This window comes from Helicobacter canadensis MIT 98-5491, from assembly GCF_000162575.1.
In the GTDB taxonomy this organism is placed as follows: Bacteria; Campylobacterota; Campylobacteria; order Campylobacterales; family Helicobacteraceae; genus Helicobacter_D; species Helicobacter_D canadensis.
In genome coordinates this window covers 528,321-1,269,106 of the sequence record NZ_CM000776.2, presented here as the reverse complement: position 1 = coordinate 1,269,106, position 740,786 = coordinate 528,321, and the positions used below count along the sequence as shown (strand labels likewise).

General features: G+C 33.3%; 705 protein-coding genes, 8 tRNA genes, 3 rRNA genes, 2 other RNA genes and 7 pseudogenes (1 of these 725 only partly in view). 282 read left to right on the top strand and 443 right to left on the bottom strand.

The window, feature by feature from the left end:
• A partial coding sequence (locus HCAN_RS08305; RefSeq protein ID WP_034556398.1) for a hypothetical protein occupies positions 1–315 on the top strand: 315 nt, incomplete at its 5' end.
• A 466-nt stretch (positions 316–781) separates the two neighbouring features.
• Here the strand turns inward: HCAN_RS08305 and HCAN_RS06255 are convergent.
• Both HCAN_RS06255 and abiEi read right to left on the bottom strand, forming a co-directional pair.
• Positions 782–1,660 (bottom strand): nucleotidyl transferase AbiEii/AbiGii toxin family protein, encoded by an 879-nt coding sequence (locus tag HCAN_RS06255; RefSeq protein WP_006656257.1) that lies wholly within the window; start codon positions 1,658–1,660, stop codon positions 782–784.
• A gap of 13 nt (positions 1,661–1,673) precedes the next feature.
• The gene (abiEi, locus tag HCAN_RS06250; protein WP_006656920.1) at positions 1,674–2,198 is read right to left on the bottom strand and encodes a type IV toxin-antitoxin system AbiEi family antitoxin; all 525 of its coding nucleotides are present in this window, start codon (positions 2,196–2,198) and stop codon (positions 1,674–1,676) included.
• 399 nt (positions 2,199–2,597) lie between these two features.
• Between abiEi and HCAN_RS06245 the strand changes: the two genes are divergently transcribed.
• A complete protein-coding gene (locus HCAN_RS06245) occupies positions 2,598–3,002 on the top strand; it encodes a hypothetical protein (RefSeq protein WP_006656256.1) in 405 nt (134 codons plus the stop codon).
• Positions 3,003–3,403: 401 nt separating this feature from the next.
• Here the strand turns inward: HCAN_RS06245 and HCAN_RS06240 are convergent, their stop codons facing one another.
• From HCAN_RS06240 to HCAN_RS06180, 13 genes and pseudogenes are all read right to left on the bottom strand, one after another.
• Positions 3,404–4,120, bottom strand: a complete 717-nt coding sequence (locus tag HCAN_RS06240) for a nucleotidyl transferase AbiEii/AbiGii toxin family protein (protein WP_006656252.1) — start codon at positions 4,118–4,120, stop codon at positions 3,404–3,406.
• 347 nt (positions 4,121–4,467) lie between these two features.
• On the bottom strand, positions 4,468–5,718 hold the full coding sequence (locus tag HCAN_RS06235; RefSeq protein ID WP_006656251.1) for an RNA-guided endonuclease InsQ/TnpB family protein: 1,251 nt from the start codon (positions 5,716–5,718) through the stop codon (positions 4,468–4,470).
• Positions 5,702–6,337, bottom strand: a pseudogene (locus tag HCAN_RS06230) (IS607 family transposase). The gene HCAN_RS06235 and the pseudogene HCAN_RS06230 overlap by 17 nt, the downstream one beginning before the upstream one ends.
• Positions 6,337–6,969 (bottom strand): ATPase, encoded by a 633-nt coding sequence (locus tag HCAN_RS06225; RefSeq protein ID WP_006656249.1) that lies wholly within the window; start codon positions 6,967–6,969, stop codon positions 6,337–6,339. The pseudogene HCAN_RS06230 and the gene HCAN_RS06225 overlap by 1 nt, the downstream one beginning before the upstream one ends.
• A gap of 79 nt (positions 6,970–7,048) precedes the next feature.
• Positions 7,049–7,285 carry a hypothetical protein gene (locus tag HCAN_RS06220; RefSeq protein WP_006656248.1) on the bottom strand — a complete coding sequence of 79 codons (237 nt, stop codon included), beginning with the start codon at positions 7,283–7,285 and terminating at the stop codon, positions 7,049–7,051.
• 26 nt (positions 7,286–7,311) lie between these two features.
• Positions 7,312–7,509, bottom strand: a complete 198-nt coding sequence (locus HCAN_RS06215; RefSeq protein WP_006656247.1) for a hypothetical protein — start codon at positions 7,507–7,509, stop codon at positions 7,312–7,314.
• 116 nt (positions 7,510–7,625) lie between these two features.
• Positions 7,626–8,054, bottom strand: a complete 429-nt coding sequence (locus tag HCAN_RS06210; protein ID WP_006656917.1) for a GtrA family protein — start codon at positions 8,052–8,054, stop codon at positions 7,626–7,628.
• Positions 8,051–9,553: a DUF6056 family protein gene (locus HCAN_RS06205; protein WP_006656245.1), complete on the bottom strand. Its 1,503-nt coding sequence runs from the start codon at positions 9,551–9,553 to the stop codon at positions 8,051–8,053. The genes HCAN_RS06210 and HCAN_RS06205 overlap by 4 nt, the downstream gene beginning before the upstream one ends.
• Positions 9,543–10,640, bottom strand: coding sequence for an FAD-dependent oxidoreductase (locus HCAN_RS06200; RefSeq protein ID WP_006656244.1), 1,098 nt, complete (start codon positions 10,638–10,640; stop codon positions 9,543–9,545). The genes HCAN_RS06205 and HCAN_RS06200 overlap by 11 nt, the downstream gene beginning before the upstream one ends.
• Complete coding sequence (locus HCAN_RS06195) at positions 10,637–11,458, bottom strand: Gfo/Idh/MocA family protein (RefSeq protein WP_006656243.1); 822 nt, start codon at positions 11,456–11,458, stop codon at positions 10,637–10,639. The genes HCAN_RS06200 and HCAN_RS06195 overlap by 4 nt, the downstream gene beginning before the upstream one ends.
• Entirely contained in the window at positions 11,455–12,177 is a 723-nt protein-coding gene (locus tag HCAN_RS06190; protein ID WP_006656242.1) for a glycosyltransferase, read from the bottom strand. The genes HCAN_RS06195 and HCAN_RS06190 overlap by 4 nt, the downstream gene beginning before the upstream one ends.
• Positions 12,177–13,133, bottom strand: a complete 957-nt coding sequence (locus tag HCAN_RS06185) for a glycosyltransferase family protein (protein WP_006656241.1) — start codon at positions 13,131–13,133, stop codon at positions 12,177–12,179. The genes HCAN_RS06190 and HCAN_RS06185 overlap by 1 nt, the downstream gene beginning before the upstream one ends.
• Before the next feature lie 182 nt (positions 13,134–13,315).
• Complete coding sequence (locus HCAN_RS06180; RefSeq protein WP_006656240.1) at positions 13,316–14,464, bottom strand: sugar transporter; 1,149 nt, start codon at positions 14,462–14,464, stop codon at positions 13,316–13,318.
• 351 nt (positions 14,465–14,815) lie between these two features.
• Here HCAN_RS06180 and HCAN_RS06175 point away from each other — a divergent pair.
• Positions 14,816–15,352: pseudogene (locus tag HCAN_RS06175) on the top strand (chemotaxis protein); the annotation flags it as partial.
• A gap of 5 nt (positions 15,353–15,357) precedes the next feature.
• Complete coding sequence (locus HCAN_RS06170; protein WP_006656238.1) at positions 15,358–16,632, top strand: peptidase U32 family protein; 1,275 nt, start codon at positions 15,358–15,360, stop codon at positions 16,630–16,632.
• Between the two features lie 66 nt (positions 16,633–16,698).
• Here HCAN_RS06170 and HCAN_RS06165 read toward each other — a convergent pair whose 3' ends face one another.
• The 3 genes from HCAN_RS06165 to gltX are packed head-to-tail and all read right to left on the bottom strand — an operon-like array spanning position 16,699 to position 19,945.
• Positions 16,699–18,324 (bottom strand): lytic transglycosylase domain-containing protein, encoded by a 1,626-nt coding sequence (locus HCAN_RS06165; RefSeq protein ID WP_006656915.1) that lies wholly within the window; start codon positions 18,322–18,324, stop codon positions 16,699–16,701.
• A 9-nt stretch (positions 18,325–18,333) separates the two neighbouring features.
• The gene (locus HCAN_RS06160) at positions 18,334–18,627 is read right to left on the bottom strand and encodes a YggT family protein (protein ID WP_006656914.1); all 294 of its coding nucleotides are present in this window, start codon (positions 18,625–18,627) and stop codon (positions 18,334–18,336) included.
• Position 18,628: 1 nt separating this feature from the next.
• Complete coding sequence (gltX, locus tag HCAN_RS06155) at positions 18,629–19,945, bottom strand: glutamate--tRNA ligase (RefSeq protein ID WP_006656235.1); 1,317 nt, start codon at positions 19,943–19,945, stop codon at positions 18,629–18,631.
• 103 nt (positions 19,946–20,048) lie between these two features.
• Here gltX and dapF point away from each other — a divergent pair, with 103 nt between their 5' ends.
• The gene (dapF, locus tag HCAN_RS06150) at positions 20,049–20,795 is read left to right on the top strand and encodes a diaminopimelate epimerase (protein WP_006656234.1); all 747 of its coding nucleotides are present in this window, start codon (positions 20,049–20,051) and stop codon (positions 20,793–20,795) included.
• A gap of 3 nt (positions 20,796–20,798) precedes the next feature.
• Here the strand turns inward: dapF and HCAN_RS06145 are convergent, their stop codons facing one another.
• The 3 genes from HCAN_RS06145 to HCAN_RS06135 are packed head-to-tail and all read right to left on the bottom strand — an operon-like array spanning position 20,799 to position 23,162.
• Positions 20,799–21,425: a protein-L-isoaspartate(D-aspartate) O-methyltransferase gene (locus tag HCAN_RS06145; RefSeq protein WP_006656913.1), complete on the bottom strand. Its 627-nt coding sequence runs from the start codon at positions 21,423–21,425 to the stop codon at positions 20,799–20,801.
• A complete protein-coding gene (locus HCAN_RS06140) occupies positions 21,425–22,147 on the bottom strand; it encodes a nitrilase-related carbon-nitrogen hydrolase (RefSeq protein WP_006656912.1) in 723 nt (240 codons plus the stop codon). The genes HCAN_RS06145 and HCAN_RS06140 overlap by 1 nt, the downstream gene beginning before the upstream one ends.
• Complete coding sequence (locus HCAN_RS06135) at positions 22,137–23,162, bottom strand: ribonucleotide-diphosphate reductase subunit beta (protein ID WP_006656231.1); 1,026 nt, start codon at positions 23,160–23,162, stop codon at positions 22,137–22,139. The genes HCAN_RS06140 and HCAN_RS06135 overlap by 11 nt, the downstream gene beginning before the upstream one ends.
• A 187-nt stretch (positions 23,163–23,349) precedes the next feature.
• Here HCAN_RS06135 and HCAN_RS06130 point away from each other — a divergent pair, with 187 nt between their 5' ends.
• From HCAN_RS06130 to HCAN_RS06090, 10 genes are all read left to right on the top strand, one after another.
• Positions 23,350–25,500, top strand: coding sequence for a heavy metal translocating P-type ATPase (locus tag HCAN_RS06130; RefSeq protein ID WP_006656230.1), 2,151 nt, complete (start codon positions 23,350–23,352; stop codon positions 25,498–25,500).
• Positions 25,501–26,397: a flagellar basal body P-ring formation chaperone FlgA gene (flgA, locus tag HCAN_RS06125; protein WP_006656229.1), complete on the top strand. Its 897-nt coding sequence runs from the start codon at positions 25,501–25,503 to the stop codon at positions 26,395–26,397.
• Positions 26,394–26,963 (top strand): UbiX family flavin prenyltransferase, encoded by a 570-nt coding sequence (locus HCAN_RS06120; protein ID WP_034556397.1) that lies wholly within the window; start codon positions 26,394–26,396, stop codon positions 26,961–26,963. The genes flgA and HCAN_RS06120 overlap by 4 nt, the downstream gene beginning before the upstream one ends.
• Positions 26,963–27,136 carry an HFCD family protein gene (locus HCAN_RS08175; protein WP_332057422.1) on the top strand — a complete coding sequence of 58 codons (174 nt, stop codon included), beginning with the start codon at positions 26,963–26,965 and terminating at the stop codon, positions 27,134–27,136. Before HCAN_RS06120 ends, HCAN_RS08175 begins: the two co-directional genes overlap by 1 nt.
• Before the next feature lie 338 nt (positions 27,137–27,474).
• A 16S ribosomal RNA gene (locus HCAN_RS06115) occupies positions 27,475–28,971 on the top strand.
• 92 nt (positions 28,972–29,063) lie between these two features.
• Positions 29,064–29,140: transfer RNA gene (locus HCAN_RS06110), tRNA-Ile, on the top strand.
• A 2-nt stretch (positions 29,141–29,142) separates the two neighbouring features.
• A tRNA-Ala gene (locus HCAN_RS06105) sits at positions 29,143–29,218 on the top strand.
• Positions 29,219–29,418: 200 nt separating this feature from the next.
• A 23S ribosomal RNA gene (locus HCAN_RS06100) occupies positions 29,419–32,301 on the top strand.
• A 90-nt stretch (positions 32,302–32,391) separates the two neighbouring features.
• Positions 32,392–32,507, top strand: a 5S ribosomal RNA gene (rrf, locus tag HCAN_RS06095).
• Together the 16S, 23S and 5S rRNA genes with 2 tRNA genes alongside form the textbook arrangement of a ribosomal RNA operon.
• 1,438 nt (positions 32,508–33,945) lie before the next feature.
• On the top strand, positions 33,946–35,385 hold the full coding sequence (locus HCAN_RS06090) for a major outer membrane protein (protein WP_006656911.1): 1,440 nt from the start codon (positions 33,946–33,948) through the stop codon (positions 35,383–35,385).
• 182 nt (positions 35,386–35,567) lie between these two features.
• On the opposite strand, the gene HCAN_RS08140 is transcribed toward HCAN_RS06090, so the two are convergent.
• From HCAN_RS08140 to gdhA, 4 genes are all read right to left on the bottom strand, one after another.
• Positions 35,568–36,326, bottom strand: a complete 759-nt coding sequence (locus HCAN_RS08140; protein WP_232049097.1) for a ferritin-like domain-containing protein — start codon at positions 36,324–36,326, stop codon at positions 35,568–35,570.
• 87 nt (positions 36,327–36,413) lie between these two features.
• Positions 36,414–37,052 (bottom strand): MarC family protein, encoded by a 639-nt coding sequence (locus tag HCAN_RS06080; protein WP_006655883.1) that lies wholly within the window; start codon positions 37,050–37,052, stop codon positions 36,414–36,416.
• Positions 37,053–37,099: 47 nt separating this feature from the next.
• The gene (locus HCAN_RS06075) at positions 37,100–37,942 is read right to left on the bottom strand and encodes a DNA ligase (protein WP_006655882.1); all 843 of its coding nucleotides are present in this window, start codon (positions 37,940–37,942) and stop codon (positions 37,100–37,102) included.
• Complete coding sequence (gene gdhA, locus HCAN_RS06070; RefSeq protein ID WP_006655881.1) at positions 37,936–39,291, bottom strand: NADP-specific glutamate dehydrogenase; 1,356 nt, start codon at positions 39,289–39,291, stop codon at positions 37,936–37,938. The genes HCAN_RS06075 and gdhA overlap by 7 nt, the downstream gene beginning before the upstream one ends.
• A 274-nt stretch (positions 39,292–39,565) precedes the next feature.
• Between gdhA and HCAN_RS06065 the strand changes: the two genes are divergently transcribed.
• On the top strand, positions 39,566–41,053 hold the full coding sequence (locus HCAN_RS06065) for a hypothetical protein (RefSeq protein ID WP_006656909.1): 1,488 nt from the start codon (positions 39,566–39,568) through the stop codon (positions 41,051–41,053).
• 77 nt (positions 41,054–41,130) lie between these two features.
• Here HCAN_RS06065 and hypE read toward each other — a convergent pair whose 3' ends face one another.
• The gene (hypE, locus tag HCAN_RS06060) at positions 41,131–42,153 is read right to left on the bottom strand and encodes a hydrogenase expression/formation protein HypE (protein WP_006655879.1); all 1,023 of its coding nucleotides are present in this window, start codon (positions 42,151–42,153) and stop codon (positions 41,131–41,133) included.
• Between the two features lie 23 nt (positions 42,154–42,176).
• An RNA gene (rnpB, locus tag HCAN_RS08095) (RNase P RNA component class A) lies at positions 42,177–42,501 on the bottom strand.
• A gap of 296 nt (positions 42,502–42,797) precedes the next feature.
• Here rnpB and HCAN_RS06055 point away from each other — a divergent pair.
• The 14 genes from HCAN_RS06055 (at position 42,798) to HCAN_RS05990 (ending at position 55,706) form a co-directional block, all read left to right on the top strand.
• The gene (locus HCAN_RS06055) at positions 42,798–43,997 is read left to right on the top strand and encodes an HD domain-containing protein (protein WP_006656908.1); all 1,200 of its coding nucleotides are present in this window, start codon (positions 42,798–42,800) and stop codon (positions 43,995–43,997) included.
• A gap of 1 nt (position 43,998) precedes the next feature.
• A complete protein-coding gene (locus tag HCAN_RS06050; protein WP_006655875.1) occupies positions 43,999–44,628 on the top strand; it encodes a trimeric intracellular cation channel family protein in 630 nt (209 codons plus the stop codon).
• Between the two features lie 161 nt (positions 44,629–44,789).
• Entirely contained in the window at positions 44,790–45,263 is a 474-nt protein-coding gene (nrfH, locus tag HCAN_RS06045) for a cytochrome c nitrite reductase small subunit (RefSeq protein WP_172617274.1), read from the top strand.
• A gap of 19 nt (positions 45,264–45,282) precedes the next feature.
• A complete protein-coding gene (locus tag HCAN_RS06040) occupies positions 45,283–47,127 on the top strand; it encodes an ammonia-forming cytochrome c nitrite reductase subunit c552 (protein ID WP_006656907.1) in 1,845 nt (614 codons plus the stop codon).
• Between the two features lie 186 nt (positions 47,128–47,313).
• Entirely contained in the window at positions 47,314–48,129 is an 816-nt protein-coding gene (locus tag HCAN_RS06035) for a foldase protein PrsA (RefSeq protein ID WP_006655872.1), read from the top strand.
• Between the two features lie 8 nt (positions 48,130–48,137).
• Entirely contained in the window at positions 48,138–49,061 is a 924-nt protein-coding gene (locus HCAN_RS06030; protein ID WP_006655871.1) for a class II fructose-bisphosphate aldolase, read from the top strand.
• Positions 49,062–49,077: 16 nt separating this feature from the next.
• Positions 49,078–49,641 (top strand): elongation factor P, encoded by a 564-nt coding sequence (gene efp / locus HCAN_RS06025; RefSeq protein ID WP_006655870.1) that lies wholly within the window; start codon positions 49,078–49,080, stop codon positions 49,639–49,641.
• 9 nt (positions 49,642–49,650) lie between these two features.
• Positions 49,651–50,202 carry a DJ-1 family glyoxalase III gene (locus HCAN_RS06020; protein ID WP_006655869.1) on the top strand — a complete coding sequence of 184 codons (552 nt, stop codon included), beginning with the start codon at positions 49,651–49,653 and terminating at the stop codon, positions 50,200–50,202.
• A 56-nt stretch (positions 50,203–50,258) separates the two neighbouring features.
• Entirely contained in the window at positions 50,259–51,494 is a 1,236-nt protein-coding gene (locus HCAN_RS06015) for a murein transglycosylase domain-containing protein (protein WP_006655868.1), read from the top strand.
• Positions 51,494–52,207 (top strand): arginyltransferase, encoded by a 714-nt coding sequence (locus HCAN_RS06010; RefSeq protein WP_006655867.1) that lies wholly within the window; start codon positions 51,494–51,496, stop codon positions 52,205–52,207. Before HCAN_RS06015 ends, HCAN_RS06010 begins: the two co-directional genes overlap by 1 nt.
• 2 nt (positions 52,208–52,209) lie before the next feature.
• Positions 52,210–52,992 (top strand): phosphatidylserine decarboxylase, encoded by a 783-nt coding sequence (locus HCAN_RS06005; RefSeq protein WP_006656905.1) that lies wholly within the window; start codon positions 52,210–52,212, stop codon positions 52,990–52,992.
• 2 nt (positions 52,993–52,994) lie between these two features.
• Complete coding sequence (gene nadA / locus HCAN_RS06000) at positions 52,995–53,990, top strand: quinolinate synthase NadA (RefSeq protein ID WP_006655865.1); 996 nt, start codon at positions 52,995–52,997, stop codon at positions 53,988–53,990.
• A gap of 9 nt (positions 53,991–53,999) precedes the next feature.
• Positions 54,000–54,827, top strand: a complete 828-nt coding sequence (nadC, locus tag HCAN_RS05995) for a carboxylating nicotinate-nucleotide diphosphorylase (protein WP_006655864.1) — start codon at positions 54,000–54,002, stop codon at positions 54,825–54,827.
• Positions 54,828–54,845: 18 nt separating this feature from the next.
• Positions 54,846–55,706, top strand: a complete 861-nt coding sequence (locus HCAN_RS05990; protein WP_006655863.1) for a thiamine-phosphate kinase — start codon at positions 54,846–54,848, stop codon at positions 55,704–55,706.
• Positions 55,707–55,758: 52 nt separating this feature from the next.
• On the opposite strand, the gene HCAN_RS05985 is transcribed toward HCAN_RS05990, so the two are convergent.
• The 3 genes from HCAN_RS05985 to HCAN_RS05975 form a co-directional block, all read right to left on the bottom strand.
• On the bottom strand, positions 55,759–56,874 hold the full coding sequence (locus HCAN_RS05985) for an Mrp/NBP35 family ATP-binding protein (RefSeq protein WP_006655862.1): 1,116 nt from the start codon (positions 56,872–56,874) through the stop codon (positions 55,759–55,761).
• A 14-nt stretch (positions 56,875–56,888) separates the two neighbouring features.
• Positions 56,889–58,220, bottom strand: a complete 1,332-nt coding sequence (gene thiC, locus HCAN_RS05980) for a phosphomethylpyrimidine synthase ThiC (protein ID WP_006655861.1) — start codon at positions 58,218–58,220, stop codon at positions 56,889–56,891.
• 206 nt (positions 58,221–58,426) lie between these two features.
• Positions 58,427–59,830, bottom strand: a complete 1,404-nt coding sequence (locus tag HCAN_RS05975; protein WP_006655860.1) for a major outer membrane protein — start codon at positions 59,828–59,830, stop codon at positions 58,427–58,429.
• A 249-nt stretch (positions 59,831–60,079) separates the two neighbouring features.
• Here HCAN_RS05975 and HCAN_RS05970 point away from each other — a divergent pair, with 249 nt between their 5' ends.
• Genes HCAN_RS05970 through HCAN_RS05950 form a run of 5 tightly spaced genes read left to right on the top strand, consistent with a single transcriptional unit; the run spans position 60,080 to position 64,029 of the window.
• Positions 60,080–60,712, top strand: a complete 633-nt coding sequence (locus tag HCAN_RS05970; RefSeq protein WP_006655859.1) for a UPF0323 family lipoprotein — start codon at positions 60,080–60,082, stop codon at positions 60,710–60,712.
• Positions 60,713–60,714: 2 nt separating this feature from the next.
• Positions 60,715–61,887: a glutathionylspermidine synthase family protein gene (locus HCAN_RS05965; protein WP_006655858.1), complete on the top strand. Its 1,173-nt coding sequence runs from the start codon at positions 60,715–60,717 to the stop codon at positions 61,885–61,887.
• A 10-nt stretch (positions 61,888–61,897) separates the two neighbouring features.
• Complete coding sequence (gene hemL, locus HCAN_RS05960; protein WP_006655857.1) at positions 61,898–63,217, top strand: glutamate-1-semialdehyde 2,1-aminomutase; 1,320 nt, start codon at positions 61,898–61,900, stop codon at positions 63,215–63,217.
• Positions 63,207–63,503, top strand: a complete 297-nt coding sequence (locus HCAN_RS05955) for an AtpZ/AtpI family protein (RefSeq protein WP_006655856.1) — start codon at positions 63,207–63,209, stop codon at positions 63,501–63,503. The genes hemL and HCAN_RS05955 overlap by 11 nt, the downstream gene beginning before the upstream one ends.
• Positions 63,493–64,029: a hypothetical protein gene (locus tag HCAN_RS05950; protein ID WP_006656904.1), complete on the top strand. Its 537-nt coding sequence runs from the start codon at positions 63,493–63,495 to the stop codon at positions 64,027–64,029. The genes HCAN_RS05955 and HCAN_RS05950 overlap by 11 nt, the downstream gene beginning before the upstream one ends.
• A 25-nt stretch (positions 64,030–64,054) precedes the next feature.
• On the opposite strand, the gene mnmE is transcribed toward HCAN_RS05950, so the two are convergent.
• The 8 genes from mnmE to cfrA all read right to left on the bottom strand — a co-directional run bounded on the left by mnmE (position 64,055) and on the right by cfrA (position 72,475).
• Positions 64,055–65,440: a tRNA uridine-5-carboxymethylaminomethyl(34) synthesis GTPase MnmE gene (gene mnmE / locus HCAN_RS05945; protein ID WP_006655854.1), complete on the bottom strand. Its 1,386-nt coding sequence runs from the start codon at positions 65,438–65,440 to the stop codon at positions 64,055–64,057.
• A complete protein-coding gene (locus tag HCAN_RS05940; RefSeq protein ID WP_006655853.1) occupies positions 65,424–66,119 on the bottom strand; it encodes a Jag N-terminal domain-containing protein in 696 nt (231 codons plus the stop codon). Before HCAN_RS05940 ends, mnmE begins: the two co-directional genes overlap by 17 nt.
• Positions 66,116–67,726: a membrane protein insertase YidC gene (yidC, locus tag HCAN_RS05935; RefSeq protein ID WP_006655852.1), complete on the bottom strand. Its 1,611-nt coding sequence runs from the start codon at positions 67,724–67,726 to the stop codon at positions 66,116–66,118. The genes HCAN_RS05940 and yidC overlap by 4 nt, the downstream gene beginning before the upstream one ends.
• Positions 67,716–68,096: a membrane protein insertion efficiency factor YidD gene (gene yidD / locus HCAN_RS05930; protein WP_006656903.1), complete on the bottom strand. Its 381-nt coding sequence runs from the start codon at positions 68,094–68,096 to the stop codon at positions 67,716–67,718. Before yidD ends, yidC begins: the two co-directional genes overlap by 11 nt.
• Before the next feature lie 8 nt (positions 68,097–68,104).
• The gene (gene rnpA, locus HCAN_RS05925; RefSeq protein WP_006655850.1) at positions 68,105–68,431 is read right to left on the bottom strand and encodes a ribonuclease P protein component; all 327 of its coding nucleotides are present in this window, start codon (positions 68,429–68,431) and stop codon (positions 68,105–68,107) included.
• Between the two features lie 21 nt (positions 68,432–68,452).
• On the bottom strand, positions 68,453–68,587 hold the full coding sequence (rpmH, locus tag HCAN_RS05920) for a 50S ribosomal protein L34 (protein WP_005020743.1): 135 nt from the start codon (positions 68,585–68,587) through the stop codon (positions 68,453–68,455).
• Between the two features lie 77 nt (positions 68,588–68,664).
• The gene (locus HCAN_RS05915; protein ID WP_006655849.1) at positions 68,665–70,086 is read right to left on the bottom strand and encodes an acetyl-CoA carboxylase subunit A; all 1,422 of its coding nucleotides are present in this window, start codon (positions 70,084–70,086) and stop codon (positions 68,665–68,667) included.
• 292 nt (positions 70,087–70,378) lie between these two features.
• Entirely contained in the window at positions 70,379–72,475 is a 2,097-nt protein-coding gene (cfrA, locus tag HCAN_RS05910) for a TonB-dependent ferric enterobactin receptor CfrA (protein ID WP_006655848.1), read from the bottom strand.
• Between the two features lie 337 nt (positions 72,476–72,812).
• Here cfrA and HCAN_RS05905 point away from each other — a divergent pair, with 337 nt between their 5' ends.
• On the top strand, positions 72,813–73,586 hold the full coding sequence (locus HCAN_RS05905) for an undecaprenyl-diphosphate phosphatase (RefSeq protein WP_006655847.1): 774 nt from the start codon (positions 72,813–72,815) through the stop codon (positions 73,584–73,586).
• A gap of 1 nt (position 73,587) precedes the next feature.
• Here the strand turns inward: HCAN_RS05905 and HCAN_RS05900 are convergent, their stop codons facing one another.
• A complete protein-coding gene (locus HCAN_RS05900; RefSeq protein ID WP_006655846.1) occupies positions 73,588–75,696 on the bottom strand; it encodes an ATP-dependent helicase in 2,109 nt (702 codons plus the stop codon).
• A 148-nt stretch (positions 75,697–75,844) separates the two neighbouring features.
• On the opposite strand from HCAN_RS05900, the gene HCAN_RS05895 reads away from it, so the two are divergent.
• Positions 75,845–76,759, top strand: a complete 915-nt coding sequence (locus HCAN_RS05895) for a LysR family transcriptional regulator (RefSeq protein ID WP_006655845.1) — start codon at positions 75,845–75,847, stop codon at positions 76,757–76,759.
• Here HCAN_RS05895 and HCAN_RS05890 read toward each other — a convergent pair.
• From HCAN_RS05890 to HCAN_RS05880, 3 genes are read right to left on the bottom strand one after another with little or no spacing between them, the layout of a single operon-like run.
• Positions 76,756–77,427, bottom strand: a complete 672-nt coding sequence (locus tag HCAN_RS05890) for a M48 family metallopeptidase (RefSeq protein ID WP_006655844.1) — start codon at positions 77,425–77,427, stop codon at positions 76,756–76,758. The genes HCAN_RS05895 and HCAN_RS05890 overlap by 4 nt on opposite strands.
• The gene (locus HCAN_RS05885; protein ID WP_006655843.1) at positions 77,414–78,643 is read right to left on the bottom strand and encodes a hypothetical protein; all 1,230 of its coding nucleotides are present in this window, start codon (positions 78,641–78,643) and stop codon (positions 77,414–77,416) included. The genes HCAN_RS05890 and HCAN_RS05885 overlap by 14 nt, the downstream gene beginning before the upstream one ends.
• Positions 78,627–79,277, bottom strand: coding sequence for a uracil-DNA glycosylase family protein (locus HCAN_RS05880; protein ID WP_006655842.1), 651 nt, complete (start codon positions 79,275–79,277; stop codon positions 78,627–78,629). Before HCAN_RS05880 ends, HCAN_RS05885 begins: the two co-directional genes overlap by 17 nt.
• A 152-nt stretch (positions 79,278–79,429) precedes the next feature.
• Here HCAN_RS05880 and HCAN_RS05875 point away from each other — a divergent pair, with 152 nt between their 5' ends.
• The gene (locus HCAN_RS05875; protein WP_006656901.1) at positions 79,430–80,749 is read left to right on the top strand and encodes a hypothetical protein; all 1,320 of its coding nucleotides are present in this window, start codon (positions 79,430–79,432) and stop codon (positions 80,747–80,749) included.
• 119 nt (positions 80,750–80,868) lie between these two features.
• Here HCAN_RS05875 and HCAN_RS05870 read toward each other — a convergent pair whose 3' ends face one another.
• The 3 genes from HCAN_RS05870 to HCAN_RS05860 form a co-directional block, all read right to left on the bottom strand.
• Entirely contained in the window at positions 80,869–81,438 is a 570-nt protein-coding gene (locus HCAN_RS05870) for a peptidylprolyl isomerase (protein ID WP_006656900.1), read from the bottom strand.
• Positions 81,410–82,339, bottom strand: coding sequence for a ribose-phosphate pyrophosphokinase (locus HCAN_RS05865; protein ID WP_006655839.1), 930 nt, complete (start codon positions 82,337–82,339; stop codon positions 81,410–81,412). Before HCAN_RS05865 ends, HCAN_RS05870 begins: the two co-directional genes overlap by 29 nt.
• A gap of 68 nt (positions 82,340–82,407) precedes the next feature.
• The gene (locus tag HCAN_RS05860) at positions 82,408–82,962 is read right to left on the bottom strand and encodes a class I SAM-dependent methyltransferase (RefSeq protein ID WP_006655838.1); all 555 of its coding nucleotides are present in this window, start codon (positions 82,960–82,962) and stop codon (positions 82,408–82,410) included.
• Between the two features lie 133 nt (positions 82,963–83,095).
• Between HCAN_RS05860 and HCAN_RS05855 the strand changes: the two genes are divergently transcribed.
• The 7 genes from HCAN_RS05855 to HCAN_RS05825 all read left to right on the top strand — a co-directional run bounded on the left by HCAN_RS05855 (position 83,096) and on the right by HCAN_RS05825 (position 89,210).
• The gene (locus HCAN_RS05855) at positions 83,096–85,012 is read left to right on the top strand and encodes a motility associated factor glycosyltransferase family protein (RefSeq protein WP_006655837.1); all 1,917 of its coding nucleotides are present in this window, start codon (positions 83,096–83,098) and stop codon (positions 85,010–85,012) included.
• Positions 85,013–85,073: 61 nt separating this feature from the next.
• A complete protein-coding gene (locus HCAN_RS05850) occupies positions 85,074–85,628 on the top strand; it encodes an LPP20 family lipoprotein (protein ID WP_006656899.1) in 555 nt (184 codons plus the stop codon).
• Positions 85,595–86,095 carry a hypothetical protein gene (locus HCAN_RS05845; protein ID WP_006655834.1) on the top strand — a complete coding sequence of 167 codons (501 nt, stop codon included), beginning with the start codon at positions 85,595–85,597 and terminating at the stop codon, positions 86,093–86,095. Before HCAN_RS05850 ends, HCAN_RS05845 begins: the two co-directional genes overlap by 34 nt.
• Positions 86,096–86,788, top strand: coding sequence for a tRNA1(Val) (adenine(37)-N6)-methyltransferase (locus tag HCAN_RS05840; RefSeq protein WP_006655833.1), 693 nt, complete (start codon positions 86,096–86,098; stop codon positions 86,786–86,788). It begins immediately after the preceding gene.
• Complete coding sequence (locus tag HCAN_RS05835; protein ID WP_006656898.1) at positions 86,782–87,159, top strand: YkgJ family cysteine cluster protein; 378 nt, start codon at positions 86,782–86,784, stop codon at positions 87,157–87,159. The genes HCAN_RS05840 and HCAN_RS05835 overlap by 7 nt, the downstream gene beginning before the upstream one ends.
• A complete protein-coding gene (locus HCAN_RS05830) occupies positions 87,143–88,441 on the top strand; it encodes a tetratricopeptide repeat protein (protein ID WP_006656897.1) in 1,299 nt (432 codons plus the stop codon). The genes HCAN_RS05835 and HCAN_RS05830 overlap by 17 nt, the downstream gene beginning before the upstream one ends.
• Positions 88,442–88,457: 16 nt before the next feature.
• Entirely contained in the window at positions 88,458–89,210 is a 753-nt protein-coding gene (locus HCAN_RS05825; protein ID WP_006655830.1) for an SDR family NAD(P)-dependent oxidoreductase, read from the top strand.
• A 67-nt stretch (positions 89,211–89,277) separates the two neighbouring features.
• Here HCAN_RS05825 and rsfS read toward each other — a convergent pair whose 3' ends face one another.
• Together rsfS and nadD are read right to left on the bottom strand one after the other, a co-directional pair.
• The gene (gene rsfS / locus HCAN_RS05820) at positions 89,278–89,619 is read right to left on the bottom strand and encodes a ribosome silencing factor (protein WP_006655829.1); all 342 of its coding nucleotides are present in this window, start codon (positions 89,617–89,619) and stop codon (positions 89,278–89,280) included.
• On the bottom strand, positions 89,571–90,173 hold the full coding sequence (nadD, locus tag HCAN_RS05815) for a nicotinate (nicotinamide) nucleotide adenylyltransferase (RefSeq protein WP_006655828.1): 603 nt from the start codon (positions 90,171–90,173) through the stop codon (positions 89,571–89,573). The genes rsfS and nadD overlap by 49 nt, the downstream gene beginning before the upstream one ends.
• A 51-nt stretch (positions 90,174–90,224) precedes the next feature.
• On the opposite strand from nadD, the gene HCAN_RS05810 reads away from it, so the two are divergent.
• From HCAN_RS05810 to ychF, 9 genes and pseudogenes are all read left to right on the top strand, one after another.
• Positions 90,225–90,947 carry a prepilin peptidase gene (locus HCAN_RS05810; RefSeq protein WP_006655827.1) on the top strand — a complete coding sequence of 241 codons (723 nt, stop codon included), beginning with the start codon at positions 90,225–90,227 and terminating at the stop codon, positions 90,945–90,947.
• 76 nt (positions 90,948–91,023) lie between these two features.
• Entirely contained in the window at positions 91,024–92,049 is a 1,026-nt protein-coding gene (locus HCAN_RS05805; RefSeq protein ID WP_006655826.1) for an LptF/LptG family permease, read from the top strand.
• A complete protein-coding gene (gene truA / locus HCAN_RS05800) occupies positions 92,050–92,772 on the top strand; it encodes a tRNA pseudouridine(38-40) synthase TruA (protein WP_006655825.1) in 723 nt (240 codons plus the stop codon).
• A gap of 87 nt (positions 92,773–92,859) precedes the next feature.
• A complete protein-coding gene (locus tag HCAN_RS05795; RefSeq protein ID WP_006655824.1) occupies positions 92,860–93,420 on the top strand; it encodes a DedA family protein in 561 nt (186 codons plus the stop codon).
• A gap of 9 nt (positions 93,421–93,429) precedes the next feature.
• Positions 93,430–96,869, top strand: a pseudogene (metH, locus tag HCAN_RS08385) (methionine synthase).
• 9 nt (positions 96,870–96,878) lie between these two features.
• Complete coding sequence (locus HCAN_RS05785; RefSeq protein ID WP_006655822.1) at positions 96,879–97,235, top strand: methionine-R-sulfoxide reductase; 357 nt, start codon at positions 96,879–96,881, stop codon at positions 97,233–97,235.
• 79 nt (positions 97,236–97,314) lie between these two features.
• Positions 97,315–97,905 carry a DedA family protein gene (locus tag HCAN_RS05780; RefSeq protein WP_006655821.1) on the top strand — a complete coding sequence of 197 codons (591 nt, stop codon included), beginning with the start codon at positions 97,315–97,317 and terminating at the stop codon, positions 97,903–97,905.
• Positions 97,902–99,326, top strand: coding sequence for a leucyl aminopeptidase (locus tag HCAN_RS05775; RefSeq protein WP_006656895.1), 1,425 nt, complete (start codon positions 97,902–97,904; stop codon positions 99,324–99,326). Before HCAN_RS05780 ends, HCAN_RS05775 begins: the two co-directional genes overlap by 4 nt.
• A gap of 9 nt (positions 99,327–99,335) precedes the next feature.
• Positions 99,336–100,439 carry a redox-regulated ATPase YchF gene (gene ychF / locus HCAN_RS05770; protein ID WP_006655819.1) on the top strand — a complete coding sequence of 368 codons (1,104 nt, stop codon included), beginning with the start codon at positions 99,336–99,338 and terminating at the stop codon, positions 100,437–100,439.
• A 34-nt stretch (positions 100,440–100,473) separates the two neighbouring features.
• On the opposite strand, the gene HCAN_RS05765 is transcribed toward ychF, so the two are convergent.
• Complete coding sequence (locus tag HCAN_RS05765) at positions 100,474–100,956, bottom strand: hypothetical protein (protein WP_006655818.1); 483 nt, start codon at positions 100,954–100,956, stop codon at positions 100,474–100,476.
• 168 nt (positions 100,957–101,124) lie between these two features.
• Complete coding sequence (rpsU, locus tag HCAN_RS05760; protein ID WP_005020782.1) at positions 101,125–101,337, bottom strand: 30S ribosomal protein S21; 213 nt, start codon at positions 101,335–101,337, stop codon at positions 101,125–101,127.
• 176 nt (positions 101,338–101,513) lie between these two features.
• Between rpsU and ccoG the strand changes: the two genes are divergently transcribed.
• Together ccoG and HCAN_RS05750 are read left to right on the top strand one after the other, a co-directional pair.
• Positions 101,514–102,896, top strand: a complete 1,383-nt coding sequence (gene ccoG / locus HCAN_RS05755; RefSeq protein WP_006655817.1) for a cytochrome c oxidase accessory protein CcoG — start codon at positions 101,514–101,516, stop codon at positions 102,894–102,896.
• A complete protein-coding gene (locus HCAN_RS05750) occupies positions 102,896–103,960 on the top strand; it encodes an AI-2E family transporter (protein ID WP_006655816.1) in 1,065 nt (354 codons plus the stop codon). The genes ccoG and HCAN_RS05750 overlap by 1 nt, the downstream gene beginning before the upstream one ends.
• On the opposite strand, the gene HCAN_RS05745 is transcribed toward HCAN_RS05750, so the two are convergent.
• Positions 103,957–106,596, bottom strand: coding sequence for a valine--tRNA ligase (locus HCAN_RS05745; RefSeq protein ID WP_006655815.1), 2,640 nt, complete (start codon positions 106,594–106,596; stop codon positions 103,957–103,959). The two genes, HCAN_RS05750 and HCAN_RS05745, sit on opposite strands and share 4 nt — an antisense overlap.
• Positions 106,597–106,758: 162 nt before the next feature.
• On the opposite strand from HCAN_RS05745, the gene fliW reads away from it, so the two are divergent.
• Both fliW and HCAN_RS05735 read left to right on the top strand, forming a co-directional pair.
• On the top strand, positions 106,759–107,151 hold the full coding sequence (gene fliW / locus HCAN_RS05740) for a flagellar assembly protein FliW (protein ID WP_006655814.1): 393 nt from the start codon (positions 106,759–106,761) through the stop codon (positions 107,149–107,151).
• Between the two features lie 6 nt (positions 107,152–107,157).
• Positions 107,158–109,182: an ATP-dependent helicase gene (locus tag HCAN_RS05735; protein ID WP_006655813.1), complete on the top strand. Its 2,025-nt coding sequence runs from the start codon at positions 107,158–107,160 to the stop codon at positions 109,180–109,182.
• 2 nt (positions 109,183–109,184) lie between these two features.
• Here the strand turns inward: HCAN_RS05735 and HCAN_RS05730 are convergent, their stop codons facing one another.
• Together HCAN_RS05730 and HCAN_RS05725 are read right to left on the bottom strand one after the other, a co-directional pair.
• On the bottom strand, positions 109,185–110,558 hold the full coding sequence (locus tag HCAN_RS05730; protein WP_006656893.1) for a methyl-accepting chemotaxis protein: 1,374 nt from the start codon (positions 110,556–110,558) through the stop codon (positions 109,185–109,187).
• Positions 110,555–111,073: a PAS domain-containing protein gene (locus tag HCAN_RS05725; RefSeq protein WP_006655810.1), complete on the bottom strand. Its 519-nt coding sequence runs from the start codon at positions 111,071–111,073 to the stop codon at positions 110,555–110,557. The genes HCAN_RS05730 and HCAN_RS05725 overlap by 4 nt, the downstream gene beginning before the upstream one ends.
• 254 nt (positions 111,074–111,327) lie before the next feature.
• Here HCAN_RS05725 and mqnE point away from each other — a divergent pair, with 254 nt between their 5' ends.
• Together mqnE and HCAN_RS05715 are read left to right on the top strand one after the other, a co-directional pair.
• Positions 111,328–112,383: an aminofutalosine synthase MqnE gene (gene mqnE / locus HCAN_RS05720; protein ID WP_006655809.1), complete on the top strand. Its 1,056-nt coding sequence runs from the start codon at positions 111,328–111,330 to the stop codon at positions 112,381–112,383.
• A gap of 9 nt (positions 112,384–112,392) precedes the next feature.
• Positions 112,393–112,851 carry a phosphoribosyltransferase gene (locus HCAN_RS05715; RefSeq protein ID WP_006655808.1) on the top strand — a complete coding sequence of 153 codons (459 nt, stop codon included), beginning with the start codon at positions 112,393–112,395 and terminating at the stop codon, positions 112,849–112,851.
• Between the two features lie 21 nt (positions 112,852–112,872).
• On the opposite strand, the gene fur is transcribed toward HCAN_RS05715, so the two are convergent.
• Positions 112,873–113,322: a ferric iron uptake transcriptional regulator gene (fur, locus tag HCAN_RS05710; protein ID WP_006655807.1), complete on the bottom strand. Its 450-nt coding sequence runs from the start codon at positions 113,320–113,322 to the stop codon at positions 112,873–112,875.
• A gap of 188 nt (positions 113,323–113,510) precedes the next feature.
• Between fur and HCAN_RS05705 the strand changes: the two genes are divergently transcribed.
• The 14 genes from HCAN_RS05705 to HCAN_RS05645 all read left to right on the top strand — a co-directional run bounded on the left by HCAN_RS05705 (position 113,511) and on the right by HCAN_RS05645 (position 127,527).
• Entirely contained in the window at positions 113,511–113,810 is a 300-nt protein-coding gene (locus HCAN_RS05705; protein WP_006655806.1) for a DUF2325 domain-containing protein, read from the top strand.
• A 79-nt stretch (positions 113,811–113,889) separates the two neighbouring features.
• Complete coding sequence (locus HCAN_RS05700; protein WP_006655805.1) at positions 113,890–114,582, top strand: response regulator transcription factor; 693 nt, start codon at positions 113,890–113,892, stop codon at positions 114,580–114,582.
• A 109-nt stretch (positions 114,583–114,691) separates the two neighbouring features.
• The gene (locus HCAN_RS05695) at positions 114,692–116,626 is read left to right on the top strand and encodes a transglycosylase domain-containing protein (RefSeq protein ID WP_006655804.1); all 1,935 of its coding nucleotides are present in this window, start codon (positions 114,692–114,694) and stop codon (positions 116,624–116,626) included.
• Complete coding sequence (locus HCAN_RS05690) at positions 116,626–118,329, top strand: ABC transporter ATP-binding protein (RefSeq protein WP_006655803.1); 1,704 nt, start codon at positions 116,626–116,628, stop codon at positions 118,327–118,329. The genes HCAN_RS05695 and HCAN_RS05690 overlap by 1 nt, the downstream gene beginning before the upstream one ends.
• A 55-nt stretch (positions 118,330–118,384) precedes the next feature.
• Positions 118,385–119,344 (top strand): chemotaxis protein, encoded by a 960-nt coding sequence (locus HCAN_RS05685; protein WP_006655802.1) that lies wholly within the window; start codon positions 118,385–118,387, stop codon positions 119,342–119,344.
• Positions 119,345–119,485: 141 nt separating this feature from the next.
• Positions 119,486–122,272, top strand: coding sequence for a nitrate reductase catalytic subunit NapA (napA, locus tag HCAN_RS05680; RefSeq protein WP_006655801.1), 2,787 nt, complete (start codon positions 119,486–119,488; stop codon positions 122,270–122,272).
• A 5-nt stretch (positions 122,273–122,277) separates the two neighbouring features.
• Positions 122,278–123,057, top strand: coding sequence for a ferredoxin-type protein NapG (gene napG / locus HCAN_RS05675; RefSeq protein ID WP_006655800.1), 780 nt, complete (start codon positions 122,278–122,280; stop codon positions 123,055–123,057).
• A complete protein-coding gene (napH, locus tag HCAN_RS05670; RefSeq protein WP_006655799.1) occupies positions 123,054–123,854 on the top strand; it encodes a quinol dehydrogenase ferredoxin subunit NapH in 801 nt (266 codons plus the stop codon). Before napG ends, napH begins: the two co-directional genes overlap by 4 nt.
• Before the next feature lies 1 nt (position 123,855).
• Positions 123,856–124,380 carry a nitrate reductase cytochrome c-type subunit gene (locus HCAN_RS05665; RefSeq protein ID WP_006655798.1) on the top strand — a complete coding sequence of 175 codons (525 nt, stop codon included), beginning with the start codon at positions 123,856–123,858 and terminating at the stop codon, positions 124,378–124,380.
• Positions 124,377–124,895, top strand: coding sequence for a 4Fe-4S binding protein (locus HCAN_RS05660; RefSeq protein ID WP_006655797.1), 519 nt, complete (start codon positions 124,377–124,379; stop codon positions 124,893–124,895). The genes HCAN_RS05665 and HCAN_RS05660 overlap by 4 nt, the downstream gene beginning before the upstream one ends.
• Entirely contained in the window at positions 124,889–125,842 is a 954-nt protein-coding gene (locus HCAN_RS05655; protein ID WP_006655796.1) for a WD40 repeat domain-containing protein, read from the top strand. Before HCAN_RS05660 ends, HCAN_RS05655 begins: the two co-directional genes overlap by 7 nt.
• A gap of 9 nt (positions 125,843–125,851) precedes the next feature.
• Entirely contained in the window at positions 125,852–126,259 is a 408-nt protein-coding gene (locus HCAN_RS05650) for a chaperone NapD (RefSeq protein WP_006655795.1), read from the top strand.
• Positions 126,260–126,598: 339 nt separating this feature from the next.
• Positions 126,599–126,700 carry an NADH-ubiquinone oxidoreductase subunit E family protein gene (locus HCAN_RS08170; RefSeq protein WP_114975733.1) on the top strand — a complete coding sequence of 34 codons (102 nt, stop codon included), beginning with the start codon at positions 126,599–126,601 and terminating at the stop codon, positions 126,698–126,700.
• Positions 126,700–127,527, top strand: a complete 828-nt coding sequence (locus HCAN_RS05645) for a hypothetical protein (protein WP_006655792.1) — start codon at positions 126,700–126,702, stop codon at positions 127,525–127,527. The genes HCAN_RS08170 and HCAN_RS05645 overlap by 1 nt, the downstream gene beginning before the upstream one ends.
• A 141-nt stretch (positions 127,528–127,668) precedes the next feature.
• On the opposite strand, the gene HCAN_RS05640 is transcribed toward HCAN_RS05645, so the two are convergent.
• The 6 genes from HCAN_RS05640 to HCAN_RS05615 all read right to left on the bottom strand — a co-directional run bounded on the left by HCAN_RS05640 (position 127,669) and on the right by HCAN_RS05615 (position 133,222).
• The gene (locus tag HCAN_RS05640; RefSeq protein ID WP_006655791.1) at positions 127,669–129,039 is read right to left on the bottom strand and encodes a sodium-dependent transporter; all 1,371 of its coding nucleotides are present in this window, start codon (positions 129,037–129,039) and stop codon (positions 127,669–127,671) included.
• 66 nt (positions 129,040–129,105) lie between these two features.
• Positions 129,106–130,020, bottom strand: a complete 915-nt coding sequence (locus HCAN_RS05635; RefSeq protein ID WP_006655790.1) for a hypothetical protein — start codon at positions 130,018–130,020, stop codon at positions 129,106–129,108.
• Positions 130,020–131,090 (bottom strand): chorismate synthase, encoded by a 1,071-nt coding sequence (gene aroC / locus HCAN_RS05630; protein WP_006655789.1) that lies wholly within the window; start codon positions 131,088–131,090, stop codon positions 130,020–130,022. The genes HCAN_RS05635 and aroC overlap by 1 nt, the downstream gene beginning before the upstream one ends.
• The gene (gene rnc / locus HCAN_RS05625) at positions 131,087–131,761 is read right to left on the bottom strand and encodes a ribonuclease III (protein WP_006655788.1); all 675 of its coding nucleotides are present in this window, start codon (positions 131,759–131,761) and stop codon (positions 131,087–131,089) included. Before rnc ends, aroC begins: the two co-directional genes overlap by 4 nt.
• 2 nt (positions 131,762–131,763) lie before the next feature.
• Positions 131,764–132,195: a ribonuclease HI gene (rnhA, locus tag HCAN_RS05620; protein ID WP_006655787.1), complete on the bottom strand. Its 432-nt coding sequence runs from the start codon at positions 132,193–132,195 to the stop codon at positions 131,764–131,766.
• Positions 132,170–133,222, bottom strand: coding sequence for a tetratricopeptide repeat protein (locus HCAN_RS05615; RefSeq protein WP_006655786.1), 1,053 nt, complete (start codon positions 133,220–133,222; stop codon positions 132,170–132,172). Before HCAN_RS05615 ends, rnhA begins: the two co-directional genes overlap by 26 nt.
• Positions 133,223–133,335: 113 nt before the next feature.
• Between HCAN_RS05615 and dnaG the strand changes: the two genes are divergently transcribed.
• From dnaG to HCAN_RS08340, 4 genes are read left to right on the top strand one after another with little or no spacing between them, the layout of a single operon-like run.
• Positions 133,336–135,009: a DNA primase gene (gene dnaG / locus HCAN_RS05610; protein WP_006655785.1), complete on the top strand. Its 1,674-nt coding sequence runs from the start codon at positions 133,336–133,338 to the stop codon at positions 135,007–135,009.
• On the top strand, positions 134,987–135,964 hold the full coding sequence (locus HCAN_RS05605; protein ID WP_006655784.1) for a 7-cyano-7-deazaguanine synthase: 978 nt from the start codon (positions 134,987–134,989) through the stop codon (positions 135,962–135,964). Before dnaG ends, HCAN_RS05605 begins: the two co-directional genes overlap by 23 nt.
• A gap of 16 nt (positions 135,965–135,980) precedes the next feature.
• The gene (locus tag HCAN_RS05600; protein WP_006655783.1) at positions 135,981–136,595 is read left to right on the top strand and encodes a nitroreductase family protein; all 615 of its coding nucleotides are present in this window, start codon (positions 135,981–135,983) and stop codon (positions 136,593–136,595) included.
• Between the two features lie 47 nt (positions 136,596–136,642).
• Positions 136,643–137,752: a methyl-accepting chemotaxis protein gene (locus HCAN_RS08340; protein WP_006656891.1), complete on the top strand. Its 1,110-nt coding sequence runs from the start codon at positions 136,643–136,645 to the stop codon at positions 137,750–137,752.
• 34 nt (positions 137,753–137,786) lie between these two features.
• On the opposite strand, the gene HCAN_RS05590 is transcribed toward HCAN_RS08340, so the two are convergent.
• Genes HCAN_RS05590 through HCAN_RS05550 form a run of 9 tightly spaced genes read right to left on the bottom strand, consistent with a single transcriptional unit; the run spans position 137,787 to position 144,197 of the window.
• A complete protein-coding gene (locus HCAN_RS05590) occupies positions 137,787–138,350 on the bottom strand; it encodes a flagellar FLiS export co-chaperone (RefSeq protein WP_006656890.1) in 564 nt (187 codons plus the stop codon).
• Between the two features lie 55 nt (positions 138,351–138,405).
• On the bottom strand, positions 138,406–138,618 hold the full coding sequence (locus HCAN_RS05585; protein ID WP_006655782.1) for a DUF5408 family protein: 213 nt from the start codon (positions 138,616–138,618) through the stop codon (positions 138,406–138,408).
• Positions 138,618–139,445 (bottom strand): metal ABC transporter permease, encoded by an 828-nt coding sequence (locus HCAN_RS05580; protein ID WP_006655781.1) that lies wholly within the window; start codon positions 139,443–139,445, stop codon positions 138,618–138,620. The genes HCAN_RS05585 and HCAN_RS05580 overlap by 1 nt, the downstream gene beginning before the upstream one ends.
• Positions 139,438–140,793, bottom strand: a complete 1,356-nt coding sequence (locus tag HCAN_RS05575) for an FAD-dependent oxidoreductase (RefSeq protein WP_006655780.1) — start codon at positions 140,791–140,793, stop codon at positions 139,438–139,440. Before HCAN_RS05575 ends, HCAN_RS05580 begins: the two co-directional genes overlap by 8 nt.
• Before the next feature lie 11 nt (positions 140,794–140,804).
• Positions 140,805–141,542 carry a metal ABC transporter ATP-binding protein gene (locus HCAN_RS05570; RefSeq protein ID WP_006655779.1) on the bottom strand — a complete coding sequence of 246 codons (738 nt, stop codon included), beginning with the start codon at positions 141,540–141,542 and terminating at the stop codon, positions 140,805–140,807.
• Positions 141,532–142,857, bottom strand: coding sequence for an SH3 domain-containing C40 family peptidase (locus HCAN_RS05565; protein ID WP_006655778.1), 1,326 nt, complete (start codon positions 142,855–142,857; stop codon positions 141,532–141,534). The genes HCAN_RS05570 and HCAN_RS05565 overlap by 11 nt, the downstream gene beginning before the upstream one ends.
• On the bottom strand, positions 142,851–143,192 hold the full coding sequence (locus tag HCAN_RS05560) for an arsenate reductase family protein (protein WP_006655777.1): 342 nt from the start codon (positions 143,190–143,192) through the stop codon (positions 142,851–142,853). Before HCAN_RS05560 ends, HCAN_RS05565 begins: the two co-directional genes overlap by 7 nt.
• On the bottom strand, positions 143,192–143,521 hold the full coding sequence (locus HCAN_RS05555; RefSeq protein ID WP_006655776.1) for a branched-chain amino acid transporter permease: 330 nt from the start codon (positions 143,519–143,521) through the stop codon (positions 143,192–143,194). The genes HCAN_RS05560 and HCAN_RS05555 overlap by 1 nt, the downstream gene beginning before the upstream one ends.
• Entirely contained in the window at positions 143,505–144,197 is a 693-nt protein-coding gene (locus HCAN_RS05550) for an AzlC family ABC transporter permease (protein WP_006656888.1), read from the bottom strand. Before HCAN_RS05550 ends, HCAN_RS05555 begins: the two co-directional genes overlap by 17 nt.
• A gap of 137 nt (positions 144,198–144,334) precedes the next feature.
• Here HCAN_RS05550 and HCAN_RS05545 point away from each other — a divergent pair, with 137 nt between their 5' ends.
• Positions 144,335–145,552, top strand: a complete 1,218-nt coding sequence (locus HCAN_RS05545; protein WP_006655773.1) for a glycosyltransferase — start codon at positions 144,335–144,337, stop codon at positions 145,550–145,552.
• Between the two features lie 5 nt (positions 145,553–145,557).
• Here the strand turns inward: HCAN_RS05545 and HCAN_RS05540 are convergent, their stop codons facing one another.
• Both HCAN_RS05540 and purL read right to left on the bottom strand, forming a co-directional pair.
• A complete protein-coding gene (locus HCAN_RS05540) occupies positions 145,558–145,989 on the bottom strand; it encodes a hypothetical protein (protein WP_231232551.1) in 432 nt (143 codons plus the stop codon).
• Entirely contained in the window at positions 145,955–148,165 is a 2,211-nt protein-coding gene (gene purL / locus HCAN_RS05535; RefSeq protein ID WP_006655771.1) for a phosphoribosylformylglycinamidine synthase subunit PurL, read from the bottom strand. Before purL ends, HCAN_RS05540 begins: the two co-directional genes overlap by 35 nt.
• A 187-nt stretch (positions 148,166–148,352) precedes the next feature.
• Here purL and ppsA point away from each other — a divergent pair, with 187 nt between their 5' ends.
• From ppsA to purH, 7 genes are all read left to right on the top strand, one after another.
• On the top strand, positions 148,353–150,776 hold the full coding sequence (ppsA, locus tag HCAN_RS05530) for a pyruvate, water dikinase (RefSeq protein WP_006655770.1): 2,424 nt from the start codon (positions 148,353–148,355) through the stop codon (positions 150,774–150,776).
• 429 nt (positions 150,777–151,205) lie between these two features.
• On the top strand, positions 151,206–151,826 hold the full coding sequence (gene serB / locus HCAN_RS05525) for a phosphoserine phosphatase SerB (RefSeq protein WP_006655769.1): 621 nt from the start codon (positions 151,206–151,208) through the stop codon (positions 151,824–151,826).
• An 11-nt stretch (positions 151,827–151,837) separates the two neighbouring features.
• The gene (locus tag HCAN_RS05520; RefSeq protein WP_006655768.1) at positions 151,838–152,842 is read left to right on the top strand and encodes a transaldolase; all 1,005 of its coding nucleotides are present in this window, start codon (positions 151,838–151,840) and stop codon (positions 152,840–152,842) included.
• A 66-nt stretch (positions 152,843–152,908) separates the two neighbouring features.
• Positions 152,909–153,445, top strand: a complete 537-nt coding sequence (locus tag HCAN_RS05515) for a 50S ribosomal protein L25/general stress protein Ctc (protein ID WP_006655767.1) — start codon at positions 152,909–152,911, stop codon at positions 153,443–153,445.
• Between the two features lie 3 nt (positions 153,446–153,448).
• A complete protein-coding gene (pth, locus tag HCAN_RS05510) occupies positions 153,449–154,021 on the top strand; it encodes an aminoacyl-tRNA hydrolase (RefSeq protein WP_006655766.1) in 573 nt (190 codons plus the stop codon).
• Positions 154,022–155,089, top strand: coding sequence for an LptF/LptG family permease (locus HCAN_RS05505; protein WP_006655765.1), 1,068 nt, complete (start codon positions 154,022–154,024; stop codon positions 155,087–155,089).
• Positions 155,090–155,103: 14 nt separating this feature from the next.
• On the top strand, positions 155,104–156,636 hold the full coding sequence (purH, locus tag HCAN_RS05500; protein ID WP_006655764.1) for a bifunctional phosphoribosylaminoimidazolecarboxamide formyltransferase/IMP cyclohydrolase: 1,533 nt from the start codon (positions 155,104–155,106) through the stop codon (positions 156,634–156,636).
• Here purH and HCAN_RS05495 read toward each other — a convergent pair.
• Genes HCAN_RS05495 through secA form a run of 3 tightly spaced genes read right to left on the bottom strand, consistent with a single transcriptional unit; the run spans position 156,617 to position 161,261 of the window.
• Positions 156,617–157,486: a radical SAM/SPASM domain-containing protein gene (locus tag HCAN_RS05495; RefSeq protein WP_006655763.1), complete on the bottom strand. Its 870-nt coding sequence runs from the start codon at positions 157,484–157,486 to the stop codon at positions 156,617–156,619. The genes purH and HCAN_RS05495 overlap by 20 nt on opposite strands.
• A complete protein-coding gene (locus tag HCAN_RS05490) occupies positions 157,486–158,706 on the bottom strand; it encodes an ABC transporter permease (RefSeq protein WP_006655762.1) in 1,221 nt (406 codons plus the stop codon). Before HCAN_RS05490 ends, HCAN_RS05495 begins: the two co-directional genes overlap by 1 nt.
• A complete protein-coding gene (gene secA / locus HCAN_RS05485) occupies positions 158,703–161,261 on the bottom strand; it encodes a preprotein translocase subunit SecA (protein ID WP_006655761.1) in 2,559 nt (852 codons plus the stop codon). The genes HCAN_RS05490 and secA overlap by 4 nt, the downstream gene beginning before the upstream one ends.
• A 126-nt stretch (positions 161,262–161,387) precedes the next feature.
• On the opposite strand from secA, the gene hemE reads away from it, so the two are divergent.
• The 9 genes from hemE to HCAN_RS05445 all read left to right on the top strand — a co-directional run bounded on the left by hemE (position 161,388) and on the right by HCAN_RS05445 (position 169,399).
• On the top strand, positions 161,388–162,404 hold the full coding sequence (hemE, locus tag HCAN_RS05480; protein WP_006655760.1) for a uroporphyrinogen decarboxylase: 1,017 nt from the start codon (positions 161,388–161,390) through the stop codon (positions 162,402–162,404).
• A gap of 82 nt (positions 162,405–162,486) precedes the next feature.
• Positions 162,487–163,002, top strand: a complete 516-nt coding sequence (locus HCAN_RS05475; protein ID WP_006655759.1) for a YqhA family protein — start codon at positions 162,487–162,489, stop codon at positions 163,000–163,002.
• Between the two features lies 1 nt (position 163,003).
• Complete coding sequence (lolA, locus tag HCAN_RS05470) at positions 163,004–163,525, top strand: LolA-like outer membrane lipoprotein chaperone (RefSeq protein ID WP_006655758.1); 522 nt, start codon at positions 163,004–163,006, stop codon at positions 163,523–163,525.
• 130 nt (positions 163,526–163,655) lie between these two features.
• Positions 163,656–164,939, top strand: a complete 1,284-nt coding sequence (locus HCAN_RS05465) for a citrate synthase (RefSeq protein ID WP_006655757.1) — start codon at positions 163,656–163,658, stop codon at positions 164,937–164,939.
• A gap of 81 nt (positions 164,940–165,020) precedes the next feature.
• The gene (locus HCAN_RS05460) at positions 165,021–166,373 is read left to right on the top strand and encodes a class II 3-deoxy-7-phosphoheptulonate synthase (protein ID WP_006655756.1); all 1,353 of its coding nucleotides are present in this window, start codon (positions 165,021–165,023) and stop codon (positions 166,371–166,373) included.
• Positions 166,374–166,681: 308 nt separating this feature from the next.
• Positions 166,682–167,353, top strand: a complete 672-nt coding sequence (gene hsrA, locus HCAN_RS05455) for a homeostatic response regulator transcription factor HsrA (RefSeq protein WP_006655755.1) — start codon at positions 166,682–166,684, stop codon at positions 167,351–167,353.
• Positions 167,332–167,811, top strand: coding sequence for a hypothetical protein (locus tag HCAN_RS08285; RefSeq protein ID WP_232049087.1), 480 nt, complete (start codon positions 167,332–167,334; stop codon positions 167,809–167,811). Before hsrA ends, HCAN_RS08285 begins: the two co-directional genes overlap by 22 nt.
• A complete protein-coding gene (locus HCAN_RS05450) occupies positions 167,762–168,634 on the top strand; it encodes a sensor histidine kinase (protein ID WP_232049086.1) in 873 nt (290 codons plus the stop codon). Before HCAN_RS08285 ends, HCAN_RS05450 begins: the two co-directional genes overlap by 50 nt.
• A 27-nt stretch (positions 168,635–168,661) precedes the next feature.
• Positions 168,662–169,399, top strand: coding sequence for a hypothetical protein (locus tag HCAN_RS05445; protein ID WP_006655753.1), 738 nt, complete (start codon positions 168,662–168,664; stop codon positions 169,397–169,399).
• Between the two features lie 21 nt (positions 169,400–169,420).
• Here the strand turns inward: HCAN_RS05445 and murI are convergent, their stop codons facing one another.
• The 4 genes from murI to HCAN_RS05425 all read right to left on the bottom strand — a co-directional run bounded on the left by murI (position 169,421) and on the right by HCAN_RS05425 (position 173,245).
• Positions 169,421–170,200 carry a glutamate racemase gene (murI, locus tag HCAN_RS05440; protein WP_006655752.1) on the bottom strand — a complete coding sequence of 260 codons (780 nt, stop codon included), beginning with the start codon at positions 170,198–170,200 and terminating at the stop codon, positions 169,421–169,423.
• Between the two features lies 1 nt (position 170,201).
• Entirely contained in the window at positions 170,202–171,518 is a 1,317-nt protein-coding gene (gene rho, locus HCAN_RS05435; protein ID WP_006655751.1) for a transcription termination factor Rho, read from the bottom strand.
• 195 nt (positions 171,519–171,713) lie between these two features.
• On the bottom strand, positions 171,714–172,316 hold the full coding sequence (locus tag HCAN_RS05430; RefSeq protein WP_006655749.1) for a LysE family translocator: 603 nt from the start codon (positions 172,314–172,316) through the stop codon (positions 171,714–171,716).
• Between the two features lie 17 nt (positions 172,317–172,333).
• On the bottom strand, positions 172,334–173,245 hold the full coding sequence (locus tag HCAN_RS05425; protein WP_006655748.1) for an aspartate carbamoyltransferase catalytic subunit: 912 nt from the start codon (positions 173,243–173,245) through the stop codon (positions 172,334–172,336).
• Positions 173,246–173,398: 153 nt separating this feature from the next.
• On the opposite strand from HCAN_RS05425, the gene HCAN_RS05420 reads away from it, so the two are divergent.
• From HCAN_RS05420 to xseA, 11 genes are all read left to right on the top strand, one after another.
• Positions 173,399–174,730, top strand: coding sequence for a UDP-glucose dehydrogenase family protein (locus tag HCAN_RS05420; RefSeq protein ID WP_006655747.1), 1,332 nt, complete (start codon positions 173,399–173,401; stop codon positions 174,728–174,730).
• Positions 174,724–175,221 carry a hypothetical protein gene (locus HCAN_RS05415; RefSeq protein WP_006655746.1) on the top strand — a complete coding sequence of 166 codons (498 nt, stop codon included), beginning with the start codon at positions 174,724–174,726 and terminating at the stop codon, positions 175,219–175,221. Before HCAN_RS05420 ends, HCAN_RS05415 begins: the two co-directional genes overlap by 7 nt.
• A 2-nt stretch (positions 175,222–175,223) precedes the next feature.
• Complete coding sequence (gene tlyA, locus HCAN_RS05410; RefSeq protein WP_006655745.1) at positions 175,224–175,952, top strand: 23S rRNA (cytidine-2'-O)-methyltransferase TlyA; 729 nt, start codon at positions 175,224–175,226, stop codon at positions 175,950–175,952.
• Positions 175,912–176,796, top strand: coding sequence for a bifunctional riboflavin kinase/FAD synthetase (locus HCAN_RS05405; RefSeq protein WP_006655744.1), 885 nt, complete (start codon positions 175,912–175,914; stop codon positions 176,794–176,796). Before tlyA ends, HCAN_RS05405 begins: the two co-directional genes overlap by 41 nt.
• Positions 176,789–177,493 carry a carboxy-S-adenosyl-L-methionine synthase CmoA gene (gene cmoA, locus HCAN_RS05400; RefSeq protein WP_006655743.1) on the top strand — a complete coding sequence of 235 codons (705 nt, stop codon included), beginning with the start codon at positions 176,789–176,791 and terminating at the stop codon, positions 177,491–177,493. Before HCAN_RS05405 ends, cmoA begins: the two co-directional genes overlap by 8 nt.
• 55 nt (positions 177,494–177,548) lie before the next feature.
• The gene (dapE, locus tag HCAN_RS05395) at positions 177,549–178,667 is read left to right on the top strand and encodes a succinyl-diaminopimelate desuccinylase (protein ID WP_006655742.1); all 1,119 of its coding nucleotides are present in this window, start codon (positions 177,549–177,551) and stop codon (positions 178,665–178,667) included.
• A 2-nt stretch (positions 178,668–178,669) separates the two neighbouring features.
• The gene (locus tag HCAN_RS05390) at positions 178,670–181,507 is read left to right on the top strand and encodes an FAD-binding and (Fe-S)-binding domain-containing protein (protein ID WP_006655741.1); all 2,838 of its coding nucleotides are present in this window, start codon (positions 178,670–178,672) and stop codon (positions 181,505–181,507) included.
• 77 nt (positions 181,508–181,584) lie between these two features.
• On the top strand, positions 181,585–184,146 hold the full coding sequence (gene alaS / locus HCAN_RS05385) for an alanine--tRNA ligase (RefSeq protein WP_006655740.1): 2,562 nt from the start codon (positions 181,585–181,587) through the stop codon (positions 184,144–184,146).
• A 20-nt stretch (positions 184,147–184,166) separates the two neighbouring features.
• Positions 184,167–184,847, top strand: a complete 681-nt coding sequence (locus tag HCAN_RS05380; RefSeq protein WP_006655739.1) for a putative metalloprotease CJM1_0395 family protein — start codon at positions 184,167–184,169, stop codon at positions 184,845–184,847.
• Between the two features lie 154 nt (positions 184,848–185,001).
• Positions 185,002–186,792, top strand: coding sequence for a sodium-extruding oxaloacetate decarboxylase subunit alpha (oadA, locus tag HCAN_RS05375; RefSeq protein WP_006655738.1), 1,791 nt, complete (start codon positions 185,002–185,004; stop codon positions 186,790–186,792).
• A complete protein-coding gene (gene xseA, locus HCAN_RS05370; RefSeq protein WP_006655737.1) occupies positions 186,792–188,042 on the top strand; it encodes an exodeoxyribonuclease VII large subunit in 1,251 nt (416 codons plus the stop codon). The genes oadA and xseA overlap by 1 nt, the downstream gene beginning before the upstream one ends.
• Here xseA and HCAN_RS05365 read toward each other — a convergent pair.
• The 3 genes from HCAN_RS05365 to typA are packed head-to-tail and all read right to left on the bottom strand — an operon-like array spanning position 188,035 to position 193,624.
• Positions 188,035–189,426 carry a PhoH family protein gene (locus HCAN_RS05365; protein ID WP_006656884.1) on the bottom strand — a complete coding sequence of 464 codons (1,392 nt, stop codon included), beginning with the start codon at positions 189,424–189,426 and terminating at the stop codon, positions 188,035–188,037. The two genes, xseA and HCAN_RS05365, sit on opposite strands and share 8 nt — an antisense overlap.
• Positions 189,427–191,799, bottom strand: a complete 2,373-nt coding sequence (locus HCAN_RS05360) for a ribonucleoside-diphosphate reductase subunit alpha (protein ID WP_006655735.1) — start codon at positions 191,797–191,799, stop codon at positions 189,427–189,429.
• A gap of 25 nt (positions 191,800–191,824) precedes the next feature.
• The gene (typA, locus tag HCAN_RS05355; RefSeq protein ID WP_006655734.1) at positions 191,825–193,624 is read right to left on the bottom strand and encodes a translational GTPase TypA; all 1,800 of its coding nucleotides are present in this window, start codon (positions 193,622–193,624) and stop codon (positions 191,825–191,827) included.
• A 169-nt stretch (positions 193,625–193,793) separates the two neighbouring features.
• Here typA and fliK point away from each other — a divergent pair, with 169 nt between their 5' ends.
• The 5 genes from fliK to HCAN_RS08135 all read left to right on the top strand — a co-directional run bounded on the left by fliK (position 193,794) and on the right by HCAN_RS08135 (position 201,196).
• Positions 193,794–195,713, top strand: coding sequence for a flagellar hook-length control protein FliK (gene fliK, locus HCAN_RS05350; RefSeq protein ID WP_006655733.1), 1,920 nt, complete (start codon positions 193,794–193,796; stop codon positions 195,711–195,713).
• 12 nt (positions 195,714–195,725) lie between these two features.
• Entirely contained in the window at positions 195,726–196,796 is a 1,071-nt protein-coding gene (gene flgD / locus HCAN_RS05345; protein WP_006655732.1) for a flagellar hook assembly protein FlgD, read from the top strand.
• Positions 196,797–196,806: 10 nt separating this feature from the next.
• On the top strand, positions 196,807–199,104 hold the full coding sequence (locus tag HCAN_RS05340; RefSeq protein WP_006656883.1) for a flagellar hook-basal body complex protein: 2,298 nt from the start codon (positions 196,807–196,809) through the stop codon (positions 199,102–199,104).
• A 167-nt stretch (positions 199,105–199,271) separates the two neighbouring features.
• Entirely contained in the window at positions 199,272–200,072 is an 801-nt protein-coding gene (locus tag HCAN_RS05335) for a DnaJ domain-containing protein (RefSeq protein WP_172617273.1), read from the top strand.
• Positions 200,072–201,196 (top strand): WG repeat-containing protein, encoded by a 1,125-nt coding sequence (locus HCAN_RS08135; protein WP_006656882.1) that lies wholly within the window; start codon positions 200,072–200,074, stop codon positions 201,194–201,196. The genes HCAN_RS05335 and HCAN_RS08135 overlap by 1 nt, the downstream gene beginning before the upstream one ends.
• A gap of 29 nt (positions 201,197–201,225) precedes the next feature.
• Here the strand turns inward: HCAN_RS08135 and HCAN_RS05320 are convergent, their stop codons facing one another.
• On the bottom strand, positions 201,226–202,287 hold the full coding sequence (locus tag HCAN_RS05320; RefSeq protein ID WP_006655727.1) for a tyrosine-type recombinase/integrase: 1,062 nt from the start codon (positions 202,285–202,287) through the stop codon (positions 201,226–201,228).
• Positions 202,288–202,567: 280 nt separating this feature from the next.
• Between HCAN_RS05320 and HCAN_RS05315 the strand changes: the two genes are divergently transcribed.
• Positions 202,568–203,026 carry a DUF411 domain-containing protein gene (locus tag HCAN_RS05315; RefSeq protein ID WP_006655726.1) on the top strand — a complete coding sequence of 153 codons (459 nt, stop codon included), beginning with the start codon at positions 202,568–202,570 and terminating at the stop codon, positions 203,024–203,026.
• A gap of 14 nt (positions 203,027–203,040) precedes the next feature.
• On the opposite strand, the gene HCAN_RS05310 is transcribed toward HCAN_RS05315, so the two are convergent.
• The 3 genes from HCAN_RS05310 to sppA are packed head-to-tail and all read right to left on the bottom strand — an operon-like array spanning position 203,041 to position 205,657.
• Positions 203,041–203,928, bottom strand: coding sequence for a DMT family transporter (locus HCAN_RS05310; protein WP_006655725.1), 888 nt, complete (start codon positions 203,926–203,928; stop codon positions 203,041–203,043).
• 20 nt (positions 203,929–203,948) lie between these two features.
• Positions 203,949–204,782, bottom strand: a complete 834-nt coding sequence (gene purU, locus HCAN_RS05305; RefSeq protein WP_006655724.1) for a formyltetrahydrofolate deformylase — start codon at positions 204,780–204,782, stop codon at positions 203,949–203,951.
• The gene (gene sppA, locus HCAN_RS05300; protein ID WP_006655723.1) at positions 204,782–205,657 is read right to left on the bottom strand and encodes a signal peptide peptidase SppA; all 876 of its coding nucleotides are present in this window, start codon (positions 205,655–205,657) and stop codon (positions 204,782–204,784) included. The genes purU and sppA overlap by 1 nt, the downstream gene beginning before the upstream one ends.
• 130 nt (positions 205,658–205,787) lie before the next feature.
• Between sppA and lepA the strand changes: the two genes are divergently transcribed.
• Both lepA and HCAN_RS05290 read left to right on the top strand, forming a co-directional pair.
• On the top strand, positions 205,788–207,590 hold the full coding sequence (gene lepA / locus HCAN_RS05295; RefSeq protein ID WP_006655722.1) for a translation elongation factor 4: 1,803 nt from the start codon (positions 205,788–205,790) through the stop codon (positions 207,588–207,590).
• A 20-nt stretch (positions 207,591–207,610) separates the two neighbouring features.
• Complete coding sequence (locus HCAN_RS05290) at positions 207,611–208,351, top strand: M48 family metallopeptidase (RefSeq protein WP_006655721.1); 741 nt, start codon at positions 207,611–207,613, stop codon at positions 208,349–208,351.
• 43 nt (positions 208,352–208,394) lie between these two features.
• Here HCAN_RS05290 and HCAN_RS05285 read toward each other — a convergent pair whose 3' ends face one another.
• The 4 genes from HCAN_RS05285 to HCAN_RS05270 all read right to left on the bottom strand — a co-directional run bounded on the left by HCAN_RS05285 (position 208,395) and on the right by HCAN_RS05270 (position 213,333).
• Positions 208,395–209,741 carry an anaerobic C4-dicarboxylate transporter gene (locus HCAN_RS05285; RefSeq protein WP_006656879.1) on the bottom strand — a complete coding sequence of 449 codons (1,347 nt, stop codon included), beginning with the start codon at positions 209,739–209,741 and terminating at the stop codon, positions 208,395–208,397.
• Positions 209,742–209,750: 9 nt separating this feature from the next.
• Positions 209,751–211,157: an aspartate ammonia-lyase gene (locus tag HCAN_RS05280; RefSeq protein ID WP_006655719.1), complete on the bottom strand. Its 1,407-nt coding sequence runs from the start codon at positions 211,155–211,157 to the stop codon at positions 209,751–209,753.
• A 135-nt stretch (positions 211,158–211,292) separates the two neighbouring features.
• Positions 211,293–212,645: an MATE family efflux transporter gene (locus HCAN_RS05275; RefSeq protein WP_006656878.1), complete on the bottom strand. Its 1,353-nt coding sequence runs from the start codon at positions 212,643–212,645 to the stop codon at positions 211,293–211,295.
• Positions 212,638–213,333, bottom strand: a complete 696-nt coding sequence (locus HCAN_RS05270; RefSeq protein WP_006655717.1) for a uroporphyrinogen-III synthase — start codon at positions 213,331–213,333, stop codon at positions 212,638–212,640. Before HCAN_RS05270 ends, HCAN_RS05275 begins: the two co-directional genes overlap by 8 nt.
• A gap of 36 nt (positions 213,334–213,369) precedes the next feature.
• Here HCAN_RS05270 and HCAN_RS05265 point away from each other — a divergent pair, with 36 nt between their 5' ends.
• Positions 213,370–213,696 (top strand): rhodanese-like domain-containing protein, encoded by a 327-nt coding sequence (locus HCAN_RS05265; RefSeq protein ID WP_006655716.1) that lies wholly within the window; start codon positions 213,370–213,372, stop codon positions 213,694–213,696.
• A 3-nt stretch (positions 213,697–213,699) separates the two neighbouring features.
• Here the strand turns inward: HCAN_RS05265 and HCAN_RS05260 are convergent, their stop codons facing one another.
• The 6 genes from HCAN_RS05260 to HCAN_RS05235 all read right to left on the bottom strand — a co-directional run bounded on the left by HCAN_RS05260 (position 213,700) and on the right by HCAN_RS05235 (position 220,177).
• Entirely contained in the window at positions 213,700–214,158 is a 459-nt protein-coding gene (locus tag HCAN_RS05260; RefSeq protein WP_006655715.1) for a low molecular weight protein-tyrosine-phosphatase, read from the bottom strand.
• Positions 214,159–214,171: 13 nt separating this feature from the next.
• Entirely contained in the window at positions 214,172–215,197 is a 1,026-nt protein-coding gene (locus tag HCAN_RS05255) for an aspartate-semialdehyde dehydrogenase (RefSeq protein WP_006655714.1), read from the bottom strand.
• 10 nt (positions 215,198–215,207) lie between these two features.
• Positions 215,208–216,506, bottom strand: coding sequence for a sigma-54-dependent transcriptional regulator (locus tag HCAN_RS05250; protein WP_006656877.1), 1,299 nt, complete (start codon positions 216,504–216,506; stop codon positions 215,208–215,210).
• Positions 216,506–216,916: a hypothetical protein gene (locus HCAN_RS05245; RefSeq protein WP_006655712.1), complete on the bottom strand. Its 411-nt coding sequence runs from the start codon at positions 216,914–216,916 to the stop codon at positions 216,506–216,508. Before HCAN_RS05245 ends, HCAN_RS05250 begins: the two co-directional genes overlap by 1 nt.
• On the bottom strand, positions 216,916–219,411 hold the full coding sequence (gene gyrA / locus HCAN_RS05240) for a DNA topoisomerase (ATP-hydrolyzing) subunit A (RefSeq protein ID WP_006655711.1): 2,496 nt from the start codon (positions 219,409–219,411) through the stop codon (positions 216,916–216,918). The genes HCAN_RS05245 and gyrA overlap by 1 nt, the downstream gene beginning before the upstream one ends.
• An 82-nt stretch (positions 219,412–219,493) precedes the next feature.
• Entirely contained in the window at positions 219,494–220,177 is a 684-nt protein-coding gene (locus HCAN_RS05235; RefSeq protein ID WP_006655710.1) for a hypothetical protein, read from the bottom strand.
• Positions 220,178–220,270: 93 nt separating this feature from the next.
• On the opposite strand from HCAN_RS05235, the gene HCAN_RS05230 reads away from it, so the two are divergent.
• Positions 220,271–220,750 carry a peptidylprolyl isomerase gene (locus HCAN_RS05230; protein WP_006655709.1) on the top strand — a complete coding sequence of 160 codons (480 nt, stop codon included), beginning with the start codon at positions 220,271–220,273 and terminating at the stop codon, positions 220,748–220,750.
• Positions 220,751–220,776: 26 nt separating this feature from the next.
• Here HCAN_RS05230 and HCAN_RS05225 read toward each other — a convergent pair whose 3' ends face one another.
• Together HCAN_RS05225 and acnB are read right to left on the bottom strand one after the other, a co-directional pair.
• Positions 220,777–221,808, bottom strand: a complete 1,032-nt coding sequence (locus tag HCAN_RS05225) for a cytochrome-c peroxidase (RefSeq protein ID WP_006655708.1) — start codon at positions 221,806–221,808, stop codon at positions 220,777–220,779.
• 310 nt (positions 221,809–222,118) lie between these two features.
• On the bottom strand, positions 222,119–224,668 hold the full coding sequence (acnB, locus tag HCAN_RS05220; protein ID WP_006655707.1) for a bifunctional aconitate hydratase 2/2-methylisocitrate dehydratase: 2,550 nt from the start codon (positions 224,666–224,668) through the stop codon (positions 222,119–222,121).
• Positions 224,669–224,893: 225 nt separating this feature from the next.
• Here acnB and cysK point away from each other — a divergent pair, with 225 nt between their 5' ends.
• Complete coding sequence (cysK, locus tag HCAN_RS05215; protein WP_006656876.1) at positions 224,894–225,811, top strand: cysteine synthase A; 918 nt, start codon at positions 224,894–224,896, stop codon at positions 225,809–225,811.
• A 74-nt stretch (positions 225,812–225,885) separates the two neighbouring features.
• Here the strand turns inward: cysK and HCAN_RS05210 are convergent, their stop codons facing one another.
• The 16 genes from HCAN_RS05210 to mltG all read right to left on the bottom strand — a co-directional run bounded on the left by HCAN_RS05210 (position 225,886) and on the right by mltG (position 241,604).
• On the bottom strand, positions 225,886–226,995 hold the full coding sequence (locus HCAN_RS05210; RefSeq protein ID WP_006655704.1) for a Cj0069 family protein: 1,110 nt from the start codon (positions 226,993–226,995) through the stop codon (positions 225,886–225,888).
• A gap of 136 nt (positions 226,996–227,131) precedes the next feature.
• Positions 227,132–227,971, bottom strand: coding sequence for a CvfB family protein (locus HCAN_RS05205; protein ID WP_006655703.1), 840 nt, complete (start codon positions 227,969–227,971; stop codon positions 227,132–227,134).
• Positions 227,971–228,522: a hypothetical protein gene (locus tag HCAN_RS05200; protein WP_232049083.1), complete on the bottom strand. Its 552-nt coding sequence runs from the start codon at positions 228,520–228,522 to the stop codon at positions 227,971–227,973. The genes HCAN_RS05205 and HCAN_RS05200 overlap by 1 nt, the downstream gene beginning before the upstream one ends.
• 217 nt (positions 228,523–228,739) lie before the next feature.
• Positions 228,740–229,522 carry a formate dehydrogenase accessory sulfurtransferase FdhD gene (gene fdhD, locus HCAN_RS05195; RefSeq protein ID WP_006655701.1) on the bottom strand — a complete coding sequence of 261 codons (783 nt, stop codon included), beginning with the start codon at positions 229,520–229,522 and terminating at the stop codon, positions 228,740–228,742.
• Position 229,523: 1 nt separating this feature from the next.
• Positions 229,524–230,471 (bottom strand): formate dehydrogenase subunit gamma, encoded by a 948-nt coding sequence (locus HCAN_RS05190; RefSeq protein WP_006655700.1) that lies wholly within the window; start codon positions 230,469–230,471, stop codon positions 229,524–229,526.
• 9 nt (positions 230,472–230,480) lie between these two features.
• On the bottom strand, positions 230,481–231,110 hold the full coding sequence (fdh3B, locus tag HCAN_RS05185; protein ID WP_006655699.1) for a formate dehydrogenase FDH3 subunit beta: 630 nt from the start codon (positions 231,108–231,110) through the stop codon (positions 230,481–230,483).
• A 9-nt stretch (positions 231,111–231,119) separates the two neighbouring features.
• Positions 231,120–233,945, bottom strand: coding sequence for a molybdopterin-dependent oxidoreductase (locus HCAN_RS05180; protein ID WP_104761862.1), 2,826 nt, complete (start codon positions 233,943–233,945; stop codon positions 231,120–231,122).
• A 13-nt stretch (positions 233,946–233,958) separates the two neighbouring features.
• Positions 233,959–234,153 (bottom strand): twin-arginine translocation signal domain-containing protein, encoded by a 195-nt coding sequence (locus tag HCAN_RS05170; RefSeq protein ID WP_005022838.1) that lies wholly within the window; start codon positions 234,151–234,153, stop codon positions 233,959–233,961.
• An 82-nt stretch (positions 234,154–234,235) separates the two neighbouring features.
• On the bottom strand, positions 234,236–234,838 hold the full coding sequence (locus HCAN_RS05165; RefSeq protein WP_006655697.1) for a TorD/DmsD family molecular chaperone: 603 nt from the start codon (positions 234,836–234,838) through the stop codon (positions 234,236–234,238).
• 9 nt (positions 234,839–234,847) lie between these two features.
• Entirely contained in the window at positions 234,848–236,386 is a 1,539-nt protein-coding gene (locus HCAN_RS05160; RefSeq protein ID WP_006655696.1) for a 4Fe-4S binding protein, read from the bottom strand.
• A gap of 258 nt (positions 236,387–236,644) precedes the next feature.
• Entirely contained in the window at positions 236,645–237,208 is a 564-nt protein-coding gene (locus HCAN_RS05155; RefSeq protein ID WP_006655695.1) for a 2-oxoacid:acceptor oxidoreductase family protein, read from the bottom strand.
• A complete protein-coding gene (locus HCAN_RS05150; protein ID WP_006655694.1) occupies positions 237,205–238,038 on the bottom strand; it encodes a 2-oxoglutarate ferredoxin oxidoreductase subunit beta in 834 nt (277 codons plus the stop codon). The genes HCAN_RS05155 and HCAN_RS05150 overlap by 4 nt, the downstream gene beginning before the upstream one ends.
• A gap of 1 nt (position 238,039) precedes the next feature.
• Complete coding sequence (locus HCAN_RS05145) at positions 238,040–239,167, bottom strand: 2-oxoglutarate synthase subunit alpha (RefSeq protein WP_006655693.1); 1,128 nt, start codon at positions 239,165–239,167, stop codon at positions 238,040–238,042.
• Between the two features lie 10 nt (positions 239,168–239,177).
• A complete protein-coding gene (locus HCAN_RS05140; RefSeq protein WP_006655692.1) occupies positions 239,178–239,489 on the bottom strand; it encodes a 4Fe-4S binding protein in 312 nt (103 codons plus the stop codon).
• Between the two features lie 72 nt (positions 239,490–239,561).
• Positions 239,562–240,509: a malate dehydrogenase gene (locus HCAN_RS05135; RefSeq protein WP_006655691.1), complete on the bottom strand. Its 948-nt coding sequence runs from the start codon at positions 240,507–240,509 to the stop codon at positions 239,562–239,564.
• Between the two features lie 144 nt (positions 240,510–240,653).
• Complete coding sequence (gene mltG, locus HCAN_RS05130; protein ID WP_006655690.1) at positions 240,654–241,604, bottom strand: endolytic transglycosylase MltG; 951 nt, start codon at positions 241,602–241,604, stop codon at positions 240,654–240,656.
• A gap of 1 nt (position 241,605) precedes the next feature.
• On the opposite strand from mltG, the gene HCAN_RS05125 reads away from it, so the two are divergent.
• Positions 241,606–244,119, top strand: a complete 2,514-nt coding sequence (locus tag HCAN_RS05125) for a YhdP family protein (protein ID WP_104761867.1) — start codon at positions 241,606–241,608, stop codon at positions 244,117–244,119.
• A gap of 11 nt (positions 244,120–244,130) precedes the next feature.
• Complete coding sequence (gene nth, locus HCAN_RS05120; RefSeq protein ID WP_006655688.1) at positions 244,131–244,787, top strand: endonuclease III; 657 nt, start codon at positions 244,131–244,133, stop codon at positions 244,785–244,787.
• Here nth and HCAN_RS05115 read toward each other — a convergent pair whose 3' ends face one another.
• The 5 genes from HCAN_RS05115 to HCAN_RS05095 form a co-directional block, all read right to left on the bottom strand.
• Complete coding sequence (locus HCAN_RS05115; RefSeq protein ID WP_006656874.1) at positions 244,788–245,609, bottom strand: cysteine ABC transporter substrate-binding protein; 822 nt, start codon at positions 245,607–245,609, stop codon at positions 244,788–244,790.
• A 126-nt stretch (positions 245,610–245,735) separates the two neighbouring features.
• Complete coding sequence (gene trmA / locus HCAN_RS05110) at positions 245,736–246,848, bottom strand: tRNA (uridine(54)-C5)-methyltransferase TrmA (protein ID WP_006656873.1); 1,113 nt, start codon at positions 246,846–246,848, stop codon at positions 245,736–245,738.
• The gene (fliP, locus tag HCAN_RS05105) at positions 246,848–247,579 is read right to left on the bottom strand and encodes a flagellar type III secretion system pore protein FliP (protein ID WP_373973611.1); all 732 of its coding nucleotides are present in this window, start codon (positions 247,577–247,579) and stop codon (positions 246,848–246,850) included. Before fliP ends, trmA begins: the two co-directional genes overlap by 1 nt.
• Positions 247,580–247,609: 30 nt before the next feature.
• Positions 247,610–248,440: a flagellar motor protein MotB gene (locus HCAN_RS05100; RefSeq protein WP_006656872.1), complete on the bottom strand. Its 831-nt coding sequence runs from the start codon at positions 248,438–248,440 to the stop codon at positions 247,610–247,612.
• An 18-nt stretch (positions 248,441–248,458) separates the two neighbouring features.
• A complete protein-coding gene (locus HCAN_RS05095; protein ID WP_006655684.1) occupies positions 248,459–249,223 on the bottom strand; it encodes a motility protein A in 765 nt (254 codons plus the stop codon).
• Between the two features lie 121 nt (positions 249,224–249,344).
• Between HCAN_RS05095 and glmU the strand changes: the two genes are divergently transcribed.
• The 7 genes from glmU (at position 249,345) to HCAN_RS05060 (ending at position 256,588) form a co-directional block, all read left to right on the top strand.
• Positions 249,345–250,652 carry a bifunctional UDP-N-acetylglucosamine diphosphorylase/glucosamine-1-phosphate N-acetyltransferase GlmU gene (gene glmU, locus HCAN_RS05090; protein WP_006655683.1) on the top strand — a complete coding sequence of 436 codons (1,308 nt, stop codon included), beginning with the start codon at positions 249,345–249,347 and terminating at the stop codon, positions 250,650–250,652.
• A gap of 44 nt (positions 250,653–250,696) precedes the next feature.
• Entirely contained in the window at positions 250,697–250,894 is a 198-nt protein-coding gene (gene thiS / locus HCAN_RS05085) for a sulfur carrier protein ThiS (protein ID WP_006655682.1), read from the top strand.
• Between the two features lie 70 nt (positions 250,895–250,964).
• Positions 250,965–251,975, top strand: coding sequence for an N-acetyl-gamma-glutamyl-phosphate reductase (argC, locus tag HCAN_RS05080; protein WP_006655681.1), 1,011 nt, complete (start codon positions 250,965–250,967; stop codon positions 251,973–251,975).
• Complete coding sequence (locus HCAN_RS05075; protein WP_006656871.1) at positions 251,976–252,704, top strand: metallophosphoesterase family protein; 729 nt, start codon at positions 251,976–251,978, stop codon at positions 252,702–252,704.
• On the top strand, positions 252,704–253,669 hold the full coding sequence (locus tag HCAN_RS05070; protein ID WP_006655679.1) for a chemotaxis protein: 966 nt from the start codon (positions 252,704–252,706) through the stop codon (positions 253,667–253,669). Before HCAN_RS05075 ends, HCAN_RS05070 begins: the two co-directional genes overlap by 1 nt.
• A gap of 31 nt (positions 253,670–253,700) precedes the next feature.
• Positions 253,701–256,097 (top strand): hybrid sensor histidine kinase/response regulator, encoded by a 2,397-nt coding sequence (locus HCAN_RS05065; RefSeq protein WP_006655678.1) that lies wholly within the window; start codon positions 253,701–253,703, stop codon positions 256,095–256,097.
• Complete coding sequence (locus HCAN_RS05060; RefSeq protein ID WP_006655677.1) at positions 256,097–256,588, top strand: chemotaxis protein CheW; 492 nt, start codon at positions 256,097–256,099, stop codon at positions 256,586–256,588. The genes HCAN_RS05065 and HCAN_RS05060 overlap by 1 nt, the downstream gene beginning before the upstream one ends.
• 300 nt (positions 256,589–256,888) lie before the next feature.
• Here HCAN_RS05060 and HCAN_RS05055 read toward each other — a convergent pair whose 3' ends face one another.
• Positions 256,889–257,971, bottom strand: a complete 1,083-nt coding sequence (locus HCAN_RS05055) for a UDP-N-acetylglucosamine--N-acetylmuramyl-(pentapeptide) pyrophosphoryl-undecaprenol N-acetylglucosamine transferase (RefSeq protein ID WP_006655676.1) — start codon at positions 257,969–257,971, stop codon at positions 256,889–256,891.
• Positions 257,972–258,146: 175 nt separating this feature from the next.
• Here HCAN_RS05055 and HCAN_RS05050 point away from each other — a divergent pair, with 175 nt between their 5' ends.
• The 3 genes from HCAN_RS05050 to HCAN_RS05040 are packed head-to-tail and all read left to right on the top strand — an operon-like array spanning position 258,147 to position 259,449.
• Positions 258,147–258,623 carry an acyl-CoA thioesterase gene (locus HCAN_RS05050; RefSeq protein WP_006655675.1) on the top strand — a complete coding sequence of 159 codons (477 nt, stop codon included), beginning with the start codon at positions 258,147–258,149 and terminating at the stop codon, positions 258,621–258,623.
• Between the two features lie 33 nt (positions 258,624–258,656).
• Positions 258,657–258,953 (top strand): hypothetical protein, encoded by a 297-nt coding sequence (locus HCAN_RS05045; RefSeq protein ID WP_006655674.1) that lies wholly within the window; start codon positions 258,657–258,659, stop codon positions 258,951–258,953.
• A gap of 22 nt (positions 258,954–258,975) precedes the next feature.
• A complete protein-coding gene (locus tag HCAN_RS05040) occupies positions 258,976–259,449 on the top strand; it encodes a tRNA (cytidine(34)-2'-O)-methyltransferase (protein WP_006655673.1) in 474 nt (157 codons plus the stop codon).
• Here HCAN_RS05040 and hypA read toward each other — a convergent pair.
• Positions 259,427–259,771, bottom strand: a complete 345-nt coding sequence (hypA, locus tag HCAN_RS05035; protein ID WP_006655672.1) for a hydrogenase maturation nickel metallochaperone HypA — start codon at positions 259,769–259,771, stop codon at positions 259,427–259,429. The genes HCAN_RS05040 and hypA overlap by 23 nt on opposite strands.
• Before the next feature lie 103 nt (positions 259,772–259,874).
• Between hypA and argF the strand changes: the two genes are divergently transcribed.
• The 9 genes from argF (at position 259,875) to HCAN_RS04990 (ending at position 269,419) form a co-directional block, all read left to right on the top strand.
• A complete protein-coding gene (gene argF / locus HCAN_RS05030; RefSeq protein ID WP_006656869.1) occupies positions 259,875–260,795 on the top strand; it encodes an ornithine carbamoyltransferase in 921 nt (306 codons plus the stop codon).
• A complete protein-coding gene (locus tag HCAN_RS05025; RefSeq protein ID WP_006655669.1) occupies positions 260,774–261,202 on the top strand; it encodes a DUF2603 domain-containing protein in 429 nt (142 codons plus the stop codon). The genes argF and HCAN_RS05025 overlap by 22 nt, the downstream gene beginning before the upstream one ends.
• Before the next feature lie 11 nt (positions 261,203–261,213).
• On the top strand, positions 261,214–262,584 hold the full coding sequence (hemN, locus tag HCAN_RS05020) for an oxygen-independent coproporphyrinogen III oxidase (RefSeq protein WP_006655668.1): 1,371 nt from the start codon (positions 261,214–261,216) through the stop codon (positions 262,582–262,584).
• Positions 262,585–262,592: 8 nt separating this feature from the next.
• Positions 262,593–263,882, top strand: a complete 1,290-nt coding sequence (locus HCAN_RS05015; RefSeq protein WP_006655667.1) for a (Fe-S)-binding protein — start codon at positions 262,593–262,595, stop codon at positions 263,880–263,882.
• Positions 263,883–263,936: 54 nt separating this feature from the next.
• Entirely contained in the window at positions 263,937–265,580 is a 1,644-nt protein-coding gene (locus HCAN_RS05010) for a methyl-accepting chemotaxis protein (RefSeq protein WP_006656866.1), read from the top strand.
• A gap of 85 nt (positions 265,581–265,665) precedes the next feature.
• Positions 265,666–266,814: a bifunctional 2-C-methyl-D-erythritol 4-phosphate cytidylyltransferase/2-C-methyl-D-erythritol 2,4-cyclodiphosphate synthase gene (locus HCAN_RS05005; protein WP_006655666.1), complete on the top strand. Its 1,149-nt coding sequence runs from the start codon at positions 265,666–265,668 to the stop codon at positions 266,812–266,814.
• Positions 266,815–266,823: 9 nt separating this feature from the next.
• Positions 266,824–267,714 carry a response regulator gene (locus HCAN_RS05000; RefSeq protein ID WP_006655665.1) on the top strand — a complete coding sequence of 297 codons (891 nt, stop codon included), beginning with the start codon at positions 266,824–266,826 and terminating at the stop codon, positions 267,712–267,714.
• Positions 267,692–268,876, top strand: a complete 1,185-nt coding sequence (locus HCAN_RS04995; RefSeq protein ID WP_006655664.1) for a hypothetical protein — start codon at positions 267,692–267,694, stop codon at positions 268,874–268,876. Before HCAN_RS05000 ends, HCAN_RS04995 begins: the two co-directional genes overlap by 23 nt.
• Before the next feature lie 9 nt (positions 268,877–268,885).
• Positions 268,886–269,419, top strand: coding sequence for a phosphatidylglycerophosphatase A family protein (locus tag HCAN_RS04990; RefSeq protein WP_006655663.1), 534 nt, complete (start codon positions 268,886–268,888; stop codon positions 269,417–269,419).
• Here HCAN_RS04990 and HCAN_RS04985 read toward each other — a convergent pair.
• Positions 269,409–270,041 (bottom strand): type IV pili methyl-accepting chemotaxis transducer N-terminal domain-containing protein, encoded by a 633-nt coding sequence (locus HCAN_RS04985; protein WP_006655662.1) that lies wholly within the window; start codon positions 270,039–270,041, stop codon positions 269,409–269,411. The two genes, HCAN_RS04990 and HCAN_RS04985, sit on opposite strands and share 11 nt — an antisense overlap.
• A gap of 106 nt (positions 270,042–270,147) precedes the next feature.
• Between HCAN_RS04985 and HCAN_RS04980 the strand changes: the two genes are divergently transcribed.
• Positions 270,148–270,690, top strand: a complete 543-nt coding sequence (locus HCAN_RS04980) for a hypothetical protein (RefSeq protein WP_006655661.1) — start codon at positions 270,148–270,150, stop codon at positions 270,688–270,690.
• Positions 270,691–270,756: 66 nt separating this feature from the next.
• On the opposite strand, the gene HCAN_RS04975 is transcribed toward HCAN_RS04980, so the two are convergent.
• The 15 genes from HCAN_RS04975 to HCAN_RS04905 form a co-directional block, all read right to left on the bottom strand.
• Positions 270,757–272,613, bottom strand: a complete 1,857-nt coding sequence (locus tag HCAN_RS04975) for a menaquinone biosynthesis decarboxylase (protein ID WP_006655660.1) — start codon at positions 272,611–272,613, stop codon at positions 270,757–270,759.
• Between the two features lie 26 nt (positions 272,614–272,639).
• On the bottom strand, positions 272,640–273,455 hold the full coding sequence (locus HCAN_RS04970; RefSeq protein WP_006655659.1) for a TIGR00282 family metallophosphoesterase: 816 nt from the start codon (positions 273,453–273,455) through the stop codon (positions 272,640–272,642).
• Positions 273,456–273,471: 16 nt separating this feature from the next.
• The gene (gene mfd, locus HCAN_RS04965) at positions 273,472–276,486 is read right to left on the bottom strand and encodes a transcription-repair coupling factor (RefSeq protein ID WP_006655658.1); all 3,015 of its coding nucleotides are present in this window, start codon (positions 276,484–276,486) and stop codon (positions 273,472–273,474) included.
• A complete protein-coding gene (locus HCAN_RS04960; protein ID WP_006655657.1) occupies positions 276,473–276,913 on the bottom strand; it encodes a bactofilin family protein in 441 nt (146 codons plus the stop codon). Before HCAN_RS04960 ends, mfd begins: the two co-directional genes overlap by 14 nt.
• A complete protein-coding gene (locus HCAN_RS04955; protein WP_006655656.1) occupies positions 276,832–277,761 on the bottom strand; it encodes a M23 family metallopeptidase in 930 nt (309 codons plus the stop codon). The genes HCAN_RS04960 and HCAN_RS04955 overlap by 82 nt, the downstream gene beginning before the upstream one ends.
• The gene (locus tag HCAN_RS04950) at positions 277,758–278,897 is read right to left on the bottom strand and encodes a Mur ligase family protein (RefSeq protein ID WP_006655655.1); all 1,140 of its coding nucleotides are present in this window, start codon (positions 278,895–278,897) and stop codon (positions 277,758–277,760) included. The genes HCAN_RS04955 and HCAN_RS04950 overlap by 4 nt, the downstream gene beginning before the upstream one ends.
• Entirely contained in the window at positions 278,890–280,065 is a 1,176-nt protein-coding gene (locus tag HCAN_RS04945) for a diguanylate cyclase domain-containing protein (protein ID WP_006655654.1), read from the bottom strand. Before HCAN_RS04945 ends, HCAN_RS04950 begins: the two co-directional genes overlap by 8 nt.
• Positions 280,065–280,565, bottom strand: a complete 501-nt coding sequence (lptE, locus tag HCAN_RS04940; RefSeq protein WP_006655653.1) for an LPS assembly lipoprotein LptE — start codon at positions 280,563–280,565, stop codon at positions 280,065–280,067. The genes HCAN_RS04945 and lptE overlap by 1 nt, the downstream gene beginning before the upstream one ends.
• Position 280,566: 1 nt before the next feature.
• Complete coding sequence (gene leuS / locus HCAN_RS04935) at positions 280,567–283,005, bottom strand: leucine--tRNA ligase (RefSeq protein WP_006656862.1); 2,439 nt, start codon at positions 283,003–283,005, stop codon at positions 280,567–280,569.
• Positions 283,006–283,014: 9 nt separating this feature from the next.
• Positions 283,015–283,356: a DUF6394 family protein gene (locus tag HCAN_RS04930; protein WP_006655651.1), complete on the bottom strand. Its 342-nt coding sequence runs from the start codon at positions 283,354–283,356 to the stop codon at positions 283,015–283,017.
• Between the two features lie 9 nt (positions 283,357–283,365).
• The gene (gene secF / locus HCAN_RS04925) at positions 283,366–284,337 is read right to left on the bottom strand and encodes a protein translocase subunit SecF (RefSeq protein WP_006656861.1); all 972 of its coding nucleotides are present in this window, start codon (positions 284,335–284,337) and stop codon (positions 283,366–283,368) included.
• Entirely contained in the window at positions 284,337–285,914 is a 1,578-nt protein-coding gene (secD, locus tag HCAN_RS04920) for a protein translocase subunit SecD (RefSeq protein ID WP_006655649.1), read from the bottom strand. Before secD ends, secF begins: the two co-directional genes overlap by 1 nt.
• Before the next feature lie 5 nt (positions 285,915–285,919).
• Complete coding sequence (gene yajC, locus HCAN_RS04915; RefSeq protein ID WP_006655648.1) at positions 285,920–286,189, bottom strand: preprotein translocase subunit YajC; 270 nt, start codon at positions 286,187–286,189, stop codon at positions 285,920–285,922.
• A gap of 171 nt (positions 286,190–286,360) precedes the next feature.
• On the bottom strand, positions 286,361–287,686 hold the full coding sequence (nhaA, locus tag HCAN_RS04910; protein ID WP_006655647.1) for a Na+/H+ antiporter NhaA: 1,326 nt from the start codon (positions 287,684–287,686) through the stop codon (positions 286,361–286,363).
• Entirely contained in the window at positions 287,687–290,446 is a 2,760-nt protein-coding gene (locus HCAN_RS04905) for a RecB-like helicase (RefSeq protein ID WP_006656860.1), read from the bottom strand.
• A 133-nt stretch (positions 290,447–290,579) separates the two neighbouring features.
• Between HCAN_RS04905 and HCAN_RS04900 the strand changes: the two genes are divergently transcribed.
• From HCAN_RS04900 to HCAN_RS08210, 6 genes are all read left to right on the top strand, one after another.
• Positions 290,580–291,461 (top strand): DnaJ family protein, encoded by an 882-nt coding sequence (locus tag HCAN_RS04900; protein ID WP_006655645.1) that lies wholly within the window; start codon positions 290,580–290,582, stop codon positions 291,459–291,461.
• Between the two features lie 9 nt (positions 291,462–291,470).
• The gene (locus tag HCAN_RS04895) at positions 291,471–291,836 is read left to right on the top strand and encodes a heat shock protein transcriptional repressor HspR (protein WP_006656859.1); all 366 of its coding nucleotides are present in this window, start codon (positions 291,471–291,473) and stop codon (positions 291,834–291,836) included.
• 100 nt (positions 291,837–291,936) lie between these two features.
• Positions 291,937–295,845, top strand: coding sequence for a type IIG restriction enzyme/methyltransferase (locus HCAN_RS04890; protein WP_006655642.1), 3,909 nt, complete (start codon positions 291,937–291,939; stop codon positions 295,843–295,845).
• Complete coding sequence (locus HCAN_RS04885; RefSeq protein WP_006655641.1) at positions 295,845–297,506, top strand: P-loop NTPase fold protein; 1,662 nt, start codon at positions 295,845–295,847, stop codon at positions 297,504–297,506. Before HCAN_RS04890 ends, HCAN_RS04885 begins: the two co-directional genes overlap by 1 nt.
• 34 nt (positions 297,507–297,540) lie before the next feature.
• Positions 297,541–299,349 (top strand): pentapeptide repeat-containing protein, encoded by a 1,809-nt coding sequence (locus HCAN_RS04880; RefSeq protein WP_006655640.1) that lies wholly within the window; start codon positions 297,541–297,543, stop codon positions 299,347–299,349.
• A 13-nt stretch (positions 299,350–299,362) separates the two neighbouring features.
• On the top strand, positions 299,363–299,527 hold the full coding sequence (locus HCAN_RS08210; protein ID WP_006655639.1) for a hypothetical protein: 165 nt from the start codon (positions 299,363–299,365) through the stop codon (positions 299,525–299,527).
• 8 nt (positions 299,528–299,535) lie between these two features.
• Here the strand turns inward: HCAN_RS08210 and HCAN_RS04875 are convergent, their stop codons facing one another.
• Complete coding sequence (locus tag HCAN_RS04875; protein ID WP_006655638.1) at positions 299,536–300,138, bottom strand: hypothetical protein; 603 nt, start codon at positions 300,136–300,138, stop codon at positions 299,536–299,538.
• Positions 300,139–300,160: 22 nt separating this feature from the next.
• Positions 300,161–301,393, bottom strand: coding sequence for an HNH endonuclease signature motif containing protein (locus tag HCAN_RS04870; protein ID WP_006656858.1), 1,233 nt, complete (start codon positions 301,391–301,393; stop codon positions 300,161–300,163).
• A gap of 99 nt (positions 301,394–301,492) precedes the next feature.
• Between HCAN_RS04870 and HCAN_RS08280 the strand changes: the two are divergent.
• Positions 301,493–302,563 (top strand): annotated as a pseudogene (locus HCAN_RS08280) (DNA cytosine methyltransferase); the annotation flags it as partial.
• Between the two features lie 33 nt (positions 302,564–302,596).
• Complete coding sequence (locus HCAN_RS08275) at positions 302,597–303,262, top strand: DNA-methyltransferase (RefSeq protein WP_034556450.1); 666 nt, start codon at positions 302,597–302,599, stop codon at positions 303,260–303,262.
• Positions 303,263–303,437: 175 nt separating this feature from the next.
• On the opposite strand, the gene HCAN_RS04855 is transcribed toward HCAN_RS08275, so the two are convergent.
• The 4 genes from HCAN_RS04855 to HCAN_RS04840 all read right to left on the bottom strand — a co-directional run bounded on the left by HCAN_RS04855 (position 303,438) and on the right by HCAN_RS04840 (position 307,792).
• Positions 303,438–303,911: a GlcG/HbpS family heme-binding protein gene (locus HCAN_RS04855; protein WP_006655635.1), complete on the bottom strand. Its 474-nt coding sequence runs from the start codon at positions 303,909–303,911 to the stop codon at positions 303,438–303,440.
• A gap of 171 nt (positions 303,912–304,082) precedes the next feature.
• Positions 304,083–305,225: a methyl-accepting chemotaxis protein gene (locus HCAN_RS04850; protein WP_006655634.1), complete on the bottom strand. Its 1,143-nt coding sequence runs from the start codon at positions 305,223–305,225 to the stop codon at positions 304,083–304,085.
• A 91-nt stretch (positions 305,226–305,316) separates the two neighbouring features.
• Complete coding sequence (gene moaC, locus HCAN_RS04845) at positions 305,317–305,790, bottom strand: cyclic pyranopterin monophosphate synthase MoaC (RefSeq protein WP_006655633.1); 474 nt, start codon at positions 305,788–305,790, stop codon at positions 305,317–305,319.
• A 10-nt stretch (positions 305,791–305,800) separates the two neighbouring features.
• On the bottom strand, positions 305,801–307,792 hold the full coding sequence (locus HCAN_RS04840; protein WP_231232548.1) for an STT3 domain-containing protein: 1,992 nt from the start codon (positions 307,790–307,792) through the stop codon (positions 305,801–305,803).
• A gap of 112 nt (positions 307,793–307,904) precedes the next feature.
• Between HCAN_RS04840 and HCAN_RS04835 the strand changes: the two genes are divergently transcribed.
• The 12 genes from HCAN_RS04835 to HCAN_RS04780 all read left to right on the top strand — a co-directional run bounded on the left by HCAN_RS04835 (position 307,905) and on the right by HCAN_RS04780 (position 325,220).
• Entirely contained in the window at positions 307,905–308,933 is a 1,029-nt protein-coding gene (locus tag HCAN_RS04835; RefSeq protein ID WP_006655631.1) for an efflux RND transporter periplasmic adaptor subunit, read from the top strand.
• Between the two features lie 9 nt (positions 308,934–308,942).
• A complete protein-coding gene (locus HCAN_RS04830; RefSeq protein ID WP_006655630.1) occupies positions 308,943–312,062 on the top strand; it encodes an efflux RND transporter permease subunit in 3,120 nt (1,039 codons plus the stop codon).
• Positions 312,052–313,311, top strand: coding sequence for a TolC family protein (locus HCAN_RS04825; protein WP_006655629.1), 1,260 nt, complete (start codon positions 312,052–312,054; stop codon positions 313,309–313,311). The genes HCAN_RS04830 and HCAN_RS04825 overlap by 11 nt, the downstream gene beginning before the upstream one ends.
• A 100-nt stretch (positions 313,312–313,411) precedes the next feature.
• Complete coding sequence (locus HCAN_RS04820; protein ID WP_006655628.1) at positions 313,412–314,839, top strand: hypothetical protein; 1,428 nt, start codon at positions 313,412–313,414, stop codon at positions 314,837–314,839.
• A gap of 76 nt (positions 314,840–314,915) precedes the next feature.
• Positions 314,916–316,016 carry a histidinol-phosphate transaminase gene (gene hisC, locus HCAN_RS04815; RefSeq protein ID WP_006655627.1) on the top strand — a complete coding sequence of 367 codons (1,101 nt, stop codon included), beginning with the start codon at positions 314,916–314,918 and terminating at the stop codon, positions 316,014–316,016.
• Between the two features lie 7 nt (positions 316,017–316,023).
• Positions 316,024–317,754: a flagellar basal-body MS-ring/collar protein FliF gene (gene fliF, locus HCAN_RS04810; RefSeq protein ID WP_006655626.1), complete on the top strand. Its 1,731-nt coding sequence runs from the start codon at positions 316,024–316,026 to the stop codon at positions 317,752–317,754.
• Between the two features lie 2 nt (positions 317,755–317,756).
• A complete protein-coding gene (fliG, locus tag HCAN_RS04805; protein ID WP_006655625.1) occupies positions 317,757–318,791 on the top strand; it encodes a flagellar motor switch protein FliG in 1,035 nt (344 codons plus the stop codon).
• Positions 318,784–319,653 carry a flagellar assembly protein FliH gene (fliH, locus tag HCAN_RS04800; RefSeq protein WP_006655624.1) on the top strand — a complete coding sequence of 290 codons (870 nt, stop codon included), beginning with the start codon at positions 318,784–318,786 and terminating at the stop codon, positions 319,651–319,653. The genes fliG and fliH overlap by 8 nt, the downstream gene beginning before the upstream one ends.
• Positions 319,653–321,530, top strand: coding sequence for a 1-deoxy-D-xylulose-5-phosphate synthase (gene dxs / locus HCAN_RS04795; RefSeq protein ID WP_006656856.1), 1,878 nt, complete (start codon positions 319,653–319,655; stop codon positions 321,528–321,530). Before fliH ends, dxs begins: the two co-directional genes overlap by 1 nt.
• Positions 321,523–322,221 (top strand): MlaA family lipoprotein, encoded by a 699-nt coding sequence (locus HCAN_RS04790; RefSeq protein ID WP_006655622.1) that lies wholly within the window; start codon positions 321,523–321,525, stop codon positions 322,219–322,221. The genes dxs and HCAN_RS04790 overlap by 8 nt, the downstream gene beginning before the upstream one ends.
• Positions 322,222–322,224: 3 nt before the next feature.
• On the top strand, positions 322,225–322,800 hold the full coding sequence (locus HCAN_RS04785; RefSeq protein WP_006655621.1) for a Tgt2/MlaC family protein: 576 nt from the start codon (positions 322,225–322,227) through the stop codon (positions 322,798–322,800).
• A complete protein-coding gene (locus HCAN_RS04780) occupies positions 322,800–325,220 on the top strand; it encodes an efflux RND transporter permease subunit (protein ID WP_006655620.1) in 2,421 nt (806 codons plus the stop codon). The genes HCAN_RS04785 and HCAN_RS04780 overlap by 1 nt, the downstream gene beginning before the upstream one ends.
• Here HCAN_RS04780 and recJ read toward each other — a convergent pair.
• The 11 genes from recJ to aspS all read right to left on the bottom strand — a co-directional run bounded on the left by recJ (position 325,205) and on the right by aspS (position 336,417).
• Positions 325,205–326,785, bottom strand: coding sequence for a single-stranded-DNA-specific exonuclease RecJ (gene recJ / locus HCAN_RS04775; protein WP_006655619.1), 1,581 nt, complete (start codon positions 326,783–326,785; stop codon positions 325,205–325,207). The genes HCAN_RS04780 and recJ overlap by 16 nt on opposite strands.
• Entirely contained in the window at positions 326,775–328,415 is a 1,641-nt protein-coding gene (locus HCAN_RS04770) for a CTP synthase (protein WP_006655618.1), read from the bottom strand. The genes recJ and HCAN_RS04770 overlap by 11 nt, the downstream gene beginning before the upstream one ends.
• Positions 328,416–328,535: 120 nt before the next feature.
• Complete coding sequence (locus tag HCAN_RS04765) at positions 328,536–329,168, bottom strand: formyltransferase family protein (protein WP_006655617.1); 633 nt, start codon at positions 329,166–329,168, stop codon at positions 328,536–328,538.
• A gap of 42 nt (positions 329,169–329,210) precedes the next feature.
• Positions 329,211–329,678, bottom strand: a complete 468-nt coding sequence (pseH, locus tag HCAN_RS04760; RefSeq protein WP_006655616.1) for a UDP-4-amino-4,6-dideoxy-N-acetyl-beta-L-altrosamine N-acetyltransferase — start codon at positions 329,676–329,678, stop codon at positions 329,211–329,213.
• Positions 329,679–330,428 carry a cytochrome c biogenesis protein CcdA gene (locus HCAN_RS04755; protein ID WP_006655615.1) on the bottom strand — a complete coding sequence of 250 codons (750 nt, stop codon included), beginning with the start codon at positions 330,426–330,428 and terminating at the stop codon, positions 329,679–329,681.
• 22 nt (positions 330,429–330,450) lie between these two features.
• On the bottom strand, positions 330,451–331,728 hold the full coding sequence (locus HCAN_RS04750; RefSeq protein WP_006655614.1) for a TRAP transporter large permease: 1,278 nt from the start codon (positions 331,726–331,728) through the stop codon (positions 330,451–330,453).
• A 9-nt stretch (positions 331,729–331,737) separates the two neighbouring features.
• The gene (locus tag HCAN_RS04745) at positions 331,738–332,340 is read right to left on the bottom strand and encodes a TRAP transporter small permease (RefSeq protein WP_006656855.1); all 603 of its coding nucleotides are present in this window, start codon (positions 332,338–332,340) and stop codon (positions 331,738–331,740) included.
• Between the two features lie 29 nt (positions 332,341–332,369).
• Positions 332,370–333,389 carry a DctP family TRAP transporter solute-binding subunit gene (locus HCAN_RS04740; protein ID WP_006655612.1) on the bottom strand — a complete coding sequence of 340 codons (1,020 nt, stop codon included), beginning with the start codon at positions 333,387–333,389 and terminating at the stop codon, positions 332,370–332,372.
• 162 nt (positions 333,390–333,551) lie between these two features.
• Complete coding sequence (gene ppa / locus HCAN_RS04735; RefSeq protein WP_006655611.1) at positions 333,552–334,073, bottom strand: inorganic diphosphatase; 522 nt, start codon at positions 334,071–334,073, stop codon at positions 333,552–333,554.
• 10 nt (positions 334,074–334,083) lie between these two features.
• The gene (locus HCAN_RS04730) at positions 334,084–334,656 is read right to left on the bottom strand and encodes an adenylate kinase (protein ID WP_006655610.1); all 573 of its coding nucleotides are present in this window, start codon (positions 334,654–334,656) and stop codon (positions 334,084–334,086) included.
• 9 nt (positions 334,657–334,665) lie between these two features.
• Positions 334,666–336,417 (bottom strand): aspartate--tRNA ligase, encoded by a 1,752-nt coding sequence (gene aspS, locus HCAN_RS04725; RefSeq protein ID WP_006655609.1) that lies wholly within the window; start codon positions 336,415–336,417, stop codon positions 334,666–334,668.
• Positions 336,418–336,606: 189 nt separating this feature from the next.
• On the opposite strand from aspS, the gene flgL reads away from it, so the two are divergent.
• A complete protein-coding gene (gene flgL / locus HCAN_RS04720; RefSeq protein WP_006655608.1) occupies positions 336,607–339,231 on the top strand; it encodes a flagellar hook-associated protein FlgL in 2,625 nt (874 codons plus the stop codon).
• Positions 339,232–339,306: 75 nt separating this feature from the next.
• Here flgL and ruvB read toward each other — a convergent pair whose 3' ends face one another.
• Together ruvB and panB are read right to left on the bottom strand one after the other, a co-directional pair.
• Positions 339,307–340,308, bottom strand: a complete 1,002-nt coding sequence (gene ruvB, locus HCAN_RS04715) for a Holliday junction branch migration DNA helicase RuvB (protein WP_006655607.1) — start codon at positions 340,306–340,308, stop codon at positions 339,307–339,309.
• Positions 340,309–340,317: 9 nt separating this feature from the next.
• Positions 340,318–341,124: a 3-methyl-2-oxobutanoate hydroxymethyltransferase gene (panB, locus tag HCAN_RS04710; protein WP_006655606.1), complete on the bottom strand. Its 807-nt coding sequence runs from the start codon at positions 341,122–341,124 to the stop codon at positions 340,318–340,320.
• Between the two features lie 109 nt (positions 341,125–341,233).
• On the opposite strand from panB, the gene ssrA reads away from it, so the two are divergent.
• Positions 341,234–341,606: a transfer-messenger RNA gene (gene ssrA, locus HCAN_RS08125) on the top strand.
• Between the two features lie 59 nt (positions 341,607–341,665).
• On the opposite strand, the gene HCAN_RS04705 is transcribed toward ssrA, so the two are convergent.
• The 9 genes from HCAN_RS04705 to HCAN_RS08120 form a co-directional block, all read right to left on the bottom strand.
• Entirely contained in the window at positions 341,666–342,397 is a 732-nt protein-coding gene (locus HCAN_RS04705; protein WP_006656853.1) for a hypothetical protein, read from the bottom strand.
• The gene (locus HCAN_RS04700) at positions 342,397–342,984 is read right to left on the bottom strand and encodes a YigZ family protein (protein ID WP_006655604.1); all 588 of its coding nucleotides are present in this window, start codon (positions 342,982–342,984) and stop codon (positions 342,397–342,399) included. Before HCAN_RS04700 ends, HCAN_RS04705 begins: the two co-directional genes overlap by 1 nt.
• Positions 342,984–343,637, bottom strand: coding sequence for a CheB methylesterase domain-containing protein (locus tag HCAN_RS04695; RefSeq protein ID WP_006655603.1), 654 nt, complete (start codon positions 343,635–343,637; stop codon positions 342,984–342,986). The genes HCAN_RS04700 and HCAN_RS04695 overlap by 1 nt, the downstream gene beginning before the upstream one ends.
• A gap of 1 nt (position 343,638) precedes the next feature.
• Positions 343,639–344,466, bottom strand: a complete 828-nt coding sequence (locus tag HCAN_RS04690) for a CheR family methyltransferase (protein ID WP_006656852.1) — start codon at positions 344,464–344,466, stop codon at positions 343,639–343,641.
• Positions 344,453–346,366 (bottom strand): invasion protein CiaB, encoded by a 1,914-nt coding sequence (gene ciaB / locus HCAN_RS04685; RefSeq protein WP_006656851.1) that lies wholly within the window; start codon positions 346,364–346,366, stop codon positions 344,453–344,455. The genes HCAN_RS04690 and ciaB overlap by 14 nt, the downstream gene beginning before the upstream one ends.
• Complete coding sequence (locus tag HCAN_RS04680; RefSeq protein WP_006655600.1) at positions 346,356–347,183, bottom strand: DnaJ domain-containing protein; 828 nt, start codon at positions 347,181–347,183, stop codon at positions 346,356–346,358. Before HCAN_RS04680 ends, ciaB begins: the two co-directional genes overlap by 11 nt.
• 15 nt (positions 347,184–347,198) lie before the next feature.
• Entirely contained in the window at positions 347,199–347,420 is a 222-nt protein-coding gene (locus HCAN_RS04675) for a cation transporter (protein ID WP_006655599.1), read from the bottom strand.
• Positions 347,421–347,451: 31 nt separating this feature from the next.
• Positions 347,452–347,528, bottom strand: a tRNA-Ile gene (locus HCAN_RS04670).
• Positions 347,519–348,637, bottom strand: a complete 1,119-nt coding sequence (locus HCAN_RS08120) for an FtsW/RodA/SpoVE family cell cycle protein (protein ID WP_006655598.1) — start codon at positions 348,635–348,637, stop codon at positions 347,519–347,521. The genes HCAN_RS04670 and HCAN_RS08120 overlap by 10 nt, the downstream gene beginning before the upstream one ends.
• 87 nt (positions 348,638–348,724) lie before the next feature.
• On the opposite strand from HCAN_RS08120, the gene HCAN_RS04665 reads away from it, so the two are divergent.
• The 11 genes from HCAN_RS04665 (at position 348,725) to HCAN_RS04615 (ending at position 359,136) form a co-directional block, all read left to right on the top strand.
• On the top strand, positions 348,725–349,747 hold the full coding sequence (locus HCAN_RS04665) for an RluA family pseudouridine synthase (protein ID WP_231232547.1): 1,023 nt from the start codon (positions 348,725–348,727) through the stop codon (positions 349,745–349,747).
• A 93-nt stretch (positions 349,748–349,840) separates the two neighbouring features.
• A complete protein-coding gene (locus tag HCAN_RS04660; protein ID WP_006656850.1) occupies positions 349,841–351,106 on the top strand; it encodes a fibronectin type III domain-containing protein in 1,266 nt (421 codons plus the stop codon).
• A complete protein-coding gene (gene trmB, locus HCAN_RS04655) occupies positions 351,106–352,335 on the top strand; it encodes a tRNA (guanosine(46)-N7)-methyltransferase TrmB (protein WP_006655595.1) in 1,230 nt (409 codons plus the stop codon). Before HCAN_RS04660 ends, trmB begins: the two co-directional genes overlap by 1 nt.
• Positions 352,336–352,337: 2 nt before the next feature.
• Positions 352,338–353,006: a cell division ATP-binding protein FtsE gene (locus tag HCAN_RS04650; RefSeq protein WP_006655594.1), complete on the top strand. Its 669-nt coding sequence runs from the start codon at positions 352,338–352,340 to the stop codon at positions 353,004–353,006.
• Entirely contained in the window at positions 352,993–353,799 is an 807-nt protein-coding gene (locus tag HCAN_RS04645) for an FtsX-like permease family protein (protein WP_006655593.1), read from the top strand. The genes HCAN_RS04650 and HCAN_RS04645 overlap by 14 nt, the downstream gene beginning before the upstream one ends.
• Position 353,800: 1 nt before the next feature.
• Positions 353,801–355,030: a murein hydrolase activator EnvC family protein gene (locus HCAN_RS04640; protein WP_006655592.1), complete on the top strand. Its 1,230-nt coding sequence runs from the start codon at positions 353,801–353,803 to the stop codon at positions 355,028–355,030.
• Between the two features lie 74 nt (positions 355,031–355,104).
• Complete coding sequence (locus HCAN_RS04635) at positions 355,105–355,473, top strand: FlaG family protein (RefSeq protein ID WP_006655591.1); 369 nt, start codon at positions 355,105–355,107, stop codon at positions 355,471–355,473.
• Positions 355,474–355,485: 12 nt separating this feature from the next.
• Positions 355,486–357,555: a flagellar filament capping protein FliD gene (gene fliD / locus HCAN_RS04630; protein WP_006655590.1), complete on the top strand. Its 2,070-nt coding sequence runs from the start codon at positions 355,486–355,488 to the stop codon at positions 357,553–357,555.
• Positions 357,556–357,575: 20 nt separating this feature from the next.
• Complete coding sequence (gene fliS / locus HCAN_RS04625) at positions 357,576–357,956, top strand: flagellar export chaperone FliS (RefSeq protein ID WP_006655589.1); 381 nt, start codon at positions 357,576–357,578, stop codon at positions 357,954–357,956.
• Complete coding sequence (locus tag HCAN_RS04620) at positions 357,943–358,194, top strand: hypothetical protein (RefSeq protein WP_006655588.1); 252 nt, start codon at positions 357,943–357,945, stop codon at positions 358,192–358,194. The genes fliS and HCAN_RS04620 overlap by 14 nt, the downstream gene beginning before the upstream one ends.
• Positions 358,195–358,236: 42 nt before the next feature.
• Entirely contained in the window at positions 358,237–359,136 is a 900-nt protein-coding gene (locus tag HCAN_RS04615) for a DUF2156 domain-containing protein (protein WP_006655587.1), read from the top strand.
• A 15-nt stretch (positions 359,137–359,151) separates the two neighbouring features.
• On the opposite strand, the gene folE is transcribed toward HCAN_RS04615, so the two are convergent.
• From folE to HCAN_RS04485, 26 genes are all read right to left on the bottom strand, one after another.
• Positions 359,152–359,694, bottom strand: a complete 543-nt coding sequence (gene folE / locus HCAN_RS04610; protein ID WP_006655586.1) for a GTP cyclohydrolase I FolE — start codon at positions 359,692–359,694, stop codon at positions 359,152–359,154.
• 9 nt (positions 359,695–359,703) lie between these two features.
• Complete coding sequence (gene htpX, locus HCAN_RS04605; RefSeq protein ID WP_006655585.1) at positions 359,704–360,627, bottom strand: zinc metalloprotease HtpX; 924 nt, start codon at positions 360,625–360,627, stop codon at positions 359,704–359,706.
• Entirely contained in the window at positions 360,627–361,760 is a 1,134-nt protein-coding gene (gene truD, locus HCAN_RS04600) for a tRNA pseudouridine(13) synthase TruD (RefSeq protein ID WP_006656849.1), read from the bottom strand. Before truD ends, htpX begins: the two co-directional genes overlap by 1 nt.
• Before the next feature lie 32 nt (positions 361,761–361,792).
• Positions 361,793–362,308 carry an FKBP-type peptidyl-prolyl cis-trans isomerase gene (locus tag HCAN_RS04595; protein ID WP_006655583.1) on the bottom strand — a complete coding sequence of 172 codons (516 nt, stop codon included), beginning with the start codon at positions 362,306–362,308 and terminating at the stop codon, positions 361,793–361,795.
• A gap of 15 nt (positions 362,309–362,323) precedes the next feature.
• On the bottom strand, positions 362,324–363,208 hold the full coding sequence (locus HCAN_RS04590; RefSeq protein WP_006655582.1) for a tetratricopeptide repeat protein: 885 nt from the start codon (positions 363,206–363,208) through the stop codon (positions 362,324–362,326).
• A gap of 15 nt (positions 363,209–363,223) precedes the next feature.
• Positions 363,224–363,748 carry an OmpA family protein gene (locus HCAN_RS04585; protein ID WP_006655581.1) on the bottom strand — a complete coding sequence of 175 codons (525 nt, stop codon included), beginning with the start codon at positions 363,746–363,748 and terminating at the stop codon, positions 363,224–363,226.
• Positions 363,749–363,824: 76 nt separating this feature from the next.
• Positions 363,825–365,105, bottom strand: a complete 1,281-nt coding sequence (gene tolB / locus HCAN_RS04580; protein WP_006656848.1) for a Tol-Pal system protein TolB — start codon at positions 365,103–365,105, stop codon at positions 363,825–363,827.
• On the bottom strand, positions 365,106–365,858 hold the full coding sequence (locus tag HCAN_RS04575; RefSeq protein WP_006655579.1) for an energy transducer TonB: 753 nt from the start codon (positions 365,856–365,858) through the stop codon (positions 365,106–365,108).
• Positions 365,851–366,186 carry a biopolymer transporter ExbD gene (locus HCAN_RS04570; protein ID WP_420167054.1) on the bottom strand — a complete coding sequence of 112 codons (336 nt, stop codon included), beginning with the start codon at positions 366,184–366,186 and terminating at the stop codon, positions 365,851–365,853. Before HCAN_RS04570 ends, HCAN_RS04575 begins: the two co-directional genes overlap by 8 nt.
• Before the next feature lie 69 nt (positions 366,187–366,255).
• Entirely contained in the window at positions 366,256–366,822 is a 567-nt protein-coding gene (locus HCAN_RS04565) for a MotA/TolQ/ExbB proton channel family protein (RefSeq protein WP_006655577.1), read from the bottom strand.
• Positions 366,819–367,211 (bottom strand): ATP synthase F1 subunit epsilon, encoded by a 393-nt coding sequence (gene atpC / locus HCAN_RS04560; RefSeq protein ID WP_006655576.1) that lies wholly within the window; start codon positions 367,209–367,211, stop codon positions 366,819–366,821. The genes HCAN_RS04565 and atpC overlap by 4 nt, the downstream gene beginning before the upstream one ends.
• A 9-nt stretch (positions 367,212–367,220) precedes the next feature.
• Complete coding sequence (gene atpD, locus HCAN_RS04555) at positions 367,221–368,624, bottom strand: F0F1 ATP synthase subunit beta (RefSeq protein WP_006655575.1); 1,404 nt, start codon at positions 368,622–368,624, stop codon at positions 367,221–367,223.
• 24 nt (positions 368,625–368,648) lie between these two features.
• The gene (atpG, locus tag HCAN_RS04550; RefSeq protein ID WP_006655574.1) at positions 368,649–369,533 is read right to left on the bottom strand and encodes an ATP synthase F1 subunit gamma; all 885 of its coding nucleotides are present in this window, start codon (positions 369,531–369,533) and stop codon (positions 368,649–368,651) included.
• Positions 369,534–369,546: 13 nt separating this feature from the next.
• The gene (gene atpA / locus HCAN_RS04545) at positions 369,547–371,061 is read right to left on the bottom strand and encodes a F0F1 ATP synthase subunit alpha (RefSeq protein ID WP_006655573.1); all 1,515 of its coding nucleotides are present in this window, start codon (positions 371,059–371,061) and stop codon (positions 369,547–369,549) included.
• Positions 371,062–371,081: 20 nt separating this feature from the next.
• Entirely contained in the window at positions 371,082–371,618 is a 537-nt protein-coding gene (locus tag HCAN_RS04540) for a F0F1 ATP synthase subunit delta (protein ID WP_006655572.1), read from the bottom strand.
• Between the two features lies 1 nt (position 371,619).
• Entirely contained in the window at positions 371,620–372,135 is a 516-nt protein-coding gene (locus HCAN_RS04535; protein WP_006655571.1) for a F0F1 ATP synthase subunit B, read from the bottom strand.
• 8 nt (positions 372,136–372,143) lie between these two features.
• The gene (locus HCAN_RS04530; protein WP_006655570.1) at positions 372,144–372,569 is read right to left on the bottom strand and encodes a FoF1 ATP synthase subunit B'; all 426 of its coding nucleotides are present in this window, start codon (positions 372,567–372,569) and stop codon (positions 372,144–372,146) included.
• Between the two features lie 64 nt (positions 372,570–372,633).
• Positions 372,634–373,527, bottom strand: coding sequence for a ParB/RepB/Spo0J family partition protein (locus HCAN_RS04525; protein WP_006655569.1), 894 nt, complete (start codon positions 373,525–373,527; stop codon positions 372,634–372,636).
• Positions 373,527–374,312, bottom strand: coding sequence for a ParA family protein (locus tag HCAN_RS04520; protein ID WP_006655568.1), 786 nt, complete (start codon positions 374,310–374,312; stop codon positions 373,527–373,529). Before HCAN_RS04520 ends, HCAN_RS04525 begins: the two co-directional genes overlap by 1 nt.
• Before the next feature lie 18 nt (positions 374,313–374,330).
• Positions 374,331–374,963 (bottom strand): biotin--[acetyl-CoA-carboxylase] ligase, encoded by a 633-nt coding sequence (locus HCAN_RS04515; protein ID WP_006655567.1) that lies wholly within the window; start codon positions 374,961–374,963, stop codon positions 374,331–374,333.
• Entirely contained in the window at positions 374,963–375,865 is a 903-nt protein-coding gene (locus HCAN_RS04510; RefSeq protein WP_006656846.1) for a methionyl-tRNA formyltransferase, read from the bottom strand. Before HCAN_RS04510 ends, HCAN_RS04515 begins: the two co-directional genes overlap by 1 nt.
• A gap of 21 nt (positions 375,866–375,886) precedes the next feature.
• Positions 375,887–376,663 (bottom strand): glutamate 5-kinase, encoded by a 777-nt coding sequence (proB, locus tag HCAN_RS04505; RefSeq protein WP_006656845.1) that lies wholly within the window; start codon positions 376,661–376,663, stop codon positions 375,887–375,889.
• Positions 376,650–377,750: a GTPase ObgE gene (gene obgE / locus HCAN_RS04500; RefSeq protein WP_006655564.1), complete on the bottom strand. Its 1,101-nt coding sequence runs from the start codon at positions 377,748–377,750 to the stop codon at positions 376,650–376,652. Before obgE ends, proB begins: the two co-directional genes overlap by 14 nt.
• A 53-nt stretch (positions 377,751–377,803) precedes the next feature.
• Positions 377,804–378,061, bottom strand: a complete 258-nt coding sequence (gene rpmA / locus HCAN_RS04495) for a 50S ribosomal protein L27 (RefSeq protein WP_006655563.1) — start codon at positions 378,059–378,061, stop codon at positions 377,804–377,806.
• A gap of 21 nt (positions 378,062–378,082) precedes the next feature.
• On the bottom strand, positions 378,083–378,397 hold the full coding sequence (gene rplU, locus HCAN_RS04490; RefSeq protein ID WP_172617271.1) for a 50S ribosomal protein L21: 315 nt from the start codon (positions 378,395–378,397) through the stop codon (positions 378,083–378,085).
• 91 nt (positions 378,398–378,488) lie between these two features.
• Positions 378,489–378,863: a RidA family protein gene (locus HCAN_RS04485; protein ID WP_006655561.1), complete on the bottom strand. Its 375-nt coding sequence runs from the start codon at positions 378,861–378,863 to the stop codon at positions 378,489–378,491.
• A gap of 80 nt (positions 378,864–378,943) precedes the next feature.
• Between HCAN_RS04485 and HCAN_RS04480 the strand changes: the two genes are divergently transcribed.
• From HCAN_RS04480 to mog, 5 genes are read left to right on the top strand one after another with little or no spacing between them, the layout of a single operon-like run.
• The gene (locus HCAN_RS04480) at positions 378,944–379,267 is read left to right on the top strand and encodes a hypothetical protein (RefSeq protein ID WP_006655560.1); all 324 of its coding nucleotides are present in this window, start codon (positions 378,944–378,946) and stop codon (positions 379,265–379,267) included.
• An 11-nt stretch (positions 379,268–379,278) separates the two neighbouring features.
• On the top strand, positions 379,279–379,500 hold the full coding sequence (locus HCAN_RS04475) for a MoaD/ThiS family protein (RefSeq protein WP_006655559.1): 222 nt from the start codon (positions 379,279–379,281) through the stop codon (positions 379,498–379,500).
• A complete protein-coding gene (locus tag HCAN_RS04470; protein ID WP_006656844.1) occupies positions 379,500–379,955 on the top strand; it encodes a molybdenum cofactor biosynthesis protein MoaE in 456 nt (151 codons plus the stop codon). Before HCAN_RS04475 ends, HCAN_RS04470 begins: the two co-directional genes overlap by 1 nt.
• On the top strand, positions 379,952–380,437 hold the full coding sequence (mobB, locus tag HCAN_RS04465) for a molybdopterin-guanine dinucleotide biosynthesis protein B (protein ID WP_006655557.1): 486 nt from the start codon (positions 379,952–379,954) through the stop codon (positions 380,435–380,437). Before HCAN_RS04470 ends, mobB begins: the two co-directional genes overlap by 4 nt.
• Complete coding sequence (mog, locus tag HCAN_RS04460) at positions 380,434–380,964, top strand: molybdopterin adenylyltransferase (protein ID WP_006656843.1); 531 nt, start codon at positions 380,434–380,436, stop codon at positions 380,962–380,964. The genes mobB and mog overlap by 4 nt, the downstream gene beginning before the upstream one ends.
• On the opposite strand, the gene HCAN_RS04455 is transcribed toward mog, so the two are convergent.
• From HCAN_RS04455 to HCAN_RS04390, 14 genes are all read right to left on the bottom strand, one after another.
• Entirely contained in the window at positions 380,961–381,713 is a 753-nt protein-coding gene (locus HCAN_RS04455; RefSeq protein ID WP_006655555.1) for a pseudouridine synthase, read from the bottom strand. The two genes, mog and HCAN_RS04455, sit on opposite strands and share 4 nt — an antisense overlap.
• Positions 381,714–381,717: 4 nt before the next feature.
• Positions 381,718–382,089, bottom strand: a complete 372-nt coding sequence (locus HCAN_RS04450) for an SUI1 family translation initiation factor (protein ID WP_006655554.1) — start codon at positions 382,087–382,089, stop codon at positions 381,718–381,720.
• Positions 382,077–385,592, bottom strand: coding sequence for a DNA polymerase III subunit alpha (gene dnaE, locus HCAN_RS04445; RefSeq protein ID WP_006655553.1), 3,516 nt, complete (start codon positions 385,590–385,592; stop codon positions 382,077–382,079). Before dnaE ends, HCAN_RS04450 begins: the two co-directional genes overlap by 13 nt.
• A gap of 74 nt (positions 385,593–385,666) precedes the next feature.
• Entirely contained in the window at positions 385,667–387,517 is a 1,851-nt protein-coding gene (gene rpoD, locus HCAN_RS04440; protein WP_006655552.1) for an RNA polymerase sigma factor RpoD, read from the bottom strand.
• Between the two features lie 84 nt (positions 387,518–387,601).
• A complete protein-coding gene (locus HCAN_RS04435) occupies positions 387,602–388,378 on the bottom strand; it encodes a carbon-nitrogen hydrolase family protein (RefSeq protein WP_006655551.1) in 777 nt (258 codons plus the stop codon).
• Entirely contained in the window at positions 388,375–388,599 is a 225-nt protein-coding gene (xseB, locus tag HCAN_RS04430) for an exodeoxyribonuclease VII small subunit (RefSeq protein WP_006656842.1), read from the bottom strand. The genes HCAN_RS04435 and xseB overlap by 4 nt, the downstream gene beginning before the upstream one ends.
• Positions 388,589–390,982 carry a tetratricopeptide repeat protein gene (locus HCAN_RS04425; RefSeq protein ID WP_006656841.1) on the bottom strand — a complete coding sequence of 798 codons (2,394 nt, stop codon included), beginning with the start codon at positions 390,980–390,982 and terminating at the stop codon, positions 388,589–388,591. Before HCAN_RS04425 ends, xseB begins: the two co-directional genes overlap by 11 nt.
• 64 nt (positions 390,983–391,046) lie before the next feature.
• Positions 391,047–392,159: a metallophosphoesterase gene (locus tag HCAN_RS04420; protein ID WP_006656840.1), complete on the bottom strand. Its 1,113-nt coding sequence runs from the start codon at positions 392,157–392,159 to the stop codon at positions 391,047–391,049.
• A gap of 8 nt (positions 392,160–392,167) precedes the next feature.
• Complete coding sequence (locus HCAN_RS04415; protein ID WP_006655547.1) at positions 392,168–393,148, bottom strand: hypothetical protein; 981 nt, start codon at positions 393,146–393,148, stop codon at positions 392,168–392,170.
• Positions 393,148–394,278, bottom strand: a complete 1,131-nt coding sequence (gene folP / locus HCAN_RS04410; RefSeq protein WP_006655546.1) for a dihydropteroate synthase — start codon at positions 394,276–394,278, stop codon at positions 393,148–393,150. Before folP ends, HCAN_RS04415 begins: the two co-directional genes overlap by 1 nt.
• Positions 394,279–394,302: 24 nt before the next feature.
• The gene (locus HCAN_RS04405; protein ID WP_006655545.1) at positions 394,303–394,938 is read right to left on the bottom strand and encodes a DNA polymerase III subunit delta'; all 636 of its coding nucleotides are present in this window, start codon (positions 394,936–394,938) and stop codon (positions 394,303–394,305) included.
• A 1-nt stretch (position 394,939) separates the two neighbouring features.
• Positions 394,940–395,485 (bottom strand): HobA family DNA replication regulator, encoded by a 546-nt coding sequence (locus HCAN_RS04400; protein ID WP_006655544.1) that lies wholly within the window; start codon positions 395,483–395,485, stop codon positions 394,940–394,942.
• Positions 395,485–396,690 carry an aspartate kinase gene (locus tag HCAN_RS04395; RefSeq protein ID WP_006655543.1) on the bottom strand — a complete coding sequence of 402 codons (1,206 nt, stop codon included), beginning with the start codon at positions 396,688–396,690 and terminating at the stop codon, positions 395,485–395,487. The genes HCAN_RS04400 and HCAN_RS04395 overlap by 1 nt, the downstream gene beginning before the upstream one ends.
• Positions 396,690–397,163 (bottom strand): RNA pyrophosphohydrolase, encoded by a 474-nt coding sequence (locus HCAN_RS04390; RefSeq protein WP_006656839.1) that lies wholly within the window; start codon positions 397,161–397,163, stop codon positions 396,690–396,692. Before HCAN_RS04390 ends, HCAN_RS04395 begins: the two co-directional genes overlap by 1 nt.
• 164 nt (positions 397,164–397,327) lie before the next feature.
• Between HCAN_RS04390 and HCAN_RS04385 the strand changes: the two genes are divergently transcribed.
• The 3 genes from HCAN_RS04385 to ung are packed head-to-tail and all read left to right on the top strand — an operon-like array spanning position 397,328 to position 398,957.
• The gene (locus HCAN_RS04385) at positions 397,328–397,975 is read left to right on the top strand and encodes a TetR/AcrR family transcriptional regulator (RefSeq protein ID WP_006655541.1); all 648 of its coding nucleotides are present in this window, start codon (positions 397,328–397,330) and stop codon (positions 397,973–397,975) included.
• The gene (gene gatC, locus HCAN_RS04380) at positions 397,972–398,265 is read left to right on the top strand and encodes an Asp-tRNA(Asn)/Glu-tRNA(Gln) amidotransferase subunit GatC (protein WP_006655540.1); all 294 of its coding nucleotides are present in this window, start codon (positions 397,972–397,974) and stop codon (positions 398,263–398,265) included. The genes HCAN_RS04385 and gatC overlap by 4 nt, the downstream gene beginning before the upstream one ends.
• A complete protein-coding gene (gene ung / locus HCAN_RS04375) occupies positions 398,265–398,957 on the top strand; it encodes a uracil-DNA glycosylase (protein ID WP_006655539.1) in 693 nt (230 codons plus the stop codon). Before gatC ends, ung begins: the two co-directional genes overlap by 1 nt.
• Positions 398,958–398,963: 6 nt before the next feature.
• Here the strand turns inward: ung and HCAN_RS04370 are convergent, their stop codons facing one another.
• From HCAN_RS04370 to truB, 9 genes are read right to left on the bottom strand one after another with little or no spacing between them, the layout of a single operon-like run.
• Positions 398,964–399,755, bottom strand: coding sequence for an OmpA/MotB family protein (locus HCAN_RS04370; RefSeq protein WP_006656838.1), 792 nt, complete (start codon positions 399,753–399,755; stop codon positions 398,964–398,966).
• Entirely contained in the window at positions 399,755–402,376 is a 2,622-nt protein-coding gene (locus HCAN_RS04365) for a hypothetical protein (protein WP_006655537.1), read from the bottom strand. The genes HCAN_RS04370 and HCAN_RS04365 overlap by 1 nt, the downstream gene beginning before the upstream one ends.
• Positions 402,377–402,559 (bottom strand): hypothetical protein, encoded by a 183-nt coding sequence (locus tag HCAN_RS04360; protein WP_006655536.1) that lies wholly within the window; start codon positions 402,557–402,559, stop codon positions 402,377–402,379.
• A complete protein-coding gene (locus tag HCAN_RS04355; RefSeq protein ID WP_006655535.1) occupies positions 402,559–402,948 on the bottom strand; it encodes a biopolymer transporter ExbD in 390 nt (129 codons plus the stop codon). The genes HCAN_RS04360 and HCAN_RS04355 overlap by 1 nt, the downstream gene beginning before the upstream one ends.
• A gap of 9 nt (positions 402,949–402,957) precedes the next feature.
• Positions 402,958–403,431, bottom strand: a complete 474-nt coding sequence (gene exbB / locus HCAN_RS04350; protein ID WP_006655534.1) for a TonB-system energizer ExbB — start codon at positions 403,429–403,431, stop codon at positions 402,958–402,960.
• A gap of 10 nt (positions 403,432–403,441) precedes the next feature.
• The gene (gene smpB / locus HCAN_RS04345; protein WP_006655533.1) at positions 403,442–403,900 is read right to left on the bottom strand and encodes an SsrA-binding protein SmpB; all 459 of its coding nucleotides are present in this window, start codon (positions 403,898–403,900) and stop codon (positions 403,442–403,444) included.
• A gap of 2 nt (positions 403,901–403,902) precedes the next feature.
• Complete coding sequence (locus HCAN_RS04340; RefSeq protein WP_006655532.1) at positions 403,903–404,658, bottom strand: 4-(cytidine 5'-diphospho)-2-C-methyl-D-erythritol kinase; 756 nt, start codon at positions 404,656–404,658, stop codon at positions 403,903–403,905.
• Positions 404,659–404,889 carry a carbon storage regulator CsrA gene (gene csrA / locus HCAN_RS04335; protein WP_006655531.1) on the bottom strand — a complete coding sequence of 77 codons (231 nt, stop codon included), beginning with the start codon at positions 404,887–404,889 and terminating at the stop codon, positions 404,659–404,661.
• Positions 404,883–405,719, bottom strand: a complete 837-nt coding sequence (gene truB, locus HCAN_RS04330) for a tRNA pseudouridine(55) synthase TruB (protein WP_006655530.1) — start codon at positions 405,717–405,719, stop codon at positions 404,883–404,885. Before truB ends, csrA begins: the two co-directional genes overlap by 7 nt.
• 68 nt (positions 405,720–405,787) lie before the next feature.
• Here truB and HCAN_RS04325 point away from each other — a divergent pair, with 68 nt between their 5' ends.
• Both HCAN_RS04325 and hypD read left to right on the top strand, forming a co-directional pair.
• Positions 405,788–406,240 (top strand): hypothetical protein, encoded by a 453-nt coding sequence (locus HCAN_RS04325; RefSeq protein ID WP_006655529.1) that lies wholly within the window; start codon positions 405,788–405,790, stop codon positions 406,238–406,240.
• 61 nt (positions 406,241–406,301) lie between these two features.
• On the top strand, positions 406,302–407,417 hold the full coding sequence (hypD, locus tag HCAN_RS04320; RefSeq protein ID WP_006655528.1) for a hydrogenase formation protein HypD: 1,116 nt from the start codon (positions 406,302–406,304) through the stop codon (positions 407,415–407,417).
• A gap of 198 nt (positions 407,418–407,615) precedes the next feature.
• Here hypD and groL read toward each other — a convergent pair whose 3' ends face one another.
• Positions 407,616–409,256, bottom strand: coding sequence for a chaperonin GroEL (groL, locus tag HCAN_RS04315; RefSeq protein ID WP_006655527.1), 1,641 nt, complete (start codon positions 409,254–409,256; stop codon positions 407,616–407,618).
• A gap of 32 nt (positions 409,257–409,288) precedes the next feature.
• Positions 409,289–409,546: pseudogene (gene groES / locus HCAN_RS04310) on the bottom strand (co-chaperone GroES); the annotation flags it as partial.
• 287 nt (positions 409,547–409,833) lie between these two features.
• On the opposite strand from groES, the gene HCAN_RS04305 reads away from it, so the two are divergent.
• Positions 409,834–411,000, top strand: a complete 1,167-nt coding sequence (locus tag HCAN_RS04305; protein ID WP_006655525.1) for a pyridoxal phosphate-dependent aminotransferase — start codon at positions 409,834–409,836, stop codon at positions 410,998–411,000.
• Positions 411,001–411,128: 128 nt separating this feature from the next.
• On the opposite strand, the gene HCAN_RS04300 is transcribed toward HCAN_RS04305, so the two are convergent.
• A complete protein-coding gene (locus HCAN_RS04300) occupies positions 411,129–411,452 on the bottom strand; it encodes an SMR family transporter (RefSeq protein ID WP_006655524.1) in 324 nt (107 codons plus the stop codon).
• On the bottom strand, positions 411,452–411,805 hold the full coding sequence (locus tag HCAN_RS04295) for a DMT family transporter (RefSeq protein WP_006655523.1): 354 nt from the start codon (positions 411,803–411,805) through the stop codon (positions 411,452–411,454). The genes HCAN_RS04300 and HCAN_RS04295 overlap by 1 nt, the downstream gene beginning before the upstream one ends.
• A 195-nt stretch (positions 411,806–412,000) precedes the next feature.
• On the opposite strand from HCAN_RS04295, the gene aroB reads away from it, so the two are divergent.
• Genes aroB through HCAN_RS04270 form a run of 5 tightly spaced genes read left to right on the top strand, consistent with a single transcriptional unit; the run spans position 412,001 to position 417,929 of the window.
• Positions 412,001–413,023 (top strand): 3-dehydroquinate synthase, encoded by a 1,023-nt coding sequence (aroB, locus tag HCAN_RS04290; protein WP_006655522.1) that lies wholly within the window; start codon positions 412,001–412,003, stop codon positions 413,021–413,023.
• Positions 413,020–414,681: a mechanosensitive ion channel family protein gene (locus tag HCAN_RS04285; RefSeq protein ID WP_006656837.1), complete on the top strand. Its 1,662-nt coding sequence runs from the start codon at positions 413,020–413,022 to the stop codon at positions 414,679–414,681. The genes aroB and HCAN_RS04285 overlap by 4 nt, the downstream gene beginning before the upstream one ends.
• A gap of 9 nt (positions 414,682–414,690) precedes the next feature.
• Positions 414,691–415,962 (top strand): tRNA (N(6)-L-threonylcarbamoyladenosine(37)-C(2))-methylthiotransferase MtaB, encoded by a 1,272-nt coding sequence (gene mtaB, locus HCAN_RS04280; RefSeq protein ID WP_006655520.1) that lies wholly within the window; start codon positions 414,691–414,693, stop codon positions 415,960–415,962.
• Positions 415,949–417,616 carry an AAA family ATPase gene (locus HCAN_RS04275; RefSeq protein WP_006655519.1) on the top strand — a complete coding sequence of 556 codons (1,668 nt, stop codon included), beginning with the start codon at positions 415,949–415,951 and terminating at the stop codon, positions 417,614–417,616. The genes mtaB and HCAN_RS04275 overlap by 14 nt, the downstream gene beginning before the upstream one ends.
• Positions 417,603–417,929, top strand: a complete 327-nt coding sequence (locus HCAN_RS04270) for a hypothetical protein (protein WP_006655518.1) — start codon at positions 417,603–417,605, stop codon at positions 417,927–417,929. Before HCAN_RS04275 ends, HCAN_RS04270 begins: the two co-directional genes overlap by 14 nt.
• A gap of 1 nt (position 417,930) precedes the next feature.
• Here HCAN_RS04270 and HCAN_RS04265 read toward each other — a convergent pair whose 3' ends face one another.
• Complete coding sequence (locus HCAN_RS04265) at positions 417,931–418,266, bottom strand: DUF5666 domain-containing protein (RefSeq protein WP_006655517.1); 336 nt, start codon at positions 418,264–418,266, stop codon at positions 417,931–417,933.
• Positions 418,267–418,397: 131 nt separating this feature from the next.
• Between HCAN_RS04265 and HCAN_RS04260 the strand changes: the two genes are divergently transcribed.
• A complete protein-coding gene (locus HCAN_RS04260) occupies positions 418,398–419,384 on the top strand; it encodes a tRNA dihydrouridine synthase (RefSeq protein WP_006655516.1) in 987 nt (328 codons plus the stop codon).
• Here the strand turns inward: HCAN_RS04260 and HCAN_RS08335 are convergent.
• Together HCAN_RS08335 and HCAN_RS04250 are read right to left on the bottom strand one after the other, a co-directional pair.
• Positions 419,381–421,000, bottom strand: coding sequence for a methyl-accepting chemotaxis protein (locus tag HCAN_RS08335; protein ID WP_006655515.1), 1,620 nt, complete (start codon positions 420,998–421,000; stop codon positions 419,381–419,383). The two genes, HCAN_RS04260 and HCAN_RS08335, sit on opposite strands and share 4 nt — an antisense overlap.
• A 115-nt stretch (positions 421,001–421,115) precedes the next feature.
• Positions 421,116–422,429, bottom strand: coding sequence for a sensor histidine kinase (locus HCAN_RS04250; RefSeq protein WP_006655514.1), 1,314 nt, complete (start codon positions 422,427–422,429; stop codon positions 421,116–421,118).
• A gap of 137 nt (positions 422,430–422,566) precedes the next feature.
• Between HCAN_RS04250 and glyS the strand changes: the two genes are divergently transcribed.
• The 14 genes from glyS (at position 422,567) to HCAN_RS04175 (ending at position 436,918) form a co-directional block, all read left to right on the top strand.
• Complete coding sequence (glyS, locus tag HCAN_RS04245; RefSeq protein WP_006655513.1) at positions 422,567–424,609, top strand: glycine--tRNA ligase subunit beta; 2,043 nt, start codon at positions 422,567–422,569, stop codon at positions 424,607–424,609.
• A 258-nt stretch (positions 424,610–424,867) separates the two neighbouring features.
• The gene (locus HCAN_RS04235; RefSeq protein WP_006655511.1) at positions 424,868–425,119 is read left to right on the top strand and encodes a YfhL family 4Fe-4S dicluster ferredoxin; all 252 of its coding nucleotides are present in this window, start codon (positions 424,868–424,870) and stop codon (positions 425,117–425,119) included.
• The gene (locus HCAN_RS04230; protein ID WP_006655510.1) at positions 425,119–426,576 is read left to right on the top strand and encodes a Ppx/GppA phosphatase family protein; all 1,458 of its coding nucleotides are present in this window, start codon (positions 425,119–425,121) and stop codon (positions 426,574–426,576) included. The genes HCAN_RS04235 and HCAN_RS04230 overlap by 1 nt, the downstream gene beginning before the upstream one ends.
• On the top strand, positions 426,570–427,571 hold the full coding sequence (waaC, locus tag HCAN_RS04225; protein ID WP_006655509.1) for a lipopolysaccharide heptosyltransferase I: 1,002 nt from the start codon (positions 426,570–426,572) through the stop codon (positions 427,569–427,571). Before HCAN_RS04230 ends, waaC begins: the two co-directional genes overlap by 7 nt.
• The gene (locus HCAN_RS04220) at positions 427,568–428,476 is read left to right on the top strand and encodes a lipid A biosynthesis lauroyl acyltransferase (protein ID WP_006655508.1); all 909 of its coding nucleotides are present in this window, start codon (positions 427,568–427,570) and stop codon (positions 428,474–428,476) included. The genes waaC and HCAN_RS04220 overlap by 4 nt, the downstream gene beginning before the upstream one ends.
• The gene (locus HCAN_RS04215) at positions 428,473–429,549 is read left to right on the top strand and encodes a glycosyltransferase family 9 protein (protein ID WP_006655507.1); all 1,077 of its coding nucleotides are present in this window, start codon (positions 428,473–428,475) and stop codon (positions 429,547–429,549) included. Before HCAN_RS04220 ends, HCAN_RS04215 begins: the two co-directional genes overlap by 4 nt.
• Positions 429,550–429,616: 67 nt before the next feature.
• Positions 429,617–430,819: an amidohydrolase family protein gene (locus HCAN_RS04210; protein ID WP_006656835.1), complete on the top strand. Its 1,203-nt coding sequence runs from the start codon at positions 429,617–429,619 to the stop codon at positions 430,817–430,819.
• Between the two features lie 9 nt (positions 430,820–430,828).
• The gene (locus HCAN_RS04205; RefSeq protein ID WP_006656834.1) at positions 430,829–431,686 is read left to right on the top strand and encodes a mechanosensitive ion channel family protein; all 858 of its coding nucleotides are present in this window, start codon (positions 430,829–430,831) and stop codon (positions 431,684–431,686) included.
• Positions 431,686–432,909 (top strand): aminofutalosine deaminase family hydrolase, encoded by a 1,224-nt coding sequence (mqnF, locus tag HCAN_RS04200; protein ID WP_006655504.1) that lies wholly within the window; start codon positions 431,686–431,688, stop codon positions 432,907–432,909. The genes HCAN_RS04205 and mqnF overlap by 1 nt, the downstream gene beginning before the upstream one ends.
• Positions 432,910–432,917: 8 nt before the next feature.
• Positions 432,918–434,285 carry a phosphomannomutase/phosphoglucomutase gene (locus HCAN_RS04195; RefSeq protein WP_006655503.1) on the top strand — a complete coding sequence of 456 codons (1,368 nt, stop codon included), beginning with the start codon at positions 432,918–432,920 and terminating at the stop codon, positions 434,283–434,285.
• The gene (pyrC, locus tag HCAN_RS04190) at positions 434,285–435,289 is read left to right on the top strand and encodes a dihydroorotase (protein ID WP_006655502.1); all 1,005 of its coding nucleotides are present in this window, start codon (positions 434,285–434,287) and stop codon (positions 435,287–435,289) included. Before HCAN_RS04195 ends, pyrC begins: the two co-directional genes overlap by 1 nt.
• Positions 435,290–435,790 (top strand): pantetheine-phosphate adenylyltransferase, encoded by a 501-nt coding sequence (gene coaD / locus HCAN_RS04185; RefSeq protein WP_006655501.1) that lies wholly within the window; start codon positions 435,290–435,292, stop codon positions 435,788–435,790.
• Positions 435,774–436,358 carry a dTMP kinase gene (gene tmk / locus HCAN_RS04180; protein WP_006655500.1) on the top strand — a complete coding sequence of 195 codons (585 nt, stop codon included), beginning with the start codon at positions 435,774–435,776 and terminating at the stop codon, positions 436,356–436,358. Before coaD ends, tmk begins: the two co-directional genes overlap by 17 nt.
• Positions 436,346–436,918: a ComF family protein gene (locus HCAN_RS04175; RefSeq protein WP_006655499.1), complete on the top strand. Its 573-nt coding sequence runs from the start codon at positions 436,346–436,348 to the stop codon at positions 436,916–436,918. Before tmk ends, HCAN_RS04175 begins: the two co-directional genes overlap by 13 nt.
• Here HCAN_RS04175 and HCAN_RS04170 read toward each other — a convergent pair.
• From HCAN_RS04170 to HCAN_RS04160, 3 genes are all read right to left on the bottom strand, one after another.
• On the bottom strand, positions 436,915–437,619 hold the full coding sequence (locus HCAN_RS04170; RefSeq protein ID WP_006655498.1) for an SIMPL domain-containing protein: 705 nt from the start codon (positions 437,617–437,619) through the stop codon (positions 436,915–436,917). The two genes, HCAN_RS04175 and HCAN_RS04170, sit on opposite strands and share 4 nt — an antisense overlap.
• Positions 437,620–437,653: 34 nt before the next feature.
• A tRNA-Arg gene (locus tag HCAN_RS04165) sits at positions 437,654–437,730 on the bottom strand.
• Between the two features lie 49 nt (positions 437,731–437,779).
• On the bottom strand, positions 437,780–438,070 hold the full coding sequence (locus tag HCAN_RS04160; RefSeq protein ID WP_006655497.1) for an HU family DNA-binding protein: 291 nt from the start codon (positions 438,068–438,070) through the stop codon (positions 437,780–437,782).
• A 233-nt stretch (positions 438,071–438,303) separates the two neighbouring features.
• Between HCAN_RS04160 and gap (HCAN_RS04155) the strand changes: the two genes are divergently transcribed.
• The 4 genes from gap (HCAN_RS04155) (at position 438,304) to HCAN_RS04140 (ending at position 442,871) form a co-directional block, all read left to right on the top strand.
• Positions 438,304–439,299: a type I glyceraldehyde-3-phosphate dehydrogenase gene (gene gap / locus HCAN_RS04155; RefSeq protein WP_006655496.1), complete on the top strand. Its 996-nt coding sequence runs from the start codon at positions 438,304–438,306 to the stop codon at positions 439,297–439,299.
• Positions 439,296–440,564 carry a glucose-6-phosphate isomerase gene (locus HCAN_RS04150; RefSeq protein ID WP_006655495.1) on the top strand — a complete coding sequence of 423 codons (1,269 nt, stop codon included), beginning with the start codon at positions 439,296–439,298 and terminating at the stop codon, positions 440,562–440,564. The genes gap (HCAN_RS04155) and HCAN_RS04150 overlap by 4 nt, the downstream gene beginning before the upstream one ends.
• 90 nt (positions 440,565–440,654) lie before the next feature.
• Positions 440,655–441,656: a phosphate acetyltransferase gene (gene pta / locus HCAN_RS04145; RefSeq protein ID WP_006655494.1), complete on the top strand. Its 1,002-nt coding sequence runs from the start codon at positions 440,655–440,657 to the stop codon at positions 441,654–441,656.
• 9 nt (positions 441,657–441,665) lie between these two features.
• Positions 441,666–442,871: an acetate kinase gene (locus HCAN_RS04140; RefSeq protein ID WP_006655493.1), complete on the top strand. Its 1,206-nt coding sequence runs from the start codon at positions 441,666–441,668 to the stop codon at positions 442,869–442,871.
• A 31-nt stretch (positions 442,872–442,902) separates the two neighbouring features.
• Here HCAN_RS04140 and HCAN_RS04135 read toward each other — a convergent pair whose 3' ends face one another.
• Together HCAN_RS04135 and HCAN_RS04130 are read right to left on the bottom strand one after the other, a co-directional pair.
• Positions 442,903–443,676 carry a tRNA 2-thiocytidine biosynthesis TtcA family protein gene (locus tag HCAN_RS04135; RefSeq protein ID WP_006655492.1) on the bottom strand — a complete coding sequence of 258 codons (774 nt, stop codon included), beginning with the start codon at positions 443,674–443,676 and terminating at the stop codon, positions 442,903–442,905.
• An 8-nt stretch (positions 443,677–443,684) separates the two neighbouring features.
• The gene (locus tag HCAN_RS04130; RefSeq protein ID WP_006655491.1) at positions 443,685–445,046 is read right to left on the bottom strand and encodes an MFS transporter; all 1,362 of its coding nucleotides are present in this window, start codon (positions 445,044–445,046) and stop codon (positions 443,685–443,687) included.
• Between the two features lie 75 nt (positions 445,047–445,121).
• Between HCAN_RS04130 and rdgB the strand changes: the two genes are divergently transcribed.
• Positions 445,122–445,739 (top strand): RdgB/HAM1 family non-canonical purine NTP pyrophosphatase, encoded by a 618-nt coding sequence (rdgB, locus tag HCAN_RS04125; protein WP_006655490.1) that lies wholly within the window; start codon positions 445,122–445,124, stop codon positions 445,737–445,739.
• On the opposite strand, the gene HCAN_RS04120 is transcribed toward rdgB, so the two are convergent.
• The 5 genes from HCAN_RS04120 to rplI are packed head-to-tail and all read right to left on the bottom strand — an operon-like array spanning position 445,725 to position 449,972.
• Complete coding sequence (locus tag HCAN_RS04120) at positions 445,725–446,720, bottom strand: L,D-transpeptidase Cds6 family protein (protein ID WP_006656833.1); 996 nt, start codon at positions 446,718–446,720, stop codon at positions 445,725–445,727. The genes rdgB and HCAN_RS04120 overlap by 15 nt on opposite strands.
• A 12-nt stretch (positions 446,721–446,732) precedes the next feature.
• Complete coding sequence (gene era, locus HCAN_RS04115; RefSeq protein ID WP_006655488.1) at positions 446,733–447,617, bottom strand: GTPase Era; 885 nt, start codon at positions 447,615–447,617, stop codon at positions 446,733–446,735.
• Positions 447,618–447,625: 8 nt separating this feature from the next.
• Positions 447,626–448,948 carry an HslU--HslV peptidase ATPase subunit gene (hslU, locus tag HCAN_RS04110; protein ID WP_006655487.1) on the bottom strand — a complete coding sequence of 441 codons (1,323 nt, stop codon included), beginning with the start codon at positions 448,946–448,948 and terminating at the stop codon, positions 447,626–447,628.
• 41 nt (positions 448,949–448,989) lie between these two features.
• Entirely contained in the window at positions 448,990–449,526 is a 537-nt protein-coding gene (gene hslV / locus HCAN_RS04105) for an ATP-dependent protease subunit HslV (RefSeq protein WP_006655486.1), read from the bottom strand.
• Positions 449,526–449,972 (bottom strand): 50S ribosomal protein L9, encoded by a 447-nt coding sequence (rplI, locus tag HCAN_RS04100; RefSeq protein WP_006655485.1) that lies wholly within the window; start codon positions 449,970–449,972, stop codon positions 449,526–449,528. Before rplI ends, hslV begins: the two co-directional genes overlap by 1 nt.
• Positions 449,973–450,164: 192 nt before the next feature.
• Here rplI and HCAN_RS04095 point away from each other — a divergent pair, with 192 nt between their 5' ends.
• The 11 genes from HCAN_RS04095 to HCAN_RS04045 all read left to right on the top strand — a co-directional run bounded on the left by HCAN_RS04095 (position 450,165) and on the right by HCAN_RS04045 (position 464,830).
• On the top strand, positions 450,165–451,310 hold the full coding sequence (locus tag HCAN_RS04095) for an MFS transporter (protein ID WP_006655484.1): 1,146 nt from the start codon (positions 450,165–450,167) through the stop codon (positions 451,308–451,310).
• A 4-nt stretch (positions 451,311–451,314) separates the two neighbouring features.
• Complete coding sequence (locus tag HCAN_RS04090; protein WP_006655483.1) at positions 451,315–453,591, top strand: dynamin family protein; 2,277 nt, start codon at positions 451,315–451,317, stop codon at positions 453,589–453,591.
• Positions 453,584–455,629 carry a dynamin family protein gene (locus tag HCAN_RS04085; RefSeq protein ID WP_006655482.1) on the top strand — a complete coding sequence of 682 codons (2,046 nt, stop codon included), beginning with the start codon at positions 453,584–453,586 and terminating at the stop codon, positions 455,627–455,629. The genes HCAN_RS04090 and HCAN_RS04085 overlap by 8 nt, the downstream gene beginning before the upstream one ends.
• Positions 455,629–456,444, top strand: a complete 816-nt coding sequence (locus tag HCAN_RS04080; protein WP_006655481.1) for a J domain-containing protein — start codon at positions 455,629–455,631, stop codon at positions 456,442–456,444. The genes HCAN_RS04085 and HCAN_RS04080 overlap by 1 nt, the downstream gene beginning before the upstream one ends.
• A gap of 1 nt (position 456,445) precedes the next feature.
• Positions 456,446–457,126 carry a hypothetical protein gene (locus tag HCAN_RS04075; protein WP_006655480.1) on the top strand — a complete coding sequence of 227 codons (681 nt, stop codon included), beginning with the start codon at positions 456,446–456,448 and terminating at the stop codon, positions 457,124–457,126.
• Entirely contained in the window at positions 457,123–457,971 is an 849-nt protein-coding gene (locus tag HCAN_RS04070) for an NAD(+)/NADH kinase (protein WP_006655479.1), read from the top strand. The genes HCAN_RS04075 and HCAN_RS04070 overlap by 4 nt, the downstream gene beginning before the upstream one ends.
• Positions 457,971–459,521 (top strand): DNA repair protein RecN, encoded by a 1,551-nt coding sequence (locus HCAN_RS04065; protein WP_006655478.1) that lies wholly within the window; start codon positions 457,971–457,973, stop codon positions 459,519–459,521. Before HCAN_RS04070 ends, HCAN_RS04065 begins: the two co-directional genes overlap by 1 nt.
• Before the next feature lie 9 nt (positions 459,522–459,530).
• The gene (locus tag HCAN_RS04060) at positions 459,531–460,850 is read left to right on the top strand and encodes an NFACT family protein (RefSeq protein ID WP_006656831.1); all 1,320 of its coding nucleotides are present in this window, start codon (positions 459,531–459,533) and stop codon (positions 460,848–460,850) included.
• Positions 460,851–460,860: 10 nt separating this feature from the next.
• Positions 460,861–461,181, top strand: coding sequence for a hypothetical protein (locus tag HCAN_RS04055; protein ID WP_231232542.1), 321 nt, complete (start codon positions 460,861–460,863; stop codon positions 461,179–461,181).
• Positions 461,182–461,257: 76 nt separating this feature from the next.
• Entirely contained in the window at positions 461,258–461,884 is a 627-nt protein-coding gene (locus tag HCAN_RS04050) for a superoxide dismutase (RefSeq protein ID WP_006655475.1), read from the top strand.
• A gap of 267 nt (positions 461,885–462,151) precedes the next feature.
• Positions 462,152–464,830 carry a calcium-translocating P-type ATPase, PMCA-type gene (locus tag HCAN_RS04045; RefSeq protein WP_006655474.1) on the top strand — a complete coding sequence of 893 codons (2,679 nt, stop codon included), beginning with the start codon at positions 462,152–462,154 and terminating at the stop codon, positions 464,828–464,830.
• 13 nt (positions 464,831–464,843) lie between these two features.
• Here HCAN_RS04045 and HCAN_RS04040 read toward each other — a convergent pair whose 3' ends face one another.
• The 10 genes from HCAN_RS04040 to rpmE form a co-directional block, all read right to left on the bottom strand.
• Positions 464,844–465,281: a c-type cytochrome gene (locus tag HCAN_RS04040; RefSeq protein WP_006656830.1), complete on the bottom strand. Its 438-nt coding sequence runs from the start codon at positions 465,279–465,281 to the stop codon at positions 464,844–464,846.
• A complete protein-coding gene (locus HCAN_RS04035; protein ID WP_006655472.1) occupies positions 465,278–466,948 on the bottom strand; it encodes an FAD-binding oxidoreductase in 1,671 nt (556 codons plus the stop codon). The genes HCAN_RS04040 and HCAN_RS04035 overlap by 4 nt, the downstream gene beginning before the upstream one ends.
• Positions 466,945–467,325, bottom strand: a complete 381-nt coding sequence (locus tag HCAN_RS04030) for a twin-arginine translocation signal domain-containing protein (RefSeq protein WP_006655471.1) — start codon at positions 467,323–467,325, stop codon at positions 466,945–466,947. Before HCAN_RS04030 ends, HCAN_RS04035 begins: the two co-directional genes overlap by 4 nt.
• A gap of 81 nt (positions 467,326–467,406) precedes the next feature.
• On the bottom strand, positions 467,407–469,809 hold the full coding sequence (locus HCAN_RS04025; RefSeq protein WP_006655470.1) for a heavy metal translocating P-type ATPase: 2,403 nt from the start codon (positions 469,807–469,809) through the stop codon (positions 467,407–467,409).
• A 7-nt stretch (positions 469,810–469,816) separates the two neighbouring features.
• Entirely contained in the window at positions 469,817–471,028 is a 1,212-nt protein-coding gene (locus HCAN_RS04020; RefSeq protein WP_006655469.1) for an LL-diaminopimelate aminotransferase, read from the bottom strand.
• A gap of 10 nt (positions 471,029–471,038) precedes the next feature.
• Complete coding sequence (locus HCAN_RS04015) at positions 471,039–471,866, bottom strand: hypothetical protein (protein WP_006656829.1); 828 nt, start codon at positions 471,864–471,866, stop codon at positions 471,039–471,041.
• Positions 471,860–472,783, bottom strand: a complete 924-nt coding sequence (locus tag HCAN_RS04010) for a hypothetical protein (RefSeq protein ID WP_006655467.1) — start codon at positions 472,781–472,783, stop codon at positions 471,860–471,862. Before HCAN_RS04010 ends, HCAN_RS04015 begins: the two co-directional genes overlap by 7 nt.
• On the bottom strand, positions 472,770–473,456 hold the full coding sequence (gene rlmB, locus HCAN_RS04005; RefSeq protein ID WP_006656828.1) for a 23S rRNA (guanosine(2251)-2'-O)-methyltransferase RlmB: 687 nt from the start codon (positions 473,454–473,456) through the stop codon (positions 472,770–472,772). Before rlmB ends, HCAN_RS04010 begins: the two co-directional genes overlap by 14 nt.
• A 35-nt stretch (positions 473,457–473,491) precedes the next feature.
• A complete protein-coding gene (rsmI, locus tag HCAN_RS04000) occupies positions 473,492–474,310 on the bottom strand; it encodes a 16S rRNA (cytidine(1402)-2'-O)-methyltransferase (RefSeq protein WP_006655465.1) in 819 nt (272 codons plus the stop codon).
• Positions 474,311–474,320: 10 nt separating this feature from the next.
• Positions 474,321–474,524 (bottom strand): 50S ribosomal protein L31, encoded by a 204-nt coding sequence (gene rpmE, locus HCAN_RS03995; RefSeq protein WP_005020629.1) that lies wholly within the window; start codon positions 474,522–474,524, stop codon positions 474,321–474,323.
• 159 nt (positions 474,525–474,683) lie between these two features.
• Here rpmE and hisS point away from each other — a divergent pair, with 159 nt between their 5' ends.
• Complete coding sequence (gene hisS, locus HCAN_RS03990; RefSeq protein ID WP_006656827.1) at positions 474,684–475,985, top strand: histidine--tRNA ligase; 1,302 nt, start codon at positions 474,684–474,686, stop codon at positions 475,983–475,985.
• Between the two features lie 30 nt (positions 475,986–476,015).
• Here hisS and tsaD read toward each other — a convergent pair whose 3' ends face one another.
• Positions 476,016–477,017, bottom strand: a complete 1,002-nt coding sequence (tsaD, locus tag HCAN_RS03985; protein ID WP_006655463.1) for a tRNA (adenosine(37)-N6)-threonylcarbamoyltransferase complex transferase subunit TsaD — start codon at positions 477,015–477,017, stop codon at positions 476,016–476,018.
• A 31-nt stretch (positions 477,018–477,048) separates the two neighbouring features.
• On the bottom strand, positions 477,049–477,666 hold the full coding sequence (locus HCAN_RS03980) for an MspA family porin (protein WP_006655462.1): 618 nt from the start codon (positions 477,664–477,666) through the stop codon (positions 477,049–477,051).
• 67 nt (positions 477,667–477,733) lie between these two features.
• Here HCAN_RS03980 and HCAN_RS03975 point away from each other — a divergent pair, with 67 nt between their 5' ends.
• The 9 genes from HCAN_RS03975 (at position 477,734) to HCAN_RS03935 (ending at position 487,427) form a co-directional block, all read left to right on the top strand.
• On the top strand, positions 477,734–478,792 hold the full coding sequence (locus HCAN_RS03975; RefSeq protein WP_006655461.1) for an agmatine deiminase family protein: 1,059 nt from the start codon (positions 477,734–477,736) through the stop codon (positions 478,790–478,792).
• Between the two features lie 58 nt (positions 478,793–478,850).
• Positions 478,851–478,935: transfer RNA gene (locus HCAN_RS03970), tRNA-Leu, on the top strand.
• 136 nt (positions 478,936–479,071) lie between these two features.
• A complete protein-coding gene (locus HCAN_RS03965; protein ID WP_006655460.1) occupies positions 479,072–479,485 on the top strand; it encodes a YbgC/FadM family acyl-CoA thioesterase in 414 nt (137 codons plus the stop codon).
• 8 nt (positions 479,486–479,493) lie between these two features.
• Positions 479,494–479,742, top strand: coding sequence for an HP0495 family protein (locus tag HCAN_RS03960; protein WP_006656825.1), 249 nt, complete (start codon positions 479,494–479,496; stop codon positions 479,740–479,742).
• Positions 479,743–479,781: 39 nt separating this feature from the next.
• Positions 479,782–483,750, top strand: coding sequence for a restriction endonuclease subunit S (locus HCAN_RS03955; protein WP_006655458.1), 3,969 nt, complete (start codon positions 479,782–479,784; stop codon positions 483,748–483,750).
• Positions 483,751–484,016: 266 nt separating this feature from the next.
• On the top strand, positions 484,017–485,177 hold the full coding sequence (locus HCAN_RS03950) for a trans-sulfuration enzyme family protein (RefSeq protein WP_006655457.1): 1,161 nt from the start codon (positions 484,017–484,019) through the stop codon (positions 485,175–485,177).
• A 9-nt stretch (positions 485,178–485,186) separates the two neighbouring features.
• Positions 485,187–485,960, top strand: coding sequence for a transporter substrate-binding domain-containing protein (locus tag HCAN_RS03945; RefSeq protein ID WP_006655456.1), 774 nt, complete (start codon positions 485,187–485,189; stop codon positions 485,958–485,960).
• Position 485,961: 1 nt separating this feature from the next.
• Positions 485,962–486,678: an amino acid ABC transporter permease gene (locus HCAN_RS03940; RefSeq protein WP_006656824.1), complete on the top strand. Its 717-nt coding sequence runs from the start codon at positions 485,962–485,964 to the stop codon at positions 486,676–486,678.
• Positions 486,675–487,427, top strand: coding sequence for an amino acid ABC transporter ATP-binding protein (locus tag HCAN_RS03935; protein WP_006655454.1), 753 nt, complete (start codon positions 486,675–486,677; stop codon positions 487,425–487,427). The genes HCAN_RS03940 and HCAN_RS03935 overlap by 4 nt, the downstream gene beginning before the upstream one ends.
• A gap of 22 nt (positions 487,428–487,449) precedes the next feature.
• On the opposite strand, the gene HCAN_RS03930 is transcribed toward HCAN_RS03935, so the two are convergent.
• The 5 genes from HCAN_RS03930 to purD are packed head-to-tail and all read right to left on the bottom strand — an operon-like array spanning position 487,450 to position 494,168.
• The gene (locus HCAN_RS03930; RefSeq protein ID WP_006655453.1) at positions 487,450–489,597 is read right to left on the bottom strand and encodes a polyribonucleotide nucleotidyltransferase; all 2,148 of its coding nucleotides are present in this window, start codon (positions 489,595–489,597) and stop codon (positions 487,450–487,452) included.
• A 16-nt stretch (positions 489,598–489,613) separates the two neighbouring features.
• Positions 489,614–490,291: a phosphoribosyltransferase gene (locus HCAN_RS03925; RefSeq protein WP_006655452.1), complete on the bottom strand. Its 678-nt coding sequence runs from the start codon at positions 490,289–490,291 to the stop codon at positions 489,614–489,616.
• Between the two features lie 17 nt (positions 490,292–490,308).
• Positions 490,309–492,441: an LPS-assembly protein LptD gene (locus tag HCAN_RS03920; protein WP_034556449.1), complete on the bottom strand. Its 2,133-nt coding sequence runs from the start codon at positions 492,439–492,441 to the stop codon at positions 490,309–490,311.
• Positions 492,442–492,453: 12 nt separating this feature from the next.
• On the bottom strand, positions 492,454–492,909 hold the full coding sequence (locus HCAN_RS03915) for an RDD family protein (RefSeq protein ID WP_006655450.1): 456 nt from the start codon (positions 492,907–492,909) through the stop codon (positions 492,454–492,456).
• Positions 492,909–494,168, bottom strand: coding sequence for a phosphoribosylamine--glycine ligase (gene purD, locus HCAN_RS03910; RefSeq protein ID WP_006656822.1), 1,260 nt, complete (start codon positions 494,166–494,168; stop codon positions 492,909–492,911). The genes HCAN_RS03915 and purD overlap by 1 nt, the downstream gene beginning before the upstream one ends.
• A 370-nt stretch (positions 494,169–494,538) precedes the next feature.
• Between purD and HCAN_RS03905 the strand changes: the two genes are divergently transcribed.
• Positions 494,539–495,036, top strand: coding sequence for a c-type cytochrome (locus HCAN_RS03905; protein WP_006655448.1), 498 nt, complete (start codon positions 494,539–494,541; stop codon positions 495,034–495,036).
• 137 nt (positions 495,037–495,173) lie between these two features.
• Here the strand turns inward: HCAN_RS03905 and HCAN_RS03900 are convergent, their stop codons facing one another.
• The 5 genes from HCAN_RS03900 to uvrB form a co-directional block, all read right to left on the bottom strand.
• Positions 495,174–496,769 carry an ABC-F family ATP-binding cassette domain-containing protein gene (locus tag HCAN_RS03900; protein ID WP_006655447.1) on the bottom strand — a complete coding sequence of 532 codons (1,596 nt, stop codon included), beginning with the start codon at positions 496,767–496,769 and terminating at the stop codon, positions 495,174–495,176.
• Positions 496,770–496,804: 35 nt separating this feature from the next.
• Positions 496,805–497,623 (bottom strand): MetQ/NlpA family ABC transporter substrate-binding protein, encoded by an 819-nt coding sequence (locus HCAN_RS03895; RefSeq protein ID WP_006655446.1) that lies wholly within the window; start codon positions 497,621–497,623, stop codon positions 496,805–496,807.
• Between the two features lie 9 nt (positions 497,624–497,632).
• The gene (locus HCAN_RS03890) at positions 497,633–498,232 is read right to left on the bottom strand and encodes a methionine ABC transporter permease (RefSeq protein ID WP_172617270.1); all 600 of its coding nucleotides are present in this window, start codon (positions 498,230–498,232) and stop codon (positions 497,633–497,635) included.
• A gap of 110 nt (positions 498,233–498,342) precedes the next feature.
• On the bottom strand, positions 498,343–499,374 hold the full coding sequence (locus HCAN_RS03885) for a methionine ABC transporter ATP-binding protein (protein WP_034556446.1): 1,032 nt from the start codon (positions 499,372–499,374) through the stop codon (positions 498,343–498,345).
• A gap of 110 nt (positions 499,375–499,484) precedes the next feature.
• Positions 499,485–501,461, bottom strand: a complete 1,977-nt coding sequence (uvrB, locus tag HCAN_RS03880) for an excinuclease ABC subunit UvrB (protein WP_006655443.1) — start codon at positions 501,459–501,461, stop codon at positions 499,485–499,487.
• Positions 501,462–501,638: 177 nt separating this feature from the next.
• Between uvrB and HCAN_RS03875 the strand changes: the two genes are divergently transcribed.
• The 4 genes from HCAN_RS03875 to HCAN_RS03860 all read left to right on the top strand — a co-directional run bounded on the left by HCAN_RS03875 (position 501,639) and on the right by HCAN_RS03860 (position 504,864).
• The gene (locus HCAN_RS03875) at positions 501,639–502,391 is read left to right on the top strand and encodes a hypothetical protein (RefSeq protein WP_006655442.1); all 753 of its coding nucleotides are present in this window, start codon (positions 501,639–501,641) and stop codon (positions 502,389–502,391) included.
• A gap of 155 nt (positions 502,392–502,546) precedes the next feature.
• Positions 502,547–502,780: a hypothetical protein gene (locus HCAN_RS03870; RefSeq protein ID WP_006655440.1), complete on the top strand. Its 234-nt coding sequence runs from the start codon at positions 502,547–502,549 to the stop codon at positions 502,778–502,780.
• Positions 502,780–503,007, top strand: a complete 228-nt coding sequence (locus HCAN_RS03865; RefSeq protein ID WP_006655439.1) for a hypothetical protein — start codon at positions 502,780–502,782, stop codon at positions 503,005–503,007. Before HCAN_RS03870 ends, HCAN_RS03865 begins: the two co-directional genes overlap by 1 nt.
• Positions 503,008–503,052: 45 nt before the next feature.
• Complete coding sequence (locus HCAN_RS03860; RefSeq protein ID WP_232049079.1) at positions 503,053–504,864, top strand: primosomal protein N'; 1,812 nt, start codon at positions 503,053–503,055, stop codon at positions 504,862–504,864.
• A 23-nt stretch (positions 504,865–504,887) separates the two neighbouring features.
• Here HCAN_RS03860 and HCAN_RS03855 read toward each other — a convergent pair whose 3' ends face one another.
• The 13 genes from HCAN_RS03855 to HCAN_RS03795 form a co-directional block, all read right to left on the bottom strand.
• Positions 504,888–505,919 carry an SLAC1 anion channel family protein gene (locus HCAN_RS03855; RefSeq protein ID WP_006656818.1) on the bottom strand — a complete coding sequence of 344 codons (1,032 nt, stop codon included), beginning with the start codon at positions 505,917–505,919 and terminating at the stop codon, positions 504,888–504,890.
• A 169-nt stretch (positions 505,920–506,088) separates the two neighbouring features.
• Positions 506,089–507,705: a cation acetate symporter gene (locus tag HCAN_RS03850; RefSeq protein ID WP_258554447.1), complete on the bottom strand. Its 1,617-nt coding sequence runs from the start codon at positions 507,703–507,705 to the stop codon at positions 506,089–506,091.
• Positions 507,706–507,740: 35 nt separating this feature from the next.
• Positions 507,741–508,082, bottom strand: a complete 342-nt coding sequence (locus HCAN_RS03845; RefSeq protein ID WP_006655435.1) for a DUF485 domain-containing protein — start codon at positions 508,080–508,082, stop codon at positions 507,741–507,743.
• 293 nt (positions 508,083–508,375) lie between these two features.
• Complete coding sequence (locus HCAN_RS03840) at positions 508,376–508,792, bottom strand: universal stress protein (protein ID WP_006655434.1); 417 nt, start codon at positions 508,790–508,792, stop codon at positions 508,376–508,378.
• 151 nt (positions 508,793–508,943) lie between these two features.
• Positions 508,944–510,767 (bottom strand): asparagine synthase (glutamine-hydrolyzing), encoded by a 1,824-nt coding sequence (gene asnB, locus HCAN_RS03835; RefSeq protein WP_006655433.1) that lies wholly within the window; start codon positions 510,765–510,767, stop codon positions 508,944–508,946.
• Position 510,768: 1 nt separating this feature from the next.
• Positions 510,769–512,871, bottom strand: a complete 2,103-nt coding sequence (locus HCAN_RS03830; RefSeq protein WP_034556393.1) for an STT3 domain-containing protein — start codon at positions 512,869–512,871, stop codon at positions 510,769–510,771.
• Entirely contained in the window at positions 512,825–513,214 is a 390-nt protein-coding gene (gene rpsI / locus HCAN_RS03825) for a 30S ribosomal protein S9 (protein WP_006655431.1), read from the bottom strand. Before rpsI ends, HCAN_RS03830 begins: the two co-directional genes overlap by 47 nt.
• Positions 513,215–513,223: 9 nt before the next feature.
• On the bottom strand, positions 513,224–513,643 hold the full coding sequence (gene rplM, locus HCAN_RS03820; RefSeq protein WP_006655430.1) for a 50S ribosomal protein L13: 420 nt from the start codon (positions 513,641–513,643) through the stop codon (positions 513,224–513,226).
• Positions 513,644–513,753: 110 nt separating this feature from the next.
• Entirely contained in the window at positions 513,754–514,449 is a 696-nt protein-coding gene (locus tag HCAN_RS03815) for an ABC transporter ATP-binding protein (protein WP_006655429.1), read from the bottom strand.
• Positions 514,436–515,209 (bottom strand): ABC transporter ATP-binding protein, encoded by a 774-nt coding sequence (locus HCAN_RS03810; protein WP_006656816.1) that lies wholly within the window; start codon positions 515,207–515,209, stop codon positions 514,436–514,438. Before HCAN_RS03810 ends, HCAN_RS03815 begins: the two co-directional genes overlap by 14 nt.
• Complete coding sequence (locus HCAN_RS03805) at positions 515,209–516,408, bottom strand: branched-chain amino acid ABC transporter permease (RefSeq protein ID WP_006655427.1); 1,200 nt, start codon at positions 516,406–516,408, stop codon at positions 515,209–515,211. Before HCAN_RS03805 ends, HCAN_RS03810 begins: the two co-directional genes overlap by 1 nt.
• A gap of 16 nt (positions 516,409–516,424) precedes the next feature.
• Positions 516,425–517,324, bottom strand: a complete 900-nt coding sequence (locus tag HCAN_RS03800; protein WP_006655426.1) for a branched-chain amino acid ABC transporter permease — start codon at positions 517,322–517,324, stop codon at positions 516,425–516,427.
• Between the two features lie 9 nt (positions 517,325–517,333).
• On the bottom strand, positions 517,334–518,437 hold the full coding sequence (locus tag HCAN_RS03795) for an ABC transporter substrate-binding protein (RefSeq protein ID WP_006655425.1): 1,104 nt from the start codon (positions 518,435–518,437) through the stop codon (positions 517,334–517,336).
• Between the two features lie 260 nt (positions 518,438–518,697).
• On the opposite strand from HCAN_RS03795, the gene HCAN_RS03790 reads away from it, so the two are divergent.
• Together HCAN_RS03790 and HCAN_RS03785 are read left to right on the top strand one after the other, a co-directional pair.
• Positions 518,698–519,816 (top strand): pyridoxal-phosphate-dependent aminotransferase family protein, encoded by a 1,119-nt coding sequence (locus tag HCAN_RS03790; RefSeq protein WP_006655424.1) that lies wholly within the window; start codon positions 518,698–518,700, stop codon positions 519,814–519,816.
• 3 nt (positions 519,817–519,819) lie between these two features.
• Positions 519,820–520,872 carry an NAD-dependent epimerase gene (locus tag HCAN_RS03785; RefSeq protein ID WP_006655423.1) on the top strand — a complete coding sequence of 351 codons (1,053 nt, stop codon included), beginning with the start codon at positions 519,820–519,822 and terminating at the stop codon, positions 520,870–520,872.
• A 44-nt stretch (positions 520,873–520,916) separates the two neighbouring features.
• Here HCAN_RS03785 and HCAN_RS08330 read toward each other — a convergent pair whose 3' ends face one another.
• Positions 520,917–522,011, bottom strand: a complete 1,095-nt coding sequence (locus tag HCAN_RS08330; protein WP_006656814.1) for a methyl-accepting chemotaxis protein — start codon at positions 522,009–522,011, stop codon at positions 520,917–520,919.
• 228 nt (positions 522,012–522,239) lie between these two features.
• On the opposite strand from HCAN_RS08330, the gene fumC reads away from it, so the two are divergent.
• Positions 522,240–523,631 carry a class II fumarate hydratase gene (gene fumC / locus HCAN_RS03775; protein ID WP_006655421.1) on the top strand — a complete coding sequence of 464 codons (1,392 nt, stop codon included), beginning with the start codon at positions 522,240–522,242 and terminating at the stop codon, positions 523,629–523,631.
• 24 nt (positions 523,632–523,655) lie between these two features.
• Here fumC and HCAN_RS03770 read toward each other — a convergent pair whose 3' ends face one another.
• Both HCAN_RS03770 and hypB read right to left on the bottom strand, forming a co-directional pair.
• Positions 523,656–523,922, bottom strand: coding sequence for a HypC/HybG/HupF family hydrogenase formation chaperone (locus tag HCAN_RS03770; RefSeq protein WP_006655420.1), 267 nt, complete (start codon positions 523,920–523,922; stop codon positions 523,656–523,658).
• Complete coding sequence (gene hypB / locus HCAN_RS03765; protein ID WP_006655419.1) at positions 523,900–524,589, bottom strand: hydrogenase nickel incorporation protein HypB; 690 nt, start codon at positions 524,587–524,589, stop codon at positions 523,900–523,902. The genes HCAN_RS03770 and hypB overlap by 23 nt, the downstream gene beginning before the upstream one ends.
• A gap of 131 nt (positions 524,590–524,720) precedes the next feature.
• Between hypB and ribA the strand changes: the two genes are divergently transcribed.
• From ribA to ligA, 8 genes are all read left to right on the top strand, one after another.
• Positions 524,721–525,311 carry a GTP cyclohydrolase II gene (gene ribA, locus HCAN_RS03760; protein ID WP_172617268.1) on the top strand — a complete coding sequence of 197 codons (591 nt, stop codon included), beginning with the start codon at positions 524,721–524,723 and terminating at the stop codon, positions 525,309–525,311.
• A gap of 9 nt (positions 525,312–525,320) precedes the next feature.
• Positions 525,321–526,541, top strand: coding sequence for a molybdopterin molybdotransferase MoeA (locus tag HCAN_RS03755; RefSeq protein WP_006655417.1), 1,221 nt, complete (start codon positions 525,321–525,323; stop codon positions 526,539–526,541).
• Between the two features lie 306 nt (positions 526,542–526,847).
• Complete coding sequence (locus tag HCAN_RS03745; RefSeq protein ID WP_006656813.1) at positions 526,848–529,613, top strand: autotransporter family protein; 2,766 nt, start codon at positions 526,848–526,850, stop codon at positions 529,611–529,613.
• Positions 529,614–530,069: 456 nt separating this feature from the next.
• Positions 530,070–531,167, top strand: a complete 1,098-nt coding sequence (locus tag HCAN_RS03740) for an NAD(P)-dependent alcohol dehydrogenase (RefSeq protein WP_006655415.1) — start codon at positions 530,070–530,072, stop codon at positions 531,165–531,167.
• A 130-nt stretch (positions 531,168–531,297) separates the two neighbouring features.
• On the top strand, positions 531,298–532,296 hold the full coding sequence (locus HCAN_RS03735; RefSeq protein WP_006655414.1) for an LLM class flavin-dependent oxidoreductase: 999 nt from the start codon (positions 531,298–531,300) through the stop codon (positions 532,294–532,296).
• A gap of 6 nt (positions 532,297–532,302) precedes the next feature.
• On the top strand, positions 532,303–533,301 hold the full coding sequence (mutY, locus tag HCAN_RS03730; protein ID WP_006655413.1) for an A/G-specific adenine glycosylase: 999 nt from the start codon (positions 532,303–532,305) through the stop codon (positions 533,299–533,301).
• A 61-nt stretch (positions 533,302–533,362) separates the two neighbouring features.
• Positions 533,363–533,845 carry an S-ribosylhomocysteine lyase gene (gene luxS / locus HCAN_RS03725; protein WP_006655412.1) on the top strand — a complete coding sequence of 161 codons (483 nt, stop codon included), beginning with the start codon at positions 533,363–533,365 and terminating at the stop codon, positions 533,843–533,845.
• The gene (gene ligA, locus HCAN_RS03720; protein ID WP_006655411.1) at positions 533,842–535,794 is read left to right on the top strand and encodes an NAD-dependent DNA ligase LigA; all 1,953 of its coding nucleotides are present in this window, start codon (positions 533,842–533,844) and stop codon (positions 535,792–535,794) included. The genes luxS and ligA overlap by 4 nt, the downstream gene beginning before the upstream one ends.
• A 57-nt stretch (positions 535,795–535,851) precedes the next feature.
• On the opposite strand, the gene HCAN_RS03715 is transcribed toward ligA, so the two are convergent.
• The 81 genes and pseudogenes from HCAN_RS03715 to HCAN_RS03315 form a co-directional block, all read right to left on the bottom strand.
• A complete protein-coding gene (locus HCAN_RS03715; RefSeq protein WP_006656812.1) occupies positions 535,852–536,580 on the bottom strand; it encodes an amino acid ABC transporter ATP-binding protein in 729 nt (242 codons plus the stop codon).
• On the bottom strand, positions 536,573–537,250 hold the full coding sequence (locus HCAN_RS03710; protein WP_006655409.1) for an amino acid ABC transporter permease: 678 nt from the start codon (positions 537,248–537,250) through the stop codon (positions 536,573–536,575). The genes HCAN_RS03715 and HCAN_RS03710 overlap by 8 nt, the downstream gene beginning before the upstream one ends.
• A 15-nt stretch (positions 537,251–537,265) precedes the next feature.
• On the bottom strand, positions 537,266–537,997 hold the full coding sequence (locus HCAN_RS03705) for a basic amino acid ABC transporter substrate-binding protein (RefSeq protein WP_006655408.1): 732 nt from the start codon (positions 537,995–537,997) through the stop codon (positions 537,266–537,268).
• Between the two features lie 89 nt (positions 537,998–538,086).
• The gene (locus HCAN_RS03700; protein WP_006656811.1) at positions 538,087–538,740 is read right to left on the bottom strand and encodes an RBBP9/YdeN family alpha/beta hydrolase; all 654 of its coding nucleotides are present in this window, start codon (positions 538,738–538,740) and stop codon (positions 538,087–538,089) included.
• A 72-nt stretch (positions 538,741–538,812) separates the two neighbouring features.
• The gene (locus tag HCAN_RS03695; protein ID WP_006656810.1) at positions 538,813–541,695 is read right to left on the bottom strand and encodes a DEAD/DEAH box helicase family protein; all 2,883 of its coding nucleotides are present in this window, start codon (positions 541,693–541,695) and stop codon (positions 538,813–538,815) included.
• Complete coding sequence (locus HCAN_RS03690; protein WP_006655406.1) at positions 541,695–542,690, bottom strand: virulence RhuM family protein; 996 nt, start codon at positions 542,688–542,690, stop codon at positions 541,695–541,697. The genes HCAN_RS03695 and HCAN_RS03690 overlap by 1 nt, the downstream gene beginning before the upstream one ends.
• A gap of 6 nt (positions 542,691–542,696) precedes the next feature.
• Complete coding sequence (locus tag HCAN_RS03685; protein WP_006655404.1) at positions 542,697–544,220, bottom strand: caspase family protein; 1,524 nt, start codon at positions 544,218–544,220, stop codon at positions 542,697–542,699.
• Between the two features lies 1 nt (position 544,221).
• On the bottom strand, positions 544,222–546,801 hold the full coding sequence (locus HCAN_RS03680; RefSeq protein WP_006655403.1) for a site-specific DNA-methyltransferase: 2,580 nt from the start codon (positions 546,799–546,801) through the stop codon (positions 544,222–544,224).
• A gap of 79 nt (positions 546,802–546,880) precedes the next feature.
• A complete protein-coding gene (locus tag HCAN_RS03675) occupies positions 546,881–548,320 on the bottom strand; it encodes a saccharopine dehydrogenase family protein (protein WP_006655402.1) in 1,440 nt (479 codons plus the stop codon).
• Positions 548,321–548,382: 62 nt separating this feature from the next.
• Positions 548,383–549,378, bottom strand: a complete 996-nt coding sequence (locus tag HCAN_RS03670) for a YhdH/YhfP family quinone oxidoreductase (RefSeq protein WP_006655400.1) — start codon at positions 549,376–549,378, stop codon at positions 548,383–548,385.
• 34 nt (positions 549,379–549,412) lie between these two features.
• Positions 549,413–549,943 carry an HdeD family acid-resistance protein gene (locus tag HCAN_RS03665; protein WP_006655398.1) on the bottom strand — a complete coding sequence of 177 codons (531 nt, stop codon included), beginning with the start codon at positions 549,941–549,943 and terminating at the stop codon, positions 549,413–549,415.
• 42 nt (positions 549,944–549,985) lie between these two features.
• Positions 549,986–550,471 (bottom strand): FixH family protein, encoded by a 486-nt coding sequence (locus tag HCAN_RS03660; RefSeq protein WP_006655396.1) that lies wholly within the window; start codon positions 550,469–550,471, stop codon positions 549,986–549,988.
• Complete coding sequence (locus tag HCAN_RS03655) at positions 550,471–551,052, bottom strand: TPM domain-containing protein (RefSeq protein ID WP_006656809.1); 582 nt, start codon at positions 551,050–551,052, stop codon at positions 550,471–550,473. Before HCAN_RS03655 ends, HCAN_RS03660 begins: the two co-directional genes overlap by 1 nt.
• Positions 551,053–551,167: 115 nt before the next feature.
• Complete coding sequence (locus tag HCAN_RS03650; RefSeq protein WP_006655393.1) at positions 551,168–551,371, bottom strand: DUF4006 family protein; 204 nt, start codon at positions 551,369–551,371, stop codon at positions 551,168–551,170.
• A gap of 9 nt (positions 551,372–551,380) precedes the next feature.
• Positions 551,381–552,262, bottom strand: a complete 882-nt coding sequence (locus HCAN_RS03645; RefSeq protein WP_006656808.1) for a c-type cytochrome — start codon at positions 552,260–552,262, stop codon at positions 551,381–551,383.
• A complete protein-coding gene (locus HCAN_RS03640) occupies positions 552,263–552,481 on the bottom strand; it encodes a cytochrome c oxidase, cbb3-type, CcoQ subunit (RefSeq protein ID WP_006655391.1) in 219 nt (72 codons plus the stop codon).
• A 2-nt stretch (positions 552,482–552,483) separates the two neighbouring features.
• Positions 552,484–553,167: a cytochrome-c oxidase, cbb3-type subunit II gene (gene ccoO / locus HCAN_RS03635; RefSeq protein ID WP_006655389.1), complete on the bottom strand. Its 684-nt coding sequence runs from the start codon at positions 553,165–553,167 to the stop codon at positions 552,484–552,486.
• 11 nt (positions 553,168–553,178) lie between these two features.
• Positions 553,179–554,645: a cytochrome-c oxidase, cbb3-type subunit I gene (gene ccoN / locus HCAN_RS03630; RefSeq protein WP_006655388.1), complete on the bottom strand. Its 1,467-nt coding sequence runs from the start codon at positions 554,643–554,645 to the stop codon at positions 553,179–553,181.
• Between the two features lie 140 nt (positions 554,646–554,785).
• A complete protein-coding gene (locus HCAN_RS03625) occupies positions 554,786–555,727 on the bottom strand; it encodes a KpsF/GutQ family sugar-phosphate isomerase (RefSeq protein WP_006655387.1) in 942 nt (313 codons plus the stop codon).
• Between the two features lie 16 nt (positions 555,728–555,743).
• The gene (locus HCAN_RS03620; RefSeq protein WP_006655386.1) at positions 555,744–557,045 is read right to left on the bottom strand and encodes a Na+/H+ antiporter family protein; all 1,302 of its coding nucleotides are present in this window, start codon (positions 557,043–557,045) and stop codon (positions 555,744–555,746) included.
• Positions 557,039–557,956 (bottom strand): damage-control phosphatase ARMT1 family protein, encoded by a 918-nt coding sequence (locus tag HCAN_RS03615; protein ID WP_081444030.1) that lies wholly within the window; start codon positions 557,954–557,956, stop codon positions 557,039–557,041. The genes HCAN_RS03620 and HCAN_RS03615 overlap by 7 nt, the downstream gene beginning before the upstream one ends.
• A 25-nt stretch (positions 557,957–557,981) precedes the next feature.
• Positions 557,982–558,467: a DUF3972 domain-containing protein gene (locus HCAN_RS03610; protein WP_006655384.1), complete on the bottom strand. Its 486-nt coding sequence runs from the start codon at positions 558,465–558,467 to the stop codon at positions 557,982–557,984.
• A 10-nt stretch (positions 558,468–558,477) separates the two neighbouring features.
• Positions 558,478–558,972: a 5-(carboxyamino)imidazole ribonucleotide mutase gene (gene purE, locus HCAN_RS03605; RefSeq protein WP_006655383.1), complete on the bottom strand. Its 495-nt coding sequence runs from the start codon at positions 558,970–558,972 to the stop codon at positions 558,478–558,480.
• An 11-nt stretch (positions 558,973–558,983) separates the two neighbouring features.
• Positions 558,984–559,169: a hypothetical protein gene (locus tag HCAN_RS03600; RefSeq protein WP_006655382.1), complete on the bottom strand. Its 186-nt coding sequence runs from the start codon at positions 559,167–559,169 to the stop codon at positions 558,984–558,986.
• Entirely contained in the window at positions 559,170–560,495 is a 1,326-nt protein-coding gene (locus HCAN_RS03595) for a hemolysin family protein (RefSeq protein WP_172617262.1), read from the bottom strand.
• Between the two features lie 54 nt (positions 560,496–560,549).
• Complete coding sequence (locus HCAN_RS03590) at positions 560,550–561,392, bottom strand: YihY family inner membrane protein (protein WP_006656807.1); 843 nt, start codon at positions 561,390–561,392, stop codon at positions 560,550–560,552.
• 5 nt (positions 561,393–561,397) lie between these two features.
• Positions 561,398–562,237 carry a biotin synthase gene (locus tag HCAN_RS03585; RefSeq protein WP_006655379.1) on the bottom strand — a complete coding sequence of 280 codons (840 nt, stop codon included), beginning with the start codon at positions 562,235–562,237 and terminating at the stop codon, positions 561,398–561,400.
• 15 nt (positions 562,238–562,252) lie between these two features.
• Positions 562,253–562,657, bottom strand: a complete 405-nt coding sequence (locus tag HCAN_RS03580; protein WP_006655378.1) for a pyridoxamine 5'-phosphate oxidase family protein — start codon at positions 562,655–562,657, stop codon at positions 562,253–562,255.
• A 1-nt stretch (position 562,658) separates the two neighbouring features.
• On the bottom strand, positions 562,659–564,881 hold the full coding sequence (topA, locus tag HCAN_RS03575) for a type I DNA topoisomerase (protein WP_006655377.1): 2,223 nt from the start codon (positions 564,879–564,881) through the stop codon (positions 562,659–562,661).
• A 66-nt stretch (positions 564,882–564,947) separates the two neighbouring features.
• A complete protein-coding gene (locus tag HCAN_RS03570; RefSeq protein ID WP_006656805.1) occupies positions 564,948–565,793 on the bottom strand; it encodes a 3'(2'),5'-bisphosphate nucleotidase CysQ family protein in 846 nt (281 codons plus the stop codon).
• Positions 565,794–566,552, bottom strand: a complete 759-nt coding sequence (locus HCAN_RS03565) for a phosphocholine cytidylyltransferase family protein (RefSeq protein WP_006655375.1) — start codon at positions 566,550–566,552, stop codon at positions 565,794–565,796.
• The gene (locus HCAN_RS03560; protein ID WP_006655374.1) at positions 566,549–567,655 is read right to left on the bottom strand and encodes a CDP-glycerol glycerophosphotransferase family protein; all 1,107 of its coding nucleotides are present in this window, start codon (positions 567,653–567,655) and stop codon (positions 566,549–566,551) included. The genes HCAN_RS03565 and HCAN_RS03560 overlap by 4 nt, the downstream gene beginning before the upstream one ends.
• Positions 567,652–568,131, bottom strand: coding sequence for a hypothetical protein (locus tag HCAN_RS03555; protein WP_231232540.1), 480 nt, complete (start codon positions 568,129–568,131; stop codon positions 567,652–567,654). The genes HCAN_RS03560 and HCAN_RS03555 overlap by 4 nt, the downstream gene beginning before the upstream one ends.
• Positions 568,131–568,751, bottom strand: coding sequence for a gamma-glutamyl-CDP-amidate hydrolase (locus HCAN_RS03550; protein ID WP_006655372.1), 621 nt, complete (start codon positions 568,749–568,751; stop codon positions 568,131–568,133). Before HCAN_RS03550 ends, HCAN_RS03555 begins: the two co-directional genes overlap by 1 nt.
• Complete coding sequence (locus tag HCAN_RS03545; protein ID WP_006655371.1) at positions 568,742–571,063, bottom strand: PEP-utilizing enzyme; 2,322 nt, start codon at positions 571,061–571,063, stop codon at positions 568,742–568,744. The genes HCAN_RS03550 and HCAN_RS03545 overlap by 10 nt, the downstream gene beginning before the upstream one ends.
• A gap of 3 nt (positions 571,064–571,066) precedes the next feature.
• Positions 571,067–572,611, bottom strand: coding sequence for a hypothetical protein (locus HCAN_RS03540; protein ID WP_006656803.1), 1,545 nt, complete (start codon positions 572,609–572,611; stop codon positions 571,067–571,069).
• Positions 572,595–573,368 (bottom strand): class I SAM-dependent methyltransferase, encoded by a 774-nt coding sequence (locus HCAN_RS03535; RefSeq protein WP_006655369.1) that lies wholly within the window; start codon positions 573,366–573,368, stop codon positions 572,595–572,597. Before HCAN_RS03535 ends, HCAN_RS03540 begins: the two co-directional genes overlap by 17 nt.
• Before the next feature lie 44 nt (positions 573,369–573,412).
• Positions 573,413–574,193: pseudogene (locus HCAN_RS03530) on the bottom strand (class I SAM-dependent methyltransferase).
• Between the two features lie 118 nt (positions 574,194–574,311).
• The gene (locus HCAN_RS03525; protein ID WP_006655367.1) at positions 574,312–575,526 is read right to left on the bottom strand and encodes a hypothetical protein; all 1,215 of its coding nucleotides are present in this window, start codon (positions 575,524–575,526) and stop codon (positions 574,312–574,314) included.
• Entirely contained in the window at positions 575,465–575,605 is a 141-nt protein-coding gene (locus HCAN_RS08165) for a hypothetical protein (protein WP_006655366.1), read from the bottom strand. Before HCAN_RS08165 ends, HCAN_RS03525 begins: the two co-directional genes overlap by 62 nt.
• Position 575,606: 1 nt before the next feature.
• On the bottom strand, positions 575,607–576,131 hold the full coding sequence (locus tag HCAN_RS03520) for an adenylyl-sulfate kinase (protein ID WP_006655365.1): 525 nt from the start codon (positions 576,129–576,131) through the stop codon (positions 575,607–575,609).
• Positions 576,115–577,233: a DegT/DnrJ/EryC1/StrS family aminotransferase gene (locus HCAN_RS03515; RefSeq protein WP_231232538.1), complete on the bottom strand. Its 1,119-nt coding sequence runs from the start codon at positions 577,231–577,233 to the stop codon at positions 576,115–576,117. The genes HCAN_RS03520 and HCAN_RS03515 overlap by 17 nt, the downstream gene beginning before the upstream one ends.
• Positions 577,206–577,874, bottom strand: coding sequence for an O-methyltransferase (locus HCAN_RS03510; protein ID WP_006655363.1), 669 nt, complete (start codon positions 577,872–577,874; stop codon positions 577,206–577,208). Before HCAN_RS03510 ends, HCAN_RS03515 begins: the two co-directional genes overlap by 28 nt.
• A complete protein-coding gene (locus HCAN_RS03505) occupies positions 577,875–578,291 on the bottom strand; it encodes an acyltransferase (RefSeq protein ID WP_006656802.1) in 417 nt (138 codons plus the stop codon).
• A 7-nt stretch (positions 578,292–578,298) separates the two neighbouring features.
• On the bottom strand, positions 578,299–579,030 hold the full coding sequence (locus HCAN_RS03500) for a formyltransferase family protein (protein ID WP_006656801.1): 732 nt from the start codon (positions 579,028–579,030) through the stop codon (positions 578,299–578,301).
• Positions 579,027–580,091 (bottom strand): Gfo/Idh/MocA family protein, encoded by a 1,065-nt coding sequence (locus tag HCAN_RS03495; protein ID WP_006655360.1) that lies wholly within the window; start codon positions 580,089–580,091, stop codon positions 579,027–579,029. The genes HCAN_RS03500 and HCAN_RS03495 overlap by 4 nt, the downstream gene beginning before the upstream one ends.
• Positions 580,085–581,164, bottom strand: coding sequence for a DUF354 domain-containing protein (locus HCAN_RS03490; protein WP_006655359.1), 1,080 nt, complete (start codon positions 581,162–581,164; stop codon positions 580,085–580,087). The genes HCAN_RS03495 and HCAN_RS03490 overlap by 7 nt, the downstream gene beginning before the upstream one ends.
• Complete coding sequence (gene asnB / locus HCAN_RS03485) at positions 581,161–582,852, bottom strand: asparagine synthase (glutamine-hydrolyzing) (protein WP_006656800.1); 1,692 nt, start codon at positions 582,850–582,852, stop codon at positions 581,161–581,163. The genes HCAN_RS03490 and asnB (HCAN_RS03485) overlap by 4 nt, the downstream gene beginning before the upstream one ends.
• 18 nt (positions 582,853–582,870) lie before the next feature.
• On the bottom strand, positions 582,871–583,119 hold the full coding sequence (locus HCAN_RS03480; protein WP_006655357.1) for a hypothetical protein: 249 nt from the start codon (positions 583,117–583,119) through the stop codon (positions 582,871–582,873).
• Positions 583,120–583,142: 23 nt separating this feature from the next.
• A complete protein-coding gene (locus HCAN_RS03475; protein ID WP_006656799.1) occupies positions 583,143–584,291 on the bottom strand; it encodes an SGNH/GDSL hydrolase family protein in 1,149 nt (382 codons plus the stop codon).
• Positions 584,288–585,301: a methyltransferase domain-containing protein gene (locus HCAN_RS03470; RefSeq protein WP_006656798.1), complete on the bottom strand. Its 1,014-nt coding sequence runs from the start codon at positions 585,299–585,301 to the stop codon at positions 584,288–584,290. The genes HCAN_RS03475 and HCAN_RS03470 overlap by 4 nt, the downstream gene beginning before the upstream one ends.
• Positions 585,294–586,403: a glycosyltransferase gene (locus tag HCAN_RS03465; RefSeq protein ID WP_006655354.1), complete on the bottom strand. Its 1,110-nt coding sequence runs from the start codon at positions 586,401–586,403 to the stop codon at positions 585,294–585,296. The genes HCAN_RS03470 and HCAN_RS03465 overlap by 8 nt, the downstream gene beginning before the upstream one ends.
• Before the next feature lie 3 nt (positions 586,404–586,406).
• Positions 586,407–588,152 carry an asparagine synthase (glutamine-hydrolyzing) gene (asnB, locus tag HCAN_RS03460; RefSeq protein ID WP_006655353.1) on the bottom strand — a complete coding sequence of 582 codons (1,746 nt, stop codon included), beginning with the start codon at positions 588,150–588,152 and terminating at the stop codon, positions 586,407–586,409.
• A gap of 80 nt (positions 588,153–588,232) precedes the next feature.
• Positions 588,233–589,339 (bottom strand): glycosyltransferase, encoded by a 1,107-nt coding sequence (locus tag HCAN_RS03455; RefSeq protein ID WP_006655352.1) that lies wholly within the window; start codon positions 589,337–589,339, stop codon positions 588,233–588,235.
• Positions 589,340–589,395: 56 nt separating this feature from the next.
• Positions 589,396–590,970: a hypothetical protein gene (locus tag HCAN_RS03450; RefSeq protein ID WP_006655351.1), complete on the bottom strand. Its 1,575-nt coding sequence runs from the start codon at positions 590,968–590,970 to the stop codon at positions 589,396–589,398.
• Positions 590,958–592,835: an asparagine synthase (glutamine-hydrolyzing) gene (asnB, locus tag HCAN_RS03445; RefSeq protein WP_006655350.1), complete on the bottom strand. Its 1,878-nt coding sequence runs from the start codon at positions 592,833–592,835 to the stop codon at positions 590,958–590,960. The genes HCAN_RS03450 and asnB (HCAN_RS03445) overlap by 13 nt, the downstream gene beginning before the upstream one ends.
• A complete protein-coding gene (locus HCAN_RS03440) occupies positions 592,835–594,124 on the bottom strand; it encodes a 3'-5' exonuclease family protein (RefSeq protein ID WP_006656797.1) in 1,290 nt (429 codons plus the stop codon). Before HCAN_RS03440 ends, asnB (HCAN_RS03445) begins: the two co-directional genes overlap by 1 nt.
• Positions 594,125–594,280: 156 nt before the next feature.
• Positions 594,281–595,708, bottom strand: a complete 1,428-nt coding sequence (locus HCAN_RS03435) for an SGNH/GDSL hydrolase family protein (protein ID WP_006655348.1) — start codon at positions 595,706–595,708, stop codon at positions 594,281–594,283.
• Positions 595,705–597,048 carry a radical SAM/SPASM domain-containing protein gene (locus tag HCAN_RS03430; RefSeq protein ID WP_231232535.1) on the bottom strand — a complete coding sequence of 448 codons (1,344 nt, stop codon included), beginning with the start codon at positions 597,046–597,048 and terminating at the stop codon, positions 595,705–595,707. The genes HCAN_RS03435 and HCAN_RS03430 overlap by 4 nt, the downstream gene beginning before the upstream one ends.
• Before the next feature lie 7 nt (positions 597,049–597,055).
• On the bottom strand, positions 597,056–597,256 hold the full coding sequence (locus HCAN_RS03425; protein ID WP_006655346.1) for a hypothetical protein: 201 nt from the start codon (positions 597,254–597,256) through the stop codon (positions 597,056–597,058).
• A gap of 25 nt (positions 597,257–597,281) precedes the next feature.
• Positions 597,282–598,724 (bottom strand): hypothetical protein, encoded by a 1,443-nt coding sequence (locus HCAN_RS03420; protein ID WP_006656796.1) that lies wholly within the window; start codon positions 598,722–598,724, stop codon positions 597,282–597,284.
• A gap of 2 nt (positions 598,725–598,726) precedes the next feature.
• A complete protein-coding gene (locus HCAN_RS03415; RefSeq protein ID WP_034556391.1) occupies positions 598,727–600,040 on the bottom strand; it encodes a hypothetical protein in 1,314 nt (437 codons plus the stop codon).
• Between the two features lie 141 nt (positions 600,041–600,181).
• On the bottom strand, positions 600,182–601,051 hold the full coding sequence (locus HCAN_RS03410; RefSeq protein ID WP_006655343.1) for a class I SAM-dependent methyltransferase: 870 nt from the start codon (positions 601,049–601,051) through the stop codon (positions 600,182–600,184).
• Positions 601,052–601,063: 12 nt separating this feature from the next.
• A complete protein-coding gene (locus HCAN_RS03405; protein ID WP_006655342.1) occupies positions 601,064–602,329 on the bottom strand; it encodes a glycosyltransferase family 2 protein in 1,266 nt (421 codons plus the stop codon).
• Positions 602,330–602,343: 14 nt separating this feature from the next.
• The gene (locus HCAN_RS03400; RefSeq protein ID WP_006655341.1) at positions 602,344–603,288 is read right to left on the bottom strand and encodes a glycosyltransferase family 9 protein; all 945 of its coding nucleotides are present in this window, start codon (positions 603,286–603,288) and stop codon (positions 602,344–602,346) included.
• 510 nt (positions 603,289–603,798) lie between these two features.
• Positions 603,799–604,377 (bottom strand): acyltransferase, encoded by a 579-nt coding sequence (locus HCAN_RS03395; RefSeq protein WP_006655339.1) that lies wholly within the window; start codon positions 604,375–604,377, stop codon positions 603,799–603,801.
• Between the two features lies 1 nt (position 604,378).
• Positions 604,379–605,332, bottom strand: coding sequence for a formyltransferase family protein (locus tag HCAN_RS03390; RefSeq protein WP_006655338.1), 954 nt, complete (start codon positions 605,330–605,332; stop codon positions 604,379–604,381).
• Positions 605,332–606,408, bottom strand: a complete 1,077-nt coding sequence (locus tag HCAN_RS03385; protein ID WP_006655337.1) for a DegT/DnrJ/EryC1/StrS family aminotransferase — start codon at positions 606,406–606,408, stop codon at positions 605,332–605,334. Before HCAN_RS03385 ends, HCAN_RS03390 begins: the two co-directional genes overlap by 1 nt.
• Before the next feature lie 46 nt (positions 606,409–606,454).
• Positions 606,455–607,258 (bottom strand): SDR family NAD(P)-dependent oxidoreductase, encoded by an 804-nt coding sequence (locus HCAN_RS03380; protein ID WP_006656795.1) that lies wholly within the window; start codon positions 607,256–607,258, stop codon positions 606,455–606,457.
• Complete coding sequence (locus HCAN_RS03375) at positions 607,251–608,945, bottom strand: class I SAM-dependent methyltransferase (protein ID WP_231232534.1); 1,695 nt, start codon at positions 608,943–608,945, stop codon at positions 607,251–607,253. Before HCAN_RS03375 ends, HCAN_RS03380 begins: the two co-directional genes overlap by 8 nt.
• Positions 608,854–609,783, bottom strand: coding sequence for a radical SAM/SPASM domain-containing protein (locus HCAN_RS03370; protein WP_006656794.1), 930 nt, complete (start codon positions 609,781–609,783; stop codon positions 608,854–608,856). The genes HCAN_RS03375 and HCAN_RS03370 overlap by 92 nt, the downstream gene beginning before the upstream one ends.
• A complete protein-coding gene (locus tag HCAN_RS03365; protein ID WP_006655333.1) occupies positions 609,783–610,508 on the bottom strand; it encodes an SDR family oxidoreductase in 726 nt (241 codons plus the stop codon). The genes HCAN_RS03370 and HCAN_RS03365 overlap by 1 nt, the downstream gene beginning before the upstream one ends.
• A gap of 457 nt (positions 610,509–610,965) precedes the next feature.
• Positions 610,966–612,132 (bottom strand): class I SAM-dependent methyltransferase, encoded by a 1,167-nt coding sequence (locus HCAN_RS03360; RefSeq protein ID WP_006655332.1) that lies wholly within the window; start codon positions 612,130–612,132, stop codon positions 610,966–610,968.
• Between the two features lie 10 nt (positions 612,133–612,142).
• Complete coding sequence (locus HCAN_RS03355; protein WP_006655331.1) at positions 612,143–613,207, bottom strand: radical SAM/SPASM domain-containing protein; 1,065 nt, start codon at positions 613,205–613,207, stop codon at positions 612,143–612,145.
• A gap of 8 nt (positions 613,208–613,215) precedes the next feature.
• Positions 613,216–613,878, bottom strand: a complete 663-nt coding sequence (locus HCAN_RS03350) for a class I SAM-dependent methyltransferase (RefSeq protein WP_006655330.1) — start codon at positions 613,876–613,878, stop codon at positions 613,216–613,218.
• Positions 613,878–614,753, bottom strand: a complete 876-nt coding sequence (locus tag HCAN_RS03345) for a transketolase family protein (protein WP_006655329.1) — start codon at positions 614,751–614,753, stop codon at positions 613,878–613,880. The genes HCAN_RS03350 and HCAN_RS03345 overlap by 1 nt, the downstream gene beginning before the upstream one ends.
• Positions 614,750–615,529, bottom strand: a complete 780-nt coding sequence (locus tag HCAN_RS03340; protein ID WP_006656793.1) for a transketolase — start codon at positions 615,527–615,529, stop codon at positions 614,750–614,752. Before HCAN_RS03340 ends, HCAN_RS03345 begins: the two co-directional genes overlap by 4 nt.
• 25 nt (positions 615,530–615,554) lie before the next feature.
• The gene (locus HCAN_RS08115; RefSeq protein WP_006656792.1) at positions 615,555–616,670 is read right to left on the bottom strand and encodes a radical SAM protein; all 1,116 of its coding nucleotides are present in this window, start codon (positions 616,668–616,670) and stop codon (positions 615,555–615,557) included.
• Positions 616,671–616,680: 10 nt separating this feature from the next.
• On the bottom strand, positions 616,681–617,775 hold the full coding sequence (locus tag HCAN_RS03325) for a radical SAM protein (RefSeq protein ID WP_006655325.1): 1,095 nt from the start codon (positions 617,773–617,775) through the stop codon (positions 616,681–616,683).
• Positions 617,772–618,710, bottom strand: coding sequence for a radical SAM protein (locus HCAN_RS03320; protein WP_006655324.1), 939 nt, complete (start codon positions 618,708–618,710; stop codon positions 617,772–617,774). The genes HCAN_RS03325 and HCAN_RS03320 overlap by 4 nt, the downstream gene beginning before the upstream one ends.
• Positions 618,697–621,030: a glycosyltransferase family protein gene (locus HCAN_RS03315; protein WP_006656791.1), complete on the bottom strand. Its 2,334-nt coding sequence runs from the start codon at positions 621,028–621,030 to the stop codon at positions 618,697–618,699. The genes HCAN_RS03320 and HCAN_RS03315 overlap by 14 nt, the downstream gene beginning before the upstream one ends.
• Before the next feature lie 146 nt (positions 621,031–621,176).
• Here HCAN_RS03315 and HCAN_RS03310 point away from each other — a divergent pair, with 146 nt between their 5' ends.
• Together HCAN_RS03310 and HCAN_RS03305 are read left to right on the top strand one after the other, a co-directional pair.
• Positions 621,177–622,727: a flagellin B gene (locus HCAN_RS03310; RefSeq protein ID WP_006655322.1), complete on the top strand. Its 1,551-nt coding sequence runs from the start codon at positions 621,177–621,179 to the stop codon at positions 622,725–622,727.
• A gap of 54 nt (positions 622,728–622,781) precedes the next feature.
• The gene (locus HCAN_RS03305; RefSeq protein ID WP_006655321.1) at positions 622,782–624,710 is read left to right on the top strand and encodes a motility associated factor glycosyltransferase family protein; all 1,929 of its coding nucleotides are present in this window, start codon (positions 622,782–622,784) and stop codon (positions 624,708–624,710) included.
• A gap of 27 nt (positions 624,711–624,737) precedes the next feature.
• On the opposite strand, the gene HCAN_RS03300 is transcribed toward HCAN_RS03305, so the two are convergent.
• Positions 624,738–624,938 carry a hypothetical protein gene (locus tag HCAN_RS03300; protein ID WP_231232532.1) on the bottom strand — a complete coding sequence of 67 codons (201 nt, stop codon included), beginning with the start codon at positions 624,936–624,938 and terminating at the stop codon, positions 624,738–624,740.
• 132 nt (positions 624,939–625,070) lie between these two features.
• On the opposite strand from HCAN_RS03300, the gene HCAN_RS03295 reads away from it, so the two are divergent.
• Positions 625,071–625,328, top strand: a complete 258-nt coding sequence (locus HCAN_RS03295) for a helix-turn-helix domain-containing protein (RefSeq protein WP_006655319.1) — start codon at positions 625,071–625,073, stop codon at positions 625,326–625,328.
• A 258-nt stretch (positions 625,329–625,586) separates the two neighbouring features.
• Here the strand turns inward: HCAN_RS03295 and HCAN_RS03290 are convergent, their stop codons facing one another.
• From HCAN_RS03290 to pheS, 9 genes are all read right to left on the bottom strand, one after another.
• Positions 625,587–627,701 (bottom strand): carbon starvation CstA family protein, encoded by a 2,115-nt coding sequence (locus tag HCAN_RS03290; RefSeq protein WP_006655318.1) that lies wholly within the window; start codon positions 627,699–627,701, stop codon positions 625,587–625,589.
• A gap of 274 nt (positions 627,702–627,975) precedes the next feature.
• A tRNA-Leu gene (locus tag HCAN_RS03285) sits at positions 627,976–628,062 on the bottom strand.
• A 71-nt stretch (positions 628,063–628,133) separates the two neighbouring features.
• A complete protein-coding gene (gene serA / locus HCAN_RS03280) occupies positions 628,134–629,717 on the bottom strand; it encodes a phosphoglycerate dehydrogenase (protein WP_006655317.1) in 1,584 nt (527 codons plus the stop codon).
• A 12-nt stretch (positions 629,718–629,729) separates the two neighbouring features.
• Positions 629,730–630,218, bottom strand: a complete 489-nt coding sequence (locus tag HCAN_RS03275) for a hypothetical protein (protein ID WP_006655316.1) — start codon at positions 630,216–630,218, stop codon at positions 629,730–629,732.
• Positions 630,219–630,229: 11 nt separating this feature from the next.
• Positions 630,230–631,906 carry a 30S ribosomal protein S1 gene (locus tag HCAN_RS03270; protein WP_006656790.1) on the bottom strand — a complete coding sequence of 559 codons (1,677 nt, stop codon included), beginning with the start codon at positions 631,904–631,906 and terminating at the stop codon, positions 630,230–630,232.
• Positions 631,907–631,974: 68 nt separating this feature from the next.
• Positions 631,975–632,799: a 4-hydroxy-3-methylbut-2-enyl diphosphate reductase gene (locus HCAN_RS03265; protein WP_006655313.1), complete on the bottom strand. Its 825-nt coding sequence runs from the start codon at positions 632,797–632,799 to the stop codon at positions 631,975–631,977.
• Positions 632,790–634,100 carry a 3-phosphoshikimate 1-carboxyvinyltransferase gene (gene aroA / locus HCAN_RS03260; protein ID WP_006655312.1) on the bottom strand — a complete coding sequence of 437 codons (1,311 nt, stop codon included), beginning with the start codon at positions 634,098–634,100 and terminating at the stop codon, positions 632,790–632,792. Before aroA ends, HCAN_RS03265 begins: the two co-directional genes overlap by 10 nt.
• Positions 634,097–636,472, bottom strand: coding sequence for a phenylalanine--tRNA ligase subunit beta (gene pheT / locus HCAN_RS03255; protein WP_006655311.1), 2,376 nt, complete (start codon positions 636,470–636,472; stop codon positions 634,097–634,099). The genes aroA and pheT overlap by 4 nt, the downstream gene beginning before the upstream one ends.
• Positions 636,469–637,464, bottom strand: coding sequence for a phenylalanine--tRNA ligase subunit alpha (gene pheS, locus HCAN_RS03250; RefSeq protein WP_006655310.1), 996 nt, complete (start codon positions 637,462–637,464; stop codon positions 636,469–636,471). Before pheS ends, pheT begins: the two co-directional genes overlap by 4 nt.
• A 137-nt stretch (positions 637,465–637,601) precedes the next feature.
• Here pheS and HCAN_RS03245 point away from each other — a divergent pair, with 137 nt between their 5' ends.
• On the top strand, positions 637,602–637,982 hold the full coding sequence (locus HCAN_RS03245) for a histidine triad nucleotide-binding protein (protein ID WP_006655309.1): 381 nt from the start codon (positions 637,602–637,604) through the stop codon (positions 637,980–637,982).
• 11 nt (positions 637,983–637,993) lie between these two features.
• On the opposite strand, the gene HCAN_RS03240 is transcribed toward HCAN_RS03245, so the two are convergent.
• Genes HCAN_RS03240 through tatB form a run of 8 tightly spaced genes read right to left on the bottom strand, consistent with a single transcriptional unit; the run spans position 637,994 to position 643,383 of the window.
• Positions 637,994–639,361, bottom strand: coding sequence for a type IV pili methyl-accepting chemotaxis transducer N-terminal domain-containing protein (locus tag HCAN_RS03240; RefSeq protein WP_006655308.1), 1,368 nt, complete (start codon positions 639,359–639,361; stop codon positions 637,994–637,996).
• Positions 639,358–640,008 (bottom strand): Crp/Fnr family transcriptional regulator, encoded by a 651-nt coding sequence (locus HCAN_RS03235; RefSeq protein ID WP_006655307.1) that lies wholly within the window; start codon positions 640,006–640,008, stop codon positions 639,358–639,360. Before HCAN_RS03235 ends, HCAN_RS03240 begins: the two co-directional genes overlap by 4 nt.
• Positions 639,996–640,364, bottom strand: a complete 369-nt coding sequence (locus HCAN_RS03230; RefSeq protein WP_006655306.1) for a hypothetical protein — start codon at positions 640,362–640,364, stop codon at positions 639,996–639,998. Before HCAN_RS03230 ends, HCAN_RS03235 begins: the two co-directional genes overlap by 13 nt.
• Positions 640,365–640,583 carry a PP0621 family protein gene (locus HCAN_RS03225; RefSeq protein ID WP_006655305.1) on the bottom strand — a complete coding sequence of 73 codons (219 nt, stop codon included), beginning with the start codon at positions 640,581–640,583 and terminating at the stop codon, positions 640,365–640,367.
• A complete protein-coding gene (rsmG, locus tag HCAN_RS03220; protein ID WP_006655304.1) occupies positions 640,577–641,149 on the bottom strand; it encodes a 16S rRNA (guanine(527)-N(7))-methyltransferase RsmG in 573 nt (190 codons plus the stop codon). Before rsmG ends, HCAN_RS03225 begins: the two co-directional genes overlap by 7 nt.
• Positions 641,146–642,186: a tRNA preQ1(34) S-adenosylmethionine ribosyltransferase-isomerase QueA gene (queA, locus tag HCAN_RS03215; RefSeq protein WP_034556430.1), complete on the bottom strand. Its 1,041-nt coding sequence runs from the start codon at positions 642,184–642,186 to the stop codon at positions 641,146–641,148. Before queA ends, rsmG begins: the two co-directional genes overlap by 4 nt.
• Positions 642,179–642,913 carry a twin-arginine translocase subunit TatC gene (gene tatC / locus HCAN_RS03210; protein WP_006655302.1) on the bottom strand — a complete coding sequence of 245 codons (735 nt, stop codon included), beginning with the start codon at positions 642,911–642,913 and terminating at the stop codon, positions 642,179–642,181. The genes queA and tatC overlap by 8 nt, the downstream gene beginning before the upstream one ends.
• A 26-nt stretch (positions 642,914–642,939) precedes the next feature.
• Positions 642,940–643,383 (bottom strand): Sec-independent protein translocase protein TatB, encoded by a 444-nt coding sequence (tatB, locus tag HCAN_RS03205; RefSeq protein ID WP_006656788.1) that lies wholly within the window; start codon positions 643,381–643,383, stop codon positions 642,940–642,942.
• 120 nt (positions 643,384–643,503) lie between these two features.
• Between tatB and HCAN_RS03200 the strand changes: the two genes are divergently transcribed.
• On the top strand, positions 643,504–643,803 hold the full coding sequence (locus tag HCAN_RS03200) for a hypothetical protein (protein ID WP_006655300.1): 300 nt from the start codon (positions 643,504–643,506) through the stop codon (positions 643,801–643,803).
• Here HCAN_RS03200 and HCAN_RS03195 read toward each other — a convergent pair.
• Together HCAN_RS03195 and HCAN_RS03190 are read right to left on the bottom strand one after the other, a co-directional pair.
• Positions 643,800–644,096: a YciI family protein gene (locus tag HCAN_RS03195; RefSeq protein ID WP_006655299.1), complete on the bottom strand. Its 297-nt coding sequence runs from the start codon at positions 644,094–644,096 to the stop codon at positions 643,800–643,802. The genes HCAN_RS03200 and HCAN_RS03195 overlap by 4 nt on opposite strands.
• Before the next feature lie 43 nt (positions 644,097–644,139).
• Positions 644,140–644,757, bottom strand: a complete 618-nt coding sequence (locus HCAN_RS03190) for a thiamine phosphate synthase (protein ID WP_006656787.1) — start codon at positions 644,755–644,757, stop codon at positions 644,140–644,142.
• 86 nt (positions 644,758–644,843) lie between these two features.
• On the opposite strand from HCAN_RS03190, the gene hypF reads away from it, so the two are divergent.
• Entirely contained in the window at positions 644,844–647,156 is a 2,313-nt protein-coding gene (hypF, locus tag HCAN_RS03185) for a carbamoyltransferase HypF (protein WP_006655297.1), read from the top strand.
• Positions 647,157–647,179: 23 nt separating this feature from the next.
• Here hypF and HCAN_RS03180 read toward each other — a convergent pair whose 3' ends face one another.
• The 32 genes from HCAN_RS03180 to rpsJ all read right to left on the bottom strand — a co-directional run bounded on the left by HCAN_RS03180 (position 647,180) and on the right by rpsJ (position 663,703).
• Positions 647,180–648,022, bottom strand: a complete 843-nt coding sequence (locus tag HCAN_RS03180) for a c-type cytochrome (protein ID WP_006655296.1) — start codon at positions 648,020–648,022, stop codon at positions 647,180–647,182.
• A 9-nt stretch (positions 648,023–648,031) separates the two neighbouring features.
• A complete protein-coding gene (locus tag HCAN_RS03175) occupies positions 648,032–649,261 on the bottom strand; it encodes a cytochrome b (RefSeq protein WP_006655295.1) in 1,230 nt (409 codons plus the stop codon).
• A gap of 9 nt (positions 649,262–649,270) precedes the next feature.
• The gene (gene petA / locus HCAN_RS03170) at positions 649,271–649,774 is read right to left on the bottom strand and encodes a ubiquinol-cytochrome c reductase iron-sulfur subunit (RefSeq protein ID WP_006655294.1); all 504 of its coding nucleotides are present in this window, start codon (positions 649,772–649,774) and stop codon (positions 649,271–649,273) included.
• 183 nt (positions 649,775–649,957) lie between these two features.
• On the bottom strand, positions 649,958–650,308 hold the full coding sequence (rplQ, locus tag HCAN_RS03165; RefSeq protein ID WP_006655293.1) for a 50S ribosomal protein L17: 351 nt from the start codon (positions 650,306–650,308) through the stop codon (positions 649,958–649,960).
• A gap of 17 nt (positions 650,309–650,325) precedes the next feature.
• The gene (locus HCAN_RS03160) at positions 650,326–651,315 is read right to left on the bottom strand and encodes a DNA-directed RNA polymerase subunit alpha (RefSeq protein WP_006655292.1); all 990 of its coding nucleotides are present in this window, start codon (positions 651,313–651,315) and stop codon (positions 650,326–650,328) included.
• Between the two features lie 17 nt (positions 651,316–651,332).
• Positions 651,333–651,959: a 30S ribosomal protein S4 gene (gene rpsD, locus HCAN_RS03155; protein ID WP_006655291.1), complete on the bottom strand. Its 627-nt coding sequence runs from the start codon at positions 651,957–651,959 to the stop codon at positions 651,333–651,335.
• Between the two features lie 9 nt (positions 651,960–651,968).
• Complete coding sequence (rpsK, locus tag HCAN_RS03150) at positions 651,969–652,361, bottom strand: 30S ribosomal protein S11 (RefSeq protein WP_005022301.1); 393 nt, start codon at positions 652,359–652,361, stop codon at positions 651,969–651,971.
• Between the two features lie 10 nt (positions 652,362–652,371).
• The gene (gene rpsM / locus HCAN_RS03145; protein ID WP_005022300.1) at positions 652,372–652,740 is read right to left on the bottom strand and encodes a 30S ribosomal protein S13; all 369 of its coding nucleotides are present in this window, start codon (positions 652,738–652,740) and stop codon (positions 652,372–652,374) included.
• Between the two features lie 12 nt (positions 652,741–652,752).
• Positions 652,753–652,866 (bottom strand): 50S ribosomal protein L36, encoded by a 114-nt coding sequence (gene rpmJ, locus HCAN_RS03140; protein WP_005022299.1) that lies wholly within the window; start codon positions 652,864–652,866, stop codon positions 652,753–652,755.
• A 236-nt stretch (positions 652,867–653,102) separates the two neighbouring features.
• Entirely contained in the window at positions 653,103–653,321 is a 219-nt protein-coding gene (gene infA / locus HCAN_RS03135) for a translation initiation factor IF-1 (RefSeq protein ID WP_006655290.1), read from the bottom strand.
• Positions 653,322–653,330: 9 nt separating this feature from the next.
• Entirely contained in the window at positions 653,331–654,089 is a 759-nt protein-coding gene (map, locus tag HCAN_RS03130) for a type I methionyl aminopeptidase (RefSeq protein WP_006655289.1), read from the bottom strand.
• Complete coding sequence (gene secY, locus HCAN_RS03125) at positions 654,090–655,349, bottom strand: preprotein translocase subunit SecY (RefSeq protein WP_006655288.1); 1,260 nt, start codon at positions 655,347–655,349, stop codon at positions 654,090–654,092. It lies immediately after the preceding gene.
• Complete coding sequence (rplO, locus tag HCAN_RS03120) at positions 655,349–655,750, bottom strand: 50S ribosomal protein L15 (RefSeq protein ID WP_006655287.1); 402 nt, start codon at positions 655,748–655,750, stop codon at positions 655,349–655,351. Before rplO ends, secY begins: the two co-directional genes overlap by 1 nt.
• 9 nt (positions 655,751–655,759) lie before the next feature.
• Positions 655,760–656,200, bottom strand: a complete 441-nt coding sequence (gene rpsE, locus HCAN_RS03115; RefSeq protein ID WP_006655286.1) for a 30S ribosomal protein S5 — start codon at positions 656,198–656,200, stop codon at positions 655,760–655,762.
• 8 nt (positions 656,201–656,208) lie between these two features.
• A complete protein-coding gene (gene rplR / locus HCAN_RS03110) occupies positions 656,209–656,565 on the bottom strand; it encodes a 50S ribosomal protein L18 (RefSeq protein WP_006655285.1) in 357 nt (118 codons plus the stop codon).
• Between the two features lie 10 nt (positions 656,566–656,575).
• The gene (rplF, locus tag HCAN_RS03105; RefSeq protein WP_006655284.1) at positions 656,576–657,112 is read right to left on the bottom strand and encodes a 50S ribosomal protein L6; all 537 of its coding nucleotides are present in this window, start codon (positions 657,110–657,112) and stop codon (positions 656,576–656,578) included.
• Between the two features lie 9 nt (positions 657,113–657,121).
• Positions 657,122–657,517: a 30S ribosomal protein S8 gene (gene rpsH, locus HCAN_RS03100; RefSeq protein ID WP_006655283.1), complete on the bottom strand. Its 396-nt coding sequence runs from the start codon at positions 657,515–657,517 to the stop codon at positions 657,122–657,124.
• A 9-nt stretch (positions 657,518–657,526) separates the two neighbouring features.
• The gene (locus HCAN_RS03095) at positions 657,527–657,712 is read right to left on the bottom strand and encodes a type Z 30S ribosomal protein S14 (protein WP_006655282.1); all 186 of its coding nucleotides are present in this window, start codon (positions 657,710–657,712) and stop codon (positions 657,527–657,529) included.
• Positions 657,705–658,259, bottom strand: a complete 555-nt coding sequence (gene rplE / locus HCAN_RS03090; RefSeq protein WP_006655281.1) for a 50S ribosomal protein L5 — start codon at positions 658,257–658,259, stop codon at positions 657,705–657,707. The genes HCAN_RS03095 and rplE overlap by 8 nt, the downstream gene beginning before the upstream one ends.
• 3 nt (positions 658,260–658,262) lie before the next feature.
• A complete protein-coding gene (gene rplX / locus HCAN_RS03085) occupies positions 658,263–658,493 on the bottom strand; it encodes a 50S ribosomal protein L24 (RefSeq protein ID WP_006655280.1) in 231 nt (76 codons plus the stop codon).
• The gene (rplN, locus tag HCAN_RS03080; RefSeq protein ID WP_006655279.1) at positions 658,493–658,861 is read right to left on the bottom strand and encodes a 50S ribosomal protein L14; all 369 of its coding nucleotides are present in this window, start codon (positions 658,859–658,861) and stop codon (positions 658,493–658,495) included. The genes rplX and rplN overlap by 1 nt, the downstream gene beginning before the upstream one ends.
• The gene (rpsQ, locus tag HCAN_RS03075; protein ID WP_006655278.1) at positions 658,858–659,124 is read right to left on the bottom strand and encodes a 30S ribosomal protein S17; all 267 of its coding nucleotides are present in this window, start codon (positions 659,122–659,124) and stop codon (positions 658,858–658,860) included. The genes rplN and rpsQ overlap by 4 nt, the downstream gene beginning before the upstream one ends.
• The gene (gene rpmC, locus HCAN_RS03070) at positions 659,124–659,318 is read right to left on the bottom strand and encodes a 50S ribosomal protein L29 (RefSeq protein WP_006655277.1); all 195 of its coding nucleotides are present in this window, start codon (positions 659,316–659,318) and stop codon (positions 659,124–659,126) included. Before rpmC ends, rpsQ begins: the two co-directional genes overlap by 1 nt.
• Positions 659,305–659,730 (bottom strand): 50S ribosomal protein L16, encoded by a 426-nt coding sequence (gene rplP / locus HCAN_RS03065; protein WP_006655276.1) that lies wholly within the window; start codon positions 659,728–659,730, stop codon positions 659,305–659,307. The genes rpmC and rplP overlap by 14 nt, the downstream gene beginning before the upstream one ends.
• A 2-nt stretch (positions 659,731–659,732) precedes the next feature.
• Positions 659,733–660,440 (bottom strand): 30S ribosomal protein S3, encoded by a 708-nt coding sequence (gene rpsC / locus HCAN_RS03060; RefSeq protein WP_006655275.1) that lies wholly within the window; start codon positions 660,438–660,440, stop codon positions 659,733–659,735.
• Complete coding sequence (rplV, locus tag HCAN_RS03055; RefSeq protein ID WP_005022273.1) at positions 660,440–660,769, bottom strand: 50S ribosomal protein L22; 330 nt, start codon at positions 660,767–660,769, stop codon at positions 660,440–660,442. Before rplV ends, rpsC begins: the two co-directional genes overlap by 1 nt.
• Before the next feature lie 10 nt (positions 660,770–660,779).
• Positions 660,780–661,061, bottom strand: coding sequence for a 30S ribosomal protein S19 (gene rpsS / locus HCAN_RS03050; RefSeq protein ID WP_006655274.1), 282 nt, complete (start codon positions 661,059–661,061; stop codon positions 660,780–660,782).
• Between the two features lie 9 nt (positions 661,062–661,070).
• Entirely contained in the window at positions 661,071–661,898 is an 828-nt protein-coding gene (gene rplB / locus HCAN_RS03045; RefSeq protein WP_006655273.1) for a 50S ribosomal protein L2, read from the bottom strand.
• 10 nt (positions 661,899–661,908) lie between these two features.
• Positions 661,909–662,190 (bottom strand): 50S ribosomal protein L23, encoded by a 282-nt coding sequence (locus HCAN_RS03040; protein ID WP_006655272.1) that lies wholly within the window; start codon positions 662,188–662,190, stop codon positions 661,909–661,911.
• Positions 662,191–662,192: 2 nt separating this feature from the next.
• The gene (rplD, locus tag HCAN_RS03035; protein ID WP_006655271.1) at positions 662,193–662,807 is read right to left on the bottom strand and encodes a 50S ribosomal protein L4; all 615 of its coding nucleotides are present in this window, start codon (positions 662,805–662,807) and stop codon (positions 662,193–662,195) included.
• Entirely contained in the window at positions 662,804–663,382 is a 579-nt protein-coding gene (gene rplC, locus HCAN_RS03030) for a 50S ribosomal protein L3 (RefSeq protein ID WP_006655270.1), read from the bottom strand. The genes rplD and rplC overlap by 4 nt, the downstream gene beginning before the upstream one ends.
• A 9-nt stretch (positions 663,383–663,391) precedes the next feature.
• Complete coding sequence (rpsJ, locus tag HCAN_RS03025) at positions 663,392–663,703, bottom strand: 30S ribosomal protein S10 (protein WP_006656785.1); 312 nt, start codon at positions 663,701–663,703, stop codon at positions 663,392–663,394.
• A 173-nt stretch (positions 663,704–663,876) separates the two neighbouring features.
• Between rpsJ and HCAN_RS03020 the strand changes: the two genes are divergently transcribed.
• Positions 663,877–664,935 (top strand): ATP-binding protein, encoded by a 1,059-nt coding sequence (locus HCAN_RS03020; RefSeq protein ID WP_006655268.1) that lies wholly within the window; start codon positions 663,877–663,879, stop codon positions 664,933–664,935.
• Positions 664,936–664,967: 32 nt separating this feature from the next.
• Here HCAN_RS03020 and leuC read toward each other — a convergent pair whose 3' ends face one another.
• The 11 genes from leuC to HCAN_RS02965 all read right to left on the bottom strand — a co-directional run bounded on the left by leuC (position 664,968) and on the right by HCAN_RS02965 (position 673,660).
• Positions 664,968–666,233: a 3-isopropylmalate dehydratase large subunit gene (gene leuC, locus HCAN_RS03015; protein WP_006655267.1), complete on the bottom strand. Its 1,266-nt coding sequence runs from the start codon at positions 666,231–666,233 to the stop codon at positions 664,968–664,970.
• A gap of 2 nt (positions 666,234–666,235) precedes the next feature.
• Positions 666,236–666,853 carry an ATP phosphoribosyltransferase gene (gene hisG, locus HCAN_RS03010; RefSeq protein ID WP_006655266.1) on the bottom strand — a complete coding sequence of 206 codons (618 nt, stop codon included), beginning with the start codon at positions 666,851–666,853 and terminating at the stop codon, positions 666,236–666,238.
• A complete protein-coding gene (locus HCAN_RS03005; protein ID WP_006655265.1) occupies positions 666,850–667,488 on the bottom strand; it encodes a type III pantothenate kinase in 639 nt (212 codons plus the stop codon). Before HCAN_RS03005 ends, hisG begins: the two co-directional genes overlap by 4 nt.
• Position 667,489: 1 nt before the next feature.
• Positions 667,490–668,503, bottom strand: coding sequence for a hypothetical protein (locus HCAN_RS03000; protein ID WP_006655263.1), 1,014 nt, complete (start codon positions 668,501–668,503; stop codon positions 667,490–667,492).
• Positions 668,493–669,083, bottom strand: a complete 591-nt coding sequence (locus tag HCAN_RS02995) for a hypothetical protein (protein WP_034556390.1) — start codon at positions 669,081–669,083, stop codon at positions 668,493–668,495. The genes HCAN_RS03000 and HCAN_RS02995 overlap by 11 nt, the downstream gene beginning before the upstream one ends.
• Before the next feature lie 15 nt (positions 669,084–669,098).
• A complete protein-coding gene (gene dut, locus HCAN_RS02990) occupies positions 669,099–669,533 on the bottom strand; it encodes a dUTP diphosphatase (RefSeq protein WP_006655261.1) in 435 nt (144 codons plus the stop codon).
• Between the two features lie 10 nt (positions 669,534–669,543).
• Entirely contained in the window at positions 669,544–670,014 is a 471-nt protein-coding gene (gene greA, locus HCAN_RS02985) for a transcription elongation factor GreA (protein ID WP_006656783.1), read from the bottom strand.
• Positions 670,015–670,085: 71 nt separating this feature from the next.
• A complete protein-coding gene (gene lpxB / locus HCAN_RS02980; protein ID WP_006655258.1) occupies positions 670,086–671,213 on the bottom strand; it encodes a lipid-A-disaccharide synthase in 1,128 nt (375 codons plus the stop codon).
• Positions 671,214–671,234: 21 nt separating this feature from the next.
• Positions 671,235–671,852 (bottom strand): hypothetical protein, encoded by a 618-nt coding sequence (locus tag HCAN_RS02975; RefSeq protein ID WP_006655257.1) that lies wholly within the window; start codon positions 671,850–671,852, stop codon positions 671,235–671,237.
• Entirely contained in the window at positions 671,842–672,456 is a 615-nt protein-coding gene (locus HCAN_RS02970; RefSeq protein WP_006655256.1) for an NUDIX hydrolase, read from the bottom strand. The genes HCAN_RS02975 and HCAN_RS02970 overlap by 11 nt, the downstream gene beginning before the upstream one ends.
• On the bottom strand, positions 672,431–673,660 hold the full coding sequence (locus HCAN_RS02965) for a peptidoglycan DD-metalloendopeptidase family protein (RefSeq protein ID WP_006656782.1): 1,230 nt from the start codon (positions 673,658–673,660) through the stop codon (positions 672,431–672,433). The genes HCAN_RS02970 and HCAN_RS02965 overlap by 26 nt, the downstream gene beginning before the upstream one ends.
• 145 nt (positions 673,661–673,805) lie before the next feature.
• Here HCAN_RS02965 and HCAN_RS02960 point away from each other — a divergent pair, with 145 nt between their 5' ends.
• From HCAN_RS02960 to flgK, 4 genes are read left to right on the top strand one after another with little or no spacing between them, the layout of a single operon-like run.
• Positions 673,806–674,000, top strand: a complete 195-nt coding sequence (locus HCAN_RS02960) for a hypothetical protein (protein ID WP_006655254.1) — start codon at positions 673,806–673,808, stop codon at positions 673,998–674,000.
• Between the two features lie 59 nt (positions 674,001–674,059).
• Positions 674,060–674,299: a flagellar biosynthesis anti-sigma factor FlgM gene (locus tag HCAN_RS02955; RefSeq protein ID WP_006656781.1), complete on the top strand. Its 240-nt coding sequence runs from the start codon at positions 674,060–674,062 to the stop codon at positions 674,297–674,299.
• 29 nt (positions 674,300–674,328) lie between these two features.
• Positions 674,329–674,784 (top strand): NAD(P)H-binding domain containing protein, encoded by a 456-nt coding sequence (locus HCAN_RS02950; protein ID WP_006656780.1) that lies wholly within the window; start codon positions 674,329–674,331, stop codon positions 674,782–674,784.
• 10 nt (positions 674,785–674,794) lie between these two features.
• Positions 674,795–676,624, top strand: a complete 1,830-nt coding sequence (gene flgK, locus HCAN_RS02945; RefSeq protein ID WP_006655251.1) for a flagellar hook-associated protein FlgK — start codon at positions 674,795–674,797, stop codon at positions 676,622–676,624.
• Here the strand turns inward: flgK and HCAN_RS02940 are convergent.
• The 4 genes from HCAN_RS02940 to recR are packed head-to-tail and all read right to left on the bottom strand — an operon-like array spanning position 676,621 to position 679,911.
• On the bottom strand, positions 676,621–677,394 hold the full coding sequence (locus HCAN_RS02940; RefSeq protein WP_006655250.1) for a TIGR02757 family protein: 774 nt from the start codon (positions 677,392–677,394) through the stop codon (positions 676,621–676,623). The two genes, flgK and HCAN_RS02940, sit on opposite strands and share 4 nt — an antisense overlap.
• Positions 677,395–677,403: 9 nt before the next feature.
• Positions 677,404–678,072: a hypothetical protein gene (locus HCAN_RS02935; protein WP_006655249.1), complete on the bottom strand. Its 669-nt coding sequence runs from the start codon at positions 678,070–678,072 to the stop codon at positions 677,404–677,406.
• Positions 678,073–678,127: 55 nt separating this feature from the next.
• Positions 678,128–679,327, bottom strand: a complete 1,200-nt coding sequence (locus HCAN_RS02930) for a potassium/proton antiporter (RefSeq protein ID WP_006655248.1) — start codon at positions 679,325–679,327, stop codon at positions 678,128–678,130.
• 11 nt (positions 679,328–679,338) lie between these two features.
• A complete protein-coding gene (recR, locus tag HCAN_RS02925; protein WP_006655247.1) occupies positions 679,339–679,911 on the bottom strand; it encodes a recombination mediator RecR in 573 nt (190 codons plus the stop codon).
• Between the two features lie 183 nt (positions 679,912–680,094).
• Here recR and dnaJ point away from each other — a divergent pair, with 183 nt between their 5' ends.
• On the top strand, positions 680,095–681,213 hold the full coding sequence (gene dnaJ, locus HCAN_RS02920; protein WP_006655246.1) for a molecular chaperone DnaJ: 1,119 nt from the start codon (positions 680,095–680,097) through the stop codon (positions 681,211–681,213).
• A 39-nt stretch (positions 681,214–681,252) separates the two neighbouring features.
• On the opposite strand, the gene HCAN_RS02915 is transcribed toward dnaJ, so the two are convergent.
• A complete protein-coding gene (locus tag HCAN_RS02915; RefSeq protein WP_006655245.1) occupies positions 681,253–681,801 on the bottom strand; it encodes a hypothetical protein in 549 nt (182 codons plus the stop codon).
• 126 nt (positions 681,802–681,927) lie between these two features.
• Here HCAN_RS02915 and HCAN_RS02910 point away from each other — a divergent pair, with 126 nt between their 5' ends.
• From HCAN_RS02910 to HCAN_RS02890, 5 genes are read left to right on the top strand one after another with little or no spacing between them, the layout of a single operon-like run.
• Entirely contained in the window at positions 681,928–683,739 is a 1,812-nt protein-coding gene (locus tag HCAN_RS02910; protein WP_006655244.1) for an extracellular solute-binding protein, read from the top strand.
• Positions 683,740–683,749: 10 nt separating this feature from the next.
• Entirely contained in the window at positions 683,750–684,787 is a 1,038-nt protein-coding gene (locus HCAN_RS02905; RefSeq protein WP_006655243.1) for a microcin C ABC transporter permease YejB, read from the top strand.
• Between the two features lies 1 nt (position 684,788).
• Positions 684,789–685,814 carry an ABC transporter permease gene (locus tag HCAN_RS02900; protein WP_006655242.1) on the top strand — a complete coding sequence of 342 codons (1,026 nt, stop codon included), beginning with the start codon at positions 684,789–684,791 and terminating at the stop codon, positions 685,812–685,814.
• On the top strand, positions 685,795–687,348 hold the full coding sequence (locus tag HCAN_RS02895; protein ID WP_006655241.1) for a dipeptide ABC transporter ATP-binding protein: 1,554 nt from the start codon (positions 685,795–685,797) through the stop codon (positions 687,346–687,348). The genes HCAN_RS02900 and HCAN_RS02895 overlap by 20 nt, the downstream gene beginning before the upstream one ends.
• Positions 687,345–687,887, top strand: coding sequence for a thermonuclease family protein (locus HCAN_RS02890; RefSeq protein ID WP_006655240.1), 543 nt, complete (start codon positions 687,345–687,347; stop codon positions 687,885–687,887). Before HCAN_RS02895 ends, HCAN_RS02890 begins: the two co-directional genes overlap by 4 nt.
• Positions 687,888–687,895: 8 nt before the next feature.
• Here the strand turns inward: HCAN_RS02890 and polA are convergent, their stop codons facing one another.
• From polA to rpsT, 11 genes are all read right to left on the bottom strand, one after another.
• Complete coding sequence (gene polA / locus HCAN_RS02885) at positions 687,896–690,586, bottom strand: DNA polymerase I (protein WP_006655239.1); 2,691 nt, start codon at positions 690,584–690,586, stop codon at positions 687,896–687,898.
• Between the two features lie 3 nt (positions 690,587–690,589).
• Positions 690,590–691,330 (bottom strand): TerC family protein, encoded by a 741-nt coding sequence (locus HCAN_RS02880; protein ID WP_006655238.1) that lies wholly within the window; start codon positions 691,328–691,330, stop codon positions 690,590–690,592.
• 41 nt (positions 691,331–691,371) lie between these two features.
• Positions 691,372–693,351 (bottom strand): ribonuclease J, encoded by a 1,980-nt coding sequence (locus HCAN_RS02875; RefSeq protein ID WP_006655237.1) that lies wholly within the window; start codon positions 693,349–693,351, stop codon positions 691,372–691,374.
• A 13-nt stretch (positions 693,352–693,364) separates the two neighbouring features.
• Complete coding sequence (rsmA, locus tag HCAN_RS02870) at positions 693,365–694,081, bottom strand: 16S rRNA (adenine(1518)-N(6)/adenine(1519)-N(6))-dimethyltransferase RsmA (RefSeq protein ID WP_231232560.1); 717 nt, start codon at positions 694,079–694,081, stop codon at positions 693,365–693,367.
• Between the two features lie 132 nt (positions 694,082–694,213).
• Positions 694,214–694,888, bottom strand: a complete 675-nt coding sequence (locus HCAN_RS02865) for a prepilin-type N-terminal cleavage/methylation domain-containing protein (protein ID WP_231232531.1) — start codon at positions 694,886–694,888, stop codon at positions 694,214–694,216.
• Positions 694,878–696,056 carry a hypothetical protein gene (locus tag HCAN_RS02860; RefSeq protein WP_006655233.1) on the bottom strand — a complete coding sequence of 393 codons (1,179 nt, stop codon included), beginning with the start codon at positions 696,054–696,056 and terminating at the stop codon, positions 694,878–694,880. Before HCAN_RS02860 ends, HCAN_RS02865 begins: the two co-directional genes overlap by 11 nt.
• A 7-nt stretch (positions 696,057–696,063) precedes the next feature.
• On the bottom strand, positions 696,064–697,272 hold the full coding sequence (ilvA, locus tag HCAN_RS02855) for a threonine ammonia-lyase (protein ID WP_006655232.1): 1,209 nt from the start codon (positions 697,270–697,272) through the stop codon (positions 696,064–696,066).
• A complete protein-coding gene (locus HCAN_RS02850; protein WP_006655231.1) occupies positions 697,269–697,700 on the bottom strand; it encodes a CoA-binding protein in 432 nt (143 codons plus the stop codon). Before HCAN_RS02850 ends, ilvA begins: the two co-directional genes overlap by 4 nt.
• Positions 697,701–697,931: 231 nt before the next feature.
• A tRNA-Ser gene (locus tag HCAN_RS02845) sits at positions 697,932–698,022 on the bottom strand.
• 58 nt (positions 698,023–698,080) lie between these two features.
• Positions 698,081–699,151, bottom strand: coding sequence for a peptide chain release factor 1 (gene prfA, locus HCAN_RS02840; protein ID WP_006655230.1), 1,071 nt, complete (start codon positions 699,149–699,151; stop codon positions 698,081–698,083).
• A 26-nt stretch (positions 699,152–699,177) separates the two neighbouring features.
• A complete protein-coding gene (rpsT, locus tag HCAN_RS02835) occupies positions 699,178–699,453 on the bottom strand; it encodes a 30S ribosomal protein S20 (protein WP_006655229.1) in 276 nt (91 codons plus the stop codon).
• 107 nt (positions 699,454–699,560) lie between these two features.
• Between rpsT and glmM the strand changes: the two genes are divergently transcribed.
• From glmM to HCAN_RS02820, 3 genes are all read left to right on the top strand, one after another.
• Positions 699,561–700,898 carry a phosphoglucosamine mutase gene (gene glmM, locus HCAN_RS02830; RefSeq protein ID WP_006655228.1) on the top strand — a complete coding sequence of 446 codons (1,338 nt, stop codon included), beginning with the start codon at positions 699,561–699,563 and terminating at the stop codon, positions 700,896–700,898.
• Positions 700,898–701,344 (top strand): signal peptidase II, encoded by a 447-nt coding sequence (gene lspA, locus HCAN_RS02825; protein WP_006655227.1) that lies wholly within the window; start codon positions 700,898–700,900, stop codon positions 701,342–701,344. Before glmM ends, lspA begins: the two co-directional genes overlap by 1 nt.
• A gap of 56 nt (positions 701,345–701,400) precedes the next feature.
• Positions 701,401–701,476 (top strand) — tRNA-Val (locus HCAN_RS02820).
• A 308-nt stretch (positions 701,477–701,784) separates the two neighbouring features.
• Here the strand turns inward: HCAN_RS02820 and HCAN_RS02815 are convergent.
• The 7 genes and pseudogenes from HCAN_RS02815 to der form a co-directional block, all read right to left on the bottom strand.
• Complete coding sequence (locus HCAN_RS02815; protein WP_006655226.1) at positions 701,785–702,078, bottom strand: hypothetical protein; 294 nt, start codon at positions 702,076–702,078, stop codon at positions 701,785–701,787.
• Positions 702,079–702,236: 158 nt separating this feature from the next.
• A pseudogene (locus tag HCAN_RS02810) lies at positions 702,237–702,671 on the bottom strand (hypothetical protein); the annotation flags it as partial.
• Between the two features lie 586 nt (positions 702,672–703,257).
• On the bottom strand, positions 703,258–705,048 hold the full coding sequence (locus HCAN_RS02805; protein ID WP_006655224.1) for a type I restriction-modification system subunit M: 1,791 nt from the start codon (positions 705,046–705,048) through the stop codon (positions 703,258–703,260).
• Positions 705,048–706,355, bottom strand: a complete 1,308-nt coding sequence (locus tag HCAN_RS02800) for an AAA family ATPase (RefSeq protein WP_006656777.1) — start codon at positions 706,353–706,355, stop codon at positions 705,048–705,050. The genes HCAN_RS02805 and HCAN_RS02800 overlap by 1 nt, the downstream gene beginning before the upstream one ends.
• The gene (locus HCAN_RS02795) at positions 706,352–707,599 is read right to left on the bottom strand and encodes a restriction endonuclease subunit S (protein WP_006656776.1); all 1,248 of its coding nucleotides are present in this window, start codon (positions 707,597–707,599) and stop codon (positions 706,352–706,354) included. Before HCAN_RS02795 ends, HCAN_RS02800 begins: the two co-directional genes overlap by 4 nt.
• A complete protein-coding gene (locus HCAN_RS02790) occupies positions 707,592–710,597 on the bottom strand; it encodes a type I restriction endonuclease subunit R (RefSeq protein WP_006655221.1) in 3,006 nt (1,001 codons plus the stop codon). Before HCAN_RS02790 ends, HCAN_RS02795 begins: the two co-directional genes overlap by 8 nt.
• A gap of 395 nt (positions 710,598–710,992) precedes the next feature.
• Positions 710,993–712,393 carry a ribosome biogenesis GTPase Der gene (gene der / locus HCAN_RS02785; RefSeq protein WP_006655219.1) on the bottom strand — a complete coding sequence of 467 codons (1,401 nt, stop codon included), beginning with the start codon at positions 712,391–712,393 and terminating at the stop codon, positions 710,993–710,995.
• A 108-nt stretch (positions 712,394–712,501) separates the two neighbouring features.
• On the opposite strand from der, the gene HCAN_RS02780 reads away from it, so the two are divergent.
• A complete protein-coding gene (locus tag HCAN_RS02780) occupies positions 712,502–713,398 on the top strand; it encodes a DMT family transporter (protein ID WP_006656775.1) in 897 nt (298 codons plus the stop codon).
• Here HCAN_RS02780 and HCAN_RS02775 read toward each other — a convergent pair.
• Both HCAN_RS02775 and HCAN_RS02770 read right to left on the bottom strand, forming a co-directional pair.
• A complete protein-coding gene (locus HCAN_RS02775) occupies positions 713,388–713,798 on the bottom strand; it encodes a hypothetical protein (RefSeq protein ID WP_006655217.1) in 411 nt (136 codons plus the stop codon). The genes HCAN_RS02780 and HCAN_RS02775 overlap by 11 nt on opposite strands.
• 5 nt (positions 713,799–713,803) lie before the next feature.
• The gene (locus HCAN_RS02770; RefSeq protein WP_006656774.1) at positions 713,804–714,511 is read right to left on the bottom strand and encodes a Bax inhibitor-1/YccA family protein; all 708 of its coding nucleotides are present in this window, start codon (positions 714,509–714,511) and stop codon (positions 713,804–713,806) included.
• 127 nt (positions 714,512–714,638) lie between these two features.
• On the opposite strand from HCAN_RS02770, the gene gap (HCAN_RS02765) reads away from it, so the two are divergent.
• The 10 genes from gap (HCAN_RS02765) (at position 714,639) to HCAN_RS02720 (ending at position 725,381) form a co-directional block, all read left to right on the top strand.
• Complete coding sequence (gap, locus tag HCAN_RS02765; RefSeq protein WP_006655215.1) at positions 714,639–715,646, top strand: type I glyceraldehyde-3-phosphate dehydrogenase; 1,008 nt, start codon at positions 714,639–714,641, stop codon at positions 715,644–715,646.
• Positions 715,647–715,662: 16 nt separating this feature from the next.
• A complete protein-coding gene (locus HCAN_RS02760; RefSeq protein WP_006655214.1) occupies positions 715,663–716,970 on the top strand; it encodes a M99 family carboxypeptidase catalytic domain-containing protein in 1,308 nt (435 codons plus the stop codon).
• Positions 716,970–717,935: a ferrochelatase gene (gene hemH, locus HCAN_RS02755; protein ID WP_006655213.1), complete on the top strand. Its 966-nt coding sequence runs from the start codon at positions 716,970–716,972 to the stop codon at positions 717,933–717,935. Before HCAN_RS02760 ends, hemH begins: the two co-directional genes overlap by 1 nt.
• A 99-nt stretch (positions 717,936–718,034) precedes the next feature.
• Positions 718,035–718,631, top strand: coding sequence for a SoxW family protein (locus HCAN_RS02750; RefSeq protein WP_006655212.1), 597 nt, complete (start codon positions 718,035–718,037; stop codon positions 718,629–718,631).
• 63 nt (positions 718,632–718,694) lie between these two features.
• On the top strand, positions 718,695–721,487 hold the full coding sequence (locus tag HCAN_RS02745) for a cytochrome c biogenesis protein CcsA (RefSeq protein WP_006655211.1): 2,793 nt from the start codon (positions 718,695–718,697) through the stop codon (positions 721,485–721,487).
• 101 nt (positions 721,488–721,588) lie between these two features.
• Entirely contained in the window at positions 721,589–723,409 is a 1,821-nt protein-coding gene (gene thrS / locus HCAN_RS02740; protein ID WP_172617267.1) for a threonine--tRNA ligase, read from the top strand.
• Positions 723,406–723,921, top strand: coding sequence for a translation initiation factor IF-3 (gene infC / locus HCAN_RS02735; RefSeq protein WP_006656773.1), 516 nt, complete (start codon positions 723,406–723,408; stop codon positions 723,919–723,921). Before thrS ends, infC begins: the two co-directional genes overlap by 4 nt.
• Positions 723,922–723,946: 25 nt before the next feature.
• Positions 723,947–724,141 carry a 50S ribosomal protein L35 gene (gene rpmI / locus HCAN_RS02730; RefSeq protein WP_006655208.1) on the top strand — a complete coding sequence of 65 codons (195 nt, stop codon included), beginning with the start codon at positions 723,947–723,949 and terminating at the stop codon, positions 724,139–724,141.
• A 92-nt stretch (positions 724,142–724,233) separates the two neighbouring features.
• Positions 724,234–724,587 carry a 50S ribosomal protein L20 gene (gene rplT / locus HCAN_RS02725; RefSeq protein ID WP_006655207.1) on the top strand — a complete coding sequence of 118 codons (354 nt, stop codon included), beginning with the start codon at positions 724,234–724,236 and terminating at the stop codon, positions 724,585–724,587.
• A gap of 71 nt (positions 724,588–724,658) precedes the next feature.
• On the top strand, positions 724,659–725,381 hold the full coding sequence (locus tag HCAN_RS02720; protein WP_006655206.1) for a hypothetical protein: 723 nt from the start codon (positions 724,659–724,661) through the stop codon (positions 725,379–725,381).
• 25 nt (positions 725,382–725,406) lie between these two features.
• Here the strand turns inward: HCAN_RS02720 and HCAN_RS02715 are convergent, their stop codons facing one another.
• From HCAN_RS02715 to HCAN_RS02695, 5 genes are all read right to left on the bottom strand, one after another.
• Positions 725,407–726,807, bottom strand: a complete 1,401-nt coding sequence (locus HCAN_RS02715) for an efflux transporter outer membrane subunit (RefSeq protein ID WP_006655205.1) — start codon at positions 726,805–726,807, stop codon at positions 725,407–725,409.
• Positions 726,800–729,925, bottom strand: coding sequence for an efflux RND transporter permease subunit (locus HCAN_RS02710; protein ID WP_006656772.1), 3,126 nt, complete (start codon positions 729,923–729,925; stop codon positions 726,800–726,802). Before HCAN_RS02710 ends, HCAN_RS02715 begins: the two co-directional genes overlap by 8 nt.
• Positions 729,926–729,938: 13 nt before the next feature.
• Positions 729,939–731,051, bottom strand: coding sequence for an efflux RND transporter periplasmic adaptor subunit (locus tag HCAN_RS02705; RefSeq protein ID WP_006656771.1), 1,113 nt, complete (start codon positions 731,049–731,051; stop codon positions 729,939–729,941).
• Between the two features lie 171 nt (positions 731,052–731,222).
• Complete coding sequence (gene nspC / locus HCAN_RS02700; RefSeq protein WP_006655202.1) at positions 731,223–732,434, bottom strand: carboxynorspermidine decarboxylase; 1,212 nt, start codon at positions 732,432–732,434, stop codon at positions 731,223–731,225.
• A 15-nt stretch (positions 732,435–732,449) separates the two neighbouring features.
• A complete protein-coding gene (locus tag HCAN_RS02695; RefSeq protein WP_006655201.1) occupies positions 732,450–733,193 on the bottom strand; it encodes a 3'-5' exonuclease in 744 nt (247 codons plus the stop codon).
• 118 nt (positions 733,194–733,311) lie between these two features.
• Here HCAN_RS02695 and HCAN_RS02690 point away from each other — a divergent pair, with 118 nt between their 5' ends.
• From HCAN_RS02690 to glmS, 6 genes are all read left to right on the top strand, one after another.
• Positions 733,312–733,959: an HAD family hydrolase gene (locus HCAN_RS02690; RefSeq protein ID WP_006655200.1), complete on the top strand. Its 648-nt coding sequence runs from the start codon at positions 733,312–733,314 to the stop codon at positions 733,957–733,959.
• A 159-nt stretch (positions 733,960–734,118) separates the two neighbouring features.
• On the top strand, positions 734,119–734,679 hold the full coding sequence (locus HCAN_RS02685; RefSeq protein ID WP_006655199.1) for a pyruvate flavodoxin oxidoreductase subunit gamma: 561 nt from the start codon (positions 734,119–734,121) through the stop codon (positions 734,677–734,679).
• A 10-nt stretch (positions 734,680–734,689) separates the two neighbouring features.
• On the top strand, positions 734,690–735,088 hold the full coding sequence (locus tag HCAN_RS02680) for a 4Fe-4S dicluster-binding protein (RefSeq protein WP_006655198.1): 399 nt from the start codon (positions 734,690–734,692) through the stop codon (positions 735,086–735,088).
• A gap of 2 nt (positions 735,089–735,090) precedes the next feature.
• Positions 735,091–736,308 (top strand): 2-oxoacid:ferredoxin oxidoreductase subunit alpha, encoded by a 1,218-nt coding sequence (locus tag HCAN_RS02675; RefSeq protein WP_006655197.1) that lies wholly within the window; start codon positions 735,091–735,093, stop codon positions 736,306–736,308.
• A gap of 10 nt (positions 736,309–736,318) precedes the next feature.
• Positions 736,319–737,263 (top strand): thiamine pyrophosphate-dependent enzyme, encoded by a 945-nt coding sequence (locus HCAN_RS02670; RefSeq protein WP_006655196.1) that lies wholly within the window; start codon positions 736,319–736,321, stop codon positions 737,261–737,263.
• A 91-nt stretch (positions 737,264–737,354) separates the two neighbouring features.
• On the top strand, positions 737,355–739,145 hold the full coding sequence (glmS, locus tag HCAN_RS02665) for a glutamine--fructose-6-phosphate transaminase (isomerizing) (protein ID WP_006655195.1): 1,791 nt from the start codon (positions 737,355–737,357) through the stop codon (positions 739,143–739,145).
• A 19-nt stretch (positions 739,146–739,164) separates the two neighbouring features.
• Here glmS and ftsZ read toward each other — a convergent pair whose 3' ends face one another.
• Both ftsZ and ftsA read right to left on the bottom strand, forming a co-directional pair.
• Complete coding sequence (ftsZ, locus tag HCAN_RS02660) at positions 739,165–740,325, bottom strand: cell division protein FtsZ (protein WP_006655194.1); 1,161 nt, start codon at positions 740,323–740,325, stop codon at positions 739,165–739,167.
• 22 nt (positions 740,326–740,347) lie between these two features.
• Positions 740,348–740,786, bottom strand: partial view of a cell division protein FtsA gene (gene ftsA / locus HCAN_RS02655; RefSeq protein WP_034556426.1) — the 3' portion only. The gene runs 968 nt beyond the window's last position; only the last 439 of its 1,407 coding nucleotides appear in the window; the start codon falls outside the window, past its right edge — the gene reads right to left on this strand; it ends in the stop codon at positions 740,348–740,350.

Below are 740,786 nucleotides of genomic sequence, written 5' to 3'. Positions count from 1 at the left end.
ACTGTTGCAGGTGGCATTGTTTGTTTTTTTATTCTTAGTCTTGGGCTTTTGAAGGCTTTACTACCATTGCAAATCCCATTAAGCTTGTATTTAGGCAGAAACTATCGTGAAACTTTTGATATAGATATGATAAATTTTATATTCTACTTTGCTATTCCAATTATTGCACTCCTTTTTGATATTCTATTTAGCAGATGGCATTTGTTAAAAACTGATTATTGTATATCTGTTAAGGGAACAATCATTGCAAATATTATATATTATGGCTTCTTTTCTCTTGTTGCTTATTCTTATTGCCACAAATATCTTGTTTGATAGTTTTTTGTCTTTTATCGCCTATATTCATTATTTAAGACTTCCCTAGCGTAGCAGTGGAATTTATTCCACTATAGCTTCTATTTCAATTAGCTTTCCAAGCAATTTTTTTTCTTGCTCCAATAAGTTCTCAGTGAATATTTTTTATAGTATAATTTGTGCGGTGAAGTTAGATTCCTTAGTGAATTGCGACTTCACTAAGGGAAATTTGCTTCTCCGAAAGGAGAAACATCGTATGTATTACTTTGTAATTATAGCATTAATTTGCTTAATTGCAACTCCTGCATTTTAGCAGAAGTTAGCTAAAGGCTAGGACGCACCTAGCCCAAGCTTAGTGATACTTTCCCCTTTTACTAAAAGCAAATCACTTCACTACAGCCTCTATTTCAATTTAAAATAGTGGCTGTAGGTTGATTTGCCATAAAAAGCCTTTGTGTGAAATTGAGCAATATCGTGAAACACCTTATTAACTTTTTCGCAGATATTTTGTATATTCTTGCTCTTTTAGCAATTCTAAAACATTCTCTCCATTTTCTAAAACTTCATCAATTGTTTCTGCGAAAAAATCAAGCTTCTTGTATTTTTCAAACAAAACAGGTTTCACAAACCTACTCATCTCATTAATGAAGCCATTATTGTGTGCTTCTTTATTTTCTTGGAGTTCTTCTAATTTTTGAGCAAGTTTTATAGGAAAATTAGAAGCGTGATAATCGCATATTTTATTATTAATCCATTCAAGATTAATTGAAGTATTTTTGTCTAAAATCCACTTAATGTCCCAAATATCTCTATATTTGATATATTTTCTGCACCCTAAAGCTAAGATTTTATCGGCTAATATTTCTTCCAAGCTTTTAACTCTAATTATCAAATCATCATTATTTTTCAAAGAGTAGTGATTGATGACATTCATCACTTTATTATCATAGCTTGGAACATCACAAATTTCTATATTAATTTTTGCTTTCCTATGAGAAATTGGCAAAAACACTTTTGCAGTCCATTTTTTTACAAAATCTTCATTTTCTTTGGAATATGATAATTCTGCTTCTAAATTATATTTATTTCTTATTGTGCTAACAAAAATCTTTTCAAACTCTTTAAGCAAAGCTTCATCAAAATCAACTTTTTCATCTTTTAATGCAAAATCTAAATCTTCTGAATGTCTATTATTACCATAACAAAGCCTCAAAGAAGTTCCGCCTTGAAATACTATATCATTGGCTATATCTGATTGACTCAAAGATTGCAAAATATCATAATGCAAAATTTCCTTAATCACTGCGTCTTTTGTGTTTCCTAGTTCAAAAGCATAAGAATCTGCGATATTTTCTAAATCACTCATTATCTCTTCTCCATTATTCTTCTAGCAAATCAATACTTCTCCTATGCTTATAGGCATCTTTAATAGCTCTCTCTACACTCGCCTCAAAAATTCCCCTATTTTCATTATAGACAATTCCATTCTTTTCATCAAAAAACTCTTTTTTTGAAGTTTTTACAAATTCAATAATCCCATAAGGAGTATGGAATATTTGGCTTCTAGAAGAAGAAATGAAAGTTAAGCGATTAGGAATTTGCGAAATTAGCCCATTCTCACTCAAAACACTTTCTAAACTAAGATAAAATGTCTCTTTAGCTCTAATTTTAGTTGCGACATATTCCAAAAAATTTGGGGGAATATGGCGACTTCTTTTGTTGAAGTATAGTCCATTGCAAAGCTTGACAAGTAAGCCATTTTTGACTTGTCTGTTTAATCCTACAGAAAAAACGCTCTTACTTTCATTGGGAAAAAATAATCTTAGCTGTTTAGCACTCAAAACAGAGATTCTAAGATTCTTGTCGATTTCATCAAGAACTTTTAATAATTGTATGCTTGTCATAGTAACTAATCATTTTTTTAACAAAAGAATTAATTTTATGAATAAGTGTAGCATAATTTGAATAAGATTTCTATCACTAAAAGCAAATCACTTCACTATAGCTTCTATTTCAATTAGCTTTCCAAGCAATTTTTTTCTTGTTCCAATAAGTTCTTATTAATATTTTTGCGATAGAATTGCACCCATAAAACCTTAAAAACTTCATAGACTTTAGGGCAATCCCTAAGCATTTTAGAGAGTCATAGGCTTAACAAAAGCTAGAAGAATTATATCGCATCTTTTTTATGATTGCAAACCTTTAACCAAAAAAACTCATTATCCACTTTCTAAAAAATCTTTAGATTGCTTAAAATGGCTAAGGAGGCAAAATGAAATTTATTAAAAATAGAAGGAAGCAAGATGAAAGAAAAACTTAGAATGTTCTTTTCAGAACAAGATAGATATGGAGTGTATTTTTTAGAGAAAACTGCTTTGTTTATGATTTTTGTAGGAGGTATTTTTACATTAATTATCACTTCAATTGTTTCTCATTTTGTAGATTTAGGTGAGTTTTCAAGAGATAGGTCTGGAGGTTTTATTTCAATTATGAGATTTACTTTTGCGTGTATTGCTGGTCAATTAATTGTTCTGCTTTTTTATGTTCCTTTTTGCAGAGACAATTTTATTTTAAGGAATTTTTTCTTAATACTTCTCAATATTATATCGATTTTTATTTTGGTGTGTTCTGTTATTCCTGGAGAAAATGCAGAGCCTGAAGAAATAGTGAAACTTGTAAAAGAAATGTTTTCGAAAGAATCTAAGTGAGATTTTTTCTTTCTTTGAAATAGAGATTGGTCAGCTCGTATTTGATGAAATTTTCTATATGCTCTTTTTTGGGTAATAGCTTCAAGTATTCAAAAAGTTCTTGAGCTTCCATAGAGTCCAAAAAATCATCTACACAATTTTTCAATCCTTGTGTTTTTCCAAGATACACAAGGTCTGCGATAGCTCTTGCATAATCTGCGACATAATATTCTTTTTTTAGAATCTCTATATATCTTTTTTTTTGATACCTTTCTCTTTGAGGACAGAATCTTTACTTGAGTAAAATTGCAATGGATTATTTTTGTAATACAACAAATAAGGATGCCAATCAGCTATTTGATTTTTTTCATTAGGAATGTTTAACGCCTCCCAACCCGAGATGTAAAGCACTTCTCTACTCATCACTTGATTCTTATATTGTCTTGATTATATTCTTGCTTATCATATTCTAGTGAAAGTTGCGTAATAAGAGTATTGATTTGCTCTAATATTCTATTAGCGTAATTATCTGTCTTTATTGCTTTGTTTGTAACGAGTTTATGTTTTTCTATTTCTTCTAACAAAAGCAAATCTAGTTCTTCTTCTCCTGCATAGGTTATTTTTTGATGAATTGACAAGAGATTGTCTTTGCTAAAATGTTGTGGGTATTCTTTTAGTAAAAATCCTAAATCATAAAAATCTCTGATTTTATCTCTACCAGAAAAGGCAGTGGTTTTCATATTAATAAGTTCTTTAATGCTATAGACATTGATGCCATTTATTTCTTTATAATTCAAAAGATTATTTTGCAACAACGATTTATTGCGACTACTAACTTCTATTTTTAGAGGGTAAGCACCCAAATGAGAATAAGCACCATAATCCAACATTGCTCTAAAAACAACTGCTGTATCTTTTTTCACAGAAATATTCCACTCTCTGAAATTTTGATGATTTTTGAGGCGTTTAATGAAATTCATATTATTGCTTTTCGCATCAAAGTCTAAATACTCAGAATACCTATCAAGTCCATAGAACAAACTCAATGCTGTTCCGCCTTTCAAAACAAAGTTACCACCAAAAAGTGGTAGTATCTCTTTTAGTAAAGCGATTCTTGCTTTTTGATATGCTTCAAACATTTTTACTCCATTACCTAAATCTTGCTTCTTGTATCATTTTTTCAATTTCTTCTTCTAATTCTTTTTGGGAATCCTCTAGGGACTTTGAAAAATTGTTTATTAATTCCTCAGGTTCTTGTATCTCTAATGTTTTATTTTCTTTTTTCTCTATTTTTTAAATTGTTTCTTTGAATATTCTGTCTGCTTCATCATTATAGAATTTTGCCTCATCGTGAAAAATATTCAAAAAACGATTTTGAATTTCATCTATTTCATTTAGAATATCTTCAATCTCTTTATGCTCTTCCGTTCATTTAAACCTATAAAATCCTATAAATAGATATAAAAATCTAGCAATAAGACTTCTGTTAAATTCCTGTCTCAACCTTGCTGGTTGCAATATTATTTATTGCTAAATCTACTTGCAGAGCCGTCAAGTCCTCAGGCGTAGATTTGGGTAGAACTTGCCCTATCTCTTGTGTAATGTGATTGTAGAGATTTAAACTTGCATTATAATCTCTATCTATTTTCATTCCACAATTCTCACACTCATAGATTCTATCCTTAAGCGTGAGATTCTCTTTTATGCTTCCACATTGTGAGCATTGTTTAGAGCTAGGATAGAATCGATTAACCTCCAAGACTTCTCTTTTATAATAAAGGCTTTTATATTGTAATTGCCTTTTAAACTCATAAAAACTTACATCACTTATTGCCTTAGCTAGTCTATGATTCTTTACCATTGCTTTAATGTTTAAATTCTCAAGCCCAAAGTAAGCATAATGTCTTACTAGACTTGAAGTAAGTTTATGTAAAAAATCACTTCTTATATTGGCAATTTTTGCGTGGAGTTTATTAAGCTTCAAGCTTTGCTTAATATAGTTGTTAGACTTCTTAGTTGCATCACCTTTGGTTTTTGGGTGTTGCTTTTTACTAAGTTGTCTGCTAACTCTTTTAAGCTTTCTTGTAAGCTTATATAATGGCTTAGGTGCTTGTATGCTTAAACCATTAGATAAACTCACAAAGGATTTTAATCCCACATCGATACCTAAGCCTTGCTTAGTCTGTAATGCTTGTTTATGTGTGGCATTAAATTCATTCTCATCGATATTCACACTAAAAGAGGCATAGAATCTATTAGCCTTTTGGCTTATGGTTACTGAATGTATTTTTCCTTTAAATTTTAAATTTTCTCTTAGTTTAATATATCCTAGATTGGGAATGTTAAGATAATAAGCTTTTTCTTTTTGGATAATCTTAACTGTATCACCACCTAAATAAAATGAGTCTTGATTATCTTTTTTCTTTTTAAATCTTGGATAACTTAGCTTTCCTTTCTTTAAATCTCTAAAGAAAGCTTGAAATGCAAGATTTAGATAAATAAAAGGTTGTTGGGTAGCGTATTTACTAATCTCATACACAAAGGGAAACTGCTCTTTTTTGATGGAATTAAATTCTTTTTTTAAATCTAAATGGCTTTTCTTGATTCCTTGTTTATAGTATTCCTGCCATTTAGCTAATCCCCAATTATATGCTAACCTAGAACAACCAAAGGCTTTTTTAAAATAAGTCTTTGCTTTGTTGTTTGGGATTAGCTCTATTTTATGAGAGATTGTCATTAATAACCTCTTGCATAGAATCTAAGAGTTTTTTATTTTTCTTGCTTCTACTGCCATAAAGCCTTGCAGAAAACACTGTGATAATCTCTAAAACATCTTTGGCAAGTTCTTCTTCAAACTTAATATTTTCATCGCCTTTATTGATAATAATCACTTCAACCTCTTTGGCTTCACAGATTGCAAAGACAAGCTCTGCTCCAAATCTAAGCAATCTATCTTTATGGGTTAGAACAAGTCTTTTTACTTGTCCTTCTAAGATAAGGTTTAAAAGCTTGGTTAAGCCTTTTTTATAATAATTCATTCCACTGCCTAAGTCTTGAATCACCTCATAATTAAATCCAGCCTTAGCACAATATAGTTCTAAAACTTGAACTTGTCTTATAAGGTCATCTTTTTGGTCGTGACTACTAACTCTTGGATAAGCAATAGTTTTTAAATTATCAGTGTTAAATTTTATATTTTTATTTATATTTTTAAGAGTTTCTAATTTATATCTACGCTGTCCTCCTTTAGTAATATCATCAGGTTTTAATAAACCTTGTTTATCTCAGTTACGAATTGTTTGGATAGTAACACCGAGTAGTTGTGAAGCTTGCCCTATAGGAATTAACTTATTCATTATAATTTAATCCTACTAGAATAATTATATTCATTATCATAAGAATAGTTTTGAGATTTTATTTTTTCTGAAATTAAATTATTAAACCATTCAACATTTTTTAATATATCTATTTTTTCATTTGTTATTTTTGCAATTAATTCATAATTCTTAGTGTTATCATAAACTAAAATCTCATTACACAATGGTATAACTTTTAAAAGATTTTGCATACTTTCGTAGTATCTTTTATCTATTAAATGCGGTTCTATATCGTGTCCGCCTTTGCTAACTCGTATTTTTACACGCTCTTTTGCTGTTTGCGGACTATCAAGTCCTACAAAGTGTAAATTTATTTTATAATTATTCTCTTTTAATTCATCAAATAGATTTAATATAGATTTTCCGCAAAGCGTAGTTTCTTGATTGAAATTAAGTTTATCGTCCATATGAACTTTACGCATTTTTATAGCTATTCTTGAGGCACGAACTTGAGTTTGTCTATCTCTATGGTCTCCGATGCTTTGAGCTATTTCATCTACATTTACACGATAACCTAAATTTATTCCTTTTTCTTGTGCTAAAAAATATAAAGTGGTCTTTCCTGCACCATTTACACCAGCAAAAATAGTAACTGTAGGCTGATTTACCATAAGCTTTCCTTATATAAATTTTAAGCAATTATAGTAAATTAAATATTTTTGTCAATCTAAAACTAAAAATATTTTATATTTATTTATAGTTTTTTATATGTTTGTAGGAACGGCTAATAAGTCTTTTCGTGTCGCTAGGAATTTGCTCCAAGATTAATCCTACCGCTAAACTTTTGCCTCCACCATAACGCAATGGGCTTTTTGTGTAGCGTTTGTAGGTTAAATTTTTTCCTCTAAGCTTATGAAGAAAGAGCTCTTTTTTTGTGGTTTCATACTCGGTAAATAGACTATTATAATGTTTTAATGTGTGTGTCAAATTTGCCCTTTTGTTTGGTAAATATATTAAATAAAAAGATTTTTCTGTGCATTAAAACTCACGCAAAAATCAACACGCCCTAAAATCTGTGTAGAATTTAGATTTTTTAGAATCTCTTTTGCTTGTTTATCAAGCTTTATACTCCGACTCTGTGGGTTTGGGCTAAAAAAGTCGGTAGCGACTTTGTTTTTTAGTTCCTCTTCGGGTAAATTTATAGGATACATTTGCGACCTTTTTTAGAAAAACTATTTAATATAACTTAAAAAAGCTTAAAATAATGAATGATTTGTAAAGTTTGTGCTAAGGAGTGGTATTGTGTGCTTTTGGGAGTTCTTGATTTTCATTTAAAAGTTTCTGTTTGTGTGCATTGCTCTTTAAAAACAAAATATTTGCTAAATAAAAATCCACTTCCTGTATAAATGATTCCAGCAAATATTTGAGATAAATAGGGATTAAGCAAAAGAATTCTATAGCAAAACATTAGAGTTAATAAATTTAGCAAATACGAAACTCCCATAGCCAAACAAAAGCGCAAAAATGCATAGTTATGTTTGGCTTTAAAAGTGAATTGGCTATTAAGCATAAAACTTATAATAATTCCCATGCAATACCCAATAAAATTAGCCATTTCAGCAAAAACTCCAAAAGCCATTAAAAAAAAGATAATCCCAAATCCTATGATTGTATTAATACTGCCGATAATGCAGTAACGCAAAAATTGCCAATTACAATATTTTTTTATGTTAAAAATCTTGCTTAGCAGCTTCATTTTTCTATATATAAGCTTTTTACATTGTAATACTTAGCAATTACCTGATTTACCCAATTTTGCGGATCATTAGTAATAAGAGAATAATCCAAAAAATATTTTTCTATGATTTTGTTAAATCTAATATCCTTAGGTAGCACCACTTCGCTTTGCATTCCTTCTTTTGACGATGCATTTTCTATATAATTTGATTGTTTCCATACGCTATAGCTCCCAAGACTTGCAAATAAAATTCCAATGATAAATTGTCCAATTATTAATTTTCCAATAAACCTAGGATGGTTTGCATAGAGTTCTCTAAACATAAATACACTCATTGCAATTAATGTTAAATCTTTTCCAAGTTCTGCTCTTGGAGCGATATGTCCATGAAGCTGAAAAAGCGATAAATCCATCAGTAGCCATGCTATAAATAGCCCCAAAAAAATAAAGTATTTATTATCTATTTGTATAAGTTTTATAATGCAAAACAATAAAGCTATATATAATAAAAATGCGCAGATATGTTTTGAAAATGCTAATAGTATCAAGCAAAAGAGTAAAAACAAGAAAATAACAATTGCTTTATTAATATAAGAATATTTGTTGAAGTTCTTAATATAACCCATTTTGACTATAAAAAATGCAACAAAAATTATCAAAAATATCCTAAAAATCATTGAGGTAGCAGGGGAATTAAAGGTTTGATTAATTAGTAATATCATATCTAAAAATGGCAAGTCAAAAAAATCGGAGAGTGGTATAAAGGCATTTGTTTCTGCTAATACTTCCGATCTTTTTCTGCTTCCTGGGGATAGAAATAAAGCTAACCAACCAATGCTGATACTCAAAAAACCTAAATATTGCCAAATGGGTAACTTCCATTTTTTTATTGTAGCAACAAAAAACAATAAAAACAAAAAGGCTATTATTGCAATTCCAATAAACTCGCTAGACATTCCTGCTAAAAATCCAAAAATTAATGCAGACAAAGAGAGAAATATTGAAACTTTTAGAGAAGGGGTTTTTTTTGTGCCGTTATTTTCCCAATAAAGTCTAAAAGGAAGTAGAAAACATAGAATAAAACCCACTCCCCATAAGTAATTTGAAGCTCCAGCGCCCCATAAAAATATAGCACCAAAATGACCAAAAATACATATGAAGCCAAATATAAATGCAAAAGACATAAAATCTTCTTTGCTATATGGCAATTTTCCAAAGCATAATACAAAAAATGCACAAAGATAGATTACGCCAACTCCAGCATTTAGGAAATCAAAAACCCATGAATAATCCGAAAAGTAGATTTTTCCAAAAAAAGTGGTGCTTAGTAGTTCGCCAAATCGTCCATTCCAATCAAAATAGCTTGATAAAAAATTTTTATTATCATCTATTGCACTGAAGTAATGAGCAAAATCATCAGATTGTGGCAAAAATAGTAAATTCCATATAAAAAGAATTAGAAATAATCCTAAAATAAACAAAAACTGATTGTTTTTAGTATTTGCTTCAAGTTTCATTTTTTAACACTCCTAAAATATCATAAATATTGTCAATTTTTCCACCAAGAATATTGGAGAAATTTTTTATTCCATAATCCTTAGTGAAAACAATAGGGCGACCATCATCATTTTCATTATTTATGCTCACAACTTTTATTTCAAATAGCGAGTTAATATAATTGCTTTTTTCAATTAGAGGTATGAAGCGCATTGCACTTTTTAGCATATAAATAAAATTTGATTCTTTTGTGTTTTTTAGTACAGAATAACCATCGTGAAAATGCTTTGTATCTAGCCAAGATGAGTGTGGTGTGTAGCGAACATGGCTTAGTGTGCTTAAACACCCATTTGAATGCTTATAGGCTGGATATGGCATAATTGAAAAAAATTCCCCATCCATAATTGTAAAGCTTAAATTTCTTATTTCTTCTGGAATCTCAATTAAAGCCATTTCTGTAACTTCTGATTTTAAATTTAATAATGGCAAATTGGAATTTTTAAGAATTTTGTTTAAACCTGCATAGGTGCAATTAAAAACATGATCTGCAAAAAAGGATTGTTTTTGTGTTGCGACCTCTATTTCATTATTGCGATGATTCACACTTTTGACTTCCAAATCAAGCAAAATTTCACAATTTAACTTTTTTAATTGATGTGATAAAATTTCTCTTAAAATATTGGCGTTAAAAGCATATTCTCTAACACAAAATATCTCTTCAATCATATCTCTATTGAAAAAATTATAAATATGATTGGGAGCTTTTGAGATGGGAGCATTCATTTTTTGAAAAATTTGATAAAATTGCCTTGCATTTGTTTTGGAACCAATGCGAGAAATCACATAATATTTTTCAAAGTCCTTTTTTATGGCTTCAGAAAAATCTTTGCAAAATCTATCAAAATTTTTTAAACTCCTAGCTGCCGTAACCAAACTTCTTGGATAATGATAACCACCATGAACCCTAGCTTGATTTATTAAACTAGCTCGCCTTAGGATGTCTTCTTCTTTTTCAATTATTAAGACTTTTTTGAATCGTTTTTTAAGCTCTATTCCAAGCATACAGCCATAAAAGCCAGCTCCAATGATAATGCAATCGTATTTCACGAATTACACTCATCTAAAATTTTCATCACATTAGAGCTTAAGCGTATATGCTCCATGTATTTGTTTTTATTGTGCAATATGTCATAAAATTTACGAAGAGAATTGACTAAGTTGTTTTTTTCATCAAAACTGAAAGTCATATCTTTATTATTGATTGTCATTTTCACGGTATCAGCGGACAACATATCAAAGGCTATTGTGCCATTTTCTGCAGTAATATTCATTGTCCTTTCTTTGATTTTAGAGATTAAAGAGCTTTCAAGCTTTATTGTAATTCCTTTGGAATTAAATAAGAAATCGTTGTCATGTGGATTAAGATTATTTTTTTCTATTAATTCCAAGCTGCCAAATAAAAACACAAAAACACTCAAAAAATGCACCCCTAAAACCTCTAAAGCACTTTCTCCATCGTAAAATTTGCCATATTGTTTAATTGTCGCTTTGACACTGGTGATATTATTGAGACTAGATAGATTTTCGCGAATTTTTATTATTGAGGGAGAAGTTAGGTAAATATAATCTGTGTAGATTCGCACTCCGTTTTCTTCAGCTACAGACTGCAAAATGTCAAATTCCTTAGAACTTTTGCAGGTTGGTTTCTCTACAAAAACATGAATTCCTAATTTTAGACATTCAAGAGCGAGTTTAAAATGTGATTGAAGGGGTGTTGCGATAAAAGCTGCTTGTGTAGTTTTTGGGATTTTTAAAGGAGAAAAATCTCTCCCAAAGATCTCCAAAATGCTAAAATTACAATCTTGTTCTATGTATTTTTTTAAGATATTTCCCCAATGTCCATTTCCAATAATAATGCTTTTCATATTGCCCTCTTTATCTTTTTGTATAGTAATTTAAAAATCTCTTTTAGATAAATTTGGGATAAAGATAGGATTTTTACTTTTGAATTTGGATCATCTTGCCATACAACTGGAATTTCAGATATTTTAAGACCCTTTGCTTCTGCTACAATTAACATTTGGGCACAATAAAACCAACTATCATCAATACCACAATTATTGACTAAAAATTCAGCTGTTTTTGTATCATAAAATTTAAATCCACACATTGCATCGCTAAATTTTACACCTAGCAATATTTTTAATATCAAGTTTAATGCTCTTGAAGTTATTTCCCTTTTAATGCTTCTTCCAGACACTTTTGAATTTTTTAATAATCTAGACCCAACGACTATCTTATCGCCCTTTTTTAAAAGAGAATACACTTCTTTTAAATGTTTTAAATCTGTTGCTAAATCAATGTCCATGTAACCAATATAAGGGCATTTTAAATGTTGAGTGTTGTATTTTATGGATTCTCTAAAAGCTAAACCAACACCTTTTCTTTTGAGTTTTAGATAATAAATATTTTTATTTTTAGCAGAAATTTCTTGTGCAATACTTTGGGTTTTATCGGTAGATCCATTATCGGCAATTGTGATGGAATATGGAATATTATTGCTATTTAAAAAGGATATAGTCTCAGCAATCCCTTTTTCTAGGCTGTCTTCCTCATTTAGAACCGGAAAAACAATATTTAACATTAACTATTCCTTATATTTTTTTCTTCAATGTATAGTTGAAAATTGCTTTCTTCTTCAACTAATTCGTGCAGATTGTTATGTTTTGTTCGCATTAAAATGATCCTTAAATATTCTCCAAAAATTGCCAAAACCAAAAATAAACAAAAGTTTATAATTGAAGAATATGCTGAAGTCGATGTCCAACCCCCCATTACATTAATATTAAAAAAATAAGATCCCATTGCATAAATAAAATATAAAAAATTAAAAAAGGAAGCGCAAAGGGATAGAATTGTTGCTAATCTTAAAGTTCTATATGAGTTTTGTATAACAATATCAATTCCAAGACCTACAGAATCGAAGAAATTAACTTTTTCACCGACTCCTATTGGAATAAAATAATATTCATATTTGCTAAAACAAGTATCAAATTGAATTAATCTTAAAAGATAAATATTTGTTTTTTCTTTTAAAAGATAGTGAATTACTTTTCGATTTAAAATATAAAAGTCGCTATAATCCTGCCTAACATCATAATGGTAAAATAATCTAATGAATTGATAAAACATATAAGAAATAATTTTTTGAAATAAATTTTGATTTTTTTTCTTTCTAACGCCAATAACAATATCATATTTATTGGCTATGCCAAGCATTTCTAAAAGATCCTGAAAACTATTTTTCTCTAAATCAAAAAATGCTATACAATCGCCTATGCAATTTCTTAAAAAAATTTGATAGTATAGATTTTTGTCGATGTTATTAGAAGTTTTTAAAATTCTTAAATTGGGTGAATTTTTGATAATGTCATCATTTTCTACTTCTTTTGCAGAAGTGGTAAATTTTGGATTAATTAGCAAGATTTCAAAATATGAAAACTTCGCTTTGAGTACATCTTGAAACTCCTGGAGTTTTTTAAAGTCAATATTGCGATTTAGAATTGCAACAGATATTAATCTTGAATCTAAAACATTCATAATATAAACCTTACTTTAATTCCTAACTAAATAGATATGGCTATTGCAATTAAGTGTTCTCAATTTCTTTTATTTTTGGAACTTATCGAGCACAAATAGCTTTAAATATTTTCAAGAGGATTTTTTTATGATTTATTATATCTAAAATCATAATTTTTTGGAATTCAGGATACCTTTTTGGATTAAACCTTTTTAATTAAAAGATAATAAACGCAACCAAGTAATGCAATAAATCCGCCTACATATCCAATATAGCCTACTTCAAGCTTATCTACGACGATTCCACCAATGAATGCTCCACCACCAATTCCTATATTATAAATCCCAGAAAACATTGACATTGCAATGGAGGTGGCTTTGGGGACTAAGTGAATGATTTTGGATTGAAAAGTTAGGTTAAAAATCGTGATACACAATCCCCAAAAAATACAAATAAACACTATGCTAAAGCCACTATAGGCAAAAATTTGCAATACAAAAAGACTAGCCATAATTCCAAAGAGAGCAAAATAAGTGAATCCTAAAATGTGATTGTCGTGATATTTTGTAAATAAAAAGCTACCTAAAAATCCAATGGCTCCAAAGGCGACTAAAAGGAGTGTGATTTCTGTTTTATCAAAGTGTGCAATTTGGGCTAAAAAAGGCTCGATATAGCTATATCCGGTAAAATGTGCAGTGGTTAAAAGAATCGTCAAAAGATAAACGCTTAATAAATGTGGGGTTCTAAGGATTTGTGGAAGTTCTCGGATAGAAATCCCTCCAGTGCTTGGCATAGTTGGGAAAACTCTCCAAATGACAAGTAAAACTAAAAAAGCAACAATCCCTATAACTAAAAAAGTGGTTCTCCAGCCTAGATATAAGCCTATCACACGCCCCAATGGCAATCCAGCAATAAAGGCAATAGCGGTTCCTGTTACAACAAAACTAAGTGCGAGTGATTGTTTGCCCTCTGGAGCAGCACGCACTGCCATAGGAGTAGCAATCGACCAAAAAAGGGCGTGAGAAAAAGCTACTCCGATTCTTGAAATTACCAAAGTAATGTAATCATTTGCTAAGCTAGATAAAATATGACTTGCAACAAACAAAGTCATCACACAAAGCAAAAGCTTCTTTAACTCAACCTTAGAAAAGAGAAGCATTAAAGGCAAAGAAGTTAAAGCGACTACCCAAGCATACATTGTAATAAGAAAGCCAACTTTGGCTTCACTCATATTAAAATCTTGTGCTATGAGACTTAAAAGTCCAATAGGCACGAATTCTGAAGTGTTTAAAATAAAAGCACCAAGGCTAATAGCTAAAACGCCTAGCCAAATTTTGATTTTATCTTGCATTATTATCCCTTGAAAAGAAAAAAGCGGAATTGTATCAAAAAATAATTTGGAATACTTTAAGAATTGAAAAATTAAAAATAAAAGTATGCTTAGTTTTAAATAAAAAGTTTTGGAAGTTTTAAAGTAAAATACAAAATTTTAATCGTATAATTGCATATTAAATTACTATGATTTAAGGTTAGATTAATGACACAAGAAGAATTAGATGCGTTATTAAATGAAAATGTGTTAGACGCAGTGGAAGATAAAGCTACTAATGAAGAAAAAGAAGCTGAAACTAAAGAAGATAAGACAGAAAGCGAATCAACACAGGGAATAAAAACAGAAGATTTTCGTATTGATTCAGAGGCAAGTTGGCCACCACCACCACCGACAACAGAACATAAAGTCGTGCATCAACTTGATGATGTAACGAGAGATTCGGAGGTTAAAGCCACAGAAACATTTGATAAATTAGAGTTGATTAATAATGCAGGAATGGATATTGAAGAAGGGCTTGCTAAGATTGATAAATTTATAAAATCTCAAGAAGCAATGCTTCAAAAACTACACCAAAAATTCCCAGATTTTCACACTTTTTCGCAACAATTAGAAGAAGTGGCGGAAGTAAAAAGCGTTATGGAAACGCTCTCAAATGCTTCTCAAGATATTAGCAATGCATCTTTGGAAGCAATGGATATTATGCAATATCAAGATATTCATCGTCAAAAAATTGAGCGGGTTATTAATGTTATGCGTGCGCTTTCTCGCTATATGAGTTCGCTTTTTGAAGGAAAAGTAGATGATGCTAAGCGTGTAAGCTCTGCTGTGCATATTCAAGGTGATAATACAGAAAATGTTGTCAATGAAGAAGACATTGAGGCATTGATTGCAAATTTTGGTAAATAGTAACAATGGATAAGAATCTAAAAAAGCCTGAATTGCTGTCTCCTGCAGGCAATCTTAGGAAATTAAAAATTGCTTTGGAATATGGTGCGGATGCTGTTTATGGGGGAGTTAGCCATTTCTCTTTGCGGAATCGAGCAGGTAAAGAATTTGATTATGAGAGTTTTGCTAAGGGCGTAGAATATACGCACAAAAAGGGCAAGAGAATTTATGTTACGATTAATGGATTTCCCTTTAATTCACAAATTAAACTTTTGGAAGCCCATATCCGCAAAATGGCAGAATTAAACCCTGATGCTTTTATCGTTGCAGCACCTGGAGTGGTAAGACTTGCTAAAGAAATCGCTCCGCAAATACCTATTCATCTATCCACACAAGCAAATGTGCTTAATGTGCTAGATGCAAAGGTGTTTTATGAAATGGGAGTAAAGCGAATCGTCGCTGCAAGAGAGCTAAGCTTAAAAGATGCAATTGAAATCAAAAAAGCTTTGCCGGATTTAGAAATTGAGATTTTTGTGCATGGTAGTATGTGTTTTGCTTTTTCTGGTCGTTGTCTTATCTCAGCCCTTCAAAGCGGACGCGTTCCAAATCGTGGAAGTTGTGCCAATGATTGCCGATTTGATTATGAATATTATGTTAGAAATCCTGATAATGGCGTAATGATGAGACTTGTAGAAGAAGAGGGGGTAGGGACGCATATTTTTAATTCCAAAGATTTAAAACTTATGGAGCATATGCCTTTGATTTTAGAAAGTGGTGTGATTGATTCGCTAAAGATTGAGGGAAGAACAAAATCGAGTTATTATGCAGGAATCACAGCTTTAGCTTATAGGGAAGCTATTGATGGATATTTTAATGGAAACTTTGAGTTAGAAAAATATGAAAAAGAGCTAGAAACGCTTAAAAATCGAGGTTTTAGCGATGGATATTTGATTCATCGTCCTTATGAAAAAAACAATATGCAAAATCATCTAACTGCAATTAGCGAGGGGAGTTATCAAGTCAATGCCGAAGTAAGTGAAGATGGCAAATTTGCCCTTTGTCGTCATACTATTAGAGTGGGAGAGGCAAAGGAGATTGTAAGCCCCAATGAAGCAAGTATTTGTGAAGGTAAAAATGAGTTGGGTGAGATTTATACGCAAGATGATAAAAAGTTTATGAGATTCTTTAAGATTGTCTTAGAAAATGGCAAAGAGGTTGATTCTATTCATAGTGGAAATGAAAATAGAATCGCACTTCCATTGCCACTTCCTCCTTTTAGCTTTTTACGCCAAAAACTTTAATTCTTTAAAACGGAGTTGTAAAGCTCAAGTAAATCTTTAAAAAGCAAACAAAGATTTGCTTTTTAATTAATAAATAAGAGTGTCTTGAAGTGTATTTTGTAGGTCAATTTCCTTGCCAAAACTTTTTTGATAAATAATGTAGTTTGCAAGAACTTTTTTGCCATATTTTCTTGTCTCTTCATAAGGAATCATTTCCATACTATACCAAGGATCAAGTGGATTATCCTTTCTGAAGAGTTGCTTGGTTTGTAAGAGTCTGCGTGTAAATCCTGGACCGCCATTGTAAGCATAAGAGACAAACAAAGGATGTTTAAATTCCTTGAGTAAAGGGCGAGTAAAATATTCTGCATAGGGAATATTAATCGCAGGATCAAACATATCTTGGTAAGTGATTTTTTCTGATTCGCCCATTTGTTTGGCAATAGCTGTTACATTAAAGGGCATTAGCTGCATTACTCCAAGGGCATAGGAAGTGGAAATTGCAGTAGGGATAAAAAGACTTTCTTGTCTTCCTAACGCATAAAGAAGTGCTTGTGTGTCATTATTGAAGCGATTCATAATTGTTGGAAAAGGCTTGAGAAAATATTCTTTATTGGGTTCTTTGTTGAGCCAAAAGAAATGGGGTTTGGTATTAAGATGATTGACTTTTTGTAAGAGTGCTTCTTTGTTTTTTGGAGTTTGATTCTTATAAGAATCGCGGATTTTTTCCCATTCAAAAGGATCTTTAATATCCCATTTTGCAAAAGTATCAGCAGTTTGAATATCATAGAGAATTTCAAATTGCGGCTTGTTGTTTGTGAATTCCAAACTTGCTAAGGTGTAGAGATCCATTGATTTAGATTGAGAGAGCTTTTGAAGGTAAGTAGAATCCTTGGAAGCAAGGTAAGCCCAAAAAAGCCCACGATTTTTTTCAAATGAATATTTTGCAATTTCTGAAGAATGAATAAAAAAGTCTAAAGAATCAGAAGTATTCTTATTTTTAATAGCATTTAACCCTAAATAAAAGGCACTTTCATCATCTAAAAAAGAAAGTATTTCTTGAGGGGATACTTGCAATAAAGAATGACTAAAAACTTGCATATCTGTATTAAGAATAGCCTGTCGTAAAACTTTCATAAAAGGTGGATGTTTTTGGGAAATATAATTTAGTAAAGTTTGTTTGGGAAGTGGAGCATTAAGGAATTGTTTTCTGTAATTGCTAGAAACTCCAAAATAAAAGTCGCTAAAGATTTTAGCATCGGTTTTGATAAGCTCATTAAAAGGTTTTTTTGAGGCAAGAATCTTTAGTTGAGTAGCAAGAATTAAGTCTGTATTTTGGAGTTTTTTGGAGAGTTGGATTAAGGTTTTTGGTTCTAGCGTTTCAGCTTTTTTAAGTGTTAATCCATAAGCAATACATTGCGAATCTTGTTTGATTAATTTTTGAAGTTTCATTTGTTGGCAAATGGTTCTTTTTGAGAGAGTTTTATTGTTGCCTTTTTTGTAATAAAGCCCAAAGAGTTTAGCATTTTTTCTTAAAGCAAGATTATAGGCTTCTGTGGCTTCTTTGGGGTTAATATCTTGTTGTAAAAAAAGCCAAATATAAAAATCGCGTGAGATTCCTTTGGGTTGATCTTTTAGGTAATCTAAAGTAAGATTTTGGGAGTTGGCAGAAGCACAAAGTAAAAGAGAAAATAACAAAAAAAGCACTTTCATGGCATTTCCTTAGAGAGTGTTTGCAAAGCTATAGAGTAACTTTACAAAAAAGAGATTAATAAATTGCAAAGCAAGAATTACAATAATGGGAGTAATATCGATTCCGCCAATGATAGTTGGGATAAAGCGACGAATTTTTGCATACACTGGTTCTGTGAGTTTGTAGAGAATTTGCACAATAGGATTGTAAGGATCTGGACGCACCCAAGAGATAAGCGCAGCGATAATTACAATCCAAATATAAATATTAATTGCCATACTTAGAATTTGTGCAACCGCTTGAATAAAAGTGCTTAAAACCATTTTAACTCCTAATGATATCTTGCAAATAAAGTCTTAAAATAGGGAATAAATCGCTAAGTTCTGGTCCGTGTTCATAGCCTGTAAGTAAGAATCTTAAAGGCTTAAAGAATTTTTTGCCCTTGAGATTAGAATGATTCATAGCTTGACTTTTGAAATTTTCATAATCTTCTTTGGTAAAATCTTGTGTTTTTAGCATTGTTTGTAGAGTATTTTGCAAAGTTTTAATCTCTTCTTGAAATTCCATCGTTGATTCTAAAAGCAAAGATTTTTTCATAAAGATTCTATCAACTTTCTCACGCAACTCATTAAGGGTGCTTGATTCTTGTAAATAAAGCTTTGCTAAAGCACCAATACTAGAATCTTTATAGCCCAAAAGCACTGCTAAATCTTGCTCACTAAGGAGCTTAAAGTGTTCGCGATTTAAAAAGCGAAGTTTATTAATATCAAATTTTGCAGGAGCTTTGGCGATATTTTGAATATCAAACCATTTTATCGAATCTTTAAGGGTGAAAATTTCGCAAGGCGTTTTATTACCAATTAAAATTAAATAATTAGCAATAGCTTGGGGTAAATAGCCCTCATTAAGTAGCCATTGCACACTTGAAGCATTATCGCGTTTGCTCATTTTCTTGCCTTCTTCATTGAGTAAAATAGGCAAATGCGCAAACTCGATATTTTTTTGATAATTTAATGCTTGGTGAATGAGCATTTGTTTAGGAGTGTTGCTTACATGATCTTCTCCACGCACGATAAAGTCAATATCATAAAGCATATCATCTACTGCACAGGCGAAATTATAAGTTGGAATCCCATTCTCTTTAAGAATGACAAAGCTGTCTAATTCATTGGGTGAAAATTCTATTTTTCCTTTGATTTTATCAGTAAATTCCATTGCTACTTTGGAGCCTCTTAAGCGAATAACTGGGTGCGGATTAGAATCTTTTTGAAGTGTTGCCCAAGAATCATCATATCGAAAAGCTTCGTGTTTTGCTTTTGATTCTTCTCGTTTTTGATCTAAAAATTCTTTAGTGCAATAGCAGTAAAATGCCTTATCTTGTGAGATGAGATAATCTGCAAGTTGGCGATGGCGTGGGAAATTATCACTTTGATAAATAAGCATATCCCATTTAATTCCAAAAAGGGTGAGCAAAAACATAATGTCTTTGTCTTTTCCTTCAATATTTCTTGCAGTGTCGGTATCTTCAATCCGTAAAAGAAATTTTTCATTGCGTTGCATACAAAGAATATAATTAAAAATAGCAGCACGCAGATTTCCTATGTGCATATCACCTGTTGGGCTTGGTGCAAATCTAAGCATAAAAACCTCTAATATTATAGATATAATTTTGTGATTTTATCATATGGAATCTTGAAATACTCTATATAATGTTATAATTTTAAAAATAAAAGGGGTTAAAGCAATGTTTTTTAGTAAATATTCTGCAAGTGGAAATGATTTTATATTAATGCATACTTTTAGATATAAAGAGAATTCTTATAGTGAATTAGCTAAGAAAATCTGTCATCGTCAAGAGGGAATCGGAGCTGATGGATTGATTATTTTAAAGCCGCATTTGGAATATGATTTTGAATGGGAATTTTATAATGCCGATGGTAGTGTGGCTGAAATGTGTGGAAATGGGAGTAGGGCAGCTGCAATGTATGCAAGAGATTTGGGGTTAGCAGGAGAGAGACAAAAATTTTTAAGCAAGGCAGGAGTGATAGGGGTTAGTATAGAGGGAAATTGGGCGGAGAGTGCTTTAAGCAAGGCGGATATTTTACAAAAAGAGATTAGTGAATTTGGTGTAAAATGGTGGTTGCTTAATACAGGAGTGCCGCATTTAGTGTGTGAAAATGCAAATCTTGCATTTTTAAATAAAGAGGATTTAAGATTTTTGCGACATAAATATAATGCCAATATCAATATTGCTTCATTGCAAGACAATAGAGTTTTGGCAAGAACTTTTGAGCGTGGGGTAGAAGATGAAACTCTTGCTTGTGGGACAGGAATGGCAGCAATGTTTTATTATTTGTTCTTATTGGGTAAAGTTTCTAATCCTTGCCTTTTTAATCCAGCAAGTGGAGAAGATTTATATTTAAGAGAAGACAAAGGGACATTGTATTTAAAAGGAGAGGTAAGAAAGATTTGCGATTTTGTAAAAGATTAAGCACTATTCAATGCCATTTTGAATAGGCACAAAAATGCAAGAATCAAGTTCTTCTGAAGTGATAGAATGATTATGTTTATAAAAGCGTGTGATAATTTGGAGATTACCTTTTTGGATGGGTGCTACAAGAATCCCACCTATTTGGAGTTGTTCAAAAATTTCTTGAGGGATTGTTGTGGCTACTGCTGAAAAGAGTATTCTATCATAGGGCGCATACGCACTCCAACCTTTTTGCCCATCATCAAGCTTTGTGTTAATATTGCTAAGATTGCAAGTTTTGATTCTTAAGCGTGCTTCATTGAGAAGCTTTTCAATTCTTTCAATACTAAAAACTCTACGCACAAGACAGCTAAGAATAGCTGCTTGATAACCGCTTCCGCAGCCTATTTCTAAGACATTATCTGCACCCTCACATTGAAGATATTCTGTCATTTTTGCCACAGTAAGTGGAGAACTAATCCATTGACTAGCGCCCATAGGAAGTGCATCAAGGGAATAGGCTAAATGCCTAAAGCCCTCAGGCACAAAAATTTCTCGGTTGATTTTTAAAAGGGCATTTTGGACATTTTGGCTTAAAGGAAATTGTCGTGTAATTTCACGAACCATTTGTGCAGTTTTGATAGATTGCATCAAAGTCCTATGTCAATAAATTTTCGCACTTTTGCAACATCATTGAAATTTGCTTTTAGGTTTATAATCTCTTGTGAATCATCTTGGGTTGCATAGCCAAAAGGAGTAATGATTGCACTGCCTCCCCCCATAGAATCATTGGCACTATTACTTGCCATAACAAAACTTTGAGTAGTGATTGCAAGGGCTTTGGTCAGAGTTTGGAAGTGATCTTTTCGCTCTTTTGCCCATTGTGCTGGGACAAAAATAAGATCACAGCCTTTGAGTTTTTGCCAAAGCTCAATGAATCTTAATTCAAAGCAATTAATAGCACCGCATTTGATTCCATCAATCATAAAAGGAGAAATCTCTTCAATGTTTCCTGCTTGAAAATGCAAATGTTCATTGCCTAATGGAAAAAGTTTATGTTTGCTTTGCTTGTGTAGAAGTTCGCCCTTATGAAAAACTTTAAGATTATTATAAAAACCATTTTTATATTTTTCTATCATTGTGGTTATAATTGTTTTTTCGCTTGAAAGCTTGAGTAGAGTTTCGGTTGCTTCTTTGGCAAATTCACTCGCTTCTTCCATTCTTTGGTAGCAAAAATTGGTTAAAGCAACTTCAGGAGCAAGAATAACAGAATCGCTCTCACATTCTAAAATAAGATTTTTAAAGTGTGCAAGATTTTCTTCAAAATTTTGTTTGGTTTTAAATTGTAAAGTATAGAGTTGTTTAGAAATCATCAAAGTTAATACTCCCTTTTGCGTAATTTGTTACATTTCCCTCAAAGAAATTGGTTTTTTGCTCATTAAAAGAGCTAAAAGAATCAACCCATTTGATAGGGTGTTTGGCATTATAAAGTGTAGGTAGCCCAATGCGTCTTAATCGCTCATCGGCTAGATATTTAATGTATTCTTGAATAATTTCACTAGTTAATCCAAGAATCTGTCCTTGTGTGATATATTCTCCCCACGCAGTTTCTACCTTAACAGCTTCTCTAAACATTTCAATAACTTCTTCTTCTAAATCTTTAGTAAAAAGTTCTGGAGATTCTTTTTTAACAGAGTTAATCATATTTTGAAATAAAATCAAATGAGTTACTTCATCGCGTTGGATAAAGCGAATCATTTGAGCGCTTCCGAGCATTTTTCCACTTCTTGCTAAAGTGTAAAAAAAGGCAAAACCGCTATAAAAGTAGATCCCTTCTAAAATTTGATTGGCAAACATTGCTTTGATGATATTGCGTTCTATTGGATTTGTTGCAAGCTGCTCATAAACTTCTGCAATATAATCATTCTTAGCCTTTAGCTGCATATCACTCCGCCACATATCATAAATTTCATCGGTATTAGCCGAGATTGATTCTACCATTACTGCATAGCTTTGTGAATGAAGTGCTTCTTCAAAGGCTTGACGCACCAAGATAAGATTAATTTCTGGGCTTGTGATATAGGGATTGACATTATCAATTAGATTATTGGTTTGTAAAGAATCCATAAAAATAAGTTGCGCTAAAGCTCTATCATAGCCAATTTTTTCTTCAGGAGTAAGCCCATCTGCGTAATCGCGTTTATCTTGTGTCATATTTACTTCTTCTGGAAACCAAGAGTTCGCAAGCATTACTTTCCAAAGGTTATAAGCCCATTGGTATTTGATTTTATTAAGTTCAAAGATGCTTGTTGGGTTGCCGCCAAAAATTCTCCGCTCATTAACGCTTTCGTTAGAACTAGGATTGTAAATTTTTTTGCGATGCAACATAGGTTTTCCTTGAAGTCATTTAGTTTTAAATGTTTTATTTTTGTAATTATAATAAGTTTTTTATTTAAAATAGCTTGATTTTAAATGTAACTAAAAAAGGAATTCGTTAGAATCTTAATAAAATTAACTTTAAAGCCATATTTTCTTAGAGATAAATATTTAATACACCTAGGATTTAAGGGATAAAATGACAGAAGTTGTGAAATTAAATATTAGCGGAATGCATTGTAGTGCTTGTTCTGCAACGATTGAAAATAACTTAAAAAAAGTATCAGGCATTACAAATATTAAGATTAATGCAATTAGCGGTAGGGCAAAAATCGCTTTTGATTCCACAAAAGTGAGTGAGCAAGAAATTGTTGAATTAATTACTTCTTATGGATTTCCTGCTTCAAAGGATAATGCTAAGGAATTAGAAATTTTATATATTCATAGTCTAAAAAAGCGTTTGTGGATTGGAATCCCTTTGTTTTTATTGATTTTTATATTACATATGAGTGGATTTCATAACGCTTGGAATTCCACTATTCAGCTCATTTTGGCAACGATAGTGCAGGTGTATTGTGGTTATCCTTTCTATGTAGGTGCTAAAAGTTTTTTTAAGACTAAAAGTGCAGATATGAATGTGTTGATTGCACTTGGAACGAGTGTGGCGTATTTGTATTCATTATATTTATTTGTTATTGGTGAGAGTAATGGGTATTATTTTGAAGGTTCTAGTGCGGTGATTTGCTTTGTTTTACTGGGGGAATTTTTGAAAAGTAAAGCCAAAAAAAAGGCAGGTGATGAGCTTGAATCTTTGGTTAAGATTCTGCCAAGTCAAGCTAGAATCTTAAAAAATGGAAAAGCAGAGTGGATTGCTATTAATCAAATTAAAAAAGGTGATGAATGTCTTGTGGTAAGTGGAGAGAAGATTCCGCTAGATGGAATTGTAATAAAGGGGAACGCAGAAGTTAGTAGCGCGCATATCAATGGCGAAGAAATGCCTAGAGTGCTAGAAGTAGGCAGTGAAGTTATTGGAGGAAGTTTGGTATTAAATGGCGAAATCACCATTCAATCTAGTAAAGATTCTAATGAGTTTTTTGTCTATGAAATGCTAGATCTTTTGGAGCTTTCACAAACTCAAAAACCGCCTATTGGCAAAATGGCAGATAAGATTGCTTCTATTTTTGTGCCAAGTATTGTGATTTTAAGTCTTGTAGCCTTTGTGTTTTGGTGGATGATGGGTATGGGATTTGCCTTTAGTTTATCCATTGCAGCAGCTATTTTGGTAGTCTCTTGTCCTTGTGCTTTGGGGCTTGCTGTGCCATTAGCGATTGTGTGTGCGAGTATGCGTGCAAAAAAAAGTGAGATTTTAATTAAGTCTCCAGAGATTTATGAGAGAGCAAGGCAGATTAAAACGATTGTATTTGATAAAACAGGAACGCTTACAAAGGGTGAAATTACGCTAAAGAATGTTGAGCTAGTTGAAAAAAATGCGGAGTTTAATTTAAACTTTCTTGCGAGTTTGGTTTATGCGATGCAAGAGAACAATCCTCATCCTATTGCAAAGGCATTTTTGGAGTATTTTAAAGCAGATAAACAGGCAATTAAATTGCAAGAAAAAGAATATCTTATTGCTAAGGGAGTGAGGGCAAAATATCAGAAAAAAGAATATTTTTTGGGATCATTAGGGTGGATTGAAGAGATTTTAGGTAGGATAGAAAAGATAAAAAGCAGGGAAAATGTGATTGCCCTATGTGATAATGAAAAGCTTTTGGCTTTGTTTTATTTGCAAGATTCAATTAAAAATGGCGCAAAAGAAGTGGTAGAATCTCTTAAGATTAAAGGAATACAATCTGTTATTTTAAGTGGAGATAATATAGAGAGCGTGGAGAGAGTGGCTAAGAGCGTGGGGATTTCAAGATTTTATGCAGGGGTAAATCCCACACAAAAAGCCGAAGTGGTGGCAAAACTTGCACAAGAGGGTGGAGTGTGCTTTGTGGGAGATGGAATTAATGATGCTTTAGCGCTTAAACAAGCTAATTTTGGTATTTCTTTTGTTAATGCTACAGAGTTAGCTCAAGAAATAGGAGATGTCTTGCTTTTAAAGGATGATTTAAAGGGGATTATTAAGGTGTTTGAAATTTCCTTTGCAACTTTAAGCAACATCAAGCAGAATCTATTTTTTGCATACATATATAATATAGTTTTGATTCCTATTGCTGCTGGAGTCTTGTATCCTGCATTTGGAATTATTTTGCAACCAGCATTTGCAGGAATGGCAATGGCGCTTAGTTCAGTGAGTGTAGTGAGCAATGCGTTGCGTATCACAAAGCTAAAGTTAAAGGGAGAATAAATGCTCCAAAGGATTCTTGGAATTTTTCTCTTTTTTGGAATTACTTTGTATGGATTAGAATATTTTGTATTAGAAGAAGAATATTCTTTTAGTGAGAATAAAATCTATGCTAAAACATTATTTCCGCAATTAGATCACAATTTTTTGCTTTTAGAGATTCCTACAAATTCTAGTAATTTTCAAATCAAAAGCTCACAACTTATTGCTTTATTTGAAAAAGAAGGCATACAAATGGGTGCAAAATCTTCAGTTGTTACCTTTAAAAAAGGCATTAAAGGTGATATTGAAGGCATTAAGAATTATATTGCAGGTTTATTTTTGCAAGAATACAAAAAAAATAATATTAAGATTCGATCGATTGAATTAGAACAAATTACACCAACAGATTTTAACTCTAATGCAATAAGAGAGATTGATTTTCATTCTAAGCTTTTAAAACGCAAGGAAGGTACTTTTGATGTGGTAATAGAAGAAAATGGGCGTAATAAAAAAGTGTTTTTTAAATACAATCTTGATGCCACTTTAGAGGGAATGGTAACAATAGATGAAATCAGCGGAGGGCAGACAATTACCTATCAAAATATTCGTGTAGTTGAGATTCCTTTTGATAAAATTGGTAGTGAATTAATGAGAAGTGATGAGATTGGCAAAGTAGCAGTGCGTTCTTATACCCCAAAAGAAGTCTTGGTAACACACGATCGATTAGTAGCTAAACGAGTTGTCAAAAAGGGTGATAAAATTGTGGTGAGTGTGCAAGAAGAAGGAGTGGTGCTAGAGTTTGTGCTAGAAGCACTTAAAAATGGAGCCATTGGCGATGTGATAAGAGCTAAAGCACTTGAGGGTAAAAAGACTTATCAAGTTAAAGTCATTGATGAAGGAAGAGGAATTTTGCAATGAAGCGAATTATTATTGGGATAAGTGGAGCAAGTGGAGCAGGGCTTGGATTGCGATTCTTAAAAGCTTTACCTAAGGAGTTAGAAAAATATTGCGTAATTTCAAATGGAGCTAAGCAGGTTTTGTTTTCAGAAGAAGGGCAAAATGAATACTTAGAATTTGAAGCAATACAAGCTAAAGATAATAAGATTTTTATGTTAGAAGATAGCGATATGGGAGCTTGCATTGCTAGTGGTTCTTTTGTTTGTGAGGCGATGGCAGTGATTCCCTGCTCTCAAAATACTTTGGCAAAAATTGCTTGTGGGATTAGTGATACCTTGATTACTCGTGCTGCAAGTGTTATGATAAAAGAACAAAGAAAGCTTTTGCTTTCTCCACGAGAAATGCCCCTAAGTCCGATTGTTTTAGAAAATATGCTAAAACTCTCAAGACTTGGAGTGATTATAGCACCGCCTATAATGGGCTATTATGCTGGAGATAATCTTAAAAGTATTGAAGAGATGTTGATAGGTAAATGGTGTGATAGTCTAGGAATTTTCTATAAATATAATCGCTGGGGAGAAAAATAATGATTGTTTTAGAAAATATGCTAAAACTCTCAAGACTTGGAGTGATTATAGCACCGCCTATAATGGGCTATTATGCTGGAGATAATCTTAAAAGTATTGAAGAGATGTTGATAGGTAAATGGTGTGATAGTCTAGGAATTTTCTATAAATATAATCGCTGGGGAGAAAAATAATAAAATCTCCCCCTTTAATCTCCCCTTAAGCTTAAGCTGCTATAATTCCACTTCCTTTTTTGCATAAAAAAAGTGTTCTTTTGGCTTTATATACATAAACATTGATTTAAAGTTAAAATGATCTTTGACAACTAAGCAGGAATATAAAAAAGACAACCTAGAAATTATTTCTATTCTTTTTATATTTCTAAAATCATACAACATAAACTCATTTATGACTTTGTAGTTTTATAACCACAAATCTATAAAACAGAGATTTTGAGATTTTAGGACAAACAATCCAATTTATTTTTATGGAGAGTTTAAGTCTTTTTATTAAGATTTTTAACTCCCCATTTTCTATGGAGAGTTTGATCCTGGCTCAGAGTGAACGCTGGCGGCGTGCCTAATACATGCAAGTCGAACGATGAAGCTTCTAGCTTGCTAGAAGTGGATTAGTGGCGCACGGGTGAGTAATGCATAGGTTATGTGCCCTTTAGTCTGGGATAGCCACTGGAAACGGTGATTAATACTAGATACTCCCTACGGGGGAAAGTTTTTCGCTAAAGGATCAGCCTATGTCCTATCAGCTTGTTGGTGAGGTAATGGCTCACCAAGGCTATGACGGGTATCCGGCCTGAGAGGGTGATCGGACACACTGGAACTGAGACACGGTCCAGACTCCTACGGGAGGCAGCAGTAGGGAATATTGCTCAATGGGGGAAACCCTGAAGCAGCAACGCCGCGTGGAGGATGAAGGTTTTCGGATTGTAAACTCCTTTTGTTAGAGAAGATTATGACGGTATCTAACGAATAAGCACCGGCTAACTCCGTGCCAGCAGCCGCGGTAATACGGAGGGTGCAAGCGTTACTCGGAATCACTGGGCGTAAAGAGCGCGTAGGCGGGGTAGCAAGTCAGATGTGAAATCCTATGGCTTAACCATAGAACTGCATTTGAAACTGTTACTCTAGAGTATGGGAGAGGTAGGTGGAATTCTTGGTGTAGGGGTAAAATCCGTAGAGATCAAGAGGAATACTCATTGCGAAGGCGACCTGCTGGAACATTACTGACGCTGATGCGCGAAAGCGTGGGGAGCAAACAGGATTAGATACCCTGGTAGTCCACGCCCTAAACGATGAATGCTAGTTGTTGTGAGGCTTGTCCTTGCAGTAATGCAGCTAACGCATTAAGCATTCCGCCTGGGGAGTACGGTCGCAAGATTAAAACTCAAAGGAATAGACGGGGACCCGCACAAGCGGTGGAGCATGTGGTTTAATTCGAAGATACGCGAAGAACCTTACCTAGGCTTGACATTGATAGAATCTACTAGAGATAGTGGAGTGCCCTTTTAGGGAGCTTGAAAACAGGTGCTGCACGGCTGTCGTCAGCTCGTGTCGTGAGATGTTGGGTTAAGTCCCGCAACGAGCGCAACCCTCGTCCTTAGTTGCTAGCAGTTTGGCTGAGCACTCTAAGGAGACTGCCTTCGTAAGGAGGAGGAAGGTGAGGATGACGTCAAGTCATCATGGCCCTTACGCCTAGGGCTACACACGTGCTACAATGGGGTGCACAAAGAGAAGCAATACTGCGAAGTGGAGCCAATCTCTAAAACATCTCTCAGTTCGGATTGTAGTCTGCAACTCGACTACATGAAGCTGGAATCGCTAGTAATCGTGAATCAGCCATGTCACGGTGAATACGTTCCCGGGTCTTGTACTCACCGCCCGTCACACCATGGGAGTTGTATTCGCCTTAAGTCGGAATACTAAACTAGTTACCGCCCACGGCGGATGCAGCGACTGGGGTGAAGTCGTAACAAGGTAACCGTAGGTGAACCTGCGGTTGGATCACCTCCTTTCAAGAGACATCACTAAATATTCATTTATTTAGTTGAATAAGGAAGTCTTTTTTCCTGCTTAGTTTTCAGAGATCATCCAAGCTTTAGAGTAGGGGCTTATAGCTCAGGTGGTTAGAGCGCACCCCTGATAAGGGTGAGGTCGGAGGTTCAAGTCCTCCTAAGCCCACCATTGGGGAATTAGCTCAGCTGGGAGAGCGCCTGCTTTGCACGCAGGAGGTCAGCGGTTCGATCCCGCTATTCTCCACCATTAAAAGGTTTAATGTGAGTTTTTTTAATCTTAAGATTCACATTAGACTTTTTAAGTCTAAAAGTTATTTAAAAACTCATTGTTAAAGCCTATATAAGTAAATAACTACAATCACGCAAACAAATAACTAAAGATTTGCCTAAAGATTGTTAATCTTAGAGATTTACATTCTTTAAGGCAGTGGCGTTAGAATAAAGTCAGTTAAGCTTGTGAAGGGCAAATGGTGGATGCCTTGGGTAGTAGAGGCGATGAAGGACGTACTAGACTGCGATAAGCTAGGGGGAGTTGTCAAGAAACTTTGATCCCTAGATTTCCGAATGGGGCAACCCAATATGTAGCAATACATATTACCTTAAATGGAGCGAACCTAGTGAAGTGAAACATCTCAGTAACTAGAGGAAAAGAAATCAAACGAGATTCTCTTAGTAGCGGCGAGCGAAAGGGGAATAGGGCAAACCGAATGCTTGCATTCGGGGTTGAGGACTGCAATATCCACTAAAATACTCTAATAGAACATTCTGGAAAGGATAGCCATAGAGGGTGATAGTCCCGTATATGAAAGAGTATTTTTAGGTAGCAGGATCCAGAGTAGGTCAGGACACGTGAAATCCGGGCTGAAGCTGGGGGGACCACCCTCCAACCCTAAATACTACTACTACACCGATAGCGAACCAGTACCGTGAGGGAAAGGTGAAAAGAACCGCAGTGAGCGGAGTGAAATAGAACCTGAAACCATTTGCCTACAATCATTCAGAGCCCTATGATTTATCAGGGTGATGGACTGCCTTTTGCATAATGATCCTGCGAGTTGTGGTATCTGGCAAGGTTAAACTAATGTGAAGCCGTAGCGAAAGCGAGTCTGAAAGGGCGCTTAAGTCAGATGCTGCAGACCCGAAGCTGAGTGATCTATCCATGGCCAAGTTGAAAGTGGGGTAACACCCACCGGAGGACTGAACTCGTACCCATTGAAACGGGTTGGGATGAGCTGTGGATAGGGGTGAAAGGCCAATCAAACTCAGTGATAGCTGGTTCTCTTCGAAATATATTTAGGTATAGCCTCAAGTGATAGTAATAGGGGGTAGAGCTCTGATTGGGCTAGGGCTGCTCACCGCGGTACCAACCCCTGTCAAACTACGAATACCTATTACCGTATCTTGGGAGTCAGGCGGTGGGTGATAAAATCAATCGTCTAAAGGGGAACAACCCAGACTACCAACTAAGGTCCCAAAGTTCTATTCTAAGTGGAAAAAGATGTGAAGTTACTTAGACAACCAGGAGGTTGGCTTAGAAGCAGCCATCCTTTAAAGATAGCGTAACAGCTCACTGGTCTAGTGATTTTGCGCTGAAAATATAACGGGGCTAAGATAGACACCGAAGTTGTAGATTGTGCTGATGCACAGTGGTAGAAGAGCGTTCACATCAGCGTTGAAGCCATACCGGTAAGGAGTGGTGGAGCGGTGTGAAGTGAGCATGCAGGAATGAGTAGCGATAAAAGTGGTGAGAATCCACTTCGCCGTAAATCTAAGGTTTCCTACGCTATGCTCGTCATCGTAGGGTTAGTCGGGTCCTAAGACAAGTCCGAAAGGGGTAGTCGATGGAAAATTGGTTAATATTCCAATACCAACATTAGTGTGCGATGGAGGGACGCATAGGGTCAAGACAAGCTAGCCGATAGAAATGCTAGCCGAAGGGTGCAAGTTAGGAGATTGGCAAATCCGCTCCCGTATCCCAAACCCAACAGGCTTTCTGAAGTCTTCGGATGGATGAGAGAATTGTTAAGATCGTCGTGCCAAGAAAAGCTTCTAAGTTTAGCTAATGTTGCCCGTACCGCAAACCGACACAGGTAGATGAGATGAGTATTCTAAGGCGCGTGAAAGAACTCTCTTTAAGGAACTCTGCAAACTAACACCGTAAGTTCGCGATAAGGTGTGCCTAAGCAATTAGGTCTCAGCAAAGAGTCCCTCCCGACTGTTTACCAAAAACACAGCACTTTGCCAACTCGTAAGAGGAAGTATAAGGTGTGACGCCTGCCCGGTGCTCGAAGGTTAAGAGGATTAGTCAGCCGCAAGGCGAAGCTTTGAATTGAAGCCCGAGTAAACGGCGGCCGTAACTATAACGGTCCTAAGGTAGCGAAATTCCTTGTCGGTTAAATACCGACCTGCATGAATGGCGTAACGAGATGGGAGCTGTCTCAAAGAGTGATTCAGTGAAATTGTAGTGGAGGTGAAAATTCCTCCTACCCGCGGCAAGACGGAAAGACCCCGTGGACCTTTACTACAGCTTGGCACTGCCGATGGGAGCATTATGCGCAGCATAGGTGGGAGGCTATGAAATCTTTACTCTGGTAGAGATGGAGCCATCGTTGAGATACCACCCTTAATGTTTCTGTCTGCTAACTAGCTAGAGTTATCCTCTAGTAGGACAATGCCTGGTGGGTAGTTTGACTGGGGCGGTCGCCTCCTAAAAAGTAACGGAGGCTTGCAAAGGTTGGCTCAAAATGGTTGGAAATCATTTGTAGAGTGTAATGGCATAAGCCAGCCTGACTGTAAGACAAACAAGTCAAGCAGAGACGAAAGTCGGTCATAGTGATCCGGTGATTCTGTGTGGAAGGGTCATCGCTCAAAGGATAAAAGGTACCCCGGGGATAACAGGCTGATCTCCCCCAAGAGCTCACATCGACGGGGAGGTTTGGCACCTCGATGTCGGCTCATCGCATCCTGGGGCTGGAGCAGGTCCCAAGGGTATGGCTGTTCGCCATTTAAAGCGGTACGCGAGCTGGGTTCAGAACGTCGTGAGACAGTTCGGTCCCTATCTGCCGTGGGCGTAGGATTGTTGAGGAGATCTGTCCCTAGTACGAGAGGACCGGGATGGACATACCACTGGTGTAGCTGTTGTCCTGCTATGGGCATCGCAGCGTAGCTACGTATGGATGTGATAAACGCTGAAAGCATCTAAGCGTGAAGCCAACTCCAAGATGAACAATCCCTGAAGGTCGCAGGAAGACTACCTGCTTGATAGGGTAGGGGTGTAAGCATAGTAATATGTTTAGCTGACTACTACTAATAGACCGATTGGCTTAATATAAAGACTTTAAGCCACTGCCTTAATGAGTGTAAAGCACTCTTAAATCTTAGTTAGTGATTGATACTAATAGGCTTTTTTTACATTGTCATCTTCGTGCTAATAGAGAAGAGGTTCCACCTAGCTCCATTCCGAACCTAGAAGTTAAGCTCTTCTTCGCTGATGATACTGCAACTTTCAGATGTGGTAAAGTAGGACGGTGCGGAGATGAGAGTGTAAAAGAAAATGAGTTAAACTGCTTTTTATTTCTCCCTTGTAAAACTTATATTAACTAAATCATTGAATAGATAGAAAAGAATTATAAGATAATATAGATAATAAGTGTGTGAATGGATATAAGAAATATAAGATTTAGATAATAAAAATAAAAATACTTGAAAACTATTAAAGAAAAAAGTTATTTTAATATAAGAGATATTGCTTATTGTTAGCGGTAAATTTGTCTTAAAAAAGAGAAATAGTATTTGGTTTAAAGATAATAATATTATTTTATATTTTTAAATAGTCTTATTATATGCAAATAGGTTGCTTAATCAATAATGTGTGAGTTGTGTATTGGAAGGTAATAGAATAAAATATAAATATTTTAAAATGGTAAATTTAAGGTTTGTATAGGTTTTTGTATAGGTTTGTGGGTGTTTGATGATGAGCTTTGTAATTTTTAACATTAGGATTGTTGGGGAGAAACTGAAAAAATAAAAGATAGAAATTCTAGTGTAAAAGGGAAAGGGTGGGATAATAAAGAGTTGCTAGAGTAAGTAAATTTGGTGTATTTTATTTATAAAGAGTATTATATAGTTTTTTGTAATCTTTGTTTGTTGGTTTTTATACTTTGTTACTTGGTTTAAATTTTTTTAATTTATTCTATTTTTTAATATTTTAGAGATTTAAAGTAGTTGATTGTGTTTATTGTAGAGTATTTTTGGTGTTTTAGAAATGGTTTTCTATTGTAAAGATAATCTATTTATATCTATTTATGTGGATGATTCTATGTAATTTGAGTGAAAGGATATATTTTATCATTAGTATTTTTGGTGTTTTAGAAATGGTTTTCTATTGTAAAGATAATCTATTTATATCTATTTATGTGGATGATTCTATGTAATTTGAGTGAAAGGATATATTTTATCATTATGGTATTAGAGAGATTAAAAGTAGAAATTTTATTTTATAGAGTAAATGAAGGTTTATTGCTATTTTATATTTAAGTATTGCTTAGGAAATAGATGTTGTTGAGTGCTATTTTTCAAAAATAAGAGTATATTTTTCGGATATGATAGAGTTTAAAGATTTTTTGGTAATGTTTATGGAGATAGGAGCTTTATTAAAATAAAATAGGTTAGAAAGCTTTATGATACTTGATGGAAAAGAAAAATGAAGAAAGTTTGGTGAATAAATGGTTATTAAATTGAAACTTAATTTTTTTTAAAAAATTATCAATTTTATGTTTAATTTCTGTTAAAACTCTTGCATTTATAAAAACAATGTGTTAAAATCGCAATTAAGCTTATGAGTTTAGATTCTAAGCTTTAAGCGAGAAATCTATTATGCAAACTCTGACTTGAAACAAATTTGTTTTGTTTTTTGTGTGCGAAATTTTGTATAATCAGATTGTAATTTCGAAATTCAATCTTAAGGAGATTAAAATGAAATTTATCAAATTAAGTCTTGCAGCTAGCGTTGCACTAGGTGCATTATCTACAGCAAGTTTCGCTCAACCACTTGAAGAAGCGATCAAAGGAATCGATGTAAGCGGATATTTAAGATACCGATACAATGATGATAGATATAACGATTCAACAGGAAATGCTGCACATCAATGGAGAGCAGTAGCAGACTTCAAAACTCCTGTTGTTAATAATGTTGCTTTGAATTTTGGTGTATGGTATCAAAATGAAAACAATGTAAATCATGGTAAAGGAACAGGAAATGAAACTCCTGGAACAGCTCAGGCATTCACAGGTAGTGGCTTAGGTTCAGGTTCTGATGGTCAATTTGGTGTAAGAGAGTTTTATGCTACTATTACTCCAGATAGCACAGCTACAACAATCAAAATCGGTAAGCAACTTCTTGATACACCTGTAACAAATGCTTATGATGGTGATAGAGGAACAGGTATTTTAGCACTTAATAGCGATATTCCAAACCTTACTTTAGCAGCCGCAGCATTTGATTCTTGGTCTATTAATGAAGTGAATGCACAAAATCAGATTAATAATGCAGGTGGTGTTGTTACTAATAATGGTGGAGGTTCCCTTATTAATAATGGATTATCAAATGATTACTCTATTGATAAACCTCTTTATGCTTTAGCTGGTATTTATGGTATTGATACTAACTATGGTCGATTTGGCGGACAACTTTGGGGATTCTATATCGATGATACGGTAGATGCTTTAGTGTTTGGTGAGCTTTCATGGCAAGGTAGTTTGCTTAGAGCAAAATTACAATACTCTTTTGCAGCATTAAATAATGATTCTGATTCTATATTTGCTGGATTATATGGTTATGGAACAGCAAATAGAAATAAAGCAAATATTTCAGAAGCTAATGATGCTTTTGTAGTTGAAGTAGGTGCAGATTTTAGAAATGATTTCCAACTTCCATTGAATGTAGCTTTAGGATATATTACAAACTTCGCAGATGGAACAGCAGTAGCTCTTGAAGATGAAGGAAGCAATGTATCAAGAAAAGGTAAAATTTGGTGGCAAAATGCTGGAACAGGTATCTCTACTTCAGTGCTTAGAGGTTATGGTGTTCAAGGATTTGGCACTGAGCAAGATATTGATGTATTCTATGCTGGTGTAGATTATAGCTTCCTTGATGAGAGATTAAATGTAGGTTTAGAGTTTGCTTGGGGTGAAAATGATATTTCTTACAATAGAGTAGCAGCAGCAAATAATAATATTATTAAAAAAGTTGAATTTACTGAAATTACTCCAACAATTACTTGGAAACACAGCAAACAACTTACTCTATCAACTTACTATGCATTCTTGAAAAATGATTACACTTATGTAACGCCTGTTGCTGGTCAAGATCAAGATAGAGATAGATTCAGAGTAGAAGCAAAATACAGCTTCTAATTCTTCTTAACAAAGCCTTTTTGGGCTTTGTTATTTTTTAAAACTTCTTTTTACTTCATAAATATTAAAACTCATATAATTAAAATATTCATAACTTTAAAAGTGTTTATGGTTTATTAATCTTTTGTTGTCTTTTTAAAATAGAATTAGAGATAGGAAAATAATTGGAGATAAAGTGGTGATTATTTTGGATTTTTGGAGAGAAATGTTGAATCTCTTAGCATTGTAAGTTCTTCTTGTGTGAAACCAGCTTGAATCCTTGCTTGAGTGTTGAAAGCAGTGTTGGCTTTGGGGAATGAAAAATGGTATTTTTTAAGAATTTCTAAATAGACTTCTGCGCGTTTTTGCTTAGGGATGCTTTGTTTATCGCATATATAATGAAACCAAATATTACCTTTTGAGACATGTAAAATTTCTTCTTGAAAAATTATTTCTAAAACTTTTAAAAAATCTTTTTTGATAGGGTGATTGCTTGCTTGGACTTTAGCGCACAAAAAGGGATTAACATCTAAGCCTACGGCTTCCATTCCCCTTGGAACAAGGGCGATTCTATCTAAAAGGATATTACAATTTTTCATTGAATCAAAAAGTAAAGTATGCACTCCAAAATCGCCATATTTGAATCCTATGCTTTGAAGCAATTGATTGAGTTTAAGAAAATGATGCACTTCTTGGAATGCGACTTCCACCCAAGCTTGATAATACTCTAGGGGTAAGTTTCTAAAACGATAAGCACAATCTAGTGCTAAATCAATGGCAGAAAATTCAATATGTGCGATAGAGTGTAGCAGATGAGCTGCATTAAGATCATTTTTGAGATATTTGCCTTGTGGGACTTTTTTGGGTGGGACAATTTGGCAAAAATGAGAAAAAGTTGGAGTGGATAGGGGAAGAATTTCTTCATCGTGATTTATTTTAAAAAGTTGAAAATTTTTAAAAATTTCTTGGGTTAGGGTGCATTTTTCTTCCGCTGTTTTAGCGTTTAAAGCATTTTTGAGTGCGTTAAAAAGTTCTATAGAATCCTCCTTTTAAGCAAAAGTTGCTTTGAGACCTGTTATCATCATCTTTGCCCCCATTGCCATAATAAAGACTAGTGCGATTCTAGATAGCACATGCAAAACAAGCTTACCTAAAACGCGTTCAATGGTTGCTGAGAAATGAAATAAAATAAGCATAAAAGCAAAGGCAGTTACTACGGCACTAAGAGCTATAAAAGTTCCGTTTTCTTCGGAGATGACAATACCTGTTGAGAGTGTTCCTGGACCAACTAGCATAGGAAATGCCATAGGCACGATACTTTGACTTAATAATTCGTTCTTGTCGGTCGTTTCATAATGGTGGGTATTTTTGTGTGGAGCAAAAAGTAGGTTTTTTAGGCTAACTAATATTAAAAGCAAACCTCCGGCGATTCGCAAGTCATTTAAATCCACATTAAATAAATAACGCATAATAAAGGGTCCAACTAATAAAAAAAGGATAACAATGATAAAGGAAGTGTAGAGGATATTACGAAAAAGACTTTGGCGTAATGAGGTTTCTAGTTCTTCTGTCATTGAAATAAATTGTGGGAGATTCCCAAAAGGATTTAAAACAGCTAGAATCGTAACAGCGGCTAGTAAAATACTATAAAGTTGAGCTAAAATCCAAGGTTGTAGTTCTTCAAACATTTTAAATCCTAGATGATAAATTTCTTTGGGATTTTAGCATAAAAGCATTAAAAATCTGTATTCCTAATGCGAAGAAAAATAGGAAATCTAGGGAGATTATTTTTAGTAAAACCATTGTATTTGTAAGTGATGATAGAATTAATTGGTGGTGGATTTTCTCGTTCTTTTTGGGTGAATCCTGAACCGATTTTAAAGGTTTTTAGCTCACCTTTGAGATTGGCTTGGCATATAATGGCTCCAAGCATTCCTTTAAATTTACCTTTTCCTTGTGTATAGCCAATCACTTTGCATTCGCTATCCATATAGGGTTTGTATTTATAGGAATGATTAGAATCGCTATAAGAAGAATCGTTTTGGCGAATGATGATTCCCTCTCCCTTTTTATCAAGAATGCTTTGAAAATAGCTTTGTAAATGGTTTTTGTCTTGTATTTTGATTTGTGGGATTATTTTGATATAGGGAGCGGGATTTTTATCAAGGTATTCTTGGAGTTTGGTAAGTCTTTCTAGAAGGGTGCAATTTTTGCAAATATTTGGTGCATCAAAAATATAATAGATTATTTTTTGCCATTCTTTTGGATTGGGAGTTGAAGTGTGTATAATGCTGGAGATTTGCTCAAAGGATTCATAATCTAGCCATAACTCTCCATCTAAATTAAAGGAAGGGAAGTTTTTAAGCCAAAATTTTGGGGGATTTAAGGGATTGTTGTTGCGAGTGCTTAGTGTCTTTCCATTCCAAATACCGCGGATTCCATCAAGTTTTTCGCTCATTAGATAAGAAGTGGTTTTAAAATTTAAGGAAGATTTAGGAGAATATTCTTTAAATTTTAAAATTTCGCCTCCAAAAAGGAGGCTAGCAGCAAGTAATAAGAATAATGAAAGTCTTAACACAAACCTTGCTCAATCATTGCGTTAGCAACTTTACGGAATCCTGCGATATTAGCACCTAATACAAGGTTTGTAGGATCGCCAAATTCTTTTGCAGTTTCGCTTGCATTAGCATAGATATTTTGCATAATATTGTGAAGTTTTTTATCTACTTCTTCAAAGCTCCAAGAAGTCATAGAAGCATTTTGACTCATTTCTAAACCGCTTGTTGCTACACCACCAGCATTTGCAGCTTTTCCTGGTCCATAGCAGATTTTTGCATTAAGGAATTTATGCACTGCTTCGATTGTTGAAGGCATATTAGCTCCCTCACTTACGCATTTGCAGCCATTTTTAAGGAGATTGTCGGCATCTTTTGCGTTAATTTCATTTTGTGTTGCACTTGGGAAAGCAGCAAAAGCAGGAATGCTCCAAAGTGGATTGTGATCGCTTGGATAGTCTTTTGCGCTTGTGTATTTTGCGTTTGGTCTTTCTTTTGCATAAGATTCAAGGCTTTCGCGTCTAACTTCTTTGATTTCTTTTAAGAGTGCTAGATCAATTCCTGCTTCATCATAAATCATACCTTTAGAATCGCTGATTGTTACTGGTTTTGCACCTAGTTGTTGAAGTTTTTCGATAGTGTAGATTGCAACATTTCCGCTACCTGAAACTAAACAAGTTTTGCCCTCTAGTGATCCAAAGTCGCTGTGTTTTAACATTTCTTGTGCGAAATATACGCTACCATAACCTGTTGCTTCTGTTCTTACTAGGCTTCCACCCCAAAGTAAAGATTTTCCTGTAAGCACACCATCATAGCGATTTGTGAGTTTTTTGTATTGACCAAAGAGATAACCAATTTCTCTTCCACCTACACCAATATCTCCTGCTGGAACATCAGTGTGTGCGCCGATATGGCGATATAATTCATTCATAAATGCTTGACAGAATCGCATAACTTCTCTGTCGCTTTTACCTTTAGGATCAAAGTCGCTTCCACCTTTTCCACCGCCCATTGCAAGTCCTGTTAGGGAGTTTTTGAAGATTTGCTCAAAACCTAAGAATTTAATAATACCTTCTGTAACACTTGGGTGGAAACGCAATCCGCCTTTGTAAGGTCCAAGAAGTGAGCTAAATTCGATTCTGTAACCACGATTAACTTGGATTTCTCCTCTGTCATCTTCCCAAGTTACACGGAAATTGATTTGCCTTTCTGGAATTACGATTCGCTCTAAAACTTTGAATTTTTCATATCTTTTATCTTTTTGCAAAGCAGGTTCAATTGATTCTAAAACTTCTTTAACTGCTTGGTGAAACTCTACTTGATCTGGATAAAGTCTTTGGACTTTTGCGATAACATCTTGTGTGTAAGACATCGATACTCCTTTTAAATAATGAATTTATGAGTGAAATTTTATTTATACTTTAATTAATCTAAGCTTATAAGATTAAATATTTTTTTTAAGTTATTATATAGAATATAAATCTTTTTTAAAGGTTGAATAGTTTAAAAGTATCGATTTGTAGGGATTTTTGCTTGAAAAATAAAGTGAAATTTTGATTTAAGAATAATTTATTTATTTTTTTATTAAGTTTTTTTTGAAATAGCCGATATTGAATGTGCTATTTTATTTTTACAAAGGAGAAATAATGCAAGCAAGTATGAATTTCTCTTCTCTACAAGCCTCATATACCACCACGCATTGGAGTGCTCTTGGAGAAGAGATTGCAAACAATCAAGCAAATAGTGTTCCACAAATTAATAATGAAGGGGAGAATAGCCAAAAAGCTTCTAATATTCTTTCTTCAACGGAGCTTTTAAATAGTAAATTAGGAGATTTTCATAAGCAAGTTATTAATCAAGCTTTAGGTAAAATTGCCGAAATTCAAAATGAAATGATTAAGGTTTGGGAAGAAGTTTTTGGAGTTTCTAGTGGGAAATCAACAAATTCTTCTGATACAAGTATTTCTTTAGAATCGCTATTAAATGGAAATTTTTCACGCCCTAATTATAATCTTGGAAGTGGAATTAGCATCACTCAAGGCTTTTCGCAATCTTTGGAATTATCTATTCAAGGCACCATTGTAGGCAAAGATGGAGTAACAAAGAAGCTGGATTTGAGTATTAGCGTGTCTCAAAGCTTCGTGCAGAATTTGCAAATTAATTCACAAAACACAACTAATAGCAATACTAATTCTAACAATTCTAATAAGGTGATTGATCCGCTTGTGATTGATTATGCGGGGAATGGGACAGAGCTTAGTGATACAAAGATGAGCTTTGACCTTGATAGCGATGGAACAAAAGATCAAATTTCTACATTAAAAGAAGGTTCTGGATTTTTGGCATTAGATAAAAATAATGATGGCAAAATTAATGATGGAAATGAACTTTTTGGAACAAAAAGCGGCAATGGATTTAAAGATTTAAGTGCTTATGATTCTAATCAAGATGGCAAGATTGATAAAAATGATCCTATCTATGATAAGCTAAGAATCTGGACGCCAAACCAAAAGGGTGAAGGTGAATTAGTGGGGCTTGGAGAAAAAGGGATTGGTGTGATTTATCTTGATGCTAAAGAGAGCCAAGAAATGATGAGGGGAGAAGAAGGAGATTTATTGGGAATTAAGCAACAAACTTCCAATTTTATGAGAGAAGATGGAAGTCTTGGAGCGATTCATCATATTGATTTTGTAGCAGAAAATCCAACAAATAATACGCAAAATACTTCTAATATTAATTCGCAACAAGGATTGCAGGTTGCAGCAAGTCGTGCTTATTTGCAAAATTTGAATATTAATTTTAGTTTTTCTCAAGGCAGCGGAAATATTTTAAATGGAAATCAAACTTCGTTGAGTGCTTTTAGCTTTAGTGCTACACAATATTCCTTTAGTCTTAGTTCATTAGAGAGTGCTAATAATGGCGTTAGTCAAGAGTTATCTACTTTATGGAAAGGATTGCAAGAAGCGTTTTTGGGTTTTGAGGGTAAGGAAGAATCATCTCATATATTTGGAGATCTTTTGAAGCAATTTGATGAGACTTTTGCGGATTTGAATCGTTTTGTGTTTGATGGTATGGAAGAGAATTTATTTAAAGAAAGTCTTGTTGGTAATCTACATAAACTCTTAGCTGCTTAAAAATTGCAAGAATCAAATGGATTTTAAGCCTTTGATTCTTGAAAACAAAATACTTTATAAATAGAATCTTTGTAGTTTTAGCAGATTCTAGGAAGTAATTCTCCACTTGGATAATCTAAGAATCGTTTCGCGCCATAGGCGGTTTTTAAGACAACTTTATTAAGATTTGTGGAAGTGGTATAGCCGATTATAGTAGCATTTTTTCCTGCTGGAGTTCGTTTTAAGATTTCTAGGGCTTTTTTAGAATCTTCTTTTGCAATAGCTAATACGCACATTCCCTCATTAGCAAGATTCCACGCTTCAAAACCTAAAAGCTCACAGATTCCACGCACTTCATCTTTGATAGGCAAAGTTTCTTCTTCTATTTCAATTCCGATATGTGAAGCATTTGCCCATTCATTTAGGACACTTGCAATTCCGCCCCTTGTCGCATCGCGTAAAGCATAGATTGAAAGATTATTTTTAAAAAGCTCTTCTAGGCTTGGATAGAGTAATTGACAATCGCTTTCTAAATTACTTTGCAAGGAAATTTCTTCGCGTTTAGAATACACTACTGCTCCGTGATTTCCAATCTCTCCACTTACTAAAATGCAACAATCTTGCGGAATATTAAAAGCACTAATCTGTAAATGTGGATAGAGAAATTCTCCAAAAGCAGTGGTGGTGATAAAAATCTTATCTAGCGTTCCTTTTGGTAAGACTTTGGTATCTCCTGAAAGGAGTTTTGCTCCACTTGCTTTGAGAGTTTTTCCAAAAGAATCGAGAATCTTTTTTAAATCATCTATTAAAAACCCTTCTTCAATCATAAAACTAGCACTTAAATATTTAGGTTTTGCACCCATCATTGCTACATCATTGCAACTTCCACAAATGCTTAATTTTCCAATATCTCCACCGGGAAAAAATAGTGGAGAGATTGTATAACCATCAGTGCTAATAGCAAACTTTCCTTGAGAGATAGAATCTAACTCACCAATGCCTGCATCTTCTCCATTGCCTATTACACAACCTTCCAAAAAAGGATAAAAAAGCTCTGAAATAAGTTTTTGAGATTCTACGCCTCCGCTTCCGTGACTTAGAGTAATGATGGATTGTTTCATTTGGATTCCTTAAGAAGAAAGATGATTTAGGTGTAGCTATAAGCCGAGTTCTGTTTATGTGGTTATTTATCTTGCTTTTGCCTTACGGCAAAAATCTAGCGAAAGGTTAAAATTTTGGGATACTAACCATACCTTTCTTGCTGCGGATTGGGCTTGCAATGACAGAATGTATTGCTACACTCTCGGTAGGCTCTTACCCCACCTTTTCACCCTTGCCTTATAAAAGTTAAAGGCGGTTTGTTTTCTGTTGCGCTTTCCCTTAGATTACTCTAGCCATTAGTTAAATGGAATCCTATCCCAAAGCAGCTCGGACTTTCCTCTTTAAAAAGCAACCACTTGCTACACCTAAGCTTGAAATTTTAGCAAAAAGAGATAAAAATAATTTTTAATTCTTGAAACTTACTATTAATCTTGCAATGATTTATAATTTAGTGGGTAAAATATTAAGGGATATTGGGTGATTCTTAAGAGAATTCCATTTTAGCATTTTTGAATTAATGTTATAATTTTGCTTTTAGTTGGATAAAATGATAAAGGCTTGATTTGGAATTTTATGAAAAAGTGGCTATTAGCATTGTTACGCTTATGTATTTGGCATTTTTGATTTATCAAAATAGAAATTTATTTAAGAAAAGGTAATGGAAATGAAAAAACCTACACTTAGTATCGCCTTATTGCAAAAAATTTTTGTAGCCGCTAATATAAGGCGTTGGAATGATCAAGCCACCCCTGTAGAATTCTATGAATTAGATAAACAAGCCCATAAAATTGTAATAGCTTATCTTTTGGCACATTTTGAAGAAATTGAAAATGGCAAAAAGATTGATTGGGAGCGGTTAATTTTGCAGTTTTGTTATGAATTTTTTGAACGCATTATTCTTACAGATATTAAACCTCCCGTATTTCATAAACTTACACAAACACATAATAAAGAACTTGTAGATTTTGTATGCAAAGAATTGGAAGAAGATTTAAGTGGGTTTGCCTTTTTTGAATCAATGCGGAAATATTTGTATGGAGAGGTTGAGAATCTTGAGAAAGAGATTCTTAAAGCCTCGCATTATTATGCTTCAAAATGGGAATTTGATATTATTTATCATTTTAATCCTAAAATGTATGATGTGCAAAATATTAAAAATATCATCGATAAGCAAGTAGAAGAGCATTATCATTTAGCTGGGATTAGGCAGATTGTGCTGTATGAGGATATGAGAGAGCTTGTAGCGATGTTTGGGCAGCTTAGGTTTCAGAAGCGTTGGAGTCAGACTCCAAGGGTTCCGCCTACTTCAGTTTTGGGACATACTTTAATTGTGGCACTTTGTGCGTATTTGCTAGGCTATGATTTGGGATTTTGTCGGCAAATGCAGATTAATCACTTTTTGTGTGGATTATTCCACGATTTACCAGAGATTTTAACGCGAGATATTATTTCTCCTATTAAACGCAGTGTGGAAGGTTTAGACGAATTTATAAAGCAAATTGAAGAAGAAGAGGTGAGAGAAAAGATACTCTCAAAAGTTCCAGAAGCTATTAAAAAAGATATTTTGTATTTTACACAAAATGAATTTGCAAATCGTTATAAAACGACTAAAGGAGTTGTGTATTTACCTAAAGGTGAAGAATTTTTAGAAAAATACAATCAAGATTCTTGTTGTGCTATTTATGGAGAATTTTTAAAATTTTGTGATCATTTGAGTGCATTCTTAGAAGCTAGAATCTCTATGCGACACGGGATTTCAAGCAGGGAATTAGAAGAAGGTGCAAGAAATTTGGAATATTTATATAATGCAAAGACAATAAGCGGAGTGGATTTAGGCTATTTATTTAGGGAATTTAAGGCTTAAAATGCTTTTGACTATTTTATATATTATTGGAATCACAGCAGAGGGGATGACAGGCGCACTTGCAGCAGGGCGGCATAATATGGATTGGTTTGGGGTGATTTTTATTGCTTGTGTTACAGCCATTGGCGGAGGATCGATTCGGGATATTTTGTTTGGACATTATCCGCTTACTTGGGTAGCACATCCGCAATATCTAGCTATTGTTTGTGTAGCAGCATTGCTAACCACTAAAATCCCTTATTTCGTAGAGCGTTTTGAAAAAGCCTTTTTGATTTTGGACGCATTAGGTTTGGCGGTATTTAGCGTGATTGGTGCTAGAATTGGAATGGATTTTCATCCAAGTGGTGCAATGGCGGTTGCTGGAGCAGTAATTACAGGAGTTTTTGGAGGAATTTTGCGGGATATTTTTTGTGCGAGGATTCCGCTTGTTTTTCAAAAGGAGCTTTATGCAAGTATTGCTTTGTTTGTAGGTAGTTTGTATGTGTTTTTAGAGTGGATTAGTCAGAGTTATTTTGTGTTGGATGAAAATTTTATTGTGATTTTTGCTTTGATTGTAGGATTTGTAGCAAGGATTATTGCTATTCGATACCATTTGGGGCTTCCAACTTTTAAATATACGCCTAAAAATTAGTTTTCATTTACCAATTATTTACTTTTTGATTTAAATCAAGGTAAAAATAATCAAAAATGATTAAAATTTCAAAATTGGATTTAAAGTTATCTTTTTAAATTCAAAAATTTTTTAAGGAGCGTAAATTGGAAGGTAATAAACCTAAAAAGCCGCTCTCATTTATGGCAGGATTACTTGGATTTTTATGTGTTGTTATCGTTGTAGTAGGGCTTTATACCTTTTATAATGCAAAGGGTTTGTCTTATTTTAGCAATGATAGTGAAGCCTGTAATAATTGCCACATTATGAATGATGTTTATAATGATTGGTCAAGGGGGGCACATTCACAAAAAATAGCTGGTAAGCCACGCGCAACTTGTAATGATTGTCATTTACCGCATAGTTTTGTGGAAAAATGGGTTGCAAAAGCAGAAAGTGGGATAGGGCATGCCTATGCTTTTACTTTTAAATTAGATGTCTTACCAACAAACTTGACTGCAACGCAAAAATCCAAAGATATGATTCAAGAGAATTGTGTGCGTTGCCATAGTGAAATGGTTAGCAATGTTGTGAATCCAACAACAAATCCACACGGAAATGGGTCGCTTAGCTGTGTATCTTGCCACGCAAGTGCGGGACACAAAAGAGGTTTTTAAATTATTTTAGGAGGTTAAAATGCAAAAGAAATCACCTGTATTGCCAATTTTAGTTGTTATTGCAGTGATTATTATTGCAGGATTGTTATGGTTAAATAGCGATATTACTAAAAAACAATCCGAAGGAACGGGAGGAATTAGCTCAAAAGGCTTTGTAGAAATGAGTGATGATAATCCAACTTTTGATCATTGGGGTAAAAATTTCCCAGATTATTTGGATATGTATTTGACTGTGGAGACAGAGAAGCCTATTTCAACAGAATTTGGTGGAAATCTAGCTTATTCAAAACTCATTCGTTATCCACAGCTTACAATTCTTTGGGCGGGATATCCATTTAGCCTTGATGCTAATGAAGAAAGAGGGCATTTTTGGATTCAAGTTGATCAAATGGATACAGCAAGAAACAATAAAGATTTTCTAAATGCCCATGGTTTTGCAGCTTTTGGGGGACAACCTACAGCTTGTATGAATTGCCATAGCGGTTGGAGTCCATGGTTGCTTAAAAATGTAGGAATCGGAGATACTCCAGAAGAAAAATGGATTTCTTTTAACTCTACAAAATATTGGACAATGATTAAAAATGTTCCAGAAGTAGAGGGTGTTGCTGATCATAGCGGACCACACGGAGGAACAAGAATGGGGGTAACTTGTGCAGATTGCCATAATCCAAATGATATGCAATTGCGTCTTACAAGACAAGCAGCCATTAATGCATTGGTGAATTTTAGGGGTTATGAGCCAGATCCAGTAACAGGTGTAAAGGCTTCAAGAGAAGAAATGAGAACACTTGTTTGTTCACAATGTCATGTGGAGTATTATTTTAAACCAACAGGAACAAAAGTAAAAGTTATGGGTGAATCAATTGCTAATGATCCAAGTAAAAAATGGTGGAATGGCACACAAAAAACTTATGATGAAATTGATGTTTGGAGAGATGGAAACAAACCTACAGAAATCGAAGTAGATGGGTTGGAACTTGTATTCCCTTGGAGTGAATGGAAGAAAAATGAACCTTTTAGAATTGAAATGTTTGATGCACATTATGAAAAAGTAAGAGATGTGTTTGATAAAGATTGGGCACATAAATTTACTAAAGCGCCAATGCTTAAGATTCAACACCCAGAATCAGAGCTTTATAGCGGTGGTGTGCATGCAGCTAATGGTGTGAGTTGTGCAGATTGCCATATGCCTTATATTAGAAAAGGTTCTAAGAAAATGACACAACACAATATTACTTCACCATTGCAAGATATTAATGCAGCTTGTAAGTCTTGCCATACTCAAAGTGAAGAATATCTTAGACAACAAGTAGCAGATATTCAAAAATCTGTGGCTTATGATTTAAGAAGTGCAGAATATGCAATGGTAAGTTTGATTGAAGATATTAAAGTGTTACGCGAGAAACTTGGTGCAATGCCTAGTTATCAAACTAATGGCAAACCCGATGATACAAAAATTTCTGCAGCATTAAAAGAGCCTTTGGAATTGCATAGAAAAGGTCAAATGAGAGGTGATTTTGTGGGTGCTGAAAATTCAACTGGTTTCCATAATCCAAGAGAAGCAAGTCGAATGCTGCTTCAAGCTGTTGAAATGGCTAGAATGGGGCAAACTAAACTTGTAGAAATCGCTAATGCAAATGGAATTAAAGATTTCAAAACTTCTAATTTAGGTTTTGAAGATATGCAAAAATATAATCCTGGAGAGATTCGCTATAAAGTGGATTTAAATGGACATAAAGCAGGTGAGCGATACTATAAACATGAAGAAATTAATGGTCCTGCTCCAAAAGAACTTTTGGAATTAGATAAGAACAATAAGCCTTATAATTACAAGGTGATTGATTCTAAAACTTCCTCTTATTAATTTTCTTTAGAGATTCTAGGTAAAACTTAGAATCTCTAAAATTTAAAAATTTTTTACCTTCTTTTTTACATTTTTTACTTTCTTTGCAGTTTTTATTAATAAAATTTAAAATCTTTAGGTTAGTTAATCGAATATTTAAAAAAATAAGGGTAGAATTATAAAAAATTTCTTAATAAGGTTTTAAATATGAAAAAAATACTTTTGAGTTCAGTTGTAGCATTTTCTTTATTGCAAGGCGTGAGTTTTGCAGAGACTTTTGCAAAAGTTAATGGAGATGAGATTACAGAAAAAGATATCGCAGCACTTATGAGAGCAATGCCAGGGGTTTCTTTTGCACAATTACCACAAGAAGCAAAAGATCAAGTGGTAAATCAAGCTGTCGAAAGAAAACTTTTGATTGCACAAGCCAAAAAAGAAGGTGTTGAAAAATCAAAAGAATTTAAAGAAGCCCTAGAAAGTGTCAAAGAAGATTTAGCGTTAGAAGTTTGGATGCGTCAAGAAATGGGAAAAGTAAAAGTTTCTAGCTCTGAAATTGAGAAATTCTATAATCAAAATAAAACAAAATTTGTTCAACCAGAAACTGCTAAAGTTAAGCATATTTTAGTTAGCAGTGAGGCTGATGCTAAAAATATTATTGCTGATCTTAAAAAAGCAGGTAAAAATGTTGCAAGTAAGTTTGAGGAGTTTGCCAAAGCAAAATCTAAAGATGGAAGCGCACAAAATGGTGGTGAGTTGGGTTGGATTGCAAAAGGTCAAGTTGTTCCAGAGTTTGCGGATGCAGCTTTTAAACTCAATAAAGGTCAATACACTCAAACTCCAGTAAAAACACAATTTGGATACCATGTGATTTATGTTGATGATAAACGCCCTACCACAACTTTAGCACTTAAAGATGTCAGCGGACAAATTGAACAAAATTTGAAATTAACAAAATTCCAAGAAAATGTTAGAAAAGAAGGTCAAGATTTGCGTTCTAAAGCTAAAGTGGAAATTATTAAATAAGGGCTTATATGTTAGTTTGCGGAAATACAATTTTACAAAAGGCTAATCAAGAAAACTATGGAGTGGGGGCATTTAATTTTGTAAATTATGAAATGCTTAGTGCTATTTTTGAAGCAGCAAATCTCAAAAATTCACCCATTATTGTGCAGGCTAGTGAGGGGGCTATTAAATATATGGGGATTGATATGGCAGTGGGAATGGTAAAGATTCTTGCTAGTCGTTATCCGTATATTCCTGTTGCATTACATTTGGATCATGGGACTAGTTTTGAATCTTGTGTTCGTGCAATTAGAGCGGGATTTACTTCGGTAATGATTGATGCTAGTCATCATCCTTTTGAAGAAAACTTAGCAGAGACAAAAAAAGTGGTTGAAGTTGCCCATATTGCAGGTGTAAGTGTGGAAGCAGAACTTGGAAGATTAATGGGAATTGAGGATAATATTTCAGTAGATGAAAAAGATGCTTGTTTAGTAAATCCACAAGAAGCAGAAGAATTTGTTAGAGAATCTAAGGTGGATTTTTTAGCTCCTGCTATTGGGACAAGTCATGGAGCCTTTAAATTTAAAGGAGAGCCAAAGCTTGATTTTGAGCGACTTCAAGAAGTGAAACGCAGGACTAAGATCCCTCTTGTTCTTCATGGTGCTAGTGCGATTCCTGACTATGTAAGAGCGAGTTTTTTAAACACAGGCGGAGATTTAAAAGGAAGTAAAGGTGTGCCTTTTGATTTCTTAAAAGAAGCAATTAAGGGTGGAATTAATAAGGTTAATACGGACACTGATTTGCGAATAGCTTTTATGGCAGAAGTTAGACGCGTTGCTAATGAAGATAAAACACAATTTGATTTGCGTAAATTCTTTGCTCCTGCTAAGGAAGCAATGGTTAAGGTTATGGCAGAGAGAATGGATATTTTAGGAAGTTCAAATAAAATTTAATAAAAAAAGGAAAAAAATGGCTTATTCAATGGGAGATTTAAAAAAAGGCTTAAAGATTGAGTTAGAGGGTGTCCCCTATAGAATCACAGAATATCAACATGTAAAGCCTGGTAAAGGGGCAGCATTCGTGCGAGTAAAAATGAAATCTTTTTTAGATGGTCGAGTGCTAGAAAAAACTTTTCATGCTGGTGATAAATGTGAAGAACCAAATTTGCAAGAAAAGTCAATGCAGTTTCTTTACCACGATGGAGATTTCTTTCAATTTATGGACAATGAAACTTATGAGCAAATTGGCTTAAGCGAAGATCAAGTTGGCGATGTTGCAAAATGGATGATAGAATCAATGGTGGTGAATATTTTATTCCATAATGGTAAAGCAATATCGGTTGATGTGCCACAGACGGTTGAATTAAAAGTAGTGGAAACTCCACCAAATTTCAAAGGTGATACGACAAGTGCAAGCAAAAAACCAGCTACTTTAGAAACAGGTGCAGTTGTGCAGGTGCCTTATCATGTCCTAGAGGGTGATGTGATTCGTGTTAATACTGAAACAGGCGAATATCTCGATAAAGTTAAATAAGGTATTTTAATGGCAAAAGTTTTGATTCCACTTGGCAAGGGTTTTGAAGAATTAGAAGCAATTTCTATTATTGATGTTTTAAGAAGAGTAGGATGTGAAGTTGTTGTTGCTAGTTTAAATGATTCTTTGGAAGTTATTTCCCAAGGTGGTGTAAAAGTTATTGCAGATGCTTCTCTTAGAGAAATTGATGAGTCTAGTTTGGATGCGGTTGTTTTTCCAGGAGGTTGGGAAGGGACACAGAATCTTATCGCTTCTAGCGAATTGAAAGAAATTGTTTTGAAATTACACTCTAATCATAAAATCATTGCGGCTATTTGTGCTGCTCCATTAGCACTTTTTAAAATGGGGATGTTAGAAAATTGTGATTTTACTTGCTATCCAGGCATTGAAAAAAATATAAAAAATCCAAATTATAAAATTTCTAAAAATGTGATTCAAAGCGAGAATATTATCACTTCAAAAGGTCCTGCAACTGCACTAGAATTTGCGTTTTACTTGGCTGAAATTTTAGTTTCAAAACAAAAAGCTCAAGAAATCAAAGAGGGAATGTTAGTTTCTTGAAATCTTTGAAAACTATAATTCCATTAGCCTTTTTAGCCCTTTTTTTGGGCGGTTGTTTGCTAGGTTATAGAGATTTAATCTATAATTCCCAAAACCTTTCTACACAGCAAATTGTTAAGAAAGTTGTTAATAAAACTTTAGATACAACTCTAGAAGCAACGCAATCCAATACTGCTCCTACTTTAGATTCTGCTATTAATGCAGTTTTAGAAGAAGTTTTAGATTCTGAGCAATTAGAGAATATCATCAAAAATCTTCAAGCAAATTTTAAAAAAATTGTCGCACAGCTAACTCAAAAAGTTATTCAAAATTGGGGTAAAGATGATGCACAAACCGCTTCTCAAGAAGTGTATGTAAAATATACCGATTCTTATCTTTCTCGTGCGGAAGTGGATTTTGCCAAAGGGATTATTTCAGTTTCAACTCTAGATACTAAAAATCCTAAAGAAGCTTTGCATAAAGCGATTGTGGCAACTTTGCTTACTCCAGATGATCCAGAAAAAGTAGATTTGTATTCAGATAAGGAAGTGGTTTATTCGGGAACTCCTTATTTGGCGAATTTAGTTAAGGATAATGAAGGGAAAGTGGTTTTGTATCCTTGGAGAGCAAATCGCTATGCAACTTATTTGATTGATAATGATTTAAAAACAAGAGAAATAGAAGAAGCGGGTAAAAAAAAGATTGTTTATTATGTGCAATTTGATATGGTGGCAGATAGAGAGATTCAAAGTGAGCATAAATATGGTGAATATGTGGCATTGTATGCTAAAGAATATGGCATAGAACAAGCTTTGATTTTTGCTATTATTAAAACAGAAAGTAGTTTTAATCCTTATGCAGTTAGTCATATTCCTGCTTATGGACTTATGCAAGTTGTTCCTGCAAGTGCTGGGAGAGATGTTTATAAGGCATTAAACAATAAAGATGGTATTCCAACCAAAGAAATGCTTTTTACTCCCAAAATCAATATTCAATATGGCTCGACTTATTTAGATATTCTTTTTACGCGTTATTTAACAGGCATTAAAAATAATCTTTCTCATGAATATTGTGTGATTGCTGCCTATAATACAGGAAGTGGAAATGTGCTTTCGGTTTTTCATAGTGATAGAAAAAAAGCAGTTGAAGTGATTAATTCTATGACTTCAGCAGAAGTGTATCGTAAGCTTAGGACTTCATTGAAATATGAAGAAGCACGCAATTATTTATTAAAAGTTACAAATGCTAAGAAAGAATTTCAAACCGCTGCTAGAAACACAAATGCTTCTCCCATTTTGCTTAGTGTAAAATAATGGAAATTTTTGAGATTCTCCAAAGCCCAAAACCTTGTAGCTATTTAGAGGGAATAGAATCTAAGTTTCGTTATTTTTATATTAAACAATGCAGTAAAGAATTTTATGATTTATTGTTACAGAGGGGCTGGAGGCGTTTTGGTTATTATTTTTTTGTGCCTATTTGTCAAGGCTGTGAAGAGTGTATTTCTATACGCCAAGATTGTGAAAATTTTGTTTTTTCAAAGTCCCAACAGAGAATCTTAAAGAATCCATTAAAGCTTAAAATTACAAGACCAAAAGTAAGTTTAGAACATTTGGAGCTTTATGAGAAATATCATAGGATAATGCAAGGTAAAAAGGGTTGGCAATACCAAAAGAGCACTTTAGAAATCTATTATGAAACTTTTGTGCAAGGCTATCAAGATTTTGGTTATGAATTTGATTATTACTATGAAGAAAAGCTAGTTGGAGTGGCGTTAGTTGATATTTTGGATAATGCAATTTCAGCAGTTTATTGTTATTATGATCATGATTTCAAGAAATTTTCTATCGGAAGCTATTCTATTCTCAAGCAAATTGCCTTTGCAAAAGAGTATAATATCAAATATCTTTATCCTGGGTATTGGATAAAAGATCATCATTCTATGGGATATAAGGAAAAATTTAAACCTTTTGAAGTGCTTCAAAATCGCCCTAATTTAAATGAAGATTCTATTTGGATAAAGGAGTAATCTTGCATTACACGAATTTAATTTCACGAATTTTTGAAAAATTGTCTCATTTTGCCTTTTGTCCTAAGATACAATTTTTAATCAATAAGGCATATGTTAAATTATTCAAAATTGATTTAGAAGAATTTGATACCTTGCAGAGTTATCCCACACTTGATGCCCTTTTTACACGATCATTAGTTAAAATGCGAAGTTTTGATAAAAATCAAAATGTGTTAATATCTCCTTGTGATGGAGTGGTAATGGAGAGTGGAGTTTGTAAAAATAATATGGCAATGCAAATTAAAGGAAAAAATTATGGTTTGAGGGATTTTATTCATCAAGACTTGGATGAACATTATTGTTTTGTGAATTTTTATCTCTCTCCAAGAGATTATCATCGGTTTCACGCACCAATTAATTTGGAGGTCAAAAAAATTGAATTAATTGAAGGAATGCTTTTGCCGGTTAATGAAAGATCACTTTTAAAAAATGAGAATCTTTTTAATAAAAATAAAAGGGTGGTTTTGGAATGTCAAGATGATTTTGGTAATGCTTTTTATTATGTGGCAATTGGTGCTTTAAATGTGGGGAAAATTCAAATTAATGTAGAATCAGAAATTGTTAATCTTAAAATGAATAAAATTTATGAATATAAAAAGCCTATAAAAATTAAAAAAGGTGAAGAGATAGGTTGTTTTCATATGGGCTCAACGATTGTAATACTTTCCAAGAATTGGGAATATGATTTAAAGCCTAGAGAAAAAGTGTTTTTTGGACAACAAATTGCTAAATACAAGGAGTGAAAATGAAAGCAAGAATCAAAGAATTGCAAAAGAAGCTTGATGTATTGTTAGTGGCACATTTCTATCAACGCGATGAGATTGTAGAAATTGCAGATTTGATTGGGGATAGTTTGGAGTTGGCTAGAAAATCCTCCCAAAGCAAGAATCAAAATGTGGTGTTTTGTGGAGTTGGTTTTATGGGGCAGAGTGTGAAAATTCTAGCACCAAAAAAGCGTGTTTTTATGCCTAAAATTGCTTGTTGTTCAATGGCTAGAATGATTGATGATACTTATTTTGATAAATCTATTGAAAAATTAAAAGAATATGGCATTGAAACTATTTTTCCAGTAACTTATATTAATTCCAATGCAGAGGTTAAGGCAAAAGTGGCAGAGCTTGATGGAGTGGTTTGCACAAGTGCTAATGCAGCTAAAATTATGGATTATGCCCTCAAGCATAATAAAAAAATCTTTTTTTTGCCAGATAGGTGCTTGGGGCAGAATCTAGCTTCCCAAAATGGTTTAAAGAGTGCGGTTTTAGGGTTGGATTCAAAAGAGAAAATTTTAGATGCGGACATTATTTGTTATGATGGATTTTGTTCGGTTCATCAGCTTTTTACAGCAGAAGATGTGGATTTTTATCGGCAGAAATATCCTGATATTTTAGTAGCAGTGCATCCAGAATGCACTCCTGAGGTTGTGCAAAAGGCAGATTTTGTTGGTTCTACTAGTCAAATTATTCAATATGTGCAAAATTTAGATCCAGCACAAAGGGTTGTAGTAGGAACAGAATTTAATCTTGTAAATCGTTTAAGAAAACCCTATAATGGAATCCAAAATACCTTTGTGCTTTCTTCTACTAAGCCTGAATGTCCTACGATGAATGAAACAACTTTGCAAGATGTTTTGAATGTTTTAGAAGCTTTAGATAAGGGAGAAGCATACAATGAAATCTTGCTTAAAGAAGAGGTGGCAATCAAGGCTAAACGCGCTTTAGAAAAAATGTTGGAGCTTTCATAAGGATAGATAATGCATAAGATTTTATTAGATGATTTTTTAAAAGCAACCCTAAAAGAGGATATGGGAAAGGGAGATTTGTATGCGAGAATTGAAAATAATATTGAAGTAGAAAGCTATATTTTAGCCAAAGAAGATGGAATTTTATCAGGTAGAATTTATGTGGAGCGTTTGTGCGAGTTATTGGGTATTGAAGTAGAATTTTCTTTAAAGGATGCAGAAGCCTTTTATAAAGGAGCTAAAATTGCAACTTTCAAAGGCAAGATGAGTGCGATTTTGGGGGCAGAGCGAACCATTTTGAATCTTTTGCAGCATTCTAGCGGAATTGCTACACTTACAAACAAATATGTAAAGGCTTTAGAAGGAACGCAGTGTGTGCTGTTGGATACAAGGAAAACGCGACCTTTACTTCGGGATTTTGAGAAATATTCCACACGAAATGGTGGGGCTATTAATCATCGTTTTGGATTGGATGATTGCTTGATGTTAAAAGATACTCATTTATCAAGAATTTTATCTCTAAGTAAATTTATTCAAGAAATTAAGGAAAAAATCCCCTTTACTACTAAAATAGAAGTAGAATGCGAAAATGTTTTGCAAGCCAAAGAGGCTTTAGAATCAAAAATTGATATTTTGATGTGCGATAATATGGAGGCTACAACAATAAAAGAAATCGTTAAAATGCGTGATTTAATCGCACCTAATGTATTGTTGGAGGCAAGTGGTAATATTACTTTAGCCAATATAAGAGAATATGCCAAAAGTGGAATAGATGCGATTTCTAGTGGAGCAATCATTCATCAAGCAACTTGGCTTGATATGAGTATGAAAATTGATTAAAGTAAATTAACCAAAGTAATGCGAGATAGAGAAAAGGTTTTTATTGAAGAATTAAGTCAAAGCAGGGCAGGTTTTGGTATAGGCGATGATGGAGTCGTGCTAGGTGATTTTGTTGTTGCAAATGATGCCTTTTTTGAAGGGATTCATTTTAAGCAAGAATGGGGAAGTTTAGATAGGCTTATCAAAAAGGCTTTTTTGGTTAATCTTTCTGATATTTATGCGATGAATGCCATTCCAAGATATGTTTTATTGACACTTTGTATTCCAAAGGATTTTAAAGAAGCAAAGAAGTTAGCAAGAATCTTTAACCTAATGGCAGAAAATTTTGGCGTTAAGATTGTGGGTGGTGATACTATTGTAGGGGAGAAGCTACACTTTTCTCTTACGATTCTTGGACAAAAAGGCAAAAAAACACTTTTTAGAAAACCAATTCAAAAGGGTGATTTTCTAGCTTATCTTAGCCCAAGAAGTCCATTAAATTTGTCCAATAAACAAGCCTTTGGAAAAAACCTTAAGAATCTAAAAGGTGCTTTGCGTTTTAATCAAGTTATAAAAAATACTCGCTTTGATTCTCCAATTTTGTATCCTAAAATGATTTTAGCTTTAAATAAAGTTGCCAAAGCAGGAATGGATATTTCTGATGGAATCTTTGCTGAGTTAGCTAGACTTGCAAAGCTTAATAATGTAGATTTTAAATTTTTTCAACCCAAAGGAGAGTGGTTTTATTCTCCAGAGGAATATCAAATGCTCTATGCGCTAAGTGCAAAAAAGCTAAAAAAAGCACAGAATTTAGCAGGAAAATTTCGTCACAATCTTGTTGTTTTTGCTAGAGCAAAGAGAGGAAAATATAAGAAGCTAAAGAAAAATTGGCATTCATAATTTGGTAAGATAGAATCTTAAGCAAACCCTTAAAGGAATTTGCTTAATAAACTTAAGAAGAACAAGCAGATTTGCCGGTATCCACAGGTTGGATTGCGCTATTATCTGCTAATTTTTTTGCATTCACTTCTTCCATAAAATCCCATAATTCCTTGGCGGCTTTTAGATATTCCTTAGCAGATTTTGAATCAGGATGGAAATAGACAATAGGCTTTCCATTGTCCCCAGCTTCTCTCACGCTTGGTTCAATTGGGATTTGTGCTAAAGTTTTTGTTCCATAGGCTTTAGCGACTTCTTCAGTGGTGCCTTTGCCAAAAATGTCATATTCTTTGCCGCAATCAGGACAAATAAAACCGCTCATATTTTCAATAATTCCAGCAACAGGAATTTTGAGTTTTGCAAACATATCTAAGGCTCTTGCTCCATCATCTAAAGCCACTTTTTGTGGAGTAGAGACAGCAATGCCAGCTGTAACAGGGACGCTTTGAGCTAAAGTTAGTTGTGCATCTCCCGTTCCTGGTGGCATATCAATAACCATTACATCTAGATTATCCCATAAAACATCGCTAAGCATTTGTTCAATAGCACGAATAATCATTGGACCACGCCAAATGAGACTTTGTCCCTCATCATAAAGCACTCCCATTGAAATCATCTCAATTCCATAAGCTTGGAGTGGAATGAGTTTTTTGAGTTTTTGATCCACTTCGGGTTTATCATTTTGCAAACCTAGCATACGCGGTATATTTGGACCATAAATATCTGCATCAAGTAAGGCTACTTTTTTACCTTGTTGAGCCAATGCAATTGCAAGATTAACGCTAGTGGTTGATTTTCCAACTCCACCTTTACCGCTGCTTACCATCACGAAGTTTTTGATTTGTGGAGCAAGATTTTTTGTGCCTTGTGGTTTTTGGTTTTGAGCTTGGGGTTTGGGTTGTTTGATATCAAGATTGATTTTAGTAATTCCTTGTGCATTAAGCTTTTGAGTAATTTGTGTGCGGAGTGTTTCTGCTACTTCTGGTGAGGCTGAGGGGATTTCAATGCGAAGTGATACCGCATTTTCGTGAATTAACATTTCTTTAACAAACCCAAAGGTTACAATATCCTTTTCGAAATTAGGATAAATGATTTCTTTTAATAAGCTAACTAATTGTTCTTGATTCATTATTTTTCCTTTTGTTAATTGTTTTGTTGGATAATTTCTTGTGAAATTTTGTAACTACAGAATTTTGGACCACACATTGAACAAAATTTTGCTTCTTTGAAAACTTCTTGTGGCAAACTTTCATCGTGATATTCTTTTGCTCTTTCTGGATCAAGTGCAAGTTCAAATTGCTTATTCCAATCAAAATTATAGCGTGCATTGCTCATTGCATCATCTCTTACTCTTGCATTAATGCGTCCTCTAGCAATATCTGCAGCGTGTGCGGCGATTTTGTAGGCAATGATTCCCTCACGAACATCCTTGGCATTAGGTAAGCCCAAATGTTCTTTTGGGGTAACATAGCAGAGCATTGCGACACCTTTCCAAGCAGCAATGGCTGCTCCAATAGCCGAAGCAATATGATCATATCCTGCGGCAATATCTGTAACAAGCGGACCTAAAACATAAAAAGGTGCTTCAAAGCAAAGTTCTTTTTGAAGCTCTACATTGCGTTCAATTTCATTCATTGGAACATGCCCTGGACCTTCAATCATTACTTGAACATCTTTTTCCCAAGCTCTTTTGGTTAATTCCCCTAAGACTTTTAATTCACTAAGTTGAGCTGCATCACTTGAATCAGCTAAACAACCTGGACGCAAAGAATCTCCAAGACTTAAAGAAACATCATATTTTTGACAAATATCTAAAATATCATCAAAGGCTTCATAGAAAGGATTTTGCTTGTGATAATGCATCATCCAAGAAGCCATTAGGCTACCTCCACGGCTAACGATTCCCATTTTGCGTTTGGCAAGAAGAGGCATATGTTCTAGTAAGAATCCGCAATGAATTGTGAAATAGCTAACGCCTTGTTTGGCTTGTCTTTCCATAACTTCTAGCATTTTATCAATGGTTAAGGCATTAATATCATTTTTAACATCGTGTAAAATTTGATAGATTGGCACAGTTCCAATTGGGACGCTAGAATTTTTAATCACCGCTTCACGAATAGAATCTAAATCTCCACCTGTGCTTAAATCCATAATAGTATCTGCACCATATTTAATAGAGATGATTGTTTTTTGAACTTCTTCTTCTATGGAGCTTGCAAGGGCAGAGCTTCCGATATTGGAATTAATTTTTGTTCTTACAGAAATCCCAATACCCATAGGTTCTAGATTAGTATGATTGACATTGGAGGGTAATATCAAACGCCCTTTGGCGATTTCTTTTCTAATCGTTTCGGCTTCTAAGTGCTCGATATTAGCCACATATTCCATTTCTTGAGTAATAATTCCTTTTTTTGCATAATGGAGTTGAGTTTTAATTTTGTCATTTTTTCGGGCTTCTACCCATTTTGTTCGCATAGATTCTCCTTAAAATAGAATAATAATAATTTTTTAGAATATGCAACATTAAGGTAGCAAAATAAAAATAAATTTTAGCTTTTCTTTTTATGAGAAATGAAAAAAGTTTTAAAAAAAATAGAATTTGTAGCAAACTTTCAATGGAGTTTTATAAAAAAGTAAAAAGAGAATAAAGGGGGTTAAATGGGAAAAATTCCCATTTATACTTAGAAAGTGTATTTAACTTCCACTCTTAGGCGATTTCTATCTTCAGAATCACTAATTTGCTCTGCAGGAAGAGTGTTATTCATAGCAGTAGCAATTTGTCTTGTTGCGTCTGTTGTTAAAATAGAGTAGTGAGCAAAGATTCTAAGGGATTTAGAGTATTGCCAAGTAATGTTTGGGTTAATTTCTGTAAAGTCAATATCGCCACTATAGTGTGCTGCACCTTGACCTCTTGAGATTTTATTAGTCCCAGTTACGAAGTCTATTCCAACATTTAGGTTTTCTAAAATGTCATAGTTGATATTGGCATAAAATAGACTTAATTCATTGGATTCAAAGCCTCGTGGCATATTTTGTCCTTCTGCAGGCAACATAGAAATGCTAACACCTGTTGCGGCATTTTCAAACCAAATTTGTCCTACTTTTTGGAATGATCCTTCATTATCTAGCGAAACTGCATAACCATCTTGTGTGTTACCCCAATATCCTATTTTTGCAGCAAGTGGAATATTAAGATCGTGGAATTTTACACCTGCTTCAAGTGTGTAAAGATCGTTCCCTTCTTTTACTTTATTTCCTTTATATACACTCGTCCAAGGAGAATTGGCATCGCTATTAAGTTTGCTAAAAGCATATTGCCCTCTTAAATGAAACATTGAATCTTGCCAAGCAAGTTCGCCAAAACCTGCAAAATCAATCATATCTGTAGCATTAAAAAGCCAAAGTTGAGTGCTGAAATTTCCAATATTTGTATCATAATTGCTTAAAGCAGCAGCGGTATAAAGAGGTTTATCAAAGGATTTATTGTCAGGTGTTAGTGCATATCCTGTTTGGTAGTCATCAATGCTCCAAGAATCAAATGCTCCAAGGTTAAAGGTCCAATGATTTAAATCTGAATTTGTTACAAAAATACCTGTTGCTCTATCATCAAGTGTATCACTAATTGGGGTTTGCATAATCATTTTACCCGCTTTAATAGTGGTGTTAGTTGAATCAGGAGTAATTACCATATTAAATTCTCTTACACCAAACCAGCTATCTGATCCAGAACCAAGTCCATTACCAGTGAATGCACCCGCATTTGGCGCTATAGAAGTGCCATCTCCTTTTCCATGATTGACATTTTGTTGTGCGTTGTGGTAGCCAATCCCTAGATTCATTGAAATATTGTTGATTACAGGAGTCTTAAAGAGTGCTTCTGCACGCCATTGGTGATTGGCATTTCCTTTTGTAGTTCCATTTTTGTTAAAATTTTGATCTTTGTAGCGATTATCAGTGTAGCGATAACGCAACATTCCGCTTACATCAATGCCTTTAATGGCTTCTTCAAGTGGTTGTGCAAAACTTGCAGTTGAAAGACTTCCAAGTGCAATGCAAGTCGCAAGGGATAATTTAGTTATTTTCATTATGTTTCCTTAAAATAAAATTTTTAAATAAACGCTAAATATTATTTAATTGAAACTTAAACTTTTATAAAAAAGTTAGTTACATAATGTATGGTATTTTTTAAATTTTTAAGATTTTGTTAGGAAGTTATGGCTAAGTGTGTAAAGTTAAATCTAAAGAGAAATAGCACAATTTTTCAAGGGCATTTTTATTTTCTTATGTGTATAATCTCTTTTAAAATTTGTGAAAATTAAGGAGTTTTTAGAATAATGAAAAAGTTTTTAAAAAAAATATCAGATCCCAAAATTGTAGGTGTTTTTAGTAAAAGTGGCTTGGGGTTGGTAGCGATTTTAGCATTGGTAGGCTGTGATAGTGGATCGCAAAATTCTAATAACGCTGGAGGTTTGGAACAAGCGACTAAAAATGGGGCGACAGTAACCATTGAGCAACAAAGCGATGGAACTTATAAAATTTTAGAAGAAACTCCAAGTAATACAACGCGTGTGATTTTGAGAGAAGCTGATGGAAATGAGCGGATTTTAAGTCAAGAAGAAATTGATAAAATCATAGCAGAAGAATCAAAAAAAATCGATGCAGGCACTTCGCAGCTTACAAACCCAACAGGAGCTGGATTATCCCTTGGTGAAACGATTTTAGCAAGTGCAGCAGGGGCTATTTTGGGGAGTTGGATTGGAAGTAAGCTTTTTAATAATCAAAACTATCAAGCTCAACAAAGAACAAGTTACAAAACTCCACAAGCTTATGAGCGTTCGCAAAATTCTTTTAATCGTAGTGCTACAAGTGCTACAAGTAGTGCAGGTCGTAGTGGATTTTATTCTCCAAATAACACTAGCACAACTCAGAATCGCTCTAGCAGCTCTTCAAGTGCATTTGGAGGATAAAAATGGAAATTATCAAAGCAACGCCACTAAGCAATGAGGATTTGGAGGATTTAGGTCTTAATTGGCATACCGATGTTGATGAGACGCCTTATGTGAGCGATGAAATTGTTGTGTTAAGTGAGCAAGAAGCACAAAATTATTATGATGCTGTCAATGAGCTATATGATATGTATGTAGAAGCAGGTCAATATGTGATTGATAATGATTTATTTTTTGAGCTTGGAATTCCCTTTAATTTAGTAGAAGCGATTCAAATGAGTTGGGAAGAGGAAGTGCATTGGCATTTATATGGGCGGTTTGATTTAGCAGGTGGGCTTGATGGAACACCTATTAAGTTACTAGAATTCAATGCAGATACTCCAACTATGGTTTATGAAAGTGCGATTATTCAGTGGGCTTTACTTAAGAAAAATGGCTTTAAAGAATCTTTGCAATTTAATAGTTTATATGAATCATTGGGTGATAATTTTAAGCGAATGATTACTTTGGGTGATGATATTTCAAATTTTAATAAAGTTTATGAGGGGTGGAAGATACTTTTTTCTAGCATACAAGGAAGTGATGAAGAAGAGAGAACGACACGATTGCTTGAAGTTATTGCTAAAGAAGCTGGGTTTGGGACAAATTTTTGTTATGCACATGAAGCACATTTAGATGAAAATGCCGGTTTAAGTTTTAATGGTGAAAATTATGAATTTTGGTTTAAATTGATTCCTTGGGAAAGTATTGCCATTGATGAGCCTGATTTGGCTAATCTTATTACAGCAATGATACGCAATAAAAATACTATTTTTTTAAATCCTGCTTACACATTAATGTTTCAAAGTAAAAGAATGCTTAAGATTTTGTGGGATTTATTCCCTAACCATCCTTTATTGTTAGAGACTTCTTATGAACCTTTGGTTGGCAAAAAACAAGTAAAAAAACACGCTTTTGGTAGGGAAGGTGAGAGCGTGAGTATTCTTGATTCAAAGGGTAATGCTTTGGTGCAAAATAGTGGAAATTATGGAAATTATCCTGAGATTTATCAAGAATATGCTTTGCTAAATCAGCACAATGGAAGTTTTTATCAAGCCAATGTTTTTTATGCGTATGAAGCTTGTGCATTAGGATTTAGAAAAGGTGGAGAGATTTTGGATAATATGTCAAAATTTGTCTCCCATAAAATAAAATAAAGGGCAGTTTATGGAAATTTTAAATCATTTAAATAGTATTAATGACTTTAATGAAGCAAAACAGGTGATTCCAGGTGGAGTGAATTCTCCTGTTAGAGCATTTAAAAGTGTGGGTGGCACACCTCCTTTTATTAAAAGAGGAGAAGGTCCTTATTTGATTGATGAGGATAATAACACTTACATTGATTTTGTCCAAAGTTGGGGACCTTTGATTTTTGGGCATTGTGATAAAGAGATTGAGGCTGTTGTGATAGAAACAATCAAAAAAGGCTTATCCTTTGGGGCTCCAACGACTTTGGAAACAGCTTTAGCTAAAGAAGTGATTTCAATTTATGAAGGAATTGATAAGATTCGTTTTGTTTCAAGTGGCACTGAAGCGACAATGAGTGCTATTAGACTAGCTAGGGCTTATACAAAAAGAGATGATATTATTAAGTTTGAGGGTTGCTATCATGGGCATAGCGATTCTTTGCTTGTGAGTGCGGGAAGTGGATTGGCAACTTTTGGTTCGCCAAGTTCTCCTGGTGTGCCTGAGGATTTTACTAAGCATACTTTAGTTGCGCGATATAATGATATTCAAAGTGTAGAATCTTGTATTCAAATTAGCAAACAAAAGGGCAAAGGTATAGCGTGTGTAATTTTAGAGCCTATTGCAGGAAATATGGGGTTAGTTCCTGCTAAAAAAGAATTTTTAGAATCTTTGGAGAGGCTTTGTAAGCAAGAGGGGATTGTTTTAATCTTAGATGAAGTGATGAGTGGATTTAGGGCTTCATTAAATGGTTCTCAAAATTTTTATGGAGTGAATGGGGATTTAGTAACTTTTGGAAAAGTGATTGGAGGGGGAATGCCAGTTGGAGCTTTTGGTGGAAGATCGGAGATTATGAATCTTCTTTCGCCTCAAGGTAGCGTGTATCAAGCAGGCACATTAAGTGGGAATCCAGTAGCAATGAGTGCAGGGCTTGTGGCTTTAAAAAAGCTAAAAAATAATCCAGAAATTTATAATGAGTTAGAATTACTTGCTTTGCGATTAACTGAAGGATTAAAGAATATTGCAGCTAAATTTGGAATCACTCTTCAAACTTGTGTAAGGGGAAGTATGTTTGGATTTTTCTTTAACCAAAATCCAGTAGAAAACTTTGAAGATGCGCTAAAGAGCGATACGGAATTGTTTGGAAAGTTTCATCAAGGAATGTTGGAAAAGGGAGTGTATTTTGCTGCTTCGCAGTTTGAGACAGGCTTTATTTGTGTGGGAATGAATGAAGTAATGATTGATGAAGTTTTAAGTAAAGCCAAAGAGGTGTTTTTAGAGATAGGTGCATATGGAAAATAAAGATTCTACTCAAAAACCAAAGTATAATGATGCGATACTAGCGTATTCTAACGCTACTCTTGGAATCTCAATGGTGGTGGCGGTGCTTATTGGGGTTGGGATTGGTTATGGATTGGAGGCTTTATTTGGCTATCGGTGGCTTTTTTGGCTTGGGGTTATTTGGGGTGTTTTGGCGGCTATTTTAAATGTATATAAAGCTTATAAAAGACAAAAAAGGGAGCTAGATGAGCTAAGTAAAGATCCAAAATATGCTTATCAAAGTAAATGGGATGATGATGAGGATTAGGACACAAGTTTTTGTGCTTGTTGGAGTCTTGATAGTGAGTGGAAGTTTGGCTGCTATTTTTTGGGGTAGGCTTTTTGCACTTAGTTTTATTTTTGCTTTTCTTTCTTTTCTTGTGATTGTGGGTTTTACTTGTCTAGCTCAAAAAAATAAAATTTCTCGACTTATTAGAGGATCATCTAAAGAAGAATTAGAAGCATTGGCAAATCTCTATCAAAGTAAAGAAGACAAGGAAGAAGAGTTTTGGGATGAAAATGCGCCTCAAATCTCTGAAGAAGAGTTTGTAAAAGAATGCAAACAAAAGGGGCGAAAATTTTGGCGTGGGTTTAGTAAAGATGCTAGTAAGGTTGGATTTAAAATGTTTTTTTTGCCTTTGAGATTATTAGCGTATGCACTCTTTGTTGTTTTGTTTTTAATCTTTTTAAAAAAAGGCTGGTTAGATTTTGTTGGATTCTTTAGTGGATTGATTCTAGCAAATATTGTAGTGGTTTTGGTGTTGCAATTTGGATTTTTAAAAACTAAAAGCTAGGATTAGTTGGATTATAGCTAAAGCCTTATTTGCCAAGGCAAAAATCGCTAAACATCACATCAAGCATTTGAGAATATTCATAGGGCTTTGTGATGGAGGCTAAAGCTTTTAGAGCTTCGTTAATATGAAAGCTAAAAAGTTCTAGTTCGCCATTTTCTAATGGAAGTTTTGAATCATAGAGAGCTTGAATGCAAGCTTGAATAGCTTGGAATTGATATTGTGAGACTAGAAGTAGCATTTGTGAGCTTTCTTGAGAATTAAGCAGTGAGATAAGATGGTTTTTAAAATGAGATAATAAGGAATTGTTAGAAGCTAAATTATCGTCTTTAAGGCATAAATTAAGGGGATTAAAGGGGGCTAGGATTTGGGTATCAAAGCTTCCCTTTAAATCTGTTTTGTTTAATAAAACGATGATTTTTTTGGAATCTTGGTAGGTTTTTAGGATTTCTATTATTTTTAAATCTTCTTCTTCTAGGGGGCGACTACTATCAAAAAGGGCGATTAAAATATCGCTTTGTTCTGCTTTTTGCAAACTTCGTTCAATGCCTTTGGTTTCAATTATGTCTTGGCTTTGTCGGATTCCTGCTGTGTCAATGAGACGCAATAAATGCCCTTCTAAAAGAAAATTTTCTTCAATGCTATCGCGTGTTGTTCCTGCAATATCACTAACAATAGCACGATCTTCGTGCAAAAGTGCGTTAAGTAGAGAACTCTTGCCTACATTGGGTTTTCCGATAATACAAAGTCTATAACCTTCAAAAAGGGATTTTTTTTGTATGGATTGCTCTAAAAGATTTTGAAGAGTTTGTAGCGTGGAATCAAGCCTATTTAGGAGATTTTCCATTAAATCTTGTGGTAATGCTTCATCGGCATAATCAATAAAAACTTCGCTATGAGCTAAGAGTGTAAGGAGATTTTTGCGTAAATTTTCACAAAAACTATACATCTCGCCATTTAAATGACGCATTAACATTTTGTGTGCGTTGGCATTTGAAGATTCAATGAGCTTGGCGATAGCTTGAGCTTGACTTAGATCGATTCTGCCACCTAAAAAGGCGCGTTTGGTGAATTCTCCAGGTTTAGCTAATCTCGCACCAAGCTTGATGCATTCTTCTAAAATACTTTGGGCAATAAAGGTGCCGCCGTGGCATTGGAATTCAATCACATCTTCAGTGGTGTAGCTATGAGGTGCTTTGAAATAAATTAAAATACATTCATCAAGTAATTCACCATTTTGAAAATAAATTTTAGTAAGCTTGGCATAGCGAACTTTAAAATGATTTGGATTTACTTTTGCAAGTTTGGAGGCAATAAGAAGAGAATCTTGTCCGCTTAGTCTAATGACATTGAGAGAGGACTTTCCATAAGTGGTGGCTGGAGCAACTATGGTTTGATTAATGTTGGAATTCATTGATGATGATATACTTTTGCCCTTCTTGATTAATTCTAAAAGAAATATACTTGTCTGGGAATTGTTCTCTTAATTGTTTGAGTGCAATGTGTGCTAAAACACCATCTAATGGTTTTGTTTGAGCCTTTCCATAGGTTTTAATATTTTCAATAACGGGTATGAGATGATTAGCAATCATTTCTTCTTGGTTTTTAAGAAATTCGGCGATTTCTAATCTTACCATTAAACCATAGATATGATTAATCCAATTAAAGATAAGATAGGAGAAAGCTTTGTAGCGGTAACCTTCTTTGCCAATTAATAAGGCAGAATCTTCTCCATCAATTTTGATATACAAGGTATTCTCATCATAGGGTTTTACGATAACTTCATTGATGCTATAAGGAAGGAGTTGGAGTAATTCTTGTAATTCTTTTTGAACTTGTATGGAGATTTGATTTAAGTCTTTTGGGGATTCTTTTTGTGAGATTGCTTGGGTTTTTGGTGTTGGAGTTTGCTCAATTGGAGTTTGTTTTGTTTTGGGTTGAGCACAGATAATGGCGTTTTTTTTGCCAAAACCTAAGAATCCTTTTTGGGGATTTTGGATGATTTCATATTCTAAATCCACAATAGAGCAATTAAAAAGCTTAGAAGCTTCAATTAAAGCATCTTCAAGGGTAGCTGCTTCTATTTTTTTCATTTTTCAACCTTGTGCTTTTTGTGTTCGGCAATTTCTCTTGCTTTCTTTCGTTCAAGGGCTTTGTTGATAAGTAATTGTTGTAAGATTGAGAAGATATTATTAACAAACCAATAAAGCACTAATCCAGAAGGGAAAGTCACAAAGAAAATGGTAAAGATAAGTGGTAAGAATTTAAAGATTTTTTCTTGTATGGGATCATTAAAAGTTGTTGGGGTTAAATGTTGTTGTAGATACATAGTAATACCCATAAGAATTGGTAAAACAAAATAAGGATCCATAACGGATAAATCTTGAATCCAAAGCAACCAAGCAGCTCCTTTTAGTTCAATTGCATTGTATAAAACGCGGTAAATTGCAAAAAATACAGGCATTTGTAGAAGAAGTGGTAGGCATCCTCCCATTGGATTGGCTCCGTGTTTTTTGTAAAGTTCCATCATATGGACTTGGAGTTTTTGTGGCTCACCTTTGTATTTTTGCTGAATCTCTTTCATTTTTGGAGCAAGCTCTTTGAGTTTTTGCATAGAAACCATTCCTTTGTAAGTCAAAGGATAAAGCACTACACGAACAATAAGTGTTAATAAGATAATTGCCCATCCCCAATTTCCACACCAATCATAAAGGGTTTCTAAAAGCAAAAAGAGTGGTTTTGCAAAAAAAGTAATGATTCCATACTCAACCACTTCGGTAAGATTTGGATTAATGCTTTCTAAGAGCCGATAATCTTTAGGTCCAATGTAGCCAGATAGCTCAATATTTCCATTAGCACTTAAAAAAGGCATTGGATTTTCTTCGGCGTTGCTTAAAACTATTGCATTAAGATTGTTAGATTGACTAAAGAATAAAGTGGTGTAATATCTATCTACAGCAGCTAGGATACTTGAATTAGTAAAGTTGCTTTGTCCGCTAGAATCGCCATCTTCAATAGTAGTAATGGTTCCATCTTGCTCTTTGATGATAACGCCTTTAAAAACATAAGAATCATTTTCAGCACTTGGACGCATACCAGGAGAGATAAAGTAAGTGTAATTTTGTGGAATTTCTACTTTGACTTCATAGAGTCCATTGGGGTGAAATGTGATGGTTTTTGTAAGTGTAAAATTTTCTAGTTTTTGCGTGAGTGTGAGAGATTGCGGCTTGTCTTTTAGCTCAATATTTGTAGCGCTTGTTTGATAAGGGGTGTTAAAGGCTTGTTGATTAAGCATTGAATCAGCAAAACGAATTTCTAAGATTTTTGGATTATTTTGATTGGCAATATCGTTACTAAATAACTCGAGATTTTTTGCGTCCTTGTGATACTTTTCTTCTTTAAGAGTAACTTGCGTAATTCTTCCTAAGCGATCGATTTGGTATTCAAAATTCTCTCCATTAATGGTCGTGATAATTTCTTGTGTGGTAGAGAGTTGTGCTGATTCTTGAGTGGGGTTGGGTTTGGCTTCTTGGGTTATGGGGAGATTTTGCGTGGTTTGGATAGATGATGTAGCAGTGGCGTTATTTTCTTGTGGTTTTGGTGCATAAAAATAACTATAAGGCACAAAGAAAGCTAATGCTAAAACAACAGCTATGATGATACGAGTTTGCGAATTTAAATTATCAAGTTTATTGAGCACGGGAAACCTTTGAGAAATTTTTTATAATATAAACATTTTGTATAGAATCTCTGGTTACACAAGGAAGATTCTTAAAAGTAAAATTTTTAACTTTTGTAGGAATTAACCAATATTTTGGTGTTTTGGGTGGCATAAAGCTATAGCGGAGAACCTTGCGAATTTTTGGATAAGAAATGCCCCCTTGAAAGAATTGGTTGCAGCTTAAAACTCTTAAAAAAGTTTTTAGAAAAGCAATAATAGGATTTTGAAATTCAAAAACTTGTTTAGAGTATTCCGAGCAAGAAGGATAATAACGGCATTTAGGACCAAACAAAGTTGAAATATAACGCTGATAAAAAGAAATAAGAAACAAAAAGAAGCGTTTTAGCATTTTTGGATTCACCCAGTTTGGAGTAATTTTAATCGCATCAATGCGTGGTTGTAGCTACTTTGTAAAGTAGAATAGGGGGCTTTGTCTAGCCCACTTTTTGCCAATAAAACCATATCGCCACTGATGAGATTTGACATTGAGTTGCGATATAAATTTCTTAAGCGTCTTTTGACAAAATTTCTACAAACCGCATTACCCACTTTTTTGGAAACACAAAAGCCAATCCGACTTGATTTGAGATTTTCTTTAAAAAAAAGAATAAAATAAGGATTATGCCATTTTTTGGGGCTTTTATAGACAATGTCAAAGTCTTTTTTGCTTTTTAAAGTGATCAAAACTAAAAATCCAAGTAGAGATTAAACAGCTAATCTTTTTCTACCTTTTGCTCTTCGTGCATTGATAACTTTTCTACCATTCTTAGTTTGCATTCTTACGCGAAAACCATGTGTTCTTTTTCTTGGTGTGTTGTGTGGTTGATATGTTCTTTTCATAAGTTATTGCCTTTTTGTAAAAATAAGGGTTAATTTTACTATAAAATTACTTAAAATTACTTTTATTAAAAGAGCTTTTACTCTTCAAATTGACTAGTTAATGCCACTGCAATAGCTGCTACTAAATCACTTTCATCGCTTGTTTCTTGTGGCATTAGTGATGGTAGTTTGTTCTCCAAATAAGAAGTGTCAAAAATCCCGCGTTTGAAATCTTTGTCATTGCAAATGTTAATTAAAAATGGGATTGTGGTTTTAACGCCACGGATTTTAAATTCGCTTAAAGCACGTTTGAGTTTATTAACAGCTAAATCATAGCTTGTAGCACGCACGATGAGCTTGGCAATCATTGAATCATAAAAAGGAGGAATCACAAAGTCTTTATAAATATAGCTATCTACCCTCACAAAAGGTCCAAGTGCTGGGTAATAAGCAGTGATAGTTCCAGGGTTTGGTATGAAATCATTATGCACATCTTCAGCATTAATTCTAGCTTCAATAGCAAATCCTTGTGCGGTAATGTCATTTTGACTTAAATCAAGAATTTCTCCATAAGCGATTCGAATTTGCCTTCCGATGAGATCTAAGCCTGTGATTTCTTCTGTTACGCCGTGTTCAACTTGGATTCTAGTATTCATTTCCATAAAATAAAAATTATTCGAATCATCAATTAAAAATTCGATTGTCCCCGCATTGGTATAGTTTGCAGCCTTAGCCGCAGCAACAGCAACCACTCCCATTCGGCGTCGTAAATCAGCACTCATAGTAGGGCAGGGGGCAATTTCTATGAGTTTTTGGTGACGCCTTTGAATAGAGCAGTCGCGTTCTAATAAGTGAATGACATTGCCATAATTATCTGCTAGAATCTGGAATTCAATGTGTTTTGGATTTTGGATATATTTTTCCATAAAAACATCATCATTTTTAAAAAAGGTTAAAGCCTCTCTTTTGCAGGCATTAAAAGCATTTTCTAATTCGCTTTCTTCTTGCACGACACGAATTCCCCTGCCACCCCCTCCGCTACTTGCTTTAAGTATGACAGGATAGCCAATTTTTCTTGCAATTTTTTGTATTTCATAAAGGCTTAGTTTGTTAAGTGGCTCTGTGCCTGGGACAACAGGGATTCCATTTTGTATCATTAGATTTCTTGCAGCATTCTTATCCCCCATTTTGGCAATAACTTCACTCTCTGGACCAATCCATACTAATCCTGCTTCTTTGACTTTTTTTGCAAAAAGGGCATTTTCACTCAAAAAACCATAACCTGGGTGAATAGCTTCTGATTCGGTTGCTTTTGCTGCTTCGATGATTCTATCAGGATCTAAATAGCCTTTAATAGGATCTTCACTAATAGCATAGGTGTGAGTTGCCATTTTGACATGTAAGCTATCTCTATCGGCGTGAGAATAGATTGCTACAGATTCGATATTTAAGTCATTACAAGCGCGAATAATACGAATAGCAATTTCGCCACGATTGGCAATAAGGATTCGTCTAAACATAAAAGCCCCCAAATTTTGGCATAGATTTAAAAAGTAATGATTTTATTTTATATTGAATCTTTTTAATTTTTTCTTTAGGAGTTAATATAAGACTTTATTAAAAAAGTAAATTACACTAAAATCGTTCTATTTTTACACATAGATTTTTGTAGTTTTGCGCGAAATTCAAAATGGCTGCCGTGATTGAGTGAGCCATTTTGAATGATAAAGAGATTGTAAATTCGATGTTTTAAGGAGAGCTAGACTTAAAAGAAAGCCTAGCAAAATGAAATTTAGTGTCTGTAAAATGTGATTAAAAATTACCTGTTAAAGAAACCCAAAAGCGTCTCCCTTCTTCGATTCTATTGTATTGAGAGACATAGCCATCGACTGGATTACCCACAAAATTATCGGTAAATTTCTTGTCTAAAAGATTGTGAATTGCTACATTAAGCTTCCAAGAATCATTAAAAGCATAAGTTCCACCCGTAGTCATTAAGAATATGTTTTTGTAATATTCGCCTATTACAGGATCACCGCCTGTGTAGCGATTACCTTGCCATTGTCCTTTAAGATAAGGTGTGAATTTGTTAAAGGGAATGCTAATTTTAGTGATAAAATTGTGTTTTAAAGAATCGCTCTCTGGCTTTCCAATAGTGCTTTTAGTAGAAGATTCACGCACTTCAGAATCTAAATAGGTATAGGAAGTGTCAATGTTGATTTTCTCTAAGATTTTAAATCCTACGGCTAATTCCACTCCCATATATCGCACTTCTCCGTGATTGATGGCTTGTGAGCATCTCTCATAGGTGCAGATTCCAACTCCTGAAATATTTTCTCCATTATTTATAGTCATGCTTGAGATTTTGTCTTTAAAGTCTGTCAAAAATCCTGTAAGACTTATGTAGTGAGAATCTTGATTGTAAATTGCGCTTAATTCGTAATTAATTGAAGTCTCTTCGGAGAGATTTGGATTCCCATAGCTAGGAAATCTTCCTTGACCGCTAAAATTATAATATCCTGCAATAAGGCGATTTGGCGTTGGCGCTTTAAATCCAGTTGCAACACCACCTTTTAGCGTTAGAGAATCAGTTGGATTATAAACAAGGTAGCCTCTAGGTGAAAGGTTGTCGCCAAAGATTTCGTGGTGATTGTATCTTGCCCCTAGTGTAAAGTTTAGATTGTCTAAAATTGAGAGTTCATCTTCTGCAAAAACACCAAGCAAATATTGATCAAATTTGGTTGGATTTGCGATTTTATCTTGCATTTTTTCTACACGATATTCAGCGCCCACGCTCAAGAGATTTCTCTCTCCTAATGGAACAACAGCTTTGGTATCTAAAATAATATCTTCTGCTAGAATATCTCTATTTTCTCCCAAATAAGGCTGTGTTGCAAGTCCGACAACTTCCCTGCCATCATTGCTTACGCGATTGTATTGGATTCCAGAATCTAATACAAAATTCTCATAAGTTCCCTTATGTGTTAAATAGGTTACCAATTTATCAACTTGCATTGTTTTAGTATAACCCCCCGTTAATGCACCTGTGTCATTAAGTGGTTTTGTTAGTGTCCCTAGTTGTCCATTAGCATTATCAAAAACACTTTGTGAATAATCTACATCTAAAGTCAAAAGATTTTGGGGATTAGCAAGATAATCTAGTTTGAATCCAAAATTGTGATTATTGGCTCTTGTTGGGCTTTGTGCTTGAGAGGCATCAATTATTGTCCCATTAGGCTCTGAATAACTTACACTAGAACTCTCTCTATAAAATTCTCTTGCACGTAGAGTAAGGGAGAGTTTGTCTTTAATAAGTGGTCCGCTACCATAAACGCTCGTTCCATAGAGATTTCCCCATTGCGAATCTGCTTGAAACAAGGCTTCTGTTTGGACGCTTAAGCCCCATTTTTCGGGAGATTTTTTTGTAATAATATTAACCACACCACCTAATGCATCAGAACCATAAAGGGTGCTCATTGGACCTTTGATGATTTCAATGCGTTCAATTGCAGAAATAGGGGGCAAGAAAGATGAAGTGATTTCAGTAAAGCCATTAGGACCCACATCGCCCCCAACGCTTTGTCTTCTGCCATCTATCAAGATAAGGGTATAGCCTGTGATTCCACGCATAGTTATTTGATAAGTCCCTGTTTTTCCCTTACTAGCAAATAAATCTACTCCGGGAATATCCGCAATCGCTTCTGCTATATCTCGATAAGCCTTGTTTTCTAAATCTTCCTTTTTGATAATCGAAATACTAGCGGGGGCTTCTTTTATATCTTGAGAGAATCCACTAGCACTTACGACTGAAGTATCTAAACGATATTCTTCAGTAGCATTTACACCAATTGTGCTAAGTATTAAAGATAACACAACAGATGAATATCTAACCTTGTTTAGTATAAACATTTTTACTCCTCTTAAAAATAATAATAATATTCAAAATTATATTTATTATTAAATTAAATAAAAATAAACAATTATAATAATCACTACTATAATTTAAAAATTTAAATAATTAAAAGCTTTTATTTTTTGGCTTGGTAAAAGATAATTGTAATCTTAAAAATGCCATTATGGGAGAGAGCTATCAAGACAAAGAGTGTAAAAGGGTAGAGTATTTTTGGAATGGATAATTTTATTTTGTATTTATTTTAAAATTTTCTTTTAGGGATATTATAAAACTTTATAAAAAAAGCAAATTATGTTAGAATCGCTTTATTTTTTATGTAAAACAAGGCTTTTTATGGATTTGATTTATGCGATAATTTTAGGAATTGTTGAGGGTTTGACGGAATTTTTGCCCGTTTCTTCAACAGGGCATTTGATTCTTACTTCAAAATTGCTTGGAATTCAACAAGATACATTTCACAAAACATTTGAAGTTATGATTCAATTAGGATCAATTTTGGCAGTTATTTTTGTCTTTTGGGAAAGGTTGTTTAAGAATAGTTTGGAGCTTTGGGTTAAGCTTGCCATTGGATTTTTACCCGCGGGTATTTTGGGTTTTTTACTTTATGATTTGATTAAAATGCTTTTTGCGCCCATTACGACTTCTATTATGCTAATTGTGGGTGGAATCGCCTTTATTGTTATAGAGATATTTTATAAAGAAAAAGAGCATCACACCAAAGAAATAGCAGAAATTTCTTATAAACAATCCTTTTTGATTGGGATTTTTCAAGCTTTGGCGATGATTCCAGGCACTTCTAGGAGTGGGGCGACTATTATTGGTGGATTGCTTTTGGGCTGCAATCGTAAAGTAGCAACAGAATTTTCTTTTCTCCTAGCTTTACCTACGATGATTATTGCAAGTGGATATAGTGCTTATAAAAACTATGCCGTGTTTAATGCTGATAATCTCCTTGTTTTGGGAGTAGGGTTTGTTGTAGCATTTTTAAGTGCTTTGATAGCGATTAAATTATTCTTAGGTTTTGTTTCAAGATTTAATTTTATCCCCTTTGGAATCTATCGCATTATTCTTGGAATTGCATTTTTGTTTTATTTGGAGGTTTTTTAGGTTAAACTTTTGTAACATAGCCACTTAAAATTTCCCTTAAAAGTCCGCCAAAATTAATTTTTAATTTAATTTCTTGTCCGCTTTTTGTGATTTCAGTGATTCTTCCTGCTCCAAAAATTTTGTGCATTACACAATCTCCCCTTTGAAAACCTATCTCATAGGCGGTTTTTGAAATATCGGTGGTGTTTTGATTTAAAAAATTCTCTTTAGCAAGAATCTTGCTTTCTGCCAAGAATCTTGAGGGATACAAACTAGTGCGATTTCCTCTGTAAAATCTTGAATCAACATAGCTTAAATAAAGCTCCTTTTTTGCCCTAGTAAAGGCAACATAGCCTAGTCGTCTTTCTTCTTGGAGATTAGTATCTTCCCTTGCCATAGGAAAAAAACCTTCTTCAAGTCCGATGATAAAAACATAATCAAATTCCAAACCTTTGCTAGAATGAACGCTCATACACGAAACGCCTTCAACCCCTTTTTGCTCATTTCTTAATTCGGTATCTTCTTGATCGCTTCTTAGTGCAAGTTCATTTAGAAAATCTTCTAATTCCATAAGTGGATTTTGTTTAACATATTCGCGGTATAATCCATAAAATTCTTCAATATTGCTTACCCTATCAACTTCCTCGCTATTTTGCGATAAAGCTTTGCAGAGTCCAATTTTTTCTTCAAAATCATCAAGGAATTTGAGGCTAGATTGTGCTTGTAAATCTTGGAGTTCTTTAATAGTTTTAAAAAACTCCCAAATTGTATTGTAGGTTTTTTTGCTAATTTCTTGTTGTAATAATTGTGGAGATTGATTTGAAAAAAGCTCATAAATGCTACAATGATGGATTTGACTAAGTGATTTTAGTTTTTCAAGGGTGGTTTTTCCTATGCCTCTTTTGGGTTTATTGATAATTCTAAGGAGTGAGAAGTCATCATTAATGTTTGTTAAAACTCTAAAATAACTAATCACATCTTTAATTTCGCTACGCTCATAAAAGCGAATGGTTCCCACTAAAACATAAGGGATTCTTTCACGATTGAAGCCTTCTTCTAGAGATCGAGAGAGTGCATTTAAACGAAATAAAATAGCAATATCTTTTGGATTTATCCCATTTTGGAGTAGTTTTTTGATGATTTTTGAGAGATTTTTTGCTTCTTCTTGTTCGTCATAAGAATGCAAAACTTCAATGGGCTTTCCTTCATCTAAAGTGCTTTTTAATGTCTTTCCTAGCCGTTCTTTATTATTGGAAATAAGATGATTGGCAGCATTTAAAATGGATTTACTGGAGCGATAGTTTTCTTCTAGTTTAATAGTTTTTGCGCCTTTGAAATGTTGAGAGAAATTAAGAATATTTTGGATATTAGCACCCCTCCAACTATAAATACTTTGATCATCATCGCCCACTACACAGATATTATTGTGTGTGGTGCAGAGATATTTTAAAAGTTGGTATTGCAAATCATTGGTGTCTTGATATTCATCAACCATAATGTATTGGTATTTTTGACTAATTTCTGTGGCGACATTTGGATTGGATTTTAAAATCTCAATAGGGAGTAAGAGCAAATCATCAAAATCTACCATATTGTTTTGTAAAAGCGTTTCTTGGTAGTTTAAATAAACTTTTGCTATGTGTTTGTAGAGTTCATTGTGGGCATTTTTAAGGGCTTCTTGTGGGGTAATTTGAGAATTTTTATAACGGGAAATTTCGCTAATAATTAAAGGAAGTGGTGCAAGATCGCAATTAAGCTCTTTGAGAATTTTTTTAGTATCATCACTATCGGCTAAAATAAAGTTTATTTTTCGCCCTAAAAGTGAGATATAAAATTTTAAAAACAATAGTCCAAATTTATGAAAAGTGCAAAGCAATGGGGGATGAGAAGTTGATTTTTTCAACATATTTAAGGCTCGTTTTTGCATTTCATTGGCTGCCTTGTTGGTAAAAGTGAGAGTTAAGGTATTACTTGGCGGAATCCCTACTTCATCAATCAAATATGCAAGTCGAGTTGTGATGGTTTTGGTTTTTCCACTTCCTGCACCTGCCAAAATCAATAAAGCCCCTTCAATTGTAGTGACTGCTTGTTTTTGTGAAGTGTTGAGTTGATTTAAAAATTTCTCTTGCATAAAAGACCTTGATAAACTTTTTTTGGAATTATACCAATTTATTGCAAGGGCAATTAAATTGATATTTTATTTGAAATGAAATATAATTTTTTAGAAATATTAAAAATAATTTAACTTTTATTTTATGAATTGTATTAAGGAAGCTAAAATGTTATATGACCTCACTAAATTAAAAACTTTTATTATTGTAGTTAGAGAGAAAAGTTTCTCTAAAGCTTCAATGAAGTTAGGAATTTCTCAACCTGCCATTACTCAGCAAATTAAATACCTTGAATCTTATTTTAATACAAAGCTTATTGTGAGAAAGAAAAGTGGAGTTAGCCTTACTAAAGAGGGTGAGAAGATTTTTAATATCGCTTTAAAAATTGAAAGAAATTTGTGTGCCTATCGTAGAGAATTTGTGCATAATATACGATATAACAATACCATTGAAATAGTTTGTTCTCCAGTGATTGAGAAATTTATTTTGCCTAAGATTTTTCCAAAATTAACTCGAGAGATTTATCCAAAGATTCATTATTATGCCGCAGATTCTTTACGCGCTATTGAGGATTTGCAAGATTCTTGTAAAGAAAACACAAAGATTGCATTAGTGGAATCCCCAATTTTTAAAGAAAATATTATTTATAGAGAGTGGCTAGAAGATGAGATTGTTCTTGTTTCTACGAAGCCTTTGCCTAGAATCATTAAAGTAGAAAATTTATTTTCTTATGAATGGGTTGATTTGATTTTGGGAGATGGAGAATTTACTGCTATTAAAAACTATTTGAGTAAATTGGATATTAATACAAATAATTTTAATGTTGTTGCACAATTTGAAACTTATGAAAAAATTAAGGAATTTTTATTTCAAGAATCTAAAGAGAAAAATTATATGACATTTTTACCTTATTTGCACATTAAAGAAGAATTGCAAAATAAAACCTTTTATTACACTAAAATTCGTGGGCTTAATCTAAAGAGAAAAATTTATTTAGCTGTTTTAAAAGAGGATAGAAGCCATTCCATGATAGAAAATATTTGTGATTTTTTAATGTTTGATACCAAAATATCTTTATATTAGGCTTTAAAAATTTTATGATGTAAAAGAAGTAGTAAGTCTTGATATTCTCTAAGCCAAATGTGGATTTTTTGTGGATTTTGATCATAGGTGTTTATGAGATTCCAGAAATCTTTTTGATGATTAGGGTAGCGAATATGTGCTAATTCGTGAATAATAATAGAATTAATAAGCCATCTTGGCATAAGTGCTAACCTTAAACTAAAGCGAAGATTTTTGGTTTTATGGTAGCAACAAGCAAGCTGTTTATAACTTTTACCATACAAAATTTTATTAGGAAAAAGCTTCATTTGTGTAGAAAAAAATGGTATTTGCACTTGAAGATAAGAATCAAGTTTATTTTGAAAGAATTGAATTAAAGCCTTTTTGGTTTTTGGTGTAGGGTTGGAATGAATACATTCTTCCCAATGAGTTTGGATTGCATTATCTTGAATATCCTGCCATTCCCCAAAAAGAAATATTTGATGATTGGGCAGCTTGAGATTTAGTCTTTGATTCCAAAGTTGCTGTTGTTCTTCTATCCAGTTTTGATTCTGCTCCAAAAACTCCAAGCATTTCTTTTTACTAAAATGTTTAGGGGCACTAATTAGCAAGGTAGAAGAATCTCTAAAAGACATTCTTAGATTCTTATAATTACGCTTTTGAATAATCTTAAGATTAAAAGGAAGCATCAGATTCTACAAAGCGGTTGTTAATAGGTGATAAAATCTCAATTTCATATTGAACTTGGTTGTCTTTAATGGTCTCTTTAAAATAGCGTTTTGCACTAGGAACATTTTTGCGATAAAAATATTCAATCCCAAAAGCAGTGGCATAGTTTATCCAATCATATTTCAAATCCGCATTAAGCATTTGAGTTTCTTCGCTTAGCAAACTATCTAGAGTTTGAATTGAGTTTGCAATATACATATTTTTTCTATCTTTGGGCTGTGTGATAGATAAAAGCGTTGGGCTATAGTTAATTTGTGTAGAGTAGATACCCTCAATGGCAATATCATAGTAAGTAAGTTGAGAAAGAATGATGCTTGAATTAATCACTGGTGTATTGAGAAAAATGCGTGAATGTTTTAATAATGATTTGAGTTTCCCTGCAGTTTTGGTAAAGTTAGAATTGTCTTTGAGATTAAAGGCTGTTGAGTAAGCAATATCGGGATTATATTTTAAGACACTTTGGTGGATTTGATCGCCTATGTAGCTAGAATCATAAAAGCTAACGGCTTTAATTTGGGAATTGTGTTTGGAGAGTTTTTGAATTTGTTTTTCATAGCTAATGCCACCATAGATAATATTAGGAAGGGGGTTGGTTGTGATTTGGGAAGAATGCACACTGGGTATAAAAATAGGAGTTTGAATATTAAGCGTGTTAAGATTATTAGCACCATTGTAGGTTAAAATGGCAATGATTTGTCGGTAACCTTTAGAATGGATTGTATTAATAGCTTCTTGAAGATCTTGTGCAGATTCACTTTTGCTATCAAAAATTTCAAAGTTAAAAAGTTTATTTTGATGCAATAAGTAACTTAAAATCACATTGGTAGTTGAGGCTGAATAAGCACCAATATCTTTGCGAGAAAACAGAAGTGCAATGTTAAAAAATGATTTTTGAGAATCTGTAAAATAAGGAATTTGGGAAATTTCTAAAGTGCTCATTAGGGTATTAAGTGATTCAAGTAGGGTTTGATTTTGATTATTTTGTGTGAAATTTGCAATAAAAGAAAAAACTTGTCCTTGTTCTAATAGTTCTTCTAAGCAACTCGTGTTGCATTTTTGAGTTTCAATGTTTAGAACTTCTGCACTAGGAGTAGGAAGGGGTGAGGGATATTTTCCACTAGCAAAAATAAGGCTCGGTAAAAGCCATAATAAAAAGATTTTATTGATTAGTTTCATAGAGATCCTTTTTTAGGGTTAAAAATTCTTTATGGGCTTGTATTTTAAGTTCAGGTTGCCTTAAGAGTTGGGCGAGTGAGAAAGTTGGAAAAAGCTTTAAATGATTCCATTTAAATAATTTGCCCTGTATGTTTTTATAAGGAGTTTTGTCTTGAGTGAGGGCGTTATATACTTCTTCTCCTAAAATCACAATGGTTTTACTTTGTGAAAATTCCAATTGTTTAAGAAAGTAGCCCATACAATTTTTAGTGCATTCTTCTTGCGTGTTTTTAGGAATCTCGCATTTAAGGAGTGAGAGAATGGAGACTTGTTGCAATGGGAGTGCAAAGACATTTTCAATAATTTTTTTTAACATTAACGCACCTTTAGAGACAAAACGCGTTTGCAAATCCAAAAGAGGCGTTATGGTTAAAAAAAGAAGTTTAGAATGCGGATTGCAAAGTCCTATATGGGGTTGAGAAAGTTTTTGTGGGCAGAGTTGGCATTCCTTTATAGCTTGGTTAAGATTCTTTTGGTTTTGGCTTGGAAATTGTGTTTGTAAGGGTTTTTGAAATTGCAAATCATAATAATCAAAACCAATGGATTTTAGTAAATAGAGTTTTTGTAAAAGTAATGCTTGATGAAGTGTTTGCACTGAAATCCTGTCTTTTGAAATAAAAAATGGAATTATAAAATTTAAAAAATTAAAGGTAGATAATTTTTGAAATAGGAATAAAAATTGCTTATAAAAATGCAATAGGAGCTAAATTTCTTTCTCAAGGATGGAGATAATTTGGGAGAAAGTTTATGAATAATATGTCTATAAAAGAAAATTATGCTTCTTATGCAAGCAGTATCGCTTTTTTAAAAGAGATTCAAAAAAATTGGACACCACAAAATGATAAAAATGAGACATTTGAAGCTGCTTTAAATCAAGCAGAATCGCTAGAAAAACAAGAAGAATTTCAAACTATAATTACGCAGTTTCAAGAAAATGAAAATCCTTTGCCAATAGATACTCAAACCTCAAAAGATAATTTAGAGTATTTACAAGAAAGTGAAGCAAGTGAATTTTTAGTATCAGATGAAAAGAAGCCCAAAAACAGTCTTTTTGATTTTGAAAATAAGGCATCTAAGTTTTTGACTTTGCAAGATGAAATATCAAATCAAGAAACTACCTTACCCAAAAATCAAGAAAAAGAAGAGTTGATATTAAATAATCAAAGAAATTCTTTTATGGGAGATTTTTTTGAAAAAACGCTTGTTCAAACAAGCCCTAAAGCTCCACAAAATATAAGCGAAGAAATCAAAAATGCATATAATCCCCTAGAAGTTGATGCAGAGCAGGGTGTAGGGGAGAATATGATAAGCTTTATTGATGAGGTGAGCGGAAAAAAGGTTGCCATTCCTTTAAATGAAGCAAATGCTAAAAAGCTAAATGAAAAATTTGGGAGTTTAGAAGCTGCAAGCGATTATGTAAAGGGTTGGTATTATGATGCCGCTTATGGTATGGGTTATTTAAAGGGCGATGTAGATGGCGATGGAAAGATTAGCTTAGAAGAGGGAATTCACCTAAATAGCCTTGTTTCTTTAAAAGATGGACAATACCATTCCATATCTGAGCAGATTCCAGGTAGCACAGATGAGCAGATGAAATTTTTAGAGCAAGTTGGTTTTATTGATAATTTGGGTGATTATATTAACCATTCTATTTCTCAAGATAGCAATTTAGATGGTGCTTTGAATCTTAATGAAATTATGGGGGATAAAAATGAAATTATGCTTTTTCAAACCAATGGAGATTCTCAAAGTTTAGATATTTTTGTGATACAAAAATTTAATCTTGAAGTTGAAAATATCGAAGAATCGCTTAATAATATTTTGCTGAATTTGGGTGTTAAAGAAGAAGAAACAAAAGAGCCAAAGCAAGAAGAAAGAGAAGAAGAAAAAGATGAAGTCAAAGAAACACAGGCAAAAATCGCAACTAACGATGAAGAAATTCAAGAATGGCTAGAAGTCGCTAGAAATTTGCAAGATGAAAATTATTTGAATTCTTTGGATTTATTTGAAAGAGAGAATTGGCTTAAAAGTGATACAATTTTACAAAATCTTTTATTGAATGTTTAAAATGGAAAATTATCAAAATCTCTTAATAGAAATTGTGTTTTTTGCTGCGGTAATGGGAATTTTATTGCTCTATAAAAGAAAGCTTAAATGAAAGAAACATTTAAGCAATCTTTTGTGGATTATTGAATGATATAAGCTTTAATAATTTTTTGTTCCTTAAGGGGCTTGTCTTGAGAATTAGTGGGAGAATATTCAATTTTTCTTAGAGTTTGAAAGCTTTCTTCTTGGTTATCTTTGCTAATTTCTCCAAAGATTGTGTGTAGTCCATTGAGATGAGGTGTTCTTGTTGTGGTAATGAAAAATTGACTTCCATTAGTATTGGGTCCTGAATTTGCCATAGCTAAAATTCCCGCTCTATTAAAGGCATAGCCTTTAGCAATTTCATCTTCAAAATCTTTTCCCCAAATGGATTTTCCACCACTTCCTGTTCCTGTTGGATCACCGCCTTGAATCATAAATTTACGAATCGTGCGATGAAAAATTGTGCCATTATAATATCCATTATTAATGTGTGTTACAAAGTTTTCTACAGCTTTTGGAGCGGCTTCTGGAAATAAATCTAGAGTGATTTTCCCAGAAGTTGTTTCTAAAATGGCTTGAATCTTTTTAGATTCTGCTGCATTGAGTGAAGCTCCAAAAATAAAGCAACAAAGAAAAAATTTAAGCAAAAAGGGAATTAACGCTTTCATTGTGATTGATCCTTCTAATAACTTCAGCAAACAAAGGTGCTACGCTTACGACTTTAATTTTTTCAATTTTCTCTTTAAGTGGAATGGTGTCAGTAACGATAACTTCATCAAGGGAGCTTTCTTGGATTCTTTGATAGGCAGGACCGCTAAAAACTGCGTGCGTTCCTAATGCAATCACACTGCTTGCTCCATTTTTCTTAAAAGCTTCTGCAGCCTTGACGATAGTTCCTGCAGTGTCAATCATATCGTCAATTAAAATAACATTTTTACCTTCTACATTTCCAATAACATTCATGACTTCACTCTCATTTGCCTTTTCGCGTCTTTTATCTACAATAACAATTTCTAATCCTAAAAGTTTAGCAAAATATCTTGCTCGGGCAACTCCACCAATGTCGGGACTAGCAATGATTGGATTGGGGAAATTCTTGGAAGTTACATAGTTTTTTAATACGATAGAACCATAAAGATTATCCACGGGAATATCAAAGAAACCTTGGATTTGTCCTGCGTGTAAATCCATTGTAATAAGGCGTGTGATTCCAGCACATTGGAGTAAATCTGCAACTAGTTTTGCACTAATTGGCACTCTTGGAGCCGCCTTTCTGTCTTGCCTTGCATAGCCAAAATAAGGCATAATGACATTAATAGAATCTGCAGAGCTTCTTTTGAGTGCATCAATCATAATAAGAAGCTCCATTAAGTTATCATTAGTGGGTGCGCAAGTGGGTTGAATCACAAAGACTTCTTTTCCTCTTACACTCTCACAAAGTCGAATATTGATTTCTCCATCACTAAAACGCGTAATTTCAGCATTAGACAATTCCACATCAAGACTTTTTGCGACTTTCTCGGAAAACTCACGATGTGCATTCCCACTAAAAATTTTAAAATTCTGCATTAGATACCTTTAAGAAAGATTTAAAAGTGTAATTATAGTCTTTTAAAATTTTAAAAAGCTAAGAAAAATTATTTTTTGCAATAATAAACAAAGGCAGGTGGTAGATTATTCCAAATAATAGGGGAAGTTTTGACTTGAGAAAAGTATTTGTGAAGCTTTTTTTTAAAACTTAAAGTTTTAGGGGTAGGAAGCACATAAGCAAAGGTAGAAAAACTGCCTCCTTTTTTTAAAGCTTGATGGATATTTTTTAAGAGTAAATCTTGTTCTTTTGATTTAAGCAAACTCCAAGGGATGCCTGAGATAACGGCATCAAGATGTTGAATATCTTTGCTACGCATAATTGAGAGAATCCGATTAGCATTTTTGTGTTCTATTTCAATATTGGGAAATTTTTCTTGGAGTTTTTTGACAAAGTGAGGATTGATTTCAATTGCAAAATAACGCGATTCTTTTGGTTTGAGATTAAGAATTTTTTGAGTAAAAGCACCCAATCCTGGACCAATTTCTGCAATGTAATGAGCATTTTGAAGATCTATGTTATTTATCATTGCTTGACTTAGAGCTTGTGAGCTAGAATAAAGAGAGCCGGTGTGTTTTGGATGTTTTAAGAATTCTAAAAGCATTGATTGCCTTAATATTTATAATGTAAAATCGTATTTTTTAGAAATTATATTGTATTATAACAAAAATATTGTTACTAATTTGTCAAGAAAATATGAAGTTTTTAAAGTAGAATAATTTTAAGATGAGTAAAAAATGGGAATTATAGAATTTTTAGAAAAGAGTAGTTGTGAAGAGATTGAAGCATTTTGCGCTCAAAGATTTGAGGAGAATTTGAAATTTTTTCAAGTCAATTATCCTAGTCTTTTTACTGCTTTGCAAGAGCCATCTAAAGAATATCAACTTTATATTGGTAAAGAGGGTTTAAATATTATTAACACGCTTAATAACTCTTTAATGTTTCCTTTGGATAAGGGTTATTCAACAATGCTTTTGGTGCATAAAAATTGCACATTCAATCCACCAATTAACGAAAAATGGAATCGTGTTTATGGTAATGATATAGCTATAATGAATGAAGATTTTCCTTATAGCTCAATTTTAGTCAATGGAATTTTAGATTTTGTAGCCCAAAAGGGGGCTGTTGATTCTTATCACTTGCCTTCAGATTTTTTACCTAATCTTAGTCTTTTTGGGCTTGGAGGTGGAATCTTTTTGCAAGCATTAGTGGAGAAATACAATAAATTTAATAATTTTTTTATTTTTGAAGAATCGCTAGATTTGTTTCGGATTGCTTGTTTTTTTGTGGATTTTGCAACTTTATTTTACAAGACAGAAAATAAGGGTGGATATATTTTTATTGAAAGTCTAATGAAAAAAGATTATGCGCTAAGCTTTTTTTTAATGCGAAGAATCAGCACTTCTGTGATGCGTTTAGAATTAATGATGTATCAGACGCCGCTTAATATAAGTGTGCGTTCCATTGTGTATGAGTTGCATTTGCAATCCCTTAGGGGTTGGGGAACTTATGAGGATGAAATGAAAGGAATTGTAAATAAAAAGAGCTTTCCGCTTTCGCCTATGTTGGTAGAACCAAAACGCATTAATGCCCCTATTTGTGTGATTGCTAATGGACCAAGTTTAGATTTTTTGCTCCCCTTTATTAAAGCTAATCAAAACAAAATGATTCTCTTTAGTTGTGGAACGGCACTAAAGCCGCTTTTGGCTGCTGGAATCAAACCGGATTTTCAAATTGAAATTGAAAGACATCATTATTTAGTGGATGTTTTAAGAGAAGCTCCACTTGATGATATTCCCTTGCTTTGTGCGACAGTGTTGAGTAAGGAGGCTAAGGAGCTAGCGAAAGAAGTTTATTTGTTTGAAAGAGATGGTTCTAGTGCAGCAAACTTAAATGAACCTAAGTTTAAAGTCAAATTTACCGCACCGCTAGTGGGAAATGCTGGAGCATCTTTAGCAAGTTATTTGGGTAGCGATGTGATTTTGTGCGGACTTGATTGTGGGTACAAGAAAGGTGCTAAGAAGCATGCTAAAAATTCTTATTATGGAGAAGAAACAGAAGAGATTCCACAAGGCGCTTATCAAGTAAGGGGGAATTTTAGTGAGGATATTTATTCAGATGCCCTTTATTCTCTCTCAAGAAATGCACTAGAAGAAGCCTTTAGGTCTCTTAAGCCTTTTAATATTTTAAACTTAAATGATGGTGCTTACATTCAAGGAGCTACGCCTATACATTGTGAAGATTTTGAATTAAAAGAAATTAATAAAAAGGAAGCTTTGGAGCAACTAAAATCACTTTTTAAAGATTCCAAAGAAGAGAAATTTTATACTAAAGATTCTCAGCTTTATATTTTTGAGATTCTTGCCTTTAAAAATACGATTGGAGATTTATTTAAAGTAAAAGTAAGTAATAAAAAAAGCCTTTTTAGTGCAGTGGATAAAATTTTTGAAGCAATTGCTCAAACTTCTCAAAAAAATGCTTTTATAGGAATTTTATTTGGGGGAACTTTAAGCCATTTTCTTTATCACTTAGTGCTAGGGAGTTTGCATTTGCCTTATGATAATATGGAAGAGCTTTGGAAAAAAGCAGGAGAATTGTATAATAAGGCAATGGAAAAGATGGTAGAAAATTTAAGAGAAACAATTTTATCATAAATTGGAACACGGATTGCTTTATAGAGTAATGTGTTTTTAAACAAAATATCAAAGGATTGAAATGGCAACAAAAAAAACAATTTCATTGGTTTTGGCAGGAATGCTTTTTGGAACAAGTTTGTTTGCTGCACAAGTTAATACAGCGACAACAACGAGTGAAGTTAGCCCTATTGGCAATGTAAGCTTACAAGCAAACAGAAACTCTAATGTGCCAACTAATTTACAAGGTATAGAAGTTGGGGGAGATGATATTGTGATTCCAAATGCGCCTATCATTACGCCTTCTAGCATTATTGAGATTAGTGCTATTGGTATGGGTGTCGCTCCAGAATCAACGGTTTCTCCAGCACAAGCTTTGGCGTTAGCTAAAAGAGCTGCAATTGTTGATGCGTATAGACAAATTGGTGAGAAAATGTATGGAATTAGAGTAAATGCACAAGATACTGTTAGAGATATGGTGCTAAAAAATTCCACAGTTAAAACTAAAGTAATGGCGGTAATTAGAAATGCTGAAATTATCGAAACTATTTACAAAGATGGTTTATGCCAAGTTAATATGGAATTAAAACTTGATGGAAAAAGATGGTATCGTATCTTAACAGGCGAAAATTTTTAATTTTCTTATTTCTTGTTGCATTTGGAGGGTGTGCTAAGCCCTCCTTAAGCTTAGAGAAAACAACTCCTAAAATTATCTTTTTTTCTACAAAAGATTTTCGATTCTATGACACAGGATTGATAAAATCTTATTCCAATGGTGACATTTCCTTAGAAATCTTTAATGCAGGGCATTTACTTTTAGAATTTTATGTTTCTAAGAATCGCATTTGTTTAAATCAACAATGCTATGCAACAGCTTCGTTAATTAGAAAGCTTTTTGGTAATGATGGGCTATTGGAATTAGATTTTAAGGCTATTTTAGAAGGTAGGGAAATCTTTATGGGAAAAAACAAAAAGATTCTAAAAGAGGGTTATGAGCAAAGAATAAATGATGCAAATAATCAAGTCGTTTATAAAGTTACAACAGGCACGATTTCTTTTAAAGAGCTTAAAAGTGGCTTTAGCCTTATTATTTCAGGAATTTAAATGCAAATTTATCAGCCTAAAGATGGATATTGTTATAATAGCGATACTTTGTTTTTGTATGATTTTGCATTAAAATATTTTAAGCCTAAAAAACAGGTTTTAGAAGTGGGTTCTGGTAGTGGTGTGCTTGGACTTCTTTGTGCAAAAGAAGTGGAAATGGATTTAACTATGATTGAGAAAAATCCCAAAATGCTTGAATTATGCCAACATAATCTTAGGATTAATGGCGTTGAGGCAAAATTAATGGGTGGAGATTTTTTGGAATATAATTTTTTAGATTTAAAATTTGATTACATTCTTAGCAATCCCCCTTTTTATCATAATGGTGTGATTCGCAGTAAAAATAAAGATATTTGCCTTGCAAGATATGAAGAAAATTTACCTTTTAGTTCTATGGTTAAAAAAATAAATGCTTTGTTAAAACCGCAAGGAGAATTTATTTTTTGCTATGATAGTAGGGAAAGTTTTAAGGTTTTTGGTATATTATTTGAATTTAAAATAAGACCTATTATAGTGCGTTATGTGCATCCTAGAGAGAATGAGGAAGCAACATTGTTGCTCTGTAGAGCAAAAAAGAATTCTAAAAGCCAAATGCAAATCTTGTCTCCTCTTTTGACACATCAAGACAATGAATTTTCAAAAGAAGTGCAAGAAATTTATAAACGGGCTAATACTTGGAGTATCAAATGCTAAAAGAAGAGGGATTTTTGTTTGATTTTGATTTTACAAAATGCCAAGAATGTGGTGGAAAATGCTGCAAGGGAGAAAGTGGCTATATTTTTGTAACTCCAAATGAAATTCAAAAAATTGCTCAATCTTTGCAAATGGATTTTGAGAAATTTTGCTTAAAATATGTCAAAAAGGTTGGTTATCGTTATTCTTTGATTGAAAAGAAAGAAGAAAAGGGAGAGGGTTATGCCTGTGTATTTTTTGATGAAGTAAAAGGGCAATGTCAAATCTATGAAAATCGCCCAAAACAATGCGTAAAATTTCCATTTTGGGATTGTTATAAAGAGAATTTTGAAACTTTGATAGAGGAATGTATCGGTGTTATTAAAAAATAAAATTTTGATTATTTTAGTGAGCGGAGTTTGTTTGTTTTTGGTATTGGTAGGTTGTTTGCCTAGAATAAAGATTGATTTTTCTAATAATACTTATAAGGAAATTGAGAATTTAGAAGATATTTATATTGTTCAAGCCTATGCGGCTTTAGATTCACAAGACTATAAAGTAGCACAAGAAAATCTAACTAAGGCTTATGAATTAACAAAAAATGAAGCTTATCTAAAAGAAATCATCGGGATTTTGATACTTAAAAAAGAATGGGCAGAAGCTAAAAAAATAGTGCTAGAGTATCAGAGAAAATACCCTAAAGATAGAGAAATGCAACAGATGCTAATTGAAATTTTAGGAAATATGGGAGATTTTAAAGCTGCCAATCAAGAGGTTCAAAAATTGCTCAAACAAGATAGAAATGCTCAAAATTTGGAAATTGCTTCTTCTATTTATTTTTTGCAAAATGATTATCAAAAAGCTATTGCTTATTTAAGAGAATCTTATTTGCTAAGTGGAAATGAACAGATTGCCAATAAGCTTGCTTCAATTTATTTGCTTTTTTTGAAAGATAGAAATAAAGCAATTGGGGTTTATGAAGAACATATTAAAAAATATGGTATTTCACAAAATATTGGTGAGAGACTAGCTTTAGTTTATTTAGAAGATAAAAAAGTTCTTGATGCAGCAAGAATCTATCAAAATCTCTATAAAGCAACTCACGATTCAAAATACGCTCGTTTTGCTTTAGAGATTTATTTTAAGGGTAATTATTTTAGCCAAGCAAGGAAATTTTTGGAGCAAAATCCAAATATTCAATCAAGAGATGAGTTTTTATTGGAAATTTATCGCCTTACAAAAGAACATAAAAAGGCTATCGCATTACTACAAAAGCTTTATGTAGAAAATGGCAATGTGGATTATCTTGCTTTAGAGGCGATGTTGATTTATGAAAATGCGCAGAATCGCAATAATATAATACTTTTAAGGCAAGTAACTAATAAATTTGAAGAAGTGGTAAAAAAATCCAATAATGCTTTATATTGGAATTATTATGGATATTTATTGATTGATCATAATTTGGATATAAAAAAAGGAGTTCAATGTGTGCAAGAAGCTTTAAAACAAGAGCCAAATAATCCTTATTTTTTAGATTCTTTAGCATGGGGTTATTATAAACTTAGTGATTGTAAAAACGCTCAAACAATTATGCAAAAAATTACTCAAGAAGATTTACAAAAAGAAAAAGAAATTTATGAGCATTTTAGATTAATACAGCAATGTAAGATTTAATAAAAAGGAGTGTAAAATGGTTGTTTTAGTAACAGGTGCTTCAGTGGGTTTTGGGAGAGAGATTGCAAGAATTTTTGCAAAAAATGGGCATAAGGTGATTGCTCTAGCAAGACGCAAAGAAAAATTAGAATCATTGCAAAAAGAAATTGGGAATTGTGCGATAATAGCTTGTGATATTTGTGATAGGGAGGCAGTGAAACTAGGCTTAAAGTCACTACCCAAAGAATATCAAGAAATTGATGTTTTAGTGAATAATGCGGGGTTGGCATTAGGGCTTGAGAGAGCAAGTGAATGCAATATTGAAGATTGGGATCAGATGATTGAAGTGAATATCAAGGCTTTGACATATATAACACGCCTTATATTGCCTCAAATGGTGGAGAGAAAAAGCGGTCATATTATTACAATAGGTTCAATTGCAGGAAGATATCCTTATCCTGGGGGTAATGTTTATGGAGCAAGTAAGGCTTTTGTGAGACAATTTGCGCTTAATTTGAGAGCGGATTTGGCAGGAACAAATGTAAGAGTAAGCGATATTGAGCCTGGGCTTGCTAGTGATAGTGAATTTTCTTTGGTGCGATTTAAGGGAGATATGAAGCAAGTGGAAGCGCTTTATAGAGATTCTAATGCACTAAAACCGCAAGATGTTGCAGAAGCGGTTTATTGGGTGGCAACTTTGCCAAAACATGTAAATATTAATACTTTAGAAATGATGCCAACTTCACAGAGTTTTGCAGCATTAAATGTTTATAAAGGCGACAAAGCTTAATTAACTTAAAATTAAAAAGATTGCAAGAATCTAGAATTTTAAATTATTGGTTATTTTTTTAAGATTCTTAATTCTTTTGTGCCGCCATTTTAGAGAGAAATTCCTCTAGGTTGAATTTTTTGCGTTGATTTTCTGTAAAGATATGCACAATAATATCACCTAAATCTGCAACAATCCATTCGGGATTTTCTTCATCAATATGAAAGAAAGTTTCATTCTTTTGTTTTAATTCCTTTTTTAAAGAATCAAGCAAGGCAAGGGCGTGTTTATCTACAAAAGCAGTTGTAATAATAACATAATCTACAAAATAATCAGTATTTTTTAAGTCAAATACTTCAATATTTTCACCTTTTTTATCTTCTAGGATTTGTATGATGAATTTGATAATGGGTTGTCTATTTTCTTGCAATTGAATTCCTTTAAAATATCTTGAGTAATAGCTTTTGGAATAGATTCTAAAATCTTAAAATCTCGCTTTTGCAAAGAATCTCTTATTTGTGTTGAGCTAATGGAAATAGGTTGCATAGGCAAAGTTTTAAAATCAGAATCAATTTTATAATGTAATCTTGGAATTATAACAAATTCTACTTGATTTTTTAGTTTTTCGTAATGATGCCATTTGGGAAGATTCTCTAGATTGTCTGCACCAATGATGAGGTAGATTTTTTTGGGTTTATAAGTTTGTTGGATAAAATTGATTGTTTCATAAGTTGGAGTTGGTTTGTTTTGTTGGATTTCAAAATCTAAAAGGGTAATGGGTGAAGCTAAATCTTGGGTTAGAATCTTAATCCACTCTAGGCGTTTCTGTGGGGAAAAAAGAGAGTGGCTTTTAAAGGGATTTAAAAAAGTAGGGACAATAAAAAGTCTCTCCACTTCTAAGGAATTAAAAATGGTTTGAATGATTTTTAAATGCCCTAAATGTGGTGGATCAAAAGAACCTCCAAAAACTGCAATTTTTTGCATAGAAACCTCAAAAATTAATGTAAAATTGTAGCATATTTTGAGGTTGGTTGTATGGAGATTGTTTTTATTTTTATCATAGGTGCTATTTTTGGGTCTTTTGCCAATGTGTTGATTTTTAGGATTCCACAAAATATGAGCATTATTTTACCTTTTTCTTTTTGCCCTAGATGCAAGAAAAGTCTTGGTTTTATGGATAAAATCCCTATGGTTTCTTATTTGATTTTAGGAGGGAAATGTCGCTATTGTGGCGAGAAGATTCCTAAGTGGTATTTGCTTGGTGAAGTTTTAGGTGGAATTTTTGGAGTTTTTAGTTTTTATTGTTTTGGAAACTTAGGCATAGTTGGATTTTTTTTATTTTTATTTTTTTATGTTTTAAGTGTGATAGATTGGCGATTTTTAGAAATACCAGATTGTCTAAATTTTTTAAATCTCGCATTAGCGGTTTGTTTTGGTGGATTTTTAGGGGAGTCTTTTTTTATTGAGAATCTTTTGATTGAATCTTGCTTGAATGCACTTTTGTTTATGGGTATAGCAAGTTTTTTACGATTATTTGTGGGAAGTTTGCTGCAAAAAGAGGTGATGGGAGAAGGAGATATTATTGTTTTTGGAACACTTGGGGCGAGTTTGGGTGTTGTTTTTGGGGGATTGTCTATTGTAATTGGGAGTTGTTATGCACTTGTATGGATTTTGTTGAGTAAAAAATCAATGTTGCCCTTTGTGCCATTTTTATTTTTGGGATTTTGTAGTGCGGTTTTGTTGAGATATGTATTATAATCTTTGGCACTTTTTGTAAAATTTTAGCGTATTTTGTGTAAAATATGGACTTTTAAAACTTAAATTAGGATATTTTTTGCGAATTAAAAATTATTTATTCCACAGCTTTGCACAAATTTTCTTTCCTATTTTTTTTGTATTATTTTTTATTGCTTCTGTGGTGATTTTTATTCGCATTGCAGGTGTAACTTTTGTTGTGCAAATTAGCTTTTTTGAGCTACTTTCTTTGTATTTTTATACCTTGCCTTTGATGATTTTTTTTGTGATACCTTTGAGTTTTTTCGTAGCTTGCACTCTTTCTCTCTCAAGGCTTTCTTTTGATTATGAATTACCAGTTTTATTTGCTTTGGGAATGAATCCAAGCAAAATTATTAAGATATTCTTTCCTATTGCTGCTTTAGTGAGTTTTTCACTTTTTATTCTTTCTTTGGTTTTAACTCCTCTAAGTGATACGGCTTATAGGCAGTTTTTGGAGGAGCGTAAAAATAGTATTAATATTAATCTCCAAGCAGGGGAATTTGGGCAGAAACTTGGGGATTGGCTTGTTTATGTGCAAAAAAGCAAGGAAGATTCAAGTTATGAAAATATTGTTTTGCTATCTTTTGCTAAAGAGGGTGGAATGATTTTTTCAGACAATGCAAAAATTGTTAATCAAATGGGGGTTATGGAAGCAATTTTGGAAAAAGGATCGATTTATCGTCCTAAAGAGGATTTTGTTGAGAAGATTTTGTTTGATACTTTGATAATTCGTAGTAGCATTACTGCCATTGATGAAGTGGATTTGGGAGTGATTGGTTATTGGAAAAGAGCTTTTTATGAAAACGATCGTCAAAAAAAGACTTTAAGAAATTTAAGTATGTATGTTATGATGTCGTGTTTTCCGCTAGTTAGTTTATTTTTCTTTCCGCTTTTGGGAGTAAAAAATCCGCGTTATCAAAAAAATTATACTATTTTGCAAGCCATGGGAGTGATTGGGATTTTTTATGCATTGATGTATTTGTTTGCAAGTTATTTACCTCTTTTGGGAATGTTTATATTTCCTATAATATGGCTTTTGTTGGGCTATTTACTTTTTGAAAGAGTGATTAAAAAGTATTATTAAATGATAAAAGTTGCAATGCGGATTGCTTATTATGGCGGAGAGTTTTTTGGGTTTCAACGCCAAAAAGATAAGATTACAATTTGTGGAGTTTTAGAAGAAGTTTTTAGAAGTGTTGGAATTTTTGATGTCTGCATGGGGAGTGGGCGAACCGATAAGGGGGTGCATGCTAGTGCGCAAGTTATCTCTGTTAGTATTCCAGAGTTTCATAGGGATTTGCAAAGATTAAAGCAGCTTTTAAATGTAAAGCTTTATCCTTGGATTAAAATTAAGCAAATTTGGCAAGTAGAGAATGAGTTTCATGTGCGATTTAGTGTAAAAAGAAGAGGGTATTGCTATGTGCTTTCTCAAAAGTATTCGCCTTTTTTGGCTTTGTTTTCGCATTTTTATCCTTTAAAAAATCCATTTTTAGTGCAAGAATCTTTGGATATTTTTAGAGGAGTTTATGATTTTAGTGCTTTTATGAAAAATGGCGGCAGTGGGTGTGAAGGAAGTGTGCGAGAAATTTTTCATACAAAGCTTTTAAAAAGAGGCGAATTTTATTTGATTTCTTTTTGGGGAAATGGGTTTTTGCGCTCACAAATTAGACTTATGGTGGGATTCTTGCTTGAAATTGATCGGGGAAATTTAGGGATAGAGGATCTCAAAAAGCAACTTCTTGGGGAGAAAATTTTTAGTATCCCAGCACCTCCTAATGGATTATTCTTAAGTCGCGTAGATTACTAAAATGATAAGAGTTATGTTTATTATTTGCTAAAAAATATAACTAGGATTTGTTATAATTTAAAATTGATTTAAAAAGCAGAGGGAAAAATGCAAGAAACGATTGATTTGATTGTGAAATATGGTTATGTGATTTTGTTTTTGTATTCTTTAGGCGGTGGATTTGTAGCACTTGTTGGAGCTGCGGTATTGAGTTATGCAGGTAAAATGGATTTGATGGCAAGTATTGCAGTGGCGGTTGTAGCAAATTTTTTGGGAGATTTATTGCTTTTTTATTTGGCTCGTTATCAAAAGCAAGGAATGATGCCTTATCTCTCTAAGCATAGGAGAAAACTTGCTTACATTCATTTATTAATGCGGAAATATGGTTCAATCATTTTGATAGTTAAAAAATATATTTATGGCTTAAAAACGCTTGTGCCTTTTGCGGTGGCACTAACAAATTATGGCTTTATGAAATTTAGCCTTTATAATGCTTTGGGTGCGATATTATGGGGTATTAGCATTGGGCTTTTTGGGTATTTTTTAGGAGAAGTTATTCTTCAAGGAATGGATTTGTTAGGGCAATATCCGTATTTAGCACCTATCTTTATTTTGATTTTATTTGGTGGAATTTGGATTTGGCTAAAAAAAGTAAGTACAAAAAAATAAGGAAAAATAATGAAAACAAGATTGCAAGAAATTATTAAAAAACAAGTTTTAATTATTGATGGAGCAATGGGGACAGAGATTCAGAAAAAAGAGAATGTAGAATGGGGTAAAAATGCCAAAGGGGAAAGCTTGGCAGGTTGCACAGAAGCCTTGAATCTCTTTAGTCATGAAGTGGTTAAAGAAGTTTATACAAGCTATCTTCAAGCAGGTGCTAATATTATTACGAGTAATACTTTTGGGGTTATGGAATGGGTGTTGGCTGAATATGAAATGCAAGAGCACTCTAGGGAGATTGCAAGAATTGGTGTGCAATTAGCAAAGGATTGTATTAAGGCACACACGCCGCTAGAGAATCAAAAAGATGCCTTATTTGTGGCAGGTTCTTTGGGACCTGGGACAAAGTTGCCAAGTTTGGGGCATATTGATTATGATTCTATGTTTTTGGGTTATTGCGAAGCGGTGAGAGGTTTCAAAGAAGCTAATGTGGATTTGGTGCTTTTAGAAACTGCCCAAGATCCTTTACAGATTAAAGCAGCCCTGCACGCTGTGAGGGAGATTGATGAGAATTTGCCTATTATGGTTTCAGCTACAATTGAAACAACTGGAACTATGCTTATTGGAACAGACATTGCAACACTTTTTTATATTTTAGAGCCTTTTGAAATTTTTTCTTTAGGGATTAATTGTGGTTTAGGTCCAGATTTAGCAAAAAAATATCTAACAGAATTAAGTAAGGTAAGTAAATTTCCTATTTCTATTCACGCGAATGCAGGATTGCCACAAAATAAAGGTGGAATAACTTATTATCCTATGGAAGCAGAAGAGTTTAGTGAGATTGAGAGTGATTTTTTGAATATCGCAGGAGTTGCTTTGCTTGGAGGTTGTTGTGGGACAACTCCCCATCATATTTCAGCACTTGTAGCTAAAACAAAGGGGAAGATCCCGATTCCTTCACAAGGCAAGTATCAGCCAAGTATAGCTTCTTTGTTTGGAGCTTGTGAGTTGGTTCAAGAACCTGCACCATTGCTTATAGGTGAGAGATCTAATGCAACAGGTTCTAAAGCCTTTAGAGAATTACTTTTAAAAGAAGATTATGAGGGAGCTTTGGGTGTTGGGAATGAGCAGGTTAAGCAGGGTGCGCATGTGCTTGATGTGAGTGTAGCATTTGCCGGTAGAGATGAAAGCAAAGATATGCACGAGCTTATTACAAGATATGCCACAAAAATCCCTTTACCTTTGATGCCTGATTCTACGCAAGTGAATGCTTTAGAGATTGCCTTAAAATTAATTGGTGGGCGTTGCATTATTAATTCGGCAAATTTGGAAGATGGTATTGAAAAATTTGATAAAGTGGCTAGTTTAGCTAAAAAGTTTGGTTGTGTGCTTGTGTGCTTAACCATTGATGAGCAAGGAATGTGTAAAACCAAAGAGAGAAAAGTGGAATGTGCTAAAAGAATGATGCAAAGAGCTATAGAGATTCATCATTTAAGAGAAGAAGACATTATTTTTGATCCACTTACCTTTACTATTGGTAGTGGGGATGAGGAATATTTTACTGCGGGGATTGAAACGCTAGAGGCTATTGCAGAGATTAGAGAGCTTTTTCCTAAAGCAGGAAGCACTTTGGGGCTTTCTAATATTTCTTTTGGATTAAGTAAAGAGGGCAGAGTTTGTCTTAATTCTGTTTTCTTGCATCATGCGATTAAAAAAGGCTTAAGCACTGCTATTGTAAATGTTGCCCATATTATTCCTTATGCAAGATTAGAGAGTGAAGATATAAAGGTTTGTGAAGATTTAATCTTTAATGTTCAAAAAAGTCCGCAAGTTTTATATGATTTTATTAGTCATTTTGAAAAAAAATCGGGATTAGGTTTTGAGAAAAAAGAGGAAGATCTTTCTTTAAGCACACAAGAAAGAATTCAAAATATCTCATTGAAGGGGATTTAAATGCAATGCAAAAGATTCTACCAAGTGCAAAAGATGAAATTGATCCTGAAGTGATTGTTAATGAAATATTGATTGATGCAATGAAAGTGGTGGGCGAGAAGTTTGGAAATGGTGAGATGCAATTGCCTTTTGTTTTGCAGAGTGCAGAAGTGATGAAAAAAAGCGTGGATTATCTTAATGAATTTTTACCTAAAAAAACTAATACACATAAAACAACCATAGTTATTGGAACGGTGAAAGGCGATGTGCATGATGTTGGTAAGAATCTTGTGGATATTATTTTAAGTAATAATGGATTCCATGTGATTAATATTGGCATCAAAGCAGAATTAGAGAAGTTTTTGGAAGTTATTAAGAAAGAAAAAGTGGATTGTATTGGTATGAGTGGGTTGCTTGTAAAATCTACTTTAGTGATGAAAGAAAACTTAGAAGAATTAAAAAGGCTTGGAGTTACGATTCCTATTATGCTTGGTGGGGCAGCCTTGAATCGAAATTTTGTCGATGAATATTGTCGCCCTAATTATGATGGAATTATTTTTTATTGCAAGGATGCTTTTGATAGCGTAGCAGCAATGCAAATTATTCAAAGTGGAGATTTTAGCGATATTACACTGCCTTCTCAAAAGGGAAAAAGTGAAGATTCTAGGCTAGAGCAGAGAATGGCAAAAAAACTAGAGAAATTGGAAGAAGAAAAAGAGATTTTTCGTCCTACAGAGTGTGAATTAACCTTTTCTTATCAAAGCTACAAGCCACCATTTTTTGGAAGAAAAGCTTTAAAGTTAAGCAATGATGAAATTCAAAGTGTTTTTGAATTTATTGATAAAGATTTGCTTTTTAAACACCGATGGGGTTATAGTAAGTTAAAAAAAGAGGAATATTTAAAACTTAAAGAAAAAGAATTAGAGCCACTTTTTCAGTCTCTAAAAAATGAATTCATTGAGAAAAATATTTTTGATCCTGTGGTGCTTTATGGTTATTATCATACGCGCACTAGGATTCCTGATGACAAAAGAGAGGGTTTGATTTTGGAATTAAGCGATTGTGCAGATTTTAGTAATGCAGAATCTTTTTTATTCCCCAGAAGCACCAAAAAGCCTTATTTGTGTTTGGGGGATTATTTTAATAAAGAAGGTGATATTTGTGCCTTGCATTTGGTTTCAAGTGGATTAAACTTAGCACCTTTTGAAGAAAAACTCTATAAAGATAATCAATATCATAAATACTATCTCACACACGCCTTAGGTGTAGAGTTAGCAGAAGCTTTGGCAGATTTTGTGCATCAAAGAGTAAGGCGTGAGCTTGGGTTAGGAGAGAAAGAGGGAGAGAGATATTCCTTTGGCTATCCAGCATGTCCTGATTTAGCCTTAAATGAGGGGTTGTTTAATCTATTAAAACCTCAAGAATTTGGCATTATACTTAGTGAAACTTATCAAATGAGTCCAGAAGCAACAACTTCGGCTTTGATTGTTCCGCACAAAGAAGCAAAATATTTTGCAATTTAAGGATAAAAAATGTATAAAAAATTAAATGAAGAAGAGCAAAGGGTGATTCTCCATAAAGGCACTGAAGCACCTTTTAGTGGCAAATATGAGAATTTTTTTGATGAGGGAATTTATTGTTGCAAACAATGTGGCAGTGCTTTGTATGAATCTAAAGATAAATTTCATTCGGGTTGCGGTTGGCCTAGCTTTGATTCTTGTATTGAAGGAGCAATTAGAGAGCAACTAGATAAGGATGGTAGAAGGATAGAGATTGTTTGTGCAAAATGCGGTGGGCATTTGGGGCATATTTTTAGAGGAGAAGGCTTTACTCCCAAAAACACTAGACATTGTGTCAATTCTATTGCTTTAGAGTTTCAAGGTAATTAAAACTTCTAGTTAGCATAAAGAAGTTTGTTAAGCAAAGTTTTGATAAAATTAAAAATATTTTTACCTAAAGATTTTTAAAATGGAAGCATTATTTACGCAGTGGATTCAAGAATATGGCTATATTATTTTATTTCTCTGGAGTATTTTAGAAGGAGAGCTTGGGCTTATTATGGCTGGAATTATGTGTCATACTGGGCATATGACGATTCCTATTGCAATTTTAGTAGCTGGATTTGGTGGATTTGTGGGGGATCAAATTTATTTTTATATCGGACGATATAATAAGCAATTTATTTATAAACAACTTAAAACTCAACGCAGAAAATTTGCTTTTGCACATTTGCTTTTACAGCGTTATGGTTGGCCTATTATTTTTGTGCAAAGATATTTGTATGGAATGCGAACAATTATTCCTATGAGTATTGGAGTAACACGCTATAGTGCTAAAACTTTTGCTTTTATTAATCTTATTAGTGCGATGGTGTGGGCTGCTATTACGATACTATTAGCTTACTTTTTTGGAGAACAGCTGTTGGCTTTAGTGAATTATGGCAAAGAACATTATTATATCGCCATTCCTTTTGCGATTCTGCTTGGAGGCGGTATTTATTATTATTTGCATAAAGTTACACAAAAAGTGGAGCGAAAAATTACAGGAGAGAAAAAATGAAAATCATAGCAAGTCAAAAACAAGGTGATATAAAGATTATACTTCTAAAAGACAAAAAAATTCCTAAAGATCTTAATAAAGATGAAAAAGAAGTATTGGAATTTTATGGTTTTGAGGGTGAAGGAAGTTGCTTAGTTAGTCAAAGTAAAAAATTTTTTGTAGGTTTAGAAAAGTATGATTATGAATTTCCTAATGCCTTAAGTGATGCGATTGCAAATGCGATTTGCAGTTTAAAAAAATTAAAAATTAAATCGATTTCTATAGAAGTAGAAAAAGAAGAAGAAATACAAAAGATATGTTTTGGAATCTTGCTTGGAGCTTATAGCTATGAAGAATTTAAAGGCAAAAAAACCAAAACAACTCTTAAAGAGATTTATTTAAATTCCAATAAATTAGATGAAAAAATTTTACAACAACGGATTTTAGAATCAGAAATCTTAGCTACAAGTGTGAATTATACTCGAGATTTAGTAAATACTCCGCCCAAGCAAGCCACTCCAGAGTATGTAGCAAAATATGCAGAAGATCGTGCAAAAGCTGTGGGATTTGAATGTCAAATTTATGATGAAAAATTTTTAAAAAAAGAAAAAATGGAAGCTTTTTTGGCGGTTGCAAGAGCAAGTGTGCATAAGCCTTATTTGGTGCATTTAAGTTATAAGCCAAAATGTGCCAAGGAGGAAAAATTACCTAAATTTGTTTTTGTTGGTAAGGGATTGACATATGATAGTGGTGGGCTTAGTTTGAAGCCTGGTGATTATATGACAACAATGAAAGCAGATAAAAGTGGTGCGTGTGCAGTTATTGGAATCTTAGAAGCTATAGCAAAACTTGGAATCAAAGCAGAAGTGCATGGAATTTTAGGGTTGGCTGAAAATATGATTGGCGGTGATGCCTACAAGCCTGATGATATTTTAAGGGCAAGGAATCAAAAAACAATTGAAGTGCGTAATACAGATGCAGAAGGAAGATTGGTTTTAGCAGATTGCTTGAGTTTTGCAGGTGATTTAAAGCCGGATTTTCTCATTGATTTGGCAACTCTAACAGGGGCTTGTGTTGTAGGATTAGGGGATTACACAACTGGAATTATGGGATACAATAAAAAACTTAAAGAGGAATTTGCTAAAGTGGCTTTTGAGGTTGGAGAATTAACGGGAATCTTGCCTTTTAATCCTTATTTAAAAAAGCTTTTAAAATCTGAAATTGCAGATTTGTGTAACATTCCATCAAGTCGTTATGGAGGTGCAATCACTGCAGGAATGTTTTTAGGAGAATTTGTCGAAGAATCACTTAAAGATAAATGGCTACATTTAGATATCGCAGGTCCTGCATATGTAGAAAAAGCTTGGGGGATGAATCCTTTTGGGGCAAGTGGAATTGGAGTGTGTGCGTGTGTAGAATTTGTCAAAAGTAAAGCAAAATAAAGGATAAAAATGGGATTATCAATTGGAATTGTGGGATTACCCAATGTTGGTAAATCAACAACTTTTAACGCATTAACTAAAACACAAAACGCTCAAGCTGCAAATTATCCTTTTTGCACCATTGAGCCAAATAAAGCGATTGTGCCAGTTCCTGATAAAAGATTGCAGGAGTTAGCTAAAATTGTAAATCCTGAGCGGATTCAACATTCTGTAGTTGAATTTGTAGATATTGCAGGTTTAGTAAAGGGTGCAAGCAAGGGAGAGGGGCTTGGGAATCAGTTTTTAGCAAATATTAGAGAAACGGAGGTAATTTTACATATTGTGCGATGTTTTGAGGATTCTAATATTACACATGTAGAAGGTAGTATCAATCCTTTACGCGATATTGAGATTATTGAAACAGAGCTTTTAATTGCAGATATGCAGACTTTAGAGAAGCGTATTGAAAGATTAACAAGAATGGCTAAGAGTGGGACTGATAAGGAAGCAAAGGCGATGTTAGAAATCTCACAAATGCTTTTAGAACATATTGAACAAGGAAATCCTGTAAGAAGCTTTCAAAATAAAGATGAAAGATTTTTTGCTTTAGATAAAGAATTGCGATTTTTAACTAATAAAGAAATTATCTATGGTGCTAATGTTGATGAGAGTGGTTTAAGCGAAGATAATAAAATGGTAGAGAGTTTGCGTGAATATGCCAAAAAAAATGGTTCTGAGGTTATTAAGCTTTGTTCTAAAATTGAAGAAGAATTAGTGGGGTTAAGTGATGAAGAGCAAGAGGAATTTTTAAATGAACTAGGGATTAAAGAGAGTGGTTTAGATTCTGTGATTCATTTGGGATTTTCTAAGCTTGGACTCATTAGTTATTTTACTGCGGGAGTAAAAGAAGTGCGAGCTTGGACGATTCATAGGGGGGATAAAGCACCTGTGGCTGCTGGTGTTATTCATAACGATTTTGAAAAAGGTTTCATTAGGGCTGAAGTGATTGCTTATGAAGATTTTATCAAATATGGTGGTGAAGCTAAAGCAAAAGAAGCTGGTGCTATGCGAGTTGAAGGGAAAGATTATATTGTTAATGATGGGGATGTGATGCATTTTAGATTTAATGTGTAAAGTTTAAAATAGTTTAATAAGGTATTGGAGGTAACTAAAATCCTCCAAAATACCTAACAGCATTAATTTTTTTATCTACATTGGCAAGTAAATTGCGATTTTCATCACTTAGGTTGGAGTTATTTAATAGATTTTGGGTGGTTTTGGAATCAAGACTTGGGTTAAGCTTAGAGAGAATATCAAATCCCATTTTTTCTTCCTTATTGAGCAGTCCATTTTCATACATTGATTCACCAAGCTCTTTTAAATCCCCTGAAAAATTTGTGGCAAAGTTTTGAATGGTGGATAATTCTTGACTAATTTCTAGTGTGTCTTGAATTTGGCTTGGTGTATAAAAGCTATTTTCTTGACTAAAGAGATTGGAATCTGTTTTAGAGATTTCTTGAGCACCAAAGACAGAATCGTTTTTTAAAGGACTAGAATAACCTGAAATATTATTATTTGCATTATTGTTTTGTGCATCGTAAGATTGGCTTAAGAGATTCCACATTGAGCTATTTTTATCGGTTACATTCATTTTATTTCCTTGAAGTGAGAAATTTATATAAAGTATAAAGCAAATAGTATTCCATAAAATATTTTTAGCAATTAGCGAGTATTAGAATTTAAAAAAGTTTTGTAAAAGGAATAATGGAGATTGATTGGAAATTAACTTTTGGGGAAATCCCAAAAGTTAAAAATTGTATTAGAGCCTTGATTCATAGCGTCTAAGCATATAGAGGCGTTTTAGCATTTTTTTACGCGCACTAATTTTTTGCTTTTTACGCTTTTCAGTCATCGGTTCAAAGAATCTTCTAGCACGGCTTTCAGTTACAACAAGATTTCTATCTGCTTGTTTTTTAAATTTTCTGTAAGCATCATCAAAAGATTCGTTTTCCCTTACTTTTATTCCTGGCATCTAAATCACCACCTTACATATAAAATTTTGTAGGAATGTATTCTACCTAAAAATGATTTGATTTGCAAGTTTTATAGGAGTTATTAATAAGAAGTTGTAATATTAATTGAGGATATTTTTAGCGTTTTTTGCGATGAAATTGTAGTATAATTCCCAAAAAAATATGGAGTTCTTAAATGGAGATGCAATCAAGAATTAAAGCGCATTTTTATCATAAAAAACGCTATTGGACATATTTTATTACTACTATAATTGTTCTTTGTATTCCTTTTATTAAAATTGATGGGAATCAGATTTTTCTTCTTTCTTTTGATCATAAGCAATTACATCTTTTTGGCGTTGCTTTTGATATGCAAGAATTGTATTTAATGCCATTTTTATTGATCTTGTTATTTTTATTAATCTTTTTTTTGACTACTCTTGCTGGTCGTGTATGGTGTGGTTGGGCTTGTCCGCAAACTATCTTTAGGGTTTTGTATCGGGATTTACTTGAAACAAAGATTTTAAAGTTACGAAAGAGGATGGAGAATCGCCAAATAGAACCGGATATGTCTTTGGGAGTAAATAAGTTTAAAAAAGCAATCGCATTTATTGTTTGGGTGGTTTTGGCGCTTATCATAGCGGCTAATTTTATGTGGTATTTTGTCCCACCTAGTGATTTTTTTGCTTATATTCAAAATCCATTAGAGCATAAATATCTTTATATTTTTTGGTTAGGGATTGCAATTTTTTTAATTGCGGATATTATTTTTATTAAAGAAAATTTTTGTATCTATATGTGTCCTTATAGTCGTGTGCAAAGTGTTTTGTATGACAATGATACGATTATGACAGTTTATGATTATAAACGCGGTGGAGTGGTATTTGATCCTAAAGGAATTAAATTGTGGAAAAAGCCAGAGGTTCCAAATGCTGAATGCACAGGCTGTGAAGCCTGTGTAAAAATTTGCCCAACACATATTGATATTAGAAAAGGTATGCAACTAGAATGTATTAATTGTTTAGAATGTTCGGATGCTTGCACCAAGGTTATGGCAAAATTAGGAAAACCTAGTTTAATTTCTTGGACAAGCCCACAAGCTATTGAGAAACAACAAAAAGTTAGATATATGCGATTTAAAACTATTGCGTATCTTGGAGCATTAGTGATTGTGTTGGCGGGACTTTTATATATGAGTTCAACTAAAGAAAGTATGCTTTTAAATATTAATCGCAGTGAGCTTTATACAATTAGGGAAAATTATAGGGTAGAGAATTCTTATGTATTTTTATTTCAAAATACTAATCACAATGGCTATGAGTTTTATTTTGAAATAGAAGGCAATGAGATGATAAAAATTAAACGCCCATCTAAGCCATTTTATATTAAACCAGGTGAGAAACTTAAGCAGGTTGTAGTGCTTTATACGGATGCAAATCTTGCTAAAGATTCTCAAAAAGATACTCATATACCACTAAAAATTAGGGCTTATGCTCTTGATTCTGATGAAAAAATTGAGATTGTTAGAAAGAGTGTCTTTATTTATCCTCCAAAAGATGTAATGAACAAAGAGAAATAATGAGGGAAGCTTCCAAAGGGATTTACTTTTTTTCTGCAGCTTTTATTTTAACGCTTATTGCGTTACTTAAGCTGTATTCTCCCTTTTTGATGAATATTTTAATAGCATTTTTGCTATTTATTGCAACGCATAGTATTTTTCAAGTTATCTTAAAAAAAATAAAATCTACTTTTCTAACTTCGCTTTTAATGACATTACTCTTGCTTGTTTTATGTTTTGTTCCTATCTTTTATGTTGCAATTAATTTGGCTTCTTTTGCGGGAAATATTGACTTAGCTAGTTTGCAAAAATTTTTCACAGATATGCAAGTAAAAATATTAATTACAGGAAAGGATTTTTTGGAGTATTTACCTGTAGCCTTGCAACAACAAATTAATGATTTATTATTGAGTGTTAATAGCATTAATTGGGCAGAGATTCTTAAAAAAGCATTGAGTGTTGTTGCAAAAATCTCCACAAATAGTGCTTATTTTTTAAGTGATGCAGTTTTTATTGTGATCTTTTTGTTTTTCTTTTATTATTATGGTAATGCTTTGGGGAGATATTGTTTGGAGATTATTCCTATTGAAAAACAACAGATTAAAACTCTTTATGATGAAGTGAGTGCAGTTATTAGCGTCGTGTTTTATTCTTCAATTGTATCGATGGTTTTACAAGGTGTGCTTTTTGGAATCTTAATGGCTTTTTATCGTTATGATTCGATTCTTTTGGGTGTTTTTTATGGATTTGCTTCACTTATCCCTGTAGTAGGTGGGACTTTGGTTTGGCTTCCAGTTGTGTGCTATGAATTGTATTTGGGAAATGTAACAAATGCCATAGTTATTGCTTTGTATTCAATCATTATTATCGCTACTCTTGCAGACAATGGAGTGAAGCCTTTTGTGATTGCTTTTATTAATCGGATTTTAATAGAAACTCCAGTTAAAATTAATGAAATGTTGATTTTCTTTGCCATTATTGCAGGATTATCTAGTTTTGGATTTTGGGGTATTGTGCTTGGACCTGCTATTACTGCACTTTTTATTGCAATGCTAAGAATCTATCAAAATCTCTACAAACATTAGTTTTGTAGAGAATTTAATTCTAATTGGATTTTTTGTAATTTTTCTTGTTGTTCAGCAAGGGCTTTTTGATTGCCATCAAGCACTTGTTGTGGTGCATTAGCGAGGAATTTTTCATTATTTAACATGGATTGCAATTTAGTTATTTCTTTTTGAGTTTTCTCTAATTGTTTTTGCAATTTTGTGATAATGGGTGTTAAATCAATATCTTTTGTAGGGAGATAGGATTCAAGGTTTTGTGTAATATCCACAACACAATGAGGCATTTTTTTTGTTGTGATTTCTAATTCTTCGACTTTAGCAAGTTTGCAAACATAATTTTTAAAGGTTTGAATAAAATCTTGCGGTAGAATAAAGTTTCCTTTGATATAAGCTTTTGGAATCTTTTGGTTTGCTAGATCAATCGTAGTTTTAGCACGGCGAATAGAAACAATAGAATCCAAAATCAACTCAAAAGTTTTGAAATTTTGTGTGTTTTGATAATGAAAGTTTGGATAATTTTTAATCATAATAGAGCCGCTTTCTTCTAGAGTGCTGCCATCAAGCTTGTGCCATAAATAATCGCTAATAAAAGGCATATAAGGGTGTAATAAAAGCATTGATTCTTTAAAAATCGCACCCAATTCTACAATAGAATCTTTATCGGCTTTGCCAAGCTCAATACCCCAATCGCAAAATTCTCCCCATAAGAAACGATAGAGTGCGTTTGCTCCATCATTAAAGCGATAAGAATCAAGGTAACCTCGCATCTCTTTTATGGTATGACTTAGAAGCTCTGCCATATATTTACCTAGTGGAGTTTTTGGCTCTCCTATTTCAGAGAGATTAGGGAAGTTTTGCGTATTGAGAAGTAAAAAGTTAGAAGCGTTATAAAGTTTATTAGTAAAATTTTTGCTAATTTCAAGTTGATTGTTTGAGAGTTTTACATCTCTGCCTTGAGCACAAAGAATTGCTAGGGTAAATCGCAAAACATCAGCGCTGTATTTTTCAATTAATTCTAAAGGATCAATGACATTTCCCTTACTTTTACTCATTTTTTGCCCATTTTCATCGCGAACTAGGGCGTGGAGGTAAATATCTGGGAAAGGTAGTTTAGAGAGAAAATGTTCTCCCATCATTAGCATTCTAGCTACCCAAAAAAATAAAATATCAAAACCTGTAATCAAAAGAGAATTGGGATAAAATTCTTTTAAGTCATCTTTTTGCCATAATGTGCCTTCTCCCCATTCTCCATTCCCAAATCCAAGCGTAGAAAAGGGCCATAAAGCGGAACTAAACCAAGTATCAAGCACATCTGGATCTTGATGAATTTGTGCGCTTTGGCATTGCGGACATTTGGTTTGTAGTTTTGTGCTTGCCCATTGATGATTGCAAGAATCACAATAAAACACAGGAATCTGATGACCCCACCAAAGTTGCCTTGAAATGCACCAATCGCGTAATTCTCTCATCCAAGCATTGTAATTATTTTTCCATTGTGGAGGGAAAAAGTTGCTGACATTGGCATTAATTTTTTCAATAGCTTTTGTCGCTACTTCCTTTTTTAAAAACCATTGCTTAGAAATATAAGGTTCTACAACATTTCCGCAACGATAACAATGTCCCACTTGATTCTTATAATCTTCAATTTTTTCAATAAAGCCTGATTCTTGGAGTTTGGCGATAATTTTTTCACGCGCTTCTAGTCTCTCTAATCCTGCAAATTCACCGGCAAATTCATTTAAGATTCCATTTTTATCAAAAATAGTAATTTGCTCTAAATGATGTCTTTTTCCAACTTCATAATCGTTTGGATCGTGCGCAGGAGTTACTTTAACTGCACCACTTCCAAATTCCATATCAACATGAGAATCGGCAATAATAGGAATGGCTTTGTTAAGGAGTGGAAGTATTACTTTTTTGCCAATGAGATTTTGGTAGCGTGAATCTTGTGGATTTACCATAACAGCAGTATCTCCAAAATAGGTTTCTGGACGCGTTGTAGCAACAACAATATAATCTTTAGAATCTTCTAAAAAATAGCGTAAATGATAGAGTTTTCCATTATTTTCTTTATATTCCACTTCAATATCTGATAAAGCACCATCGTGTGTGCACCAATTTACAAGATATTTTCCTTGCACAATAAAGCCTTCGTTATAAAGCTTTACAAAAGCTTCTTTAACAGCATTTTGCAAACCTTCATCCATAGTAAAACGAGTTCTACTCCATGCAGGTGAGCTTCCAAGTTTTCGCATTTGTTTTAAAATTGCTCCACCGCTTTGTTCTTTCCATTCCCATACTTTTTGGATAAATTTTTCTCTTCCTAGTGTTTCTTTTTTAATGCCTTGGGCTAAGAGTTGTTTTTCTACGACATTTTGAGTTGCGATTCCGGCATGATCAAGCCCTGCTTGCCAAAGTGTTTTGTATCCATCCATTCGTTTGTAACGAACTATAATATCTATAAGCGTGTGATTGAGTGCGTGTCCAATATGAAGACTCCCTGTAACATTAGGGGGTGGGAGCATAATACAAAAATTTTGATTTTTTTGTATGGCTGCGTTACCATTAATTTCAAAGTAACCGGATTTTTCACAAAAATTATAATATTGTTCTTCAATTTCTTTGGGATTATAAGTAGTATTTGTTTTATCTTGCATAAAAGCCCTTTTTGTTAGTGATATAAAGTTGGAATAGTTTTTGCTAATGAAAAATAAATTTTGAATTTTACCAAAAAACTAAAACTTTATAAATGAAATTTGAGTTTTTAAAGTTAAAAAAGTGGCAAAATGATAAAATAATTCTATAAAAAGGAGTTTGTTATGAAAGGTGAAAAATTTATTGTTAAATCTCATATTTTAGGATTTGAAGATGTAAGTGAAGTGGAGTTGGCTGAGATTGATGATGGGGCTTTAGCATTTTTATCAATGGTGGGGAGAGATGCCGAATTACTTTTGATTAATCCTTATAAAGTGCGAGAATATTCTTTTGAAGTGCCTGCTGGTATTCAAGCTTTGCTTGATATGAAAGCGGATTCTAAAGTGAAAGTTTTTTGCGTATTTGTGCGAGAAAAACAAACCGAAATTCGTATTAATTTCTTAGCACCAATTATTTTAAATTACGACAATCACACTTTGGCTCAAGTAATTCTAACAGCAAAAGATTATCCAAACTTTGGTGTAGCTGAATCAATTAAAGATTATATTAAAGAATAATCTAGATTGCCTCTTTCTAAGCTTAATGATCAACAAAGGGAAGCCTCTTTAGCGCCTAGTGGTTATAATCTTATTATTGCCTCAGCAGGAACTGGCAAAACCTCTACAATTGTAGGCAGAATCTCCTATCTTTTAGAAAGTGGGATTTTGCCTAATGAAATTTTATTGCTTACTTTTACCAATAAGGCTGCACAAGAAATGTTGAAGCGGCTAGAATTGAGATTTGATTCTAGAATCGTTAAACAAATTGAAGCAGGCACTTTTCACGCAGTAGCATATCGTTATCTAAAGAATAAAAATTCAATTATCTTAAAACAGCCAAGAGAGCTTAAAGTGCTTTTTAAAAGCCTCTATGATAAAAGGATATTTACGCATATTTCCCAAACTCCACCTTATGGGGCAAATTACTTATATGATACTTTTTCTTTGTTTCAAAATGCGACCACAAGCGATGATTTTTTGACTTGGCTTCAAAATAGAAATTCTGAACAAGCGCCTTATGCGGAGATTTATTTAGATGTTTGGGAAGAATTTAAGGGGCTAAAAAAAGAATATCATTATGCAGATTACAATGATTTATTGCTTTTTTATAAGGAAGAAATTCTAAAAGATAAGCTTCAATTTAAAGAGATTTTGGTGGATGAATATCAAGATACCAATCCTTTGCAAGATTCAATTTTGCAAACTCTTAATCCCCCTTCTATTTTTTGTGTGGGAGATTATGATCAAAGTATTTATGCTTTTAATGGTGCAGATATTAGTATTATTGGGAGTTTCAAAGATCGATATCCCAATGGAAATATTTATAGTTTAACCAAGAATTATCGTTCTACAGCTCCAATTTTAAATCTAGCTAATCGGGTGATTGAAAAAAATCCTAGAATCTATCCTAAAACTTTGGAGGTGGTTAAAACGCAGAATTTTGGAATGCCAACTTTACTTGTTTATGATGAATTGTTTTTACAATATCAAGGTATTGCCAATAAAATTAAATTATCTAATCGTCCTTTTAGGGATGTGGCAGTTATTTTTAGAAATAATTCTAGCGCAGATGGGATTGAAGCGAGTTTGAGAGAAATTGGGATTCCAACGCGGAGGAAAGGTGGAATTAGTTTTTTTGATTCTAAAGAAGTAGCATATATTTTAAATCTTTGTTCATTGCTCTATAATCCCAAAGATATGATGTCTTTTATTCATGTTTTAAGTCATGCTAAGGGGATTGGAAATGCTATGGCAAAGGATATTTATGAAGCTTTGTTGGTTTTGGGTGAGGGTAATGCTATAAAGGGACTTTTAAAACCTGATCAAATGATTAAAGAACCTTATAAAAAAATAGTGCAAAATACACAATTGGGGCTTTTTGATGAATTTTTTGCAATGGGGAACATTGAAAGATTTAGCTATTTGGAGAGTGATTTTAAGCATAATTCAATTTTAAGTCACCCTAAGCTTACTAAGGAAGGGGCTGAATTTCTTGATTCACTTTATTTATTTTTTGGTAGTTTTGGCGTAAATGATAAACCTGCTTTTTTGATTAGCCAAATTATTCGATTGCCAATTTTTAAAAAAGTAGCACAAAAATTAGCAAAAGAGCGATCAATTACTAAAGATGGCAGAATTAATGAGGAAAAATATCAAGAATCCTTAGAAAGGATTGAGAGAAAAATATTTTTACTAAGGGATTTGGCAAGTCATTATCAAGAAATTGGAAGATTCTTGAATGCTATGATGCTTGGTTCTAGTGAAATGAGTGAAGGGGAGGGCGTGAATTTATTAAGTATTCACGCAAGTAAGGGGTTAGAGTTTAGCGAAGTGTATATTGTGGATTTAATGGAAGGGAGATTCCCTAATAAAAAGTTAATGAGTCAAAGCGGAAGTCTAGAAGAAGAAAGAAGACTTTTTTATGTAGCAGTAACACGTGCAAAAGAAAATTTATATCTTAGTTATGCTAGAAAAGATGTAATGAAAAACATTGCTTATGAGGGTTCAATTTTTCTTTATGAAGCTGGATTGCTTCATAAAGGTAATTAGTCTTAGTTTTCTTGTAAAAGGTTAATTACTTTTTTGGAATCATCCTCTATTTCATGGAAAGTGTGGATGATTGTATCAACGCTTTCTTTGGTGAGTGGTTTTTTCAATTCTTCTAATGCAATGTTTGTATTTTGAATTAATTTTTCTTTTGCATTGTTGAGAGATGGCATATCTAGGTGGATTTCCTGAATTTTCTCTTGATCATCAAGATGTTTGGAGATAGGGTTGATTTCATTGAAATTGCAAGTTTGTTTTTTGAGATTAAAACTTAAGTAAAGATTAGATTTATAAACAATGTGTTCTAATTTTGAAACACTTAAAATGAATTTATTGGAAAGGTTTTCAAAAACCTCTTTAAGTGTTTTTGTGGTTTGTTCCATATAGCTAAAGATAGAGTTAAAATGCATAATATGATTATGTGTTGAGTTTGCAAATTCTGAAACTTGTTTAAAATTATCTTGAATACTAGCGATTTCTTGCTGCATAGTTTGCACCACGATAGAAATATCATTAGTGGCTTTATGTGTCTTTTCTGCGAGTTGTCTGACTTCATCGGCTACTACCGCAAATCCTCTTCCATGTTCTCCAGCTCTTGCCGCTTCAATACTAGCATTAAGTGCTAAAAGATTAGTTTGATTTGCAATATCACTAATGATTTCAACTACAGAATCAATATCTTTTGATTTTTGGGCAAAACTTTCGATAGTGATAGAATTGTCATTGATAATTTCCATAAGTTCATCAATGGATTTGGTGATAGAAACAACATCCTCTTGCGAATTTTTTGCTGAAGTTGTGATACTTGTCACATTTTCATCTACAATGCTCATATTTTGTATATCATTGTCCAAATCTAAAGAAATTTTTGTTAAATTTTCATTTTGACTGCCTAAACTCATATCCATTAAAGATTTGGCAAGAAAATTAGAAAGATTATCTTTGGCATTTTCTTCAATTTTCATTAAGGCTTTATTGATATTTTCAATATTTGCAGCAAACGCACTATTTAATCCTTGTGGAAAGGCTAAGCGATAATATTTGCCTTCTTGTGAACATCGAATGGCTGTAGAAATTTCACGCATAAAGGCTTCAAGATTATCAATGACGCTATTAATATTATTAGCAAAAGTGCATAAGTCATTGTCTCCTTTGATATGTATGATTCTTGCTTCAAATTTTCCTTGTTGCCAAAGTGCTGATATTTTAAGAATCCTTTGAAGGAAATCTAATCTTTTTGCAGATTTGAAATAGATAAATATTAGAAGAATAATTAGAATACCAAAAGTGATAAGATTGATGGATAAGCCAACAAAAATAGCTTCTAAAGCTAACCCCACAATGCCTAAAATAATCGCAATAATTAAAAGATTTTTCATCTGTATCCTCCTGTTTTTCCCTTATTCTGCAGATCAATAATGAATTTATCCCAAGTTATGTTATTTTCTTTTAGAAAGTCTAAAGTGAATTGAATAGCTTGATTAACCCCTTGTGTTTTTTCTATTTCAAGAAGTTTGCTATAAATTTTGCTTATAGTTTCTACACCTTCTTTGCTTGGGCGTCTTCGCACGGAATAATAGCCTACTACTTGACCTTTGTCATCATAGGAAGGTGTAACATTGGCAAAGACCCAATAGGTTTTTCCTGTTTTGGAGAGATTGCACACAAAAGCAAAAAATTCCTTTTTTTCTTTAAGAGAGTCCCACAAAAGTTTGAATGCCGTTTTTGGCATTTGTGGATGACGGACAAGGCTATGGGGTTTGTTTAAAAAATCCTCTTCTTTATATTCCCCATAGTGAATAAAATCTTCGTTGCCATAGGTTATTTTACCTTTTAAGTCCGTTTTGGAGGTAATGAGTGTATTGTCCTTTAAAAAAAGTTCATTGGTGGGCATATAGATATTCCTTAGAGTTTTTTTATATTAAAATATAGACATTTTATAGAATAAAGAGTTAAAAGATGATTAAAAATAGGTTTTAATTTTTGGAGTTTCTTTTATGGATGTTAAGTTATAGAATTATTAAATTAAAATCTTTAAAGTATATCTATTAAAATTAATTTTAGATTATTGTTTTAAATAAAGCAAGAAACTTTGTGTATAATTCTATATAAAATTTTAGTTTTTGGTAACTCTGATAAAGGAAAAAAATGAGTAAAAATGAAATATTAAAGTCATTTTTGGATCCAAAAGAAGCATTAAAGCTGTATGATTTAGACATTTTTACTTTGGGGAAAATGGCAGGAGCTATTCGAGAGGAATATTTTGGCAAAAAGACTTTTTTTAATTCTAATCGCCATTTAAATCCCACCAATGAATGTTCAGATATTTGTAAATTTTGTGGTTTTTCGGCACATAGAAAGAATCCAAATCCTTATACTTTAAATAAAGAAGAAGCTTTAGAGCAAGTTGAAATAGCTATTAATAATGGAGCATTAGAGATACATATTGTAGGGGCACATAATCCTAAATTGAATCTACAATGGTATTTAGATCTCTTTAAATCCATTAAAGAAAAATATCCGCACATTCATATTAAGGCGCTTACCGGTGCTGAAGTTAATTTTTTATCTAAAATTTCCAATAAGTCTTACCAAGAGGTTTTGGAACTTATGGCTGAAAATGGTGTGGATTCAATGCCTGGAGGTGGGGCGGAGATTTTTGATGAGACAATTAGAGAGTATATTTGTAAGGGCAAGGTGGATTCAACAAGATGGCTTGAAATTCATGGATATTGGCATTCTTTGGGTAAAAAATCAAATGCGACAATGCTTTTTGGGCATATTGAAAGTAGAGAACATCGAATTGATCACTTATTGCGTCTTTATCATCAACAAGAAAAATCGCAAGGCTTCAATGCTTTTATTCCACTTGTGTATCAAAAAGAAAATAATTTTTTGAAAGTTAAAAATTTCCCTAGTGGGCAGGAGATTTTAAAGACAATTGCGATTAGTCGGATTTTACTTCCTAATATCCCTCATATTAAAGCTTATTGGGCGACTTTAGGGTTAAATCTTGCATTGGTGGCACAAGAGTTTGGGGCTGATGATATTGATGGAACAATCCAAAAAGAAGCTATACAGAGTGCAGCAGGAAGTAAAAGTGCTAATGGGATTTTAAAAGATGAATTAATTACGCAGATTAAAGATGCAGGTTTTACTCCAGTTGAACGCGATAGTTTATATAATGAAATTAAAATTTATTAAGGAGGGAAAATGCAATATTATAGCTATGAGATGTTTAAAGAGGATATGAAAGAATTGATTTTAAAAATTGATTTTAATCCTGATGGAATTGTTGCAATTTCAAGGGGTGGTTTAACAATGGCTCATTTTTTGGGAATTGCATTGGATTTGCGAATGGTGTATAGTATCAATGCCGCTTCATTTTTTAACAAAGTGCAGCAAGAAGTGAGAATTTCAAATATTCCAGAACTTTATGGGAATCAAAGGGTTTTGATAGTGGATGAAATTATTGATAGTGGCACAAGCATAACAAAAGTTAAAAATATTCTACAAGAAATTAATTCTAATATTGACTTTAAAACTGCATCTATTTTTTATAAGCCAACAGCGACTTTTAAACCAGATTTCTTTTTGCGCGAAACAAAAGATTGGGTGGATTTCTTTTGGGAAGTAGATATTGTAAAAGAGATTAGGGAGCGTAATCTCTAAAACACAAAAATCTCTGCAAAATTATTTTTTTAGGCAAGATTCGCATACGACATACAAAAGCATATCGTGCCCTACAAGCTTTGCTTTGTAGGATTGTGCGACTTCAATTTGTAATTTCTCAATTTCTTCATTGCAAAATTCTTCAATTTTTCCACATTCTACACAGATGATATGGTCGTGATGCAAACCACTTGCAATTTCATAGCGTTTGCCACTTTTATCTACTTCGATAGAATGCACAAAGCCTTCTTTTTCTAAAAATGATAAAATGCGATAGATTGATGAAATGCTGGCATTTTTGCAGGTTTTTTTGATGGCAATAAAAATATCTTCAGGACTTAAGTGTCCCCCATCTTCATAGATTACTTTTAGAATGTATTCTCTTTGTTTAGAGTTTTTAAGGTTATTTTTTTTGATAGAAAGGTGTAATCTATCTAGAATTGTTTTCAGAGATTCTTTGTATTTTTTCATATTAATTCCTTTTGAATGCTTTTAACAAAATTTTAAGGATTATAGCAGAATCAAGCCATTAAATCAAAAATAAAATAATAATTATTTTTATTAATAATTAAGATAATAATAATTATCATTTTATTTTTTAAACTGAATGTAGTAAATATAAAATTTACTGATAAATTTTTATTTGATGAGGATTTTTTATGTCAATTTTAGTTATTGGTGGAGATGAGATTGCTTCTATTAGGGCTGTTTTGAGTAATTTTGGTTGTAAAAAAGTTACGCATTGGGATGCTAGGAAAGAAAGTATTAATCACAAGGATATTCCTCAAAATACGGATTGCTTAGTGATGCTAACTAATTTTTTAAACCATAACACAATGAGAAAATTTCGCAATGAAGCAAAGAAGAAAGAAATTCCTATTATCTGCACAAAAAGAAGTGTGAGTTGTCTTTATTGTGAATTTATGAAAACTTTTGGAAAAAATTGTTGTAATTGTTAAGATAGATGTTGATATTTTAAGCCTTTTTTAGTATTATTTTTCGAGCTTAATTTTATTTATTTTTTAGGAGAAAGAGATTATGTCTCCGGATTTATTAGAACCGCTTGGTAGTCTTACGATTTTGATTGTTGAAGATGATGTAATTGCTCTTGATTTGTTGAAGGCACCATTGGAGCGTAGATGTCGTAAGATTCTCACTGCAAATAATGGAGAGGAAGCCTTAAAGCTTTTTAAAAATAATGTTGTGGATATAGTCATAACTGATATTAATTTAGAGGGTAAAATTGATGGTATTACAATGGTAGAATCAATGCGAAAAATTAATTCAACATTTCCTGTTGTTTTTATGACTGCTTATAGTGATGAAGAAAAGATTTCTAGAATTGTTGAGTTAAATTCTGCCTATTTTATTAAAAAAGCGGTAGATTTAGAGGAATTATTTGTTTTGCTGCTTTCCATTAATAAACAACTTTGTAAAGAACAAATGATTGATTTAGGGCAAGGCGTATTTTATCGCAAAAGGGATAAATCTATCGTAAAGGGTTATGCAATCTTTGAGCTAACTGAAAGGGAATGTCGAATTTTGGAATTGTTAATCAAAGCAGAAAATTTTCCTGTGACTTATGATGAATTCCGCAAAAAAGTTTGGAAAGGACAACAAATGACAATGGATTCCTTGCGTATGCATATTAATAATTTACGCAGGAAAACTTATTATGATTTAATTAAAAATCACTCTAGGATGGGTTATAAGATTGTAAGAACTCTCTAAGATAAATAAAATGGGATTTTTACTGCTCAAAATATGCAAACTTTTCTTAAAAAAATATATGCTAGAATCTTGCTAAGAATATTTATTTTTTAGTTAAATTGGAATATTGATGAAATTTTTTTTGAGAATTTTTTTTACTCTTTGTATTATTGCTTTTATCGCCATCATTATTTTTGTCTCACAATTTTATTATGAAATCTATAAAGACACCGATAAGATTGTGGAGTATAATCCACCTATTACAACGCAGATTTTTGATAGAAAAGGACGCTTGATTGCAAATTTATTTGACAAGGAATTTCGTTTTTATGCTAAATTTGAGGAGATTCCTCCTCGTCTTATTGAAGCACTTTTAGCTATAGAAGACACTTTATTTTTCGAACATCCCGGAGTGAATTTAGATGCTATTATGCGTGCAATGCTAAAAAATATTAAAAGTGGGGGTTATGTAGAAGGTGGTAGCACTATTACTCAACAACTGATTAAAAATGTTGCATTAACTCGAGATAAGACTATTGAGCGCAAACTTAAAGAAGTGCTTTTAGCTTTTCAATTAGAAACAATTTTAAGCAAAGAACAAATTTTAGAACGCTATTTAAATCATACTTATTTTGGGCACGGATTTTATGGGATTAAGACTGCTTCACAAGGATATTTTCGTAAAGAAATGAATGAATTAACGCTAAAGGAAATTGCAATTCTTGTGTCTTTGCCTAGAGCGCCTAGTTTTTATGATCCTACAAAGAATTATGATTTTTCTTTAGCAAGAGCAAATAATGTTTTACAGAGAATGGAGGAGCTAGGTTGGATTAGCAAAGAGCAATTAGATGAAGGTATTGCAGAATCTCCCAAAGTGTATGATGATACTTTAACGCAAAATGTTTCTCCCTATGTGGTTGATGAAGTGCAGCGACAGCTAAAAGATATTACTAATTTAAAAAGTGGGGGTTATAAAATCTATCTCAATATTGATTTAGATTATCAGGAAATTGCACAAGAATCTTTACTTTTTGGATATGAGCAGATTCTCTCTCGGCACAAAGATGATAAAAAAATGCAAGAAAAACTTAATGGAGCTTTTGTGGTGCTTGAAAGTAAGACGGGTAAGATTCTTGCATTAGTTGGTGGAGTTGATTATCAAAAAAGCCATTTCAATCGAGCAACACAAAGCAAAAGGCAAATTGGCAGTAGTATCAAGCCTTTTTTATATCTTAGTGCCTTAAATTCAGGGTTAGGGCAAAACTATAGAATTCCAGATATTACAAGAACTTATGAATATAGAAATGAAGGAAAAAATAAGAGATGGCAACCTAAAAACTATACTCCTAATATCAATGGTTATGTTACTTTAAAGGAGGCATTAAGAAGATCATTAAATCTTGCAACTATTAATTTAGTTGAGGAAGTCGGATTTGATAAAATTTATAGAGAAATTTTGAATTATGGTTTTAGTAATGTTCCAAAAGATTTGACAATTTCACTAGGAAGTTTTGGTTCATCTCCTTTGGAAATGGCAAGAAATTTTATGGTTTTTTCTAATTATGGCAAAGTAATTGAGCCTAGATTAATCGATCGAATTATTGATAATGAAGGAAATATTGCTTATTCTCAAGAAGAATCAAGCGATTTAAGCACCCCACAACAAAGTTTTTTGATGGTAGATATGTTAAGAGATGCGGTGCAAAATGGAACAGGGAAACGAGCTAGGGTTAATGGAATTGAGCTTGCTGGTAAAACAGGAACAACAAATGAAAATATTGATGCTTGGTTTTGTGGGTTTTCACCTAGTATTGAAGCAGTAGTTTGGTATGGCAAAGATGACAATACTGCAATGGGTAGTGGAGAATCTGGGGGAATTGCACCGGCATCAGCTTTTTCGTATTTTTTTGAAAGGATTTTAACAATTGATCCTGGGTTGGATCGGAAATTTAAAATACCAGAAGGTGTGCGAAGTCAAGTGATAGAAGGTGAAGTGATTTATTATACCGATAAATCTCCTTTGCGATACAATCCAAATAAAAATCAAAATGGGATTATTTTTTAATGAAAGTTTTTTTAAAGAGATTTTATCCTTATATCAGAGAATACAAGCTTTATTTTTTTTATGCTATTATAGGGACGATTATGGTGGCAGTTGCAAGTAGTGCAAGTGCCTATTTAGTTAAACCTGTTTTGGATGATATCTTTATTAAAAAAGATATAACTATGTTGCAAGTTTTACCTTTTTTAGTGGTTTTAGCCTATTTTTCTAAAGGACTTGGAGCCTACATTCAAACTTATTATATGAATTTTGTGGGACAAGATATTGTAAGACGACTTAAAGATATTTTGTTAGACAAAATGCTAACTTTTGAAATGGAATTTTTCAATCGCTATCGCAATGGAGAGTTGATCTCTAGAATCACCGGTGATATTGGTGCGGTGCAGGGTGCAGTGTCAAATTATTTTATTGAAGGTATTAGGGAGAGCTTGACTATATTAGGACTTGTTGGAGTGGTGATTTATCAAAGTCCTGAGTTGGCTTTTTATGGGCTTGTAGTAATGCCTTTAGCGCTTTATCCTATCACGCTTATTGCAAGAAAAATGCGCCACGCTTCTGCAAAAATGCAGCAAAAGAATGCGGATTTGTCTGCGAAATTGATAGAAATTTTTAATAACATTGAATTAATTAAGGCAAGTTCTGGAGAAACTATAGAAAAAGAAGAATTTGCAAAACACAACAAGGATCTTTTTAAGCTTTCTATGAAAACGGTGCGTGTTTCGGAATTAACTTCGCCATTAATGGAAACTCTAGGGGCAATTGCGATTGCTGTGGTGATTTTTATTGGGGGGCATAAAGTTATCAATAACGAGATTTCCACAGGGGCGTTTTTTTCTTTTGTAACAGCACTTTTTATGCTTTATACGCCCTTTAAACGCGTAAGTGGTCTTTATGCTAAAATACAAGTTGCTTTTGCTGCTGGGGATAGAATCTTTGAAATGCTAGATAGAAAAGCTAAAATTAAAGATGGAAGTGAAGTTTTAAAGAATGAAGTAAAAGAGATTGCTTTTAGGGATGTGGATTTATTTTATGGAGAAAAACAGGCTTTAAGTAAAATTAATCTTACAATTCACAAGGGTGAAAGTATAGCGTTAGTAGGAAGTAGTGGAGGAGGTAAAAGCTCACTTGTAAATTTATTGTTGCGTTTGTATGAGCCAAATAACGGAAGTGTAGAGATAAATGGTTGTAATATTCAAGATTTTACTCAAGCTAGTTTGAGGTCAAAAGTGGCGATTGTTACGCAGCGAATATTTATTTTTAATGATAGTATCGCAAAGAATATTGCTTATGGAGGCGTAATAGATGAAATAAAAGTTAAAGAAGCGCTTCATAGAGCAAGAATCTTGGATTATGTTGAATCGCTTCCTAATGGAATTCATACAATTTTAGAAGAGTTTGGGGCAAATTTAAGTGGAGGGCAAAGGCAGAGAATTGCTATTGCAAGAGCACTTTATAAGAATCCTGAGATTTTAATTTTAGATGAAGCTACAAGTGCATTGGATAATAAAACAGAAGAAGAATTTAGAGATGCACTTAATGAAGTCATCAAGGATAGAATTGTTATTATTATTGCCCATAGGTTTTCTACGGTTTCTTTAGCCAATAGAATTTATTTCTTTCAACACGGAAGAATTATTGCTAATGGCACACAAAAGGAGTTGTTAGAAAAATGTGAAGCTTTTAAGGAATATTATAAAAATCTTTAATTTTCTTATTTTAAATTATGATATAATTAAATAAAATTTTAAGTAAGGCGCTAAAATGTCAAATCTATCAAATGTTGATCAAATAACCAATCTCCATAGAAATAATGAATTGCAACTTCTTTGTTTTAGGTTAGAGAAAGATAAAGATTTATATGCAGTGAATGTTTTTAAGATTCGTGAGGTAGTGAAATATCGAGGAGAAATCACAATTGTTTCTCATGGGGGAAGTTCATTGGTGGAAGGGTTAATCACAATTAGAGAATTAACTATTCCACTCATTGATTTAAAAAAGTGGTTTTATTATGATTCAAGAGATAAATCAAGAAACCTTGAGCCTTATGGAATTAAGCGAGAAGATGGCGATGATGAAGTTATTATGATCTGCGAGTTTTCTAAATGGACGGTTGGTGTTAGGATTTATGAAGCTGATCGAATCTTGAATAAAAAATGGACAGAGATAGAACAAAGTGCTGGAATTGGAAATTCAGGATTAAATAGTAAATTAGTGAGCCGAACGCGTTATTTTGATGGACGCTTGGTTCAAGTTGTAGATATTGAAAAAATGTTGGTTGATGTATTTCCTTGGATTGAAGATGAAAAAAATGATGAAATTGACAAAATTAAACAAATTGTAACAAGCAATGAAGTTTTATTGGCAGATGATTCTCCAAGTGTTATTAAGACAATGCAAAATATTCTCAATAAACTTGGAGTAAGCTATAAGACTTTTTCCAATGGACAAAAATTGCTTGATTATATTTTTGCTAAAGATACAGATATTTCTAAAATAGGGATTATTATTACTGACTTAGAAATGCCAGAAGCAAGTGGATTTGAGGTTATTAAGCAGGTCAAAAATAATCCTTTAACAGCTCATATTCCTGTTGTTGTTAATTCTTCGATGAGTGGAAGTAGTAATGAAGATATGGCTCGTTCTTTAAAAGCTAATGAGTTTATTTCAAAATCTAATCCAATAGAAGTGGAAGACGCATTAAGACGCTTTATGATTAAATAATTTTTTTGCTCCAAAAGGGCTTTTAGCCCCAGAAATACGAAATATACAAATATATATATTGACTTAAATCAAATCTTTTATCCTCCTTAAGTGCTATAATTTTCTCGCATTAAAAATGCTAGTGAAATTAAGGAGGCATATATGGCACAAACAAGACGTGAGTTTTTGAAGACAGCAGCGGCTGTTAGTGCAGCAAGTGTTGCAGGTATCGCAGTCCCAGCACCTCAAGCTTTAATGGCAAAAGAAGCTGAAGGGGGTTGGAAATGGGATAAGGCAGTTTGTCGATTCTGTGGAACGGGTTGTGGGATTATGGTTGCCACTAAAGATGAACAGATTGTAGCTGTCAAAGGTGATCCAGCAGCACCTGTGAATCGGGGTTTGAATTGCATTAAAGGTTATTTTAATGCTAAAATTATGTATGGACAAGATAGATTAACTCAACCTCTTTTGCGTGTAAATGCACAAGGTGAATTTGATAAAAATGGTCGATTCCAGCCAGTGAGTTGGCAAAAAGCTTTTGATGTTATGGAGCAAAAGTTTAAAGAGGCTTATAATGAGCTTGGACCAACAGGAATTGGCGTTTTTGGTTCAGGACAATATACAATTCAAGAAGGTTATGCAGCGGCAAAACTTATCAAAGGTGGTTTTAGAAGTAATAATCTTGATCCTAATGCTCGACATTGTATGGCAAGTGCGGTTGTGGGATTTATGGAGACTTTTGGAATTGATGAACCAGCTGGTTGCTATGATGATATTGAATTGACAGATACCATTGTAACTTGGGGAGCAAATATGTCTGAAATGCACCCAATCCTTTGGGCTAGAGTTACAGATAGAAAGTTATCTGCACCAGATAAAGTGCGTGTTGTTAATCTCACTCCTTATTCTAATCGCACTTCGGATTTAGCCGATACAGAGATTATTTTTACTCCACACACTGATTTGGCAATTTGGAATTATATTGCAAGAGAGATTGTTTATAATCACCCAGAATCTATCGATTGGGACTTTGTGAAGAAAAATTGTATTTTCACAACAGGATTTGTTGATATTGGTTATGGTATGAGAATGGATATTAAACATGCTAAATATAACCCAAAAGAACTTGATACTGCTGCAAAAGAAAAATCTAAAGTTCTAAGTGAGAATGAAGGGATTACTTTACGCTATTTAGGTATGAAAGCAGGCGAAGTAATGGAGAATAAACACATTGCTGATGCTGGAAATCATTGGGAAATTTCTTTTGAAGATTTTAAAACAGCTCTAGAACCTTATACGCTTGACTTTGTTGCTAAAATTGCAAAAGGTGATTCACAAGAAAGCCTAGAATCCTTCAAAGAAAAATTAAAAACATTGGCAAGTTATTATGTGGATAAAAACAGAAAAATTGTTAGTTTTTGGACAATGGGTATGAATCAACACACAAGAGGAACTTGGGTGAATGAACAAAGCTATATGGTTCATATGTTGCTAGGAAAACAAGCCAAACCTGGAAGTGGTGCTTTCTCTCTTACAGGGCAACCTAGTGCTTGTGGAACAGCAAGAGAAGTTGGGACATTCTCACATAGATTACCTGCAGATATGGTAGTGGGAAATAAAAAGCATAGAGAGATTACAGAAAAAATTTGGAAGCTTCCAAGTGGAACTATCAATCCTCAAATTGGGGCGCATTTTATGCAAATTATGCGTGATTTAGAAGATGGTAAAATTAAATGGGCTTGGGTGCAAGTGAATAATCCTTGGCAAAATACCGCTAATGCAAACCATTGGATTAAGGCAGCTAGGGAAATGGATAATTTTATTGTAGTTTCAGATGCTTATCCAGGAATTAGTGCAAAAGTAGCAGACTTGATTTTGCCAGTTGCAATGATTTATGAAAAATGGGGTGCATATGGAAATGCTGAGCGTCGCACACAGCATTGGAAACAACAAGTTTTACCTCAAGGAAATGCAATGAGTGATACTTGGCAGATGATGGAATTTTCAAAACGCTTCACTTTAAAAGAAGTATGGGGTGAAAAGAAAATTAATGCTAAACTTACTCTTCCAAGTGTGCTAGAACAAGCTAAAGCAATGGGATATAGTGAGGATACTACGCTTTTTGAAGTGCTTTATGCTAATCAAGAGGCAAAAAGCTATAAAACCGATGATAAAATGTTAGAAAATGAATTGAATTCTGAGGTGTTTGGCGATAAAAGACAAGTGGTTGGCAGTGATGGAAAGGTTTTTGAAGGTTATGGATTCTTTGTGCAAAAATACCTTTGGGAAGAATATCGTAAATTTGGTATCGGACATGGGCACGATTTAGCAGACTTTGATACTTATCATAGAGTTAGAGGTTTAAGGTGGCCTGTGGTTGATGGCAAAGAAACGCAATGGAGGTTTAATAGTAAATATGACTATTATGCAAGAAAAGCTAATAATGGCGAGTTTGCTTTTTATGGAACTTCAGGCAAAGAACTGCCAAGAGGGGATCTAAAATCGCCTAAAACAAGTGAAAAATATTCACTTAAAAATAAAGCAAAAATATTTTTCCGCCCTTATATGGATCCACCAGAAATGCCAAATGCAGAGTATCCATTTTGGTTAAGCACTGGTCGTGTGTTAGAGCATTGGCATAGTGGAACAATGACAATGAGAGTGCCAGAGCTTTATCGTGCAGTCCCAGAAGCATTGTGTTATATGAATCCGAAAGATGGAGAAAAATTGGGTGTGCAACAAAATGATGCAGTTTGGGTTGAATCAAGACGAGGAAAAGTCAAAGCAAGAGTGGATATGAGAGGTAGAAATCGTCCTCCAATGGGCTTAGTTTATGTGCCTTGGTTTGATGAAAAGGTATATATTAATAAAGTTTGTCTTGATGCGACTTGCCCAATTTCTAAACAAACTGATTTTAAAAAGTGTGCAGTGAAAATTTATAAGGCATAAAACCAATGGACAACAAAAATCCAAGAAGACAATTTTTTATCCAAGCAGCACAAGCAATCGCAATGACAATGATGGGTGGATTGGTTTGGAGTGCTTTTTTAAAGGAAAGCAGAGCTAATCCTCTTATCTTGCGACCACCGGGTGCTTTAGAAGAAAAAGAATTTTTAAAACATTGTATCAAATGTGGCTTATGTGTTGAAGCTTGCCCTTTTGATACTTTAAAGCTTGCAAGTGCAGGGAGTGGGAAGCCAATTGGGACTCCTTATTTTATACCCCGCGAGATTCCTTGTGAGATGTGTCCTGATATTCCTTGTGTAGCTATTTGTCCTACAAAAGCTTTGGAGCCGAAGTTGGTGCAGAGTGATGGAATATGGGAGATTAATAAAGCAAGAATGGGTGTGGCTATTGTGGATAAAGAGCATTGCGTGGCTTATTGGGGGATTCAGTGTGATGCGTGTTATCGTGCTTGTCCTTTGATGGGTGAAGCAATTAAATTGGAATTAAAGCGTAATGAACGAACAGGCAAACATTCTTATTTGCTCCCAGTTGTAGAAAGTGAGGTTTGCACTGGTTGTGGCAAATGTGAAAAAGCTTGTGTAACACAAGAAGCAGCTATTATTGTAATGCCTAGGGAAGTCGCTTTAGGGGCAGTAGGGACAAATTATATTAAAGGTTGGGAAAGTCAAGATGAAGAGAGATTAGAAGATGCCACATTGCATCAACTAAGAAATAGCAACAAAAATCTACAAGAAGTGCAAGATTACCTCAATAATGGAGAGCTATGATGAAAAGATTTCGTTTTTTAGCACTTAGACGCATTATACAAATAGGTTTATTGTGTTTGTATTTTTTAGGTAATTATGCCGGCATCAAGATTTTGCAAGGCAATCTTAGCAGCTCTTTGCTTTTTGGGACGATTCCATTAAGTGATCCTTTTGCCATCTTGCAGCTTTTTTTTAGTGGCGCGTTACTTGGAGTAAATGCTTTAATAGGTGGATTAATTATTCTGGCTTTTTATGCCTTATTGGCAGGAAGAGCTTTTTGTTCTTATGTTTGTCCAATGAATCTCATTACGGATTTAGCTAACTATTTGCGACGTGTTTTGCGAGTTAATTATGCACCTTTTTATTTAAGTAAAAAGATACGATATTTCGCTTTGGTTCTTGCTTTGATTCTGTCAAGTTTATTTGGAATGGCAGCTTTTGAGGCTATTAGCCCTATTGCAATGATTCATCGTGGAATTGTTTTTGGTATGGGCTTTGGAGCTTTTGCTGTGCTTTTAGTATTTTTATTGGATTTATTTATTGTTCCTCATGGTTTTTGTGGTCATTTATGTCCGCTTGGAGCCTTTTATTCCATAGTAAGTAAATTTGCTTTTTTAAAAGTGAAATACGATTTGGATTCTTGCACGCATTGTATGGAATGCAAAAAGATTTGTCCAGAAAAGCAAGTGCTTGGATTGATTGGAAAAGAGAGTGGAAAGGTTATTAGTGGGGAATGCACACGATGTGGAAGGTGTATTGAAGTTTGTGGGGATAATGCCCTTAAATTTAATCTTTTAGATTTTGCAAAAAGGAAATAAGATGAATTTTAAAACAATAATGATTGCAGGAGCGAGCACACTTGCTTTGATTTTTATTGGTTGTAAAAGTATGCAGGGTTATTCTGCTGAAGAAATAGGTTTAAGAAAAACAACACTTTTTAGCGAAGAAGCACAAATCCAAGCTTATGATTATAGCGGTAAAGCAGCGGGCGAATCAGAATTGATTGAACGCGCTTTTGAAAATGCACCACCTATGATTCCACATAATCTTGATGGAATGTTACCTATTACAAGAGATAATAATTCTTGCACAGGTTGCCATTTACCTGGGATTGCAGAAGCAGTGGGAGCAACAGCTATGCCTAAATCTCATTTCTATGATTTAAGAAATAATAAAGATTTGCATGAAGAAATGGATGAAAATCGCTTTAATTGCGTAATTTGCCATACTACGCAAGTAAATGCAGCTCCTTTAGTTGAAAATAACTTCAAAGCAGATTTTCGTCAAGATGATGGTAATACAAGATCTAATTTGCTTGATATTTTAAATGAAGGTGTGAAGTGAAAGAGAATCGCAGAGATTTCTTTAATTTCTTTTTAAAAAGGGGGAAGCAAAAGGAGAGTAATTCTTGGCTCCCACTTCCTCCTTATAATCAAGATAAATCTCTTTTTGAAAAATTTTGCAAAGATTGTGAAAAGCCGTGTGTGAAAGTTTGTGAAACAATTTGTCAAAAAGGGATTTTAAAGATATTTGATGGAATTCCTTATGTAGATTTTAGTTTGGAGGGTTGTAAGCTTTGTGGTGAATGTGCAAAGGCTTGTCCTAATGGAGTTTTAGAAGAAGAGAGTGAGAGCCATTGGAATTTTGAGGTATGTATTGATGAACTTCAATGTTTAGGTTATCATAAAACAATGTGTTATACTTGCAAAGAAGCTTGTCAGAGTGTGCTTGGAAGCCAAAAAGCTATTGATTTTATTGGAATGTTTTATCCCGTGATTAATAAAAATTGCATTGGTTGTGGGTTTTGTGTTGGTGTTTGTCCAACACAAGCTATTGTTTTAAAGGAAAGAAAATGCTAAAAATAATCTTTGTATTTTTGTGTTTTTTGGAGAGTGTTTTTGCTATAAGTCCATTTTATCAATTGAGTTTAAAAAATAATATTATTGATATGAATTATATTGATAATAAAATTTTAGTGGGAACAGACTTTGGTGAAGTGGTGGAGATTAACTTTGATTCTGAATTTCAAAATATTTCCCAAAAAACTCTTGTGGAGTTGCCACATATTAGTAATTTTTTTGGTGATTCTTATCTGCCTAAGGTGTTTTCTGTAGATTTTTTTGATCAGCGATTTTTGATTGATAGTGAGGGAAGTGATGGAAAAAAGAATCTTTTTATTTTTGGGGAAAAATTAGAAAAACTTCCTTTGACTTTAAATGTTAAAAAAGCAGCTTTTGTAGATAAAGATAAGATTTTTTTGGGATTAGTAAGCAATGAAATTGTATTGTATGATTTAAAAAATAATAAAGTGCTTTATCAAAAACAACTTTCAGAGGCAACTTTTTCGGATTTTATTTTAAGTGAAGATCGCACAAGATTTCTTGTTTCTTGTGAATCAGGAATTTTGTATTATGGAGAGGTTTTAAGCGGAGAGATTTTAGAAGAATTAAGTGGATTAAACAAAGATAATGTTTATGAAGCTAAAATGGCATTGGGTCAAAATGGATTAGTTGTGATTACAGCAGGGCAAGATAGAAAAGCAGGGGTGTATTTAAAAGATTCTCGAAGTTATACTAAAGAGGCAGAATTTTTAGTTTATAGCGTAGGATTAAGTCCTAGTGGGGAGATTGGGGCTTATATGAAAAATGAAATGAGTGATATTGCAGTCTTTAAGATTGTAAATAAGGAAGATATTGCTATTTTGCAGGGACATAAGAGTTTATTAAATAGCATTATTTTTGTGGATGACAAAAGAATTATAAGTGCTGAAGATGGGAAAAATATTTTGTTTTGGAAATTACCTTAAAGGATAAGTATGCAAAATGAAAATGAGAAAAGCCAAGATTTTAATGTTTCAAGTTTGGTGGTGATGTGCAAGGGGGAGGATATCCAAAGGCTTTGGGAAGAGATTGAGAAGATTCCTCAGACACAATGTCATTACAAAGATGAGAGCGGTAAGATTATTGTTACTATTGAATCAAGCAATGTTGATGAAGAAATACGAATATTAAAAAAGATTGAAAGATTAAAAGGTGTAATATCTGCACAAATGATTTATACTTATCATAATTCTGAATTAGAAGTCTTGCAAGAGAATATTCAAAGACAAGATGCGGTGCCTGAAATTCTTAAAAATGATAATTTAAAGGCAGAGGAAATAGGCTATAGTGGAGATGTCCAAGATAAAATTGATAACATTTTAAATAAAAAAAGAACCAAATAAAAATGGATTGCTCCTAGTAAGTCGCCCAATTTAAACTTATTGAAATTTTATTGATGACTTGTTTGCAGGTTTTATGATGAATTAGCGTTTAATATTCTATGAGTTATGGTAAGCATAGTTTGAGTGTTGCTAATTGAGAAATAGAAGGATAAACTTTTTATTGATACATAAAGATGGGCGTTATTTTTTTGTATCGTTTTTGAATGGATTAGTTGATGAGGCATTTTTTGATTTAAGGTATTTGAAAAATGTCTTTGTGGAGGCAATATAAAAGAGATTAAAATATAATTAAATTGGAGAAGTAGAGATTTTTTGTCTGAGGTTTTGGAATTTAGCAATATGCAAAAAAGTGTGGATATTGTAAAAAGCGAAAATGAATTATTGAATTCTTTGTGTTTTAATGAAGTAGATTGTAAAATTATAGTAAAAAGGATTTGCTAATGTTAAGAGAGTTTTTTGAAATTTATTGTCAAAATGGCGGAAAAATTACTTCCCTTAATCAGTATTTAAAAGAAAACCAGAAAGGTGCAGTGGTTTTATTAGGTGGATTTATTTTGGATTTTTTAGAGAAAATCCCTTCTTTAGTAAAACAGGAGAGTGTTTTTTTATTAAGCCCTTTGAATTTTAATCCCGCTTCTAATATTAAGCAGTTTTTGTATGAAGTTGGTTGTGAAGAATTGGTTTTGGCACTTTTAGCAGAATCTTTATTGCAGGATGAAGTGGTTAAAAATCAAACTTTCATTCAAGATCTTGATATTGGATATTTAGCTTCAGAAATTAACTTAGCAGAAGAGGAAATTTTTGAGATACAGCAGAGCTTTAAAAAGAATTCTAAAAATGCTTTGATTATTGGAGAGGATATTTTTACTCACAAAAATGCTAAAAATATTGCAAAGATTCTTGCGTTATTTTCTCAAAATCATACTTTGGAAGTAGTTTTTTTAGAAGAGCAGATGGTATCTATTATGCCCCATTTTGAAGAGATTACTAAGGTAGAAGAAGTTGGAGATTTTGATGGCTTGGTAGCGTATTTGCACTATGATGATTCTATTAAATCTCCAATCTTAAAGGCTTCAAGGCAATTTGGATTAGTAGGGAAGGTGAGTGATAAGGAGAGAGTTGAAGTGGTTTTTGAGGATTCAGAGGTATTGGAAGTAGAATTTTACGAAAATAAAGAAATTAAAGGAATGGTGGGAATTTTATTGTTACCTACAAAGGAGGATTCTTCTTTTTGTTATCAAAAAATCAGACTTAATAAGATAATGTAATGATAAAAAATGCCAATCAAAATAGAAGATCGTGAAATATTTTACAAAGAAAGTGAGATTGTTTTGAATGAGTATGGGCATTAATAATATTTTTATTTTCTAAGTGAAATTTTTGGATTTATAAGGTTTTTTTGATAAAAATTAAATTTTTATCAAAAAGCCGCCAATGAAAATTGCAAGAATAATAGCCGGTATGATGTATTTAATATAATAAAACCAAATAAGGCTAAAAAGCGAGGGTTTGGAGGAATAATTGTTGATTTCTTTAATCGCATTTTTATCCAAAACCCAGCCAACATATATAACAGAACCCAAAGCAGTAAGCACAAAGAATATATTTCCACTAATAAAATCAAAATTATCAAAGATATTTCTACCAAAAATGATAATATCACTCCAAGGTCCATAAGCAAGAATACAAGGAAGATTCCCCAAAATAAAAACCGCTATCAATGTAAAGCTAACTGCTTTATTATGAGAGAATTTAAATTTTTCTTCTAAAATACTAATGATAACTTGATAAATGGTTAATGAAGTTGTAAGAGCAGCAATTAGCAACAAAACAAAAAATACAATTGCAAAGAAACCACCAAAAACCATATGTGAAAAGGCAATAGGAAGACTTTTGAATACTAATGAGGGTCCAGAATCAGGAGCTAACCCAACGCTAAAGAGCGAAGGGAAGATAATAAAACCAGCTAGAATTGCCACAAGTGTATTGATGATTCCTGTAATACAAGCGGTTTTGACAAGTTTTTCATCTTTTCTAAGGTGAGAAGAAAGTGTAATCATAACCCCAAATCCAAGAGAAAGTGCAAAGAAAACTTGCCCTAAAACATACAAAAAGAGTTTTGGGGTAATGGCAGAAAAATCAGGAATAAGATAGAATTTAATCCCCTCCATAGCATTATCTAGTGTGATATTGCGTGCTATCATTCCTAAAAGACATAATAATAAAAGTGGCATAAGCCATTTAACCGATCTTTCAATCCCATCAATAATGCCTTTTTTAAGGATAATGTAGTTTATAGCAACAAAGAGTAAAGTGTAAAATCCAATCAGCCAAGGTGAATTTTCTATATTTTGGGAATAGAATTCTGAAGTGATTTCTTTTGTGATAGGGCTTGATAGATTAAGCCCAATATCTCCAAAAAAGGAAGTAAAAATATTGGCAATATAAGCAATAACCCAACCCCCAAGCACCATATAATAAGCTAAGATTCCAAAAGCACCTATGGCTCCCATATAGCCTATGATTTTCCAAGCACCTTTGTCTGTATTTTCTCCAAAGGCATCAATAGAGTTTTTGTGTGCCATTCTACCAATCACATTTTCAACTAAAATAATAGGGATTCCAACTAAAATCATCGCAAGAATAAAGATAAGCACATAAGCACCACCACCATTTTCTCCCACAAGATAGGGGAATCTCCAAGTCGCTCCAAAACCAATGGTAGCACCTGCAATCGTTAGAATATAAGTGATATGATTAGTCCAAGTTTGTCTTTGCATTTTTGTAACTTTAGGGGTAAAATTTAATTAAAACTATGATTATATAGGATTTTATCTTGATAAAGTCTAAAGGTTTTTTAAATTTTGTAAAAATGAATCCCATTTTGTGGATTGGTTTAAAATCGCGATTCCTTGCGAGATTTGTTGGGTTCGTAAGTTTGGATTTTCAATGGCTTTTAAATAGGAAAGAAGTTGTGATTTAAGGGAATCTTGATCTAGTTTCCATACTTCTTGTATGGATAAAATCGCTTTGGTATAGCTTTTGAGATTGGCATTTTGGTTGGGGGCAATTTCTAGAGCGATTCTTGGAGTTTGAGAAGCAATGATTTCCATTAAAGTTTGCCCACAAGCACAAATGCAAAGATCCATTTTGTAAAATAAATCTGCCATTTCTTCTTGTGTTAATCCATAATATCCTTTTGCTTTGTTGGTGAGTTTGGTGTTTTTGTGGATATAGTGGATTTCATAATTGGGATTATATGTTGCTAGTGCATCTATAATAAAACTAGTAAGATTTAAAATATCTTCACCGCCTAGTGTAATTAGAATCTTTTTTATTTTGGGGCGTGGAGATTTAATGGGTGTAGTGTTGAGCTTTTGTAAAAAGGGCTTTTGAAGAAGTCGATAATCTCCACCTAAAAGAAGTGTGTGGTTTGGATAATGAGATTGATAAAGTGTTTTTTGAGCATTGGGAGCATTGTTTAGTAAAAATGCATTAGGATAGGGCAAACGCAAGGTGTCATCAAAAAATAAGCAATGTGGAGCAAAGGCGGTTGCTTTTTGGTAAGATTCTAACCCTAAAACATAAGAATCAATAACAATTAAGTCGCATTTTTGTAACTCCAAATCCAAAAGACTAGTATCAAACAAATAAGCTTCATATCCATTGCTTTTTAGAATCTCTAAAAGTGCATTGCAACGACTAAAATGCCCTAGCCCAACCCCAAATTTTTTATCCACAAAAAGAAGCGCTTTTGACATTAGTAGATTTTTTTAAGGTTTTCTAGCTTGGAAGTGGCGTTTAAAAGCAGCATATCTGCTAAAATTAAAGCTAACATTGATTCACATACAACGCTACCACGAATAGCAATGCAAGGATCGTGTCGTCCTTTGATTGCACAAGTGTGTTTTTCATTTTGGATATTAATGGTTTCTTGAGGTATAAAAATGCTTGGTGTGGGTTTAAAATGCACTTTAAAGTAGATTTCCTCACCATTGCTTATTCCACCCAAGATTCCACCACTATGATTGCTAGAAAAACCACTTGGCGTGATAGAATCATTATGGAGTGAGCCTTTCATTTTGGGTGCCATTGTTCCGCTACCGATCTCTACAGCTTTAACTCCATTTAAGCCAAGCATTAAAGCTCCAATGACTGAATCAAGTTTGTAATAAAGCGGTTCTCCAAGTCCAATAGGGACATTAATAGCACTAACTAATGCTACTCCTCCAATGCTATCGTGCGAGTTTCTAGCCTTTAAGATAGCTTCTTTTTGGGCTTCTTCTGTATTTTTATCTAGAGAGAAAATTTCACTTTCTTTAGCAAAATTAAAATCAATTGTTTGACACGCTATTTCCCCTATGCTAAAAATCCCACTTCTTAGCGTAATTCCAAACTCATTTAAAAGGCATTTAGCAATCGCTCCTGCAGCCACTCTAGCAGAAGTTTCTCTCGCACTTGATCTTCCACCACCTCGGTAATCTCTGATTCCATATTTATGGAAATAAGTAAAATCTGCATGTCCTGGGCGAAAAATGTCTTTTATATTAGTGTAATCACTGCTTTTACTAGCACTATTGTGAATGAAAAAACCAAGGGGAGTGCCTGTTGTTTTGCCTTCAAAAACTCCACTTAGAATCTCAACTTTATCAGCTTCTTTTCTTTGAGTGGAAAATAAATTTCTTCCTCCTTGACGCCTTTGCATTTCTTGAGCAATAAAGTCTTCATCAATGGCTAAACCTGCAGGGATTCCATCAAGCACACCCCCGATTCCTACTCCGTGGCTTTCGCCAAAAGTGGTTAATCTAAGGGTTTCTCCAAAAGTATTCATTGTCTATCCTTTAAAATTTTGAGTGCAATTTTGGCACAATTTTGTTGAGCTTCTTTTTTGCTTTTTCCTTTAGCTTGTGCGTATTCTTTGTTTTGAATAAAGACGCCCATAAGAAATTCTTTATTATGATCAGGTCCTTTAGAATCTAACACTACATATTCTGGAGTGATTCCAAATAAGGCTTGGGTAAGCTCTTGTAGGCTTGTTTTGTAATCATAAAAAAGATTTTCTAAATCAATCTTTGGATATAAAATATCTAAAATTTTCAAAACTATCGTTTGCACTTTTTCTAAGCCACTTTCTAGATAAATTGCTCCAACAATTGCCTCAAAGGCATTAGAGAGAATTGAATCTTTTTCTCTGCCATTGTTTTGTTCTTCAGAATGTGAGATATAAAGGTATTCTCCAATATTTAAATATCTAGCAATTTTTGCAAATGCCTTTTCATTAACCATTGAAGCACGCATTTTGGAGAGTTCTCCTTCAGGAGAATGGGGGAACTTTTTGTATAAAAATTCTCCAATAATCAAATCTAAAACAGCATCACCTAAAAATTCCAATCGCTCATTATGAGTAGATTTTTTGGCACTTTTATGGGTTAGAGCCTCTTGGAGTAAGTTTTGATTGGAGAAGTGATAGCCTAGATATTGTTGAAAATCTTTTAAATCCACTTTTATTCCTTTTGATTTTTAAGTTTTAATGCTTCTTCTTTAGCAATTTTATCACAAAGTTCATTTTCTTTGTGTCCATTGTGTCCTTTAACCCATTTAACTTCAATTTTGTGATTTTTTGAAACTTCTAGATATTGTTTCCAAAGTTCTGGATTTTTAATATTTTTAAAATCTTTAATAATCCAGTTAGGAAGCCATTTAGAAAGTCCATCTAAGACATATTTTGAATCGCTTATCACTAAAATTTCGCAAGGTTCTTTGAGAGCTTTTAGGCTAAAGATAAGGGCAGATAATTCCATTTGATTGTTAGTAACATTTTTTGCACTGCCTTTTAGAATCTTTTCTTTATCTTGATAACGCAAGATTCCACACCAACCACCATAACCTGGATTTCCCAAGGAAGATCCATCACAAAAGAGAGTAACGCGTTTCATCTTGTTTTTGCTTTAAGGTAATAATGGTTTTAATGCTTAATAATGTGCCACAATGTGGGCAGGTTTCAAAGGGCAGTGGCATATTAGCTTTGCAATCTGTGCAGTGATAGGTAAATTTTAAATCCCCTGCATAATTTTTTTCTTTATTTAAAAGAGAAAGTGCCTCTAGCTCAAAAGTTTCTTTTTTGGTATTGGTAGTTGGATAGAATCCTTTAGCTTCTAAAATGTCTTGGAGTAGTTTATTTTTAATTGTAATAGTTGGAAGCTCATTTGAATTGCAATTCCATAAAATATCTAGTATCTCTAAAAGATTTGTTGAATCAAGTTTTTGAATATTTTCCCAAAATAGGGAAGGGTGAAAATCCTTTAAAAAGGAAAGTATGATTCGTGAGAGTTTGGGTTCTTTTTGGAAAAGTGCTAGAATCTTTTTGATTTTATCTTGATTATCATCTTTTTGAAAGATGAGAATTTTTGCTTCTAAATAATGCCAATGCAAGGTGGTGCCACCTTCAATTTCTTCCAAGCAATCAAGGGCTTCTAAGGCTTCTTTATAGAGATTTAAATCTTCATAGATTTTAATAAGAGATTTAAGAATCTTTTGGGAGCGAGGATAATGATGTAAAATCTCTAAATAAATTTCTTTAGCTCTTAGGGGAAATCCGGCTTTATAATAAATATTTCCAAGTGATTCTAAAATAGGAATTTTATCAATGGGGTTTTTAATGTAGTCTAGCAAAGTTGTATAAAGTCGAATGGCTTTTTCATAATTAGCGCCTTTTTGATACATATTTGCCATAAAAAGAATAGAAGGAATTGGATTTTGACTAAGAGCTAGGAATTCTTTGATTTCTTTATCAAAGCCGATATAATCAAAACTTTCCATAAATTTAGCAAGGGATTCGTGTTGTTTTTTACTCATTATGTAATTCCAATAATAAGCAAAAAGACTAATAATTCCAATACAAAAAATTAAAATTACAATCCCAAATAATGGATCTTGATAATCAATATTTTCTAAAAATTCCAAACCAAACCTTATAGATGAAAAATAACCTTGCGTTAATTATAGCAAAACTTATAAGAGGAATTTATAAGAAAGTTTAGTAAAATTTGATACTCTTATAAGGACTAGGAAAAATTGTGATTGCAGAACAAAGTATTGAGGCGTTAAAAAATCAGCTTGATATTATTGAAGTGGTTTCACATTACATTGAATTAAAAAAAATAGGGGCTACTTTTAAAGCTTGTTGTCCTTTTCATCAAGAAAAAACTCCTAGTTTTGTTGTGAATCAAAATAAAGGCTTTTATCATTGTTTTGGCTGTGGGGCAAGTGGAGATAGCATTGCTTTTGTAATGCAGTATGAAAAGCTTAATTACAAAGAAGCCATAGAAAAACTAGCACAACTTTACAACTTTACACTAACCTATGAGAAAGATAAAAACTCTTTTCAAGAAGATTCTTATAGAATTATGGAATTTATGAGAGAATATTATCAAAATTCCCTTACAAAAGAAGTGGAATCTTACATTCAATCGCGTGGAATCACATTATCCACGCAACAGAAATTTGAGCTTGGATATGCGGGTCAAAATTATGAGATTATGGCTACTCTTCAGAAGCACTCTATTAATCTGCAAGAAGCTTTAAATTTGGGTATTTTGGGTGTGGATAATGAAAATGGAGCGAAGCGGTATTATGCAAGGCTTACGCAAAGATTGATTTTTCCTATTCGTTCGCCGCAAAATAAGATTGTGGGCTTTGGTGGGCGAACTTTAGGGAATCATCCAGCAAAATATATTAACTCCCCACAAACTAAACTTTTTAATAAATCACAGATTCTTTATGGATATCCACAAGCAAAAGAAACGATTTATAAAAAAGAAGAGGTGATTGTAACAGAAGGGTATTTGGATGTTATTATGTTGCATCAAGCAGGTTTTACAAATGCAGTCGCTACACTTGGAACTGCTTTAACTAAAGAGCATTTGCCATTGCTTTCTAAAGGAAATCCAAAAGTGATTCTTGCTTATGATGGAGATAATGCGGGAATGAATGCGGCTTTTAAAGCAGCTTCTTTATTATCTTTGGCTAATAAAGAAGGTGGCGTTGTGCTATTTGATGGTGGTTTGGATCCTGCTGATATGGTAAAAAATGGAGATATTGCAAGATTAAAAGAGCTTTTTTTAACTTCGATTCCTTTTATTGATTTTGTGCTTGAATGGATTATAAAGAAATATGATTTGGATAATCCACTTCAAAAAGATAAATGTCTGCAAGAAGCTTTAGAGTATTTGCAACATTTTTCTTTAGTGATTCAAGAAGATTATAAAGGATTTTTAGCACAAAGATTAAAACTGCCTAGCCATCTAATAAGAATCAAAAAAAATAATCAAAAAGAGCAAATAAAAGAGCCAATTCAAAGTGAGGGGAGTTTTGATTTAGCAGAAAAGGCAATTATTAAAAGTGTGCTAGAGGATATGAATCTTTTAGAATTTGTGATGGACTTTTTAGAGCCTACAATGTTTTTTAGCCAAAAGGAAGCTTATTTGAAACTTTTAAAAGGGGAGTTAGAAGATCCTAGTTTGATACGAATTTTGTTGGATAATAAAGTTAAGGCACAAGACAAAGAAAAATTAAAGCAACAGATGATTATGATTCTATACCAATATTATGAAGAACAAAAACAAAAAGTCATTAATGAAAAACAACTCTCTTTAAGAGAAAAATCGTTTTTGATACGAAAATATCAAAAATATTTAGATAACTTAAAAAAAGGAGATTTAATCGTCTATGAAGGCTTTAGCACTTTTTAGTGGTGGTTTAGATAGTTTATTAGCTATTAAAATTATTAAAGATATGGGTATTGAAGTTTTAGCATTGCATTTTGATATAGGTTTTATTGGAAAAAATGATAAAAGTGAGGCTTTAAAGGCAATCTTAAGCCAAATTGATGTGCCTTTAAAGGTTGTGGATATTAAAAGGCAATTTTTCAATGAAGTTTTATTTGAACCAAAATATGGCTATGGCAAATATTTTAATCCTTGTATTGATTGTCATGGCAATATGTTCTCACACGCGTTTTCTATGTTAGAGAGTGAGGGAGCGAGTTTTGTTATTAGTGGAGAAGTTTTAGGACAACGCCCAAAAAGTCAGAGAGCTGAAGCACTTTTGCAAGTAGAAAAGCTTTGTAATGCTCAAGGATTAGTGGTGCGTCCTATGAGTGCCAAGTTATTACCTATTACTATTCCAGAACAAAAAGGTTGGATTGATAGAGAGAAGTTACTTGATATTCACGGCAGAGGTAGAGAGAGACAGCTTAAAATGGTAGAAGAATATGGGATTAAAAACTTTGCGAAACCTGGTGGTGGTTGTCTTTTGACTGAAATTTCAATTGCCAATAAAATCAAAGATTTAAAATCTCATAGAGAAATTGTGTTTGAAGATATGGAAATGGTAAAATATGGACGCTATTTTATTTTGCCTAATGGAGCGCGTTGTATTGTGGCTAGAAATGAGGAAGAGAATCGCAAACTTTCTTTTCAACACCCTAAAATGAGTAAGATTGAATTACTAGATTGTGTTGGTCCTTTAGCATTAGTAGAAAAAGATTCAACAAAGGAGGATAAAGAAATGGCGATTGCCTTAGCTTTGGTGTATGGCAAGACTGAAGCAGATCGCTCCTATAAAGTCCGCTTTGAGGGAGAGGAAAGAGAAGCCAAACCTTTTGTTTCTAAAGAAAAAGCACAGGAATTTTTATTGCAATCTTAAAATTAAAGGAGTAAATATGCAAAAAGAAGCTTTTAGTGAAATTATCCATCAAAGATACTCTTGTAGAGATCTTAAGGAGAGTCTTTTAAAGAGAGAAGATTTAGAGTATATTTTAGAAGCTGGGAGGTTATCGCCTAGTTCTTTAGGGTTGGAGCCTTGGAGATTTTTGGTGGTGCAGGATTCTAATAAAAAAGCAGAAATTTCAAAGATAGCTAATCATCAAGAGCATGTTAAAAAGTGTGGAGCTATTATTATTATCTTGGCACGATTGGATTTTGGAGAATATTTTATTCCTAAACTTCAAGCAAGAGGAATGAAAGAAGAAGAATTGCAAAAGCGTATTGCTATTTATAAGCCTTTTATTGATGGTATGAACGAAAATGAAAAATTACATTATGCAAGAGAACAAACTTATTTGGCTTTAGGGAATATTGCTAATGCAGCTTGTGCTATTGGACTTGGATCGTGCATTATTGGTGGTTTTGATTCCAAGGCTTTGGATCAATATTTGAAGCTTGATATTGCAAAAGAGAGAAGTTCTATAATGTTAGTTGTGGGAGAATATGCAAACAAGATGATTCCGCAAAAAGCACGCTTTAGTAAAGAGGAAGTGATCGCTTTTCTTGATTGATAGATATTTTTAAATGATTAAAATTTTAATAAAAAGATGGGGGATGTATGATGTTTGGAAATTCTAAAAGGGAACAAGAATTAATAGATGAAAACAAGGAGCTTAAAAATAAAATAGAGCAATTAGAGAAAGCATTGCGTCATTGTAGTTTAAAGAATGAGGAATACCAAAAATCCTTAGATCAAACACAAAAGACTGACAACAAGGCAGAAGTTTTTAATGAGATGTTTGGAATGATGACGCAATCGTGTGCAAAAAATCTTAAAATTTTGCAAGATGATTTTTCAAACTCTGTAGATATGTTACAAGAATCAGAAAAAATATCACTTCAAAATTATGAACAAACGCAATTACTTGAAACTTCAATTGGCGGGACTATATCAGGTGTAGCAGAGAAGCTTAATAGTTTTCAGATGATGATTACTCAAGTTTATCAAGATTTAGATTCAATCACTAATGTGATTAATTTAATTACAGATGTTAGCGATCAAACTAATCTTTTGGCGCTTAATGCTGCCATTGAAGCAGCAAGAGCTGGAGAGCATGGAAGAGGATTTGCAGTTGTGGCTGATGAGGTGCGAAAGCTTGCAGAAAGGGCACAAAAGGCAACAAAAGAGATTGAAATGAATATCCAAGTTTTACGCCAAAATTTCTCAGAAGTGCAGAGTTCTACAGAAGAGATTGTAAGTGATATGGATAGCGTAAATGGAGAAGTTTTAAAATTTGTTGAAATAGGAAAAACTTCAATGGCGGTTCGAGAAGATGCCGCTAATGTTTTGGATACGACTTTTATTGCATTGGTAAAGTTAGATCATTTGCTTTTTAAAATTAATAGTTACAAAGCTATTATTGAGAATAATAAAGAGATAAAATTAGCCACTCATCATGAATGCCGTTTAGGGAAATGGTATGATACAGGAATTGGAAAAGAGTATTTTAGTCAATTAGGTAGCTATGCAAGTTTAGAAGCTCCGCATTCTGGTGTGCATGATTCTTTTAGATCAGCTTTAGATGTTTTTAAAGAATCAGGAATGCAAAAAGGTAATGAGATAATTGATTTTATCAAAGAAGGAGAAGTGGCATCTGATAATGTTATTTCTGTATTGGATAATCTTTTAAAAGAAAAAATGACAGAAAGAAAAAATGAGCATAAATAAGTTTAGAATATAAGGATTAGATTTCCTCATATTGCTATCTAAAAAGATTCTTAAAAGAATTAGAATCAAAGTTTTCAAAATCGTAATTTTGTGTAGCACCACCAAGTGGAAGACTTGCTTTTTCAATAAGTGAACTAATTTTTGTCATTTTTTCATTGATTTCATTGTGTTTTTGTGAAAAATTTTCTACCAATGAATTTTCATTGCTAATTTGGCTTGGCAAAGGAAGCGAGAGTGAAACATTTTCTCCTGCTAGATTAAGTGTTAATTCTTTTCCAAAGAGTGATTCGTTTTTGAATTGTGCAGTTTTGGCTATAGAATCAAGTGAATTAAGATTGTCTGCATTGATTTCCATATCTTTAGCTTGTGTGCTTAAAGCATTGAGGGTAATATCAGCAATTTGCATTGCACCAATCATTTCGTTAGCACCTTTGATTCCATCGCTAAATTTACGAATTTCTAGAGCTTCTTTAGAGAGATTGGGTAATTCTTGTAGTTCTTGCGTTGTTTGTGCTTGGGATTCTACTTCTTTTGAGAGTGAAGTTGGCTTTTGTGGGTAAATATTTCCTATTCCATAGGGATTGACAGATGATAACATTGAAACTCCTTTAAAATTTTAAAGGATTAAAGCATTTTGCGTTCCAAATTTAATTTTATTGTTTTTGTTGTTTTTCTAGTATAAGTATTTTTTGCTCAAGTATTTTTTGATTTTTGCTTAGATTGGCAGTAGCAGTGATTTGATTAAGTAAAACCCATAAACTAAGTGTCGCAAAAATAATCGTTATCACACAGCACACAAGAGCAATTTTAATAGCCCTTGTTGCAGTGTTGTTGGAATGATTGATTTTTTTATCCAAATTTTCCATTAAAGCACCTTTTTAGAAGAAAATTTATTTAAAAGAGAATGGATGAGTGCCAAAACAAAAGAAAAAAGAGAGAGTAAAATAACAATACTAGCACCTGCTTGGAGATCACAAAAATAAGAAATACTAATACCGCCAAGTATGCAAGCAAAAGAAATAAGACTTGAAACAAACATCATCTTAGCTAGAGAGTTGGTTAGAATTTCACTGCAATAAGCTGGAATACTTAAAAGTGCAATGATTAAAATAATTCCTACAGAACGCATAGTAATCACAATTCCAATAGCAATGAGTATCATTAAGATTATGCTAAAAAAGTGGGTATTGATTCCTTGAAGTTGTGTAAATTCACTATCATAAGAGATTCCTAAAATGATACGATAGTTTAATATAATAAAAAGTATAAGAAAACAAGTGAAAATAATCATATATTGAATATCATTTTGAGTGATACTTAAAATACTCCCAAATAAATATCCCATAAAATCTTTGTTGTAACCAGGTGTTAATTCTACAAGAATAATCCCCAATGCCATTCCAAAAGCCCAAAGTGATCCTACGAGTGCATCTAATCTTTCTTTGGCATAAAGCAACATATAGGCAAGAATAATTGCACAAAAGACACTAAAAAGTGTTGCACCCAATAAAATTGGCAATCCAAAAAAAGCTGCGATTCCTACGCCACCATAAACACTATGAGCGATTCCCCCAGAGATAAAAACCATTCTATTGGTTACTGAAAGTGTGCCTATAATACCGCAAATAATGCTTGTAAAAAAGGCACCAATGATTGCATTTTGAATGAAGCTATATTCTAGAATATTAGTCAATTAACCATCCTAAATCTTCTTCATTTAATTCCTCTTTAATTTTGTCCATTTTAATTTCTGCTTTAAGATATTCTGTGATTTCTAGCATATCTATCAAAGCGTTTCTTAAGCAACTCGTAGCTCCTGGGCTTGGTGTCATATTAAAGGTAATACCTTGATTGCTTTTGATTTTTTTCTCGCCTAAGACAAGTTTTTTTTGTGTTTTGTCTAAAACTTGAGGGCGGATTCCACCAAATCCATAAGCATACGATAATTCATTGAGTTGAATAGAAGGAATGATTTTTCTAGCTTCTTCCCAAAAGTATTTTTTTCCAATACTTGGAATCTCATAGATGAAATTTCTAAAAATATAGTTTCGGATTTCATTATCAGAAAGTAAATCCCACATAATTTTTGTAGTAGCACTTCCAAAGCCAAAAGATTTTAGAAAATCTATAAAAGTACCACTTTTAAAGCGTTCTAATTTGGGTAATACAAGAGCAGTTGGTCCTAATCTAGTTTTTCCTTGTGCAACAACATCGGGATCTCCATGGATAGCTGCAAAAGGGAGTTTTGGATTTTGGACAGTATAAACTTTACCTTGAAGTTTGCTTCCAGGGATAAAATAAAAACTTCCAGATACAGGCAAACAACCCAAATCTAAGCCATAGCCCATATTTTGAGCTAAAAGTAAAGAATGTGCACCTGCATTTACTAGCACAAAAGAGGCTGTAATAGGAGATTGTCCTTGTGATTGTATTGTATAAGCACCATCGCCTTGTTGGATAATTTGAGTTACTTTATGGTTGAAAAGTGCTTTGTGTTCCCCAAAAACACTTTGCTCTATCATATGAGTGGCAGTAGCACAGAAATTCATCGCACAAAAGCTTTTTCTTACTCCCGAACCAACAATAGGTTCAGGTCTATCACTACCATCAGGCATTTTAATAACATTGGGTTCAATTTGTTTGAGCGTTTCTTTATCGAAAAATTCTAATTCAGGATAGATTTCTTTAAACTCTTCATGTCGTTTTGTCATAAATTCTACTTCTTTTTCACCCACACCGATAGCCATTTTTTGATATTCAAAAATGCTTTTATTTTGTAATTGATGATGAAAAGCATAAGAAACAAGTAATTTTGCTCCTCTTGAGACTTTTTTTGCTTTTTCAAAAGTGTAGTTTGTTTCAATATCCCCAGCGTGAATAGTTTGTGAGTTATTATTTCCACTTGAACTTAATGTTGCGGGTTGAGAATATTTTTCTAGTAAAACAACTTTTTTGAGATTTGTATAATGTGTGAGTGCATAAAAAAGTGCACTACCTGAAATACCAGCCCCAATAATGGCAACATCATAAGATTGATTCATAAAATGACCTCCTAATTAAGATTTTGAGAATATTGAGATTGCAATAACATTTCTACTTCACAAAAATGATCTTCAATGCTTTGGTTGCTTATTTTTGGAAGTTCGTGTTCTGTAACCTCTTGATTAACATATAAAACTTTTTTTGCATAGCCTAATAAAACTGAAATATCATGACTAATTATAATTATAGTCTTTTCTTTATTGATTTTTTGTAATAAATCATAAATTTCTTTCTGATTTTTTTGATCTACACTGGCTGTTGGCTCATCTAAGACCAAAAAATTTGGATTTCCACATAATGCTCTTGCAATCAAAACTCTCTGCCTTTGTCCTCCAGAGAGTTCGCCAATTTTCTTGTAAGCAAAAGCTTCTAAGTGGAATTGCTCTAAAAGCTCCAATGCAATTTCTTTTGCGTTCTTGGGCAAGAATCCACCTAAAAATCCTGATTTTAAAAATCCCATCATAACAACTTCTAGGGTTGATATGGGAAAATGACGATTTAAGAAAGTGTTTTGTGGGACATAGCCAATGCGTAATGCTGGATTTTTAAGAATCTTGCCTTCTGTTGGCTTTAACAATCCCGTTAAAAGGCGTGCTAATGTGCTTTTTCCACCTCCATTTGGTCCAATAATAGCCCAAAAATCACCTTCATAAATTATCCAATCCACATTATACAAAATTCGTTCTTTGGTAAAAGAAAAATTAACATTTTTGCATTCAATTATTTTTTGGGAGTTACTATTTTGCATAAAGATCCTCTTTGTTAAAAAGATTTCTCATTCCATAAATGCGTTTAATCAATAAAGTATCTTGATTAATTCCCTTGATATTTTCGCCAATATTAAGCGGAGTAATGGCGATTTTCCCAATGATACTTCTACCTTCTATGCCATTTTGAAGCGTTTTTAATCCCCAAATATCATGCAAAACAAAAATTTCTTCTCCAAAGCTTCCAGTATAAAGCATAATATGCCCTTTCATTCCAAGTAAAGTAGCAAAAGGAATGGCATTATTTTGGATAAAAAGCTTTTTTTGATGAGAATTCATTTGGCTTAAATCAAAATAGCGTGATTTGTCTAAATTATTTGGGAGTATTTGAGCTTGGGAGTTTCTTTGGAGATAGAATCCAAAATTACCAAGAGTATCCCTTAGAAACATTGAGCAATCACGATTTCCAAACATTCCTCCCCAACCATATTTTTCTCCCAAAAGGTTTTGAGCAAGAGAAGTATAATTTTTTGGGGAAAAGGGCATAGGAAATTTGGTGAAACCTTTAGTTTGGAGATGAATTTTTACTTTTTTAGCATAACCTCTTTGTGTGCGTGTAAAAATGAAACTCTCATAAGCTTTTTTTGTGCTTCCAAGTGAAGGAAGTAGCATACCAATACGAGCTGATTCTAGAAATTCGTGATGAGTATTATAAAGAGGAATATTATCTCGTTTTGCTACTAAAAAATCTTGAGTTTGTTTGAGTTCTTGGACTTGTTTGTGATCTAAAATAGCGATATTAAGCACTTCTATCCATCCGCTAACAAAGCCACTCTCAACAAAAGCCCATTTTTTAGATTGAGAATAATGCGTAATAAGAATGGGTGTTCCTAGATAAATATAAGAATTTTGCCAATAATCAAAAGGGAATCCTTCTCCTGCTGTTTTAGGATTAAAGAAGCGAGGTTTATTGGTAGGCAAAACCCTAATATTGCTAGATTTAGTTACAATGGCAGGTTGTTTTAAACTTGGAAAGTTTTTATAATTTGCTTCTTTGGCTAATTTTTGGATTTCTTCTAGGGAATAGGGTAATAGATTCTCTCCATAACCTAAATTTGTTAAGGCTTGTTGCAATCCCCATTGGGCTTGAATAGAATCATTTTTTGGAATTTTATCAAAAGGTGAGAAAAATTGTTGCAAATACTCTTTTTTGAGAGTTTTTGTGGAGTGAGTTTTAAATGATTCATTAGAAATGTATGATTGCAAATCCTGCTTAGGTAATTCAAGTTTAGGTGGTTTTGAAGCACAGCCATAAAGTAGAGCTAGAAAAAAAAGAAAAGTGAGGAATCTCACCATTTAAACTCCTTATATTCTTCTTCTTGAAAGCCAACAATAATTTGATGAGAAGCTTCAATAACTGGACGCTTAATTAAATTGGGTTCTTTAATGAGATATTCTTTGATGTCTTCTTCGCTAAGATTTTTATCTTTTAAAGCAAGTTTTCTATAAGTGGTGCCCTTGGTGTTAAAAAGTATTTTAAGTGGGACACTTTGGAGCCATTTTTCAAGGGTTTCTTTATTGGGTGGTGTTTTTTTAAAATCAATAAATTCATAAGGAATCTTATTTTGTTCTAGGAAATTTAAAGCTTTTTTTACGCTACCACAATTTTTGATTCCATAAATTCTAACCATTAAAAAATCCTTGTAAGAAAAATATAAAAAATAATTCCTGTAAATATACTAAAAACTGAATTTTTAAACCATAAAAAACATAAAATTGCAGAAAAAATTCCACCAAGCTCATAGAGACCATAAGTTTTACTCCAAGGAGTATTAAGGAGACTAAAAAAAATTAGAAGCGTCATAATAAGAAGTGGCATTGTTTCTTGAAGGTATTTTAAGAGTTTATTGTTGGTGATATTTTTAAACACAAAAAAAGGCAATAATCTTGTGAGTGCTGTTCCAATAGAAGAGGCTAAAATAGCACTGATGAGATAAAAAGTATCAAAATGATCTTGCATTTTCTATCCATTTTCTACCAAAGAGTAAAATTAAGATTCCACAAAAAAGACTAAGCAATAAAAAGTATTGATTAGGAAAAATAATTAAACCTATAATGCCTAATAATAAACCAATATAAAAAGGTTTTTTATTGGGAGAGTTTTGCAGAAGTGAAAGGGTTAAAACGCTAAAAAGTGCTGTTAAGGCAAATTCTACTCCATCTGGTTTAAATCCTAAAGCATTTCCTAGGAATATTCCAATTCCACTACCTAAAACCCAATAGCAATGATTTAAAAAAGTAATGTAAAAATAACTTCTTTCTAGTTCTTTTGAAGAAAGATTAAGCACGGCTTTATTAGCTTTTAAAACTGCAAAAGTTTCATCGGTTAAACCAAAAAGAATATAATATTTAGCAATTCCAAATTTTTTGATTTCATCAGTGATAGCAAGGGAATAAAAAAGATGACGGATATTAAGCAAAAAGGAAGCAATGGCGATTTCTAAAAATCCCGTATAAGAAGCAATAAGAGAAACAAGCAAAAATTGTCCAGCACCCGTAAAAACTAAAATAGAAATTAAGATTCCATAATACCAATCAAGTTGCAATTCTTTGGAAAATAAAATTCCAAAGGCAATTCCAAGAGGTAAATATCCCATTAAGACTGGCAATGATTGGATCAAGCTTCTGTAAAACACCTAAAACCTCAAAATTTATAAAAAATGGGAATTATAGCAGAATTTATTTTTTTATAAGCATTAGATAAAGCTTTAATGAAAACTTTAAAATTGAAAAATGCTTGAAAATATAGTAAAATCAAGCTTTTGGAGAAAGAATGAAAAAGCATAAATTTGGGATTTTATTAGCAGCTACAAAAGATTCTAGTTTTACTTTGGGTGTGATGATTGCTAACATTAAAGATAAAATGGGTAGTTTTGTGGATGTTTTTTATATTATTCACGATGGATTTAGCCTAAAAGATAAAGAAGTAATGCAAAAATTAGCTCAAAATAGCAAGGTAGTTTTTTGTGAATTTACACAACAAACCTTTATGGATAATTTTAAAAGATTTAATCCAGATAATTTGAGAATTAATTTTGCCCAATCCAAAGGTTTTTTAGGTCGTTGGACACATATGGTGTATGCGTGTTTTGAAATTTTTAGGTATTTAGAAGAGTGCGAAAATATTTTATATTTAGATTTTGATATTTTGCTTTTAAAGGGATTGGAACATTTACTTAAGCTTAAAGAATTAGGAATTACAATAGCAGCAGAAAGGGGTAAAAAGCAGCTCAAAGAGGTGTATCCTAATTATTATGGAAAATTTAAAGATTTTAGAATCTATCGCTCACCCATTATTTTTGTAAATGATTCCTTGGTTAATCCTGCAGAGTGTTATGCTTTTGTTTATCAAAAAAGCATTGAATTGGGGCTTAATGATCAAGGTGTTTTGTCTTTATTGATATTTGAAAAAGGAATTAAAGCTAAAGATTTGGGCAAAGATTATGTGGGGAGTGTGTTGTGGTTAGCTAATGATGATTCTTATTTTATTCATTCTTATGGAAGAGAAAATCGGTTTTGGAATAATCGGCTTTGTCATCAAATATGGAGAGAGTGGGGCGAATATTATAGGATTTGGTTAAATAATGGTGGTTCGCCTTATTTAAGAGGATTTGTGGCTAAGACAACTTATGGGTATGAGAGAGTGCGATTTTGCCTAGCTTATAAGGTGGGTTATGCGATTGTGGAGTGCTATTATCAAACAAGTAAAATAAAATATCTAAAATTGCCTTTTAAGATAGCACAAGTGATTTTAAAGCATAAAAGGAAACTAAGGGAATATCGTAGAATCTGTAAAAAATCTCCCCATTTAAGATTGCCTATGTTTTGTCAATATGATGATTACCAAAGTGCTTTAAAAGAAAAACAAAGCATTCCTTATAGGCTAGGAGAAGCGGTTTTGGAGTTTTGCAAGGAATGGTGGAAGTGCAATTTTATAAAGCTATACCGCAAGATTTATCTTATTAAAAAACAGGCTTTGAAAAAATCCTAGCTTTTTTAAAAGGATTCATATCCCAATAAAATACATTTGTCAAAAAAAGGCAAAACACACATTGCATAAAACTCTCCACCAATGCCAATGTCTTTGAGTGTTTCATAATATTTAATATCAAATTGTAGATGAGAATTTCTTTGCGTGGAAATTCCAATGCCGCTTAATTTATTAAAATAAATAAAAGAAGCAATTTTTTCATGGATTAAAACCAAAGAATATCCTAGCGCCATTTTTTCTTTTTGATTTAAAAGATGATAAGAATCAATGCTTACAAGATTTCTACCACGGAATTTTACATAGTTTTTTTGCAAACTTTGTTTATGGACTTGTTGATAAAAATTAGCTAAATCCAGACAAAAAGCAGGATAAAATAAAATTGCCCCCAAAAGAGCAATTTTTCTAAAGGGTTTGAAGAGTGGTCCCAAAGCTTTCAAAATAAATTCTTTTAGCTTCACTAAGAGGGATTGAAATATCGCTAATTTCAATAGTTTCACCCCCTAATGTCGCAATTTTTTCTAAATGCAAATTGGAGTTTTCAAGTAAATTTTGTAAAGTTGAAACATTTTTAGAATCTAGAGCAATTAAAACTTGCGTAGGAGATTCACCAAAAAGTGCTTGATTATCAAGAGTTTGAACACTTTTGCAACCAATGTTGCCTTTAATACAAGCCTTAGCTAGAGCAATGGCTAATCCACCTTGATAAATATCAACAGCTGCTTTTAAGATTTTGTGTTCTTTTGCACTAGCTAATACACTCCATAAAAACAATTCATCATTAAGATTGATAGATGAAATTTCACCTTTAATGCTGTTAGCAAAATATTTCGCAAAAAGACTCCCGCCAAATTGTGGGGTAGCATTTTTGGATTTAAGCAAATAAACTTCAGTGTCTTCTTGGTTAAAATCACTACGCAAAAGATGATAAATATCATCAATAACTCCAACTCCTGCAATGCTTGGAGTGGGGTAAATATCGCTATTATTGGTTTGATTATAAAGACTTACATTTCCGCTAACTACAGGGGTATTGAGAGCTTTGCAAGCTTCTTTGATTCCTTCGCAAGATTCCTTGAATTGCCACATTACTTCAGGATTTTCTGGATTTCCAAAGTTTAGACAATCTGTAATAGCTAGAGCCCTTCCACCCCTTAGAGCAATATCTCGACCAACTTTTGCAACAGCTTGTTTAGCACCTTCTTTGGGATTAAGGTAACATAATCGGACAGGACAAGCTACACTCATTGCTATTCCTTTACCATTTTCTTTAACTCTAATTGCACTTGCACCACCACTGCCAATTTTAGTGAGAGTATTAGTTTGAACTGTGCTATCATATTGTTCATAAACCCAAGCTTTATCACTCACATCAGGGCTTTGAAGAAGAGTTTTAAAAACTTCATTAGAATCTAATTTTTGAAGTGTTTCTTGCTTGAGTGATTCTATATGGTTAAGGTAAGTTGGATTTTCGCTCACAGGTCTTTTAAGAATTGGCGATTTTTCACTCAAAGGAGCGATTGGGATTTCAGCACATTTTTCATTATACCAATATAACTCCATTTTTCCACTATTGGTAACTTCACCTACAATGGCACAATCTAATTCCCATTTTGTAAAAATCTCTAAAATTTCTTTTTCGCAACCTTTTTTAGCGCAAATCAACATCCTCTCTTGCGATTCACTTAACATTAATTCATAAGGTGTCATATTGGCTTCACGAGTAGGAACTTTATCAAGATGCATAATCATACCGCTTCCACTACGCCCAGCCATTTCAAAGCTAGAGCTTGTAAGTCCTGCTGCACCCATATCTTGAATCCCAACAATTAAATCTTTTTTAAATAATTCTAAACACGCTTCTAAAAGCAGTTTTTCGGTAAATGGATCGCCCACTTGCACGGTAGGACGCAAGGATTTAGAATCTTCATTAAAGCTATCAGAGCTCATCACCGCACCACCTAAACCATCGCGTCCGGTTTTGGAGCCTACATAAATAACAGGATTTCCAATTCCCTCAGCTTTACCATAAAAAATTTCATCATTTTTAACAATTCCTAAAGTGAAAGCATTAACCAAAATATTGCCCTCATAGCAATCTTCAAAACTCATTTCTCCACCAATGGTTGGCACTCCCATACAATTTCCATAGCCTCCGATTCCTGCGACAACCCCGCGTAATAAATAGCGGTGTTTTGCTCCTATAGAATCTGTTTTAGTAATATTACCAAAGCGGATAGAATTAAGACTTGCAACGGGTCTAGCTCCCATAGTAAAAATATCACGCATGATTCCACCAACGCCTGTTGCCGCACCAGCATAAGGCTCAATAAAGCTAGGATGATTATGGGATTCCATTTTAAAAACTGCCCCATAACCCCCACCAATATCAATGATTCCAGCATTTTCTCCAGGACCTTGGATTACCCAAGGTGCGCGTGTAGGAAAGCCATTAAGATAAATTTTACTAGATTTATAACTACAATGTTCGCTCCACATAGCAGAAAAAATTCCAATTTCTACCAAATTAGGCTCTCTTTTTAAAATATTGAGAATGTTTTGATAATCTTCTTGAGTGAGTTTATGTTGCTTTAGAATCTTTTCTAAATTTTCCATACCTTTTCCTTGTTGTTTTGAAATGAGTTTTTGAGTAATTTTTACAAAAAATAACTTTTATAATTAAAAGTTTATCAAATTGACCTTTAAAGTATGAATAAACTAAGATTGAGATAAAGTTATTTTTAGTAGAATAGTGAGTATTTTTTTAAAATTGGTCTAAAAGGAATTAAGGAGAAAAAGCAAAATGAAATACATCAAGTTTTTCAAGGAATTAAATAATAAAGATGTGCCTGTAGTGGGCGGTAAGAATGCAAGTATTGGAGAAATGTTCCAAGAGCTTGTCCCTATGGGAATTAAAGTGCCTAATGGTTTTGCAATCACAAGTGAGGCATATTGGTATTTATTGGAGAGTGGTGGAATCCGAGAAAAAATTAAAGAATTACTTGAGGGAATTGATGTAACAGAGATTGATGTTTTAAATGTGCGTTCTAAAAAGATTCGAGATATGATTTTTGGAACTCCATTGCCTATAGACTTAAGAGAAGAGATTTTAGAAGCTTATAGAATTTTAAGTCAAGAATATAATATGGAAGAAGCTGATGTGGCTGTGAGAAGTTCAGCTACGGCAGAGGATTTGCCTGATGCATCTTTTGCAGGGCAACAAGATACTTATTTGAGCGTTCAAGGACAAACCGAGCTTATCCATTATATTAAATCTTGTATGGCTTCACTTTTCACTGATAGAGCGGTGAGTTATCGTGCTTCGCGTGGATTTGATCACTTTAAAGTTGCCCTTTCTGTGGGAGTTCAAAAAATGGTGCGTTCAGATAAAGGAAGTTCTGGGGTTATGTTTAGCATTGATACAGAAACCGGTTTTAAGGATGCAGTTTTTATTACTTCAGCGTGGGGTCTTGGAGAAAATGTTGTAGGTGGGACTGTGAATCCTGATGAATTCTATGTTTTTAAGCCTGCTTTAGAGTTGGGCAAACGACCAATTTTAAAGAGACAATTGGGGTATAAAAATATCAAGATGGTCTATGCTGCACCTGGAGCCAAGCATCCTACTAAAAATATTGAAACCACAGAAGAAGAACTTAAAAGTTTTTCTTTGAGTGATGAAGAAGTTTTAACTCTAGCGCGTTATGCAATTTTGATTGAAAAGCATTACACTAAAGAAGCAGGAGAGTATCGCCCTATGGATATGGAGTGGGCAAAAGATGGCAATAGTGGAGAGATTTTCATTGTTCAAGCACGACCTGAAACGGTGCAAAGCCAAAAAATGAAGAAACAAAATAATACTTTAGAGAAATATTTCTTTAAAGATAAAAGCGAAAAAGAGATTTTATTGAGCGGAAAAGCGGTAGGTGGAAAAATCGGAACAGGAAAAATTCGCGTTATAGATAATATTGCTAATATGGGTGAGTTAAAAAGAGGTGAAATTCTTGTAACGGACAATACTGATCCAGATTGGGAACCAGCTATGAAAAAAGCAGCAGCAGTGATTACAAATCGTGGGGGTAGGACTTGTCATGCGGCTATTGTAGCAAGAGAGATTGGTGTGCCAGCGATTGTTGGGGCAGTTGGAGCGACAGAAAAGCTAGAAACCGGTATGGAAGTAACGGTTTCTTGTGCAGAAGGGGAAGATGGATTTGTTTATAATGGAATCTATGAATATGAAGTAGAAAAAGTTGATTTAAGTTCATTAGAGCAACCCAAAACTAAGATTTATATGAATATTGGAAATCCCGAGAAAGCCTTTGCCTTTTCTATGATTCCAAATAATGGTGTTGGACTTGCAAGAATGGAATTTATTATTAATAATTATATTAAAGCTCACCCACTTGCTTTGATGGATTTGCACAATGGAAATAAGGAATTTGATGGTGTTGAGGGCGTAAAAGAGATTATGTCTGGCTATGCTAATCCTAAAGATTTCTTTGTTAAAAAAATTGCTGAAGGTGTGGGGATGATCGCAGCAGCATTTTATCCTAAACCTGTCATTGTTAGGACAAGCGATTTTAAATCTAATGAATATTGTCGTATGGTGGGTGGAAAAGACTATGAACCACACGAAGAGAATCCTATGCTTGGCTATCGTGGTGCTAGTCGATATTACTCTGATCAATACAGACAAGCCTTTGAGTGGGAATGCCAAGCTTTAGCAATGGCGCGTAATGAAATGGGATTTTCTAATATGAAAATTATGATTCCATTTCTTAGGACTCCAGAAGAAGGTAGAAGAGTTTTGGAGATTATGCGTAAAAATGGATTAGTGCAAGGTGAAAATGGATTGGAAATTTATGTTATGTGTGAATTGCCGGTGAATGTGATTTTAGCTGATGAGTTTTTGCAACTTTTTGATGGTTATTCAATTGGCTCTAATGACCTTACGCAATTGACTTTAGGGGTTGATAGAGATGGAGAACTTGTTAGCCATGTGTTTGATGAAAGAAATCCAGCACTTCTTAAAATGTTTAAAATGGCAATTGATGCTTGTAAAAAACATAATAAATATTGTGGAATCTGTGGACAAGCACCTAGTGATTATCCAGAAATTGCAGAATTTTTAGTGGAAAATGGAATTACTTCAATTTCATTAAATCCTGATTCTGTGATTGAAACTTGGGATCGAATTGTTAAGCTTGAAAAAAGACTTGGAATCTCTTAATTTACTTTTATAAAATGCACAAAATGTGCATTTTATAATAAAATTTTTCTTATTTATCTTCTTGTGAATTCTTCTTTATTTTAAAAATTAACTTTTGGGTTGCATAGTTTCATTGAAAAATAATTTTTGTGCATTAAAAAGTGTAAAGAATAAAAAATATTTATTAATATAAAAAGCGTTAGATTTTGTTTTTGAAGTTATTTTTTTTTGGATGTAAAAGTGCTTTTTAAGAGCTTACAAAGCTTATGATTTTAGTATCAAGCACAAGTTTAAGTAAAATATTTCATCATTTCTTTTATATTGTATTGTTTCTATAGTTCATAAAAGCTAAAGAAAATGTTTTGCAAACAAATTACTTTTTTCTATTAGATTGCTTTTATAATAAAAATGTATAATGTTTATTTTTAAAATTTGAGCTAAAGGATATTTTTGAAACTTGCAGTGTTTGATTTTGATTCTACATTAATGGATGGTGAGACGATTAACTTACTTGCAAAGGCTTATGGTAGCGAACAAGAGGTGAGCGAGATTACCAAAGAAGCTATGGCAGGGAAATTGGATTTTTATCATAGCTTGAGAAAACGCGTAAAAACTTTAAAGGGAATGCCGCTAAAGCAGGTCTGTGAGGTTTGTGAAAATCTTACTTACAACCCAGGTGCTAAGGAGATTATTGGTATTTTAAAAGACAGAGGTTATAAAGTAGTGGTATTTAGTGGAGGTTTTGATGAGGGTGTGAGTGCGGGACAAAAAGTGCTTGGCTATGATATTCATTTTAGTAACACTTTGCATCATAAAGATGGGCTTTTAACAGGAAAAGTTGGTGGAGAGATGATGTTTTCTTATTCTAAAGGTAGAATGCTTGAGAAAATTCAAATTTTACTTGGTGTGGATTGTTCTAATACTCTTGTTGTGGGAGATGGCGCTAATGATCTTTCAATGTTTCAATATGCACAAAAAAAAGTGGCATTTTGTGCCAAAGAAGTTTTAAGAGAGGCTGCAAACATTATAATAGATACAAAAGATTTATCATTGATAAAAAATTATTTATAAAGGGAACAATAATGCAAAATAATATTTCTTTTTCGTTGTGGTGTGATTTTATTGAAAGAGAGTTTTTAGAAAATGATTTTACTAAAATGATTGAAGGCGGAATCATTGAAGGAGCAACAAGCAATCCTGCTATTTTTCAAAAATCTTTTTTAGAAGAGAGTTATAGAGAACAAAAAGAATCATTAAAAGGTAAAAATCCAAAAGAGATTTATGAAGCTTTGGCAAAAAGCGATATTCAAAGAGCAGCAGAACTCCTTATGCCAATTTACACTAATAATCCAAATGATGGCTATGTGAGTATTGAAGTAGATCCTAATTTGTGTCAAGATTCTAAAGGAACTATTGAAGAGGGTGTAAGATTGTTTAAAGAAATTGGCTATCCTAATGTAATGATTAAGATTCCTGCTACTAAAGCGGGATTTGTCGCAATGGAGGAATTAATTTCTCAAGGAATTTCGGTTAATGCTACTTTGGTTTTTACAAAAGAGCAAACGATTGAGTGTATGGAAGCTTTTAATAGAGGTTATGAGAATCTCAAAAAAACAACCAAAAAAGAATCAAAGGATTTTCCAAGAGCGGTAGTGAGTATTTTTGTATCAAGATTTGATAGAAAATGTGATTCTATTTTAAAAGAAAATGGTATTCCCGTAGCCACTTTAGGCGTTAAAAATGCGCAACACTTATACCATATTATTAATGATTATTCTTTGCCTTGCGTGAGGGCACTTTTTGCAAGCACAGGGGTAAAAGATGATAGTTTGGATCCTATCTATTATATTAAAGAGCTTTATCACCAATACGCTATTAATACCGCTCCATTAGCAACTATTGAAGCTTTTATGAAAGTTGAAGCCTTGCAAGAAACTTATTTGCCAAGCTATGAAGAGTTGGATGAATATTTTAAGGTGGTGGCAAATGCTGGTGTGGATTTACAAAAGGTTTCTAGTGAGTTATTGGAACAAGGATTGGAAGATTTTAAAAATGCTTTTGCAAAAATTTTAGAGAGTTTGGCTTAGTTTAAAAGAAGTTTTAAGAATTTTAGCTATAATTGCAAGTTTTATTTTATTTTTAAGGATTTTTAAATGTTAAGTGGAATAATTAGAGAGAGTATTTCAAAAGCAGATACAAAGGCTTTAAGAAAAAATGGTTATCTAATTGCCAATATTTATGGTAAGGGCAGAGAAAATATTCATTGTGCTTTCAAGCGTAATGACTTTATTAGAGAAGTTAAAAACAAAACCGATCTAATTTTTGAAGTGGAAGTAGGCACACAAAAATATCCAGTTGTTATCCAAGAGTATCAAAAAGATCCAATTACTAGCGAAATTACCCATGTGGATTTAATGCTTGCACAAAAAGGTGTAGAAGCAAAATATTCTGTTAAAGTAAGAATTGTAGGGATTGCAAAAGGACTTAAGAATAAGGGTGTTTTGATGGTTTCTAAAAAACGCATTAAAGTTAAAGCTGCTCCTGAAAATTTACCTAAAGATTATGAAATTAATGTAACAGATTTGGATGTGGGTGATGTTGTATTAGTGCGTGATTTACCACAAAACAATGGTGTGAAAATTGTAGAAAGAGATGATGTTGCAATCGTTGGTGTGATTAAATCTCGCTAAGAAATGTTTTTAATTGTAGGGTTAGGTAATATTGGCGAAAAATATAAAAACAATCGCCATAATATCGGCTTTTGCATTGTTGATTCTTTGATTGCTTTTTTAAATGCTACAAAGCAATCTAGTAAAGATTTCTATGGGGAGCTTTATAAGGCTTCCCAAATTCTTCTTTTAAAGCCTTCAACTTTTATGAATCTTTCTGGAAAATCAGTTTTAAGTGTTAAAAACTTTTACAAAATAGACAAAATGCTTGTTATTCACGATGATCTTGATTTGCCTTTTGGGACAGTGCGATTTAAATTTGGTGGAGGCAGTGGCGGACATAATGGATTAAAATCCATTGATGAATTGTGTGGCAAAGAGTATTATCGTTTGCGTTATGGGATTGGAAAACCTCCTTTAAAAAATCAAGTGATTGATTGGGTTTTGGGAGATTTTAGCAAAGAAGAATCAATAGAAAATGAAGAAATCATAAAACATTGCATTAAACCAGCATTGGAAATAGTAAAATTAGAAAATCCTAGTGAATTGGCAAGCAAAATTTCTAGTCTCTATACTTTAAATCCAAAAGACAAATAAATGACTTTATTTTCACGCTACATTATTTCTTTATATTTGAAGTATTTTTTTATTCTTTTTGTATCACTAGAATGCTTTTTTGTTTTAATAGATTTAGTAAAATATCTTGATGAATTACCTCAATCTGCAAATTTGATAGTTTTGCTCATTTTTTATGATTTTGTGTATGCAAGTAATTTTATTTTACCACTTTCCTTGGTGTTAGCTCAAATTGTTTTATCAATTTCTATGTTGAGAAATTCACAATTTACAGCTTTTTTGGCACTTGGATATTCAAAAGCAAGAATCTTCTTGCCTATTTTTATAGTATCATTTTTAATCACCCTTTTGTTTGTTTTGCTTAATGCAACTCCTTTTGCTTATGCTAAGGAACGAGTGGATTTGATTATTGAGCGAGGATATTTGGGGAGTTATAAAAATGATTTATTTATAAAATACAATGAAAATTATATTTATTTTGAAAAAATATTCCCTCTTTTAAAGATGGCAGAGAATGTTAAAGTTTATGAAGTTTTTAACAAGCAAGTTATTAAAATTATTGAAGCCCCAAAAGCAACTTTTATTGAAGATAAATGGAAATTAGAAGACGCTAGAATCACCACTCTTGATTCCAATCTTGAAGTGGGTAAAAATCCCCTTAAAATTGAGGAACAAAAAACTTATGAAACACTAGAAGGTTTTAAACCTAAAATTTTAGATAATATTTATGAAAAGCAGGGTAGTGTTTCTATTGTTGATGCATTAGAAGCAATATGGCTTCTCAAAAAACAAGGAGTTAATACTCAAAAACTTCGCAGCTCTCTTTATGCTTTGATATTTTTTCCATTTTTTGCTCCTTTGGTGATGGTGTGTTTGGCTAGATTTACTCCAAATTCTAATCGTTATGCTAATATTGGCGGAATTACTTTGGGAATGATTCTTGGAGTTTTGATTGTATGGGGTGTATTTTTTAGTTTTTCTAGGCTCTCTATGAGTGGTTTTTTGCCGCCAGAAGTAAGTATCATTTTACCTATTGGAATCTTAGGTTTAGTGAGCTTATGGCTATTTTTAAGGTTATTTAAAGAATAATAAAAGGAGAAAATATGACAGCATTATTAAGCGTAAGCGATAAAAAAGGCATTGTTGAATTTGCAAAAGGGCTTGTGAGTTTAGGTTATGAGATCTTATCTACAGGCGGAACTTTGAAGATTTTAAGGGAAAATGCAATCAAAGCATTAGAAGTGAGTGAATACACACAAAGCCCAGAAATGTTTGATGGTCGTGTTAAGACATTGCATCCTAAGATTCATGGTGGGATATTGCATAGGCGTAACAATCAAGATGATAGGCAAAAAGCATCTGAATTTGGGATAAAAGATATTAGCTTAGTTTGTGTAAATCTCTATCCCTTTAAAGAAACGATTGAAAAAACAGAGGATTTTGGAGAGATTATAGAAAATATTGATATTGGTGGTCCCTCAATGGTTAGGGCAGCAGCCAAGAATTTTGAATCGGTGCTGATTGTAACGGATTGTAATGATTATAAAAGAGTGCTTGAAAAACTTGAAAATGGGCAAAATACTTTTGAATTTCGTCAAGAATTAATGATTAAAGCATTTGAACACACAGCTGCTTATGATTGTATGATTGCAAATTATATGAATAAGCGTTTCAATAGCGGTTTTGGAAAGAATCACTTTATTGCTGGGAAGCTTGTAAATCCTACAAGATACGGAGAAAATCCTCACCAAAAAGGAGCGTATTATGAATTTGGTGATTTTTATTCCAAACACTTTAAAGCGCTTAAAGGTGAAATTAGCTTCAATAATTTAACAGATATTAATAGTGCGGTTAAAATTGCTTCAAGTTTTGAGGATAAACCTTGTGTGTGTATTGTTAAACACGGAAATCCTTGTGGTTTTGCAATAAAAGAGAATGTCTTAGAATCATACATTGCGGCTTTAAAATGCGATAATATTTCTGCTTATGGTGGAGTTGTTGCGGTTAATGGCGAAGTGGGTGTGGATTTGGCTAATGAAATCAATAAGATTTTTATTGAAGTATTGGTAGCGCCAAGCATTACAGAGGAAGCTTTGAGAGTTTTTGAGAGCAAGAAAAAGATTAAAATTTTCGTTTGTGGTGGAGAGAAACTTTGTTTTCCAAAAGATGGACAAGATTTTAAACATATTGAAGGGGGATTTGTTTTGCAAGAAGCAGATAGTGTAGCACCTAGTGAAGTGAAAAATGCAAAATGTGTTAGCCAAAAACAAGCCACAAAAGAACAAATGAAAGATTTAGAGATTGCCTATAAAGTGGCGAGTTTAGTGAAATCAAATTGTGTAGTGTATGTTAAAGATTCTGCTATGGTAGCTGTTGGAATGGGAATGACAAGCCGCGTTGATGCAGCAAAGGCTGCAATTAGAAAAGCAGAAGAAATGGGAATTGATTTAAGGGGTTGTGTTTTGGCAAGTGAAGCGTTTTTTCCTTTTAAGGATAGCATAGAAGAGGCTTATAAGGTTGGTGTGAGTGCGGTGATTGAACCTGGAGGAAGTATCCGCGATGAAGAGGTGATTGAATGTGCTAATCAAAAAGGTATGGCGCTTTACTTTAGTGGTTTTAGACATTTTCTACATTAAGTTTAATAAGATAATCGGGGTAATTGCAGTGCCAACAAAGCTCTTCAATCCTTACCCCATTTTTAAAGTTCTCAACTAGTCTTTTTAGACGAGGATTTTCTAAGATTTTTGGCATTGAATCTTTTAGTAAATTACCAAAATTCATCACTCCTTTAGTATCAAAACAACAAGGCACTACATCTCCATTGCATAAAATACCAAGTTGTTTGCTACCTCCATAGCAAAATCCTTTTTGTGAAATTATTTGAGATTCTAGATTGACCCATTCAAAAAAAGGTTGTTCAAGTAAATGGATTTTGTAGGCTAAACGCGTTTTTGGTGTTGTAATAGGGACTTGAAAAAAATCCTGCAAAGCTTGATAAATAGGGGAATTTTTTAGTGGTGAAGTAAAATCTTTTTGAAGATTCCAAAGTCTTAAATTAATGAATTTTTCACTTTGTATTACTTGATGCTTAGAGAGTAGGGTAAAAATAGAATCAAAATAAGTTTTTAGATTAGTCGGTTTTTTTTGATAAAGGGAGCTTGTGAGTGAAATATTGATTTGATGAACGCAGGGGCTTTGTAAAAGGAGATTAATTTTTTCATTATTCCAATAAAAACCACTTGTAGTAATATCAATTTTAAGTTGGTGCATTGTTGCAATTTTAAGATAAGATTCAAGATTATCAAGCGTTAGCGGATCTCCTAAGATATGCAAAGCACATAAATGAGTGAAAGGTGCAATTTCTTTGCATATTTTATTAAAATCATTTAAATCCATAGAATCTTTAGCTTTTTTGGGGGTGCAAAAGGAGCAAGAAAGCCCACAAAAATTTGTAATCTCAATAAAAATTTTTTGAAAGGGCTTCACTATTCGTTACGCAAAACTTCTAAAGGATTAATTTGAGTAGCTTTTTTGGCTGGATAATAAGAAGAAAAGAAAACGATTGCAAAAGAGCCACACAAAATTGAAAATAAATCAAGCAAAGAAAGTTCTAAGGGTAATTTTGAGCTACCATAAACATCTGCGGGCAGTGAGATAATAGGAAAACTTGAAAGCAAGAAAAGAATAATAAAAGCTAAAATGCTTCCACAGATAATTCCACTGATGCCTATAAAATTCCCCAAATAAAGAAAAGTTTTTTGAATCTCTTTAGTGCTTGTCCCCATAGTGAGTAATAGGGCAATTTCTCGTCTTCTATTCATCACAGTCATTAAAAGGGAACTAATAATATTAAGAGAAGCAACTAGAATAATAAGCATCAAAACGATAAATAATGCGCGTTTTTCTAGTGCTAAGGCTGCAAAGAAATTTCCATTTTGCTCCCACCAACCAACAATTCGCATTTGCGGATATGCTTCTTGGAGAGACACAATGTCCTTTTGTGGATTGTTAGAGTGAATGTGAATGCCATCATAGGTATCTTTAGGGAGATTTTTGATGATTTGCATTGCTTCAAGACTGGTATAAATATAGCCCTTATCATAAGCGATTAAACCTGATTGAAAGAAGCCCTCTACTACAAAACGCTTCATAGTAGGGCTTAGTTGTATTGCATTGGGAGTAAAGTCTGTAAAAATAAGGAGTAAATTTGATTGATAGTTTAATCTATAAGAATCTTTGAGACTTTTGCCAACAATCACGCTAAAGATTTCTTTTGTTTGATTTTGATTTTGTTGGGATTGAAGATAAGCTTCTTTAAAGATGGGATTAATTTTACTCTCAAATTCAAAATCTATACCAAAAACCATCGCTCCTTCCATATGATTCCCTATTTTTGAAATTGCTTGAGTTTGAATAAAAGGGCTAAATTGCAATTGTGGAAAGTTTTTTTGTAAATCTTCTAGAGTTTCTTTGGTGATTTTTTCTGGACTTCCTTGAATCATAGTGAGGGGATAATTCATAATAAAGAGTTTGCGTTCAAATTCTTTGTCAAATCCATTCATTAACGCCATTGCAACAATTAAAACCATAACCCCAATGCAAACCCCTAAAAATGCTAAAATGGCAGCAATGGAAATAAAAGGTTGGTGTTTATTGAATCGCAGATAGCGAAATAACAAAAAAGAAATAATTCCTTTTTGCGTCATTTTGCTAAAATCCCTTTTTTTGGACCACTCATACCGCAACAATTTTTATATTTTTTACCACTTCCGCAAGGACAAGGTTCATTTCTAACGGGTTTCTTTTTAAATACAGGGGGATTCTCGTGATTAGTTTTTGCATTTTGATTGCTATTATTAAGTTTTTGGAGAGCGATTTTAGCTTCTTCTTCGCTTTCTTGATTGGTTTTTAGTTGCACTTTATAAAGCATTTTAATGGTAGTGTATTTGATTTGACTAACTAATTCTAAAAAGAGATTGTAACTTTCTTTTTTATATTCCACTAAAGGATCTTTTTGGTTATATCCACGCAATCCTATACCGGTCTTGAGTGTATCCATAATATATAAATGATCGCGCCATAAATTATCTAAAGTTTGCAAATAGACGAGTTTTTCAATTTCGATCCGAGTTTGATTATCAAGGATTGACATTTTATCTTCATAGATTTGTTTCATTTTTTCATCAATCCAAGTTTCAAAATTATTATTTTTTTGATAAGAATCTTTTAATTCTTGGATATTAAGCACTATATTGAAATCTTCTAAAGCCATAGCACAAAGCGATTCTAAATTATCAGTATCGTTAAATACTTCAGCTTTTTGTAAAAGCATTGCAATGGCTTCATGACGATTTTCAATAATCTTATGGGAAATGTCTTGTTTTGGGTTAAGTAATTCATCCCTTAAACGATAAATAGCTTTCCTTTGTTCATTTGCAACATCATCGTATTCCAATAAATGCTTTCTTGCTTCAAAATGCATACTTTCCACTTTTTTTTGCGCATTTTCCACAGATCGTGTTACAAGTTTTGATTCAATGTGTTCTCCATCATCAAGCCCTAACTTATCCATAATGTTTTTAATCTTATCGCTACCAAAAATGCGTAATAAAGGATCTTCTAAGCTCAAATAAAATTGGCTTGTTCCAGGATCGCCTTGTCTTCCGCTTCTACCGCGTAATTGATTGTCTATTCTTCGTGATTCGTGTCTTTCTGTTCCAATAATATAAAGTCCGCCAAGCTCTCTTACTTCATCATTGATTTTTATATCCACACCGCGCCCTGCCATATTTGTAGCAATTGTTACAGCTCCTTTATTTCCAGCATCTTTGATGATTTCGGCTTCTTGGGCGTGATTTTTGGCATTTAATACAGAATGCGGAATCCTTTTAGATTTGAGTAGATCGTGAATCTTTTCACTTTTTTCAATGGAGGCTGTTCCAACTAAAATAGGTTGCCCCTTTTTATTTAATTCAATAATTTTTTCTACAAGTGCATTAAATTTTTCTCTTTCGGTTTTGTAAATTAAATCATTTAAATCTTTTCTTTTGATAGGCAAGTTTGTTGGGATTGAGACAACTTCAAGATTATAAATTTGCAAAAATTCACTTGCTTCAGTTTGTGCAGTCCCTGTCATACCGGCAAGTTTTTGATAAAGTCTAAAATAATTTTGATAAGTAATGTCTGCAAGCGTTTGAGATTCTTCTTTGATTTTAACGCCTTCTTTGGCTTCTAGGGCTTGATGTAATCCCTCACTAAAGCGTCTTCCCTCACTAAGTCTTCCTGTGAATTCATCTACTATAACAACTTCTCCATCGCGTAAAACATAATCTTTGTCTTTTTTAAAGAGTTTATTAGCTTTAAGGGCTTGATCTAAATGGTGTGCAAGAATCGCATTATCAACACTATAAAGATTATCAATTCCAAAAAGTTTTTCTGCGTGGTTGATTCCACTTTCTGTGAGCAGAATCACTCTGTTTTTTTCATCGATAGTGTAATCCTCATTTTCTTTGAGTTTTAAAGCGACATTATTAGCAATTTCATAGTTTTTTAGGACGCGGTTTGCTGGTCCAGAAATGATAAGTGGTGTTCTTGCTTCATCAATAAGAATGGAATCCACTTCATCAACAATGGCAAAATAATGCTCTTTTTGGACTTTTTGATTAAAATCATATTTCATATTATCACGCAAATAGTCAAATCCAAATTCATTATTCGTTCCATAAGTAATATCGCAAGAATATTGAGCCAAGCGGTGTGAATCATCATAAATTCCACCGACAATTACGCCCACACTATACCCCAAAAATTCATAAAGTGGTCGCATTGTTTCTGCATCTCGTTGTGCAAGATAATCATTTACCGTTACGATATGCACACCTTTTCCTAGCATAGCATTAAGGCAAACGGGCAAAGTTGCAACCAATGTTTTTCCCTCTCCCGTTTTCATTTCGGCAATTTTACCTTCGTGTAAAACCATTCCCCCAATGAGCTGAACATCAAAATGACGCATATTTAAAACTCTTTTACTGGCTTCGCGCGTGATTGCAAAGGATTGAAAAAGGACTTTGTTTAATTCTTCTTGAGGGTTTTTTGAAGTTTGAACTTGATTTTTGAGCTCTTGAAAGGAATTTTTAAGCTCCTCATCGCTTAAAGCAGCATACTTTGATTCAAGCTCATTAATTTTTTTAATTTGTTTTTTATAATGCCCTACCAATCGGTCATTTTTACTATTTAAAATTTTTTTTATTAGTGAAAACATTTACTCCAACCTTAGCTTCAGTATTGATTTGAAGCTCTATAAAATTAAAAAGAATTTTAAAAATTTTAGCATAAATGGTATTTTACTTAGATAAAATGCGAAAAATATTTTAGGCAAAGGAAAAATATGATTTTTATTGATGCGTGTTTTGGTAAAGAAACCCCTTATACTCCTGTTTGGTTTATGCGACAAGCAGGGAGATATTTAAGTGAGTATAGAGAAACAAGAAAACAAGCAGGAGATTTTTTATCGCTTTGTAAGAATCCTAAGCTTGCCTCAGAGGTTACTTTACAGCCCATAGATATTTTGGGAGTTGATGCAGCCATTCTTTTTAGTGATATTTTAGTGGTGCCAATGGAAATGGGAATGGAGCTCGGATTTTTTACAGGAGAAGGTCCAAAATTTACACAAACTATTCAAAGCGATAAAGATTTAAAGCAACTTAGGCAAGATTCACATTTATCACTAAATTATGTTTATGATACGATTACAATGACGCGTCAAAAACTTGCTAAAGATAAGGCATTAATTGGTTTTTGTGGAGCACCTTGGACTTTAGCAACTTACATGATAGAAGGGCAGGGAAGTAAGACTTACAATCAAACTAAAAAAATACTTTATTCTAATGCCCAATTTTTGCATAACTTATTAGAGCTTATTACACATAATTTGAAAAATTATCTTGAATCGCAAATTAAAGCAGGAGTGAATGCAGTGATGATTTTTGATTCTTGGGCGGCAGCCTTAGAAGAATCAGCGTATTTGGAATTTGGATTTGAATATTGCAAACAAATCGCTTCTTTTATTAAGCAAAAATACCCAGAAATACCAGTTATTTTATTTCCTAAAGGAATTTCAGGCTATTTAGATAAGATTGATGGAGAGTTTGATGTCTTTGGAGTAGATTGGAGCACTCCATTAAAAATAGCTAAAGAAAAATTAGGAGATAAGTATGTTTTACAAGGTAATTTAGAGCCTTGTAGAATCTATGATGAAAAATCAATGCTTGAGGGTGCTAAAGATATTTTAGATTTAATGCAAGGCAAAAGACATATTTTTAATTTGGGACATGGAATGTTGCCAGATTTGCCACGAGAAAATGCTATTAAATTAGTAGATTTTATTCATCAATATCGTTTCTAAAAATAAAATTTATTTTATTAAAAGGTGGCTTTTAAGCGGATTCTCGCTATAATACAATTAATTAAGCAAAAAGGATTTGTGTTTGGAATCATTGCGTATTGTCTTTGAAAAATTAATGTGGAATGCCCGTTTGTTTATTGTATTGGCGGTCATTTTGTCTTTAATCGGAGCTATTTTGCTTTTTATTGTAGCAAGTGTGGATATTATCAAAGCAGCTAAAGATACCTTTTTGTATTATATGCATCTTTTACCAGCAGGATCTGATATTCACAATATTTTGCTTAATACAATCATTATGGCAATTGATTTGTATTTGATTGCAGTGGTGCTATTAATCTTTGCCTTTGGTTTATATGAGCTTTTTATTTGCAAGATTCAAATCAAAGATGAAAGTAGTTCTAAAGTTTTAGAAATTCATACACTTGATCAGCTCAAAGATAAATTAGCTAAAGTGATTGTAATGGCGCTAATTGTAGCCTTTTTTTCCAAAGTTCTTAATATGGGAATGAAAAATACACAAGATATGTTGTATTTTGCTATTTCTATTTTAGCTTTAGCAATTGGTTTGTATTTTTTACATAAAGATTCAAAGCATTAAAATGTTATTAAAAATTTTGTTAATCTTTTTGCTATTTTTAAGCTTCTTAAATGCACAAGAAATTAGGACATTGCAATCAATGCAGGCTAATTTTACTCAAAAGCTCATTAGTCAAAATAGCACCATTCTTTATAAAGGTGAATTCTTTGCTCTTGCGCCACATTTTGTGCTTTGGAAATATGAAAGTCCGATCCCTAAAGAAGTTTATATCAATAAAGATTCAATGATTATCTATGAGCCAAAGTTAGAACAAGCTATTTATAGCACTTTAAAAGAAAATCTTGATATTTTAACTTTAATTAAAGAAGCAAAACTTGTTAAAGAAAATTATTATACAGCAGAGATTCTAGGACAAACTTATCATTTGTTTTTTGACAAAGGTATTTTAAAGCAAATTACTTTTATGGATGCAGTGGGTAATTCTGTTGAGATTCTTTTTGAAAATATACAAACTAATCACAAGCTTAATCTGCAAATTTTTGAATTTAAACCAACAAGCAATCTTGATATTCTCTACAATTAATTTTAAAATATAAATGTGTAAAAAAATAGCAATAATCTATTTTTTCTTGTAAAAATTAATTTTTTTTTGACTTTTATCAAAAAGTGCATTACAATACTTAATGATTAAGAAAATGATTTAAGGAGTTAATATGGCAACAATCACACTAATTAATAATGAAACTGGCGAAAAATTTGATTTTGATTTGATAGAATGCACAAGAGGACCTAAGGCGGTTGATTTTAGTAAATTGTTTGAAAGAACTAATATTTTTTCTTATGATCCAGGATATGGTTCTACCGCAGGTTGCGAATCGACTATTAGTTATGTAGATGGCAAAAATGGTAAATTGCTTTATAAAGGCATACCCATTGAAGAAATTGTTAAAAAATATAAATTTACTGATGTTGCAAAATTGCTTATCACAGGAGAAGCTCCAAAAGATGAAAAAGAATCAAAAGAATTTGATTTGGAGTTACGACACCGATCATTTTTACATGAAGGGCTCATTAATATTTTTAGTGCCTTTCCTGATAATGCTCACCCAATGGCAAATCTAAGCTCTGCAGTGGCAGCATTATCAACTTTTCACTTTGATCATAGAGATATGGATGATGAAGATGATTACCAAACTATGGCACGCAGAATCATTGCAAAAATTACTACTTTAGTAGCTTTTTCTTATCGCAATTCTATTGGAGCGCCTTTAATTTATCCAGATATTCAAAGGAATTATGTAGAGAATTTTCTATATATGTTGCGTGCTTATCCAGGTGGAAAACTCAAACAAACCTTAAATGGAAGCGAAGAGATTTCCCCTTTGGAAGTTGAAGCACTTGATAAAATCTTCACACTGCATGCTGATCATGGACAAAATGCTTCAACAACAACTGTTCGCAATGTTGCTTCTACAGGAGTGCATCCTTATGCTGCAATTTCTGCTGGAATTAATGCGCTTTGGGGTCCTGCTCATGGTGGTGCAAACGAAAAAGTTTTGGTGCAGCTCAAAGAAATTGGAGATGTAAAAAATGTGGATAAATTTATTGCTCGAGTTAAAGATAAAAGTGATCCTTTTAGATTAATGGGCTTTGGGCATCGTGTTTATAAAAGTTATGATCCGCGTGCAAAAGCAATTAAAGCTCTTAAAGATGAACTCAATCAAAAGGGAATCAAAATGGATGCGAGATTGAGTGAAATTGCTGAAAAACTAGAAGAAGTGGCTTTGAATGATGATTATTTCAAAGAAAGAAATTTGTATCCTAATGTAGATTTTTATAGTGGAATTATTTTAACAGCGCTTAAGATTCCAGTTACATTATTTACGCCAATTTTTGTTATAGGAAGAATGCCGGGTTGGTGTGCGCAAGTAATGGAGCACATTAAAAATCCACACGCTAGAATTACACGACCAAGACAAGTTTATTTAGGAAAATAATTTAAAAACGCTTTTTAGGTAAGGGCAATTTTATTTTGGGTTTGTTAAGATACGGAAATATTTTAAATTTAGGAAATATGAATGTCAAATAAAGAATGGAATCCACAAAGTTGGAGACAAAAGGTAGCTCTCCAACAGCCCATTTACAATGATTTAGAGTTTTTAAAAAGTGTTGAAGTGCAGTTAAGTAAATATCCTCCACTTGTTTTTGCTGGGGAGGCGCAATGTTTAAAAAATCATTTAGCCAAAGTCTCAAGAGGAGATGCGTTCTTGTTACAAGGTGGAGATTGTGCGGAGAGCTTTTCAGATTTTAATGCCATAAGAATCAGAGATTTATTTAAAGTGATTCTGCAAATGGCAGTTGTTTTAACCTATGCGGGAGCTTGTCCCATTGTTAAGGTAGGTCGATTAGCAGGGCAATTTGCAAAACCAAGATCGAGTGATACAGAGACAATTGATGGAATCACATTGCCAAGTTATCGCGGTGATATTATTAACGATATTCAATTTACAAAAGAAGCAAGGGAGGCTGATCCAAGTCGAATCTTGCAGGCTTATAATCAATCTGCGGCAACTTTGAATCTCATTCGTGCTTTTGCACAAGGTGGATTGGCAGATTTAAATCAAGTGCAAAAATGGAATTTAGATTTTGTTAGTGGAGCTTCAAGTGATCGCTATAAGGAAATGGCAGATAAAATCACTCAAGCGTTAGCTTTTATGGAGGCGTGTGGAATTAATTCAAGCAATACTCCAATTCTTCACGAAACTGAATTTTTTACTTCTCATGAAGCATTGTTATTGAATTACGAAGAAGCTTTGACACGCAAAGATCATTTGAGTGGCAAGTGGTATGATTGTTCGGCTCATATGCTTTGGATTGGAGAGAGAACAAGGAATCTAGAAGGTGCTCATTTGGAATTTTTACGAGGGGTTGAAAATCCTGTTGGAGTGAAAATTGGACCTAATGCCACAAAAGAGGATATTTTAGGAATTTGCGATATTTTAAATCCAAAAAATGAAGCTGGAAGGTTAAACTTTATTATTAGAATGGGAGCTAACACTATCAAAGATAAACTCCCTAAATTACTTCAATCCATTAAAGAAGAGGGCAGGGAGATTGTTTGGAGTATTGATCCGATGCATGGAAATACAATTAAGGCTAGTAGCGGTTACAAAACGCGCACTTTTGATAGTATTTTAGAGGAAGTTAAAAGCTTTTTTGAGATTCACAAAAGCGTAGGAACTTATGCGGGTGGAGTGCATTTAGAGATGACAGGTGAAGATGTGACAGAATGTATCGGCGGTATGCAAGCCATTACTGAAGAAAATCTAGGCTGTAATTATAACACACAATGCGATCCTCGTCTAAATGCTAGTCAAGCCATAGAAATGTCTTTTTTAATCGCAGATGTTTTGAAAAATCGTAAAATTTAGCATCAATGTTTATGGAAAAATAAAAAATTGAAAGTTTGATTTGAAAGAATGACTCAAAAGAGCTTATAAAAAAGCTTTGCTGGGTTATTTTGATATTCTTTTTAATTACTGAAAGATTAAAAACTCTTAAAAACTTCTATTTTTTCAAAGTATTTTTTAAATATCAAATAATACAAAAAACAAAAAAAGAATTTAAAATTTTCAAAATATTTTTATTAAATTTTTATAAAAGTTTTTTTAAAAATAACTAAATATTATGTTATAATGTTTGAAAAGTTTTAAAAATCTATTAGGGATAAGGATATTAAATGCGTATCTTGATTATTGAGGATGAAATTAGTCTTAATAAAACAATGACAGAAGGATTAAATGAATTTAATTATCAAACAGATGTAGCAGAGAATTTAAAAGATGGAGAATATTTTATTAGTATTCGAAATTATGATTTGGTTTTGGTGGATTGGATGTTACCTGATGGTAGCGGTTTGGAAATTATCAATCAAGTTAAGAGTAAATCTCCCCGCACTGCAGTTGTCATTATTTCTGCTAGAGATGATGCTGAAAGTGAAGTTGAAGCATTAAGATCGGGTGCAGATGATTTTTTGGCAAAACCTTTTGATTTTAATGTTTTGGTAGCAAGAATTGAAGCAAGATTAAGATTTGGTGGCACGAATTTAATTGAAATTGAAGACTTAATTATCAATCCCGATGAAGAGAAAATTACTTATAAAGGACAAGAAATTGAACTAAAAGGGAAACCTTTTGAAGTTTTGACGCATCTTGCAAGACATAGAGACCAAATTGTCTCCAAAGAACAATTATTAGACGCAATTTGGGAAGAACCAGAGTTGGTAACTCCAAATGTTATTGAAGTTGCAATTAATCAAATTAGACAAAAAATGGATAAACCTCTAGATATTGCCACGATTGAAACAGTTAGACGAAGAGGCTACAGATTTTGTTATCCCAAAGGAGCATAAGGGGTGATTATACACGACAAATCACCATTTCTTTTGTCGTGCTTTTAATTATTTTTTCATCTGCACTTTATAATTATCTCTATTTTAGTGTTTATAATAATATTAAAAATGAATTACAAACTCAAATACAACATATTCTCACAAATAACATTAATTATTCCCCAAATCAAACTTTTTACATTCAAAGCTCAAATATTTTAGAAGATTCTACTTTGCAAATATCGATTCTTTCAGAAGAAATTCCCAATACGCAATACATAGAGCAAAAGGAATTAAAACGAACTTATTTTACTATTTTAAAGCCTTATAAAAACAATAAAACTATTAAAATCACCAAAGATATTACTAAAGAAAAAATATTTTTAAACTATCTTTTTAAAGGAATTATTCTTTTGAATTTTTTTTGCTTTGATTTTAATTTTACTTTTTGCTTTGGCTTTTTCAAGTATTCTTTATAAGCCCATACAAAAACTTTCTTTTACTTTGCAAAGAATCAAGGAAAATGATCTTGAGATACTTGATGATAAAGAACTTCCTATAGAATTTCACCCATTAGTGCTTTCTGTAAATAATCTCTTAGAAAGAATTAAGAATTATCTTGGGAGTCAAAAACAGCTTTTTATAGGTATTGCCCACGAATTAAAAACCCCTTTGGCGGTTATGAAAACAAAATGTGAAGTTACCTTGATTAAAGAGAGGGAAAAAAATATTTATATTGAAGCTTTAAAAGAGAATATTCATAGCATCAATGAAGCCAATACAATCATTAAAATGCTTTTAGATTTAGGAAGGCAAGAGAGTGCGCAGTTTGAAAAATCTAGTCTTGTGAATGTTAATAAAATACTTAAAAATATTGCCAATAATTTTCAAATTTTAAGTAAAAAAGAGGGTAAAAAATTTTTAGTAGAAATTCCACAAGAAGAAACAATGATTACCTTAAAGCCGACTCTTTTAACGCAGATTGTGCAAAACTTTTTACAGAATGCTTTTAAATTTACACCTAGAGGGAAGAGTGTGTTACTAAAAAGCAGTCTTGAAAATGATGTTTTAAAAATCATTGTGATTGATGAGGGATGCGGTATTGATTCAGAGCTAGATGATATTTATGCACCTTTTAGGAGAGCAGGTAATAAAAGTGGTGCTGGACTTGGATTATTTTTGGCTAAGAATGCAGCTAATACATTAGGTGGAAGTATCTCTTTGCAGAATCGAATTGATAGGCAAGGTAGTATTGCTATCTTTGAGCTAAAAATTAATAAAACTTGGAACAGAAATTGCTAAATTTTCTTGTGAAAACAAGGAGTGTTTATGCGATGGATTATTTTATGTTTGTTTGCTACTCTAGCTTTTGGGGTGCCAAAGGTTGAATTTAAAAATTCCTGTGTCCCTCTTTCTCAATTTTCTAATACACAAAAGGAAATATTATTCCGTGCTTATTTGGCGGGTAAAAATGATGGTTTTGGCTATACATTAGCGGCAATTGCTTGGCAAGAATCTTGCGCTGGAGAATATAGAATGAATTTTCAAGATCCAAGTGCAGGAATATTTCATGCCTATATTCCCGGAGTTATTAATCGTTATCCTAAATTAAAGCAAAATGGTTTTACTCAAAATATGGTTGGTGCAATGTTGGTTGAAGATGATGAATTTGCGACACAAATTGCTATTTCTGAATTAAAATTTTGGGAAAAACAACATAAAGGGAATTGGCGTAATATTATTAAATCTTATAATAAAGGTTATAGTTGGCAAAAGAATGAACGCGCTAATTTTCAAGCAGAAAAGTATTATCTAGATATTACAACTAAGGTAAAACAACTCCAAAAGCATTTTCATTTTGACTTTGTTTATGAAGCTACTACTTCTAAAAAGCAAAATTTAGAATACTCTAATAAAGATGAAAAATTTAGCGAATATTATGCTAATGCTTCCAAAGAAAATGATTTTATGCTTTTGCCTATTTATCAAAATGGCAATGAATTTGCAAGTCCTTTAAGACAGAAAAAAACTATTATTCAAGATTTTGAATTAATGGAAAATTATTAATTAAAAATTATTGTATAACTTTTAATTAATTTCTTTAAGCCATAAATCTGCTGTTTTTTTGAGTTTTTCTAAATTATCACTAGCATAGAAAGTAACTTTTGAAGCTATACTTGGTTTTTGTAAAGTATATTTTGCTTTGAGATATTCCATAATTGCAATTCCTGAGTGAATCAAGATGGGTTTGTTTGGTGTGGGGAATTTATTTTGAAAATAATGAGCAATTGTCTTAGAGATTAACGGAAAATGTGTGCAACCAAGAATGATTGCATCAGGCTTTTCTGTGTAGTCTTGAAAATAATACTCCATAACCGATTCCAAGATTTTTCCCCCAAAAATTCCTTCTTCTACAAGCGGAACAAAAAGGCTTGTTGCAAGCGAATTGATACAAGAATATCCTTGATTTTCAAGGAGTGTTTGGTAAAGTTGGCTTTGAATTGTAGCCTTTGTGCCAAGCACAAGAATCTTGCTATCTTTATTTTGTAGATTATTGGTTAATGCTAAAACTCCTGGTTCAATAACGCCAATGATAGGGTAATTTGTAGCTTTTTGCATTGCTTCTAAACCATAAGCACTAATAGTGTTGCAAGCCACCACGAGTAAATCTAATTTAAATTGTTTAAAAAAATCTAGAGCTTCTAGAGAATATTGTATGATTGTCTCTTTGCTTCTTGTTCCATAAGGAACTCTAGCAGTGTCTCCATAGTAGATAATTTCTTCAAAAGTCTTAGAATTAATGAGATTCCCAAGCACACTGATGCCACCCACTCCACTATCAAAAAGTCCAATTTTTTTAGGAATCATTTTATTCCTTAGCACTATCATTCATCATATTTAAAAATTCCTCATTATCTTTAGACTTTTGCATTTGTGAATAAAGGAAAGTTAAAGCATCGATTTCATTATTCATCTGATGAATAGCATTGCGTAAAACCCATACTTTTTGAAGTTTATCGTGTCCTAGTAATAACTCTTCTTTTCTTGTGCCACTTTTTAAGATATCCATAGCAGGATAGATTCTGCGTTCTGCTATATGTCTAGCAAGAACAATTTCACTATTTCCTGTTCCTTTAAACTCTTCAAAAATAACTTCATCCATTCTTGATCCTGTCTCAATTAATGCAGTTGCAATAATAGTGAGGGATCCACCTTGCTCAATATTTCTTGCAGCGCCAAAGAAGCGTTTGGGTTTATGCAATGCGTTGGCATCTACTCCACCACTTAATACCTTTCCACTGCTTGGTGTTGCAGTATTGTAGGCTCTTGCAAGGCGTGTAATTGAATCAAGTAAGATTACGACATCCTTTCCCATTTCCACCATTCTTTTTGCTTTTTCTACGACAAGTTCAGCTGCTCGAGTATGATTATTAGCGGGCATATCAAAAGTGGAGCTATACACTTCACCTTTTACACTTCTTTCCATATCTGTAACTTCTTCTGGTCTTTCATCAACAAGCAAAACAATGAGTTCTATTTCGGGATGATTTTTTGTAATTCCATAAGCCAATTCTTTCATAAGTTCTGTTTTACCTGTTCTTGGAGGAGCAACAATCAAAGCGCGTTGCCCTTTTCCAATAGGTGCAAAGAGATCTAGCATTCTTCCTGTAATCTTAAAGCTATTGTATTCAAGTTTGATTTGTTCTGTAGGAAAAAGTGGAGTAAGATTGTCAAACAAAGGACGATTTTTCATTTCTTCTGGCGATTGATAATTAATAGCTTCTACTTTTAAAAGTGCATAATACCTTTCTTGATCTTTTGGAGATCGCACTTGTCCTGTTACAATATCTCCATTTCTCAACGCAAATCGCCGAATTTGGGTGCTACTTACATAAGCATCATTTTGAGAACCAGAGAAATTCTCATCAATAGCACGCAAAAATCCATAGCCTTCACCCGTGATCTCTAAAATCCCAGTAAAGAGAATAAAACCGCCTTGACTAACTTGGGTTTTTAGAATCTCAAAAATCAAATCTTGTCGTAAAAACTCTTGGGGATTTTCAATTCCAAGTGATTTTGCAATTTCTGCAAGTTTATTGATAGGCTTAGCTCTCAAGTCCTCAATGGTATAACCTTCAACAGGAGTGTGAGTTCTTATTTTTTGATCTTTTTTGTTTTGAGACATTTAAAACCTTTTTTAAAAGCAAAAACTTTGCAAATTTTAGTTATTTTAAAGATAAAGTGGGGATTAAAATATTTCTTAGGTTTCCCTTTAAATGTAGTTTTCAAAGTTTTGCGGAAATTTTTTTAGATAGAGAATTTTATTCTAAAAGCTAAGAGTTGTCAAGATAAAATTTTACCATTTGAAGTTAGATTTGACTTAAAAAAGTAAGAATATTGTTTGAAAGCTTGAATAAAGCAACCAAACCCCAAAACAGACAAAAATAATACTGCAAATTTTATCGATTTTATCAAAAAGGGCATTAGTAATAAATCGTCTAAAAAATGTCCCTACAAAAATTACACTTAGAAAGGCTAAGGAGAGAGCAGATAAAAGCACAATAAAGCTAATTTCTAAGCTACCTTGAATAAAAGGTGAAATAATAGTGGCAAAAAATAAAATGGCTTTGGGATTAGAAAGGTTAATCAATAAGCCTTTAAAATAAAGTGAAAAGTTTTTTTGTTGGTTTTGGGAAAAATTAATATGATTGTTACTCTTTTTAAACAAAAGATAAGCAAGATAAAGCAAATAGATTCCACCAATACCGCTGAGTGTAGCTTGAATAAGTTGGCTATTAAAATAGCTCGTAAATCCCAAATAAATTAAGCCTAAAAAAATCAACCACCCACTAAAGATTCCTAATAAACTAATTACTCCCTGCTTGAAACCTAAGGTAAGTGTGTTTCGCAAAACAAATAAAATATCAGGTCCTGGGATTAATGCAGCGGTGAAACCAAGAATAAAAAGTAGGGTTAATTCCATAGAATCTCCAAATATAATTAAAAATAAGGAAAATTTTGAATTTTAGATGCGTTACTTTGTGTGATAAGTGTTTCTAGCACCGCCATTCTTATTGCCACTCCATGAGTAACTTGTTCTAGCACCTTGCAACGCGGATCTTTTAACATTTCATCACTAATATCAATATTGCGATGAACTGGTCCTGGATGAAGCAGAATAATATCGCGATCTCCTAATATTTCCTTAGTAATACAATAGTCGTTTGCATAGTCTTTTAAGCTAGAATAAACAGGTAAATTGTGTCGTTCTGTTTGTGTTCTTAGGCTCATAACTGCATCAACTTCATCAATGACTTCTTTTAAATACAAATGGTGTCTTAATCGATTTTTAGGAATAAAATGGGGTGGTCCTATTAAAATTACCTCCATACCAAAGCGGCTTAAAAGTTCAATATTGCTATTAGCAACGCGGGAACTTTTAATGTCTCCTACAATGGCAATTTTTTTTCCTTCTAAATTCCCTAAATGTTTTTTAAGCGTCAATAAATCTAAAAGGGCTTGAGTAGGATGAGCGTGTGCGCCATCACCTCCATTAACAATACTGCAAGAAACATAGCGTGAAAGAATATTTGGAACTCCAGCACTTTTGTGTCGGACAATAATGGCACTAGGACTCATTGCATTAAGATTAGCAGCAGTATCAAAAAGTGTTTCCCCTTTTGAAGTAGAGCTTCTTGAGACATCAAGCCTAACAACACTTCCGCCTAGTCTCTTTGTAGCAACTTCAAAGCTAGAGAGTGTGCGAGTGGAGTTTTCAAAAAAAATCGTGATGATAATATGATCTTTTAGGGTATTTCTCATTTTACCATCTAAAAATTGTTCAGCTAAATCCAAAATTCTTTGTATTTCTTGTTTGCTAAAATCAGTAGTTTCAATCAAATGTCGCGGCATTTTTATATCCTTGAAAAAGAATTGGATTGTAGCTTTCTTAAACTTAAAAATATAAACTAAATTCTAACTTTAATTTCCTTTAAACTTCCTTTGTTTTATGGGCTATTTTATGATAGAATCCGCTTAAAATATTTGACTTTAGGGTTTATTTGGATGAATATTGCAGTAATTGGGGTAGGTTATGTTGGGCTTGTGAGTGGGACTTGCTTTGCAGAAATGGGAAATAAAGTGTATTGTGTTGATAACTTAGAATCAAAAATTGAAAGCTTAAAAAAGGGCGAAATTCCCATTTATGAGCCAGGATTAGAAGAACTTGTCATAAAAAATTATAAAAGTGGAAATCTACATTTTACTACTTCTGTGTGTGATGCTTTAAAAAATGCTGAAATTGTCTTTATTGCTGTTGGGACACCTATGGGTGAGGATGGCAGTGCAGATTTGCAATTTGTTATGGAAGTGGCAAGAGAAATTGGGCAAACTATGCAAAAGCCATTAATTATAGTTAATAAATCAACCGTGCCTATAGGGACAGCACAAAGAGTGAAAAGCGTAATTTCAAAAGCACTTCAAGAGAGAAATTTAGAAATAAAATTTAGTATAGCTAGTAATCCTGAATTCCTTAAAGAAGGTGATGCTATTAATGATTTTTTAAAGCCTGATAGGGTGGTGATTGGAGTAGAAGATTCTTGGAGCAAAGAAGCATTAAAAGAGCTTTATGCTCCCTTTAGCAGAAATCACGATCGATTGATTATTATGGATATTAGAAGTGCTGAAATGACAAAATATGCAGCCAATGCCATGTTAGCTACTAAAATTAGTTTTATGAATGAAATTGCCAATATTTGTGAAGCGGTGGGTGCTAATGTCAATGATGTGCGAGTAGGAATTGGGAGCGATAAACGCATTGGATATAGTTTTATTTACCCTGGTTGTGGCTATGGTGGAAGTTGTTTCCCTAAAGATGTAAAAGCCTTAAGCAAGATTGCCTATGATGCAGGAATAAATCCAAGAATCATTAATGCTGTAGAGCAGGTTAATTTAAAGCAAAAAAAGATATTAGGTGATAAAATTATTAAGCGTTTTGGTGAAGACTTAAGCGATAGAAGTTTTGGAATCTGGGGGCTTAGTTTCAAGCCTGAAACCGATGATATGCGAGAAGCCACTTCTATTGTGTTGATTAATGAATTAATTGCGCGTGGAGCGATTGTTAAAGTATATGATCCAAAAGCTATGGAGGAAGCAAAGAATTTTTATTTTAAAGACACGCCAAATCTTTTGTATGCTAAAAATAAATATGATGCTTTAGATTCTTGTGATGCACTGGTATTAATCACAGAATGGAAAGAGTTTAGGAGTCCTGATTTTTGGGAAATTAAACAGCGATTAAGAGAGGCAATTATTTTTGATGGCAGGAATCAATATAATGCTACAAGACTTAAAGAAATGGGGTTTATTTATTATCAAATTGGAGTAGGGCAATGCTAAAGGGGGTTTTGTTTTTTATGGTTTTATTCTTTTTTGGGTGCGAAGCTCAAAAAAGCGACTTAATGCCTAAAAAATTAGAAGAATCTTATATCCAAGCCACAAGAAAAACAGAATTAATCGCCAAGGGTAATACCCAAGTAGTGGTTATTGCAACGCATTTAAATGAATTTGATTCTAAAAAATACCCAAGAGATGCGGGGGAAGTTTTCTTTTTAGATATTTATGAGGCTAATGGTAAAAAAAATATTTTGAAAAATGGTTATGAATTGACATTGAATAACGGCGTAAAACCCACAAGAATCATTCAATTAAAAAAAGAGGACTTAGAGGGATTGATATTGCAAAATGCAACCCAATGGGGTGAATATTATTGGGTAGAATTTCCAAAGCAAGATAAACGCACACAAGATAGGTTAATGCTTATTTTATCGCACAAAGATTTTGGAGAAAACACATTAAAGTTTGGTTTTAAAAAGATTACAAGACCATAGAAATGCGTTTGGATTTATTTTGTGTTCAACAAGGTTGGTTTTATTCGAGAAATAAAGCACAAGAAGCGATTCAAAAAGGTATTGTTTTAGTTGATGATTGTGCGGTTTTAAAAAGTTCTTTTGAAGTTTTAGAGAACACTAAGGTTAAGTTAAAACAAGAAAAATGTTTTGTTAGCAGGGCAGGTGAGAAACTTTGGAATTTTTTAGAAAACAATCCTATAGAGATTACAAATAGTGTTGTGCTTGATATTGGTTCTAGCACGGGCGGATTTACGCAAGTAATGCTCCAAAAAGGTGCAAAGGAAGTTTATTGTGTTGATGTTGGCAAGAATCAACTTCATAAAGACTTAAGAGAAGATTCTAGAATTCATCTTTTTGAAGAAATGGATATTAGACAATTCACCCCTAAAGAAAAGGACAAGATTTTTGATATTATCGTGTGTGATGTCTCTTTCATCCCCATTCAAAAAATTTTTTATTCTTTTGAAAATAGGATTGGGGATTGGCTTATTTTGCTTTTTAAACCACAATTTGAAGTAGGGAAAGAAGCCAAACGCAATAAAAAAGGAGTGGTGCTTGATGAAAAAAAGATACAAGAAGCACTTTGGCAAACTATCATTTTTTTAGAAAAACAGGAATTAAAGGTTATAAAATATGAAGAATCTTCAGTTAGAGGAAAAGAAGGAAATATTGAATTTTTTATCGCTTGTCAAAGAGAGAGAAAAAGCTAATACTTTTACAAGCATTGCCTTAGGAAAATTTGATGGTATGCATATTGCTCATCAAGAAATTTTTAAGGCTTTGGATCATCAAGGGGTAATTTTGTGTATTGAAACAAATAGGGGCGAATTGTTACCTAAGCCTTATAGGGATTTTTATACACATTTTCCTATTTATCATCTTGATTTGAATATTGTCAAAGAAAAAAATGATATTGAGTTTGTAAAATTCCTTATGGAGATTCTGCCCAATCTCAAACGAATTGTGGTGGGATATGATTTCCGTTTTGGTAAAGATAGAAATTACTACACTTTTGATTTAAAAAAACACTTCAAAGGTGAAGTAATTGTGATTGATGAAGTATTTTATAAGAAACTTTCGGTTCATAGTGGTTTAATCAAAGAATTATTAATTAATGGCAATTTAAAGTTAGCCAATAAGCTTTTAGGACGTGAATTTGAGATACAAGGAAAGATTATTAAAGGGCAAGGCATAGGCAGAAAGCAACTTTATGCGACGATTAATTTAGAAAATGATGGATTTTTGCTTCCCCAAGAAGGTGTTTATGCGGGGTTTATTCAATTAGGCAAACAAAGCCATATAACCCCCAAATATCCTGCAGTTATTTTTATTGGAAATCGCGTTAGCACTGACAAAAGCTTTGCAATTGAGGGACATTTATTAGGCATTGAATTAGAAGTTCAAACAACAAAGGCGGGTTTTTATTTTTATAGAAAAATTCGTGAAAATGAATATTTTGATACTTTAGAAGCATTAAAAGAGCAAATCAAACAGGATATTAATCAAGCCTATAAACTCTTAAAAATTCAACCAAAGGAAACTCCAAATGGATAAGATTTTTATGGAATCTCCTCAAAAACAATTTGAATTTGATGAGAAAGTCGCTGGGGTTTTTGATGATATGTTAAGTCGTTCTATCCCGCATTACAAAGAAGTCTTATCCCTAAGTGCTGACTTTGCTTTAAAGTTTATTAAAGAAGATTCTAATCTTTTAGATCTAGGGACTTCTACAGGTGCAATGCTAATAGAAATTGCCTCTAAAGCAGATTTTAAAGTCAATCTTTTTGGGATTGATAATTCTAGCTTTATGCTAAAACACGCTAGAAATAAATTAGAAGCTTATGGAATGCAAGCAGAGCTTATTTGTGGGGATATTTTAGAAGAAGCCTTTCCTAAATGCGATTGCATTATTGCAAATTATACTCTGCAATTCATTCGCCCACTGCAACGAGAAAAGCTAGTTCAAAAAATCTTTGATTCGCTTAATGATGAGGGGGTTTTTATCTTGTCTGAAAAAGTGATTTGTGAAAATAAGCGGCTTGATTTTGAGATGATTGATTATTATCTTAAAGCTAAAAAAAAGCAAGGCTATAGCGAGTTTGAAATTGCAAAAAAACGGGAAGCTTTGGAGAATGTGTTGATTCCTTATAGCGAAAATGAGAATAAAAAAATGCTGCAAAACTGCGGTTTTAAACATATTGAAACCTTTTTTAAATGGGTGAATTTTGCGAGTTTGATTGCAATGAAATAAAAGAAGAAGTAAAATTTGCAAAATAAGCTATAATCTAGATTTTAAAGGGTTAAAAATGCAAAGTGTTGAAATGCTAAAAAAGCTTGTGAGTTATCCGACTATCACTCCAAAGGAATGTGGAATCTATGAATATATTAAAGATTTTCTTTCTGATTTTAAAGCTTTGGAATTTGAAAAAGAGGGGATAAAAAATTTATTTTTATATAAGGAATTTGGGGATTGTAAAACGCATTTGTGTTTTGGGGGACATATTGATGTAGTCCCAACTGGAGAGGGTTGGGAGAGTGATCCATTTATCCCCACACAAAAAGGCGAGTATCTCTTTGGTCGTGGAGTGCAAGATATGAAAGGCGGAGTGGCTGCCTTTTTGTGCGCGATAAGGGAGTTTATAGATTCAAAGGGTTGCTTTAATGGAATCCTTTCTGTTTTGCTAACAAGCGATGAAGAAGGGGAGGCGATTTTTGGAACAAAATATGTTTTAGAAGAATTGCAAAAGTTAGATTTACTTCCAAAATATGCGATTGTTGCAGAGCCAACTAGTGTCAATAGATTTGGAGATATGATTAAGATTGGTCGGCGTGGATCTATTAATGGTAAGCTCACGATTCTTGGCAAGCAAGGTCATGTAGCTTACCCCAGTAAATGCATTAATCCAGTGGAGCTTATTGCGCCCATTTTATCTAAAATTGCAGGTTTTAATATGGATGGTGGGAGTGAGGAATTTGAATCAAGTAAAATAGTTATTACCGATATACGCGGGGGAATGGAAGTGGTTAATGTAACCCCTAATGACTTAAAAATAATGTTTAATATTCGGAATTCTCCCCAAACAAGTTTGCAGGATATAGAGGATTACTTAGAGAATCTTTTGCGTGATATACCGCATCATTTGGAATTAAAGCAAAGCTCAAAGCCTTTTTTGACAAATTCTAGTAACTTTATTGTGAAAAAACTTCTAGAATCTTTGCAAAATACATTAAAAATAACACCCACTCTAAGCACAAGTGGTGGAACAAGTGATGCAAGATATTTTGCAGAATATGGTGTGAAAGTTGTAGAATGTGGTGTATGTAATGATACAATTCATTCGGTTAATGAAAGAGTGAAAATCAGTGAAATAGAAGAGTTAAAAGCGGTTTTTGTTGAGCTATTGCAAATATTTAACAAGGAATAAAGATGAAAAATTTTGAAGTATTTTTGGAAGTTGCAAAGGAATTTTTTAAAGAAAGGATTTTTACAGATTATTTAAGACGCTTTGCCTATGGGATTGATGCTTCTTGTTATCGTTATATCCCTAAAGCAGTGATATGGGCTAATAATGAAGAGGAAGTTTCATCGCTTATTAAAATAGCAGGAAAATTTGAGATTCCACTTACCTTTAGAGCAGCAGGCACTTCACTAAGCGGACAAGCTTGTAGTGATAGTGTATTGGTGGTTTGTTTTTGGAAACAAATTAAGATAGCCAAGAATCACGAGAGTATTTGGTGTGATTGTGGCGTGATTGGCATTAATGCCAATGAAGCTTTAATGCCCTTTGGCAAAAAAATTGGTCCTGATCCTGCTACGATTGCCAATGCACAAATTGGGGGAATCTTTTCAAACAATTCTAGTGGAATGTGTTGTGGGGTTAAACAAAATAGTTATCACACTATCAAATCTGTGCGTATGATTTTAGAAGATGGAAGTATTTTAGATACTTCAAGTGATGAATCTTTTAATGAGTTTTGTCAATCTCATACAAAATTAATTGAAGATTTAATGGCACTTCATAAAGAAATTAATAGCGATTTTGAACTAAAAGCTTTGATTAATAAAAAATTCACCATTAAAAACACAACTGGATATAGCCTAAATGCTTTTGTGGATTTTGATAATCCAAAAGATATTTTGAATCATATTTTTATTGGAGCAGAAGGGACTTTAGGATTTGTTAGTCGCGTAGAATATGAAACCATTGAAGATATGCCATATAAGGCTTGTGCTTTGTTATTTTTTAAAGATATTTATTCAGCTAGTGAAGCAATTTTGCTTTTTGCAAAAAATCAAGCCATTATTAGTGCAGCTGAGATTATGGATTATGCCTGTTTGCAGAGTGTGAAGCATTTAAAAGGATTACCCAAAGAAATCTTAGAATTACAAGAAGGAAATTGTGCTATTTTAATTCAACTAGAATCGCAGACTAAAAAGGAATTAGAAAAAAATATTGCTTATTTAACTCCCAAAATAGAACAACTCCAAACGCTTTTTAAAGTTCATTTTAGTTTTGATAAAAAAGAACAAGATTCGTGGTGGTTAATACGCAAAGGGCTTTTGCCTATTACTGCTGGAAAACGCCCTAAAGGAAGCACTGTTATCACAGAGGACATTTGTTTTTTTATTGAAGATTTTACTCAAGGGATTGCAGAAGTTATTAAGCTTTTTGAAAAATATCAGTTTAAGGGAATTATTTTTGGACACGCATTGAGTGGTAATGTGCATTTTATCATTACGCCTAATTTAAATGATTCTGGAGAAGCCAAGCGATTTGGTGATTTTATGGAAGAATTAGCTCAAATGGTAACAAGGTATCAAGGCAGTATCAAAGCAGAACATGGAACAGGTAGAATGGTTGCTCCTTTTGTGGAATTAGAATGGGGAGAAAAGGCTTATCAGCTTAATAAAAAAATTAAAAAACTCTTTGATGGTAAAAATATTTTTAATCCCGATGTAATTTTAAGTGAAGATAAGGAGATTCATATTAAAAACCTTAAGCCCTCATTAGATCATTATAATTCAGTGAGTGAGTTTATTGGAAAATGTATGGAATGTGGATTTTGTGAGAAGTTTTGCCCCACACTTGGTTTTACTCTCACTCCAAGACAACGCATTAGCGTTTATCAAGAAATTTGTCGCCTAGAAGCAAAAGAAAATTTAAGCTTACAAGAACAAACAGAATTGCAAGAGCTAAAAAATGGATATAGTTATTATGGAATCGAAACTTGTGCGACTTGTTCTGCTTGTGCCAATCTTTGCCCATTACAAATTGACACGGCTAATATTGCAAAACTAACAAAAGTGGGCAATTTCCCTAAAATTGCAAAATTTGTAGCTAAAGAATTTCATTTAATGATTCCACTACTTAAAGGCACTATAGCTTTTTCAAATTTCACAGAATCCCTTGCAAAGCCCCTTTCTAAAAAAATAAACACGATCTTAAAAACTCCTGCAATGCTTGATTATTTTCCACAAGCTAATTCAAAAAAAGAATTTGAAAATTGTTTTAGCCCTAACTCGCTAGAAGTGGTATATTTTTCTTCCTGCCTTAATCGCCTTTTTGCACCACCCAAAGAAGCAAAGGATCAACGCAATATTCAAGAAGTTTTTGAAAGTTTGTGTCAAAAAAGCAAAGTTAATGTGATTTATCCTAAGAATCTTAAAGGCTTGTGTTGTTCTAAGGCTTTTAAAGATTATAAGGAGACTGCAAAAGATATGGCATTAAAAACCTTTGAAGCTTTAGTTGAAGCAAGCAAAAATGGAAGCATTCCTATTGTGTGTGATCATAGTGCTTGTTCTTTGGAGCTATTAGAGAGAGCTTATGAATTTGAAGAACTTAAAAAAGTGCAATTAAAAATCCAAGATATGCCTAGCTTTGTTTTAGAGACTTTGATTCCAAGACTTGAAATTACTCCTAGAGATTCTACTATTGGAGTGTATGCACCTTGTGCAACTAGACATTATAAGCAAAAAGAAGATAATCAAAGTGCTTTACTTCAAATCGCTAAACTTTGCTCCAAAGATGTCTTTATGGATAAAGACACAAAATGCTGTGGATTTGCTGGAAATAAAGGCTTTTTAAATCCTGCGATGAATCAATCAGCCTTAAGAAATTTTGTGAGATTTTATGATGAAAATCCAATCATTGAAGGGTATTCTAGCTCTAGCACTTGCGAGATAGGCTTAAGCGCTAATACAAAAAGAGTTTGGCAGCATATTATTTATTTGCTTGATTCTTGTGCTAAGGAAGCAAAAAACTAAAAAATTAAAGAAAGATTTTAATACAAAAAAAGTAGAATTGTAAAAATAATTCTTTATATATTTCTTAAAGGTTTCTTATGAAAAAAGATGTTCGTGCTTTATTCTTAGAGTTCTTTCAAAGTAAAGGACATAAAATCTATGAATCAATGCCTTTGGTGCCTGATGATCCCACCTTGCTTTTTACTAATGCAGGAATGGTGCAATTTAAAGATATTTTTACAGGCAAAGTGCCCACTCCAAGTCCAAATATTGCTACAAGCGCTCAACTCTGTATTCGTGCAGGTGGAAAGCATAACGATTTAGAAAATGTTGGCTACACTTCAAGGCATCACACGCTTTTTGAAATGTTAGGAAATTTTAGTTTTGGTGCTTATTTTAAGAAAGAAGCTATTGCGTATGCGTGGGAATTTGTAACGGAAGTTTTAGGTTTTAGCAAAGAAGTGCTTTATGTTACGATTCATGAAAGCGATGATGAAGCGTTTGAATTATGGAAAGAACATATCGATTCTAATCGTATTAAAAGAATGGGAGATAAAGATAATTTTTGGCAAATGGGTGATACAGGACCTTGTGGTCCTTGTAGCGAAATTTTTGTAGATCAAGGTGCAGAAAAATTCAATGGTCCAGAAGATTATTTTGGGGGCGATGGCGATCGATTCTTAGAGATTTGGAATCTTGTTTTTATGCAATACGAAAGGGATATTGAAGGGAATTTGAAGCCTCTTCCAAAGCCAAGCATTGATACAGGAATGGGTTTAGAACGAGTTATGGCATTATTAGAGGGCAAGAGTAGCAATTTTGATTCTTCTCTTTTTATGCCTTTGATTGCCAAAGTTGAAGAAATTGTTGGACAAAAATATTTTTATGAAAGTGGTGCGAGTTTTCGTGTTATAGCCGATCACGCTAGGGCGGTTGCATTTTTACTTGCACAAGGTGTGAATTTTGATAAAGAGGGCAGGGGCTATGTGCTAAGAAGAATCTTGCGTCGTGCTGTTAGACACGGGTATTTACTAGGAATGAGAAAGCCATTTGTCTATGAAGTTTTAGAAAGCGTGTGCGAGAATATGGGTAGCCACTATCACTACTTAAAAGAAAAAAAAGAAATTATCAAAACACAATGTAAAGCTGAAGAAGAGAGATTCTTTGAGACTTTAGAAAATGGTATGAATCTTTTTAATAAAGAACTTGAGGTGCTTAAAAAAGAAAAATCAAAAGCTCTCTTTAGTGGAGAAATTGCCTTTAAACTCTATGATACTTATGGCTTTCCACTTGATTTAACGCAAGATATGCTAAGAGAAAATGGTTTTGGTGTGGATATTGATAGCTTTGAAGTGTGTATGCAAAAACAAAAAGAGCAAGCAAAGGCAAATTGGAAAGGAAGTGGGGATAGTATTCAAGAAGGCGATTTTAAAACATTGCTTTCAAAATTTGGAGAAAATGTTTTTATTGGTTATGAATGTGCGGAATCTAAATCTAAAATTTTAGCTTTGCTTGATGAGAATTTTAAAGAAGTGAAAACCTTGCAAGGTAAGGGCTATGTGATGTTTGATAAAACACCGCTTTATCCACAATCTGGAGGTCCTATTGGCGATAAAGGAAGAATCTTACAGCAAAATGAAATTGTAGCGACTATCACAGATACCAAAAAATATTTTGGCTTAAATATTTCAACCCTAGAAACTCTAAAACCTCTAGAAATAGGGCAAGAAGTTTGGATAGAAGTGAGCAAAGACAGGTTAGAGATTGCCAAACACCATAGTGCAACACATTTATTACATAAAGCTTTAAGGGAAGTTTTAGGAGATCATATCACACAGGCAGGAAGCTTAGTTGAATCTAATCGTTTGCGTTTTGATTTCTCTCATCCTAAGGCGTTAAGTTATGAAGAATTAAATAAAGTTGAATTGCTAGTAAATGAAAAAATTTTAAAAGCTAATCCGCAAATTTGTGAAGTTATGGGTATTGAAGCTGCTAAATCCAAAGGAGCTATGGCGCTTTTTGGTGAAAAATATGGCGAAAATGTAAGGGTTATTAGCTTTGGTGATTCAATTGAATTATGCGGCGGTATCCATGTAGAAAATACTGCAAATATCGGAAGTTTTTATATTGTCAAAGAAAGTGGAGTGAGTAGCGGAGTTAGAAGAATCGAAGCGGTGTGCGGTAAAGCAGCGTATTATTATGGAAAAGAAGCTTTGAGTGAAATAGCTTCTGCAAAAGAGATGCTAAAAACACAAAATTTATTAGAAGGCATTAAAAAACAAAAAGAACAGATTAAAGCTCTAAAATCTCAAGGCGGTAACTCTAAAAATGAAATCAATAATCTAAAAATTCAAGAGATTAATGGAATTTCTATGGTGATTCAAGGTTTTAGCGGTAGCGACATTAAAGAAATCATTGATGAAATCAAAAACAAATATGAAAAAGTAGTTATTTTGCTCATTGATGAGAGTGGAAGAATTGCTGCTGGGGTTAAAAATGCTCCTATTAAAGCAGGGATTTGGGTTAAAGAGGTGGCTAAAGTTATGGGTGGAAATGGTGGCGGTAGAGATGATTTTGCTACAGCTGGAGGCAAGGCACTAGATAAAATAGAAGAAGCTCTAAAAAAAGCAAAAGAATTTGTATTGCAATCTTTATTATAAAAAGTTATTAAAGGAAAAAAATGCAAATAGGGAATTTTAGCTTTTACTCACAAGATAATTTCAATGCTTGGAAAGAAAAAACTCATATTTCCCAAGATTTAGAGACTAATTCATTTTCTCAAGATGATTCTAGCATCCAAACCACAGAGGATAATCAAGAAAAACAAGAAGAAGATAAAAATACACAAATTGTTAATGGCAAAGAGCTTGAAACTGATGAAGTGCAATATGTGCGTGAATTAGAAAGTATTGATAGAAATGTTAAAGCCCACGAAGCAGCACATATTGCAGCAGGAGCAGGTGTTGTAAGTGGTGGTGCAAGCTATGGATACACAAGAGGACCTGATGGCAAAATGTATGCTACTTCTGGAGAAGTGCCTATTTCAATGAAAAAGGGCAAAACTCCTGAAGAAACCATTCAAAATGCAAGACAAATTGTAGCAGCAGCTATGGCACCTGCTGATCCAAGTCCGCAAGATTATAAAGTTGCTGCAAGTGCTATGCAGATGGAAAGTCAAGCACGAACAGAACAAGCTCAAGAACAAGCCCAAAAAAATGAAGAAACTTTTAAAAAACAAGAGGAACAAGAACAACAAGATCAAGAAAAGCCATTCTTTGATGATTCTAAAAGACAATATGCTTTACAAACTTACACTCAAAATCAAACTTCCTATCAACCTAAAATTGAAATTGCCGGATAACTAAAACTTAATAACAAGCCTTTATTTATATTTCAAATAAAAGTTACATTTTAGCCTTTTATTTGAAGTGTTTTTTAACTATATTTTATGCTAAGCTAAATACAAAGAAAGAACATATATAATCTATGAAATTTTAAATTTTAGGGGTAGTTAGATGATAAAAATTACTGAAAATAGCCTAAGAGATGGACACCAATCTTTACTTGCAACAAGAATGCGAACTGAAGATATGATAGAAGCTGCGAAGATTTTTGAGCAAATAGGATTTTATAGTGTAGAAGTATGGGGAGGAGCGACTTATGATACTTGTTTGCGTTATCTTAAAGAAGATCCTTTTGAGAGACTTGCAACTTTTAAAGAAATTTTCAAAACCACTCCTATTCAAATGCTTTTAAGGGGGCAGAATCTCATTGGTTATCGCCATTATGCAGATGATGTCGTTTGTGAGTTTATTAAGCTTAGTGTGCAAAATGGCGTAGATATTTTTAGAATCTTTGATGCACTAAACGATATAAGAAATCTTAAAACTTCCATAGAGGAAGTTAAAAAGCAAGGCAAACACGCACAAGGTGCAATTTGCTACACCACTTCTCCTGTGCATACCATTGCAAATTTTGTAGAATTCGGCAAAGAGCTTGCAAAAATGGGGTGTGATTCTTTGGCTATTAAAGATATGGCAGGATTGCTTACTCCAAATATGGCTTATGAACTCACTAAATCCCTAAAAGAAGAAATAGGATTGCCCTTAGCACTTCACACTCACTCTACAGCTGGTTTTGCATTTGGCTCTCATCTCAAAGCAATAGAAGCAGGGATTGATATTGTGGATTTATCTAATTCTGCACTTGCTGAGGGCACAAGTCATCCTTGCACACAATCAATGGTTGCTACTCTCAAAGACACTCAATGGGATAGCAATTTGGATTTATCTTTGATGGAAAAGGCAGCTGAAATCCTAAAGAAAAACCGCAAAAAATACAAAAAATTTGAATCGCCTTACAATCAAATTGATACGCGTGTGCTAGTTAATCAAATCCCTGGTGGAATGATTTCTAATATGGCAAATCAACTAAAAGAGCAAAATGCTTTGGATAAAATGGATGAAGTTTTATCTGAGATTCCAAATGTGAGAAAAGATTTTGGTTATCCTCCGCTTGTTACACCCTCTAGTCAAATTGTAGGAACCCAAGCGGTTTTAAATGTTCTCACACAAACACGCTACAAAACACTCACCACAGAATCAAAAAATATTATCAAGGGGTATTATGGTAAAACTCCTGCCCCAATTTCACAAGAATTGATTCAAAAAATTAAAGCCGAGGGTGAAGAAATTATCACGCAGCGTCCAGCTGATAAGTTACTTCCAGAAATGACAAAAGCCATAGAAGAATCTAAAGGATTTGCAAAAAGTCCGACAGATATTATTTCTTATGCGATTTTTGGAAGTATTGCCAAAACTTTTTTAGAAGAAAGAAATCAAGGATGTTTAGCACCAGAAGCTTTAAGCACTTTTGAAAATGAGAATAGTCCTATGCCAAAAGATTTTATGATTAATTTACATGGAGAGAGTTATCATATTAAGGTAGAAGGAAGTGGCTCCAAAGATGAAGAAGTGCGACCTTTCTTTGTTCGTGTTAATGGAGATTTAAGAGAAGTCTTTGTAACTTCTAATGAAATCAATACAGAAAGAAAAATTAATAAAAATACAGATTCTTTGCCACAAGCAAGTTTGCCTGGACACATCATTTCTCCAATGCCTGGAAATCTCACAAAATTAAAAGTAAAAGTGGGGGATATCATTAAAGAGGGTGATATAGTAGCCATCGTAGAAGCAATGAAAATGGAAAATCAAGTTCTTGCTACAAAAGGTGGAAAAATCAAAGAAATCTACGCTAAAGAAGGGCAACAAATTGATGCCAATTTAGCTATTATGCTTGTTGAATAATGCAAACTTTAAGTGTCAGTGAATTAAATTCACAGATTAAAGGCTTACTAGAAGCAACTTTTTTGCAAGTGAGTGTGTGTGGAGAGGTGAGCAATTGCACTTATCATTCTAGTGGGCATATTTATTTTTCACTCAAAGATAAAGATTCTACACTTAAATGCGTGATGTTTAGGGGAAATGCGCGTTATTTGAAATTTAAAATTGAAGATGGTATGGATTTGATTTTAAATGGGGGCATTACTCTTTTTATTCCGCGTGGAGAATACCAACTGAATTGCTTGAGTGCGATTCCAAGCGGTGTGGGTGAGCTGACACTAGCCTATGAGCAACTTAAAAAAGAATATGAGAAAAAAGGCTATTTTTTAAACAAAAAGCCCCTTCCAAAATTTCCCAAAAGAGTAGGGCTAATCACTTCAAAAAGTGGTGCGGTTTTGCACGATATGCTAAGAGTTGCACAAAAACGATGGAATCTTGTGGAATTTATTTTGTTTGATACTTTGGTGCAAGGAGAGGGTGCTAAAGAAAACATTGCTAAAAATATTCAAATGGCTGATTCTTTAAATCTTGATTGTCTCATTTTAGCTAGGGGTGGAGGGAGTTTAGAGGATTTATGGGCTTTTAATGAGCCTTTAGTGATTGAAGCAATTTTTTTAGCAAAAACTCCTATTGTTTCTGCTATTGGACATGAGCCAGATGTAGTTTTAAGTGATTTTGTCGCTGATTTGCGCGCGCCAACGCCTAGTGCTGCTATGGAAATCTTATTGCCCGATAAGATAGAATGGCTTATGCGACTTGATTCTATGCAAAAAACTATGGAAAATAAAATCCAAAACCTTTTAGAGAAAAAAAATAAAAAATTAGAATATTTGGAAGTTTTATTGCAAAAAAATTCTTTTTTTGAGAAAATCAAAAATCATAAACAACAACTTTTAACTTTGCAAAAATTCCTTACACAAGCTATTGAATCAAAAATAATTCCGCATCGTTATACTCTAGAATCAACCCCTTTAATTTTAGAGCAAAAAATAACCAAGATTCTAGCAAACAAGATTAATCAAATCGCACTCCTAAAGGCAAAGTTAGAATCTAAAAATCCACAAAACAATCAAAAAACGGGCTATGTTTATGCAAGTTTTCAAGGCAAACCTGTTTTGAAACTTAGCGAAATCACGCCAAATTGCCTATTAACCCTAGAAGATTTAAGCGCAAGTGTGCAAGTTCAAGTTTTAGATAAAAAACTTATTACTTAAAATTATCTTCAAACCAAGCGGCAATTTCACTTCGAATCGTTTGCTTAAGGATGATTCCAGCTAAGAAATCAGAATGTTTGGCTTTATTAAGTAGGCTAACTAAGCCATTACGATATTTACTTAAATAAGGATGATCAATCTGTGCAGGATCGCCTAAAAAAACAATTCTAGAATCCTCTCCCATTCTTGTTCCAACAAGCTTAATTGTTGCATTAGAAGCATTTTGTGTTTCATCAAAAATTACAAATTTTTTAGCAATGCTTGTTCCACGCAAATGTGCAATATCCATAACTTCAATGTTATGCTTTTGGATAAAATATTCTGTTGCTTCTTTATTTAATATGCTATTAGCATTGCCTTTGTATTCAATTCTTTTAGCCAAAGATTCTTTTTGCATTTTGGTAATCATAAAATTAATAGCACTAAAAAGAGGATACATAAAATAATTTAATTTTTGCCCTTCATCGCCTTTGCGAAATCCAAGCTCTGCTTCTTTGTCATTGGCTGTAATAGTATTTCGCATATAAACAATCCCATTAACTTCCCCTTTTTTAAGTAAATGTAATCCTGCTTGAAGTGCAATGAGTGTTTTCCCACTCCCTGTAGCACCACTACAAATGGTTACTTTATTTTTGGGATGAGTTAAAAGAGAATAAAGAAATTTTTGTTCCAAATTAATAGGGTTAATATAAAGCTTATCTTCTAAAATTTTATCAAAATTCAATTCAACAAATTCATTATTAAGCTTTACTCCATAATGTCTCTTACCAGTTTCATAAAGAGAACTATCAGTATTATCTTCTTCAGTGATTTCAAATAAGCTCCAGTTTTTAAGCATTGCAAAATTAGAATCTTTTTCTAGGGAATCTTTAATGGAATTTTTATGAGCCTTAAAAGAATGTAAAAAGTTAATGGCTTGAGGGTTTTCAATCCTATCACGCATAAGAGATTGAGAAATAAGATTATTAGAAATCGCATAAACTTTAAGAGAAATATCATTAGTCAATAAAATAAGATTATAATCCCTAGCTATTTCTAGAATCCTAGCATCATTAAGACCATAATCTAGAGCGTAAGTTTTGTATTTTGGACGATGAATGATATGCAGAGGGATTTTAATGTTATTAGACAAAAAAGAAATGCAATGAATTTTGTCTTGATTAATGGCTAAAAGTTCAGAATCTTTTGATTCATCACTTAAAACATTTCTAAAAAATTCTCTTGCAAAAAAACCGCTTTGGTTATTTAAATCTTTCTTTTTATCCAATTCACTTAAGGTAACATCACAAATTGCGATATGATTTTCACCATTTTGATAAAGAAAGAAAAGGTTTTCTATATCATCTAAAATAATGGAAGTGTCAATAAGATAAGTTTTACTCACTTATTGGCAGCCTTCACATTCAATACTTCTATCAATTGCACTAGTAGTGTTTTCTGCTTCAACGCTTTGAGATCGTAGATAATAAGTTGATTTTAATCCTAATCTCCAAGCTAAGCTATAAATATCATTGAGATATCGACCACTTGCTTTATCTAAAGAAATAAAGATATTTGTGCTTTGCCCCTGATCAATCCATTTTTGGCGGATTGCCGCAGCTTTAATAATAAGGGTTTGATCAATTTCATAAGCAGAAGTATAATAATTCCAATTTTCCAAACTTAAATTAGGAGCGACCACTGGAATTAATCCACTTAGATTTTCTTCAAACCATTTGCGTTTATAAATTGGCTCAATAGTTTGGGTTGTTCCTACTAAAATAGAAATAGAGCTTGTAGGTGCGATTGCCATAAGGTAGCCATTACGGATTCCTTTTGTTTTGACTTCTTCTCTTAATGAATCCCAATCATAAACAAAACCAAAAAGACCGCCTCTATCTACTAATGCTTTTGCTTCAGAATTGGCTTTATCTATTGGAAAAATACCTTTTGACCACGAAGAATTTGCAAAATCATTATAGACGCCCTTTTCTTGTGCGAGTTTGCAACTTGCACTAATTGCATTATAGCTAATCATTTCCATAATCTCATCAATTTTTTCTAGATGCTTTTGGCTACCCCATTGAATTTTATTTTCAGCTAACATTTGAGCTTCACCCATCACTCCAAGTCCAATTGCCCTAGTGTCAAGATTGGTAACTTTCACTTTGCGATTAGGATAAAAGTTTAAGTCAATCACATTATCAAGCATTCTAATGGCAACTGGGACAACGCGTTCAATATCTTCTTTAGTGTTGATTTTAGAAAGATTAATAGAAGCAAGGTTACATACAGCAGTTTTGCCATCTATGGATTCTCTTTGAGCGATGAAGACTTTTTTACCATTGATGCTATCTGTGGAGGTAATTTTATTAGATGATTTAATAATGCCACAATCTGTCTTAACTTCTTGATATTCTTCATAATCCTCAATAGTGCCATCTTCAAATTCAACTCGAATAAAACATTTATTGGGTTCAGTGTTTTGAAAAATTTCTGTGCAAAGGTTAGAACTTCTAATAATTCCAGTGTGTGAATTAGGATTTGCCCTATTGGCATTATCTTTAAAACATAAAAAGGGAGAACCCACTTCAAAATAGCTTGTTAAGATTCTCTTCCACAAATCTTTTGCTTTAATAGTTTCTTTAGGAATATCTGGATTATTTTCATATTCTTTGTAGCGTTTTTCAAAAGCTTCACCATAAAGATTGGTTAAATCTGCACAAGTTAAGGCATCAAAAAGATTCCACAAACCATCTTCCGCAACACGCTTCATAAATAAATCTGGAATCCACAAAGCAGGGAATAAATCGTGAGCTCTGCGTCGTTCTTCTCCACTATTTTTCTTAATATCTACAAAATCAAAAATATCACTATGCCAAGGCTCTAAATACACGGCAATAGCACCTTTTCTAGTGCCTAACTGATCCACTGCAATAGCAATGTCATTGGTAATTTTCAAAAAAGGTATCACTCCACCTGCAGCGTTTTTATGTCCATCAATAAAGCTTCCCAAACCTCGAATTTTAGAGAAATCCCAACCAATTCCTCCGCCATATTTACTTAAAAGTGCCATTTCTTTATAAGAATCAAAAATACCTTCAATATTATCTGGTGTGCTTCCAATATAACAAGAACTTAGCTGATGGCGTGGTGTTCGTGCATTGGATAGAGTAGGGGTAGCAGCCATCACTTCAAATTTTGAAAGTAAATCATAAAATTGCTCTGCCCAATAAGTTGGATCTTTTTCATTTTGAGCTAAAAACATTGCTATTGCCATAAACATATGTTGTGGTAATTCAATAGGTTGCCCTTTTTTATCTTTAAGCAAGTATCTATCATAGAGGGTTTTAATACCAAGGTAAGTGAATTGTAAATCTCTTTTAGGATCAATTTTTAAATTAAGTTTTTCAAGGTTAAATTTCTCTTTCATACCCTTGATGATTCGATTTTCTTTTTCCCCAATCTCTAAGTATTCTTTTAAACTTTTATAGCCATTAAATCCATTAACTCTATGATAAAGATCATACAAAAATAATCTAGCCGCAACAAAAGTCCAATTAGGGCAATCAATATCAATTTTATCTACAGCAGTTTTAATAAGCGTTTGCTGAATTTCTTCTGTGGTAATTTTATCACGAAAATGCAATTTAGCATCAACTTCTAATTCACTTTGAGAGACCCCTTCTAATCCCACCACTGAATCACGAGTATATTTTTGGATTTTAGTAACATCAAGCGGCTCGATTCTTCCATCTCTTTTAATAACTGTTAGCATACTATCCCCTCTATTGTCTTTGCTTTTATTTGTTTTTTCTTTTTCTTTGTGTTGGATCAAGCACTTTTTTGCGGATTCGGATATTTTTTGGAGTAACCTCTAAGATTTCATCTTCTTCAATCCACTCTAAAGCTCTCTCTAAATTTAAATCTCTTGGAGGAGTGAGTTTGATAGCATCATCACTTCCACTAGCACGCATATTAGTTAAATGTTTCGCTTTCACAGGATTAACATCTAGATCATTTTCTCTTGAGTGTTCCCCAATAATCATTCCCACATACACTTTAGTTTGTGGTGGGATAAACAAAACTCCTCTTTCTTGAATATTTCCCAAAGAAAATGGAGTAGCTTCTCCATTTTCCATAGAGATTAAAGCACCATTATTTCGGGTTTCAACATTGCCACTAAAGGGGCGAAACTCTAAAAAGCTATTATTCATTACCCCTTCTCCTTTAGTATCTGTTAAAAACTCACTTCTATAGCCTATTAATCCCCTTGCAGGAATTTCAAATTCTAATCTTGTATAGCCTTCTCCCATTGGATTCATCGCTTTAAGTTCAGCTTTTCTGCGTCCTAGTTTTTCAATCACGCTTCCAGAATAATCTTGAGGCGTATCAATCACTAAAGATTCAAAAGGTTCGCATTTTTGCCCATCAATTTCTTTGATGATAACCTCAGGGCGTGAAATACTAAATTCAAAATCTTCGCGTCTTAAATTTTCTGCTAGAATCGTGATTTGCAACTCACCCCTACCACTTACTTTAAATTTCCCTTCACCCAATTCTTCAACTTTCATAGCAATATTAGTTTGCATTTCTTTTTCTAAGCGTTCTTTGAGTTTATTAGCTGTAACATGTTTGCCTTCTAATCCTGCAAAAGGTGAATCATTAACCGCAAAATTAACACTCATTGTTGGTTCTTCTAAGTGCATAGGATCAAGTGGAATAGGGTTATTAGGATCAACAATAGAATCACCCACATTGACAGAATGAAAACCTGCTAAAGCAACAATATCACCTGCTTGTGCTTCATCAATTTCGGTTCTTGCTAAACCATAAAAACCAATGAGTTTGGTAATTTTTCCTGTGATTTTCTCTCCATTGCTTTTTGCAAGCATTACATTTTCGCCTTTTTTAACTTTACCATTAAAGATTCTAGCAATCCCAATCTTACCTACATAATTATCATAATCTAAAGTAAAAATTTGAATTTGCAAAGGATTTTCTTTGTTTCCGCTGGGAAGCGGCACATGCTCTAAAATCGCATCAAAAAGTGGTCCTAAGTCTTTTTTTTCATCTTCTAGATTCTTTATTGCATAACCATCTCTTGCAGCAGCATAAACCACCGGAAAATCTAGCTGTTTTTCATTAGCTCCCATAGCAGCAAATAAATCAAAAACTTCATCAATCACTCTATCTGGTTGTGCTGCTGGTTTGTCAATTTTATTCACTACAACAATAGGGCAAATCCCTAGTGCAAGTGCTTTTTTAACAACAAACTTAGTTTGTGGCATTACTCCTTCTTGAGCATCCACTAGCAATAAAACACCATCAACCATTTTTAAAACACGCTCAACTTCTCCCCCAAAATCGGCGTGTCCGGGAGTATCTATAATATTAATCTTGGTATCTTTATATCTAATGGCGGTATTTTTAGAAAGAATGGTGATTCCTCTTTCTTTTTCTATATCATTGCTATCCATTACACGCTCATCGATTTGTTCATGACTTGCAAAAGTCCCTGATTGTCTAAGCAATCCATCAACTAAAGTGGTTTTTCCGTGATCAACATGCGCGATAACTGCGATATTTCTTATTTCCTGCATACATTTCCTTTGATTCTAAAAAAGATTTGGAATTCTAAACCAGTATTGCTTAATTAAAAATATTACAAATTCTTGTGTTTTGTCAAATTTTGTTAGTCTCTAAAAATGGAATATAAATTGCTTATTTAAGTGAAATTAAATCTATTTTATGAGTGGTTAGAATTTAGCAATGATACCTATAATTGAGACAGAAAAAAACAATCAAACAAACCTTTTATCAAAGCATTCCAAAGGCGAGGAGGGCAAAGGAGATTTTGCAGAACTTTTCGGTTTATTAACGCAAAATACTCAAGAAATAGAATCGCCTCATAATAAAATCTCTAAAACAACCAACAAAAAAGAAAGCAAAGAGAGTTTAAATCTTGAAAGCAAAGAGAATCTTGATTTAAAAACTGATTTAAAAATGAATAAAAAAAATGATAAAAATGGAGATTTTAGTTTTAATATTAATCAAGAATCTAATCTTAAAAATGAAGAGAAAAAATCACTCAAAACTACACAAATTCTTAACCCTAAAAACCCAAAGGAATTATTGGAATTTACCAAAGCGCAAAATATTCAATCTAGCACAAAAACCCTAAAAGACATTACCCAAATAGCCAATAAACTTCAACTTAATTTGCAAAAAATAAGCATAATAAAAGATGAAGCTCAAAAAGAAATTTCTATCAAAAATATTACCAATCAACAAGAAACACAAATTTTACAAAAATCCACAAAAACCCTTTCAAATAAACAAGCAGATAATCTTTTAAATATGATTTTACAAGATAAAGAATTGTTATCAAAAGCCTCTAAAAAATCCGAATCAAATCAAAATCTTAAAAATAAAGAAATACTAGAATCAAAAGATATTCCTTTAACAAAAATCCAAAATTCAAAAATAGCAAAGATGGGTGATGAAATTTTAGAAAAAGAAATATCATCAAAAACTTCAAAAAAGCTAGAAACCAAAGAGACTAATCAAGCTTTAAATACAAAAGAAACACTTAAAAAAGATAATATTAAACCAGAAATAAAAAATTCCCATAAATTTAAAGAAAATGAAATACCAGTTAGTTCCAATAAAACAGATAATCCTAGTAAAACATTGGAAACTAAAGAAATGCCAATAAAGGATAACATTAAACAGGAAAATATTATAAACATTAAAAAAGAAAATCTCAAGGAAGAAATGAAAGATAAAAATCAAATAAAAAATTTCTCTCAAAAAACAATAACAGAAGAGAAGCAAACACAAGAAATTCGAAGTGAAATAAAAAAAGAAAATTCTTCCGCACAAGATAAACAAACTAAAAACAAAAAAGATCCATTTTCTAAAAAAACAACAAAAGAATCTTTAGAGACTATTTCTATCAAACAACAAAAAAAGACTACTCAAGATTTAAACAATAAAGATATTCTAATGAAGGAAGAAGTCAAACAGGAGAATGTCTCAAGTTTGAATGCTAACCTTACAAATATCTCCAATGAAGAATCGCAAAAATCTCAAAATTTCTTAGAGAATTTATTAAAAATAGAAATTCCACAAAAAACAAAAAATATTAAATATGAAGATCTAGAAAAAGAGACAAAAGAGAAAAAAACAAACAAAACACATCAAGAAATTTATCAAAGTAGTGTGCAAAATCAAAATAATTTATTATTAAGCCCTAGAGAAACTTTTGCACATTTTAGCGATAAATTAAGAGAAGCACTACAAAATTACAAACCTCCTATTACCAAAATCTCTTTGGAGTTAAACCCAGAATCATTAGGTAGTGTAGAGCTCACTATTACTAAAATTGGCGATAAAATTAATGTGCAAATTGGATCCAACCAAAATGCCCTACAGCTTTTTATGCAAAATATGCAGGATTTTAAAAATCAACTTAATAATGTTGGTTTTAGCGAAGTTACAATGGATTTCAAAGATACCGGAGGTAATAGTTTCTCACAAAATAATGGGGGAAATTTTAGTGATTCTAGACAACAAAATTCACATCAACAGCAAAAAAGGAACGAAAATGGCTTACAAATTTATCAACAAGCCGAGGAAACCAATCGGGAAATTTCTCATTTGGATTTGAGCTTTTCATATTATGCTTAAAAGGAGTGCAAAATGACAATTTCAAGCAGCAATAATTATTTAAATTATACCTCAGATGCAACTGCAAGAACTGCACAAACAAAAACAGGGGAAAATGATACTATAGAGAACAACACAAGCTCTAATACTTCAACAGATACTTCTACAGACAATAGCACAAGCACTGATAATTCTACTAATAATAGCACCGGAAGCACTAATAATAGTAGCGGTAGCACTGATAGCAATAATTCAAATACTTCTAGTAATTCTGGGACAGGTAGCACAGGCGGAGTATTTCCCGGTGATACTCCTATCGCAGAAGAAGAGGATGATAACAATGGATTAGGCACAGAAGCCTTTATGAAATTATTTTTAGAGCAACTTAAAAATCAAGATCCAACTGCACCAATGGAAACTCAAGAAATACTTACACAAACCGCACAATTAACACAAGTAGAAGCACAAACTCAAATGAAAAATGCTATGGAGCAAATGACAACAACTATGCAATCTATGCAAGAAACCAACGAAAAAACAATTGAAGCACAAGAAAAACTAATTGAAACACAAGAAAAAATGTTAGAAACGATGGGTGTTTTAGCAGGAAGCATTCAAGATAGCAGTATTCTTGGTGGATACAATACTGTTGGTATGATAGGCAATATCGCTGAAACCCCTTACACTGCCCTTAATGTAGAAAAAAATGAAGCCATTAAATTTGAACTTTATTTTGATGAGCCTATTGATCCAACCAAAGGACAACCAAAGATTACAATTACTGATAAAGATAATAATGTGATTCGAGAGATTGACTTAGCACAAAAAGATGAAAATGGAAATTACATTTACCTTAACAAAGAAGGTTATGTAGAATTTGAATGGGATACTAGAGATAGCAAGGGTGCTTATGTAGGTAAGGGAGACTATGTGGTCAAAGCAGAATACAACCTAGATCCCAACACTAATCAATACAAAGAAACTCAACTTGGGAGAGGTGAAGTGCAAAGTATCTTGTTTGATTCTGGAGTGCCTTATGTGAAGTTAGGAGATCACTTAACAGTGCCAATTATTTATGTAACTTCTTATTATAAAAAAGACTAAGGGGGAAGCAATGGTAGGATCACTTTATAGCGGAATCAGCGGAATTAAAACTCATCAAACTGGTATTGATGTAACTTCTAATAATATCGCCAATGTTAATACTACGGGTTTTAGAGCAAATTCTCCGGAATTTAAAAGTCTTTTTTCAACACATTTAAATTATGTTAATTCCAATTCCCCTGTGGCTAATGATTATAATTATGGTGTTACAATTGGATCTAATGCCATTAATACTAATGATGGAACTTATGTTAATGCCGATGGGGATTTTAATGTTGCTTATAGTGGAAAAGGTTGGTTTGTAGTAGGCTTAAATAAAAATGGTGCATTTGATATTACTAATCCTGATTACACTGGAGCACAACAAAATTACTTTACTCGTGATGGATCTTTTAGCTTAGATGGAGAAGGCTATTTGGTTAATTCAAGTGGCTATTATATGTATGGGATTAATTTAGGAAAAATAGCTGCTGATGGCACTCTCACTGGAGCTAATAATTTGGAACAAGATTATGATAATTTAGGAGGATCGGTATTAGAACCCATTCAAATTCCAAAAGAAATGCATTATCAACCAACACTAACAACACAAGTTAATCTTGCAGTGAATTTAAATCGCACTCAAAATGCCCAAGGAATTACAGCTTTGCAAGATGAAAATGGCAATTTTAGTATGGAAAAATTCCTTGCACTTGATATGAATTCGTTAATGGATTCAAGTGGAAAACTCATTGATGCTAAAAATTATAAAGATATTACTTTTAGTGTTGAGCAAAATGGGGAAACAAAAAACTACACTTTTACCTATGGGGCAGAAGGAGAAAATGGATTTAAAACAACTGGAGAATTAATAACATTAATCAAAGAAAGAACCGGACTTGACTTGGCTTTAAAGTTAGATAGCTTAGGAAATCCAAGTGATTGTTCTTTGTATCTTAGTAATAATACTATGCAAGAAATGACTTTAAGCATTAGTGGAAGATTGGCTCAAAAACTTGGATTAAGCACCAATAATGAAACCTTAGAATCCGCCTTTCAATCTCAAGTGGAAACTTTTACAGAAAACACAAATTATCCTAATGGTGCTTATGTTAATTATGGAGGAATCATTTTCCAAAAAAATGGAGAAGGGCAAGATGCAGGGAATCCTATTGATAATCCAGAATCTTGGACATTAGTTGATTCAACTAAAGTAGCTAATTATAAAGAAAATTCCGAATACAATGAGGGAGACTTTATTGTCTATGAAGGTAAAATCTACCAAAGAAGTAATGAGCCAATTACTATGGTAGAAGATCCAGAAACCGGAGAACTTATCGCCCAAAATCCAGCAGAAGACACAATAGGGTGGAAAGAAATTGGAGAGAATTCAAGAGGAATGATTACAGAATATGAAGCAGGAACTACTTATGAAGAAAATGCAATGGTTACTCTCAATGGAATTCTCTATCAAAAAACAAATGGAGCAGGTGATACAAATCCTTTAGAAGATGCAAGTGGTTGGAGAATCTTAATGACTGACTCCCTAGATAGCACACAGCTTAATGTCGCTACTTATGAGACTAACACAGAAGTGTATAGTGATTCAGGAGAAAAATTTATACTCAAAAGCCAATATATCTTGCTAGAGCAGGGCGATCAGACAGCAACTCCACCTATTAATGAAAGATGGGAAGTAAAAAGTGCAATTTATGATAACACTGGAAAAACAATGATAAGCGAGAATCCAGTTTTTAGCGAAATCTCTTTCAATGCAGATGGCACTCCTAATGCCGAACCTTTTGAAGTTGCTTTTCAAAATGGTAGTATTCAAGTCAATCTAGCTCAAAGTGATGATGGAAAATTTTCTAGTAATTTTGCCTATACAGATTCTGCGCTTAAATCTGCTACACAAGATGGAACATCTTCAGGAATTATGAATGATATTGTTATTAATGAAGATGGAATTATTTTGGTAAATTTCACAAATGGAAAAGTTGAACCTATTGGCAGAATAGGAATTGCTGCTTTTGTAAATGATCAAGGCTTAAGCAAAGTAGGGGGGAATCTCTTCAAAATGAATGCAATGACAATTAATGGAGAAACTTCCGTAGTGAGCGGACCGCCTTTATTAGCGTGGGAAGAAACAGGTAATGCGAGTTTAAAATACGGACAAGTGCTTGATCATATGCTTGAAACAAGCAATGTAGATACAGGAACAGCCCTTACTGATTTAATTGTCTATCAAAGAGGCTATCAAATGAGTGCAAAATCAATTACAACAGCCGATCAATTAATGCAAGAAGCTATCCAGCTCAAACGCAGTTAATCCCCAAGGCAATGAAATAACTCATAATCTTGGCTTTTAGCCAAGATAGGGTGGCAATGGGATTTGGTATTCACACTTTTTTAGACTTTGATTTATATTTTATTTTCTCTCAAATATTAATGCAAATTTATGCTAGAATCATTTTTATAAGATTAAACTAAAGGCTTATTTTGTTTTTCAAATTCAAACTCCAAAATTACAAGCGTTGTGAAAATTGCTCAAGAGAAAGCCCAGAAGATGACGCGAAATTTTGCATATTTTGTGGAAAAGAGCTAAATCACCCAGCCAAACAAAAGCTACTTTATATTTATGATAAAAATCCAGCAATCATAGCGGCATTTCTAGCCAAAATGGCAAAGCTTGATAACGCTTCAATCTCACGCGATTTATCTAGATTCATCTCTTCCTTGCTTGATAAGATTGATTTGTTTTATTCCAAAGATTATGGCGATTTTAGAAGCTCCTATGCAGAAGTTTTTGCACTTGAAAAAAGCGGTGGTAGAAGCATTAGCAAACTTTGTTCTTGTATGCGTATTTCAAGTCAGCAAGAAGTGGATTTTTTGATATGTATTTTGCTTGATCTTGCCTATTTTGATAAACAAATGAGCGATAGTGAAAACACCCTAATAGAGAGTATTATCATAGGGCTTGGACTAAATCTCATAGTTTTTAGAGAGCTAAAGATAAAATACGAGCAAATCTATCATTTTACTTCAAAAGAGCAGAATCGCCAAAAGCAAGAAAATGATTCTAAAATGACTTTAAAACAAGCCTATGAGATTCTAAAATCACGCGAATATGATGACTTTGAAACAATCAAGAAAAACTATAGAAAACTCGCTAGAGAATATCACTATGACAATCTCTATTCCAAAGAACTTCCACCCGAGCTTTTAAAAATAGCCCAAGAAATGATGAAAAAGATTAATCTAGCCTATGAAATCATAAAAGAAGCAAGGGGGGTGTGATGCTTATTTGTAGTCGCTGTCATACCAGAAATTTGGACATAGCTAATTTTTGCAAAGAATGCGGAAGTAATGATTTATACGATCCACAAGCAGAAGAAAAACGCGAAAAAGAAAGGCAAAGACAAGAAGAACTAAAAAGAGCAGAAGAAGAAAGACAAAGAATACAAGAAGCAAAAAGGCAAAAGGCTAGGGAAGAAAGAGAAAGAAGAATCAAACAAACCAAAAAATTTTTCAAACAAAATAAATATAAATTCTTAATTAGCGGCTTTGTTTTAGTTTTAGCGATTCTAGTGAGTTTGTATCAGTATTACTATGGCGGAAAATACAGCAGGGTTTATATGAGTAACCTTGAGAAACAATGCTACACTAATGATGAGAAAAGCTGTGAAATGCTCCGCAATATCTACAAAGAAAAATGCGATGGGGGCGACAAAGGAGCTTGTCTCAATGCCTTTATACACAACCACAAAGATTTAAAAGCTATCAAAGTCAATGATAATTGGAATCTTATCAATGAAAACAACGAAACCATAGCTAATATTACAGATTTAATGCAAAGTTATGCTAAGATTAAACTCAATGGAAAATATGGCTTTATAGATAAAAGCGGAAAAATTGTCATCAAACCAAGATTTTGGGCTTTTCATGGACAACTTATCGCAGTTGAACTTAATAAAAAATGGGGTGTTATAAGTAAAAATGGGAAATTTGCCATCAAACCACAATTTGATTCGGCTCAGAGTTTTGACGAAGGACTTGCTAAAGTTGAACTCAATGGAAAATGGGGCTTGATAGATAAAAATGGAAAATTTATTATAGAACCAAAATTTGATTGGATTGAGGATTTTAGTGAAGGACTTGCTAAAGTTGAACTCAATGGAAAATATGGCTTAATAGATAAAAGCGGAAAAATTGTCATCAAACCACAATTTGATGATGTTTGGGATTTTAGCGAAGGACTTGCTAGAGTTGAACTCAATGGAAAATATGGCTTAATAGATAAAAATGGAAAAATTATCCTAGAACCACAATTTGATGAGATTGGCGATTTCACACCCATTGGAATCCAAATCAATGGAAAATGGGGCACAATAGATGAAAATGGTAAATTCATCGTTGAATAAGGCTCTGTAAGCCTTATTTTATGCCACTATTACATTATTTCAGTGGTGGCTTTGAGCTTTTGTTTATCAAAGTGCGTATAGATTCTTGAAGTCTCTACACTTGCGTGTCCTAGGGCTTCTTGGACTAGCACCAAATCTTGGCTTTTTTGATAGAGTAGGGTAGCAAAGGAATGTCTTAGCATATGTGCGCCATTTTTCTCTTTACGGATTCCATTAGTTAGCAAAACCTGCTCAACAATGCGACTAACATAGGCTTGTGTGAGTTTTTTGCCTTTGTGATTACAAAAGAGCAAATCATTTTCAACTTCATTGGGGCGCGAATTAATCCACAAAGAAAAATCGTTGCTAATGTTTTTTGCCTTTATCATCACAACGCGCGGTTTATTGCCTTTGCCACGCACTTGAATCACATAAAAATCGCCATCTAGCGTAATGTCTTTGATTTTGAGATTTAATGATTCTCCTACGCGAATGCCGGTGTAAATAATCACTTTTAGCAACAAGCGATTTCTAGCCCCTAAATCTTGGTGTTTAAAGGGATAAGTATCAATGCCTTTTAAAAATCTCTGCACTTCCTCTTCTATCATATAAGAGGGGAGTTTTTGTCCGCTTTTTCCGCGTAGTCCTCCCCAGTTTTTTAACTCAATCCTAAAGATATAAGAAGTGCCATCATCATCTTCATTTTGCTTATCAATAAAGCCAAAAAAGTTAATGAGCGCGACACGATAGTTTTTTTTAGTAGCATCTGATAGTGAGCTTGTATTGATAGTCAAAAACTCTTTAAGCATTTCTTCATCTACTTCTTTTAGTGAAGCCAAACCCAAATAATTCAAATATTCATACAGCTTTAATAGCGGAATAATATAAGTGTTGATTCCGATTAATCCTGCATTGCGACATTGTTTGCAGATTTCTTGGATTTCTTGAATGCTTTTAACGCCTTTGCGTAAAAAATTAAGCGGCATAATAATATCTTTTTTGTTTTGCACTTGATGATTTGAGAGACTATTGAGTTTGCTATACACAAAGCGTTCAATCCAAAATAACAAGTTTTCTGCAAAATCATCTTTAAAGTCAATGGGATAACGCATATCTTTTCCTTAAGAATATTTTAAATCCTGATTTGAATCTGATTTGAATTTGTTTCAATCCGATTCAAGCTGAATCTTAATCAAGATTAAGATTCATAGACAAGATTTTACCAAGCTATAAAATAATAGATAGAATTATATCAAAAGATTCTAATATTTTGTATTGAAAACTATAATTTTCAAACTTTTATTTTTAACCGCTCCCCAAAGTGTCTTTTTGCACTCTTTACTATTATTTCCGAAAAATGCTAGAATCCGCAAAAAACTTTAAAGGCACAAAATGAAAAACAAAAAACTCTTATTTCTAGCGTTATTAACACCGCTTTATTTGCTAAGTAAAGAAGTTGAAATCTATAGCAGTCCATTTTGTGGGTGCTGTATTAAATGGGGAGATTATTTACAAAACAATGGCTATCAAGTAACGCACCACAAAAATGGAGATTTTATGGCAGTCAAAGAAAAATACAAAATCGCACCACAAAATCAAAGTTGTCATACAGGTATTATTGAAGGATATGCTATAGAAGGACATGTGCCATTAGATGCGATTAATTGGCTTTTAGAAAACAAACCTGAAAATGTCGTTGGTATCTCAACACCAGGAATGCCAATAGGAAGCCCCGGAATGGAACAAGGTAATATGCAAGAGGAATATCCAGTTGTGCTACTTTATAAAAATGGCGATTCAAAGGTTTTTGGAATCTATAAGGGCGAAACGCTTATTAAAAAGCAGCTTTAGTCTAGTTTCTAGACCTACCCTATTTCTTTTGGTTTGTAGATATTGATTAAATAAGTAGCAAAAATAGCCAAGATACCGCCAAAAATCGTTAAAAGGCTTGGTATTTCTCCCAAAATCAAATAACTACTTCCTAAAGCCATTGCAGGAACTAAAAGCTGATAAGAACTTGCCTTAGTCGCACCAAGCTTGGCAATCCCCATATAATAAATGCTTGTCCCAATAGCTGTTGAAAGCACGGCAACCACAAAAATCATAACCCAAAATTGCATATCATAATGAAAAACTTCAATAATTTGAGGTTTAAACAAGAACAAAGGCGAATAAAAAAGCAAACTTAAAAAGGTAATATAAAAATTAATCGCCAAAGGATGAATGCGAATCTTTTGACATACTAGAGTTAAAATTGCCCAATTCAAAGCACAAAGCAAAAAGAATGTGTTAAACTTGCCAAATAACTCTTGAAAGCTTCCAAGATCAAGCAGACAAATCCCAGAAATAATGCCGATTCCAAGACCTAAAATTTCATTTGCTTTAATACTTTTGTTTTCCTTGTGAGAAAAAAAGTAAGCCAATAAATACGCAAAAATAGGAATCAAGGTAGTAACAAGCACACCGCCCTTCCCTGCGCTACCATAATTCAAGCCCATAAAAAATAAAATAGAATATATTCCATTTAGACAAGCTGCTATTAATAAAAACTTGAAATTTTCTGTGTTAATCCGCATAGGGACTTTTAATAAGATAATCAAAGGAATTGAAGCAACAAGGGCAAAAAAGAATCTCCAAAAAGCTACAATATCTGCACTTGCATATTGCACCAAAATTTTTCCACAAGCCCAAGAGCTTCCCCAAAAAGCCATTGCTATGACAATCAAAATAGAAAAGATAAGATTCTTTTGCACTTAGTTTCTCTTGTATCTCTTTAAAACACAATCGTTTTATTATGATAAACAAAAATTTTTTCTTCCAAGGCAAGATTTAACGCCTTAGAAAGCACGATTTTTTCCACATCTCTGCCGTGTTTTTGCATTTCTTTCCAATCCATTGTGTGATTGACTTTTGTAATATCTTGATAAATAATTGGACCCTCATCAAGCTCATTATTAACAAAATGCGCGGTAGCACCAATAATTTTTACGCCTCTTTCATAGGCTTGTTTATAGGGATTTGCTCCCACAAAAGCCGGTAAAAAACTATGATGAATATTAATCAATTGCCCTTCAAACTCTTGAACAAAATTGGGGCTTAAAATCCGCATATATTTTGCCAAAATAATATAATCGCTTGGATATTGCTTTAAAACTTCAATAATTTGTTTTTCGTGATCTTCCCTACTCTTCCCTTCGTGGCTAATACAGATAAAAGGCAATCTAAACTTTTGGCACAAAGGCTTTAAAACTTCATAATTAGAAATCACTGCTAAAATATCCGCATTTAGCTCATTACTATCATAACGAATTAGCAAATCACCTAAACAATGACTCTCTTTAGTGCAAAGAATCACAATTTTCTTTTTTTGGCAAGGGAGAATCTCTACTTGACTAGATTCATCATTAATTATAGCTTTTATCTTTTGCTTTAAAATCGCGATTTCACACTCCCCCTCAATCTCGCTACGCATAAAAAAAAGATTATTTTCTTTATCAACAAATTCATCATTTTTTAAAATATTTAAATTGAATTGAAAAATAATCTGTGTAATTTGAGTAATCAAGCCTTTTTTATCTGGAGTTTGTATCTTTAAAACAAAACGCATTAATGCCCCTTTAACCACTCTAGAGATATTCCATAAATACCTTTTTGAATACCAAGTGCAATATTCTCACCTATAATTTTTTCTAAATACATCTCCATTTCACTTTTTTGAAGCCAAATAGGATTTTGAATCTTAGCTAGTTCAAAGAGTGTTTTTTGTGCTTCATAAATACTGCTAATGCTATCTACTAACCCTAGCTTTAAAGCATTACTAGCACTAAACACTCTACCCTGTGCAAACTCACCTTCTTTTGTGATTTCCAAATTTCTCGCAGCCACAACCTCACTTACAAACATTTCATATTGCTCTTTAATTAATCCCTTTAGCATTTCCTCTTCTGCCTGATTCCAAGGACGCATAAAAGTTCCTGCTTCTTTGTAGATTCCAGCCTTTAGAATTTGTGTCTTGATACCTAGTTTTTCTGCTAACTCACTTACATCCACTCCATTTAAAATCACACCAATAGAACCTACTAACGCACCTTTATTAGCAATGATTCTATCAGCCCATACTCCTGCTAGATAACTACCACTTGCCATAGAACCTTGCGCATAAGCAACAATAGGTTTTTTACTTCGCATCCGCTTAACCGCTTCTGAGATTTCAACACTTGGCGGAATCGTGCCACCAGGAGAATCAATAACAAGCAAAACTCCTTTAATATTGGGATTGTTTTCTAGCTTTGAGAGTTCTTCTAAAAAACTATCACTTTGGATTATCATTCCCTTTAAATCAATCCTAGCTACATTTGCTAAGCTAGAATTCTCACTAGAGCTTGGCATAAAAATCAAAACAACAATCAATAAAAACACTAAGGCTTTAAAATATTTCATAATAAAATCTAAAGGTGCTAACAAGATTTTAGTGATTTTCAAATTTGCTTCCTTATCAAAAAATAAAGCAAAATTATAGCACCATTCTCAAATAAAATTTGATAAGATTCTAAGCCTTTTTAGCAAACTTTTGATAGAATCTTGCCTAAAACTTTATTTTTAAAGGTATGTTGTGAAAGATTCACTCTCTAAGATTCGTAACTTTTCTATTATTGCACATATTGATCATGGTAAATCCACTCTTGCAGACTGCTTGATTCAAGCTTGTGGAGCGATTTCTGAGCGAGAAATGAGTGCGCAAGTAATGGACACAATGGATATTGAAAAAGAACGAGGAATCACCATAAAAGCCCAAAGCGTAAGGCTAAAATATTTCTACAAAGGCGAACCCTATATTTTAAATCTCATTGACACCCCAGGGCATGTGGATTTTAGCTATGAAGTTTCACGCTCTCTTGCTTCTTGTGAGGGTGCTTTATTGGTGGTTGATGCCTCTCAAGGAGTGGAGGCTCAAACCATTGCAAATGTTTATATTGCACTAGAAAATAATCTTGAAATTATCCCCATTTTAAACAAAATTGATCTTCCAGCAGCCGCACCAGAGCGCGTAAAATCAGAAATAGAGCAAACTATTGGGCTTGATTGCAGCCACGCTTTAGAAGTTAGCGCTAAAGCAAATATTGGAATCACCGAATTGCTAGATAAAATCATCGAATTAATCCCACCGCCACAAGGAGATTTAGAAGCTCCTACTAAAGCTTTAATTTATGATTCTTGGTTTGACAACTACTTAGGTGCTTTAGCTTTAGTGCGTGTTTTTGATGGTTCTATTAAAGTTGGACAAAATATTTATATTATGGGGAGTGGTAAAAATCACGAAGTTTTAGGGTTATTTTATCCGCACCCAATCAAACAAGAAAAAACCAAAAGTATCCAATGTGGTGAAGTTGGAATTGTTGTTTTGGGATTAAAAAATGTTACAGATATAGCCGTTGGCGATACCATAACAGATTTTAAAAATAAAACCAAAGAGCCTATTGCAGGATTTGAACCAGCTAAGCCCTTTGTTTTTGCAGGAATTTATCCTATTGACACAGACAAATTTGAAGATTTACGCGATGCACTAGAAAAACTTAAACTCAACGATTCAAGTCTTAATTTTGAACCTGAAACCTCTGTGGCTTTGGGCTTTGGATTCCGCGTTGGATTTTTGGGACTTTTGCATATGGAAGTTATCAAAGAGAGGCTAGAGCGAGAATTTGGACTAGATTTGATTGCCACTGCCCCAACGGTTGTTTATGAAGTTACCCAAACCGATGGCGAAGTCATTATGATTCAAAATCCAAGTGAATTACCACCTGAACAAAAAATTGCGAGCATTAAAGAGCCTTATGTTAAAGCGACTATTATTGTCCCAAGTGAATTTTTAGGGAATATCATCACGCTAGTAAGCAAAAGGCGTGGAATCCAAAAGAAAATGGAATATTTACAAGAAACAAGAGTATTGTTAGAATATCATATTCCTACTAATGAAATCGTAATGGATTTTTATGATAAATTAAAATCTTGCACAAAGGGTTATGCGAGTTTTGATTATGAGCCAATTGGGTATCAAGAGGGAGATTTAGTCAAGCTTGATATTCGCGTAGCAGGAGAAATTGTAGATGCGCTTAGCATTATTGTGCCAAAAAGCAAAGCTTATGAAAAAGGCAAAGAACTTGTAGAAGCAATGAAAGAAATTATCCCAAGGCAACTTTTTGAAGTAGCGATTCAAGCGAGTGTAGGTAATAAAATCATCGCTAGAGAAACCGTTAAATCAATGGGCAAAAATGTAACTGCAAAATGCTATGGCGGAGACATTACAAGAAAGCGAAAACTGCTTGAAAAACAAAAGGAAGGAAAAAAGCGTATGAAAGCCATTGGTAAAGTCAATTTACCACAAGAAGCATTTTTAGCAGTTTTAAAAATTGATTAGTCTATTTTAAAAGTGCTTCAATGTCTATTTTTAAAAAAATTTATTTTGCTATTTTAGCACTAATGCTTTGTGCTTGTTCTTCTACAATCTACACTAATCGCACTCAACTTATGCTCCTTAATGAAGAGCAAGAAAAAGTCTTAGGAGAACAAAGTGCTCTTGCGGTTTTAAAAGAATCAAAACTAAGTCAAAACGCCAAACAAGCGGCTATGGTAAAACGCGTAGGACAAAAAATCGCTTCTGTTGCCAATCGCCCTGATTTTGAATGGGAATTTTATCTAATAGAAAACAAAACTCAAAACGCCTTTTGTCTCCCAGGTGGTAAAGTCTTTGTTTATACAGGTTTAATGGAATTAGTCAGCAGTGATGATGAACTTGCCGTGGTGATTTCACACGAAATTGGGCATACAATTTTAAGACACGGCGCTGAACGAATGAGTATGCAAACCTTGCAACAATTAGGTAGCAGTCTTCTTGAAATCTTTGTTAGCACACAAAACCCTGAATACAACAATCTTTTTAATAAAGCCTATAATATCGGCAGTAATGTTGGGATTATGTTACCCTTTAGCCGCCATCACGAGCTTGAAGCTGATAAAGTCGGAATCATACTAATGCAAAAGGCAGGTTACAATCCACAAGCGGCTTTAAGTTTTTGGCAAAAAATGTCTCAAGGAAATAAGGAAACTTCAGATTTTTTCTCCACACATCCAAGTGATTCAAAAAGAATACAAGAAATAGAAAAGATTCTAGCAGAATAAAGAAATAAAAAGATTCTATCCCAAAAAGGAGGGATAGAAAAGTTTAGAAAAGCGAAACCGCTAAAAATCCAAGAACAACGCTAAAGGCAATTGCCAAAACTCCCGGAATTAAAAAGGCATGATTGAAAATATACTTTCCAATTCTTGTAGAACCCGTATCATCCATTTGCACCGCACCTAGTAAAGTATGATAAGTTGGAAGCACAAAAAGAGCTGAAACCGCCGCAAATGAAGCAACAAGCATATAAGAATCTCCTGGATTTGCCACTGTGATTCCAAGTGCTGCAACCACCACAGGAGTAATAGCTTTGGCAGTAGCGGCTTGAGAATATAAAAGCATACTAGCAAAAAAGTAAGCAACTGCTAAAAGTGCTGGAATTTTAGAAACTAACTCTGTAGATAAATCTCCAATTTCCTTTGTATAGCCACCCACAAAAGTATTTCCAAGCCAAGCAACGCCCAAAACACATACACACGCTACCATACCGGACTTAAATACGCTAGTATCGGAGATTTTATCTGGCTTAACTTTGCAAAAGATAACAATCAAAGTTGCAATACCAAGCATAAAGCTCATGATCGCTGCATCTCGACTTACAATAACATTTTCAATTAAAACAGGTTGTCCTCCGATTTTTGAAATGGCAGTGGCATAAAGCACCACACAAAGCACTCCAATAATAAAGATTCCAACAGAAAGCTTTGCACCTTCTTTTAATTGTATATTTTGCGATCCAATAGGTGCTTGAACTAATCCTTGTGCTAGTCTTTCTTGATAAACAGGATCTTTACTTAAATCAAGATTGTAGAACATTGTCATAATAAAAGCCGTGAGCATACAACCAATAAAAGTGGTAGGAATCCAAATTCCAAGCAACACAGGATAACTCCAACCAAGTGGTTCTAACACGCCAGTCATATACACCACAGCCGCACTAACAGGACTTGCAGTGATCGCAATTTGACTAGAAACCACCGCAATAGAGAGCGGTGCTGATGGCTTAATGTTTTGTTCTTTTGCAACTTCAACAATAACAGGAATCATAGAAAAAGCAGTGTGTCCTGTCCCTGCAAGAATTGTTAAAAAGTAAGTTACCGATGGTGCTAGATAGTTAATATATTTTGGATTAGAACGCAAAATCTTCTCCGCAATTTGAACCAAATAATCCAAACCACCCGCAAGTTGCATTGCAGAAATAGCTGCAATCACCGACATAATAATCAAAATAACATCCCACGGAATAGAACCAGGAGTCATTCCAAGCCCTAATCCCAAAATAACAACACCAATACCCCCAGCATAACCAATACCAATCCCACCAAGTCTAATACCAACAAATATTGCACCCAATAAGACAATAATTTGTAAAATCAACATTATTGTTTCCATAATTAAGCCTTATTTTTTTGCTTTCATTTGCGGATTAAGCATATTTTTTGGATCTAATATTTTATCAATTTCCTCTTTAGGTAAATATCCTCTCTCTAGGCAAATATCCCCTACTGATTTTCCAGTTTGTAAGGCTTCTTTTGCGATACTTGCGGATTTTTCATATCCTAAAATTGGATTAAAGGCTGTTACAATTCCAATAGAATTAAGCACTGATTGTTTGCAAGCTTCAGGATTTGCACTTAAATGTTTAATGGCCTTTTGTGCTAAAGTTCGCATTGCATTTTCTAGCACAACTAAAGAATTAAAAAGCGCATAGGCAATTCCAGGTTCAAATGCATTAAGCTCAAACTCTCCCCTTTCACTACAAAGCATAATCGTAACATCATTGCCAATAACTTCATAACAAGCCTCACCAACAGCCTCGCAAATAACAGGATTTACTTTTCCAGGCATAATAGAACTTCCAGGTTGCATCTTAGGTAAATTAATTTCTCCTAATCCGCATCGAGGTCCAGAATTCATCAATCTCAAGTCATTAGCAATTTTAGAAAGTCTTACTGCCGCAGTTTTTAAACAACCACTTACATAAACAAAATCAGCAGTGTCTTGAGTAGCTGCAATTAAATCTTCTGCGGGTCTAAAATTTACTCCTGTAATTTCTTTTAATCTTTTCTCAACAACATTTTTATAATCTGGATGGCAATTAATTCCTGTCCCAATTGCTGTTGCACCAAGATTTAAAACTTCCATAACTTCTCTTGCGGCTTTAAGTTTTGCAATATCACTTTTAATATAACTCGCAAAGGCATTAAAAGTATTTCCCAAAGTAGTTGGCACAGCATCTTCAAGCTCTGTTCTTCCCATTTTGATATAATCTTTATATTCCTCAGCTTTTTTAAGAAGTTCTTCTTTTAATTCTTCCATTGCTTCAAGCAAATCTCCTAGCTTCTTATGTGTTGCTACTTTAATAGAGCTTGGATAAGTATCATTGGTGGATTGCCCTAAATTAGTGTGATCATTTGGATGAAGGTATTGATATTCACCTTTTTTATGCCCCATACTCTCTAGCGCAATGTTAGTTAGCACTTCATTAACATTCATATTAGTAGAAGTCCCAGCACCTCCTTGAATCATATCCACAACAAATTGTTCAATAAACTCTCCTGCAATCAACCTATCACAAGCAGCCGCCAAAGCATCTGCTTTATCTGCATCTAAAACCCCCACTTCTTTATTGGCTAAAGCAGCTGCTTTTTTAACTTGCGCAAAAGCTTTAATAAAAAATGGATAATCCCTTAATTTGCGTTGTGTCATATGAAAATTATCTACTGCACGATAAGTTTGCACTCCATAATAAACATCTTCTGGTATTTCAAGCTCCCCTATAAAATCGTGTTCTTTTCTAGTTGCCATAACTTACCCCCCTTAAAAAAATAAAATCTTGAGCAAATCTTTAAAACAAATCTTTAACTCATACAAACAATACTACCTTTACTTATATAAGCTTTCTATTAAAAATTTAAATTAATATAAAACTTAAATTATTTATTAATTTTTAATTGTTAAAACCCCAGATCTTTGCTCATAAAATATAACTGCCAAAGAAACAAAACTTGCACACAAAATCCCAAGTGGATAGGAAATAATTACCCCCATAAATCCATAAAATTTTGGCAAAATTAATACAAAAAACAAAGCAAATAATAAAGTGTAAGAAAAAGTAATTATAAAAGAGCTTGCTGTCCTTTGAATCGATTGAAAGAAAATTGCACTCACAATATTGATTCCCAAAAGAATATAACCTAAAAAATAAATATCCATAGCCCATTTAATATCATTTATTAAATTAGAATCACGCAAGACAATATCATCTTGCAAAAACCAAGGAATAATCAAGGGAGATAAATAATAAAAACCAATATAAAGTGCAACCCCTCCTAATAAACTAAAACCTAAACCAAAGTAAAAAATCCCTTTCACTCTTCCTAAAAGCTTTGCTCCATAATTAAAACTCGCAATAGGCTGAACTCCTTGAGCCATTGACAATAAAATCGTAAAAGGTATAATTCCCACATACATTAAAACACTATAAATCGCCAATCCCCTATCCCCAGCAATTCCAACAATCGTGTGATTAAAAATTAGCATCATCATACTCACGCTAATTTCAGAACTGCTTTGGGGAATGCCATTTTTAGTTGCCATTAAAATTGCATAAATATCAAAAGTTTTAATTAAAAATAAATCTCCTTTTTTGCGCAAAAAATGTTGCAATAAGATACACATTCCAATCCCATGCCCCAAAATTGTAGCCAAAGCACTTGAATGAATCCCTAACTCTAAAATAAACAAAAAAAGATAATTTAAAACAATATTCATTAACGATCCAATAATCATTGCTATCATTGCCAAAATGGGCTGTTTGTCATTGATTGCAAAAATATCAAGCATTGGATGCAAAACAATTATAAAAGCCCCCAAATAAATAATCTCTGTATAATCTCTCACTAAAGGCAATAAAGTCTCACTAGCTCCAAGATATAGGGCGATTGCATCACTAAAACAATAAAGTATGATTCCACCAACCAAAGAAGTAAAAAGTGCAAAATAAAAAACTGAACTAAAAATTATTCTAGCCCTAAAAGGCTTTCCTTTGCCCAAAAAATAAGAACTCATTGCCGCAGCACCCACACTAAAAAGCAATTCAAATGCAATGAGAATAGGAAAAATGGGCCACGCAACCCCAATAGCAGCAAGAGCATTTTCACCTAACTTTTTACCCACAAAGATTCCATCAATCGTAGAATAAGTTGATAAAGCAAGCATTGCTACTAATGAAGGTAGAAAATAAGTGAAAAATAATCTTGGAATTGCAGCTGTTTTTAAGTCAATTTTACTCATTATTATTTTCCCTAGCAAGTTGTTTGGCAAATTCTAATGAATCTTTTATATTAATTTTAGGAGAAAGCGATATTTTTGCATTTTTTCCTAAAAGCTCCTCTGCTACTTTAGCAGTGCTTTTACCAATGCAAAGTGCTAAATAACTTTCTCTCCACGCATAATTTTGCAAAAAAGCCCTAAGGCTTGAGGGGGCGCTAAAAAAGAAAATAGAATCTTCTTTGAAACTCTGCTTTTTATCTTCAGAAATATTCAAAATCTTAGTTTCATACAAAATTGATTCTAACACCACAATCCCCCCTTTTTTTAAAATTTCCACAAGATTAGAAGCAACTTTTTTTGCACGCACAAAAAGCACCTTTTTGCCCCTTAAAATTTCCACTAATTCTCTTCCAAATAAATCTCCATAAGCAGCAGAAGCAACAAATTCTACCTTGCCACCAAGACTCTCTAAAGCCTTTTTGCTTCCCTCTCCAATCACATAACAAGGTAGATTCTGCCATTCTTTTGGCATAAAATGTTCTAGGGCAAAAACAGCATTTTTAGAAGTAAAAAGCAAACATTCCACTTCTTTAATCTTTTGTTTGAGCATAGAATCTTCTACAAAGCAAATCTCTAAAAGCTCTAAATACTCCACTTCTTTTATTAGTCTATTTGTATTTTTTTTTGTGATATAATAAACTTTTCTCATTTTTTGATTCTAGCTAAAATTTCATAAAGGGCGCAAATGTATATTAAACACAAAAGCTTAGCTACGCCAATTGATTTACAAAACGACAAACTTGATAATTGCATTATTATTGACTTGCGATCTAGAGGATATTTTCTCATTAGCCACATTCCTAATGCGCTCAATCTTGATTCTCTTTCTCGTATTAGCTTTATTGCACAAGAAAATCCCGATAAAAGAATCGTGCTTTACTGCCACAGCGGGGCAAGTGCCGCAGATTTTGGAAATAAACTTGTTGAAATGGGATATAAAAATATTTTTTACTTGGATGAAAATTTCTTCAATCTCCCAAAAATGGGCATTACTATCCAATACAATACTTAAAGGCTAATCTTTAATCGTGCTATAAAGCGCTTTAATCGCCACTTCAAGCATAGAAAAAATTTTTTCAAATCCTTCTAAATTTTTATAATAATAAGGATCAGGTATTTCTTGTCCCTCTAATCCAAAATCTCCCATAAGCTTGACTTTTTCTTTTTCAAACCCCATTGTAAGTAAATCTTGATAGTTTTGCCTATCCATTGCTACAATATAATCAAAAGAATCATCCTTATAAACATTAACTTTTCGCCCTTTTAGTTGTGAAATATCAATTCCATATTTTTTGGCAATAGCAATAGAATAGGCACAAGGTGGCTCATCAATATGCCAACCACTTGTTCCAGCCGAATCAATCTTAAGATTCAAGCCCTCTTTTTGTGCTAGATGCCTTGCGATTCCCTCTGCTAAAGGAGAACGACAAATATTTCCCAAACAAACAAAAAGGATTGAATGGACTTTTTGCATTTATTTTCCTTATTTATTTTTGCATTTCTGCCCATTTTTGTGCAATTCTTACAGCATTAGTGGCTGCACCAACACGAATTTGATCTGCCACACACCAAAGATGCAAGATTTTTTTATCATAATTATCAACGCGGATTCTGCCTACATAAGTCTCATCAGTATCTGTCGCTAAAGAAGGCATAGGGTAAGATTTTTCCTTAGGATTATCAATGACAACCACCGATTCTGCCTTACTTAAAACTTCTCTAGCTTCCTCTGCACTCACTTCTTGCTCAAAGGCAATGGTAATGGATTCACTATGACTTCTTAAAACAGGCACACGCACACAAGTTGCACTCACTGCAAAATCACTATGCATAATTTTATTGGTTTCATTAACCATTTTCATTTCTTCTTTAGTGTAATCATTATCTAAAAACACATCAATATGTGGGATAAGATTAAGCGCGATTCGGTGAGGAAAAGCTTTTGGTTCCACTAAATCCATATTGAATTCAAAAAATTTCTGCATTTGCAAAACTAACTCTTCCATTCCTTTTTTACCTGCACCCGAAACAGCTTGATAAGTGCTAACATCTACTCTTTTTATTTTAAAAGCATTATGCAAAGGCGCTAAAACTTGCACCATTTGAATGGTAGAGCAATTGGGATTTGCAATAATTCCAGTTTTTTCCCATAATGCAATATCTTGCGGATTCACTTCAGGCACAACCAAAGGAACATCTTTTTGCATTCTAAAATGACTAGTATTATCAATCACAACAGCCCCTGCCTTAGCCGCACTTGGCGCAAATTCTGCACTCACGCTTCCGCCTGCTGAGAAAAAAGCAATCTCAATTTCTTCTTCCTCAAAAACACTATGAGTGAGCTCCTTAACCTTATAGACTTCATCTTTGTAAGTGATTTCTCTTCCCACACTTCTTGCACTCGCCAAAGGCACAAGCTTATTAATAGGAAAATTTCTTTCTTCTAAAATCTTAAAAATCTCTTCACCAACAGCCCCAGTAGCTCCAACAACAGCAACATTAAACTTTTTCATAAACAACTCCTTAAAAATTAATATGGTAATGTTTCATTTTTTCTAATAACACTTGTTTTTGCATTCCCAAAAGCTCAGCAGCACTATCCACATCCGAATCAGATGCTTTTAATGCTTCATAAATTAACTCTTCCTCTAAATTAGCAATTTTTTTAGCTCCACCACTTTCTCTAGAGCTTAGGAACAAATCTTCGGGCATAATAGTATCATCCTCACACAAGATTGCTGCCCGCTCCACAACTGATAAAAGCTCCCTAATATTTCCAGGCCACTTATAGGAGAGCAATTGCTCCTTTGCTCCTTTTCCCCATTTTTTCTTACCAACTCCATATTGTTTATCCACTTCTTCTAATTTCCATTCACAAAGTGGGATAATCTCTTCTGTCCTTTCTCGCAATGGCGGAATATGAATAGGGATTGTTTGTAGCCTAAAAAATAAATCTTCTCTAAATTCGCCCTTTTTAATTTTTTTTTGAATATCCGCATTGGTGGCTGCAATAAAGCGTATATCCACCTTAATAGGCTTACTGCTTCCAAGTCTAACAATCTCTTTTTCTTGCAAGACGCGTAAAAGTTTAGCTTGAAGACTAGCAGGCATTTCTCCAATTTCATCTAAAAACACGCTTCCGCCATTAGCACTTTCAAACTTCCCTGCTCTTCCCTCTGTTGCATCCGTAAAAGCACCTTTTTCATAACCAAAGAGTTCTGATTCAAGAAGATTATCTGGAATTGCTGCCATATTAATGGCAATAAAAGGGGCTTTTGCTCTAAGGGAATGGTTATGAATATAATTAGCAAACACTTCTTTTCCAACTCCACTCTCCCCCAATAACAAAATCGCTGCATCTGTTTTAGCTGCTTTATTAGCAAGCATCAAAGCTTTTTGTAATGCTGGAGAAGTAGAGATAAAGCTTTGCTCTTTGGTTTCTTCGCTTTTTTTAGGGGTTTTAGCGATCACTTCTTTGGCTTTTTTAGCTCGATGAATCGCCGCTACTAGAGTTTCAATATCAAAGGGCTTAGTCAAAAAATCTTTTACTCCAAGCCTAATTGAATCAATTGCTTTATTTAAAGTTGCATTACCGGTGATAATTAAAGCCTCATAACGCCCATTTAACTCCCTCAAAAACTCTATTCCATCCATCTGTGGCATATTAATATCAGTGATGATTAAATCAATGCTATCATCTAGTTTTTTGAGTGCATCCTTAGCATTTTTAAAGCTCACCACTTCAAATTCCTCATATTCACCAAGGGCAATCTCTAAAGACTTTCTCATATTAATATCATCTTCAACAATGGCTAGTTTCATCACTTCTCCTTTTTGTTTGCTACAAGATGATAAATTGTAGCAATCCCCCTTTCATATTCTATTTTAATACGCGTTGCAGGAATCGACAAAAAACTTACAAACTCACCTTGATAATTAGAAGCCTTGCTTCTGTCCTCCAACTTCACACCCCATTTAAAAAAGCATTCTAAAATCTCTTCTTTTGAAGAATCTAAAAATTCCTTTTCGCTTTTACTATTATGCACAATTTCACATTTTTTATAAGGATTTTTAACCTTATCCAATAAATTAGCACTCAACATTGCAGGAGAAAAGTAATATTTTTCATTCAAAATTATTCCATTTTTAATAGCTACTCTATAAGAAAACAAATACTCTGTGGCTCCTACAAAGATACTGCAAATCATAATCCCAAAGAATACTTTATACATTATTCCTCATTATTAAATTCCAATAATCCATTATCTTCTTCTGGCAAATCTTCTTCTATCTCTTTTTCTTCTTTAGGGCATCTTGCAATAGAAACAACCTTATCATCATCAACATTAACAATAATCACACCACTTGTAGCACGACCTGCTTTGCGGATTGTCTGCATATCAACACGAATCATTTTTCCACTAGAAGTTAAAACCATTAAATCCATATTTTCATCTACATTAACTACACCCACAAGTTTTCCTGTCTTGCTAGTAAGTTTCATTGCAATGACACCCTTACCACCGCGATTTGTAATGCGATATTCATTAACTTCTGTGCGTTTTCCTATCCCTTTTTCACTAACACTTAAGATTTCTTCATTTTCACTAGAAACCACGGTTGCACCAATCACATAATCCTTTGGAATCTTAAATTTAATAGCCGTAACCCCTCGTGCTACCCGTCCAATCTCACGCACATTATCCACGCCAAAACGCACACACATTCCCTCATAGGTAACCACAAGTATCTGTTGAATCTCTGGATGAATGATTTTTGCTGTTACAAGCTCATCATCACCATCAAGATTGATAGCCTTTACCCCAACACTGCGAATGTTTTTAAATTCACTTAAATTGGTGCGTTTAATGATTCCATTTTTTGTGAAAAATGCGATAGATTTATCTTCATTAAAATCTTTTGTTGTAATAGTCGCCATAATCTTTTCATCAGGCGCAAGGCTAATTAAATTCACCACTGCTTTACCAATAGCAGTGCGACTTGCTTCTGGAATCTTATAAACTTTTAGCCAATACAACTGCCCTTTGTTAGTAATAAACATAATCGTATCGTGCGTATCAGACACAAAAAAGCTTTCTATAAAATCATCATCGTGTGTATTGGCAGAAATTTTGCCCTTACCTCCACGATTTTGTTTTTCATAAGTTCTAACTGGCACTCTTTTAACATATCCGCGATGACTCATTGTAACCACCACCGCTTCATTAGGGATTAAATCTTCTACATCAATGCTTTCATAATCCTCTTCAATAGCTGTCAAACGCTTTGTGCTAAATTTTTCTTTAACTTCAAGCAATTCTTCTTTGATGATTTTATTTAACAATTCCTCACTTCTTAAAATTGAGCTTAAATATTCAATCTCTTTGATTAATTCTTGATATTCATTTTCAATCTTATCTCTCTCCAAACCTGTTAAGCGTTGCAAACGCATATCCAAAATTGCTTGTGCTTGTATCTCGCTAAGATTAAACTTCTCAATCAAGCCTTCTTTTGCAACCTTTGGATCGCTACTAGAACGAATCAAAGCAACAATTTCATCAATATTTTCTAAAGCTATTCTCAAACCCTCTAAAATATGTGCTCTAGCCTTTGCCTTTTCAAGTTCAAAAATTGTGCGTCTTATAACTACGCTTTTGCGATGAGAAATAAATAGAGCCAACAATTCTAAGAGTGTAAAAATCTTAGGTTCTTTATTATAAATAGCAAGCAAAATAATTCCAAAAGTGCTTTCCATTGGTGTAGACTTAAAAAGGTGATTAAGAACAATTTCACTCATTGCTTCCCTTTTTAATTCTACAACCACCCTTATTCCATCTCTATCAGATTCATCTCTTACTTCGGCAATACCTTCAATCACTTTCTCTTTTGCTAATTCGGCAATTTGCTCTACCAATCTTGCTTTATTGACTTGATAAGGTATCTCATCAATCACAATAATGTCTTTTGTTTTAGTTTTTTCAATATGGGTTTTAGCACGAATCTTGATTCGACCACGCCCAGTTTCATAGGCTTCTTTAATGCCATTTTTACCATAGATGATTCCACCTGTGGGGAAATCTGGTCCTTCAATAAATTGCAAAATTTCATTTAATTCTGCTTTTGGGTGATCAATTAAATACACCAAAGCATCAATAATCTCATCGATTCTATGTGGAGGAATATTAGTAGCCATACCCACAGCAATCCCATTTGATCCATTAATAAGCAAATTGGGCAAACGACTAGGGAGTATATCAGGTTCTTTTAAAGTGTCATCATAGTTTGGAAGGAAATCTACCGTGTCTTTATCAATATCCCTCAAAACTTCTTCGGCTGCTTGAGTCATCTTTGCTTCAGTGTAACGCATAGCTGCTGCACTATCACCATCAATACTTCCAAAGTTTCCTTGCCCATCAACCAATTCTAAGCGCATAGAAAAATCTTGTGCCATTCTAACTAAAGCATCATAAACCGCTATATCCCCATGTGGATGATATTTACCAATTACATCCCCAACGATTCTTGCAGATTTTTTATATTTAGCTTTTGAAGTTACTCCAAGCTCATACATTGCATACAAAATTCTTCTATGGACTGGCTTTAATCCATCTCGTGCATCAGGCAAAGCACGCCCTACAATTACACTCATTGAATAATCAAGATAGCTTTCTTTAATAGAATCTTCAATATTGACATTTTGTATATCTTGGTTTAACAAATCAGACATTTATTCCCTTTGCTTTAAAAAGTTTTATATTATATCCCTATTTAACTTTAATTCCGCTAATATGAAGCATTAGAACGCTTGCTTATTGGCAATATTCTTGAGAGATAAAATAAGAATCTAAAATTGAAGTTGTTTGATGAATTTTGCAAATAAATTTTAAAATTTCTTGCCCCTTTAAAATATCACCCTCATTTCGTAAAATTCCCACAAATTTATTTTCAACAAATAAAGGCATTCCTATCATTTTTTGTTTTTGATCCCAAGGAAGATTTTCAATTGCTTCTAATGTGGTTTGCTCGGAGGCAAAATTAGACCATTCTTGCTCAAAAAAATATTCTACTTTTAATTGATAATCTAAAATATTCAAATAAGAATCATTAAAAATATCAAAAGATTTTTCTTTAAAGTTCAAAGCTCTTAAATTAGGCTCTGGAAGAATATTGCAATAAATATCAGTAAATTTTTGTGGTTTTAAAATTGCCAAATCTAAATTTGCATCTAATGCTAAAATTTCTGCATAACTAAGGCAAGAAACTACATGACTAGGCGATTGACTGTCATAAAGCAAAATATCTTTTGCTCTAGCATCCCTATAAACCAAACTTGCACTTGTTATAATTAATCCCTCATTGATAATCAATCCATAACCTTCTTTATAATCTTGCAAACCAAAGGAAGAAACAATTTTTAATCCACTATCTAACCATTTTGGCGATTGTGCATACAAACTTAATGCCCACAATAAACTCAACAATATCTTAAACATGCAAAAAAACAAACTCCAAAATTATTTCTCTTTAATTGATAAAATACTACAATAAAACCCTTTAAAATTAAAAATATAATTCAAGGAATTAAAATGGAATTAAAAGAATTTAATCTTTCAAAAGAAGAATTAGAATCGCTTCAAAACGCTATTATCCATACAGAAAAAGGTGATATAAAAGTTAAACTTTTCCCTAATGAAGCACCCAATACCACAGCCAATTTTGCTACTTTAGCTAAAAGTGGATTTTACAATGGATTAAATTTTCATCGCGTTATTGCAGGTTTTGTTGCACAAGGCGGTTGCCCAAATGGCGATGGTAGAGGCGGTCCGGGATATGCTATTAAATGTGAATTGCAAAACAATCCTCACAAGCACCTAAAAGGAACTCTCTCAATGGCACATGCTGGACGCAACACAGGAGGCAGTCAATTTTTTATTTGTTTTGCTCCACAGCCTCACTTAGATGGAGAACACACGGTATTTGGGCAAATAGAAGATGAAGAAAGCTTGAAAGTCCTTGATTCAATTAAGCAAGGAGACAAAATCTTAAAAATTGAAATTAACCAATAAGCCAAAAAAGCTTATTGGTGATTTATTTAAAGCTCTGGTTTTGGAGTTTTATCTGTAGAAATAGGAAGCTGTGGATAAATAACCTCCGGCTTTTCTCCAGTGAGCGATCTTAAAAATGTAGCAATTTTTTCTGCTTCTGCTTGAGAAATCTCAATTCCAAGTTGCACACTCCCCATTTCTTGAATCGCATCATTAAGCGACCAAATTGCTCCATTATGAAAATAAGGTGCTGTTTCAGCAACATTTCTTAAGGTAGGAGTTTTAACCATTCCATTAGAATCTCCTTTAAAATCCCCTAAATTTGCAAATTTATATTGCCCAGCTACTTGGAAAGCTTGCATAGTTCCACCTAGATTCACTCCATTATGACAAGCCGCACAACCTTTATCTAAAAACACTTGCAATCCTTCTTGCTCTGCTTTAGTAAGTGCTTTTGAATCACCCTCTAAAAATTTATCAAACCGAGAAGGAGTAATGAGAGTTCGCTCAAAATTTGCAATTGCATCAGCGATATTATCAAAAGTTACTCCATCCTTACCATATATCTTTTTAAATTCATTAACATATTCTGGCAATGAAGCGATTTTTTCAACAGCTAGTTTTGCAGGTGTTGCCATTTCTGGTTCTGCTTCAATTGGTCCTTTTGCTTGATCAGCAAGTGTCCCCGCTCTCCCATCCCAAAATTGAGAAGCATTTAAAACCGAATTATAAACCGTTGGAGAATTTAAATGATGCGGATTTTCTGTCCATCTATGTCCTACGGCTGCTGAGATTCCATCTGTTCCACCCAATCCTAAATTATGACAAGTATTACAAGAAATAATTCCGCTTTTAGACAAGCGTGGTTCAAAATATAATTTTTTACCAAGCTCAGCTTTAGCTTCAGTAAAAGGACTAAATTTCACTCCCATTTCTTGTAATACCTTATCTACCTCTTTTTGGTTTTTTGGCAAAGGTGCTAATCCATTATCTTTTGCACTTTGAATCAGAGGATTAGCATTCAAAGTAAGACTACAAGCCACCAATACCGAAGATAATGATAAAAACCACTTCTCCATTCAACACTCCTTTAAGATAAAATATGATTGTTTCTACAATCACAAAAATTATATCTACTTTTCATTAAATAAAAATTAATAAAAAATAAAAATTATCCTTTAAATTTTATGGACTAACCCCAATGAAACAATAAAATCATTTTAGAAAAATAATAATTCTTAAAAAGAAAAAAATAAAAAATTTAAAAATATTTGAGAATAATTGTAACATTTAAATAAGAATAAATTTTGATTGAGAATGGTAGATTATTTTTTCTAAAATGATTTTAAAGACAAGATAGCAATTTGATGCAATCTTGTCTAAAATTTATCAATCTAATTCCCAATTTTCTAAAAGATTAAAATTCAAATAACGATAAATTTGATTTTCTTTTCCTTGAATCTTTTTGGGAATCAAATCCAAATATTCTTGTTTTGTTGGGATTCTGCCAAGTAATGCACAAAGTGCCGCTAACTCTGCACTTCCTAAATAAACTTTAGCATCTTTTCCCATTCGGTTATCAAAGTTTCTTGTAGAAGTTGAAAATACCACAGCATTATCCCTTACACGCGCTTGATTCCCCATACATAAGCTACAACCAGGAAGCTCGATTCTTGCTCCAGCAGCCCCAAAGATTGAATAATACCCCTCTTCAGTAAGCTCTCTTGCATCCATTTTTGTTGGCGGTGCGATCCAAAGTGTTGTAGGAACCATTCCCTCACCCTTTAAGACTTCCCCTAAAGCACGATAATGTCCGATATTTGTCATACAGCTTCCAACAAAAACTTCATCAATATTATGTGGGCGATTTGGATTATTCAAAATCTCACTTAATGTTGCTACATCATCAGGATCATTAGGACACGCCAAAATTGGCTCTGTAATCTCATTAAGATCAATTTCAATAACAGCAGCATATTGTGCATTAGAATCAGCTTTCAAAAGCACAGGATTATCAATCCAATCTTGCATTTTTTTCGCCCTTCTTTCTAGAGTTGTGCTATCTTGATAACCGGCTTTAATCATAGCATTAATCAATGCAATATTGGATTTTAAATATTCAATAATAGGCTCTTTGTTTAAAGCAACTGTGCAAGCTGCTGCACTTCTTTCTGCACTTGCATCACTTAGTTCAAAAGCTTGTTCAACTTTCAAATCTGGTAAGCCCTCAATCTCCAAGATCTTACCGCTAAAAATATTTTTCTTTCCTTTTTTCTCTACAGTTAATAATCCTTGTTTAATTGCATAATAAGGAATCGCATTTACCAAATCTCTTAGTGTGATTCCAGGTTGCATTTTGCCGCTAAATCGCACAAGCACTGATTCTGGCATATCAAGTGGCATAGAACCTGTTACAGCTGCAAACGCTACAAGTCCACTTCCCGCAGGAAAACTAATTCCAATAGGAAAACGCGTATGTGAATCCCCACCTGTCCCAACACTATCTGGTAATACCATACGATTAAGCCAAGAATGAATAACACCATCACCTGGTCTTAAAGCTACCCCACCACGGCTACTCATAAATTGTGGTAAAGTTGCGTGAAGCTTAACATCAGCAGGTTTAGGATAAGCTGCAGTATGACAAAAACTCTGCAATACAAAATCCGCACTAAATCCCAAAGAAGCAAGTTCCTTAATCTCATCTCGCGTCATCGCACCTGTAGTATCTTGGCTACCAACAGTGCTTACTCGAGGCTCACAATAAGTCCCCGGCAAAACACCTTCAACTCCACAGGCTTTCCCTACCATTTTTTGTGCAAGCGTAAATCCTTGTCCGCTTCCTTTTGGAGTTTGAGGTTTTGCAAAGATTTCTTCTTTTGGCATTCCTAAAAATTCTCTTGCCTTAGCGGTTAATCCCCTACCAATAATAAGATTGATTCTACCTCCAGCACGAATCTCATCAGCAAGTGTATTAGGTCTTAAATCAAATTTTGAAACTACTGCACCATTTTTACAAATTTCTCCTTTAAAAGGATAAATTTCAATAACATCACCTTCATTAAGCTCACTTACAGGTGCTACAATAGGCAAACAACCGCTATCTTCACAAGTGTTAAAGAAAATTGGTGCAATTACACTACCAATTACTAAACCACCTGCCTTTTTATTTGGAATGTAAGGAATTTCTCGCCCCATATGCCATACTAGCGAGTTACAAGCTGATTTTCTAGAGCTTCCTGTCCCCACAACATCACCTACATAAACAAGTGGGTATCCTTTTTTCTTAAGTTCTTCGATTCTACCAAAGGCATTTTGAGTGCGACTTTTTAGCATGGCTTGTGCATGCAAAGGAATATCACTTCGCGTAAAAGCATCACTTGCAGGACTTAGATCATCAGTATTTGTTTCACCATCAACCTTAAAAACAACAGCCGTGATTTTTTCTGCTAAAGGCTCTTTGGAGAGAAACCATTCTGCATTAGCCCAAGATTCTAACACTTCTTTAGCGTAAGCATTGCTTTTGCTTAGTGTGGCAATTTCATTAAAAGAATCATAAACAAGCAAAGTATGCTTTAAGGCTTCTGATGCTGCTTTTGCCACTTCTGTATCTTTAGAATCTAAGGCTGCCACTAAAGGAGCAATATTATAACCCCCAAGCATAGTTCCAAGCAATTTTACAGCTAAGACTTTTGAAATTCCATTAATAGTAATTTCACCTTGCACAATCTGATTTAAAAATTCCGCTTTAACCTTAGCCGCTTCATCAACACCTGGTGAAACACGATTGGATAATAAATCAATTAATTCATCTTGCCTTTCTCCCTTTTTTAATAATTCAACAACTTGAATAACCTGCTCCTTGGTTAGGGGAAGTGGTGGGATATTTTGCTCTGCTCTTTGTTTGACTTGCTCTTGATACTCTATAAAAAAACTCATTGATTGCTCCTTAAAAACTATATAATACTCCAAAATCATACAAAAAAATTTCTTAAAAAAATAGATAAAAAAAAATTAAACTTTTCTTTTTTTATTTCTAATGTTAGCTTTTGAAACAACTAAACTTTAAAAACATAAAACTATATTGACAAAAAAAAATTTTTTTTGTATAAATCACACCATAAAATTAATTTTTTTATTTTATTATATTTTAAGGAGTTTTCAATGAAAGCCATTCATTCCATTAGTGAAGCTATAGGCAATACCCCTCTTTTGTTTATCAAATCACTTTCCAAAGAAAGTGGGGCTAATATTTATGGTAAGTGTGAGTTTTTTAACCCAAGTGGATCGGTTAAAGATCGGATTGCACTTAATATGATTGAAAGTGCGATACGCGAGGGTAAGATCGATGAAGACACAATTCTAATCGAGCCAACAAGCGGGAACACAGGTATAGGTTTAGCCTCTGTGTGTGCAGCTAAGGGTATTAAGCTTATTCTTACAATGCCAGAATCTATGAGTATTGAGCGACGCAAGTTGCTTAGTGCATTTGGTGCAAAATTAGAGCTTACTCCAGCACCACAAGGTATGAAAGGTGCTGTGTCTCGCGCTTTGGAATTGCAAAAAGAGATTCCAAATTCTCTTGTATTGCAGCAATTCCAAAATCAAGCAAATCCTGAAGTGCATCGCAAAACTACCGCGCTAGAGATTTTGGAGGCAATGGATGGCAAGATTGATGTATTTGTGAGTGCAGTTGGGACAGGTGGGACTTTAAGCGGTGTAGGATCTGTCTTAAAGCAAAAAAATCCCAATGTAAAGATTATTGCCGTTGAGCCAATAAATTCGCCTGTTATTAGCGGTGGCGCCCCCGGACCTCACAAGATTCAAGGTATTGGAGCAGGGTTTATTCCTGAAACTTTGGATACAAGTTTGATTGATGAGGTTTTGCAAGTTGATGCAGAATGGGCGGCACAAGAAGCAAGAAAAATTGCAAAAAATGAAGGTGTGTTGGTAGGGATTTCAAGTGGTGCAAATCTATGGGGCGCAAAAGAAATTGCTAAAAAATATCCTAATGCCAATATCGTAACGATTTTATGCGATACAGGTGAAAGATACCTTAGCACGGATTTATTTGAAGTATAATGCAGATTCTAAGATAGAGCAATCTATCTTAGAATCTAACCCCATTCTCCTAATAATGCCAAAATTTCTAGAATCTAAGCTTTTTGCTTACTTACAATATCAACGATAGTATCACCCACCATAAGAGCGATTTTTTCCATAAATTCTGCTGGAGAAGTAAAGCCTACGCATGAGCAATTAATTTCACCCAAGACATATTTATACTTGCCTTGTGAATCTGTATCAAGAATAAAATCCGCTGTCCAAATGAGTGGTAAATCATAATTTCCTAGCTTGGATCGAATCTCTGGAAGTTGGGCTAAAAACCAATCAATAAGCGTTTGCCAATCTTTGGGTTCATCATAGCGATATTTTGCTCCACTAAAGAGTGTTGCAGAAAAGGCATCGCCACCTTCAGCTGGTTTTTTATGTACGACATATACAGGGGTTTTGTATAGCATAAGGATTCTAATCTCCCCTTCTTTGATACGCGGTAAAAATGTCATATCCACAAGCATACCATTATCGCCTACCAAATAATGCTCACAAAAATCCATAAATTCTCCCAATTTTCGCTCTTCTGTGTGGTTATCTTTGGCTTCTGTGCAGATTATTTTTGTATCAAGCGGTAGCGAATCAACCTTGCCATAATCATTTGGAGATTCTAAACGCACACGCCAAATTCCCTCGCCTGTAGATCCACGATTTTGCTTTAAGACACGCTCACCCTTAGCTAGAGTTTTTGGAAATGTTTTTTTGAAATCATGTATATCACTCCACGTTACCCCAATGCGTTTGGCTTCTGCTGGATCATAATACGCATAGGTATCGCTAGGCACAAGTTGTGTATCTGCAAGTTTTGTGAGTGCATCTTTGGCTCCATAGCCTATCATTGCATCAGGATGAGGCATACCTACAAGCCTATCATCACAAAGCTTACGCAACACATCAAAATATAATTTTTCTTCCTTGAGATTCCCTGGATTGACGCGTGAGACATAGCCATCAGCAGTATTTTTGACATGCTCATAGATTTTGTTGCGCTCTGTTTGGTCTCGCAAAATATCATCAGTAAAAAAAATAACTTCCGCATTCCAACCCTTGGCTTTGAGTGCATTAACCATAGGCATAGTATCTTTTCTATAGCCATCAGGTCCTTTATCGCTTCCACCTCTTGCTTCAAAAAACACAATGTTCTTTTTCATACCCTCTCCTTATTTTAATTTATAATAAAGGATAACAAAAAAACTCTAAAATTTCTCTCAAATGGATAGAAATTTTATTTTAATTATTTTTTATGGGATTATTTAGCCAACTTATCCAATTTCCATTTCAATATATTTAAACTTTTAACCAAATCCCCTCTTTAGCTTTAAATATAATTTTATCTTGTTCTATGAGAGAAGTTAAAGCTCTCTTAAATGATTTTTTACTCATCTTAAAAATCTTTGTAATCTCTTTTGGATCACTATCATAATGCATTTTCAAATGCCCTCCACTCTCCTTTAACCTCTCTAGCACTTCTTGTGCTTCACTTATAGAATCTTTCTTAGCTAAAGGTGGTTTTAAAGATAAATCGCATTTTCCATTAGGATAGATTTTTTTGATAAATCCTTCTCTTTTCTTAAAAAACTTAATTTTTTCAAAAATTTCACTTCGATACAAAAGCCCAAGATATTCTCCATTTATGACACATTCATATCCCAAATTACTTTCTCTAAAGGGGATAATTTCCACTTTAGAGAAAATACCTAACTCTTGCTTATTGATATTTTTTAAGCTCTTTAAATAGGGTTTGATATTTACTTTAGCAATCAAACGCCCTTGCTTATCTGTGGTGATAAACACTAGCACTTGCGAATTTATGCTAAATTTTTGTGGATTTTGAGTAGGCATAAACAAATCCTTAGCAATTCCCAAATCCAAAAAACAACCCAAATGATTCCTATCCACTATCTCTAAGACTACAATTTCTCCTCTTTGTGCTTTAGGCTTCAAAGTTGTAGCAATCACTCTACCCTCTGAATCGTGATATAAAAAAACTTCAATCATATCGCCTATCTTAGAATCTTTTGGTAAATATTTATTGGGCAATAAAACCTCTTCTCCTTTATTTTGTAAGTAGGCTCCAAATTCTACAAATCTACCAAGCCTTAACTTACTAACAACACCAATTTCCATTAATCAACAATCTCCATAAAAGTTTCAAATAAACTTCTCCCCAAAGGCATTCCATAAAATTCAGAAATTTGCCACCCTACGACAAATACCATAACCATAAAAATAATAAAACCCAAACAAGCCAAAACAAGCAAGGCTCTAAGTAACTTAAGATAAAAATTTTCATTCAAAGAATCATTTAGGATTTTATGATACACTAGCCAATCCATAAAAAGCCCAAACCAAAAACTAAAAATCATAAACAAAAGCACACACACTACGCCAAAAATCAGCATTGAAACATAAGGAGACCACAAAGAATCATTATAAGCATAGAGATTTGCTTCCCACAACAAAATTGTATAACCAATATGGATTCCAAGTAAAACAAAACCAATCAACAAAACTATAAAAATTATTTGTATTATTTTTTCTAGCGTTGTAGAATACCTAGTAAATTCCCCTCGAATCTGTTTTTTGATTTCTTTATCACTTTTTCCTGCACTCTGCAAATCCATAATCTGGCTTTTTAAATTCTTTATCCATTCTTTACGCCCAAATACTCTTTCCATATCAAATACCTTTTGCAAAATTTCACATAAAATCTTGCCTAAAAAATGCCAAGAATATCTTGACAATTCTAAAATTACTACCATTTGTTAAAAATTTTTTAAATTATTAAAAAATATCTATAAAAATAACTCTATTATTTGATTTTTATGTTATTACAACTAAATATTCTAATTAAGCAAAAATCAAATCATTAAATTTGATTACCTTTACAATTCTTTATCCAATAATTCTTCCACTATGCGTATAAACATTTGCCTTTTCTCCCCTAGCAAAACCAATGAGCGTTACTCCTGTTTCTTGAGCTGCTTTGATTCCCATAAAAGTAGCTGCGGCTTTAGAAACTACAATAGGAATATTATGCATAACTGCTTTAACAACCATCTCCAAAGACAACCGCCCACTTACAAATAATATAGAATCTTGTGTGTTAAAACCTAACATTCTTGCTTTACCCATCACCTTATCAATCGCATTATGCCGACCAATATCCTCTGAAATAAATATTTTATCATTCAAAACCAACATCGCCTTATGCACACAACCTGTTTTAGAGAAAAGCTCTGTATTAGTCTCAAAAAATTTTAAATGCTCAAAAATCTTTTTGGTTGTTATCTTATAGGGGCTTTCAATAAATTTTGTAACAATATTGCCTTCTAAATTACCCGCAACACCAACACAACAGCCCGAAGTTAAAGTTTTTTCTCTAAAAAGATTTTTAAGCATTTTTTCTTCTATTTTTGCTTTTAACGATACAGATTTTCCATCTTCTGCAATCTTAATAGAATCAATACATGAAAGATCACTAATCACACCTTCACTCATTAAAAAACCAACAAAATGATAATCTTGTTCATAAGGGATACTCATTACAGAGAGTAATTTTTGATCATTAAGATAAAAAGCAATACGCTCTTCTTTGATAACAGAATCTTCTCTAGTGGAAAGAAATCCACTAGGAGAAATTTGTTCTATCTGTAAATTTTGATAAAACTGATCCATCTTAGGCTTTATTGATTTCTTGATAATAATAGCTATGCAAAATAGCTATTTCTTCTTCGCCCATATTTCCATCAATAATAGAGCTCAATGCACCTTCAATCGCAAAAACAGCCATATAAATATGAGTAATCAAAAGCGCTATAATAAAAAATCCTATGACATTATGCACCAAAGCCATAACTCTTAGCGTTTCAATATCGCTAAATTGAAAGAACATAAAAGCACCAGAAATAATCATCATAAACCCGCCAACCGTGCAAACCCAAAACCACATTTTTTGTCCAGCATTGAATTTACCAGCAGGAATAGGATGCTTTTCTTTGCTTAAATAGCCTCCCATAATCATTAACCATTTAATATCATAAAGCTTAAAAAGTGCAGGTTTTATCCACATTAAAAACATTAAAACACCAAAAATTGCAAATAAAATTGTTACAATCCCATGCACATCTCTAGCAAATCTAACAAAGCTACCTCCACCAAGTTTATCACCAAAAACCATAATTAACCCAGTTAGACATAAAAGCACAAAAGGGATTGCTGCACACCAATGCACGATAATATTATAACGCGAGAAAACTTTAATTTTTCGACCATGCGAAAATTTTTTCTGCCCTACAACAATAAAATGCGTTAAAAAAGCCAACGGAACTAACACAATAATAATTGCAAAGATAGTTGCAAAATAATGCCCTTGCAAAAGAGTGAAAATCTCACCCCAACCTACAGCATTGGGAGAATTCACTCCCCAAGCTTTAATCGCTTCTACTTCAGGACCACCATAAAGTTTTGTATTCATTGGATTATGCATTAAAGCGTTATTACCCTCAACCACTTCTGCATATTGTTTGCCTCCCTCTTGTGGAACACTTGGATCTGCCGCCCATAAAGTTAAGGCAAATCCCATTAAAATTACAAAGATTCTAAAGAAATTTTTATAAGTTTTCATAGAATCCTCCTAATTTCCATAAGCGGTTTTCCACACATTTGGCACAGCATTTGGCATATTTTCGCCTCTCACGGTTGCGCGATGCGTAATAATGTTAGACACTTCTTCACTACTTCCCGCTAAGAGTGCTTTAGTAGAACACATACTCGCACACATTGGCACTTTACCTTCAGCGATTCTATTTTGTCCATAAAGTCTGTATTCTTCTTCACTATTAGTTTCTTCTGGACCACCTGCACAGAAAGTGCATTTATCCATTGCTCCACGACTTTCAAATACTCCATTTTTAGGGAATTGTGGAGCACCAAAAGGACAAGCATACAAACAATAACCACAGCCGATACATGTCTTTTTATCGTGCAAAACGATTCCATCTGCACGAATATAAAAACAATCCACTGGGCAAACTTGTGCACAAGGCGCATCAGCACAATGCATACAAGCTACTGACACGGCACTTTCTTTGCCTACTTGTCCTTCATTAAGCACAACAACTCTGCGGCGATTAACACCAACAGGCAAATGATGCGCCTCTTTACAAGCCACATCACACCCATGACATTCTATGCATCGATTAGTATCACAATAAAACTTGATTCTTGAGAAATTTGCAAGTATTTCTTGATTAGTATTACTCATTTTCACTCCTTATTGTGCTTTTTCAATTCGACATAGACCACATTTTGTCTCTGGACAAGCAGAATTATAATCAAATCCATAACTTGAAATCATATTAGCCGATTCACCAATAACATAAGGCTTTGTTCCTTCTGGATAGTTTTCAAGTCTTGATTCACCTTGATCTAACCCAGAGAAGTTTTGAGGCAACCAAATGCTATTATAATCTACTCTCGTAGAGATTTTTGCAGGCACTAAGATTCTAGCACCATTGGTTCCATAAATCCAAAGCTTATCGCCATTTCTAATATTCATCTCTGCAGCTTTATCTGGATGAATCTCTACAAACATTTCACCTTCAACTTCAGCTAAATATTTCGCACTTCTTGTTTCTGCACCTGTTCCCATATGTGCCACAAGTCGCCCACTAAGCATATTAACTGGATATTCTTTTACCCAATCTTTTTCTGTTTGGCGAGAAATATATTGTATATTAGCCCTAAAATGATTTTTCTTATCAGGGAAACTTGGATATTTGCTCACTAAATCTCCACGCACAGAATGCAATGGTTCTCTATGCAATGGAATTTGATCATACCAATTCCATACTTTTGCTCTTGCTTTACCATTACCATAAGGGCAAAGTCCTGCTTCAAGCGCCTTTTCTACTAGAATATTATTTCCAATTCCCATAGCAAAAGTCGTCCCTGCCACCGCTTGCTTTTCTTCTTCAGTCAGTTTAATACCTAAAGATTCAGCATTTGCAGCACTTACAGGTGCATGCCCACCTTGATGTTTAGCATTTGGCAAAGTTCTCTCAGTTAGCATACTTTGTCCATCTGGACTTGTAACTCCCCAATTTACGCGGAATCCCATACCTCCACGCATAACTGGAATACTATCATTATACATTACAGGAGTTCCAGGGTGCTTATCGCTCCAACAAGGCCATGGCAATCCATAATAATCACCTTTAAATGGACCAGTTCCTTCTAGAGTTACTTTGTCAAACATATGCCAATTTTCTTGGTGTGCTTTTAATCGCTCTGGGCTCATTCCTTGTAAACCAATACTTCTAATGCTTTGAGTTAATTCTGTTGTTGCATCATCAGGCCAAATAAATTGATCTCTTCCTTTAGATTTTGCAATGTCATACAATCTCCATTGATATTCTTTTAAGAATCCTAGTCGATCGGCTAAACCAAACAAGAACTCTTCATCAGGGCGACATTCAAAAAGTGGTTCCATAACCTTGCTTCGCCATTGATAACTTCTATTTGTTGCTGCTACAGAACCTGCTGTTTCCATTTGAGATGCTGCAGGTAGCATAAATAAATTATCGGTTCTATCACTATAAATAGCCAAATCATTCACATAAGGATCAACAAAAACAACCAAATCAAGCTGATCCATTGCTTTCTTTTGAAGATCAAGCAAAGAAACCGTTGTCATACCAGAACCAATTACAACCAATGCTCTAAGCTTTGTGCCACCATTGTTTGCCATATTTTCTTCATCTAAAACGCCAAATTTCCAAGTTGAATGCGCAAAACCAGTTGCACCCATCATTTCTTTATTTTTAAAGCGCCCTAGCATCCACTCATAATCAACACCCCAATGTTTGCAGAAATGTCTCCAAGCAGGCTCACCTAAACCATAATAGCCTGGCAAAGAATCAGAAAGATTATTCATATCTGATGCACCTTGCACATTATCATGTCCTCTAAGGATATTCACACCCCCACCATTTTTACCAATATTGCCTAAAAACATTTGTAAAATAGGCATAATTCTTGTATTGGAAGTTCCTACTGTGTGTTGTGTAAGACCTTGATTCCAAATCAAACTTGCAGGTTTAGCTGCCGCCATTTCTTCGGCAATGTGTCTAATTTCATCTGCAGGTATTCCACAAATATCTGCTGCTACCTCTGGAGAAAATTTTTGTGCTTCTTTGATGATTTCTTCATACCCATAAACGCGTTCTTTTAAGAATTTCTCATCATAAAGATTGTTGGCAATAATATGATTGAGTAATCCATATGCAAAGGCTATATCTGTCCCACTTCGTATTCGATGAAATTCATCACATTTCGCCGCGGTTTTTGTGAATCTAGGATCAATACAAACAAGCTTAGCACCTTTTTCTTTAGCTCTTAAAATATGCACCATTGATACAGGGTGATTAACAGCTGGATTTGCACCAATAATTAAAATGTATTTTGAGAACATCATATCGCCAAGATGGTTTGTCATTCCACCATACCCAAATGTATTTGCCACACCGGCAACTGTAGGGGAGTGTCAAACTCTTGCGCAATGATCTATATTATTTGTCCCAAAAAAAGCTGCAAATTTTCTAATATAATAGCTTTGCTCATTTGAACACTTTGCACTACCTAAAAACATAACTGCATCAGGTCCGCTTTCCTCGCGAATCTGCTTAAGTTGTGCTGCAATTTTATCCATTGCTTCATCATATTTTAATCGTGCCCATTTTCCATCTTTTTTCTCAAGTGGATAACGCAATCTTGTTTCACTTCTTGCTCTATCAATCAAATCAGCACCTTTACAGCAATGCCCACCTTGAGAAACAGGGTGATCTTGTGCAACTTCTTGACGAACCCACACGCCATCAACCACTTCAGCAACGATTCCACAACCTACCGAACAATGGGTGCAGATTGTTTTAATTTTTTGAGAGTTTGGGTATTTTTCCTGTAACTCTTGAGTAGTTGCAGGACGCATAGTTTTTTGACTATCAGCACCTAAGGCTACACTAGCCCCAGCCAAACTTCCAAGTGCCGTCATTTTTAAAAATGCACGCCTTGTTTGGCGTCTTTTTAATGCCTCACTCATAGCTTAACCTCCTTTATTTTGCAACAGAATAATACATATCCCATTGTTTTGTTTTTTGATAAAGAATCTCTGTCTTGGGAGACTTCCCACGAACTAGATTCTCACTGCTTCCCTTTTTGCTACAACCCGCCAATGCAACACTCACACCAGCGACAGCTATTGAAGTTTTAGTAGCGTTTTTTAGGAATTCGCGCCTACTTTTCTCCATTTAAGCTCCTTAAATTTGAGATTTGGGATAATCCCAAAAAGACCTTTTTAAAATAAAAAGTCTTTGTGAGATTACCACCTTTTTATGTGTAAATTTCTTGTTCAAATTTTAAAAAACTCTCCAATATTCTAGCCAATGCTAAATAATATTTTGAATCTTCCCTTTCATTAATTTCTTTAACTAACTGAAAAAATGCTTGATTAGCATATAAAAACACTTCTTTTGCTAAAGCTTCATCATCTTTTTCTATAAGATATCTCATAAAACCAAATAAAAAACCTAAATGCTCTTCTGTTTCTTTAAAATCTTTGGAATTCACACGAATATCACTTTTTTTAACAATTCCTCTCATTTTCAATAGACTATCTCCACCCACACAACTTTCATAATAATGTGATAAATGCATTCCAACTTGCTTTCCTCCAAAAGGCAAAGCAAAAAGTCTAGAAAATTCTTCTTTGATATTTTCCATTTCATTTTGATTAATCTCATTTTCTAGAAGCAAAAAATCTGCTTCTATAGCTTCATTCAAAGGAGATTGCTTAAGAATATCAAGCTGCTTTTTGGCAACTTCAGCTCTCTCTCCAAGTGCTTCAAATACAAAAAACCCATAAAAAAAGTCATAATATAAGATTCTTGCATTTTTTACACTTATTTGTTCTTCTTTGGATAATCTATCTAGCATTTCTCACCCCTATTTTTCAGCAAAATGTTGTGCTACTTGATCTTGAAACATAACTTTCACTTTGCAATCTGCACAACATTCAATGGTTCGCAATTTCTTAGGATCAGAGCTAAAAGAAGCACTAAGCATTGTTTTGATTTTTTCAATGGATTTCTTTGTAGAAAAAGGCTTCCCACATTCTACGCATAAAAATGGTGTATCTTTAGCGAGTTCCCTACTTTTAAAATAACTAGATTCTAATCTCATTCCCTCACGACTTACTTCCATAATTTTCTCAGGACAAGAATCTACGCAATACCCACAAGTAGTGCAAAGCGATGGATTAAATCGTAAAGAAAAATCATCACTCTTAGCAAAAATAGCATTTACATTACAAGCTCCAACGCAAGATAAACACAAAGTGCATTTATCAGCATCTATTTTCAAATCCCCATAAAATACTGGTGCAACACTCTTGGCAATCCCAAAATTATGGTCTTTTATCATATATTGGATTCTTTGAGCAAACGATTCACGATGCGATCTTGAATAACGATTTTTGTATAAATATGTTTCAAATGTTTGTAATTCTTTAGCGTAGGTATGAATTTTTTCTGGAGAATCAATCACAACAATACATTCTCTTTGATAAATTTGTTGTGTAATATTATTAACAAAGCGGATTGCTTCACTGCTTTCTCCAAAGACTATCACTTCATTTTGAGTAGTCTGGAGCAACATTAACAAATCGTTTTCATTTAAAATTTTCAAAGTAGGTAAAATAAGCGGAGTAAGATTAAAATCTAATAAGATTCCTTGATTAGCTAATTCTTCGTAATGTGCCATATTGCATAAAAAAACTTTATGCCCTTGATATAATTCTACAATCTCTTCTAAGCCTTCTTTAGGTAATTCTTCATATTCTAAAGAACTTGTAGGGCATACCCCCACACAAGCCCCACAAGCAATACAATCCACCGGAGAAAACACAAGCTCCATTAAGTTATCATTAGCCCCCACGCCAAAAGTAGGACACGCATCAACGCATTTCGTGCAATGCTTTTCTCGTCTGTGATGATACTGACAAAAATCATCTTTATAGCTAATGATTTCCTTATAAGAATATTCTCCTAGATTCTGTTTTAAAGCATTCATTAACGAATGGGGATTGTCAAAATCAGCAACACTAAAAAAGCCATTGAAACGCAAAAGATTCTCATCATAGACAAACATAACTGCTTGAGAAAAGCGGCATATCTCTCCATTTTCCAATTCGGCTTGAAAATTTCCTAAATACCCATTAACTCTATTGATGCTACTAATCTCAAATAAAGAAACTTCAAACTCTTGACTTGCTTGTTTTTCAAAGCCTAAAACCGATGCTGGAATCCCATCTTCTCCATCATAAAAAATAGCAAGTTGATTACTAATGTCTAAATTTTTGCTAGAATCCAATCTGAAATCTTCTAAAATTTCTTGTGCTTGATTGAGAATCTCCATTTTTTGTTCATAATTAATATCTGCTTTATCCAAAAGCAAATTTCCAAAAGGTAATCTTTCAATATGCATTACAAAAATCCTAAAATTTTATTTTTTAAAAGCACAAAAAGTAAAGTTTTACCCTACTCTAATTGATTAATTTTACACCGATATAATCGCTAAAGTCAATATTTTTTTAACATTTTACTTATATATTTAATTATATATTAACTTTATGAAACTATTTTCTTACTTTTGTAGCCTAGAAATACGATATTTTAGAGTAGAAATATGTAGAAATATAATTATTTTCCCCCTGTTTTAACAGGGGAAACATTAGAGAAAGAATTACAAAGAGCCCTTTTCTACAGCTTCTTTAGCATATTTTTCACCTAATTCGAAAGCTTTTTTATTAAGTTCCACCACTTTTGCTGGAACTTTGCTAATCATTGTCTCATAAACCAAATCCCTATCTACGCATTTTGTCAATGTAATAGTGATTGCTAATGCTACTACAGATTGTGTAACAACATTCCCAACTTCCTCTTTAGCAATTGTAATAATAGGAATAGGATAAATCTTATACTTTTTCTTATCTTCATCGCTTGGAGTTACAAGATTTGGCTCTATCACAATAGTTGCCCCCTCCTTCAAGCCACCTTTAAATTGATCATAGCTTATTTGAGCTGTTGAGAGCATAAACTCCACTTCTCCATCATTAGCATAAGGATACAAAATCTCCTCATTATCTAACAAAATATCTACTTTTGTTGGTCCCCCACGCACTTGAGAAGTATAAGTTGCTGCCTTAACCCCATAACCACCATTGCGAATTTGTGCTTCTGCTAGAATCTCTCCTGCAAGCAATACACCTTGCCCACCTACACCTGTAAAACGAAGTTGCTTTCTCATTTAGCACCTCCTTTTTTGGCTTGAGCTTTTTCCTGCACTTGTTTGTAAGCTTTGCAATATTCTACTTTATTTGTATCGTGTAGTAAAATTCCAGTCGCAAATTTTCCAGATCTTTCTTCCTCACTCAATTCGTCATATTTTTTCTTAGAAACAATCATGCTCTCAATCCATTTAAGCGTATCAACCGCTTCACCCATTTTATTTTTTCTACCAAGATTAACATGACAATTACTAAAAATATCAAAAAAGCTAAACCCCTCATGTTGAAATCCTTCTACTAGAACTTTTTCAATTTTCTTAGGATCCAATACTGATTCTCTAGCCACAAAACTTGCACCAGCTGCACTTGCTAAGCTACATGCATCAAAATTCGGATCAATGTTTCCATATTGTGCAGTAACTGTCCACATCCCTTTTGGAGTAGTAGGTGAAGTTTGCGAATTAGTCAATCCATAAATAAAATTATTAATTAGAACATAATTGATATCAATATTTCTTCTACAAGCATGAATAGTATGATTCCCACCAATTGCCAAACCATCACCATCGCCACCAACTACAATTACTTTTTTAGTCGGATTTGCAAGTTTAATACCAGTAGCATATGCAAGGGTTCTACCATGAGTAGTATGAACTGTGTTGCAATTCACATAGGAAGAAATACGCCCACTACAGCCAATCCCACTAACTAAGCACACATCATCCATATTCCAACCCAATTTATCAATGGCTCTAACAATCGCTTTTAAAATTACACCATCTCCACATCCCCAACACCATAGTGTCGGCATTTTATCTACACGCAAATATTCATCATAATTAAATGCCATATTACAACTCCTTTATTTTATTTGCAATTTCAATTGGTGAAAGCGGTCGCCCATTTGCTTTGGCTAAAAGTTGCACTTCTTTTTTCATTGAATGCTCAACTTCAACAACATACTGCCCTTTATTAAGCTCTGCAACCAAAATCTTATCAAATCGCTTACCTAACTTTTCTAATTCTTTTCTAGGTGAAGGCCATAAGGTAATAGGACGGAATAATCCAACTTTAACACCTTCTTTTCTTAGTCTATCAATAGCTTCTTTTGCACTTCTTGCAGTTGAACCATATGCAATCAATAAAATCTCAGCATCTTCCAAGCAATATTCTTCATAAGTTACAATTTCATCTCTTTTGCTTAGAATTTTATTAAACAGCCTATCAATGAGATTTTGAGAAAGTGTTGCATCTTCTGTTGGGAATCCTGTTGGACCATGATGAAGTCCAGTAATATGATATCGATATCCTTGAAAAAATGGATTCAAAATAGCTGGTTCATCTTGTGAAACATTATAAGGCTTATAATCATTCTTATCGCCATTAAAAACTCTACGATTTATAATAGTTTTTTGCACTTCAGCTAAATCAGGAACAATCGCTTTACCATGCATATGACCCAAAGTTTCATCTAATAATAAAAATACCGGGGTCATAAATTTTTCTGCCAAATTGAAAGCTCGAATTGTTTCTGTATAAGCTTCTTCTAAGCTACCTGGGCAAAGGGCAATAGATTGAAAATCGCCATGAGTAGGATGAGCCGCTTGTGCAACATCTCCTTGTGCAACGCGTGTAGGCAATCCAGTAGAGGGACCTCCACGCATAACATCAACAACAACCAAAGGAATTTCTGCCATAAAACCATATCCAATTTGCTCTGATTTCAATGAAATACCTGGTCCAGAAGTTGCAGTCATTGCTTTTGTGCCGCTCATAGATGCTCCAAGCGCTACAGAGATTCCCCCAATTTCATCTTCCATTTGAATAAATGCCCCATTTTCTCTTGGTAAAAAAACACTCATTTCATGTGCTATTTCACTTGAAGGCGTAATAGGATAACCACCAAAAAACCTACAACCTGCATCAATTGCTGCATGGGCAACCAATTCATTTCCATTTGAAATAAATTCTCTACTCACTTTATTCTCCTTATAATGCCATAAAGCCATTTGCTTTAATTGCTTCAGCTCTTTGTCTTGATTCATCTGTTAATTTTGCAAATTTAAATTCTTTTCTATCAGCAACTGCAATCGCGAAATCAGGACAATGCAACTCACATTCACAACAACCAATACAATTTTCTGGGCTAATAACTTCTACCATTTTACCTAAAACTTTATGTTCATCCAAACGCATAGCAAGTGTGCCACTAGGGCAAACACTTACACATAAATCACAAGCTTTACAGCGACTCTCATTAACCCAAACTGGTGTATTTTCGGGTGCTTTTAATAATCCCATACTTAACTCCTTAAAAATTTTATTAAAAATTGGCATTTACAAAATTTATTATATCGTATTATTGCCTCCTTGTTAGGAATTAAAATAATCTGTTTTGAGTGCATCAATCAAACCTTGGACAGATTGAATTGATTTATCAAATTGTTGTTTTTCTTCTGGTAATAATTTTAACTCTACTACCCTTTCAATTCCATGAATTCCAAGTTCCACTGGAACTCCTCCAACCACATCGTGATATCCATATTCACCTTGCAACAAAACAGAGCAAGGTAAAATCTTATGACTATCGCTCATAATAGCACAAACCATTTCTGCCGTTGCTCTAGCAGGTGCAAAATAAGCTGATCCCTTTTTAAGACAAGATACAATCTCTGCTCCAGCATTTCTTGTGCGTTGAACTACTTCCTCAATTTGACTTTCTTCTAAAAGCTCATTTAAAGGAACTCCATTTACCATACAAAAACGAGGCAATGGCACCATATCATCACCATGACCACCCATCACAGGTGCTACAATCTGCCCTGGAGCACATTGTAATTTTTCATAAATAAAACTAGCCATTCTTGCACTATCTAAGATTCCTGCCATTCCTAGAATCTGCCTTGGATTAAATCCCGTTTCTCTCAACATAGTATAAACCATAGCATCAAGTGGATTTGTTACTAATATTACAATAGCTTCAGGTGAATTTTCTTTAATATCTTTTGCAATCTCACCAATGACTTTTGCATTGGCAAATAATAAATCATTTCTACTCATTCCCGGTAATCTAGGAGAACCTGCAGCCACAACAATCACATCACAACCACCCAAATCCTTAGGAGAAGCAATCACATCTAATTTTGCAAATTTTTCTCCTACGCAAGAAGCTTGAAACATATCTAACAACATACCTCTTGCCCTATCTTTATCTTTATCACGCAAAACAATTTGATAGGGCGTTGTAGCTGATAAAATATAAGCCAAAGTTGAACCTACATTTCCAGCTCCGATAATTCCTACTCTTTTTACTCTTTCCATTCTTTTTCCTTGCGATAATATTCTTCTAACATCGCTCAATCATACAAAACTAAAAAGCAAAAATTTATTTAACTTTTTATTCTGTATTTTTGATTATTTTCTCTTAAAGAAATCTTATTTTAAAAATTTTTCCTTTCAATTTTACTATTGTGAGAAATTATTTAAATGTTCCTTGTAAGTTTTTGAGAAAGAGTGCGTTCCATTTTTATTTCTCACAAAATACAAATAATCGACATTAGCAGGAAAAATTGCCGCTTGTATCGCCTTAAAGCTAACACTTCCAACTGGAGCATTTGGTATTCCATTATAGCGATAGGTATTATAAGAAGTTGTATCATTTCGTATCATTTCAGGGGTAACTTTGGTATGAGAAAATCTACCATAATTCAATGCACCATCCATTTGCAAACGCATTTTTAACTTCAATCGATTATGAATCACTGCTGCAACCAAGGGCATTTCTTCTACATTAGCCGATTCTTTTTGGATAATAGAAGCAATGGTTACATACCTAAACCATTGCTTTTGATCATACTCGCCTAAAAACTTTATTGCCCATTTTTTATGCTCTTTAAGTGAAGTATTAACCAAATAATACATTAAATGTTTTTCGCTAATACCTTTGGGGATTTTATAGGTATTAGCCAAAATTACTCCCTCTTCATAAGGAGCATATTGCTTGTAAAATAATTCTAATTTTTTAGGATCAAGATTAAGTTGTTTTGCAATCCCCTCAATAAAAAAATATAAAGTTTCACCTGGAATCAAAGTAATATCTTCTAATGCTGCCTTTGAATTCATTAAACCATACAAAAAATCTCCTTTTGAGAGTTTTGTCTTGCCAATGTCAAGCCAACCACTTTGTAAATAACCAAAAAAATGTAGCATATATCCATCAAATGGATTAACATCGAAATTATTTTGATCTAAATATGCTATAATTTCATTTGTCCCACCCTGCGGAATATAAACGATTCTGCTTGAATTAATAGGGAGTTGCAAATAAAAACATAAGACTATCACTACAATGAAAAAAGCATCAACTAGATTACTAAAAATTACCTTCTTCTTAACTTTTATATTAGGAGCATTCATTTTGCTCTATACCTTTCTTTATAACGGAATCAAAATCCAACAATTAAAGATTGCTGGGGTTGAAATTGAAGAATTTTATCTAAGATTAGATAAAAAACTCATTTTAGAAATACAAACTTTAAATCTATCACACCTTCAAACTTCAAAATCTACTTCAAATGACATTAAACAACAAATTCAATATGTCAAAAACATTCATTTACTTTTACAATATTTTCAAAAAATTGAAATTAGAAATATTATCTTCAATAATTACCAAGCCAATTTATCCTATGATGGCAAACATTTTCTTGTTAATCTTCCGCAAATCTATGCCAAATTAAATATGGCCCAAAAAGCTTCTCAAATCACAATAGATTTTGAGGATATTTATTTAAAAGAATATGGGATTTACTACCGCGGTAGCAGTCAATATAATCTCATCAAACAAACTTTCAATTCTAATGGGAAGCTAAATTTTTTAAACCGACAATCTTATAAAATTCTTGCAAGCCTTGATTTAAACCTTAAAGGAGATTTTAAAAAAGTCATTATTAATGGCTCTAGCGATACTTTTAAAAATATTAATTTCTTACTACCATTATTACCACCTTTTAAAAATCAACTCCTTAAAGAATGGATTTTTAACAACTACCAAATTACTTCGGCACAAATCAAAGAATTTTCTCTCACACTTCCATTGGATTCCAAAAATCTCATCAAGGATTCCTTAGATTCCCTTTATGTTGTAGGAGAGATTCGAGACGCTAAAGTAACCTTTCAAAAAGGATTATCCCCCATTCTCTCTCCCAATGTCAAACTCATTTTTCAAAACAACACACTAGAATTTCATCCCAATCAACCAACTTATGAACACATAAATTTACAAGGTAGTCAAGTCGCTATCACTAACATTTTTCAAATTCCTACACTAGAAATTTTTATCCAGACTAGATCTACTTTGGATGACACTATTTCTAATCTCTTAAAATCTTACCACATCTCGCTCCCCATAAAAGCCCCAAAAACACAAATTGATGCAAATTTAGCCCTAAAATTCAATCTCAAAAATGATACTATTGTTTATAATAAAGGCATCTTTAAAGCTCAAGATGCTCAAATACTTTTCAATGCATTAGAGTTTGATTCTAAAAATTTACTTGTCAATATGGAAAATCATCTTATTGAGATTTCCACACAAAATACATCCTACAAAGATCTTTTACTTGCAGACTTCAATTTTATTCTTGATACAAATAATAAAACTATCAATGGAGATCTACTTGCACATTCTCTTATATTGGATCATAATTCTCCTGAAATTCTTACAATTCAAAATCAATTGCTTCCTTTTGAAGTAAATTTTAGCAATGTTTCACAAATCTCTTTTGATTTCCCCACCATCAATCTTGAAGGAAACTTGCAAGAAAATTCATCATTCAAGATTAAAAATCTCTCTTCTTTGCTTCCCTTCTCCAAAATTCTTCAAGATTATCAAATTTCAAATGGGGAGATTCAAATTACGACTAAAGATTTTAAAGAGTTTTTAGGAGATTTTCTTCTTTATAGTAACCAGCAGATTCTACACGATAAAAATCACAAACCCATAGAATCTATGCAGCTAAATTTTCATTATACACCCAATGAAATATCTCTAAGCAGCAATGATTCAACCTTTAAATTCCACAAAAACAACGAAACACGCCAACTTGAATTAACCAATCTTATCATTGCGTTAGATAATATTCAAACCAACACCAATTCTAATGTCAATTCGCCACTTCTAATTATTGGAAAAAATAGCCCCTTAGAATTCAAAAACCATACAATTCTTAGTGATTCCTTTTCGTTCTCTTTTGTAAATGATGAACTCAAAGCCACACTTAAACACAAAAATGGACAAGCTCAAATCTATAAAAAAGGAGATTATATCACTCTTGATGCCAAAGAATTTGGTGATACCTTTGTGAATGCTTTAGCCAATAAAAATATTGTTACGCAAGGCAGATTTTCTATTAATGCCAACACCAATCCAAAAGGTGCTTTAATCGGAAAGCTTGGAATTCTTAATACCAATATTAATCAACTAAGTATTCTACAAAATCTTATGGCTTTTATTGATACAATCCCTTCCTTGCTTACCTTTAAGACTCCAGGATTCAATAATCAAGGTTATTATCTTGAAGAAGGCAATATTATTTTTGGTTACAATCAAGATTTTTTGGCAATTGAAAATTTAGATTTTAAAGGTTCATCCATTGATATTCAAGGTAAGGGAATTATTTCATTAAAAAATCAAAACATTGATTTTTACGCCCAACTCATTACTGCAAAATCCCTTAGCGGAATCATCAATAAAATTCCTCTAGTCAATTATATTTTACTAGGCAAGGAAGGGAAAATATCAACAGGTTTTTCAATTACGGGCGATCTTAAAAATCCAACTATCACAACCAAAACTGCTCAAGATATTCTCCTCTCTCCTTTTAACATTTTAAAACGCGTCATCACCTCTCCATTTGAAATTTTTAATTAATAGGAATCGCTATGCAAAATAAAAAAATAAAAAAAGCTACAAAAAAGGAAATTCAAACCATTAAAGCTCTTTTTTTAGAGCACTACAAGAATGCCAAAACAGAATTAATTTATCGCAATGATTATGAATTGCTCATTGCCGTGATGCTTTCAGCACAATGCACTGATAAGCGTGTCAATCTCATTACTCCAGCACTTTTTGATCAATACCCAACTCCACAAGATCTAAAAGATGCCCCTTTAGAAGATATTAAAAACTTAATTAAAAGTTGCTCATTTTTTAACAATAAGGCTACTAATCTCAAAGCAATGGCAAAAGAAGTTTGCGAAAAATTTGATGGGGTAATTCCACTTGATAGAGAAGCACTCAAAAGTCTTCCAGGCGTGGGACAAAAGACTGCTAATGTAGTCTTAATTGAATCTAAAGAGGCTAATTTTATCGCTGTTGATACGCATGTTTTTAGAGTTTCTCATCGCTTAGGATTAAGCAATGCTAACACACCTTTAAAAACAGAAGAAGATTTAACGAAAATTTTTGCGGATAATCTTGCTACTTTGCACCAAGCCATGGTGCTTTTTGGAAGATATATTTGCAAAGCACTTAATCCGCAGTGCCAAAACTGCTTCTTAAGTCATCTTTGCAAAAGTAAAATGTCTTACAAATGTTAATTACTCTACAAATAAAACAGAATTAAGATTGTCTTCTCCATAAATAGGAGCTAAAGTCTCTTGATAAGCTTCTTTCATAAAACCATTTTTATTGAGCGTATCAATTTCTTTATTAAGCCATTCTAACAATTCCTTATCTCCTTTTTTCACTGCAGGAGCAATCACATCCTCATTACCAAGCTTTGTGATTCCAACCTCAAATCCAGGATTTTCTTTTGCCCATGCAAAAACTAAAAGATTATCATGTGCCAAAGCATCTCCTCTGCCATCTTTTAAAGCTAGAAAAGTTTCTGTATTTTGATCATATTTTAAAAGCTCAATTTCAGGATGATTCTTGCTGAAATAAAAATCCGCAGTTGTTCCTTTATTGACGATAAGTTTTTTACCTTTTAAATCTTCAATACTTTTAATTGCTCCATCTTTAGAAACCACACCTAACGCCACTTTCATATAAGGTAAAGCAAAATCTACCACTGCTTCTCTCTCAGGAGTTTTTGTGAAATTCGCCATAATGACATCAACTTTCCCGCTTTTTAGAAATTCAACACGACTAGCTGCCTCGACAAGCTCAAATTTCACTTTACTAGAATCACCTAATAAATCTTTTGCTATTTGTCTAGAAACTTGCACATCAAATCCATCATTTCCACCTTCTTTATTAATAAAACCAAAAGGCGGTTTATCACTAAAGACTCCTATTGTAATCACACCTTTTTGCTTGATAGCTTCTAGGCTATTACTTGCATTTTGTTGTGCTTCTCCGCAACCAACTAATCCAAGACCTAAAAATCCAAGCATTACAATCAAAAATATTTTTTTCATTTTTTTCCTTACAAATTGAATTTTGAAAAAGATATTTTCTTTAAAAAATACTTTAATCTTTATTAATAATTAATATTTTTATTTAATTTTAAAATTAAGTATATATACTCTTCACATTCTGTGTATTTATGAATTAGAATCTACTTTTTGCAATAAAATGCCTGTCTCCAAGTGAGAAGTATGGGGAAATTGATCAAAAAAAGCCGCTTTAACAATCCTATGTGTCTGACTTAGAATCTTTAAGTCTTTAGCAAGACTTAAAGGATTGCAAGAAATATAAAGTATCGATGAAAAATTCTGCAAGAATCGACACACTTCTTCTCCCAATCCCCCTCTTGGAGGATCAACTAAAATCATAGAAAAGTCATATTCTTCTAGATTAATCTGCTCTAAACGATTAAATTTTCTTATCCCTTCTATTGCTTCTATACACTCTTGACCACTCAAACGAACAAAAGTAATATTATTACACCCATTTCGTTGGCAAGCAAATTTTGCTGCCCGTATAGAAACTTTAGAAATTTCTGTGGCAAGAACTTTTCTAAATTTTTGAGAAAGTGGAATTGTAAAATTACCACAACCACAATACATTTCAAGCAAATCCCCCTTGCTCTGTGAAATATTTTGTAACACCCATTCAATCATCTTTTCATTGATTTTTGGATTAGGTTGAGTAAAAGCCCCTTCATCGTAACGATAATAATACTTTTTTCCATCAATTTCTAATTTCTCGACAACATAATCCTTCTCTACAATCAACTTAACACCCTTGCTACGCCCTATAATTTCCACTCGAAATTCTTGCAAAGCTTTTTTTAACTCTTTAGCATTTTCTAACCAAGTTTCATTAAGCTTTTTATGGTAGATAAGTGTAAGTAAAATTTCATCATTTTGAGTGCTAAGCACTTCTATGGCAAAAAGTTTCTGTCTAAAATCTTTAAAAAACTCTTGATTTAATTTCTTTTTCAAAACAGGCAAAAATTTCTGCAAAGATTCTAATAAATTACAACAATTCTCAATGCAAACAAATTGCTTACCTTTACGCATCGCATAATTTATTTTATCATCTTTAAAAAAGATTCCAAGCTCACAACGAGCCCTAAAAGAATCTTGCCTTAAACTGACAATATCGCATTGATTGATTCCTAAAAGCTGCTTTGCATAATCAACTTTAGATTCTAAGCTACATTCTTCTAAAATACTGCAACCACCGCAAACCCCAAGATATACACAGACCACTAGCGAAAACTCTCTACTAGATTCATTGTAAGTAAATTAAACCCATCAACCAAAATAAAAATTAGAATCTTAAAAGGTAATGAAATCATTGTGGGAGGCAACATCATCATACCCATTGCCATAAGAATCGAACTAATTACCATATCTATTACCAAAAAGGGCAAATAAAGCAAAAAGCCTATTTGAAAAGCCGTCTTCATTTCGCTAATAATAAAAGCCGGTAATGCAATAGTAAAAGGCACATCTTGTGCAGTTTGCGGATTCTCCATTCCTCTAATTCGATAAAATAACGCTAAATCTTTGGGGCGAGTATTGCGTATCATAAAATCTTTAAAAGGTTGAGAAGCTCGCACAAAAGCTTCTTGATAAGAAATTTCTTTTGCCACATAAGGTTTTACACCTTGCTCATATCCCTCTTTAAATACTGGCTCCATAATAAACATAGTCAAAATCAAAGCAAAAGAAACAAGTAATTGCGTGGGGGGAGATTGTTGTGTTCCTAATGCTGTGCGTAAAAATGAAAAAACAATCAATAGCCTAGCAAAACTTGTTGCCATTAAAATCAATGAAGGCGCTAAAACAAGCAAAGTTAAAACAACAACAATATTTAAAATAGCAACCAAATCTGCTGGTTCGTTAGGACCACTAAGCGTTAAATCAATTGTTGGGATAGTTGGACTTTGCGGTAATTCTGGCGGAGCTGAAAACGCCACAACAATAAAACAAGCCATCCACAATAAAATACGCAGCATTAAAAGCCTTTAATTTTCATTATTTTGCAATGCTGTTGGGGCATTTTTTTGAGATTGCTCATAAAGCTTTTGCTCTTTTGTTTTATCTAATACATTTTGCACTCGATGCAAATGCCTATCTTGTGGATAAAAATGAAATTCTACCCGACGATTTTGTGCACGATTCTCTGCATTGGTGTTAGGCAATAAAAAATTAGTTGCTCCTCCACCTAGTGAAGTTATTTTTTGTGGATTAACTTGATTTTCAATAAGAATTTTAGCGACATTTGAAGCCCTCAAAGCACTTAATCCTAAACTATCTTGATATTTTAAATTAGGCTTTCCCTCTACATTATCAGCATATCCAATAATATCTAAATGCATTGTTTGGGGCATTTTCTGCAAAATTAAAGCTAATCGCTTTAAAAATAAAATCTCATCAGCATTCTCAATAGCTGTCTTTTCTTCATCAAAAAGCAATCGACCATGGAAACGCAAAATAAATCCCTCTTTTCCATCATCTTCAACTACAGAAGGTCCTAAAGATACTCTCGCATCTTCTTTGAACTCTAGAATTTCACTTTGCACTTTTATTATTTGTTCTGCAGTTTCTGGATCAGTGGTAATATCTGCTTGCTGCAAGATTCGATTCCTGCTCTCTTCAATTTTAATCCCTCCAGATAGCACACTTAAACTACCGCGAATACTCCCCTCTGCCTCTGTTAGTTTTTTAGCATCAAAAGTAACCATAGTTAATAAAAGAATAAAAAAAGTTAGGATAAGTGTAACCATATCCCCATAAGTCCCAAGCCATAAAGGCATTACTTGAGGACAATCACAGGAAGGACAACGTTTTGCCATATAACAAACCCAAAAAAATTATTCAAATTGACTAACGCGTTGATTTGGAGGTAAAAAAGTTAAAAGTTTTGCCTCTAACGCGCGTGGATTATCCCCTGCTTGAATAGACATAATCCCCTCAATAATCATCAATTTTACTAAAGCCTCATCATTGGCTCTTATATTTAAAATATTTGCTATAGGAGAACCAACAATATTCCCAACCATCGAACCATAAAGAGTTGTAATCAAAGCAACCGCCATCGCAGGACCAATAGAGCTAGGATCCGACATATTAAGCAACATTGCCACCAAACCAATCAATGTTCCAAGCATCCCATAAGCTCCAGCATATGCCGCCCAAGTATCAAAAATTCCCGCATTTGCCTTATGTCTCTCCAAAGTTCGATCCAAATCCATTTCTAATAAACTTCGAATGCTATCTGGCTCTGCACCATCAATTGCCATATTCAAACCGCGTTTTAAAAAATCATTTTCTTCTTGATTGGATTGTTGCTCTAAAGACAAAATACCATCGCGTCTTGCCTGAGTAGAATAATCAACTAATTTTTTAACCAATCCTAGAACATCAAAAGTTTGTGGTTTAAACGCAACAAGAAAGTAAGTGAAAATCTTCTTTACATTCTCCATCTTGTAGCCGATAAACAAACTTGTAATCGAACCTCCAATGGTAATTAGTGCTGATGGAATATCAATATAAGGACCAATTCCCACCCCAAGCATCATCGCTGTTCCAATCAAAATAAAAGACAAAGACATACCAATAACAGTTGCTAAATCCATAACTCTGTTTGTTCCTTATTATAAACTTCAAGTTTTTTGTCAAGTTTTTAAAAAATATTTTAAATTCTAAACTTTATTGTGTTAAAATTTAATTAAAATCTTAAAATATACGGATATTTTTATGGAAACCTCTCAATTATCAATTGTTATTTTAGCTGCAGGCAAAGGAACGCGTATGAAATCGCAAACTCCAAAAGTTTTGCATCAAATTTGCGGCAAAGAAATGCTTTATTACACTATTAAAGAATCGCTGAAACTTAGCAATGATGTAAGTGTTGTGTTAGGCTATGAAGCAAACAAAATTAAAGAAACTATGGAAAAATATTTTTCAGATAAAATCAGTTTTATCTTTCAAGACACAGAAACCTACCCTGGGACAGGAGGAGCACTCAAAAACTACCAACCAAAATATCAAAAAATTCTTGTTTTAAATGGTGATATGCCTCTCATTCAAGCCAATGAATTACAACAATTTATTAACGCTAAAGGTGATATTATTATGAGCGTTATAGATTTGCCAAACACTAATGGTTATGGTCGCGTTGTAATACAAGACAATCAAGTTCAAGCCATTATTGAAGAAAAAGATGCTAATCCAGAAATTCTAGCCTTAAGCACTCTAAATGCTGGAGTATATTGCTTTAAAAGCGAAATTTTACAAACTTATCTGCCTAAACTTCAAAACAATAATGCACAAAAAGAGTATTATCTCACCGATATTATCACTTTAGCTAAACAAGATTCCAAAATCATCACTCCTTTATTTGTAGAATTAGAAAATTTTAAAGGCGTAAATGATAAGGCGGATTTAGCTGATGCTGAAATAATTCTAGGTAACCAAATCAAAAAAACACTAATGAAACAAGGCGTAATAATGCGACTACCACACACAATTTATATCGAAGAAGGGGTTAAATTTAAAGGGGAATGCATTATTGAAAATGGAGTTAGCCTCTGTGGAGATACAGAAATTATTAACTCCCATATCAAATCCCATAGCATCATTGAATCAAGCTATATTGAAAATAGCGATGTTGGTCCTATGGCACATTTACGTCCACAAAGCGTTTTAAAAAACACTCACATCGGAAATTTTGTCGAAGTCAAAAAATCCACACTCAATGGAATCAAAGCAGGTCATTTAAGTTATCTTGGGGATTGCGAGATTGATGAGGGGACAAATATTGGAGCTGGCTTTATTACTTGCAATTATAATGGAAAGGCAAAATTTCAAACCAAAATCGGAAAAAATGTATTTATTGGTAGTGATTCCCAAGCTGTTGCACCTATCATTATTGAAGATAATTGCATTATTGGTGCAGGAAGCACAATAAGAGAAAATATCAAGCAAGGCGAGTTATTCTTAACTAAAGGAGAAAAAATCAGAAAAGAAGGTTTCTTTTATAAATTTTTCAGCAAAAAAACATAAAAATTGCACTACTTATTTTTCAATAAATCTAAAGGTTAAAATCTATGGAATTAAAGCTTAATGGTCAATTCATCGCCACTCATTCTAAGAATCTTTTGGAATTATTAAAAGAATATAAAATTGAACAAAAAAGCGTTGCTATTGCAGTTAATCTCGAAGTTATCAAACAAGATCAATGGAAAAATTACACACTTAAAAATGGAGATGTTATTGAATGCTTTACCTTTTTGGGTGGAGGTTGATTAAAACTAAACCCTTGAATTACTTAATTTAAAAAATTAAAAATTTTATTTTTATCAATGAAGGCTATCAATGAAAATTAAAGTTGGAATAGTTGGTGTTAGTGGATATACCGGCTTAGAACTTGTTAAGATTTTAATTAATCATCCTATTTTTGATCTCCATACGCTCTGTGCTACAGAAAGTTGCAGCGATATTACATTATTGCACCCTTCTTTAAAAAATACTCTTAGTATGCCAATTTTAGAAGCCAGAATCGAGCAAATCGCAAAAGAGTGCGAATTAGTTTTTTTGGCTCTCCCGCACCAAAAGGCAATGGAATATGTCAAGGCACTCTCTGTGAAAAATATTAAAATTGTAGATTTATCTGCAGATTATCGTTTATCGGCTGAAAAATATGAAGAATCTTACTGCCCTCATTTAGATAAAGAAAATCTCAAAAATGCAGTGTATGGATTACCCGAATACAATCGCAACTTAATTAAAAACACTAATCTCGTAGCTAATCCAGGGTGCTATCCAACTGCCTCATTGTTAGCTATTTTACCTTTCATTTCTCATTTAGATTCTTCACAAACGCTTTATATTGATGCTAAAAGTGGCGTAAGTGGAGCTGGAAAAAAACTTACTCAAACTTCACATTTTGTTACCATCAATGAGAATCTCTTTGCTTACTCCCCCATTACTCATCGCCATTGCCCTGAAATTAGCGAACAAATTAAAAAAATTGGCAAAATTGATTTCAAAACTCTTTTTGTTCCTCATCTTATCCCTATCACACGAGGCATGTTAGTTTCTATTTATGCAAAACTCAAAGAAGAAATTGATCCTCTAGAGATTCTCCAACAACACTATAAAGATGAGTTCTTTGTTCGTATTAGTAAAAATTGTGTGCAAATTAAAAATGTCGCTGGAACGCATTTTTGCGATATTTATGCTAAAAATGATGGAAAAGACTTATTTATTAACTCTAGCATTGATAATCTTTTGCGTGGTGCTAGTTCTCAAGCTGTCGCAAATGCAAATTTAATGTTTGACTTAGATGAAAAACTAGGTTTACCGCAAATCGCCTATATTCCATAAATGCAACCTATTTCTATTCAAAAAAATGCTATTTTTATAGCCGATTCTCATCATCACTCCCTTTATAATAATGTTTTAGATGATTTCTTAACTTCTCTTTTACAAGTATCAAAAAGGCAGATTTTTTTGATGGGGGATATTTTTGACTTCCTAGTAGGAGAAATACCAAAAAGCATTATTGATAATCAAAAAACTCTAGAAATTCTCAAAAAACTCTCTTTAAAGCACGAAATACATTATTTTGAAGGGAATCATGACTTTTCACTTCAAAATCTCTCTTTTTTTCAAAACATTTATTATTATCCACTAACTATGCAACCTATCTGCTTTTTATTTAACCAACAAAAAGCCTATCTTGCACACGGAGATATTTTTTTAAATTGGCGTTATCATTTTTATACCCACTTAATTAGAAACCACTTTGTTCTTGCTTTTCTTAATAATTTTAGCTCTATTTTATACCCAAAACTTCTCTTCTATCTACAAAATAAAAAAAAGATAAAATATAATTATCCTAAAGATTTTATTGACAACAGAATACATAAATATAAAGAAAATCTCGACATTCCAAGCAATTCTTATATTATAGAGGGGCATTTCCATTTAGGAAAAATAAAAAGGCTACATTCAATTAACTATATAGGATTACCCCTTTTTACTTGTAAAAAAACATATTTTATTGTAGAATTTGATAATTATTCTTTATCCTTCAAAACAAAGGAGTTTTAGTGTCAAATCTTGAAAAAAATGATACTTTAAAAATTGGCACCAATGAAATGGAATTGGTCGATTTTAGAATCTATAAAGTCGAAAAAGGTAAGATTTATGAAGGAGTTTATGGTATTAATGTTGCTAAAGTCAATGAAATCATACGCTTACCAGAGCTTACCGAACTCCCAGGAGTACCGGAATATATTGAGGGAATTTTTGACTTACGGGGTGTAGTAATACCTGTAATTAATCTTGCAAAATGGATGAATGTTGAAACCCCTAAAAATAAAAAAATCAAACCACGCGTTATTATTGCAGAATTTAATAATATTATGATTGGTTTTATTGTGCATGAAGCTAAGAGAATTCGTCGTATTAGCTGGAAAGATATCGAACCTGCACATTTTAGTTCTTCTGCTCACGATAATTTAGATAAAAGCAGAGTAACAGGTGTTACAAGGATTGAAGGTGATCAAGTTTTACTCATTCTTGATTTAGAAAGTATTGTGCAAGATTTAGGTTTTTATCACCCAGAAATCAGCTCAGATCACACTTATAATAAATTTGATGGATTAGCACTCATCTTGGATGATAGCTCTATAGCAAGAAAGATCATAAAAGATTTTTTAGAAAAAATGGGTTTTAGCGTTATTGAAGCAAATGATGGAGCAGATGGATTACAAAAATTAGAAAAATTATATGAAAATTATAAAGAAAATCTCACCAAACAACTAAAAATTATCATCTCTGATATTGAGATGCCGCAAATGGATGGTTTTCACTTTGCTGCTAAAGTCAAAGAAGATCCAAGATTCTCAAAAATTCCTATTATTTTTAGTTCTTCAATTAGCGATCAATTTAGTGAAAGTCGCGGAAAAGAAGCGGGTGCAGAATCGTATCTTGTTAAATTTGATGGAAATAAATTCCATGAAGAAGTCTCTCGAATTGTTAGCAAATACAATCAAGAATTAGAAAATGCTTAAAATTTCAAATCTATCAAAAAAGGAAAAATAAATGGATGAAATGCAAGAAATATTAGAAGACTTTTTAATCGAAGCTTTTGAAATGATAGAACAACTAGACCAAGATTTGGTGGAATTAGAAAATAGACCGGAAGATTTAGAATTATTAAATCGTATCTTTAGGGTAGCTCATACCATTAAAGGTTCAGGATCATTTTTGAATTTCTCAGTCCTAACGCATCTAACACACCATATGGAAGATGTCTTAAATAAGGCAAGACATGGAGAATTAATCATTACTCCAGATATTATGGATGTTGTTTTAGAGTCAATTGATTTTATGAAAAAACTACTCAATGCGATTCGTGATACAGGAACTGATGCAAATACAGGATTAGATGCAGACATTGCTAATGTTGTAGCGCGTCTTGATGCAATTTCCAAAGGCGAAACTCCACAAGAAACTGCAGCCGCAGCACCAGCTCAGCAAGAGGCAGCTCAAACCCAAGAAGCAGAATCTCAAACAAAACCAGAAGAAGAGGAAAAAGAGTTAGATTATTCTAATATGTCTCCCGAAGAAATTGAAAAAGAAATTGAAAGACTACTCAACAAACGCCAAGAAGAAGATAAGAAAAAGCGTGAAGACAAAAAGGCTAGAGGTGAAGTTAATGATATTCAAGCCCCAAAAGAAATTACAGAAACTCCAGCAGCAGCCACACAAGCTCCAAAACCATCTCCAAAACCTGCTGATCCAAAACCACAAGCAAAACCAACACCACGACAAGATGATAATAAAACACTTGCAACTTCTGTGGAGCAAACCATTCGTGTTGATGTTAAACGATTAGATAGCTTAATGAATTTAATTGGTGAATTAGTTTTAGGTAAAAACCGCTTAATTAAAATCTACAATGATGTTGAAGAACGCTATGAAGGAGAAAAATTCTTAGAAGAACTTAATCAAGTCGTTGCTTCTGTATCTATGGTAACAACAGATATTCAATTAGCAGTTATGAAAACAAGAATGTTACCTATTGGAAGAGTCTTTAATAAATTCCCAAGAATGGTGCGCGATCTCTCAAGAGAACTCGGAAAAAATATTGAATTAATCATTAGTGGTGAAGAAACAGAGCTTGATAAATCTATCGTAGAGGAGATTGGAGATCCACTTGTGCATCTAATTCGAAATGCTTGTGATCACGGAATTGAATCTAAAGAAGAAAGAATTGCAGCAGGTAAAAAAGAACAAGGAACCGTTGAATTAAAAGCTTATAACGAAGGTAATCATATTGTTGTTGAGATTACTGATGATGGAAAAGGTATGGATCCAGTGATCCTTAAAAGCAAAGCCGTTGAGAAAGGAATAATTAGCGAAAGAGAAGCAGATAGCATGACAGATAGAGAAGCTTATTCTCTTATTTTTAAAGCTGGTTTTTCTACTGCAAAAGTTGTAACCAATGTTAGTGGTCGTGGTGTAGGAATGGATGTTGTAAAAACCAACATTGAAAAACTTAATGGGATTATTGATGTTGATAGCACCTATGGAGAAGGAACTACTTTAAAACTAAAAATCCCTCTAACGCTTGCCATTATCCAATCTTTACTTGTTGGCGTTCAAGAAGAATATTATGCTATTCCACTTGCTTCTGTTATTGAAACTGTTAGAATCTCTCAAGATGAGATCTATACTGTAGAAAATAAAAGCGTATTACGCCTAAGAAACGAAGTTTTACCTTTGGTTCGTTTAGCGGATATTTTTGGAGTTGATTCGGTATTTGACAATGCAGAGCAAGCCTATGTTGTTGTTATTGGATTAGCAGAAAATAAAATTGGTGTTATTGTAGATTTTCTCATCGGACAAGAAGAAGTCGTTATCAAATCGCTTGGCTCTTACCTAAAAGGAACAGAGGGTATTGCAGGTGCTACAATCCGTGGAGATGGTAGAGTAACACTCATTGTAGATATTGCTGCAATGATGCAAATGGCAAAACAAGTCAAAGTTAGCATCAATAAACTTGCCCAGGAAAGCGAAACTAAAAAAGAAAAAAATTCACCTAGCGACTATAATGTCTTAATTGTTGATGATTCAATGACAGATAGAGCAATTATGAAAAAATCTCTTAAGCCTTTAGGAATTAGTATTACTGAAGCAACAAATGGTATGGAAGCCCTTGAAATCGTAAAAAATGGCGATAAATTCTTTGATGCCATTTTAATTGATATTGAAATGCCAAAAATGGATGGCTACACACTAGCAGGGGAAATTAGAAAATATGCTAAATTTAAAAATCTTCCCCTCATTGCTGTTACAAGTAGAACAAGCAAAACCGATAGAATGCGTGGAGTTGAATCAGGAATGACTGAATACATTACAAAACCTTATTCACCAGAATATTTAATGAATGTTGTTAAGAGAAATATTAATTTAACTATGGAGGTAACTGAATAATGAGCAATCAATTACGCGATGTTCTACAAAAACAACAAGAACAAAAAAAACCAACTTCTGAAGCTGAAAATATCATTCAGCTTGTTGCCTTTGTGGTTGGATCAGAAGAATTTGCTGTACCAATCCTAAGTATTCAAGAGATTATTAAACCACTAGAATACACAAGAGTTCCTGGAGTTCCAAATTATGTTTTAGGAGTTTTTAATATGCGTGGATGGGTTGTGCCACTTATTAATTTGCGTCTAAAATTCGGATTACCTTATGAAAAACCAACTGAAGACACGCGTTATATTGTTATTCGCAATCAAGAAGAAAGAGCAGGTTTTGTAATAGATCGCCTTACAGAAGCAGTAAGAATCAAAGAATCCGATATAGATCCAACTCCAGAAACAATCACCCAAGATGAAAATCTTATTTATGGAGTAGGAAAGCGAGACGATAGATTAATCACCATTCTTCGCCCAGAAGAACTTCTTAAACGCACTTTTTAATGTAGGATATTCTTTTTCCTGCATTATTTCTTTATTTCTTTTAAGCCCTATTTAACCACTTTTATCGAGCAAAAAAAATAGTTTGTAAAGTAATTTCTATAATACTATTATTAAATTTCTATTTCACTATAAAATAACTTCTTATTAAGTATCATTTAAACTTACAAGATTCAATACTTCACTATTTTATCAAGATAAAATGATTTATTTTCTCATTTTTAAAGACTAAAAAATAAGAAAATCATTGATTATACATAATCACAAATACTTTTTGAAATTCTATTAATTTTTGAGAAAAAATCATTTTTGACTTCTTAAAGTTACCTCCACACAATCAGCCATTTCCTTTACTGCATTGGCATTGCATTCTTTCTGTAAAGCTTGACTAATTTGCTTTATGTCTTGTTGAGATAGAGACAAAATATCCCACAAAACTTCACAAGATAAATCTTTCTCTTCACATAAAAATCCTAATTTTCTATCTTTCAAAAATTTTGCATTAAAATATTGATGATTTGCAGCCGCATAAGGATAAGGAACAAAAAGAGTCATCAATCCATTGGCACACAATTCCCACAATGAGCTAGCCCCTGCCCTAGAAATTGCAAAATCACAAGCCATAAAAACCTGTGGCATAAACTTACAAAAATCAAAGATAGCTACATCAAAGTTACCTTGTAAATCTTCTATATTGCTTATATGCGTAACTTTTAGCGGCATTTTTTCATACTCACTTAATACTCTTTTAAAATCACCTTTTCCACATTGATGATAAACCCTAATTCCTCTCTTTTTTAACTCCAAAACAACTTTTAGGGCAAAATTATTGATTGCCTGTGCTCCTTGCGATCCACCCATAAATAAGATATTTTGTATTTGTTCTCTTGTTCTAGAATATTGAAAAAAATCTTTTTGCACAGGATAAAATTTAATCAAAGAATCTTCCAAATAAGAGGAGAAAAAAAGCTTCGCATAAGGCTTTAAAATTTTATTTAGGCGACCTATTTTAGCATTTTGCTCATGAATAATTAAAGGGATTCTTAAAAATACCGCCCCAAAAGCTGCGGGTGCCGCAGAATATCCCCCAACAGAAAAAACAAAATCAATTTTTTCAGATTTTAAAATTTTTCTTGCTAACAGAAAAGCTCTAAAATGTGAAAATAAGGCAAAAATTTTCTTAAAACCTTTTTGATTAACAACACCACCTGTATGCAAAAAATATTTTTTAAAAAGTCTTGAATCTTCTTCAAAATAAGCCCTATCTTGACCCCCAATAGAACCCATAAAAAAACAAGTATAACCTCGCTGATAAAATTCCTCCAAAAATGCTTTAGCAACACTTAAATGACCACCAGTTCCACCACCTGTAATCATAACTTTCATAATAACAACCTAATATTTTCTTGTAATTCTAACACAGCTCTAATTAAAGATTTTATAGAAATAGTGTATCATTTTATTTGATTTTTCTAAAAAGTTTAAATTTTTAAATACTTTTATAGCAATAATTCTCTCAAAAAATGCTATGATAGGATATTTTAATTTTAAGGAATAAACAATGGATAACTTAGAAAATGTCTTTGATATAAAATCTCTTACAATGTCTGTCTTAATGACACCTGCAATGGCAAATTTCAAAGGAAGAGTTCATGGCGGTGATTTACTAAAATTGCTCGATCAAGTTGCCTATGCTTGTGCTTCAAGATATTGCGGTGAATATGTCGTTACACTTTCTGTTGATAGTGTTACCTTTAAATACCCTATTGAAGTGGGAAATCTTGTTACTTTTCTTGCTTCAGTAAATTATACCGGCACTAGTTCTCTTGAAGTGGGAATCAAAGTCATTGCCGAAGACATCCATAAAAGAATCGTGACACACACCAATAGTGCTTATCTCACAATGGTTTGTGTAGATAAAAATGGAAAACCATTCCCTGCTCCCAAACTCGAACCCAAAACACCAACTGAAATCCGTCGCTACAACAATGCAATGAAACGAAAACAGGCCAGAATTGAACTCTCTAAGAAAAAATAATATGCTATAATTTCCCTTTTTTAAGGGAAATTAATGCCAAAACCAAACAAACAGCAACAAATTAAAAATATCCAACTTGATATTATTAAACACCAATTTAGCAATTTTTGCAAACATAATTCTAAGGCATTAGCATTAATCTTTAAAGTACTCATTAAAGGTGAAAACGCTGCACAAAGCAATCCAAAACTAAATACTCAAAACAAATCCATAAATTCAATAGAATCCTCAAAAACAAATCACAAAACTAACCAAGAATCAACTATTCACCTTAAAGAGCTAGAGCTAGACATACCCCTACCAAAACCACCTTTAAATATTGAGGGCTAATTTTATGCACCAAGGAAATAAAATGCAGTTTCATATTGTTTTACACCAACCAAGGATTCCACAAAATACTGGAAACATTGGGCGACTTTGTTTTGCTAGTGATAGTGTTTTACATTTAATTCATCCACTAGGCTTTAGCATCACACAAAAAGAACTCAAACGCGCTGGAATGGATTATTGGAATCATCTTGAAGTCTATGAATGGGAGAATCTCTCAAGCTTTATGGAATCAAGCCTTTTAGAGATTCCACATTGCTATCTTACAACAAAAAGCCAAACACCTTATTATAATGCTCCCTTAAAAAAAGGGGCTTATTTGCATTTTGGGCGCGAAGATGCAGGATTAGATTCTACCCTACTTTCACACTACAAAGACTATTGTTACACCATACCTATGCAAAATAATGCAAGAAGTCTAAATCTAGCAACAAGCGTTGGAATTGTGCTTTATGAAGGGATTCGCCAAAGAGATTTTATTCCATCACCAATCGCTTAATAAGCATTTCAGTTCCTTTAACAATTTTTACTCCCTCGTTTTGACATAGCGGACATTTAGTGTAGCAAATCTCCACAACTTGACTTTGTTTTTTACAAAACTCACAAAACACTTCTACTTCCACATCTTCTATAAAAAGTTTTGCCCCATCACACATACTTCCAACTTTAAATTCCTCAAATGCCCTCTGTAACAATGCCGCATTAACGCCACTACGCCTCCCAATCTCCAAATAAATCTCAAAAATTGATTCCGCATTATTTTCTTTAGCAATTCTTTCACAATTTTCAATCAATGAAGCTACAATAGAAAACTCGTGCATAAAAATTCCCCAATAATTTTATTCCATATTAAAAATAAATTTTAGCTTCTTAAGTGTAAAATATCGCTTTTATTTCAAAAAAACACTCCAAAGAGGGTAGTAAATGAGACATTTTTTAACTTTAGCAGATTTTAGCAAACAAGAGATCTTAGAAATCTTAGACATAGCTAAATCTCTAAAAAAAGATTTAAAAGCAGGGAAATATAGCAATCTATTAGAGAGAAAAACACTTGGAATGATTTTTGAAAAAAACTCCACAAGAACTCGCGTTAGCTTTGAAACAGGAATCTATCAATTAGGGGGACAAGGGATTTTCCTCTCTAGCAATGAAACGCAATTAGGTAGAGGAGAGCCCATTAAAGACACCTCTAGAGTGCTTTCTTCTATGGTGGATTTAATTATGATGCGAACACACGAACACGCTAGATTGGAGGAATTTGCACATTATTCTAGTATCCCTGTGATTAATGGCTTAAGCGACAGCTTTCATCCTATGCAGCTTTTGGCAGATTATCTAACCATGCAAGAGTGCCAAAAAGATAAAAACCCTATCGTAACTTATGTAGGAGATGGAAACAATATGGCGCATTCTTGGCTTATGCTCGCAGCAAAAATGGGCTTTGAATTAAGAATTGCTTCTCCTAAAAACTATGAAGTATCTCCAGATATTTACCAAAAAGCTCGAGAATTTGCTAAAATTTCAGGTGCAAAACTAATTGTCACCAACAATCCACAAGAAGCGCTTGCAAATGCTGATGTTGTCACAACTGATACTTGGGCTTCTATGGGGCAAGAAAATGAAAAAGAAGCAAGAAAAAAAGCTTTTAAGGGCTATTGCATTACAAAAGATTCAATGCAATTAGCAAAGCCTGATTGTATTTTCCTGCATTGTTTGCCTGCATATCGCGAACAAGAAGTTAGCGAGGAAGTTTTAGAATCATCACAAAGCAAAATTTTCTTAGAAGCGGAAAACCGCTTACACGCACAAAAAGGAGTTATGGTTTGGCTACACCAAAACCGCTAATTAAATATAAAAAAGCAAATGATTATCAAGAGTTAAAACAGGCATTATTAGAGGCAAAAGATAATACCTTGCCACTCCCACAAACTCTAGAATTTCCCAAAGAAAAAGAGCGTATGATTTATTGCTTTAAAGATTCTAATAACAAAGAATATTACTTACTTTCTAGTTCTTGTATTAACTCTCTAATTGAATCAGCCAAAGAACTTGAAAAAAACAAATATCTTTTAAAATTAGAACAAGAAATTCACAAAAATATGCCCATTGATTTTGAAGATGTATGGTGTATAGCAATCAAAGAACTCGCAGGAAAATTCAATAAAAACCCTAAGAATCTTATTAAAAATATCCGCAAACGCTATCCGTATTTATTTATAGATTTCAATCTATCTTTAAACCAAACTTATTAAAGGTGCAAAATTTGAAAGAAGTTATTGATTTTAAAAAATTTGCTAAATTTTCCAAACCAGGTCCGCGCTACACAAGCTATCCTACTGCAGTAGAATTTAATGAAAATTACACTTATGATTCTTACATGCAGGATTTGCAAAAAGATACCAACCCCCTTTCGCTTTATGTGCATTTACCTTTCTGTCGCAGTGCCTGCTATTTTTGCGGTTGCAATGTTATCTATACAAGCAAGGAAGAGAATAAAACACTTTATCTAGAAGAATTACAAAAAGAACTGCGAATCTTAAAAAACACATTAGATTACACCAAACAAGTTTATCAACTGCATTTTGGAGGAGGAACACCTACTTTCTTTAATGCTAAAGAACTTGAATTTTTAATTCAAATGCTAAAAGATACTTTTCCAAACTTTCATACTGAAGCAGAAATTGCTTGTGAAATTGATCCAAGATTCTTCAATAAAGATCAAATGCAAGTGCTTAAAAATGGGGGTTTTAACCGACTTAGTTTTGGAATTCAAGATTTTAATCCAAAAGTGCAAGAAGCAATCCACAGAATCCAACCTTTCTCTTTAGTGCAAAATGCCATTAGCATTGCTAGAGACTTCGGTATTCGCTCCATCAATTTTGATCTTATTTATGGACTACCCTATCAAACACTTGAAACTTTTCAAGAGACCTTATCACAATGCCTTAAACTCAATCCAGATCGCTTTGCAATTTTTAATTATGCTCATGTGCCTTGGATTAAAAAGACAATGAGAAAAATAGATGAAACCACGCTTCCAATGCCTGAAGAAAAGCTTAATATCCTAAAAACCACAATACAACACTTACAGGAAAATGGCTATAAAATGATTGGAATGGATCATTTTGCAAAACCCGATGATGAACTCTTTAAATCTATTCAAAAGGGGCAACTAAGGCGTAATTTCCAAGGTTATAGCACCAAAGGTGGAACACAAACAATTGGGATTGGCTTAACTTCTATTGGAGAAGGTATAGATTATTACGCTCAAAATTACAAAGATCTCCCATCTTATAAAAAAGCTCTTGATTTAGGAATTTTACCTTTTTCTAAAGGAATCAAACTAAGCCTTGATGATAGGATTAGAAAATCTGTTATTATGCAGCTTATGAGCAATTTTAAATTAGATTTTTCAACCATTGAAAAACAATTCAATATTAATTTTAAAGAATATTTTAGTGACTCTTTAAAAGAATTAGAAGTTTTTACAGCAGAAAATTTGATTACAATTCACAATAATGGCATTGAAGTAAGTCCCACTGGAACTTTGCTTATTCGAAATATTGTAATGGCTTTTGATGCCTATATCAAAAAATTTAGCCCTAATCAAAAAATCTTCAGTAAAACAATCTAAGGTGCAAAATGGAACATTTTAAGGATTATAATTATTTAAAAACAAGTGATGCTTGCGTTAAATGCGGCAAATGCCTTCCAGATTGCACAATCTTCAATATCAACGGAGATGAAGCCACTTCCCCAAGAGGCTTTATTGATTTATTGGGCGCTTACCAGAGAAAAGAGATTCCACTTGATAAAAATGCTAAAAATATTTTTGAAACTTGTTTTTTATGCACAACTTGCGTTAGTGTTTGTCCAAACTCTCTCCCAACAGATACACTCATTGAAAATATTCGCTATGAAATTGCTCAAAAATATGGAATTGCTTGGTTTAAAAGAATATTTTTCTACCTCTTAAAACACCGCAAAATAATGGATTTAAGTATGAAGCTAGGTGCATTTTTTACGCCTTTACTTTTTCAAAAAACCGATGATAATCATTCCATAAAACCACGCTTCAAACTCCCCTTTATTTCTAATAGAATCTTTGGAGCTATCCAAACTAAAAGTTTTTTAAACTCCCATCAAGAAAATCTCATCTATCATAAAGATAACCCTAAAAAAGTTGCTATTTTTATCGGCTGTTTAGGAAACTATAACTATAAAAGTGTAGGAGAATCGCTTGTCTTTATACTCCAAAAGCTAGGCATTAATACAATGATTCCCAAAAAACAAAAATGCTGTGGGGCTCCAGCTTATTTTACAGGCGATTTTGAAAGCGTTAATCAACTCATTACAGAAAATATTGCTTATTTTGAAAGCTTTATTGATGAAGTAGAAGCAATCTTGATTCCCGAAGCTACTTGTGCAGCAATGATTTTAGAGGATTGGGAAAGATTCATGGAAAAAAACCCAAGCTACCAACAAAGAATCCAAAAACTACTACCTAAAATCCATATGGCAACCCATTGGCTTATGCACAATACAAATCTCAAAGACTATCTCTCTACCCTTCCAAAATCTCAAGAAACATTTACCTATCACGATCCATGCCACGCAAGAAAAGTGCTTGGAATCTGGAAAGAACCGCGAGAATTACTTCGTCAAAATTATGATTTAATTGAAATGGAAGATCCTAATACTTGCTGTGGTTTTGGTGGTGTTACAATGCAGACAGAAAGATTCAATCTAGCAAGTAAAGTAGGAAGCAAAAAAGCTAAGATGATTGACAAAACACAGGCTAAATATGTTGTAGCAGAATGCAGTGCATGCCGTATGCAACTCAATAATGCCCTTCATCAAGAAAAGGTTAAAACGCTATTTGCTCACCCGTTAGAATTGATTGAAAAGGCTATTAAAACTGCGAGGATTTAACTTTCTTTAAGTTATTTTATCTTAGAATTCTATACTTTCTAAAAAGGAATTATTATGATTGGAAAAAATTTATCACTTAAGAGTCAGCTCTTTATTGGATTTGGCATTATTTTAGCCTTTATTATCCTTATTGCAGCTACTGGCTATGTGAAAATCAAATTTGTAGATAACACTCTCACAGAAATTAGCGATGTTAATTCAATCAAGCAACGCTATGCTATTAATTTTAGAGGAAGTGTGCATGATCGAGCAATCGCCATTAGAGATGTTGTTTTGCTAGAGGATCCAAACGAACTTGAAGCTACGCTTAACCAAATTAAAGAATTAGAAAACTTCTACCGCGATTCAAGTGAAAAAATGGATCAAATCTTTCAAAATCCCGCTATGGTTGATGCTAAAGATAAAGATATTTTAAGTCGTATTAAAGAAGTAGAAAAAACTACAATGCCTTTAATTATCAATATTATTGAACTTAAGGCAAATGGAAATCTATCAGCCGCACACGATATGCTTCTCTCTCAAGCAAGAGGTGCTTTTGTGCAATGGTTAGCAGTTATAAATGAATTTATTGATCACCAAGAAGCAAAGAATCAAGCTCTTACTATTACTGCTAGAGGAGAAATAGGAAATTATCTCAACCTTGTTTTATGGTTGGCTGGAATTGCTTTTGTGATTGCAATTTTGATTGCTTCATATATCACAAAACTCATCATTTCATCATTAGGTGGTGAGCCAAAAGAAGCTGTTAAAGTAGTTTTAAGCATTGCTAATGGCAATTTAAATACTCCTATCCACACAAACTACCAAGAAAGTATGTTAGCTTCTGTTGGGCAAATGCAGAAAAAACTTAAAGAAATTGTTTCTGAAGTTATGAATTCTTCAAGAGAACTTAATGAGCGTGCTAATGAGGTGGCTAATAGCTCTGAAGAAGCAAAAGCCTCCTCTTATAAACAACTTGATAGTTCCGAAGATTCTGTGCAAAAAATTGAAGAAGTTGTTAATGCAGTAGCACATGTCTCACAAATTGCAAAACAAACAGAAGAAAATTCTGGAATCACTACAAGCCTTTCTAATAAAGGTATTGAAGCTATGAAGACAACCATTAATGAAATTGAAAAAATCACTCAAACCGTTTCTTCATCTTCAGAACATATTCGTATGCTAGAAAAACATTCACAAGAAATTAGCGGTAGTGCTGAACTCATTAAAGAAATAACCGATCAAACTAATCTCCTTGCACTTAATGCAGCTATTGAAGCTGCAAGAGCTGGTGAGGCAGGGAGAGGGTTTGCAGTTGTTGCAGATGAGATTAGAAAACTTGCCGAACGCACAGGTGTTGCTACTTCTGAAATTGCGCGTATGATAGAAGTAATTCAAAATGAAACGCAAACTGCCGTTGAAGCCATTCAAACTGCTGTTCCACAAGTTGAAAAAGGGATGCAATTAGCCAATGAAGCAAGTGAAATATTAGATCAAATCAATACTCAAGCAACCGATTCGCTAAATAAAGCAAGAGAAGTAACAAGTGCAGCAGAAAATCAAGCTGCAAATATGGAAAATCTCGCCAATGATCTAAAAGAAATTTCCGAAGCTTCAAGAAATACAGCAAATTCTATGGAAAACAATACAGAATCTGCCAAAATGCTTAAAGAAATTTCATCGGTATTAAAAAACCATATTAATCACTTTAAACTATAAACTTTTTCTCCCATCTTTATGGGAGATTTATAAAATTTCACTATAATTTCATTTTTTTAAATTTTAAAAACAAGAAAGGTTAAGTTTGCGTAATGTTGCTTTAATACTCTTGGGTGCTGGGGATAGCAGTCGCTTTAAAACGCAAAAAGCCCCTAAAAAACAATGGTTGCGCATTGATGAAATACCACTTTGGCTAAAAGTTGCTAAGGAAGTTGTTAGTTATTATCCTTTTTGCAAATGTATCTTAAGCATCAAAGAGGAAGAAAAAAAATATACGCAAAAATACCTTAATTCTTTTAATTTAAATTTTATTCTCACAAAAGGCGGAGAAACAAGGCAAGAGTCACTGCAAAATGCTCTTTTAGAAGTTAAAGAAGAATGGGTTTTAGTCAGTGATATTGCACGATGTAATATGCCAAAAGATATTTTTATAAAAATACTCTCTGCTACCAATCAATACGATTGCGTTGTGCCCTATTTAAATATTCCAGATACTATTGCTTATGGAGATGAAACTCCACAATATCTCAAAAGAGAAAAACTAAAAATTATACAAACGCCACAACTTAGCAAAACTGAAATTTTAAAAAAAGCTCTCCTTAAAGGAGATTTTACCGATGAAAGTAGTGCCATTGCTTCTTATGGTGGATCGATTGCTTACTTAGAAGGCTCCAAAGAAGGCAGAAAAATTACATATCTTGAAGACTTGCAATCTCTCCAACTCCTTTCTCCAAGCTCAAAAAGTATGATAGGATTGGGAAGCGATATACACGCTATGAAATCAGGAAATGGTATTATATTAGGTGGAATTATGATTCCTTGTGAATATCAGCTTATAGCTCATAGCGATGGCGATGTTTGCTTACATGCATTAAGCGATGCAATTTTAGGCGGAATCGGGGCTGGAGATATTGGTGAATGGTTTCCTGATAATGATGATGCTTATAAAAATGCCGATTCTGCAAAATTACTCCAAAAAATTGTCAATTTTACTCTTGATGTGGGATACATCATTAAACAAGTTGATCTTACCATTTTTGCACAAAAGCCCAAAATTTCACCTTATAAAAATGCTATAGAAAAACGCATTGCTGAGATTCTAGAGATTCCGCTTTTTTGCGTCAATGTTAAAGCTACCACAACAGAAAAACTTGGTTTTATTGGTAGAAAAGAAGGAATTATGGTTCAAGCAAATGTCATCTTAGAATACTTTAATTGGAAAAAATTATTATAAGAGGTTTTTATGGAAATTTTAATCGTAGAAAACGAAGTTTATTTAGCACAAAGCATTGCCTCTAAGCTAAGCCATTTAGGATTTAATTGCGAAATTACTTCAAGCATACAAGAGGCATTAGAGCAAGATAAAGCCGATATTGTTTTGTTATCCACAAATATTTCTGGACAAAATTTTTATCCCCTTATTGAAAAATTTCACGATTCAATTATTATCTTAATGATACCTTATATTAACGATGAAACCGTAACGCGTCCCTTACAAGCTGGAGCAAGCGACTATATTGTAAAACCCTTTATGATTGATGAATTAGTAAGAAAGATTGAACAACACAATAATTTTAAACAATCTCAAAAGGAAATTGCTTTTTATCGTGATTATCTTTGTAACTCTTTACTAACTTTCTCTTATACAATTAACTCTAAAATTTCTTTTCCTCTCATTATCAAAAGCACTTCACAAAAGGCTATTGATATGTGTGTAGCACATTATGCCATTCATAAAAAACTTCCTATTAATTTTCTTTCACTTTATGAAATATCAGACTATAATAAATTGCTTAAATCCATTTCTAAGCAAAAATTAAATTACGCTATTGGCTTTGAAACACTTTCTAGAGAAAATAAGGAAAATTATATCAAATCACTTAAAAATATTCCCATTATCTTTTCTTCTATCAATGGGGATGTAGAAGATTTTGCAAATGTTTATGAGGTTGAAGCCAAAGATATCTCTCAAGGATTCCAAGAGGAGATTTTGAGCGTTGATGAATATGTTAAAACAATGATCTTAAATTTTGAAGACAAATATCCCGATACAGAATTAAGCAAAAAACTAGGAATGTCAAGAAAAAGTCTATGGGAAAAAAGAAAAAAATATGGAATCACTAAGAAAAAATAAATCTCTTTTCATTGACAAAGAAGCCTTATTTGCATTATTTTTATGCAAAGAAGGACTTTTAGCCCCTGTTGATCATCTTATAAATGAAGATGAAATGCATCAAAGTGAAAAAAATCAAATTTTTCCACTTTCTTTTATATTAGCTCCTGCTGGGAAACGCAATCAAGAAATTCTACAAAATGTCTCCAAAGGAAAAACTTTAAATCTCATTTGCGATCATAAAATATGTGGGGAACTTGTTGTTGATTCCACTTTTTGTATTGACAAAAAACAAAGACTTATGCGAATTACAGGTGGAGATATTTATTCTAAAAAAGCACAAGATATTTATAAAAGACTAGGAGATTTTGCAGTTTGTGGGGACTATCAACTTGATCCTCAAATCACTTACCCTATAAACAAAGGCATCAAAGAAACCATTTTGCAAATCAAAAAGAATCTTCAAGCTTCTAGCATTACTGCTATGATGCTTGATGTCTCCCCTATTACTCGAATTCACGAGCGAATTTTTAGACTAATCTTAGATGAAAATGAGCTTTTAGTCTTGTTTTTATTTAAAAAGCAAAAAGAGGATTTATTAAGCTTTCAAATCCGAAAACAATGCTTAGAATATGTCATAGAAAACTATCTTCCCAAAAATCGCATTATTATTTTCCCTCTTAATGACATTTATCTTTTTGAGGGAACACACGGCATACTACTTAATGCAATCATCTCTCAAAATTTAGGTTGTGATAAAATGGTAATAGGCGAAACTCACCCTAATCTTGCTTTTTATTACGAAAAACAAAAAATCTATTCTGTTTTTGATACCACTAAAGAGATTAAAATAAAAATAAAATTTTTAAGCGAATTTGTTTATTGTCAGCAATGCAAAACTATTGTGAGTGTGAAAACTTGCCCCCATGGCAAACATCATCACATTAACTATCACGCAAGATTTATTCAAGGAATCTTACAATCCGGACTCATTCCTCCAACTATTTTGGTGCGTAAAGAAGTTTCAGCAAAAATCCTTGCCTATCTTTTTCCAAACCGCTTTAGCAATCTCATTAAGCAATTTGGCACAATGTTTGCAGACAATGGAATTATTAAAGAGCAAAGCGAGGAAGATTTCTATATCAAACTCTCTCTACTCTATCAAACCCATTCTCTCAATTAGGACCTTCTTATGCAAAATAAAAATTTCTTTTTACAATTTCAAAATACCAAAGATTTTTTATGCAAAATGTATCTCACGCTTTTTTTTAGCGGCTTAAGCAAAAAAGCTCCTGGCACTATTGGCACACTCATAGCACTTCCTTTTGGTTGGGCTATTGCTTATTTTATTGCACCTAGCACTCTATTTTTACTTGCTTTGCTTGTAAGTGTGATTGCCATTAAGATGATTGATAACTATGAAAACCAAGGTTTGAATCACGATAGGCAAGAAATTGTGATTGATGAGTTAGCTGGAGTTTGGATTAGTATTACTATGATAGGACACACTTATTTTGCCCTTTTACTTTCATTTGTTCTCTTTCGTATTTTTGACATTTGGAAGCCCTCAATCATTGGCAGAGTTGATAAAAACATCAAAGGTGGTTTAGGTGTTATGGGAGATGATTTGCTAGCTGGTTTCTTTGCAGGATTATTAGGATTAATCCTTATTAAGCTTCTCTCACAATTCCAAACTTTTGAAAATCTACTAAAGCTTAGCTTTTAGGTTTTTTGGGCAATAGAAAAATCTCCAAAACAATAAATATCAAAACAATACACAAAAAATAATTTATCTTTTTTTCAGAATCCTTTAGAATATTTTGTGTATAAAATTGTTGGCTCAAAGTAGCTAATTCTAAGCTTGTTAGCAATCCATTATCTCCTTCTAATGCCATTAAAAGCTTTTGATTGTTCTCCAAAAATGCTTCAACATTGTGCAAAATAAAAGTTTGATTAGCATCATTCAAAAAACTCTCCATTTTCACCACAAGATTTCCACTTCCAAAATAAATATCATCCAATGTAGATCTTTCTTGATTTTGCACTATCATAGAAACAGCAAAGTCTCTTAAAACATTATGGATTGTCAAAAGCTGATTAATACAAAGCCTCAATTCCATAAAATTTTCATAATTATTACGCTTTAGGACATAATTTGTTGCAGCAACTTGAGATAAAAACACTATGCGTTGCGCTAAGAATCTTTGTTTTCCGCTAATATTAATATAATAAAGTAAAGTATCTTGTTTTTGCGAGACTTCCTTTACATAAAAATAACAATACAATGCACTACCACATAAACAAAACAAAAGCACTAAATGCGCTAATAAATTTTTCTTAATAAACACCCAAAAATACCCTTATAGTTTAAATCAAAGAATTGTATCAATCTTCAAAAAATTTATCAATAAAATATGATAAAATTAGTCCTACACTTATATCTAAGGAAAAGTCATGCTCAAACATTGTTTTATAGCCACATTTATTGGAATTTTTCTTGCTGCTTGTGCTCAAAAACAAAACACAATCCAGCTAATCACTCTTCAAAAAGCTTGTCAAACCCCCATTGTCTCTTATCAATTAGGAAACCTTAAAGTCGGACAATTTAATGATTTAAAAATTCCAAAAGAACAAGTCTTATCTGCAATAGAAAATGCCTTACAAACCAGCGGATGCTTCACTAAAGCCAATAAAAATACTTCAAAATATTACATTTTAGAATCTGTTTATGGAAGCATCAATCAACAAGCAAAACAAGGAGGATTTTGGCAATCCACTTCGCAAGACACTGCAATTATTGAAATTTTACTTGCTTTTAGTAATGATAAAGAAACAAAATTTTATAAAAGCAAAGCATCCTTTAAAAACACTGCGGATAAATTTTTAGGAATTGGAGAAAATTCAAATTTAGATTCTATTCATATTCAATTAACCTTAAATAACGCTATCTATTCTGCAGTTAATAAAGCAACGCAAGATTTTCTAAAACAAAAATAAAGTCCCCAAATTTTAGTTTATTGACTTTATGTGAATAAACTAAATTCTTTGTTTTAAAAGTTTAACTTACCTTGTGGCATAAGATTTATCAATATGAAATTTACGATAAAATTCCTTTAATTCTTCCTCATCAAAATCCTCCAACAAACCTTTTTGTTTTAATGATTCTAGAATCTTTACATCACAATCTGTTTCTTTTGGCCACTCACGCTTATAGCCATCTGCGATATTTTTATCTGTCGCATCAATAATAATAATATCTCCAAAAATACGAATGTCTCGTTTTGAATCAATATTATTAACCACACGCCATAAAATCATATAGAGATTTTCAAGATCGTTTTTCTCCCAATCAAGCAATACAAGAATCTTTATATGTTTTTGCAAAGTTTGAAATAAACTCTCTTTTAAATACTTTTGCAAGCTTTCATTAGAATCTTTTTTGACGCCAAGCAAAGTGATTGGATTCTTTGTTTCTTTAAAATATTGCCTTAAAATTTCAGCCTTAGGAAAAATGTCCTTCATTTGTTTTAGCAATATTTCATTTTCTAAAATCTCTAATTGAGGATTCTCAATTTCTTCACCCGTGCAATCAACTCCTAACTTACCGCCCTCTGCAAAATTAGGAGAAGCGTGATCAAGTGCATCACAAACCCCTTCACTAAAAAGGCAATTTTTAACACTAAACCGATTTAAAATATAAGGTATAATATCCTTTGATTCTAAACTTGGTGCATCCTCTCCTACAAAAATAGCATGCTTAACAAAACTCATCTGCCCTACTCCCCAAAAAGAATGCATACTCTGTTTAGCAGCACTTGGAAATCGTGCTTCAATTTTAGCTAAAATCAAATTATGAAACACGCCATTTTCAGGCATAAAATAGTCAATTAAGCTTGGGGTTGTTGTCTGCAAAAGTGGCAAAAAAATCCGCTCTGTTGGATAACCCAAATATTTATCCTCTAAAGGAGGCTTACCTACAACTGAAGCAAGATAAATAGGATTTTTCTTGTGCGTAATTGCACTCACTTCAAGCACCGGATAAGGCTCAATAGGCGTATAAAATCCCGTATGATCCCCAAATCTTCCCTCATCTCTCAATTCATTGGTATCTACAAATCCCTCAATCACAAGATCGCTATCATAAGGCACACAAAGTTCATTGCTTACACATTTTACAAGTCTTGCTTTTTCCTTTTTGATAAAGCCATAAAGCATTAATTCAAATATCCCATAAGGCAATGGAGCAGTCGCACACCAAGTATAAAGAGGATTTCCTCCTATTGCAATGCTAACTGGCATTTTTTGATTTGCTTTTTTATATTCCTCAAAGATTCCAACTGAATCCTTATGAATCTGCCAATGCAATCCCAAATGATTTTTATCATAAACTTGCAAACGATACATTCCAAGATTCCGCACACTACCATCAAGACTTTGCGTATAACACTGCCCCATTGTGATAAAAGCACCCCCATCTTCACTCCAAGTCTTTAAAATAGGCAAAGATTGCAAATCCACTTCACTGCCAGTCTTAATCACTTCTTGACACAAACCTCGATTCTTAACAACTTTTGGAGATAAATAGCGCAAACTTAAGAGCTTGGGGAGTGTTTGCATTATTTCTTTAAAATTTTTAGGAGGTTTTAATTTTAATAAAAACGCAAGATCATTTGCAATTTGTCGTGTATCACCAATTAACAACTCCACGCGACTAAAACTTCCAAAAAGATTCATTAAAACTGGGATTTCAAAATTAATATCGCGTTGTTTGTCAATTGGATTGGTAAAAAGCAATGCTTTAGAATTAGGCTTTTTAACCTCTAAGTATGCAAGATGAGGAATCTCTAAATGAATATCCAAAGGTTCAGAAATAATTCTAACTTCATTGTGTGCCTTTAATAAATCTAAAGTTTGTCGCATTTTTACCTCCTAGTTTGATTTCTTAGTTAAAAAGCCATTAAAGTCTGTTTGATCTCACCATTATCCAATGCTTTGAGTTTAAAAGCTTCTTTGCAAAAACCATTTTCTAACTCAAAAACAACCATTTGAAAAATACTAGGAATCCCCTTGCCTTCTGGAATCCTAAGACGATTTGGCACACCTGTTAAAAACTTTTCAATAGGCTCTTGTATTTCCATTCCAATCACACTTTTTCTTGCTCCACTCATACCCACATCACTTACCCCAAAAGTCCCCTCAAAAATCTCCAAATCATCGGTTCCAACATGCGTGTGTGTCCCAAGAATCGCACCAATTTTACCCCTTAACATCATAAACATTGCACGCTTTTCACTTGTTGCTTCAGCGTGAAAATCAATGATAATATTCTTAATTCCTTCTTCTTGCAAAGATTCTACAACTTTTTTTGCACACACAAAAGCATTATCGCATTGTGGCATCCCAAAACTTCCCATAAGATTTAACACTGCAAACTTTTCTTCTTTTATTTTACCCTTATAAATTCCACTCCCCATTACACCTTTTGGATAATTATGCGGACGCAAAATCACTGAATCTTTTTGAGACAAAAGAGGAAAAATATCTTTTTTATCCCAAATGTGATTCCCACTTGTAAAAATATCCACTCCATAGCCTTGAAGCTCCAAAAAAGTTGAAACACTCAAACCAAATCCATGACTAGCATTCTCCCCATTAGCTATCACGCAATCTAGTGCATATTTTTTTCGCACTTCACCTAAATAGTCCCCAACCAATCCCCGACCAACTTTTCCTATAATATCTCCAATAAACCCAAAACGCATTTATTTATCCCTTTAACTACTTCAAATATTCCATAACCGCTTCTAAAATATCTTCTTCATCTTTGCTTTTTGCGACAATAGTTTTTTTCTCTCCTTTGGTATCCACAAAAGTAATATTTTGCTGATAGTTTAAAACGCTCACAATATCACGCTTTCTTGCCTTAATCTTAATTACAATTAAAGCAATAAATTGCTTTGTGTAAATATCTAAACTTCCAAATCTCTCTTCAATCTCTGATTCTATACCATAAACTGCACTTTCTTCCTCACATCTTGACAATCTACGATAAATCTCTAAACGCAATCTCTCTGAAGCAATCAACTCGGGATTTAAAAATGCCGTTACACTTAGCTTCACATCAATATTAGCCTTTTCCTCTTTGACATTTCCACTTAGTTGATAAATAGCTTCTTCTAACATTTTTAAATATAAAGAGTAGCCAATATTTTTAATATGCCCGCTTTGAGCCTCACCAAGCAAATTTCCTCCACCTCTTATCTCCAAGTCATGATAAGCTAAAGCACCACCACTTCCTAAATAGGCATTTTTTTCTAGTGCCATTAAGCGTTTTTGTGCTTCTTGAGTGATTTTATTTGGATCTTCAATCAAAAAATAGCAAAATCCCTCTTTGCTACCTCGCCCCACACGCCCCCTTAATTGATGCAAATCTGCAATTCCAAAACAATCACTTCTATCTACCAAAATTGTATTTGCATTAGGAAGATGAATTCCTGATTCAACAATAGAAGTGCAAAGCAAGAGATTAAATCCCCCTTTTGCAAACTCCATAATAATATCCTCAGATTCTTGGGCTGAAATTTGCGAATGCAAAATAGCAATCTTTAAATGTGGCATTATGCTTAAAATTTCTTCTTTTCTTTGGTTGATTGAAGAGATATTATTATGAATATAAAACACTTGACCTCCGCGTCTTAATTCCCTTAAAACCACTTCTTTAAATAATGAATCACTATAAGTTTTTACAAAAGTTCTTGTAGGTAATCTCTGACTTGGAGCTTCTTTTAATTCGCTCAAACCCTTAATGTGCGAAAGTGCCATATTAAGCGTTCTTGGGATAGGGGTTGCCGACATTGAAAGCAAATGAATATTTTGACTTATTTCTTTAATTTTCTCTTTTTGTTTCACTCCAAATTTATGCTCTTCATCCACCACAATTAAAGCTAATTTTTTAAAAACCGCATTTAAAAGTGCGTGAGTTCCAACAACAACATCCACACTCCCCTGCTTTAATCCCTCTAAAATAGATTTTTTTTCTTTTGCGCTAACATATCTATCTAACCTTGCCACCTTAATGCCAAAAGCTTCAAAACGAGCCTTTATTGTCAAAAAATGCTGATAAGCAAGCAAAGTTGTTGGAGTGATAATAGCTGCTTGATAACCACTTAAAAAACAAGCTAACATTGCATTCATAGCCACTTCTGTTTTGCCAAAACCAACATCCCCACTTAACAACCTATCCATTACTCTTCCACTAGAGAGATCCTTAAAAATTTCTTGGATAGCTTGGTTTTGATCTTTTGTATAAACAAACCCACTTTGCCCTTGAAAAACTAAAATTTCTTCTTTATTGGTGTCAATGATAATCCCATCAATCAATTCCCTTTTAGCTGCTAATGCAATGATTCCATTAGCAATAACAAAAAGTTTTTCTTTAATTTTCTCTTTAAGTTTTACAAAAGATCCCTTGCCTAGTCTATCAAGTATTGGAATCCCACCATCTGCGATATACCGATCAATTCTATCTAAATTCTCAACAGGCAAAAGTAATTTATCTTCACCTAAATATTTTAACTCGATAAAATCCCTTGTTGCCCCAAAAATATTGGCTTGAGTAATTCCGTTAAAAACTGCCACTCCATAATCAATATGCACAACATAATCCCCAGTCTTTAACTCATCAATTAAAATTTTATTGGCACGCTTTTTGGTTTGTTTGTGTTGGGTGTTAAGCGAAAGTATTAATTCCTCTTTGCCTAAAATCCAAATTCCATAATCTTTCCCAAAAACAAATTCATAGTCTTGATGCTCACTAGGCGTGATTCCAGCTTGTCGCACTAATGCTTCAGTTTTAGCAATTAATGTGATTTTTTTGTGTTGATGAAATTCTAAAAAGCTTGGAATATTCCTAAAAGCACATTCAAAATCTTCATAATTTTTACTAATTTCCAGACTTGAATGCTCTAAAATCTTATGCAACAAACCTTGATTTTGCTCTTTAAACTCCAAGAGTTCATTGAGTAAATCCTCTAAATTTGGAGCTTTAATATAGAGATATTCTTCCAAAAGATTCTGTGTGCCTTCTACAAACCAAAGCCCATATGAAGCAATACTATTCCCTTCAAGTTGCAAAGCATCTTGCAAACGCAATTCTTCAATTTTTTCAATCAGCTTTTCATAGGCATTTCCGCTAAGGTTAAAAAAAGCAGGCAGAATCTCTATTTGATCTAATTCTTCTTGAATGCAAAGTTGTGTTTGCACATCAAAAAATCGCATACTCTCAATTTCATTATCAAAAAGAGAAATGCGAATAGGATTTTCAAAATTGGGCAAAAAAAGATCAATAATATCGCCCCTTATTGAAACTTCTCCCTTTACTTCAACAAGCTCAACAAATTCATAGCCAAAATATAATAATTTCTCTTGAAATTGCTTTAACTCTAAACACTCTCCAAATTGAAGACTAAAGCCCTGCAATAATTCTAGTTTTGGCATAGGATTAAGCAAAGTTTGCAAAGGTGATAGTAAGATTTTTTGCTCTTTTGATTCATAAAATTTTTTAAGAGTTTTAAAAATTTCACCAAGCTCATCTTGGTAACTTCTCAAATCCTCACCAAAAACCGCTCTAAAATCCTCCAACACATAAGCATCAAAGCCCAAAAAACTAGCAACATCTGCCATTCTTTGTGCTTCATTTTTATCCTTAGCTAAACCAATCAACCCTTTAGAATATGTCTTGGCAAAACTATTTTTTTGGGCTTTTAGAAATTCATAAAAGCTACTTTGTATCAACTACATTCTCAACTTTTTTGGAAATATCATTGTGCGGTTTATTTTTCTCAAAAGCACTTTTAATTTCATTGTTTTTGTGCGTAATGCTATGCCCAACAAATTCACCTGTTTTTTCAATAATGAGTTCTTTAGCTTTGATTTCTCCATCAATTCTACCTTGAGGTAGAATCTCTACAATGCTGCACTCACAATTTCCCATTAATTTACCACTAACCACTAAATGCTCAGCATTAATAGTGCCATTAACATTTCCGCTTTTTCCAATCACAATATTATTTTTCGTAATAATGCTACCTTCTAACTCGCCATCAATATGCAAATTGCATTCGCTAATAATGTCTCCCTTTATTCTTGTGCCTTGCGCAATAATACTGGTGTTTCCCGAATTTCCGATAACTTGTTTATCATTGTTAGCAAAGATTGCCATTTTATATTTTTCTCCTTTTCAAAAATTTGCGTATAATCACGCATAGTCCATTCTATAAATGGTTTTGGATCTAAATCTCTCCCCAAATAACGAATCTCATAATGCAAATGCGGTCCAGTGCTTCTTCCAGAATTACCTGAATAAGCAATCAACTGCCCTCGCCTTACAAAATCGCCCCTTTTTACAACAATCTTACTCAAATGTGCATAAAAAGTCTTAAAACCAAAAGAATGTTCTAATTTTACCATAATTCCATAGCCACCATTATAACCTGTTCCTGTGAAATCTGCTACACCATCAGCAGGAGCATAAATGGGAGTCCCAATAGGCATTCCAAAATCAATACCTGTATGAGAGTGAGAACGCCTAAGAATTGGGTGCAATCTTGTCCCCCAAGCAGCCGTAATACGATATTCTCCTTTAAGGGGAGCTCCATTTGGAATAAGTTGCATTACAAATGCCTTTTGTGCGCCCGTAATACTAGCCAAATCCACTCTTTCTATCAAACTTAAATCTTTTTGATCAGTTTGTTCCCCTAGCCCAACAATACCCTCTAAATCCTCAATTTTATCAGAAACTTTAACTAATTCCTCGGTTTTTTCTTCAATTAAAGCTTGTAATTGTTCATTTTTTTCATTAATTTTTAAAAATTCCTGCTGCATTAAATCGCGTTTATTTTCAATCTGCTTAACTTCTTGCAAAAGCAATTGAATAGAAATAGCACTAAAAAAGAAAATAGCTACTACAAACAAAATAACATACAAAATAATTTGCTTGACATATTGATGAATATTATACTGCTTAGAACCAGTAATATCAGTAATCGTTACTACAAAGCGATTCTTCATTGCCATAGCTGTCTTCTCTTTAAAAACTCTGCCACTACACAAAAAGATCCACACACAAGGTATTTTTCATCTTTTTGAATACTGCAAAAATCTATAAATTCCAAATCCAATCCTCTTAAAATATCTTCTAACTGCTCTTTTGGAATCCTACGCGAACTTGAAATTTCAATAATCTCAACACGCTTAATAATGGGCTTTAAAATCTTTAAAATTTCTTTTGGATTCTTATCGAGGTAGGAATTATAAACTAAAATATATTTTTCTTTGCTAAAATTTTCTAGAATCGCTCTCGCTCCATTTGGATTATGCAAAACATCAAGCCAAATATTAGGTGCAATCTGTTGTGCCCTACCTTGTAAATCTAATTCTTTAAGCTCTCCAAGATTCATATCAAACCCTAAGGCTTTAAATCCAGAGTATGCTAAAGCTAAATTTTCTTCTTGGAATCGTGCATAATGATGCTTTTTGCAATAAGCTTTAATGGAGGGTAAAAGACTTTTAGAATCCAAAACCAACAATTCTGTTTGCTTTTTTTGTGCAATTTTTTGTGCAATATCAACTACACTAGAATGAACTTGAATACCTAAAATCGCTCTTTTTGCCATTGCATTAAGCTTGGTTTTTGCAATTTCCTCTAAACTCTCTCCTAAAAATTCTTGATGATCTATATCAATAGCACTAAAGAGTGTTAAATCTCTTTTAACGCAAGTTGTTGTCGAATCAAACTCACCACCAAGCCCTGCTTCTAACACCAAATAATCACATTCTCTAAAAACCTTAAGTGCTAAAAAAGTCAAAATCTCAAAATAACTAGCTTCCTTTAAAAGTGTAGTATCAAATTCCAAAAATGCTTGTTCTAGTTTTTCTAATGCAATATTTTTTCCATTATTCCAAAAGCGTTCTTCAAGACCAAATAAATGCGGAGAAGTAAAATGCCCCACATTAAACCCCTGTTGATAGAGCATTAAAGCCAAAAATCTCCCCGTGCTACCCTTGCCATTTGTGCCAATAATGTGAATCACTTTAGGTTTTAAAAAAGGAATATTAAGAGTTTTTAGAATCTTAGGAGCACGCTTAGGATCAAAAGGCGCATACTCCGCACCTTTTTTTTCTAAAAATTTTTCTAACTCATTCATTGCTAATTACACCTTGTGTGTCTTTCGCTTCTTGGAAATCTATTAAAATATTTTTTAACATATCTTCCAAACTTACTTGGTTAGCTCGATGTAAAACTTGTGCGCTAAGCTTAATTTTAAAATGCATTTGTTGATACACAAAAATACTCTTTTCAACCACCGAATCTAAATTTTTAATAAACTCAATAGCTTCGCTTTTTTGTCTATCTAGCAAACAAGCTAAAAACTCTTCTTCTCCATAATATGAAATCCAATCACTTGGACCGCTATATTCCTTCAAAAGTCTTCCTAAAATGGATAAAATCTTTTTTCCAGCTTCATTGCCAAAATCCGCAACAATCTTATTATACCCAACAACCCCAAAAGCAACTAACGCATAATTCTTGCCTTGCTTACAAAATGCCTCTTCTGCAAAATCTAAAACTTTCTGCATTCCCTCTTTACTAACTAAAGTCGTCATTGAATCTATAGGCAAAGAACTCGCTTCTTGGTATCTCATTCTTTCTTTTGGAATAATTTCAGTCTCCTCTTGTTGCATTTTCTTTTGAAAACCAAGTTCTTGCTTTAAAATTTTTTCTAATTTTCTCAAAAAATCCTCTTCTTTGAGATTTTTTGGAAATTTTAAAAATTCTTTGACTTCCCCTTGCCACTCTTGAAAAGCTAGATTGTCAATTTCAAAATCACTTATGATTTCTAGGGTGCTTTTACTCTTTTGGAATTCTGGACCTTTTTTAAGCAACTCATTCCATTTTTCTTTCCAAATCTGCATAATCTTAGGATTAGATTTATCAAATTCCAAAAGCTGACTTTTAGCCAATGAAGCAATAGACTTTTCAGGATAAGTCGCTAAAATACGCAAAAGAATTTTAATAATTTCTACATAAAGCGTAAAATTCTTCTTATAAAAATAGATATGATTTAAGGCAGCAATCAAATGAATTATTAATTCATCTTTGTTTTTAAAAGCTTTGTTAGCTAGATTTTCTTTAACTTCTGCATCAATTTTTTCTAACATATTTTTAAGGCTAATATGTTCCCCATAGGATTGCAAACCCATTTTTTTAGCCTGTTGATGAAAATAATCTGCATAAGCCTCTGGAGTAGGATCACGACCTTCTTGCAATAATTGTTTTAAAGCTTCTTTAGCAATCTTTTGAATCATCTGCATTAAAAAGTCTCAATCCCAACTTGTGAAATAAAACCATCAAGTGCTTGAATCACCGCCTCATTAATTGCTTCTATACGCACAGAATCAGTTATATTAGAAGATTCTCCAAGCGAGAAATTATAATAGCCTTTTTTGGTGAAAATTCTTGTGCTTTGCGTATAGCGATTAGTGTATTTAAATCGCACATTCACTTCACAGCGATAAAAAGTTGCAAATCCTGTTTTATTCTCTGCTAGACTATGGAACAATACATTTTGCAATTCCACTTCCACCACCGAATCTGCTTCTTGTTTATCCACCACTCTACTATGAAGACGCTCAAAAATACTACGAGAAATTGCATCTTTTAGCTCCACACTATTTTGTGGATCTCTTAAGCTAATTTTTACTTCTACAAACACTTTACCGCCAAGTGCCTTATTTGCTTGATGAGCAATAGGCTGATAGCCACATCCCACCAAACAAACACAAATCACCAAAAACAAAAAAAGCTTTTTCATTCTACTGCACAACAAAATTTACTAACTTATTAGGCACAACAATCTCTTTTGTAAGTGTTTTGCCCTCAAGCCATTTAGAAACTTTCTCTCTAGCAAGTGCCAAAATCTCTTCTTTAGAAGTCTCCAAATCCACTTCAAGCTCATCACGACGCTTTCCATTAATAGTAATCGCTAAAGTTACCGAATCTTCTTTTAGAGCTTCATTATCCACCGCAATAACTTGAAAATTTTTCAAGCCAAAATACTGCTGACTTAATTCCCAACAAATATGTGGAATAATTGGTTCTAAAATATTCAACAAAATAAAATAACCCTCACTCCAAATTTCCCTATTTTCTTGCTCACTTAAAGCATTAATGGCTTCCATACAAGCAGCAATCAAAGTATTAAATGCATAGCCATTTTCATGCACAAAAGTTTCATTTGATTTTTTCAAAGCCTCATAAACCTTTTTACGCGCATATTTTTCAGCCTTTGAAAGCTTGCTAGTATCAATTTTTGGAAGCATTTGTATTGAATCAACATTTTCTATTTTTGCACACAAGCGTTTAATAAACCTAAAAGAACCCTCTAAAGCAGAATCATTCCATTCTAGCTCCCTTACAGGAGGTGCTGCAAAAAGAATAAAAAGTCTAGCAGTATCCGCTCCATAAGTGTTGATAATCTCTTGAGGATCCACTACATTGCCTTTAGATTTACTCATTTTAGCACCCTCTTTGGTTACCATTCCTTGCGTTAGCAAATGCGAAAAAGGCTCACTAATATGCGTATATCCCAAATCTCTCAAAACTTTAGTAAAAAATCGTGAATACAGCAAATGCAAAATCGCATGTTCAATACCCCCAACATACTCATCCACACTCATCCAATATTTTTCATCTTCTGGGCTTATAGGCATTTTATCGCGTAATTGTTGTGGAGTGGTATAGCGTAAAAAATACCAACTTGATTCTACAAAAGTATCTAAAGTATCTGTTTCTCTCAAAGCCTTTTGACCACATTTAGGGCAAACACAATGTTTCCAAGTAGAATGCTTATCAAGAGGATTTCCTTCTCCATCAATCACAACATCTTCAGGCAATGCCACGGGAAGATTTTCCTTACTCTCTGGTAAAATTCCACATTTTTCACAATGAATAAGCGGAATAGGCGTTCCCCAATATCTTTGCCTAGAAACTCCCCAATCACGCAATTTAAAATTCACTACAGCTTTACCGAGATTCTGATCTTCAAAGTGTTTAATAATCGCCTTTTTGGCTTCATTGCTTTCCATTCCATTATATTCTTTAGAATTTATCAATTCTCCACTCTCACAATAAGGCAAAGGTGCATTAGGATCTTTTTTATCCACAATCACTTGCTTAATAGGCAAATGATACTTTTGTGCAAAATCAAAATCTCTTTCATCGTGTGCAGGAACACTCATAACCGCACCGCTCCCATAATCCATTAAAACAAAATTAGCCACCCACAATGGAATCTTCTCTCCACTTAAAGGATGAATAGCAAAAATCCCCAAAGGCACACCACATTTTTCTTGTTGCGATCTCTCTCTTGCAGAAGTATTTTGCATTTTAATAATCTCTTCTTTAGCCTCTTGGCTCAATCCATTGCCCTCAAGCATTTTTTTAACCAAGCTATGTTCAGGCGCTAAAGCACAATAACTTACACCAAAGATTGTATCAGGACGCGTTGTAAAAACTTCAAATTCTTTAATACCTTGGCATTCTTGCTCTAATTGAAAACAAAAGCTCAAACCTTGAGATTTTCCAATCCAATTGCGTTGCATCGTTAGCACTTGATTAGGCCATTTACCCTCTAAACTCTCTAAATCTTGCAATAATTCTTCTGCATAATCGGTGATTTTAATATAATATTGATACATTTCCTTTTGGATAACTTGCGTATCACAACGCCAACATTTACCCTCAATCACTTGCTCATTAGCCAAAACCGTTTGATCATTAGGGCACCAATTCAAATAGCCCTTTTTACGATAAATCAATCCCTTTTCCCACATTTCTATAAAAAGCAATTGTTCCCATTTAGAATACTCTAAATCGCAAGTCGCAAGCTCACGAGTCTTAGAAAATGAAAAGCCTAGAGAATAAAGTTGCTTTTTCATATGTTCAATATTGCTATAAGTCCATTGTTTTGGGTGAGTTTTGTTTTTGATTGCAGCATTTTCAGCAGGCATTCCAAAGGCATCCCAACCAATAGGATGCAACACATTATAGCCTTGTTTTCTTAGATTCCTAGCAATCGCATCGCTAATACAATAATTCCTTACATGCCCCATATGGATATTTCCACTTGGATAAGGAAACATACTTAAAATATATTTTTTAGGCAGACTTTTATCTTCTTTTGGTTCATATTCACCGCTATTTTCCCAAAAATCTTGCCATTTTTTTTCAATCCCTTTTGCATAATATTCCATCATTATCCCTTAATTAAAATCATTGTAATTTCTTACACTCTCAATAGCCACAAACACAATTGAAACAATATTAGCCACCAACGCACCAAGAGCCAATGCTACAGCAACATTAATATTATCAAGCACTTGCATATAAATAAAAGCTGGAATCAAATGCAAATCAGCTACAAGAGAGGCTGCCATAAGCTCAGCAGACATATAATTCCTAACTCCAACTTTTAAAATAGTAGAAATAATATTCACGCCCCCAGCAATAAAAAGCATTACAATATTTTGCTCCCACAAAAATCCAATCGTAGAAGTCAAACTCATTAATACAAAAAAGACATAAATCACTTTTCCCCAGTCCATTTTAACCTCCTAAACTCTTCCTCTTTCATACATTTCACGCATTTTCTTTTTCTCTAATGCTTTGCGTTCTTGATCCACTAATTTTTTATGATATTTTTCCAAATCAAAGCCTAAAATCATCACAAGCTTACTTGCTACAAAAATAGAGCTATAACTCCCAACAATCGAACCAATTAACATTGGCAAACTAAAGCCTTTAATAATCTCTCCACCAAATAAATAAAGTGTCAAAACAACAAAAAACACCGTAAGAGAGGTAAGCATTGTCCTAGAAAGTGTGGCAGAAAGTGCTTCATTAACCACTTCTTTTAAGTTATTACTTGCTCTCATTCCAATAGTTTCGCGAATACGATCAAAAATAATAATAGTATCATTGATAGAATAACCAATCAGTGTCAAAAGAGCCGCAATCACTTCCAAACTCAAATCCACATCAAATAAAACCACCGCACCAGCAGCAATCACAACATCGTGAATTAAAGCCAAAATACTAGCCAAAGCAAAACGCCATTCATAGCGATATGCAACATAAGCCATAATTGAAATGATTGCCAAAGTTAAGGCTAAAATCCCTTTTTCTCTTAATTCATCTCCAACTTTTGGACCTACAATATCTACACGCCTAATCTGAAAATCACCAGTATCTTTTAAAAGATTTGTAACTTCTTCGCCAATATCTTGATTAACACTAGAAGTAGCTGTAGCAAGTCGAATTAAGATCTCTTGAGGGCTTCCAAACTCACTTACCTGTGCGCCTTTAAAATCTTCAACGCTTTCTAATTTTTGGCGTATGTCTGCTAAAGGTGCTTCCTTTGAATATTGAATTTGAATAATTGTCCCACCTGCAAAATCTACACCCAAAGTAAAACCAGGTTTAACAAACAAAATCAAAGAACCAATAAACAAAATCAAAGAAAGCACAATCCCATAATTAGACATTTTAACAAAGTCATAAATTTTGTTATGTTTAAAAAAATCCATTAAGCACCTCTTTTCTTATAGCCAAACCAAAGAGAATAATTGCCTGATTTAATAATTCTATCTTGCAATAATCTAAAGATTCCGTGAGTCCCAACAATTGCTGTAATCACTGAAGCAATAATCCCAATACTCATTGTAATTGCAAAGCCTTTAATCGCACCTGTCCCAAACATATAAAGCAACACAGCAGCAATCAAAGAAGTTAAATTTGAATCAAAAATCGCTCTTGAAGCATTGGCATAACCATTTTCCATTGCTTTGATGAAATTTTCTCCTGCCCTAAAGCCCTCTCTAATCCGCTCATTAATAATCACATTTGCATCCACTGCCATACCCACGGTTAAGATAATTCCAGCCATTCCAGGTAAAGTCAATGTCGCGCCAAAAAGTGCCATCACCGCAATGACTAATAAAATATTAACCACCATTGCAATATTCGCAATAATCCCAGCAATGCCATAATAAAAGACCATAAATATAATAACTAGCACTGCCCCGCTAATTAATGCAATCATTGAAGCCTTAATACTATCAGCCCCTAAGCTTGGACCAACACTGCGTTTTTCTAGCAAAGTAATAGGTGCAGGCAAAGCTCCACTACGCAATGCAATAGCAATATCACTTGCTTCTTGCACACTAAAGCCACCGCTAATTTGTCCGCTACCTCCTCCAATTCTCTCACGAATCACCGGTGCAGAATAAACTTTGCCATCTAGCACTACTGCCATACGATTCCCAACATTTTTTCCAGAAAAATCTCCAAAGATTTTTCCCCCTTGTGCATTCAAGGTAAAATTAATAATAGGTTGTCCATTTTGATCATAAGCCGCTCTTGCATCTGTTAGCATCGCACCATCTAAAATCGGAATAGCCTTAAGCAAGATTTTTTGATTAGGATTATTTACAAAGGGCAATATGACATCACCATAAGATTCTGCTTCTAGCTCTGTCATAGTATGCACTCGTGCATTTCTTGATTCATCTACTGCCATCATCTGCAAATGCCCACCCTTGGAGATCAGCTCCAAAGCCCTTTGTTCATCTTCTTGAGTTTTGATTCCAGGTAATTGCACAAGAATTGAATCGGTTCCTTGCTTAGTTACACTAGGTTCAGATAACCCAAATTGATCCAAACGATTACGAATATTTCCAATCGCTTGTTCAATAGCATAGTTTTCAATACTAATAATTTCTGCCTCCGTGAATGTAAGAGTGTATTTTAAATTATCTTCTAGGACATTTAAGCCTTGAATCTCTTTAAGATAATTATCAATTTTTGTTTTTTCATTAGAATCAAGTAATTCAAACACCACACTTTCCAAATCCACCCTTAAGCCGTCCAATAAAATCTGTTCTTCTAAAGCATAAAAATTTATGCCTGAAGCCAAAGAAGCATAACGCGTTTTAACCGCTTCTTCTGTCTTAACGCCCAAAAGCAGATTTAATCCTCCTTGCAAATCAAGCCCTAAGGTGATTTTAGGACCTTGTGTTTGAAACAAAGAAGGTATTGATAAGGCAATCCCAAATAACGCCGCTATAATAAAAGAAAATAGCTTTGTATTAAAACTTTTTTTCATTGGGTTTATTCAGCTTTTTTAGCAACATAATCTTTTGCTAATTTTACAATAGTATCTTCATTTAAACGCACCATAAAATAATCTTCCTCACGCTTAACAACTTCTACAATAAAACCCCCAGTTGTAACGATTTTATCCCCTTTGTTTAAAGAAGCAATCATTTCTCTATGATTTTTAGCTTGTTTTTGTTGTGGGCGGATAATTAAGAAATAAAAAATCGCAATTAAAACCACTAAAGGTAAAAGTTGTGTAAAGATATTTCCGGCATTTTCCATAAGTGCTAACCTCTCTTAAATAAATTTAAGCAGAGATTCTACCATTTATTTACTAATGATTTGCTAATAAATCACATTGAATTTATTTTTTAAGATAACTTTTTGATTTAATTTTTAATCAAATTCAATAAAAAAACTATCTTTCTTAATTAAGAATCCAAAAAGGATTCTTTAATGATGCGTTACTTTATCTCTCACAAAGAAGAAAATACTTCCTAAAATACCAGCAGTCAGCGAAGCAATCAAAATAGAAATTTTTGCCACATCTGTTGCTACAAGTGCGTGTTCGCCACTAAAGGCAAGATTAGTTACAAACATTGACATCGTAAAGCCAATTCCCCCTAAAGCTCCCGCACCAAAAATTTCTACCCAAGTAACACCTTTTGGACGCGCTGCGATTCCAAATTTTTCTGCCAAAAAGGTAAAGAGAAAAATACCCAATGGCTTTCCAAAAACCAAACCACAGAAAATACCCAAAAACACATGATCTACACCAAAATCAATATTAGAACCAATGGTAACTCCAGCATTTGCAAAAGCAAAAATAGGCATAATAAGATAGTTAGAATAAGGTGCTAAGGCGTGTTCTAGTCGCAAAAGTGGATTTTGCACAGCATTTTTGTGTTGAGCGATATGATGCAAGGCTTCAACTTGTTCATTTTGCAATAAGATTCCATCTTTTTTCTTTTGTGCTTCTTGGAAATTATTAATCACCACTTTAATTTTATTCATAAAGTCTAAAGTATCTATTTTAGGCGCTACAGGAATAGTAAAAGCCAAAACAACTGCCGCAATAGTCGCGTGAATACCGCAGTTATGAACAGCAAGCCACAAACCAACACCTAAAATCATATAAGGCGTTAATGCTTTTACCCCCATTTTATTTAGTATAACCAAAACCACTACAATCCCAGCAGCAACTGCCAACCAAGCAAAGCTAATCCCACTAGAATAAAATAATGCAATCACAATAATCGCACCTAAATCATCAGCCACCGCTAAAGAAACTAAAAAGACTTTAACCGAGATAGAAACTCTCTTGCCAAGTGCCGATAAAACCCCCAAAGCAAAAGCAATATCCGTTGCCATTGGGATTCCAAATCCGTGTTCAGATGCACTTCCAGCATTTAAAGCAAAATAAATAATCCCAGGACCAATCATACCCCCTAAAGCAGCAATAACAGGTAAAGCTGCCCTTTTAAAACCGGCTAACTCACCAAATAACACTTCGCGTTTGATCTCTAAGCCTACAACCAAAAAGAAAAATGCCATTAATACATCATTAATCCAATGCTCCAAGCTCATTCCAATAAAAGTGCCATTAACATCAAATCCTACTTTGCTTTTCCAAAGTGCCGCGTAACTCTCTGCTAAAGGTGAATTTGCAACAATCATTGCTAAAATAGCGCAACAAAGTAGCAAAACCCCTGCAAATGATTCGCTTTGAGTGATTTTTTTTAGACAAGCTAAAAAGCCTTTTTGATTTTCTACTTCCATTTATTCCCCTATAACTTCAACTAATCTTCCTTCACCCTCTGTATAAAAGACAAAACCCCTTGTAGGTTTTTGCAAAATTTCTTCCACACTTTGCATATATTCTAGCACTTGTGTCATATAAGATTCTCTTTGCATTCCACTTTTATAATCAATCACAAACGCCTCGTTTTCTCCAATAACTAAGAGATCTAAGCGTTTTTGTCTTCCATTGGATAAAAAAGGAATTTCACATTTTACCTTTCCTTTGGTTAGAATTTCAATAAAATGAGAATTTTTTAAGATTTTTTTGCAATGTTTTATTACATTTTCTAAACTCTCTCTCTCCATTAAAAAGCCCATTTTATTGCACAAAATCTCCAAAAGCACCAAATCATCTAAATTATTTTTTATTTTTTGCTCCATTACGAAATGCAACGCCACTCCATAATAAATCCCTTGAATCTTACCCTCTTGCACTTCTTTTTGAATCACTTGCATTTTCTTTTGTGTGCCTAAAGCCTCCAAACTCCTTTTATAACTCGCCTCTTCAAAAAAAACTCGCTCTTCTTTTTTAGGCAAATTAATAGCGTCTTTAATCTCTTCTAATGCACTTTTTAAATCTCCCCTTTGCAAACTCTCTAATCCCAAAGAATCAAAACGCCCTTTTTCACTCAAAAGCATAATATGCATTGTATTTTTAGCGCGTGTCAAAGCCACATAAAGCTGATTTTTCAAATCCTTTTCTTTTAGAATCTCTTCTTTTAAAATAGCCTTTTGATAGGTTTTATCCAAGCTTTTTCTTAAATCATTGCTTTTTTGAAACACCCTTTGAATCTCCACGCCATTTTCTTTGAATTCAAAAAAAACATTGTTATAACGACTTCTAGCCTTATTATCATCAATCACCAAAACATGATTAAACTCTAATCCTTTAGATTTATGGATTGTCATTAGCCTAATGCCAGAACACTCACTTGAAACAATATCCGCTTGCAAACTTTCAACTTTTTCCAACAACTCCCCAACACTTGCAAAACCCAAAGCATATTCCAAAAACTTCTTAGCACTCAAACTAGAAATCTTAAAAAACTGCATCACTTGTAGCAAAATTACCGCCGGTGGATTCTCCAAAATTTCAAAATACCTATCCAATGATTCTTTTTCTAATCCCAATAACATAAAAAATTCCTCACAAAATTGAGGATTTTTAGAATCTAAATATTTCAAAAATTCAATCAAAGCGCGCACTTCATTATGAAATACCAGCTTTGCACTCGTATCCATTACAACTTTAAAGCCATCAGTTTCCAAAAACTCTGCTAACTCCACCACCCAATCATTATCAAAGAGCAAAATAGCAATCTCTTCTTCTTTAGCACCAAGCTCCAAAAGCTCCCTTAAGCATTTTGAAATCTCTTGTTTATCCGCTTCATTGATGACAACCCTTACAAAGCCCTCATAATGGCTATTAGCTTCTTGTGAGACAAAACCATCTATTTTGTTACTAAAAACTTCATTTACAAATTCTACAAGATTCTTAGCACTCCGATAATTTTTCTGCAAACTCTCTTGCTTCATTCCATCAGCAGCAATTTTAAAAAGATTTGGATTACCACCCCTAAAACGATAAATAGACTGCTTAATATCCCCCACATAAAAAAAGCTACGCAAAAACTCTTTAACGCCCTTACCGCTTTTGATTTCATCAATCATTGGCTTTAAAATCTCATATTGCAAAATGCTTGTATCTTGGAATTCATCAATCAAAATATGGCTAATGGTGCTATCAAGTCTAAAATACAAAAATTCCTTATCAAAGTTTTTTTTCAACAAAAGCTCATACACTTTTGAAGTTACCGCATTAAAGCTCAAAGTATTGCTTTGTTGATAATACTTCTCTTTGGCTTGTAAATAAACTTGAAAAATTTCATACAGATTCTTAAGATATTGCGATTCATCATCTAAATACACTTCCAAAAGTGCTTCTTTTAGCCCTTCAAAATCTCTCTCATCAAAAGGAATCTTTCCAAATCCCTTAAAATCTGTTATTTTCTCTTTTGTAAGCCAAGTTTTGCCCTTATGCAACAAAGAATTAAAATCGCTAAAATCCATCGGATTAGAAGTCTTACTCTTACTCTCACCCTTACTCTTTTTATATTCTCGCTGAAGCCTATAGGCATACTCCATTACCTGCTCTTTATCGCCTTTTGGTGCTTCATAGACAAAAAGCTCTTTATCAAGCATTTCCTTAAAAGAATCAAGAAAAAAGCAAAGCGACAAAACGCTATTAATATTCTTTCTTCCTTGGACACAAAAAACCACGATTCGCTCAAAAGCTTCATCACTCAAAAGCTCCAAAAAAATCTCTGTAATTATCTCAAAATCTTCATTTTGAATCTCAAAATTATTTTCAACCCCCACATACCAACAAAAGCTCTTTAAGATTCTCTGAAAAAACGAATCAATTGTCGTAATTTTCAAATCTTCACGCAAAAATTCATAATAAATCTTTGTAATCTTTTGCTCAATTCCCTCCAAATCATTTATACTAATAAACTCAAGTTTTTTAATATATTCTCTATCATTTTTTCTTTGATAGATTTCTTGAATGCTCTTAACAATGCGTTCTTCCATTTCCTTTGCCGCTTTTTTAGTAAAAGTCAAAGTCAAAATCTCTGAAGGCTTAGCACCCAAAAAAAGCAACTCAAGATAACGCAAAACCAAGCGATAAGTTTTTCCACTTCCTGCACTTGCATTCAAGCATAATAAGGCATTTTCCATTGCATTTCCTTATAAAATTTGCATCATTATAACATTAATTCAAAAATCCTAAAAGTTGATTGACATATACTAAAGATTTGTTATATAATACGCTAAAAGTTTATAGAATTTATTATTTTTTAAGGAATGGCAAATGTCAAAAAGTCTCTATGAAACACTTGAAGTCTCTTCAAATGCAACAAGCGAAGAAATAAAAAAGGCTTATCGTCGCCTAGCACGAAAATATCACCCAGACATCAATAAAGAAAAAGATGCCGAAGAAAAATTCAAAGAAATCAACGCCGCTTATGAAATCCTAAGCGATGAGAAAAAACGCAAACAATACGATCAATTTGGCGATTCAATGTTTGGCGGACAAAATTTCCACGATTTTGCAAGAGGACAAGGCAATGTAGATTTAGATGATATTTTAAGTCAAATCTTTGGCGGAGGCGGATTCTCTCAAGGAACAGGAAATTTTGGCGGTTTTGGTGGATTTAGTAATTTTGGCGGTTTTGGTGGATTTAATCAAAAAAGCCAACCCAATCTTGACATTAACGCACAAATCACTATTCCCTTTAGCACCGCGATTCTTGGAGGCAAACATAGCGTAAGCTTACAAAACCAAAACTTTGATATTAAAATACCAGCAGGAATCAAAAATGGCGAAACCATAAGGCTAAAAGGAAAAGGCAACACAATGGGCAATCAAAGCGGCGATGTTTTGCTAAAAGTCTCTGTTGCTCCACACCCACAATACACTCAAGAGGGCGACAATCTCACCAAAAAGTTTGATTTACCCCTAAAAACCGCACTTTTTGGTGGCAAAGTTGAAGTAGAAACACTTTACAAACCTATCACACTAAAAGTCCCTAAAAACACCAAAAACAACCAACGATTCCGCGTAAAAGAGCTTGGAGCTTATAACCGCAAAAGCAAAAGCTATGGAGATTTATATTTAGAAGCCAATATTATTTTACCCGATATTGATTCACTCCCAAAAGAGCTTGTTGAATCACTTGAAAAATACCTATAAGGAGTGCCAATGTATAGCTATGATGAACCCGTTTATCTCATCAGCGTAGTAGCAAAGATTCTCTCAATCCACCCCCAAACGCTACGACAATATGAGCGTGAGGGCTTAATAGAACCAGGCAGAACCGATGGCAAAATGCGTTTGTATTCCCAAAGAGATATTGACAAGATAAAAACGATTCTCCGACTAACACGCGATTTAGGCGTGAATCTAGCAGGAGTGGATATAATCCTACGCCTTAAAGATAAGCTTGATGAGCAAGATAGAGAAATTGAAGAATTGCAAATCCACCTAGAAAAGCTTAAAAGCAATCAACCAAGCAAATCCGTTACCAAAAAGCAAAGTTCTTATGAAATCATCATTTTCAAAGAATAATGCCAAGTATTAAAGCAACAACAAAGGCAAAATACACCATACTTTGCCTTTGCAAATCTTACAATCACTCAAATTCCACTCTAAAAAGCAAGGAAACACAATGTCTTTTAGATTTAACGCCTTAAGTTACAAAGATTTTTTAAATCCCTTTTATGCCAAAGCACCGATTTTAGATAACACTTACCAAAACTTCCTACAATCCCTAGAATCTTACCGCCAAAATCTCCTTAACAACCAACACCAAAACGAAGATGCCCTTGTCGCAAACGCACTTAAGCCATTTTTAGAATCCCTAGGATTCACCACACAAGTAAAAGCCAAGCAAAAAGGCAAAAGCGAAATTGATCTAGCTATCACACAAAACAACACTATAGAAGTAATCTTTGAAGTCAAAAAGCCCAATTCAAACGATTTTTTCACCCCAAACAATCCCAACTGCAAAGCCCTGCACGAGTGCATTTTATACTACTTAAGAGAACGCAAAAACACCAATTCATCGCTAAAGTTTATCATCATCACTAATTGCTATCATTTTTACATTTTCTCTGCAAAAGACTTTGAAAAGTTATTTCACAAAAACAAAGAATTCCAAAAGCTTTTTGAAAATTTCCAAAACCCAAACTCCCTTTTTAAAGGCAATACCGATGAATTCTACAAAGAAGCCAAATCCCTTTTAGATTCTCCCCAATACGCACAATCCTTGCAAACTAGCTTTAATTCTAGCTTAGATTCTAATGAAGTGAGCTTAAATGGCTTATTTTGGGATCTCACACCGCTTTTAGCACCACAATCCACAGAATCAAAAGAATCAAAAAAATCCACAGAATCACAAGTATCAAAAGACAACCCAGCATTCCTAACAAGTTTCAAAATCTTTAACAAAGACTTTTTGCTTGATTGCTTTAATCCAAACGATGCTAACGACTTAAACAAGAAATTTTACGATGAGCTTTTATACATTTTAGGCTTGACCCAATCCACCCAAAATGGCAAAGCCATAATCCAAGAAAGCAAAGAAAGCAAAGAAAGCAAAGAAAGCAAAGCCAGTGAAGGCACATTATTTTATGCAATCAAATCCAAGCTTACAAACAAAGACTTTGAAGACATCATACAATACATTATTTTATGGCTAAATAGAATCCTATTCCTAAAACTAATCGAATCCAATCTTGTGCGTTTTAACAACGACACCACACTCAAATTCCTTAATTACGAGAAAATAGACAGCTTTGACAAACTAAATGAGCTATTTTTTGAAATTTTGGCAAAGGACTACACACAAAGAAACAAAAAAAGTCCCTTTGCCTACCTACCCTATCTCAATTCATCGCTTTTTCAAAAACAGCCAATAGAAAGCACACTCCAAATCTCACAGCTAAACAACGACCTAACACTCAAATACTACAAAAACACGCAAATCAAAGACACAAACTACAAACCAAAACACGGCGAAGTCAAGCTTTTAGAATACCTTTTTACTTTTCTAAACAGCTTTGACTTTGGGCATATTACCACCGATGAAGAACACTCTATCACTCACAAAGATTTGATAAACTATAGCGTATTAGGCAGCGTGTTTGAGCGGCTAAATGGCTACAAAGAAGGGAGCTACTACACTCCAGCCTACATCACTTACTATATGTGTAAGCAATCCCTAGAAAAAGTCGTCCTTGACAAATTTAACGCCTTTTTAGATTCAAATGAAAAAAGCCTAGAATCTCTCTCCAATCTCCTATTTATAAAAATAAAGCAGAATCTAAGCCAAAAAGATGAAATCATCAAACAAGCAAGAGAAATCCTACTAAGTATAAAAATCTGTGATCCCGCAGTAGGAAGCGGATATTTCCTAGCAACCGCACTTAATGTAATGCTAGAAATCTTTAGCAAACTCAATCTTTTAGGCAACATTATGCTTGAAATCCAAAACGATGAGATTTTTGTAAGAAACTCCCGCTTTGAAATCATAGAATACAAACGCCCTACCACAGAGCAAGACCCAAACCACAAAATCCAAAAAGAACTCTTTACACTCAAAAAGCAAATCATAGAATCTTGCCTTTTTGGCGTGGATATAAACCCAAATTCTTGTGAAATCGCTAGACTTCGCCTGTGGATAGAACTCCTAAAGCACAGCTACTACACACTAGATTCAAGCCTTGACAAAAACATTCACGCCCTCCAAACTCTCCCAAACATAGACATCAACATAAAATGCGGCAATAGCCTTGTAAGTTACTTTGAAGTCAATGAAAATAATTCGCAAGGAAAACCGCGTGAAAATACGCTAAAGTGGCTTATGGCACAAGACACAGGATTTGCAAACAACTTCAAAGAACAAATCAAAATCTACAAAGAAAGCGTAAATGCCTACAAAGAAGCACTAAAAGACAAAAAAGAACTCATAAATACCATTGACAAAATCAAAGAACTTTTTAAAAACACACTTTTAACAACAATGAAAGATTATAAAAATCTCAAAAAGAATCTTGGAGAGTTTGTAAGCATTTATGGAGATTCTGCGTTTGATATGGAAACGCCTTTTGGTATGGAAATGCTAAGAATCACGCGAAAGCAAAAGTTTAGATTCCAGCCAGATTTAGAACACCTAGAGCCAAAGAAGCTTGACCCAAAAGGACAAAAACTCCTAGAATCTATTCACAATGATTTTGAATCTTTAGAAAGGATTCGCACTAGCCAAAGCTTTGAATGGCGGTTTGCATTCCCAGAAGTGCTAGATAACAATGGCGATTTTTTGGGCTTTGACCTAGTCATCGGCAACCCACCTTATATATCAGCACCATCTCAACTAGAAAACACGAATCTAGCCCTACAAAGACAAACAATAAGTAATTTAAAAAAATACAAAAGCCTATATCAAAAATGGGATTTATATATACCATTTATAGAGCTTGGCATTTCAAAGCTTTGCAAAGAAAATGCAATATGTGCGATGATAATACCTTATCCTTTTACAAATCAGCTTTATGCAAAAGTGTTAAGAGATATGATAACAACAAGTTTTAATCTTTATGAACTTGCAGATTTGCAAGGTATAAAGGTTTTTGATAGTGCAGTGGTAACAAATTGTATAATTTTTGTTTCAAAACAAAAATTTAAAAATAAAATAACCATATCAAACGCAAATGAGAATCTAAAGATTCAAGCAACACTAGAAAAAACTTATGATGAATTAATACAAGACCAAAAAACTTTAGTTTTTAACACAACAGCACAAAATATAATAACAAATAAACATCAAAATCTAAATACCTTAGGGGATTTTTGCTATATAAGCAAAGGTATGGTTTTAAATGCAGATGAGAAAACAGCCAAAGGGGAATTTAAAAAAGATGATTTAATTAGCAATGTAAAAGATAAAATACATTGCAAAGAATACATAGAAGCAAAGGATATGGAAAAATACGCCATAAAAAGAATAAGGTATTTAGAATACAACACTCCACGCTCTCCATCAAAACTAAGTCGTCCCACTTTTCCACAATTATACGAGAATGAAAAAATATTTTGTAATCGCTTAGGGAATCTTCAATGTTCGTATAGTAATAAAAAAATTTTACATAACGATTCAATTATATGTTGCGTTTTATGGAAAGATTTAAAGGGCGTAGAAAACAGCAGCATAAGTGGTAGCGTTAAAAAATTCTCAAGATTCTCAAGAAAAGAAATGGAGGAGCTTTCTTTAAATATGAATCTAAAATACATACTAGGAATTTTAAATTCCAAATACGGCGATACTCTTTTGTCTAATTTAAGAGGTGATGATTATCATATTTATCCCGAACATATCAGAAATATCCCTATTCCTAAAATAGATTCTACAAACAAAGCCCTAAGCGATGAGATTATAAGCCTAGTAAAGCAAATTTTAGATTCCAAAGCCAAAGACCCCACCACAGACACCAAAGAGCTAGAATCTCACATAGATTCTCTAGTCTATAAACTCTACCACCTAACCGATGATGAAATAAAAATCATAGAGGGAAAATAATGGAATACAAAGAACAGATTAAAAATTTTTTGGAAGATAAGGAAAATTATAGTTTATTAATAAGTGGTTCTTGGGGAGTTGGAAAAACTTATTTGTGGAAAGAAATTGAAAATGAACTTAATCCAAAAATAACACATAAGGAAAATTTGTGGAAAAAGTTTAAGTCTAATATAAATTTTTTTAACCATTTGATGATACTAATTTCCATCATAGAACAATATGTTGGAATTATTCTTATGGGTATTATAAAGTATTTTAATCTTTGTAATTATATTGAAAATCTAAATAAAATTGAAAATTCAAATAAACAAGAAAAAAATATTATTTATGTTTCTTTGTTTGGGAAAGAACATTACAAAGAAGTTTTAGAAGAAATAACCCTAAAAGCCTATAAACATAACAGGTTTTTATATTTTATTAGAAATATAACTTTTTGGAAGTTATCTGTAGGAACATTTTTGCAATTATTTATAACAAAAAATTTCGAAAATATAATTGTATGCCTTGATGATTTAGAAAGAAAATCAGATAAGCTTGATATGAAAGATATTTTAGGTTTGATCAATCAGCTTAAAGAAGAAAAATGTAAAGTTATTTTAATATCAAATAAAGATGAATTATCGAATAATAAAGAAATTTTTGACATATATAAAGAAAAATGTATAGACTTAAATATACACATACGCTCTAAAGCAGAGGTTATATTGCAAATTTTAAAAGAAAAAATTCCAGAAATACCTAAAGAAATAATTCCAGATTCTATGTATAGAATCAAAAATCTAAGAAATTTAAATAAAACAATAAAAACTCTTAAATTTTTTAATAAAGAATTGCGATTTGCAGACAGATTGAAACAAAACAAAGAGTATAAAGCTTTCTTTATAGAAATATCAAACAAAATAATATCAAATTATGAAAATAAAGATTCACATAATTTAAATAAAGAAAAACAAGAATTTATACCTTTAGAGAGTGCATTTTCAAAAACTATCGATAATATAATTAAAGACTATATTGGCAATGGCTTGGTTTATTCTATACCTAATGATAAAAAGGAAGAATTTAAAAAAGAATTGAAAGAATATAAGTTTTATAAAGACTCATTTGCTTTGGAGGGGTTATTGCAAAATAGCATTCGATATCCAAATAGTATTGATAAAAATAAATTTGAAGATTTTTTTAATAGTGTTGATGAAGAGCGATTGAGAGATTTTATAAATAAATTAGGTTATATAAACTTCATAGCACTTGATAGAGTATTTCATTTTGATAAAAATGAAAGAAATCTAAAAATGAAAAAATATTGTTTAGAATTAGCAAAAAAACTTGAATGCAGTGAAAAATTTATTAACATAATATGCGATAATGATGAAGTATTAAAGCAGTATTACAAGGACTTAAACAAAGAAACAGAGATAAAATCAAATAATTATTTTGAAACCACAAGAGAGACTAATAAATATAAACATATAAAAAAATATAATGATTTTCTCGCAAATTTGAAAAAAATAAATGAATCGTCAGAAGAAAAAATAAGGGATTTTTTGGATAATAAGATGATTTTATCATATTGTGATATATATTTTAGTTTTGAAGAAACTAATAAAAATAAATATCCACAATTATATAATGTTTATAAATCTATAAACTCTACAATCTAACTAAAGATGAAATAAAAATCATAGAGGGAAAATAATGAAACATCTTACCAAAGAGCAAGAACAAGAGATTTGGGATAAAGTAAGTAAGGAAGTTGAAAATTTTGATACTTTTTTAGATAAATCTCAATGTATCGATGAAATTTGTCGCAAGATTAAGTCTATATCTGAAGGAATGGTGCAACTTTCATGGACAACACTTGATGAAACATTAAAAAGAACCAAAGAAATTACTTACGAGTGTATCGGAACAAAAGAGATTCAAGATGTTTTCGGCAAAGATTTTTCTATTCAGTATAGTTCTGATACATTTTGCATAATGCCCAAGCCAAAAATACAACCATACAATGAAAATCAACAAGATAGTAAAGATCTCCAAGAACAAGATATAAAAAACATATCTTGTTTTAAGCTACCAATTTTACTTGAAAAATATCCTTTATTATTTATGAATTGTGTGTTTCATTGTGAATTTTTAAATACCGATTTTACAAAAGATCTAAAAAAACTTTGTTTTATGCAATGCGAGTTTAAAGAAAAAATAACTTTAAATTTTAAAGAGTGCCTAGATGTTTTTCTAATGAGTTATTGCACATTTGAAAAACCGCTTACTATTCATGGAAAATTTAAAGAAAATGCCGATTTTAACAACTCCACTTTTAAAGATTCAGCCGATTTTAGCAAATGCGAGTTTGAAAAAACAGCTTGTTTTTATGGAGTGAAGTTTGATAAAGCCTTTAATTTCTCACAAGCACAATTCAAAGGAAGTCTTAATGCGGTAAATGCAAATCTTAATTTTGGCTTTGAAAGCCTAAAAGAGAAAATCAAGCAAGAACATACAGAATACAACAAAAGAGAAAGTATTAAAAAGCCCCTAGCACATTTTGCAAACGACTTTAGAGATTCATTTAGGATTTTTAAAAGCACTTTGATAAAAGATAATAACTTACTAGATGCTTCAGAATTCCACAAATGCGAACTCTATTGCAAAGAACTAGAACTAAAAGAAAGTAGGCACAAAAGGGGTATCAATGCAAATAATAATGAAGATGCAAGAAAAAACATAAAACCCTTTAAAGAGCTTATAGACTTTTTACTTTTAAGGTTTTATCGCAACCTTTGCGATCATCATACAGATTTTTTGAAATGCTTTAATAATCTTGTGCTTTTGGTGGCTTTGTATGCTGTATTGCTATGGATAGGAAACTTTGATCTTATGCAAGGCAAAGAACCGATTATTTCTGACATCCTGCACCAATTAGGTGATAAAGCAATAACGCTAAAAAAGGATATCAAAAAATACGATTGGTTAGTTTTTTTAATCTTTTTAGCTTTAGCAGTATCGTGTTTATATTATTTATATAAAACAATCTATTTAGAACGCAAATTATATATAAAGAATATAAAATTAATTTTATCTTTTACAAAGAACTCATTAAAAAACATATGCTTCTTTATGCTAATATCTGTAGCTATAATATTTTTTTATGCAGCAATCATAGCAACCCTAATAACATTGCTTAACTTAAACGATATGCACTATTGGCAAAGTTATCTTAATTTTATAAATTTTGTTTTATTTTTTGTTATTTATTTTTCATTAATCTCTTTGGATTGCGTTTTTGTGCGATTTTTACTAGTTATAGCAGCTTATATCATAACTTCTATTTCTATAGGCAAAAACATCGCTATCTTAAATCCTCTAATAGGCAAACTCTTAAACACTTCTATAGAGATAAAAGATCCTATTTTTCAATCCATAACTATTGCCTACACAATTTCTACATTATTAGTGCTTTTCTCTCTCCAAAAAACCGCACGAAAAAACTCCATAGTGCCAAACTAGAAAGGATATAAAAATGCAAGAAATTAGCTATATGTTAGATTCTACAAACAAAGCCACAGACACCAAAGAGCTAGAATCTCACATAGATTCTCTAGTCTATAAACTCTACCACCTAACCGATGATGAAATAAAAATCATAGAGGGAAAACAAATAGCATTAATCCAAATTTTAGACTGAAGCTTATTTTAATAGTTTAAGTATTTTTTTATATCATCTTTTTTGTTAGTCAAATCAGATATTGAACCATAGTAACATAAATAATTTTGCACCAATTGCTCCACATTTATAGGTATAAACGCAGAACCATGTTTATCTCCAAGCTCTTTTTTGTGATTTAGTTTAGCGGCAGATACTTTATTACATAAGCTTTCTAGTAAAACATCTTGTCTAATTATTAAAATCCTATCTGGCATACAATTTCGTTTTAATTCATGGTTATAAAAAAGTATAATTGCAGCATCCAAATAATCATCCTGAAACCATTTTCCCACTTTATCTACCTTAAATCCATGTTGCTTCTCAAATTCTTGAAATAAAATATTATTATGAAAAAAGCTACCTTTGCATCCATCGGAATATGCCGAAACAAAATCCACTCTTAAATCGCCGTATTTTGAAAAATTTTGTGAATATTGGACATCAATTTTGATATTTTTATCACCAGCTAGTAAATCTACTTTTGTTATATCATCACTATTATTTAGTGCCGCTTTTATGTGAAGCTTACCCAAAATTTTTATTGCTAATTCTTCAGAATATTGCGTATTATTTGCTTTATAATCTCCCATATTATATTCCTGTATTTTATAGTTATTTTAAATTTTCATATACTTTTTGTATCAAATAATCTTTGTCATCACTCTCAAATATCAAACTAGCAAATTCTAGATTATACTCATTGGCATCCATAATATTTTCAATCAATTTTTTTTGATATTGCTCACTTGCTTTGCCACGCCCTAAAGCCCTATGACAAGCAGGACATAATTTAGTTAAATTCTCTACAACATCCAGCTCTTTCTCTTTTCCTACTGATACAAAATGATGTATTTCTGTGTAATACCTTTCTGGAAACTTTCTAAGCAAGAAACTCCTATCCGCAATGTTATATTTATTCTTACAAGCAGCACACTCATCTTTTGTTTGATATCTTACCAATTGAGCTATATTTATGTTTCTTTTAAAATCATTATTTGTGTTTTCGTCAAAATTTAACTCTTCTCTAAGATTTTTAATATCTCTTTCTGTTAAATCATTATTCAAAATACGGGTAGCGTAAAAATTAATGCGTTCCTGGAAACTATTTTTATTAAATGTAGGCGCTCTGCATTCAAAACTATAATATCCATTTCCAGTATATTCATAATCAATTCCGTATGCTCTCTTTACAATCTCTGCTTTGTAAATATTCATAAGTCCTATTTTTTCCAAATACCAATACAAGTTTATTCTTAATTGGGTATTTCTACGATTTTCGCCAGATACATACTGGGATTGTAAATCTCTAAAGTTAATATTTAGAACATTTATAGACAAGCCTAAATTGTCTAAAAATAGACTGATTCTTTTTAACTCTAGAATACTATTATAAAAATAATCTTTTGCTAATAATGGTCTTTTTGTATCAATACTTCCCCTTAGTTCAAAAAATGCTCTTGCAAACTTTTTCCTTTCTTCTAAAAAGTTATTATTTCCTACAAAATCACTTAATAAGATTTTAGTATAAAGCCTAGCAAAAAACTGACTTTGACTTAATCTTAAGTCATTTTCCAAAACAAATACAAATTCCGCTCTTTTTATCTTCTCATTGTTATTGATGTGCCACTGAGAAATTTCGCTTTGAAAATTTAGTTGTTTTAAATAATCAATCTTGCTTTCTTCATAAAAAGCTTCATCTGACATATAAGATGATTTCCTATACACAGATAGTGTATATATAAGACTACCATCATCCGTAAAGCAATATCTGCCATAAAAAGCACCAAGAAGAAACGGCATTTCTGCTTCAGATGCCAAAAAGTCTGACACCTTTAAATATTCCATCATTCACCCTTATTTTTATTGTTAGTTTATTTTATAAAGAATAAAGAAAATATACAATAAAATTGAGGGATAAAAAAATCATACCTCAGGAATATAAAAGTGTATAGAATTTTAGATTTATTCTGTGGCGCCGGTGGTTTTTCATATGGATTAGAGCAAAATAAAAATTTTAAGACTGTTATAGGTCTTGACTTCGAAAAAGCAGCAATAGATACTTTTAATCACAACTTTAAACAAGCAATTGGCATTTGTGGCGACATAACAAACAAAGAAGTTAAAGACAAGGTTGTAAATTTAGCAAAAGAACTAAAAGTAAATATGGTGATAGGAGGTCCGCCTTGTCAAGGTTTTAGCCTAAAGGGTAAAAATTTAGGTCTTGCCGATGAGAGAAATTTTTTATTTTTAGAGTATTTAGAGTTAGTAGAGAAAGTAAATCCGGAAATTTTTATAATCGAAAATGTAAAAAATCTATACAATGCGGTGAATGGGTATTTTAGAGAAGAGATTATAAAAAAAATAAAAAATATGGGTTATGTGGTAAATTGTAAAATTTTAAATGCAAAACATTATGGAGTCCCACAAAATAGAGAAAGAGTGTTTTTTATAGCACACAAAGAGCGTCTTTTGAGCTTTCCTAAAGAAAGTAATTGTTTGGTAAGTGTAAAAGATGCCATCAGCGATCTTAATTACCTAGAAAGCGGTGAAGGCACTATACAAGCAGAATATAAAATAGAACCACAAAGCGACTATCAAAAGATAATGAGAGCTGATAGATTACAATATCACATAGCTTCTAACCACTCAAAAGCAGCAATAAATAAGCTAAAGATGATAGCTCCAGAATGTGGAAAAGAATGTTTGCCTACACACTTACATGGTAAGCAAAAATTCTCTACGACTTGGGGCAGATTAGTTTGGGATGATGTTAGTCCTACAATAGACACTAGATTTGATACTCCAAGCAATGGCAAAAACTCCCACCCTGTTCTTCATAGAGCAATTACACCAAGAGAAGCCGCCAGAATCCAAAGTTTTGATGATAACTTTTATTTTAAAGGAACAAAAACACAGGTATGCAAACAAATAGGGAATGCAGTTCCACCATTATTGGCTAAGGCATTGGCAGATAATATTATAAATCAAATAAACCAAGATCAGCATACAGGGAAAAACTTCACTATATATAATTCCGATTCATATTCCATGATAGAAACATTTATAAAACAAGGTCTCAAAGTAAATCACATCATAACAGACCCTCCTTATAATATCTCACAAGATAATAACTTTTCAACTATGAATAGCGCAAAGCGTCAAGGTATTGATTTTGGAGAGTGGGATAAGAAATTTGATCTTTTTAATTGGATAAAAAGTTACTCTAAAATTCTGGATATTAATGGCTCTTTTATAATTTTTTGTTCTTATAGATTTGTAAGTCATATTTGTGATACTCTTGAAAATAGCGATTGTGTAGTTAAAGATATTTTGATATGGCAAAAAAGTAATCCCATGCCTAGAAATATAAGCAGGAGATATGTTCAAGACATGGAATTTGCTGTTTGGGCAGTAAAAAAAGGTGCTAAGTGGGTCTTTAATAAACCAAATAACAAAAAATATCTACGAGCAATGTATACAGCACCTGTTGTTAGAGGTTTTGAGAGAACAGAACACCCAACACAAAAAAGTTTAAAAGTTATGCAAGAAATAATACAAATACACACAAATAAAGATGATTTGGTGCTAGATCCATTTATGGGAAGCGGAAGCACAGGTGTAGCTGCCATTTGCAATGGTAGAAACTTTTTAGGCATTGAGTTATCTAAAAAGTATTACAATATAGCCTTAAAGAGATTAAGCTCCAATTATTAGCAATACACTAAAAACTCATTTAGCCTATAATTATGATATATGCCTTTGGTGGTGATGTTTTTCCAATAATCGCCTATTTCGTTAGTATCAGCTTAGTGCTTTTCTCTCTCCAAAAAACCGCACGAAAAAACTCCATAGTGCCAAACTAGCCTTTGGCTAGACAAACAAGCAAAAGCTATTTACTAAGAAACTCTAGCCCAGCCTTTGCCACAGCCACATCCTCAGAGCCGTGCGCACCACCGACACCGATACCACCGACTACAACACCATCAATCACGATAGGAATCCCCCCATCTAAAAACGAAAAATTTTCATCCAAAAACTTCAAATCCTCAGGAATCTTACCCTCGCGAATCCCCTTTGCAATATCAGCGGTTTCTTTCTTTTGAGAATTCGCAGTGTAAGCCTTTTTGTAGCTAGAGCGTAGGGTATGCACACCAGCATTATAATCCCTAAAAACAGCCAAAACTTGACCCGACCTATCTACGATTGTTATGCTTACTGCGTGATTATGTTGCACCGCAAACGCACTTGCTTTTTGCAAGATTCCCTGCACCGCTTCATTTGACAAAACAGGCACTTGGACAAAGGCAGCTCCAGACATTTGCGACACACAAGAACAAACAATAAAAAGAAGTTTTTTAAGCATTGTAATTCCTTTAGATTCTAGACTAACAAGGCTTAGCACATATGCCAAACCCCAACTTCATAACATTATACAAGATTCTTATGGATTTTCACAAGCATTGCAAACGCCTTTACCCCTAGCACCACGATTCTACACAAAGCACCGATATTTATCGTGCTTTGCTTTGTGAGCTTATGAGAGATTTTCTACACTCTTTTTAAGTTCTCCAAAACTATCTTGGATAGAAAGAGAGATTCCATGCACATTTTGAGAAGTTGTGAGATTATGCTTAGCAAAATCAAGGATTTTTTTCATATCTTCATTGATAATTGTGAGATCCTTACTCATCACGCCACTATGATTGATAAGCTTTTTAGTGGTTTCAAAACTTTCATTAAAAATACTTTCAAAAGTGCCAATTTTAGTATTAGCATCATTGGTGCGTGAGAGCAGATTCTCTACATTTTCTCTATTTTCTATGATAACTTCCTTGCTTTCAGTAACATCTTGAGTGATTGCTTTGACATTGCTATCAATTTCAGCGAGGCTATGTTGAGTGTTTTCGGCAAGTTTTCGCACCTCATCAGCCACCACAGCAAACCCTCTTCCGTGTTCTCCTGCCCTTGCGGCTTCAATAGCTGCATTAAGCGCCAAAAGATTAGTTTGATCTGCTATTGATCGCACCGCTTCTACAATGCTTATAATCGCATTTGTATTAGTTTCTAATGATTCAAAATGCGAAATGAGATTAGCATTTTGATTAAAAATATTTTCTACCAAATCATACACATCTTTAAGTAATTTTCTAATCTCTTGCATAGAAGCAAACATTGATTCTTGTTCGGATTTGGTTTGCAAAATTTCTTCATTAAAATTTTGCAAAAGTATGTTAGTAGAATCCGCCTTTGTGCTTGTTGATTCAACAATAACATTCATATCTTGTGTGAGACTTTTTAGTGAATCAGCGATTCTTCCAAGTCCATTAATATCTGTTTGACCAGTTTCAACCTTTTGGTATATGGTTTCTACTACGCCTTGAATGCGTGCTTTGAAATCATCAATAAGTGAAAGAATCTTACCATTTTCTGTGCTATATGAAGTATTAACTTTGATTTTAGAAGCTAATGTGATTGATTTAAGCTCTTTGGCAATAATCTTTGTCATATTAACCCCCCAAGTTTTTTCATCAATATCGTGTATGATAAGTGCAACCACGATAACAAATTGCACAATTTGTCCGATGAGATTTTCAGTAAAAAACAACGCATTAACCGCCAATACAATAATACCCAAGATATGGATAATTCGCATACGAAAATAAAGTGACTTAAACATCGTAACATCCTTTTAAAAAAGTGCGGAATTCTAGCACCCAAATAGTAAATGAATGTTAATCCTAATTCAAATATTTTTTTATTAACCTTAATCACTCACGCACAAAATGTCCGCTTTTGCCCCCCTCTTTTTCAAGCAAATACACTTCACTAATCACCATTGCTTTATCAATAGCCTTAACCATATCATAAATTGTCAAAAGCCCTATATTCACACCCATTAAAGCTTCCATTTCCACTCCAGTTTGCCCATAGCTTTTTGCCCTTACCTCTAGCACAAAGGCATTTTCACTTTCTATTTCTTTAATCTCACATTTTACAGAACTAAGAAAAATCATATGGCACATTGGAATCAACTCTGAAGTTTTTTTCGCTCCCATAATTGCCGCAGTAATCGCAGTTTGAATCACCGCCCCCTTTTTACCACTCTCATTAATCACAGCCAAAAAAGCTTCCCTAGACATTGTAATCTTACCTCTAGCCACAGCCACTCTATTAGTCAAATCCTTACTTGAAACATCTACCATTTTAGGATTTCTTTTTTCATCTAAATGGGTAAATTCCATACCTTTTCCTTTATTGCTTTAGTTTATAAATCGCTATTTTCTCATTTTTTGCCACTTTTTGGAATAAATTTTCATCTAAATTATCAAAAAACATTCCCCTAAAATAAAAAGAATCCAAATAAGCCTTATCGCACAAAACATACGCTTCATTACCCAAATCAAGCAAAACAACAGGACTTTGAGAATTAAATTTAACACCTCTAGCAGAATCTTTTAAAACCAAAATTTCTGCAATATCCATAGCAAACTCTTCCCCCAAAATCCCTATTTTACCCTTATTTTTATCCACATAAACCCTAGAATCAAAAAAGATTCTATCCCCTATTTTCTTTTGAGAAAGCATTAAAACCTTATCCAAAAAAGCCTCCCCACTCTCTAAATCCCGATTACTAAAACGCACAATAGCCGAAAAAATAGAAAGCATTCTATAAGGCAAAATAAAATACAAATCTTGATTCTTAGGTGCAAAATCTAAATCTGTTTTTAATACTTCTAAAGCTTCTTGAAAAGACAAATTTCTAGCCTTAGCAAACTCTTCAAAACTAAGATTATTTAAGAGCAATTTCGCCATATTATAGCTTTGTCTTTGATTGGTGCTACTTAGAATAAAACTAATAGGAAAGTTATCCCTCCCACTATGCTTCCCACCATCAATAAATACATTAAGCTTCGCAAAATATCCAATCCAATACCCATAATCCCACCAAGCTAACGCATAATCTCCACTCTTAGCAGGAATCTCACTCAAACTCTCTGCTTCCTGCTTTTCTAAAATTGGCAAAGGCAAATAACTCTTAATATGCACCAAATGAGGAAATAATGATGCCACACAATAAACTCCAATTAATCCATAAGCCAATGCTTTCTTAGGCTTAAAAATCTCTAGCACCACAAAGAGCAAATAACCCACACCCAAAGCATAAATTGGCACAGCATAAAAGGTGAATCGCAACCCCTTAAAATAACCAAAAAATCCAATAACCAAGAAAGGTAGAAAAATTAAAAATCGCTTATCCCTTATAAATAAAAGTAAAATCCCAAGGCTTCCTAAAATAAACCACGCAAGATTCCCGCTAATGCGATACACAAACTCCAAAAACCCCAAACTTGAAACTTCAGCGATACTCTCCATAACATCTAAATAATGAAAATCTACATTGCTAACATTCCCAACAACATAAACACTTCCAAAAATTTCAGGCAAAATCTTTATTACTAACACCACGCCAAAAGCCACCAAAAGTGCGTAATAAATTCTCCCAAAAAACTTAAATAAAGAATCATTAAACAACAAAACTAAAGCCACACAAACAATAATCCATAAAACCAAATATTGTGGCAACAAACTAACACCCAAAAGCACACACAACAAGATTCCATTAACAACCCTAGCCCTACTCCCAAAAAATCCCAAAAGCACCAAAACGCCACTATACCCTATCAACACATAACGCAAAGAGGGATAATAAACCAAAGCCACTCCACTACAAACTAACAAACAAATCCCTTGAATCTTGCTAGTTTTCTCCAGCATATCAAAAATAACAACCCCCACTAACAATCCCAAAACCACCACAAGCATATCGGTATCATAATACCCAAACATCGTGCGATTATAATAGCTTACCCCAATACCACTAAGCACACCACACAAAAAGCTTATAACTCCGCCAAAATCCCTAGCAAGATACACAACCAAAAATACAATAACACACCCAAAAAATCCCGACATATAAAAAATAATCTGTTCCAAAGACAAAGGAAGAATCCAAGCCAAAAAGGCAGTAATTTGAGAAAGCATTTCATTAATAGGTGAATGCAATGTGGATTTTACTCCAGACAAAAGATCCCTTGCACCTTGTGCATAAAAATAACCATCATTCGTATTAAGCAACCAACCCTTAAAATAATAATCCAAATCCCCAATTAATAAAGGATAATAAAAACGCAACAAAAGCGATACAATATAAGCCAAAACAGCCCACCAAAACCATTTTTTCAAACCACAAAGCCTTTTTATAGGATTAGACACTTTTTAAAATTGTATCGAATTTCACAAAAACTTAACACTTTTATGTTAGCATTGCATTTCAATAAAAGCTAGGGAGTTTTTGATGAGTAGGATTCTACTACTATTACTTTTTCCGCTTCTATTATTTGCACAAACTCTTGTTACTTCACAACCAATACAAAGCGGATTCTTAAGCCAAAATCATATTTATGTGGGATCACTTTATTTTAGCGAAAGGGCTTTACTAGCCTCTGAAGTCTCTGGAGTGATTGAAGAGCTTTTTGTCCGCGAAGGGCAAAAGATTACGGCAGGACAACCCCTAGCAAAACTCAATAGCGATTTACTTACAAAAGAAATAAAAGCCAAAGAATCACTACTTAAGCAATCCACCGCACTTTTAAAAAAGAGTAAAAAAGACTTTGAGCGTTACAAAAGCCTTTATGAGAGTGATTCTATTGCTTATAAAGAATACGAAGATGCCCTTTTTAATCTCCAAGCCCAAGAGGGAAATACAGAATCAATTGCCGCAGATTTAGAATATTTAAAAACCCAAAAAGATAAAAAAATTCTCAAAGCACCTTATGATGGCGTGATACTCCAAAGACTTCTTAAACAAGGCGAATGGGTAAGTGCTGGTGCAAGTATCTTTAATATTGCTAAACTAAGCCCACTAGAAGCCAATATTGAAGTGCCTTTTAGTATTTTACGATCTTTAAAAATTGGCGATTTAGTGCAAGTTAATATCGCTAATAAAAACTATTCTGCTAAAATTATCGCCCTTATTCCATTAGGCGATGCCAAAGCAAGAACTTTTCCTATCAAACTCTCCATTGATGATAAAAAAGGCGAATTAATTGAGGGCTTGGAAGTGAAAGCAAATCTCAATATCACTAAATCCCAAGAAAGCCTCCTAGTGCCTAGAGATTCTATACTCCCCACTCAAAATGGAGATTGTATTTTTATCATTAAAGACAATAAGGCAAAACAAGTTTTTATCAAAGTCAATGGCTATGAGGGCTTAAACGCTTCTATCACACCTATTAATGCCACTCTCTCCACACAAGATAAAGTCATCACTCAAGGCTTTGAGAGATTAAGAGATAATCAACCTATCAAAGAAGCCAATAGCTAAAGAAATCAAATGATAGAAAAAATTATCAATCGCCCTGTTGTCGTTATTGTTGGAATGATTCTTGTTACACTCTTTGGCATTTTAAGCCTAAAAACAATGCCCTATCAACTCACCCCCAAAGTAACACGACCAGTTATTTCAATCTCTACAACTTGGGATGGTGCAACGCCTTATGAAATTGAAAGAGAAATTATTGAAAGACAAGAACAAGTCTTAAAAGGAATTGATAATCTTGTTTCTTTAGAATCACGCTCTAGAAATGCAAGAGCTCATATTACTTTGGAGTTTAATATTGGCACAAATCTCACAGAAGCCCTGCTTGATGTAAGCAATAAGCTTGATGAAGTCAAAGGTTATCCTGACAATATAGATAGACCTATTATTCGTGCCACAGGTGATGATACCTCTCCAGTGGTTAGAATGGCTTTAGTAAGTGAAACTAAAAATGTCCGAGAGTATCGGACTTTCTTTAATGAAAAAGTGATTCAATATTTTGAACGCATTGATGGTGTAGCAGAAGTGAATTTTCCTGGCGGTGATGATAGGCAAATGCACATTATTTTAGATTATCAAAAACTTGCCGCCTATGACTTAACCATCGATACACTTATTAATGCCTTAGAGAGAGAAAATATAAATATTTCCGCAGGCACAATGAATTATGGACGAAAAGCCTATCGTATCCGAACTGCTGCTGAATACAAAACCCCAGAAATGATTGCAGAAACAATCATTTGGAGTGATGGCGTTAAAAGAGTTAAAATCGGCGATGTTGCAAAAGTGCAAGAGGGGTTTGAAAGTAAAATAGCTGCTTCCTTTTATAATGGACAAGAATCCCTTAATGTATTTATTAAACCCACTGCTGATGCCAATACACTAGAACTCACCAATCAAGTAAAAGAAGTTTTTGAAGAACTTAATGAGGGCATTCTCAAAAAAGAGGGTTTAAAACTAGAATGGGTTAGCGATCAAAGAAACTATATCACACAAGCTATTGATTTAGTAAAAGGCAATATTTTAGCGGGTGCATTCCTAGCTTGTGGAATTCTCTTTATTTTTTTACGCTCCATTACTTCCACACTCATTATTGCAATCTCAATGCCTCTTAGCGTGTTTGGGACTTTTATTATTATGGCTGCTTTAAATCGAACACTCAATGTTGTTTCTCTAGCAGGAATTTCTTTTGCTGTAGGTATGTTAGTTGATTCGGCTATTGTAGTGCTAGAAAATATTGACCGCCATAGAAAAATGGGGAAATCTCCCATTCAAGCTGTTAGCGATGGAACAACAGAAGTCATTGGCGGACTAATTGCATCTGTTTTAACCACCGTGGCGATTTTTATCCCTATTATCAATGTTCAAGAAGAAGCCGGACAACTTTTTCGCGATATTGCCATTGCATCAAGTAGTGCTGTAGGGCTTTCTCTTTTTGTTTCTGTGCTTGTTATTCCCACTCTAAGCTATCAAGTCAATAAACGCACCATTAGCTTAACTCCGCCAAAATTTCTCCTACTTTTAACACAGAAGTTTGTAGAATTAGGCAATTACTGCGTAAAATGGATTATGTTTTTTGTCTATAAATCAATGCAAAATACGAAAAATAAAATCTTAACAATCTTAAGTCTAACTTTTATCTCCATTGCTTTTACTTATTTTTTATTTCCAAAAATGGAATATTTACCCCAAGGAAATCAAAATTTCATCTTTGCCAAACTCAATCCTCCTCCAGGTTTATCCTATGAAGAACGCGTTAAAACAGGAGAAACTCTTTATCTTTGTGTTAAAGATTACTATGCCTCTAATGGCTATCAAGGTAGTGCTACTTTGCCTCCTATTGCCAATATGTATTATTTTGCCAATGAAACAGATATGCAATTTGGTATGCGTTCTACTGAAGAAACTAGAGCAAGTGAGTTAATCCCTCTAGCAAAAACTTGTATGGCTCAAATCCCAGGCATCACAGGCAATGCTTCTCAACAAGGTATCTTTGAAAGGCGTGGAGGACAAGGCAGGAGTATTGATGTGGATATTAGTGGCACAGATTTAGACAAAATCATCATCACCGCTTTAGAACTTCAACGCATTACCCTAGAAACCTTAGGAAAAGAAACACAAATCTCACCTCGCCCAAGCTTAGAAATACTCTACCCTGAAATCAATCTCTACCCAAACAACGAGAGATTAAAAGCAGTAGGCTTAGATGCACAAAGCTTTGGAATCACTATTGATGTGCTAATGGATGGGAGAAAAATTTCTGAATACAAAGAAGAAGGGCGGGAAAAAATTGATCTTATACTTAAAACCCAACAATCACAAATCACTTCCCCAGAAGAACTCTATAACGCCTCAATCTACACTCCAGATGGCGGAATCTTGCCTATTTCTTCTCTAGCAATCCAAAAATTAGAATACGGAATTAATGAGATTCGGCATTTAGAAAGAGATAGAACAATCACTCTACAAATCAATCCTCCAAAAAATATCACGATTCAAGAAACAATGGAAATCATACAAGGCGAAGTTTTAGAAAAACTAAAAAATAGTGGTGCTTTAAATGATAACAAAATCACTCTAAGCGGAACTGCCGATCAACTCACCAAAATTAGAACAGCTTTGGAGGGAGGATTTATTTTAGCAGTTTTTATCACTTATCTCTTAATGGCAGCCTTATATGAGGACTTTATTTATCCTTTGATTATTCTCTTTACAATCCCTCTAGCCCTTGGGGGAGGAATCTTAGGATTATGGCTTACTAATCAATTCATTGCCGACCAACCCTTAGATGTCTTAACTATGCTTGGTTTTATTATTCTTGTAGGAACCGTGGTTAATAATGCAATCTTAATTGTTTATCAATCTTTACACAATATTAGACTTTATGGTATGGATTATCAAGAAGCCATTTTAAATGCCGTGCAAGTTAGGATTCGCCCTATTTATATGAGCACACTCACTTCACTTTTTGGTATGCTACCACTTGTCATCGCACCAGGTGCTGGAAGCGAAATCTATCGGGGACTTGGAGCGGTTATTTTAGGTGGATTGGGATTATCCACATTTCTTACTATTTTCTTAATTCCTTGTCTTCTTTCATTTTTCATCAAAAAAGAGGTAAAAAATGTCGCTTAAAACTCTCTTATTTTTATGTATTTTAACTAGTTTTGGCTACACTCTTAGTTTGCAAGAAGCTATTGATCTAACACTCAAAGCAAACCACGCTATCAAAGAGCAAGAATTTCTCTTAAAAGAAGCACAATACAACTACAAAACTTATCAAAGCCCATTTTATCCCTCTATTAATGCCACTTATTCAACCGATAGAACCAACAAAATCTCAAGCCAACGCAGCAGAAAAACTTCAGGAAATATTGGGGCAAATATCCAATTTAATCTTTTTAATGGTTTAAGTGATTATTACAATCTTGCAAGTTATGAATCTCTCTCAAAAGCACAAGAACACCAACTCCAAGCCACTAAAGAAGATATTATTTTACTTGTTAAAACTGCTTATATTGATGTTTTAAGGCAAAAGCAAAATGTTATTGTTGCCGAACAATCTAAAGCACTCCTAGAAGAACAAAGGCGAGAAAGTGCGGAATTTTATAAAGTTGGCTTGATTCCTAAAAATGACTTATTGAAAGTCGAAGTTGAGCTTAATAACTCTATCCAAGCCTTACTAAGTGCTAAAAGTAATTTAGCCTATTCCCTAAAAAATCTTGAACGCTACACACGCACTAAAATTAATCTAAAAGACTTAGTTGAACTCACACTCCACCAACCCACTCTCATAGAATCAACACTTAAAAATTTAATGTATCAAAAGCGATCTGAATTGCTTTTCTTAGATTCGGTAATTCAAAGTAAAGATTATTTGGTTAAAAGTGCTAAAGGGAATTTTCTACCCAATATTAATATTATTGGAGATTATACGCGTTATGGAGAAGATTATAGACTTTCTAAAAGATCCAATACCTACAATGATGAAACAATGATTACCTTACAAATCAATCTCAATCTTTTTAATGGATTTAACGACAAATACACCTTAGAATCAACCAAAGTCAATAAACTTGCTTTTGAGAGCCAAAGGATTACTTTATTAGAAGATTTAGATTTGCAACTTTTCTCCGCCCTAGAAACTTATAATCTTTCTTTAAATGCTTACCAAGTTGCTTTAAGCGCTCTCACTCAAGCTGAAGAAAACTACCGCATTTCCAAAAATCGCTACAAAGAGAGAATCCAAAGCACAAGCGACTTTTTAGATGCAGAATATCTATTAACCCAAGCAAGAACCAATGTTGTTTTAAACCGCTATGCGATTCTCCAAGCCTTAGCAGAAATTGAGAGAATCACGCAAACGCCACAAGTTTTAAATTAATTCTTTCCTTAATATTTTTTAAGGGGGATAAAATCTACAAAAAGCTAAAATTATAAATTCTTTAAAAAACTTTATTAAAGTTTATTAGGGTGAGGGGTAAATGACAGGTTATTTAGTGGCTATTAATGCCAAAACAAAACGCGGTGCAATTGAACAAGCCAATAATAAACGCCGCTATGAATTTGATTTGCATATTTGGCAAGGACAACTAAATGAACTAACACCCAATAGAGAAGTAGAATTTGAAGTCTCTGATTCCAGAGAAGTTATCTTTGTTAAACCAAAGGTTATCAAAGAAAATTTTGAAATCCACCAAACTAAAAGTATCAAAGATTGCATTTATGATTATTATGGTGGCGTTGAAAACATTATCAAGCGTTACCAAAAAGACATTGAATCCAAAAAAGAATTAGACTTTTTACGCATTAAACGCTTTTTATTTACAGCCTACAATGATCTCTTTGAACTCGATAGCACGATTCCAAATCTCGCTTTAACTAATCTCAAATCCGAACTAACTGCCCTAGACAAAGCTTATGAAGCCTTTTTAAAAAAAGCTTCCTATCCCCCAATGCATTCTTATGAAAAAGTTTTTTTAGCCAAACAAATCGAATATGTCAAAATTGAAGAACTTATCCAAACCACACAATCCATCATCAAAAGCACTTCAGCACAACAAGCTTCTATGGGAGAAACTCTAAAAAGACTTGAGGAACAATTTGCTAAACGCAATGATCAAAACTCTACAAACTATATCCAAGCACAATCCTATCTCAAAAATTTTCGTAAAAAATATGTTGATTTACTGCATTATCTCTCTTTACAAAAAGAGAAATTAGCCAAAATCACTAAAGTTAAAGAAGATTTTTATGATAAATTTTATGAACCCTTTTTGAAAAGCTATCTTCCTCTCATTAAAGCTTTTAAAGAGGATTTTATCAAACTACTAAACACCAAAGCTTTTGACCTAGATTTTTTACTATGGCAGAGAGCTAGAGGGAGTTTGAGCGTTAGACGCTTCTTTATTGAAGCAGGTATTACAGGCACTTATAGCTCAAAAACTTTTTTAAAATACTTTCTTAGAAGTCTTGATAAAACAAAAATTCGCAGAGAAACACAATCACTTTTTGATTTACTTAAATATTTAGAAGCCTTTAGCAAAAAAAATATTTTATTAATTCAAAATTCCAAAGAAGATAGCAAACGCTACCGAGAATATCTAAAAAAATTTGACAATGATTTACAAATTACAACTTCCAATAAACCTCAAAATAATCTTGATTCAACTTTGCAACATCATTATGATGTCATTGTAATGGAATGGGAGGTAAATGGAATAAATATTTTAGATTTTATTCAAAAATATTATCAAACCTTCAAAACAAAAGAAAAAATTAATTTTTGTGCTATTGTGCCTAAAAATTTCGATAAATCTCTCATACAAGAAGCCAAAAGATTAGGGATTACCTACTTTATTATCAAAGGAGATATGGAACAATTTATCGATATGATGCGTATGATTTTATAAAATTCCAAATTTCTTTAATAGAAATTTTGCTACAATAACAAAATAATTTTTACTTTTTATTTTGGGGTATTTGAATATGACTTTTAATTCCACTTTAAATTTAATCCAAACTTATGAGGCGGGTAAGCCAATAGAATTGGTCGTAAGGGAATTTGGCATTGATCCGAAAGAAATTATCAAACTTGCTTCCAATGAAAATCCACTTGGAGCAAGCCCAAAAGCTATAGAATCAATTGTTAAAAACGCAACAAATGCGCATTTGTATCCTGATGATTCGATGTTTGCTTTAAAAGAAGGTTTAAGCAAACATTATCAAGTCAATCCAAAAGAAATCATTATTGGTGCAGGAAGCGATCAAATCATTGAATTTTGTATCCACGCAAAAGCTAATGAAAATAGCAAAGTCTTAATGGCAAAAACCACTTTTGCAATGTATGAAATCTACTCTAAAATGGTAGGTGCAACCATTATCAAAGCACAAAGTCAATTTCACAATCTTGAAGAATTTTTAGAACTCTATCAAACTCATAAACCTTCAATTATTTTTCTTTGTGTCCCCAATAATCCTCTAGGAGAATGCTTAGGCAAAAAGGAAATTTTTGATTTTCTAGGCAAAATTGATTCAGAAACACTTGTGATTATTGATGGTGCTTATCAAGAATACGCAAAAGCTAAAGACACTAGCAAAGCCATTGATCCAAAAGAACTCATTCAAAGCTTTCCTAATGCAATTTATTTAGGAACTTTCTCTAAGGCTTATGGATTAGGCGGTATGAGGGTTGGATATGGAATTGCCAAAGAAGACATTATCCAAGCTCTCTTAAAAGTGCGTCCTCCTTTTAATATCACCACTCCTTCTCTTGCAGCTGCCATTGAAGCACTAAAAGATCAAGAACATATTCACCAAACCACTCAAAATAATTTAGAACAAATGAAACTCTATGAAGATTATGCAAACAGCAAGGGTATTTCATACATTCCATCTTATGGAAATTTCATTACTTATCTTTTTGAAAATCCACTTAATTCAACTCTTATTGCAGATTATCTTCTCAAAAAAGGAATGATTATTCGTAACCTTGCTTCTTATGGATTAAATGCAATCCGCATTACCATTGGAACAAAAAGTCAAAATCAACGATTTTTTACTCTTTTTGATGAATTTTTAGGACAATAAATAAGAAATGGATTTAAAAGCATTATTTGAACAAATAAGAAATCTTTATAAACGCCTTAATAAAAAACAAAAAATTGTTATCTTAGCGACTATTGTCGCTATTGTGGCTTTTATATCAGGTTTGATTGTTTGGAATTCTATGAATAATAAAGCTGGAGTAATGTATCCAGGATATGCCGTTTTATTTGAAGGAGTTAGTCCAGAAGATGGAGCGTTAATTATCCAGCAACTCCAACAAGACAAAATCCCTTATCAAATCCCTAAAGATAATACAATTTTAATCCCACAAGAACTTGTTTATGAGCAACGAATGAAACTTGCAAGCAATGGGATTCCAAAAAGTAGCAAAGTAGGCTTTGAAATCTTTGATACACAAGATTTTGGTGCTACAGATTTTGATCAAAGAGTTAAATATCTCCGCGCCATTGAAGGAGAACTTGCAAGAACTATTGAAAGCCTCTCACCAATTCAAAAAGCAACCGTGCATATTGCACAACCAGAAAAGAGTGTTTTTGTAAGTGAGCAAACTCCACCTACCGCCTCTGTTGTTTTAGCTTTTAAACCAGGACAAACCCTTACTCCTAAGCAAATTTCAGGTATCAAAAATATTGTATCCTCTGCTATTCCTAATTTAACCATTGAAAATGTAGAAGTGGTTAATGAAAAAGGTGAGCCCCTTAGTGAATTAGATGAGCTAGGCGGTGCAAGAGAGTTAGCCGCAGCACAATTACGCTATAAAAACAATTTTGAGCAATCTCTAGAGGAAAAAATCATCAATATTTTAGCCCCTATTGCAGGAGGAAGAGAAGGAGTAGTAGCTAAGGTAACAGCAGAATTTGATTTCGCACAAAAAGAAAGCACACAAGAATATTACGATCCTAACAATGTTGTGAGAAGCGAACAAAACCTTGAAGAAAAACGCGAAGGATCAAAACCTAAAGAAATAGGTGGTGTCCCAGGAGTAGTCAGCAACATCGGACCTGTGCAAGGCTTAGAAGATGAAAATAACAGGGAGCGTTATGAAAAATCACAAACCACTACTAATTATGAGGTTAGTAAAACTATCTCTAATATTAAAGGAGAATTCGCTACGATTCGAAGACTTTCTGCAGCGGTAGTCGTTGATGGTAAATACCAAAAACAAATTGATGAAAATGGCATAGAACAACTACAATACACCGCACTAAACGAAAGTGAAATGCAACAAATCTCCGCACTTGTTAGACAAGCTATTGGCTTTAATGAGCAAAGAGGCGATGAGGTTTCTGTAAGTAATTTCCAACTTAATGGACAAGATTCAGGCTTCAAAGCTAGAACCCCACTAGAACGCTTCTTGGAGACTGCTCAAAATTTACTTACACCTTTTATGCCACTCCTAAAATATGTTATTGTAGGGATTATTTTATTCTTATTTTATAAGAAAGTTATCTTGCCCTTTAGCGAAAGAATGCTTGAAGCTAAAGCCGATGAAGAAGAAGAAATTGAATCGCTACTTAAAGTTGATGATGAGGAAGAGGAAAATGGCGATAAACTTAATGAAGTTAGACGACGCATTGAAGATCAACTTGGTTTTGGCAATGGAAACAACGAAGATGAAGTCAAATATGAAGTGCTTTTAGAAAAAATCCGAGAAGTTGCACAAGAAAAACCAACCGAGTTAGCCAATTTATTTCAAACTTTAGTGCATGATGAATTAGGAATTGATAGTATTGGAAGCGCATCAAAAGGAGGTAGATAACTATGCCATCTATTACACTAAGTCCAAGGCAACAAGCGCAATATGATGAATTCTCTATGGCAGAAAAAATTGCCATTTTATTAGTCCAATTAGGCGATGAAATTACAGGTGAAATTTTTTCACACCTTGATTTAGATTCCATCACAGAAATTTCAAAATATATTGCTCAAAATTCCGGCGTAGATAAAACCATTGCCGGTGCTATTTTAGAAGAGTTTTATGCTATTTTTCAATCCAATCAATACATTTCAACAGGTGGTTTTGAATATGCCAAAGAATTACTCTATCGCACACTAGGTCCAGAAGCCGCAAAAAGAGTTTTAGATAAACTTGCAAAATCAATGCAATCTTCTCAAAATTTTGCTTATCTTTCGCGTGTTCGTCCGCAGCAACTTTCAGACTTTATTATTCACGAACACCCACAAACCATTGCTTTAATTCTAGCACATATGGATCCTACGAATGCTGCAGAAACATTAAGTTTTTTCTCAGATGATTTACGCGCAGAAATCGCCATTCGTATGGCTAATCTTGGCGACATTTCTCCCAATGTTGTCAAACGCGTCTCAACCGTTTTAGAAAACAAACTTGAATCGCTTACAAGCTACAAAGTAGAAGTAGGTGGTGTGCGTGCTGTCGCGGAAGTCTTTAACCGCTTAGGTCAAAAAGCCGCTAAGGCAACTATTGCCTATATCGAACAAATTGATGATCAACTAGCAGGTGCAATTAAAGAAATGATGTTTACCTTTGAGGATATTGAAAAACTTGACAATAACGCCATTAGAGAGATTCTAAAAATTGTTGATAAGAAAGATTTAATTCTAGCCCTTAAAGCTTCTCCAGAAGAACTTAAACAAAAATTTATGTCCAATATGTCTCAAAGAGCCAGTGAGCAATTTTTAGAAGAAATGCAATTTTTAGGTGCTGTTAAAGTTAAAGATGTCGAAGCCGCACAAAGAAGAATTGTAGAAACCGTGCAATCACTCTCTGAACAAGGCGTGATACAAATTGGGGAACAAGAGGATACCATTGAATAATATTAACGAACACAAAAATATCATCACCGAAGAAAGAAAATCAAAGCACGATATTCAAAAATACAATTTTAGAAATATGGAAGTTACCAAAAAACCACAAACTTCGGACTCTAAAAAAGATTCTACACAAAAAGAACAAGAAATAGCTATGCCACCAATGCCATCTACTTCTCAAGAATTACCTGAAGAACAAATTCAAGAAGTGCAAAAAACAGAAGAAATGCCGCCCCAACCAACTCCCTCACTCAAGCTTTTTGAAACAGAAGTAGTTGATAAAATTCTCCAAAAAAGTGATGTTTTAGCGCAATCTTTGCAAAAGCTTCAAGAACAATTTGACAAACAAGAAAAAGAAATCAACCAAAGAGTTACTGATGCTAAAGCCGAAGCCAAAGAACAAGGATACAACGAAGGCTATCAAAAAGCCAAACAAGAACTAGAAGCACAAATCAATAGCCAAAAAGAACTTTATTCTTTAAGTATTAAGCGTATTGATGAGCATATTAGTAATGCTAAAACTCATATTACTAACCTTGAAAAAGAACTAAGCTCTATTGCGCTTGATATTGCCAAAGAAGTTATCACAAACGAAGTCAATACCAATAGTGCTAAAATCGCTACTTCTCTAGCAAGAAATCTTTTACAAAATCTCGCAGAAAATACACAAGTTACGCTAAAAGTTTTTCCTGGAGATTTAGAAGAGTTAAAAGAAACATTACAAGATTTAAATAATGTAACCATTCAAGCTGATCCCGCAATTGCTAAAGGAGGCGTAATTATCTTGAGCAATGAAGGCAATATTGATGGAGATATTTATATGCGTTTTGAAGCCCTTAAAAAATCCATTTTAGAAAGTAGATTCTAATGTCTCTAGATCAAAAATATTTGGAAATTTTAAAAAAAGATAATTTTAATGAACAAGACTATATTGCCTTAAATGAATTAGCACAAATTTTACGCCATAGAATCCTAGAAGTTGTCTCTAAAAATGGAGGTCATCTAAGCTCTTGTTTAGGTTCTGTAGAATTGATTATTGCAATGCATTGTGTTTTTGATTCGCCCAACGATCCTTTTATCTTTGATGTTAGTCATCAAGCCTATGCACACAAGCTCTTAACAGGTCGTTGGGATAGCTTTGAGACCTTGCGTCAAACCAATGGGATTAGTGGCTTTACTAAACCACAAGAAAGTAATCACGATTATTTTATCGCAGGACACAGCTCCACTTCTATCTCTCTTGGAGTAGGAATCGCAAAAGCTTTCGCACTCAATCATTCCAAAAATATTCCTGTTGTTTTAATCGGAGATGGTGCAATGAGTGCTGGATTAGCTTATGAAGCCCTTAATGAACTAGGTGATAGAAAATATCCTATGGTTATTATCCTAAATGACAATGAAATGAGCATCGCAGAACCTATTGGCGCAATTAGCAAATATCTCTCTCAAATTATTGCAGGAAAATTTATCCAAAAAATCAAATCAAAAGTAAGCAACGCCTTTAATAAAATGCCAAATGCCACTTACCTAGCTAAGCGTTTTGAAGAATCTCTAAAACTCATTACTCCTGGACTGCTCTTTGAAGAGCTTGGATTAGAATATATTGGTCCTCTTAATGGGCATAATCTTAAAGAATTAATTGGAGCATTCAAACTTGCTAAAAACCTAAAAAAACCCATTGTAGTGCATACACAAACCCTAAAAGGAAAAGGTTATCCCTATGCAGAAGGTCATTTAGAGCATTGGCACGGAGTGAGCCCTTTTGATATGCAAAAAGGTGTAACACTCTCTCAATCATCTTCTAAAACCCCTACTCAAATCTTTGCTCAAACACTTTTAGAATACGCTAAACAAGATTCCAAAATAGTTGGTATCACCGCAGCAATGCCAAGTGGGACAGGACTTGATTTGCTTATCAAACATTTCCCTAAACGCTTTTGGGATGTTGCCATTGCCGAACAACACGCCACCACACAAGCAAGCTCCTTAGCCAAAGAAGGCTTTAAACCTTTTGTTGCCATTTACTCTACCTTTTTGCAACGCGCTTTTGATCAACTCATCCACGATGTAGGCATTATGAAGATGCCTGTAAAATTTGCCATTGATCGTGCTGGAATCGTAGGAGAAGATGGAGAAACACATCAAGGCGTTTTTGATATTGCCTACCTTAAGATAATCCCTAATTTCACACTCTTTGCACCGCGCGATAATGCCACTTTAAAAGAAGCCATTACTTTTGCAAAAGATTTCACCGATGGACCTTGTGCTTTCCGCTACCCTAGAAAATCTTTTTTATTAGAAGATGATCGTATCCAATCCACCCCTTTTATTTATGGAAAGCTAGAAATTTTACAAAATGCTCAAAGTGGTATCCTACTCATTGGCTATGGCAATGGAGTTGGCAGAGCTATAAAAACTGCTCAAATCTTAAAAGAATCTAACTTAGAATGTGGCATTGTGGATTTGCGTTTCCTTAAACCACTTGATGAGATTTCTTTGCAGAATCTTGGACAAAAATATCCTTATTGGTTTGTCTTTAGCGACAATGTTAAAATAGGTGGAGTTGGCGAATCGCTTTGTGCTTTTGCTCAACAATATAATCTTTCAATTAAAATCCATTCCTTTGAGTTTAATGATGCTTTTATTCCACATGGCAAAACACAAGAAATAGAAACCATAATGGGAATTGATCCACAAAATATTGCCACACAAATTTTAAATATTACAGGAAAAGAAGATGTATAAAATTCTATTTCTTTTACTTTTTGCACTTTCTCAACTTACCTTTGCACAAGATGATTTTCTAAATGAATTCGAATCTGAATACACTTCAACCACCATTAAAGATCCTTTTGAAAAATACAATCGCTTTATGACTAATGTTAATTGGGGGATTTATGATTATATTTTTAGCCCCGCATTAGAAGGTTACAATACCATTACTCCGCTTGGATTACGGATTGGTATTTATAATTTTTTTGACAATCTTGCTTCTCCTTTACGCTTTCTCTCACAATTATTAACTTTTCATTTTAAAGAAGCAGGCAATGAATTTGCAAGATTCGCACTTAATAGCACTTTTGGACTTGGAGGAATCTTAGATATTGCAACTTCTAATGGTTTATACTCCAAGCGTTCTGACTTTGGAATCACTTTTGGAAGATGGGGCTTTGATGGAGAATTCTACTTTGTCTTACCGCTGCTTGGTCCATCAAATTTCCGCGATATTCTAGCAATGCCCCTTAATGCATTTGCCTACCCTACCACTTACATTAATCCATTTTGGGCTTCTAGCGGTGTTTATGCGTTCAAAGAATTTAACTACACCGCAAGACACAAAGATACCATTGATACAATTAGAAGAGATAGTCTAGATTCTTATGTCTTAATACGAGACACTTATGAACAATTTAGAGATGAATTAATCAAGGAGTAACCTATGAAACTAATTTTAAGCTTTTTATTTTTAATAATCTCAAGCTTTGCACTTGAATTTAACCAAATTGATACAACTATGGAGAATAAAATCAACAAAACTCTGCAAATTCTGCAAACTTCCAATCAAAGCATAGATGCTATTGCTCAAGAAATTTTTAATCTTTTTGATTCAATCTTTGATTACAAACTTATGGCAAAACTATCTCTCTCAACAGAATACAAAAATTTAACTCCAACTCAACAAAATGAATTCAATAAAGCCTTTGAAATGGGGCTAAAACGCAGTTTTACCGATAAACTTCATCTCTACAAAGATGAAACAATAAAAGTCTTAGGTGGAGAAAAAATCAAAAATAATCGCTACAATCTTAAAACTTCCATTATTTTAGATGGAAAAATCAACTATATTACTTTTAAATTTAGGGAATTAAAAAAAGATTGGAAAATCTATGATGTTGATATCTTAGGTATTAGTGTTATCCAAACCTACCGCTCACAATTTGCCGATATTATTGCCCAACAGGGGTTTGAAACTCTACTCAAAAAACTTAAAAGCGAAAACTTTTTTAAAAATTAATGGGATTACTTTTTATTTTCAAAACTCTTTTAAGATACTCTAAAAGCATTCTATTTGTATGTTTTTTGGTTTTCTTAATCTCTCTTTTTTACACCCTAAAGCTTCCAATTGATGCAAGCTCTGAAAGCTTGATTGCAGAAAACAACAAAGATTTCAAGATTTATGAGGAAATTTCACAAAATTACCAAAGCAAAGATTTTTTAATTCTTTCTTTTAGCCCCAAAAATAATGATGTTTTTAATCCAAATTCCCTTAAAACACTTGAAAATCTTATTAATGATATTCAAAAAATTCCACAAGTAGAAAGCACCCTAAGTATTCTTAATGCTCCATTGCTAAAAAGCACTCCAACCCTAGAACTCCAAGAAATCCTTAAAATTAATCCCACCTTGCTTTCTCCACAAACTGACAAAAATCTAGCCAAAAAGGAAATTTTAAACCATCCTTTTTATACGCAAAATATTATTTCCAAAAACGCAAAAACAACTGGAATTCTTATTTTTCTCAAAGAAGATTCTAAACTAAAAGAACTCTTATCTCTAAAAAAATCTTCCACACCCTTAGAATCTCAAAAAATACAAAATCTCATACGCACCTACAAAGAACAAATACAAACTCAAAATACACAAACTATCCATTCATTAAAATCACTCCAAGCCAAATATCAAACTAAAGGCGAAATTCATCTTGGCGGAATCACGCTGATTACTAACGATATGATTGAATATGTCAAATCCGATCTCATCACCTATGGCACAATCTTAAGCATTATTCTAGCTTTAATGCTTTGGATATTCTTTAGGCAAATTTATTTCGTTTTTCTTAGTTTTGCTGTTTGTCTTTTTACCCTAATTGTAAGTAGCGGAATCTTTTCATTTTTAGGCTATCAAATTACAATTGTTTCTAGCAACTATGTCTCTTTACTTTTAATTATTTCTGTTTCTTTAATTGTGCATCTAATCGTTTCTTATTTAGAATTTTATAAAAAATTCCCCAAAGCTTCACAAAAAAACTTAGTCTTTGCTGTAATGCTTAACAAATTTTCACCAAGCTTTTTTGCAGTCTTAACTACCATCATAGGATTTTTAAGCCTGATATTCTCTTCCATTCTCCCTATTATTCACCTAGGTATCATTATGAGTATTGGGGTTAGCGTTGCTCTTGTATCTACTTTTGTTCTTTTTGGAGCTATTCTTGTGCTACTTCCAAAACCTTCTAAACACAGAAATATCCCCAAATGGCACAAAAACCTGCTAAGTCATTGTGCTAATATCGCAATCAATCAACCAAAATTAGTCTATGGCATTGCTTTGCTTTGCACTCTCTTTAGCATTTATGGCATTTTCTCTCTAAGAGTAGAAAATAGTTTTGTTAATTATTTTAAAGATAAAAGCGAAATCAAACAAGGTTTGCTCCTCATTGACAAAGAATTAGGTGGCACCATTCCGCTAGAAATCATTATTGCTTTCAAAAAAGAAGAATCTAATAATCAATCCACCAACTTTGAAGATGAATTTGAAGCAGAATTTAGTGCTTTAGAAAAAGAAGATTCTTATTGGTTTGATAGCCAAAAGCTACGGATTGCCAAAAATATCCATAACTACCTAAGCAATAAAGAATTTATTGGATCCATCTTAAGTCTTCATAGTCTTTCTATTTTAGTGGAATCTTTGGGCTTAGGGGCTGATGATTTTATGATGGCTTTTTTATACAAAAATTCCCCCCAAAGTCTAAAAGATCAGCTTTTCACGCCCTATGTGAATCTTGAAAAAAATCAAATGCGCTTTGTTTTCCGCACTTTTGATTCTAATCCCAATCTCAAACGCAATGCCTTTATTCAAGAAATCCAAAATGATTTGACACAAATCCTTCAAAAAGAACCTGTTAGCTTTCAAGTTAATGGCATAATGGTGCTTTACAACAATCTCTTACAAAATCTTATTGCCTCTCAAGTTGATACACTTAGCCTTGTTATTGGTGCAATTTTTATCGTATTTATTTTAATTTTTAGAAGCATTAAGCTCTCTATTATTGCCTTGCTAACCAATCTCATTCCTTTGGGGGCTATCTTTGGATTTTTGGGGATAAGCGGGATTCCGCTAGATTTAATGGGTGTAACCATTGCAGCAATTTGCCTTGGAATTGGCGTTGATGATGTGATTCACTACATTCACCGCTATAAAGAAGAATTAAAATTCCATCCCATCAAAACCGCTATTAGGAATTCTCACAATTCCATTGGCAATGCAATGTATTACACAACTTTAATCATTGTTATAGGGTTTTGTGCAATGATGAGTAGTAACTTTATCCCCACTATTTATTTTGGATTACTCACTACTCTTGTTATGCTTTTAATGCTTATAAGCTCACTTATTTTGCTTCCAACACTCTTAATGACTTTTTATGCTAAAAAATAATCTTCTATTTTTAAAATTACATTAGAACTAAATCGATCCCACTGCAAAGAATAAATCAACTCTATTTCTTGATTTTCATAACCTTGAAGATTTTCAGAAAACTTCAAAGCCTCCTTTGTGATTCCATCTTGTTCTAAAAGTATTTTACTATTATTATCTCCAAATAGTTTCACGGATAATACTTTTGCTCTTGTTGCAAATTTTGGCATAGCATTACCCTCTCCATAAGGCTCAAATTCATTTAAAATTCTAAAAATCTCTAAGTTAATCTTTTGAAGTGGTAATATTCCAAGCACATCATTTTGAATTTTTTGTTCGCTACAAATCTCCATATTCATTAATGCCTCTTTAAAAACTTCAAAGTTTTCTTGTAATAACCCAAGTCCAGCTGCCTTAAAATGTCCTCCAAAATTCTCCAAAAATTCCTTATGTTTTGCTAAAGTCTCAACACAATCAATACCATTAGAACGCATACTGCCTTTTAACTTACCTTCATTATTTGTTAAAACAATACTCGGCTTTGCAAACTCTTCACAAAGTTTTGCCGCCACAATCCCAATAACTCCTTCATTCCAAGTTGGATTATACACCACCACAAAGGGTAATGCTTCAAAGTTTTCTTGGTGCATAAAATCTTCTTTTGCTTCTAAAAAAACTTGATTTTGCATTGCTTTTCTTTGTCGATTAAGCTCCAAAAGTTCCTCTAAAATTTGATAGGCTGCTTTAGAATCATTTTGTATTAAAAATTGATAAGCAAGTTCAGCACTCCCTATCCTTCCAGCACAATTTAAAAGTGGAACAAAGTAATATCCCAATAATTGTGCATTAAGTGGATACTTTTTAAAATGTTCTCTTAATAAACTCAAAGACACTCGCCTATTCTGCCCTAAAATCTCCAAACCTTTTTTCAAAAGCACCCAATTCATTCCCCTTAGAGGCATCACATCACTCACGATTGCCAAAGCCAATAAATCCAAAAATTCTACCATTGAGACTTTTAGATTCATTTCTTGCTTGATAGCCGCACACAAATACCACGCCACACAAGCTCCACAAATTTCAGATTCGGGGAAATTTGGAGAAATCTTAGGATTACAAATTAACGCATCAGGCAGAATCTCTTGAGGAGTGTGGTGATCGGTAATAATTAATTCAATTCCTTTTTTTTTACAAACTTCCGCAGCTTCTATAGCATTAATTCCATTATCCGCCGTGATAATCATATCACAATCTATTTTTTCTACCAAAGCACTAGAAATTCCATATCCATCACTGAAGCGATTGGGTATTACCACCAAAATACTATAAGGTATTCTTTTAAAAAAATCTTGTAAAATCGCACAAGAAACAACTCCATCTACATCATAATCCCCAACCACTGCTATTTTTTTTTGCTCTTTGATAGCTTGGACAATCTTTTTAGCAATTTGAGGAAGATTATTTAAAGCACTTGGCAAGGGGAGATTCTGTAAATTTAAAATCTCCATTGCACTAAAGCGTGAGATGAGTTTCTCTCTAATAAGGCTTATATCAAGTAAAGAAAGATTTTGAAAATCAATTGGCATTATGCTTTGAAGCCTGTTTAATAAACTCCAAAATCACTAAATTGGGAGCTTGCAGTCTTGAAGTAAATTCCGGATGGAACTGAACAGCAACAAACCAAGGGTGATTTTCTAACTCAATGACTTCAATGAGTCCTTTTGATTCTCCTGAAATAATCAAACCATTTTTTTCTAAAATCTCTCTATATTTAGGATTTGCTTCATAACGATGACGATGTCTTTCTTTAATAATTTTCTGCCCATTATAAGCTTTTTGTAATTTACTGCCCTCTTTAGTTTGACATTCATACTCTCCAAGCCGCATCGTTCCGCCCATAGGAGAAGTATGAGTGCGGATTTGCTTTTCTCCATTTTGATCGATGAAATTTTCAATTAGGTAAATAAAAGGTTCTTTAGTCTTTGGATTAAATTCCATCGAATCAGCTTCTTTAACCCCTAATACATTACGCGCAAATTCCAAGATTGCTAGTTGCATACCAAGGCAGATTCCAAGGAATGGAATTTTATTTTCCCTTGCAAATTTAATTGCTTCCATTTTACCCTTAATCCCACGCTCACCAAAACCACCTGGCACCAAGATTCCATCAACATATTTTAATTGTTTTAGTAATTCTTGATTCCGCTCTAACTCCTCACTATCAATCCATTGAATATTCACTTTAGTATCTAAATTTGCCCCTGCATGCACCAAGGCTTCAATAAGAGATTTATATGATTCTTTAAGATTTAAATATTTACCAACAAACGCAATACTCACTTCATTTTGAGGGGCTAAGATTCGCTTGACAAGGCTATCCCACTCTTTCATATCAGGAGTAGATTGTGGCAGCTTTAAAAATCTTGAAATTGGAACTAAAACTCCTTCTTTTAGAAAATTTAAAGGCATTTGGTAAATGCTTTTAGCATCTTGAGCCATAATCACACAATCATAATCCACATCACAACTCATTGAAAGCTTATTTTTTAACTCTTTTGATAATTCTTTTTCTGTGCGTGCAATAATAATTTGTGGAGTGATACCAATGCGTCTTAATTCCTGCACACTATGTTGCGTTGGCTTTGTTTTTAATTCTCCTGCTACACGAATAAGCGGAATAAGTGTTACATGCACACTAATCACGCGTTCTATTCCATATTCGTGTTTAATCTCACGCATTGCCTCCAAAAATGGCAACCCTTCAATATCACCCACAGTCCCACCAAGCTCAACTACCAAAATCTCCTTGCCTTCACCTGCAAGCTTAATTCTTCTTTTAATCTCATCAACAATATGTGGAATCACTTGAATCGTCTTACCTAAATACCCGCCTTTACGCTCTCTATCAATAACAGAAAGATACACTTGCCCTGTCGTAAAGTTATTTTTGGAAGAAAAATCCATATTTAAAAACCGCTCATAATGCCCAATATCCAAATCCGTCTCAGCACCATCTCGCGTAACAAAAACTTCTCCGTGTTCTAAAGGACTCATTGTGCCAGGATCAACATTAATATAAGGATCAATTTTCAAAATCCCCACTTCAAAACCAGAATGTTTCAATAAAGTCGCAATGGATGAAGAAGTGATCCCTTTACCAAGAGAGCTTAAGACTCCTCCTGTTACAAATATGTATTTTGTCTCTACCTTAGACATAGCAAAACCTCTAAAAAATATTTTGGAAATTATAACGCCTTAGAGGTTAATTTTCACTTTTTTATAAGCTCGTTTTTTCTCTTAAGATATTTTATAACTTTTTTATTCACTATTTTAATTTTATTTTTCATTAAAATCATAAATCTTTAAAATGAATTTTTTGCCCTCTTTATAAAAAAATGCTGGAAATTCTTCATTACTCACAATTCTTAACAAATTAAATTGCTCCTCTAAACTTTTTGTCAAATCTAATTCGCTATCTTTTGGACTTCTTTTGGGATAAAAACTCTCATTCCCTTCTTGTTTTTTAGAGGAAATATTGGGATATTTTTCTAAAAATTCCAAACACATTGTTTGACACATTTTAGCCTGTTTATCTCTTAACTCTTCATATAACTCTACTCCATTTAATTTTAGTGTTTTTTGCAAATAAATCTCGCCATTATCGGCTTTTTCATCTGCTTCAAACAAAGAAAAAATAATCTCATTTTTACCCTCTAAAATTTGCCAAAACATTGGAGACCAACCTTTTCCTTTAGGTAAATTAGAAGCGTGAATGACAAGATTATACTTATTTTTCACCAAAAAAGTTTTAGGGATAATTTGATGATAAGAAAGAATAAAAACAATTTCATAAGCTTGTTTAATTTCTTGATGCGAGAAATACAAATCACTTTTAGGAATCTTAGCACACAACTCTTCTGCATAAGGAATAAACCATTGATTGGGCGAAGTTAAAATTGCTACTCTCATTAACTTGCCCTTCTTTGAAGAATAGGAAAACTAATAAAACTATTATTTAGCCCCCCCCCCCAGATAATATTTAAAATAACTCATTATCTCATCCTTTTTTGTTAAAATAAAGCCAAATTTTAAATAAAGATTAATAGCTTTGATATTCTCATTAAAAGCACAGGCATAGAGATTCTTAATAGCCAATTCCTTTAAAGCATATTCCATAAGAATCTCCATAAGCCTCGCTCCATAACCTTTCAAGCAGGGATTTTGATACAATCCAAACTCACACGAATCGCCTCTTTTTAAATCTACAAAATCAATCACACCAATAGCCTCTTGATTTAAAAAAACTAAAAAATACAATTTTGTGGAATCATTTTTCAATCCTTCAATAAATTCCAAATGCTCTTCCCAAGAAATTACCTTATTTTTCATATAACAAGAGACTTGTTGGCTATTTCTCCATTGCCAAATTTCACGCTTTTGCCAATCATCAAGATCAATAAAATTCTTTAAGGTTACCATTTAAGCAAAAACCTTTACAAGATAATTAGACAACCAAGCCATTTTTCCACTCATTATCAAAATTCCAATTACAATTAATAACCCACCAGCACACCACTCAATCCATTTAAAATATTTCTTTATATGCTCTAAAAATGCAAAAATATATCCCACTAAAAATGCACACAATAAAAAAGGTAAGCTAAACCCTAAAGTATAAATCACCATAAGCATAACCCCCTCATTAGCCTCTAAGCTTGCCAAAGAAATAATTCCTGCTAAGATAGGACCCACACAAGGTGTCCAACCCAATGAAAAACTCACACCCAACAAAAAAGGTGTGAAAAAATCACGCAAAAAATTAAAAGAAATCATGTGAATAGAAAAAGTTTTTTGGTAATTCAAAAAAGGAATCTGAATAACTCTAGCCGTATGCAATCCAAAAATTATTAAGATTCCTCCAGCAAAATATGCAACAATAGGGCTAAGCAAAATTCCTCCACTCAAGATTCTAGCTGCCACAGCCCCAAGCAAAACAAAAACAATCCCCATTCCCAAAACAAAAAACAAAGCATTACGAACAATCACTAAACGCATTTTAAAATCTAATGTTTCATAGGCTTTAAGTTCGCTTAGAGAGACTTCAGAGATATAAGAAAGATAAGCAGGAATAAGGGGTAAAACGCAAGGACTAACAAAAGTTAGAATCCCTGCAATAAAACTAATTAAAAGCGGTGCTTTATCAAAAAAAGTAATTAACCATTCTTCCAAAGCAATCTCCTATTGTAAAAAGCTATTGATCCAATAGATTGGGTAGCCACAAGGAAATTTCTGGAATATAGGTAGTCAAAATTAAACCAAGCAATAAAACACAAAGCCAAGGAATAATGGAAATAGTTACATCTTTTAAACTTAAGTTTGTTAATGAACTTGCCACAAACAAATTCAAGCCAACAGGAGGCGTTAGCATACCAATCTCCATATTTACAATCATAATAATACCAAAATGAATAGGATCAATTCCAAGTTGCAATGCAATTGGCAAAAGCAATGGTGTCATAATCATCACAACCGAGCTTGGCTCCATAAATTGCCCCATTAAAAAGAGAATAAGATTGACCAAAATTAAAAACATCCACCAAGTCATATTCATGCTTACTAAATTTTCAGCAATAATATGCGGTATTCTCTCGCTTGTTAGAAAATGGGCAAAAACAACCGCAAAGCCAATTATAAAGAAAATCATCGCAGTTGTAATAGCAGCATCTAAAAATACGCTATATAAATCCTTGATTTTAATGTCCTTATACACAAAGATTGAGACAATAAAAGCATACACAGCACTAATTCCTGCTGCTTCAGTAGCAGTAAAGATTCCTGCATAGATTCCACCAATCACAACAAAAACAATCAATAATGCCCAAAAAGCTTCTTTGAATTTCATCCATCGCTCTTTAAGACTTGCTGGAGTTGTTGATTTAAACCCAAGTCGCTTAGCTCCAATATAAGCATAAAGCATCATTGCTCCACCAATCATTAAACCTGGAATAACTCCTGCCATAAAAAGCTTTTCAATTGAAACTTCCGCTGTTACACCATAAACAATCATAACCACAGAAGGAGGAATCAAAATCCCAAGACTACCTGCTGAAGTAATCGCACCTACAGAATAACTTTTAGGATACCCTGCTTCTTTGAGTGCGACAAACATAACTGAACCAATTGCAACAACAGTAGCAGGAGAACTTCCACTTACAGCAGCAAAAATAATACACGCTAAAATCGCACTCATAGGAAGCCCACCGGGCAAATGTCCTACAATACTCTTAGCAAAATCTACAATTCTTTGTGCAGAACTCCCTTTACTCATCAAAGAGCCTGCTAAAATAAACATTGGAATTGCCATCAATGCCGGTTTCAAACCATTAAGCATAATCTCTGGAACACCCATAATATCATAAGAGCTAAATAAAATCATCGTGCATACCGCACTCACTCCCAAAGAAATCGCAACGGGAACACCAAGCAATAACAATCCAAATAAAACAATTAGCAAAAATGCAACACTCATAATCTCCCCTTAATCCTTAATCACTGAATCGTGTATCATTTCTTCTTCTGCATTTCTAACAACCTTATCTGCATCCATCCAAGAAACTTCATAAATTTTTTCTATACTACGATAAGTTGCTCCAAAAAATGCAATTGGCAAACAAAGAAGAAAAACCCATAAAGGAACATTATGGAGTGCCTCACTCATATAGCCTATTTCATAATTCAATACGCACACCATTAAACTTGCATAAAACATAAATCCTAAAAAAATAGAATTTAAAATATGTGTCCCAAGCACACAAGCTTTTGCCCAAGATGGAGAAAACTTTTCAAGAAGCATCGTTACAGAGATATGGACACCTTTTCGAAAACCATAAGCCGCTCCAAAAAAGGCTGACCACAAAAAACAATATCGTGCCACTTCTTCTGCCCAAGTCAATGAGCCAATCTCTGGGAAAAACCCAGCAATATACCGCATACATACATTAACTGCGGTAATCACAATTCCAATTGCCATTCCCCACACAGCAACATTTTTATTAATTCCTGCAATTATAGTATCCAAAACCGCAAAAAATCTATTAATGCCAGGACTTTTGTGTGCATACAAAAATGGTTTTTGAATCATCAACAATAATTCTTTCAAATCCAACCCTTCTATTTAGTGTTAATTGTCTTTTCTATCAATTCTTGACTTACTAAATCATAAAATTTTGGATAAATAGCTATCATCACATCTTGCCATTGTTGCTTTTGATCTTCGGTAAGCTCAAAAATCTGTGTTCCTGTTTTATCATCTGCTTTAAGTTTATCTAAAAGCATTGCTTCTTCTTTAGCACTCTCTTCTCTCTCATAAGCTGTCGCTTCTTTCATTGCAGCAACAAATTTCTCTTGTAAATCTTTTGGCAATTCATTCCAAAACTTCTCACTTGCAACCACCAAATAACCTAAATAACCATGATTAGACATTGTAATAGAGCTTTGCACTTCATAGAATTTAGAATTATAAAGGTTTGAAAGTGGATTCTCCGCTGCATCAACAACACCTGTTTGCAATGCTGAATACACCTCTCCAAAAGGCAAAACTTGTGGAATTGCTTTAATGGCTTTTGTTTGTTCTTCTAGCACTTTAGAGCTCATAATGCGCATTTTTTGACCTTCTGCATCACTTGGTAAAATGATTGGTTTTTTATTTGTGCTAAATTGCTTAAATCCAGCATCCCAATAATCCAATGCCACATAACCTTTAGCAGTGATCACATCTTTTAAAATTTGCCCTACTTCTCCATCCATTACTTTATGTAAATGCTCTGTATCGCGGAAAATGAAAGGAATATCCCATAAGTTAAATTCTTTAGCAAAGGGAGTAAATTTTGAAAAACTAGGTGCTGCTAATTGCACATTATTGCGTTTTAATTCTTGAAAAACTTTATCATCATCAACAAGTTGTGCAGATGGGAATACATGCACCACGATTTGACCATTTGTCATTTCATTAACGCGTTTTGCAAAAAAATCAGCCGCCCTTCCTTTTGGAGTATTGGCACTCACAACATGAGCAAATTTAACCTCATAAACCTTATTAGAATCATCTGCTGCTGCTGATTCTTTATTGCTACCTCCACAACCAACTAAAGCAAATGTAGCAAATATTGAAGCTAAAATAACTTTCTTCATTAATCTCTCCTTTTAGAAGTAAAAATATAAAACTTACACTTACGCGTAAGATTTTATATTTTACAAAGTTTTGCTAAAAGTTGAGCATATTTTTATTTCTTTGTTTAAAATCCTAATTTTGCAACTATAAAAATTACTTTTTGAAACAAATTTTTTAATTTATTATGATTTATAATTTGCAATTGCCTTATCTAAAATCCCCTTAGCACTCTCTAAATCGCGATATTCTTTAACTTTTACCCATTTATTTGGCTCTAGCATTTTATAAGTTTCAAAAAAATTCTTGATTCTATCAAGTGTAATTTTTGGTAAATCTTCTAGTGATTTAATGTTATCATATCTTGGATCAATCTTTGAAATTGGCACAGCGATCAATTTTTCATCCATTCCACTTTCATCTTCCATAATCAAAACACCAATTAATCGTGCTTTAATCACACTTCCAGCTTGCAAAGGATATTCATTGATCACCAAGACATCTGCGGGATCACCATCATCACTTAAAGTATTTGGCACAAACCCGTAATTTGCAGGATAAAACATCGCACTATACATCACTCTATCAACAACGACCGCACCACTATCTTTATCAATTTCATATTTAATATTACTTCCATAAGGAATCTCAATCACAACATTTAATTTATCGGGATTACTTCCTACTTCAATTTTACTTAAATCCATATTTTCTCCTTTAATTTTTACTTTTAATAAAATTTTCCATTTCGCTTACAATTTCTTCAATGGTTCTTTCCCCATTAATTTTATGCAAAATGCCCTTGCTTGTATAAAATTTCTGAATCTCTGCCAAAGGCTCTAAATACACTTTCATTCGATTATGAAATACCTCAACACTATCATCTGCACCTCTAGCCCTACCAAGCACTCTATCACAAGCGACTTTTTCACTCACTTCAACTTCAATCACGCTCTCTAAAATGATTTCTTGTTTTTGTGCTAAAATCTTATCTAACTCTTGCATTTGTTCAACACTGCGTGGATAACCATCAATAATTACAATATCTTTAGGTGCATTAGAAATGGCATCCACAATGGTTTTAACCACAATATCCAAAGGAACAAGATTCCCTTTGCTAGTAAAACTATCAATGAGCTTCCCTAGTTCACTTCCACTTGCAATTTCAGCGCGTAATAATTCACCTGTAGAATAATGTACCATAGAATCACTATTATTTTTGCTAATAATTTCTGCATCTGTGGTCTTACCACTTCCTGGCGCACCAATCACTAAAAATAATTTCTTCATAAATTCTCCTTACTTTTTGGTTTCTCTTACTTTAATGTGTAATTCTCTTAATTGCTCTTCATTAGCAGGACTTGGAGCTTCTGTAAGCGGACAAGTTGCTTTTTGTGTTTTAGGGAATGCAATAACATCGCGAATAGAATGTGCTTTGCAAAGCAACATAATAATTCTATCTAAACCAAAGGCGATTCCTCCGTGTGGTGGCGCTCCAAATTGTAACGCTTCAAGCAAAAAGCTAAACTTGTCTTGTGCTTCTTTTTGGCTGATTCCCAAAAGCTCAAACACTTTGCTTTGAATCTCTTGTTTGTGGATTCTAATACTTCCACCACCAATCTCAAAACCATTTAACACCACATCATACGCCACTGAATTAATCTCTTCAATATCTTGCACTTCTAGATTCTTTGGCATTGTGAAAGGATGATGCAAAGCAGAGATACTGCCATCATCGTTGCGTTCAAACATAGGGAAATCCACTACCCACAGGAATTGATAAACACTCTCATCAATCATTCCCATATCACTAGCGACTTTTTGACGCAAACGCCCCATATAATCCCAAACAACTTTTTTAGCTCCTGCACCAAAGAATATAATATCACCCACACTAGCACCAACACGATCTAATAAGGTTTTAAGATTCTCTTCTTTGATAAATTTAACCAAAGGTCCTTTGATTCCTTCTTCTTTGATTTGCAAATACGCTAAGCCTTTTGCACCAAACTTTCTTACAAACTCTTCGGCTTCACCCAAAGTTTTTCGACTGAAGAAATTATCCCCACCTTTAACACAAAGTGCTTTAAATCGGTTTTTCTTAGAATCTTTAGCAATGGTAGCAAAAATTTCATTAGTTGAATCAATAAACAAATCCCCTACTTCCACAAGCGGTAATTCATAACGCAAATCTGGCTTATCGCTACCATACTTCTCCATAACTTCATTATAAGTATAATGCGGAAAAGGCATTTGAATACTAATGCCACAGGCTGCAAAAATAGATTTTAAAACTTCTTCTGCAACTCCTATCACATCTTTTTGCTCACAAAAGCTCATTTCAATATCAATCTGCGTAAATTCAGGTTGTCTATCTAACCTTAAATCTTCATCCCTAAAGCATTTTGCAATTTGAAAATATTTATCAAATCCACTCACCATTAAAAGTTGTTTAAAAAGTTGTGGGCTTTGTGGTAATGCATAAAATTCTCCGTGATGCACACGGCTTGGCACAAGATAATCCCTCGCACCCTCTGGAGTAGCTTTAGTCAAAATCGGAGTTTCAATCTCTAAAAATCCTAAATGGCTTAAAGAATTTCTCACAGCTTGAGCAACCTTGCTTCTTGTGATAAAGATTTCTTGCAAACGCGGATTACGCAAATCTAAATAGCGATATTTCAATCTCACATCTTCGCCCACACTCTCATCACCTACCGCAATAGGTGGGGTTAAGCTTTTATTTTCAATGTTTAACTCATCAATCAAAACTTCAATTTTTCCAGTTTTGAGTTTTGGATTTTCTAAACCCTCGCCTCTTTTTCTTACCTTTCCTTTTGCGACAAGCACATACTCATCTCGCACTTCACTTGCGATTTTATGAGCCTGTTGTGAATCCTTTGGATCAAAAACAAGTTGCACTATCCCACTTCTATCGCGCAAATCAATAAAAATGATTCCGCCGTGATCCCGATAAGTGTTACACCAACCACATAAAGTTACTTCTTTACCAATATCTTTTTCATCTAAACCTGTGCAATAATGGCTTCTCAAAACGCTTGCTCCTAAATTTTATTGTTACCAAAAAGCAGATTTTATCAAAAAAGTAATAATATATTATTTAAAACGATTAAATTTAAATCTATGAATATTCTTTTTTAATATCAACAACTCTTCTACTAAAAAAGGAATAATTTTTGCTTCAATAATCTCAAAAATTTTAAAACAAAATAAGGAATGCTAATGAGAATAGGGACAAACTCTAGCTATACAATGTTGCAATATTATCAAGGAAGAACACAAAATGGCTTAAATGGAATCTTAGCCCAAATGAATGGCTTAAAGATTCAATATGGCTATCAAGATAGTAGTATCTTCAATAAAACACTTGAATTAGACTACAATCTCACAACTTTAACCCAAAGCAAAGAACTTGCCAATAACGCACTCACTTTTACACGACACACCGATACTGCTTTGAGTGAATTAGTCAAAAATATGGATAATTTTAAAAGCAAACTCGTCCAAGGTGCTAATGATATTCATAGCGAAACTTCACGTCTAGCTATCGCTCAAGATCTACAATCCCTTCGCGATCACTTTTTATCCATTGCTAATACTTCCATTGGTGGAGAATTTATCTTTGCAGGAACCGCAACAACTTCTAAGCCTTTTAATAGCGATGGTAGCTATAATGGAAACAATGCAACACTTAATGCCCTTCTTAGCTCCAGCAACTCTGTAACCTATAATATAACAGGTTATGAACTATTCTTCGGTTCCGATAATGATACTAATCGCATTATCTCAACCAATGTCCCAAAGTTTAATCAAAGTGCTTTAAACCCTCAAATTATGGATCCAAATCATCCAACGGGAAATAGCGAAGAAGTTTATATTACTGCTGAAGATACCTTACGCGATTTAGTGGGCGATAATGATTCTGATCCTAGCAACAATGGTCCCGAAGTTTTCTATATTACAGGTCGCAGACCAGATGGGACAGCCTTTAAATCAAAATTTTCTATGGAAGTAGCTTATAACGACAAAGATCAAGCCGTCAAAGTGCAAGATCTACTTGATAGAATCGGAAAAGAATTTGGCAACACGGAAACTAGCAAAGTTGTAGAAGTTTCACTTAATAAATGGGGAGAAATTGAAATAAAGGATCTCACAGGAGGGCGATCTAATATTGAATTTTATATGGTATCAAGTAGCTATCAAGATCCTGCCAATCCAGATGGAGTGGGCACGGCAGATATTGATACACTCTTAAATAGCGGAGTAAAGGTGAATACCTATGTTCAAAGTCCTTATTTGGGTAGTTTTTCAAATTCTCAAATCACTTCTGTAGAAGACTACAATGATCATAGACTTCACACAATTCCAACGACTTTTAGGAATCATAATAATGAAATTGCAAAAACTTCAACTTTGCTAACAGATATTTTTCCTGATGGCGTTACACAACTTGATTTAAGCGGAATCTCCGCCAATGATGCAGACAAAAATCCAACTAACAATAACTTAAATTCTACTTTTACTATCACTCCAACTTCCACCGTGCAAGATTTAATGGATTCTATCAAAACAATGTATAACAATCAACAAGGTGCCAATGTTGAAGTGCAATTTAGCAATGGAAAAATTACTATTATTGACAATAATGTTTCCCAAAAAACTCCACCCGATCAATCTCAAAACAATCTACCCTATACAGGAGAAAGCTCCCTAAGCTTAACCATTACTGCTCAAGATAATGCAGGTAATAATGTCAATGGATTCCGCAATGATTATAGCGTGGAATACGATAGAGTAGGTTTTAGTAAAGAAGGTTCTACTCTAAGCTCCAATGTCTCACAAATTGTTCGCGATACCAATGAATATGCTACAATGAGCACAAAACTCTCAGAAGTTTCAGGAGTTGGACTTGATGGGCACATTTATAACTTTGAAGTCAAAGATGTCAATGGAACTCCAATTAGCGGTAGAATAGAGTTTAGCGATACAGGAACCAATATGATTATTGAAACTCCTGCCACAATTAATGGGGTTAATATAGCCAATATTCCAATTCCTATCTTAAATCCCAATGGAAATCCACCCCAAGTTGCAGGTGATGCAACTCCTGCTGATGAAGTTACCTATCAACAATTAGCCGATACTCTAGGTATTGTAATGAATCTATCCAATTCAAGCCAAGCAGATTTGCAAAATATCTTTGTTCAAGGTGGTGCAGACTTCAACAATCCAGATGTAAAACTTTCTTATGAAACACTCATTAGCAATGCTAAAAATAATGTCTCTATTAGCCTTGATTCAAGCGGACAAATGCAACTCAAAGATCTTAATAATTCTCCTACAAGAATGGAATTTATGCTTTATGATAACCAAAGTAGCAACTTTGCTCTTGATGCTAATGGCAGAGTAAATACAACAGGACACCCTGCACTAACTTTCCAAGCCAATAATGCCATTATTGCTGATGATCCACATGTGGATTTTTTCAAACAAATTGATACAATCATTCAAGCACTAGAAGATGGCACTTATAGACCTGGAGGCAGCAATGAGTATGATGATAGTATGCGAAATCCTGGTATCCAAAACGCACTTTTAGTGTTTGATCATCTAGCCGATCATGTCAATAAAGCACACACTAAAAATGGGGCACAAGGCAATTCATTTGAATACTCTATTGAACGCACTGAATCACTTATCGTGCAAGTTAAAACCTTGCGTTCTGAAACAATTGACACTGATTTTGCAGAAGCATATTTGCAATTTTCTACCCTATCTTTAAACTATCAAGCAATGCTCTCTTCTATTGGCAAAATCTCACAACTCTCGCTAGTAAATTACATTTAACAAAAAACTTTAATATTTTATGTAATAGGGTCACTTTCCACTTGACCCTACCCTTTAATTTTTTAATTATCAAGCTTAAAATAAACTCCCTACATTTCTAAAGGAAAATAATTCATAGGTTTTTTGAGTAGCGATTCTACCCCTAGCAGTGCGTTCTAAGAATCCATTTACCAATAAATAAGGCTCAATAACATCTTCAACAGTCCCCTCATCTTCGCTCATTGCCGCAGCAAGTGTGCTAAGCCCAATAGGACGCCCCCTACTCTCGCAAATAATCTTCAAAAAACGCAAATCCAATTCATCAAAGCCATATTCATTAACTCCAAGCTCATTTAAAGCATATTGGGTGCGTTCTTTTGTAATGATTTCTTCCTCTGCTACTTCAGCAAAATCCCTTACGCGTTTCAACAAACGCAAGGCGATTCTAGGTGTGCCACGCGAACGCTTAGCAATCTCTAATGCCCCTTCATTAGAACATTCTTTTTGCAACTTAATTGAAGCAATTTGCACGATTCTAGCCAATTCTTCTTTTTCATAAAACTGCATTCGAAACTGCATTCCAAACCTATCGCGTAATGGATTACTAATCATCCCAGCTCTTGTTGTCGCTCCAATAAGCGTAAAACGAGGCAAATCAATCTTTACCGTTTGGGCTGCAGGACCGCTACCGATAATAATATCTAATCTAAAATCTTCCATTGCAGGATACAAAATCTCTTCAATAGCAGGAGATAATCTATGAATCTCATCAATAAAAAGTATCTCCCCCTCACTTAGATTAGTTAAAATAGCCGCTAAATCACCTGCTTTTTCAATCATTGGTGCAGCCGTAACTTTAATTGGAGCATTCATCTCACCGCTAATAATATGAGCTAAAGTCGTTTTACCAAGCCCTGGGGGTCCAAAAAGCAATAAATGATCTAAGACATCTCCACGCTTTTTAGCCGCTTCAATAAAGACTTTCAAATTCCTTTTAAGTTTTTCTTGCCCTATATAATCATCCCAATCGCTTGGGCGGAGCTTGACTTCCTCATCACCCTCCAATTCCATTTTTTCAATTTCAACAATTCTTTCCAAATTTTCCCCTCAATAACTCTCGTTCATTTTAGGAAAATCTCCACTTTTTACATCTCTTACATACTGCTGCACTGCTTCTCTAACAAGCCTTGCTCCCTCTAAATATTGCCGCACAAATTTTGGCTTAAAAGCTTCAAAAAATCCTAGCATATCACTCCATACAAGCACTTGTCCATCAACATTTACTCCACTCCCAATACCAATAACTGGTATCTTTAAATTTTGCGCTATTACTTGTCCCACTTCACTTCTCACTCCTTCTAAAACAAGACAAAAAGCACCTGCTTCTTGGAGTTTAATTGCATCACACAAAAGCCCTTGAGCTTCTTTTTCATTCTTACCCTTGACCTTATAGCCCCCTTCGCTTCTTACTAATTGAGGTTTTAATCCAATATGCCCTACCACTGCAATTCCATTTTCAACAAGCTTTTTAATTGTCTCATACATTTCAGCTCCACCCTCAATTTTAACCGCTTGCGCATTGGTTTCTTTATAGACTCTAATCGCCCCTTGCAAGGCTATCTCTGGAGTAGCCACACTTCCAAAGGGCATATCACACACTACAAGACTCTCTTTAGCACCATTACACACCGCCTTTGTATGATAAATCATTGCATCAAGACTAATGCCTAAGGTATCCTTTGCACCAAAAAAACTCATATGCAAACTATCACCCACAAGTATCATATCCACTTCACTATCAAAAATTCCTGCAAAAAGTGCGTCATAGGCCGTAATCATTGTGATTTTTTCTTTGTTTTTTTTCTCTAATATCTGTGTAATTGTTGTTTGCTTTATGGTAGATTGAATACTCATTTTCTGCCCCAAAAATAATTTAAAAACAAATTCTACTATATTTTTACATTAATTTTTCTTTGATAAAAACTTGACAATTTATTAAAATAGCAATAGAATTTCAAACTTTGGGGCTGACATGAATTTCGACGGGAGTTAGATAGCTCTAGTTGCATACCGACTTGTGCTAAGTCGTAAAACTGGCTCTTAAATATAAACGCAAACAATTCAAATTACGCTCCTGCTTACGCTAAAGTTGCGTAAGTTTATCGACTCTTTTGGAGCTGTTTTTAGTTAAGATTCTAGCTATTTTCTAAAAGCATCATTTCTGCTAGATGCGGTTTTGCACACCTAAAGCAAAATTTAAGTCAAAAAAGGTTGCCTTGTTTATAGATTTTTGGGAGTTTTTATAGGCAAGAAAGATTCTAAACCCAAGGAAGTATGTATATCAGCTGTGTTGGTCTAGTTTTCGGACTGGGGTTTGATTCCCCACAGCTCCACCATTTTTATTCTCATTATTCCCAATTATAATAGTCTCAAATTGCTTGCCAATACTAAAAAATCAAAATAAGAACTTATATTGTATTCCTGCTTTTGTATTATCCTCTTGAATCTTATTATTCTCCCTTTGCAAATAAAGCTTAATGGATTTAAAAGGTGAATACTCTACACCATAATTCCAAGTTTGTTCATTCATAACTTCATTATTTTGCATCACTGATTGCATCAAAACAAGATTCTGTAATAAAACACCTTTAATTTGATGTTTTATGCCATATTTTTCACTCCAATCAAGCGTTTGAGGATCTCTAGTAAAACCACCCATTAACAACAAAGAAGATTTTTTATATTCCAAAATTGGCAAATTAAGATTTAAATCACCGCCTATATTTTGGTCATCACGAGAAACATAAGAATTAAGATTTACTTTAAATTCTACCTTGGGTATATAAACCCCCACTAAGCTATTAAGTTGCTGACTAAAAATAGGAGAAGTAGCTTTTAGTGCCGAGTTAAAAAATTTATGACTTAAACTATAAGTATCCCATTTAGCATTTTCATCAACAAGGCTTTTAACTTCTTCTTTTTCTTTATAGAATGGTTGTTTATAATATTTGGGAGTTTTTTCTTCAATCACAGGCAAAGGAACCCCAAACATATCACCGATTTTTTTATAACTATTAAAAGGATTTTGAGGGTGAATCTCTTTTTGAAGATAATTAGATATTTTAGTTTCTTCTACCCCAAAAAGCATAACACTGCAAAATAAAATAAGAATACATCTAACAAGCATCAAAAACTTAAACTCTCCACTTTCAAAACAAAAGCACTCAAATAATCTTTATACGCTTGAATCTCTAGTTTTACACCCTTATCTAAAAATTCCTTTTTGAGAATTTTTACTTCCATTTTTTTAGCTAAATATTCCACTTGTGCTAATAGCGAAAAAGCGACAAAAAGTGTTTCTTTGGATTGAGGGATATAAGCTTTAAGAATATTTTGCATTTGTGCTTGCAAAATTGCTCCTTTTGCCCCTTGCGTATAGGCACGAACCAATCCACCTGTTCCCAGTAATGTTCCACCAAAATATCGCACACTAAGCAATGCGCACTCTATTAAGTCATAGCCCCTTAATACTTTTAATGTTGGCATTCCTGAAGTGCCTTTTGGCTCACCATCATCACTAAAAGACTCAACAATTTGAGATTGTGCATTAAAAAAACGACTAGCAGTTACAAAATGCACCGCTTTAGTATGCTTAGCCTTTGCCTCTTTAAGGAAGCTTTCATAATGTTCAATAGGGATAAGAAAGGAGAGAAATTGCGAACCTTTTACTTCAAAAGTGCTTTGTGCAACTTCTGTAGGATAATACAACTCCACTATTTTCCTCTTTTAAGATTTCCTTGCGAAAATTGTATAATCTTCTCTGGAATTTCGTCTAGCCCAACCACTTCACACACTGCACCCCTAGCAATTGCCTGTTTAGGCATTCCAAACACAACACAACTACTTTCATCTTGTGCAATTGTATAAGCTCCATTGTCATAAAGCTCTTTAATTCCGATGCTACCATCATCACCCATTCCTGTCATAATAATTGCCAACGCATTTTTACCAACAACATTATTAACACTGCGAAACATCACATCTACACTTGGCTTATGACGAGAAATTCTTTCTCCATCAATACTTTTTACAAAATAATCATTGCCAATTTTATCTAGAAGTAAATGTTTGCCTCCTGGTGCAAGATAAGCACAAGAGTTTTGCAAAAGCATTTTTTCATTTGCTTCAAAAACTTCAAGTGAGGCAAGACGATTAAGGCGATTGGCAAAGGAGGTTGAAAAACCTTCTGGAATATGTTGAGTAATAACAATAGGTGGCAAATTAGAAGGAAGCATTTGAACAATCTTTGCAATTGCTTCTACTCCTCCTGTGCTTGCTCCAATGGCAATAAGTTTCTTCCCTTCGCTTTTATAGGGATTGGATTTTAAGATCAAATCAGGATGATATTTTTCATTGCGATTAACCATATTAATCCTTTATTTTAATAAAGGTATTCTGTCCTAACCGATCAACTTTAGGAGCCAACCCTAAAATACTTTCAGAATGCCCTAAATAAAGGGTTCCACCAACCTTCAGACAATTAAAAAGCTTCTGTAAAATTTCCTCTTGATCGCTCACTTTAAAATAAATCAAAACATTGCGACAAAAAATAATATCAAATTCATTTTTCCCAAAAGGGTAAGTCTTGGCATATAAATTATGTTGCTTAAAATTGATAATATTTTTTAAACTTGGCTTAGCTTCCATAGAAATTTCCCTTTGACTTTTTGGCATAATATCAAAAAAATCTTTTAATTCTAACCAAGTAGGAAGAGGATTTAAAAAAGTATCCACGATATATTTACCCCTTTTGGCAAACTCCAAAACCGAAGTATCAATATCTGTCGCCAATAAACTTACTGGGGTTTTAGAATGGTAAATCTCCTTTGCATAAAGTAAAGTCGCAGCAATAGAATAAGGCTCTTCTCCTGTAGAACTTGCCGAACAATACACTTTAATAGGTTCGCTTTCTTTGAATCGATGAGGCAAAATTCGATTAACCATATCCAAAAAATGAAATCCCTCACGGAAAAAATCTGTTTTATTAGTGGTAAAGCTATTAATAAATTCTTGTTTAAATCGTCCTGCCTTAAGTTGCATAAAAAAATCATCAAAATTTTGTATCCCCAAATCACGCACCAACTTATCAAGGCGATTTTTAATTGTAGAATCTTTATTGCTTGGTAAATGAATCCCAGCAATCTCATAGATTAAATCTCGTGCTTTATTGATTTCGTTACTGCTAATAAGTGGCAATTTTTTTTCCTTTTAAATAATTTTCTTTCCATTCTGCAATGCTTAAATGATCCACTACTTGTCCTATGGCATTATATTGCTCATAATAATCTCTAACAAAAGTATAAACTTCTTCTCTTAAAGGCATAAAATACCCTTCTGCATCCTTTAAAGTATACTTTGATAAAAATTCCAAAGCATCTGCCTTATTTAAATAGATTTTAATAAGCTCATCATAAACCTGCAAATACCTTTCAACTAATTGAGGTATTCTTTCTTCATAAATCTTTAAAGCCACCGATTCAAAATTTCCAACATATTCTAAAATCTCAGAACTAAAAAGAATATCAAGATGTATCAATCCCTCACAATAATAGGGCAAAACCTCATCTTCTTTTTTCCAAGCCATTAACCCAACTGCTCTTGAAATCATATTAAAAACAAGCTCTTTTAAAAGTGGTTGATTCTTAGCAACAAAATAATAAGCTAAACCACCCATTGTAGCTTTAAACTCTTCAATATTTTTAAATTGCCCACTTTTATTGATCTGCAATTCACTATCCAAACTTACCCACAAAATATGCCCAAATTCATGCCCTATAGTAGAAATTTCATAGACTTTATACCAATCCTTTTTGCGAAAATAAAGCATTTCTCGATTAAAATCTAAAAATTTCTCTGGAAAAGTTTTGCGACTTAAAAGCATAAAAGGCTTAGCACAAGAAATCTCCCATACTCTATCTGGAAAATAAAAAATCTTTTTGCCATATTGAGAACTCACACTTTCATCATTTGGCACAACTTGCGCACTAAACAAACCATTTAACTCTGCACCATAAAACAACAAAGGCTGCCCACCATAACTTTGAGTTTTTGCCAAAGATTCTTGAACACAAAAATCAATTTCCTTTTTATAGGAAGTTTGCGGCATTTTTGCTGTATATTGAGAATAAAACTCCATAAATGCTTCTTTGCTAACTTCATTGGTAGAATCCAAATCAAGCAAATCTTTTCCTTCGTAGATTCTAGCAATTCTTAAATCCCACTCTGGAGCTACTGCTTTTCTATAATGATCTTCATAATACTCCAAAGGATGTCCCACTTGCAAAGGCGTTGTGATTTTCATCCAAGCTTTATCCACATCACGCCAAGATTCTAAGAGCTTTGTGGTATCTTTTTGCATCAAGGCTTTTTGCAATGCTTTAAAATATGCTAGATAAGAATCTTTTTGCTCAAATTTTGGGCAAACTTCAGGAATGGATTCAAGGTTTAAAAGCATTTTTTCAAAAGTGGCTTGAAATGTTTCAAATTCCCCTTTAAAAAAATCCGCATAAGCCATTGCTTCATATTTACCTTCTTTTAATACAGGAACCGAATAACTTCTATCACTTACTTCGCCATTTTGCGAAATTTCTTGAGCACTCTTTAGGGCTTCAAGAATGCTAGGTAAATCATTATTAAATTTTTGGCTCAAATCTTTATTGATTCCCAAAATCAACTTTTCTTGCCAGTTTATAAAAAAACTATTAAAAACTAAGCCCACTTGATGAACACTTACTAACAATTCCCTTAAAAAAGGTGTTAGAAGATTCCTATCTTTAACAAACTCTAAAAGCTTTTGATGTCTTTTTACATAAAAATCTTCTGTAATACGCAACATTAAAGTGCGAATTTCTAAAATCTCTTCTTCTTTAAATTGAAGTTTATTTAAAACGTTCAACAAAGCACCTTCTTTTAAGGCGACCACCCTATCAATTAACGCCAACAAAGTTTCTTGATTAACAGGCATTTTTTTAAAAATAGGCTTTAAAAATATTGGAATATCGCTTTTAATGCTTTCATACAAACCATTGGTTTTTCTATTTTCTTCTTCTAAATAGCGATAAAGCGTAGCAATATCTAAAAGGATTTTATTCTCCACCTTGTTCCTTTTTATGCTTCTTAATCACTTCATAAGCTGCATTAATTTTTTGCAATTTTTCTGTGTAATTTTTGATAATAGATTCTTCTAATCCCTTATGGTGCAAAATATCAGGATGATATTGACGCACTAAATCCTTATAAGCCTTTTTGATAGTTTCCATATCCGAATCTTCGCTAACACCTAAAGTAGCACAGGCTTCTTTATAATCCTGATACACCAACTCCCTAGAATAAAACTCTACAAAAGAATCATACAAGGCATTAAAATCATCATTTTGGATTTCCAAATAAGCCGCGACATCTAAAATAACCTCACGCTCTTTTTCACCCAAAATTCCATCTGCATAAGCTAAACTCAATAAATATTCTACAAGCTTCAAGCGGCTTTTATACTGCCCTTTAGTGAGTTCTGCATAAGCTAAACTCAATGTTTCAACATCTTCTGTTGTATTTCTAAAAATAGTATGCAAAATCTCTAAAATCTCTTGCTTTTGATTCATTGCACTTTGCAAAAGAATAGCTTGAGCAATATCTTCAATTGTGTTTTCCATTAGTTCTTCTTCTAATTCACAAACCTTTCCATCGCTTTGTGCTAATTTAGACATCAAACTAACCATAATCCCATATTCACTTTTTCTAATTTTTTCTTCTTTGCTTAAAGTTTTATAGGGATCTTCATAGCTTTGAAATTCCTCATTAAAAGTGTTATTAGAATCTTGTATCTGTGGGCGTTTATGAGGATTAGATAAATAATCTTTAAAATTAATAAACGCAACTGCAATAATAACAATAGTAATTAATAATAAAATTTCCATTTTATTCCTTGAAAATTATTTAAAAAATCCCTTTATTTTTCCCATTATACCTTCACTAGTTAAAAATCCTAATTCTTGCAATTTAGTTTTAATCTCTTTAAGCTCTTCTTCGCTAGCTTCAACTTCTACACTTTGAGAGGGAATATCAACTCTTAAACTAGGGTATTTTTGACCTAAAGATTCTTGAATTTTATTAACACAGCCTTGACATTTAATATTAACACATTGGATTTTCATAGAGTATTCCTAAAGAATGAAAGATAGTAAGTGGTGGGTCCTATAGGACTTGAACCTATGACCAATCGGTTATGAGCCGAGTGCTCTAACCAGCTGAGCTAAGGACCCTTCTTTAAAAAATTTTTGGAAGCGTAATTATATACAAAATTATTCTTAAAAGCAAGTAAATGCTCCAAAAGCCCAAAAAGTATCATAAAGGTAATAAAACTACTACCACCATAACTAAAAAGTGGCAATGGAATACCTACAACTGGTGCTAAACCAATTGTCATTGCTATATTCACACCCGAATAAACAAAAACAAGCAATCCCGCACAATAAGCAATAACTCTTAAAAAATAATCTTTTGCATCAATGCTTCCCATACTAAAAATATGAAAAATAAGAAAAGCATACAAAATAAACAACCCTATAATTCCCAAAAATCCAAAGCGTTCTGCAAAATAAGGAAAAATAAAATCACTCGTAGCAATAGGCAAAAAGCGATAAATCGTCTGTGTGGCTTCTTCCTTTTCTTTGCCATCAAGCCCACCTGCACCAACTGCGATAATAGATTGTCGCACCTGATAATCTGGTTCTTTAGAGATAAAATCTTCAATACGCTTTTTTTGATAATCGTGTAAATTAGCATACAAAATAGGAGAAAGTAGGCAAAATCCGACAAGCAGAGTAAGCCATATCTTATAATTCACTCCAATCAAAAATAAAACTCCAAAACCCATAATCAAAAGCACAAGTGCTGTCCCTAAATCAGGTTGCTTTAAAATCAACACAAAAGGCAACAAAATATACCAAGAAAACTTAAGAAAACTAAAAAATTTATAACCCCCTCCTTTAGGAGGATTCTTGGCAATTAAATGTGCTAACATCAAAATTAAAGCAGGTTTCATTGTCTCAGAAGGTTGAAAAGTAAAATGCACAAAAGGAATCTCAAGCCATCGCTGCGCACCAAGTCGCACATCACCAAAAAAATCCACTGCCACAAGCAAAACAATATTAATCCAATAAAATATCACAATAGCCCACGACATACGCTTAATAGGCAATAAAAAAGTCACCACAAACACCAAAATGCCAACAAAGACATAAATCAAAACTTTATCGCCCAAAAAAGCATTATTTTCATTAATTAAAAACCACGATAACAATACAAGAGGAATTACCAATAAAGGTAAAGTGAAATCAAAAGATGATAAAATATTCTTATTAAATCTCAAAAGTCAATTCCATAAAAACTAAATTATAAATCATTGAAACTAATGTTTAATTTTAACATAATTTCCCATAAAAAGAGAGAATAAAAATTGCAAGAGAAACAAAGAGAGAATCACTCATTGACATTTTATGTGCAACAAGAAGAAACAAAAATGCGTCTTGATAAATTTCTCACTCAAAAGTTAGGATTATCAAGAAACCAAATCAGCAAAATAATCCAAGAAAAACAAATTACACTCAATGGAGTTTTTATTCAAAAAAATGGCACTTCCCTTAATTTTAACGATCAAATTATCCTAACCCTACCCAATAAACAAGAAAAATCAAAACCCAATCACCTTAATATCCCCATTTTATATGAAGATGAAGATTTACTAATCCTCAATAAGCCCATTAATCTAATCGTTCATCAAACCCACCAAGATGATTCTCAATACACCTTGCAAGACTGGCTACAAGAGAATAATTTTTCACTCTCCAATCTAGGAGATTCTTACAGACAAGGCATTATCCATCGTCTTGATAAGACCACTAGTGGAGCAATAGTAATTGCCAAGAACAATTACGCTCACGAGATTTTAAGCCAACAACTTAAAAGTAAAGAAATGGGGCGTTATTATGTTTGCGTCATTGATTCACCCCTCAAGCAAAATATCCTTATTGATGCCCCTCTCATAAGACACCCCAAAAATCGCCTCAAATATATTCCTACCACAAAAGATACTCCCCTTAGCAAAGAAGCCAAAACTGCCTTTTTTAAAATTATCAATAATGATAAAATAGAACTCATTGGAGCTAAACTTTTTAGCGGAAGAACTCATCAAATTCGTGCACATCTTAGCAAAATACAACGGCACATTTTAGGCGATGTTTTTTATGGTTATAAAGGAAACTATACTGCTAGAATACTCTTACATTCCCACTTAGTCTATCTCACACATCCTACAACCAAGCAACGCCTAGAAATTTATGCTCCACTTTGGGAAGATATGCTTCTTTTTTTGCACCAAGAATTCTACTCTTCACAAAGCTATGAAAATTTTGCAAAAAACTTTAAAATCCCGCTTGAACAACTTTATTGGCTAAATTTCCAAACTTCAAACCTTTCTTAAAATATAATGTATTTTTTTGTATTTTTATGTTATGATAGACTTTTTTATAAAGAAACTTAACATAAAATATACAAATTTCAAAAGGTTTTTTATATGATTACTTTATCGTATTCTTTTAAAATGGATTCTCTAAGAATGAAAATTTTATCTCTTTTTATTCTTATATTCTTTAGTGCTTGCAGTAGTTCAAATCTCAACTTTGGCTCTACTCCTTCTATTAATCCAAATATCACTCCACCTGATAATATTCGCACACTTAGCGATGTTAATACTATTGCTTTTGAATGGAATCTCATTCAAAATCCAGAAATTGCAGGATATTATATCTATCGCAAAAAACCGAATGAACAAAGTTTTAGCAAAATTGCCACTTTAGATTCTCGATTTATTACGCATTATGCGGATAATAAGCTTGAATCAAATACCGAATATCTTTATCAATTTGCCTCTTTTGATGCACAAAAAAATATTTCACAATTTTCATCTCCTATTAGTGCAAAAACTCAATTTATTGAAGCAATTAACTATGTTGAGGCAATTAGCAACTATCCACGCAAAGTCAAAATCATTTGGAATCCTCACCAAGATACAAGAGTTATAGGTTATGTTATTGAAAAGAAAAAGCCAAATGGGCAATGGAGTGAATTAGCAAATATTAATAGTCGTTTGCTTGTAGAATATCTTGATATAGGACTTGAAGACAACACTTCTTATGAATATCGCGTTTTTGCTTACAATACCAATAAAACTTATTCGCTTCCTTCCAAAAGTGTTAAAGCCACTACAAAACCAAAACCAACCCCTATTACAAATTTCACTGCCACCACCAATATTCCAAAACAAATCACACTCAAATGGGATCTTCATCCAAATCCCGAAATAACTCAATATAACCTTTTCCGATCCAACTTTGAATCAAGCTTTTTTAGTAAGCTTGCTACTCTTCCAAACAACACCGACACTTATCAAGACGCCATCAAAGATGATGGAAAACAATACTACTACAAAATCACTGCCACTGATAAAGATGGCATTGAAAGCCTTGAAGTTGGACCTATTATGGGTATGACTTTAGGGATTCCAAACACTCCAGTGATTACTTATGCACAAATTGAAGGAGATTCTGCAGTTTTACGATGGACACCCCAAGATGATCGTGCTACAGAATACATTGTCTATAAAAAGGATTCGCGTTTCTTTGGAGAAACCTTGCGTTATAATAAAGTCTTAACACCGGAATTTATTGATCGTGAAGTCATTCCAGGAGAAAAATATTATTATCGCGTTAGTGCCGTTGATGCTAATGGCTTAGAATCAAAACAAACACAAGAAATTATGCTTTTCTTACCCACACAATAATGCCACATTTTAAAACTCACTCTCTCACTCTTCCAGCCTTGCCCTTTTCCCTAGAAACAAAAGAGGGGAAATTTTCCTTTTTGGAGCTTTTTACTTCTACCAATCAACCCAATTTTTCTTTATTGCAAGTGCATTTTACTCCAAAAGATTCTCATCTTAAAAATAAAGACTTTTTTTTAGAAATCAAAAAAAGTAAGCAAGAAACTATTGTTAAATGCGATAAAAATTCAAAAATTGCTCCTATTGGTATTATGAAAAAATCTTTAGAAATCCTAGCAAATCATCAAGATTCCCTTAACACCCACAATTTAAACAGCAAAAACACTCTTCATACCAACAAACTTCCCTTTATTAAGCATATTGAAGATTTCCTAGACTTTGATTCATTGCTTACAAACCAAGATTTAAAAAACCCAAAAATATGGCTTGAAATTGGTTTTGGTAGCGGAAGACATCTTTTACATAATACCAAACAATACCCACAAATACTTCATATTGGATTAGAAATCCATTATCCCTCTTTAGAGCAAGTTGCACGACAAATTGAACTCTATAATTTAAAAAATGTCTTAATTTTAGCTTATGATGCGCGTATTTTTTTGGAGCTTCTTCCTTCTAATGTGCTTGAAAAAATTTTCGTGCATTTTCCTGTGCCTTGGGATAAAAAGCCTCACAGAAGAATCTTTAGCACCCCCTTTCTTTCCCAAGCCTCAAGAGTCTTAACAACGCAAGGACATTTGCAATTACGCACCGATAGTTTGGAATATTTTAATTATGCAAAAAATTTAGCGCTTAGCAATCCTAATTTCACTTTAAATCATAGCAAGAACTCCCAAGAAACCATCATTAGCAAATATGAAGCAAGGTGGCTCAAACAAAAAAAAGATATTTACAATCTAGAGCTTTTTGCCACCCAAAATAGCCCACAAATCTCACTAGATTATCACTTTGATTTTCCAAACAAAAGCCAGATTCAAACTCCTTTTCAACCAAGCAAAATTATCAAAGAGGGCTATTTTTTACATTTAGAAGATCTCTTACTCTCCCCAAACCATAAATTATTTAAAATTTCTTTTGGAGATTTCAATTATCCAGAGACACGCTATATTTTAGAGGATTCTTCCCTGCATTATTTTAGGGAAAATCCACTCCCAACAAAGATTAATCACCAAGCTCATCATCTTTTAAAAGAACTTTTGCAAACTAATTTTACAAAGGAAGCTAAATAATAATGGATGCAATTATCAAAGCAGAAGGAATCAATCTAGGCTACAAAGATGAAATGATTATTAAAAACGCTAGTTTTAATATTTTTCCTCAAGAATTTGTCTTCATAAGTGGTCCTAGTGGAAGCGGTAAAAGCACTTTGATTCGCTCCATTTATGGAGATTTACCTCTCAAGAGTGGCTCTCTAGAAGTATGCGGAATGGAAATGCTTAAAGCAAGTAAAAAAAATATAGAAACCCTACGCCGCCACCTTGGAATCATCTTTCAAGATTACAAGCTTATCAAGGATTTCAATGTCGAAAAAAATGTAATGCTTCCAATGATTATTGGAGGCTTTACTAAAGAATCTTGCAAAGCCCAAACTGATCGATTACTTGCCCATATCAAACTTTCACACAAAGGCAATAAATACCCATTAGAATTAAGTGGTGGAGAACAGCAAAGAGTAGCTATGGCAAGGGCACTTTCCCATAATCCACTTTTGATTCTTGCAGATGAACCAACAGGTAATCTTGATGACTATTCTAGCGAAGTAATTTGGAGTTTATTAAAAGGCGTGAATGAACAACTAGGAATCACCATTGTTGTTGTAACACACAGAATCCCAGAAACTTTTGGAATAAGATACCGCCATTTACATATTGAAGAAGGAGTGATTTATGAACTCTCTTAAAAATCATCTCTCATTAATTATTCCATTAGTTGCCCTTCTTTTTGCATTAGAGAGCATTTTGCTTGTCCATCGCACACTTAATAATTATGAAAGCAAACTTGGGAAAAACTATGCCATTGTTCTTGCTTCACTTAAAGAATTAAAACTACAGGATTTAAAAGAAAAAATCTCTGAAGCCAAAACTTTAACACCTATTGATTCAGAAGTTATTTTAGAACGCTTAAAAGACAATATTAGTCAAGCCAATCTCGTTGTTTTAAAAAACACTCTACCCCATTTTTATTCTTTGAATCTTGATACTTACCCTAGCACTTCTCGCTTAGAAGTTATTGACAAAACTTTGAAATCTATTGATGGAATCATACGCATTGAAACTTTTACAAAAAGCCACAGCCAAATCTATCAACTTCTTTTAATTATTAATAGCAGTGTGATAATCTTTTCAAGTTTAATTGCACTTATTAGCTTACTTTTAATGTTTAAACAAATTGAAATTTGGAAATTCCAGCATTTAGAGCGAATGGAAATTATGACTTTACTTGGTGCGCCTTTATGGATGCGATCACAAATCCTTTTTCGCCTTGCTTGTTTAGATACCATTATTGCCACTGCCCTAGTCTGTGTTGGATTATTTTATCTTTCTCAAAACCCAATGCTCCTTATTTTCATGCAGGAATTAGGTCTAGATTCTGTCATATTCTCTCCTTTTTATGATTCCATTGTTTTATTGCTTGTTGGTTTAAGCGTCTCACTAATTGCAGTTTGGATTGTGAGTTTGCAACAAAGGGATTAATATGCTACGATTTTTTCTTATCCTATTATGCCTAATCCAACTCCAAGCCAACCAAGAAATTAATCAAAAAATTTCAAAAAACAAAACCGCACTAGAAAATCAAAAGAAAAAAGAAGAACAAGTCAATCAAAAACTTCAAGAACTAGGCAAGGAAGTCAATAAGCAAAAAGAAGAGCTTAATACAATAGAAAATATCATCAAAGAAAGCGAGAAAAATATTTCCAAAAATCAACAAGAATACTCCAAAAAAGAAACACTCATCAAAACTCTCTCATTAAAGCAAGAATCGTTCTATCAAAAGCGTAAAAATATCGAACTTGCCATCATTGATTTGGTAGCTAAAGATATTTCTTTTGCGATTTTACTCAATGACTTTCAACCAGAATCAATTAAAGACTTAGTTACAGAAGAAAGCTTTAAAGTTTTAAACAACACAACCAAAAAAGAACTCACCAATCTAAGCCAACAACAAACTCAAATTATACAAGACTTGCAAACCCTACAAAAAGAAATCGTTCAATTACAAAGCTTTATTGATTCAGAAAACAAAAAAAGAGCACATCTAAAAGACTTGCAAACCAAACAAAAAAGAGTGCTTGAAACCTATCAAAAAGAAATTGATAAATACAATCAAGAACTTCAACAAATCACAAAAGAGCGCGATAGCTTACAAGAGATTCTAGTGCAGCTCAATATTCTAAAAAGCCAAGAAGAAGAAAAGCGTAAAAAACGCGAAGAATTAGCAAAAAGCAAAGATACTTCAACCCCTAAAAATACCCAAAATGATTTTGATGTGCGACAAGTTGCTAGTTCCTACCATAATATTAGCACCACCAAATATAAAGGCGCTAAAACCATTGCGCCTTTAGATGATTTCAAGATTGATAAGCGTTTTGGTCCTTACTATGATCCTGTATATAAAATGAAAGTCTTCAATGAATCAATTACACTTATAAGCACCGGAGATGATAAAGTCAAAAGCGTTTTAGATGGGAAAGTTGTTTTTGCTAAAGACACTCCAATTCTTAAAAAAGTCGTAATTATCGAGCATCAAAACAATATGCACACTATTTATGCACAACTTGATAAAATCGCCCCCACCATAAAACCAGGAAGTGTTGTTAAAAAGGGTTACACCATAGGCAGAATTAATAATACATTGAAATTTGAAGTAACCCTAAAAGACAAACATATCGATCCGCTAGAATTAATTTCTGAAAAAAATTTATAATTTTTGCTACATTTTTTTGTAAAATATCCGATATACTTTTAAAATAATTTCATCTATCAACAAGGAGGTTTAAGATGAATATTGCAGAAAGTGGAATGAATGTTGCTAGTATGCAAATAAATCCTTATCAGCAAGGAAATAACACAAGTCAAACAAGTTCTTCAGAGATTCAACAACAAAGGTTGCAAACTCAAGAAGAAAAAGGCAATACTGAAGAGCAAAAACAAAAGCTTAATGAATTAGCTCAACAGCTTAATAAAGAATTAAGCCCTTTAAACACCAGTATCGCTTTTAATTTTAGCGAAGATATTGAGGGGTTATACATTACCGTAAGCGAAAAAGACACTAATCGCTTAATTCGCAAGATTCCAAGCGATGAGGCAATGCAGCTTATGGCAAAGATGAAAGAAATTGTGGGAATGATTTTTGATAAACAAGCCTAAAAAGGAGAGAGTATGGCACTAGGAACACAATCTGTATTAGGAATCTCAAGTAACCTTACTTGGGATGTTATCGAACAAATGAAAGATCTTGATGTAAGCAATCAAATCGACCCAATCACTAAAAAAATTGAAAAAAATATGGAGCAGCAAACCGAGCTTACTTCATTGCTAACCATGATGACTTCACTCAATACAAGCTTTAAAAATCTATCTGATTATAGCACCTACCAAAGGAGACAAGCAAGTGTAGATGGCAATGGTGTCAAAGCAACTGCCGGAGATGGTTTAGCTATTCAAGACATTACAATCAATGTTTCCCAACTTGCACAAAATGATGTCAATCAAGTTGGATTGAAATTCGCCTCAAGAGATAGTGTTTTTAGCAATGAAAACACAACTTTAGATTTTTATCACAATGGAACAAACTATAGCATTGATATCAAAGCAGGTATGACTCTCTCAGATGTTGCACAAAGCATCACAGATGCAACCAATGGAGAGGTAATGGGAATCATTATGAAAACAGGGGGCGACAACCCTTATCAATTAATGATTCAATCCAAAAATTCTGGTGCAGACAACAAAGTCTATTTTGGTAGCACCCTAGAAAGTGCCGCTGCTCCAGGGGGTAAAATCACTCAAGGAACGCTTGAGATTGAAATTGGCGGACAAACAATTAGTGTTGATATGAAAAACATCGGAAGCGATTACGGAAATACCGCTGAAGATAATGCAAAATTAATCGTTGAAGCGATTAATAAAGAAATAGAAAAAAATCCAACCCTTAAAGATAAGGTCGATAGTGGCGAAATCACTATTGGCTTAAATAGCAGTGGCAAAGGCATTATGCTCAATGATTCTTCAGGAGGAGCAATTAATGTCAATGTAAAAGATGTTAAATTCCAAGCTTCAAATGGAACGAGCGAAACAGCCACGGACCTAGGATTTTCCAAAAAATCTGTCGGTAGCGATACAGGTCTTGTGGATATGAAAATTACAGCAGGTGCTCTAAATGGAATTTTCACAATCAATGGAAAAGAGTTTGATTTAAGCAATTTAACAAAAGCAGGTAATACCGCCGAACAAAACTTTACTTCCATTATGGATGCCATTAATAATGATGCGGATTTACAGAAGGCAGGAATCACCGCTAGTGGAGATTCTACCAAAGGAACTCTTACGCTCAATTCTAATAATGGGCAAACTATCAATATTGCCGCTAAGGGAGCTGATGCATCTGCACAGCAAAAAGTCTTAGATTCCATTGGTTTAACAGCGGGATCTTACACTTCTAGCAAAAGCTTTTTAGATAAAATGGACATTACCAATATCCAAAAAGCACAAGATGCTAAACTCACTTACAATGGTATCCCAATTGAAAGAGATACAAACAGTATTGATGATATTGTTTCTGGATTGTCTTTAGAATTAACTTCTGTAACCGAAACAGGAAAAGATGTAATTGTAAGAATTGCTAGAGACGATGAGGGAATCGCTGAAGAAATGAAAGCCTTTGTAGAAAGCTACAATGAAATGTATAACAAGCTTCAAGAACTAACTAAATACGATGAAGAAACCGAGATTGCTGGGGTTTTCAATGGAAATAGTGAGATTAGAAGCATCACAAGACAACTTAATTCTATTATCAACTCCACTGATGCAAATGGAAATAGCCTCATTAAATATGGAGTCTATATGAATGAAGATGGGACACTCACTTTTGAAGAAGACACTTTTAATACTGCTTTCAAAGAAGATCCAGATGCAGCCGTAGAGTTTTTTAGAAGCTCTACCAAAACAGTCAAAGGCGAAAGTGTCGAGATTGATGGAGTTTTCACACAGCTTAGAAATACAATGGATTCTCTTATTACAGGTAGCAATTCTACTCTAAAGATTCTAGAATCAACACTCGTTAATGAGCAAAAAACGCTCAATGATGACAAAACCTCTACTCAAGAATCCATTGATAATAAATATGATATTATGGCTGAACGATGGTCGGCTTATGATCAAATGATCGCGCAAATGCAGCAATCTTCCAACACCATAACACAACTCATCAATCAATCGATGAATTCTTAAAAAAGTTTAAAGGTTAGATAATGAAAGGTAATTTGGCTTATAGTTCTTATCAACAAAACTCTGTTGCTGTCGAATCACCAGCAAAATTAGTTGAGATGCTTTATGAGGGCATTTTGCGTTTTGCTTCAATGGCAAAAAGATGTATTGATGCAAATGATATTGAGAAGAAAATTTATTATATCAATCGCACAACAGATATTTTTGTAGAACTTCTCAATTCTTTGGATTATGAAAAAGGTGGGCAAGTTGCCCATTATCTAACGGGGCTTTACACTCATCAAATTAAACTTTTAACCCAAGCAAATATGGAAAATAGTAAAGAAAAAATTGACATTGTTATCAAGGTCGCTAAAGGCTTACTTGAAGCATGGAAAGAGGTGAATCAAAATGAATTGGCTTAATGAACTTAAAGTAGCATATCTCAATAGAAATGATGCAAAAATTACAGAATTAATGGCAAATACTCCTGTTTTAAAAACTCGCGATGAAATGTTTGAGGCTTTAGCGGTTTTAGAGCAAATTGGAGAATACGCACGCGCTCAAAAAGCTAAACTTGCTGAAGAAATGCGAAAACTCAAGCAAACTAAAAATTTCTTACCTAAACAAGAAAGAGTGCAAAAACTTAATTTATCTTTTTAATTCTTTGTATTAAAATTTCTCTTTTAAAACTAAGGAATTACAATGCAATGGAAACCAATTGGTATTGAAGACAAAGAAACTTTTGATAGCTTCTTTGCAAATAATAAAATTCTTGTTTCAGATTTAACTTTCACAAACCTTTATTTATGGCATTATTCACGACACATTAGCTATATTATTCTTAATGATTGCCTTATTATTAAAACCCAATATCCCAATGAAAATCCTTTTATTTTTTACCCCCTCCATAAAGAAAACAATCTAGAAGCTAAAAAACAAAGTATTTTGGATATGATGTCGCATTGCAAGGCAAATGGTTTGGATTTTTCTATCCACTCTCTAAGCAAAATAGACAAAGAGGAGCTAGAATTACTCTTGCCTAATACTTTTGTTTTTACCTATCGCGAAGATAGGAGTGATTATATTTACTCAATTCCAGAACTCATTGAACTCAAAGGCAAAAAATACCACAAGAAAAAAACGCATCTCAATCGTTTTGTAGAACGCTATCATTTTAGCTATGAATCTTTAACTCCAGACAATGCAAAAACTCTCATCAATACTTATCAAGAATGGTTTGGAAAAATTAGTGATAATGCAAGCAATGGCTTAAAAAATGAATACATTGGCATTATTGAATCACTTAAAGCACTAGAGCGTTTAAAATTCGATGGTGGAATCTTACGCATTGATGAAAAAATCATTGCTTTTAGTTTTGGAGAGCCACTTAATGATAACACCATTGTCATTCATATTGAAAAAGCAGATACAGAATATCAAGGAGCTTATCAAGCTATTAATCGTGAATTTCTAGCACACCAATGGAAAGACTATGCACTGGTCAATCGCGAAGAGGATTTGGGGATTGAGGGCTTAAGGAAAGCCAAACAATCTTATCAGCCACTTTTCTTACAAAAAAAATTTGATGCATCCTTAAAGTGATTTTAGCACTTTAAGCTAATTGCGTATATGCCCCATAAACTCTTCTATTGTGCGATGATCGCTTTTAAAAAGCCCCCGAACAGCACTTGTTATCATCATACTATTTTGCTTTTCTACCCCACGCATTACCATACACATATGTTGTGCTTCTGCAACCACCATCGCTCCCTTAGCTTGTAGGACTTCCATAATTGTATCAGCAATCTGCCCTGTCATTTTTTCTTGAATTTGTAATCGCCTTGAAAACACTTCCACAAGTCTTGCAAGTTTAGAGATTCCAACTACTTTTGCATTAGGAATATAGCCAATAGAAATCTTTCCAAAAAAGGGCAAAAGATGATGCTCACACACCGAATAAAACTCAATATTTTTTAAAACCACCATTTCATCACAAGCCCCATCGCTAAAACATTTACCCAAAACTTCCTTAGGATCGCTTTTGTATCCACTATATAAATGTTCCCAACTTTTTATAACGCGTTTTGGAGTCTCTAACAATCCTTCTCTTTCTTTATCTTCTCCAATATGATCAAAAAAGGCTTTAATATAATCTTCCATTATTTTCCTTTATTTTCCAAGTAAAGCTTTGATGCGATTTTCAATACTTGGATGTGTGCTAAAAATCTCTTTAAATCCAACAATATAAAGTGCCGATCTTGTAGGATTTGTATCAACATTACTAAAATCTGACTGCACATAACTACCGCTAATCTTTTGCAATGCTCGAATCATTGGCATACTATCTCCCATAAGATAAGCCGCTCCAGAATCAGCCATATATTCACGACTCCGACTTAAAAACATTTGTAAAACAAGCGTTAATAAGGGTAACACAAATTGCAAAACGATAAGAATAGTTCTTGCCATATTTGCTCCTCTCTCTCGAGAATTTCCTAAAAACATATAAACTCCATAATTCACTACCAAAAGCATAATATTACTTAAAACCCCAACCATAAGGGTAAGGCGGATATCCCCATGTCTAATATGACTTAATTCGTGTGCCATAACCGCCTTTACTTCATCTCTTTTGAGATTCCTAACCAAAGTTGTCGTTAATGCAATAAGAGAATTATGCATACTCCAACCACTTGCAAAAGCATTCATAAAAGGAGCATCCATTAAATATAATTTAGGTCTAAAATCTAAACGAGCTTCTCTAACCAACTCATCTAAAATTTTACTTAATTCTCTTTCTTGCAAAGTCTCTTCAAAACCTTTAACAATCTCCTTATATTCATTTCCACTCAATAAAATACCTTTAAAATGGCGAATAGTATAAAAAACAATTCCACACGCTATTGCTAACAAACAAAGCGTAACAATGGGTATCTTCTGAAAAGTAATCAAAACATAAAATCCACCTAGGAGACTACTAGCATTTATCCGAACAATATCCACTAATAAGCCAATAATAATAAAAATAGCCACATAAAGAACAATCACACATTGAGTTTTAAAACGATTCTCTTGGATAATTTTATCAAACATTATTCTTCTCCTATAATTTCGCTATGTGCCAATTCTCTCAATAAATTAGTAGCATACGCCCCTTTAGGTAAGAAAAATTCTAATTCACCTTGCGCTTCCTCTTCTTTGTAAGACAAAGTTAAATTTTCTGGAAAAATCCAAGCATATCGCCTTTGACCAACACTTTTGATTTTATTATCCACAAAAAGATTCTCAAAAAATCCTGCTTCTTTTTCTGATATTTGGACTTTTGATCCACTTAATAACCCTGTTGGAACAATATCTTTTTCTATGAATCTTTGAGAATCTTTTATAATTGTTTCTTCTTGAGTGAGAAAATTTTTGCCAAAAGGATAATGACACAAATAATCCCCATTGAAGAGTTTAAAAAAATGTTCCTGTTGCTTTAAAGTTTTACAATATTCTTTATCTAAAAAAACTTGTGGTATTGCTTCATTTTCAAATTGCAAACTCAAAGCCTTATAAATTTCTTTTGAATCAATTTTCTCAATTAAATGAGAAAGCTTAATTCTTAATGATAACCATTCATTAAAAAGATGACTTTGATACGCACTAATAAAAAAATTTTGCATTTTTTTATCACGTATCTTTCTTTTACCATTGACAATTTCTTGTCCTAATAAATAATTATCCAAAGTTTTTCCAAAACGCTGATAACTAAAATAGTTTGGTATCCCAAATTTTTTAATTTTATCAACAACTTGTTGCATTTTTTGATAATTCAATTTATCTAGCTTTTTAAGCCTTATAAAAAATTTATTTCCTTTTAAATGCCCTATTTTAATTTTATTGCAATGCTTAGTAATATCTAAAATCTTAATTTCTGTGTGATTAAAATTTTCTAAAAGTTTTTGGTTTAAAAGATGTTTTGGCAAACTAAGATATTGAATTGTTAATGCATTTTTATCTTTTAACCCCGCATAACCAATCTCACTAGACTTGATTCCAAAATAAGAAGAAAAAAATTTAATGAGCTCAAAAGTTGTAAAGTTTTTTTTACGAATCTTAACAACCCAATGTGCTCCCTCTCCATCAAAGGGATAGAGAGGAATCTCTTCGACAACAAAATCACGCGAACTTTGCTTGAAGTAAAAATCTATCTTTGAATGCGTATAGGCATAGGAATAATCCACTACTTAGCCTTTTTTTTTGAAGACTTAATTTTCTAGTGACAACCACATCCTCCACCACAACAACCGCCACCTTGACCATGTTGTTCTTGATGATGCAATCCATAAGTTAATTCCTTTTCTGTAGCCATTCTTACACCAAGAATTGTTACAGAAAAATCCAATTCTTTTCCTGCTAAAGGATGGTTATAGTCCACCATAACCACTTCATCGTTAAAGCCTTTTACAACCACTTGCACAGTTTGACCATTTTCTCCTTGTCCAAAAAGTGTCATACCTTCTTGTAAATCAATACCTGTAAATTGATCTCTTGGAACTTCTTGAACATAATCAGAAATGTATTCACCATAGGCATTAACAGGAGCAATAATAACCTGTTTTTTATCACCTACAGACATTTCTGCAACCGCTTCCTCAAGTCCTTTGATAATCTCTCCAGCACCCATAATAAATTCTAAAGGCTTACCGCCAATATTAGAATCCAAAACCGCCTCTTTTCCATTTTCTCTTACTTCATATTCGATACTCACAACTTGATTTTTTTCTATCATAAAATTCTCCTTAAATTATTTAGATAAAAGTTTTTTTGCTTCTTGTGCTTCTTTGGAATCTGGATAAAGCACTACCAAGGATTCCAAAAATTTCAAGGCATTTTCTTTATTGTTTATTTTTTCAAAAGCTTGTGCGGTATGCAACATCAATAATGGCATATAATCTGCTTTATCATAGCGTTCCGCACTAACTTTATAATAATAAATTGCATCTTCATATTTTTTTTGATAAAAAGCAGATTCTCCTAACAAATAATTCCCTCGAGCAGGCTTATAGTGTCCTTCTACTGCCTTTTGCAAATACTCACTTGCAAGTTTATATTCCTTTTGCTCTAGTAATTTTTCTCCTTCTGCAAATACCTCTGCTAATGGCTTATCTTTTAGCTTTTCTGCAGTTTTACCATTATCTATCTGCTTACTTGCATTGGAAGCATTTTTTTTAACTTCTTTTGCTTCTATTTTATTTTCCTGCTGTGTTTCATCTAAAAGCATTTTTTTTATCACATCAATTTCAGCTTTAGTCTGCGTATCAACCTTTTGAATCAACTCTCCAAGTGCTGTAATGCTTTCTTGCAACTTTTGAATATTTTCATTTTGCGTAGAAAAATTTGTTTCCATATGCTCTTTTATGCTCATTATCGTTGCATTATTATCATTAATACGCGTATTTAATTGGCGAGAAACTTCTTGGATTCTTTGAAGTTGCCCCTCAAAAACACTTTTTAAGCCCTCTTGCGATACTTCAATATCTTTTACTTTAGCAGAAAGATTAAAAAGTTTTTCATCTAAAATTTGCTCCTTGGTCTTCATTGGAGTATCGCCACCAGCATTAAAAGCTGATGGTTCTTGCGCTAAAAGAAAATTAATTAATACTAAACTTACACAAATCTGTTTTTGCAAGCATTTTCTCCGAAATTATGGCAACATTTTAAAAGTTACTTTTCTATTCTCTGCCCAACATTCTCGAGTTTTTTGCGTGCAAGTAGGCTTACTTTCTCCATAGCTTACAAGCACAATCTTGCTCTCACTTACACCTTTTGCCACTAAAGCTTCTTTAACCGCAACTGCTCTTTTTAAGCCCAATGCATAATTATATTCATCAGTTCCCCACTCATCAGTGTTTCCTTCAACTCTTACACTTAAAGGTGCCGCACTTACATCTTTTAAAACATTAGCATCATTATCCACTACATTTTGCATATCTGCACGGATAACAAATTGATCAAAGTTAAAAAAGACATTTTGCAAACCACCTTCTACATATTGAATTCTTTCTTCTAAATTAACAAAATTATCTCGACCACCTACATAGCCTTGAGAAACACCTTGATTTGCAGTAGAATCTTGCGCACTACTTGTGCCTACGTTACCGCTTTTTTGGCTACAACCAACCATTAATAATGCAGCTACTAAAGACCCAAAAACTAAACTTTTTTTCATAGAATTCTCTCCCTATAATTAAAATAACAAAGCATTGTAGCATATTTTTTACTAAAGTGCTATAAAATATAAAGCTTTACCAATCTATTGATTGAATAATGCCTCCACGAAGTGGAAATAATAGAGTTTTATTATAATTTAAACGAATAATACCCAAAGCACTTTGGTTGTTTTCGTGCTTAATATACATAATTGTTTCTCCATCTTTTGCAAAGCGCGGCAATTGATTAACACCATTGGCGCTCAATCTTCTAATAAAATCACTTTTAGTAGAAACGAGATAGAGATTAAAGGTATTACTCCCAAATTCTTCGCTTGTTTCTCTGCTTGAATACACGATATAATTTCCATAAGCATTTGCTGCATTATTGTTTCTTCCATGAAAAACCATCTGCTCTACACTTCCTGCACTCTCACCATCAACAGAAATCGCAAACACATTAGGATAACCTAAGCGATCTGAAATAAACATTACACGCTTTTCATCTTCAATAAAATTTGCACTTACATCAATTCCGCGATAATTGGTTAATTTTTTTAATGTACCATTAGACAAATCATAGAGATAAATATCAGCCTGCTCATTAGGAGCCATGGTCAATAATAGCCTATTAGAATCTTTACTCACATCAGAGGCTACTAACATACCCTCACTACTAAGAATCTGCTTATTCTCCCCTGTAATCAAGTCAAATTTAAAAAGCGTAGGCTTATCTAAATATTTCGTATAATAAAAAGCACTTTGTTCTTCATTAGCCCATTTGGGGAAAATATTTAATCCACCACTAATAAGGGTATTCTTATAAGTCAATGTATAATCACTAGAAATAATCTCACTTTCACCTGATTTTGTATAATAGGAAACAACTACCATTCTTTGCATCCAATCTACACTTGGTGCTTTGATATAATCATTAATATCCACTGCTAATTTATGAGCCAAAAAAGGATATGCAGGTAACTGACTGCTTTTATACTCTTTATTTAAAACTAAATTCCCCGCATTGACATCATAAAGTTGCAAATTCACAATCAATCCATCTCGGATCACTTCTGCACTAACATTTGCCACTAAATCCACTTTAGACTTTCGATACTCATCAAAATTAATTGCCATAGCTCCAGAAAGCCCTTCGCCCTCTTGCACCGCAAAATGCCCAGTAACCTTTAAATCGGCAATCAACATTTTAAAGACTTTTAATGTATATTCTCTTTGATTATAATCTTTACCTGTGTATTGCACTAAAATATTAGGAAGATTACCAAATTTTTTAACAACCTCTAAAGTTGCATCAATATTTTGATTGGCAAAAACAAAACTCAAACTCATTAAAAACAAAAAACAAATCTTTTTCATTTACACCTCTGTTTTAAAAGTTACAATAATATTAGTTGAATCTCCGCCCTCATACTTTGGAAATTCTTTGTTTTGCATTATATCTAAAAACTCTTGCAAAGCTTTATCAAATTCTAAATTTCCTGATAATTTTACAATCTTATAAGAAAATTTTCCCTGCCAATCAATAGTGATTTGTATCTCTGCACGATTTTCATTTTGCGTTTGTATTGGATTCCAATTTTCATACAAAATTTCTTGCACTTTTGCATAAAATTCATCATATTCCCCTTTTGGAGCTAAAAATCCCATTGTTTTTTTTATTTCAAGATTAGAAACGATTTTTTCAATATTTTCTTTTAGATTATCTTCTCTTTTTTGCATACTCTCCAAAGCCTTTTTGCGTCTTGCTATTTTATCATTTTGACTTTGTGGCTTCAAAGCTTCTTTTGGAACTTCTCTTTTGGCTTCAACTTGCTGGAATAAATTATTAATACCCAAGCCCACATTTGCAGTTCTTGAAGCATTTTCTTCTTTAATGGGAATCTCTTTTGCTTTTTCTTGCTCTTTATTTTTTGGAGTTTGATTATTTTTTTTTGGAACCTCCCTCTTTTCTTCAATCAACGCGACGCTAAAACTTGTTTCCTTATAAGTTGTGTATTGCTTTGGCGATTCCTTAGAAGCATAAAAATGCCATAAAAATATCCCAACAACTAACAAATAAGTAAAAATGGCAACAACACCACTTAAAAAAAGAAAAAATATTCTATCCATCAGTAACTAATGAAACTCTGCTAAAACCGCTTTGTTTGGCAATTTTTAAAATGAAAATCACATCATCGTATTTAAGATTTTTATCCGCTCTAATATAAACTTGCGTGTTTCTATCATATCCATTAGCAAAAACAATAAAGGCATCAGGAAAACTTCTAAAATCTAAAATATCATCTTTTAAGTAAATTTTCCTTTGAGAATCAACGCGAATTTCAATCTTAGAATCTTCTTGAATCTTGCTTGTTTTAGAACCTTGAGGCAAAGCAATCTCTTCTTGATATACAATCACTGGTGCTGTTACCATTAAAATAGCTAACAAAACCAGCATAATATCAACCAATGGAGTAATATTAAGTTCTGGATTTTCCTCCCAATTAAAATTCACTGCCCATAACTCCTATTCTTTATCTTTTGAATACGCTAATAGATTAACTTGCAATTGCAAATAAGTATTTAAATCAAACACTTTTCGTTTTAAAAATAAATTAAAAGAATAAGCAGGAATTGCCGTTAAAATTCCAGCGGCTGTTGCAATAAGGGCTTTTGAAATAATAGGCGCTATCACATCTAAAGTCGCCTTAGATTCCATTCCCAACTTTGAAAAAGCTTCCAAAATTTCAACAACCGTTCCAAATAATCCAATAAAAGGAGCTGTTGAAGCTACGATACCCAAAAAGGTTAAGCCTATTGTAGCTTCCTTGATTGTCTTATTTAAAAAATATTGCAACAAAGATTCGGATTTTTGTCTATCGATTCCATTTAAATTAAATGCAGAATCGCGTATTAAAACATTTTTACCCTTTAAAAGAGACTCTACATTCTTTTTTTCTCTTTGAATCATGGCATTAAGACTAAAATAACGATACAAAAAAATCCAAATAACCAAAATAAAATACAAAGAAAGCCAAGCAAGAACAACTATGGTTGTCATTCCATAGTTGCCAGTTAAATTCATCCAATTCATAAAATACTCTTAGCGATATTTTCAATACGAGAAACAACCATTGAAGCAGCAACTTTATTATCTGTTGAATCTTCAAGAAGTTTTTTGGCATTGGCAATAGCTTGTGCAATTTCACTCTCACTATCGCCATTAATATCCACTGCACCTTCTGCTAAAATATCAACACTTCTCTCATTAACTTTAGCATAACCCCAATTGATAGCCACTATCTCCTTTTTGCCATCTTGTTTTTCAATCTCAATAACTCCGCTATCAAGTGTGGTTACAATACCAACATGCCCAGGAAGAACTCCAAATTCTCCCTCACTTCCAGGAAGTGTTACACTCTTGACATTATTAGAAAATATCTTTCCTTCTGGCGTTACAATATCCAATTTCAAGGTTTCCATAAAAGCTCCTTATGCACCCGCCTTCATTTTTTCAGCTTTTTCAAGAACCTCATTAATATTACCTACCATATAAAAAGCATTTTCTGGAATATGATCGTATTTTCCTTCCAAAATTCCTTTGAATCCTTCTAATGTTTCTTGTAAAGTAACATATTTACCTGGACTTCCTGTAAAGACTTCAGCCACAAAGAAAGGTTGAGAAAGGAATTTTTCAATTTTTCTTGCTCTTTCAACTACTTTTTTATCTTCTTCAGAAAGTTCATCCATACCCAAAATTGCAATAATATCTTGCAAATCTTTATACTTTTGTAAAACTTGTTGAACACTTGTAGCCACTCTATAGTGATCCTCACCAACTACTTGTGGATCAAGGATTCTAGAAGTTGAATCAAGTGGATCTACTGCGGGATAAATTCCTTTTTCTGCAATTTTTCTATTTAAAACAGTTGTTGCATCAAGGTGTGCAAAAACAGAAGCAGGAGCAGGGTCAGTTAAGTCATCTGCAGGAACATAAACCGCTTGAACAGAAGTAATAGAACCTTTTTTGGTTGATGTGATTCTCTCTTGCAATTTACCCATTTCACTTGCTAGTGTTGGTTGATAACCAACTGCCGAAGGAATTCTACCTAATAGTGCTGACATTTCCGCACCTGATTGAGCATATCTGAAGATATTGTCAATAAACATCAATACATCCAAGCCTTTTTCATCACGAAAGTATTCTGCCATTGTAAGCCCTGTAAAAGCAATTCTATTTCTTGCTCCTGGTGGCTCATTCATTTGACCATAGCATAAGGCAACTTTATCTAAAACACCCGATTCTTTCATTTCATGATAAAGATCGTTTCCTTCTCTTGTTCTCTCTCCAACACCTGCAAACACAGAATAACCACTATGTTTAAATGCAACATTGTGAATAAGCTCCATAATAACAACAGTCTTACCTACACCTGCACCACCAAACAATCCTACTTTACCACCTTTTGAATAAGGAGCTAGTAAATCTACAACCTTGATTCCTGTTTCAAACATTTCAGTTTTTGTGCTTTGGTTTTCAAAAGTTGGTGCTTCCCTATGAATTGACCATTTTTCAGGATTATTTAAAGCTTCACCGCCATCAATTACATCTCCTGTTACATTAAAAATTCTTCCTAAAACTTGCTCTCCAACAGGAACCATAATAGGATTACCTCTTGCAACAACTTTTTCTCCCCTAGTTAAGCCCTCTGTCATATCCATAGCAATCGCTCTAACACGATTATCACCAATATGCGCTGCAACTTCTAAAACCAATTTACGCGATTGCCCATCAATAGAAAAATCAATATCTAACGCTTCATTAATTGCTGGAAGATATGATTCAAAATCAATATCCACAACAGGACCCATTACTTGAACTATTTTCCCTATCATATTCTCTGACATTTACTATACTCCTTATTTCATAGACTCAACACCGGTATTAATCTCTACCAGCTCAGTTGTAATTGCTTCTTGTCTTGCTTTATTATAAGCAACCGTTAAACTTTTTGCCAATTCTCCTGCATTATTAGTTGCAGCATCCATTGCTTGCATCCTTGCACTATGCTCTGCTGCCAATGAATCTACCAAAGCATAATACATACTAAACTCAATATATTTATTAGCTAGTTGATTTAAAACTTCATTCTCTTGCTCATTTGGCTCAACTTCTAAAATAGAACTGCACTCTTGAGAAGATTCAATGCCCTCAATAGGTAAAAGTTGAGAAATTTTCATCTCTTGAGAAATCATATTCTTAAAACCATTATGCACCAAAATAATTTTTGAAGTTATTCCTTGCAAATAATCATTTACTGCTTTATTGATAAATTCTGCCGCTTGAGCATAATTAGGTGTCGCACTTAAACCAACAGCACTATCTAAAATTTCTATTTCATTAAATTTGTAATACTCGATTGCTTTTTTACCGATAACACGCAAACGAACTTTGGCATTTTTAGCTTTGTGTTCTGCTATAATTCGATTAACCTCTTTAATAGTATTAATATTAAAACCACCGCATAAACCTTTATCTGCTGTTACCAAAACAATATCTACAAGTCCTGTCTCCCCAGCAGGTGCAAAATAAAGATTATCTTGCACATTCTCTCCACTTGCTACTTTTGCTTTAATTTCTCCAAGCACCTCTACAATTTTATTTGCATAGGTTTTAGATCGTCTTGCCATTTCATCGGCTTTTTTAAGCTTAGAAGTCGATACAAGTTTCATCGCACGCGTAGTCTTTTGCGTGTTTAAAACACTTGATATCTGCTTCCTAATATCTTTTAAGTTGTTTCCCATAACAACTCCCTAATTATGCTATAAAACTAGCTTTAAACTCTTCTAAAGCTTTACTAAGAGTTTCTTCGATATCCTTATCAAGCATTTTTTTAGAACGAATGTCTTCAAAAATTTGTGGATATTTAGCTTCTAAAAATGGATATAAATCTGCTTCAAATTTAGTAATATTGGCTACAGAAATATCATCCATAAAACCTCTTGCACCTGCAAAAATAACTACCACTTGCCTTTCAATTGGCAATGGAGAATAAGGAGGTTGTTTTAGAACTTCTACCATTCTTTGCCCTCTATCGAGTTGTTTTCGGCTTGATTCATCAAGATCGGATGCGAATTGTGCAAAGGCTTGCAATTCTCTATATTGAGCTAAATCCAATCTTAAAGTCCCTGAAACTTGCTTGGTAGCTTTGATTTGTGCAGCACCGCCCACACGAGATACAGAAAGACCCACATTGATAGCAGGACGAATACCTGAATTAAATAAATCTGTTTCAAGGAAAATTTGTCCATCAGTAATAGAAATAACATTAGTAGGAATATACGCAGCCACATCTCCTGCTTGTGTTTCAATAATTGGCAACGCTGTCAAAGAACCAGCACCCAATTCATCACTTACTTTGGCGGCTCTTTCTAATAATCTTGAATGCAAATAAAAAACATCTCCTGGAAAAGCTTCACGACCTGGAGGGCGTCTTAATATTAAAGACATTTCACGATAAGCAACCGCGTGCTTACTCAAATCATCATAAACAATCAAAGCGTGTCTGCCATTATCTCTAAAATATTCTCCCATTGTTACACCCGCATAAGGAGCAAGATATTGCATTGCCGCAGAATCAGAAGCAGGAGCATTAACGATAATTGTATATTCCATTGCTCCATGCTCTTCTAATTTTCTCACCACTTGTGCTACTGTGGATTCTTTTTGTCCAATGGCAACATAAATACAAACAACATCTTGTCCTTTTTGATTAATAATAGTATCAATTGCAACTGTTGTTTTACCTGTCTGTCTATCACCAATGATTAACTCTCTTTGACCTCGACCAATTGGCACTAGTGCATCAATGGCTTTAATTCCTGTTTGAAGTGGTTCATGAACTGACTTTCTTGCCATAATCCCAGGAGCTTTTTCTTCCATAAACTTAAATTCTTTTGCTTCAATTGCCCCTTTACCATCAATAGGCTCACCTAAGGCATTCACAACTCTCCCCATTAAATCATCTCCAACAGGAACACGCAAAAGTTTACCAAGTCTCTTAACTGAAGTGCCCTCTTTAATCTCTTTTCCAGCACCCAAAACAACAACACCCACACTGCCTTCTTCTAAGCTTGAAGCCAAGCCTTTATCGCCTGTATCAAACTCAACCATTTCATAACTCATAGCATCTTTAAGTCCATAAACTTTTGCAACACCATCAGCATACGCAATAACCTTTCCAGTTTGTGCAATATTTAAATCCAATTCGAAATTATCTATTCTCTCTTTAATAATAGAGCTAATTTCATCAGCTTGTAACTTCGCTATCACTCTTACTCCTTCATAAAAAATTAAAATGCTTTTATAATATGGTTTCTTAAATCTTGAATAAATTTCTCTTGAGAAAAGGAAATTTCAATACCTAAATCCTCCACAATCAATTTAATTCCAATTTCTTGCACAATTTCTTGTTTTAGAATCAAATTCACACCTAACTTTTTGCTAAATTGACTCTGTATGTCATTCAAAACTACTTCATCATACTTTTCACTTACTCTCAAATTAGCAACATACTCTTTATTTAAAAAAGCAATATACGAAAATAATTCCGCATATAACTCTTGAAACAAATTCAAACGCTTATGTTCTGCCAAAACTTTAATAAAATTAGAAAATCTTTGTGTTGTCTTATTTTCCAAAATTACTTGCAAAATAAATTCCACTTTCTTAGAAATATCCACATAAGGCGATTCGACAATTTCTTTAAATTTAGAAATTTGATAGGCATTTGCAAGAGTGCTTAAAAATTCTAAATCCTTTTCCAATTCACTTTTTACTGCATCTTTAGAAAATGCCTTAATATATCTTTTTGCTATCAATTCTTTCATTTTAAGCAACCTTTCTCAATAAGGCTTGAGTTAGGACATCTTTAGGCAATACTACAGAATCTTTATTTAAGAACTCTCCTAAAATCTCATCAATAACCTGCTTTTCCATTTTCCTTCTCTCAAATACCATACTTTCATTGAATTGACGTATTAAGTTCTCAATTTCCACTTTTATATTCTCTTCTGCTTTTTGCAAAATAATTGCTGATTCTTTATGTGCTACTTCTATAATATCTTTTGCAACCTTTTTAGCTTCTTGCAACTCCTCAACTGCTCTTTGTCGCTCTCTTTTTGATTCTTGAAGCTTTTCTTGAATTTTTGCTAGAGAATTGGCAATATTTTCACGTCTTTCTTTGAAAACGCCTTTAATTTTTTCTGCTGCAAAGTAATAAACCAATGCAAAAAAGATAACAAAGTTAATTGTTCTCTCAATAATATCCACTTCACCATTTCCAGATGCCGCCAATAACACACAAGGAGAAAACATTGCAATTAAAAATAAAATACTTTTTTTCATTTTTCCCCCTATAATTTTAGAAGTTTAGCTTTTAAACTATCTTCAAATAGAGGAATTTTAGATAACAATGAATTTTTAAGCTCTTTTCTTTCTTCCTCAAGAATAACAATAAATTCATTATGCTTTGAATTTAACTCCTCTTTTTTTTGTGTGATTTTCGTATCAGCAATTTGCTTAGCATTGTCTTGTGCCTTATTTTTTATAAGACTTGCTTCTTGCCTTGCATTTTGTAAAATTGCTTCTGCCTCCGCCTTTAATGCTTTTACATCCGCTGCATTACCTTCTATACCCTCACTATCTTTTTTTATCGAAGAATCTCTTGCATCCATAAAGCCCAATAAAGGTTTATACAAAATGCGATTCAACAGATAAATCAAAATAAGAAAAGTAAAAAAAACTAGTGCCATTACCCAAGGAGTTGGGATAATAGTCATTTGAACTCCTTTCTTTAAATATTAAATAATATTTTATTCTATCACGACTTTTTCTAAGTTTTTCTTAAAAACTTGGATTTGGTAAAATTTTAATAAATCTTTCCACCTCCTCATCGTTACTAAATTCCACAATAAAACAATTTTTTCGCAAATTTGCCTTTAATTTATTCCCTTGCATCATTTGACAAATTTTCATTAATTCATTTTGAGATTGAGGGCTTATTGTTTTTTTATTTAAAGAAACTTTTCTTGATGCATCCATAGGCTTAGCACCCTTAATATTCCTTACAATAGCTTCAGTTTCATGAACACTTAATTTCTGCCCCACAATTGAATCAGCTACCATTAATTGTTTTTCTTTTGGAAGAGTAACAAGGATTTTGGCGTGCCCTTGTGAAATTTTATTTTCTATAATATATTTTTGAACTTCATTTTCCAAGTCCAATAAACGCAAAGTATTTGTAATTTGAGCTCTTGATTTTGAAAGTCTTTTAGCAACTTCTTCGTGGGTGATTCCATAATCTTCAATTAACTCTCTATAAGATTGCGCTAAATCAATTGGATTTAAATCCTCCCTTTGAATATTTTCTATCAAGGCTAATTCTCGCAATTTTGTTTCTTGAACATCAACAATAATAGCTTTTATAGTTTCTTTTTTTGCAATTTTACTTGCACGCAAACGCCGCTCACCAGCAATCAAAAAATATTCATCAGACTTCTTGCTATCTTCATAAACCAAAATAGGCTGCAAAAGTCCATATTCTTGAATTGAATCAGCTAATTCCTGCAAACTCTCATCATCAAAGACTTTACGAGGCTGCAAAGGATTGGCTTTTATTTTATCAGCCTCAATTTCAACCACTAAACCTGAATTATCATTTAAATTATTCTGATAAGCTTCTTCCACTTCTCCCAAAATCGCGCTTAATCCACGCCCTAACCCTGCACTCTTTGCCATTAAGCCCTCTCTAAAATCGCCTTTGCAAGACTTTGATAGGCAATATTACCTTGAGAACGCACATCATATAAAATAACAGGCTTCCCAAAACTTGGCGATTCAGCTAATTTGATATTCCGTGGAATAGCAATTACATTTTCTGTGTCATTTTTAATCAATTGTCCTTCAAAATGCTGCAATAGATCTGTAAAAACCTGCCTTGAAAGATTATTTTGCCCACTATACATCGTAGGTAAAAGTCCCTTAATTTTTAAATCCGGATTAATCTCTTTCCTTAAAAGTTTGATTGTATTAAGCAATTGCGCTAATCCTTCTAATGCAAAAAATTCACACTGAATAGGAATAATTACAGAATGCGAAGCACTTAAAGCATTGATTGTTAAAGGTCCTAAAGCCGGAGGAGAATCAATAATGATATAATCATACAAACTCCCCACTTCTTCTATTTTCTTTTTTAGCAACAATTCCCTTCCATTGCGCTTTTGGCTATAAAATTCTTTTTCAATTCCTACCAAACCAATGTTTGAGGGTGCTAAAAAAAGTGTCGGGATTGAAGTTTTTTGAATAATTTGTGAGAGCTGTTTGGTTCCAATTAAAACATGATAAATGTTATATTCTATGTCATTTCTATGGAATCCCAAACTCGTTGTCGCATTAGCTTGAGGGTCAGCATCAATTAGCAAAACTTTCTTTTCTTCTACCGCTAAAGAAGCTGCGAGATTCACTGCTGTTGTCGTTTTTCCAACCCCACCTTTTTGATTTGCAATACAAATCACTTCACACATTTTCCACTCCATTTATTATTATCTTAGACTATAGATTCTTCTACCCTTTAAAAGTATCGAACCATCTTCCAAAAGCTTAGCATCTTTTAGAGAAATCTGTTCATCTTGATAGTGAAAGTTATAATAAAAATTTCTAGAGAATTCTAACTTATATTTACTAAAAATTTGCTTCCATGTATAAATTTTTATTTTCTTAATAAAAAAATCAAGTATCTGCTCTTTAGAGACTGAAATATCCAAAGCACCAAATGCAGAATCTTCTACTACTAAATTTAAACCAATTCCTACTAAAATATTTTGTGAAATTTTTGTGCAAAGAATACCACCGATTTTTTTTTCACCAAGATATAAATCATTGGGCCACTTCAAAAAGACTTGAGAGCCAAGCTCCACTAAAACTTCTTTAAAAAGATATCCAAAATAGATTGAAACTGATTCAATAGCCAAATCACTAGGCAATTCCTCTTCTGCAATTGCAAAAGAAAAATACAATCCCTCTTTTACGGCATTCCAAGTATTCCCACGACTACCGATGCCTGAATTTTGCTGATGAGCTACAACCATAATAGGAGCTTTTAGCTCTCCAGATCTAATTTTCTCACTTAAAAAAAGATGTGTTGAGGGCAAAGATTCAAAAGTCAAAATTTCCATTATTCTAAAATATCACCCTTTTTTAATCTTTTTCCTTGTAGATATTCATAAGCATTCACTATCCTTTTAGATGGTGCTTGCAAAGCTTGAATCCAGACACTACCCCTAAGACAACCCACTAAAATCTTATCTTCTAAAATCCCTAAAATCTCCCCTGCTTTATTTATACTTTCATTTTCTTTTAGCAACACTTTTTTTAGTTTCAAGCCACTTTGCAAAAAAATCTCTGGCCACCCTTCATAGGCTAATGCTTTAAGATAAAGCGATCTTGCCTCACTAAAATCCACCAAACTCATTTCTTTTTTAATTTTTTTACAATAACTTGAATCGGCATTATTCTGCTTCATAGGGATAATTACTTTCCATCTCTCAAGGTAATCCAAAGTTAATTTTGCAGCCGCTTCTGAAAGCTCAGCAAATAGCTCCCTTGCATTTTGCCCCCTATTTTTTAAGATTCTAAATCCTAAAATGTCTCCACTATCTAAACCCTCTTCCATTTGCATTAAAGTTACACCAAAAAAATTTTCATCTTCTAAAATGCTTTCTTGAATCGGACTAGCACCACGAAATTTTGGCAATATTGAAGCGTGTAAATTAACGCAAGGTGCAAGTTCTAAAATGCTTTTTGGCAAAATCTTTCCAAAGGCTGCAACAACAATCATATCAAAATCAATTTGCTTTAATGTTTCAAGGAACCCTTCATCTAAAACTGCAGGTTGAAAAATAGGAATCTCTAAACCTTGTTGCAATAATAATTCCTTTGTAGCGGGCATTTTTAAGCGCATATCTCTTCCTGCTTTTTTATCTGGCTGACAAACAAGTGCTTTAAGGGTGTGTTTTTTTAGCAGTGATTCTAAAATCACTGCTGCATAAGAAGGAGTTCCCATAAAAACAATATTCATTTCTTCACTCTCCAATTACACTTATTTTTCAAATAAAGTCCCACTTACTTGAATCCCTTCTAGTAAAAACTTCTCTAAAACCTCCAAGCGTTTTCCGCTTGAAAGAAACATTTTGCGATGATTCTGCAATAAAAAATCCGCCGCTTTTAACTTAGTTACTATCCCGCCTGTAGCAAAAGCATTGTTGGGTGTCGCTTGTTCTTTTAGGGTTTCAGCAGAAATTTCAGAGACTTTGGGGTAGATTTTTGCTGCTGGATTAATGCTTGGATTCTCATTATAATAGCCCTCAATATCACTCAAAATGGCAAGAATATCTGCATTAAAAAAATGTGTAACATGGGCAGAGAGCTGATCATTATCCCCAAATTCCAAAAGCAAAGACAACTCGCCTGTTGCTGTCACATCATTTTCATTGATAATAGGCAAAACTTCATTTTGCAATAAAACTTCCATCGCATTTCTAGCATTTTGAGTTCTTTTACGCGAATCAAAATCATACGCAGAAAGCAAAACTTGCGCTGTAGCTATCCCAAAAAAGGCAAAAATTTCCGCATAAGTCTGCATTAATAAAGGCTGTCCTATAGCCGCCAAAGCTTGTTTGTTAGCCAAATTCCCTTTATTAAGTTTAACTTTTGTAAAACCTGCTGCAACCGCACCTGAGCTCACCAAAATCACTTCATATTTTTGACGCAATTTTGCAATCAAACTCGCTAAAGCCTCCATTCTCTCTTTATCAATGAGTTGATTTTTAACCAAAAGGGCACTACCAACTTTAATCACCACTCTACTTTTCTGCATTAACACATTCCTTTTTTGCTTCTTTTAGCGATTCATAAAGCAAATGTTTAAGCGATTCAATATTTTCTCCATTCACACTAGAAGCACAAATGACAAATATTGGTTTTAAATAATCATAATTTTCAAAATCTTCTCTATTTTGTTGCACATAACAATTTGTAACTTCTTGATGCCGCTTTAATGTTATCTCTAAATGCTTTAAAAAATTTATCAAAATAGGTTTCTTTTCTTCTTTGGCATCACTCTTTGAGAGCATAATTCCAAAAGGACGCCTAGCAAGTTGTGTGCTAAATTTTTCTAGCTCTTGTCTTAAAATCATAAATTGCTCTTCTATTGAACGATAATTAGCTATATCAAGCACAAAAAGCAAGAATCGTGTTCTCTCAATATGGCGTAAAAACTCTAATCCTAAACCTTTCCCCTCACTTGCTCCGCCGATAATTCCAGGAATATCTGCTATCACAAAAGAATGATAATCTCCTAAATTTACAATCCCCAAAGATGGAATCAAAGTGGTAAATTCATAATTGGCAATTTCGGGTTTAGCATTAGAAACTACCGAAACAAGAGTAGATTTACCAACATTAGGGAATCCCACCAAACCAACATCGGCAATTAATTTTAATTCCAAGCGAATCTTTTTTTCAATCCCAGACATTCCTTTTTGTGCATAAGTTGGGCGTTGATTAGTAGCGCTTTTAAAATGCACATTACCTAAGCCTCCCTTGCCACCTTCTAAAAACAAAATTTTCTTAGATTCTTCAACCAAATCCAACAACAACTCTCCGCTTTCAGAATCAAACACTTGTGTTCCAGGTGGCACACTAATTACTAAATCTTCACCTTTTTTTCCATATTTATTTCTTCCAAGCCCAGGTTTTCCATTTTGTGCCTTAAAATGTTTGTGTCCTCTAAAATGAGAAAGTGTGTCGGTATTGCGATCTACTATGAAATAAACATTTCCACCCTTACCGCCATCTCCACCATCAGGACCACCATTGATAACAAATTTTTCCCGATGAAAAGATACGGCACCCTCTCCACCTTTGCCCGAGGATACAAAGATTTCAACTCTATCAACAAACATCAAAAAACCTTAATTGGAAATTCAATCCCCAAAAGGGGATTTATGAAGCATTTTTAAGAAGCAGGATAAATAGAAACTTTTTTTCGATTTCTGTCTTTTCTCTCAAAAGAAACAACTCCATCGATCAACGCAAAAATAGTGTGATCTTTACCCATTCCTACATTATTTCCAGGATGAACTTTTGTGCCTCTTTGACGAATAATAATATTTCCTGCACGAACAAATTGTCCGCCAAATTTTTTTACACCTAAACGGCGTCCTGCTGAATCGCGATTATTTTGGGTGCTCCCCTGACCTTTCTTGTGTGCCATTTCTACTCCTTATGTAGCAATCTATGCCGCAATTTTAATCACACGAACACGCGTGAAATCTCTTCTAAAACCTCTTTTGGTTTTACTATCTTTTCTTCTGCGTTTTTTAAAAGTAATAACCTTTTTACCTCTTCCTTCATTGATAACTTCTAATTCCACTTTAGCACCACTTACATAAGGGCTTCCAAGTTTCACATCTCCATTATCAAAAAGAGCTAAAACTTCATTGACTTCAACTTTTGACTTTGGCTCAAGGTTTAAACAATCAAGCAATAAAATATCACCTTCGCTTACCTTGTATTGTTTGCCTCCATTCTGAATGATTGCATACATAATACAATTCCTTTACATTTTATTTTGAAGTTTTTATTTTTTATTAAAGAATAATAAAAGCTTGGATTCTACTCTTTTTTTTATTAATAAAACATTAATTTTGCAATGCAATGCACTCAATCTCAACCAACGCATCTTTAGGCAATGTCTTTACAGCCACGGTGCTTCTAGCTGGTTTATGATCTCCAAAAAATTCCGCATAGATTCCATTAACAATACCAAAATGCTCCATATCGCTTAAAAAAATAGTTGTCTTAATAACTTGACTTAAGCCACTATTAGAAGCTTTTAAAACCTCACTAAGATTCTCCAAAACCTGTCTTGTTTGTGCTTCAATGCCTTGAACTAATTCTCCACTAGGTGTAAGCCCAATTTGACCTGAGGTATAAATGATTCCATTTGCGCTAATTGCCTGTGAGTAAGGACCAATTGCTTGGGGTGCTTTTTTTGTTGCTGTGATTTCTAACATTAATGGATTCTCCTTTACTTTGTCCTTAAAATATTATAGAATTATAACAAATTAACTTCAAAACAAAAGGAATTTCGGAAATGAAATCAACTTTTTTAAAGCCTTTAATTCTATCATTTTGTGTCGGTGCATTATCCTCTTATCTTTATGCTGATACCTTTGTTGCATTTCATCCCAAACCAAAATTACAAATTGCTGCACTAGATAATTTTGATAAATCACTTCAAAAAGAAATGCAAAAATATCCAAAAGGCACTGCTTTTATGGTGGATGCAAGAACAGGAAAGATTATCGCAACCACACCACAAAACAAGCCAATGCCAAAAGCTCAAGCACCAAAACCTCCCAAAAAAGAAAAAACGCCTCCTTATAATATGAATGAAGAATATATTGAACTTCTATAAAAAGGATTTTAATGATTGAAGTTGAATTGTTGGGACCGCTTGGAAATCAAAAATTTACAAGCAATGCCAAAGATTTTTATGCTCTAAAACAAGAATTACAACAAGATTCTAATATACAAGCTTGGCTAAAAGATTGCGCTATTGCTTTAAATGATGAAATTGTGCAATCCCTAGATACCCCCTTAAAAGATGGAGATAAAGTAGTGATTTTACCTCCAGTGTGTGGTGGATGATGCATACTAAAACAATGGGCTTAGAAATTTTTGATGGCGCTTTAAACACAGCCCAAATTTATCAAAAATGGTATGATTTTGCCTCCCAAAACAACCTAGGTGCCAATAGTATTTTTACAGGGATTGTGCGTGCAGAGAATGGGTGTGATGGATTGAGTTTTGATATTTATGAGCCACTCTTAGAGCAGTGGTTTTTAGGTTGGAGTAAGAAAGTTTTGGAAAATGGGGTATTTTTAAAAATGGCACATTCTAGAGGTGATGTTTTTAATCATCAAAGCTCTTATATGGCAGGAATCTTTAGCTTAAAAAGACGCGCTTGTTTGGAAGTTTTTGAAGATTTCGTTGAAGATTTTAAGCACAAAGCTCCCATTTGGAAATATGACTTAAAAAATGGAGCAAGAATCTATGCAAAAGAGCGAAGTTATAAATTACCCTTTAGTGGAATCCTACAATGAAAGCTATTGCCTTTAGCGGAAATTCCAATAGCGGAAAAACTACGCTTATCCAAAAACTTTCTCTCCTTTTAACCCCTACAAAACGCGTTTGCATTATTAAACACGATCCAAAAAATAAAGCTTCCATTGACACAGAAGGCAAAGATTCTGATATTTTTTATAAGACTGGTGCAGATATTGCTATCTTAAGCCCATCACAAACCACACTAAGATTCCATCAAGGCTTAAATTTAGAATCATTAATCCAAAAATTTGGAGATTGCGACTATCTTTTTGTGGAGGGATTAAAGGAATTACCCTTACCTAGAATCTGCGTTGCTAGAGGAATCTTTGATGAGCGTTTTTTGCCTTTTAGCAATGCCTTAGCCATTGATGATTCAATTAATAGAGATTTATTACCCAAAAACATTCCTCTTTTAAACCTCAATAACCCACAAGAAATTCTAAATTGGATTAATATAAATATTAAGGATTACAAATGAATCAAGCAAAAATAGGTATCCTAACTCTTTCTGATAGAGCAAGTGCGGGAGTTTATGAAGATATTTCCGGACAAGCCATCATTAACACACTCAAAGATTATCTCACTTCCCCTTGGGAAAGTGTCTATCGTTTAATTGGAGATGATTTAGAGCAAATCAAATCTCAACTCATAGAATTAGCCGACATTGAAAAATGTGACTTAATTGTTACCACAGGTGGAACAGGACCTGCAATAAGAGATGTGACTCCCGAAGCCACAGAAGCCGTATGCCAAAAAATGCTACCAGGTTTTGGAGAGCTTATGCGACAAACCAGCCTAAAATATGTCCCAACAGCAATTCTATCTCGCCAAACCGCAGGAATCCGCAATCAAACTCTAATCCTTAATCTACCTGGCAAACCAAAATCAATCCGAGAATGCCTTGATGCCGTATTCCCTGCTATCCCTTACTGCCTTGATTTAATTGGTGCAGCTTACTTGCAAACTAACCCCGACATCATCAAAGCTTTCCGACCAAAATCCTAGTCTTCTTCTAAAAATTTATGCAATTTATTATATTCCCCTCTCTCTAAAAAACGCACTTTTTGCGTAGGGAGATTATTAAGTGAAACAAAGCCATAAGCAACGCGTTTTAAATCCAAAACTTTTAAATTAAAATGAGCAAAAAAGCGTCTTAATTCACGATTTTTACCCTCATTAATAGCCACCTTAATCTTAGAAAGCTTTGCTGTATTTTTTGAAACCCAATATCCCATAAAAGGAGAAAATTCCATTGCTTTAATTTTGCTTTTTTGATGCCCTCCTAATCTTGCATCTTGCAAACTTAAGCCATTTTCCATAGCTTCAAACACTTCTTCTTTAATCTCACCTGAAAGCTTCAAAAGATACACGCGTTCTAACTTGCTTTCCATTAGCTTAGTAGCTACTTTTACACTATCTGTCAATAAAAGCAACCCTTCACTAGCAAAATCAAGCCTACCAATAGGGATAAAATCTTTAAATCGCTTAGGAAGCGATTCATAAATCACTCTCCGTCCTCTATCATCTCTTTTGCTCACCAACTCACCCTTGGGTTTATTATAAACAATTACCGTATATTCCTCTTTTTCCTTCAAGCACTTTCCATTAACATAAACTTTTGTGTGATTCTTAACTTGATAAGAAAAATCTTTAATAATTTCTTTGTTAATTGAAACCTTGCCCTCTTTAATTAATTGATCTGCTTCTCTTCTTGAAAACTTAGAGTGATGAGCTATATATTGATTTAATCGCATATTCTTACTTTTTAAATTTAAATTTTTCTTTCTTTAAAAAAGCTTTGAGCTTTTCTAAATGTTTCCCTTGAAATTCCAAAACATATCCACCCAAATCTTCTTTAAAACTACCACCACAAGCTAAAGCTTTTTTAATTTCTTTTAGCATTTTTATGATATTTTCACTCGATTCATAAATAACACCGCAAAGTGTTATATCTTTGCCCTTACATTTTTGTTCCTTAACCCACAAAAAATAAGAATCTCTGTCTTTTATCTCTGCTTTCTTTTTGCAAACACATTGACTTTGAAGATTCCCACATTTCTTACATAGCACATCAATAGTATCTTCAAAGTTTGCACCTATTGAGAAATGGCTTAAATCTAATCGATCCATTCTAGCTCTTTAAACTCTTCTTTAATCTGACTATGCACAAAAAATGCACTTGCCATTTCTAGCTCTTGAGTTTCCGTTTTAAATAAAATCCTTAATTCTCTTTTACCTTGATGACGAATCGCTGCTTCCCTTAAATTTTGAAGTATTTGTTTATTAATTTGTGAATTAATCAACAAAATCAAAGGATTGTTTGTATCAGCCTTTTGCACTACAAAATCCACTTTTTCTTTTTGCGCTTCTTCTAAACTTAAAATTTTTTCTGCTTTTAGACTTTTTGAATCATTTTGTTCTTGAACCATACATTTAACAGCAATTGGAATCTCTTTGTCCATTTCTTCTAGAGCTAGAAGTGTCTTTTCAAAAATGGTGAGTTCTATGCTACCATACAAATCTTGTAATTTTAAAATACCATAACGCTTACCTGTTTTTGAAAATTTAGTAATCACATCTTCAATACTGCCTATTAACAAAATATGACTATTTTCTGCAATGTCTTGAATCTGATTAGTATAGACACAATCAATTGATTTTATAATCTCTTTATAATTTTCAAGTGGATGCCCTGAAGCATAGAATCCTAAACTTTCTTTTTCAAACTCTAAAATCTGCTTTTTATCAAATTCTCCTTTGTTTTCAAGCTCCAATGCAACACTTGTAAATTCCTCACTATCTCCAAAAAGAGAATTTTCTGCTTCTTTTCTAGCTGTTTGTGCCACTCTTGCACTTTCTGTTAGAATCTCCACCTGTTCTAAAAGCGTTTTTCTTGTATAATTAAAGCAATCCATTGCTCCACTTTTAATAAAAGATTCTAAAGATTTTTTATTGACCTTTTGAGGATCAATCCTTGCTAAAAAGTCTTCTAAATCTTTAAATTCACCATTGTTTTTGCGTTCCTCTAAGATAACATTAATAGCCACCTCTCCAGCACCTTTAATCGCACCCAATCCAAATAAAATACAATCTTCACCTTCAATCTTTGCAACACTAAATTCTAATTCTGATTTTTGCAAATTGGGCGGAAGAACTTTAATATCCATTTTATTAGCTTCTTCAATATATTCTACAATCTTCTCTGTCGCATTCTTTTCTGAAGTTAGCAAGGCTGCCATAAATTCTTTAGGATAATAAGTCTTTAAATAGGCTGTTTCAAAGGTAAGCATCGCATAGGCTGCTGAATGCGATTTATTAAACCCATATCCTGCAAATTTAACAATCAATTCCCAAAGCTCTTCTGCTTTTGCTTTATCAAAACCTTGACTTTGCGCCCCTTGAGCAAACTTATTTTTATTATCCGCCATAATTTGTGCATCTTTTTTTCCCATTGCCCTACGAATCAAATCGGCTTCACCAAGGCTAAAACCACCGATTCTTTGCACTATTTGCATAACTTGTTCTTGATAAACAATTGTCCCATAGGTTGGCTTTAAAATTGGCTCTAATTCGGGAAACATATAAACAATAGGTGCTTTCCCGTGCTTTCTATCAATAAAATCACTCACCATTCCTGATTCCATAGGTCCTGGTCTGCCTAATGCAATGATTGCAATAATATCTTCAAAAGTGCTTGGTTTTAGGCGTTTATTAATTCCTTGAAACATACTTGATTCAATTTGGAATATTCCAAGCGTGTTACCGCTTTGCAAGGTTTCATACACTTTCTTATCATCCACATCAAGCTTTAAAAAATCAATCTCTAAATGATGACGATTTTTAATTAATTTCAAAGCATCATCAATCAAAGTCAATGTCTTTAAACCCAAAAAGTCAAATTTAATTAAATCCACATCTTCAAGATATTTCATTGAATATTGCGTCGCAATGATTCCATCCCTAGAAGATCGATACAAAGGTGCTTTGTGCCATAGTTCATTTTCCGAATCAATAACAACTGCCGCAGCGTGAGTTCCTGGATTTCTCTTGGTGTTTTCTAAGATAACTGCAAAATCCCATATTTTCTTAGCTAAAGGATTTTTCTCAATTAATTCTTTAATCTTAGGTTCTTTTTCATAAGCTTTTTCCAAAGTAATATCAAGATCTTTTGGAATAAGCTTGGCAAAGGAATCTGCCTCTCCATAAGGCATTCCCATAACCCTTGCCACATCTCGGATAACAGCCTTTGCTTTCATCATACCAAAAGTAATCACTTGTGCAACATTATGACGCCCATACTTTTCTGTCACATATTCCAAAATCTCTTCACGCCGACTTTGGCAAAAGTCCATATCAATATCAGGCATACTTACGCGTTCAGGATTCAAGAATCGTTCAAAAAGTAAATCATATTTCATCGGATCAATATTGGTAATCTCCAAACAAAAAGCCACTAAACTCCCTGCTGCACTTCCACGACCTGGTCCAACTGGAATCCCTCGCTCTTTTGCAGCACGCACAAAATCCCATACAATCAGCATATAGCCTGGAAATTTCATTTTATTAATAATCTCAATTTCTCTCTCTAGTCTTTCTGTGTATTCTTGATGTTTTTCTTGGGGGATATTTAATAGGCGCTTTTTTAGTCCTTCCCTACACTTATAAGCAAAATATTCACTATCTTGAGTAAAATCTAAATTTTCAGCTTTAGCATATTCTGCTGTGAATTTAAAACTAGGCGGAGTGGGATCACCTAAATGTAATTCCAAATTACATTTATTAGCAATTTCTTGTGTATTAGCCAATGCCTCTGGAAAATCTGCATACAATTGTGCCATTTCTTCTGGGCTTTTAATATAAAATTCTTGCACCGTGTGTCGCATACGATTAGGATCATTAAAATCTTTTCCAAACCCAATACAAAAAGCCACTTCTTGGGCAGTAGAATCACTTTGTTTGGTGTAATGTGTGTCATTGGTTGCGATAATTTTAATACCAGTTTCTAAAGAAATTTGAAGAATTTGATTATCAATAAGCTGCTGCTCCTCAATCCCGTGCCGCATAAGTTCTAAATAAAAATCTTCTCCAAAAATATCTTGATATTCTAAGGCAACTTCTTTTGCTCTCTCATAGCCTTTTCTTCCCTTATTGTCATCTTTTTTTACATTAAGATGCCATTGCACTTCTCCATTTAAACAAGCAGAAGAACAAATCAAACCCGCACTATGCTCACGCAACATTTTTTTACTAATTCGCGGTTTCATATAATATCCATACAAACACGCTTGTGAGCTAAGATACATTAGATTTTTATAGCCTTCTAGATTTTTAGCATACAAGCACAAATGGAATCGCTGGTTGCTTTTATCACTAATTTCTTCGGCATTATGCAAATAAGCTTCCATTCCTAAAATCGGCTTAATTCCCTGCTCTTTCATTGCTTTGTAAAATTCAATAGCTCCAAACATATTGCCGTGATCTGTGATAGCAACGCTATCCATTCCTAGCTCTTTAATTCGCTTAGCAAGCACTTTGATTTTATTTAAACCATCCAATAAAGAATATTCTGTATGTAAGTGCAAATGAGTGAAAGAAATTTGTGGAGTTATGATTTCATTTGGAGTCTTGCTCATTCTAAGCCCTTTTAATACTAAAAATAAGCAAGATTCTAACCTATTTATACTAACAAAGGTATTAAGTTAAAAAATTAATCTTCAATATAATTTTTAAGTTTTCGCCCTACTTTAGGGTGTTTTAGTTTTTTAATAGCACTTGATTCAATTTGTCTTACCCTTTCCCTTGTTACATTAAGCTCTTTTCCAATTTCTTCTAAGGTTCGATCTGATTCATCTTCCAAAAGCCCAAAACGCATTCGAATAACTGCTTTTTCTCTTTCATTTAATTGATCTAAAACATCATCAATTTGCTCTTTTAAATCTTCTTTTAAAATGCTTTCCATTGGACCAACAGATCCCTTATCTTCTACAAAATCACCAAACTTTCCATCCTCTCCATTACCAATAGGTGCCTCAAGACTAATAGGCTCTTTAGTGATTTTAATCACATTTTTAACTTTATCAACAGGCAATCCAACTTCTTCTGCAATCTTATCAATATCAGGCTCTTTACCCTCTTCTTGCAAATATTTACGCATAATCTTATTGATTCGATTAATGGTTTCAATCATATGAATAGGAATCCTAATAGTTCGTGCTTGATCGGCAATCGCCCTTGAAATAGCTTGTCTAATCCACCAAGTTGCGTAAGTAGAAAATTTATAGCCCTTTTTATATTCAAATTTATCAACTGCTTTCATAAGCCCTATATTACCCTCTTGAATCAAGTCCAAGAAAGGCAATCCACGATTAGTATAACGCTTAGCGATACTCACAACAAGGCGTAAATTTGATTTTGCCATTTTAGTTTTTGCTCTATCTGCAATATCTTTTCCTCGTTTAATTTGCTCTAAAATCTGCTTTAACTTTTCAGGCTCCAAATCAAAACTTCCTTCACTAGCTAATTTTGTTTGAAAGAGCTTCTTAATTTCCATATAAGTAGAAACCATAGTTGCTTCAGGGACAGCAGCTATAATATCAGATTTATTCATTTCTGTAATATTGTCCAAAATCTTTTTATGATTAGCAAGTAAAATATCATTAAATAAAGGCAAACGATATTCCAAACGCTTAAGTTCTCTATCAAATCCTTCATCACTTTTAATAGTATTTTCCATCGCCTTAACAAGTTCAGTAATGAGCTTACTTGTAGGTCCCAAATCAAGGAGTTTCTCTTTTAAAAATTGCTTTTTGTGTGCAAGAGTTAAAAGATATAGCATATCTCCATTTTCCTCACCTTGTTCTTGCTCCCAAGTCTTCAACCAATCTTTTTTGGCCTTTTCTAATGCCTTAAAACTCACAAGCACTTTTTCAACACGCTTTTGATCTTTTTTGCTAATTGGCTTTTTACCGCTCTCTTCTTCTTGTTCTTGCTCCTCTTCTAATTCTTCATCATCGCTTTCATTACCTTCTTCATCCTCATCATCAAAACTCTTAAAAAGCTCTTTAACCCGTCTTTCTCTATTAATTAAAGCTTCTTTATAGTCCAAAATAAAATCAATCAAATAAGGCACAGAACAAATAGCATCTAAAATAATATTTTCACCTAACTCAATATTTTTACTTAATTCCACCTCATCTTCACGCGTTAAAAGCGGTATTTGTCCCATTTCACGCAAATACATCCTCACAGGGCTATCGCTTCTACTCCACTCTAATAACTCTCGCTCTTTCATAAAGTCAAATTCGTCTTCTAATTCTTCATCCAAAAGACGCTTTTTATCTTCTTTAATTTTTCTTGCTTCATCTTGATTGAGTAATTTTGCAACTTCTGAAGCAGACATAAGTTGTTTTTTGTATTTTTTGGCTAATTCGGCTACTCTTTTGGCTTGTGCGGCTGTTGGGAGTTTAGTTAAAACTTGTGCTATTTTTTCATAAGAGACATATTTAGAATCGGATTGAAATAATTCTTCAAGCTGCTGATTAATATTTTTTACAGACATTTCACAACTCCAAAAAGTAAAAATTAAAAGTAGAATATTTTATGAAAAATTTCGGATTATACCTAAAATTATTGAATCTAAACTTTAACGAAATTTCCAGCATTCCTTAATTTCTTTTAAATATTTTTTATCCAATGTAACAATAAGCAATTCCTCTCTATCCCCTAGACAATCATCAATTTCTCCATTAGGATTTGCCAACAAAGAATCACCATAGAAATTCCATAAAGTTTGTGTGATAGCATCTTGATATTGTCCTATACGATTTGCCCTTAAAATATAACTACTATTTAAAAAGGCTCTCATTTTAATAATATTTCTCCAACGCAATGATGAATCAAAAGTTGAAGCACTAGCTAAAAGCACACAATCTACATTGTTTTGTTTAAATTTCAACCAAAATTCATCAAAATGCAATTCATACCCAAAAAGCACCGAAAATTTAAATCCACCTGCATTAAAGATAGGAGGGGTTTTGATAAGTTTGGGCAAAGTATTTGCAAAGAATCTTGCTTCATTCCAATGTTCATAAGGCATTAACCTTTGTGCTCTGTATTTCAAAGCTTTACCTTTATTAATAATCGCAATGCTTTTATAAATCTTTGTCCCAACAATCTCCAAAATGGGCGAAACAAAAATCATAGGATATTCATTAGAAAGTGCTATAAGATTCTTATTTTGAGTTTCTATCTTTGAGACAAGTTGGCTTTTTTTGGTTTGCTCTAGAGTTTTAAAAAATGATCCAAAAAAATACTCCCCAAAAAGTATTAATTTTACCTTTTGAGAATGTGCAATTTCCAAATAATTTTTAATTTCTTTTTGCGATTTTTCCAAAGAGAGCTGCAGAGCTGCAATTTTCATTCTTCTTCCTTTGTTTCAAATTGCATTTTAATTTCATTACATTGCATTTGTGCATTTTCAAGCATTTTTTGTGCCTCTTTTAAAGATTTCATTCCTTTTTTATAAATCTCCATACTTTCATGCAAACCTATATTGTCATCATTAAGCTTTTCTAAGCATTCCTCAATCTCTTTAAGGCTCATTTCAAAATCTTTATTCTCTTTTGCTGCTTTATTGTCCATTATTTTCCTTTGTTGCATTCTCTGCTTCTAAAAGTTTTTTCGCTTCAATACATAAATTCTTCCAAGTCGATTGTGCTTCTATGGCTTCACATTGCCCATAAAAAGAAATTGCCTTTTCTTTTTGGTTAAGTTTATCGCTTAAATATCCCTGTAAATACAAAATCCGAATTTGATCAGTGGGTGCGGTAACATAAGCTTGAGATTTTTGTAAAATTTCTAAAGATTCTTGAAATTTCCCCTCTCTATTTAAAGCTTCCACTAAACTCAATTCCGCCCACGGAGAATATTCATATTTTTTGTATTGCTCTTGCAAACCTAATAATTTATTGGCATAGATTCTAATAGCTGTATCATCTTTTTTTCCTAAAGCATCTAAAAGCATAATCCGATAAATTTCTATCATTCTACTATCTGTCCCTAAACTCTCCTCCATTTGCGGCAATAGCTCAAAAGCCTCTTCCTTTCTGCCTTCCTTTTCTAACGCCATAAATAAAACCCAAAGACTATCTTTATAATTTGGGTTTTTAGAGATTTTTACCACATCGCGGGAAGCCAAAATTGCCTTAGGATAATTTTGCATATTATACTCCACCCAACCCAAACGATATAGCCAATCTTCTTTCATTTCTGGAGTCTTGACTTTTGATAATTCATCTTGTGCGATTTTTAATGCAGGTTCAAACTGCTGATTTTCATAAAGACAATCAAATAAATCCATTTTACCTTCAGAATCTAAAGGAATTTTTTCTGCATATAAATTACCATAATACGCTGCAGCTTTGCAATCTTTCTTTGTAATTGATTCTTGAGTAAGTGCTCCAACAGATCCAAGCAAAACAGAATCATCCTTTGCTAGAGAATCTCTCATTGCAAACACTGCTTGATAATTGCCCATTTCATAAAGCGTCTGTGCCTTTTTAAGTAAAGCCTCTTTTTCTTCCTCTTTTCCTTTATAGGTTTGAATTACATAATCATAATGTTCTAAACGCTTTGTAGCATTACTTTCTTTATCATTTAGCAATAGCAAATCATCTAAAGCCTGAATCTCCCTCTCCTCTTGAATATCTTGTGGTTTTTGAAGCAATAGTTGATAATATTTATGTGCTTTAGGGATATTACCTGCTTTATCATACCACTCCGCCATATCTCTTAGTAAGGGACGATAATAGGGCAAAGAATCATCACTAAGTGACAAAAACATCACTTCTGCAACCTGTGCTGGAGTTTCATAAATCCCTAGATCTGCCCATTTTTGTAGCGTTGCATAATGCTTTGGAATTTCCTTTAAAAAATAATTAGGATTGGCATCAAAAACATTTTTAAGATATTCCTGTGCCCTTTGCTTATCTCCTGCCTCCCTATAATACTCTCCAAGCAATAAAGCCGCTAAAGAAGCAATCTCTAAATCTTGCGTTTGATTTAAGACAGATTGATAAAGCTCCAAAGGCATTTTTTTATCGCCTCGTTCAAAAATTTTCTGTCCATAACTCAATCTTGCCAAAAGCTCACTTTTATCGTTTTTATATTCCTTAAAAATACGATCATAGTAATAACTCGCTTCTTCAAAAAAATTCATTTTAACATAATTTTCTGCTAAGAGTAGCAAAACCTCTGGAATATGAATATCTGCTGGATATGCACTTAGCCAAGCTTTTCCTAAAGAGATAATTTCCTCATAATTTTCCTCACCCCCAATTTCATCCAAGGCTTGTAACTTCATAAAAAGCACATCGCGTTTAAAAATAGTTTCTGGGTAAATTTGCAACATTTCATTAATGCTATCTAAAGCCTCTTGATAAGATCCCCTCTTTAAAAGATTTTGAATCGTCAAAAAATAATCCTTATCCTGCCCAACTTCATTATTCATAGGACGCATTCCAAAATCCAAAACCCCAATTCTTGGATATTGCAAACTTTCATTAAAAGAAATGGGGAAATTAAGCCCCTCACTCTCCTCTTCTCCCAAAAAAGGAATCTCATCTTCATAGCCAACAATTTGCCATTTATTAGATTTTTGAGTTTTTTCTTCAAAAATAGGATTAGATGCAAGTAAATCTTGTCCCACATTAAACAGCTTCATTTTATGCTTTGGGGTAATTTTTAAATAAAATCTCTCCTCTGTAATCTCTGGAGTAATGCTAAAAAATAAAGTATTAGTTTTTGAAAAATGTGAAATAAGATTAGATTCAAACTCACAAACTATCTCTTGCACTTCTGATTCTCTATTATATTTCTCTTGGCAAGAAAAAGGGGTAGAATCAACAATATTTAAAACAGCAAAATCTTTTGAATCTTCCCTTCCACTATTAATATAAAATTCCAAACTAGAAGCGAATTCTACTCCCATTAACAATAAAAAAGTAATTTTCCTAATCATTCTCATTGTATTCCAAAAATTTCAATTCTACATTATACTTTTTTTGCACTAAATTTTTTATCAAACCTTTTTATCCTGCTACAAATTCAAAATAAGTAATTTCTGCTCTTGATAAAATCCGCATCGGAGGTCCCCAAAAACCTGTGCCACGATTCACATAAATTTTAGTCTTAGGTGTGTGTTGATATAACCCTGCTAGATAAGGTTGATCTATCATCACTAAAAAGCGAAAAGGGAAGATCTGCCCTCCATGGGTATGTCCGCTTAAAATCAAATCTACTCTCTTAGAATCATCAACTTCCAAAGCAAATTTTGGTTGATGTGCTAATAAAATCGTAGGTAAAGAATCTTCTCTATTTTCCAAAGCTTTTGTTAAATTTGGCTCCAATACTCCAACTTTTCTCCCAAATAAATCATAAACTCCTGCTAGATTTACCAAATTTTTGCCATTTTTTGCCAAAATAATATTTTCATTTTCTAAAACGCGTATTCCATAACTTTTAAGCGTTGTTAATAACTTACCAACATTATGAAAAAATTCGTGATTCCCTGTCACAAAAAATACCCCAAGTGGTGCCTTAAGTTTTGATAATTCCTCCATTGCTTGAGAAATATTAGACACTTCTGTGTCAATAATATCCCCTGTCAAAAAAATAACATCCGCTCCTAGAGAATTAACTTGATTGACAATTCTTTTCACAACATTTTCTTCAATCAATCCGCCGATATGCAAATCACTAACTTGCACTGCATTAAAAGGAATTTTAAGCCCCTCTAACGGAAGTCTAATGCGTTCTACCTTTGGTTGCATTTTCCCTTCAATCAAGCCAAATCCTAAATATCCTCCCGCAAAAATTCCGCTAAAAAGATTGATTCCATTACGCAAAAATGTCCGCCTTTTTTTACTAAAATAAGGTATTAAAGACAAAGGTTGATAAAGCAAAGCTGTCACAAACAAAATAAACCCAACTCCAATAGAAAGCGAAACCAAAAAATATAAACTTTGAGACATATTCCAATAATAGCGTCCCAAAAAATAGCACACAATGCCAAAATAATTAAAAATTAAAAAATATTTAAAAACTAAACGCGGAATCTTAGGCTTAATGATTCTTTTAATAAAAAAAAAGTAAATAAAAAGATGAAAAATTAAGAAAACCGATAATGCGATCAATGGAAACATTTTTAATCCTATGAATGCCTAAATTCTCTAGTTAAAATATTAAATTGTTGAACTAGAATGGGATTACTTGAAATATCAAAACTAAAAACAATTCGCCTTACATCTCTCTCATCAAGTTTATCTAACGCTTCTTTTACTACACTACTAAATTCATATTCATCTTCACTTGAAACAGCCTCGCCAATTTGCTTGGTAAATTTTTTAATGAGATTCTTTTCCTCTTTTTCCCTTTCCTTATCTTCCAATAACACCCTTTCAATATGTTGCAAAATCTGTCTTCTTTTTTTCTTTAAAACAGGTCTCTTATAGGCATTTGTTAATTTCATAATTCGTTCTATAATCTTATTTTTTTCTTCCTCATCTTCATAATATTCTTCATAATTTTCATATAAGGAATCAGGGAAATAATCTCTAATAATTCCATATTTTAATTGAGCAATTCTACTTAGATTCTCTTTTTCTTTTTTATTCTCTAAAATCTGTATTGTTTCTTGCAAAAATTGTATATCTTCTCGCTTAGATCCATAAAACTTCATTTGTTCCATTCTCTCTTGTCGTGGATAATCCTCAAACAATTTCTCTAACTTATCTAGCAATTTTTCTTGATAAGCTCGATAAGCCAATTCCACAATACGCGTAACCTGTTTATATCTCCCATCTCTAATTTGCGTTAAAACCAATTCAATTGTTTCGTGAAGTCCATACTGCGCAAAAATCTTCTCAATACTCTCATACAAAGTCTTAAAATCAATCATTTCACCATTGATAGCAAGACGAATTTCTGCAAGCTGCTCTTCTATCAAAGCCTCATTATCTTCAATAACATTTTCAGTTTGCTTATCTTCTTTCATTAATTGCATATAATCTAAAATTGTTTGCTTACTTTCTTTTTTAAAAAGCTTGATTAGATCATTTAGTGGCATTACTTCTAGAGAATCTTTGGAATGCCCGTGTTTTCCTAATTGCCAAATTAACTCTTTTCTCTCCATTACTGCAATGCCTCCCAAACTTTAAGGGCTTGTATATGCTCTTTAGTATCGTGGCATCTTATAATACTTGCCCCATTTTTAAGCGATTCTAGATGAATTGCCAAACTCCCTGCCAATCGCTCTGAAACATCACAAGGGATGATTTTATCTATCATAGATTTCCTTGAAGCCCCTACAAGCAAAGGATATCCAAAATGCAAGAAATGCTTAAGATTTCTAATTAATTCACAATTATGTTGCAGACTTTTGCCAAACCCAATCCCTACATCTAAAATGATTTTTTTGATATTATGATTCAACAATGCCTCAATTTGTCGCTTAAAAAAGTCATCAATTTCAAAAAAGAGATTCTCATAATAGGGATTCTTTTGCATTTCTTTTGGATTTCCTTGCATATGCATCACCACACATTCACAATCATAATGCTCTACAACTTCAAGCATCTTTATATTTTGAAATCCTGTAATATCATTCACCATAGCAAAGCCATTTTTTAAGCAATAATCCGCCACTTCTGGCGTATAAGTGTCAATGCTAAAAGCAACGCGTTGATTAATCTTCTCACACGCAATAAAATCCACAATAGGCTTAATGCGCTCCATCTCCTCTTCCTTACTAACCCACTCACTTCCAGGACGAGTAGAAGCTCCCCCAATATCAATAATATCCACTCCTTCTTCTATCATTTCAAAAATTCGCTTATAGGCTTCTTGGGTATTTTTTTGTGAATCTTTATAAAAACTATCAGGAGTAGCATTAATAATCCCCATAATCCTTGGCTTAAAATTCTTTCTTTGCCAATGCTTCTCTAGGCTTTCTGCAACTTTTTTTAACCCAAAGGGTTGAATTTTTAATTTTTTAAGTAATGCTTTACCTTGTGCTTTATTCAGCATCAAAATTCCATTATAAGTATCTTGTTGATACAAAATAGCATCTCTAGGAAGTGCAAAATCTCCACCACAAGCCAAGGCTTCTTGCTTTAAAATCTGTGCCGCAGGAGTCTTTAAGCCATAAATATAGAAACAATTTGTTTGCATTTTATTTTTCATAATCCCAAATCCCATCTCTTCACAACCTAATTCTTTTAACTCTTGCAATGGGTTATTTAAGGCTTTAATAAAAATCTCCATCTAGCCATATCTCCTTTGATTTGCTTACATCTTAATATCTTGATGCATTTTTTCTTTCTTTTTATTTAGAATCATTAAAAGCAAAACCAAGAAAATATGCTGAATCTTTTCATAATGTCCTGCCCAAAACAAAGCTTCTTCAAAGAGTTGCATTTCTTTTAAATTAAAGCTTAATCCTTCTTTAATGCAATCCAAATATAAGCTTTGAATTTCAATTTTAAGCTGCGTTGGATTAGTGCCAAATTCTTTAGATTTTTCTTTTAAGAAAGGATAAATATCCTTCAAAGCAAGAGTGCGAATCGACAAAGAAAAAGGTGAGAGCTTTTCTTTTTTAAGTTGATTAATAATGGGCATTCTTGAGCGAATAGTAGGAAGAAGTTGGGATTTCATTCTTGCAAAAAGTATAAAACAAACTTGACTAGGTGGTTCTTCTAAAATTTTTAAAAGTGCATTTTGTGCATAAACATTAAAAGAATTTGCCGCAATCAATACAAATTTATAACCAGTTGAAGCAATATAGCTTTCATCAATAATTTCTCTTGCTAATTCAATACTTAATTCTTCAGCACAAAAAAGTCGGCAATTTTGAGGATTCTCACTCTCATAATGTTGATTTGCTACTGCAATGGGATCATTTACAAGCAAAATATGACTTTGCATTTTATTCCAATGTGATTTGTCCAAACAATGCTGCCTCAATTGTAAGATTAAAGATTCGATACATTTGCATCAATTTAATATCCACCAAAGGATCAGTTGATTGCAAGGTAAAACTATTTTGCAATTCAGTGTCAAAAATCCACAAAAAGCAATCCTCATAACTCAAAGCAAGTTTAGCACGCAAAGCATCATTTTTGCCAATATACCAAAAAAAATAACCCTGTGAAAAAATATTATTCAAATAATCACTAATTAAAAGCACCTCTGAATCATCTTGTTGATTCTTATCAATTTGGGGGAAAAGTGCATTAATACTCATAATAGGGACATAAGGGCGATTATTGGTTTTATTGATAGAAAAAATCACATAATGTGCAAACCACTCCCTATCCCTATCGGTAACCAAAATCATACTCTCACCATTAAAGATTCTTTGTAATGCGCGTTTAATAAGTGGAATCCACTCAAATTTTCGCTCTTCTAGCCAAGTTGGGCGACTAGCATCGTGCCTTAGAATCTGTGTAGTCCAGCTAACAATGTCTTGCATTATTTTTCTAATTGATACACGCTATGGAGAGTTCTAATGGCTAATTCTGCATATTTTAAGCGAATCACCATTGAAATTTTAATCTCACTTGTGCTAATCATCATAATATTAATATTGTCTTCTGCTAAAGCTTGGAATGCTCTTGCAGCCACTCCACTATGAGATTTCATACCCACACCCACAATAGAGACTTTTGCAATATCTGAATCATAATCAATACTCTCCACGCTTCCTTCAAATGCCTTTAAAACACGCTTTGTGTTTTCTAGTTCCACTTCTGGAATTGTAAAATCCAAATCCGTCTTGCCATCTCTACCAATTGTTTGCACAATCATATCCACATTGATATTTGCTTCACTCAAAGCCCCAAAAATTTCTGCTGCAATCCCTGGTCTATCTTCTACATTACAAATGCTCACTCTTGCTTGATTTTTATCTAATGCGATTCCGCTAACAATTGGATGTTCCATAATTTCTTCTTCCTTTGTAATTAATGTGCCTTCATTATAATTAAAACTACTTCTTGTAACCAAATTAACATTAAGTTTTTTTGCCATTTCAACTGAACGATTCAATAAAACTTTAGCTCCCATTGAAGCAAGCTCTAACATTTCATCATAGCTAATTTTATCTATCTTTTTTGCCTTAGGTTCGATTCTTGGATCGGTGGTATAAACCCCATCAACATCTGTGTAAATCTCACACAAATCTGCTTGCAATGCTCCAGCAAGTGCCACTGCAGAGAGATCGCTCCCTCCCCTGCCTAGCGTGGTTACCTCACCTTTTTCTGTAACCCCTTGGAATCCAGCTACCACAACAATATAATCTTTAGCTAATAGCTCATTGAGATAGGTTGTATCAATTTCTTCAATTCTTGCTTTAGTGTGAGAAGTATCTGTAACAATCCCTGCTGCTCGACCACTCAAAGAAATTGCTTTATAGCCCATTTCCTCTAAAGCAATAGCCAAAAGCGCACTTGTAACTCTCTCACCTGCACTAAGCACCATATCCACTTCACGCTCTTTTGGAAGCCTTGAAAAGAATTTTGTATAGCCTAATAGCTTATCAGTTTCTCCACTCATAGCAGAAACTACCACAACAAGACTATTCCCTTTCTCTTTTGATTCCACTACGCGCTTAGCAACATTTTGAATCCTTTCACAATCACCAACACTAGTGCCACCATATTTTTGAACAATTAACATTACAAATACCCTTTCCTTTTAAAATACTCTAAAACTTGACGATAAACTGGACGCTTAAAATAAGTAATATGATTAAATAAATCTTCAAATGTTACAAATTTATACTCATCAAACTCTGGCTCCTCTGTATTAATGTCTATGATTCCATTTTCTTGTAAGCGCACCAAAAAATATTTTTGTATCTGTCCATCATAAGGATACATTCGCTTAACAACAGAAGGAGGGAAATCATAACTAATCCATTCGGGATATTCTGCAACGATATCCACCTTATCAGTCCCAATTTCTTCCTTAAGCTCACGAAACAAAGCTTCTTTAGGTGTCTCTGACTTATCAATTCCACCTTGTGGGAATTGCCATGCATTCTTAATATCAGTGCGACTTGCAATAAAAAGCTCACAAGTTAATGGATATTTCGGAGAAAGTATGATAGCAGCAACATTGGGTCGATAAGTTTTTGTTTCTTTTCTCACCAAATAACTCCTAAATCAAAATATTTTTAAAATAATAATTGAATTGTTTTTAAAGAGTTTTTAAACGCAGTAAATATTAAGTCAAAATTTTATAAAATTCTAAAATTAGAAGCCAAACTTTTGGATTCAAATAAATTTGAATTTTAGCTTTCTAAAGGAATATTTTGGAAGCACAAAAACTTGCAAGAGGCACACAAGAAAAATATCAAAAAACACTAAATATTGCCTATCAACTTTTTTTAAAGTATGGCTATGAGAAAACTAGTCTGCAAATGATTGTTAAAGAAACAGGAGACTCTCTAGCAACTATCTATAAACTTTTTGGGAATAAAAGAAAACTCTTTCAAAAAGTTATTGAGCAAGAAAATGGCGATTTTTTTCAATCTTTAGCAGAACATTTTATGCAAGTGCAACAATCCGAACTTTGTTTGCAAGATTTTCTCATTTCAATTGGCAAAAAGCTTTTAAATGAAATTTTTACGCCAGAAACCATTGCTTTAAACCGCCTTATTTTTATTGAGGGCTATAATGATTCAGAGTTATTGCAAACTTTTCAAATTTCTTGTGTAGATAAAATCCTTTTTTATTTTTCAAAATGCCTCGAAACTTACGCCAAAAGAGAAAAAATTCATATTCAAAATTTACAAGAAGATGCAAAATTCTGCCTTGATCTTATTGTAAGTCCTTATTTATTGCATTCTCTTTTAGATTCTAATTACATTCCCCCAAACAATGAAGAAACAGAAAGAATCGCAAGAAAATCTGCACATATTTTTTTACTTTATTTACAACACAACAAGGAGACATTATGAATAACATTGACAATCAACTATTAGCACGCTTGCAAAATTTAGCAAGTCTTGAAATTAGCCCAGAAAAACTAGAATCAACCAAAGAAAATCTTAATGAAATTGTGCATTTTGTTGAAAATATTAACGCATTAGATTTAAGTGAGATTCCAGCTTCTTTTAATGCGATTCACTCAACGCTTCCTATGCGTGAAGACAAAGTAGAAAATAAACCTGAAATTGCCTCTAATATTCTTAAAAATGCACCCAAAAGTGAAGAAAATTTCTTTATTGTTCCAAAAATTATAGAATAATGCAAGATCTTAATATTTCACTTGAAAATATCAAAATTGAAGAATCATGGAAATTAGCGTTAAAGGATGAATTTTTAAAACCCTATTTTTTAGAGATTAAATGCCATTATTTAAATGCTAAAAACGCGGGAAAAATCCTTTATCCTCCCGCAAAGCTTATTTTCAATGCGTTTAATCTCACGCCCTTTACTTCCCTAAAAGTCGTCCTTTTAGGACAAGATCCCTATCATAATCCTAATCAAGCTATGGGATTATCCTTTAGTGTGCCAAAAGGTATTCCACTCCCCCCTTCTTTAAAAAATATCTATCAAGAATTATATGAAGATTTAGGAATCCCACCAAGTCATAATGGAGACTTAACCAAATGGGCAAAACAAGGAGTATTGCTACTTAATAGCGTTTTAAGTGTGGAACAAAACAAGCCTGCTTCGCATCAAAATTTTGGTTGGCAGACTTTCACTGACAATGTTATTAGCACCATTTCCCTACAAAAAGAAGGAATTATTTTTTTACTTTGGGGAAACTACGCTAGAGCTAAAAAAAATCTTATTGATTCTAAAAAACATTTCATCCTAGAAGCAGCACATCCTTCACCTCTAGCGCGTGGAGCCTTTTTTGGTTGTAGGCATTTTTCAAAAACCAATCAAATCCTAGAATCTCTTCATAAAACTCCTATTGATTGGCAAATCTAATTCTAACTATTTTTCATTTTCTTTTGTTTTTATAGTCTCTAACTCTTCTTTTTGAATTGACTCAACTTTTGCTTCTTGCGATTCTTTATTAATATTCAAAATTTTTAAAATCTTTTGATTGCTTTTAGTTAAGACTTTAAACTCAACTCTACGCGAAAGCTCAGCACTCTCAAGCGGCTTTGCAAAAGACAATCCATTTGCACGCAAAACACTAACTAACCATTCTTTTTGTTTGGCAATTTGTTGATTATTAAAGCAATATTTCAAAACTTCTAAAGCTCTTGCTTGAGATAATTCTGCATTCCCTAAATATCTATCCTCTAAGCTTTTTGCATTTTTCCATTCCTTAGAAGTATGCCCCTCAATCCGAATTTCCTCAATGTCTTCTTTGTATTGAGGGCGACTTAAAATTTTAATATAACGCGGAAAAAAATCATCTAAGATTTCCTTAAATCTTGATTTTACTTCTTTTTCACCTTGATCAAACAAAATATCAGGTTCTCTAAAACGCACTGTGTTGTCTTCATCAATCTCTGCATTCCATTTTCCTAAATCCTTAGAAAATTCTGCTACTAAATCCTTATAAAGCTCTGTTTGAAGGTTTTGATGCGTTTTGGCAACATCGCTCATTTGCTTATTTAATGCCAAAAGTTCCGCATTTTGCAGGGCAAGTTCTTTTTGTGTTTTGCTAATAACCACCATATAACCCACAGCCACAAGCAGGAATATCATCATCACTCCTGCCATCATATCAGAAATGCTAATCCACTCATTCCCTTTATTGAAATCATTTGCCATTAATTTCTGGCTCCCATAAGTTCTCTAATTCGCCTTAAAAACCATTCATAATCTTGCCTAAATCCCAAAGTAATATTAGATAATGCACCATCTAAATCTCCTAAAGATCGACAAAGATTTTCATTTAGACTTGTTGTTTTAGAAAGCGAAGAATCCACATTGGTTTGAATAATCTTTAAAATCCCTTCAATTTCTTTACGATTATTTTCCAAAGCAGTATAAGCTCCCTCCAAAGATTCTCCTAAATTCTTTTGCAATTGATTAAATTCATTCAAAAGTTCCGTGCTAACATTTTTTGGTATTTCCAAACTTTGTTGCGTCAAAGTAGATAACATTTCCAAATAGCGTTTTGCCATTTCTTGCAATATATTCTTCACTTTTTCTTCTAAGGCACTATATTGAGCTATGACTTTCTTAGAATGACTATCTAAATGCTGACTAGAAAACTGCAACAATTCCTTAGATAATCCCTCAATTGTCCCTAGAATCTGCTTACTTCCCAAACCAAATTTCTGCACAATCTCACTTAAGCTTTTTTGCAATTCTTGTTGCATTCCTTGATGGCTTTGCAAACTCTCTAAATGATGCTTTTGCAAGGTTTCTAAACTATTTTGTGAGAGTTTTGAGAGTTGGTTTTGATAAAGATTGGAAGAATTTTTGAGATAAGCTCCAAGGGTTTCTATTGCGTTTTTATATGATTCTCCAAAACTTGATCGCATTTGATTTTGCAATTCCTCATAATGCTCTTGTGTATTTTGCGACATTGCCTGAAGATTAGCACTCAAATCCTCTAAGTTTTGCTCCATTAGCTTATGAATATCTTCTGATTTAGATTGATTATAAACAAGCAGTCTATCTACACTTTGTGAAATATCTTGGGTGGTTTTAGAGAAGTTATCTTTAAGGTTTTGAGTAGTATCAACCAATGATTCTTCAATATTTTGCGCACTTTTACTAAGGGAATTGGCAGTTTCATTTAGCATTGTATCAAGACTTTTTGTAACCACTAACATAGAATCTTCAATGTCTTTAGATATTTCCTTTAGAGTTTCTTTAGATTCTTGAAAATTCTCTTGTAGCGTTTTAGTGGTATTGCCAAGCAAAGAATCAAAACTTAAAACCGCATTAGCAATGTGCTCTTCTAATGCATTAGTATTTTTAAGCATACTCTCTTTAGCTTCATTCCCCATTTGCTCAAGAGTTCCACTTGTATTTTTTAGGATAATCTCCAAATCTTGCCTATGTTGCTCCAAAATAGCATCACTTTTTTGTGTTTGCCCCTCAAGTAGTAAAAGCGATTCTTTTTGTGTCTTATCTAACTCTCCCAAAGTCTCTTCAAAGCTTCCATTTACCTTTTGTAGATATTCTGTAATATTTTCTTTGGCACTCTTTAGCATTTCAAGATTCTGATTATTTAACTCAACATTACTTTTTTGGATATGATTCAAGCATTTTTCTGACTCTTCTTGAACTTGAGTTAAAAATTGATCCATATTCTCTTTGTTTTGAACAAGATAACTTTGAGTAAATTCTCCCAAATCCTTTTGGAGATTGTTAAGATTTCCGCTTAATTCCAAATAATCTTTTTGTAAGACTTGGAGATTATCTGTTAGCATTTCTTGGGTTACATTTTTATGTTCCTGCATACTTGTTTGCAAATACCCACGCACTTCTTGTAAATTTTGCTTTGTCAAATCCATTGCCTGTTGATGAGATTCTTGCATAATATGAGTTAAACTCTGCACTGATTCCAAAGCACTTTGTGCATTCTTATGCATATCTTCAAACCCTAGTAACATTTGAGAGAGTTTTTGATTTTCAATTCTTGAGGCTTCAATACTATGTGCCAAAGCATTATAAACTTCCAAAACTTCGCTATTACGCTCTGCCACCATTTCTAAAACTTCTTGAGAATTTTTAAAGACTTTTAAAGTGTTTTTAAGATTCTCATCTAAGCCCTCAAGAGTATTTTTGTAATTTTCTTGCCACGATATCATTTGAGAAACAGCTGCATTGAGTTCTTTAAAATTATCTCCAAATTGATCGGTAATCTTTTGATTAAAATCTCTAATTACACTCTCTAATGCCGAAATAAGCTCCTTAGAAGCACCTTGCACTAGGTATTGCATTGCCTCTTTTAAAGTATGATTAGTCGCATCAAAATGTTTGCTAATTTTTAAAAAATTCTCTTCTTGAGCAAGGCGATATTTTTCTTGAAAGTCTTGTGATTTAAGGCTTTGATCTACAATGGTTTTTAAATACTTTAATTCATCAAGTTTTGAGGCTTGCAATGAAAAATAATCCATCATATTTTCAAAATCACTTTTAACAGCTTTACCTTTTTGGATAATCGCTAAAAGAATCGCCAAAGACATACCCAAAATAGAAGTATAAAAAGCCGTTTTTAGTCCTTCTAGCAAAAAGGGGACAGATTTTTCAATTTCATTAACATTAAAATCTTGCAATCCAATAAAAATCCCCACAAAGGTTCCCAAAACCCCTGCACTCATAATAATAGATTTAAAATCCCTGTGTTTTTGCTTCCCATAACTCAAAAAATCCCATAATGCAAGCCCGAGCATAATTATCGTAAAAATAATATTAACAAGGATATTTTCCATTTATCGCCCTTTTTTCCTTTTTTTAACTTCAAATCGTTCATCCCCTTCTAGCCAATCTGGTTTTTGTATCTGACTACCTTTACGATTTACCATAAAAAGGATAAATCGAATAGCCAACAAAATTATCAAAAAGGTAACAACTGCTGAAATAATTGTCGTTAAATCATAGCTTTCTTTTAACATTATTGTATTTGCTCCACTTGTATATCAACATTCACACGCTCAATTTCGTTTAACACTCCAACAAGCGCAATAAATTTCTCAAAATAGCTTTTTTGATCTCCCCTAAGCAAAATGGGAGTGTCTTTTGGCATTTTTAAAAGTGCTTCTTTAATAGCTTCAAGGTTTGTTTGATTCTTATCCAAAAAATACTCCCCTTGTGCATTAATGGTAATTTCTACACTCTTTAATTCTTCCTTTACTGCTTCAGAACCTTGTGCTTTAGGGATTGCAATAGGAATCTTACCTTGTGCAATAAAAGTCGCACTTGTTAAAACAATAACCAGTAAAACAAGCATAATATCAATAAAAGGAACAATATTGATATTATCCATTCGTTTAGAATATCTCATCACCAAGCCTTAAAAAGATTCAACTTCTTTTGAATAATGTTGATTGCGTTGCTTTTTTTCCTGTAAAATTTCCCATTGCGCAACCAAAACCTCACTTTTTCTCATCAAAAGATTATAAAAAATAATTGATGGAATCGCAACTAAAAGCCCACCAGCTGTTGCTTGCAGAGCCAATGCAAGCCCTGTCATGATATTGGCAGTATCCACCATTCCCAACTGCCCTATTTGCACAAAAGTCATAATGATTCCAAACACCGTCCCCAAAAGTCCAACATAGGGAGCATTTGAACCAATAGTCGCAATCAAAGTTAGATTCTTAGAGAGATCAATTTCTAGCTCTGTTTTATTCTCATACAAAACAAGCTTAATGTAGCGGTAAAATAAAAATCTCTCAAAAACTGCCCATAGTGCAATGATGCTCATTAATAGCAAAATCCCCATCACACCATATTCTACCATTTCTTTTAAATTTAATCCAAACATAATAATCCCCCTATCTTCTTTGAAACTCTTTTAGCGTTTGTGCGATTTCTCTATTTTGTATTTTTTCTTTTAGCGTTTCTCGCTTGTCGTGCAGATTCTTTCCTTTTGCTAAAGCAATTTCCAATTTAGCCTTATTTCGCTTATTAAAATATAATTTCAAAGCTACAATGCTCATTCCTCCCACCTGACTTTTACCAAAAAGCTTATCAATTTCTTTTTTATGTAATAGTAATTTTCGTGGTCGCTTTTCATCTGGCTTATAATGGCGATTTGTTGTTTCAAGCGCTGAAATATGCGCTTGAAACAAAAATGCCTCGCCCTTGACAATCTTCACAAAACTATCTTTAAGATTCACTCTCCCTGCTCGAATGGATTTTACTTCACTGCCTTCTAATGCAATTCCAGCTTCATATTTCTCCAAAATAAAAAAATCATACAAAGCTTTTTTATTCGTGGCAACTACTTTCATTTCTACTCTTTTACTTTCCAAAAGCTGCTTCCACTTCCACTCAAAAAGTAGCCTTGTTGTGCATATTCTTTTAAACTTGGATAAAGCTTTATGGCAGGATTCAACAAATCATTATTCTCATAAGGCGATTGTTGTAGAATCTTTGCATTGCCAAACTCTAGCCAATTTTCCTGCGTGGGAGTATAAAATTCCTTAGCATAAGTTTGATAAACTTTTGTGGTATCACAATGAATCTTTGGTGTAACAATCTCTACTTCCAAGGCTTTTTCTTTACTTTTAGAAATTTTTTCTCCACGCCCACTCACATCAGCCACTTCATATTGACTTAAAAAAAATGGAACATCACTCCCTACTTTTTGAGCAATTTTATTTAGCTTCTCAAAACTCCATTGCAATTCTAATGCTTCATTAGCCCATAACAAAAAGGCTGCTGCATTAGAGCTTCCACCGCCTAATCCTGCACCACTTGGTATTTTTTTTTCAACTTCTACTTTTTGATGAGATAAAAATTCTTGTTTTTCTTGATTTAAAAAGGGCAACACCGCCTCATAAGCTTTATAGATAGTATTTTTCTCCATAGGACAATCAAAATCCCCAAGAATCTCAAACCCCACTTTACTTTCTTGTATCTCCAAACAATCAAAAAGATTCTTAACTAGCATAAAGCGTGAATACAGCGTATGGTATCTTATTGATTCTATAATAACCCTGCCTGTAATTTTTAAAAAAATATTAATCTTAGCATAACTTTTAATCATTTATTTTTTCTTTTTAGCATTCACCAACCAATCAATTTTGTCTTCTTTATGAGAAAGAGATTTTTTATTGGTTTCCAAAATGGCTTGTTTTAGCTCCTCTCTCAAAATCGTCAAATGAGGTGGTGCCTCAAAACCTATTTTGACGCTTCCCTTATCAATGCCAATAATTTTAATTGTAATATCTTCTCCAATACTAACACTTTCATTTTCTTTTCTTGATAAAATCAACATAAAGGAATCCTATTTGCTAAATATTGTATTTTATTTTCTTGATTTGAAATTATAGAAAAAAAATCCTCAAATTGCACTATATATTTTCCATCTTTAGTGATTTGCAACTCATCTTGTGTAATTTGTTTCCCATTTTGCACTTTCTCTTTCAAAACTCCATTATTAATTGCAAGCACTTTAGGTAAGTCCAAAATTTCTAGAGGATTCAAAAGCTTTTCATCTTCATAGTGTAACCCTCCCTCACTTAATCTCTCCAAATAACTAAGTCCCCCTAAACAGCCTAATTCTCTTGCAATCATCTCTCCTAAAGATCGAATATAGCTTCCCTCACTCACCCACACTTTAAAACTCAAAAAAGGATGAGAATAATTTAAAAATTCAATCTTAAAAATCTCCATAGTTTGTTCTTTTAAAACCACTTCTTTTCCTGCTCTTGCAAGTTCATAAGCTTTTTTTCCATTGATTTTTTTGGCACTATATTTTGGAGGGATAAAACCAATCTTTCCGCAAAATTTCTGTAAAACTTCTTTTAAATACTCTTTGGAAAATATTTTCACTTGATGAATTCTTTGAATATTCTCAATATCTAAAGAATCACTCTCTAAGCCAAGCCAAAGTGTTGCTTGATAAACTTTTGGAGTTTTTTTAAGAAAAGGAAAAAGTCGCGTATATTGCCCATAAGCTACCACCAAAACCCCACAAGCAAAAGGATCTAAAATACCACTAAAACCAGCTTTTTTAGCACCATCACGTCTTTTTAAAAAACCCAAATATCCATTTGAGGAAACAAACAAAGGCTTTTTCGCTACAAAAATGCCATCCAAAATCATACCTTTTAAAAATTTTATGCTAAACTACACATTACATTAATTCAAATCTTTACAGCTAAGGAAATTGAATGAAAAATAAAATTTTAACATTTTTTATTTTAAGTTTTGCGGTTTTATTTTTTGCAAATTGCAACCAAACTACTCTTGCTCCAAATAATCCAACGCTCCCTTATCCTAAGATTATCTACGATAAAGCCTTAGATACTAGCATTATTCCCACAGATTTTCCAAAAACTTTTGAAAATCGCTTTAAAATCCTTTTTAATCAAAACCCAAATCCAAAAATTCAGGCTATCCATTATTACTTTACTCATTTTTACAATGAAGGTCAAGGTGATCGCTCTCCAAATGCTTCTTTTAGCGTTCTTCCTCGCTATTTGATACAACTCAATCTTAAAGTTATTACTCAAGATACCACTTCTTTTTATAAACAAAGCTATGAAATCCCAATAGCTTTGTTTAATCCAATATATGATCAACATTTTGATTCTTTGATCTCAAAAGCCCTAAAAACACAATAATTTATTTTTTAAATATAAAAAAATGGCATAATTCTTTCTATTTTTTAATAAAGAAGGAATTATGAATCCCTACATTGATACCTATCGCAATCCACTAAAAATCAAAGAAACTTTTAATGCTATCAGAACACTAAGCAAAAATCTCACAAACCCCATTAAAATAATGGAAGTATGTGGAGGACATACGCATACAATTATGAAATATGCACTCCCCCAACTTCTCCCAGAAAATATTGAATTTGTGCATGGACCGGGCTGTCCTGTATGTGTAATGTCTAAAGGACGCATTGATTGTGCTTATCAAATTGCTTCGCAAAAAGATGTTATTCTTGTAACACTAGGAGATATGATAAAAGTTCCAGGAAGTTATGGAAGTCTCCAACAAGCTCGTGCTAAGGGTTTAAATATTGTTTTTGTCTATTCTCCTTTGGAAATTCTCAAAATTGCCCAAAATAACCCAAATAAAAAAGTTGTCTATTTTGCAATAGGCTTTGAAACCACTACCCCAATGACCGCTGCACTCTTGCAAAAAGTGATTGCACTAAATCTTAAAAATGTCTTTTTTCATATTAATCATGTGCTAGTTCCTCCACCTCTAGACATTATTTTAGGAGATGAAAATTGTCAAATCAACGCACTTCTAGCTCCATCCCATGTCAGCGTTATCACGGGTTCTAAAATCTATGAACCTTTAGTTAAAAAATATCATATTCCTATTGTAGTTTGCGGTTTTGAACCAGTGGATATTGGTGAAAGCCTACTTTCAATCCTTAATCAAATTCTTACCAATTCCCCAAAAGTAGAAACTCAATATGCAAGAAGTGTTACTTATGAAGGAAATCTCAAAGCACAAAGTCTAGTTGAACAATACTTTACCTTGGAAAAAAGTTTCTATTGGCGCGGACTTGGAGAAATCCCACACTCTTCACTAAAACTCAAAGAAGAATTTAGCGAATTTGATGCTGCGGTTATCTTTAAAGATTGCCTTGGCGGAATCCCTAAAGAAGAGCATAAAAATTGCCTTTGTGGTGAAATTTTAAAAGGAAATAAAAAACCCTATGATTGCAAACTCTTTGGTAAAGCTTGTAATCCTCAAAATCCATTAGGTAGCTGTATGGTAAGTAGCGAGGGGGCTTGTGCGGCGTATTTTAAATACCAAGGAATCCAGCCTGTATAAACCTTGCTATACGATTCTATAAAGTAATTTGCATAATTTAAAGCAAGACTTTATAGCTACAAACTCTCTTTTGCTTACACTTAATTAACATTAACAAACTTATTAGGGAATTAAAAACAATTTTAAAGAAAGCATAAAAAAATCCGCTTAAACCCAAAAAAGGCTAAGCGGATTGAAGATAGAAAGGGGGAGGAGGAATTACATCATTCCTCCCATACCTCCCATTCCGCCCATACCACTCATATCAGACATTGCAGGTTTATCTTCTTTGATTTCATGCACTGTAGCTTCAGTAGTGAGCAACAAGCTTGAAACAGAAACAGCATTTTGTAATGCGATTCTTGCTACTTTTAATGGATCAATGATTCCTGCTTCAAACATATCAACATATTTACCACTTGAAGCATCAAATCCATTATTTGCATTAGAATCTTTTTCTACATTATTAACCACTACACCATCATCAAAGCCTGCATTAGTTGCGATTTGTTTGATAGGTGCAGAAATAGCACGTTTAATGATTTCATAACCAATTTTCTCATCACCTTCTAAACTCAAGCTTACTTTTGCTGCTGCACGAATAAGAGCTGCACCACCACCAATGATAATTCCTTCTTCTACGGCTGCTTTTGTAGCAGAGAGTGCATCATCTACTCTATCTTTTTTCTCTTTCATTTCAACTTCACTTGCAGCACCTACTTTAATAACTGCTACACCGCCACTTAGTTTTGCCAATCTTTCTTGTAATTTTTCTCTATCATAATCACTTGTTGTAGATTCAATTTGGGTTTTAATTTGTGCAATTCTTGCATTCACTGCATCTTTGCTTCCTACTCCATCTACGATTGTTGTGTTATCTTTATCAATAACGATTCTTGAAGCTTGTCCTAAATCTGCGATAGTTGCATTTTCTAAAGTTTTACCAAGCTCTTCGCTAATCACTTCGCCACCTGTCAAAGTTGCAATATCTTTTAACATTTCTTTTCTTCTATCACCAAATCCAGGAGCTTTAACTGCAGCAACATTTAAAACACCTCTTAATTTATTTACTACCAAAGTTGTTAGTGCTTCACCTTCGATATCTTCAGCAATGATTAATAAAGGTTTTCCACTTTTCATTGTTGATTCTAAAAGCGGTAAAATATCTTTCATTGAAGTGATTTTTTTATCTGTTAAAAGAATATAAGGATGCTCTAGCTCTGCTTCCATTTTATCGCTATTAGTTACAAAATAAGGACTTAAGTAACCTCTATCAAACTGCATACCTTCAACTACACTTAGTTCATCATTGATTCCTTTTGCTTCTTCAACGGTAATAACACCATCTTTACCTACTTTTTCCATTGCTTCAGCAATAAGCTCACCTACTTTTGCATCAGAGTTTGCAGAGATAGTCGCAACTTGTGCGATTTCTTTTTTACCAGAAACAGGTTTTGAAATCTTTTTTAGCTCTTCAGTGATAGCTTCTGCTGCTTTATCCATTCCTCGTTTTACTTCAATTGGATTTGCTCCAGCAGTAATATTTCTCAAACCTTCTTTGAAAATACTATAAGCCAAAACGGTTGCTGTTGTTGTTCCATCTCCTGCTGCATCTGCAGTTTTACTAGCAACTTCTTTAACAAGCTGTGCACCCATATTTGCAATAGGATCGGCTAATTCAATTTCTTTTGCCACAGACACACCATCTTTGGTAATGCTTGGAGCACCAAAACTTTTTTGAATCAACACATTTCGTCCTCTTGGTCCCATTGTTACTTTAACTGCATCGCTTAATTGCTTTACACCTTCAAATAATCTATTTCTTGCGTTGTCTGAAAAATTAATTTCTTTACTTGCCATTTTTTACTCCTTGTTTTAAATATATCAAATTAGGCAATAACACCTAAAACATCTTCTAATTTTAAAATCAAATACTCTGTTCCATCGAGCTTCACTTCAGTGCCAGAATATTTTCCAAATACAACTTTATCATTAACTTTTACTTCTTTCACTTCACTTCCAATAGCTTTTACAACACCCATTAAAGGCTTTTCTTTTGCGTTATCAGGAATGATAATTCCAGAAGCAGTTTTTGTATCTTCTTCAAGTCTTTCTACCAAAACTCTTTCACCAAGTGGTTTAAAATTCATAGGATTACCTCCATTAATTTAAAAATTCATTATAAAAACGAGTGGAATTATAATCATTTTTTTTATGCTTGTCAATATCTTTAGTAAAAAAATTCATTAATTCTTAGTCTATATGACTAAATATTAATTAGCTTAATACACTTAATATAAAAATTGCTACCTTAATTCTTTTAAATTTGAACAACATTAATCGTAGATTCATATTTTTAATTTTTTAATAAAGAAAAAAAAGATACACTCTAAAGTATTATCAATAAATTAAATTCAATGACACATAAGGAAATACAATGTATTCATCTAAAGTTACTAATCTTTCAGAATCTATCACCATTGCCATTAGCTCTTTAGCTAGAGAACTCAAAGCACAAGGGCGAGACATTCTCTCCTTTTCAGCAGGAGAACCTGACTTTGATACCCCTCAAGTCATCAAAGATGAAGCTATTAAAGCTATTCAAAATGGTTTTACTAAATACACTGCAGTTGCTGGAATTCCCGAATTACTTCAAACCATCAGTCACAAACTTTTAAAAGAGAATCATCTTAATTATACTCCCGAAGAAATTGTGGTCAATAGTGGAGCGAAGCATTCTTTATTTAATGTCTTTCAAACACTCATTGAAAAAGACGATGAAGTTATAATACCAAGTCCTTATTGGGTAACCTATCCCGAACTTGTTACTTATAGTGGCGGAAAAAATGTCTTTATTCAAACCACGCAAGAAAATCGCTTCAAAATCACTCCTGAACAACTCAAATCCGCCATCACACCCAAAACAAAAATACTTGTTTTAACCACTCCATCAAACCCAACAGGAATGGTGTATTCTAAAAGCGAATTAGAATCCATTGCAGAAGTTCTAAAAGGCACAAATATTTGGGTAATTAGCGATGAAATCTATGAAAAACTTGTTTATGACAATGCCTTTACTTCTTGTGGAAGCATTAGTCAAGATATGCTAGAACGCACCATTACCATTAATGGACTAAGCAAGGCTGTTGCAATGACAGGTTGGCGAATGGGGTATCTTGCTACCAAAGATAGAAAATTACGCCAACTCATTGTTGGTTTGCAAAGTCAATCCATTTCTAATATCAATTCTATTACACAAAAAGCTTCGATTCCAGCACTAGATGGTAGAGCAGACCAAGACATTCAAAGAATGTGTCAAGCTTTCAAAGAAAGAAGAGATGTCGCTTGCAAACTTTTTAATGAGATTCAAAACCTAAGTGTTGATTTGCCTGATGGCGCTTTTTACCTCTTTGTAAATTGCAAAAATGTCAATCCTGATTCTATGGAATTTTCTAAAGCATTGCTTGAAAAAGAAGGAGTGGCTGTAGTGCCTGGAATCGGCTTTGGTGCAGAAGGCTATTTCCGCTTTTCTTTTGCCACTGATCTTGATAGCATTAAAAAAGGTATTGCTAGAATCGCAAATTTCTGCCAATCTTACAAATAATTTTACTTAACTGATTTGAAATTTAAAGAGGCGAAATATAATATTTCTGCCTCCAAAACTATGCAATACTATAAATCTTAAATATTACCCATTAAATTAATTTATTATTTTTTTATTAATAACATTCTTTAGGCACTTTTTAATACAACAACCGCAAGAATGATAATAAAGATTCCAATCCACCCTATAGGCTTAAGTCTCTGATTAAAAAAATACCAACCTCCTAAAGTTGTTCCAAAAATACCTATACAACCCCAAAGCGTGTAAGCAACCACCAAGCTCATACCTCCCTCCACACTCAAAGCCAATAAATAAAAAGCCAACCACACAAGCCCAATAGAAAATAATCCCCACCTTAACTTCCTAAAGCCCTCTGACTTATTCAAAGCTAAATTAGCAACAATATCTAAAATAGCCGCTAAGATTACATAAACAAAATAAACGCTAAACATTATTTGCCACCTAACTCATCTTGGCTAGAGTGTTTCTCGCCTAAATTTACCAAAATAATCCCAATTAACGCCAAAGTAAGCCCAATATATTCCTGTGTATTTAAATGATTACCAAAAATAAGAACCGAAATAATCGTAATTAATGACAAACCTACAATTTCCCAAATGGCATATGCTGTGCCTATATTAATTCTTTGGATAGCCAAAGACATAAAATAATAAGAAATTCCCAACATAAAAAACATACAACCATAAGCAAGAAACTTATTCACTTGCCCAGAATAATTCATAACAGAGACGCCAAATACCTCGCAAAAAATTGCTATTATTAAAAATAACCACGCACGAAACATTTTTTAGACCTTTTTAAATTTAAAATATTCACAAAAATTAAAGTATGGTGAAAGTATGATATAAGAAAATTAATAGCAAGGAGGATCGATGGTTTGTTGAAGTTTAAAGACTTTCATAACAAAATTATAGCATAAAAGCTTTTCTAAAAATAAAAAGTGTTAAAATACAAAACTATTTTTTTAAAGGCAATTTAAGTGGAAATTACACTACCTAGTTACACTATCTCTTTTGGCACTCTACCCAAAATCAAACACAAGGGTAAAGTTTTGGTCGTTACAAATCCAAAAATTGCAGGTTTGCATCTACAAAAGCTACTTGCCAACCTTGAAGCTACTGAAGTGTATTGCATCTGTCTCCAAGATGGAGAATCTTATAAAAATTTCCAAAGTATTGAAATCATTTTGGAAGCTGCTTTTAATCATCATCTTGATAGGAATTCCTTAATAATTGCCTTTGGAGGAGGAGTTATTGGCGATATGGTAGGATTTGCCGCTGGAATCTTTATGCGGGGAATCCATTTTATTCAAATCCCTACAACCCTTCTCTCGCAAGTAGATTCAAGCGTTGGAGGCAAAACAGGAATCAATAATCACTTTGGGAAAAATCTTATTGGACTTTTTCATCAACCCAAAGCAGTTTATATTGATACAGGATTCTTGCAAACTTTACCACCAAGGGAATTTAGTGCTGGAGTTGCAGAAATTATTAAAATGGCTATTTGTTTTGATAAAGATTTTTTTAATCTACTTTGCACCTCCAATCTTGATGATTCAAATATACTTTTACAGGTTATTCACAAAGCTGTTTCTATTAAAGCAAAAGTTGTTACAGAGGATGAAAAAGAAAAAGGAATTAGAGCTGCTTTAAACTATGGGCATACTTTTGGACATATCATTGAATTACAAAGTGGCTATGGAACTTACCTCCACGGAGAAGCCGTAAGCTTAGGAATGATTATGGCAAATACCCTTGCACTAAAGCTTAATCTCATCACACAAGAAGAATCAAATGCTATTACAAAAACTCTCCAAAGATTCCATCTGCCCACAAATTATAAAATCAAAAATATTGAATCTTTCTATCAAGCTTTCTTTTTAGATAAAAAAAGTCAAAATAACCAAATCACCTTTATTTTACCCAATGGAATTGGTAATTTTTCTTTTCAAAGCAATATTCCAAAATCTACAATTATTGAGGTATTAGAGGAATTTGTATGAAAAAACTTCTGCATTTAATTTCTCTTTTATTTTTATCTCTAACACCACTATTTGCAGAGCTCAAAGATGATATTCAGCAAATCAAACAAATTGATTCGCAAATCACAAAAATTAACAACTTTCTTAATCATCAAAACAATATTTGGATGAAAAAATATTCAAATTATCAAGCTTATCAGCAAGTTAGCTTCAATCTCAACCAAACCCAAAAAGAGATTCAAACACTTCAAGAATCCCCAAACACACTTGAAAATCAAACCCAACTCAATAACCTTAAACGAAATCTCATAGCACTCCAAAATCAAAAAGATTTGCTTGGGAACTATAAAGATGCACCTTTTAAAGAACTTATTGAACCCAATAAATTAGAAAAAACTCCCAATGTTACTAACCCTCTTTTAATCATTAATGCCCTCTCTCATATCAAAAAAAATAACGAAGAACTTGGAAACCTTCAAAAAAATTACAAAACCCTTGAAGAAAATATCTCTCAACTTCAACAAAAAGAACAACTTCTTAAAAATTTACTTCTTCTTTATGAATCTTCTAGCAATGAAACAAAGATTCAACAAATTTGTGCTGCAGATTATTGCCTATTTAATAACACAAATCAAATTTATGAAGAGATTAAAAATGCAACCAATGCATTAAGAATCCTAGAAAACACCAAAAATATTTTTGCCACAACTTTGCAAATTTTTTCAAAAGAAATTGAAGAAATTAACAATAATCTAACCGCACAAATTAAGTCTCAAATTATTAAGGGAATCACAATTGGCGTTACTATTTTATTTCTTTTGGGGGTTGCTTTTTCTATCAAACTTGGAGTGAGAAAGTATATCCACGATAACGAAAGAATCTACACCACCAATAAAATTATTAATTTCTTAAATATTACCCTCATTATCCTCATTTTACTTTTTGCCTATTTAGATAATGTTGGCTATCTTGTTACCGTGCTTGGATTTGCCTCTGCTGGTTTAGCCATTGCAATGAAAGATCTTTTTATGTCTGTTTTGGGTTGGATTGTTATTGTTGTGGGTGGCTCCGTGCATGCAGGCGATAGAATCAAAGTTATTAAAGAAGGTGCAGTATATGTAGGTGATGTGCTTGATATTTCAATTTTACGCATTACTCTATATGAAGACATCACGCTCACAACTTATACTGAAAATCGCCGAGCTGGTCGTGTTATTTTTATTCCTAACAACTTTGTTTTTACCACTATGTTTTCAAACTACACGCATGGAGGAATTAAAACCGTTTGGGATGGTATTGATTTTACGATTACCTTTGATTCAGATCACGCAAAAGCTTGTCATATTGCGAGAGAATGTGCAAAAAAATATGCCAAAGGCTATACAGAATCTACAAGAAAACAATTCAACAAATTACGAGATCGCTACACCCTTAAAAACACTAATGTAGAACCACGCGTCTTTAGCCTCTTAGAACAAAATGGGATTAGAATATCCGTATGGTATCTTACTAATGCTTATGCTACACTAGCTCTTAGAAGTGCCATAAGTGCCGAAATTATTGATCTTATTTTAAAAGAAGACAATATCAAAATTGCTTACCCAAGCACAACGGTTTATGAAGGCAATAAATTATCAAATACATTGCCTAAAACTGATGGCTCAATTCCACTTACATGAAAGTTTCCTATGCAAAAACCTAAAGTATTTTTTAAAACCTTTGGTTGTCGAACCAACCTTTTTGACACACAGGTTATGATTCATTCCTTAAAGGATTTTTCGCAAACCCCTTATGAAGAAGATTCAGATATTATTGTAGTAAATTCTTGCACCGTTACCAATGGTGCTGATAGCGGAGTTAGAAGCTACATTAATCGCCTTCAAAACGAGGGTAAAAAAATCTTTTTTACAGGATGTGGTGTTAAAACTCAAGGACAAGATTTATTGCAAAAAGGACTTATTGTTGGTGCTTTTGGGCATTCTTACAAAGAATCAATCAATGAGATTTTAAAACGCACTCAAAACTTTTATTTAGAGGGTGATCTAGAGAGTTTAGATCGCAATATTATTAGTGATTTTATTGGTAAAAGTCGTGCTTTTATTAAAATCCAAGAGGGTTGTGATTTTGCGTGTTCTTATTGCATTATTCCTAGTGTGAGAGGCAAAGCAAGAAGTTTTGAGAAAAATAAAATTATCAATCAAATTACTAAACTTACACAAAATGGTTTTAGTGAATTTATTCTAACTGGCACTAATATGGGAAGTTGGGGTAAAGATTCAAATGAAAATTTAACTAGCCTTTTAGAATCAATTTGTGCAATTCCCGAAGTCAAACGACTACGCCTAGGAAGCCTTGAACCCTCACAAATTACACAAGATTTTTTAGATTTTTTAGATCATCCTAAAATTGAGAGACACTTACACATCGCTCTGCAGCACACTTCCCCTTTTATGCTAAAGCTTATGAATCGCCAAAATACCTTTGAAAAAGATTTAGAGCTTTTTAATACTCTAGCTAAAAAAGGCTTTGCATTGGGAAGTGATTTTATCGTTGGACATCCACAAGAGAGTCAAGAAGTCTGGGAAGAAGCTTTTAGCAATTTTGCTTTATTTCCTTTAACACATCTTCATAGTTTTATTTATAGCCCTCGTTCAGGGACTTTTTCAGCTTCACTAAAAGAAAGAGTTTCTGGAGATATTTCAAAAATCCGGAAAAAACAAATTGAAGCTAAGGTTACAGAAAACAATTTTGCTTTTAGGCAAAAACTCTCAAAGGCTAACAAACCTATTAGTGTCTTGATTGAAGAAGTAAAAAGCAACGAAAATTCCTATCTTGCTAGCGGTTTTGATGAATATTACAACAAAATTCAAATCACTTCCAAGACTCCACTAACAAAAGATTCATGGATTACATTCCAACGCTTTATGCCACAAATGGATAAAAACTATGCAGAAATTTAAAACCCTCTATTTTGGAATTTTTACCCTAATACTTGCAATAATCATCTTTATTGCCTTTGCTTTAAAAGACAATGCCCTCTTAATTAGTGCAACTCACCTAGATAAAATACTCCAAAATTCCTTACCCACTCACGCTAAAATTAAAGGGGATTATCTTTATTTTGATCTTGATGATAAATCCTATAAAATTGCCAAAGATACAATAGATTTAAAAAATTTTGGACAAACAATCCCTTTAGAAATCACACAAGAAAATAGTATTTTAGAAAATGTATTTTTATTTTTTTTAATATTTGTATTGGTTTTAGTTATTTTACTCTTTTTAAGCAAATCCAAAAAAAATCCACAAAATATCTCCCAAAAAGATTCTAGCTATCAACAACAAGCACGAGCTATTGCTAATGAAGCCTTTCTCTTACATAATATCAAACCCATTACTTCTCATCTTGGTTTTGAAGATGTCGCAGGAATTACAGAAGCTAAAGAGGAATTAAAGGAAATTGTTGATTATCTAAAATCACCAAAAAAATATCAAGATTTTGGCGTAAAGCTTCCTAAAGGAGTGCTTTTAGTAGGACCTCCTGGTGTTGGGAAAACACTCATTGCAAAAGCATTAGCAGGAGAAGCAAAAGTTCCATTTTACTATCAAAGCGGTGCAAGTTTTGTGCAAATTTATGTGGGAATGGGAGCTAAAAGAGTGCATGATTTATTTACCAAAGCCAAACTCAACGCACCCGCAATTATTTTTATCGATGAAATCGATGCCGTTGGTAAAGCACGCGGTGGAATGCGTAATGAAGAGCGTGAAACCACACTCAATCAACTTTTAACAGAAATGGATGGCTTTGAAGATAGCAACGGAATCATTGTCATTGGAGCGACTAACAACATAGAATCAATGGATGAAGCTCTGCTTAGAAGTGGGAGATTTGATCGGCGAATCTTTATAGAATTACCTAATTTACAAGAACGCATTAAGATTTTAAAAGTGCACACAAGGGATAAAAATTGTGATTTTAATTATGAAGAAGTCGCTAAGCTTTGTGTAGGTTTTAGTGGAGCTGCACTTGCTTCTTTGGTAAATGAAGCAGCACTTTGTGCTATCAAGCGAAACTCTAATACCATTCAAAAAGAAGATATTTTAAATGTTCGCGATAAAGTGATCGTAGGGATTAGAAAAAAACTAAGCTATGATGAAAAAGAAAAGGAAATTCTAGCTTACTATCAAGCCGCAAAGGCTTTTAGTGCTTATTGGTTTGAAATCCCTTTTGAAAAAATTGCCTTAATGAGCAATACCCTAAAATACCTCGATAAAGAGCTTTTAAGTAAAAATGAATTAGAAAACCAAATCAAGATTCATCTCTCTGGAATTGCCGCATTAGAGCTACTTTATAATGAAAGCTATTCTTATGCCAAAGATGATTTAAATGAAGCCAAAAAACTAACTCATAAAATGGTGGAATCTTATGGTATGGGAGAATTTTTACTCGGTAGCGAAAAAGATATAGTAAAAATACTAGAAGATTGCAAAAATGATCGTTTAAGTTTCTTTAAAAATTACAAATATCTTTTAGAGAAAATTCAAAAAGAACTCTTAACTAAGGAAAAATTAGAATATCACGAAATTAGAGATTTAATCCATGCAGAATTATAAGATTTTTGGAGAATCTTGTTCGCCACACTTTATTCCCAAAGAGCTTTTAACTCCTTTTAGCGTAATTGGAAACCAAAATCACTGGCAAGAAGCCATTGACTATACTTTTGCGACACTTAGAGAACACCAACGCATTCAAAGTCTTCTTTTGATATTTTTTAGTCATTTAGATTCATTGCTAATTCCAAATCAACAAAAGCTAACAGAAATTTTAAAGAATGGGTGTAAAATTTATTTTTTTGTCTCAAAAGATTCTTTTAGTTTTGAAGAATGCAACTACTTAAGCCAATTTGGCTTAGTAATTGCTTTTTAAATTAATAAGCTCTCCTACCACATTGCCATTCAATCTCTTTTGCTCCAAGCATACCTTGTGCTTGTGGAATTGCATCAACACTTACAAACATCCCCACTTTTAAAGCAGTAAATTTCTCATAAGTATCCCATGCGCCAAACATACCACAATCATCTCCTTTTAATTCTGTATAAGGAAACACTTGTATCTCCACATTTCCACTTGGTCCTGCAATGGTAATTGTTTTTTTAGCATCATTAATTTGGGTAATTTGCCCATTAATGTCAAAATCTGCCAACGCTGGAATACTCAACAAACCCGCCATTAAAAATCCTGTGATGATTTTTTTTACTTTCATTTTTTATCCTTTCTTGTAATATCGTTTAAAATTGTAATAGCTTTTTGTGTATTTTTTGTCAAGATTAATAAAATTTTATTAAAATTTTTACAAATTACAAAACCACATTCGATACTAAGATTCTAAATTTTATGATAAAATCCCACACCAAAAAAGGCTTATATTTGAAAGAACCTATCATCAAACCAAACACCCTTATGTTAGCTCCATTAGCAGGCTATAGCGATTTACCTTTTAGAGAGGTTGTGAAAAAATTTGGTGCAGATATTACCGTGAGCGAAATGATAAGCGTTCATGCTCTAGCTTTTCAAAATAAAAAAACAATCAAAATGATAGAAAAATCTCCCCTTGAAAATCCTTTTGCACTGCAAATTGCTGGGAATGATTTTGAAATTATCCAAAGGGCTGTTGAATTTTTAAATCAATTTAGAGATTCTATTCAGATTCTTGATCTAAACTGCGGCTGTCCTGCTCCAAAAGTCTCAAGTCACGGAAGTGGAAGCTCTTTACTCAAAGATTTAAACAAATTAGTTAAGATTCTAAACCTTTTAAGAAAAATTAGCCTTTTTCCTTATCTTAGCGTTAAAGTTCGTTTAGGATTTGACAAAAAAATCCCTTTAGAAATTGCCAAAGCCCTTAGCGATTCTCCTATTGATTATGTTGTGGTGCATGGCAGAACCAAGAGTGATGGCTACAAAAAAGATAAAATTGATTATGATTCAATTAAAATCATTAAAGAAAATATTCCCCATCCACTTATTGCTAATGGCGAAATTAACTCTCCAGAAACGGCAAAAAAAGTGCAAGAATTTACTGGAGCTGATGGCATTATGATAGGAAGATCTGCGATTGAAAAACCATGGATTTTTACGCAAATTAAAAATAATCTAGAAGAATCAGTTGAATTAAGAAAGCAAGTCGCTTTGGAACACTTTGATAGAACAATTGAATTTAGAGGGGACTATGGAGCAATTATGTTTCGCAAGAATCTCCACGCTTACTCCAAAGGCTTAAAAGGTGCTAGTGAGTTTCGTAGCAAGGTTAATGCTATCACTAATCCTACCGCTATGCGTGAAGAAATTCTAAATTTCTTTTCACATAGTGATTTTGAAAATTAACATTTAAAAGAATTAAGCTGATTATTTAGCTTATTTGCTTTTTGTGAAATTTCTTGTGTGATTTCATTAATCAAATCTACACTTTGAGTATTTTCTTGCGTAAGCCCTTCTACTTTGCCTACTTGTTTTAGAATCTCACTCACATGAGAAAAAAGATCTTGCATTTTTTGCATTGTTTCCAAAGATGCCTGCACAGAACCCTCTAACGCCTTAACATTACTCTCAAGGATTCTAGTGCTTTCCATAGAAGAATCAGAAACCTTGCTAATCTTTTGAACATTATCACTCATAGCACTATTAGAATCGCTAATAGATTGAATAATAGTATTCACAACAGCATTGATTTCACTAAGACTCTTTTGTGTCCTTTCTGCAAGTTTCCTTACCTCATCAGCCACTACCGCAAATCCCCTGCCTGCTTCTCCAGCCCGTGCTGCTTCAATATTAGCATTAAGTGCTAATAGACTTGTTTGATCAGCAATTTCAGAAATAATTATTAAAACGCCTTTAATTTTATCTGTTTCTTGCGCACTCATTGCAAGTCTATCTGCAATACTATGCTCCACATTCACATTCTCTTGAACATCATTAGCCACTTGAATAAGCATTTCCTTAGTTTGCAAAAGCTGCTTAGTTGTTTCTTGGATATTGTGAGTATTTTTTTGCACTAATTTCATTGAATCATTCAACATATTCTCAATATTTTTTCCAAGCTTAGTGCTATTTTGAACTACTTCAACAGACTTCCCTATTCTCTCATTAATTTCTTTAGAAGCCACAAAAAGCCTATTAGCTTGAGCAATATTTTGACGACTTAGCTCTTTGGCATTCAAAACCATATTCCCAATTTTTTGAATAAAGTCATTAATATAAGAATTTGCCTTAGAGATTTCATTCCCATTTTTTGCAGGCAAACGCTTAGTTAAATCCCCATCACCTTGAGAGAGATCATAAGCCATATTGGATAAATTAGAAATAGGATGAAAAACCCAACGATTAATCAAAAACAAAAGCAATAACAATAAAATAACACCAACAAACACGATATAAAAGACAATTTTTAATTTAATGGCATTAGAATTTTCAACTAATTCTTTACTTGAAATTTGCATTTCAGCAACTCCAAGCACCTCTCCTATTTGAGAAGTTGCATGACACATAAGGCAGGTTTCCTCTGCGATAATTGGCTTTGCCATTACATAGCCTTTATCCTTATTGATTTCATAAGGTTGCAACACCTCTTTTTTATTGGCAAAAACCTCTAAAATCTCTTGTTTATTGGTATATTCTTTATCAAGCCCCATAAGCTCAATAACATTCTTGGAGGGAAAAACTTCCATATTCACAATTCCAGGAACTTCTCTAGATCCCTCAATAAAGCCACCAATAATAATAGGATCTCCTGTATTCATAGCTACTTTTAATCCTTCAAAAAGCATAGCATTAAGTTTATTTAATTCACTTCTAAAGCTATTTTCTACTATATTATTCAACCCTTTATTTAAATTAAAATACACCAAGCCCAAAAGCACAACCAAAAACACTACAATAAGTGCAATAATCTTAGAACGGATTGTTTTAAAAATTTTCATCTCTTCTAACCCCAAATTTCCCATAAAAATTCTCTAAAACTTTAAACGCAATTATACATTAATCAATTTTTAATTTTATTGAATATTCTTTTAAAAATTTTATAAATTCTCTATATAACTTAAAATTTAGAAACTTCCATTAATCTTTAGCAAGTGGTATTTTGATTTGAAACTCTACCCCATCATTGCAATTGCTATAAGCAATACTGCCTCCCATTTTTTCTAAAATCATAAAAACCATAGCAAGTCCAATTCCATTACCATTTTCTTTAGTCGTGAAATAACTTTCAAAAATTTTTTCTCCAATCTCTTTATTAATGCCCCCTCCATTATCCCTAATCTTTAAAAGGCAAAATTGATCTTCTTTATCCACTTTATTACAAGAAATGATAATTTGCCCCTCATTAATCTCATTTTTTAAAAACCTTGCTTTAATGGCATCAATAGCATTATCCAAAAGCACAATAATAATTTGCTGAAATTCATTTTTACTAGAAAAAATATTCACTTTTTCTTCAATATCAAGCTGTATTACGATCCTCTTATCTATAAGCTTGTAAAATAACTCCAGAATATTCTTAATTGCCTCATAAACTCCAAATCTTTCTATCTCCTTTGAAGGCTTAAAAAATTCTCTAAACTCATCAATAGTCTTGGACATAAACTGAATTTGCTCGGACATAATTTTGATATACTTTTCAAATCTCTCTTCATCAAGCTCTCCAAATTGCTTCATCTCTTTAAGATTTTGGCACAATAAAAAAAGAGAGTTGAGTGGTTGCTTCCACTGGTGTGCAATATTTCCAAGCATTTTTCCCATTTCTTCCATTTTACTTTTTTGTATTAGCATAGCCTGTTTGTTGTGTAATTTCTGCTCCAATTTTACAATCTCTGAAATATCTACAAAAGCGAAATATAAAGCTAACTTACCTTCATAAATAAAAGTATGAACAGAAACAATCATAGGCAAATTTTCATTTTTACTTTTTATGATAGATTTAAAATTTTGCTTCTTTTTATTTTCTAATGCCTCATTAATCTTCATTAAAGCATATTTTTGCGATTCTAGCCCCACAAATAATTCTAAGAAACATTCTTTCATTATTTTAATATTCAATATCTCTAATGCGCTTTGATTGTATTTTAAAATCTTAAACTTTTCTTCTTTAGAATATTCCACAATCACGATAGGATTCAAGCTATTTTCAAATAAATATTCTGATAAATGGTCACTATGTATTCTCCTAGCCACTTCATATTCAAGCTGCTTAGCTAATTCTTCACTTAAAACTTGAATTTTTTCTTGTTTTTCTCTCAAGTTTGTTTCTAATTTTATTTTGTCTAGTAACATCTTTCTGTAATTAAAAAATAAAAACAACAAAAGCCAAATTATCGCAACTAAAATCCCAAAGATTAAGATTCCAATTGAATAGTTTTCATTCCACTCTAGCATTTTGATCCATAAATTTAATTTTATCTAAAGATTATAACAAAATTATTCCAAATCAAATTCAATTAATCGCACTATTAAAGCTTTTTATTGTATTAGTTTTGTTAAAATTCCATTCATTTTTATTTTAAGGCATTGTGATGACAACGACTTTTTTACTTGAAATCGGAACTCAAGAACTTCCAGCAATCCCACTTTTAACAGAGCTTCCAAATATTAAGCCTAAATTTGCAAAAATTTTAGAAAAATATCGCTTATTGTGCGATTTTGATTTTTTCTACACACCTAGGCGTTTAGTTCTCATTGCAAAACAATTCCCAATCACACAAAAATCTCAAACACTTGAATTTTTTGGACCGCCTTTAAATATCGCTTACAAAGATAATGAGCCAACACAAGCTGCGTTAGGTTTCTTTAAAAAATGTGGAATCACACAACAAGAAGTTACCACTCTTATAAAAGATGATAAAGAGATTTTATATTTCAAAAAAGAATCTCCACAAACACCCGCTCAAGATCTACTCCAAATCATCACACAAGAATTCCTAGAATCACTTAACTTTGGTAAAAGTATGCGTTGGGGCAATCACAAAGAATCTTTTATTCGCCCTATCTCTTGGATTCTCTGCTTACTTAATGATACTCTTATCCCTCTTCATCTCTATGGCATAAACTCTAAAAGTCAGACTTTTGTTCATCGCAATATTAGCTTTGATGCCAAAGAAGTTACAAGTCTTGACAATTATTTCCAAGTTTTACAAGGAGGTAAGATTATTCTCAAACAAGATCAAAGACGCGAAAAGATTCTGCAAGAAATCCAAGCTATCCAAACCCAAAAAGGAATTAAAGTTGAAATTGATGAAGAGCTTTTAGAAGAAATAGTAAGTATTACAGAATACCCAACCGCACTTTTTGGAGAATTTAGCGAACACTTTTTAGAGTTGCCACCACCTTGCATTATTACTTCAATGAAAATCAACCAACGCTATTTTGCAACCTACAAAAATGAAAAACTTCACAATGGTTTTGTAATGGTTTCTAATAGTCTTTCAGAAAAAAATCAAATTATCATTGAAGGCAATGTTAAAGTCTTAAAAGCTAGATTAGAAGATGCACTCTTTTTCTACCATAATGACTTAAAAAATGGCTTGAATCCAGAAAAACTAAAAGAGGTTACTTTTGTCGAGGGATTAGGGACAATGTGGGATAAAACCCAAAGAGAAAGACAGATTATCAAGATTCTAGCACCACTTTACCAAAAATATTTTAATTCACAAGATTTTGGGCTAACTTTAGAGATTTTAGATCAAGCTTCTAATCTCTCTAAAGCAGATTTAATGAGCGAAATGGTCTATGAATTTACCGATTTGCAAGGCATTATGGGCTATTACTATGCCAATGCTTTAGGTTATGAAAGCAATGTTGCCTTAGCAATTAAAGAACAATACCTGCCAAATTCAGAAGAAAGCCCACTTCCAAGCAATCTCATTAGCGCTTTTGTTGCTCTTGCTTACAAGCTTGATAATCTTTTTGGATTATTTAGTGTCAAAAAAATCCCAAGTGGCTCTAGAGATCCATTTGCCCTAAGACGCGCAGCAATTGGAATGATTAAAATCATTTTACATTTTGACTTGCCTTTTGATCTTAAAAAGATTTTTTCTCTTATTGCACCACTTTATCGCCCTTTTGACTTGCAACAATTAGAAAATTTTATTTTAGAGCGATTAGATTCTATGCTTTCTTTTAATGCTTCATTACTTCGTGCGGTCTTAGCTACTGGAGAGAGAGATTTATTGCAAATCTACCAAAAACTTTCTGTGCTAGATTCTATCTTAAAAAACCAGGACAAAGCTCTCTTAACACAAACTTTCAAACGAGTGGCAAATATCACCAAAGAAATTAATTTAAATTCCGATCTTCCCATTAAGGCTGATAAGCTTTTAGCTAGTGAAGAAATCGAACTTTATAAGGCTTTTTGTGCCTATGAAGAAAAATCTCTAACTTTAAATTACCAAGAACAATTAGAGAATCTATTAGCCCTAAATCCACTTTTAAGCCGATTTTTTGACAAAGTTTTAGTAAATGCACCCGATGAAGATTTCAAAAATAATCGCAAGAATCTTATCGCAAGAATTTACAAAGCTTTCCTTAAAATCGCAGACATCAAAGAGATTAGCTTTTAGGGATTGTTATTTAGTTTTTGAGATTCTATAAATTTTGCCAAGCTTAGAGAGAAATTATTGCAAAAAAGCAAAATTATCTAAAGAGTGGCTAGGCAGGAGCCTCACTTACACGCCCTATCAAAATAATCCTAAAAAAAGTGAGGGGGGGGGTCGATTCTTGCTTTGTTTTTCTCTAAAAGTGCAAAAAACTAAAAAATTAAGCATTATTTTAGAATCTTTTGGTTAAAAACTTTCATTTAATTTCCTTAAGGAGTATTTATGTCTTTAATGATTAATGAAGAATGTATCGCTTGTGATGCTTGTCGTGAAGAATGTCCGAATGAAGCGATTGATGAGGGAGATCCTTATTACATCATCGATCCAGAGCTTTGCACTGAATGCTATGGCTTTTATGATGAACCCGCTTGTTTATCTGTTTGTCCTGTAGATGCGATTGTCTCTGATCCTGATAATATCGAATCGCTTGAAGAATTAAAATTCAAATATTCTCAAATCCACAAAGAAAATTAATGGCAAAAATCACTGCAATCATCGACATTGGTTCAAATTCCGCAAGAATGGCTATTTTTGAAAAAACGAGCCATTTTGGATTCCACTTACTTTATGAAACTAAAAGTAAAGTAAGAATCTCTGAATCCACTTATGAACACAATGGCTTTTTACAAGAAATTCCAATGCAAAGAGCCATCGATGCTTTGCAGGATTTTTTATGGATTGCCAAACTCCATAAAACGCGAAAAATTATCTGCGTTGCCACATCTGCCCTAAGAGATGCTCCAAATCGAAACATTTTTTTGCAACAAGCTAGAAAAATTGGCTTAAATGTAAAAGTTATCAATGGAGAAAAAGAAGCCTATTTTGGGGCAATTGCTGCCTTAAATTTATTGCCTTACAAAGAAGGCATCACCATTGATATTGGTGGCGGAAGCACTGAATGTGCGTTAATACAAAATCACAAAATTATCGATAAAATCTCCCTTAATCTTGGCACAATCCGCTTAAAAGAACTTTTTTTTGATAAGGGTGATTACAAAGGAGCAAGAAATTTCGTTTTAGAAAGCCTAAAAAGCATTCCAGATCACTTTAAAAACGCTAGAATCTTTGGAATTGGTGGCACTGCAAGAGCGCTTAGTAAAGCTATTCAAAAACAAATTAACTATCCCTTAGACACGCTTCATGGCTTTGAATATCACTTTAAAGATTATCATCATTTTTTTAAAACAATTTACACAAGCCCACAAGAAGATTTATTGCATCTAAACATCAAAGAAGATCGCTTAGATTCTATTCAAGGTGGGGCTTTGATTTTTCATTTGGCTTTGGAGCTTTTTGAAGCTAAAACTATCGTAACAAGTGGAGTTGGAGTGCGAGAAGGCGTTTTTTTAAGCGATCTTTTGCGCCACCACAATCAACATTTTCCCAATAATTTCAATCCAAGTGTGAGAAATCTCAAAGATCGATTCATTAAAAATCATCAACAATCTAACATCACCAAAAAATTAGCCCTAAAGCTTTTTAGAGCGCAAGAATCCTTAAAACTCCTTAATCCAAATCTTAAAAATCATCTCAGTGTCGCTGCAGAACTCTGTAATATCGGCATTGCACTTAATTTTTATGAAAAAAATCATCATAGCAATTATATTTTATTAAATGCACTAAATTACGCATTAAGCCACGAAGATAGACTAATTATCGCTACCCTTGTTCGTTTTAATAATAAAAAAATCCCCGAAGATTTAGCCTATAAGAATCTCTTACCACCCCTAGATGTCTTGCGAATCTTAAGCTTTTTTGTTGGACTTTCAGAGATTCTTAGCTACAACCAACAACCCGAACTTTTTACTTTTATTTTTTTAGAAAATGAAAACAATATTCTTCAAATCATTCATCCCAATATTTCTTATCTCATAAGAGAAAAACTTAAAAAACTAACACCTCCAAAAACAATACAAATAGAACTATGCTAAAACCTCTTAAAATAGCCTTTGTGCGCCTTACTGCAATGGGAGATATTATCCATAGTGCCAGTATTTTACCCCTCTTACACCAAACACTTTCTCAACACTATCAACCCACATTTCATTGGTATGTTGATTTAGAATTCCAAGAAATCTTGCAAGATTCTCCTTATATTAACAAACTCATTGCTCTTCCACTCAAAAAAAGTCTGAAAAATAAAAATTTTAAAGCCCTCTATGCTATCTATCAAACCCTAAGACTTGAATCATATGACATCGTAATTGACCTTCAAGGATTGCTTAAATCAGCCATTATTGGTAAATTTTTAGTTTCTAAACAATATATTGGTTTTAGTTTTAAAAGCGCTAAAGAATCTTTAGCTTCCTTGTTTTATAATAAAACCATACAAATCCCCTACCAAGAACATATTCTCTTACGCAATGCCACACTTGCTTTTAGTGCCTTTAATCTCCCTATCCCCGATATTCAAACGCTTCTTAACCCCAAGTCTTTTTTGGGTTTTAATCCGAATTTAGCCCCAAAGCTCAATCAAAATTCTGCTAAGATTCTTCTTGTGCTTGAAACTTCAAAACCCAACAAAACCTATCCACAACATCTTTTTTTAGAACTTACAAAACTTTTTAATACCGCTAATCTCTCACCCATTCTCCTAAGCCACAAAAGCACTATAACCCATTCTACACTTAATTTTCAATCCTTTAGCAATCTTAGCTTAAATGCCATAAAAGCACTTGTAGCACAAATGGATTTAGTCATCGGTGGAGACACTGGAATCACACATTTAGCTTGGGCTTTAAAGCGACCCTCTATCACACTCTTTGGTGCCACTCCCCCAAGCCGATTCAGCCTCCAAACCAAACAAAATTGCTATCTTATGGCAAATCCTAATGCTAATTACGATAAGCAAGATTTTAGCATTCAAAAGATTTCACCAAAAGAGATTTTTGACCTAGCAATCACCCTCTTAAAAGGAAAAATATGAAAAGATTCTTGTTATTTTCTTTTTTAAAATGTCTTGGTTATCTTTTCTTATATATGCCCCATTTTTTACGCTTAGGCTTTGCCAAAACAATCGCCCTAATCCTTTTTTTGCTTGATAGAAGGCGTAAATTTGATCTTCTTACAAACCTTGATTTTGCCTATGATCACACCCTTTCTCCCTTGCAAAAAAAAGAAATTTTAAAAACCAATTATCTCAATTTGGTTTATAATAGCATTAGTTTTTTTATGCTCTCTGTTAGCAATAAAGCTCAAATTTTAGATTCAATCAAAATTGATAAACCTAAAATCATCCAAAAGCTTCTTGAAACTAACACCAAGATTGTTTTTGTAACTGCTCATTTTGGGAATTGGGAATACACTACTCCTGCATTCTCTTGCTATTTTAATCATAAAATTACTGCTGTGGCACGTATGACTCCTTATCCGCTTATTAATGAATATCTCATCAAAGTTCGCTCTAAATTTAATATTACTATTTTAGATAAAAGAGGTGCTGCAATCCCTCTTGCTAAAGCACTTAAAAAAGATGGAGTAGTAGGAATCGTAACCGATCAAAATACCACCTCTAAAGAAGGTGAATTAGTAGATTTCTTTGGCAAAAAAGTGCGTCATACACCCATTGCCTCACTCCTTGCAAGAAAATTTGATGCAAAAATCATTCATTTTATTGCTTATTATTCTAAAGATTACAGAAAGATTCTCATTAAAATTCTACCCCCCATTGAATTTCAAAAGACAGATGATGCACAAAGCGATATTCACAATCTCACTCAAATTCAAAGCGATATTTTAGAGCAGATTATCAGAGAAAATCCAAAAGAATGGTTGTGGTTTCATAAAAAATTCAAGAATCAATACCCAGAAATTTATAAGGCTAAAAAATGAAAATTTTAATTATTAAAATTGCCTATATTGGGGATGTTTTATTAACTACCCCACTTTTTTACAATCTCAAACAATATTACGGAGAATCTTGCACTTTAGATATACTTGTTAATGAAGGCACTCAAGGCATTCTCTCTATGCAATACCTAAATGCAATACACACCCTAAAGAGAAGCCAAAATAAACTCCAAAGAATCAAAGATGATTTAAAACTCCTAAGAACTATCAAAAAAGCAAAATATGATATGGTAATTTCTCTAACTGCCGGCGATAGAAGCGCCTTTTTAGCATTTTGGAGTGGTGCAAAAATACGCGTTGGATTCCCTCCCAAAGCGTTTTGGGCAAAAAATATCTACACACTCAAACTCACACAAAAATACCAACACACCCTAGAAAATAATCTTGAAGCCCTAAGAATCTTAAATATCCCTATTCTCTCTAAAAAAGTTCTCCCTAAAATCTCACAAGAAACAAAAAAACTTCACAATCTACCACAAACTTTTATTCATTTGCATCTTTTTAGTCGTTGTTTCTATAAATGCCTTAATGATTCTTTTTGTGCCAAAATAATTGACTTTATCACGCATCATTATTCGACAAATTGTATCCTCACTGCTGCTAATGACCCAAAAGAATCTAAAAAACTTCAAAACATCTTAAAGCTCTGCCAAAGCAAACCTCTCTTTTTTGATGGGACATTAACCTTAGCTGAAGTCTCTCTTTTAAACTCTAAAGCCTTGGCTTTTATTGGAGTTGATACTGGCATTATGCATCTCTCTGCTGCAAATGACACCCCCACTTTTGCTTTTTTTGGTCCAAGCTATGTTAAGGTTTGGGGACCATGGGATAATGCCCTAGAATCTAGCACCTATACTAATTCTAATGGAATCCAACAAATGGGCAAACACTATGTTTATCAAGAAGATTTTCAATGCGTCCCTTGCGGCAAAGAAGGTTGCAATGATTCTCAAAAAAGCGATTGTTTGTTAAATAAACTTAACGAGACAAAGGCACTGCAAAGCTTGAAAGGCTTTTTAGATCCTTTATTTCAATCAAAATTAAACAATAAATGAATATTTTTATTCGCTTTTATTATTATTTTTGCCATAATTAGTAAATTTTTACCACAAAAGGATTTGTATGCTGATTAAAGGGGCGATGATTTGTGATGCAAATGGCGAATACAAAGGTGATATTCGCATAAAAGAGGATAAAATTACAGAAATAAACCGTAGCATTATAGCTCACGATTCCGAAGAAATTTTAGAAGCAAATGGCTTAGTGGCTATGCCAAGTGCTATCGATTTAAATGTGCAACTCCAAAACTTCAACAAAGAAAATCTTATCAATCTTTCCCATAAAGCTGCATTGGGGGGAATTAGCCTTTTAGCCCTTACGCCTAATTTCCCAAATTCCTTTAGCGCAGAACTTGGAATGGAACTTCTTAACACTCTTCAAGATTCTTTTGAAGCACAAATCTTGGGGCTTATTCAAAATAGCTTTGAAAACATTTCCACTCTCCATAAAAAAGGTGCAAAGGGAATCTATGCAAAATCTAGCCAAGATGGAAATGCCTTGCGTATTGCCTGTGAATTTGCCTTAATGTTTGATATTCCAATATTTTTTGAATGTGAAGATGTCTCACTAAGCACTAATGGCGTTATGAACGAAGGGAATCTTAGCAGCAAACTCGGACTCTTGGGGATTAGTGAGCTTAGCGAAACTAAAGAAGTTGCTATGATTAGCGAACTAGTTCGCTTTATGGGAACTAAATCTGTTTTTAATGCCATTGCCTCAATCCGAAGTCTTGAGATACTAAAAAATATCAAAAAACTACATTCTAATCTCTTTACTCAAACCTCTATCCATCATTTAATCCTCACTGAAAATCATTGCAATAATTACAACACTCTTGCAAAAATAAAACCCCCTTTAAAGTCCGAAGAAACTCGCTCAAAGTTGCTAAACTATTTAAAGACAATGGATATTGACTTGCTCACTTCCTTGCAATTTTCTCAACCTCTAGCCCAAAAAGATTTGCCTTTTGATGAAGCTGCCTTTGGGATTGATATGATTGAATATTTTATACCAATGTGCTACACACTAATGGTTAAAACAATGCATATGACTTTAAAAGATCTTAGCAGAATTCTTTCATTTAATCCTGCTAATATTATGGGATTAAATAATTATGGACTCCTAAAGGAAGGCTATTATGCAGATCTGGTTCTTTTTGATCCTAAAGAAACTCAAGTGATTGATAACATAGAATCACCTTATTATGATTGGGTTTTCTCCGGAAAAATAAAGGGGCATTTCATTAAAGGAAAAAGAGTTTTTTAAGGAGATTGAATGCAAGAGAAAATAGAAGCAAAAATTATTTTATTAACTGATAAATTTATAGAATGGCTTATTGGATTCATTCCTCATCTAATTAGTGCTATTGTCATTATGGTTTGCGGATATTATATTGCGCGTCTCTTTTCAAAATATACCGAACAAGCTATCGTTAAAACAACCAAAGATGAAACTTTAGGAGTTTTTCTAAAAAATGTTGTTTTTGTGGGGATTTTACTGCTTACTTTTATTACTGCACTAACCAATCTTGGTGTCAAAACAACTTCTATTATTGCTGTTTTGGGAACTGCTGGTTTAGCAATTGCCCTTTCTTTAAAGGATTCTTTATCCAATCTTGCTAGTGGAATCATCTTAGTTATTTTAAGAAGATTTAATCGTGGTGATACTATTAATGTGAATTCTATCATAGGGAAAGTTGATTCAATTAATCTCTTTGAAACCAAACTCACTACCCCAGATAATCAAGTAATCATTATGCCAAACTCCTTGTTAGTTTCCTCACCTATTATCAATGTCAATATTAATTCAACAAGGCGTATGGATTTGATTTTTGGGATTGATTATGGGAGCAATTTAGCTAAAGCTAAACAAATTTTAGAAGAAATTTTTACCCAAGATGAATTGGTTTTAGAAGATCCAATGCCTGTTGTTGGCGTGCATGCTTTAAATGCTAGTAGCGTAGATTTACTTGTGCGTTTTTGGGTTAAAACTGAAAACTACTTTCAAGCCAATATTACACTTCCCCAAAAAGTCAAAGCTACTTTTGAGCAGCAAGGCATTGAAATCCCTTACAATAAACTTGATATTAACATTAATCCCGCACAAACACCTTTACTTGAAGGTAAAAAATAATGTATTTAATAGGGGCTGATTCTTTATTGCTTTGCGATGAAAGCTTTACAACATTAAAAAAAGGTGGAATCTATTTTAACGAAAAAGAAATTTTAGAGATTGATTTGTATGAAAACCTGCAAAACAAACCTGCAAAATACCAACAATATTACCATAATTGCGTGATTACTCCAACTCTCTCTAACCTCCATTTGCATTTAGAGTTTAGTCAAAATAAGGGGGTTTTGGAATTTGGGAATTTTGGGAAATGGCTTGATAGTGTGATAAAAAATCGCGATTCTTTAATGGATGATTCACTTCAAACACAAATGCAGCAAGAAATCCAAAATTTACTCAAAAGTGGTGTAGGTTTTGTAGGTGCAATTTCAAGCTATGGTTATGACTTAGAAATACTAGCCAATAGCCCTTTACGCACATTTTATTTCAATGAAGTTATGGGCTCTAAGCCTGAAATTTTGGATGCACTTTATCAAAATCTCCTTGCAAGGCTAGAAGAATCTAAAAAATTTGCTTCGCAAAAGTTTTTTCCTGCTCTTGCTATTCATTCACCCTATTCTGTGCATCCTGCCTTACTTAAACAAGCCCTTAACTTAGCAAAAACACAGAATCTACCACTAAGCGTTCATTTTTTAGAATCCAAAGAAGAAAGAGAATGGCTAGAATCCAAAACAGGATATTTTCAAAACTTTTTTAAAAAATTTTTCAACGCCCAAATGCAGCCCTTTTATACCCCCAGTGAATTCTTAGAATCTTTAAAAACACTAAAACCCTACTTTGTGCATTGTCTAGAAGCCACCCATCAAGAATTAGAAGCTATCGCAAAAATGCAAGGGCATATCATTTCTTGCGTGAAATCAAATCGCCTTTTAAACAATAAAGTATTAGATTTAAATCTTTGCAAAAAGCTTGGAATTCATCCTATTTTTGCCACCGATGGCAAAAGCTCCAATGATTCGCTCTCACTCCTTGATGAACTCCGCACTGCCTTATATGTTTATGCCAATGAAGATTTAGAATCACTAGCTAAAACTCTCCTTTTAGGAGTTACTTATTATGCTCACAAAAATAATCCACTCGGAATAAAAACAGGCTCACTCCAAAAGGGATTTTTGCCTGATTTTGCCATTTTTAAACTAAATACCAAACACCAAAGCGCACTTGATCTTTTGCTCTATGCAAAAGAAGCCAAAGCTCTTTATATTAGCGGAAAACAAATCATTTAAGGAGAAATATGGAAAAATTAACAATCTTTAGGGAATATGACATTCGCGGAATTTACAACCAAGACTTAACTCAAGACAATGTCATTAAAATTGGCTTTCTTTTGGGAGAAGAACTTAAAAAAAGAGGAGGAAAAACTCTGGGGGTGGGTTATGATGCAAGGGTGCATTCTCCTATTATTTTTGATTGGCTATGCAGTGGAATTGGTGCAAGTGGAATCACCACCTACAACCTAGGTCAAATTCCAACACCTGTTGGTTATTTTGCGCTTTATACTGATTTTAATGGATTAAGCCTTGATGGTAGCATTATAATCACAGGATCGCACAATCCGCCACAATACAATGGCTTTAAAATCACACTCTTAAAGCAACCTTTTTTTGGAGAAGACATTTACAAACTCGAGCAAGATTTCTACTCTTTGCAAACTCCAAAAGTCAAAATAGAAACACCCCAAAAGCTAAATGCATTGGAAAAATACATTGATTTTCTCTCTCAAGAGTTTCAACATCTAAAAGGCTTAAATATCCCCATTAACTTAGATTGCGGAAATGGAATTGCAGGAGTTGGGATTGTCGAGATTCTAAAAAAATTAGAGCTTAAATTTGAAGGTTTATATCTTAACCCAGATGGAACTTTTCCAAACCACCATCCAGATCCAAGCGAAGAGAAAAATTTAGAAGATCTTAAAAAATTAGTAGCAAAAAAGGGCGGAATTGGTTTTGCCTTTGATGGAGATGGCGATAGATTAGCACTCATTAAGGGCGATAAAGTTTATAAAGGTGATGAATTGGCAATCATTTTTGCACAAAAAATCCCAAATCCTATCATCATTGGGGAAGTTAAATGCTCTTTGAATATGTTTGAATCCATTAATAAAATTGGGAAAGCAATTATGTATAAAACAGGGCATAGTAACCTTAAAATCAAACTCAAAGAAACTAATGCTCACCTTGCTTTTGAAGTAAGCGGACATATTTTCTTTAATGATCGATACTTTGGCTTTGATGATGCCACTTACGCTGCATTGCGAGTTTTAGAACTCATTAAAGAAGATGGATTGGAATTTGACAAAATTCTTCAAACTCTTCCAAAACTCTATTCCACCGATGAAATGAAAATTCCAACTACTGAAGAAAAGAAATTTCAAATCATTCAACAACTCAAAGAAACGCTCAAAAATCCTCCCAAAGATTTCCCAGAAATCGTAGAAATTATTGATATTGATGGATTAAGAGTTATTTTTAAAGAGGGTTGGGGATTAATTAGAGCAAGCAACACAACACCTATGCTAGTAACACGCTTTGAAGCAAAAAATGAACTCGCAAAAGAAATTTATCAAAATGCCCTTTTGGGGTTACTTAAAAAGGATTTATAATGAATACTATTACTCTACAATCTCCCTTTGATATGCATCTGCATTTGCGTGATGGAGAAATGCTACAAAATGTCATAGAATACACTGCTAGTTGCTTTAGTGCTGCACTTGTTATGCCAAACCTCAATCCTCCTATTTTTGATGTCCAATCTGCTTTAGCATACAAACAAAGAATCTTGCAAGCCTCACAATCAAAAGATTTTGAACCCTTAATGTCACTATACCTCAATGAAAACCTTAATAAAGAAGAATTGCAAACTGCTAAAAACAATGGAATCTTTATTCTCAAACTTTATCCAAAAGGATCAACCACCGGAAGTGAAAATGGTGTCAGTGAGATTCTTAGCCCAAAAATCCTAGAAATCTTGGAAATAGCCCAAGAAATAGGAATGATTCTAAGCATTCATGGAGAAAGCAATGGATTTGTGTTAGAGCGAGAGGTTGAATTTCATCCCATTTTTGAATACCTTGCAACCAATTTCCCAAAACTCAAAATTATTTTTGAGCATCTAAGCGATAGGCGTTCAATTACTCTTGTAGAAAAATATGAAAATCTTTTTGCCACGCTTACTTTGCACCACATTTCATTAAATTTAGATAATGTGATTGGAGACATGTTAAATCCACATTATTTCTGCAAACCAATTTTAAAAACAAAAAAAGATCAAGAATCTTTGCTACAAATCGCACTTAATGCACACAAAAAATTCTCATTTGGGAGCGATTCAGCACCGCATCCTAAAATCAATAAAGAAAGCAAGAAGGGTGCTGCAGGAATTTTTAGTGCGCCTATTTTACTTCCAGCTCTCGCACAAATTTTTGATACGCATAATGCATTAGAAAATCTTGAATCTTTTGTCAGTCTTAATGCAAGCCAAATTTACAATCTACCTCGCACCAACAAACAAATTACTCTTATTAAAAAACCAATGCAAATTAAAGAAGAGTTAAGTGGCATTGTCCCTATGTTTGCTGGAAATACTCTAGAATGGAGTCTAGCTTAAATGGCAAAAATTGCAATCTATCCTGGCACTTTTGATCCAATCACCAATGGGCATTTAGATGTTATTCAAAGGGCTTGCAAACTTTTTGATGGATTAATTATCGCAGTTGCAAAAAGCGATAGCAAAAAGCCTCTTTTTACCCAAGAAGAACGAATCAAAATGGTTCAATTCGCCATTAATGAATTAGGAGAAACCTCATGCACTCTTAGCGTCAGTGGTTTTAGTCATCTTGTAGCAGATTTTGCTAGAGAGCAAGAATCAAATATTCTCATTAGAGGACTTAGGGCAGTTAGCGACTTTGAATACGAATTGCAAATGGGTTATGCTAATGCCTCACTTAATAGAAAACTAGAAACTATTTACCTAATGCCCTCCTTACAAAATGCCTTTATTAGCTCAAGTGTCGTGCGATCTATCCTACTCCATAATGGAAATATTTCACATCTTGTTCCAAAAAGCGTTAATGACTTTATAAGGAATCACTATGTATGTCGCCATTGAAGGAATTGATACAAGCGGCAAAAGCACTCAGATTCAAGCACTTAAGCTTTTTTTCAAAAAAGCTATTTTTACTTTTGAACCTGGAGCAACCAATCTTGGAGTAAGGCTAAGAGAAATTTTATTACAAGATTCTATCCAACTAGATAGCAGAGCTGAAATGTTACTCTTTCTTGCCGATAGAGCCCAACATGCAAATGAAATTTTACAATCTCACGCTAATAATCTTATTATTGCCGATAGGAGTTTAATTTCTGGAATGGCGTATGCAAAAGATTTTGATTTTGACACACTCAAAACTTTCAATCTCTTTGCTACGCAAGGAATCCTACCCAATAAAGTTATTATTTTGGAGTTGCAAAAGGATGATTTGCAAAAGCGCTTAAATTCCAAAGGAAATGATAAGATTGAGCAAAGGGGCTTAGAATATCTCCTTTCTTTGCAAGAAAGAATAAAATCCATTACCCAAAAGCTATCTTTAGAGCATCGCATTATTAATGCTAATTTGCCCAAAGATTCCATTACAAAACAAATAGTTGATTTCATAGGTAAAGAAAATTGCGTTGTTTAATTTGCGGAAATTTTACTTTCAAAACTCTCTGCAATCCGTGTTTTGAAGCAATTGCAATTCAACCTAGAGTGAGAATCTTAGACAATCTTAAAGTTTATAGCTTTTATGATTATCAAGAAATTCAGTTTTTACTACACGCCAAATACCAAATTATTGGGAGTAAAATCTATCACTTACTAGCCAAAAAAGCATATCTTTTTTTAAAACAAACACTGCAATCCCCGCTAAAAGCCTATGGAATAGGAATTGATGATAAAATTAGCAAACAAGGCTATGCACACAATGCCATTTTTCTTAAGTATTTCAAAAAACTAGGTATCACCCCACTTTATCACACATTGTTAGCTCAAAATTCTGTTTCTTATGCAGGAAAGGACTTGAAATTCCGCCAAAATAATCCACGCAATTTTTACCTTACGCAAAACATTGCCCACAAAAACATCATCTTATTTGATGACCTTATCACTACGGGTTTAACGCTCAAAGAAGCACAAAACCTCTTGGCAAATAAAGGAGCAAATGTGCTTATGGCTTTTGTTTTAAGCGATGCAAAATATTAATCTTGCAAATAATATTCGATCGTAGAAACCACACGCACCTTTTTAATATGAGGGGTATTTCTATCTCGGTTTGACACACTAAATTGCCCCTGTGAAGCTTTTTTGATTTTGCCTAGCGTGCTTTGAGAATCTTGAGCAAACTTCTGTGCTACTTCTCTTGCGTTAAAAGTAGCTTCCTCAACCATTTCTGGCTTAACTTCATTAAGTTTAGTATAAAGATATTCAATCTCATAATCATCTACTCTAACTACCGTGCCTTCTTTGCCAAGTTCTGTAAGCTTCTCTAAAGCTCTTCTTCCTAAATCCACTTTATTAGTATAAACTAAAACTCTACCTTCTCCTGAATAGCGATAAACAATGCTTTGTGATTCACCATAAGCACTCCCTACTTTATCGGTGATTTTTGGTGCTTCTATTGTAATTTCTTCTGCTTGAATACCTATTTTTTGCAAAAATTCTATGATTTTTTTAGAATCATTTTCTAATTCTTGATACAAAACATTTAAATCATTACTTGCACGCGTAAAATTAATAGGAAAAATCATCACATCTGCTAAAACCTCTTTTTCGCTCAAACCCTTAACGACAACACTCCTTTCCATTGATTTAATATCAACAATAGCCTTACTAGCACCAAAGACCATAATAAAACTACCAACAACAAAGAAAAATCCTAAAATAATTGCACTTATTTTACTCATTACAAATCCTTAAATATCTAAAATTTACTTGGAGTGGTGTCCACGATGCGATTCGAACGCATGGCCTCACGATTAGGAATCGTGTGCTCTATCCAGCTGAGCTACGAGGACAAAAAAGAAATTGAAATCCCCCCTTAAAGAGGGAGAAATAAAGCAGAAGTTATTTTTTTGCAGCTGCAACAGCGTCTTTAAAGCCTTTTCCAGCTTTAAACTTTGGAACAAATTTGTCTTTTGTTTTATATTTTTTAGTTGTTCCAGGCACAGTTCCCTCTTTACCTTTTTGAAGCACAGTTTCAAATTTACCAAAACCTACAAGTTCAACACTTCCATCTTTTTTGGATAAAGCTTTCTCAATAGCAGCAGTGAATGCACTAATTGCTTTTTCAGCTTCTTTTTTTGTTTCATACTCACCAACTTCTTTTACTAAGTCAACAAATTCAGATTTGTTCATTTTGGAAACCTCCATATTTTTATTTTGAACGGCATTATTGTATCATAAAATATTAGCTTTGCAAGGCTTTTAGCGGAAAAAATAGACTTTTTATGTGTCTTTTACATTCAAAAAATCCTTTTTTCATAAAATAAACTAAAATCTGCATGTCAAAAATCTTTGTAAAATTTAGGTTTATTAAGCTTTTTTTGAATAGAATAAACTCTAAAAATTAAATTTTAAAAAGGAGAGTTATGGCAACTAAAGTAGCAGTGAATGGAACAGGGAGAATTGGATTGTGTGTTTGCAAAATTCTTGGGCAACGAGATGATTTGGAATTAGTAGCCATTAACACCACTATGCCCATTGATACTTTAATCCATCTTTTAAAATACGATTCTGTTCATCAAAGTAGCGAAATTACTAAGGTTAGCGAAAATCAAATTTGTATTGGCAAACAAAAAAATATTCAAATCATTAGCACACGCAATATTCAAGAAACACATTTTGGACAATATGGTGCTGAAATCGTCATAGAATGCACAGGCGCTTTTAATGATATTAATAAAGCCTCACTGCATCTCTATGATGGTATTAAACGCGTTGTTATTTCAGCGCCAGCAACGGATACTCCAACTTTTGTTTATGGAGTTAATCACCTAAGCTATGCCAATGAGTCTGTTATTTCCAATGCTAGCTGCACTACAAATGCTTTAGCTCCACTTACCAAGATTTTGCACGAAAATTTTAAGATTCTAAGTGGCTTAATGACAACTATCCATAGCTACACCAATGATCAAAATCTCCTTGATTCCAAACACAAAGACTTGCGTCGCGCAAGATCCGCTGCACTCAATATGATACCTACTTCTACTGGAGCTGCAAAGGCTATTGGACTTGTAATGCCAGAGCTTAAAGGCAAACTCAATGGATTTGCAATCCGCGTCCCAACTCCTGATGTAAGCTTGGTTGATTTAACATGCGTTATAGAAAAACCTACTACCAAAGAAATCGTTAATGAGACTTTCAAAAAAGCTTCTCAAGAATCAATGAAAAATTTAATTTTTATTGATGAAGAAAAACTTGTTTCAAGCGATTTCATAGGTTCTCCTTATAGTGCGATTTTTATCCCTGATTGCACCACTATTGTCAACGACAATCAAGTCAAAATTGTTGCTTGGTATGACAATGAATGGGGCTATTCTACGCGTTTAGTAGATATGGTGCATTTTGTTGGGCAATCTCTATGATACATTTAGAAAACACCTACCAAAGCTCTCCTTACTATGATTCTAGCTTTTTATCTAAGGACTTGCTACAACCCTGTTTTCAAAAAATTCTAGCAGAAAAAGAAAATGGAATAAGCGGATATTATCACTTGCCCTTTCAAGAAAATTTAGATATTTTTGCCTATCTTAGAGATAATTACTGCTTTTTAGATAATCTCAAAAATCTTGTAATTATAGGTATTGGAGGTAGTTCTCTTGGCACAAAAGCCATTGATGCCATACTTTCATACCAACACAATAGAAGAAAACTTAAGTTGCATTTTTTAGAGCATACTGACCCTATTATGATTCACAAAGAACTTCAACGCGTTAAGTGGGAAGAATCACTATTTATTGTCATTTCAAAATCTGGATTAACCATTGAAACCACTTCTCTTTTAAAATATGTTTTGAAGCATTTTAATCTCCTAGATCCCAAAAGAAAAAATCATCTCTTAACTATTAGCGATGAAGATTCCCCTCTTTTCCATTGGAGCAAGGAACAAAAAATACAAAACTTTACTATAAAACCAAATATTGGCGGACGCTTCTCTGTATTAAGCACCGCAGGATTGCTCCCGCTTGGAATCTTAGGCTACAATCTCCAAAGCCTTCTTAAAGGCGCGCAAAATATGAGTCAATATTTTTTTAGAGATCCTACTAATGAGATTCTAAAAAAAGCAGTCTTTCTTGCTCATTGTGAGACACACTATCCTATTAATGTGCTCTTTTCTTATAGTAGCGTTTTTAGGCATTTTAACGCTTGGTATGTGCAACTTTGGGGTGAATCTTTAGGAAAGCTAGATTCTACAGGACAAAAAAGAGGATTAACCCCCATTGCTCTTATTGGCAGTATCGATCAACATTCCTTTTTGCAACTTATTATGCAAGGACCACAGAACAAAAGTGTTACATTTTTAAGTGTTGAAAAATTCTCCCAAAAGCCACTTTATATTCCCAAAATCAATCTAAAAGGACTAGAATCAACTGATTTTGTGAATGGCACCTCCTTTAATAAACTCTTGCAATTACAATGCATTGCTACTAAAGAAAGCATCATTGCAGAAAATGTCCCCACCGATTCCATTACCTTAGATCTTTTATGCGAAGAAAGCGTGGGTGAGCTTATTTTTTATTATGAGTTACTCACCTCTTGTGTAGGAGTATTGTTACAAATTGATACATATAATCAACCAGGTGTTGAATTTGGTAAAAAAATATTAAGAGAAAAATTTACACATATTTAAATTTTTCTTCACTTTTTTTCTTTCATTTATACTCTTTTTTACAAAAAAAATTTAAAATACTTCTAAATACACAAAAATAAAGGAGAATAAATGGGTTTTATTGAAACCATTAAAGAAAAAGCAAAGGCAAACCTAAAAACTATTGTCCTCCCTGAAACCAATGATATAAGGACACTAGAGGCAGCCCATAAAGTTTTAGAAGAAAAAATTGCAAATCTCATTTTACTAGGAGATGAAGCTACCCTCAAAGCAGAAGCAGCAAAATCTAATTTAAATCTAGATGGTGCAACTTTTATCAATCCCACTTCCTGTGATGAATTAGAAAGCTATGTGGAGTTATTTGTGAAGCTTAGAGGTCATAAAGGCTTGAGTGAAAAATCTGCTAGAGCTTTACTTTTAGAAAATCCACTTTATTTTGGAGTGGCTTTAGTCAAATCCCAAAAAGCTGATGGAATGGTAGCTGGGGCTATTAACTCTACTGCTGATGTGTTACGCGCAAGCTTACAGATTCTTAGGACAAAAAAAGATTCTAAACTCGTTTCTGCTTTCTTTTTAATGGTAGTCCCAAATTGTGATTATGGTGAAAAAGGTATTTTTATCTTTGCCGATAGTGGTTTAGTGCAAAATCCAAATGCTCAAGAGCTTGCTTCAATCGCTATTGATTCGGCAAAGAGTTTTCAATCTCTTGTGGGTAAAGATCCTATTGTGGCAATGCTTTCTCATTCAACCAAAGGGAGTGCAAAACACCCCGATGTGGATAAAGTCATAGAAGCCACGAAACTTGCCCAAAGCCTTGCCCCGCAAATTGCTATTGATGGTGAATTTCAACTTGATGCAGCCATCGTTCCAAGTGTGGGTAAATCAAAAGCTCCTGAAAGCAAAATTGCTGGATACGCCAATGTTTTAGTTTTCCCTGATTTAGATTCGGGAAATATTGGTTATAAACTCACACAAAGACTAGCGAAAGCTGAAGCTTATGGACCAATTACTCAAGGCATTGCCGCACCAGTTAATGATCTCTCACGAGGTTGCAGTAGCGATGATATTGTTGGAGTTGTTGCCATTACAGCACTCCAAGCACAACAAAAATAGGAGGAAATTATGGATATTTTAGTTATTAATTGTGGAAGCTCTTCTCTTAAATATCAACTCATCAATACCGATACCGAAGTTGTTTTGGCATCTGGAATCTGTGATAGAATTGGAATTAATGGAGGACAATTCACTTACAAACCACAAGGTGGTGAAAAATCTATTCAAAATATTGAAATGAAAGATCATGAAGTCGCAATAAAGATTGTGTTAGAAGCACTCACTAATCCAAAAACTGGCATTATTAATTCCCTAAGTGAAATCAAAGCAATTGGGCATAGAATCGTGCATGGAGGAGAACATTTCACGCATTCAGCCATCATTACCGATGAAGTGATTTCACACATTGAAGAATGTGCCGATCTTGCACCTTTGCACAATCCTGCACATTTATTAGGCATTCGTGCTTGCCAAGCTTTAATGCCTAGCACTCCAATGGTTGCGGTCTTTGATACTGCATTTCATCAAACAATGCCACCAAAAGCTTTTATCTATGGTCTTCCTTATGAATACTATGAAAAGTATAAAGTTCGCCGCTATGGATTCCACGGCACTAGCCATAGCTATGTTTCCAAACGCACCGCAGAGTTTTTGAAAATTCCACTTGAGAATTCCAAAATCATCACTTGTCATTTAGGTAATGGATCTAGTATCTGTGCTGTAGAAAATGGCAAAAGCATTGACACAAGTATGGGATTAACCCCACTTGAAGGCTTAGTTATGGGAACAAGAAGCGGAGATATTGATCCTGCAGTCATTGATTATATCGCCCAAAAAGAAAATTTAAGCACAAAAGAAATTATGAATATCTTAAACAAAAAATCTGGTGTTCTTGGAATCTCTGGACTTTCAAGCGATTTTAGAGATTTATTAGCCGCTGATGAACAAGGAGATTTAAAAGCTCGTTTTGCTAGAGAAGTTTTTGCTTATCGAGTGGCAAAATACATTGGATCTTATACAGCTGCACTAACTGGAGTCGATGCTATAGCTTTTTGTGCTGGAGTAGGTGAAAATGCAAAATTTATTCGTGGCAAAATTGTCTCTCATTTGCAATTTTTAGGAATCACTCTTGATGAAAAAGCAAATCTTGCAACTATTGGAGTTGAAGGCATTATTTCCACTCCCGATTCTAAAGTTAGAGTATGTGTAATCCCCACCAATGAAGAACTAATGATAGCACGCGATACTAAAACACTTGTATCTAAAATAAAATAATCTTATTCCACCATTTTGGTGGAATCCGCTCTCAATCCTGTTTATCTAAATATTTTTTATCAAATAAACTATTAAGATGCACATTCCCTAAAGCTACTTTCAATGAAGTGAAAAAATCCGGATTAGCCTCCTCCATTTCTTTTAACATTTGTTTTGTTTTTTCTCTTGCATAAGGACGCTTATCATCGCTTTGCCACATAATAGGACAATTGCAATCAGGAGCGATATAGATATTATTTTTAGCAATAAAATCAATAATTTGCCTTTCTCTCACAAAAATTAATGGACGAATCACATACAATCCATTTTGTGCCTTATAAATAGGTGGCATAGAGCGTAAAGCACCATTATAAGTCAAATTCATCATAAAGCTTTCTGCTGCATCATCCAAATGATGTGCTAGAGCAATTTTATTAAATCCTCCCTCCAAAGCTTTAGAATACAAAGCCCCTCTTCGCATACGCGAACAAAAACTGCAATATACACTTCCTTCGCGACGATTCTCTTCTAAAATTTTATAAATATCTGTGCGATAAAGCTCATAGGGAATCCCTAATTTTTCACAATATTCAAAAATATATTCATATTCTCCTCCTCTTCCATAATCCACCGTGAGTGCTTTAAACTCAAAATTAAAGGGAGCGTATTTTTTTAACCTAGCTAGTAAAGTTGCTAAAAGTATCGAATCTTTCCCCCCACTTAAGCCCAAAAGAACTCTATCTCCTTCTTTTATTAGCCCAAACTCTGCATTTGTATTTCCTGCGATTTTAAGAATTTTTTTGCTAATTTCAATATTATTTTCCATTTCCACTCTTAATTTTCTTTAATTTTTTCTTGAAGATTTGTAGCGATAAACTTTTTAATTTCTTGCTCTAAAATTAAGTTTTTATTGTATTTAATGACTGCCACTTTTTCATTTTGATTAATAAACCATTCTAAAACTCCCTTAAGCTCTGCTAAAATCTCCAAATCTTCATTTTTAACATTTTCCCTCAAAGGTAAATAGAAATTTTTTTGGGCAGTTGGACTAGCCAAAAGCATCAAAAGCAAAATCCATAAAAAGGATACCGACACCACAAAAATACTAATGGCAACCATACCAAAATGCTCATATAATTGCCCACCAATAAGCGCACCAACAAAAGAACCAAAATATCCAAAAGAAGTAAAAATTCCTAAAGCACTGCCTTTTTGATGCGCCTTGCAATAGCGACTAGCAAGACTTTGCATAATGGGTTCATGCACTGAAAAACCAATAAAGAATATCAAAACTCCAACAACAAACACCCAAACATTTTGACCAAGCATCAAAAGATATGCCGCCATAAAAAGCAAGATTCCAATCACCAAAACACTTTTAAACTTACCCTTTTTTTCTGCAAAGATAGCCGCTGGAATCATTGCAAAAAACCCCAAAAGACTAGCTGGAATATAAACTTGGTATAAATCTTCTTTAGGCATTTCAAAGCCTTTAGTTAGCGCAATGGGAATAATTAAAAATGCTAAAGTCATAAAACTCTTTTGCAAAAAATTGGTAATATTCATAATTTGTAAATTTTTATTTTTTAGAATTGTTTTATAATTATCTGAGCTTGAAGCAAAACTATAATGAATCTTAGGGGCTTCTGGCACAAATAAAATCAAGATTCCCAAGCTTAAAACTCCCAAAATAGCCGTAATCCAAAACAAACTTGCTACGCCAAAATAAGCCCCTAAAATAGGTCCTAAAATCAAGGCAGCTGTAAAACTAAGTGAAATTGTAGCACCCATTAATGCCATTGCTTTAGTGCGTTTTTCTTCACGCACTAAATCTGCAATCATTGCACTCACCACTCCTCCAATCGCTCCTGCTCCTTGCAAGAATCTCCCTATAATCAGCATATAAATATTATCACTCATCGCACAGACAATGGAACCCAAGATAAAAATAACAAGCCCAAGAGCAATAATGCTTTTTCGCCCAAATCTATCACTCAAAAAACCAAAAGGTATTTGAAATAAGACTTGAGTAAGTGCATAACCACCTATGGCAATACCTACCAAAGTCGCATTCATTCCTTCTAAAGAGAGGGCATACAAAGATAAAAGTGGCATAACAACAAATAAGCCAAAAAAGCGTCCTGCTAAAATAATGCTTAGGGGTATAGTTTGTTTAATTAAAGAATGCTCTTTCATAGATTCTCCATTTTTGCTAAAATTCCAAAAACAAAAAGCTAATTCTATCTAAAATACTATAAGTAAGGCAATACAATGCGACTAATTTTAGCAACCTCCAATCAAGATAAAATAAAAGAGATTCAAGCGATTTATCAAAACCTAAAAGATGCTTTAGAGATTCTTGCTTGGGATACACTCATTACACCTTTTGATATAGAAGAAAATGGACAAACTTTCCAAGAAAATGCACTCATTAAGTCTAAAAGCGTTTTCAACACACTAAAAGAAAAAAATCTCCTAACCCCAAAAGACATAGTCCTTTCTGATGATAGTGGAATTTGTGTTGATGCACTTGATGGTAAGCCAGGAATCTATAGCGCTAGATACAGCGGAGGAGATTCTCAAGCCAATTTAGAAAAGCTTTTAGCAGAAGTTGCCAAACTCCCTAATCAAACTTCAAGTGCTTATTATTGTGCAAGTATTGGGATTAGCCACTTTTATGGAGACTTTAGCACTCATGGTTTTATGTATGGCGATGTCATTGCACACAAACGGGGTAAAAATGGATTTGGCTATGATCCTATGTTTATCCCCAAAGGTTTCAATCAAACTCTAGCAGAACTTAGCAATGAAGAGAAAAATGCGATTTCACATCGCACCATTGCATTAAAAAGAGCAGAATATATTTTAAGATCTCTACTTTTCTGCTAAAATTTGCATTTTCCCATTTCTTAGCTCAACATAAAGCTCTTTATCCCCATTTGAAGAATAATTAAGCTTTCCATTCAAATAGGCTTTATAATCTTGATGATAACTAACTTTAAATAGATTCTTATTCTCTTCATTAGGATAAGGTGAAATATTAATTTTATTAAATTGAATATTTTTTTCTTCACCCTTACCAAAAATTTGTCGCTTCACTGCAGCAAATGCATTGTATTTTTGTCCATCATAGCGAATAAAATCCTCACCATAAAAAGAAAGGCAAGTATCAATTACATTATTTTTCCACGCCTCTTTCCACTGAAACAAATTAGATAAGATAATCTCTAAATCTTGCTTTTTAACCTCTTTAATCTCATTAGAAAAAGTAATTAGCAAAGAATCGCGATAATCAATAATTTGATCCACCGTAGTCAAAAGATTATTTTCAATTGCGATACAACCACGCGTATTAAGCTCCTCTCTATTTCCATTAAGCGGCATTCCATGTATCCAAATTCCATATCCTGTTCGCTTTTGCAATCTATCATAGAGATTAGGATAAGAAGTGGTAAAAGCTAAAGGTCCATAATATTGATCTAAATTTACCAATCTTTTTTCTAGCGTATAAACTCCAATGGGGGTCGCTAAATCTCCTTCTTTTTGTTTATTTCCGCCTTTAGAACCAACCAAACTATTTGCATTTAACCTCTCCACCCATTTACCATTCTCCAAGGCATAAAGCTTTAATTTTGGAGATTCTAATTTTGGTGCATCTTTTGAAGCAATAAAAAGGTATTTTAAATCCTCATAATACCCAAAACGCGTATCTTTATCTTTCATCACTTCTTTCCAATAATCTTGCGTTTGCAAAATAGCATCAATCTTTTTTTCTAACGCTTCTACTCCATTTTCTCGATAAACTTGAATCCAATCATACTCATTTGCATAACTAAAAACTGCTATTAATAGTAACCAAATAATTTTCATTTTTCTCTCCATTTAATCTTCAAAATCATAGCCAACTTGTTTTAAGCTTTCTTTTTGCTTACTCCAACCTGGCATAACCTTAACTAAAAGCTCTAAATATACTTTTTTGTTAATAAATTTTTCTATTTTTTCTCTTGCACTTTTTCCAATCCTTTTTAAAGTTTTACCCTCTTTGCCAATCACCATTGCTTTTTGGCTTTCTTTATGAGTAATAATTGTTGCTTTAATGTAATCTAAATCCCTTTTTTCTTGATAGAGATTCACCATAACATCACTTTCATAAGGCAACTCATCGCTAAGATTTTCAAAGCAAGATTCTCTAATCATTTCTTTTACGATCTCTTTAGTGCTATTTGGGCTTAAAATCTCTGGATCATAATAATAAGGATTTGGTGGCATCATTTCTGCTATTTTTCTTACGACACTTTTTAATGAATTTAAATCTTTATAAGAAATAGGAATCAAAGCCTGATAATAATTTTGATATTTCTGATATTCCTGCATTTTACAAAACAGCTCCTCTTTAATAACACTATCACTTTTAGTTAAAAGCAAAAGATGGGGCTTATTTTTTGCACTTTGTAAGAATTCCTCATAAAAATCAATTTTATCACTAACTGGTGCTAAAAAAAGCAATAAATCACAATCCTGCATTGCCTGCATTGCTTCTTTTAGCATATATTGATTGAGTAATTTTTCCTGCTTATGAATCCCAGGGGTATCTACAAAAACAATCTGCGCTTCTTCTTGCATTAAGACTAAATTCATTCGCTTTCTTGTTGCATTTGCCTTGTGTGATACAAGTGCTAATCTCTCACCTAAAAGTGCATTTAAAAAAGTGCTCTTCCCTGCATTAGGTCGTCCTAGCACTGCTACAAATCCTGCTCTACTTTCCAAGAAAAACCTTATAAAATATATCGTGCAATATCACTATTTGCCACAAGATTATCTAGCTTTTCTTTGACAAGAGATTCGGTGATTTCTACTTCCTGCCCCTTATAATTTTCTGCTTCAAAGCTAATTTCTTCAATAACTTGCTCTACAACCGTATGCAATCTCCTAGCTCCAATATCCTCTGTTTTTTCATTGGCAAGTTGAGAATAATGTGCCAAAGCTCTAATAGCCTCTTCACTAAATTTCAAAGTTACTTCTTCAACTGCCAAAAGTGCCTCATATTGTTTTAAAATTGAATTTTTAGTTTGAGTTAATATTTTATAAAGCACTTCTTCATCAAGACTATTAAGCTCAACGCGCAAAGGGAATCTTCCTTGTAATTCAGCAATCAAATCACTAGGCTTACTCAAACTAAAAGCACCCGCTGCGATAAACAAAATATGATCGGTTTTAATGCTTCCATATTTGGTATTTACAATACTGCCCTCTACAATAGGCAACAAATCTCTTTGCACTCCTTCTTTGCTTGGATCTTGTCTGCCTTGAGCATTAGAACTCACTGCAACTTTATCAATCTCATCAATAAAAATAATACCACTACTCTCCGCTCTCTTTAATCCTTCTTGCTTAATGCTTTCTAAATCCAATAAAGCTTCACTTGCTTCAATTTTTAAAATCTCTTTTGCCTCTTTGATACTCACTTCTTTCTTTGGATTTTCTTTGGGAGAAGCAATAAAAACTCTAGCAATAGTCTCTTGCACCTTTGCAAACTCTGCTGGCATATTTCCATCTTCAATTTCAAAGGCGCGTTTTGGGACTTCAATCTCAATTTTTAGATGATCAACTTCCCCATTTTCTACCTTTTGTCTCATTTTTTCTGAAGCTTTTTGGTATTCCTCTATCTTTTGCTCACTAGCACCTTTAGGGAGCGGAGGAATCAACTTTTCTACAATTTTATCTAAAACATATTTTTGAATCCCTTGTGCATTTTTTTGGCGATGCTCTTCTTTGACTAAATTAATAGAAGCCACCACCAAATCTCTAACCATTGATTCAACATCTCTTCCTACAAATCCCACTTCCGTGTATTTACTAGCTTCTACTTTGACAAAAGGCAACCCCATCATTTTAGCCATTCGTCTTGCAATCTCGGTCTTACCAACCCCTGTTGAACCAATCATCAAAATATTTTTTGGCATAACTTCTTCTTGAATCTCTTTAGGAAGTTGTAATCTCCGATAGCGATTTCTTAATGCAATAGCGACAATTTTTTTAGCATCATTTTGCCCAATAATATATTCATCCAAATAACTCACAATCTCTTTTGGTGTCATCGCAATATAATTTTCCATTTTTCTTACTTTTATTCCTTATTTTAAAGTTCTAAAATTTTAATATTTTGATTGGTATAAATGCAAAGCTCTCCTGCAATTTTAAGGGATTCTAAAACTAAATCTTTTGGCTGCATTTGCCCACCACCAAATCGATCCAAAGCTCTAGCAGCTGAGAGTGCATAATTACCACCACTACCAATAGCAGCAATTCTTCCATCTTCTGGCTCTACCACATCACCTGTGCCACTTAAAATAAAAATTTTCTCTTTATTTAAAACAATCATCATCGCTTCTAAACGCCTTAAATACTTGTCTTTTCGCCATTCTTTAGAAAACTCTATCACGGATTTAAGTAAATCCCCTTTTTTGTTCTCCAAAATGCCTTCAAACATATCAAAAAGACTAAAAGCATCGGCTGTGCTTCCTGCAAAGCCACTTAGAATCTGTCCGTGATAAAGTGTGCGAATCTTAGTAGCATTACCCTTTAAAACACAATTTCCAAAAGTAACCTGCCCATCTCCGCCAATAACTGCTCCATTTTCTGTTTTATAGGCTAATATCGTTGTTGCTTCAAACATTATAGTGCCTCTACATCAATTTTTAAATTTGCGTGTATTCCACCACCTAGTTTGATTTCTACTTCATAAACTCCTGTAGATTTAATCGGATTTTTAAGCTCAATGCTTTTTTTATCAATCTCTAAGCGGTGTGCTTTAGCAAGTTCTTCTGCAATATCTTCTTTAGTAATTGCACCATAAAGAGAACCATTTGCACCAACTTTTTGAGAAATCTTTAGAGTAATTTCTTCAATTTTCTTAGCTGCCATTTCCATTAATGCCTTATTTTCTGCAGCTTGTTGTGCCATCTTTTTTTGTGTTGCTTTGTAGCGATTTATCACTTCATTAGTCGCAAAATCTGCCATTCCCTTAGCAATTAAAAAATTTTTTCCATATCCATCTTTTACTTCGCAAATTTCACCTTTTTTTCCTAATGCTTTCACATCTTGTAATAATAATACTTTCATCGATACTCCTTAAATTTTTGAAATTTTAACATTTTTTGTTAAATAAATAATAAGAGAATATTCTAGTTTTTGCTTTTATTTGGCAAAAATAAAAAAATAGTTTAATTATTTTATACTTTTTTAAAGTTTCTAAGAATAAGATATTAGGAATTTTTTAACGCCAAAAATGCGACAAACTATAAAGATTTTCCTATGCAAAAAAACTATCATCTTTTAATTATTATGCTAAGTGCAATGGTTACTATTTCAACACTTTATATTACACAGCCCATACAGCCTTTATTGATTGAAGAATTCACTATTTCTACTACCCAAGTTACCCTTTTTACTTCTATTCCCCTTTTTATGTTAGCCATCGCACCTATTTTTTATGGCTATTTACTAGAAAAATTTGATACCCGACTTATTTTAGTCATTTCACTAGCCTTGCTTGGAATCTTCCAATGTCTTTTGTGCTTAAGCCAACAATATAGTAGCTTTTTGCTTCTTAGAATCGGAGAATCACTTGCCATTCCTGCAGCACTTACAGCAACCGTTACTTGCCTTACACGCATTGATTCTAGCAACAAATACATCGGTGTTTATGTTGCTTCCACAATTTTTGGTGGCGTTCTCTCGCGTGTTGGAGGAGGACTTTTAACGACTATTTTTTCTTGGAAATTTACTTTTTTAGCCCTTGGAATCACAAGTTTCCTTATTGCAACACTTGCTATTAAACTCCCAAATACCAACGCAAAAATTAAAAATGCCAAAATCACCTTTAGAATCTTTTTGGATTTCTTAACCGATAAACGCTACTTTTTACTCTATTGTGGTGCATTTTTGATTCTTTTTTGTTTTCAAGGCACCCTTAATTTTATGCCCCTTTATGTTTCTTCCCTTGATCCAAACACTACCGCAGCACAAATTGGCTTTATGTATCTTGGATACATTATTGGTATTCTTGCTGCTCTTTTTTCTCAAAGAATCGTAAAATTGCTTGGTGGAGAAATCAAGGCAATCAGTGTTGGTTTTGTAATTTTTGCTTGTGCGTGTTTTATGATGATTTATGGGGATTTTTGGCAACTCTTTTTCGCAGTTTTTGTGTTAAGTGCCGGTATGTTTATTATTAATTCCACACTCTCTTCTTTAATTAATACTATCTCTGCCAATCAAAAAGGAATCACCAATGGTCTCTATCTTGCTTCATACTATGCAGGTGGCGCACTTGGGACAACATTACCTACTTACATTTATCGCCCTTTTGGCTGGAATGCCCTTTGTTTAACTCTTGGTGTTATTTTATTTTTAAGTGCCTTAATTTTTTACCAATCTCAAAAATATTTTATCAAAGGATAAACCTATGGAATGGCTAGAAGAAAATTATAATCAAATAAACCCTTTAGGGAATCTAAATATTCTTAACTTACCACCAAATTCCTGTAGCGATATTTTAGCAATCCTTCTTAGTCTTAGCCCAAAAACTTTTAATCTTTTTTGGCAATCCCAAACTCTACAAAAAATCTCTCAAAATTATCTCCAAGAAAATTTAAGCTTTAAACTGATTAAACAGGCTCAACTTAGCCTATTACTCCAGCTACAACGCCAATCCACCAACCACAAAATTAAAACTATTCTCCAAGAAACTTTAAATAAACTTGAAACTCTAAATCAAAACCAAATGATTGAAGAATCCCATTTTAAAAATCTCACACAATTTCTCTCAAAAATTCCTTTAGATTCCCTACAAACCAAAACCACCGCCCCCGCTTCCTCCATACAACACTTTGAAAATTTTTTTGAAGAAAGCCTTGCAATCTTAGAAAACCAAATGCACTCTATCCCTATGTTTGTAGATATTCAAAAGTCATTGCAAAATCTTTTAACAAAAACCAAATCCCAACATTTCTCTATAGGAATCACAGGAGTGTTAAGTGCAGGCAAAAGCACTTTATTAAATGCACTTTTAGGCAAAGAGATTCTAGGTAGCTCCACTATACCAGAAACAGCAAGTCTAACAACTCTTAAATACAATGAAACTTCCTATGCAAAAATAAATTTTTGGAATAAACAAGAATGGGAAGATTTAAAAAACACTCTAGATTCAAGCTATCTTGAATCTCTGCTAGAAAATCAAGAATTCCAAAGCTTTCTTTCTCAATATATTTTAGATTCTAATCCCAAACAAAGCCTTGAAATTCCCTTTGAAGAATTACCAAAATTCACTTCTGCAAATTATCCTAGCAAACTTTGCAATCTCATCAAAGAAACCACACTCTTTACGCCCTTGCAATTCTTGCAAAACCAAGTAGAAATTGTTGATACTCCAGGACTTGATGATCCTATTATCCAAAGGGAAGAAATCACCAAAAACTATCTATGTCAATGCGATTTACTCATTCACGCAATGAATGCTTCACAAAGTGCCACTCAATTAGATATCAACTTTATCCTAGAAGCTTTGCAAAACTCCAATATTTCAAGGATTCTCATTATCTTAACCCACGCCGATTTACTTTCCCAAAAAGATCTACTCCAAGCCCTAGATTACACCAAAGAAACCATACAAAGCCGAATCTCAGCACTCCAAGAGGGTGCCCTTCTTATAAAACGCCTAGATTTTCTTTGTCTTGCAAGTTATCCTGCACTCCTTTGTCAAACCAATCCAAAAAAAGCTAAAGAATTAGGATACACCCTCCAAGAATCCAATTTTAATGCTCTCATTGAATATTTACAAAAAACCCTCATAGGAAGCAATAGCACCAAAGCAAAAGATCTTATTTATCTAGCCACACAAGGCTTTAAAAAAGCTTTCCTTGCTTTGCAAGAAAATCTAAATCTTGAAAAAACACTGCTTTTTAGCTCAAGAGAATCCATTCTCTCCCTTATTGAAAGCACTAAACAAGAAGCACAAAAAGCTAGAGATGAGCTAAACTCCACCAAACAAAAACTACAAACCATTCAACAACAATTACAAGATTATGCCAAAACCGCAACAAACCTACTCTCCCAAAAGCTCCTTGAAGCACAAAACATACTCATTGAACGAATCTTTGAAGACATTATGTATGATTATAATCACAACAAAACACCCAGCAAAGAACGCGTAGAAAAAATTCTCTTGCAAGGTTTAAAGGATTTTTTAATTGATATTCTAAGAGTTTATCAATACAATTTTTCTCAAAAAATCTCTCAACTCATCAGTCAATTTGCCCTAAATCACAGCTTAAAACTCTCACAAATCAAACTTAATGAATCTTTAATTCTTAAAGTTAAAATGCAAATCCTAAATCATATTTCACTAAAGCACAAAGATACAAAACTCTTAAATTCACTACAAAATGCTTTTTCTTTAGGTTTTGAATCTTTTAAAGAAGCAATTTATAGCCAAAGCCAAACTCTTCAATCGCAGCTTTTTTGTAATCTTCAAAATCACTTCAATGAAATTTTAGAAGAATCAGAACTTATCTTGCAGACTAAAGAAAAGATTCTCCAAAAAAGCCTTGAAGATTCACAAAATAATTCAGAAAACAAAGCCAAAAAAGAACAAGAAATTCTCACACTTCAAGAACAAATCAAAAATCACCTAAACCAACTCCAAAATATCCAAGAATACGCAACAAGGACTTCTAATGCTTAAACAATATCTTAAAGAATGCCAAGAGATTCTACAAAAAAACTCACAAACCACCAAAATCCAAAAGCTACTTTTAGATTGTCAAAATAACCTTAATCCAAATGATTATTCCTTAGACTTCTTTGGTGATCTCTACAACAAAAATCAAGAAGCTATGCAAATTGCTATTATTGGGCAATTCTCAAGCGGTAAAAGCACCTTTTTAAACGCTCTTTTAGGAGAAAATATCTTACCAACAGGAATCACACCAATCACCTCAAAGGTTTGCAAAATCTGCTATGGGGATGAATATATTTTGGAAGTCATTTACAAAAATGGGCATAAGATTCCACAAAATATTGATTTTCTCCACAAACTCTCAAGACAAAACTCCCAAAACATTGATCATTTCTGCCTTTATGCACCCATTTTGCTTTTAAAAGAAATTAATTTTCTTGACACTCCAGGGTTTAACTCCCAAAATCAAGAAGACACCAATACGACCTTAAAAATCCTAGAAAATGTGGATGGAATCATTTGGCTAACCCTCATTGACAATGCTGGAAAAAATAGCGAAAAACAACTCCTTAAAGAATTCATTAAACATTATGCGCAAAAAAGCCTTTGTGTTTTAAACCAAAAAGATCGCTTAAAAACTCAAGAAGAAATTGATTTGAGTGTTCAATACGCCAAAGAAGCCTTTAGTGGAATCTTTGCAGAAATCATCCCAATTTCTGCAAAAATAGGACTTCAAGCCAATCTAAACTCTCCTCAAAAAATCCTAAAAAATCTCCTATCCAATCTCTCTTCAAAGATTCAAAATCTCTCCCATATAGAAGATAAAGACACGCTTTTAAGCACTTTAGAGTCTGATTTTAAAGCCACTTCAAAATCTATTCAAAACACAAACCAAAGCAATACCGACTACACAAACCTCATCAAGCAATCCAATATGCAAGCCATCTTTGATTTCATAACCCATACAATCAAGCCCAAAGCAACCCTCTCCAAAGAATACAGCACTCTTAAAAAACTTAAAGAAATGCATATTTTACTCCATTACCAATACCACAAAACCTTACTTTGCTATAAATCTTTAGCTAAAATATTTACCAATCATCTCCACGATACCATTCTAAAAAGCCAAACTCACCAAGAAAAACAACAGCAAATTTTTGACAATCTCTATAAAACCTTGGATTTGCTTTTAGATTCTATTGCACAAAACATCTATAATCATTTAGAAAAAACCGCGCTTGATTTTCCTATTAAACAAAAATCGCTTTTTAAAGAAAAGATCATTTTACAAAGCAAAGAAGTTACATTGCTGCCACTAGAACAAATTAAAATCCGACTCCAAAACCAAGATTCATCTTTTCAAAAAGACTTCAAAGCCTTAAGCGCACAAATTCACAATTTCTGCAATCTATTCCGCGATTTAGTGGAAGAATTCTCAAAAGATTTAAAATCCAAAGCTAAGCAATGGCAAGATAAAGAAGTTCAAAAACAAGAGATTTATAAATTTGCACCCAATAGCCAAAGCTTCAAAGATTTACAACATTTTTCACAGCAATATTATGAATGCCTTATAATTGATTTTGATAAAAATGATTTACTAGCAATCTCTAATCTCCAAAGCCAACTTCACTTCCTAAGCCATTTTCTCACACTCAATTATAATAATGCAATCGAATCAGCACTCAACAAACTTGATTTAAAGCTCAAAAATTCCATTGCCAAACATCAAGAAAATCAAGATTTCGCACTTTTTTCACCCACCCTAGAAAATATCCGCGATTATCTCAATGAATCTTTTTGTTTTGAACCCCTACAAGCCCAATTATTTGGACCTATGAATCTGCTAAAAAAAACCTACTCTCAATTCTTAAAAGGCTTAGAAACCCTTACACAAAATAAAAATCAAGTCATCAATGATAAGATGACAAATCTTAAGATAGAAATTGATAAAATTATAAAAAATTTACAAATTATCAAAGATTTTATGAATATGGAACCAGAGTTGCTTATAAGCAAACAAGACACTAAAAACAAGGAAGTTTAATGAAAGTAGAGCTCCTAGAGCCATACATTCAAATTAGCATTGAAAAAGAATCCCGCTTCTTAAAACGCGCTATTGATTTTGCATATAAACACTTTTCTAAAGCTTATCGTCTCTCTAGTTCAGTGTTGATTCTAGATGATGGAGAGCGTTATAAAAAAGATTATTTTTTAAACTGGGCTTATCATGTTGCTATGCAAGAAGAAAATAAAAAAAATAACCCAAGCTTCCAAGCTATCATTGATAGTAGCCACCTTCCAATTCGCATTAAAATGATTGAAAGCAAAGCTATCTTAGAACACATAATCGTTTCTTTGCAAATTCTCCATAGTAGCCTAACAAGAACACAAGTTTGTTTGCGTTTAAGTCGTCCAAATCGTCTCGCAAAACGCTATTTAACTTCTCTTTTTCAAGATTTTGTTATCAGCCATACTAAACAAGAAATTTTTCTAGATTCAAGCAGTCCTTATTTTTGGGAAAAACTCATTGCAATGCTTTCTCAAAAAATTATCCACAATATTGTTTTGGATTTTGATTATGAAACTTTCAAAACCAATAATACTTTTGAATGCTTTGAACCTTACACCACCAAAGAAGAAAGATTGCTTAAAAAAAGCTATAGAATCTTAGGTTGCAAAGAAGATGAAGAGTTTGAAAGCGTGAAAAATCGCTATATTGAACTCGCAAAAATCTATCATCCTGACAATGTTTATGGACAAGATTCTAAAATTATCGAAGGCTACTCTGAAAAATTCCGCATTATTAATGAAGCCTACGAAAATATTAAATCAAATTTTAAATGCTATTTAAGGAGTTAAAATGTCAAAAGAAAACGAATCTGTTGAATTAAGCTTTGAAGAAAAACCCAAAAAAAGTCATTTCCTAACTTATCTACTATTATTAATCTTGCTCATTATTATTGTCTTTGGCTTAGGTTACTATCTACTCAATAACGAAGTAGGCAAAAATGTCATTAATAATCTACAAAACTCTCTAGAATCTCAAGAGATTCAACCCTCCAATCAAGAATATGCTAAAGATGAGGAAATTCAACGCTTACAAAATGCGCTTATTCAAAAAGAAAAAGAGCTTCAAAGCCTTTCTCAATCGTTTGATAACTCAACAACACAGAAGCCAACCACATTGCAATTACGCTACACTATTAAACCCAAAAAACAAATCATAGCAGAATGTTTTTCAATGCAAACTGGAAAATGGGAGATTCCACAAGGCTGCCTCCTTTCTCTTGCCACTAAAATTAGCAAAGAACTAGAAAATGACAAAAAAGTTGTCGCTTTTGAAGTGCAAGGAATTGTTGATAACAACCCTTATAAAGGACTTTCACCTGAACTCAAACAAGAAGGTTTGGCTAGTTTTAGAGCGTGGAATGCGATTAGAGAAATCAACAAAAAGCTTCCAAATGTTACTGCTTTTGAAGGTCCAAGCCTAGAATTAAAAGACCAACGAGGCTATAGAATCAAAGCTTATTTTGTAGAATGAAAGCAATCCACACTCTAGGCGTAATTTTACGCCCATCAACCCCCGAACTCAAAGAATATTTTTTAGAATTCCAAAGTCTTGCCCATTCACTTGGTTTTGAAGTTTTATTAGATTCTATTAGTGGCGGTATGATTAATCGAAATGGTTTAAACTTCCAAGAACTCTGCCAATATTGCGATGCTTTAATTTCGATTGGAGGTGATGGCACACTTATTTCTACCGCTAGACGCTCCTTTTCATACCAAAAGCCAATTTTAGGAATCAATATGGGACATTTGGGATTCCTTACAGATTTACAAAAACACGAAGTTAAATCTTTTTTGCCAAATCTTAAAACTGGAAACTACAATATTACTAACCATATGATGCTTGAAGGGAAAATTGATAATACAGTAAGCTTTTTTGCGCTCAATGATATTATTTTAGCTCGCCCCAATGATGCTTCTATGATTCATCTTAAAGCCTCTATTGATGGGAATTATTTTAATTCCTATTATGGAGATGGTTTGATTCTTGCCACTCCAACAGGATCTACAGCTTATAATATTAGTGCAGGTGGTGCAGTTGTCTACCCCTTCTCTCATAATTTGCTTTTAACACCTATCTGTGCGCATTCTTTAACCCAAAGACCCTTAATTTTACCTGCAAATTTTACCATTGATATAGAGCTTGGAGAACAAGGAATTTGTAACATTATCATTGATGGACAAGAAAACAAAACTCTTAAATCCGGACAAAAAATCTCCATAAAAACCAAAAAAGATGGAGCCAAACTCATCCACAATATTCATTGGGATTACTTTAAGATTCTCAAAGAAAAATTTCATTGGGGAGATTATGAATAATGCAAAAAATCTTAATCAAAAAAATCGTTATTAAAGATTCTCCTGCTTTTAAAGTCGCTTGTTTTGAACCCTCGCCTTTTTTTAATGTCTTTAGTGGGGCAAGTGGAGCTGGAAAATCTGTTTTAATGGAATCGATCCTAGCCCTTTTTGGACTAAAAGAAAGCAACGCACAAACCCTAGAAGCCACGCTAGAACTTTATGGAATCCCAGAAGAATTTCAAGGCTTAATTGATGAGGGTGAAGTTATCTTAACACTTACCAAAAAAGACAAAATCCGCTATTTTCTAAACGCACAAAATATCCCCAAAAAGAAAATTACTGAAATCTTTGCCCCATTTTTAAAACATTTAGGGACAAAATCTTACAATTCTTTCAAAGAAGAGAATCTTTTTTTTGCTTTAGATTCATTTTGCAGCACTCAAGATTCAAAACACAAAAACTTTTTAGAAGACTATCAAAATGCCTTTAGTGCATACCAAAATGCCAAAAATACTCTCAAAAAACTCCAAGAAGAATCGCTTAAAGTCAATGAGCTCAAAGAATTTTTGCAATTTGAAATCCAAAAACTAGAAACACTTAATCCTAAAAAAGGGGAATATGAAGAACTTTTACTGCTTAAAAAAGAATTTTCCAAAAAAGAAAAAATAGCTCAAAGTCTTCAAGAAATTCAAGGTTTCTTAAGTCAAACTCACAAAATCTCAAACTTTCTCAACCTTATTGATTGTAAAAACGATTCCATTTTAAATGCACTCAATGAATTAGAAACAATTTGTCAGCAAGAAAGTGAGCGATTAAGCGAGATTGAATCGATTGATCCTGAAACGATTCTCAATCGAATCGAAGCCTTAAGTGCTTTAAAACATCGCTATGGTGGTGTGGATGAAGCCATAGAAACCTTAAAGAACAAAAAAGAAGAACTTGCTAAGTATGAAAATCTAGACATTCTTTTAAAAGAATCTCAAAATGCTCTCAATCAATGCCAAGAATCACTTAAAAAAAGTGCTGAAATTCTCTTAAAATCAAGAAATTCCAATCTCCCCTCATTCCTTAAAGCACTCAATGCCACTTTAAAAAATCTAAAAATGCCCCCTGCTAATATCTCACTTCAAGAAATTTCACTTGATTTATGGGGGATTTTAGGGAATGTTAATTTTAATATTACCCTTAACACAGAATTAAAAAATTTAAGTGCTGGGGAATTTAATCGATTCTCTCTAGCTCTTTTGCTTACTCAAAACACACAAGCAAAGAATCAATCCATTATCATTTTAGATGAAATTGATGCAAACTTAAGCGGAGAGGAATCTCAAGGAGTTGCGGAAGTTTTATATCAACTCTCACAAAACTATCAAATCTTTGCTATTTCTCACCAATCTCATATGCCAAGCTTGGCACATTCTCATTTCCTTGTCCAAAAACAACCCCAAGGATCGCAAATTACCTTGCTTGACAAAGAAGGTAGAATCTATGAGATTGCACGAATGATTAGTGGTAATGAAATCACACAAGAAGCCATTGATTTTGCCACCAAGCGACTCCAAAATTTCTAAAGATAAACAATGAATCTAAGCACCCTTAAAAAATTTGCTCTCTATCTTAATGATTCTCCCAAAAAACTTCGCTCCATTAAACGCATTGGGGATAATCTTTTTAAACTTGACATTAGCGGAGAAATCTTTTACTTTGATCTAAGCAAATCCAAAAGCAGCATTTATCTCACACAAGATCAATTAATCCCCCCTAAACTCTATAATGCCCCTTTTGATAAAAGTCTCCAAAAACTCTGCTACAATGCCCAAATCAAAAATGCCAAAGTTGATGGTGATAATCGGATTTTACAGCTTTTCTTAGAAACGCAAAACAGCTATAAAACAAGCATCACTCTTTTACAAGCCGAATTTACAGGTTGCTACACCAATCTTATTTTGCTTACTCCAAACTTCATTGTCATTGATGCTTTGCGACACATCACAAAAGAACAATCTTTCCGCGAAGTCAAAATCTCACGCCCTCTTTTACCACTCCCACAACCCGACAAAAAGCCGATTTTAAAAGATGAAGGTGAGCTTTTAGAGACTCTTAAAAATAATTTTTTAAAAATTAAAGAAAATGAATTAAAACAAAAAATCCAAAAATCAAGCACCCACATCACTCAAAAAATCAAGCAACTTCAATATTTTTTAAAAAATTTAGAAAATAAACAAGAGTTAGAAAAAACCGCACAAAACAAATCAAATTATGGAAAACTCATTCTTCAAAATCTCTATCTTTATCCCAATTTCAAAGACACAGAAATTATTCTCCAAGATACCAAAATCACGCTTCCGCCAAAAGCTACTTCTCTAAGCCATGCCGCACAAATTTTCTTTGAAAATTCCAAAAAACTAAGCAAAAAAGCACAAAATATCCATCTTCAAGAAGAGAATTTGCAAGACAAAATAGCTTTTTATACCAAACTTTTAGAAATGGTTCAAAATGTAACAAATCTTAATGATTTGCAAATTTTAGATTCAAACTCCCAAAAAGAAGCTAAGCAAAAGAAAAATTCTAAATCCTTTGAAAGCTTTTTTATCGAAGGTTTCAAGGTCTCTATCGGCAAGAATGAAAAAGAAAATATAGCCTTGCTTAAAGAAGCAAAAGCTGATGATATTTGGATGCATATCCGTGATATTCCAAGTTCCCATCTCATTATTCATTGTGGAAAAAACAAGATTCCTGATATAATCTTGCAAAAAGCTGCTAAGATTTTAGTAGGCTTTTTAAAAAGCTTTAGTGGAAATTATGAAGTGGATTATACCAAAAGGAAATTTGTAAAAATTACTCAAGGTGCAAATGTAATCTATGGAAAGGAGCAAACACTCCAAATCACAAAGAGATAAAGGAGAAAAAATGGCAGTCTCTCCAATTAGCAATGTAAATTATATTAATCAAAATTCACAAGTTAGTTCGATTCAACAAGCAAACACCCAAGTTAAATTAGACTTTCAATCTATGGTTAATCTCCAAGAAATGCAAGATAAGCAAAATGAAGTCCAAGAAGTACGCCCCACTGAAGAAACTCTAAAAACCAATGAAGATAAAGAAGGCAATGGCAAGCAAGAACAAGAGAATCAAGAAGCCACACAAAAAACTTCTAAAAAAGAAGATTCTCAAGATGAAATTCAAACTAATGAAGAGGGATTGATTCAACATTTAAATATTTCAGTTTAATTCATTTTTTTATTTTTATTTTGTAAAATTCTAGCTGACTTTCAAAGTCTAAAATATCAAAAAATAAAGGAAAAATATGTTTAATTTACGCAAACTACCTTTTAATGAAATCCAAGGCTTTATTAGCAAAGAAACCTGTGAATTCCATTATGGAAAACATCACCAAACTTATATCAATAACCTTAACAATCTCATTAAAGGCACAGAATTTGAATCAGCTTCTTTATTTGAAATTGTAACAAAAGCTCAAGGCGGAATCTTTAACAACGCCGCACAGGTTTATAATCACGATTTTTATTGGGATTGCCTCTCACCAAAAGAAACTCCATTAAGCAACGAATTGCAAGAAGCTATCAATGAGAGTTTTGGAAGTTTTGATAAATTTAAAGAAACTTTCTTACAATCTGCCACTACACTTTTTGGTTCTGGTTGGTGCTGGGTTGTGTATAATCCAAACTCTAAAAAACTAGAAATTGTTCAAACAAGCAATGCACAAACTCCTGTTACACAAGGTTTGATTCCTGTTTTAGTGGTTGATGTTTGGGAACACGCTTATTATGTAGATTACAGAAATGCTAGACCTGCTTATTTAGAGAAATTCTTTAGCCATATTCATTGGGATTTTGTTTCTAAATCACTAGAATGGGCAAAAAAAGAAGGATTAAACTCTGTAAATTTCTATATGAACTCTCTCCACGCTTAAAAAATCTTAAAGCAAAAGTAGCCTTTAGGGGCTACTTACAATATTCTTTCATAGCTTCTTTTGTATTCTTAAAAATTTTTTGCTATAATTTTAGACTTATGAGGGAGTAGTAAGCAAGTTTTTATTTTACTTGTGGCAAACCAACATACTGATGATTTTCATCTGGTTTTGCCTTAAATTATGAGACTCATATATAACTTATATAGCTATATATGATTCTTAAAACTTCCTAAAATTTAGCTTCATATATAGTCAAAAAGGAGCTAAATGTTTCACGATATTCCATTACAAGAACTCTTTACCAAATTTCAAAGCGATCAAGAAAATGGATTAACTTCCAAACAAGCCTTAGAAAACAAGCAAAAATTTGGTGCAAATATCTTTGAAAAATCCCCTCCACCCACACTTACAAAGCAACTCCTAGAAGCACTCAAAGAACCTATGGTTTTATTGCTTATTTTTGCTGCCTTTCTTGCTCTTGGAATTAATATCTATGAATATCTCTACCACAATCAATCAAACTTTTTAGAATGTATTGGCATTTTTATTGCCATATTTCTTTCTGTGGCTATTACGCTTATTATGGAAAATAAAAGCCAAAAAGCCTTTGAAGCTCTCAATGCTATCACTCAAGGCAATACCATAAAAACTTTGCGTGATGGAGAAGTTAAGCTTATCCCGCAAGAAGAGATTGTTAATGGCGATATTTTACTTTTAGAAACTGGCAATAAGATTCCCTGTGATTGTCGCATTATACATTCTCAAAGCCTAATGTGCAACGAATCAAGCCTTACAGGTGAAAGTATGCCAAGCATCAAGAATCCTATTCTCTCTAATCACACTCCTAATAATACTTATGAAAATATGCTTTATAGCGGTTGCTTTATCACCCAAGGCAATGCAAAAGCTATTTGTGTAGCTGTTGGGAATCACACTGAATTTGGAAAAATAGCAAAAGCCCTTGATCAAACAATCCAAACCACAACACCCTTACAAGAAAAACTCCAAAAGCTTAGTGGAAAAATCACAATTTTTGGAGCAAGTGCTGCATTTTTAGCCTTTCTCATACAAGTCATCTTTTTTATTCTAAGAGACACTATTAATTTTGAAAACATTACACAGGCTTTTATCTCAAGCATTGTTCTTATTGTTGCCTCCGTCCCAGAAGGTTTGCCTACCATTGTAGCCATATCATTGGCTCTTAATATTATTAAAATGTCTAAACAAAATGCTCTCATTAAAAAACTTATTGCTTGTGAAACAATTGGCTGTGTTAATATCATTTGTAGCGACAAAACTGGAACACTTACTCAAAATCAAATGAGCGTGGAACATTCCTTTATTCAAGACAGAATCTTTGAATTCCATTCTCACTCTCTACAAAATCTCCAAACAAGCCCCATTAAAGATTCTGCTTTTTTTATGCTTCATAATGCTGCATTAAATTCCACTGCCGATATCAGCCAAAAAGGAGAAAAATACGATTTTATTGGCAACCCAACCGAATGTGCCCTACTTGTTTTTGGAGAGAAAATAGGATTCCATTACAAAGAAATACGCAAGAATTTTAAAATCTTACATTCCTTTCCTTTTTTCTCGCAAACAAAAAATATGACAAGCCTAGTAGATTTTAAAGGAAAAATTCTTTGTCTAAGCAAAGGAAGTCCCGAAAAAATCCTAAGTCAATGTAAGATGATGCCTTGCCAAGATGCACTAAAGATTAACAAACAAATTCTTTACTTTCAAAATCTTGCCTATCGCGTTATTGCCTTTGCGCACAAAGAAATTACAGATGATAGAGATGTTAAAGACAGAGAATTACTTGAATCTCAAATGATTTTTGATGGCTTTGTAGCAATTTCTGATCCATTGCGTCCTGAAGTATATGAAGCCATTATGGATTGCAAAAAAGCAGGAATTGATGTTAAGATTCTAACAGGAGACAACCTTTCTACTGCTAAAGCCATCGGAAATCAACTGCATTTACTAGATCATAATTCTATTGCCATTGAAGCTAGTGAGCTAGAGAATTTAAACCAAAAAGAATTACTTCAAATTCTCCCAAAAATCAAAATCATTGCACGATCCACGCCAGATACCAAGATGCAAATTGTTAATATTTTAAAATCTCAAGGTAATGTTGTAGCTTTAAGCGGAGATGGAATTAACGATGCTCCAGCCCTTAAAAACGCAGATGTTGGAATCGCTATGGGAATTAGCGGGACAGAAGTCTCCAAAGCAGCAAGCGATATTATCTTACTTAATGATAGTTTTGCAACCATTGTTAAAGCTATTGAATGGGGAAGAGGTATCTATCAAAATTTCCAACGCTTCATTCAATTCCAACTCACCGTTAATCTTTCCTCTGTAATGATTGTTTTATTCGCAGTTATCGCAGGATTAACAGCACCCTTTAGTGCTTTGCAACTTTTATGGGTAAATCTCATTATGGATGGACCACCTGCACTAACCTTAGGATTAGAGCCCATTTCAAAAAACCTTTTAGCTCAAAAACCTATTAAGCGAAATGCCAACATTATAACTAAAGATATGCTAATTCTTATTATAATTAATGGAGTATTCATTGCTTTTGTATGTCTCTTGCAATATTTTACAAATTTCTTAGGTGCAACTCCTGAAGAAAAAAGCTCTGTTCTTTTTACTCTTTTTGTTATTTTTCAACTCTTCAATGCATTTAATGCAAGGGAATTGCATAATCAAAGTATTTTTAAAAACCTTACCAACAATCGCCTTATGCTTGGAGTTTTTATTCTTACTTTTGCTTTGCAAGTCTTAATCGTAGAATTTGGAGGAGAAGCTTTCAAGACAACACCATTAGATTTGATAATGTGGGTAAAAATATTATTTGTAGGTTTTAGTGTTATTATTGTAGGAGAAATTGTTCGCTTTTTACTCAAAGTTTCTAGGAAAAATAATCTTTCCTAGAAAGCTTTGTATTTTATTTGTAATTTCTACTGAGATATTCTCCCAAATATTGCAATTCTTCATCGCTAATTTCAGTTTTTCTAAAAAATGGCATAGAGTGCTTACCATAACGCACAAACACCTTAACCAAATCCACACTTAAATCTGTTCTATCTTCCAAAAGAGCAGGGATATCTTGCCCTTTATAAACAACAGCAAGTGCATTAGTTCCAGGCATTCCCTCACCATGACAAGCTTCACACCATCGACTATAGATCTTCTGACCTTTCTTTTGATTGGCATTTAAAGTCTTACTATCAATAGTAGAAAAAGCCGCAGGAGACATTGGATTATTTGGGACATACTCAAATACACCAACAGATTCTCCCTTAGGTAACCAATCAGCATTTTTACTATTAGCATTTAAGGCACAAGCCAATAATGCTAGAAAAATTAATCCTGCTTTTTTCATTTTTCTCTCCCTTCTTTTTTCATTAAGGCATCGCGTTTATTGTTAGCAAAACGCTCCTCTCTTAAATTTTTAGGCCAAATACCACCACGACCAGGAGCCAAGATTCCATTTGGATCAACGCAATCTTTAAGCTGCTCGTTAAATCGTCTCAAAATATGGTTATTATAAGAATATGCTCCCATAACATCATCTTGGAAAGTCGGAGCAGCACGATAATCTCCCCAACCATTTTCAGCGGCAGTTTTTACCATTGCACGATACATTTGACGCACTTTAAAATTATAGGCTTGATCAGTTCTAGAATTATTAAAGGCTAACATAAAACAGAATGCTCGATACATCCAGCTTCTAGGATGAGAGAAAGGAGTGATAGGAGATTCTACTCCAAATTCCCTAAATAATTCCATATACACTTCTTGGCATTTCAAAAGTTCTCTACCATCGCGTGGAATGATTGGTGAGAACCATACGTGTCCATCGCTAGGCTCTCTTGCTTCTCCTCTTGTGCTAATCCAAAAGATCTCCATATTTGGAATACCAAGAGCAACTTTGTGTTTTAATTGCTTTTTTTGTTCCAATTTCAAAGGCAAGTCAAATTCCTGAACAATAGAAATATCCACACCATCAATCACTTTAAACCGTCGCTTAATGTATTCTAAATTTGCATAGCACACTTCTTTACAGCCATATATAGAAACATCAATATTCCAATAAGGAATTTTATTCTTTAAAGCATAATTTTGTATTTTATTCATATCAGGTAAGCCATTTTTACTAGTAAGGTAACCTTTTAATTCCTCATTCATAGGCTTTCCATAAGGTGGATTAAGAGGACTGAAATATTGTGGCCAACCTACAATAAAACTATCTTCAAGGTAATTTAAAATTTCAACCGCTGGAATCAAATCTTCGCGTTTTTTCATTTTAATAGAAATTAGCATATAGTGTTCTGGTTTTGGCATCATCCAAAATCCCATTTTAGTAACAATTCCGAAGTTTGATTGAGAAAATAATCCATCCACATAAGGTCCATAACCATATTTATTTTCTGCAAAAGTTTTAGCTTTAGGCAATGCTCCCATACCTGTGCGCAAAATTTCTCCATTAGCTAATACTACTTCCATACCACAATGTGATCCAAAATGATCTCGATACATTCCATAGCTATATCCCCAACCATGATCAAGTGCATTTCCTAATGGTGATCCCCAACCTGGATCAGGAATATCTAAGAAAACATTGAGATTATTTTTTTCAACATATTCATACAAATCAAAATAGCTTACACCAGGTTCAACAATACAGAAATTTCTTTTATCATCTACTTCAATGATTTTATTCATTCTTTTGAGATCCACTACAACTTGCCCTCTTTGTTGTGGCGCACAAGAACCATAGCCTAAATTCTTACCTGTAGAAATAGGAAAGAGTGGTATCTTAAATTCATTGGCAATCTTAACAATTGCTTGCACTTCTTCCACATTTTTTGGTGCAAGTGCCAAAGAAGCAATAGGTTCATCATCATCGCCCCATTGCGGACTATAAGCATCTCTATAAAGCTCTAAATCTTCTTGAGAGCTAAATACCCATTCTTTTCCTAAAGCTTTTTCAAATTTTGCTACTGCAGCTGTAAAATCACTTTGTGTAACATCTCTTGGTAAAATCATAACCTAACTCCTTTGGGCGCTAAAATCCAAGTATAAATATCGCCCTGCTTTTCTTTATAAGCGACATGCATACCATAATCTGCCGCCATTCTTTGTATTACAAAAAAGGTTGCCCCACTACTCACGCTTCCCACAAGTGCTTTATCAGCAAAGATTTCCTTAAGCTTTGCATAAATATCGCCAATATCTCTCTCAACAACTAAGACATTATCAACATTCACAAAAGCTTCTTGATAAGAAACTTCACTATCTTTTATAAAATATTTGACTTGTTTAAAAGTTTGAGGAACTTCTAAATAAGAAGCATTCAAACTGGAGAGAGAAACTGCAGTTAAGGCAGTGGTTTTTAAAAAATTTCTACGAGAAATCTTTGTCATTCATATCTCCTTGTAAAAAGTTAAAATATATTTTAACTTTGGAATTATCTTACAAGAAAGGTTAAAAAATATTTAAACAAATTATTTTTTTATCCGCAAACTATTGCCCACAACAACAAGTGAGCTTAAAGACATAGAGAGTGCCGCAACAAGCGGAATAACATAACCCAACATTGCTAATGGAATCATAAAAGCATTATACAACAATGAAATCCAAAGATTTTGTTTAATAAATCTAAAAGTCCTTTTCCCAATTCTAAAAGCTTCAGTAATGCCATTAACGCTATCATCTAGCACAACAATATCGCTCACCCCAATTGCTACATCAATCCCACTACCCATTGCAATGGCAATATCACTCCTGCTTAAAGCTATAGAATCATTAATCCCATCTCCTGCCATAACCACAATTTTTCCTTTTTGATGAAGCTTATCAATAAAATCTGCTTTATCTATAGGGTTTTGCTTGGCATAATATTCGCTAATCCCAAGAGTTTCTGCCACCCTTTGACAAACACTTCCATTGTCTCCACTTAATAAAATGACATCAATTCCCATTTTTTTAATTTTTTCTATAGATTCTTTAGCATCTTTTTTAAGTGTATCTTCTAATGAAAATTCTGCTAAAAGGCAATCTTCTCTGGCAAAATAAAAAACACTATTGTGAGATTCCTGCAAGTCTTTTGGTATCATCACCCCACTTTCTTTAAGTAACTCTAAGTTTCCACCCACATAACTTTGACCATTGACTTGAGCTTTAATCCCTCTAGTGCTAATTTGCTCTACACTCTCCACTTGTGCTTTTTTATATAAATTTTCAAAATACCCTAACAATGCTACACTAATTGGATGAGCACTTTTTTCAACCATTCCATACAAAATCTCAAAATCGCTAGTCTTTGCACCAAAATCCTTTAATCCAACAACACGCAATTTACCTTCTGTTAGTGTGCCTGTTTTATCCACTACCAATGCATTTGCCTTAGCAATAACTTCTAAAAATCTCGCTTCCCTAAAAAGCACCTTTTGTTTAAAAGCCTCTCCAAGTCCCACCAAAGAAGCAATAGGCGTAGCCAAAGCCAAAGCGCAAGGACAAGCAATGATAATCACAGAAATCATCACCATTAAACTTTTATCAAAACTTACTTCCCAAACAAAATGCCATAGCCCAAAAGTTATCAAAGCAAACAAAAGAATCACGGATGAAAAATAACGCGAAATCTTATTTGCCACTTCTTGAATTTTTGGACGCGCATTTAAAGAATCTTCAACTAAATTCACAATTTTTGTCATTAAAGATTCTTTAAAAACCTTTGTAACCTCATAAATAAAACTTTTGTTTAACACTAAAGAACCAGAATAAATATTTTGCCCCTTTATTTTTTCTTGTGGTAATGATTCCCCACTCAAAGCACTCTCATCACACAAGGCTTCTTTGGAGAGCAAAATCCCATCAAGTGCTACCCTCTCGCCTGGTTTTACTTGGATAATATCTCCTGTTTCCACTGATTCTATTGATTTTTCTTGAAAATTTTCACCCACTTTCACCATAGCACTAAATGGTATTTGTGCATTAAGTTTATCTAAGCTATCTATAGCACTTTTTTTACCCCGAATCTCCAAAAACTTCCCAATTAAAACAAAAGTAATAATCATCGCCACTGATTCAAAGTAAGTTTCTCCCCCCTTAAAACTCGCATAAATTGAATAAATATAAGCCAAAGCAGTACCGCTAATAACAAGCAAATCCATATTAGGAGTTTTATATTTAAATGCCATATAAGCCCCACGCCAAAATACTGCTCCACTAAAAAACAGCACAGGAGTAGCCAAAACAAATCCAGCAATATTTAAAATATTTCGCATTTCTTGTGAAATCCCTGAAAAATACCCCGCATATTGTGCCACAGCAATCCACATAATATTCATTACACAAAAGATTCCAACGACCATTTTTATATAATAATCTTTTTTCTCTTTTTTGGCATAGGTTTCTTGCAATCTTGAATCATAAAAATGCGCATCATAACCGATTTGTTGGATTGTTTGGATAATTTGTGAGACTTTTATTTGCCTAGGATCAAAAAGAATCGTGGCTTTGTTATTAGTATAGTTAATATGAACTTCAACAATCCCCTCTTGTTGAGAGAGAATCTTTTCATTTAACCATACACAAGCGATACAATGAATCTTTTCTAAAATCAAAGAGATTTCAAAAAAATCCCCTTTTTTCTCCCCATAATGATCTAAAAAAGAGGCTGAATCATACTGCGTAAAATCTGTGTTTTTATTGTCTTTAATGGGTTCTAGTTTTTGATCGCCTAGTTTGGAGTAAAAATCCTCCAAACCTTGAGTTTGCAATAATTTATAAACTCCCTCACAACCCCTACAACAAAAATATTTCTTTTGATTGGCAATTTCTGTTTGAATCAAAACTGCTTCATCAAATTCTAAATGACAGTGATCACAACACCTTTTAGCCATTACTTATTTATGCTTTAAATTGTGATAAAAACTTTTTAAGGTTTCTAGCAGCTTGGCGGATTCTATTTTCATTTTCAATCAATGCAATTCGCACATAATTATCCCCTTCATGTCCAAATCCAATACCAGGGCTTACGGCGATTTTAGCTTCTTGTAATAATCGCTTAGAAAACTCCATACTTCCTAAATGTTTCACACACTCAGGGATTTCCGCCCAAATAAACATACTCGCTTTAGGCTTTTTCATTTTCCATCCAGCTGCTCCAAAACTCTCTATTAAAACTTCCATTCGCTTTTCATATTTGTTTGCAATCTCTTTTACACAATCTTGATTCCCATTAAGTGCAATGGTAGAAGCAATTTGAATAGGAGTATAAATCCCATAATCTAGCCAACTTTTAATTTTTTGCAATGCGCCAATTAATCTTTCATTCCCCACAAAACAACCCACACGCCAACCTGCCATATTATAACTTTTTGAGAGTGTATAACCCTCAACAGCAACATCCAAAGCTCCATCCACTTCAAAAATAGAAGGTGCCACATAACCATCAAAACTTAAATCCGCATAGGCAATATCATTAATTATATAAAATCGCTCTTGCTTGGCTAATGCTACCAACCTTTCATAAAATTCCTTATACACTACAATCGTTGTTGGGTTATGGGGAAAGTTTGTCACAACAAATTTTGGCTTAGGCATTGTATTGTGTAGAGCATTTTTGAGCGATTGAAAATATGATTCCATATCCAATTCATAATCTTCATTCCATTTTAACCCAAAAGTTGCAACATTTGCACCTGCTAAAATAAACGCATAATAATGAATAGGATAAGCTGGTTCTGCAACTATAGCCGTATCACCTGGATTAGTAATAGCTTGCACCAAATGCACATAACCCTCTTTAGAACCCATTGCTACACACACTTGCGTATCTGGATTTAACTCCACCCCATATTTTCGCTTATAAGTATCTGCAATTGCTAATCGCAATTTATAGATTCCTTTACTCGCAGAGTATCCGTGATTCTTTGGCTTATGGGCTGCTTCACAAAGCTTTTCAACAATATGATTTGGAGTAGGACCATCTGGATTGCCCATACTAAAATCAATCACATCTTCACCATTTTGACGCATTTGCAATTTAATCTCATTAATAGCAGCAAACACATATTTTGGCAATCTTTTTATTTTCTCAAACTCAATCTCATCAAACATCCAAACTCCTTTATTCTAAAGTTATGCTTAAACCACCTTTAATCACAATTGGCAAATAATTATCACTAATTTTAACAAAAGCACTCCCACTTGGAATCACTACACTTGTTTCACGGACTGAATCCTCCAAAGAAACCACTTTAATAATCCCTAAATTTTCATCAAAAAACACAATTTTCGGATACCACAAAACATTATCAGAGCTATTTACAAGCAGCTTTCCTCCTTCTTTTAGAGAATACCAATATTCACCTTTAAGATTCGCACTATTTTGAGGCACTTTTTTTTCTAATGGTATTGCTTTAGGATATTTTAAAACATCTTGAACAATCGCATAAACCCACTGCCGAATATTTTGCCTTTCAATTCTTGATACACTATACCCATAATCGCGTAATTTTTCCTGTAACAATACAGGATCAATAGCATATTCTGTATTCATTGATAAGACAAAACGATATTTTTCATTATCAAATATACTTTGCTTAACCAAAAAATAATAATATCCCATTGCCCCCAAAACATCAGAGAGCACACTCATAAAAGCTGCTGGATTTTGCCTAATCTCAAAAGACAATTCAAGCTCCATAGGACTACCAAAGGTTAGCTTTAATAATCCATTTTCTTTAAGAATTTTAGAAATTTTATATAAATTAGGTTGTCCAACTCCATCTAAAAATTCATCTTGATTATTAAAAAGTCTTTGTATGAATTTTTGATTCACGCGATAATCTTGCACCCCAATGAGTGAAATAATATGAAAATCTAAAGAATTACAAAAAAGTTTAGAATTAGCAAAAAAAATCAACAACAAAACAAAAAAGATTCTTCTTACCACCCCAAGCCTCCGCTATATTGGCGATATTGTGCATTATTAACTTCAATAAATTCTCCCTTTTCATTCACCATAAAATACATCCGTCTTGCTAGATTATAACTATCCACTTTTTGATTATTGTTTATCTCTAGCATTCCGTGTCCTGTGATAATGGTTTGCGGTCTTTTTAAATCCACTTCATAAGTCTTATCCACAATCATTGATTGTCTTTGCTTGGTATCTAAATACACAATCCCCACCCATACATTTGTTAAAGGATGAATTTCAACTTTTGTTTCAACTTGCGGAATAACCTCTTGTGAAAGATTTTCTTGAGCAACAACTTCTTGCTGGATGCCCTCTTGAGGAATCTCTTCTAAAGGCGTAGAAGCAGAAGAATCAAGATTTAAATTAGGTGCTATCTCTAAACTTTGAGTTGCATTATTCTCTTCTTTTTCTTTTTTATTTTCTTCAATTACTCCCTCATCTGTAGCTTCATTATAAGTTTCTTTAATATCTGCATTTAACTCTTGAGTACTCTTTTCTACAGCTTTAGCAGAATCATCCATAAAATTGGAATTAAAATAAAAATAAGCTCCAATAGCAAGTAAAATCACCACTATAAGCGTGATGATTAAACCGCTATTAAAATCATTTTGCGGCGTGGCTTCATGCATAATTTTGAAATTAATATTGGCTTCTGTCTTTTCTTTTTCTTTTTTATTTTCTTTTAAAAAACTCTCATATTCTTCGCACCATTTTTGTAAATCAATCTGATACTCACGCTCCAAAATATGAATTAAACCAATAGTAGTTACCCTATCCCTCAATCCTTCAAAATCCATTTCTAAAATCTTTTTGATTTTATCTAATGCAATATGCGTTCTATTGGCAATTTCCTTTACACCAATTTGTCTTAATCTTTCAATTTCTTCCATTGATTATCCTATCTATTAAAATTGCTCCTGCTACACCCACATTAAGTGAATCAAAATCCCTTTTCATAGGGATTGTAAGATTATAATCCATTTTTGCTAAAACTTTTTTTGAAAGCCCCTCGCCCTCATTACCTAAAACTAACGCCTTTTTGCTCTCTAAAGAAATCGGTAAATTTTGCCCTTGCAAACTTGTCCCAAGCAATACAAAGTCTGCCTGCTTTAATTCGTGAAATACATCTAAAGGATTATAAACCACACAAAAAGGCATTCCAAGCATTGCTCCAGAACTCGCCCTCAAAACACCTTCTTGTTTAAAATTATGAATCCCACAAATGACAATACCATCTACTCCGAGACCATAAGCACTGCGAAATAAAGAACCCAAATTTCCAACATCACTAATCCCGCACAAAACAAGCACAAAGTCCATTGATTTAATGAAATGAAACTCCACTGGTTCTAGGGCTTCAATCTCTAGCAAATACCCTTGATGATTCCCACCCTTTGCCATTGCCTGTGCTTTTTTAGCATCTAGCCTTAGAATCGGTTTTTGCGTTTTTTTTAAGCGATTAAAAAAAGTTTTATCAACTTCTTTTGCCAAATAAATATTAATAATTTTTTCTTGATGCTGTGCTAAAATTAACTCAACAATACGCTTTCCATAAACGACCATTAATTTTATCCTATTTTCATTGTTTTTATACTTATTTATTTTTGACACAACAAATCATAATATTCACTTGCTGGTTTATTGTTTAGTTTTGACAATATCTTTGCTTTGATTTTTGGAGGTATGTCTAATAAATAAATCATTTCTTGAGTGAGTGTCTTTTCTTTTTCTGTCTCTTTTTTATTCTCTAGCACCACAACCCATTCTCCCTTAATAGAAGTTTTTTGCAATTGCTCTAGCACTTCTTGAAGTGTGCCTTTGTAAGTTTGTTGGTATTTTTTAGTGAGTTCTTTTGCCACAAAAACTACTCTTTGACTATCCACTTCACACATCATCTCTAGTGTTTCTAACAAACGATGAGGGGATTCATAATAAACAAGAGGATAAGCACTTTTAAAGTTTTCTACAAAATTTTCTAAACGCTCTTTTTTCTTATGAGGTGGGAATCCCAAAAAAGTAAATTCTTTCTCTACAATTCCACTAAAAGCTACCGCCAAAGTTAAAGCACTAATGCCACCTACCACCTCATACTCTAAAGCATTGGTTTGTAAAAATCTCACCAACTCCACTCCAGGATCACTAATACAAGGCATACCTGCATCACTCAAAAAAGCAATGTCTTGTGAAAAAAAATCCAAAGAAACTTGTTTTAAAAATTCAGATTGATTGTGTGTATGAAAGGGAATATATTGATAAATTTTGTTTTTTAAAAAACGGCGTTCTATCAACAAAGAGAGAAGTTTTTTAGTAACTCTTGTATCTTCACACAAAAGCACTTCACATCTCTCTAAAACTTCTAAAGTATGAAATGAAATGTCTTGTAAATTTCCTATTGGAGTAGGAAGAAAAGTAACCATTTTAATATGGTTATTTAAGATTATATCTTTGTTTAAACTTCTCTACCCTACCTGCAGTATCTACAACTTTATCAGAACCTGTGTAAAAAGGGTGACAAAAAGAAGAAATATCAATTCTCAACTCTGGCTTAACACTCATCACTTCAATCTCTTTTCCGCTTGTAACACAAGTTACTTTACAAGGCACATATTCTGGGTGAATTCCTTTTTTCATTACAATTAACCTTTCTTCAAGTATGTTTTCAAATAAAAATTAAAGCTATAATCATAGCATATTTTTATAAAATTTTATGTAAATCTAACCCTTTTTATTTTTTATTCTTTTTTTTCTTGCTAAAATTTCTATTTTAAATTATTAAATTTGGAGTGTAAAATGCCTATCACACCTCGCACACTTAGCGGTTTTAAAGACAGACTCCCCAAAGAAGCTTATGCTAAATCACAAATGCTAAAGAGCATTGTAACTTCCTTTGAAAAGTTTGGATTCTCCCCCATTGAAACCCCACATTTAGAATATGCTGAGATTCTAAAAAAACAAGGAAGTGATGAAATCCAAAAAGAAATGTATCACTTCATTGATCATGGCGGTCGTGAAGTGGCATTACGATTTGACTTGACTTTGCCTCTTGCTCGATTTATTTCTCAATACAAAAATGAACTTGGATTGCCTTTTAAACGCTATTGTATAGGAAATGTTTTTCGTGGTGAAAGGGCTCAAAAAGGACGCTATAGAGAATTTACACAATGTGACTTTGATTTCATTGGAACACAAAGCATTGGGAGTGATGCAGAGATTATACAAGTAATTTTCCAAAGCTTAAGCGATTTAGGCTTAAAAAACTTCACAATCCACATTAACAATCGCAAAATTTTTAATGGCTTGTGTGAATCGCTTAATGCCAAAGAAGACACTACTGAAATCCTAAGAATCATTGACAAAATTGATAAAATCGGACAAGATTCTGTAAGCAAAGAACTCCAAGAAAAAACCTCACTTACACTCACTCAAATCCAAACTTTGCTTGATTTTATCGCACTTAAACAAGAGGGTGATTCTCTTAAATTTCTCTCTTTACTTTCTCCTTATAAAGCTTATAATCAAACGCTTAAAGAAGGTTTAGAAGAATTAGAATCACTTTGTGAGATTCTAGCTCCCCTAATCCCCCAAAGCTTTTATCAAATTAATCTTTCTATTGCAAGGGGCTTAGGCTATTACACAGGAATTATTTATGAAACCACATTGGGAGATTTACCTACTTTGGGTTCAGTTTGTTCTGGAGGTAGATATGATAATCTCACACAAAATTTTTCCAATGAAAAAATGAGTGGAGTGGGTGCAAGTATTGGACTTGATAGACTTTTAGCAGGATTAGAAGAATTAGGACTGATTACTTCTAGCACACCTGCCAAAGCTATTTTAATCCCACTTAACAATCTCCAATACGCCTACACCACCGCAAAAAGCTTAAGAGAACTTGGAATAAAAATTGAAGTTTATCCAGAAGTCATCAAACCACAAAAGGCTTTTAAATACGCCAACAATAAAGGCTATGAATGGGTAATCATAACTGGAGAAAGCGAACAAGCCACCCATAGTGCTTCACTAAAAAATATGCAAAATGGGGAACAACAAAATCAACTTTCATTAGAAAAGATTGCTGATATTCTTAAATAATTCCAATGTTTTTTATTTAAACTCGCAAACTTAGAGGCTTGACACTCTAGGTTTCACTTGCAAATTAAAATCACCAAACTCGCCTCTAAGGTATGATTCTAAAGCAACCCTGCCTATCATTGCTGCATTATCCGAACAATACTCCAAAGGCGCCAAAAGCAATGTAACTCCATAATAATCACATATTCTTTGAATCTCATTGCGCAATACAAGATTGGCACTAGCCCCACCAATCACTCCAAAATACTTCCAAGAATCCATACTCTTAGAATTTTTCTCAAAAAATATTTGGGTTTTTTTGCTCAAATGTTCAATCGCTACCCTCTGAAAACTCGCACAAATATCCTCCACAAAAGCCTTACTTTGTATTTCTTGTTTTTGAATGACTAGTCGCACAGCATTTTTTAACCCAGAAAAACTAAAAGCAAAATCCTTTCTGCTTTTTAGGGGCAAGGGCAATTCAAAAGCCCTATCATTGCCTTTTTGTGCTTGAAATTCTACAATAGGACCCCCAGGATAACCAAGCCCAAGCATTTTTGAAACCTTATCAAAGCTCTCTCCAAAACTATCATCAATAGTTTGTGCGATAATATTAATTTCATTAAAACTTCTTGCTTCAAGCAACATTGTATGACCACCAGAGACTAGCAAAGCACCCAAAGGAAAAATTGCTTCTTGCTCCAAAAAAAGCGAATACAAATGCCCTTTAAGATGATTCACGCTAATAAGAGGAATTTCAAGTGCAAAACTTAGGGTTTTTGCCATCATTAAACCTTCCATTAAAGTAATATTTAATCCCGGTTCTGTCGTAACTGCAATAGCTTTTAAGTCTTTAAAATAAGGTTTAGTGTGCTCTAAGATTTGTGGAAGAATCTCTGCGTGCAAACGACTTGCAATTTCAGGAACCACTCCCCCATAACTAGAATGCTCCCTTTCTTGTGAGATTTTTTGATGAAAAACAATCTTTTTATCCTTGATTTGCGTGATAGCTATAGAGCTATCATCACAACTGCTTTCAATACTTAAAATCAAATAATTATCCCTTGTCTTTGCTAAATCAACTCTACACTTCCTGCTCCAAGACATTTACGCCAAGTTCTGAAAGCTTCTTATCAATTTTTTCTAAAGCTTTTTGCAAGGTTTCTTTGCTAATATCTGGCAATTCTCCGCCCCAAGTTTTTTCTGCTTGTTCATAACCGCGTATGATTCCCTCTCTCCCTGCTTGAAGCTTTTCTACATCATCACCTGCACCCGCTAAAACAAAATCTGCAATTCTATCTGAAGTTTGACTAACCCCAAAAAACCCTTCTTCGCTAATTAAATCTTTCGCTTCCTGTGTAGTTAAATCTTGCAATGCTTTGCCATCATAACCAATCTTTTCTAAATCTAATCCACTTAAAATGCTATTAAGTTTAGCAGGATCTTCAGAAGCACTTGTCCCCATAAATCCAGCAACTCCTTGTGCACCAAAATTATTTTTAGCTTCAATGCTTATTTCCATTTGAAATTGCACAATATAGCCTGTCATCACCGATTTTGCATCAACCTTTGAAGCGGCTTCTTGAATCTTTTTTTGTCTCTCCTCTACACTAGAAGTCTCCTTTGATAGCGGACTAGAACTCATTGCAGATTGCAATTCTTGCGTATAATCAACACCACTTTTAAGAGATTGTATTGGCATATTGTCCTCCTTGACCAAAAATTTGTATATAATAATATCGACATTTTTTTAAAAAAGAGCAACAACAATGAAAAAATTTTATGCCGAATGGGCTAAACAAGATGGTATTCTCCTAGCTTTTCCTCATCAAGATTCTGATTGGAGAGAATATTTAGCCGAAGTTAGAGAAGTTTATTGTCAAATCATTTATGAAATTATTCAACTCCAATCCTGTCTTATTTTATGTCAAAACAAAGAAGAAGTAAAACAAATTATCAAAAGTTACGCCAAAAATTCTCAATGGAATCCCAAATATTTAAAAAATCTCTATCTCATAGAAATACCAACTAATGATACTTGGGCAAGAGATTTTGGGGGAATCACTATTAACTATCAAGGGCAAAATCTTGTGCTAGATTATGGGTTTAATGGTTGGGGATTAAAATTTGCAGCCAATTACGACAATAATGTAACCCAAAAACTCTACAAATTAGGAATTTTTAAACAAATTAAAACCAAAAAAATCATTTTAGAGGGCGGAAGCATCGAATCAAATGGCGAGGGAATCATACTTACAAACACTCAATGCCTCTTAGAATCAAATCGCAATCCAGCCTATTCCCAAAACAAGATTGAAAAAATCCTCAAAAAAGATTTTGGAGCTAAAAAGATTCTATGGCTTAACTACGGCTATTTAGCAGGAGATGACACCGATAGCCATATCGATACTTTAGCTAGATTCATCGATAAAAACACCATTGCTTATCTCAAATGCGAAGATAAAAACGATGAACATTACCAAGCCTTAGCCAAAATGGAAAAAGAACTAAAAAAATTAAAAAATCTTGATCAAAAGCCCTTTAAACTTGTCGCTTTACCCTTTTGTGAGGCTAAGTATTTTCATAATGAGCGACTACCAGCAACCTATGCTAATTTCTTATTTTTAAATGGTGCTGTTTTGTTGCCAATTTATCGCGATAAAAACGACAAAAAGGCAATCGAGATTCTCCAAAAAGCTCTCCCAAAGCATAAAATTATCCCCATTGATTGCTCTGTTTTAATCCGCCAACACGGAAGCCTCCATTGTATTTCTATGCAATTCCCAAAAAGCACTCTAAATTATAAAGCACTCAAAAAATTTCAATAATTTTTTGGCTTTTCATTTTAAATTAAGTTATTTTAGATAGAATTTCAGTCTTTATCCTGCGGAAATGGCGAAACTGGCAGACGCACCAGACTTAGGATCTGGCGCCGCAAGGCATGGAGGTTCAAGTCCTCTTTTCCGCACCATCTTTATTTTAAATCCCAGATTTTTAAATCTATTCTCAAGCTTTCAATTTTTAAACTTTACAATTCTCAAACTTTGTAATTTGCTTTTAAACTACCAAAAAGATAAAATACCCTTTACAAAATAGAAGGAAGCCAAATGTATCAAACAAGAATCTACTATGAAGACACAGATTGCGGCGGAATCGTCTATCACTCAAATTATCTTAAGTATTGCGAGAGAGCAAGGAGTGAATGGTTTTTTTCTCAAGGCATTTTGCCCCAACAAAATAATATTGGTTTTGTAGTAAAAAATATGACTTTAGACTTTCTCTCTCCAGCTAAACTTGGAGATTTGCTAACCATTCACACCGAGATTCTAGAGCAAAAAAACGTCTCTATTACTCTAAAACAAACTATCTTAAGAGATTCTTTGCAAAAAAATAGCCTTGAGAAATCAGATTCTAAGCCTATTTTTACTGCCATTATCACGCTTGTTTGTCTTGAATCCACCACCCAAAGAATCACCAAGATTCCACAATGGGCAAAAGAAATCTTTCAAATCTCACACTAGGAAATTTTATGGAAAATAAAAACGAAATTCAATACCCTTGCTCTTGGCATTACCGAATCATCGGCAATAGCAAAAACGAACTCATAGAAGCCGCTTTTGAAATCATCGAAAAAGAATTCATTCACACGCTAGGCAAAGAAAGTAGCGGTGGAAAATACCATAGTATTAATTTAGAAATCGATGTAGAAACCAAAGAAGAAAGAGATAAAATCTTTGCAGATTTGCAAAAAGATTCTCGCATTAAATTTGTGCTTTAAAATAAAAAATAAAATACAAATAATCTATAAGGTGCTAAAATGATTACAAAACAAAATATAGAATTACTTTTAGATTCTCTAGGATTTACAAAAGAAGGTAAAAAGTATAAAAAGATTCTAAGAGATTCTATTAGCCTAGAAGTGGATTGTGCCAACCAAAAAATCATCTACCCAGAGCAAATCACAATCCACGACGAAACCACTTCAAACTTTTCTCACCCAGAAAATTTCGTCGTTTTTGAATGTGTGCATAGGCTCTTACAAAAGGGTTATAAGCCAAAACACTTAGAACTAGAGCCAAAGTGGAATCTAGGGCGTGATGCAAAAGGTGGCAAAGCAGATATTTTGGTGCGAGATCGTCAAGACAATCCTTATTTACTCATCGAGTGCAAAACCACAGATTCTAAAAATAGCGAGTTTGCCAAAGAATGGGCAAAAATGCTAGAAAATGGCGGACAACTTTTCTCCTATTTTCAACAAGAAAGAGGTGTGAAATATCTATGTCTCTACACAAGCGACTTTAATCAAAGTTTGCTTACTTATGAAAATTATATTATTAGTGTGATCGATAATGAAGCAACACTAAACCAACAAAGCAACTATGAGCAAAAGGCAATTGGTTATAAAGATGCACATAACAATGAAGAACTTTTTAAAGTATGGAAAGAAACATATTCGAGCGATTATGCAACAAATGGAATCTTTGAAAATAAAATACAAGCCTATAAAATCACACAATTAAAGCCAACTTTTGAATCTTTAAAATCCTTAGACTATTCTTCAATGCAAAGAAAAAAACATCAATGGGCTACGATTTTACGCTATTCAGGAGTTGGCGATAGAGGCGTTGCACTAAATAAAATTATGAATTTATTACTATGCAAAATTACAGATGAAGCTGAACATAAGGAAGATTTGAGGTTTAGTTGGGGTGGCTTTAGTGCTGATGATGCCTTTTCCCTAGTAGATAGATTGCAATACCTCTATCAAAAAGGAATGCAAAAATATCTAAACATAAATATTATATATTATTCAAAAAACGATATAGATAATGCTTTTAGCAATCGATACAAAGACACTCCAAGTCGAAACAATATAGAAAATATTTTTAATGATTTAAAATATTTTCAAAATGGTGATTTTAATTTTTTAGAAGTGCATAACAAAGAACTTTTTAATAAAAATTTCAATATTCTCTTACAAGTTGTGCTAATGCTAGAGGATATTAAGTTTAGCGAGGATAATTCCCAATTCTTAGGCGATTTTTTTGAATCTTACATTCATGATATGCCACAGCATGAAGGGCAGTATTTTACCCCTGTGCCTTTGGTGAATTTCATCATTTATTCCCTACCCGTATTGAAAGATTCTAGAGTGCTAGATTTTGCTTGTGGAGCAGGACATTTTCTAAGCGAATATTCTAAAATAAACAATACTTATGAAGTGCAATACAAAGGAATTGATAAAGACCAACGCCTAGCAAAAATATCCGCAATAGCGTCTTTTATGTATGGCAAGACAATGGATATAAAATACGATGATGCATTAAAACATGGAATAATAGAAAATGATTCCATAAACACCATTATTTCAAATCCGCCCTACTCAGTAGATGGATTTTTGCGAACATTAAATAAGACAGAAAAAGAATCCTACACACTTTTTAATAAAAATATAAGCCTTGATACTGACAAAATAGAATGCTTTTTTATAGAGAAAGCCTCACAAGTCCTAGAGTCTTACGGACTTTTATCTCTTGTGCTTCCTAGTTCTATCTTTTCAAATAACGATACGATAACCATACAAACAAGAGAGATTTTATTAAGAGACTTTTATATTATTGCCATTTGTGAGTTTGGTAATCAAACATTCTTTAAAACCGGCACACAGCCTATAATCCTTTTTGCTATAAAAAAGCTAAGAGATAAAAACATAACTACACAAGAGACAAGGGCACAATATTTTTATAAACTCATTATGGAAGATAAAACAGACAATCCTTATAAAGAAGAGTTAGATGAGCTTTTGCACTCTTATGCTAATTTTATGAGGTATAAATATAAAATGATAGAAAAATTATTTTTTGGTGTATTGGAAAATATAGATTCTATACACCACAATAATTTTAAAGAGTACATACAAACCTACAATGACATACTAAAAAAAGAAAAGGAGAAATATAATAGCAAAACCAAAAAGTATAAAGACAAATATCCCTTTACACCAAGCCAAACCCTACAAGAATTTATCAAGCAAAAAGAAGCAGAGAAATTTTTATATTTTTGCTACGCACTAGATTCAGAACCCTTAATTATAAAAGCTCCAAAAGATAATGAAAAACAAAAGAAATTTTTAGGCTATTACTGGAGTAGCAAAAAGGGACAAGAAGGTATTCACTATTTTATGAAAAGTGGCGTAGTAGAAAACAACATAAACTACATAGATACACCGCTCTTTAATCCTAATAATCGTTTTTGTGTCAATTCTATTAGTTTTGCGATACTAAGCCATTTTGTAAAATATTTAGATTCTAAAGATATTGATGCAAATTTTTTGCAACAATTCTTAAGACAAGAAAAAAACAACAAGAATAATGAGTTTTTAGAATCTGCAAGACTAATTGATATGATAGATTTTGAAAAAGTGGAGTTTAATAAAGCGATTAGTCTTAATCCGCATTCTAACGATTCTAATAGTGTGCAATCCAACCCTTTTGCAAATTCTAAATATGAATTGGTGAAATTGGAATCTATTTGCAAAATGTATCAACCAAAAACTATCACAGCAAAAGAAATTTTAGAAAAGGGAGATTATAAGGTTTATGGTGCAAATGGAGTTATAGGGTTTTACAATCAATACAATCATAAAGATTCTGAAGTAGCGATGACTTGCAGAGGTGCAACTTGTGGAGCGATAAATTATACAGAGCCAAATTCTTGGATTACGGGCAATGCAATGATAATAACCCCACTAGAAAAGAACTTAATTTCAAAAAAATTTTTAGTTTATATTCTGCCTTTATCAAACATAAAGAGCGTTATTACAGGTTCGGCACAACCACAAATTACAAGAAATAATTTAGCTACTTTAAAAATCCCGCTTCCACCGCTTGAGATTCAAAAACAAATCGTTGCAGAATGTGAAAGCTTAGAATCACAATGCAACACAATAGAGCAAAGTATCAAGGCATACCAAGAACTCATTAAAGCAATTCTTTGGCATTGTGGGATTACTACAGAATCTACAAAAGATTTTGATTCTATCCTAATGTCTTTAGCAGAGTTGGAATCCAAACTTGACTTTGAGCTTTTAGGAAAGACAAAACAAGATTCTAAGGCATTTTTGCAGAATCTAACAAATACCCTAAACACTCTCCCAACTCCACCAAGCAATGGATGGGAAAAAGCAAAACTATGTAAAATATGCAATATTAATCAGGAAACCTATAATCCAAGCAATGATGAAGGTGAAATGTTATACATTGATATTGATAGCATTGAAAAAGGAACAGGGAAAATCAACTTTAATGATAAAATTTCTTGCAGAAAATTACCAACAAGAGCAAGAAGGATAGCTAGGGCTGATAGTGTGATTATCTCGACTGTCCGACCTTACTTAAAAGGATTTGCGTATCTTAAAAACGAGATAAAAGATTCTATATTTTCGACAGGATTTGCCATTTTGCAAGGTAAAGAAAATCTTGTAAAATCACAATTTGTTTATTATTGCTTTATGTTCTCAGATGATTTAATGCAACAAATGAAAATCAAAATGCCAAAATCATCTTATCCAAGCATCAATACGGAAGATTTAGAATCATTTACAATCCCACTTCCACCGCTTGAGATTCAAACCAAAATCGCACAAAGCATTGAGACAATCCAATCTCAAATTTCTTTTTTAGATTCTGCACTTCCGCTTTTACAATCCCAAAAACAAGAGGTATTGAAAAAATACCTTTTTAAAACATTTCTAGACAGATTCACAAAACAAGCCAAAAAATTTTAGGCTAGAATCTGCAATAGTTTTAACTCCACTTTGTTTTTACTAAGCGATAACACTTCAACTTCCACATTATCACCCTTTTTAAAACAAAAGCTTTTTATTCTTATTATTGAAAGATTTGTTAAGATTTAAAAAATAATTGAGTGATATTACCACATAGCACACTTTAGGCTTAGCAGAATTGCTTAAATTTAAGTTTATATTTATTTTCTATCAATATAATTTCCAAGATAGCTTAAAATATCCTAAATTTTAAATAAGAGGTTTTTATGAACTTTAATACTAAAGCCATTACTACGGCTGAAAATCCAAATCTAAGCGGACACACTTCAAGCGATGTTATTTCCCCTATACATCTCTCTAGCACTTTTGCAAAACCTGATTATGAAAATAATATTAAAGGCTTTAGCTACTCTAGACTAACAAACCCAACAAGAGAAGTCTTAGAAAAAAAGGTGGCGGCTTTAGAAAATGCAAAGCATTGTATTGCCTATGCTAGTGGTCAAGCTGCAGAAAGTGTAGCTATTCTTAGTTTTCTTAAAAGTGGCGATGAAGTCATTTGCTTTGATGATATTTATGGCGGAACTAGAAGATTACTTAGTTTTGTGTTTAATCATTTTGGCATTAAAGTAACTTATGTAGATATGACAAAAATAGAAAATATCAAAAACGCTATTAATGCAAACACTAAAGCCATTTGGCTTGAATCGCCCACAAATCCTCTTTTGCAAATATGTGATATTAAAGCAATTTGCAATCTTGCAAAAGAGCACAATATCTTAAGCATAGTTGATAATACCTTTGCAACACCATTTTTACAACAACCATTGGAGCTTGGTGCTGATGTTGTTTTGCATAGCTTAACTAAATATATCAATGGGCATAGCGATAGTATTGCTGGTGCCATTTGTCTTAATGATGAAAAACTTTATGAAAAACTTCGTTTTGTTTCAAATAGCACAGGAATGATTTTAAGTCCTTTTGATTCTTATCTTAATGCAAGGGGTGTTAAAACTTTAAAATTGCGTGTCCAAAAGCAATGCGAAAATGCCTTTGCTGTGGCTAGATTCCTAGAAAAACATAAAAAAATTAAAAAAGTTTTGTATCCAGGCTTAGATTCTCACCCTCAACATAATTTAGCTAAAGAGCAAATGAATGGTTTATTTGGGGCTGTCGTAAGTGCTTATTTGGATACAGATGAAGAGGGTATGAAGCGTTTTGCACAAAATCTTGATTTATTTATTCTAGCAGAAAGTTTAGGCGGTGTTGAAAGTCTTTTTGGTTGTCCCTATTATATGAGCCATGGCAGTGTTGATGAAAATATCAAAAAGCAAATGAATATCACTAAAAATCTCTTAAGATTCTCTGTAGGGTTAGAAGAGAAAGAAGACTTAATATCAGCCCTAGACTTTGCATTAAATAAAATTTAAAGGAATTCTATGAAAATAAAATTATTATTAATAGCATTAATTGCATTTCTTTTTAATGCTTGCTCTAACACAGAAAATACACAAAGCATAAAAGTTGGTAGTGAGGGTGCCTATAAGCCTTTTTCTTATGTTGATAAAGATGGAAAAATAACTGGCTATGATGTTGAAGTCGTTAGAATCTTACAAGAAATTGATCCATCTTTAAATTTTAGCTTCAATTATGCACCTTGGAATGCTTTATTTTTGGGCTTAGATTCTGCTAGATTTGATATGCTTGCTAATCAAATCATTAAAACACAAGAAAGAGAAGAAAAATATCTCTTTAATGCAGAAAGTTACTTTGTAAGCACTTCGCAATTTGTCACTCGAGCTGATAATGCAGATATTAACACGACTGCTGATTTGAAAGGAAAAATTGCTGGTGGTGTTGTAGGATCTGCACATACAAAAATCCTTGAAGATTGGAATAATCAAAATGGAAATATTTTAGAGATACGCTATTATAAAGACTTAATCCCATTATTGCAAGATTTAGTCAATAAAAGAATAGATGTTCATTTAAATGATCCTGCTTCTATTGCTGATATTATTAAAGAACAAAATTTAAATTTAAAAGTGCTTGATGAGCGTATCTCTCAAAGTCCAGTTTATTTTGTCTTTAGAAAAGAAAATCTATCAAATGATCTTATTCAAAAAATAGATGCGGCTTTATTAAAAGCAAAAGAAACAGGCAAATTACGCGATCTTTCTATGAAATACTTTGGGGTAGATCAAAGTCAATAAAATGCAATTATTTGACTTCGAATATGCCTTAAGTGCCTTTCCTACTTTATTAAAGGGAGTTCCAATCTCCTTGGCTATTGCCATTGTTGGTTTTATCTTGGGAGCTATATTGGGATTAATTTTAAGTTTAATAAGAATCTATAGAGTTCCTATTCTATTTCAATTAGCTACTTTATACATTTCTTTTTTTAGAGGAATTCCTGTTCTAGTTCAGATTTTCTTAGCCTATTATGGCATACCTTTGGTGCTTAGGTATTTTAATCATCAATATGGCTTAAACATTGATATTTCCGGTATTGATGCTATCTACTTTATGTATCTCGTATATGCTTTATATTGCTCTGCATACCTTAGTGAAATTTTTAGAAGCTCTATTTTAAGCATAGACAAAGGGCAGCTAGAAGCAGCTTATAGTGTAGGAATGAACACCACTCAAGCTTTATTTATTATTATTTTACCGCAAAGTATGCTTCTAGCTTTACCTAATATTTTAAATTTCTTTATTATACTTATTAAAGAAACCTCACTAGTTTTTGCTGCTTCAGTTCCAGAAATAATGGGAATAGCAACATTAGAGGCAGATAGAAGTTCTAAATTTTTAGAGGTTTATATTATAGCTGCACTCATTTATTGGGTAATTAGCATTTTTCTAGAAAAAAGCTTTGCTATACTTGAAACCAAACTACTCTCCTATAAAAAAATGATGGGGAAATCATGATTGACATCAAACATTTATCCAAAAGCTTTCATAATCATTTAGTTTTAAAAGATATATCTTTAAATATCCAAAAAAACAAAACCTATGCTATTTTAGGACCAAGCGGATCAGGAAAAAGCACACTTTTAAGGTGCATTAATCTCCTTGAATGTGCCGATAGTGGAACTATGATTTTAAATAATATCAAAATTGATTTCTCCCATAAAATTAAAAAGCAAGACCTAATTAAAATCAGAAAAAATACGGGAATGGTTTTTCAAAACTATAATCTTTTTGCCAACAAAACAGCACTCCAAAATATAACACAATCCCTAATCACAGTGCATCGATACAGCAAGGCAGAAGCAGAAAATATTGCTTATGAATATTTAGAAATGGTTGGATTAAAAGATAAAGCTAATCGCTATCCTAGTATGCTAAGTGGGGGACAACAACAAAGAATAGGCATAGCTAGGGCTTTGGCTTTTAACCCTGAAGTTATACTTTTTGATGAGCCAACTTCCGCACTCGACCCAGAACTTGTAGATGAAGTCCTAAATGTTATTAAAATGATCCACAATAAAACAATGATTCTAGTAACGCATGAGCTTAATTTTGCTAGAAAAATAGCAGATAGAATTCTCTTTATGGCTGATGGGGAGATTCTAGAAGATGCAACTCCCGAAGAATTTTTTACAAAACCCAAAACACAAAGGGCTAAACAATTTTTAAACAAATTTATCAAGATGGATTGCGACTATATTATTTAAAAAATAAGCCTAAAAGCAAAATTTAGGCTAGAATCTGCAATAGTTTTAACTCCACTTTATTTTTGCTAAGCGATAACACTTCAACTTCTACATTATCGCCCTCTTTTAAGACATCAGAAACTTTTTGTTCGCGATTATTGGTGATCTTTGAAATATGCAATAGCCCATCATAGCCTTTTGGCAACTCCACAAATGCACCAAACTCTACAATCTTTTTCACTTTGCCTTGATAAATATCACCAATCTTATAAAGCTCTTGAGGATTTTTGATGATTTTTAAAATGTGCATTTTAGCCGCTTCCACTTTTTCTTTATTGCTTCCGCTAACTTTTACTTCACCATTTTCACGATTCAAATCCACTGCAACACTAAATTTTTCAATAATTTCCTTAATCGTTCTCCCTGCTTGTCCAATTACATCAATAATTTTGCTAGGCTCAATTGAAAAAATTTGTGAGCTTGGCAAAACTGATTCATTAAGCACGATTTTTTCTTTTGCCTCTTCCATTAAATCCAAAATATGATTCCGTGCTTCTTTGGCTTGCATTAACGCCTTTTGCAAAATTTCACTCTTAAGCCCACCTAGCTTAATATCCATTTGCATTGCTGTAATTCCTCTCCTAGAACCAGCAATCTTAAAGTCCATATCACCATCGTGATCTTCTAAGCCCATAATATCAGTTAAAATCGCATATTTATCATTCTCACACACAAGTCCCATTGCCACTCCAGCAATTAAACTCGTGCATTTAATCCCAGCAGCAGCTAATGCCAAAGATCCACCGCAAACCGTTGCCATAGATGAAGAACCATTGGATTCTAAAATCTCAGAAACAAGGCGAATTGTTTTTAAATCTCCATTAATCACACTTGCTTCCAAGGCTCTTTTAGCAAGATTCCCGTGTCCTAGCTCTCTTCTACCGGGTGCAGAAATACTACTTGCCTCCCCAACACTAAAGGGTGGAAAATTATAATGCACCATAAAACGCTCTTTTAGTGGTGCTTTATCAGTGAGTAATTCATAGCTTTGTGCATCCATTTCTCCACCCAAAGTAGCCACCACCAAAGCCTGTGTTTGCCCACGCGTAAAAAGCGCACTAGAATGTGCATTAGGTAAAAAATTCGTCTCAATGCTAATTGGGCGCACTTCTTTTAATTCTCTCCCATCAGCCCTTTTGGATTCTTCTAGAATCATTGTCCTAATTATCTCTCGCTTGATTTTTAATACACTCTCTAACACACACTTTTCAAGTGATTCTATCTCTTTTAGATTCTTTTCTTCCCATTCTTTTTGGATTTTTCTTGCAAAAGCGTGTAAAAGACTATTTCGCTCTGTCTTAGAGAGGCTTTGAATAATGTCTTTTAGTTCTTCTAAATGTGATTCTTTAATGTATTCTACAATCTCGCTTGAAACAAAATTTTTTCTTTTATTTTCTAGGACTAATGGAGTTTTTACACAATCTTTAAAAGATTCTTCAAATGCTTGGCTTCTTTGAGAAATCGCCTTTTTAGCAATCTCTAAAACCTCGATCATCTCTTCTTCACTCAATTCATTGGCACTAAACTCTGTATTTTCTTGATGAATAGCAACTCCCCCAAAACTTCTCATTTCAATCATCAATAAATCTTCTTTAACACCGCTTACAAATAAATCCAAGGTGCTCTCTTCTAATGCTTTTAAACTAGGATTTATCACAAACTCACCCTCTATTCTCCCAATCCTTACTGCGCTCACAGGAAAACTTAGTGGAATCTCACTCACATAAAGTGCTGCACTTGCGGCATTTAACGCTAAAAGCTGCAAATCAGCATCTTCATCTGCACTCAAAACCATAAGGGTAATTTGCGTAGGATAACAATAATCTTTTGGGAAAAGGGGTCTCAAACTTCGATCTATAATTCTAGCACTCAAAGTTTCAAAATCTCCAGGTTTAGCTTCTCTTTTGATATAACCACCAGGAAATTTTCCTGCTGCATAGGCTTTTTCAATGTATTGAACCGTTAAGGGCAAAAAATCCTCTTCTACAACTTCTTGTGTGTCAATGGCTATAGTTGCTAATACAACATTATTACCACTTTGCAAATAAACACTACCGCTGCATTGCTTTGCAAACTTATTAAAAATATATTTTTCTTCTTTTTCTAAAAACGATAAAGTTACTTGTCCCATTCTTTACTCCTTAGGCTTATGATTGTATTTTTGAAAAAATTTCTTCTATCACATTTGATTCAACAGGCGGATAATCCTTATAGTAATACTCAATATCTACAAAAGTTTTTGTTTTATATAGGCAAAATAATCCATCAGTTACTTCTTCCATTACCTTAGTAACTTCATAGGGTGCTACTGGTGTGGCAAAATAAATTGTTTTTGCTTGTAAAGTTGTAACAGATTTTATCGCAGAAAGGGCAGTTAAACCACTATCAACCCCATCATCTACCAACAAAACACGCTTATTTTTCAGTGAAATAAGAGGATTCCCTTTGCGATATTGATAGATTAATGGAAGCATTTTATCTTCATATTGCCGCTTCACTTCTCCATAAATATAATCCAAGCTAATCTCAAAAGAACGCACCAACGCATCACTAATAACAACATCGTGAGTTTCTGTTGCCATAGCAATTTCACATTCTAGATTATTAGGAGCAAGAATCGGTGAAGTAAAAAGAAATGCCAAAGGCGCTTTGATAGCTTGTGCTAAAGAATTTGCTAACAAGATTCCATTAAAAGAAATCCCAACCACAATACAATCTTGATTTTCAAAAAAACTAAGTGGCATATTATTGAGTAATTTCTGAAGTGCATCATCACGATTTTCAAACAAAGCCTTACGCATTAAAGAATGTGTTATACCACCCATAATTCCTCCGCTCTCAACTAATTTCCTAATTTCACATCACTACTTAAAAGTGGAATAAATTTGATAGTCAAGAGAACATATTTATCATCTCTTGCTTCAGCTCCCCTTGAAGTTAGCATAGGATAAATTTCACTCACATATTTTATCCCAAATGAAAAGCATCGAATTTGTGTATCAATTCCAACCTGCCAAGTCTTAAGATAGCGTTCTTTATAATCATAACCCACACTTGCAAATAAATCAAAATTTTCAAATTCTTTTCTAAAACCCGCATTAATATAATTTGCCTCTCCAAACCTGCCATTTAGCAAATCTTCGTGCGCAAAATTTTCTCGCATAAAATGCCCAAAACTTGCATTAATATAATCACTTTCATAATTTATTTGGTGTGTTGCTTCAGAGATTCTTCCTCTTTTGTGTGAATAAAAAATATCGCTTAAAAAACTCCATTGATGATTTAAAAAATATTGCACTTCATTTTCTAATTCTCCTAACTCTTCTCCACTATCTTCAAAATAAAAATATTGCTCCATCTTGTGAGAGAGAATCAAAGAATTATCTAAAGTATAAAAATTTTGTGTTCCTTTTACTCTAAATTCTTGCCTATCCCCAGGCAAAGTAAAAAAGTTTGTAAAATCTCCTGTTTTATCTTCAAAACCTGGCAAAATATATTCTGCTTCTAAACTAAGTGTGTGTCCAAAATGATCATATTTTTTAACCAAATCTGTATTGAGTTTGATTTGATAATATTGACTTAAATATCTTCCATTTTTTAAATTCAATCCTCTCTCTACATTAGAATAATCTACACTTGTGCCATAAAAAGTAGGAGAAAATGAAAAATTCGCAAAATCATTCCATAAACTCTGTGTGTAAATAATCGGCAACTTGGCTTCTTGTTGAATAGCCCTATAACCAATAGGACGCGTGAAGTGATTTGCCTTATAATCAAAGTCATAATACAAATTATCTACTAAAATATTTTCAATTTGGCGATGGTATTGAATCTGCGGTAAAGTTTGCAAAGTGCGAGCATTACTTGTTTGCTCCAAATCCGAATAATACCTTGCAGAAAATCCTAAATAATCTTTGCTACTTTTTAGATAATAATTCATTCTAGAAGTGAGTAAATTTCCTTGCAAATCTGCAATATTTTGAGCATTCTCATCTTGCAATCTAAAATAATCAATATCTGAAATCTGTGAAATATCAAGATACAATCCATCTTCATAAAAGTAATTAGATTCCTTAGCAAAGAGATTCTCTCGACCATATTTCAATTGGAATCCATAATGATTACGATTCTCTAAGTCATAAGTTTGTTGATAAGATCTACTATTAGCAAAAAAGCCTAAATTAGCCCATAAAATCTCATCTTTATCATCAATAATACGAAATTCATTATAAAATCCACCACCCCTTTTAGTTCGAATTTGTGGTGTAAAAGTCATATCCCAATTATCATCTGGTGCTATAAAAATAGGTTGCGAATAAATCAATCCATCATCACCAGAATTCCCAACAATAGGATAAAGCAAACCTGATTTTCTCTTATAGCCTAGTGAAAAAGACAAATAAGGAAAATAAAGCACAGGCACATCATAAATACAAAGGTGCGGATGCCAAATGGTTAGCCATTCTTTATTGGCATCATATTCCCCCTCTTTAGCTTTAATTTTCCAAATAGGATTATTCACGCTACAAGTAGAAACATTAGCCTCTTTGATTTGATAAACATTGTTATTAAATTCTGCACTTTGAGAATCCACCCACAAACCGCTTTCAGAATCCTGCAAATAAAAAGGCTCCAAAAAAGAATAATCTTCTTGAAGCTTAATTTTAACTTCCTTAGATTTTAAATAAAATGAATTTCCTTTATAGGCATTAACATTTCCACTTAAAATAATCTCCCGATTCTGTGTATCATAAATAGCTTTATTTGCAGTAACAAAATAATCAAGATTAATAATAGTTACATGACCTTTGCCAATAATCTGTGTTTTGCTATATTCCATATCATCGGCTAAAAACTCAAAAATCGATTCTTGCTTATTATTAAATTGCTTAATAGCCGCTCTTGCCTCCATATGACTTGGAATCAAAGCTAAAGCCGCAATCACACTAAACGCAAAAATTTCCTTTTTTATCATCACAGACATACTTTAAAGATTAACCACAATAGTTTTTGCAACTTTATCGTGTAAAGCCTGTTTGATTCTATTTTCAAAGACTAATAAAAAGGGCAAATACATTAAAATTTCACTCAAAAGCCTAAAACAAGATCGCACAAACGCCTGTCCCATCTTAGGATTATCCAGCAATTCAACTTCTATAACGCGGATTCTCACCACTATTTTTCCTATAGTAGCCCCATAAAAATGCACAAAAAGCCATTGATAGAGAAGTTTAATAAGATACAAAGCCATCCAAGAACTTGAAACAATGCTTAACATTGCCTCGGTATCTTGTGTATTTTGTGCGATTCGATCCCAATTAATCCCTATAAGAATCATAGAAACTAGTAAATCATCAACCATAAAAGCAACAAATCTCTTCCATAAAGGTGCAAGCTTTATCTCTTCTCTTGCAAGTGTTTCTTCAATTTTTTCAATATCCATTATTTTCCTAACGCTTGATAAGCAATATCTTTGCGATATTGCATACCCTCAAAATGAACTTCATCCACTTTAGCATAAGCATACTTCACTGCTTCTTGGACATTTCTACCCTTGCCAACACAAACCAAAACTCTTCCACCACTAGCAACAAGCTCTCCACCCTCGCTACTCACTCCTGCAAAAGAAATAAGAGAATTTTGAGATTGACTTTCTGAAATCACAATTTTTGCTTTTTTGGAATTTTTATAAGGATAATCCCTAGAAGCCACAACAACCCCCACACAAACACTCTCTTCTAATTCATAATGGACAGATTTTAAATTTCCACTCGCACAGCCCAAGAAACAATCCAACAAACCATTTTTAAAAAGTGGCATTAACACTTCACATTCAGGATCACCAAAACGAACATTAAATTCCAACAAATAAGGCTTACCCTTAACTACCATAATCCCGCAAAATAAAGCACCGCTAAAAGGATTCCCCTCTTTTTCCATTCCTGCCAAAGTTGGCAAAATAATGCTTTCTTTTATTGATTCAATTAATGCAGAACTAGCCAATGGAGAAGGCGCATAAGCTCCCATTCCACCGGTATTTGGACCCTTATCTCCATCAAGTAATCTTTTGTGATCTTGTGCAGCAGGTAAAACAATAAAATCCTTACCATCACACATTGCAAAGACGGACAATTCAAAACCATCTAAAAACTCTTCAATCACCACCTTTTTGCCCGAATCTCCAAAACTTTTGCCCTCAAGCATATCTCGCACTACACTTTTGGCTTCTTCATAGCTTTGTGCGATCACCACACCTTTTCCCGCACACAAACCATCTGCTTTTACAACGATAGGTAAATTTAAAGAATCAATAAAATCACACGCTTCCTTATAATCTTGTGTTTGAATAAATTGTGCTGTTGGAATTCCATATTTCTTTGCAAATTCTTTCATATAAGCTTTAGAACCTTCTAATCTAGCAGCTGCTTGGCTTGGACCAAAGGTTAAGATTCCATTCTCTCGCAATTTATCTGCTAAACCCTCCACCAAAGGTGCTTCAGGACCAATAATCACCAAACCAATTTTTTGCGTAATAGCAAAGTCGATAAATTCATTATCATCTTTAAAATTGATATTTTTTCCAAGCTTGCTTGTCGCACCATTCCCTGGATAAAAATAAATCCCATCGATTCGACATTCTCTCTGCAATGCTAAACCAATAGAATATTCTCTACCACCACTTCCAACAATAACAATTTCCATCTTTTACAACCCTTAGAATTTGATTTTTACAATGCCTAAAATCTTAGGAATTATAAAAACCAAAAACCCAAGTGGGCGCTTATAATTGTGTAAGCCCTAAAAATTTAAGGATTCTAGCCATAAGTTTTTTATTAGGCGGCAGATTCTCGTCTCAACTTAAGAGACTAATAGCGAAAACACCATCACACAAAAAAATCTATACAACTAGCAATATTTGATGTGTTGGACTCCAAAAAATAAAATCGCGTTCCACTCAGGCGATAAAATTATAAAATATCCTAGCTAAAAGTAGCTTTTAATTTTTAACAATTAACTACAAAATTAGTATTTTTTTGGCACAATACCTTAACTAAAATCTTAGGAGACCATTATGATAAAAAAAATTTTTGCTTCTACCCTTTTAAGTCTTAGCCTACTTAATGCCAATGAGTGTGTGTGCTTTGAATTAAAAGGAGAATTTGGAGAAGAAATTAAAGCGATTTTAAAAAAATATTCTAAAAATTTAGGTTCTAAAGACATTCAAGTCGTCAGAGAAGATGCCGATTTAACCGTCCAAGAAAAAAGCTTTTTGCAAAGTCTCATTGGAACAGGTGAAGTCGCTTCTTCTAGTCAAAAATACAATCTTGAAAATGGCAAAAAACTCTATAATCGTGATTGTGCTAGTTGCCACGGAGAAAAAGGAGAAATTGCGGTTGCTAAAAAAGCACCTATTAACACTTGGAGCGCACAAAATATAGCTGATGAAATCAAAAGCTATCAAGATCAAAGTTTTCAAGGACAATCCCGCTTTGTCAAAAATCAAATTGCCCAAAGATACACCAAAAAAGATATGGAAGATGTCGGTGCTTATGTAGAGAGCTTAAAATAATTTAGCTCTCCATCGCTTCACCTCATTTTGGCTAATAATATTCCTTTTACACTTTACACATTTTCTAGGGCAATATTATCTGAGTTTTTATCAAATGATTCCTTTAGGGCTTGAGATAAATTATCCATAAATTTCCCTTACGCTAAGCCTTGTGAAGCGAGATATTCTTCATAACTTCCACGGAAATCTACCACCTCATTATTTTCTTTAAATTCAATAATGCGATTTGCAAACGCATCAATAAGCTCTCTATCGTGGCTAACGCAAATCACATTGCCACTATACTTATAAAGTGCTTCGCCCAAAGCAATAATCGCCTCTAAATCTAAATGATTTGTTGGTTCATCAAGGACTAAAAAATTTCCTCCCTCAAGCATTAACTTACTAAGCATAATACGATGTTTCTCACCACCACTGAGTGATCCCACGCTTTTTTCTTGCTCTTCACCGCTAAATAACATTCGCCCCAAAGCATTACGAATCTCTGTAGCTTCTCTTTTTTTGTCAAATCCACGCAAATATTCATAAAGCGTTTCTTCTCCTCCAATCACTTCGGTGGTATTTTGAGGAAAATACCCCCTCTCAATTGTCGCCCCCCATTTAATCACACCGCTTTGAGGTTTAAGTTTTTCACAAATGAGATCACAAAAAGTCGTTTTTCCAATCCCATTTCTCCCAATCAAAGCAATTTTATCGCCCGGCAAAATATCAAGCGATAAATCTTTTAGCACACACAAATCACCATAGCTAAATTGAAGTTTTTCTATATTTAAAGCTTCATTACCAATTTGGCGATTCACTCTAAAGACAATGCTTGGATCTCTGCGACTAGAAACTTCTAAAGCTTGAATATCTAACTTTTCTAGCTGTTTTTGTCGGCTTGTAGCTTGTTTGGCTTTAGAGGCATTAGCCGAGAATCTTGCAATAAAAGATTCCAATTCTTCTTTTTCTTTGAGTTTTTTATTTCGCTCGATTTCTTGCTGTTTGGCAATCAAAGTTGAAGCAATATACCAATCATCATAATTCCCACTAAACTCTCTTACATTTCTAAAATCCAAATCCAAAATATGAGTGCAAACACTATTTAAAAAATGCCTATCGTGGCTAATAACCACTAAAGTTCCCTCGTGGCGTTTTAGCTGCTCTTCAAGATAACTAATAGCTCTTAAATCAAGATTGTTAGTTGGCTCATCTAAAAATAAAATATCAGGCTTAGGAAATAAAACTTGTGCCAAAAGCACTTTAAATTTATCCCCTCCTGTGAGTGTCTTCATAAGATCATTGTGAATCTTAGCAGGAAATCCCAAGTCTTCTAAAATCTTTTCAATCTGCACATCATATTCATAAGTAGGATCTTCTTCAGCACAGATAATCTCTAATTCACCTAAACGCTCATTAACCTCATCGCTAAAATCCCCTGCCTCATAGAGTTTTTCTTTTTCTTTGATAGCATCATAAAGGCGTTTATTTCCATAAAGCACACAATCTTTAATGCTAAAATCTTCAAAAGCAAACTGATTTTGCCCCAAAACTCCAAGTCTAGCACCAGTATTAAAGGCAATATCTCCGCTACTAGGCTCAATTTCGCCACTTAGAATCTTCAAAAAAGTAGATTTACCAGCACCATTAGCACCTATAAGCCCATAGTGCTTCCCTTTATCTAATTTTAAATTAACATTTTCAAATAATTTTTTAGTTGCATAATGCATTGAAAGTCCAGTAATTTGAACCATACAAAAATCCTTAAATTTATTAAATTAAAATTATACTATTTCTTTTTAACAGGAATAATCTCTCCCTTATATTTTTCTAAAATAAATTCGGAAACTTCTTTGCTCAATAAAATCTCTTGGAGCTTTAAAATTGCAGGATTATCTTGATTGTCTTCCCTTGCTGCTAGAACATTCACATAAATTGAAGTATCATCTTCATAAAATAACGAATCTTTAACGCTCATTTTTGCTTGAAGTGCATAATTAGCATTAATCACAGCCGCATCAACACTAGGATAAATACTAGGAAGCGAACTTGCTTCAACAGGTTTAAAACGCAATTTTTTTGGGTTTTCTAAAATGTCATATTCTATTGTGCTTGCCAAATTATTTGGATCTTTTAGCTTAATTACTCCATTGTTATGCAAAAGTATCAAAGCCCTTGCAAGATTAGAACTATCTCCAGGTAATGCTACATCAGCGCCTTCTGGAATCTCAGCCACACTTTTATAATTTTTAGAATAAAGTGCTAATGGAACAACATAAATAGGAGCTAAAGAAACAAGATTAAAACCTCTTTGAGAATTTTGTGCTTCCAAATAAGGCTTATGTTGATACAAATTCGCATCATTACTTTTATCATTGAGTGCAATATCTGGCATCACATAATCTGTAAAAACTTGCACCTGCATAGAAAAACCCTCTTTTTCCAAAAGTGGCTTTGCAAACTCTAAAATCTCCGCAGCTGGAACAGGCGTAGCCCCTACAATAATATGATTTGAATATTTAGAATCAGATTCTCCTTTTGCTTGTGTTTGATCTCCACAACCACATAAAAAATAAAGACTAACTACCATTAATAAAATTTTTTTCATTTTTACTCCTTAATAATATTTTCTTGCCATTTTTACAATCATATCGCCGATACTTTGGATAATCTGCACCAAAATAATAATAACAAGCACAGAATAAAGCAAAATATCTACTTTAAAGGATTGAAATCCTAAACGATAAGCCAAATCCCCCAATCCACCAGCACCAACAACCCCTGCCATCGCAGAATAACCAACTAAACTCACCAAAGTAATAATTACACAATTAATAAGTGCTGGTTTTGCTTCTGCAATCATCATTTTAATAATGGTATAAAGATTTGCTCCCATACTCTGCGTTGCTTCAATCAAATCTTTTTTGATTTCCAAAAAAGCCCCTTCAAATAAACGCGCAATAAATGGTATTGCCGCAATGCTAAGGGGTATAATCGCTGCTGTGCTACCTGTGCTAATCCCAATAAGAAAATTTGAAAAAGGCAAAATCACCAAAATCAAGATAATAAATGGAAACGAGCGAATAAGATTCACAAGCACACTCAAAAAATGATTAACAGCCGGTAAGGGCTTGATTCCATCTTTTCTTGTCAAAGCCAAAAAGATTCCCAAAGGCAATCCAAAAATAATCGCAAAAAGCACAGAAAAGCCAACCATATAAAGGGTTTCTAATGTGGCTTTTGCAATCAAAAATGGAATGCCACTGCCTCCAAAAATCTGCAACAAAAGATCTTCAAAGATTCTATCAGATATTTTCAAAAACTCTTTCATTTTTTCTCCTTATTTAAGGAATCATATTTCTCCAAAGAAACCTGCTGCAAAAGCACACCCTTTTCTTTAAGCCACTCTAGGCTTTGGATAATTTTTGTTTTCTCTCCTAAGAATCGCAACACAAGATACCCAATTTCATTGCTATTAAACTCTTGAATATTACCACCTAAGATATTAATATCAATACCAAACTCCTTAATCACTTGACTAATAAGCGGATTATGTGCATTAGGTCCCGTGAAAATAACGCGATAAATATCTCTAAAATCCTTTAAATGTGCTATTACATTTTCTTCTCGTTCAGAAATAAATCCAACAAGCTCTTTTGTAATATGCTTTGTAGGATTTGAAAAAACATCAATAACTGCACCGCTCTCAACAATCTCACCATTCTCAATCACAAATACTTTGTTGCAAATTTGTTGCACCACCTCAATTTGATGCGTAATTAACACAATGGTTAAAGAAAGCTTACTTTGTAACTCCTTTAACAAAGCCAAGATTGATTTTGTAGTTTTAGCATCTAGCGCACTTGTTGCCTCATCACAAAGCAAAAGTTTAGGATTATTAGCTAATGCTCTAGCAATCGCTACTCTTTGTTTTTGCCCACCGCTTAATTGACTAGGATAAAAATGTGCTTTTGATTCTAATCCAACAAGTTCTAAAAGCTCATACACTCTTTTTTCAATCGCACTTTTATCCCATTTGGCAATTTCTAGCGCAAAAGCAATATTTCCAAAAACATCTCTTGAATTAAGCAAATTAAAATGTTGAAATATCATCCCAATTTGTTGTCGCTTTTTTTGTAATTGCTTTGAATTAAGTGCTAAAATATCCACACCATCAATCAAAACTTCTCCGCTAGTTGGCTCTTCTAATCGATTGAGTATTCTAATTAAGGTGCTTTTTCCAGCTCCAGAATATCCAATGATTCCTGCAATATCATTGCGTTTAATCTCTAAATTAATATTTTTTAATGCACAAAAACCATTAGGATAAGTTTTATTAATATTTTTTAATGAAATAATTTTGGACTCCTTGTTTAGATGAGATTTTAATTTAAAATTTGAAGTATAGCATATCTTTATCAAAAAATACAAATATTTATAAATACATATAGTATTTAATATTTTATCAATTATAGATTCCGCATTTTTATTATCTCATCTCTTAGTCTTGCTGCTTCTTCAAAATCAAGTCTTTTAGCTGCTTCGTGCATTTTTTTAGTCAATTCTTTAACCAATTTTTCTCGCTCTTGCCTTGGCATTTTTTCTTTCTTTTTAGCCTTTTCATAAAGCATTCCCAAATCTTGATTTTTAAGATTCTCATCTAGCTTCCTTGAAACGCTTTGAGGCTTAATATTATGAGCTTTATTGAAGGCTTCTTGCTTACTGCGGCGATAATCTGTAACTTCCATTGCTTTTTTGAGTGAAGGGGTAATTTTGTCAGCAAAAAGCAAAACTTTTCCATTAACATTTCTAGCTGCCCTTCCCATAGTTTGTATAAGACTAGTCTCACTACGCAAAAAACCTTCTTTATCTGCATCTAAAATCGCCACCAAAGAAACTTCAGGCAAATCCAATCCCTCTCTTAAAAGATTAATCCCTACTAAAATATCAAACTCCCCAACTCTAAGCCCTCTAATGATTTGATTCCGCTCAATCGCATCAATTTCAGAATGCATATAACGCACCTTTAGCCCCAAATCATTATAATAGCGCGTTAGCTCTTCTGCCATTTTTTTAGTTAGTGCCGTTACAAGCACCCTCTCACCCCTTGCAATGACTTTTTTTGCTTCATCATAGAGCACTTCAACTTGATTTTCTACACTCAAAACTTCATAAAGGGGATCAAGCAATCCTGTTGGGCGAATAAGCTGTTCTGCTGTGTGATTCCCGCTTAGTTCTAATTCCTTTTGTGCGGGGGTTGCAGAGACAAAAAGGAAATGGGGAGCTTTATGAATGAATTCCTCATATTTTAAAGGACGATTATCTAAAGCACTCGGCAAACGGAATCCATATTCCACAAGCACTTCCTTGCGACTTCTATCCCCTGCATACATTCCGCCAAATTGCGGCAAACTCACATGTGATTCATCCACAATCAATAAATAAGGCTTATTTTTTTGAGCAAAATAATCTAGCAAAGAATAAGGTGTCTCTCCTGGTGCTTTACCCGTCAAATGTCGTGCATAATTCTCTATCCCCTTGCAAATCCCTGTTGATTCTATCATCTCCAAATCAAACTCGGTGCGTGATTTTAGTCTCTCATATTCCACCATTTTATTTTCTTTTTTAAAAAAATTCAATCTCTCTGCAAGTTCTTTTTCAATATTTTTAATCGCCACTTTCAATCTATCTGCCCCAACAATAAAAGGATTTGCTGCATAAAGCACAAATGATTCTAGAGATTTTAAGGGCTTTTTATCCACACTATCTAAAATCACAATTTTCTCTAACTCATCTCCAAAAAACTCCAACCGCACCGCTTCATCTTCACTATAAGCTGGATAAATATCAATCACTTCGCCATTAACCCTAAAATCTCCTCTATCAAAAAAGGAATCATTGCGTTTATAACCCATCTCCACAAGTCTAAGCAATATATTTCTTTGATTATAGCTACTGCCTATTTCAAACTTTTCTATCATCTCCAAATATTCCTTTGGATTCCCCAATCCATAGTTTGCCGACACAGAAGCCACCACAATCGTATCATCATAGGCTAAAAGCGAAGTGGTCGCTGATAGCCGCAATCTCTCTAATTCTTCATTAATACTTGAATCTTTTTCAATAAATAAATCTTGCCTTGGAATATACGCCTCTGGTTGATAATAATCAAAGTGAGAAATGAAGTATTCCACATGATTTTTTGGGAAAAAACCTTTAAATTCACTAAAAAGCTGTGCTGCTAAAGTTTTATTATGTGTCATTATAAGCGTTGGCATTTGCAACTCTTCTATAATGTGTGCCATTGAAAAAGTCTTTCCGCTACCTGTTACACCAATTAAAGTTTGGTATTGAGAACCACTTTTAATAAAATCGCTTAATTTTTTTATAGCTTGAGGTTGATCTCCTGCAGGTTTATAGGATGAATTTAAAATAAACTTTTGCATAATAAACGAGAATCCTTATATGGAGTTTTATGAAGTATTATTGCAATTATAGTCAAAATTTCTAGATTCTATTTTTAGCAAAAACTTTAATTTTGCTTAAAACTTAAAATACTTGACTTTTATTAATTTTACCTTTATTATTTTATTTTAAATTCTAATTTATCTAAAGGAAATAAAATGCGCGGAATAATATTAGGCGGCGGAATCATCAGCGGTGATGATGGCAAAAGGTATCACTTTAGCTTACAAGATATTCAAAATCTTGAAGGTAGAAGCGAACAAAATTTGGAAAAATGCGAAGTTGATTTTGAAGTTGATGAATCTGGAGAAAAAGCTATTGCAAAAGCTATTTTTATTACTAAATCTTCTACAAGTGTTGCGGATTCTATTACTAATTCGTTAAATGATAACAGCATTAACTCCATTAAACTTAAGGCATATATTGGGATAATTTTTTCTGCACTCTCCTTTATTCCATTTATTGGCTGGTTTTTTGCCATTGCTGGAGTGATTGTTTATATTTTCGCACTCATTGGAATCTCAAAAGAATCAGGTTGTAAGTCGATAATTTTCAATTTCGTTGTTTCAGCGGTTTTATCATTCGCCTCAACTATTATCATTTCTTTTTCAACGGTTTCTGCCGTGGTTGGATCTCTTTCAAATGCAGGTTCGGGTATAGTTGCAGGTATTGGTTTTGTCGGTATTATTGGCTTTATTATTGCAATTAGTGCGTTGTATTTCTCTTATAAATACTACTCATTACTTTCAGAAGTCACTAATGAAAGATTGTTTTTCTATGCCTTTATTATCAGTGTAATTGCAACTTTAACAATATTTATCCCATTCCTAGGTATTTTACTTGCTATCATTTCTTACATTGTTCAAATTGTAGCTTGGGTTAAATTTAAAGAAATTCGAAAAATCAACTAAAGAGCTTTTGCTCTTTATGGTTTCTCCTATCGCTCACTTACAAAGCATTTTAATTAAAATTACTGAATTTTTTACTTTCTATCCTATAAACTTCCATATTTTTAAAAAATAATGTTAAAATATATTTTTTACTCACAAGCAAAAGGTTTTACACAATGGAAGAAGCACAAAATATTTCAAGCAAACTCTTAAAAGGTGTTGATGATTTAGTTACAGAATTACAAAGAACACGCGATGAGAATCAACAATTACGACAACAAATCGTGCTTTTAAAAGCTGAAAATGAAGCCAAAAATACAGAAATTAGCTCACTTTATGATGAAATTAGCTCAAAAGAGAGAGAGTTAGAGAGTGTTTTAAATAAAATTCAAAATGTTCTTGGTCGCTAATGGATAACATTCTTCGTGTTTGTATTGTTGGGAGACATTATGATATTCCAACTCAAGAGATCTCACAAGAAACCTTAATATCCTTAAATCATCTCATTGATGAAAATCAAAATATCAATCCAAAAGACTTACTTCAGGCTTTTTTGGAAGCCTCAGAAATTTCAAATACTCTCAAAACAACAATCCAAAAAGCCAACCAAATCTTAGAATCCAACAAAAATCCCTAAATCTTGTTTTATTATCTAGTTGCCATTTTAAAGCAAAATTCTCCTTTGCTAACCTATGTTTCTACAACCCCTATGAATATTGGTGATATTATCAAAGTTCCCCTGCTAAAAAGTGTGAAAAATGCTGTTGTGCTTCAATCTTGCAACCAACCAAATTTTCAATGTAAATCCTTAGAATCCACACAAGAATACTTTTCTCAAAATCAATTAGATTTAGCCGAATTTATTACTAGCTATTATTGCACTTCACGCTCTATTGCTTATGGAATCTTTACCCCTTTTGTCAAAAATTCTACTCCTATTAAGCAGACAAGCCTAGACTTCACACTCCCAAATCTAAGCCCCAAACAAATCCAAGCACTAGACTTTATTAATTCCCACCAAAGCTCCCTACTCTTTGGGGATACAGGAAGTGGAAAAACAGAAATCTATATTCATCTTATTAATCAAACACTCAAACAATCCAAAAATGCACTTTTATTAATGCCAGAAATCTCCTTAACCCCTCAAATGGAAAAACGTCTTTACGCGGTTTTTGGAGATATTTTAGCTTTTTGGCATTCTAAACTAAGCAGTAAAAAGCGAAAAGAGATCTTAAAAAGGCTCCATAATGGAGAAATTAGAATCTTAGCAGGTGCGCGATCTAGTCTCTTTCTCCCCCTAGATCATTTGGGGCTAATTATTATTGATGAAGAACACGATGATGCTTATAAATCTACTTCTGCTCCACGCTACCATACTCGAGATGTCGCCCTTTATCTAGCCAAAAAAACTAATATCAAAATTCTCCTTGGTAGTGCCACACCACTTGCTAACACCTATTATAAATTCAAACAAACCCAAAGTGTTTTTAGATTAAAAGGCACTTACTATCAAAGTAAAAAAGAATTTCTCTTTTGTCATAGCAGCGATGAATTACACCCCTTTGTTTTGCAAAATCTCAAAGAAAATCTCCAAGCCCATAAACAATCTATTGTCTTTTTACCCACAAGAGCGAATTTTAAACATCTCCTTTGCAATACTTGCGGAAACAATATCCAATGCCCAAATTGTAGCGTTTCTATGAGTTTGCATAGCAAAGAATCCTCCCTAAAGTGTCATTATTGCCACTACACAAGCCCTATTCCAGAATCTTGCCCCATTTGTGGTGGCACTTTAAGCTCTTTAAGAATTGGAACACAAGAATTTGCTAACCATCTTTCAAAAGAACTCCCCAATGCAAATATAGCTTGTTTTGATAGAGATTCTATCACTACACAAAAAAAACTTACAGAAACACTAAAAAACTTCAATCATCACAAAATTGATATTCTTATTGGCACACAAATGCTCTCCAAAGGACACGATTATCACAATGTTGCCTTAAGTGTAGCTCTAGGGCTTGATTACATTCTAAAAGGCAGCGATTATCGTTCCAGAGAAAAAGCTCTAGCTTTAATGTTTCAACTATCAGGCAGAAGTGGTCGTAAGGAAAATGGAAAAGTAATCATCCAAACCCTTCAAGAAGATTTTTTTAGAAACTATCTTGATGATTATGAGCTTTTTTTACAAGAAGAATTAACTTTTAGGGAACATCTCTATCCTCCCTTTATGCGTTTAGCCCTCATTAAAGTTTCACACAAAAAGCAAGAAACTGCTATTATTATTATAAATGACATTCTAACAATCCTCAAACAAAATAAAACTGATAAAATTGAAATTGTTGGATACGGGATAGCACCTATTGAAAAAATCGCTAACAAGTGGCGCTATGTCATTTTATTGCGTTCCAAAGAAACAAAAGCCCTACACCAAATGCTCTTAAAAATCAAAAATATTCCTTGTGAAATTGACATTGATCCCATAGAGTTTAATTAAGGGCTTAATTTAACAAGATTAACTCACTCTTCCATTACACAAACTTCTCTATTTTTAATCGCAATCAAAGTCCTAAAGCCAACAATTAGCACAATCGTAACACACAAAATTCCACCCAAAATTCCAAACATCTTATAAATAGCAGATCCACTTATATTATAAAGCTCTAAAGCACAAAGCGAAAAGGCAGCGATTGGAAAGGTAAAAGCCCACCACGAAAGAGCAAATTTTATATTTAGAAACACTTTAAAAATACTCGCCATTAAAAGAATAAAAAATAAAGCCACACTAAAACTAGCACTCGCAATGATATATAAATTTCCAATCGGAATAAAATCATTAAACATCAATAAAACATCAAGCCCAAAAATGCTAGGAGGGGCAATAAAAATAAAAAGGGTGGGAAGAAATTTTTGCGGAAGATTCTCACCAAAAATAAGCCTAAAAAGCAACCCAGCCCCCAAAAGAATCCAAAAGAAAGTTCCCATTCCAAAATAAAAAATTAAAACTTCGTGTCCTATAACCATATCCCCCAAGGCTAGATTTAATTTCATTCCCGCCAAAGGAACAATAAGATTACCCACTATAGGAATAAACCAAGCAGGACTTGCCATTTTTTGTTTCATTTCATTAATAAACCAATATTTCACCACATAAAGACTAAAAACAAGTTGCAATAAAGCTCCAACATAAAATAACGCTAAAGCAAACCAATCCGAAACAAAGGGTAAAATTAGTGTCAAAATTATCAATGTTGATACTGATACTGCTGCAAAAAAATTAATCTTAACAGGATGCTTTAATTCCTCAAAAAAAGCTTTTGGATATTTAACCATTTTTAGCCCATACAAAATAACTATCACAATAAATAGAATTACACTCACAATTACACACAGAATAGAAAGCCAACCAAAGGATTCTTGCAATTCAAAAATATCAATGCTTTTATTTACCACCAAAGATAAACCACCAACGCCCATTACAGAGGCAAAAAACATAATAGGAAAATGAAGTAACCAAAAATTTTCCTCTACAAACTCTTTATTTTCTTCCATAATTAACCTTTTAAAGAAATTATGGAAGTATATTCCAATTTACTTTAAACAAATGAGACAAAATCACCAAAACTTTTATCAATCATCTCGCATATAAAATAAAAATCTAAAAAAATAATGCCTTAAAACCGCACAAGAAAGATTCGAGCAAGGAAACCTTGCTTAGCTCTTAATGTGCAACCGCCTCACTAATCCCAACTCCACTTTGTGCTCTAAAATCTTGTGCTGCAAATCCTTCTTTGTCAATCTTAGCTCTTTGAGAATTATCAAGCTTAGAAATAATATAAATTAAAATAAAAGTAATCGGCATTGAAAAAATAGCAGGATGATCATAAGGAAAAATCGCTTCACTAAACCCAAAGCTTTTAATCCAAATACTAGGACTTAAAATCACCATCACTAACACTGAAACTAGCCCAATCAATCCTCCCCAAAAAGCACCCTTAGTTGTAAGATTCTTCCAATAAATACTTAAAAGCAAAATTGGAAAATTCACACTTGCTGCAATTGCAAAAGCAAGTCCAACCGTAAAGGCAACATTTTGCTTCTCAAAAATAATTCCAAGCAAAATCGCAAAAATTCCAATTCCAATAGTAGAAATTTTAGTAACTTTCATTTCTAACTTAGGATCACACACGCCATTTTTGCAAACATTCACAAACAAATCATGGCTAATAGCTCCCGCTCCAGAAATAGCCAATCCAGCTACTACTGCTAAAATAGTAGCAAAAGCAACTGCAGAAATAAAACCATAAAAAATATCTCCACCCAATACTTTTGCCAAAGTAATTGCAACCATATTAGTAATTCCATTAAAACTACCATCTGCATTGATAAATTGTGGATTTCCAAGCAAAAGTGCGATTGCCCCAAAACCAATAATAAAAGTTAAAATATAAAAATACCCCATTAATCCAGTGGCATAAAAAACTGATTTTCTTGCTTCTTTGGCATCTTTTACCGTGAAAAATCTCATCAAAATATGAGGCAATCCAGCTGTCCCAAACATTAAAGCAAGTCCTAAAGAAACAGCCGAAATAGTATCAGGCAAGAATCCGCCAGGCAACATTATTTTTTCTCCCTGCAAATGATTCTGTATAGCTTGATTAAAATAATAGCTCAAATCAAACTTAGTAAGGTATAAAATCATAATCGCCATAAAAGTCGCACCACCTAGCAATAAAATCGCTTTTATAATTTGAACCCAAGTGGTAGCATGCATTCCCCCAAAGGTAACATAACAAATCATCAAGATTCCTACAATAATCACTGCAGCTCCATAAGGAAGCCCAAAAAGAATCTGAATAAGTTGTCCTGCACCAACCATCTGTGCAATGAGATAGAAAACAATAACACTCAAAGCAGAAACCGCTGAAATAATCCGAATGGGTTTTGATTCTAAGCGATAGGCAGTAATATCTGCAAAAGTAAATTTACCCAAATTTCTAAACTTTTCTGCTATCAAAAAAAGAATAATGGGCCAACCTGCTAAAAATCCTATAGAATAAATCAAGCCATCAAATCCATTAGTAAAAACTAATGCTGTAATCCCTAAAAAACTAGCCGCACTCATAAAATCACCAGCAATCGCTGTCCCATTTTGCATTCCCGTAATATTTCCACCAGCGGTATAAAAGCCACTCGCACTTTGACTTTTTTTGTTAGAATAATATGTAATCCCAAGCGTAGCTAATACAAAAATTAAAAACAATGTTACTGCAATAGGATTAAATTCTGATAACACAACATTATCCATATCAAATCCTGCGCCAAAACTTACACCCATTAACACAAAAAAGATTCCAAAAAATTTTTTCATTTTCACTCCTTTATCTTCCCGTTTTTTAAATCTTCTAATGCTCCGCTTTTTTCTAAATCCTCTATTACTTCTTTTTGTATTTTGTCAAAATACCAATTTGCAAAAAAAGTATAAAGTCCTGTAGCAACAACACACAAAACAATTAAAAAAATTCCAAGAATAATCCCCAAAGTAATGGCACTAGGACCAACTCGGTAACCCAAAACTTCTGGAAAAATCCCAATGCTTAGCAAAAAAGCATAGTAGCAAACCAAAACAATCAAAGACAATATTAAGCTCACTTTATTTCTAAAAGCCACAAAGTTTTTGAATCTCTGGATTGATTCTAAATATTTTTGTTCCATTTATTATCCTTTATTACAAAGTTCATATAAATGTTACAAAAAAACTCAAAAATATTAAAACAATTTTAAATATTTCAATAAAAATGGAACATTTATTTTTACTAAAAGTAACATTTAATAATTATATGTATATTTTAGTAACATTATAATTCTTAAAATATTTTTTAATACACAATATAACCCAATGAACTAATACAAAATAAATAAAATATGAGAAATAAACAAAAAGTTAGGGGGAAAAATGCACCAAGAATCAAAGATTCTTGGAAATTAATAATGGTATAATCTAAAAATTATTTAACAATAAGAATTGGAATGGGTGATTTTTGTGAAAAGTCATTTTGATTGGTAGAAAAGATTTTATTCCAAAAACTCTCTTCACTTTGACCAATAACAAGCAAATCAAAGTCTTTAGCATAATTCAATACTTCTGAAACTGCTTCACCTTCTAACAACTCCTGTTTAATATTAATGCCTTTATTAGTAAAAATTGCACTAAAATCTTCTAACAATCGATCGCTTTCCTCATTTTCTTTTTTTTCAATATCCTCATACGCTGCCAATGCGGCTTCACCATAAAGCATAATAGGCGTTTTAACATGAATGATAGTGATCGTGCAATCTTCTCTATCTCCAAAAAAATCTACAACAAATTCTGCTGCTTTTTGACAAGCCTTAGTGTCATCAACCGCAAATAAAATCTTTTTCATCCAAATAACTCCTTTGTTTTTTTAAGATTCTAACATAAAAAAAGTAATTTTAACCTCTGCTAAAATTTTATACACAATAATCCCTTAAAAATGAGAATTAAAAAAAATCAAGCTTCAAAACTTAACTTCCACCACATATTACAAAAACAGCCTAATATTCTAAATATTTTTGATACCACACTTCCAATGCAAATAAACTCCACAGCATTTTAGCCCGCTTCTCACTAGGGATTTTAGAACCAAAGCAAATCTCATCCATCTCTTTTTTAGAGAGAAATTGATCACTAATTCTTGATTTTTGCAAAACCTGTAGAATAATTTCTTTTAATTCTCCATTAACCCATTGTTTTAGTGGCACTTCAAAGCCTCTTTTTGGGGCATTATAGACTTCTGCATCTAAATATTTTTTTGCCAAAAGCCGCAAAAGGTATTTGGTTTTTTTGCCTTTAATTTTTAAAGAATCATCCAAAGTAGGAGCAAATTCTACTAGCATTTTAGAAAGAAAAGGGGAGCGACCCTCAAGTGAATTTGCCATTGTAGCAATATCCATCTTAGGCAATAAATCACTTAATAAAAGAGATTGCGAATCTAATAAAAGCATTTGTGAAAGCGGAGAAATTTTAGAGCAAAAAACTGATTCTAAATCTCGATTAAAAGAATCATTTAAACGAGTTTCAAAACTAAAATATCCTTCAAAAATATCCGTTGTTGCACTTAAATAATACGATTTAAAATCTTTTTGGTAATTTCGTGCCATTTGCAAAAGACGATAGAAATAATTATAAAGCGATTTTTTTTCTCTAGGTTTAGGGAATAACCCTAAAGCCCCACCTAAAGCTTTGATTTTTGGGATAAGTAAATGCCCAACATAACGCCGATAACCTCCAAAAAGCTCATCTGCTCCATCGCCATTTAAAATTACACTTAAATATTTTTTTGCCTCTCTTGCGACATAATAGCTAGGAATCGCCGAGCTATCCGCAAAAGGTCTCCCATAATTTTGCAAAATCTTAAAAATATCATGCTTCAAATCCGTGCTAATCTTTAAAGTCGTATGATGAGTATGGTATCTCTTTGCTGTCATTTCTGCTAAGCTACTCTCATCATAAGCTCCTTCAAACGCAATAGTAAAGGTGCGTAAATTAGGATTTATCTCACTAGCTAAAGCCACAATTAATGAACTATCAATCCCACCACTTAAAAATGCTCCTACTTCTAAATCAGAAGACAAAAGTCTATTTTTTATACTTTGTTTTAATAACACTTCACAAGCTTCTAAAGATTCTTGCAAATTTTTTTGTTTAGGTTTTTCATAAATTGCTTTTAAATCAAAATAACTCCAAATCTCTAAATGATGACTTGCTAAATCATAAATTCCATAATGTCCATTAGGCAAAGAAAAAGCATCTCTATAAGGAGTGCCATCTTGATAAAAAAACCCACTTTGCAAAAAAAAGGCTAAAGAATCTCTATCTAACTCCATTTTTTTTATTCCAAGCAAAGTGTTTAATTCACTTGCAAAGCCAAATGATTCTGCTTTTTTATAACAAAAAAGTGGCTTTTTTCCCATTCTATCGCGTGCTAAAATTAACTTTTGCGCTTTCCTATCAAAGATCACAAATGCAAACATTCCATCTAATTTATCCAAAAAATCTATGCCATAATGCAAATACAAAGCCAAAATTGTCTCGGTATCACTATGAGTTTTAAAAGCACAAGAAAGCTCTTTTCTTAACTCCATATGATTATAAATCTCACCATTAAAAACAATACTCAAATGCTCTAGATTCATAGGCTGATTAGATTCTTCGCTTAAATCTTGAATGCTTAATCTTGCGTGAAAAAACTGCAAAAATCCGCCCTTTGTCATTTCCTCTAGCATCCCTTTTGCATTAGGTCCTCTATGAGACATTAGAGAATAAACTTTGTCTAAAGACATTTTAGGCATATTAAGACTTCCAGCAATTCCACACATTTTATTCCTTTGGTATTTGATAAATTAAAACACTCTCATTTTCAAAAACTAAATTCATAACAGGATTATTTTTAAAAACTAGCCATTGTATCAAATTACTTTGTAAATAATCAAAATCCATAACAAATTGCCTATCTTCAAAAATAAGCTTAGCTGCTAAAGCCCCATTTTGAATCTTTTTTAAATAAAAATCTTTAAAAAATATATCTTCTTCTTTTGTTTTTAAGCTTGTTTTCTCATACAAAAAAATCCCTTCTTTGATTCTCTCTCCACTTTCTAAATCTACATTTCTAAAGCCATTAATATTGGCTATCAAATACAACATTTTCTTAGGCAAGATCCAATAAACTTCTCCTTTAGGGTAATCACTAAGTCTAAAGCGATCTAAAGTTAACTGTCTCAAAAAATTCTGTGGTGTCTGATTTGATTCTTTTAAAACAATTTCAAAAATCTGATTCCACTGACTTTTTGGAATCTCTTGCATTTTTTGTGCTAAAAGCAAGGAAAGATTCTTAGCTAAAATAGCTGAATGACTGAGCAAAATTTCTGCAATTGGATAATTCACAATCCCAGAATGACGCCCTCCGTGAAGCAGCGTTTGTGCTTGTGTAAAATATTCTAAGGCATAACCATAATCCCACCATACAAAAGCAACATCTTGTGAGTTAAAAGACAACGCCCTCAATCCCTCTATTTCTTGAGCTTTTAAAATAGGTTTTGGAATAATATATTCCAAATTTGCCACCCAAATAGCTAATATTCCTGCAAAAATAAGGAGAGTAATTTTTAAAAATCTCCGAATAATCTCCAAAAATCCAACCACCAACAACACGCACCCTAAAGCCAAAATAGGCGATAAGAAAAAACTAAACCGCACCCCAAGCTTCAAAGCAGCAAAACCTAGCAACAAAAAAGGAAATAAAAAAATACACAAATAAATAAAATTCTTTCTCACAAGAGAGTAATAAAATCCAAACCCAACAAATCCAATTAACCCTAAGAAAAATAACCCTACCCCTCCGCTTCTTTGCATCAAAGTTGTAAAATTCGCTTTGCTTGTCTCTAAGATACTTTCCACCACAGAAGCATAAATAAAAGTTTTAGAATATTGAATCTCACCAAATAAATAAGCCTTTAGTTGTGCAATCATCGGATTAAAAAGCCCAAAAAAATACGCATAAACACAAGCAATACAAAAAACCACCCAAGATATTTTTGATTTTTCAAAATAAAAAACCACTAATGCTAACAATAAAACAAAAAAACCATAAGAAGAAGGGGTTAAAATAATTAAAAAAAGGCTAGAAATTAGTAAAATTGGACTTTTAGTGTGCTTAAAAACAAGAATATTAAAGATTTCATAACCCACATATAGCAAAAACCCAGCCAACAAGAGATTTTGGATTCCACTATGCCAACCAACCGATAAAAAAGCAACGATACTAAAAAAAAACAAAAAGTAAAATTGTCTTTTTATAAGATATTGCCAGAGACAAAAAATCGCTAAAAGTGGTAAAGAGAGTATCAACATATCCGTATCAAAATATCCCACACCATTGCGTTGATAAAAATGTGGAGACAATACCCCAAAAAATGCCCCCAAAAAAGCAAAAATTTGATTAGCCTTTTGCGTGAGAATCGCTAAATATTCCAAAACTTCAAAAATCACAAAATACAACACCACGCCAAAACTAGCACTCAAAAAAACACTACTCCATACTAGCACATTATCAAGCCCAAAAATTTTTGCCAATATTCCACCCAAAACTGATAAATAAGGCAAATTAAAATTGAAAGTTTCCAAGAATTCTTTTGCACCCTTGGCATAAAAATAAGAATCATAAGAAGTAAGTATCAAGGTATTTTCAAAAAAATTTTGAGAATCTTTTAAAAAAGCTAAATAATCAAAATAATGAAATAAAAGCGGTAATAAAAAAATAATAAAAAGTAAAACGAAGTGCCAAAAAAATGAATGAGAAGTTAATCTGATAAAAAGCTGATTTTTCAAATTTCTAAAAGAAAAGGAGATAAAATCCAAGCCAAAGCTTGGAAGTTGATTATCTTTTTGAAAATTGAGGACTTCTTCTTGCTTTTCTTTTTCCATATTTTTTGCGTTCAACAACTCTTGAATCTCGTGTAAGCAAACCTTTTGGCTTAAGAATAGCACGGAAATTTGTATCATAAGTAACCAATGCTTTTGAAATTCCATGTCGCAATGCTTCTGCTTGTGCAGAATAACCACTTCCCATTGTTGTTGCTACAATATCCACACTCTTTTCTTGTTTAGTAAGAAGTAATGGCTGCATTACTTTCATTTTAATAGCCTCATGACCACCTAACCAATCATTCAAATTCATTCCATTAATACTAAGTTTTCCACTTCCTGAAGTTAGCCATACTTTAGCAATTGCTGTTTTTCTTTTTCCTGTTGCATAAATCTTTGCCATTTTCTATCCTTACTTTGATACTTGTGCAGTGTGAGGGTGATTTGAATCACAATAAACTTTAAGCTTCTTAATCATTGCTCGACCCAATTTTGTTTTAGGGAGCATACCGCGAACGGCTAATTTATAAAGTTTTTCTGGGTGTTTTTCTAGCATTTCTTTAAGTGTTTTAGATTTTGTGCTTCCAAAATAACCAGAATGTGTAAAGTATTCTTTATCATCTAGCTTCATACCGCTAAATTTTGCTTTAGGTGCATTAATAACAACGACAAAATCGCCACAATCTACATTTGGAGTATAGCAAGGCTTATGCTTCCCTCTTAATAATGTCGCAACCTCTGTAATAAGTCGTCCAAAAGTCTTTCCTTCTGCATCAAGCACAATCCACTCGCGTTTGATTTCATTGGCTTTTGCCATTTTGGTAATATTCATTGCGTTACCTTTTATATAAAATTCATTGATTAAAGCTTGAAATTATAATCAAAAAATATTAATTTTTACTTAAATTAAGTTTTATTTAATTAAATTATTATTTCTTTTTATTAACCGCCCAAATAGAGCTTTTTAATCTCTGGATTTTGCAAAATCTCTTTTGCATCACCGCCCATTGTAATCTTACCATTTTCAAGCACATAAGCTCTATTGGCGACTTTCAAAGCAGCAAAGGCATTTTGTTCTACTAACAAAATTGTAATTCCATTCTCCCTTAAATTACTAATAATTTCAAAAAGTTCTCCCACTACTTTAGGCGCTAATCCAAGGCTTGGTTCATCAAGCATTAGAAGCTTTGGCTCACTCATTAATGCTCTAGCAATGGCAAGCATTTGCTGCTCTCCACCACTCATTGTGCCCGCCATTTGTTTATAACGCTCTTTTAAGCGGGGAAAGAGAGAATACATTTTCTCTTTCATTGCTAGAAAATTTTCATCATTATTATAAGCACCCATTCTTAAATTTTCATCCACACTAAGATTGACAAAAATATGCCTTCCTTCTGGGACAAGTGCAATTCCTCGCTGAATAATTTTGTGAGTAGGAATATTTGAAATATCTGCTCCAAAAAAATAAACTTTTCCTTTGGTTTTAACACTATGGACAATGCCATTTAAAGTGGAAGTTTTTCCTGCACCATTACTTCCAATAAGCGTAATAATTTCGTGCTCTTCAATATGAAAATTAATCCCTTTTAATCCGGCAATCAAGCCATAATAAACTTCTAGATTCTCAATTTTTAGCATAATAATCCCCTAAATATGCAGCAATCACTTGCTTATCATTAATCGCTTCTTGGGGTGTTCCGCTAAAAAGCTTTTTACCATAATCCAATACTAATACTTCAGAACATAGTTTATTAACAAAAGGCATATCGTGTTCAATTAGCAACACACTCAAATTAAAATCTTTTTTCATTTTTAAGATTAGCTCACACAATTCTTCAGTTTCTTTTGGATTCATCCCTGCAGCAGGCTCATCTAGCAAAAGCATTTTAGGATTAGTAGCTAGTGCTCTTGCAATCTCAACCTTACGGCTATTTCCATAACTTAAGGAATTAGCTGGTAAATTAATTTTATCTCCAAGCCCTAAATATTCTAGCAATTCAATCGCTTTATTTTTGATTCTCTTTTCTTCTTTAAAATATCTACCCACTCTAAACATCGCTTCAAAAAAACTATATTTTGCCTCATTGTGCAATCCAATTAAAACATTTTCTAACACACTCATTGAAGCAAAAAGCCGAATATTTTGAAAAGTTCTTGCTATACCAAGATTTACAATGGCATTAGGTTTAAATTGAGAAATATTTCGCCCACAAAAGGATACTTTACCACTTGTGGGTTTATAATTAGCAGTGATGATATTAAACATTGTGGTTTTACCTGCACCATTTGGACCAATTAGCCCAAAAATCGTGTTTTCTTTTACTTCAAAGCTTACATTATCAATCGCCTTTAATCCGCCAAAAGCAATGCTTACATTCTCTAATTCTAGTAATGCCATCACGCTCTCCTGCCAAAGATTCCAAAAAATCTAGGTTTCAAATCCCATATTTCTTTTTTACCCATAATTCCTTCTCTTGCAAAAAGCATAATAATAAGTAAAATAAGGGAGAAAAAGACCATTCTTAATCCCGGATAAGTTCCAAAATCTGTCCCAAAAAATACTAAAGGCTGATCTAAAAACCTAAGCCACTCTCCTCCACCAATAACCAAAATTGCACCTAAAATTGCACCACTTGTGCTACCAAGTCCGCCAAGCACAATGATAATTAAAAGCTGGAAAGTTAATTCAAAACCAAAAATTTTAGGATCAATAGTGGTTAATAAAACTGCCATTAATCCACCACCAACCCCTTCTAAAAATGCACTAGTAGAAAAAGCAAAAGTCTTGATTTTAAAAGTATTAATGCCCATTGCAATTGCTGCATCTTCATCATCTCTGACTGCCTTCATTGCTCTACCATATTTAGAAGACACAACCTGCAAAATTAAAATAACTGCCGCCGCTGCTAAAATGCCACTCCAAAAAAGCACGGTAATATCCGCACCATTTTCAAAAGAATGTTTATAGATGAATGCTAAAGACTCTTTAAGGAATTCTGGAAGACTTGGAGAAGCTATCCAACCTTGCATTAAATTTCGCAATCCACCCACTACAGAATCAGCATTATTAGGAATCTCATTTAATCCAATAGCGCCATTAGTCCATTCAGGATTATTGATTGCCAAAATTTTAATAATAAATCCAAAACCTAAAGTTACAATAGCCAAATAATCGCCTCTTACTCTAAAGACAGGAAAAGCAAGTAAAATAGCAATAAAAGCCGCTACCAATCCGCTACAAAGCAAGGCAGGAAGCAATTCACTATTCATACTTAAAATGAAAGGATGCGGATCAGCTAAATCAAACATTCCAAGCTTTGAATCCTCATCTAAAAGCATTAAAGCTGTAATATAAGCTCCAATCGCCACAAATCCATTAGGTTCCAAAGAAAGCTGCCCAGTTACTCCATTAATCAAGTTATAACTCACAGCAAGAATGATAAAAATCAAAATGTTATTAAAGATTCTTAAAACATAATCATTCAAAAAACATTGTGCTAAAAATAAAACTATAATTACGCCAATATAAAGCAAAAAATGCCCACCTAAAGTCGCACTTGTAGGGTTAGAATCATAAAATCTTTGCCATTTACTCATTACCTTAAATCCCCTATTAAAAACGACTTTTTTCTAAACGCCAATCGCCCATAATTCCAACCGGTCGAAAAAGCAAGACAAGAATTAAAAACAAAAACGCAAAAGCATCTTTGTATCCTCCAAGTTCCGGAAATACAGCCACTGCCATTACTTCAGTAAAACCTAAAATAAATCCACCAAGCACCGCACCGCCCACACTTCCAATTCCACCTAAAACCGCCGCCGCAAAAGCTTTTAAACCAATCATAATTCCCATTAATGGATCGATAGTAGGATAAGAAATAGCATAAAAGATTCCACCAATCCCCGCTAAAGCACTTCCAATAACAAAAACAAGTCCAATAATATTATTTACATTAATACCCATTAATCGCACCGTATTAATATCAAATGCAGTAGCTCTAATAGCCATTCCCTGCTTTGTCCGATACAAAAACTGCAATAATGCAACCAACAAAATCAAGGTTACTATTGGAACAATGATTGTAATATAAGTGATGCTAATATTAGAAAAATTAAAGGTTTTTGCAAAAAACTCAGGGGAACTAAAAAAACGCGGAGTTGATCCAAATAACACATTAAAAAGATTCTCTAAAAAGAAACTAACACCAATGGCAGTAATTAGCATAGAGATTCTAGGTGCAGAACGCAAAGGCAAATAAGCCACTCTATCAATCCCCACTCCTAAAATCATACAAATTACGACTGCAAAAATAACTGAAGCATAAAAGGGTAACCCAAGTGAGCTTACAGCAAAAAAGCTTAAAAATGCCCCAACCATAATAATATCAGCGTGAGCAAAGTTAATCAAACGCAAACACCCATAAACCATAGTATAACCAATGGCTATGAGCGCATACATACTCCCTAGGCTAAGCCCATTAATACATTGCTGCACAAAAGTCAAAATATCCAAAATATTGCCTTATGGTTCAATTGTTGTTTTATAAACTAATTTACCATTTTGGATTTGATTGATAACAGCACTGCGGATTGCCTCACCATTTTGAAGTGAAAATTTACCGCTAATTCCTTCATAATCTTTTACATTACGAATCTTATCATTAATGCACACTCTATCTTGAGCTCCACATTCTTCAATAGCCGCCACTGCTATTCCATAAGCATCTGCAAGCATAGCACTAAAAGTGCTTACAGGTTCATTGTAAGTGGCTTCATATTCTTTGATAAACGCCTCGCCTTTGGGTGTCTGTTTAGAACTTGTAGAATAATAATCTGTTACCATATAACCTTCACCTGCTTCCTTTGCTACATCAAAAAAGATTTGATTAGAAACTAACCCATCACCACCAATTGTAGGAATTGAAATTCCAAGTTGTTTGGCTTGTAAAGCAATCAAAGCACCTTCATTGTAATAAATTGGCAAATATAAAACATCAGGATTAGCCGCCTTAATGCTTGAAAGTTGCGCTTTAAAATCTTTAGTTCCTGCTTGAGCATTGGTTTCAATTACAATTTGTCCGCCGAGTTTTTTAAATTGATTTCTAAAAGCTTTTGTTAGCCCTATAGAGTAATCACTACTATTGTCAAATAAAATTGCTGCTTTCTTTGCACCCAAATCTTTAAAGGCTAAGTTTGCTGCTATGATTCCTTGAAAACTATCCGCAAAAGAGATTCTTGAAACAAATTTTTTGCCCTTTGTTACTCTATCATTAGTTGCAACTGGCGCAATAAGTGGAGTTTGATTATCATCAGCAATCTTTGTCATAGCAAGTGCATTGGTTGAAATCATAGGACCAATAACAACGCTCACTTTATCGCTAGAAACTAACTTTTGCATCGCATTAGCCGATTCAATTTTATCGCTTTTATTATCCACAAAAACAATAGTGATAGTATCACCATTTTTGGTTTTATTTTGTGCTTTATAGGCAAGATCAATTCCACGCTTACCAAGCTCACCAAACCCGCCAACAGCACCACTAACAGGCAATACAACACCAATTTTAACTTCTTCTGCAAACATAAAGCTACCTACTAAAGCCATTGATAAAAAAATCTTTTTCATTTAAACAACTCCCAAAATATTTTTAAAAGTTCTTATTGTAAAAAGCCTTACTTTAAAATATTCTTTAAAAAATATAAAGTTAAGCTTATTTTATTTAAAAAGTCGCAATTCTATGATATTTTTGCTTAATTTTTTTCATTTGCAATAATTTTTAAGCTTTATATAAATTCTAGAGTTTCATTGTTATTTCTTTAAAACTCTCTTTAAAATTTATTGGTATAATTTTGCATTTTATACTCTATTTTCTAAGGACATAAAGCATGTTACTTTTTACCCCAGGACCTACTCCTACTCCAGAATTTGTGCGTCTTGCAATGAGTGCTCCAACCATTCATCATCGCACACAAGAATTTGAAGAAATTTTTGCTACCACAAGGAATCTTCTTAAAGAAATGCTAAAAACACAAGAAGTTTTAATGCTTGCAAGCTCGGGAAGTGGTGCAATGGAAGCGTGTGTAACTTCACTTTGCGAAAACAAACTTCTTAGTATCAATAGTGGAAAATTTGGAGAAAGATTTGGAAAAATCGCCAATAGCTTTGGTATCCCTTGCGTTGAAATCAAAAATCCATGGGATATTCCTGCAAGTCTAGATTCGGTAATGGAAGCCTTAAACAATAATCCTGAAATTGATGCTTTTTGCATTCAAGCGTGTGAGAGTGCAGGTGGATTGAGACATCCTTATGAGATTATTGCTAAAGCTATTAAAGACTTTAACCCTGAAATTATGGTTATTGTTGATGGAATAACAGCTATGGGAGTAGAACCCCTTGATGTTAGTTGTGTTGATGCACTCATTGGCGGTTCACAAAAAGCTTTTATGCTTCCTCCTGGTATGAGTATTATAGGACTTAGTCAAAAAGCCATCGAAAAAATAGAAAGACGCAATGTGGGATTTTATTTTAATCTTAAAACAGAACTTAAAAATCAAATCAAAAATACCACGGCTTGGACAGCACCAACAACTATTATTATAGGGCTTTGTGCATTTTTACAAGAAGCAAAAAAAATTGGCTTTGAGAATATCTACCAAGATACCAAAGCAAGATCTCTTGCGTGTGATATGGCATTAGAAGGAATTAATCTAAAAATCTACCCTACAATACCAGCCCTTGCAATGACTACAATTGCAGATGAGCAAAGCGATGAAATTAGAAAGATTCTTAAAAATGAATTTTCTGTTAATGTCGCGGGAGGACAAGATCATCTAAAAGGCAAGATCTTTAGAATTAACCATATGGGAATGGTGCCTTTAAGTGAAATTTCTTGGGTTATTAATGCAATCGAACTTAGTCTTGAAAAACTTGGGCGACGCAAATTCAATGGCTTTGCCAATCAAATTTTCTTAGAACAATATTATAAAATCAAAAATCAAGGGTAAAAAATGAAAATCTTAGTTACAGGAACAGCAGGATTTATTGGTTCATTTCTTGCATTAAGACTCCTTCAAAGAGGAGATGAAGTAATTGGGCTTGACTGCATTAATGATTATTATGATGTTAGAATCAAATATGGTAGGCTTAAAAATGCCGGAATCTCTCAAGAAAAAATTTCATACAATACTCTTATCCAAAGTGAAAAATACCCCAATTATCGCTTTATTAATTTAAAATTAGAAGATAGAGAAAATCTTTTTTCACTTTTTAAAAATGAGAAGTTTGATAAGGTTTGCAATCTTGCTGCACAAGCTGGAGTGCGTTACTCTTTAGTTAATCCATATGCTTATATTGATAGTAATATCGTAGGTTTTGTGAATATTTTAGAAGCTTGCAGACATCATAATATCAAACATTTAGCCTATGCTTCAAGCTCTTCAGTCTATGGACTTAATGAATCAATGCCCTTTAGCACAAGCGACAATGTAGATCACCCTATTAGTCTTTATGCAGCAAGCAAAAAAAGTAATGAGCTAATGGCTCACACTTACTCCTATCTTTTTAATCTTCCTACAACTGGATTACGATTTTTTACCGTTTATGGTCCTTGGGGTCGTCCTGATATGGCATTATTTCTCTTTACTAAGGCTATTTTGGAAGGCAAGGCTATTGATGTTTTTAATCATGGAGAAATGCTAAGAGATTTTACTTATATTGATGATATTGTAGAGGGAGTTGTAAGAGTGATTGATAATATCCCTACTCCAAATCCACAATGGAATGGAAAAAATCCTGATCCCCATAGCTCAAAAGCTCCTTACAAAATCTATAATATTGGTAATAATAATCCCATCAAACTGATGGATTTTATTGAAGCCATTGAGAAAGAAGTTGGGAAAGTTGCTAAGAAAAATATGCTTCCTTTGCAGCCTGGGGATGTCCCTGCGACTTATGCTAATGTTGATGATCTAGTTAGTGAACTAAACTATAAACCTAACACTTCCATTCAAACAGGAATTAAAAACTTTGTAAAATGGTATCGAGAATTTTTTGAAGTCTAATTTTAAATCTCTCTTTAATCGAGAGATTTAAAGATTAATCTAAATTAAAGAGTTGCACTCTTTTCTGCAGCAAGATTATCAAGGTATTTCACTACATTGTTACTTTCAATTTCTGCCTGTTTGAAATATTTACTAATTTCTTCCATACAATCTTTAGTTCCACCATGGCTTTTCATAACTTCATAACCCGCAATAATATTATCATGAACACCTTGATGTGGTGCTTCAATAAGTGGATAACTAGGCAATGTAGAATAATTTTCTTTTCCATTTCCACTATCATACCATTTACCCAAACGACAATCATGATGACCAACAAACTTAACTTCCATATCTTCAGTAAAGATAGCACTATAACCATTAATCTTAAAAAGCAAGTGATCAAGCTTAACAAGCCCTATAAAAGTTGTAGTTAAAATTTGTTGTGTTCCTTGACTAATTTGAGCTGCTGAACTTTGAATTTTTTCTAAAGTTTCATTTTGTGTCCCCAAAACTTCCATTTCTTTAATAATTTCATCGGTAGAAGTTTGCACTTCTGAGAAGTTTTGTTGCACCACTTGAATATTCATCTCAATTTCTTTGGTTGCTTTTTGTGTGCGTTCTGCCAATTTTCTAACCTCATCAGCAACAACCGCAAAACCTCTTCCGTGTTCCCCTGCCCTTGCTGCTTCAATAGCGGCATTTAATGCAAGGAGATTGGTTTGATCAGAAATATCGGTAATAAGAGAAATAACACTAGAGATAGCTGTAAAGTCATTTTGCACTTGTGTAATCATGTTATTAAAATCAGAAAGTTTGGCTGTCATATTTGAAAGACCTTCAATCATAACACTTTGAGTTTGAGTTGTATGTTTAATATTCTCAGTCGCAAAATCTTTAGCACTATAGAGTAAATCCACAGATTTAGCAAAATCATCTTGTAAAGTTTTAAGATTTGTGCTACAGCTTTTTGCTAACCCTAAAGTCATATCTTTAAAAATTTTAATGTCATCGTTGCTATGCTCTTCACTTTTAGTGCTTGTCTCAATTTGCTCCTGCAAACTTCTTTTTTCCTCTTGTAATCTTTGAATTTCAGCTTTTAAAAGCCTATTTTCCTCCAATGCTTTTTGTAATTCCGCTTTACATTTCCCATCAAACATTAACAATTCTCCTTAAATAAAAATACTTTGCACCCTTAAAAAATCTTTAAAGATACCACCAAATACGCTTGGATTTATAGATTTTAACTAATGTTTAATTAAAATAGTTTTAATCACTCATTAAGTTCCAAATTTAATAAGTTAAATAATTTTTAACAAAATTTCTAAGCAAATTTTATAGATTTTTTGGATTTAATATTAGCACTATTTTAAATTTTGGAGTTTAATATGGATTACAGAATCGAACATGACACAATGGGTGAAGTTAAAGTTCCTAATGATAAATACTGGGGTGCACAAACACAACGAAGTTTTGAAAATTTTAAAATTGGGATTGAAAAAATGCCAAAAGAGCTTATTTGTGCTTTTGCTAATCTCAAAAAGTCTCTTGCAATTGTTAATTGCAAACTTAAAAAATTACCAGAAGACAAAAAAAATGCCATTACTCAAGCGTGTGATGAAATTATCGCGGGTAAATTTGATGATAATTTCCCACTAGCAATTTGGCAAACTGGCTCTGGAACACAAAGTAACATGAATCTTAATGAAGTTATTGCCAATCGTGCCACAGAAATTTTAGGGGGTGATTTTAGAAAAGAAAAACTTATCCACCCAAATGATCATGTTAATATGTCTCAAAGCTCTAATGACACTTTTCCAACTGCAATGAGCATAGTCGCTGTTACACAAGTAGAGAAAAAATTGATTCCTGCAATTGATACACTTATAAATACCTTTAAACAAAAAGTGGAAGATTTTAAAGACATTATTAAAATTGGTAGGACACATTTACAAGATGCAACTCCACTAACTTTAGGTCAAGAATTTAGTGGTTATCTCTCTATGCTAGAGCATTCTAAAGCCCAAATTCTTTCTTCTTTACCTACCTTAAGGGAATTAGCCATTGGTGGAACAGCCGTTGGAACAGGTCTTAATGCACATCCACAATTAAGCGAAATGGTAAGTGAAGAATTAAGCCAACTATTAGGCACAAAATTTGTTTCTAGTCCCAACAAATTTCACGCCCTAACAAGCCACGATGCTATTAACTTCACTCATGGCGCAATGAAAGGCTTAGCTGCTAATTTAATGAAAATTGCCAATGATATTCGTTGGCTTGCAAGTGGTCCTAGATGCGGTCTTGGAGAAATTAATATCCCCGAAAATGAACCTGGAAGCTCTATAATGCCCGGCAAAGTTAATCCTACGCAATGTGAAGCTATTACAATGGTAGCCGTGCAAGTTATGGGTAATGATGCAACCATTGGTTTTGCAGCAAGTCAAGGTAATTTTGAACTTAATGTCTTTAAGCCTGTTATTATCTACAACTTCCTTCAAAGCCTTGATTTACTAGCCAATTCAATCCTTTCTTTTAATGTTCATTGCGCTACTGGAATCACTGCTAATAAAGAAAAAATTGATTATAATTTACACAATTCATTAATGTTAGTAACTGCCTTAAATCCACACATTGGATATGAAAATGCCGCCAAAGTAGCTAAAAATGCTCACAAAAAAGGAATCTCACTTAAAGAAAGTGCTAAAGAATTAGGATTAGTTAGCGAAGAAGATTTTAATCAATATATTGATCCTAGCAAAATGATTGGACCTAAAGCTTAAAATTTAAGGGATTATTCCCTTAAATCACTTTGCATTCGCGTTTTGCAATTCCCTCTCTTCTTCTTCAATAGACTTAATAATCTCTTCATAAGTCTCTAGTGAAAGCTTAGCTTGTTCTTCATCAATTTTTCCCATCACATAACCAATATGCAAAAGCACATAGTCTCCAATATTCACTTCTTCATTCATTAAATCCAAACTTGCTTCTCGCGTCACTCCAAGCGTATCTAATGTAGCAGTATTGGTATTAGAATCAATAGCAATCACTTTAGAAGGTATGGCTAGACACATAATTTTTCTCCTTATTTAATTTTAAAAAGTTGCAAAATTCTTTCATTGAATCAAGGTTGTTTTTTGAGATTAAAAACAATGGAATCTCTTTTTTAAGCTTTGCTAAATCCTCTTTAACTCGTGAAATTTGAAATTCAAAAACTTCTATTAAATCACTCTTAGAAATCACCACCGCATCTGCACATAAAAAGATTGTAGGATACTTTAAAACCTTATCATCACCTTCTGAAGTAGAAAGCAAAACAATATTCATATTTGCCCCCAAATCATAACTTGCAGGACAAACCAAATTACCCACATTCTCAATAAATAAAAAGTTCTTTAAATCCCCTTGTTGATTTAGCTTCTCCAAGGCATCTTTAACCATTAATGCCTCTAAATGACAAGCTTCACCTGTTGTAATTTGATACGCATTCACTCCATACTTTGCCAATCTTTCTGCATCGCGATTGGTTTGCAAATCCCCTTCTATAACACTAAAATCTAGTAAATGATTCTTAGCAATGTTTTCTAACAAAGTTGTTTTACCACTTCCAGGAGAACTCATAAGATTCACCACAAATAAATCATTATTTTGATAAAACTGCCTTAATTTGATTGCTTCTTCATCGTTTTTTGAAAGAATCCGCATACTCACTTCAATATTTTTTTTACTAGGATTATCCATAAAACACCTTAGATTCTAAGAAATTTTCATAACGATTCTATCAAAAATAAAATAACTTCTTGCTTTTTTATCGCAAATTGGCTAAATTATCACTTTTTAAAAGCAATTATCATTTTACTTATTAGGATAAAATAATGAATATACAAATTTCAAATGAAGCCAATCTTCCAACAAGATTTGGAAATTTTAAAATACGCTCCTTTAGAGAAACTAAAACAATCTCTAATGAAACTTATCTTCTTGAACATCTTGTTATTAAAACAAAAGAAATTCCACAAAATCCTTTAGTTAGAGTGCATTCAGAGTGCCTAACTGGAGATGCACTAGGGAGTTTAAAATGCGATTGTGGTGGAGAATTACAAGAAGCCCTAAAGCTCATCTCCAAAGAACAAGGAATGGTAATCTATCTACGCCAAGAAGGTCGTGGAATAGGACTTTTTAACAAAGTTAATGCCTATGCACTACAAGATGAAGGGCTAGATACTCTAGAGGCTAATTTAAAATTAGGATTTAAAGGTGATGAGAGAGATTATGCGATTGTAAAAACTATTTTAGAATATTACAATCTCAAAAAAATCCGTCTGCTAACCAACAATCCTGCAAAAATTAATTATTTCTCAAATTTTATAGAAGTGGAACGCACACCCATTATCATTCCTTGCAATGAACATAATGCACATTACCTTGAAGTCAAAAAAGAAAAAATGGGACATCTCCTCTAAGGGCAAACTATGCAAGAAAAAATCTCATACACACAAGCCAAAGAAATCCTAAACTTACAAAACATCTTCCCCAAAGGTATAGAGAGAGTTTTTTTACATGAATCTTTAAATAGAATTCTCTCACAAGATATTTTTGCTCCTAGCGATATGCCAGCACTTAATCTCTCCAATATGGATGGATATGCGATTTATTCTGTTATGGCAAAAAATGCTAATGAAAGTTTTGAAATCTTGCAAGAAAACCCCGCAGGAAATAAAGAAATCTTAGAACTTCCAACCAACAAACCTTGTGCGATAAAAACTTTCACTGGTGCAGCAATCCCAAAAAACGCCGATATGCTCGTGCCAATAGAATGGGTAGAAGTCAAGGATAATCGTCTTATTATCAAGCAGATTCCAAAAATAGGAGAATTCATCCGCAAAAAAGGCGACAACTATAAAAAAGGCGAAAAACTTCTCTCAAAAGGCACGAAAATAAACTCTCATCATATCGGACTTTTAGCAAGTCTTAATCAAGTCTTTGTCGAAGTCTATGAAAGACCAAAAGTAGGGATTTTAGTCAATGGAAATGAAATTGTAGAGCTTGGAGAAAATAGTGATTTGCCAAACTCCATTTACAATACAAATGGGCATTTGCTTTATGCAAAGATTCTAGAAAACGGCGGAATCCCAAAGTTATATCCCATCTTAAAAGATAATAAAGAGCAAATCCAATCTTGCCTCCAAACTGCACTAAGCGAATGCGATTTGATTCTCTCTACAGGGGGTGCAAGTGTTGGAGATTATGATTTTATTAGACAAATTTCACAACAGCAAGAAGAACAAGTAGTTTTTAGAGGAGTGCGCATTAAACCAGGTCAGCATATACTTTATGCGCATTTTGGAGGGAAGCAGTTTTTTGGATTACCAGGTTTTCCAAACTCCACCTTGGTAACTTTTGAACTTTTTGCAAAAATCATTTTAGTAAAACTTTGTGGCAGCAAACCTCACCAAGAATCCATTCAAGTAACCTTAGATGAAGATTTACAAAAAAATGATTCAAGATTAGAATTTAGAGTGTGCAATGTAAGGAATCAAGCAGGGATTTTTAGCATTGATTTTCTTGGCAAAAAAGACTTTCAAAGTGCTATTTTAAATAATTTCTGCCCTTTAGATGATTCAAGGGTTGGCTTAGCAATCCTAGAAAATCAAACCAAAAAAGGCGAATCAATTGAAGTCTTACTCCTATAAGACTTCCTACCACTCCACTATTTTTGCTGATTCTATTTTTATTTATTTTATTAAAATGATTAAAAAAGAATTTAAATTAGGCTTTCGATTCAAAAGGGCTGAAACCTACAAATATCTGCTTATAAATCTAACTCTCTCAAACCCAAACAAACAACTCTATAGTTAATATAAAAAACTCCCAACACTATTTTTATAATCCCAATAGCTAAAATTAATATAAATCATAAATATTTCTCATTTTAAGCAAAAAATAAGGGGGGGGGGGGGACATAATAATATCTCATTTTATTATTTTAAGGAGAATGAATGAAAATTTCAATCGCAGCAAGTCGAGTTTTGACAAGCTTAGGTGTAGTTGCTGCCTTATCAAGCAGTGCTATGGCAGCGAGTGGCAATCAAAATAACACAGGAAGCAGCATACAAACAATCACTACTGCTTCTGTTATAGATAGCACAACTTTTAAAAATAATTTTAAAGAGAATGTAAAAGGAAATTGGCAATTTAATAATGTTAATGCGGATTTAACTTTAGGATTTGATGCGACACAGATTAGATCAGAAACAAACACCCTTCAGAATCTTGATATAACTGCTAACAAAGTTACAATTACAGAACCTATTGGCGGATACTATCCAGATGAAATTTCCAATGCAGTCCCAGACATAGGTGGAATATCCCCATCTGGTCAAGCTTTTTCTTTTAATATTAATGCTAAGCAAGTTATATTTGATGGATCATTAGTTGGAATTTATAAAGATTCTAATATTGTAGGTGATGCCACATTTCAGAATAATGCTTTATTGAGTGTCATAGGGCATGATTTAAATATCAAAGGTAATGCAAATTTTCTAGGCAATGATAGCGATGTTCATTTGTTGCAACTCGGAAAGGTTAATGTTGAAAAAAATCTAACTATGGCAAATAGTCATTTTCAATTTAATGCGGGGGCACAAACTGCTACCCAAAATGGAACATTACCAAGCGTTGATTCAAACCAACCTGACTACTATAACTCTATATTATCTACTTGGAATTTTACAGATTGGGGGATCTATGTAAATCAAGAAGCAAATATTACAAATAGTAAATTTGGATTTTTTAGTGCTGACTTACCACTTGGACAAATGAATATTATCCATGCGGATAAATTCAACAATGATGTCCTAACAAGTAACGAAATAGGAACAATCTATTACTTTAAATATATTTCTTCATTGCTTACTAAACCAACTATCTTAAAACCTTATACATTTGTTGTTGAAATTACAAACACCAACTCTTTAGATGGCGTAACTTATACACTCAATCTTTCAGAGGATGGCAAAACCCTTTATATTAATGGGCAACTTAGTGAAGATTTTGCCAAAGATGATTTAACAAGCCTTAAAAATATTACCACAAGTCTCATTAAGACAGAACAAGGCTATATCACAAAAGCAAAAGAACAATTAAATACAATACAATGGAATTTAGAAACTAAAAAAGGAATGCTAGATTCTCAAAAAGTTGGTTTAGAAAATACAATCAAAGTAGCAGAAGAACAAGTCAAAAAACTTAATGATCAACTTGTAGCGGCAACAGATGTGGCAAAAAAAGAAGAAATTCAAAAACAAATCGATACCGAAAATGACAAGATTGCTACAAATCGAAAACTTCTTAATGAAGCAACAAATGAACTTAATGCTACTACTACTGAACTTAAAGCCATTGCAGATGCTATGACAGATTTAACCTACAGATACACTAACCTTACAGAAAATGCTGGGAAAATTAATACTGCTACAGAAACTAACATTAAAGACCTTATGTTGCAAACTCTTGCACCAAAAATTAATCAAGGGGATTATTCATTGGCTGATGAAATTCTAAAAATAACCAAAATAAGAACTGACAATATCCTCTTTGGTGGAATTTTATTTGATATGAATAATAAACTAACTTCAATCGTTTCTGCAGCAAAAGCTTCAGGAAATACAGGTGAATCACTTGGAATCTTATCTAGTATTGCAGGCTCTAACATTCATAATCAACAAGTAATGCAAGTAATTACTAACCAAAGATTCTTTAAAGACACAAGAGATGCTGCTAGAAGTGCTACAAGCTTTGCAGATGCTTCTTCATCAGCAATGACTGCGGTTAATGTTTCTAATGATATGGCAATTGGTTCTAGAATCGCAAGAGCTAACAATCCTTTCCAATCACTTTCTAAAGAAAGATTTGCTTCTATCCAAAGCGATGCACCTTATAAATACTATGAAACTTACAATGCAGCAGTATGGGCAAATGCTTTTGGTGGTGCTAATATCATTGATGGAGAATCAGGTGGCGTATATGGAATTAGCGTAGGTGCTGATAAAAATATCACTGATGATATTTTAGTGGGTGTTTATTTCACTTATGCAAATGCAGAATTACAAGACAAACTCTTAAAACAAGATTCTGATAACTTCCAATTGGGTATTTACTCTCAAATTAAAATTGCTCCAACTTGGGAATTAAACTTAAAAGCTTATGGACAACTAGGTAAAACTGATCAAGATGTTACAAGCATTGCTGGTATCAACACTTCAGACTTTGATCAAAAATTCTTTGGATTAAGTGCAAATGTAGGTAAAGTATTTGATCTTAGCAATAGCTGGTTCTTAAAACCATTTGCAGGAGCAAATTACTATTATTCTTATACACCTGATTATACAGAGAAAGGAAGTATTTTAGCTCAACATGTTCGATCTAATACTAACAACTCTGTAAGCTTAGAAGTAGGTTTAGAAAGTAGAAAATACTTCAGTGAATCATCTTACTTGTTTATCACTCCAAAAATTGAACAATATGTAATCAATAATGGAGATGATTATGTAGGTAGATTTGCTGGTTCAACTACAAGCTTTAGAATCGCTTCTGCTGAGAAAAAGAAAACTTATGGACAACTTATCGTTGGTGGTAACATCGCTATCAATGATTCTTTATCTTTAAATGCAGGAATTGGTGCTAAACAAATCTTAGCAGGTAAAGTAGATTCTAAAAATGAAACTTATCTCAATGGTAACATTGGAGTAAAATATAGATTCTAATCAACTACCAAGTAAGTTTTAGTTTGGAGATAGCTACTTAAGCTTCTCCAAAAAATCTAAATAGTTTTAAACATATAGTTAATGCAACGCAATAAAAGAAGAATTAAAAAAAACTTCATTCCTTCTATGTAGAATTAATTTAAAATTTCATTTTTATCTCTAGCTTAGGCTAGGGATAACTCCGCTGGTTAATACAAAACACGATTTATAAAGATAAAACCTATTGAGCTTACTTATATGGAAAAAGGCATTAAAAGCTTAAATAAGTAGTTTTTGATAAGTCACGCAAGATTGATTTCTATTTTAAAATCAAAACCTTTAAATCTTATTTACTACTAAGTGCTATATAGCATTAAAGTTTAGTGGTTTTTTATTCATTTTTTAATCGATTCTCTTGACTTAGAGTAACTCTCATCTTTTATAATTACATTTTTATTTTTTATCTAAGGAGATGAGATGTTATTAGATTCAAACCTCAATGAAATCAAAGAAGGCAAAAGAATCACCGCCAAAGGTTATGCGGTGCAACACAAAGATGATACCTTCAAGCCTTTTGAATTTTCTCGCCACGCTTTGGGGGAAAGCGACATTTTAATCGAGATTTTATATGCTGGAATCTGCCATAGCGATATCCACTCTGCACGCAGTGAGTGGCATAAGGGAATCTATCCTATGGTGCCAGGACACGAAATAGCAGGGCGTGTTGTGGCAGTTGGTAGCAAGGTAAGCAAATTTAAAGTCGGAGATTATGCAGGGGTTGGTTGTATGGTCAATTCTTGTGGGGAATGCGAAGCGTGTAAGGCAAGTAACGAGCAGTATTGCGAACGCGGTATGGTCGCTACTTATGATTGCAAAGATTATTGCCATAATGATGAGCCTACTTATGGTGGATATTCTAACAACATTGTAGTAAGCGAAAAGTTTGCTGTAACGGTGCCACAAGATGCCCCACTTGAAAAGGTCGCACCATTGCTTTGCGCAGGGATTACTACGTATGCACCACTGAAATTTAGCAAGGTAAAGGCTGGAGATAAAGTCGCTGTAGCAGGGTTTGGTGGGCTTGGTATGATGGCACTTAAATATGCTAAGCAAATGGGTGCTGAAGTGTTTATTTTTGCAAGAAACAAAAACAAAGAACAAGATGCCCTCAAACTCGGCGCTACAAAGCTATATGACACGACAGATCCTAAAGTTGTTACAGAACGATTTGATCTTATTATTTCCACTATTCCTACGCCTTATGACATTACCGCATATCTCAAGCTCCTTAAGCTTGGTGGAGAAATGGGAATTGTTGGGCTTCCACCTTCTGAAGTGGATCCAAAAATTGGAGCGCAAGGACTTATTTTTAATGCACACAAAAAAGTGTATGGCTCACTCATTGGCGGTATGAAAGAAACTCAAGAAATGCTAGATTTTTCGCTAAAACACAAAATCTATCCAGAGACAGAAATTATTGCAGCAAATCAAATCAATGAAGCATATGAAAATCTCACAACAGGCAAGGCAAAATTCCGCTATGTCATCGATATGAAAACGCTTGAAGACAATTAAAAAAAAAGTAGAATTCTTAATAACCCTTAAGGATTCTACAATCTTTCAAACAAAAATCATTTCTTTTTTCTCTAAAGATTCCAAATATTTTTGTTAAAATAACAAAATACATTCAAAAAGGAGTCATCTTTTGAGAAGTGGAATCTTTACACTTATGGAAAATTGGCATAATAATGAAGCAGAAGCCATTTTAAATTCTTTAGAAATAATTAAATATTGCGATTCATTAGGTTTAGATGAAGCTTGGATTGGAGAACATCATTTCAACAATTTTACTCTCTGTTCAGCCACTACAACTCTAATTAGTGCAGCACTCGCACAAACTCAAAACATCAAAATAGGAAGTGCAGCTATTTTACTCCCACATTATCATCCCATTCAAATTGCAGAAAAAATTGCAACACTTGATCTACTCTCTAAAGGGCGTTTTCTCTTTGGATTTGCAAGAGGTGCATTTCCTATCTTTAATATTGATAGAGGAAATAATCCAGAAAATAACCGCGAAATTATGTTAGAAAATGCACAAATTGTGCATCAATTGCTTTTTAAAGAACAAGTTAATTTTAGTGGGAATTTTTTTGAAATCAATAATGTAAGTATCCGCCCTCATCCACGCGGTTTAATTCCTTTTTATGTTGCCAGCGATAATGATGAAACGCTCCAAAAAGTAGCCACTTTAGGGTATAATTTCCTTGGCTCCTTAACACTGAAAGAAAATCGCGCACAACAGATTCATCAAATTTTCAAAAACAACCATCCTAAAAAATACGAATTCACACTCACAAGAGCATTTTATGTAGATGACAATCGTGAAGTCGCTGAAGAAAAGGCACAAATGGGCGTGGATATTTTCACACAATGTATGCTTAGGGCTAATGAAAGTAATCCAACCTTTGAATCCATTATCAAAACAAGCGATTATGAAGAATTTAGGGCTGAATTTTTCAATAAAGACAAAATACTTGAAACAATGATTGTTGGAACTCCCAGCGATTGTATCGAGCAAATTTTAGAGATTAAAAAACAATATATGCCTGATTCTCTAGCTCTCAAACTTCTCTCGCCTAGCCTTGAAGATTCTAAAAATATTTTAAAAACCTACAAAGAAACAATCCTTCCAAATCTCTAACTAACGATGAATTTACCCCTTTTGCATTCTAGCATTCTTTTATGGTATGAAAAAAAAGGGCGTAAATCTCTCCCTTGGCGTGATAAAACCTCAAAAAATCGTGCTTATAGAGTTTTGGTAAGTGAAATTATGCTACAACAAACCCAAGTTAAAACGATTCTAGAACGATTTTATTTTCCTTTTTTAGAAAAATTTCCCACCCTAGAAACTCTCTCTAAGGCTAAGGAAGAAGAAGTTTTATTGCAATGGCGCGGACTTGGGTATTATACTCGCGCAAGAAATCTCTTAAAATGCGCTAAGATTTGTTGTGAATCTCATAAAGGTATCCTACCCAAAGATATAGAATCTCTCCAAAAGCTTCCAGGGATTGGTCGCTACACTGCAGGGGCGATTGCTTGTTTTGGTTATGATAGAGCAGTGAGTTTTGTTGATTCTAATATCAAACGAATCTTAACGCGTTTCTTTGCCTTGCAATCCCCTAGCCCAAAACTCCTTGAATCAAAGGCAAAGACAATCCTTAACACACAAGAACCTTTTAATCATAATCAAGCCCTTTTAGACATTGGCGCTACTCTCTGCACTCCTAAAAATCCCAAATGCACACAATGCCCACTCCAGCCCTTTTGCCAAGGCAAAGAAAATCCTACATTCTACACACCCACTAAAAAAACTGCTTTACTAAAACAAACTTTAGAGATTGGAATCTTTATTCAAGATTCCAAATTTGCTTTAACCAAAAGCCAAACTAAGCTTTATTATAACCTTTATAATTTCCCCCTTATCTCACCTCCCAAATCCCACCAAACTAACAAGCTAGGAATCCTCAAACACGCTTATACCAAATACAATTTAACACTTCATCTCTACTCACTGCAATCTCAAGAACTACTCCAGCAAACCCAGCAAAAAATTGAATTTTTTACCCAAGAAGAACTCAAAAATCTCCCTATTTCAAGTATGACTTTAAAAATTTTAGACTTTTTAAAGAAAAGCACTATTAATTAAACTTTTTATGAATATTTTTTTTGTAAGATTCTGCCATTTATTTTTATTCTAAAGGATACTTATGCCACTCTTAGATAGCTTCAAAGTTGATCACAAAAAAATGCCTGCTCCAGCAGTGCGACTAGGCAAAGTTATGCACACTCCAAAAGGTGATGAAATTTGCGTCTTTGATTTACGCTTTTGCAAACCCAATGTGGAGATTCTAAGCCAAGAAGGAATCCACACTCTAGAGCATCTTTTTGCGGGGTTTATGCGCGAACATTTAAATAGCGATAAAGTTGAAATTATCGATATTTCACCTATGGGTTGTCGCACAGGATTTTATATGAGCTTAATTGGCAAACCAAGCCCTGAAGCTGTGAAAAATGCTTGGGAAGCAAGTATGAAAGATATTTTAGAGGTTAATGAGATTCCAGAAGCCAATGAACTGCAATGCGGCACTTACAAAATGCACTCTTTAGATGCTGCCAAAGAAATTGCAAGAGATACGCTAAATAAGGGAATTGGAATTATGGATAATGAATCATTAAAGCTTAATTTATGAGCTATGATTCTTATTTAGAAGCCATTAAAACACTGAATTTATGGGCTAAACACTATTATATTTTAGATGATCCCATAGCTAGCGATGAAGAGTATGATGCACTCTATCATCAAATCAAAGAATTTGAAGCAAACAATCCCACACAAATTTCCAAAGATTCTCCAACCCAAAGAGTTGGGGATCGCATTTTAGAATCTTTTAACAAATCCGAACACATAGAGCGTATGTGGAGCTTGGATGATATTTTTAATACTCAAGAATTACAAGATTGGATTAACAGAGTTAGCAAGGACGAAAATCTAAATTTTACTATTGATCCCAAATTTGATGGTGCTAGTCTCAATTTGCTTTATGAAAATGGAATATTGCAAAAAGCTACCACAAGAGGGGATGGATTCATCGGAGAAGAAGTTACTCAAAATGCCAAAACCATTCCTAGCATTCCCCTTAGCATTCCTTATACTGATAAAATAGAAATCCGTGGGGAATGCGTGATTGCCAAAGATGATTTTGAAGCTATCAATCAAGAGAGGCTAGAAAATGGGGAAGCACTTTTTGCAAATCCGCGTAATGCAGCCGCTGGAAGCTTAAGGCAATTAGATTCTAAAATCACTTCAAAACGCAAACTACAATTTATCCCTTGGGGTGTGGGGTTTTGTCAAATCAATGAAGAGAGCTTTTTTGCACTAATGGAGAAAATTCGCTCCTTTGGATTCATAGCTTCACCTTTCTCTAAGCTCTGCTCAAACTTACAAGCAATAGAAGATTCTTATCAAAATCTCATTTCTAAGCGTGATTCTTATCCCATTACACTTGATGGAATGGTGATTAGAGTGGATAATATTCCACTGCAAAAATCTCTAGGCTTTACCATAAAAGCTCCACGCTTTGCCTGTGCATACAAATTTCCCGCTATTGAAAAAAAGGCAAAAATTTTAGACATTGTTTTACAAGTTGGTAGAACGGGAGTTATTACCCCTGTGGCTATCCTAGAACCTGTGATGATTGAGGGAGCAAAAGTTAGCCGTGCAACCTTGCATAACTTTGATGAAATCAAAAAAAAAGATATTTTAATTAATGATTCTGTTATTCTTATTCGCAGTGGAGATGTGATACCAAAAATCATTAAATCACTGCCTACCTTACGCGATGGCACGCAAAAACAATGTAAAATGCCAACGCACTGCCCTATTTGCAATAGTGAGCTACTTATTGAAGAAAAACTCATCAAATGCCAAAATTTAAATTGTAAAGCAAGGGTAAAAAACTCGCTTATTCACTTTATAAGCAAAAAGGCACTTAATATTGATGGGCTTGGCAAAAGAATTATCGATTTACTCTTTGAGCTTGGAAAGATTACCAAAATTGAAGATATTTTTTCACTTCAATATGAAGATTTAGAAGGCTTAGAAGGATTTAAAGACAAAAAGATTCACAACCTTTTAAATGCTATCAAACAGGCTAAAGGGATTGATTTATGGCGTTTTATTAATGCTTTAGGAATCGAACATATTGGCGAGGGTGCGAGTAAAAAACTTGCAAATACCTTTGGCAATGACTTTTATCATAAGAGTTTTGAAGATTTTGTGGTGCTTGATGGCTTTGGGGAAGAAATGGCAAACTCACTTGTAGAATTTTGCCATGTCAATCAAGAAAGAATCAATCATCTCCTAGCGATTCTACAACCCAAATGCAATCAAAGCACCACCAATGCAAATCTTAGCAATCAAACCTTTGTCATCACTGGCACACTCTCACAAAAAAGAGAAGTGTATCAAGAGATTCTAGAATCACTAGGCGCAAAAGTCTCTAGTAGTGTCTCAAAAAAGACAAATTTTCTACTCTGTGGAGAAGAGGCAGGATCCAAGCTCACTAAGGCTCAAGAACTTGGAGTAAAAGTTATTAGCGAAGAGGATTTTTGGAATCTTATTCAAGAAACCAAAAAATAACACAAAAATATTGATAAGATTCTTGCGGTCAAGCTAGTGTTAGTTTCTAAGGATAAATTATTTATCCAAAACTTTATGCAAGAAATCTTTCACTCTTTGGTTTTTTGGATTAGTAAAAAACTTATTGGGCGATTCATCTTCGATGATTTTACCCTCGCTCATAAAAAGAATCCGACTCGCCACATTTTTGGCAAATCCCATTTCGTGAGTTACAATCATCATTGTCATACCCTCTTTTGCCAAATCTTTCATTACATCTAGCACTTCTTTAATCATTTCTGGATCTAAAGAAGAAGTGGGCTCATCAAAAAGCATAATCTCTGGCTCCATAGCCAAAGCCCTAGCAATAGCGATTCTTTGTTTCTGCCCACCTGAAAGCTTATTTGGATATACATCTTTTTTGGAAACCAAGCCAACCTTGTTTAGTAAATCTATTGCTTTTTTATAAGCCATTTCTTTTGGAATTTTCTTAAGTTTCATTGGTGCTAAAGTGATATTTTCTATCACTTTTTTATGGGGGAATAAATTAAAATGCTGAAAAACCATTCCCAATTTTTGGCGAACAAGATTAATATCCACTGACTTATCCATAATATTTTGCCCATCAATAATGATCTGACCGCAACTTGGATCTTCCATTCTATTAATACATCGCAAAAAGGTAGATTTACCACTTCCAGAAGGTCCAATAATAGCAATTACTTCCCCTTTAGAAACTTCTACATTAATCCCTTTTAAAACTTCTATTTCTCCAAATTTTTTATGCAAATTCTCTATTTTAATCACTTTCTTTTAGCCTTTTCTCAACTTTTCGCATTAACATCGCAAAAATAGAAGTTAAAATTAAATAAATAATTCCCACTGCAAGTAAAGGCTCAATAGCCCGATAAGTTTGACTTGTTATAATATTTGCAGCCCTTAGTAAATCCACACCACCAATAAAACCCACAATTGAAGTTTCCTTTAATAAAGCAATAAATTCACTCACTAAAGGCGGTAAAATTCTCTTAATAGCTTGAGGAATAATAATTTCTTTCATTGATAGGGCATAACCCATTCCCAAAGCCCTTGCTGCTTCCATTTGTCCTTTATCAAGCCCAGCAATTCCTGCACGAATAATCTCGGCAACATAAGCCCCAGAATTAATCCCAAAAGCAATGGCAGCAATTAACAAAATAGGCATATCACGCAATGCTCCCACAAAGACAATATTTGCCCATATCATCAATTGCACCACAACAGGAGTTCCGCGTATAATATACACATAAGCAAAAGCTAGTTTAGATAAAACCTTCCAAGTAGAAAGCTGCATTAATGCTATTAAAATACCCAATGCGATTCCAATTAATGCTGAAAGCGCGGTAGTGGCAATGGAAAACCCTAATCCTTCTACTAAATACCAATATCGGTTTTCATTAATAAAGACTTCTTTTAATATCTCCAAATACTCTAGCATATTTTCTCAAAGCCCTTAATCAAAATATTTAGCTATCAAAGCATCATAAGTTCCATTTTCTTTGATCTTTTTTAAAGCCTCATTGACTTTTTGTAATAGCTCTACCTCATCTTTTCTCATCGCAATAGCATATTCCTCATTTGCCGCATCACTTTGGATTAATTTTAAGTCTTGATTATGAGCAGCATAATTTTTTGCAGTTTCATAATCCAAAACAACCGCTTCCACCTTGTGCGATTTCAAAGCCAAAATCAAATCTGATGCGGTATTAAATTTTTGCACAGATACATTAGGCAATTTACTCACTACCAAATCTCCTGTAAATCCTAGTGCAACTCCAACTACTTTTCCTGATAAATCCGAAAAATTTCCAATATTTTGATTTTCGCTATTAACTAAAATAACTTGAGTAGAATTAAAATAAGAATCAGAAAAATTAACAAACTTTTTGCGATTTTCTGTTACTGTCATACCAGAGATAATCATATCAATTTTTCCTAATTCTAATGCAGGCAATAACCCATCAAATTGAATATCCATAAACTCAACTTCAATCCCAGAAATCTTAGCAATTTCTCGCATTAAATCCACATCAAATCCGACAATATTCTTCCCTTCTCTATACTCAAAAGGTGCAAAATCCGCATTCATACCTACATAAACTTTAGATTTTTCTTCCTTTTTTTCACAACCAAAGAAAGCTATCAATGCCAAAATAATTGAAAATATCTTAAGAAAATTTTTCATTTTTCTTCCTTTATAAGTCATTTTAATTTGCAAATCTTTTGTGTATTGTAGCACAATCTATAGCAAATATAAATGCTCTTAAGGATTCTCTATTTTTTAGATTCTGCAGGGAAATTTTGAAAAACTTCTATCACAAGTGGTAAGTCTGTGTAGCCTTCAGATTCCATAAAATGACCGCCTTTTTGCGTTTGGATAAAATCCGCGTCTAAAGATTTGGCAAGTTTGTAGCTTAAATCAGTAGGCACGATTGCATCATCTTTGGCAGAAATCACCACACGATTTTTAATCACATTTTTTAGGATTTGGTAGTTTGGCTTTTTGTCCGTGAAACTTCCAAAAATAGGCAATTTTTTTAACTCTTCATCAAAAGGAGAAACCAAAACCACGCCACCGACTTGAAAGCCTTTATCTTGTGATTTAAGTGTTTCACTTAAAAAATGCAAAGTTGCTATGCCACCTAGTGAATGCGTGATAAAATAAGTATCCCTATCAATCTTTTGAATCTCTTTTTGCATAGCACCAAGCCATTCTTTTAACACAGGTTTATCTGCATTAGGCAGATTTAAGATATTGACTTTATATCCCTCTTTGCTTAGTTTTTGTGCTACAGCATTAAACCACCCATAATTGCTAGTGCTTTTATAGCCGTGGATAATATAAACATCTTTGCCAAAGACATTCACAGATAATGCAATCAAAAAAACTAATACAATACTAAATTGCTTTGATATAACTCGCAACATTATAAACTCCTTTTGTTTTTTAATTTTTGTTTTATACAAATACAGAATCAATAAATCAGTATTATTTTTATTCTATTCACAAATTTCTTTCATTATATCTTCAATACTAGGTTTCTTATAACTTTCATAGTCCCTAAATTCAGAATTCGTTTTATTGTAGTAGTATAGATATACTTTAATTTCCTTATTTTTATAAGAGAATTTTTGATTTACATACACAGATTCAAAGCCTTTGATTTTATCTATCGGGTTTGTTTCTCGACTAAGTCCTTTTGGATCTATAAAAACAATCTTGTATTCTTGTGTCGCTTTATCTCTAAACCAAAAAATAAAATCCGGATAAAATTTTCGATTGCTTTGTGCCTGACTATCAAAATATGGGATGTAGATATCATCTATATTCTCTACAATCTTGCTAAAGCACCACTCATATTTATCTAGTCTTTTGGAATCTGTTTGTAAAAATTTCTCTAAATCTTTTAAAAATTCTCTTTCACTCTTTTGGCTAATAGCAAAATTGATTTCTGTATTTCTATCATCTTTATTAGAGAAAATTAATGGATTACAATAATGCTCTTTTAGCTCCGCACTAATTGCGTAGTCTTTAATATTGCATTTTTTTGCATTGCTTTTTAGGTTTTTTGCAAATTCATCTATATTTATTTTTCCACTTTCAAAATCAGCTTTTAATTCTTCCTCGCTTTTTGCATTAAGTATATTTTTTATAATCTCACTTATCTCATTTGCGAAGTCTTGCCCCAAAGTCGTTTGAAATTTTTGATAATGATTGATTTCATCACTCAAATCTACAAATTCTTGTAATTCTCTGTTTGTTGCATGCAAGATTCTATCAATGCGACTAATTGTTGTGTTTTTATCAAATTTTTGCATATCCCCATTACTAGATTGAATCCTTGTGCTGTTGTTGTGCAAAAATTTTTGTATTTCTTGCAATGTTTCATAGCTACATTCTTTATGAATGACACATTTACTAAGCACCAAAACATCTTCATCAAAACTTTCTATATATGCTCTTAGATTTTTTGCTTCTGTTTTGTCGATCCTGTAGTTTTTATCTTTAGATTGTATTTCTTTGTATTTTGGTGTAGGGAGTGGGCTTAAGATATTTGTTTTTTTAAAGCCTTTTATAGGATATTGAGTGATAAAGCTTTCAATTTTTCCTAAAATAAATTTGATCGCTTCAGTATCACTTGCTAAAACAAATAAAGTTTCTATACCACAAGATAGAGAAGACAAAGCTTCTTTTGTCGCGTATTCTAATTGGTTATATTGCATTCTTTTTCGCACATGAGCAAAAGGCTCAATTCTCACACCTCTGCCTATAGTTTGTAAAACATATTTGTTGGCATTTTTGCTACCAATATTAATAAAATAGATGAGATTCACACGATTGCTATCCCAACCTTCACTAAAGACTTTGCTTCCAAGCATAATATTAATACTTGAATCTGTGCTGTTAATATCCTTAAAGTAACTCTTTTGCAAATCTTTAAAGCTCTCTACACCAAGCTCTAATAAATGCTCTTTTTCCCACTTTTTGGTTTCACCAATATTTAAGAGCATAAAAGGCTCATTGGCATTTTTACTCTTAAAGGCTAGTTCTTTATCATTTGCTCTAAGGCATTCCAGGCTTGAAGGCTCACTTGCGTAAAAGATGTATTTTCTCACACTTTTAGAATCTACATTTTTTACACATTCTTTAAACTCATCACTTAAAGCATTTTTTGCAAAATAGAGTTCTTGATATTGTAGTTTCTCATAGAGATTGTTTGCGATTTCTTGTATATCTCTATCTTCTTTGAGTATTTGCAATATAGCTTCAAAATAGAGCTTTATTCCTGCATCTTGTGTGTTTACTTTATCTGATACGGCAATGATTAGGGGGTTGTGGTATTTTATATCCGCGACACCAAGACTTTTGGCTTTTTCTAATAGTTTTTCTTTGCTTTGCTTCATGGCACTAAAAAGTATAAATCCTTCTATGATTCTTGTTATTCTCTCATTTTCATCATTTTCGTTGCCAAAAGATTTGAGATTAGAATCTAGCAGGGCGATATTTTTGCCATAACCATCACGATTAAACTTTTCTAGATTGTAGTTAAATGCACAAGTTAAAAAATCAATCTCATCACTAAAAGTTGCAGAAAAATTAAAAATAAACCCTTTAGAAAATCCCTCATAATCTTTTTGTTTGTCTCCACAAGCTAGTTCATTAATATAGGATTTTCTTATAGAATCCTTGCTGTCCCCTTTGTGTGCTTCATCAAGCAAAATATACCAGCCACAATCATTGCAATAATTTTTGTAATCCAGTCTTTTTGCATTTTTATCTTTTCCCACATTTTCTTTGCAATCTAGCAAATCGCTTCTAGCAATAAATACGATAGTTTCTTCCAATAAACTCGTATTACCCACGCTCTCATATTCTTTTAGCTCCCTCACACTTAGGGAATCCCCATTGTAATTATTGTATTTTGTGATATTGTGTTTAAATTGTTTTAAAATCGTATCATTTGGAGCTAAAAGCATGATAGGCTTATTTGAAATTATTTTGTCTCGCATAGCTTTACCCAAAAGTGAGAGGAGTTTTATCATCACGATAGTTTTGCCACTACCTGTTGCCATCCAAAAAGATGCACGATTAATTTCTGATTCTTTTAGTCTAAAATCTTTATATTTTTCTTGATAGATTCTATAAAGCTTTGCCCCTCTATTTTGTCTATATTCAGAATCTTTGTAGCACATATAACAATCAAGTGCAATCATTGCATTTTGCACACTCGCGATTTGATACTCTTGCAAACTCATATCTGCACTAAAGCTTTGTAAATCATAGCGTTCATATATCCCTTTATGTTGCATTCTCTTATCATTGCATATTTCACTTAAGAGCAAATGTTGTTTGATGTCTGCTGTTTGCTTTGCCTTTGCCATTACCTTTCCTTTAGGGCTTTATAGGTTTCTTCTAGATTCTTTTCATCTTCTAGATCAGCTTTTATGCGTGCTTCCTCTTTTCTTTTTTCATTAAAAATTTCATATTGTTTATAGACAATTTTTTGCATTGCTTTTTTTGCAATAGATCCATTATCTTTTAAAATTTCCTTACCTTGAAAGCTAAGCAAAGCATCTACATTTTCCCTCCAAAAATCCATAGTCAGAGTTTTATTATCCTTTACTCTAAGTTCTGCTGATTCTAAAAAAACATTTACTAAGCGATTTAAGCTATCAAGTTCATCTTTGCTCAAATAATTTTTAGCAATAAGAATATCCTCTTTTCTTACTACACTTCCCTTCCAGCTAGTAAGCCCCATATTTGGCTTACTAGAATCTGCTCTTTTAGCTATGATTTCAGCCGCAGTTTGTTTGGTAACCGCATATAAAAGCTTATTTTGTGTGTTTGCAAAAAACATTTGCGTAGCTTTATCGCTAGAGTCATAATCCACACACAAAGCAAACAAATCTTTTAGCTTTTGATAAAATCTTTTTTCACTCGCTCTTATATCTCTGATTTGCTCTAAAAGCTCATCGAAATAATCTGTTCTTCCATTTGGATTTTTAAGCCTATCACTATCTATTAAAAAGCCTTTTTGCAAATAGTTTTTTAAATGCTCATTAGCCCAGATTCTAAACTGCACACCCCTTTTACTTCTGACACGAAAGCCAATGGCTAAAATCATCTCTAAGGAATAAAATTTTACATTGTATTGTTTGTTATCACTTGCAGTTATTCGGAAAATCCGAACAACTGAATCTTCTTGTAATTCCCCATCTTTTAAGATATTTGTTATATGCTCACTTATACTAGATTTTGAGGTGTCAAAAAGCTTTGCTAAACTTTCTTGATTTAAATACACACTATCACCAAGCTCATAAAGCTCGACTTTAATCTTTTTATCTTGCGTGGTGTAGAGGATGATGTTATTTTGCATTATTATTCACTCTCTAATTCTTAAATCATCTTGTTTTAAAATATTCAAAATATCATCACTAATTTTTTGATTATAATTTTCTACAATTATTTGTATTTTCTCTAAAATCTTATCTTTATCGCAAAAACTTACCTTGCTTTTTATCCAATCTTCAACATTTATTTTTTCCCAATTACACCAATTATTTTTATAATATTTAGTTATGTTACTATAAAAAATAATATCAAGATCATTATGAAAATTAATGATAGTTATTACATATTTATTGATGTTTCTAATATCTTCTTTGGGATTAAGAGATATAGCAACACCTATTGGCAAAATATCATCTGTCACATTAATAGAATTGACTATATCTCTGTATTTCTCAACCTCTTTTTCTTCATATTCTTCTTTTTTAAACAAACTAATATGTCCTGATAATTCTGACATACGAAGTTGTCCAAACATTGCCTCATAAGCATTTTGAGGTTTTTTCTTTTTTGGAACCCATTCCGTAGTAGTATAAGACTCTTGCTTGTATCCAAGATTAATAAAGAGATTTTTTTTATTTTTTTCTATTTCATTATACAACTCATTGATATTGCTAATAATATTATAATCATTACATTTATCAATTTTAATATCATAAATTAATCTTATATCATCGTTAAATATATCATTAAGCTTATTTTCATCAAAAATATATTCAATATTTTCTTGCGCCATATCTTTAGATATATACTTTTTAGACAAAGCTTTAAGCTTCTCTATTATATCAATCTTGTCATTTTCTATTTCTTGATTAACACCTTCGTCATCATTTATTATGGGATTATTATTTTCAAAAAAACTTTGTATAGATCTAAGTTTGTCAAGAAAAATTTCAGTTGCATTGGATTGATTCACAAAAAATGGTGTTTGCGATTCACTTCTGCTACTAAAATAATCAACAATATAGGATTGAACATCTGTGTATCGAATAGAATCTGTTTTATGCGTTAAGATTGATTCTATAATAGCATTTGTAAAATAACTACCCCTATCATCGCCCATCGAAGATTGATTATTCATAGAAGAAAAGAAAAAATAACATTTTTTAAAAGAATGTTGAGTTAAACTTTTTTTGACAGACATTTGGTCAGATTCTTTGATATATTGTTGCCCTGATTGACAAGCATCAATTATTTTAATTACCATTTCCGTATCTAAACTTTTAAGCATATCATCCAGTTCATTATTAGATAAACTCGTTGTTTCAAATTGCTTATCAGTAAAATTAATTGGTAAATAATAAAATTGCTCTTTAAATACCCCGTGTCCAGTGTAATAAAATAGCAACTCATTGATTTTGGATTTTTCAAGTTCTCTAATAATTTTTGATAATTCACTTTTTAGTTGTTCGCTTTGGTAATTTTCAAAAATATGAATTTCAAATTTTTTATTTAAGTCTAATATTTTTTGTATTGAATTGATATCTTTTTTACAAAAATCTAATTTACCTAAATTTTGATATTCAGAATTTCCTACTAGGATTGCTATATTTTTCACTTCATTCCCCCCACCAAATGAGATTTCTTAGTTTCGGGTATTTGATTAAGTCGATAGTTTCTAGATTCACAATATCATCATTTTCAAACTTGCATGATTGTATGCCATTTTCATCAAGAAAAATATTTTTAATTTTAAGCCCTAAAAGATTTGACATTGTAGTAAAAATATCAAAGCTTTTATTGTATTTGCTCATATCAAGGCAGATTTTCTCTCCTTTTTTAAGCCCTTTGATAAGTTTGCGTGATTTTCTATAATCAATCAAAGAATCTTTATCTAGCACATATTCGCATTGCTCTAGGGATTCTTCATAGCTTTCAAGCTCATAGTATCTAAAAGCCCCGCCACCTTTAAACTCTACTTCCTTACTAATCCCACTTGCAAAACCACCGATAACTTTTTTCATTCGTGGAATTACCACTTGATAAAAATGCTCTCCCATTTCTACACCAAGCCATTTACGCCCTAATTTATGAGCTGTAGCTAAGGTCGTGCCACTACCTGCAAAAAAATCAAGCACTATATTCCCATTGCTTATCGTGTTAAGCGTAAGTGAAACATCTATTTTAGAATCTATATTTTTAAATTCTTCAATTGCTACCGATCTTTCAGAATAACAAAAAGATGCATTACTTGCAATCTCTAAAATCCTTTTTAGATAAGGTTCTGGTTTTGGAGTATCAAATACAATAGAATTGAATAATGATTTCATTTCATCAGCAGCATTTGCCGCATTTGAAACATCATCCCATATTGTTTCTAATACTTGCCCACTATGTTCCGATAAAAATAACTTTCTATAAATATTATCACCCTTAATAACCAATTTATCATCATTATCCATCTTTATAAGATTGTCTTTAGAGAATAGCCATAATCTTTTTGAAAAATATTTTCCGCATTTACTTACAAAATCATACTCAACACCACCTTGAGTTCCTCTCGCCCAACAAGCAAGCAATCGATATTCACCCCTTTTGTCTGAATCTGGATTTTTGTATTGTTTTTTTGTTTTATTGTCAATTTCCAGCAAATTGAAGTTTAAATTACAAGTATCCTTGCCATAAACAATGCAATATTCATGCGTTTTACTAAAATATTTCGCAGAATTATCTCTACCTCTTTTTCTTTTCCAAACAATATTCGCCACAAAATTTTCTTCTCCAAACATTTCATCACATAGAATCTTAAGTCTTGCTTGTTCATTATCATCAATGCTTATAAAAATACTTCCGCTATTTTTTAGAAATTCTTTTGCTAGATCTAGGCGATTATTCATCATCGTAAGCCATGAGCTATGGTTAAATTTATCTGTATAGACAAAGCCATCGCCCCCTGTATTATAAGGCGGATCAATATAGATTAAATCAATCTTATCTTGATATTTTGGCATGAGAGAATTAAGGGCTTGAAAATTATCACTTTTGATTAGCTCCCCACTTAGAATCTCATCTAAATTATCAAATGCACCCAAAAGCTTATAATAATTCTCTTCGCTCAAATATTTCGTATCAAGAGGTAAAAATTTATATTGCTCATCATTGATATTTTTGATTTCAAAATGCTCATCTATGAGTTTTAGCTCTTGCCATTCTTTGATTTGCTGTTTAAAGCCCGTGTCTTGAAAGATAGATTCTAGTATTTGCTCTGAATCTCTAGCGTGATTAGAGATAATATCAAGGCTAAAGACATAATGCACATTTTTAGCAAACTTTGGCTTACACCAAATTGCTTTTAGCTCATCTTCAAAATCCGCTATCAAGTCAATGATTCTAAAGGCTATTTTTTTGAGTTGATTTAGCTCATCAATCTTTTCTTTACTCCAATCTGTAATATCATCTACTACATATTTAAACATCCATAGATTAAACTGCTCTTGTAGAAAGGCTCTTGCGTTTTTGTGGATAAAAAAGTCGATTTCATTTTGCTTTTTGTAAGCGTATAGAATCTTTTTTATTTCTTCTTCTTGTAGCCGTATTTGCTTGTCTTTTAGGGCTTTGATAAATTCATCGCTTAAATCACTACTATTTTGCTTAAAGACATTGGGGAGATCTTGTAGCTCTTCTTTGTTGTTTAGCACATAGATTCTAATCTCTTCATCTATTTTAAACTTAAAAATAGCCTTATTTTTGGCATTATCACTATTTGGAGTAAAGTAACTTGTATCAAAGATAAAGGTATAGTTAGAATCTTCGCTCTTAATCTCGGCATTATGATAGATGACATCAGATTTGACATAGTAGAGATTTTGTGTTTTATAAAAAAGGCTGGTATCTTTAGAATTAGTATACACTCTAGCGTAAATGTTTTTGTGCAAGGGCGTATCATAGAAAAATGGTGTGCCTGTTTCATTGAGATAGCTTCCAAAAAAATTATAAAGTTTATTATAAATAGGATATTTTACTTCCTCTTTTTCTAGTTTTTCTTTGATGGTTTTGAAGTATTGTGATTTTATTTTGAGTAGATTGATAAAGCCACTTTTTTGTATCTTGTCTGTATTAAATAGGTTTTGAGTGTTCTCTATTTGCACTCCAAGATACATAGATTCTAATTGTGAAAAAAAGGCTTGTTTGTAATCCATGGCTTTCCCTTAAAACTATTATCCCTAAAGTTGGATTCTATTATAAAAAATCTTGACTAAATTTAAAGAATGGGTATATTTACTTTCTCCCATCCTCTAGCACTTTTCTCTCGCCTTTAGAATCTATCTCGCACACGACATATGGAAGTCCTTGCTTGTTTAGTTCTGCCATAAAGGGATCTGGGTCGTTTTGCTCCATATTCCACACACCGCTACCATTATTAGAATCTACCCCTTGATATTCTCCACCTTTTGGCATATCGCTATTATCTGCGTTATTTGGTATTTTTGCCGCTCCTATGCCCCATTTGCCCTCCAAAATCAGTTTTGCACCAATCATTGCTGGCACACCTGTGGTATAGCTCACGCCTTGGGCATTGACTTCTTTATAACACGCCTCGTGATCGCAAATATTATAGATATAAATTGTCCGCTCTTTGCCATCTTTTATACCTTTGATGTAGCAACCGATGTGTGTTTGCCCTTTGGTGCGAGGCGCTAGAGAGACTGGATCTGGTAAAAGCGTCTTTAGCGCTTGTATTGGCACGATTTTTTGCCCATTATGCTCTATTTCATCGACACGCAAAAGCCCTACATTTTCTAGGCATTTCATATGTGTGAGATACGATTCTCCAAATGTCATAAAAAACCTAATCCGCTTTAGCCCTTTGATATTGCGCACAAGAGATTCAAGCTCTTCATGATAGAGTAGATAGCTATTTTTTACGCCTACTTCTGGATATTCCCATTCTTTCATTAAATCAAGCGGCGCTATATCTTGCCATTGTCCGCCAAAGTAATCTTCATTTTTTAAATCTTGTGTATTTGCCTCTAGGCTAAAATGCTTTTCTTCTCGCTCAAACTTGCGATAAATGGTGTCTTTTTTTAGGTCTGTGTTTTTAGATAAATCGTTGTCTTTGCTCCAAAATCTTGCTTTAGAACTAACTTCGCGCAAATTAATTTCAGGATTAAAGTTTGTCGCAAACGCATAGCCGTGATCTCCTGCGTTGCAATCAAGTATGTCTATGCTGTGAATCTCATCAAAATAATGTTTTTGCGCATACGCACAAAAGACATTCGTAACGCCCGGATCAAATCCACTTCCCAAAAGCCCAAAAATCCCTGCTTCTTTGTAGCGTGTGTCGTATGCCCATTGTTCTTTATACTCAAAATGCGCAGAATCTGGGTGCTCATAGTTTGCAGTATCTAAATAATGTGTTTTTGTCCTTAGACACGCTTCCATAATGCTCAAATCTTGATAGGGCAAAGCGACATTTACCACGAGCTTTGGCTTGTATTTTTCTATCAAAGCCACCATAGATTCGACACTATCAGCATCGACGCAATCTATCTCAATCTCGCCCAAGCCTTTTTGCTTGATAGAATCTGCTATCACTTTGCATTTATCTAGTGTGCGAGACGCCAAGATAATGCGTGAAAAAACCTCTCTATTCATCGCCATTTTGTGCGCTACCACGCCACCTACACCACCTGCACCAATTTGTAAAACACAAGCCATAATACATCCTTACAATGAAATATATAATACTAAGTAATTTAAGGCTGTATTATAGCATTTAGTTATTGATTGTTAATTGATACTATGTTTCTTCCTATGTTGGTTGCGTGTTGTATAGAATCTAGCTTGTGCGCTAGTGTTTCAAGCGTAACTTCTGTGATAGGTATTTTCCGTATGAATGCCATTGCTTGTGAAATTTCATACCAAATTTTTGATCGCTTTTGGCTTGGATATGCTACAGAATCTATGCCCACAAGCTGTATCCCACGCAAGATAAAGGGCAAAATATTTGTGTTTAGAGCTATCCCACTTGCATTGCCACATACACTCATCGCTCCGCCATAGGATATTTGTGTCAATAAACTTGCAGCTAATGCACCACCCACACAATCAATCACATAATGAAAGCATTGTGATTGTAGGGGCTTATTATCGTCTTTTATGATGTCTTTTGGCGATACAATCTCACTTGCACCAAGACTTTTTAGCATTGGTGATTGATCATTTTTAGAAGTGATAGCGATGATGTTGTCATACCCTTTTGCTTTAAGGAGTGCTATTGCCATAGTGCCCACACCACCAGTTGCACCAGTTACTGCTATGGTAGGTTGTGTGTCTTTATGCATTCCTGCTTGTTGTAGAGATTGTATGCTTAAAGCTGCTGTAAAACCTGCCGTGCCCACTATCATACTATCTTTGAGTGATAATCCATTTGGCAAGGGCATAATCCACGATGACTGCAATCTTGCGTATTGTGCATAGCCGCCAGTGTGAGAAACCCCCATACCAAAGCCTGTTGCTAAGACTTTTTGCCCTATGCTATAGCTTGGGTTTTTAGATTCTACAATCTCGCCACAGAGATCTATACCCGGTATCATAGGGTATTTGCGGATCACACCACCATTTTTCTTAAATGCAAGCATATCTTTATAGTTGATACTAGAGTATTTGACCTTTATAATCACATCGCCATCTGATAGATCATCTATAGTGATGTCTTTTATTGCGTGTATGAGATTTTCTCCTTGCATATCCACACATATTGCCTTAAATTTCATACACTTTTTCCTTTATAATATTCTAAATTCACTGTTACAAATCAAACAATTTCTTGCTACTTAAGCCAAACCAAAATGAAATAATCCCAAAAAATAGCACCATTAAAGCAATCATAAAACCTATAGTAACACTGCCAATAGTTGGATTAACAATAAAAATCATCGCTACAATGATATTTAAAAACGCAAAAATAAAAACTATTAACCATTCAAGCCCTAATTTCTTTAGCTTTAATGCATATCCGATTCCCAAAATCCCTTTAAATAGAATCATAAACGCCACAAAAATCACAATTACTTGCGAAGTAAAGTCGATTCCATTATAAAAGAAAATCCAAGCAAACAATAAATTTAAAAGCCCATCAATCAAGATAAATTCTGCCCCACTTACCCTTCTAGCATAGAAATAATAAATCACATTGCTTAATCCACCAACGAGCAAGAATACAGGCAATAACACAGCCAATCCCATAAAAGTTTCAAGGGGCATAAAACAACCAAAAACACCACTTACAATCATTACAACACTAAATAATAGCCACACGGCATAACTAAAATTTTTCATTTCTTGCCTTTTTTGAAAATATTAATTTTAAAAATAAGTTTCTTACTTAACTAAGTATTCTTGCATTAAACAAATTGAATCTTCCCCTATTTCCACATAAGCTTCCACTTGCCAACGCCCTTGCTTATCAACTGCAAAAAATGGACTTTGATAAATCCCCTCAACAAATTCACCCTCTCCTAAGGCTTTATCTTCTTGAATAGTATTAGGACGCGTTAAAAAAAAGGAAATCTTAGCATTTGTTGGTAATTTTTGACTCTTTAAATCTTTGATTTTAATAAAAGCCATTTTAAAGTCTTTTAAACTCTGCTCTTTGGGTCCTTCAAACCTAACGGCATATTGCTTTAAAAATGCTTGTCTTTTTTGTGTGATTTCATTAATATTTTCATCCACATATTGCGAATCCATTCCACACATTGCTTTCATTTCAACAGGATTATTTAATGCTGTTTTAATAGTCAAAACAATTAAGCCAATCACAACCATCACTAACAAAAAAATTCCAATAGGCCAATAATTTTTATTCATTATTTTCTCCTTAAATAAACAAAAACAAATAAAACAAGCAAGACAAAAAGCATACCATAAAGCGCTGTTCTTACCGCAATTTGAATGCCTTTGTTTTGCGTTGGAAAACTATGTTCTAACTTGACATTATGAAATTCTGCGATTCTATCTGCCATATCCACAAAACCATTTAATAAAAAAGCAGAAATTCTCTCGCTTGTTAGCTCTTTAGTTGAATTTGGGATTAAAGGCACAATATAATCCCAATAAACATCATTTTTATCAAACATTTTTTTTACTTCTTGGCTGGTAATAATGTCAATTTTCTGATCTTTTTTGCTAAAAAAGAGTAGCACATAGGGATTTTGTAGATTATCAATGTAAAAAGATTCTTTCTCTTGAAGATTCATCTCTCCTAAATCCTCAAGAGCAACAATATACATTCTTACACCTGTTTTTTCATAAACTTCACTGGATAAAATCTCAATAAAGCCAATAGTTTTTTCAACCAATTGATTTTCATTTTCTAGCACAAAAGGCTTTGCAAAAGAAAAAACAAAACAAAATAGGGATAAAACCCCTATTTTAAAGACTTGCAGCATCTTAACCAACAAAAAGAAGCATATCTGGGATAAACACCACGGCAATAGAAACAATAATGATAACAATATGTGCAATAAAAAGAATTTTTTCTAAACTACTATACTTTACCATTTTTTACTCCTCTGCATTTTGGAAATGCTCTGCATTTTCAACACTTTTCATTTGTATGCTATTTGGATTCTCAATCACATAAGGATTGTTTGCCTCTGCTTTTTGCGTTACCACTGCTGCATACCCCAAACCAAAGACGATAGCAAGTAACAATGCTACCGCGACTATATAACCACCTAATCCATTAATTCCAAATAAACCATTCATAATGTGTCCTTAGTTTTTATCCGAATAGATGAAATGCCCTAAAGCTTCTTTTTGAATATCTGTCAGCATTTGAGTTTTAAACGAAGGCATAATACCGATATGTCCTTTTTTACCTTTATCTAAAACTTCTGCCACAAATGTGGTTGTTCCATATTTGCTCAAGTCAGGAGCCATTCCTCCCATACCTTTTCCATCATCCCCATGGCAGGCATTACAAGTTGCAGCGGTATAGAGCTCCTTACCTTTAGCTATCAATTCTGGATATTTTGTTTTTTTAGCTTCAGAAATTTCAGCCATAACATAAGCCGCCACCGCCTTTTGTGCTTCTTCAGTATCCAAAACTCCTGGTGCTACCTCACTAATTGGCAACATATCTCCAAGTAAATAACCTAAACCTTTACTTCCTTGTTTAATGGTTGTAATAATCCCTTCTTCTCTACCCCATTCTGCTAGATTAGCTGCTGTGCCATTCATACCTTCAGTTGTGATTCCATGGCATTGAGAACATTGCACTAAAAAGAGATTTTGTCCCATTTTAACCAAAGTAGCTTCATCAATGTTTTGCCATTGTTCTTCAAACTTGGCATTATATGCCTTTACCTCTTCATTGTATTGCCCAATTTGAGAATAAGAATTAAGAGGATATCCAATAAACCAATACCATAATGCCCAAATAATAAGCACTAAATAAGTTACACCCCAACCAATTGGAATATCATTTACAAATTCTTTGATTCCATCCCATTCTTCACTTGATAGCTCACCTTCTGCTTTACTGCTTTTCATTTTTTTGATATAACTACCAACAACGAAAATAGTTAAAGCTAGAATTACTATGGCGCCAAGCAATGCAAGTTGATTTACACTATCACCTAAGTTCAACCATTCCATTTAGCTCTCCTTCTTTTTATCTTTATTGCTTCTCTCTTCGATTAATTTATCATTTAAACCATCATCAAGTGCCAACCTAGCATATTTTTCATAGTCTATTTTTCCACTTCTTTGGCTTTTATAAAGATGATAAATATAACCATACAATAAAACAACCAATAGAAGTGTGATAAACCAATATGCATAACCTTGGATAATTTTTATAGTTTCATAATCCACGATTAATTTGCCCTTCTTTTTTGTCCCAAACTATTAAGATAAGCAATCAAAGCGACAATTTGCTTAATCTCACCTCTTTCTAATGCTGCTTTTACTTCGGGATCTTTCATATCTTCAGCTAAGATTTTTGCTTCAGCTAAGATCTCTGCTCTAGCCGATTCCAAGTCTCCAAGTTTTGGATTTCCTTCTGTGTCATAAGGAACCGCAAAAACTACTTTTTGGGTATAAGCTTCAGCATAAGCAGTGTCTATATCAACATTTTTTTGATACAAATGCGGATAAGCAGGCATAATAGATCCAGGAACAATGGAAGGTGGATTTAACATATGCTCTTCATGCCAATCTGTTGTCCTATAATCTCCTACACGATGCAAATCAGGACCTGTTCTTTTAGAACCCCACAAAAATGGTCTATCATATGCATATTCACCACTCAAACTATAAGCTCCATATCTATCTGTTTCTGCCTTAAAAGGACGGATTAATTGCGAATGGCAAACATTGCAACCTTCTGCAATATAAATTTGACGCCCAGCAGTTTCTAATAAAGTATAAGGCTTAAGATTCTCTGTAGGACGAGACGCTTTTGCAAAATCAGGAAGTATTTCAACCAATCCAGCAATAGAAAATACCAACAAAAAAACTACCGTAAAGAAAAACGGATTTTTTTCCAACCAATGAAACATTCAACCCCCCTTTACGCTGCCATTGGAGTTGCATAGTTAGGCTCTTTTTCAAGCTCTTTACTTGCAACAATGGTCATAATAATATTATAAGCAAAGATAATAAATCCAATCAAATACATTGCTCCACCAATTGCTCTAATTGTATAATAAGGGAACAATACAGTTACTGTATCAATGAATGAATAAGCTAAGTTTCCAAACTCATCTGTTGCTCTCCACATCATACCTTGAGTAATCCCAGCAATCCACATGCTTGAAAAATAAAGGATAATTGCAATTGTTTGAATCCAAAATTGTATATCCATAAGTTTTTTAGAATAAATCTCACGCTTAAACAATCTTGGTGTCATATGGTAACAAGCCGCAATAAGCGTAAAACCAACCCATCCCAAAACACCATCATGAACATGCCCTATAATCCAGTCTGTAAAGTGTGCTAAAGCATTAACAGATTTAATAGATTGAATTGGTCCTTCAAGTGTTGATAACATATAAAATGTAGATGCAAGAATTAAAAACTTAATCAAAGGTGATTCTTTTAATTGATGCCATTGCCCTTTCATAGTTAAAAGCATATTCACTGCTGTCCCCCAAGAAGGCAAAATAAGCACTATAGAAAAAATAGAACCCATCGTTTGCATCCAATCAGGAACGGTAGAATAAATAAGATGGTGGCTACCTGCCCAAATATAAACAAACATTAAGCCCCAAAAAGAGAACAATGTAAGCTTATAAGAAAAGATAGGTTGCCCTGATTCTTTAGGCAAGAAGTAATAAATCACTCCAATGATTCCAGAAGTAAATACAAACGCAACTGCATTGTGTCCAAACCACCATTGCACCATCGCATCATTAGTCCCAGCATACAAAGAAATAGAATTCCAAAAAGAACCAACTCCTGATATAAGATAAGTAGGGACAGATAAATTGTTAAAAATATAAAGAGCAGAAATCGCTACAAAAGTTGCAATAAAATACCACAAGCTAATATAAATTGTCTGCTCTCTTCTAACACCCATCGAGCCAAAGAGACTAACTCCCCACAAAACCCAAACAACTACCACCAAAAGATCCAAAGGCCAAACTAATTCGGCATATTCTTTAGATTGTGTTAATCCGGCAAATAGACTCACAACCGCTAATACCATCAAAAGAATATAAAGCCAAAAATGTAAATGTCCAATGAATTTTAAAAATGGATGCTCATTGTATGAGATTTTCAAAACTCTTTGCCCTAAATAATACCAAGCTGCCCAAATACCGCTTAATGTAAAACCATAAATAATTCCATTAGTATGTAATGGTCTAAGTCTCCCAAAAGTCCCAAACTCTCCAGCAAGATAATTGAGATTTGGAAACGCCATTTGAAAAGCGACAATGACACCTAACAATAATCCCACAATACCAAATACAATCGTTGCAAAAAGAAATAATTTGGCAATGGAATAATCATACTCTAATGCAGAATTTGATTGCATATAGACTCCTTCCTCTAAGATTTCCCTAGACTAATTAAATATTTAGAGAATTTGTAATTTTATAAAAAACAACTTAACTTAAAGCTTAAAAAAACAAACAAATGGTAAATGAAACTTGAAACATATTTTATCAATGAAGATTAAATTCTGCCAACTTCATAAAGCTGCACAATTCCAACTACTTCATTGCCATCCATTACTACCAATTCTTTAATCTTTGATTCCATCATTATGGCTTCTGCTTGTGTTGCCATAGCATTACTTTGAATTACTTTAGGCTGTTTGGTCATAATTTCTTCAGCACAAACTTCAAATTTATTCTCCATTAAAGTTCGCCTTAAATCCCCATCAGTAATAATTCCTTGCAATCGATGATTTTCTAACACTAAACACACACCAAGTCTTTTACTTGTCATCTCTGCAATCAAATCTTTAAAACTAGTTTGAGGCGAAACAATAGGCAAATCTTGAGTAACCATAATATCTTTAACTTGCGTTAAAAGCTTTCTCCCCAAACTCCCACCAGGATGAAACATTGCAAAATTCTCTGGTTTAAATCCCCTAGCCTTCATTAATGCCACTGCAATCGCATCACCCATAGCCAAGTTTGCCGTTGTTGAAGAAGTGGGAGCAAGCTGCAAAGGACAAGCTTCTCTTTTAACAGCAATATTTAAAAAATATTGCCCTTCTTTAGCTAAAGTCGATTGTGGATTCCCACTCATAACAATTAATGGAATTGCGCGTTTTTTGATAAGAGGAATAATTCTTAAAACCTCTTCACTTTCTCCTGAATTTGAAATCGCAATAACTGCATCTTCTTTTGTAAGCATTCCCAAATCTCCGTGCAATGCTTCTCCAGGATGCAAGAAGAAGCTAGGAGTCCCTGTGCTTGCTAGAGTGGCAGCAATTTTTGCTGCAATATGCCCTGATTTCCCCATTCCCGTAATTACACAATGTCCTTTAAGCTTCAAAATACATTCAATCACGCCATTAAAATCTTGATTTAAATGTTCTTTTAAGCCTAAAATTGCTTCTGATTCAATATCAAAAACTTCTTTTGCTACTTGAGTAAAATCTTGCATATAAACTCCTTAAAAATCACAATAACATTGCCCCAATAACTCCACCAACCATTAAAGGAATATTATAAACCAAAAAAGTTGGCACACAAGTATCCCAAATATGATTGTGCTGTCCATCTGCATTTAGCCCAGAAGTTGGACCAAGTGTGCTATCTGAAGCAGGACTTCCGGCATCACCTAATGCCCCAGCAATTCCTACTAATAAAATAATGGCTTCATAGCTAAAACCAAGCTTCAATGCTAAAGGACAATAAATCGTCGCAATGATAGGAAGTGTCCCAAAAGAAGTCCCAATCCCCATTGTTACCAATAAGCCAACAAGTAGCATCATCATTGCACCGCCAAGCTGCCCACCTGAAAGAGAAGAAGCAGTCTCTATAAGCGACTCAATTGCACCTGTTTCTTTTAAAATATTGCCATACCCCGCTGCAATTAACATTACAAAAGCAATAAAAGCCATCATTTTAAAGCCATCTTCAATCACATTATCAATATTATCCCACTTAATAGCTCCAAAAACAATCATCACAAAAAGTCCAGCAATCCCACCTAATGGTAAAGAACCCTCCAAAATCTGCACAACAAAAGCTACAATAGCTCCTAGCAAAACTCCAAAATCCTGCCTACTCATTTTAGGATTCTCTAAATGTTTTAAAACATTTTCTTCTAAAAAGGTATTTTGATATTCTCTTGGCTTTCGATAGAAAACAAAAATCGCTAAAAGCAGTCCCACAAGCATACTTGCACCGCCAATCCACATCACACTTGAAATCTGCTCTAAAGTAACATTGATTCCATTTTGCTCTAATTGCTTTTGCAAAATAGTATGAAATAACAATCCATATCCCACACTAAAACTCACATAAGGTGCTTTTAATCCAAAAGTTAAAGCACAAGCAACCGCCCTTCTATCAATTTTTAAACGATTCATCAAAGGCAGAAGCGGAGGTATTAAAATAGGAATAAAGGCGATATGCACTGGAATAAGATTTTGTGAAAAACAGGCAAAAAATGCAATAAAAAGGCAAAACATTAAGCGACGATTCTGAATGAAATTTGCAATATAATACACAAAAATAGGCGTGAGATTTGTCCTTGCTATCGCACTTGCTAAAGCACCAAGCAAAATATAACTCAAAGCAATTTCTAAATTACCTGCCATTCCAGAAATCAAAATCTTAATGCTCTCTTCAAATCCGATCCCTGCAACAATCCCAGCTACTAAGGCTGAAACAAGAATCGCCAACAAAACATTTAATCGTGCCAAACAAAGCACACTCATTACAAAAATTGAAACAACAACCGGATTGGTTAGCATACTAATCCTTTTTTTAAAGAATGGGAATGCAACAAAACAAATTCCCCTAATTTTTGATTTAAATAATCCGCTACAACATTGCATTTTATTTTAAATAAAAAGAAGATTCTAGAATCATCTTGTGCTTGTTTTTCTAGTGATTCAAAATTCCCCATTCCCTTAGCAAAAACCAAATCTGCTTCCCTAAAAAGCCTTTGGGATTCAATATTAGCTAATTCATAAATAAATCCAGGGCTTGGCACACCACTATCCCTTACTTCACAAATCTTAAAAAGCTCCGAATCACTTTGATGCAAATCATCTAAAGTAATATCATTAATAATCTCTGCACCCCTTACAAAATAAAAAATTTGCAATTGTGGATAATGGGCTTTAAAAATTTGAATCAAAATTTCATCAAGTTCATTTTCTCCAGCATTATCACCAATATAAATTATTTTTTTAGCCTTTTGTAACTGCTGCTTTAAAGCGTTTATATGAAAATAAGCAAAGCGTGTATCAAAAATTTTTTGACACTCTTCTTCTAAATTAAACGCATATTCAGCACCATAATCAATCACATTTCCAAGCACTGCACAATAAATACCAAACTCTAATTGATTCTCTTTAGAAATTGTTTTTAGCTTTTCTTTGAGAGATTCTTTAAGTAATCTTGCTTTTTGAATGCTTTGTTGTTTTATACGCCAATAAGGTGTAGGATTTTTTGTTAGCTTTGAAATCCTATCGTATAAAACTACCGCCAAAAGTGTAGGTGGAATCTCTCTATTTTTTTCTAAAATAATTCCCTTTTTTTCAAAAAAACCTAAAACGCTCTCTTGATAATTAACTAAAATTTCTTGCTCTATTTGATTGATTGCTTCTTTTTGAAAAAAATTAATGACTTCTGCTGTTCTCATTGCTTGTTTTTGCAAACAAGCCAAGCATCTTTGTTCTAAATTAATCGTCCATTCCTTCTTTTGGTTTTGTATTAATCACTTTGCCCCACATCATTTTATATTTCCGTTTTAAAAACTCAATTTCTTCTTGGGCTGCTTTGAGTTGCTCTCGCAAAATAGCGATTGTTTTTTTATCATCTTCATAGACTTCTTGTGTATTAAAAAGAGCATCTTTTAAGAATTGATTCTCACTTTTAACGCTTGTAATTGTTTCTTCTTTAGCACTAATCACTTTTTCGTGCAAACTAAGAATTGTGCCAATTGTCTTTTCAACAAATTCATTATCTACGCCAACATTTGAGTTATCTATCATCACTGCATTGCTTCCTGTATGCACTACAGCCTTTGTGCCACTCCCTGCATCAATGAGAAAAACCCCATTTTCTTGTTTGCTTTTTAATTCGCCACTAGCAACCATCTCTAACACCCTTTCTCTTGTTAGATTAGCCAAAGAGGCAAACTCATCAATCTTAACCCAAGTTTCCATTACATAGCCCCTATAAAATCACTTCAATATCTTGGGAATCCAATTCAACATTTTTGGCTTTCATCACACGATCTTCTCGTAATTTTCCTTCTAATTCTGCATTATTTAATGCCAAAATCTGCATTGCCAAATAAGCACTATTGACTGCTCCAGTTTTCCCTAAAGCCACAGTTGCTACAGGCATTCCAGAGGGCATTTGCACCGTGGAAAGTAAAGAATCTAAACCATCTAAAGCTCCCCCTTTAAGAGGCACTCCGATAACAGGTTTTGTTGTCATTGATGCAACTGCTCCTGCCAAATGCGCTGCCATTCCCGCTGCTGCAATAAAAACTTTTGCACCCTTTTGTTCTGCTTGTTTCACATAATCCTTAGTTCGATTAGGACTTCTGTGAGCTGAACTAATAATCACTTCATAAGGCACATCAAATTTCTTTAACACTAAAATACATTCATTCATCACTTCATAATCGCTTTTACTTCCCATTAAAATTGCTATAAATTCCATCTATTTCTCCTTTATATTGTTGAAAGTGCAGCACCAAGCCCTATTAAAAATCCGCCAATTAGCACCATTAAAAAAAGATAAAAAAATAAATATAAAATTGCAGGTAAAAGCACTAGCCACCAAGACCATTCAATCTTCCCTGCTAATTTCAATCCAATAAACAAAAGTTGTAGTCCAACAAAAAAGAAATCTATCATTTATTCTTCTTGCATTTCAAAAGGTTTCTTTTTAGCTTTTAAACGGACGATTCTAGCTCCTTGTGTCGCTAAAACTTCATATTCGCAAAATTCATCACTAATAACATCACCCACTACTGGCATACGCTCCAACAAATTAAAGACATATCCGCCAATAGTAACTTGTTCTGTGTCTTCTTCAAAAGTGATTCCAAGCACATCCGCTACACGCTCTAAGTCTAACATTCCATCAAAAGAATAGGTGTCTTCATCAATTTTATGATAATCCTCGCTTTTTTTGTCGTGTTCATCAGAAATATCCCCAATAACTTCCTCTAAAATATCTTCCATTGTAAGTAATCCGGCAGTTCCTCCGTATTCATCAACCACTAAAGCCGTGTGAATCTGCCTACGATTCATTTGAATGAGAATATTAGAAATTGAAGCACTCTCTGGCACAATAATCATTTCTCTTACAAGTTTTTCTAATTCCTTAGAGGGATTATCAGATAACATTGTCTCTAATAAATCCCTTAAATGCACCATTCCAATAATATTATCTTTACCTTCCTTGCAATAAGGGTAGCGTGTATGTTTAGTGGTTGTAACAATTTGCATATTTTCTTCATAGCTATTATCATCATACAAACAAATCATATCTTTTCTAGGAGTCATAATCTCCTTTGCCATCGTATCAGAGAAGCTCACAGCATTTTGAATAATTTCATTCTCAATCGTATCTAAATATCCACCTTTTAAGCTTTCTCCCACAATAATTTTGAGTTCTTCTTCAGAATGCGCACTTTCTTCACCCTCACTAGCAGGTTTAATTTTTATTGCATGCAAAATGACAGCAGCAATAAAATCAAAAATTTTAATCACGGGATAAAACACTACCCAAAAAATATGCAAAGGTCTTGCAACTAATAGCACAGATTTTTCTGCTTTAGCAATTGCAATAGATTTTGGAACAATTTCTCCTACAACCACATGCAAAAGCGTAATAAAACTAAAAGCAATCACAAAGCTTACAGAATGCAATAAAACAGGGTTATCTCCAATAAAATATTTAAAGGGGACTTCTAAAAGTCGTGCAACTGCTGGTTCTCCTATCCAACCAAGCCCTAAAGATGAAAGAGTGATTCCAAGTTGTGTCGCAGAAAGATAAGAATCAAGTTTCCCTGTAATTTTGAGTGCAAGTTTTGCTCCAGAAACTTCGCGTTTAACTAACTCTTCTAAACGGGAGCGGCGGATTTTAACAATAGCAAATTCAGAGAGAACAAAAAAACCATTCAATAAAACAAGAAACAAAGCAAGAATAGACAGCAAAATCGAATCCACTTCCAAAAACTCTCCTTTAAAATTTTAAAAATTACCCAATTATTATAGCATAACTAACTTTCATTTAACTTCTTTTTGCCTCTCCCCACAAAAGACTTCGCCAATCACATAACTAAGCTTCATTCCAAAAAGTAAAATTGCCCACGAAAGATACACCCAAATAAACAAAAACAATAAAATACTTAAAGACCCATAAAGCGTCAAATAAGCCTTATTATAAAAAACATAATACACAAATCCCCATTTACAAAAAGACCAAAGCAAAGCCGTAATAAGTGAGCTTATCAAAGTATTTTTAAAATCAATTTGCGTATTCGCAGAAATCTTAAAAAAAATAAAAAAAATCGCCCAAGTAATCAAATAAGGGCTAAGCCTAAAGAGCCAAAGCATAAAATCCTTATATCCCAAAACATCTAAATAAGCATAAGCCTTGGCACTCAAATAAATAGAAAACAAAATTCCCACCGGAAAAAGTGTCATACAAGTCCAATAAACCGCTAGAGAATCCCAAAATCCTCGTGGTTTTGTATGAAAAATTTTACCCGCAATGAATTGATAATTTTTGAAAAATAAAATGGAAGTAACAAAAGCATACAATAAACCCATTCCACCAAGCTTTGCAGAGTTTGCTAAAAAGCTATCCATATAATCCAAAAACACATCAGAATAAGTCGGTAAAAAATTTGTAATAACTAGATTCTTAAAACTCTCCAAATAATCCTTAAAATCCGGCAAGGCTGCCACTAGAGAAAAAACAATCAAAAGCATCGGCAAGAGAGCAAAAATGGTATAAAAGCTAAGACTTGCCGCAAAATAAAGCAAATCCCCCTTTAAAAACCCATATAAGATCTTTAGCGATGGAATAGATTCAACCTTAATTCTTGATAGAAGTTTCAAATACATTTTAATTACTCACAACTTGTGGCAATTCCATATCCATATGATTTAATTCTTAAGACTTCTTCTTTGGGTGTATTGCCTTTTGTGGTTAAATAATCTCCCAAAACCACGGCATTAATGCCACATTCAAACAACTCTTTTTGATTCTCTCCAAAAACTCGCTCTCTTCCTCCAGCAATCATCAATCGAACATCGGGCAAATACTCCCTTGCCAATCTCACGCACTCTAATGCCTCTTCTTGACTTAAAACTTCTTGTTTTAAAGGTAAAGCTTTGTTTGGAATGAAAAAATTAATAGGAGTGCTATGAGGCTTCAGCGTTTGAAGTGCGTGAAGCAAATCTAATCTATCTTGCCAAGATTCTCCCATTCCAAAGATTCCACCACTACACAATCCAAGTCCAACTTCCAAAGCATTTTCGCAAGTCTCATAACGCTCTTGAAAGCTATGAGTTGTGCAAATTTGAGGAAAGAAATTTTTAGAAGTTTCTAAATTATGATTATAACTAGCAATCCCTGCTTCTTTTAACTCTTTCAAAGAATCCTTATCCGCAATCCCGCTACAACCAATCAAATGCAAATGCAAACCCTCATTAACAATAGCTCTAGCAGCCCTTGAAATGTATTCCACTCTTTTATCATCAAGGTTTCTTCCACTTGTTACCAAGCAAAACCCCAAAGCACCATTTTTTGCTGCTTCTTTTGCTTCAAAAACAATCTGCTCTATGGATTTAAATTTATAACGATCAATATCCGCATTATATTTTGCACTTTGTGTGCAATAAGCACAATCTTCCGCACAACTCCCACTAGAAACATTAGAAATTGTGCATAAAAAAATTTCCTTCATTTTTAACCTTTTAACTTAAGCTAATGTTAAAACTTCATCTCTGCCTTTAAAATCTTGAATCTTAATGCTAACTTTTTCTAAATAAAACACAACAAAATCAGGATTCTGCGGAGTTTGATAAATCCTTTCAAGACTTGGATATTTTTCAAACATTGCTTCTTTAATGGCAAGATTTGAATCAAACTTTACTTCTCCACGGATTCTAATCCACATATTCTCCCCATCAAATGCACTCAACTCCACTCCTGAAAAATTTTGCATATGCTTATACATTCCTTTTTTATTAGAAGTGCAAAAATACAATTTTTCATCTTTATACAATGCAGATTTTATAGGTCTCACCCTAGGATTCCCGCAAGTTCCTTTAGTTGCCAAAAAAGTAACATTCTTATCTAAAAAATCTAAAATTTCTTGTGTCATTTTATTCCTTTATTGTGGTTTGAATTTCTTCGATTCGCTCTTTACAAGCAATACATTCTAAAACAGCTTTTTTGCGATAAGTTCTCTTTGCCATTAAAGAATTGCATTTAGGGCAATGCACATTAGTTGGCTCATAAGTGGAGATAAAATCACATTTAGGATAATTAGCACAACCATAAAACTTCCCTCTTCTACTCATTCTCTCCAAAATCTCTCCACTGCACTTTGGACATTTCACGCCCTCTACAGCCTTTTTAGCACTTGGAGCAGAATTATTAAGCGATTTAGTATTTTTGCATTCTGGATAACCACTACAAGCTAAGAATTCACCGCTTCTGCTGCGTTTTTTAACCATTGGTTTGCCACATTTCTCACACACGCCATAGCTTTCTTCTTGGGCATTTTCCTCTACTTCTTTTTTGATATATTTGCATTTAGGATACCCACTACAACCCACAAACTCTCCAAATCTCCCACTTCGCTTAATCAATTCCTTTCCACAAAGAGGGCAATTTTCACCTGTTGGCAACGCTATTTTTTGGCTTTGTATAGAAGTTTTTCCCTCATTCACTTTTTGAATAAATGGCTCATAAAACTCCCACAGAAGCTTTTGCCAATCTTGTTTATTTTCTGCAATCTCATCTAATTTTTCCTCTAAATTTGCTGTAAATTTAGAATCCACAATCTCCAAAAAGTGCTTTTCTAAAAGCTCAACCACCTTAAAGGCGATTTCTTGAGGCTTAATCTGCTTTTTTTCTATGCTGATATATTCACGAGAATTAAGCAAGGAAATCGTCGGTGCATAAGTGCTTGGACGCCCTATGCCAAGTGATTCTAAAGTTTTAATAAGACTTGCTTCAGAAAACCTTGCTGGAGGTTCAGTTTGATGCTCACTCAAGTCGCATTTTTCTAGTTTCAAAACTTCACCAACTTTTAAATGAGGTAATAATTTATCCTTATCCTCATTACCTAAAATCCGATAAAATCCATCAAAAATCAATTTTCTACCGCTAATTTTCAAAAGAGAAGAATTCGAATCAATAAAAATATTTTGCAATTCAAATTCTGCATCACTCATTTGTGAAGCTAAAAAACGATTATAAATTAAAGTATATAACTTTAGCTCATCGCCTTTAAGGTATTGTGCGGCAATCTGGGGTGTAAAATCAACCAAGGTAGGGCGAATAGCTTCGTGTGCTTCTTGTGCGCCCTTAGCTTTAGTTGCGTAGTTTTTAGGCTTACTTGGTGCATACTCCTTACCATAAGTTTTAGTAATAAACTCTCTTGCCTCATCCTGTGCAATTTTTGCAATATTTAAGCTATCAGTCCTCATATAAGTAATCACACCCATAGAACCTTTATGTGTCATCACTCCCTCATAAAGCTTTTGAGCTGTTTGCATTGTGCGTGAAGGGGAAAAGCCAAGAATTGAACTAGCACTTTGCTGCAGTGTAGAAGTCATAAAAGGCGGTGGAGTGGCTGTTTTTCGTTTTTTATTTTCAATTTCTTTAACCTTAAAACTCTCTTGTTTGAGCTGTTGAATCATTTCTAATGCTTCTGCTTTATCTTGCAAACTAAGCTTTTGAATCTTCTTCCCTTTAAACTCCAAAAGCTCCGATTCTAATTGCTCTTTAAAAGCAATATCAATACTATAATAAGTAATGGGTTTGAAATTTAAAATTTCTTTTTCCCTATCCACAATAATTTTCAAAGCGCTACTTTGCACTCTACCTGCACTCAAACCCCTTTGAATCTTAGAAGCAATCAAAGGGCTTAAACGATAACCCACGATTCGATCAAGCAATCTTCTTGCTTGTTGTGCATTGACTTTATCCATATCAATATGACGCGGATTTTTCAGCGAATCTAAAATCGCCTTTTTGGTAATTTCGTGAAATACGATTCGAGGTAATTTCTGCGGATCCTTGCCAATAGCCGTTGCAATATGAAATCCTATTGCCTCACCCTCTCGATCCTCATCGGTTGCGATATAAATTGTCTTAGAATCTTTAGCAAGCTTTTTTAACTCACTCACAATATTTTTATGCGATTCATCAATCTTGTATTCTGGTATAAATTCTTGGTTATCAATCTTAATGCCAAAACTATGCTTAGGTAAATCCCTAATATGCCCTTTTGAAGCAATCACTTCATAATTGCTTCCCACAAAATTTTTAATTGTCTTGGCTTTAGTTGGGGATTCCACAATAATCAAATCTTTCAAACTCATTCCCTATTCAAAGAATTTTTTTCTAATCATACAAAAATTTTACAAAAAATATCAAGCACCCTACTCTTGCTCCAAAAGATCGCGATAAATTTGACCCCCTATTTGACTCTTTGAAAACGCAATAAAATGATTATTTCTAAAACTTTCTTTATTATAAAGCAAAGGCTTTTTGGTTATGCAATCTAAAATCACACCCCCTGCTTCTCTTAACACAATATCACAAGCTGCCATATCCCATTCACTCGTGCCATTAAATCTAGGGTATAAATCCGCCTCACCTTTAGCCAATGCACAAACTTTTAAAGAAGATCCATATTTTTGGACTTTTAAATGATATTTTTTGAGAAATTCTTGCGTAGATTCTGTGCTATGAAAATTTGAATCACACGCCACTAACTCCTTATCTGCTATATTTCTCTCTCCATTTAAGCGAATTTTATTTAAATCTAAAAACACCTCATCCACGCAATGTGATTCTATCGCATTTTTTAGCTTTTGGGATTCTATTGTATAGCTTCCAAAACCCTCTAACCCCATATACAACCCATCAAAACAAGGTGCATACACCACACCTAGAATCGGATGATTTTTATGAATTAAAGCAATATTGATAGTCCAACCTCCATTTTTTGCCAAAAAATCTTTTGTTCCATCAAGTGGATCAATAAGCCAATAATACTCCAAATCTTTGCGTTTTGCATATTCTAAAACCGCTTCTTCAGAACAAACTGCATAGGGAGAAATCTTCTGCAAAGCCTGTGTAATATAAGCATTTGATTCTAAATCTGCTTGAGTGATGGGGGATGAATCCTCTTTTAAAAAAAACTCTTCTTTGCCATAATATCTTAAGGCTATTTTACCAGCTTCTATGGCAATTAAAGCAACTTGAAACAATAAATTTTTCATTTAGATTTTTATCTCCAAATCTCTTTTAAAGTCAATTTCACACCATCCTCCAAAAATCTCTATGGTTACTGCATTTTGATATTTATCAATCAAGCCTTGTAAAAAACTTGTCATATACATATTTGCAAAATCTTTACCATCATACAACAAATTTCTATCAAGTTCATCATAAAATTCCAACACTTTAGGTAAAAAATCATAAGAAAACTTAAAAAGCCCAATATATTGACCCTCAATTTCACTATAATCTTTTGGTTTTTTGCCAAGCTCAACAACTCTATTTTCTTTTATTTTTAGAGTTTCTACATCTTCTAGTGGATTATCAAATCGCTTCTCCCAAAGCTCTCTCCAATTTTTATCCACAATAATTCCAAAAGGCACATCAGTATTTTTTAGCTTTTCTACGATTTCTTTAGAATAAATAATATCTGCATAAGAAATCAACAAATCTTCCTTGTGTTGAATGCAAGATTCTATCCATTGTCTTGCACAAAACAATGTTGCAACCATATTAGTAGAATCAAAATTAGGATTTTTAAAAAATTCTTTTAGGGCATATGTTTTAGACAAATAATCTCTCAAAACTTCTTGTAAATACCCACCAACAACTGCAATTTCAATAATTCCTGCCTGTCTTAAAGCTTGAATTTCATAATCAATAATTTTCTTACCTTGATATTCCACCATACATTTTGGATTATGTGCCGTTAAAGGCATCAATCTTGAGCCAAACCCTGCTGCCAAAATAATTGCTTTCACAATTTTCCCTGCAAAATTTCATCAATCTGTTCTAAAATTGCATCCACGCTGCTACCAATATTATAAACATTTTCATCTCTAAACTCTTTAATTCTTTGAGAATCTTCGGTACCTTTTTTATTGGCAATTTTTTCTCTTAACTCTTTTAAGCTACGAATTTGTCCCTCCACACTAATAGCTGGGATAAAATCTGCTAAATGTGTTGTTAATTGTAAGGGAGCAAAAAATAAACTTGAACGCAAAGTGCTCAAAGAGAATGTAAAAGCCGTTGTAGAAAAATCTGTCACTAAAAAGTCGCTAATATTACCAAAATCATTGCCCAATTTTTCATCAAAGCTCACGCGTGGCTCACTATTCCATTTTGATTTAATCAAATTATAAAAAGAATGATTGTTTTGAAAATTCATAGGATGTGCGCGGTAAGAAATATTATAATCACTAGAATCTAAAAGAGTTTCAATAAGATTATTTTCAACTCCCGCAAAAAGATTTAAACTCGCATAATCACCCCCAACATAGCGCAAACTTGGAGCATAAGTTATAGTATTGGTGTCTTGATAAGTATAAGTTTGTATTGCCTTATCTAGCTTTGGATAACCGCTCTCCAATAATTTTACTTTGGTTTTTTTAAAAGATTTTCTAAAAGATTCCATAGCAATTTTAGAGGGCACCAAAATATAATCAACCACTTCGCTCACCCCTGTTGCCTCAACTAAACTATGAGGAAAGTAGATTCGCTTTGCTGATGTGCTAAGGAAAGTCCTATCAATTTTACCATTCTCATATCCTACCTGATCGGCAGTCAAAACCAAATCAATCCCTTCAATATCAACATTTAAATAATAAGTTTGTCCATTTTCAATAATACGCCATGGAAATAAAACATTGTGATGCCCACTACTCTCAAATTCATCATTCAAAATTCTCTCTACAATCGTAATAACATTATATTTTTCCTTTAAACAAGCGATTAAATCTCCATACTGCTTACGATAAGTAGGGTAATAAGATACCACACAAATATTTTTACGATCTTTACTTAAATATGATTCTATAGTGCGTTTTGTTGTTTGAATAAATTGCTTAATAGTTTCTTCAATCATAAAAGCACTCCATTAAAAAATTCTTGAATTTTTTCTTTCTTTGCCTGTTTTATTGCATCATACTTTAAGAATACTTCTCTAAGCTCACGCACAGAACTCACTCCATATGAAAAATTCTCCACCATAGAATAATATTTGTCATTTGGTGGATATTGTATTCCATTAAATCCAAATAAACATAAAATACTTGGATTATGCGTTGATAATGCATGCTCAAAGACTCTATTTGAGGTATCACTCACCAACACATCAATATTTTTTGGTAACTTTTTTACCCATCGTATCGAATCCCCAAAAATACTTTTAATCGCTTCTAAAACTTTCTTGGAACTTTGAGCATGCGGTAAATAAAACACTTCTAAATCATTGTTCTCAAGCAAAGTCTCTAACACCATCACATCAAAACTACAGGCTACATTATTGTGCAAATCATCACTAAATTCCCTTTTGCTTGGTGCATATAAAACCTTCACCATCACTCCTTTAGACTTTTTTTCCATTCTTTAAAAATAGAAGAATCAATCATTCCTTCTTTTCTTTCAATATGCCACATTATACCAAAAATATTTTGTTCTATATGCTTAAAAGCTTCAATGCTAAAATCCTTTGAAATAGCCAATTTAATCAAATAATCCCCCAAAGATTCTATGCAATAATTATGAAAAGAATTGACTTTATAACTTTTATCACCACTCTCCACTAAATGCACTCCAATATGCCCATTGCATAATTTGAGTGTCGCACCAAAATAACTTGCAATTCTTTGAGCACCTCGACAGATTCCAAGCAAGGGTAACGATTCTCTTAAGCAATAATCAATAATCTTGCCCTCATAGTCATCGCGTATTTGGGAGATTTTATCATTATTAAAACAAGACAAATCATTTCCTCCACTCAAAATCACCCCTTTTAAATGACCACCTAGTTTTTGTGCATATTCTTGGAAAGAAATAGCATAACTCAAAGGCAAAGGTATATAATTTTGCAATTTTTGTTTAAAAAATTCCCCCCATTCCAAACTCAATGCTTCTCTTATCTCAAAATAATCTGTATTTTCTACTATTCTTTGGGAGATTCCAATAAACCCTAAAGACATATAATCTGCTCACTTTGACAATCAAGCTTAATTCTCTTAGCTCTCAAATATTGATTAAACGCGTCCTCTCCAACTCCAATAGCCGCAGGCAGCCCAAGCTCTGAAGCACGAATAGCCATATGTGAGTTTGCCCCACCATAACAAGTAATCAATCCTGCAATCTTTTTTGCAAATAAATAATCATAACCGGGATCTGCGGATTTAATCAAAATAATTTTACCCTCAACTTCAGCATCTTCTTGTGTTGCTATTTGCGCATTCACTTCCTTTTGAGTAATAAAGTTTGGCATTACTCTAGCCCCAAAAAAGCTAGAAATTTCTGTAGATTCTGAAATTAAAGGCGGTAGCTTCAATGCCAAAGTCAATTCATACTCTTCTTTATGATACCTAATCTCATCTAAAAAGCGATCTCTAGGTTTTTTGGAATACAAGGAAGCATATAAGTTTAAAATGCTCTTAATATCTAAATAAGCCATATCTTCCCTTGTAATTTCATAATAATCGCCAAGCTGTCCGATTAAAACTAAAGCCTGTGAAAGCAATCGTGTAAATTCAAATTTTGCATACTCTCTACCCTCAATTGCGCATTTTAAAAAACTTAAAAAATCTTTGGCGTTGATCTTTAACCCGTGTTCGCACAAAAGTTTATTTAACTCTTGCATTCTAACTTCAGACAACTCAAAAGTAGAATCGTAGCTCTTGGATAAGGAATTTGTATTTTGTATTTCAAAATACATTTCAAATGCTTCATCATAACGCGGCGATAAAATACTATAAGTCCCTGCTCTCAAATGCCCAAAATCTTTTAAAAATTCTTCTTTATTTGCCAAGGTTAAATTAGTAACTTTATGGCTTAATTGTTTGCTAATTGTTTTTAATGAATTCAAAAAAGCTTCTCTTTCTTCTTGAGTAAAAAAACCAATTTCCACCAAAGAATTTAGCATTTGCATTGCCACAAATCCAGCCCTAGCAATCCCAGCAAATGGAAGTGTTCCATATCGCTTGCACGATTCAATTAACCAATAAATCTTATCAATTATAGACAAATCCGCTTTTTCTAAATTTTGATAGATTTTCTTTAGCTTTTTAATTTTCTTTAAATCTTTAAGATATAAACCTTTTTTTGGATTGATAATTTTATTTGTCAATTCAAGCAATGAGAATTCAATACGCTTTGTTTCATTATCATTAAATCCATTGTTAAGCAATTTTTTTAATTTTTTTGGCGTATTTAAATCATAGCAAGAATACACAATATCAAATTCAATTTTATCATGCAAATAAGGCTTATTTTTAAGTGTATCTAAATAAAAATCAACCAATTTTGAAGCAATGGCAGAATCTAAAGTTTTAGGAATAAAAGAATTAAAAGAAAGACGCACATCAATATATGGGATTCCTAAAAAAGAATGCATAAGGGGGTGAGAACGCAAATTAAGATAACCATAATTATCCCTTTGGTATGCCCAAATACCATCTGTGATAATTTCTTTATAAAGACTTAGAGCTAAACGCTTAGGTTTTAAACCTATCATTTCAGCTGGATTCCAATCTGGCATCACTCCAAAAATAGCCTTTTTCCCATATACATTAGCAATTGTTCTTTGCAGGGATAAAAATCGCTTCTGTAATCTTTTAAGAGCTTCTATGGGCAAAGAATGACTAAAATTAATCTTATTTTGTATGACTAAAGGGCGCACTTGCAAACAATAGAGTTCTCCCTGCTTATCCACTGCAAACTCCACATCCAAAAAATCATAACCAAATAAAAGTTCTAGTTCTTTTAATAAGTTAATAATTGATTGCAAGGTTGTATCTTGCAACAAAGGCGCATCCCTATGGCTAAAAAAACTCACCTTTTCCTTTGCACTTCCATCAGTAATTGTATCAGTCGCTCCACTCTCATCATATTCAATACAATAATACGGAGCCAATGTATCTTTGTCTGCACTTGTTGCCACACCACATAAACGCACATTCTCCAACATTGGTTGAATCAAAATCTCATCATTAATATCTGGCATAGAATCTGCAACTTTATAAATTGCTTCTATAATTTCTTTTTCATCTTTAGAAACATTAGCTAGACTTAAAAAAGCTCCTGCATTGGAATTTTCTTTACTATCTTCTTTTTTAGAAGAGCTTCTCACAATAATTTTTGGAGAATCTAGCCTTAATATTTGTCCTAAAATCTCTTTCTTATTCCTTTGAAAATCTTCTAAAGTTAAAATTACCATAGGGAGGATTTTAGCGGTTTTCAACTTCCCTTGCAAAAGTTTTAAATTTTGAGCTTTAGATACAAATTGCAACATATCTCACCCTTTTAAAGTTTTCTCTAAAACAAAATTGGCAATAAATTCGCTAGAATTTCCCAAATTAAATACTTCTTTTTCGCGATATTCTCTAATTTGATTTGCTCTCACTTCTTTATCCTCTGTTAAAATTTCTTGCACCTTTTTCAAACACTCTTTTCCGCTAAAAGCACTTTTATGCAAAATAGAATTATAAAACTTAATCCCCAAATAATTATTTTCTAAAATGCTTTTGTCTTGACACAATAAAATAGCAGGCTTCAAAGTTGTCAAAGGAAAGGTATAAACCAAGCTTGAATAATCTCCAATCATACAACAACATTCTCGCATAATCTGTGCTTCTAATTTGCTAGTCGTATCATAAATAAACCAAGGAAATTTCGCATACTCCTTAGCAATCTCATCGCTTTCTTTTCGCAAAATATTACCAGGATAAGGACGAAAATATACCTTTTGTTGATTATGGAAACTTTGATATTCTAATAAAAAATCTTTAATCATTTTAAGACTTGCATAATGATTAATGGCAATCAAAATACTCATTCCTGATTGTTCTTTTAACTTGTCATATTCAAAAATATTTGCATCTAAACTTGGATAACCTCCACAAACAAGTTCTTCTTCAAAACCATATTCTTTAAATTTATTTTGATAAATTCTATAATTAGAAAGACTAGGGACAATTCGATATCCATTAATACCCATTTTCTTTTGAAACCAAAAATCATCAAGAGGTCTTTTTCTCTGAATTAAAGCTGCAATAGGATCAATAAAAGCGTGTGGAACATAAATTATCTTATTCCCCCAACTAGGTGAAGTTAAAGGCATAAGGCAAGTAATAAAAACTTCAAAAATAGTGAAAAAATTCCCCATATAACTCATTTGCAAAGGTAGTAAAATGCACTTGTGTTTCTGCGATTGCGGTATTTTCCCATAGCTTTCTTGATCATAATAGACATAAATAACTTTTGCACCTTTTTCTTCCAGCTTTTTAGCAATATCACCCAAATGTTTATTGTTAGCAAAAGTCGTAACGGCAACCCCAATGCACTTTGAAGGAATCTTAAATAAATCTCTAAAATAAGCGCTTATTTTCTTACTTAAAACTTCTAATTCTTGCAATAAAAAACTCTTTTCTTTTAAAGTCAGATAAAACTGCAATACAAAGTAACTAGTTAAACTCAAAAAGAGAAAAGTTTCATTGGTTGTATTTTTCTTAATTTCAGAAAATTCAACTTTTTTAAAACATTCAAACAAAATTCTGTCAATTTCTTCAATCCCATTAAAAACAAATTCTCTAGGAAGAATCTTTGCTTTTTTTTCTAAAATCTCATAAATATTTTTATCCTGATGAATAATCCACAATACTCCATTTTGTAGAATCTTCTCTTTATTTTTAACAAGAGAAGATTCTACCTTGGCATCATCAAGAATTAAAAAATTCTGCTCTAAGCCCAATTTTTTTTGGAGATTTTTCAAAATCACCAATGCCGCTTGCGTATCCTCTCCATTTGGGTAAAAGTAGATATTTTTAAACTTTCTTTGCACTCCAGCACCTTGTTGTATATTTTATATCAAATTCCTTTGGCAATCTCTGTTCTAAAACTTGAGCAATCCTGCCAAACAACTCTTCACCCTCCTTTGTTTCTAAATCCCAATATGGATTTTTCACACTTCTCCATGCATTGATATAATTCTCCAAGCTTTGATGAAAATAGAAATCCTCTTCAATATAAATAATATTATCAAAAAGCTCCTTATGAGATTCAATAATCGGTCTTTGATCCTCTCTCCTTACTCCGCGTGTGTAATTTGGCACAAATTCTATAATACTCTCTTCTGCTATTTTCTGAATAGGATCATTTAAGTCTCTATGATTCCACATACAAGAAAAATAACTTTTAGGCTTCAATAGGCGATAAGATTCTTTTAATGCTTCAACCCTATCCATCACATTAAAACTACTCCCAAAAGCTACCCAATCAAATACACCGCTTTGCAAAGTAGAATCAATCCCAGTTGCTCTAACCCATTCAATCTTTTGATCTTTTGTTCTTTGAACTCCAATCTCGCGCATTGCATCATTAGGCTCTACTGAAACAACCTCACAACCTCTCTCCAAAAGCATTATACTTAGATTTCCAGTTCCAGCCCCAATATCTGCTACCTTTATAATTTCTTTTTTTTGATTTTTTTGCATTAGTGCTACAAGCATATCAATTGTTGCAGGAGCATAGTTTGGTCTATATTCATAAAATTTTGCATGTTTAGTATAATCCCATACTTGTTCGACAATTTTTTTCATTTCTCAATCCTTCCATTCTAAAAAGCCTAGAATGGAAGGATTTTCTACGCTCTCTTCACACTCCAAGCTCTGATTTTATAAGGAATTTCAATTTTTTCCAATGACTCAATTTTTGACTCAATCATCGATAAAATTTGTTTCCAACGCTTCTCTCCTGCTTGAGCTTGAATATCATTCACAGACTTCCAAGCTCCAATATAACGAGATTTATCCATTATCTCTACATAATCACACTCCATAAAAAAGCAATCCTTAAAATGACCTGTAGAGATAAGAACTTCTTCCCATTTTTTAGCATTTTGACTTCCACTACTTACACGAGTAAGCTCTGGAATAATATGCTTAATCTCTTTTTCAATCTCATCAAACACTGAACCTTCTATAATATTTCTAGGGTTCCAAATGGCAGTAAAATAGCCCCCCCCCCCCCGCACTATTTTTTAGGATTCTTGCAAACTCAGGCAAAGATTTACTTGGATCTGTCCAATGAAATGAACTTGCCATAATCACCCAATCTGCAAAATTAGATTCCACACCAGTTGCTTCTCCACTTCCTTTTTGCCATTTAATTCTTGTGTTTTGTGTATATTTAATACCTTCTTCTCTCATATTATCATTAGGCTCTACTGCTAAGACTTGCATTCCAAAATCATCTAGCATCTTTGTTAGCTTTCCAGTCCCAGCACCCACCTCAACAACTCTCAAATCTTGCATCTTTTTATTTTCATCATTAATGCATCTAATTAATTTTTCTAGCAACATTTCGCTATAAGCAGGACGATTATGATAATGCTTAGCTACTTCTGTAAAATCACCTTGTTTCATTATTTTTCCTTGTTTAAGATTATTCTTGCTATTTTAACAAATATCATCACTTGATTTCCATAAATCACGACATATTTACCTTATTAAACTCTTTCAATCAATCACTATTTTATAAAACTTACAGAAATTTAGAAATAATAAAATCCCCCATTATCTTACTTGCATAACCAAAATGATAAAAATGTAACTCTCTATATTCCAACAATCTTTTTCTCCATTGCTGTTGATTACAAAAAATCTTTTCTATTATCTCAAAAAAATCATCTTTATCAAAATTCGCTCTCACGCCCAAATTTAAATTCAACTGCCTATTATCACTCACACTTGGACACAAAGCTAAAACTGGAAAAGTATTAACTGCTGTAGTAATACCTCCAACAAAAGCAAAACTCCTACTATAACTCCAAGGATTGATACTCCAAGAATCATCAATAGAAAAATTAGGATTTTTTCTTAATTCCTTTAGAATTTCACTTGTTTTGCACCATAAATGTTTCCCCTCAAAAAACCCTCTATGCCTATAAATTACTCTATATTTTTTCAAGCTCTGCTTCATAAAAGGCAAAAATTTAAAAAATTCTTCTTCATCATAAGGAGCAAACAATATTGAATCTTTTTGACAATCAAAATTAATCTCTTTAAAAACCAAATCAAACCCTAAATATCCACTCTCTACAATCTTGATATGTTTAAGATTACTTGGGGCAAATTCTTTCAATCCAATACTTAAGTAATCTATCTTATCTCCATAAAATTTTTCCATATCCACTTTTGACCAATCGCTTAATGCATGACCCAAATAAATCGTTGGCACATTATTATTTTTGGAATTCAAAATAGAAGTCTTACATAAAACCTTCAAAAAAGAAAGTTTTTCTGTATGCTCCAAAGGAAAACAAATCGCATAAACCCTATTTCTAAAAGAACTCTTTTTAAATTTTCTTAAAACATTCTCCAAAGAATTTTTAGTGGCACAAATATATAATAAATTTACTCTAGAATGCTCTAACAAATAGTCATCCAAATATCCTATATGCTTATCACTAGCAATACCACAAAGCTCTATCCCTACAATATCACCTGTAAATTGTTTCATATCATTTGTTATTTTTGAAACCATCTTTAAAGTGTATTCACAAAAAGCTTCTTCATTATAGGAAATGCCATACTTTTCTAGCTTTTTCTTTAAAATATCAATAGTTTTTTTATTGCCGCCATTTGCCTTATTATTAGCCAAATTAACAACAAATCCACCTTGCAAAATATCATCTTTATAGTCTTCTAATGTAATACCCCCCCCCCCTATCATCAATGTAAATAATCTCACAATCATCTTCTATCTCTAAGATCATTTCTCCAAGCAAAACTCCAGAAATACCGGTTGGATAAACATAAAATCTCTTTCTTTTCATATTAATTCAAAAATTCCACAATTTTTTTAATTTTTTGCTGTAAATTATTTCTCACTCCATTTTCAATCACCAATTCAGCATTTGGCTCATCAAAAGACAAATCCACTCCTACTACATTTTTAATTTGCCCTTTTAATGCAGCACTATAAAGACCTTTTTGATCTCTTTTTTTTAATTCTTCTAAATCACACTGAATATAAACTTCCAAATAATTCTCCAAAGTCTTACGATTATAGTCATAAATCTCTTTAAACATTGAAATAGTTGTAACAACCACGATTAATCCCTGCTCACTTAGAAAATGTGCAAATTTTGAACGCTTCAAAGCAACTTCAATACGCCCATTCCTATCATAATCGTAATGACCAAGTAAAACGCGCAATTCATCACCATCAAGATAAACTATATTAGGATTTTTTTTCTTTAACTCTTCATAAACCCCAAACCCAATCGTGCTTTTACCACTCCCTGCTAAACCACAAAGCCATATCACAAGCCCTTTGCCATCTTTAACCAATAGCTTCATTGATTGCCTTTATCACACTCCCTACTTCCACATCACTCAAATGCTCTCCCATAGGAAGTGAAAGAATCTCACTCTCCCAAGCCTTAGCCTTAGGGGTTTTTGATTCTACCACATAAGGTTTATTAGAAAATGCTTGAGTATTAGGCAAACAAATAGGATAATGCAATCCTGTTTCAATTCCCATTTGGTTTAGCTTTTGTGACAATTCATTTCGTTTTTGAGTGCGGATAACAAACAAATGCCACACACATTCACATTCTTTTTTAACTTCAGGAAGCCCTACAATCCCGCTTAATCCATCCATATAAAGCTTTGCAATTTCTCTACGCCTCCCATTCCAAGAATCCAAATGTTTCAACTTTACCCTTAAAATTGCAGCTTGAATCCCATCAAGCCTAGAATTCCTACCAACAATCTCATGTTCATATTTCCTTAACCCTCCATGGCGTGCAATGCATTTACACTTTTTGATTAACGCTTCATCTCTGCTAACAATCGCTCCGCCATCACCATAAGCCCCAAGATTCTTGCCAGGATAAAAACTAAAAGCTGCAATATCACCCAAACTCCCAACACATTGCCCATTATATCTCGCCCCATGAGCTTGCGCACAATCTTCAATCACTCTTAAAGAATGCTTTTTAGCTAACTCCAAAATCTCTTTCATTCTTGCACTTTGCCCATACAAATGCACCGCCATAATCGCACTAGTTTTTGGTGTAATCTTGCTCTCTAAATCCTCAATATCTAAAGTATAATCCGCTCCACAATCTACAAAAACGATTTTCAATCCATTTCTTACCACTGCTTCTGCACTTGCTGCAAAGGTATTTGCAGGAACTAGCACTTCACTATCCTTTGGAAGATTCAAAGCCTCAATTGCAATTTCTAAAGCATCACTTCCATTACCAACTCCAAGTGTCTTAACTCCGCCACCAATAAATTCTGAAAACTCTTCTTCAAAAGATTCAACCGCATCCCCTCCAATAAAAGCACTTTTTTCTATCACTTCAAAGATTGCTTTATCAACTTCCTCTTTAATCCCCAAATATTGCTTATGCAAATCTAAAAATTTCACAACCATAGCACACCCATTTTCCAATTTTCCTCACCCAATTCTTCAAATTTCATATATTGTTTAGAAACTACAATTTCCCTCCAAGCCTCTTTCATACCATCACTCCATGCAATATCATCAAAAAGCATAACACCACCCTTACTCATAAAGGGTAAAATTTGCCTAAAATATCTCAAAGTTGCTTCCTTATCATGATGCCCATCAATGAAAGCAAAATCAATAGGAGAAATTTCATTTAAGAGTTTTGGCAATACTACTTCAAATCTTCCCTCAAATACAAAGATATTTTTCAAACCAAAAAATTGATGATTATCTCTTGCAATAGTTGCAATATTTGGGCTTCCTTCAATGGTATAAATCTTAGAATCTGGAGCAAAAAAACTCATATAGCTACTTGAAAACCCACAACAAGTTCCAAGTTCTAAAATAGTTTTAGGAAACAAATTAGAAAAAATTTTATAAATACATTCAGCCTTTTCCTTTTTAACTCCAATCTTTGCTAAATTAGACAATGGAATTTTTACACAAACCCCTGCTTCCATCTGTTCTTTACTTCGCTTATCATGAGATGCCCCTGCTCCAAAATCCACCACTTCTATAAGGCTATTTTCCCCTCTTAATACTTCCCTTCTTTTCTCTATTTCTAAGACAGCTTTTTCTAGCACTTATATCTCCCTTATTAATCTTGCGGGATTTCCCGCGTAAATGCCTTTTTTAGTGATATTCTTAGTTACCACACTCCCAGCACCAATCACCACGCCATCACAAATATCCACAGGTAAAATCGTAGCATTACTACCAATGCTCACATTATTCCCAATTTTTGTTTCTCTCCACAATGCAGAATCACAAGCCGGTCCGCCTTTTTGAAACAAATCATTAATAAACATTACACCATGCCCAATAAAACAAGATTCTCCAATGCTGACCAATTCACAAATAAAGCTATGACTTTGGATTCTGCTCTTAGCTCCCACTTTCACACCCCTTTGAATTTCTACAAAAGGTCCCACAAAAACCTCATCACAGAGTTCGCATTCATAGAGATTGCAAGGCTCTACAATTTTAACATTAACTCCCATTTTAACCTCACGAATCTGACTTTGATATAAAGCAAAACTTCCTCCCTCCAATGATGCAATAGGGTGGCTCAAATCCCGGCATTGCAGTTGCTCTAATGACTTTTTCAATTAACGCCCCCCCCCCATACAAATCAACACACTTTAATGCTTCAATCTCTCTGCGATAATGAAACTCTCTTTTTAACACTACACAATCGCTTTGAGGAGTGAATTCATACTCTCCATTGATTAAATAAGGTAATTTCTCACAAAACAATTGTAACCCCTCTTGATTAGCTAACTCCACTAACTCACCTACAAAACAATCCTTTGGAATCGCAAACCGCCTCTCAAATATAATATCCCCACTATCTATTCCACAATCCATTTTATGCAAGGTTACTCCAAACTCGCTATCTTCGTTTAAAATAGCAAAGCTAAATTGATTACACCCACGATATTCCGGAAGTGGTGCTAAATGCAAGTTGAATGCAATTTCCCTAGCACAATTAATGTGTTCTTGTTGTAAAATCAAATGATACTGCACACTAAAGAGTAAATCAAAGTCCAACTTCAATAAATCGTCTAAATTTTGAATTTCTTTAATATTATGTGCCTTACAAAACTCTTTAATTTCCACACCCCTATGCGAAGTTCCCACCGCAATAATCTCATAATCCAATTCTTTTTGCCTAGCAAATAATTGAGCTAAGCACTCAAACCCTATCTTTTTTGCTCCCAAAAATACAATTTTTTTCATAAATGTCCTAATTTACACTGCTTAGGCTGGAATCGCAAAAAAACTTCTTTACCTGTTTCAATTGATTCATACATTGCAATAATTAGTTCCAAACTCTTTCGCCCCTCCAAACCATCAACAAGTGCTTTTTTATTATGCACAATCGAATCAATCACATGCAAATAATATTCTTTATGACCAAATCCATAAACATTAGGCGGATTAGTCGAGTATTTTTCTCTCACTTCTTTATCGCTTTCTAAAGATTCCACAAAATTCCAAGTTTTGATTTCATTTACTGCAAATCCACCAATCTCGACACTTCCAAACTCTCCTAGAATCGAAATACTGCCTTCTAAATCTTTAGGGCGTGTAGCAGTGGTTGCTTCAATCACCCCCAAAGCTCCGTTTTTAAACTTCAAAACCGCTACTCCAGTGTCTTCAGTTTCAATTTCACTTAATGCCGTTATGCTTTTAGCAAACACGCTCTCCACATCACCCATCATCCATTCTAATAAATCAATATGATGACTAGCTTGATTAGTAAAAACACCTCCATCCATCGCCCAAGTCCCACGCCAAGAATCTTGACGATAATATGCATTGTCTCGACACCATCGCACTCGCACGCTGCCCATTACAAGCTTACCAAATCTCCCCGCTTCCAAAGCCTCTCTTAATTTTTGAACGGGCAAATTATAGCGGTTTTGCTTAACTACAAAAAGCCTAATTCCATTTCTATCACAAGCTTCAATCATTTTATCAGCATCTTCTAAAGTCAATGCCATAGGCTTTTCAACAATAATATGTTTTTTATAAGGTGCAACTTCCAAAGTATTTTTAGCATGCAAGCCACTTGGAGTAAGAATAGAAACAATATTAATTTCCTTTTTGCAAGATTCCATCATCGAATCTAAGCTTGTAAAATAGGGGACTTGATATTTCTCTCCAAATTGCTTGGAACGACTTTCATCTATATCGCACACACAAACTAATTTAGCACCTTCAATCTCACCCCTACTTAAAAGCTCTGCGTGACGAAGGGCGATTCTCCCACAACCAAGCAATGCCACACCTAACATAAAATCTCCTTTGTAATTCTCTCAATCATAGAATCAAAACTGCATTCTCCACGCACAAAATAGCTTTGCGAATCAATTCTTTTACCTAACATAGACTTTGCAATTTGCACAATCTCATTGCAATCTTGACTCCAAAACATTAGTTTGTTTTTAATCAAATACTGATCATGAACTAGCCAAATTGAACGCGTGGAAATAGTAGGGATTCCATAACAAACTGATTCAAGATTCATTGTCCCACCTCCACCAATAAACAAATCAATAAAAGGATAAAATTCTTCTGGCTTTAGCTTCTCTTCTAAAATAGTAGCAATCTCTCCAAAATCCTTTTTTAGTCTCTCTTTTTCATAGCGAGGCATAATCACTAAATTCACATCCATTTCTTTTTTTAGCAACGGAATCACTTCATAAATAGTCGGAATTTGCTCTTTGACATAATGGGCTTTATACTCTTCTTCGCGAATTAGAATTGTAGGTTTTTGCGTATCTAATCCATAGCGTGTTCGGAAATCATTTTTAGAATCTTTTTGGATAGCATTTATCCACAATGCCACATCAATAAAGGGATACGATTGGATTTGATTTTCATCGAGCGCAAAACGCAACATTAATTCTTTAGGAAAAATAAAAGGATAAAAAAATATTTTTGAAAAAGGCAAAGTGAGCCTAGCTACCGCAGTTAATTCCTTTGGACATTCGCTATCTTTTGGCTTAGTAAAAGCAGGAGTATCATAAATATTCACCACTGGGATCCCAATCCCATAGGCTACCTGCACACTATCAACTACAGCCCCACAAATTAGCACTTTTGGAACCCCTCTTGCTTTAAATAAATCCAAAATTTCTTTTTGCCTAAAAATCCTTGCTTCAAATTTTTCCAAAAGTGTTGCACCCCCATATTCTCCAAGCACAATATGTGGAATCTGATGCAATTCTAAAATTTCTTTTGCTTCGGTGTAATTTGGAGCATAACGCGTTGTTACAAGCACCTCAAATCCCCTTTTCTCTAGCTCCCTAATCATCCCCGCAAAAAACATCGCATATTTAGGAGTTGCGACATCAATCCAAATCATATCTCTCCCTTTAAACGCATTTTTAATACTTCAAAAAACGCTAAGCGTATCCCAAAAAGTGAGCTAACATTATAGCCTAAAGTCTGGGCTAAAACAAATTCAGGAGCACTAAAGCCAACTTTATCCGCTCTCCAAGCAAGCTCCTTGCTTCCTAATCTCTCTAGCAAAAGCCTCAAAAGATATTTGCTATATCCTTTAGCAAATTTCAAAGAAGACTCCAAAGAAAAAGCAAATTCAACCAAGCGATAATCCGTAAAAGGTGTGCGATTTTCAATCCCAAATCGCATTGCATTTCTATCCTCATAACGCAAAAGATTAGGCAAATTATATTGAAAAGTATCCAGCCACAACCCTTGAGTAAAATCTAGCAAAAATCTCCCCAAAAGATTTTCCATAGAAGGAAGTGGCAATTCATTTTCTTGCAAGATTCTCATTCCCTCTTGATTATCTTCTCTAAAAAGCTTTAATTTTAAAGAATCATCCAAAGAACACTTTAAGCCAAATCCATATTCCCTCAAAGCTTCATTGCCATAGATTCTAATACGATTTTCAAATTCTTTATAATGAGCAAAAATATATCTCCCAACATGATGATAATATCCACCAAAAAGCTCATCTGCTCCCTGCCCGCCTAAAACAACCTTGCAAAAAGGTGCGATATTTTTAAAAAGCAAATATTGCGAATAAATAGAAAAACTGCGAAAAATCTCATCTTGATTCTGCACCAAATTCCTAAAATCCTCTTTGACACACTCTAAATTTGGCGTGATATAAGAAACATCAATTCCCAAATCTTTCTGTAATTGCTTCATATGTTGTATTTCATTTTGCTTTGTTTCTTTGAAATTTATCCCAAAATATAAGCACTCCACCCCGATTCTCTTAGCTAAATGTGCTAAAATCGAACTATCCACTCCACCTGAAATGCAAAGCGCCATAGGCACATCTGATCGCAGCCGTATTTTCACCGCATCACTTAGAATCTCCTCTAGTCTATCCAATGCTTCTTTCTGCCCCAAAGTACTATCCACACAAGGCACACATTCCCAATATTTTTTTATCTTAAGCTCTCCATTAGAAAATCGCCCAAATGAAGCAGGTGGAAAGCTAAAAATACCTTGATAAATAGTCTTATTCTCACTCCCATTGCCAAATAAAATCCATTTTGAAACTTCTTCTAAATCAAAACTAAACTTCCCAATCTCCAAAATCGCTTTAATCTCAGAAGCAAAAAAGAATTTTCCTTGATTTAAGGCATAAAAAAGCGGTTTATTCCCCATTCTATCACGCGCTAAAAATAAACTGTCATCGCGTTTATCGAGAATACAAAAGGCAAAATCCCCATTTAATCTTTGAATACATTCTTCACCCAAAAACACATAAGCATGAAGCAAAACTTCCGTATCACTCTGTGTAAAAAAGGGGATTCCCTGCTTTTTTAATTCTTGTCTTAGTTCTTTATAATTATAAATCTCACCATTAAAAACTAACACCAAATGCGGACAAAATGGCGAAGTAAAGGGTTGATTTGCCTCACTATCTAAGTCAATAATACTCAAGCGATTGTGTGCTAAAGAAATGATTCCATCACTAAATTCTCCACTAAAATCAGGTCCCCTATGCTTCATAGCCTCTGATGCTTTTTTAACCAATTCTAATGGATAATTCCCCCCACAAATGCTACACATCAAAACTTTCCATTTTTGCTACTCTTTGTTTGATAATATTTTAAAAACCTCTTGAGCTACAATCTCATTACCTCTTTTATTGCAATGAATCCAAAAATTCGTAAATAATGACTCGCTATTTTCTTTAATTACTTCATTTAAATCAAATAAATACGCACAATCAATAGCTTTTTTCTTTAATTTTGTTAAAAATTCTGGGGTTTGCTCTATAATTTTATTATAATAAGAGAATATTTCATTAAACAACTTCTCTTCTTTATGCCGCATCTCTTGCTCTTCCTTTGTCCATTTTAACTTGCAAGGCAATAGGGGTTGAATAAAGGCATAAAATTTGCCCCCCCCCCCCCGACCACTACTGCTCTCTCAAATTGTCTCAACCTTTCATTAACTGCTTCAACAACATCAGAAACGCAAACTTTATGATTAATTGCGTTAGATATCTTTGCCATTTCACTATAGAGAGGCAACTTACTTTGGATAGCCATCTTACACGATTCCTCCCATGCCTGTGGCACATAAACCATTTTATGCCTTTTAATCAGAACATCACATGAAGATACAGCACAACGCATTTCGGTTCCACCAAAAAATGTCAATACGATATCAGGCTTTAAAGGATACACCAAAGCATTATAAAGCAAAAATTGCTCATAAAGAGTGGAACCTGTTACTCCAAAATTCACAACTATAAATTCTCTTCCCAGCTCTTTTTGCAAAATCCCCGTAATCGTATCTTCATAAGATAAATAATCTACTCTTAATGCACTATTACCCATACAAGCAACTAATTTAATCTTTCTGTCTCTACTAGCCAATGCCTCAAAATCAATTTTTTTAACAAAATAAAAATCTTGATCACCATCATGAGATTTGGAATTTGCGATATAAAATCCAGGATAATTTAAATAGGTGCTATCCCATATTTTTGGTGCAGTCTCATACATCTTAGCATAAACACTTCTTTCTTCTAAAGCATCAAATGCTATTCTAGTTTCCAATACCCCTCTATTTACTTTATTAGCATAATGTTTGTGAATAAGATTTTGTAATTTTTGATGAAAATTATCTAATACAAAATTATCTTTTTGTATAAATAAAAAAAGTTCTGTCGCACTACCAAAGTATTCAAAGTTTAAATATTTCATATTTTTAGTATAATTTTGGGATCTAAAATTTTTTATTTTATCTTCTCGGACACCCACTCTTAAGAGTTTATCTTTTAATCTACAAGCTTTATGGTTTTCAAATACCGCTATAATAACTAAATCAAACTCTAATAAATCCAATTCTCCACTAATAAAATTTTCATCAAAAATGCTTTTTCTTGAAAAATCTAGCTTATCATCATAGACTCTTACATAAAAATCAAAACTCAAGAAAAATTCCAAAGCACTTTCCCCTACCCAACCATATCCATAAATTAAAATTTTTTTCATCATTGTTTATTCCTTATCTTTTTTCCTCTGCCTTCCCAACCATTATATCCAGAATTAGTTTCCACTTCACTTAGCCCAGCTTCTTGCAAATAACGATGCAATGTTTTCATTCTTATGGGTCTATCATACCAAGGCGAAAGCATATCAAAAAAATCCAAATATGCCCATTCTTTTAGTTTTTCTTCGCTTAATCCTTGTGAAGTATAATCTGGGATTAACAACCTCCAATTAAGACGATTTGCTCTTTTTGGTGAAAACATTCTGCGATTGAATTTAAAAACGGGCCACATAAAATCGATATATTTTTTTCCAAAATTATATAGCATTTTATGAGGCAATCTCTTGGCAATTGGGCGAAAATAATATTTTGTATTAAACCAAGTATTTTTATTAAAAGGATAATGATCACAGACAAATTCCCCACCTTGCTTCAAAACCTCAACTAAAGATTTAATCGCATTTTTGGCACTTGGAGTATGCTGCAACACTCCAAAGCAAAAGCATTTATCAACTATACCCTCTTTAATGGGTAATTCAAAGATATTAGCCTGAATAAGCAAAAGGTTTTTACTTGGAGGATTACTTAAAGCATTTGCCTCCACCGCACTTGAATAATCAAAACTAATCACAACTCCATCTTTCTGTGCAATTTCTAATGCATAAGGAGTAAAACGACCACTACCACAACCAGCCTCCAAAATCACGCAATGTTCTCCATTCTTATTAACAACCCAACGAGTCTCTTCATAAAACCTCTTTTTGCTTGATTCCACTCCACTTTGACTATCATATTGCGTCTTTTTATGTTTATTCCATTCAAAACCAAAACTATCTGCATAATTATTTTGTGGGACAAATCGCGGAATTCCTTGAATAATCTCATACCCCCCCCCACACTTTCTACATAACAATTTTCCTTCATAAATAAATTCTTCATTACCCTTTGCATTTTCTACCTCTAATTGCCCTTTGCATTTAGGACAAACCAAAAATTCCAAATGCCCCTTATACATCAAAATTCTCCTTTAAAATTTGTAAATAATACTGCTTTTGCGAATTGGCATTTAACATCGGCGATTCTATCTTTTTAAATTTATGCATCAAACAATATAAAAAAGCCTCTCTTAATTCACTAAAATCATTAATTAAATAAGCATTTTTTTGATGAGACAAAATCATAGCGTGATTTTTAATATCACTTGCTATAACAAACACTTCAGCACATAATGCTTCCATAATGGACTGCGAAATGCCATCAAATAACTTCAAAGATATGATGGCATTACTTATTTGTAAATATTTGTGCATATCTTTATGATTAATCTCAACAAAAATAATATTACTATTCTCTTTGAAGTTAATTTCTCTATCACATTCATCATAATATTTTTTTTCTTGAGCCAATAAACTTACAATTAAACAAGTATCATTATCATTTTTGTAATTTTCTAAAAATACTTTGATAATTTCTTTTTGAAAGTGAATTCTCTTAAAAGTCCGAATCGAAAAAAATACATTTTGATAATTCTTACCTAACAATCGCATTTTTTCACTCTTTTTTTGACTTGAGTCTAACTTCTCAAAGAATCTATCCTCAACACCCCAACTTAAAATTTTTATTTTATCTTGATTTAAAAAAGGAAAACTGCTCATAGAAATTTCTTTCATAACATATGTTTTTCCTGTAATAATCCTTGCATTTTTCAATAAAATTCCAGTAAAAAATTTCTTTTTCCCATAGCAATCTTCTTCTTTATTAATATCTCCTCCCATTGTATGCACTATCACGCGTTTTCCCCATAATGCTAAGAGCAAATTCTGATATAATCGACTTGCCCAATGAACAACAATAAGTTTAGGCTTTAATCTCAAAAGCAAAAACAATGTATAAAAAAAACTATATAAATAACGCATTCTAAGCGATATTATTCTAGGGTGTTGGAGAACATTAAATCCAGTATAATCAGATAAAGTAGCCTCATCAAGTCTTATGTTATTGGCATTATGTAAAATATATTTATCATAAGGTAGATCTTTTAACATCATAATTCTTGGCTTCATTAATGGACTACTTAAATCTGCTAAAATTAAAATATTCTCCCTTACTTTTTTCATTTTTTAAATCTCCAACCACATTCCAAGCACAATCAAATAAAAACCGACATTTCCTACCCTTCTCTCATTGCTGTAGAGTATTTTTATAAACTTCTCACAAGAATCTTCCCTAATGATTCCATAATGAAAAAGTGCGCTATCCTTGCTTAAAATCTCTCTTAAAAGATTAAACCAATCATTCTTTATCCAATAATCAATAGGCACATTAAAGCCATGCTTCTCTCTTTGCAAAATTTCTTGTGGCAAAATACTTTTAAAAGCCTCTTTAAGTAGCCATTTCTCCCCATTTCTCAAAAGTGTTTCATAGTCAAGCTGTTGAGTAAAACTGGCAATACTAGGAGAAACAAAAATTGCCCTACCCTCTATACTTTCACTCATACACATTCTATCAAGTTTTGTCATCATTTCATTAGGCAAATAAAATTCTCTATCAAAGTCAATAAAAGCAATGGGGCTAGAATCACCCCTAGGAAAATAACCCCTAGAATCCAAGTCTCCAAAAAAATCCAAATTTAAAAATTCTTTTTTCTCGCTTTCAAAAGCATAATAATGCCAACCTTTTGGTTTTTCTTTTGTGATAAATTTTGGATCATTGAAGGCTAGTTTTGGATACCAAGTATAGCCGCCAAAATACTCATCTGCTCCATCACCACTCAATAAGACTTTAATTCCCAATTCTCTCGCTTTTCTTGCAATCATCTTAACACCAATGCCAGAAATTGCACCAAAGGGCTGATCAATATCTTGAATAAATGATTTTAGGAAGTTTTGATAATTTTTTGCATTCACTTTAAGTGTAAAGTGTTGAGAATTAATATTTTTGGCAACAAGCATAGCAAATTCACTTTCATCAGCAAACCCACAATAAGGATCATAATTATCCAAAAAAGCAATATTAAAAGTTGTCAAATTACCCAATGATTGCTGTGCTAAAGTTGCTACAATACTACTATCAAGCCCACCGCTCAAAAATGCTCCAATAGGAACATCACTCATTAATCTCCCTTGAATACTCTTAGTAACAATCTCTTTTGTTATGCCCACTAAATCTACATTTTGATCTTGGCGAATAGGCGAAAATCGTTGCAAGGTTTTTTGCCAAAATTCAAACTCATTATATTCCAAACTTTGACAATCAAAGACCAAATAATGTCCTTTTTTCAATGCTTTTACTTCATTGTAAATACTTTGCGGTTCTGGGATGAAGCCAAAAGTAAAAAAATCCCATAGAGCTTGAGGATTCAGCGAGAAACTTCCAAAATATTCTTTCAAAGGTTTTATAAGCGTGGAAAATGCAAACTTTCTGCCGCACTTTGCATAATAAAGCGGCTTTTCACCAACACCATCGCGCGTTAAAATAATCTTGCCACGCCTTTTATCATACACCATTATCCCAAACATTCCATCAAGAAAGCTAAAACATTCTACTCCATATTCTTCATACATAAAAGGCAGAATCTCCCCATCGCAATGCCCTTTGAAAATATACCCTTTTTGCTCTAACCCCTTTTTTAATTCTCTATAATTATAAATTTCACCATTAAAAAGCACTACAATTGAAGAATCGATATTCACAAAAGGTTGTTCTCCAAAATACAAATCATTAATGCTTAGTCGATTCATTCCTGCGACAAAATTTTCTTCAAAAAATAAATAGCTGCCATCAGGACCTCTTTTTTGCATTAAACTTAATATTGATTCTAGTGAAGCAATATTGCTTTCCCCATAAATTCCAACTATCGCACACATTGATATTCTCTATACATTTGCTTTGCCACTATCCTAATTTTCAATATTTTTATTTTGCTATATCGGCAAATTCTATCTATTTATAAACAACAAGTTTTTATTTGTTGAAATTCCTTTAATAACTGCAATTCAAAATGCTCATATGAAAAATTCTCCACACAAGCTCTAGCAAGTCTTGCAAAGTCTTTCCTTTTTTGTTCATCTTGTAATATCTCTATACAATCACACAATCCATTCACATCATTAGTATCAAAGAATAATGCATTTTTTTTAAAAATTTCTTTATGCGGCTTGATATTAGACAACACAAGTGGTTTTGAAACACTTGCCGCCTCCAAAACCGCATTAGGAAACCCTTCAGTAATCGATAAATGCACAAAAATATCAGCCGTCTTTAAAAATCCATACATATTGGTTTGGTAACCTAAAAATTCAATATTTTTCAATTTATATTTTTGTTTTTTAGCTTCCAATTCTTCTCTTAATTCACCCTCTCCAAACACAAAAAAACGAATATTTATCTTGCGTTCTTGCAATACCTTACAAGCCTCAAGTAAAATTTGATAGTTTTTTTGCTGGTGCAATCTTCCTATGCTTACACAAATGATCTCATTATTCTCTCTCTTGAATTTCTCGCCAACACTTGCCATAGCTTCAATTCCCTTAAAATCAATAGGATTATATAAAATACCTATTTTTTGCTTTGCAACACCAAAATTTTCTATAATGTCTTGACTGGAACTTTTAGAATTACAAATCACTCTAACTGCATTCTGCATACATAAAGAATAAAGTTTCTCATTAATTTTTGATTGGGGAAATGTTTTTGCCACAAAAGAAGGCTCACAACGCACAAAAATACAATAAGGCTTATTCAATATTTTTGCACTCATTGCCACAAAATAACTCGTTATAAAATCCATAAAAGAACAAATAATATCTGCTTTTTCTGCTATTTGCGAGATTCTATCAAGTATTAAAAAAGCATTAACCATCAACCCTTGCGTTTCTTGTTCTAATAAATAATGGGTTTTAACTTCTGGAATCTCTAATAATTGATCAGTTTTTTTTAAAACAATCAATTCGACTTCAAATTGATTTTTTTGCAAGATGGGAAGCAGGATTGAAAGCACCTTTTGAGCACCACCTCCTTGACGCATCACATCAATCACAAAGACAACATTCATTACTAGCCTTCTTTAATAAATACTTAAATTCTATCAAAATAGACTTTAAGCTTCTTTTAAAGATTCTCTAAAAAACTAGCAATCCATTTTGAAGATTCTCCTAAATGATAAACTTCTTCCTTTTGATACTGCTTCAATTCCTCTAAAATTTGCTTGCCTTTGGTTTTTAAATCTAATTCCAACTGCAAAGCTACTTTTTTGAAAGTTTCTAAATCTAATGCTACTCTATGCAATTTTGGATTAGTAAATGATACACCAAAATTTTCAATTCTTAAATCAAATTCCTTTTTAGGTAAAGCATATAAAATAACGGGCTTACAAACGCTAAGTGGAGTGCTATAGGAAACGGAAGAATTGTCAGCAATAACAATACTTTCCATAAGCAATTCATAGCTTAAATTTTCACTCAAATCAAAAGAAAAATTAGAATATTCTTTAAATTCATCTAAAATCTTGTAAGGATCTCCACTTTCCATATATTCCACATAATTCCTCAAAGCTGGATGTGGGCGAAACATTACTTTTTTATTGTTATTTAATAAAAACAAAATAGCTTCTTTTAACTCTTCTGCTTTCATTAATCTTGGAATAAACAAAAATTGCTTAACTAGAGATCGAGGAGGACTTTGAAGCTGAATTTTATGATCCAATCTTGGAGAACCACTTTTGCAAACTTCAATCTCCAATGAATTCTCTTTAAAAATTTTCATAAAAGCATTATATGATTCCCTATCCATAGCGCAGTAATGACTAAAGGGAGAGAAATAATAATAAACATATTGCCTTAAATTTTTCTCTTTAATATTTCTTGGTGCAAGAGCAAATGCCTCCGCCAAAGAATGCCCAATACCAACCACTTTCCGCCTTGCTTGATTTAAAGATGGCATTCCACCTGAGAGCCTCAAAGTAACCTCATAATTAATAAAATAATCCGCGATCACCCAAGGCGCAATCAAGACTGATTGCTTTGCCACTTTATCTTTATATTTTGAATAATATTCCATACTCCCAAAATACCAAGCAACTTTTACATCATCTAAAATAAAGGAGGTGATTTCAAAAGTATGAGGAGCAAAATCAAACATAATCCCTTTTTGCAACTCAAGAGAATAGCCACTTTTTTCTAAATTATTTTGTGTTACTTGACAATACTGCAAGACACATTGCCTCAATTCTTCTAAAGCAATTTTAGAACAATAATAAGTAAAAAGATCATAAAAGTAATAATAATGCTTAATCCACTCATCTTCATAAATATGCAAGATTCTATTATCTAATAGCTCAAATTTAGCCCCCCCCCCCACTGACAATTCTAAAATATTCTTGCACAAAAGATAGGCTACAAATTCCCTACCATCAATCAATCTTTGAATTCCAGCCTTGCGACATTTTTCTTCCAATTCTTCATAAACATCTCCACCCATTAGCAAAACATATTTTTCACTTTGTCTTATCTCCTTTGCATATCTTTCAAGACTACTTGCTTCCTCTTTATCATCTATACCTACAAATTGAACTTCTCTATAAATCTCTCTTAGAATCTTTAAGAGTCTTTCTGCACAACCCCCATTTGGATAAATATAACAATACTCTTGTAATTGAATCTTTTCATATTTACTCAAATATTCCATTCTTTCCTCCAAGCACAAAATATATAAATATACCAAATTTTAGCAAAATCAACGCGTTCTCCACGATCAAAATCACCAATTAATTTCTCTAAAAATCGTCCATCTAAATACCCATGCGCATAAGGCAATATTTCATCTAATAGATGCCTAAGGTTTCCACGCATCCACTGCTCCAATGGAATCCCAAATCCCATTTTAGGTCGATAAATAAGCTCTCTAGGCAAAAATCTCTCTAAATATTTTTTAAAAATTCTCTTCCCAGAAATAACTTGTCCATCCTCTTGTTTTATTAAATTTTCTAGAGGATTTAAAGAAACCATAAATTCTACCAATTCCTTTCCTAAAAGTGGTTCTCTCATTTCCAAACCAACATTCATACTTGCTCTATCAGTTTTAGTCAAAATATCTTCACTTAAGTAATTTTGCAAATCAAAATAACTCATCTGTTTAAAATAATCCAATCCATCACTATCAAAAATCTGCCATTTATTTAAAATTGGCAACCCATTGGCTCTCAAGCCTTCTCTCCTTAAATGTGTGATTTCCACCAAATAATGCTCCAAGAAACTTTTAGAATCCAATTGCCCTTTAATACGCAAAAATTTATCTATACCAACTTTTAAACCGCATTGTTGCAAAAGTTTCACCATAATTTCAGGATTCAATATCTTTAATAAAAAACTTAAATTTTTATATTTTTGATATTTTCTATAACGATAAAAAGCCCAAAAATATCTGTCATAACCCAATCCAAGTTCATCACCACCATCTGCACTTAAAGCAACTTTATGTGTCTTTTTAATATTTTGCACTAAAAGCAAAGTTGGAATTGCAGAAGAATCACCAAAGGGCTCATCATAAATCCATGGGAGACTTGGAATAATATTTTGTGCTTCTTCTAAGCTACAAAGAAATTGATGATTTTTAACCCCCAAGATATTAGCTATTTTTTTTGCATAATTTCCTTCATTAAAACTAGATTCCATAAACGAAATAGAAAAAGTCTCAAAATCATATCCCGATTCTTTTAACACCGCACACACAAGACTTGAATCAACGCCACCACTTAGGCACACTCCCACATTCACATCACTAACCATTCTTAAGGATACACTTCTGTGCAACTTTTCTTGAAAACAAACAGAATCAAAACAATTATTTATTCTATAATAAGATTTAACATCATAATATCGCACTTTTTTGATAGCTTTCTCTAAACCTTGCTTCTTGATATTTTCTAAATCTATTTGCAAATAATGCCCTTGCTCCAGCTTATAAGCATTTTTCAAAATACTAAAAGGGGCAGGAATATATCCTAACTCCAAAAAATAGCTTAGGGCGACTTCATCAATCTTTTTTTGCAATTTTGGATAAGCCATTAACGCCTTTAACTCAGAGGCAAACAAAAAGCAATGGGAATCATAGTAATAATAAAGTGGCTTAACCCCAAATCTATCGCGAAAAAGATAAAGTTTCCTCTCTAAAGAATCATAAATAACAAAGGCAAACATACCCTCAAAATACTCTACGCAAGTTGCACCCCAATGTCTAAAACTAGATAGCAACACCTCTGTATCACTCCTAGCTACACAATTAACACCCTTGTTTTGAAGTGTTTTTGCTACTTCTTTATAATTATAAATCTCTCCATTAAAAACTAAAATATACCGATCATCACAAAAAGGCTGATGAGAATAACAACTCAAATCAATAATAGAAAGTCTGCGGTGAGCCAAAACAATTTCATCTTTAATGATTATTCCACAATCATCAGGACCACCATTAATCATAGTGTCCCTCATTTTTTCTATATTATTTTTTAAGCCATTCTCCTCAATCTCAAACCCACCAACTATGCGACACATTATTCCTCATTTAGTCCATATTCACTAGTAAGATACGAAGCAAGATATTCACTTGCCTTTCCATAATTATAAATTTCTCTTTTTCTATATTCTAAAATCTTTTTATTCCATTTGTTTAAATTTTGGTATATTTTGCTAACAATAGCTAAAAGCCCCCCCCCCCCAATCAAAGAAACATTCACACCTAACTCACCAATATCTTGATCATAGCCTTCTTGATTGTGTTCCACGACAACCGAAGGGCAAAGAGTAACCAACGGAAAAGAAAATTTGGAAGTTGTTTTAGAACACACTAAACAAAAAGATTTTTGATAAGACTCTAAAGACATAGGATTAGAGTTATCTATAGTAAATTTTTGATGATCTAAAAATTGCTCTAGGTATTGTAAATGAGAATCTTCCCATTCATAACGATATCTTAAAATAACCGAAAATCGTTCCAAAACTTCTTTTATACTAGGAATCATTCTCTCCAATTCTCCTAAATCATAAGGAGTAAATAAAACACTTTCTTTAACTAACATTTTAGTGCTACTAAAATCTTTTGCAATCTTATCATACCCTAAATATCCAATGGGCAAAAATCGAGTTATGCTATCGGCTTTTTTAGGCATAAATTCCCTACCCACAACACAAACATCATTACCCAAAACAGCTTGAATCCTACCATTCACATTCCAATCTACAATTCCATGTCCCACATAGATAACTTTAACATTTTTATGGTATTGATAAGTGCCAGTAACACAAATAACTTTAGGAAAGTCCAATAAGGGCAAAAACTCATAGGAGAGATACAATAAACATTGATTCTCTTCATCCAGCCTTTCCAAAGCTCTCTCATAAGAACCTCTTTGTGAGCAAAATAATAAAACTTTAACTCTCCTCTTTTTTAATTCCTCTTCCAAGAATCCAAAATGTTTATCTTTGACAAAATCAGGCAAAATTAATGCACATATAGCATTCCAACCTTTTCTTGCACATTCATTTCCAAGTTTATAAATTGCTTTTTGTGCATATTCTTCCATACCGCCTAATATATAATCAATCTTTTCTCTCTTGATTTTTTCTACAATTGTTTCAAGATTAAGCTTATATTTTGGAGAAAGCCTACTAAGCGCAATATAAATAATGCCTTTTTCTAAAGCAATTCTTTCTTTTAAATCATTAAAGTTTCTCCCCTTTATATCATCATCGATATATTCGGGACACACTCCATCAACATACTCCATACACCAACCAAGTTGCTCTCCAGTCACCCCTTTAGGATAAATATATACTTTACTCATCTATACCCTCATACACCTTTTTAAAAAATAATGAATGTTTTTGATAATACTGCAAAACAAACTCAGCAATCTTTTGACTAGAATTACCAACATCTTAGATTAAAAAAAATAATATTTTTTAGTTTAAAAATTTAACTTACGATCATCTAAATTATATCACAAACCATTAGTTTTTAAAATTTTTAAAACCTCTGATGCACAAAATTTATTACCCTTTGCATTACAATGTATCCAATTACTTTCAAAAAAAGTTCCCTTTTGCTCCTTTATTTTTTCGTTTAAATCATAAACAAAATTTTCAGAAGATAATTCCATTTTTAAAGCATCAATAAAAATGGGTATTTTTTCTATAAGTTCATTTTGATAAGGATCTACTTGAGATAATCTTTTCTTTTCTTTTAATCTCATCTCTACTTCTTTATCACTCCATTTTAACTTACAAGGCAACAAAGGTTGAATAAACGCGTAAAATTTTGCTTTTTCTAAAGTAGCAATTTGCATAAATTGAACCAAACGAACATGAATAGCCTCGCAAATATCCTGAAGTGCAACTTTACCATTAATTGTCCCAAACACATCACCATTTACAAGCCCTTTTAATTCATTATATATTGGCAATACGCTCCCACTTTTTGTTTTATATCCACTCTCCCACATATTAGGATAATATATCATTTTATGATCCTTTAAAAGCTTATCACAAGCTGAAAATCCCAACATTAAATCGGTACCACCAAAAAAAGAAAGTACAACATCCGGCTTTAAACAATAAAAAAGTGCATTAAATAATAAAAGTTGCTCATAAATGGTATAACCAGACACTCCAGCATTAATAACAATATATTCCCTTAAATCATAATCTTTTCTTAAAAAATCTGTAATACTTTGTCCAACGAGATATTCAACTCGTAAGGCACTATTACCAAATACAACAATTAATTTTTTATTTTCTCTATTTTTTATTTGTTTAAAATCTATTTTATCAATAAAATAAAAATTTTTATCTTCTTTGCGATAAATAGAACTCCAAACATTAAATCCAGGGTAATTAATTGTGGAAATTTCCCACCAATTCATAGAAACTTCATGCATTTTGGCAAAAACATTATAAAGTGGATATTTAGCATCTATTTCTTTTCTTAGCTTTAGTTTAATTTTATCATTTTTTTTATTATTATAATGTTTTAAAATAAGATTTTTCAAAAACCGATGAAGTATAGGCATTTCATAATCATCCCCTAGACATTCCATTAATAATTGATCTTGATTTTGATATCTTTCTTGCAATAAATAAAACATATTCCTTGAATATCGCATTTCATAAAAATGCTTAATCTTTTCTTCTAGAAAACCCAATTCTAAAAGTCGACTTTTAATTTTTAAAGCCTTTTGATTGTCAATAACCGCAATAAAAACAATACTATAATCTTCGGCAGATACTGCTTCTATCCTTTTAAAACGCATATCAAATTCTGAGAATTCTTCATTATCATCCACTATGTTAACATCAACATTCAAATGTTCACACAACAAGAGACAACTTTTCCCCGCCCATCCAAATCCATAAATCAAGACTTTCTTCATTTTATATCCAAATTATGCTTTGTGGTGACGCAATTATCTTCATCAAAACATGATTTAAATTTCTCTGCACAACCAGCACAAAGACTAAATCTTTTAAATTGCTGCTGCAACTGCTCTTTTCTTAATTTTTTTGCCATTTCAGAATTCCATACACCTCTCACACCTAATTCTTTGACATTCCCAATCGAAATGGGTTGATACATTGAGCTTGCATCCATAGTGCAGCACACAGTAACATTGCCATAACAATCTATAGCATAATTACTCCAAGGAAAACTACAAACCATATCTCTTTGAGAAAAAGTTTTATCCTTATTAATATCATTTCCTTGCTTATCGTAAATAACAAGACGTGTAAAAAATATTCTCACAATAATATCCCTACAATCTTCCCACTTAGATAAGTATAATTCCTTTTCTTGTGCTTCACAGAATGTATCTGTAAGAACACAATTTAAATCAAATTCTATTTTATGCCCCTTAGCATTTAACTCTCTTGCATACTCTACACATTCTCTCACACCTTTTTCAACTTTATTTAAATCAGCACCCCTGATTTTTCTATAAGTTTCAGGAGTTGCTCCATCAATACTTATAGTCATACGATTTAAACCAGAATCCAAAAGTTCTTTACCTATTTTATGTAAGAGCGTTCCATTGGTTACTATGTAAGTCCATGGGATTCCTTTATTTCTAGCATAATGTATAAAATCTGGCAATCTCTGATCTAAAGTCGCTTCACCAGCTGCTGTAAATCCTACCGTTAATTGAGGATTGCTTACACTAGCTTCAGCACAATAATCAATCGCTTCATAAACAAACTTATCCTCTAAAAATGTTTTTGTTTTAAAAAAATCTGTTTGATGGTTAACTTTAAATTCTTCTGAAAAAAATGGACACATAACACAAGTAAGATTACATACATTATGTATTGATATATTAAATCCTAATGGATAAGGATACCATTCTTGCATCCTCTCAATTAGATCATATTCAAGTTGCTCTTTTGCAACTCGATATTCTTGCCACTGCCACGAAAGATTAAACAGCTTTCTACTTTCATAAAAAAACTTTTTGTTGATATATTTCTCTTCTATATGCTTCTCTCTTCTCAAAATACCATGCAACTTTCCCCTCAAATCTCTCTGTATCAAATTTTTTCTATAAAGCGATTCAACTTTTAAGTTTTCTGGAGTTAATTTATTTTTCAATGCAAATAATGCGAAATCATCTATCTCCATATAATGATTTGGTTTTGGATAGTAATATAAATTTTCCTCAAGTTTTATTGCTGTTTTAAAAAAAATCGTAGCAAAATTTCTATCTTTTTCTTCAAGCAAGGGATAATTAAAAGCAATTATTATTGCCCCCCCCCCCATTATTATTGATAAATTCTACTTCTTTAGAAAGTTTATAAAGCTCATCATCAAAAAAATCTTGTATCTTCCGCTCTTGCAATATATTTGTTTTATCAAAATTCTCCAATCCTAATGTTTTAATTACATTGTCAACTCTTGTTCTCCAAAAATTCAAAATAAATATCTGCATAAAAACTTCCTTTTAAAAAATAAAATTATAGACTATTTTTTAATAATCTTCTCTTTTTATACCATTTTAAAATCCAATTTGAAAGATAAATACTTGCATTTTTAAAATTAAATAAATCGTTCTGGCAATAATCTAGAATTTTCTTTTCCCATTCTCTCTGATAACTTAAATCTTCCGATAATTTTACAAACACTTCAATAAAAGATGATTCATCTTCTTCAAAAATTCGTATATGTAAATTTTCCTGATAAAAACAATCATTCTCTAAAATTTCTTGATTTGTATCATTTCTATTAGGATAGAGCAATATTGCTGGCCTCTTCGTAATAACAGGATAAGAATACATCATTGAAGAATAAATTTCAATGGCTGTAATACTTCTTTGCAGTTCTTCTTTAGAAAGTCTTGGGGTTTCATTTTGCCAATAAATAAAATTCGGATATGATTTAAAAGCTTCCGCGAAATCATCTTCTCTTGATTTGTGAGTTTGCTCCAATGGAGGACATGATTTAAAAATTACCCTAAATCCAAAGTCTAGGGCTTTTAAAATATATCTTGATAATTTTTGCGGTTGATTAAAATTCAAAAAAGTGGATATAAAGATCACTGTATCCCGTTTAATGGTATAATCTATAGTATCTCCAAACTCATCAACTTCTTTTTCAATACTCGGATATCCACCCCGTATCAAACGCGGCTCAGGTGATGGCAAAATCCCATTAAAGCTCTGCAATTTAAAAATCTCCTTATAAATACTTTTAGAATGAATATTTACATAAGAAGACAACAAAAAAGAAATATTTAAGACTTCTAACAATTCTTTAGTTGAACAAATTCTATTAGAGATTTGCTCCATACTAGTTACTATCTTAAGACTATAAACACCCGTATAAAACCGAGCAATATTAGTCTGTTCTATAATAAATGGGAAAAAATTTAAATTCTCCAATATTTCAGCATCGGCACACAGGTATTTTTCGCCTCTTTTATCCAAATCATTTTTAATCTCGCTAAACCAATAATGCCCCAAAGAAACAACATACACTATCTGCAAACCACCTTCTTGCAATCTCTGACAAATACTCCCTAAATGTTTTTGAAAAGAACTAAAGCCACTCAATTGCACAGCAATAATATTAGAACAGTCAAATTTTTCCCTGTAATATGAATTTAACCAATTTGCACTAATTTTAACTCCATCATAACACTCGCAAATACCATATTTCAAGCAATTATCCAACAATTTATCATAATTTTTAGGAGAAGACAATAGAAGTTTAGCTTTACTTTGAAAAATTTCCTCTTTCACAGCAGCGGATAATCTCTCTAAACTTTGTTCTGGAGAATTATCATCAATAAAAAAATAAGTATCATTATCTTTTCTTTCTTTGAAAACACCATTCATAAAATCGATAATCCAAGCAATATATTTTGCGTTACCTCCATTTGGATAAATATAATAATGCATAATCACTCCTTTAAAATACTTCTTGCTTGATACCACTCTAAAATAAAATTTGCAATATACCTTGATGCATCACCAAAATTATATAAGTCATTTTTGCAATAATCCTCTATTTGCTTTTGCCACTGCTTTTGATATTCTAAATCTTTAGATAATTTTTTTAAATATTTTATAATACCTTCTTTAGCTTCTTCTTTAAATAATCTAATATGTAATTTAGGATTATAGAAGCAGTCTTCATCTAAAAGATCTTTTGGAATGGTATTTTTTTCTGGATAAAGAAGAATGGCTGGCCTCTTTGTAAGAGCGGGATAAGAATACATCAAGGAAGAACAAGCCCCAACAATTGTGATGCTTCTATTTTTATTTTCCAAACTCAATTGTGGTTCATCATTGCACTGATAGATGAAATTAGAATAATGTTTAAACTTTAATGCAAAACTATCCTCTCTTTCTTTAAAGCTGATATGACTAGGATTTGATTTAAAAACCACACGATACCCTTCTTTTAAAACTACTTCTAAAATATCTGAATAGTAGTCTTCATAATAAAAATTAATCAATGCAGAAATAAAAATCACAGTATCTCTTTTCATAGAAAAATCAATCCCTTGAGATTCCTTTGTCTCTCTATCAATGCTTGGATACCCACCTTTTAAAAATCTCGGTATAGGATTAGGATCTACTCCACCAATCTGCTGATTTTTCTCAAAATATCTATAATGAGTTTGAGAATGAATATTTAAATAAGTGCTTAAATAATTTGCTATCGTGTCTGCTCTCTCTATTCCTCTATCTTGATATAAATCTACAAGCCATACATAATTAGACACTTCATCAAAACTTGAATGAATTCTTAAAGTTACAACATTTGGATGAAAATGCAATACATTGTAATGAGTAATTACAAAAGGCACAAAGTCAAATTGACTAAGGAATTCATAATTTGCCATTACGATTTCATCATTATTTTTTGTATGATATTCCAAAAATTCCTTATAATATTCACTCTCATAATATAAAAAATAAATTAGTTTAATGCCATTATTGTTCAATATCTCTCTAATATTACCCAAATATTTATGCAATGGATTTCCACCAGTATCGCAGAAAATCCCACATATTTTTTGTCCCTTATATTTTTCCTTAAGCATTAGATTTAATCTTTCCCCTAAATATTTTATTCCATTATAGGCAACTTGAATCCCTTTTTCTTGTAACTTTTGAAGGCATTGGTGCATATATTTTTGAGAACTTAATAAAATTTTTGCCTCTCCATTTGATAATTCATTTCTAATTTTAGGTATTACAACTTCCAAAGAATGAGTTTTTAAACTATCATCAATAAAAGATATTTCCCCCCCCCCCCATCTAAAATGCTAATTGCATTTGCGAGATATTTTGCGTTACCTCCATTTGGATAAATATAATATTTCATAATAAACTCCTTATTTTATTTATTATTTTTTCTTAAATAAAAATTCATTACAGCCAAGCCCTACAACCTTCAAATACACAAATAACCTATAAATCTTACTCTTGGGATAAATAGGTTTATAGTATCTTGTTGAAGTATTTTTCAAGCATAAAAAACCATCTTTCTCCCAAATCTCTATCACTTCATCATTGGCAATAGGCTCATAAGGCAACCCTCCTAACCAATCAATCACATCTGTAATTTTATACATACCGCGATCCTTATCATACATATTCCATCCTCTACCTTTACGAATATCCTCAAATGTTAAAAAAAGAGTATAGAAACAAACCATGAAAATTTTCATAACAATATTTGTCTGGTTGTAATACATTTTCTTATTTAACCACCAAGAACTTGCTTCTGTCTTATTATAAAGGGCAATATATGCATATTTATCGCCCCCCCCCCCACTAGACAAAATGTTCATTGCATTTTGCATAGCTAATTTTAGATTGCCAGTGTGATGTAAAACTCCCCAACTATATAAAATAACATTTTGATTGTCTAATTCCTTTTTAAGCTTATCCACTAACCATGAATCTAAAATACTACCCTCAAAAATTTGCCAATTTTCTTTATTTTGTGGTTTGAATTTCTCCCCTGCCATTTTAGTTGCCTCTATAGAATTAATATCAACATCCAAACTAATAACTCTTTTGCAACCTAATTGCAAAGCCGCTACAGAAAATAAACCGCTTCCGCAACCGATATCCAAAAAAACTTTATCTGAAAAATCAAAATCTTCACCAAAATATTTTCTTAAAGAATTAATAGCTCTATTAAGAATCTGTTCATTTGCAACATATTCTATAAACCTTTTCCAATTTCTACCAAAAGAAAATGTAATCATAATTTATATTCCTTAATTCAAATTATATTTCCAATTCTCATCTCTTAATATTAGAGTTGCCACATTAATTCGATTCTTCTTAAATTGTAGTTTTTGCATCATTTGATAAATAATCTTTGGAGATCCACTTGAAATAAACACTAAATCGATATTTTCCTTTTCCCTAACGATGTCTTCATATGTTTTATATCCTTCCTTCTTATCATCTGCAACAAATAAAATATGTTTCCCTCTCTTCACTAAAAAATCTTCTAATTGCACTCTCCAACTATTTTCTCCATAAATAACAATATTTTTTGAATTTTCTATAGCAATATCTCTTTCTATTTCTGTCATTAAATTTTTATTGAAATCCTCATAATAACAATACAATTTATCTTGAAACTTATCCTTATAAATTTGTGCAAATCTTCTTAAAAAAATAGGATAATTCTCATCATCATAAAAATAAGACAATGCTCCTGCCAACTCATTGCCCCCCCAATCAAAAAAAGCGTTAAGGCACATAGATACTTCGGAATAATATTGCTTCAATATTAGATAAAATTTTTCTTGAGAATCCATATTAACGCAACACATTCCACTAGAAGTTATCCAATTATAAAAATCTAAATATTTCGCTCTAGCATTTGGCGTTACCCCAAAAATATGTGCAATACCACCCACATACCCCATTGAAGCTGCTTTATATAACTTCAAATAATCAACTTCTGCTGTAATGTCAGCCCTATGATTATCAGTTACATTATTAAAAGGATCCTGTTGAATTAAAAAATCTTTTTTATAGACTACTTTAATTTTTGTTTGCAAAATCTCTTTTTGTTTGTCATTTAAGTTTTGGTATAAAAATGTTTCAGGCAGCACGACATTACTTTGTTGCTCAAAAATAACAATCTCTCCATAACCATAACCAGCATCCACGCTAATAAAATTAACTTGTGGATTATTTTGAATATGAATATAAATATTCTCTAAATGATTCTCATTATACAAAAATTCATCATCCGATAAAAGCAATACCCAATCACCTTTATATAATTTACTATCCTGGGCAAACTTATATACTTTATCGCCAAATCCCATTTTTTTTGGCATTTTAATATACTGATAGCGTTTATCCTTTAAATATTCTTGAACAATCTCAATGGTATTATCAGTTGAACAATCATCAAGTATCAAGACTTCATAATCCATAAAATCTTGTTTTTTTATAGAATCTAAGCATCTTTGCAATAAATTTGCCCTATTATAGGTTGGAATTGCAATAGTAAAAAACACATACCCTCCTTTTCTTATAAGTACCTATTAATATAACCAACTATATCATTTAACTCAATAAAATCCATACAATGAATGTCTTTATTGCAAGTTGGATTATAACAAGGGATGCATTCATACCCACTTAAACCTAGACTTTTTGGATACACTGAAACTCCACGCCCATAATAATAGATCTCTTCACCACTTGTAGCTCCAAATAACACAATCACACTTTTTTTCATCGCTAATGCTAGATGCACCCCCAAACTATCGTGTGTTACTAGCACATCACACCCTGCAATCCAATCCATATAATCATATAAATTATTCATTCCTTGCTGCCAAGAAAAACTAATCTGATCTTTTTCAAGTAAGACTGCTAACTCCTCCCATTTTTCTTTCTTCATCGCTTTTGTGGGCCATTTGCTACCCACTTGATAATTTAATCCAACCTGAAATTTTTCTTTTGGCTTTGGTTTATACCCGAGAGAATATTCCTGCTCTCTCCATTCGCAACCCACCATTTCAACAATCACCTTTTGCCAAATTTCGTGACTCTTTTTCCCGCTAGCCTTATCTTGTATATAATTTGTAGCACCTAGACTACGCTCATAAGCACTATAATTACCACTCACCACATCAAATCGAAATCCAACCTTCTCCCAAGCTTGAATCATATCTGCTAATCCGCAAATTCCGTGAATCTTTTCTAAATTCACCACCATATCAAACTGCTCTCGCATCAAGGCAAAAGGGATAAATTCATCCCACACAAGCACTCTCTCTAAATAAGGATTATCCACTATCAAAGGAAACGCTTCAGGGGCAACCAACCAAGTAATGCAAGAATTGGGATATTTCTGCTTTAAAGCCTCCAATACAACCGTGCATCGCACGACATCTCCAAGACTAACTACTTTACCCATTTCAGGATCTAATGTTTCAGAATAACCAAGTTTAATAATTAAAATTTTCACCCATTTTTCCAAAAAAAGAAATGCATTATTCTAATCTAGCAACAATTAAATTCTATTTAATACACAATAATCTTAAGACAAAATTGGCAATTTCAAGAGATGCTTTTCCAAAGTTATAAACTTCTTCTTTTAAATATTGCACAATAATATTAGCAAATAAAAATTATGTAGAGCAAAAAAGCTCGTGCTAACAATCAAGATAACCCATAATATATTAAAGTAATTCTAAATATAAGAGTCGCAAAAACATCTTAATAAATATTTAAATTGGTAGATAATTTTTTCTTGAAACCACTAAAAACCGAGTCTTTACTCCCAATAGTTTCCCTCATGGTTTCTAAACTACTATACACCATTGAATCATCTATAAAAACTATATCACTATAGCCAACAAACTTCAAAAGATAGGCAATATCTAAGCCAACTTTGCCTTTTGGATAAATAAAAATCCTAGAGCGGCTTTCTTATTTCTTGTTTCTTCATTGCACTTCCTTGTATATTAGCTTTAAACTAAATTAACAAATTACTATTTTTATTATTTTCATTTAAAAATTGTTTCTCTAGTTGAAGAATCTTTTTACTTCTATCTTTAATTCTTCTTGCAGGAATACCAACATAAATTCCCCAAGCTTCTGTATTTTTTGAAACCATACTCATAGCACCAACTGCTACTCCCTCTTCCAATACCACTCCAGGGAGTATTAAAGAGCCTGATCCAACAATGCAATGTTTTTTGATACATATAGCATCTTTTTGTGCTTTAAATTTAAATTTATCAGGAACAAAAGGTGCTGACATAGATTCCCCTGAATAATCATCACTTTCGGTAATCAAACGCACATAGTTACTAATACTAACAAAATCTTCTATTTTAATTCCTCCTCCACCATATAATCCAGAAAAAGAAGCAATATGTATATAATTACCCATTATAATATCTCCACTTAAGATAACAAAACTTCCAATTTTTACATTATTACCTATGCTAATGCTCCGAGGATTATCAATAGTGGTTCGCGTATCAATATAAACATTTTCTCCTAAACTCTTAAAGCCCATTTTTTTAAGTTCTTTACGGGGATAAAACATTTTATCCCCCACTTACGCTAAAGGATAATTTTGTGTTTGACCATATAATAACTTGGAGGATAAATATATACCCCCCCCCCCGCTCATCAAAAGCATTCATTAAAAATTCAAAATCTTTATCATTCTTGCTTTTCAATCCAATTAAACCATTTTCACATTTAGCTACAATTTCACAAGATGAAAGATTAAAAACTTTACCATGTTCTATATTTATAGGACATTCTAGTCCTTGCACCTCATAAGCTTCCTGAATATCTATCACACGATCATCAACAATTAACTTAGCACAAGGATAAGGAGAACAAAATGATTTTACAATATTGATAATCATTTCTTTAGACATTCTCATATCTAAAAGCACATCATGCAAATTCCTTTTTCTCCAATAATTTCCTCCTTGCCTTTGTGATTTTCTATTTGTTATCAACTCACAATTATTTAAAATCTCTTGTATTCCAGCTTCCGCCAAAATATTAATTTTATCATTCAATGTATTAATAGTATCACTTTCATCTAATTCAAAAAACTTTTGCAAAATAATCTTGCCAGTATCAATCCCACTATCTACCTCAAAAAAGGTTAAGGCACTTTGTTTTAATCCTAAAACTTTACTCCAATGAAGGGCATGTCTACCTCTATTATTAGGAAGTTCAGTTGGGTGTGCACAAATAGTAATCTCTGGAATTTTAAAGATATTTTCTCTAAGAATCTTTGGCCATACGCACACCAAAATATCCATCTTTAAATTCTTTAAAAGCAATTCTTCTTGATTGATATCACTTACCTCAAAATATAAAGCACCATGTTCCCTAGCAAAAAGTTCTAATGAAATTGAATTATTAGGCAACAACTCTTTTTTTAAACTAATAACAGCCGCTAAAGTATGTCCGCTTTTTAATATTCCTTTTGCAAGACTTCTTGCACACTCTGTTGTTCCTATTACTACACAACGCATTAATTACCTCCAAACCATCGCTTAATATTTAAACAAACTTCATCTACATATTCTATCTTTAAATCAGGTCCACTCGGTAAAATCAACATTCGATTATGAAAAATATCGCTCTTAGGGAAAACCGTTTGAATTTTCAAATGAGAACAATGATTAAGCGAAGGACTCTCATAAGCACTACCTATTCCCATTTTTTCTAAAAAATCCTTAATATCCCTCACTTGATCAGCAATAATAATACTTCTCATTGGGATTTCATTTGCATTTACTTCTAAAATTTGTAAATTATTAGACAAAAGTTCTTGATAGCGTTTATAAATTGTTTTTACTCTTTCAATTTTTTGTTTCATTTTACTTAGCTGAACAATACCAATACTTGCTTGCATATCATTAAATTTGAAATTATAAGCCTGAATATTATAAATATTTTCAAGCCTTACATCAAAAACTCCTTGGTTCCTAATTCTTCTTAATAAATCATAATCTTCCCTATTGTGTGCAACCACAAGCCCACCTTGCCCAGTAGTAAGAATCTTTGCTAACCCTAATGAAAAACAACCAAATCTCCCAATAGTTCCTAAGTACCTACCCTTAATATCCCTAGATCCAAAAGCCTGACAAGCATCTTCAATTACCTGCAAATTATATTTTTTTGCTATTTCTAAGATTCTATCCATATTCGAGGCAACCCCATTCATATGAACAGGCACAACAAGTTTAGTCTTGTTTGTAATTCTATCTTCTATTAATTCTTCATCAATAGTTTGATTCTCTTTAACATCAACTACTCTCACCTTTGCACCCAATATCATAGCAGCGTGTGCAGTGGCAATAAATGTGCGATTAGAAACAATTACTTCATCACCTTCTTTTAGACCTGATGCCATATAGGCTAAACTCAATGCTTGAGTTCCATTTGGAACGGCAACAACATAAGGGACATTTAAAAAATCTGCGACTCTACTCTCAAATTCTTCTGTAATTTCACCTTGAGCAATATGCCTTGTCGCTAAAGCTTTTCTAATAGCCTCTTGCTCCTCTTCTCCTAATTCTATATTCCACCAATTAATTTTTCCCATTAAGCAACCTTTAAAAAGCTTAATAGGTTTTTATTTATTTTAGGGTTTAATACGCCCCCCCCCCCCCACTCACAGAGTAATTCAATGCACCACATTGTTTCTTTTGTAAATTTCTATTTAAATACTCCTCAACAACATCCCTAAATAAACTCTCATACTCTTGCAAACTTATACCTCCATCTACTCTTAAAATCTGTCCCGTCATAAATTTCACATCAAGTAAAAAATTTATCACTTCGCAAACATCCTCACTTTTAGCAATCCTACCAAGAGGAGAAATTCTAGAATAAAGTGCGGTCAATTCTGTTTCTTGATTATAAAACTCTTCATTTTCGGGCTTTAAAGTCAAAGTAGGTGCAACAACATTAACTCTAATTCCCCTAAAACCGAGTTTGACTGCATAATATCGAGCCATTTGTTCCAACCCTGCTTTTGCCATATGATATCCAATAGATTGATTTAAAGAAATCAAACTCCCACAAAGTGAGCTCACAAAAACAATGCTAGAATCATCTGATAAATAAACATCTAATATCTCCATAACATTTTTTATTGTATCTAGCTCTACACGAATCTCACCTTCCCAACTATCCATAAATTTATTACCACGGAATTTAAGAAAAAATACCATATGATCTATTTTGCCTTTTATCTTAGCTACTTCCTCTAACACTTTCAAAAAACTATCTTGATGACAAAAATCAACACTATAAAATTCTACAGCAATAGAATTTGGATTAGTTCTTGCAAATAAAGTAACATTATACTTTCCTTTTTTGGATAATTCCCGAGTAAAAACACTCCCAATTCCTTTGCTACCGCCAAAGACAAATAAATTCTTTTTATTCACGACATTCCTTAATTTCAAGCTGCGGTAATTCCAAATTATAGAATATTCCTCCTCTCTTTAGAAATTCCTTATGCTTTTGTGCAATAGAATCTATAAACCTCCAAGCTACATTGATAATCTCTTTTATATTAGGATCTTCTTCTAAAATTTTAGAATCATTTACCAAAACGCCTAAATTTGGTGCATATTTACCAATCTTGACAATATTATCATCTAAAAAATAATCAATCACATCAGATAGCCCTAAATGATACACCATCATCACTCCACCCACTGAAGCACCATACACACCAACACTTCCTTGACGCTCCTTAATCTCCAATGCAAGCTTTCTAACCTTCTCTCTAAAATCTTCCAAACCTTTAGTGAAATTTATAAAAATATCACTCTGTTTGAAAAAATCTTTTTCAGCTTCTATCAGAGAAAGCAATTCTTTAGTCTTTGACTTACTCATATCTTGAGTAATTTTAATTTGTATGCTTCCACCTTTACTCTCAATAATCTTAGCATCATACAGATTCAAATTTTTCTTTTCCAAAAACTCACATAATGGCAAAAGATATAGGTAATTGATATGTTCTAAAAATATCATATCCACCAAATTTTTCTCCAAAACCGCTTTAGCATAGAAACTTTCAAAAATAAATTCTCCACCCTCTTTAAGTGTTTCTTTTATTTCATTAAACAATCTTTCTAAATTCACACTATTTGCAACAATATGACTAGCAAAAACAAAGGCATCTTCATTTTGAATTATCTCCATTAGCCTCTGCGTTTTAATAAAACGCAGAGGCTTAGAGACATATCCCCTCAAACTCCCACCTTTAGTCCAGATTTCCTCTGCATCAAATAATTCCAATCCACAATGATTGAAAAATTTTGCCAAAGGTTTTGCGCTAAAGTAACTAATATGCTCATGATAAATCGTGTCAATCAAATGCTTCTTTAAAACACTTTGTGCATAACTTGTCTCAAACACAAATACACCATTATCATCAAGCAATAACTCAATACCTTTCACCACATCTGCCAATAAAGGAATGTTGGCAATCACATTGTTGGCAATCACAATGTTGGCTTTACCTTTTTGTAGTTTAATTTCTCTAGCTAGATTCTGTGTAAAAAAGCCACAAATCGTCTCAACTCCACGCTTTTTTGCAATTTCTACTGCAATAGAAGCAGGATCAATCCCTAAAACTCGCATGCCTTCATTTTTAAAAACTTCTAGCATTGCCCCTTCATTGCTTCCAATCTCGATTACCAAAGAATCTTTTGGTATCTTAAACCTTTTAATTAAATCCTTAGCTCCCTGTCTGAAATGTTCCACCAAACCAACTGAAGTGCCAGAAGTATATAAATAATCCTGCTCATAAATTTCTTTTGGTTCCACAACTTCGCTTAATTGCATTTGACCGCATACATTGCACATCATCACTACAACATCATGCAATTCGCAAGATAACGCCAACTCTTTATTCTTAAAAAACCTATCCCCAATTGGATTTTTAGATAATTCTAAAACTTTCTTCAAATCATTGCAACCACATAAACGACAACTTTGAATCTTAAAAACCCTATCCATTCTTACTCCCAAGCTAATATTTATAAGTTCGATCCCATAAATCACAACCCCTACATAACTCAATAACATTTCTCTGTTTTGATAAATGTAGATCTCTAACCTCATTAAACTTATTCCCACGCCAAATCTTTTCTATAGTTTCGCGCGAAAAATCTCCCATCAAACATTTTCCACCATAATCAACCCCGCATAGTCCCACTCGACCATCATAATGAATAGCCATAGAACCAAAAGGAGAAATACAAGCAAACGAAGAAAATAATTCAATTTTTTCTTGTTTTTCCGAAACCAACTGATTACCCCAACTATGCAAAGGCATAATATAAGCAACATCTGTTGATTTTATTTTTGATTTCCAAAAATCTAACCAAATTTTGGATTCCATTTTATTTAATTCTTGCTCTATAAAGCGAACTTTTATACAGACTTTAGGAAAACTTTCATTTCTTAATTTTATAAAATTAAGCACATTACTATATACTCTTTCTCTATTTAATCCGATACGAATCTTTTCATAAACTTCTTTAGAATATCCATCAATAGAAAACATAACTTCATCAATTCCACTTTCCAAAATTTCCTGTGCTTTATTCTTATCTAAAATTTGCGCATTAGTGACAATTACTACTTTTTTGATACCAATGCACTTTAATTCTTGTATTCTTTGAGATAATTTCTTATCTAATAACGGCTCTCCATCACGCGTCAATGTAATTTTTTCAATTACATTAACATAATTTGCCACATTCTTCACAAATTTCTGCCAAAGTGTATCGCTAATTATCTTTTTTACACTAGCATTCCATTCATTTATGGTGCACATAATACACCTTGCATTGCAAGCATTAATTGTTTCAATCTCAAAATATCTTGGGAACAATAAACAGGCATCATAGTCTAAAATCCCTAATCTTTGTGCAATGTCTTCTTTGGTTTCTAACATCACTTACCTCCATTAAGAATATAAATTTGTCCGGTAGTTTGCATATTCTGTGCTTTAACCAACAATAATATAAATTGAGAAATTTCCTGCAGAGTCGCAAATCTTTGTAATGGTTGCCTAGATAAAGCTTGATAATATATCTTGGGAGCTATTTGTCTTTTTCTTGCCCAAGAACTTCCTTCAAATTCAATAATTCCAGGCATCACTCCATTAATACAAATATTATCTTTAGCATAAAATCTTGCAGTACTTTTAATATAAGCATTTAAAGCAGCCTTAGAAGCAACATAACCAGGGGCACCTTCGCCATTGGTTGCAGAATCTGAAGAAATATGTAAAATATAACCTTTTTTCCTTTTGACATAGAATGGCAACAAAAATGAATTAATAGATACTGCTATTCCTAAATTTAAATGCACACTTTGTTGTAACGCCTCATAAGTAAGAGGCTGCTCATCAGCTTCTAATCTTCCACCAACATTATGAATTACAATATCAGGTAATATGTTATCACTCTGTAAGGAAAGCAAAAAATTATGTAAACTATTACGATCCATCAAGTCAAAAGGATATACTTCTATATTATTTTTTAATTCATTTTTAATCGCTAATAATTTATCAGCACTTCTAGCAACAAGTAAAATATAAAAATTTTCATTGTGAAACCGCCTTGCTACTTCTAATCCAACCCCAGAACTGGCACCTGTTATTAAAACTTTAAGCATAAATACTAATTTCCAAACTATTTATATATCTATTCTACAATAAGAAAATTACAAATTACATTGCATCTCTAACGCTAATTATTTCTATCTTACAAGATTTTATATTCCCATTAATAACTCTTGTAATTTCATATTTTTAATTTTCATAAACCCCTCTAAATTTCTACAATACATAAAAAAATACAATCTTGTTTATTCTATTGTAATAACAATTAAAGTTACTTTAATTGCAGAGAGCACTAACTTCTTTAAGCAATATTACATTTTTTATTGCTCTATCAATATTCAAATTGAAATCATCCATAACAACTATTGCTTTAAACATGATTCCAATTTATATTTTTATTTTATTACAAATATACTCTAGACAATGCCAAATCATCTCAACAAAATTTAATTTATCATCAATGTTTTTAAAATTAACCCAAAGATACTAGTTCTTATATAATTCTCGGTACTACTCAATTATTGCTTTAATACTCATATATTGTTGCCCTCTTCCCCAAGCTCTAGAAAAATTTGGCATAGCAGAAATTTTATATTCAGTTAGCTCCAATGGATTTTTAAGCAATTCAATACATTCTCTCAAACTTTCAACGAAAAATTCTCCCAATTGAAAGCAATTATTACTCATTTGCTGTAACAACTCCACTATTGCTTCAATTATTGAAAAATCTACATTTTTTCTAAGTTTATGCACCAACAAGCGTAATTGAACTACATTATCTGATAACCACCCTATAGTCTTTTGATTCAAATTCATTTCCTTAAACTCTGTGCTAAGTAATAAATACTTTTTGCAATCAAACTGCTCTATGACTGCATCAATATAAGAATATCCCATATCTTTATACCAACTTAAATTTAAAATAAAATTGGGAGATATTCCAATAACATCAAATCTCCCCACTTCTTTATTATAAATAGAAAATTTTCTAATATCTTCTGCGCTTTTCTTAAGACTATATGAAAAATGATCATTTGTAGGATTTAATATACTATCTTTTACCCAGTCCTCTATAGGTCTTGAAGCAAATCCAAGAGAATCTAAGTGACTTTTAAAAGCTACACATAGTTTTTGGACTTTATTTGAAAAATTACTAACTTCTCTAACTAAGCATAAACCTAAAACTATTCTCAAATATTCAAAAAAATACGAAAATTCACAAATTGTGGTAAGAATTAAATAAGTATTATGAGAAACCTGTTTCAATAAAGCTTGTAAAATTTTTTCCCTTTCACTATCACCAAAAGCTGGCAAAAATCCCTCCGCAATTACAAAATCATATTTTTTAGAGCTTTCATATTTTTCAATAACGCAGTCATAAATTCTATAGCGTTTGGGGTCAATACTATAATTATCAAAAAGCTTTTGCATTTCCTTTCTGCCAACCGGATTTGGCTCTACAATATCTACTTTAGCTCCAAGCAACAAAAAAACCAAAGTATTATAGCCACTTCCAGCACCAACCTCTAAAATATCCGCATCCTTAAATAATCTAGAATCAATACCTAGTAACCGATACAATCGCTCTCTTCTTTTAATATGTAATTCTAAATCACTAATATCTTGACTAACCGGAGAAATTCCATTTTCTTCATAAAACCTTACAAATTCATTCATACTTCACTCCTCACACAAACCCTAAATGCTTCTCATCGGCATTCAAATATTCTAAAATCATTTTATTCTTTTCGTGTGCTACACAATGATGATTACAAACACAAGATGGATTAACCCTGAAAAAAGACTCTTTATTTTGATACCACCACTCTCTAAAGGATATATTTTTAATACTTCCAAGTAATGCTTCATCAAGATTATAAGCCTTATCTTGACAAGGATACACATTTAAATCTGCACCAATAACCATAAGCATTTGAGAATAAGGACACCAAGAATAATCTTTTTCAAAACTATTAAGCTGATAATGATAAGAATCATAAATCTCTAATGTTTTTCCAAAATCATTTTGTGCTTTTTCTATCTCTTCTTTTGCTTGTTTATAAAAAGCTTGATGATAGATATTAGTTTTTCCCCCTTCATTACTAACAATTGCTGGAGATATTTTAAGGCTATCTACCCCTATCTCACTAAGTATCTTTGAAATTTCATAAATCTTATGCCAATTATCCTGTCCCACAATATAACTCACTCCAAGATAACATTGTCCGCCAATTTTTTTAAATTTCTCCATATTAGAAATAATTTTATCAAATTCCTTTTTCCCTACACCGCGAAATTTTTGATAACTTTCATTATCATAGCCATCCATACTCACGCGCACCCAAGTGCCATATTTCGCAAAAAGTTCTGCCACCTCTCCATCTAATTTAGCTCCATTTGTCAATGTTGCAAAAGCAATATTTGTTTCAATTAAACGCTTCAAGGTTTGTGGCATATATTTATAAATCAATGGTTCCCCGCCCCCACTAAATGTGATAGCTTTAACACCCATCAACTCGCAATCATCAATAATTTCAAGCATCTTTTGTTCTGGTATAAAATCCCGCTCAACCATATCTTTTCCAAGTTGCAAATGCGAAACTTTATAGGCACAATACCAACAATCATGATTGCATACATTTGTAGGTTTAATCCTTATATGTATTGGCGGCATTATTGCTTTATCTTTAGGCAAAGAATCAAGCTTGTCTTTATAATGAAACATTTTATATTTCGTATATAACAATCCCATAACCATTCCTATTCAAAATAAATAAATTCATAATCACCTTTATATCCAAACTCCCTTGCTATCCATATCCACTCACTAGGGTTTAAAAAACTCTCGCAAGTAAGTGCCCAGCATTGAAGATTGAAAAGTTCTTGATTATTTCTATAAGATTCCGCCATAATATATTTTTGCTTTCCTACACGCTCAATCTCACTAAAAGCTATTTTCAAATCAAACAATGCTAAATTATGCAATGTCCCAAGTGAGATTACTAAGTCAAATTCTTCATCCCCAAATGGAAAAGGACTTCGTGCATCATAAACAAATAAATTTTCTGCAACTTCCTCCTTAGCATTTTTTATTGCATACTCTGAAATATCAAAGCCAACTACCTGTATATTAGGTAAAATCTTTTTAATCTCATACAACAAAAATGCTTTTCCGCAACCTACATCTAAAATTTTGCTTTTGTTATTTAATTGATAAATTTCTATCAAATCTCTAGCAACCGCTTCCCATCTTCCATCATATTTATATCCACCATACCCATATCGCCTATCTCCATCCCAAAAATCCTTTTCATATTTCTTAGCAATACCCATACATTCTACTTTAGAATCTGCCATCCTTGTGAAATAATCCCTTTTGGTCTTTTGATGCAATTTTGTAAAAATATTTCGTAAAACACCCATTATAACTCCATTCTCTTTTGCACAGATTCAACGATTCCCTTACAATCAATTCCAAAAAAAGTGCGTCCATAATCACAATTCCCTATTAAATGCACATATTTATTTGGCACACCTAAAATTTCTATATTTGCATTTGTATGGGATCTTAAAAATGTCCCTAAGCCACCATAACTAAAATGCTCTTCAATAACAAAAATAATTTTATAGGATTCTAAATTAAAGTCCATTGAATTAATAAAAGGCTTACTCGCAACATCACATCCAAGAATTTCACCTGCTTTAAGCACTTCTTGAACAATTGAACTATGAGATAAAAGCAAAATCTCACTCTTGTTTTTCAATAAAAATTGCAATTGTGCAACATCTTCAATCTCCCTTTTATGCAAATTAGGTTCGCCTGCTTTAGGGATTCTAATATAACTTGGCTTCTTGGAGTGATAAGCATACTGAAAACAAGCCTTTGCTTCCAAAGGATCACAAGGTGAAAAAATATTTAAATTTGGCAAACTCAAGGCTAAACCTATATCTTCTAAAGCATAATGAGTCATACCACTTGGCATATAGGTAAAGCCACTTCCAGTTCCAACCAAAATAACAGGCAACTCTTGATAGCAAATGTCATTTCTTACTTGCTCATAAGGACGCATCATTACAAATGGAGCAATATTATAATACACAACCTTTCTTCCGCACAAAGCCAAACCAGCTGCCATACTAACACATAATGCTTCATTGATTCCAGGATTGATATATTGCTCTTTATACTCCTCTTTAAATGTATCCCAAACACCAAGCCCAGCATCTCCGCTAATCAAAAATACATTTGAATCTTTTTTAGCTACTTCAATGATACAATTTGCTATTGCATTTCTCATTTTAAAACCTCTAATGCTTTAGAATAAATCTCATCTGTTACCAAATAATAATGCCATTCTAATTTATCCTCCATAAATTCCACTCCCTTGCCCTTTATGGTATCACAAATTATACAAAGTGGTCGATTTCTTCTATTTGTGGCTGCCTCAACAATCTTTTCCTCGCAATGTCCATCCACCCGTATGCAATCCCAACCAAATGCCTTCCATTTATCCTCTAATGGTTCAAACTCTACAAGTTCACTAGCCCTGCCATAACCTTGTAGATCATTTCTATCTATAAATACTACAATATTATCCAACTTCAACTTTGATCCAAGCATTGCTGCTTCCCAAATACTTCCCTCCTGAATCTCACCATCACCCATCAAGATATAAACATTACGCTTCCTATCTTCCTTACTCTTTTTAAAAGCCATTGCCATACCAATGCCAATAGGCAACCCATGCCCTAAACTTCCTGCAGAAATCTCAATATAAGCATGAGAATTCCTATCTGTGTGTGCTGGCAATGTTCCGCCATTTTGGTAATATCCCAAAAGCGTTTGTTTATTCATTAAGTCTCTATGGTATAAAGTTGCATACAATGCCATTGCAGCATGTGCCTTTGAAAGTATAAAAATGTCTCTAGTTTCATAATTCTGTAAATTCAAAACTTTAAAATATAAGGCACTTAAAATATCTACACACCCTAAAGCCGAACCAATGTGTGGGCTTTTTGCACGATTAGCAATTTGCAAAATTGTTTTACGAATCTCTTTTGCTGTTTGTGTCATACGATACATCTCCTATAACATATTTTCAAATAAAATTAACATGCTTTATTTCTTTGCTAAAAATATCATTTAAAAATTCATTAATTGCATTTGGACGGCAATTTGTTGGACACTTTTGACAATTCAAGTCTCGCTCTAAAAAAGATTTAATTTTTTTTCGTTTCTCTCCATTCCAAATTTCATAAAAAGAATTTTGATAAATATTGCCATACACAAACTCTTCTTTATTCCAATACGGAAGGCAAGTAGCTAAATCTCCAGCAGAATTTAAAGTTGTTATAAAATTGCATCCATAGCAATGAGAATAACTTCTCCCATTTTGTTTATTTAAAAAAGCATTTTCTCTAAAAATAACCTTAAAATTATCATCTTCATAACTTTTAGCTTCTTTAGCCAAGTCCTTAATTTCATCAAAAAAAATAAAACCCTGCCTCTCACTATATTTTTGTTGCTCATTTTGAAAAACAAAGGGTTTAACGGAAATAAAATCTACTCCAGCATTTTTTAAATGGGAAATAGCCGATAATAATGTATCTTTATTTTCGGGCAAAAGCACAAATTGCGAACCCAAATCCACATTTAATTGGTTTTTATTTTTAAAATTAACAGCATATTCTATATTGTGCAATACCTTACTCATTAATTGATATGCCCCCCCCCCCCCCGAACCTATATTAGATCCTACATTCCTAGAAGGTTTATGAACTTTAGCATAAGTTTGTGCATCCCCACCATTAAAACTAAATCGCAAAAATGTAAGATAGGGCAATAATTGTTCAGCTAATCTTTCACTTAAAAGTTCTCCATTGCTAAACATACCACAATCAATTCCCACTTCTTTTGTCTTTTTAACAAAATCCGCAATATTTTTATGAATTAATGGTTCTCCTTCCCCAGCATACAAAATGCTTTTAAGACCAAGTGAAGCAACTTCATCCAAAAAACTCAAAAATCTTTCTTTATCCAAATGTCTATTAGGATAATCAATATAATCATAGGCACAAAAAATACATCGATGATTGCATAATCCAACAGGAGAAACTTCCATATATATAGGATAACAATCTCCATTTTTCTGAAATTCTGCCACCCTCTCAAAATGGTAATGTAACTTATGAGAATCTAAAACAAATTCTTTCATTAGATAAATCCTAGATAAAATTCACATGGGAATTTGAATGTTTTAATTCCCATAAATATCGATTAATGGAATCCATTCTGCAATTTACTCTACACTTTTTTATATCTAAATCATTTTGTATGAATCGAATATTTTCCTGCCTCTTTATGCTTTGCCAAATTTGCTTAAAACTATTCTGATTAATATTTCCATATGAAAAACGATCATCACCTAAATAACAACTGCAACCATAAACCTCTCCATTAGCACTTATATATCCCCAAAAATATGGAGTAGAATAACATTTTTCATAAAAATTTCTATTTCCAGTTAACTTTTTCATTGTATCTGACCTAAAAATAATAGAAAACTCTTCACTGCTTAATTCATTTAGACTTTTTTCTAGAAACAAATATTGACTATAATCTAAACCTTCATATTCTCTAGTTCGGCTAAAAAGATGCTGAGAATACGGCTTAATTACCAAATAATCAACTCCAATATCCCTTAATGTAATTGCAAACTCTATAGCGGTTTGGTAATTTTGAGGCAAAAGCAACATTTGCACTCCAATAGTACAAGAGCTTTCTATTTTTTGCCGTATTTTTATTGATTCTTCTAAATTTTTAAGAACTCTGTAAAAATCATCTTCCCTTGTTCTATGAATTTGAGAATAAACTTTTGCATTTCCTGCATTAATACTAGCTTTAATCCAGGTCGTATTCTTTAGAATCTTAGGCATTTTATCTAGTTTAATAGGAACAAAATTGGTAGTAATAGCTACATCAATTCCAGCTTTCTTTGTTGCCTCTATCATTAAATCAAGATCTCTATGTAACATTGGCTCCCCCTCTCCTGCGAACATTACACTTTTAACCCCAAGATCACCCATCTCACGAACTATTTGCTTATAAATTTCAAAATCAATTTTAATATTTTTATATCCCATATAATCAACTCCACAAAATGTGCAGCGATGATTGCATGCACCATAAGGAGAAACTTCAACATAAATAGGATAAATCTCTTTTTCTTTTTCCCAATTACCATAAGATTCAAGCCATTGCGATACCCTTGTAGGATGAAAAATTAACTTGTGAGAATCGATTCTAAAAATATCGCTCATATTCCAAAATAACCTCCATTTAATGCCACTCTCTCATCGGATGTCAAATCTCTAATATTCTTTATATCCACAGATGTATGACCAAACTCTTGAAATCGATTGGTTTTAACCTTTATATCACAGGGATTACAATGCCCATAAACATAGCAAGGTCGATAAATATCCTCGATTTTAAAATCTGAATCTAAAATATTTCCAATAGGAGTTCTATTTTCGTATAAATCCGAATGACATCGATATATTTTCCCATTTGGTCCTACTATTAATTCTGTTGTCTTGCATTCACAATATTTTTCTGTTTTTTGCGAAATAGCATCTTGATATTTATAAGTTCCATGCCATCTTTTACCATCAAACCCTAAATACTCTTTAACTCTAAAATCAATGCCTTCTTTTTTGCATTTTTCCTTTATTTCATTGATATGTTCCATGTTTTGTGGTGTTGCAACCGAATAAATTCCTACATAAAATCCCGCATCCCGCATCTTATGGTGCTTGATTATCAAATCATCAATCTTATTTTGACCGGGATGATAACTCACACGAATCGCAGCATACTTAGCATCCCTAGTAAATTTTTCAACAGGAACTCTTTGAATAAATTCATCAACATCAAACATAAAATTAGTCAGCAAATCTAATTTAAATCTCGAATCAACTCCATTAACAACTTCATAAAAACCTTTATACATGGTGGGTTCTCCACCTTGCAAAGTTAATGGAATGTCTTCTCTAGGATTTCCTTTTTCATCCAAAAGGCAAATCCGATTAATAAAATCTACCCATTCACTTGGTTTAATTTGCTTTTTACTCACAGAACTCCGAGAAGATCCTCTTTCATTGAGATTAATGCAATAAGAACACGATAGATTACAACTAAGTGTTAAAAATAGTGCTATATAATTATAATGAGATGGAATATTAATTCTCTGCATTGACAGCTCCCACAAAACTTTGATTACAAATTCTAACCTGATTGTTATAAGTCAGTTTATTATGTAACTTAAATAACGCATCCAACTTGCTTCTAATTTCATTATTCTCTATCATTTCTGCTAAATTTTTATAATAGCCCTTAAAACCAAATCCACCACACAACCACCCAACATATCTACCACTATCATCAAGATAGCAAGAGAGTGTATTAACAATATCAAGATAATATTTTAAATTTTCAGCATAATAAACTTGCCATATATTTTGTTTTTCTCTAATAAAATTTCCTGTAATATACTCAACTTTATTATTCATTTTAACCTTGCAAGAATAATCTCCAATCTGTAACATTTCTTTATGGGTAAATTCACAATATAACGCTCTTTTTTGCACTTCAGTATCTAAAGAACAATCTTTTTTATTGTAAATAAAAATAATATCCCCTTTTATAAATTCACTATATCCCTCTACTTTGGGAGTAAGTGCTTCAAGGTTTTCAAAATAAATTAATACTTTATCGCTCATTTTTAATTTATACATTTTATCATCTTCAATGTCTAATCTATTATCAACCCTTGTCAAAAAAGTTCCTTTTTTATGTATAAATTCACTTAAACTCTCCCCTTGCCCCATAGGAAAAGTATTACAAAAAATATCAATGATATGCCCATAAATATGTGGATCCACAAATCCAGGCATAAAAAATCGATCCGAAATCCCAAGTTTTTCAACCTTCTCTCTAATCACCGGCATATTCCCACTTCCAGCAGCGATAAAAATCGTATTGGAGTGTTTTTTCATAACCTCTGCAATGCACTCTAAATACTCATCACTATCCACTTTGACAAGCCTACCTATCACACCCAAAACTACCGTGTCTTTTGTGATAGGATATTTTGCCCTCTCTGCCTCTATGAGCTTTGGATCTCTTGGTGGATTATAAAATCTTTCAATATCCATCGGCACTGAAAAACTTTTAAAAACATAAGGCGTGTTTGATGGAGAAAAATGACTTATCCTTTCATCAATCCCCACAATATCATACCGACCATTCCCATGACTCCAATAAATCTGCTTAGGAGCACTTCTTGTCGCAAACAAAAAATCTGCACAATCAATGGTGCCTGTAATGATAATAATATCTACCCCTTCACTTAGAAGAGATTGTCTTATTGATAATGCCTTTTGCAAATGCGAGTAATAATAGCCATGTTGTCTTGTTAGCTGATAAGCCGGACACACCACAGGCACTCCAACCTGCACAAAGCTCTGCATAGCCTCAATTCCATCCTCGCTTTTTTGGATGTAGTTCATACTATACACAACCAATTCATATTGACTAGCAAACTCTTCATTTTGCATTAAAGCCTTGCAAAGCGAATATTCTACCTTATAAGGTGAATTCTCAACAATCCTATCTTTAATAAGAGCAATCTTAATCTTTTCTCCCGATTTGCCACCTATACTTGCCTTGCACTTAGGGAGATTCTTACCATATTCCACATAATAAGGCTCTACAAGTTTTACTACCTTATCATTATATTCTTGCCAATCTTCTTGGGTTTGCGCAGAGTTACCAAATTTATGATAAATATAAAACTCCACATACATCGCCATATCAAGATTGCCTTGTTCTAATAATCCTTTTAAGCAATCAAGCCAAACAGGAAAATTCTCCCTCCATTTTAGATGATTAAAATAATGTTTCACATTCCAAAAACAATGCATATTCCACAAAAATATTGTCTTTTTAGTAAAATCATCAAGCTTAGAGAAATTCTCCCATTTCAAAGCTTCCCTTTGAATCTCCAAAATCCATTCTACTGGAATCTCATAATAATATAGAAACTCCCTTGCAAAAGGATCTAGCTCCACCATATAATTTTCTCTCAAGCTCAAATAAATCACTTTGGAGAAAAAAAACTTCACTGCCCCTTCTTTGTCCCCACTAAGCAGCAAAGCTGCACTTGCAAATTCAATAAACAACAACCTTTCATAATAGGAAGCATTGGCATCTTCTACATAGGGAGAACAGAATTCAAAGTATTTGAAAAATCTCTCATCTTTTTGAGTTTCTTCTTTGCATTTAAAAAGCCCATAAGCCCATAAAATAGACTTATCTAAAATATCCCCCTTAGAAACAATAATTTCTAAAATCTTTTCTTTTAATAAAGCAATAATTTCTTCTCTATAAGAATCTTCCAATTGTTTCTGCCATTCCTGCCCAAAAGCACGGATTAACAACATACATTCATTAATATTCTCTTTAGTTTTTGCTTCTTTAAGTCTATTTAAAATCTCTTGTGTTTGAATCTGCATAAAATTCTTTCATTATAAAATAATTTCTCATACTATCGGCATATTCTATCAAAACTTTACTTAGCTAATCATTTTTTACTATATTAAAAAGTGGAACACATATTGCTTTAGATCTTGCGAATTTAATTTTTTGCAAAGGATGCATAATGAGTTATAGGATATACACAAATGTTAATGCGTTAAACGCACACACTTCTGGTCTTGTTAATAATAGAAACATGTCAGAATCTCTAGAGAAATTAAGCTCTGGTTTAAGAATCAATAAAGCCGCGGATGACGCATCGGGAATGGCGATTGCCGATAGCCTCCGTTCTCAAGCAGCTGCATTGGGTCAAGCCACAAGAAACGCTAATGATGCTATTGGTATGATTCAAACAGCCGATAAAGCAATGGATGAGCAAATTAAAATTCTAGATACAATCAAAACAAAAGCCACACAAGCAGCACAAGATGGTCAAACCACCACAACAAGAAATGCGCTACAAAGTGATATTCTAAGACTTATGGAAGAACTTGACAATATCGCCAATACAACAAGCTTCAATGGACAACAAATGCTCTCTGGTGCTTTCACTAACAAAGAATTTCAAATTGGTGCTTATTCTAATATTACTGTTAAAGCCTCTATCCAACCAACTAATTCTCATAAAATAGGACATGTTCGCTATGAAACAGGAGCTGAAATGTCCGTAAGTGCGGGATCAAGCAATCTCAATGAAGTAACTTTAAGATTTTTAAACACAGATGGAACTAATAATTACGCCATCGAATCAATTAAAATCTCTACTTCAGCAGGAACAGGAATTGGTGCATTAGCCGAAGCCATCAATAAAAACTCTGATACTTTAGGCGTGAGGGCAACTTATAATGTAATGGGGCAAGGGGCTGGAGCAATTGCTTCAGGAACTGTTAGGGGATTAGTTATTAATGGTATTGCTATTGGCGATGTGAATGATGTCCAAAAAAATGATTATGATGGAAGACTCATTAATGCCATCAATGCTCAAAAAGAAAGAACAGGTGTGCAAGCTTCTTTAAGCATTTCAGGAGCATTACAGCTTACAAGCACCGATGGACGAGCAATTTCTGTCCAAGTAGCTAGCGGCTCCTCTGTTCTTGGTGGAGGTTCATTTGCTGGAGTTTCAGGGACAACGCACGCTATTGTTGGACGCTTAACTCTCATTCGTCTTAATGCAAGAGACATTTTAGTATCTGGAACAAATTTCTCTCAAGTTGGCTTACACTCTGGTGCAACCAACATTCAAAATGGTTCCGGAATCGCACAATACACTGTGAATCTAAGAAGTGTTAATGGTGAGTTTGATGCTAATATTGCTTCTGCCATTGGAGCTAATGCCAATACAGCTGTTGCTGCTGTTAATTCTAATGGAATTGGGGCTGGAGTAACAAGCCTAGAAGGTGCTATGGCAGTTATGGATATGGCGCAATCTGCACAAGAACATTTAGATAAAATCCGTGCTGACCTTGGTTCTGTGCAACAACAACTTGTTTCAACTATTAACAACATTACCGTAACGCAAGTAAATGTGAAATCCGCTGAATCACAAATCCGCGATACAGACTTCGCTGAAGAATCTGCAAACTTCTCTAAAACAAACATTCTTGCACAATCAGGAAGCTTTGCAATGGCACAAGCCAACCAAGTGCAACAAAACATTCTCCAACTTTTACAATAAGTCTTTTAGCCTTTTTGGCTTTAGACTTTTTAAGCTTATACTTCAAGGAATCCTATGTCAGATACTCTTAACCCAAGGCTTGAAAAAAATCTCAAAGCACTCTATCAAAAAAATCCACTTCTAGCTGCACAACTTAAAATTCTAGAACCAAACAAAAAATATGAAGTGTATATTGGAAATGATCCGCTAAATATTAATATTTACGATAAAGAAAACAAAGTGGCACTTTTCTCTAAAGAACCATTGGCAGAAATCACTCAAAAAATCAAAGAATTTGAACCTTACAATCTTTATCCTTTCTTTTATTTTTTTGGAATGGGAAATGGGATTTTTTATAAATATCTCTCCAGCAACCCTTCATTGAAGAAACTTTTTATTTTTGAACCTGAATTAGAACTCATTTACATTGCACTTAATTTTGTGGATTTTGAACAAGAGATTCTAGAAGAAAAAATTTTGATTTTTTGGACTAAAACGATTAATTTTGGACAACTTGATCAATATCTTGTCAAAGAGGGTCAATGGATTTATTCTAAAATTTACAATCTTCATATTTACAATAGCTATTATGGCAAATACACAGAAGAATGTCTTGATTTAAATGCGATTATCACTAGAAGCTTGGAGCATCATGTTATTGCAGTAGGAAATGATTCAACAGATGCTTTAATTGGCTTAGAACACCATCTTTTAAATCTCCCAGAGCTCATCACTACCCCAAGTTTCAAAGAATTAATCTCTAATGCAAAAACAACAGACACAGCCGTAATTGTCTCTACAGGACCTTCTTTATATAAACAAATACCGCTGCTAAAAGAATATGCACCCTATATTACAATTATCTCTGTTGATGCATCTTTCCCGATTCTCACCAAACACGGAATAAAACCCGATATCGTTGCAACACTAGAGCGTGTAGAACCCACTGCGGATTTTTTCATCAAAACTCCAAAAGAAGCTCAAAAAGGCGTTATTTTTGCCCTTACAAGCATTGTGCATAAAGCCACTACCAATGCGATTACACAAGGCATTAAGTCTTTTAGTATGCGTCCATTTGGCTATACTAGATTCTTTGATTTGCAAGATTATGGTTATGCTGGAATTGGAATGAGTGCAGCTAATATGGCATATGAAATTATTGTGCATTCGCACTTTAAGCGGTGTATTTTTATCGGACAAGATCTAGCGTTTTCTGAAGATGGGAAAACGCATTCCAAAGATGCGATTTTTGGAGAAACAGAATCTCAATATAAACGCAAAGAAAATGCAACTGAAAAACTTGTAGTGCCTGCTTATGGTGGAGTTGGAGTTGTTGAAACTACTTCGGTGTGGAAAATGTTTTTAAACTTCTTTGAAAAAGACATTGCTGAAACACCTTATGAAATGGAAGTGATTAACTCAACAGAAGGAGGAGCAAGAATCGTAGGAACAAAAGAAATTCCATTCCTAGAAGCTTTGCAATCACTCCCAAAAACAAAAAAGAAAGCTATCAAGCTCACTCCTCCTAGCAAAGAACAAATTAAAGCAAACCAAAAACATATTCAATCTAAAGTAAAAGAATTTTTGGATTATGGCTATAAAAAGAAAAAAGTAGTGGAAAAAACTTTCTTAAAAGTTGTCAAAATGACAGAAGAATTGGAACACTTAAATAAAGCAAACAAATTAGAAAAAATCAATTTCAAAAAAATGGACAAGCTTCTTGAAGAAATTGATGATATTAAACTTTTCTTTCAAGAAGATATTTTTATCAAAGTCTTTTCTGATGCCGTTCAATCTTACATTGTGCATCAAGAATTAGAGTTTGCAAAAATAGCCGTGCGTCCTGTAAAAACACTTATTGAAAAACAAGTTAAACAGATTGATTGGCTTTATGCACACAAATTTTGGCTTTTCTCATTAGCAGGAGGAATGGATGCGACTTTAGAAATCGCTAAACGGGCAACAAAACAATGGATGAAGCTCACAGCCAAATACAATCAATAATCACTCTCCCATTAATGGGAGAAATCACTATTTTTTAACTTCATCAAGCTTTTTATTAGCAGTTTCTTTGGTAGCTTCAATTGTTTTTTCTTTTGCTTCTTTTGCTATTTCCTCTCCACTTTTTCCAGATAAAAACCCACTAATCGCTCCAAAACCTATATCTATTGCCTTATTTGTAATATCATTAGTAAGCTCATCATCAGCTGCAAAGCAAAAATTAGCAAACAAAGCAAATAATACCACGATAAATATTTTTTTTCATTTTTCAACCTTTTTTGTAATTTATCCTATAGGATATAGAATTCAGAATTATAACATTGTAAATTTTAAGTATAAATTAATCCTATAGGATAAATTACAATGGATAATCATTTTGTAAATACAACCGAAGAAGAAATTCTAAATTTTTATCAAAACATCTCTAAGATCGTGAGAAATGTGCGACAGAAAAAAGGAATTTCGCAGCTAGATTTAGCACTTGAAATAGGCATTAAATCTGTCGCTTTCTATTCAAATTGCGAGAGTTGTCGCTATGGAAAGCATTTTAATTTAGAACATCTATACAAAATATCAAAAGCATTAGATATAGACATTTGCAGTTTTTTTAAATACACATAGTTTTATATGCTATCAATTTTAAATCAACCTTTATCTTTGGATTCTATCATTTATCACTTCAAGTAAATATAGCCAAAACTACAAAAAACGAACTCAAATTCATAATGCAATCAAGATTTTAATTAAAGACAAAAATATTCTCAAAAATACTCTAACAATATAAAATTTAAGATAGAAAATAATAATTTAAATTCTAAGAAATTATCTGAGAGTCTAAAAAGTAGAAAATTTTAAAATAGGCTTAAAAGCCTATTTTATTTAGTGGGCTATCACTTTACCTTCATAATCACTAGCTTTAAGATAAGGCGATTCAGCAAGTGGAATATCATTTTCACCCTTGGTGCATTTCCAACAAATACGAATTGTTTGCAATAGCACCAAACAAGTTACTATCATAAAAAATGCACACAACCCCGCATTAATTAGATTATTAGTAGCAATGGTGGCAAATTTTTCTGCCAATTCTATATTGGTCTCACTTGCAGCTTTTGCACTATTGATTTGCCAAAGTGCAATGTGGCTAACAGAATCATGAATCTTCTCACCATTAGCAGGAAGCAACTTTAAAATACCTGCATAAAGAGTTGAAACCAAAACCCAAACCGCTGGGATAATAGCAACCCAAGCTTGTTTGCCTCGACCCATTTTAAATAAAACGGCAATTACAAGCAAAAGTGCCATACCTGCTAACATTTGGTTAGAAACTCCAAAAAGTGTCCAAAGTGATTTGATTCCACCTTGTGGATCTGTTACACCTTGATAAAGAATATAACCCCAAGCCACAACGCAAATTAAAGTTGCAACAACTCCCCAAAATATCGAATGAATATTCCCAATTGGCTTATAAACATTTCCTAAAATATCTTGCACCATAAATCTTCCTGCTCTAGTCCCAGCATCAACGGCAGTAAGAATAAAAAGCGCTTCAAACAAAATAGCAAAATGATACCAAAATGCAATAGAACCTTGATTAAATAAAGGTATTTCAGAAACAATCATCGCCAATCCGATAGCAAAAGTAGGTGCTCCACCTGTGCGACTTAACACACTATTCTCTCCAATACTCTCAGCCATTCCCAAGATTTCTTGAGGCGTGATAACAAATCCAAAATTGCTAATTGTTTGTGCAGCTATACTTGCTGCTTGTGCAACATCAGAAATCCCCGTTGTTCCAAGTCCAGCAGGAGCAACATTGATAGCAAAATATAAACCTGGAGTCAAAATACAAGCTGCAATCAAAGCCATAACGGCAACTGCTGATTCCATAATCATAGAGCCATATCCAACCATTCTAGCATGAGATTCTTTTTCAAGCATTTTTGGTGTAGTTCCACTTGAAATTAATGCGTGGAATCCACTAATAGCTCCACAAGCAATGGTAATAAACAAAAAAGGGAAAAGCTGACCACTAAAAACAGGACCGCTTCCATCAATAAATTTCGTAATGCTAGGAAATTGCACGTCTGGTCTTACAATCAAGATTCCAAGTCCCATAAGCACAATAACACCAATTTTTAAAAATGTGCTCAAATAATCCCTAGGTGCAAGCAAAAACCAAACAGGCAAAATTGCAGCAACAAAACCATATGCAATCATAATATAAGTTAATGTAACAGGACTTAAAGTAAAAATGGAAGATAAAAATTCATTTTCTGCTACAACACTTCCATAATATAACGCCAAAATCAATAAAATAAACCCTATAATACTTGCTTCACCAATTCTGCCAGGACGCAAGAATCTCATATGTATTCCCATATAAATGGCAATAGGAATTGTCATTGCAATTGTAAAAAGCCCCCAAGGTGATTCTGCTAGTGCATTCACTACAACAAGTGCCAAAATTGCAATAATTAGCATCATAATACCCAAAATCCCTATCATTGCAATACTTCCTACACCCTTACCAAGCTCTAGTTTAATCATCTCTCCTAAACTTTTACCATTTCGACGCGTAGAAATAAAAAGCACAGTAAAATCATGCACAGCTCCTGCTAGAACAACCCCCACAACAATCCAAATCATACTTGGCAAATAACCCATTTGTGCAGCCAAAATCGGACCTACAAGCGGACCAGCTCCAGCAATCGCAGCAAAATGATGCCCAAAAAGAACAATTTTGTTAGTAGGAACAAAATCTCTACCATCATTCATAGTTAAAGCAGGGGTTGCACGATTGTCATCAAGCCCAAGCACCTTTAAAGCAATATACTTAGAATAAAACCGATATCCAATAGCATAAATACAGACTGCTGCTACAACAATCCATACAGCTGAAATCTGCTCACCTCTATGTAATGCCAAAACACCAAAGCCCCATGCACCAATAAATGCAATGATAGCCCAAAGCAATAAACTCAAAACCTTATTCATTAATCATCCTTAAAAATGTAATAACATAGATATTATTCTATATTTCTCTACAAAATTACACAAAGGAATGAAAAAAATCTATCATTTCAACATTTTTTTCAAAAAATGTTTATTTTTTACCCATATATTCTATAATTTAAAATTAATTTGCCATTAATTATCTTAAATTTGTTACTTTTTTTCAAAAAATGCATAAAGAATAAAAAATGTAACTAAAAAGAAATTATATTTGGTATTTTAATAGACAATGCGGATTAAAAAAGAATGTAAGCTATGGTGCCGAGGGTCGGAATCGAACCGACACGGGGTTGCCCCCACCAGATTTTGAGTCTGGCGCGTCTACCAATTTCACCACCCCGGCTTGTATTAAGTGTATAATTATTCCAAAAATTAGCTCAAAATTTACTTAATTCCTCCAAAAAGGAGGAAAAATTATAGCACAACATATTTGATTGATAAACAAGCTTCGATACCCGCAAGCTCCTTTATTACTTCATTAGAAACTTCATCATCAACAAGAATCACCGCCAAAGCTTCTTTACCATATCGTCCCAATCTAAAATCAGCAATATTGATATTATGCTTCGCCAAAGTTGTTCCAACAAATCCAATTACTCCTGGAGTATCATTATTTCTAAAAAGAATCATACGCCCTTTTGGTGCAATATCAAGCTCAAAATGATTAATTTCTACAATTTTTGGTGTATTTTCATTAAAGACTGTCCCTGAAACACTAAATTCACCATCTTGAGTTAGCAAGGTTAGCCTAATTTGATTCTTATAAACATCTTGCAATGTTTTAACTTCAAGTGCAATCTCTACCCCTCGCTCTTTGGCTACATAAGGAGCATTCACATAATTTACTTTATCACCAATTGTTGCATTCAAAATTCCAACCAATGCGAAAGTTGAAAGTGAGGATAAGTATTCACTAACTTCCCCTTGCGCTTCAAGTTTAATGGATCGAATTTCATTTTTATTAACTTGGATTGCAAAAAATGCCATTTTTTGAACCAATTCCAAATAAGCTTTCATAAAATCTGGCAATTCGGTTTCTTTTATGGGTAGATTCAAGGCATTAGGGAAACTAGAACCTCTAGCTGATTCAAGCGCTGCTTCTGCGGCTTCAATAGCAATTTTCTCTTGAGATTCAAGCGTATTGGCTCCAATATGTGGCGTTACATAAATATTTGGCAAATCAAGTAATTTATTAGAAGTGGCAGGCTCTTTTGTAAAAACATCAATCCCTGCCCATCTCACCTTGCCACTCTCTAAAGCCTCAAAAAGCGCATCTTCATTATACAAACCACCCCTAGCACAATTAATTAAAATCACACCATTTTTCATTTTTGCAATTTGCTCTTTATCAATAATGTTTATAGTTTCTTTATTTTTTGGAGTGTGGATTGTAATAATATCACAAGCTAAGATTTCATCAAAATCTCTCGTATAGGCAATTCCTAAATCAGTGGCTTTTGTTGGATTAATATAAGGATCGTATGTTATCACTTCCACTTCAAAGGCTTTCATGCGTTTCCCAACACGACTCCCAATGTTACCAAAACCAATAATCCCAAGTTTTTTGCCTTTTAATTCTGTGCCATACCAATCTTCACGCTTCCACACTCTCTCAACTTTAAGCTGTGCATTAGCTCCAGGAAAATTTCTAATAGCACTCAAAATATGTGCACAAGTCAATTCTACTGCTGCAATAGTGTTTGCAGTAGGAACATTCATTACCACTACACCACGCTTACTAGATGCTTCAATATCAACATTATCTACACCCACTCCAGCACGAACAACTGCTCGAAGTTTAGTAGCCAAAGACAAAAATGACTCATCTACATCTGTAGAACTTCTTGTAATAGCTACATCAGCTTTATGAAGCTCTTTTTCTAATTCTTCTTTTGGCAAACTTGCAAGATTTAAAACCTCAACATCTGCTGCCTTTTCCAATAAATCCAAACCGCTTTGATGAATATGATCACAAACCATAATTGTAAATTTAGACATCTGAACCCCTTTTTAAGATTTAGACAAAGAATACTGAATTTCATAATGCTTTAATTCTTCTAAAACACTACGCAAATATTTCTCGTTATCTGTAGCGACAACCAACCAAATACTTTCTCCCACCTTATAATAAGAATAATCAATATTATTGGCACTTAAAACTTGATTAATGCAAAAAAATTGATAATCATCGATGATTCCAACAGAAACTCTAAAGATTTCTGTTTCGTCTTTCTTAAGATTGTTTTCAAATAATAGCTTTACACGCAATTCAGAAGCCGGATAAAGATAGCTAACCCCATCCTTTGCAGAAAGTTGATTAAGCCAACTTATCTCATTAGGAATTTCAATTGTTGCATTACTTTCTGCTTTCCCTAATTGATAAGGCTCTACATTCGGAGTTGAATAAGAGTGTATCGCTTGAGAGTAATTCCGTATTAAAACATACAGAATCACACAAGTAAAAAAACTAAAAATGCCTATCAAAACCCTTGTTTGCATTGTGTTTTCTTTTAAGAGATTTGATTTTTAAGAATATCTCCCAAAGTCATTTTATCATCGGCATTACTATTGAAATTTTTTAAGTTAGCCTTTTCTTTTTGCTTTTCTAAACGCCTAATAGAAACACGGATTTTATTATTTTGTTTATCAATTAAAGAGATAACACCTTTAATGGAATCTCCAATTTTAATCTCTTCTTTTTTAATTGGAAATAAATCTTCATTTCGAATTAGTGCATCCATATCTTCATCAAGTTTAATAAATACTCCAAAATCTTTAATATCTCTCACCACACCCTGCACTTCTTCATCTTCAAAATGTTTTTTTGCAAATTCTTCTACAGGTGAAGCAATAATACCTTTACGTGTCAATGAAATTCTTTCTTTTTCTCTATCAATCTTGGCAATTTTAACTTCGATTTCATCACCGATTTTCATTAAATCTTTACATTTTTCATTCTTGTTCCAATATGCATCTTCATTATGCAGTAATCCATCAATTCCATCTAATTTAATAAAAGCACCAAAATCTGTTAGCGTCGCTACAGAACCTTTTAAAATATCTCCCTCTTTGTGCTTTTTCACAAACTGCGTGAAAGGCTTGTCAAGCAATTTTTTCAAAGACACTCTTAGGCGTCTTTCTTTTGTATCAATTTCAATAACTTCTACATCAATTTCTTGCCCTGTTTTCAAAAATTCTTCTGGATTTTGAATATTTTTATTCCAAGAAATTTCAGAAATATGTAAAAACCCTTCAATATCATTTCCCAAATCCACAAATACACCATAAGGTTCAATATTACTTACAATAACCTTAATTGCATCTCCTACTTCTAATTCATTTTCAACTTCTTTCCAAGGATCTTCAATGGTATCTTTAATAGAAAGTGCTAAACGCTTCTTATCTTTATCATATGAAAGAATTTTAACAGATACTTTATCGCCCTCTTTATAGAGTTTTGATGGATTCACCGGTCCCTTATGGCTAATTTCAGTGTAATGCACTAAACCTTCAACGCCTTCTACATCCACAAACATACCAAAGCTCGTAATCTTTTTAATAGTGCCTTCTAATGGACCTTCTTGTTTGAGTAGATTTTCAATCACATCTTTTTTGACACTATTTTCAATCTCAAATAAGCGTTTTCTTGAAATTACAACACTATCTTCTTCGGGTTTTACATTAATAATACACGCTTTAATGCGTCTCCCTTCATTTTTACTACCCTCTTTAAAAGCGGCTGCAAATTTAGGCATAAAAAACTCTATACCCTCACCTTCTACAATATAACCACCTTTATTTTTCTTGATCACTACGCCTTCAACAACTTTATCTTTATAATCTTCGCCAAGATTTTTAATATATTCTCGAATCTTCTCTCTGCGAATCGCCTTTTTATAAGAGAGTAAAGGTTGTTCATTTCTTTTTCCCATAATCACTATAGGCAATAAATCTCCAACTTTAAAAAGTAAATTTCCTTGTGCATCTTGAATTTCAATTACAGAAATCATACCCTCTTTTTTCTCGCCTGGAACTGCAATAATTGCTTGTCCATTCTCAATAGAGACTATCTCGCCTTGTGAAATTTTTTCACTTTCTCTTTTTTCGTATTGCTCCAACATTGAAGCAAAATCTTCATCAACTATAATTTCATCCAATTCTTGTATATTAATTCCTACCACAGCCATCTGCACCCTTTTTAAAAATAAAATATTTCTATTTTAACCAAAATAGCCTTTTAAAAGTATTAAAAGTATCAATATTTTTGGATTGTTTCAACAACTTCATTAATAATCCAATTTGGAGTTGAAGCCCCAGCACTCACTCCACAGAGTTTTTTACCTTTAAACCATTCCCGATGTAATTCTTGAAAATCTTCTATTAAGTAACAATCCTCACAATACTCTTTGGAAATATTATAAAGCTGTTTTGTATTAGAGGAATTTTTTCCACCAACAATGACCATAATATCCACTTCTTTAGCAAGATTTCTTGCTGATTCTTGGTTATCAAAAGTGGCATTACAAATTGTGTTAAATACCCGACATTCCGAACAATGCCGAATCAAAAAATCCGCAATTTCTAAAAAAAGTTCAATATTTTTAGTAGTTTGAGAGATTAATGCGACTTTATCTGGAATTTTAGCTTTTTTGAGTGCTTCTAAACTCTCTACCACCAAAGGAATTGTCTTACAATAACTCATCACCCCTTTGACTTCAGGGTGTTTTTCATCACCAAAAATAATAATACCATAACCTTCATTGCTCATTTTTTCACAAATTTCTTGTGGCTTGGTAACAAAAGGACAAGTGGCATCAGTAATATTTTTTGTTTTCTCCTTTAATTTTTGCAAGTCTTCTTTTGTAATTCCGTGAGTGCGGATGATGACTTCAGCATCTTTGGGAATCTCTTGAATATTTTCATTAACAACCACATTGAATTTATCTTTTAATCGATTAATTTCTTTAGCATTATGTATTAATGGTCCTAGTGTGATTCCATTGGGCTTATTTTCAGCAAGCTTAATAGCACGCCTTACTCCAAAACAAAAACCATAGCTCTTAGCCAATTTTACTTGCATTCTTTTTTCTCCACCTGCGTGATCTTACTTAGAATCTCTAAGAAATTTGGGAATGAAATGTTAATATATTCCGCTTGAGTTATCTCCATTCCATTTTTTAATCCTGCAATTGCAAAACTCATTGCAATTCTATGATCCCCATAGCTAGAAACTTCCGCTCTTTGTATCTCTCCACCTTTGATCTCAAATCCATCCTCTAATTCGTTTGCTTCAATTCCACAAAGCTTCAAATTCTCTACCACCGCTTTGATTCTATCAGTTTCTTTAACACGCAATTCCTTGGCATTTTTTACTCTACTTATCCCTTTAGCGCAAGCCATTGCAATAGCTAAAGCAGGAATCTCATCAATCAACCACGAAATTTTCTCACTTACCTCAACACTTTGCAAACTTTGTGGTGAAAAAATCTCAATATCACCGATACTTTCATAGGTATTTGAAGTTTCTTTATAGATGATTTTTACACCCATTTTTTCCAAGATTCTAAAAGCTTCAATACGAGTTGGATTTAATAAGATATTTTTTAGCACAAGATGAGAATTTGGCATAATAGCAGCCGCTAAGGCAAAGAAAAAAGCACTTGAAGGATCAGCTGGAATCTCCATTATAAGTGGCTTAAGCTTTTGCTTTAAAGGGGATAGGCGTATCTCCACTTCACCCATTCCATTCATTTTACTTTCAAGCTCTACACCCATTCCACTTAGCATTCGTTCAGTATGATCACGGCTAAGCTCAGGTTCTCTATATCTTGAATCACCCTTTGCAAAAAGCCCGCTTAGCAATAAAGCCGATTTTACTTGCGCACTTGGAATCTGGCTTGTATAATCAAAAGATTGTAAATTTCCATTTCCCACTACGACAAGCGGTGCTAGATTCCCATCTTCTCGACCCAAAATTACAGCCCCAATGCTTCTTAATGGCAACACAACGCGTTTCATAGGGCGTTTATTCAAATAACAATCCCCACTTAAAACAAACAAGCCCTTTTGCGCACTAAGCAATCCCAAATAAAGCCTAATGGCTGTTCCTGCATTACCACATTCTAAAATACTCTTTGGTTCTTGAATGCTTGGTGGTGGAGTTAGCACCATTTCATTGCCTTCTTCCCTCACTTCCAAACCAAGCCTTTTGGCAATATTTAAGCTATCTAGTGTATCTTCGCCTTTAAGATAATTACGAATCAAGGAAGGCTTATCACTCAAAAGCGAAAAAATTGCACAACGATGCGAAATAGACTTATCTGCGGCAATCTCTCGTATCTCAAGATCAAAACTTGATGCACTTAGAACTCTTAAAATCATCGCAATATTACCTTATGATTCTGCACTAATGCTTCTAAAACTTGCTCCATTGCACTAGCAATATCTTTTTCTTCCAAAGTTTTGTGATGCGATTGAAGTTCAAAGCGAATGGTTAAGCTAATTGATTCTTTGAGATTATCATCCCTATAAATATCAAGAGGATAAAAACTCACAATAATTGGAATATTTAGATGTGAAATAGTCTCTTTTAAACAATAATAAGGAATAGATTTATCTACAACCACACTCAAATCTCGAGTGATTTTTTGGAATTTTGAATACATTTTAACTTGTGGATTCTTGCTAGAGAGTTTTTCTAAATCCACTTCACACAAATAAGTATCCTCTAATCCAAACTCCTCTGCAATTTGTGGATGAAGTGCTGAGAGAATACCAATTTCTTGATGATTGTAAATTATTTTTGCACATTGTCCTGGATGAAAAAGTGCTATCTTGCTTTTTGTTTCTTGCAATAAAAACTCTCCAATCACACGAGAGATTCTATTAGCAAAAGCAAAATAATTCCCTTTCATTCCTTTGGCATTAGGATAACGCTCTTCCATTGCTAATCCACTTTGCAAAAATGCAATTTTAGTGCTTTGATTGCGATTAGAATCATAAACTTCTCCCACTTCCATTAATGAAATCCCATTAAAACCATTGTTTTTATTCAATTGCGCTGCCTCAAGCAAACCTAAAAGCAAAGTAGTTCGCAAAGTATTTAATTCATTAGTAATAGGATTAAGTAATTCTAGCTCATCCTTTAAGACTTCAAAGCCATATTGTTGGAGTTTTTGTTTATCTTGGAAGACAAAATGCACACTCTCATTAAAATTTGCACCTATTGCTTTCTTTGCTAATTTTCGCTTAAAACAATAAAGATTTGATTCGGCATTATTTTGGTTACTTTGAATAAACACTAAAGGTTGGCTTGGAATCTCATCAATCCCAATAAATCTAATCACTTCTTCGGCGACATCTTGATAGCTTGAAATATCGTGTCTAAAAGGTGGTGGAGTTACCACAAGCAAATTTTCATCCATTGGAATCTCAATTTGAAATTCCAATGCCTGCAAAATTTGCACAACTTTTGTTCGCTCAAGTGTGATTCCAATAATCTTTGCTATCAAAGAAATATCAATAGTAATCGAATCGTTATTTTGTGCTATGATTAATTCTTGAGAATCGCTATACAAAACCACATCTTCACAACATAAAAGCTTACCCAATACATCAAAACCCATTTGCAAATTAGGATTACTACCCCTAGCAGTGCGTTGGAATACCTTAGGATCAACCTTAGATTTACTTTTAGTTTCCAAAACCTTTTGTGCGATAATTTTTGGCGGTATATAGCTTGCCTCCAAAATAACAAACTCTCTACCTTCTTTAAAATCTTTAAGACTTTCTTCACTTAAACAAGAGTGAATACCAATAACAGAAAGCTTTTTGCCATTATGATAAATACTCTCAAAACCCAATTCATCATTTTGGAGATTTAATATTACTTTATTTTCACCCGAAGCCTTGCCTAATTGACAAAATGTTTGTGGGTAAGCATTTAAAATTACCCCACTTACAAGTGTAGAAAAATTTAAAGCATTCAAAAGCCAATGATTTGCCAAAGAATCATTATAAGCCAAAAATAAACTCACACAAAGTGGAATTGTAATGGGCTCTGTTTCAATTGCACGATACAATAAAGAAGACTCATGACCTTTCTCTGCTGTAATCTGTAACACACGACCAATTCCTGGCGCATTTTCTGTGCTTTTTAGCGATTCTAGTGGCTTTCTTTCTAAATTAAGCGCCACACTTAAATCTCTAGCAATTCCAAGTAAACTCATACAATCTCCACGATTGGGAGTAACAGAAATCTCATAAACCTCATCATTAAAATGCGAATACTCTAAAAGTTCTTTCCCAATTTCTAATACACCAATACTTGCATCAAGTTCAACAATTCCATCATTAATAGCAGGGAATCCGAGTTCAGTTGTAGAACATAGCATACCGCAACTCTCTACTCCCCTTAACACCGCTTTTTTGATTGTAATTTGTGGCAAAACTGCCCCTTCTAGCGCAACAGCAACAAAAATCCCTGCTCTAGCATTGGGAGCACCACAAACAATTTGTCGCGTTTCGTAATTACCTTCACTTCCACTCACTGCAACTTGGCAAATATTTAATTTTGTGGCATCAGGGTGCTTTTGGCATTCTAAAATCTTACCTACTACAACCTTTTTTGGAGCACAAATATTTTGAAGCGATTCCACTTCCAAGCCAATTTTATTTAATGTTTTATACATTACCTCACTACTAATATTTTCTAAAGGTAAAAAATTTCCTAAAATACTTCTTGTAAATTTCATTGAAACTGCTCCAAAATCCTCAAATCACTTTCAAAAAATGCACGCAAATCTGGCACACTATAAGCCAACATTGCAAACCTCTCAACCCCTAATCCAAAAGCATAACCACTAACATTTTCATATCCAACTGCCTTAAATACATTTTCACTCACGCATCCACAACCAAGCACTTCTAACCAACCTGTGTGAGAGCAAACACGACAACCCTCTCCTTTGCAAAAAATACAACTCATATCCACTTCTGCACTAGGTTCGGTAAAAGGAAAATAGCTTGATCTAAATCGCACTTTTACATCCCCAAACATATATTTCAAAAAATCTTCCAAAATAAACTTCAAATTAGCAAAGCTCACCGAATCCTTACCATTCTCAACAACCAAGCCCTCCACTTGATGAAACATTGGCGTATGTGTCAAATCATAATCACATCGAAAAACATTTCCAGGGCAAATCATACGAATAGGAGGCTTTTGGGATTCCATTGTTCGAATCTGCACCGGCGAAGTGTGCGTCCTTAATAACTTTCCATCCTTAAAATAAAAAGTGTCTTGCATATCCCTTGCAGGATGATATTTAGGAAGATTTAGAGCTTCAAAATTATGAAAATCATCTTCCACCAAAGGTCCTGTTTTAATCATAAAATTCATACTTAAAAAATACTCTACAATTCTATCCAACATTAACATAATTGGATGATTTGAACCTTTAAAACTACAAGAGCTAAACAAAGAAACATCAATTTTTTGCGCTTGTAATTTTTCTTGCAATTCTTTAAAACTTAATTCTTCTTTTTTATTAGCCAATGCTTTTTCAAATTCCATTTTTAGCAAATTTAACTCTTTTGCCAAAGTCTTTTTTTGGGCTTCATCACAATTTTTTAATGCCGCAAATTTCGCAGTCAAACTCCCCTTTTTTCCCATCACCGAAATACGAATCTCTTCTAGTTCTGTGGTATTCTTAGCTTGATTAATTTTAGAAAATATCTCTTCCAATAGTTCCTTCCTGTTTCCTAAGTCGATTATTTTTAGCAATTGTAATAAAAAAATGATTTACTTTTCTTAATTTTTTAAAAAATACTGCATAAAATTAAGGTAAAATTCTAAAAAGACTTCTTAATAAAGGATTGCAAATGACTATTTTTGAAAAAATTATCAAAGGTGAAGCACCTTGCAATAAAGTTTTAGAAAATGAAGATTTTCTTGCTTTCCACGATATTGCTCCAAAAGCCCCCATTCATGTTTTAATTATCCCCAAAAAATTTGCTAAAGACTTCCAACAAGTAAGCCCCAAAGAAATGGCAGGAATGACAGAATTTATTCAAGAATGCGCTAAAACTCTAGGTTTAGATAAAAATGGTTACCGCATTATTAGCAATGTTGGAATCGATGGAGGACAAGAGATTCCTTATTTACACTTTCATCTTCTAGGGGGTGCTAAACTACGCTGGGATAATCTTGCACAAAATATTTCTGAACAACAAAGACTTGAAGAAGCCAAAAAGGGAATGTAGATTATCTCACTTCACTTTAATATTTTATTGTTTTCCTTTTCTTTGCAAGATTGCTCAATGTCTTGCAAAATTGCGTGGAGCTTTTCTAATAATCTTGCAACAACAATAAGTTGTTCGCTCGATTGAATCGCTATATCTTCACCTAAATTAATTGCATTTTCTATGCTTTTTCTTTTATTTTGGCTAATTTGCGCCATTTCCAATTTTTCTCTTATTTCTTCGCTAATTTCTAAAATCTCTCGACTAATATCATCACTCAATTCTTTAGCACGATTTGAAGTTTCTTTTGCCATATGAAATTTATTTAGAAATTTTGAAAGATTCTTTGAAGCAAGAGATAACTCGCTTTCTCCCTCTAGTTTGATAGCTTCTGCTAGATTCCCTTTAAAATCACCTTGGGCTAACATTTGGGTTTTTTTGACAAATTTTTTAAGATGAATGTGAATATTGAATAAATTTCTCATTGAATACAATGCCAAAAGCACCATAATAAAAGCTGCTACATATTGAAATTTCTCTAAATAAGAACGCGAATGGGTTGAAATATCTGAATAATAATTCACCATCCAATTAATTTGCTTTAGCAAATCCGTATTCTGCACAGCAATATTTTTTAAGTTTCCCACCATTTCCTCTTGTGTAACCATAGCACTTTGGAGATGCTGATAATAAACACTCCAAAATTCATAATTTGCTTTAATAGCCTTATAAATATTTGGATATTTTTGATAATTCTTATTGTAATAAAAATTTGAAATCACAGAATCATATAATTCACACACTTCCTTTAATTCGCGATAAGAAATACTATCCCATTGATTAGTGTAATGAATCAGTAAATAAGCCATTCTCTGAATAAGCATCCTTTGTTTGGCGGCTTCATCAATCACATTTTGTGGCATTTTTGCTTTCACCATAGCTTGAACAATATGATCTGAAAGCCTTAGAATCGCTAAATTATTATCCTCTAGGAAATTTCTATCGGTATAGATATTAAGTGCTTTTTTTTGAAAATCCTCCACTTCTTTTTTAAAAACCAGCCATTGACTTTCAATGGAATTAAGCTGCTTAATAATTGTTAAATTAGTCGATGCGTGAATATTTTTTTCCTGACTGCCATATTGTAAAATATCAAGATTACTCTCAAATTCCTTAATAGACTGATTTAATTCATCAAATCCCTGCTTATTTTGAGAATTAATCATAAAAACTTCTTTAGTAATTTTTTGGGTAAGCATTCTTTGTTTGCCCGCAATATTAATCAAATATCCATCTTGCAAACTTCTTTGATTAATCAAAATAACAGAACCTATCATAATCCCTACACAAATTGTTGTGATAATACCAATAACAATAAGACGCGTAACAATTTTTGTCATCTTGTATCCTGTTTAAAAATCATTTGGAGTTTATGTTGATCTAAAATTTCTATTTTTCCTGCTTGATTGGTTTCTATCACATTATCGCGATGCATTTTTTTTAAAATCCTTGAAAGTGTCTCGGGCTGAATATTCAAAAATGCTGCATTTTCTTGTTTTTTATGCGTGTTAAATTCCTCTAAATCATAATACAATGAATAAGCTACTTTAGCTGTGCTATCAAAAATCAATTCTTTCAAAACCACATTTTCAAAAACTTTAATCCTTTTTAACGCCTCTTTAAAAAACATTTTTAGAATCTGAGGATGAGAATCAAAAACTACTCGCAATCCTTCTATATCAAAACAAGCTACTAAAGAATCTTCCATACACTCCACATTCATAAAAGACACTAGATCTTTTGTATCATCATAATCATTCAATAAACCCTTTGTAGAAATCCCAAAAAATACTTCATTATCAAATCTATCCACTTTATAGATTTTCACGCTACCTTTAATTAAAAAATAAATTTCTCTAACTTCATCTTCTTCATAAAAAATAATTTCTTTCTTTTTATAATTTTTTAAGATAGCAATCTTGCTTAAAGCTTCTTGTGATTCTAAATCCAACTCACAAAATGGTTCAAACTCCCCTAAATTTTCCAAAAAATTACCCCATCAATCCCCGCTTTAGCAGCGTGCTCAATTTCATAGTCTAATGAAATACACAACAAAACCTTTGAATCAAACAAATAATTTTCAGCTAATTTTTGAATCTCTCTTGCATTCTCCAAATTTTCACAAATTAAAAATTTTACTCCAAGATTCACAAGCAATAACACTTCCGTAAGATTCTTAACCACACTGGCATATTCTACTGCATTTTCATAACAAAATTTTGCCAACTCTAAATTCCCATTAATCACTAAAAATTCATTAGGCAAAGTCTTTTTAACCGCTTCTATTGAATCCACACAAACAATTTTTAAAGGATTAACAAGCTTATGATTTAAAATCAGCATTTAAGACCTCTCTAAACATTCTTTAGAACAATAATACTCGCCATTACTAATGATTGCCTCTTTAGAAGAAATATAAGTGCCACATTTTTTGCACTCTAGCATAATCTCTTCGTGATTAGTTTTTTTTGAGTGAGTTTCTTGTGTGCTTTTAGAACCAATTTTTCGAACAAAAAAATAAACGCCAACTATCAATAAAATAATTAATAAAAACTTCAACATATTGCCTCCCCTTTTATCACTAGATAATTCCTAAAATCTTTTTGGAAACGCTCATATTCCAATCCTTGCGGAATCTCATTTTCCACCAAAGAACCCTTATAAAGTAAAATTAAGCTCTCTCTCCCAATAATTGATTTTGTCTTTTTTAAAAAATCTTCCACGCTAAAAGTCGCTCTTGAAGTAATTAAATCTGGCTTTTTATCTAGCTTAACTTCCTCCACTCTCTGGCGTAAGATCATAAAATTTTTTAATCCCAATTGCGATTTAAGATTCTGCAAAAAAGCAGCTTTTTTTGCATTAGGCTCACATAGCACAACTTCGATTCCAAGTGCAATTCCTAAAGCAACTGCTGGAAATCCATTTCCACTTCCCACATCAAAAAGCTTCGTTTTATTCCTTAAAACTTCGCCTAAAAACTCTAAAGGATATAAAGAATCTTGAATATTTTTATAAACACTCTGCAAATCCCTAGCCCCACTTAAGCTATGAATCCCATTCCATTCTAAAAGCAATTTTGCATAAGTTTCTAAAGCCTGATTGGCTTGTGTTGTTAAAATAAAACTCATAGCACCAACATTCCATCACCATAGGAATAAAAGCGGTATTTTTCTTCAATGGCTTGTTTATAAATTCTCTTTGTTTCCTCCAATCCCACAAATGAAGCAACAAGCATTAATAAAGTTGTTTTAGGTAAGTGAAAATTTGTCAGCAAAGCATTTGTAATAATTGGCTTATTTTGCGGATGCAAAAACAAATCACATTCTCCCTGTGTTTGTTTGGTGCGAGCAAAATACTCCACTACCCTTGTTGCAGTCGTCCCAATAGCAGTAATATGTGAGACTTTTTTGATTTTCTCTACACTCTCTTTAGGTATCACGAAAGTTTCTTGGTGCATTTTATGCTCCAAAATATTCTCTGTGCTCACTCCAATAAAAGTTCCTGCGCCAACATGTAAAGTCACAAAAGCACTTTCAAAATCTCTTTGCAATGCTTTAAAAGCCTCTTGATTAAAATGCAAGGAAGCCGTTGGAGCAGCAATAGCTCCAACATTCTTAGCAAAAACAGAATTATAATTCACCCTATCTTCTTGATTATCCTCACGCTTAATATAAGGCGGCAAGGGAATATGCCCAAACTGCTCTAAAAAGTCAAAAAATTCTTGGCGACTTAGGGGAAGCAAACATTTTTCATCTCTAAAAAATGAGACTTCCTTAAACCCCATTCCGCAATCTTTAAGAATTTTTGCAAAAACCCCAACAAACTCAACAATATTTCCTATTTTTAATCGCCCTTTTAATTGCATTAAATATAAATTTTCCATTATTTCTTTATGAAATAAAGCTTCTATTTTTCCACCACCCAAAGCCTCTTTTTGTAATTTTTTACCATAGATTCTAGCTGGAATCACTTTAGTATCATTAAAAACAAGTAGAGTTTCTTTTGGTAAAAACTTCGCAAAATCTCTAAAGGTCGTATGTGTGATAGAGTGATCTTTTCTATCATAGACTAAAAGTCTGGCATTTTCTTGAGGCATTATTGGATTTAAAGCAATGAGTTCTTTAGGGAGATCATAATCATAACTCTCCAACAATAATTCATTCATTCTCATCTTGCTCATTTTTATAAGGATTAACTAATTTGGCAATAACAATAGATAATCCATAAAGAAAAACTAAAGGAATTGCCATTAAAAATTGAGAAAGAATATCTGGAGGAGTAAGAATAGCTGCCAAAATAAAAATAAAAATAATGGCATATTTAAAATAATCTTTTAAAGTCTTATCCGTAACTAGTCCAATTTTTGCCAAAAAAAATGTAATCACAGGGAATTCAAAGGAAATTCCAAATCCCACCATTAATTTTGCAAAAAATCCAACATAATCCCCAATACTTGGAAGTGCAGTAAAAAGTTGGCTACCAAAATTAATCAAATAATGAAAACCAATTGGAAAAGCTACATAATATGCAAACGCACAACCACACAAAAAGAAAAAGGTTCCAAAAATCACAAAGGGAACAACAAGCTTTTTTTCATTGTCATAAAGACCTGGTGCTACAAATGCCCAAATCTGCCAAAATATAACAGGTAAAGCAAAAATAAACCCACTAAAAAAAGCAACCTTAATAGCTGTAAAAAATGCCTCTCCAACTTGAGTAAAAATAACACTTTCACGCCCCTTAGGCAAAGCGGCACTCAAAGGAGCCACCATCCAATCTAAAATAATCTCCCAAAAATAAAAAGAAATTAAAAAAGTTGTCAAAAGTGCTAAGGTAATTACGATTAAACACTTGCGTAAATCTTGAATATGTGGCTTTAAATCTTCAAACATTATAATCTCACTTTCTTCTTAACTAATTAACCATTAATAACTTTCTCTTCGCTCTTCACATCTTCTTTAAAGCTTAAAGTCTGCTTTGTTTGTGAAGGCTTAATCCCCTCTTTAAAATTAGAAGTTGGCAGAGTATTAACATTTGGAGCAAGGGGCGATTCTTTTGTTTCTGAAGTTTGCGGCTTTTGTTCTTCCTCAAAATCCAAAGAAGAAAGCTCTTTTAAATCCATTTCTTTTGTGAAGTTCTCCACTCCTTGTGTGAGACTATTTTTATATGCTAAAGCTTCTTCTTTAATTTTATTTAGATTGACTTCTCTATCTAAGCTTTCTTTGGCATCATCCATTGTTTTCTTAACCGCTTTAATAAACTTTGCAACATCAACCAAGGCTTTAGGCAATTTCTCAGGACCTAAAAAAATAATTGCCACTGCTGCAATTACTAAAATTTCAAAAAATCCCATTCCAAACATTGATAATTTTCTGCCTTTTTGCTTTTTATTTTTTGTAAGGATAAATTTTATCTAATTTTGGAATAAAGTGTGCTTAGAGTCTTTAAAATTATTAAAGTTCATTTGTATGGGGAATCGATAATGAAAAAATTTCTTGTTGTTATAATGCTTGGAGTAGGATTTTTGCTAAATGGTTGCATTTCTCCCAAAACCGATGCTTTTTTAGTCGGTGCTGGACTTGGTGCAGGGGTAACTTACTACTTTTTAAATGGAGGAAAAATCGATGGAATTAGCAAAAATTCTCTCTCTAATTCCCTTCAAAATTCCTCGAAGCAAAATATTGCAGACACTTCAATACCTTCTGAGCTAGAGTGGTATTATTTTGATAGAGATTTATATGAACAAACCCTGCTTAATCAAAAACAATCTCCAGTCCGCTAAACCAAAAAATCCTTTAAGAAGTCTTGGTGCAAAACAGGTTCAAACTCTAAAATTTCATATTTTGCAACATTCTGTAAATAAAAAGGATCTTGTTTTGTAAAATTAATCGCCGCTTCTTTATTGTCAAATTGCCCAACAATGATTCCACCTTTGCGAGGATTTTGAGGACCACTTGCTAAAAGATTCCCACTTGCATAACCGGTTTTAAGATATTCTCTATGAGAGGCAAGAATTTTTTCGATCTCCGCTAACTCTTTTGTGTAAGTTACAAGAATTATAAATAAATTTTTCATTGTTTTCCTTTTTTGTCTTTTTGTTTTTCATTATAACACTATTTCAAAGGTTTTTCCAATTTCTCTTAAGATTATCAATATTTTTAATAATATCTCCCTTCCAAATGCTACTAATACACGCTACCATATCTACATTTTGCAATTGATGAATATTTTGCTGATTAATTCCGCCAATAGCACATTTTTTAATCCCTTGAATCTTTTGAAATAAATCTAGAGAAATCACCTTAGCCTGTGTTTTTGTCGGAGAAGCAAAGCAAGATCCAAAAGCAATATAATCTGCCCCAATCTCTTTGGCATTTTGCGCTAACTGCAAATCCCCATAACACGAAATACCCAAAATCCCCCCATAACTTTTGCGAATCATATACAATTCTTCCAAACTATAAGGATGCACTTCCTGCTTTTTTCCTATATGCAAACCCTTTGTTTGAAGTTTCATTGCAAGCTCGATTCTGTCATTTAATACAAACAAAATCTGCTCTTGTTCGCAATAATCCATTAATTCTGCTACCAAAGATTCGATTTGATTATCTTGATGGCTTTTATCGCGAAATTGAAAAATACTAATCCCGCCTTCAATAGCCTTTTGCAACATTGCAAAAATCTCTTGATAGGGCGTAAGGATTTCATCACTAATGGCATAAATTCCCTGCAACATTACAAACCTCCAAATATTACTCAAAAGCTCTAAAAGTAAAATTTTAACCTTGTTTTAATCCATTTTTGCTTATGCTTCAAAAAATAATGGAAAAAACCTATATTCTAAACTTAACCGGCATTGTTCAAGGGGTTGGATTCCGCCCTTTTGTATATAAAATCGCAACACAAAATCATTTAAAGGGATATGTATTAAACAATAACCAAGGCGTAGAAATACTTGTCCAAGGTAATGAAAAGAAGTTAGAAAAATTCTTTAATGATTTAAAAAATCCCCCTAAAGCTGCCAAGATTATCTCTATCTCCAAAAAGCTAATCCAAACAAAAAAAACTTTCTCTACTTTTTTAATCCAAGAAAGTCAAGCTCACTCCATAAAAACTGCTACCATTCCTGCTGATATTGCTTTATGTGAATCTTGCAAACAAGAATTTCTTGATCCCAAAAATCATCGCTTCCTTTATCCCTTTATTAGCTGCACAGATTGCGGAGGAAGATACAGTCTTATTTCAGTACTTCCCTATGATAGAAAAAATACCGCTATGCATTCCTTTGTTATGTGTGAAAGCTGCCAAAAAGAATACAATGACAAAACTTCAAGACGATTTCATTCTGAAATTAATTGCTGCCCTACTTGTGGTCCGCAACTTTTTTTTACTGATGAGCTTAATTATCAAGGCAATTTTCTCCCTGATTCTCAAATTCACTCTCACTTAGCCAAACAAGATTCTCCTATCAAAAGTGCGCTTAAGGCTCTCAAAGAAGGCAAAATTTTAGCACTTAAAGGTATTGGCGGTTATGCTTTAATCTGCGATGCGACTAATGCTAATTCAATCAAAGCTTTAAGGGAAAGAAAGAATCGCCCCAAAAAGCCATTTGCTTTAATGTGTAAAAATATTCAAATGGCTAAGAATTACGCTTATTTAAATTCTCAAGCAATAGCGATGCTTAACTCAAGTATTTCTCCTATCGTGCTAAGTTATTCCAAAACTAAAGCAAATCTCCCCCTCTCTCTTATTGCACCAAACCTTTCAACCCTAGGAATCATACTTCCCTATTCTGGCTTACACCATTTGCTTTTTCATTCCATTGATTTTCCTTTAGTTTTTACAAGCGCCAATATAAGCGGAGAACCCATTATTAAAGATTGTTATAGTGTTATTCAAAAGCTTCAAAATGTCTGTGATGGAATTTTATCTTACAATCGAGATATTTTAAACCCAATTGATGATAGTCTTGTAAGAATACTAGGCAAAAAGACACAAGTTTTAAGACGAGCTAGGGGATATTTATCAGATATTCCACTGCAAACGCCACATCATACTAAAGATTTTATCGCTCTTGGTGCTCAGCAAAAATCTACTTTTTGTCTCAATCTACATAATAAACTTTTTTTAAGTCCGCATTTAGGAGATTTAGATAATCTTGAATCAATCAACAATTTCAAACAAAATCTTTCGCTCTTTAGCCAACAATATCAAGCTAAAATCCATACATTTTGCGGAGATTTACATCCAAATTACACACAAAGGGAATTTTTAAATGGTAGTGATTCACATTTTATCCAACACCATTTTGCACACCTTCTTTCAAATGTCGCGGAAAATAAAATTAAACAAGAAGTTTTGGGAGTTATTTTTGATGGCACAGGCTATGGACTAGATGGAAATATTTGGGGTGGTGAGTTTTTATTTTACGACCACAAAAAACCACTTAACTTTAAGCGAAAAGCTTTTTTTGCCCCTTTTAAGCTCTTAGGCGGAGAAATGGCAATCAAAGATACACGGAGATTAGGCATAGAGGCTTTATTTATCGCCTTTGGAAATGATTACAAAAACTTAAATTTGCCGCTTCTTAATAGTTTAAAAAAAGACTATGGAGAAAATATCATTAATTTTTTCTATAAACAACACCAAAATGCTCAAAGTTACACTTGCAATTCAGTAGGTAGAATCTTTGATATGGTGGCTTCTTTATGCAATCTCATAGAAAAAACAAGCTATGAAGGTGAAGGGGGAATGGTTCTTGAATCACTTGCTTATAAGGCATTAAAGCATAAAAAACAAGCCAAAATCTATCCTTTTAGAATTTCAAAAAATATTATTTTTTGGGAATCTATCATACAAGAAATTTACCAAGATCTACAAAACCACATTCCCCTAGAAAATATTGCTCTAAACTTTCACCAAACTCTTGCAAATATTATTAGTATTATTGCTCAAAAATATTCAACAATTCTCTTAAGTGGCGGCTGCTTTCAAAACGCAATTCTTACCAAACTCACTCTTAAAGCACTCAAAGGAAAAAAAGTTTTTTTAAATGGGGAAATACCCTGTAATGATGGAGGGATTAGCTTTGGTCAAACTTATTATATGAGGTTAAAAACTAGTCAGAAACACTAAGTTTCTACTAGCTTTTAAGATTCTTAATGGGCATCACGCCAAATTTTTCGTTTCCATAAATAAGCAACAATTCCCATAAATACCATAAAGACAACTAACTTCCAACCCAATGATTCTCTTTCTGCTTTTTTACTATCACCTACACTTTCCATATAGGCAATCACTTGGTTTTCTGCTTGTTCTGTCAATCCAACTCTAGGCATTGCAGTTCCTGCCAATCTTTTTTGCGGATCATTAACAAAGGTGTGCAAATACTCTAAATTACGACTTCGAATCATCATTGATAAATCAGGCACTTTTGTCTCTAAATAAGTCTTTAATCCACCATTTGCTGACCATTTATCATATTTCATATCATGACATCTTCCACACGCATCAATAAAGACTTCTTTATTTGTCATTTCTTTTGGTGCAATGCTCTGCAAATATGCCACAACATCTGCTATTTCTTGATCGCTCATCCAATCATATGCTGGCATAGGATGATTGCCACTAAATTTATGAGTTTGTTTAGTTGCTGTTGCAATATTTTTAATAGCATTACCTAAGAAATTTTTATCATAAATCAATCCTGCACTAGAAAGATCTGGAGGAACTACCCCATAAGCCGCCAATGCATCTTCAGGAGAAAATGGCATTTCCATACCTTCTGCCTTAATGGAGTGACACGCAACGCAATTAGCCACAACAATTTCTTTACCATTTGCAGCATTTCCTTCTTGTGCTTCAAGTGGTTTTAAATCTGAAAAAGTATAGTCTGCAGGAGCGACTTTGGGATACATTTGCCCATGTGCAAAAGGCTCTACACCCCAATAAATGACACCTGTAACAATAACTACTACAATTAATGCTAAGAATTCTTTCATTCCAACTCCTTAACTATTCTTTTTATTTTCTAGTTTTGTAATGATAGGCAACACTACAAACAATAATGCAAAGAATGCAATAGTAACTGCAAAACCAATATAGGCATTAATCCCTGTTGGAGGCAATTTACCATAGATTGTTAAAATAATCATATCAATGACCAATAACCAGAACCATACCATAAATGCTGGACGCTTATGAGCTGGAGCAACAACATTGCTTCTATCTAACCAAGGCAAAAGCATAAAAATTACATTAGCAATACCAAATGCAATTAATCCTAAATCTGCGCTAAAGAAAAATCCTCTTAAAATTTCATAACTCCATAAAAAATACCATTCTGGATAAATATGCGGAGGAGTTTTCAAATGATCGGCTGGATCAAAATTGATAGGATCAAGTGCAAAACTATAATGATAACAAGTCAAATAAAATAAAATAGCCAAAAAGAAACTTGCCACAAAGAAATCTTTCGATAAGAACATTGGCCAAAAAGGAATGACTTTTGACTCTTTTTTATTTCCTGCTTTAAACTTCTCTGCTTCTTTTTCAAAATCAATTTCTTCTCCATAAGCATTATTTACATGTGGAATTCTTAAAGCATAGAAATGGATAGCAATGACAATCATAATAACAACAGGCAATAACACAACATGCAACATAAAAAATCGCGTTAAGGTCGCATCTGCAACAATAAAATTGCCTCTAATCCAAACAACTAAATCTGGACCAATCACTGGAATTCCACCAAAAAGATTAGTAATAACTGCTGCTGCCCAATAACTCATTTGTCCCCATGGTAGCATATAACCACTAAATGCTTCAGCAGAAAATAATCCAAAAAGAACCATTCCAGTAATCCAAATCATTTCTCTACCGCGTTTGTAAGATCCATAATAAATTGCTACAAACATATGAATATAGATAATCAAGAAACAAACTGAAGCACTTACTGCATGCAAATGTCTCCACAACCAACCATATTTTACTTCTTGCATAATAGTGTAATTTACACTATCAAAAGCTAATTTTGTATCTGGCTTATAATACATTAACAAAAATAAACCCGAAATAACCAAAAGTGTAAATAATACAACCAAAACAATACCCATTGCCCATAAAAAATTAATGTTTTTAGGAATCCAATACTCCGTCATCAAAACTTTCATTAAAGGCTTTATGGCAAGTCTTTTATCCAACCAATCCACAATACCATTTGCTTTTTCTATCTGCGCCATTAAAACTCCTTATGCCTTCCCTACTAATTTTAAATACTCTGGTCCTTCTTCACCTAACACAAGTTTTTGCCCATCAATTTTGAAAGGCGGAATTGCCATAGGAGTTGGAGGTGGTCCAAAAATATTTCTACCACAGGCATCAAATCTACCTCCATGGCAAGCACAATGAAATTCTGTTGTAGCAGAATCATAAGAAGGAATACAGCCAAGGTGTGTGCAAATTTGAATCCCTAAGCTATAATCTGCATTTCCAACAACAACATCTCTTTCTTCACATTTTTTCATTTCTGCGGTTTTTTTAATCACATACACTGGAGTTCCTCGATATTCTACTTGTCGATACTCACCCTCTTGCATTGTGCTTAAATCAATAGTTGTAAAACCAGCTGAAACTACACTTGGCAAAGGATCCCAAGAAGACTTCATTGCAACTAATGATGCACCAGCACCCACAACAGCAATCGCTCCAAGAGTCATACCAAGGAAATCCCTACGATTGACATTTTCTGCCATCTATTTCCTCCTAATTACTTAATAAAATCATTTTATTGTTTGACAAAACTTTGTATTTTAGCATAGGAAAACTTTAATTTTTTGTAAGATTAGAAGAAATTTTTAAAATAAAGTAAAAAATAATTATAATTTACACAATATCTAAAAGAAATTAGCAATAAGAGAACTTATTGCTATTCCACATTACACTAACTCTATAAATGCCATAGGGGCAGCATCACCTGTTCTTACTCTTGTCTTAATAATTCTTGTATAACCACCATTTTTACCAACATACTTTGGCGCAATTTCTTTCACAAGTTTTTTTACAGATTCTTTATGTTGTAAATGGGAAAAGACTAAGCGATGTGCCATAGAATCATTTGTTCTAGCTTTTGTTAAAAGCTTTTCAAAATAACTTTGCAATTCCTTTGCTTTTGGAAGCGTTGTTTCAATTTTACCGCTTGCAATCAAAGCAATTGAAAGATTTTTTAATAAAGCTTTTCGATGAGAGGAAGTTCTACCAAGCTTTCTGTATCCGTGTTTATGTCTCATTTCTTATTCCTTTTTTCTTAATTAGAAAATTTTTTCTTAAGAATTTGCATTAAATCTTCTGAAATCTCTCGATTAACAGGATATCCTAACTCATCAAGTTTAGCTGTAATTTCATCTAAAGATTTTTTACCTAAATTCTTAATATTCTTAATTTGTTCTTCATTTAATAAAACTAATTCACCTAAATATTTAATGCCTGATCGGTCCAAACAATTAAAACATCTCGCACTAAAATTTAGACTATCAATGGTTTGCGATAATACTTTTAATTCAGGACGCTCCTCTTCAGAAATAGCCACTTCTGGAATCTCTATATTTAACTCTGAATTAAAAATGGACATTTGTTTATGCATCACGCTCAAAGCATTTTTAAAAGCAGTTAAAGGATCCACTTGTCCATCAGTTTGAATCTCAAAAATTACTTTTTCATAATTTGGATCATCTTCTAAAAGCATATTTTCTGTTGCATAAGTCGCACTTGTCACTGGAGTGAAATACGCATCAAGTGGCATAAAACCCTCTGGAACATTAGCACGAATCTCCTCGCTTGGAACATAACCGATACCCTTATAAATTACAATAGAAAAAGATAAGGTCGCATCTTTATTGATAGTAGCCAAATGCACATCAGGAGTTACAACTTCTACAAGATCATTAGACAAATCTGCACCTGTAATTACTTTTGGTCCATTAAATGTATAATCAACACTAACACTATCACTATCATCTTTAATTTTAAAACGAATAGTCTTTAAATTAACAATGAATTGAGAAACATCTTCTGTTACACCACGCACCGAATCAAACTCATGAGCAACTCCAGCAATATGTAAAGCAACCGGTGCAAATCCAACAGAACTTCCAAGCAACAAGCGTCTCAAAGGGTGTGCCAAAGTAATAGCATACCCATTTTCAAATGGATATGCAGTAATTTGAACCTTATTCACACCAACTTCTTTAACTTCAATTTTTGTTGGAATATGAGGAGAAGTTTTAATACTTTTCATACTAACACCTCTATTTATTATTTAGAATACAACTCAACAATGAGCCTTTCTTCGATAGGTATAACAACCTCTTCTCTTTCAGGCAATCTTGTGAAAATCCCAAACACTTTCTCTTGATCCACATCTACCCAAGGAACAATTCCAGTTTGTTTAGTAAGCTCAATAGCTCTTTGAATTTGTGGATTCTTTTTAGTTTTTTCACAAATTTCAATTTTTTGCCCAGCACTAACGAATGCAGAAGGGATATTTAGTCGCTTTCCATCTACAAGAATATGTCCATGCACAACTAATTGTCTTGCAAATCTCCTTGTTGTAGCAAATCCCATTCTATAAACCACATTATCCAATCTTCTTTCAATTAATTTAATAAGATTTTCTCCTGTATTTCCCTCAAGTCTATTTGCCTCTACGAAAATAGATCGGAATTGCTTTTCAGAAACTCCATACATTAATCTTGCTTTTTGTTTTTCGCGAAGTTGGATTCCATATTCAGAGATTTTACCTCTTCTTTGTCCATGTTGTCCGGGACCATAAGGGCGTTTATCTAATGCACTTTTTCCTGCTAATCTTCTCTCGCCCTTTAATGCAAGGCTTACTCCAAATCTTCTTTCAATTTTCTCTACTGGACCTCTATATCTTGCCATTCTCTCTCCTTACACTCTTCTTCTTTTTGGTGGTCGGCAACCATTGTGTGGCAATGGAGTAACATCTTTAAACCACAATACTTTAATCCCTTCAATGCTTCCAAGACTCTTAACAGCAGTCTCTCTACCGCTTCCAGGACCTTGAATCTTGACACCAAGCTCTTTAATGCCGTGCTCTTTTGCTTTTGAAACCGCATCTTCAACCGCTTGTTGTGCTGCATAAGGAGTTGATTTCTTACTTCCTTTAAATCCCAATGCACCTGCTGTGCTCCAGCAAATTACATTACCCATTTCATCAGTGATAGTTACGCTTGTATTGTTAAAAGCAGCAGAAATATGAATAATACCTCTTGCGATATTCTTTTTGACAACTCTTTTTTTTGTTACATTTCTTTTAGCCATTATTTACCCCTTATTTTGATGCACTACCAACGGTTTTTCTTTTACCTTTTCGCGTTCTTGCATTGTTTTTTGTTGTTTGACCGCGAACAGGCAAGCCTTTTCTATGTCGTAATCCACGATAGTTACCTAAATCCATAAGTGCTTTAATGTCCATTGTAACTTTTTTGCGCAAATCACCCTCTACGATATGATGAGCTTGAATCTCTTTTGCAATTGCAGAAACTTCATCCTCACCAAGGTCTTGAACCCTCTTATCATAAGAGATATTCACTGCATTCAAAATATCTCTTGATGCTTTTAAACCAATACCATAAATATAAGTTAAAGCATATTCAATTCTCTTTTTTTTGGGTAAATCAACACCAGCAATTCTCGCCATTATTTTTCCTTTTTATCCTTGTCTTTGTTTATGTTTTGGATTCTCGCAAATCACTCGAATCACGCCTTTTCTCTTAATAACCTTGCATTTGTCACACATTTTCTTCACAGAAGGTCTGACTTTCATAGCTTACTCCTAACTTTACTTTGATGTTTTTTATAAACCATCAAATATTTTTAACACTTTTAAGATCTAAAATCTTAAAATTATCACTTTGAATCGTAAGTAAGAAAAAATCTACTACTTTCTAATAAAAATTATTAGACATTGAGTTTATAGTCCTCCAAAGGCTTATTCATCACCCAAACGACTATGAAATTTTTACAATAAAGGGCGTATTATATTCTAATACTTATTAAAAACTACTTATACCTAAAAGTAATTCTCCCTTTATCTAAACTATAGGGAGTAAGTTCAATTTTCACTTTATCGCCTTGCAAAATCTTAATATAATTCATACGCATCCTACCTGCAATATGACACAAAATCACATGTCCATTTTCTAATTCCACACGAAAAGTAGCATTAGGCAGTGCTTCTTTGACTATTCCATCAATCTCAATCACATCATCTTTTGCCATTCTGTTTCCTTATTCCTTTGATAAAATTTCAGCTTTGCCTTTAATAATGGCTATAGTATGTTCATAATGACTTCCATTTAATCCATCAGTTGATACCACACTCCAATCATCTTTAAGTATTTTAGGCTCCCCACTTTTTTGACAAATCATTGGTTCAATGCAAAAAACCATTCCTTCTTTAATTTTATAACCTTGCTTAGGATTATTTCCTTCTAGATAATTTGGAATCTCTGGTTCTTCGTGAGGCTTTTTACCAATCCCATGCCCACAAAATCCTCTTAAAGGCACATAACCATAATCCAAAATAAATTGCTCAATCAAATGGCTTAATTCTTTGAAGTGCATACCCACTTTGATTTGGTCAATCGCAAAATAAAGTGCATCTTTAGCACAAGCTATTAATCTTTGATTTTCTTGTGAGATATTACCCACCCCACAAGTAATTGCACTATCTCCATACCAACCATCAAGATTAACTCCCAAATCAAGCCCAACAATATCACCTTCTTTTAATGCATAATCTGTGGGAATTCCATGAATAATTACTTCATTAACTGATATACACACTGAACCACTAAAACCATAAAGACCTTTAAAGGCAGGAATCCCTCCATTTGAGCGGATAAAATCTTCACCCATTGTATCTAATTCTTTTAGTGTAATCCCTGGCTTAACATTTGCTTTTAGATAATTAAGCGTTTTAGCAACGATTTTATTAGCCTTTCGGAGAGATTCTATCTCCGATGGTTTTCGAATTGCAATTGACATTTATAGACCCACTGCACTTAATGTTTTATATTTATTCATATAAATTTGTGCTTCAATTTTTCTCATTGTATCAACTGCTACTTGCACGACAATTAAAACCGCTGTCCCTCCAAAATAAAAAGGAACCCCTGAAGCCTTAACCAAGACCCAAGGTAATGTTGCAATCAATGCAAGATATAAAGCACCCCAAAGCGTTAGTCTATTTGCCACTTCTGTTAAGAAATTTGCTGTCCCTTCTCCAGGACGAATACCTGGTATGAATCCACCCTGTCGTTTCAAGTTTTCAGAAATATCTTTTGGATTAAACACAATTGAAGCATAAAAATAAGCAAAAAAGATAACAAACAAAAACATTAAGACATTATAGAGATAACCATTAGGATTCAAATAATCTGCAATTTGCATAATAATAGTGTTAGAAGAAGACTGCAGAATCGTGCTTGGAAACATTAAAATAGCTGAAGCAAAAATAGGTGGGATCACTCCACTTAAATTCATTTTAATAGGAATATAATTCATAATTCTCTTATCTTGATTTTGCATAACAACTTTACGAGAATATGAAATAGGGATTCTCCTCTCTCCAAGCTCAACAAAAATGATGCATCCTACAGTGATAATAATAATTGCCATAATAAAGAGTAACACTAACCAACTAATTTGATTGGTATTAACCAAATTGAATGTTCCCGCAATCGCACTTGGAATCCCTGATACAATCCCACTAAAAATAATTAAACTAATACCATTTCCAATACCTCTTTGTGTGATTTGCTCACCAATCCACATAAGCAACATTGTTCCACAAAGCATAGAAAATGCAGAAATCGCAATAAAGACATTCATATCTATCATAATTGCACCATTAGCACCTGTGCCCAAACTCTTTAACCCAATAGAAACACCAATAGCTTGAATCAAAGTAATTACCACTGTGGTATAACGGATAATTTGCATATATTTTTGCATACCATCACGCTCTTTTTTCATCTTGCCTAAATTTGGGAAAGTAGCTGCTAAAAGCTCCATAATAATAGAAGCAGTAATGTAGGGCATAATACCTAGAGAAATGATACTAAGGCGTTCAACCGCATTTCCGCTAAACATATTAAACAAGCCCAAAGCATTGGAAGCGTTATTATCAAAGAAAGTCTTAATGACACTTGTATCTACTCCAGGAACTGGAACATACGCCAATACACGATAGGCTAAAAGAAAGCCTAGTGTAATTAGAATCTTATTGACAATTGTTTTACTCATTATTTTTGTCCGCTTGTCGTAATTCTTTCGTCTTTAATTTTTGCCGCAAGATTTCTTGCACTTGCACCAATTAACTTAATTTTAGTTGTATAAGTAGGGAATTTATGTATACTCTTAATACTTTCAAAAGTAATTTCTTCTAATGTAGCGATTGCTTTAATTAATTCTACATTAATAACATAGGGTTTAATCACTCTACTTGTAAAACCTACTTTGGGCAATCGTCTTTGTAATGGTTGTTGCCCACCTTCAAAACCTCTTTTTTGTTTAGAACCCGTCCTAGCAGTTTGTCCTTTACCACCTCTTGTAGAGGTTTTACCCATACCGCTACCTTGACCGCGTCCTACTCTTTTGATTTTTTTTACACTACCTTTTGCAGGTGCTAAATTTTCTAATGCCATAAATTCTCCTTATGCCTTTACTTTAGAAAGTGCATCGATTGTAGCTCTTACTACATTGTAAGGATTATTAGAACCAAGTGATTTAGTCAATATATCCTTAATACCTGCCATCTCTAATACAGGACGCACAGAACCACCAGCAATTACTCCAGTTCCCTCGCTAGCAGGTTTTAGCAAGATAATGCTTGAATTATACTTTTGTTGAACATCATGCGCAATTGTTGTGCCTTTAATATTAACTTTCACAATATTTTTAAATGCATCATCAATGGCTTTTTTAACAGCATCAGGGACCTCTTTTGCTTTCCCTAATCCAAATCCAACTAAACCTTCTTTATTACCAACAACAACTAAAGCATTAAAGCGAAATCGACGCCCACCTTTAACAACTTTTGTTACACGACCAATATTTACAACAACCTCTTTAAAATCTTCTCTATTGATTTCCATATTATCCCCTATAAACTAATTCCATTCTCGCGTAGAGAATCAGCAAAACTTGCAACAACACCATGATATAAATATCCATTTCTATCAAAGATTACTTGAGAGATATTAGCTTTTTTAAGAGATTCTGCCAAATTAGAAGCGATCTTTTTCACATCTTCTTTATTATTTTTTAGCCCCATTTTCTTACCATCAACACTTGCTAATGTAACACCTTTTACATCATCAATCACTTGTGCATAGAAATATCTATTAGAGCGAAAAATGCTTAATCTTGGAGTTGTTGAATCCCCAAAGATTCTTGCACGAATTCTCAGCTTTCTTTTGATTCTTAAACTTCTTTTTTTTCTAATAATTTTGTCTGTCATTGCTCAATCCTTATTTTTTAGAAGTTTTACCAGCTTTGCGGATAATACGCTCATCAACATATTTCACACCTTTACCTTTATAAGGTTCTGGCGGTCTAAACTCTCTAATTTCTGCAGCAATTTGTCCTACTTGTTGTTTATCAGCACCTTTAATGATGACAAGATTTTTATCCACTGAAATTTCAATACCTTCTGGAATGTCATAGTTAATAGGATGAGAAAATCCAAGTGCAAGCTCTAAAACTTTACCTTTAACTGCTGCCTTATAACCCACACCATTAATTTCTAATTGCTTTGTGAAACCTTCTGTTAAGCCTACAACAATATTATTGGCTAAAGCTCTATAAGTCCCCCAATAAGCTCTTGATTGTGCATCACTTCCAGCAAGAGAGAAACTTAATTCATTATCTTTAAATTCAATTCCAACGCGACCATAAGTTTCCAATTCTTTTGTGATCTTGCCACCCTTAAAAACTATTTTGCTTCCTTCAATGCTAACTTGAACACTACTTGGAATGCTAATAGGTTTTTTACCAACTCTTGACATTACATACTCCTACCAAATACTGCAAAGGGCTTCTCCGCCCACATTTGATTTATAAGCATCATCATTGGCAATCACGCCCTTACTTGTGCTTACAACAATAGTTCCATAACCATTTTTAAAACGCTTCAATTCATTTCTAGCTTTATAAACGCGTCTTCCAGGTTTAGAGATTCGAGTGATTTCATTGATAACTGAATGACCTTTTTCATCATATTTCAAAACAACATTAATAGATTGTTTTTTGTCTTTTTCAATGACTTTATAGCCCTCAATAAATCCTTTTGCTTGAAATACTTCCAAAATAGAAACAACAATTTTTGCATAATATAAAGTTGTTGTATCTAATCTTCTCATACTTGCATTTCTGATTCTTGTTAGTGAATCTGCAATAATATCATTTACCATTTTATCCCCTTACCAACTTGCTTTTCTAAGTCCTGGAATCAAGCCTTCATTTCCCATCTTACGAAGGCAAACACGGCAAATACCAAAATCCCTATAAACAGAATGTGGTCTTCCACAAATTGAACATCTTGTGTAAGCTCTTACTTTAAATTTAGGCTTTCTATTAGCCTTTGCGATCATAGATTTCTTAGCCATTTATTCTTCCTTTTGCAAAAGGTAAGCCAAAGAGTTCTAGAAGTTTCAAGGCATCTTTATCATTTTTTGCTGAAGTAACAAAAGTGATATTCATACCATGGCTTACCATAATATCATCATATACAACTTCAGGGAAAATCAATTGCTCATTCACACCAAAGCTATAATTTCCTCTTCCATCAAACCCATTACGCGGAATCCCTCTGAAGTCTTTTACTCTAGGAAGTGCAATTACGATAAGTTTCTCTAAGAAGTTATACATTTGATTCCCTCTTAAAGTTACCTTAGCTCCCATTGGCATTCCCTCACGCATTTTAAATCCAGCAACAGATTTTTTTGCACTTGTAATGACTGCTTTTTGTCCAGCAATTAAAGAGATTGTATCTGCAATATTTTGCATGATTTTGGTATCTTTTGCGTGCATACCAGCACCCACGCTAATAACAATTTTTTCAAGCTTTGGCAAAAGCATAGGATTTTTAATTCCCAATTCTTCTGCTAATTTTGACTTAATTTCATTTTTATAGGCGGTTTTTAATTGATACATAGATTAATCCTCCGCTTTTTTAACATTTGAAATATGAATAGGCATTTCTTTCTCAATAAAGCCACCCTTTGGATTCTTGTCTGTTGGTTTTACCGCTTTTTTAGCCAATTTACAACCCTCTACCACCACTTGTGAAGACTTAGGAATTACGCGTAAAATTTTAGCTTTTTTACCTTTATCATCACCTGTGATAATTTCTACCATATCGCCTTTTTTGATTTTAAACTTAGCCATTATAATACCTCCGGCGCCAATGAAACAATTTTCATAAAATTGGCATAACGAATTTCTCTGCCAACAGGTCCAAAAATACGCGTTCCAATAGGCTCTCTTTTGCTATCTAAAATGACAGCTGCATTGTCATCAAAACGAATTAGCGCACCATCTTCGCGGTGAATTTCTTTCTTAGTTCTTACCACTACTGCTTTGACAACTTGTCCTTTTTTTACTTTTCCACTAGGAAGAGCTTTTTTAACTGAAGCAACAATCACATCACCAACCGTGGCATATCGTCTTTTGCTGCCACCTAATACCTTAATGCACATTATCTCTTTTGCACCACTATTATCAGCGACATTCAATCTTGTAAAACTTTGAATCATAATTCAACTCCCACAGATACTACTTTGTGGAGTGTAAAAGCTTTTCTTTTAGAAATTGGCTTACATTCAATCGCCTCAATTACATCTCCTACTTTCACGCTATTGTTTTCATCATGCACGATATAGCGTTTAAATCTCTTTACAATTTTTCTATATTTTGGGTGGATAACACGTCTTTCAACTAAAATCGTTGCACTTTTATCTCCAGCTTTTGTTACAACTTTTCCAGAGATAATTCTCTTATGTGGTTGAACACTGCTCATTATTCAGCCCTCCTTTTTGCATTCATCGCAGTTTTGATTCTTGCAATATCTTTTCTTGTTGCTTTAAGCTCACTTGTATTTGTTTGTTGCATAGTTCTAAGTTTTAAATTAAGTTCAAACAAAGAAGTTTCTTTTTCTTTTAGAAGCTCTTGCAATTCTTGAATACTTTTCTCATTAATTTCAGTATATTTCATTCTCGCCCTCTCTTGTTACAATTTTTGTTTTAAAAGGGAGTTTGCTTTGTGCTAATGCTAAGGCGCTTCTTGCCAAAGTTTCATCAACACTGCCCATTTCATAAATAATTCTACCAGGCTTAATATTCATAACCCATTTATCAACAGCACCCTTACCTTTACCCATACGAGTTTCAAGAGGTTTTGCAGTTAATGGTTTATCAGGGAACACCCTAATCCATACCATACCTGTTCTCTTTGTCGCACGAGTCATTGCAATACGCGCTGCTTCAATTTGTCTTGAATCAATTCTACCATGTTCAATAGCCTTAATTCCAAATTCTCCAAAAGCTAAGGAAGTGCCACGGAATGCTTTTCCTCTATTGCGACCTTTCATTTGCTTTCTGTATTTTGTTTTCTTTGGCATTAGCATAGTTATTGCCCCCTTCTCTTTCTAGTTGGACGAGTTGCTTTTGCTTCGCCCTCTTCTTGTGGCTTTTCAGCTTGAATCCCTTTTTGAAGAACTTCTCCTTTAAAAATCCAAACCTTAACACCAATATTTCCATAAGTTGTTAAAGCTTCTGCAAAACCATAATCAATTTTAGCTCTTAGCGTATGAAGTGGAATTCTTCCTTCCATATACCATTCTGTTCTTGCCATTTCAGCACCTGCTAAACGACCAGAAACTTTAACTTTGATTCCTTTGGCTCCAGATTTCATCGCACCTTGCATCACTTTTTTCATCGCACGGCGGAATGCTACGCGTCTTTCAAGTTGTGTTGCAACACTTTCAGCAGCTAATTGAGCGTTACTTTGTGGTTTTTTCACTTCTTTAATGTTTAGGAAAATATCTTTATTAACAATTTTATTAAGTGATTCTTTTAATTTTTCAACATCAGCACCTTTTTTACCAATGATAATTCCCGGTCTTGCTGCTACCACGGTTACACGCACTTTTCTTGCAGTTCTCTCAATTAAAATATCGCTTACCCCTGCATAATAAAGTTCTTTTTTGAGGAATTTTCTAATTTTATAATCCTCTGCAACATTTTGTGGTGCTGTTGCAAATGAAGGAAACCATCTTGATTCCCAATTTCTATTTATACCAAGTCTTAGACCAATAGGATTAACTTTTTGACCCATTACTTATCCTTACTTTTTTGTGCTACTTCTACGAAAATATGTGAAGTAGGTTTTCTTACTGGAGTTGCTCGACCTCTTGCTCTAGGTGTAAATCGTCTAAGCACAGGACCTGCATCAACTCTACAAGATGAAACAACAACATTCTCTGCTTCATAACCCCCATTTGCAACCGCTGATGCAATTACTTTAGAAATAATTTTTGCTGCTTTATTTGGCATAAATTCCAAAGAAGCAATTGCTAATTCAGCATTCATTCCTTGAACCTCTCGTGCAATCAATCTTGCTTTTGTAGGTGAAAGGCGGATATATCGTAATAATGCTTTACTCATCTCTCTCCCCTTATTTGCCGATTTTCTTTTGGACACTACCTTTGTGTCCTTTAAAGGTTCTTGTAGGTGCAAATTCACCCAACTTATAACCAACATGGTTTTCTGTTACATAAACAGGAACGAAAGCTCTACCATTATGAACATTAAAAGTAAATCCAATCATTTCTGGAATGATGGTGCTTCTGCGAGACCATGTTTTAATAGGTTTGTTATCTTTTGCTTCTTTTGCCTTAAGCACTTTTTTCATCAAATGCTCATCAACAAAAGGACCTTTTTTTATCGATCTAGCCATTTATTTTCCTTATTTTTTTCTTCTTGAAATAATAAGCTTATCGCTTGCTTTCTTTCTTCTTGTTTTATAACCTTTTGCTGGCATACCCCATGGAGACACAGGATGTCCGCTTGAGCCTGTTTTACCTTCACCACCACCATGTGGGTGATCTACTGGGTTCATCGCACTACCTCTTGTTTGTGGGCGGATACCTAGATGTCTGCTTCGACCTGCTTTACCAATATTGATGTTTGCAAAATCTTCATTCCCAACTACCCCAATAGTTGCCATACATTCACCTAAAATATATCGCATTTCACCACTTGGCATTCTAACGATAGAATATTTACCTTCTCTTCCCATAAGTTGCGCACTAGCACCTGCACTTCTTGCAAGCTGCCCACCACGACCTGGATACATTTCAATATTATGCACCACTGTTCCAATAGGAATGTTTTTAAGCTTCATTGCATAGCCTAAACGAATATCTAAACCACCTTCTGCAGAAATAATAGTATCCCCTACTTTTAAACCACTTGGTTGAATGATATATCTCTTATCACCATCTTTATAAGTTACAAGTGCGATTCTACAATTTCTGTATGGATCATATTCAATAGTGCTTACTTTACCTTCAATATTAAATTTATTGCGTTTAAAATCAATGATACGATAAAGCTTTTTAGCACCACCTTCTTTATGTCGGCTAGTGATTCTACCATTATTGTTTCGTCCTGCATGAACAGGAAGTTTAACCAATAGTTTTCTTACACTAGCTTTTGCTGTAATGTTTTCTGAGCTTAAATTGCTCATAAATCTTCTACTTGGAGTGTATGGTTTGTAAGTTTTAATTGCCATGTTTTACTCCTTAAACTGCCAATGATTCAATTTTTGCACCTTCTGGAAGTTTTACAAAAAACTTTTTGAAGTCGCTTCTTTTACCAATAACACCACGGAATCTTTTTACTTTTCCTTCTTGTCTTAAAGAATTGATTGCAAGTGGAGTCACACCAAAATATTCTTTAAACACTTCTTTTAGTTGTGTTTTACTTAGTTTTGGAGAAGTCTGAACCACAAGGACATTTTGCTCTTGAAGCTGTAAAGATTTCTCTGTATACATAATTGCTTTAATATCTGTAATACTTGCCATTTTTAACCCTCTTTTGTGATAGCTTCAAAAAGCGCTTTTTCAATCACCACAGATCTAAATGTTGCCGCTAAATATGCATTAAGCTCAGCACCATCAATCAAATAACAATTTTTAAGATTTCTAAATGCTAAATAAGTTTTCTCATCAAACATTTCAGAAACCAACAAAACATTTCTTTGATTCAAAGTTTTAAACATTGCATTAGCATCTTTTGTTTTGCCACTTGGAATTTGAATTTTATCCACAACAAACAAACTACCATTATCTGCTTTTTCTTGCAATGCATATTGTAAAGCAAGCTTTTTTTGTTTTTTATTAACTTTTAGATTGTAGTTTCTATTATTACTAGGACCATGAGAAACACCACCACCAACAAATACTGGTGAAGTAATACTTCCTGCCCTTGCTCTACCACCACCTTTTTGAATCCAAGGCTTTTTACCACCACCGCTAACTCTACCGCGTGTTTTTGCCATCGCATTGTTAGCACGCATTGAAGCTAAAAAAGATTTGATATAAAGATAAAGATTGTGAGAATTGATTGCCTTATAACTTTCAGGTAACTGCAATTCACCACTTTTCTTCAATCCATTATCTAAAATAATTGCCTTACTCATTTTACAACCTTTAACTTACCAAATGCACCATTAAATCCAGGAACAGAACCCTTTAAAACAAGCACATTGTTTTCTTTATCAAATGAAATAATTTCATTTTGAACGGTAACTTTTTCATTCCCATAATGCCCTGCCATTTTTTTACCTGGCTGAACACGACCTGGCCACTCACGATTCCCAATTGAACCTGGAGCTCTGTGGAATCGGCTACCATGAGCACCTGGACCACCTTGGAAATTCCATCGCTTCATAACACCGCTAAAGCCTCGACCTTTTGTATTAAAAGATACTTTTGCTCTTTTTGCGCTTTCTAAAATCGCTAAATCCAAATCACCCACTTCTGCATTGCCTACTTCAATAGTTGCAAATTTATTAAATTCTTTATCTAAATTATATTTCTTTTGTTGTCCTGCAATTGCTTTATTGAGTGTTTTTCCTTGATGATAAGCAACAAGTGCCTTACCTCCATCTAAAACTTCGCAAACCTTTGCAGTTTTAACTTTTAACAATGTTACAGGAATGCTTGGTTTAGCAACGGTTCTACTCATTCCAATTTTTTCTACTAAAAATTCCATTTATAACCCTTATTTATCCATTGAACGGACTTCTACATCCACTTCAGGAGCCATATCTAATTTTGTAAGACTATCCACCGTCTCCGGAGTTGCCGAAACAATATCAATCACTCTGCAATGAACACGAATTTCAAATTGTTCTCTTGAATCTTTATTGATATGAGGAGATTTTAAGACTGTGTATCGTCTTTTTTTAGTTGGAAGTGGAATAGGACCACGAATCTCTGCACCTGTTCTCTTAACGGCTTCTACGATTGAAACAACCGATCTATCAAGAACGCGATGATCATACGCTTTCAACTTAAGTCTAATTTTTTCCATTTTTTTTCCTTATAAAGAACTCATTGATTAAATCAATGCCATGTTTTGGAAGCCGAAATTATACTTTAAACTCTCATTTTTGTGAAGTTTTTTTAGAGAATTTTTACAATTTATTTCCTTTTAAAAAGGAAATAAATAAAATATCGCCCTACAAATATTTAAAGGATTCTTTAATGCTTTTAGAAACTCTTTTTGAAAATTATCCAAAAAATTTCTCAAAAATCCACCGCAAACTCACTTTAAATCTCAAACCTCATCATTTAATTTATGGCAGTAAAAATATTGGAAAAACCGATTTTATCTTGCAATACTATCAGCAAGAATCTTTTAAAAATCTCAAAAAACTCTACATTAACCTTTCAGATTGCCGAATCAATTCATACCAAGATTTAAATAATCTTGAAGCCTTTTGCCATAAAGAAAAAATTGAAATTTTGATTCTTGATTCTTATATACCCCAATTTCCAATCCCAAATCTCCCCTATATTACGCTAATTAGCCAATTTCCTTATGAAATTCCCCATTTTCAAATTCAAGAAATACCACCTATAACCTTCAAAGAATACCTTCAAATCCACAAACAAACTCCCTATGATTCTTTTAATTACTACCTTAAATATGGCAATCTTTTTGAAGCAGAGACCCTAAATGAATACAAAAAGGGTGAATTATTAAAGTCTTTAGCCAATGATAAAACTAATTTTTGGATTCTAAAAAATTTCATTCAAAACCTTGGTTTAAAAGTCTCTCTCCATCAAATTTACACTAAACTTAAAAAAGAAGGTAAAATCTCTAAAGATCGATTCTATGAATATGCCAATACTTTAAAAGAAAGCAAAACACTCTTTTGGGTAGAAAAATTTGAACACGATCTTGCTCCTAAAAAGCTTTATTTCTATGATTTCACACTTAAAAACGCTGTTAGTTATGAACGAAATTTTTCTGCACTTTTTGAAAATATGGTTTTTTTAGAGCTACTCTACAATTTCAAAGAAGTGGTGTTTTTTACTGATAAGCTTGATTTTTATCTCCCTAATTCTACGCTTGGTATTCTTTGTTTGCCTTTCATTCAATCCCAAATCTTAGAACAAAAGCTTAATAAAATAATAAGAGAGAGAGAATATTGTGAGAAATTTCTTATTATTACGCTAAATCAAAAGGCACAAGGTGAAAATCTTGGCACCCCTTATATGATTTTGCCTTTTAGTGAATTTGCAACTTTTTCTTTATGATTTAAATCTTTTAAAATTGCATTATCCAAGCATTATTCTCTTGGATCGGCAATTTGACCTTTTATTGCACTCATAGCTGCCACTGCAGAATTTGCCAAATACACTTCTGAACTTCTTGCTCCCATTCTCCCAACAAAATTACGATTAGTGGTTGAAACACAACGCTCATTATCGCCTAAAATCCCCATATAGCCACCCAAACAAGCTCCACAAGTTGGATTAGAGATTAACGCACCTGATTCTAATAAAATGTCAATATATCCAAGTTGGTATGCTTCTTTATAGATTTGTTGAGTGCCTGGAGTAACAATAAGGCGAACATCTTTATGCACTTTCTTGCCTTTTAAAATCTCACTTGCAATCTTCAAATCCGCTAATCTACCATTTGTGCAACTTCCAATAAAGACTTGATCGATTTTTAAATCATCTTTGAGTGCTTGAGAGATACTCTTACCATTGCTAGGTAAAAAAGGATAAGCAATCACTGGCTCTAATGTGCTAATATCAATTTTTAAAACTCTAGTATAATTAGCGTCTTTATCGGAATAAAATTCTTTTGGTTTTGCACGCAATTCCTTGCGTGAAGCCAAAAATTCACGCGTAATTTCATCTGAAGCAATGATTCCGTTTTTTGCACCTGCTTCAATAGCCATATTACAGAGTGAAAATCGATCATCCATACTTAAATATTGTATGCCATCTCCACAAAATTCCAAAGTCTGATACAATGCTCCATCCACACCAATTTGTCGTATTACCTCTAAAATCAAATCCTTACCATAAATATGCTTAGCAGGCTTACCTATAAATTCTACCTTAATAGCACTTGGAATTTTAAACCAATTTTTACCCGTAATCATCGCATAGGCTAAATCTGTGCTTCCCATACCTGTGCTAAATGCACCCAAAGCTCCGTGAGTGCAGGTATGGGAATCAGCTCCAATAATCACATCCCCACTCACAACCAAACCTTTTTCGGGTAAAAGAGCGTGTTCTATCCCCATATCTTTTTCATCAAAGAAATGTTTCAAATTATGTTTTTTAGCAAAATCACGACTAATTTTAGCTTGATTAGCACTTGCAATATCCTTAGCGGGAATAAAATGATCCATCACTATACAAAATCCATCAGGATTAGCAAGACTTTCTGCCCCACTTTGCTCAAATGCCTTAATTGACAAAGGAGTAGTAATGTCATTTCCAATCACCATATCAATCGGACAATCCACTATTTCACCTGCATAAACTTCTTTGCCTACATGTTCTGAAAAAATCTTCTCTGTAATTGTTTGACCCATTTTCAATCCTTTTTAATAAAATTTTTAAAATACTTTTGAATCTCTAAAATTTCTTTCTTTTGCACATAAAAGCTATTTGAGTTTGCCACCAAATACGCACTAACTTCCATAATCACTGCATCAATTTTAAGATTATTTTGTTCTAGTGTATTGCCAGTCTCAACCAAATCCACAATAGCATCTGCCATTCCTACAAGTGGTGCTAATTCAATAGAGCCATAAAGCTTGATAATATCCACGCTAATGGCTTTTTTAGAAAAATAAGCCTTTGTGATATTCTCCATTTTAGTTGCAATCTTTAAATTTGGCTTTGAAAAATCCAAAATCACATTCTTAGGCGAACCAATAGCAACCCTGCACTTTCCAAATTCCAAATCTAGTAATCTCACTAAACGGCTTTGCTTTTCTTCTAAAACATCTAATCCCACAATCCCAATATCAGCCGCACCTCTCTCCACATAAACAGGCACATCTTGACTTCTTACTAGCATAAATTCAAAGTCTTGTTTTTTGAGAATTAGTTTTCTATCTTCAAAATCTAGCGGACTTTGCAAATATCCTTCAAAAATTTTCAATGCTTCTTGTGCAATTCTTCCCTTTGGCAATGCGATTTTTATCATAAATAGATTCCTTTGGAAGTAATTTTTGCTGTAATAATATTTTGCATTCCTTTAAAAATAAGTAAATCATCATAAATTGCATTTTCAAAAAATCGCGAAAGGAATTTCCCATCACCACCTGTAAAATAAATTTTTTTATTTTTAGAGAAATTCTCTATTAATAGTATAATTGGTTTTAAAATCCCATAACTAACGGCATCTTTAGTATTTTGCGGTAAAGTGTCCAAAGGAACAGAAAGATTAATCCCGCAATCTAAAACTGAAATAGATTTAAAACCTTTTTGAATTTGTGCAATCCCCGGCAAAATACAACCCCCCAAATGCAAACCATCGTGCATAATATCTAATGTAATTGCACTCCCTGCATCAATAATAACGCCATCACTAATGGCATTGCAAGCTGCGATTCTATCAATCCCCAAGCCCTTATAATTTGTATCCAAATTCATATAAGGCGTAAGATCAAAACAATAAGGATGCGACAAAAGAAGAGATCTTGTTGATTCTTGATTAACACTAATATAAATCACAACTTCACTTGAATCTTTTTGGCTAAGATTATTTCTCTTTTCTTTCCAAACTCTACCGCGATAGTAGAAATGTAAAAAAGTATTTCCAATATCACAAAGAATCATTTTATTTCACTTCTAAAATTTCATCACCCACAAAAATCTTACCTGTTGCTGAAAATGTCGGCTCTTTAATTTTATTTGGCAAAGCAAAAATCTGCCACTCTTGTAAATCTTCACTTAAGCTTATCATATAACCTTGTGTCTCTAAAACTACGATTCTATCTCCGTGATTGGCTGCACTAAAATGCGCAAAAGGAAATTTTTGACGCCTAATTTCATTTAAATCTTTATCTGTCAAAATCACTTCTCCCTCTGTTGTAAAAAGCACAATTTGATCGCCAAAAAATAAAATATCCTGCAAATTAGCATCAAAGGTATTAATTATACTTGGACTAACAGAAATAACGCGTTTAGGAGTTGCTGCCACCATTCTATCATTAATAGCTTCTAGAAAAATGACATTGTTAAAATACTTCTCACCCCCATTAACAACAATACTTCGAATCATCTGATGGGTATTCTTATCTACTATCACAAGTTTGCCATCTAGAGTCGGAATCACAGCAATATCACTCAAAAAATAAGGTGAAGCAATCAAAGTATTATTAGTGGGTGCTGGTGTATTTTCTTGCTTATAAACTGCACGCCCAAGATTGAGATCATAAAGCACAAACGAATTATTATCAAAAATAATAGCCGCCAAATTTCCTTCTATAGTAACACTAATTGGATTTCCCTCTAAAGCAATAATATTTTCATTAAGCGTTTCCTTATCAATCAAAAGCATTTCTTTATTGTTAGTTGTTGCAATATAAAACTTCTCTGATTCATTAAGATAACGCGCATTTTTAGGAAGCTTAACTTTTGAAATTTGAGAATATTTGGTAATGAACTGCCCATTTTCTAAAGTCGCTCCATCGCGTGTGATTCCTATAATATCACTAGGCAAGGAATCACCATAAGAAATGTCATCAACAATTTCTCCTTCTTTAGGCTCAAAATAATATTTAGAGCCACAACCACTTAAAAAAGCCAATAAAACAATTCCTACTAAAACTTTTAACGCATTATTTGGCATAATTAATTCCTTTGATTGTTAAATGCTCTAGAGAATTTGCGATTTCTTTAATAGCCGAATCACTAGGAATCTTTGCTAAAATTGCCTTTGCTTCCTTAGTATTACCCTTTTTGATTTCCAAAAAAGCAGCTTCAAGATAACCCACTTCATTAGAATCTTTAGAATTTAACTCTTTTAAATCCTGATTTAAACTCATATTTTGCTGCTTTGAAAGCTTTGCAATCATAGGATCTTTTGAAGATTCAAGCTCTTTAAGAATGGTTGCGTTATTTTCTTTTAAAGCCTTTTGATAAAGATATAAATCATAAAGCAAACTTTTTGAATCCTTTAAATCTGCGATAGCTACTTCATCACCTAAAAGCGCTTTTTGATAAAGTGACGCATTTTTTTCTTTTAGCTGCTCTTGATAGTATTGATTAATATTATAACCAACACCTAATATCACCAAAAATGCAACAATTATCACTAAAGGAATCTTGTATCGCTTAAACCATCCCTCAAATCGTATCAAACCTTCTAACATTTTTTCATCATTATTGATCTCTTCTTTAATATAATCCACATTTTGCTTTAAGCTCAAAATTTCTCCTTTTGCTTATGATTTACCTGTGCTACCAAATCCACCCTTGCCACGCTTAGTTTCATCAAGCACTTCCACTTCTTCAATCTTAGCTTGTTTGATTTTACATAAGACTGCTTGGGCAATTCTATCGCCTTTATTAATCACAAAGTCTTCTTCACCTAAATTCATCATAATGACTTTAATTTCTCCACGATAATCACTATCAATTGTTCCAGGAGTATTAAGCAGTGTGATTCCATATTGCAAAGCCAAACCACTTCTTGGACGCACTTGTATTTCATAGCCTTCTTTAAAGCTAAAAGCCAATCCTGTTGGAATCAAAGCCCATTTACCAGCAGGGATTGTAGCAGATTGCACCGCACACAAATCAAATCCTGCAGAACCTTGCGTTTGGTATTTTGGCAAAATTGCCTCTGGAAGCAACTTTTTTATTTTTAAAACCGCCATTTCTATCCGCCTAAAATTGAATTTCTTTATAACAAATCTCTAAAATCTCATAATCCACTTTGCCTTTGGGAAGTTGGATTGTTACTTCATCTCCAACAACTTTTCCTAAAAGCTGTTTTGCCAAAGGAGAATGGTATGAAATCAAACCCTTATCAGGATTGCTCTCAGTTGCCCCAACAATCGTATAACAAAACTGCTCCTCGCTATCTAAATCTTCTAGCGTAATAGTTGAACCAAAACTTACTTTATCGTGAGTAATAGTGCTTGGATCAATCACGCGAGCTTCTGCGACAAGCTGCGTTAATTCATTAATCCGCGCATCCAAAAAAAGCTGCCTTTCTCTTGCAGCGTGATATTCGGCATTTTCCTTTAAATCCCCATGTTCTCTTGCGGTATCAATTTCTTTAATATTATTGGGTCGCTCGACTTCCTTAAGATTCTTTAATTCATTAATTAGCTTATTGTAGCCATATTCTGTCATTGGTTGCACAAAAATCTCCAAAATACTGAAAATAATTTATAATACTATGCTAAAGAGAGTTAAAAAGCCCTTTAGTTTTGCAAATTTTTTACAAAATTTTCAATTTTTCTCGCACAATTTTCTGCACTTCCATTTTTTAAATATTGAATTAATTTTTCTTTTTGTGCAAAAAATTTCTCATTATCAAATTTATAAAAGGCTTTTAAAAGCGTTTCTACTTTCACTTGATCTTGCAAAAATTCTGCGTGAATGGGGAAATTTTGTGGGTTATGATTGTTTTTAGGCGATCCATACGCAAGGAATTCCAAAAAAATATTAGCCAATCCAATATAATTAAGCTTAACCAATCTTTTTGCAATCCAATAATCAAGCCATCTTGCTTTATAAACTAAAATTGTAGGAATTCCAAGAAGTGTGGATTCTAATGTCGCTGTTCCACTGCAAACAAAAGCAAATTCACACTGCTTTAACCCCTCATAAGTTTCAAAAGAAATCTCAAAATCTCTCAAATCTCCATAAATTTTTGATAAATCACGATTTTTAAAATGCCTTGGAATAATTAACAATGCCTTTTTATTCATTGTTTTAAAATGCTTAACGAGTTCTTTAAAAACAGGAAAAAGAGCTTTAATTTCAGAGATTCTTGAACCAGGCATAAAGGCAATAAAATTGGTGGAATTAGCCTTTGTATAAGAAAAAGGAATTTCATCTAACAAAGGATGACCTACATACGAAAAATTTGAAGTTTTTGGGTAATAAAAACCTTCAAAAGGTAAAATCCCCCATAATGCATCACAATAAACAGAAAAAATCTTTGCCCTATAAGGTTTCCACGCCCACACTTGAGGCAAGATATAATAGGCTAAATAAGGCTTATTTTTTGCTTGATGAAGCGACTTAAGCAAAGGTATATTAAAAGATGAAGAATCCATAAAAAGCGCAAAATCACATTCTTTTGCCAATGCAATCAAGGCTTTTTTTATCTTAAAAAACTTTGGTATAAGCCTTAAAACCTCAACAAACCCCATTACTCTAAATTCATTGGGACTAAAAGAGCTATCTCTCTTTAAAATCTCCGAATCAAAAATCCCACAAATCTCAAATTCTAGCTGCTTTTTTTGCAATGCATTTAATAAATAAAAAAGGTGAATATTAGCCGAATACTCCAACGCTGAAACAAAAATTTTAATTTTCTTCACTTTAAAATCTACTTTAAGCTTTTAAAGGCTTTCTTTGGAAGAATCTTCGTATTTTTCCTGACATTGATTCTTTAAATCCCGCACTTCCAAAAGTATTTTTGCAATCTCCAAATCTAATGATTTGAAATGCTTTAAAAAAACTTCTATCCTTTCATAAAGCTCCTGTGCTTGCGCTAAAGTAACATAAGAATTCGCTGGTTTAGCGACCAATTTTTGATGTTGTTGATAAGAGACTTCTAGCTTTTGTAAAGCATTTGGTTTTGCCGGCAATGCAGTATCTATCTTTTCTAAATGTGCCTTTAAATCTTCACACAAACTCTCAAGATTTGAAAAATCAAAATAAATTCCCTCCAAAGCAACCTTGGAATCTAGCTCTTCTAGAGCTTTTTGCTTTTTAGCTAAAGTTTGTTCTAAAACTTTATTTTGGGTTTCTAACTCTTGGTTTTGAGAAAGCAGGAGAGCATTCTTTGCGGAAGTTTCGTTAAAACTTTGAATTAAAGAATCTCTATCTTTTGATAGAGATTCATACTCTTCATTAAAATCTTTTTTTGCTTTTTCAAAAATCTCATAAATTTGCCATACTTCTTTAATCTCATCAAGCTTTTTAGTGATTTCTTGAAGAGCAAAATCACATTTCATTGATTTTTTCCTTAAAAAACCACAAAAACGCAAACATTACGCCAGAAGTTTTAGGATAAGTCTCATCTAAAATAAAAGAATAGGCTTCTTTGCGTGGAATAAAAATAACTTCAATATTTTCATCATCAATCCCACCTCCCTTATGAACTCTAAACTCCTCATCTATTTGGGCAAAAAATAAAGTTTGTTTGCTACCTGCAAACCCAACTGAACTATAAAACTCTGTAATTTTCTCTATTTTTTCTAATGGGATACGATAGCCACATTCTTCCAAAATTTCTTCTTGCATAATTTCTTTCAAAGTTTTATTTGGCTTATCTGTAATCCCTGCACACAACTCATAAGTGTAACCAATCTCGCACTTTAGCTTCTTATTTTCTCTTGCTTGTTCTTTTAAAAAGACTGCGGGGCGAAATTGCTTAACCACAACAAAAGAATCTTTTTGTTTATGATAAAGTAATGCTGCGACACTATCGTGTGCTTCAATAATATCCCAACTTCTCTCCTTGCCATTTTCACAAAAGAGCATTCTTTTGGGCTTAATATAAAGCGATGATTCACAAGCACAAAAACGAATATTAGTTATTTCTTTTGGTGTCTTCATTATTTCCTATTTCCTCACTAAGATACACTATGTAGGAATTTTGCATTTTTTTGAAAGGCTCATTTTCAAGATTATTCGCTAAAATCACACCTAATTTATCTTGAAATGATTTTGCAAGAATAGAAAACTCTTCTTTTTCCTTGCCTTTAAGCTTAATTGTAGCGATTCTCAAATGTTTTTGCGGATTAATAGCACTACCATTCTTATAAAGTCCAAAATGCAAATGAGGTCCTGTGCTAAGCCCTGTGCTACCGACTGTTCCTATCTGTTTGCCTTGAGAAACATAAACTCCTGTCCTAATTCCTTTATTTATTTTATGCATATGCCCATAGAGTGTGCGATATCCATTTTCATGTTGAATAATCACGGTTTTACCATATCCACCTTTAGTTCCTGCAAAAATCACTTTGCCTTGAGCGGCTGCTTTGATTGGAGTGTGTCTTGGCGCTGCATAATCTGTGCCTAAATGTGGGCGTTTATAGCCAAGAATTGGGTGCTTTCTCCCCATTGAGAAATGAGAGGAGATTCTCTTATATTGCAAAGGAATCATAAAAAGATACTTATTTAAATTATTTCCTTGTAAATCATAAAAATTCCCATCATAGCGAACCACATATTTTTCCTCATCGCTCGTTTGCAAAATAGAAGCCTTGATATTAGGACTACCAAAAACCTTACCTAATCGGTATTTTCGCTCATAAATAATAGCTAATTTATCACCCCTTTTTATTTGCCTTTTAAAATTCACACTCCCTTTATAAGCCTGAATAAAATCCGATGCAAGAAAAGTATCGCCAGTATATTTCACAATATCATTATAAAGTAAGCTCTCCACAGAAAGGGCAATATTGTGTTCCTTTTGAAGATAAACAATCGGAATAGCACGCATCCCATAAGTTGAATCTTGTTTATAAATATGCAGTTGAGAATTTTCATTAATTGGTATCAAAGCTTGTAACAATTTTCCTTCTTCATCATAAAGAGTATAAAAAGTATTTCCACTCACAATTTCATCGGCTAACTCTTTATCTTCACGCGGCAAATCATAATAAACTTTAAGAGGAATTGAATTTTTTTCAAAAAATGTTAGTAAAGTCTGCCCATTTTCCCATTGCGATTCTTGAATATTCGCTGCTACTAGACTGGATAACAAACACCCAAAAACACAAAGGAATCTAAAAACCAAAATTTGAATTTGCTGCATAAAACCTCTTTTATTGTGGAATCTTTAGAAAAATATTAAAATCTTAGATTATACCACAATAAAAGTAACTTTTAAAGATATTAAAACTAAACTCAACTCAAAAAATAAGAAATTTTGCTATACTTTTAAAACTAAAAGGAATAAAATGAAAGATTGGTTTATACCTTCCATTGGCTTTGGGTTGTTTATTTATTTTATGCTTTTTGTGATACTCTATACCATAAAAATCGGAGGAGCTAATGTCCCCCTTTATGATATGGATAACTATATAGCACCACCAAAGACTGAAACAGAGAAATTTTTACAAGATATTTCTAAAAATATACGAAAAAAACTTTAGTTTTAGGAAAAATGGTCGATTTATTGAACCATAAAATATAATTTAAAGAAGGAAAAGTGATGATTAGTCAATTAATGAGTAATTCTGCTTTTTCAAGTGCAATTAATCAAGCAAATAACAAAAATACATCGCAGATTAATCACGCTAAAAATGAGCAGATAGAAGACAAACAAAAAGTCTCTTCACAAAAAACCTCTTCTTCAAGAGTAGAAGAAATCAAAAATGCCATCAAAAATGGTAGCTATCAAATTGATCTAAAGGGGAGTGCAGAAAAATTGGCACAAGAATTGCTTAGATAGTAGATAATTCACTTTTTTAGGAGTTATCTATGTCTTTGCAATTTTTAAAAGATGCACTAGAGGACATTAAAGCACTCATTGCAATTACAGAACAAGATATTTCAGATATCAAAGAGGCAAAAAATGAACCTATTTTTGCTAGAATCGCTCAAAAAGAAGAACTAACTAATTCTTTTATTCGCAAAAAAGAAGCTTATGCTAAAAGCATTGAATCAAAACTAAAAAAAGATTATCCAAACGCTACACTTGCTGATTTAACCTATGAAGAAAAACAAAAACTTTTAGGGGAAGGTGCAAGCGAATTTACCGCACAACTTCACGATAAGCTTGAAGAACTAAAAAAACTTAATTACCGCTTTGGAAAAATGTCATTAGCGGTTTCGGAATTTTATAATTCTCTTTTACGAAATATTGTCCCTGTGGAGCAACAAGGTTACAATAAAAGCACCTTAAGCAATTCTTCTTTCTTGAAAACCGAAGTTTAGGAGAGAGATTATGGGTGGATTACTTTCTTCTTTAAATACGCCTTACACTGGATTAACTGGACACCAAGTGATGGTGGATACCGTGAGCAATAATATCGCTAATGCCAATAACGAATTTTACTCCCGTCAAGTCGTTAGGAGCTCAGCACAGACACCACTCCAAACTTCGTCTAATTATGTCATTGGACAAGGACTAAATATTATAAGCGTTGAACGCGTCCATGATGAATACACCTTTTCTCGCTACAAAAAAGCAAGTATGGAAAAAACCTATTATGAAAAAAGTTTTGAAGGGTTAAAAGAAGCCTCATCTTATTATCCAGAGGTTGATGGGGTAGGAATCTACAATGACTTGCAAAATTATTTCAATGCTTGGAAAGATCTATCAACAAAATCTGGAGATTCTGCTCAAAAAATTGCTCTTGCCGAACAAGCTTCAACCCTTGCTAACAATATCTCTAGCACAAGAGATAGACTTGTTAATCTCCAACAAAGCTTAAATAATGAGCTTAAAGTCGCTGTTGATGAAGTTAATCGCTTGGGAGAACAAATTGCTCAACTTAACAAAAAAATTGCCGAATATGAATATCAAGAACTTAATCAAAAAGCCAATGATTTAAGAGATTTAAGAGATCAATATGAATTTGAAATTAATAATCTCATTGGATGCGATGTTTTTAAACAAGGAGTTAAAGGGAGTGCTTGTGTAGATGAAAATATTGCCGATTTTGATGATGGCTACACGCTCACTATTGGAGGAAAGGCGATTGTTGATGGCACTTCATTTCATCCACTCACTCTTGATAATTCTCAAAATCCAAGCGGAATCTATACAATTAAATATCTAAGAAGCGATCATAAAGAATACAATCTTACCAATGCCATCAATGAAGGAAAAGTGGGTGCTATACTTGATTTAATCCGTACTGAAGATGTGTTAGATTGCAATGGAACTTTAGGCAAATTACAAGTTTATATCAATGATTTAGACACCTTTGCAAATGGACTTATTGAGGCTACAAATAATATCTATGCACAAAGCTCACAGCTAAGTGCAAAAAGTGATACCTTAAATATCAATAGCCAAGATGCGTTAGTTACTAGTGATTATAATATCAATTCTGGAAGTTTTAAAGTAGTAATGTATAACAAACAAGGACAAGAAATTGGCTCAAGGAGTGTTAATATCGACAATCTTACAAGTATGCAAGATGTTTTAGATCAACTCAATGCCAACATTGATGACAATGGCAATATGAATGCTAGCGATGATTTTGATGATCGCTTTGTAGCTACCTTTAATAATGATTCAAAGACATTCACTATCACTTCAAAAAACCCATCAGAAGAAATTTATATTTCCATTCAAGATGATGGGACAAATTTTGCAGGAGCACTTGGAATCAATCGATTTTTTGCTGGAAATAGTGCTGACAATATCGAACTAGCCGAACCTTATAAAAGCGATGCAACATTGATTCGTGCTTACCGAGAACCTGTTGATGGGAACTTTGAAGTTGCCAACCTTATGCAACAACTCCAATATGACAAAATTACTTTCACAAGTCAAGATGGAACACAACAAGAAGAAACCATTAGTGGATATTTTCGTTATATTGCTGGAAAAGTCTCTTCCCAAACTGAAAGCACGCAAATCACACTAGAAACTAAAGAAGCAGTTTATATCTCTATCAAGCAAGAATACAAAGCGATTTCTGAAGTCTCTGTAGATGATGAACTCATTAACCTCATCAAATACCAAAGCGGTTATAGTGCTAATGCCAAAATGGTTTCAACCATTGATGAAATGCTAAACACTCTACTTGGCATCAAAGGCTAGATAAGCCCTAGCTGACCAATCCTATAAAGTGCAAAATCATATTTGATTGGGTCATTTAAATCTAGCTTTTTAAGAAACTCACTGACTTCTAAAGCCGCCTTTAAATCATAGCTTTTTCTCTTTAAAATACCAAGCCTTTGAGACACTCTAAAAGTGTGCGTATCCAAAGGCAAAATCAAATCACTCCGCTTAATTCCTTCCCAAAGTCCAAGATCAACGCAATCTTTACGCACCATCCAACGCAAGAACATATTCCAACGCTTCAAAGGAGAATTTGATTGAGATTTGCCAATAAGAAACTCTAAGCTTTTTGTTGTTTTTTTGAGATTACTATAAAGATAATTCTGTAAAGCTTCAATCCCTTTTAACAAAGAATCCTTTTTATAAGCTCGATAAAAAATTTCATATAAATCCCCACTCATCAAAAGAGATTCAAAAAAATCTTGTATTTCATCTTGGTTTTGAAAGCGATAAGGCTTATTTGTGCAATAAGGAATCTCATTTAAATGCAGATTATGGTGGGATTTATAGCTTGCTTGATCCAAAAAATATAAATTGCAAGATTCTAAAAATCGCACAATTGCCCTTGCATTCCCATAAGCAAACAAAGCACAAAAAAGTGCTACTTTATCGCTCATAAATTGTCTTGCAACACCTAATGGATCGGGCAAATCTGTTGTAATGGAATGATAATGATTAAACGCTTCATATTGCTCTTCTAAGAGATGATACACGAATTTCTTAGAAGGATTTTTGGGAATCTTTATCAAAGATTCTCTTTAAAATAAGAAATTGTAACCAAAATAAATTCCTGTGCTAGAAGTGTCGCTTAAATCCAAACTTGCCCCTGTTGGAGTATCATTAATAAGCACACTACTGCTCTCCTCTCCAAAATCTAATCGTTTTGATTGAATGCCAAACTCTAACTCCCCAAATTGCATTTCATAAATTGCCCCTGCTCTAACGCCATAAGTTAGCCCAGTATAATCAAGTTTCCCCATAGCACTATCATTAATCACAAAACTTCCAGAATCAAATTTTCCAAATGCCAATCCTGCTTCCACTCCAAGCAAAAGCCGCCAACTTTGTGTGTTTGGAATCCGCGGAGTAAAGGAATAACCAAAAGTTAAAGTGCGATAAGAAAATCCATTTTTCTTTAAAGTATTCTCAAAACCAAGCAAGATTCTGTGATTTGGACTTAATAAATATCCCGCCTTTATTCCAAACCCAAAAGGTTTTTCATTTAAATCGTGTTTTTGAGAATCAAAGCCTGTAATTCCAAGATTGGCATCTGATTCTACTTTATTATAAGTCCCATAAACGCCAAGCAAACGATTCTTTCTTGTTTCATACAAGGGATGATAAGTGCTTTGAGGAGCTATTCCTTGATAAACTTCATAACTCACTAAAAATTCAACCATTGCCAATAGAAATAACAAAAAACGCACAAAAACTCCTCTTATTAAACTTCTTTAATAAACAAAAAGCAAAAATAATTCCAAGCTACTCTTCAATAATTCCAAGTCGTTTTGCCATAAAACCAATCGTAATTCCCTGTAAAAGCACTGAAACAAGCACCATAAAAAACACCACATTAAAAATCATATGTGAATTTTCAAGCTTATAAGCATAAGGATAAGTGGCTAAAATAATAGGCACCGCTCCCCTCAATCCCACCCACGAAATATAAGCTTTTTCTTTAGTGCTATATTTACTCTTCATTAGAGAAATAAACACACTCATTGGACGCGCAATAAAAATTAACACCAAAGAAAGGATTAAGGCTTGAATAGCTACTTCTGGGAGTTCTGATGGGAACACCAACAAACCTAAAACCAAAAACACTACAATTTGCATCATCCAAGCAATCACATCGTGAAAAGCAATAATATGTGCTTTATTAGGAAAAGCAAATTTATTTGTCATAATTCCTGCAATATAAATGCTCAAAAAACCATTTCCCCCTAAAAGTGAAGAAAGTCCAAAAATCATAAATAACCACGCTACACTAATAAGAGGATAAAGCCCCGCTTGAGAAATATTAATAAACTGGCAAATCTTAGGAAATAGATATCCACACACTAGCCCGAGCACCCCTCCAATCGCAAATTGTATAACAAAATAAAAAAACCATTCACTCACCACATTAGCTTGGGGCATCGTAAGAATTTGCAAAACAATAATTGTTAAAAAAATTGCCATAGGATCATTGCTTCCTGATTCCAATTCCAAAAGCGGACGGATATTATTTTTAAGCCTAATCTTTTGAGAACGCAGAATCATAAAAACTGCTGCGGCATCTGTAGAAGAAACAATCGAACCCAAAAGCATTGATTCTAAAAATGTAAAATCTAAAATCAAATAAATAAAACAAGCCATCACCAAAGCTGTAATTAAAACACCAAATGTTGCAAGTAAGATTCCATTAATTGCAACTGGCTTCACTTCTTCCCAAAAAGTATCAAGCCCTCCGCTATACAAAATAAAAATCAATGCAATTGTCCCTATGGCTTGAGTTAGAAGTGCATTATCAAATTCGATTCCGCCAATCCCTTCACTTCCAAGCAACATTCCAATCCCTAAAAACACAAGCAATAATGGGATTCCAATTTTCTCTGAAATTTTACTTGCATAAACACTGATAAACAAAATCACACCAATGATGACAATATAAAGATTTAAATTCGCTACAATCTCTGCCATTATTTCCCTCTTTAAATCTTCACGCGAGATTGCAAAGCACGAATAATAGAGAGCTGATCAATATTTTCTAAACTCACACCTGTTGGCACTCCTTGTGCAATCTTCGTAAATTGTAAATCTAAATGACTAAGTTTATCTTCTAAATATAGCATTAAACTATCACTCTTCAAAGAAGGACTAAGTGCAAAAATCACTTCTGTAACTTTATCTTTGATGATTTTATTTTCTAAAAGTTTCAAATTAAGTGCTTCTAAAGAAGTAATCACAAAATACTTCCCGTGAAATTCACCACTTTCTTCTAACAAAAAAATATCTTTGGGACTTGTAAGAATACAAAGCTCTCCATTATTTCGCATCGCATTTGAACAAATCTCACAAACTGGCTCTTTACTAATCCCAAAGCACTCTTCACAAATCCGCAATTCTTGCATACAATGTTCAATATTATGAGCAATCTGCAAAGCACTGAATTTATCCTCAAAAGCCAAAAAATAAGCAAGACGCATTGCTGATTTTTTCCCTATACTTGGAAGTTTTTCTAAAGATTCTACTAGTTTTACAAAACTCTCTGGAAGCGATTTCATAAAATATTACCCTAGCCTTTTTGTATTAAAAAATGCCTATTAAATTTAAAATAAATTATAACTTCAACTAGATAAATAACCAATAAATCCACCTAAAATCCAAGAATAAAGTTAATAATAAATCTAGTTAAAATTAGCTAGAATCTGATATTAATTTTTTAAAAATAATGAGGAGTTATTAATTTGGAAGAATTTGATTATTATGAAGTATTAGAAGTGCAACGCAATGCAAGTGGAGATGAAATTAAAAAAGCTTATCGCAAAATGGCTTTAAAATATCATCCAGATAGAAACCCTGATGATAAAGAAGCCGAAGAAATGTTTAAAAAAGTCAATGAAGCCTATCAAATTTTAAGTGACAAAGAAAAAAGACAAATTTATGATACTTATGGCAAAAAAGGATTAGAGAGTAGCGGATTTGGATTTGGCGATATGGGAGAAAGTATTTTTGATATTTTCAATTCGGTATTTGGTGGTAATTTTGGAGGTTTTGGTGGATTTAGCCAAAGAAGTAAAAAAAATGAAAAATACCCACGCGATTTGGGAATAGCCCTTGAACTCACTTTTCAAGAAGCAGTTTTTGGCTGCAAAAAGGAAATAGAAATACTCTATAAAAAATCTTGCGATTCTTGCCAAGGAAGTGGTGCAAAAGATGGAAAGGTAGAAACTTGCAAAGTTTGTAAAGGTAGCGGTAGAGAAACTTTTTCACAAGGATTTATGACTTTTGCTCAAACCTGCTCTAAATGCAATGGAAGTGGGCAAATGATTAGTGAAAAATGCGAAAAATGCCACGGCAAAGGTTATAAAGAAGAAAAAGAAAAATTTGAAGTTAATATCCCAGAAGGCGTTGATAGCCACAATCAAATTCGAGTAACCCAACGCGGAAATCTTATGCCAGATGGCACAAGAGGCGATTTATATATTGAAATCCAAGCCCTAGAAGATGAACATTTTATCCGCCATCACAATGATATTTATTTAGAAGTCCCTGTGTTTTTCACTCTTGTAATGCTTGGAGGAACTATTAAGATTCCAGCCCTTACTAAGGAATTAGAACTTAAAATCCCCATTGGCGTCAAAGACAAACAACAATTTGTTTTCCATGGTGAAGGTGTGAAAAGTGTCAATGGCAATAAAAAAGGAAATTTCATCGCAGTTGTAAATATCACTTATCCTACCAAACTAGATGAGAAGCAAAAATCTCTACTCAATGAATTACATCAATCCTTTGGCTATGAAGAAGCAAAACCTATTAATTGTTTAGAAGGACTTGTGGATAAAATTAAAAATTGGTTCAAATAAAAAGCTCTTATTAGGTAGCCCAAAAAGCTACCTAAATAATTAAGAAAGGCTTAAAACCCCCAAAACAACACTCACCACAATACCTGCCATAATTGTTCCATACTGAATTCCACGATTTTTCTTAGAATTAAACAAAGTAATCATAAGTCCAGAAAGATAGAGCAACACTAGCGTAATCCCAAAACCTATAGCCAAAATATTAAAATACCATTTTGCTTTTGCTTTATGAAGCATAATAAGATCGCCAATAAAAGAACGCTTTAGTGTTGTGATAGTCCATACATTTTCACCACTTTTAGCAATACTTGCAGAATAATGTGTCCCACCTACACTCAAAGCACCACTTTTATTCACTTTAGGTTCAGTTTTAGAAGGTAAAGGAATATTATTGTTTTGCAAATAATTCAACATCGCCTCTGCTTCTCCTCCCTTAGGAATCTCGGCATTAAGGGTATAGGTATTCTTAGTTGCCCCACTATCTTGGTCAAATCCGCTAATATACAAAATCCCTGTTAGTGCATACATTAATGCAACTGGCAGAAAAAATAAACTAAGATAAATGTGAATGTTCCGAAATTGTTTTGTCATTGTTAATCCTTTTGCAGTAAAATTCGAAGCGAAAGTATAATAAAAAAATGTGAATAAAATGTTAAGCAAAAATAATCTTTTATTTGCTAGAATCAAAAAAGCTTTCTAAAAAACCTAAGGAATACGATGCGTTATTTATTTTTTCTTTTTTTCTTTGCTTTATATCTTTTTAGTGCGGACACCTACAGCAACAATGCCTTTGCTATCAATGGTGAAGTAAAATACAAAAACTTCAAACATTTTGACTATGTTAATCCTGATGCCCCAAAGGGAGGACATATCAAAGAATATGCCATTGGAACTTTTGATAGTTTTTATGATTTTTTACTTAAAGGCACAAGTGCTCAAGGATTACACCTTATTTATGATACTTTAATGGTGCGTTCTTTAGATGAACCAAGTAGCCAATATGGGCTTATTGCCAAACAAATCCAAAGAGCAAAAGACAATACCTTTGTCATTTTTCATCTTGATCCTAATGCAAGATTTAACGATGGTAAGGAAATTACGGCTTTTGATGTTGAATTTAGTTTTAACCTTATCGCACACGGAGAAAATCCTTCAATGAATCGCTACTATGCGGACATTAAAGAAGCTATTGTGGTGGATAAACACACCATTCGTTTTAATTTTAAAGATTCTAAAAATCGAGAATTAGCTTTAATTCTAGGGGATTTACCTATTCTTCCTAAACACTATTATGAAACCACAACCCCCAAAGCAAACCCACTAAGAATCCCACTTGGAAGTGGTCCTTATAAAATCGAATCTTTTGAAGCTGGGCGTAGCATCACTTATAAAAGAGTAGAAAACTATTGGGCAAAAGATCACCCAACACGCATTGGATATTTTAATTTTGATCGAATCACTTTTGATTATTACAAAGATGATTCTGTAGCACTTGAGGCTTTTAAGGCAGGGAGATACGACTACAGACAAGAAATGAGTGCTAAAAATTGGGCTTTAGGTTATAATGGCAAGGCACTCAAAAATGGCGAAATTATTAAACAAGAAATCTTGCACTCTCTCTCTAGCGGAATGCAAGGTTTTGTTTTTAATTTACGCAAAAATATTTTTCAAGACATCAAAGTAAGAGAAGCTTTAGGGTTAGCATTTGACTTTGAATGGAGCAATAAAAATCTCTTTTTCAATCAATATGCAAGGACAACAAGCTTTTTTGATAATTCCGAATTTGCAAGCGTTGGAATTCCACTTGGAGAAGAATTAAAACTCCTTGAATCTTTTAAAGATAATCTCCCACAAGAGCTTTTTACACAAAGTTTTAAACTCCCTACCACACAAGGCAATGGAAACAATAGAGACAATCTTAAAAAAGCACAAAAACTTCTCAAAGAAGCTGGTTTTGTAACAAAAAATGGTAAGCTTTATGATAAAAACAATCAACCATTTGTTTTTGAACTTTTACTCGTTTCTCCTGCGATGGAACGCGTTGCTATACCCTTTGCTAAGAACCTGCAAATTTTAGGTATTGAAATGAAAATTAGACTAGTTGATATTAGTCAATATATTAACCAACTTCGCACTTTTGATTATGATATGATTGTAGGGGTTTTCCCTCAAAGTCTCTCTCCAGGCAATGAGCAAAGCTTTTTTTGGGGATCTAGCGCTGCTGATGCAGAGGGCAGCTATAATTACGCAGGAATCAAAAATCCTGTCATTGATTCTCTCATACAAAAAGTGATTAATGCTGAAGACTATCAAGACTTGCTCACTGCAACAAGGGCACTTGATAGAGTGCTTTTGTGGAATTATTATGTGATTCCCCATTATCATACAAAAACCTTCCGAATTGCTTTTTGGAATTTTTTAGAACACCCCAAAATTACTCCTATTTATGATGTAGGATTTGAAACTTGGTGGGTTAATGAAAATAAACTCCTAAAAATACAAGAAAACTATCCTTCTTTTAGGCGCTAAGGAAATTTGCGTGGGGATTTATATTCTTAAAAGGCTTTTGCTTATCATTCCTACTTTACTTGGAATCATCACGCTTAATTTCTTCATTATTCAAGCCGCTCCAGGTGGTCCTGTTGAGCAAATGATTGCCAAACTAGAATCACATAATTTGCAAGGTGAAGTCGCTAGTGGTGGAATCTACAAAAATCAAGGGCTAGATTCAGAAATGATCAACAAAATTAATGCCCTTTATGGCTTTGACAAACCGCTGTTAGAGAGATATTTTTTGATGCTAAAAAACTATGTTTTCTTAGACTTTGGAGAGAGTTTTTACAAAAATGCTTCCGTGCTAGATCTCCTTGTAGAAAAACTTCCTGTTTCTATTTCTCTTGGGCTTTGGAGCACTTTGCTTATTTATCTTATCTCCATTCCCTTAGGCATTAAAAAAGCTATCCATAATGGCACTCCTTTTGATCACTTCACAAGCACACTCATCATTATTGGCAATGCAATTCCTACCTTTCTTTTTGCCTTGATACTGATTATTTTCTTTGCTGGAGGCACTTATTTTAGTTGGTTTCCTTTGCGTGGAATCATAGGCGATAACTTCGAATCACTTTCCTTAATAGGAAAAATAAAAGATTATTTTTGGCATATTACATTGCCTGTTATTGCTCTTAGTATTGGAGGATTTGCAACCTTAACTTTACTTTCAAAAAATTCCTTTTTAGAAGAAATCCATAAACAATATGTCAAACTTGCCTTTGCCAAAGGACTAAACCAAAATCAAGTGCTCTATCGCCATATTTTTCGCAATGCAATGCTTTTAATCCTCTCATCAATTCCTCAAGCTCTACTTGGAATCTTACTTACTGGATCACTTTTGGTGGAAATCATTTTTTCTTTAGATGGTTTAGGATTGCTTGGCTATGAATCCATTATTACGCGTGATTATCCTGTGATTTTTGGGACCTTATATCTTTTTACACTTTTTGGCTTAATCATCACGCTAATTAGCGATTTACTCTATGTTTTAATTGATCCTAGAATCCACTTCCAAAAGGTATAAAATGGGATTTTTCACGCTACGACATTACCACACTTTTAAAGCCAACAAAAAAGCCTTTTATTCCCTATGGATTTTTTTAGCAATTTTCATTATTAGCCTTAATGCGGAATTTATCGCCAATGACAAGCCTCTTTATATCCGCTATGACAATCAAAACTATTTTCCTATTTTTAAAAACTATCCTGAAACCACCTTTGGGGGAGATTTTGAGAGTGAGGCTAATTATAATGATCCTTATTTACGAGATTTAATCAACCAAAAAGGCTTTTTAATTATGCCACTTATCCCTTATTCTTATGATACAATCATCTACACACTCCCCTCTCCTGCTCCTACTCCACCAAGCCTTTTAAACCCTCTAGGCACTGATGATTTAGGCAGAGATGTTGTAGCGCGTTTGCTTTATGGACTTAAGACTTCTATACTCTTTGCTTTTATTCTCACCTTTTTTAGCTCCATTATTGGGCTTGTAGTTGGTGCTATTTGTGGATATTTTGGAGGGAAAATTGATTTATTTGGACAAAGACTCATTGAAATTTGGAGTGGAATGCCTATTTTATTTATCTTGATTATTTTAGCTAGTTTATTGCAGCCAACCTTTTGGACTATCCTTTTTGCCGTGCTTTTATTTTCTTGGATTACGCTTGTCCCTTTTGTGAGAGCAGAATTTTTAAAAGTGAGGAATCTTGATTACATTAAAGCTGCAAAAATGCTTGGGGTAGGTCATTATCGAATTATTTTCTACCATATTTTACCTAATGCTCTTGTAGCTTTGCTAACCTATCTGCCTTTTATTTTATGTGGAAGTATTACCACTCTAGCTTCTTTGGATTTTTTGGGACTTGGATTGCCACCACCCAATGCGAGTTTAGGAGAGATTTTAGCACAAGGCAAAAACAATCTTAATGCCCCTTGGCTAGGACTAAGCGGATTCTTTACTCTTAGTATCTTACTTTGTCTTTTAGTCTTTATTGGCGAGGGATTACGGGATTGCTTAAAGGGAAACAATGAAACTTTTAGAAATTAAAGATCTCTGTTTAAAACTTGGCAACTTCAATCTAAAAAACATTTCTTTTGAGCTTGAAGAAGGAAGTATTTTAGGGATTGTTGGAGAATCAGGCAGTGGAAAATCTATGCTAGGTAATGCTATTTTACAACTCCTGCCTAATCTCCAATATCAAAAAGGTGAAATTAGCTTTTTAGGACAAAATTTGCTTCAATACTCACCAATTAAAATGCAAAACATTCGCGGTAAAGAAATTAGCTATATTTTTCAAGAACCACTAAGCGCCCTAAATCCACTTCATAAAATCAAAAAACAACTCGCTGAAACACTTTTAATCCATAATCCAAATCTCTCCAAAACAGATCTTCAAAGCAAATTAATAGAGCTTTTAGAAAATGTCCATTTACCACAAAAAGTGCTAGAATCATATCCTTATAAATTAAGCGGAGGACAAAGGCAGAGAATCTGCATTGCCATTGCCCTTGCAAACTCTCCTAAACTTCTTATTGCTGATGAACCCACAACCGCTTTAGATTCCACCACGCAAGAACAAATTCTTTTGCTTTTGCAATCTCTACAAAAAAAACTTCATCTTAGTATTTTATTTATTAGTCACGATCTCTTAGTCATCTCCAAACTCTGCAAAACCATCCTTGTATTAAAACAAGGCGAAATCATTGAGAGAGGTCCCACACAAGATATTTTTAAAAATCCACAAAATCCTTACACTAAACTTTTAGTGCAATCCCTTCATTTCTCTTACAATACCCATTTAGATTTTGGCAAACCACTCTTAAGGGTTCAAAATTTGCAAGTTTCATATCCTACTAAAAAAAGTTTTTTTGGAAAAACTTTGGAGAGTTTTGAAGCTCTTAAACCTCTTAGTTTTGAGTTAAGAGAGGGGGAGAGTTTAGGCATTATTGGAGAATCAGGTAGCGGTAAAACTTCTCTAGCAAACGCTATTTGTCGCTTAGTAGAATCCAAAGGCAAAGTGGATTTACTTCATCAAGATTTCTTTTCACTCCAAGGAGAAAAATTAAGGGATTTTAGAAAAAATATCCAAATGATTTTTCAAGATCCCTTTAGCTCACTTAATCCCAAAATGACAATCGCTCAAATCCTAGCAGAAGGACTAATTGCTCATCACATTAAAGATCATCAAGCAAGAATCAAACAAGCTCTTTTGGATACAAACTTAGATGAAAGTTTTTTGGAGCGTTATCCCAATGAATTAAGTGGCGGACAAAGGCAAAGAGTGAGTATCGCAAGAAGTTTGATTCTAAAACCAAAAGTCTTGCTGCTTGATGAGCCAACGAGTGCTTTAGATAAAAACACACAAAAACAAATCCTCAACCTTCTTTTAAGATTGGCACAACAATATCGTTTGAGCTATCTCTGCATCAGTCACGATTTAAGCGTTATTGCCACTCTTTGCCAAAATGTCATTGTATTAAAAAATGGAGAAGCCCTTGAGTGTGGCAAAACCCAAGAAGTCTTTAAAAATCCAAAAAATCCTTATGTGCAAAATCTTCTCAAAGCAAGTGGGATTCAATGAAATTCTTTAAATTCGCCCTTTTGGCTTTATTCTTATTAGCCTTACCGCTTTTTTCTCTTGTTTTCACTCCCGTTGCCTTACAAGCGATTCTAAAATCTATTTATGCTCCTGCACTTTTTGGAGTTTATTCTAAAGATTTTGGAAAGCTTTATTGTCAGCTTTATGGTGTGGCTACCCCTAGTAAAAACTTCCAATCAGAGATTTGTGAAATTGACCCAAAAACCCTAAAGGCAATGCGTCATTTTGCAATGAATTACACGCAAAACAAAATTTTTTCTGAACAACAATACTTCCTAAGCTACCAAAATGGCTGGTGTTTTTTACAAAATGGAGGAAATTTATTTAATGAGCAAATTATCAAAGATGGTTATGGAGTGGTTCAATATTTTGATCTCACTCAAGGAGAAGTTATTGCAAATTTAGAAACATTAGAGAATGTTGCAAGAAACGAAAGAAAGGGGCTATGGAAAGAATGGGCAAAAGAAATGGAATGCATCAAAAGCACTCTAAGGGGAATAGCCCAAGAGAATCTAGAGTGATTTTTTACTTATTTTAATTCCCCCCAATTCTCTCCGATACTTATACTGCATTTAAGCGGCACTCTTAGCGTAGCGATATTCTCCATAATTAAAGCAATCTTTTTAGCTTCCTTGCTAGCTATTTCTTTTGGAGCTTCAAAAATCAATTCATCATGCACTTGCAACAACAACTTTGATTCCAAGGAAGAATGCATAATTTTATTCATTGCCATTTTGATGATATCTGCTGCACTACCTTGAAAAATCGCATTAATACCCTCCCTTAAAAAAGCTGCTTTTTGATATTCTTGAACACCTTCAAAATCAAATTTTCTCATTCTACCTAAAAGTGTTTTAGAATAGCCATTTTCCAAAATAAACTCTTCTTGTTCCTTTAAAAAATTTTTAATCATCGGAAAGGAAGTGAAATAATTTTGAATATAAGTTTTGGCTTCTTGAAAATTAATTTTAAGAGTTTCAGAAAGCTTTTTAGGACCCATTCCATAAATTAAACCAAAATTAATACTCTTAGCAACTGCTCGCTTCTCTTGTGCCATTTCCTCACCGAAAATCTTTTTGGCTGTTTCTAGATGAATATCTGCATCTTGCAAAAATGCATCTATCATTGCCTTATCTTGTGAAAAATGTGCCAAAAGACGCAATTCAATTTGCGAATAATCCAAACTAATAAGCAAACAATTTTCTTTTGCAATAAATCCCTTGCGTATGCGTCTTCCCTCCAAAGTTTTCACAGGAATATTTTGCAAATTAGGATTCTTAGAACTAAGGCGTCCCGTGCTAGTGCCTGTCTGCATAAAAGAAGTATAGATTCGATGCTCCAAATCACTTTTAGCGTGTTCAATTAAAGGCTCAATATAAGTGCTATAGAGTTTAAAAGATTCTCTATATTCTAAAATTTTAGGGATAATGGGATGTGAATCATAGAGAGAATTTAACACCAATTCAGAAGTGCTATAGCCAGATTTAGTCTTTTTACTTGCTTCTAGCTTCAAATCATCAAATAAAATACTAGCCAACTGCTGAGGCGAATTAAGATTGAAACGCTTATTAGCTAAAACAAAAATTTCTTCAGAAATTTGATGTAGCTTTTCTCTTGTTTCTGCATTTAACCCTAAAAAATATTCCAAATCAATTTTAATCCCAGATAATTCCATATTCATTAAACTTTGAATAAAGGGAAATTCCACTTTTTGTGCAATCTCTAAAAGTGATTCATCCATTAATCCCCGTAATTTAAAGTAAAGTTGATAGCAAGCCGCTGCATCTTCACTAGCATACTCACACGCATGTTGAATTAAAATATTTGAAAAATTCTCATTTTTACCTACAATGTCTTTGTAATGAATCATCTCATGATTAAAATATTTTTTCATTAAGAAATCTAAATTACAAAGTGTATCACTCTGCAAAAGCCAAGCCAAAAGCATACTATCACGCACTTTTGAAAAATCTTCTAAAACAAAATCAAAATTTGTTTTTAAAATTTCAAGATCGTATTTAAGATTATGCCCAATCACATATTGTGATTGAAAAATCTGCTCAATGCATTCTCTAGCACATTCCAAACTCACTTGTGATTCCACACCTAAATAATTATGTGCGATAGGAATATAATAACAATCCACACCATTCACACTAAAAGAGAAACCAACAATTTTAGCCTTTCTTACATCTAAAGAAGTTGTTTCAGTATCAAAAGAAAAAATACTTTCTTTAGGCAATGTTGAAAAAAATTCTTTAAGCTTTGAATCGTTATCAATTAAATGGGTTTTATAAATAAATTTTTTTTCTTGTTCATTTTCTTGCGATTCAATTTGGGAAATTTTCTTTTTAGTGATAGGATTTTTATGTAATTTTTTCAAAACACTATTTAAATCATATTCCCTTAATGAATCTAAAATCCTAAGCAAAGGTGAATCTTGAGGCATTTCACATTCGCTTAAATCAAAATCTTCCAATAAATCATCTCTAAGCTTTACAAGCTCTCTACTGCGATACGCATCATCTTTAGCCGCACTTAGAAGTTCTCTAGTTCGCTTTTGCGGAATCTCATCTAAATGTTGATAAATGCTATCTAAGCTTCCAAAATTATTAAGCAAATTAACAGCACCCTTTGCACCGATGCCTTTCACTCCTGGAACATTATCTGCACTATCCCCAACAATACTTTGATAATCTACAAACTGGCTAGGATAAACTCCATATTTTTCTTTGCATTCTTCTTCTCTAATTTCTTCTTTTTTGCTAGGATTAAATAAGAAAGTGTCTTTGTCGATTAGCTGATAAAGGTCTTTGTCGTGACTAATAATTCGCACATTAACATCAAGCTTATTGACTTGCTTATTAATAGAAGCAATCACATCATCTGCTTCAAAGCCTTCAATGCTAATATTTTTAAAGCCCATATCTTCCACCCATCTTATGGCAACCTCAAGTTGCAATTTTAAATCTTGCGGCACTTCTGGGCGATTTGCTTTATAAAGTGGATCAATTTGTTTGCGAAAATTTTCTCCCTTAGAATCAAGTGCAAACACTAGATAATCTTTAGGATAATCCTTATGTAACTGCATAATCAACTTTGCAAAGCCTGTCAAAAGTCCTGTTGGAAATCCTTCGTGATTCTTAAGTGGCGGAAGTGCAAAATAGCTCCGAAATAAAAAACCAAAAGTATCAATAATGGTTAAAGTTTTGGTAGCCATTTTTTAAGATTTCCTTTGTGAGGCGTGTTTCTTTTTAATATAAATATTAATTGATTCCACCCCCAAAGAAAATGCCATAGCAAAATAAATATAACCTTTAGAAATATGAAATTCTAAACCTTCTGCCACCAAAGTTACACCCACCAAGATCAAAAAGGCTAAGGCTAGAATCTTAATCGTTGGATTTTCATCAACAAATTCTGAAATACTTTTACTTGCAAGCATCATTACCAAAACCGCTATAATAACAGCAATCATCATAATTTCTATATTATTAACCATTCCCACAGCAGTGATAACCGAATCAAGCGAAAACACTATATCTAAAATTGCAATTTGAATAAGCACACTAAAAAATCCCCTCTTAGCTCCTTCTTTTAATAGATTCTCATCACTCTTTTCACCGGCATTATCAATATCATGGTGAATTTCTAAGGTAGATTTTGCAATCAAAAATAACCCCCCAAGAATCAAAATAATATCTCGCCCAGAAATTTCTTGAGAAAACACACTAAAAAGGGGTGTGGTAAGTTTCATAATCCAAAAAAGAGACAACAATAGCATTAAACGCGTTAGCATTGCTAAACCAAGACCAAAGATTCTTGCTCTCTGTCTTTGCTCCTTTGGAAGCCTACCTACCAAAATAGCAATAAAAATAATATTATCAATCCCTAAAACAATTTCTAAGCCAATGAGCGTTATTAAAGCAACCCACATTTCCGCACTCAAAATCCACTCAAACATTTCAATCCTTCAAAAAAAGTTAAGCAAGAATCATAAAGATTCTAGTTAAAAATAATATTTGGGAAAATAATAGGATAACGCTTAGTTTTCTTAAACATTAGCTTTCTTAAGGCATTACGCACCTCATTTTCCATAGCTTTTTGATTATTGTAAAGCTCTTTTTTGCAATTCTTAACAAAAAGAATAAAAAATTCCTCAATCTCTTTATTAAAGCTTATAATATCTTTATTAGCAATAATTCCCATAGTTTGCACTCTAGGCTTACCAATAAGAGCATTTTTAGCTTTATCAATCTGCACCATCACACTAACAATCCCATTTTCAGCTAAATTTTGTCTATCTAAAACAACTTCATTAGCAATGGTTGCATTAACTTGGTTGTCAATGTAAGTTTTGCCTGTTTTCACGCTTCGAACTTTGCGTAAATAATTGTGCGCTACTTCCACTTGATCTCCATCTTCCATAAGATAGATATTTTTTTCATCAACACCGCAAGAAATGGCTGTTTCTTTGTGCTTTAAAATATGGTTATACTCCCCATGCACTGGCAAGAAAAACTTGGGCTTCACAAGACGCAACATAAGCTTTTGCTCTTCTTGTGCAGCGTGCCCGCTTGTATGAATCTCACTAAAATCTTGATAATAAACCTTTGCTCCAGCTTTATTAATAAAATTCAAAATATTAGACACTGAACCTTCATTTCCTGGGATTGCCTTAGCTGAGAGAATCACAATATCGCTAGGTTTAATCTTAATATGTCGATGCTCATCTGTTGCCATACGATAAAGCGCACTCATTGTCTCACCTTGACTACCCGTTGTTACAATCAAAACTTCTTCATCTGCATATTTTGCTACTTCATGTGCTTCAATAAAAATATTTTGTGGCAAATCAATATAGCCTAACACTCTTGCAATTTCTAAGTTTTTCTCCATAGAACGCCCTATAACTGAGACTTTACGCCCATATTTCAATCCATGTTGAATAGCTTGATAAACGCGATGAATGTTAGAGCTAAAAGTGCTCATAATCACACGCCCCTTAGCACGAGAAAAAAGCATATCAAAAGCCGGTCCAACACTTGCTTCACTTGGTGTGTAACCTGATTTATGAGAATTTGTCGAATCACTTAATAAAAGCAAAACTCCCTGTTCGCCATAATATGCTATCCGATTTAAATCTGTTGGGTATCCATCTATTGGGGTATGATCTATTTTAAAATCTCCTGTATGGAAAATCACTCCTGCCTCTGTCTTGATAGCCAAAGCACTTGAATCTACAATGGAATGCGTGATGTGAATCCATTCAATCTCAAATTCACCAATTCTAATAGGTTTTCTCTTTTCTACTGGACGAAAAAGAGAGCGGAATTTTTTAAGTCCGTGTTCATCAAATTTCGATCCAATCAAACCTAAAGGTAGTGCAGTTCCATAAATAGGAAATTGATATTTTTTAAATAAATAAGGCATAGCACCAATATGATCTTCGTGTGCGTGTGTAATCACAATTCCTGCAATTTTATCTTTAATGACTTCTAAATAGCTAAAATCTGGCACTAAAATATCAACTCCATGCATATCGCTATCAGGGAAACTCATTCCTGCATCAATAATAATGGCAGAATTTTGAGTTTCAATGATTGTCATATTTCCACCAATTTCCCCAAGTCCCCCAATAGGAGTGATTCTCACCCTTGCATTAGGATTAAAATGGGCTTTAGAATAGGTAGTGAGTGAATTTTGATGCACTCTTGCATTCGCCTCTACTGCTTTTTTTAAATCAATATGACTTGATTCTTTGCTCCCCATATTTTTATTGCGGAATTTTTGATCACCTTGTGCAGTATTTTGAGACTTCTTAGAAAAGCGTTGATTGTGCCGATGTTGCCCATTTTGACTTTGTTTTTCTTCCCCTTGCTGATTATTTCTTGGTCTAAAACGCCTTTTATTTGGTTCTTTTTGAGTTTCTGTTATCTCTTGTGAAGAAATATTTTGTGTATTTTGTGTTTCTTTTTCTTCCATGACAATCCGCCTTTTATAGTAATTTCAAAAGTCGGTGATAATCGGTCGTATCAATCTCGTGAGGTCTTTTATTAGAAACAATCCCTAATGTCTCCAAAGTTTCCATAATTTTTTCTTTAGAATAAACCTTGGAGAGATTGTTAAAAAGCGTTTTTCTTGGAGCACTAAAGGCAATCTTTAGCAATTCTTCTAGCTTTACCAAAAAATCACTTGATGGAATATGATTTTTTTCTATCAAAAATACGGCTGAAGTTACCTTGGGTTGAGGCACAAAAGCACTTGGTGGAACTTCAAAAAGCATCTTTGCTTCCCCCACGCTTTGCGCTAAAACACTTAAAGCGCTAAAATCACTTTGATTTTGAATCGCACAAAATTTTAAGGCAACTTCCTTTTGCGTCATCACGACACAACCCTTACACAATGGATCTTTAATTGCTTTAATTACCAATAAAGTAGCAATATAATAAGGCAAATTAGAAATAAGAAAGTAAGGTTTATTTTCTAAACTCTCTCTACTCCAAATTTCTAATATATCGCCAACTTTAAGTTCTAATTGTCCATTTTCAAGGGCTACTTTAAAACGCTCTTTTAAATAAGGGATTAATTCCTTATCAACCTCATAAGCAGTGACATTTCCTAAGCTTAATAGCTTATTTGTTAGATCACCTAAGCCAGCCCCAATTTCAATGAATTTTAAATTTCTAAATTCCTTGGGAATGGATTGGACAATCTGTGATAAAACTTTCTCATCTTGTAAAAAATTCTGCCCAAAATGCTTTTTAGCAATTTTATTTTTTTCTGTCGTTTTAATCTTTTAAGCCTTAAAAATATTTTTTTATTGTAGCACAATTTTGTATAATTTTTAACATTTTTTAACAAGTCCATTTTCAAAAATGCAAACCCTAAGTGAATTCCCAAAATGATCGCTTAATTCCAAAACTACCTCCTTAGTTGGAAAACTCACCTTTTCTCCAGTTTTTTTGCACCTCAAAAACCCCCTATTATCAAAAATCGCCCTACCGCCACTTTGATTCCCACAGCCCCCATACATTTGCACTTTGCTCACCCCATATCTTTTGGAGATTGACAAATCACCCTCTCTTAGCGTATTAGCAAATTTCGTATTATTATAAGTATAAACGCTTAAATATTTTCCACTCATAGGATCCCTTGCTACTTCAAAAGAATCCATAGGTCTATCATCAAAATTTTTCGTCTTTGAACTCCTTGCACTATCACTAAAGATAGAATACGCCCACTCAATGTTTTTTAGATTAGAAAATTGTAATCTCCAGTAACTCTCTTCAAATCTACTTCTCTCATCTTGACAAAAATCACTTTGACAAAATAAGCTTTGTGTAATATCCTTAGAAGCATTCAAAGCCAAAAACCGCGTATAATTTAAATGATTAACAATCTGCTCTTGAGCTAAATTTAACGCAGATTTTGGATAAAATAAATAACCAACTCCACTTAAAATACCCAAAATCCCTAAAACCAGTAAAATCTCAAATAAACTAAAGGCTTTATTGAACATAAAATGCGGTAACTTCTTTGCCATAATAAATAATAGGAATTTTAATAGAATCTTTTTTATAAATTTGGCTTAATTTTCTCCCCCCTTCTTCAATTCCATAAAACAATAATCTCTCTTGCATTCTTACTTCAGTTCTAACTGCTTTGATTTTTCGTTTTTTAAGTTCTTTTGCTAATTCTTGAGCAATATAATGCCGATAAGCAAAATGATTTTCCTTATTAGAAAGCACCACAAACAGAGGCTTTGAAAAAATCAATAAACCTGTCATACACAACAATATAATTAATGTAACTTTAAATGGAATTTTATAACGCCCTTTAAACTTAGGCAACCTAACCCTAAGTCCAGAATAATACAAACTCACCATCAAAGGAATCCCAACCATCAATAAAGCTGCAAAAGATTCAATATCCACTCTCTGACGCAATGAAAAAATAAAAATAAAACTCAAAGCCACTACAACAATATACCACATTAAAGGCTTAGTTTTAGAATTCGCAAATCGATAAATCATATACAAAAAATATAAAAAAACCAAAGGAGAAAAAATAAGAAGCAAATGCCCAATAACGCTAATAAAATGGCTCTCAGGGTGTCCGCCAATCCCTAAATCAAATAAATACATATTAACTGCAAAAAATATCAAAGAAGCAAAAACTAAAAAAGTATTTTTATGAACAATTCCATAAAAGATTAAAGCTAAAAATACCAATGAAAAACTCTTATCCACAAAAACCATTATTAATAAAAGCCAATAAGGAAATTTTTGTGTTTTTTGATACCATAAGCACAAAAGCAAGCTAAAAAAAATCACGATTCCACTATTAGAAATTAGAATCGCTCCTGCATTCACTCCAGGCAACAGCAAAAAAAGTAATGCACAAAATACTGCATCACTAGGGCGTTTTAGAAATGTTTTTGCTAACAAAAACATTAAAATACCATTACACAAATGCAAGATTAAAAATCCACTTCTAAGCCCAATATCACTTTGCCCAAATAAAAAAACGCTCAATTTGGCATAATATCCAGCAAAATCATGCGGATTAAAAAAAGACTGCGTTTCATAAAAGCTAATGCTTAAATTTTTTCCCACCCATAAAAGCAAGAAAAAATCAATCAATAAAATAAGAAATAAAGAAAGATACGCCTTTTTATTCTCTGCCAAAAGAAACCTACATCTCTATAAATTCATAACCATTTTTACGCAACTCTTTACGAATTTCATCTTGATGATCTTTGCCCTTTGTCTCTAGCATCACAACCACATTTGCATCGCCATAACCCAAAGAAGTGGAAGTCCTATCAAAATCAATTTTTACAATATTTGCTCCAAGCTTTGAGAGTAAATTACTTAAAGATTGCAAACTTCCAGGCTTATCAACCAATACCACACTAAAACGCATTTTACGATGAGAACGCACTAAACCTTTTTCAATAATCACACCTAGCATTGTAACATCAATATTGCCACCGCTTAGAACTAAACCCACAGATTCATTTCGGTTGATTTTAAATTTTTGATGCAAAAGGGCTGCTACAACACTTGCCCCAGCACCCTCCACAACTAATTTTTGTTTTTCTAGTAGATACAAAATTGCATTAGCAATCTCCTCATCATCCACCATTACAATCTCATCCACACATTCTAAAATATAATTAAAATTCTTTTCATTTACATCACGCACCGCAATTCCATCGGCAATTGTCCGCACAGATTTCGTGGTTTGGATAGATTTTTTATAAAATGAATGATACATTCCAGGAGCACCTTGAGCTACAACACCTATCACCCTAACACTAGGCAACATTTGCTTATAAGCAGCTGCTATCCCTGAAATCAATCCCCCACCACCAATAGGCACAACAATAGTCGTAAGAGCATTTTGATCCTCTATCATCTCTAAAGCTATTGTCCCTTGTCCTGCGATAACTTCATCATCTGCAAAGGGATGAATAAAATGTAAATTATTTTTTTGTGCATATTCCAAAGCATACGCATAAGCTTCATCATAATTATTCCCATACAAAATTGCTTCTGCACCAAGTTCTTTTACTCCCATTACCTTTAATAAGGGCGTTGATTCAGGCATCACAATAACTGCCTTAATTCCATAGTGTTTTGCACTATAGGCAACACCTTGAGCGTGATTCCCAGCACTTGAAGCAATCACGCCTTTTTTGCGTTCTTCTGTAGTCAATGAAGCGATTTTATTAAAAGCTCCACGCAATTTAAAAGAACCTGTATTTTGCAAATTTTCTTGCTTAACATAAATTTTTGCTCCACTTAATTGACTAAGTTTTGGTGCAAAAGCTAATTTTGTATGCTCCACCACTCCCTTTAATCTACGGCTTGCATCCATAATTTTTGCTAACGAAATCATTCAAACAACCTTTGATGCTCTATTTTAATGCATAAATTTTCAAAATATGTAATACCTTGATTTTCTAAAATCTCTTTAGATTCTTGACTAAAAAGACCAAGTTGCACCCATACACATTTTGGCTTAACTTCTAAACTCAATACCTCTTTTGCAATTCCAAGAATCGCTTCACTTTTGCGAAAAATATCTAAAATATCAATTCCACCCCTTTGTGCTTCACTGCTAAACGCCTCTTGCAAAGTGCGATAAGCAGTGATTCCAAGAATCTCACCACCTTTAGGATAAATAGGTATCACTCTATAACCCTGCTCTAAAAGATATTTTGCTACCTTATTGCTAGGCTTACTTTCATCGGGTGAAAGCCCCAAAATAGCAATAGTCTTTGCTTCTTGTAAAATTTGTTTGATTTGTAAATCTTGTTTTAACATACCACACTACTTTTTTACTATGAATTTTAGCTAAGTTTTTTAAAAATTTTATAAAAGTTTATTCAAAAAAACAAATAAACTTTTTTATAACTCCCAAATAAACATATTCTTATTAATTTTTAGAATCTTTTTTTAAAAATCAAGCATTTATGACTTTTAAAACACTAAAATACATTAAAAAAAGTAATCAAAATTTGCAAAAATTAGATTTATTTAAATGAAAGAAATAAGTGGCGGACAGAGAGAGATTCGAACTCTCGGTAATCTTGCGACTACGCATCCTTAGCAGGGATGTGGTTTCAGCCAACTCACCCATCTGTCCGTAAGAAAAGTGTAATTATAATGAAAAAATGTAAAAAAATCCTTAAAAATTGCAATTTCTAGGCAATTCCACTATTTTGTAACGCTTCTGCTTGAAAATAAGCAATAATAGGCTCAATCACTTGATCTAAATCACCATTGAGCATAATCTCTTCTAGACTATACAATGTCAAGCCAATTCTATGATCACTTAAGCGATTTTGGGGATAGTTATAAGTGCGGATTCTCTCGCTTCTATCTCCACTTCCCACTTGCGATTTTCTTGCTTCTGCATTTTGTTCCATTTGAGCTTCAAGCTCGGCTTCATAGATTCTAGCCTTCAAAATTTTTAAAGCCTTGTCTTTGTTTTTGTGTTGAGATTTTTCATCTTGCATTGAGACACTAATACCTGTTGGGATATGCGTGATACGCACAGCAGAATCGGTGGTATTAACACACTGCCCACCATGTCCGCCCGCACGAAAAACCTCAATCCTCAAATCATTAGGATTAATCACTACTTCCACATCATCCACTTCTGGCATAATAGCCACTGTGATTGCTGAAGTATGGATTCTTCCTTGGGATTCTGTCTCTGGCACACGCTGCACCCGATGAGTCCCACCTTCAAATTTTAAACGAGAGTATGCACCTTTACCCTTAATAAGAGCAATTACCTCTTTATATCCACCCACATTATTTTCGCTAGAGCTAATAATCTCTACTTTCCAACCCTTTGATTCGGCATAGCGAATATAAGCTTTAAACAAATCTCCAACAAAGATTCCCGCCTCATCTCCTCCCGTTCCTGCACGCAATTCCAAATAAATATTTTTTTCATCGTTAGGATCTTTGGGTAATAATAAAATCTTGATCTCTGATTCTAGATTCTGATTCTCTAATTCCGCTTCTTTAATCTCTTCTTTAGCTAAATCCCCTAATTCTTTATCATCTAAAAGCCCTTTGTTTTCTTCTATGCTTTCAAGATTTTTCAAATATTGCTTAGATTTTTGGACAAGCTTTTCTAAATCGCTTTGTTCTTTGCTTAATTCCGTCATTCTTTTTATATCGCTTAGAATTTCTGTCTGAATAAGCAAATTGCTAATCTCATCATAGCGATCAATAAAGGGTTTTAATTTTGAAGCTAACATTAAGGAATCTAGAAACTTAGCTAACTTTAAGCGTTAGCTAAAGCAAGTTTTTTAACAGAAGAATTTAAACGACTAACTTTTCTTGCGGCAGTATTTTTTGTCAAGATTCCTTTGCTTACATAGCTATGAAATGCTTGATTAATCTGCTTCATAACTTCTTGAGATTTACTAAGATCTTTTGCTTCAATTGCCTCTTTTAAGCTTCTTGTCATATTTTTGATTCTTGTTTTATAGTAACGATTTCTCTCTGTGCGTTTTTTTGTTTGTCTAATGCGTTTTTCTGCTGATTTATGATTTGCCATAGAGCGTTAATCCTTTTATAAAAAAATTTAAGCTAAAATTCTATTTTAATTTTTATTAAAAGCAAATAAAAGTGCTTAAGAAAAACTAAATTTCAAAGGCAGTCATTATGAAACTTTTTGGAACCGATGGAGTAAGAGGGGAAGCAGGAGTAAAACTTAATGCATTTTGTGCATTAAAATTAGGAATTGCAGCAGGAATCTATTACCGAGAGCATTCCAAAACTAACCGAATCTTGGTAGGCAAGGACACAAGGCGTAGTGGCTATATGCTAGAAAATGCACTTGTAAGCGGACTAACTGCAGTAGGTTATGAAGTGATTCAAATTGGACCTATGCCAACTCCTGCCATTGCCTACCTTACAGAAGATATGCGATGCGATGGCGGAATTATGGTTAGTGCTAGTCACAATCCTTTTATGGACAATGGAATCAAATTTTTTGGCAAAAGCGGTTATAAAATTGATGAAAAAGATGAAGAAATGATTGAAAAAATCTATCACAATGAATCATTATTAGAATCTGCACAAAAAAGTGGCAAAGAAATTGGCTCTAGTAAGCGAATCGATGATGTTGTAGGACGCTACATTGTGCATATTAAAAACTCTTTTCCTAAAGATTTAAGTCTGCATGGTATCCGCGTTGTGCTTGATTGTGCCAATGGAGCAGCCTATAAAGTTGCTCCTACGATTTTTAGCGAACTTGGAGCCGAAGTTTTTGTGATTAATGATTCTCCAAATGGCTTTAATATCAATGAAAATTGTGGTGCTACACAACCTTTAATGCTCCAAGAAGAAGTTCGCAAGGTAAGAGCCGATATTGGTTTTGCTCTTGATGGAGATGCCGATAGATTAGTAGTTGTTGATGAAAAAGGCGAAGTGGTGCATGGAGATAAACTTATTGGTGTCTTAGCACTTGCTGCTAAACAAAACAATACCCTAAAAAACAACACTGCTGTAGCAACTATTATGAGCAATTATGCCCTAGAAGAATTTCTAAAGGAAAATGGAATCAAACTTATTCGCTCCAATGTTGGCGATAAATATGTTTTAGAAAATATGTTGGCTAATAATCTTAATTTTGGTGGAGAGCAAAGCGGACATATTATTTTTAGTGATTTTGCCAAAACAGGCGATGGCTTAGTGAGTGCCTTACAAACAATGGCTTATATTTTGCAATCCAAAAAAACGGCTTCAAAAGCACTTGACTGCTTCAAACTCTATCCACAAATCCTAAAAAATATCAATGTTCAAAGCAAACCTAATCTAGACACATTAGAAAATTATCAAACTCTCCTCAAAGAAATTGAAAGCAAAAAGATTCGCCATTTAATTCGCTATAGCGGAACAGAAAATAAACTGCGCATTTTACTTGAAGGAAAAGATACAAAAACCCTAGAAAAAGTCTTGCAAGAATGTGAAACCTTTTTTAAAGGAAAACTTTATTAATGCCAAAACAATCCTTAGTTAGTTTTTTTCTAGCCTTATTTTTGGTTTTATTAATCGATCAAGCCATCAAGTGGTGGTTTGTGCAAAGTAATTTTGAATATCAAGGAAGTGTTATTTCTTTGGTGCTTGTCTATAATCAAGGGGTCGCATTTTCTCTCTTTGATTTTTTAAAAGAATGGCTAAAATACCTTCAAATTCTTTTGCTTATTGGCATCTTTATCTATCTTTGGAAACACAAAGAAATTTTTAAAACCTACTCTTTACCTATTGGTATTATTTTTGGTGGTGGCATTTCAAATATTCTTGATCGATTCTTGCATATTGGCGTTGTGGATTATATTTATTGGCATTATAAATTTGAATTTGCAATTTTCAATTTTGCAGATATGATGATTAACCTTGGAGTATTTCTCATCATTCTTCAAACCCTTTTTAAGAAAAAATAAAAGAGCGGTTTGATAGAATTTCACTCTCCCTTTATTGATATTTCTTATTTACAAAAGGTCGCGTAGCTCAGTTGGTAGAGCACTACCTTGACATGGTAGTGGTCGCTGGTTCAAGTCCAGTCGTGGCCACCATATTGTATCCCATTGATTTTAACCCTTGTGTATGTTTTGTCTTCTTTTAGTTCTTGCATCTCTTTATTCATCGTTTTTTATTTGTAATATTCCGTAACATTTGGATTTTTAAATTCCATTTGTTTATTAAGATTTCTATCAAAATAAAAGGTTATAATTATCTCATCAGAGGGGGATAGTGGCGGGATGAGACCTCCCCTTTGATTTTACCTGTTACTATTCTAAAAATACCGCTATTACTTTCTTAGTCGCAAATTCTAGTATTATTGCTATCTTTGATATAGCTCGTTAAATACTTTTGTATTCCCTTATAAAATCAACCACTTTGCTTTAAAATCATTCACATATTTGTTTTGTTGTGGTATAATATTTCTAGCAGAGTTGAGAAAATCGCGGTCATTAAACTCTTGGCGAAGCTGACCCCGTTCGCCCCTCTCTGTTTTGCTATGAGCAGTTAATAATCTGTGTCCTTCCCCCCAAATCTCTTTTGCTATATTTGTTTTTTTACAATATAATGTCATTAGCGGATTTGCGAAAATTGAAGTCATTAAATATGGGATGGTGGGGATGACTACGCCCGCCCACTTCCGCTTGTCTTTCATTTGTTTCTACTTTGCCTAAGTAATCATCAATTTATGTCTTTCTCTAAAATTTAAATTTGCTATATAATCTTAACATTGAGATAGAGAAAATATTCGCTCTATCCTGAAAATTTATTTAGAATCTCTTGTTCTTGTTTGGTGGCATAGCGGTTTTCTTACTCTATAATTTTTAAAAGTTTGATGGCTTGAAGATTTTTTTGAAATCTATCTTTTAAAGAGCCAAGATAGACTTCATCATCGCTTACAAAATCTAATTTTTGTCCAGATTTGAGACTTCTTCTTTCATATCCATCATTTCTTGTTGGAGTTTCCAATACTGATCGTTGATTGTTTCTTCTTGTATCTGTTCCTTATCTTTCATCATCATTTCTTGAAACAAAGGAGAATAAATTTGGGGTTCTATTGCTATGTATTGATTGAGATTGATTTGCTCTTCTGCTAGTATCTCCCTATCTGTTAGCCCCTGTTCTCTCTTCTTGTCTGCCTCCACGCTCTCCAAGATTTCTAGCTCCATTTGTGCTTGTGGTAATGCTAGTGTCATTAGATCTGACATTCCTAGATTCTTGATTGTGTTTGGATAAATCTCTGCCCATCTCTCTAGTATTATCAAGCTGTATTGTGGAATTTTCTTGTCTATCCACGCTTGATGTATTTGATGAAATACTAATTCGTTTAATATTGTCTGCAACTTCTCTATGTTTGGATAATTCTCTATTCTGTTGCTCATTTTCTTCTCCTTGTGAAAATTCTAATTCTATAAAGTCAAATAGACATACTCACTTCTGCTTTTTTAATAGCTTCCAATTATCTCTTTTTTGGGTTTTTATAAATAGGGTTCTTTTAAGATTCTTTAAAAAAAATATAAAAAGCTATAAATACCTAAAAATAAGTGTTTATAGATATTTGTTAATTTTAATCAGATAATTTTTTCGGTTTCCTTAATCTCCAAAAAATATTTTCAAAGCACTATATAAGCAAAATAAATAATTTTGATTTCAATTATTTCGCGCTATATATGTTCAATTTATTAGAATTCTGAATAAAATTACAGACATAGCAAAGCAAATCTTGTAAATAAAAATATTGAATAATTTAAATTTTAACTATTCAGCGATAAAAAACTTGAAATTCATAAAAAATACTGTTGTATATTCAGTATTTTTATATCGAAATAAAATTTTATGGAATTAATTTTAATCCTAGTTCTTTTAAAAATTCATTGTGTTTAGCCTTTGCCTTCTTAATTTCATTCTCAATTTTTTCAAGCTCATCCCATACTTCTTCAATGTCAACAATTTCTTCTTCAGGTGCAGTGCTGACATAGCGAGAAATATTTAGGTTATATCCATTTTTCTTTATTTCTTTCATAGAAACTCGGCGAGAATATTTTTTATCATCTTCTTTTCGGTATTGATATGTTTCAATAATCTTATCGATATGCTCAGGTAAAAGTATATTCTGGCGTTTTCCTTTTTCAAAATACTCGCTAGCATTAATAATCAGAACATCATCATACTTTTTACACTTTTTCAGAACCAAAACACATACCGGAATCCCTGTGGAAAAAAAGAGATTTGCAGGCAAACCAATGATAGCATCAATATTTCCATCTTCAAGAAGTTTTGTTCTAATTTTTTCCTCAACACCACCACGGAACAGCACACCATGTGGCAAAATAATTGCCATTGTTCCATCATCACTTAAAAAGTGGAAACCATGCAGTAAAAAAGCGAAATCTGCTGCTGACTTCGGAGCAAGTCCATAGTTTTTAAATCGGAAATCTTCAGCCATTTCTTCTTTTGGCTGCCACCTATAGCTAAATGGAGGATTTGCGACAACTACTTCAAACTGCATTTTTTTTGCAGGATTCATTTCATTTAAGATATTCCAATCATTTAACAAAGAATCTCCATGATGAATCTGAAATTCAGAATCCTTGACGCCATGAAGTAGCATATTCATACGAGCAAGGTTGTAGGTAGTAATATTTTTCTCCTGCCCATAGATCTGACCGATGCTATTTGCACCAAATTGCTTTCGCACATTGATTAACAAAGATCCTGAACCACAAGCAAAGTCAAGTATATTTTTTAGTTTGCTTTTTTTTCCAGTGCTTGGATCTTGGCTATCAAGAGATACAATTCGGGAAAGAATGGTTGAAACCTGTTGTGGCGTATAGAATTCACCTGCTTTTTTACCAGAACCAGCAGCAAACTGCCCAATCAAATATTCGTAGGCATCGCCCAAAAGATCTGTTTCATTTGGAAATTTTGAAAGTCCTTGTGCAATTTCAGTTATAACCTGACAAAGAAGAATATTTCGTTCACTATAATTCTTTCCCAATTTATCAGAATCAAGATTCACTTCTGAGAATAAACCACGAAATCTGCTTTCAAATGATTCATTCTCAATATACTTAAACCCTCTCTGTAATGTTTTTAATAATTGACTATTTTGTGTCCTTGCCAATTCATATATATTGCTCCACAAATATGCCGGTTTTATCACATAATGAATTTTACGGCGCATTTGTTTTTCAAGCATATCAACTTGATCTAAATTGCGAATATACCAAACAGCAAGAGGAATGACATTATGGCTATAAAGCATCTTATTATTATAATCTATAAAATCTTGTCTTGCTTTTTTGATTTTTTCTTGGTCTTTTTCGTCCTCTTGTAAGCCTAATTCCTTTGGAGAAAGTGAATTGCTATGCTTGATGATTATATTTTTGAGTTCGTCAATATAAGCGTCTTGATTTGCTCCATTCTTTTGTATTTCAAGCTCACTTTTGTGATAATCGCTGCCTAATTCTTTTTTTACCGCCTCTTCGTAATTATCAGACAAGTAACGCAAAAAGAGAAAAGACAGCATATAATCTCTAAAATCATCAGCATTCATCGCACCACGCAGTTTATCTGCAATCGCCCATAATGTTGAGCCTAACTTTTTTTGTTGTATATCATTCATCAGTTTTCCTCTTGTGTCTGATCTGTATCAAATATATTCTGATTAAATTTGTAATCTTCCAAAAAGTCATTGAGTATTTTTTGGAAGTATTCTTTGTTTTCTTTAACCATTTCTTTAGGATCAAAAATTGAATAGTTCCCATGACTTAGCAAATTTATGATTCTTCTATACACAACAGAATCCTCATCTTCTTTTCTTAAACACGATGAGAAATCTTTATATCCGTGGAAAGATGCCGTCTTTTCTAAAATATTGCGAAGAATATTGAAGTGATAAGTATAGAGCTCTCCTGAATCAGCTGCCTTCTTTAGCTCCTTCAGCAAAGCAACATGATGGAAAAAAGGCGTCTTACTCGTATCTTTTAATATGTATCTAGTTCCTGATAATTTTTGAAAAAACAATCTTTCGGGATTTGCAATTTCATTGCACAAGACATTATAAAACAACGCATGATGTGTCGATACAACTACCTTTATATCTGAACCACTCACTAAAGTCGCTAAATGACTTGCTACAGCAATCGCATTATTATCATCCAGAGATGAAATAGGATCATCTATATAAATATATTTCACCCAATTATAAGATTCTACCTTATCAACAACTAACTGCATAATAGCCAAGAAAAAACACCAGACAAATATATTCTCTTCGCCACGGGAAACTTTAATATTGTCAACTCTCTGACTGACTTCGTCAGTCACAACATTCCTATAAAAGCTAATTCTATATTCATTATAATCGATAGTAAAATCAAAATCGGCATAACGATGTAAAAAGGGGCGAATTCTGCTTTCCATTTCCAAGTCTCTCAGTCCAGAAAAGAACCGGGAATTACTATTTAATTTCAAAAATCGCTTAGTATTATTTTCCAAATCGTTATCCCAGTAAAAGAGATCTTCTGTAAAAGCATTATAATATAATGTATCCGCCGTTTTTTCTCCAGTTTCCTCATTTAGTGTCTGCCCTAATGTCTTAAATTCAGCAGATAACCTTGTTTTGCCAGTACCATTATAGGCAAATAATAAAACATACTTTTTATCTTCCAACAGCATCCTCAAATATTGAACGATTTCTTGTAGGTTGTCGAATACTTGCTTATCCGAAATCCGTTTAAGCACATAATCTAAATTGATGCGAATTGGCTCTGTAATACCACCTTTTAAGAAATACTCCGTTTCTCCTTTTGGCTTTTTATAATTTTCTTTAATCAGATCCGTGTATTTAGTTAAATCATATTTTTTCAAATCGTTAAGAAGATCGTTATATTCCTGTTTAGACAGCTTTTCCGGTACATTTATACTCATACATCTGCCTCCTCAAGAGAAGGAAACAATCCCTGCATTAATCCTTTTTTATGTGTTTCTAACCTCTCTATTTTTTTTAATTGCTCTGTAATCATGGTATCTATCTCTGACAAGCAGCCTGCAATTTTTTCTTGTTCTTTTTTATCCAAAATTACCGGGACTTGTATTTTTGAAAAATCAGTCTTATTAATAATAGGTAATGTGGAATTAGCAAATCCAGCTTTTATCAAAAATGTTTTTTGCAGTAATGAATAATAAATAAATTCATTGTTGTAAAAAGACTTGGGAACAATAGAGTTGATCTGCTGGTTTGTGATACAAGGATATAAGGATAAAGCCATCTTTCCAATAGATGCTATACATGTATACATTATAGTGTATTTTGGCAAAACCTTCATTTTAGGAGTTTTTACAACTGTTCTTTGCGTGTGGTGCTGGTACTTGTTTTCCGTAATGTCTGTTGGTGTAACAAATTGTATATCACCATCCCACAAAGCGGCATCTGAAGTGGATGGAGTTTTTCCAGTTATTACTTCCCCGATGTTTCCTATTTCTTCATACTTCCACTCTCCACATCCTTGAAACTCAGGGAATCTCCATTCAGGCAGAGTTTTCCCCTCAGTAGGAAACAGCTTTTGCATCAAGCCTTTTTTGTATTTTTCTAATGCTTTCAGTTTTCTGCTTTCTGTGTCAATCAGTTCATCAATGGAGGATAAACAATCAGCAATCTTTTGTTGTTCTTCAGGAGAAGCATACGGAAGTGGCATTTTCATAAAATTATCCACTGATATTGTTATACGATCATGCCTTGCCCCTGTATTTGAAAGGTTTTTTATATAAGCATGCCATAAATTTGTAAGAAAAAAATGCTCATAAAAATCATTTCCTTTATTTTTAAATCTAAAGATAGTGTACAGAGGAGACATCACCCCAATACCGAGTTTATTTTTAGAAATAGGTCCTACCAGTGCAGTGGTTGATATTCTGGGGTTATAGACATAATCACCTTTTTCCACAACAAAATAATCTGTTAGGTTATTTTTGTTTGCAATATTCCTATCAAAGTATTCTTCCTGGTCTATAACGCCTTCGGTAGCGGAGTTTGTAAAAACTCTTTTGATACTATCATCTTTATTTCGTTCTGTTATTTTGCCTGCAAGCATATTAAGTTGAGTAATACCCCAATATGATTTAGAAAACTCAGAAAATCTTAACTTAGGCACTATTTCTTTCTTCTTATTCATACGCATTCAACCCTATAATTTCACGACCATCTGCCAGTTTCTTTAACAATGGGATCAAATCATCCATCAAATCCAATTCTTTTTGCGTTCTTTCTCTCCAGCTTAGGTCAAGCGGAGCCAGAAGATCACCGAGTTTTTCTCCATCGAAAATCATTCGGTCGACAATTTCTTGAATAAACACTTTCAAACTTTGAATTTCAATTTTATATTTTTCTGCAATAGTATTAATTTCTTGATTGTTTTTCTGTTCTCTAAATTTCTGATACCCTGCTTTGATTCCCTTTTCATCCAAAGCCATGCCAACTTGAAGCGAATTGATATATTCAATAATATCTTTCCTTTCATCAAGCAAATTGGAAGTAGCCGAAAGCATGTTAATGAGTTGTTCTTTATTCATTTTTTGCTTTTCTGGTTCAGTCTGAGTGTATTTTGCAATCAATGCCATGATATAGTCATAATCTATAATTGCGGATGAAAACAGAACAAACTCAAAATCGAGCTGTTCAACTTCAGAATTTTTATCTTCGTTCTCTTTTCCTTGCTCAGCTTTCAGCCTTTGTGCCACATCAATATAAGCACCACGGAACGCACGCAGGGTATCCTCCGGCAACAGCTCCTCGATTCTTTTTGCGTCTTTTTCTTCAATTTCCGTGTACTGATCTAGCTGCGTTTTTAAACGCTGTATTTCTTTGAATTTATTGATAAATTCACATTTTGCAGCATCACCTTTCAAATTATTTACTTCTTCTGGTTTGCACTCCAATCCCTGAGATTCCATAAATTTTTCTAATTCGCTTACTGCCTTATCAAGATTTTCAACAACTTTTGGTGCTGGGTCAACAAGCCATATTTCTTTTGCTCGGTTACTGTTATTTTCACCGGAAAACAGAGCAATGGCTTTATCTACTTCATCAGACTGGCTTCTGAAATCAAGGATATTACCATAAGGTTTTGTATCATTTAAAACTCGATTTGTTCTAGAAAATGCCTGAATCAAGCCATGATATTTTAAGTTCTTATCTACATACAAAGTATTCAGATACTTAGAATCAAAACCAGTCAGCAGCATATCCACAACAATGGTAATGTCAATTTTGTTTTTATGTGGATAATCTGCGTTAGTATATTTCTGGTCTTTAATTCTTTGCTGTATATCCTGATAATACACATCAAAATTGCCGATGTCATGACTAGTTCCATACTGTTTGTTATAATCTTTGATAATTTCCATTAATGCTTTTTTCTTTTTATCAGGTTCTTTTTGGTTATCTTCTTTTTCTTGTGGAAGATCTTCTTGAATTTGCTGAACATCCTTATTACCTTCCGCCGGTGGCGAGAATATGCAGGCGATATTTAATGGCTTAAATTTGCTATCATCAGCATTAATACAATTTTCTTTTGCTTCTTTTAACAAGTTATAATATTCAATAGCATCATTGATGGATGATGTGGCTAAAATAGCATTGTATCTCCTATTATTTGTTATAGCATCATGTTTTGACAGAATAGTTTGTACTATAGCCTTTTTTTGTTGTTCCTCATTGATTCTTGAAGCCTCTCTGTCATTTTTCGGCTTAAAGTAGTCAATATGGAATCGCAATACATTTCTATCATCGATAGCATGAGTAATCGTATAAGCATGCAGTTCTTTTTCAAAAACATCATTCGTGGTTGTATAAGAACCGATTGTTCCATCAATTTGTTTGTAAGTTGCATTTTCTTCAAAAATAGGTGTGCCAGTAAACCCAAACAACTGAGCCTTTGGGAAGAAGTTTTTAATCGCTTTGTGATTTTCTCCAAATTGCGAACGATGACACTCGTCAAAGATAATTGCAATTCTACTATCTTTTAAAGGTGCCAATCTCTCTTTGTATGTGAGTTCGCCTTTTTTCTTTTTCTCTTTACTCTGCTTATTATCGTTATCAAGTGCCAAACCCAACTTTTGAATAGTCGTTACAATTACTTTATCTCTATAATCTTTCGAAGTAAGTCTTTTCACTAAAGTGTCTGTATTGGTGTTTTCTTCCACACATCCCTCTTGGAATTTGTTAAATTCTTCTCTGGTCTGCCGATCAAGATCTTTTCTATCTACTACAAAAAGGCATTTTGCTATATTGCGATTATCTTTTAACAAGGTGGATGCCTTAAAAGATGTGAGGGTTTTACCACTTCCTGTTGTATGCCAAATATAGCCATTCCCTCTGTTTTGCTCAATGCAATCCATAATGGCTTTAACCGCATAAATTTGATATGGTCTCATAATCATCATCTTTTGTTCACTCGCTACTAAGACCATATATTTGCTAATCAGCTCACCCAAAGCACATTTACGCAGCACAGCTTGAGAAAAATCGTGCAAATGGTTAATTTTTTTATTATCCTTATCGGCAAATTGATATATAGGCAAAAAATGTTCATCAGCCTCAAAAGCAAAATGCTCTTTGTTGTTGTTGGCAAAATAATATGTATTACTTTCGTTGCTGACAATAAAAAGTTGCATAAAACAAAGCAAAGAATTTGTATATCCATTCCCAGGATCGTTTTTATAATCAACAATTTGCTCCATAGCTCTTTTGGGAGTAATTTGCAGCGACTTTAATTCAACTTGTACAACAGGAATGCCATTGATAAGAATGATAACATCGTATCTATGGTGACTATTTTCAGTATTAATACGAAGCTGATTGATCACCTCATACTCGTTCTTGCACCAATCATTTGTGTTTACAAGAGTATATTGTAGGGGGGTATCATCATCCCTTTTGAAGGTGTTAATTTCTCTCAAGATTTTTGCCGCTGAAAACACATCCGGCGTAATAATGCTTTCTTTCAATCTTACAAATTCAGAATCACTTAGTCTGACCCTATTAAGCTCTTGAAAATGCTTTCTAAAATTTTCCTCTAAAGAGGCTTTATCTTTAATATCTTCCCGATATATATACTTTAATTCTTTCAGTTTTTTGATAAAACTCTGTTCAATTGTTTTTTCACTTTTCAATAATATACATCCTTTTTTTTTGAGCTTAAAACATTATATATTGCTCTTTTTAATTTAAAAAATATTATACAATAGTATATTATAACATGAACCAAACATGTATCCCATAATATATCAAAATACATAAAATATTTTAAAAAGCATAACATTATATGATACAACTATAAAAAATGTAGTTTTACTCTCTTTTTATTAAATTATCAAAATAAAAAGTCGCAATAATCTAGCAAGAGAAGGATAGTTGCAAGATAAGATCCTCTTCTATCTATATTTTAATAAGGTTATTTTTGGGATTCTTTAAAAAATATAAAAAAGCTATAAATACCTAAAAATAAGCATTTATAGATATTGGTAAAAACTCAGTCGTGCCATTTTTAGATTCTAAAACCTACAAACTATTCTTCAAAATTCTTTTGTTTTGTTTCTTCAAAAGCGTTTTTTCCTCTTGCAATAAAAATAATGCGTGTCCCACTAAAATCAAACCTTTCTTGCAAAAAATTAACCAAATAACGCTTATAACTAAAATGCAAACTATTAGGGCGATTCATAATTAAAGCAATTTGAGGTGGTTTTGTCTCAAACTGCGTCGCATAATAAACCTTGACAATCTTTCCCCTATCACTTGGAATAGGATGTCGCATTGTAGCTTCTTTGATTATCTCATTAATCTTAGCAGTCGGGATACGATAAGAAAAATGCTCATAAACTTTCAAGATCTCTTGCTCTAATTTTTGAATATGGCGTCCATTTTTTGCCGAAATCGTTAAAACAGGTGCGTAATCCAAAAATTTAAAACGCAATCTAAAATCTTCCATAATTCCCTTGTAGTCTTTGTGAGCGATATCCCATTTATTGAGCACCACAATAACGCCCAACTTAAACTCATCAATCAAACCTGCAATTTTTTCATCCAATTCTACAAAAGGACTTGAAGCATCTAGAACCAAAACTGCAATATCTGATCTTTTTAAAATTTCTCTAGTGCGATTAAGTGCAAATTTCTCCAATCCCTCAATTTTTCCTCGGCGTCTAATACCTGCTGTATCCACAAAATTTACTTTTCTACCTTCAATTTCACCCATTTCATCAACAGGATCAATAGTTGTCCCTGCCTTGCTAGAAACTACCGATCGTTCTTGCCCCAAAAGTGCATTCAAAAGTGAGCTTTTGCCTACATTTACTCTACCTATAATCCCAATATTAATAACTTCTTCTTTCTCTTGTATTGCAGAAGTCTCCAAAAACTCTTCTAATGATTCTTCCTCATCTACTGCATTAAAAAGTTGTGTAAGTGAATCTTTTTTGAGCAACCTAACAATACTTTCTTCTAATTTTCCAATTCCACGATTATGAGATACGGATATAAAAAATAAATGACAAGCCCCAAATTCACTAAATTCCCAAGCATTACTTTGCTCTTTGTCGTTGTCAATTTTATTAACCACTAAAAAAATATTAGGATTTTTCTTTTGTAAGGTATAAAAGATTTTTTTATCCAAAGGATTTGGTGGCATTTTGCCATCAACAACATATAAAATCAAATCCGCACTTTCTCCAGCATTATGCGAATGTTTTGTAACCTGCACAAACAAGGAATCACTCTCATCAAGCCCACCTGTATCCAATAACAAAAAAGGAGTGTCTTTTAGGCTAACATTAGCCTTTTTTACATCTCTTGTTGTCCCAGCAATCTCAGAAGTAATAGCAATTCTTGATTTACAAAAACGATTAAAAAGTGAGCTTTTCCCTGCATTAGGTCGCCCCATAATCGCAATAGTTCCATAAAATTTATCCATAAATTCCCTTTTAAAAAGCAAATTTTACCCCTTAAATACCTCTTTTGTCAAATTAAACTATAAGACTAAAAAGGGTATGATTTTTACAAAAATACAAAAAGAATAATAATGTATCAAAATAAACAAGCCATTATAGCAATGCTTATTGCTGCCTTACTTTTTACTTTTATGGGAATGTTTGTTAAAATCTTAACGCCAAACCTACCTGCCATTGAAGTAGCCTTTGCTAGAAATTTCTTTGGGTTAATTTGGATACTCATTGCTTTATTAATCAAACCCCCAAAAACACCACAAGGCGGCAGACCTTTTATTCTGCTTTTTCGTGGCTTTGCCGGAGGAAGTGCGATGATGGCATATTTTTATAATATGTCTGTAATGCCTCTTGGAATCGCCTTTGCTTTCTCTTACACTTCACCTATCTTTTTAGCCCTTTTTAGTGTATTTTTTATCCGTCAAAAAGTTTCCTTTAAAGTTTGGATTGCAATTTTCCTTGGCTTTAGCGGAATCTTGCTCATCTCCAATCCTCAAAATCTCCATTTAAGCCTTTGGGGATTAACCATAGGAATTTATAGTGGAATCGGTGCTGCTTTAGCGTATCTTTCAGTCGCAGAATTAGCTAAAAATTATGATCCTAGAATCATTATTGGTTCCTTAATGTTCTTTGGATCAATTCTCCCTCTTTTTACCCAATTAGTCCCTTATGAAAACTACCCTATCTCTTTATTTATGCCTTTTGTTATGCCAACTTCTAAAGAATGGATTTTAATCCTTGGACTTGGGGTTGTCTCAACTTATGCACAAATCTACCTTACAAAAGCTTATGGCTTAGGAAATCCGCCTCTAATTGGAGCAATTAGTTATGTAACAATTTTTATGGCGACTTTAGCAGGAATTATCTTAGGAGATCAAATTCCACATGGCTTTATCATTGTTGGAATGGTATTAATTGCTTGTGGTGGAATCTTAGCCGCTTTAAGCAGCAAAAGAAAAAAATCTAATTCATAAAGAAAGTATTAAAAATTTCTTTTTCCAAGACATAAAGAGTGTAGCGAATATTTTTAAATTGCTCACTTTCTTCAATTTTTTGAAGCTTGAGAATTTCTTCTAAAACTCGCGCTGATTCTTGAGTGCGTTTAAAATTGGCAACTACAATATCTTTTAAGCCTTTTCGTATCTGTTCTTGTGGTATAGAAGTTTTTAAAACATCATTTTGAGAATCTCTTGAATTTAATAGAGAATGAAGATTTTTTAATTTGCAAGAATGACGAAGATTTTTTAGTTTGAGTACTAAAGCTTTTTCATTGAAGCTATAGCGCAAAATATCTTCAATAACCCTAATGCCTTCTCTCAAACGATTGAGATTGGCATCTAATATTCTTAACTCTGAATCAGAGAGTTGATTCAAAGCGCTTATTCCTCTCTAGAACCAAAGATTCCAAGCAATTGAAGCAAGGATACAAAAAGATTCAAGAAATCTAAATAAAGACTTACTGCAGCAGTAACAGGGCTATCATAAAGTCCTCTTACAATATTTTGTGTATCATAGGCAATAAAAATACTAAATAAAATTGCACTTACCCCAGCAATTGCTACTTGTAAAAGCGGACTTCCCAAGAAAAGATTAATGAGTGAGCCAATCACAACAACAATTAAAGCAATAAAAAGTATCTTGCCCATACTTGCTAAATCTTTTGTAGTGCGAAGTGCAAAAATACTCATCACGCCAAAAATCGCTGTTGTCAATAAAAATGCCTGTGCTACAATAGAAGCTCCACCTGGCATTCCAAGCACTCTGCTAAGGATTGGAGTTAATGTCAAACCACTTACAAAAGTAAAAGCAAAAAGCATCAAAAGATTGATGCCTGGTTTTGCTTTGGTAAAAAACAATCCAAAAAGTAAGGCAAATTCTAAAATCACAAATCCAATATAATATTGTGCTACCACACCACCTAAAGCGCTGATGCCAATATAAGCACCAATAGTCGCTGCCAAAAGAGAACCTGCAAAAAGCTGATAAGTCTGTTTTACAAAGCTAACCAATGCCATATCACTTTGCACAAAGCTATTTTCTGCATACTGCCCATAGTTGTTCATTGGCTTCCTATCATACAATGACATTTTCATTTCCTTTGTTTTTAAATTATAGAAATTACATTATATCCTAATTTTATAAAAAATAAATCCCAATTCTTTATTTTTTTTATGTTACAATTACGCTTTTAAAAGCGGTTGGTGGTGGAATTATATGGAAAAAATTAAAGTTTTTATTAATGGATTTGGCAGAATCGGACGCTGCATCGCACGCGTTGCCTTATGCGAAATGCAAGATAAAATTGAAATTGTTGGAATCAATGATTCTGCTGATTCCCAAATGCTTGCTTATCTTTTTGCACACGATTCGATTCATCAAACTCACAAAATCACTCTAGAATCTTATAATCCGCAAACTAATCATTTCACTTTTAATGGCGTAGAAATTCCCTTTAGCAATGCAAAAACTCCACAAGAAATTGATATTTGTGGGGCTGATATTGTTATTGAGGCAAGTGGGTTATTTTTAGAGAGTGAGCTTGTTGAATGTCATTTAAAAAAGGGGGCTAAACGCGTGATTTTTTCAGCTCCTGCAAAAGATTCTACAAAAACTTTTGTCCTTGGGGTTAATCATCAAGACTATAAGGGAGAAAAAATTATTTCTAATGCAAGTTGCACAACTAATGCACTAGCTCCTGTTATCAAACTATTAGATGAAAACTTTGGTGTTAAAAATGGAATCTTAACCACCATCCATAGCTATACAAATGATCAAAACCTCATCGATTCTGTCCATAGAAAGGGTGATTTTAGACGATCAAGAGCCGCTGGAATCAATATCATACCCACAACAACTGGAGCAGCAAAGGCATTGCATTTAGTCTTACCCCAAATGAAAAATAAACTCCACGGGCATAGTGTGCGTGTCCCTGTAGCTGATGTTTCTATGGTTGATCTCAATATCAATCTTTTACAAAATACCACGCAAGAATCTATCAACACTCTTTTTAAACAAGCCTCAATTAGCCATTTAAAAGGAATCTTAGGCGTTGATGAATCCTATGGAGTCTCTCAAGATTTTGTTAATTGCCCCTTAAGTGGAGTTGTGGCTTTGGATTTGACTTTTGTGTTAGAGGATATGGCAAAAATTATGGTTTGGTATGACAATGAATGGGGTTATTCTCATCGCATTTTAGAGATGGCTTGCTTTATATTAAAATGACACTAAAGGGAATTTTGTGAAATTACTTTTCTTTAAAATCTTTATCCTATGCTTTCTTAGTTTGCAATTCATAAACGCCAAAAACACTCCCTTTAATTTCTATGAACTTAAAGGCGATAATGATGGAGCGACTTTGCTTGTCATTGGCGGTATTCATGGAGATGAACCCGGTGGATATTTTGCACCTAGCATTTTAGCAAACTCTTATCATATCCTAAAGGGCAATGTTTTAGTGGTGCCTAATCTTAATCCTGATAGTATTTTAGCCTTTAAGCGTGGAATCTACAAAGATATGAATCGTAAATTTGCCCACATTGCACCTAATGATCCAGATTTTGATAATGTTGCTAGGATTAAAGAAATTATCATCAACCCTAAAGTGAATTTTGTAATTAACCTTCACGATGGACACGGATTTTATCGAGAAAAATGGGAAAACTCAATTTTTAATCCAAAAGCGTGGGGACAAACTTATGTCATCGATCAAAAAACACTTGATAATATTCCTTTTGGAAATCTTGATGAAATAGCCAAAGAAATTGAAAACAAACTCAATAAAGAATTACATTATGATTTTCACACTTTTGGAGTAAGAAACACTGAAACACGCTTCAAAGATGAAGAACAGCAAAACTCCCTAACTTATTATGCAATCACTCATTTAAAACCTGCTCTTGCCATAGAAACTAGCAAAAATATACAAGAACTTCCACTAAAAACTCTTTATCAACTTAACTCCATTGAAGCCTTAATGCAAATTTTAGGCATAGAATACACACGCGATTTTACTTTGGATTTAAAGGGTGTTGAAAATAAACTCAAAGATTATAAAACTCTCAACATTAATAATAATATTACCCTTGAATTAAGTGAAATCAAAAACACACTTAATTTTATCCCTTTGCTTAAAAAAGGCAATCAATTTACTTTTACCCATCCATTAGGAAGAATCAAAGAAACCAAAAATGGCTATGAAGTCTATATCGGACACCAAAAAATTGCACTCTTAAAACCTGATTATTTTCCTATGCAATGTAGCATCGAAGATATGGAAATACAAATCGATAAAAATATCACCAAAAAAGTTAAATTTGGCAAAACACTAGAATTCCAAGAGGGATTCTTAATTAAAAAAAATCCAAAGGCTAGAGTTAATGTGATTGGTTATTCTAAAAAAGGCGTGGTAAGCGAAGAAGAAATATTCCTAACTGCTACAGATATTGACAAAAACTTCTCGCTAGACAAAAAAGGTAAAGTCTATAGAATCGAGATTTATGAAGGTAAAAATTTCTGCGGAATGATCAATGTAAAAAAGGTAGATTAATGCAAAACACAAAAAATACTGCTATTGTGCTTCTTAATATGGGAGGTCCTAATTCTTTAGATGAAGTTGAAGTTTTTCTAAAAAATATGTTTAATGATCCTTATATTTTGCCTATTAAAAGCAATTTCTTTCGCTCTATGATAGCAAGTTTCATTACTTATAAACGCCTTGAAGAATCCAAAAATAACTATAGAAAAATTGGCGGCAAATCTCCTTTAGTCGAACACACTTTCAAGCTCTGCCAAAAGCTAGAAAACCTAGATGATAACTACTTTTACACTTATGCAATGCGATATACACCGCCCTTTGCCAATCTTGTTGCCAAAGAATTACAAAGCAAAAATATACAAGAAGTGGTGCTCTTTAGCCTCTATCCACATTTTAGCTATACCACCACACAAAGTTCTTATGATGATTTTTTAAAAGCCCTTAAGAATCTTAATTATCAGCCTAAAGTGCATTTCATCAAACATTATTTTGACAATCAAAGCTATAACAAAGCTATTTTAAGTCGCATTAAAGAGACTCTAGGAAATGAAGATTCTAAGGAATTCCATCTTATCTTTTCTGCTCACTCACTCCCACAAAAAAATATTGACAAAGGCGACCCTTATCAAAAAGAGATTCTAGCCAATGTGGATACGCTAAAAGAAATGTTGCCTAAAGCAGGATTAGAATTTGCAAGCATTGAAGTTGCCTATCAATCCAAACTAGGACCCGTTAAGTGGCTAGAACCAAGCTTAGGAGATTGCTTAAAAAATTACAAAGGGAAAAAACTCATCATCTATCCTATTGCTTTTAGCCTTGATAATTCAGAGACAGATTTTGAACTCTCTATTCAATACAAACAAGAAGCAGAGAAAATAGGCATTTTAGACTACCGAGTCTCCAAATGCCTCAATGATAGTGAGGATTTTGCAAGATTTATCTTAGAACAAACGCGAGAAATTTTAAAAACAAATTAAATAAATCATTAAATAAATCAGGAATAGAAATGCAAAAGTATTTTTCAAAGAAGTGCGTAAGTTAAGAAGTAACTATAAAAATAACTTGAAAGGAAAAAAATGAAAATCAAAAATTTACTTTATGTTTTAATCTTAGCGTTTTTAATTGTTGGTTGTGAAGAAAAGCTTGATTCAAATATCATCTCAAGTGGTGCAAAAAGCACTCAAGAACAACTTGATGCTTTGCAAAATGTTGATAAAAATTCCTACAAAGAAGTAGCCGATGTATTTTTAGACACACAAAAAATCTCAACCAAAGACAATAAACCTTACTTTTTAGTCTTTTCTGCAAATGGTTGTATTTATTGCGATAAACTCAAAGCACTCATTCGTGATGACAATGAAATTAAAAAAATTTTAAAAAATGACTATTCGCCCTATTATATCAATCTAAGCTACTCAAAATCTCATTCTGTTGATTTTCTAAAAGATATTCAAGAAACCTCTGAACTAGGACGCCTTTACAATATCAAGCCAACTCCAACGCTTGTTTTTGTTTCTTCTCATGGAAAAACACTTTTTGTTTATCCGGGTTATATGCCCAAAGAACGATTCTTAGCAACACTAGAGTTCCTAAAAACTCCAAATTTAGAAACCAAAGATGAAAAGGAAATCGCTAAAGAATTACAAGAGTTATTCCAAGCTCAAAATATCTAATGATTTACCAATGGTTATTAAAAATAAAGTAAAATTTCAAATTTACTTCACAGAAAGGCAAATATGAATCAAATAAAAACATTGCTTAATAATATTATTCATGGATTTTGTAATTTTTGGGTTACATTTATTTTATTACTCGGTTATGGCAGCTCTTGTGCGGTGGCAACTTTCATAGAAAATGACTATGGAACGCCTTCTGCAAGAGCGTTAGTCTATGATACACAATGGTTTGATTTATTGCATTTGCTTTTAGTTTTAAATCTAATTGGGCTCATTATTCTCTCAAGAGCTTGGCAACGCAAAAAATATGCAAGCTTCCTTTTTCATTCTTCCTTGGTTGTGATTTTTATTGGTGCTGCAATCACTCGTTATTATGGTTTTGAAGGTGTTATGCATATCCGCGAAGGCGAGAAAAGCAACACTATACAATCTCAAGAAGAGTTTTTAATTATTCTAGCTAAAATGGACGATAAATTCTATCGGGCTTTTTTTCCTACTACAATCACCCCTTTAGTGCAACAAAAATTTGATCATAAATTGCCTTTTGGAAATGACAATCTAGAAGTTAAATTTTTAGAATACATTCCTGCAAAAGATAAAACAACTTTAGATATTTTAAAAGTTGAAATGAGTTATCAAGGTTGTAAAGAAATCATTGAAGTTACAAAAAACATTATGGGTCAAACCCCAATTCCTTTTAGTTTGAGTAGTGCTAAATTCGCATTAGAATGGGGAACACGCCCCATTACATTGCCTTTTAGCATTGAACTGAAAGATTTTCAATTAGATCGATATGCAGGTTCTATGAGTCCTTCTTCTTATGCTTCAGAAGTAGCTATTATTGATGAAGCAAATAAAACTGAAATACCCTATAGAATCTTTATGAATAATGTTTTAGATTATGGTGGTTTTAGATTCTTTCAATCCTCTTATGATCAAGATGAATTAGGAACGATTCTCTCTGTTAATCGCGATCCTGGTAAAATCCCAACTTATATTGGTTATGCAATGCTAACTCTAGGGCTTTTATGGTCATTTTTTGCCAAAAATGGACGCTTCTATAAACTTAGTCGCTATCTCAAAGCTCAAAATCTTGCTTTCATCGCTTGTTTGGCACTTGGTGCTTTTAGTCTCCAAACGCCACTCTATGCAGAAGAAACCAATACCACGCAACAACAGAATTTACCCCCTATCACACAAGAAAGCATTTTAGATCTCATTGCTACTCTCAAACAAAACTCTAATCAACACTCTAAGATTTTTGGGAAACTTCTTGTGCAAGATTTTGGCGGTAGAGTTAAACCTATGGACACACTAGCTATGGAATATATCCACAAAATGACCAAAACAGATAATTTCTTAGGGCTTAGCAATATGCAATTATTTTTAGGCATGATGATGTATCCCAATGAATTCAAAAAAGTTAAAATGATCGCCATTAAAACTCCAAAACTCAAAAAGCTTATTGGAGTGGATGAGAATCAAAATTATATTGCCTTTGAAGATGTTTTTTTCAAAGATCAATACAAACTTCTTAATCTTCTCGAAGAAGCTAATCGCAAAAAACCTGCTATGCGGGATCAATTTGATAAAGACATTATTGAAGTGGATGAGCGAATCAATGTAGCTTATCTCATTTATACTGCACAATCTCTAAGAATTATCCCTGATTTCAATCAAGAAACTTCTACTTGGTATGCACCCACAGAGGCTATGGCGGGATTTAACGAAACAGATAGAGAACAAATTCATAAACTCTTTAGAGCCTATTTTGCAAGCTTCCATCAAGGCTTAGTTGAAAATAATTGGGAAAATGCTAACTTAGCTATTGAGGCTTTAAGCCAAATGCAGCACAAATTTGGAGCAGACTTGCTTCCAAACCCAAGCAAAATTGATTTAGAAATTTTCTTAAACCATTATAATATTTTTGATAATCTCACACCTTTATACATTGTAGCTGGCATTATTTTATTTATCATTGTTTTAATACAAATTTTCAGGAACAAAAACTCTGATGTTTTAGCTACAAAAATACTCCATTGGTTTATCACTCTTTTAGTTTTATGTCATACCATTGGACTTGGAGTGCGTTGGTATGTAGGCGGACATGCACCTTGGAGCAATGCCTATGAATCAATGATTTATATCGCTTGGGCAGCAGGAGTTGCTGGAGTATTTTTCTTCAAACGAAGCTATCTAGCCTTAGCCACTTCAAGCTTTCTAGCAGGAATCTCACTTTTTGTAGCACATTTGGGCTTTATGAATCCACAAATTGGGAATCTCGTGCCTGTTTTGAAATCTTATTGGCTTAATATCCATGTCTCTATTATCACAGCAAGCTATGGATTCTTAGGGCTTTGCTTTATGCTTGGTGCAATTACTTTGGGGCTTTTTATCTTCAGAAATAAAAAATACCCTCAATTAGACAAAACCATTCTAACCTTACACACCATCAATGAAATGGCGATGATTCTAGGTCTTGCACTACTAACGGTTGGAAACTTTTTAGGTGGAGTTTGGGCAAATGAATCTTGGGGAAGATATTGGGGCTGGGATCCAAAAGAAACTTGGGCGCTAATTTCTATTGTTGTGTATATTATTGTTTTACACGCACGATTCTTGCCAAAAGGCGACAATCCTTACATTTTTGCCTCTTTATCCGTTGTGGCATTTTATTCAATTTTAATGACTTATTTTGGAGTCAATTTCTATCTTTCGGGATTGCATTCTTATGCTGCTGGTGATCCCATTCCTGTCCCTGTATTTTTATACTATTTTGTCGCAGCGACTTTTCTCTTGATTATTCTTGCAGCTAGAAAAAGTGATTTAGATTCTCCAAAACTAAATTTCTAAACTCTCATATCCCAAAAAGCTTTTTATTTTTTGGGATAGATTAAGCCATATTTTCTCTTTTTTCTGCTATAATCCTAGCCAATTTTTTAAAAGGGCAAACTATAATGTCTCAAATTATCGGGTTTAAAACAAGCGATACTATCTATGATACACAAACTGCTTCTGAATTAAAAATAGAAGGTGAGCCAATTTATTTTGATAATTCCCCTGATTCACTTGCTATTATGCGTCACACTTGCGCACACTTAATGGCAGAAGCAATCAAGTCTCTTTATCCAGAAGCCCAATTTTTCGTAGGTCCTGTTGTAGAAGAAGGATTTTACTATGATTTTAGAGTGAATCATAAAATTGGTGAAGAGGATTTGGCTAAAATTGAATCTAAAATGAAAGAAATTGCCAAAAAAGGCGAACAAATTACAAAATATCATTTACCACGCCAAGAAGCTATTGAAAAATTTAAAAACGATGATTTAAAACAAGCTGTTATTAGTAGAATCCCCCAAGGTGATGGGACATTAAGCATTTACTCACAAGGAGACTTTGAAGATCTCTGTCGTGGTCCTCATTTACCTACTTTAAAGCTTTTAAATGCCTTTAAACTCACCAAAATTGCTGGAGCATACCTAGGCGGTGATGAAAAAGCAGAAATGCTTGTTAGAATCTATGGCATTGCTTTTGCTGATAAAGAGAGTCTTAATCAATATTTGCGACAAATGGAAGAAGCTAAGAAACGCGACCATAGAAAAGTTGGCACAGAAATGGAACTTTTCACTTTTGATGAAGAAATCGGTGCAGGATTGCCTATTTGGTTACCCAAAGGTGCTCGCCTCCGCAGAAATATTGAAAGACTTTTAACTAAAGCTTTAATTCAAAGAGGATATGAGCCTGTAAGGGGACCTGAGATTCTAAAAAGTGCTGTATGGAAAACTAGTGGGCATTATAGCAATTATGGCGAAAATATGTATTTTACCACTATTGATGGAGTAGAATATGGAATCAAGCCGATGAATTGTGTTGGGCATATCAAGGTTTATCAAAGTGCCTTACGCAGTTATCGAGATTTACCTTTACGCTTTTATGAATATGGTGTTGTGCATCGACACGAAAAAAGTGGGGTGTTGCACGGACTTTTACGCGTAAGAGAATTCACACAAGATGATGCTCATATTTTCTGTCGCCCAAGTCAGATTGCAACAGAAGTAGAAAATATTATTGATTTTACTAAAAAAATTATGGATTCTTTTGATTTTAGCTATGAAATGGAAATTTCCACACGACCTGAAAAATCTATTGGTAGTGATGAAGTTTGGGAAGAAGCCACACAAGCTCTAAAAAATGCATTGGAAATTTGTAATATTCCTTATAAAATTGATGAAGGTGGTGGTGCATTTTATGGACCCAAAATTGATATTAAAATCACCGATGCGATTGGTCGAAAATGGCAATGTGGGACAATCCAAATCGATATGAATTTACCAGAACGATTCAAGCTAGAATACACTGATGAAAACAATTCTTCCAAACAACCTGTTATGATTCATAGGGCTATTTTAGGAAGTTTTGAAAGATTTATAGCAATTTTAACTGAGCATTTTGGGGGTGAATTTCCCTTTTTCATTGCTCCTACACAAATCATCATCATTCCACTTGGAGAGGCTCAAGAATCTTATGCCAAAGAATTACGCAATCAACTTCTAAATGTCAATGTATATGCAGAAATTGATAATAAAAATGAAACTCTTAATAAACGCATTAGAAATGCTGAAAAACAGAGAGTTCCGATGATTGTCGTGCTAGGTGCTAAAGAGGAACAAGAAAAAATTGTTGCTATTCGAGACAGAAGAGAAAAGCAACAATCCACAATGGGGTTTGATGAATTTATTAAATTTTCAAAGGAGAAAATGCGTGAGGTTAGCTTTTGAGTAAAAATATTGATGTAGTCCTCAATGAGGAAATTGATTTTCCAGAGATTCGCTATGTAGGTGATGATGGTGAGCAGTATGGCTTAATTAGTTCTGATGAAGCATTAAAAATTGCTGAAAGTAAAGGTTTGGATTTGGTGTTAATCGCCCCTGATGCCAAACCTCCTGTATGCAAGATTATGGATTATGGAAAATTCCGTTATCAACAAGAAAAAAGACAGAAAGAAGCAAAAAAGAAACAAAAGCAAATTGAAATCAAGGAAATCAAACTTTCTGTAAAAATTGCAATTAACGATATTAACTATAAAGTTAAACACGCTAAAGAATTTTTAAAAGAAAATAAACATGTCCGATTCCGTGTATTTTTACGCGGAAGAGAAGTAAGTGAGCCTCAAGTTGGCTTTGAAGTGCTTAATAAAGTTGCTGCAATGCTAGAAGATGTTGCCAATATTGACAGAGACTATAAAATCGAAGGTCGGTATGTCAATATGTTAGTAACGCCAAAAAAATAATTTATCTTATGAAAGGAGTAAAGCAATGCCAAAGATGAAAACAAATCGCGGTGCCGCAAAAAGATTTAAACTCAAAAAAAATCTTATCAAGCGTGGTTCAGCTTTTAAAAGTCATATTTTGACTAAAAAGCGTCCAAGAAAAATTGCGAATCTTAATGCACCCAAATATGTTCATAGCGCCAATAGCGAATCAGTAAAAAAAATGCTTTGTATGGCGTAAAAATTTAAAGTTTCATACATCAGTATGTCATTCCCCTAAATTAGGGCAAGTTTGGTAGAAATACCACACCACATTATGGTAAAGGAATAAAAATGGCAAGAGTAAAAACAGGAGTCGTCAGAAGAAGACGCCACAAAAAAGTTTTAAAATTAGCACGCGGATTTTATAGTGCAAGACATAAACACTTCAGAAAAGCAAAAGAACAATTAGAAAGAAGTTTATGTTATGCTTTCCGTGATAGAAAACAAAAGAAAAGAGACTTTAGAAAACTTTGGATTGTAAGGATTAATGCAGCTTGCAGAATCAATGCGATCAGTTATTCTCGATTTATGTTTGGTCTAAAAAAAGCAGGAATAACACTTGATCGGAAGATTCTAGCGGATATAGCTATGAACGAACCACAAAGTTTCACAAAAATTGTAGAAAGCGCAAAAAAAGCGTTATAAACTACAAGGATTCTTCTTGGAATCCTTGTAAATTAAGATATAATGAGATATCTTAAACTACAAGGATTCTTATGTATAAAAAAGCTTTACTTTTAATCCTAGCAAATATCTCTTTAGTTGCAAGTGAGATGCTTATTAAACAAGATCTTACTATTCATACGCAAATCTTTCCTACAACTTATTCTTCCACTATCCAAATTATAGGAAGCCAAAAACTTCATAATGAAAAAAATCTCTCATTAGAAGATAAAAATAAAATTATCAAAACCTATAATTCCATTAATACTTTTTTAAAAAATAGCTCAATTTGCAAAGGAGGGAGTTTTGACATCACCCCTCTTTATGAATATCAAAATAATACAAGGGAGCAAAAAGGATTTGAAAGTAACTATTCTCTCAATTGTGATTTTAAAGATGAAATGGCTAAAGATTTTAATAAAATTCTAGATTTTATTCAAAAACAAATCATTGCAAATGATTTTTTGCTCTTACCTATTCCAAAAATCACTAAAATCATCAAAAAAGATGATTTAGAAAAAATAGATGAAAAACTCAATCAAGCCCTGCTTAATAAAGCCAATGAGATTGCTCAAAATTATTCTAAGAATCTCAAAAAACAATGCACAATCAAAGAAATTTCATTGGGATTAACTTCGAGAATGGAAAACACTCCACTAAATAGCACAGCAACTCTTGCAAAATCAGATTCTAATAGCCTAGAAGATATTAAAATGCCAACAGGAAAAGAAATAGAAAAAACAGCTAAAGGAAAGGTTGTTTTTAGCTGCAAATAAATTAAAATCCGCAAAAGGATTTTAATTATTCCTCTTCTGCATATTTACTTTTATCCCAGCCACCACCAAAGGCTTTATAAATATTAATCACAGAAGAAAGATTTTCAAGGTTAGCACTTTGTTGAGTTAGCTCCGCTGCAAAAAGATTGCTTTGCGTTGTTAAAACTTCAAGATAATTAGTATAACCCTCCCTATAACGCAATTCTGCTAAAACTAATGTTCTCCTTAATGCCTCCACTTGTTCATTAAGGCTACTTAAACGCTCAAAACTCATACTATAATTATACAAAGAATCTCTTACCTCACCAAAAGCCTGCCTAAGTGTCTGACCATAATTAAGCAACATTTCCCTATATTGCGATTTTGTTAGTTCCACATTAGCACTAGTTCGACCAAAATCAATCACATTGCCCACAAAATTTCCACCATAATTCCAAGTTGAAGAAGAATTATTAAATAATTCATTTAACTCTGGACTAGCATAGCCAATAAGCCCCGTTAGAGAAATGGTAGGAAAATACGCCGCCCTTGCTACACCAATAGAAAAATTAGCCGCTTTAAGATTCTGTTCTGCTGCTTCAATATCTGGTCTGTTCTCCAAAAGTGTCGAAGGCAAACCTACTGGGACTTTAGGAGCTTTAGGAAGCATTTGAGATTCCACAGGCAAGGCTATATTAAAAATGCCTTGGGGATCTCTACCTAATAAAATCATCAAAGCAGTTTGTGCAGCATTTCTCTCCATCAATAAACTTTGTAATTGTGCTCTAACTGATGCCATTTCCGATCTTGCTTGCTGCATATCAATTTCTGAAATTTTCCCTGCTTCAAACTCTTTCTTACGATATTGATAGCTCTCTTCTCGACTTACAAGTGTATTTTGAGAAATTTGCACTTGATTATTTAAAGTTAATATTCCAAAATAACTTTCTACCACACTAGCAATCAAACTTAATCGAATTGTATCACGATTGGCTTTACTAGCCAATAAAGTCGCATAAGCACTTCTATCAGCATCTCTAGCCCTACCCCATAAATCCAATTCAAAGCTTAAAATACCACTCAAAGAAAAATTATTATAATTATCAAACTCTCCTTGTCTAGGATTTTTCTTATTTCTTGTTGCTTCACCTTGTGCGGACAAAGAAGGGTATCTATCACTCCTTGCATAGCTCCACGAACTTCTTGCTTGAGACACTCTCTCCATGGCAACAGCTAGATCATAATTATTCTTTAAGGCTTCTTCAACAATGCCATTAAGATATTCATCGCCAAAATCTTTCCACCAAGTTTGACTAATAGTTTCTTTAGAATATTCCACACCAAAATCTTTGGGTAAATTCGCTTTGGGTTGCTCATATTTGGGGGATAAAGAACAACCGCCAATCAAAAGCCCCAAACCAATCCAAACTAATATAATCTTATTCATGCTTTTTCCTTAAACTACCAAGAAATTCACCAAATCTTGCAAAATAAGTATAAAAAAGAGGAATAAAGAAAGTAGCAATGAAAGTCGCTGCCAACATTCCTCCAATAACTCCTGTTCCAATAGCGTGACGACTAGCAGCTCCTGCTCCACTACTTATAGCAAGCGGTAAAACCCCTATGGTAAAGGCTAAAGAAGTCATCACAATAGGACGGAATCGCAACCTAGCTGCCTCTACTGCAGAATCATAAATATTTTTACCATGCTTTTCTCTTGCTTCCATTGCAAACTCAATAATCAAAATTGCATTTTTGGCTGAAAGTGCAATTAGCATTACAAGCCCAATTTGGAAATAAATATCATTATTTAATCCCCTTAGCCAAGTAGCTAAAATTGCACCAAAAACCGCAAAAGGAACAGCTGTTAAAACTGCTAATGGCATTAACCATCGCTCATATTGTGCTGCAAGAATCAAGAAAACAAAAACCAATCCAAAAATAAATGCGATTACACCTGTGCCACCTGCATTTTTTTCTTGATAAGAGCTACCTGAAAATGCTACTGAATAACCTTGAGGTAAAACTTGACTAGCAACTTCTTCTATCGCTTTTAGCGCATCTCCAGAAGAATAACCTTGTGCTGCATCTCCCATAAGTTTTGCTGCTGGGAAAAGATTAAAACGCTCTAGCACATCTGCTCCAATTACCCTTTCAAAAGTCACTAATGAACTAATAGGTATCAAATCACCATTACTAGATCGCACAAAAACATCGCCCAAATTATCCGGAGATTCTCTAAAGGCACTTTCAGACTGCATACTTACCTTAAAAGTTCGACCATAAAGATTAAAATCATTCACATAATAAGAACCAAAAGTTGCTTGAAGCGTGGAGAATACATCATCAATATTTACACCAAGCGATTTGGCTTTTTGCCTATCAAGCTTAACATTATATTGGGGAATATCCACACTTAAAGTTGTCCTTACTCCACTTAACTCTGGACGCTTTTGAGCTTCTTGCAAAACCATCTGTGTGTATTTTTGCAAATCTTGAATAGAACCCCCTGTGCGGTTTTGAATATACATTTCAAAACCATCTGTCAAACTAAGTCCCATAATGGGCGGAGGATTCAAAGCAAAAATAACCGCATTAGGATTTTGCATTAACTGCCCTGTTAAACTCTGTGCTAATACTTGAGATTTTTGACTTTCGTCTTTTCGCAAATCCCAATCTTTAAGCTTTACAAACGCAGTCCCACCAAAAGTTCTCACCGCACTTGAAAGCATATCATAACCCGCCAATGCCATAACCGCCTCTACATTAGGATTATTTCGAATGGTGCTTTCCATAAAAGAAGCTGTATCTGTCGTTTTACTTAAAGCAGTTGCTGGTGGAAGCTTCATAGAAACAATTAACATTCCCTTATCTTCGGCTGGAACAAGCCCTGTTGGCACTCTTGTAAATAAGCCATAAGTTACGGCAATTAATCCTGCAAATAATATCACATAAAAAACTCCACGCCTAATTGCATGGGCAACTTTATCGGTAAATTGATGAGTAAGCCAAGCAAAAAAATCATTAAATTTCTTCACAATCCAAAATGGCTTAGGCTCAGTCTTTTTTAAAATAGAAACACAGAGAGCTGGAGTAAGAGTTAAAGCCACAAACCCCGAAATCACAACAGAAATAACAATAGTAATGGCAAACTGCTTATAAATCTCTCCACTAAACCCTCCAATAAAAGCAATTGGAATAAAAACCGCTGAGAGAACCAAAACAATTGCCACAACAGGACTTGCTATCTCCTCCATCGCCTTAATGGTGGCATCTTTCACCGAAAGATTCTCTTCAGAGATAAGCCTCTCCACATTTTCAATCACGATAATCGCATCATCCACGACAATTCCAATAGCCAAAATCAAACCAAAAAGAGTCAAGAGATTAATTGAAAATCCAAGTAAATACATTCCTGCAAAAGTCCCAATAATTGAAACTGGAATCGCAAGTACCGGTATAATTGTTGCCCTAAAATTCTGTAAAAAGAAATAAATAACAATAATAACTAAGACTATAGCTTCAATGAAAGTTTTAATCACTTCTTTAATAGAAACATTTACAAAAGAAGTTGTATCATAAGGAATTGCATATTGTAACCCTTCTGGGAAACTTTGAGAGAGTTCTTCTAATCTCTTTGCTACCCCCTCAGCAACACTTAAAGCATTTGCTCCTGGCTGCAAAAACAATCCAAAAGCAACAGATGGGCGTCCATTATAAAATGCATTCACGCTATAATCTTCTGCTCCTAACTCTATTCTTGCTAAATCCTTAAGCAATAAAGAAGAACCGTCGGGATTGGTGCGCACTAAAATATTACCAAACTCTTCTGGAGTAGTAAATCTTCCTTGAGTTGTTACTGTATAAGTAAAGTCTAAATCCTTTCTCACTGGTTCTTGACCAAAAAATCCCGCAGCAAATTGTGAATTTTGTTCTTGCACAAGTGCGATGACTTCCGCTGGAGTAAGATTGTATTTAGTGAGTTTATCAGGAGAAAGCCAAATACGCATTGAATATTCTTGGCGACTAAAAAGTGCTGCATCACCCACTCCTGGGACCCTTTTTAATTCTTCTAAAATATTAATCGCCGCATAATTAGCAATAAAGGTGGTATCATGAGCAGGAGAATCAGAAAAAAGTGAATAAACCGCTAAAATAGTAGAAGATCGTTTATCTACCGTTACTCCCTGCCTTTGAACTTCTTGCGGTAAAGAACTCATAACAGCTTGAACACGATTATTAACATTAATAGTTGCTTGATCGGGATCTGTTTCATTTGTGAAATAAATATTAATATTTAAGCTCCCACTTGAAGTAGAAGAAGACTGCATATAAATCATTCCTTCCACTCCGTTAATACTATTTTCTAAAACACTTGCAACACTAGAAGAAATTACCTCCGCACTTGCTCCAGGATAAGTTGCTTGAACCACAACTTGCGGAGGAGTAACTTGCGGATATTCTTCAACTGCAAGCGACATAATTGATAATCCTCCAGCAATCACAATAATAATAGACATTACCATTGCTAAAACTGGGCGATTGATAAAAAATTTAGAAAACATTGATTTTTCCCTTTTATTGTGCTTGAGTATTTATAATATTAACAGGTGCCCCCGGACGAAGCTTAACAAGTTGATCAGTAATAATCCTATCACCTTCTTGCAATCCTGATTGAATCAAAAAGCTATTACCCACACTCTGTCCTAAAACCACTCTTGTTTGAACTGCTTTACCATCAACCACTTTATAAACATAGCTCCCTTGTGCATCCTGAAGCAATGCAATTTGTGGAATTGTAATTGTATTTTTAGCAATTAGCCCTTCTAGCCTAATCCTTGAAAATTCCCCTGGAATCAAAAGAAAATCTTGATTTTCTACAATTGCCCTTGCTTTAATAGTTGCTGTGCTTGCATCCACCACACTATCAATAAAATCTAATTTTCCTTCTTTGCTATAAGTATTCCCACTTGGCAAAATATAAAAAACTTTTAAATTGTCTCGATTGAGAGTTCTAAAAAAATAATAATCCTTGCTTGGTATTGAGAACTCCGCATTGATTGGATCAAGTTGAGTAACAGTTACAAGTGCATTACTACTTGAAGCTGACCCTACAAGATTTCCTAAATCATAATTAGTTAAGCTTGTTTTTCCTGTCGCAGTTGCAACAACATCGGTATAACCTAAATCAATCATCGCATTATCTAAATTTGCTTTTGCATTAGCAACTCCTGCTTGTGCATTTTCATAAGTCGATAAGGATTGATCACGCTCTTTTGGGCTTAATGCCTTTTGCTCAAAAAGTTTTTTAGAACGCTCCCAATCTCTTGAAGCCTCTTTGAAAGTTGCTTGCGCTGAAAGCAATTGTGCTTTAGCGATATTCACATTAGCCTGATATTTTGAAGGGTCAATTTTAAAAAGCTTCTGCCCCTCTTTTACCACATTTCCTTCTACAAAATTTTGCTCCAAGAGTGTTCCCTCTACTCTTGCATATACTTCTACTTTTTGCGGACTTGTAAGCTGTGTTGGATACTCAAAAGACACTGGAGTGTCCTTTATTTCAACCGTGTAAGTGCTTACTGGAATTACCATAGTTTGTTGTTGTGCTTTAGAATCTTTTTCTCCAAAACAACCAGAAAATATCACCAAACTACAAAATGTTCCCAATAATATTTTATGATAGCCTTTCATTATCATACTTCCTTGAAATTTACTAAATTCACTTAAGAGAAATTCTCTTAAAATTTCAATTATGTAATTTAAATTACACAAATTTTAAAAAGGCTATATTATATTCTTTTTTATTTTAAAAAAATCTAAAAATAAAATTCCAATCTAAACCTTAATTACAATGCAACTTAATTAACTATTTCTCTCTTTGTAACTCTCATAAGAATAAGATTTAAAAAGCTTGAATCGCCCTTCTTTATCAATCATGCCAATACTTGGCAAAGGAACTCCATTAAAAGTATTGTTTTTTACAATAGTATAATGCACCATATCTTCAAAAATAATTCTATCGCCTAGCTTTAGCGGCTCTTTAAAACTATAATCGCCAATAATATCTCCTGCCAAACAAGTTGGACCGCCAAAGCGATAGGTATATTTTTGTTCTCCCTTAAGCTTTAAATGACCATTTTTAGAAGTAGCCTTTGCTAAATAGCTATTTCTTACCATAGGGCGATAGGGCATTTCAAGACAATCTGGCATATGTGCAGTGGCACTCACATCTAAAATAGCAATATCAACACCATTATGAACAATATCTATCACACTACCCATTAAAAATCCACATTGCCAACCCACTGCCTCTCCAGGCTCTAAATACACTTGCACATCAAAACGCTTTTTAAACTTTTTAATAATCTTAACTAATAATTCTCTATTATAATCTTTGCGTGTAATATGATGCCCACCACCAAAATTAATCCACTGCATTTGCGGAATATATTTCCCAAAATGCTGAATGAAATACTTCAAAGTTCTCTTTAATGCATCACTATTTTGTTCACAATGTGTATGAAAATGCAATCCACTAATACCTTTTAAACCATATTTTTTTACTCCCTTTTTAAATTCTTTAGGTGTGATTCCAAGCCTAGATCCTTCAACACAAGGATTATAGATTGCAGGAGTAACTTCGCTATATTGAGGATTAACTCGCAAACCAACTTGTATTTTATTCTTACGCCATTGATTTGCTTCATCAATCAAAGGCTTAAAAGTCTGCCATTGCAAAAAAGAATTAAAAATAATATGATCAGAAATTTTAACTAATTCTTGCATTTCTTCATATTTATAGGCTGGACTGAAAGTCGTAATCTCACCGCCAAAAGTCTCATAGCCAAGCCTAGCTTCATAAAGCCCACTTGCTGTGATTCCACTTAAATATTTTTTAGCAATATCAAAACTTCTCCAAAGCGCATAACCTTTAAGCGCTAAAAGTATCTTTGCTCCACTTTCTTTTTGGATAGAATCTAAAATTTCAAGATTCTTAATAAATTTTTCTTCTTCTAGCACATAACAAGGGCTTGGAATCGCCTCAAAATTTTTAGGATAGTTTTGAGTTAGCATCATTTCCTCCATCTATTATTCTGCAAATTTTATCAAATCGTGACTTGTATAAATCTTTTTATCTAAACCCATAAGCGACTTTTTAAATACTTCTGAAGCTACTTTAGAATCTTCCAATGCCCGATGCAATGGGGAATGCCTAATTCCTAGAAACTCATTTAAAAATTCCAAAGAATAACGCGGAGAAGTAAATGTTTTTTGTGCCAATTTAATTGTGCAAAGGCGTGGATTATAAAGATACCCAAAACCATAATGATAAAGTGCATTACTTAAAAATTGGTAATCAAAATTAACATTATGTGCCACAAAAACGCAATCGCTTAAAAATAATTTAAAAGATTCTAAAACCTGATGAATCTTAGGTGCTTTTTCTAACATAGGGGATGTGATTCCAGTTAGTTTTGTAATGTATTCTGGGATTTCCTCACAAAATACAAAAGAATGAAAGCTTTCACAAATTTTTCCACCTTGATACACAATCGCCCCAATCTCGATAGGCTGATGCACAAAGGGATTATGCCCATTAGTCTCAATATCCACAATGCAGAATCTCTCTTCGAAAATAGGCGTTAAAGTGGTTTTAAGATAAACTTTATCGTGAGCAAAAATTAAAGGTATCCCAGAAGTTTTAATGATTTCTAGCTCACTTTCTCTCTCACTAAAAAGCCCACCAACCTCATCAAGTAGAAGTAAAAATTCATTTTGACTTAAAGGACGTTTTATAAGTTTGGCAATAATTTTGTCATAACGATGAGGCATTACACTCCAAAAAAATATTAAATTATAAAATCGAAATCTTAACCTTTTGTATCTTAAAGTAATTGCAGATATGATTCCATTGTTTCACTTTATAACAAAATAATAAAGGCTTAAAATAATGAAAAACAAAATTGTTTTATTTGATTTAGATGGAACACTCATTGATTCTACACAAGCTATCTGTGAATCTTTTTACAAAGCTTTTAAAACTTTTAAAAAAGATATTCCCAATGAAGAAAGCATTAAAAAGCTTATTGGTTATACTTTAGAGGATATTTTCATTGCTCTTGGAATAGAAGAAAAAGAATGCCCACAATATGTTATGGCTTACAAAGAACATTACAGACAAATCTGCAATGAAAAAACAATCCTTTTAAAAAATGCAAAAGAATCGATTCTCAAAGCCTATGAGTTTGCCTATTTAGGAATCGTAACAACTAAAACTGGATTATACTCTAAAGATTTGCTTCAACACTTTAATGTGTTACAATATTTCCACTGCGTCATTGGAAGAGAAAATGTAACCAAGCCAAAACCAGATAAAGAACCCATTCTCAAAGCACTAGAAATTCTACCAAAAGACATTCCAAATTCCCATATTTTTATGATTGGAGACACACCCTTAGATATTTTAGCAGCCAAGGAAGCACACATTCAATCTTTTGGAGTATTAAGTGGCTATGCAACCTTAGAAATGTTACAAAGATACACAGATAAAATTGCTCGTGATTCTTTAGAAGCAATTTCTATTATACAAAGCATTTAAGGATATTTGCGAGTGAAATTCTCACTTGATTCCTTTGCTCAAAATTGAATATTTTTTACAAAAAAGATAATATTAATTTTACTAAACTCAAACTTCAAAAGTCATTTTTAAGTGCGATTCTCTTATAATTTTGGGCGTAATAAAATTTTAGGAGATAGCATGCTAGAGATTAGATGGCATAGTCGTGCAGGACAAGGTGCAGTAACGGGTGCTAAAGGTTTAGCCGATGTGGTTGCAGGAACAGGAAAAGAAGTTCAAGCATTCGCCTTTTATGGATCTGCAAAAAGAGGTGCAGCAATGACTGCATATAACCGCATTGATGACCAACCTATCTTAAATCACGAAAAATTTATGAATCCTGACTATATTTTGGTAATCGATCCAGGATTAGTCTATATTACCGATATTTGCGCTAATGAAAAAGCAGAGACTAAATATATTATCACAACTCATTTAAGTAAAGAAGAGTTTCTTAAAACTAAGCCTGAATTAAATGGAAAAGAAGTCTATACACTAGATTGTATTGGACTATCCCTAGAAGCATTTGGCAAATCTATCCCAAATGCACCAATGCTTGGAGCATTTCTCAAAATCTCCAAAACTTTAGAGTTGGAATTTTTCTTAGAATCATTTAAAAAAGTCCTAGGTAAAAAACTTCCTCAAAAAATTATTGATGCTAATATGGAAGTCATCAAAAAAGCCTACAATGAAGTGAAATAGGAGGAAAACTATGGAATATAAAGGCTGGAATGAATTTGAAATTGGATCTGTGCTCTTTCCTTTTGAGAAAAAAGGTGATGAAGTTGTCCAAGAACATGCAGATAAAAGAAATTATCGCCCTGATAGCTCTTATAAGGCAAGTGTAGCTCATTGGAGAGTCGAAAAGCCTGTTTATAACAATGAGCATTGCATTAATTGTTATTTTTGTTGGGTTTATTGTCCCGATTCTTCAATTTTAGTCCGCGATGAAAAAATGACAGGAGTGGATTATGTTCATTGCAAAGGCTGTGGTGTCTGTGTCGATGTCTGCCCTACCAATCCAAAATCGCTTTTAATGTTTAATGACTATGAAACCAACGAATCAGCATTAGCAAAATGGCCCAAAAAAGAAGAAAAGAAAAAGGATTAATTATGGCAGCAGTTTATGAATTACAAGCAATTGAAGTATGGGATGGAAATATGGCTGCAAGCCACGCAATGCGTCAAGCACAAATTGATGTAGTTTCTGCTTATCCCATTACCCCTTCAACTCCTATTGTCCAAAATTATGCAAATTTCCTTGCCAATGGCTACATTGATGGTGAATTTGTAATGGTTGAATCAGAGCACGCCGCAATGAGTGGCTGCGTTGGAGCTGCGGCTGCAGGAGGTAGAGTAGCAACTGCAACAAGCTCTCAAGGTTTTGCGTTAATGGTTGAAGTGCTTTACCAAGCCTCTGGTATGCGACTACCTATTGTTTTAAATGTTGTCAATCGAGCTCTAGCAAGCCCATTAAATGTTAATGGGGATCATTCCGATATGTATCTAGGACGCGATGCGGGTTGGATTAATCTCTGCACTTATAATCCACAAGAAGCCTATGACTTCAATCTTATGGCTTTTAAAATTGCTGAAGATTACGAAGTAAGACTGCCTGTAATGGTGCATCAAGATGGTTTTATCTGCTCTCACACTGCTCAAAGTGTGCGCCCACTCAAAGATGAAGAAGCTTATCGATTCATTGGAGACTATAAACCCAAAAATGCAATGCTAGATTTTAGCAAACCTGCAACTTATGGAGCACAAACAGAAGAAGATTGGCATTTTGAACACAAAGCTCAATTGCATAATGCTATTATGAATTCTATGCCTATTATTGAAAGAACTTTCAAGGAATTTGAAGCTTTAACAGGCAGGAAATACAATGTCGTAGAACAATACCAAACTGACGATGCAGAGGTTATCATTGTTGCACTTGGAACCACCGTGGAATCAGCAAGAATCGCCGCACAAAGAGCTAGAGAAAAAGGAATTAAAGCAGGAGTAGTGAGCATTCGCGTTTTACGACCTTTTCCTTATGAAGAACTTGGCAAAGCTCTTAAAAATTGCAAAGCTGTTGCATTTTTGGATAGAAGTTTGCCTGCTGGTGCTATGGGAATGCTCTTTAATGAAGGTGTGGCAGCGCTTTATGCTATGGATAACAAACCAATTGTCAGTAATTATATTTATGGACTTGGTGGTAGAGATTTAACACAGAATCATTTAGAAGAGATTTTTAAAGAACTTGATTCTGATGCTAAAGCAGGAAAATTAACCCACAAAACACAACAATTTATCGGACTTAGAGGTCCCAAATTAGGCTACAACTAAGGAGAATATTATGAGTGAAATTAAAAATTTAAAACAATTTTCAAAAGCAGCTGAGAGATTTGAAGGAGCTAATCTACTCTGTCCAGGTTGTGCACATGGAATCATTGTCCGAGAAGTTTTAAATGCTACTAACTATCCTTTATTAGTTGCAACTTCTACAGGTTGCTTAGAAGTTAGCACCGCTGTTTATCCTTATACCTCTTGGGATGTCCCTTGGATTCACATTGGTTTTGAAAATAGCTCTACTGCAATTGCAGGTGCAGAAGCAATGTATAAAGCTCTAAAGCGAAAAAATCGCCTTTATAGCGACAAAGAACCAAAATTTGTAGCATTTGGGGGAGATGGCTCAACTTATGACATTGGTTTCCAATTCATTAGTGGCTGTTTTGAGAGAGGGCACGATTTCACTTATGTGTGCTTAGATAACGAAGTGTATGCTAACACTGGTGGGCAACGCAGTGGTTCTACACCTCTTGGTGCTTCCACCACAACAACTCCAGCAGGACGCGTTAGCTATGGAAAAAAAGATAAGAAAAAGGATCTTCTCTCTATTATGGCAGCACACGGATCTCCTTATGTCGCACAAGTTGCTCCTAATAAATGGAAAGATATGAGTAAAAAAATCAAAACTGCTATTGAGACAGAAGGACCAACTTTTATTAATGCTATGAGTGCTTGCACTACAGAGTGGAGATTCCCTTCCAATCAAACCATCGAAATGAGTGATTTAGCTACTGATTCTTTAGTTTTCCCTCTGTATGAAATCATCAACGGGCGCAAACTAAGAATCACTTATCGCCCAAAAAATATTATTCCAGTGCGTGATTATCTTGGTGCTCAAGCAAGATTCAAGCATCTTTTCAAGCCTGAAAATGAACACATTATCGAGCAATGGCAAAAAGAGGTGAATGCACATTGGGAATACCTTCAAAGAAGAGAAGAGGCAAAAATTTAGCCCCTTTTTCTTCTCAACTTTTTCTTCTATTTACCGCATTTTTACACATTTTATGGCACAATAATATACTTAATTTTTGGAGTAAATAATTATGTGTGGAATCGTTGGATATATTGGCAATAATGAAAAAAAATCACTTTTACTAAATGGCTTAAAAGAATTAGAATATAGAGGCTATGATTCTGCTGGAATCTCTGTGCTTTCACAAGGGATTTTGCATACTTTTAAGGCTGTAGGTAAAATCATTAATTTAGAAAGAAAATGTGAAAATTTCACTTCTATAGGCTTTGGGGTAGGAATTGGACACACACGCTGGGCAACTCATGGCAAACCTACAGAAGCCAATGCACACCCTCATTTTGGAAAATTTAGCAATGTTGTGCATAATGGAATCATTGAAAATTATCAAAGCATTAAAGAAAAGCTTCAAAAAGAAGGGCATCATTTCATTTCACAAACTGATACTGAAGTGATTGTGCATTTATTTGAATCATACTTAGAGAAAAACGAAAATCCGCTAGAGGCTTTCAAACAAACTATTGCAGATCTAAAAGGGGCTTATGCTATTTTATTAATCACAAAAAAAGCTCCTGATAAAATCTTTTATGCCAAAAATGGATCTCCCCTTATCATAGGAAAAGGTGAAAAAGATGAAATCTTTTTTGCCTCTTCAGATGCACCACTCATAGGACTTGCAAAAGAAGTTAGCTATCTTGAAGATAACACTTTAGGTGTAATGGACATCCACAGCTTCTCAACACTCCATAATATCAAAAAGCTAACTGGAGATAAACTTTCTGCTCAAAAAGATGGCTTTACTTTCTTTATGGAAAAAGAAATTTATGAGCAACACAAAGTATTATTGGAAACAATGATGGGACGCGTAAGTGAAGAAGGTTTCAATCTTGAAGAACTTAATCAATTTGATTTTAATAATATTTCTTCAATCACACTTTGTGCTTGTGGGACAAGCTACCACGCTGCGATTGTAGGAAGTTATCTGCTAGAGCGAATAGCAAAAATCAAAACTAAGGTGGAAATTGCTAGTGAATTTCGCTATAAAAATCCTATTTTATGCAAAAATGAACTTTTTATTGTTATTTCACAAAGTGGGGAAACTGCAGACACACTTGAAGCCTTAAAACTAGCAAAAAATAATCATTTAAAAACCTTAAGTATTTGCAATGTTGATAATAGCAGTATGGTAAGAGAAAGTGATGCTTGCTTACTCACAAGAGCAGGAATTGAAAAGGGAGTAGCAAGCACCAAGGCTTTTGCTACACAAGTGATGGTTTTGTGGATACTATCTTGCTATTTAGCACAATCTAAGAAATTACTCTCTCAAGCAGAATGCAAACAACAAGCCCAAATTATGCTTAATGCTACTCGACTAACTGAAGTCAATAAAAAAATGCACGAGCGTATTAAAAGACTTGCTAGACGCTATTTACATGGGCATGGATTCTTTTTTATTGGGAGAGATATTTTTTATCCTCTTGCACTTGAAGGTGCTCTCAAACTCAAAGAAATTAGCTATCTTCATGCAGAAGGTTATCCTAGTGGAGAAATGAAACATGGTCCTATTGCTTTAGCAGATACAGGATTATTTTGTGTTGCCTTAATGCCAAAAAACTTACTTTATGATAAAATCAAAAGCAATATTGAAGAATTAAGTGCGAGAGATGCAATGATTTGTGCATTAAGCACAGAATACTATGAAGGTTGTGATGATTGGATTAGAATTTCTGAATCTCAACATTATATGGAAGAATTCTTTGAAATGATGGTTGCCCTTCAAATTTTCGCCCTTGAAATTGCAGTAAGACTAGGAAATGATGTAGATATGCCAAGAAATTTAGCAAAAAGTGTAACGGTAGAATAAAAGAAGAAGAAATTCTTCTTTAGTCCATCTGCCTTCTTAAAAAAGCAGGAACATCCAAATACTCTTCATTAGTAAAATCATCACCACTCACTTTCTTTTTAGCATTCATTAATGAAGTTTGTTGATTAATCTTTTGGCTTAGATCTTTTGGATTAACTAATTTCAAAGTTGCACCATCATCACTTGCTGTGGTCTGTGTTTGAGAAGCCTCTTTTTCAAAGCCTGTTGCTACAATCGTGATTCTCACTTTATCTCTTTCTAATGCTGCATCTGTGGTTGTTCCAAAAATAACTTCTGCTTCTGGATCAGTATTATCATAAACCACTTCCATTGCATTAGAAATTTCTGCCATTGGATAATCTGGATTAAGGTAGAAAAGCACCAAAACACCTTTTGCTCCACTAATAGACATATTATCAAATAAAGGTGATTCAATGGCAATTTTTACCGCTTCTTTGGCAGCATCAGCACCACTTGCTTCTCCAATACCCATTAATGCAAGTCCTTTGTGATTCATCACAGTTCTTACATCAGCAAAATCCACATTAATATCCCCTGCACTATGTGAAAGGATCACACCACTAACACCATTAACTGCTCTTACAAGAACATCATCAACAATTCTAAAGCTATCTTTTAACCCAAGATTTTTATCAATAATAGAAAGAAGCTTATCATTAGGAATCACAACAATAGAATCGCTCTCTGCTCTTAATTTACGATAGCCCTCCTCTGCTAATTCCGATCGTTTTCGTCCTTCCCACCTAAAAGGCTTAGTTACAATCGAAACTGTCAAGGCTCCTACCTCTCTTGCTGCTTTTGCAATCACAGGTGCAGCTCCTGTTCCTGTTCCTCCGCCCAACCCTGCGGAAATAAAAACAATGTCTGTGCCTTCTAAAAAACTCTTTAACTCTTCATAACTTTCTAAAGCCGCATCTTCACCAACTTGGGGCTTCATACCCGCCCCTAAACCTTTAGTAAGCTTTGCACCCAACTGAATTCTTACTGGAGCCAAAGAAGTGCTAATTGCTTGAGCATCAGTGTTTGCTACAGCCAAATCAATTCCATCATAAGTGCCTGTTGCAATGAGATGCCCAATCATATTGCTCCCACCTCCACCAACGCCTATTACTTTAATATTTGCACTAAAATCATGTTTTACTTCTTGAACATCAACCATCTCTATCTACTCCTTCCCAAAATTAAAACATTTGTGTTAATTTTTGCCAAATTTGAACAAAAATATTGTTATTTTTCGCAGTAATTTTTCTAATCTCTGTAATTCCAGAAAGATCCTGTTTAATATCTGCAGCACTTTTAGGAATACTATTAACAGGACTATTATGTGTAGGTGCTTTATCCCTTAGAGGATTCATAAGATTAATACCCTCGTGAAACTGCCCCATACCTTCTTCTAATTTTTCATTACGATAACGGATTCTCTTTTCTGAATCAATTTCATAATTTGTATATTTTCCTGAAGCATACAAAATAAGCCCAATAGCCGTAGAACACTCTGGACCTCTCAAATCCGTAAAAAGCCCATCAATCTCAACGGGTTTTGCAATCCTTGTTGGCATTCCAAATAAAGCAGAAGCAAGCTCTCTTAAGCCCTCTAGCTGCACCATACCACCTGTTAAG

Bases quoted from the DNA above. Each gene is read 5' to 3' on its own strand.
- HCAN_RS06255 (WP_006656257.1), bottom strand. From the start codon at position 1,660: ATGAGTGATTTAGAAAATATCGCAGATTCTTATGCTTTTGAACTAGGA.
- abiEi (WP_006656920.1), bottom strand. From the start codon at position 2,198: ATGACAAGCATACAATTATTAAAAGTTCTTGATGAAATCGACAAGAAT.
- HCAN_RS06245 (WP_006656256.1), top strand. From the start codon at position 2,598: ATGAAAGAAAAACTTAGAATGTTCTTTTCAGAACAAGATAGATATGGA.
- HCAN_RS06240 (WP_006656252.1), bottom strand. From the start codon at position 4,120: ATGTTTGAAGCATATCAAAAAGCAAGAATCGCTTTACTAAAAGAGATA.
- HCAN_RS06235 (WP_006656251.1), bottom strand. From the start codon at position 5,718: ATGACAATCTCTCATAAAATAGAGCTAATCCCAAACAACAAAGCAAAG.
- HCAN_RS06225 (WP_006656249.1), bottom strand. From the start codon at position 6,969: ATGGTAAATCAGCCTACAGTTACTATTTTTGCTGGTGTAAATGGTGCA.
- HCAN_RS06215 (WP_006656247.1), bottom strand. From the start codon at position 7,509: ATGTATCCTATAAATTTACCCGAAGAGGAACTAAAAAACAAAGTCGCT.
- HCAN_RS06210 (WP_006656917.1), bottom strand. From the start codon at position 8,054: ATGAAGCTGCTAAGCAAGATTTTTAACATAAAAAAATATTGTAATTGG.
- HCAN_RS06205 (WP_006656245.1), bottom strand. From the start codon at position 9,553: ATGAAACTTGAAGCAAATACTAAAAACAATCAGTTTTTGTTTATTTTA.
- HCAN_RS06195 (WP_006656243.1), bottom strand. From the start codon at position 11,458: ATGAAAAGCATTATTATTGGAAATGGACATTGGGGAAATATCTTAAAA.
- HCAN_RS06190 (WP_006656242.1), bottom strand. From the start codon at position 12,177: ATGTTAAATATTGTTTTTCCGGTTCTAAATGAGGAAGACAGCCTAGAA.
- HCAN_RS06185 (WP_006656241.1), bottom strand. From the start codon at position 13,133: ATGAATGTTTTAGATTCAAGATTAATATCTGTTGCAATTCTAAATCGC.
- HCAN_RS06180 (WP_006656240.1), bottom strand. From the start codon at position 14,464: ATGCAAGATAAAATCAAAATTTGGCTAGGCGTTTTAGCTATTAGCCTT.
- HCAN_RS06170 (WP_006656238.1), top strand. From the start codon at position 15,358: ATGGATAAGAATCTAAAAAAGCCTGAATTGCTGTCTCCTGCAGGCAAT.
- HCAN_RS06165 (WP_006656915.1), bottom strand. From the start codon at position 18,324: ATGAAAGTGCTTTTTTTGTTATTTTCTCTTTTACTTTGTGCTTCTGCC.
- HCAN_RS06160 (WP_006656914.1), bottom strand. From the start codon at position 18,627: ATGGTTTTAAGCACTTTTATTCAAGCGGTTGCACAAATTCTAAGTATG.
- gltX (WP_006656235.1), bottom strand. From the start codon at position 19,945: ATGCTTAGATTTGCACCAAGCCCAACAGGTGATATGCACATAGGAAAT.
- dapF (WP_006656234.1), top strand. From the start codon at position 20,049: ATGTTTTTTAGTAAATATTCTGCAAGTGGAAATGATTTTATATTAATG.
- HCAN_RS06145 (WP_006656913.1), bottom strand. From the start codon at position 21,425: ATGCAATCTATCAAAACTGCACAAATGGTTCGTGAAATTACACGACAA.
- HCAN_RS06140 (WP_006656912.1), bottom strand. From the start codon at position 22,147: ATGATTTCTAAACAACTCTATACTTTACAATTTAAAACCAAACAAAAT.
- HCAN_RS06135 (WP_006656231.1), bottom strand. From the start codon at position 23,162: ATGTTGCATCGCAAAAAAATTTACAATCCTAGTTCTAACGAAAGCGTT.
- HCAN_RS06130 (WP_006656230.1), top strand. From the start codon at position 23,350: ATGACAGAAGTTGTGAAATTAAATATTAGCGGAATGCATTGTAGTGCT.
- flgA (WP_006656229.1), top strand. From the start codon at position 25,501: ATGCTCCAAAGGATTCTTGGAATTTTTCTCTTTTTTGGAATTACTTTG.
- HCAN_RS06120 (WP_034556397.1), top strand. From the start codon at position 26,394: ATGAAGCGAATTATTATTGGGATAAGTGGAGCAAGTGGAGCAGGGCTT.
- HCAN_RS08175 (WP_332057422.1), top strand. From the start codon at position 26,963: ATGATTGTTTTAGAAAATATGCTAAAACTCTCAAGACTTGGAGTGATT.
- HCAN_RS06090 (WP_006656911.1), top strand. From the start codon at position 33,946: ATGAAATTTATCAAATTAAGTCTTGCAGCTAGCGTTGCACTAGGTGCA.
- HCAN_RS06080 (WP_006655883.1), bottom strand. From the start codon at position 37,052: ATGTTTGAAGAACTACAACCTTGGATTTTAGCTCAACTTTATAGTATT.
- gdhA (WP_006655881.1), bottom strand. From the start codon at position 39,291: ATGTCTTACACACAAGATGTTATCGCAAAAGTCCAAAGACTTTATCCA.
- HCAN_RS06065 (WP_006656909.1), top strand. From the start codon at position 39,566: ATGCAAGCAAGTATGAATTTCTCTTCTCTACAAGCCTCATATACCACC.
- hypE (WP_006655879.1), bottom strand. From the start codon at position 42,153: ATGAAACAATCCATCATTACTCTAAGTCACGGAAGCGGAGGCGTAGAA.
- HCAN_RS06055 (WP_006656908.1), top strand. From the start codon at position 42,798: ATGAAAAAACCTACACTTAGTATCGCCTTATTGCAAAAAATTTTTGTA.
- HCAN_RS06050 (WP_006655875.1), top strand. From the start codon at position 43,999: ATGCTTTTGACTATTTTATATATTATTGGAATCACAGCAGAGGGGATG.
- nrfH (WP_172617274.1), top strand. From the start codon at position 44,790: ATGGCAGGATTACTTGGATTTTTATGTGTTGTTATCGTTGTAGTAGGG.
- HCAN_RS06040 (WP_006656907.1), top strand. From the start codon at position 45,283: ATGCAAAAGAAATCACCTGTATTGCCAATTTTAGTTGTTATTGCAGTG.
- HCAN_RS06035 (WP_006655872.1), top strand. From the start codon at position 47,314: ATGAAAAAAATACTTTTGAGTTCAGTTGTAGCATTTTCTTTATTGCAA.
- HCAN_RS06030 (WP_006655871.1), top strand. From the start codon at position 48,138: ATGTTAGTTTGCGGAAATACAATTTTACAAAAGGCTAATCAAGAAAAC.
- efp (WP_006655870.1), top strand. From the start codon at position 49,078: ATGGCTTATTCAATGGGAGATTTAAAAAAAGGCTTAAAGATTGAGTTA.
- HCAN_RS06020 (WP_006655869.1), top strand. From the start codon at position 49,651: ATGGCAAAAGTTTTGATTCCACTTGGCAAGGGTTTTGAAGAATTAGAA.
- HCAN_RS06010 (WP_006655867.1), top strand. From the start codon at position 51,494: ATGGAAATTTTTGAGATTCTCCAAAGCCCAAAACCTTGTAGCTATTTA.
- nadA (WP_006655865.1), top strand. From the start codon at position 52,995: ATGAAAGCAAGAATCAAAGAATTGCAAAAGAAGCTTGATGTATTGTTA.
- nadC (WP_006655864.1), top strand. From the start codon at position 54,000: ATGCATAAGATTTTATTAGATGATTTTTTAAAAGCAACCCTAAAAGAG.
- HCAN_RS05990 (WP_006655863.1), top strand. From the start codon at position 54,846: ATGCGAGATAGAGAAAAGGTTTTTATTGAAGAATTAAGTCAAAGCAGG.
- HCAN_RS05985 (WP_006655862.1), bottom strand. From the start codon at position 56,874: ATGAATCAAGAACAATTAGTTAGCTTATTAAAAGAAATCATTTATCCT.
- thiC (WP_006655861.1), bottom strand. From the start codon at position 58,220: ATGCGAACAAAATGGGTAGAAGCCCGAAAAAATGACAAAATTAAAACT.
- HCAN_RS05975 (WP_006655860.1), bottom strand. From the start codon at position 59,830: ATGAAAATAACTAAATTATCCCTTGCGACTTGCATTGCACTTGGAAGT.
- HCAN_RS05970 (WP_006655859.1), top strand. From the start codon at position 60,080: ATGAAAAAGTTTTTAAAAAAAATATCAGATCCCAAAATTGTAGGTGTT.
- HCAN_RS05965 (WP_006655858.1), top strand. From the start codon at position 60,715: ATGGAAATTATCAAAGCAACGCCACTAAGCAATGAGGATTTGGAGGAT.
- hemL (WP_006655857.1), top strand. From the start codon at position 61,898: ATGGAAATTTTAAATCATTTAAATAGTATTAATGACTTTAATGAAGCA.
- HCAN_RS05955 (WP_006655856.1), top strand. From the start codon at position 63,207: ATGGAAAATAAAGATTCTACTCAAAAACCAAAGTATAATGATGCGATA.
- HCAN_RS05950 (WP_006656904.1), top strand. From the start codon at position 63,493: ATGAGGATTAGGACACAAGTTTTTGTGCTTGTTGGAGTCTTGATAGTG.
- mnmE (WP_006655854.1), bottom strand. From the start codon at position 65,440: ATGAATTCCAACATTAATCAAACCATAGTTGCTCCAGCCACCACTTAT.
- HCAN_RS05940 (WP_006655853.1), bottom strand. From the start codon at position 66,119: ATGAAAAAAATAGAAGCAGCTACCCTTGAAGATGCTTTAATTGAAGCT.
- yidD (WP_006656903.1), bottom strand. From the start codon at position 68,096: ATGCTAAAACGCTTCTTTTTGTTTCTTATTTCTTTTTATCAGCGTTAT.
- rpmH (WP_005020743.1), bottom strand. From the start codon at position 68,587: ATGAAAAGAACATATCAACCACACAACACACCAAGAAAAAGAACACAT.
- HCAN_RS05915 (WP_006655849.1), bottom strand. From the start codon at position 70,086: ATGTTTAGACGAATCCTTATTGCCAATCGTGGCGAAATTGCTATTCGT.
- cfrA (WP_006655848.1), bottom strand. From the start codon at position 72,475: ATGTTTATACTAAACAAGGTTAGATATTCATCTGTTGTGTTATCTTTA.
- HCAN_RS05905 (WP_006655847.1), top strand. From the start codon at position 72,813: ATGGATTTGATTTATGCGATAATTTTAGGAATTGTTGAGGGTTTGACG.
- HCAN_RS05900 (WP_006655846.1), bottom strand. From the start codon at position 75,696: ATGCAAGAGAAATTTTTAAATCAACTCAACACTTCACAAAAACAAGCA.
- HCAN_RS05895 (WP_006655845.1), top strand. From the start codon at position 75,845: ATGTTATATGACCTCACTAAATTAAAAACTTTTATTATTGTAGTTAGA.
- HCAN_RS05890 (WP_006655844.1), bottom strand. From the start codon at position 77,427: ATGCTTCCTTTTAATCTTAAGATTATTCAAAAGCGTAATTATAAGAAT.
- HCAN_RS05885 (WP_006655843.1), bottom strand. From the start codon at position 78,643: ATGAAACTAATCAATAAAATCTTTTTATTATGGCTTTTACCGAGCCTT.
- HCAN_RS05875 (WP_006656901.1), top strand. From the start codon at position 79,430: ATGAATAATATGTCTATAAAAGAAAATTATGCTTCTTATGCAAGCAGT.
- HCAN_RS05870 (WP_006656900.1), bottom strand. From the start codon at position 81,438: ATGAAAGCGTTAATTCCCTTTTTGCTTAAATTTTTTCTTTGTTGCTTT.
- HCAN_RS05865 (WP_006655839.1), bottom strand. From the start codon at position 82,339: ATGCAGAATTTTAAAATTTTTAGTGGGAATGCACATCGTGAGTTTTCC.
- HCAN_RS05860 (WP_006655838.1), bottom strand. From the start codon at position 82,962: ATGCTTTTAGAATTCTTAAAACATCCAAAACACACCGGCTCTCTTTAT.
- HCAN_RS05855 (WP_006655837.1), top strand. From the start codon at position 83,096: ATGGGAATTATAGAATTTTTAGAAAAGAGTAGTTGTGAAGAGATTGAA.
- HCAN_RS05850 (WP_006656899.1), top strand. From the start codon at position 85,074: ATGGCAACAAAAAAAACAATTTCATTGGTTTTGGCAGGAATGCTTTTT.
- HCAN_RS05845 (WP_006655834.1), top strand. From the start codon at position 85,595: ATGGTATCGTATCTTAACAGGCGAAAATTTTTAATTTTCTTATTTCTT.
- HCAN_RS05840 (WP_006655833.1), top strand. From the start codon at position 86,096: ATGCAAATTTATCAGCCTAAAGATGGATATTGTTATAATAGCGATACT.
- HCAN_RS05835 (WP_006656898.1), top strand. From the start codon at position 86,782: ATGCTAAAAGAAGAGGGATTTTTGTTTGATTTTGATTTTACAAAATGC.
- HCAN_RS05825 (WP_006655830.1), top strand. From the start codon at position 88,458: ATGGTTGTTTTAGTAACAGGTGCTTCAGTGGGTTTTGGGAGAGAGATT.
- nadD (WP_006655828.1), bottom strand. From the start codon at position 90,173: ATGCAAAAAATTGCAGTTTTTGGAGGTTCTTTTGATCCACCACATTTA.
- HCAN_RS05810 (WP_006655827.1), top strand. From the start codon at position 90,225: ATGGAGATTGTTTTTATTTTTATCATAGGTGCTATTTTTGGGTCTTTT.
- truA (WP_006655825.1), top strand. From the start codon at position 92,050: ATGATAAAAGTTGCAATGCGGATTGCTTATTATGGCGGAGAGTTTTTT.
- HCAN_RS05795 (WP_006655824.1), top strand. From the start codon at position 92,860: ATGCAAGAAACGATTGATTTGATTGTGAAATATGGTTATGTGATTTTG.
- HCAN_RS05785 (WP_006655822.1), top strand. From the start codon at position 96,879: ATGTATAAAAAATTAAATGAAGAAGAGCAAAGGGTGATTCTCCATAAA.
- HCAN_RS05780 (WP_006655821.1), top strand. From the start codon at position 97,315: ATGGAAGCATTATTTACGCAGTGGATTCAAGAATATGGCTATATTATT.
- HCAN_RS05775 (WP_006656895.1), top strand. From the start codon at position 97,902: ATGAAAATCATAGCAAGTCAAAAACAAGGTGATATAAAGATTATACTT.
- ychF (WP_006655819.1), top strand. From the start codon at position 99,336: ATGGGATTATCAATTGGAATTGTGGGATTACCCAATGTTGGTAAATCA.
- HCAN_RS05765 (WP_006655818.1), bottom strand. From the start codon at position 100,956: ATGAATGTAACCGATAAAAATAGCTCAATGTGGAATCTCTTAAGCCAA.
- rpsU (WP_005020782.1), bottom strand. From the start codon at position 101,337: ATGCCAGGAATAAAAGTAAGGGAAAACGAATCTTTTGATGATGCTTAC.
- ccoG (WP_006655817.1), top strand. From the start codon at position 101,514: ATGGAGATGCAATCAAGAATTAAAGCGCATTTTTATCATAAAAAACGC.
- HCAN_RS05750 (WP_006655816.1), top strand. From the start codon at position 102,896: ATGAGGGAAGCTTCCAAAGGGATTTACTTTTTTTCTGCAGCTTTTATT.
- HCAN_RS05745 (WP_006655815.1), bottom strand. From the start codon at position 106,596: ATGCAAGATAAAACAAATACTACTTATAATCCCAAAGAAATTGAAGAA.
- fliW (WP_006655814.1), top strand. From the start codon at position 106,759: ATGAAAGGTGAAAAATTTATTGTTAAATCTCATATTTTAGGATTTGAA.
- HCAN_RS05730 (WP_006656893.1), bottom strand. From the start codon at position 110,558: ATGAAAAATCTTTTAATTATTGCGATTATTTTAGGCATTGTGGGGTTA.
- HCAN_RS05725 (WP_006655810.1), bottom strand. From the start codon at position 111,073: ATGCCCACCAATGAACTTTTTTTAAAGGACAATACACTCATTACCTCC.
- mqnE (WP_006655809.1), top strand. From the start codon at position 111,328: ATGAGTAAAAATGAAATATTAAAGTCATTTTTGGATCCAAAAGAAGCA.
- HCAN_RS05715 (WP_006655808.1), top strand. From the start codon at position 112,393: ATGCAATATTATAGCTATGAGATGTTTAAAGAGGATATGAAAGAATTG.
- fur (WP_006655807.1), bottom strand. From the start codon at position 113,322: ATGAAAAAATACAAAGAATCTCTGAAAACAATTCTAGATAGATTACAC.
- HCAN_RS05705 (WP_006655806.1), top strand. From the start codon at position 113,511: ATGTCAATTTTAGTTATTGGTGGAGATGAGATTGCTTCTATTAGGGCT.
- HCAN_RS05700 (WP_006655805.1), top strand. From the start codon at position 113,890: ATGTCTCCGGATTTATTAGAACCGCTTGGTAGTCTTACGATTTTGATT.
- HCAN_RS05695 (WP_006655804.1), top strand. From the start codon at position 114,692: ATGAAATTTTTTTTGAGAATTTTTTTTACTCTTTGTATTATTGCTTTT.
- HCAN_RS05690 (WP_006655803.1), top strand. From the start codon at position 116,626: ATGAAAGTTTTTTTAAAGAGATTTTATCCTTATATCAGAGAATACAAG.
- HCAN_RS05685 (WP_006655802.1), top strand. From the start codon at position 118,385: ATGTCAAATCTATCAAATGTTGATCAAATAACCAATCTCCATAGAAAT.
- napA (WP_006655801.1), top strand. From the start codon at position 119,486: ATGGCACAAACAAGACGTGAGTTTTTGAAGACAGCAGCGGCTGTTAGT.
- napG (WP_006655800.1), top strand. From the start codon at position 122,278: ATGGACAACAAAAATCCAAGAAGACAATTTTTTATCCAAGCAGCACAA.
- napH (WP_006655799.1), top strand. From the start codon at position 123,054: ATGATGAAAAGATTTCGTTTTTTAGCACTTAGACGCATTATACAAATA.
- HCAN_RS05665 (WP_006655798.1), top strand. From the start codon at position 123,856: ATGAATTTTAAAACAATAATGATTGCAGGAGCGAGCACACTTGCTTTG.
- HCAN_RS05655 (WP_006655796.1), top strand. From the start codon at position 124,889: ATGCTAAAAATAATCTTTGTATTTTTGTGTTTTTTGGAGAGTGTTTTT.
- HCAN_RS05650 (WP_006655795.1), top strand. From the start codon at position 125,852: ATGCAAAATGAAAATGAGAAAAGCCAAGATTTTAATGTTTCAAGTTTG.
- HCAN_RS08170 (WP_114975733.1), top strand. From the start codon at position 126,599: ATGCAAAAAAGTGTGGATATTGTAAAAAGCGAAAATGAATTATTGAAT.
- HCAN_RS05645 (WP_006655792.1), top strand. From the start codon at position 126,700: ATGTTAAGAGAGTTTTTTGAAATTTATTGTCAAAATGGCGGAAAAATT.
- HCAN_RS05640 (WP_006655791.1), bottom strand. From the start codon at position 129,039: ATGCAAAGACAAACTTGGACTAATCATATCACTTATATTCTAACGATT.
- HCAN_RS05635 (WP_006655790.1), bottom strand. From the start codon at position 130,020: ATGTCAAAAGCGCTTCTTTTTGTGGATAAAAAATTTGGGGTTGGGCTA.
- aroC (WP_006655789.1), bottom strand. From the start codon at position 131,090: ATGAATACTTTTGGAGAAACCCTTAGATTAACCACTTTTGGCGAAAGC.
- rnhA (WP_006655787.1), bottom strand. From the start codon at position 132,195: ATGAAACGCGTTACTCTCTTTTGTGATGGATCTTCCTTGGGAAATCCA.
- HCAN_RS05605 (WP_006655784.1), top strand. From the start codon at position 134,987: ATGAAGGCTTTAGCACTTTTTAGTGGTGGTTTAGATAGTTTATTAGCT.
- HCAN_RS05600 (WP_006655783.1), top strand. From the start codon at position 135,981: ATGCAAAAAGAAGCTTTTAGTGAAATTATCCATCAAAGATACTCTTGT.
- HCAN_RS08340 (WP_006656891.1), top strand. From the start codon at position 136,643: ATGATGTTTGGAAATTCTAAAAGGGAACAAGAATTAATAGATGAAAAC.
- HCAN_RS05590 (WP_006656890.1), bottom strand. From the start codon at position 138,350: ATGTTATCATCTGTCAATCCCTATGGAATAGGAAATATTTACCCACAA.
- HCAN_RS05585 (WP_006655782.1), bottom strand. From the start codon at position 138,618: ATGGAAAATTTGGATAAAAAAATCAATCATTCCAACAACACTGCAACA.
- HCAN_RS05575 (WP_006655780.1), bottom strand. From the start codon at position 140,793: ATGAATCAATCTTATGATGTTGCCATTATTGGGGCTGGTATTTCAGGT.
- HCAN_RS05570 (WP_006655779.1), bottom strand. From the start codon at position 141,542: ATGCAAAATAGTAACTCCCAAAAAATAATTGAATGCAAAAATGTTAAT.
- HCAN_RS05565 (WP_006655778.1), bottom strand. From the start codon at position 142,857: ATGGTGAGATTCCTCACTTTTCTTTTTTTTCTAGCTCTACTTTATGGC.
- HCAN_RS05560 (WP_006655777.1), bottom strand. From the start codon at position 143,192: ATGGTTAGAATTTATGGAATCAAAAATTGTGGTAGCGTAAAAAAAGCT.
- HCAN_RS05555 (WP_006655776.1), bottom strand. From the start codon at position 143,521: ATGCAAGATCATTTTGATACTTTTTATCTCATCAGTGCTATTTTAGCC.
- HCAN_RS05545 (WP_006655773.1), top strand. From the start codon at position 144,335: ATGAAAAAGCATAAATTTGGGATTTTATTAGCAGCTACAAAAGATTCT.
- purL (WP_006655771.1), bottom strand. From the start codon at position 148,165: ATGGAAAATTTAGAAAAGATTCTAAAGCAACATAAACTCACTCAAGAA.
- ppsA (WP_006655770.1), top strand. From the start codon at position 148,353: ATGAAATACATCAAGTTTTTCAAGGAATTAAATAATAAAGATGTGCCT.
- HCAN_RS05520 (WP_006655768.1), top strand. From the start codon at position 151,838: ATGCAAAATAATATTTCTTTTTCGTTGTGGTGTGATTTTATTGAAAGA.
- HCAN_RS05515 (WP_006655767.1), top strand. From the start codon at position 152,909: ATGTTAAGTGGAATAATTAGAGAGAGTATTTCAAAAGCAGATACAAAG.
- pth (WP_006655766.1), top strand. From the start codon at position 153,449: ATGTTTTTAATTGTAGGGTTAGGTAATATTGGCGAAAAATATAAAAAC.
- HCAN_RS05505 (WP_006655765.1), top strand. From the start codon at position 154,022: ATGACTTTATTTTCACGCTACATTATTTCTTTATATTTGAAGTATTTT.
- purH (WP_006655764.1), top strand. From the start codon at position 155,104: ATGACAGCATTATTAAGCGTAAGCGATAAAAAAGGCATTGTTGAATTT.
- HCAN_RS05490 (WP_006655762.1), bottom strand. From the start codon at position 158,706: ATGACGCAAAAAGGAATTATTTCTTTTTTGTTATTTCGCTATCTGCGA.
- secA (WP_006655761.1), bottom strand. From the start codon at position 161,261: ATGTTTTCACTAATAAAAAAAATTTTAAATAGTAAAAATGACCGATTG.
- hemE (WP_006655760.1), top strand. From the start codon at position 161,388: ATGATTTTTATTGATGCGTGTTTTGGTAAAGAAACCCCTTATACTCCT.
- lolA (WP_006655758.1), top strand. From the start codon at position 163,004: ATGTTATTAAAAATTTTGTTAATCTTTTTGCTATTTTTAAGCTTCTTA.
- HCAN_RS05465 (WP_006655757.1), top strand. From the start codon at position 163,656: ATGGCAACAATCACACTAATTAATAATGAAACTGGCGAAAAATTTGAT.
- HCAN_RS05460 (WP_006655756.1), top strand. From the start codon at position 165,021: ATGTCAAATAAAGAATGGAATCCACAAAGTTGGAGACAAAAGGTAGCT.
- hsrA (WP_006655755.1), top strand. From the start codon at position 166,682: ATGCGTATCTTGATTATTGAGGATGAAATTAGTCTTAATAAAACAATG.
- HCAN_RS05445 (WP_006655753.1), top strand. From the start codon at position 168,662: ATGCGATGGATTATTTTATGTTTGTTTGCTACTCTAGCTTTTGGGGTG.
- murI (WP_006655752.1), bottom strand. From the start codon at position 170,200: ATGATTCCTAAAAAAATTGGACTTTTTGATAGTGGAGTGGGTGGCATC.
- rho (WP_006655751.1), bottom strand. From the start codon at position 171,518: ATGTCTCAAAACAAAAAAGATCAAAAAATAAGAACTCACACTCCTGTT.
- HCAN_RS05430 (WP_006655749.1), bottom strand. From the start codon at position 172,316: ATGGAATTAACCCTACTTTTTATTCTTGGTTTCACCGCTGCATTAATC.
- HCAN_RS05425 (WP_006655748.1), bottom strand. From the start codon at position 173,245: ATGCCGCGACATTTGATTGAAACTACTGATTTTAGCAAACAAGAAATA.
- HCAN_RS05420 (WP_006655747.1), top strand. From the start codon at position 173,399: ATGAATATTGCAGTAATTGGGGTAGGTTATGTTGGGCTTGTGAGTGGG.
- HCAN_RS05415 (WP_006655746.1), top strand. From the start codon at position 174,724: ATGCTAAAGGGGGTTTTGTTTTTTATGGTTTTATTCTTTTTTGGGTGC.
- tlyA (WP_006655745.1), top strand. From the start codon at position 175,224: ATGCGTTTGGATTTATTTTGTGTTCAACAAGGTTGGTTTTATTCGAGA.
- cmoA (WP_006655743.1), top strand. From the start codon at position 176,789: ATGGATAAGATTTTTATGGAATCTCCTCAAAAACAATTTGAATTTGAT.
- dapE (WP_006655742.1), top strand. From the start codon at position 177,549: ATGCAAAGTGTTGAAATGCTAAAAAAGCTTGTGAGTTATCCGACTATC.
- HCAN_RS05390 (WP_006655741.1), top strand. From the start codon at position 178,670: ATGAAAAATTTTGAAGTATTTTTGGAAGTTGCAAAGGAATTTTTTAAA.
- alaS (WP_006655740.1), top strand. From the start codon at position 181,585: ATGAAAAAAGATGTTCGTGCTTTATTCTTAGAGTTCTTTCAAAGTAAA.
- HCAN_RS05380 (WP_006655739.1), top strand. From the start codon at position 184,167: ATGCAAATAGGGAATTTTAGCTTTTACTCACAAGATAATTTCAATGCT.
- oadA (WP_006655738.1), top strand. From the start codon at position 185,002: ATGATAAAAATTACTGAAAATAGCCTAAGAGATGGACACCAATCTTTA.
- xseA (WP_006655737.1), top strand. From the start codon at position 186,792: ATGCAAACTTTAAGTGTCAGTGAATTAAATTCACAGATTAAAGGCTTA.
- HCAN_RS05360 (WP_006655735.1), bottom strand. From the start codon at position 191,799: ATGCTAACAGTTATTAAAAGAGATGGAAGAATCGAGCCGCTTGATGTT.
- typA (WP_006655734.1), bottom strand. From the start codon at position 193,624: ATGCAGGAAATAAGAAATATCGCAGTTATCGCGCATGTTGATCACGGA.
- fliK (WP_006655733.1), top strand. From the start codon at position 193,794: ATGATACCTATAATTGAGACAGAAAAAAACAATCAAACAAACCTTTTA.
- flgD (WP_006655732.1), top strand. From the start codon at position 195,726: ATGACAATTTCAAGCAGCAATAATTATTTAAATTATACCTCAGATGCA.
- HCAN_RS05340 (WP_006656883.1), top strand. From the start codon at position 196,807: ATGGTAGGATCACTTTATAGCGGAATCAGCGGAATTAAAACTCATCAA.
- HCAN_RS08135 (WP_006656882.1), top strand. From the start codon at position 200,072: ATGCTTATTTGTAGTCGCTGTCATACCAGAAATTTGGACATAGCTAAT.
- HCAN_RS05320 (WP_006655727.1), bottom strand. From the start codon at position 202,287: ATGCGTTATCCCATTGACTTTAAAGATGATTTTGCAGAAAACTTGTTA.
- HCAN_RS05315 (WP_006655726.1), top strand. From the start codon at position 202,568: ATGAAAAACAAAAAACTCTTATTTCTAGCGTTATTAACACCGCTTTAT.
- purU (WP_006655724.1), bottom strand. From the start codon at position 204,782: ATGCGTTTTGTTTTAAAGATACAAACTCCAGATAAAAAAGGCTTGATT.
- HCAN_RS05290 (WP_006655721.1), top strand. From the start codon at position 207,611: ATGTCTATTTTTAAAAAAATTTATTTTGCTATTTTAGCACTAATGCTT.
- HCAN_RS05285 (WP_006656879.1), bottom strand. From the start codon at position 209,741: ATGGAAACAATAATGTTGATTTTACAAATTATTGTCTTATTGGGTGCA.
- HCAN_RS05280 (WP_006655719.1), bottom strand. From the start codon at position 211,157: ATGGCAACTAGAAAAGAACACGATTTTATAGGGGAGCTTGAAATACCA.
- HCAN_RS05275 (WP_006656878.1), bottom strand. From the start codon at position 212,645: ATGAGTAAAATTGACTTAAAAACAGCTGCAATTCCAAGATTATTTTTC.
- HCAN_RS05270 (WP_006655717.1), bottom strand. From the start codon at position 213,333: ATGAGAAAAGTTTATTATATCACAAAAAAAAATACAAATAGACTAATA.
- HCAN_RS05265 (WP_006655716.1), top strand. From the start codon at position 213,370: ATGTATATTAAACACAAAAGCTTAGCTACGCCAATTGATTTACAAAAC.
- HCAN_RS05260 (WP_006655715.1), bottom strand. From the start codon at position 214,158: ATGCAAAAAGTCCATTCAATCCTTTTTGTTTGTTTGGGAAATATTTGT.
- HCAN_RS05255 (WP_006655714.1), bottom strand. From the start codon at position 215,197: ATGAAAAAGTTTAATGTTGCTGTTGTTGGAGCTACTGGGGCTGTTGGT.
- HCAN_RS05250 (WP_006656877.1), bottom strand. From the start codon at position 216,506: ATGAAACTAGCCATTGTTGAAGATGATATTAATATGAGAAAGTCTTTA.
- HCAN_RS05245 (WP_006655712.1), bottom strand. From the start codon at position 216,916: ATGTATAAAGTATTCTTTGGGATTATGATTTGCAGTATCTTTGTAGGA.
- gyrA (WP_006655711.1), bottom strand. From the start codon at position 219,411: ATGTCTGATTTGTTAAACCAAGATATACAAAATGTCAATATTGAAGAT.
- HCAN_RS05235 (WP_006655710.1), bottom strand. From the start codon at position 220,177: ATGTTTAAGATATTGTTGAGTTTATTGTGGGCATTAAGTTTGTATGCA.
- HCAN_RS05230 (WP_006655709.1), top strand. From the start codon at position 220,271: ATGGAATTAAAAGAATTTAATCTTTCAAAAGAAGAATTAGAATCGCTT.
- HCAN_RS05225 (WP_006655708.1), bottom strand. From the start codon at position 221,808: ATGGAGAAGTGGTTTTTATCATTATCTTCGGTATTGGTGGCTTGTAGT.
- acnB (WP_006655707.1), bottom strand. From the start codon at position 224,668: ATGAGTTTTTTTATAGAGTATCAAGAGCAAGTCAAACAAAGAGCAGAG.
- cysK (WP_006656876.1), top strand. From the start codon at position 224,894: ATGAAAGCCATTCATTCCATTAGTGAAGCTATAGGCAATACCCCTCTT.
- HCAN_RS05210 (WP_006655704.1), bottom strand. From the start codon at position 226,995: ATGAAAAAGAACATTGTGTTTTTTGAAGCAAGAGGTGGAAGCGATAAA.
- HCAN_RS05205 (WP_006655703.1), bottom strand. From the start codon at position 227,971: ATGGAAATTGGTGTTGTTAGTAAGTTAAGGCTTGGTAGATTTGTAGAA.
- HCAN_RS05200 (WP_232049083.1), bottom strand. From the start codon at position 228,522: ATGGAAAGAGTATTTGGGCGTAAAGAATGGATAAAGAATTTAAAAAGC.
- fdhD (WP_006655701.1), bottom strand. From the start codon at position 229,522: ATGGATCAGTTTTATCAAAATTTACAGATAGAACAAATTTCTCCTAGT.
- HCAN_RS05190 (WP_006655700.1), bottom strand. From the start codon at position 230,471: ATGAAAACTTATAAAAATTTCTTTAGAATCTTTGTAATTTTAATGGGA.
- fdh3B (WP_006655699.1), bottom strand. From the start codon at position 231,110: ATGAGTAATACTAATCAAGAAATACTTGCAAATTTCTCAAGAATCAAG.
- HCAN_RS05170 (WP_005022838.1), bottom strand. From the start codon at position 234,153: ATGGAGAAAAGTAGGCGCGAATTCCTAAAAAACGCTACTAAAACTTCA.
- HCAN_RS05165 (WP_006655697.1), bottom strand. From the start codon at position 234,838: ATGCTAGATAGATTATCCAAAGAAGAACAAATAAGTGTAAAAAATGCA.
- HCAN_RS05160 (WP_006655696.1), bottom strand. From the start codon at position 236,386: ATGCATATTGAAAGATTACCTTTTGGAAATTTGCTTTTGGATAAAGCA.
- HCAN_RS05155 (WP_006655695.1), bottom strand. From the start codon at position 237,208: ATGAGAAAGCAACTTCGTTTTACAGGTGTAGGTGGGCAAGGTGTATTG.
- HCAN_RS05150 (WP_006655694.1), bottom strand. From the start codon at position 238,038: ATGGCATTTAATTATGATGAATATTTGCGTGTAGATAAAATGCCGACA.
- HCAN_RS05140 (WP_006655692.1), bottom strand. From the start codon at position 239,489: ATGGGATTATTAAAAGCACCCGAAAATACACCAGTTTGGGTTAATGAG.
- HCAN_RS05135 (WP_006655691.1), bottom strand. From the start codon at position 240,509: ATGGAAAGAGTAAAAAGAGTAGGAATTATCGGAGCTGGAAATGTAGGT.
- mltG (WP_006655690.1), bottom strand. From the start codon at position 241,604: ATGAATGCTCCTAATATAAAAGTTAAGAAGAAGGTAATTTTTAGTAAT.
- nth (WP_006655688.1), top strand. From the start codon at position 244,131: ATGCAAAATAAAAAAATAAAAAAAGCTACAAAAAAGGAAATTCAAACC.
- HCAN_RS05115 (WP_006656874.1), bottom strand. From the start codon at position 245,609: ATGAAAAAAATATTTTTGATTGTAATGCTTGGATTTTTAGGTCTTGGA.
- fliP (WP_373973611.1), bottom strand. From the start codon at position 247,579: ATGGCTTGTTTTATTGTTGTGGCGTTTTCAGCTCCGCCAGAATTACCG.
- HCAN_RS05100 (WP_006656872.1), bottom strand. From the start codon at position 248,440: ATGGCAAAACGTTGTCCTTCCTGTGATTGTCCTCAAGTAATGCCTTTA.
- HCAN_RS05095 (WP_006655684.1), bottom strand. From the start codon at position 249,223: ATGGATTTAGCAACTGTTATTGGTATGTCTTTGTCTTTTATTTTGATT.
- glmU (WP_006655683.1), top strand. From the start codon at position 249,345: ATGGAAACCTCTCAATTATCAATTGTTATTTTAGCTGCAGGCAAAGGA.
- thiS (WP_006655682.1), top strand. From the start codon at position 250,697: ATGGAATTAAAGCTTAATGGTCAATTCATCGCCACTCATTCTAAGAAT.
- argC (WP_006655681.1), top strand. From the start codon at position 250,965: ATGAAAATTAAAGTTGGAATAGTTGGTGTTAGTGGATATACCGGCTTA.
- HCAN_RS05075 (WP_006656871.1), top strand. From the start codon at position 251,976: ATGCAACCTATTTCTATTCAAAAAAATGCTATTTTTATAGCCGATTCT.
- HCAN_RS05065 (WP_006655678.1), top strand. From the start codon at position 253,701: ATGGATGAAATGCAAGAAATATTAGAAGACTTTTTAATCGAAGCTTTT.
- HCAN_RS05060 (WP_006655677.1), top strand. From the start codon at position 256,097: ATGAGCAATCAATTACGCGATGTTCTACAAAAACAACAAGAACAAAAA.
- HCAN_RS05055 (WP_006655676.1), bottom strand. From the start codon at position 257,971: ATGAAAGTTATGATTACAGGTGGTGGAACTGGTGGTCATTTAAGTGTT.
- HCAN_RS05050 (WP_006655675.1), top strand. From the start codon at position 258,147: ATGGATAACTTAGAAAATGTCTTTGATATAAAATCTCTTACAATGTCT.
- HCAN_RS05045 (WP_006655674.1), top strand. From the start codon at position 258,657: ATGCCAAAACCAAACAAACAGCAACAAATTAAAAATATCCAACTTGAT.
- HCAN_RS05040 (WP_006655673.1), top strand. From the start codon at position 258,976: ATGCAGTTTCATATTGTTTTACACCAACCAAGGATTCCACAAAATACT.
- hypA (WP_006655672.1), bottom strand. From the start codon at position 259,771: ATGCACGAGTTTTCTATTGTAGCTTCATTGATTGAAAATTGTGAAAGA.
- argF (WP_006656869.1), top strand. From the start codon at position 259,875: ATGAGACATTTTTTAACTTTAGCAGATTTTAGCAAACAAGAGATCTTA.
- HCAN_RS05015 (WP_006655667.1), top strand. From the start codon at position 262,593: ATGGAACATTTTAAGGATTATAATTATTTAAAAACAAGTGATGCTTGC.
- HCAN_RS05010 (WP_006656866.1), top strand. From the start codon at position 263,937: ATGATTGGAAAAAATTTATCACTTAAGAGTCAGCTCTTTATTGGATTT.
- HCAN_RS05000 (WP_006655665.1), top strand. From the start codon at position 266,824: ATGGAAATTTTAATCGTAGAAAACGAAGTTTATTTAGCACAAAGCATT.
- HCAN_RS04995 (WP_006655664.1), top strand. From the start codon at position 267,692: ATGGAATCACTAAGAAAAAATAAATCTCTTTTCATTGACAAAGAAGCC.
- HCAN_RS04990 (WP_006655663.1), top strand. From the start codon at position 268,886: ATGCAAAATAAAAATTTCTTTTTACAATTTCAAAATACCAAAGATTTT.
- HCAN_RS04980 (WP_006655661.1), top strand. From the start codon at position 270,148: ATGCTCAAACATTGTTTTATAGCCACATTTATTGGAATTTTTCTTGCT.
- HCAN_RS04975 (WP_006655660.1), bottom strand. From the start codon at position 272,613: ATGCGACAAACTTTAGATTTATTAAAGGCACACAATGAAGTTAGAATT.
- HCAN_RS04970 (WP_006655659.1), bottom strand. From the start codon at position 273,455: ATGCGTTTTGGGTTTATTGGAGATATTATAGGAAAAGTTGGTCGGGGA.
- HCAN_RS04960 (WP_006655657.1), bottom strand. From the start codon at position 276,913: ATGGCAATCTTTGCTAACAATGATAAACAAGTTATCGGAAATTCGGGA.
- HCAN_RS04955 (WP_006655656.1), bottom strand. From the start codon at position 277,761: ATGAAGAATCGCTTTGTAGTAACGATTACTGATATTACTGGTTCTAAG.
- HCAN_RS04950 (WP_006655655.1), bottom strand. From the start codon at position 278,897: ATGAATGAGTTAGAAAAATTTTTAGAAAAAAAAGGTGCGGAGTATGCG.
- HCAN_RS04945 (WP_006655654.1), bottom strand. From the start codon at position 280,065: ATGCAGATGATTCAAAAGATTGCTAAAGAAGCTTTAAAACAATTATTG.
- lptE (WP_006655653.1), bottom strand. From the start codon at position 280,565: ATGAAAAAGCTTTTTTTGTTTTTGGTGATTTGTGTTTGTTTGGTGGGA.
- leuS (WP_006656862.1), bottom strand. From the start codon at position 283,005: ATGGAATATTATGCAAAAGGGATTGAAAAAAAATGGCAAGATTTTTGG.
- HCAN_RS04930 (WP_006655651.1), bottom strand. From the start codon at position 283,356: ATGGACTGGGGAAAAGTGATTTATGTCTTTTTTGTATTAATGAGTTTG.
- secF (WP_006656861.1), bottom strand. From the start codon at position 284,337: ATGGATTTTTTTAAACATAACAAAATTTATGACTTTGTTAAAATGTCT.
- secD (WP_006655649.1), bottom strand. From the start codon at position 285,914: ATGAAAAAAAGTTTTAATACAAAGCTATTTTCTTTTATTATAGCGGCG.
- yajC (WP_006655648.1), bottom strand. From the start codon at position 286,189: ATGGAAAATGCCGGAAATATCTTTACACAACTTTTACCTTTAGTGGTT.
- nhaA (WP_006655647.1), bottom strand. From the start codon at position 287,686: ATGGAAGTAGAAAATCAAAAAGGCTTTTTAGCTTGTCTAAAAAAAATC.
- HCAN_RS04905 (WP_006656860.1), bottom strand. From the start codon at position 290,446: ATGGAAAATGCCTTATTATGCTTGAATGCAAGTGCAGGAAGTGGAAAA.
- HCAN_RS04900 (WP_006655645.1), top strand. From the start codon at position 290,580: ATGTCAAAAAGTCTCTATGAAACACTTGAAGTCTCTTCAAATGCAACA.
- HCAN_RS04895 (WP_006656859.1), top strand. From the start codon at position 291,471: ATGTATAGCTATGATGAACCCGTTTATCTCATCAGCGTAGTAGCAAAG.
- HCAN_RS04890 (WP_006655642.1), top strand. From the start codon at position 291,937: ATGTCTTTTAGATTTAACGCCTTAAGTTACAAAGATTTTTTAAATCCC.
- HCAN_RS04885 (WP_006655641.1), top strand. From the start codon at position 295,845: ATGGAATACAAAGAACAGATTAAAAATTTTTTGGAAGATAAGGAAAAT.
- HCAN_RS04880 (WP_006655640.1), top strand. From the start codon at position 297,541: ATGAAACATCTTACCAAAGAGCAAGAACAAGAGATTTGGGATAAAGTA.
- HCAN_RS08210 (WP_006655639.1), top strand. From the start codon at position 299,363: ATGCAAGAAATTAGCTATATGTTAGATTCTACAAACAAAGCCACAGAC.
- HCAN_RS04875 (WP_006655638.1), bottom strand. From the start codon at position 300,138: ATGGGAGATTATAAAGCAAATAATACGCAATATTCTGAAGAATTAGCA.
- HCAN_RS04870 (WP_006656858.1), bottom strand. From the start codon at position 301,393: ATGGAATATTTAAAGGTGTCAGACTTTTTGGCATCTGAAGCAGAAATG.
- HCAN_RS08275 (WP_034556450.1), top strand. From the start codon at position 302,597: ATGATAGAAACATTTATAAAACAAGGTCTCAAAGTAAATCACATCATA.
- HCAN_RS04855 (WP_006655635.1), bottom strand. From the start codon at position 303,911: ATGCTTAAAAAACTTCTTTTTATTGTTTGTTCTTGTGTGTCGCAAATG.
- HCAN_RS04850 (WP_006655634.1), bottom strand. From the start codon at position 305,225: ATGTTTAAGTCACTTTATTTTCGTATGCGAATTATCCATATCTTGGGT.
- moaC (WP_006655633.1), bottom strand. From the start codon at position 305,790: ATGGAATTTACCCATTTAGATGAAAAAAGAAATCCTAAAATGGTAGAT.
- HCAN_RS04835 (WP_006655631.1), top strand. From the start codon at position 307,905: ATGAGTAGGATTCTACTACTATTACTTTTTCCGCTTCTATTATTTGCA.
- HCAN_RS04830 (WP_006655630.1), top strand. From the start codon at position 308,943: ATGATAGAAAAAATTATCAATCGCCCTGTTGTCGTTATTGTTGGAATG.
- HCAN_RS04825 (WP_006655629.1), top strand. From the start codon at position 312,052: ATGTCGCTTAAAACTCTCTTATTTTTATGTATTTTAACTAGTTTTGGC.
- HCAN_RS04820 (WP_006655628.1), top strand. From the start codon at position 313,412: ATGACAGGTTATTTAGTGGCTATTAATGCCAAAACAAAACGCGGTGCA.
- hisC (WP_006655627.1), top strand. From the start codon at position 314,916: ATGACTTTTAATTCCACTTTAAATTTAATCCAAACTTATGAGGCGGGT.
- fliF (WP_006655626.1), top strand. From the start codon at position 316,024: ATGGATTTAAAAGCATTATTTGAACAAATAAGAAATCTTTATAAACGC.
- fliG (WP_006655625.1), top strand. From the start codon at position 317,757: ATGCCATCTATTACACTAAGTCCAAGGCAACAAGCGCAATATGATGAA.
- dxs (WP_006656856.1), top strand. From the start codon at position 319,653: ATGTCTCTAGATCAAAAATATTTGGAAATTTTAAAAAAAGATAATTTT.
- HCAN_RS04790 (WP_006655622.1), top strand. From the start codon at position 321,523: ATGTATAAAATTCTATTTCTTTTACTTTTTGCACTTTCTCAACTTACC.
- HCAN_RS04785 (WP_006655621.1), top strand. From the start codon at position 322,225: ATGAAACTAATTTTAAGCTTTTTATTTTTAATAATCTCAAGCTTTGCA.
- HCAN_RS04780 (WP_006655620.1), top strand. From the start codon at position 322,800: ATGGGATTACTTTTTATTTTCAAAACTCTTTTAAGATACTCTAAAAGC.
- recJ (WP_006655619.1), bottom strand. From the start codon at position 326,785: ATGCCAATTGATTTTCAAAATCTTTCTTTACTTGATATAAGCCTTATT.
- HCAN_RS04770 (WP_006655618.1), bottom strand. From the start codon at position 328,415: ATGTCTAAGGTAGAGACAAAATACATATTTGTAACAGGAGGAGTCTTA.
- HCAN_RS04765 (WP_006655617.1), bottom strand. From the start codon at position 329,168: ATGAGAGTAGCAATTTTAACTTCGCCCAATCAATGGTTTATTCCTTAT.
- pseH (WP_006655616.1), bottom strand. From the start codon at position 329,678: ATGGTAACCTTAAAGAATTTTATTGATCTTGATGATTGGCAAAAGCGT.
- HCAN_RS04750 (WP_006655614.1), bottom strand. From the start codon at position 331,728: ATGAGTGTTGCATTTTTGCTAATTGTTTTATTTGGATTGTTATTGCTT.
- HCAN_RS04745 (WP_006656855.1), bottom strand. From the start codon at position 332,340: ATGATTCAAAAACCATTTTTGTATGCACACAAAAGTCCTGGCATTAAT.
- HCAN_RS04740 (WP_006655612.1), bottom strand. From the start codon at position 333,389: ATGAAGAAAGTTATTTTAGCTTCAATATTTGCTACATTTGCTTTAGTT.
- ppa (WP_006655611.1), bottom strand. From the start codon at position 334,073: ATGGATTTAAGTAAAATTGAAGTAGGAAGTAATCCCGATAAATTAAAT.
- HCAN_RS04730 (WP_006655610.1), bottom strand. From the start codon at position 334,656: ATGAAGAAATTATTTTTAGTGATTGGTGCGCCAGGAAGTGGTAAGACC.
- flgL (WP_006655608.1), top strand. From the start codon at position 336,607: ATGAGAATAGGGACAAACTCTAGCTATACAATGTTGCAATATTATCAA.
- panB (WP_006655606.1), bottom strand. From the start codon at position 341,124: ATGAGTATTCAATCTACCATAAAGCAAACAACAATTACACAGATATTA.
- HCAN_RS04705 (WP_006656853.1), bottom strand. From the start codon at position 342,397: ATGCTTGTTAGATGTATTCTTATTTTATTTTGCAGTGTTATGCTTTTT.
- HCAN_RS04695 (WP_006655603.1), bottom strand. From the start codon at position 343,637: ATGGTTAATCGCAATGAAAAATATCATCCTGATTTGATCTTAAAATCC.
- HCAN_RS04680 (WP_006655600.1), bottom strand. From the start codon at position 347,183: ATGGAAATTTTATTATTAATTACTATTGTTATTATTGCAGTTGCGTTT.
- HCAN_RS04675 (WP_006655599.1), bottom strand. From the start codon at position 347,420: ATGAAAATCCAATGTGTTAATATTAAATGTCAAGGCTGTGTTAATAAA.
- HCAN_RS04660 (WP_006656850.1), top strand. From the start codon at position 349,841: ATGATTACTTTATCGTATTCTTTTAAAATGGATTCTCTAAGAATGAAA.
- trmB (WP_006655595.1), top strand. From the start codon at position 351,106: ATGCCACATTTTAAAACTCACTCTCTCACTCTTCCAGCCTTGCCCTTT.
- HCAN_RS04650 (WP_006655594.1), top strand. From the start codon at position 352,338: ATGGATGCAATTATCAAAGCAGAAGGAATCAATCTAGGCTACAAAGAT.
- HCAN_RS04645 (WP_006655593.1), top strand. From the start codon at position 352,993: ATGAACTCTCTTAAAAATCATCTCTCATTAATTATTCCATTAGTTGCC.
- HCAN_RS04640 (WP_006655592.1), top strand. From the start codon at position 353,801: ATGCTACGATTTTTTCTTATCCTATTATGCCTAATCCAACTCCAAGCC.
- HCAN_RS04635 (WP_006655591.1), top strand. From the start codon at position 355,105: ATGAATATTGCAGAAAGTGGAATGAATGTTGCTAGTATGCAAATAAAT.
- fliD (WP_006655590.1), top strand. From the start codon at position 355,486: ATGGCACTAGGAACACAATCTGTATTAGGAATCTCAAGTAACCTTACT.
- fliS (WP_006655589.1), top strand. From the start codon at position 357,576: ATGAAAGGTAATTTGGCTTATAGTTCTTATCAACAAAACTCTGTTGCT.
- HCAN_RS04620 (WP_006655588.1), top strand. From the start codon at position 357,943: ATGAATTGGCTTAATGAACTTAAAGTAGCATATCTCAATAGAAATGAT.
- HCAN_RS04615 (WP_006655587.1), top strand. From the start codon at position 358,237: ATGCAATGGAAACCAATTGGTATTGAAGACAAAGAAACTTTTGATAGC.
- folE (WP_006655586.1), bottom strand. From the start codon at position 359,694: ATGGAAGATTATATTAAAGCCTTTTTTGATCATATTGGAGAAGATAAA.
- htpX (WP_006655585.1), bottom strand. From the start codon at position 360,627: ATGTTTGATAAAATTATCCAAGAGAATCGTTTTAAAACTCAATGTGTG.
- HCAN_RS04595 (WP_006655583.1), bottom strand. From the start codon at position 362,308: ATGATAGAAAAAAATCAAGTTGTGAGTATCGAATATGAAGTAAGAGAA.
- HCAN_RS04585 (WP_006655581.1), bottom strand. From the start codon at position 363,748: ATGAAAAAAAGTTTAGTTTTTGGGTCTTTAGTAGCTGCATTATTAATG.
- tolB (WP_006656848.1), bottom strand. From the start codon at position 365,105: ATGAAAAAGATTTGTTTTTTGTTTTTAATGAGTTTGAGTTTTGTTTTT.
- HCAN_RS04575 (WP_006655579.1), bottom strand. From the start codon at position 365,858: ATGGATAGAATATTTTTTCTTTTTTTAAGTGGTGTTGTTGCCATTTTT.
- HCAN_RS04570 (WP_420167054.1), bottom strand. From the start codon at position 366,186: ATGCTGGTTTTGTTAGCTATTTTAATGGTAACAGCACCAGTGATTGTA.
- HCAN_RS04565 (WP_006655577.1), bottom strand. From the start codon at position 366,822: ATGAATTGGATGAATTTAACTGGCAACTATGGAATGACAACCATAGTT.
- atpC (WP_006655576.1), bottom strand. From the start codon at position 367,211: ATGGAAACCTTGAAATTGGATATTGTAACGCCAGAAGGAAAGATATTT.
- atpD (WP_006655575.1), bottom strand. From the start codon at position 368,624: ATGATAGGGAAAATAGTTCAAGTAATGGGTCCTGTTGTGGATATTGAT.
- atpG (WP_006655574.1), bottom strand. From the start codon at position 369,533: ATGGGAAACAACTTAAAAGATATTAGGAAGCAGATATCAAGTGTTTTA.
- HCAN_RS04540 (WP_006655572.1), bottom strand. From the start codon at position 371,618: ATGAAAGAATTGATAGCAAAAAGATATATTAAGGCATTTTCTAAAGAT.
- HCAN_RS04535 (WP_006655571.1), bottom strand. From the start codon at position 372,135: ATGAAAAAAAGTATTTTATTTTTAATTGCAATGTTTTCTCCTTGTGTG.
- HCAN_RS04530 (WP_006655570.1), bottom strand. From the start codon at position 372,569: ATGACTATTATCCCAACTCCTTGGGTAATGGCACTAGTTTTTTTTACT.
- HCAN_RS04525 (WP_006655569.1), bottom strand. From the start codon at position 373,527: ATGGCAAAGAGTGCAGGGTTAGGGCGTGGATTAAGCGCGATTTTGGGA.
- HCAN_RS04520 (WP_006655568.1), bottom strand. From the start codon at position 374,312: ATGTGTGAAGTGATTTGTATTGCAAATCAAAAAGGTGGGGTTGGAAAA.
- HCAN_RS04515 (WP_006655567.1), bottom strand. From the start codon at position 374,963: ATGGAAATTTTGACTTTTGAATCTTTGCCCTCAACACATCTTTTTTTA.
- HCAN_RS04510 (WP_006656846.1), bottom strand. From the start codon at position 375,865: ATGAATATTGTTTTTATGGGAACTCCTTCTTATGCAGCAGTGATTTTA.
- proB (WP_006656845.1), bottom strand. From the start codon at position 376,663: ATGCAGAAAAGTAGAGTGGTGATTAAAGTTGGTAGTGCCCTTTTGGTT.
- obgE (WP_006655564.1), bottom strand. From the start codon at position 377,750: ATGTTTGTTGATAGAGTTGAAATCTTTGTATCCTCGGGCAAAGGTGGA.
- rpmA (WP_006655563.1), bottom strand. From the start codon at position 378,061: ATGGCACACAAGAAAGGTCAGGGGAGCACCCAAAATAATCGCGATTCA.
- HCAN_RS04485 (WP_006655561.1), bottom strand. From the start codon at position 378,863: ATGTTAGAAATCACAGCAACAAAAAAAGCACCCCAAGCAATTGGTCCT.
- HCAN_RS04480 (WP_006655560.1), top strand. From the start codon at position 378,944: ATGAAATCAACTTTTTTAAAGCCTTTAATTCTATCATTTTGTGTCGGT.
- HCAN_RS04475 (WP_006655559.1), top strand. From the start codon at position 379,279: ATGATTGAAGTTGAATTGTTGGGACCGCTTGGAAATCAAAAATTTACA.
- HCAN_RS04470 (WP_006656844.1), top strand. From the start codon at position 379,500: ATGCATACTAAAACAATGGGCTTAGAAATTTTTGATGGCGCTTTAAAC.
- mobB (WP_006655557.1), top strand. From the start codon at position 379,952: ATGAAAGCTATTGCCTTTAGCGGAAATTCCAATAGCGGAAAAACTACG.
- mog (WP_006656843.1), top strand. From the start codon at position 380,434: ATGAATCAAGCAAAAATAGGTATCCTAACTCTTTCTGATAGAGCAAGT.
- HCAN_RS04455 (WP_006655555.1), bottom strand. From the start codon at position 381,713: ATGCGATTAAATCAATATATAGCTCATCACTCTAAGTTTTCAAGAAGA.
- HCAN_RS04450 (WP_006655554.1), bottom strand. From the start codon at position 382,089: ATGGATCGATTAGATTTAAGCCATTTCTCAATAGGTGCAAACTTTGAA.
- dnaE (WP_006655553.1), bottom strand. From the start codon at position 385,592: ATGAGCAAGACTCCAAATGAAATCATAACTCCACAAATTTCTTTCACT.
- rpoD (WP_006655552.1), bottom strand. From the start codon at position 387,517: ATGTCTGTAAAAAATATTAATCAGCAGCTTGAAGAATTATTTCAATCC.
- HCAN_RS04435 (WP_006655551.1), bottom strand. From the start codon at position 388,378: ATGAAAATTGCAGCTCTGCAGCTCTCTTTGGAAAAATCGCAAAAAGAA.
- xseB (WP_006656842.1), bottom strand. From the start codon at position 388,599: ATGGACAATAAAGCAGCAAAAGAGAATAAAGATTTTGAAATGAGCCTT.
- HCAN_RS04425 (WP_006656841.1), bottom strand. From the start codon at position 390,982: ATGAGAATGATTAGGAAAATTACTTTTTTATTGTTAATGGGAGTAGAA.
- HCAN_RS04420 (WP_006656840.1), bottom strand. From the start codon at position 392,159: ATGTTTCCATTGATCGCATTATCGGTTTTCTTAATTTTTCATCTTTTT.
- HCAN_RS04415 (WP_006655547.1), bottom strand. From the start codon at position 393,148: ATGGAGAGAAAAGAGTTAATTTGGCAATTAGGAAAACACGGGCATTCC.
- folP (WP_006655546.1), bottom strand. From the start codon at position 394,278: ATGGAGATTTTTATTAAAGCCTTAAATAACCCATTGCAAGAGTTAAAA.
- HCAN_RS04405 (WP_006655545.1), bottom strand. From the start codon at position 394,938: ATGCAAAGTCATATTTTGCTTGTAAATGATCCCATTGCAGTAGCAAAT.
- HCAN_RS04400 (WP_006655544.1), bottom strand. From the start codon at position 395,485: ATGCAAGACATTGTTAGCTGGACTACACAGATTCTAAGGCACGATGCT.
- HCAN_RS04395 (WP_006655543.1), bottom strand. From the start codon at position 396,690: ATGTTAATTGTTCAAAAATATGGTGGCACTAGTGTTGGTGATTGTGAA.
- gatC (WP_006655540.1), top strand. From the start codon at position 397,972: ATGAATAACATTGACAATCAACTATTAGCACGCTTGCAAAATTTAGCA.
- ung (WP_006655539.1), top strand. From the start codon at position 398,265: ATGCAAGATCTTAATATTTCACTTGAAAATATCAAAATTGAAGAATCA.
- HCAN_RS04370 (WP_006656838.1), bottom strand. From the start codon at position 399,755: ATGGCAAATGATTTCAATAAAGGGAATGAGTGGATTAGCATTTCTGAT.
- HCAN_RS04365 (WP_006655537.1), bottom strand. From the start codon at position 402,376: ATGGAAAATATCCTTGTTAATATTATTTTTACGATAATTATGCTCGGG.
- HCAN_RS04360 (WP_006655536.1), bottom strand. From the start codon at position 402,559: ATGTTAAAAGAAAGCTATGATTTAACGACAATTATTTCAGCAGTTGTT.
- HCAN_RS04355 (WP_006655535.1), bottom strand. From the start codon at position 402,948: ATGAGATATTCTAAACGAATGGATAATATCAATATTGTTCCTTTTATT.
- exbB (WP_006655534.1), bottom strand. From the start codon at position 403,431: ATGTTTGGATTAAATTTAAAAGAAATGGTAGAATATGGTGTGATGGGG.
- smpB (WP_006655533.1), bottom strand. From the start codon at position 403,900: ATGAAAGTAGTTGCCACGAATAAAAAAGCTTTGTATGATTTTTTTATT.
- HCAN_RS04340 (WP_006655532.1), bottom strand. From the start codon at position 404,658: ATGATTAAAAGTTATGCTAAGATTAATATTTTTTTAAAAATTACAGGC.
- csrA (WP_006655531.1), bottom strand. From the start codon at position 404,889: ATGTTGATTTTATCAAGAAAAGAAAATGAAAGTGTTAGTATTGGAGAA.
- truB (WP_006655530.1), bottom strand. From the start codon at position 405,719: ATGATTTTGGATGGCATTTTTGTAGCGAAAAAGCCTTTGTTTGTTTCC.
- HCAN_RS04325 (WP_006655529.1), top strand. From the start codon at position 405,788: ATGAAAAATAAAATTTTAACATTTTTTATTTTAAGTTTTGCGGTTTTA.
- hypD (WP_006655528.1), top strand. From the start codon at position 406,302: ATGAATCCCTACATTGATACCTATCGCAATCCACTAAAAATCAAAGAA.
- groL (WP_006655527.1), bottom strand. From the start codon at position 409,256: ATGGCAAGTAAAGAAATTAATTTTTCAGACAACGCAAGAAATAGATTA.
- HCAN_RS04305 (WP_006655525.1), top strand. From the start codon at position 409,834: ATGTATTCATCTAAAGTTACTAATCTTTCAGAATCTATCACCATTGCC.
- HCAN_RS04300 (WP_006655524.1), bottom strand. From the start codon at position 411,452: ATGTTTAGCGTTTATTTTGTTTATGTAATCTTAGCGGCTATTTTAGAT.
- HCAN_RS04295 (WP_006655523.1), bottom strand. From the start codon at position 411,805: ATGTTTCGTGCGTGGTTATTTTTAATAATAGCAATTTTTTGCGAGGTA.
- HCAN_RS04285 (WP_006656837.1), top strand. From the start codon at position 413,020: ATGAAAAAACTTCTGCATTTAATTTCTCTTTTATTTTTATCTCTAACA.
- mtaB (WP_006655520.1), top strand. From the start codon at position 414,691: ATGCAAAAACCTAAAGTATTTTTTAAAACCTTTGGTTGTCGAACCAAC.
- HCAN_RS04275 (WP_006655519.1), top strand. From the start codon at position 415,949: ATGCAGAAATTTAAAACCCTCTATTTTGGAATTTTTACCCTAATACTT.
- HCAN_RS04270 (WP_006655518.1), top strand. From the start codon at position 417,603: ATGCAGAATTATAAGATTTTTGGAGAATCTTGTTCGCCACACTTTATT.
- HCAN_RS04265 (WP_006655517.1), bottom strand. From the start codon at position 418,266: ATGAAAGTAAAAAAAATCATCACAGGATTTTTAATGGCGGGTTTGTTG.
- HCAN_RS04260 (WP_006655516.1), top strand. From the start codon at position 418,398: ATGATAAAATCCCACACCAAAAAAGGCTTATATTTGAAAGAACCTATC.
- HCAN_RS08335 (WP_006655515.1), bottom strand. From the start codon at position 421,000: ATGGGAAATTTGGGGTTAGAAGAGATGAAAATTTTTAAAACAATCCGT.
- HCAN_RS04250 (WP_006655514.1), bottom strand. From the start codon at position 422,429: ATGCTAGAGTGGAATGAAAACTATTCAATTGGAATCTTAATCTTTGGG.
- glyS (WP_006655513.1), top strand. From the start codon at position 422,567: ATGACAACGACTTTTTTACTTGAAATCGGAACTCAAGAACTTCCAGCA.
- HCAN_RS04235 (WP_006655511.1), top strand. From the start codon at position 424,868: ATGTCTTTAATGATTAATGAAGAATGTATCGCTTGTGATGCTTGTCGT.
- HCAN_RS04230 (WP_006655510.1), top strand. From the start codon at position 425,119: ATGGCAAAAATCACTGCAATCATCGACATTGGTTCAAATTCCGCAAGA.
- waaC (WP_006655509.1), top strand. From the start codon at position 426,570: ATGCTAAAACCTCTTAAAATAGCCTTTGTGCGCCTTACTGCAATGGGA.
- HCAN_RS04220 (WP_006655508.1), top strand. From the start codon at position 427,568: ATGAAAAGATTCTTGTTATTTTCTTTTTTAAAATGTCTTGGTTATCTT.
- HCAN_RS04215 (WP_006655507.1), top strand. From the start codon at position 428,473: ATGAAAATTTTAATTATTAAAATTGCCTATATTGGGGATGTTTTATTA.
- HCAN_RS04210 (WP_006656835.1), top strand. From the start codon at position 429,617: ATGCTGATTAAAGGGGCGATGATTTGTGATGCAAATGGCGAATACAAA.
- HCAN_RS04205 (WP_006656834.1), top strand. From the start codon at position 430,829: ATGCAAGAGAAAATAGAAGCAAAAATTATTTTATTAACTGATAAATTT.
- mqnF (WP_006655504.1), top strand. From the start codon at position 431,686: ATGTATTTAATAGGGGCTGATTCTTTATTGCTTTGCGATGAAAGCTTT.
- HCAN_RS04195 (WP_006655503.1), top strand. From the start codon at position 432,918: ATGGAAAAATTAACAATCTTTAGGGAATATGACATTCGCGGAATTTAC.
- pyrC (WP_006655502.1), top strand. From the start codon at position 434,285: ATGAATACTATTACTCTACAATCTCCCTTTGATATGCATCTGCATTTG.
- coaD (WP_006655501.1), top strand. From the start codon at position 435,290: ATGGCAAAAATTGCAATCTATCCTGGCACTTTTGATCCAATCACCAAT.
- tmk (WP_006655500.1), top strand. From the start codon at position 435,774: ATGTATGTCGCCATTGAAGGAATTGATACAAGCGGCAAAAGCACTCAG.
- HCAN_RS04170 (WP_006655498.1), bottom strand. From the start codon at position 437,619: ATGAGTAAAATAAGTGCAATTATTTTAGGATTTTTCTTTGTTGTTGGT.
- HCAN_RS04160 (WP_006655497.1), bottom strand. From the start codon at position 438,070: ATGAACAAATCTGAATTTGTTGACTTAGTAAAAGAAGTTGGTGAGTAT.
- gap (WP_006655496.1), top strand. From the start codon at position 438,304: ATGGCAACTAAAGTAGCAGTGAATGGAACAGGGAGAATTGGATTGTGT.
- HCAN_RS04150 (WP_006655495.1), top strand. From the start codon at position 439,296: ATGATACATTTAGAAAACACCTACCAAAGCTCTCCTTACTATGATTCT.
- pta (WP_006655494.1), top strand. From the start codon at position 440,655: ATGGGTTTTATTGAAACCATTAAAGAAAAAGCAAAGGCAAACCTAAAA.
- HCAN_RS04140 (WP_006655493.1), top strand. From the start codon at position 441,666: ATGGATATTTTAGTTATTAATTGTGGAAGCTCTTCTCTTAAATATCAA.
- HCAN_RS04135 (WP_006655492.1), bottom strand. From the start codon at position 443,676: ATGGAAAATAATATTGAAATTAGCAAAAAAATTCTTAAAATCGCAGGA.
- HCAN_RS04130 (WP_006655491.1), bottom strand. From the start codon at position 445,046: ATGAAAGAGCATTCTTTAATTAAACAAACTATACCCCTAAGCATTATT.
- rdgB (WP_006655490.1), top strand. From the start codon at position 445,122: ATGCGACTAATTTTAGCAACCTCCAATCAAGATAAAATAAAAGAGATT.
- HCAN_RS04120 (WP_006656833.1), bottom strand. From the start codon at position 446,720: ATGAAAATTATTTGGTTACTATTAATAGCAGTTTTTAGTTATGCAAAT.
- hslU (WP_006655487.1), bottom strand. From the start codon at position 448,948: ATGACACCAAAAGAGATTGTGAGTTATTTGGATGAATATATTATTGGG.
- hslV (WP_006655486.1), bottom strand. From the start codon at position 449,526: ATGTTTGAAGCAACAACGATATTAGCCTATAAAACAGAAAATGGAGCA.
- rplI (WP_006655485.1), bottom strand. From the start codon at position 449,972: ATGAAAGTATTATTATTACAAGATGTGAAAGCATTAGGAAAAAAAGGT.
- HCAN_RS04095 (WP_006655484.1), top strand. From the start codon at position 450,165: ATGCAAAAAAACTATCATCTTTTAATTATTATGCTAAGTGCAATGGTT.
- HCAN_RS04090 (WP_006655483.1), top strand. From the start codon at position 451,315: ATGGAATGGCTAGAAGAAAATTATAATCAAATAAACCCTTTAGGGAAT.
- HCAN_RS04085 (WP_006655482.1), top strand. From the start codon at position 453,584: ATGCTTAAACAATATCTTAAAGAATGCCAAGAGATTCTACAAAAAAAC.
- HCAN_RS04080 (WP_006655481.1), top strand. From the start codon at position 455,629: ATGAAAGTAGAGCTCCTAGAGCCATACATTCAAATTAGCATTGAAAAA.
- HCAN_RS04075 (WP_006655480.1), top strand. From the start codon at position 456,446: ATGTCAAAAGAAAACGAATCTGTTGAATTAAGCTTTGAAGAAAAACCC.
- HCAN_RS04070 (WP_006655479.1), top strand. From the start codon at position 457,123: ATGAAAGCAATCCACACTCTAGGCGTAATTTTACGCCCATCAACCCCC.
- HCAN_RS04065 (WP_006655478.1), top strand. From the start codon at position 457,971: ATGCAAAAAATCTTAATCAAAAAAATCGTTATTAAAGATTCTCCTGCT.
- HCAN_RS04060 (WP_006656831.1), top strand. From the start codon at position 459,531: ATGAATCTAAGCACCCTTAAAAAATTTGCTCTCTATCTTAATGATTCT.
- HCAN_RS04055 (WP_231232542.1), top strand. From the start codon at position 460,861: ATGGCAGTCTCTCCAATTAGCAATGTAAATTATATTAATCAAAATTCA.
- HCAN_RS04050 (WP_006655475.1), top strand. From the start codon at position 461,258: ATGTTTAATTTACGCAAACTACCTTTTAATGAAATCCAAGGCTTTATT.
- HCAN_RS04045 (WP_006655474.1), top strand. From the start codon at position 462,152: ATGTTTCACGATATTCCATTACAAGAACTCTTTACCAAATTTCAAAGC.
- HCAN_RS04040 (WP_006656830.1), bottom strand. From the start codon at position 465,281: ATGAAAAAAGCAGGATTAATTTTTCTAGCATTATTGGCTTGTGCCTTA.
- HCAN_RS04035 (WP_006655472.1), bottom strand. From the start codon at position 466,948: ATGATTTTACCAAGAGATGTTACACAAAGTGATTTTACAGCTGCAGTA.
- HCAN_RS04030 (WP_006655471.1), bottom strand. From the start codon at position 467,325: ATGACAAAGATTTCTCGTAGAAATTTTTTAAAAACCACTGCCTTAACT.
- HCAN_RS04025 (WP_006655470.1), bottom strand. From the start codon at position 469,809: ATGGCTAAAAGGTGTTGTGATCACTGTCATTTAGAATTTGATGAAGCA.
- HCAN_RS04020 (WP_006655469.1), bottom strand. From the start codon at position 471,028: ATGTTTGATGAGATTGAGTTTGAGAAAATAAAAAGATTGCCAAAATAT.
- HCAN_RS04010 (WP_006655467.1), bottom strand. From the start codon at position 472,783: ATGGAAGAAATTGAAAGATTAAGACAAATTGGTGTAAAGGAAATTGCC.
- rlmB (WP_006656828.1), bottom strand. From the start codon at position 473,456: ATGGTCGTTTATGGAAAGCGTATTGTTGAGTTAATTTTAGCACAGCAT.
- rsmI (WP_006655465.1), bottom strand. From the start codon at position 474,310: ATGGTTACTTTTCTTCCTACTCCAATAGGAAATTTACAAGACATTTCA.
- rpmE (WP_005020629.1), bottom strand. From the start codon at position 474,524: ATGAAAAAAGGAATTCACCCAGAATATGTGCCTTGTAAAGTAACTTGT.
- hisS (WP_006656827.1), top strand. From the start codon at position 474,684: ATGCCTATCACACCTCGCACACTTAGCGGTTTTAAAGACAGACTCCCC.
- HCAN_RS03980 (WP_006655462.1), bottom strand. From the start codon at position 477,666: ATGCCAATACAATCTCTTAAAAGTGGTGTTGATTATACGCAAGAATTG.
- HCAN_RS03975 (WP_006655461.1), top strand. From the start codon at position 477,734: ATGAAAAAATTTTATGCCGAATGGGCTAAACAAGATGGTATTCTCCTA.
- HCAN_RS03965 (WP_006655460.1), top strand. From the start codon at position 479,072: ATGTATCAAACAAGAATCTACTATGAAGACACAGATTGCGGCGGAATC.
- HCAN_RS03960 (WP_006656825.1), top strand. From the start codon at position 479,494: ATGGAAAATAAAAACGAAATTCAATACCCTTGCTCTTGGCATTACCGA.
- HCAN_RS03955 (WP_006655458.1), top strand. From the start codon at position 479,782: ATGATTACAAAACAAAATATAGAATTACTTTTAGATTCTCTAGGATTT.
- HCAN_RS03950 (WP_006655457.1), top strand. From the start codon at position 484,017: ATGAACTTTAATACTAAAGCCATTACTACGGCTGAAAATCCAAATCTA.
- HCAN_RS03945 (WP_006655456.1), top strand. From the start codon at position 485,187: ATGAAAATAAAATTATTATTAATAGCATTAATTGCATTTCTTTTTAAT.
- HCAN_RS03940 (WP_006656824.1), top strand. From the start codon at position 485,962: ATGCAATTATTTGACTTCGAATATGCCTTAAGTGCCTTTCCTACTTTA.
- HCAN_RS03935 (WP_006655454.1), top strand. From the start codon at position 486,675: ATGATTGACATCAAACATTTATCCAAAAGCTTTCATAATCATTTAGTT.
- HCAN_RS03930 (WP_006655453.1), bottom strand. From the start codon at position 489,597: ATGGGACAAGTAACTTTATCGTTTTTAGAAAAAGAAGAAAAATATATT.
- HCAN_RS03925 (WP_006655452.1), bottom strand. From the start codon at position 490,291: ATGGGTGGTATAACACATTCTTTAATGCGTAAGGCTTTGTTTGAAAAT.
- HCAN_RS03920 (WP_034556449.1), bottom strand. From the start codon at position 492,441: ATGATAAAAAAGGAAATTTTTGCGTTTAGTGTGATTGCGGCTTTAGCT.
- HCAN_RS03915 (WP_006655450.1), bottom strand. From the start codon at position 492,909: ATGGATATTGAAAAAATTGAAGAAACACTTGCAAGAGAAGAGATAAAG.
- purD (WP_006656822.1), bottom strand. From the start codon at position 494,168: ATGGAAATTGTTATTGTTGGAAGTGGTGGTAGAGAATATTCTATTGGT.
- HCAN_RS03905 (WP_006655448.1), top strand. From the start codon at position 494,539: ATGATAAAAAAAATTTTTGCTTCTACCCTTTTAAGTCTTAGCCTACTT.
- HCAN_RS03900 (WP_006655447.1), bottom strand. From the start codon at position 496,769: ATGGTTCAAATTACTGGACTTTCAATGCATTATGCAACTAAAAAATTA.
- HCAN_RS03895 (WP_006655446.1), bottom strand. From the start codon at position 497,623: ATGAAAAAAATTTTATTAATGGTAGTTAGTCTTTATTTTTTATGTGGT.
- HCAN_RS03890 (WP_172617270.1), bottom strand. From the start codon at position 498,232: ATGGTTGGCTTTTCTGTGCTTTTTGCGATTATTTTTGGATTGCCTTTG.
- uvrB (WP_006655443.1), bottom strand. From the start codon at position 501,461: ATGCAAAAGTTTATTTTAAATTCATCCTATAAACCTGCAGGAGATCAA.
- HCAN_RS03875 (WP_006655442.1), top strand. From the start codon at position 501,639: ATGCGCGGAATAATATTAGGCGGCGGAATCATCAGCGGTGATGATGGC.
- HCAN_RS03870 (WP_006655440.1), top strand. From the start codon at position 502,547: ATGGAAGAAGCACAAAATATTTCAAGCAAACTCTTAAAAGGTGTTGAT.
- HCAN_RS03865 (WP_006655439.1), top strand. From the start codon at position 502,780: ATGGATAACATTCTTCGTGTTTGTATTGTTGGGAGACATTATGATATT.
- HCAN_RS03855 (WP_006656818.1), bottom strand. From the start codon at position 505,919: ATGGAAGAAAATAAAGAGTTTGTAGAGGAAAATTTTTGGTTACTTCAT.
- HCAN_RS03850 (WP_258554447.1), bottom strand. From the start codon at position 507,705: ATGGGTGTAAGTTTTGGCGCAGGATTTGATATGGATAATGTTGTGTTA.
- HCAN_RS03845 (WP_006655435.1), bottom strand. From the start codon at position 508,082: ATGGAACAAAAATATTTAGAATCAATCCAGAGATTCAAAAACTTTGTG.
- HCAN_RS03840 (WP_006655434.1), bottom strand. From the start codon at position 508,792: ATGAAAAAGATTTTATTTGCGGTTGATGACACTAAGGCTTGTCAAAAA.
- asnB (WP_006655433.1), bottom strand. From the start codon at position 510,767: ATGTGTGGAATTGCTGGAAGTCTTAATATGCCTAAAATGTCTTTAGAC.
- HCAN_RS03830 (WP_034556393.1), bottom strand. From the start codon at position 512,871: ATGGAAAAAGAAAAGCAAGAAGAAGTCCTCAATTTTCAAAAAGATAAT.
- rpsI (WP_006655431.1), bottom strand. From the start codon at position 513,214: ATGGCAAAGATTTATGCAACAGGAAAAAGAAAAACAGCAATTGCTAAA.
- rplM (WP_006655430.1), bottom strand. From the start codon at position 513,643: ATGAATATTACCAAAATGGCAAAAGCCAATGAAATCAAACGCGAGTGG.
- HCAN_RS03815 (WP_006655429.1), bottom strand. From the start codon at position 514,449: ATGCTAAAAATTGAGAATCTAGAAGTTTATTATGGCTTGATTGCCGGA.
- HCAN_RS03810 (WP_006656816.1), bottom strand. From the start codon at position 515,209: ATGGCATTACTAGAATTAGAGAATGTAAGCATTGCTTTTGGCGGATTA.
- HCAN_RS03805 (WP_006655427.1), bottom strand. From the start codon at position 516,408: ATGAGTAAATGGCAAAGATTTTATGATTCTAACCCTACAAGTGCGACT.
- HCAN_RS03795 (WP_006655425.1), bottom strand. From the start codon at position 518,437: ATGAAAAAGATTTTTTTATCAATGGCTTTAGTAGGTAGCTTTATGTTT.
- HCAN_RS03790 (WP_006655424.1), top strand. From the start codon at position 518,698: ATGTTACTTTTTACCCCAGGACCTACTCCTACTCCAGAATTTGTGCGT.
- HCAN_RS03785 (WP_006655423.1), top strand. From the start codon at position 519,820: ATGAAAATCTTAGTTACAGGAACAGCAGGATTTATTGGTTCATTTCTT.
- HCAN_RS08330 (WP_006656814.1), bottom strand. From the start codon at position 522,011: ATGTTTGATGGGAAATGTAAAGCGGAATTACAAAAAGCATTGGAGGAA.
- fumC (WP_006655421.1), top strand. From the start codon at position 522,240: ATGGATTACAGAATCGAACATGACACAATGGGTGAAGTTAAAGTTCCT.
- HCAN_RS03770 (WP_006655420.1), bottom strand. From the start codon at position 523,922: ATGTGTCTAGCCATACCTTCTAAAGTGATTGCTATTGATTCTAATACC.
- hypB (WP_006655419.1), bottom strand. From the start codon at position 524,589: ATGGATAATCCTAGTAAAAAAAATATTGAAGTGAGTATGCGGATTCTT.
- HCAN_RS03755 (WP_006655417.1), top strand. From the start codon at position 525,321: ATGCAAGAAAAAATCTCATACACACAAGCCAAAGAAATCCTAAACTTA.
- HCAN_RS03745 (WP_006656813.1), top strand. From the start codon at position 526,848: ATGAAAATTTCAATCGCAGCAAGTCGAGTTTTGACAAGCTTAGGTGTA.
- HCAN_RS03740 (WP_006655415.1), top strand. From the start codon at position 530,070: ATGTTATTAGATTCAAACCTCAATGAAATCAAAGAAGGCAAAAGAATC.
- mutY (WP_006655413.1), top strand. From the start codon at position 532,303: ATGAATTTACCCCTTTTGCATTCTAGCATTCTTTTATGGTATGAAAAA.
- luxS (WP_006655412.1), top strand. From the start codon at position 533,363: ATGCCACTCTTAGATAGCTTCAAAGTTGATCACAAAAAAATGCCTGCT.
- ligA (WP_006655411.1), top strand. From the start codon at position 533,842: ATGAGCTATGATTCTTATTTAGAAGCCATTAAAACACTGAATTTATGG.
- HCAN_RS03710 (WP_006655409.1), bottom strand. From the start codon at position 537,250: ATGCTAGAGTATTTGGAGATATTAAAAGAAGTCTTTATTAATGAAAAC.
- HCAN_RS03705 (WP_006655408.1), bottom strand. From the start codon at position 537,997: ATGAAAAATTTTCTTAAGATATTTTCAATTATTTTGGCATTGATAGCT.
- HCAN_RS03700 (WP_006656811.1), bottom strand. From the start codon at position 538,740: ATGTTGCGAGTTATATCAAAGCAATTTAGTATTGTATTAGTTTTTTTG.
- HCAN_RS03695 (WP_006656810.1), bottom strand. From the start codon at position 541,695: ATGGCAAAGGCAAAGCAAACAGCAGACATCAAACAACATTTGCTCTTA.
- HCAN_RS03690 (WP_006655406.1), bottom strand. From the start codon at position 542,690: ATGCAAAATAACATCATCCTCTACACCACGCAAGATAAAAAGATTAAA.
- HCAN_RS03680 (WP_006655403.1), bottom strand. From the start codon at position 546,801: ATGGATTACAAACAAGCCTTTTTTTCACAATTAGAATCTATGTATCTT.
- HCAN_RS03675 (WP_006655402.1), bottom strand. From the start codon at position 548,320: ATGGCTTGTGTTTTACAAATTGGTGCAGGTGGTGTAGGTGGCGTGGTA.
- HCAN_RS03670 (WP_006655400.1), bottom strand. From the start codon at position 549,378: ATGAAATTTAAGGCAATATGTGTGGATATGCAAGGAGAAAATCTCATA.
- HCAN_RS03665 (WP_006655398.1), bottom strand. From the start codon at position 549,943: ATGAAAAATTTTAGTTATGCCGTGTGGCTATTATTTAGTGTTGTAATG.
- HCAN_RS03660 (WP_006655396.1), bottom strand. From the start codon at position 550,471: ATGAATAAAAATTATTGGCCTATTGGAATTTTTTTGTTAGTGATGGTT.
- HCAN_RS03655 (WP_006656809.1), bottom strand. From the start codon at position 551,052: ATGCTGCAAGTCTTTAAAATAGGGGTTTTATCCCTATTTTGTTTTGTT.
- HCAN_RS03650 (WP_006655393.1), bottom strand. From the start codon at position 551,371: ATGAATGGTTTATTTGGAATTAATGGATTAGGTGGTTATATAGTCGCG.
- HCAN_RS03645 (WP_006656808.1), bottom strand. From the start codon at position 552,262: ATGGAATGGTTGAACTTAGGTGATAGTGTAAATCAACTTGCATTGCTT.
- ccoO (WP_006655389.1), bottom strand. From the start codon at position 553,167: ATGTTTCATTGGTTGGAAAAAAATCCGTTTTTCTTTACGGTAGTTTTT.
- ccoN (WP_006655388.1), bottom strand. From the start codon at position 554,645: ATGCAATCAAATTCTGCATTAGAGTATGATTATTCCATTGCCAAATTA.
- HCAN_RS03625 (WP_006655387.1), bottom strand. From the start codon at position 555,727: ATGCAAGATTTTACTCAAGTAGCAAAAGAAGTTTTTGATATTGAATCA.
- HCAN_RS03620 (WP_006655386.1), bottom strand. From the start codon at position 557,045: ATGCTAACCAATCCGGTTGTTGTTTCAATTTTTGTAATGAGTGTGCTT.
- HCAN_RS03610 (WP_006655384.1), bottom strand. From the start codon at position 558,467: ATGGAAACTTGGGTTAAGATTGATGAGTTTGCCTCTTTGGCTAATCTA.
- purE (WP_006655383.1), bottom strand. From the start codon at position 558,972: ATGGAATTTATAGCAATTTTAATGGGAAGTAAAAGCGATTATGAAGTG.
- HCAN_RS03600 (WP_006655382.1), bottom strand. From the start codon at position 559,169: ATGATAGATTTCTTTTTTGTTGGACTACAACTTTTGTTTATTGGATTG.
- HCAN_RS03590 (WP_006656807.1), bottom strand. From the start codon at position 561,392: ATGTATTTGAAACTTCTATCAAGAATTAAGGTTGAATCTATTCCATCG.
- HCAN_RS03585 (WP_006655379.1), bottom strand. From the start codon at position 562,237: ATGAAGGAAATTTTTTTATGCACAATTTCTAATGTTTCTAGTGGGAGT.
- HCAN_RS03580 (WP_006655378.1), bottom strand. From the start codon at position 562,657: ATGACACAAGAAATTTTAGATTTTTTAGATAAGAATGTTACTTTTTTG.
- HCAN_RS03570 (WP_006656805.1), bottom strand. From the start codon at position 565,793: ATGAAAAATTTATTGTTTCAAGTTGCTTTAATTGCCATAGAAGCTGGT.
- HCAN_RS03560 (WP_006655374.1), bottom strand. From the start codon at position 567,655: ATGATTGAAGAAACTATTAAGCAATTTATTCAAACAACAAAACGCACT.
- HCAN_RS03555 (WP_231232540.1), bottom strand. From the start codon at position 568,131: ATGGTGAAGGTTTTATATGCACCAAGCAAAAGGGAATTTAGTGATGAT.
- HCAN_RS03550 (WP_006655372.1), bottom strand. From the start codon at position 568,751: ATGTCTTTAGGGTTTATTGGAATCTCCCAAAGAATAGTAGAAAATACA.
- HCAN_RS03545 (WP_006655371.1), bottom strand. From the start codon at position 571,063: ATGTTGCAATTTGTATCTAAAGCTCAAAATTTAAAACTTTTGCAAGGG.
- HCAN_RS03535 (WP_006655369.1), bottom strand. From the start codon at position 573,368: ATGAAAAAAATTGTCGAACAAGTATGGGATTATACTAAACATGCAAAA.
- HCAN_RS03525 (WP_006655367.1), bottom strand. From the start codon at position 575,526: ATGATTGTGAGATTATTTACATTGATGATAGGGGGGGGGGGTATTACA.
- HCAN_RS08165 (WP_006655366.1), bottom strand. From the start codon at position 575,605: ATGAAAAGAAAGAGATTTTATGTTTATCCAACCGGTATTTCTGGAGTT.
- HCAN_RS03520 (WP_006655365.1), bottom strand. From the start codon at position 576,131: ATGAAGCTATTGGTTAAAGATGGCAAAGGGCTTGTGATATGGCTTTGT.
- HCAN_RS03505 (WP_006656802.1), bottom strand. From the start codon at position 578,291: ATGGGAGTTAATGTTAAAATTGTAGAGCCTTGCAATCTCTATGAATGC.
- HCAN_RS03500 (WP_006656801.1), bottom strand. From the start codon at position 579,030: ATGAAAAAAATTGTATTTTTGGGAGCAAAAAAGATAGGGTTTGAGTGC.
- HCAN_RS03495 (WP_006655360.1), bottom strand. From the start codon at position 580,091: ATGTTAGGTGTGGCATTGCTTGGTTGTGGGAGAATCGCCCTTCGTCAC.
- HCAN_RS03490 (WP_006655359.1), bottom strand. From the start codon at position 581,164: ATGATTTGGATTGATGTCGCAACTCCTAAATATGCGATGTTTTTTGCG.
- asnB (WP_006656800.1), bottom strand. From the start codon at position 582,852: ATGTGTAGCATTTGTGGGGGGAATTATCCATTAGAATTGGTTAAAAAA.
- HCAN_RS03480 (WP_006655357.1), bottom strand. From the start codon at position 583,119: ATGCGGCATAAAGAAGAGAAGTTGTTTAATGAAATATTCTCTTATTAT.
- HCAN_RS03475 (WP_006656799.1), bottom strand. From the start codon at position 584,291: ATGATGAAAAAAATTTTAATTTATGGATATGGTTGGGTAGGGGAAAGT.
- HCAN_RS03470 (WP_006656798.1), bottom strand. From the start codon at position 585,301: ATGTATAAGGGGCATTTGGAATTTTTGGTTTGTCCTAAATGCAAAGGG.
- HCAN_RS03465 (WP_006655354.1), bottom strand. From the start codon at position 586,403: ATGAAAAAAGTAAGGGAGAATATTTTAATTTTAGCAGATTTAAGTAGT.
- asnB (WP_006655353.1), bottom strand. From the start codon at position 588,152: ATGTGTGCGATAGTTGGAATTTATGGGGAAAGCAATATTGCTTCACTA.
- HCAN_RS03455 (WP_006655352.1), bottom strand. From the start codon at position 589,339: ATGAATGTTGTCTTTGTGATTGATGTGATGCGTCAAGGAGGTGGTGCT.
- HCAN_RS03450 (WP_006655351.1), bottom strand. From the start codon at position 590,970: ATGGAATATTTGAGTAAATATGAAAAGATTCAATTACAAGAGTATTGT.
- asnB (WP_006655350.1), bottom strand. From the start codon at position 592,835: ATGTGTCGCATAGTTGGTGGGTTTGAGATTGAGGAGAATGGCTTAAAA.
- HCAN_RS03440 (WP_006656797.1), bottom strand. From the start codon at position 594,124: ATGAGTAAAGTATATATTTATCCTAAAGGGGTGACTGGAGAGCAACTT.
- HCAN_RS03435 (WP_006655348.1), bottom strand. From the start codon at position 595,708: ATGAAGAAAGTCTTGATTTATGGATTTGGATGGGCGGGGAAAAGTTGT.
- HCAN_RS03425 (WP_006655346.1), bottom strand. From the start codon at position 597,256: ATGCAGATATTTATTTTGAATTTTTGGAGAACAAGAGTTGACAATGTA.
- HCAN_RS03420 (WP_006656796.1), bottom strand. From the start codon at position 598,724: ATGCATTATTATATTTATCCAAATGGAGGTAACGCAAAATATATTGCT.
- HCAN_RS03410 (WP_006655343.1), bottom strand. From the start codon at position 601,051: ATGATTACATTTTCTTTTGGTAGAAATTGGAAAAGGTTTATAGAATAT.
- HCAN_RS03395 (WP_006655339.1), bottom strand. From the start codon at position 604,377: ATGTTTTATCCCCGTAAAGAACTTAAAAAAATGGGCTTTAAGAGTTTA.
- HCAN_RS03390 (WP_006655338.1), bottom strand. From the start codon at position 605,332: ATGCGTTGTGTAGTAATAGGAACAACAGAGTGTGCAAGAAGTCTTGCA.
- HCAN_RS03385 (WP_006655337.1), bottom strand. From the start codon at position 606,408: ATGGGAAAAATTAATTGGTGGAATATAGAATTAGGAGAAGAGGAGCAA.
- HCAN_RS03375 (WP_231232534.1), bottom strand. From the start codon at position 608,945: ATGAGGTTAGAGATCTACATTTATCAAAACAGAGAAATGTTATTGAGT.
- HCAN_RS03370 (WP_006656794.1), bottom strand. From the start codon at position 609,783: ATGTTAGAAACCAAAGAAGACATTGCACAAAGATTAGGGATTTTAGAC.
- HCAN_RS03365 (WP_006655333.1), bottom strand. From the start codon at position 610,508: ATGCTTAAAGTTTTAATAACAGGTGCCAGTTCTGGGGTTGGATTAGAA.
- HCAN_RS03360 (WP_006655332.1), bottom strand. From the start codon at position 612,132: ATGAATGAATTTGTAAGGTTTTATGAAGAAAATGGAATTTCTCCGGTT.
- HCAN_RS03355 (WP_006655331.1), bottom strand. From the start codon at position 613,207: ATGGGATTGTTATATACGAAATATAAAATGTTTCATTATAAAGACAAG.
- HCAN_RS03350 (WP_006655330.1), bottom strand. From the start codon at position 613,878: ATGGGTGTTTTACGAAATATTTTTACAAAATTGCATCAAAAGACCAAA.
- HCAN_RS03345 (WP_006655329.1), bottom strand. From the start codon at position 614,753: ATGAGAAATGCAATAGCAAATTGTATCATTGAAGTAGCTAAAAAAGAT.
- HCAN_RS03340 (WP_006656793.1), bottom strand. From the start codon at position 615,529: ATGACACAAACAGCAAAAGAGATTCGTAAAACAATTTTGCAAATTGCT.
- HCAN_RS08115 (WP_006656792.1), bottom strand. From the start codon at position 616,670: ATGAAAGAATTTGTTTTAGATTCTCATAAGTTACATTACCATTTTGAG.
- HCAN_RS03325 (WP_006655325.1), bottom strand. From the start codon at position 617,775: ATGAGCGATATTTTTAGAATCGATTCTCACAAGTTAATTTTTCATCCT.
- HCAN_RS03320 (WP_006655324.1), bottom strand. From the start codon at position 618,710: ATGCAGAGAATTAATATTCCATCTCATTATAATTATATAGCACTATTT.
- HCAN_RS03315 (WP_006656791.1), bottom strand. From the start codon at position 621,030: ATGCAGATTCAAACACAAGAGATTTTAAATAGACTTAAAGAAGCAAAA.
- HCAN_RS03310 (WP_006655322.1), top strand. From the start codon at position 621,177: ATGAGTTATAGGATATACACAAATGTTAATGCGTTAAACGCACACACT.
- HCAN_RS03305 (WP_006655321.1), top strand. From the start codon at position 622,782: ATGTCAGATACTCTTAACCCAAGGCTTGAAAAAAATCTCAAAGCACTC.
- HCAN_RS03295 (WP_006655319.1), top strand. From the start codon at position 625,071: ATGGATAATCATTTTGTAAATACAACCGAAGAAGAAATTCTAAATTTT.
- HCAN_RS03290 (WP_006655318.1), bottom strand. From the start codon at position 627,701: ATGAATAAGGTTTTGAGTTTATTGCTTTGGGCTATCATTGCATTTATT.
- serA (WP_006655317.1), bottom strand. From the start codon at position 629,717: ATGTCTAAATTTACAATTATGGTTTGTGATCATATTCATCAAAGCGGT.
- HCAN_RS03275 (WP_006655316.1), bottom strand. From the start codon at position 630,218: ATGCAAACAAGGGTTTTGATAGGCATTTTTAGTTTTTTTACTTGTGTG.
- HCAN_RS03270 (WP_006656790.1), bottom strand. From the start codon at position 631,906: ATGGCTGTGGTAGGAATTAATATACAAGAATTGGATGAAATTATAGTT.
- HCAN_RS03265 (WP_006655313.1), bottom strand. From the start codon at position 632,799: ATGCAAGTAAAATTGGCTAAGAGCTATGGTTTTTGTTTTGGAGTAAGG.
- aroA (WP_006655312.1), bottom strand. From the start codon at position 634,100: ATGATTTTAAGAGTTCTAAGTGCATCAAGTTTTGATCTTGAGATACGA.
- pheT (WP_006655311.1), bottom strand. From the start codon at position 636,472: ATGAAATTTACAAGAAGTATTTTAGGAAATTTTTTACCTTTAGAAAAT.
- HCAN_RS03245 (WP_006655309.1), top strand. From the start codon at position 637,602: ATGACTATTTTTGAAAAAATTATCAAAGGTGAAGCACCTTGCAATAAA.
- HCAN_RS03240 (WP_006655308.1), bottom strand. From the start codon at position 639,361: ATGACAAAAATTGTTACGCGTCTTATTGTTATTGGTATTATCACAACA.
- HCAN_RS03230 (WP_006655306.1), bottom strand. From the start codon at position 640,364: ATGCTGATTTTAAATCATAAGCTTGTTAATCCTTTAAAAATTGTTTGT.
- HCAN_RS03225 (WP_006655305.1), bottom strand. From the start codon at position 640,583: ATGTTGAAGTTTTTATTAATTATTTTATTGATAGTTGGCGTTTATTTT.
- rsmG (WP_006655304.1), bottom strand. From the start codon at position 641,149: ATGAGTTTTATTTTAACAACACAAGCCAATCAGGCTTTAGAAACTTAT.
- queA (WP_034556430.1), bottom strand. From the start codon at position 642,186: ATGAATGAATTATTGTTGGAGAGTTATGATTATGATCTCCCTAAAGAA.
- tatC (WP_006655302.1), bottom strand. From the start codon at position 642,913: ATGTTTGAAGATTTAAAGCCACATATTCAAGATTTACGCAAGTGTTTA.
- tatB (WP_006656788.1), bottom strand. From the start codon at position 643,383: ATGTTTGGAATGGGATTTTTTGAAATTTTAGTAATTGCAGCAGTGGCA.
- HCAN_RS03200 (WP_006655300.1), top strand. From the start codon at position 643,504: ATGAAAAAATTTCTTGTTGTTATAATGCTTGGAGTAGGATTTTTGCTA.
- HCAN_RS03195 (WP_006655299.1), bottom strand. From the start codon at position 644,096: ATGAAAAATTTATTTATAATTCTTGTAACTTACACAAAAGAGTTAGCG.
- HCAN_RS03190 (WP_006656787.1), bottom strand. From the start codon at position 644,757: ATGTTGCAGGGAATTTATGCCATTAGTGATGAAATCCTTACGCCCTAT.
- hypF (WP_006655297.1), top strand. From the start codon at position 644,844: ATGGAAAAAACCTATATTCTAAACTTAACCGGCATTGTTCAAGGGGTT.
- HCAN_RS03180 (WP_006655296.1), bottom strand. From the start codon at position 648,022: ATGAAAGAATTCTTAGCATTAATTGTAGTAGTTATTGTTACAGGTGTC.
- HCAN_RS03175 (WP_006655295.1), bottom strand. From the start codon at position 649,261: ATGGCGCAGATAGAAAAAGCAAATGGTATTGTGGATTGGTTGGATAAA.
- petA (WP_006655294.1), bottom strand. From the start codon at position 649,774: ATGGCAGAAAATGTCAATCGTAGGGATTTCCTTGGTATGACTCTTGGA.
- rplQ (WP_006655293.1), bottom strand. From the start codon at position 650,308: ATGAGACATAAACACGGATACAGAAAGCTTGGTAGAACTTCCTCTCAT.
- HCAN_RS03160 (WP_006655292.1), bottom strand. From the start codon at position 651,315: ATGAAAAGTATTAAAACTTCTCCTCATATTCCAACAAAAATTGAAGTT.
- rpsD (WP_006655291.1), bottom strand. From the start codon at position 651,959: ATGGCAAGATATAGAGGTCCAGTAGAGAAAATTGAAAGAAGATTTGGA.
- rpsK (WP_005022301.1), bottom strand. From the start codon at position 652,361: ATGGCTAAAAGAAATGTAACAAAAAAAAGAGTTGTCAAAAAGAATATC.
- rpsM (WP_005022300.1), bottom strand. From the start codon at position 652,740: ATGGCGAGAATTGCTGGTGTTGATTTACCCAAAAAAAAGAGAATTGAA.
- rpmJ (WP_005022299.1), bottom strand. From the start codon at position 652,866: ATGAAAGTCAGACCTTCTGTGAAGAAAATGTGTGACAAATGCAAGGTT.
- infA (WP_006655290.1), bottom strand. From the start codon at position 653,321: ATGGCAAAAGATGATGTGATTGAGATTGATGGAATAGTCAAAGAAGCA.
- map (WP_006655289.1), bottom strand. From the start codon at position 654,089: ATGTCAATTGCAATTCGAAAACCATCGGAGATAGAATCTCTCCGAAAG.
- secY (WP_006655288.1), bottom strand. From the start codon at position 655,349: ATGAGTAAAACAATTGTCAATAAGATTCTAATTACACTAGGCTTTCTT.
- rplO (WP_006655287.1), bottom strand. From the start codon at position 655,750: ATGGCATTAGAAAATTTAGCACCTGCAAAAGGTAGTGTAAAAAAAATC.
- rpsE (WP_006655286.1), bottom strand. From the start codon at position 656,200: ATGGAAATCAATAGAGAAGATTTTAAAGAGGTTGTTGTAAATATTGGT.
- rplR (WP_006655285.1), bottom strand. From the start codon at position 656,565: ATGACAGACAAAATTATTAGAAAAAAAAGAAGTTTAAGAATCAAAAGA.
- rplF (WP_006655284.1), bottom strand. From the start codon at position 657,112: ATGTCAAGAGTTGGTAAAAAACCTATTAGCATTCCAAGTAGTGTTCAA.
- rpsH (WP_006655283.1), bottom strand. From the start codon at position 657,517: ATGGTAAATGATATTATTGCAGATTCACTAACAAGAATCAGAAATGCA.
- HCAN_RS03095 (WP_006655282.1), bottom strand. From the start codon at position 657,712: ATGGCTAAGAAATCTATGATCGCAAAGGCTAATAGAAAGCCTAAATTT.
- rplE (WP_006655281.1), bottom strand. From the start codon at position 658,259: ATGTATCAATTAAAAACCGCCTATAAAAATGAAATTAAGTCAAAATTA.
- rplX (WP_006655280.1), bottom strand. From the start codon at position 658,493: ATGGCTAAGTTTAAAATCAAAAAAGGCGATATGGTAGAAATTATCACA.
- rplN (WP_006655279.1), bottom strand. From the start codon at position 658,861: ATGATTCAAAGTTTTACAAGATTGAATGTCGCTGATAATAGTGGTGCA.
- rpsQ (WP_006655278.1), bottom strand. From the start codon at position 659,124: ATGAGCAGTGTTCAACCACATAAGAGAATTATCTCTGGAAAAGTTGTA.
- rpmC (WP_006655277.1), bottom strand. From the start codon at position 659,318: ATGAAATATACTGAAATTAATGAGAAAAGTATTCAAGAATTGCAAGAG.
- rplP (WP_006655276.1), bottom strand. From the start codon at position 659,730: ATGCTAATGCCAAAGAAAACAAAATACAGAAAGCAAATGAAAGGTCGC.
- rpsC (WP_006655275.1), bottom strand. From the start codon at position 660,440: ATGGGTCAAAAAGTTAATCCTATTGGTCTAAGACTTGGTATAAATAGA.
- rplV (WP_005022273.1), bottom strand. From the start codon at position 660,769: ATGAGTAAAGCATTATTACGATATATCCGCCTTTCACCTACAAAAGCA.
- rpsS (WP_006655274.1), bottom strand. From the start codon at position 661,061: ATGGCTAGATCGATAAAAAAAGGTCCTTTTGTTGATGAGCATTTGATG.
- rplB (WP_006655273.1), bottom strand. From the start codon at position 661,898: ATGGCAATTAAAACTTACAAACCATACACTCCAAGTAGAAGATTTATG.
- HCAN_RS03040 (WP_006655272.1), bottom strand. From the start codon at position 662,190: ATGGCAAGTATTACAGATATTAAAGCAATTATGTATACAGAGAAATCT.
- rplD (WP_006655271.1), bottom strand. From the start codon at position 662,807: ATGAGTAAGGCAATTATTTTAGATAATGGATTGAAGAAAAGTGGTGAA.
- rplC (WP_006655270.1), bottom strand. From the start codon at position 663,382: ATGGAATTTTTAGTAGAAAAAATTGGAATGAGTAGAACCGTTGCTAAA.
- rpsJ (WP_006656785.1), bottom strand. From the start codon at position 663,703: ATGGAAAAAATTAGACTTAAGTTGAAAGCGTATGATCATCGCGTTCTT.
- HCAN_RS03020 (WP_006655268.1), top strand. From the start codon at position 663,877: ATGCTTTTAGAAACTCTTTTTGAAAATTATCCAAAAAATTTCTCAAAA.
- leuC (WP_006655267.1), bottom strand. From the start codon at position 666,233: ATGGGTCAAACAATTACAGAGAAGATTTTTTCAGAACATGTAGGCAAA.
- hisG (WP_006655266.1), bottom strand. From the start codon at position 666,853: ATGATAAAAATCGCATTGCCAAAGGGAAGAATTGCACAAGAAGCATTG.
- HCAN_RS03005 (WP_006655265.1), bottom strand. From the start codon at position 667,488: ATGATTCTTTGTGATATTGGAAATACTTTTTTACATTTCTACTATCGC.
- HCAN_RS03000 (WP_006655263.1), bottom strand. From the start codon at position 668,503: ATGCCAAATAATGCGTTAAAAGTTTTAGTAGGAATTGTTTTATTGGCT.
- dut (WP_006655261.1), bottom strand. From the start codon at position 669,533: ATGGCGGTTTTAAAAATAAAAAAGTTGCTTCCAGAGGCAATTTTGCCA.
- greA (WP_006656783.1), bottom strand. From the start codon at position 670,014: ATGACAGAATATGGCTACAATAAGCTAATTAATGAATTAAAGAATCTT.
- HCAN_RS02975 (WP_006655257.1), bottom strand. From the start codon at position 671,852: ATGAAATGTGATTTTGCTCTTCAAGAAATCACTAAAAAGCTTGATGAG.
- HCAN_RS02970 (WP_006655256.1), bottom strand. From the start codon at position 672,456: ATGAAGACACCAAAAGAAATAACTAATATTCGTTTTTGTGCTTGTGAA.
- HCAN_RS02965 (WP_006656782.1), bottom strand. From the start codon at position 673,660: ATGCAGCAAATTCAAATTTTGGTTTTTAGATTCCTTTGTGTTTTTGGG.
- HCAN_RS02960 (WP_006655254.1), top strand. From the start codon at position 673,806: ATGAAAGATTGGTTTATACCTTCCATTGGCTTTGGGTTGTTTATTTAT.
- HCAN_RS02955 (WP_006656781.1), top strand. From the start codon at position 674,060: ATGATTAGTCAATTAATGAGTAATTCTGCTTTTTCAAGTGCAATTAAT.
- HCAN_RS02950 (WP_006656780.1), top strand. From the start codon at position 674,329: ATGTCTTTGCAATTTTTAAAAGATGCACTAGAGGACATTAAAGCACTC.
- flgK (WP_006655251.1), top strand. From the start codon at position 674,795: ATGGGTGGATTACTTTCTTCTTTAAATACGCCTTACACTGGATTAACT.
- HCAN_RS02930 (WP_006655248.1), bottom strand. From the start codon at position 679,327: ATGGCAGAGATTGTAGCGAATTTAAATCTTTATATTGTCATCATTGGT.
- recR (WP_006655247.1), bottom strand. From the start codon at position 679,911: ATGAAATCGCTTCCAGAGAGTTTTGTAAAACTAGTAGAATCTTTAGAA.
- HCAN_RS02915 (WP_006655245.1), bottom strand. From the start codon at position 681,801: ATGACAAAACAATTTCGGAACATTCACATTTATCTTAGTTTATTTTTT.
- HCAN_RS02910 (WP_006655244.1), top strand. From the start codon at position 681,928: ATGCGTTATTTATTTTTTCTTTTTTTCTTTGCTTTATATCTTTTTAGT.
- HCAN_RS02900 (WP_006655242.1), top strand. From the start codon at position 684,789: ATGGGATTTTTCACGCTACGACATTACCACACTTTTAAAGCCAACAAA.
- HCAN_RS02895 (WP_006655241.1), top strand. From the start codon at position 685,795: ATGAAACTTTTAGAAATTAAAGATCTCTGTTTAAAACTTGGCAACTTC.
- HCAN_RS02890 (WP_006655240.1), top strand. From the start codon at position 687,345: ATGAAATTCTTTAAATTCGCCCTTTTGGCTTTATTCTTATTAGCCTTA.
- polA (WP_006655239.1), bottom strand. From the start codon at position 690,586: ATGGCTACCAAAACTTTAACCATTATTGATACTTTTGGTTTTTTATTT.
- HCAN_RS02880 (WP_006655238.1), bottom strand. From the start codon at position 691,330: ATGTTTGAGTGGATTTTGAGTGCGGAAATGTGGGTTGCTTTAATAACG.
- HCAN_RS02875 (WP_006655237.1), bottom strand. From the start codon at position 693,351: ATGGAAGAAAAAGAAACACAAAATACACAAAATATTTCTTCACAAGAG.
- HCAN_RS02865 (WP_231232531.1), bottom strand. From the start codon at position 694,888: ATGTTCAATAAAGCCTTTAGTTTATTTGAGATTTTACTGGTTTTAGGG.
- ilvA (WP_006655232.1), bottom strand. From the start codon at position 697,272: ATGATTTCGTTAGCAAAAATTATGGATGCAAGCCGTAGATTAAAGGGA.
- HCAN_RS02850 (WP_006655231.1), bottom strand. From the start codon at position 697,700: ATGTTAAAACAAGATTTACAAATCAAACAAATTTTACAAGAAGCAAAG.
- prfA (WP_006655230.1), bottom strand. From the start codon at position 699,151: ATGTTAGCTTCAAAATTAAAACCCTTTATTGATCGCTATGATGAGATT.
- rpsT (WP_006655229.1), bottom strand. From the start codon at position 699,453: ATGGCAAATCATAAATCAGCAGAAAAACGCATTAGACAAACAAAAAAA.
- glmM (WP_006655228.1), top strand. From the start codon at position 699,561: ATGAAACTTTTTGGAACCGATGGAGTAAGAGGGGAAGCAGGAGTAAAA.
- lspA (WP_006655227.1), top strand. From the start codon at position 700,898: ATGCCAAAACAATCCTTAGTTAGTTTTTTTCTAGCCTTATTTTTGGTT.
- HCAN_RS02815 (WP_006655226.1), bottom strand. From the start codon at position 702,078: ATGAAAGACAAGCGGAAGTGGGCGGGCGTAGTCATCCCCACCATCCCA.
- HCAN_RS02805 (WP_006655224.1), bottom strand. From the start codon at position 705,048: ATGAATGATATACAACAAAAAAAGTTAGGCTCAACATTATGGGCGATT.
- HCAN_RS02800 (WP_006656777.1), bottom strand. From the start codon at position 706,355: ATGAGTATAAATGTACCGGAAAAGCTGTCTAAACAGGAATATAACGAT.
- HCAN_RS02795 (WP_006656776.1), bottom strand. From the start codon at position 707,599: ATGAATAAGAAGAAAGAAATAGTGCCTAAGTTAAGATTTTCTGAGTTT.
- der (WP_006655219.1), bottom strand. From the start codon at position 712,393: ATGGATAAATTTTATGGAACTATTGCGATTATGGGGCGACCTAATGCA.
- HCAN_RS02780 (WP_006656775.1), top strand. From the start codon at position 712,502: ATGTATCAAAATAAACAAGCCATTATAGCAATGCTTATTGCTGCCTTA.
- HCAN_RS02770 (WP_006656774.1), bottom strand. From the start codon at position 714,511: ATGTCATTGTATGATAGGAAGCCAATGAACAACTATGGGCAGTATGCA.
- gap (WP_006655215.1), top strand. From the start codon at position 714,639: ATGGAAAAAATTAAAGTTTTTATTAATGGATTTGGCAGAATCGGACGC.
- hemH (WP_006655213.1), top strand. From the start codon at position 716,970: ATGCAAAACACAAAAAATACTGCTATTGTGCTTCTTAATATGGGAGGT.
- HCAN_RS02750 (WP_006655212.1), top strand. From the start codon at position 718,035: ATGAAAATCAAAAATTTACTTTATGTTTTAATCTTAGCGTTTTTAATT.
- HCAN_RS02745 (WP_006655211.1), top strand. From the start codon at position 718,695: ATGAATCAAATAAAAACATTGCTTAATAATATTATTCATGGATTTTGT.
- rpmI (WP_006655208.1), top strand. From the start codon at position 723,947: ATGCCAAAGATGAAAACAAATCGCGGTGCCGCAAAAAGATTTAAACTC.
- rplT (WP_006655207.1), top strand. From the start codon at position 724,234: ATGGCAAGAGTAAAAACAGGAGTCGTCAGAAGAAGACGCCACAAAAAA.
- HCAN_RS02720 (WP_006655206.1), top strand. From the start codon at position 724,659: ATGTATAAAAAAGCTTTACTTTTAATCCTAGCAAATATCTCTTTAGTT.
- HCAN_RS02715 (WP_006655205.1), bottom strand. From the start codon at position 726,807: ATGAATAAGATTATATTAGTTTGGATTGGTTTGGGGCTTTTGATTGGC.
- HCAN_RS02710 (WP_006656772.1), bottom strand. From the start codon at position 729,925: ATGTTTTCTAAATTTTTTATCAATCGCCCAGTTTTAGCAATGGTAATG.
- HCAN_RS02705 (WP_006656771.1), bottom strand. From the start codon at position 731,051: ATGAAAGGCTATCATAAAATATTATTGGGAACATTTTGTAGTTTGGTG.
- nspC (WP_006655202.1), bottom strand. From the start codon at position 732,434: ATGCTAACTCAAAACTATCCTAAAAATTTTGAGGCGATTCCAAGCCCT.
- HCAN_RS02695 (WP_006655201.1), bottom strand. From the start codon at position 733,193: ATGCCTCATCGTTATGACAAAATTATTGCCAAACTTATAAAACGTCCT.
- HCAN_RS02690 (WP_006655200.1), top strand. From the start codon at position 733,312: ATGAAAAACAAAATTGTTTTATTTGATTTAGATGGAACACTCATTGAT.
- HCAN_RS02685 (WP_006655199.1), top strand. From the start codon at position 734,119: ATGCTAGAGATTAGATGGCATAGTCGTGCAGGACAAGGTGCAGTAACG.
- HCAN_RS02680 (WP_006655198.1), top strand. From the start codon at position 734,690: ATGGAATATAAAGGCTGGAATGAATTTGAAATTGGATCTGTGCTCTTT.
- HCAN_RS02675 (WP_006655197.1), top strand. From the start codon at position 735,091: ATGGCAGCAGTTTATGAATTACAAGCAATTGAAGTATGGGATGGAAAT.
- HCAN_RS02670 (WP_006655196.1), top strand. From the start codon at position 736,319: ATGAGTGAAATTAAAAATTTAAAACAATTTTCAAAAGCAGCTGAGAGA.
- glmS (WP_006655195.1), top strand. From the start codon at position 737,355: ATGTGTGGAATCGTTGGATATATTGGCAATAATGAAAAAAAATCACTT.
- ftsZ (WP_006655194.1), bottom strand. From the start codon at position 740,325: ATGGTTGATGTTCAAGAAGTAAAACATGATTTTAGTGCAAATATTAAA.